Source organism: Clostridium sp. UBA871 (genome assembly GCF_002295255.1).
In the GTDB taxonomy this organism is placed as follows: Bacteria; Bacillota; Clostridia; order Clostridiales; family Clostridiaceae; genus Clostridium_J; species Clostridium_J sulfidigenes.
Genome location: NZ_DBFV01000003.1, coordinates 57,102 through 878,224, shown reverse-complemented (window position 1 = coordinate 878,224; position 821,123 = coordinate 57,102). Strand labels below are relative to the sequence as shown.

Below are 821,123 nucleotides of genomic sequence, written 5' to 3'. Positions count from 1 at the left end.
CTCTATCGGAATTAACTGGTTTTACCTTTTTCTCTGTTTAATTTTCAAAGACCATTTGGTTTTCATTACCATCGATTACTTCCGACGACTCTTACTATTTTACTAGATAATCTCTTATCTGTCAACATTTTTTTAAGAAGTTTTCCTCTTAATTTCTTGTTGTTTTCTGCCGCATCTCTCAGCGACAAGACTTATCTTATCATGATATGATAGCTTGTTTTTTTATAATAACCGCATTATGTTAAAAGAAATACATATTTCTTTTATTTCCTTATAATAGCTATATAATTCTATTACTGATACACCAGGCAATATTGTTACCAACGATTTCAGTGTTCCTTGATTTCTAATGATTATAAGTTTAAAAATCAAACTTAACTTTGCCTTTTTCTTTAAAATTACATTGCGAAATTTTAATAATTTAATATCAAGTTGAAGAGCGTGGACAAAATCCACGCTCTTCAACTTAGAGATATTATATTAATTCCAATCCTTATCAATAATATCAAACATCATTTTCCCAACTCTTGCTAAAGAACTAACTCCATAAACATTAGATGGTAAATTTCTTGACATAACAACAAATACAAAATCACCTTTTTCTAAATTTAATAACACAATATCATTTTCTATTTTTTCTAAACTTCCTGCTTTATGTGCCGTTTTAACCTTAAAATCTTTAGGCCAATAAAATGATATCCCTGTGGTTAATTGATTCCTCCTAATAACTTCTAAGATAAATTTACTATGTTCTCCATTTAACACTTTCCCCTTGCTTAATAGTGCTAAACCTTTACATAGATCATAGCTTGTAGTTATATTTTCATTATCGAAGTCTTCTTTTTCACCTGATGGATATTTTTTTATAAATGTAGATGTTAACCCCATATCATGAATGATACTGTTTATCCTATCTTTGCCTATAGTGTTTATAAGTTTACACGCTGCTGTATTATCACTTTGGATAAGCATTGCAACTATTAACTCTTTAATACTATATTGTCTACCTTCTAATTCATGTATAATACCAAAAGATCCCGAAACCTTATCATCATTTGTTATTGTTACTAATTGATCTAAAAATATATTAGTAGATTCCACTTCTTTCATTACTGCCATAGCAATAGGAAGTTTAATACAACCAGCAGCTACCATTTTAAGATCTTCATTAAACCCATAAGTATAATCGCTTTTTAAATCTGCAAAATAAAAACTATATTCCCCTTCTCTTGTCTCTAAATAACGTTTGATTTCTTTCATACATACCCTCCACATGCCAAATGGTAATATCAATTTATAACTAGCTATATTATAATTTTCTTTATATATTATGTCAAATTTCTGACTATTGTAAAAAATCAATAAAGTGATATACTTTTTAGATTATATCACTTTATTATTCATACCAAATAAGTTAATATACAGCACTTTTATGGTGTAGTATTTTAATTGTAATACATAAATGCTTATTACACATTTATATAATCCCTATATTATTCATTTAAACGTCTTATATTTACAAATACTTAACTTATTTATTTTATTTTTATATTATATATAAGCTAAGTAACTATTACCTCAAAATTGTAAAAATCAACAATTATATTCCTGCACACAAAGCTTGTGGAAAGGTAATGTAATCTACGTCCCTAGTTTTCTCTTTTCCCCTTTCTTCTATTTCTTTATAACCACCTGTCGTAAGGGATTAGTACCGTCTAATGAAATTTCTATAGTTGTAACACCTTTTTCTATAGATAAATTATAATAGGTGTCAACCTTAATAAAATCTCCATTATTTACTCTAACATAAAACTCCTCAACCATTAAACTATTCATAAATGCTCCTAAGGTAAATTTTATATAGTTATCATCATCTTCCTTTACATTAGTTTTCGCAAATATAATAGTAGGAATTTTATCTAACTCATTATTCACTTTTTCTTCATAAGGATTAATATTAAATAAAGATTCATTATCTACAAATATAGTTGGTGGAATATAACCTTTAGAAGTTTCTAATTGAGCATCCATAACATCTTTTACATATGTTATATATGAGTTTATTATAGATCCCTCATATTTACTGTTATCAATTCTTATACTATAAGTACCTAGATGGTTATTTAATAGCTTTATAGACTTTTTATCTAAAACTCCATCTTCACTACCGCTAACCTTAAGCTGGGATAAATCTTTCTTTAAAACCTCAATGGCACTTAAAGGTTCATCACCCTCTTTAAAATATCCACCTGTAACCACATCAAACATTATCCACTTATTAAAATTAGAATCCCATACTTCTAATACAGAGTAGTTTCCATTTAATCTATATTCTCCAACTCTAACCTTTATACCTATTGAAGATAACAATTCTTGAAGCACTGTATTATAATCCTTTTGTGAAACTTTTTTACCCGACATTAGAATTTTTAAAAGCTCTTCTCCATCTTTGTTAGTATCCATATCTGAAAGGGTTATTTCCCCTTTTTCATCTAACCATTTGTTTATATCTACACATTTCATAATTTCACTAGTATTTTCACTAACTAAAGTCTCTACTTTATATTTACTTTTTAGGGTAGCTATTTCCGCTACAGTACTATCAATGTAATAAAACTTTATATTATTTCCTGAATATAAATTATCCCATTTTTCTACTTTAGCAGTATAATCATGTTCTTTGTCTCTTTGACTAAACATCCAAAATCCTACAACACTTAATATTATAACTAAAACACCTAATCCTATATTTTTTCTTTTTCTAGCTTTCAACCCATTACTCCCCTTTACATCTGCATATTGTTATATTTATATTCTATTATAAACTTTTTTCCAATAAAATAAAAGTTTTCTATACTTCATGACAAATTTTCATTCTTTAAATTATTCTATCTCTATATAAAGAAAAGAAACTCATTTTAATCTGAGTTTCTCTTCTTTATAATCACTATTTATTACATCCAGGTGCTGCCTTCAATATATCTTCACTTACGCTATCAAATTTTTTAAAGTTTTCACGGAATTGTTTAACAAGCTCGTACACTTTCTTATCATACTCTTTTTTGTCTTCCCAAGTATTTTTAGGTTTTAATATTTCAGATGGTACATTTGGAACCTCTTTAGGTATAAGAACATTAAAGTTTTCATCCTTTTCGAATTCAGCATTTCTTAAATTGCCTTCTATAGCAGCCTTAACCATAGCTCTAGTATAAGATAAATTCATTCTTTTACCTACACCATATTCTCCACCAGACCATCCAGTGTTAACAAGATATACTTCTGTATTATTTTTTATAATTCTTTCTCCTAATAGTTTAGCATATACTTCTGGTTTCATAAGCATAAAAGGTTCACCAAAACAAGCAGAGAATGTAGCTTTTGGTTTAGTTATTCCTCTTTCTGTACCAGCTAGCTTACTAGTATATCCAGACATAAAGTGATACATAGCAGCTTCTTTAGATAATTTAGATATTGGTGGTATTACACCAAAAGCATCTGCAGTTAAGAATACTACTGTATTAGGATTTCCACCAACTCCACTTATTTCAACATTTTCGATAAAATCTATAGGATATGCTCCTCTTGTATTTTCAGTTAATGAATCATCATCAAACATTGGTCTATTACTCTCATCTAAAACTACATTTTCTAGTAATGCACCAAATTTTAAAGCGTTATAAATTTCTCTTTCCTTTTCTTTATCTAACTTGATAGTTTTTGCATAGCACCCACCCTCAAAGTTAAATACACCTTCATTACACCAACCATGTTCATCATCACCAATTAATTTTCTATCCGGATCTGCAGATAAAGTCGTCTTTCCAGTTCCAGAAAGTCCAAAGAATACAGCAGTATCGCCATCTTCTCCGATATTAGCTGAACAGTGCATAGGGAATACACCCTTTTTAGGTAATAAGAAGTTCATTATAGAGAATATTGATTTCTTAATCTCTCCAGAATATTGACTTCCACCTATTAAAACAATCTTCTTTTCAAAATTAATTATTATAAAGGCTTCAGAGTTTACTCCATCCTCTTTTCCTTTAGCTTTAAAACCTGGTGCTACAATTACATTAAACTCAGGTTTAAAACTTTCTAATTGTTCTTTTTCATATCTTCTAAATAATTGATTAGACATTAGAGCTTGTGATGCCAATTCATTGACAACTCTTATATTCATGCTATACTCTTTCATTGCTCCAACATAACCATCAAATACATATAAATTCTTAGTAGATAAATAATCTATAACTTGTGAATATAAATTATTGAAAATTTCTTCTTCTATGGGTAAGTTAACCTCTCCCCAGTTAATTAAATCATTTACACTTTCTTGTCTTACGATAAATCTATCTTTAGGAGATCTTCCTGTATACTTTCCTGTTTTTACAACAAAAGCTCCACTATTAGCAAGAATTCCTTCTTCATTTTTAATAGCATGAGAAACTAACTCAGCATAGCTTAAATTTCTATAAATTTCCTTATCAGTATTAATTTTTAAATTATTTAAGTTAAAATCCATTTTACTACCCCCAAATATCTTCTAGGAATTAATGTAACACATTTTTTTAATTTCCTAATATTATAATACTACTTTTTTATAAAAATGCAACAAATATTTTATTTTTCTTTATTAAATCATATTTTATTCAGAATTATTGCAAGTCGAACTTCATTATACTGCATTTTAAATATTGTAACGGTATATAGTACATCACTTTTATCGAATTTTGCTAACTTTTAATATTTTTTTAAATCTAAATTAATATTTAAAATCATCCTTTCATTTTCAATTTAGAATGATGTCATTAATGTAGATATATGTTATAATATAAAATTGATATACTTATAAATACTTAAATTAATTTATTAAAATAACTCTGAGAAATATTTAAAGGATGTGTGAAAAATTAAGATAAATTCATTTATAGCTATAGTCACTTCAAAAATTATATTAAAATTAAGTACCAAATTATTCAAAGGGGGTTCAAACTTTCCTGGCAAAGTCGCTTTAGCCTTAGACAGAAGTATATTATCAACAGTTGCTAAAGGTTATAAAGTAATTTTAATCACAGGTACTAACGGTAAAACTACAACCACTAGCATGATTTATAATATTCTTAATAAAGCCGGTAAAAATGCTATAACAAATAATACTGGAGCTAATATGAATACTGGAATAGTTGCGTCTTTCATTTCTAATTTCAAATTTTCTAATAAGAATAAAGATATGTACGCAGTTATCGAAGTAGATGAGGCTTACCTTAAATTCATAACAGAATATATAAAACCTGAAATAATTACTGTAACTAATCTATTTAGAGATCAGTTAGATAGATATGGAGAGGTACATACTACTTATAATAAAATTTTAGAAGGAATACATAAATCTCCTCAATCTCTACTTGTTCTAAATGGCGATGAATCTCTACTAGGTAAAATTGATGCCAATAATCCTGTAGTTTACTATGGCTTTAATGTTCCTATTAAAGAAAATACAGTTTTAAATGTAAATGCAGACAGCAAGTTCTGTAAATTCTGTAAGACTCCTTATAGTTACGAATTTATTACTTACAATCATCTAGGAAAATACTTTTGTGCAAATTGTGGGTATGAAAGACCTGAACTTAAATATCATATTGATGAAGTAGCAGCTTTAACTACCGAAGGCTCAGAAGTTGTTGTTAATGAAGAAGGTTACTTTATAAATCAATCTGGAGAATATAACATATATAATGCTATTTGCGCATTATCTGTAACACTAGAATTGGGTATAGAATCAACTTCAATTAAAGCATCTTTACAAAACCAAAAGAGCACTTTTGGAAGGCAAGAGAGTCTAAATATAAATGGAAAAGAAGTAAAAATAATTCTTGTAAAAAATCCTGCTGGTTATAACCAAGCTATAAACACTTTGCTTCTTAATAATAAACCTATAAATTTAGTATTGATGTTAAATGATAATTATGCCGATGGTACAGATGTTTCATGGATATGGGATGTAGATTTTGAAAAATTAAATTCACTAGAAATAAATGATATTATAATCTCTGGTATACGTCTTTATGATATGGCTGTAAGACTAAAGATTGCTAATCTTAAAGAAGAAAACTTTAAAATCTGCGAATCCGATGATGAGCTTATAAATAATATAATAAGTGCTGAAGCAGAAACCACATATGTACTTGTTACATATACTGCTATGTTACATCTTAGAAAGTTATTGCACAGTAAAGGCTATATAAATAAAATTTGGTAAGGTTAAGGTGAGTTTATGGAAATTAATATATGTCATTTATATCCTGATTTATTGAATGTTTATGGTGATATTGGAAATATTCTAATTCTTAAACATAGGGCTGAGAAAAGAGGAATAAATGTTATAATAAGAAACGTATCAATAGGTGATGCATTTAACCCTGAAGATTTTGATATAGTGTTCTTCGGAGGTGGTCAAGATTATGAACAGTCCATAGTTTCTAAAGACTTAGTAGAAACTAAGAAACAAGGGATTACCGATTATATAGAATCTGGAAAAGTATTTATATGCATATGTGGAGGATATCAACTTTTAGGAAAAACCTACGAAACTTCTACAGGTGAGATTTTAGAAGGATTGGGTATATTAGATATTTATACCAAAGCTTCTAATGAAAGATTAATAGGCAATTCAATTATATATAATGAATTCTTTAATGAAACCTACGTAGGATTTGAAAATCATTCAGGTAAAACTTACATTGGTGATTTAAAACCTCTTGGTATAGTGAAATACGGATTCGGTAACAATGGTGAAGATAAAAAAGAAGGTTGTGTTTATAAAAATACTTTCTGCACTTATTTTCATGGAAGCCTACTATCTAAAAACCCCGAGCTTACAGATAGACTTTTATCTTTAGCCATAAAAAATAAGTATGATGAAGTTGAACTTTCCCCTTTAAATGATTCCTTCGAAATTAAAGCTAAAGATCATATTATAAAAAGATTTATAAAATAAAAATAGGTTGTTTCAAAGTGATTAAAAATCATTTTGCAACAACCTATTTTCATATTAAATCCTGATAAATAAAATTACTAACTAATAAAAACTTTTATCCATCTTAAAGGCCAAACTAAAATATTTTATTGAATCATTAACATTTCCCATATCATGATACATGGTACCTATCTTCATATACCTTTTACATATTTCACTCTTAGTTCCATATTTCATCAGAGCATCTAAAGAAAGCATCATATACGTTTCAGCCATTATATAATTCTTCTTCCTTTCGAATATCATGGCTTTATAGTAGTATGCTTTTTCCATTATGGGAACAAGCTCTAGTTCAATAGATAAATCTAGGACTTCTTCTATATAGTTTAACACTAAATCGTAGTAACCATACTCTATCAAACTTTTAACCCCATCAATTAAAAATTCACATAACTGCTCTTTATCACTTCTTGGATATTCACTCAATGCCCTTTCTACATAGTCTAAAGCCTCGTCTTTAATTCCATTTTCAAACATAGCTTTTGCAAGATCATAATACGCTCTTGCTTTTTTATCTAGCAAGTTATCATATCTTTTTAAAGCTTGCTCTTCATAGTATTTAACTTCATCGCCACCTAAATAAATTTCTATAATAGCTAGCACTTTATATATTTCTGCATTTACATACTCATTTTTATTAAATGAAAGTATTTCCTTTAAATCTTCACTAACTTTTTTTGCTTTAATTATATTATTACACATTATATAAATTACTACTTGATTATAAGTTGCCTTTATATATTCTACTGAGTCTTTTTTATCTAATTCAATAAGTTTCTTCCTTACTGTTGATATATAACTACCCGCTTGAGAGCATTCACCATTAGTATATAAATATTTTGCTATATACATATAATAATTAATATGTAAAATTTCATCTTTAGACTTTTGACAAGAATTATAATATCTAGGTATAGTAGTACTTAATTCTGCTGACATACCGTGATTCAAATAGTATTCAAATAGTATTTGAAATAGTTTACAACTCAAATCGTAATAGTGATACTTTTCTGCATAATCTACATTGTATAGTACATCTTCTAAAGAAATTAATGGCGTCATAGAATTAAATTTTTCAATATTTGCTTCTATCTGTTCTCTTACACCATGTTTTAAATACTCCATATCTAATCCAAGCTTATCTACAATAATTTCTAGAATCCAATCTTCTGGATCAACCTTATTGTTTTCTATACAACTCATTTTAGAAACGGAAATTTTATCTTCACATATATCTTTTAAAGTTAGACCTTTATATATTCTGGTCCTCTTTATTTTTTCTCCAGCCGATAATATTTCCATAGTTATCCCCCATTTTTAAAAATCCGTTAAGCATTTTGTTTCTTCAAGAATCTTAACCCCTTCATCTAAATATTTTCCAGCTTCTTCTTCTCTTCCTAAGTCCATGTAGAATTTTCCTAAGGCAATAGCAATTTCAGCACTTTCCTTATGATAATTCATTTTTTCTGTATAGTTTAAAGCATCTATTAAAGTTCTTTCTGCTTCTTCATACTTCTTCTCTAGTAACTCAATTTTATATTTAAGAATATGGTACTTGTACATTAAAGTACAATCTGTTACACTTAAATTTTGCATATTAGATACTATCTGTTCTAGTACCTTTTTTGCATTTATTTCATCTTTTAATTTTATATAGTTATTACAAATCAACATTAAAGTATTAACAGTAGATTCCTCAGAAAGCCTTTCTTTAATAGCTTTAGCATCTAAAAGATATTCAAAGGACCTGTCTACATATCCATATTCTGAAAACATTTCTCCTAACCCTGACATTAAATCTGTAATTAAAATACTTTGTTGTCTAGTTCTAAAGAGATTCAAACTTTTTTCAGTGTATGCAATAGCCTGGTTTAAGTTACCCTCTTTAAACCTTACTTGTCCAATCTTCATAAATGATTCTCCATAGTTCCTCGAATCCTTTAGTTTTAAAAGTTTTTCTTCAGCATATTTCATATACTCTATTGCTTCTTTATCAATTCCCATTTTATTAAGAGTTTTGCTTATGTAATAATAAACCTTACCCATAGCAACTTCATTATATACATCACTTTCTTCAAACACCTTCTCTGCTTGTTGAAAATAGCTATATGCAGAATGATATGCATCAAGTTCAAGAGTAATTTTGCCTAGAAGCATAAATACTTTAATAATTTCGTCACTACAATTATATTTAATATATATATTATTAGCTGAAAGTAGTAACTCCTGAGCTTCATCATATTCTTTTTTCTTTTCATGTATTAAGGCTTTTAAATACAAATTAGTTGCCATATTTAATTCAAGATCATATTTTTCAATATATAAAAATGAATCTTCTAATGCCTTCCAAGCTATCTCCAAATTATTATTTAATATATTAGATTCCGCGATATTTTGATAGTATATACAAATCTTGCCTGCTTGCGTTTCTTCAGTCTCCATAAGGTGTTCTACCGAAACTTTTAATGCACCTGCTAAATATTCTAACAAGTCCATGCTAGGATTAGATTTACCTGATTCAATTAAACTTATTTGACCAGCAGTTATTCTATCTCCAGCCAGATTTTTTAGAGTTAAATCAAGCTCCTTTCTCCTTTTTTTTATTTTTTCTCCTAAAGATAAAATTTCCATAAATTCATCCTCTTCTCTTAGCAAATGCTTCCTAATTACTTCAGATAATTATACCCCTATATTGTATCATAAACAAACAAAATACACAAAAATAAATGTCTTAAATTTTTATTAAATGTGCGTTAATTTAATCAGTTTTATTGTATTATATTAAACTTTATTTAAAATAAAGATAACTAGAGCAGAAAATCTGCTCTAGCTATCTTAAAGGAACCATTGCTTTATTAAACATATCTTCAGCTCTATGTTGAAATCTCTTAGCCTTTTTCCTTAATTTTCTTTTAGTTCTTCCATCCATTGAAGGCATTACGTAATTAACAGCTAAGGCTAAACTTGCTATCAACACCATAATCTTTAATAACATTTTCATAAAATACACATCCCTTCTCATTGTATACTTATCCACCTGGAATTCCATAGAATTTTCCATATAAATAAATATTTTAGGTTACAATAATATTTACTTATTCATAATTAGTAGATCTTAAGTATGTTTATAGGATGCACATATTTCTAATTTATATGCCTATAATTAATTTATTTTAAGTTTTGAATTAATTCTAATATAATTTTATCCTTAACCTCTATAGGTACACATTTTAAATATTTTTCTCTCTCATTTATATCTATACTATTTAAGTGTTCTATTATTCTGGTAATGTGATATTTATCTTCAATTCCTATATTACTATGAACATCTAGAGACATAACGTTACTAATATTTTTCTTAATAATTTTAGAAAGTTTATTTTTAACGTCACTAGTAGCAACCCTTAAAGTATTATTTTCAACAGCTTTATCTACTACAGAATCAAATTCTACCCCAGCACCACTTTTTGCCAACTCATCTGCAATATCATTATATAAATCATTAGTATGACTATCTACCTTAACAAATATAATGTTTATATTACCTTCTTTTTTTAACTTGTTAATAACTTCATAGTATTCCTTTGATAAAACTGTATTTCTCTCCCATGCGCCTGTTGCATGTTGACAGACTCCAGCATAATCATAAAATAATACTATTTCTCTATAGTTATTATCTAATGCATATTTTACACCATTTATAGCAGCCTTCAGCTCTCCATTTACTTGCCTTTGATTGCACTGATTATTCTTGCCTCCACCATAGTTGACATATGTAATTATATCCTTTTCAACTACAAGTACCCCATATCCAAACTCTTCTGTAGATATGTTATAGCTTCCATCAACATATATATGAGGCACATCTAAAGGATAGTTGTCCACACCTTTCTTTAATTCTGAACTATTATCTAAATAATCTTTTGCCTCTTTTTCTGTTAAAAAACTCTTATATATAGCACCTTTCGCTCCTTTTACATAGGAAAGACACTCACTCCAACTTTTAACAATAATATTATTAACGTCTACATTATTATTAAAATCTCTTCCTTTTTTTATCGCATAATATTTAGTTGCCATAATAACCCCTACCTTAAACGTAGATTTATTTAGTAAAAAATACTATAGACTTTTTTATAGATATTCTTACTACATCTACCATTTTTCTTATTTCTTTTGCTCCAAACTTGTCATTTAGTAAAGTCATAGCTTCTCTAGAAACCTCTATAATATTGCTCTGGCCTTCCCAATTATCAAGAATTATTTCTTCTGGAATATCACAAAGCACCTTTTGAAGTATAAAGAATGTAACTGCTAAATCATCAATCTTACCTATAATAGGTAATGTATCTGGTAATATATCTAAAGGAAACAAAAGATATCCTAAAGCAATAGATATATTAAACTTTACCTCTTTTACTACTCTTTTGTCCTTATATAACCTCATAAATAAAGCAATTATATCTGGTATCATCACTACATAGGGATACATCTTTTCATATTTTGCAGAAAATCTTTCTTTAAATTCTTTCCTAAACCTTCTATAAGTATACTCTTTATGATTATCTAAATTTTTTTTATTAGATTCTACACTGGAAATTGGCACTTCTTCTTTTTTTTCTTCATTTTTATCATTAGATTTATCATTTTCATTTTTAAAATTAAAATTACTAACCTCTGCTTCAAGACCATATGGGATTATAGATAAATCTTCTAATTTAAAATCAACCATCGGTATAACTTTACATAACTTGTATAAATCTATAATTATCGTATCATCAGTAAACTCTATGCCAAAATTAGCTACTTTTGAGCTAATTACTTTTAATGCCACATTTACAATGCCTTTAAATATTTTAAGACTTTTTACATTGATTTTATCTATACTTAAATATAGTTTATTATTCTCAACTTTGTTTATAGATATATCAACAGAAAAAGGAATAGATACTTTATGCTTATAACTTCCAACTACATTAATATTTTTATCTACTAATATTTTGTCAATTTTAAGTCCTTCAACGGGTACATAGTCTCTTAATACATCTACAACAATACTGTATAAATCTTTTTCTGTTATTGAAATCTTTATATTAGATATCTTCATTTTACTTTACCTCCAACTGTACTTTAATCATAATAGAAACAGAGTTTCTTGTTTCAGATGGGGTTTTTACTCCCTCTGAATAGACATCCTTATCCAAGGACGTAGCAACTCCTTACCCCCACCTTGAAGAAGATGAAAGTATTAGAGCTGGTAGTCATCGGGTAAAATATATATACGCCAAATTTCTATATCAAAACCAAAAGGACATACCTCAATTATACAGCATAATTAAAAACAGTACATCCCTCAATCTATATATTTATTAAATTACACATTGGATAATTAAATTAATTTTTTCCAACAAATTAATTTCATAAAATTTTACTGGTTTTCTAGTTTCATGATCATATAGTACTCTTATTATAGGCCTATCGGGGAACCCTTTGTTCTGACTTATAACATACCCTTCTACTCCATTAGAAAGTTTAACACAACATCCTAATGGATATACTGAAAATGTTTCTTTAAATGTGCGTACTAATTTTTCATCAAACTGACTTCCTGATCCAGAAAGTATAAGCTCATAAGCTTGATTAGGCTCAAATTTTTTTCTATAGCTTCTATTACTAGTTACCGCATCATATACATCGCATATTCCTACGATCTTACCAAATCTTGAAATTTGATCCCCTTGCAATCCATAGGGATATCCTTTTCCATTAATTTTTTCATGATGCTGCTCCACTCCTTCAATTGCACTAGCTGGAATTTTATAATTTTTACTCAATATTTCTCCACCATAAATTGGGTGTTTCTTCATGATTTCAAACTCCTCATCAGAAAGCTTCCCATTTTTATTAATTATACCTGCAGGCACTTTTATTTTTCCTACATCATGCAACATTCCACATATACCCAAATCTCGCACTGCCCACTTTTTCATTCCAAGGCTCATTCCTAAAAACACTGACATGATTCCAGTATTTATACTATGCAAAAATGTGTAGTTATCATGAGTTTTTACATCATTTAAACACTTATTCACATCTTCAATTTCCATTATATAATTCAATAACTGATCCATATTTTCTAAATATTCATCTCCACATGAACCGACTATACTTCCTATACCCCTTGATATGTTCTTTAAACTTTTAATAGTGGCTTGTTTTAGTATTATTAGCTTCTCATCTACTACGTCGATATCTTCTAATCGTTCATCCTCAAGATAAACATAATATACTCCTAGCTCTTCAAGTCTTTTTATGTATACACTGTTAAGACTCATACCAGCTTTTAACAATATTCTTCCATCATCACCATATACATGTTTACCAAGTATATCTGATTCATTAACTCTACATATATGTTCTAATCTCATGATTCTCCCCCAATTATGTACTATTGATATTCCTCACATTTTCCTTCTATATCAATAAAAACTTTTTCTAAAGCTTCCTTAATTCTTGTACATACATTGTTTAATCTATTATTTAGCACATTATGATCTTCATCATAATCAAAGGTAACAATCCATGTGGGATTAAATTCCTCATCATAAATTTCTATAGAGTCAACCAAATCAGTTAAACTTTCATCATCGAACAAATCATATATGGCTGAAAATTCCCACTCCTCTACATCTTTATTGGTATCAAAATATAAATTTACCTTTTCGCCATCATAAAATAGTTTAGTAATATATTCTGCACCTTCATTAACCTCATAGCTTCCAAGCTCTCTTGTAAAAAATTTTGTCTCTTTATCCTTTTCCATTAATACAATAGCAGAAAATTCCATTATCATACCCTCCTAATATTCTGTAATTTATTTACATAAATTACTTTAAATGCTATAATTGATTATATCCTTAAAGGAGTGTGAATTATGAATCTTGTAAAAAATCTTAAAAAATTCAAAACTCTTTCCCTCATATCTTTAATTATTATAATTACTATTTATATAATTATTTTTAGTTACACTAACTTTAAATGTAAAAATTTAGATTATGCTATAAAAAAATATTCCACTTCTGGTATTTTTAATAAATATAAATTATATTCCTTAGAAGACTTTAACATTAAGTTTTCAGATGGTAATATATGTATTGCAGAAGTAAATGGTATAGAAGGAAAAAGCCCATATAAAACCACGACTTATAATCTTCACTTGGTAAAACATAAGTCTGGCAAATGGAAACTATCTGAAATTTCTCCTAATAACAATTGATTTTTCCCATAAACACAACTATTTTAGTATACCTTAGTAACCATAAATATACAACAATAAACAACTCCCCTTAAGATAATATTTATCGTTACCTTAAGGGGAGCATTTGTTCTTCCTATCTTATTTCTGCTAATACACTTAATAAGTAATCATACATTCTATCTAGTGAAGAAATACTTACATGCTCATCCGGTGTGTGAACATCAAAAATATTTGGCCCAAAGGAAATCTGATCTATATTCCCATTAAATTTATCTCCAATTAATCCACATTCAAGTCCTGCATGAATTGCAGATATCTCTGCTTTATTACCAAATTTATTTTCGTAAACTTGTTCAAATACAGTTCTAACTTTAGAATCTGGATTATACTGCCACTCAGGATAATCTGATTCAAGTTCTATAACACAATTCATTATTTCTGCAAGTACTGTCATTCGATCTACAATTGATTTTTTTAAAGAAGCTACTGAACTTCTAACTGCATTGTCAAATTCTACAGCTTCACTAGTAGTAGTTACCACACCTACATTGGTAGAACTCTGTACTAACCCTGGTATTGCCATACTCATAGTTTGAACTCCATTTGGTAATAAGAATAATGTTCTTATTACTTTCTGTCTAGTATCATCGCAGAATACTTTATCTACAGACTTAGTAATTTCATAGGTTAATTTCAAATCATCATCTATACCTTGTAATTCATTTATAAATATAGATGACCATTCTTTTACTTTTCCTTCAACTTTAACTATATCTTCTGGTCTTACAGCTATAATAGCATCTGCTTCTCTTGGAATAGCATTCATTTTAGCTCCTCCATTTAAAGATGCTAGTTTAAAGTCTACAACTGAATTAAGATCCATTAAGAATCTACCCATCATTTTATTGGCATTTCCTCTTTCTTTCTTAATTTCCATACCAGAGTGTCCGCCTTTAAGTCCTCTTATTTTAATAGCTAATGAACTATAGTTTCCTTCTATATTTTCATAATTTGTTGGCACAGAGAACTTAAGTCTAACTCCTCCTGCACAACTTACTAATAGTACTCCTTCTTCTTCAGAGTCTATATTTATTAGTATTCTTCCATTTAAATGTTCTGGATTTAAATTTGTAGCTCCACCCATTCCTGTTTCTTCTTCAGTAGTAATCAATACTTCTATAGGAGGGTGAGCTGTTGTTTTATTATCAAGAATTGCAAGAGCATAAGCTACTGCAATACCATTATCCGCTCCTAATGTAGTTCCATTAGCCTTTATAAAATCACCGTCTATAATAAATTCTATTGGATCTTTTTCAAAGTCATGTTCAGTTCCTTGATTTTTTTCACAAACCATATCCATATGCCCTTGTAAAATCACTGTTGGAGCATTTTCATAACCACTAGTAGCTGGCTTCTTAATAATAACATTTAGTGCTTCATCTTGTATAACTTCTAAATTTCTGTCCTTGGCAAACTTAACTAACCAATCGCTAACAGCCTTTTCATTTCCTGAACCTCTTGGTATTTCATTCATCTCTTTAAAAAATTTGATTGCCTCAAAGCTTTTTAAGTTTTTTAATGTTTCTATCATTTTAATCATCCTTTCCTTAAAAGAAAATCATCTTTAATCCAAATAATATCAAAATTATGCCTCCTATATAATCAGCATATTTTCTTAATATATGGATTTTTCTTAGATACTTTGCTATTATAAATGCTAATATGCTCATAAAAAATGTTATCATACCAACAATAGCAGTAAAGAGTGTTAAGGTTACCATACTTTCTATCCTTGAGAAAGCAATAAATCCAATTACTATTGCATCAATGCTCACAGATATCCCTAAAATGAAGTACATTTTAAAGGTTATGACAATACTTTCTTCTTTTTCTATCATACCTTCCTTTATCATAAGTATACCAACTATTGCAATAACTATTCCCCCCATAACTGCAGGGACGGAAGCAATATTCTCTGTAAATATTTTACCACCAAATCCTCCTAAAATAGAAAACAAAAATTGGAAAAATCCAAAAGAAATTGCAAAAGAAAACTTTTGTCTTGCCTTAGCCCCTCTATTTAAGCCAATAGCTATTGCAATACCAAAAGCATCTAATGAAACTGCTAAGGCTATGAATAGCAATTCTTCTATTGCCATAAAAGACCTCCTACAAATACAATAATTTAATATTATCATAAATTTATATTTTCAATAACAACATTAATATTAATATTATAATTCTAACTTTTCAAAATTATGATTATAAATTAAATTATTTGTACTATAATAATTATTACTTTTAAATATACAGTTGTCAATTAGAAATATAGTGTTAAAATATATTCATGAGTTTTATTATATGAGGTGATAACATTGATTACAATATTTAAAAGTGATACCTCGGGCCGTCTCACAGAAATCGATTCTATAGAACATGGCTCTTGGATTAGTATGATTAATCCATCCGATGAAGAAGTTCTTTTAATTACACAAAAACTTAATATTCCTCAAGATTTTATAAGAGCTGCATTAGATGAAGAAGAAGGTTCAAGAATAGAATTTGAGAATAATGCTACTCTTGTAATTATAGATATTCCATTCACTGAAATGGATGATAATTCATTAACTTACGATACATATCCACTAGCAATAATATATACCGAAAGCGTAATTATAACTGTATGTCTTAAAAATAGTCCTGTATTATCAGATTTTACCATTGAAAAAATCTCTTCATTTTATACTTTTAAGAAGGTCAGATTTATGCTTCAAATATTATATAGAGCATCAAATTACTATTTATTATACCTAAGACAAATAAATAGAAAGAGTCTTTTGGTTGAAAAAACCCTTTATAAATCTTTAAAAAACAGAGAATTAATTCAATTATTTGCTCTTCAAAAGTCCTTAGTATATTTCTCTACATCTTTGAAATCTAATGATTTAACCTTAGAAAAACTTTTAAAGCAGGAAATCCTTACAAAATATGATGAGGATAGAGATATTTTAGATGATGTTATGATAGAAAATCGTCAAGCTATAGAAATGTGTAGTATATATAGTGATGTCCTCACTGGTACTATGGATGTATTTGCTTCTATAATTTCTAATAATCAAAACCAAGTTATGAAATACTTAACATCTGTAACTATAGTTATTTCTATTCCAACTTTAATATCAGGTCTTTTAGGTATGAATGTAGGTGGAATACCTTTTTTCAACGCCTCTGATGGATTTCTGTATATGTGTATAATTGTAGGATTAATAACTTTAGCCGTTACCTACTATCTTAGAAAAAAAGATATGTTTTAAATAATAAAAACCAATAGAAATCTAGTATGTAATTATGAAGGTATTTATGGATAATTATATACTAGATTTTATATTGAATCCCCTTTTGTAACATTCCCTAATTATATTTCATATACTATATTTGATAATATTTTTATATGAGGTATATAATGCAATATATTAATGTTCCCTTTAATATTCCTACAAGAGTAGATGACATGATGAATTCTGAAGATAATATGTCAGCCTATGTTAGGGTTGCTCACATTGCAGCTAGAGCCCCTGATATAGATATTTATGTAAATGATAAACTAACAATACCTGATCTTGAGTATAGAGATTTTACAACCTATATTAAACTCCCTTCTGGAACTTATAACATAAAGGTGTATAGAGCTAATAATACTGATTTTCCCTTGGCAGATGTTGATATTTTTATAGCACCCAAAAGTGTAACTACTATTGTAGCTTACATGCAAAGAAGAATGTTAAGCTTATACCCTGTGGATGAAACTCCGTTAACCTCTACAACTGATGGTAAAGCTAAAATTAGAATTGCTCAGTTTATTGAAAACATTCCACCTGTAGATGTAGTTCTTTCTAATGGTACTGTACTTTATAAAAATGTAAACTTTAAGGACATAAGAAATTATATTGAACTACCTATTGGTAGATATACTATGCTATTAAAATTAGCTAATACAGATATTGATATGTTATATGTTCCCAATATAAATCTAAAATCAGATAAATACTATACTCTTTATTTGATTGGTTTAGTTACTAATTTCCCAACACCACAGATGTTAATTCCTTTAGATGGAATAAGTTATTTAAATATATAAATTTTGTTTCTTTAGTCCCTAAATCTTTATTAATTAATCTTTACACATTAACGTAAAAGCTAGCCCACACAAGCTAGCCTTTACGTTTAATTTTTATTTACCTACTTTAATTATTGTCCTGCATATTGTAATTTATACAAATTGCTATAAAGCCCTTTTTTCTCTAATAGTTCTGAATGACTTCCAATTTCACGTATCCTACCCCTGTGCATTACAATAATTTTATCTGCATTTTTAATAGTTGACAATCTATGTGCTACTACTATAGTAGTTCGTCCTTTAGTTAATTTATTTAGAGCATCTTGAATTAAACTTTCTGTTTCAGTATCTATGTTAGCTGTAGCTTCATCTAAAACTAAAATTGGCGGATTAAAAGCTAATGCTCTAGCAAATGCAATCAGTTGTCTCTCACCTTGAGAAAAGGTTGTTCCTCTCTCATTAACCTCAGCATTATACTTATCTGGTAACTTTTCAATAAATATATTTGCATTTACATATTTACATGCTTTTACAATCTCTTCATCTGTTATATTCTCATTATTTAATCTTACATTTCCTTTTATATCACCAGCAAATAAAAATACATCTTGAAGCACTGTAGCTACATTTTTTCTAAGTTCGTCCTTAGACATTTCTTTAATACTAACTCCATCTATCAGGATTTCGCCCTTTTGAATATCATAAAGTCTAGTTATGAGACTTATTATTGAGGTTTTTCCTGCTCCCGTTGCTCCAACAAAGGCTACCGTTTCACCTTTTCTAATTCTAAAGCTTACATCTTTTAATACCCAATCTTCATCATTGTAGGCAAACCAAACATTTTTAAATTCAATATCTCCTTGAGCACGTCCTATATGTTTAGGCTCCTTTGGGTTTTTAATTATAGAATCATTATCTAATAACATAAATATACGCTCTGAGGAAGCCATAGAAGACTGAAGTATATCAAATTTCTCAGATAAATCAAATATTGGTTGAAATAGTTTTTGTATATATATTACAAATGCATATAACACTCCAAATTCTATTGTTAAATTTAGAACTGCTGTACCACCAACCCAAATTAATATGCATAGAGCTAATTGATAAGTCATATCCATAAGTGGTCTAAATATAGCAAATACTTTAATTTGTTCCATTGCAGCTATGGAATATGATGTATTAATTTCATCAAATTCACTATACTTCTTACTTTCAACTCCAAATATCTGCACAGTCTTCATACCACTTATATTTTCAGATAAATTAGAGTTAATTCTAGATAATCTAGTTCTTACTTTCCTATAAGCTTCTCTATCATATTTTCTAAATATAAAGGTTAAAGCAACTACTAATGGAAGGGTTATAATTGATACTATTCCTAATTTTATATCTAATAGAAACATAGCAATTACAATGCCACTAACAAGAAATAAATCTTTGATTAAATATACTAAAACAGATGTGTACATTTCATTTAAGGTTTCTACATCATTTGTAATTCTAGTTACTAATCTTCCAACTGGACTTTTATCAAAGAAAGATAATGATAAACTCTCTACATGCTTAAATATTGCAGCTCTTATATTATATATAATCTTTTGACCAGTATACTGTAACAAATAAATTTGAATATAGTTTAGTATAAATATTACTATATAAATTAGCAATATTATAATAGCACTCCACTTTATCAAATCTAAATCATTAGTTCTTAATACTTTTATATCTTTTATAGTTATTTCATGAGCTTTAAATTCATTGTTATCTTGAAAAAATTTTTCACCTGATATTTCATAGGCTGTGTTTTTCCTTGGTTCACCCTCTATAACATAGGGTTCATTATTCTCATCATATACTATTGAAGCGCTTATTGCTCCGTCTCTTTCTCCCCTTACTACATATTTATCTCCTATGGCTATGGAACTATTTTCAGCTTCTTCTATAATAGAATATTTTCCACTTAAAGGATTAATATTATTATCTATAACATTTTTTATTATGAAGGGAACAGACAAATCTAAGCACACCACTAAAAACATTATAATTACTACTATTCCCATTAAGCCTTTGTATGGCAATGCAAATTTTAAGAGCCTTTTCATCAAAAGGGAGTCATATTGCTTATCTAATACTTCATCTTCCTGATTAAAGTTTTCCATAATTATATCTCCTCCTCTTCCATAATTTCTTGCTCAATCTGTTGTTTTTCATATATATCTTTATAAATTCCTGGCATATTTTTAAGCTCTTCATGTGTTCCTTCTTGAACAATTTCTCCTTGTTCTAGAACTATGATATTATGAGCATCTTTAATTGCTGAAATTCTATGAGATACTATAATAGAAGTTTTCTTCTTCATTACATCTTTTAAATTTTCAAGAATTATAGCCTCAGTTTTTGCATCTACTGCTGATAAACAATCATCTAAAATTAGGATATCAGGATCTTTAATAAGAGCTCTAGCTATAGAACATCTTTGTTTTTGACCTCCTGAAAGAGTTGTTCCTCTTTCTCCTACCATAGTTTCAAACTGCTTTGGAAAGTCTATTATATTATCATAAATATCTGCCTTTTTAGTTGCATCATGTATTTTTTCAATGCCTACTTCATGAAATGCAAGTCCTATATTTTCAGCTAAGCTAGTGGAAAACAAAAAAGGATCCTGTGATACAAACCCAATATTAGTTCTAAGACTATTTAAAGATATTCTATTTATATCTTTATCCCCTATAAAAATCTTTCCGTCTTCCACATTATAGAGTTTAAGCAATAAACTTATAAGAGTACTTTTACTGCTTCCAGTCTTACCCACAATCCCAAGAGTTTCTCCTTGCTTTACTCTTAAATTTATATTCTTAAGAGCTGGTGTTGTTGTATTATTATAGCTAAAAGTTAAATCCTTTATAACTATATCACCTTGTAATTTATCCACATATGATGTACAACAATCTACTATATCAGGTTTTGTATTTAAGACTTCTTCTATTCTTTCAAGGGATGCAAATCCTCTTTGTAAATTATTAATTACTTGTCCTATAGCCATCATTGGCCAAACTAAGTTTCCAAGATACATGTTAAAGGCCACAAAGTCCCCAAGAGATATTTTTCCCAAAACTACAAAAGTTCCCCCCACTACTATTAGTAATGCAAAGCTTAAGGATGAAATAAATTCTATCAAAGGAAAGAATACTCCCCAAATTCTTATAAATTCCATATTTACTTGAAAATTTTTATCATTCTCTTCTATGAACTTTTCATATTCCCTTTCCTCTTGAACAAAAGATTTAACTATTCTAATCCCTGAAAAATTTTCTTGAACTATATCTGTAAGTTTTGAAAAGCATCTTTGTACTTTTGTGAATTTTCTGTGTATTCTTTTTCCAAATTTCTGAGATACAAATGCTACAAAAGGAAGTGGGATTAATGATAACAAGGTAAGTGGTACATTAATAGTTAGCATAATAACAATAGTGGCAATAGTCAACACTACTGCATCAAAAAACATAATAACGCCGGGACCTAGTGCCATTCTTACAGCATTCAAGTCATTTGTTGCTAAAGCCATTAAATCTCCAGTTTTTCTTTCATTGTAAAAATTAGAAGATAACCCTTGTAGATGCTTAAAAAATTTACTTCTTATATCGTACTCTATTTTTCGTGAAGTACCATTTACATATATTCTCCACATAAATCTTCCAATAGCTATAACAGATGCTATAACTAATATATATACTATAGATTTAACTAAAGTAATTTTATTAGCACTTCCTAAGGCAAAACTATCTGTTAAAAAACCTAGAATTTTTGGTGGAACAAGTTGTAAAAAGTCTACTAGTATAAGAAAAAATATCCCTATAAAATATCGTTTCTTATATTTCTTTGCATACTTTAATAGTTCTTTAATTTTATCCATATTTCCCCCCCTAAATTATAAATCTCCCCTATAATTTTAGAAATAATTAATTTTCTACTACACATATATAATACAAGAAATTACCTTTTATTTCAATATATTTAATTCGAAATACGAAACTTTTGTATGTTGAAATAGCTTCACTGTGATACTAATGAAAAAGTCCCATAAGCTAATAAGCTTATGGGACTTTTTAATCATATAAATCTTTTTTTATTATCTTAAATACTTCTAATGCCTCTTCTATCTTTGATTTTAATAACTCTTTTTTATGTTCAAACTCTTCAATTCCTTTATTGGTAATCCTATATATCTTCTGGGACTTCTTTTCTTCATCCCAACTACCTTCAATAAATCCTTGTTTCTCCAGTTTTTTAAGCAATGGATATATTCCACCTGTACTAGGTATCCAAAATCCATTAGTACGCTTTCCTATTTGATGAGATATATCATTTCCATTAGTAGGCCCCTGAACCAATATATATAATGTGTATATTGGCAATAATCCTTTAGTAAACACTTGACCTACTGCTTCATTTTCTGTTTTTACCTTTCTAAGCTCTTGTAGTTTTCTTTTATATTCTTCATAAAGTTTCTTTTCTTCAGCTTTTATATCATTTATATCTCTCCCTAATTCATCCTCCACCATATCAACCTACTCCTTTTCATAGATAAGTACTCCTATGAATCCTGGTCCTGAATGAACACCTGATACTGGACTTAGATAACCTCCGAAATTTACGAAGTTAGCATTTTTATGAACTTTAAATTTATCTAGCAATGTCATAGCCTCTGCCTCTGCTTCACCATGCATTATATGAATATCATATTTTTTATCATTTAATTTTGATACTACAATATCATAAATTTTATTTAAAGATTGTTTTCTTCCTCTAACCTTTGCATAAGTATAATACTCACCTTCCTTATCTACACTTACAATTGGTTTAAGATTTAAAAATTGAGCTATAGTTCCAGCTACCTTTCCAATTCTTCCCCCTCTTATAAGATATTCTAAGGTTCCTATAACAAAGTATATATTTATTCTATCAGTAATTTTAGGAAGTTCTGATACTATTTCATCAAAACCTTTTCCTTGTTTAATCATTTCGGCTGACTCTTCAATAAGTATAGTTTCACCCTTAGATATAGACTTAGAATCATGAACATAGGTCTTAATCTCAGGATGATCTTCTGATATTAGTTTAATTGCATTATTAAACCCTGATAGTTTTGAAGAAATTGTTACTACTATTGCATGAGTATATCCTTCTTTTTTTAATTCATCATACATTTCCTCCATATCTCTCATGGATGGTAATGAAGTGGTTGGTGCATTAGTTTCTAAAGTATCATATACATATTTAGATGTAATATCTACTCCATCACTATACTCCTTATCCCTATATATTATTTTAAAAGGTAATACCTTTATATTATACTTATCAACTATATCCTTAGTAATGTCACTAGCACTGTCAGTAATTAAAGCTATTTTTTCCATATTTATCACTCCTATATCTGTTCTATTATTATTATATATCAGTAATGAGTACATTATCAATAGTGATATATCAGAAGTGATAATATTATATGCAATTTTATTAAATTTAATTATTTTTTATTGATAATTTATTTTTAAATTTAAATTCTATGGACTTCTTCCTTAATAGAATTTAAAACCTCATCTAAACTCTCATTCTCCACAAGTACTCCATCTACCCTGGCAATGTATTTGTGACTGCATAAATTGCATGCACCTATACACATATTTTCTGTTATTTTATTCTCATCACCAATAACTTTTTTTAATTCCTCTACTAATTTTTCTTGTCCCTCATTACATTTACATGTACTAATCTTCTTTCCCATGTTTTTTTAATCCTTTCAACCTTTATTCGTAAATTATATAATTATTATATACTATAGTCCTTTATTTACAACCATCATCACAGTTTTTTTCACAGAAAATTATAGGCGTATACCATAAAGTACACGCCTTATTTTACATTATATAATTATTTATTATTCATAGCACTGTATATAGTTTCTACATTGTATTTTATAACATCAGAAAAAGATTTTCCGTCCTCGCTACTATGTAGAGTGTATATTTGTTTAGTTTGTGCTCCCACTTCTTTAGCTAAAGTATCTGAAAGCTGAGGACTAATTAATTCTTCAACAAAAATAGTTTTTATATTATTCCCTTTACAATATTCCATAAGATTTTGTAATTCCTTTGGTGATGGTTCTCCTTCTGCAAAAACCCCCTCTATGCTCTTTTGTGTAAGACCAAAATCTCTACATAAATAACCAAAGGTTGCATGACCTGTAACAAAATTCTTATTAGCCAGTTCTTTGAACTTTGGATTATACTCCTTAATTATATTATCTATTTTTTCATTAAATTTCTTAAGGTTTTCTTCATAATACTCTTTATTTTTAGCATCCTTTTCTACCAAAGCATTTTTAATATTTTCACCTTGAATCTTTGCTTCACTTAACCCAAGCCAAGTATGAGGATCCTTTCCTGAATGATTATGCTCTTCATCTTCTTCATCTTCTTCATCAGCATTTATAAGTTCAACGTCCTTGCTAGCTTCTACAACTATTAGTTCTTTACCACCGATAGCTGCTTCTACATCCTCAATCCACGATTCCATGCCAGCTCCATTATAAATGAATATATCAGCCTCTTCTATAGCCTTCATATCCTTAGCCTTAATGTCAAAGTCATGGGGTTCACTACCTTCTGGTATAACACTTTCTATGCTAACCTTATCTCCCCCTATCTCCTCAGTTAAAGCCTTCATACCATAAAAGGACGTAACAATATTAATTGTATTAACCTTTTCTTCACTATTCTTTGACTCTATATTAGAACATGCTGTTAACATAACTACTATCAAAGTTAATGCTCCTAAAACCTTTAATTTCTTCATAATTTTCTCTCCTTCAATTGAAAATGATTTTCATAAGTAGTATAATTATATCATATTAGATTTTATTATCAACACTGACCTACACTATTATGTACTAGGTCAGTGTTAATAATTTACATATGTTACACTTTTAAATATTGTCATATTAATGAAAAATCATTCACTTATAGATAATCTTTATTTTAATTTGTTTAAATTATAGCTATAATATGTAAAATTATGGCTAGACTTATAATTGTAGAAAGGAGCAACACTAATGATCAAAATTAAAGACCTATGTTTTTCATATAATAATTCTAAGCCCTACATTATTGATAATCTTTCACTAAACATAGCTAAAGAAAGTTATGTATCCATAATTGGTGCTAATGGTAGTTGTAAAAGTACCTTAATAAAGTTGATTTTAAATCTACTTACTCCTCAAAAGGGAAGTATTAATTTAACTTCTAAAAAAATTGGATATGTTCCTCAAATAGTCGAAAATTTTAATAGTTCTTTTCCTATAACTGTTTGGGAAATGCTTAATGCCCATAGAAATGTTCTTAAAATTAAAGATAAAGAGTCAATCACTGAAGCTCTAAAGAAAGTGGATATGCTTGAGTATAAAAATTCTCTTATTGGAAACTTATCTGGAGGTCAAAAACAAAAGATTTTTATTGCAAGGGCTATATTAGCTAATGAAGATATATTAATTCTAGATGAACCTTCCACTGGAGTTGATAGCAAAAGCATGAAAGAGATTTATGGGCTTATAGCCTCTTTAAATAAAAAGAATGGAGTTACCGTTATATCTGTAGAGCATAACTTAGAAACAGCTCTTCAAAATTCAACCCATATCCTTACCATGGAGAATGGCTTTGGAACTCTATATACATCTGAAGAGTACATAAGGAGGATTTCTAATGTTTCAATATGAGTTTATGCAAAATGCCTTTTTAGCAGCCATATTCATATCCATACTATGTCCTATGGTAGGAGTATTTTTAGTGCTTAAACGACATTCTATGATGGGTGACACCTTGGCTCACTCAGCCTTTGCTGGTGTTGCTATAGGACTAGTAATGGGATTTAATCCAATAATATGTGCATTTATATTTACAACTATATGTGGTTTATCCATAGAATTTCTTAGAGACTACTACAAAAAATACGCAGAACTTATTCTTTCTATAGTTCTGACCTTTAGTGTTGGTATAGGAATTACCCTTATAAGCACTGGAAAAGCTTCTGGGAACGTTAATAGCTATTTATTTGGAAGCATATTAACCGTTACTAAAGCAGACTTAATTATTATGGTTATTCTTAGCTGTATATCTATTGTAGTTATATACTTTTTATATGATAAGCTTCTTTATACTACCTTTGATGAAGAAGGTGCTAAGATTTCTGGTATAAATGTAAAAGCAGTAAACTATATATTTTCTTTACTTGTTGGAGCTACCATTTCTGTCTCTATACGTATAATGGGTATCCTTGTAATGTCGTCAATGATTGCATTACCTGTAGCTACAGCTCTTCAACTAGATAAAGGCTTTAAACCCACTCTATTACTGTCTATCCTTTTTGGGTTTATAGATATAATATTAGGTCTTATTTTTTCATATATACTAAATTGTGCTCCTGGAGGTACTATAGCCCTAACCTCTGTTGTTATATTAATAGTAATTATTATATTTAAATCTACTTTTAAATCTAGAAATTAAAATATAAATAGCTATAATCTTAAAAAAATTAAGATTATAGCTATTTAATGTAATAATTATATATCTAACCATTTTATCCGATGACTACCTGCTCTAATACTCCCATCTTCTTCAAAGTGGGGTGTAAAGAGCTACTATGTCCCTGGATAACGATTTCTAACCTTCAGAGGGAGTAAAAACTCCCTCTGAAGCAAAGAACTCTGTTTATATTAATGTTTTTAAATATCCTTTAATTTCTTCTGTAGTAAATGCAGCATCTACAGAATCCATGTATATCTTTTTATAGTCTTCATAGCTCATATTTACAACCTTACCTATACTTTCACACTCACCAGTTACATTAGTAGCAGAAACAGTTCTATTGTCAGTATTAAAAGAAACTCTTATGCCCTCTTTATAAAATTTAAACAATGGGTGCTCTTCATAACTTTTTACAGCTTTTGTCTGCATATTACTAGTTGGACACATTTCTAAGGTTACATTATTTTCTTTAACTAAGTCATAGGCTTCCTTAAGATCTCTTATTGCTACTCCATGACCTATTCTCTCTGCATGAAGTAATTTGATTGCATCTACCACATTTACTCCTATACCGGTTTCTCCTGCATGTATAGTAACTCTGTAGCCATATTCTCTAGCTACCTTTATTACATCTACAAATTCCTTAGCAAAACCTTCATTTTCAGCTCCGGCAAGATCTACAGCAACTACCCCTTCACCTAAGAATTTCTTTCCAGCTTCCACCACTGTAGATGCACTATTTGCACCATTATGTCTTAAGCAAGATAAGATTAAATTAGCCTTTATATTAAAGTCTTTTTCACCTTGTCTAATTCCCTCTAATACACTTTCAATAACTTCTTCTAATGTTAATCCCTTTTCTGTATGTAAAGTCGGTGCATACCTAATTTCTAAATACTTTACATTTTCTTCAGCTGCATCTTCTAAAAGTTCATAGGTAATCCTTCTTAAACTTTCCTTACTTTGCATTATCTTTATTGGAATATTAAATCTATCTAAATATTCCACTAGTGATTTACATTCTAATGGAGCTTCTAATAATTCTCTCAATTGTTCTAAATCATAAGTTGGTATTTCTATATTTTCTTTTGTAGCTATATCTAATATAGTTTTGGGTCTAACACTTCCATCTAAGTGACAATGTAATTCTATTTTTGGCAATGCTTTAAAGTCCATAACTCATACCCCTTTCTATTTTGTTGTATATTATCATATTCTTCTTTAAATATCAACCAGTTAGTTAAATTATACTAAAATTAAAGTTAAATTACTACATTTAGTAATCATTACATTTTACTTATAGAAATTCTCTATACTAATTTCAATATATTGACTTACACTGTTAATTTATATACTATATGTTATGGAGATATAGTCACTATAAGGAGGCAACACTGTGAAAAAAAATAAAAAACTTACAATTTCAATGATAACCCTTTTAATACTTGTTATCACCTATCTTGCATTTTTCAGAGGATTAACTCCAGAGATTTTAAGAAATTACATAGGTGGTTTTGGCTACTTAGCACCATTTATTTATATATTATGTTTTACTATACTTCCAATCGCTTTTTTCCCTGTACCTATCTTAGCCCTTGCTGCAGGACTTCTATTTGGATTTCTTCCTGGCACCATATATACCTTAATTGGAGCAGTTTTAAATAGTGCCATAATGTTTTTAATGGCTAAAGTCCTAGCAAAGGATGCTGTTACTAATTTACTCCAAAGAAAGCTTCCTGAAAACTGGAGCAGCTTCTTATTTAATTTAGATGAAAAAAAAGGCTTTGGAATTATATTTATTCTAAGATTAATACCAGCCATGCCGTACAATTTAATTAATTATGGTGCTGGATTAACATCAATAAAGTTCAGTTCCTATATGTTAGCTACTATCCTTGGAATTCTTCCAGGTACCTTAGTATTTTTGAACATTGGAAATCAAGCTTTGAATATCCATAACCCAGCATTTATGGTATCAATTATACTTCTAATATTGCTGACGATTTTCTCTTTAATCCTTGGAAAAAGGATAGGAAAAACCAATTCTTAAAATAAACCTCATATGAAATTCCCCATAACATTTAACTATATAATATAAAAAATAAGGATATCAATTAAATAATTGACTCCTTATTTTTTATCTTTATAATTCTATCAGAAAAAATAATCCTTCCATCCCCTAAAGTAGTAATTTCACCTAAGTATTCATCAATACAAGGTATATTAGTTAATCTATTTAGGTTTTCTGTTTTATCTACTAAAGCTATACTTCCTTTAAATAAAAAAGCTATACTACTACTCATAGAAAAAGCATCTTCCTTTTCATGAGTGATCATAATGGTAGTAATTCTAAACTGTCTTTGTATCTTCATTATATAGTCTTTTATATAATGCTTTAAATTATTATCTAACCCTGTAAAGGGCTCATCAAGCAAAAGCACCTTAGGCTCTATAGCTAAAGCTCTCATTAATGATATTAACTGTTGTTGTCCCCCAGAAAGTTGATGGGGGTACTTTTTCATATGTTCACTCATGTTAAAAAACTCAACAAGAAATTTGACCTTATCATCAATATATTTCCTTGGAAACTTTCTCATTTTTAATCCAAACTCTACATTTTCTCTTACCGTCATATGTGGAAAAAGTTGATTTCCTTGGTGTACCATTACTACATTTCTTTTTTCCATAGGTAAATAGTTAATAATCTCACCATCTAATCTAAGCTCTCCCTCATTAGGTAATATAGCCCCTGTAATAGTCTTAAAAATTGTAGACTTTCCTGCCCCACTAGGACCTAATATAGAGAAAAACTCTCCATCTTCAATAGTTAAATTAATATTTTTTAGAATTTCCTTATTACCAATAGAAAAATATATGTTTTTAAGCTCTATCTTACTCATATTTAACCCATCTCCCTATATTTATCATTAGGCATCTTCAAAAAATAAATAAGTCAGAATGCTCGTTTATTTTGTGTTATACTGCGTCAACAGAACCCTTAGATAGTGCCACTATCTGCGGAACCTGTTTCCTTGTCTAACTCAAAATATACTTCCCATCTTTGACTTGTTATTTATTTTCAGATGCCTTACTGCACTTCTTTGTTATATATGAACTCATTATCATTACTATTACTCCATGTAGTATATACATTAATGTATATACCGAAGCTATATTTCTGTTAGAATTTCCTATATACGGTGTCATAATCATAGAAAAGTTAACATGGCTATTATCTCCAATAAACATGTTTATGAAATACTGAGAGTAAGATATAATAAATGCCATAAAAAAACTTGATGCATACCCTTGAGCATATAGTGGTATATTCACATATTTAAACGCTTGCCAAAAAGATGCACCCAATCCTCGAGCTGTAAGCTCATCTCCTATACCCCAAACAGTATAATAGGAATATATTAATTTAAATGCATAGGGTAAGGAAAAATAAATATGTAACACTAAAACAGCAATACTACAAGAAGTAAAATAGTTTAGAAATAATTTATGACTTCCTAAACATATACTTATTACTGGTAATAACATAGGTAAATAAAAAATGCTTTCGAATGTGACTTTATACTTTATATGGGTAGTTATAAAAAATCTTGCAGCCATGATACTTAAAACTAAAGATATTAATGCTACTTCTATAGAAAAGAAAATAGACTTTATTCCAATAAACCAATCTCCTGATGTAAAAAAGTATTTAAAACCATCTAGTGTAAAAGTATTAGGTAAAATATCCGTTGCTTTCCAATTTTTAAAAAAGGCCCAAACCATCATAGATATTATAGGAAGTACTAAAAATATAAGTATAGAAAATATCAATACACTTTTAATCCACCTTCTCACTCTCTTACCTCCTCTTGTCCATTATCCTTTATCATTTTATAATAAAGCACACATAATATTAAAGATATTATGATCATTATCATATTTATAGCCATTCCATATATTCTATTGGATAAATCTGCATTTAGGTAGGTTTTATAAGCATAAACCCCTATAGAAATTGGGTTTGATGGTCCTAGATAGTAAAAACCTTCATAAGTAAACATATTAAAATTAAATATTACTAAAAATGAAGTAAATATAGCTCTCTTAGCTAAAGGTAAAAGAATTTTTATTATATACTGAAATCTTGTACATCCTAAGTTCTGTGCTATAAACCTATAATTTTTATTTGCTTTCATAAAAATAGGAGCAACACTAAATGCTATGAAAGGCATACCTTTAAAAATATTTAAAAGTATTACTGCTATTCCCTTGGAGTTAAAAATTAAATTTATATTTATATTAGAAAATCCTAATAATGATATTATGTGAAATAGTAAGCCCTTATCACTATAAGTTGTATATATAAGAACTGCCGCTGCCACATAGGAGAGTAGAATTGGCAATCTATATAAAACATTTATAAATTTATTCCTTGATTTTGATATGTAATATCCTAGATAACTACCTAAAACTGTAGCAATTACTGAAGATACTAAGGATATTTTAAAACTATAGTATAAACTATTTAAAAAAACAGGATCTGAAAATAACTCTTTATAATATTTAAATGTAAAATTATTAAAGGAAAGCTCAGGAATATATCCTAAGCTTTCCATAAAGGTATTGATAATAACAAACATAGTAATTACAACTATCACAGATAAAGATGGAATAATCATTAATCCACCAATAACCTTTTGTCTCTGCTTATTATTTATCAAAAAGAATCACATCCTCCCATACCTTTTCTATAATTACTACTAAGTCTGATCTTAATTCTGCTTGTTGATGCTTTGAAAGTTCTTCATAGCTTAGAATTGTATGCTCATACTCTTTATCTGGAGTAAGCTTCTCATCAAGTTCCTTCTGTTGTTCCTCACTTAACTTATTGTATTCAATAGATGGTAAATCCGCCCATCCTCTTAAGTCTGCTTTAGACATCTGCATTTCAGCTGATAGGGCAGCATTAATTACCTTTAATGCTCCATCTACATTAGATGCATTAGCTGCAATGGCTAAATAATGTGTATTAAATGGAGTTCCCTTATCCCATACAAAGGATTTAGTAGACACAGGCCAACTTTTATCCATTACTTTACTTAAAGCTTTATTAGCATTGTAATCCATGGCAATATCAACTTCACCATCTTGATATAAACCATCTAGTTGAGCAGAATCTGTAGGGTAAACCTCCCCTTTTTTCCATAGATAAGGCTCAATCCCTTTAAGGTATTCTAATGCAGGTGCCATAGCTTCTTTAACTTCATCATAATCTGCTGGTAAGTCCTTTAATTTATCATATCCAATAATATCATAAAGTACTGTTCTAACAAAGGCTGAGCCAGTAAAATCACTAGCCTGAGGATATGTAAATCTACCAGGATTCTTTGTTACATACTCTTTTAACTTTTCTATATTAGTTGGTGGTATATTTATCTTATCGCTATCATAATTTAATACAAATTGAGCTGTTCCCCAAGGCACTTCATATCCTTCTGTAGGATACCCAAAATCCTTATTTGCAGCATCACCTTCTAAGTCTATATACCTTTGTGTATTTTCTAATTTATCTAAAAAAGGTCCATACAAAAGCTCATTTTCCTTAGCATAATGAAAATTTTCACCATTTATCCATATAATATCAATAACCCCTTTTTCTGTAGAACTTTTTTCATTAGTAAGTTTCAGTAAAATTTCATCAATATTCATAGGAATACGATTTAAAATAATATTGTAGTTCTCTTTTACATAAACTGCCAATTCCTTATCAATCCAAGTGTTAACTCTTTCATCTCCACCCCATCCATATAAGTTTACCACTTCAGCTTTATCATTTTTCTTACCACAGGCTACAAGTCCAAAAACAAGTATTATGGAAAGAATTATCAAAAGTTTTGATTTTAATTTCTTATTTTTCATTGTTACCTCCTAATACTTTAATTGCCATATATAGTCTTTGTACTGCTGTATATAAAATTAACACGGCATAAATAAATGCTAATATTTTCATATAAGAATAAAAGATTATCATAAAGGTAAACATTATAAACCCTTCAGTTCTTTCCATTAATCCAGCTTGATAATGAAAACTTTTAATACCTGTATTTTCTAAGAGCATTCCACTAGTCAAAAATACCGTCATAGATAAAATTATAGTGCAAGCTAATATCATTAAGGTAAAGGTTGCCTCATTACATACTATAGCAAAGGATATTATATATGAAATTTCAACTAATCTATCAAGCCATATATCTAATAATGTACCTATCTCTGAAACCTTACCGCTTTGTCTTGCCATAGAACCATCTACAGCATCTAAAAATCCAGAAATCCATAATAAAATTATTGATAAAATAAACTTACCAAAGGAAAATGAAACAGCTCCTACAATTCCAACAATAGCAGCAATAATAGTTATATGTGTTGGCATGAAACCGATTTTAAGAAAACTTCTTCCGATTTTATCAAATATTCTATCAAAATATTTTCTTCCCCTTGTATCTAACATTATCAATCTTACCTCTTACTCTTCCTTACAGAATTATACCTATTCTTCCAAGACCCATTAGCCTTTGTTTCCCATAATAATTCTAAAATATGATATGCTTCAAAACTATTTTTTCTAAAAGTATCTACACAAGAACTGCAGTATGTCACTATTTCTTTGGATGGTGCTTGTTTTGCACGAATTTCAAATAGCTTTTGACCCTTTTCTGGATATAAAGTCATAATCATATCTTTTTTCCCACAACAAATTGTTCTATCCCTATTATTAGGGAACTCTAATATATCTACTCCTAGTTTATTTAATATATTTCTTGCAGCAACAGCATTCTCTAAATAACCTCTTATTGGACAAGGATCATGTAAGGATAATTTTCTTCCTTTATATATATTATATTTATTTTTTGGGATTATCTCATCTAAAACTGTCCATGCTGATATTATTTCACAATTGCTATTTTCAACCAAAGTATTTTGGCAATTAGGACATAAAGTATAAATTTTCTTTACTCCATTTTTCTCAAAAGCCTTATTTAAAAACTGTTTTCTTTTCTCATAAGGTTGTCCCCCATCTATATGAAGTGATGGTTTTCCACAGCACATAGTACTTAATTTTAAATCAGGTAGCTGTGTTTTTAAAAGTTCATAGGTTTTCATCACTATTTCTTCTCCCATAGATAAAATAGCACACCCTGGCCAAAATACATTTTCTCCTGGTGAAAGCTCAATAAATAGTGAACTAAAACTAAGAAGTTGATGAGTTTTTATGCTTATTTTCCCCTTAACCATCCTCTTATAACACTACCTTTCTATGCATAAAAATAAGAGGTACTATTGACCCCTATTTCATATCCTTTTATTTCAACAAAAAAAGTATAGCTTTAATAATAATTATTGTCAATAAGTATAGCTATCTCTAATACACCTATTACTTTCAATTTAATTTCTCTATTTGATTTTAATGTATCCTTTATATATAATAACTTTGGTAATAGAAACCAATATAATAAATATATTAATTTACTTACGGAGGGATATAAAATGAAAAAGAAACTTACTCTTCTACTTGCTCTTTGCTTAATTATCTCAACTATGCTTATGGGATGTAGTAAATCAAAGGATACTTCAAAAGAAGGCGAAGAAAAACAATATCAATATTATACAGCTGAACAATTAAAAACTGCTATTGAAAATAAAGATGATACTTATTTAATAGATATACAGCCAAAAGAAGATTACGATGCACATCATATTGTTGGTACTGTTCCAACTTATGCTTATCCAGCAGATACTGATGATTTAAGATCTAAAATAGATGTTACCTTAGATGAAATTAATAAAACAGATAAACCAATAATAGTTGTTTGCCCAGGTGGTGGCGGTGGTGCTAAAAACACTATTGATTACTTAACAACTAAAGGTGTGGATGCAAAGAGAATGTTTATATTAGAAAAAGGCCAAAAAGGTTGGCCATATGATGAATTATTAGAAAAATAATTTTTATTATAAAATGCAGAGTGAATTTTAACTCTGCATTTTATTTTTTACTTTTCTTTTGTCTCTCATTATATATCTGTTTAAACATAAATACTAATACAGTTATTGCAAAAAGTATTAATAACGCCGTAACAATCATTTGAGCTCCACCAGTTAACATACCACCTATATAGGAATAAACAACAGTTGCTGGTAATTGTCCAATCCCTGTAGCCACTATAAATTCTAAAAATCCCATAGATGTTAATCCTGCTGCATAGGATATAAAGTCAAAGGATACAAAAGGCAATAATCTACATACTAAAATTGTATGTTTACCATACTTTTCAAAGAACCCATCCACACTTGCCATTGCATATTTACTAGTAAGTTTTTCAACAGCATCTCGTCCAAGAATTCTTCCAATATAAAAACACAAAGCTGCTCCTGTCATAGAACTAATCCATGATAATAGAGCACCCTTCCACCATCCAAAAATAGCAGCATTGGCAAAGGTTATTAGAAATGCTGGCAAGGGTGCTGCCACTGATTGAAACACCATTAGTAAAAATGAAACTAATACTGCATATATTCCAAAGGATCTTATATATCCAGCCACAGACTCAATACTCATAGAGCTGAATAACATAAAGATGCCATTTACTTTTGAATTGAAAGTTGGTATGAAAAAATATGCTAAACTTAGTGATACTATAATAATTAATATTAAGATTTTTCCTAAATTTCTTTTTTTGTGTGTCAATTTCTTTTCCATAACATACTCCTTACTTTAACTATGTATATTTATCCATAGAAAATCATATTTACTTATTATCTTTTTTGTATCATATATAATATCCAAGCTATTCAGTAATTTGTATTATTTCTTGTATTAGATATAATGTTTTTCTATTGTAATAAAGTATTCTTTGATATCAAAGAATACTTTATTTTATAATATTAACTTTATGATATTATTTTTCAACTTCCTCTACCGCACACCATCTATAGTATGATTCATCATAATTTAGAGAATTTTCAAATCCACACATTTCAAGAATTAACTGCATATATGCAGAACGAATACCTGCTGTGCAATAGGTTACTATCTTATCACTTTTTGATAATCCTGATGTTTCAAATATTTTTGTTAAATCATCATTTGACTTTAAATTTCCTTCTTCATTAAATAAATCTGTGTATTTAATGTGTATTGCCCCTGGTAAATGACCACCTTTTGCCTCACCATACAAGGTCTTTCCTTCATACTCTTCATCAGCACGAACATCTACTACCTTTACATTTTCATATTCTTTTTTTAAAGCATCAGTGTTAATTAAATGAGTATCATCAATAGCCTCAATTTTTACATCTGCTAGCTCTGGTGTAGCAATCTCCTTTACTACTGGTAACCCTGCTGATACCATAGCATCGTATCCACCATCAACCATTTTAACATTATCATAGCCTGCTGCTACAAGCTCCCATAAAATTCTTCCGTCATCGCCCCATCCATTTTTAGCCGCTGCAAAAATAATAATCTCTTTATCTTTATCAATACCAAGGTTACTTAGCTTTTTACTTAACTCTTCTGGTTCTAGAATAGTACCCCACATCTCATCTCCAGCTTTGCTATCTTCAACTTTAGCAATAGACTGCCATGCCATAGCCATTGCTCCTTGAATAGTTCCTTTTTTTGCAGTTTCTTCACCCCTTGCATCAATGAGAAGTAGATTTTCTTTTTCTAAACTTTCTTTTACATATGAAACATCTACTATGTACTTACCTTTAAAACTAACCTTTTCTTCAACTTGAGCTCCTTTTGAAGAATTTGCTTCTGGTTTTACTTCTTCTTTTTTACCACAACCGACCAAGGAAATAGTAGTAGTTAACATTAAGCTCATAGCTAATAATAATGCCTTTTTTCTCATATTAATTCCCCCCATATGGTTTTACTATTTTATATACCTACATAAATATAGCAAAGGCACTATTTATAGTCAAAACTTATTAAATATACTTATAGTTTTCTTATTTTCTATTTGAAATATCTATAGATTAAATACATTATAAAAATAAAAAAACAAGATTCAACATCAATATAAAGCTAAATCTTGTCTCTTACTTTTATTTTATTCTTGCCACCAAGAACATAGTTTTCATTCCCATAGCTGTAAACTTGCTTTCATACTCTGTAACTACATTATCTTCAAATCCACTATTATGTAAATCATAGGTTATAAATTCTAAAGAAAATCCTGCTTCTTTAAAGTATTCTTGAGAATCATTGAATAAATCTACATCATCGGTTTTAAACCATATCTCTCCATTTGATTTTAAAAACTTTTTATATGATTGTAAAAATTTCGTATATGTAAGTCTTCTCTTGTTATGACTTTTTTTCGGCCAAGGATTACAGAAGTTTATATATATTCTATCTATCTCATCTTTCCCAAATACATTGTCTATAAGCATTATATTAAGGACTATAAGTCTTGCATTTATATCCTTTGCTCTTTCTATTACTTCAAATGATGCCATAACTTTCCTTAATGCATATACTACAACTTCATCTTTTAAATCTATTCCTATAAAGTTTACATTTCTATCTTTAATTGCACGTTGACTAATATGTCCTCCCATACCACAACCTAACTCTAAATGAATAGGATTATTATTTTCAAATTCTTCTCTCCATTTTCCGCAATGACCATATTTATCATATATTACAATATCACTAGCTTCTAATTCTGGTCTTGCCCAATGCTTTTTTCTAAGTCTCATATATTACTCTCCTCGATATTAGTTTGTTAAATTATATCATATATTTATTTTGTCTATATAAATTTTATAAAAATAAATATGTAGCCATAGCTGCAAAAATATTATATATATACTGTCCTGGTACTCCAACTACAAAATCTAAAATTGAAAATCCACCTATAATAGGTAGAACTAATATAATAAATATTAACATATTATTTTTATACATTATAGTTTGAAATCTTTCAGATTTATCTCCTAATATATCTACTATTATGCTAAATCCATCAAAACCTGGTATAGGTAATAAATTTAATATAAACCAAGAACAATTTACGATAGCTGTTTGTTGGATAATTAAATATATTATATATTTAATATCACTATTTCCTGGTATAAACTTGACATATAAAGCTAGAGCTATTGTAGCTATAAATCCTATAGTCAAAGTAGTTAGAAGTCCTCCAAGTCTTATTTTAAAATCATCTTTATAAAGATTTTTAAAATTTGATTTATTAATTTCTACAGGTTTTATCCATCCAAAACCTATTATAAGCATAAATATAAACCCAAATACACTGATGTGCTTCAAAGGATTTAAAGTATTTCTTCCATACTCTTTTGGGGTATCATCACCAAGTTTTATAGCAATTTTAGATTGAATATATCCCTTAAATGTAAATGCAACTAAAATTGCTGGTATCACTAAGATTCTTCCCAATAAATAATTATTGTTCATCCTTTTCACTCCTTCTGCAATACTCCTAGTATATCATATTTTTATCACTCTTTTTAATTCTTTTATTAATATAAAATTTTTATTATTTTTTCAACTACTTAATTTAATAAATAGTACTTATATTATGTCTTTACTATAGAGTTAATTACACTATTAAAATACAAAAGCAACTGAAACCCGCACGGATAAAACAACTAGTTAACTATTTATATATTTAACTGGTTCCATATGTAACATTTTAAATAGGTGCAATTTTAGCTATACTCACTCCATGTATTAATAACTTTTCTTAAATATAATATTGGAGTATTTGTAACATTTATCACTTTAATTAACTACAGAGCGAAAAAAGAACCAATAAATATTATAAAATATTTATCGATTCTTTACTATTATATAAATACTATAAAAATTATTATATCCTAATAAATTTATGATTTATACTACAAACGTTGAGCAGCTTCAAAGGATAGTGGTGATCTTTCACATTCATCATATTTCAAAGTTACTTGGTAACACAATTTACTACCTTTCATTCTTTCAGATGCATAACATAACCCATTAGACCTAGAATCCATAAATGGGTGATCTATTTGGTCTGGATCTCCAATAAGTATAAGTTTTGTTCCAATACCTACCCTAGTGGTAATTGCCTTTACTTGCTTTGGAGAGAGATTTTGAGCCTCATCAATAATTACCCACTGTCTTATTATTGATCTACCTCTTAAATATGCTATGGCTTCAGTGGTTATAATCCTTCTATCAAATAATTCATTTACCTTATCTTGTAACTCTTTTTCATTTTTATATCTTTCTTTTTCATCTGAATCTACTAGAACTTCTAAATTATCAAAAATAGGTCTCATAAATGGAGATATTTTTTGTTCTTCAGTACCTGGTAAAAAACCTATTTCTTCATCCATAGTTACATTAGGTCTACATACTAATATCTTTCTATATTCACCAGTTTCTTCTTCTATAATTTTCTGTAATCCTACTGCTAAAGAAAATAATGTTTTGGCTGTTCCTGCTGGACCTTTTACTATACTTAAAGGAGCCATATTAGATGACGTAAATAGACACTCTAACATGAATCTTTGTCCTACATTTCTAGCACTTAATCCAAGGGGTTTGCTATCCTTATAATGCAAATGTACTATATTTTCTCCATCAAATCTGCCTAATGCACTTTGTTTTTTATTTTCTAAGGAATGCATAACTAAAAATTGATTTGTATAAAGGGTAGGAGTATAATACTCATCATTTTCTTCTTGATAACATACTACGTCATTTTTAGATATAACCTTTTTAGAATAGAATTCTGAAAGCTTATCTTGTGAAACATAGACTTCCATTCTACCAGTATACTGCTCATCTCCAGCTGGAACTACCTTCTCATAAAAATCTTCACTTTTTACATTGACAATATCTGCTTTTATTCTTTCAAAGGTATCCTTTGTAATTAATATAACATCTTCCCCAGCATCTTTTAACGCTTTACATACTTGGAGTATCCTGTTATCAGCTTTATTTCTATCCCAAAACTTTGGAACTTCTGCATTTAAGCAATTAGTCTCTATTCTTAATTTACCACCACCAGGAAGAGGTACTCCTTCATTCAAATTTCCTAACTTTCTTAATCCATCTATAATTCTCGATGCCTGTCTAGCATTTAATCCAAGGTCAGTTTTATTTTTTTTAAAATCATCCAGCTCCTCTAATACCACCTCTGGTATTACTACATCATTATTACCAAAAGATAATAATGCTCCTGATGAATATAATATAACGTTAGTATCTAACACATATGTTTTTTTCAAGTCATTCTCCTCCTCTCTTATACTATAATATATGAGTGACTTCTTATTAATTGAATTAATTTTTTAAATTTATATAAATATTTTATTGTAATTGCTATAATATATTATATAATATAGCTATATTATATAATAATCATTATCCATTCTTTCCCTTTGACAATGGATAATATTTATTATATAATATCTATAATAAATAACTATAGAGGTGATTCAATGGATATTAATTTTACCCAAGTTTTCAAAGAAAAAAAACTGAAACTTACACCTCAGCGTATAGCCGTATACAATTACTTGAAATCAACAAAAGAACATCCATCAGCTGAAACAATTCATAAAGCTTTAAAAGAAGCGTACCCAACTATGAGTTTAGCAACAGTTTATAAAACGCTAAAGGTTTTAGTAGACGTTAATTTAATTCAAGAGATTAATGTTGGAGAAGGCAACTTTAGATATGATGGTTTTGCTGATCCACATCCTCATATACATTGTATAAAATGCTCTAGGGTAGATGATTTAGAAGGTGTTAACTTTGATTTTCTAAATTCTAGTGTAAAAGATAATACAGATTATGAGATTATTTCTAATAAAGTATATTTTTATGGACTATGCCCTATGTGCAAGAAATCAAAATAAGAGATTAGATCATCTAATCTCTTTTTTATTTGTCTAATTTTTAATAATTATTATCTCTCTTTACACATATAATTTATGGAGGGGTGATTATAGTGTATAAGAAAAATAATTTGCATACTAAATTATTTAATATATTCTTATTTGTATTAGCTACTTTATGTTTTTTTAAACTATTTTTTGAAGAAGATAACTTAAAAGGAAAAAATGTTTTCAACTTATCTGAAGAAAACATTGTAATTAATGAAGATTTAAATAATGATAATAAAAAAGACTCCATATTTATTAAAAAATCTGACTCTGACTTATTAGCTCAGGTAAATTTAAATAGTAGTGAAACCTATAGTTTAAACTATGATAAAAACTTGCAGACCCTTGGAGAATATTGCACATATTGGCCTGTAAGGGTTTCTACCTTAGATATTTCTAGAGATAATTCTAAAGAAATATTTATTCAAAGCTCTTTTCATAATAAAGCTGTTCAACATATTTTTTCTTGGAATGGAAATGGCTATGATGACATATTTTGTTCTACTAATAATTTATTAGGATTTATAGATAGTGCTAATAGTAGAACTCCTAAAATTATATCAGGTAATTTTCAAGATAATAATATTAATTTAAAGGGATATTTATATAATAAAGGCTCCCTTAAAGAATTTAATGATAATCTGACTACATCTTTACCAGGCAAGGATACTATAACTAACTTTATATGCCTAATAGAAAGTTTGCCTGACCCTTACTTGTCTGTTCCCAACTATTTTTACTCTCAAATAAGCGGTTCAGATTTAGAGAGTATTTTTAGACTTGCTAATGGATCAAATTATTATAAATTTCAAGATGGTTATTTTACAGATTTAGCTTGGGATAATACAGGAAATATAACCTGTGAAAATTGGATATTAAACTTTAGAGTAATAAGCACATCTGATAGTAAAAAAGTAAGTAATTTAACTATAAATTTAATGATAAATAAATATAATGATAATGATTTTCCATTTAAAATTACCTCTGTTAATATATATTAAGTTATTTTACCTTTTTAATCTTCGCCTCCCATTATTAGAATTATTATATTCAAAAAATAAAAATGGGACCTAATGGTCCCAGGGGGATGGGGGGGCCTCTAAAATTACTTCTAGAGGTTTATGGAGATTTTAACTTCCATTACATTTTTATTATTGACTAAATTATATTTTATATACATCTTTTTTAAATATTTTAATCTTTTTCTAAATTATTATATTCAAAAATTTTTTGTAATAATTTAATCTTATTTGGATCAATGAGTCTAATCAATATATTTATAATCTTATTATACTCTTCCTCCGTTAACCCTTTTTCATCTCTAAATATGTTCTCTTCAATTATATCTGCTTCATCTACTGTAGTAATATTTTCTTCTGAAAACTCATCACTTTTTATAATGTCATTTATGTCTAAATTATTTAAATCTACATTGGAAAAATCTATTCGTGAAAACTCCAAGTTATTCATGTTATTCAATATGGCATTAAAGTCAAGATTAGCTAATATTTCATCTACTGATTCTTTATCTTTTTTTTTTATCTCTGTATACTCTTCAACATTTTCATTATTGACATTATTACCATCACTATAATTATTAGAATTCATATTCTGTAGCAATGTTTTTAATTGTTCTATATCCTCTGGTTTAATCTGAGATAAAATTTGTTCTATAGAACTATGATTATTTACTGAATTATTACCATTGTTTACATTATTAGAAGGTGCTTGTGTATTTCCTCCCCCTAATAAAGAAGATATCATGCTAATTAAATCACCACTATCTCCTGTGTTACCTCCCCCGCCTATGCCTAAATTGCTAAGCAAGTCCAGAATACCGTTAAAGTTTCCGCCCATACCTCCTAACATGCTAGCCAACGGATTATTTCCTCCCATATTATTCATAGGATTATTCATTCCCATTGGATTCATCATGCCCATAGGATTCATTTCCATAGGATTATTCATTCCCATTGGATTGTTCATTCCAGCTGGATTATTCATTCCCATTGCACCTAAGTTAGCAGCCATATTCATTGCATTCATGCCCATATTATTATTCATTGGATTATTACCATTATATCCTCCAAAGTATCCATTATTATTTTGCTCTTGCACATAGTTTTCTTCTCTATCTCTTTTTCTATGCTTATGCTTTCCCATCTACTCACCTCTTTACTTATTATAAAATTTTAAAAAAGCAATCCATGAATAACATGGACTGCTAATTTTCTTACTTTTCTAGAAACCCCCCTATACTGGGCCATGGTTTACATCATTCTTTATCCATTGTTATTTCTACTTTTATAAGCAGTCCTTACTTTTGTTTAAACATCTTATAGTTTAGCAACATTTACAGCAGCATTGTTTTCTGCAGCAACATCCATTATTAAAATTATTATGACCAAATCCAGCATTTCCTCTATTAAATCCAAATCCACCAAATCCACCAGAGCAACATAACCAATATAAGAATATTAAAGTTAATGCATTTCTAGCACTTGAATTACATTCTGTGTCTAGCAAGCACTGATTTTTTAGAATTACGATTAATAGTAGAATTGTACATGGTTGAAAGCCACAACCTGAATTTCCTATATTTCCGCATCCACACATCATAAATTCCTCCTTCTTGTGAAGTGTACTTTCTAATTATCATAGATTAATCACTTAAAACCATTTGTTGATACTTATTAACTTTTTCTCTTGATAATTAATAATCCATTAGTTAGTTTGATATTTATTGTATTATGCACAACAAACTTTTATTCTTTTACATTTACATTTTCTTTCTTTGCATTTACATTTACAGCATTTACACTTGCATTGACATCCACATCTACATGAACATTGGTTTCCACACATTGATCCAAAGTTGCAGTTTCCTAACATATTATTACTTCCACATCCACCATTGAATCCACATAACCAATATAAGAAAAGTAATGTTAATGCATTTTTAGACTTTGATGAGCCATCTAGTAATCCTTGATTTGCAAGAATAACTATTATTAAAAGAATTGTACATGCTTGTGAGTTACATCTATTATTTGAATTTCCACACATTTATTCATTCCTCCAATCTTTATTTATCGTTTTCTTATCTATAGGCTTATCTACTCTTTATTCTTTAGCATGGTTTACATACTTGTTGAGGTGTTCTTCTTATAAGAAAAATTGCTATTATAAGAATTATTTGGCATATATTACATCCGCCAAAGCCACCAAAACCACTATTTCCAAAACAACCAGTATTGCCACTACATTGATTTTGATTGCAACATGGGTCACAACATGGGTTACAACATTGGCATGGGTTGCATGAAGCAGTTTCTATAATATAATGCTTTTGTTTTTTACGATCTTTTCTTACTCCACCACAGCAGCAGCAATATTCTTTGCATTTGCAACAGCACGGCTCACAGCAACAGCATGAGCAATCACATGGATCGCAACAGCAATTATTTCCACCGCATCCACAGTTTCCGCCGAATCCACCGAATCCACAGTTTCCGCCGAATCCACCGAATCCACAGTTTCCTCCGAATCCACCACATCCACAGTTTTCTCCGAATCCTCCGCATCCACGGTTTCCGCCGAATCCACCTCTACAGAAAATTAGTATTATTATTATCCAAATTAGTATTTTTCCACTTCCAAATCCAAAGTTTTGAGAAGGGTTTCCATCTGTACATGCTCCGCCAAACATCTGATATAGATTTGAATAGTCACTCATAGTTTTTATCCTCCTATTATATTTACATTTTTATATCATCATTTGTATAATACACTATATGATTTTGCTTAAGTTTTGACACTGATAATTATATTTTTGAAGTTTTTTTATATATTTAATCTATAGTATTTTTAGTGTGTTTTTCCTAAGCCTCTTTACTACAATATATGTTTTTCCATAAAATCGGTGATAAAAAAGTCATCTCATAATTTTNNAAAATTATGAGATGACTTTTTATTATGTTATTACTATAAAATTATCTTGCTTAGAAGTAATATAACAGTAGAAACTCCATTAACAAATAAGTGGGTAAATACTGAATACCAAAATCCTTCCTTTTCAATTAGATAGCAGTTGAAAAAACTTACTACAAATAACGAAGCAAAAGCACTAATACTAAAATGAATAGATGCAAATAATATACTAACAATAGATGCAGATATTATAAATCCAAACTCACCCTTAAGTCTACTTCTTAAAAACTTACCATAAAATAAGTACCTAAAAACGAATTCTTCAACCACTGGTGCAAAAATAACTGTAAAAGGAATAGTTATTATAAAAGAAACTAAATCATAATTACTTAACATAGTTATAACTTGTTGTTGTTCAATAGGTATTTTGAACAAAAAAAGTAATAAAAGCCAAAATAAACCACACATTATTATAAATCCATAAACTAATAACACATATATCAATGCTTTACCTATTTTAAAATCCCCTAAAGAAAACCTGTATTTTATATAATCATCATTCTTACATTTTGAACTAACCCAATTAACTAAAATAAAAATTATTAAAACAAAAGGTAATATATTATTATAAAGTTCTGGTAATAAGAAATACAATGATATATATCCTATACTCACCATAGTTTTAATTAACTTAGAATTTCTTTTTATTTTCACTGTTCTTAGATAAAATACTAGTGGTAAAATATAAAGCATAAATATAATAAATAAATTTCCTAATATCTTCAAATAAACACCCCTCTTTAATCACATATATACTTATATGTTTAAAAGTAAATCAATATTATTATATCATAAATAAAGGGTCATTGATTTCTCTAATCAATAACCCTTTATTTTATTCAAGTCCTAAGTCTTTAAATATTTCCTCAAGTAATTCTTCTTTTCCTTCCTTTTTTAAAGAAGAGAAGAACAATAATTTATCTTCTTTTCCAAGCTTTAAGGTTTCTTTTATTACCTTAGCACTCCTCTGTAATTCACTTTTAGTTAACTTATCTTTTTTAGTTGCTACAACTATAACTTCATAACCATAATGCTTAATCCACTCATACATCATTATATCATCACCAGTTGGTTTATGCCTACAGTCCACTAAAATAACTACTTTTTTCAATTCTGGCCTATTTATTAAATATTGTTCCATCATTTTTCCCCAAGTAGCCTTCTCGCTTTTTGACACTTTAGCATATCCATATCCAGGTAAATCCACAAAGTATAGCTTATTATTTATAGTAAAGAAATTTATAAGTCTTGTTTTGCCAGGTGTACCACTTACCTTTACTAACTTTCTTCTGTTTGTTAAAGTATTAATAAGTGAAGACTTTCCTACATTAGATCTACCAACAAAGGCAATTTCACACATTCCATCTTCTGGATATTGGGTGGGCTTTACAGCCGAAGTTTTAAATTCCGCTTGTTTAATTTCCATTTTTATCTTCTCCAACTAGTGCATTCTTCAATACATCTTCAATTTTTTCTACTGGTATAAACTTTATTTTATTTTTTATAACTTTTGGTATATCCTTTAAGTCTTTTTCATTAGCTTTAGGAATAATTATAGTTTTTATTCCCATTCTGTAAGCAGCTAGACTTTTTTCTTTTAGTCCCCCTATAGGTAATACTCTACCAGTTAAAGTAACTTCTCCTGTCATAGCTACTGAATATTTTATTTTTCTGTTACTTAAAGCAGAAACCATAGCTGTAACCATAGTAACTCCAGCGGATGGACCATCCTTTGGAATAGCTCCTTCTGGTATATGAATGTGTATATCTTTATTTTTATAAAATTCTTTATCTATAACATGCATGTCACAATGAGCCCTTACATAACTGTACCCTGCCTTAGCTGATTCCTTCATTACATCTCCTAGTTGACCTGTAAGTTGAAGCTTACCATCACCATCCATTACTGCTACTTCAACGGGAAGCGTATCACCACCATATCCAGTCCATGCAAGACCTGTGACTACTCCAATTTTATCTTCTTTATCTAAATCATCATAGCTATATAATTCAGAACCTAGATACTTCTTAACAGTTAAAGAATTTATAGTTATTTTTTTCTTATTACTTTCCATTATTTCTGTTATAGATTTTCTTATTACTGAAGCTATCTTTCTTTCTAGATTTCTAACTCCTGATTCTCTTGTATATCTATCTATTATAGTTCTTAAAGCACTTTCATTAACTATAATCTGACCATCTTCCACAGAATATTCCTTCATAACTTTAGGTACTAAATATTTCTTTGCTATTTCATATTTTTCCTCTGTAGTATAGCCTGAAACCTCTATTACTTCCATTCTATCTAATAGTGGTCTAGATATAGTATCTAAAGTATTTGCTGTAGTTATAAATAATACCTTTGACAAATCAAACTCTACATCTATATAATGATCCCTAAAGGTCTTATTCTGTTCTGAATCTAGCACCTCAAGAAGAGCATCTTCTACATTTCCTTTATAATCCTTTGATACTTTATCTATTTCATCTAAAAGGCATACTGGATTTTTGTAACCAACTTCCTTTAATGCAGATACAATTCGTCCTGGAATTGCTCCTACATACGTTTTTCTGTGGCCTCGAATTTCAGCCTCATCTTTTACTCCACCTAAACTCATTCTTACAAATTTTCGTCCTAGTGAATTAGCCACTGATTTTGCAATAGATGTTTTACCAACCCCTGGAGGTCCAACTAAGCATACTATAGGTGACTTTAATGATTTACTCATTTTTCTAACTGCTAAATATTCTATAATTCTTTCTTTTACGTCTTCTAGTCCGTAATGTTCCTCATCTAAAACTTTTCTAGCATTAGTTAAGTCTAAATTATCTTTTGTTAGCTTATTCCATGGCATACCTAAAATAGTGTCTAAATAAGTTTTTATAACTGATCCCTCTTGGGATGAAGGCCCAATATTTTTAAGTCTATTAATTTCAAATTCTATCTTAGTTTTAACATCTTTAGGTAATTTAATTTGCCCTAATTTTTTTTCATAATTAGCTATTTCTCTTCCAAACTCATCTTCTTCTCCTAGCTCTTCTTGAATTACCTTAAGTTGTTCTCTAAGATAATACTCCTTTTGAGATGCACTTACTCTAGCTTTAACCTTATTACTTATAAGCTTCTCTACTTTTACAACTTCAATCTCTTTTTTAAGAATAACTAATAATTTTTCCATTCTTTCTTTTATTGAAATAATTTCTAATAACTCCTGCTTTACATCAGCCTTTACCGGTAGAAATGCACTTATTACATCGCAGTATACACTATTATCTTCTTCTGCTTCTAATTCCACTATTAAATCTTTAAATTCTTCACCTGCTAATTCTAAGTAATTAATAAACATATCATTTAGTGAGTTTTTATATCCTTCAGATTCTGTTTTATCTTCTATATCCAACTCTTCAACAGCTTCAACCTCTGCACTTATACAATCATCTTCATCTAAATATTTTACAAGCTTAGCCCTATATTCTCCCTCTACTAATACTCGCAAGTGATTCCCCGGCAACTTCATAAATTGCTTTATTGTACATACACATCCAACATTATATATATCTTTTTCAGTTGGATTTTCAGTAGTTGCTTCTCTTTGACTTATTATAAATATCTTCTGATCTTCATCCATGGCTCTATTAATTGCTTCTATAGATTTCTTTCTACCTATATCAAAGTTTAAAGCCATATGTGGAAAGATACTTAATCCCCTAAGGGGAATTAATGGAAGTTTCATTATTTGATTCTCCATAACATCTCCTCATTTCTATCTAATCTATTATTTAATCTTACTTAATTTCATATTATAAAATCTTATCTAGTTTACTCAAACTAATAATTCAACCTAAAGTATTTATACAGGAATCTTTCAGGGCAGAGCAGTATTTTCTTTTTTATTGTAAAGTATAACGTTTAAAAGAAAATCCTACTTTAATAAAACATCTAAATGATATGTGTTTATTGTATTAATTATAATTAGACTAGTATATTATACCTATAAAAATATAATTTTTCAATTAAATAATCCCTATAAAAGTTTTATCCATTGAACTTCTATAGGGATTAGCTTTAAGCATCTAATTGTGGTAACATATTCAATTCAAACCCTTGATCTTTTTTTTCTACGCTTATATGAAGAATTTGTTCTTTTATTATTGCTTCATCTATTACTTCCTTTATAGTATTTACCGGTATTACTTTTATATCTTTATAATCTTTATATACCTCTTGCCAATTTTCTTTTGGAATTAAAACCTTTTTTGCACCAGCTTTTATAGCACCAGTAATCTTAGCTGTAACACCACCAACTGGCTTTACTTCACCATGAATAGATATTTCTCCTGTCATAGCTATATTATTATCTACACTCCTACCTGTTATTGCACTATAAATTGCAGTAGTCATACTTATTCCAGCAGAAGGACCATCTACAGGTATTCCCCCAGGAAAATTAACATGTATATCGTATTTTTTTGTATCTATGTTGTACATTCTCTCCAACACTGTAATTACATTATCAATAGAATTTCTTGCTGTGCTTTTTCGTTTTAATTTTCTACCCTTATCTCCTAATTCCTCTTCCTCAACAATACCTGTTATTTTTACTATTCCTTCTCTATCTCTTGCCTTTGTTGCTGTCGCCTCTATTTCCATTACAGATCCAACATTTGAACCATATACCGCAAGGCCATTTACATAACCAACCTTTGGTTTCGCACATATCTTTTTATTAGGCTTTGGTGAGTATTGTCCGTTCTCAATAACCCATTGTATTTCATTTATACTAACAGTATTTCTATTTTCATTAATTACAATTCCACAAGCTAATTGAACCAAATTTACAGCATCACGGCCATTATTAGCAAATATCCCAACCAGTTTTGCTGCTTCTTCGTCTATTGATATTCCAATTTTTTCTGCTGCATTCTTTGCAATTATTTCTATTTCATCTCCATCTAGAGCTCTAAAAAATATTTCTACACATCTAGACCTAATAGCTGGAACAATTTCTTCTGGACTTCTAGTTGTTGCACCTATTAATCTAAAGTCAGCAGGCAATCCTTCTTCAAATATCTCTTTAATATAAGATGGCATATTAGGATCTTCACTATTATAATATGCACTATCTAAAAATACTTTTCTATCTTCTAAAACTTTCAATAACTTATTCATTTCTATAGGATGTAATTCACCTATCTCATCAATAAATAGGACTCCTCCATGTGCTTTTGTAACTGCTCCAGGTTTTGGTTGTGGTACTCCTATAACACCTAATGGACCCGCCCCCTGATATATTGGATCATGAACTGATCCTATTAATGGATCCGCTATTCCTCTTTCATCAAATCTTATAGTTGTAGCATCAATTTCTACAAAAGAAGAAGCTGCCTTAAATGGTGAAGCTGGAATTAGTTTTGCCTCTTCTAATACAAGTCTTGCTGCTGCTGTTTTTCCTATTCCTGGAGGTCCATATATTATAACATGTTGAGGATTTGGACCACATATGGCTGCTTTTAAAGCCTTAATACCCTTTTCTTGACCAATTATATTTTCAAAATTTCTAGGTCTACTCTTTTCTGTTAAAGGCTCAGTCAAACATATACTTTTTAACTTTCTCAGCTTTTCAATTTCTTTAGTGTTCTCTTTATTAATTGTAATCTTAGATGATTTTTGTCCCTTTAATGCATTAAAGAAGTAAATTCCCATTACTATTGTAACTAATAGTTGTATTAGCATAATCAAAATCGCTACTGGTTCCATATCAATATTAGCCTACTTTATAAGCAAACTAATCTTCCCTCCCTTTACTAATTATTTAAGTCACAATAGTATTATTCACAATATATTGGATTAATATTCTATAACAAGAAAAAACTGCTGAATTTCAGCAGTTTTTATATTATGCAAGTTCAGGTGTTCTCTTTACACCCTTTTTACTATCTATTTTTAAAGGTTCTCTCTTTCCATTGTCTGCAATGATATATTCAGGAATCTTTGTATTTAAAGTTTCTTCATGAATTATAACTTTTTCTATTTCTTCACGTGAAGGAATCTCATACATTATTTCCTGCATTATATCTTCTATTATTGCTCTTAATCCCCTTGCTCCTGTGCTTCTCTTTATTGCTTCTTTAGCTATAGCTATAAGAGCATTTTCATCGAATTCAAGTCTAACATCATCAATTTCTAATAACTTTTGATACTGCTTCACTAATGCATTTTTAGGTTCACTTAATATTTTTACAAGAGCATCTTCATCTAAATTATCTAAAGTTACTATTACAGGAATTCTTCCTACAAACTCTGGAATTAATCCAAACTTCAGTAAATCACCAGGCATTATTTGCTTAAATAATTCTCCTAAGTCTTGTTTTTCCTTAGAAACCACTTCTGCACCAAATCCCATGGCTGATTTTTGAGTTCTCTTTGTTATAATTTTTTCTAACCCATCAAAAGCTCCACCACAAATAAATAATATATTAGATGTATTTATTTGGATAAACTCTTGATGTGGATGTTTTCTTCCTCCTTGTGGTGGTACTGAAGATACAGTTCCCTCAAGAATTTTAAGTAAAGCTTGCTGAACCCCTTCACCAGAAACATCTCTAGTTATAGATGGATTTTCGGACTTACGTGCAATCTTATCAATTTCGTCGATATATATAATGCCTCTTTCAGCTCTTTCTATATCATAATCAGAGTTTTGAATTAATTTTAATAATATATTTTCTACGTCCTCACCTACATATCCAGCTTCTGTAAGTGTTGTAGCATCTGCTATTGCAAAAGGTACATTTAACATTTTTGCTAGTGTTTGAGCTAATAAAGTTTTACCTGAACCAGTTGGTCCTAAAATAAGTATATTACTTTTTTGTAGTTCTATATCATTATCCATAACATTAGAATTTATTCTTTTATAATGATTATACACTGCTACAGACAAAGCCTTTTTAGCATCATCTTGCCCTACCACATATTGATCTAAATACTTTCTAATTTCTTTAGGTTTAGGTAATGTGCCCATGTCAATTTGGACATCCTCTTCTCTTTCGTCTACTATGATTTCAGAACAAAGCTCGATGCATTCATCACAAATATATACACCTGGACCTGCAATAAGTCTTCTTACTTGCTCTTCACTTTTTCCACAAAAAGAACATTTAAATTTTTTCTTTTCTTCATTTCTTGGCATGTTGACACCCCTTTAAAGCTATTTCTTTTTAACAATTACTTCATCTACTAATCCATATTCCTTAGCTTCATCCGCGGACATAAAATAATCTCTTTCAACATCTTGTTTTATTTTATCTAAAGGCTTGCCTGTTCTTTCACTTAATATTTCATTAAGAGTTTCTTTTATCTTTAATATTCTTTTAGCATGAATATCAATGTCAGTTGCTTGACCTTTAAATCCACCTAACGGCTGATGTATCATTATCTCACTGTTAGGAAGCGCATATCTTTTTCCCTTTTGTCCTGCTGCAAGTAGAAAAGCTCCCATAGATGCAGCCATTCCTACACAAATTGTAGAAACCTCTGGCTTTATATAGTTCATCGTATCATAAATTGCCATTCCAGAAGTTATTGAACCACCAGGGCTATTTATATATAGATATATATCCTTATCTGGATCCTCTGACTCTAAAAATAAAAGTTGTGCTACAATTAAACTAGCAGTAACATCATTTACTTCATCAGATAAAAAAATAATTCTTTCTTTTAATAATCTAGAATATATATCATAAGATCGCTCGCCCTTACCAGTTTGCTCTACAACCATTGGTATATAACTCATAATTACAACCTCCTTACTATTGTAAATATATTAGAATATTTACTATTATATCCTCATTAAAATTATTTTAACCTATTTTATTTAAAATAATTGCCAGTATATACTGGCAATTATTAATTAACTTAAATAGTTTTGCTATTTTCCATTATCATGTTCTTAATTTTTTCATTTACTATTTGAGTTCCAAGGTATTCTCTTTGAACTTGAACTAATCTATCAACAGTTTCTTCCATTTTCTCAGCTTCACCATACTTACTAGCAATCTCTGTAGCTTTTTCTCTTATCTCATCTTCTGATGCTTCAATTTTCTCAGCTTTAGCAATTTCACCTAATACTAATTCATTTTTAACATTTTTAGTTGCTATATCTTTCATTTGTTCTCTAAAGTCAGCTTCTGAAGTATTTGTAAACTTGAAGTAACTTTCTATATCTAAACCTTGATACTTTAATCTATTTTCTAAATCTTGTAGCATTCCATCTAATTCTCTATTTACCATAGCATCTGGAATTTCCACATTAGCATTAGCTACTACAGTTTCTATAACAGCCATTTCATATTCATTTATTGCTTTCAACTCGTTAGCTTTTACTAATTCTTCTCTTATATTGTTTCTAAGTTCCTCTAAAGTTTCAAATTCTGAAACCTCACTAGCAAATTCATCAGTTATTTCTGGTAATTCTTTTTTCTTAACTGATTTAACTGTTACCTCAAATTTAGCTGGTTTTCCATTTAAATCTTCTTTTCCATATTGTTCTGGGAAATTAACCTTTACGTCTTTAGACTCTCCAGCTGTTAATCCAATTAATTGATCTTCAAAGTTATCAATAAAGCTACCTGAACCAATTTCTAATTCGTAATCTTTAGCTTCTCCGCCTTCAAAAGCAACTTCATCTACATAACCTTTGAAGTCTATAACAGCTATATCACCTTTTTCAACAGCTCCCTCTTTAACTTCTACTCTTGTATTTTGAGCTTGTAATTCTTTTAATTTATTTTCTACATCCTCATCTGTAACTTCTACTACTTCTTTCTTTGCTTCTATTCCTTTATAAGCACCTAATTCAACTTCTGGTACTACTGGTACTGACGCAGTATATATAAATTCCTTACCTTCACCAATTTGAACAATATCAATTGATGGATAATCTACTGGATTTATATTATTTTCTGCTAATACTTCTGGATAAGTAGTTTCATATATGTAGTTTATAGCATCCTCATATAATGCACCTTCACCATAGTATTGTTTAATTATATTCATTGGAGCCTTACCTTTTCTAAATCCAGGCACATTGAATTTTTTCGCATTTTTTGCATAAGATTTTTTAACAGCTTCTGCAAATTTATCTGCTCCTATTGTTACTTCAAATTTAACAACGTTTTTTTCTAGCTTCTCCATTTTAACGTTCATTATTTCTTCCTCCTAATATTCCCAACTCTGTATTTCTTAAAATTATAACATAAATTTAGTAAAGTAAATAGTACATTTAATTATTTAACTGTTAGTCAGATACATCATCATTCTCTAAATTTATGATAATAAATTAAATATTACCTAATAAATTATACAATAATACTATTATTATGTACAATACTTTTTCCCATGATATATTTATTCAACTATTTTACCATCTTTATCCACAACTATTTCCTTATTGTCTAAAGATATAGTAAGACCCTTATCTGTTATTTGTCCCACTTCAAAAGTTTTTCCTTTTACATTATAAAATCCTCTATGGGTATTACTCTCCATATTATATATCCACAAATACTTATCATCACTGTTATTTATCCAAGGCAAGCTACTAGAATATGCAATATGTGTATTGTCAATAAATTGTGCACTTTCAACCCATTTATAAGAAGGATTATATTTTAATACGTTTTCCTTGTTAAATACTTCATTAGTAGTTGATACGTACTGTTCATTGGTAATATTTATTAGTTTCTCGTTACTATTTAAAATATACATATCTTGAGCTTCTTTGTCTAAAATTAAAATCATTTCTTGTGATGGGGCTATACTACATTTAACTTGTGAATCTGAATCAATTGTGTTGATTTTCTTAACTTGATCTTTTTCTTCATAATTAATAGTAACTTTTTTTCCTGATTTAAGAACTACATCTGAATAGGTTTTAGTAGACTTTTCCTCTACAACACTTTCCTCTTCAGAATTTTCTTCAGTTTTATTCTTATTTTCTTCTGATTTATAGTTATTTTCCTCTGTACTTTCTTTAATAAAAAAATTTTTTATAGCCACTATTCCTTCTCTATTAGTAAAAACTAATCCAGTTATCCCAATAACCATTATTATAATTAAAAATATAATCATATATTTTATACGCCTCAGCTTTAACTGTCTGCGATAATCCTTACTAAACATACTTGGCTTTTTCCTCACAGCTTTTACCTCCATAGTTAACTTTATTATTTCACTATACATTTTGATTAATAATTATATTCTCATAACTTATTATAACTCAACTTATTATAAATTAACATTTTTTTATACCAAATCAATTTAAATTTACAATTAATTTATTTAATTATATTAACCAACTTTATTTTTTGTTTTATGTTTCCATTTATTATTGCTTTATTACTTTAATATATGAAATTGCATTTTACAACAAATTAACTTCTCTCTGTTTCAAAATTTCATTTAAACTGTTATATTCATCTTCAAATTAACCTTTAATGAAAATTGTTAAATGTCTTCTTGCAATTATTTTTTTCACTAAATTTCGCAAATTTAATCCTTTACTTGTTTGAATTTTCTGAATTTTTAATCTTTTATCCCTATTAAAAAAACTGTTGTTTTTCATCTGTTATAGTTGTACAATTATAACAGATGGAGATAAAATTAAATTTAAATTTAAATTATTATTTAATAATTTTAGTACATAAAACAAATGTTTTATACTTTAATTTTATTAAAAATTATTTTTTAGGAGGATTATATATGTTTACTCAATGGAATGGCTTTAAGGGCAAAACTTGGAAAAAGGAAGTTAATGTAAGAGACTTCATTCAAACTAACTATACTCCATATGAAGGTGATGCATCATTTTTAACAGATGCTACAGAAGCTACAAACAAATTGTGGAATGAAGTAAGCGAATTATTTAAAAAAGAAATAGAAAACGGTGGCGTTTTAGATGTTGATACTAAAACCATATCTAAGATAGATGCATATAACCCAGGGTATATAGATAAGAATCTTGAAAAAATTGTTGGTGTTCAAACTGACGCTCCACTTAAAAGAGCTGTTATGCCTCAAGGTGGAATAAGAATGGCTGAAACCGCAGCTAAATCTTATGGATACGAAATTGACCCTTTGATTTCTGAAATATTCTCAAAACATCGTAAAACTCATAATCAAGGAGTTTTTGATGCTTATACAGATGAAATGAAATTAGCTAGAAAGTATGGTATAGTAACAGGTTTACCAGATGCTTATGGAAGAGGTAGAATCATAGGTGACTATAGAAGAGTTGCTTTATATGGTATAGATAGATTAATAGAAGATAAAATTCAACAAAAGAAAAGTTTAGAAGTTAGCACTATAGATGCTGATGTTATTCAATTAAGAGAAGAATTATCTGATCAGATAGTGGCTCTTAACGAGTTAAAAGCAATGGCAGCTAGTTATGGATTTGATATATCAGTTCCTGCTAAAAATGCTCAAGAAGCTATTCAATGGTTATATTTTGGGTATCTTGGTGCAATAAAACAACAAAATGGTGCTGCTATGTCTCTTGGTAGAACTTCTACTTTCATTGATATATATATTCAAAGAGATATCGATAATGGCATTCTTACTGAAGAAGATGCTCAAGAAATGGTAGATCACTTTGTAATGAAGTTAAGATTAGTAAAGTTTTTAAGAACTTCTGATTATAACAACCTATTCTCCGGAGATCCAACTTGGGTTACTGAAGTAATAGGTGGTATGGGATTAGATGGAAGAACATTAGTAACTAAAAACTCTTTCAGAATGCTTAATACATTATATACATTAGGAGCATCACCTGAGCCAAACTTAACTGTACTATGGTCAACAAGATTACCTCAAGGATTTAAAGATTTCTGTTCAAAAGTATCTATTGATACAAGCTCTGTTCAGTATGAAAATGACGATTTAATGACAACTTATTGGGGTGATGACTACGCTATAGCTTGTTGTGTATCAGCTATGAAAGTTGGTAAACAAATGCAATTCTTTGGAGCTAGAGTAAACTTAGCTAAGACTTTATTATACACTATAAATGGTGGTGTAGATGAAAAATCTGGAGTACAAGTTGCTCCTAAGATGGAAAAAATCACTTCTGAATACTTAAGCTATGATGAAGTTATAGAAAAATTCGATGTTATGGTAGAATGGTTAGCTAAACTTTATGTTAACACATTGAATGTTATTCACTATATGCATGATAAATACTCTTATGAATCTTTACAAATGGCTTTACATGATAGAGATGTATTTAGAACAATGGCATGTGGTATAGCTGGACTTTCAGTATGTGCAGACTCTTTATCTGCAATTAAATATGCTAAAGTTAAGCCTATTAGAAATGAACAAGGAATAGCAGTAGACTTCGAAATCCAAGGTGACTTCCCTAAATACGGAAATGATGATGATAGAGTTGATGATATCGCAGTATACTTAGTTGAAACTATGATGAATAAGGTTAAAAAGAACAAAACATACAGAAATGCATATCACACTCAATCAGTGCTTACTATAACTTCAAACGTAGTTTATGGTAAAAAAACTGGTTCAACACCTTGCGGACGAAAAGCTGGTGAGCCATTTGCTCCTGGTGCTAATCCTATGCACGGAAGAGATAGTAGCGGTTCTTTAGCATCTCTAAACTCTGTAGCTAAATTACCATATGAATATTCTCAAGATGGTATTTCTAATACTTTCTCAATTATTCCAGATGCTTTAGGAAAATGCTCTGAAAACAGAATATCAAACTTAAGTAACTTATTAGATGGATACTTCGGACAAAATGCTCATCACTTAAATGTAAATGTATTTAATAGAGAAACTTTATTAGATGCTATGGATCATCCAGAAAAATATCCTCAGTTGACTGTAAGAGTTTCTGGATATGCTGTTAACTTTATTAAACTAACAAGAGAACAACAATTAGATGTTGTTAACAGAACTTTCCACGCATCAATGTAATCTGAATAAAAAGAATTGATTATAACAACATAGTAGAGATGTCTTAGTTAGATATCTCTACTATATTTAGTATTTTTAAAGAAACTTAAATTAATTTTATAGAGAAATTATAGAATTTATTTTTTGTATAAAGTTAATTATGTTATTTAGTTTAAATTGCAAGGAGGCTTTATAATGAAAACTGGTAGAATTCACTCAATAGAAAGCATGGGCCTAGTTGATGGTCCTGGTATAAGAACTGTAGTATTTTTTCAAGGATGCAAATTAAGGTGTGCTTATTGCCACAATCCAGATACTTGGAACTTAAAAGATGGTAAGGAAGTCACTTCTGAAGAAATTATAAATAAAATCATAAGATTTAAACCATATTTTCAACCTTCTGGAGGTGGTATAACATTCTCTGGTGGAGACCCTCTTGTTCAACCTGAATTTTTATTAGAATTATTAAAAAAATGCAAAGAATTAGGTATTCATACAGCTATTGATACCGCTGGCTATGGACATGGTGACTATGATGAAATATTAAAGTATACTGATCTAGTTTTATTAGATGTAAAACATATTAATAGTGATGGATATGTAACTCTTACTGGTAGGGATACACGAGATGTTAACTTATTCTTGTCAGCTCTTAGAAAATCTAAAGCTCGTGTATGGGTTAGGCATGTGGTAGTTCCTGCTTATACAGATACTTTAGAGCATATGGATAAAATAGCTAGTATAATAAATGAAGAAATTCCTAATGTAGATAAAATAGAATTATTACCTTATCATCTTTTAGGTGTAAATAAGTATGAGAGTTTAAGTATAGACTATAGGCTAGATGGTGTAAATCAAATGGATAAAGAAACTTGTAGTCAACTTCAAGATTATTTAATATCTAAAGTTCAACAGATTAAAAGGAGTAAAATTTCTTAACCTGTTAATGCTTTTACATTTTTTTCCACATAATCCCCAAGTTTATCCACAGGTTAGTAATAAATTATAATTTAAATCATATACTTATAAGTTATACAATTCTATTTACTAACCATCTCTTTTATGAGATAATTACTAATACATTATAATATGTATAATATTCAAAAAATATATTTATATAAATTTTATTCAAGGGGGAAATAGTATGAGAAATAATGCTATAGAATTTGAAAAATATATAGAAGAACATAGACTTCCATTAAACAAAGGACTCAATGTAGATGAATTTACCATCTTTTCATTTCCTGAAAAGATCACTATAAACGGAGTTACTAAACCAGTTCTGGGAGGTGGCCAAGATAGAAGAGCTGTTATATCATTAAGAGATGATGATACATTAGCTGACATCTTCTGCTTTAATATAGCCTCTATATCTAAAGCTCAAGATAAATATAAGTTATATGCTTTATTCAATGAATTAAACTCTACATATAAATATGTATCCTTTTATGAGGATAATGAAATTATAAGTGCAAAAGTATCCCTACCATTTAATGATAACTTTGATGCAGATTTAGTTTTCCAAATGCTTTCTATAATATTTAGAGCTGTAGATGAAGAATACCCTAAAATTCTTTCTACCTTGCACAACTAAATAATCTAGAAAACTAACATGCTAGTTTTAATTTTCTAGCATGTATTTTTTTAATCATTTATGTTATGGTATATAATGACATTAGCTTAATTATAGTTAAATAAATCTCAAAGTCTTCATTATTCTAAATTTTAAATTAGAGGAGGAAAAAATGAATAAAAATAAAAATTTTACTAAAATAATACAAATTCTTTTAATAATAAATTTAATTCTATTGGCTATAGGACTCTTCAGTAAAATGAATTTTGTACTATCTCCTATAACTACAATTCTTAATGCTATGTTTATACCTATAGTTTTAGCAATTTTTCTTTACTATCTAGTGAGACCCGTGAAAAGGTTTCTTCAAAACAGGAAATTATCAAGTGGAATAGCTACAGCCCTTTCAATACTATTGATAATTGTATTAATTGTATATATGCTTATATATTCTTCATCGATAATAGCTACTCAAGGTGAAAGTTTAACCATAGCTATTATTGAATCCGTACAGAACTTAGCAGATAAATATAGCTACTTATTTCCACAAATTAATGAATTTTTAAATATTGGTGAATTACTTCAAAAAGCCGCTAACTATTTAGTAAATTCTTTTACAGACATAAGTAAAAACATATATGTATTTGCTAGTTCTATAGGTAATTTTGTAGCTCAGATGATTTTAATACCAATAATAATGTTTTATATACTTAAAGATGACAAAAAAATATATAATACTTTCACTTCCTTTCTTCCAAGAAAATTTAAAAGTATTATATTGAAAATACTCCATGAAATTGATACAGTATTAAAACAATACATTACTTCACAGATTATGGTTGCTTGTGTCATCGGAGTTCTTATGTTTATAGGTTATGTAATCATCGGAATGCCTAATGCTCTTGTTCTATCTCTATTTTCTCTTATAACTGCCTTTATTCCTTTCTTAGGTGTAATACTGGGAATTATTCCAGCTATCCTTATATCCTTAAGTATGGGCTTTGGTATGGTACTTAAAATAATAATTCTTACAGTTATTGTTCAGCAGTTAGAAGGCAATGTTATAACCCCTAATATCACTGGTAACCAACTGAATATGCATCCACTGACAACTATTTTAGTAGTTACCATAAGTGTATACTTTGGAGGTTTCTTCGCAGCCTTCCTTGCAGTTCCTATATATAACATTGTTAAAATTCTTGTTAAGAATTTATATTGTTATTTGATAAATAAACATAATACGGAAATTACAGTTGAAAAATAACTTTCAATATTAAAATAAGCACTATTGATTTAACTCATTAGTGCTTATTTTTTACTTTTTTACTCTATCATTTCCTATAATATTGTTGTTCCTGAGTAAATTTCATCATTAATCATAAATTAATAATAAAATAAAAAAATACCAACGATTTCATCTACTGAAATCGTCGATATCACTACATTCATGGTACACCCAACAGGATTTGAACCTGCCACCGATGGATTCGAAGTCCAGCGCTCTATCCAGCTGAGCTATGGGTGCAAAAATAAAATATGAATTCCTTATAAAACACCTTCTCAAAAAATAAAAAATGGAGCGGGTGAAGGGAATCGAACCCTCGTAACTAGCTTGGAAGGCTAGCACTCTACCATTGAGTTACACCCGCACATATTTAATTTAAAGTGGTCGGGGTGACAGGGATTGAACCTGCGACCTCATGGTCCCAAACCACGCGCGCTCCCATCTGCGCCACACCCCGATATATGGTGCGTCTTAAGGGATTCGAACCCCTGGCCCACGCCTTAGAAGGGCGTTGCTCTATCCAGCTGAGCTAAAGACGCATATTTTGGAGCGGGTGAAGGGAATCGAACCCTCGTAACTAGCTTGGAAGGCTAGCACTCTACCATTGAGTTACACCCGCATTTGGAGCGGAAGACGAGATTCGAACTCGCGACGTTCACCTTGGCAAGGTGACGCTCTACCACTGAGCCACTCCCGCATTTTTTTATTTTTATGATTGGTGCAGGTGAAGGGAGTCGAACCCCCACGCCTAAGGCGCTAGATCCTAAGTCTAGTGCGTCTGCCAATTCCGCCACACCTGCATGTTTCATTTTTGGTGGCTCACCGGGGGATCGAACCCCGGACACCATGATTAAAAGTCATGTGCTCTACCGACTGAGCTAGTGAACCATCTGGCTGGGATAGCAGGATTTGAACCTACGAATGCCAGAGTCAAAGTCTGGTGCCTTACCGCTTGGCGATATCCCAAAATTTAATGGGGTGAACGATGGGACTCGAACCCACGACAACCAGAACCACAATCTGGCGCTCTACCAACTGAACTACGTTCACCATATATGGTGCGTCTTAAGGGATTCGAACCCCTGGCCCACGCCTTAGAAGGGCGTTGCTCTATCCAGCTGAGCTAAAAACGCATATTTTGGAGCGGGTGAAGGGAATCGAACCCTCGTAACTAGCTTGGAAGGCTAGCACTCTACCATTGAGTTACACCCGCATATATTTAATTTAAAATGGTCGGGGTGACAGGGATTGAACCTGCGACCTCATGGTCCCAAACCACGCGCGCTCCCATCTGCGCCACACCCCGATATATCTTAATCAGTGCCGTTTGATTAATAACCTTAACGACAAAATTTATTATACAGACTTCCCTTTAATTAGTCAACACCTTTTTTGAAGTTTTTAATTAAATTTTGACAGTTTTTATTGTAAATTCTCTTCAAGTCCTTATTTTACCTTCTTTTCTCTTATATACCTTATAAATACTAATGACTTATATTGTTACTACTAAATTCTCTGTCTATATCAAAATAAACTTAAATGCAATTAACAAATTATGTAATTTAATACTCAACACACGGAATAAATTTAAATAGTTCACTATGTAAAAATAAATATATTTATACATGGAACTATTTAAATATATAACAAGTAAAATTATTATATGTAGACTATAAATATTTTTTCATCTCTTCTGTTAACTTAGATAATGCATTTCCTCTATGACTTATAGCATTTTTCACTTTAGAAGGTACATCATTAAATGTAGCCTTTAGTTCTGGCACGTAGAATAAAGGATCATATCCAAATCCTTCACACTCTTTGTATTTCTCTAATATTAAACCTTCTACTTCACCTTGAACTTTGATAATATCTTTATCATTAACTATTAAAACCATAGCACATATAAATTTTGCTTTTCGTTCATTAAAAGGCACACCTTCTAACTCTCTTATTAACTTTTTATTATTTTCCACTGAATTTCCATGTTCACCACTATATCTAGCAGAATATATTCCCGGAGCTCCATTTAATACTTCTACTGATAATCCTGAATCATCAGATAAAACAAGTACATCTTTACAAATTTCATGAATTGCCTTAGCCTTTATGTATGCATTTTCCATAAATGTAGTGCCTGTTTCTTCTACATCTATATCTATATCAGCTTCTTTTAAAGATACTACCTCTAAATCAAACTCTTTAAGAATCTCCTTTATTTCTACAATTTTATGATGATTATTACTAGCAACTATTACTCTTTTCATTACAAATTCTCCTTCTTAAATGTCTACTATATGTTAAATAACTCATCTGCTTCTGGCGGAGTCACTTCATTGATTTCTTTATCATCTATTACTATACCTTTACTCTTAGTTATTTCTCCTATTTCAGTAGCCTTAATTCCATTATCATCAAAAGATTTTAACAACTTTTCTGGATTATCAGTAGTTATAAGCATACTACCTGATGATATTAGTCTTAATGGATCTATATTAAATTCTTTACATACTTTCCTTGTAATTTCTGTAATTGGCATTTTAGATTTATTAACCTTAAATCCTACATTACTTGCATTAGCAACTTCCCATAATGCTCCTAAAACTCCACCCTCTGTTATATCATGCATAGATGTTGCTTTAGCTATTCCACCTATTTTTCCTTCTTTCACTACACTTATGCTCTCCACATAGCCTCTTGCTTCTTCAATCTCTTCATCTGTTAATATACTCCTGCATCTCTCTTCATAATCATTAACCAATATTGAAGTTCCTTCAAGGCATAGTTGTTTAGTAACTATTATGCTATCCCCTACTTTTGCTCCTGATGTGCTAATAGCACTATTAACATTACTTTTTCCAATAGCCGTACACGAAACCACTATCTTATTAACAGCTTCTGTTATTTCAGTATGGCCACCTATAATTTGAACATTTACTTTACATGCTTCTTCATGAATTTCTTTCATAAGATCATGTAATTCTTGTATAGTAGTCTTTGGTGGTGCTAATATGGTAACCAAGATTCCTAATGGCTCGACTCCACAGGAAGCTATATCATTACAGTTAATGTTAACTGCAATTTTACCTATATTTTCCTCTGCACCAGTTACAGGGTCTGTAGAAATTACGCATTGATTACTGCCAAAATTTATAATGGCACAATCTTCTCCTATGCCGTTAGATACTTCTACTTCCTTCCGCTCTTTCCCTTTATGGTTATCTATTATGTACTTTAGTTCATTCCAATTTAATTTTCCTACCCTCATATAAATTCTCCTAACCTAAAAAAACTATTGTGTTTTTAGCACATTTTCACTTCTCATATCATATTATTAAATATAACTAATATTCTGGTGGTGTTATTTTGAGATATATAGGACCTTTTTTAAGAATTAACATACTAAACAATGACAATATAAAAAGTCAATTGTTTCATTTTTCTAAAGAGTCCCTTAGACATATAGTTCTACACTCTGGATGTGGAATTATATCTAGAAATGCAAACTTAAAAATTAAACCTTTACCTAATGATGATGATATCACAAATAGCGTTATTTCTCCACTATTATGTGTATATAGAAAAGCTGACGGAAAACTTTTGAAAGAAAAAGATAAATTACTTTGGAATCATCGCAAGTTTAAAAGAGAAATAAACATATGTGCTAATGGGTATATGACCCTTGGTTTGCTGTACTTATCTGACTATTATAGAAAATTTAAAGATATTGATGAGGATAAATATAAACTTAGCAAATACTATGTTGACCTATCCATTGAGCAATTAGAATTTTTTGCTCTTTATTGCCGTAATAGTGAGGGGGTATTTGTTGATAAATATGATTCTACTGATCCTCTTCAAAAAGAATATTTTCTTACAGACAAGAATATGAAGTTTAAATTTTCAACACAAGCTCTTCTTATGGCAGCATATTATAAATGTGCTACACTTTCAGAAGACAATAATGAAAACTTTCAATCCTTTGCTCTAGATATAATGAATCTATTCTCAAGTCTAAAACAAGAAATATATAATACTTCTCACGATGAGTTAGTTAAAATATGTTTAGCCTTCAATATTCTTTATGAATGTTCAAAACTGGAGAAAGCTAAGGAATTACTAGTAGATTTTTCTGAATTAATGATTGAAAACATCAATCATATGCCACCTTCTATAATTAGAGATAATATAGATATTTCTTGTTTATGCTATATAAACTCTATATTAACTTATAAAAATACCAATTTATCTCATTTTAAAGATGCAGCCTTTAAAATCTTTAATAACCTAGAAAAATTATATAATAATGATGATGGTATTTTTATAAAAGACATTTCTGAAAAAGAAAACAAATTTTCTTCAGATGAAATAATTCTATATCTTTATGTATTTATGATTCAAGAGTCTTTATTAAGTGACAATGAAAAAACCGAGCTAGCTTCTAAAATTCATGGTCTTTATAAAAAACAGGTAGTAAGCTCTGGAATTATACTTAGGTGGCCGGAAGCTCCTAGTCTTGATAACCCTGAAAGATATAGGAATTTTTCATGTAAGGCAGAAGACCTATTAGATGATAATTATTTTAGATTTTCTTCTTATGTAAATAATGATACTAATGATTTAGCACCTATTTTTGTTAAAAATATTTCTTTAAATAGAAAGAAAGAAAGTTATAAACATTATAAACATAGTTTTGATTCTTGTAAAAACATGTTTAACTTTTTTACAATTATTTATTTAAATACAATTTTAGATTTCTAATAAAGAAGTACCTTAAATTTAAGGTACTTCTTTAACTTTTTCTAATCTTATATTTCCAGTGGTAGTTACATACACTTGGTTTATACCTTCTTTAACGCAAATAACATTGTTAATATTATATATAGGTATAGATATTAACTGATTTCTTAGTATTTTTTCACATTCCTCATAAATAATTTTTCTTTTTTCGTCATTCATTTCATATTTTGCAGAATTAATAAGATTGTAATATTCTTCATTTTCATATGAAATAAGATTATTATTAGAAATCTTATGGAAACTCTCAAAATACTCTCCAGGATTTCTATAGCTGAAATCAAACCTCTGCAATACTATATCATAATCTCCTTTATCAACAGCATTTTTCAACTCTTCTTTAGAATATTCTTTTAAAACTATTTCTGAATCAGTACACTCTTTAATATCAATACTTAAATCTTCAACAATTCTCCTATTCAAGTTATTTTTTTCAAAAATTACTCTTATTTCAGGATTTTCATTGATATTGACCTTGTTAAAGAATTCTTTAGCTTTTTCAGTATCTCCAAAAATCGAGAATACTTGTTCTGTTTCATCTGTTTCCATCACATAGGATGTAGCTGGAGTAAGTAATTCTTTGCATATAAGTTGAGAGTAGTATTCCTTTGATAAAAGTGAGTTTATAGCTATTCTAAAATTTACATCTCCACCAACAGTTTCTTTATCCGGGTTAAAACTTAAATAATATACAGCTGAACCATTAAAACTTTTCACCATTGAATTTTGAGATAATCTTAAAAGTTCATTTATTGGAGCATCCATCATTATATCAATACCACCTGAAAAATAATCTGTATTGGTATCCGTCGACTTTTCAAAAATAGCTAAAGTATTTTCTTCGCTGTTTAAAAATGTAATTCTAATAGTTTCATCAGTAATTTTAATTCTTTCATAATGCTTTTGATTTTTTTCTATGTAGATCCCATCATTCTTTACATCTTTAATTACAAAGGGACCTGTATACCTTATTGAAGTAAAATTTTCCTTATACTTATCCAGGGTTCCGTAATCTCTAATGTTAAATACTGGGTTAGCTATGATATTAATAAAATAAGGATTTTTATAATTTAGTCTAATAGCTATGGTACTATCATCTTTTACGTTTATTGCCACATTTGAAAAATCACCAATTCCTTCTCTAAACTCCTTAGCTCCATATATACAATCTAAACTACTAGCATATACATTATTTCTATCACTTAAAAATCCTTTAAAAAAACTCTTAATTGCCTCTGCAGTAATTTTTTCTCCTGTACTATAATATATATCCTCTCTTAATATAAAAGTGTATTCTAAGCCATCTTCTGAAGTTATTATCTCCTTTGCAAGTGCTGGTACTATTTCTCCATTGTTATCTTCTTTTACTAAACCTTCAAAAAGTGTTATTAGCAAATCTTTATCTCTTACAGTATTTTCTCTTGTTAACTGTAAATCTTCAGGATTTACATTCATATTGTAAGTTATATAATTCACTTTACTATATTTTACAGAATTTAATTTATCTTTCTCAATAGATATTCCTGCTAAAATTATTATAATGCAAAGTACTGTAAATATTATTTTCTTCACCACAACACCTCCTATATTTAAAATTATTTACTCATTTATTTCAAAATAAACAATTCTGAGCAAGTTAACACAAAATTCTTCTTTTCCAATTGTAAACATGTGATATAATATTTATAATAATGTGTAAATAAATTGGAGGTATCTTATGGTTTACTTAGATATTATATTGAAAATATTAGGAATCTTATCTTTAATAACTTTTATGATAATAATCATTTGGGGATTTGTTGTTTTCAATTCTATATATAGCCAGCTGAGATATAGTAATTATATACTTGAAAAAATCTCACATATATTAAATATTTCATGTATAGATATGCAAGCTAAGGAAAAGGAACAACAAAAAAAATCTGAAATAATTGATGAAAATTCTAATTCAGAGCTTTTAGATAGCACTTCTGACTCTACTATCTAGAATAATAATTATTTAGTTATGGATGATACTCCTAATCAACAGAAAAATTTATATTGATTAGATGTATAGTACAATACAGATTATTTACTATAGCAATTAGCCCCATGGATAAAAACTCCATGGGGCTAATGCTTTCTACTTTAAATCATTCCCTTAAACTCTTCTTCAGAAATTACTCTAATTCCTAATTCTATAGCTTTATTATACTTAGAACCTGGGTCTTCTCCAACTATAACAAAGTCTGTTTTTTTACTTACAGAACCTGCTACCTTTGCACCGAAACTTTCTAATTTATCTTTAATTTCATTTCTTGAAAATTCTTTTAAACTTCCTGTAACTACAATAGTTTTATCTTTAAAAGGATTTTCATCTATTTGCTGAACTTGTTCCTCCCTTGGAGTTACACCCAAATTTAATAGCTCATTTATGGTTTCTCTAGATTTATCTAATGAGAAGAATTCAACTATAGTTTTTGCAACTATATCTCCTATATCAGGAACTGATATTAATTCTTCAAAGGATGCTTTCTCAATATTTTTTAAAGTTTTAAATTTCTTTGATAGATCCTTAGCTGTCTTTTTACCCACATTAGGAATACCTAGTCCATATATAAATGAAGATAATTCACATTCTTTACTATTCTCTAATGCTGTTAAAAGATTTGTAGCTTTCTTATCTCCAAACTTTTCTAATCCAACTAATTCATCTTTTTTTATTCTATATAAATCTGCTATGGACTTTATTCCAAGTTTTTCAAATAACTGTTCAGCAGTTTTTTCACTAAATCCAGCTATATTCATAGCTTCTCTGCCAGCGTAGTGAACTATAGTTTTTACCATTTGAGGCTTACATGCCAAGGTGTTTTCACAAAACAAATGCACTCCATCTCTAAATAATTCTTCCCCACAACTAGGACATACCTTAGGCTCTTCAATAGAAATACTTCTTTCTAATGACTCCTCTACTACTCCCATTATTTCTGGAATTACATCATTAGATCTTCTAACAAATACTGTAGCTCCAATTTTCACTCCCTTACGCTGAATATCATCTAAGTTATTCAAAGTAGCTCTTTTAACTGTTACACCACCTAACTCTACTGGCTCAAGAATTGCAGTAGGACTAACTCTTCCACTTCTACCTACATTCCATTCTACATCCAAAAGCTTAGTAGTTGTTTCTTCTGCTTCAAACTTATAAGCTATTGCCCACTTAGGAAACTTAATTGTATATCCTAATACCTCTCTAGTTTTTATATCATCAATTGCTATAACTACCCCATCTATGTCATAATTCAAGTTGTTTCTAATACTATTAATATATTCAACTTGTTTTTCTATCTCATCAATATTAGTGCATGTTTCCATATAATTATCCATAGGGAGTCCCATTTTTTTTATAAAATTCATCATTTCAGTATATGTATTAAATGGATTTCCTTCATTATATCCAACATCATAGAAAAAAGCAGATAAATTTCTTCTGGCAGTCTCCTTTACATTTAAATTTCTAAGAGCTCCAGCTGCTCCATTCCTTAAGTTCTTTAATGGGATAGAAGCATTTTTATTATAGTTTTCAAAAGCTTCCTTTGTCATAATAGCTTCACCATGAACTTCGATTATACTGTGATTATCTATTATGAGTGGAATAGATTTTATAGTCTTTACTTGACTAGTAATGTCTTCTCCAATTTCTCCAGTCCCTCTAGAGGATCCAACTATTAAAATCCCCTCCTGGTTATAGGTCAAATTTATAGAAAGTCCATCAAACTTTTTAGTAACAATATATTTAACACTTGGCAGTTTTTCTTCATTATTATTATTATACTCGTTTATAGCTTTAATATTTCTATTATGCCAATTCTTAATTTGTTCTATGGATTGAGCCTTATCTAAACTCCAAAGAGGAGCTCTATGTTTATATTTTCTAAATTCATCTAAAACTATATCTCCTACTCTTAACGTTGGTGAATAAGGTAAAACCTCTTCAAGTTCACTTTCTAATACTTTAAGTTCATCATATTTTTTATCATATTCCTTATCAGATATGATAGGATTATCTAGTACATAGTATTCATAGGAGTATTTATTTAACTCCTCTACTAACTTCAGCATTTTACTACGCTTATCATCACTCATTATAACGCTTCCTCCTATTAACTTAAAAATAGCTCTTATATATTTAAAATTTAATTATAGGCTATGTTTTATTAACATCTAAAACATAGCCTATAATAAACTTATTCTGCTGTCTTCGTGACTTTCTTACACTATATTAAGCTAGTTCCAGACCTGCCTTATTAAGCATAAGCTTTTTGATTCCCATATTGTTAAAAGCTATAGTAACTATAGTTTCTCCATTGTCTGAGGATATAGATACTACAGTTCCCACTCCAAATTTACCATGTCTTACTTTTACCCCTATAGTAAGTTCTTCTTTAACTGCACATTTGTCAACTCCACATTCAATGCCACTAATTTCACTTGAAGCCATAGGTTTCTTTGAATTATAAAAACCACTTCTAAAGGAGTGAGGATTATTATTAACCTTATTATTTACCTTATTGTTAATATTATCAAAACTTCCTTTGGATTGAGTTCCTCCATCATCATTCAAATCATATTTTAATTCCTTAGGTATTTCACTTATGAAGTCTGATATAGGATATCCCACAGTTCTACCAAATACCATTCTCTGTTCTGCCGATGATATATATAGCATCTCTTCAGCTCTTGTAATAGCAACATAGCAAAGTCTTCTTGATTCTTCCATCTCATTAAAATTATTCAAAGAAGCCATTCCTGGAAATATTCCATTTTCCATTCCAACTAAGAAAACTACTGGAAATTCAAGTCCTTTTGAACTATGAACAGTCATCATTACTACTGCATTATTCTCTTCATCTAAATTATCTATATCAGAAACTAAAGTTACCTTTTCTAAAAAGGCACTTAAGGATTTATCTTCTGAAGAATTTTCAAAGACTACAGCATCAGATACAAGTTCCTTTAAGTTTTCTATTCTACTTTCATCCTCGGCACTACTAGACCCCTTAAGCATTTTCATGTATCCACTTCTATCTAAAATATCCTCAATTAGTTCAGGTACACTTATATTCTCTGCATCCACTATAAGAGTATTCATTAAGCTCACAAATTTATTTATAGATGTTATAGCTCTTGCAGAAAGATTTGGTATAAATTCTGCATCTAAAAGTGCATCATACATGCATATATTATTTTCTGCTGCAAATTCCTGTACCTTAGCTATGGTTGTGTCTCCAATACTTCTTTTAGGCTCATTTATAATTCTTTTTAAACTTATATCATCAAGAGGATTATTTATCACTTTCAAGTAAGCCATGACATCCTTAATTTCTTTTCTTTCATAGAATCTGAGTCCCCCTACTATTTTATAGGTTATCTCATTCCTTCTAAAGGCTTCCTCAAATATACGCGATTGGGAGTTCATTCTATAAAGTATAGCAAAATCCTTTAAGCTTCTATTTTCTTCTCTTATCATCCTTTTAATTTGAGTTGCTACAAAGTTTCCTTCATCTATGTCGCTATAGGCTCTGTATACTTTTAGCTTTTCTCCAGATTCACTTTCAGTTCTTAACACTTTATCTTTTCTTTGTGCATTATTTCTTATAACCTTATTAGCAGCCTCTAATATGTTTGATTTCGACCTATAGTTTTGCTCCAACTTAATAACCTTTGCTCTTGGAAAATCCTTTTCAAAGTCCAATATATTATTTATATCTGCACCTCTCCATGCATAAATACATTGATCGTCATCTCCAACTACACATATATTTTCATTTTCATTAACTAAAAGCTTTATCAATTCATATTGACATTTATTAGTATCTTGATACTCATCTACAAGAATATATTTAAATTTTCTTCTATAAAACTCTCTAACCTCATCATTTTCTTTAAGCAGTTTAACAACTAAATAAATTAGATCATCAAAATCCAAAGAATTTGTAGTCTTTAATTTCTTTTCATAGGTTAGATAAACATCTGCTATCTTATTCATTCGAAAGTTTCCTTCATTTTCTTTTTTAAACTTCTTAGCAGATATTAATTTATTTTTAGCATCGGAAATTTTTGAGATAATTTCTCCATCAGTTATGTCTTTATCATTGATATTAAGTTCTTTCATGCACTGCTTTACTAGTGATTTAGCATCGTAACTATCATATATAGTAAAATTTTTATTGTATCCTAACTTATCAATTTCTCTTCTTAAAATTCTTACACAGCTAGAGTGAAAAGTTGAAACCCACATTGTATCAACTATATCTCCTACTAATGATTTAACTCTTTCCTTCATCTCTCCTGCTGCTTTATTTGTAAAAGTCAAAGCTAAAATCTGTGAGGGATATATATTTAAATCATTTATCATATGTGCCATTCTATAAGTAAGAACCCTAGTCTTTCCTGATCCTGCACCTGCTAAAATTAACAAGGGGCCTTCTACGGTAACAGCTGCTTCGTATTGCTCCTTGTTTAATAGCTTTTTTAAATCCATCTAATCACTCCTAAATTTATAGTTATCTAATGTAATTTATTAATCTTCTTTATCCTATAATATAATACTATACTATGAATATTTAACCTATTCTTTATTATACCATATACTATGAATTTATAAACGACATATAAATAATTACTCAATATGGTTAATACACCATAACCTTATATTGTAATTATTTTAATTTCTAATAAATTGATTAAATAGAAAAAGCCTTACTCTCTTCAAAGTAAAGCTTTTTCTTATAATTAATCTATGATTACTTACAACTTTCTATTTATCTTCATATTCATTCCAATCAACTCTTTCAAATACTACCTTATATCCATTATTTCCATAATTTAAAGAACGATTAACTCTACTTATGGTAGCAGTGCTAGCTCCAGTACTACTAGCGATATCTAAATAAGTTCTTCTTTCTTTAAGCATTCTTGCAACTTGAAGTCTTTGCTCCATAGCTTTTATTTCATTTATTGTACAAACATCTTCAAGGAACCTATATACTTCCTCTCTGGTTTTAAGAGATCTAATTGCATCAACAAGATAATCCATTTCTGAAGTTTCAAGTTTTGAAACATATCCACTCATTATTTTCTCCCCTATCACTAAAAAATTCATCTATATACATTATAAAGTTATCATATTAAAGTGTAAACATTTAATCTTTAATATAATTTTATCAGACATTAAATACAAAAGCTATCCCCCTGGATAGCTTTTAGTTAAAGTATAAATATGTTTATTCCTATAATTGACCCTGCAAAAACAACTGCTGATACTATAGTAAGTTTAGTTAAGAATGATTCCTTTGTTTTAGTTTTATTTTTGCTATAAAAAGTTTCTGAACTTCCAGCTACTAATCCACCTAAGCCTGATGATTTACTTTCTTGAAGAGATATTGCCAATATAACTGTTAATGCGGAAATAATTATTACAACCTTTAATGCTGTTATCATTATTATGCCCCCTTAATTCTTTATCCTTATACATGTAATATATTTTATCACAGTAAAAATATTTTTACAATGGAAAGAGTAATAAATGTAAATATATATATTAAATTAATATATACTTCTAATTTCTATAATAAAAACANNTGTTTTTATTATAGAAATTAGTTATCTTTTTATGTTAAAGAAAGATTTTAATCCTCTAAATTCAGCCATGTCACCAAGTTCTTCTTCGATTCTTAATAACTGGTTGTATTTAGCAACTCTCTCACTTCTTGCAGGAGCTCCAGTTTTAATTTGACCTGCATTTGTAGCTACTACTAAGTCAGCTATTGTAGTATCTTCTGTTTCTCCAGATCTGTGAGAAACCACTGCAGTATAACCAGCTCTTGCAGCCATTTCTATAGCATTTAAAGTTTCAGTTAAAGTTCCTATTTGGTTTAATTTTATAAGAATTGAGTTTGCAGTTTCTCTTTCAATTCCCATTCCAAGTCTAGAAGTATTAGTTACAAATAAGTCATCTCCAACTAATTGAATTTTTTTACCTATTTTATCAGTTAAGTACTTCCATCCTTCCCAATCTTCTTCAGCCATACCATCTTCAATAGATATTATTGGATATTTTTCACATAATTCTACATAGTAATCTGCCATCTCATGAGGAGTTAACATTCTTCCTTCTCCAGCAAGATTATATTTTCCATCTTCAAAGAATTCAGAAGATGCTGGGTCAAGTGCTATGAAAGCATCTTTTCCTGGAACATATCCAGCTTTTTCTATTGCTTCGATTATAACTTTTATTGCTTCTTCATTTGATGATAAATCTGGAGCAAATCCACCTTCATCACCTACACCTGTTCCAAGTCCTTTAGCTTTTAAGATTCCTTTTAATGCATGATAAACTTCTGCTCCCATTCGTAAAGCTTCGCTAAAAGATGTAGCTCCTGCTGGCATAACCATAAACTCTTGTAAGTCCACATTATTATCAGCATGTTTTCCACCATTTAAGATATTCATCATAGGTACTGGTAAAACTTTAGCATTAACTCCACCAATATATTGGTATAAACCAAGTCCTAAGTAATTAGCTGCAGCTTTTGCACAAGCAAGGGACACTCCTAAAGTAGCATTAGCACCTAATTTTTCTTTATTATGAGTTCCATCTAATTCTATCATAGTCTTATCTATAGCAACTTGATCGAATATATTCATTCCAATTAATTCTTCTGCTATTATGTTGTTTACATTATCAACAGCTTTTAATACACCTTTTCCATTGTATAGAGATTTATCTCCATCTCTTAATTCAACAGCTTCAAATTGACCTGTTGATGCTCCTGAAGGTACTGCCGCTACCCCTACTGTACCATCTTCTAGAACAACTTCAACCTCTACTGTTGGGAACGCTCTTGAATCTAATATTTGTCTTGCATAGACATCAATAATTTCAACATATTGTTTCATTTTTTTTCCTCCTTCATATTATGTTTATAATAAATTTAGCATGGCTAAATATTTTAACTTAACAACTTAAATTAATGATTTTCCACTCATTTCACTTGGAATATCTAATTCCATCTTTGTTAAGATAGTTGGAGCAATATCTGCAAGTATTCCTCCACTTCTAAGTGTTCCTATTTCTTTACTTACGTATGTAAATGGAACCAGATTAGTAGTATGTGCAGTCATTGGTTTGCCTGTAGAGTAATCAATCATAGACTCAGCATTACCATGGTCTGCTGTAATAAACACTGTACCATTATGGTCTAGTACTTTATTTACAACCTTGCCTAAGCAATAATCTACAACTTCAATAGCCTTTACTGCTGCTTCAATAACTCCAGTGTGTCCAACCATGTCTGGGTTAGCATAATTTAATATAATTAAATCATATTCATCCTTTTCAATACTTTTTAATACTGCATCAGTAACTTCATAGGCACTCATTTCTGGTTTTAAGTCATAGGTTGCTACTTTAGGTGATGGAATCAATACCCTATCTTCACCCTTATTAGGTTCCTCTACTCCACCATTAAAGAAGAAAGTTACATGAGCATATTTTTCTGTTTCCGCAATTCTAAGCTGCTTTAATCCTTTGCTACTAACATATTCACCTAATGTATTCTCATAACTCTCAGGTTTATAAGCTATTTGTACATCCTCAATAGTTTTATCATATTGAGTCATACATACATAGGTTACATCTAAACTTTCTCTTTCAAAACCTTTAAAATCCTTATCTTTTAAAGCTCTAGTTATCTCTCTTGCCCTATCTGGTCTAAAGTTAAAAAATATTATGGAATCTTTATTTTTTATAGTAGCTACCGGTTTACCATCCTTCACAATTACACTAGGAATTACAAACTCATCTGTTTTATTATCATGATAAGCATCGTCTATAACTGCAAATGGAGAAGTACTAGTATTTCCTTCACCTTTTACCATTGCATTATAGGCCAATTGTACTCTTTCCCATCTATTATCTCTATCCATAGCATAATATCTACCAGAAATAGTTGCAATTTCTCCTATTCCCTCACTATCCATATGGTTTTGTAACTCTTCTATAAATATTTTTGAAGATGTTGGTGATACATCTCTTCCATCTAAAAAGCAATGAACAAAAACTTTTTTTACAGCCCTTCTCTTACAAAGAGTTATAAGAGCTTTTACATGATTTATATGAGAATGAACTCCTCCATCTGATAATAATCCTATTAAGTGAACAGCTGAGTTATTTTTTAACGCATCATCAATAGCAGTATTAAAAGCTTTATTTTCAAAGAAATCGCCATCTTTAATTGATTTTGTTATTCTAGTCAATTCTTGATATATTATTCTTCCCGCACCTATATTTAAGTGTCCAACTTCTGAGTTACCCATCTGCCCCTCAGGAAGCCCTACATCTAGACCAGAAGCTGATAATGCGGTGTGAGGATATTTAGCCTTTAATCCATCGTAGTTAGGCTTATTAGACTCTCTAACTGCATTTCCATCCACATTATCGCTTATTCCAAAACCATCCAATATCATTAGCATTACTGGTTTTTTATTCATAATATTTGACCATCCTTTTATTAGTAATTTACAATAGCTGCGAAATCTGAAGCTTTAAGACTAGCTCCACCTATTAATCCTCCATCTATGTGTTCCTTTGACATTTGCTCTTTTATAGTTGATGGCTTAACTGATCCGCCATATTGAATTCTAATTTTATATGCAACTTCTTCTCCGTATAACTTGCATATAACTCCTCTAATAAATCCTATTGTATTATTAGCATCATCTGCAGTTGCAGTTTTCCCTGTCCCTATTGCCCAAATAGGTTCATAGGCTATAACCATATTTTCAACTTGCTCTTTTTTTATTCCTATTAAATCTTGCTTTATTTGAGCACCTAATACTTCTTCAGTTATTCCTAATTCTCTTTGCTGTAAACTTTCACCTATACATAATATAGGTGTAATCTTGTGATGAAAAGCAGTCTTTAATTTTTTATTAACAGCTTCATCAGTTTCATTAAAATACTGTCTTCTTTCACTATGTCCAATTATAACAAATTTTACTCCTAGTTCTTTAAGCATTAATGGAGAAACTTCTCCTGTAAAAGCACCTGACTCTTCAAAATGCATGTTTTGAGCCCCAACCATAATATTGCTTCCCTTACATTCCTCAACTATTGCTGGTAAACTTAAAAAAGTGGGACAAACTACTACATCACAGCTAGCATCATTTACTAAAGGCTTTAATTCCTTAACTAAATTTACTGCTTCTTCTATTGTATTATTCATCTTCCAGTTTCCTGCTATTATTGCTTTTCTCATGATTAATCCTCCTATTAATAACTTTGCAACACATCTTTAATGATGCTAATATATCCAAGTTTTTTCCTTAAGAGACATATTACATTTTTTTCTCTAAATCAAATATAATATATTACTCTCGAAAAGGAAAGTAAATAAACAAGATTTTATCTTGTTTATTACTTTCTTTATAGATTTTACATTTATTTATCATTTAAAGCAACAATTCCTGGAAGTTCTTTTCCTTCTAAAAATTCTAAGGAAGCTCCGCCACCTGTTGAAATATGTGTCATTTTATCTCCTAGACCAAATATATTAACAGCCGCAGCACTATCCCCTCCACCAATTATTGTGATTCCATCACAATTAGCCATAGCTTCTCCTACTGCTATTGTTCCCTTATTAAAGTTTTCAAATTCAAAAACTCCCATTGGACCATTCCAAATAATAGTTTTAGATTTTGCTATCACTTCTGCATATAATTCTCTTGTTTTGGGTCCTATATCTAAAGCCATATATCCATCTTGAATATTTTCATCTTCTGTTATTACTGGATTTGCATTTTTATCGAATTCCGTAGCTACTACGTGGTCTATCGGTAAATATAATTTTACTCCTTTTTCTTTAGCCTTATCCATCATCTCTAGTGCATAATCAATTTTATCTTCTTCTACCCTTGATATACCCATTTTATAATCTTTAGCTTTCAGGAAAGTATATGCCATGGCTCCTCCTATAAGAAGATTGTCTACTTTCTCTAAAAGATTATTTATTACATTAATTTTATCTGATACTTTAGAGCCTCCTAAAATAGCAGTAAATGGTTTCTCAGCATTTTCTATAGCTTCTCCTAAAAACTTAAGCTCTTTCTGAATTAAATATCCGCAAACTGACTCTTTTACAAATCCAGTTACTCCTACTGTAGAACAATGTGCTCTATGTGCTGTTCCAAAAGCATCATTTACGAATAAATCACAAAGAGAAGCTAATTCCTTAGAATAATTTTCTTCATTTTTAGTTTCTTCTTTTCTAAATCTAGTATTTTGTAATAGTACTATATCTCCATCATTCATATCTAAAATAGCTGACTTTGCTTTATCTCCCACTACATTATCATCCGCTGCAAAAATTATCTTCTTATTTAATAGTTCACTTAATCTTGCTGCTACTGGTGATAGCGAAAGCTCTGGTTTAGGCTCCCCCTTTGGTTTTCCTAAATGTGAACATAATATAACCTTTGCATTATTGTTAACTAAGTACTCTATAGTAGGTATTGCTCCTAGAAGTCTATTTTCATCAGTAATTTTACCCTCTACTATAGGTACATTAAAATCACACCTTACTAAAACCTTTTTACCTTTCACATTGATGTCTTCTAATGATTTCTTGTTAAATGACATATTAAAATCTCCTTTTTTAAACTTATTGTAATAAAAATCTAGTTCAATCATAAATCATAGAACTAGATTTTTATTACATACCTATTTTAACACATTTTGAAGATTATAATCTATCTGCAACATATTTTGTTAAATCTGCTAGCCTATTTGAGTAACCCCACTCATTATCATACCAAGCTACTACTTTAACTAGATTATCTCCCATAACCATAGTTGATAATGCATCTACAATTGAAGATCTCTCATCACCTCTAAAGTCCATTGAAATTAATGGTTCCTCAGAGAAGCCTAAAATCCCATTAAGTTTTCCTTCTGCCGCTTCTCTTAAAGCCCCGTTAACCTCCTCTACGCTCACAGACTTACCAAGTTCACATACTAAATCAGTCATTGAAACTGTTGGTGTTGGAACCCTTACTGCCATACCATTTAATTTTCCTTTAAGCTGTGGTAAAACTAATGCGACCGCTTTTGCCGCTCCTGTAGTTGTTGGAATCATTGATTCTCCTGCAGCTCTAGCTCTTCTTAAATCTTTATGTGGAGCATCCAATATTTTTTGATCATTAGTATATGAGTGTATTGTAGTCATAAGCCCTTGTACTATACCAAACTTTTCATCTAAAACTTTTGCAAAAGGAGCTAAACAGTTAGTTGTACATGAAGCATTTGAAATAATATTATGATTTTTAGCATCATATTTATCTTCATTTACTCCCAGTACAATTGTTATATCTTCATTTTTTGCTGGTGCGGAAATTAACACCTTTTTAGCTCCAGCTTCTATATGAGTCTTTGCTTTTGTAGCATCTGTAAATAATCCTGTAGATTCTATTACAATATCTGCACCTTGAAGTCCCCATGGTATATTTTTAGGATCTCTTTCTGCAAATATTCTTATTTCCTTTTCATTAACTATAATTGAATTCTCAGTAGCTTCAACTGTTCCATTGAATTTTCCATAAAGGGTATCATACTTCAAAAGATGTGCTAGTGTCTCAGGATCTGTTAAATCATTAATTGCTACAACTTCTATGTCATTTCCATATTTATCTACCAAAACCTTAAATACATTTCTTCCAATTCTACCGAATCCATTAATTCCAACTTTAACCATTATAAAATACCTCCAACATTTAATTTAATAATTTTTATATTAAACTTAATTGATATAAACAGATTTTTAGGAGATTTAATCCTAAAAATCCTTATCTAGAGATACATTTCCTTATATACATATTGATTTTAAAACATAGAATCCTAAAAATCATAATATATTAATTTAAAAAACATATAAGTACTTTAATAAGTAACTCTAGGATAAAATCATTAAGTATTAACAACCAACTTTATTTAAAAATAGTTTTAAAATTTCTTTTGCCGTAGCTTCATCAGTAACTAATGTTGAATTTAATTTATCCATTTGTATAACCATGATAGCTTCTGCCTTTTCAACACCAGCTGCTACAGCTATTACATTAGGGATATTTTTAATTCTATCTTTAGTTATTCCAATTGAAGGCATAGAATATACAACCTCACCTTTGCTATTAAAATAATGTCCATAAGCTTCTCCTATAGCTCCTAATTCTAATATTCTTTCCTTTATGTCCTTACCTAGACTTCTCTTATCACACATATCTTTAGCCAGTCCTATACCATGGATAAGAATATTTGATTTCTCTATATGTTCAAAAGTTTCCTTAATATCTGATTCCTTAATCAACGCTTTAAAAGAATCACTACTTATGTTATCTGGAATATGTAACAATTCATAAGTAGCATCTAACTTATTTGCTAAAATCTCTACTAAGGTATTAGATTGTATTTCTGTTTCCTTTCCTATACCACCTCTTCCAGGTAAAACTTTTATATTTTTATATTTAGTCATTGGAAGGAAATTGTAAACTACCTCCTTAATTGTTCGTCCTCCTGTAAGGGATATTGTAATATCATCTTTAATAATACTTTTTAAATAATTACCCGCTACCCTACCAAGTTCAGTATATAATGAATTATCTTCTGTTACATTTCCGTTAATAACTATTACTTCTCTAACTTTAAGAATTTTCTTCAATTCCTCTTCTAAGTGATTTAACCCACTTAATTCCTTCATAAAAGCCTTAAGTCCAATAAAAACTTCATCACCTTCTTCAGTAATATACATACCAGAGGACTTAATATCAATTAATCCTTGAGTTTTCAATAGATTTGTTTCGCTTCTTACAACCCTTTCACTTAAATTCACTATGGTTGACAGCAGCCTTCTGCCTATGGGTTCTCTATACTTTATATTTTTTAATATGGTATATCGCATATCTAAAACTTCTAGCAATTCCGGCACTACTTTCTGTTGTAATTTCAATAACTTCTCCATCTTTCACCTCATTGACAAAATATGTCCCTATGGACACTATTTGTCCCATCAACATTCTAAACCTCTATTTATATTATATGCCAATATTCATTGTTTGTGAAGTACTTATGTTAATTTTAGTTTTATATAAGTTATATTTCTACATTCATCTACAATTTATACAAAAAAATAATTCCATATAAATCATAATAATAAATTAATGTTTCATATGGAATATCAAAATCTATATTAATCTTTTTCGTTGAGATGAGGATTTTATTCCTAACTCCTCTCGATATTTGGCTATAGTACGTCTAGATATATCTATGCCTTTTTCATTAACTAGTTTACATATAACTGAATCAGATAGTGGTTTTGACTTGTCTTCAGATTCTATTATATTCTTTATCATATCTTTTACACTAACAGATGATATATCTTGACTTAAAATGTTTACACTATTAGTAAATAAATCCTTTATTCTCTTAATTTCCCCTGTATGAAGAGCTACATATTTATCTCTAATAGCTCTACCAACCGTAGATTCATGCATATTTAGACTATTAGCTATATATTTAATAGTCATAGGTTTTATATAATTATTCCCCTTATCTAGATACTCCTCTTGATTTTTAACTATTTCCTCCATGACTTTACACAAAGTATTTTTTCTATTTTGTATACTTTTAATCAAAAACATAGCACTACTTATTTTGTCTTTTACATAATCTATAGCTTCCGAATCATTACTGCTATTAATTACATCTTTATATGTATTATTAATTATTAATTTAGGTAATAAATTATCATTCATTAAAACTACATATTCATCACTTATTTTTTTTACATAAACATCTGGAATCAAATATCCAATCTCTTCACCAGTAAAAAACCCCCTGGTAGGTTTAGGTTCCAATTTTTTTATTATATCTTCACATTCTTGAACTATTTTAGCCGAAACTCCAAGTTTTTTACCTATTAATTGATATTTTCCTTTTGATAACTCATATAAATAATTATTTATTACTTCCTCAACATAATTATTCATTATATTTTTCCTATGCAGTTGAAGTATTAAACATTCACTCAGTGACCTAGCACATATTCCAGGCGGTTCAAGTCCCTGAACTATATCTACACATCTCATCGCAGAATCCTTTGAAATACTCAGTTCTTCCATTAAATTATCTATAATCTTTTCATCTAAATATCCTCTATGATCAATATTATCTACAATATATCTACAAATACACTCATCTTGTCTATCTAAATTACTATGCATAACTTGTTCTCTTAAATAATCCTTAATAGTAGGCTTGCTACTTATAAAATTAAAAGGTGATACCAAATCATCTTCTTCATGTTTGTAGTATGATCTATCATTATAATTATCCATGGCCATGTCTCTAATTAATTCTCTATACTCTCTCAACTCATTATCAACTATTTCTTCTTTAGTTGTTTCTAAATTGTTTTCTACTTCCAAAACTACATTTTCTTGTAATTCCTTATCAATATGTTGTAAAAGTTCATAGGATGACATTTGTAATAACTTTATTGATTGTTGCATCTCCATTGTCATAATCAATTTTTGTTCCTGTGATAGCCTTAAATCAAAGCCTAAATTCATAAATATCCCTCCTACTCATATTAACTAATCATATCATAAATTATATGATATTTCTAACTAAATAGAGACAATCCATATTTCCCCGACAATAATTTATAAAAAGAGAGTTAGCCTATAACAAACTAACTCTCTAAACTATATTACAATTTAAATTAATTTAAATATTATCTACCATTCTTTTCATATGCTTCTCCTGAAGCAGCTGGAGCATTTGTTTTTCCTACAAAGCCAGCAAGTGCTAACATAGTTAATAGATATGGTATAATTGTAAACACTTCAGATGGTAATGACCATCCAAGCCCTTGGGCAAATATCTGGAATGATTCACCAAAGGCAAACAACAAACATGCTCCAAAGGAACCGATAGGTGTCCAGTTACCAAAGATTACAGCTGCTAAAGCAATGAATCCTCTACCTGCTATCATTCCTTCTCTATATATCGGTGTAACACCAATTGATAAAGCAGCTCCACCAAGACCAGCTAACATTCCTGATAATATTACACAAATGTATCTTACTAGGTATACATTTATTCCTAGTGTATCTGCAGCTTTTGGATGTTCTCCTACAGATCTAATTCTAAGTCCAATAGAAGTTTTGTAAAGTACAAAATGGGCTACAAATACCAATACTATTGCCATTATTACAAACCAGTTTAACCCAGATAAAATATCACCAATAATAGGAATATTCACAATGAATTCTGGTAAGTTGTAAGGAAGAAGGGTTACCAAGTCTGTTTGACCTCCCTTTCCATTGAATAATATATATATCAAGAAACTAGCTAGAGCTGTAGCAAACAAGTTAATAGCTGTACCAGAAATAACCTGGTCTGATTTTAAGTGGATACTAAGAACTGCATGAATTAATGCAAGTAATCCACCCGATACTAAAGCAAACACTATTCCTACTACAGGACTACCTGTTATATATGTTCCATATACAGCAAAAAATGCTCCTATGGTCATCATACCTTCAAGACCTATATTTACTACTCCTGAACGCTCAGAAAACACTCCTCCTAAGGATGTGAAAATAAGAGGTGTAGCTATTCTTAAAGTAGCTGTTATTAATGAAATGATACTAACAACAATTATATTATCCATTCATTATCTCCCCTTTCTTTTTCTTATTTCCAAAGTAAGTCACAATGTAATCTGTTGCTACAAATATAATAATTACTGATTGAATTAAAAATACTATTTCTTTTGGTATTCCACTAATTTGAAGAGCTCTTGAACTACTATTTAAAGCTCCGAACAATATGGCTGATAAAATACATGCTACTGGATTTTTCTTAGCTAACAGTGCTACTGCTATACCATCAAACCCATAGCTAGGAACCACCATAAAATCTTGAATTAAATGTTTCACACCAGCTACATGTGTAGCTCCACCAAGTCCAGCTATAGCTCCTGATAAAACCATAGCTAAAACTGCATTCTTAGCAACATTTACTCCACCATATTCTGCACCATGAGGATTTATACCAACGGCTCTTATCTCATATCCAATGGTAGTTTTCCATAATATAAACGCCATAATAATAGCTGTTATAATACCTATAAATAAACTTATATTAGCTGAACTTCCTTGAACAAATCTTGCAAGTTTTGCACTGTCTTCTATCATTGGAGTTGCTGATTTTCCATAAACTCCGAAAGAGGTTCTAAGTATAATATAGTTAGCTAAAGCTATAGAAATATAGTTCATCATAATTGTATTTATAACTTCATTAGTTCCAAACTTAGCCTTAAGAAATCCCGGTATTCCTCCCCAAATTCCTCCTGCAACTATACCACTTACAATTATTAATGGAATGTGTACTATAGGACTTAATCCTGGTATGGTTCCTACTATAGCAGCTGCAACCATACCTAATACAAATTGCCCACCTACACCAATATTAAATAGTCCACATCTAAAAGCTACAGCATTAGCTACACCTGTAAAAATCAAAGGTGTCACTTCTGCTAATGTAGTCATTGCATTTCTTGATGTTCCAAAGCTCCCCTTCCATATAACCGAAACTAAATCAGTTAATGCTGTAAAGTACTGAATTATTGAATATCCTTTTGCCCACATAACAAAAAATACTGATATAAACAAAGAAAGTATAACTGCTACTACAGGAAAGAGTATAGCTTTAATTGTATCCTTAACTTTACTACTCATTTTATTTCTCTTCCCCTTTCTTATCTAAGCTTCCACCAGCCATTAATATTCCTAGCTTTTGCTCATCTGCATCTTTTCTATCTAAAATATCTACTATTTCACCGTCATACATAACAGCAATTCTATCTGAAAGAGCTAAAATTTCGTCTAATTCTAAAGATACCAAAAGTACCGCTTTCCCTTTATCTCTCTCATCTACAAGTCTACTATGAATATATTCAATAGCACCTACATCTATACCTCTTGTAGGCTGAGCAGCAATTAATAATGTTGGGTCTTTAGAAATTTCTCTAGCTGCAATTAACTTTTGTTGGTTACCTCCAGATAAAGCAGATGCATTTACTTCATTACTAGGTGTTCTTACATCAAACTCTTCTATAAGTGTGTCACAATGTTTTTTGATAGCCTTATAGTCCATCATAATACCTTTATTAAATTCTTTGTTTTTATGAATTCCAAGAATAGAGTTTTCAAATAATGAATATTTTAGTATAAGTCCTCTTTTATGTCTATCTTCAGGAATATGTCCAATACCTGAGTCAATAATTTCTCTAGGAGATTTTCCATATAAATCTTTTCCATTTAATAATACTTTTCCATTGTGACCTTTTCTAAGACCTGTAAGTACTTCTAATAGTTCTGTTTGTCCATTCCCATCTACTCCTGCAATTCCTAAAATTTCGCCCCCATTAACAGTAAAGGAAACATTTTTCACAGCAGGAATACCTCTTTGATCATTGGCATATAGATTTTCAACCTTAAGAATTTCTCCTGTTAATTCAGATTCTCTTTTTTCTACCACTAAGTTTACCTTTCTTCCAACCATTAACTCTGCTAATTCATCAATACTAGTATCAGTAGTATTAACAATACCGGTAACCTTACCTCTTCTAATTATAGTAACTCTATCACTCATACTCATAACTTCTTTTAATTTATGAGTTATAAGAATGACAGATTTTCCTTCATTTTTTAAATTATCTAATATTTTGCCTAGTTCCTTAATTTCTTGTGGTGTTAGAACCGCTGTTGGTTCATCAAGAATTAGAATCTTTGCTCCTCTATAAAGAGCCTTAAGAATTTCCACCTTTTGCTGTTGTCCTACAGATATATCTTCAATAATAGCATTAGGATCTATAGAAAATCCATATTTATCTGATAATTCCTTTACATCTTTATATGATTTTTTTCTATCCATACATAATCCTTTATTGGGTTCACATCCAAGTACAATATTTTCAGCTACTGTAAAGTTGTGAACTAACATAAAGTGTTGGTGAACCATCCCTATTCCAAGCTTTATCGCTTCACTAGGATTGTTAATTTTAACCAAATTTCCATTAACATAAATATCACCTTTTTCTTGCTGATACAAGCCATAAAGTATATTCATTAAGGTAGTTTTTCCTGCACCATTTTCACCTAGCAATACGTGAGTTTCTCCTTGTAATAAATCAAAGTCTACACTGTCGTTTGCAATGGTACCAGGGAAAACTTTAGTTATACCTTTCATTTCAATTACTTTTTCCATTTCCCTTCCTCCTTATAATATTACCTACGTTTACATATTACATTAAAATACTTAACATTAGTTAAAATACGATATGCACTTTATAGAATCCATCTCCCATTATACCATAAAAATATTTCATTGAATATTATTTTTATTTTTCATACTATTTTACTTTCATAAAAATATACTATCAAAAGGTATAAAAAAAAGCTAGATGTAAAATCTAGCTTTTTATCTCTTTTTCATTGATTATTTAAAATCAATAACATCTTGTCTTGTAGCAGGCACTTTAATTTTACCTTCTTTAATTTGAGTTTCAAACTCTTCTGCTTTCTTAATTACATCAGCAGCAGTATTGTCTTTAGTTGTTGCAGACATTCCTACTCCACCTTCAGCAATTCCTAATTCAATATGCTTGGCTTTGAATGTTCCTTCAACAATTGATTTTGTTACATCATAAGTAGCATTATCAACTCTTTTCATCATCGAAGAAAGAATAACATCTTTAAATTCTGGAAGAGAAACTGCTTGATCTTTATCAACACCAATAGCCCAAACTTCTTTACCCGAATCTCTTAATTCTTTAGCAGCTTGGAACATCCCTGTACCAGCTCCTCCAGCTGCATGATATATTACATCACATCCAGCTCCGTATAGTGATATAGCTAACTCTTTACCTTTGTTTCCATCAGCAAAAGAATCTGCGTATTTAACTGTTATTCCTGGGTTCTTGCCATCTGCACTTATAAGTCCAGCAGCCGCTTCTGGATTAACAGCTTTAACTCCAGCTGCAAATCCTGTTTCAAACTTTTGTATTGTTTCAGTATCTTTTCCACCTATAAATCCAACTTTGTTAGTTTTAGTAGTTAAACCAGCTATAACTCCCATTAAAAAAGAACCCTCTTCTTCTTTAAATGTTACTGACATTACGTTATCAGCTTCAACTACAGAGTCTATGATACAAAGTTTTGAATCTTGGTTGTTTTTAGCTACATTAGCAACTGCATCATATAATTGATATCCAATTGCAAAAGTTAGATCAGAACCACCATCTATTAATGCTTGTAGGTTTGGTTCATAATCTTCTTTCTTTTGAGCTTCAACTGAAGTGTATTTAACTCCAAACTCTTCTACTGCTTTTTTAACTCCTTCATCAGCTGATTGGTTAAATGATTTGTCATTTAATCCACCTTCATCTGTTGAAAGACCTACTGATACTTCTGATTTAGGAGTATCTTTGCCTTCACTTGCTGTGCCTTTGTCATCGTTTCCGTTACCAGCGCAACCTACAAGTAGGGATGCAGTCATAGCAACCGTTGCCATAAGAGCAACTATTTTTTTCATTTTCATCTTAAACCCTCCTGAAATAAATAAGTAATATAAATATATAAAAATTTTTATTATAGTATGTATTATAACCTAATAAAAAATTTTTATCATGTAAATAAATATATTCAGTATTATTTAATTTCATATATTTATATGCTGAATATACCATAATTATCCGTAAAAATCAAATAAAATTGACTGTAAGACTACAGTCAATTTTATTTTTATTATCTATATTTTAAGATACAAACTCTGCATTCTTTAATACCTGTTGAGCTTTTTCACCGTCTTCATCAGCTACAAGTACTATTGGCCCAGTACAACCCATTCCACTCTCTGAGTATATACCCTCTTTCCAAAGCGCTTTACATGCATTTTCAAGCTCTAGTATATCTATACCTGCTATAGAGAAAGTTACTACCTTTTTAGGTGGCATTTTTACCTCTTCCTCTTCTTGAGATTTGTTAGCTTTTTTTGTAGTCTTATCTATAAATTCTTTTAATCCAGCTACATTAGCTGACTTAAACTCATCCCTAGCTATATCCAAAACCTTGTTTTCTGCACAAGTTGCACAGAATCTTAATGCTTCTGCAATAAGCGGTGCTCCTGAAGCTCTAGAAACTATATTAACTAACTTATCATAGTTTTCTCCAATTCCAGGACCATATCCAGCTCCTACAGTTTCATAATTCCCACCTGTAGTAAATGAAGAGAATATCTTAATTAAAAGATTTCCTGTTAATGAATCACAAACCATAACGTCCGGTGTTCCTGCTAAAAGGTCATTTCCTCTCATTACAGCTCCACCATCAGCTCTTAATGATTCAGTAAAGGATATGTCATATCCACCTTCTTGAGTTTCTCTTAGAATTCTTTCTACTTGTCTAGCACCATCAAGATTTAGTATTCCAACTTTTGGATTTTTAATACCACTAGCTTTAGCTACAGATATCCCAGATATAGCATTTTTAACCATACCCTCAACTCTATTTGTAGAAGTAGTTCCTGTAGTTGTAGCAATTATCATTTCTTTTCCTTTTCCAGGAGTCATTACTTTACCTACTGTAGAAACTCCTATTGGAAAATCAAAGTGTTGTGTAACACAACCATCTAATTCTCCACACTCTAACATAGATGTCATTTTTTTATGACCTTCCTCAGCTGATTCTACTTCTATTACTTCAAAATCAGCATCTACTTTAGGTCCAATTAAAACTATATCAAAATCGCCATATTTTACTTTTGCAAGTTCAGCAGCTTTAACCATCTCTTCGACTCCATGTTCAGAACCTAGTATAGTTAAACCTATTCTAACTTTTTTCTTGAATTGTCCGCTTTTTATTCCTGTTGCTATATCATTAAATACTTCAGCAATCATTGCTTTAGTAGCATTTTGACTCATTTCTACACCCCGTTTCTTTAATAACCTCTTATATTTAAAGAGATAAATTAGTAATTGTTAAGCTTCAGTAGGAGCAATTATCCTTCTGAGTTTTAAGGCTCTATTTATCAGAGTTCATTAAAAAGCTTGCAAAATCCTTCATGGCATCTGCTACCATTGATTTAACTTCTTCTTTACTAACACCTGACTCATTGTCTAGTTTTCCAGTATTCTTTTCAACTAGTATAGAAACTCCATCAAATAAGTTAGTCATTCTTCCTAAGAATAAACTTCCTTTTCCTACGATCATAAAGTTATTTAAAATGCCATCTTTTATGTGATCTATTCCATGTCCCACTATTGGCACTCCAGATGGTATATGTCCTTGAGTTGGAGCGTAACCTTGATATCCATGTTCTTTTATAAATCCTGGTAATTCTTTTCTATCTAATTGACCCTTCTTAACAGCTAAAGCACCAATCATTTTATAGTTTTGAGTTGGAACATCTCCAGCTCCTGCAGGTTCAGTTATATCTGGAGTTTGCATTTCTGGTGCATACTTATCTACATCTGTTACTTTTAATCCAGCTGCTGTTAATGGATCAAGTACTAATGCTTCAAGTACAGCTTGTGGAGAAGCACCATGGCCAATTGTATGTTTTCCAATTATGTCAGTTCTTAAAATTGGACTTACTCCATCATTTTCTGAAACAAGAATAGCAAATCCTCCTAAACAATCTTCAAGTACTGGTAATTCTTTTTTTATGTGATCCTTACCATTCATTCCAAGCTTCGCAGTAGCTCCACCTGCAATTACTAATACATTTTTAAATATTCCACTCTTAACAAGTGACGCTGCATTTATTAATGCATGAGTAGGTCCTGCACAGAATCCTCTCATATCTGAACCAGTAGCTCCAGAAAGACCTACAACTTCACCTATAGATTTAGCTACGTTTCCGCCGCCTCTTTGGTTCATATCTCCTATTGCTTCTTCTGAACATTCTATTATATACCCTATTTCTTCTACAGGAATATCTAAATTGTCAACTAGATGCATTCCAGCAAGTACTCCTGATGATTTAACTGCTAAATTTTCAAGCATATAGTGAGCTGAAAGGTTTGGATCAAACTCATGTGCTCTTCTTACACAACCAACAAGGTTTCCATCTACATATAATCCTTCTGCTCCAGCATTATTAACTAACTCTTCAATTTTAGCCATTTCATCCCCAGTAATTTTTCCTGCTTTTTCTTTTAGTAATGGATGATTAGCTAATTTTTCTTTTATAGTCTCAGCAAAAGACTCTTCTAATAAAACTAAGTCAAATACATCAGATATCTTCATTAATCCATAGAATTCATCTTGTGGCATTATTTCGCCGTATTTACCAAATCTATTAGCATTTTCTACATTCTTTCCAACCCATGGTCTTGGCATTTCGCCTAACTCTTCTGGTGTAATGTTTCCTATATAAGTTTGATTTGGTGCATAAGCTACAACATCCTCAAAACTTCTTAAATTATTTTTTATAGCCTTTAAATATTCTGAATCTGGATTTGTTTGTTTTTCTAATGTTTGTGTAGTTCCATTATGTATTACCATATCTGGAGTATTCACTAAAATATAAGATGCTTTCTTTATAACTGGAAAATTCATTTTTAATTCAACCTCCCTTAATAATGTGCGTTTATAATAATTTATTTTGTAATTTGCACAATCTATAATAAATAGGTACAAACTATTCATTGTACATTGTGCAAACTAGACATCTTCTTATTAATATATTTAGTAATTAGGGGTAATCCCCTAATTACTAAATCATTAATTTTAATTATTCAAATATTTTTTGTCCATCAACTTCTGTTTCAAGAGCTTTTAAAGCCTTTTCAACAAGTTTTCTTCTTAATGTATATTCATCCTCTTTTGTTAAGTTTGGATTTCCAAGTGGATGAGGAATAGCTACTGTAGGAATTATTCTATTAGCTCCAACAGTTAAAGATACTGGAGTAATAGTACACATGTGAACTACTGGAAGTCCAGCTCTTTCTATTTCTTTAACAAGCGTTGCACCGCAACGTGTACAAGTTCCTCACGTAGAAGTTAATACAACTGCATCTACGCCGTCAGCTATTAATTCTTTAGCTGCAAACTCACCATATTTTTTAGAAGATGCAACAGCTGTACCATTTCCAACTGTAGAATAGAAGTATCTGTGTAATGCTCCTATTTTCCCTTCTTTTTCAAGATCTCTTAGAACATCTACTGGGATAACTCTATCTGGATCTTCATTAGCATACACTGGATCATGACCACCGTGTGCTGTTTCAAAAGTTTCTCCAGTTAAATCATTAATTCCTTCTATATCATATTTACCAATTTTAGAAGCTGAAGATGACTCTATGTGATCTGGGTTTCCTTTTGGAACTATACCACCAGATGTAACTATAGCAATTTTAGCTTTAGTTATATCTTTTATTGCTGGCATTGGATCAACTCTATCAAAGTCAGGCATTTTAAATTCTGTAACGAATTCTTCACCTTTTAATTTTTTAACAAGCATGTCAACTGCTCTCTTAGATCCTCTTTCAGTTGCAAAATAGTTCTTTCTTATTCCTCTTTCAATGTAGTTCTCTTCTACTGGAGAACCTACTTCTTCTCCCTTAGCTAATTTAATAGCTAATTTAGCCATTTTAGGTAATGCATCTCTCATACCTACAGCACTATTTCTTGTAGAGATAAGATATAAATCTTTTTTATACATGTCTGCACCTGGATTTTCAATGTACATTCCAGATAATACAGGTATATTCAACTCTTCTTTAACTGCCTTACATACATCTCCACATGCAACACCATATCTTCCAGCGTTAAATGCAGGTCCAGCTATAAATAAATCTGGATTATATTTTTTTACCATTTCGATAATTTCAGCTTGTGCTTCTTTTGTATTCTCAGCATAATAAGAATCTCCACAAATAACTGTAGCAACTATCTCAACGTCTTCTTTCTTTAATAACCCATTTAATCCAAGTCCAGGTCCTACAAACCCTTCACGAACCTCAGGTTTAATATCAGCTTTTTCTTCTCCGCCTATTCCTGCGTAGAATTGGTTTATATAATGAACAACTTTTAACATAGGTGTTCCCCCTTTCATGGGACTTGCCCTCTAGAAATTCTATTTCTTAGGTCAATTAATTTAACATTTTCTATTAAAATTATTTATTAAAGATATTTACAGAATTGGTCTCTTACATTTTTAACTTCTTCTATAATAGCATCAACATCAAGAACCATTTCCATCATTCCGCATTGTTCGTCATAAATAGCTTCATCACATTCTGCTTTCATTTCTGGCTCTACAACGTGGAAAACAGATAATCCAAGATCAACTCCTGCTAAAGGACCTGCAAATGTTGGGTCTCCAGCAGCAACTGTTTCAGCAGATAATCCAGATGCTTCCGCTTCTGCTCCTCCGATTACTACCACCATGTTCTCTGCACCATATTTTTCAGTTAAATCTTTAACTCTTTGTTGGATCTCCAGATCCATTGCACCTGCAGCTGTTCAGACAAAGCACTCTGTTGATGCAAAAACAACTTCTGCTCCTGCTGATTTAACACAAGCCTCTATAGCTGGTCCTGGTATTCCGTCTCTATCTCCTATACAGATAGCTTTTTTTCCTTGTAACATAGTATCTATCTCCTTTTCAATGTACTCATAATCATTAAACTAAACTTTTTAGTTATATTTTAAAATTAATATCCTTTTGCTGTTAAGTAGTTAAATCCTACTTCGCTAGTTGCTCCAGTAATAACTTGGATTTCAGCTTCAATTGATCCATCTTCTCTTAAGCTTCCCATGTGTCCACCAGCAATAGTATTTGCAGCATCTACATGACCAATTACTCTTTTCATAGGTGGTAAAATAACAACTTCGTTAGCATTACCTCCAGTTACTACAGCATCACCCTTTGGAGTTGAGTCTGCTAATGATTGAGACATACCATCTTGACCAGCATACTCATCTGTAACTAGAACAGTTTTAACTCCTTTAGCTGTAACCTTATTACAGTTCATAACTAAGTCCGCATCTGGATTTCCAAATCCTTCTTCAGAAATTATAGCAGCATCTGCTCCTAAGAATTCTACTAACTTAGCAACCATATTTGATGATCTCTCTTTATCAGCTAGATATACGTTTTCATTTGTTATAACGCAACCTAAGAAGTTAAAGTCCTTGCCATGTCTCTCATATAAATCTTCTATTATTGGATGATTCATATGAACATAAGAAGGGTTCTTATCACAAGCAGATACACAGTTTCCACTTACGATAGCTCCGTCAAATACTTCTGTTGGATAAATAAATGTAGGAATTATTTTCTTAGCATCTACACCATATACATAAGTATCATGTAATAATCCTTGTGTTTGAAGCATATATACATATACTACCTTAGGTAACTCTGGATATTGTTGAACTTGTTGTAGAAGTGGTAGTGTCTCATAAGTTTTCACTTCATCAGGTTCCACATTCTTACCTGCTTTTCCAAGGTATGTAGCTGCTTTAAATCCTATAGTTCTTACTGCTTCTTCATGATCATGTTGTAAAATTCCTTCTTTTGGTTCACATATAATCACAAGGTTATTTGTTTTTGAGAACGGTGTATATTTAGCACCTTCTCCACTCATATCAACTATACCTTCTTGGAACCCAACTATTTTACCAGTAGTTACAACTGCAGCTCCTTTTAAAACATGTGTTCTTCCAGAACCTACTGTATCTACCTTACTAATAAAACCTGGAAATATTCCACCATTTCCTTCTACTTTAACTCTTGGTTCAACTACGTCTTTTACAGGTATTATTCTAACTTCCTCACCTGGTCTTGCAATATCAAAATCGATACTTGCAATTCTTTCGTCACCAGATACCTCGTTTAATAACTCCTCTTTGTTTACATAAAGAACTCCGTTCTCAACTTTTGTTTCTGGTCCAAATTGAAGATCCTTAATAAATATCTTTCCAATCTCTAGACGCAAAACCTTCACCTCCTAAAAATATATAGGTCACTTTTTATTTATTAGAAGATGGGAGGTAATCCTCCTCATCTAATAACCTTTTAAACCTTGAAAATTGAAATTATAATGTTTCGTAGTATTCTTTAATGAATCCTTCGATATCATCTAGTGTAGCAATTTTATCTGGAGTTATTGTAGCTACACAAGCTCCACCATTGTAAATTTTCATAGTTGGAAGTCCTAGAACTTTTTGTCCTATAGCAACTCTTCTTGCTCCACCTATGTTTAAGCTAGCAAATTTTATTTTATCTTCATACTTAGGTTCTAAATCGTGAACACCTGGCATTAAAGCTATACATATTTCACATTTATCTCCCCAAAAATCTACGAAAACTGGTTTATCACTGTTTAAAACTTCTGACTCAAAATTATCTTTGTTTAATTCTATCATTTTATTTTACCTACCTTTCATATTATAAATATTTATTAATATATAATTTACCTAAAGTAAATAAATTATATTCTAATGTAAATTTTCTATATAATGCTCTGCATTAGTAGCCGCAATAGCTCCATCTGCTGCCGCTGTAATAACTTGTCTTAATGATTTTTCTCTAACATCTCCAGCTGCAAATACTCCTGGTATGTTAGTTCTCATTTCTTCATCAGTTATTATATCTCCTCTTTCAGTCATGTTTACTTTACCTTTAAACAGTTCTGAAATTGGTAAATATCCAACAAATACAAAGCAACCATTAACTTCTAAAGTACTAACTTCACCAGTTTTTCTATTTTTTATAGTTAAGCTTTCTAGAATTTCATCTCCGTTAGCTTCTTCTACAACAGAGTCCCAAATAAATTTGATTTTAGGATTTGCAAAAGCTTTTTCTTGTAGTGATTTAGCTGCTCTTAATGAATCTCTTCTATGAATTACAGTAACAGTTTCACCAAATTTAGCAAGATATATAGCTTCAGTAATAGCTGAGTCACCACCGCCAATTACAGCAATATCAAGATCAGTAAAGAAATCTGCATCACATGTAGCACAATAAGAAACTCCTCTACCTCTTAACTCTATCTCATTTTTAAATCCACCAAGTCTTGGAGTCGCTCCAGTTGCAATTATTATTGTTTTAGCTTGATATTCACCTTTTCTACATTTAATAACTTTAATATCACCTTCTAAAACAGTTTCAACTACTTCGTCTTTAACAAACTCAGTACCAAAATCTTCTGCTTGTTGTCTCATTCTTTGACTTAATGTTGTTCCAGTACACTCTTCAATTGAACCTGGATAATTCTCTAGTTCGTCAGTTGTTGTTGCCTGACCACCATATTTCGCCCTCTCAATGATTAACGTTTTCATTCGTGATCTTGAAGCATATAGTCCTGCTGATAATCCTGCAGGTCCTCCTCCAATTATTATAGTGTCATAAATTTGTGACATATCAATATACCTCCCTTAGTTAATAGCATGATCTATTAAGTCTGAATCTATTACTTGAAAATCTGTTAATATTTTTTCACTCCATTTTGGAGTGTTAAAATCTCTTAAAAATTTTTCTGTTGTACCTATAGCATTTTCTATAATTTCTAAAGACTGCAAATCAACTCCATTGACAACCTCCGTTGAAACACAAACAGTTCTGTAAGGAGTTTCATTGGGCTTTACACTTCCCATCAATGGATGAGTAAGTATTCTATTGCCTTTATGAATATAATTTCTTACTTTTTTTAGTATATCCAACTGGGGCACATCTATAAACTCAACTTTAAACTTTTCTTCAAATTTTTCTTTTGACATAGGATTGTTAGTTACAATAAATAATGGTTCTATCATTTAAATTCCTCCTATTAGGTGAATATAAAAAAGCATAGCGCAAAATATTAATATATTTTGCCCTATGCCTCTGTATTTTAACCTGAGAGTTTTGCTCCTTCGGTGCATATACGCTTTCCAGAGTTTTGTCCATTTTCGGTCCTTTTGCCTGAGAGTTTCATATTTATTTGGCAAAATAAATACTTGCTTCTTCGGCTACCTAATTTAATAGATCCTCTCCCGAAAATATCATCCAAATTATTATTTTCTTTACTTGCTATCTTTAATACCAGTATATAATATATTTGTCTAATATTCTACATATTTTTATTGTTTTGTTATTTGATTTTTCTATAGTTTCTATAAAGTTTTTTTAATGAAAATATTCTGTCAATTATATATATCATTATATCCTACATATATATCCCCTACTAATATGGAGAAATTCGTTGCATACCAACCCCTAGAGCATACTCATATACCTTTTTTTTTCATTTTCAAAAAAATTTTAAAATAAATTTACTTATGATATATTCAAATGCCTATGCGTATAAACGTAAAAATACATTGATATTTTTTTAACTTTTTAAATATGGTTATTATTTTTTCTATAAATCAATTTCTGTACTTTATTGTTATTAAAATATATTTGAACCGCCCAATGTACAATAAATTTATTTGTATATTATAATTTAAATTATAAATTTTTATTCTGTTTATAATAATATGGAAGGATATAACCTTAAATCATATCCTTTTTAATACACTACTTCATATTTTTAAATCCGATTTGTCTCAATCCCTCATAAGCAATTATAGCAACTGTGTTGGAAAGGTTAAGAGATCTAGTTATAGTATCTACCATAGGCACCTTTATAAGATTATCTTTATTTTCTTCTCTTATATAATCAGGTAATCCTTTAGATTCTCTACCAAATACTAAAAAATCACCTTCTTTAAAATTGGGTTCATTATAATATTTAGTTCCTTTAGTAGTACAAAAATAAAATGTTCCATTCTTATATTTTTCCCTTAAAGCTTCATAACTTTCATGAATTTCTAACTCTAACTGTGGCCAATAGTCAAGTCCAGCCCTTCTTACTGCTTTTTCATCCAAGCTAAATCCTAAAGGTTTTATTAAATGCAGCTTACAGTTAGTAAGTACACAAGTTCTACCTATATTCCCAGTATTTTGAGGAATTTCTGGTTGAAATAATACTATGTTTAAGTTCACTATTACGTCCTCCTAAAAATAAGCCTATTCAGGCTTGATAAAGATATAATACTTCATTTCTATTTCTATGTAAAGTTTATAACTTTAAAAACTTTGTTTAACATTCTATTTTAATATAAACTCTTCAATGACATGAGCAACTCCATCATCTTCATTACTAAGAGCCACATAATCTGCTTGTTTTTTTACAAATTCTTCAGCATTTCCCATAGCTACACCTACCCCAGCAAATTTAATCATAGAAATGTCGTTTTCGTTGTCTCCCATACAAATTACTTCCTCTCTATGAATTCCATAATACTCGCATATTTTCTTTACTGCTTCTCCCTTGGATGTCCCCTTTTTCATAATCTCAAAGCTACTCTCCATAGAACTTACTACTTCAAAGCTTTTTAAATTTAAAAATTCTTCCTTTGCAGCTATAACTCTCTCTTTATCCTCATGTACTACCATAACCTTAATCAGATTTCCATTTTCTTCAAATAACTTTTCCCATTCATTTATAATTCTTATGGCTACCTGTCTATTTTTAGGTAAGGTTGCATTTGCTTTACTATATATTAATGCTGAATGCTTTATCTCTTCTGTATATATTGTGTCAGTACTATAAAATTGAGGCATAATATCATACTTTTTTAATAATTTTAAAATGACTCTACATTCTTCTTTATTTAGATACTCTTCATATATAGCTTTATCTAAATCTTTTTCTCTAATATAAGCTCCATTTGAAGCTATAATAGGAGTTTTCACCCCTATTATATCCCCATAATAATTGGCTGACACAAATATTCTTCCTGTGGCAACTACAAATTTAACTCCTTTATTATGAGCTTCATTGATTGCATTTAAATTTCTTTCAGATATTTTCTTTTTACTATTTAATAATGTGCCATCCATATCAACACAAATTAATTTATATTTCATTAGTCCCTCCATAGATTAAATACAAAATACTTATTAATAATGTATTTATACCATTTTTCTCTTTCCTTAATATAATTCTCAATATACATGAAATATTCTTTTTTTTCAAATGTACTTGATAATATTTCTCCATAAAATTCATCATAGACCAAATTTACAATATCTCTTAATCTATTTTGTAGTTCTCTATCCCTTATAGACTCTACAAATTCTAAATCTCCACTACTTTTACTTTTTACTATACCTTGAGTTCTTAGTCTTTTTAAATAATAATTATATAAAGGTATCATGCTTTTATTATTAACTATTCTCATCTTATTAATCTGATACAGTCCAGCAAATATAGCTATCATTACAGCTAATGCTCCTGTAGTTACATATATTCCTATATATCTATTTAATTTATCATCTTCTCCTATTTCACTTTCCTCTTCATTAAATCCTGGCTTATTTTTATTAATTTTATTATTATTAGATTCATTATTGGAATTACTTTCTGTTGCTGTATTTTCTAATTCAATTTCTTCTTGAGATTCTTCGTATTCTGTGGGAGTTGGTGCCGAATCTACTATGGCCCATTGATTTCTATAAGGGTTTATAAGTATTTCTGCCCATGCATGAGCGTCAGCATTAGTTACCTTATAGCTACCATCCTCTCCTTTATCATCTGACATCTTAAATCCTTCTACATATCTAGCTGGAACACCTGCAATTCTACACATCATTACTGTTGCAGACGCAAAATAAGTACAATATCCTTTCTTATCTAACAGTATAAAATTACTTACAAAATCGTTATATTCATCATTATCTCCAACATTAGTAACATACTTATAATTTTTCATCAAATAACTTCTTATAGCTAAGGCTTTTTCGTGAGTGGTTAGTTCCTCCACAGTCTTTTCTTTTGCTTGTGCTTCACCAATTAATATATCATCAACTATTTTATATACTTCATCATTAATCGGAGCATCAAGCTGAAGATAATTCATGTAATGTAGCATAAAGTTATTTAAAAAGGAACTTTCTTTGTTTACATACTCCATACCTTTAGATGTATCTATTGATGACATTAAATTTTCTCTATAAGAATAATCATCAACTCCAAACTCCCTTTGAGGCATTATATAAATTTCATTCAATGGAGTTTTTTTATACATAGAATTTTGAATTCCTTCAAGATAATTATCAAAATCACCATAAGATATATAACTAACCTTGTAAGGTTCTTTTATCTCTACATCACTCATAAATATAGGAATTAAATCTACAAACAAATCCTTACTATCATTAATAATATTATTACTATTATTAGGAGTAAAATAAGAAGTAGTTTTAAAGTTTTTTCCTGGAATTATAGTTAATGTTTTTTCTTCAGTCTGAAAACTTTCATCTTTTGTTGGTTGCATAAGTTTATGCATGGGCATATTGGAAGCTTCATTAATCTCAACCTTTCTCATTACTTTATCTTCAGATTTTATCCATGATCTTCCTGTATAATAATCCATAGCCTTTCCTCTTAAATAAAAAGGCTTATCTGATATTACTTTAAACACCTCTCTACGATTTAATGCTATTGATCCTCCTAAAATTGTAGATGAATCACTATACCCACTTTGCTTCATTGAAAAGCTTCCCTTCAAAGCTTCTAAAGAAGGATTTTTTTCCTTTTCTTTTTTTCTTGCAAATTCATTTCTAAAAAAAGTAGTAACACTGTCTACAGTTTTCCCTTTGTATTCCTGTGGTAACATAAATACTAATCCAGGAATTAGTAAAGCAAGTATTAGTATTAACGTAATCATATATGTTATATTAATATCTATTTTAACTTCTCTTCCTCTATATTCTCTGCATTTTTTAATATATTCTCCTGTTCCTAATGTTATAATAACAGCTGCTAAAAAATAAGGAATGTTAGGAATAACATTTTTATAGAATATTTGGTACCAGAAAATCACAAAAACACCTATTGAAAAAAACAAAGGAGTATATATGAATTTCTGAGTTATAGATATAAGCACAGCTATAAGTAAAGGAATTCCTATTGAAAATATATGAATAAACTCCTCAAAGTTAATATTTTTAGCCTTGAGGGCTGCATTATTTATATTTTTTAAATTAAGTGATATTACTTCAATTTCCTTCAATACAAATATTCCAGAAGTTTTATAGCTAATTATCCCTATTAAAATAAAAACAATAATAAAAAAGATTATTTTTTTCCTTATACTATTAAGTACTTTAGAAAAAAACAGGTAAATTAGTATACCCATGGCAAATAGTAGAAGTAAAAATACAAAATTTAGTTCCTCTATTTTAAAACAATCTACTATAAGCTTTATTACTAATGTAAAATTTATAATAACTAAAAAAGATTTTAATATTTTTTCTTCAATCACTCTCATGGCATCACCTTATTTCTTCTATGCTATAACAATTTATACCTTTATTTAACATATGTGAAATAGCATCATCACTAACCTTCGGTATTTTATCTAAATAAAATAATGTAACCTCATATCCCTCTGTAGATAAATTTATAAAGTAATCTATATTTTCTTTACTCATATCATAGGTTACTATGACAACAGCACTTTTCTTATTCACATTATACATAAACTTCTTCATAAAAAGAGGCAACTTACCTCTTCCCTCACTGTACTTACTTACCATATGAGTTTTTAATCCTTCTAAATGCTCTTTATTGCTAATATTAAAAACTTCAGTATTTTCTCCTATAATTATAGCTTGTGAATTAGCGCTTTTCTCCTGCATATATTTTATTAGAGATAAGAAAAACTCTACAAGTTCTTCCTCTCTTACTCCATCTTTATCCATACTAAGAGGATCTTTTCTTAAGTCTAAAAACACATGTATACGAGGACTTTCACTACTTTCATATTCCTTTACAAATAATTTTCCATGTTTTGCAGTAACCTTCCAGTTTACCCTTCTATAACTATCTCCAATTCTATATTCTCTAATATTTTTGATAGTTTCTAAGCTTTCTGGTCCTTTGTTTAGCTCCTGCATTATTGTTTTAGTATTAAACTCTCTTAAATTAGCTCCTTTAATTTTAATGCTCTTCAAAGTGTATATGCTAGGATATACCTTTATAGTTTCTTTATGGCTATAGGAACATTTCCAAGTAAAAACTCCAAATATATCACTAACTATACTCGTTGTGCTACCTAACCTATAGTCACCTCTAATTGGTATTTTTATATCTTTCTTTATAAATTTATTACCATTTATTTTTATAGAAATAATATCTCCTCTATATTTATTCATAATTCTTTTTAAAAGAGAATTTTCAATTTCCATATATGATATTGGAAATATTGAATCATTGTATACCTTTATAATTATATTATTATTTTCACCTGCAATTATTTCCTTTTTATCACTAACTACATCAATATTTAAATTTTTACTTACAAAATAAATATATATACTTGTAATGATCAACACTAAGAGAAGGCAATAAAAAATAGAATAGGGTAAATTCCCTCCTGAAAACAGAGCAAATATATAAGACAGAATAGTTAATATAAAATAGGACTTTTTAATCTTCAACATATACTCTCACCTTTGGAGCTATTACCACATTTAAAATTTCTTCTAAAACATTTTCAGCCTTTATTCCCCTTGCAATGGAGCCATTGGTTAATATTATCCTATGAGAAAGAACTAACTTAACATTTTCTTTAACATCTTCTGGTATTACATAATTTCTATTCTTTATTAAGGCTGTAGCCTGTGCAACCCTAAGTAATGCTAATGAAGCTCTTGTACTTCCACCTAATACTATCTCTTTATGGTTTCTTGTGGCATCAATAATATTTACTATATACTTGTTAATCTCATCATTAACCTTTATCTCCTTAACCTGTTTTTGAATATTTATTATATCTTCTTTTGAAGCCACTGGCATTAATTTATCTAATGGATTTTCTTGTCTATACAAATTTAAAATATAAGCTTCATCCATTTTGCTTGGATAACCAAGATGTACTTTTATCATAAATCTATCCAGTTGAGCCTCAGGTAAAGAAAAAGTTCCCTCATATTCGATAGGATTTTCTGTAGCCATTATAAAAAATGGCTTCTCTACCTCATAGGTTATGCCTCCTTCTGAAACTTGCATTTCTTCCATGACTTCTAATAGTGCAGACTGTGTTTTTGGTGATGTTCTATTAATCTCATCTGCTAACACTATATTTGAAAATATAGGTCCCTTATTAAAAGTAAACTTCCCTGTACCAGCATTGTAAATTGAGATACCAGTAATATCTGATGGAAGTAAGTCAGGTGTAAATTGAATTCTACTATATGTTAAGCTCAAACTTTCTTTTATGGCTTTTATCAAAGTTGTCTTTCCAACTCCTGGTACATCTTCTATTAAAATATGACCTCCTGAAATCATACCTTTCATGATATCATAAATCTCCTTTTGTTTTCCAACTATAACTTTTTCTATATTAGTAACAATATTTTCAATAAGTTCTACATTGTTTTTCATTTTAATCCTCCCAATTTTGTCCCTTATTTTATTCTTACTATTTCGGTAACATCACCAAAAAAACCTTTTAATTTTTTGAATTTTTTAAAAATTTTACCCAGATATAGACATTCTATGCCTATATCTGGGTAATAATTTTAATCTTTTCCTATTCTAACAACAGTATTTTTACTAGCATATATACTTTCACCAACTAAAATCTTTTCTACTATTTCACCATTTTCATATCTAATTCTATAGGTATTTACTATATATCCATTTACACCATTTTTTTCTATCACTATTTTGCCCTCTTCTAAGCTATAATCATAAATAATTTCTTTTTTAGGCTTTATTTCCTTTGCAATTTCACTTCTTATTTCATAATGGGGGTCACGTTCTTCTTCATTAGAAAATATATTAAAAGTTATTTCTTTGTCTTTGACAATAACTTCAAGTAAAATAGGATAGCTATAATTATTTTTAAACTTAAAATCTGAAGCTCCATAAGCTATCATGGCATCCTGTCCCATGGGCACATATGATATTATCTTACTATGATTTTTCCTTTCCGTTATATATAAATTACTTTTTAGTACGGCATTATATAAAGTTGAAGAAACTTGACATACCCCTCCTCCAATTTCATCTATAAAGGCTCCGTTTTTAATTACCTTTGCATATTCAAAACCTTTTCCTGGGGTGGTTGCACCTACAACCTTATTGAAACTAAATTCATCTCCTGGCATAATTATAGTATTATCTATATACTTAGCTGCCATTTCAATATTCCTACACCTTCCAAAACTAGAATTTATAAAACTAGTTGTATAGGATGCTATCTTAGTATTTATACTTTTTAAGTCATCTTCCATAATCTTAGGAAACACCTTATTAAAATCCGCATTTATGATAATATCACCATCATCTACACTATTATTTATAGCTTCTATAATACTTTTATTTAATGCTTCTTCATTTATCTTTCTACCTATTTCGTGAGGCGTTATAAGAAATCCACTCCATTCATGATCTACTGTTGCATTTACCGGTGACTTATTTTGTTCTTTTTCTATAACCTTTAAAAACTTGTTAAAACTATCAGCCTTTAGACTTGTTTCCGTATAAAACTCCCTGTCTATACCTTTCTTAATATTTTTATATTTACCTATAAAACTGCCTTCCTTTCCCCAAAGTAATGCCATATCAACAATCTCTTCTATATTCTCACTAACACCTAGTTCACTAAAAGATATTTCATAACTCTTTTCATCAATTTGAACTTTTACATTTCTATTTAAATTTATATCTGTTATATCTTTATCTACTTTAAAAATAGCTTCTTCTTTACTTAATAATGAAACATCTATTTTGTTAATACTAATTCCTTTACATATAAAATTTTCATGATTTCTAATAATAATTTGTACCTTTATTAATATGAAAGAACAAACAATAAACAATATTGTTAGTAATAGAAAAGTTATTCCCATAAACTTTTTTTTCAAACCATTCACCTCCATATATAAAATATATGAGTCTAAGTAAGTCATTATAATATGTAGTTATAAATTTTCAAAAATAGGCACTTAGATTAAATCCTTAATCCAAGTGCCTATTAAAATTATTTAAGATATATTATATTGTACTATGACATTCTTTTTATTCTTCGCTTCCAGCTTGGAGATAAAATTTCATCTATAATATCTCCCATAACCGCAATCCCGCATAGCCTATCTTCTTCATCCACAACGGGTACAGAGTATAAATCATACTTTACAGCTATAGCTATAGCAACATCGATTTCATCTGTGTCCACCACTTTAAATGGTTGTGTATTCATCATTGACTTTAGTTTAGCATCTGAATCAGATATCACTAAATCAATTAGAGGAACAGCTCCTTGTAGCCTTTCTTCTTTGTCAACAATATATATATAATGAGCTATTTCTTCATCTGGTCTAAGCTCTTTTAGTATATTAATGGTTTCTTTTACAGTTATATCTATATTAAAGGATATAAAATCAGTATTCATTATATTACCAACTACTTCATCCTCATATTTCATAAGATCTCTAATTTCAGTTTCATCATCATCATCTAAATTCACTAATACACGATTGGTAGTTTCTTCGTCCATATCATCTAGCATATTAGCAATTTCATCATTGGGCATAATATCCAATATTTCCCTTGCCTTATCTTCACTCAAATTTTTTAAAATATCCTTTACCATATCATGGTCAACTTCTTCTAAGGTATCTGAAGCTAAATCTATATCTAGTCCATCTATTACTTTAACTCTGTCTTCTAATGATAAATCTTCAAGAATTTTAGCAATATCTGCTGGATGTAACTTACTTAACTTATTGTATGGAGTTGTTAGCTTTAAAGAAGAATCTACCATCTCTAAAGATTGAACGCTCTCCCAACTTATTAAATTTTCTTTTGGCTCTTTATTAAATAGAGCATATACATGCTTTATTGGATTCTCAATTTTCATTTTTCTAGCAATTGCTAAAGTACCCGACTCTACTCCAATCACAGTTAAATAGCCATTTCTTTTAACCATTTTCAAATCAACAACTCTAACTATTTTTTTACCATTTACATCTACTATATCTTTATCTAATAAATGTTGAGATAAAAGATATGAATATTTCCTTGGAATTATATCTTTAACTTGTACAACCTTTATAATGAATTTACCATTTTCTTTATACACATCAATATTTCTAAATTCAAAGTTTTCAATTTCTCTTCCATTTTTAATCTTGTATCCAATAGCCCTTGGATATCCATAATCTGTAGTTACATAAATATCTTCTAACTTTCCTATACAATAATTTAATTCATCATAAACCCATCTGTTTAAAATACTACTTAGATAAAATTCTGATAGTCTATCCATGTTATTCCTCCTTCAATAGAGGAATATGTATATAAGTGTCTATAACTTAATAAACAGTACTCCTCTATTTCTATTCGATTTATAAATGTCATCACAGTCCTTACACAACAAAGGCCCACCGTCCATTAATTTCTCACCACCTAATTAAATATATTTATATTACTTATTATAGTCTACATCTTTAATTTTGTAACTATATTATTCAAATTTGGTTGAATTTCTTCATATTTATTTAATATCATGACTTTTCTCTATTTTTATTCAATTTACTATCTTATTCTAAGTCAATCTAACTTTTATATAAAATTTTCCTATGATAGTCCTATTCATATTTGTCTCTTATTATGATAATATAGTTTAATGTACAAATTAGTGCGAGAAAGGAGGTATCTTATTATAAACTTGCTGATATTATTGAAATTATTATTGTCATTAGTATTCTCTTTAAGAATTTAATTACTCGAAGTAAGTTTATATAAGAAAACCTATGAAAAGTAATACACAATTTTTACCTATTTCTAGAGAAGATATGAAAAAAAATCATATTTCTCAACTTGATTTTATAATAATAACTGGAGATGCATATATAGATCATCCATCCTTTGGAACTGCGATAATTGGAAGGCTTTTAGAAAGCGAAGGTTTTTCTGTGGGAATTATAGCTCAACCTAGTTGGGACTCTTGTGAAGACTTTAAAAAACTTGGTGAACCTAAATATGGATTTCTTATAAACTCCGGAAATATAGATTCTATGGTAAACCACTATACTGTTGCTAAAAAGAAAAGACATGATGATCTTTATTCTCCTGGTGGTAAGGGTCGTTATAGACCAAATAGAGCTGTTATAGTGTATTCAAACAGAGCTAGAGAAGCATATAAAAATACACCTATAATTATTGGTGGTATAGAAGCTAGTCTTAGAAGATTTGCCCACTATGACTATTGGGATGATAAAATTAGAAAAAGTATAATTCTTGATTCCAAGGCCGATCTTTTAATATATGGTATGGGTGAAAAACCTATAGTTGAAATTGCCAATTTATTAAGATATGGAAAACCAATTAATCATATTACTTCAGTTAGAGGAACTTCTTACGTGACCAATAAATTAGATGACATTAAAGACTATATATTGTTGCCTTCATTTGACGAAATTACTTCTGATAAAAAAGCTTATGCTAACAGCTATTTTCTTTCTTCTAGAGAACAAGACTCCGTATGGGGTAAGCCCTTAGTAGAGCCTTATGGTGATAGATTTGTAGTTCAGAATCCACCTCAAAAACCTTTAAGTACTAGGGAAATGGATAGGGTTTATAATTTACCTTATACTAGAACTTATCATCCTATTTATGAAGAAGCTGGTGGTATACCTGCTCTTAAAGAAGTTAAGTTTTCTATAACTAGTCATAGAGGTTGTTATGGAAGTTGTTCCTTTTGTGCTCTAACTTACCATCAAGGTAGAGTTATTCAAAATAGGAGTCAAGATTCTATAGTATCGGAAGCTAAACTTTTAACTGAAGATAAAGATTTTAAAGGATATATACATGATATTGGTGGTCCAACAGCTAATTTTAGACAGAGGGCTTGTAAAAAACAAATTGAACATGGAGTTTGTAAGGATAGGCAGTGTATGTTTCCTACACCTTGTAAAAACTTAATAGTAGATCATACTGAATATTTAAGTCTTCTAAAAAAAGTTAGAACCTTACCTAATGTAAAAAAAGTTTTTATTCGTTCTGGTATCAGATATGATTATCTAATATACGATAAAAATCCAAAATTTTTTAATGAACTATGTGAACACCATATAAGTGGTCAGCTAAAAGTAGCTCCTGAACATATAAGTGATAAGGTACTTTGTGAAATGGGTAAACCTTCTAAAGATGTTTACGAAAGGTTTATAACAAAATATCATGCCATTAATAAAAAATTAGGAAAGAAACAGTTTGTGGTACCCTATCTTATGTCTAGTCATCCTGGTAGTGATTTAAATGCTGCCATAGAGCTAGGACAATATATAAAATCCATGGGACATATGCCAGAACAAGTTCAAGACTTTTATCCTACACCAGGTAGTTTATCAACTACCATATATTATACTGGTATAAATCCATTTACTAATAAAAAAGTTTATGTAACCAAAAGTCAAAAGGAAAAAAATATGCAAAGAGCTCTTTTACAATTTGGGAACCCTGAAAATCACAATCTAGTTAAATCAGCTTTAACTAGTTGTCATAGAGAAGATTTAATAGGTAACGGTAAGAATTGTCTAATTCCAACTAATCCTATTATAAAAAGAAAGTCTTCTCAAACTCCTAATAATAAGGAAAAAAGTAATGTAAAGAACACTAATTTAAAAAAATCATCTAAAAATACTACCCCAAATAAAAGAGCTAAGAAAACTTCTTATAGAAAATAACTTATTATCATTCATCTAACTGATAAAGGCTATTTAAGATTTTAATTAAACATAAATCTCAAATAGCCTTTTATTTTATATCTATCTTATGCCTTTTACTATTCTCTGTTTAAAAGTTCTAATGCTTCCATAAAGTACTATCATCCATGATAAATCACCTAACAACAAATAACCTATATTCTCACTGCTTTGTAATGTTACTGCAGTGGTTCCTACAAATACTAGAGAAGCTATACCAATTAATGCTGCCCCCCACTTTACACTATGCTTATACCTAAAGCTTTTTATCCCCATAAAAAACGATAATCCATTAATACACAATAATATTTTATATGGTAACAGATTACTTAGAATAACATTATATCCATAGGATAATGATATATAATACTCCATAGGAACTTTAAACATACATATCAAATAAATAACTATGCCCATAATAAAAATTCCATAAAACCATTTTATATCCATCCTTGTATTTCTATAAAAAACATATAAACAAATATATATAATTATAGGAATATATATAATGTTTAAAAACACTAAATTCTTCATTAAGTATACACTTTTCATGTTATCTGCTAGAAGAAGCACTAGTAAGCTAACTATTCTTAATATAATTAGGATAAAAGATATGGTAAGTACTTCTTTTATTTTAACAGGGCAATACCTTATGCTTGAGGTTATAGACTCATAACTCAAAAATATCATGGCTAAAATTAAAAACAAATATATATAAATATTCAATATCCACACTCCAAAATAATAATTATATTTATATATATTACTTTTTTATATGTTTTATGAAAACATTACTCCTCTTTGCATCCTATTATTTTAATAGACCTACGTTCGCAGGTGATTTTAAGTGGAAAATCAGGGCCTTTTTCTCCATCAATATCTGTAGCTATATTCTCATCACAATCTATGGTTAGCTCTTTACATTTGAAATAAAGTATTCCATCCATATCAGCAACTTGACCCTTTTTCATCATAATAATTAAATTATTAAAAGCATTTTTCAAAATTTCCTTTTTTATAACAACCACATCTAATAATCCATCATCTGCTTCTGAGTAATCTGCAAATTTAATATTTCCTGCTGTTTGACCATTAAATACTAGTATAGTATATATTTTACCTTCAAAATTTACTACTGGAGAAGTAATCTTAACATCTATTTTTTTTAGATTTTTAACCTCTTCTGCAGCTTTTACATAATAAGCCAGCTTTCCCATTGTGTTTTTAAGACTATTATCAGTTTTTTGAGATATATCTGTAAACAGTCCTGCACTAGCTACATTTACAAAGTATTTATCATTTATTCTACCAAGATCAAAACGCTTGACCTTCCCATCTAAAATTTGCTTACAAGAAGCAGATATATCATTAGGCACTCCTAAGTATTTAGCAAAATCATTAGCTGTACCTACTGGTAAAAAGCCTACAGGAATATCTACGTTATTTTGCTTCATCTTATTTATTACTGAATCAATAGTCCCATCTCCACCTGCTATTAGTATATACTTATAGCTTTCATCTATTTCAATGAGCGCATCTCTAATATCAGAATCATGACTAATTCTAAAAGGTTCTATAGTATATCCATACTGTTGATGAATTTTGATTACCTTATCTATGTTGTTTATTATTGAATTTTCTCCCGAGTAAGGATTATAAATAAATTTAACTCTTTTCATAATTTCCTCCTATATTATTTATAAACAATATAACTTAATTATGCCCATGAATATTATTTATAATTATATATAATACTTTATTTACCTTAATCTATATCATATTACCATTTTAAAAACCTTTTTTCAAATTTTAAAATTTATTCATGCTTTTTTATATTTAACAATTAATTTTTACTTTCACTGCATATATATTTTACAATGGTAACCAAAATGTATATAATAAAATAGAGGTGATAGTGTGAATAAATCTATTATCCCAAATTCTATGACTTTGGGTAACTTAATTTGTGGAGTTTTATCAATACAATTTACTATAAATAATGATTTTACTACAGCTGGAATTTTAATCTTATTAGGAGGAATCCTTGATAGATACGATGGTACTGTAGCACGTTTTTTAAACACTCATAGTGAACTGGGAAAAGAACTTGATTCTCTAGCGGACTTAGTTTCCTTTGGCGTAGCTCCATCAATTTTAGCCTTTTCCCTATATGGATTTAGTAATTTTGGACTTTTAGGTAAAATTTTATTAGTATTATTCCCTGTGGCAGGAGCTTTTCGTTTAGCTAGATATAATTGTACAGATTTTAATAATGTTTTTACTGGCATACCTATAACTATAGCTGGTAGTTTACTAGCTGTACTTGAGATTTTTTCTACGGTAAGACCCATCCCATCAATCATTCCAATGGTATTTATGACATTGCTTTCATACCTTATGGTTAGTCATTTTCAAATTAAGAAAAAATAAAATAGTAATATTAAAAGCGACTATNNATAGTCGCTTTTAATATTACTCATGAATATATTCTAAACCACATAATAGTATGAAAGAGTAACCACTAAATATACTGCTATAAGTAACGCCCCTTCAAACCAATAGGTCTTACCATCTTGAAACACAAAATAAGACATTCCCATAGCTATAGACATGGTTACTATTTGAAAAGTTGAAAACAGTAGGTTTACTTGGAACCCCATAAAGGAAGAGCAAATAACTAATATAGGAATCACAAACATAGTAATTTGTATACTAGAACCTATGGCAGTTTCTAGACTAGCATCTATTTTATTTTCTAAAGCACATACTATGCTTGATGCATTTTCACCAAAGGAGCCTAAAAGTGGAATCAATATTATTCCTAAAAATTCTTGTGAAACTTTATATTCTTCAACAATGGCATTTACACCACCAACTAATCTTTCACTTATAAAATATAAAAGTATAGTTACAATAATAATTAACCCAAATACTTTTCTAGTGTCGTTCTTATCACCATTCTTAGGTAACATTTTTTTTTCATCTAATATAAATAAATTACTATGGGTATATAAGGAAAATATTAGCCCTAATATATATACGCATATCAATACAACACCTATGATTAAACTTATTTTTTGAAAACTACCATTATCAACAATAGAGTATCTATTTAAAGCGGATACAATTATTATAGTAAACATAACTAAAAATAACATATTTAAATTTGTACGTGCAATTATTTTATTAAATTTTTGTTCCCTATATTTTATACCACCACAAAACACTGCAATTCCTAACCCCAGTAGCATATTTGTAATAACAGCACCTAAGAGCCCTGCCTTTGCCATGGAAATCATACCATACTTTATAGACCAAAGTCCCATCATAAGTTCTGGCACATTACCTGCTGTAGCTGAAATAAGGCCGCCTCTTTTTTCACCTATATAATCTGATATTTTTGAAGTTCCTCTTCCTAATAAAATGGCTAAAGGGATCATTACTAATGAATACATTATAACATTAATTATGTTAGAATTTATATTTATAAAAAGCAGTACAATAGAGATTAATACTATGGTTAATGTTACTACTTCTTCTTTTCCAATAAAATCTTTTTTCTTAAAGTCTTTCATATTTTCCTCCACAATATAACATAGATATATATTTACTCTATTCATTTCATAAAGAAACAGTTACACCTATATTTTTTACTAAAGGTGTAACTGTAATGAAATACTTTATTTTAGTTTTTTATTTATTAGAAAATACTTTTTCTTTTAACTTTTGACCACATGGAGTTACTGCAAGACCACCTAAGGCAGTTTCTCTTAATTCACTAGGCAAGGCTCTTCCTATTTTGTACATAGATATGACTGTATCATCAAAAGGAATCTTACTCTCAACACCTGCCATTGCCACGTCTGCCATGGTAAGGGCACTTACCGCTCCTGCTACATTTCTTTTAGCGCATGGTATCTCAACTAATCCCGCTATTGGATCACAAACTAAGCCTTCCACATTTTTTATTACCATAGCCCCTGCATCAAATGCCATTTTAGGAGTTCCTCCCATCATTTCTACAATGGCAGCTGCAGCCATAGCAGCTGCACTACCACATTCTGCTTGACATCCACCTTCAGCACCTGCTAGAGTTGCATTTTTAGCAATTAAAATCCCAACCCCCGAAGCTGTAAATAAAGCAGTTATCATTTCATCATCAGTTTTATTTAATTTCTCCCCTGCTGTAATAATAGCTGCAGGTATAATACCACAGCTCCCTGCAGTAGGTGCTGCTACTATTCTTCCCATGGCTGCATTAACCTCAGAACAAGATAATGCTCTTGCCATAGCTTTGACTATAAAATCACCACATAAGGTTTCTTTTTCTTGGAAGTACTTTCTAATCTTAGTTGCATCACCACCTATAAGACCGCTTATAGATATAATCTCTTTATCCATAGCTTCTTGAGTTGCAGACTTCATAACTTTTAGATTTTCTCTCATCATTTCAATTAATTTTTCCCTAGAAGTTTCTGAAGATTCCAGTTCCTCTCTTATAGTATATTCTGCAATGGTTATGTTCTCTTTATTACATAATTCAATTATTTCTGTTGCCTTTGATAAAAACATTAAAGCTACTCTCCTTTCATTGGTGGTAATATTTCCTCTACATTTTTCACATTTTCTATCTTTCTTATTTTATCTACCACTTGATGATTCACTATCCCATCAGTTTCAACCACCGTTGAAGCTTCTAATCCCTTAGCTTTTCTATATACATTCATTGAAGCTATATTTATATTTTCATTAAATAAAAGATTGCTAACATTATATATCATTCCTGGTACATCGAGATGAGTAATTATAATAGTTGGATATTCTCCTGTAAAATGGATGCTTTGTCCATCTAATTCGAATATAACAATATTTCCTCCGCCTATGGATGAACCTGTAACAGTGGTTTCTATTCCTTTGGAATCCTTCATTACAAATTTAACTGTATTAGGATGTACATCACCTAGATCCGTTTCTTCAAAGGTAAATTTTACTCCTCTTTCTTCTGCTATAGTAAAAGACTCTTTTAATCTATAATCCCAGGGATCCATTCCTAAAATTCCAGCTACTAGTGCCCTATCTGTACCATGTCCTTTATAAGTTTTTCCAAAGGAGCCATGAAGTAAAAATTTAACTTCCCTAACATCATCTTCTGCAATCTTTGCAGCTAATTTTGCAAGTCTTGCAGCTCCTGCTGTATGTGAGCTTGAAGGTCCAATCATTATAGGACCAAGAATGTCAAACACGCTATAACTTTTCATAATTTCCTCCTATAAAATACCACTATAGAATATACTAAAATTTATTATTTCATTGACTCCTGAATTAATAGTTATTACTTAGTATATCCATTTTATATAATACCATTAGTTAAAGATTAAAAATATGTAACTTTTAAATAAGAATTATGTAAAAATATATCTATAATATTTATACCATAAAACTTATTGACAATATATATATTTTTTCGATATAAATAGAGCTCGGTAATAGTGTTTTTTTGTATACCATTATTACCTAGCTCTATTTAATTAATATTCATTTTAAATTTAATATTGATAAAAACAACTTCCCCCTATAAATTCTGTAATTAAAGAATTTGTTGGAACAACATCCTTATCTACTTCTTTAAAAAAATGTAAAAATTCTATAAGTCTTCTTGCTTCATTGTAGACTGAACTTTCTGGTTTCACTTTATATAGCTCTTCTAATGCATATTTCTTTAAAACTGCTAACTCATATATAAGTGCTGAATTAAACATTACATCTGCATCTTCTTGATACGGAAATATATTCTTATCTTCTCCTCGTCTTATAGAAGACCACATTTTCAGTGTATATTCTACATCATATCCTCTTGACAAATAATCTCTAACTATTCTTCTAATCATCCTTACATCCGTTGTTGCTATTCTATTGTGAGCATCCATATTTATTTGAGTTAATGGACTAATATATACTTTAAATTTATGATTATGAGGAATTGAAGCTGTTAGGACTTCATTTAAGCCATGTATTCCCTCAATTACTATTACTCCCCTATCTGGAAGCTTCACTTTATTTCCTAACCACTCTCTTTTACCTGTTATAAAATTAAAGGTTGGAAGCTCAACTTCTTCTCCATTTAAAAGCATTTTTAGTTGTTCATTAAATAACTCTAAATCCAATGCAGTTATACTTTCAAAATCATATTCTCCAAATTCATCCTTTGGAGTAAGCTCTCTATCTATAAAATAGTCATCTAATGATATTGGTACTGGAATTAATCCATTAACTCTCATTTGAATTCCCAACCTCTTACAAAATGTGGTTTTTCCTGAAGATGATGGCCCAGCTATTAATATTAACTTTATATCACGATTTTTCTTTATTTTATCAGCAATATTAGCTATTTTCTTTTCGTGCAAAGCTTCTGCAACTCGTACTAAAGTCACAATATCACCATGTTCTATCTCATCATTTAAAGCACCTACATGGGCTATATTTAGTATATCTCCCCATTTCTCAGCTTCATAGAATATCTTTGCTAACTTCCTATGTTTTTCAAATCGTGGAATTTGGGTTGGCTCTTCTTGAGTTGGAAATCTTAGAATAAACCCTGGATCATAGTAAATTAAATCAAAACATTTTAGTATATCTGTATTAGGTATCATTGGTCCATAAAAATAACCAATTTCTTCACCCAACTTATAAATTATTATACTGCTCTCATTTACATTTTTAAAAACACTAACCTTATCATCCATGCCAGCTTCTCTAAATAAATCTATAGCATCTTCCTTACTATAATTTTTCTTTTCAATTTCCATGTTAGTATCTACTATCTCAAGCATTCTCTTTTTTATGGCATATACATCATCTATGCTTAGATGTATGTCTTTATATATTTCACCAAATAATCCTTTACTTAAAGAATGTTCTATGGTTATTTTACTATCTGGAAATAAATCCTTGGTAGCTTTTATTAAAACAAATTGTAAACTTCTTATATAGCACATAATTCCTTGTTTATCTGTAATATCAACAAACTCTATATCACAATCCTTCTCAAGAACAGTTGATAACTCCCTAAGTTTACCGTCCACTTTAACCAAAACTATAGGTACTTTATTGTCATGGCCATATCTTTTTATCAAATTATAACACGTTATTCCTCTATGAACTTCTATGATTCTTCCTTCTATTCTTATCTTGATTTTATCCATACCCTCACCTCTATTATAATTATTTAGTTATCATATATTATTTCCTAATCCCTTAATTAACTAATAAAATCATAATCCTAATAAAATTTAAACTTAAATTATATTATATATTTGTATTACTTATTATATTACATAATTGTAAATATGAAACCAACAAACCACAAATAATTTATTATATTCTGTGCATACTATATTTAGCATTATATTAGAAATATAGGTGATATTTATGTTTATACTTATAATTAGAACAGTTATACTATATGTTTATTTAATTTTCATTATGCGAGTTATGGGTAAAAGACAGCTTGGACAGTTAGAACCTGTAGATTTTGTAGTTGCACTAATGATTTCTGAACTTGCAACTCTCCCTATGGGTGATAACCGAATTCCGCTAATATATGCTATAGTTCCTATAACTACTTTAGTTTTTCTTCAAGTAATGACTTCCTTTTTAGAACTTAAAAGTGAACACATTCGCTCTATTCTAAACGGTCAACCTAGTATACTTATAAAAGACGGACTAGTAAATGTGAAGGAATTAAAGCAAGTTAGATATAATCTTGATGACCTTTTAGGTGAGCTTAGACAAAATGGTTATTTTAATTTACAAGAAATACATTATGCAATTTTAGAAACTGATGGTTCTCTATCTATTGTTCCTTACAAAGACTATGAACCACCTACAAGGGAAGATTTTAATATAAAAATAGAAGATGAGCCTCTTCCCATTCCCGTAATATTAGATGGTGTTATAAACAAGGCCAATCTTAAGTCTATTAAAAAAGATAATTATTGGTTAGAAGAAAAACTAGCTAAAAATAATATTAAAAGCTATAAAGATGTGCTCATTGCAATAGTTTATTCAAATAACCAAAAGTTCTACTTTCAACTTAAAAATCAAACTACTAATGCTAGTGCTAATGAAAAAGAGAGTTAAGGAGGAGTTCCTATACAATGAAAAACATGATAGCAACATGCATCATCTTCTTTCTAATGATATTCATTCTTTTTTTTGCCAGCAAATATATAGTATTAACTTGTGATAAGCTTCTAGATGTTTCATCAGAAATAGAAGAAAACATAGTAAATGATAATTGGGATGAAAGCTATATGTTGTCTTTTGAATTGTTAAACATCTATGAAGGACACGTGGCAAACTTAACTTTATTTTTAAATCATACAGACTTTGATAACATTTATAGTGAAGTTATAAAGCTTAGTCAATATTCTAAATGCAAAAATAAAGATGAAGCTCTTTCATCTATTCACGTGGTAAAAACTTTAATTAACCAAGTAAAAGAATTAGAATCTATATCAATAGGAAACATTTTTTGATAAGTTTTTGGTTACGATTTCAAAATATGGTTTTCTATATAGCATTTAACTAAAGATTGAACTATAATAAAATTATAGACTTAATCTTATAAATAGAAGGGTGGAATAATGTTATGGCATTAGTAACTACTAAAGAAATGTTTAAAAAGGCTTTTGAAGGCAAATATGCTATAGGAGCTTTTAATATTAACAATATGGAGATAATTCAGGGAATTGTAGATGGAGCTAAAGCTCAAAACTCTGCTGTAATACTTCAATGCTCTAGTGGAGCTATAAAATATATGAGACCAGCTTATTTAAGACATATGGTACTTGCTGCTGTTGAGGAAAGTGGAGTTGATGTAGCTCTTCACCTAGACCACGGCGATTCTTTTGAACTTTGTAAAGAGTGTATAGACAATGGATTTACCTCTGTTATGTTTGATGGTTCTCACTATGATTATGAAGAAAACGTAAGACTTACAAAAGAAGTTGTAGAATATGCTCATGCTCATGGAGTTGTGGTAGAGGCTGAACTAGGTAAACTTGCTGGAGTTGAAGATGATGTAAATGTATCTGCTAAAGATGCTACTTACACTGATCCAGACCAAGCAGTTGACTTTGTTAAGAGAACTGGTGTTGATTCATTAGCAATAGCTATTGGAACAAGCCACGGTGCATACAAATTTAAAGGCGAAGCTAAACTTGACTTTGAAAGACTTGAAACAATAACAAGAAAATTAGAAGAAGTTGGTTTTGAAAAATATCCAATAGTTCTTCACGGTGCTTCTGCTGTAGATCCAAAATATGTTGAAATGTGTAATGAAAATGGTGGAGACATAAAAGGTGCTAAGGGAGTACCTGTAGAAATGCTAAGAAAAGCTTCATCTATGGCTGTTTGCAAAATTAACATGGATACAGACCTAAGACTTTGTGTTACAGGTTCTTGTAGAAAAGTATTTGCAGATAAACCAAGTGAGTTTGACCCAAGAAAATATCTTGGAGTAGCAAGAACTAATCTTCAACAATTGGTAGAAGATAAAATTACAACGGTTTTAGGTTCAATAGACTCAATGAAATAAGATAAAAAAAACATGGAACTTTTATTCCATGTTTTTTTATTTTATCTACTTTTCAGTATAATTGATAATATGTTTTATTATCATATTAATACTACCATCCCCGACTCTTTCAATTTCGAATCTATTAATATCATTATAAGCTTCTTCTGATATATATAAATCTATATCTTTATCTATTTTTAGCCTAACTCTCTTCAATTTCTTTTCTACCCACTGCTTATCTAAATCTACAGTTTCACTTACTCCACTTTCAATTGCAAAGGTTCTAAAGTTCTCTTTTAGAGACTGATTTTCTTTAAAAACTTCTTCTGCAAAATTATTCAAGTCTATAGAATCTTCTTCTCTGAGCCTCTTCTTAACTTCTCTACGTACTGTTTCTTGTCCTTCTGCATTTTCACTAAGGGCATTTTGAGTCCATTTTTCTGCTACTTTCAAAAACTGCTTTGTCTTATCTCTTTCATTTTCTACTATAGTACAGCCTAAATAATTATCTATAAAATAATTAGCTCCATATTCTTTATTTTCTTTATTGCTTTTACTTTGCTTATCAATTACTAATAAATCATAAGGATTATCACTAGCCATAGCCTTGATAAATGCACACTTTTGTATCCTTGAACTACTTGAAGGCAGTCCTGTAAATTGAGGTATTATATCTATTCCAATCTTTCCATCTACAAACTCTACATTGTGCATATAATTTTTAATATAATCCATCTTAAATATACCTATAAATGCTCCATACTCTGTAGTAAAGGATACAGTAAGCAAATCACAGGAAGGTATGCTCCCCTTTGATCTCATCAAGATAAACATCTGACTAGCTAACTCCTTAGATACATTTGTTAGATTATTTTCTCCATTCAAATATTCTTGACATACTTCCTTTACAATATTTCTCTCCTTATTAAAAATAGCATATTTAAGTTCCTCATCCTTTAAACATCTTTGAATGTGTTTAAAAATAAAAGTATACACCTCTTCTGCTAATTCTAAGGGATACTCATTTAAAACTGGCTCATCGGAATTGTTATCTAAAATATGAATAATAGCTTCATTTATATTAATTTCATTTATATACTCCATCACTTACCTCCATAAATTTTAGTATACATATCTTTATGTATATTTACTATTCTAGTATATCTACTATAGATTTTTAACAGTATAAGAATAATTATATATTTTTTTTTAACAATATCAATAAAATTTGTTATAATCTTAAACATAAGGTATAATGTCATCATTAAAGAAAAAGGGGTGCTATCCTTGGAAGAAATGGAAACTAGAATCTTAAAGATAGATGTAGATGAAATAAAATCTAAACTTAACAGTCTAGGCTGTGAAAAAGTTAAGGATGAAAATCAAGTTAATAACCTCTATGATTTTCCAGATAGAAGACTGCTAAGTAAAAAAGGTTATGCTAGAATTAGAATAGTGGAAGATAATTTAAATAATGTAATAATAAATTATATGACTACAAAAAAACTTCTAAGCCAAGAAAAGTATAAGGTTATGGAAGAAAATGAAATTGTTATAGACAATAGCACCATTGGAAGTCAAATCTTCACCTCCCTTGGTCTTGAGCTAGTAGCATCAATAAAAAAACATAGAGAAAGTTATAAATATAAGAATTCTCTTATTGAAATTGATATAAATGATAAGAGCTTTTGTCCCTTTCCTTATTTAGAAATAGAATCAACGGATGAGGAAGAAATAAAAGAAATTGTAGCTTTACTTGGATATACTATGGAGGATACCACCTCTAAAACAATCTTTGAAATATTAAATGGTGAAGGATCAGTAAAAGGAGTATAATGTTTGGTTATGTAACACCCTATAAAATGGAATTAAAAATTAAAGACTATGAAATGTTCAAAGCTTACTATTGTGGGTTATGTATATCTATAAAAAATAATTTTTCTAATTTATGCAGAATGACTTTAAATTATGATATAACTTTTTTAGGTATACTTTTGGATAGTTTAGAATACAGTAAACATAAGTATGTAGTTACTAAATGTATAGCTCATCCTATGAAAAAAAAGCCTAAGGTTATAGGTAATAGAGCTTTAGATTATGCTGCCTTTTGTAACGTGTCCCTAGTATACTACAAATTATTAGATGATTATAATGATGATAATTCTCTAAGTAAAAAGTTTATTTCTATGTACATAAAAAAATTTATAAATAAATCTAAAGAGGACTTATCTCCAATTTTAGTTAATATAGAAGAAAATATAAATAAATTAAGTTCTCTTGAAAAATCTCAGAATGTGATATCTATTGATGAACTCAGTGACCCTTTTGCTTCTTTAACAGCTTTTATAATCTCTTACTATTATAAAAATGAAAACTTTTTTAATGATTTATATAACTTAGGATATAATCTAGGGAGATGGATTTATATAATAGATGCCTTTGATGATTTAAAGGAAGATATGGAGAAACATAAATTTAACGCCATTAACAAAGCCTTCAATGTTGAAAACCTACCCTATGAAGACTTAATTATTAAAGAGGGCAATAGAATAGAATTTAACCTAATAATGAGTGCGAATTCTACTTCTGAAGCTTTAGATAAACTTCCTATAAATAAAAATAAAGACTTACTATTTAATATTTTACAATTAGGACTTATGAATAAAATAGAAACTATAAAATCAAGGAGTGACAAAAAACATGAATAATCCTTATGAAGTACTTGGAGTTAAAGAAAATGCCTCTCAAGATGAAATCAAAAAAGCTTATAGAGAGCTAGTAAAACAATATCATCCAGACAAGTATGTTAATAACCCGCTAAAAGATTTAGCAGAAGAAAAACTTAGAGAGATAAACGAAGCTTATGACGTATTAAGTAAAAAAGGTAATACTAGTAATGGATCTTCTAGCTATGGAAATCCTTCCTCAACCTATGGTGGTGGTTCTAACAGCTACAATGATCCTAATCTTCAATCTGTTAGAATGGATATTAATAGAGGAAATATAGGCGGCGCAGAATCGAAACTTAATGCTATGACTAATAAAACTGCTGAATGGAACTTTTTAATGGGGGTTGTACATCTTAGAAAAGGTTGGTACGATAGCGCAAATAATTTAATAAATACAGCTTGTAGAATGGATCCTAATAACTTTGAATATAGACAAATGCTTAATCAATTAAATCATACACAAAATAACTATAGAAGTACCTATTATGGTCAAAGAAATAGTTCTAATGACATGTGCAATACTTGCTTAAATATTTGGATGTTAGATACTTGTTGTGAATGTATGGGTGGAGATTGTATTAGTTGTTGTTAAAAGGAGGTTACTATGAAAGAAAATAAGGCTTCGAATATGGCAAAGGGCGGTATGCTTATTGCTTTCACTCTTATTATCTTGTATGCCGCTAATTTTATTACCTTTAACACTTTATTTTTATTAGGCTTAGCTTCAGCACTTATTCCCCTTGGAATACTTATTGCTGATATGAAAACTACTTTATTAGTATATATAGGCTCCTCTGTATTAGCTTATTTCATAATCCCAGACAAAACTCTTTGTCTTTTTTATGTGCTAATCTTTGGTCCCTATGGCATAGTAAAATTTTTTATAGAGCAAAAAAGAAATACAACTATAGAAATCATATTAAAACTAGTTTATTTTAATGTGATAACCTTTATATCATTTCTTTTATATAAACAATTATTTATGCCTACTATTGAACTACGATATCCTTTAATAATTATGTTTGTAGGTGGAAATGTGGCCTTCTTTATATTTGACTATGTTCTTACGGTATTCATAAATAGTGTGAGAACTAAAAAATTCAGATTTTAGGGATATAATATTCAAATCCCTTGACATTTACTTCACTCTTAATGTATAATTTTTAAAAACTAAATTATTTATTGCAGTGATGAGGAGTAGTAATATAATTACTTATTTAAAGAGAGCTACAGCTTGGTGTAATGTAGTAATAAGCTTATATGAACTTGCCTGGGAGCTTACTTGTTAAAAGCAAGTACGGATTTAACCGTTATATTATCAAGGGAGACCTTTATGGTCTAAATAGAGTGGTACCGCGGAATTATAGTTTTCGTCTCTTTCATAAGAGATGAAAGCTTTTTTTTATTTAAAATAATATTTGATATTTATCAAACAAGGAGGATTACTATGGCTAGATATGGAACTGCTACAGATAAAAAATGGCAGGAAAAGTGGGAAGAAACAAACCTATATAAATTCGATGAAAACAATATGGATAAAAAATTATACGTTCTTGAAATGTTCTCATACCCTTCAGGAAGCCAATTACATGCAGGACACTGGTTTAACTACGGACCAGTAGATTCGTGGGCTAGAATGAAGAGAATGCAAGGATATAATGTATTCCAACCAATGGGCTTTGATGCTTTTGGTCTTCCAGCAGAAAACTTTGCAATTAAAACTGGGATACATCCTAAAGACTCTACAGATAAAAATATTGAAACTATGGAAAAACAACTTAAAGCAATGGGTGCAATGTTCAACTGGGAAAATGAAGTTGTTACTTGTAGACCAGATTATTATAAGTGGACCCAATGGTTATTTCTAAAATTATATGAAAAAGGTCTTGCTTACAGAAAAAATGCTCCAGTAAACTGGTGCCCTAGCTGTAACACAGTACTTGCAAATGAGCAAGTTGTAGAAGGTCATTGTGAAAGATGTGAAAGTGAAGTAACAAAGAAAAACTTAACTCAATGGTTCCTTAAAATCACAGACTATGCAGATGAACTTTTAGAAAAACTTGATGGTCTTGATTGGCCAGAAAAAACTAAAGCTATGCAAAAACACTGGATTGGAAGATCAACTGGTTCAGAAGTAACTTTTAAAGTTAAGGATTCCAACATTGAATTCAACACATTTACCACAAGAGTTGATACTTTATTTGGAGTTAGCTACGTTGTTCTTGCTCCTGAAAATGAATTAGTTGAAAAGCTTACTACAGAAGAAAATAAGGCTGCTATTGAAGCTTATAAAGAAACATCTGCAAAACAAAGTGATATAGAAAGACAGTCTATCTCTAGAGAAAAAACAGGAGTATTCACCGGATCCTATGCTATAAACCCTATAAATGGCCGTGAGATTCCAATATGGGTTGGAGACTATGTACTTAATACTTATGGTACAGGTGCAGTAATGGCAGTTCCAGCTCATGATGACCGTGACTATACATTTGCACAAAAATATAATCTTCCAATAGAGAGAGTTATAGAAGGTGGAGATGCTCTTCCATTCACTGAATATGGTCCAATGATGAATAGTGGAAAATTTGATGGTCTTAAAGGAGAAGAAGCTAAGGATGCAGTGGTTGCAGAGCTTGAAAAGTTAGGTCTTGGTAAAAAACAAGTTAACTACAGACTACGTGACTGGCTAGTATCTAGACAAAGATATTGGGGTGCTCCAATTCCAATGATTCATTGTGATAAGTGTGGAACTGTTCCAGTGCCAGAAGCTCAATTACCTGTAGAACTTCCATACAATGTAGAGTTTGCACCAGATGGAAAATCTCCACTAGCAAAATCTGAAGACTTTATAAATGTAACTTGTCCTAAGTGTGGAGGTGCTGCACACCGTGATGAAGATACTTTAGATACCTTTGTATGTTCATCTTTCTATTATTTGAGATATGCAGATAATAAAAATAGTGAAAAAGCATTTGATAGTAAAATAATAAATAAGATGCTTCCAGTAGATAAATACGTAGGTGGTCCTGAACATGCTTGTATGCACCTTCTATATGCAAGATTTATCACTAAGGCTCTTAGAGATATGGGACTTTTAAACTTTGACGAACCATTCCTATCATTAACTCACCAAGGCTTAATCCTAGGACCAGATGGACAAAAAATGAGTAAATCTAAAGGTAATACAATATCTCCTGATGACTACATTAAAGAATATGGCTCTGACGTATTTAGAATGTACCTAATGTTTGGATTTGGATACACTGATGGCGGAGCTTGGAGTGATGATGGATTAAAATCCATTGGTAGATTTGTAGATAGAATAGAAAGAATTCTTGAAACATCAATTTCAGAAATTAACTGTAACAAGTCTTCTAAAAATGTAATAGAAGCACCTGAAAAAGAGCTTAACTATTGGAGACACTTTGCAATTAGAGGTGTTAGTGAGGATGCTGAAAAACTTCAATTCAACACTGCCATTGCAAGACTTATGGAGTTTACCAATGCTCTTAATAAGTATCTAAATGAAGCTGTTAAAAATACTGATTTCTTAAAAGAAGTATTAGTTGATTATATCAAGCTTTTAGCTCCTTTTGCTCCTCACTTCAGTGAAGAACAATGGGAAAACCTTGGAATGGGCTACTCAGTATTTAATGAAAAATGGCCAGAATTTAATCCATCTGCTTTAGTTAAAGATGAAGTAGAAATTGCTATTCAAATTAATGGTAAAATTAAAGCAAAAATAAATGTTGCAACTTCTTCTTCTGAGGATGAAATAAAAGAAGCATCTTTAAATGATGAAACGATAAAATCTAACCTTGAAGGAAAAACTGTAAGAAAAGTTATAGTTATTAAAGGTAGACTTGTAAATATAGTAGCTAATTAATCACAGAAATAAGGAATAGATTGCTCCTGCTAATCTATTCCTTATTCTTAATAAAATAAAGTATAAAGTTTTTAACCTTAACCTACGTTATTAATATTTTGTTCATAGCTATTACTATTAACATTATTTGAAAAAAGTTTGTATATTACTAAACCACAAAGAAGGAATACTACTCCTGTTATTATAAATACATTTACTATTGAAATGGAATCTATAGCCCATCCACAAATTGAAGACATTATAGGTGAAGATGCTAATATAACTGTTGATGAAAGTGCTCCTACCCTACCATAGTAGCTAACATCACAAGTCTTTTGGATGTCTGTAGATGCCCACATCATTATTATAGAACCAATAATAAAAACATGGCTAATGCTATATACCTATGATTAAATAGACATACTAATAATACCCAAATTCCCATTATAGTAAAACTATATAAGTATGCACTTCTCAACTTTAAATTTTTCTTCACTAACATAGGATATATTACTGCCCCCAATATAGTTCCAATGGAGAATGTTGTCATAAAATATCCAGACCAAGCTTCTCCAAGACTTAAATGAACATCACTAAAAATAGGTAAAAATGATGTTAAAGGAATTATTCCACAATTTATTATAAATATAACTATAAGCATTATAGTTATGTGTTTATTTGAAGCTATATACTTTCCAGCATACCTTAAATCAAATAATATTTCTTTTGGATTTGTAATATTTTTATTCTCAACCTTAGGAAGGGATATAATTAGTGCAGCAATAGCTGATATAAAAAATGTTACTGCATCTATAATAAATAATATTTCTTTGTTTAAAGCTACCATAATAACCCCTGCTAGAGCATAACCTATAGACCTCATTATAGAATTAGTGGTGGTAGTTAAACTATTTACAAGAGGTAAATCCTCTTTAGGTGTTATTTGAATACTTGCTACTCCATAGCATGGCTCATAAAAACTCTCAGCTATTGATGCTACACTTGCTAGAATATAAATATGCCATAAACTTATTATATTAAAATACATAAATACTGGAATCAATATTAAGGCTACTGCCCTCACTAATTCACATATAAACATTATTGCTTTTTTATTGTATCTATCTACAATTACTCCTGCAATTGGTTCTATAACTATATTAGGAATTCCACTAAATAACATAACTGTTCCCATAGCAAGTCCAGACCCTGTTAATTCATACACTAAATACATAAGTGCTAAGCTTTCAATAGCATCACCAAATCTAGATAAAGCTCTTGAATCCATAAAATCATAATACTTCTGTTTCGTAATATTCTATTCATATGCTTCCTCCCTTATTTCATCTCTCACAATATATTTTACATATTTTTAACTAATTGTAAAATATTATATATATATATATATGTATGTAACTAATTTATATATAATTATATAACATAAATGCATTAATTCTCACTTATGCTATAAAATCTATTTTGTTTTTTAATATTCTTACAAAGAACATTAAAAAGTTTTAGCAAAAAGAGTATTCTATGAATAAGTTAGGACATAAAGTTAAAAAACAGAGGAAAATCTCCTCTGTTTTATTTTTCACTATGATTTATTGGTAATTTTCTTTCACTATTATCAGAATTTTTACCTTCTCTTATGGTTATGCAACTATGTCTTGCTTCTTTATCTTTTATGGTAACTGGCCTAACATAAATATCATCATGCCATATTTTTATTAGATAGGTCTTATTTGGTGGTAATGGACCAAATAAAAATTGACCATATTCATCTGTAAAAGTATGGGTTATAGGTAGTATACTTAATGGGTCATTTGGATCTTCAAGTATGATTAACTTTACTACTGCATCACTAATTGGTTTATTATTTTTATCAATTACTCTACCATAGATAACACCTCTGTTATCATCACCAGTTTCAACCTTAGCATCTACATACTTATCTCCATAAGTAGTTGATTGAAATTTAATTAATTGTTCACTCATTTTATACCTCATGAAATATTGCTTATATCATCATATGAGGAATATAAAACTTTTGTACCAATGAATTATTTGTACCTTTCAAGAACCTTTTTAGTTTCTTCTAATAGGCTTGTAAGTTCAAATACATCTCCTACTTCTAATAACTTATTAAGCTCTTCTGTAAACCTTGATGCTTCTCCAGTTTTCCCTAGGGAAGATATAGTTAATATATTTTCCACTATATTACTTACTAAAGAAGATTTTACCTCAAATAGCTTTTGAGCATCCTTTATTTCATCTTTTATTGCTAACATTTCTGTATCTAAGTTAAAGGCTGCATCTGCTGCACTTTTAAGCTTTCCTTTAATGTCTATTGGTATAGCATGCTTATATTTATAGTTTAAAGAATGTTCCACTGTAGCCCAGAAGTTCATTGCCAAAGTTCTTATTTGAAATTCAGCAAGCACTTCACACATTCCAGATGCCATATTTACTGGATACTTTATAATCATATGATAACTTCTATAACCACTAGATTTTACATTAGTAACATAATCTTTTTCATAAATTATATGCATGTCTTTTCTTTCACGTATTATATTTACTACTTTATCAATATCATCTACAAATTGGCACATGATTCTCAGTCCAGCAATATCTTCCATTTCATACTGGATTCTATCTAAAGGTATATCAAATTTATTAGCTTTCTCTAGTATACTGGAAACCTCTTTAACCCTACCCGTTACAAATTCAATAGGTGAGTATTCATTTTTCTTTCTTAATTCTCTTCTTATACTTCTAAACTTTACTTTTAATTCCTCTACTGCTTGGTCGTATGGAATTAAAAAACTCTTCCACTCAATAACTGCCATATATGTCATTCCTTTACTAACCAATTCTATTAATCCGTATTTAATTATATCATATAATGGTATTTTTTATGGTATTTTATATGACTTTTATTGAATTTTTTATTAATCTAAAATCTTAATAGGAGTAAAATCTATATAATCACAGGATGTTAAAATATACTCAACCCCATCTTTTTCTCCTTCAAAAACATTTAAAAGTCCTCCACCATGAAGATGTCCATAGATTACCTTATCCACGTTATATTCCTTAAACATTTCTAAAAATTCATTTTCCTGCATATTAGGAAATATAGGTGGATAATGAATCATACATATTATTTTTTTAAAACCACTTTTTATTGCTGCATCTATGGAAAATCTTAATCTTATAAGTTCTCTATCATAGATTTTTTTATCGTGAGAATTAAATTTGGGATTATTCTTTAAAATCCATCCCCGACTTCCACATATAGCATAATCCTCATATACGAAAAAATTATTTTGGATAAACTCCATCCTCTGAAACATAGAATTAAGCTTAGTAATTCCAGTCCACCAATAGTCATGGTTTCCCCTAACAAATATTTTTCTCCCCGGAAGATTATTTATAAATTCTAAATCAGCCTTGCCATTTTCCATATTCATAGACCATGAAATATCCCCTGCTACTAATACTGTATCTTCATCTTTCACAATTCTAATCCAATTTTCTTTTATTTTTTCATCATGATTGCTCCATTTTTCCCCAAATATATCCATAGGCTTTTCTCCTGTGGAGGCTAGATGAAGATCTGAAATTGCATATAATGCCACTTAACCACCTACTATCTATTTCATAATCTTTTTATTTAAATTTATTTGTACTTATTATCTATCTCCATAACATAGGCTATAACCTTTGCCACTACATCATAAAGCTCATAAGGAATTTCACTATCTATATCCACTTTAGTAAGCATATCTGCAAGTTCATCATTATATACAATAGGTACATCACTTTTTTCTGCTTCTTCAAGGATTTTATCAGCTACATTACCCATACCTGCTGCTGTAACCTTTGGAGCATTCTGCCCATATTCATATTTTAAAGCTGCTGCTTTTTTTCTCTTTCTATCTTCCATATAAGCACACTCCTAGCTAAACTCTAGTATTAATTGTAGTGAAATCATCATCTTCAAAGAAACTTCTGCAATTTGAAAAAGAAAAATCATGTTTTTTCTCTTTTATAAAAATATTAAACATATACTTACTATCCATTAAGTCGTTAATTAACTTTCCCTTAAATCTTTCTAATATCTTTACATATGTGGCTTCACTCTCTATTTCAATAGTGGCTGAATTTTTATTAACGGTTAAATAAGCATCTACCTTTTCCATATTTACAGTGGCTACACTAGCCGCTATTTTAATATTTTCAGTATCTAACTTTTTTCCTTTACTTCTTTCATCCTTAATAATCAGCTTACAATCATATTCCTTATCTTTCATATCCAGTGGAACATTAAGAAAATAATAATTATTATTTATTGTATTAAACATTTTAAACTCTTGAAACTTGGTTTCTAAGTTTTGAATCACATTATTAAAAGTACTAGTTTCTTTCTGGGATAACTTAATTAATTCCATTAAATCATTTTTTATAAAGGATATTTTTTCTCTTAATTCATCCTTTACCATATTGCTTGTTATACTTCTATCTACCATGATATCTGATTTAAGCTGCTTAAAGAGTTTATTAGTGCTATCTACTTCGTCATTGCCGTGAGATGCCATTTTCCCCAGTAGATCATCTTCATCATTGACTATTCCTATTGTTCTTTCATTTATAATATCATTAGAATGCTTTCCTTCTTTGTTTACCATCTTTTCTGAAGATAATATAGCTTCTTTATTTTCTAAGCTTTCCTTTATTGATACCATAGGTTGAGAACTATCTTTTTCAGAATATATTAATTTATCACCTTCAATGAAAGTTGAATTTCTATTAACAATAGCTTCTCCCTGTGTATCTTTATTAATATTGCCAATAATCTGCTCTTTAATAACATTGGTAGTTTCCTTTATCTCTGGTAAAATACTGTATTCATTAGATATAACCTTTGAAAAAGCTTTGATATTATGTTCATTTAGCTTTATATCTAGAGCTTTCATAACAAATACATCATCTATCTTTAAATTCTTGATTTCATTTAAAACTCTACCTAAAGTTTCTTTTATTTGTTTAGCTTCAGAACTATTATTTTGTATTCCTTTAGCTTCTATAAATTTATCAATGAATTTATTTAACTCCTTAGGAGAATTATTGCTTTGATCTATAAATTCCTTAAGTCCCTTAATTTCTAAAAGATTTTCTTCTGTAATTGGAATATTGTTCTTAAGCATAGATTTTAATATAGGCACATCCTCTTTGCCTACTGGAAAATCTAAATTCTTAAGTAGTTCTTCCATTAATGGATCTTTAATAGCTGAGTCACCATTGTTCCCAAGGCTATCTATAACATTTGATTCTAATATTCTAAGAAGGAATTTTCCTCCTTCAAATCCATCTAGTTGAAATTTAAACATATAATCATCTAAATTTTCTTGAAGTATTTCTCCATCTACCCTTGCCGGAAATACTCTTCCATCAAGTAACTTTATTATAACATCAGTTGTACTTCCCTCTAACCTTAAAATTCTAGCAGAAAATGAATCTCCTTTTTTAAAGGTGAGCTTGTTAAAATCATCTCTTGTTGTATAGTTTTGTACCATATTAATTTTCCATACATTTGACATAGACTTCACCCCCTATTAAACTAATCGTATCATTTTCATTTTAGTGAAGTATATTACAAAAACAATGAGTATACCATTAGGCATACTCATAATTTTTTTTACTAAGCTATCACTAATTTATAGAATTTTTTCTTTCCTCTTTTTATTAAGGCATATCCATCCTTTTCTAGGTAGCTTTCATTAAATATTTCATTAGCATCTTCTATTTTTATATCATTTATAGTAAGTCCACCTTGCTCTATAAGTCTTCTTCCTTCTTTCTTAGATGGAACAATACCTGTTTGTGCTATTATATCAAGAATTAAAGCAGATTTCATATCTTCAGCAATTTCTACTGTAGGTACATTGCTCATGTCTACTCCACCACTAAATAGAGCTTCTGCAGCCTTTTTAGCTCCTTCTGCTTCTTCTTCTCCATGGATAAGTTTTGTAACCTCATAAGCAAGAACCTTTTTAGCTTCGTTAATTTCTGCTCCTTCTAAAGCTGAAAGTCTTCTTACTTCATCCATTGGAACAAATGTTAGTAGGCATAGACACTTCTCTACATCTGCATCATCAATGTTTCTCCAGTATTGGTAGAATTCAAATGGTGATGTTTTATTAGGATCAAGCCATACTGCCCCATTGGCTGTTTTACCCATCTTATTTCCTTCACTATTTGTAAGTAGTGAACATGTCATACCATAAGCTGATTTACCTTCTTTTCTTCTGATAAGTTCCATTCCAGCTAAGATATTTGACCACTGATCATCTCCACCTAATTCCATTGTGCAATCATACTTTTTATTCAATACGTAGAAATCATATCCTTGCATTAACATGTAGTTAAACTCTAAGAAGGATAATCCTTTTTCTAATCTTTGTTTAAAGCACTCAGCAGTAAGCATTCTATTAACTGAGAAGTGTGAACCTATATCTCTTATAAAATCCACATAATTTAAATCTAAAAGCCAGTCTGCATTATTTTCTAGGATTGCTTTATCATCACTAAAGTCTATTAGCCTTGAAAGTTGACCTTTTATACAAGATATATTGTGATCAATTTCCTCTTTAGTTAGCATTTTTCTCATATCTGTTCTACCTGATGGATCACCTATCATTGCAGTACCACCACCAACTAAAGCTATGGGTCTATGCCCTGCCTTTTGCATATGAGACATAAACATCATAGCAATAAAATGTCCTATATGAAGACTATCTGCTGTGGGATCAAATCCTATATAAAAAGTTACCTTTTCCTTTGCAAATATTTCTTTCATTTCTTCTTCATGTGTTAATTGCTTTAAAAATCCACGTTCCTTTAAAACGTCATATACATTGTAATTTTCCATAACTTCCTCCAACATCTTATAGTTTTTTTACTTTAATCTTCGGCTATGATTTCAATTTTAACAAATATAATTAAGAAACTAAAAAAGTCCCTAGTATAAAAATACTAGGGACGAAAATTTCCGTGGTACCACCCAAATTTATAATTTAAAATCTTTAAAAACATTTAAATTATTCTCTTCCTTAATAACGTTAGGAAACCGTAACAGCCTACTACTACTTCGACCTAAGACTCTAAAATGTATTTCATTAAAATCCTTTACTGATTTACACCACTCATCAGCTCTCTTTAAAATTCATTTAATTACTTCTTTTCTTCATCGTCTCTTACTATATTCTATTTTAAATACATATTACTATTATTATTATCATTTTTCAAGAGTAAATACTAATTTTCTCTAAACAACATATTTTTTAATAGTATCTGGTATATTATTTTCTTCACAACTAACGTTGGCATAAAAGTCAACTTTAAATTTTTCTGATAAATATTCTAATTTATTTAGTATTGAACCAAAATCATCCGCATCATTACATATGTCACTCAAAATACCGTCTATAAATATACTTTCCACATCATAGTCTTTAGATATTATGCCACATATAAAACCGTAAAAATCTTTGTAATTATGAATATTAAAGTCTTTAGAACATATAAACCTTATGTTCTTATGAATACGTAGGAGTCCTCTTGTGTCATCATCGATATACACTAGATTTCCTTTTGAGCTACTTACCTTTGAATTAGCTAAATTCATTAATGCTTTTGTTTTCCCAGAGCCTTTTTCTTTACAAAATACTTGAATCATTTTAAACGCCCCCAAACTTTTTAATAAAATACATTAACTTTAATAGTTATATTATATAATATTCAGAATATTTAATCAATAGTTCCTATTAACTTATATATTTCTGTTATTTTAATTATATGTGAATAATTATCACATTATTATTATTTTATATACATAATAGATTATTCTTAAATATACCTTCTTAAAACCATAGGTAATAAAAATGCCTTAAAGTTTACTTTCATAAAAATCTAGTAACCTTTAAGACATTTAATTATTTTTCTGTTATATAATTTATGGTAATTTTATTCTATGCCTACTACATCATATCCTTCTTCTTCTATAGTAGCTTTTAAAACATCATTACTTTCAGTAGCTTCTACTAAAGCATATTTCCCCTCTAAATTAACTTCTACTTCTGAAACTCCAGCTAACTCTTCTAGAGCATTTTTTACGTGAGCTACACAGTTTTTACAGCTCATTCCTTCAATTAATATTTTCTTTTTCATCGCTTTCTCCTCCTAAAATATATATTAGTATGATAATTTAATATTATCATTAAAATTATCAAATGCCTTTAAACCCTGATAAACAGAACAAATAGTTAACTATTTATATAGTTTCCTATTTATATAGCTTAATATTTATATAGTTTCCTATATAAATAGGAATATTAAGCTTTAAATCTTCTAAGTCTCAATGCATTTAATAATACTGATACTGAACTTAGACTCATAGCTCCTGCAGCTATCATAGGATTTAATAATGGGCCACCAAAAATGTGTAATACTCCCATAGCCACCGGTATTCCTAATACGTTATAACCAAAGGCCCAGAATAAATTTTCCTTTATATTTTTAATAGTTGCTTTGCTTAGTTTTATGGCTGATATTACATCCATTAAATCACTTCTCATAAGAACTATATCTGCTGATTCAATGGCTACATCTGTTCCAGATCCTATTGCTATTCCTATATCAGCCTGGGCAAGGGCTGGAGCATCATTAATACCATCACCAACCATGCCTACTCTATTTCCATCAACTTGAAGCTTTTTCACTTCATTTGCTTTATCCTCTGGTAAAACCTCTGATAATACTATATCTATACCAACTTGTTTTGCAATGGCATCCGCCGTTCTCTTATTATCTCCAGTTATCATAGCTACTTTTATGCCCATTTTGTGCAGACTTTCTATAGCATTTTTACTACTTGCTTTAACAGTATCTGCTACAGCTATAATTCCAGCAGCATTTCCATCTATAGCTATATACATTGGTGTTTTTCCCTCTGAAGCTAATCTATCAGAAGTTTCATCTAAACTTGAAATATTAATGTTTTTTTCCATCATAAGTTTTTTGTTTCCTAGAAGAATAGATTTTTTATCTATTTCTACTTCTATACCATGTCCTGGAATAGCATTAAATTTATCGATTACTTTAAGGCTCAACCCTTTTTCCTCTGCATCTTTAACAATGGCTTCACCAAGTGGATGCTCTGATCCCTTCTCTGCACTAGCTGCTAAAATTAGAATTTCTTCCTCTGATTCACCATTAGTTATAATATCTGTAACCTTAGGTTTTCCCTCTGTTATAGTTCCTGTTTTATCAAATACTATGGTTTTTAATTTATAAGTAGTCTCTAATGGTTCTCCACCTTTAATTAAAACACCATTTTCAGCACCCTTTCCTGTTCCCACCATAATGGCAGTTGGAGTAGCAAGACCTAAAGCACATGGGCAGGCAATAACCAGTACTGCAATAAATATAGTAAGAGAAAATATAGGTGTTTCACCAGCAATCAACCAACCCACTGAAGCAATTACAGCAAGCCCTATAACTACAGGTACAAAGTAGGCTGATATAACATCTGCTAGTTTAGCAATAGGTGCTTTTGAACCTTGAGCATCTTCTACTAGCTTAACTATTTGTGCAAGAGCAGTATCTCTACCAACTCTAGTGGCCTTATACTTAATAAATCCTGTTTTATTAATACTAGCCCCTATTACACTACTTCCCATAGATTTTTCAACGGGTATGCTCTCTCCTGTAAGCATTGATTCATCTATAGATGTATTTCCTTCTATAACTTCTCCATCTACTGGTAACTTTTCACCTGGTTTTACTAGTACTATATCCCCAACTATAACCTCTTCTACAGGTACTACAATTTCTTTGTTATCTCTAATTATAGTTGCTGTTTTAGGAGCTAAACCCATTAAAGCCTTTATAGCTTGAGAGGTTTTACCTTTAGATACCGCTTCTAAATATTTACCTAAGGTTATTAAGGTTAGTATTACTGCAGCAGATTCAAAATATAGATGCATTGCATACTCATGATCCCCTTGCATTATTTTATATATAGCAAATATACCGTATATAAAAGCAGCCAAAGTTCCTATGGATATTAGTGAGTCCATATTAGGACTTAGTTTAACTAAATTTTTAAGTCCTACCTTATAAAACTTATATCCAGCTATCATTACTGGTAAGGTTAGTATCAACTGAATTAATGCAAAGTTTAACGGATTTGTCATAGGATCTATTATAGATGGAAGATGCATCCCTACCATGTGACCCATTGTTATAATTAGTAGTGGAACTGTAAAAATTAGGGAAGATATAAACCTTGTAATTAATTTACTAGCTTCACTTTTTTCCTCTCCTTGTTTTTCCTTATCTTTTACTTCCTCTTTAATTAACTTATACCCAGCTTTATCTACTGCTGCTTTTATATCACCATAGGATATCTCATCTTCATTTACTTTTATAGTAAGCTTTTCTGTGGCAAAATTTACCGTAGCATTTTCTACTCCATCTAGTTTTTTAGTTACTCTTTCTACTCTATTAGCACAGGCAGAACAAGTCATGCCTTCTACTTTAAAATTGTAGGTTTTTACATTTTTCTTTACGCCATACCCAGCTTTAACTACAGCTTCCTCAATCTTATGAGAATTTAAATTTTCCTTATTAAAATCTACAGTTAAAGTTTCTGTAGCAAAATTTACATTTGCTTTTTCAACCCCCTCTAACTTACTAATTGCTCTCTCTACTCTATTTGCACAAGCAGAACAAGTCATACCTTCTATTTTAAATGATTTATTATCCATGTTTTCACCTTCTTTATTTTGTAATTATCTTTTCTAATATATTATTTATTTCCACAATCTTTTCATCCATATTATTATTTATTGCTGCATCCTTAACACAATGATTTAAGTGTCCTTTTAAAATTTCTAAGTTTGATTTCTTTAATAAAGCTTGTGATGCTAAGATTTGATTAGAAATATCGATACAATACCTCCCCTCTTCTATCATTTTGATAATCCCATCTATCTGACCCCTTGCTGTTTTTAACAATTGCAAAGCTTTTTTTCTTTCTTCACTCATCATTTACCTCCCCTCCCCCCTCAGGGGGTATATCTACATAATAGTACTCCATTTATATATTGTCAATAGGTTAATTTTTTATTTTAATTTAGTTTGCCCCAAAATATAAAAAAATAAAGCACCAACTTTAGTGATGCTCTATCAATTATAAATATTTAGCTAAATATTTTTTTAACGGTATGGAAAGTGGTAATGCTATAGCAATTCCCCCTGCTACTTGAAGTATATTAGCTGGTATATCCTTTAAAGCCACTATAAATCCTTGTCCAATAGTTGGTATTCCATATACAAAGTGATTTAAGCAACCTCCAGCAAAAAAATACCCAAAAATCATAACTATTCCGGCTACAATGAATGCAAATAAGTTATTCCAAACTTTATCTCCTTGATAATCACCTCTATAGGCTATAGCTCCTGCTATATATGCCATAACTCCTTTTATAATAAAGGTAAATGGCGCCCATATATAGTATGGAGAAAACAAATCAAAAAATGTCATACCTATAGCAGCGGCCACAGCTCCTCGTTTTTTTCCTAGTAAGATGGCACATAAAAATAGTACTGCATCACCTATATGTAAAACTGCATTATCTCCCACTGGTATAGCTATAACTGCAGTTGCTATATATGTTAACGCTGCCATAAGTCCTATTTGAACTATTTCAATAATTCTAAAACTATTTCTCGATGCTTTTATTGATGCCTTTTCTTTCATTTTAAGTCCCCCTTTATGATTATGCAATATTGTACCCATACAACAAATTTAGTATCCATACAATTAAATTATACATTAAATCTAAAGAATTTCAACCTTATTTTTTAATATAAAAGAATAATATTAAATATTTTACACAAAATAATTTTAACTTTGACTTTCAGATCTTATAATCCTATATATTTTTGAGAAAATAGTCAAAAGATCTAACTTATTACTTTACTTGGATGTAGAAAGGATTGACATATATGATGTATCTTCGTTGGTTTGGTAGCTTTTTACTATTAGTAGTTTTAATTGGTTTATTTTTTGTTATGGGAGGAAATTTAATTAATTTAATAATTGCAGTAGCTCTTCTAACTATTGCCATGGACTACATAGAAGAATACCTAACTGTAAAAAATAAATTCAATAGTTAAATAAAAAAATTCCTCAAAGAAACTTGAGGAATTTTTCTATTATTCACCTTTACTAATATTAGATAAAACTAAGCCCTTATTGTGATCTAGTGCCCAACTAATACCCCAATCATTTTGGAATATAAGTAAGTCTCTATCTTTAATATCCTTAACAACTTTAGAATCACTTGTTAAACTTAAATCATCAACTTTACCTTCTAAAGCTTCAATCCATCTAATATTTCTATATGGAAGCATATCCATTTTTATATCTACATTATATTCATTTTTTAATCTAAATTCTAAAACTTCAAATTGAAGAACTCCTACAACTCCTACTATAATTTGTTCTGTTCCTATGTGAAGCTCTTTAAATACTTGAATTGCTCCCTCTTGAGCTATCTGTGTTACACCCTTTATAAACTGTTTTCTCTTCATAGTATCTACAGTTCTAACCCTTGCAAAGTGTTCTGGTGCGAAGGTTGGAATTCCTTCAAACTTAAACTTCTTGCTTGGTGAACAAAGGGTATCACCTATACTAAATATACCTGGGTCAAATACTCCTATAATATCTCCAGCATAAGCATTATCAACAATTTCTCTATCTTGAGCTAAAAATTGTTGAGGTTGTGCTAGCTTTATTTTATTTCCACCTTGAACATGATAAACTTCCATACCTTTTTCAAATTGACCTGAACATATTCTCATAAAAGCAATTCTATCTCTATGAGCCTTATTCATATTAGCTTGAATTTTAAATACAAAAGCAGAAAAGTTATCATCTGTTGCCTCTATCTTTCCTATATCAGAATTTCTTCCTAATGGCGCTGTAGTTAACTTTAAGAAGTTCTCTAAAAATGGTTCTACACCAAAATTAGTTAAAGCACTACCGAAAAATACAGGGGTAAGTTCTCCAACTCTCACCTTTTCTTCATCAAAGGCATCTCCAGCTATATCTAATAATTCTATGTCCTCAAGTAATTTTTCATATAGACTATCGGTTATAGCCTCTCTAGCTGCTGATTCATCCTCTAAATCTATAACAGTCTCACTTACTTCTAACTGTCCATGATCTCCAGCTTTAAAAATATGAATTTGTTTATTATTTCTATCATAAACACCTTTAAAGTGCATACCTGTACCTATAGGCCAGTTTATTGGATATGATTTTATACCCAATTCATTTTCTATCTCTTCCATAAGTTCAAAAGGGTCTCTTGTTTCTCTATCCATCTTATTTACAAAAGTAAATATTGGAATATCTCTCATACTACAAACATGAAATAGCTTTCTAGTTTGATCCTCTACCCCTTTTGCTCCATCAATAACCATTACTGCACTATCTGCAGCCATAAGTGTTCTATATGTATCTTCACTAAAGTCCTGGTGTCCTGGAGTATCTAATATGTTTATACAATATCCCTCATATCCAAACTGCATTACTGAAGATGTAACAGAAATTCCTCTCTTCTTCTCAATTTCCATCCAGTCAGAAACAGCATGCTTAGATGTCTTTCTTGCTTTAACAGATCCTGCTAGTCTTATTGCTCCCCCATATAAAAGTAATTTTTCAGTAAGTGTAGTTTTACCTGCATCTGGGTGGGAAATTATAGCAAAGGTTCTTCTTTTCTCTATCTCCTTTATATAATCACTCATTACCTTAACTCCTTTATTTAAATTTAAAATTATCTTCAATTTATATAGTATCTCTTTTTAGCACATTTTATATAATACCATATTAATTAATATAAACACAAATATTATTAATGTTTTTATGTATATCACATTTAAAATTAACACTAAAATTTTAGTTTAAATATCATACTAAATTTATCATTTTCAATTCAATTATACCAAAATAAAGCAGTAAGATATTTGTATCTTACTGCCATTGTAATAAATATTAAAATAATAAAATATAATTCCACAAATATATAATTATAATTTTAGTATGCATAATGGCTTAATAAGCCACTATAAACTACTTGTCCCTTTTCTATTCCATCGAAATCCTCTGGTTTCACTAAAGAAACATCTTTATCAAAGTTTATGATTTTACCTTCTTTTAGTACGTAAGCCACAAATTGTGAGCATAAAAAATGATATCTTCTTTGATAAGGTATGTGTAACATTATAGCTAAAATGCCTAAAAAATTATATTTATATCTATCATGTTCACTTTCAAATCGATCTATAATCTCTTTAACTTCATTATATTCATCTTCTGTAACACTTAATTCATAAACTCTACAGGATGTACTTTTATATAGCTTAAATATTCCTCCATCAATTTGTTCTCTAACAAAACCAGCATGAAGTGGAAAATATATTTTTCTTCTTCCAAAGCTATATAATTGCTTTAATTCTTTATCTAAGGCTATAGATGTATGATTATAATTATATCTAGTATATAGCTTTATAGCTCTTGAAAAAAAAGTTCCTGTCTGTGTCAATACAACATAGATTTTTCTATCCACTTAATCACCCCAATTATTATTATAATAATGTATTAATTCATTATAAATTAAATTATTTAATAAGTATACTATATTTAAAAAATATACTATAGATATATTATAATTTAAAAACCTTACAATTTCATTAAGAAATTATTACAATTTATACATTTTTCCTTTATTTCATTTTAACCATATATGATAATCCAATCTTTTGTTCCTTTGAAAAAGAGGATGCTTCTTAAGATTTTACAAAGGATATACATAGACAAGCTTCTACTATCTTAACCATAAATACTGATGTAGTAACAGATATTAACTTCAAAAAAATTAAAAGATACTTTATATAAACTAATAAATAATAGTTTATATAAAGTACCTTTAGTATTAATACTGATAATATTAATACTGAACTAATCCTATTTTCTTTTGCATCTTTCTTAAAGTCTTTGTAGCTACATAATTTGCCTTTTCTGCCCCAGCTTTGAAGATTTCTTCTAGCTTACCTTTATTATCTAAAAGCTCTTTAACTCTCTTTTGAACTGGTTCAAGCTCCTTAACTACAGCCTCTGCTACATCTAATTTAAATTGGGCATAACCTTGCCCCTTATATCTTTCTTCTATTTCTTCCATAGATATGCCCTCAATAGTGCTTAAAATTGTCATTAAATTTTTAACTCCTGGTTGTTCATCACAGAATTTAACTTCTCCTACACTATCAGTTACAGCTCTGGATATTTTTTTTCTTATGACTTCTGGTGGATCTAATATTAAGATATATCCATTAGGATTTTCTTCCGACTTAGACATCTTCTTTTCTGGATTTTGAAGGTCCATTATTTTTGCTCCAGCCTTACCTACGTATGGTTCAGGTATTTTAAAGGTTGGACTGTATAATTTATTAAATCTGTCAGCTATATCTCTAGCTAATTCTAAATGCTGTACTTGATCTATTCCAACTGGCACTACATCTGTTTGATATAATAATACATCAGCAGCCATTATAACTGGATAACTAAATAATCCTGCCCCTATACTTTCTCCACTATTTTTAGATTTATCCTTATACTGAGTCATTCTACTTAGTTCTCCCATATAGCTATGGCAAGTTAAAAGCCATGCAGCTTCAGAATGAGCTGGTACATGAGATTGTACGAATAGAGTATTTTTTTCTGTATCTATTCCTGCAGCAATATAAATTGCTAGTACTTCTAAAGTTCTCTTTCTAAGTTCAGTTGGTATCTGTCTTACTGTAATTGCATGCAAATCTGCAATAAAGAAATAACATTCATATTCATTTTGTAGTTTCACCCAATTTTTTATAGCTCCTAAATAATTTCCTAGTGTTAAATCCCCAGAAGGCTTAATTCCACTTAACATAACTTTTTTCTTATCTTCCATGTTTTTTCTCCTTTCAATCCGTAAAATTATTCCATTTAGTTATAAATAAAAGCCCTATGGAATAAATCCATAGGGCATAAATCACGCGGTACCACCTATTTTGAGATAATAAAATCTCACCTCTTTCAGATACAAACATATCCTAGCTCTATAACGTGAGCATCCGTGCTAGACTACTTTAAATTCACCCAACATCTCAGCGACCCATTCATATCAAGCATAATTGCGATAATCTCACCATCTATCACTCTCTGAAAATCTGTTTTTAATACTACTTACTTCGCCTCACCGATCAATTAATAATAAAGTTGTTTAATATTACATTAAAGTTATTATAATTCTAATATTATATTATGTCAATATTAGAAATTGTTATTCTATTTTTTAGTTTATCTATCTCTAACCTTACTATATGATTATTTTTATTTAAATTAGAACTATATAAAAGCCCATAAATTTCTAGTATTTATTTACTGTATTGAAGCAAACTAAACATATTAAATACATTTCAGTATTTTAATATAATTTTAAAATATATCACCACTTACTTTAAGGAGGTATTTTATATGGATTCAAAAAACAATTCTAGTAAGTCTAATGGTGCAAAACCTTATGGTCCTAATGAAAGAGACTTTTTAGATGCTAGTACCAAACCTGTAAAAGCACATTCTCTTGAAGACTATGTACTGCTTCCAAATCATGTTGTAGATCCAATTGTGGCAAACAACATCTCTAATGCAGAATTTGATTATACCTATAACGAGGAATCGGATCTTCTAGGTTTTGAAGATCAACCCTTAGCATCAATAAATAAAAACACTCCAACTAAATAGTAAAAAATATAGGAATTGCTTTAATGGCAATTCCTATATTTTTTATTAAATATTTATTTTTACTTCATGTTCTCCATCAGAGGTAACAGGTATTATATCTCCTTCTATAACATTTCCATCTAAAGTTATGGTAGAATTACCACTTCTAATTACTTTGATATGATATACAGCATTTCCATATACATAGTCTATAGAGTATTCTTTAAAGTCTTTAGGTACACATGGTTTAATTTTAAACCCTTTTCCCTCTATTAATCTAAAACCCAATATGTGTTCTAATGCGATAGTATACATCCAACCTGAGCTTCCAGTATACCAACTCCATCCGCCTCTTCCTTCATGAGGTTCCACCGAATATATATCTGCAGCCATAACATAAGGCTCTGTCTTAAATACATTTGCTTCCTCTATGTTTAAACTATGATTTATAGGATTTAGCATGGAATATATGTTATATGCTTCTTCTCCTCTTCCTAGTTTTGCAAGAGCTAAAGCTACCCACGCAACTCCATGGGTATATTGTCCTCCATTTTCCCTTACTCCAGGTACATATCCTTTTATATATCCTGGTTTTAAATCTGATTTATCAAAAGGTGGGCTCAATAGTAATATAATTTTTTCTTTAGGCTTTACTAAATATTTTTCTAAAGAACTCATAGCTATATTAGCTCTTTCCTTATCTCCTGCTTCTGATATTACAGACCAACATTGTGATAGGGCATCTATTTTACATTCCTGATTTTCATGAGATCCTAGTGGAGTGCCATCATCAAAGTAAGCACGTTTATACCAACTTCCATCCCATCCATGAATCTCTAGATTTTCTTTAATAAAATCCATAGTCTTAATATATTTTTCATAATTATCCTCATCCCTTTTATATATGCATAGATCCTTAAAATCTTTTAATATAGCATATAGGAACCAGCCAAGCCAGATACTCTCTCCCTTACCTTTATTTCCTACAGTGCTCATTCCATCATTCCAATCTCCACTTCCCATGAGAGGAATATTATGGGAACCAAACTTTAAGCTTCTATTTATAGCTCTTATACAGTGATTGTATAAGGACTCTTTTAAATCTGATTTTGATGATACATTATACCTTTCATCTTCTCCTTCTCTTAAAGGCTCATCCTTTAAATATCCAATCTCTTCATCTAAAATCTTATAATCTCCAGTGGTTTTAACATATATACAAGTAACATAAGGTAACCATAATAAATCATCACTAAATCTAGTTCTTATTCCACTATTTACAACTGGATGCCACCAATGTTGCACATCTCCTTCTTCAAATTGTCTAGTAGCACTATAAAGAATTTGATTTCTAGCAATTTCAGGCTGTATATAAATCATTGGAATGGAGTCTTGTAATTGATCTCTAAATCCATAAGCTCCTCCACATTGATAAAATGCTGTTCTTGAAAATAATCTACAACTGATAGTTTCATAAGGAAGCCAACCATTAATCATGAAATCTAAAGCTTTATCCTCTGTTTTTATCTTTATCTTAGTTAAAAGCCTTTCCCAATAGCCTTTTACCATTTCTAACTCTTTCTCAACTCTAGTTATATCTGAAAACTCTTCAAGGGAATTTTGAATTCCTTCAATACTGTCTTCTGCTCCTAAGACAATTACCAGTGATTTTTCTTCATTAGCTCCTAATCTTAAGTAAACTTTCTCACTAAGTACTGGTTCTAATCCTGAACCACACCTTCCTGATAAGCTTATAGTGTTCTGTTCAGGTAAAGAATCCATATATTCTTTACTTACAATAAAATCTCTTTCATCTCCACTAAAACTTTCATTTTTTCCTCCACTTATTTTTAAATAAACATGACTAGATGAAAAATCACTACTATATGGATTGATTCCATATATGTATTTGTTTTCTTTATCTATTACAGTGTAAATCTTCTTATAATTGTTTTCTCTTAAATCTCCTAGACACAATCTTGCAATATAAGTAATTGCTATATTTCTCTCCTTATCTACTAAGTTATTTAAGCTAACCTTAATAAGCTTTGCACTTCTCTCCTTTGAAGGAAATACAGTAATTTCCCCCAGTATTCCACTTTTACAATGAGTAAATTTGGAATATCCAAATCCATGAGTTATTACATACTCTCCTTTATCTCTTATTGGTTCAGGAGTTATTGACCAAAGTTTATCCCCTTCTTCTAGGTATAAAACTTCACTAGGGGTATCTTCAATGAAATCATTATTCCAAGGAGTAATTTTAAATTCTCTACTATTTTTATACCAAGTATAGCTACTACCAGACTCACTTATATTAAATCCAAATCTATTATTATTGGCTATAACATTTATCCAAGGAGCTGGTGTAGACATTCCGTCCTTTAGTATAATTGTATATTCTCCCTCATTATTAAAACCTCCATATCCATTAAAAAAACTTAACTCTGAAGTTTCTACTTTAGGGATATTACTATCACTATAACTTAAATTAGCTTCTTTTAGTTCACTCATTTCCCAGATATACTTTCTTGAGTCATATGGATAATCTTCATTTTTCATGGCTTTTTCAATTTGTTTTAATAAAGGCCCTTCTGATCCGTCTACGATTATTGCTGCAATAGAATAAAGCAAATTCAAATCTTCTTTAGACATTTTTTCATTATTAATTATAAATATGCCACCTGAAGTATTTTCTCGTCCATTTAAAGAGCTATTCAATATTATTCTTTTTAGTGCATTATCTAGAGGCTTTTCATAGCTTATTTCCTCTTCATTAATGACTACAATATCAAACTTTAATCCCTTTTCTTCTAAATATCCATGGCAATTTATAAGCTGTCTTAAGATATCACTTTCCTTTTCCTTGTTAATAGTTAACAATACAATAGGTAAATCTCCTGAAATTCCATAGGCCCAGAGATTTCTTTGACTTCTACTTAGATTAATTAGGTTGTTTATTCTCTTTGTATAACTAAAGTTATTAAATAATATACTACTTGCAAACCGCTCATAAATAATCCCTTGTGTTGGTTTTATTCCTTTATTAATAAGACTTTTTTCTACACTTAAAGCAGATCTTAGGGCACTTTCCTCTAGAATATTACTATCTTGATAATTTCTTGAATTATTTAATACATCCTCCCTAGAGTTTCCTGTAATTGTTATATATTTTATAGATTTGCTTTCACCTTTAGGAATTTTTATTATTCTTTTAATTGCAATTATAGGATCTAATACATTGCCTACATTATTTTTTAAAGGTTCATTTTCTTCTAAAGCTATAGGATTTTCTTTTGAATGATTTCTTCCTATAAAACTTAGCCTTGCCGTATCATACTCTGTTTTAAATCCCTCTTCACCTAGTGTACTTTCAAGAGTATATATGTCCCTGTCTTTTTCGCTACGAGGTCTGCGTTTTGCAAGTATTCCACTTAATTCATCTATATACTCTGTAGTAATAAATAAATTCCCAAAAGTAGGATGTGATATATCTCCACTGTATCCTTGTAAAACTACTTCACTATAGCTAATAACTTCTATGATTTTTTCTTCACTACCATTATTTTTTATATCAATAGTCCTAATTTCACAATTATCTTCAGGAATTACTTGAACTATAGTATTTATTTCTAGATCTCTCCAGTATTTTATGAATTCTGCCTTATACAAATAGAAATTAACTTCATATTTATCTCCTTGCTCTTTACAAGGTTCATAGGTAGAAGATGTATATTCATTAGAATTAGTGTCTTTAATATAAAAAAACTTTCCCCAACTACTACGAATCAAATCTTCTTTCCATCTATATACCATTACATTTTTAAACTTAGAGTAGCCACCACCTGCCGTATTTAATAGGATGTTATAATTTTTATTCCCCAGAAGTATGGTTTGGGGATACTTACTTTCTCCAAATTTAAATGTTCTATGGATGGAATATTGCCTTTGCACTTCTTTCACTTCTTGTAAATTATCTTCTTTTCTATCATAGACCACATTCTTACTTATCTTCTCTTGAAGCAATATATCTACAGCTCTGATCATGGGAATTCTATGAAATCTTCTTTGAATAATATTATTATTCATAACATTATCTAAAGCCAACAAACTCATTCCTAAATGATGTATCATATAGCATTTTACTATTTCAAACTTTTTATTTTTTATCCTTTTATCTGTATAATCTATAGCTTCATAAAATCCATATTTTCCATAACATTCAAGTTTTAATAGACTTCTTATATTTGCCATAGACTTAGGTATATTTTCCATAAGCCCCATGATAGTAGAATATGGTGATACTACTAACTCTTCTTCTAATCCTCTTTTTATACCAATTTTAGGTACACCGAAGGCTTTATATTGATAATTTAAATCTACATCAAATTTATAGTAGGCACTTTCTGAAATACCAAAAGGAACCTTCCTCTTATCTCCATATCTTATTTGACCTTCCATTACAGACCTATAAGTTTCATCTAACATAGAATTCCTATAATTTTTCATTAAAATCCTTGGCATAAAGTATTCAAACATGGTTCCACTCCAGCTAGCCAATCCTTTTCTACCATACATTAAAGTTAATGATCTATTTAAAGCAAACCAATGAGATGTTGGAACTATTCCCTTAGCCACTGCAATAAAACTTGTTGTTCTAGCTTCTGATGCCAATAAGTCATAGTAATTACTACTTAATGATTCATTGTCTACATCATAGCCTATATGAAATAACTTTCTTTCATCATTATACAAAAATTTAAAATCTGTATTATCTATAATTCTATTTATTTCGGCTTCAATTTTTGTAAATTGTTTTAATAGTGTTCCTACTCTTTCTTTACATAAATCTATATTCTTATTTATTCTTTCTAATTGAAATTCATTTAAATTATTAGATATAAAATTAAACCCTTTTATAATATCATATATATGCCCTAAACTATCACTACTAATAATTCTAATTATATTTTCATACTTGCTTCTAGGTAATAGCTTTATATCATCTATGAATGGAAATAAAAATTTAATTTCACTTAAATAGTCTTTTATATTATCTAATAGTTTTTTATTCCAATAAGTACTATCTATATTTTCTATATCTTCCTGTACAATATCTTCAAAGTTATTTAACATATTATAAAAAGTTAATATATCTTTTCCTTCTCTTTTTATTCTTTCAATAACATTAAGGTACATATATTTTTTTCTTTCATCTTCCAGCTCTTCCATGGCAAGATAAACAGTATCCTCTATGCCTTCAACTCTATTATTAAAGTAAGGTGTGTTTCTTAATTCTTTTAGTGCTTCTTCTATGGTATATAAATAAGATACTAGATTTCCACTATCTACTGTAGAAACATATTTAGGTAATAGAGGACTAAGTGTCTCCACATCATACCAATTATAAAAATGCCCTTTACAGGTTTCTAGCCTTTTCAAAGTATCTATGGTTTTACCCAAGTTTTCTATACCTTTAACCGTCCCAATGTACCCCATATCTATAGCAACAATATTGGAAATTAAAGTCATACCAATATTAGTAGGAGAAGTTCTCATAGCTAATCCTCTATATGGTTCTTCCTGATAATTATCCCCGCCAAGATAGTTAGTATCCTCAGTGACAAAGTCTTCAAAATATGCCCAAATCCTTCTAGTTAACCTTTTTAAAACCTTATTATCGTCTTCACTTAATTTTACTGTTTCATCATTAATATTCTGACCTATAATATAAGCTATTATTGGACTAATAACCCATATAATACAACTTGGTATCATTACATAAAAGGTATCCAAGCCACTTCTCCATGCTACCACCATAATACATAAAGCTATTACTATCTCTTGCCACATGTATTTAAAATAACTTATAAAGTCTTTTCCTGAAGACCTTTCTGCTTCCTCAGCCGTTTGCCATTGTAATAAGTTTTTTTTACTTATTATTAATCTGTATAGTGTTCTTATAATAGCATCTACCATTAAATATGCTTTAAAAGGAAGAAAAGCATATATAAAAAATACTTGCTTTAAAGCCATTTGGAAATTCTGAACTTTTCCACTTAGACTTATTCCATTTATAGGCGAAACTATATTTTCTGACATATTAAATAGAATAGGTGTTATTAAAGCAATGAAAGCTGACATATACCACTTATCTATACCATCAGGAAGGATTCCTGCTAAAGAGCAAAGTAATAAAATTAACATAGAAGGAGCCATTAAGCTTCTTCTTAAATTATCTATCATCTTCCACTTAGATAATCTATTTAATTTATTTTTCTTTAATATGTATGGTAATAGTTGCCAATCACCTCTCACCCATCTATGAAGTCTTTTACAACTTGCAATAAAGTTAGAAGGATATCCATCTACTAACTCCACATCTGTAAGCAAAGCCGTTCTTGCCAAAGATCCTTCTAATAAATCATGACTTAGAACTTGATTTTCTTCAATTACTCCATGAGTTACCTTTGTAAATACATCCACATCATATATGGCCTTACCAGTAAAAATACCCTCTCCAAATAAGTCTTGATATACATCAGATATTGCAAATGTATATATATCAATACCAGCTTCTCCTGAAAATACTTTAGAAAAATAAGTTTTATTAGCACTTTCTAAATCTATACCAACTTTAGGTTGTATTACTCCATACCCTCTCCAAACAGTTCCATCTTCCTTTGTATAAGCTCTATTTAACGGGTGAAGCATTGCTCCAATTAAAATCTTTGCTGATTCTCTTGGAAGTATGGTATCTCCGTCTAAAGTTATAACATACTTTACTTTAAAAAGTTTTTCCACACCTTCACTTAAAACACTATAAGTGGTATTTTTATCTCCTCTTATAAACTTATTAAACTCTTCTAGTTTTCCTCTTTTTCGCTCCCAACCTAGCCACTTATTCTCCTTTTCATTAAACCTTCTATGTCTGCATAAAAAGAAAAAACGACCACTATCTTCATTATACTTTGTATTTAACTTATTAATTTCTTCTAAACAAAATTTAGATATCACTTCGTCTTCTGCTTCTTTTTCTCTATGACTATCTATAAAATCTCCCAAGATAGCAAAATATAGATTTTCATCATTATTTCCTAAATAATAAGTTTCTAAATTACTCATTAAACTTTCAGCTTTCTCTATACTTTCTATTAGAGTAGGAACTACTACACAGGTGATTCCTTCTTTAGGAATTCTATCGGATATATTAATTTTAGGTAATACATTAGGTGTGCTTAAATTAGTAATACTCCAATTTAAGATGGATACCACAACCTCACTGAGCGGTATAATAGTAACTATTCCAGATAAAATATATTTAGATATTGATATATTTGTATCATTTATATAGCTCCAAGTTATAAATCCTCCCGATAGTATGCCTGTAAGAATAACAATAGTTCCTATATAAATACCAACAGCTCTTCCCTTTATCATATTTTTTAACTTTTCAAATCCTTTAAAATCAATATTCAAAATATGATTTAGCTTTTCTCTACCACTATCAGTTAGATAATATCCCACATGATTTTCAAATTCTTTATCATTATTTACTTCTGCACACTGTAGTACTTTTCTAGCAACAAATGTCTCAGAAATTTTATTTTGTCTAGCTATTTTTTCTAAAACATGTCTATAATAGTCCTTGGAATAAAAATCCATAGTACTATAAACCATAGCAGGATCTTTACTTAATATTTCTTCTACTTTATTGCTAATATTAAATACTTCTTCCCAATTTATATCATCTAAATTTCTTAAGCCATTAATGCTACTACTAATGGCTATAGAATAGATACCATCACTTTTATTAGAATCTATAATAATTTTATCTAAAGTAATTTCATTTTCGCTTAATTTATCTTCTATCCATAAATTTAATTCATCGTAATTTACTCCATTATCTCTTAAAACTCTTATTAATGCATCCGCAAAGTATTCTGTAAATTTAATATTGTTCTCAGATATGAAATCCATAGCTCTCTTCATATTTTCTTCATTATAATACTTAATAATCCTATCAGCTAATCTTTCTCCTCTATGTCTATCATTAGCTTTATCCACTATCAATACTGAGCTTTTTCCTATTATCTCTAAATAGGCTATTTTAAGCATTATAGGTAAAGCCCATAATTCTCCCATGGTTAATATGGTTGTTTCTTGATATCTTTTTAAAAACTTATTAATATTATCCCTAGTTAGCTTATCCCTATAAATTCCCAATATTTCTCTTGATACAGCATAAATTCTAGGATATCCTTTTAATGCTCCACTTTTTAGTATAGGTAGTGATTTTAAATATTTCTTTGATAAATGTTTTTTTATAAATTTATATTCTTTTTCAATAACATAGATATTATCTAATATCCATTGTGTTCCTTTTATCTTGAAATACTCTCTATTTTCATCCACTTTAAACAAATTATGGCACCCCAATATATTATTAAAATGCTTATCTAAATTGGAAATTAAATCATTCCTACTTATTTTTTCAATTTCTCTATGGTCTCTGGCTATATCATCAATAGCATCTTCCAATTTTTCTTTATTTTCTGCTAAAAAACTATTGTCACTAATCTTAATATAGGCTCTTCTCTTATTTCTATTTTTGATTACGTACATAAGAAGAACTATACTTAGTATAAGTATTAAATTTACTAAAATAAATATGTGCTCCATGGTGCTATCCCCTTTCAATGATGCTCAACTATTATTATTACCAAATTAACTTAAATCTATAATAGTAAATATTTTCCTATCCTATAGATTAGCTTTCTCCTATAGCTAAATAAAAGCCATCTAAGAAAAGTAACTTTATATCTTACTTATCTTAAATGGCTTCTTTATATATGCTATTGTGAACTACCTTTAGTTAATCCTCTATAACTACCTGGTTGCACATTAAATTTTACTTCTTTCCCATCACTAGTTTTAATAATTATTCCTTTGTTACAAGGAGTTTCTATAATTATATTATATTTTGTAAAACTCTACAAAGGATTTTGCTACATAACTATGATCCTTAACTCCTGCAAACTCTCTTATAGAATGCATAGCAAGGGTTGGATTTCCAATATCTACAGAACGTATATTCAAATGGGTTGAAGAAATTGGTCCTATGGTTGAACCACCTCTTAAGTCTGAACGATTCACAAACTTTTGTACTGGTACCCCTGCTTTATTACAAATAGATTCATATACAGCAGAAGAATCTGAATCACTAGTATATGCACAATTCGCATTTATCTTTATAACAGGACCTTTATTTACAATTGGTCTATTAGTCGGATCTGCCTTTTCTGGACTATTAGGATGAACTGCGTGAGCATTATCTGCCGAAATAATAAAGGATCTGCTAAGTGCTCTAAAGAACTCTTCTCTCCCTTTTCCAAGACAAAGAGCAATTCTTTCTAAAATATTTGCTAACATATCAGAATCGGCTCCTTGTTTTGTAGAGCTTCCAACTTCTTCATTATCAAAACATACCATTACATTTATGCCCTCAGTTATTGGAGCTTCTTTTAGTGCCTCAATTCCAGCATGAACCATTTGAAGATCATCTAATCTACCTGAAGATATAAATTCATCTTTTAATCCAACAATACATCCCTTTTCAAATTCATAAAGGAATAAATCAAAATCTATAATATCCTCTTTATTTACCTTCATTTCCTCAGCTAATATGTTTATTAATGCATTATCCTTTTCTAATTCTTCAGTTACCATTGCAAGTAGTGGAAGAGTATCTTTTTGTGGATTTAATTCTCCTCCAGAATTGGCTTCCCTATTCATATGAATTGCTAAGCTAGGTATTATTAATATTGGTTTCTTTATGTTAACTAACCTTAACTCTGGATTAAGTAAATTTTCACCTTTTAAAGCAACTCTTCCTGCTACAGCTAGTGGTCTATCCATCCATGTACTTCTTATTAAACCACCATAAACCTCAGTATTTAATTTAATATAATTATTTTCTGATATAATTTCACTATTTGGTTTTATTCTAAATGTAGGTGAATCTGTATGAGCACCTATAATTTTAAATCCATGGTTCTCAACCTCACCATTACCTACAGTAAATGCAATTAATGCAGAACCATTTTTAGTAGTATAATATTTACCACCCTTTTCTAATATCCATTTATCCTCTTCATTTAATTCCTTAAAATCACAACCTTCAAGAGAATCTTTAACATTTTTCACTGCATGAAAAGCAGTAGGGCTTTCATACAAAAAATCTATAAGTTCTTTAGCAAACTTCAATTCTTTTGACATAATTAATCCCCTCCTTAAAACGAAATACTAGTAATAGTATACCAAACTTTTACTACATTTCCTATGAATTTTGTGATTTTCCCTAATTTATAACATGTTCTCGTGTTATACTATAGTTATGAGAAAAAATATATTGATAAAGAGGTGTAATAATTGATTTCTCAAAAACTTATAACAAAATTTATTAAAAATAGTGAAGATATAAAAAATAAAAAAGTCAGAGAACGCTATGGATATCTTGGTGGAGTTGTTGGTATTTTAGTAAATCTAGTTTTATTTTTAATTAAAATCACTGCTGGACTTTTAGTTAATAGTATTGCTGTAATTGCTGATGCTTTTAATAATCTCTCCGATGTTGGTGCTTCATTAGTAACCATCTTTGGCTTTAAACTTTCAAGCAAACCAGCGGATAAAGAACATCCCTTTGGACATGGACGAATTGAGTACATTTCTGGTCTTATAGTTGCATTTTTAGTAATATTAGTTGGCTTTGAATTCATAAAAAGCTCTTTTGAGAGAATTAAAAATCCTGTTCCTGTAGAATTTTCACTACTTCCATTTATTCTTTTAATCATATCTATATCATTTAAAGTATGGTTAAGTAGGTTCTATAGAGGTATAGGTAACAAAATAAATTCTTCCGCTCTTAAAGCTTCTTCTGTAGACTCAATAAGTGATGTAATATCTTCTTCTACTGTAGTTATATCACTACTAATCTCAAAATTTACATCACTTCCTATAGACGGATATATTGGTTTAGTTGTTTCCTTAGTAATTCTTTATGCAGGATATAACCTAATTAAAGATACTTTAAACCCATTACTTGGAGTTGCTCCTGATAATGATTTAGTAGAAGATATTCAAAAAATGTTATTATCCTATGAACATATAGATGGTGTTCATGACTTGCTAGTTCATAATTATGGTCCTGGAAGAATAATTGCTTCTATTCACGCTGAAGTTCCTCTTGATATTTCTGTTGTTGCTGCTCATGAGGTTATAGATAGAGCTGAAAAGGAAATTTCTTCTGAACTGGGTATATATCTGCTAATTCATATGGATCCAGTAACTACAAAGGATGAAGAGATTCTTAGTGCAAAAAGAGAATTGGAAGAAGTTTTAAATAAAATTCCTCATATATCTTCTTTTCATGATTTTAGAGTAGTAGGTGAAGGTGACTATAAAAACCTAATATTTGATGTAGTAGTTAAGGATGATTTTATAATAACTAAAGAATCAGAACTTAAATTACAAAAACAAATAAATGAGGAAATTAAGAAAGTTTCTCCAAATCACAACGCAATAATTACCGTAGATGCATCTTTTATCTAATTAATTTGAATTTTTATTAACCATTTTTAACTTATATAATATTATGATAGTGTAGAAATCATTGGAGGATTAATTATGACTGGAATATCCACTCACTATTTTTTAGGTGGCAATACCGGAAAAGGCTTTTACTCTCACTTTAATTATATTATTTCCCAAAAGGATGCAACTAGAATTATTTGCTTAAAGGGAGGTCCTGGTACAGGAAAATCTTCCCTTATGAAAAAAATTGGAAAACACTACATTGATAGAGGATATGATGTAGAATTTCATCATTGTTCTTCTGATAGTGATTCTTTAGATGGAGTTCTAATTAAAGAATTAAAAGTAGCTATGCTTGATGGCACATCTCCCCATATGATAGACCCTATTATTCCTGGTGCTGTAGATGATATAGTAAATATGGGCATATGTTTAAAAGAAGAGAATTTTAAGAACATAAAATTTAACATTCTAGCTGTGAATAAAGAAATTGGAAATTCCTTTAGAAGAGCTTACAGATTTTTTGCTGCGGCTAAATCTATTTATGATGATTGGTATACCTTTAATAATGAAGCTTTAAATCTTTATGAACTTAATATTTTAAAAGAAAATTTGAAGAATAGAATTCTTCCTAATACATTCTCATCACTGGGTAAAAAACGCCACTTATTTGCAACAGGATTTACTCCAAAGGGAGTTATAACTTATATTCATAATATAGTAGAAGACATGTCCAGTGTTTATGTACTTAAAGGCTCTCCTGGAACTGGCAAAACTCGTGTTCTTGAATATATTGCAGATGAAGCTACTCGAAGGGGTCTAGATGTAGAGATTCTACACACTCCACTAAATCCTGAAAAAATTGAACATTTATTAATTCCTGAATTAAAGGTTGCTCTAGTAACATCAAATGAAATTACCAAAATAGAATTTCATGGCGAGGAATATGATATGGATAGTCTATTAGATGCAAATTATATTGAAAAAAAACAAGATGATATAGACGATATTTCTTCCATTTTTTACATCCTACTTCAAAAAGGTCTTGATTGTATAAAAATAGCTAAAGATTTACATGATGAATTAGAGGAATTCTATGTTCCTAATATGGATTTTAATAAGGCTGACCAAATATATGAAGAAGTATTAAATAAAATTCAAGGATATGAAGATAGCTTATAATATATTAAAAATAAAAAGTAATAGCACCCTGTGATGCTATTACTTTTTATTTCTTAATAACTATTAAATTATGAAGTGCTCTTGTACACATTATATACATTAGATTGTCCTTGTATCTTTCTTGGATGTCCTCTTCAATTATAATAGCTCCATCAAATTCTAAGCCTTTTGCATAATAACTAGGCATAATCATAGTTCCCTCAGCAATATGAAGATTCTCTTTATCTATAAGCTTTAATGAAATATCTTCTTTTAACAAATCATATATATACTTAGATTGAGATAAATTTTTAGTTATAATAGCTATATTTTCAAGATTTTTTTTCTTTAAGCTAGTTGCTAGCTCTATAATATATTCTTTTATCTCTTTCTCATCCTTTACTAATATCTCATTAACAGAATCTCCAGTTCTAACCATAGGTACTATGGAAATATCATCTATATATCTATTACTATATTCCATGATTTCTTTAGTTGAACGATAACTTTTATTTAACTTAAACATTTCAACTGAATCCTCACTAAATATATCTTTAATACTACTTAAAGAAGAATTATTTTCAATAGGTATTAATTGCTGATTACTATCTCCAACTATAGTCATCGATTTAGTATTTACAAGTTCTTTTAACACTATAAATTGTAGTGGTGAATAATCTTGAGCCTCGTCGATTACTAAATGTTTAATTTCTCTATTAAGCCTTAAGCCCATGAGTTTAGCTTTTAAGTATAATATAGCAACCAAGTCTTCTTCTGTATATTCTTTATCACCATTAAATTCTTCATATATATTTTCTATATTTTTTCCATCTAAATAACTTAATGTAGCTTTTACTTCTATTACATCTCTTACTAATTCTCTTATTTCTAATTTTCTTTTGAATTCTAAATCATTTATATGAAGTATTAATTCTTCAGGGGTAAACTCTTTCTTTTTCTCTTTATACTTCATTTCAATAAATCTAAATTCTTCATCTCTCGCATCACTAATTCTAGAGAATAAAATTCTTTTAATTTTTTTACTTCTTCTAAATAACGGTAGTGAAGTAAAGTCTTTTGTAAACATGGTTTTTATTTCTTCTTTAGTTGCTATAACTTTATCTCTAAAGAAAACTCCATGGCTAAAATAACTATCTTCTTCTAGTTTAATAACAAGTCTATCTAGATCCTCCATAAACTTTAAGGACCTCTTATAAATAATTTTTTTCTCAAAACCTTTATCTTTATTAAGAATTCTTTCCATAACATCTTTAATATCTATAACATCATCTACATCTACTAAATCTAAAGCTAAATCTAAAAATGTAGTTTGAAACACTCCTGTTTCTCCTAAAGTTGGAAGAACATTTGAAATATAATCTATAAATATTCTATTAGGCCCTAAAATTAAAACCTTATTTTCTAAAAGATTTCTGTAATTATAAATTAAATAAGCAACTCTATGAAGTGCAATAGTAGTTTTACCACTTCCAGCTACACCATCTACAACTAGTATCTTATTCTTATCTTGTCTTATAATCTCATTTTGTTCTTGTTGTATAGTCATAACTATGTCTTTAAGCTTATCTGAAGAGTTTTTGCTTAATACCATTTGAAGAATATCATCTTTTATATCGATATTAGAATTAAATAATCCCTCTAATTTACCTCTCTTTATGATATATTGAACCCTTTCTAAAATAGAAGCTGTAATTTCTCCTTCAGGTGAATTATACTGACCAATATTTCCTGAATTATTATAAAAAAGCGCTGAAATTGGAGCTCTCCAATCTATAATTAGTGGTTCAAAGGTTTCCTCTAAAGTTACTCCAAACCTTCCAATGTATATATCTTCTATCCCATAATCTTCTTCTCTAAAAGTAACCTTACCAAAATAAGGAGAAGATTTTAACACTGTTAGTTCTTTTAATTTTCTATCAGTACTTTTAAAATTTTCTTCTTTTACGTAGTTTTCATGGTCAAAATACTCTATTATCTTATCTTCATCATCTTTAAATTCTTCTAAAACATTTTTTCTGTATTCTAATATGGCATTGGTTATATGCTTTCTTTTCTCTATACACTTAAGAATTTCATCATTTATTATTTTTATAACATGTTCTAATCTTTCTTCTTCTATGGCAACCTCTAACTGTTTCTTTAATTGGTCTTTAAGATCATTTGACATAAAACCACTTCCTTTATTAGATTCTTATAATGAATTTTCATAGTAACTTATTATAAGTTCTATATATTAATCTTAAACCCTTTCATCTATGCAAAATTAATATAATATATAGATGGATAAAGTTTACTTATACTATTTCTTCCCAACCTCTTATATCAGTAATTCCAAGACCAGGTTCATCGGACAAAGTGATTTTATTTCCTTCAAAGATTGCTCCTCCAACTATAGGGTCCTCTGCAAAGTATATCATTGTATCTAAATCTGCTGTTATCATATTTCCTCTTGAAGCTGCAAAGCTTGCTGCTGCTGTGATTCCAATTTTACTCTCTAACATACAACCAACCATACACCTTATACCCATGGTATCTGCCATATTGTAAATTCTTATGGCATTTTGTATTCCTCCACATTTCATCAGTTTTATATTGATTAAGTCACAAGCTCTATTCTGAATTACCTTAAAGGCCTCTGGGGATCCAAACACTGATTCGTCAGCTAAAATCATAGTATCCACATTATCTTTAATAAATTTTAATCCTTCGATATCCCAACCTTTAACTGGTTGTTCTACAAACTCTATGTCTAAATCTAATTGCTCTATCTTCTTAATTATCTTTATTGCATCTTTAGGTGACCAGCCTTGATTACCATCAACTCTTACTTTTATTCCTTTTCTAATAGCACGTCTAATAAATTTCACTTTTTCAAAGTCTGATTCTACATTATTTCCAAGTTTTATCTTTATATTAGTATAGCCATCTCTAGTAGCTTCATAGGCTGCATTTATCATATTTTCCATCTTATCATCATCTTGTATAGTTATATCTGTAAGTACCGTTGAATTGAATCCTCCTAATAACTTATACAAAGGAGTATTTACTCCTTTACTCCAAAGATCATATATAGCAATTTCTACAGCTGCTTTTGCACTATTATTTCCTTTAATGCATTCATCCATAACTTTAAAAATGCATTGAAGACACGTAAGATCCATTCCCTTAATAAATGTAGTAATATGTTTAATAGCACCTACAATTGAACTTTCTGTCTCCCCTGTCACTCTTGGTGCTGGAGCTGCACTTCCTATTCCCACATCTCCATTTTCCGTAAAAATCTTTACAACTACTTCGTTAGAATAATTATAAACTCCGTTTTTAGTTACGAATGGTTTTTTTAATGGCATTGTAATTCTACCAACTTTAACATCTGCAATAATCATCTTTATACCCCTACTACTTATAAATTTATATTTTTAATATTATTAATCTATCCGAATTTTATTCATATAAAATATGCTTAAAATAAAATATGATAGATTTTTTACATTTCCGTAAAAATTTCTATCTAGTCAAGTCATAATTATACACCAAAGCCTAAAGTAGTCAAGCTATATAGTAGGTTGTTTTTGTTCAATTTATTTATTTAAATAGTAGATATTACTCTCAATGTCTACATATTTCCTAATATCAACCCTGGTTATGTTTTATTCCTATGAATTTTATCCACCTTTTTTTAGCAATATATCTTATGTACATTACAAGCCTCTCTATAGCTACTTCTTCCGTATCACCTAATCTCCTTGCCATCTCAAGTGCAATGTCATATATACTTCTTTTACCATCTATTAAAGCCCACGCCAGCGATGATTTATCATCAAAAACTATATCACTAAGATTATTTTTTTTCACTAACCATCTTGCGAACTTTTCTATAGGTTTGTTATGTTCAAAGTATAAAGTAACTATATTATTATCATTAATTTTATAGTTATCATGTTCAATTTGGGGAATATATAAAAGAAAATTCTTTTCTTCTTTATTTTGTGTTTTTTTACCTTTCATACAAATCACCTACAAATTAGTTAAGAGCCTCAATGGCTCTTAACTTTAATATTATTCATAATTATATCCATATTTTTTAATATTATAAGAAATATTATCAATAATCATAATTTACCTTTAAGTTCTTTCATTATCTCCACTACAAGAAATAAGATAAATAATTACTCCAAGAATTATAAATATACCTGTTGAGAATATAGAATTTTGGGTTAACCCTTCAAAATTAAGTCCAAAGGCCACATTAAGTCCTAAAGTAGCAAACCCTGCAACTACTATACCCATTAATGCATCTCCAGCAACTAATCCAGAAGATATAAGAATACCTCTCTCTACTTTTTCTTTCATAAGGGATTCATTTTTCTTAAATTTCTTCTCAACAAATATTCTAATTATACCACCTGATAATATACCTGCATTTAAATGTATAGGTAAGTATAAACCAAGCGCAACTGGTAGTACTGGTAGACCAGATATTTCTGCAAATATAGCTATAGATACTCCCACAAACACAAGTACCCAAGGTAATTCACCAGTCATAACACCTTCTATAACCATTGACATAAGAGTAGCTTGTGGTGCTGGCACTGCTTCTGAACCAATTCCATATGTATTATGAAGCATTAATAATACATACCCAGAAACTACAGCACCAAATATTAACCCTAAATACATTCCAATTTGTACTTTCTTTGGAGAACCACCAATTACAAATGTAGTCTTTAAACTTTGAGCTGTACCACCAGCAACAGCTATAGCTACACATACTATACCACCTACCATAACAGCTGTAATCATTCCCTCTTGCCCTATATTGCCAGTTATCTTTAATATGGCTGTAACAAATAGTAAAGTAGCAATAGTCATACCCGATACAGGATTATTTGATGCACCAATTATACCAACCATTCTTGCAGAAACTACTGCAAAGAAGAATGAAAATACTACTGCCATTAGTGAGCCAATTATTCCTACTCTAATTTGTGGCAATAACCATGCAAGAACAAATACCAATATTGCTGAAGCTATCACCCAAACAATTGGCGGATCTTCATTTATTCTAGTAGTTGCACCACTTTCCTTTTTACCTATACCTGACATGGCTTCTTTAAAAGATCTAATAATGGTTGGTGCAGATTTTCCTAAAGAAATAAATCCTCCTGCGGCAACAGCTCCCGCTCCTATATATCTTATATACTTACTCCATATATCTGAAGCTCCCATCTCAGAGATTAACATAGTTGAAGGAAATAAAGGTTCTGGAACTGTACTACCTATATATTTAATAAGTGGTATTAATCCAAGCCAAGCTACAAGAGATCCTCCAAACATAAATGCCGATGCTTTTGTACCTACAATAAAGCCGACCCCTAGAAGTGAAGCTAATGTATCTATTCCAAATACGGAATTTTGATATGCAGGTATAACCCATTCTGGTCTTTCACTCCAAAGAGCAAATCCTCCAGAAGCTAACTTATAACCTCCACCAATTCCGAGACCCATTAAAACCATTTTAAATCCACTACCACCTTCACTTCCATTAACTAAAACTTCAGCTGCAGCCATAGATTCTGGATATACTAAATTTCCATGCTCCTCAACTATTAAAAATTTTCTTAAAGGAGTAACAAAAAATATACCTACTATCCCTCCTAGAAGAGTAACAATAACTATTGTAGAAACCCTTAATGTAATTCCCCATAAAATAATTGCTGGTAGTATAAATATAATTCCACCTGCTATAGATTCTCCAACTGCTGCAATTGAAGCAACCATATTAGCCTCTAATATATTGTTTCTTTTAAACAATCCTTTTAAAATCCCTGTGGCAAGTATTGCCCCAGGAATACCTGCTGAAATTGTAAGACCAACCTTTAATCCTAAATAAGTGTTTGCAGCAGCAAATATCATTGTAAATACTGCACCCATTAGAATAGAATAAACACTTGATTCAGGCATTGCCGTTGTAGTTGATATAAAAGGCATATAATCATCACCTTTTATACCACCATAGGCAGTATGGGATAATCTCTTATTATCTTTCATTTATAATTCCTCCTTTGTAAAATATATTAGTCACATTGATTATGCATCTTTTGACTTATTTTTAATATTTACTTTTCCCCTCATTCCATTACTTACCACTTTATTTTATTGCTGATTTTAGTTATTGTTAAATTCCCTTATACCTTTAAATATATTTTATGGATATGAATTTATCTTTCCCTAAATATAGTTTAATTATTATTGTATTTAGCATAAATTAAAATAAAAAAATGGTGAAATAAATTTCACCACTTCAATACTTCTTTAACATTTTACTTACTTATACACTATTTTAGTTTACCAAACCTATCAAAAGGAAATATAATAAATTTTCCTTCTCCCTGTATGTCTTCAAAAGATATATAAGGATTTTCCCATAATCGTGCATCAATAGAATTTCCTCTATTATCTCCCAAAAATAAATAACAACCTTCTGGTACATTAAAAGAACCTGTAGTATCACTAAAACTACTTACATAACTCTCCTCTAGAAACTCACCATTTATATATACACTTCCATCTGATTGAATTTCTACATTCTCTCCTGGAAGACCTACTACTCTTTTAATCAAGTCTTTATTTAGCTCATCAGAATGAAATACTAAAATATCTCCTCTTTTAATAGATGATGGTTTATAAGTTCTCAATGAAAATATTCTATCTCCTGGTGTAATAGTGGGATACATAGATTTAGTTGGAACATTTACATTGAAAAAAATAAACTTATTTATTAAAAATCCTAAAATTATAGCAATTAATGCTGGTATTATCCATTCTTTAAGAAATTTTATCACTAATTATTCCCCCCAAAGTCATTTTAAGTTTTTTATATTACTATATTACCACATTTTAAACAATAAATATCATCTTATCATATATTCTTTTATTATCTAATTTATTCCCACTTATTAATTTATTTAATAGTAGGTGAAAAACATACCTACTATTAAATTATAAAAACTGCAAATACTAATATCGTAGAATAATTTTATATTTATTAAAATTATTTGATCATATAAACATTTAATTATATAGTGGGAGGTAATATTTTGATTAATAGAAGAATTGTTACTTATAATCAAGAAGAAGATTTTTCTTATTTAAAAACTACTTCTAATCTTTCTACTTCTATTGAAAATATGGATTCAGAACTTTGCATCAAAGAACTAAAAAATATTACCTTAGTTCCTAGAAGTGGAACTCATAATAATTTTAAAATAGGAGAAGAATTTATTATGTATGTAATCTCCGGTGAATTACTATATAGCGATAACATAGGAAATTTAGAAACCCTTTCATCTGGAAATTTTCTTTATATTAATTCTATGGATGGGATAACTTATGATATTTTTAATAGTGGTATTGATTTTCTAGATATTATTGAAATAACCTTATACACCAATAATAACTCTTATATTCAAAAAAAGAATAGTAAATCTCCTATATTAAATAAATATGACTTTAAAAATTCTATTGAAAATCAGTGGATATATGCTATTAGTCCTTTAAATGGTCTGGCTCCTATTAAATCTAATTGTGATATCAATATTTATTTTGCATTACTACATCCTAACAAGGATTTAACTTTTACAATTAACAAAGATAGACAAGGCTATTTATTTCAATGTTATGGAGAAACTGAAATTTGTGCAAGTAATTCTGATAATATTACCTTAACAGGCTCTGACAGCGCTTATATTTCCAATGAAACTTTTGAAGTAAAAGCAAATATTCCTAGCAATATACTTCTCATTGAAACTGCAACTTAGTAAATATTATGGCTATGTGAAATTTATTAGAAATTTTAGCTCTGTAGATTTTTTCTTATACATAGCCTTAATATTTTTTTCTTATCATATCTTCTTTAAAAACTCTTTCTTTAAATTTCAATAGTCTAATATATTTATTATGTGATATTTTATTATTTTTATCGTATAAATAATAAAAGAGTTTTTTGGGGAGGTATCAAGTATTATGAATATTATTGCCATTATAGATATTGGTTCAAATACGGTTCACCTACTAATTGTTAATATAGATGATAAGTCCAATCCAAAGATTATAGATGAAGATAAAGAACATTTAAGACTTGGAGCTACCTTAGCTACCAATAAAATTGTAAGTTCTGAAAAAACCATTCATGTAATAACAGTTTTAAAAAAATTTTTACGTTCTTGTATTATAAATAAAGTTTCTAAAATCATATGTGTAGCTACGGAAGCTTTAAGAGTAGCTGAAAATAGTAACTATGTTCTTGATTTAATAAAAGCTCATACTGGAATTTTAGTTCAGGTTTTATCACCTAAAGAAGAAGCCTATTTATCTTACCTTGGAGTTTTTTCTACTTGTAATCTAGATAAAGGTATAATAATGGACACTGGTGGAAATAGTACAGAATTAATTTTTGTAGAAGAGGGTAAATTTACAAATTACACTAGTATTCCTCTAGGTTCTATAAACATAACTGAGAAAATAAAAGTTAATAAGCGTGGCAGATACTTGAGCTGTGACTACAACGAGGACTTTTTCTATAAGCTATTTTCTAATATACCTTGGATTGAAAGCTTTTATGGAAGCTCTTTAGTTGGCATTGGCGGAACTTTTAAGAATCTCGGAAAGATATATTCTAATTATTTAACAAATTCATGTTCATCTACTAACACAATAGAATTTTCCAACCCTCATGAACTAAAAACTCTTTGTGAAAGCCTTAAAGTTATAAGTTTAAAAGAGAGAGAAAACTTACAAGGTCTTTCAAAAAAACGTGCTGATATTATATTAGGTGGATGTGAAATAATAACTCATATTGTAAACTATTGTAACTTCTATAACATTATTATATGTAGTGAAGGCTTAAGGACTGGTATATTAAATAATTATTTAAATTCCACTAATCAACCCATTGAAGCGCATATAAATGCATATGTATGTCCATTATAATAAAAATAAAAACCACTCTAAAAAGGTGGTTTTTATTTTTATATGAATTTTGATATAAGTAAATATATAAAGTGAGCTGACATACCTGCTATTAATCCACCAAAGGTATGACTAACAATAGCTTTACCTGTTAATTCTCTACACTTTAAACCATCCATCATCGCAACGTGAGTACTTAAATATCCACTCCAACACATCCCCATAGCTGTAAATACTGCAATTTCATTACCACCTATTAATCCATTTTGTAACATTTCCGGTACTAAACCAATTGCAGCTCCTGCTGCCCCTAAAGATGTTATCGGGAAAGCTATAGCTTCAGGACTTTGGAAACCAAATAACGGAACTAATATAAATTGTAGTTTTTCCCCAATCCAAGGTAAGAGTGCGATACCTTCTGATGCAGCTCCAGTGTAAGCTCCAGATGCAGATGGTCCATTAGTAAGCATTAAAACTAAAGTACAAATTATTAAAACTCCTGGAATTATAGCAAGTCCCATTTGTACTCCTGAAGCTCCTCCTTCAAGCATAGCACCAATAAATCTTTCTCCAACACTTCCATCTCTAATTTCTCTATAGTTCATCATGTCAAAACCAGTATCATTGTCTTGTACACACATTTCTTCTTTTCCATAAATTTTCGCGGTTTGTCTAAGCATTAATCTAGTACTTATAATACTTCCTATTACAGCTCCTACATTACCTATTATAGCTGGCAGTATAAAACTTTCTCCTATAGGTGACTTTTGTCCCATCATATAGGTAGTAATAATCAACCCCATTCCAAAGGCTGTTCCTAAATTAGTTAAAGCTGGCAACTGATATTTTTTAAAATATCTTCTAAATCCTTTATCATCTGCTAAAGTAAGTATAGCAGGATTATCAGACAGATAGGTGGTTAAAACTCCTATAGCACTAGCACCAGGCAAATCATAAAGTGGCTTCATTAATGGTGATAACAATTTGTTAATTAAAGATACCACTCCAAATTCTGATAGAAGTGCAGATATAGCTCCTGCCAATACCGCAATAGCCATTATATAAAAAACTGTTTTCATTAATAAGCTATACGCAGTTTCCATTAGGGTATTAAACATATTTATGGTTCCCATAACGCTTCCCATACCTATGAAAAAACCTAAAAATAAAATTAGAAATATAATACCTTCTTTGCTAACGGCCTTTTTCAAACCCTTCTTATGCGTCAATTATTGCTCCCCCTTATTTTAAATTTTAAATCTTTTATGAATATTCCATATTTATTATGAATTATTTACCCATTAATGTCAATGGTTATTATTCGTAAATTTTTTCACTTTTTATTTCATATTTATAAATATTTTTAAATTAAATTTTATATGTGATTGTTTTCTAAATTTAATTTTCACTTTAATAAATTATATTCTTACATTATGTATTCCTTTACAGTTTTTTATTTATACTATATTAGTTATTTCTTAAAATAAAAGGTATCTAAAAATTTTATTATTTAGATACCTTTATCTTAATGACTTTTCAATACACATTTGTTTAAAACTTTAACCTACATTGAAAAAATTCTTGTTCTGAAATTTCTGAAATTCCATTAATGCAAAAACTATTACTTTCTTTATCCTCAATAAATTTATTCATTATTAACGAATCATCAAATTTAATTTCCTTAATAAAGTTAAGTTGCATATAAGATATTTTCTTTACTCTATGCCAATCTAAAGAAAAGAAATCTTCTATAAAAGAAATATATTTAGCATTATTAACATGATTATTTATATCTATATCATTGTAATATAACTTCCTATTGACAGTTTCTATAGCCTCACCTGGCATCTTTATCTTGTTAAGCTTATTATCAATGACATCCCCTACATTAATATTTATATCTACTGGGCACATGGACGGCTTTTGTGGAAGTCTAGTTTCAATATCTACAATTAAATAATATATCAAAACTCTACCAATAACTTGTCCATCCTTATCCTTAATCTTAAATCTTCTTTTCATAAAAACTTTTTCACGGCCACCTAAACAAGTTTCTACTGTTATATCTTCTCCAACCTTAGGATATCTTTCCATTGTAATTTCAACTCTAGATACTACCCAAAATAATCCTTTATTCATCATAGACTGAAAATCCACCCCCAAAATTTGAGAATGACTTTCTGAAACTTGTTGAACATAATCCATTATTGTAAATAATTTAACATTTCCCTTAAAGTCTCCTTCATGAAACTTTATAGTGAATTGTTCTTTATAATTTAGCTCCAAAATTACACCTTCTTACGCCACTTTTCTTCTTTATTCCTTATTTATATTATCTTACTATGTAGATTTAATAACAAAATTAGTATATCATAATTTATATATAACATAAAGTTAAGGAGAATAAGTTATGAATAATTTAACAAATAAGCACTTGGTTGTTATTTCAATTGATGGATTAAAAGCAGCTGATTTTGATATAATAAGTAACTTACCAACTTTTTCACAATGCATTCAAAAGGGGTCAGTAGTTAGAAATGTTAAATCTATATATCCATCATTAACATATCCAGCTCACACTACCATAGTTACAGGTAAGTATCCTAAAAACCATGGGGTTGTAAACAATAAATTATTAGAACCTGAAAAAGCTGCTCCAGATTGGTTTTGGTTCAGAAAATATGTAAATGGTCCAACACTATATGATATGGCAAAAAGTAGAGGGCTTACTGTAGGATCTATATTTTGGCCTGTTACTGGTAAATCTTCTATAAAATATAATATGCCTGAAATTTTCTCTAACAATAAATATATATCTCAAGAAATGGCATCACTTCTAGGTGGAAGCCCTATATACCAATTCAATTTAAACAGAAAATTCAAACATCTCCTTGATGGTATAAAGGAGCCTAACTTAGATAATTTTGCTACTGCTTGTGCTATAGAAACCATTAAAAAGTATAAACCTAACTTACTTTTACTACATCTCTTAGACCTAGACAGTCAACGTCATGGTTATGGTACTGATTCTAAAGAAGCTGTAGATTCACTTCATCGCCATGATGGAAGATTAGCTGATGTAATAAAAGCTCTGAAAGAAGCTGGTATATATAATAATTCTTCTATAGTTATTTTAGGTGATCATGGATTTCAAGACTTTAATAAAGTTATTACCTTAAACACCCTATTTAAAAATCAAGGGTTAATAAGCATGGGTGATGATAACAGACTTAATTCTTGGAGAGTATATGTAAAATCTTGTGATGGAAGTGCCTATGTATATGTTAAGGATGACTTTAATAAAAATCTCTCCTCAAAAGTTTATAATATTTTAAAAGCCTTATCTCTTGATGAATCTAAGGGAATTTCAAAGATATATAGAAATGATGAGATAATAGATTTAGGTGGTGATCCTAAGGCTACATTTATGATTGAAGCTAAAAGAGGTTTTATTTTTATAGATAAATTTAATGGTACTATAGTGACTTCAACCACTCCTAAAGAGGGAAAATCTAACGGAAATCATGGTTATCATCCTAATAGTCCTGATATCCATACTCTCTTTATTGGATGTGGTGAAGAGTTTAAAGAAAACTTTTTTATGAATAATATGAATTTAGTGGACATAGCCCCTACCCTCTCAAAAGTTTTAGGTATTAAATTTCCAAAATGTGATGGAAGGGTAATTGATGAAATATTGACTATCCATTAATTCTTTAAGAATAATCTATGATGTAATAAAGAGATAAGAATCTAAATTAAATTCTTATCTCTTTCCTAATTATTATACTATCATATGCATACAAAGGGCACTCAAAGTTCCAACTACAACTCCTGCACCTACATCTGTTGGATAATGTACACCAAGATAAACCCTTGAAAATCCCACAAGACTAGCAATTACTATAGATACTACTGCTAATCCAGTAAAGCTTAGTGCAATACTAACTCCAATTGAAAAAGCTGCAGTGGTGTGACCCGATGGAAAGGAATAATCATCTACACCTATCTTCTTTATGTTTAGCGTTGGAAACTTTATATATGGTCGTATCCTATTTTTTACTCTCTTTAAAAAGTGAGTAATACCGCCAGAAGTAATAATTGATAAAGATGCTAGAAATCCTAGGTTCTTAATTTCTTTACTTTTAGACATAACAGTCATCACAACAAAAACCATACAAAATGTGGCAGATCCTAAAAATGTTATATATGGCATAATTTTATCTAAAAACTTGCATCGTAATTTTTTATTTATAAACTGCAATAGTGTTATATCCACTTTTTTTATTAATTCTATCATAGATCCTCCTAAAAACATCATAAATAGATTATATATAAAAATAAGATAAAATAAAAGTTTTTCATTTAATTCTTTCTTATTTCTCTTTTATAATAAATAATTAGATTTTATGAATATATTATTTAGATTATTATTATAGTATATTTATTAGGATAAATGCAGTTTAAATGATAAAATATTTATAAGAAATATGTTTTATACATGTTATATATTGATGTTTAGGAGGTCTCTATGGAAATTTTACAATTAAAAGAAATAAAGAAAAAAATTTTAAGAAAGCTTTATAACTCTCATTTCTTAAAATCTGAAAATATATCACAAAAATTTCTTGATAAGCATATAAACTCACCAGTTTTTTTATACACACTCCAAGACATTTTAGTGGAAAAAGATTTTTCTCCATCTAAAGTTCTTTATCTATGTACTCCTTTATTAAATGATTTATATGAAGATGGTCCTAATGAATGGTTAGTATATTTATATAATTATGCCTTAAGCAAGAATTTTAAAGATGCAGTAACTATAGAATTAGATTCAAAATTAACTTCAGGATGTGAAATATTCCTTAGAATTTATAAGGTTCTATGTAATATAGAAAAATCCATATCTGATTCAGATTGTTGGCAAGCAAACTATCCTTTAATAACTTTAACAGATAGTGAAATTGAAGAACTAGAAAGAAAAGATGAATATTTAAAATTCATTAAAGCCTTTGACCGTGACTATGTATATGAAATGATGAAGCTTAATGGAGAAATATTTAAGTATAATACTTTAGATCACATCTGTGGTGTACATTACCTAGCTATGTTTTTAGCACGCCAACTTAAAACTAAAGGGTTACCTATAGATTTAGGAAGAGTCTCTGGAGCTGCTGCCGGACATGACATTGGAAAATATGGATGTAAAGGTGAAGAGCTAAAACGCGTTCCACATCTCCACTACTATTACACAGACCAATGGTTTAGAAACCACAATATAAATTATATTAGAAATATCGCTATAAATCATTCTACTTGGGATTTAGAACTTGAAAATCTATCTTTAGAATCATTAATACTCATCTATTGTGATTTTAGAGTTAAAAATGTATTTACTAATTCATATCCTACTATGCATATTTTTTCTTTAGAAAACTCTTTTAAAGTAATTCTTCAAAAACTAGAAAATGTTGATGCTAAAAAGGAATCTCGTTATAAAAAAGTATATGGCAAGTTAAAAGACTTCGAAGATTACATAAAGAGTATTGGTGTAAATGTTGATTTAGATTTTAAAGAAGACAATTTAACTTCTGCAAACCCTCCAATATATTCTTTGCTTAGAGGAAAAGAAATAACTGATAGTATGAAACATTTAGCAATAAATCACAATATAAATCTTATGTACTTATTACGTGATGAATATTCGTTAAATACTATATTAGAACAGGCTCGAAGTGAGAATAACTGGAAAAATCTTCGCCAATATATAAGAGTATTAGAAGAATATTGTACTTACTTTACTCAAAAACAAAAGCTACAAACTCTAGAATTTCTTTATGACAATTTAGCTCATAGAGAAGATGACATTCGCCGTCACTGTGCATATCTAATAGGAAAATTAATAGCTATTTTTGATGAAGATTATAGTAAAGAATTACCTAAAAACGTATCTATAGATAAACCTAACATAAATAGTTATCAATTATTTGAAGAGTATATTTCATTAATGCTTTATCCTAGCGGTAAACTAGTAAATGCTCATAAAAACTGGATTGGCTATAATACTAAAATCATGGTTAACTCTGTTTTTATAAATTCCAGAAAAATTTTTATGAAAATATATAGAAGTATTCTCTTGAAACATTATATGTCTCAAAACATAACTTCTTTTGAAACTCAGCTGTATTTACTCTATACCGCAAAGTATATATCTTTTGAGTCCTATGATGAACCTTTAGATTCACTCATAGAATTCATTATTGATAAAGTAAAAAAAAGAAATGTAGTTATAAGATTAGCTGCTCTTGAAAGTTTAAACGATATAATTCCTAAAATACCACCTACTCATTCTATACTTGATTATATGATTAAAAATCTTGGAGAAATTAAAACTAGAAGGAAAAATTCATCTGAAAATTATTTATACTTAAAAATTTTCACAACTCTTAATATGGATGACCATATATTTCTTTTTAAAACTTACTGTAAAGAAGATTATAATAAAATCCCAGATATCCTCCTTAGCAACTTAAAAACAGCTACTAATTGGGTAGTAAAAAAACATCAGATAGATATACTTCTTAATTATACACTCTATATTGCGCCAACTACAGGACTTCATACTTGCATTCACTTTTGTAATATGTTAAAAGTTAGTGCTATGGAAAGTGTTAGAAATAGTGCAGGCTCTTCAATACTTAAAATTATGCCTAACCTAAATGATTCAGAAAGAAATGAAGTAGCTATAGAGCTTTTACGTGGACTAGAAATTGAAGGCCAGAAATTCACAGAATATATATCACCTTTCTTAGGTCAGATAATCTTATGGCTAGCACCTAATGAATTAGATGAAATTATTGATGATTTAAAAAGCAAAATCAAAACTTCAAATGAAGATGTTAAGATACTAATTCTTAAAGCTATAGGAATCTCCTTGTCTAACTATGATGTATATAAATCTCGTTATAATGAAAATGAAAAAATTTATAATGAAAGATTAAAATCAATGTTATCTATTATTTTAAATGGTATAGGTGATTATAAGGATAAGGTTAAACAAGCAGCCATAATCACTCTTGGCAAGGATATATTTGGAAGTTCAACAATTTCTATAAATGATAAGTTATATGTTTTCAAATTAGTAGCTAAAAAAATTCTTACTCTTGTAGGTAATGATGACAATAATAGATTACTTTTACTAACCAATGCAGCTGCTCTAAATCACATCTATAGATTCATAGCAGACTATACTTTTTTAAATGGCGATATTCTTATAGATATACCTAAGAAAATAGCATTTTTCCCTGGTACCTTTGACCCTTTCTCTTTAGGACATAAGAATATTTCTAAAGCAATTCGTGATTTAGGTTATGAAGTATACTTAGCCGTGGATGAATTTTCTTGGTCTAAAAAAACCTTACCTAATCTTTTAAGAAAAATATTAATTAATTTATCAATTTGTGATGAATTTAATATTTATATATACCCTGAAACTATACAAGTGAATATATCTAATACTGATGATTTAAGAATGCTTAAGGAATCATTTTCAGATTCTCAAATATTCTTTGTTTCAGGTAGCGATGTACTTTTAAATGCCTCTTGCTATCGTAATCCTGTGGAAGAGGATTCCATTCATACTTTTAATCACATAATTTTTGAAAGAGGTAATTCAAAAAAACTTTTAGCTGCTAAATCTCTCATAAATGGCACTGTAGAAGTATTAAAACTTCCAGCTAAATACTCTACCATAAGCTCTAGTCAAATCAGAAACTATATAGATAGAAATAGAGATATTTCAACCTTAGTAGATCCTTTAGTTTCTCAATATATTAATGAAAATGGTTTTTACCAACGAGAACCCCTAGATAAGCTATCTCTAAATGAAAGTCACTTAGATTTTGAATTTGTTGATGAAGTTACTGATAATATAATATTAAAATTATTTTCTCATTTAAACCTTAGTAATGAAATGAAATCTATCTTATCAGAACTTAAAGATAAGGAAGCTCCTAAACTAGTAATGATTAAAGATTCTAAAAAAAGTAAAATTCTAGCTATTGCCGCAATGCATTGGGTTCGTTCAAATAATCTTTACGATGAAGTTAAAGATGAGAATATTTCTAGAGCACTTCGTTCCCTATCTACAGGAAGAATGATATTTATAGATGGAATTTATGTTACTGATAGAGAAAAATATAAATTTCTTGAGCAAATTATTTTAACTGAGGCTTTAGCTTATGCTATTTCTAAAGATTATGAATACGCTGTTTTTAATCCATGCCATAGTTCATTATCTAGCTCAACCTTAGTAGAAATAATGCTATCCCAAGGTTTTGTAAATATTGGCTCTGAAAATAAGGAGTCTCCTGTATTAGCAGTTAATATGACTAGTCCATGTATTTTGAACTTAGATGTAGAAAATATTTTAAAAGAACCTTTTAGAAGTAACTCTAAAATTAAGAATGTAATTAATTATAGAAGAAAATTATTGCAAGGTGCTCTTTCAAAATTATATCCTAATGAACTTTTACTTTGCTTTAATAGTGAAGTACTTCATCAAAAAATGATAAGAAATATTTGTGATGAAAATAGTATTTCTACTTATGTAAAAGCATCTAAGGAATATGGTGAAGCTATGTGTGTACCTTATGGTGATATTTTAGATAGAGATTTAGTACCAAATACTGTTACCAAATCCCTTCATACAGAAAAATATTATTGTGGTGATATGAAGAACTTCTTTATAGGCGAATCTCCCTATTACCTATCTTTAAATAACCAGATGAAAATGATAAAGTCCTTTAATCGACCAATTTTTTTAGTAGATAACATTCTCCATAAGGGGTATAGAATGAGAGCCTTAGACCCTATACTAATTAATCAAGAAATTAATGTAAAAAAAATCCACTGTGGTATTCTCTCTGGTAGAGGAAAAGATTTAATGGATATGCAAAATAGGCAAGTTTCTAGCGTATACTTCATACCTAGACTCAAAATTTGGTTTAATGAGAATTCTTTATATCCATTTTTAGGTGGAGATGCTATATGGAGAGGAGAATTTCCTAAACGAAACTTAATTCCATCAATTAATAGTATATTACCATACACTTACCCAGTATTTATAAAAAATACTTCCCACGAAAATGTTTATAATTTTTCTAAGGTTTGTCTTGAAAATTCTATAGAAATACTAAAAATACTTGAAAGAGAATATCATAACATATATGGGAGAAATCTAACCCTTTCATCACTAGGCGAAGTTATAACTACTCCTCGAAGTCCAGATATTGGAAAAGGAATTGAATATGATTTATCATCTACTCCATCAGCCCTAGTTGAAAAGGATTTAGAACTACTTACCAGACTTGAAAATATGCTATAAAAGGAGAACTATACATGTTTTACTATATATTTAATAATAATTTAATTATAACTAATGAATTTATAACACGAGATGACTTTATCTCTACAGATGAAAATTTCTGTAAAAACTATACTGGTAAGATCTTTGCTTTAACTTCTATAAATTGTGAAAATTCTAGAAGATCCTTTATAGTCTCTACTGAAAATCTTTTGTTTTTAGAAAAAGAGGATTTAAGTATACTTAACTCCTCTTATAAAATAAATAAAACAATACCTATCTGGCTTAAAAATGCCATTAATGAAAAAAGAGTTATTTCCTTAAATACTAATTATCCAAACTTTCTAGATGTGATAGTCTATTCTACCCCTCTAAAGTGGAAAGTAAATGTAGTTGGTTTAGGAGATGTAGGTGCAACTCTTTTAACCGGCCTTAAACTTCTAGGTAATGATGTAATATCTAGTTTAGGTATTTATGATAAGGATTTTAAAAAAGTGAATCGACTTAACCTTGAATTATCTCAAATTTTATCTTGCGATGGTAAAGAAAACAATCTACAAATTCTTCCCTTAAGGGAAGAAGATTTGTTCAACTGTGATATGTTTGTATTTTGTGTATCTGTAGGTATTCCTCCTATAGGAAAAGAAGAAAAAGATGTAAGACTTGTTCAGTTTGATGGTAACAGAAAAATCCTTAAAGTATATGGACAAATGGCAAGAGATGCAAAATTCAAAGGAATCTTTGCAGTAGTATCTGATCCTGTAGATTTATTATGCAAATCTCTTTTTATTGATAGCAATAAAAATAAGGATAATACCCTTGATTTTCAAGGTCTTGCTCCAGAGCAGATTCGCGGATATGGATTGGGGGTTATGAATGGTAGAGCAGCTTATTATAGTAGTTTAAGGGAAGATACTGCGAATTATTTACAAGAAGGTAGAGCTTTTGGTCCCCATGGTGAAGGATTAATAATTGCTAATAGTATTGAAAACTTCAATGAGTCTGCCTCGGATTTTCTTACTGAAAAGGCTAAAACTGCAAATTTGGAAGTTCGTGCTACCGGATTTAAACCATATATAGCTCCAGCCCTATCTTCTGGTGCTCTCAGCATCCTTGATACAATTAAAGGTAACTTCCACTATTCTTCAAACTTTATTGGTGGTACCTATATGGGGTGCAAAAATAAATTTCTAAATGGATGTACAGAAAACGAAACATTAGATTTACCTTTAGAATTAATGAATAGATTAAAAAATACCTATAATCTTTTAAATGAATTGTATAATAAAAAATAATAAGAATAAACTGTTTATATATCTAATATTTTTTATAACAAAAATGTTATTAATAATACTTTGTTAGGAGGGATAATAATAGAAACTTTATATGTGATATTACCAAATAAAAATACATCTCCTATATTGAATACTATGGTGTCTCATTCACTTAAAAATATACATCATGTAATAATAGATGATGTATGTAATCTTCCTGATTTATCCTATAAAAAATTACTTTTTGTAGCTCAGGTTGAGGATGTTGGTTTTGATATCCCTATGATTAACCTTCTATCAAAACTTCTAGAGAAAGGTAAAGACACCTTACTTGGATCTACCGGTGCTATTCTTATATATAGTATTGATGACCATGGTACAAAACGTTTTGCTCAAGATATTGTATATATTGCTAATAATATGGGATGTGCTTTTATAGGCCATCCTCTAGTAGAAGCCACTAGTTCTTTAAAAAATTTTTTAACGTGGCAAAAGACTATGGATATGTCATTGAATGATATTTGTTATGATCTCTGTAGGAAACTAGTCAATCGCCTTGTAAAGGATAATCCTAAGACTCTTCAAAGTGGAAAGATTTCTGTTATATACTCTAGTCCACATAAATCATCTAATACCTTAGACCTATGGCACCTAGTATCTGATCATATTAATTATTTTCAAATTAATGAAATACAAATTGAAAGAGGAGAAGTGCTAGATTGTATAGGATGTCCTTATAAACTTTGTCTTCATTATGGAAAGAAAAAAGGTTGTTTCTATGGAGGTATTATGACAGAAAATGTTCTTCCCGCCATTGAAGAAAGTGATGCAGTAATTTGGCTATGCCCTAACTATAACGATGCTATAGCAGCTAATTTAACAGCTGTAATAAACCGTCTTACAGCACTATATAGAAGATGTAACTTTTATAATAAATCCATCTTTGCTGTAATAGTATCTGGAAATTCTGGTAGTGATTCTATTGCTAAACAATTAATAGGTGCTCTTAATATAAATAAAGGATTTAGGCTTCCACCTTATTTCTCTATTCGTGCCATAGCTAATGATCCTAAAACGATTTTTTATGTAGAAAATATAAAGATGAAAAGTGAAGATTTCGGTAAAATAATTATAAATAATATAAAGGTGTAGAGATTGCTCTCATACACCTTTATATTATTATTATTTTTATTTACTTACTAGCTACTTTAAATAAATTGAAGCTATTTTTTAAGATCATAACTCCAATTTGTAATACCACCTAAATCACACACATTAGAATAATCTAAGTATTCTAGCATCATTGCAGCTCTAGCACTTTTATTGCCGCTATAGCAATATACACATACAGTTTCATCTTTATTCTGAACTATATCTTCAATGTCATGAGAAATATCACTTAAAGAAATCAATATGGCCCCTTCTATATGTCCTTCTCTGTAAGCCTGTTCATCTCTTAAATCTAGTATAACTAATTTCTCATTGCCATCCATTTTTCTCCTTAATTCTTCTGCTGAAATTTTTCCCATACTTATTATCCTCTCTTTTGCTTCTATTTACAGTACCTACCCTTATATTCATAACTAAATCAGTTTTATTATACTATATAATTGACTTTTTTTTATAAATTCTGTGAACATATACACTTAGTATAGCTGCAATAGGTACTGCCACTATCATTCCAATAGCTCCTGCGTACCCTCCTCCAATGGTTAAAGCAATTAAAGTCCAAACAGCTGGAAGTCCTACACTACCACCTACCACCTTAGGTTGTATAATATTACCATCAATTTGTTGATATATAATTAAAAGTATGAATCCCCAAATTCCAAGTGTAATACTAGAAAACATCCCCAATATAAATGCTACTACTGCTCCTATAGCGGGTCCTATATAAGGAATTACATTGCTTATACCTGCAATTACTCCAACAAGTACAGCAAATGGATGATGAATCATTAACATAAGTATAGATGAAACTATACCTACAATAAGGGCATCAAGTAAAACTCCTCTTACAAATCCTCCTACAACTTCATCTAAATCTATAATAAATTGCTTAAGTACTGTTCCTAACTTTCCTGGTATAAAAGCTCTCCCAAATCTCCTAATAGTTTTAAATAACATCTCTTTATCTTTTAAGAAATAAAATGTAAATATTATACTTAAAACAAAATCTATCATAAATGAACCAAATCCATAAATGCTATTTGTAATTATATTAACTATCTCTTGACCAATAACTGCAAATGCTGCTGTTACCTTATCAATATAAGTACTAATTTGCTGATAATTTATATCTAAAGTAGCAAAATACGAATTCAAGTTATTTATTCCATTCCTTACTACACTCTCATATTGTGGAATATTATTTATTAATGATTTTGCATTCTCTAAAAGAGGTGGAATTATAAAATTAAATATTAATACTACTGATAGTATTATTATAAAAAAAACTAATACGATACTTATAATTCTATATATCCAATTAAATTTATTATTTTCCTTTACACTAACACATTTCTTAATAAAGATTTCAATACGTCTTACTAAAGGAAATAATAAATATGAAATTATAGCTCCTATTATTATGGGTCTTATTACACTTAAAAATCCTAATATTGCATTTTTAATTATATTAATAAAAGTACCACTTCTACTTACTATTTCATAGCCTATAAATAAGGCAATTCCAGCAATAACAGCTACAACTCCAATATTTATATACTTTCTATCTATATCTAACTTTTTATCTATTCTAAACCTATCCCACATATGATTTGCTCCTTTATAAAGCTTGTTTTTATGTTGATTTAATAATATTAAAATTTAAATAATCCATCATATCTGCATTATAACACGAATAACCTAAAATTAACAAAAAATAAATATATTATTAACTTTTAAATAATTAATTTGCAAATTAAAAGAGTTCTCAATATAATTAGAGTAGTTATTTATAACCTTAGTTTAAATTAACTACAAATTTAATTATATGAGGAGATAAAGTATGGAAAATATATTTGTTATTTTAAAAGGAATGGTTATTGGTGTCTCCAATGTTATTCCTGGTGTTAGCGGAGGAACTATGGCGGTAGTTCTAGGTATTTATGATAAACTTATATCTGCTGTAAATAGCTTTTTTAAAGATTGGAAAAAAAATATTTTCTTTCTTGGTGAAATAGCTATAGGTGCAGGCTTAGGTATAATACTATTTAGTAAATTAATTACAAATCTATTAACAAATCACCCTGAGCCAACCAATTTCTTTTTTATAGGATTGATTTTAGGTTCATTTCCTATGCTATATAAAAGAGCAACAAAGGGAAAAGTAAAAAAAATAAATTATCTTTGGTTTCTCTTAACTTTCACATTAATGGTAATTATGTCTATATTTAGTGATGTAGAAGTTAGCACTATAGCTATGACTAGTTTAAGTGTAAAATCTTTTATATCCCTATTCCTAGCAGGATTCATTGCAGCTGCCACTATGATTCTTCCAGGGGTAAGTGGTTCTTTAGTACTTTTGATTATTGGACTATATACTACTTTTACTAATGCAGTTTCTACCTTTAATATTCCTTTACTTATTCCTGGTGGTTTGGGTGTTCTTGTCGGTATATTGACTATGACAAAGCTCATAGAATCCTTTATGAGTAAATATCCTCAACCTGCATATTTTGCTATTTGTGGATTAATTTTAGGTTCTGTCTTTCCAGTATATCCTGGTTTTACTTTTAATTTATCAGGAATGCTATCAATTATAACTTTTTTAATTGGTTTTATACTTACATATATACTTGGGAAAAAAGAAAATAATTAGAACATAAAAAGTAAAGACTGTTTCTAAATTGAAACGGTCTTTATTTTCTATGATAGATTATTTTCGTCCTTTAACCAAATTTTCCATTGAACTTCAAAGTCATCAATAGAACACTTTAATATATTAAAAATATCATCTACATCATAGTTTCTTATAATTTTATTTATTGTTTCCTTACCATAGTTTTCTTCTATATACTTGACTATAGTCCATGCCCATATCTTATATAGACTTTCATTTTCTTGAATTTCATTTAATTGTGGTATCATGTCTTTCTTTATAGCTTCATTTATTACTTTTTTTACTTCACCCTCTTTCCATAATCCAGATAAATACATAGCTATTCCTTGTCCTATCCATGTAGATGAAACTTCTGAATTTAAAGATAGAAATTCATGAAATATATGAACTACCTGACTGTAAATTACTTTTTTAAGCTTATACTCATCATAAGTATAAGTAGATTCTTCTTCATATGCAAAAGGTGATAATATCAACAGATCATTTTTAGATGTAATAGCTACTTGACTTTTCTTAGATTCATTATTCCCCCTAAGTTTTAAAATCATTTTACTTATATAATTATATTCTCTTCTGTTCATAGCTATAATAGCCCTTATAGAAAATCCTTTATCTATTAAATGAAAATAATTTTCTAATTCTTTATATGCATAAAGTATTTCCTCTTTAACTTCTACTACAAATCTCATATCATTTCCAATATAATAAACCGTTATATTTTCATTTTGTACATACCTATAACTTTCTAACATTAATCTACTCCCCCAAACTCCAGTAATATACCCCATTTTTTCTTATATATTCTATAAATACGTTACTATTCCTTTTTATTTTTATAAAATATCTTTAATTAGTATATTATTAAATTTATTAACATTAAATTATACTTTAATTTTGTAAACTATCTTCTGATATACTTATAATTCTTTTAAAATATTTTATAATATAAAATAAAAAACATCACATTAAATAAACTAAGATTCATTTAATGTGATGTTTACTTTAAGTTAATAATATTGTATTCTTATAAGCTTATTCAAAAGCAATTTCTAATATATTATAGATATCATCTCTTTTTAAAGGTTTAAGTGTTCCAATAGGTGCAAGGATTGCAGCATTATCAGCTATAAAATCTAATTCTTCTCTCTTAACTCCCACTTCTTTTAAAGTTATAGGTGCTCCTATCTCCTTATAGAAATCTCTCAGCGCTTCAATACCTTTTAGGGCCTTTTCTTCGTCACTACCTTCATTTATAGTAAATACATGACATGCAAATTTCGCAAATTTCTTAGCATCTTCTTTATAAACATATTTCATCCATGCTGGCATTATAATAGCAAGACCTGAACCATGGGCAATATCATTAAGTACTGAAAGAGAATGTTCTATAGAATGAGATGCCCAATCACCTTTCCTTCCAACTCCATTCAATCCATTTAAGGCTAAAGTTGCTGCAAAAGCAAGTTCACTTCGTGATTTATAATTGTTGCTATCTTTTAATAACTCTCTAGTATGTGTAATTACAGTTCTTATAATACCTTCTGAAAGTTCATCAAGCATATCAGTACTTTCTGTTCCACCATAATAAGCTTCAAATACGTGACTTATAGCATCTATTGCTCCATTAGCCGTTTGATTGGATGGAAGAGATCTTTGAACTGAAGGATCTAAAATAGATACTTTAGGATATAATAAAGGTGAACCAAAGCTCCACTTTTTACCTTCATCTTCATTAGTTACTACACCACCTGAATTCATCTCAGATCCTGTTGCTGATAGAGTCAATATAGTAAATAGAGGTAGTGCTTTTTTAACACTTCCTTTACCTTCAAATAACTCCCATACATTGCCCTCATAGCATACTCCCGCAGCTATAGCTTTAGACGAATCTATTACACTTCCTCCACCTACAGCTAAAACTCCATCTACCTCATTTTCTTTAGCTAACTTTATGCCTTCTTGAACCTTTGATAATACTGGATTAGGCTTAACTCCTGATAATTTAATATAATCTATGTTATTATTCTCTAAAGATTCTACAACAGTATCATAAACTCCATTTTTCATTATGGAGCCTTTTCCATATACTATTAATACCTTTCTAATTCCACTCTTAACTAAATGTTCTCCTATAGTTTCTATTGTACTTTCTCCAAATACTAATTTAGTTGGATTATAAAGTGTAAAGTTTAACATATGCTTTCCTCCTCTTATACTTATATTGTTTGTAACAAACATCTCTTTATTTAATTCTATCGTAAATTAAACTTTATATTTAATTCTATTCTTCGTCAAAGTTAAATTCTCTATTTACATAATTCACTAAAAGATCTATGGATGCATTTGTATCATCCATACTTAGTAACGCATTAGGTCCATGTACATATCTAGTTGCTACTGATATACCTGTGGCCCTAACTCCAAAGTTGGATTTATTGATAGCTCCTGCATCTGTACCACCACCATCAATAACATCCAATTGATATTTAATGTTATTTTCCTTAGCACAATTGACCATCTCTTCTACTAAATATTCATTGCATATAACTGAACCATCTGAAACCTTAATCGCAGTTCCTTCCCCAACTTTATTGCTACCTTCTGGGCAATTAGGAAAATCATGCGCAGTTGTAACATCTAGAGCTATTCCTAAGTCTGGATTAATTCTATTAGCTGCAACAGTAGCTCCTCTAAGACCAACTTCTTCTTGTGTTGAAAATACAAAGTATAAATCATTATACGGCTTATTGATTTTCTTTAAAGCTTCCACTAATATATAGCATCCAATTCTATCATCTAGCGCTTTACCTGTTATATTGTTTTCCTTAAGCTCTGCATAATCTCCAACATATGCTGCTACATCTCCAACTTTAAGATATTTTTCTGCTTCTTCCTTACTACTAGCTCCAATATCGATATACAATTTTTTAGTATCTGTGGTTAATTCTTTTTCCTTAATTGTGCTAGCTACTAGTCCAATTATTCCATTTCTAAACTTAACTCTATTCATAGATGTACCAATAACCGGGATTCCACCTAATGCTCTAACTCTAATATTCCCCTTATCTTCTATTTTTACAACTTGAAATCCTATCTCATCCATGTGAGCAGAGGCCATAATTTTCTTCTTATTTTCTCCAACTCCTGATTTATAAACTATTAAATTTCCAAGGGCGTCTACAGTAATTTCATCTGCTAACTCCTTAATCTCTTCTCTTATTACGCTTCTTATGTCTTTTTCATATCCACTAACACCAAAGGCATTGATTAATTTTTCTAATAACATAATATTTCCTCCTTATATATGTAAATTTATTCTATATTTATTATGTTATCATAATATTCTATGAAATTCTATAATAATTTCGTATATCGAAATTTTAATTCCCATAAAATTTTATACTTTTAAATATTGATTTTATTTTTAAACATTGATATACTCAAAATATAATTTATGGTGATGGAGTTCACCTTAATCGCAATTGCTAATGACTCCTACAGACAACGCTATGAGTATGTCTGTAGGAGATTTTTATGTGTAAAATAACTAAATTATTAACACCAAATAAATTCTTTCAATATTTTGTGTTAATAATTTATGGTCTTAATCTTGGCATTGTAAAGCTTTAATTTAAAAGGAGGGCTATTTTATGGCTACAAGTATAGCAATTATTATATTACTTGCTATTGTTTCTAACTTTATATTTGAAAAAATTAAACTTCCTGGACTTTTAGGTATGTTAATTTTAGGAATCACTATAGGTCCCTATGGATTTAATTTGGTTCATGGAGATTTACTAAATATCTCTTCTGATTTGCGTAAAATAGCACTTATTGTTATCTTATTAAGAGCTGGGATGGGTATAAAAACGTCCGATTTAAAGAAAATTGGAAAACCTGCAATAAAAATGAGTTGTATACCTGGAATATTAGAAGGTTTTTTTATAGCCTTTATTTCTACTAAATTACTAGGATTCACCTTTATCCAGGGAGGAATCCTTGGATTTATAATTGCTGCCGTATCTCCTGCTGTAGTTGTACCTCAAATGATTAGCCTTATAGATAAAAAAATTGGCACTAATAAGAGCATCCCTACTTTAATATTAGCTGGTGCTTCTATTGATGATGTATTTGCAATTACAATATTAACTAGCTTTCTTGCCTTATATTCTGGTAAGAACGTTAATATCGCTTCCCAACTTTTACAAATACCACTTTCCATAATATTAGGAATAGTACTAGGATTAATATTAGGCTTTGTAATTATATATTTATTTAAAAAGTGTAGTATTAATGATGTAAAAAAGATACTAATTGTGCTAGCTATTTCTATACTTTTAACTACCTTAGAAACTATCTTTAAAGATAAATTATTAATTGCAAGCCTTTTAGGTGTTATGACTATTGGCTTTGTTCTTACTGAGAAACTTCCTAATGTTGCTGCTCCCCTTTCTCAAGGACTTAATACATTATGGATATTTGCAGAAATTCTACTCTTTGTTTTAGTGGGCGCTCAAGTAAACATATCTGTAGCATTCACCTCAGGCGCAATAGGTATAATAATTATTTTTATAGGACTAGTAGGTAGAAGTATTGGAGTTATAATTTCACTTATAGGTACTAATTTAAACGTAAAGGAAAGGATTTTCTGTGTCATCTCCTATATACCTAAAGCTACAGTTCAAGCAGCCATGGGGGCCTTGCCTCTGTCTCTAGGTGTTGTTTCTGGAGATTTTATTCTAGCAATATCTGTATTATCCATTTTAATAACTGCACCTTTAGGTGCTATTGGAATAAAGGTTTCAAGTAAATTCTTATTACACGTTGAGAACTAAAAATGCAATAATACATAATATAGGACTATTTCTTTTAAAATAAATAGTCCTATATTTTATCAAATGAAATGATTTAAAAAAATTCACCTTTTACTGTTGACTTATTTTAAATAAAGTAATATAATTATTTAGTGGAAAATTTTATATACCTCGGTAGGTGAGGTTACTACAAGGATACGGGTTGCTACCGTAAAAGAGTGGAAACACTCTTAACTGGTTAGCAGATTTTGCCGAACAAAGAAGGCTTAATCTAACGCAATTTCATTGCCTTGCAGAGCTAAAACTTGAACGAGACATACTATTATTAGTATTTGCCTGCGTTTTAGTTTACGGAGGTTTTTTTATTTGATAAACTTTAGGAGGTGTAAGAAGCATGGACGATGGTAGTAGTAATATTGACAATGAAGATTTAATAAGTTTATTGTTTAATCCAAAAATAAAACTCTATGTAACTTCTTACCCTCTTTATGGCATAATTTAATTTTACTTTAACTTTTTCAAAGTTAAATCTATCATTAAGAATTTTATGTCTATAAACAGATAGAAATATTACATAGTTATTTATCAAGGCATTAAACATGAGGTTTAATGCTTTTTTATGTCTTCATTGTTTTTTACCCACTACAACCTAGAAATTATAATTTTTCAATTTTAGTCAATACTTATTTTGAACGTTCATAATGTATTGAATTAATAGGAGGGGTAACAATGGAAAACACAATAAAACTAATCAATGAAAAAAAATTCATTGATGCAAGAAAAACTCTTGAAAAAAAGAATGTAGTAGATATAGCTACTTTATTAGGTGAAATGGATAAAGAATCTGTAGTTAAAATTTTTAGAGTACTTCCTAAAGACAAAGCTGCACATGTATTTTCTTATCTAGACCACGAGGAAAGACTATTTATAATTGACTCTATTACCGATAGTGAAATTTCAAATATTATAGATGATTTATTCATTGATGATACTATAGACTTTCTAGAAGAACTACCTGCTAATGTGGTTAAAAAAGTTTTAAAAAATACAGATGAAAATACTCGTAAGATTATAAATCAATTCTTAAAATATCCTGAAAGTTCAGCTGGAAGTATAATGACTATAGAATTTGCTGATTTAAAAAAGCATATGTCTGTAAATGAAGCTATTGCTCATATAAAGAAAACAGGCATAGATAAGGAAACTATTCACACTTGCTATGTTTTAGGCGATAACAGAGAGCTAGAAGGTATTGTTTCTTTAAGAAAACTTATTTTAAGTGATGAAAATATGCTAATAGAAAATTTAATGAAAACTGAATTTATACATGTTAATACTTTAGATGATCAAGAGAATGTAGCTCAACTATTTAAAAAGTATGACTTGTTATCTATCCCAGTTACTGATAATGAAAAAAAATTAGTTGGAATAATCACCATAGATGATATAGTAGATATTATAGACCAAGAAAACACAGAAGACTTCCAAAAAATGGCCGCTATGGAGCCAAATGAAGAAGAATACTTAAAGACCAGTGTTTGGACTCTTTCTAAGCATAGAATAGTTTGGCTTCTTGTATTAATGATTTCAGCAACTTTTACAGGAAACATTATAAGAAAATTCGAAGATGTCCTATCCTCAGTAGTTATTCTTGCTTCCTTCATTCCAATGTTAATGGATACAGGCGGCAATGCCGGATCTCAATCTTCAACTCTTATCATAAGAGGTCTTGCCTTAGGAGATATAAAATTATCTGATGGATTTAAAGTTATATTTAAAGAACTAAGAGTTAGTATCATTACAGGTTCCGTTCTTGCCATAGTAAATTTTATAAGAATATATTATTTTGAAAAAATTAACCTTTTAATTTCTTTCACTGTATGTATAAGCTTATTCTGTACTGTTGTTGTAGCTAAAATAGTAGGTGGTATACTACCCATCTTAGCAAAAAAATTAAAATTAGATCCTGCTATTATGGCAAGCCCATTAATCACAACTATAGTAGATGCGGTTGCACTAACTCTATACTTTACATTATCCGTAAATCTACTACACCTAGCAGTTTAATTTATATTTTAATATAATAAAGGACTATTCTAAGGCAANNTTGCCTTAGAATAGTCCTTTAACTAAAAAAAGAACTACAAGACCTTAGTCTGTAGTTCTATAGAAAATAGATTATTATCTTCTATTTCTTTCTGCTTTTCTTGCTCTTCTGCAATCTGGGCATCTTACTGGCTCATTTTCGAATCCTTTTTCAGCGTAGAAAGCTTGCTCTCCCTCTGTAAATATAAATTCTTTACCACAGTCTTTGCATAATATTGTTTTATCTGCCATTTTAATTCCTCCATTTTTAAAGATTTACATTCAATTAACCAATTCCCTAAAAACGGAGAAAGTTATAATAGATGTGAATCTTTTTATTTTATGGTTTCAGTTTATCACTTTGCTAGTTAAATTTCAAGTATTTTTTGAATACTTATATCCATTTTTATACCAATTATAGGATTATTTTATTTTTAAATAACTCATATACTATATATAAAATCAATCCTTATATTTTAATAAATTATTATAATTTTATATAAAAATAAAGCTATAAGATTAATTCTTATAGCTTCTATTGAAATATTAAATATTACTATCTTCTATTTCTTTCTGATTTTCTTGCTCTTCTGCAATCAGCACATCTTACTGGGTCATTTTCGAATCCTTTTTCAGCGTAGAAAGCTTGCTCTCCTTCTGTGAATATGAATTCATTTCCGCAATCTTTACATGTTAATGTTCTATCTGCCATTTTTCATTCCTCCATTTTTAAAGATTTACTTTTAACTAACTGATTCTCTAAAACTGGAGAAAAGTGTTATTAATCTTAAATCTTTATAATATATTTTTGTATTTACTACTCTTTTAGTATATCATGGCGATAATAATAATTCAATATATATTTTAATTTTATTTCCTAGATTTTTGCACTTTAACTTTTTTACCTTTAATAATTATCTCTCCATATTTTTTTAAGAAGTTCTCACCTTTATTATTCAGTATATCTACATAAGAAATATTATCTTGTATATCTATTATACCAATATCGTCTCCATTCAAATCTGGAAGATTACTAAGAGCTCCCACTATATCTATATTCCTTATTTTCTTTTTTTTACCAGCTCCAATGTATACTTTTAAGATATCTTTATGAATTACTTTCTTTTTATTTCTCTGTCCTACTTTAAGTTCTTTCTGACTCTCCTTAAATACACTCTTACCTTCTTTAATCTCTAAATCACTTGGGAAATTCCCCTTTTTAATACTATACCCTAAGTATTCTTCTATAGAAGTCAAATACTTCTTTTCATATTCAGAAACTAAAGTTATAGCTGTTCCTTCCCGTCCTGCTCTTCCCGTTCTACCTATTCTATGAACATAACTTTCCCTTTCCATTGGAACTTCATAATTAAATACATGAGTTATATTATCTACATGAATCCCTCTTGCTGCAATATCCGTAGCAACCAGTACTTTAAATTCCTCATTCTTGAACCTTTCCATAGTTTCAATCCTTATTTTTTGTTCCATATCTCCATGTAGTTGTTCTACTGAAATTCCCTCTGACTTTAATTCTTCATACACTTTTTTAACTTTATCTTTGGTATTACAAAATATTATAGCTGCATCCGGTGTGCATGCATATAAGTTCTTCCATAAGGCTTTAAACTTATCTTTATGTTCAACATTTAAATATGATTCTTTTATTTTATCGCGATTAAATATCTTGGATTCTATTTCTAAAAATCTAGGGTTTATCATATAATTAGTGCATAGCTCCTCGATACTTTCTGGTATTGTTGCAGAAAATAGAGCTGTTGTCCTTTTTTTCGGTAGTCTATCTAGTATATCACTTATCTGATCTATAAAACCCATATTTAGCATTTTATCTGCTTCATCAATGATTACATATGTTAAATCCTTAAAGTTTAAGTTTCCTCTATTCATATGGTCACTTATCCTCCCAGGTGTTCCTATTACTATATGTACCCTCTGCTTAAGTTCTCTAACCTGCTCATTAAAAGGCTGCTTTCCAAAAACAGCAGCACATCTAACTTTTTTTATTCTCCCTATATTGGATATATCATCTTTAACCTGTAATGCAAGTTCTCTTGTGGGAACTAGAACTAATGCTGTTATTTTTCCCTCTTCTACCCTAACTTCATTACAAATAGGAACTCCAAAGCTCGCTGTTTTCCCACTTCCAGTTTGTGATTTTACTATAATATCTTCTCCATCCAAAAGACTTGGAATTGTTTTATCTTGAACTTCAGAAGGATTTTCAAACCCTAGATTGTTTAGAGCCTGTAATATGTTTTCACTTAAATTATATTTTTTAAATCCACTTTCCATAACTATCTCCTTGTATCTAATTAATATCTAATCATTATTCCTATTTTACATCATATTAGATTTATATATATATTTCTACTTATTTTTAAAATTTTATACATTAATACTTTTTATATAAATAGTTAATTCTATATAGCTCAAAAATAAAAGCTATAAGAATCACTTCTTATAGCTTTCATTGAAATATTAAATATTAATTATCTTCTATTTCTTTCTGCTTTTCTTGCTCTTCTGCAATCAGCACATCTAGTTGGCTCATTTTCGAATCCTTTTTCAGCGTAGAAAGCTTGCTCTCCCTCTGTGAATACGAATTCGTTTCCGCAATCTCTGCATGTTAATGTTCTATCTGCCATTTACAATTCCTCCATTTTAAAGATCCACCTATTATTAACAAATCCTCGAATTGAAGAAAATTATTATATATGTTAAATCTTTATTTCAATTTTATTTGTGTTTAACCACTTACTCAGTATAACATACACTTTACGTATAATGCAAGTAATTATATAAATATTTTATTTTATCTTTATTTATACAGTAGTAATCCCTTTATTACTTATTTCAAATACTATTTGTTCACCCTTACCATCTACTAAAATATTACATCCATCGTAAACTTCCCCAGCTATAATTTTTTTTGCAATCATGGTTTCTAAAACATTTCCAATATATCTTTTTAGTGGTCTTGCCCCATAAACTGGATCATAGCCTTCTGTTGCTAAAATCTCCTTAGCTACGTCAGTAATTTCTAAACCTATATTTTTATCATATAATCTTCTTCTAACATGGTCAATAAATATATCTATAATTTTCTTTATACCTTCAATATTTAGTGGTTTAAACATTATAATGTCATCTACACGGTTTAAAAATTCTGGCTTGAACCTACTCTTCATTTCACTCATTACTAAAGCTTTAGTTTTTTCAGTAATCACACCACTATCCTCTAGTAGATGACTACTACCTATATTAGAAGTCATAATTATTATAGTATTTTTAAAGTCTATAGTTTTGCCCTTATTATCAGTGAGTCTTCCATCATCTAATATTTGTAGAAATACGTTAAATACATCTTCATGAGCCTTTTCTATCTCATCAAATAAAACTACTGAATATGGATTTCTTCTTACCGCTTCAGTTAATTGTCCCCCTTCTTCATAACCTACATATCCTGGAGGCGCTCCTATAAGTCTTGATACTGAATATTTTTCCATGTACTCTGACATATCAATTCTTATAATATTTTCTTCACTATCAAATAAATTTCTCGCTAAAGTTTTAGCCAGTTCTGTTTTACCTACCCCTGTAGGCCCTAGGAAAATGAATGAACCAATAGGCTTATTTTCATCTTTCATCCCTGCTCTAGCCCTAATTACGGCATTAGCAACAGCTGTTACTGCTTCATCTTGACCTATTACCCTATTGCTAAGTTCCTCCTCTAATCTTAATAGTTTTTCTCTTTCCCCTTCTACTAATCGTGTTACTGGAATTCCAGTCCACTTAGATACAATTTGAGAAATTTCTTCTTCTGTAACCTCTTCTTTGAGAAGGGCTGTTTCATAATTATTGTGCATGCTTTCTTCTTTTTCCTTTATTTCTTCTTCAAGACGTGGTATAACCCCATATTTTAGTTCTGCAGCACTATTTAAATCATATTCTCTCTCATACCTTTCAACCTTACCTCTAGCTTCATCCAATTGCTCTTTCAAAGTTCTAACTTCAAGAATCTTGCTTTTTTCTTGTTCATATTTAGCAGTCATTTCATCATTTTTTTCTTTTAATTCTGCTAACTCCTTTTGAAGTTGTTCAAGTCTCTTTTGAGATGCTTCATCACTTTCTTTAATCAGAGCTTCTCTTTCAGTTTCTAATGTAAATAGCTTTCTTCTAACCATATCAAGTTCTGTAGGAAGAGAATCTATTTCACTTCTTATCATAGCCCCAGCTTCATCAATTAAATCTATGGCTTTGTCTGGTAAAAACCTATCTTGAATATACCTATTAGATAATTTGGCTGCTGTTACTATAGCTGAATCATGAATTCTAACTCCATGGTGTATTTCAAATCTTTCCTTAAGTCCTCTTAATATTGAAATTGTATCTTGTACTGTAGGCTCTTCTGCAATAACTGGTTGAAATCTTCTCTCTAATGCTTTATCTTTTTCTATATATTGTCTATATTCATCAAAAGTAGTAGCTCCAATACAATGTAATTCTCCTCTTGCTAGCATAGGCTTTATAAGATTTCCTGCATCCATAGCTCCATCAGCTTTTCCAGCACCTACAATAGTATGAATTTCATCTATAAATAATATTATCTTCCCATCAGAACTCTTAACTTCCTTTAGTACAGCTTTAAGTCTTTCTTCAAATTCACCTCTATACTTAGCTCCTGCAATTAAAGCTCCCATATCTAAAGAAAAAATCATCCTGTCTTTTAATCCTTCTGGTACATCTCCACGTACAATTCTTTCTGCCAAACCTTCAACTATGGCAGTCTTACCTACTCCAGGCTCACCAATAAGCACTGGATTGTTTTTAGTTCTTCTTGATAAAATTCTAATTACACGTCTTATCTCTTCATCTCTTCCTATTACAGGATCTAATTTATGTTCCTTAGCAAGGTCAATTAAATTCGTTCCATACTTAGCAAGAGCATCATAAGTTCCCTCTGGATCATTAGTATCTACCCTTTGATTTCCCCTAACCTGAGATAACACTTCCATAAATTTTTCTTTATCTATGCCATATTCCTTAAGTATTTTCCCTGATATACCTTTTGCATCAACCTCCATGATAGCCATCATTATGTGTTCTACACTTATATAGGAATCATGAAATTTCTCTGATATATCTTGAGCCTTAACTAAAACTTCATTGATTCTTCTAGTGGCAGTAACTCCAGATGAACGAGCTCCTTCTCCTAATACTTTAGGCATTTTCTCTAGCTCTAAATTTACTTTTCTTTTAATTCCTTCAACATCCACACCCATTTTTTCAAGGACATTAGGTATTAATCCATCTCTTTGATTTAGAAGTGCAGAGAATAAATGAATAATATCTACTTGTTGATGATTATTTCTTACTGCTTCCTCATAGGCATCATTTAAACTTTGTTGAACTCTTATTGTTAATTTTTCTGTCTCCATAACATCACCTGCTACTCCAATTTTATATCTAATTAAGTAGCATTTCTCCCTTCATAAAACTTAAATATTATTAACTATCTTTCTAAATAGCTTTAAAAATTCTTCTCTTTCACCATTTGTGTCTAAGGCATTTAAAACATATCCATACAATTTTCTTTCAAAAGCTATATGTTCATTCTTCACTTCCTTGCCTTCATCTGTAAGTTGTAATCCATAGGATCTTCTGTCTCTCTTACTAATAGTTCTATTCACATAATTAAGTCTTTCTAGCCTATCTATAGCACTGGTTAAAGTACTTTTAGGTATGTCTAACATATTACAAATTTCCTTTAAAATTATATCATCCCTATCATAGACAATTCTTATAATACTAATTTCCATAGTATTAAGTCTTTCTATCCTAGGAAATTCCTCCATAGTCCTATGTTGATTTGAAAAAGACAAAAACATTTTCCATAAATTCGAAAATTCTTCAATTAACTTGTCATTATCCTCCATTACACCTACTCCTTTAAAATCTTCTTATATCCTACAATCATCATAATTCAATTATTAAATCAATAGATTACAACCTATATTATTGTTTGCTAAACGTAAAATTTAACTAGTACGAATTTCGTACTATATCTTTAAATAAATAGTACTACCATCGTACTATTTTGTCAATAATGAAATTTTTTTAATCAAAAATAAAAGTAATAATGAAAATCTACTATCATTATTACTTTTATTTTATATTTACAATAAATTTTGATTTAATTATTTCTTATTTCTTATTTCTTATTTCTTTTCCCTAACTACTGACGAGTTTTCTTCATAGATTTTCTCTTATTAGTAGAAGTGTTTTTACCCTTTTTTCTTTCTAAAGAAGTTCTTCCATGACTACCTCTAGGTAAAACTGTTTTACTATTACTATGTTCTTTACCAACCTTTTTATGCCTACTGTAATTTCCACCATGGTTAAGATTTTTTCCTTGTGTTTTAGGCCTTATTAAACACTTCGGTCCATTTCCTATTAAATCTTCTCTTCCAGCTTCCACTAAAGCTTCATATACTATATCATACTTTTTAGGGTTTCTATATTGAAGAAGAGCTCTTTGCATTGCTTTTTCCCTCTTGCTCTTAGGTACATATATCTCTTTCATAGTTAATGGATCTACCCCTGTATAAAACATAGCTGTAGATAAAGTTCCAGGTGTTGGATAAAAATCCTGAACTTGCTCTGGCTGATAATTAATATCTCTTAGATATTCTGCTAACTCTATAGCTGATGCTAATGTACTCCCTGGATGACTAGACATTAAGTAAGGTATAATATATTGTTTCTTTCCAACTTGCTCAGTAAGATTATAAAACTTATCTACAAATCTATCATAGGTCTTCCCAGATGGTTTTCCCATATACTTTAAAACATCAGCACAAACATGCTCTGGAGCTACCTTTAATTGTCCACTTACATGATGTTCTACAAGTTCTTTAAAGAAGGTATCATTTTTATCTGCCATTATATAATCATAACGTAACCCTGAGCGTACAAATGCCTTCTTCACCTTAGGAGTAGCTCTTACCTTTCTTAGTAGTTCTAAATACTCAGTATGATCTGCATCTATATTTTTACATGGTTTTGGATATAAACATTGCTTATGCTTACATGCACCATGCTTAAGCTGAGTTTTGCATGCAGGGCGTCTAAAGTTTGCAGTAGGACCTCCCACATCATGAATATATCCTTTAAAATCAGGTAAATTTGTTATTTCTACAACTTCTTGTAAAATAGAATCTTCGCTTCTACTCTGAACTATTCTTCCTTGATGGAAAGTTATAGCACAAAAAGAACAATTTCCAAAGCAACCTCTAGAACTAACTATACTAAATTTAACCTCTTCTATAGCAGCTATTCCACCTGCTTCTTCATAACAAGGATGATAATTTTTTGTGTAAGATAATCCATAAACATGGTCTAACTCTTCCCTAGTTAGTGGCATCTCTGGTCTATTTTGTACCACATATCTATTGGCATGCTTTTGTACTAGAGCCTTTCCTCTTACTGGATCTTGTTCTTCATATTGAACCTTAAATGCTTTGGCATACTCCATCTTATCTATAGATACAGCTTTATAGGACGGTATCTCAATATACCCGCTTACATATTCTAAGTCATCTATCATATAGCATGTTCCAGGCACATGTCTTATATACTGAACTTCTAATCCATCATTTAAACAATTTGCCACTTCTACTATTTGCTTTTCACTCATTCCATATATAAGTAAATCAGCTCCACTATCTACTAACATTGATTTTCTTACCTTATCACTCCAGTAATCATAATGGGCAAATCTCCTAAGACTAGCCTCTACTCCACCAATTATAACCGGAATATTCTTATATGCTTCTCTAATTTTATTACAGTATACAATAGTAGCTCGATCTGGTCTTAAACCTATTTTCCCACCTGGAGAATAAAGATCCTTTTCTCTAACTCTTTTAGCTACAGTGTAATGATTTACCATGGAATCCATGTTACCACCATTAACTAAAAATCCTAATCTAGGTCTTCCTAATTTCATAAAATCTTCAGTGTTATGCCAATCAGGTTGAGGAATTATTCCTACTTTAAATCCTGCATCTTCAAGAACTCTAGAAATTATAGCAGTACCAAAGCTATGATGGTCTATGTATGCATCTCCTGTTACTATTATAAAATCTAACTGTTCCCATTGTCTTTCTAACATATCATCTTTACAAATTGGTAAAAATCTATTTTCTAACATTTAATCACCTACTCAAATATAGTTCAAATTTATAATTCAACTCAAGGTCTAATTATACTATAAAAAGAATCAAGAGACTATTTCTTTTACAAAATAATCTCTTGACTCTAAATTAAATATATTGGTATTTTATAATAGTTGGCTAAATTAATTTATATTGTTACTTAAAACCCTTAACACCTTAAGCTATTTTAGTAACTTTTTCTTCCTTTAACATCTGTGCAACGTAGTTAGCTAAATCAACAACTCTTGCTGAATATCCCCACTCATTATCATACCAAGATGCTACTTTAATCATGTTTCCATTTACCATAGTTGATAATCCATCTACTATAGAAGATCTACTATCTCCTTTAAAGTCTACAGATACTAATGGTAATTCACATAAACCTAATATTCCCTTAAGTTCATTTTCAGATGCTTCTTTAATTACTCTATTTATTTCTTCTACGGTAGTTTCTTTTTCAACTTCGCATACTAAATCTGTTATAGATACAGCAGCTGTTGGAACTCTTAATGCAAATCCATCTAATCTACCCTTTAATTGAGGTAATACCTTTGCAACCGCTTTTGCAGCTCCAGTTGTAGTTGGCACTATAGATTCCCCTGCCGCTCTTGCTCTTCTTAAATCTTTATGACTCTTATCAAGGATTTGTTGGTCATTTGTATAAGAGTGAACTGTAGTTATAAATCCTTTTTTAATCCCAAATTTATCATCTATTACTTTAGCTACAGGTGCTAGACAATTAGTAGTACATGATGCATTTGATATGATTGTATGTTGTGATAAATCTAAATCAGAATCATTTACACCCATTACTACTGTTATATCTTCATCTTTACCTGGTGCTGTTAATATAACTTTTTTAGCTCCTGCTTTTACATGATCCATAAGTTCTTCTTTTGTTTTAAATTTTCCAGTAGACTCTATAACTAAATCAACCTCTAAGTCCTTCCAAGGAATTTCTTTTGGTGATCCACATCTTGTTATCTTTATTTCTTTATTATTAATTATTATTGAATCCTCTGTTGTCTTAACGTCTCCTTTGAAGGTACCAAAGCATGAATCATAAACAAATAAATGTGCAAGTGTTTTTATATCTGCTCTAGCATTTATAGCTACAATATTAAAATCCGTCTCAGGACTTTCACATGCTATCCTTAAAAAAGTTCTTCCGATTCTTCCGAATCCATTTATTCCAACGTTTATCATAATTGAACCCCCGCAATTCATTGTTATACTCTTTATATCAATATAGTATATCACATTAGAATATGTGTCAAATATAGTATATCATATTTTTTCTTAATTTCCCGTTGAAATATAGTATTTACTTTCATTTTCTTTTATTTACTACCATTTTCATATTTATATTTATGTAAAAAATATTTAATTTACTAGGTTGATTATTAAATTTCATTAAAAACTAATCATTTAAATCTGATATATATGCTACACTTTTACTTTTATAATATAAATAAAAATCCCACCAAGTTGGTGAGATTTTTATTTGTTATTTTTAAAGATGAGTTTGAAGTTTAGCTTTAATGTCTTCTGGAGACATATAGCCTACCATTCTATCTACAGGAATTCCATCTTTAAGTACTACCATAGTGGGTACACTCATAACAGAGAATTTTTTAGCAAGAGATCTACTTTCATCAATATCTGACTTTAAAAATTTAACTTTACCATCAAAATCTCCTTGAATATCTTCTAACACTGGAGTTAATCTTTGGCATGGTCCACACCAAGTAGCAAAGAAATCCACTAAAACTAAACCTTTGCCTGCTTCATTTTCAAAATTATTTTCATCTATAACTTTCATAATAATCATCCTCCTATTCTTTTAAAGGTTAATACCTTTATTTTACTATAAATACATAAATTAAAAAAGCCTTCTTTTCATCATTATCCCATTTTATTTCGTACATCTAAGTATAATCCTTAAAAATCCTTTTAATATCATCATCAATCTACGAATTTCAAAGATTATACCATATCAATATTTTTTATATGCTATTTTTCTAGCCATTAACCCTATAATAGGAATTTCATATTCTTTATATTCATAACACTTCACCATTGAAATAATTTCAAATATAGTTATAACTATAGCAACTATACCTGTTATTATTGCTGATAGTAATATAGTACCTAGGGCCCCATATGCTAGAGGTCTAAAAAACATTAATCCTATACTACCACCTATAATCATAAATATAATAGAACTAAATATAATACCTACAATATTTATTAAAAAAGCTTGCATAGCATGAAACTTCACAAAACTGCTATCCTTTTCTAAAATATAAATTACAATAGGAGCAAGCCATGCTATAATCTTTATTCCTGGAATAAAAATTACTACTATTGCTGCACCGTAAGCAATCAGAGCCATAACATTAGCATCTATATTTCCTATAGAAGACTTATGTGGTTCATAAATATTCATATAATACCATCTCCTTTTATATCCATATAATTATATTATTCCTTAATATAGTTATAATTACAATATATTTAATTCCTTATTTTTAATTTTTAAAATTTATAAAAAAAGGAATGGAAAAAGCTCATAAATAGTTAATTTCGATTTATGAACTTTCTACATTCCTAATAAATATGAAATTATATATGTTTATACTTACTTAAGCTCACCATGTTTTTCATAATGTGCAATTTCTTTTATTTTATTGCTATGATCTACAAAAACCACTGTTGGTTTATGTTCTTTGGCTTCTTCTCCATTCATTTCACAATAACTCATAATTATAACCTTATCTCCTACTTGAACACATCTAGCTGCTGCTCCATTAAGGCATATAAGACCACTACCTCTTTTTCCTGCTATAGTATAAGTTTCAAATCTACTTCCATTGTTAATATCTACAATTTGAACCTTTTCATATTCTAGAATTCCTGCTGCATCAAGTAAATCTTCATCTACTGTAATACTCCCTACATAATCAAGCTCAGCTTGGACTACAGTAGCTCTGTGTATTTTTCCCTTTAACATCGTTATTGTCATTGTTTTTCCTCCTAATTATATGTGATAAGTAAAGTTATCAATTAATCTTGCTTTTTTAAAGTACACTGCCAATGCTACTAGGACATCCTCCTTAATCTCTTTTACCATCTCTAAACTTTCACTGCTTACCACTTCTATATAATCTATTTTGGCTAAATCTTCTTTCTCTATATTTTCCCTAATTAGCTTTTTAATATTATCTGGATTTCTTTCTCCATCCTCTAATAGTTTTTTAGCCATAGAAAGAGATTTATTAAGCACTAATGCAGCCTTTCTTTCTTCTGGAGATAAATATATATTTCTTGAACTCTTCGCAAGTCCATCAGTTTCTCTAATAATTGGACATCCTACTACTTCAATATCAAAATTCAGATCTCTTACCATTCTTTTTATAACCGCTAATTGCTGAGCATCCTTTTCTCCAAAATATGCTCTATGGGCAGGTATAATATTAAATAACTTAGAAACTACAGTGCAAACTCCTCTAAAGTGCGTTGGTCTGCTACTTCCACAAAGTCCAGTGGTCAAACCACCTACCTCTACAAAAGTTGAAGCATCTTTATAATACATATCTTCACTTTCTGGATGAAATATTAAACTTGCTCCAGCATTTTCACAAAGTTTTGAATCCCTTTCTAAATCTCTAGGATATTTATCTAAATCTTCATTAGGCCCAAATTGAGTTGGGTTTACAAAAACACTAACTACTACTCTATCATTTTCTGATACAGCCTTTTTAATCAAACTTTCATGACCTTCATGTAAATAACCCATAGTTGGAACTAATCCTACTTTTAAACCTTGAGCCTTCCACCCTTTAACTACTTCTCTTACTTTTATTACATCATTTAATATTTCCATAATTTTACCTTCTTTTTAGTTTAATTTTATTAATTCACTCAGCACTGAGTTTACTTTTAATATAGTTTAGATATAACTTCTTCACTTATTTTAAATCCATGCTCTAGTGCTGGAAAAATTCCCTTACTTACATCTTCAATATAGGCTTTAAAAGCTTCTGTCATTGTAGCTCCTAAATCCGCATATTTCTTAACAAACTTAGGTGTAAAATCATTAAACATTCCTAACATATCTTGATATACAAGAATTTGCCCATCGCAACTAGCTCCTGCTCCAATACCTATTGTTGGAATTGATATTTCTTTGCTAATTATCTCTGATAACTTAGCTGGAACACACTCTAAGACCACTGAAAATGCGCCAGCTTTTTCTACCGCTTTTGCTGCTTCAATAAGTTCTTTAGCCGCTTCTTCACTTTTTCCCTGCACCTTAAATCCCCCTAAGGAATTTACTGATTGAGGGGTTAATCCTATATGTGCCATTACAGGAATAGACGCTTTAGTTATAGCTTCAATTCTATCGCACATATCTACTCCACCTTCTATTTTTACGCATTGAGCACGTCCCTCTTTCATAAGGCGTCCCGCATTAAAAACAGCGTCATAAACAGAAGTTTGATAAGACATAAATGGCATATCTGCAACTACTAAAGCATTTTCTGTTCCTCTTGCTACGGCCCTTGTATGATGAATCATATCCTCCATAGTTACTGAAATTGTATCCTCATAACCAAGACACACCATCCCTACTGAATCTCCAACTAAAATACCATTAATCCCTGAACTATCAATAATCTTAGCCATGGAATAGTCATAGGCAGTAAGCATAGTTATTTTTTCACCCTTTGCCTTTGCTTCTCTAAATGTTATAGTCGTATTTTTCATTTTATTTTTCCTCTCCTAGAAATTGTTCAATCTCACTATAATCTCTATTTTTATTTTTTTTCTTTGCCACCTTTAACAAATTATTATTTAACATCCTATATAAAACTTTATCTTCCTCACTTAAACAAGCTATATGAGCCTTCATAGTAGATAAATCACCTCTTTCCAATGGTCCTGTAAGGCTTTTTACCATTCCTGAAGATTTTATATTCTCTATATTATTGTTTATAAGAGGATATAAGGCTTCAATGGCTAAATCTTCACTAAAACCACACTGTTTAAGATAATTTACACCATTATTAATAAGCCCTAGAACCAAGTTACTGCTAATAACCGATGCTAAGTGATATAAACTCTTACTTTCTTTTTCAATAATTTTTACCGAATTACCCAGAGAACGAAAAATTTCAGCTAATTTATCAATATATTTTTCATGTCCTTCAATAGTTATAAAGGCTTTTTTAAAATTTTTATAGGAATTATATTTGTCTGATATGGCAAACATAGGATGTATAGAATATGGGTAAGCACCAAACCTGCTTATATCTGAAAAGATTTCCGAAGATAACAAACCACTACAGTGGCATATTAATTTATTTTTTATAGACAACTCTTTAAGCTCATTCCAAACCCCATGAATTTCTCCATCTGGGGTAGTAATAAAAATCACATCACTTTCTTTCATTAACTCCTTTAAGTTTATGAAAGATTTTGTGCCAGTAAATTCTGCGGCTTCCTTAGCTGAGCTATGATTCCTACTATAATATCCAATAAGTAAGATACCATTCTCTTTAAAGTATTTCCCTAGCGAAAAACCAACCTTCCCGGCTCCAATGAATCCAAATTTTATAACAATCACTCCTCACTTTATCTGTTTTCTAAGTTAATATTAAAACAATACATAAATATTAACTGAAATTTAAAACTAAAAATCATGTGAAGTAATTTGTTATCTAAGTCTCATTCTAAAAGATATGAGCTGTCCGTAAAACTTTTCCTTTATAGCTGCTTTCCCTAGAGAATAATAGCTATATACAAATTAGAATATTATTTTTCAATCTATATATTCTAATTTAAAGATATAATCAAATTATAGGTGCAGTTATTCCTATACTGCCCATAATTACTTATATCACAATTATATAAGTAATTCAATGTCTAGAAATTGTATTTTTTAGTTTTAAAATTCTATAAACACTCTCATTAATTCTTTTTTCAGTAATGATACCATTTCTAACAGCTTCTACTACTCCATCTATGGCACTATTTTGATCATGTATACCTGATGATACTATTATTATGTCATTCCCTGCTTCTATAGCTTTAACCGCTGATTCATTAGTTGGATACTTGCCTTTAACTCCCTCCATAATCATATCATCTGTGACAACTACTCCATTAAATCCTAACTCTTCCCTTAAAAGCTTTGTGACAATATTTTCAGATATACTTGCTACGTAATCCTTATCTAATTGAGGTAAGTATAAATGACCTACCATTATCATTTCAACACCATTATCTATTGCATATTTAAATGGAATTAACTCTAATTTTTTTAATTCATCAAGGGATTTATTTATAACTGGCACCCCCACATGAGAGTCAACATCTGTATCCCCATGTCCTGGGAAATGCTTTCCTACTCCTAAAACACCTGCACTCTTCAAACCTTTATATACTTCCGTTCCCATTTTCTTAACAATTTCAGGATCATCTGAAAATGCTCTATTACCTATAACTGGATTATTAGGATTAGAATTCACATCTAGCACAGGTGCGAAGTCAAGATTAAAACCTAAAGACTTTATAGTTTCACCTATAGCTTTTCCATGTTCAAAAGCATAATTTAAATCTCCAGTAGCTCCTACATCCCATGCAGATTCAAAACGTCCCATTTCCTTAGGAATTCTACTTACAACTCCACCTTCTTCATCCACTGACATAAAAAGTTTAACCTTGTTTTCATTATTTAACCCATTCAAACTTTCTATTAACTTTTTTGTTCCACTTACAGTGTTAATATTTTTACTAAATAATATTATACCTCCTACTTTTTTATTTTTTATTAAACTAATAATATTATCATCCACTTCATAACCATCAAATCCAACAATAAACAGCTGACCTACTTTTTCCTCTAATGACATAGCATCTATTTCATCTTGTATTGGGTCAACTTGAGGCTCCTCTTCACCGAATTCTTCCACCATATTATTATTTTTCAAATCCTTATTAGACTTATCTTCTATATCTATTTTATTATTATACTTTGATTCTTTACTTATAAAGCTACATCCATAGAATAAAATATTTGATGTGCAAATAACTACGACGATCATTATAACCTTTGTTAATTTACTAATTGTCTTGAAAATATTTCTATTACTTTTCATTTATTTTACACTCCTTTAATTTCCTATAATAAAATACACAAAATAAACCACACTAAAATTATATTCAAATTTATTTTTTTAGGAGGAATTCTTATGACAAAGGATAGTCAACCAGATAACAAACAAGCTAGAATGGAAAAATGTAATTATCAAACACCAATTACTAGTGAGACAGGAAAAAATCATAATAGAACTGCTAAAAAGCATTCTATTAAGAGAGAAGGATTTCAAAGCCCTCATATAAATTAAAATTATAACCGATCCTTAAGTAATGGGGAAATTCCCCATTACTTTTTTAATATATTTTAATATATTATTCTTTTATCACATATTAACACCTTTGTTCAACTGTAGTAATATATTTATATACGGAGGTGTATAAATTATGATTTATTTTGCTCATAGAGGTGCTAGCAAAAATTATCCTGAGAATACTTTGCTTGCCTTTCATAAGGCTATTATTGCAGGTGCAAAAGCAATTGAACTAGATGTTCATAAAACAAAGGATAATAAGCTAGTAGTTATTCATGATGAAGATGTTGCAAGAACCTTTCAGGGTAAAGGACTTATAAAAGACTTAACCCTCGAAGAAATTAGTTCCTTAAAATCTAAAAATATTGATTATGAAAATAGCAAGTTATGTAAGATTCCAACTTTATACCAGGTCTTAGAGTTACTTAAACCTAGTAAAGTCCTTATAAATATAGAACTTAAAACTGATGTTATTCACTATAATAATATAGAAAAAGATGTGATTGATTTAATAAAAAACTATGGTATTGAAAACCATGTATTACTTTCTAGTTTTAATCACACTTCCCTTGAAATATGTAAGTCTATAGATAAAAATATAAAATTAGGTGTGCTAATTGATAGAAAAATTGATAATATAATTGCCTATGCTAAAAATCTAGGTGCTTATTCTTTAAATCCTAATGTTTATTTAGTAAATGAGCCTTTAATCAAATTGGCTCATAATAATAACTTAAAAGTATTCACCTACACCGTAAATAAACCATTTATAGCCAATCACCTTGATAAAATTGGATGTGATGGTATCTTTACCGATAACATAGAGAAATTTATTTAAGTATGATTTTAAGTTCAGTAGATAAAAGGAGTTAAGTTACTTGCTTTAACACCTTTTATTATACTTTATATCAAATTACTAATTTAATATTCATAATTTTAAAAATAATTATAGAAGTACATTTACTTATAATGGTATAATTACTTAGAGTCCAAAAATAATTATTGAAAAGGTGTGATAAAATTGAAAACAAAACAAATAGTTTACAGTGGACTTTTAATTGCTTGCAGCATTTTACTTCCCCAATTGTTTCATTTAGTGGGAGGTCCCGGTATTGGAACAACACTTCTTCCTATGCATATTCCAGTTTTAATTGCTGGATTTATCCTTGGTCCTATTACCGGATTAATAATTGGAATTTTAAGTCCTATTTGTAGCTTTTTATATACTGGAGGAATAATGCCTGCAATACCTATGTTATATCTTATGATAGTTGAACTAGGTACTTATGGATTATTTACAGGTCTTATATTTAAGAAATTTAAATTCAACATATATGTATCACTTATTGTATCTATGATTGCAGGTAGAATAACTAGAGGTTTAGTTTTTGTCGTTGCTACAAAATTTTTGGGAATTTTTCTTCCTCCTGCTATGGGTATATCTATAGCAATAACTCAAGGTATTCCCGGAATAATACTTCAAATGCTAATTATCCCACCAATTCTCTATTGGTTATGTAAGCTACCATATACTAAAAACTTAATGACTCAATAAATTTGGAGGCGTATTAAAATGAAAACCCGTATAAAAGCTTTACTTGAAGAATATAAATATAGCTGTATCCTTATGAGCAAAGAAAAAACTGTGATGACTTCCTTTGATAAAGGTGTAAGCCCTATATATAAATATATCAAAGAAAATGGAGTGTCTCCTATACCATTAATAATGGGTGATAAAATTGTTGGAAAGGCAGTTGCTCTGATGGCTATTTATGGTGGTGTGGAATATATCTACACACAAATAATTAGTCAAGGCGCTATAGATATTTTAAATTCCCATAATATTAAATTTGACTACGAAGAAATAGTTCCTTATATAAATAATCGTAAAAAAGATGGGCAATGTCCTATGGAAGCATCTTTGTCTGGCACAATAAATCCTGAAGAAGGATTTAATATAATTGATACATTTATTAAAAATAGAGAATTAAAGGAGTGTCCAAAATGATTTATAAACCCTATGGTAAAACTGGTAAAATGGTTTCTGCCCTCGGCTTTGGTGGAATGAGATTTAAAGATGATTGTTCCATTGAAGAAGGAGCTGAAATAGTTAGGTATGCAAATAGCCTTGGTATAAATTACTTTGATACTGCACCTAACTATTGCAATGATAGAAGTGAAGATATCTTTGGAGAAGCTTTTAAAAATATGTCTGGTGAATTCTATGTATCTACTAAAAGCAGTCTTGGTAGTGAACCAGATGCAGATTCAGTAAGACGTAGAATAGAAAACTCACTCAAAAGACTTGGTATAGACAAAATTAACTTTCATCACATGTGGTGTATTATGGACCTTAATCACTATAAAAAAGTTATGGCCAAAGGTGGTCCTTATTGGGGAGCTCTTAAAGCTAAGGAGGAAGGCTTAATAGACCACCTAGTATTTTCTACCCATGCTTCTGGTGAAGAAATTAGAATTATGGTAGAAGAAGGTTATTTTGAAGGAGTAACCTTAGGGTACAACATTTTAAACTTTCCGTATCGACAAGAAGGTATTTTAGCTGCTCATCAGCATGGTCTAGGAGTAGCAACCATGAACCCTTTAGGTGGTGGATTAATTCCTGAAAATCAAGAATATTTTTCATTTGTAAAACAAAATCAAAATGAAAGTGTTGTACAAGCAGCGCTGCGTTTTAATGCTTCTCATGAATGTATTTCAGTAACTCTATCTGGTATGGGTAGTAAGGAAGAAGTTAAGCATAATGTAGATGCTGTTAAAAACCTTACTATTCTCAAAAACTCTCAAATAGAAACTTTAAAATCTTCTCTTAGGCAAGATATGAATCAACTATGTACAACTTGTCAATATTGCAAACATTGTCCTAAAGGTATTAATATTCCTAAATATATGGATTTATATAATTATTACGTATTAAAAGGTATTAATGGTATAAAAGAAATGTATGAATTACTCTCTAAATATGGCGATATTGACTTTGATAAAGATATGGCTCCCAGCGATTGCATTGGGTGTAAAAAATGTGAAACTCTGTGTACACAAAAGTTAAATATAGTAGACAGACTAGATTGGATTAATCGCAATGTGATTAGAAACTAGTTATTTATAATATGTTAGTTGAGTAGTTTAGCTTTAAATTAAAAATATATGGATTTATTAAAATTTCATTTAATAAATCCATATATTTTCTTTGTTATGTACTTTAAAATAATAATCATAAACTTTTTATAATTTTATTAATCTCTTAACCTATTTTTATTAACAACGGTAGTATTCCTCCCCTTTTCCTTAGCCTCATAAAGGTTTATATCTGCTCTATATATTATATCTTCGGTATTCATATCTAAATCTCTAAAGCCATATACTCCGAAACTACAGGTTATACTAAACTTATTTCCTTTATGTTCAAGGGTCGTTTCCTCTAAATTCTTCCTAATTCTTTCTGCAATAATTTCTGCTTTATCTTCATCTGTATCATTTAAAACAATTAAAAATTCTTCTCCACCATAACGTCCAATCCAATCACTTCCATTGCTTCTAATATATTTTGAAGCAATTCTCGTAAAATCTTTTAATACATTATCTCCAACTATATGACCATAGGTATCATTAATTTCCTTAAAATAATCTATATCTGCCATTATAACAGACATAGATTTTTGTTCCCTTATAGATTTCTCAACATCAACTTCTAATCGCTCTCTTATGTACCTTCTATTATATACACCTGTAAGATCATCTATTAGGGTAGTTTCTTGTATATTTTTCAAAAACTTCTCAATAGATTCTGCATATTCCCTCTCTCTATCTATAATAGCTCCTCCTTTTGATATATCCTTCACTAACTCAACTATATAGGTTTCCTTGCCAATATTTATAGGAGAAGCCATAACTAGAAAAATCCTGTTTTTGTTATACTCTATTTTTACTACTGTTTCATTGCTTTCATATGCTTGTTTAGAAATACAATTTTCACATATACCATTCCTATTCCATAACTCATAGCAATGTGTATCAGTATTTATAGTATTGTTATCTGTTGATAAAATTTTATTATTATTGGGATTAATTATTCTTATCATATCATATATATTTTTAAAGATTGAAAGTCGCTCTTTCACATCATCCATTATATCCATACTTCAAAAACCTCCTTGTTTAAAATATGGCTTCATTTGTTATGTATTTTTTATTTTTCAGCTGTAATAAAGTACATCTCTACATGTAATTCTAAAATATCTTTTATATATATTTTGAAAAAATGATCTAGAATATACTTCTATTTAACTATTCATCTATAGAAAGTACATCTATATATTTCTCTGATACATCATTTGTCAAACTTTCTACACTCATAAGTTTTTTATTAATCTGCTTAGTCCTTGTACCTACAAGCTTATCTAAATCTGTACTTGCTTGATTTAACTTTTTCTGTGTAGCTTTAAGCACCTCTTCAAATTTTCCAAACTCTGTTTTAACTGCTCCAAGTACATTCCAAACTTCACTAGATCTTTTTTCAATTGCAAGAGTTCTAAATCCCATCTGTAAACTATTTAAAAGTGCTGCTAAAGTTGTTGGGCCTGTTATATTTATCTTATATTCTCTTTGAAGAATTTCAACTAAATTAGTTCTTTTAACTACCTCTGCATAAAGACCTTCTATTGGTAAAAACATAATTGCGAAATCAGTGGTGTAAGGTGGGTCTATATATTTATCTCTAATATCCTTAGCTGATTTCTTTATAGCTGTTTCTAACTTTTTATAACCTTCTTCTATTAAACTTTGGTCTCCAGTATCATAGGAATCCACCAAATTGTGGTATACATCCAAAGGAAACTTTGAATCTACAGGAAGGTATACTACATCAGAGGTTTTATCCTTACCTGGAAGTCTTATTGCAAATTCCACATTATCTCTAGATCCCTTCTTAGTTACTACATTTATATCGTACTGTTCTTTAGTAAGAATTTGATCTAAAATTCTTCCCAATTGAATTTCTCCTAAGATTCCTCTAGTCTTAACATTGGAAAGAACTTTTTTTAAATCTCCTACTCCCATAGCTAAGGTTTGCATCTCACCTAGTCCTTTATGCACAACTTCCAATCTTTCACTTACCAACTTAAAGGATTCTCCTAATCTCTTCTCCAATGTACTTTGTAACTTTTCATCCACAGTTTCCCTCATTTTTTCTAACTTATCCTCAGTAGACTTAAGCAACTCACCTTGTTTTTGGGATAAATCATTAAATTTTTCTTTTTGAAGATTATTAAACTCATTAACACTTTTAGAAAATTGATTTTCAAAAGATTTAAGTGATTTTTCTATAGTATTAGAATATGTATCTAGTTGATTCTTTTGAAAATTTGCTATTTCACTCATTCTACCTAAAATAGCATCACTTAACCTTTGTATTTGAAGGTTCAACTCAATTCTAGCTTCTTTTTCACCTTTACGAGATTCTTCCCTATTTCTAGAGATTTCATCTCTAAAGGCTTTTTCTAATTTATCAACACTTTTATCTATATCTCCTACCCTTTGTTCTATATGTAAGATTGAATTCTCAATATCGGCTGCACTGCCCTTTTGCATTCTGCTTCTAGAATCCTTTAATTTTAGAGTAAAATATATATTTATAATTAACAATATAATTACAATAACCAATAAAACTTCCATTATCTCATCCCCAATCTTAAAATTTATATAAGAATATTACTCTCAAATACCGTTTAAAGGCTAAATAGAAAATTTTATCTATTTAGCCTTATATTTAAGGTAAAATAAGAAACATGAAAATATGTTCCCTTGGTCATTATATCATTTTTCAGTATAAAATTACAAATAGATTAAATTATTAAACTCTTCAATGTTTTTACTATCTATTTAATTTATATTAGATACTTTTCATAAGTACAATTTTAAACTCAGTACCTATGTCCACTTTACTTTTAACTTCTATATATCCTCCTTGGGCTTCAATAATTGATTTACTAAGAGATAATCCAATTCCAACAGACTCAGATTTTCCCCCTTTATAAAATCTCTTAAAAATATTAGGAAGATCCTTTTCACTAATTCCCACTCCATTATCCCTTATTACAATTTTTGTATTTATGGGATTTTCTTCAAGTTCTATATGGATTTCACCATTATAACTATGTTCTACACCATTCTTAACTATATTAATCAACGCTTCTCCTAACCATTTCTCATCATAATTAAACATAAACTTATTTTTATTTTTTTTATTAATCTCTTCTATATTACTTATTACCGTTTCTTCATACATATTACTTTCAAATACTATATTAACTTTATTTTCTGCTGCCATCATTGCAACATTGTCTATAACTTCATAAATAGTATTAACTAAGCTATTTCCCTTCATGTTAAATTCAATTGCTCTTGCATCTACCTTGGCTAGCTTCAATATACTTTTTATAAGCCAATCCATACGATTTAATTGTGTCTTGCTATTATGTAAGAATTTTTCCCTATTATCTTCACTAATTTTCTTATTACTTAAAATATCATTATAAATAATAAGGGCAGATAGTGGTGTTTTTAATTGATGAGATATGTCTGATAATATATTTACTAGAAACTCCTTTTCTTTTTTTAAATCTACCATCTGACTTTGTAAAACTTGTCTCATATTTTTAAATCCATAGGAAAGTTTTGCAAAATCTCCTTCCTTCTCTTCATAAAGATTTACATCATAGTTTTCCTCTAATATTTCCTTTGAGGCTCTTGTCAAATTTCTTACTCGACTATATATACCTCTATACTGAATATAATTTAATAATATTAATAAACCTCCAAATGTACTACCTATAATTATAAATATAAATTTACTATTTTTAAAAGCTTCATTTATTCCATCTATATACATTATATTTATATTGTCTTTATAACCATAATTATCTATAATTTTTTCTCCTAATTTTATCCCTTCCTTTGTTGGCACTTTAAAGGTTGCCTCTACTAAATCCGCTTCAAGATTAGGAAATTTTTCTACCATTGTAGATAACATTGCGGCCTTGCCATCTATATATTGACTCTTTATGTTATTAAAATAAAAAGTAATCCACATATTAACGATAAATATAAATATTATAACTATAAATAATAACACTACGGAACTCTTTTTTAATTCTGGATTTATAAGCTCTTTCATTAATTTCTCCTACTTTCCATTAACAACTTCTTTTATCCACATATAGCCTAGTCCTCTTTTCGTTATAACATATTCTGGCTTACTAGGATTATCTTCTATTTTTTCTCTAAGTCTTTTTATATAAACTGAAAGAGTATTTTCCTCTACATATGCGCCTTCTTCACCAAATAATTCCTTTAATATATGATCCTTGCTAAGTAATATTTCTGGACTCTGTAGAAATGCTAAAAGAAGCCTATATTCCTTTGCCGTTAATGATATCTTTTCATTACCCTTGGATACTTCTGCACTAGATGTGTTAATAATTATATCTCCGGATCTTAAAGTTGTTATATTATTATCACCTTTGCCAACTCTTCTTAAAACTACACGAATTCTTGATAATAACTCCTTTACTCTAAAAGGTTTTGTTATATAGTCATCACCACCTATATCTAATCCCAAAATTATATTTACCTCTTCATCTAAAGCAGTTAAAAATATTATAGGTGTGTCCTTCTTTTCCTTCACGTATTTACAAAAGTCATATCCACTTCCATCAGGTAAATTTATATCTAGAAGTATTAAATCAAACTCCTCATTATTAAATTTTTCTTTTCCATTCTCTATAGAACCCACTCTAAAAACCTGATACCCTTCTTCTTGAAGGGTATATTCTACTCCTAAAGCCAATGCCTCATCATCTTCAACTAATAAAATTCTATTCATTACATAACCTCCTCCATAAAAAAATTTTCAAATTATTTATTAACACTACTTTAAAACTTGCATTTATAACTTAATTTTATCATTAAAATCATATAACATTATAGGGATTTTAAAAAGCTTAGGTTATAATTATATTAAAACAAAAATCCAAAGAATATTTCCTTGGATTTTTGTTTTATCTATTTCTTATTCTTATTTTGGAATAACTGTTTTATTTAATAATATGTCTATATTATTTACTCACCTCTTATACTATCAATAATATTTTGTTTACTTAATCTTCTAAGAGGTATTAATGCCGAAACATATCCCATAATAATTACAGCTACAATAGAAATAACAATACTATTCCATGGTAATGTAAATTTGAAATCCCTAATATTTGACATAGGATTATATAGTATATATGCTAGTATAGTACCTGCTACTGAACCAATAATTCCTCCATATAGTCCAAATAATACACCTTCAAAAGTTATCATTTTTCTCACTTGTTTCCTTGTCATCCCTATAGCTTTTAAAGCTGCTATTTCCTTATTTCTAAGAAGAATATTTGTAGTTACCGTATTTACAATGTTTACTGCACTTATTAAGGTTATTACTATTATAAATCCCATAAGCAATATACTCATTTGCAATTTATACGCCTTTTCACTTTTAGCAGATTCTATTTTATTATAATAGCCAATTCCTGCATTAGTATTTTCTATCTTTTTTAGCGACTTATCTATTTTATCTAAATAGCTCTCATCATTAATTTTTATTCCCATATCTGTAACTCTAAAATTTTTCATCTGCTGCTGATTGCCTTCTATTATATTCTTAACAGTATTCTTACTTCCTATAACATTTAATACTCCTTGATAATCTAAATCACTAAAAGGCTGAACATCCATAATTGCTGCTACCTTAACCTTCTTAAGCTCCTTACTATTAAAGTTCTCTTGTCCATCTGAATATTCCACATCACTAATTAGTATCTCATCTCCTACTTTAAGTTTAGCCATGGGTGCAATAAGACTTCTCTTATCTCCAAAGAATGTTGTTTCTCTAACTATAATTACTTCTCCATCTTTAAGATTATCAATGCTACCTTCCTTAATATATTTCTTAGCCACATTTAACTTATTTTCTTCATAGGCTTGAAATACAACACTAATTTTCGATTTGTCTTTTCCATCAACTTTACTCTTGAATAAATCTTCATCCCTATTTTCTGCTGCCCACTGTCTTACTTCCTTAGGTATAGCAGAATTCTCAACAAATCCTTGAGTTAATATGAAATTATAATGTTTATAGATTTCACTTACCCCTGAAATATTTCTTACTTCTTCAATTAATTTATTATTTATAGCATCTAGTTTTTCAGTATTACCATTATCATGAATGGTAAATGCAATGTCATTATCTTCAGTAACCTTCTCAGAAAAATTATCTGAGAACTTAGCAAAGCTCATAAACGTTACAAATAGAGTTACACTTATAGCCATAGATAATACAGTGATATAAAATCTTCTTTTATTTCTCTTAACATTTTTTAGAGCCATGGCTGTATCTATTTTAAAGAATTTCCCTAAAAATTTACCACTCCTATTTCTCTTTTCTTTCTTAATTAAAGATTGACTACTTATAGCTATTAATGGTGAAATCTTACCTGCACTTCTAGCTGGTAGATAAGCTGAAACATATATAGTTGCTGCTCCTATACCACTACTTAATAATAGTACAAATGGTGATGTTACTACTTTAAGGTTTGAAAATTCACCCAATCCTGACATCTTATTAAAGGTAAATGCAATACAATATACAGCCACTATTCCAAAGAATACTCCAAGAGGAATACCTATAAATATCATAATAGATGCTTCTCTAATTACTAAATTCATAATTTGTTTTTTAGTAGTTCCAATAGCTCTTAACAATCCAAACTGCTTCATTCTTTCTGCTATGCTAATATGGAAAGCATTATAAATAACCACCACTGTAGCCAAAACAACAATTCCTATAACAATGAAAACTATCATAAATAGAGATTTATTCATATCCGCATTACTAGACTCCCCTATAAGTCTTAGTAAATCTTTATTTTGTACTACTTTACTTTTACTACTAACAAGATTAGATACTTCCTTAATCACTTCTTGTTTATCAGCTTCATCCTTAATTTCAACTAATACTGTGGAATCTTCTTTCACATTACTATCATTCTTTATTAAATAAGCCTTTGATATTCCTTCACTTTGATTTTGCCAATCATCTTTAGCTATTCCAGATAAGGTATAATCTTTTTCATCTCCATCTTCATCTTGTATTTTAATTATATCGCCTACTTTAACTTCTTCATCAAAATATCTAAGAATCCACCTTTCAATAACAACTTCATTATTACTCCTAGGTAATTGGCCTTCTTCTAAATTTATATTCATAAGTTTAAATGCAGCTTCATTTAAATAGTTAAGTTCAATGTTTTTATCCTTTATAAATGGAACAGCATTTTTACTAATCATAACCCCTAAACTATTAACATTTATATTAGTTTGAATCTTATTTATTTCATCTTCAGATACATTAGTTATAGCAAGATGAAATGCCCCCATACTTTTCTTTGAATTTTCAATCATAGAATTCTGCACTGTTAATATAAAAGTACATATTGATGTTATAAGTGCTACTGACAATATTATTCCTATTATAGTTAATATTGTCCTTTTTTTATTATCCTTCAAGTATTTTCCACTTAAAGCTTTATAACTATTAATCAATGTTTCTTCCCCCTATGCCATAGTTTTATCACTTTCAATTTTTCCATCACTTAAAGTTATAACTCTATCTGCTTGTTCAGCCACATTCCTATCGTGAGTTATAAGTATTAGAGTTTGATTATACTTTCTAGCGGTAACCTTTAAAAGCTCTATAACTTCCTTAGAATTCTTACTATCTAAATTACCCGTTGGCTCATCTGCAAGAATTATAGATGGCTTATTTATAAGTGCTCTTGCTATTGATACTCTTTGTTGCTGCCCTCCTGAAAGCTCTGATGGAATATGTTTTCTTCTATCTTCAAGACCGATCATAGATATAATTTCATCTAAATATTTTTTATCTACCTTCTCACTATCAAGAAGGGCAGGTAAAGATATATTTTCTTCTACATCGAGAATAGGCATTAAATTAAAGAATTGAAATATAAATCCTATATTTCTTCTTCTAAAGATACTAAGACCAGTTTCATTTTGCTTGTATATGTCTATATCATTTATAAATACTTTTCCACTAGTAGGTATATCTAATCCTCCAATTAAATGAAGTAATGTAGACTTTCCAGAACCTGAAGCTCCTACTATAGCTACAAATTGTCCTTTATCAATGCTAAAGCTAATATCATCTAAAGCACGAACCTGACTATTTCCTTCTCCATAATACTTCTTTAAGTTTTCAACTCTTAAAATCTCCATACATAATTCTCCTTCAATCTATATTAAAATTTTGTAGTTACAATAATTTAACTCTTAGCCTCAATAGTATTTAGATTAAGGTTGTATTAATCACTACACTTCTCTTTACAAATATCATTATATATATTTAACTATTTTTTCACCATAAACCTTACCTTACATAATTAATAGTTTTCTTACATTTTAGTCATATAAGAAAGAGTGTAGCAAATTGTCATTAAACAAATTTAACTACACTCTTCCAATTCTAAAAGTTAATTATATAACTCCATTTCTAAATCAGTAGTAGATGAATGTTCAAATTCACATATATCATATCCAGATACACTTAATTTAAAATCCTTCTTTTTTCCTCTCCCTATATACCCTTCATAACTACTATTAGAAGTTACTGAATTAAAGTTTTCTTCATTACCTAAATCAGCTCCATCAAAGTATACTCTTCCTCCAAGATTATCTTTTAAATTAACCTTCATAGCATAATTGTCAAAATCAGTGGTATACTCTACATCCCTTCCAACTAATATAACATTTTTTCCTATTGGCATGTAGGATTCTATATTTATATAATTAGCATTGATGGTAACATTATTAGGTAGCACTTTTCCTTCTCCATAATCCTTATAAGTACCTCCTGAATATACCCTAGCATTATTACAATCTATTTTAACATTTTCAGCATTTATAAATTCCCTTAAGTCTATTTCTAAATAATTGCTAGTTTTAATATTAATATTTTTAAGAGTATTATTATGTGGTAAGTTTACATATCCCCCTCTAGGACTTGTAAAAATCAATGTATCTTTCAAAACTTTACTATCCTTTATTGTTAGGTTTGTATAATAATTACTATTAAAATTAATGTCTACTCCCACTGGAACTTCTATAACAATTTGAGCATTATTATTTTTTTCTTCCATAAGTGTGTAAATAATTGCATCATAAGATTTTTCAAAAAATCCCCTTATATTTTTTGCTTCAAAAAAATTATACATAGTTCTGTCTCCTACAACTTTAAGACCCTTTGTATTAGCATCATAGGAAGTTTGTACCTTCATATCATTTTCTATATATTCTAGTACCTTAACCCTTGTATTTTTATCTGATGAAGATTTAATTTCTACATTATACCCTTTATTTTCTAAGGATGAAATATCAACAACATCAACTTGTTTATCTGTTACGAATACTTCTCTTTCCGAAGGAGTTGCATTTATTATTTCTCTTTGAACTCTATAAACTTCATTTGCAATTTTAGGCATCATATATGCTCCACTTATAATGGACCCTGTAATTCCTACTGCAAGAAACACTCCAGCCACAATAAGAGATTTTTTCCATCTATTCATTAAATTTTTCCTCCTTATCATCTATATTTTCTGCTTTATAATCTACATCTATATCTTCTGTAAAAATAGGCTTTTCTTCGTAAGCCTTATCTTCTACAGAAATTTCTTCTATCTCTTCATTTTTCTCAGTAGCACTTTCAGTATTCTTCTCATTACCTTCAGTGTTTTCTTGTTGATTTTTAACTCTTACATACATATTTCTAGTTTTAACCCAAGATATATAGCTCACTACTAAGTATTTTAATCCTTTATATACTAAACAGTATAAGATCCAACACAAAATAATAAATCCAGTCCATGCTATACAAGCAAAGAATCCAAACACTCCCATAGATATATCAATTCCACACAGGAAGGCAGCTCCTAGATAACCTATAAAGTTTGCAATTGACATTCCAACAAGTCCTAAACCACTGGCTATCATAGACATAACTATTGTTAAAGCTGGGAAAAATAATAAAATACTTATAACAACTATTATTAATTTTACTCCAGCAGAAGATATCTTTCCGTTAATTACTGAATTGGAATCTAAAAATTCCTTAGTCTTATTACCTGCCTTTTTTCCTTGTCTCTTTACATTTTTCCAAAGATTTTTAGCGTCCTTAGAAACTTTATCTTTAAGTTCACTATTGCTACTACTTGTAGATTTGCCTTGTCCCTTCATCTCCTCAGTTAATTCTTTTGCAATGCTCTTAGGAGAACCTAATGTTTTTATAATCTCCTCATCACTCTTTCCCTGTAATTCTCCATTTAAGAAAAATTCTTCATAGTCTCTTAATATATCATTTATCTCAAGTTCACTAAAAGCTCCCTTTAAGTAATCCCTAAGTATATCTAAAAAATCATTTTTAGTCATTATTCTTATTCTCCTTCCTATAACATCCTAATATTAAATTTACATCCCTTACAAACTCATCCCATTCTTTAACTAAAGTACTTAAATTACCTTTTCCATAGTCTGTAATCCTATAGTATTTTCTATCTGGGCCACCTTCTGACTTCACCATATAGGTTTCAAAATTTCCTTCTGTAGTAAGTCTTCGCAATAATGGATATATAGTGCTTTCCTTTACTGACATAACTCTTGAAATATTTTCTACAATTTCATACCCATACATATCTCTGTCATTTATAAGTGTGAGAACACAGATTTCAATTACACCCTTTCTGAGTTGTGTACTCATATCTAAACCTCCTTTATTAAGTTTTAACAACATACTTTTCTTTATATATATTTTAACTATCCTTATACTATGTAAAACACAATAGTGTCTTAAAAAATATAGAAGTTACTGTGTATTACACAATCCTTCTAAACCTTTAGCAACTTCACTATGTAAAACATAGTAGTCCCTTTTAAATTTGGTACTACGTTTTACATAGTACCCTTACATACTTATGTTATCATAGTATCGTGTTATACACAATAGATACATATTAAAAATTTTATAAATATATTTAACTCCTATATTCTAATTAGTGTACAAGTTCTTTATATTAAAATAACCAAGGCTTTAAGCCTTGGTTATCCAATGTTAAACTAAATTATTTATAGCTTTCATATACTTCTTGAATCTTATCCCAGTTAAATAAGTTCCAAATACTATTAACATAATCTGGTCTTACATTCTTATATTTTAAATAATAAGCATGTTCCCAAACGTCGATTGTTACAAGTGGTTTTTTACCTTTACTTAAAGGAGATTCTTGATTTAAAGTAGCCATAACTTCTAGCTCACCATCACTATTTAAAACTAGCCATCCATAGCCTGAACCAAATTGTCCAATAGCAGCTTTAGAAACAGCTTCTTTCATATTTGCAACACTTCCAAAAGCTTTATTGATTTTTTCAAGTAATTCTCCCTTTGGTTCACCTTTTCCTCCTGGTGTTAAAATACTAAAGTAAAAATTGTGGTTTGCCACGCCTCCACCTTGATTAATAACTCCTTGACGAATTTCATTTGGAATACTATCTAAATTCTCTAACAATTGTTCTAAAGTTTTACCTTCAGTAAGAGCTTCATGTCCTTCAAGTAATTTGTTAAGATTATTTACGTATGTTTGTAAATGTTTGCCGTAGTGAGTTTCTACTGTTAAAGCATCAATGTGTGGCTCTAATCCATTGTATTCATAAGGTAATTTAATTTTATCATATGTCATTTTAATCCACCTACCCTTTCCATTTATAACATATGCTTATATTTTACCACTTTTCATCCATATAAGCACTAATAAAAATTTTTACTTACAATTTATTATTATAAATTATTTAATATATTATTCATTAATATTTCATATACATTAATATGTTCAAATTTATTTTAAAAATCAATAATTAAGGAGCGATATTTTATGAAATCCACACTATTAATGTGGGAATGCATTGGTGCAATCATGATTTTCCTAATAGGTGCATTAATACATTTTGGCTATGAAGCAACAAACAAATTATCTTTTACTTCTGGTATCTTTGCCGTTAATGAAAGTATATGGGAACACTGTAAGCTTACCTTTTGGTCTCCTCTAATCTTTGCTATTATAGAATATTTTTTCGTGGGTAAATATGTAAATAATTTTCTCTTTGCAAAGACTCTAAGCGCTTATATTACAACAATTTCAATGTTAGTTCTTTATTATGAAATGCTTAAAAAGAATGGCCATCACTCACTGCTTAAAGATTTAATTATCTTTGAAGTTAGTATTCTAATAGGACTATTAGTAAGTTATAACTTAATGTTACTACCTGAATTTCCACCAATAATGAATAAGATAGCCATTATTATGTTAGTTGGAGCTACATTCATATTTTACCTATTTACTTATTGTCCACCGAAGTTACCTATATTTTATTGTCCCGTATCCAATTCCTATGGTATCAAGAATTAAATTCTCACAACAAATATTATTAAAAATGACTGTATCAAAATTAACTAAATGTTAATATTTAATATAGTCATTTTTAAAATTTATTATACCTTAGGTATTTCTATTATAAATTCCGTTCCTTCATTAACTTCACTTTTAACTTTTATATTTCCTCCATGAGCTTCTATTATTGCCTTTGATATGGTAAGACCTATACCAGCTCCTCCTGTAGCTCTAGTTCTTGATTCATCAGCCCTGTAAAATCGCTGAAAAATATAAGGTAAGTGCTCTTTAGAAATTCCTATGCCACTATCCCTTATGTGTATTATTGCTATATTTTTTCCTTCATTACAGGTAATTTCAATTATTCCCCCTTGCTCAGTATATTTTATTCCATTTGAAATGATGTTTATTAACCCTTGAGTAATTTTATCTCTATCTACATTTATAATAAAAGTTTCTAATTTATTGTTCACACTGATATTTTTATCATGAAGTTCCTTTTCAAAATTAATTAGAATCATTTCTACTAATTCCTTTATATCAACTTCATTTTTATTTAAAATCAAATCTTCACTTTCATATCTAGAAAGATGCTCTAAGGAACCAACTAACCTACTTAATCTCCGTACTTCCTCATGAATACTTTGCAGCCTTTCTTCTGTAGGCTCCCAAATTCCATCTATTAATGCCTCCAGTTGTCCTTGCATGGTAGTTAATGGAGTCCTAAGTTCATGAGAGATATCCTTAGTCATGATTTTTCTTATCTTTTCTTCTTCATCTAAACTAAAAGCCAAAGTATTTACCGAACTAATCATTTCATTAATTTCTTTTATATTGCTTTCCTCTTTTATTTTATTTTTATATTTGCCTGTAGCTATGGAATTTGTGGCTTTAACTACGCTTCCTATAGGTTTACTTATTGAAGTAGAAATTAAAATTCCTATAAATATGGAGATACCTAAAGAAAAAATCCCCACAAAAATTAATATATTATCTAAGGTTTTAAAAAAAATCACATCAGAATCATTATAATAAAGGGGACCATAATAGCCTATTTCAAGAATCCCCGCATATTTTTCATCTATTTTCAAATTATATACTTCCTCAGTATAATCACCTTTATATCCTGGATTTACAATGCTCATATTGTAACCCATTCTACTCATCATTGCCTCACACATACTACTATTATGAGTTTTAGCACTCCATATTACATTATCTGAAATATCTTTTATGCTTATAATAAATCCATTATTTATAGCTTCAATCCCTATGTCTTCTATATTTTTATTATCCCATTGTCCATTTTTATAAGTATTACTTATATCTTTAATCAGTGATTTTTTTCTTCCTTCTATAATATCCTCTAGATATCTATTAAAGTTTTTTTTCATAAATATATGAGATGAAAAACTAATTAAAAGAATAATTGTCATAGAAAATAATAAAAAAGTCAAAGTAAGCCTATGTTTCAATTTCATCAAATTATTCACCACCAAACTTATATCCAATGCCGTGAACTGTTAATATATATTTAGGATTTTTACTATTTTCCTCTATCTTACTTCTTAAATTCTTAATATGAGAATCTATTATTCTATCATAAACATCACTATCATCCCCTAGAGCTCGATCAAGAAGTTCTCCTCTAGAGAATACTTTCTTTGGACTTTCACATAAAGCTAAAAGTATCTTGAACTCCGAAGGAGTTAATTCTACTAAATTATTACCTTGTCTTACCTCATAAGTATCTAAATTTATAACTAGGTCTCCCTTATTAAAGGATAAAACATTATCCTGTTTATAATTCAATGCTCTTTTTAACACTGCATTTACTCTAGCCACTACCTGCTTAGGGCTAAATGGCTTTGTTATATAATCATCAGTCCCTAGAGAAAAACACTTCAAGATACTTTCTTCCTCTACCTTGGCTGTTAACATTATTATAGGAACCTCTGATTCCTTTCTTATGATTTCACAAATTTTTTCTCCTGATATATCTGGTAACATTAGATCTAGTATTATTAATCTAGGATTGTATTGTTTATATTTATATATAGCTTCACTTCCATTTATTGCTGTTATAACACCATAACCAGCTTTCTTTAGATATGCTTCCAAAACTTCTAAAATTTTAACTTCATCTTCTACAATAAGTATATCCACTTGCATCTATACTCCTCCATTAATTTAAAACTTATTATAATATACTTTCTAATTATAATAAATCATTATGAAGATTCTATGTAGAATTCCTCCATAAAATCTACACAACTTAAATATATACTTTAGCTACTATCTTAAAATTAAGTATGAGGTGATAATTTTGTCTAATAAATCTATAACCCTAAATATTGATAATATGGTATGTACGTCTTGCGAGAATACTATAATAAGACATTTAAAAAAGATTTCAGGAGTTACAATTGTAAAAGCAAACTATACTAAGGGAACCGTCCATGTTGAATATGATGCTGAGAAAGTATCCTATTCTACCATAGTTGCTACTATTGAAAAATCCGGTTACAAAGTTACTAGTGATAAAAAAAAGAGTAACTCAGAACTTTTACCCATTATGGGAATAGTCCTTATAGCCTTACTTATGATACGCCTTGGCAAAGGTACTGGCGTATTTGATATGTCTTCTGCTTTAAGTAGTAAAGTTAGTTACATTGCTCTATTTACTATTGGTGTTTTCACATCTCTACACTGTGTGGGTATGTGTGGTGGAATAATGATGTCCCAAAGTATTACATCTTCTATTGTACCTGAAAAAAACAAATTTAAACCTGGACTTATGTATAATTTAGGCCGTTTAATTTCTTATACGGTTTTAGGTGGTATCGTAGGTGGTATTGGTAAAGCTTTTTCTCTTTCCTTTGGAGTTCAAGGCTTCATAGCAATAGTTGCAGGTGTATTTATGGTAATTATGGGTTTAAACTTATATGGTTTTAAAGCCCTTAGAAAATTTTCTATAAAGCTTCCTTGGAGTAACTGTAACTCCCAGAAAAAATTTAGAAACCCTCTTATAGTAGGATTTTTAAATGGGTTTATGCCTTGTGGTCCCCTACAGACAATGCAGCTTTATGCTCTAGCTTCTGGAAGTGTCATAGCTGGTGCAACTTCAATGTTTTTCTTTGCCCTAGGTACAATTCCTTTAATGTTAGGCTTTGGAGCTATTGCTAATGTACTTAGTCAGAAAAATTCCAAAAGATTAATTAAATACAGTGGTGGTATTATCATAATTTTAGGTATTATTATGGCTAATCGTGGCTTGTCTTTAATAGGAGTTAATTTAATGCCTAATTCCTTATCTTTAGGTGGAAATAATAATACAACTATATCCGATAAATCTTCAGCTAGTAAAGCAACAATTTCTAACGGAAAGCAAGTTATAAAGATTGCAGCTAATAATCAAGGATATACTCCAAATGTAGTTTATATTCAAAAGGGAATTCCTACAGAGTTTATAATTGATGGTGAAAGTATTAACTTCTGTAATAATAAAATTGTTATTCCATCTATGAATATTGAAAAGACTCTATCCTCTGGAGAAAATGTAATAGAATTTACTCCAGACGCTGGAGACATAAACTACAGCTGTTGGATGGGCATGCTTAGAGGAACAATAAAGGTAGTAGATGATTTAAATTCTATAAATGATTCTACTATACAAAATGATATAGATAGTGAATTTTATTATCCTTCTAATGATTCTAATAACCAATTTTTTAATGGTGGTTTTTCTTGCCATTAATAAAAAAAGAAGTATTAAGGAAATTTCCCTTTAATACTTCTCTTTTATATGCATTTTATATAATATCTACTTTTAAATAACTCTTTAATATTAATTCACTTACTAAATTCATCTATTAATATTATACTTTTATTTTTTAATCTAGAACTTCAGAAATAGTTACTAGTACCTTACTATCTACTTCAGCAATTATACTATGGTCTATTCTTGCATCGAAAGGAAGGAAATCACCTTTTTTTAATCTAAACTTTTCTCCTGTTTTAAATTCCATAGTTATATCACCTTCATATATTTGAATTGATGCATAACCATTATGAGTATGATAAGGCTTACCACTCCCTGCTACAAAGTTGAAGAATATAGTCTTAAACTTTTCATTTGATGCTATAACTTTAGTCCTAATATCTATATCATTCATACTTATAGGTACTAATATATTTTTATCTAAACTCATTTTTATTTCCTCTTTTCAAACTTATTTTGCTTCTTATAATACTTGTATACTAAGGTTCTATTATATATACATAAGTAAAATCTATGTGAAAGATATTAATTTAATGCAGCTAATAATTTCTCTATGTCTAATCCATGAACTATAGCAGCTTCTGCAAGAGTTTCTGCTTGAGCTGATGGGCAACCTACGCAACCCATACCAAAACTCATTAAAATTTCAGGAGCTCCTTCTTTCATTCTTATAACTTCACCTATTGTCATATCTTTATTTATCATATTCTTTTCCTCCTATAATTTGAATTTTTATATATAACTAATAATTTAAAATTATTAGTATCTCTTACAAGTTAAAGTATACTAAAACACTCTGCTATATTCGGTAACATAGGTTACAGAATAGAAAATTTTTATAAAAAAAGTATTCAAAGGTAAACTCCATTTACCTTTGAATACTTCATTACTTGTAATTCTAGCTTTCCATGAACATTTTCATATCATCTTCTACATTAGTTATTCCACCAATACCAAAGTTATCTACAAGAACTTTAGCAACATTTGGTGATAAGAATGCTGGTAATGTTGGTCCTAGATGAATATTTTTAACTCCTAAGTATAATAGTGATAATAATACTATTACTGCTTTTTGCTCATACCATGCAATATTATATGATATTGGTAGGGCGTTTACATCATCAAGCCCAAAGACTTCTTTAAGTTTTAGAGCTATAACAACTAATGAATAAGAATCATTACATTGTCCTGCATCTAGAACTCTTGGGATTCCTCCAATATCTCCTAGGTTTAATTTATTATACTTATACTTTGCACAACCTGCTGTTAAGATAACTGTATCCTTTGGTAGTTTTTCAGCAAATTCAGTATAGTAATTTCTTGATTTGGCTCTTCCATCACAACCAGCCATAACAAAGAATCTTTTTATAGCTCCAGTTTTAACAGCCTCCACAACCTTATCAGCCAAAGCTAATACTTGATTGTGAGCAAATCCTCCAACTATTTGTCCTTTTTCTATCTCTGTAGGTGCTTTACACTTTTTAGCCATTTCTATAATCTTAGAAAAATCTTTTATGCCATCTCTATTAGCTTCTATATGTGCACATCCTGGCATTCCAGTTGCACCAGTTGTAAATAATCTATTCTTATAAGACTTATCTGGAATTACTATACAGTTTGTAGTCATAAGAATTGGACCATTGAACTTTTCAAACTCTTCCTTTTGCTTCCACCATGCATTTCCATAGTTTCCTGCAAAATGTTTATATTTTTTAAACTTAGGATAGTATTGTCCAGCAAGCATTTCACCATGAGTATAAACATCTACCCCTGTTCCTTCTGTCTGCTCTAACAACATCTCTAAATCCTTTAAGTCATGTCCTGAAATTAATATTCCTGGATTTTTTCTAACTCCAATATCTACAGTTGTTATTTCTGGATGCCCATAGGTTTCAGTATTGGCTTTATCTAATAATGCCATACCATCTACTCCATATTTTCCTGCTTCTAATGCAAGTGCTACTAAATCATCAACAGTTAAACTATCATCTAAAGTTGCAGCTAATGCCTTAGCCATAAATCCATGAATTTCTTTCTCATTATATTTTAGGTTCATAGCATGCTTCATATATGCTGATAATCCTTTTAATCCATAAGTTATAAGTTCTCTTAGACTTCTAATATCTTCATTTTCTGTAGCAAGCACTCCAACTTTTTCAGCTTTAGCATCAAATTCTATAGTATTATCTGCTGTCCAAGCTACTGCATCTGCCATTACTATTTCTTTCTTTTGTAGACCAAATATCTTTTTAAAGAAGCCTCCAGTTATTTTTACTTCTCCAACTTGTCCACCAGCACTAACAACTTTTCTTTTTAAAGTTTCTCTTAATTTTAAAGTTTCTTTTACTCTATTTAAAATAGCATCTCTATGGAAGTTAGCATTAGTAATAGTAATAAATAAATTTTCTGTAATATATTTATCTACTACACTATCAGTAACATTTACTTTTCTTCCTTCATTACTTACAATAGCTAATCCTTTAGTTACATATACTAATAAATCTTGAGCCTTTGCAACTTGCTCATCTTTACCACAAACACCCTTTATAGTACAGCCTTTACATCCTGCTGTCTCTTGACATTGATAACAAAACATTGACATAAATTTCTCATCTCCTATTAAATTGTTATTATTGCTTTTCACAAGTTAAAGTATACTAAAGTACAAAACAATATTCGGTAACATTCGTTACCAAAATTCAAAAGAATATATATTTTAATATGCAAATAAAATTTAGATATTAATAAAAATAAATAAAATGAACTTTAAGCACAAACTCTCATGTACTCAAAGTTCATTATTCCGATTATTAAAGATATTTTTTCTCTAACTCCTCTAATATTGAAGTATATTTTTTCATAACTTCAGTATTTGCATCTTCAAATTCAACACACTCTGCATTTACCTTTTCAATGATTTCTTGCTTTAATTCTCTAGTAGCAAATTTATATATTACATTATCTTCTTTGTCTATATGCCTTTCTAAAAGATGAGTATAAGAAATGGCATTAGCAATAATATCTAATATAGCTTCTTTATTACCTGATTTTAAATTTTCAAGTGCTTCACTTAGTCCTGTAATATAAAGTCTTCCTAAATCATGTTCTACAAGCATACCATATTTCACAGTCTTCTCTGCAATAAGTCCAAGCTCCTCCACCATCTTATTAAAAAGAATTACTTCTTCTTTTTTATGGTGATGTGCATCTGCATAATTTCTAATGAAATCTATCATCTTATAGAAATCTTCATAATTTACATTCTTTTCTTCTAGAGATTTGTAAGTAGCTTTTCTAACTACAGTAAGCATACGTTTAATATACTTATGCTCTTCCATCATTAAATCTATAGCATTCATCTTTTCTCCTCCTACTTTCTTTTAATGATTTGAGTTCCATCTCCTAATTCCTCATATTCATAGTTACCATTAACTTCATTAACAAAGGCCTTAATCCATAGTCCTCTTAAGCTATAGAAATAAGAAACATCTCCAGATTCTCTATTCCATATGTCCTTATGAACACAAATTCTTCTACTCCACTGTACCATATATTCTGTAGACACTAGAACCTCATTCACTCTATCACATGGCATTCCATCTAATATATAGTCATTTATTCTATCATATATATCCATAGCATTACTTGCTGGGTCTAATTTTTCTTTAACTTCCTTAGCAGCTTTCATTCCTTGATGAATATAAATATTTTCTAATTTAGCCTTAACTTTTTCATTACTATTTAGTAATTTAGTTGTCCAAGCTGCCATTCTTCCCTCTGCTGAATGTATTTTCCCTTGTAGCCACCCATGGATATTACTTGTATCTATCATATCTTCTAAAGGAAGATTTGGCAGTTTTTCTCCATGATTTTCATTAATCTCCTTAGCTAATGAAGATACATCTAGTCCCTCTTCCTTAGCTAGATTAATTATTTCTTCCTCTAATCCTTCAAACCATAATATTTTGTTAAATAACCAATAATGTACTTTTCCAAGATATAAACTCATATTTTCTCCTCCTACATTTAAATAATTTTAAAACTCAAATCATGTTTATCTTCTATATTGAAATTACTTTATAACGCTAGTTTCAATATAATTGTAAATCATAATCCTTTAGTTAAATATATTTTAACCTGCTTAATTTATATTAACCTTTATAAGCAGATTATATTTTATTAATCTCTACATCTATGAGTTTATATTAATATCTTTATAATTTCGGTAACATTGGTTACCAAAGCAAATTAAAAGCCAATATATCAAAACTCTTTATGATATATCAACTTATAAATTATATATTCATCCTATATATAATTTACATTTAATAGTTCTTCAAAATCTTCCCTAGGCATAGGTTTTGCAAATAAATATCCTTGGGCCATTTCACATCCTATCTCTTTTAAGAAATCAGCCTGTTCTCGCGTTTCTACCCCTTCACAAATTACTTCCATATTAATATTTTTCGCCATATCAACTATACTTTTAACAATATCTTTACTCCTCTGTGAATTAGTTGTTTCATCTAAAAATGCTTTATCTATCTTTAAGGTATTAGCTGGAAACTCTTTTAAAAGATTTAATGATGAGAATCCAGATCCAAAATCATCAACAGAGATTTTAAATCCTACCTTTTTTAAACCTATCATTTTTTCTATAAGCCTATCAGCATTTTTCATAAAAGCACTTTCCGTTAATTCAAACTCTACCAATTTAGGATCTATGTTATAGCTTTTAACTAACTCATTAATATCCTTGACTATATTGGGATTATTAACATGAAATCTAGAAACATTTAATGATATTGGAACTACACTTTCTCCATTATCTAATCTTTCTCTTAAACACTGCAATACACTTTTATAAACATACATATCTAAATTTACTATAAACCCATTTTTCTCAAACAAAGGTATAAATTTCACTGGAGGAATTAACCCTTTCTCAGGATCCTGCCACCTAACTAAGGCCTCAGCACCTACAATTTTCTCTGTATTTAAATCATATTTAGGTTGATAATAAACCTTATATTCTCTATTTATAAGAGCCTTATACATTTTATTTTCTATTTCTAATTCCTCAATAATTTTATTTTCAAAACACTTATCATAAAAGGCAATTTTATTTGTATGAGAACCTTTAACTGATTTACGTGCTATATTAGCTTTATTGATAATATCTTCAACCTCTATATCATTAGAATTAAATATATAGATCCCACTTACAACTATTAACCTATAATTTTTTGCAAAAACTTTTTCTAATTGTCTAAAAATATTTTCAAATTTTGTTAACCTATCAATTAATTCTTTTTTATTTGTGTATTCTACAAGTATTAAAAAATTATCTGCAGATACTCTTGCAAAAATTTCATTTTCCCCCATTGAGTTGTATAATTTATTGGATATTGCACAAATAATTTTATCTCCTTCTTCATATCCTAAATTATCATTTATAAACTTAAATTTATCTATGTCACTGTATATAAGCGCATAGGATTTTCCTTTATTAGTCTCAAGTATCTTTTTAGCTCTAACTTTAAACTTATTAGCATTCCATAGACCTGTAAGTGGATCTGTAAATGCCATTTTTTCATAATACTTTGTTCTTCGTTGTTTTACATAAAAAAATATCAAAAGAGATATTATTACTAATAAAGATATAAAAATAATAATTTCTAATCTATATTTAACTAGTACTACCTTTAAATTTATTGGAATAGATTCTTGTACTACATTTTTCATAATAATATCTACTCTAGTTTTTTCATCTATAACATTAATAGCCTTATTAAGTATAGGTATTACTAATGAATCTATATTAGGATTTACTCCAATTGATATATTATAACTTAAATTCCCAATATTCATTGATTTTAAATTATTATCTTTTATACTGCTAATAGCAATATTGGCTGTGTAGCTGTCTAATACTGTTATATCTACTTTTCCCGATTTAACTGCATTAATACAACTAATATAATCATTGTAATACTCAATGTTGTATTGTCCAAATTTATTTTTAAAAGCTTCTTTGTTGATTTTCATATCATTAGGTATAGCTATATCCACATTCTCTGTTTTTATATATTCTTCTCCTTTTCCAACTATAACTAAAGGTAAGGATATATATGGGTTAGTTAATATAATGTCTCTAGAATGTGTATTTTTTTCAATACTAGATTCACTAGCTATTAAATCTACTTTTCCATTTGCCATTAATTTTATAGCTTCTTCCGTATTTTTTACCTGTACATATTCAAATTCTATACCTATTTTTCTAGAGATTTCTTCTAACATATCTCTTACTATTCCAGAGAAGTCACCCTTACTATTCCTATATTCTATAGGACTTAAATAATCTTTATAAGCCACTTTTAACACCGGTTTTCTTTTTATAAAGTCAACCTCTCTTGGAGTAAGTAATGGTTGTTGATTTAAAATACTATTACCATAATATTTTTCTCGTAATTTCATATCAAAATTTAAATCATCTAGTTTTATCTTCCTTAATGCTTCATTAAGTTCATTAGTGATATCATTACTACCCTTTTGCGTTATATAATAAAAAGGGTGAATATCGCATTTGGCAACTAATCTACCACTATTCTGATTTGAAATGCTTCCTAAAACTATAGCATCCACATTACCTAATTCCATATCCGCTATCATTTCTTCTTCAAAATCATAATATACTTTTTCATAAGAAAAATTATTTTGTTTTGCATAACCTTCAAAGACTGTATTTTGAAAACTTTCCTTTAAAAATCCTATTTTCAAGCCATTGAATGCTTCAAAATCTTCATAAAATACACTGTTATTTTTACTTGAAACATACATAGTTGTAAGTTCTATTCCATTTGAATATTCTACATAGTCATATATCTTGCTTCTATCCTCGGTGTACTGAGCCCCACATAACAAATCTATCTCTCCTTTAGATAGCTTGTCTAATAGTTCTGGCCATGTATAATATACATATTCATAATTCCAATTAGTATATTTTGATATTTCCTCAAGATACTCTACTCCGTACCCTGAAAAAAGTCCATCTTTATCTTTTTCAATGAAAGAAGGATAATCATAATAACCTACTTTAATTATCTTGCTATCAGTATCTGAAAACGCTATCATCGTCATAGCTATGTTTGTAATTATCAAAAATATTAGTGTTACGCACAGTAATTTAAATTTTCTCATCATATCCTCTTTTCCTATTGCAAATAATAATATATTTAAATACCACTATAATTATCGTACTTTAAAATTATATCTTAAAGCAACATTTATTATAATGATGAAATAAAATTTTATTTCACTTTCTCCTATAAAAAACAGGTTTTAGATTCGTAAATACAAATCTAAAACCTGTTTTAATTTCTTTTAAAAATATAATTATATTCAAAAATTAAAAATTTGATGACTATCCTAATGCATTTCTATCTAATTTTTTGAACTCTACCAACTACTCCCCCCTCAAGCATTACCTTAATACCTCTTGGATGTACTGAAGAATTAGTTAATAACCTTGTAACTATTCCCTCTGTCAATTTTCCAGTGCGTTGATCTTCCTTCTTTACTACTAAGACCTTTGAGCCTATTTTTATATCTGATCTTTTAGTTCCATTCATAGTTATTTCTCCTTACTTCTTGAATAGATCTCCAAGAGCTGCAAATGGATTATCATTAGCTGCTTCTTGTTCTGCTTCTTTTTTCATTTTCTTCATATAGTTATTAACATCCCTCTTATCAACTTTTCCACCTTTTTCGAATCTCTTATTAAATTGGGATGCCTTTTCTCTAAAGTTACAGTTTGCCCCTGGGCATACATAGATTTGACCTTCTCCGTGTCCTTTAATGGTAAGTTTTTTCTTACATTCTGGACAACGAGCATTGGTAGTTCTACTAACACCTTCTCTGTGACCACATTCTCTATCTTGGCACACATTCATAACTCCAGTTTTAGTCTTAACCTCTAACATGTATTTTCCGCACTTAGGGCATTTTGCACCTGTGACATTTTCATGAACAAACTTATTACCATTGACTTTAACATCTTCAACTAGAGCTCTTGAATATCTTCTCATCTCTACAATGAAGTCCATGGCATCTTCCTTGCCTTTACTAATATCCTCTAGCTGACTTTCCCACTTAGCTGTTAAAAGTGGTGACTTAAGATCACTTGGAACTAATTCTATAAGTTGTTTCCCCTTAGATGTTGGAACTATTTCCTTACCTCTTTTTTCTATAGAAAATGAGTTAAATAATTTTTCTATAATATCTGCTCTTGTAGCTACAGTGCCTAATCCACCAGTTGCATTTAAGGTCTTTGCTGCATCCTTTGAAACATTAATATATTTATGTGGATTTTCCATAGCAGAAAGTAATGTTCCCTCGTTAAATCTTGCCGGTGGCTTAGTTTTACCTTTATTTATATCTACAGAGTTTATCTTTAATTTATCTCCAATATTCAGCTTTGGAAGTACTTGATCCTTTAACCCATCTTCTTCGCTAGAATCCTCCATATCTTCTCTATCATATAGTGCTTTCCATCCTTTAGATTTTATAACTTTTCCTTTAGCTACAAACTTCTCTCCAGCTATTTCTGTCGCTATATTAGTTTGTAAATATTCAAAAGGTGGCATCATAACACTTAAAAATCTCTTAACTACTAAATCATAAATATTTCTTTCCTCTGAACTTAAGTTAGACATATTAGGACTTTGCTCTGTAGGAATTATGGCATGGTGATCTGATACCTTACTATTATCTACAAAGCTCTTGCTTGGAGTAATCTTACCCTTTAGTATATTTGTAGCTGCTGCTCTATATACTCCTATAGATATAGCTCTTAATCTCTCTAGAAGTGTAGCTACTATATCTGTAGTTATATATCTTGAATCCGTTCTTGGATAAGTTAATATCTTATGATTTTCATAAAGTCTTTGCATTATAGAAAGGGTCTGCTTTGCAGAATATCCCCAAATTTTGTTGGCATCTCTTTGGAGTTCTGTTAAGTCATAAAGAGCAGGTGATGGCTTTTTCTTTAGGCTTTCAGTTATATCTATAATACTTGCTTCTTGACCTCTAACCTTAACTAGGGTTTTATTAGCTACTTCCTCATTAAAAGTGCTTTGATAATTATTCTTATCAACCCATTGTAGTGAAAATTCTTTAGCCTTGGCAGTAATTGTATAGTAATCCTTAGGAATAAAGTTTTTAATATCTTCTTCCCTTTGAACTATCATGGCTAAGGTTGGAGATTGAACTCTTCCTGCTGAAAGCTGAGCATTGTATTTACAAGTAAGGGCACGAGTTACATTAAGTCCTACAAGCCAATCTGCCTCTGCTCTACACACCGCTGCCTTATATAAATTATTATAATCTTTACCTGGTTTTAAATTTTTAAATCCATCTAAAATTGCCTTATCTGTCTGAGAAGAAATCCATAATCTCTTTAGTGGTTTTTTTACTCCAGCCTTTTCTATTGTCCAACGTGCCACTAACTCTCCTTCTCTTCCTGCATCTGTTGCAATAACTATCTCATCTATATCATTTCTTAGCATTTGCTTTTTTACTTCATAAAACTGCTTTTGGGTCTTTTTTAAAACTGTAAGTTTCATATGCTTTGGAATCATGGGCAAAGTTTCCATGCTCCATTTTTTATATTTGGCATCATAGTCCTCAGGATCTTGTAGTCCCACTAAGTGACCTAGTGCCCAAGTTACCACATACTTACTTCCCTCTATGTATGCACCCTTACTCTGATTGCATTTTAAAACCTTAGCTAAGTCTCTACCTACTGAAGGTTTCTCTGCTAGTACTAATATTTTTCCCATCTTTTACTTCCTCTCTTATCTACAGTATCTATATAAAGTATTATTAACTTATTAAGCTAAATCTTATCTTTTGTATTATATCATACTTTACCTTAGTTTAAAGAGAGTTCTTTGCTTCAGGGTGAGTTATTACTCCCACTGAAGCTTAGAAATCCTTATCCAGGGACGTAGCAGCTCTTTACTCCCATTTTTAAGAAGATAGGAGTATTAGAGCTGGTAGTCATCGGATAAAGAGAAATGGTAAAAGAAGGCTATGAATCAAAGTCCATAGCCTTCTTAATATATTTATTAAACCTATTTTACATACATTCCACTTGGTTTTTCAGATAAATTAACCATAATATTCTTCATTTGAGTATAAGCATCTAGGACAGATTTATGAGTTTCTCTACCTATTCCTGAGTTCTTATATCCTCCAAATGGTGCTCCAGCTGGGAAACTATTATAAGTATTTACCCAAACACGTCCTGTTCTAATACCTCTAGCAACTTGTATAGCTTTATTAATGTCTCGAGTAAATACTCCTCCACCTAAACCGTATTCGCTATCATTTGCCATGGCAATTACTTCATCTATTGTCTTGAATTTAATAACAACTCCTACAGGTCCAAAGATTTCTTCTCTAGCAACTCTCATGTCATTAGTAACATCAACAAGTAGAGTTGGTTTCATGAAGTAACCTTTAGCAGCATCGCCTCCAGTGTATCTTTCTCCACCTGTAGCTACTTTAGCTCCCTCTTTCTTACCGATTTCTACATAGCTAAGAATTTTATTAAGTTGAGCCTCACTTACTTGTGCTCCCATTTGAGTATTATTATCTAATGGGTTACCCACCTTAACCTTTTCAAAAGCTTTAACTGCTTTTTCTATAAATTCATCATAAAAATCTTCTTGTACAAAAATTCTAGATCCCGCTGAGCAAACTTGTCCTTGATTAAACAGAATTCCTAGTTGAAGTCCTTCTAAAGCTATATCTAAATCTGCATCTTTAAAGAATATATTAGCAGATTTACCTCCAAGTTCTAGAGTTGCAGGAATGATATTTTCAGCTGCTGAAAGTCCAATTTTCCTACCTACTTCTGTTGATCCAGTGAAGGCTAATTTATTAAGGCCTTTATGATGTTGTAGGTATTCTCCACTTTTAGATCCTCTGCCTGTAACTATATTAATTACACCCTTTGGAACTATATTCTCTATTAATCTCATAAGCTCAAGTACACTTAATGAAGTTGTGCTTGATGGTTTAAATACTGAAACATCCCCTGCTGCTAATACTGGAGCAAGCTTCCATGCAGCCATTAAGAATGGGAAGTTCCAAGGTACTATTTGTCCTACAATCCCAATTGGTTCTCTTAATATTATGTTTAAAGTATTTTCATCAAGCATTGTTGAACTACCCTCATCTGAACGAATAACTCCAGCAAAATATCTAAAGTGATCTGCTGCAAGAGGTATATCAGCTCCTGTAGTTTCTCTAATTGGTTTTCCGTTATCCATAGTTTCAATAGTAGCTAAATACTCTGCATTGTCATCAATGGTATCTGCAATTTTGTTTAACACATCTGCTCTTTCAGCAACTGTTGTTTTTCCCCAAGTTATGAAAGCTCTTTCAGCTGCTTTAACTGCATCATCTACATCTTTTTCTGTAGCATCTGCTATTTCAGCTAAGAATTCTCCAGTAGCAGGATTGTAAGTTTTCAATACGCCTCCATCAGAAGCCTCTCTCCATTGACCATCAATATATAGTTGATATTTTTCTTGCAATTTTATATTCATATTAAATCCTCCTTGTTCATTCTTATAATGATTTAGATTTTTTCTATCTCTTAATTTAATTTTATTATAATCACAAAATATCTTTCTAGGAAGTAGGCACTTTATTCTCATTAACTATACTTTTTGTGACATAGTATCATAAATGATACTATTATATTAATAAATAATATTAGAAAATCTTATAATAATGTAAATAGTGGATTTAAAATTTAACATATATAAAATTCATGGTATAATGCAGAGTATGTTATAGACTTTTTTATATGTAGTTACTTTTTTATACTATAATATTATAAATATACTATTAGGACGGTGAATATAATGGATAAGAATTTGCTATGCATATTTCCTAGACATGAAGAATGTCATATGAGGAATCAATGAACTAAGTACTCTACGTGCCCCATGGTGGTGGTACAAAATCTTCTATCTGGTAAATGGAAATTATTAATTTTATGGTATTTAAGTTATGGTACCTTGAGATTTAGTGATATTAAAAAGAGGTTACCTAAGGTAACTCAAAAAATGCTAACTTCACAATTGAGAAGTTTAGAAGAAGATAAGCTTATATCTAGAAAAGTATACCCTGTAGTCCCACCTAAAGTTGAATATAGTTTAACTGAAGTTGGTAAAGAAATCATACCTATTCTAGAAATGATGCATTCCTTTGGAAGTGAATATTTAGATGCTGGTTTATTAAATACTGAAGAAAAGGATGAAGATAACACTGATTTAAATTAGTTAGATCTTTCTATTTAAATCTATGTAATAATTGAAGAAATACATATAAACAGATTTCTTAATATCAGTATTTTTGATACTTAGAAATCGTTATCCAGGGACGTAGCAGCTCTTTACTCCAACTTTAAAGAGATGGGAGTATTAGAGCTGGTAGTCATCGGATAAAAAGTGCCCAATGCTAATTAGCATTGGGCACTTTTTATAACATTTGTGTAATCTCAATATATTGGTAGCAGAGTGGTACAACATTTAATTATTTTCTTTTGTCCATTTAGATTTTAAAATTGACATTTCATATAGGCTCCAATAACCGTCCTTAGCCTTTCTTACATCCTTTAATAATTTTTCTATTACAAAACCAACCTTTTCATAGCATCTAACTGCACCCTTATTAAAATCAAAAACTCCAAGAGTTATTTTCTCAAATTCCCTATCTTCAAATCCACTTCTTAAGATTTCCTTTAATGCCAAAGCACCTATACCTCTACCTCTTTCCTTTTCTTTTCCAATTAAAAATCTACATACCCTAGCAATCTTATTTTCTCTATCTATTTCACGCAGCTCCACTGTTCCTATAATTTCTTCTGTACTAATGGAAATTATCTTATATATATAGGTATCTACCACTTCCTTATTTTTCTCATCTAAGAAATACTTTTCTACTTGAGAAAGGGTTAATGGATACTCATATAAAGGTCCAGCCCATTGCAATAGATCATTAGCAGATTTATTCCTATTCCATTCCACAATTTTATATAAATCTTCTTTTTTAATTAGTTCTAATCTTATCATTTCATATCCTCTATTTCTTATAATTAGTAACTCTAAGACTTATTAGAGTATAGTGTCTTATTTAAGATTTTCTGAATAAATTTTGTCTTTCTCTCGCAGTAAGTATCAGCATCGTATCTATATTCTTTAGCTAGCTTTGTTTTCAGTGCTGCATAATCCTCTCGTGCATCTCTATTTGTTCTAAGATGATTTCTTAATGCAATATGCTCTAAATATCCTTTACCATCTTTAGGACATACATATAAGTGATATGGCATAAATCTATTTTTCACATAACTAAAAGCCTCTCTATCTTCAATGCCTAAATTACCTTCATGATGATATCCAGCTTCTTCTAACCTCTTCTTTATTTCAGGGAAATTATCATAACTATCCATAACCACATCTATATCGATGATAGGTTTTGCAGAGAGCCCTTCCACTGAAGTACTTCCAACATGTTCAATTGATAAAACCAAATCTCCAATATAAGAATTTAGCATGTCCCTAATTCTTTCAAATTCTAACTTCCATTTTTCATTATAAGGCTCAATGACAATAACTTTTGTTCTAATTGACATAGATTTATACCTCCTTTACACATCTAATGTAGTACACCCTACCCCTACTTATTTTATATTTGTTTCATAATGCTCTTCATTAAGTCTCACTATTTCAATTTCTTTTATATTCTCATTCAATTTCAATGCTAAACTTTGAATTCCAAAGAACTCGGTGAAAGTATGACTACCGATAATAAGATTTATCCCTTTAAACTGAGCATATTGAATGGTATACAAATTACATTCACCTGTAATGTATACATCACACTTATTTTCGACTGCTTCCTTAAGGCAATCTGTTGGCCCTCCATTACCACAGACTAAACCTACCCGCTTCACTTTTTCGTCATTAAACTTCCAAGATTTAACTGGTTCTTCAAGTAGATTTTCAATTTTTTTTACTAATTCATTAAACTCAATTTCTTCATCATATTCTGCCACTCTACCAAAATATAATCCTTCCCATTGGTGGGTTCTTTTAACATTTTCTAAATTCAATTTTTTTAACAGACTATCATTTGTTCCAAAGTTACAGTCATCAAGTGGCAAGTGATTATAGTAATGACTTATACCATACTCTTCTAGTTTTTCTCTGCATGCCTCTTTTAATCCATATATTTCATCCCATGCATCGTGGTGTGTCACCATCATATCAACCCCATGAATTCTTGCTTCCTCTATAGTTTCAAGGGTTAGGTTAACACAGTATCCTAATTTTTTAACTTTTTTACCTGCATGATATGTAATCCCAGATTCATTAGAAAAGATTTCCTTACTTGTTACATTAAAAAGTTCATTAATTCTTTCAACAATATGTGAAACGTCCATATACTTCCCTCCAATTTCTTCCTTGCATTCAGTTATATTTTCAACTGTAGTACAGAAACTTGTACAAGTTAAACAATGACTAATAATTGCAAAAACAATTATCCTAGTCTTAAAAATTTCATTTCCTATAAAATTAAATGTTAAACCACTGTCTATAAAAGGTACTAAAAATGTCCATATTAAAAAGTCTTAACTTTTTTTCTATCTATATCAACAATTCGAGTTCTAGTATCAGCTTTAGATATAAATATTTCTTCTCCATTACTATCTATGCAATAGGAAATAGGAATAGATATATCACAATTTCTATATGAACCATCTGCATGACTTGTTCCAATTACAATGGTTTTATAGATTCTAGCAATATTTTTCGCCTCTGTTATCCACTGTTGAAATTGTTCATCACTAAACATTCCTACACCAATTGGATGAGCAATAAAGTTTATAGTTTCATTAACTCTTTGTAAATCTCTAACACCTTTCAAAATTTCCATACATAGTAAATAACCAATATTCATTTTATTATAATTAACCACTAAAGGATTATATAATTTCTCATTATCATATGGTGGTGTTTTAGCTCTCTCTAATATTTTCTCTCCAAGATTATTGATTATTACTGCTCTATCTTTGTTATTCATTCTATAAGACGTAATAATCATCACTCTATATTCTTTTGCAATGTTACAAACATCCTTTAATAATTCTTCATTAGCCAAATACCCTTCAGGATATAGTACAATATCAACTTCCCTATTATTTATTATTTCATTACTAATCTGCTTAAGCCCATTTTCATGTAGTGGTTGTCCTATTAATATCTTCATCTTCGCTCCCCATTCCATAGTTAAATATTATCTTGCCATTAGTTTAATCATAGAACCCTCTACTAATTTAAATCATTTAAAGATTTAATTATAGGGTACTTACTTTCAATATCATTCCTATCATATCTATCAATTAGAATTGGAATCATACCAAAATCTTCTGCCGCAACAAGATTTGATTCACTATCATCTATAAAAATTACTTCCTCTGGTTTTACTCCGATTTCTTCAATAGCTATTTTAAAAAGTACCTTTTCAGCTTTATAGGAGCCATAAATTGATGACATAACAAATGTAGAAAAATATTTTCTTAGACTCTTATTAATAAATACTCTTTCTAAGGATGGCCATGTATCTGAGACAACCCCTAAAATATATTTATCTTTTAATCTTTGTAGCCCAGGTTCCACATCATCAAAAAAATAAAATTTATCATCATTATATACATTATCACTTGCCAAAGAATTAATTATTTCCTCATTTATACTCGCATACTTTATTTCTTTTAGTACTATTTCATAAAACTCCTTGAACATCGCAAATTCATCTTCTTCTGTTTTTACTAATAACATTTTATTAATATGATCACAGGCTTTATTCATTGCTTCACTTAATTGATCTTCTGTATATTGAAAGCTTGTGTCATTAATAATATTAAAAAAGTTAGGTGTAATAAACCAATGTCCTGTTCTAGGTACATTTAAGGTTCTTCCTGAATCAAATAAAATAGCTTTAATGTTGTTCATATTCATTATAAATTTCCTCCAAGCCCACAGTAAACATTTTCATTGTTTCTGTGTATACTTATTTATTTTCCCTCATATTGAATTCTTCTACATTTAGCATAATTATGGAATTTTCTATTTTTCCATCAACTGTTGAATATTGAAGGTTAAAATAAAGATTATTCTTAATAAGACCCAACTGTTCTTTATTGAATAATTGTTGTGAACTAATTTCTCCTATACTTTTATTCAACAAAAGTTCACCAGATAAAGACGTTCCTTTATTATCCCATCCATTTGAAACTGCTTTTGATAAAACTATATCTTTATCTCCTTCTTTATCTAAATAGATACTTTCAGAATATGATTCAATTTGTTCTTCTTTTCTTCCTATATACTGTATATTGCCGCCACTAACTATATGCTTGTTAGGAAATAGAATAATTAACCCTTCTGTTAATCTTATATCTGTGTTTTCTCCCTGAAATGAATACACTTTAATCTAACTTCTTGTGGTACATCAAGATAAATTATAAAATCTAAATACCTTCTTATCTCTTTTCTTTGTAGAAATATCCCTTCTAAAAGCAAAACAGTACCACGTTCTATTAAAACTTGTTGTTTAATATATCCATCATTTTCTTTATCATATAACTCTATTAATTTATATATTCCATCTCCTCTTTTTACAGGTGATAAAATTTCTTTCACTAAATAATCATATCTCCACTGTATATTGTAATAACAATCCCATTCTTCTTTAGACTCATCATATCTAATATGTTTTCGATGTATAAAATCATCAATATGCAACATATAAGTATGATATTTTTCCTTCTGTAATTGCACTTTTAATGAATTAACTATTGTGCTTTTACCCGCTCCTCCTAATCCATCAATTCCAATAACATAAATTCTATTAGAAATTTTTTGGTTTCTTAATTCCCTTAATAAGCACTCCATTTAAGACTCCTCGCTAAATAATATTATTATTTTGCTTTTTTATCATTTCTTCAAGCTTATTCATCCGTAAATTAATCTTCTGAAAATGTTGTAACATTCTTTCTTCATGCTTTTTTATCTTTTCGGGAATGTAAACTGTAATATTATAAATTACCCATAATATTAATATAATTAAAATGTATTCCAATGCTTTGCCTCCTACATAATATCTAACTTGTAAATAGCAATTCTTTTATTGCATCTATAATTGCATCTGGTTGAGTTTCATTTATACAGTGATTACTATTTTTAACTACTCTTACATCACTCTTACTGGATAACTCTTTTAACCCACTAGAGAGTTCTTGTGATAATCTTTCAATTCTTTCTGCTTCTATTTTAGGTATTCCTTCTTCAATCATTTCATTTATAGAATAAACTGGGTCTTCAATTAGTACTATTAATGGACAATCTGGAAAATTACCATATTTACTCATATACTTTACATTACTTCTCAAGTCTTTTATTTCAGAGAGTTGATTTATATATATTTCTGGTCTTACATGAAACTCCATAAGTTCCTTTTTCATATTAATTGGTAATTTAAAATCTACTTCTGATAATTTAGGTTTCACCTCTTCTATTAATTGTTCTTTACTATACTTAGAATATGTTGTCCATAACTTTATGTAAACTTCATCTGAGGTACTTTCATCCGATATTGGAGTTTCTAACTTATCATATCCATCCTCTCTATTCATTGAAGCAGATTCAACAAGTACTACACTATCAACTTTCTCAGGATACATTCTTGCAAAGTGTTGAACACACAGTCCGCCATAAGAGTGTCCTACCAATATAACTTTTTCTTTAATATTTAAGTTATCTAATAATATATTTAAATCCTTTGCAGTTGTCATTGTATTACTACCTTCACTATTAAGCCCACTATTTCCAACACCAGCTCTATGAATTGCAATGACTTTTGTATATAAGGATATATTATCTATAATATTTATCCATTCATAAAAACTTCCACCCATTCCTGGCATAATTACTACTGTTTTCTTACTATTTCCTTTAATTAAATATTCTAACTTTCTTCCCTCGATATCCATTAACTTAATCATAATCTAAACTCCTTAGACTAATTATTTTTGTATATTTTTACAATATATAATTATTATACCTTATTATTAACTATATCCCTATAACTTTTACACATTTTTACTCTTTTAAATCTTAAAAAGATTAATTATAATAAATCTAATTTACTTTTTATAAATCATACACATTAAAATGAATAATGCTATAATTTATTTATTAATGATAATATTGTATTGGAGGGAATTTTAAAATGAAAGTCTTATTAATAAACGGTAGTCCTAATGAAAAAGGATGTACTTATACTGCTTTATGTGAAATAGCAATGGAACTAGAAAAAGAAAATATACAATCAGAAATATTCCATGTAGGAAAGGCTCCTATTAGAGGCTGTATGGGATGCGGTTACTGCTATAAAAGTGGTAGTGAAAAATGCGTTTTTAATGATGATACTGTTAATATTGCTTTAGAAAAAGCTAAGGATGTTGATGGATTTATCTTTGGTTCTCCAGTTCACTATGCTGGTGCTTCTGGTATGATTACATCATTTTTGGATAGATTTTTCTATGCAGGTAGTGGATTTGAATATAAACCTGGGGCTGCTATTGTAAGTTGTCGTAGAGGTGGTTCCTCTGCTACCTTTGACCAATTAAATAAATACTTTACTATATCAAACATGCCAATAGTTTCTTCACAATATTGGAATATGGTTCATGGCAATACTCCAGAAGAAGTAAAACAAGACCTTGAAGGTATGCAAACAATGAGAACTCTTGGTAAAAATATGGCTTGGCTATTAAAATCTATAGAGACTGGTAAAAAAGCCGGAATATCCTTACCTAAAAAGGAAGAAAAATTAAGAACCAACTTTATAAGATAAAATGAAAACAAAAGTGCTTTTCAAAATATCTTACTAATTTCATGTAAGATGTCTTGCCAAGCACTTTCAATTTATTTATATAAAGTTCACTTTACTCTTCATATCCTTTTGGATTTTGGCTTTGCCATCTCCAAGAGTCTTCACACATTTCTTTTATGCCCTTTTCAGCTGTCCAGCCTAACTCTTCATTAGCCTTTCTTGGTTCTGAATAACAGGTCGCAATATCACCAGGTCTTCTTGCAGTAATTTTATAAGGAATTTCTCTTCCACTAGCCTCTGAAAATGCCTTAACTATATCAAGAACACTATATCCATTTCCTGTTCCTAAATTATAAGTTACAAGACCTGAATTAGTTTTTAATTTTTCTAATGCTTTTAAGTGACCTTTAGCTAAATCTACTACGTGAATGTAATCTCTAACTCCTGTACCATCTGGTGTGTCATAATCATCCCCAAATACACTAAGCTCCTTAAGCTCACCTATAGCAACCTTTGTAATAAAAGGCATTAAATTATTTGGAATACCACATGGATCTTCTCCAATAGTTCCACTTTCATGGGCCCCTACTGGATTAAAGTAACGAAGTAATGCTATATTCCATGAATTATCAGAGCTATATAAATCTCTTAAAATTTCTTCTAACATTAGCTTTGTTCTTCCATATGGATTTGTAGCAGATAGTGGTGCTTCCTCTGTAATTGGAATAATTTTTGCATCTCCATAAACAGTAGCTGATGAGCTAAATACAAAATTTTTAACTCCATATTTTCTCATTAATTCTAAAAGTACAAAAGTGCTAGTTAAGTTATTGTGGTAGTACTCTAGGGGCTTAGCCACAGATTCTCCCACAGCCTTAAAGCCTGCAAAATGAATTACTGAATCTATAGTATTTTCACTAAAAACCTTGTCCATATCTTCCTTGTTTAAAACATCATATTTATAGAATTTAGGCTCTTTTCCTGTAATCGCCTTAATTCTACCCTTTACTAACTCTTTACTATTACTTAAGTTATCTACAATAACAACTTCATACCCCTCTTTTAATAGCTCAACAGTAGTATGACTACCGATATAGCCCATTCCTCCAGTTACTAAAACTGCCATGTAATACACTCCATTCTACTTTATTTATGTCAAATTTTAATTTATACCATAGCATTTAACCATATTGACAATGCTCAGATAAATATCTTCGTATACAATTATATCTCAAATTGTAAAATTATTAAAGAAAAAAGAGCTATTAGTTAAGCTCTTTATTTAAAACCTTCAAGAATTCCTTCATAGTATCTTTATCTACACTATAAAAAATTTTATTATCTACCTTTTCCATATATACTAATTTAGCTATAATTAAAGCATTCATGTGATAAGAAACAGTAGCTGTAGTAAGAGAAAGAGCCGCTGCAATTTCTTGCCCAAACATAGATTTTTTCTTAAGCATCTTTATAATATTAAATTTACTTTTATCGCTTAGACACTTTAATCTATCAATTAGGATTTTTTCCTCATTATCATTTCCTACAGAAGCACTCAAAAGTTCATAAAACTTCCATCCAAAGTACATATATTCTCTTCTTTTATTATTAAAAACAGGGCTTATGGTTGATAAAAATGATACTGAATTAAATCTAATTATACTTGGAAAGATATAAATATCATCTTCCCACTGATCAAAGATTTTAATACCTGTGGAATCAGAGATAAATTTAGGGTTTTCTTTAATTAACTCTCTAAGATCATATATAAATTTTTCTACTTCTTTTTCCATAACCTTAAAAGCTTCCTTAAATACATCTATAGAATTTATAATCATATCAATAAGTTCGCTTAAATACTCCTTTGGATTTTGAGAAATAACCGTAAGCCACCACTTAGATTCACTGTCTAAAGTACATCTTTCTATAAGATAAGGCATAAATTCTTTTTCTGCATCTAAGCTAGATAAATCATCCTTATCAGGAAAATCATCTCTAAGATAATCATCTTGACATAGAATTTCCTTCATAGCAAGTTCCTTTAGTTCCATGGAATCTAAATTGCGAATTCTACTACGTCCCTCAATTAGTTCCTTCTCGGTTATGTTGTTAACAAAAATACTAGCTATACAATGTGTTTTTTCATGAACTTCACTAATATCATTAAAGAATATCTTAAGTCTATCCATAGGTATCTTATTTCTAGTCTTAAATTTTTCGATAAATTTAAAAAAGCTTTTTAAATCCTTATTCATATATTTATCTATATCTTCGCCATACTTTTTAAAACTGTCCTTCAGCTTGTTAACTATTTTTTCTTCATTAACTATAAAATAAAGAGTATTTTTCACTTCCTCAATTAAATTAATGTTATTCTCTACTATATATTTCATATGAAACTCCTTCTCTCGTCCTTCAGATGAGTAAGTTCCAATAACTAAATCAAATATTTAGATTGTCACTTAAATTTCCTGCATGCTTTTATTATAACGTTGACATAGGAATAATACCACCATACCTATTCCGAATATTAAGAATAGTTGAGCTGTGCTTAAGAATACACAAAGACTCCCTACTACTAACGATCCTACTGGTGTAGCTGCCATGCATAATGAATTAAGTATTCCTGCTGCTCTTCCCAAATATTGTTGTTCTGTTTTTTGCATAAAAGTTATATTTACTATCATCATAAATATACTAGCAGATGCACCAAATAAAAAGCCTACTAAAATGATAGTTCCATAAAGGACTAAATCAACACCTATCATAGGTACAAATGCTAGAGATAAATATGCAGTTCCTAGGATTACCCCCGATATTATAAATAAATTAATTCCTTTAAATTTTTCTGCTATTTTAGGATATATAGCACCACCAATAAGCATCCCTGAAGTTAAGCTAAAGCTAATCATAGCAACTACTTCAGGCCCCTTTAACAACTCTTCATTTACATATGCAACTCCTAAAGTGTTAAAAGGTATCATAAATAAATTAATTAATGCGGCAAATATGGTTATTGACATCAAAATTTTACTAGTCTTTAAATAGATAAATCCATCCTTTAAATCTCCCAAGTACCCCTTCATATTTAGCTGTTGTTTCTTTAAAATCTCTTCTTTATATCTGACCATAGCCATAAATATCCCGCAGAGAAAAAAACTAACTGCATTAACAATCATTCCGCCACCAATACCAATAACTGCAATGATTCCAGCTGCCACAGCAAGTCCTACTAGCTCTACAATTCTAGATAAAGTAGATTGTACAGCTCTTGCATATGCAAACTTTTCTTTTTCAATAATTAATGGATAAGCTGCTATTGCGGCTGGTCCTTCAAAGGACTCAAAGGTAGAATTTATAAAAGTAAATATAAATAAATGATATGGCTTAAGTATGCCAAATATAAACATTAATGCTGTGATAGTTACTACAGTGGCTCTTCCTAAATTACAAAGGACAACCACATTTTTTTTCTTTTTATAGTCTACAAACACACCAGCAATAGGTTGAAATAATATTGTTGGAATAGCATTAACTCCAAAAATTAAAGCCATTAACGCAGTACTGCCTGTAATTTCATATACCATCCATCCATAGGCAATGGTGTCAATAGAATCCCCAAATCTTGAAATAAGATTACCAATGATAAATAAGCAAAAATTTTTATCCATAAGTATGTCTTTATATCCTATTTTTTTCTTTTCTACAGCTAAATCCATAACTATACCACCCTTACATAATTTATATATTATTAAATTTTCTTCCTATTATTAGTTTATGATTATATTAGATAATTGTCAATGCCAATTAGATATATATCTAACATAAATTAAAAATAAAAAGGTCAAGAAGTATTTATTCAACATCACCCTTTATTAAGGTGTTTTGCTACTTCTCAACCCTTTATTTCTTAATTGTTTTTTTCTTCATTGTTATCTAAACATTTTAAAAATAGCTCTACTAGTTCTGGATCAAATTGGGTACCTGCACATCTCTTTAATTCTTTAATAGCCTCTTCTTTATTCATAGCCTTTCTATATACCCTATCATGAGTCATAACATCATAGGCATCAGCAATAGCAATAATTCTTGCCATAAGCGGTATTTCTTCTCCTGCAATGCCTAAAGGATATCCACTACCATCCCATTTTTCATGATGAGTTAAAACACATTTTGCCACATTCATTATTTCACTAGAAGCATTGATTATTCTAAATCCCTTTTCTGCATGAGTTTTCATCACTTCAAATTCATTTGTTGTAAGTGGACCTGGTTTTAAAAGTATATCTTCCTCAATGGCAATTTTTCCAATATCATGAAGTCTAGCTATTATCATTAATTCATCCATTTGTGAGCTCTTAAATCCATATCTCTTTCCTATTTCCAACGCATAGGATTCTACCCTTTCAGTATGCTCTTCTGTTTCCATATTCTTAGCTTCCAAACTCTTTTTTAATGAGTTCATCATGGAGCTTCTAACACTATTATGTTCTAAGAGTTTTTGCCTATATACCCTCTCTTCTACTTCTTTAATACACTTATCAATGTCTTCTTCTACAGAATGCTTAACCACTTCACCAAGAGCAATACTAAGTTCAATGTAATTATGTTTATACTTCCTACATTCACTTTTTATTTTTTCAACACTTCTCTCACAGCCGCTTTCATCACAGTTTGGCAGAAGTATCATAAATTCATCTCCACCCCATCTAAAAACAAAGCCTTTATCACTACAAGCTTTATTAAGAACACTAGATATACTTTTTAGTAGCCTATCGCCTTCTAGATGTCCTAATGAATCATTAACTAGCTTTAATCCATTTACATCACCCATAATTATTCCTAAAGGAAGGTGTTTCTCATTATTTAATTCACATATCTTTTCTTCAAAATAAGTTCTGTTATATATTCCTGTTAGAGCATCATTATAACTCAAATATCTAAGCCTATCCTCTAATTTTTTTTGGCTAGTAATATTTCTAGCCAGCCCAACAATTCCCAAAACCTCACCTTTTTTATTTATGACAGGAGCCTTAAAACTTTCTTCTATAATTCTATTTCCATTTTCATCTAATGTAACCCCTTGAATATATTTTGCTTCTTTACTCTCCATTATTTCTTTATCTACTTTAATAAAATTTTCTGCAATTTCCTTATCTGGATAAACTTCTAAGTCATTTTTCCCAATTACATTATCTACTCCAAATTGCTTATAATAGTCATTAAAATTTTTATTGCAACCAATATATCTTGAATCTTTATCTTTATAAAAAATAGCCTCTGGTATTGAGTCTATTATAGTCCTAAGAATACTTTTTTGATTTTGAAGCTCTATTTCTCTTCTTTTTTCTTCTTCAATATTTACAATAATCCCACCCATAGCATTAGTATTACCGCTATCATCAGTGATTGGAAATACATAACACTCTTCTGCTATTTCTACAGTAGTTTCATCATAAGAATACAATTGTAATTTATCTAAACATTCTCTTACTCTTTTATTATATATACTTGCTACTTTCTTCGGAAAGATTTCTTCATAGGTCTTACCTTTTACTTCTTCTAGCTTTAAATTATAACTTTTTTCACAGGCTTTATTAATAAAAATAATCTTTTTATCTATATCTGCAATCCATGCAGCCCATGGCATATTCTGTAAATACAATTCAGCTAACCCCATACTTATCCCCCATATTTATTCCCAATAATTCATCATCACCTTATTCTACCACTTTTCTTCCTATAATATCTACATTTTCTTGTCATACTATGTATTTTTATTCATCCCATATTTATCTAATCTCAGATCTATACACTATTTAATATAAATCTATATAAACTTATAATATATACTCATATTAAATTATCTTATATTATTTAATATGAGTATATCAGCCAAGAGGACAAAGGAAATTATTTCCAAGTTATTTGGTCCTATTAGAAGCTTATTAATTTCTATATCGCCCTCTAATTATCTTTTTCCTTTTCTTCGTAATTCCTTTTGTAATTTAATCTGAAATCTAGGATCATTAGCAATGTAGTAACTTAAAATATCACTTATAGTTTCTCCATCTAACCCTTCAATTCCACCTCTTTTATCTACTTCATCTTCTATAATATCTAAAATATATTCTTCTAGAATTTCTCTTGTTAACTCCTCTCTCTCTCTTATTTCTTCTTCCAGTTCCTCTCTTTTCTCTTTTTCCTCATCAGCTTTTAATCTTTCTTCTATTGATATATATTTATTATTTCTTTTCTTTTGTTTTTTCCTCTTTTTCTTAATTTTACACAAAAAACACCTCATATTAATCCTCTCTCTTTAAAACTCTTTCATTATAAACTTCACCTACTAATCCTTTCTAGTTAATATCTTCCCTAAGAACTCTATTTATATAGTAAACTCCATATCTTTGTTATACTCTGTTCTAGCAATCAAATATCTTTTTAATATTTTAGAAGTGTATACTCTAAAATTTAAGGAGGGTTCTATTTTTATAGAATAACCTTCACTAGTTATAGCTAATCTAAGCTCTTCTATGGTATAACATGGATTATCTAGTTTAGTATATATCCCACCCAATTGTAATGGAGTGTGACTATCACTACCTGTAATTACATTAACTCCTATTTTACTAGATAATTCATATAACTCTCTTCTTACCTCTTTTTCACCTTTTTTGAATATATCTTTAGCATTTAAATCTATAGCATCTAATCTCTTTAGTAGTTCTTCAGGATGATTACATAACTTATGTCCTCTTCTAAAAGGATGTGCTCCTATTTTTAAACATCCATACTCATCAGCTAAATCTAATAACTCTTTAAATTCCACTAAGTTTTCTCTATTCATATAAGGTTCTAGCCTTTCATGAATCTCTAATATAGCCTCTCTCCTTCCTACTAAAACAACATGTCCCTTATCCTTTATGCTCACTTCCATAGCAGGAAAAACAGAAACTCCTTTAACTAAATACCTATGATCTTTGTATTCATAGTTTTCTTTAAGATATTTATATATTTCTTTAAAATTTATAGCATTAAAATGTTCACACATAATTATTCCATTTAATTTATTTTGCTTTGCATATTCAATTTCCTCATTAAAAAATCTCTCATTAAAATCTTTTCTTTTACTCAACAATCCATGGACATGAAAATCTATGTTCATATTAACTTCTCCTCTTAAAATTACTGATAAAATCTAGAATCTAAACTGTAAACTCTCTCTTCTTATCATTATATAGAAATAACACCAGTAAGTTCCCCATATCTGAGTTGCTTCTCATCCATTACACATAAATAAAAGACTGACCCAAAATAATTTTGAGACAGTCTTTGTGCAAAACTAAAATCCGATTTTTTCTTTTCTAAGTCTTTGTATGGCTCTTTTTTCTGTAATTACTGCTACAACTTGACTTTTTAAATTCTTATTTTCTGAGTATTTTCCATGGAAGGATAAGAAATTGAAATTTCCAATAAGAGCAAGATTTTCATCACAAATCAACACCCTTTCACAGGTATCACCCTTCTTTATTTCAAAAAGTTTACCATAGTTATTAAAATCATCTTTAATGATATCTGCTATTCTTTCTGATCCTCTTTCCATTTCTTCCATATTCAAATCCTTATTGGAACCTAAGCCATAAACTATTCTAACCTTAACCTCTCTGTTTAATGCCTCTTTCAAAAGACTATATACTTTTTCCTTATACATTACATGGTTATTTATCCAAGGAGTAACTATGTCTATTTCGCTTTTAGCTGCAATTAAAGCTTCTTTGAAAATATCAATGATTTCATCATCCTTTATAGTTTTATAATCAGCTACCCCTAGTCGAGATAAGCTATTCACTATTTCTATAGTACAATCTACATTTTTCTGAACTGAAGTCATATAACTCTCTTCTAATTCTTCTATATTCTTTTTAATATTTTCACTTATTTTTTCATAATTTCCTTTTTTCTTTAGTTCTTCAAATTCATCAGTAATGTTATCCACCATTTGATTAATTTGTCTCTCACTTTGTCTTATACAAACATCCATAACATTATTAGTATGACTCTTTAAGCTTTTTTCAAAGCCATCTAGATTTATGTTACTACTATTTTTAATTTCTCCCTTCATAGACTTGAACTGCTTGTCTATATTCATTCCTATTTGCATCTTTAATGAAGTGCTCTGTCTAGTTAAAATTTGTTCTACTTCTTTAGTATAAATATTCATACTTTCATTTAAAAGCTCATTTATTTCTTTATTAATTCCCCTATAATCTTTTTCACTATTATCACTAACATAATTTTTTATTTTAGTTTCTATAATTTCTATGAGCTCCTCATTATTCTGTGAAAATTTGTTTCTTGCCTCTTTTATTACATCTTCATAAGTATTATTAACAGTTTCTCCTATTTCATTGACTATCTGTTTCTCCACAAATCTTTTTTTCCCTTTCATAGTGGTTGCTAAAACATCAGACATACTATTATTAACTCTATCATTTGCATATTCTATAACATCTCTTTTTACTTTACTTATCTGATTATTAACTTTTTCCCTTATATCATCTTTAATGTCAAAAGTTTTTTCATCAACTGTAACCACTGCTTCTACTTGTTCTTCATGACTCTTCTTTTTTTTCTTTAAATTATACCCCTCAAGCAACTTTGAAAATAGAAATACACATAATGTAGCTAAAGCTATTACTAGTAAAATAGTAATTACTAAAGTTATTGTGCTTTCTCCTAAACTTTTAAACATCATTTTTCCCCCACAATCCTATTTGCATTTAAATTTACTGTAAACACCCCTAAAACAAATAATATATACATTCATAATTAATATACTATATATTATAATATTCTACCAATATATATAAATCTTTATAGTTAAAAGAAAATATGATGAAAACTTTCAAATAAGTATGCTATAATCTATGTTATCCTATTTAAATCTTATGAAAAGGAGTAATAAAATGGCAACTATAACCTTTAATAATATTGTTAAAAAATATGATGAAACCAATATTGCTGTTGAAAACTTTAACTTAGAAATAAGAGATAAGGAATTTATTGTTTTAGTAGGACCATCAGGATGTGGAAAATCTACAACTTTAAGAATGATTGCAGGTCTTGAAAGTATTACAGAGGGTGAAATATTCATTGGTGATAAATTAGTAAACAATGTAGCTCCTAGGGATAGAGATATTGCCATGGTATTTCAAAGTTACGCTCTATATCCCCATATGACTGTATATAAAAATATGGCTTTTGGACTTGAAATGAAAAAGGTACCAAAGGATGAAATTCATAAAAAGATCACTGAAGTTGCTAAAACTCTAGACATTGAAGAACTATTATATCGTAAACCTAAGCAGCTGTCAGGGGGGCAATGTCAACGTGTTGCACTAGGACGTGCTATTGTTCGTAATCCATCAGTGTTTCTACTTGATGAACCTCTATCAAATTTAGATGCAAAGCTTAGAACTCAGATGAGAACTGAGATAATCAAGCTACATAAAACTTTAGGTACAACCTTTCTATATGTAACCCATGATCAGACAGAAGCAATGACCATGGCAGATAGGATTGTACTAATGAAAGATGGCCTTATTCAACAGGTAGATACCCCTATGAATCTATATAATAATCCTTGTAACTTATTTGTAGCAGAATTCATGGGATCTCCTAAAATGAATACCCTAGAAGTTACTCTTATAAACAACTCTAACAATTTTTATGCTAAACTTAATTGCATTACAATTAAATTACCTAATACAGATAAAATTAAGTCTTTATTTAACAACTACGCAAATAAATCTATTATCTTAGGCTTTAGACCTGAAGATATATATGTTGAGAATAACACCATTAAAGATAGTCTAAGCAATATTATTTCAACTAAAGTTGATATTACTGAACTAATGGGATCAGAATCATACTTATATCTAGATTGTAACGGTAACAAGTTAATAGCAAAAGTTCCATCTTCTACAGATATAAAATCAGAACAAATAAATATAGCAATTGATACTAGCAAACTTCATTTTTTTGATAAAGATACAGAAGAAAGAATAAATGTTTAGTATTATTAATTTTAGAAAACACCTTCTTAAAAATTTTTAGGAAGGTGCTTAATTATTACCTTTACTTGATTATCTAACTTATTATCTCTATATTATCTATGCTTTCAATACGAATAATATTAGTTTTAGTAACATTCTTTTTATCTTTATAGGTTATCTTAACCCACTCATCATCTACATCAAGAACTTCACATTCCATTTCGCTTTTGCCTGTAAATACTACAGCTCCATCACAATCAATAATACATTTCACACCAATTAGATCCTTTAACAACTTTGACAAGGCCTCTTCCCCCTTAATCTTTCTTTTTAAATTCTTTAATTCACCTTCTAATTTTTTTATTTTTGATGAATATCCCATCTGAGATAGGACTAGTACAAATGCAATTAACCCAAAATACTCCAAGGAATTAATCCCCTTTCTATAACTTAAAACTTTACTAAGTTGTCCATATCCTCTCATAGATATGAAACTATATAAATATTAACATATGAACCTAGTTATATAGTCATATATAAACCTATATAACTATATAACTATATAACTATTTAAATAGTTGTTATGTTCATGCGGGTTTCAGCGTCTTTGCTACTTAAATTAGCTCTTTATAAATGCTTCAATTACTGACTTAACTTCCTCTTTATTTTCCATATATAACATGTGCTTTCCTGAAATAATTTTAATCTTCATGTTAGGAAATATAAAATTTTTATGATGATCTGGTCCTACAGCATAATCTTCATTGCCAGCTACTACAAGGACTGGAATGTTTATTTTTTTAGTAATATCAAAATAATTTTTTAAATACTCTTTATTGCTAAGTCCTTGATTTGCCATAGATGGATTAAAACTATCTATTGTATTACTTACTTCCCTTAATTTTAAAAAATTATCATATTCCTTATATTGAAGTTTATAAAAGATATCTTTTTCAATAAGTCTAGTAACTATCTGTTGCCATTTTTCCATATATGATTTAGCCTCTATGGACTTTAATTCATTTTCAGATAATAATTTTGATCCATGATATATTTGACTCTTAAAGGAATCTTCCATGCTAAGAGTAACATTTAATAAAATAAGCTTGTCTATAGCCTCTCCATACTTATGAGCATAGTTTGTTGCAATAATTCCTCCAAAGGAATGAGCCATGACTATCCACTTTGATATGCCTAATTTTTTTCTAATTTCCTCCATATCCTCTACAAGTCTATCAATAGAGTAATCAGTTTCCTCGTCTCCTTCTGATCTTGCACTTCCTCTTTGGTCAAAATATATCATATTCATAAAATCTTCTAATGCAATTCCACCTAAAACTTCAAAATCAAGACTTCCTTCCCCTGGTCCACCATGGACAAATATACACGGAATACCTTGTCCTGATTGCTTTACATACAAGTTAACCTTATCCCTCATTTCTAGATACATTTATTTCACCTCTTTAAAATATCTTCCTGTTATTTCAATAGTGTTCCCCTCTGGATCTTCTAGTATATCATCCACTTTTTAGTTCTAGGATTATAATCAAGGCATATTCCACATCCAGGTATATTTCTCTTTCTATCAAGACTTTTGTGTATATCATCAATATAACCATCTTTTTTAATGGGATATATGTTGACACCATTACTATATGCATTCTCAAAATCAAATGCTGCCCCACCCTTAAACATATCATAAAGTTTATCTAATATCTCTGATGGTACTGGCTCAATACTTCTTTTTCTTCCCTTTAACTCACTAAGAATTTTGTGATGAATAACCTCTTTATAAACTTTTATATCATTCATATAAACCTTTACTATATAATCATCATCATGACAAAGATAAGCATATCTATTTTGTAAACTATCGAAAGTAAACTTCCTTAAAGGTTCAACTCGATGTGCTAAATACAATAACTCTGCCAGTTCCTCATTACTAACTTTCTCAAGATCATCTTCACATTGAAAATCTACCCAACAAAAATCCCCATAACTATATACATCTTCTTCTATAAAACTTTCCATGTTATTCTGCAAAATATATTCAAACCCTAACTTATGACTCCAATTGCCCTCATCTGGAAATCCCTTTAAAACTAGAATGTTATTAGGTGTTTCTTTAATTCCACTCATAAAGTCCTTAAAGGTCATTCCTGATGTAAACACAGAATTACTTTCTTCATCTATTTTTATATAACAAAACCATGTATTCTTCATTTTATTACGCCTATCCTCTCTAATATGTTCTCTCTATTCATCCATTATATATTAATATTTTATCTTTTTAAAAATATACGTAACAATAAAGCCCCTATCATCTTGACTTTCACTATATTTAATTAACTTAAATGACTTATTTAAATCTTCAAAATCAGTTTGCTGAATCAAGTCATCTTTTCTAATTTTAGTATCTACTTTATGCTTCCATCCAAAACCACATACAAATAAAATGCCATCATCAGCTATACATTCTCTCACATATTCAAGCTGGTTCTTGCTTAATCTATAATGGTTAACTAGAACATTATCAAATGTTCCAATATTTTTTAAAACATTTATTACACTTAAATCAATTTGCTTTGTATGAACCAAATAATTATTTCTTTTTGCAAATCTATTCAACCTTTCAAGTGCTTTATTGCTAAAATCAATTCCTGTTACTTGAAATCCTTCTCCAAGAAAAAATAAAGTATTTCTACCATCTCCACATGCTATATCAAGAACAGATCCTTTTTTAAAGTATGCTATATTTTCAATTATTGATTTTTCAGCACTCAACGGCTTGTCACTTCTATTTTTAAACTTATCATCCCAATATTCCTTATTTCCCATGTACTCCATACTATGCCCCCTAATTTAACCAAGGTATATTGATATATCCTCTAATTAATCTTGAATCTCCCTTATAAATGTTTTAATAATATTTTTTCTTTTATATCCACTTATATTATGATAAATATCTTCTCGCTTATAATCAGGTACTATAAAACTGCTATCAATATTCATCAATTTTGCTAAATGTATGTTAAAATCATAATGACTTACTGGTTTTTCGCATGCTATATTTATTGTTCCTTTAAAATGGCTATATATAAGTTCAATTATAGCCTCTGCTAGATCTTCTACATTAATAAAACTTGCATAGAAATTTGCGGTTCTTGAATAACTTCTACCCGTTTTTGAAACTTCCAATAAAGACTTCATTCTAGTATCCATTCTTCCATCATAGTCATAACCATATATACTCCCTGGTCTTACAATTACATGATTAGAATGCCTTTTAACTATACTTTCGCCTTCAATTTTACCGTTAATATACTTTGAAAAATATTCATTAGGCATACGTTTATGAGTAATTACATCTTCAGTTTGATTCTTTCCTTTTCCAATTGTAGTAGAAATATAAATTAAACGTACATCTTTAGAGATATTAGTAACTATCTCATTTATACCTATTTTAGATAAGGACATCTCTTTTTCCACATCAATAATACTCCAAATAATTATATCAGGTTTAAATGAAAGCAACTTCTCTATATCTAATTTATTCAATACATTGATTTGTAAAAGTTCATGATTCCCTAATCTATAACAAGTTCCATAAATATCATCATTATTACATTTCTTAAGTTTCTTATATATTGTATTTCCTAAATATCCACTTGCCCCTATAATTAATATTTTCATAGTTGTATTCCCTTCTAAAAAATATAGTAAATACTTTCTTATTCTAATATTGTAAAAAGATTTATACTATTCCATTTTTTCTTTTTTTATAATCTTTTTAAGTATAATCCAAATGGAATCTCGTAGTAGGTCGGGTTATTATTGTTATCAATATAATGATAATCGTAGTTTTGAAACTTTACCAATTCAATAAATCCCCAAGATTTATACATAGCTGTTAATCTTTCTAAATCATTGTTATCAGCTGCAATTGTTACTTCTTTAAATCCTTTTTCTTCAACTCTTTGAAGAACCCTTTCCATGAGCTTCTTCCCAAGTCCTAACCCCCTAAAGCCTTTTTCTATTCTGAAAGCACAAAGATAAGCTCTGTCTTTACCATTAGCTTCATTCTTATCTTCCGAATTCCAAAATATATAAAGCTCTCCTATTAACGAGCTATCTTTCTCATTTTCAATTGTCCAAAACTCTATATTATCTTTTTCAATTTCTTTAATGAAATATTCTTTAGTGGGAGATTCATTTTTCCATAAAGCCTTTAATTCATTCAAATTACCCGTCCTAATTATCATATTTATCTCTACCTTTCATGTAACTATTGAGTTAAATACATATTAAAAACCACATTCCTCATTAACTATAAATAATTTCATCCTATTTTTATCCGCTTGTCCCTCAATTATGGAAAGAACATTACAAACCCTTTCCTTTGATTTACAATCTACACATCTATTTATTTCTACACAGGGTGGATTATAACCTGCTCTTTTTGCATTTAAAGGACATGCTATGTTCTTAACTCTTTTCATTCCCTCTTCAACATTGTCTACAATTTTATTTTTACCTACAACTACAATTACTTTATCTGGTCCAAAAGTAATTGCTGCTACCCTATTTCCACTATGATCCACATTGATAATTCTCCCATCAGTGGTCACAGCATTAGAACCAGTAATATACCAATCAGTTATAAGAGCTTTCTTTTTCAGCATTTTAGTTTCATCCTTAGTTTTTCCAAGTTCTTTATCATAAACTATATTTCCTCTGTCCATCAGTGATTCTACTATATTCATTTTCTGAAGGGTAGCTGAATGACCAATTCCAATGATACATTCTTCATGTATAATTTTTAATATATGATTCTTAACTTCAGTTAAATCTTCAAAACATTCAACCTCTATATTTCTCATCCTAAAGTTTTCTTTTAACTTATTTATAGTATTTGTATCCATGATTATACCTCCATAATAATTTCATATAGAAAATACCGTATATACATAAATGAATAGTACGGTATTCTATAGATAAACATTTTAATTTCTTATTAAATACTCCTATGTTATAAGCTTCTATTCTTCAACAAATCTCATTAATTCTTCATTAAATTTTTCTTTCTGATCGTAAAATACTCCATGACCACTATATTTGAATGGTACAAGTTTTGAATTTCTAATACACTGATTTTGAATTTCAGCTAACTCAAATAGAACCACTTTATCATGAATGCCATGAAGAATTAATGTTGGAACTCTTATAGTCTCTAAATCAGAAAATAATTTTTCCTCACCTAGCCACGTGTTTGCAATAGCCGCTGTAGACCATCCTGCTGCTTGTAATCCAAGATTAAAAAACCACTGAGAAAATGGTTCAGATATATATTTAAAGAAAAATATATCTCCGAAATCTCTCAGCATTTTAGGCCTATCATTATATGTCCCATCAATAATTTTAACAACTTCTTCTCTATCCAATCCATATGGAAAGTTTTTACGCTTAATAAGACTAGGTGCTGCTGCAGATATAAGAACTAGCTTAGATACTCCATATCCTTTATGACGAGCCATATATCTAATAGCTATAGCTCCACCTGTTGAATGCCCTGCTAGTGTGAAATCTCTAAGACTTAGTGCATCTACTACACATCTAACATCATCAGATAAACGATCATAATCATATCCATCATAAGGTTTATCAGAATCTCCAAAACCTCTGGTGTCTATTCCGATACATCTATACCCATACTTTGGAAATTGGTCAAACTGATATTCAAACAGATTATGGTTACCAGGCCAACCATGTAAAAATAGAATTGTTTTTTTTCCTTCTGGATTAAGATCCTCTACATAAATTTTCACATTTGGTTCAACTTTAATATAATATCCCACTCATTACCTCCATCAATGAAATAACTATATTGATAGATTATTCACTCAGAAGTTTTATGTGAGTATTTTCATGATGATTGTCCAATATATTGTTTGGTGATATTATAGGAATATTAGATTTACTTAGCTTTTTACTGTATTATAGAATTCTTTTAGATCTCGCTTTACTTCCTCTGAAAGAGAATGCCATCTGATTTCTTGTATTGCTCCCTCTAATGCACATAACCTATTGATACAAGCAGAATCGTCTATGGCTTTAATATCTAACCATGCCTGTTTACTCCCGACTGTTTTTAATTGTTCAACAGTTTTTATGCCGACTTCATTAAGTTGTTCTTCTAGTTTCTTACCTATATTAGGTAATTCAGATAATTTACTCATAGTTTCCTCCTATTTAAAGTTATTTAAATTTTAAACTTATACTTTTGTCCTTATAAAATAATCATCATATAGCATCATTTTTCTATTTAATGGTACATAATATTTTTTCTTTAATGACTCAATACGCTCAGTTGCATTTGGAATTGCTTTTGTAAGAATTCCCTCAACATTAAAGAGTTCAAAAAAATTCTTATTTACAATTTCTAAAATATCATCTATATATTTTTGTTTTTCATATTTACTATGCAAATCTATTCTCAATAATCCATAATGGTTAAACTCATCTTCTGCTTCTCTTTTAAACATTTCAATAGTTCCAATTCTTTCATTTGTATCATTCAAAATTATCGTCCATCTCACAAAGTATTTATTCTCATAGGAAAAAGTCCAAAATTTAATTGCCTCCTCCATTCTTTCAACTGTTGTATAATAGAAATCATCACCATTACAGTTATCAGAATTAAACAATTTCACAGCCTCTTTATCTGAATAACACTTTAGCAATTCCTCTGCATCTTTAATTGTTGTCTGTTTTAATGCAGTCAAATGATTTTTTAATATAGGGCACTGCTCATAAACATTCCTTATCATTTTAATCTTCTCCTTAAGTTAGTGCTTTTGCCTTAACTTTATCCTCATCTATCTTGATTCTAACTCTCTGAAGATTATTTCATAGAATTTATCTTTACTATAAACTTCATTCCAAGGGTTATGTCCACATTTCTTTAATAATATGAATTTAAAATCCTTTATGGTTCTTGTCAGTGGCTTTTCAACACCTTCAAAAGAATGAGAATCATATTCACCATGTATAGCAATTACAGGACATTTTATATTCTTTCCAAAATCCAAAAGTTCTCCATTGCTTCTTAATTTATTAATTTCTTCCATACAACTTTGAAAAACTTCTGGTTGGAAATCTAGAGATTCATTTTCAATAGAAATTGGACTATAGGAATCCGCCTTTGCCATTAATTCTCCAAATTCACGCAATACTTCTTTTTTGTTTGGATTATTATGTTCATTTAATAATTGAAATAATGTACCAACTCTTAAGTTTTCTTCTTCTGTAAGTCTGTTAGCTCTTTTACTATTCATTGATGAAAGATAAATATCTTCATAGGATCCACTTCCTATAAGTATAACCTTACTTACTAACTCTGGATATTTCCATGCAAAAATATAGCTTAACCATGCTCCCCATGAATGACCAATTAGTGTTACTGGAAATTGTCCATTATTTTCAAGCAATTCTTTAAGTTCACTAACTTGTCCATCAATAGAGTCTTCTGATTGCATAGGTTCCAAAACTCCATACTTTTTTGATATTTCTTTTGCTACTTGTGCCATTCCACCTGGAGCACCTGGTCCCCCGTGAATAACTGCTATATCATATGATGGTTCACTTCCATATGTCCGTATATTAATCACATTAATTACTCCTTCTTATACTTAATAATCTAATACATTAAAAATTAGACCTTTTCGCAAGTAAATTTCAGCTATAATCTTTTAACCATTTATTTCTTTATTATACAAAACTTTTAAATCCATTACAAATATTCTCTATATACATTATTATAAAATTTAAAATTTAGTTTTTAATGAGTTTCATTGATTATAAAAATGTATTTAAAATTAAATATAGATATTATATCGTGGTAAATAATGGTATGATAAATATATAGATTATTAAATCCGATTAATGTAAATATTAAATGACAATTAATAAAATTATAAAAGCACAGTTATATGGCAAATGAATTATTCTAACAAAGAAAGGAGCTAATATAATTATGAAAAATAGGAAAGCAATTATTTTGAAACCTCCTAGATAACATGTATTCATTAATATTAAACTTCCAAGAGGTCCTCCTTATATAATTTTATAAATCTATTTAGTAACTCTATTAAATTTTAGGAGGATAATACAATGAAAAAAATAGGAAAACTCATACTAAATAAAGAAAGTGAAAATCATAAAATTTTATGTATGGCTGATGGAATTTCGATTCGTAAGATGGAGGATAATCCTTTTGATTATATCTTAATGTCAAAATGGATAAGTAATCCTGAAGTTCTTTTTTACTATGAAGGTAGAGATAATGCCTTTAGCATAGATAGAATAAAAGAAAAATACTCTCCAAGGATTTTAGGTAAAGAATCTGTTACTACATGTATCATTGAGCTTAATGAAAAACCCATTGGATATGTTCAATATTATTATGAAAGTGAAAAGAAAGACCTTGAGGTTGAAAACTATGATAATCCTTATGGAATTGATTTGTTCATAGGTGAGACAGAGTATCAAAACCAAGGAATTGGCACTAAAGCCATAAAGCTTTTAACTAAATACTTATTTGAAGTAAAAAGTGTTGATGTTATTCTCATAGATCCTCAAACCTGGAATAGCCGTGCCATTAAATGTTATGAAAAATGTGGATTCAAAGCTATTAAAATCCTTGAAAAAAGAGAACTTCATGAAGGTCAATATAGAGATAATTTGGTAATGCTTCTAGTTAGAAGTTAGTAAAATTTCCAACAACCTATAATTTATAATAACTCTAAGAATTATTTAATCTTTTAGTAAAAGAAATAAAGGGAAGTCTGAAAACAGACTTCCCTTTAAGAAAATATACCTAACTGTCTTTTAAAAATCTAGCTAGTAACAATGTGTTTTTGTATTCACCTTTGATTTTTATGTTTTTATTTTTTCTTCCCTCTTCAATAAATCCGAACTTTTTATAAAGTGCTATAGCAGGTGTATTTTCTTCAAAAACCTCTAATTCAATTTTCTCAACTTGATTTTCTTTGCACCACTTTATAACCTCTTCCATTAACAAAGTTCCTATTTTTAACCCACTGTATTCCCTTAAAATTGTTATACCAAAATCTGCAACATGACTTGTCCTTTTAGTTCTACCCCTTTGTAATGTGGTAGAACCTACTATTTTCTCATTTATCTCTGCTACTAAAAATAAAGATGTATTTTTAATATATTCTGCCTCGTCTTCAGCTGTTAAGTCAAATTCGTCTGGGTCTTTAGGAAAGAAACTTACCTCGCCCATTACTTGTTTCACTAACATTACAATTTCATTAGAATCTTCAACTGTTGCTTTTCTAATTATAAGTTCATTGTGATTTTTTATCTTCATCATAATTATAATACCTTTCTACACTTTAAATATTTTCCAATTTGCCATTTGTATTATATTTTCCAATTTCAATCAAAAATTGATAATTGAGTATGGCATTCTTGATTTAACTTTTCTTTCATTGGTTTGGAATAACTACTTGATAAACCATATTTTTCTCTCAAAGCATTTACTGTTTTATATAAATTATTTTTATATTCCTTATTTGCTCCACCAGTTTTATATAATAATACTAGGTCATCATATATCTTTGGAAATTCTTTCTTTATGAAATCTAAAAATACTTTTCTTGTACTACCTCTTAAATAAAGAGTTCCTGGTAGAACGTAATCCACATCACATTCTTTAGCATGAAAATATAGAGAATTTATATTTTCAAAAGTATCTGTTATATATGGAATAATAGGCATAAAATGAAGTCCAGTAGATGCATTGGTTTTACTAAATTCCTTTAACATTGCAAATCGTTTTAAAGATTCTACTCCATTTGGTTCAATTAATTTTCGTATATTTTCATCCATAGATGTAATTGTAGCTGCTATATTTACATAGGTAACCCTAGAAAGATCATCTATTAAATCATAATCTCTTAAAATTAAATCTGATTTAGTTGAAATAATGCATGGTGTTTTATACTTTATCATAAGTCTTAATATATCCGGCATTAGTTTATACTGTTCTTCTACTGGTTGATAGCTATCTGTTACCCCTCCAATATTAACAACTTCCCTTTTCCACGAAGGACTACTCAGTTGTTTTTCCAATTGTTCAACCACATTAGTTTTTACATATATGTCTTCAAAATATTTATCTGAATCTAAATATTGATGTGAATACATAGCATAACAATATTTACAACCATGTTCACAACCTCGATATATGTTTAAATCCCAGGCAAAAGGTATTTTTCTTTTTAATTTATTACACGCTACATCACAAGTAATTTCTCTAATCTTTGCCATTTATTCACCTCCAATATAACAATAATAAGGAATATAAAAACTAATTATTTCATTTTTTACTTATGGGTAATATTTTACCATACATATGTATATTAAACATATCTTTAAGAAAAAAAATTATTTTTATCCATGAATAAGTTTCTATATTTTCACTTATGTAATCATTTACTATAGGCTGAAATTAGGTTAATATTATTATATAAACATCTTTTATAAAAAATTTAATGTGCCTTGAACTTAACTATTATCTATTACTTAATGAAGGGGTTGTTTGAAATGAATAAAGATTTTTTCAAGAAGAATAGGCTAAAGTTATCAATGGAATTAGCTAATGGATCCATATTAATAATGTTTGCTGGAAAAGCACCGAAGAAATCAAATGACTATAATTATAAGTTCACACCAAATAGAAATTTCTATTACCTGTGTGGAGTTGATGAAGAGCATATAAATCTTGTAGTTATTAAAGATAGAAATGGGAATATAGAAGAAAGACTTTATATCAGAAAATTTGATGAAAAAAGAGCTAAGTGGGTAGGTAAGAGTATTAATGTTGAGGATGCTAAAAAAATATCTGGAATAAATGATATTAGATTTATAGATGACTTTAAAACAGATTTAAATAGTTTAATATCAACTAAAAATTTAGTCCATATATATTTAGATTTAGAAAAAGATGCCTATGAAGATGATTTAACTACTAATGGTTGCTTTGCCAAAGATTTAAAGGAAAGATACTCTCAGGTATTTATACACAACGTATATCCTAAGTTATCCATTCTAAGAATGTGCAAAGAAAAAGAGGAAATTAAAGAAATTAAATCTGCTATAGAGAAAACTAAATTAGGAATAGAAGCGATGATGAAAAATGCTAAACCTAATATTATGGAATATCAACTTGAGTCCTATTTCGATTTTTCATTAAAAAACAATGGTGTGAAAGATTTTGCCTTTCCAAGTATAATTGCCAGTGGAAAAAATGGAACAATTCTCCATTATGAAGATAATAATTGCGAAATTAATGATAACTCTTTGGTTTTATGTGATGTAGGTGCAGCATGGAATTATTATCATGGAGATATAACTAGAACCTTTCCTGTTAACGGTAAGTTTACCGAAAGACAAAAACAAATATACAATATAGTATTAAATGCTGAACTTGAAACTATAAAAGCTCTTAAACCAGGTCATACTTTTCAGTCAATAAATGAGGTTACAAAAAAAGCTTTAACAGAGGGATTAATTGACCTTGGTATAATAAAGGATGAAAATGAATTGTCTAATTATTACTATCATCAAGTAAGTCATCATTTAGGACTAGATACCCATGATGTAGAAGATTATGATGCGCCTTTTGAAGAAGGCATGGTAATTACAGTAGAACCTGGCCTATATTTATCCCAAGAAGGCATAGGAATAAGAATTGAGGATGATGTAGTTATAACTAAAAATGGATGTAAAGTCTTGTCTGATGAGATTATAAAAACTGTCGAAGAAATTGAAGAATTTATGAAAAAATGTTAAAAACAAAGAATTTTTTAATCCTTTAAAATATGAAGGAGAGTAAGTAAGTTTGTGTAAACACAAATTTACTTCTCTCCTTTTTTAATATATAAACTTTTATTTAATAAGTGCATCTCCAAAGAGAGAATTGAAGGTTTCATTTGCTATTTTTGTAAAGTTCTCAGGTGTAGAATATTTATTTTCTAGATTAAGATTTTCCCATGTAGCAGTCCAGATTAGATATTTATCTAGGGGTAACATGCCCTTTACCTTTAGATAACAGCCATCACGAACTAATAATCCATCTTTAGCTATTTTTTCAATATCAAAATATAACCTTGCACCTGTTTTATATTTCATTTTCTCATCCATAATAATTTTATTATTTTCCTTGGATAATACAACGACTTCACTTGAAACATTCCCATTAGAAAACATAATATAATCACTATAGTCCTTTGGATCACCAAGAAGCTCACCTATAGGCTTGTCCATGTAGTTGCTGCCTTCTTTTTTTAGTATATTCCACGACTTTAAACATCCATCGCTTTTAATTTTTTCCCAATTCTCCATTGTGGTACTATGAATAAGAACCCTAGGTTCATTTCCCCTTAAAAAAGCTTCATTATAATGATGATTCTCATATGCTTCCTTTGCTTTAATTAAGTCTTCCTCATCTACCGACAAAATCATATTCTTACAATAGCTATTTTCATATTCTATAAAATCCATAAGATTAAATTCCCACTGCTTACACTTTTTACTTACCTTTAAAGTATATACAGATGAATTGCCTCTTCCATTGGTTATTTCATAATTCTTAGAATTAGTTAAGCAAAATACAATCCAATCATCAGTATATCTTTCATCTGTAAATGGATTTATATGCTTCGGTTCAAATCCAGGTTCTGTAATGTATATCAAAAGCCTTCCTCCGTTCTTTAGATAATTGTTACCACTATTAAAACTAAATTATAATTATTCTGTTTTTAATATTTCTATTATAGCATATTTTCTAAATATTCATTATTATTTTTTATTTAATTTAATTATTAATATCTATGGCTTTAATATACTTAACATTATTCCTTTATTAAATTATATTCTCAACTTCAATAAATCCAAATTTTTTATATAGATCATAAGCAGGTTTATTGTCTATATGTACATCTATAATAATATCTTCTATATTCTTTTTATGCATATCATTTACACAGGTAGCTAATAGTGTAGAAGCAACTCCTTTATTTCTATGATCTGGTGCAACATGCAGTGAATAAATATGCATCTCATTCACACTTCCAGGTAAAGCTATTAAAATACCTATTACATCATCCTTACATTGTGCAGTTATAATATATCGTTTCGAAAAATCTCCCAAAATATTATTCCTAAGATTTTCAATAAACTTATCTGGTTTTTTACCAGAAAGGTCAGTGTCTAAGGTTCCCTCTATAAACATTGATAGATAAGTATTTAATTTACTTTCTAACTCTGCTCCTTCTAAAACTAGGTCACTGATTTTAAATTGAAATGGTCTTTCTATTTGGTTAATTAACCTCTTTCTAAGTTGTATGCTCATTTACTTATCCTCCTTTATAAATAATTAGTACAAGATATCAAACTCAAAAATTTTATAACCTACATACAAATATATTTCACTTAAAAATACATAAATTTTATAGTAATAATAAGCGCTGGTAGGGTTAAAACTACAATACCAACATTTATAATTAGGGCAGCGATTGTTAAAAATAAATCCACTTTAGGAACACATATATTACTAATCTCTCTTTCTCTTAGTGATTTTGAACTTAAAATGCTATATATCATTCCAATAATACTAATTACTAAAATTAATGATATGGTGATTAGTAAAAGTAACTCATTATCTTTAGGTAGATAAAATATATCCATGATCATAAATATAAAATATATAACTGCACTAATCCCAATAGATATAAAGGAATATAAATTAAGTTTCGTATGTGATTTTATTTTCATTTTAACTCCCCCAATGCTACACAATATTTAATAAGCACAACCTTGTTTTACCATATTATAACATATGTTCAAATTAAAAGCTAATTATCTCCATGAATATCATTTTTTATTAGCATAATGGAGTTATAATACCACATGAAATTATATTAAATTTTCCTCTTAAAATATACACCATTTAAGTTAATTATAGTAAAATATTCTTATACTATTGTACAACTATATATTTTTTGATTACCAGATATGTATACATTGACGTATTATGACCTCAAATCATGCTATATAAATTGGTCTAAAATTTAAACTCAGAATTATATTTATTTTAATAAGGAAGTGGAAGAATTGGATAGAGAAATTGAGAAATTATTTAATAATCAAATTTTAGGAGAAGCGGCAAGAAAGTTTAATATAGATATGTCTACACTAAATTTAATTGGAGGTTTTCAAAACTATGTTTATGAATATAAAAAGCAGGAGAAATCTTATATTTTAAGATTTACTCATAGCTCACATAGAAGCGATAACCTTATAAAAGGTGAACTTGACTGGGTTTTATATTTAATTAATAATGGAGTGTCAGCTTCAAAGCCCATCTACTCTATCTCTGGTAATTTATCAGAAAAAATCCATATAGGAGGATCGTACTTTACAGCTACTTCTTTTGAAAAAGCTACTGGAAGAAATATTGGATATCCTGAATGCATTAGTAATAAAGATTTATTTGAGAAATGTGGTAGATTAACAGGGAAAATGCATTTTTTATCTAAGAAGTACATACCTTCATCAAAAGAAATTAAGAGACCTGATTGGTCACATAATTACTATCTGCAAAACATAAAGAAATATATTTCTGCTGATCAGTTCAAGATTTTTGAAAGTTATGATGATATAGTGAATAGAATAAATAATCTCTGTAAGGATTCTGATTCCTTTGGAATTATTCACGGAGATATTAATGTTGGAAATTTTTTCCTAGATAATAAAGATATTAATATATTTGATTTTGATGAGTGTCAATATAGTTGGTTTATTGAAGATATAGCTATTCAATTGTTTTATATTACTTATGTATTCTTAGATGATAGCATGGATGAAAGACAAGCTCAAAGTTGTATTTTTATGAAAAGCTTTATGGATGGTTACCTTAAAGAAAATCATATAGATGAATATTGGCTAAAACAAATACCTCTATTTCTTCAACTAAGAGAACTTATCGTCTATATAGGTATATGTCGTAGCACTGGTTTTTCTAACATGAGTCAATGGATGAAAAACTATATTTCTCAGAGCAAATCTAGAATCGAACAAGGAATTTCTATAGTAAGTGAGAACTATGTATAAACTACATAATTCTTTTATATACTTAAATATTTATTTTAGGAGGATAACATTTTGGATCTTTTGGGGGCATTTTCATATGCATGTTTAGCATTTCTTATTTTCAACTTATTATATATGATACTTATGAAATATAGAGGTAAAGCCATTAATTCCTTTATTATTATAGTAAATTCTCTATTCTTAGTACTTATATCAAATTTAAGTATATGGCAAGGAGGAATATATGTTGATGAATATAACCTAAGTGGTAGCAGTATAGATTTCTACATTAACCTTGTAAATATATCTATTTTTATTATCATAGCTTCTATAGCATCTTCCAATAAAAATGGACGTAAAAATCATTAGAAGGAGTTATAATAGTATTGAACACTTAAATGATTATATTTTTATGAAAGTATGAGGGGCCTTCGCAAAATAAGCTAATCTAAGTAAATGTTGAGCTTGTACTTATATTATTGCTGTTCAGCCGTTTCGAAGCATTGATTTACTAAAAGGATTTATTCAAGTTAAAATCTACAACACAACAACTCGTATTCACTCAAACAAGTTGCGTTGCTTTACGATTTTACCATTCATAAATCCTAAGTAATAAATATTCTAGGAGGTTCTTCTAATAAATTAGAAGAACTGAGTTCGAATAACTAAATCAAAGATTTAGATTCTTACTTATGCAAATGGCGTTCGTTAACAATAATATTAAAGTACATGCTCAACAGTTTATATAAGATTAGTGATATATTTTGCGAAAGCATCTTCCTAACCTTCTACTCTCCTATTTCCTCCAAGTGCCCTGTATCATTAATGCATTTCACAGCTATCGTATTGCTTATCTCATCACATTTAACAATACTTATACTACAATTATCAAATTCCATGTTATATCTTTTAAAAATCATTATTACAAACTACACCATTAAAAATAATATGGATTATAAAGAAACTTTCTAGGAAACCAATGGTCTAATATTATTTTAAACTTTGAATCTGATAGTATAATCCATTCCTTAAATTCAAGCTCTTCTACGGAGTATGCACCATACAATAGTGCGGTAAGCCCTTTTATGTCCATCTTTACATCTGGTTTTTTACTCTCATATTTGCTCATTTTTAGTTTCTTATTCACAGCTTCTAACTTATAAATACCATTATTCCACTGACAATGTTCATCATATAATTCTAAAATAATATTACCTTCTAAAGCTACATTAATATCATTCATTGCTTCTACTGCATCAATAATTCTTACCATCCATGGATTATTGTTAATCTTTACTTCAAAAGGCCTCATTGGATCATTCAACCATGTCCAAAAATTAGTACCATATGGAACTCTTAATTCTATATGTGAAAATTGGTCTTTGTGCTTTGCAAAATATCTGAATAACATCACTCTGCTTTCTATGTCTTTCCAATACATTTCTGCCACAAAAATTTTTCCATTTTCTCCTGATCCTATTTTAATATACTTTGCTGCTGCCATAGTTTTATTATTTTTCTTTATAAATACTACAATTACACCACCATGATCTTCTATCCAATACTCCTTGGACATATTATTGAGAAAAACAAGTCCATGATGCTCCAACAAATCAAGTTCAAATTTAAATGCTTCAAATTCCTCTTGCACCTCAATAGCTCTTACTCTTTTCTCTTCCCATTCACCATTTATTTTTGATACATCTTTTAAATAATGAAAAAATCCATCTAAAGAAATTTTAACTAGCAAATTGTCATTTGTACCCACATACCCAAAAGAATTATAAAAACTTTCTTTAAAAGGATGTAATAAACTAATAGATTGATTTTTTTCTTTCATATCTATAAATGCTGATTTTATCAAGTCCTTTACATATCCCTGCAAACGATATTCAGGAAAAGTAGCCACATGGGAAACCCCTCCCATCTTCTTAATTACACCTCTCACTGACTGATTAAATGTATAGTTCCTTATCATAGCTACTAGTTTCTCTTCATCAAACATTCCTAATATTTCATCAGGAGTATAAAATGATAATTCATCCTTTGCTGGTTTAGTATCAGTCCACTGACGGCCTGTACAATATACGTGTAGCTCCCTTACTTGCTCAATATTCTCAGCTTTAATTTTTTTAATTTTCATAGGCATATTCTCCTATATATTTCTTTAGAGATTGCTCCATTCTGCTTTTCATTGATAATATGTCTATTAAGAATACATCCACCAAAAGTTTACCCTCCATCTGATATTCTTGTTTGGCAACTTGTCCACAAAATTTGTGATAAAACTGATTTGATGCTGCATAATGATGGTTATAGATAACAATCTTTTCCATACCCATAGACATGTAGAAACTCAATGTATAAATAATCATCATGAGAGAAATCCCCCTATTTCGCTGGTCAGGATATACCCAAATCCCATTTAACTCTATACCTTTTTCAGGTATATCAAAGGTTTCCGCAAAACTGCTAAAGGCTACTCCAAGCATCTTGTCATTTTCAAATGCTCCAATTAACAAGCGAACATCATTATTTTCTTTCCCTGTATGCATCCACTCTACCCAGAAGTCTAATTCTTGAGAAACTGAAAGGGTGTTTTCAGCCTTACCTGCCAACTCTTCCGTCCAGCACAAAATCTTTAATTCTAAGGCCTGCTGCATGTCAGATTCCTTTAATTGTCTAATTTCAATCATTGATTCATCCCCCCAATTATACAACTAATCTTATTCAATTACTTTTTCACTAGTATATATTCAAGATAAACTGATGTATTTTCTCTATCATCGATATTTCTTTTTACTGATTTCTTTTCCTTATATATAACTTCAAATTTTGTAAGGGCTTGCTCAATTTCGTTATCCTTATAATGACAATAGATCACTTCATCATTATCTTCAATTTGTAAAAACTCCCCTTCACCAATTTCTTTTCCTATGCCATAAGTATCACACTCTTCACCTAAAAAATTCACATAGCATAGTCCTCCAGGTTTTAACACTCTATAAAATTCTGATAAAGCAAGTGAGAAATCTTCTTTTTTCATATGAACAGATGTATTATAAGAATACAAAAAACTAAAAAACTCATTTTCAAAAGGTATTTTTCTCATATCACCAAATATGATATTTAAATCTTTATCTTGTTCTATACAAAATGCCCTTGCTTTTTCTAGTTGATCTTCAGATATTTCAATTCCATAGGTTTCATATCCAAATTCATAAAACAAAGAAAGAGGTGGATTAGAACCACCAGCACCACAGTCTAATATAATTTTCTCAGAGGAATTGTTATTACAATATTTTAAGAAATTATATAACGGAATAGCATTTATAAGGTTATGCATATTTTATTACCACTCCTTATATTTAAAATTTATACTATTTGTTTACTAATAAAAATAATCTATTATACTGTTCATGTTGATTATAGTAAATATCCTTTTTAAGATATATATGAAAATATTTTTCCAATATACTACACCATTTTTCTGTTTCTAAATTCCACAAGTAATAAATCATTGTCTAAGTGTGTAATGCCCCACTTCCACATCCATATAATCTACAATGCTATTTGTTCCACTACTTAACCACTTTAAAGCTTCATTTAAATCTTCTTGTCCCAAATCTGCATTTTCATATTTATTTGGTATTACTGCTTAAAATATATTGTCCCAAAATATTTTTGTGCTATTATAATTCTCCATTGATATTTCTCCCTTCCTTCAATAGAGTTCTTCACTAGTGGACTTAGCTTACTACACGTTATGATTATAATCTTAGATTAGTCATTTCATATGATGGATGATACAGTCCTGTTGGTTCATAGAAATTATCTCCTATATAATGAAAATCTAAGCATACTAAAAGTTTTTTAGATCCAACATTATGTGGGTGATGTCCTGCAAAAAGCTTGTCTGCATTTAATTTAGAAAAACAATAATTGATTACTGCTTTTGCTGCTTCATGGGCATAACCTTGACCCCAGTATCTTTTACGAAGATGAAAACCAATTTCATATGAGTGTTGTTTAGATTTAAATGGGCGTGCACCACAGCAGCCAATCAGTTCTCCTGTTGTTATTTCAAATATAGGCCAATATTGAACATGAAAACCCTTGCCATTACAAATTTCAATATTTAAACGATTGTGAATATCATTTTCTGTAAATTCCCCTGTAGCACAAATAAATTTAGTAACATCCTTTTCTCCCCAAAGCTGATGTGCTAGTGTAAAGTCGCAATCTGACCAATTTGAGAAACCTATACGCTCTGTTTTCATAAAGTAATCTCTCAAACCTTTCACCTCCTATTATGTGGATAATATTTCTATGGCAGTATGATACTTCCTATTAATAGGTTAGCTTATTTATTCTATTTTCATCTCAAATAATGCAAATGCTCCACCATTATCTAATAAGAATTTATCAACTATCTCAAATCCTAGACTCTTATAAAGATTACATAATTTCTTATTAGTCCATCCTGTATCTAATCTTAAGTATTTAATATTTCTTTTTTTACATTCTTCTATTGCAAATTTAACCATTTTGCCTGGTAGACCCAGTCCTGCATACTCTCTTCTCACGCACAGTTTATGTATATATCCAGCTTCATTTTCCTTTGAATTTGGCCAAAAGAAAGTATCACTCCATTGCAATATCATACAACATGCATTAGCTCCTGAAACTTTTCCCACACAAAAATCTTCTTCCATAACATTTACCATTAATTTTTCTTTTGTAAGGTGTTCATCCTTCCATACATTTAATCCAACAGAGCGTCCCCAAGAAGCGACTTCTTTCATAATATTAATTACATTATCAACTTCTCCGGTAGATACGATAAAATTCATATTTCTCCCCCTCAAATTTGTAATCTGACACACCATAAATTGTCATCAACTTAATTTAAAATTTTCACTATATAAATATAAAGATATTTACATTTTATTTTTTCTTCAATAATGTTGTCCACATAAAAGATTTTCCAAATATATTGTCATTTTCGATCTCTTTCATCTCTCTAAATTCAAGTATATTGAAGTGTAGTTTTAAAATTGTTTTTAGCTTATACTCAGAAAATCCAAGTCCACCATGCATTGAATAATCTCTATACACATCATAATCAGATATATTTGCACCTCCGTTTAAATTAAAACAGTTCATGGAAAAATATCCATCTGGCTTTAAAAGTTTTAAAACAGCACTTAGGTATTGATTTCTCCTATGAGGTTTTATATGATGAAAACATCCTGAATCATAGATAAAATCAAAACTCTCTGGTTCACATTTAAAGTCAAATATTGATTGGCATAAAAAATTCACTTCTATAGATTGTTCTTTCGCCAATTGTTTTCCCCATTCAATAGATGTTTTTGAAAAATCAATTCCATAAACTTCAAACCCTTTGTGTGCAAGATATAATGAATTTCTACCATTTCCACATCCTATATCAAGTGCTTTTCCTTGTTTTAATAAATCTAACTCAAAATATGAAGCAAGGTTTTCATCAGGAATATTTTTAAAGAATGGAATTGCTTTTTCCTTATCAGAATAAAAATTGCTCCACCACTCATTATCCCGTTTCTCTACTAAATTATCTAACATATCAAGTATGTCATTTTCACTTTTAATAATCTCTGAATTGATTTTTTCTATCACACATATTCCCCCCTATACATTTATAACGGATATCAATCATTAATTTTCAAAGAAAAATATATCTCCCATTATCATCTCTCAATTGTAATTTTATCCCAATGCTCCAAGTATTTAGACATAGTTAAATGTATATATCATCTATTTGGATTTTCATTAGGAAAACAACAAATTACTGTATCGAGATACTCAATACCACAAAAATATTCACATATTGAAGTATTTTTCACTGCACATTTATGTGTATTAGAACCTTCTTTTTCATTCCAAGGACAACGACTTTGCTTCCAATCAACCTTGTCATTACTTGTTAAATCTATGTCCATATTTGCACCTAAAAGTTTTTTTATTTTTTCTTTCATAATCTTTACTCCTATTTGCCTAAATCAAAACTTAGTTAATATCTTCAAAGCTTCATTGACCATTATTAAAATATTATTAGTAATGTTTTAGAAGTTCATATTAAATCATCTTTGATATACAACTTTATAGTTTAACAAATTAACTTTTCATAAAAGAACAGAAATCCATCTTCTGATTGTCCAGTTTTTTTATAACCAGCTTTTTCATATAAATATTGATTTCTTACACTATAATAAGGAGTTCCCAATATCCATCTTTTTATCTGCGGATGCATTTCTTCCATTAGACTCATAGTCTTAAATCCAAAACCTTTATTATGATATTTCGGATGAATACATAGATCTTCCAATTCATAAAACTCTTGTTCTACTCCGTGTAGCCAAAAGAATCCAATTATATCATTATCAAGGATAATCTTATAGCATAAATAGTTTTTAATAAGTCTTCGTGTTTCTTCTTCTGAATCATATCCTGGAGGACCACCATCCCTTCCTGGTCCAAATCTACTTGTTTCATCATTATATGCAAATTTCTTAATTTCAGTTATAACTTTAGAATCTGTTAATTCTGCCTTTACAATGTTAATCATATTCATATTTCCTCCCCAACTATCTACTTTAATTCATGTTATAATCTATAACTATCTTATAAATAATATAGATGTCTTAATACCGCATATTGAGAATCCACATTTTTTATACATATCCTTTGCTGTATCGAAATTGTCTGTTATTAAGTATGCTATATCAGCTCCTGCATTAAGAGATTCTTCTAGCAATTTATGCAACATAGAAGTGCCATATCCTTGTTTTTGAAATTCCTCAATAATATCAAAATCCTCAATCTTTGCAATGCCATCTTTTATGAAAAGCTCACACTTACCTATAGGTTCCTTTCCCTTGTAGCAAACATAAAGGTTCAAATCAGGATTTTCCTTATATACCTCCATCTTTCTTTTGCTTCTTTTTATAGCAAACTCTTCTCCCATAGCTGCCTTATTGGCCTGTACATCAGCTTTGTATCCAGCATCAAGTATTTCAAGAGTATCTGCTTTTAAAGCTATGCAATCATCTTTTACTTTTAATTTCTTAAAATCTTTTGGCTCTATAGCCATAAAACAGTATTCTGTAATCTCAGGCTCTTGAATCAAGTTTTTTAACTCATCCCATTTCACACTATAATCCATCATGATATGTAAATGTTCATTATTTGACTTTTGCATTTCACCAAGCTTATTTTCAATAAAGCTTCTTAGTTCCCCCATCTCCATTGACTCTTTAAGAAAAGTGAAATTATGCATGTACATATCAAGTAGTTTTTTGTCTGTGAAAATGATTGATTTCTTCAGTTCAGCATAATCTGAAAAACATTTTATATATTTCAATTCAGTTTCCAAAATTTTTTCATATAATTCTGCCTTCATAATATAAATCTCCTTAACATATCTATTTTTGAATAATTACTATATATTTAAATTAATTACAAATAATTCTTTAAGAAAATTATAACATATAATTTTAATGAAAGTCCCAAAATATATCACATTCTTCTAATTTCTACTATTCTGTTTCCAACATCAACTATTTACATTTCAATGTTTGAATTGTAATATAGCTTGGTTATTAAATGAAAAAATATCACACATTCCTTTTAGAACATGTGATATTTAAACTAATTATAATTAGTATTATTAAAAATATTTCAGGATTTACTTAATAAATTTACCTATTGCATCATTTAAATCTGTGAGAACTTTTTTATCTCCTGTTTCTACAGCATCAACAACACAATTTTCAATATGATCTTGTAAAATTATTTTACCAATATTATTAATTGCAGATTTTACTGCTGAGACCTGTACTAATACTTCACTGCAATCTCGCCCATCCTCAACCATCTTTTTCACTGCCTCTAAATGTCCTATAGCTCTTGATAATCTATTTATTACAGCTTTAGTATTTTTATGTGTATGGTTATGTCCATTTTCATCACTCATAAATTTATCTCCTTTTGTTTTATTTTAATTATATGTTAATTTTCTGCCATTTTCCATTTAAGAAACGTTTTAGCAAAATAATACCTCTAATTGTAATATCTAAAGCATACCCAAGCCATACTCCCAATAATCCCAGCCCAAATGTTACTCCTAGTAAATATCCAACTATTACTCTCCCACACCAAATTCCTATTAGTGTTGCATACATTGGAAATTTTGTATCTCCAGCACCTTGCAACGCGCTGGTAAATACTTGGGTAATTGCTGCAAATGGCTGAAATAACGCAATCAACCTTAATACTCTTATAACCATTTCTTGTATTTCTTTTGCATCTGTAAAAATCATTGCAAATTGTCGGGCAAATATAAAAAATATAATTCCAATACAAATCATAAAAATAGTTGCAATGAAATCCGATAAAAAAACAATATTTTTAGCTTTATTAGTATTATCTTCACCAAGACTTATACCAACAAGAGTAGCTGTAGCAACCCCCAAACCCATTGCAGGTATATAGGAATAGCTTTCAATATTGCCTGCTATATTATGGGCTACATATGCTGATATACCAATAGAAATAATCATGCTATTGTATACTAATTGACCTAATCTCATAACTAATTTTTCGATTCCAGCTGGTATTCCAATTCTCATTATGGATTTTATTATATCTTTTTTAATCTTTATATTTGTCAAATCAAGCTTGATAACACTACCATTTACTAGTTTTAATAAAAGAATTAAAACATTTACTATACGTGAGATAGTTGTAGCTAAACCTAACCCTAGAATTCCTAATCCTAATCTCATAAAAATATAATTTAAAATTATGTTTAATATATTAGCAACACCCGTTGCTATCATTGGTGTACTAGTATCTTTAGTTGCTCTTAAACAACTTGATAGAATAAGTGATAAGCAAAGAAATACTGATGGTACTGCAACAACCATATAATATGGTACTGTATAACTTAATATTTCATTTGAAGCACCTGAAATCATTAATATCGGTTTATAAAATATTAAATTGACTGCTCCAACCAATATTCCTATTATGATACCTAATATATTGGATTGTTTTATGGTCGCATTGGCTTCCTCAAAATCACATCTCCCAACATTTCTTGAAATAATTGCGTTAGTTCCTATACTTATAGCAGTATAAAAAGCAATGAACACATTAACAATTAAATTAGTTACACTAATTGCTGCAATTGCACTATCATTAATCTGTCCTGCAAAGTAGGTATCTACCGTTCCCAGTAGTGTTTGAAGAATATTTTCTACTATTACAGGAATTGATAATAAAAATATAGTAATAATATTATCTTTATTTTTCTTTACCCAATTCATTCTATCCCTCCTTATATCATCCCCCCATAGAGGATAATATAAGGGTATCATTTATTAAAATACACTTCAAGGATCTTTGTAAAATTATCCATTTAACTTCTATAATACCAAACTTAAAATATTTTCTTTGACTTTATTAACGCATATGATAAATTAATCGCCTATATTCAATACCATTTTGCATGGTTATTATATGTAAATTATACCATATAAATTATAGGTAGCTTATTTATAAATTAATTATTGAAAAATAAAAATACCGTAAAATTCATCACTAAATTTCACAGTATTTTAGAAACCCATTTATTCTTATATCAATTTTATCTATATGAAGAATATGTTTTTGTTTTGTAATTATTTAGCAATCTTAGATAATGATTTGCTTCTCTTAGAACATGATCTCCTAAGAGTGGTAAAATTATGGACTTAATCTTACAATTTAATAATCCTTCTGTTCCTTTCATCTTGAAATCTCTAATATCTTTAGTGGCCTCTCTACTCTCCTCAGTTACAGTGGATATATGTGCTAATGAAATTGTATTATCGTGCATAGTAAGTGCTTCTTCTGTCAATCTATCAAATTGCTTACCAAACTTGTTAGCAACATTAAATAATTCCTCTTCTGTTGGATCTAAAAAGCCTCTAATAAATTTAGAATGCTCAGCCATAATTCTGTTCCAGAAAGCTTCCTGATCAACCATTTCCTTATTAATGTCCATCTCAACTCTTTCCTGTAACCTTCCTAACATTCTAAGATAGAACATTGCTTCTCTTAAAATATGATCCACTAAAAGTGGATAAGAACCTGTAAACATCTTGCACTTTAATACATTTACTTTTATTTTATTTTTTAACTTAGCTGTTTCATTTACTACAGGAATAATCTCTTTATTTAAATAAAATACTTCTTCTGATAAACCATCTAGAGTTTTACTATTTTGATAATCTCCTAAAGATAATTCCATTTCTGTTGTATTTGTATTGATATTAATTCCAGTGTAAAATTCTGTAGCTCTTTCTGCTTCTAGTGTATAGTTTGTAATTATTTCTCCTGTATTACCAATGTTTGGATCGATAATTCCACTAGATAATTTTATAGTCTTTCTAAGCAATCCATCTAGTTGTTCCTTTAACATATCTGCATAATGAAGGTAATTTTGAGATCTAGGCATTAACGATGCACCAACAAAAACTAGATGCTCCTTCATTATTCTTAAAAAGAATAGATTTAATTCTAGCGATTGTTTAATAAACTTCTCCTTAGATAACATATTTTCTCCCTTTAAATAATACTTCATTAACAATATATGCTTATACCTATATACTGACATTGCAATTTAATTAATTTTTATTACAAAATATACTAATACACCTTGTTAATATTAAATTTACCACAAATTACGTTCTTACTGGTTGTTTTTCTTTTTTGCCATTTTATACTTTTGGTAAAGAATATCTTTTAAAACTAAAACAGTATTTACGTCATCAAACCCAAACTCAATTTTAAAAGCATCATATAACTCAGATATTTTCTCACTATAAGTATATATTCCTTTTATCCCTTGATATGAAGCCAAAATTGGATACTTTTTACTCCACGCACCTGTCCAGTCAATTTCATCAACTATCATTTCAATGCCAGTAACATCACCACTAATATGGCTTCCACTAATAAGATAATCATAACTTACATTATAAAGTTGACTTAGTAATTTTGCTTTAATAAGTTCAGGAACCGTTTGGTCGGTCTCCCATTTACTTACCGTTTGTCGAGATACACCTAATTTCTCTGCAACATCCTCCTGAGATAAACCTTTCTTTTTACGTAAATATAATAATTTTTCGCCTAATGACATAACTATCACCAGCCTTTCCTAAAATCCAAGTTAACTTGTAGCTATAGTATACTAAACACTAAACACCTTTTCTATCAAGTTAAAATGGAAATTTGTCAACTAAACTTAACATTCTAACTCTCTCGTATTTCCTTATCAACCCTAAAATATTTAATTTAATCGTAATTATTTATCATGCTCTCTTCATTAATGGCAGTATCTCCACTTACCTTTTCATCAGATTCCCCTTTAGACTTCATTAATTCATTAATGTATAAAGAATCTGCTATTGTTAAGCATTTCACTCTTGCCAATAATTCCTTTGATGCAGATTTTGCTGGAATACTCTTTATACACTTAGGTGGATTTTTACCATCACTAACATAAACTTTTATAATACCACCTTCAAGTATGTACTCTATTTTCCTTTTACCTGATGTTTTTATTTCAGTATTACTAGCTTTTGATTCTTCCAATAATTTCAAAAATTCTCCTTTTGAATTTTGCTTTTTATTTCTATCTTCATAATTTTTTATATAATAATTATTTAAAGTAACTTTCATTATGAATACTCTCCTTAAATTTATAACTTAATAACTCTTTCTAAATCCCATATTCGTTCTAAAACTATTTCTTTGATAAAAGTCGTCTGCTCCATCTGTTGAAAGTAAATCTAATCTTGTATTCGGATATAAATTATGACATATATCAATTAAAGCTTTTCCTATTCCCATTCCTCTATAGCTATTATCAACTATAATTTCAGCTATATAAGTAGTAATTTCTCCATCTGTTAATGCACGAACTAATCCAACTATTATGTCTCCATCTAATACAACAAGTGTAATATTAGAATTTTCCCATGCCTTTAATGCATTTTCTGATCTTTTTAAGAATGTCATCCATCCTTCTTTCTCATATAATACTTGAATAGAAGAAAAATCTGTTTCTTTAAATTGCCTAATATAAATACCTTTTGGTAATTTTACTTGTCTAATTAACTCTTCCGTTAAAATAAATTTATTCATAAAAGAATTCCCCTTTATATCTTTCTACTAACTTGTAAGTCAAATTCTGGCTTTGTAACATATGCTAGATATTGAACATTACCATCAAAATCTAAATATGCTTGAAAACGTTGACGAATCGATGGTGATGTAATCATATCAAGAACTTTATCCTTCTTTACCCAACGTGATTCTGAATTCTCATCTGAAATACATAAGTCACCATCTACAAATGTACAAATAAAATCCATCATCACCTTTGTAGGTACTGTCTTAACTCCATTATATCCTTCATGTGTGGCTGTATTTGAGGAAATAGCAAAAAGTTTTTTTACTGTAACATTAATCCCACTTTCCTCTTTTATTTCTCTTACAACTGCATCAATAACGTTTTCTCCGACTTCAACTTGACCACCAGGAAAAACCCAGCCCCCATGATGAGTTTTGACTAATAAAATCTCTTCTTTATCATTTTCAACGACTCCTGCTCCTGTAACAATATGTGTTGGCATAATCATAAATATCACTCCTTAGTCAATTACTAGCAATTACTTTACATAATAAACATTAACTATAATCTAGCCTTTTATTTTCCTCCATGAACTTTCTTCTAATCCATCTGCTTTTAGATACTTACAGAATCTTTCAAAGCATCCCATCATAGCAGCTATAGCCTCTTCTGTTACTTGATAGTTCTCTTCCCACCACCAATTTTTTATTATCAATGGTTCATTTCCTCGATGTATTTCAGGTTCAAATCTTGCTACAAGCTTATCTCCATATAAAACTGGTAATACATAATATCCATACTGCCTCTTTGAAACAGGTTTATATACTTCCCAACTATATTCAAAATCAAAAATATCTTTAACTAACTTTCTGTCCCAAAGAAGATTATCAAGTGGAGCCAGAAAACTTGCTTTTTTATCAATACTAGAATTAAGATTATCTAACATTGATGTATCGTCAGCCCTTATATAAAAAGTTTCATTTAGTCCTTCTACTTTTACAAGTATAAGCTCACCATCCTCTAGTAGTTCCTTTAATATTTTCTTTCTAAGATTTTTATCGGATACAAAATGACCAAGCCATCCTCCACCATTTCTATCCCAGTAGATCCCTATGCTTCCTATCCTTCTTTTAACATACCACTTATAAAAATCATTATCATTATTAAAAGGTTCCTTCACATCCAGTAGCTCTTTTGGCAATAGGTTTTCTATCAAGTCATAAACCTTTTGTGTGTTCTTCTTTTCTTTAACGCCCAAAATTCCGCTGTTCCACATATAGTCCATGGTAGCGCTGGAAAGTTTCCCATGACCCCAAACTCTACTTTTTACACGTCCAATATCCAGCTTTGAAGGCAAGGTAGCACCATTTTTCTCTATATATTCTTTTGCTGCATCCACATGATTAATTGCTTCAATTGAACTTCTATGATGCAATACTCTCTCAATTTCTTCTTTTCTTCTTAATCTCACTTTTTCAAAATAAGGCCAGTCTTTAACGGAATAGATAGCCATCATCTTATCCCAGCCATCTATGAGTTCTCTTTTATTATAAAGAAGAGTTTCTAGCATCATAGGGTTATAATTTTCAACTCTGGACTGAAGCACCAAATCAGCATTTCTCCCTACCATATTTAAAGGATCATATTGTATGCACCCCACTCTATTTATAAAATTCTTAATACCCTCTTCACCCTTAAAAGATTTTGGTGAAGATAGCCCCTGATACATCACCAGGAATTTTCTCAATTCACCCTTTGACATAGTAATTTTTTTCATATTACTTCCTCACTAAAATTTTTATTTATCATATTTTCAATTTTAAGACTAGATTTTGAAATAAATTCTCCTAACAAAACTTCTTATAATAATTATAGTTACATAGAAATACTGAGCTTATGAGGTTTTATTTCTTTTACAGGCATTACAACTTCAACAAAACCAATTTCTTCATATCTACTATTTGGAAAAACCTCATAGTTTTCGATTACGTATTTTGTAGCTTCCACTAATGCTGATTCTTTATCTTCACTTCCCAGCATAACGGCACAATGAGGTACCCATTGTCCAGTTGTGTAATATTCCCAGCCACTATGATCACAAAATGCAAAGGTTTCGTGTATATTTTTGTGTAAATCAATTAATTCGTCACATACAACTGGTGCAAGATATACAGTTCTAGTATTATTAAACACCCCAATACTAGAAAGCAAAGCGGGAAATGATTTTGTATCCTTAGCTATTTCTTTTAATAACTTGTCACACTTTTCAATATCAATATCATTAAATATAGCTATGGTAATATGAGGACGAGTCTTCCATTCTAAATATTTTTTACTAATTCCCTCTCTTGCAATTCCTTTAGCTAATTTAATAATTTTTTCCTCTGTTTCCTTATCAAAGTATAATTCTATTGCATATTTCATACTAATTCTCCTTCCATATGTAAATATAATTTATTATGAATCTACTTATAAATTTCATGTTGTTCAAATATGAAATTCGCTGAAACCCTTGGTATGACAACAACTATTTAAATAGTTAAATAGTTAAATAGTTGTATAGTTTCCTATGTAACTATTTTCATATATAAATAGTTACATATTTATTTTATTCTACTTAAAATTTAAAATAATTTCATTAACATAGTCATTCATAACTGTTCTATATTCTTCTGGTCTGTAGTCCATGGATTTTATCAAATTAATCATCTCTTGGGCTGAAATAAATTTAACATCGTCTACCTCTGACTTTTGTAAGGTTAAATCTGAAGTATCAATATCTTTACATAATACAAAAATATCAATGAAATGATTGTATTTTTCCCATAAAACTCTTCTAAGAAAAATTATATCATCTATCTTTATACCTAATTCTTCATGTATCTCTCTAATAATAGCCTCTTTACTTGTTTCTCCAGCTATAACGTGTCCCATGTGAATATCCCATCCACCAGGTAAGAACTGTTTTGATTTTGACCTTTTCTGAATTAAGAATTCTCCCTTTGAGTTATGTATATATGCATGTGCTCCTAAATCATATTGTCCTTCTAAAAGCTCTTCATCTTTTGGTGCTATTTTACCACTTCTACTACCATCTCTATTTAAAATATCAAAATACTCCACTAATACTTCCCCCTTATGCAGCTTAACATTTCTTCCACAGCTTTTAATACGATATTTAGATAAATCTCTTTTCAATTTTAATTCATATTATATGGTATATTGTAAATGCAAATTATTAACTTTAAAATTCTATTGCAAATCTTCTATTCATTGATTAACGCATAGTGTAGATGATCTTCCCACTTCCCGTTTACTTCTAAAAACTTATTTGCCATACCTTCATATATAAATCCAAGTTTCTCTAAAACCCTTATTGATGCTTTATTATTTGGCAGCGCATATGCTTCAATCCTGTGCATTCCATATTCTTCAAACATAATCTTAATCCCTGCTTTAACTGCCTCTGTCATTATACCTTTACTAGCTACATCTTTGTCTGATTTATATCCAATATGACATGATAAGAAAGCATAAGGTACAATATTATAAAAGGTTACCTGTCCAACAATCTTATCATAGTTTCCCTTATTAAATACCCAAAGTCTAAGAAAGATTCTATCTTGAATATACTTAAAATCTCCTCTTAATTCCTCTGTCTGAAAGTCAACAGTGTAAAATTCATCTTCTCTTTGTGGTTCAACCTGACTAAAAAACTCTCTATTTCGTACTACATAATCTACCACTTTATCGGAATCATTTTCATCTAATATTGTTAAAACTAACCTTTCAGTCTCGTAAGTTGATTTCATTAATCTTCTCCCTTCTTGATAAAATCTTATAGTTAAATAAATCAATTATAGTTATAAATTTTCCTATGATTTTTACAGCATAGCCTAAAATCATAGGAAAAATATAGTAATCTAAATCAACACTATGCATATTTGTCATCTAACTAGCTCATATACTATTGGCTTAGACTATAAATTAATTTTTCAGGATTTAGTATTTTTCCCTTATATTTTTCTGTTCCCTTTTCTATTTGTCTGCTATCTCCTGTTGCAAGAGCTTGTTTCCAAAATTCTTCTGGCGTAATGTCTGGTTTTACTTGACAAGCTAAAGCATAAAGTCCAGCAAGATAAGGCATACACCAGCTCCATCCCCCTTCTCTATAAAATACATAATCCTTCTCTCCTGTAGGGCTAGCCACTGTTTTAGAATCAATAGGAATTAGTAGTAATTCTTCTGGTTTGTCCATATTAAATTTCTCTTCATAATACTTATTAAGTTCATCAATATGCTCTATTTTCGATACCCACTTATTCCATTCTGTAACTTTATAATTAGAAATATCATCTTTATCTGCAAGGGAATCTATATCTAATCCATGGAAATAAAACTTATCCTCATATGTGTCAAACATATTTACTGTTATAACAAATATATTTTCTTTAATTGCTTTTTTAACCGCTTCTATAAATTCGTTATACCCCTTACTTTCAGGCTTGCATCCTGCTGATATAGATAAAACTCGTATCTTATCATCCTTTGGCAAAGATTTATTTACTTCAATAATTCTTTCAATTGCTTTTGCTGTCCAAGAAAAATCTATTTCCATTTCACTATTAACAAAGTTATAGTTTTCACATGCTATAAAATACAAATCTGCTTCTGATGCAACTCCAATATTCTTACCTGCTGCAATGGATGCCACTGCTGGAGCATGCATCTGTGCTTCTTCTGGTTCATAATGAATTTCTTCATACATCTTTACTCTATCATGATATTCCTCATGATTTACTAAAAGAGAATAATCGATAAATGCTATGTTTATCCCCTTACCAGTTATACCTCTTTCATGAAGTTTTTTTATTTGAAGACCTGGATTTTTATGAAACTCTAAAAAACTTTCAGGGTTAAACTCCTCTGGAAGTTTCCCTGGCCATTTTGTTTTACTATCAAACACTGAATTTAAAAGCTTATCTTTCTCCCCAGATAAATCAAGTTTCTCAAGGTCATATCCTCTTAAATCACTACTATTTTTTCCCCACTCATCTTTGAGTTCTTCAATGTTATTTATACTCCCTCTTCCAAAATCAGCCATGTACGGAAATCTTTCAATTTTTACATCTTCTTTAATATTATCATTAGTAGAAGTTGTTTCTTTGCTGTTAACTTTATTATTGCAGGCAGTTATATTTATTACAAATACTGCTACCAACAACACTATTGCTAACTTCTTTTTCATTTAATATCCACCCTTTCATTTTTCTCCACAATATTATCATCTTCTTTAGTTAGTACCGTTGCCTCTGGATTTCTTAATATATAATTTAGCTTATCTTCCCATCTATCATGCATATCATAAAAATGCTCTTCTCTATTTATAAACTCAAATCCAAATTTATCAAATATACTTTTCATTCTCTTATTTGAGCCCATTGTATCAGCATATATGCATTTAAGTTTTAATGTATTAAATACATAGTCTATTGCCAATTTAACTGCTTCAGTTCCATACCCTAATCCCTTATAATTATTATTGGCAAGGGTAATCCCAAGTTCACATCTGCTTTTTTCATAATCAATTCGCTTAAAAGATAATTCTCCAATGATTCTTCCATCCCTTAAAAAAATTCCAACCCTAGGATACCATGATTCCTTTTCTATAATAGAATCATACTTTTTATCAACCTTTTCTTTATCATAAATATAGGTATTTGGATCCATAATTGGATCTGTAACATAGGATTTATAGTGTTCATGATATTCATCTCTAGTATATGTTTTTAAATAAATCTTGTCTCCTTCAATTCTAATCATAGACTCCTCCTTAAAATAAGGTATACCTCCAGCTTTCCTAGCTTTACAGTTCATGAAGATTATTAGTTAACCTTTTTGACCACATAAAATATTTTATATGACTTATCATCAATTGGAGATAATCTAAAATCTTTATACCTATTCATTATTTCAAAGCCAGAATTTATAAGAAACTCATCCATTTCTTCAACAGTATATGCCCTTTGAATATGTGTTTCACATTGATTATCACCAAAGTCAAAGACAGTTTTACCTATTTTACTTACCTTATCATATTCTAATATTTGTTTGAATTCTATATTATCAAACTTTCTATCAATTATTCCAAAATGCCTTTCTTCATATAAAACTGGAGTATTAATATCAAATATAAAAATTCCGTTATCCTCTAAATGTAAAAAAACATTTTTTAAAGTTTTTTTCATGTCTGAATCTGTTACTAAATAATTTAGTGCATCAAATGCACAAGTTATAAGCTGAAATTTTTTATTCAAAGTGAAATTTACCATATCTGCAACTGCAAATTCTATTCCCGTTGTAGTCTCCTTTGCTACATTAATCATATCTTCTGAAATATCAATTCCAATAACTTCAAAATTTTCATTATATAATTTTGATGCTAATATACCTGTCCCACAAGCAACATCTAACACAGATTTAATATTTAGATTGTAAATATTAATTACATTGCAAATTAAATCTCTGTATTTAATACTATCTTTTCCCCAACATTTTTTATAAAACTTTGCTAATTTCTCATAAGGTTTCATTGATTATACTCCCCCTTTTTACTTCACAATATAATCTACAGATTGTTAATAAATCTATGTATTGTAATTTATAAACATATGTTCTTATAGTGTTACACAAACTTTAAAAGTTCGTGAAAGCTATTAATTACATAATCATATTCTTTAACTTCCCCAAAACCATATTGTGCATAAATAAAAGGTATATTAGCAATTCGTGATGCTTTTAAATCTCCCTCAGTATCACCAACATATACTGAACTAATTAAGTTATTTCTTTTTATTATTAGTTTTATATTCTCACCTTTACTTAAACCTGTTCTTCCTACATTCTCATAATCTATAAAATATTTATCTAACTTATGTGATTTAAAAAAGGCTTCTATATATCCACATTGACAGTTACTAACAATAAATAATTTATATTTTTTAGATAATTCCTTTAAAGTTTCCTCTACCCTATCATATAGAATTGCACCATGTTTGCCTAAATGATTACATTCATCCTTACAGCAATGCTTAACTATTTTAAGTCTATTTTCTTCTTCTAAATATGGGAAAAACTTTAATGCAACATCCTCTATTACTAACCCCATAACACCCTTCATATCATCTAGCGTAAGTTTATTTATCACCTCATCATAGTTACCTATAGTTTTATTCCATGAATCTATAACACTAGATGTTGAGTCCCATATAGTTCCATCTAAATCAAAAATAATACTATCTATGTCCATATTTTTACACCTCATTTAACAGAATAAATGTATTTAACTCTATAAATCTAAAGCCATAATTATTTCATCTTCATCTACTTCTCCTGTATGAAGAAAGCCTAACTTTGTATAAAGATTTTTAGCAGCAATATCACCATCACAGTAACATAAAACTATTCTGCTGTATTTTGCATTATTTCTCATCAGTTCTATTGCTTTGAATACCGCTTCTTCTCCATATCCATTTCTCTGATATCTTCTATCAATCATCATTTGATCAAATACAAAGGCTTGTAATTCATCACACTCTCTATACATTAATAATCCTACTATTTCACTATCATTATATATTGCTTTAGCTTGACTTCTTTGAGGTCTAAAAACATAAGCTCTAGCCAAAATACCAACATTAGAGCATACATAATGTTGCTGTTCTTTTTCCACTTCTAGTAAGTTAACATCTCTCCAATTTTTCTCCGTAACTTCTTTTAAAAGTATCATTAAACTCCCTCCCTAGCATTCTCCAGAAACAGTAATCTTAATAAAATTATACCATATTACACCGGATTATCATCCATATATTTGTATATGTAGTAAAATTAGAAAATAAAAAAAATATCGTATACTCATTTCTGAATAATCCGATATTTTATAACCTTACTATTTAATATAATACATGTTCAACTCTAAAGTACTTCCACAATTACTTTCTGCTTTATTGAATCCACCTTCTATTCCACCTAGAGCTTTAACTAACTGAATACTATTAGGATTACGACGATCTGCCTCATAAATAAAATAATCTAAATCCATATGTTCACGAAAAAAGTTAGTTAGACCAGTAATAGCTTCATATCCATACCCCTTACGTTGCTCATTCTTTCGTATCCATAAACCCACCTCAGGAGTCTTAGTATCTATCAGATGAATCTCTATACTTCCAATGAATTTATATTCCTTATCTAAAATACAACACACCAAATTTGTTCCCATTTCTTTAAGTTCTGTAAACTCATCAATAAATTTTCTTGTACTATCTAGGCTTTTAAAAGGCTCTGGATACTGGTATTTTGTTATTTCATCATTAAATTCAGTAAAATAATCATATGCAAATTCTTCTGAAATAGGCACAAGAAGTAACCTACTTGTTTCTATATTAAATCCTTTTTCATTAATAATATCCTTTATCATTCTTACCTCCGTTATATCTGAAAAACCAAATATCTTATCTAACTCATTTATCTACACTAGAGTTTTATCAACCATTATTTTTTGTTTCTTAACTATTTAGTTGAATTATGTATTATAACTGTTTCAAATCATTAACAGTCATTCCCTTTAATCTAGTACCATGGTTTTCACTATCAAAGTGAACATTACTATGTTTAGGATACATAAATTCGATCATTGCGAAGTTTGCAACATCAACTAAAAATTCTGTATTACCAGTTTCTTTATACTTTTTTAATCTTATTTCTAGATTTTCAACTGAATTAATTAAACCCTCACCATAGTTATTTTTTATAGGACCGTATTTATGATAACTGACGAACATTCTATTTTTTCTTAGTTTATCAAATTCTTCACTATATTCTGTCTGTAATACTTGTTCTATATCATTCATAATTTTCTCCTTAACTTTGCTTCACTATCTTAGAAATGCATCATTCATAAAAATATCATGAACTATTTAATATTGTTTATTCTCTTTTTTTATATTTACTTACTAACATCCATACAAATAGTTCAGGCATTAAATTTAATAAGCTAATCATATTTATTCATATGTATGTTCTGAAAAATAAGCAATTTCAATAAAACCATTTCTTTCATATAACTTTTTAGCACCAGTATTTGACTTAGCTACTCGAAGTCTTATGTTTCTAATAGATTCATTCATACTCATATTTCTAATACAATGTGCTAATATATAACTTCCATATCCTTTATTTTGAACTGTAGGTTTAACTACAATATCAGTTATATAGTTTTGGCAGAAAATATATGCACCTACCAACTCATTATTTATCCAGAATGAACGTACTTGGCTATGCTTATCTAAATCAATAAGCTTTTTGTAAAATTGTTCTTCATTTATGGCATTAGTATTTACCTGCCAACCATTATCTTTATATAACTGATAATATGAACTATCAAATAAGTTAATAAATTCTTTTAACATATCACTTTTGAATCCTTTATCAATTAAATTACAACAATTTAAATTAGGTAACTCTTTACCAATGAATTCAAGATGATATCCTTCAACATCTACTTTAAAACCTAATTTTCTTACTTCATTAATTATTTTTAGATTATTACCGTACACGTTAAAGCATATTTCTTTTGAGTCAAATTTTAAAATATATTCTTTAGTCTTATTTTTTATAATATCTAAAATTTGTTCTATATTGTTTCCATTAAGAAAATAAGCATAAAAAATGCAACAATCTTTATTGTCAACAGCTATAAATACTCCTATATTTTCCACTGTTGATACAGAATATATTATATCCACTTGATTGTTTTCAAATGCTTTTTCTACATACTCTTTTGCATGGGGAGATATATTATCTATGAGCATTAATATTTCTTTAGACTCCATTTATACTACTCCTTCCATAACATGCTTATTCTTCTGTATATATGGTTTCCCATGGATATTTAGAGTAAGCCGTTTTATGCCTTTTAAAACCAATTTTTTTATAGAAATCCTCATTTCCAAAAGTAGCGGTAAGATGAATAGGTATATAGTCTTCTCCTTCCAAAAGTGTGTTCATTAAATTCTTTCCTACACCCTTTTTCTGATATTCAGGCAATACCCCCACATCAAATACTGAGCCATAACATATGCCATCTGATATCATTCTACAGGCTCCTATTAATTTTTCATCATCCCATGCTATAACAACTTTATAACTATTTTTAAATGCTGATTGAATTTTGTGGTATTCATTATTTTCCATAAACCGTTTCAATAATCCAACTTTTTTATATAGGTCAAAAAGTTTATCCCACTGAATATTTTCTAATCCTACTTTATATGATATCATCTATACTTGCCCCTTCCTACTTTTCACTATTAAAATAATTATTTTATTTTAAATAAACATCACATTAAACACTAAAACTCATAATACTTTTTCCTATATGTGACCTGTAAAACAAGTAAACTTAATGAAATTATACCATATTGAACCAAATTATTTTCTATATATTTTTATAGTAATTTATATTTTAAATACCATGTTATTCAACTCTCAAATAATATTACTTTAATTATACAATTTACTATATAGTTAAATCATAAAATAAAAACACCGTGTAATCATTACTGAATACTACGGTATTTTAACCAATGAATATTTATTTTTTATAGATATTTTTAATTTTAGAATATATATATCTACTTCTTAGTAATAGGAACCCATATTTCGCAGGCATAATCATCATCATTTGTATCTCCTGGTAGATAAACTTCAAGTTCATAGTCTGCTGCTCTTTCATATCCACAGTTAGGAAGCCATTCTGCTGTTATTTTTGTCCACATGACATCAATTGGGTGCGCCTTGCCATTGAGGCTTCCTCTTGCAGTAAATACTGCCCATTTTCCTGCTGGTATAGTATAACTTTGCAAATCCGTTACAACATTTTCATCAACTTCAGCACCAATAGCCAGTATAGTTTCTCCATTTTCTAAAGTTTTGGTGAAACCCATCTGCCACATGGGGCTGCGATAAAGTTTGTATTCACATGCTATCTTCCTATCAATATCACCATCCAAAAATTCATCCCAAATATCCCATACTTCACCTAAAGCTTCTTTCCAATCATTAGCTTCAGCATTAGCAGACTGCCTCTTTATTTGTTTAACAAGTCCAACCAATTTTATTTCTTTCTTTTCCTCAATACGATACTCCATCTCAACATCTCCTTTTATTGAAATATGAAAAGTGATGGGTGGGTAGGCTTTAAGTTTTACTCCCAAAGTGCGCGCTACCTTAGGAGTTACACCATGCATTCCAACGAAAGCACGAGTAAATGCATCGGGCGAATTATATCCATACTTTATAGCAATATCAATAACTTTTTTATTGCTACTTTGTAAATCTAATCCTGCAAGGGTTAATCTTCTACGACGAATATATTCAGATAGAGATACTCCTACAACATAAGAAAAAACACGTCCAAATTGATGCATTGAGCAACAAGAAACTTTTGCTACTTCATCATACATAATATCATCAGTCAAATGATTCTCAATATAATCTATTGTTGCTGTCATTCTATCAACCCATTCCATTTTACCTTCCCCTTTCATATTTAATTGTAACAAAGGAAATATAAGACTACCCTACATTCCTAGTACAAATATGTAGGGTAGTCATCGGATAACGATTTACCCTAATGGACAACGAGTTCTAAGTATCGAAAGTACTGATACTAAGAACTCTATTTATAATTCTTTTGACATGGTTATAAACTCCATTTCTCCCTTAACTGTTTTTCCTATGAATTCATTTATAACTTTAAAATCTAAACTTTTATATAATCTTATAGCTCTTTCATTAAATTTAAGAACTGAAAGCTCTATATTTTTTAAATTGTACCTTTCCTTAGCAAATTCTAAAATAGCTTGTAAAAATTCCTTTCCCATGCCCTTGCTTGTTAAACTTGGTCTCATTTGAATTGAAAAGCTTACTTTATCATTAAGGTAAAAAGCACAATTTCCTACTAATTCATTTTTATCATCATAAATTGCGTACACATTATCATCCATAGGAAAACTTTTTACATAATTTATTTTTCCTTCTGAGAAGTCATTGTCAAAAAATGAGTAAATTCCTTCATACTTCCATGTAATCATATCTTCAACATCATTATTTGTTACTTTCCTAAATTCATATTTTGTAATTTTATTCATCCCCGAATCCCCCTATTTATAATTTAACATTTTGTAAGTTTCACTGCTTATATGTAATTTAAATTTATATATTACATATTTATACATATTATAACATACTTTTCAATATATTTATATCTATTACTTTTTTAAAGAATATTATTTATCCACTTTTCTAATTTAGGAATTATCTCAGAATAGTATGTAAGAGCATTTATTGTTTCAGTTACTTCATTAATTCCCAAATTCTGTTCTTCCTTATCTACACATTCAATACCTAAAGATCTTTTTAAGTTATACTCTAACCAACTAAGTTTACCTAGAAATCCATTGAATAATACTATTCTCCAATTTCCTTTTAATGGACCATGTATATTTTTATATCCTCCTATAAAAGCTAAAAATTTTTCTTTATTAATGTTTCCGGTTTCATTTTCAGCCCAATATATAGCTGTTTCAATTAATTCTTGCATAGGATTTACATAGCCAGCAGCCTCCCAATCAATAATAATTGGTTTATCATTGCTCCACATAACATTTTTAGAATCTAAATCCCTATGACTAATAACCATTTCTGTTGCAAGTAATTTTGAAGACCTTTTTGCCTGAATACTCCATTCATACAGCCTATCAACTACTTCACTCATCAAGTTTACCCAGATCATATTATTTTCTTTTCCCATTTGTAAATAATGATTCCAATTCGTTATTTTTTCATTATCTGACCAATTATTAACTATCATTAATTCTGAAAAGTCTGTCATATGTATATCAGCAAGCATAGAACCTATCTTTTCACAGTTAACTATGCTTATTCTACCAGATTTTAGACTTTTACCATCTATCCAATCAAATACAAGATAAAATTGATTATCTATCTCGTGGATAAAAGTTTCATTAAATCTTTTAGCTGGAAGAGCTGATACACTCTTTGATGCAACATTAGCAATCTCCTCTGAATTGATGAAATTTTTCATTGCCTCGTCTCTTAGCATTATTTGAGGATTTAATGCTTTAACAGCATATTTATCTTTTGTTGTTTTGATAGCATACATTCTATGCAAAAGACCTCCGGATATTCTTCTAGGTTCATCTACTATCTTACCAATTTGTAAAAATTCACATAGTCTTTCAAATTGAAGATTATAATGTATATCACCCATTCTTTAAACTCCTTCACCATCTTATTCTATTTTTTCATTAATTACCTCGAAAGATTTTAATATCATTTTTATTTACCTTCCTAATATGCATATTGCTATATTCTTATAATTTCTCCTTTATTCCTATAAGTGAAATTAATCCATGTGCCAAGGTTTCTCCCCAAGATAAGTAATCATGTCCTCCATTAAACCATCGCAAATCAACTTTATATCCTTTAGATATCAATGTATCTCTTAAATTTATATTAGGATCTATAATTTTATACTTAGTTTCTAAAACCCCCATATCTAGGTAAAATTTAAGAGGAAGCCTGTTTACTTCTTTAAACATTTTGCTCATCCAGCAATCCTCATCAGGTACATAGTCTTCTGAATTATACCAAAAATAACCTGATTGAGAAAGGACATTTCCAAAAACTTCTGAATAGTTTAACCCTAAATAAGCTGCTGTTAATCCTCCTAGACTAAGTCCACAAATTATAGCTTTTTCTGGCATGCTAGAAATATTATAATTTTTTTTAGCCCATGGGATTACCTCCCTTGCAATGCACTTACAAAATGAATCATTACACTTTAGTTCTTTTCCTCTATTTTTTGTTGAATCAATAAATATGGCAACTATAGGTGGTATTTCTTTAGTGGCAATAAGATTATTCAAAGTTTCTATTGCAGAAAGATTAGAGATATAATCATCACCATCAGTTAAAACCATAAATCCATAAGGTTTTTCTTTCTTATCATATCCATAAGGTGTATAAACTCTGATTCTACGCTTATCCTCTAAGTTTTTACTTTCAAACCTATGTTCCTCTATTTTTCCTTCTGGTACATCTTCTATTTTTGTTGACCAAATATCTTCAGGTGACTTAGGCATTAATACATAAGAACCCTTATCTTCTGGATTCTCTTTATCAAAACTCAATGCTTTTTTACAAAACTTATCATACTTAACTCTACTACCAAATCTTTCATTCCAATCATCATCCAATGGATCATTTGGTGAAAAGTAATATATAAATCTTAAATTATTTCTTACTTCATAAGTAATAAACCATAGATCCGTTTCCATTATTTTTTCCATTTGAAAATCTCTATAGTTATCTTTAAATCTATCTAATCCTATATCAGGTATAAACAAAACATTTTTACACTCTTTAATCCCTTCATATATAAAAGTAACTAAGCTATTCTTATCATCATTTTCTATATGTTCTATTATTGGAGAACCCTTATGTTGTAAATCATGTGTAAATTCTTCTACAGCCTTATGTCCATTCTGTTTAATCCTTTTTTCTAATTCAGTAATAGTTTTACTTTTTATTAAAGATTTTTTCATATAAATCTTTACTCCCTTCATTCACATAGCACTAAAAAAGTGAATCCTCATTTTATAACTCCCATAAAGTCATTAAAAGTAAGTATTAAAACCAAAAGCAGCTCCAAGGAAATTATACCATATTATACAAAATATCTATACTTGGTAATTTATATATAACACTTTAGCATTCAATTATTAAAAAATACCGTATATTCATTTTAAAGAATAATACGGTATTATAATATTCATTTTCTATTTATCTTTATATACATTTGAGTAGTCTATTTTTATTAAAAATTAATCATATTAATTTATAGGAAATTGTAGCTCTGTTACATATTCATTGGGATCATCTGTTACCCATTCACCTTCATGGTATATTTCACGCACTGGTCCACAGATTGAATACTTATTTTCTGAAATCCATTTGTACATTATTTCATAGGTTTCTCCAATTGTAGCAAATGAGCCATTATGAACTATACAAGCCATTTTTTCTATCATGGGCAGTTCAGATACTTTGACAGTATCACCTTCTGGGATTAATTTTGTTATAGGTTCTACAACCTCCATATCCTGTATTGAAGTATTATCTTTATGATAAAGTGTCATACACGGAATTGTACGTTTTCCTTTTACTTTATCTATATATTCATTAACTTGTGCCCATAGGCTTTCACAAAATTCATCATAAGTTTGATTACCATCCTTCACAAAACATTTTCGCAATGATGCAACTAAGATTTTTTCTACTTTTTTAATTGAAATTTCATTCATAGTAGGTATGCCTCCATTCTTTATTAAAAATATATTTGTACGAAGACGTTGAAGCCTACTTGTTTCTAGTTCTAGTGCCTTTTCAAGTAAATCTGCTTTCACTTCCAAAACCTCTATAAGCGACTCATTACTAGAATTATTATTAAAGAAATTGCTAATTTCAACAAGTGAAAATCCAGCATCCTTTAAAGCAATTATTTTATTTATGGTTATAAGTTGACTTGCATCATAGTATCTATAACCAGTAAATTTGTCTATATATATAGGTTTTAAAATTCCTACATTGTCATAATGATACAGTGTATTAATTGAAAGTCCACTCATACGCGAAAATTCACCAATCTTAAACATAACTTCACCTCAACAAATAAGCTCTACAAGTGTGCACCTTGCCATCTATTATTATTATAAACCCTTCGGTAACCCAAGAGTCAACTACTATAAAAAAGTTAGAGGTTAATCCAACTTCCTCTCTTTTCATAAATTTATATCGGCTTCTAATAAAGTAAGAATATAAATTATAAAACATATAAAGTAAATCGAATTGTGACGATAATAATAGAGTGATATCAAAAATATAATACTATATTATATTTTAAATTTATTTTATTTGAAATTTTTGTAGAATAATAAACTCAGTAGAATATATTTTTTACTATATTTATAATTTTTACATATATATTGTACCATTTTGTTTATATGTAATATATATATTTAAACATCAAATTCAAATGTGAATGGGGAGGACTTTATGGGAATAAAAATTCAAGAAGTATCAATATATCATCCTAAAAAAAGAATAGAGAATCAACACTTCATTAACAAATATGGACAAGATTTAGAAAAACTTTTAAATCACTTAGGAAGAAAGTCTAGGTATTTAGTTGATAACAATACAGAAAATTCTCTTACTATGAGTGTGGAAGCTACTAAATCCTGTTTGAAAAAAGCTAATGTTAAGGCTTCTGAATTAGACATTATTGTATTTGTTAGTGATTCTGTAGAACATTTAATACCTACTAACGCTCTTTTGATACGAGATGCTATAGATGCATGTAACTGCGATTTAACTTATGACATGAACGATAATTGTATAGGAATGATAACAGCTATAGATAGCATTGCAACCTATATGAAATCTAAAAGTAAATATAAAAAATCTTTAATCGTTGGTGCTTCATATGGCTCACTCCTTGCCAAAAGTGATTGTGAGTTAGTAAATTCTACTGTTGGAGATGGTGCAGCTGCAATATTACTTACTAGTGATGAAGAAACTGGTGGGGTTCTTAATTCTGCCTTCCATACTGATTCTAAAAATCATAAATATATGGTTTTCCCTGAATGTGGATTATCCCATATATATGATGAAGAACTGCCTATAGATAGTAAAAAATATGCTTGGGTAAATCATGATGTGTCTTACTTTAGTGATGAATGGGTAAAACTTATCAATAAACTCTTAAAAGAAGGAAATGAATCTATAACAGATGTAAAACACTTCTTATTTTCACAGTTTTCCCATGCTGATATAAAAGAAACATTAAATAAATTAAATTTAGAGATTAGTAGTGACACTTATACCTTTGTTGCAGATGAATATGGTTATACTGGATGTACAAGCCCGTTTTTTGCGCTTAATAGAGCTATAGAAACTAAAAAGATAAATAAGGGAGATCTCGTTATTTTTTGTTCAGTTGGTTCTGGATACACAATGGGAGCTTTTTTATATAAATTTTAAAGGAGGAATTTCAAATGTATAAAGTAGAAGTTAATAATGCTAAGAAGGTCTTATTTATCACTGTAGGAGGATTTTTTCAAGAGGAGGATGGCAAAAATTTCTTAAATGATTATAATAATGCTGTAAAGTCTATAACTCCATCAAGCTTTACTCTTGCACTTGAAAGTTCAGAATTATCAACATCAAAAGCAGAAATGATTCCAATTCTTGAGAACTGCATTAAAATGTATAAAGCTACTGGGTTCAAAAATATAGTTTCAACACCACCAAGCTCAGCTATTGCTGCAATGCAATTAAAAAGATTATTAAGTTCATTAAATGTAGATATTGAATTTGTATCAGATTTATCTCAATTATAAACAGAGTTCTTTGCTTCAGAGGGAGTTTTTACTCGCCCTGAAGGTTACTAACAGAATTCTTAGTATCAGTATTTTCGATACTTAGAATTCGTTGTCCTTTAGGGGAAATCGTTATCCAGGGTCGTAGCCGCTCTAATACTCCCACTTTGAAGAAGATGGGAGTATTAGAGCGGGTAGTCATCGGATAAAATACATATCTTAATTTCAAAGTAAGTGGTAAATAGCTTATCAAAATGATTAGTTATTTACCACTTACTTCTTCATGATATATTTTGAACAAAATAATTATTAAATATATTTCACCTTATTTTTTGATATAATAAAATTAAGTTATATAATAAAGTATATTAAGGAGTGATATTATGAAATTCCCAATGGGTTTTATAGGGCATGGTTCACCAATGAATATCATAACTGACAATAGCTACACAAAAAGTATTTATAATATCTGTGAGACTCTACCTACACCAAAGGCAATAATGGTGGTTACTGCTCACTGGATGTCAGACGGTGCCACTGCAGTTACTACATCCCAAAATCCAGAACTTATATATGATTTTTATGGTTTTCCAAATGAATTATATGAAATAAAATATCCATGTCCAGGTTTTCCTGAAATCAGTAGAATGCTTGAAAATCTTGACATAAAGCCTATTAATACATATGGTCTTGACCATGGAGTTTGGTCAGTCTTAAAACATATGTATCCAAAGGCTGATGTTCCTGTAGTAGCCCTTAGTATTGATATGGCACAACCTGCTATATATCATTACGAAATGGGTAAAAAATTAAAATTTTTAAGAGAGCATGATATTTTAGTATTAGGCAGTGGAAACATTGTCCATAATTTATACTTAGCAGATATGAATTATGATACTACTCCATATCAATGGGCTATTGATTTTGAAAATGAAGTAGTAACAAATCTAAAATCAAGAAACTTTGAATCTCTAATTGAATATGGAGATAAAAAAAATAACGCCATTCCTACTAAGGATCACTATTTACCATTACTATATATACTTGGCATGGTGGATAAAAGTGATACAATAGAAATACTCTATAAAGGTATTCAAAATAAATCTATATCAATGTTAAGCTTTTTATTCAAATAATAGTTTAACATTACCGCCTCCAAAGTATACTAATATATAAGGATTTTATGGTTATATAAATTATTGAATATATTTAAATATTAAGAAATATATTACTGAATATTCCCTTTAATTATATCATTTATATTTTTACTCATATATTCCCAAGTATCCACAAAATCCTTTAGTTCTTCACGGCCTTTATCTGTTAAACTATAATATTTCCTAGCAGGGCCAAGGGGAGACTCCTTCATTTTTGACGATATAAAACCATTCTTTTGCAGGCGTGTATACAGTGGATATAAAGTTCCTTCAGAAATATCAGTAAAACCATTATCCTTTAATATTCTAGCAATGTCATATCCATAAATCTCATCTTTTAAATCTATAATTTTAAGAACACAGCCCTCTAAACTTCCCTTTAATAACTGTGATTTATTATTCATGGTTCCCTCCTTCTATTGATTTTTATTTTCAAAGAAATACTGTATCAAATAAATAGTTATAAGTATGCCCATGAATATTAAATAGTTAACTTCAAAAAGTACCTTTGTTAAAAACAGTTTAGTTAATACAAATATAGCTGTTATAATGCAAAAGCCTATCCATAATAAAAATGTTATCTTTCTATCTTTCTTTTTATCCTCTCCATTAAAAACATTATACATATATTGTATTTTAGATAATAAATAATTAGTTAATATAATTACAATTATAGTATTAACTAACATTGAAACTGTAACTGAAACTGTAAAAAGTGTTGTTTTATTTACCCAACTATCAATTAATTGTCCTACAAACATCTCAAACACGCCAGTAAAAATAATCAATATTATTGGTAGCTTAGAAACCTTCCAGTACACTTTTTCTAGCACTGAGTACCCTTCTATTGTTTCTGATATAAACTCATCACAAAAGGAATTTATATCACTATTTCCTAGTACTTCTTCTACGTCAATTCCTCTTTCCTCAGCTTGTAAAAATAAATCTAAACAATGGTGTATAAACTCCTCAGCATCATGATCATTAATATTTGAAAACCGTATTTTAAATAATATATTTTCAAACTTTTCCTCATTTTCTTTACTTAGTTTATTAATAAACTTATTAACCTCTTTTATATACTGTTTTGTTTTCATAAACTGCCCCTCCAAAACTTATTTCCAGTACTATTTATCACAAGGTATATTGTAATGCATAATAGTCCTTTTCTATATTGTATTGCATGGTAGTATTTTTGTCAATAAAAAAGCTTCAACTACATTTTAAATCTTACATTGTAGTTGAAACTTTATTATTTATCAAGTATAAAAAACTATAAATTTAGTTATAACTATTAAACTTACGCTATCTTTGTCTTATACCATCAACTTTAATAGTATAGTCAACACTGCTAGAGTTATTTAAAGAGTATAGTTTAATAAAATATTTACCAGGTACAGCCTTAAAGCTTCCACTAGTTCCATCTACTTCACTATTCTGACTCCAGCATACATAATTATTTAAGTTATCTGATTTACACACTATCCAAGTGTATCCTTGCTGAGTACTTCCAACCTTTATATTTACATTAGATGCAGTATCTACATCAAAGTAAAAAACGTCAGTGTCTCCACCTGTAGGTAGTTTTCCTTTTGCATCAATGTTGTTGTATATAGCTACATTTCCAGATTCAAAGCTATTATTTGGTTCTACTTCTGTAATATTACTTGGCACTTCTGGGTCATTATTATAGGACTTTATACCATTGATATTTATACTATAGTTTCCATTTTCTATAGCTTCATCTGTTGAGTATAGTTTAATATAATACTTTCCTGGAGTAGCACTAAAGCTTCCTTTACTTATATCTCCTTCAGTGTATTGCTTCCAACAGACGTAATTGTCTAAGTCATTCTCCTTAGAAACTATCCAAGTTATTTTAGATGAATTTCCTGTAATCTTTATATCAACTTCACCAGCATTATCTACTTCAAAAGCAAATGTATCCTCATCATTAGCATTTTGTATAGTACCAGTTACATCTTTATTATTAGCTATAAAGTAATTAGCCTGATTATAATCATTATTGGGTTCTACTTCTGAAGTTATTCCATTTTCTCCAGATGTTTTGCTAGTTTTAATATTAAATGTTGTTTCTCCAATGGCACCTTTGTTATCCGTAACTTTAAGGGTAACAACATAATTTCCTTCTTTATTATAAGAGTGAGTTGGATTTTTAGTTGAACTCGTAGATCCATCTCCAAAATCCCAATCATATGCTACTATAAATCCATCTGAATCTGCAGATTTATCTGCACTAAATAAAACCGTCTTATTTACTTCTACATTATCTGGAGCATCTATACTTGCAGTAGGAATTTTATTTTCAGGATTTACTGAGCTATCATTTAAAAGTCCTTTAAACACTAAGTTATATTCATATTTACCATTGACAACTTTATAATCAGTAAAATAGCAAGTTACTGTTTCATAGCCTGTCCAACCCTTTAATAATAGGTTTTTAAGCATTTCATTAGCTTTTTGATTCATTTCATTATTATCCTGTAATCTTCCTTTTGAAGTTCCACCTACATACTTACCAGATATCTTAAATGTGTTGAAATCTGCTGAATAAGTTTTATCTTGATTTACACCACTAATTCTACTTATACTTACTATGTCGGAAGAAATTTCTTCTATAGTTCTTTTAGGATGAACCTTTGTATAACTATCTGATACCAATGGAGTTCCTATAGTAGTATCCCCTATTAATTGCTGCATATATTGTTGATATTCTACATTTTTGTTTGAGTCAACCTTTAATTGTGAAATAAAATTTCTGTATGCTTTTATGTCAGTATTAATCACATAATCATTTATTTTATTTAATGATTCCATATCATTATTATACATGTAGCTTACAAGGGCAAAGCCATAATTATAGAATTGCCATCCACTATTGTATCCTGAAGATATAGTTTGACTTAATGTAAATCTGTTGGCTTCTTCCTTTGCAAGTTGATTCACTATAGCTTCTCTTGGTTTTACTCCTTCTGTACGAGTAGATCCAGCAAAGAACTCTGCTGAACCTTCTTCAAACCAAGTCAAATCTTCATTTTCATAAAATGGGCCTTGTCCCCATAAACCAGGAACTAAATATCTACCCTGTAGATAGTGAGTAAATTCATGTCTAAATAGTTCTTCTAAGCTATAAATACTTTCGTGAATTGTTCTTTCGTAAGTGTAAAAAGTTCCTATAGGTTCTATATATATTCCACCATTATCTGTACTAACATTACCTAAATATTGATTCATTTTATACTCTGATGGGGAGTTGAAAATTTTTATAGTTAGAACATTATCTTTATTTCCAGCTTCTAAAACTTTATCACTTCCAATATTTCTAAAGAATTGAGCTTCTACTTCCTTTGCTGCCCAATAAAGTCTTTTTACCTTTTCTTCTGAAACATTAGATCCAACTTGCATTACTATTGAGCCATTATCAAATGTATACTTATTAGGTAGGTACTTGTTGTAGCCCTCTTCTTGAAGTTGGGTATAGTTTATATTTTCTCCACGTGAGTTGATGCCTTTGTATAGATAATCAATTCTTTCTGCTGCTATAAAAAATTTCTCTGAATACTTATTTGAAGTATCCATAACATCAGTTAATAATCCAATTGCCATCTTCTGATTGCTGTGGAACACACCTAGTTCTCCTATTTGATAAATGGCATTATTAACTAACCATTGGTTACCACTACTAGTATTTTTCATCAATGCTATTTCTTTTAATTCATTTATAAAGGTATCAATTTTACCGTAGTAAGGCATTGTTGCAGGATCTTTTCCGTAGGCTGCAGAAGTTAAATCATAGGATATACCTTTAATTACTCCGTAGATAGCATTAGCCTTTGATAAATCAGTGCCATATATCTCTATATTGATTTTATAATCTCTTAATAGTGCTGCTGACTTATTAACTATTTCTACACTGGAAGATGCATTTCCAATTAAAGATCCAAAACTTTCAACTACACCATTTTGAAGTTTATTTCCAAACTTAAAGTTAGGATTGTCAATCATTGAGTTTAATGCTGGTAAGCATAAGTCTTTAAAGTTTCTATCATTTAGATAACTTAATTCAGTATTATAATATCCTAAATAGAACCCTGATCTTAAAACTTCTACTATAGTGGGAATACCATTGTTATTAGTGCCTGTAAAAGTTTTAGCTCTTGTATCTAGAGCCTCTATTATATACTTTACACGAGCTCTATCACCGTAAAATTCTTGTGAATCTGCAGAATACTTAAATAGTCCATCGATATTTCTCCACTCTAAGGATGCAATAGTATTAACCATTTCTTGATAGCTCATCGCTGAAAGTTCTTTTAATGTATAGTTGCGCTGAGCTTCAACTGCTTTTGTATCTACCCTCTTCTCTTCTGAAGGTTTAAGTAAACTGACATCATCTACTTTAGCCTCTGCTAATGTTTTAGCTTGAATAATTTCTTCATTATTTAAAATCCCATTTTTTAATACTCCATATGGTTTTAGCTTTTGTTCTAAATTTTGCTTTAAACTATCCTTATTATTTTCTGCTGCTATATTTATTGGTATCTTGTCCATATCTTCCATAGTCATAGCCATAACTCCAGTCGATGTATTTACCACCATAAATACACTTAAACATGCTAATGAAGCATTTCGCTTAAAATTTTTCCTCCCCATAAATCGGATTAAATTTTCAATTAATGTAATTTTAATCTTTTTATTCATTTTAATACCTCCATTGTAATTTTTTATATTTTATGTAATTATACTACTTTCATGAATAATTGCAATGTTTTTTAATCATTTTTTATATAATTATGAATATTTTTTATATTTTTTCAATATTTCAAAATACTACAATAAATTTATATATAAATATTTTCTATAAACAAAAAAATCCTTACATCAATCTATTACTTGATATAAGGATTTATTAAAGTCTATTATAGTATTGCAGACTAAAAAATTCATGTTCTATACGAACTATACATTATTTAAAATTATCAATAACCTAGTTGTTCTCCCACAATAATTACTTTTATTCTATTTTTAATAAACTGACCTCTTATAATTGTGAAATCATTACATATTCTGTTGGGACTTTTACAATCTACACAATAGCCTAAGGTAGTACATGGAGTATCTTTATTTAACCTCTTGGCATCAATAGGAGCAGCATAATTTCTAACTCTTTTTTCTGCCTCCTCTATGTCCTTTACAATCTTATTTATTCCAGCTACTAGAATAACTTGCTTTGGACCATAAAGTATGGGTGCAACCCTACTTCCATTACCATCAATATTATATAGTTCACCATTCTCTGTTAATGCATTAGTACTACACATGAATGTAGTTGCAGAAAAATTTTTTAGATAAATTTCCCTCTTCTCTTCACTAGTAATATCATCTCTATACTTGTCCCAAAATACATAATCACCTTTGCGTAGAAAATCTATAACTCCTGTTTCAAAAAGTGTCATAGAGTCTCCTACTCCTACTGTGGAATTATCATCTATTAGATTCTTTAAAAGCATTATTAGCTCATTTTTATCTTTAACAAAGAATCCACCCATGTTTCTTCTGTTCAGATTTTTTATAGTTCTATCAATTCTCTTCTCCATATACCATAAAGTATTGTTATCCATCTTAAGTGCTCCTTTCTAAAATAGAATTTTACATTTTAGTTGCTTTTGTAGATTGTGTTTTTTCATAATACTCTCTTTTCTTCTTTCATAATTTATAAATAACTAGCTGCTATTCTAATAATCTTTTTGAATTTACTTTTATATTTCACAATATGATTGAAAAGTTCTTCATGAGTTGGTTCTTTGTATCTATGAGCAATTCTATTTCTAATTAACTTAGATTTTTCTAAGAATTCATAAGTATCCTGATCTAAAATTCCCTCTTCTCTAAATATTTTTAAGCTATCACTTAAGCTTATACCTATCTTAAATCTTTTTATTTCCTTTAGTATAATGGAGCATAAATCCTCAAGTATGGTATGAAAACTAACAAATAACTGCCTTAAACTTGATTTTGCTAACTTTAAGAGTAATCTATCATTGCTAGTTTTAATAATTTCTATACATTCTTCTATATCACTACTACATTCCTTTAAATCCTCAATTATCCTCATAAGTCTTTCTTCATTCATACAAAACATCAACCTTTCTAAAATGAATAAAATTTTCATTTTCTCTATATATCCACTCCACGTCATCGCAAAACTCTTCAAAGACCTCATTATCAGTTGAATATATAATTTCGCAAGAGTTTAGAATACTTATCTTAACAAATATATCTAAAGTTTTACTCTTTAAATCTACAACATCAACTTCTCTTTCTAAAAACTTTTCTAAAAATAATTCTATTTCTAAAATATCATCTAAGGAGAAACTACCTCTTCCTAATACTGCAATATCTACATCTGATTCTTCATTAAACTCTTCAGTTAAAACACTTCCAAATACAACTATATTTATAATGTCAAATTTCTTTATAAAACCAGTAAATTCTTCTGATTTTAACTTATTTAAGATTTCTTCTTTAATTAATTGGTTTGACAATGTGATCACCAACTTTTCTAATATTCATATCTTTATTATATACAACATTTGTAAAATAATAAACCGTATTGTAAAATAAAATACGTTATACTACTTATCACTTTTTTTACTTTATATACACACTCTATTAATATATTTCACAATTACTTAACAGCTTTTAAAATTTATTGTAAATAGTTAATTTAATTAATTTATTTATAGTGTTTTATGTTAAAATAAAACTATAATATTACTTACATTAAAATTTTACGTTTTACATTTTTATTTAATTTTAAACTCTTATGAGATGAATGCTGGTTATGTTTTCGTTTCCATTTCCAGCATTTATCTTATAACCAAAATGTATAGATAATCAACATACCCTAAAAATATATAAGAGTAGTACTAATTTAATTGTGGTACTACTTTTTTTATTTAAGCTTATCTTAACTTTTAGTCATAACTCTGCCTTTCTAAAAATATATTTTTAAAGAAAGGAGCGATGAGAAAATGGGTAAGCAAAGAAGAGGTAAGGTTATTAAGAAAATAGTAGGTTGGAGAGGTACATGCCCTCTATGCGGTAGAAAAAGAGTAAAATTAGTTTGGACTAAGAAATGTGAAGACGGAAAAACTATAAACATCTGTAAAATCTGTTCATCAACAGTAGCTCAATAATTTCAGAACTTAAAAGGATGTTTTGAAATAACCTTATTTCTAAACATCCTTTATATTTATTTTAAAACTCACTCTTTTAACTTTCTTTAATGTATTTAACTATTGCCCACACTAATCCTTTATTTGATATAACATAATAAATCTTTCCATCTTTATATAACTTATTTATCATTTCAAGCTTTTCAAGATAGACTAAGTGGGACATACACTCCCCTAACGCAAAGAATCTTTGAGTTATTGGGAAGTCTTCCCAGTTTTTAATTGTTATACTCCAGTGCATTCTTCCTGCAATTTCATAAGGGGAAAGTTTTTCTCCATTAGCCAAAATATCCATGATTTCCTCTAACCTAAGATCATAATGATCCTTGAGTTCTCTTATTCTCCTTTTAGTATTCCTTATAATAGCTCTATGAGAAGAAAGTGTTACGTCTATAGGTAGAGATGCAACTCTATCTAAGCTATCAAAGTATTCGTGTAAAGGGTTTTCCATCCATTGCTCAAGGTTATAGGCTATATTTGGAGTTATCTTTGCTAATATTAAATCTCCACCAATTAAAATCCTATGGTTTTCTTCGTATAAGCAGCAATGAGCTGGGGTGTGCCCTGGAGTCAAAATGCATTTAAACTCATACTTTCCTACCTTTAATGTTTCCCCATCCTTAATATCTGTATAAGTTGGCTCAGTGAAACTTTCTTCAAAACCTTCTTGATCTCTTAGAGCTTTTAGTGCTGATACCGCCTCGCCCTTAGGAAATCCCATCGCTTCATTAAATATATTAATTTCTTCCATATAAGTTACTTTTCTTAAATTATATATCTCTTCACTTTCTCTTGGATGAATATAAGCCTTATTATTAGAATTTAAAAGAAATGGTACAAGACCTGTATGGTCATCATGAAGATGAGTTAAAAATATATCCGTATTGTCCATATTTACATTCAATTCTTTTAAACTTTGTCTTAAGCTTTCTAAAGATTTAACCTTGCGAAAGCCTGTATCCACAAGTAGATTTCTTTCATTACCCTTAATTAAATAGGCATTTAGTGCCCTTAAAGGATTATCCGGAAGTTCTACCTCTATTTGATATATATCTTCAAATAATTCTCTTATCATCAGTATCTCCTTATCTTTTGCCTCATTACTAAAAACTATTTATAACATTACGCTCTATAATTTTAATCATACTGACTAAAATATAGCTAATATTTTTACTTAACAGACTTAAGAACAATTCCTTCCTTAAATCCCCCACGCTGCTTTAGCTTCCAATTTCTTTTCTCCACTAATTCCTCTTCAGAATATCCTAAATTATGAGCTAGCCCAAACAGCACTTCCATAATATCCGCTAGCTCCTCTAAATTTTTATCCTTTAGATATTCATTTACCTCTTCTTTTAGCTTATCTTCTAATAAAGAAATCATGTCCTCTTTAGATGCAATTTCTACATCACACTGATTTCCATCTTCAGCTATCACCTGTGGAATCTTATCTCTTACTAATTTATTATATACTTTCATTATCTATTACCACTGCTCATAATGAACTATTTCTTCTAAATTCTTTCTTGGACGAGGACTTGGTGCTTCATCTGGATAACCTAAAGTTAATACTGCAACCACATACTTATCATCAGGAATATTTAAAACTGGTCTAAAGTCCTTCTGTTCAAACCAAGCAATCCAACAAGTTCCCAACCCTAAATCTGTTGCTTCAAGTGCCATATGTTCAATGGCAATAGATGTATCTCTAATAATTTGCTTAACTTCGAATTCCTTACTATATTCATCAATATAAAGGTCATCACACTTAGGTAACCTTGATTTTATATCTGCAACACACACAAGGTGGACAGGTGCACTAACCATCCACTTTTGATTATACGCAGCAGCTGCTATCTTTTCTCTATTTCTCTGCTCCTTAACCACAATAATTTGCCATGGTTGTGTATTACTACCTGATGGTGCTAGTCTTGCACTATGAAGAATTTGTAATAACTTCTCATCTTCCACTTGTTTATCCATATATCTTCTTATGCTTCTACGCTCTTCAATTGCTTTAATCATAACTCTACCTCCAAACTAATTTTTATATTAAATTATGTAGGTATTCTATCTTTAAAATACGCATTTACATGTATCTATTATAACATGTTTGCTACAATTATATAAATCATCCATAACACTTATTGATTGCCTTGTATATCTTTGTAGTATGAAATATAATTTAAATATTATATTTCTGTGTTTGTTTTAATAAAATTCCCCATTATACCTGCCACTATAACTGGAACTATCCAGTTAAAACCTAAATTCGCAAATGGAAGTTTAGTTACTATTGGTACTCCTATTGAACTGCCTATTCCCATATGGTTTAAAACCGTTAATACACTTATAAATAAAGCTGTATATGTTGAAAAAATAAACACATAATTGTTCTTAATTTTTTCTTTAAATAATGTTAATATTACTAATGTAACTGTTGGAGGATAGATTACGCTTAATATTGGTGCTGAAAATTTTATTATAGTACTTACTCCAAAATTAGCTACTATACTACTAAACACGCATACGAATATAACTATATCTCTATATTTCCATTTTCCCTTTGATACTTTACTAAAATACTGGGCTGTTGCAGACGTAAGTCCTATTGCTGTTGTAAGACATGCAAGACCTATTATTATTGCTAATAATATCTTTCCTGGTTTTCCAAGTAATATATCTGTTATATGTACTATTAATGCAGTTTGAGATATTTCTCCTAATGGTATGTTTGCATATTGATTTGAAATGGTAGCTCCTAAATAAGTCAACCCACCATAGACTAAAACTAGTCCTATTGAGGCAACAATAGATGCTTTTAAGGTTAATTTTATTTTTTCCTTTATTCCTTTATATCCTTTATTACTTAATGTTGTTATTACAACAGTAGATAATGCTATAGCTCCTAATGCATCCATGGTTTGATAGCCTTGGATTACTCCTTCTGCAAATATATTTTCTACTCTTGGCGCTATACTGATAGAATCAATTGGATTTATTATTCCAACTAATATGAGTAATAGTAGAGTTATGAGAAGCATTGGGGTTAAAAACTGACCTATTATATCAATTACTCTAGATGGTTTTATAGATAAAACCAATGTTATAGAAAAAAATATTATTGAAAATACTACTGGGCTAAATCCTTTGAATATTGGCACAATACCCATTTCATAGGTTGTTGCTGCTGTCCTCGGTATGGCTAAAAGTGGTCCTAAGCATACCATTATAACAGCACCCAAAATTATTGATAATTTTTTACCTACCTTTCCAAAAATTTCACTTACATCTCCATTGCATTTAGCTGCAGCTATAATTGATAGTATAGCTAAGCCTACATCAGCTAAAACAAATCCAAACAATCCACTACTCCAACTTATCCCTGATTCTAGTCCTAAAAATGTTGGAAATATAAGATTTCCTGCTCCAAAAAACATAGCAAATAAAGCAAACCCAATTACTATAGCATCTCTCGTCATATCTTTAGTTTTCATTTAATCTACTCCTTAACAAATTCTGTCTTTAAATATAATTATTTAACCTCTTAGGTATACGTTCAACCAATCTTAAAATGGGACTTTAATTCATTCTAAAATTCAGTTGATATTGCTCATAAATAAAAAAAGATTATCTCAATATAAAAATATGAGACAATCCTTTTAGCTCTAATTTAATAGGTCTATTTTAATTTTATCTCTATCTTGTCTACACTTGGAGTTAATTGAGTTAATTTCACATTAGCCTTTTCAAACATATATTTAGAGGCTTTTATAGAATCTGTTTCAGCATACTTATCACTAAGATAATAAACTTCCTTTATGCCTGATTGAATGATATTTCTAGCACATTCATGGCAAGGGAACAAATTTACATATAGTCTACAGCCTTCTAAAGACTTACCTCTAGCATTTAAAATAGCATTTTGCTCAGCATGCACTACATAAGGATACTTAGTTTCTAAAAATTCTCCATCTCTACTCCAAGGAAAATCTTCATCACTACATCCATTAATAAATCCATTATATCCAATAGAAACTATCCTATTGTTGCAATCAACTATACAAGCTCCAACCTGTGTTGATGGATCCTTACTTCTCATTCCTGATAACAAAGAAATACTCATAAAATAATCATTCCAAGAAATATAATCTTCTCTCTTCATACGTAACCTCCTTGAAGTATTTATTACTATTTTATATTAAAAACCTTCATAATTAAAGATACTTTTCTAAATCTGTTATGGATTTCATATAAAAATATCTGTTTATTGTGCTCATTAATATCACATGGTAAAGCAAAAATCCCAAATATATTGATTAATTTTTTTCTATAATGACAATAATTATTATACGAGGTGATTCTTATGAACAAATATGAAATTTTAGTACTACTTATAGTACTCATAATACTTATAAAGAGCTTTACTCAATTTATTGAGAAAATAAGAGGCTTTAAAGATGAACAACTAAAATTTACTATGAGGATTAAAAAAGAAAATATTAATAGATTAACAGGACTTCAATTTGAAGGCTTCTGTCAATGGCTTTTTCATAATAACCCTGAATATAAGGATATAAAGCTTACACCTCCTAGTAATGATGGTGGAGTTGATTTGATTCTTACAAATTATGACGATGAAAAAATCTATGTTGAATGTAAAAGATATAATTCTAATCCAACTCTAGCCTCTAATGATGAAGATAATGCTTCTGATGAGTTTTTTATAGGAAGAGTTATATGCCAAAAACTTGTTGGTGCTATGATGGCAAACAATATAAAAAAAGGTATTATTCTTACTACAGGCAGTGTGTCCCCTAATGCCCTAGAATACATTGGTAAACTAGAAGACAACAGTGATCTATCTCTTAAAATATATACTATGGATAATATTTTAAAGCTTATTGAAGAACGAGAAAATCAAGATGACTATGAACTCGCCGTAGAGATTTAAAGACTCAACTACTCCTGATATAAATACATAATTATATATATTTACTCTAACATCCATGTACCTATTATTAATTAATTTTCTAATTTTTGCGTATATGAAATCAATTACTGCAAACACTAATCTTGTTAATATATTAAAAACAAGGAGGAGTAAATATGGAAGCAATCGTAAATAAAGATACATGTATAAGTTGTGGAGCTTGTGTTGGTGTCTGCCCTGAGATTTATTCATTCGATGATGATGGTAAAGCTGAAGCTATAGATGGAGATGTTCCTTCTGATCTTGAAGCTGGAGCTGTTGATGGAAGAGATCAATGTCCTGTAGATGCCATAGATATTAAAGAATAATGAGCTAGGCTTACTGCCTAGCTTTTCTTATCTTAATACTTAGTTATGATTATATTATTAGTTTTGATAATAAAATTTAAAAGTATAATTTAAAATTTATAACATACAATAACTTTACTAGTTCATAGTGAATTTCTTTACCTCTTAGTAATAATAATTATCTATTGTACAGAAACTTACTATGACTAAAAATTAAATTAGGTATTAAATTTTATCTTAATATCTGAAAATAAAACTTAGGAGGAAATTGTTATGCAACAAAATCAAGGAAAAAATGCTAAACAACATGTTCAGGATGTACAAAGTAAACTTCAAGATTCAACAAACTGCTTAAATCAAGCATTAAACTCTGTTGAAAAACCACAAAACAGACAAAAAATCCAAAATACTCTTAATTCAGTAGAAAGTGCATTAAATTCAGTAAATAGTACTCTTTCTAACTATCAAGAATAACAAAACACAAGGTTAATCCCAAAACCTTGAGTTCTATATGAATACCAATTAATTTAATAGAGAGACTGAGATATTAAATAAAATAATTAATATCTCAGTCTTTTTCTATATTATATTTCATCATTTTAACAAACAAAATTTATCTTTTTATATTGGTTATATCAATAGATATATATTATATATAGGATAATTCAATTATACATATTGATTTTTGTCTTATATAATTACTTTAGAGTTATGTAACTAATATGTAAAATATATTTTTGTTAGGAGGGAACCTTTAAGTGATTAAAGAAGAAATGACTCCAAAAGAGAGAATGGATGCATTTTCTAGAGGATTAGAAATTGATAGACTAATTTGTATCCCCGACATGGGAGCAACTATGGCGCCATTCATTGGTATAACAACTAAGGATTACTATCATTCTGCACGACTAATGGCAGATTTAGAAATAGCTTTGTTTAAAAAACTTCGTCATGATAGCGTAGGCATATCTACTAGTCTTAGAGGAGTGGCTGAAGCTATGGGAGCCAAGGTATGCTATCCTGATTATGCTATCTCCTATTTACTAGAACCTGCTATTAAATCAATAGATGAAATTGAATCTCTCAAAATAGTAAACCCTCTAAAGGATGGAAAATTACCTATACTACTGGAAGCATTAAAACTTACTAAATATGCACTTATAAATGATGTAGATGTCAGTGCCTCTATGTCTGGTCCTTTTAGTGTTGCAGCCTCTGTAGTAGGAACTGAAAATTTATTAAAATGGATGATTAAATATCCTAAAAAGGTTCATACTCTTATGGAAATAGTGTCAGAATCTAATAATAGATACATAGAAGAAGTTGCTAAACTGGGTATCTCAATTAGTTTTGCTGATCCAGTCTCATCAACAAGTCTTATAAGTCCAAAGCAATTCAGAGAATTTTCCTTACCTGCTCTTCAAAAAAACATAAATAAAATAAAAGAAAAAACTGGTAGTTACCCTGGTATACACATCTGCGGAAAAAGTAGAGACATTTGGGAAGATGTTGTGAATACTGGAATTTCTAATTTTAGTATTGATAATATAGAAGATATAGAAGAAGCTAAAAATGTGATTGGTGATAAAGTTGTAATAACCGGAAATGTTCCTCCTGTTGATGTTATATATGCTGGAACTAAAGAAGACATTTTTAAGTCAGTAAAACACTGTATTAGAAAAGGTTTCAATTCTCAAAAAGGTTATATTTTAAGCACTGGATGTCAAATTCCAATGCACACTCCAATGAAGAATATTGAAGCCTTTATGGATGCTGGTAAACTATACGGAAAGTATCCAATAGATCTAGAAGAACTAATGAATGATTAATAGAACTTTTTACTGAAACCTTAAGAAATAGATTCTTTAATAATCTATTTCTTAAGGTTTTTTCTTTCATAAGCTAAACTTTCCAAGTATGATTTTAAATTTATGACATATAATAATTTTGATATTCCATAGTGAAATTCTTCTGATAATAATGGTGTTAATAGGACTGTTGTAGATGAAGAAATTTACTATGAACAAAATTTCACTCTTGGATTGAGCTTAAGCTTATTTTCATAATATGCTAGCTCCATACCTTAAAAATAAAGTTTTAGGAGGTAATTGTTATGCACAATAATGAAGGAAAAAGCGCTAAACGCCATCTACGAGATGTACAAATTGAACTTCAAGATTCAAAAACTTGCTTGGATCAAGCATTAAAATCTGTTGAAAAATCACAAAACAGACAAATAATCGAAAATACCCTTAACTCAGTAGAAAGTGCACTACATTCATTAAATAACACACTTTCTAACTATGAAGAATAGTAAAAACTAGTGCTATTGTATTCCACTATTTCCTCTTCGCCAATATCCCTTTTAGGGTATTGGCGAATTTTATTTTACTCTAACTTCACTAGTTATAACAACCTGATGCTAAAATCTTATACAATCTCTGTCATTATATGCTCATAGGTTGGTGGTAAGTCATAACTTTTTATATGTTCAAACTTTTTCACCTTAACCCTTCCGTTACCTTCTACAGTGAAATCAATATTATCAGTTCCTACAAGAATATGAGGTCCTATATAGGGATTTACTTGAAGGCTTATATCAAATACAAAGGAACGATAACCATTTGGTCTAGAAATACTATTTATATATATGGAGTAAGGATCAACTAGTGGCGTTTGAGATAAGTATGTAGAATAATATTTTTCCACCTCAATCTGGATATAAGGCATTAGTAAAGCTAAAAACACATCTTGATACAGTTCTTCTGTGGACTCCTTAGGTGGTTGATGAGGTAAGTCTACGGTTGTAGATACATTCATAAAAATCTTATCACCTTCCATCCTTCCATGTACTTCATCATTTTCTACTCCAAATATTATTTTCTCATTTATATTATACATTAATACCATAACAGCCAATAAAATTTGTCCCTTCTTAATGTACTTTTTAAAATTAATCATTACTTATGCCCTCTTTTCTTTAATTCTCATTCCCTTTATGTATATAGTATGTGTATACTTACAGCCAAGGATACACTACAATAAAAACTCATATTGTAAAAACTTCTTACAGAAACCTATTTAAAAGGTTAAATATTTTGTTATTTGTCTATATAAATAAAGCAGTAGAAAGCTAAAATTCTACTGCTTTATTACTTAATCTAACCTCACCTTTCTATTTCTAAAAGCTTTACCTATGATGTAACTTAATAGCAATATTGCTACTAAAATCATGAATGTGTATAATGAATTAATTTCTACAACAAAATTTGTAATTAAGATAAAGTTTAGAATTGCTCCTGGTATCACAAATAAAATATATAATAATAACACCTTTATTATTTTTTTTGTATTTCCTTTATTTTTTATTATTACTTTCCTTAATCCTATACTAAAAATAAACCTACAAAACAAAAAGTCAACTATAAACATAAAAATTATATTTAAGGTGAATTTCATATGAAATATATAATATAATAATGACATCATTGCTGACATAATTATAGCCCACTTAGTACTTTGATATATATTAAGTATTGTACTACTATTAATATCCTTTGATTTTATTATTTCTTTACAAAATTCTTCAATATTATTACCAATTATACTCTTCACATCAATACCATCATCCTGTGCACTTATTAATAAGTCCTTTACATCCTCACTTACTTCATCCATAAAGTTACCTTCCATACCACTACTTGATAAGTACATTACTATACTGGTGTATGCTTCCTTATATTCATCCCTCAATATGCTATTACTCATCGTCCATCCCCCCTATAATCTTATTTACATTAACATGTAGTTTATTCCAGTATTCTATAAAACCTTCAAGTTCTATACTTCCCATTTCTGATAGTTTATAATATTTTCTATTAACTCCCGCGGATGATTTCCTTCTTTCAGAAATTATTAACTGATTTTTTTCAAGCCTAAGTAATAATGGATAAAGCGTTCCCTCAACAATATCTTCAAATCCACATCCTTTTAATTTTGTTAGTAGTTCATAACCATAGGTCTCTTCCTTTGAAATTATACTTAGTATACATCCTTCAAGAATACCTTTAAGAATTTGAGAATTATTATTCACAGCAACTCCTCCTTTACCTTGTAATACAAAGTATATTATTATTATATTAAAATGTACTTTGCATTGCAAGGTATATTTTAATAAATCCTGCTATTACTTAATACTTACTAAAAATAATCACTAAAAAAAGAAGGTGTAGCCTCTACGACTACGCCCTCTTTCCTACTTATATAATCCATAAAACTATGATTTATTTAAATCATAGTTAGCCAATTCTTTTACCTAAATTCTTTTGAGAAAAGCTTGCTTCATAAACAATCATAGTAGCTGCTACTCCTACATTTAAGGAATCTGCACCTCCAAACATAGGGATTATTATTCTTTCACATTCATATTTATTCCAAATTTCTGAAATTCCATGTATTTCATTTCCTACAATAATAGCAATTCTCCCCTTATAATTAGCATCATAGTAATTGTTACTGGCTTTTAAATCAGTAACAATAATCTTAAATCCGTTACTCTTAAGCCACCTTACAAGTAATTCTATGTCACTACTTACAACTGGCAACATAAAACTAGATCCCATGCTTGACTTTATCAGCTTTTGATTTGTTTTTCTAACTTTACTATTACAAATAATTACTCCATCTCCACCAGCACCATCAACTGACCTTATAATTGTTCCAATATTTCCTGGTTTCTCTAATCCATCAAGTACTACTAACAAATTGTTTTCCTTCAACCTTATATTCCCAAGATTATACTTTGGAAAACTACATAATAGAAAAAATCCTTCTCCACTATCTCTGCTACTCAATCTTTTACACAAATTACTTGATATTAAACATGAATTCTCTGCTATCATAGAAATACTCTTAACCATATCAAGGATAGATTTGTTTTTAATAAACTCTAGACAAAATACAAAGTTTATTATTCTAATATTACTTTTAATTATCTTTTCATAGGCCCATAATCCCTCTATAACAAATAAATCTTCATCTTCAACCTTTTTATTCTTTATTATTCCATTGATTAGTCTTATTGAATTGTCCTTACTACCAACAAGTTTTAAATGAGAAAACTCTTCACCTAATTCCTCTATATCTAACCCCATTTTAAATATTATTCCTTTCTGTATACCTAATTCAAAAAATTTATTATTTATATTTCACCCCACAAACATAAATATCTTTAATTAAGAATTTCACATGTCAAAATTTATCATCATACTTATTTTAATATACAGAGATCATCAATTAATATATAAAGAACAATTCTATATTATTCTTTGCACATAAAAAGCTACCACTCATTATTAGAGTGATAGCTTTTCATTTCTATTTTTACTATATACAATTTTTTTAATACTATCTATAGAAAGAAAAAATTCTTCTGACAGCTCATCAATGGTATATCCACTTTCATGCTTATTACGTATAACTTCATTTCTATTTTGTATACGCTGCCTGGTTCCTGACTTTTCTCCCCACTTTTTCCGTGTTGTATGTTCAGATGGAATATATACATATTCTCCTTGAATATACTTTTGAATTTCTCTTAATAAATTATCTGGTAAAATTGTTTCAGCCTTTACATATCCCATAAAGCTCAGCTCCTTAAATTTATACTTTAAATTAAGGAAACAAAGCCTGTATAAGTATGAATTTATTTAGTAATGGCGACTAGATATTTACCTCTGTGCAATTGTCGCCTTAAGCCATACTTACAGACTTTGCACAGAGTATTTTGAGTTGTTCTTTCTTAGCTAATTGAAATCTCATATTTACTACCCCCAATAAACCTTATTTTCTATATAATACCAAACACTGTAGAAATCATCAATTAATTTTCTAAATTATAAATCTAGATATCTAGATTTATAGATACTCCAAGGTATCTACTAATTCAAAATCATTATACTCTGATACAAAATCCTGAAGTATTTTGCAATGCCCAGCTCCATAAATAACCAAAACTCTATCTCCAGATTCAACTATATCTTGTAGATTTCCAAAAATATAAAGATTTCTCCTATACCATTCTGTAAGCATGTCCACTCCATAATATTTACCTCCAGCTCCTATTTGAGCCATATCTAAATATAAATCACTATGCTCCTTTGCAATACGCGTAGGATCATTAAGATGCTTTAGGATTTCAATAACTGTACTATTCTTCATAATTTCATTTTCACTTATATTACATTCCTTTATTTCATTCATAAACTTCTCATAGAACTTTGGACAATTCTTTTCAGCATATTCAAAAACCTGTTCCGGTAAATCTACTGGATAGTCTATAGAATAAATTTTATTATGTTTTAATATTTGTCCTAACCTAAACCCTAATTGAACAATTTCATTTCTATGACCTATTGTTTTATCAGATGAATTATATTTATTTACACAATACTCTGAATAAGCCTTATTTAATTCCTCATTTTTTCCTCGATTTGCTTCAACAGCAATTTTATTTGGTTTGAATTGCATTAGCTTTTCTATCACTACCTTAATTTCTTTTTGTTTTTTCGCAGTAGTAATATCCTCATATTCAGTTTTTATTAAATGTTCTCCACCCTTTCCAAAATGATAAGTTCCTAATATAAGTATCTTGGCTTTTTTCTCCATAAATACGCCCCCTTTTTCTATATAATACAAAATATTGTAAAAATCGTCAATTAATTCTCTAAATTACATTGAAACTCAAGAATACTATGACTTATTTTTATTGGTTAAGTTCAAAATATAATGCTTATATAATTTTTAATTACCATTAATATCAAAATAAGAAGCGTACCCACCATCATAAATAATTACATAATAGTAATCATCCTTTTTGCTATCTTCGTCCAATATAAAACTTTTATGCTCTAATAATTTACTATCAATTTTACCATCACTTATAACTCCAACCTCCATAGTTGGAGGATTATCGTTCTCTTCTATAGTATGAAAATCTCTTGATTTATAGTAGTTTTCTATATTTTCGTTATCCAATTCAGATTTTAATACTATAACAGTAGCAAAATCTAATCCATTACCATTACCATTTAATTTACCATATACAGAATCTTTATCAATTAACTCGGTATTATTTGGCAATTTACAATTATATAATTGCTTTGAAAACTTATATAACTTTATATTATTACTAATTGGAAATACTATCCAAGGTAATATTGTAATTGCTACTATTATAATTACTAATACTATAAATAATTTTTTAACTATCCTCATATCAGCTAATCTCCCATTATATATTTAAGGCTATAAATGTTATTAACAATTATTTGATTATCCACAACATATACTTATTTATTCTTCTTTTGTGATATATTTACGCCCTGCATAATACAAATAACAATTCCACTAAATTATTAATTTATCTCCTAATCAAACTACAAAAATTACTCACCAAGCACCATCAAAACTCAGTATACCGGGACTTTCAACTAAGCAAAAATTCCCTAAGGAAAATCCTATAATATCCAACGTAAACCAAATCAGTAAACTGCCCAATAATATACTTATATTTCTTTTCATACCTCCTCCTTCTACCAAGACAAACTTTTTAAATCTTGAAAAAATTTAAACTATCATCTACTAAATGTCTGTATGTCTCCTAGTAATGTGATTGCACTATTATCAACAATTATTCCACCAGTGTCTTTAATAGCATATACAGTGTCCGCTCTTTCATTTAATACCTTATTTATATAGTTTTTTTCTATATCTGTTTCTTCATAATGAACTTCAATATCAAAATCTCTAATCAAATTTAGTCCTCTATTATATGAGAATGTATCATAATCTTTATCAGGAGTAATATGATAATCTGCTATCTGAATCATCGCTCCAGCACTAATCCCTATAATTACTCCTAGAAAACTTTCAATCTCATTTATTAAATCAAACTCCTTTAAGCGATGCATCATTTTATCAGGTAATCCTCCAGTGAAAAATAATATATCACTGTTTCTTACTTTCTTTTTTGCACTTTCTTCTGTATCTTTAAAATAATTTATCCAGTCTATATTTTCTTCCCTAATTTCATAACTTAAAAATGGTAGAACAATGGTATTATAATACTTCCCGTTATCTTTACTATAGGCACTCTGCCAATCCATATCATTACTTATATTTTCACCGAAAGAAAATGGAATTACCAAAACCTTATCATTACACTTTATATATTTTTCCATAGTATTTTTTACCCATTTTTCATGGAAATTATATAAACTAAATAGTATATTAACCATTAATATTCTTCCTCTCTTCATAATTCACAAAGTAATAATAGTTCCAATTATTATTTATGTGAACTACTTCATTTTGCAGTAGTATACTACTGTTTCATAATCAAAAATCAATGTCCCATTTTTATTATACTTTTTAAATAGAAGTTCAAGTTCCGTAATCATATAATTGAATTTTGGGTCTTCTTCATTTGGAATATACGAATAAGATACTAAATCCCCTTTTAATCTTTCCAAATTATACACTTGAGGATTAGAAAATATTTCTTTATCGATTGTTTTTAAACCAAAGAATTTGGGTAAATCCGTATTAAGTGAATTCCCCCCCTCACGTTCTGAGTATTTTTCAATTAGTTCCATATATTCATTCATAAATTTGCTATTGCTAAATTTTCTTCTATTATTGATAATTACTACGAACCCGCCAGGTTTTAATATTCTGAGAAATTCTTTTTTTGTAGCTTCTGGTTCAAACCAATGGAATGCTTGTCCTGATGTAATTATATCTACTGATTCTGATTCCAACTTTGTATATTCAGAAGATGCATCTATTGAATGAAAATTTGTGTAATTAATTAGATACTTCTTTCCAGCGTACCTCATTTCTGCATTAGGTTCAATGCCGTATACTTCGTTTCCATTATCCAAAAATAATTTAGCAGAGATTCCTGTTCCAGAGCCAATATCAGCAATAATTGCTTCTTTAGTTAAGCCAATTGATGTATTTAGAAACCCTATTATTTCATTAGGATAGTTAGGTCTATATTTTGCATAGTTTTCTACTCGACTACTAAATCTACCTTTAGGATTAAGTTCTGTTAAATTCATAATACCCTCCAAATTAAAAAATTTAATGTTTCCTTTTAAATTTTACTTGTATTATAACTCCCCATCATCAAATGCCTTTCGGGTTGCATTTCCTTTTTTCGCATCAAAATTTATAGGAAGATGATCTTCATCAATTATTTTTTTTATAGTTAATGTCAGAAAAATAATTAATACCTTTCTCATTTATTCACTCCTAATTGAACTCTATAAGTATTCCTTATTTCATATTTCCAAATTTTTATATTAACTTCTATTCTTAATATAATCATCTATAAGCTTAATATCCTTAATATCCTTATCTCTTACTAATTGTGCCTTCTGCTTTTTTATACTTTCTAAACTTCCTACAGGTAATCCATCGATGATCACTATTTCATCAACGAACCAATTTTCTAGTATTTCTATTGTATCGTTTATCTGAACAATTCTTGAATTATCTTTTTCTACTGTGTACTTACAACCTTTTTCTAAAAATAGTTCAACTAAATTTGTAGTACATCCTAAATCAATATCATTTGTGGTTTCTTTAACACCATGAATTACTAAACCTGCACCAGAGGTTATCCAATATTCACTTAAAGGTAACTCCATGTTTTTAAGTATTTTAACTATATCTTCTTTTCCTAACATTTTAATAACCCCCTTAATTATATTAATTTTCATCTGATTTCTAATACTCTATAGTCCATTATAAAATTCAATTAGTAACTTTATATTATCCCTATGATATGGACTATTGCCCCTGATAATAAAGCAACAACAGTGCCAATTATTATTCCTATAACAGCACCCCTTATATGATGCCAGGGATTCTTATATTCTTTATCCATATCCTCAGTTCCAGGTATTCTTGTTCTTTTACTATGACAAAAAAGTCCAATATCTAATACTATCATATCGTAAATATTCACCACAAAAAATAGTATAAACACGTGTATATATGCAGACTTAAAGTTTTTTGCACCAGAATAATATGCCACTACAGCAAGAACAATTGCAAAAATCAATACTGAAATTAATTTAATTGATAAATGTCTTTTTTTCTCTACTTTAATAACATCTTTATACTGAGGCAGATTTTCTACCCTTTCTATAATTTCTTTAGGGTAAGACATAATATGCTTAATAGGATCTTTATAAAGAGAAGGTAATATAATTAGCGTGAAAACTGCACAGGAAATAACACATTCTATAAATAAAATCATATTTTATCCCTCCTTCAAAATGAAAATAACTATAACATAACATATTTTTAGCTTTTATTATTTTTATGTTCTTTAATCTACAAAGCGTTGATATAACTATCATTAAGCCTCCTAGATATAAATAAAATTTTATAAACATATAATTATTTTTTTCAAAAATAATTTTCAAGAATTAAACTTTTCTTATGTCAACCAGAAATATATTTTATTTTCTTGCAGGATCATCCGTATAAACTTTTTTTACAATCCCAATACCACTATTATCAGGAGTATAAAATTTTATTTTAAATCAATAGTCATTTCCCTCAACTATCTCGTCATATTGCTCTGATGTTAATATTAGTGTGCTATCAATAGGTTTTAAAGGATATATATAATCATGATATTTTAATGTGAATTGATTATTTTCTTTTTCTTTATATGCATAAGGATTTTTATATTTTTAATATTTAGCTATATCTTCCTTGTTATTGACATCAACAATTTTTATAGCAGATGTATAGGTTATTGTTTTTGGTTTTCCCCAAATCATATATCCAAAGAATGCCAATACTCCTACAAAAACCATTGCTATTAGTAATAACTTAATTCTAATTTTTGAATCTGATTTCATTCCTTTAACCTCCCAATTATTTACTTATATATTGTGAATTCATTAACTTTTGTTTAGCAGCCTTATAATGCCTCCAGTAATTAGTATAATACTTATGGTTATTATCACCACATTATTAAATATAGTTTCAATGCTAAAATTCTTAACTAAACTAAATATTATTGGCATTGCAAATATAACTCCTATTATTAACATAATTATAGGAGACTTTAATATATTCTTCATAGGTAATGGTGCTTTGCCTGAGCCAATAAAATAACCATGATTATTAGCGTTCTTTTGCCACTCATTTATCTCCTCTACTTGGTTTTCTAATGGATTTAACTTTGATTCATTATTTTTATTATTAATAATTTTCACCCCCTATTAAATCTAGATAAAAGAATGAAATTTATGCTCCTTCGACATTAGTATTTTATTCAATAAGTCCTTTTTCCTTTATAAACAATTTAAATTTATCAATATCTCCATTTATAAAACCGTTTTTACTAAGAATTATATTTTGTTTTTCTATCATCAATGAAAATAGATTTTCTGTTTCTAATACTTTAGTAATTTGACTATACTCTAATGTTAAATTAGACCTAAATGTAATAATATCTATTTTTTCATCGTAAAAATTTAACGTTATTTCCACTGATTCACCATATACCCCTTTAAAGTTTTTATAACTCTCTTTTAATTTTAAAGTATACCCTTTAAAAAACATAAAAAGGAAAAATACTGTAGATAAAAACATGCACACAAAAACCAAGTATACTCCATTTGTTATGAAGTTTATAACAGTAAAAAATGCAGATATAAGAAACATTAATAAAACAAAACTGCGATATTTCTTATTACATTCCTTATAATTTTCTTCTGAAAGCTCATTTATTACTTCTTTTGTAATTATTGTTTTATTTTCAAATATTGGCATCAATTCAACTCCTAACATTCCACTCTTTATTTTATCCTAAGTTTCTCAATCATTTTATTTATATTTTAATTATAACATTAATTTCAACATAATATATATTCTTGTATATAAGTTAATTAATTCTTAAAGCAAAATAGAAAGCATTAATTTACTTAATGCCTTCTATCTCCATCTGTAACCTATTAAAATATTTTTCCATAAACTTAAGTCTTTCTCTACCAATTTCTTTTACTTTCCTTGTATATAACTTATCTTAATTTTTTACTTAACACTTCCGTTAAAGAACCATCATCTATTTCATATACCTTACATGATACAAAACCATTCTTTAATAATATTTTTCTAGATGCTATGTTATTAGGATCTATCATTCCTATAACTTGTTGTATACTCTTCATTTCTTCAGCTTTATTTAATAATTCCCTTAGAATCTCACTTCCATATCCCATTCCCCAATACTCAAGGAGCAGTAAATACTCAACCTCAGCCTCGGTAAAATCATCCTGAGAAAGAATTTTTTCAAAATATATTCTCTTAGCCATATTTACCACTCCTTGTCTATATTATTAAGCTAATATATTTATTTTTCTCCAAATGCATATATCACTGACATATTAAAATGAAGCCCGTCACCTTTGCCGAAACTTTCTAGTCCTTGAAATATGTCTTTTTTAAACTCTTCAAATACATAACAACCCAAATCTTCTATTTTTTCAAATATTCCTCTAACTGCATTGGTGCACATTTCTTGCCACCATTCCTCTTTATCCTTATACACAACATCTGTACTTTCTTCATGAACTTTAACATTTTTAAAACCTGACTCATCTAATATTTTTTTCACATCCACTACTGTATCAAACTTTGGAATATCTGGCTTTCTATCTTTATTTTCTTTCTGTATGTTCGTAGGTAAATATTTATTAACTATTTCAGTTAACCACTTTTGATCTTCCTGTTTACCCCATATACTAAATCCTACTCGTCCTCCATTTTTTAGTACCCCTAGTATTCCATTTAATCTATTTTCACTAAGTAAAAGATATCCTATTCCAAATCCACAAATAACATTATCAAATGAATCTTTTTTAAAGTTTAAATTCTGAGCATTCATATTTTTAACTTCCGCATTACATATTTTCTTATTTAAAATATCTTTATGAGTTTCACTTACCATAACTTCTGAATTATCTATACCTACAGCATATCCATCTGTACCTATTTTATCTATTGCAGCAAATAATGAAGCACCTCTACCCATTCCAATATCTAACACTTTAGCTCCTTTGTTAATACTTGAAAGTTCAACTAATCTATCTCCAAAACTATTCCAATACTTAGGTCCAACTTTTCCAAAATCAACGGCAACCTTGTCCCATATTGTTACTAACTTCATTTTACTCCTCCAGTTATATTCCTCTATTGCTCCTTTATAAACATATCACCATATTATTTTGTAATACTCTATAATCCATTACAAAATTCAATTAATAGCTTGATTGATGATTTATCTGTAAAATCTACTACTTTACCATAGGTTTCAAGCATCATTTTTGCTTCATCATCCATTTTATCCTCAGGCATTTTACTTACTTTCTTTTTTAATAAAGCCATCATAGATTTGTGGATAAAACCAAGATTTTTATAATCAATAGCACCTCTAAAATGATATAATTTAATCCTATCCTGCATTTCCTTTGTAAGATTCTTGTTAATAACAGGGATATATTGATTAGTGTTACTTGGATCAGCAAGTCCTACAGTAAATACAACTAAATTTTTATCTTTTAGCTTATCAAAGGCTTTAGTAATTAATGAAACACCCAGTATTCCACTTGCATAAAGACCGCCTCCATAAATAATAGTAGAATAATTTTGCATATCCGCTACATCAATTTTAGATGCCTCAAAAATATCCGCATCAAGTTCAGTAGCAATCCATTCTGCATATTTTTTTGTTGAACCATATTTTGATTTGTATATAACAACTGTTTTATTCATGTATTTCCTCCTATGATTTTATATGATAATTTACTTTATTTAATTATATTAGGCATATCCACATTAGTATTATCTATAATTAAATTTACAAAGGAATAAGGGTTATAAATCTTTTCATATAATTTATATGCTGGAACATACCTATCATTATATTTGTTTAATAACATTTTCAAGTTAACATTCTTAAATATATCTCTTTCAGAAGCACGCCTTAATTGTTCATCTATTTCAACTATAATCATAATACTATAATCATAATATTTCTTAAATTCATTTTTAAATATAAATATACCCTCAATTATGAGTATCCCTTCACTATCTAAGGAAACATCTAATTTTTTTGTATATTCATCCTCTAGTGTATCTAAAACAAAATCACTAAATTCTATTTTCCCTGTTATTCTGGTTTTTTTTAAAATATCTCTTTCAAATTTTATATAGTCAAAGTTGTTATAATAGTGTTGTTCCCAACATGGTAATTCACCAGAATAGCGTATAGCTCTTTTATTACAGAAATCATCAATTGAAACCACTTCAGCTTTTACTCCTGACTTTATTAAAGAATCTTTAATATTTTGAGATAAAGTGGATTTTCCTGAACATCCTTGTCGATCAATTCCAACTATTAAGCATCTATCTTTTATCATTAATTTCTGAGTGATTAATTTTTCTACTATATACTCAGTTAATTCACTACACTTCAACCTTATTCCTCCATTTACTATAATTAGTAATATATATTCCAATTATAACATCAACTACAATATAATGTATATTCAACTCAATTTCTTTAATAATAAATATTAGCTAAATAGAAATGCTATGTTGTTCTCAACATAGCATTTTAATAATTAAGACTACACTCTTAATCTTAATTTCATTATTCTTATTATCCTCTTGATTTCCCAGTAATATGTTCTATTTTAATTTCTACTATTTTTGCACTATCTTGTGCTCTTTCAATATATCTTTTACCTTCTTCTATGAAGCTTTGAGAATATTTTTCAATAAATTTAAATAAAATATCTCTCTTTAACTCTCCAGTTAGTTCCTTCGCTTCTCCGAAAGCTATAATGCTTTTATATTTTGTACTAAACTTACCTGGTAACATTTCAGTATCCGTAACAATACAAAAGGATACTTTGTGATTTTTTTCAATATTATCAAGCTTATGCCCTTCTTTAGCACAATGAAAATAAATAGTGTTATCTTGATAAACATAACTTAATGGCACAGTATAAGGATAGCCATTTTCACTAACAGTTGCTAGAATTCCATATTCTCCATTAATTAAAATTTTTTCTATGTCTTCACCAAAAACTTCTCTATCCTTTTTTCTCATTTCTCTAAACATATACACAACTCCTTTAAATTTTCTTCATAATATTAACAGACTAAAAATACCTACACAAAACTACTAAAATAACTTTCCCCGGAAATAATTAAACCTTAATTATTTCCGACATTTTCAAATTACTTATTATCAATTATCCTCAAAAATCTATCTACATACCTTTGATCAAAGTCACATAGTTCATAATTTTCTTTAGATGATGTCTTTTCAGCCTTACCTGTGTCCATAAGAAGCTTATCAAATATTTCAAGTTCTAAATAAGTGTCTTCAAATTCACTATTAGCTTGATAAAAATTTACTTTATTACCATCATTAAAGAATACAGTATAATAAAATTCACCTGCTCCTTTTGGAAAAATGCCAAACTTCTTTTCATTAAATCCAGCTTCAACCTTAGAAATATCTTCATAGGAATAGGTTGTCCCCATTGGATTATAAAAACTATAGTCAGTAATCTTATTTTCTGTTACCACAGTAATGCCAGTAATGCACACATATAGTAGAATAATATTTATAATAATAGTTACAAATATATTCTTCTTTACAAAATTGCAAAAGTCTACAGTCCATTTTAACTCTATATTCTTTATTTTTTTATACACTCTTGATATTAAAAATGCAATTAATTCTATTTCATAGAAGAAGATAAAATAACTATATGGTGGTTTAAATATAAACATTAAATAACTCTTTGGTACAAATATAGCTTCTTGTAACGTCCCTATACCCACAAAAATTGAAATAGTTAAAACTATTGCAAGAATTGAAATTAAAAATACAGAGGCTGTACCTTTAGTCTTTTTATTAGGTTGCTTTAAATATTTTCTCCAAGTTAAAGTTAATATTACTGTACTAAATATTGCCATGATGCTATTAAGCCCTATAGAATCATAATTTTTATTAGTAATATTAAGCCAAAGCCACAATAATGGCCCACTAAGCATTAAAGTACCAAACAGTTGAGCTGTTAATGAAATTTCACTTAGCTCCTTAACTTCACCTAAAAATTCAGTGAATTCTTCACTTTTAATATATTCAAAGTCATCATGATAATAATCTAAATCTGCATTAGGATTTTTCTTTACTTCCTTTAATAAAACTTCAATAGTAAATTTCTTGCTTTGAATATCTAATTCACCTTTATTTAATTCTTCTAATTTTTCTTTTAAAATATTTTCTAATTGTAAGTCACCGTTTTTAAACTCTCTTATTTTAGAAATTGGGATTTCTAATTGTCTAAGAATTTTTATCCTTTTCAATTCCTTAATATTATCTTCATCATAATCCCTATATGTGTTTGAATTTCTTCTTACAGAAATTAAACCTTCACTCTCATAAAACCGAATTGTCTTAGCTGATAATCCTGTTAACAGTTCCGAATCTTTTATTTTCATCTATGGTCTCCTTTATGTGATTAATTATAAATATATTAAACACCTTACATCTACTGGAATGTCAATAACTTTAGCAAAAATACAAAATTTATCTATATATTATCAACTAATTTAACCATCAAAAGCCTCTAAAGCCCTATAGTGACAACAACTATTTAAATAGTTAACATTTTAAAATTTTATCTATATAACTTTTAAAAATTTAAAATAGGAAACTATGTAGATAGTTTCCTATGCATATATTCAATATAACTTTATCTTATCCTTCAATAAAATATAAGTCCAAAACTTACTTACAATCTTTTTAACTCTTAATTAAACTAATATAATTATTTTTCCTATTTATATATTTGACATTCTTCCAACGAATCCTTTTTTATATTTAAAAATCAGAAAACTTCTTTGTCTAATCTCAATTATAATGTAATTAAATTATACAACTAGCTTCACAATGCCCCAAATAATACTGTCTACTCCTCTTCTTGCCATGTCTAACGGAATATCTAAAAAATTAAACATTAATAATGCAATTATAATTAATTGACCATACCTTTCATACTTCATAAACTTAAAGTATTTCTCCTCTGGTAATAATGCCCCAATAATTTTAGCACCATCTAGTGGTGGAAATGGTATCAAATTAAACACGCCTAGCCCTATGTTGATTATATAAGTATAGTTAAGAAGATTGAATATGAACAAAAGCGCATATAAGAGCTATTAAAAAGTTCATCATAGGACCTGCTAATCCTACCAGTGCCATGCCCTTTCTTTTATCCTTATAGTAATACGGGTTTACTTGTACAGGTTTTGCCCATCCGAATCGAAAGAATAAAAGGCATAGTGTTCCTACTGGATCCAAATGTGCTAATGGATTTAGTGAAAGACGTCCCGTTACCTTTGGTGTTGGGTCTCCTAGTTTATAAGACACATAACCATGGGCAAATTCATGAAGAGATACTGCAATAAGAATAGCCGGTATAAGATAAATTAGTTCTTTTATATTCATAATTACTTTGCTCCTTTTGAATTCATATTTTACTACATATTGCTTCTTTATATAGTATATTATTATTTATTTGTTACATTTTCAATAAGTAATTTATTATGTTCACATATTGGTTTTATTTTAAGTAGGGCGCATACTTTATATAATTAAAAAAGTCCGAAATAAAAATAGAAGAATATCGAGTATTCTTCCATTTTATAACCTATTCTTTTTCTTTTAAAAATGATTTCAAGACTTCAATTGATTTCTCTGAATTTGTTATCTTATTCTTAATTAAATTTACTTCCTGTGATTTATCTTCTAAAAGCTTTAACTTTTCTTCGTATTGCTTATCAAATTCAGATGCATTATATGTTACTCTACCAGTTGTACCAATAGCAACTCCTATAATAATTCCTGTAATAATTACAAATGTTATGGCCAACTTTCTAAATAATGATCCTTTGTTTTCCATTAACCTACACCTCCTAATAACACTTAGAGCATGGAGTTAACCCTTGTGATTCTGCCGATTCTCTGGTTATATATGTGGCATTGTTAGGATTTGTGTTACCACAGTTATTAATTCTATGATACTTCTTACCTGTAGCAGTTCTCCACACCATTACTCCTATGGGTTCTTGATTTGCTACTGAATTCCCATTGTTTCCACTATTTTGACTTGCAGTGTTAGCAGATGCTACTTTTTCATCTTCTACTTTATCTATTTTTTCTTGTTCAGCCTTTGCTTTTGCCTCTGCTTCAGCTTTTGCAATTCTTTCAGCTTCTGCTTTCTCTAATCTTTCTTTCTCTGCTTTAGCTTCTTTTTCAACCTTTAAAATCTCTTCTTTTTTATTTTTAAGTTCAGTTTCTTTGCTAGCTAAGGTATTTAGATATACTTTACTTTCTTCTAATACCTTCTCTTGAGCATTAATTTTAGCAAGTATAACTTCATTTTTCTCATTTATTTTAGAAAACTCATATTTTGATATACTTCCCACAATTCCAAGACCAGAACCAATAAAAATACTAATTATAGCTAAAATTAAAACTTTTTTTATACTTACTGAGCTATCTTTAAACTTCAAAATTATCCCCCCATAATACCCATTCTGTTAAGTAATAAGTAGTATATTAAATATTAACCAATATTACAGATTTATTCTAACATCCAATTTAATTCATTTCAACCATATTATTATATCAAAGTTGACATATTCCAACATTAACCATTTATATATTTAATGAAAATATCAAGACTTTCAACAGTTCCTTGATTATATCGAAAAACATAAAAATAAAATGTTTTTACCTGAACAAGATGTTATAAGTAGCTTGTACTCCTCTAAATCTGAAACTGTAGAATCTATAGTTATCACTTAGGGATATCTATTTAGCTCTTTATAACATAAATCCTGAAAACTAATAAAAATTTCTTAGTTGCATGGCCTTGCTATCCTATACTATAATAGGTAATGAAATTAAGTTTTTCTTAGATTTGGTAATTTAAAAAAGATTGATTATTTTATCTAAATCTAATAAAACTAAATATAAACAGAAAGATTAAAGGGTGTTTGATTATGGAATTTCAAAAGTGTATAGAAACAAGAAGAAGTATTCGTAACTTTAATTCAAAAGAAGTAAGTAATGATATTATAGAGGAGATAGTAAACGCCGCTGCTTATGCTCCGTCTTGGAAAAATTCTCAAGTAACTCGTTACTATGCAATTAAAGACACTAAAGTAAAGGAAGCAATAATAGAAGCAATGCCTGACTTTAATAAACCTTCATGTAAAAGTGCTCCTGTTATTATAGTATCTAGTGTAGTTAAATTTAGATCTGGTTATACTCGTGATGGTGGCTTTGACTCTGCTAAGGGTGATGGTTGGCAAATGTATGATTGCGGATTATCTAACATGATTTTCTTATTAAAAGCTAAAGAACTAGGTCTAGGTACAGTTATTCTAGGTATCTTTGATGAAGCAAAGGTAACTGAAATTGTTGGAATCCCTGATACAGAAGAAATTGTTTCAGTTATTCCTATTGGATATTATGATGAAGAAGTAGCAATGCCAAAACGTAAGTTTTCAGATACTATTTTAAAAGTAATAGAATAATTATAAAGGCTAACTCAAAATTCTGAGTTAGCCTTTTATTAAAATTATAAAATAATTAGTTTTAACTTGGATCAGGTATTCTACATAATCTTATTGGTCTGCTAGAACCATTATCTCCGCAACACACTTCCGTTACTCTTATTCTTACATCTTCTGTAACTCCTCTAATTTCTACTTCATAGGTATCTGGAATGTTACGGAAAATAACTTCCCTACATGAGCATGGCCCTACTGTTATACTAATAATGCATACTCTACATCTATCATTACATATATTTTTTCTGCGTATTTCTAATTCTACTGAGGTTCTAGAATTATTTCTTATATTAATAAATAAATTAGCTATTCTACATTCTCTTCTTACTCTACCAGTAGTTAAAGCAAATTTCCTTTTACAATTCATACACGCTATTATACAGTCTAGTTTACATTGAATTTCTCTATTTCTAGCTTCTAATCTACATATGGTCTCCTTAACATTTCTTTCTATAGCTCTAACTTCTCTTTTTATCTCTGCTAATCCATAACGTGGATTTGTAATAATATTATAAACATCTTCAATGTCTGGTTTTTTATGATGACCCCTATCCAAAACATTCAATTCACGGTCATCGCTTTCTCCTTTAATCATGGATTCTTTTTGCTCCTCCACTGGTAAATCACCTTGGCTATCAGACATTATATCAGAAGAATTTGTTATATCCTTTACTTCAATGTTTTCTATGCTATCATTTTCTATTATATATTCCATACTATCACTTTCTCCTCTCATATATGTGAAGTATGACAGTGCTGATTTAATAACTAGAGGAAGAGTTTTATCATAGTGTCCAACATCTATATATATACTATTTCCCTCAATCTTAAATTCACTAGCTACTTCTATATTTATTTCACTATAACTTTGATAAGCATTAGATTTTACAACTGATAATTTACATTCTTTTATATTAACTTCTGCATTTTTATCTCTATCTAATTTAATGTTATCTATGCCTTCAAAAGTCATATTAATAATTTCTGGATTTGTTCCTTGCTGAAGTATAAATTTATAGTCTAGCTCCTCATTATTAAAATCGAAACATAAATCTATACCGTGATAAATTCCTTTATACCTTATTTTTGAATAAGTAGGTATATCTATAACTTCTTCATCGGGTACATCAAAATCAAAATAATTTTTCTTTTCTTCAACTTCACCTTCTCCTATGATTTCAACATCAGGCAATGAATTCTTAAGTAATATCTTAAAAAAATTAATAGTTTCGGTATTCTTAGTTTCCTTTGATTGTTCTTCATCGTAATTAAGTGTTGTTACACTATTAGTCTCTTTGAGCCCCATAATTATCTCATTTTTAAGAAACATTATAATATATCCATCATTAGTAACTGTATATTTTACATCTTTGTGATTCTGTCCATTATTAAATTCAAAGGGATAAATATTATTTGAATTTACTTTCTCATCCATATCATTTAACATTCTAAGACTCCTTCTTAATTCATTTAAAAGTTTATCATTATTAATGTATTCAAAAGGAATTTTATATGTGAAGCTAAATTCATGATTATGAGAAATTTTTATATTTATAATACTTCTAAAGTCTTAATTATAATTATTCAATTCTTTAATTATAAAAATAAATTGTTTGATATTAAATAATTCTATAATGTCAATGAACTTTTAATGCTTCAAAACTAATAATACCCTTTTTAGCTCCCTTATATTTCATTATTTTTCATTTTTGCATAAATATTGACAATATATTAATAGGATGTACAATATAAATAGAATGTTTACTTTATTTTTAAAATTTTATTATGATTGGGGGGAAACGTGTAGGTATGTCTCATTCTGATATAAGAACTGCTATAATATGTAAAAATTTATCTAAATTTAATGATGTATGTGAATATCTAAGATACAATTCTGATAATTATTTAGAATCCTCTATTCGTAAAACAAAAGCTATAGAAGAGATTCATAATACTTATCTATATCCTAAAGATAAAAAAGTTAGAAGACCTGCAATGAATATTTTATTAATAATTGCATTTATATGTTTTATATCTCCTTTTGCTTACACTTATTTTTTTGAAGGAGAAATTTTCTGGCCTACATTAGGACTAGGTGCAGGGTTATGTCTTGTTCCTCTGTTTATTTGTCTGTCATTTGCAAATCCAGATAAATATGCTTACTTTCATCTTGATGAAAATACAGAGGTTTTCATAAGGGGTAATATTTTAATAAAATTAAGTCCAAATGATTTAACTAGAACAGATTTTACTATTAATGTGAAATATATTGATTTAAAGAGTATTACTAAAATCAAATATAATACGTTTTCAAAACTTTACTCAATTACGGGTATTAATTATTGTTGTGATTTATCACCTAACTCTGCAAACGAAATAATAGATACCATAAATCCTAACTATTTCCAAAGATATTATAAGGAATTTCATATCTATGATACTTTTTATAATGGTGACTTTATTAATGAAATAACTGAAAAGTTCTCACTACCAGATATAGAGGAATATTGTGAATTCCCTGATAAAGAAAAAGAATCTCCAGAAGACTTCAGCTATCTTTCTATTGGCTTTTGGGGGTGTATTGGACTCTCTATCATCTTATTTTTTGAACTTTACTCTTCTGTAGGATTAATTCTTAAAACTCACTATTACTTTAATAACCTTATTTTAAATATATTATTTATATTAGTTATAATTGGACTTTTAACTTCCTTAAAAGCCTTAATCATTAGATTTAAAAAATGCAAATTAGAAATTTGCTGTTTTAGTTCAGAATTGCAATATTTAATAGGATTAACAATATCTTCATTAATATTATTTATAATAACAAAAATATTCTCTTCATCATATATAGAAAAATTTTCCTATGTAAGTTGTATTATAGTTATTGTTTTCGGGTTAATTTGCTTTTCTTATTACTATTTTGGTATAGGACATAAATTATCTCATTATAGGTTTTTAAGTTCTAATCTTGCACTTTATCTTATAGTTTTGTGTCTTATTTTAGGAGTTATAAAAGCAAATATTGAATTTGGGTTTATTCCCGGTTTATCTATTATAAATTTACTGGCTTTTTTTTATTCTTGTAGTAGATTAGGCAATATAATACGAAAATATTTGAATAGAGATAAGGTTGTTATACCACCTTATAAGAATTCCACTAATAAGACTAGAAGATTTTTGGAGTAATTTAACTATATAGGAGGGAATCTTATTGGTAAAAAAGTTTTATATACATAGTAACATAGATAATATAGGTGAATGGGTTATGGCACTAATATTAATGATACCTATAGAAGTGCTAGCGATGCTTATATGTGTAAGTTTTATTAAGAATGAATATATAAAAGAAGGTATCCTTAATGACTTTTTAGAACCCATATTTATAGGTACTGCTGTTTTAAGTGCTACTGTTTTAATTTTGATTGCTATTATTATACTTATAGTTGGATTTAAGGTTTCCAAGCATGTACCTATAGATATATTTTATGGTCATTTATATGAACCTGCTGAAAGCTTAGTCTATGCTATTGATTACGATAAAAATATCTTATTCGCATATGAATATGAAGATTACAGCAAGAGCACAAAGTCACCTTCATTATTAAAAAAAATATTTGGTAACACTCTATTGAAAAAATTAACAAATGAAAAATCTAAGAGAAATCCTAAAACTTTAGATACATGTACAAAAATTAGCAATAATGGACCTACCTTAGTTATGAACTTTGAAATGCAAAATTTTTCAGTTGTAGAGAATAGAAGAGGTTATATTGTTCTAAAGACTGATGGAATAGAACATGGTGAAACAGAAAAAAAATCTAAACGTAAAACTTTTATTATAACATCTAAATATAAAAAATATAGAAGACTTAAAAAATTTATTTTAAAAAATGAGGTACAATAATGAGAAAAAAATTATTACTCTTCATTATAATTCTAATATCTGGAACAATAATTTATTATAATAAATATAGCAACATAATGGAATCATATACATTAGAAACTGAAAAAAAAATACATGATGCAATGGGTAAAAATTTACCCTATTATAATATAGATAAAGACTGTAACTATATTACATGCGAGTGGAAGCCTACTTCTAAGTCTGAAGATGATAAAAAATGGCTTAGCCATATAGATAACGCTTATCATGAATTTTACTTTATTTCTTCTACTACTAATAATAACCATATTCTAAAAAATACCACAAGTAGTAGATGGGACCTTTCTGAGCTTACTGAAAATGCTTTTAATGATTGTTATGAAAGTGGTAAAGCATTAAATAACTTTTTTGGAGAGGAAGTTATTAGATATGAAGATTTTTTACAATTTAAAAGTATATATGAAGAAAGTGAAAATCATGATGCTTATTTACGAAAATTAAGCCCTAACTACGAATCTATTTACACTATTATGATACATGGTTTATACCTAGATGAGGGCGAACTATCCTATACTATAGACCTTAGCATAAAACCTAGAAAATAGTACTTCTAATAACATTCAAAAAGAACTATAGGAAGGACACATATCCTTCCTATAGTTCTTTTTCATTGTTTGTGTGTTGTAATTTAAGGTTAACTGTCTACTGTAACATATTAAAGAGTGATAATGATTTAACATGTCGGGGATATCAATAGACAGGGGATAACTTTAATAACTCTACATTTTTCCTGCCTTTTCTACACATGCCTTCATAGCTTCAATGACACTGCTACGTAAACCTCTTTCTTCTAAAACTCTCACCGCTTCTATAGTCGTACCTCCTGGAGAACATACCATATCCTTTAATTCTCCTGGATGTTTACCTGTTTCCATTACCATCTTAGCACTACCATAAACTGCTTGAGCTGCAAACTTGTAAGCTTTATCCCTTGGCATGCCTTCCATTACCGCTGCATCTGCCATGGCTTCAATAAACATAAATACATAAGCCGGTGAACTTCCACTTACAGCCATAACTGCATCCATCATTCTTTCCTCTACAACTTCTGCTTTTCCAAAGCCACTTAAAATATTACATATATAATTTAATTCTTCTTCACTGACTAAAGCATTTTTACACACTCCAGTGATTCCTTCTCCTACAAGAGCTGGCGTATTTGGCATAGTTCTAACTATCTTCACAGCTCTTCCAAATTGACCTTGTAATTTTTCAAGACTTTGACCTGGTGCTATAGTTACTATGATAGTTTCATCCTTAATCACAGATGAAATTTCTTTAATTACATTATCATAATATTGAGGCTTTATAGATAAAACTATCACATGACTATTCATTGCTACTTCTTTATTATCAGCAGTAATATTTATACCTAGCTCCTTATTTGTGTTAGCTAATCCTTCAGCATATGAATCAGAAGCTATAATTTCCTCTGCACTAAGAATCTTAGATGAAATAATTCCTCCGATCATAGCTTTTGCCATATTTCCACAACCAATAAATCCTAACTTCATTCCCATTTTAAAGACCCCTTTATATTTATATTTTTATAATATGCTCCGCCTCGCATTCACTCGGTGGAGTAACTTCCACTAACCAAATCATAGATTTGGAGTGTCAGTTAAATCGCTGTTCTGTTCTGTTTATTATTTCGTCCTGAAGTTCTTTGCTTAGATTTCTGAAGTGGTCACTGTAACCTGCAACTCTTACTATTAAATCCTTATAATCTTCAGGATATTTTTGAGCTTCTATTAAAGTTTCTCTATCAATTACATTGAATTGAATATGATGGCCATCCATATTGAAATAAGCTCTTACTAAGTTAGCCATGTGGTCTAGTCCTTCTTCTCCTGCTACTACACTTGGGGTGAATTTTTGATTTAGAAGAGTTCCTCCAGTTCTTAGATGATCCATCTTAGAGGCTGATTTTATAACCGCCGTTGGTCCATTAGTATCTGCTCCCTTTTCAGGTGATATCCCTTCTGATACTGGTTTATGAGCAAGACGACCATTTGGACTAGCTATCATCACTTCTCCAAAGTAAACATGGCAAGTAGTCGGTAGCATATTGATTCTATAACATCCGCCTTTAACATTTGGTCTACCAGTTATTATTTTATTATACGCATCAAATACTGATGTCATGATTTCATCAGCATAATCATCGTCATTACCGTATTTGGGAGTTTTATTTCTAACTAGATTTGCAATTATCTCATTGCCTTTAAAGTTATTTTCTATGGCTTCTATCAATTTTTCCATGGTAAATTTCTTTTTATCATAGACATTATATTTTATAGCAGCTAGAGAATCAGTAATAGTTCCTATACCAACCCCTTGTATATAGTTAGTATTGTAACGAGCTCCTCCTGCATTGTAGTCTTTTCCTTTTCTTATGCAATCATTAGTTATAATTGAAAGAAAAGGTGCAGGCATATAATCTGCATATATTTTTTCAATGATATTACTTCCTTCTATTTTTATATCTGCAAAATACTCTATTTGTTTTTTATAAGCACTAAATAACTCTTCATAGTTTTTAAATTCCTTAGCATATCCTAATTCTAATCCTAGTTGCTTACCACTTACTTTATCATATCCATTAAATAATGTTAATTCTAATATCTTCGGTAGGTTAAAGTATCCTGTTAAAATATAGGCTTCATTTCCAAATGCTCCAGTTTCAACACATCCACTAGTACCACCTCTTCTTGCATCCTCTATGGATTTACCTGCATTAAGAAGTTCTTGTACAATGGCCTCTGTATTATAAAAGGCAGGTTGACCCCATCCCTCTCTAGAGATTTCACAAGCTCTTTTCAGGAATCTCTTAGGGGTTTTTTTACTGATTTGTACATTTGAGCTTGGCTGAAGCAGCTGCATTTCATCCATGCAATCTAGGATTAAATAGCTTATATCATTTACTCCATCTTGCCCTTCAGGTGTAATTCCACCAGTGTTAATGTTAGCAAAGTCAGTGTAGGTACCACTTTCCTTTAAGGTTACTCCTACCTTTGGAGGTGATGGTTGATTATTAAACTTAATCCATAGACATTCCAAAAGTTCCTTAGCCTTATCTTCATCTAAAATACCTTCCTCTGCATCTCTTTCATAGAAAGGATTTAAGTGTTGATCAAGTCTTCCTGGACTATATGCATCCCAAGGATTTAATTCTGTAGTTACTCCTAAATGAACAAACCAATACATCTGTATTGCCTGCCAGTAAGTCCTTGGAGCATGGGCTGGTACTACTTCACAGTTCGCTGCAATTTGAAGTAGCTCCTTTTTTCTTTTCTCATCTATTTCTTTGCTAGCTAGATCTCTAGCATATTTAGCATATCTCTCCCCTAGAATCATAATAGCATCACAGCTAATACTCATAGCATTTAGTTGCTCTCTTTTTGAAAATGCTTCTTTGTCATTTAAAAAATCCAATTTACATATAGCTTCCTTAATTTCATTTTTATAATCTAAGAATCCTTTTTTGTATATATTTTCAGAGCCTACTGTATGCCCTGGACCTCTTTGCTCCATGAACTCAGTAAAAATTCCACTTTCATAACACGACTTCCACTTATCACTCATGGCATTTATAATTTTATTTCTAATAGATCTTTTTTCCCAGTAAGGAATAATTTCTTCTTCCTGAGTTTTTAAATCCTCTTCATTTACTTTAAAGCAAATTAATTCTCTATCATTCATTATGTGCATATCTTCAAGGGTATGACAACATAGTTCTGGAAATGTTGGAGCTGCCTGTGGTCCATCTCCTTTTTCTCCAACTATAAGTTCCCCATCATTAATGCATAAAGTTTTGTTCTCCATAAAATACTTAAATGCTAAAGCTCTCATTTCTGGAATTGATACAGAACCTTCATACTTCTTATAGGCCTCAGTCATTAGCTTAGCTCTCTCCATATATATATGAGGAACAGTGTTTACACTTTGAGTCCTTAATTTTTTTATTCTTTCATTCATGCCTCTTTCCATGAATTAACCTCCTATTTTTATATTTATAAATCCAGCCTTTTCAAATTTCCCCTTTACAGTCTCCATTCTTTCCTTACTAGGTGCTTCAAAGTTAACTCCTTCATAGACCTTTTGAAGTCTTTCATATTTGCTCTTCCCTGTATTATGATAAGGAAGTAAATTTATCTTATGTACATTTATATTATTCTTTAAAAATTTTATTAATTCTTCTATAGATTCATCATCTGCATTAACCCCTTCTACCAAGGGTATCCTTATATTGATATTTGCTCCAGCTTCACTTAACTTTTTTAAGTTTTCAAGAATAAGATTATTAGACTTTCCTATATATTTTATATGCTTTTCATTATCCATAAGTTTTATATCATATAAAAAAGTATCTACATACTTAAGTATTCTATTATAATTTTCGTAGGGAGCTTGACCACAAGTATCAATGGCAATGTTATATCCCTTTTTCTTCAATTTTTTTAATAATTCTTCTATATAGTCCATGTTTTGAGTCATAACCTCTCCGCCAGATAATGTAATCCCTCCACTTGATTCCTCATAAAACATTCTATCTTTTTCTGCTTCCTTAACAAGCTGTGCTACTGTATATTCTTTCCCCACAATTTCACGAGCATTATTTACACAATAGTCAATACATTCCTTACAAAGATCACACTTGATTTTATCTGTAACAACGCATTTTTCTTCCTTTGAAATTGCCCTTTGAGGACAACTATCTATACATGCCATACACCCTGTACATTTTTCTTCATTGTACATAAGTTCTTCACTATAATTTTGACTTTCTGGATTATGACACCATAGACAAGATAGTGGACATCCCTTGAAAAAAATGGTGGTACGAATTCCATTCCCATCATGGATAGAATACTTTTGAATATTAATAATCTTTGGCAAGTTCAACATATCACCTCAACTCACATTGATAAATAAAATTTATACTCTTAAAAATAAATTCATATATATGAATTTATTTAATTATATTTTCACTTTAATTATAAAATTTATTATATCCAATGTCAAATAATATATTTTCATAAATATGTTGTAAATCTATAAAACTTCATACATTTTTTTATTCTTACTATATCTTTAATTTGATAGACTAACTTTAATCAATTACTGCGTCAACCGTTGTAGCACATAATTCTTCACATGACTGTGTAAAAGTTTGCATTTGTATAGAATTCTATATATAATGATATTTATACCTTATTATTTGTTTGAATAGTAATTATTATATACATATAGTGATTTTGGAGGAATTTTAATGTCAAAGGAAAAAAAGATTGAAAAAGCAAATGCAAAAGCAAGAAAAAGATTAGAAAATGCCATGAATAATATTTATGTAAAGTTCACTTTATTTAAGGAAGTTCATGAAACTGCATATAAATTAAACCCTGAATATAAGTACTTCTGGGATAAACATCCTGCCGAAACTAAGCAAGATATACTAAAAAATCAAAAACCTATGGATATGAATCTAAGCAAGGGCAGAATTCCAGAAATGCAGTTCGGCTTTGGAACCTTAGGCTTTGGCTATGGAATAAAGAGATTATTCTCTAGTGAAAGGTTATCTTCAGAAGAAAAAATAGAAATTTCTGTTACTTGTGAAAAGTTTACTAAAACTGTAAGAGCAGTAAATGAAACTCTTTGGAGAAAACCACCAAAAACTTTATAATTAGTTATAGAAAAAGTGTGCAAAATCATATGATTGTGCACACTTTTGTTATATTTAATTTATTTTTATTATCTTAATTTATACACCCTTTTATTACTATCAACATCTTCCATGATTAGATTTTTATTCATCATAAATTCTATTAAAGTTCTTGTAAATTCTTTTTTGTCAGTGACTACAGCTTTTTTTCTGCTATAGAATTGGGAAGCTGTAACGCCTAAAACTTCTTGCTCTATTTCCGATTTTGTAATGAACTTTTGTGTTTTTAACTTCTTAATTACTTTTTGGGCACCCTTGCTATATAAGATTTGTAAAAGATCCTTCTGTTGTGCACCTGATTTTTTTAGTCCCCATGCATATATAATAGCAGTAGCTACTGCAAATAATAAAATACCTATAATTGTTTGAATTCTAATTGGCATTATTTATTCTCCTTCCCTATGTAAAGAATAAATTTATTCTCGTGAAGAATTTGAAAAAATTTTACTAAACGGTTTAGTAAAGGCTCTGCTTCTTTACCAAAGTGTTTCTTTACCTCTTCCGAAATACCAAAAATTGTATTCATTCCATCGATATAATTCCATATGAAAGTTCCATAGGCATCTAGCTCTATATGGCTAACTTTAGGTTTGTGGAAGAATTTTTGAGCAATTCTATTATGAAGTCCTTTATTAGGTATATCTACTACTACTAGTTTTTTTTCATTTAAAGACCAAGTGTATTCTTCATTTTTCTTTGGAATGTAATCTAAATAATTTTCCTTCTGTGCACTTTTTTCTTTATTTAACATGACTATTCACTTCCTATTAAATAATATCCGGCCTAGGTTTTCCCTAGGTCGGATAACTTATTTTTTATTTTAATAGACTATTGCAAGAAATAATTTCTATTTTCTAATCTTATTTTTAGATGCACTGAATTTGAATATTGTGAATATTAAGAACAAGAAGAAGATTAAACCACCAATATTGCCTAAACTTATAGTTTCTGAAATATTAATTACATCACCAAGAGTAGATGCTCCAATTGGGATAATTGCAAATACTGCAAGTAAAATACCTACTAATCCTTCACCAGCAATTAAACCTGAGGTGTATAAAATACCATTCTCAACAACTTGACCTCTTTCTTCTTCTGAAACATTTTTCTTCTTATCAAAGTATAATCTTACTAATCCACCAGCCATAATTGGTGTACTTAAGTGAATTGGTAAATAAAGTCCTACAGCAAATGGTAATACTGGAATTCCTAGTATCTCAATTACAATTGCAATACCTGCACCTGCAAATACTAGTGCCCAAGGAAGATTTCCTTCCATTACACCTTCTACTACCATCTTCATTAATGTTGCCTGTGGCGCTGGTAATTCTGTAGAACCATAACCCCATGCCTTATTTAATAGGTATAACACTCCACCTATAGCTATGGCAGATACTAGCACTCCAATTAACTCGCCGATTTGTTGTTTTTTAGGTGTTGCACCAATGATATAACCAGTTTTTAAATCCTGTGATGTATCACCAGCAATAGCTGCTATAATACATATAATTGAACCAATTGCGATTGCAGCAGTCATACCCTCTTGTCCAATAGTTCCTGTAGCTTTTAAAATAATTGTTGCAAACAATAATGTTCCAATTGCCATTCCTGATACTGGGTTATTACTACTTCCTACTAATCCTACCATTCTAGAAGATACTGTAGCAAAGAAGAATCCAAATACTACAATTATAATTGCACCAACTAGATTTACAGGAATTACAGGTACTAGCCACATTAATATAATAATTATTAAGCAAGCTGCTAAAATACCTTTCATAGGTAAATCTTGTTCTGTTCTAAGGTCACTAATAGTGTTACTTCTACCGTAGCTCTTCATCGCTTGCCTAAATGTTTTCACAATTAATGGTAGTGACTTCACTAAGCTTAAAATACCCCCCATTGCAACAGCACCTGCACCGATGTAACGGATATATTTACTCCAAATTGTAAAAGAATCCATAGCGCTTATAGGATCTGCACCTGGGTATATAACTGCATCTCCGCCAAATAAACTAATTAATGGCATTAATACAAACCAAGCAACTATTCCACCAGATAACATGTATGCAGATATCTTAGGTCCACATATATAACCTACTCCTGCTAGTGCTGGAAGTACGTCTATACCTACTCCAGATCCCTTATAGCCTGTAAGTTCATAATGTACTTCACTTGGAAATAACTTTAATCCATCAGCAATAAATTTGTATAATGCAGCTATTCCAAGACCTGCAAACACTGTAGAAGATTTTGCTCCTCCCTGTTCACCAGCAAGTAAAACTTCTGCACAAGCAGTTCCTTCTGGATATGGAAGCACTCCATGTTCTTCAACAATAAGAGCTTTACGAAGTGGTACCATAAATAAAACACCGAGAATACCACCACAAAGTGCGATAATTCCAATTTCCAGTAAAGATGGTGCTTCTGTTCCCCATTCTGATGCCCACATAAATAATGCTGGTAATGTGAAAATAGCTCCAGCTGCAAGTGATTCACCAGCAGAACCAATTGTCTGAACTATGTTGTTTTCAAGAATGGAGTCTTTTCTTAGAATAACACGTATAACTCCCATTGAGATAACCGCTGCTGGAATTGAAGCTGATACTGTCATACCAACTCTAAGACCTAAGTAAGCATTGGCTCCACCAAAAAGTACTGCCAGTAAAATTCCTAAAATAATAGATGTTAATGTAAATTCGGGTACGACTTTTTCAGCAGAAATGAACGGTTTAAAACTGTCTTCTTTTTTCATCAAATTCCCTCCCTATATATTCATCTTATTGCATATTGTAGCATCCCTTGTTTTCTTTTACAATATGCTATATTACATTATATTATTTTTTATGAAACTTATAACTAATATACTATTTATAGTTAATATTTTTTATAAATTATTATTTATGTTAAATATTTAACTATAACAACTTTTATTTCTTATATTGCTAAATCAAAAGAAATAACTATCATATATATAAATACCCCCTAGGATAGACTATAATTAGCCTATCCTAGGGGGATTTTTTTAAATTCTATAAAGTTTTACTATTTCATATTAAAAATTAACTTGTATTAATAGCATTATTGCACTAAATGCTGCTATATATCCCATTAGAGGCATTATAAATTTTAACCACTTGTCATAAGTTACATCAACCATCTCTAATGTTGCAAGAATTAATCCTGTTGGAGTAATAAATGAAATTAATCCTAATCCGTATACATAAGCTGAAATTATAACATCTCTTGAAAGTCCAACTGAATCTGCAAGAGGAGCCATAATGGGAATGGATAGAACAGCCAGTCCTGATGAAGAAGGAATAAAGAATCCAAGTACTATAAATATTAAAAGCATTAGTACTATAAATATATTTCCGTTCATACCTGCTATAGCATTAGAGAAGAAGTTAAGTATTGTATCAGAAATCATACCATTTTCTAATACAAGGTTAATACTTCTAGCAACCCCTATAACTAATGCAACACTCATTAAATCAGCAGCTCCAGTTACGAATTGGTTTACAAACTCTTTCTCCCCTAATTTTGATAGGAATCCAATAATTATACCAGTTACTAAGAATAGAGCTGTCATTTCTGCGAACCACCAATCCAAAGAAGAAACTCCATAAATCATAACTACAAAGGTTAAAAGGAATATTAACAATATAATTTTGAATCTTAAAGTTAATTCTGGTGCTTCTCCTTGACTAGCAAATTTAGCTTCAATTTTTTCTTTGTCTGCAAATGTTAATGATTTACTTGGATCTGCTTTAACTTTCTTAGCATATCTTAAAATATATATTATAGTTATTAAAGTACCAAGAACAAAAGCAATAATTCTGAAGTTAAGTCCATTTGTAAAGCTTATTCCAGCAGCATTAGAACCTATAACTACTGAGAATGGGTTTACTGTTGAGAACATACTTCCTATAGAAGAACCCATGTATATTGCTGCAATACATACCATAACATCATAGTTTGCAGCTAAGAATACGGGAACCATTATTGGATACAGAGCTATTGTTTCCTCTGCCAGTCCAAAAGTAGTACCTCCAAGAGAAATCAAGAAAGTAATAAATACTATCAATATGTATTCTTTTCCTTTAGTTAATCTTGAAAGACTTGCAATCCCTGCATTAAATGCACCAATGTTATTTAATACTCCAATAACTCCACCTATAATAAATACAAATAAAATTATATCTATAGTATCATATACTCCGTTAATAGGTGATAGAATTATATCAATTATACCTTGTGGACTTTGTTCAACTTTTTCATAAGTACCTGGTATAGCTACTGGTTTATTAATACTACCATCTTCAAATTTAGAAATGTCACCAGTAACCTTAAGTTCATCTAAAGTTTCTTGAGTACCAGGCATTTCTTTTATATCTCCATTGGGAGCAGTAATCTCAAACACAGTGCTATCTGCATTATAAGATAACTTTGAATATGAACCAGCTGGTATCACATAAGTTAGCGCTGCTGCTAAAAGCAATACTATAATTAATACTGTAAAAGCAGTTGGAAATGATAATTTCCTTTTATTCTTTGCCATGTAAATCCCTCCAATAATTTAGTATTAGTGCTTGCCACATATAGTAGCTTAAATTATTTATATCTACTTTAAGCACATAGTTAATATTTTATTCATAAGCCAATAAAGATTTTATATTAGTAACATGCTCTTAAATATACACACTTTTATGAAATAATGAGAAACATTCATGTATTTTTGTATAATTATCCTATGAATTAAGAATTTTTATGCTTTAATTTAAGATTCTAGTCCTCATCGTTCTTTAAACGTTTTCAGACCTACGAAAAAATTTTTAGCCATTTCACGGCATAAATTCTATAATTTCCAGCATTTCCCCATCTTATCAATTTCTTTATTTATTTCATAATAATTTTATATTGTATATTATACTCATAACTTTCTTTACACGTATAAATAATAACTTGTCCTATGTACTTTAAGATTTTAGATATAAATCCAACAAATTTTGACTTTGAGAGTCAATATTTATCGATATTCTATAATTATATTACTATAAAATCACAAAAAAATAAAGTATCATATTCGCTCTTTTTCCCCTTTTTCCCCCTTATTTCTTATTAATTCTCAGTATTACACCTGTATATTCACATTTTTGTTCATTCTATGTTCATTTTTATAAGTTTTGAATTTATATTATAAAAATATTATCGTTTTATATTTTAATTATTTTTTTTAAAAGAATTGACATTAATTCCTAATGATAATATACTAAAAGTACAATACTACATTACTCATGTAATGTAGTTCCTGAAACAAAGGAGGTTTACCCTTGAAAATAGATGTAAATAGCCTAGTTCCTATATATGTTCAAATTGCAAATGCTATTGAAGATGATATTCTTAGTGGAACTTTAGAAGAAAGTGGTACTTGCTATTCTCAATTAGTAATTGCCAAAGAGCTTACAGTTAACCCTGCTACTGCAGCTAAGGGAATTAATTTATTAGTAGGAAGAGGTATTCTTGAAAAACAAAGAGGATTAGCTATGATTATAACTCCCAATGCAAAGAAAAAAATTATGAATAGAAGGAAAAATGAAACCTTTGAAAAACTGGTAAGAGATCTAGTCAATACAGCAAAAAAATTAGACTTATCTGAAGATTATGTACTTGAAACTATAGAAAAACACTATAAGGAGGATAAATAATATGACTTCTTGCATTATAGCTAGAAATCTTTTTAAAAGATATAAATCTAAGGTGGCTATAGATAATCTATCTGTAGAAATTAATGAAAATCAACTCATAGGTTTAATCGGTAGTAATGGCTCAGGTAAAACTACTTTTATGAAACTATGTGCAGGTCTAATTGAGAAAACCGAAGGAGAATTAATGGTTTTAGGTGAAGAACCCATGGATAATTTATCGGTATTAGAGGAAATTGTATATAGCTATCATAATATGTCCTATGAATCTAACTTATGTCTAGGTAGAATTGTTGAGTGTTATAATATGATGTACCCTAACTTTGACCTTAAGTTTGCAGAAAACCTTTTGAAACATTTTAATCTTAAAATGAAAATTAAGTATAAAAATTTATCTCAAGGTATGAGAAGTTTATTTAACTTTATATGTGGTATTTCCTGTCGTGCCAAGGTTACCATGTTTGATGAACCAATTTTAGGCATGGATATTAAAACTCGTAAATCTGTTTATGATATCATACTACGAGATTATATAGAACATCCACGAACTATAATTATTTCTAGCCATATTTTATCAGAGTTGGAAAATATTCTTTCAGAACTAATAATAATTAATAATGGGTCTTTAGTTTTATATGAAGCTATGGATACTATAAAGGAGTCTGCCTATAGAGTAGATGGAAATCCTGATAATTTAGTAAATTTCATTAAAGATAAAAAAGTACTATATAAAGATTTTAGTAACATAACCTCCTTTTCAATAATAGAAGGCTTAATTACAGAATCTTTAGAGATAGAGATATCAACTAACAATTTGAATATTTCAAGAATTAGTCCAGAAGAGCTATATATTTATCTGACTGAAAATAATTATAATGGAGGCATGGAGGAGTTATGGATAAAAGACAATTAAAAAATATTAATAATCTATATAAAATACGCTCAAAAGAGCATAAAAAGGCACTTTGGATAATTTATATACTACTTGCATCCTTTTTTGCAATTGATTTAATTGCAACTCTTATGGATATTTTCACTTATTCTAAAGATGTAACTACCTACAGTCTACAGACCTATACCACTAATGGTCTTTTCCTAGCAATTAGTATAAGCATCGGAACTTTATTGTGGTATAACTCCTTCAATAATCAACATCAAGCTTTTCCCCAGGATAATAAAACAAGATTTATGTCTTATGCTCTGTTTAACTACATTACTCTATTAAAAGTGTCAGTAACTTCTTTACTTTTATACCTAATTCAATATAACATTTGGGCATTAATTGGAAGTTTAAATTCTAATATATCTTTTGCTTATCCTATAAATTTACCTTTCTTAATCTCTGGTTTTATAGTTAATTTACTCTATGGCTCCATGTTAATTGCCCTGACTTTGTTAATCAATGTTTTGAGTAAAAAATTTCATATGTATTTCTATATTACTTTCATAATGTTTGTAGTGGCTGCATTCTTTAACAATGGAGCTCTGTTCATTACTATTGGAAATCTTTTTAGCTTTTGGACTAAAGAACCTTTTCTTGGCATATTTGTTGTAAAGTGTACTATAACCCTAGGAATTTTACTTATTTTGTCTGTAGTTATAAATAGTACTATAGTATATTATAAAGCTGAGACTAAAAATACAACTAAATCTAGATTTATTTTATGTGGAATTGCCCTTTTCTGTTTTATCATTGTGATATCTTTAAGTGTATTTACCCATAATTATCCATACAATAGCAATAGTGAAATGGGATCTGATTCCATAAACTTTGTTAACGACAACCCCTTTAAAAATTTTGAAGAAAAAGAAATAGAAGTGGCTCTAACTAATCTTAACACTGATATCCCTATTGAAATAGTAACTCAATTTAATGAAGATGAAGAAAATATTTTTACTACTCGCTATAGCGACTCCTCAATAGAAGAAATTTATGAAAATATTATTGTAAAATACCATCTTCCCTACAATGAAGTGGACTATATAAATCTTAATTATTTCAAAAACCCTATAGTTACAGCAAAACTTGAGGATAACAAACTATATATTAACTATACTTATGACGAAAACCAAAAGGTTATTCTTCTTAGCTCCTATGGTACAATGTCTCAATTTGATTGCTTTAAAGGGAAAACCCTCTTTAAAGGTAATCCAGGTCACATGACTGGTAGCAGTGATGGTAGTATAGAAATAATCTATCCTAAGGGTACAAAATTTAAAAACTAAAAAATTAAAGCCATCTAAAAGGAGTAATTTCTCTTTTCAGATGGCTTTATTATGTTATTTTAAAATCTGTTTTTTTATATAATCTAGAGTTATCTGTTCACCTTCACTTGCTAACTTATTAAGTAAAAGCTCTAATAATTCCCTACTGTCCTCATGAATAATTTGATAATCCTTACCCCTTTCATAATATATTAAAGCCGAATTATCTTTATACTTCTCTTTTTCATAATTCATACAAGCGCAAATTCTGTCAATAAACATTTCAACTACATAATTATTGGGCATTTTCATACCAACTATTCCATCTTGTATTTTCATACCATAATCAATCCAATATTCTAAGTGATGCTTATTTCTTCCCTTATGATGAAGCCAAGACTTAGAATATCCTTCCACCTTCTTTTGTATTCCATTAGGACTAACATCTCCTCTGTAATACTTTATTCCTGCTGAAAATTCTACCCAAGAGTACTTAGAAAGATCATGTAATATTCCTTGTTTATATAACCCCACCTTAAAGCAGTATTTCATAACTAATAACTTATGTTTTGTTATAGTCTTAAAGTGATTAATTGCGTTCATTGTATTTTCATCCCCTAAAAATTATGTTTTCTCTAGTCCTATATTAACATAATTTCCTTCTCAAATAAAAACATTGAATAATAAACTAATTTAATTTATAGATTTCTTTTACCTTATCGGGTAGTTCTTTTATTTCAACTTCTTCATAACTCTTTGTTTTTTCACCCTTAACATATACCTTTAAATATCTATCAACCTTTAGTATCTTTGACGTTGTAAATGTAATTAATTTCTCATTTCCATCTTTATCATACCCATTTATTTTATACTCATACGTATTGTATCCTCCACTATTCTCACTTGTTATATCCTTATATTCACTGACAGTTTTAACGTAATACTTTGTTGAACCTAGATTAATTATACCGTTAGAACTTACTAACAATAAAACTCCACCTACTATTATTATACTTACAATAATTCCTATTAATTTTTTCATTTTATATCCTCCTATAGTTTCTTTTAAGTAAATTATATGTTTTTTATAACTAACTTCATATTTACATCTATTACATTAGTCTTTCATTATTGTCACCTAACTTAACACTTTTAAATGAATAGATCAATTCAAGTTGAAGGTACTTTTGGAGTGTTGAAAAGTGACTATAATTTCACTCGTTTTTTTACACGTGAAAAAAATAACGTTAAAACTGAATTTATTATGCTATGTTTTGGGTGCTAAACCCCAACAAAACCTTCGGTTATTTTTATTTGAAATAGCAAAAGGAGCATCACTCCATAACTTAATTACTTATTTTGTGATGCCCCCATTAAAATTATTTATGCTGTTTTCTTAATACCCTTAGAGCTTCTGCCACTTTTCTAGCAAAGTCTAATGGCCTATCAATTGACTCAAAATGAATATACATAAGTCTTGGATCCTCAAATAACCAATGGTTATGCAGTGCAGTTACTAGTATTCCTCTTGCTCTTAGCGCAGATATAAAATCATTTATTTCATTCTGAAGTATAACTGTTTCACCTAAATTAAGAGTTCTACCATTATTATCAGGAGATTCAAAAGAAAATAATGCTGCTAAAGCTAGTGGTGATTTTGTTCTTCTTCCTAATATTTCTGCATTTATATTTCTCATAAATGTTACTGTACAAACATTATTTTCTGTACTTAGAATTTCTGCTCCAAGTATCTCAGCAAATTCATCACAAATCCTACAAAAACTTTCCATAATATTCCTCCAATTATTAGATAGGTTCTATTATATAGTTAAAAATATTTTATCTATATATACATAATATGTTCTTCTTTACAATTTTGTTAAGCATTGATTTAAATAAAGTAATTATTTGCAAAAAATATAATATAACATTAATGGACATTAATATCTTTTCCTATTTCTTTTATAAAACTATCCTCTAATAATAAACAAAAAGAAGGATAATCCCATCATAAAGAGATTATCCTCACTTTAAATATACATATGTTCATTTTTTAATACTCCGTTATCCATGGATAAAATTCTATCTGCTACTATAGTTGCAAAAGTCATATCATGAGTAATAATTAAAACTGTCATGGCCTTTTCAATACTTAATTTTTTTATAAGATTCGCTACTTCTTCAGTGATGCTTGGATCTAGGGCAGAGGTTGGTTCATCAAAACATATAAGTTTTGGATTCATTGCAAGTGCCCTTCCTATGGCAACTCGCTGTTTTTGTCCTCCTGAAAGTTGAAATGGATAGCTATTTTCTTTATTTGCAAGTCCTAAAAAACCTAATATTTCTTTGGCTTTATTTTTAGCTTCTTCAATATCAACTCCCAATACTACCCTTGGAGCTTCTGTAATATTTTCCACAACATTCATATGTGGGAATAAATTAAAATTTTGAAATACTAGCCCCACATCCATAGGTATTTCCAACTTTTCCTTTCTATGAGCCCCTTCTCCATCTTTGTATAAATACTTGTTGTTTATTATTATAGAACCCTTATCAGGTTTAGTTAATCCACTTATACACCTAAGAAAGGTTGTTTTTCCACCTCCAGAGGGTCCTACTATAACAGTAATTTCACCTTCTTTTATTTCAAGGTTTACACCTTTTAAAACTTTACTATCACCAAAACTTTTTTCTAATCCAATTACTCTAAGCACAATATTCCTCCTCTATTGATAGTAACTATACCTTTTTTCTAATTTTTTAAATATTTCACCAAACAATGCAATTAAAAGTAAATATATCATTCCTACTATTAAAAGGGGCATAAGAGAAGCTTCTGTATTAGATGCTATTTTACCAACTTTTAGTAGTTCGTCTAATCCAACTACATACACTAAGGCAGTATCCTTTACAAGTGTAATAGTCTCATTTGCCAGAGCAGGAAGTATTCTCTTAATAGCTTGTGGAAGAATTATTTTAAAAAATATGTATTTTTGAGAAAAGCCAAGAACTTTAGCTCCTTCGTATTGTCCTTCCTCTATAGAAATTATTCCAGCCCTAAATATTTCTGCAAAATATGCTGCATAATTAAGAGTAAATGCTAATATAGCAGCGGGAAATCTGTTAAAGGTTATCCCTATAATAGGTAAACCAAAAAATATAAATACAACTTGTAGGAGTAGAGGGGTTCCTCTCATAATTAAAATGTACCCGCTTGTTATTTTGTTCAATATTTTATTTTTAGATAATCGTCCCTGCGCAACTAGTATTCCAAGAGGTATTGAAATTACAAGGGTTAATATAAATACCTCAATGGTTACTTTTAATCCTTGGAATACTTGTGGTAATAGGGTAATTAAATTATTCATATAAATACACTCCTATTTAATTATATCTTTTCCAAACCACTTATCGGAAACTTTCTTAGCTGTACCATCTTTTTTAATATCCTCAAAGGCTTCATTAAGCTTCTCAAGCAATTCTTCATCACCTTTTCGTATACCAACACCATAAGATTCATCTCCAAAATCATCATTTAATATTTTAAATTTACCTTCACCTTTTTTGTTTATATAATATCTTGCTAAAATCTCGTCAGCTACAACAGCATCTATTCTTTTTGCTTCTAAATCCATTAATGCTTCATTATTTGTTTCAAAGGTATAAACCTTACCATCCTTAAAGGTTTTTAAAAGTTTCTCTTCCTTGTTTATTGCATCTACTGCACTAGATTGATTTTGTGCTCCAACATTCATACCTTTTAAATCAACTTTACTATTTATTTTTGAATTCACTAAAGTTATTATAACTTGTCTATTTTCCAGATAGGGATTTGTAAAATTCACCTTTTCTTTTCTTTCTTTGGTTATACTATAACCATTCCATATAAGATCTATTTTTCCTGAGTTAAGTTCTGATTCTTTCATAGACCAATCAATAGGCTGAAATGTTACTTGTTTACCTATTCTTTTTGATACTTCCTTTGCAAGATCAATATCAAAACCTACTATTTCTCCATTATTATCTTTAAATCCCATAGGAACAAAAGTATCATCAAAACCAATTATAAGTGTTTCCTTATCCATTGCATCCTGTGACTTATTGTTACATCCTGCTATTGATAATGCCATTACTGCAATAATTCCATAGATTATTACATTTCTTAATATTTTACTCATTTGCTTATCCCCCCCACTTAATTATAATCTACTACTTTATTACTTTACCATGGTAGAGTAATAAAGTAAATACATTTCTTTTTTTATTAATATTTAATCCATATAAAAAAGCCATAAAACTAATTATGGCTTTTTAACACATATAATTTTAAAACAACTTGGCAGTATCCTTAGCTACTTTTATTCCTTGTTCAACTTTCCCTTCAACATCTGCCCCAACAACATCTAAACTTTCTACAGCAATAGTCTTCATATCTTGAATTCCAAAGAATCCTAGGATTGTTCTTAAATATCTATCCCCCATTTCATATGGTGCATCCCCATATTCTCCTCCTCTAGATACAATGTGTACAGCTTTTTTATCCTTTAAAAGTCCAACTGGCCCTTCTGCTGTGTACTTAAATGTTATTCCTGTAACACTTACATAATCTATATAAGCTTTTAAAATTGCAGGAATACTTAAATTCCACATTGGTGCTGCAATTACATATTTATCTGCTTCTGCAAATTGATATGCATATTTTAGAATTGGGTGCTTCCTACTTTCTTCATTTTTAGCTCCAAATATTTCTCCTAAATCCTCTGGTTTTAGAAAATCTATATTTTCTTTATATAGATCTAAAGTAATTATTTCATCATTAGGATTACTACTTTTATACTCCTCTATAAAACTATCCGATACCTTAAAAGTTCTTGATTCTCCATCCTTCTTAATATTTGCTTTAATGTATAATACTTTACTCATATCTTTCTCTCCTTTTTTATCTTGTATATATCATCACACAAGACATAATTTTATTTTTGTTCTTAAATTTTATATTGTAGTTATCATATATATAGTGCTTCTGTTTTATTCATTTCTATTACAATTAAATGTGAGTTTTCATTAGCTTTAATTTTAATGTTTTCTTCAACTATTTCTAAGGCATCTTGTTCATTTAAATGCACATTATTAATTTCTGAGTTACCTTCAATTTGTACTAAGTATGCCTGTCTTCCTTTATTTACATTAAAGTATATCTCTTTATCCCTTTCTAAATAAGTTGCATACACATTTATATCTTGATGAACATTTATAGGTACATCCTTTAAAGTGCCAGATACCATGTGGAGCCAATTGTTGGTTCTATCTCTCCAATTAAATCTATAATCTCCGTAATTAGGTTTATATCCTTTCTTATCAGGCATAATCCATATTTGAAGAATCCTTAAATCCTCATTGCTATGATTAAATTCACTGTGGTATACTCCTGTGCCAGCACTCATATATTGCATTTGACCTCTCTCTAAGCTTCCAATATTGCCCATACTGTCTCCATGAGTTAATTCTCCTCTTACAATGTAAGTTATAATCTCCATGTCATTATGAGGATGAATATCAAATCCTGAATTAGCCTTCATAACCTCATCATTTAGTACCCTAAGCACACCAAAATTAATATTTGTTGGTTTAAAATACTCTGCAAAAGAAAAATGAAAATTTCCTTTTAACCATCCGTAGTTACTTTTCCCCATGTTATTACTATCTATTCTCTTTAACATAACAACCTCCATTTTATCACTAATTAGTGATATATTTTTATAAAAACTCATTACAAGTTTTTAAATTTCTTTAATATACTTTTTAATATAATTTTTTCTTCATCCGTTAAAACACTAAAGATCCTACTAATATTTTTAATATGCTTTGGAAAAATGTCTTCAATAATTTTTTTCCCCCTATCTGTTATAGAGATTATAGCAACTCTCTTATCTTCTGGATTTATAATCTTTTTTACTAATCCTTCCTTCTCTAAATTTTTTATAACCACAGTTATATTACCAGAAGTAGTTAATATTTTTTCTATTAACTCATATATTTTTAAGTCTCCCTTATTGTATAAGGCCTCTAAAACTCCAAACTGAGCAACTGTAAGTCCAGTTTCCTTTATAGTTTGAAACTCCCTTTTATGAATTTCATGCTCTGCTCTAGTAAATACGACTAAAGTTGATAGGTCTAAGTTATTTTCTTTAATTAATTTCTTTATATCTTTCATAATCTAAATTTATCACTAATTAGTGATAATGTCAACAAATAAAAATATGATTTAAAAATTTATATTTTAAGTATAATAACCTTATCAATAATAGTAATATATATTAACTCATCATCAATCTTCTTCTAGTTTCTTCATCAACCTTCTCTAAAGCATACCTAAAAGCTACTCGTGGCATAATATTTTTATTCTTTAATAAATACTCATATACCTTATCCTTTTCAACCTGTGACAGCACTTTTAGCATCCAGCCATACCCTTTCAATACGAGATGATGTTCATCTTTCATAAGCATATCTGAAATTATGTAAGGATTGATTCCATGATACTTATCTTTTTTAATAGGATAAATTAAGATAACAGCAGCTGCACGTCTCACAAAAAAGCTTGGATGATTTGTCCAAATTATCACATATTTAAATAGTTCATTATTTTGACTTAATAATTCTCCAAAGGCATGTGTGCAAAAATCATCACAATCTCCCCAGCCTGTAACATACTTCTTTAACCAACTTTCAAATACAAAAAATGTGTCATTATTATACTGATTCCTAACTCTATAAGCCCAATCGTATGCAATAACCCCTAATTCCCATTTATGTTCATCAAGTAATTGTTCACATATATTGAAAATATTATCAATACTTTTATCTTCTATAGTTTTATATAGCTTTGATGAAAACGCTCTAACTTTACTGGTAGTTAGACCATTTTCTTTTGATAACCCTTTAAAATAATGCTTTGCTATTAAGATAATATCATTCACTCGTATCACTACTTTCATATAAAATAAATTCTCTCGTCCCAGTCTCATTCCTTTATTTTATTGTATAGGATATTAATACCATATTCAAATATAAATATATTAACATAAAAAACTAGTAGCTTCAGCACAAATGAAGCTACTAGTTTTTTTGACTTAGTGGAAGTTTTTATCCATAATAACCATTAATGAACTATGGATAATCTGTTTATCTATAAGAAGTTTTTAAAGCTTCTTTTAGTATCCTAGGATTCTTTTTATATGGAGTTACCGGACAGATTTTCTTATTCTTCACTTTGAATAAAGTATATACTGCAATTCTTGCTGCACGTACTGAATATTCTTCAGTAAATACCATGTCCTCTGGTATTTCAACGAATTGACTAATCATAGCAAAGTTAGTTGATCCTTCTGGTACAACCTTTGGTCGATCAGACATCTTACGAGGTTGGAATTGAGAATCTATATAAGGCATCATGCATGGAATAACATTCACCACATCTTCCATAATTTCATCTATCTGATCTTCTAAATGTAAATGATGTAAAAGTTCTATTAACATTTCTTCACCAGTACAGTCTCGCATTGGTTTCTTTACATAATCTCCAACTTTATCTGTATATAACCCATAACCCCAGAAAATAGTTGTATCCATTGTTTGAGCTTTAAAGTGTGGTTGAGCTGCAACTACAATACTCATTAACCAATTAGAATCTTTAAAAGTCATCAAAGCACCACTACCTGGAATATTAGTAGAAATCTGCTCTATTAATTTTAATAGTTTATTTCCTTTACAAGTTACAGTGAAGCTTTCCCAGTTAGTTTCATCCGGATGATTAAAGAAAGGATCCGGATTACCAAGTCCTGGTTTTTTATTAGCAACTTTTCTCCAAAGCTCACCTGAGATTGGAGCACTAGGGTCAAAAGCTGCCGGTGTATGAAGATCACCTAAAGTTGCACTATCAGTCATACAACCATTAGTCATGATACAAACATCACCTTCATTTAGTTCAATAACTCTTTCTCCATTTCCATCTTCTACATGAATAGCTGTTACTGTAATTTCATTACCTGGTCTAAAATCTAAATCTGTTACCGTTGCATTTATACTAAAATCAACTCCATGTTCATCTAGATATGCCTTTATTGGTAAAATCACAGATTCATATTGGTTATATGGTGTACGAGTAACTCCTTCTAGTGTTTCTATACGAGAGAATTCAAAAATCATACGATTCATATAACGCTTTAATTCAAACAGACTAGACCATTTTTGGAAAGCAAAGGTTGTTTGCCACATATACCAGAAGTTAGTCTCAAAGAAATGAGGGGTATGACTAAACCATTGCTCTATAGTCATATCATCTAAACTTTCTTCTGGAGTAATCATTAATTTACCAAGAGCCATACGATCTTCATTGTTGAATCCCATGCTTTTTACATCTTGAATTACACCATACTTATCTACTAAACGAGCTTGAGCATGAGTTGGATGTAAATGGTCAAAGTTAAGTATTTCTTCTGTAACACTTTTACCTACCATATCTAAAGATGGAATGCTTGAAAATAGTTCCCAAAAATTTTCATAAGTTTCTTCATTTAGCATTCTACCACCACGACATAGGAAACCATTTTGTACATCTCCAGCACCATCATTGCTACCACCAAGAATTTGCATTCCCTCTATAATATGAATGTTTTCGCCTTTAAAATTACAGTCTCGTACAAGATAAGCTGCTCCTGCTAAAGAAGCTAAACCTCCTCCAACAAAGTAAACTTGTTTTCCTGAATGATCTATATATTCAATTTCCGTCTCTTGACTTTGTGATTTGTTCTTAAGTTTTTTAGCTCCTAAAGTAGCTATTGTTGCTGCCCCTGCTATAGCTCCTATAGCCACTAAAGGATTTATGCTACTTTTATTTGATTTTTTACTCATAATAATTACCTCAACTTTCTAGTTAAATTAATTAATGAAGATTGCTTATTTATTATTATAGTTTAATACAATTAAAATGTAATTATACAGATTTACTTATTTGTCTAAAAAAGTATTAAGAAATTTGAAATAATAAATGTACATTTCATAAACTCATAATTTTTTAAGAACAATAATAGACTTTCATTAACTTTAGATTAACTTCTATCAAATTTAATGGTATAATTTATTTAATATGTAATATATTATTCATGTTTTTAGGAGGATTTAATTTTGAGTAAATCTGTTTATAAATTTAAACCAGGCTCTCCTTGGAAAATTGGTGTTACCGAAAGCTGGCTTAATTCCATGGCTAAAAGAGGACTTTTCATAGAAAAAATGGGGAAATATTTCGCCAAATTTAATAAAGATGAACCTAGGGATATGTACTATAGAATAGAAATGTCTAAGGAAAAGGATGAATTGGGAGAAGAACAAATTAGAATGTATAAAGCTCGTGGATGGGAATATGTTACAAACTATAACAATTTTCATATTTTCTCATCACCCTATGAATTCAATACCACAGAGGTTCATATTATCCCCGAAGAATATGCACAGCTATTAAAACCCTTTTATAAAAAAGCTTTAACACAACTTCTTATTTCTTTTGCAATTCTATTTGCATTTTATGCAGTTATCCCTATGTTTATTGATAAAAGATACGTTAGTGTTTTAGTAAATATGAGTTTTCTAGAACTTCTTTCCCAATTAATAATTATTTCAACCTTTATTAATGGATTGTTTGAAATTATATATATAGGCAAACTTAGAAAGTGCCTTTTACAAGGAACTTCTGTGGATCATAATGCACCTTGGAAGTCTAATTATATAGTATCTATTTTTATTAGTTCTTGTCTAATTCTACTTTCAATAACTTTAGTAGTTTTAACCTTCACATCATTGTTTACAGGTTATGATGATGAAAAAACTATTCCTGATGATACGACTTCCATGGCAATTATAAGACTAAAGGAAATAGAAAACTCAGAAACCTTAGAAGAAACTCCAATTTCCACTTCTGAGGAAGTTAATTATGAACGTCACTACAATTTGAAAAAAACCTTTTTTGCTCCATTAAAGTATACTAGTTTTGAAATGGGGGCTATAATGACTAATCCTACTACAACCTATTTAAAATCTCATGATGCTATACTAAATAATGAAGTATATCAAGTAAGATTTAAATCCATGTCCCAAAAACTACTCTTAGAATTATGGGAGGATGGTGATGACTCAAGAACGGATGATACTACGCCTCCTATTTTACATGATGATGAGCTAGATCTTTTAATTGTTCATAAAACAAGTGATGGATACGAAATCTATGCTTGTAAAGGAAAAGGTGTTATCCGTGTGATATATACTGGTAAAGAAAATGTAAATAAGATAATACCATTGATAAAACAAAAGATTTCTTTAATATCAGAATAGAATTATATAATGAATTTTCTATGTTAGTATAACTGTAATAATATAAATAAGGACTATATGGAAATTAACTAAGATTTCTAACTTAATTATTTTCATATGTCCCTTATAAACGATTTAATATTAGTCATTATCTACTTTTCTTATCTTAACCTGTTCATCCTCTTCAGTTTTAATTGAAATTTCAATCTTTCCCTTTGCTTTATTTCCTACAAATTTAAATCTATATTTTCCCTCTATTAATTTTATTGTTCTTTCTCCAGTTTTAGTGCCTACTAGTATATCCTCCACCTGTTTTTCTGGACTAATTAAAACCCCTTTAAAATCACCACTTTCAACCTTTGAATCATATTTAATGGTAATTTCACTTTGTCCCTCTGATTCTATATTCCAAATTGTATCTGCTCCTGAAAACTTCCCATATTTAACGGTAATTTCATTTTTAGAACCCGATTCATTCCTACCTACATAGCTATAGCTATCTCCATCTTTTGCAATTTTTTCATTATTATCATAAACATCTGCTTTCCCTGTATCCAATGTACAACCACTAAAACTGCATAATAATAGTATTAAGCAGATTCCTAAAAAAGTTTTATTTTTTAATTTCAATTCTACTCCTCCTTTATATAGTTTTCACTTACACCATAAGTGTTTTTATAACTTTTCATATATTCTTCACCATAACCCCAATATGCTTCCGAATTTATAGCAATATTACTTAAAATACTTTCTTCCTCTACTTTAGCTCTACAAATATTAATCATTCATATTCCTCAAGACTAATGTCTTACACTTGAGAGTATATTAAAATTATAGAATATGTTGTATGATAAATCTACAACTGCATGACAATTAATCTCTCAGATTAGCATAATACTAATTATAAATTAGTATTAAAGCACCTTGTTAAATAATTAATTAATTTACAATATGTTGAAGTTATGCTACTATATTATTATAGCAAGTAAATATCTATTAATAATATTTGTTTATTGATAATATTTACAAGATGTTTATATTTTAGAAAGGATTTGATGTTATGAACAATTTATTCAATCTTACTGGTAAAGTTGCTATAGTTACAGGTGCTTCTAGTGGACTAGGAGCTGATGCCGCTAGAGCTTATGCTGAATATGGAGCTAGTGTTGCACTACTTGCAAGAAGAAAAGATAAACTTGATAATGTAGTTAAAGAAATTGAAAATAATGGTGGAAAAGCTCTAGCTGTTCAATGTGATGTTGCTAATGAAGAAAGTGTTATAGCAGCAATAGACGAAGTTATTAAGCACTTTGGACAAATTGATATCCTTCTTAATAACGCAGGAGTTGCAACTGCAGGTTCTGTTGAAAACATGTCTGTTGAAGCTTGGGATAAAGTTATGGACATTAACGTTAAGGGAATTTTCTTAATGAGTAAATATGTAGTTCCTCATATGAGAGACAGGAAATATGGTAAAATTGTTAACATAGCTTCTATAAATGCTGTTATTGCAGACAAAGATCCTTCTCTTTTCCGTCACTCCTACAATACTTCTAAAGCAGCTGTTAGAGGCTTAACTATGGGTATGGCTGCAAGCTATATGCAAGATAATATTACAGTTAATTCTATAGGTCCTGGCCTTTTTGAATCTGAGATGACAGAAAATACCCTTTTTAAGCATGAACCTTTTCTTAGAGCTTACAATGCTATTTCTCCTGCTGGAAGACCAGGTAAAAAAGGTGAACTTAATGGAACAATTATTTATCTATCATCAGATGCTTCTAGCTACGTAACTTCTCAACATATTCTTGTTGAAGGTGGTATTTCTATAGTTTAAAAGCTACACGACGTATAATTAAAATATAAAGACTTTTTAATATAAAAAAACTGTTAACATACTATTATGCTAACAGTTTTTTCATTTATCTAAGTTGAGAAACTTAAATGGCCTCTCCCATAACTTCTCCATCTTCTGAGTTAGGATTATCTAACTTCTTTATTTCATGTTTAAAGATAAAGTTAGTGATTATAACAGATATAAAATCACTAGTTGGCCCCGCCAACCATACTCCTGTTAATCCAAGAGTTTCTCCATTAGGAAGTGGTATCAAAGGAAGAATTATAATACATGGTATTAAAAGTATTACTTGTCTTAATAAACTTAAGAACATGGATTTCTTAGCTTTTCCAATACAAGAGAAGTAATTAGTTCTTATAATCTGCGGCCCTACAAAAATAATCATAGAAAGGAAAATTCTCATTCCATACTTTGTTATTGAAAGTAGATGTGGATCTGAGTTAAATGACTTTACTAAAACTCCTGGAATAAGTTCTACCATTAAAAATCCTATGGTAGCAATAATTAAAGCTGCTATTTGAGGATACTTTATAGCCTCCTTAACTCTATCATATTTTTTAGCTCCATAATTATATCCAATAATAGGCTGTACTCCTTGATTTAATCCAAAAATCGGCATAAGAATTATCATAGTTATGCTACTTATTATAGTCATTGCTCCTATGGCTAAATCTCCACCATAACTCCTTAAAGCATTGTTTGATATTACTTGAACTATACTTGCAGCAATTTGCATACTAAATGGCGACATACCTATAGCAAATATAGCTAGTATCAACTTTTTTTCTAGCTTAAAGTTTTTAACTTTAACTCTAAGATTAGCATTTCCCCTTAAAAAGAAACTTACTCCCCATATAGCTGAAGCAATTTGAGCTATTACTGTGGCTATAGCTCCTCCTTTAACTCCCATTCCTAATGTAAATATAAATATTGGGTCAAGAATTATATTTGTAATTGCACCTATAAGCATAGATGCCATGGCTATATTAGGACTTCCACTAGCTCTTATGGTATGGTTAAGTCCAAAACTTAACATGTTAAATATAGTACCTATAAATATAATCTGCATGTATTCTTCAGCATATACTAGGGTGTTTGAACTAGCTCCAAACATTCTTAGTATATCCTTTCCCCAGATTAATCCTATAGCTGTTATAGCTAAGCTAATGATTATAATTAAAGTAAAAGCATTTCCTAGAATCTTCTCTGCTTCTTCTTTCTTATTTTGTCCTAATCTAATGGAAATAGTAGTAGCAGTACCTATTCCAACTAACATACCAAAGCCTAATATAATAGTTGATATTGGCATAGTTACTCCAATACCTGTAATTGCTAAATTTCCTACCTCTGGAATGTGTCCTATAAACATTCTATCTATAATATTATATAGTGCGTTAACCAACATCCCAATGATGGCTGGTATAGAAAACTTAAGTAATAATTTTGTGATTTTTTCTTCACCTAGTGCATTTTGTCTACCCATGTAGTATCTCCCTTCTAAATTAAATTGTCTATTTAAGTACTAATGCAAGGTTAGAAAAATCTTAACCTTGCAAAATACATCTTAATATATTTATTACATAACATATAATTATGGCTAAGATAATTCTTAACCTTTAAATTCTCATGTTGTAAACTTTAAGTACCTTATATCTAAACACTATTCTTCACAATATAATTATACTTCATATCCCTTATATTTTCAATGACTTATTTCGACAAGCTAAAAATTTCATTATCTAAATATAATTAATTGGTAATTATCTTCTTAAAATACGCTGTAGTAAACACTTTTCATATAGAATTTCATTATGAAAATAACTCTTCTAGTTCCTTTTCATTCATAGAAGATAAGGTCAATTCCGTATGTTCTTCTCCATCTATTACTTTATCTATGATTTCTTTTTTCTTTTCTTGTATATTGTAAATTTTCTCCTCTATAGTTCCCTTGGCTATAAGTTTTATTACCTCCACAGTATTCTTTTGTCCAATTCTATGAGCTCTATCTTCAGCCTGTTCTTCCACTGCTGGATTCCACCATGGATCAAAATGTATTACCATATCAGCTGATGTAAGATTAATTCCTGTTCCCCCAGCCTTTAAAGAAATTAAAAATACTGATGATTCCCCCTCATTAAACTCTTTAACTAAATTCATCCTATCTTTAGATGGAACAGAACCATCTAAATACATAGTGTTTATGCCCTTTTTATTTAACTTTTCTCTTATACTCCCTAGAATTGTAGTAAACTGAGAAAATAATAGTACCTTATGATTATTCTCTAAAGCTTCTTCTAAAATATCATAAAGAGCATGATACTTTCCACTATCACCTTTATAATTTTCTATAAAGGAAGCGGGATCACAACAAATTTGTCTAAGTCTAGTAATAAGTGACAGTATCTTCATCCTACTTTTGTTAAAGCCTTTTTCCTTTATTTCCTGCTCCATCTCTTCTTTATAGGCATCTACATAAGAATAGTATAGTTTTTTCTGTTCTGAAGTCATGTCCACCACTATTTTATGTTCTATCTTTGGTGGTAGTTCAAGAGCTACATCCCTTTTAAATCTTCTTAAAATAAATGGTTTTATAAGCTTCAATAATTCCTTTAAAGCTTTATCATCCTTTTCTTTTACTATAGGCAATTCAAAGTTTTTATTAAACTTTCCATGGGTTTTTAAATATCCAGGCATTATAAAATCAAAAATAGACCAAAGTTCTGTAAGTGAATTCTCTATTGGTGTTCCTGTCATAGCAAATTTACTCTTAGCTTGAATTGACTTCACAGATTCTGCATTTAAAGAAGTTGGATTCTTAATATATTGTGCTTCATCGATAATACAAATATCAAATTTCATCTTCTCATAATATTCAAAATCCCTTCTTATTAATGCATAAGACGTAATTATTACATCGTACTCCTCTATGTTTTCTATTAATATTTCTCGCTCTGCTTTATTTCCACTTACAGCTACAATCCTTAGACCCTTAGAAAATTTTTCAAATTCCATAACCCAGTTATAAACTAATGAAGTGGGACATACAATTAGTGCCTTATTTCTCAAATTTCCTTCTTGTTTTTCTGAATTTATAAATGTTATAGCTTGAAGGGTTTTACCAAGTCCCATCTCATCTCCTAGAATTCCACCAAATCCACATTGAGATAAGGTCTTAAACCACTTAAATCCAATTTCTTGATAAGTTCTTAATACTTCACCTTGTTCTTCTGGAACCTTATATTCATTACTTTTTACATCTTTTATATTATCTATAAGATTTTTAAAGCCTTTATTTCTTGTAACAAAATTCAATGCCCCCTTATTGATCTTTTCATCTATATATAAGGATGCATACTTAGGTATTTCTACACTTCCACTAGCTAACTTTGAAATTGATATATCAAAGTTATCAATAACAGAATAAATATCTTTAAATTCACTTCCCTGAAGTGGAATTATAGAACCATTCTTTAGTTTATAGTATTTTTTCTTCTGTTTAACTGAAGTTAAAGTTGCCTTCAATTCTTCTTTAGAAATTCCTTCAATATTAAAATTAAACTCTAAAAGATCTGAATCATTTAATCTAATGCTAGAATTAAAGGATTTAGGCGTTAATATTTTTATCTCCTTAAAGCTATCAGAGTAGTAAACCTCTCCTACCTCAGCTAATTCCTCCACACCATAGGTTAAAAACTCTACTAATTCATCTTCATTTTCAATATAAAAACTTTTATCTATATTTTTAAATCCAAGTCCATTAAGCTTCTCTATAGTCTTTCTTTCCTTCACTAAATCTCTAATAATTATATCTTCAGATACGCCCACTTCTTTTTCATTTAATAATTGTTGATTTTCTTCTTTGATATTTTTACTTTCATTTTCTAAATTATAATAAAAGCTTTCTTCTCCATAATTAAACTTCACATCACAAGTTACTCTATCTTTATCCTTATCTAAGTAAAATTCTGTTACTAAAGGCTCCTCCTTTATAAGTTCCTTTACACTTTCATCTTTAATAACAATGGGGCTTATACTCTTTAATTTAGGTAGAAGAAAATTTGCCACATCATTAATACTACTTTTTTTAAAGGATATAGTATTATTTTTTGATTTCATAAATGCTCTATGAAGTGGAGTAAAATCACTTTTTTCCTTTTCAGACAATAGATATAAAGTATTATTTAAATAATAAAGTCCTGTATTCTCACAAATGTCCTGTGAGATTTCACCATTCATATCTATATTTAGATTTTCTCCCTTCATAAACATATAAAAACTAGTAGGCATGTTTCCTAATGAAACAGTTATATCTTTATAATGCTCTCCCTTATAATCTAAATTGATAGTCTTCCCATTTTTAATGGTTAGAATATTTTTAAGTTGTCCTTCTGAAAGAAATACCCTTTTCCCACTAAAGAATACAGAACGATTAGTATATACCCTATTCATTACTTCTAAATTTAAATCATAAATTTCCTTTATAATATTCATGATTTCTTGATCCTTATCTTTAAACATATATTTAGTGTTATTATACTGAAGCTCTTTTCCAAAATTAATAGTTCCACCACTTGTATACATGCACTCCATAAGTTCACGAATATTTTTTACCACATATAATCTACTAGTTCCTATCTTTAACTCTAAATAAAAACTTTTTTTCTTACTTCCGTAGTGCTCATCCTCTACCACTAAGGTAATATCCATATTTAGAGGTTCTTTCTTAACTCCTCTAATAGCCTTGTCAAAGGTACTTTTATAGGTTTCAAGAAGCTCTTCTTCTCCAGACTTAGGAATATTTATACCCCTGCCTCTTACACCTTCCTTATTTAACTTTATAAGTACAGCTCCTACATGCTTACACATATGATATTGACTAAAAGCTTCACAACTACAGTTGGGATATAATTTAAAATTTTTATTATTTATAAGTACACTAGTTTTATAATTATTTACATCATAGGCTGACTGTACTATGGCTGTAACTGATAATATATTTATAGAGTTTTCATTGATCCTTATACTTCTAACTTTATTTCTAAGGTACATATCCATGGCTCTATTAAAAATAACATTTCCACATATATCCTTTATCTCTCTCAACTCTAAATCAAACTTCATTCTCACAATTCTCCTAATTAAAATTTCTTCCTTTTTCAATAAATTTACTCTACCTTTTATTATATACCTTTTTACATCTTTATAGCGCATTTATTTTAAAGTAATTCACCTTTTCTATAATTTCCAACTATAAAAGAAATATGAACTATAAATAATTACATAAAAAATGGTGAGCATGAATCTTAATATAATTACATGCTCACCATAAATTTAAAAACTAGTTTAGACCTTTAATCAAACCAAGATTCACTATATCATTTTCATCTACGTCTTCAGTATTTAACTCAATATATATATTCCATTCTGCCATATCTGCAGTTCCAATTCCAGGAACCATTCTCTCAATCGCTATAGAAATTTCATTGCCCTCTTTAATTACCTTTTTTACTTTATGCCTCACAGATCCACTTGATTCATCTAGTGTTACAATAATTAAAGCTTTTTTAGAAAAAAACTCATCATCATATTTGCTTGCATCTACGTCACGGTTTTCATTTACACATGACAGCATACTTACAGTAAGTCCTTTTACTTTCCCTTCATGCTCCCTTAAACATTCTTTTGATTTGCAAATAGTGATAATAGGATATTTTTTACTTGAATTATAATATGGAGATCTTTCATAACTATCCTTAAACTCAAGCTCCCTCGCAGAATCACTAGGTTTTTTAATAATCCCCCCTTTATCTTCTGTGCTTGCTGAAACTTCATCATTATCTTGATTTTCTGTATTTCCTACTTCAACAGTTTCCTCCTCTTTTTCACTTTCACCTGCATTTATATTATTACACCCTGAAAAAAGTACCACCGTAGTTAAAACTAAAGTACTACATAACAATTTAAATTTATTCTTTTTCATATATATACCTCCATATTTCATATAAATAGAGTTCTTTGCTTAAGATGGAGTTTTCTCCCACTGAAGCTTACTAACAGACTTCTTAGTATCAGTATTTTTGATACTTAGAAGTCGTTGTACTTTAGTGAAGATCGTTATATAAGAACGTATTAACTCTCTACTCATACTTTAAATCTTAATACCTATATCTTAAGAAATATCCTTTATTTATATACGCTTATTTATACAAAAAGATTTAAACTTTTTATTTCTAGCCTCTATTTAAAATTACATTATTATAATATACAAGCTATAGGAATATTAGTAGTCCTTCTTTAAAGGTCGTATTAAAACATTATTTTTGCAATAAATAATAAAGACTGAGTCAAAATTTTTTATTTGACTCAGTCTATCTCAGATAATTTTATTTAAATTTTACTGCAGTTCCATAACAAATAACTTCAGATGTACCATTCATTATTGAGCTTGTTGCATACCTTATATTTACTATAGCATCAGCACCCATAGTTTCTGCTTCGTCAGCCATACGCTTTGTAGATATGGCTCTAGCTTCATTCATCATTTCTGTATAGCCTTTTATCTCCCCACCTACAACGGTTTTAAGACCACTAAGAATGTCCTTACCTATATTTTTAGACCACACCACTGACCCTTTAACCATTCCTAACATTTCTAACTCTTTTCCTGCAATGTAATTAGTATTTACTAATATCATTTTCGTCTCCCCCTTTTATTTCTTTTATTCTTTCTATCATATTATAAATAATTGCTCCTGCTATACCTATGGCAATTAAAAGCAAAATTATTGGCAATAACTTTATTCCTTCTGCAAAAGTAACAAATATGATACCTCCAAAATAGAAAATTGCAAATAGGAGCATCAATACTGTTATTACTATGGTAAGTATAATTTTTCCCATACTCTTATCATCTCCCTAAAAATATGCTATAAATATTAATTATTCCATTTTACTAGACTAATATTATCATACTACAACTACTAATACAATATGGATAAAAATAGTTATTGATGCATAATGATTAAATTTTATTTTTATCCAATCAACTTCATCTATACCTAATATTTATCCGTTCTTTGTATACCTGTATACATATTTACTTTTCATAATAGTGTATAATTTTAAAAAATTATATAAATTCATGGGAGGAAGGATAATAATGATCAAATTAATCGGTATTATAATTGTTATCATTGGTTTTACGTTAAAACTCGATACTATTGCTGTGGTTCTTTCTGCGGGGGTTTTAACAGGGCTCGTTGCTGGTTTGAGTATTAACGAAATATTGACTACTCTAGGACAAACTTTTGTATCTCAAAGAGCCATAACATTATTCATATTAACATTACCTGTAATTGGTATGTGTGAAAGATATGGACTTAAAGAAAGAGCTGCAACTCTTATAAGTAATGCTAAATCTCTTTCTGCTGGAAAGCTATTAAGTGTCTATGCCCTAGTTAGACAAGTGGCAGCTGCCCTTTCTATTAGAATGAGTGGACATCCTCAATTTGTTAGACCTCTTGTTAACCCTATGGCACAAGGTGCTGCCGTTAGTAACTTTGGAGAAATTGATAAGGAAGATGAGGATAGAATTAAGGCTTCTTCTGCAGCTATGGACAACTATGGTAACTTCTTTGGACAAAACTTATTTATGGCTAGCTCAGGAGTACTTCTAATAACCAGTACACTTCAGGAACAAGGCTATGTAGTAGATGCTCTTGATGTAGCTAAAGCTTCTATCCCAATAGCTGTAATACTATTTATAATGGTATTAGTACAAAATCATTTATTAGATAAATCATTAATTAAGAAATATTCTAAAAAAGATAATTAAAGGAGGAATCGATTATGGATATGGCAGCACTATCAAATTTTTTATTGGAAATCTTTTATGCCTTAGTGGGCTTCCTAATGATTTCCCTATCAGTTTATACATTTACAAATAAAGATCATAAAGCTAGAATTGGTACTTCAATATTTTGGTCAATTCTAGGTATTATATTCATAGCTGGACCTTATATCCCAGCTAATATAGTTGGGATTTTAATAATAGCCTTAGGTTGCTTGACCGTTTCTAAGCAAGTTAAAATGCTACCTACCAAACCCCTCGATGGAGAGTTTGCTAAAACTCAATCTGGAAAACTTAAAAATAAAGTTTTCTTACCACCTCTAGTAATCGCAATTGTAGCTCTAGGAATAGCACAATTTACCTCTATTAGCGGAACAGCTGCTATTGGTATAGCTGCTGTGATAGCAACTATTGCAACCTTAATTATCACAAAAGCTAATCCAAAGTTCATTTTAGAGGATGGAGCTAGAATGATTGACTCTGTTGGACCTGTAAGTATCTTGCCTCAACTTCTTACTGCATTAGGCTCACTATTTACAGCTGCTGGAGTTGGTACTGTTATTGCTAATGGTATATCAAGCTTCATACCTGAAGGAAATCTTTTAATTGGAGTAGCTGCTTACTGCATTGGTATGGCTATCTTTACAATGATTATGGGAAATGCCTTTGCTGCATTTGCAGTTATCACTGCTGGTATTGGAATTCCATTTGTATTTGCACAGGGGGCTAATCCAGTAGTTGCTGGTGCCTTAGCTCTTACTGCTGGATATTGTGGAACACTAATGTCACCAATGGGAGCTAATTTTAATATTATGCCTGCAGCTCTTCTAGAAATTGACGACAAAAATGCAATTATTAAACGCCAATTTCCTGTGGCTATGACATTACTAATAGCACACATAGTTTTAATGTATTTCTTAGCATTTTAAAAGTTTATATAAGATATAACTAAAGGAGGTGAATTTTAATGAAGCTAATGCTTCATTAAATATATATATGAAAGTTTTAATAAGTGGTTTTGATCCCTTTGGAGGAGAATCTATAAATCCAGCTCTTGAAGCAGTAAAATTACTTCCTAATAATATTGCTGGCGTAGAAGTTATAAAGGTAGAAATTCCTACTGTCTTTAATAAATCAATAGAGGCCCTTGAAAGCTCTATCAAAAATCATAACCCAGATGCAGTTATTTGCATCGGACAAGCAGGTGGTAGATTTGCAGTTATGCCGGAGAGAGTTGCTATTAATATAGATGATGCTAGAATTAAAGATAACGAAGGAAATCAACCAATAGATATAAAAATTAAAGAAGATGGAGAAAATGCTTATTTCTCTAACTTACCTATAAAAGCAATGGTTAAAAACATGGTAGATAATGGCTATCCTTCTGCAATTTCTAATACTGCTGGAACATTTGTTTGTAACCATATAATGTATGGATTACTTTATCTTATCGATAAAAAGTACTCTCATATGAAAGGTGGATTTATTCACGTTCCATATATACCAAATCAAGTGGTTACAAAGCCAAATACACCTTATATGAATCTTCAAGATATTTCAAAATGTCTTGAGCTTTGTATAGAAGCCCTAGTTAATAATGGAAATGAAGACATTAAAACTATAGGAGGTACAATCTGCTAATGACATACCCAACAGAAGAAAAAAAAGTATTTGTATATGGAAGCTTAAGAGAAGGTTTCTTTAACTATGATAAATACTTAAAAAGTAAAGTATCTCCAGCTTCTCTAGGCGAAGTAAGGGGAAAGCTTTTCCATCTTCCTCACAAGGGATACCCTGCTTTACTAGATGGAGAAGATACTGTTATTGGAGAAATTATGGCACTAAAAGATTTTTATGAAGATATAGTTTCCTTAGATCAAATGGAAGGATTCAGATCCTTTGAAGATATATCAATCAATGAATATATAAGAACTACTATAAATGTCAAAAATCTTGAAACAAAGGCTATTGAAAATTGTTATGTATATAAATACGTAGATGGCAATGATAAAAACTTTAATTCCCATGCAATCTATATTCATCATGGAGACTGGAAAAAGTATATGAATAGCCTATAATAATACAAGTAGAAAAATCTATCATTTATTTGATAGATTTTTTATTGCAATAAACTAAAATTATATTTAAATTTATTGACATCTCTATTTCTATTGCATAATATATAAAATAATAATTATTTTCTTAAGGTGAATTTATGTCTTATAATCTAAACCCCGAAGAATTAGTTGTAGCAGCTGCTATTCTCTCTATATATATAGCTAAAAATAGAACTTCTGATGAAATTAATCTATTAGGAAATCTTTTTCAAGCTATAGGTACAAACCTATCAACTATTGCTACTGTTACTCCACAAAATGAATCTACTATTAATAACAAAAATAATACTAATGAATAAAATTTAGTTTAAAAATAATTCCTATAATATGATGAATTATATTATACTATAGACGTTTTTTAAGATTTAACATAAACATTACTTATTACTCTATTAAATTGAAAAGGATGATTTAATATATGTATGAAGAATACTTTAAACATATTCCACAAGAAAAAATGAGAACCTTTTTTCTTGAAGAACTTGCTCCTTTAGGAATTATAAAACATTATAAAAAAAATGAGCATATAGATTACTTTCCTGGGGGTAAACTCTCAATAGTTACTGAAGGAAAAGTGAAGGTTTGTATCTATACTAAAAATGGTCTTGAAAAAATTTTATTTTTTTTAATACCAGGAGAAATATATGGGGAGGAAAGTTTATTTCATCACTCTCATATAGGCATTACTCCAGTTACATTAGAAGATACTTCAATCTCATTTATTGATTATGAAACTTTATATAATTATTTAAATGATAAACCTAAAAATTATGAGTATTTTCTTCAAAGTATATTAAGAAAATATCAAATTTCTTTATTTCAGATGGGAGACCTTTTAAAGAGATCACCACGAGCTCAAATTTGCTCTGCTCTTTGTAGAATTGTTGCTCAAACTATAAATAATTATTCTAAATGTAATGATCCAATTGAACTAAGTCTCCCGCTTACCCATGAAGGATTAGGAAATTTAATCGGCTGCTCTAGAGTTACCGTTACTAGAGTTCTTAATGAGTTAAAATCCCAAGGAATATTAGCAAGCACATCTAAAAAAATAGTTATTCTAGATTTTGAAAGATTAAAAAAATATTGTGACTAATAACAAGTAAATTAAATGTAACATATAATTACTTATTTAGACTTATATTACTTAAATTCTCTAAGTAATTTTTATGTAACATATAATTTTTTATTATTTTTCATCTAATTTTATGTTATTATATTATTGTAACCGCAAGGTTAAAAATTCATTGGTTAATCAGTTATAAGTTTAAATTCAAATTATAATTAAACTATTCTAAGAAAAGTAGGTTGTTTAGTATGGATAATAACTCAAAAGAACTTTTTAAACTTATTGATGATGGAAACACTATTGTACATAGCGATCCTAGAAAAGCTTATGAAATAACAAAAGAAGCATTAAAATTAGCTGAAGCGTTTAATAATAAATCTGCAATGGGCTATTGCTTTATTAATTTTGCTTTAATTTACAGATCACTATCAAATCTTGCCAACTGGGTAGAATATGGTCATCATGCTCTAGATATATTTATGGAATTAAATGAAGAGGAAGGCATTGTTGTAGCTTTAAATCTTTTAAGTTGCGCATATTTTCACGTTGGACTTTATGAGGATTCTTTAATAAATTGTCTTAGAGTTCTAGATTTGTGTATTGATGATAAACATAGCTTTATTCACACCTGTTCCCTTAATAATATGGCAGAGATTCACAGGATAACTACCCAATATAATAAAGCCTTGAAATATTATGAGAAAGCTTTAGCTAAAGCTAAAAAATTTAATTATACTTCACTATCTGCATCTATTTTATTTAATATAGGACAAGTTCTTCTAGAGAAGAATAATTACCATAAAGCTTTAAAAATATTTTTTGAAAGCTATGATATAGCTATTGAATTTAATAACTTTATACTCCTAGGTGAAATAGAAAATAATATTGGTTTCATTCACTTTAAAAATAAAGAGTTTGATAAAGCCATGGAGTACTATAATAAATCCTTAGAACACTTAGAAACCATTAGTAACAAATTTTATATCATAGATTTATACTTTAACATTGGTTTTTTAAAGCTTTCCACTTCTTCTGGTGATGCTATAGAATATTTAAATAAAGCTATACATTGTGCTGAGGAACTTAATTCCAAACATAAGCTTAGTAAAATACATTTGCAGCTTTCTAAATACTACGAATCATTAGGAGATTTTAAAACAGCCTTAGAATATTACAGGCAGTACCACCTTTCAGAAGAAGAAGTTTCTTCATCTACTATGAAATCTAAACTAGAAATTATAAGAATTCAATGTAATCATGCTATAGAAGCTGAAGAATTAGAACAAATTAAAATAATAAATCAAAAACTAGAAATGGAAATAGAATCCCAAAATAAAAGGCTACAATATATGAAAAATGAGAATAAGAATTTACGATTTAAAGCATTGAAAGATTCTCTTACTAAAATTTCAAATAGACATGCCATTGACCAAATGTTTAGTAGACTATGGAAATATTCTAAACTCAATAAAAATAATATGGTTTTATTTATGATAGATGTGGATAACTTTAAATTATATAATGATTATTGGGGTCATATGCATGGTGATAAATGTCTTGCTAGTATTGCTCAATGTTTAAAAGACATTTCTACCTCCCGTCACGATTTTTGTGGTAGATACGGTGGAGAAGAATTTATATATCTTGCTGAGGATTTAACCTATGATGAAGCTATTTACCTAGGTAATCTAATAAGTTGTAAAGTTAAGGACTTAAAAATAAAATCTACTCATGATAATGAGAGTTCTGTAATTACTGTTAGTATTGGTGGGGTCTATGGAAACCTTTCCTCTCTTAGATCAACTGACTATATGATTGAAATTGCAGACAAACAATTATATATCTCTAAAGAATCTGGAAGAGATAAAGTTACGTTAATAAACACCTTAGAAGATGAATTAATGCTAAATTCAATAAATTCAGTGAACTTAGCAACTGCAGATATATATTAATAATTTAAACTTTAAAACAGTTATTCCTTTATTATTAATTATATTATTCAAGTTATTAAACATAAAAGTATAATAAAGAAGGACACTCTTAAAATTACTAAGCTTAAACTACCAATAAAAGCTTAATTTTTAATAGTGTCCTTTTATTAATTATTAATCATCTTCTCTTAAAAGGTTAATATCTTTTCCACTAAGAATCTTGTTCATATTTCTCATAGAACACATTTTACCACACATAGTGCAACTATCTTCATGATGAGGTGTAGATTCTTTTCTATATTTTCTTGGCTTTTCTTCATCTAAAGCTAAGGTAAACATCTTCTCCCAATCAAGTTCCTGTCTTGCCTTACTCATTTCATTATCCCACTGCGATGCACCTTTAATTCCTTTAGCAATATCCGCTGCATGAGCTGCAATTTTTACTGCTACTATACCTTCCTTCATATCATCTAGGTTTGGAAGTCTTAAATGTTCTGCTGGAGTTACATAACATAAAAAGTCTGCTCCATAACTTGCTGCAATAGCTCCACCAATGGCAGAAGTTATATGATCATAACCTGGAGCTACATCCGTAACTAAAGGTCCTAAAACATAAAATGGTGCTCCGTGACAAAGTCTTTTTTGAAGTAACATATTAGCTTCTATTTCATTTATAGCCATGTGCCCTGGACCTTCAATTATAACTTGTACATTTCTCTCCCAAGCTCTTTTTGTAAGCTCACCTAATACCATAAGCTCCTTAATTTGTGAAGCATCTGTGGCATCAGCTATCGAACCTGGTCTACATGCGTCTCCTAAACTTAAAGTTAAATCATATTTTTCACATATATCTAATAATCTATCAAAATACTCATAGAATGGATTTTCTCTCTGATTTAATTCCATCCAAGCAAACAAAAGAGATCCTCCCCTTGAAACTATATTAGTAATCCTCTTATTTCTTTTAAAAGTATTTATAGTTTCCCTGTTTAGTCCTGCATGGATAGTTACAAAATCTACTCCATCCTGTGCATGCTTTTCTACTACTTTAAAGAATTCATCTACAGAGATATCCTTTAGTTCCTTATCATAAAAGCCAACTACATCATACATTGGTACTGTTCCAATCATCGCTGTAGACATTTCTACTAACTTTTCTCTGAACTTTGCAGTTTTTCCATAATTAGAAAGGTCCATAATAGCCTCTGCTTTCATATCTAAAGCAACTTTTACCTTTTCCATTTCTTTATCTATATCATCACAATCTTTGGATATACCTAAATTTACATTTATTTTAGTTTTGAGACCTTGTCCTACTCCCTGTGGTACAAGGGATTTATGATTTTTATTAGCAGGTATAGCTACCTTCCCTTCCGCTACTAAAGCCCTTAACTCTTGAATATCCATATTCTCTGACTTAGCTACAATCTCCATCTCTCTTGTTACAATGCCCTTCCTAGCGGCATCCATTTGTGTTGTAAAATTCATACTTTCTTCCTCCCTAAGTACAATAATTATTTAATTTAATAATTTAGCGCCTTTCTTTAGGAGAAAATAATTGCTTACATATTTTTTTACAAACCTTTATTAATTCTTATCTAAAAAAATAAAGGCTTACACAAGGTAAGCCTTTAGATGAATTCATAAAATAAATATTTATAAACATTTTTATAAATAAGCTATTATTAAAATCTTTTAAAGCTTTCCTTCGATGGCATTATCCACATCAGGTTCAAGGGTTAAAGCAATTATTGCTTCTCTCAGCATTAGGCACCCCTAGCTAAATAATTATTAAATTAACTTCATTATAACATAAAAACTATAATTTTCAAATTTACTTTTAATTTATTATTATCCACATTTTTAATGGAAAATTTTTAATAACATATTTTTTCTTTCTAAGGATAAACTAAAGTCGAGTTTTCTTAAACCTTTTATTTTTCAATAGCTTATCCTTATTCTTGTTGTTCTCATCAAATATACTCATACTTAAGAATTTAAGTAAATACTTTAAAAGGACGGTGTATTACAATGAAAAAATCTTTAATTATGCTAACATTAGTTGGTGCCATCATGACTTCTTCTACTGTAGCCTTTGGATATGATAATATATCAATGGATTCTAATAGTGAAAAAATGACTACTATAGAGACTCCATCAGAAAAATCTAAGGATGAAAAACCCACTGAGGAAAAGAAACCAACTATGATTGAGGAAGAAGAAAAGACAAAAAAACCTGATGAAAAGAAGCAAACTATAAGTGAGTCTAAGCCTGAGAATGAAAAAGCTCCTAAAGAAGATGAAAAGAAACCAACTCTAAACGAAACTGATGAGAAAAAACAAAATACAAAGACTCCTGGAAAACATATGAGAAAACCAGAGTGTGATAATAAGTGTAACCCTGAAAATAACAAGGAAAACGAAAAGAAGGCTCAATAATTAAGTATAAATTTAAACTTAATTTAAATATAGGCTATGTTTTAACAACAGTTTAAAACATAGCCTAATATTTTATTTTATTTTATGCTGTTTTCTTTGTTTCTATATCTCTTTGAATTTTGCTAAAAAATTTATAAGTAGTTGAAGATAACATCATTCCAAAGGCAATAGCTCCACCTACTATAATAGTTTTCATTGCACTGCTATAAGCAAGGTCATAATTTTGAGCTACTATATATAATACTGTGTTATAGGCCATAACTCCTGGTACTAACGGGAATATTCCTGGTATTGAAAACTGCATACTTGGAGCCTTTAACCTTCTTGCCATTACTTCACTATAAACTCCTACTACAAATGCCCCCATGAAAGTAGCAATAATTACACTTCCTCCATAGTTGAACACTATTAAATAGCTTATCCATGCAAGAGTTCCTGAAATCCCAGCCCAAACTAATTTTTTTCTATCTATATTAAATAATATGGCCGGAAATACACTTCCAAAAAACGCTAAAACAATTTGTCTAATCATAACATAGCCTCTACTTTCACTTAAATATATTATATCTAAAAGATTCCTAGAAAATTTCTAAAGGCTAATGCAGTACCAATTCCTGAACCAATTGCTGTAATTATTAAAACTGCCTCACCTACCTTTGAAATTCCTGATGTAAAATCACCATAAATTATATCTTTTATTCCATTAGTAAGGGCTACACCAGGTAATAGTACCATAATAGACCCTAGTATAATCTTGTCCTTGTTCACTATAGTTATAATATTTTCAAATAAAATACTTATACTAGCTATAAGAAATCCTGAGAAAAAGAAGATAAAAAATTGGAAAAATCCTACGTTGGATACCTTATCTACCATATAATATATTATCATACCAATAATCGCAGATATAAAGGCTGCAAAAATTGTTCCGTTGAAAAATAATGAATAAATAAAACAAGTCATTCCACCAGCTAACACTCTAATAGGTAATTTAAAAGTAGGCGTTTTTCTTATATCTTCTAGTCTTTCCATTGCTTCCTCATAGGAAATCTTCTCTGACTCGATGCTTCGAGAAAAACTATTTACTAGCTCTATGCTATATAAATCAACACTCTTGCTTCTAACCTTTTTTAGTGATGTAACCTTTTCTTGATCCTCATCTAAAATAGATATAAAAATTCCTTTTCCTGTAGTTATGCATTCACTTTTATAATTATATGCTTTACATATCCTTTCAATAGTTTCCTCTACTCTATAGGATTCTGATCCATTACTAATAAGTAGTTCACCTGCTGAAAGAGCTATATCTAAAACCTGTTTTGCCTTCATGATAAATCTCCTTCTAATATTCCATATATTTAATAAACATGAATTTTATTCAGTTTACTATAATTATTTTTTAGCATATTTAATATTACACATTTATTAATGGTAATTATATCATCTTTTTCATATTTGTCTATTAATTATTTATATATTAAATGAACTTATATTTATTATATATTTAATTAATTACTTTATTATTATTTCCTAAATACTAGGTTATACTTATCTCTAAAATAAAAAGAACTAACTCAAATTAATTTACTTAATTTAAGCTAGTTCTTAAAAACTATGTCAATAAACTTCAGATGGAATAAACTCTATCCTAGTTAAAAAACTCTATTTACTTTTTATTTAGTTATTAAACTACATCTTCTTTAATGTCTTCAAATTGACTATTATATAAGTTTGCATAGAAGCCATTGGCTGCAAGTAACTCATTATGATTTCCTTGTTCTACTATATCTCCATCTTTCATTACAAGGATTAAATCTGCATCCCTTATAGTAGATAATCTATGAGCAATTACAAAACTAGTTCTACCCTTCATCAAATTATCCATTGCCTTTTGTATTAAAACCTCAGTACGAGTATCTACAGAACTAGTGGCTTCATCTAAAATTAGAATCTTAGGATCTGCAAGAATTGCACGAGCTATAGTAAGTAATTGCTTTTGACCTGCAGACACGTTATTAGCTTCTTCATTTAAAATCATATCATATCCATCAGGTAAAGTTTTTACAAAGTGATCCACATTGGCAGCCTTAGCTGCAGCAATAACTTCATCATCATTGGCATTTAATCTACCATATCTGATATTTTCCTTAATAGAGCCATTAAATAACCAAGTATCTTGAAGTACCATACCAAATATACTACGTAAATCTTGACGGTTGAAATCTTGAATATTATGACCATCTATTAAGATAGCTCCACTATTCACATCGTAAAATCTCATAAGCAATTTAACCATGGTAGTTTTTCCTGCTCCAGTAGGTCCAACTATAGCAACCTTCTGTCCTGGTTTTACATGTGCTGAAAAATCATTGATAATAATCTTATCTTCTTTATACCCAAAGTGAACATTTTCAAAGTTTACTTCACCTTGAATTTCTTCTCCCTCATCTTCTGACAATAACAGATTTTTTATTTTAATAGGGTTTTCTGCAAATTGCACTTCCTCTTCTTCTGCTAAGAATTCAAAAACTCTTTCTGCAGCCGCTGCTGTAGATTGCATTAGATTTGCTATCTGAGCTGACTGAGCTATTGGTTGATTAAAAGATCTTACATATTGAATGAAGGATTGAATATCTCCAACTTCAATAGTTTTCTTAATAGCCAGCCATCCACCTAAAATAGACACTACTACATAGCCTAAGTTTCCCACAAAGGTCATAATAGGCATCATCATTCCAGATAAAAATTGAGACTTCCAAGCCGAGTCGTATAATTTATCATTTAACTTATTAAATTCTCTAATTGCCTCTTCTTCTCCATTAAAGGCCTTAACTATATTATGACCTCCATAAACCTCTTCTACTTGACCATTAACATTTCCTAAATATTTCTGTTGATTTCTAAAGTGTTTTTGAGATTTCTTAACTACTACCGATATTAAAAACATAGATATTGGCAATATAAGGAGAGTTGCCCCTGTCATGATACCGCTTATTGAAATCATCATTATTAGTACTCCAATTAATGTAGTAATTGAAGTTATAACTTGAGTCATACTTTGGTTTAAGTTTTGACTTACGGTATCTACATCATTTGTTACCCGTGATAAAACTTCACCATGAGTCTTATTATCAAAATATTTAAGAGGCATTCTATTAATTTTTTCAGAAATCTCTTTTCTAAGATTATATGAAACCTTTTGAGTAACTCCTGACATTATAAAACCTTGTACAAAAGAGAATAATGTACTAATTATATATAAAATCAAAAGTATTAATAAAATTCTTCCTATATATTCAAAGTCTATGCCTACTCCTGAACCTGTTATCTTACCTACAAGTCCCTTAAAAATGTTAGTGGTAGCTTTACCTAAAACCTTAGGTCCAATAATAGAAAAAGCAGCACTTCCAACGGCAAATATTATAACAATTATTATGGATGCAGTAAAAGGTTTAAGATAACTAATAAGCTTTTTCATGGTGCCCTTAAAGTTTTTAGCTTTTTCTCCAGCACCTCCCATTGGTCCACGTCCCATAGGTCCTCCACCACCCATAGGTCCTTTTTTCATATTTTGCTCCTTACTCATTAGCTAACTCCTCCTTTGAAAGTTGAGATAGTGCTATTTGTTTATACACATCACAAGTTTTCATTAACTCATTGTGAGTTCCAATACCTGCAATTCTACCTTCCTCTAAAACTATTATCTGTTCTGCATGTAGAATAGTACTTATTCTTTGAGCTACAATTAGAACTGTACTATTTAATGTTTCTTTTTTAAGGGCTTTTCGTAATGCCGCATCAGTCTTAAAATCTAAAGCTGAGAAACTATCATCAAAAATATATACCTCTGGTTTTTTAGCAATAGCTCTTGCAATAGAAAGTCTTTGTTTTTGGCCTCCTGAAACATTAGTACCCCCTTGAGATATTTCAGTATTATAACTCTCCTTAGTACCTTTAATAAAGTCAGTGGCTTGTGCAATCTCTGCAGCCTTTATCATATTTTCGTCTGTAATACTTTTACCTGAATATTTTAAGTTACTTTCAATGGTACCAGAGAATAGCACTCCTTTTTGAGGTACATAACCTATCTTTTCTCTTAAATCATGTTGACTTACTTTTCTAATGTCAATTCCATCTAAAAGTATTTCTCCCTCAGTCACATCATAAAATCTCGGTACAAGATTAATAAGGGTGGATTTACCGCTTCCTGTACTACCAATAAATGCGGTAGTCTCTCCAGGCATAGCAGTAAAAGTTATATTACTTAGAACATTTTCTTCAGCATTTGGATACTTAAAGGAAACATTATTAAATTTAAGAAATCCCTTTTTATCTTCTTCAAGTTTTATTGGAGCTACAGGATCCTTAACTACATATTCAGTGGATAATACTTCATCTATACGCCCAGCTGAAACTGTAGCACGAGGTAACATCACTGAAACCATAGATATCATTAAGAATGCCATTATAATTTGCATTGTATATTGAATAAATGCCATCATATCTCCAACTTGCATGGTTCCTGCATCAATGCTATGTGATCCATTCCATACTATTAAAATAGTAATTCCATTCATAATCAACATCATAGTTGGCATCATTAAAGCCATAGTTCTATTGACAAATAAATTATTCTTGGTTAAATCATTATTTGCTTTATCGAATCTTTTTTCTTCATGTCTTTCTGTACTAAAGGCACGAATTACCATCATACCAGTCAAAATTTCTCTAGTTACAAGGTTAATCCTATCAACTAGTTTCTGAACCCTCTTGAATCTTGGCATAACTACTGTAAATAAAACAATTACTACTGCTGAAATAGCAACTACTGCAACAACAATAATCCAAGCCATTGAAGTTTCTGTATTTAAAACCTTTATTACTCCACCAATTCCTAAGATTGGTGCATAGAATACTACTCTTAGAAGCATTACCATAAGCATTTGAATTTGCTGAATATCGTTGGTACTACGAGTTATAAGTGACGCAGTAGAAAATTTATCTAATTCTGCATTAGAAAAACCTATAACTTTAGAAAATACTTTACTTCTAAGGTTTTTACCAAGGTTTGCTGCCACTCTAGCCCCAATAAATCCAACAGTTACTGTAGCAGCCATACTTAGTAGGGCTATAAGTATCATTAATCCTCCTGTATAAAGAAGATAGTTAGTTTGCATTTTGTCTATATTCAAACCAATATTATTATACTCATTTTTTACATAACTAATAGCTGCTTGGTCTATCATAGTATTAGGTAAGTTCTCAAAATTTTTATCTATATCTTTCATCATAGTATCTCGCTGTTCCTGCGGTAACTGTGACATCACTTCCAATATATCTGCATTTTCATCTATACCCATATTAGGAGGAAACTCCGCTATAATTGCTGCTTTCATGGCCTTACTTTCTTCACTGTCACTTTCAAAGCCTTGCACTACTAACATTGGCCTTGCAAATATTCCATTTAACTTTTCAATGGTTTCTTTATCCTTTTTCTTAGTTGTAAGCTTATATACACCTTCATTTTCTAAAGAAGGATACTTCTTCACATATTTATTGTATTCTTCATCACTAAGAGAATCTTTATCTAACAAAGTATAATTACTCTTAATTTCTATTCTATCCTCTTCACTAATAAATAGTTCTAACTTTTCTAATTGACTCTTTCTAATTACTTCTGGTGTAACTTTTTCTACTCCCCCCTGCTGAATTCCAACATTTACTATATTAGAAGTATAGTCAGGTAAAGAAAGGTCACAGACTGCTTGAACAATTAGTAATCCAATTATGATGATAATTGGCACCACTGAGTTCTTTAAATATTTAATTAACTTGAACATATTCCTCCACTCCCTCTTACAATAATGAATCACTAAGAAATAAACTAAAAACAAAATACTTTATTACCTATGCTATATGAACATAGATAACAATAGTATTTACAATTTATCAGTTTATTTGCAATTTAAAAAAAATTTATTTATAATAATCTTATAAAATACTTATTAATTTATATAAATTATGATATTATATTATTTATAAGTATATAACAGTTATAAACATATATTAATTATAGTTTTATAACTATTATAAGTCAATAACTATTTTATTGTGAATTTTTTAATTTTTAATTAACGATTTTAATATAGAAATTCAATACTACAGCCAAAGGAGCATTATTATGGATGAAAAAAATTTAACTAAACTATCTGAGGACTTTTTCCTTCTTATGATGGTACTTCATAAAAAGATTATAAAATTAGAAGACTTTATGAAAAATACAGTTGTGCCACCATCTCATGTAAAAGTGGTTTTTTACCTAGCTCAAAATGGACCTTCATCGGTGTCTAGTATAGCTAGAGACCTTTGTATATCTAAACCCAATATGACCCCAATAATAGATAAACTCCTTGAGTGTGGTTATGTTAATAGATATGAAGATCCAAAGGATAGAAGAGTTATTAGAATTGAAATAACAGAAAAAGCCCATGAAGTCTTTAAAATCAAAAAGGATTTAATGAAAAGCTTTCTTAAGGAAAAGTTATCTGTGCTACCAGATGAAGATTTAATTTCTCTTAGTGGTGCAATATCCGAATTTAAAAGAGTTATGTCTAAAATAAATTAAAATAAAAGGTATAAAGCTATCATAAAACTAGCTTTATACCTTATTAATACTATAAAATTTTATACTTTAATATTATTATAAATTGTCTATTCTCTTCTCAAATACTCCTCTCTCAAAGATTATGTCATTAAGAGACAATAAAACTCCAATTAATATACCATACCAAATGTAATGTAGTTCAAAACTATCCTTAATTGTCAAAGCAATAAAAACAGCAATACCATACCCTATAGCACTCCATATTTTCTTCTTCTTAGATTTTGATACAAATTTCTGCATCGGTTTAAAAAGTCCAATAATGCTATCATTAACTCCTTTAAACAATATTGAACATATAAACTCAGCAACTATAACCCCTATAACAATATATAAAAAATCCATATAAAACTCCCCCTACCCTTTATCTAAAGTTCATCCATTATATATACATTTAATTAATTACCTATTTTATTAATAAATTCTTCTAGCCATTGTTTTCCTTCTATAAACCATTTATGTGGATATAATATTAACTTATTATCTACAATATAATTCATATATGCTAAAGATGCATGATATAATGACTTGTCTAATTCTTCTTTTACCAAATCATAAAAAGGAGGTCTTCCATCTTGATCCCATGAAAGTTTGTCAGCTATAAATAAAGTCATCTCATATGGTGTAGGATTTAATTTTAAAGTAGTATGACAACCTATTGCACCTAGTATATTATTATCTTCTATGTTAAAACCTTCCTTTGCTAATTTAACTGAACAACGTTGATGTAATAAAAATGGGTACTTTTTTTCTGCCTCATCTATATACCAATTATTATCCTTAGCATACTGTAGCATGTCTTCAGGGCTAATAATTGCACTAATGTCATGAAGATATCCAGCAATTTCACAAACATCTTTATCTAAGTTATATTTTTCTGCAATTATAATACTAGTTTTAGCAACATTAATACTGTGCTCTAAGGTCTTTTCTCCATTATTCCCCATGAATATTCTTTCAATATTTTCTTTTATTTCTCTAGACATATCTAAATTATTTAAATTTGTGTACTGTTTTATCATAGCTATCCTCCAATGTATTTTTAATTATCACAGTATAATAAATAGTTTTTCTAAATCTAATGATTATCTTATCCTGTATGAACTCAATAGCTTATTGCTAACCATTTTCAATATTAATTTTCTATACTATTATTTCTTTCACTCCTAATAAATCCTTTGAGTAATATCTAACATTTTCTTCTGTATTAGATCTTACTAATACTGCTTTAATTCCAACATGTTCTGGACCTGTTACATCAGCTAAAATACTATCTCCAACCATCCATATATCCCTATAATTGCAATGCTTCTTCAAAGCATAATGATATATTTTAGGATTTGGCTTCTCATATCCAACATTAGCAGATGATATACAATCGATTATATACGGTGATAATGCTAATTTCTCTACTATCTTAGGTAATTCAGGAATATGATTTGAGAGTATTACGTTTGAATAACCCTTTTTCATAAAGTACTGTAATACTTCTATTGTATCTTCATATAGTTGAAAACTTTCTCCTGATGCAAGTACTTGTCTAATTTCTTTTGAGTAGATAGCTGCTTTTTCTTCTGAGATATTTAACTTTATATATCCCTTTATTAATATATCTTCAGCATGGTTCCACCAAGCATCACTAGAAGTGAGATTCACATATTCCTTTTCAGGTTGTTGCCAAGGAAATCCCACTAATGAGATTTTCTTAAAATCTTCAATACCTATTTCCGTATATGGTTCATACTTACATAAAACCTTGAATAAAGCTTTACTAAGCATCCACTCATTATGAGCTAATGTACCTTGAAAATCCCAAAATATTAACTTATCCATTTTAATCTCCATATATTACTAAATTCATAGTTATACATCCATATTATAAAACTATGAACTATTTTCCTAATAACTTATAAATTTCTTCTTCCTTTTCTGCTACATGCTTTTTCATCATAACCGTAGATTCATTATGAAGATACCATTGATAGCACTTCTTTAAGCCTTCCTCCATAGAAGTTTCTTCTTTAAATATACTATGGACTTTTTTTACATCCAACACATTGTCATAATTAAAAAATGAAAAGAAGTCTCTCTCATTATACCCCTTCTCCTCATAATAAAAATGATACTTTATTGCCTTTTTACCAGCAGCCTTCTCACATAATTCTATCCATGTATTAAAGGTCACTGCCTCACTATTCCCAACATTATAAATAGATAGATTATCTTGATTTGTCTCTAAAAATCCTTCTACTAAATTGCCTAGGTCCTTAGAGTAGATAAATTGAACTTTAGTCTCTCCATCATTAGGAATTAGAATAGGCCTATCATTGATAATATGATGGAAAATAAAGCCTTCCCTTGCTGCATAATTATTTTCTCCATAAACATAAGGAGGGCGTAGTATTATAAGCTGAACATTACTATAGTTATACTTATCCTCTAAAAACTCTTCACACTCTATTTTGTTTGTTCCATAATCTCCCCAATATTTATTTTTACCTAACATAAATGATTCCTTAAAAGGTATTTTATAATTTTCTACATCATAGACAGCACTTGAACTAATAAAAATATATTTCTCTAACTTTTCATAATTTAAGGCTTCATGAAGAATTTCTAACTGATTTACATTAAGTCCAGACACATCAATTATATAATTAAATTCATGCTCACTAAGACATTTTTTCATTTCATCTAAATCTTCTCTGTCACAAATTATATTAGTAATTCTTTTATCTTCGGTTTTTCTGCTTCCTCTATTTAAGGTGTAAATTTCATAATCTTTCTGAGAACCTAATAAAGCTTCTACAATGGCTTTTCCTATAAAATAGCTTCCTCCAAGAATTAAGACTTTTTTCATTTTCTCCACCTCTACATCTATAAATTTAAAGCTTTTATAAAAACTTTCCAAAAACCGCCTTAACATTTTTTTAAATAAATTTTTTTATTTTCCATTTGTCTATCATAATATTATTTTACAGGATTAATCTGTATAAGTATATAATTAATGTAATATCATTTAAATATAAATAAATTTTATATTAGTTAAAATTTTTACTAGCTAATAATTTTTCAAGAATAGAGTGGAGCTAAAATTGGAATAAATTTTTTAATATTTTCGTTATAATAATGTTTCTATATTCTAATATATAATTAAACTATTAGAGTGTAGAAACTTTATTTATATATTACATTTTTAAGATTATTTTAAGGTAAGTATTTCATAATTAATCTCACAGGTAACCACTTAGAAAATTTAATCTCTGTTAGAAAGGAAGATTATTATGTACATCTTTAAAAATGCCTTAAAAAGTATTACAAGAGCAAAAGTTAGAAATATTTTAATTACAATTATAACAATAATTATTTCTGTTTCCGCTTGTATTGCCCTTAGTATTAGACAAAGTGCAGAAACTTCAAGGGAGGCCTCTCTTGATTCATTGGAAATTACTGCACAAATATCCGTAGACCGACAATCACTAATGAAAAATGCTGAATCCTCTAATGATAAATTAAAAACATTACAAGGTTCACAAAATTTATCATTAGAGGAAATGCAAATTTATGCACAATCTAAATTTGTAAATGATTTTTACTATACTATTACCTCTTCTCTTAACGGCGATATCACTTTATCACCCGTAGATACCTCTACTACAAATGAAGAAGATTCTATTAATTCAAATGGAATGCCAGTGAATAACCCAAATGGTAATAAGGGATTTGGTAAAATGGGGAGTCAGGGAGATTTCACTATTATTGGATACAGTTCCCACGATGCAATGACATCATTTAAGAATGGTACAAAAAAAATTACAGATGGAACTGTGTTTGATTCAGAGACAACGGAACCACAATGCATTGTTAGTGATGAATTAGCCATTCTTAATGAATTGAAGATTGGAGATAGTATCACATTAGTAAATCCAAATAATGAGGAAGAAAATGTAGCAATGACAGTTTGCGGTATATATAACAATAGTGAATCTTCTACCTCTCAACAAGGAAACATGATGGGTTTTAATGCTTCATCTGATCCTGCAAATCAAATTTATGTAAGTTTCAATGCCTTAAACTCAATTGTTGATAAATCTAAATCAAATGCAACAGTTGAGACTGATGAAACATCAGGAATAGAAATCTCTACAGCTTTACGTGGTCAGGAAAGTGGTACATACGTGTTCTCTAATATTGAAAACTATAAGGCTTTTGAAACAGACGTTGTTGCTCTTGGTTTAGATGATACAATCTATACAATTTCATCACAAGATGTTGATTCCTACGAACAAAGCCTAATACCACTAAATAACTTAAGCAATTATTCACTGTATTTTCTTTTAGTTGTTTTAATAATAGGTGCAGCTATACTAATTATTTTCAACCTATTTGCTGCAAGAGAAAGAAAATATGAAATTGGGGTATTAGCTGCTATTGGTATGAATAAAGTAAAAATTGCAACTCAATTTATATCTGAAGCATTTATCATTACATTTATCTCCATAGTAATAAGCATTTGTATTGGTGCTACTATTTCTGTTCCAATCGCAGATAAGTTGTTAGAAAATCAAATTGCTTCTGTAGAAACATCTAACCAAACAACTAAAGAAAACTTCGGTGGTGAATTTCAAGGTAGAATGGACAGTAGTAAAGGTAGCATGTCAAGGCCGTCTAATAGTAAAACAAAAATTAATTATGTTAAAGATATTACAGCAAGTATAGATGTTGTTGTTTTATTCCAACTATTAGGACTAGGTATTTTACTTGCCTTGATATCAAGTGCAACAGCAGTAATATCTATTCTTAGATATGAACCATTAAAAATCTTAAGTAATCGTACTTAAAGGGGGCCGTTATTATGAGTTCTTTTATACTAAAAGATTTATGTTATTCTTATGACAATAAGCAACATGAAATTATAAGTCACATGAATTATGAATTTAAAGATAATAAAGTTTATTCTATTGTAGGAAAATCTGGCGCCGGTAAAACAACCCTTCTCTCCTTATTATCTGGACTTGCCAAGCCAACACAAGGTTCCATTTTATTTGATGGAAAAGATATAAGCAAACTCAATTCTTGTAAATATAGAAGTAATTTTATTGGAGTTGTTTTTCAAAGTTTCAATCTCTTAACTCACTTAACAGCCATTGAAAATGTTATTCTTTCAATAGACATATCAGGTAAAAAAATATCAAATAAAAAAGAAAAAGCCTTAGAACTATTAAATAGTGTAGGATTGGATGAAACTACAGCTAATCGTAGAATATTAAAGTTATCCGGTGGTGAACAACAACGTGTTGCTATTGCACGAGCATTATCCTATGATCCTGCAGTAATCTTAGCAGATGAACCAACTGGAAATCTTGATGTTGAAACAGAAAATAGTATTATAAAAATATTTCAAAAATTGGCACATGATCATGGTAAATGCATAATTTTAGTTACCCATTCTCCAGAAGTTGCTAATATGTGTGATGTGGTTTATAAACTCTCATCTAAAAATTGATAGTAGTTATGTAATATAACCTTATATGTAAATATAAAGGTAGCCATTAAGGCTACCTTTACTACTAAAAAATATATTCATTTCATTCCCTGGAGTAACTAACACTTAGCCAAATCATAGATTTGGAGTGTTAGTTACATTCTTATAGCCTATATAGGTGGCGTAGAAATAGCCTCCATATATAGCTATTATCAGTAGTGCTGTTATAGTGGCTGAAGCCCCTATCTCTGCATTGCCGTAAAGAGATATAAATTCATTAGCTACACTAATTCCAACTATGGAGTGAATTATAGCTAATACTAATGGCATTGCAAAGTATATTAAAGTTTGAATAAATATAGTTTTATTTATCATCTTTCTTGAAGCTCCAATCCTTCTTAGAGCTTTATATCTATCAATGCTCTCACTAGCTTCTGATAATTGTTGAAGAGCAAGGACTGCTGCACTAGATATTAAAAATACAATCCCTATATATATACCTATATATAAAATTGTTGTAGTAGCTCCTTTTGTCATACTGTATATGCCAGTCTTAGTATCACCTAATATTATAAAGTCTTTACCCGAAGCATTTTCATCTCTGCTATTTTTGAATATTTCTCCTATTTCTGATTCTCGTTTTTCTCTATCTTCACCTACAAAGTTACAATTTAATATAGAGTCATAGGGCTTAAGGTTTTCTAAAGCTTTATCTGGAAGTATTACTGTAAAGAAATTATTAGCAAAGCCTGTGCTTTCATAAGCTTCTGTAATAAGCTCTTGATTTTTTATATTATAGTTTATATTATTTATTTTAATTACTGTGTTTTCCTTCATATAGCTTTTAACTAAAGGCACTAATTTACTAAAGTTAGAGGTTATTAATACTTCATCTTCTTTTAAGTCTATAGGACTTTGTCCATTTAACTCTCTTAGTTTATTATAATCACTTATCTTTAGAGCTGACATGTCATTATAACCTTTATCTAGAAATTTATCTTCTTTGCCATCTCCATATCCCTTTAATAAATCACCATAACTTTCTTCTAGTCTATACTCTTGTAATACTACATACTTTTCTTTATCTGTGAAATTGAACCCCAATTCTTTAATGGCCTGTTCTATAGTTTTGTTTTCCGAGCCTTCAAAATTTATAATTCTAGCTGAGACATCAAAAGGTACTGTATCCTTAAGACTACTTTCTAAAGAATTTTTAAAACTCAATCCCGTAGATAATATAGAAATAGTTATAAAGAGCATTAAACATATAACTGTTATAGATACAAAATTTGTGTTAATTTTACTACTTATCTGTCTAGTAACAAATATATTTAGTTTTTTAAGGTATATATTTTTACTATTCTTGATTACATACAATATAAATCCAGCTAATCCATAATAAAATAATATAGTTCCTAGAATCCCCAGTATTATCGAAATAGTAAATCTAGAATCAGTTATGTCTAATCCCACTTCTATTATAAACTTATAAGCAGTTATAAGTATTCCTACTCCTAAAATAAAAATAATAATTGATACTATAGGATTTTTAATCTTTATATTTTCACTTTTCTTATTAGCATTTATCATATCTATAAGTTTGTATTTTGAAATTACAAAGGTATTAAATATCATTATAAGTAAAAACATTATTCCAAAATAAGCTATAGTCTTTACAGCAGCATTTTGTGAAAATACAAATTTGTATTCACTCATGCCTACCTGAAATAACTTCGCTGTAAAAAGAGATAATCCTTGTGATAAAACTATACCAAAGATTAACCCTGCTACTAAAGACATAAGGCCTATGAAAAAAGATTCAGACACTAAAATACTTGAGATTTTTCTTTTACTCATACCCAATGTCATATATACACCAAGTTCTTTTTTTCTTCGTTTTATCATAAAGTTATTTGCATAAACAATGAGTCCACCCAAAATTACTGACACAAATACAGATACCCAAGAAATAACTGTAGTTAACATATCTATAAAACTAGCTTCCTTCTTACTTATTTCAAACATTGCCTTTTGTGATTCTATAGAGTTAAAGCTATAAAATATACAAACGGCAAAGGTTAAAGTTAAAAAATATATGGTATAGTCTTTAAAACTTTTCTTTACATTATTTAATGCAATTTTAGAATACATCTCCACTGTCACCTCCAAGTAATGTCACTACCTCAATAATTCTATTAAAGAATTCTTTTCTACTATCATTTCCTCTAATTAGTTCATTAAATACTTTTCCATCTTTTATAAATAAAATCCTATGAGCATAACTAGCTGTAAACGCATCATGTGTGACCATGAGTATAGTAGCTTCTAGTTCTTCATTTAATTTCTCAAAGGAGTCTAGTAATAATCTAGAAGACTTAGAATCTAATGCTCCTGTTGGTTCATCAGCTAAAATTAGTGATGGATTAGTAACGATAGCTCTAGCTGAAGCAACTCTTTGTTTTTGACCACCAGACATTTCATAAGGATATTTATTTATAATTTCACTTATACCTAATTTGTTTGCTACTGCTTTAATTCTTCCATCTATACTTTTAGGTTTTACATCTTGTATAGTAAGTGCCAATGCAATATTTTCATAAGCAGTTAATGTATCTAAAAGATTAAAATCTTGAAATATAAATCCAAGCTCATCTCTTCTAAACTTTTCAATATCATTATTCTTAAGACTAGTTATATCTTTATTATTTATAATTATATTTCCTGTAGTCACTGTGTCAATGGTAGATATACAATTTAAAAGTGTAGTTTTACCACTTCCAGAAGGTCCCATTATTCCAAGGAACTCCCCCTTCTCTACCTCAAAACTTATATTATCAATAGCCTTAGTCACATTTCCCTTTCCACCATAATATTTTTCTATATTTACAACCTTTAAGACATTTTCCATAATTCATCCTCCTAAAATACATTTTAAGTTTTTCCTTAACTTTATGAGCTTATTATATATTTTTCTAAAAATATGTTGTATTTAATTTCATGTCATTAATCTTTCATTTTCGTAAGATAATAATGAAAGTCTAGAAGTTCATCTATAAAATTAGGAGTAGCCCTGTTTTTTAGACTATTGAAGTCCTAGGTATAAGTATAATATAATCAAATATTTACCACAAAAAAACTGATTGAGATTAATTTTTATCCAATCAGTTTTTATTTTAGCTATTATTAGAAACTAGTAAATCTTCCTAGGGGAAAATTTATATACACCTTAGTTCCATATTCTAACTTTGACTCAATACTTATCCCCAATCCAAGTCTATTACAAAGTTTTTTACACAGATATAATCCCATTCCTGTGGATTTACCAAACTTTCTTCCATTATCCCCAGTAAAACCTTTTTCAAAAACCCTAAAAATGTCTCTTTCTGAAATTCCAACACCATTATCTTCTATAGTTAAAGTTATTTTATTTTCTGTAGAAGTTGAATATATTTTTATTATCCCATTTGATTCCTTAGAGTACTTTATGGCGTTTCCTAAAACTTGATTTAAAATAAATTCCACCCATTTTATATCACTGAAAATTTTACCTCCCATATCTCCTATCTCTAAGGATATTTTTTTATTTATGAAATCTCTAGAATTCTTTCTTAAAATCTCCATAACAGCTTCTTCTAAATTAAATTCTCTTATAATATAGTCCTTACTTACATCGTTGCTCTTTGAGTAATAAAGGACTTGTTCTATAAAATCTTCTACCTTCTTCAATTCATGTCCAATTTTATTTGTTACCGTACTTTCGTTATTATCTATAATAAGTCTAGCAGAAGCAATAGGCGTCTTTACTTCATGAACCCACATTTCTATGTATTCTCTATATTCTTTTTGGGTACATTCATACTTTTTTACATTTTCATGCATATTTTTATTACATTCCTTAAGAACTTGATAAACTATTTCACCTTCTAAAAAATCTGGCTTTTCCATAACCTCTGGAAGCAAATACTTTTTATCCAAGCTATCTATAGTTCCTGTAATATTGTCTAGAAATTTCTTATGTTTAATAACTTCAAGGGTTAAATATGTACTTAATGGAGTAAACCATAATATGAAAGATAAAAATATTAGTCCACTCCCTACATTTAAAAATATTAAAATAGATACAAAAATCATAAATAGGACTCCATTAATTATTAAAAAGCCAATTCTTGATTTAAGATAATCCCTAACTTTCATTTTATCTATTCCTCTCTACTATTTATAGTAGAAAACTCCTTCAAACCCGCATAAACAGAACAACTATTTAAATAGTTTTATTTTTCCATATTTAAATAGTTTTATGTATAAATAGTTCTCTACATAAATATTTATATATTTATGGCATTATATATCCAAGTCCCCTTCTTGTTTCTATAACATCTTTAATTCCAATTTCCTCTAATTTTTTTCTAAGTCTTGTCACATTAACTGACAAAGTGTTATCATCTACAAACAAATTAGACTTCCATAGATAATCCATTAGATCCTCCCTAGATACAATGTTTCCTTTATTCTTTATAAGGTAATAAAGAACTTTTAATTCATTTTTAGTGATTTCTAAAGCATTATCTCCACAGTTTATGGTCCCATTAGATAGATTTAACTTTAAATCATTATATACTAATATTTCTTGATTCCCTTCATTCCCTTGATTTACCCTCTTTAGCACTGAATTTATCCTTGCTAAAAGTATTTGTGTATTATAAGGCTTAGTTATAAAGTCATCTGCTCCTAGATTCATACTCATTAGCTCATCCATATCACTATCTCTACTTGTAACCACAATTATAGGTACTTGAGAAGTTTTCCTCACTTCTCTACAAATGTAGAATCCATCAAATACAGGTAAGTTTATATCTAAGAGTATGAGATTGGGCTCTTCTTTTTCAATAATAGATATTATATTTTCAAAATTAGTAGGGGCTATTACCTCATATCCATATCTATTTAAAAATGTTGCAAGCTCCTGCCTAATAGTTTCTGTATCCTCTATTATAATAATCTTTGCCACTTTATCACTCCCAATTTTTTTATACTATATATTAACATTAATGTAAAGTTAACATTTATCTATACTAAAACTAGTTGAAATACTTTTCCAATTCTTATTAATAACATTATAACCAAAACATAGTGTAACTAAAAGGCAGTCAATTATTAATTTGTTTTATTTTTATTCATAAAGTCTTTATTTTTTTACATTTTATGGTATAATAACCTTATTTAATAGAATTATAGGGAGGTGGATTTTAATTTGAAAAAAACTTTTAAAATTCTTTTTATTATAATTTTAGGTTTAATTTTAATTTATTTACCTTATTATAAAAAAGATATTTCCTTTGAAAAAGCTTTAGAAAAGATAAATCATAAAAATTTAAATATTCCCATATCTAAATTAAATATTAGAGAGTTTATATCCGAAATTCCAAATGAAGATATACTAACTGCTAAAGAGCACGCTCTACTATTTTCAACACCTCACGTAATATCTCCTACTGCTATAACCAGAAAAGAAGCTATTTATGATGTAGAACTATATTTTAAGGCTTTAAAATCTAGCTACGCACCATATAATTATTATGGTAGTGATAAATTATTTTTACAGGCTAAGGAATCAGTTTTAAGTTTTATTGGTGATAATGATGTAATTAATGTAGCTGAACTAACAAAAACCTTAAAAGATAATCTTGCTTTTATTCCTGATAGACATTTTTATATAGGTACCAATGGCTTTGACTTAGAAAATACCTCTAGATATTATACAAATTCAACTCTAGGAATTTTCAAAAACAGAATAGGCTATTATGTAGAATATGGAGGTGTTCTTTACTACATTAAATCTATAAATAAAGATGAAAACATCGAAAATTATTTATATCTTTCAATAAATACTGAAGGTAAGCTATTATACAATTTAGGTGTTTTAGCAAAATATTCTGGACAAGCTTCAAGGAACTTAAATGTTGTTTTTTATAGAGGTGAATCAGAATATACTAAAGATATTGAACTGAAATTATCAAATACTTTTTCAGATGAGTCTATTTCACCTTTAGACTACACAACTATAGATGATGTTCCTATAATATCTTCCAGAGAAGTTCCCTACAATATAGGTTTAGAACGAATAGATTTCATTAATACTGCTTCTAAAGTAAAGGATTCTCCTGTAAGTATATTAGATTTACGTGGTAATAATGGTGGTGATATATTGACCGCTTTAAACTGGATAAATGAATATTTTGGAGTTTCATCTCAAGGGAAGGGTCTTTTTCTACTTCTTTATGGAAGATCTAAGGATGCCCCCTCCTACTACGATTTTAACACCTTTCATAAGGACCTAAAAACTTTACAACTTGAAAAAATTCATGCTTATTATTATGAACATATACCTAAATCTAAAAAAGAGCTTAATAAAAATTTAAATACTATCTTTGTTCTTACAGATAAAAAAACCTCCTCAGCTGCTGAATTCTTTGTAGAGCATCTAAAGGATTTTGAAAATATTGTAGTAGTTGGTACTAATACTCATGGTACTCTTGAAAGTTCTAATGTAGAACTGGGTTACCTTCCAAATTCCCATATTGAATTTTCCTATGGAAACTGGTTAAGGCTATATGATGAAAAGTTCTTTAAGGAAGGTGAAGGTATCAAACCTGATATATGGGTAAATGGAGAAGATGCTTTAGAACTAACTCTAAAACTTATTGAAAATTACAATTTAAAGTAACTATTTAAGAGGTTGCCTGATTTTTTAGGCAACCTCTTATTATAAACCTATAATTTATTTACTTCTCTTTCTATTCTTTCTAAAGCTTCTTGAAGAACAACTCTACTAGTTCCTATATTCATTCTTTGGAACATAGCTCCATCATGTCCAAACATGCTACCATCATTTAACCATACTTTACACTTTTTAAGGAAGAATTTACTTAATTCTTCTGGCTTCATATTTAATCCTGAGCAATCAAGCCACAATAAATAGGTTCCTTCTGGTTTTCTAATCTTAATTTTAGGAATTCTTTTATCAAAGAATTCTAAAGTAAAGCCTATATTTCCTGCTAAATATTCCATAAGACCTTGATACCATTCTTCTCCACTAGTATACGCTGCTTCTTGTGCTACTGCACCTAAAGTAGTTGCTCCTTCTATACAGTCTTTTTCCATTTGCAATATATATTGATTTCTTAATTTTTCATTTTTCATAATTATATTTGCAGTTTTAAACCCTGCAATATTAAAGGTTTTATTTGGTGCTGTGCATATTATAGAATTATCAGCAAATTCTTCATTGATAGATGCAAATACTGTATGTATATTAGGTTTATAAACTATATCTGCATGAATTTCATCTACTACCACTAGTACATTATTCTTTATACATATTTCTCCAACCATTTTTAATTCTTCTACAGTCCATACTCTTCCTACTGGATTATGAGGACTACAAAGAATTATCATCTTAGTTTTTTTAGTAATTATCTTTTCTAAGTTATCAAAGTCCATTTCATATCTACCATCTTTACAAGTTAAGGGATTTTCTACAACCTGACACCCATTATTTTTTATAATACTATAAAAAGGATGATATACCGGCGTTTGAATTATAATTTCATCTCCTGGTTTTGTGTAAGCAGCAACTATAGTTTTTAGACCTGGTACAACTCCCGGAGCAAACTTCATCCATCCCTTTTCAACTTTCCATTGAAATCTTTTATCAAACCAATTTATAGCAGCTTTATAGTATGATGGTGGTGTAAGGGAATATCCAAAAATAGGATGTTCTAACCTTTTTCTTATAGCATCTCCTATTTCTTCTGGCACTTTAAAATCCATATCTGCTACCCATAGAGGTATAATTTCACTATCATTATATGTTCTATTTATTAAGTCCCACTTTAAACAGTTACTACCTATCCTGTCCACTTTTTCATCAAAACTGTATTTCATTTTCCCTACCTCCTATAAAATCCTAATAAATTAATAATAATTTTTACTACTTAAACTACTATATACAATATAATTTTATCACTATTTTTATCAATGTAGTATTATAACATTCTATAGATAGATATAAATGTATAAAATAACACTATAATTCATAATATTACATAATTTCTATGTATAATCTTATTAGATAGATTATTTTTAAATAACCACGTAAAATGATAGGAGAATTAAAATGAAAATAAGAAAAGAACTACCTGAAATATTTGAAGACTTTGCAGAGGCTAGGAGAAACTCCTTTATTGCAGCAAAAAAACTTAAAGATGAAAATATACCTTTAGTAGGAGTATTTTGTACTTATATGCCACAGGAATTACCTCTTGCCATGGGTGCAAGTGTTGTATCTCTTTGTTCTATGTCTGATGAGACAATTGCAGAAGCTGAAAAAGAATTACCGCGTAATCTATGTCCACTTATCAAATCAAGTTATGGATTTGCAAAAACAGATAAATGTCCATTCTTTTACTTTTCTGATTTAGTTGTAGGTGAAACTACTTGTGATGGAAAGAAAAAAATGTATGAATATTTAAGTGAGTTTAAGCCTGTTCATGTTATGGAACTACCAAACTCTCAAAGTGAAGAAGGTTTAAAGCTTTGGAAGAAAGAAGTAATAAAATTTAAAGAAGTTTTAGAAAAACAATTTGAAACTAATATAAGTGATGAAAATATTAAAAAAGCTATTAAATTAAAAAATGAAGAAAGAAAAGCTCTTAAAGCCTTCTACGGTCTTGGAAAACTTGATCCCCCAGCGATATTAGGACAAGATATGTTTAAAGTTCTTTATGGTACTACATTTAAATTTGATAAAGCAGAGGTACCAAAAGAAATATATGCCCTAATTGAGAAAATTAAGGGTGAATATGAAGTAGAAAAAAAATATGAAAAGAAACCTCGTATTCTTATAACTGGATGTCCTATTGGTGGAGCTACAGAAAAAGTTATAAAAGCAATAGAAGATAATGGAGCTCATGTCGTGGCTTTTGAAAACTGTACTGGTGCTAAAGCTATCGATGAATTAGTAGATGAAAATAATCCTGATATCTATGATGCTATTGCTCGTAAATATTTAAATATTGGATGTTCTTGTATGACACCTAATCCTAACCGTACAGAGCTACTTAATAGAATGATAGATGAATATAAAGTTGATGCAGTGGTGGATGTAGTACTTCAAGCTTGTCATACTTATAGCGTAGAAACATTGCAAATTAAAAGATTTGTTAATAACACTAAAAAAATACCTTACATCAGTATAGAAACAGATTATTCTACTGCTGACATTGGACAACTTAACACTAGAATGGCAGCTTTTATAGAAATGTTATAGAGCCTTAAAATATTGCTTAGGTAAAAATTAGCTATGCAAGTTCATAATAAATCCAAAAACCTCAAGAAAAATAGTTTCTTGAGGTTTTCCCCTTTCTCACTTTTATTCCCCTAGCATGTTTTTTCTAATTAATGCTATAATACTATTAATACTAAAGAAACTGGCAAGGAGAGTTTATAATGCATAGACAATATATTAATTATTCTGCAAATATGCCTGTATCTATTTCTTTTAATACCATTAAAAATTATCCAATCCATTGGCATTATTGCATCGAAATTCTTTATGTTATAAAAGGCACAATCAATCTATATATAAATACTGAAAAATATGTAATAAGTGAAAATCAAATTGAAATTATAAATATAGATGAAGTTCATAGCATTGAAAGTGATGATCCTGACAATAAAGTACTCATATTTCAAATAGATCCATACTTTTTTCAAAAGTACTATAACGATATTGAGAATATGTTTTTTTATACAAACTCTTCTAGTAAGGCTTCACAATTAGGTGAAGAGTATGAAGATTTAAGAGTATTTCTTTGTCAAGTGCTTTGTGAAACAGTACAAAAACAAGATAATTATGATGAAGAAATCGAAGATATCCTTGTAAAACTCCTTTATCATCTAATAAATAACTTTAACTATTTAATTCATGAAAAACAAGAACTTAAAGAAAATAAAGATCAACTTCAAAGATATCATAGTATATCTAAATATATTTATAATAATTATCAAAATAATATAACCCTTAAAGATATATCTAGTAACGAATATCTAAGCACCCATTATTTATCAAGAGAAATAAAATATGCTACAGGATATTCCTTTACTGATTTTCTAAATCTTATTAGAGTTGAAGAATCTATAAAATTAATTTTGGATACAGATATGACACTATCTGAAATTTCTGAGGAAATTGGCTTTTCTCATACTAGATACTTTAATAAGCACTTTAAACTTCACTATAAGCTTACGCCTTTACAATTCAGAAAAAAATATAAATCTACTCCTGAAGTCCTAGAAAAGTTGACTAAATATATAACTCATCCTTTAGAAGAAAGTCTAGATGAAGTAATATATTATCTGGAGGACTACGACAGGTTTAATTATGAGGATAAAATTCATCAGTTAAATATTAATATGGAAAATTGTATAGGTGAATTTGATAAGAATTTTAATAGAATTATAACCATCGGTGATGCCTTTGACCTTTTAATTGAAGATAATAAAGATACACTAGAAGAACTTCAAAGGGAAATGGATTTTGAATATGGACGGATCCTAAATTTATTTAGTACTGATATGGCTATTTTCCCTGGCTCTAAATTTCATAACTGGAATAGAGCAAAGGATGTACTAGAGTTTATAGAATTTTTAGATATAGTGCCTATAATTGTTTTAGATATGAATAGCACCTATGAAGAACATATAAATGACATTAACGATGAAAGCTATGAAGTTGCCTCTAAAAATATATTATCCCTTAAAAATTCTATAGATATACATGAAGATTTTAAAAATATTCTTCTATCCTTCATGGAATATTTCAGTGCAATAGAAACTCTTAATTACAAAAATTTTAGATTTGAATTTTCCTCTACCTTTCCTGAAAATTTGAGGATTTCAATTGAAGAAATATTAATTTACAATAAATTAGATTTTGAAGAAGAACCTTTTATGATAAATAATGAAGTAAATAATATATATGATACAGCCTATATGATTCCATTTATTATTGATAATGTAGTAAATCATAAGGGAGATTTAAGCTTTATAAGGGCCTTTGACGTCCTTGATAAGCAAGTAAATATAACCAATGAACTATTCTTTGGTTATCCTGGTCTTATAAATGATAAGGGAATAAAAAAACCTGCCTTTTATGCCTATTCACTTTTAAATAAATTAGGTAATACATTAGTAGCTAAAGGTGATGGATATGTAGTTACTAAAACTAACAATCAATATGAGATTTTACTTTATACTTATCATGATAAAATCAATGATTTAATTTCTATGGCAAGTTTTTCAAAGCTTAGAGGTATAAAAAATGCGACTTCGAAAAAACTTTCTCTTAATATAACTAATATTCACTCAGATATTAATGTAACTACCTATGAAATAAATGAAAAGATTGGTTCATCCTATAACTATTGGATTGATATGGGGAGACCAACTAGACTTAACAAAGATGAAAATGGTATTCTTCATAAAGCTTCTTATCCTAATATTAGATTTAAATACTTTAAGAAGAGTACAGTTATAAATATTTTAGTTACCCTAAAAACCTATGGAGCTACATTAGTTATAATCAATGAAGTTCAGAAGCCTATTAAGATTAATTAATTTTACCTCAATTTATATGAATATATATATACTTTCAGTTAAAATATATTATGTTATGTATAAAATATATTGATTTTAAGTACAAAAGCATCCTAATTAAGGTGCTTTTGTGCTTTTTCCTATTTTAAACCAATAACTATTTGGGCAGAATAGTACTTTTTGATGGACACTTAAGTGAATGTTTATTTAATTGTTTTCAACTATAATATTAATATAAGATAAAATATTTTAATAATAAATTAAACATGAAGACAAAACATATTTTTCTATAAAAATAAAGAGAACTTTTTATAAAATAAACTCAAGAAGAATATGCAGAATTTTCAAATAAATGAGGTGAGACTAATGGGAATTAACCCTAAAATATTTTCGGATGGAAGAACATACAGAGTATTATTAAAATTTGCCATACCTGCAATTTTTTCTTTACTAGTAGCAGAACTCTATAACATGGTAGACACAGTTTTTGTTGGTAGATATATTGGTCCTAATGCTATCGGTGCCTTAACAGTTGCATTTCCAATTCAACGTTTTCTTATAGCAATCGCTTTCTTAATTGGTGTAGGAGCTTCAACCTACGTTTCAAGATATTCCGGTGAAAAACAACCTGAAAAGATTAAATCCACAATAATTAATTCAATATCTATTACAATAGGATCTTTAACAATAATCCCTCTACTTTTATTCTTATTTAGAGGTGGATTATTATATAAACTTGGTGCAAGTGACGTTACTTTTGGGCTAACTAATGATTATATATCTATAATTTTTATAGGAGCAATATTTCAAGGATTAACTATAGTATGCTCTCAAGTAATGACAGCCTTAGGAAACTCTAAAATAGGACTTTATGCTAACAGTATCGGTGCACTTCTAAATATTGTAGTTGACTACATATTAGTAGCTCATTTAAATATAGGTATAGCTGGTGCAGCTATTGCTACTGTAGTTTCTCAATTTGTAGGCTTAATTTTTGTTCTATACAAGTTTAAAGATGTAACTAAACACTTTAAAATTAAACTTTCAATAAATAATATTCTACCAAATATAGATATTACATTAATTAAAGGATTAATTGCTGTGGGATTTTCAACCTTTGTTATTGAAATATCAGATGCAATAGTTTCTGTAGTTTTAAATAACTTATTAATTTCTAGAGGTGGTAACGAAGCTATAATAATAGTAGGTGTTATTACTAAAATATCTATGTTTATGTTTATTGCAATAATTGGTATAAGTTCTGCTATGCAGCCAATTGTAGCCTTTAACTTTGGTGCAAGAAACTTTGATAGAGTTAAAAATACAGTTAAAGCATCTATAAAAACTGTAACAATAATCTCTTTAATATTTGGAGTATTTATTATGTATTTTGCTCCAAAAATGATAGGTTTGTTTTTAACTGATGCAAAGTTATTACCTGAGGCTGTTAAGGCCCTTAGAATATGTATATTCCTGCTTCCTTTAGTTGGTTTATATTATATAGGTATATACTACTATCAAGCAATTGATGAAGCTAAAAAAGGATTTAGATTATCTTTATTTAGACAGTTAATAGTATTCATTCCTTTAGCTATAGTTTTTGTAAATATTTTTGGTACCATAGGTGCATGGATAGCATATCCTGCTTCAGATTTAATTTCTGCAGTAACATCTTTCTATTTATTAAATAGTACTTGGAAAAAGGATCAAAAAGAAAAGACTACTAAAACCGTAATAGCTTAATAAAAAAAATTACTCCTTAGAAAGTTATATTCTAAGGAGTTTTTACATAATAATTATAAGTTAGGTACTAGGATGACAATCTTAGCTCCTATTATTTTATTAAAGTTACCTAATAATATTTCAAAACTATAATTCGCAAGAATTCACATAGTTTCCAGTAACATCAAAGCCTATATATTGTCCAGAGCATAAAGGTTCTTTAATAGCTAATTTAAAATAAACTATATCTTCTCCACAATTGTCGCATCCAGTAAATTTTGCAATTTTGCAATCTTCTGCGATAGGTACTCTAACCCATTTATGAGGCCAAACCCAAACCCACTTATATAATACTACAGCAACTAAATATTCTTTTCCTCTACAAAGATTCTTAACTTTAATAGAAAATTTAACTATTCTGCATTTAGTTTCAGCATCTATTATTTTTACTTGTCCAAAATCTTGTGGGCATTCGCAAGGATTTAACATTTTATCTGTCCCATATTTAGGAGGTGTGCCTTGTGGCCCTGGATCTTTACTCTGTTCTTGAATTAGATTTGTCTCTAGTTCTATGGAATCAGAATTTTCATTTGTCACATATTTTAATTCATTTTCAATTGTATCCATATATTACACCTCATACACTAATATATTTTGTTTTAATTACAGTACTTCCTTCGATTATATATTTAATGTCATCTGTAATTTTCGAATAATTTTTTATCCTTGATTTTATTCTATTAGTATATTATATGTATATAGAATTTCAATGCTACTCTATTCTTATATAAATAGCATTTTAATATCATTAAACTAAAAAACTATCTCAAAATAAGCTAAACCTTAATGTAAAGTTTAGTAATTCATTTTGAGACAGTCCCTTTTTATTACCAATCTAATATATATTATTTATTAGTACCATTAGTAGTAGAATATACACCTCTATTTAAAGCATCATGTATAGCTGATGTTACCTTACCTACTTCAACTTTTTGATCCATATCCTTAACTATAGAAGAAGGGTTATATAAATCATTAAGACTTTGTCTTATATCTTTATCCTTTAAATAGTTTATCAAAGCTTCGTAATGATTTTTCACATTCTTGAAATTACTATCTTTTAAATAATTATCATCATTATTAGATAATGCTATAAATTTAATATCCTTAATTTGATTATTAGCTAAAGTAAATTCAACTGTTAATTCATCCTCATCTATATATGAACCACGATATATACCGTTAGAATAATTATTGTTAGTTAAGTCCATACCAAAGAGTGTATTATTATTACTATTCGTATCATTTATACCTAAAACTCCACTCTCTTTAATTCCGTTATTATTAGTTGCATTATTAGCTATTCCATTTTTAGTTTGATTCTGAGCAATTTCACCACCAGTATTTTTATTATTTCTTGCAGTGCCATTATTAGTACATCCTACAAGTCCTGTGGTTAATGCTATTGTTGCAATTAAAAGCGCTATTTTTTTCATAATAAACCTCCTATGCATATTTTTATAATTATAGTATAAGCATATACACAGTTATTATTCTTTTATTGCTTTTCCTATTATATCCTTTCTTTCTACAATATATAAGGATAATTAAATTTTTTAATTTCTAATAAATTAAAGTTATATTTATTTTTAAATATAGAATTTTTCACTTTATATTGTTAAAATAAAATATTGCAAGTTGTGTTCTATCTCTAAGATTTAATTTTTCTAAAATACTACTTATATAGTTTCTTATTGTACCTTCACTCAAAAATAATTTTGCTGATATTTCTTTATTTGAAAGTCCTTTAGAAACTAAAGTGATTATTTCAATGTCTCTATCAATTAAATCATACTTTGATATATCTTTTTTATTTTCAGTACTATTTAACATGGTAGGAATTTTAGATATAATTTCTTGTCCAAAAACACTTTGTCCAAGTTCTACTGCCTTTAAGGCAGGTACTATGCTTTCAAAATGTTGTTTTAAAATATATCCCTTAGCACCAACTTTTAATGCAGTTATAATATATTCATCATCCTCAAAAGTGGTTAAAAATAATATTCTCCCCTCATTATGAGATTTTAAAATCTTCTGTGCAGCCTCTAGCCCTGACATTCCCCCCATACGAATATCCATAAGTAATATATCTGGAGTATACTTATTATACAGCTCTATAGCTTCTTCACCACTATATCCAAGAGATATAACTTTTATATCACTTGATGTCTCTATGATTGTCTTTAATGATGCTGCTATAAGCTTATCATCATCTATAATAATTATTCTCATAGTTTCCCCTCCTTCATAATAGAAATAAATATTTTAAACCCTTTTGAATTATCAAAATTCACAATACCATTTAGGCTATTTACTCTCTTTTCAATGCTTTGTAATCCCATTCCACCATCCATACTTACCTTCTTTTTACTTCCATCATCTAAAATAATTACTTGATATAATTTTGGATGTTCATATAAACTTACAGTTACTGTGGTTGCATTTGAATGTTTTATTATATTAGATAGTGCCTCTTTTACAATAGCAATAATAGCATATTTAATCTTAACATCTGGATTAGAAGAAAACTCATAATTTAAAGTAGCCTTACAAAACTTAAATTCATTTATAAGCTTTGAAAGTTGTACATATAAGTCAATAGAATCTTCATGTAAATTATGAACACTACTTCTAATAGAATCCATACCTTGGTCCAAGGTAGATTTAATGTCCTCTAGAAGCCTTTTTGTTTGTTCCTCTTTAGTAACTACCATAATAGCACCAATTTGCAATATAGAGCTAGTTAAAAGGTGTCCTACATTATCGTGAATTTCTCTTGAAATACGATTTCTCTCCTTTAATGTTGCAAAATTGACTTCAAAATCTTGTTTATATTGTAATTCCTTTACTTTCTCTTCTAATACTATAGATATCTCAGTTAAATCATCTCTTTGTTTTATAAATTTATCATGCAATTTTTCATATTTCACAGTATTAAACTTTAAGGTTGCTGACGTAATAAGAAGTCCAAGAATCATTATACTAATAATATGTGAGTATTTATGTATATTCATAAGGTACGGAATTAAAGTTAAGATGCATATATATTTATACTTTGAAAAAATAGTATCATAAAATATTATAGGAATGCCCATAAGAAATTCAGGATATAAAATGCAAAGGATACTATATATTATTAATACTATTACATTTAATTTATCCTGGCTAAAATATTCTAGAAAACAAGTTATTGCCACTGTAACTAAAATGGGTAAGATTAATTTTTCTATACTATAATTTTCTATAAGTAATAATGCCGAACCTATAATCAAAATAATTTTATTTAATATATTATTCATCTATACTCCCTCACTTTATATATCTATAATACCATATACAAATTTCTTAATGTGACAAATGTAATGTAATATTAATGACAAATAGCACTTACCTACAAAGAGATTCTCTAATAAACTATAAGTATAAACTAAATAAAGTAAGGAGTATTAACTATGATTGTAAAAATAGAAAACCTGGTAAAAAGATATGGTGAACTAATTGCTTTAGATCACTTAAATTTGGACATTAAAAAAGGTGAAATATTTGGTCTTTTAGGTCCAAATGGTTCTGGTAAAACTACTACTATAAACTGTATGCTATCTCTACTTAAATATGATAAAGGGACTATTGAAATCCTAGGAGAGGAAATGACTCCAACAACTTATAAAGTAAAAAAAGATATTGGAATCGTCATGCAGAATGTAGCCGTCTTTGATGAATTAACAGTGTATGAAAACATTGATTATTTCTGTGGATTATATGTAACCAATAAGAAGGAACGAAAAGTACTTGTGGAGAGGGCTATTGATTTTGTTGGTCTTTCAGATTACAAAAAATTTATTCCTAAAAAGTTAAGTGGAGGACTTCTTAGACGATTAAACATTGCTTGTGGTATAGCTCATAATCCAAAACTAATCATTTTAGACGAGCCAACGGTAGCTGTTGACCCTCAAAGTAGAAATCACATTTTAGAGGGAATAAAAAAATTAAATGCTGAAGGAGCCACAATTATATATACCTCGCACTACATGGAAGAAATTGAACAGCTTTGTACTTCAATCGCTATTATGGACAAGGGAAAAGTCATTGCTAAGGGCACAAAGGAAGAACTAAAGTCAATTATTGATTTAGGTGAGAAAATAACTATTGAGGCCTTTAATTTAAATGAAAATCATATAAAAAATATAAATATTCTCCCTAATGTTATATCAGTAGACTATAAAAATAATTTACTAAATATTAGAACAAAAAGTGGACATAGTTCTCTTGGTGACATTGTTAGTTATATTGGAGATAATAAAATAAGTTATGGGAAAATTTACTCAGAGCAACCTACCTTAAATGATGTATTCTTGGAAATTACAGGTAAAGAGCTTAGAGATTAAAGGAGGAATATAGAATGTTTTGGCATATTTTTAAGTATCAACTTAAATGTCGTTTTAGAGATAAATTAAGTGTCTTTTGGACCTTATTATTTCCAATTGCATTAGCTACAATTTTCAATTTAGCCTTTTCAAATATACTCACCGGTGAAGAGTTTGAGAATGTTAATATTGCTCTTGTAAGTAATAGCAATATACCTGAAAGCTTTTCTACAGCTATGAAGGAAAGTGATTTATTTAATATAGAAAGTACTGATGAGAATAGTGCGAAAGAATTGCTTTCTAAAGGTAAAATTTCAGGGTATATAACTTTTGTAAATAATATTGAAATAACTGTTGCAAAGTCTGGTATTAACGAGTCCATAATAAAAACTTTTGTAGATAGTTATAGTCAAAAGTATTCCACCATATCAAATTTAGTATCCATAAACCCAAGTATTATGAATGAAGATTTTATGAATAATATTGCTCTTTATAATAACTACACTAAAGATAAAGAATTGAATAGTTCTACAAACGTTGTTGTAATTTATTTTTATACCCTTTTAGCTATGACTTGCATTCTAGGTTCAACCCCTGGTTGTACTGATGTTATAAACATCCAAGGAAATCAATCTCAAAGAGCAGCAAGAATTAATATAGCTCCTGTGAATAAAATAAAAACCTTTTTAGCTGCAATTAGTGCTACTTTATTATTTTATTTTTCAACAGTGCTAATAGTTATACTATATATTTCTCAAGTTTTAAAAATAGACTTTGGTAACTCCATAGGTTATGTAATTTTACTTTGCTTTGTAGGCTGTTTTAATGGAATAACTTTGGGTGCCATGGTAAGTTCTTTAATTAATAAAAAAGCTAGCGTAAAGGAAGGCATTTTACTGGCATTTACAATGGTATGCTCTTTTTTGTCTGGAATGATGGCAGTTCAGATTAAATACTTCATTCAAGATAAATTTCCTATCTTATCCTATATAAATCCTGTTAACTTAATTACTGACGGATTTTATTCATTATACTATTATAGTACCTATGATAGATATTTTCTTAATCTTGGTCTTCTATCCTTGTATGGAGTTATATTCTCAATAGTTACTTATCTAGTTTTAAGGAGGCAAAAGTATGCAAGTATTTAAACAGTATTTTAGAATAGTAAAAAAAAGTGCCCTTTCCTCTTTATTGCTTTATATGGCTATATTTATATTTATGACAATTATTTTTAGTAATGTTGGGAATTCTACAGATTCAACCTCTTTTGAAACTGAAAAATGTAAAGTAGCAGTTTTAAATAATGATAATTCTCCTCTTTCAAATAATTTAGAAGCATACATTGAAGAAAATTCTAAATTGGTAAAAATTAAAACTACCGATGAAGGAATAAGAGATGCATTATTTTTTAGAGAAGCAGAAATTGTAATCACCATCCCTAAAGGATTTGAAGATAGTTTTCTTAAAGATAATTCCTATACTTTAGAAACTCAAAGTATACCTAACTCTTCCAGTAGTATTTTTATAAAATCAATGATAAATAATTATCTTAACACAACCAAAGTTTACATTGATAATACTAAGAACTTAGACTTTGAAAAAATAAGTGATCTAGTAAATAAAGATTTATCTATAGATACAGAAGTTACTTTAGCAAAGGATAATAAAGAAGATACTAAAAGTAGCGTTACCTATTACTTTAACTATTTAGCTTATCCTATGCTATGTATGTTAATACTTGGAATATCTATAGTATCAAATATTTTCAATTCTCCAGATTTAAAAAGGAGAAATTTATGCTCACCTATTAATTCCTATAACTTCAACATGCAGATATTTTTAGGAGATATGGTTTTAGCATTATCTACTTGGACTATATTCATGGCACTAGCAATAGTAATGTATCCTAAAGACATGTTTTCTTTTAGTGGAGTGTTACATGGTATAAACTCTCTAATATTTACAATAACTTGCTTATGCCTTAGCTTCTTAATTAGCAATATATCCACTAAAAATTCCATAGGGCCAATTTCTAACCTTGTGTCTTTAGGTTGTTGCTTCTTAGGAGGTGCCTTTGTTCCTCAGCAACTTCTCAGCGAAACAGTAAAAAGTACTGCTATATTTAATCCAGTATATTGGTTTATAAATGTAAATGATAAACTTAATGCCCTATCAACATTTAATATGGATACTCTCACTCCACTCCTATTTGAAATGTTAATAATGTTAGCTTTTTCAGTAGCTTTCTTAGGAGTAGGATTAGTTATCATGAAACAAAGAAGAACTAAATATTAAATGAAAATAAATACCTAGCTCTTTAATTAAAGTGCTAGGTATTTATTTATATAAGTTTATCCGATGACTACCAGCTCTAATACTCCCATCTTTCTTCAAAGTGGGTGCGAAGATCTGCTACGTCCCTGGATAACGATTTCTAAAGCTTCGAAGAAGCTAAGAACTCTGTTTAGGCTAAATCCTTTTTATTATAAATAGCATAAGTAGTTACAATAGATATGGCAATTATTCCTAATCCTAAAAGTACATATTTCACTTCAAACCCATTCTTTAGCAGCTTAGCTGGAACTACATAATCAAAGGGTGATAAATATAAAAATCCTTCTAGTTCATCTTTCATCTTCCCTATAATTCCAAATATATAAGTTGTAAAGAATACTCCTAGTGCAATAGATGTCCCTTGTTTGCTAGATTTTATTATAACCGATAATAAAAATCCTATGGCCATAAATATATATCCGAGAAAAGCCATTCCTATAAATAAAGTTTTTATATCCATTAATAGTGTCATAGTCTCAACCTCTTCTGGCTTTACAGCCATAGAAATTCCCATAGTTACAACTCCAACTATAACAATAAATAAGTAAAATATAATTGCTGAGGAAATTAATTTTGAAGTTACTATTTTATTTCTCGTAATTGGCTTTGAATATAAAAACTCAATGGTACCTTCACTTTCTTCTTTTACTAAAGCAGTTATTCCAAGAATTATTCCATATATTCCAGCTGCCATAGATATATATTGAATTGCATAGGCTAAATAATCTGAAATGTTTCCAAAATCTACAGCATCTTCAAGATTAAAAGCCTCTAATAGTGCAGGTGGCAAAGCATCTAGTTTTGTAGCAACAATTTCTTGCATTCCACTATCCTTCATGCTAGGAAATAATGCCATAAACATTATTACTAGTCCTACACATACTACAGACCAAATAATAGCAGATTTTAATAGTCTTCTAAATTCAAACTTGAATATATTCATCCTACTTCTCCCCTTCCCTCTTATAATAATCCATAAATGTATCCTCTAAAGTATGCTCACCTATAAGTAACTTCTCAACATTAAACTTAGCAATTTCTTTAATTAATTCATCAATATCTCCTATAAAACTAAAAGTTATTTCACCTTTATTATTTTCTATAACCTCTCCCTTACACTCTTCAACCTTCTTATTATCTATCCCCTCAGCTTTTAAGGTAATTTTTACTCCCGTTTTTCTGGCAAGCTTATCTATTTCAATTACATCAATAATCTTTCCATCTTTTATTACTGCAACTCTATCACATAGATTTTCAACTTCAACTAAATTATGAGAAGATAAGAATATTGTAGTTCCCTTAGCTCTTTGTTTTTCTAGTATATTGAAAAGTTTTTTTTGTATAAGTGGATCTAGTCCATTAGTAGGTTCATCAAGAATTAAGAGCTTAGGATTATGAATAAGTGCTTGTACTATAGCTACCTTTTTCTTGTTTCCAAGACTCAATTCACTCATTTTTTTCTCTAACTCTACCTCTAGTTCTTTACATAGTTCATCAGTATCTTCTTTATTAGTATTTTCGTAAAAACTCTCAGCATATCTTATAATATCTTTAACCTTTGATTCATCATAAAACTTTACTTCACTAGGTACATATCCAATATACTTTTTTATTTCACTACTTTCTTTAACTATATCCTTTCCAAGAATTGTTCCATACCCAGAAGTCGGAAAATTAAAATTTAAAAGAGTTCTAATAGTAGTAGATTTTCCTGCTCCATTTGGACCTACAAATCCAAAAATTTCTCCTTCTTTAACCTGCAAGTTCACATCTACTATTCCTCGATTTTTTCCATAACTCTTTGTTAATTTGTTAGTTTCAATTATATTCATTACTATCCCCCTATTTATCATCAAATTTTGAACTTTTATACAGTTTCAATTTTTCATTAAATCTTTCTCCTGAAACCTTATTGTATAATGCAATAGACCCAGTAAAGGAAATAAAACATACAGTAAATATACTTAATGCAATAGTAAAATTATTACCACTACTTAAGTCAAACCAATTAAAGATCATAGCTAATATATAACCTATAAAAACAAGCAGCAAATAATGAACAATTATCTTAATCCAAGTCTTTACCTTCATAAATATATTAGATGCATATATAACATATTGGAGAAGAGTTAAAATTATAGATATAAATATCATCTGCCATATTAAACTTAGCTGAATACTTTTTTCTCCTAAAAAAGGAGCAATAAGAGTATAAATAACAACCTGAGATGTAAAGAACATACATGTTATTATCTTTATTTCTAATGTGTTCTTAAAAAATTCTTTCATACAATACTCCTCCTATAAATCTAACTTATTTTTTAAGATAGGTACATACTGTCTTGAAACTACTAATTTTTCATCATTATCTAGAAGTATCTCTATTCGTCCTCCAAACATAGGGACTATATTTCTTACCTTTCGCAGATTTATAATAGTAGATTTAGAACCTCTAAAAAAATCTGTATTTTTAAGTCTTTCTTCTAATTCATAGAGTCTTAAATGTGTCTGTAAAACCTCCTTATCCATATAAATAAAGGTTTTCTTATCAACTGACTCAAAGTAAAATATCTCATTTGTATCTAGAATAAATATCTTTCCATCCTTATTCCCTGTTATTTTTTCTTCTAAGGCTTTAAGTTTAGATATAATTCTTGTCACATTTTCATCTATTGTTTTACAGTTAATTACTATTTCTACATCTTCAATATCTTCAACTTCATTTATTATAATCTTCATTTAACGCCTTCCTTTCTATTCAAATTCTTTAACCAGTTAAAAAATTCAAATTATCTATAATCTATAATTTAAGTATATTCTTTAAAATTTATTAAGACAATCATATCCTTCTAAGCTGCATAAATCCTATGCTAAGTTGCATATAAAAAACTTCATCCTAAAGCTAATTATCTTTAGGATGAAGTTATTTTGAATTTATTATTATTTGTTTTCAGAATTTAGTTTAACTCACTGTTAAAATGTGTTTAAATATTATAATGATATATTCGTTTACTATTTGTTCTTTTTGGCAACTTTTCTCTTTTCTGTTTCATCTACTACTAAAGCTGCCACTGCAGAGCCTGTAACATTAGTTGCTGTTCTCATCATATCAATTATAGAATCAACGGCAATTATCATTGCCATACCTTCTATAGGTAATCCTAATGTTGCTAATACTACTGTTGTAGACATAGTTGCTGAACCTGGAACTCCTGCAATACCTATTGAAGATACTATAGTAGTTAATACTATTAAAGCATATGAGTAAATTGTCATATCCACATTAAATACATTAGCAACAAATATAGCTACTATAGCTGGATACAATCCTCCACAAGCATTCATTCCTATAGTCGATCCAAGAGGTGCTACAAAGCTAGCTATATTTTCAGAAACTCCAGCTCCTTCAACTAAAGATTTTATAGTTACTGGTAGTGTTCCATAGCTACTTTGACTTGTAAAAGCCATTGTTTGAGCTGGAAAGATTCCCTTGAAGAATTTTAAAGGATTTTTCTTCGCTACAAAAGCAATAAGTGGAGTATAAACCACTATAAACTGAAGTATAGCTGCTATATAAACTGCCGCAATAACCCATATTAAGGATTTAATAGTTTCTAATCCATTGCTTGCTACAGCCTTTGCAATTAAAGCAAAAACTCCATAAGGTATAAATTTTAATACTATTTGAGTTATTCTTGATACTATAGTATGAGCTGATAACACAAAATCTTTAAAAGGTTTAGCTTTAGTTGGATTTATATTATCTTCTGTAACTAAAGCTATAGCTACAAATAGTGAGAATATAACTATGGGAATTATTCTATTATCTACTATAGCTGCTATTGGATTTGATGGTAGCATGTCCACTAGCACTTGAGTAAATGTAGGTATTTCCCTAGCTACAAAGTCTTCTGCTCCCGGAAAAGTTAATCCTTGTCCTAAGTTAAATACCTTAGCTACGACAATTCCTATAGCTGCTGCTATTCCTGTAGTTCCTAATAAAATTCCTAGTGTTTTAATTCCTATAGACTTTAATGTATCTAAATTCTTTAGTCTAACTATACTTGTAATTAGTGAAACCATAACTAAAGGTACAACTATCATTTTAATTAAGGACATATATCCTTTTCCAACTATATCTAAAAATAAAATGTTTTCTTTAAATATCGCTCCTAAAATAACTCCTAAAGCAAGTGCTGTTAATGTAGTATAAGTAAATTTATTAGTCTTTTCTTCAACTGCATATATGGTAAACACTGCTAGTAATGATAGTATTACTGCTAATATTAAATTTATATTCATTTTAAAATCTCCTTTTATTTTTAATTTTGTTTAGTAATTTTGAATTTACTTATAAGCATTTTAGTAGAGCTTCCTTATTTCATTTGTTCTTTGCTGGCCAGCAAAATTCTATAAGCTACTAATTTTCCACGTAAACTTATAGAACAAAAAACCTTCTGCCCCTGTAATATACAGAGGCAGAAGGTATACTTCCGCGGTTCCACTCTTATTAGATATAAAAATATCCATCTCATTTTAGGTACTACATACCCTAACTCTGTAATGGGAGTTCCCATAAAAACCTACTTGCTTCGGCTTTTCTGCTCCAAGGGGCACTTCACTAATACTTATTATAGGTTATCTCAGCAAATTAACCCTCTCTGTAATAACTTATACTAATTACTTTCCCTTTTCGTTGCATTTGTAAATTCATATTTAACTGTTATCATAGTATCCTATTTTAATTTAATAGTCAACACCTTTTATTCATGAAATTTTTTCCTATAGATTTAAATATATCTGATAATACTCATTTTATTCTTCTTGTTAAAGTCTTATTTTGACTCTATCTATAATATAATTTTGTTACCATCTACTAAGATTTTTATTTTACATTCCGGGTTTTTTAAACTAAATAATTTAAGTATATTGTGCGATATATCATCAATATTACTGACATTTTTAATATGAATTTCTAAAGGATAAACTTTCTCAATATATAAAAGTAAACTTTCGAAAGAAAAATAAATTCTATTCTCTTCGTTATAATGGTTTAAGTTATCTTCAATTCTTAGATTTTTATTTATTAACAAAACTTTTGGCTGTATTCTTAACAGGTCCTTTAGAATAAACTCATCTAAATCCATTAACTGCTCAATTGAATACCTCTGCATAATTTTTTCCACTATACATGCTATACCAAAATATTTAATCTCATTTATAGGATAACACTGTACAATTATACTAGTCTTTTTAACATTATTCACATTAACTTTATCTACCCTATAAAAATTTATTTTTGTATTTTCACTATTACAAATAATACTTTTGTAATAGCTTATAACTTCTTCACTAGGACGTATATTTAACTCTTCTCTTAAAATATACTCACATTTCTTATATTCCTTTAAAGCAGCTTGTATATCATTAATTTGCATATATAAATTCATTAACTCCAAATAAATATCTTCTCTATAGGGATTAATTTTTAGTACTTCATTTAATACTATAATAGATTCACTATACATACTATTTTCTGAATATAGCTTAGCTAATTTAAATAACAATGTGCTATAACACTCCTGATATTTTTCTCTCTCAAAGAAAATCCAATCATTAAAATCAGGACAATTCTTCAAATAAAATCCTTGAAGAAATTCACCATTATAAATATCTTTACATTTTTCTAAAGATAATATAGGATTTTCTTCATTTTCTAAATTTTCCATTACAAAATTTATTTGTAGAACATCTATATAATAATCAAATTCTGGATTTATCATGCAACTATCTTTTGAACTAATAAATAAATCACAATCCTCGCGATTAAATATTTTACGTAATACCCAAAGGCTATATCTTAGATTATATCTAGCATTTTCAATAGTTGCATTATTCCAAAAAAACGTACAAAGCCTATCTCTAGTAAATTTTTTACCTTTATTAGTACATAAAAAACAAAGCAATCCTATAGCCTTATTACTAAGCTTATCGGTTACACTTACACCATCTACTTTGATATCTACTTCACCTAAAACACATATATGAACTCTACTCAATATTTATCACCTACTAACTAATAAGTATCCTGTCTAAGTCGACATTCATATAGTATATTACCTTCTTTAATAGTTGCCACAACACCTATATCGTTAATTTCCTTAGAATCTATGCTAAGGGGATTTTTGTCTAATATAACTAAATCAGCATATTTTCCGACTTCTATAGATCCCTTTTTATCCTCTTCAAATACAGCATAGGCACTATTAATAGTAAAAATTTTTATAGCTTCTAACACAGTTATTCTCTCATTTTCATTAGGATGATTTACTGCAGAATAAATACCTAGTAATGGATTAATAGGAGTTACATCACTATCAGAGCCTCCACAAACTATAAGATTATTATGAATCATAGTTCTATATGGATTTGTCTTTCTAGTTCGTTCTTTTCCCAATCGCTTCTCATACATCTTCCCTTTTCCCCCCCAAAAATATTCATAGGTGGGTTGAACAGATGCAATCAATCCTAACTTTTTTGCACGATTAATATGCTCATTAGATGGAAGTTCAAAATGCTCTATTCGATGACGAAGATTTTTATTTGGATATATACTATTTGCAAATTCATGGGCAGAAATTATTTGCTCAATAGCTAATTCACCTATAGCATGGGTACCTAACTGAATATTATTTTCATAGCATTTCAATACAAATTCATTTAATTCTTCTTGAGTATAATATAATATACCTGATTTGGTAACATCATCCTCATATGGTTCACATAACGCTGCTGTTCTTGAACCAAAAGATCCATCTAAAAAAATACTTCCACCAATCCTATTTAATTTTTTCTCCATCACCTTATCCACATTAATAGTTTGATAAAATAATATGATATCTATTGGATAATCATCCTTTGTATCAAAAATAAACTCTGCATCCTTATCATGGAAAGTATATCCCCCCTCCATAGCATTAATTGTAGTTACACCTTTCGCAATAGCACTTTTTAAAGTATTATTTACTGCAGAAAATCGCGCTTTATTACTAATACTTTCCAATATCTGCTTTCTAACTAATGCATTCGCAGTATGGGTAAGGACACCAGTTGGAATATTAGCTTCATTCTTTACTACACCTTTAAGATTTAAAGGTATAGTAAATTTGTGTAATGCTAAGGAATTTAAAATACTAGTATGATACTCTTTTCTATTTATCCAAACTGGATGATCTGGAGAAACTTTATCAATTTCATATCTTGTTGGAAGTCTCTTCTCTTTAAGTTTAGTTTCATCTAGACCTGTTGCTCTAACTAAGGTATCCTTTGGTGCAGTATCACAATATTTCTTAATAAGCTTAAAAATTTCATCAAAACTTGTAGCATTGCTTAAATCAACACTGATAGAATTCAATCCCGTTTGAACAAGATGAACATGGCTATCATAAAATCCTGGAAGCACAGTCATTCCTTTTAAATCTATTAGCTCTGTGTTATTATCTGCTATATGTAAGTAATCTTCTTCAAATCCCATTTGTGTTATCATTTTATTTTTAATTGCAATCCACTGAAAGCATTGCATCTCTGAAAAAGTTATTATATTCCCATTATATAAAATTAAGTCAGCCATATTAACAACCTCGAATTTTCATTATATACCCCATTATAACACTTATAATTTTATTAATACATATTTAAAAGAGGCCGCTAAAATGTTTTAATAAAACTTTTAACGTTACCTCTCCTTAAAATCTTTTAACAATCTACAGAATTCTAATTACATAGAAGGTTACATAAATAATTGTAAATAGACAAAGCTGTTTCTGTTACAGTATCTATTATCACATATTCATTACTTGTATGATAGTTACCTCCATCAGGACCAAATATTATAGTTGGAACCTTTAATCTTGAACCTACATAATTAAAATCTCCTATACTTTTAAAATAGTCAATAGTGCACTTCTTCTTAGAAGCTTCCTCTACGCTTTCTATGAATTTTTCAACATATGAGTTATTTTCATCAATAGTATATGGAAGAAACCCCTTAGTCTCTTCATTGGGATGTTCTCTTAATGAATATTCAACCTTAGAACTAATACCAGCTCTTGCTACCGCATTAAATAATTCTTTCTTAACATAATCTTCATCCTCGCCATTAACTACATGTCTAAATACTGTAAAAGATGCTTCATCTGGTACACTACAAGCTTCATTTTTGCTATTGCATCCTAAAATACATATTGAACCCTTACCTAACTTTTCATCTTCAATAAGAGATGACTTTTCAAGCTCTATCATTAATTTTGCAGAATCGACTAATGCATTTATTCCTCTTTCAGGATTTGCTGCATGTGATGATTTTCCCTTTAAAGTTACAATATAATTGAACCCACCTCTTGCCCCTAAACAAACACATGGAAAAGGTTTCTTACAAAATCCACTACTAGGTTCTGTTACTATTGCCACATCAACATTATCTGTAATACCATCCCTTATAACTGCATCTGTACCTAATCCATATGGTCCTTCTTCATCAGAAACAATTGAATAAACAATTTCTCCACTAAAGTCATTATGAAGTGACTTGAAAGCTTCAAGGGCAAGCATTATAGCTACTACTCCGGATTTCATGTCTAAAGCTCCTAATCCATAAAGCTTTCCCTCTTTAATTACAGCTTTAAATGGATCTGTATCCCATCCATTACACTGATTTACAGTATCTATATGTCCATTGAAATAAACTTTAGGTCCATGTTTTTTCCCCTTAATAGTACCTATAACATTTAGTCCTTGAAATTGAGTAATTTTCTTTTCATTGTAGTGATGAAATTGTGGGCTTACGTTATGCTCTTCTAGCCAAGTATAAACAGTATCCATAATTTCCTTTTCATGAAAGTAAGGACTCGGAATATTAACAAGTGTTTTTAAAAGACACGTAACACTTTCTTTATTTATATAATCAATTGCTGTTCTTTTCATAAGTATATACCCCTAACTATACAGATTTATTTTCATAAGTACTTGAAGATTTTATATCGCCTTCTTTAAATACAAATTTATCAGTATATGCATATATAATTGTAATTAAAGGACAAAGTAATGCTAAAAATACATAAGGTATATATTCAATGGTAGAGACCCCTAAAACTCCTGAAAAATATACCCCGCATAATCCCCATGGAACCAATGGTGAAGTAACCGTTGCAGAATCTTCACAAGTTCTTGAACAAACTTGAGGAAGAATTTTAAGTTTTTTATAAGCAGGTACAAGCATTCTTCCTGGAATTATTAATGCTATATATTGACTTGCAGAGAATAAATTAACTGCAATAGATGAAATAACATGTGTAGTGATTAATCCTCCCTGTTTACTAACTAGCCCTGACATCTTTTCTAATAAAACACCTAAAACTTTAGTTTTTTCTAGTAGTCCACCAAAACTTATTCCAATAAATCCTAGTGATATTGTCCACATCATGCTTTGAAGTCCTCCTCGGCTTAGAAGTGCATCGATCTCTGCAATTCCCGTGCTAGATATGAATCCATCATTCATAAATCCAAGCATTTCTCCAATTCCAAACCCCTGAAATATCACAGCAAATATTAATCCCACAATAGATGCTATAACCATTACTGCAAGTCCAGAAACTTTTTTTACTGCTAAAATAACAACTATAATTGGTGGAATTAACATTAATGGATTTAATGTAAAGTTATCTTTCAATCCGTTAAGTATAATATTAATTTGTGAAGCATCTATAGCATCCGCTTTAAATTGAAATCCTATAAATGCATAAAGCACTAATGATATTATAAAAGCCGGTCCTGTAGTATAACACATAGATTTAATATGATCAAAAAGGTTAGCTTCTGCCACACCAGCTGCCAGATTTGTAGAATCTGACAATGGAGACATTTTATCACCAAAAATAGCTCCTGAAATTACTGCACCTGCTGTTAATGGTGCTGGAATTCCTAGTCCCATTCCTATTCCCATGAATGCAACTCCAAATGTAGCTCCTGTAGTGTAACTGCTTCCTGTTGAAACTGAAGCTATAGAACAAACTAATGCTGATGTAACTAGAAAGAATGATGGAGATATTATTTTTAACCCATAATATATAAGAGTTGGTATAGTTCCGGCTGCAATCCATGTAGCAATAAGAACTCCTACAAGCATAAGTATAAGCATTGGTACTAATGCAATATTACATCCATATACAATCCCATCTTCAATATCTTTCCATGTAAACCCAGATATTAATGCTACTACTGCAGCAACAGCTGTTACTATGATAAGTGTAATATGAGTAGCATAGTTTTGTTTAAAAACAAAAATTTGTAAAGCCATTGCAACACATAAGAAAAGAATTATAAATATTGCTGCTCCAAAGCTAGGCCGTTTTTCCTGAGAAATGTTATTCGTTTTCATTGTCTTTATATCCCCCTTAATTTATATAATAATTATCTTAATATCATCTTAACTTTTCTATGTTTATTCTACTGTTTTATATAATGTTTTATAATTTAATAAATTTTCTTAATTTATTAAATTCATTTTCTTTTTATAATAAATTATTGTATTTATGTGTCTATTGTTGGTTTTTCTGTTGTTATTATATTTTACATAAAATAAACAATTCCACCTAAAAGATACCATTGAGTAATCTTTTAATGAAATTGTTTATCTAATATACTACTTTTTAAATAGCTTTTATATCATTTTAATATTCAACACATTTTTTATAAAAATTTTTCCTAACTTATTCACATGTTACTTTAAAATATTCACCCTTAGCTTTTACTATATGACCTGAACTATAAGGCTTATTATCTATAGTGATATAAACTTTATTAACTCCGTAGTATTTTCCTATAGTATTTACAATGCTCTCTAAGATAGCACTTTCAAATCCTGAGCCTGCATTCATTTCTTTTACAAAATTACTGCTAAAATCTATATATACCATACCATCATCATTTAAATATAAACTATTTATAGTTACATTTTTCCCTAACAATCGGCCCTTGTTATTTCCTGGAAAGTTCTTAAATAATTTTTGAATGGTAATTTTAGTTATATCATTAGTGGAAAAAGTAAGATTCTTATCTTCATAATGAATTTTATAATTTTCATCTGGATAATAACATCTTATACTTTGATTTAATCTCATATTCTCTTCTATACTTTTTAAAGTTGAAGTAACTTTCATGGTTTTAATATCATAAATAGATTTGATTAACCCCTTGTTAACAGCGTAATACTGTAAATCAATTTGGCCATTTGTATTTTCTGTGGTAACTTCAAGAGCACTACAATCTCCATTGCCTATTGAAATCTTTACATCTACCTTTGAAATATATCTTTTACTTCCATCTGATAATTTCCATGTAGTACCTACCTCTAGTGGCTCCTTTAGTAATACTTCACTTACGTTATATGGTTTATTGGTGAAATTTTCTCTATAATAACACTCATTTCTTTCAAATATTTTTGCAATTTCTCCATTATTATTTTGTAAAACTGTGACCGTTTCTGTTCCTCCATTATTACTTCTTAGTTGAACCTTATTACCATTTATATAATCAACGTAGGTAACATATTCTGCATACTCTGAATTTGTACCAGTATAACTGTATTTTACATTTCCCTTAAATTTAAAATAGTCATCTATACTATAACTTGACTTATGGTTATTATTACTTTCTTCTGGTTTAGTAGTGCTATTCTCTTTAGTAGTTTCTTTAGAACCTGTATTTTTTTCTTCTTTTAAGGTATTATCAGTGTTGTTTGTTACAACATTATTATTATTATTTATATTAGTATCTACATGAATATTCTTATCTTCTTCACTATTTTTATTACCACAACCAGCAAGAAAAACTGCTACTGCAAAAATTATTACAGGAATCACTTTTCTTCTCACAACAATCACTCCCTAAAATATTCTCTATATAATATACGTAAATATAACCAAATAATCCCACAAAATAAAAATAAATTCATTCCATATAACACCTTTTTCTGAATTTACTATATTTTTAAAATCAGTAGACTATAAATTTATCGCTTTCTATATTGTAAATTTATAATATTAAAGATAATATATAAGTGAAATTTATTTATATGGGGGATTTTTATGGACGTAATTTTAGGGCTAATCATTTCTACAATTATATTTATAACAGGAGTAATTATAAATATAGATACTGTTCTATCTTTATTCATGGTACTATGTATATTCTTTATTATAGCAATAAAAAGAGGCGTCTCCATTAGGGATGGATTTAGATATTTAATTGAAGGAGGCAAAGAATCCTTAGGGGTATTAAAGATATTTATTCTAATAGGAGCAATCGTTTCTCTTTGGATGATTTCTGGTACAGTTCCTTCAATTGTTTATTATGGAATTAATCTTATTCATCCAAGCTTCTTTGCTGTAAGCGCCTTTATTTTGTCAGCTTTTATATCCATGCTCCTTGGAACTTCTTTTGGTACCATTGGTACTGTAGGTATTTCTTTGATAGTAATGGCTAGAGCTGGTGGTGGTAATACCCTTATAATAGCTGGAGCAATTCTTTCTGGTGCCTATCTTGGAGATAGAGCATCACCTATGTCTTCCAGTGCAAATCTAGTTGCATCTATTACAAATACCAATCTCTACGATAATATTAAGAGAATGACTAAAACTTCTTTAATGCCCTTAATATTATCTCTAGGTTTATATTTAATTCTATCCTTATTCATGCCTGTAAATTATAGTAACTCAGATATATTATCTCAGCTAACCGAAACTTTTAATATAAATATAATAGCATTGCTTCCTGCATTAATTATAATTGTACTATCATTCTTTAAAATTGAAGTGAAAATTTCTATGTTTATCAGTATGACTGTTGCTGCTATTATATCCTTCATTTTTCAACATGCTACCTGTAGTGAAATTATTAAAACTGCCATCTTTGGTTTTCAATTACCTATTGATAACCCTCTTTACAGCATCATAAAGGGTGGAGGTATAATATCAATGATAAAGTTAGCCTTTATAGTATTTCTCTCTTCAGCACTTACCGGAATATTTCAAGGGGCTAATATGCTAGATTTTATAGAAGAATATTTAAATAAAATAAAAAGACCTGATACTTTATTTCTCACTACAATAATAACTAGTATCATTAGTTCCATGGTTGGCTGTACTCAAGTATTGGCAGTAATGCTTACAAAAATGACTATGAATGATACCTATATTAGATTAGGTTATGATAAAGAACACTTGGCACTTGATCTAGAAAATTCAGCTATTGTAATAGCTCCTTTAATACCTTGGAATGTAGCTGTATTAGTACCTTTAACCACTTTAGGTGTAGATGCAAGAGCTATTTTATTCTCTTTTTATTTAATTTTATTACCACTAATAAGCCTAATGTCTACATATTTAAAAAGTCATAAAGAATATAATTTTATGACATATAATATTGAAAAATAACTTAATGAAAAACTTATATAACATAATTTTTTTAACAAAACAATACCTATGGACTAGGCACACAACAGTGTTTTAGTCCATAGGTATTTATTATAATTATAATTAGTATTTATTATTCATAAATTCATCTTACATATTACTTGAATTTATTCAAATATTATCTTAGATTCTTCCATAATCTCAATTTCTATGCCTTTAGCTTTGGCTGCTTTTATAAGCTCTTCATTAACATTAAGTGGTGAATATAATGATATTTTCTTCAATGTAGGCATACTAAGCAATTTATCATAATTCTTAATAACCTTATCATGTAGTGTAATTTCTTTTAAATTAGTAAGGTTTTCTATACCCTCCAAATTGGGAATCCCTGTAACAGATAGTGAAAACTTCTCAACTTCTGGGAAATTTTTCAAACCTAAAAGGCTAGTAGGCTTCTTAGTCTGAATATCAAGTTTTTTTACATTTGGAAAATATGGCATCTCTTCTAAAGAACCTTTCTTAGGAAAAACAATTTCTAAGTCTTCTAATTTTCCAAAAGTATCAAGCTCTCCTAATTTATTTAGATATCCATACCAGATAGACATTCGTTTTAGATTTTTGCATTGCAAAAGAGGCCTATAATCCATAATAAAACCTTCATCATCTATAAAAAGTGTATTAAGGTAATTCATATGCTCAATACCATTTAAGCTCTTTACCTTGCTAACAGTACTAATCCAAATACTTTCTATTTCATCTAATTCACCTTGTTTTAAAGAAAGAAAGGCAGGCTTTTTTATTTCCTGTGAACGTTTTATTTCTGCCTCTAAATTTCCATCCTTTATTATTCGATTAGAATAAACATAGTAGTTTGTGGAAAATAACAATATACCTAGAACTATAACTAAAGCAATCTTTATTTTCTTTTTATCGGAATTCTCTTTAACTGCATAAAAAATAGTTAAAACTGATAATACTATAAAAATTATAATATAGTTAGGAATATAAATATAAAAAAATCTAAATATAAAATAATTTAATATTGGAAAAATCAATATCATATATTCCTTCCAATTCTTCCTATGAAACCCAATACCACATATCATAAGTATAATCCAAAACACTGGTGAATCATCATAAATATCATGAAATCCTGAAACAAATAATTGGAGAAATATAAATCCTATTAAAATACATATCCCTATTAAGTACTCCTTTTTATAATTTTTAGGTTTATCTTTAATTTTATCATTATTAATAATATTATCCATTTTAGACCTCCAGCAATAATTAAAACTACATTTACATCAATTTCAACTTACTCATATTTACAGTTTATCTTTAGTCAATATAACAGTATACCCTACATTTTACAATATATAGAGTTATAATGCTATAAATTTAATGAATAATTCATTTTAGTTCATATAAGTTAATGCCCTAACCATCCTATCTTCTCCTATGATACTATTTTCAAATATCTTTTTAGCATTATCTATAAACTGTGCTGGTTCTCCCATAATAGGACTAAAATGAGTTAATATAAGCTCTTTAACTCTCCCTTCCTTAGCTAGAGTGGCAGATTCTCTAAAAATCATATGCTTATTTTTGATAGCCTTGTCTATATCCTCATCCTTACCATAGGTGCCTTCACAGATAAACAAATCACTTTCTTCAATGAATTCCACCATTGAATCCATTGGTCTGCTATCAGTTATTAAACTAATCTTAACTCCTCTTCTCTCATCTCCTAATACCATATCTCCAGTATATGTTTTCCCTTCAAAAGTTACTTCTTCCTGCCTTTGTAGCTTACTCCATAGATTTTTAGGAATGTTATTTGCCATAGCCTTTTCTACATTAAACTTTCTTTCCCTTTTAAAATAAAAACTATATCCCTTGCAAGGTGATGAATGGTCTACATCTATAGCATTTAATATTATTTCACTACTATGAATTTTTCTATGCTCATTATTCTCTGCCACATATATCCCATCCTTTGATACATTAAGCTCTACCTTTGAAGGGGCTTCTATAATATTTACCTCATAGGGTAAATATTCTGCAACAACCCTTAGACCATTTACAACCCTAGTAATTCCCTCAGGACCAATTATAGTTAAAGGCTCAGTTCTACCACTATTACCTATAGTTGAAAGAAGCCCTGGAAGTCCTATGATATGGTCTCCATGGGTATGGGTAATACATATAATATCAATGGACTTAAACCCCCATGCCACCATCTTCATAGAAACCTGAGTCCCTTCACCACAATCTATAAGTATCTTTCTTCCTTTATAATTAATTAAAGTAGCTGAAAGGCTTCTTTCCGGCATTGGCATAGATCCTCCACAGCCTAATAAACATACATCTATCATTGTTTTCCTCCGTTATACCCATAATTTAAAATCTAGTTAACAACATTTTCAAAAACCTTTAACTTATTTCGCCCTAGGATTACTAGTATAAATTTTTTTAACAACACCACTATTATCTTTCTCTGGATCATAATTCTTTACTTTAAACCAATAGTATTATCCTTCTACTAATTCATTGTACTGTTCCTCTGTTAGCATTAATGTTTCTAAATTACTTTTATTATATCCACTTTCATACTTTAATAAAAACTTATCTTGTTCTTTTATTTTGTATCCATAAGCATTATTATACTTCTTATATATGGTTATAGATTCTTCATCATTTTCTCTTACAATCTTCACCATACCTATATAAGATATTGCCTCAATATTGCTCCCAATTATATATCTAACCCCTAATAACATTAATAAAAAACAGATACCTATAAGCAATAATTGTAATCGATCCTTTGTAGCAGATTTCATTTAAACTCAACCCCTTTTTAATATAACTCTGTATTAAAAATTTATAATTCATACTAATATTATATATGTTATATGAAAATAATTATATAATTTGAAATTTTTTCTATAATTCTCTCTTATCTGAAATATCATGAGATATTCTAGACTTTTAACCCCTCTCATAGTACAATTTAATTATGACGTAGGGGGGATATGTATGAAATTTATCGATTTAAGAAGTGACACCGTAACAGAACCGACGGAAGCTATGAGAAAGGCTATGTATGAAGCTACTGTAGGTGATGATGTATATGGAGATGATGAGACTACTGTAGAACTTGAAAAATATGCTGCAGAACTTGTAGGCAAAGAAGCTGCACTATTTGTTCCTAGTGGAACTTTTGGTAACCAACTTTCATTACTTACTCACTGTAGACAAGGGAATGAGGTTATTCTAGGAAATGACTGTCATATAGTTTGTCATGAAGTTGGAGCAGCATCAATTATTGCTGGAGTTCAACTTAGAACCTTAAATAGCAATATGGGTGAACTTTCACCTAGTGAAATAGAAGCAACCATAAGAAAAGAAGAAGATATCCATTATCCTGATACTGCCTTAATATGTCTTGAAAATTCTCATTCAAATGGAAGAGTTATTTCTCTAGAAAATATGGCTGAAATACGAAAAGTTGCTAATAAATATAATTTACCTATTCATTTAGATGGTGCAAGATTATTTAATGCTGCTGCTTATCTTGATGTAGATGTAAAGGAAATCACTAAAAATGTAGATACAGTAATGTTCTGCTTATCAAAAGGACTTTGTTCTCCTGTAGGATCTATTTTAGCAGGTAGCAAAGAATTTATTGATAGAGCTAGAAAATATAGAAAACTAATGGGTGGTGGCTTAAGACAATGTGGTGTAATAACTGCTGCTGGGCTTGTGGCATTAAAAGATATGAGAGAAAACCTAAAAGTAGATCATGAGAAAGCTGTATACTTATCTAAAGAACTAGCAAAACTTCCTGGATTTAAAGTAATGGAAGATAACCTACACATAAATATGGTATTCTTTGAGCTACCTACTTCTGTAAATTCTCAAGACTTAGTTCAACACCTTTTAGAAAGAGGCATAAAGGTTTGTGATATAGAAGATGGCTTAATGAGATTTGTTACTCACTACTGGATTAGTTATGAAAACATAGATTTTATTATAAAAACACTAAAAGATTACTTAACTACTTAATGATTATATTTTAACCTAAGGTTGTAGGTTAAGTGATTATTCTATTCACTTTTTACTACAACCTAGGTTATTTTTATGTTATATAAATACAATTATAGAAATTATGTATACGTTGTAGTAAAATTATGTTGTTGTAATAAATATATTGGGGAATACTATTTTATTATAATTACACTCACTAACTACAATGGCAAAATATTCAACTTATATGGGAGGATTAATCATGGAATTTCTACTGAAAGGCATAATGTCCGTCACCTGGCAACAACTAATAATGTGGGGTATAGGTGCAGGGCTAATATGGCTTGCAATTAAAAAAGGTTTTGAACCGGCACTTTTACTACCAATGGGGTTTGGTGCAATTCTTGTAAACTTACCGCTCTCTGGAGCTGTAACTCAACTTATTAATGGTCATGAAGAAATCGGAATAATAGACAATTTATTTAATATGGGTATAGCTAATGAGCTGTTTCCACTTATTTTATTCATAGGTATTGGAGCTATGATCGACTTTGGTCCATTGCTTACAAATCCGAAAATGCTTTTATTTGGCGCTGCAGCTCAGTTTGGTATATTCTTTACCATTTCTTTAGCGGCACTATTAGGATTTTCATTAAAAGATGCAGCTTCCATCGGAATTATAGGAGCTGCTGATGGACCTACTTCTATCTTTGTTGCAAACTATTTTAAAAGCAATTACATAGGACCCATAACCGTGGCCGCCTATTCTTATATGTCTTTAGTACCAATTATTCAACCAGCTGCTATCAAGCTAGTAACTACTAAAAAAGAGAGACAGATAAAAATGAAGTACAATCCTAAATCTGTTTCTAAAACTACAAAGATATTATTTCCAATAATAGTTACTGTTATTGCTGGTCTTATTGCACCAACCTCTGTAGCTTTAATAGGTTTCTTAATGTTTGGTAACCTAATTAGAGAATGTGGTGTTTTAGAAAGGTTATCCAGCACTGCACAAAATGAATTAGCTAACTTAGTAACCTTACTTTTAGGAATTACTATAGCTTCTAAGATGAAAGCTGAATTCTTTGTAACCTCTCAAACCTTTATGATTATAGGTCTTGGTCTAATTGCCTTCATATTTGACACTATTGGTGGAGTTTTATTTGCTAAATTTATAAATCTATTTGCAAAGGATAAAATTAATCCAATGGTTGGAGCAGCTGGAATATCTGCATTTCCTATGTCCGCTAGAGTAATCCAAAAAATGGGTCAAAAAGAAGATCCTCAAAACTTCTTATTAATGCATGCGGTTGCAGCTAACGTATCTGGACAAATAGGATCTGTTATAGCTGGTGGATTAGTTCTCTTCTTAATCGGAGGTGGCATGTAATGAATATAAATATAGAGGCATTCATGGAAAGTTTAATTGTAATGGGTAAAGGTATGGGCGGAATCTTTGTAGTAATGCTTATAATATTTTTAGCTATTAAAGGATTAGGCTCCATATTTAAAGGTGAAGAATAAACAATATATAGCAAAGCTCTATGACTAAAAGTCTTCAGTCATAGAGCTTTTATGATTTTAATTTCCTGAAATAGTTACACCTTTAATTTTCATCCAAGGAGTTACGGATTCTCCAGTATTTAAAGTTTCTATAGAGATTTCTTCTATATTATTAAACATATCCTTTAAATTTGAAGTTATCATAGTTTCAGTTATGGCATACTTAATTTCTCCATTTTCAACATAAAAACTATTTTTAGCTACTCCTGAAAAATCTCCATTTGATGCTGGCATATCTCCTGAAAATCTTCCTAGAATTATTCCTTTTTTAGTCGATTTTATTATATCTTCTATGGATTTATCTCCATTATCCACAACTATATTAAAGTCAGTTTTAGTAACTGGCTTTCCAATTTTCTTTGCAGCATATAATCCTATAATAAATGACTTTAATATCCCATTTTCTATGATACTTATATTTTCTGTTTTATAGCCATCTTTAGTTACAAAACTCTTATTAGCTATTTCATCATTTAGAGGCATGCATTTAACCGTAAAATTATGATTAGCAACCTTCTCATTTAATTTATCCTTTAAAATACTTGTACCACCAATTAGTGATCTATCTCCAAGAAAATTTATATTATAGTAATATAGCATTTCTACTACTAACTCTGGAGTTAAAATTATATCTCCAATAAATTTATCCTTTATTCTCTCGCAATTAAGTTGACTAACTATATCCTTAAATCTTTGTCTAACATCAGCATACTCCATAAAATCTAAAGGTAATTCATTAAATAAATAACTAAAACCTGTAAAAGATGTAGATTTTTCACCCTCCTTTGCCAAGAACCCTATGTCAACTCTATATATTCCTTCTACTATTTTAAAGTCTACACCATTAGAATTTAAAAAATTAGTTTCACTACTATTAAATTCTAAGGTAGTTCCATCCGAAAACTTAACCTGTGGAAACTCTTCCTTTAGTTTCTTTAAAAATACACTTGTAAATTCATACATCTTATCTAAGTCTGGCTCACTAGCTCCACTACTAAATTCCTCTTTAGGTTGCTCTTCTGCAATATCATTACACTGATCACTCTCTGCTGATTCACACATCTCCATTAACTCTTTAATTTTTGTATTTATTGCTTCTTCTTCTAGTTTATTTAAGGTTATAGTAGATTTTTTATCATCCTTTATAGCTACTAAATCTATGTTAGTATCAATAGTTGTTCTTAAAAGAGTTATATCTTCATTTCCAAAATTCAACTCATATTTTTTATTACTTTTAAGAATGCATTGAGACTTATCCGCCCCTTGCTTCACTATATTATCAATACAATATAAGGCTATTTCTCTATTTCCCATACTATTTTCCCCCTATATTTACACTACATTTTATTGCAGGTCCACCCATACCTACAGTTATAGGTTGTTTCTTTCCACACATTCCACTATTTGACCATGAAAGGTCATCAGATACCATAGTAACAGTCTTTAACATATCAAAGGCCACTCCTGATATAGTGGTATCCTTTATGGCTTTACCTAGCTTTCCATTCTTTATTTCATAGCCCATAGTTACTCCAAACATAAACTCACTAGTAGCATCAGCTTGACCATTACCAGGATTCATTAGATAGTATCCATCCTCTACAGAAGCAATCATTTCTTCAAGTTTATTCGTTCCTGGAAGGATACAAGTGTTTCGCATTCTTATTATAGGCTCATCTGAAAACTCATAGGCTCTTGCATTTCCCGTTGGTGCTACATTAAACATATTTGCACTTTCTTTATTATGCATATATCCCTTTAAAATGCCCTTATCTATTATAGTTACATCCTCTGCCTTAGTTCCTTCATCATCTATATATATAGGTACTAGACATGTATCACCAAATGCTGTATTAGCATAATCCACTAAAGTAATTAACGGACTAGCTACCTCTTTGCCCATATATTCATTTGCTATAGAGCCAGCTAGTACAACGTCTGCCTCTGTAGTGTGTCCAACTGCTTCATGGGCAAGGATACCAGCTAAATCTGTAGCCAATATACACTCTTTTAATCCACCACTTGCATATACTCCCTCAGCCTTTTCTCTTAGTCTTTCATAAGTCTTATCTATTTTTTCATATAGATCATCTGGTTTTAAAAACTTATCCTCAAATTGACCCAATCCACTTATAATTTCATATAATTCTACAGGTACACCATTATTATCATTAACCACTAATTCTATCATTATATTTGCTCTTGGTAAAAATGAATATAACTCAGCTCCTGAAGATGTAATAAGACTTTTTTCCATATTTAATTCATTAATTCTTATACTTCTGCTAACTAAATTACTATATTTTTTTATAATATAATTATCTATCTCTTTAGTAAATTCTATTAATTGTTTTTGAGTTAATCTTGCCTTCTTTGTAGCAAATGATTTTTCTATAGAATAGTTTGAAATTATTAACTCTCTATGCCTACTCACTGACTTAGAATTTAAAAATTCCCCATTTTGCCTTGCAATATTTAGTACTTGTCTAATACTTTCATCCTTAATATTAGAATTAGAAGCAAATCCCCATGCTCCATTTACATTTACTCTTGCAGAAATACCACTAGAATTTGTTCTAATATTCTGAATCAAACTGCCATTTGTCATCATTATACCTATGGATGAATTTTCTTGGCATCGCAGTTCTGTATACCCCTTTAGCAAATTAGAATATTTACTGAAATTTGATATAATCATAAACTTCCCCCCTAAAATGAGCATTTACACTCCCTTGTTATTATTATACATTACTTACATTTATTTTAAAATAATTTTATATATTACTTGCAATCTCAAAAGCTATCATCATATATCCTTCTCTTTCACTTAAATCAAGATTACCAAGAATTCTTTTTTCCCACTTTTCACTATCTAAGTTATCTGCTGAGTATAGAAATTGAAAAAACTCTACTCCTCTAAACTTGCACATAGCTGCTAGTGATGCACATTCCATATCCACAGCAATACATCCTTCAGCCTTTCTTTTTTGCATATTTCCTATGGTTTCTCTATAAATTGCATCAGTTGTCCAAATCTTTCCTTTAACATAGGGAATTTTTAAATCATTTAATATACTTGCCAATTTATCAGCCTTTTCAATAGTTACATAATCACTTGGTTTCATATAGTGATAACTTACCCCTTCATCTCTATATGCATCAGTTGGAACAATTAAATGTCCAGCTGTAATATTTTTATCTAATGAACCACAAGAGCCATATACTATAACCTTCTCTGCTCCCATAGCTATAATTTCTTCAAGGGTACCTGTTGCAAAGGAGCCTCCTACTGGAGTCATATAAAATCCTATATCCTTGCCCTTGTAATTCATCTTATAAATAATTACGTCACCATTTACTGACCTTGTAACCCCTACTTGAACTACACCTTCTAACTTTGAAAAAACATCCATTACTTTATGAGAAAAAGTAGCTATTATTACTTTAGGAAAACCCTCAATTCTCTCTACTACTTCCTTTGGATTTATTATAGCCTCCATGCACTCATCAAAACTATGAATTATACTCATTCTTTCATCTCCTTTACACTCTTATCAACTTTACTTACCATTCTAATTTTCTTTTAAATTCTTAAGAAGTTCATCTACTTCTCTTAGATTATTAAGTACTATTATCTTTTTGTCTTCATAGTTTTTAAGCTTTTCTAAAATCTTAGGTCTTTCATTTTTATTGAACTTCAATACCCATTTAACAAACTCTAAATCTAGCTTTTCTTCACATCCCTCTGTCATATCTGGCCTTTTCTTTCCTTTGAATATGAATCTTCTCTTTACAATTCTATAGGTGCAAAGTAGAGTTGACATATTAAGAAATATTATTGTATCTGCTGAGTTTAACCTGATATCCATAGTTGATCTATAGTTTCCATCTATAATCCATTGATCATTATCAGCTAATTCTCTTACTACACTCTCCCATTTATCCTTTGGTGTCTCTATCCAACCCGGATTCCAATACAAAGTATCTAGATGATATACAGGAAGATTTAATATGCTTCCTAACTTACGTGAAAATGTAGATTTACCTGAACCGCCACTTCCTATTACAGCAATCTTATTCATATTTATCAATATTCTCCTTATCCTTAATAATTTTTTACGTGATAAACACTATACTATCAAATGCTCTTATCTAAGGATAAATAAACCAATTCTTCATCTTCTCTAACCTTAGTCATTCCAACCTTATTTAATAAATTAATAGATGGCATATTATCTCTTAAGCATTCTGCCATAATTACCTTCACAGATTCTTGAGAAAATGCCCATTCTATCAAAGCATTAACGGCTTCATAGCCATACCCAAGCATTCTTTTGCTTTCAACTATGTTATAACCAATTTCAATTTCTCCAATATCATTTGGAGAACCTTTAAATCCACCATCTCCAATTATGGTATTGTCCGCCTTATCAATAAAAATCCAAGGTCCATATCCATCTGGAAGTTTCTTTTCTAGCTGAGCCTTAAATATTGGTAACGCAGGCATTATATCGGAACTTGGCCATTCTTCATTAAAATTTACACCTATATGATCATACGCATTTATATCATTTTTTAAGACTTCTGTTATAAATCTAAGTGACATTGTTCTAATAATTAATCTCTCAGTTTCAATTCCTATAACTTGGTTTAAAATCATAATTATCTCCTTCTGATGTATCTGTTACAATACTTCTTCTCTAATATCAATCCATTCTCTTTTCAATAAATCCATGTACATTACATCTGAAAACTTTCCTGTTCTACTATCAAAGAACCCTTCCCTTACAATTCCAATTTCTTTGAAGCCTAATGCTCTATATAAACTGTGAGCGCGTTTATTATCTATCATGCTAGTAAGTTCAATCTTATTTAAATTTAAAAATCTAAACATGAAATCTATGAAATGACTTAAAGCATCCTTTCCATAGCCCTTTCCTTGCTCTTCCTTCCAAATCTTTATTCCAAATTCACATTTTTGCTCCCTTTTATCCCAGCCACAATAACTCATCTCACCTATAGGAGTCATATCCTCCTTCTTGCAGATTATAAATCTTTTACTTGCAGCATATAACTGTGAATTTAAAACTTCCTTCTCTATACTATTTCTTATTGCAGTCTTACTCTCTAAAGTACCATAGGCTAAGGCAGCATGAGACATAAAACTTCCATCATTCCACCATTTATATAAATACTCCTCATCTCCTAGTTCAATTTGCCTTATAACTACACTTTTCCCCTCTATCATAAATACCTCCTTTAATATTTTATAAAATCAAAACCTAAAACTTCTATATGCTCATCCTTATCTAAGGTTTTATCATAATTTTTTCTAAGCTGTATCATGTTTAAGTGATCAAAACCACATTCCTTATACAATTTAATGGCACTAGCATTCCTTGGAATTACTTCTCGAATAAAGTTCCGCCCATGCTGGGAAAAAGCCTGAATTTATGGCAATATTCTGTGAGTGAAAATGAGATTCCACCGTTCCATAAAAAGGAACCTTTCCTCTCTTTAAAATTTCATTCTTTAAAAGTTTAACTAAGGTTGTTCCTATTCTCTTACCTCTATATTCTGGCAAAATATCAATACCTATTTGCCACATAGTTTTACTATCTGCACTTGCACCCGCCATACCAATTATTTCATCACCATCCCAAGCAGAGACTGCAAGCATATCTGGAATATTTTTATCAAATAAAAAAGCTTCTCCAAATCTCTTATCACCCTTAAACTTCAAAATTTCTTCTTGCTCGTACCATTTTATATCATAAATAGGTTTATCCATCTCTTGAACATCAGGATTTGGTAGATAATAATGGTGAGCATCTGCTATCTCATGTCCAACCTCCTGTAGCTTTTTATCAATAGCCCTAAGTTTAGGATATTCAAATAGCCATGCCGCACTTGCATTAATAAATTTTTCTTCAAGCCATGGCATCAATGTAGGAGTTGTACTAATAATTGCTTTGTTTCCAAAACATAGTATTTTAAGAGCACATCCATCAGTATCATAAATTCTTCTACCTTCAACAAGTTTATTCTCAACTATTGTATTTACTTCTTTTTCAAAATCAGATACCTCACAGTTATAATCCAGAGCTAACTGAGCCTTAGCAATTTCTATAATTTCATTTTTTGTATACATATCAATATTCTCCTTTATATTCATAGAACTTTCTCTATTTTAACTTCTACTTTCACTATTCCATTCATCTTTTAATATGGCATATATCGCTAAATCATAAAAGCCTCTTTTCTCACTGAAACTAGCTTGTCTTAATGTTCCTTCATACTTCATTCCACTTTTATTCATTACCTTTCCTGATGCACCATTTTTAGTATCATGAAGTGCTACTATTCTATTAAATCTAATTTCAGAAAATAAATAATCAATCACAGCCTTCAATGCTTCAGTCATTATGCCCATATTCCAATATTTTCTTGACATACAATATCCTACTTCACAGGAATAATGTTTTTCATTTATTCTCACCAAAGAAATTTCACCTATAACTTCTCCAATATCTTTTAACACAATAGCCCAATTATAGTTATCATCATTTGCATATTCCAAAGTCCACTGTTTTATAATTTCTTTAGTTTCTTCTACATTATCATGGGGCTTCCAAGATAAAAATTTTGTTACTTCACTATCTGTTGCCCAGTTTTTAAACATGTCATTGGAATCTTCAACTTCAAGCTTTCTCAGTAAAAGCCTATCTGTATTTATTGTTTGTGTCCCCTTATGTGTCAACATATAAATTTCCCCTTTTTAATTTAAGTTCCTTTACTTTCCTTTAGTATTGTTTTACTACCATAATATATAAAATATAATTATTATGAATGATTATTAAACAATTTATAATAATTAAACTTACACATTTCACCATCATATAGTACTACTCTGTCGTCAACATAATTAAATCCAAGTTTATTAATCACAGTTTTAGATGAAGTGTTCTCTGGCTTTACGATTGCAGTTAAAGACTTTAATTCAGTATTTTCAAAAACCCACTGAATTAGCGCTTTAGCTGCTTCTGTTGCATATCCATTCCCTTGGTAGCTATCAGAAATACCATATAAAATCTCAACTTCATTATCTATTTCAGCTTTTGCATGAACTCCCACAACACCAATACATTTATGCTCCACTTTATATTCAATTGCCAATATTATAAAAGGCTCATTTATATTAAACTTTTCATTTAGCCAATTTATCCAAGAAAGTGCTTCTGACTCATTATGCAAAACCATATCAGACAGCCAGTAAGACACATTGGGTTGTTGACTATAATATACTGCATCCTTTGCATCGTATGGTAAAAATGGTCTTATAATTAGATTTTCTGTTTCTATACTAATATTTATCATTTTAAAATCTTCTTTCTTTATTGTAATTCTCATCATTATCTTTAGTTAAACTTGTACAATAAGTGAATAAGCTTAACTAAAATTTATCTATTTTATTTTTGTACTACTACATCTTTATAATTCGTCAAATAAGAATTTTGTTTATTTATATGATTAACACTTAAAGTCATTCCAATTTACTGGGGTAGTTTTTCCATTTTGCCAATCTTCTCTTGTAATACCATAACCAATTGCATCATATAGTTTTCCATTTTTACTTCCCCATGCCTTTCGATGATGTGCCTCTTTAACAAAACCACACTTATGGAATACACATCTCATTGCATAATTATCCTGCCTTGTATTTCCCTCTATCCTTTCCTTATCTGAGTAATTATTAAATATATAATCAACAAGCCAGTTCACAGTAATTGTCCCGATTCCCATACCTTTGTACTTGCTCAAAAGTTTTATGTCAAACAACGGGCTATCATCTTGTAAATCATAAATTCTTATCATTCCCACTTTTATACCCTCATCTAGAATAACCCAAAACGTTTTGCAGTCATCCCCAGTATAATAATGTTTTTCATAGCTCTCTCTAATTCTTTCAGGATTTTGGTTCGGTGTTCCATAAAATTCCCAAGTATCTGATGTTAAAAATCCTACAAGAGTATCAATTTCATCTTTAAATTCTTCAAAGCATATTTTCATGATTTTATTTTCTCCTTTAAATTTATTACAATTGAATCTTTTCTTTTAATCTCTCCTTTGGTTATTCTTCATTTATTTTTGCATAGAGCAAATTATCATAATAGTTATTCTCAAACTTCATAACCTTTTTTAATAAGCCTTCTTTTTTAAAATTATTCTTTATAGCAACTCTTTCACTTGCTTTATTTCGTGGATCCATACGAATTTCCAGTCTTATTAATTTCAAATTATTAAAAGCAATATTTTCTAACATCTTTACAACTTCAGTTGCAATGCCCCTATTAAAAAAAAATTCTATCTATAAAATAACCTATTTCTCCTACGTGAGGACTATCTTGAAATATTTTTATATTACATCCACCAATCACAGCATCTTCATAAATAATTGAATAATTATACTCAAGATTATTTTCTCTTTTATACTCTCGTCTCTTAATCCATTCTCTCTCCAATTCAATACTTCCAGGAATTGTTGAATAATAAAATTCAAACTTTCCTTCGGTAAGTATTCTAAAGAAATCCTCAGCATCTTCTATTATTGGATAACGCAGCTCAACCATAAAATTCCTCCTATAACCTTTGTCCATCTAATTCAAATGAATTATTTTTTATTCAAATAATTCATTTATAATTGGAATAATATTAATTAGTGGTTCTTCATATGGATGAATTTTTTTAATAACTTTAATAGCATTCCTAACATATTCTTTTTTACATCTTATCTCAATCTTACATTCCTGACCCTCGCATACTTTACCTACTTCACCAATAAAAGGATTTGAACCTTCTAAAGGTCTCCAATATCCTCTAACATTTGTTATCGAGATAACATTATCATAGTTTCCAATTTTGCAAACATTCACTTTATTAAGTTCATCTCTTAATTCTATTACATATTCTTCTGGAACATATATTTCGATTTTTACTTCTTTAAATTCCATAAACATAATACCTCTTCTATTCTTGCTATTTTATTAATTTAATTCTTAGATAATCAAATTATATAGATTCCAATGCTTCATTGTTCCACTCATTCTTTAATATTGAATATACAGCTAGGTAATATTATTAGTATCATGAACTGCTACTATTCTAATAAAAATCATTGATTACCCTAAATACATTTTTTCAAATTCATCCAAATTTTTGTAATATTCAATCTCCATACCAAGTGTTTCATAGTTCTTTTTATATTCTTCCATTGAATTATCAAATTCTTTTGCTGATAAAGCTAAGTTGTCTGGAGTGATATTCTTCATTAGGTCTGTTCTAGCAATATCGTATTTACTATACATTTCGTCATAGAATTGTTGGCAACTGGCAGCTGTCATCAATGATAAATAGGTATCACCCTTTTCAGCAGCATGATACATTTTATTCTTCCAATTAGAATAAATTTCTTCATATGTGCCAATAATGTCAGCTTGGGAGATTACCTTTTTTGAAATAACTTTATCCTTCATTTCCTTTGCAAAATCTTTTAGTGATTTCATTAACATTGTTGATGATTCTTTAACCTCTTGAATACTTGTCGCTTTGATTAAATTCCAATATAATTCATTAAAACCTATGGGAAGATATTTCATTGTAGAAATTTCTTCTGGGACTCTTTTAACACCTCTTTTTACATATGACTTATTATACATATAAATAGCAAACTCAATATAATATAAAATACTTGCTGCCTCATATCTACATTCACCGTATTTATTACTCAGCATTACATTTCCATATCCTTTCATTGCTTCATTGACAAAATTTTCAGCCTTCTCAATATTTTCTATTGAATACTCTTCATTTAGTTTATTTATAACAACTGATCTTAATTTCATATATTTCTGCATGTACTTCTCATCATTACAGTAAACAATATCTAACTCTATTAGTTTTGTAATATAGGGATCATTATATTTTGACATTTCCTCGAGTCTATTCCATGGAGTACAATATATATCAAAAGCTACATCCTCAATGATAAAGCACGATGCAACTTTCCAACCACTATCATCATTAATAACGATACATAAATCTAAGTCGGATTTTTCATAGATATCACCAGAATGGAACGAACCGGCAATTCCTATTAATGCAATGGAGCCTGGACATACATTTTCTGCCTTTTTGATTATAGCTTCAATTATTCTATGGTTTCTTTCCTGCAATTTCTTTTTTATATATGTTTCCATAAATTCTCCCTCCAGTAATTAGTAAACATTGTTAAATTCGCAATACCCTATAATCCCCATTCCTCAATAATACTTACTTTCTTGTTTGTAGCATCAAGTTCAATCTCACATCCTATTGGTAGAGTCATCATTGGATGTGTATGACAGCAATCGAAATCTGCAATGAATGGTAATTTTTTATTGCCTAACACTTCTAACAATATTTCATATGGTTTTTTACCTGTCTTTAAGTCGTCAAACAACTCATGTTTTCCAAGTATTATTCCTGAAACTCTATTAAAGACACCATTTACTTTTAAAAAAGAAAAACTTCTTTCTATTGTTGCAGCATCTTTTAAAGAATCTTCTATAAAAAGTATATCTCCATCCTTTATTTCAGGCATGTATTTGCTCCCCCATATACCTTGCATTGTATTCAGATTTCCACCTATTATTCTACCTCTAGCAACCCCTTCATAGATCGTAATCCATTTATTTTCTCTCTCTTCTTTGCCTCTATCTTGTGTTTCCCAATTAACATATTCATCTGTCCAATATTGTGGAATTTCAAAAACATAAGGAATTTTTATTTCATCCATCGTAATTTCTTTTAAATATTTAAAAGTGGCATCAACAAAGGGTGGTAATTCCCCAAATGAAGCTACCAATGCAGGTCCATAATAAGTACTTATTCCTGTTTGTTCATAAATAGCCAGTAGAATTGCTGTAACATCAGAATAACCTATTATTATTTTAGGATTCTTTTTAAATGCTTCATAATCTATATAAGGAAGGAGTGAATTTGAGTTCATTCCTCCAGTCGAATAATAACTTCATTCCTTTAATTCTTGTAGACTTTATCTTTCATATTATTTATATCACTATAGTTCATATATCATATACCAATTAAATAGATATCTTAAATAATATACTTTTCCATAGCTATCTGTGGTAAAAAGAAATCCTTTCCAATTAAAGTTCTATCCAATATCTTAATACCTCTTTACCTGGTTCCTTTGAAATTACAGTGTTTTCTAACCTTCCACCATTGTACTCAATTATCTTTTTAGAACCAATATTATCAAAGTCACATGTTACTAAAACTGTTCTATGTCCTAGCACCCTTGCTTTTTCCAATATTAAATTTAATATTAACTTTCCATATCCCTTTCTTCTATACCTTGGTGATATATCATAACCAATATGTCCACCTTCTTCATAGTTTGTCTCATTAAGCTCATATCTTAATCTAACAGTTCCTAAAATATCCTTGTTTTCATTTAAAAGCCACCATTCTGATGATGCAACGTGTCCCACTTCTAGATTAACTCCCTTTTCCCTATTCTTAAGATAATCTAAATAACTTTTAAAATCATAATTTGCTCTAGAATACCTTCTCTCAATCACATCTTCGTCATTTTTATTATAGTCATTAAACATTTCAATAAATTTTTCCTCAAGACAGAGTTCTGGCTGTACCAAATCAATCATCATTTACACCTCAATTCACAATGAATTTAATATTTACTTCTCCGCTACAAATAAAAGGTGGTTACTTGTACCTAAAAACTCAGGCTTTTCACAGCAATAATAATGATAGTTAAGCCACTTACTATAACTTTCCTCATCCATATTATTTATTTTATCTGCCAAGAGTTCACTTAATCCATCTGTAGCAACCTCTGACGTAATTTTTAAGTCAGATTCTCTTAATAGCTTTCTACACTGGTCTACTGTATGGAAAACAAAAGGAAAGTCTACAACTTTAAAGGTGTCATGATTATAGTTATTTCCCTTTAAAAAATCTTCTTCATAGAGCATAGTTTCCGTAGTAATAACCATGTCATTAGATATAAATGCAAAGAACATCTTTCCATCCTTCTTACAAACTCTTTTTACTTCTGCTATGCACTTCATCCTATCTTGAATTTTTGACAAATGATATAAGGGACCAAAGCATAATACAATATCATAAGTTTTATCTTTAATCATAGATATATCCATTGCATTACCTTGAAATACTTCCATGGACATTTGAGAATCAACTTTTCCCTTTATTTGCATAACATGTTTTTCAACTAGCTCAATGGCAGTTACATCAAATCCCCGTTTTGCAAAGTACAAGCTATATTCTCCTGTTCCAGCTCCTAAATCTAGTATTTTCATACCTGGTCTAAGATTTTTTTCAATCTGCCTTACCGTTGTTAAAAACTCCACTTGCCTTGCCTTTGTAGATAATCTTGAACCTTCATCAAAAATATCATAAAGAGCTGAAACTCTATCCGCTTCCTGTTCTATCTTTGAAATATCCTCTATCTTCATCTAAATACCACCTTACTTAAAATTATGGGTCTGCCCCTCTTTGTCCTAATTTTCTATAGTTCTAGTTCCATTACCTCATTCTTAATTGAAAAGTCTTCCTCTTCCTATTCACGTTGCCATCTCATTCTGCGAGAACTTCCAAATCCTCTTCTCCATCTAATCTACATATCATCTTTCCTTAAACCCTTACACACTTTAAAAAAGTTTCATTTATCTATTCTTAACTATTATTGATTATATTTCCAATTTTTATTAATAATATAGTATATTTCATTGTCTCTCCACTCATTATCTTCCAGAATAAACTTTTCTCTAATTCCTTCAAAATGAAAACCGGCTGATAAAATTACTTTTTTAGAAACTATATTATCAAGATTTATATGAGCCTCTAATCTGTGAAAATTCAAGTCTTCAAATCCTATATTAACTAGTGCTTTTATACTCTCCTTTCCATAACCTTTATTCCAAAACTGATTATGTATTGTATAACCAACCCTTGCATATTGGAAGTCTTCACGCACATGAGTTGTAATATCACAATAACCAATTGAAGCTCCATCCTCTTTACGAAAAATATTCAACATATAGGTGGAATCATTTTTGCCTAGTTCCTCTCGTTCATTTAATTTCTTAGCATACCATTCCTCAGTGATAAAAGATGTATCAAACCATCCCTCATCATAAGGAGATTGAGATTCATTCTGTTCTTTGAACCCCCTTAGCCATACTTTATAATCTTCTAATTTTAGTGCCCTTATTTCAAGCCTTTCAGTTCTTTCTAAAATATCATTATAGATTACCATTATTTTATCCCACCCCAATTACTATATATTTTTATTTAATCAATATATTTCTGTAGCATCCCTCGGTAATTCTTTGATATGCTTTATAAACTCAAAGCTTCTCTTAGCCTCTTCATAATTATATTCATATCCAAATATTTTACCTACTTCAGGTGCAATCTCTTCAAATAACTGGCATGTTGTGATTAGTGCATTCCAAGAGGAATCATAATCACTCATATTAAAGGTACTCATTAACCTTGTCCATACATCTAAATCCAAATATTCTTTTAAATATTTATTTACTTTCCCTATACTTACTTTAAATTCTGTTTGAATCCCCACCTGCCAAGATAACATAGTTAATAATTCTTTTCTTACATAACTATTCATTACCTCTATTGTAAAAAGAATTTCTTCCCTCCAAAGTCCTTTTGCACAGTATGGCGCTACCCACCAAAACTCATTACATCGACTATAATATTGTCCATAGGTAGGTCTTTTTACCCAATAATCTTCATCAGTTGTTGCTGGTATTTGTGGTAAACAGCTGTCTTTATCAAGTAAAGGAACAGTTAATTTATCTTTTCCATATTCCTTTATTAATATCTCTATAGGCTGAATATGCAAGTCAATTCTATTTCCATCTGTAAACTGCATTAAATAAGTATAGCCATTTTTAAAATCAACATCTCTTCCTTGCATTTTATCAAGCTTATCAGGTTCTTGGAAAATAATTGGCTCACCAAAAACACTTATCCAATCATCATCTCTCAGAAAAGATTCTGTATCAGTAACTACATAAACAATGTCATAGTCCTGAAAAATGTCTTTTTTCACATTAGGATTTGCCCGAGAACCATTCATATAAACAGCTCTAATTCGGCTATCTCTATTTGCAACACTCAATATTAAATCAAACATTTCCTTTTCAGTTCTCATGTTACATCCACCTCATCTCTAATATTTTTTTAACCATATTAATTGAATTATTTGATGCTGATACACAGTTCTTTTCAAATACTTCTACCCCACACTGATCTTCTGTATCTGTTATAGACCTTATTGCTATGAATGGAACATTATTCACGTAACACACATGAGCAATACTTGCCGTTTCCATATCTACACAAAGTGGATGATATTTAGAAATTATTTCAGTACGACCATTATCACTTATAAAGGCTTCTCCAGTAACAATTCTTCCAAAGAATATTTTTTGAGTGAATGTATTTTTATCTATCACTGCTCTACATAATTCAACCAGCTTACTGTCTGTTTTAAAGTATATACTTTCCATCCATGGATGATATTCAGTCAAGATACCTTCATCCACATCATGATATGTTATTTCTGTTGAAATAACAGTATCTCCAATATTTAATATATTATCTATTCCTCCTGCTACCCCTGTCACAATAATATGAGTAACATTGAATTTATCTATTAATATTTGAGTTGCAATGGCTGCATTAACTTTACAAACCCCACAATACAATGCAACAACATTACTGTTTTTGTATATACCACTATAAAATGTCAGCATAGCAACATTTTCTACTTTTTTATTAGAAATCTCCTCAATAAAAGGCATAATTTCATTTTCCGTTGGTCCAATAACCCCAATTTTCAAAAACTCATCCCCTAATTATTTACTTAAAAGCATAAATCCATAAGAACTTTATCATCATACTTTATAATCTTTCTTTAATATGGCTAATATAACATCATCCACAAACTCACCTTTCATAATGGTTCTTTCTCTAAAAATCCCCTCTTGAACAAAGTTTGCTTTTTTTAGAGCTTTTACAGAAGCTTCATTACCAAGGGTTACAGTAGCTTCTATTCTATTAAAGTTCATTACTTCAAATCCGAATTTCACCAAAACCCTTATAACTTCAGTTGCATATCCTTTATTCCATTCATCACGATTAAATCCATATCCAATCTCGCTTCTTATTGAAGCATCATCAAAGCTCCCTAAATTACAATATCCAATGATTTTATTATCATTCTTTCTTGCTACACCCCATGTAATCTCTTCTTTATTTTTAAATTCATTTTTGTAATGATTTATTATGGATAGTGCATCATCTTTAGTATTAATGGGTGTAAACCAATCATATTTAACAACTTCAGGATCACTATAAATCTTAAATATCTCTTCTACATCTTCTGGATTTACCTCTCTAAATATTAATCTATCAGATTCTAATTCTGGAAATACCTCAAAGCACGACTTGTCAATTTTCACTTCATGCATAATATTATGACTTGTCACTTAGTATCACTCCTCTTTTTCAAATTAGGCAAGTTTGAACTATCTTATAATTTTAAAATTACTTCTAGTAAATAATCAATCTTATATTTTACATATCTTTTCATAACTAACAAGTGTCATTCTTTCATTTATCGGTATTAGATCACCAACTTTTTTATATCCTAATTTTTCGTATAGATGACAGTTGCCCTTTTCCTGAAATATTGTATCCAAACCCCACTTCTGTACTTTAGGATAATAACTTTCTATTTGTTTCAATGCTTCTTGTGCAATTCCCCTATTTTGGTATTCTGGAAGAACACATAAAGCTGATATCTTATAAGTCATTTCCTCTAATTCTGTTACTCTAACCCAGCCAACATTAACGTCGTTCAGCTTAAAAATATAAGCTGTAGTATTGGCTCTATCCATCTTTTCTTTAACCATATCAATACTTTCCATTGCAGGGTTTACATCATAATCATGATATTTGTCAAGCAATTGTTTAAATGACCTTTTCTGTATATCATGGACAACATCTGCAATATCGCTTGAAATCTGCATCACCTTTAGCATTTCTACTCCCCTTATTTAAATCTACTTATTTCATTCAATACTTCTCTAGCTGTATTTGCAATTTTCTCATATTTAGGTATGTCAATTAGTCTAAAGTACAGGCTTTTCAAGAACATATTTACATTAAATGCAATGACTAAATCTTCTGGATACTTTCCTACCTTTTCTATTTTATTAAAACTTTTTATCCATTCTTCTATTTCTTCTATTGGTATTATTTCTCTTTCCAATATAGATTTAACAGCTGTAATCATACGTTCATCTTCAAAATGAATATATCCATAATAATTTATATTTAACTTTTTATAAAATGCATCTAGTATGTTTTTTAATCTCTCATATCCAATTTCTTCACACTTAGCAAATTCATCAAGAGCATCAGCACCATGGGCAGCTCCATGAGCCCAACCTTTAACTTCTATATATCCTCTAACATCCTTATCTTCATTATAAAATTTCAAAAGAGTATCAAAGGCCTTTTCCATATCACTTTTAGATAAGAACTTATCACTTCTATGTCTATAGATGCATGCTGCAACTATTTCACTTGAAAAGGTTCTACCGAAAACCGAATCATCAATGTTACCTAAACCCTTAAGAATATGATTTTCATCTAAAGCTATCCACAATAGCTCATTAACCTGCTTTTCTGATAGCTGATTTCCATCTATCCACGTAAATAAATTGGAAAGTATAAGATCATCACGCAATTCACTATCAATATCCCCTATATTATCCATCATTTTCAAAGATAACTCATATGGATTTACCCCTTCTGGTACTTTATAATCATTTTCCTTTATACTCTTTAACAATTCTTTTAATTCTTGCTTTTCCAACTTATATTTCTCCCCTTTAACCTTTTATTAAATCCCCGTAATACGCCTTTATTCTATATATAAATCCATAAGAATTTCATCATCATAAATTCCATCTATGTTAAAGAAGTTTCTATGAACTCCCACTTTTTCAAATCCAAGCTTCTCATAAAGATGTTGAGCTTTTTTATTGCTAGCTTTAACACCTAAACTTATAGTTTTTATAGTTTCATGATTCTTAGCAAAGTCTATTAATACTTTCATAACTGTAGTGCCAATTCCCATGCTCCAGCATTCCTTTTTTACTGAAATAGCTAATTCACTATTATGGGCTATTCTTTTTCTATTCGGAGCACTAACTTGAGAAACACTAACTATTTGATTATCTATAATACCTAGGAGCATAAGAGCATTATTATTTTCATTTATATTTTTAATATGCTCTCTTTCCTGCTCCAGAGTAAGTCTAAACTCATTTTTACCGAAAAGAAGGTTGTCACTTTCTCCACCAACTATATTTAGATACTCAATCATAGCCTCTGAATCCTCTTCAGTTGGTTTTCTTAATATAAGCACCTTGCGATTTTCTAATTTTACTAGCTTTAATATGTCATCCTTCATATTCATCACTTCTTTCTATAAACCTATTTTTATTAATCATATACCATCATGCTCTTTAAGTATCTTCCTTCTTTCTTACTCTCATATGGTTTAGCTACAATTCCTTCTTTTATTAAATCCTCATTGGCACGTCCAAATATTTGATGCCAAAGTTCATTTCCTACTTCCTTTATACTCACTTTATGCTTAATTGCCGTTAAACCCTTGGAATATTTCTCTATGCTACTTAACGTATTTTTTACTGTTTCAAGGATCTCTATAAGAATAATTTCACCTATTTCGGTGACTATTTTCATATCTCTTTCTTGAAATATAGGTACATTACAATATAATTTATTATCCGTTTCATCTATGTTTATGTAGTCCATCTCTTTAAGAAAAATTGCTAACTCTTTATCTTCATTTGACAACTCATTATAATTAATTGCTTCACTAAAAATTCCCCACATTAGTTGGCCACATTTTTCCGCAGTGTTTTTATTAACCTTATCTATAATTTTTATATATGGTAGATTTAAATCTTGGAAAGGAGTTGAATTTCTAATACTCTGTTGTGTCATTCTAAAAAATCTATACATATCTTTACGTACTCCATTAGAATCTCCAAAACTATTAAAGATAAACTTATTACTTCCATAATTATTACTACTGCATAAAGGTTTATTGCTATAACTATCAACAATATAGCTGTCTTCATATCCAATTATCATATAATTCCTATTACCTGGCTGAAGCTTAGAGCTAGTAAATACATTTCTTTCTTCAAAAAAATCAAAGGCAATTCCATCAAAAATCATGTCGCAAATTATATGATATAGTAATCTTTCTTCATCAAAAATCTTATAACTTGATAAATTTTGAAGCTTCTCAACTACTAAAGGTTTTATCTTAATAATTCTATCTACTATTTGCTCTTCCACATTCTTTAGATATACATCCATGATTTCAATATCACTCTGTAAAAATATAGGGAAGTTTATTTTAAATTTTTCTTTATTTTCTTCTATTGCATTTATTCTTTTCAAATTACTTATAATACTATTTAACCTATGATTATCAATATCTATAAATTTACTTATATCCTCCTGTGTTAATGAAAATGCCTCATTTTCTGCAATGATATATAATATTTCTGATGCAAAATTTTCATCACACACATATGCAGGGTTATATTTATCATAAACTTGTATATCACCAAAATAATATAAGTTTAATCTTTTCATATTATTCCTCTTTTCTTTTACGCCTTTAATAAATCCTTATTTTTTACTTTTTAGCATATTGTAAAAGCTATTTCCTTCTCTTGTGATTATTACTATTTAAAAACTTAACTTTTTAAATATCTTAAAACTTCTTTTTCTATAAGATTAAAATCCATAGCTGCTATATCTTCCACGGTATATCTCTTACTTAACTCACCTATCAGCTTAGATCCTAAGAAATACCCCACATCACTGATACCTAAAACTTTGAACCAATCACCATAAAAGTCTCTAGTTCCTTTTTCTTTGTCCTTTAAAGCTTCTACATATTTTAATTTAAGTTCTTTTTCTAACTCTTCACAGTCAATGCTCCACTGCTCTCCCCTAGAATCAAAACTACTCTCTCCTAATACTTGTTGAAAATATTGGGCAAAGCCTTCCTCATATATATTCCAGATTCCTTCATTATACTTACTCTGCTCTACCTGCTTTGGTAATTTTGATTCACCTCTTATTTGAAAGTGAACTACATGACAAAGTTCGTGACAAACTAAAGCATCTATTTTCTCCCCATCTCTGGAAAATTACTATTGTAAAACTTCTCCCATAACTCCATCTTTTCCTTAGGCTCTTTATTTAAGTTTTCTTCCATAAATCCCTTATAATCCTTAAAAGTATCTATAATGTTTATCATCATAAGTCACCTAGCTTTCTAAAAATTCTAAAAATTACTCTCTCTCTTTAATCCCTACTGAACAATTCTATAATCAAAATTATCTTCAATAATTTTATATCCTATCTTAGTGTAAACTCCGTTAGATACAGGATTGCGTTTATCTACAAAGAGGCTGCAGAACTCATTTCCTCTTTCTAAATATAATTTACTTAGGTTATAAACTACAGCAACTCCATAGCCCATGCCCCTCTTTCTAGCATCTGAGTAAACTAAACTAACAGAAATTCCTTTCTTTAATTGTTTTGTAAATGCTGCCATAGAAACTGGCACATGATTTTCATCTTCGAAAATATATATAGCTCCATTTCTAATTCTAGTAACTAGCTTTTCTATAAAGGTTTCTACAACCATGTCCTCATTTAAAGCTTCTTTTCCAAATTTAATATGCCAATCTATTACTAAATCTAAATCCTGCTCTGTAGCTTCTCGAAAATACCCTTTAGGCAATGTAACAGAATTTAATTTTCTCAACTCCATAATATCCATGGCTAAGCGTTCCTTGAATTGACACTTTGTTTTACCTTCATAATATTCAATAAATTTATCACAAACTTTTTTATTTGCATTAATACCTACTATATTAATTTTACTTTCTATCAAATAATCAACTAATGCTTTAATAGCATTATCATCTTTTTCTTTTAAATTGTTTATTTGCAAATTATATGGACTCACATTACAGAAAACAAGGGATACTCCTGACTCATCTTCTACACGCCCAAATAAAACATCACTATCAGTATCTTTTTCTCTATTTACATATGCATTAAATAATATTAATTGGTTTACTGATTCCTTCTCAAGAAGTATCTCTTCATTAATATTTAAAAAATCCTTAACCTTATCATATATAACCACCTTCATAATTTTCATAGTATGAGACTTAACTCATACTAAATACACCCCCTTTTTCTATATAAATGATTTGTACTCTTATTGAATAAGTTTTATAATTTTATTACCATTCCATCGTAAGCAAAGCTAATATCTTCATAATGATTTTGTAACTCTAAATAATCATCATAGGATTTTCCCCAATCTTCCTCAAGATGTGTCATTATAACCTTTTTAATATTATATTTATTCTTTAAGTCCACTATCTCATCCATTACAAATAATTCTTCTCTTAAAGGATTGTCCTCTTCTAACTTAAAGTCACCCTTTAAGACATCACCAATAACTGTATTACCTATAATCATTACATCAGCATCCTTAAAGATTCCATTCACTGGGAAAGGTTTTACATCACAAGGAGCATATATAAGCTTCTTTTCTCCTTCTTCAAAAACAAATACTGTAGCAGATTCAGCCTTAATTAGAGTTATTTTTATTTCTCCTATTTGTATTGAATCATTAACCACATGTCTTTTTATTAAATTTCTTATTTTTTCATAGTAGTCAAAATATGAGCCATGCTTTGAGCGTATGGAATTTAAATCCTCCATTACATGATCCATAGCTATAACTTCTATGGGATTTTCACATTCTATTCCTTGGGAAATATTTAGCCAATTTAGTCGAAGCTGTTCAAATACCCTCATACCAAGGGTATGATCTGGATCCATATGACTATATAAAACTCTATCTATTTCCTTAATTTCTCCATAATTTAAGCTTTGAGAAATATCCTCTGGGGTATCTATAAGTAGCTTAGCTTCTTCTAGATATATGCTACATCCAAATCTTGCATAAGGATTTCCCTTCTTTCTAGCCTCCATACATACTCTACAACAGCAAAGTGGCTTTGGTAGTGTAACACATCCTCCACTACCTATTATTTTAAAATTCATAGTAATCCCTCCTGTTTTCTCTCTAGTTATAATTAGATTTTTTATTATATATGTTTTAATAAAGTCTCTACATTAAATTTACTTGCAATCTTAGATCACATTAGGGAATATTAATGAGTTTTATTTATTGAAACTTATATATCACGTATTTTTAAACTCCTTTACTATCTTCAACTTTATCATATACAACTACCTTCATACCTTTATAGCAAGAGCTATTAACTCTAAGTAAAATTCACTTCTTTTATTTTTAGACTATTTTCTGTGTATAACTTTGTTAATAATTCGTGATATATGAAAGTTGCGTATTAACTTATATTCAATTAATAAATTGTAATATGTCAAACTCGAATTACTTGTCCCTTATCTATCAAGAATACTTCACCTATGTATAAGGTGTTATCCTCTGCACATATGATAGCACCGTCATCACATATACCATACAATGGATATTTTTCTGAAAGTAAAAGCAACTCCTCGGTTATATTATTTTTATCTAAATGAGGTTCAACTGAAAATTCAACTAATCCGAGTGCTTCATATATTTTCAGTTCATCATGTTCGCAAGTTAATGTACACACTGCCGTTTTCGTCATATTTATCGAACCAGCACTCATTCCGATAATTACACCTTTTTGTTCTCTAATACATGGTATCAGTCCATAAGATTCCAAATAAGCAAACTGTGTTGGTGTATCGCCACCTGCGAGCCATAAAACATCGGCATTTCTAACTATATCTTGTGCAGTTTCTTTTGACATTCTGCCATCTATAACCTTTACGCTACTAAAAGTTATTCCACAATCAGAAAACATCTTTAAAAAGTGATTACAATACCAATCCGTTTTGTCATATATGTTTTCAAATTCAGAAGCCACAAAAACAAAGTTCATACCCGTATTTATATATGACTTCAATAGTCTGTTAAAATCATCAGGGAATCCATTAGAAAATCCGCTTGTTAGTATTTTAACCATCATACATCCTCCTTTTCATATTCCTTAATTTCGTTGTTTCTTATTACAATCCTTATAGCACAATAGATTACGATTGCGACTTTCTCATCCATAATACTTTGACTTTCTCTCCTGCAATCTCGCCATCATATTCACTAAATACTTTAAAGCCTGATTTCTCATAAGTTTTTATGGCTCTTTCATTAAATTCAGCTACTCCCAACCTTACATAATCACCTTTATATTGATGATGTTCTACTGCAAAATTGACACAAGCAGAAACAAACTCTTTTCCTAAACTTATTCCTGTTAAATTAGGTTCTAACCCAAAACCAACCCACATTTCATAATTTATATCAGGATTATCTTTCACGGTGTCTATATCAACATAACCATCATCATCTGAATCTTCTTCAACTTCTCTAAAAAAATTTATAGTTAATTCCCCTACTAAAATTTCTTTTTCATTTAAAACTGCAAATTTACTGAAACCCCAATTTTTCTTTTCCAATAAATCTTCTGCCTCATTACAATAATCATATATGGAATATTCATTTTCATATTTCCATTCATTAATCATTGTTTTTGCATAATTATCATTCATAGGTACAAACTTAAACTTCATAGTCAAACTTCTTCTTAAATTTATCTTATATAATTAACATAATAAGTATCATATGGTTCTTTTAATACATATCCAAGCTTCTGAGCTAACTTAACGGACTCAAGATTAGCAGCATCCCAACTAGGATACTTCCCCTTGCTAATACAGTCTAAAATTAATGCAGCAGCTGCTATAGTTGCTAACCCTTTCCTTCTATATTCTGGAAGTGTATCAAATTCAATTTCGATTCCTTCATCGTAAACACTATAAGATGACGCTGCCGATACAATCTTTTCATTATGCAAAATACAGAATCCAATGCCTATATTGATATAATCATCTATGGATTTAAACTGACTTGTAAAATCTTCTGATAACTCTTGTAGTGATGGATTTTTTGCTAAAGATTTATCTATTTTTTTTAACTCATATCCTTCAGGTAATGTTGATAGAAATGTATTTAAATGATCAACATCTAAATTCTTAATATCCCTTTTAAATCTATATCGTTGAAACTTTTCCATACGTCCCTTATGAATAATTTCTATACGTTTTTTCCACTCTTCAGTATCCACGATAACTAAAATATTCTCAGGCAAATTATATAATAGTTCTTCTGCTTCCTTACTGTTATGGTTTCCTGCATAAAATGCAAAAACCCCTACTATAACCTGTACAACTGTTGGTTTTTCAATGTCATCAGCCCAAGCTTTTCCCATATGTCCTTGAAGGCATGAAAGAATAAGTGTACAATCTATATTTTTAAGAACAGAACATAAATTTTTTCTTAAATTACTATCTACTTCATAGATCATTAAAATTTTCTCCTCATTTCAATTCAAATATTTCCCTTAACTTCATTTATAATTTCTTAGTTAAAAAATACTCCTTATGTCCTTTAGGGCTATCCTCTAAAATTCCAAAAACCTTATATCCATTCTTCATATAAAAGTCTGGTCCTTGAAAATCGAAGGTATCTAGATGTGCTATATGACATCCCTGACTCCTTGCTGCATCCTCTGCCTCTTTCAAAAGTATTGAACCATACCCTCTATTGCGATAATCATCTTTAACCCACAATGTGTCAATATAGAAGATGTGCCAAAACACAGAGTAAGCTAATATGCCTCCCATAACTTCACCCTTTTCATTCTTAATACAACGATTTATCTTAATGTATGGCTCCTCTTGTTCAAATGGTTTAGACAGTTTGTTATGTTCCATAAGCATTTCATCAATATAATCTATTTCTTCCTCATTAGGTATTTCTATTTTGATATTGTCTTTATTCATAATTTATCTTTAGTGAGAGATTATATTGTAAGTACCAATCCCTCACTAAATCTATCCTCCTTTCATTTTATACACTTTTATGTGTCTAATAAGTTGTTAATTCGATTTATAAGAACGTTATATCTCAACAATAACATTACATATTAGGTTTATTTTTATATAATATCTATACTTGATATACTACTTCAAAATCTTCAAAAACCACTAGCATATCATCACTGAATTCATACCCTAGCTGTTTTCCATCTTCCTTGAAGAAATGAGCATGTCCCTCAACCCAAGATTCCAATGTATCATCCTCACCCTCACGCTTACAAATGTCATAAGTAATATCTGAAAATGGAATAATTGTTATCTCAGTAGTTTCAATAACACATCGTGGTACACCTTCCCAATCAGTGACAATACTTAAATCACCAACCTGAGGTATACGCTCGCCTTCAATTTCATACCTCAATAAACTACTTGCTGTAGCCCTCTTTTGCCCAATTAATACTAAACGCAACAGTTCATTGGCCCATTTTTCAGTTAATTCAAAATGGAATACCTCTAAACACTTTGTTGTTTCATTTCTGTTCGTTTCCCTCAAAAATGTTTTCCAGAACATATCAATTTTTTCTTGTGAATATTTTTCATTTTCCATTACCGCTACCTCCCTCTAGTTTTATACTAGATTTTTTGTATATAGTTGTTTTATCCTATCATCTTTAGCCTTTATTTTATCTTTATGTATATCAACTATATTCCTATTCCATAAGGTCTAATTCCTTTTTTAAAATAGGATAAAACTTAATATCAGTAACGTAGTTAGGGCAATTATAAAAAAATAACCATAACTATCTGAACATTAATAATTACTCAATCTCACTTCCTAATTTAAGAATTTAATTGTTCTATTTTAGGTATCTGAAAATAAATAATAAGTCAAAGATGGAAAGTATATTTTGAGTTAGACAAGGAAACAGGTTCCGCAGATAGTAGCACTATCTAAGGGTTCTGTTGACGCAGTATAACACAAAATAGACGAGCATTCTGACTTATTTATTTTTTGAAGATGCCTTAATACTATTTCCCATATAGAAAAAATGCTGAAACCCGCATGAACAGAACAACTAGTTATCTAGTTATATATTTAAATAGTTATATATGAAACTATTTAAATATACAAATAGTTTCATATGAAGCTATATAACTATTTACATAGCTCATAGGTAAAATTTAATTTAAAATCATGCATTGAATCAGCTATAAATTTTATTTTCTTATATTATTTACAAGGACACTCCTTTTCACTTTGTTCAAATGAGTAAGTTCCCAGATCTAAATCGTAGATTTAGATGGTCACTTATGCTCCTTCATTTAAGAAGCTGTACTGAGCCATGTATAAGTTATAGTAGAATCCTTTAAGTTTTAATAATTCTTCATGGGTTCCACTCTCTACAATTTCACCATCATCTACTACCATAATTTTGTCACAGTCTCTTATGGTTGAAAGTCTGTGGGCAATTACAAAGGAAGTTCTTCCATGAAGTAATTTATTTATACCTTTTTGAACTAATATTTCTGTTGCAGTATCTATATTAGATGTTGCTTCATCAAGGATAAGAATTCTTGGATTTGCAAGTAATGCTCTTGCAAAGGATATAAGTTGTCTTTGTCCTACTGAAAGTCTTGAACCTCTTTCGTTAACTTCTGTGTCATATCCTTTTTCTAATTTCATAATAAAATCATGGGCATTAACTGCCTTTGCTGCTGCTATGATTTCTTCATCAGTAGCATCTAATTTTCCATATCTTATATTCTCCTTAATAGAAGTCGAGAATAAGAATGTATCTTGAAGCATTATTCCCATTTGGCTTCTTAATGAATAAAGATTGACCTTAGAAACATCCTTACCATCAATTAAAACATCCCCTTCAGTAGTATCGTAAAATCTACTGATTAAACTAGTTATAGTAGTCTTTCCTGCCCCTGTTGGTCCAACTAAGGCGATATTTTCACCTGGTCTTATTTTAAAGTTTACATTGTGAAGTACCTGAACGTCTTTCTCATATTCAAAGGAAACATTTTTAAACTCTACTGCTCCCTTAATAGTTGGCATATCTTCACTTCCCTCCATCTCATCAATGGTTGGTACTACATCCATAATTTCAAATATTCTCTCTGCTGCTGCAAAGTTAGTAACTAATGTATTGTAGTAAGAAGCTATATTTATGATTGGTCTCCAGAACATACTTGTATATGATATAAAAGCTATTATGGTTCCAATGGAAACTTCTCCACGTCTAGTTAAGGTTGCTCCATACCAAAACACTATGATGGAACTTATTCCAAAGGACATATCTATAAAAGACCAAAGCCAGTCATTATATTTAACTGCTGATAAAAATCCATCTCTAACCTCACCTACAGCTTTTTCAAATTTCTTAGTAGTTTCTCCTTCAAAGGTGAAGTTTTGAATAATCTTTATCCCTGAAAAAGATTCATGGGTAAAGCCATTTAAATTAGAACGTTTTTGTCTAAATACCTGCCATTTAGCTCTAGCTTTTACCATCATTGTAGATACTACAACTGCAAGTACCGGTAAAATTATTATAGAAACTATAGCCAATTTTGCATTCATTACAAAAAGTATTACTCCTATAGCTATAAGATTTAGTGCCTGTGGTATAACTGTAGTAACAGATTTTGAAAACAGCTCTGAAAGAGAGTTTACGTCTCCAACAACTCTCGCTAAAATCTTTCCTACTGGTCTATCGTCAAAAAAGGAAAATGAGAGTTTTTGTATATGAATATAAAGCTCTTGCCTTATAGTATGCAGTATACTGTGAGTGGTTTTATTCATTTGATAGGTAGATAATTTACTAGCATACATACCTATAACATTTATTCCTACTAACCCTAGACTTATAACTATAAGTCCTACTACATCTTTTACTTCAATATAATTATCTATAGCAATTTTTAAAAGCATAGGGCTTAAAAGCCCTGTACCCATTACTATAAGCATAAGAAAAAGTACTAAAGATACTTTTAACTTATAGGGTTTTACATATTTCACTAATCTTAATAGTATATCCCGACCCTTTAAACTATTAATTTTTTCGTCTTGATTAACTGAATTTTTAGCCATTCTAGCACCTTCTTTCTCTCTTAAAAGTTAGCCACATCTTCATCTGACAACTCTAAGAAATCTTTAAATTGAGTTTGATATATCTCAAAATACTTACCTTTTTTATTTAAGAGTTCTTGATGATTTCCTCTCTCTACTATCTTTCCATCCTCCATATATAAAATCATATCTGCATTTTTTACAGCTGATATTCTATGGGCAATGATAAAGGTAGTCTTCTTCGCGTCTCCATGATATAAATTTTTAAGCAATTGATACTCGGTTTCCATATCTAAAGCAGAAGTTGAATCATCTAAAATTAAAATTTTGCTATCTCTTATCAAAGCTCTAGCTATACATAATCTTTGCTTTTGACCTCCTGAGAGTCCAAGACCTCTCTCACCGATTAATGTGTCATATCCATCCTTAAGTCCATCTACAAATTCCTTTGCACATGCAAGCTCTACAGCCTTTTCTAGTTCTTCTTTAGTAGCATTGTTCTTACCATATTTAAGGTTATTCTCAATGGTATCAGAGAATAGAAAAGAATCTTGTGGAACTATAGAAATACTATCTCTTAAAGATTTTAGGTTTAAATCCTTAAGATTTATACCATCTAAAGTTATTTCTCCTTCTGTAGCATCATAGTTTCTTCCTAAGAGTGCCATTAATGTTGATTTTCCTGAACCTGTAGTACCCATAATAGCTACTGTAGATCCAGCTTTAATATTAAGATTTATATTATCTAATACATTCTTTTCTCCATAGGTAAAAGATACATTTTTAAGTGATAATTCACCTTCTATATTCTGTGGAACAATTCCCTCTTTAGAATTTTCAATAGTAGTGCTTACCTCTAAAATGTTGTTTATCTTTCCTGCTGAAGCCTTAGTTCTAGAGAATAGATTCATAAGCCATCCAAATTCTCTCATTGGCCATATAAGCATCCATAGATAACTAGTGAATGCCACCAATTGACCTACAGTAATCTTATTGTAGATTACTAAAATACCACCTACACAGGTTACAAGAACTACAGAAAGATTCCCTAAGAACTCCTCTAATGGGAAGAATTTAATCCATATCTTTGTATGTTCCATTTGTAAATCAAAGTTTTTAGAATTGTATTTTAAGAATTTAAGAATTTCATGTTTTTCTCTTCCAAAAGCTTTAACTAGCTTAACTCCAGCAATATTTTCTTGTGCTGTAGTATTTAGCTCTGCAATGTGGTCACTTATTCTGTCATATACATCATCAATCTTCTTTTCAGATTTTATGGTGATATATGCTATTATTGGCATAGTAGAAAGAGCTACTAAGGTAAGTGTTGGACTTATCCTTAATAATAGAACTGAAGCTATACCAAAATAGGCTATATTTTCTATTAAAAGCCTAAACCCAAAGCCCATAATGTCCATTATATTATCTGCATCTTCCCCTACCCTTGACATTAATTCACCGGTGTTTACTTTGTCAAAGTAAGAGAAGGACAGTCCTTCAATATGCTTGAATAAAGTTTCCTTTACTTCCTTAGAAATAGTTATTCCTAAATAATCAAATAAGTACTCCTTTAGATATCCAAAGAAAAACTTTATTAATGATATACATCCTATAATAAACAATATTTTATTTATAATTTCATAGTTTTTACCACGAAGTACATCATCTATAAATATTTCAGTTACATAGGGAATTGTTAAATCTGCTGAAATTACCAGAATCATTGAAACTATACCAAATATAGCTACCCCTAAATGATTTTTTACATAGCTCAAGATTTTTTTCACTTGAATCCCTCCTTCAATGTGGTTATTATTATTAACCTCTTATGTTTTAATGTGTAAAATTAGTATCTGCAAACCACCTCTTAGTCATAATACTTCCTCCCTTTTGTCATATAATCCCCAATCATGTTAAACTCTGCTGTCTATAAATTTGCTATAGATATAAATAAAAATAAAAAAGTCATAGTCCTATACCTCTTGGTATATAGGACTATGACTTAAATCATCTATAGCGTGAATAATACTAAGGAATTAATCCTTAAATATTAAAATTCATTTTAGGCTTATGTATATCTTACTTATCTTAGTATAAATAATTGTATTAAAAGCCTTATAAATATATAAAAAGTCCCGGGTTACCCTAGGACTTTTCTCACAAAATAGTTTGTTAAAAATCAATCTTTTAAACCTATATTCTGAGGCAGGGTAATATTCCAAATATTAAATTGTAAAATGTGATTATATGCACTATTAATATTGCCAGCGCCAACATTGACTCTAGCATTAACTCTATTTCTATTCATTTCACTGATTACTAATAAATTGTTTAACATTTTCCTACCTCCTTTTTTAAAATTTATTTTCTAGTTTTATTTAGTTTTACTAATTTTTACTACCCTTTTATTATATACAATTAGTATAAATAATGTCAATGACTTTTTCTAAATTTTTTGAATTTATTAAATATATTTTCTATTATATAAATTTCATAAAAAATAGCGACTATAAAATAGTCGCTAAAAAATAAAAATATTTACTATATAAATCATATAATATATTAAAATTTTACCTATTATTTTAAATACAGCTATGAATTAAAATTCTGCTGCCAAATTAGTTAATGCTTTATCACATACTCTATATACAGTCCATTCATCCATTGGTATTGCACCAAGCTGCTTATAGAATTTTATTGACGGTTCATTCCAATCAATACACCACCATTCAAATCTACCACAATCTCTCTCTACAGCTAATTTAGCTAAGAATGAAAGAAGTGCTTTTCCCATTCCTTTTCCTCTCATTTCAGGTCTCACATATAAATCTTCTAAATATAAACCTGGTTTACCTGTGAAGGTTGAGAAGTTGTGGAAAAATAATGCAAAACTTACTGGTATACCTTCATACTCACCAATTACTACTTGAGCTGCCTTTCTAACAAATAATGATTCCATTAAAATTTCTTCAGTAGCAACTACTTCATTTAAAAGCTTTTCATAATCAGCTAATTCCTTTATAAATTTTAGAATTAAAGGTATGTCCTTCTCTTCAGCAAATCTTAAAGTATAATTTTCTACTTTAGTTTTTATTGTACCTTCCATGTTAAAAATCCCCCTATAATACATCTTTGTATTTTGAAAGTTAATAAACCTTCTATAATTATATTAACCCTTTACATATGAGTTTGTAAATATGCTTTTATTTATACTTAGATAAGTCCCATTTGCTTGTAGTAGGTCTTTCCCTTATTTCTTTTGAAATATTCTTTGTTAATAACACAAAGAATACAAAGGATATTCCTGAAATTAAAAAATATTTCTTAACATATTTTTTATCTTCTTCAATAGTTGATTTAACAAAATTTACATCTAATTCTTCATATTCCTCTTTTTCATTATTAACCATGTACTCTAAAGTATCCTCTGCCTCTATTATTTTTATACCAATAAGTGCTCCATTTCCAGCAAACCATACCATTATACAAATAAGTATTGCAATACATCCATTTTTTAGTCCACTTTCAGATAATCTGTAGTTAATAAGTATATTTTTTACCATATAAATTACCGCTATGAAAACTAACAATATATTTAGTCCTACTATTATATACATGATATCCTCCTTAACATTTTAATACAATTATACCATATATATAATAATATGAATGTTAAATCATATTAAAAGACTGAAATAGTTAATTTATCTATTTCAGTCTTTTGGTTTTATATTATAATTATATCTTCTTTTGTTTATTAGTTAATTTTAATTATTTTTTTCTTTTTAAAACTAGTGATCCAATTGCAACGGTAATTATACCTCCTAATGCCATTACACCACTTCCAATCATACCACCTGTTTGTGGTATCTTACCTGTTGGTTTGCTTGGAGTCCCTGGATTACTCGGTTTTCCTGTACTTGGATTACTTGGTTTTTCTGGTTTTTCTGGATTCTCTGGTTTTTCTGGATTTCCCGGATTTTCTGGTTTTTCTGGTTTCTCTGTCATTTTATATTTTACTATCTCACTTATATTGCCAACTTCATCTATTGCTCTTGCATATATTGTTGCTTTTACATCAACTTTTACTGGTTCTTTATAGATAGTCCATGTTTTATTGTCTAAGCTATATTCCATTTTTGCTGTATCTTTATCTGCTGCAGTTAATGTTACTAAACCATCCTTCTCAGTTATAACTGGAGACTTAGGTGCTGTTCTATCTGGAACTGTATACTGTGCTAGTTCACTTATATTACCATATCCATCTACAGCTCTTACATATATTGTTACTTTTTCATCAACTTTTACTGGTTCAGTGTAAATAGTCCAGTTTTTGTTATCTAAGCTATATTCCATTTTTGCTGTATCTTTGTCTGCTGCTTTTATTGTTACTACACCAGATTTTTCAGTTATAATCGGAGACTTAGGTGATGTTACATCTGGAGATATATAGGATACTATCGCACTTATATTACCACTTTCATCAACAGCTCTAACATATATAGTCTCTTGTTCTTTTAATGCTACTGGTTCTGTATAGGTATCCCAGTTTTTATTGTCTAAGCTATATTCCATCTTCACTGTATCCTCATCTACTGCTGTTAATGTTACTAAGCCATCCTTATCAGTAATAACAGGAGCTTTCGGCGCTGTTATATCAGGTATTGTGTAAGTTATTACACCACTAATATTACCAGCTTCATCTATAGCTCTTACATATATTGTTGATTTTTCCGGTACCTGTACTGGTTCACTATATTCTTCCCATTCCTTACCATCTAAGCTATATTGTATAACTTTAGTGTCTTCATCTGCTGGTGTTAATGTTACCAAGCCTTTTTCTTCTTTTATTTTTGGAACTCCTGGTGCTGTCCTATCTGGTACTGTATACTGTGCTACTTCACTTATATTTCCAGCTTTATCTATAGCTCTTACATATATTGTTGCTTTTTCATCAACTTTTACTGGTTCTGTATAGACAGTCCAGGTTTTATTATCTAAACTATATTCCATTTTTGTTGTATCTTCATCTGCTGCTGTTAATGTTACTAACCCATTCTCTTCAACTATAGTTGGAGTTTTTGGAGGAGTAATGTCTATTTCTTCAACACTAGTCTTACCATCCTTTACTGTTACAAGGAACATCTTATTTACACCATCTGCTAAAACTTCTACTTTGTATGGCTCAGTTTTATCTACTAGATATAAATAAATATTTTCGTCTTCTTCATGTCCTTTTGTTATATTCCAATCTACACCATCAACCTTAACATTTGTTACATTAGGTGCTGAAATTGTTGCTATATAAGGAGTTAAGTCATTTATTCCTTTTAATGTGCACTCTTCTCCACCTTCACCTTTACCTATTGCTTGTCCTTTATCTGTTGCTGTAGCTTTTATTGTACCCTTTAATATGGTTATATCTTGTTTCTTACCACTATAACCACTACCTATAGCTGCACCATAACTACTTGAAGTTGCAGTAATGGTACCACCTTCAATATTTATAGTTCCAGCTTCACTTTTAGAGCCTCCACCTATGGCAGCACCTCTACTTGTAGTTGTAGCATTTACTATACCACCTGAAATATTTATTGATATTTTACCTTTAGCTGAAACACCTGAACCTATGGCTGCTCCAGCAGTTAAGGTACTCTTGCTATTTGATTCAGCGCTTAAACTACCACCTGAAACTAATATATTGTAATCTGTCTTACCCATACTACAATCACCTATAGTCGCGCCATTACTACAGTTAATTGCTTTAATTTCACCACCAGTAACTTTAATTGTTCCAGGTAATTTATCAATATTTTCAGCTCCTGATCCACTACCTATAGTTGCTGATCCATTATAGCTCTTAACATCTGCAATAGCTGTTACCTTACCACCACTTATATTTATATTAGTAGCAATACCGCCATATCCACCGCCTATGGCTGCACCTGCTCCATAGGTAGTAGCATTAATAACACCATCACTTATATTTATTGTACCAGAATCCATAATTTCCTCTGAACTTCCGCCACCAATACATGCTCCATAATTATTTTTTGATGCTATTACGTTTAATGTACCCTTACCTAATATTTCAAGCTCTGTACCATAAGCTGCACTTATAATAGCTCTATCTGAGTACTCAGATACACTTGTAAGGGTATTATCACCTTTTAATGTTAAAGTATTCTTAGCTCCTTTAAATTCAATTGCATTTTTAAAGAATGAAGTTACTTTTATATTGAAATTATTTATTACAAGGTCTACATTTCCCTCACAGCTTATGTCTACTCCAGAATATGGATTCATATTTGTATTTGTATTATTTCCAACAATAGATACTGATTTTGCTGTATCTTTTATTACAACTGTTTTATCTAATAAATCTACTGGAAGTTTATAATTACCATCATTATAAATTATATATGGCGCTTTTAATTCAGTAGTGAGTTCATCTTTATCTACAACTTTTAATGTAGTAGAATCTGTTTTTCCATTTACTGTAGAAACTGTAATTGTGGTTTCACCTTTAGTCAGAGCCTTAACATAACCGGTTTCACTTATTGTTGCAACATCTTCATTAGAAGAGGACCATGTTAAAGTCTTATCCTTTGAATTATAAGGATTTACTTTAGCACTCATTTGAAATTCTGAGCCTTCTGCCAATTCAAGATTTCTATCCTTCAAGGTTACACTTTCAGGGGCAATATCTCCCTCAGATAATGCAATAGAATCAGTTTCTAGGAAATTCATAGCATAATCCACGGCTACGACTTTTACTGATTCCATATTTAAGTCACCTATCTTAAATATTTGGTCATATTCACTTCCTGTTTTATCTTTATCTAACACAATAATTTCTGTTAAAGGATCTCCTTTTTCATCTACTAATTGCATACCTTGTAAGTAATGATTATCTTTTAAAGTTATAGTTAGATATTTTACTCCATCAATTGTTTGAATTTTTGTATTTATCAATTCTGGTTCTTGTGTGTCAATTGTAACTGGGAATTTAATCTCTTGTAAATCCTTTTCATCCCCCCCTATTGGTATTCCACTTATTTTATAAGTATAAACTCCATCCTCAAGAGGCTTATTTCCCTTACTATTCATACTATCCCAACCAGCACCATCTACTGCATAGGTAATGCTACCACTATTTCCATCATAGAAGGATTTAGTTTCTTTTCCAGCCTTATTTTTATAAACTTCATTGCCTTTGCTATCAGTTACTGTGTAACTTACTTCTTCTGCATTTCTCAATAATCCAACTACTGCATTTACAGAATAAGAGCCGTTAATATTTGGTCCTATAGCAATCTTATTTTCATCAGCTATTACAGGTTTATCCTTCCCATTGAAAAGATTTACCCCTAGGTAACTTCCTTTCCAAGTAGTTCTATTGAAATATCCAAGAGTAGTTTCATACATAGCTGCTGTTTCATCATCGTATAAATCGTTATCAAATATTGGTATAGCTTGCCAATCTCCATAGAAACCTACAAATGGAAAATTCAAATTAATCTTATCCGTATTTTCAGATATAAGTGTAACAAAACCATCAATGAAAGTTCCATTATTACAGACTTTTAAATCTTTCTTTGCACTATCAGTAAGTTTTAAAGAAATACTTATAGATTCTGTTTTTCCTCCATCTACTGTTATAATATTTCCCTCTATTCCTTCTAATGTAACACTTACCTTAGATGCATCTAATTCTTCAGAAGCTTGTGCAAAGAATTTGCCTTCATCTGTAGCCAATATTTTTTCTGTTAAAACTGTAGTATCTACAGTATACTTAACTGGCAAATCTGATGTGTTCTTTACACTAAATTTGAAAGAATATTCACCTGATGTACTATCACCCAATTCAGCCTTTGGTTTTCCATCACTTCCAATTAAGTATGCTGATGTTTTTACAGCACTATAAATATTAGCAACTCCAGAACCTTGTTTACGTGGTGAATATGCAACGCCATCTGGATCAGTTGCAGGAATTGCTGTACTCATCAACAATTGTGTTGCTAATAATTCTTTCTCCTTCATTGTTAAAGAAGGAAACTTTTCATTTATATATTGTCTCACTAAGCTAGAAGCACCAGCCATATGAGGGGTAGCCATTGATGTACCACTCATTGAACCATAAACTCCTCCTGGTAATGTAGAGTATATGTCTCCTCCCGGAGCTGTTATTTCTGGTTTTAATTTCAAATCTGGACTTACACCCCAAGATGAAAAGTCAGACATTTGACCTTTGGAAGTTGAATCAAAGGCTTCCTTGTATGATTTTGATATAGAAATGTTTTTTTCTGACTTATTAACGAGGATTTCACCATGTTCCTTTGAAATAAAAATAGCTGGTATTTTACCATCAGTCTTCATATTTAATAGGTTTCCTGGAGCATTGTCATAAACAATAATTCCTGATGCTCCTGCAGTAACAGCATTAGTCTCTTTCTCTGTAAAAGTTATGGTTCCACGTTTTACTAGAACTATTTTACCCTTTACATCAATATTTTTAAAATCATCTACTGTGCCAATACCTTGAATAACTACATATTCTACTGATTCACCTTCAAGAGAATTAAATTCTTTACTAGTTCCCTCATTTGCATCTGTATATCTTATTTTTGTTTCATCTGCTAATATATATGCTCCAATTATTTTTCTATTATTAATACTTGCAACTGATGTGGCAGCATTATAGGTTGATGGAGATCCCACCATAGAATTATCTGGATTAGATACTAATGGAAGATCTATTCCTAAATTAGAATTATAACTTGAGCTATAGTCATTTCCTGCTGCACACATTAAATTTATTCCTGCTTCTGCTACTCTATCATAGGTTTTATTAATTACCTCTTCAGCTTCTGCTGTAAATCCAGCCCCTGAACCAAGACTCATATTAATTGCATCTGCACCTAATGCTACTGCATCGTTTAATGCTGCTAAAATATCACTATCTCTTGCCCCACTAGACTTATCACTAAATACTTTCATAATCATAAGTTGTGCATCTGGAGCAACTCCAGTTAAATTTTCACCATTAGCCCCTACTGTTCCAGCTACATGAGTACCATGACTTTGGAAATCCTTTACATCATTATCTTTATCTGCATAATCATAGGCAAAAGGAATCTTCTCACTCTTATATATCTTACCCTTTGCATTTGTATATTTAGAATTCATAAGATCAGTAATTTCAGTTTCTGTGTACTTTATGTCTTCTGGACTATTTTTAAACGCTTCGTGATTAACATCTAGTCCAGTGTCTAACACTGCAACAACCATATTTTTACCTGTATATCCTGCTTTATTAGCCTCATTAGAACTAATAATTTCACTACTATTTTTCATAGTTGGTTCATGCCCAACTTCTGGTTCTGGTAAATAGTGAATTGTTGAAACAAATGCATTTTTTACTCCTTTAACTGCCTTAATGGTATCTAAATCACCGTATTTAGCAGTTAAGGAAAATCCATTCATTACCACAGTGTATTCTTGTTCCACAACTATAGGAACTTCTTTCAAAATTCTTTTCGTTACAACTTCTTGTTCTTTCAATAATTTGTTATTAATTCCTTGAGATTTTGCTGACGTGATAAAAGATGATACATTATCAGATGTCTTCTCTGCTGAATAATATTCAATTAAGGGCTTGTCCTCTAATTCAACAATAATAGTTACCTCATCATCAGATTTATATAGTGGATAAAATTCACTGCTTGACTGAGAATCTGTTATAGCACTTAATATTGTTTTTTCCCCTCTAGTAATTGAATGCGCTCTACTGACATCAATATGCAATTCATTATTATCCGCATATGCTACAAATCCATTTGTAGTAAATACAGAAGTGGTCATTACGATAATAGTAAAAATTCCTGCCATGATACGCCTTAACCTATCACTTTTCATACATATCCCCCCTATACATTTTTCAATGTAAAATTTTGCACTTACAAGAATATTTTAACATTATATTCGTTTATTTCAAGAGGATTATTTCTTTGTATTTCTCACTTTTACTACATAAAAAAATATTTATATCGTATGCGATTTATATTTTGGGATTTTTAAACATATACGTGTACTAAAATATAAATAATTGCAATATATTCATATTTTACATAAAAAACATCCTAGGCATTACTACCTAGGATATTTTACTATTATCTTTATTTTACTTATTATTTATTCTATTTGCTAAATCTTGCACAGCAGTTTTACTAACTTCTCCACCCACTTCTACTACTTTCTTAACTAACATCTTATCTGCTAAAGACTTTTGTTTATCAGATAAATTAGAATTAGTTATTATAACTGGTGAACCTGTTTTAGCTGCTAGAGGTGCAACTACTAGAGAATCTACTAACTTCATACTTTCAGTTACATACATATTTTTTTGCTCTTTTGCAAATAATTTTTCTATAACTAATGCATTAGTTTCGTATCTATCTGCTCCTCCTATTCTATTTTTAGCTATATCCTCAGATGTGATTTTATTTAAATCTTTCATAACTGAGTTCTTAACTACACCTTCTCCACCTATAACATAAGCTGATTTAAGTTTTTGATTTTTAAGCCATGATAATACTTTCTCAGGAATCTTTTTAGTCTCAACTAATATTATTGGAGTCTTATCTGTAGCTGCTTTAGATGAAATAGTTACTGCATCTGCTGGAGCATATCCACCTACTACATAGATATTTTCAACATTCTTTTGTCTATCTATCTGTGTAGCCACTGCTAGTGAAGTTTCATATCTATTTGCTCCACCTAATCTTACTACATCAATTCCCATCTTAGCCATCTCTTTAACTGTAGCTTCAGATACAACACCTGTTCCACCTACTACATAAACCGTTTTAACACCTAATCTCTTTAATTCAGTCTTTGTAGCTTCAGTTAATTTACCAACTTCAGTTAATAGTATTGGTGCGTCGTAGTTTGCTGCAAGAGGTGCTGCTACTAAAGCATCAGCATATGCTGTTCCATTAGCTATTACAGCCATATCAGACTTTTTCCAACCAGTCTTACTAACTTCTACTGCTGTTGCATATCTATCTTTTCCATATAATCTACCAGTAGACTCAACAATCTTTTTAACCTTTTTAACAGTTATTTCCTTAACAGTTGTATTTCCTGCATCATCTATAGCTTCAACAGAAATTTTATTTTCACCTTCAGCTAATTTTACTTCATAAGCTAAATCATATTTAGCACTTTCTAAATCATTAAAGTATGACCAATCTGGTGCTATTGTTTTAACAACATTACCATTTACCTTAACTTTTAAGCTTGGTAGGTTATCGTTTATTTTACCAGAAATAATTACTGAATCTTTAGTAGTTTCAGATGGTACACCTTCAAGGTTAACTACTGGTGCTGTAGTATCTACAAATATTTTATGAGCAAATTCTATTTTATTATTTGCAGCATCTCTAGCAGCAACCATAATGCTATGATATCCATCTTTTAATTCTACTTCAGTTGAGAAATTCCAAAGACCACTATGAGTATCAAAGGTTAATGGTACATTCTTTCCATTTACAGTAAACTCTGCTATAGCTGAAGCATCCTTTACGGTACCTTCAACAACTACTTTACCACTCTTTGATACTCCAAAGAATTCTGGTCCTTCAACCATCACTGTAGGAATTGTAGTATCTCCTTGTGCTGCTCCTGTAGGCTCCTTATATTCTCCTGTAGTTGCTTCTGTTACTTTAGTAGACGTTTTATTTTGTGCATAATCATAAACTTCTACAGAACACTTTTTATAATCTAACTTGCTTAAATCAAATTTTCCTGTTGCATTTTCTTCTACTGCTTTACCATCACTAATAAGTACATATTTATAAACATGTCCCTTATTATTATCTTCTGCAATTACTTCTAGTTGTTTAGTATCTTTATCATAATTAACTTTATTAACTGCAGGTGCCTTTGTATCAACATTTACCTTAAAGTCAAAGTTTTGCCATTTAGCATTATCATAATCTACTTTTGCTTTAACTCTATAAGTATATGCACCATCTGCAACTACCTTATTGTTAACAGTTCCATCCCAAGTAGCATCTTTGCGGATACTATACTTATCGTATTTTCCATCATGGTAATGCTTTTTTACATTGAAATCTTGAGTTAAATTTCTTATAACTTTTCCATCTTTATCTAATACTTCTATATCCAATTCCTTCATATTTCTTAAGTAAGAAAGAATAGGTAATATTGCATCATTTGCACCATCACCATTTGGTGAGAATGCAACTTTATTACCATCTGTATTTTTACCTGATAAATCTACACCTAGGAAATCTAAATCACTATTTACTATAGATGTAACTCCATAGAAAGAAGCTCTTTCTGTTTCATAGATTGATGCATCTATAGCTGGAGCTTTATCCCATGCTCCCTTAAATCCTAGATATGGAATACTTAAAGTTGGGTTTGTATCTGTAGGATCAGATAAAGTTACAAATCCCTCAACATATCCACCATTTACAAAAACATCTTCAATGGATGCTTTATTAAATGCTGTTATAGTATTGCTTAAATCCACAGTAGCAGTAAGTTGAGCTTTTCCATTTTTAGCTACTTTAATTGTATTATTATTAAAAGATATTGGGAATTTTTTAGTATCTTTATTAATTATATTTTGTGCTTCTAAAAGTGTATATCCTTTATACATTAAATCTGTTTGAACAGTACCTGCCACATTATAAGTTAATTCTTTGTCACTAAAGTTCTGAACTTCTATAGTAAATGTAGCTTTATTATCTTTAATTTCTTTTAAATTGACCTTACATTCACCAGTAGTTGTATCTGTAACTATAGCTGGTGTAGTAGTAGACGCTTGAAGATCCATAATTCCAGCACCCTGTCTTCTAGGTGATGTATAGTTGGGTCCTGCAACAACTCCTTCTGCCTGATTTGCTCCATTGTCTACATGAGCTACGGCTGTACTCATCATTAACTTTTTAGCCATTTTAGCTCTTGCTTCACCAGTTAATTTAAAGTCTTTATCTACTCTTTGAAGTACTAATGCTGATCCACCTGCTACATGTGGTGAAGCCATAGATGTACCACTCATGTTTCCATATTTATTATTATTAAGTGTTGACCATATATTACCACCAGGTGCAGTAATTTCAGGTTTAAACTCTAAATCTGGAGTAGTTCCCCAAGATGTAAAATCTGACATGCTTCCTTTAACTGTATTAGGAACTGATATAGTATTACCATTTGCTACAACCTTAACTTCTGAAGTTTTTAGTTGTGTAGCAATTTTAGCACCAAATGAATTTCCTATAAACAACGCTGGAATTGTACCACCCTCTGGATACATCATGCTTATAAGTCCTTCTCCACCACTAGCATTATTATAAACTATAACTGCAGTAGCACCTGCTGCTTCAGCATTAGCTATTTTATCTGTAAAATTATAACCACCACGCTCGATCAAAGCTAAATTACCTTTTACTTCTGCTGGGAAGTGTTCTGGTAATCCGCCTAATCCACAATCTACAGCTTTAAGTTCTTTCCCTTTAAATACAGATAAAATATCTGTTCCTGATGAAGTATATGGAGCTATATTCTTTTCTCCACCAATTGAAAACTCTAGTCCATATCCAGTAACAACATTGTTTTCTATAGATGCAACTTGAAGAGAATCTGTCGCTAACCCTGGAGAACCAACAACACCGTAATCAGGATTCTCAGCATATGGATTATCATGCCCATTTCCAAACACATTAGAGTTTCCTGCTGATATTGCCATAACTACACCATTATCTACAGCTCTATTAACTGCAACTTGCTCTAAATCTGTATCATCTACAAAAGATGCCGTTGAACCTAAGCTCATATTAATAACATCTGCGCCAAGAAGTACTGAATCATCTATAGCCTTAACTATAACATCACCAAAAGTAGAAGCCATAGCTGGGTCATTACCAAATACCTTCATAGCAAGAATTTGTGCTTCCGGAGCAACTCCCTTAATTCCAGCCTTGCTAGTATCTCCATTAGCTCCTACTGTTCCCGCAACGTGCATTCCATGCATTGAAGCATCTGGACCTAAATCTAAGATTTCTTGATTATTATCCATGTAGTTGTATCCATAAGGAACCTTTGAGGTTCTATAGGTACCTGGTAATTTCTTTTCCTTAGATATAGCTTGTACTTCATCTGCTTGAAGTTCAGCTTTATTTTTATCTGTAAGAACCATATCTTTATGTGTTGAATCCACACCAGTATCAATAACTGCTACTACTGTACCTTCTCCATTGTATCCACTAGCCCAGGTTTGCTCCGTTTTTATGATTTCACCACTATTATTCATCATAGGCTCTGGTCTTTCATATTCATTAGCAATAGTAACTGACTTAATTCCAGCCATACTTTCAAGATTTTTAGCTTGTCCTAATGTAGTTTTCATACTAAATCCATTAGCTACATTAGTAAAGCTATTTATAACTTCAAATTTAATTCCTTTAGAACTGATTTTACTTTGTAATGATCGTTGTTCTTTTAAAACTTGGCTTTGAAGTTTACCAACTTCAAATTTACTCATTTCATCAAGTTTTATCCCCTTTTTAGTAGCCTTTTCAAGTACTGCCTCACTGTCTAACTCTACTATAACTCTAACTTCATCAGAGTCTTTAATTGTTTGAAGTGCTGGCTCTTGTTTTATCTGAGCCTGTAATACCATTAGTTTTTCTTTACTTTCTCCCAAAGACTTAACTAGTTCATTAGGAGAAGCAAACGCTGTCATTGTTGAACCTAACACTAAAGATAGAGCTAGTCCAACAGATATGCCCTTTTTAAAGTTCATTAAATTACCCCCTTGATATATAATTTTCTTAACCTTATATGATATGTATATAAATTTATTAACTTATGTTAATTATTTTATATACTTTTAAGAATATATTAACAGTATAAGAATTTATTTCAATAAAAAAATTATCTGATTTTTCTTCCATAAACACTAATCTATTACATAAAAATACTTTTTATTGTTTATTTATCCATATATTTGATATTTTTTCAACATGTAAATCCATAATAATCCAAATATCTACATTATTTCGAAAATAAAGTATACCAAAAATTTTAACTTCGTATACCTAAGTATTCTTAATTTTATTTAAAATTTATATTTTGTTAACTATATATTCATTGATTTTATAATCAAATTATGATTTAAAATCACATTGATTTATTATATATTAATCCATTTTATCTACTACTAAGTATAAATAAGCCATTTTATATAGTATAATAAAATGCATAATATACTAATTATTGCTTACCCTACTATTTAATAAATAATTAAGGAGAGTTTTATATGAATCCAAATAAAAACTTACTAATAAAAAATGCTGTTCGTGAAAGCTATAAAAACATAGCTCTCGGAAAGATAGATAAAAATAGTTGCTGTAGCACTAGTAAAATATCTCTTAAAAAGTCCGCAGTAGAAATTTCAAATAAAATAGGGTACTCTGAAGAAGAAATAAACTCTGTACCTTCAGGAGTAAATATGGGACTTGGCTGTGGTAATCCTCTTTCTATATCTAACTTAAGTCCTAATGAAACTGTTTTAGATTTGGGAAGTGGCGGTGGATTTGATTGTTTTCTAGCTTCAAAAAAAGTTGGTCCTACGGGTTTTGTAATTGGAGTTGATATGACTCATGAAATGTTAAGAAAAGCTCGAATGGCAGCCTCTCAAAACGGCTATAAAAATATAGATTTTAGACTTGGCGAAATTGAAAACTTACCTGTAGCAGACAACATTGTAGATGTAGTTATTTCTAACTGTGTTATAAATCTATCTCCAAATAAACAAAGGGTTTATGATGAAATATATAGAGTTCTAAAACCTGGTGGACGTATTGCAATTTCTGATATAGTTTTAATGAGGGAACTTACAGAGGACATGAAGGCGGATGAATCTTTATATTGTGGGTGAGTTACCGGTGCTTCTTCAGTTGAAGAATTAGAAGTATACTTAAAAAACTCAGGTTTTAAAGAAATTAATATAACTACTAAAGCCGTTCCTAATGAATATGAGGAAAAGTGGGGACATAATCTTAAAGTTGGAGAATACATAATGTCTTCATATATAAAAGCATTTAAATAATACTTAAATAAAAAATGATTAGAGTTAATTGACTCTAATCATTTTTATACTAAAAATGTTATATCATTTATTAGATTTTAATACTACCATTATAATTATCTACTATTTAAAATTGAAATACATTCTTCTGTAGATACTAATTGTTGCTCACCATTTTCCATATTTTTCAAAAGTATTTTATTAGATGTTTTCTCATCTTCTCCAATGATAATAACATATGGTATAGCTAATTTATTTGCATATTTCATTTTTTTAGCAAACTTTCCACCTTCAAGGTAAATATCAACCTTAACTTCAGATTTTCTTAATTGATTACAAACTTCAATACCATAATCAAAATCTTCATCCATTGGTATCACTAAAACATCTATAAGTGAATTACTATCTAAATCTATAATATTACTTTCCATAAAACTCCAGAATAATCTTGTTAATCCAATAGATATACCAACTCCAGGAAGCTTCTTATCCGTATAGAACTGGGCTAAATCATCATATCTACCACCTGAACACACTGAACCAAATTCTGGATAACCATCTAAGAATGTTTCATATACTGTTCCAGTATAATAATCTAATCCTCTAGTTATCTTAAAGTCAACTACATAATTTTTATCAGGAATTCCAAAAGCTTTTATATACTTATTTACAGTTTCTAATTCTTCAACACCTTCTAAAAATCTTTCGTTGGTCACTGAACTATTTTTTAAGAACTGAATCTTCTCCTCATTGCTACCTTCTATAGTTATAAATTTAATAACCTCATCTATTCCTTCACTGGTTTTTATATATTCCTCTAATTCTTCTCTGACCTTGGCTTCTCCAATCTTTTCAATTTTATCTACAACTCTTAATACCTCTATATAATTATCTATATTTAAACTTCTTAAAAATCCATCTAGGATTTTTCTATTATTAATTCTTATTTTAAAGTTATCAAAGCCTAACTCTTTAAATATTTTATATATAGTACTAGGAATCTGAGCATCATTTACTATGCTTAATGCTCCATTTCCAATTACATCTACATCACACTGATAAAATTCTCTAAATCTACCCCTCTGATTCCTCTCACCTCTATAAACTTTTCCAATTTGATATCTTTTAAATGGAAAGGCTATTTCTTCCATGTGTTGAGCTACATAACGTGCAAGTGGTACTGTTAAGTCAAATCTTAATGCCATCTCTGTACTACCCTTAGTTAAAGTATATATTTGCTTTTCTGTGTCTCCACCAGTTTTAGCAAGTAATACTTCACTTTTTTCAATTATAGGAGTGTCTATAGGTAGAAATCCAAAAGACTCATAATTTCTTCTAATGACATCATAAACATTATTAAAGGCTACTTGCTCTCTTGGAGTAAGCTCCATAAATCCTGGCAATATACTAGGCTTTGTTATTTTTGTACTCATATCAATCTCTCCTTAATTTATAAAACTTATATAATATTTATCTGAAAATCTAAAGCTTTCATACTATAAAAAAATCTCTAAAGACAACTAGTATCCTTAGAGATATAAAACTCAATAACTCCATAGATACATTTGCCCTCGCACAAATAGGCCCTATCTATGGCTTAATTTTAAAACCATAATTATAAGACCTTGCATCTATGATGATGTTCATATTTTCTATTTGACAAGTATTTCACTACAACCATCTCCTGTGTAAATAAATCCTATTATAAATAATTTATCATTTAATATATTTCATGTCAATAATTTTAAGTGACTTATACTCTAATTCTTATATACAATCCTGTTTATTAATCTAAGGATTTAGATAATCCATCTCTTCTATTTCCATTTCGACCAATAACTGTGTCGGCTGTAATTAGAGAATTTAGAACTGACTCCTCTACCGCTTCTGCAGCTGCTCTAAAAAAGAAGTCGATATAATTTTCATTAATTACATTAACTTTACTAGTTACACATTCCTCATAATGTTTAATTTTATTAGCTGTACTAAAAGCAATTGCTATATCACCACTTCCATTTCCAAGATAAGAACCTAATCTTGTTATACCCACAATACTTCTCTTTGCCACTCTTTTCAATTGTCTTGGTGATAGCGGAGCATCTGCAGCTAAAATTATCATAATAGATCCCTTTTCCAAATTATCTATATTACAGTTTGTATTAGTTATATTTACACCTATATTATTCCCATATAACATAGGTTTTATATCATTGTTATTAAGTATAAAATCTTCCTTGATTCCAAAATTGGATAATACCAATGCACCTAGTGTATATTCTTCATCTTTTATATTTATTTTTCTAGAAGAAGATCCTATGCCACCCTTATACCCAAAGCAACTCATTCCAGTTCCTGCTCCTACTGCTCCTTCTAAAAAATCTGTAGATGCATTATTTATACTTTCAAATACGTGCTCTTCTTTAACATGAAGTCCTCTAATATCATTTAGATACCCATCATTACATTCTCCAACTATAGGGTTAATAGTTCCTGTTTCAACACCTATATCAGTGTTTATTGAAAGCATATATCTGACTAATCCTTGGCTTACTGTCCCCACATTTAAAGTATTTGTAAGCATAATTGGTGTTTCAATTGTTCCAAGTTCCTCTAATTGTATGGTTCCTACAGTCTTTCCAAAACCATTTATTACGTGAACAGCTCCATATACTTTATCCTTGAATAGATTTCCATCATGGGGTAATATAGCTGTTACTCCTGTGTTTACATCTCCATCTTTTAATGTAACATGACCTACCCTTACTCCTTTTACATCAGTAATTTTATTTTTTTCTCCCCTTGGTAATTTTCCTACAGTAACTTCATAATCTCTAATTCTCTTCATTGTTTCCTCCTAAATTCAAATCACTTATTATAACACTCTATACACTTATCTATATATTTTTAAATAATGACTTATTAAATATTCATCTTCTTAATTTTACTATATTATCTTTCTAAATTTCAAAGTTTTATAATTATTTTCCACTTTTATCTTGAAAGGCATATATGTTCATTGAAAGGAGTTGATACTATGGCAATAACAAATACTAAAAATAATACAGCCTTAGTTATTAAATATACAAAGGGGCAAAACCAGGATGGTAGTCCGAAAATTCAAAGTCAAAGGTTTTCAAAGGTAAGTGGATCTGCTATTGATGAAGAGGTCTACAATTTAGGCATAGTAATTGGATCTGTACTAATAAGTGAACCTACAGAAATTAAAAAACTAGATGATTATACTTTGAATGAAAGCTAAAGATAAAAAATTTCTACTCTCTCATAATTATAATTCTAAAAAATAAGGAGGATTAATAATGGAAAAAAAATTAGTTATGACCTTTAAGGATGAAACGGAAAATAAATTTAATCTTACAGTTAACTCTGTTAAAGATAGTATATCACCTACAGAAATTAACAATATAATGGACTATATTATATCAACTGAAATATTTAAAAGCAAAAATGGAAAATTAGTTTCTAAAACTTCTGCTGTAACTGTAGATACTAGCGCTACTGAACACCCAGTAGGTAACTAAAAAGGAGTGATAAACACGAGGATACTTTTTTAGTATCCCCGTGTTTATATCACTCCCTTTTTATATTTTCATTTCCTTTCACCTGTATCTCTTGTTATAAGCTAAAATTAATTACTATATAATGTCTAAATCTAATTCATTTCTTAACATATCTTCGTAGGTTTCTCTTTTACATATGAGCCTTGGTCCTAATTTTCCAACTAAAACCACTGGTGCCTTAGGAATCTTATTATAATTACTACTCATGGAATAGCAATAGGCTCCTGTAGAAAGCACTGCTAATATATCACCTTTTTTTACCTTTGGAAGACTTATATCATTAATTAATACATCTCCTGATTCACAACATTTACCAGAAATAGTAACCATAGCTTCTTCATTATTTTCTACATTATTGGCTATTAATCCTTGATACTGTGCACTATATAATGATGGTCTTATATTATCTGTCATTCCCCCATCTACAGATACATATTTTTTAATATTAGGAATTTCTTTAACTCCTCCAATAGTATATAAAGTGATTCCACTATTTCCAACTATACTTCTACCTGGTTCTATTATTATATTAGGATTTTTCATCTGTAATTTTCTACTACAACTCTCTACTTCATTTAAAATTCCAGCACAATATTCCTCTATAGTTTTGGGATCGTCACCTTCACCATAATATATACCAAAACCTCCACCTAGGTTAAGTTCTGTCATAGTAATTTCAAAATGATTATTAATACTATTCATTAAATTAATCATAATCCTTACAGCTTCTCTATATGGTTCTATATCAAATATCTGCGATCCTATATGACAGTGAAGTCCTTTTAAATTTATATTCTCAAGCTCACTTATACTCTTTACTACTCTAAATATATTATCCTCCAAAAGAGTAAATCCAAACTTAGAATCAATCTGTCCAGTCTTGATATATTCATGAGTATGTGCCTCAATTCCCGGAATTATTCTAAGTAATATATCCTGAGTTTTTCCATAAACCTCACATATATTATTAATATTCTCCAATTCCATCATATTGTCCACAATAAAGGTTCCAACACCCGCTTTTATTCCTAGTTTTATCTCTTCAATAGTTTTATTATTTCCATGAAAATATACTTTATCCATAGGAAATTCACTGACTATAGCAGTGTAAATTTCTCCTCCTGATACAACATCCAGGCATAGGCCTTCATTCTTCATAACTTGAACAATAGCCTTAGTTAAAAATGCTTTTCCAGCATAGGCTACTTTGTTATCATTTATTTTTGCACCCATAGCTTTCATATATCTTCTACAGTTATCTCTAATTTGCTCTTCATCCATGACGTAAAGAGGAGTTCCAAATTTCTTAACCAGCTCTAAAGTATTAATTCCACCCACAAAAAGATTGTTTTCTTTAACATTCATTGTTCCAAATAAGTTCATAGTAAATTCTCCTTTCAGCTCCCCACTATAAGTTTATGAGAGTAATATTTATTTGGGTACTTATGTACCAAAAATAAAAAAAGGCGGACAAAGGAACACCCTTGTCACGCTCAATTTAATTCACTATGAACACAACAGGTGTTACTTTGTAGCTCTCCACTATTTTCATAGTGGCAGTATAGCACATATTTTGTACTATCCCAGAGAATATCCTTGCCAGGTTATTCTCTTCGGCTTTTCTCCCCTTTCTTCTTGTATCATCGTGTGCCCACTTCTCAAGAATACTTTTGGTAAAAGCTCCTCTACCCTAAATAACATCTCTTAATTATCTAAATTTAATTTTAATACTTATTGGGATAAATATTTTAATTTTCTTAATAATATAATACTCAACAAACATAGTCAATACTTATTTAACATATTTTTTAACTCAACATATACATTTTAAATTTCACTTCTTATATTTTATATTTATTACATTATTTTCTTGATATATTTCATAACTAATCATATAATTTGTATATAATATACTGTATTTAGGAGGAATCTATATGGGAATAAATATTGTACTTTTAATTATTGCATCCTTATTCTTTGGTATTGGAATATGCATAAGTAAATTAAAGTGGTATTGGCTAATCTCAGGATACAACACTATGAATAAAGAAGAAAAAGCAAATGTGGAAATTGAAGCCTTAGGAAATTATATGAGTAAAACATTCTTTTTTATCTCTAGTTTGAATATTATCGGATTTATATTAAATTATTTTTTTAATATTTCTTTATCTATTTTTATAGTTCTAACTGTAATTGTACTACTGTATTCTATTTATAATTGTCAACGCTTTGACCATAATCCAAACTCTAGTAAAGAAACAAAAATTGTATTAGTAATAGTTATATTTATTATGCTGATAACTTGTATACCTATAATGGCTATTGGTTATTCCTCAACTAAAGTAACAATCACTGATACTTCTATAAAAATATCTAGTGGAGTTAATGCTTCAATTCCAAAGGATAAAATAAAAAGTGTTTCCCTAGTAGATGAAATGCCTAAAATTCATATTAGGACAGGCGGCATAGGTATGGGTAGAATCCAAAAAGGAAATTATAGTCTAGAGAATGATATTAAAGCTAAGCTATTCTTAGCTAGCAAAGCGGGTCCCTTCATTGAAATCATATTGGACTCAAGCCCTTCCCATTATTACATTAACTATAAAGATTCAAAGAATACTAAGACAACCTATGATGATATTATAAATAAATTAGACTTAGATAAATAATACAATAACATGAATTTTTACTATAACACTACTACCATATATACAATATATTACTAGTATTATTTTATGTAATTCTACAAATGATAATATTACTTATATTAAGGAGGAAGTATTATGTCTAAAAATTCTTGTAAAACTAAAAATAAAAAAACTACTTCACTAAAATCTGATCCAATATCCCCTAAATACCAAGAAGGTGTTAAAAATAAAGCTAATGAGCATTCTCCATATGGAGAAAATGAACCTTCTACTCATACTATCTTTAGATAAGATAAGCTAACTAGGAATAATCTTTTACAATTTTATTCTTAGTTAGCTTTAAACTTATAATTTCCTTATACTATTTTTCGTTATTAAATATGGTGAATAGATCTTTTATTTTTAGTCTATTACCTGTATGAAGTATTACTACAGAGTATACCCTAGCTGTAAATAGAGTCAACACTACAATTGTTGCTATTAATATTAATAATGAAACTCCCATCTGAACTATACCTATTGTTTCTGACAAAATCATAGATGGTATATAAAATGGTGCTGAAAATGGTACATAGGTTGCAATGGTTCCTATCACTGATTCTGGTGACATTATTGCTGCATATGCTAGGTAAAAACCTATTATTGAAATAAATGATACTGGCATTATAGCTGTATTTAAATCTTCTAACTTACTTATAGTTGCACCAACTAAAGCATTTATAATAGCATACAATACATATCCTAATATGAAGAACAGTATTATTAATACCACTTGTATCACCGGAATTTTTCCAAGTACTGCTGATATATCAAATATATTTGCAGATGTATCTATAAACTTCTTAACTATAGCTCCACTTCCTACAAAGGATATATATGCAGTTAATAATATAGATGCAAACTGAGTTATTGCTAAGAATCCCATACCAACACACTTACCTACAACAAGTTCCATTGGTTTAGTTGATGTAAGTAATAATTCCATTACTCTTGAGGTTTTCTCTGCAACTATAGAACTGGCAACCCAATATCCATAAAAATAAATTATATAGAATAGTAGCATACATACTACCATAGGAAATACCATTTTTATTATCATATCTTCCAAGGTATCATCCTCATCACCTGCAGTAAATACTTGAGTGTTTATAGGTGTAGATAATTTTACTAGCTCTTCTTGTGATACTCCAGCCTTAATTAATCTACTATTATTTAAAATACTAGATATAGTTTCCGCTAGTATTTGTCCATCCTCTGAAGACACAGCATCACTAGTGGGTGTTATTACCTCCACGTAATATCCTATGTTTTCATTACTAATAGAAACTAAAACCATCTTATCTTCTAAGGTTTTAAGTTTTTCTAATATAGCCTCTCTACTTTCTGTAGCCTTTTTTAATTTTAAATTTGGAAAAGCTACTTTTAATCCTGACTCTAAATCTACCTTCAGGTCAGAGTCATTCATATAATAAGCAGTCTCTATTCCAATTTCTTTGCTACCATTAGTTGCCTCTTTACTGTCATCATCCTTACCAAAAATTGCAGGAATAAAGTTTACTAATGATGTTAATATAAGCACCGCTATCAATATTATGGTGGTAGAAATCTTAAATGCCTTACCCTTAACTTGTTGAGCTACAGTGAATTTTGTAACCTTCCAGAAATTATCCATACTCAATTCTACTCACCTACCTTTTCAATAAATATTTCATGAAGAGTTGGTTCCCTAAGCTCAAATCTAATAACTTGAATATTTCTACTTAATATTTCTTTAAGTAAACTTGTAGCTTCATCTTCACTATTAATACTTAACTCTATATAATCTTGATTTTCATTTAAAATTTTCATATTAGCTTTTTCCAATAGTTCTTTTATATCTCCATCACAACTTAAAATTAAGTGATTTCTTCCATAAGATTTTTTAATCTCTTTTAAGTTACCACTTAACACAGTTTTGCCTTTATTAAGTATAACAAGATTCTCACAAAACTCTTCTATAGTACTCATTTGGTGACTTGACATTATTATATATTTACCTCTTGCTATTTCTTCCTTAATTATATCTTTAAACAAATCTGTATTTACTGGATCAAGTCCACTTAAAGGTTCATCTAAAATTAGTACTTCTGGATTAGATATTAAGGCTGCAATAAATTGTATTTTCTGCTGATTACCCTTAGATAATTGCTCTGCTCTTTTATCTCTATATTCAGTAGCTTCTAATCTTTCAAGCCAATATTCAATACTTTTTAACGCCTCCTTGCGAGTCATTCCTTTTAACTCACCAAAGTATATTAATTGATCTAACACAGTAAATTTTGAATATATACCACGTTCTTCTGCTAAATATCCTGTTGAAACTTCTTTAGAATTATACGGTTTCTCATTCCAAGTAATCGTCCCATTATCTTTTTTCAACATTCCTAGCATCATTCTTATGGTAGTAGTTTTTCCTGCACCATTAGTTCCTAATAATCCAAAAACTCCCGGTTCTTCTATGGAAAAGCTTAAATTATCAACTACCAATTTATCACCATAGCTCTTAGCAAGATTATTTACCTTTAACGCCATATTTCCTCCCCCTTATCAATTTTTTCAATTGAGTTATGTTATAACTTTATGTAAATCCTTTTTTACCCATGGTATAAATATATATTATTGTTAATTTGTAGTCAATACACTTTTTTTAAATATAACTTGAATTTTACTTGAAACTACTTGAATTTATACCTATTTTCTTCTTCAACAATTATATTTTATTATTCTATGTAATATGCAAAAAACACCTAAAAGGTGTTCTATAAGCATTAAATATATAATTTTATATTTATTTTAATCTGCCCTAAGCTTCATTCCCTTTACTATAATACCAATGATACCTATAGATAATATAATATCTCCAATACTGGCTATACCCCCATACTTCCATAACTTATATGGTATTACATCTGCTAGAAATTTAAACTTTGTTTCTCCACTAATAATAGAATATAAACCTTTAGTTTCTACTGGTCCACTTACATTTAATATGTCCATAGCCTTTGTACTAATAGGCATAGTACATCCATTTCCGAATATAACCACTATATTCAATAAAAAGCCTATCCCAATCACTAAAATCATCTTATATTTTCTATTGATATATATAAATGCCATTATACAACTATACATTACTATATTTAAAACATAAGTTAAACTTCCAATTTGAAGGTTTCCTGATTTAAGAAAAATCTTCATTATAAATTCCACTAAAAACCCTAGGGCTATAAGCCACCATCCTTTAATTTCGAGATTATTTAAATTTTCTATATTTCCTTTTAGCAAATATCCTAATACTACTCCAAGAATCACTGAAAATAAGAACATGGCTATCCCCCATATATGTAAAATATTTTAAGTTAAATTATTTTTAATTATTATATTAAGGCAACTTTCCACCATTCTTTCCTACAATTCTTAAATAAGTTTCTGCCACCTTAGGATGAAATTGAGTACCTGAATATTTTTTAATTTCCTCTAAAATAATACTTTCCGAAAGTCCTTTCCTATAAGGCCTATCAGATGCCATAGCATCCACCGTATCTGCTAGTTGAACTATGTAAACATTTAAAGGTAATTCATCACCTTTTTTACCATCTGGATATCCTTTTCCGTCATACCTTTCATGATGGTTTCTAACTACAGGATAAACATAATCAATATTTTTAATATCCTTAATTATTTTAATTCCTATCTCCGGATGTTCCTTTATTGCATCGAATTCCTCATCCGTTAACTTACCTGGTTTATTTAAAATAGCATCACTAACTCCAATTTTACCAACATCATGCAGCATAGCAGCTATATTTAATTCTTCAATACTCCACTGATTATATTTTAACTCTTTTCCAATAGCTACAGATATCTCTGCAACTCTTCTAGAATGTCCTTCTGTATATTGATCCCTAGCATCAATTGCATTCATTAAGGCTTCAACAGTATCAATAAACTGAGATTTTGAATCTGAATATAGTAATAGAGTATATCTAATTAACAATAATGGAAATGTTATGAATGCTATGCCTAAATAACCATACTTAATAAATACTAGTGCTAATAAAATTCCTATTGGAATCATAACTACAGAATTTAATATTCCCATTCTTATATTACCCGTAAAACAGAATACTACATTCTTATTTGTAACTATAGACATTAATATAGACATTATTAAACTATTAACTATTATGAAAGCAAAACAAAATACTATCAATGGTCCTATATTGCTAACTATAAAGCTTAGACTAAATTGTCCACCTAAGGTTTTATAAAAAAAATTACCAACTACAACTGGTAATATTAACGCACAACAATTAAATATTGTTCCATATAGTGGAGTATTAAATACATGTTTATACTTATATCCATATATATTTTCATCAACCTTAATTACTCTACATAAAAATCCTAATATAAGAATTATAATGCATTCAAACGTTCCAAATAACACAAAGGAAGCTATAGTTACAGCAAAACTTGTACTAAAAGACATATTCTTAAATGATACTGTAAATGATTCTGTAATTGCTGTTAAAATTATGAATACTATAATATTTGTAAAATTACCAACTTCAATTTCCATTTTCCCATTCATTATAGGAATTACAAAAGAAATTACAGTAACTAAATAAATTAAAATAAAAAATCTTTTTTGTTTTAAAGATATATTATTCATCTTATTCCTCCGATATATTTAAGGCCGATTATTTATTAATCTTAACTATTAAAATATCCAAGTGATAGTTGAACCACCACCCATTGCTAAAGCTAGTAAAGCTATTAAAGCTGGCATAACTTTTTTCATGTTTTTCATTATAAAATCCCCCTTATATGCAAATTAACAAAGATCCGCTAAAAATCTGTCATAATTTCCACTCCGCTAAGGGAAGATAAATAAAACTTAAATATAATTTAAATATAATCGGCCATTAAACCAGTTTAACTATTTTTCTATTCTTCTGTTTATTGCATCAAGAGTGGCCTTTGCTATTGCCTCATTTACATCATTTCTTACAATGGCAGTTCCTATTAGAACTTCTTCTGCAATGTCATTTATCATATTTACAATAACGGTTACATAGGATATATTTCTAATTGAATTTACTACTATATCCTCTACATCAAAAACAGAGACTTGTCCAATTATTTCTTCTACAGCTGACACAGTAGCTTTAGCTACTACCTTAAGTCTATTAATACTTGTTCCAATTGCAGTTTGCGTAGACGTATACTCATCATCATCCATATTTAATCTAATTTCACATCTTACGTTATTATCTTTAACTTCTAAAGAAATACCTTCATATCTAATTCTCTTTATAGACTTCGTTTCCCCAGTATCTATTTGAGCTATACTAATTAATTTTCTATTTATTCTATAATTAAATATCGCAAGAAGTGCTGATTCGATGTCTCTTACAATCTGTTTAGGTGATCTTGTAGTATTTGCAATTATATGAACCTCTTCTACTTCATCCTCATTATATACTACTTTACTATGAGTTACACCTTGAATTTTCGCTATAACATCTTCAAAGGACATAAAATCCATAATTAACACCTCATTTTTATATTTTCAGTTAAATTATACATCATATTTCCTTTATTAACAATATTAATATCTGTAATTATTTTGAAATGTGTTCTTAACATTATATTATTATTGAAATATGGATTATTTTTTACTAGAATTTGTAACAAACTTAAGACTATAAAATAAAAATATGTTGAGATATAGATCTACCTCATATCTCAACATATTAATGTACATTTTCTAAAATTTAATTTTATTTTCTGGAGCTGCATACTCCTTAGCTTCTACTGGCAATCCCTTTTCCTTTAGTACATTATTAATTACACTTACTATAATTGAATAAATCACAGCAAATGTTGGAACTCCTAATATCATTCCTACCACTCCAAATAATCCATTTCCTAAAAGTATGGCAAACATTACCCAAAATGCAGTCAATCCTGTGGAGTTTCCTAAAATCTTAGGCCCTAATATATTTCCATCAAACTGTTGAAGCACTAAAATAAATAATATAAACCATAATGCCTTAATTGGACTAGCAATAAATATAATTATAACACTAGGAACTGCTCCTATAAATGGTCCAAATACCGGAACAATGTTAGTTATTCCTATTATAAAGCTTACAAGAAGTGGATATGGCATTTTAAATATCTTCATACCCACAAAGCATATGATTCCTATAATTAATGAATCTAACAACTTACCACCAAGAAAACCTATGAAAGTTTTATGACTAGACCTAGTGAGCTCTATTACATATTTTACAGGTTTCTCCGGTAACATAGCATATAAGAATTTTTTAATCTGTGCAAAAAATTTTTCTTTTCCTGCTAATAAGTAAATAGATATAATTGTTGCTATAAATATGTTTAGTATATATTGAGTAATATTAGCAGAGAATTGGAATAAATCTAACACTGCTGTGCCTGCAATACTTGTTATATACTTAGATATGCTATTAAAATCTTTTACTATATCTTCTACCATATCACCATTTAAATTTAAAGCTATAACTATATTATTTATGTATTCCTCTAGAGCCTTAATATAGTCAGGTATATTTTCTAAAAGTGTATATATGCTACGACTCAGCTCTGGAACTAATATAGAAAATACAATACTAATTAATATAGCTGCAGATATATATGTAATAGTTATTGAAATAAACCTTTTTGCTTTGTACTGATTTTTCTTGTCCATAAATTTAAGAACTTTATCTTCTAAAAACTTTAATGGTATAGCTAATAAATATGCCATAGAAAAACCATATATAAATGGCATTAATAGTTTAATTACTTCTCCTACTTTATTAAAAATACCTCCTAGATTTTTTATTATAAAAAACAGTATAATCCCTACTGAAACTACAATAATATTAGATATAGTTCTTTTAGCAATATTGGAGTTTAGTTTTATTTTCATAATTGTCTCCCTTATTTTACTTTTTAAATTTTTCTATGTTCTAAATTATATATCAACATTACTTATTTAATACTTAAGTTTATTGTTTATTTCCACATTATTAACTTATGCTACACAATTATACTATTTCTTAAGCTTATTTACTACAATAAACCTCGAAACAAAAGAAGTTCTTATATATCGCCATAAATAAGAACTTCTTTATAATATATTTATCTACAAAGTTAATCTACCTTATACTTGAAATAGCCCATTTATTATTATTGTACATTATAGTTAATGTGTTATAGACTGGTTTCTCATTGCCCTCTGCTGTAGTTAAATTGAATTTTATCTTATGCAATTTAACCTTGCTACTTACATCAACTTGGTCTATGATTTCATAGCTAGTAATCCATGGACTTGAAGTCCCTGTTACCCATGATGTATTATTTTCATTAGAAAGATGATTTTTAAAATCTTGCTGAAGTTCCTTATTCATAACAGCGTATTGAAGTACTCCATTTCTAGTCATCATTCCCTTTGCCCAAAGCTTTGCAGCTTCTTCACTACTCATAGCCCCGAACTCCTTTAAAGCTTCTTCTGCTAAGCCTATATGCTCAATGATTTTATTATTAACTAATAAATTATCACTTACCATAGCTTCTACAAATGGTTCATTTTCTTTTCTTTCAATAATGTTAAAAAAATATACCATAGAAATAGCTGAAATAATTAAAGTCCAACTTACTACTGTTATCATAGTTCTTTTCATTTGCCATATCCCTACCTTTATAAGCGTTAATAAAAGATTAAGAATATAGTGCCCTTGTTCTAAAGAATAAATACACCAATTAAAACTTATTATTTACCTGTACTACCAAAACCTCCAATTCTTTCCTCTTCAGTATTACAGTTATCACTTACTAAGAAAGGTATAAACATAGCTTGAGCTATTCTATCACCTTTTTTAATTATATAAGGCTCTTTTCCTAGATTTAAAAGATTTATTCCCAAATTTCCATCATTCTTAGGATTGTTATAATAGTCACACTCTACCCAGCCTTGAGCATTAGCCATTAAAACTGGATGACTTCCCATAGAACTTCTAACATTAATAATCAAAGCTTCCCCTGGTTGAAAATATGACTTTACATCTGTCCATATTAATTGCTTACCCATAGGCTCTATAACTACATCTATAGGTGAATATATATCATAGGCTATAGCATGCTTGCTTCCCCTTGTTGGTAACTGTATGTCTTCCTGTGGATGCTTTCTTTTCTCATCTGTAACTATTTCAAATCCTCTTGTTCTCATTGCGTCTCTCCTCTTTCTAATGCTCTTATATTAATTTTTATAACTTAAATTCTTTAACATTATTTTCCCTAAGGCTTTCTTTAACATCTATAATTCTTTGTGAGCTACTTCCTCGAAATTTTAGAGTTACATCCCTTTCGCTTATTTCAAATCTTCCATCTACAATTACATCTATATATTTTAAAACTTCAGCTTTATTCAATGAAAATAACTGCTCCCAAGTATATCCTGTATATAACCATATATTTTTATTACATTTTTCTTTTAACCTCTTAAGTAATTCTAGAGTATTTTCATACTGAACAGTTAGCCCATCTCCACCACTTATAGTTATATCTGTAATTGGATTTTTAGTAAGCTTATCTACAACCTCATCTATTTTATATAAATCGCCCTCTTCATGCCAATACTTTTCATTCTGGCATCCTGGACACTTATGAGTGCATTCCGCTATATAGCATACTTCCCTAAGACCTACTCCCTCATTTAAAGAACAAGGATTATATCCTATTAATCTTATAGTATCAATCAATTTTATTTTCCTTCCTATAGCTTAGTTATAGTACTATGTTTAAATCTTTCTTTAACTTCAGCTTGCTTAGCTTTATTGAAGTTGCGATAATCTGTAGTTAAATATCCTGTAACTCTTCTAAGTTGTTCTATTTCCTCGCTATGGCAAATTGGACATCTATCATTAAATTCTCCTTGATAGCCACACTTTAAGCAAGTATCTATAGGGAAATTGAAAGCTAAATACGGAATGTCTAAGCTAAAGGCATAATCTATGATTTGCTCTATTGCTTTTGGATTTTCTACTACTGAACTATCTAACTCTACATAAGTTATACATCCTGAAGTAGGGTACTTAGTAAATGGAGCCTCAAGTTGTAACTTAGTAAATACATCTATATTTTTCCAAACTGGTATGTGATGTGAATTAGTTATCCACTCCCTGTCCGTTACATTTTTTATAATTCCAAATTCATCCCTTAAACCTTTAATTTCTCTATTTCCTGTTATTATAGTTCCACAAGTAGACTCAATTGGCGCTGCATAACAACCAAAGTTTAAATTGTATCTTTCTGAAGCTTCCTCTGCAAACCTTGAAATTCTTTCTACCACCGATAATGCAAACTTATGAACATCCTTATCATCACCATGATCTTTTCCAAAGAGAGCTTGACACATTTCTGCAATACCTGCATATCCTATAGCTTGGCTTCCATGTTTCATTACATCATAAATACAAGTGTCTGAGTCATATTCTCCACCTAACATACTTTTATTTCTATACATGAAAGGGGCTGATTTAGCACTTTGTGAACATATATATTTAAATCTATCTACTAAGGCTGTAGCTGAAAGTTCTAAAAGCTCATTTAATTCATTCCAAAAACCTTCAAGATTAGCTTCTTCTCTTTCTCCTAAACATATCCCATGTTTTATACCTATTTTTACCAAGTTAATTGTTACTGGAGTAACATTTCCTCTTCCTACCTTTGAATATCCCATACCATGTCTATCAAATCCAACTAAGGTTCTACATCCCATAGTTGCCATAGCTGTATCCGGATTACTTAAATCTTCTACATTCTTACTCCAATCACAGTTTACCCAGTTAGGATATATTCTTTTAGACATAGATTCTATAGCTAACTTCTTTAAGTCATAATTTGGAGTTTCTTCTGTATCATTAACCCCTTTTTTATATTGGAAGATTGCTATTGGGAATATACTTGTTTTATGATGTTTTCCTATTCCATCTATACTAGCAAGCATAAGCCATCTAGTAAGCATCCTACCAGCAACTGTAGTTCTTCTTCCTAAATTTATAGATGTAAATGGTACTTGGGAACCTGGTCTTGATTCTAGTGTATTCAGATTATGGTATAAGCCTTGAGCTGATTGCATACCCTCTCTATCTAACTCTCTTAATGCAAAAGCTGTTAGCTTAGGATATTTCTTCTTTAGCTCTTCTTTATTTTCTACGCATATCTCAGAATCTAACTCTTTCCAGCTTAATTCTTTATCTTCAAAGTAAAAAAGTGCATCAGAAAAATGCTTTTTGAAAGATATATCCACCTGCTCTTCTAAATCATAATCTATATGGCAACTTCCTGTACCTCCAAATTGTTCTTGGCTTTGTATTTGGAATATTACTGCTACTAATTGAAATGCTGTAGATAGTCCATTAGCTCCTCTTACATCCCCATTTCTAGTAATAAATCCATTGTTAACCAGTTTCTTTATATCTGGGAAACTACAATTATGCATTCCCGTAGCATAACTATCTAAGTCATGTATGTATAATCTATTTTCAATATGTGCCCTTGCTATTTCAGGCTTTATTACCTTATCTAGGGTATACCTTTTTAATATTACATTTGCACTTTCAAATTTACGACCACCAAAACTATGCTCGTCCACATTAGCATTGGAGTTCATAATATCAGAGCATTGAAGTACCTTATCTAATTTTTTATATGTATCACCATTAGTATCTCTTGCAATTCTACGCTTTTCACGATAATCTTCATAGGCCTTTGATACAGTTTTATCTTTATTATTTAAAGCCTTAACTACTATGTCTTGAATTTCTTCAATAAACAGCTCTTCTTTTCCTAACTCTATAATAGTTTTTTCTATGTTAATTTCTAAGTCACTCCAATGTTCTTTAAACACAAAGTCATTTCCATGGACTTCTTCATAAGCCTTTTTAATGGCTATATGTATTCTCTCCATATCAAAGTCTTTAACTCTTGAATCCCTTTTAATAATACTTAATTTCATATTATTCCTACCTTCCCTGAAATTTTTAATTACTACTTTTGTCCCTTAGCAGTAAATTTTTCATATTTTCATGGGCTATGAAAATATAAAACCACAGATAGATTTATTATATCTTTCACTCTATTTTAAATCAATGTCTATAAATTGAAGTAATGTACATATACCTACTGTATTAACATTTAATTCTACTTCATACTCTCTTTATCTTTATCAGATTCTAAGTACATACTATTTCAACTTATATAAGCTAACTCTGATAATGTTCTCGTATCAATTTAACTCTTGCTTTAACTTACTTTTAAAAGTTATGAATAAAATTACTCTACTTTTGGAAACTTAGTAATAAGATTTAAAAATTTGGAGGTAATAAAAATGAATTTTAAAGATAGTGAAACTCGCATTAATTTAATGAGATCCTTTGCTGGTGAAAGTCAAGCAAGAAATAGATATACTATTGCTGCAAGCTTTGCAAAAAAAGAGGGACTTTACATAGTTGAGCAAGTATTTAATTATACTGCAAACCAAGAAATGGCTCACGCTAATCAATTCTATCAAAAATTAAAAGAAGAAGCTGGAAATAATATAGAAATAGGAAATGGTGCATATCCTGTAGACTTATATGATTCAACTCTAAAATTGTTAAAAGCTGCTCATCACAATGAGTATGAAGAATACGATGATGTTTATAGTAATTTTTCTAAAATTGCTAAAGAAGAAGGGTTTAATGCTATTTCTACATTATTTAGCAACATAGCTTCTGTAGAAAAAATTCATGGAGATAGATTTAATTATTTTGCTAAGCAATTAGAAGAAGAGACTTTATTTAGACGTGATGAATCAATTCAATGGTTTTGTACTAATTGTGGATATATATATGAAGGGAAGGAAGCTCCTAAAGCTTGTCCTGTTTGTCTACATCCTCAAGGCTATTTCATAGAATTCTGCCGTTCTCAATTTGGTTCTAATTACACTACAAAATAAATTTTTATATTTTTAATAAACATTACAAGGAATAATAACAAATATAAAAGCCATACTAACTTTGTAGTTAATACAAAAACTTTTTAAGGAGTGAATTTAAATGGAAAAAAATGAATCTATTAAATGTACAATCAACAACTGCAAGTACAATAATCGTAACGAAAACTACTGTACATTAAATCAAATTAAAGTAGGAACTCATGAACAAAATCCTACAGTAGTTGAATGTACAGACTGCCAATCTTTTGAACTTAAATAGAATATAATTAAACGTAACCCCTTACTAAAAAATACTATATGCAATATANNTATATTGCATATAGTATTTTTACTCTTATTTAAGTCAAAAAATTATTTAGGTCAAATATAATCCATCGTTTTAATTTAATGTTCATATTAATTATACTTATAAGGATTAATATGAACCATACAATGCTTAATATTATTATTTTTTTCGACACCATGGTGTATGTTTATTGCTATGTCATGTCCTTCTTCTACTGTAAGTTTTGAATCTACAGACACTTCTACATCTACATATACTCTATTAGCATGTTGTCTCGTTTTTATACTGTCAATATGTCTTACGCCCTCAATAGTCTGAAGTTTTTCATTGATATCACTTATAATTTCTTCATCTGCAGAAGTATCTATTAATTGATTTACACTTTGCTTTAATACATCACAGGCTACTTTTATAATTACAACACAAATAACTATGGCAACTACTGAATCTAAAATTGGCCATCCCATTCTAGCTCCAATTATTCCAATTAAAGCTCCCACTGAAGAAAAAGAATCTGATCTATGATGCCAAGCATCTGCTCTGAGAGCAGAACTATTTATTTTGTTAGCATATTTTATTGTATAAAAATACATCCACTCTTTAACGATAATAGACAATATAGCAGCCCAAATAGCAAGGATTCCTGGATTCTTTATTTCTCCTAAAACAATATTTTTAATACCAGAATATCCTATAGATATAGCAACCACAAAAAGCATTATAGATAAAAACAAAGAAGAAATACTTTCAATTCTTTCATGTCCATAAGGATGGCATTTATCATCAGGTTTATTGGAAAGCTTTAGTCCTATTATTACTCCTATAGTACTAATCACATCAGAAAAAGAATGGATACCATCTGCAATCATCGCATTACTACTAGACATAATACCTACCAATACTTTAATTGTTCCTAAAATGGCATTAACTAAGATTGTATTTTTACTAATTCCTACACCTATACTTGTTCTTTCATCCATAAATTTCCTCCATTATCAATTGACTTTAGTCTAATGTTGAACCACTATTATCTTTTTCCTTAATATCGGAAATCAACAATAATATGGCCATACACCAGATAAAGTATATTATTATAATACTCAGTTACCCTTAATTTGTGAGTTTTCTCAATAAGTTTCTTGTATAATGTATTATCAATTGATAATGAATCTACTTTAATTATCTGTAGTTTAAATATAATTTTTGTTTATCTTTTTAAATAAATTCCATCTTCCAACTTAAATAACCTGTTTCTTCATTTTTTTCATATCTAAAATAAGCAGCAAAGGTATTTCCTTTCTTGCTTCTCAAATTTCTAAATCCTACTTTACCATTTTTAAGAAGTATTTCTACCATTTCTTTTGTAACTTTCTTGCCATAGGATTCAATGTATTTATCATTCTTCCAAATAGTGAATTTACAACCATTTTTCCAGTTACTACACCCAAAGCTTTTTTCTCCTTCCACTACTGGATTTCCGCATATAGGACAATTACCTACACTAACCGTCCCAGGAGAAAGCTCTATCTTTATTTTAGATAACATTGATGTATCCTTTTTTATAATTTCCACAGATTTACTAGTAAAATCACAAATATGCTTAATAAAGGTGTCTTTTTCTACAGTTCCTTTTTCTATATCCGATAGGGTTTTTTCTAGCCTACCGGTGTATTCTAAGTCAAACAAATCCCTTACAGGAAACATCTCTACCATTGTCCTACCTAACTCTGTACAAGTTAGGTTTTTTCCTTTAGTAGTAATATATCCTATATCTTTAAGTTTTTTAATAGTTTCAGCTCTAGTAGCTGGTGTTCCTATACTAAAACCGCTCAATATGGACTTCATTAATTCTTCCGAAGTTTCCTCTAAATTATCTTCTGAAGAGTTTTCATCATCATCATCATTATTTTCTTCTTTTCCTAAACTCTTACCACAGGTTTCCATAACCCTTAGCAAAGTCTTTTCTGTATGATTTTTAGGTGGCTTCTTTGTTACGGTGTTAACTTTATTTCCTACAATATCCACTACTTCCTTTTCCATAACTAAAGGAAGTATAGTATCCTTAGTTTCTATCTTTTCTACCACACGCCAGCCTTCAACAATTTGAACTTTACCCTTGGAAACAAATATGCCTTTAATATTTTCCTCATAAACCTTAGCCGTAATTTTTGTTTCCTCAAATTCAGCAATAGGCATAAATTGCATTATAAATCTATTTTTCACTGCATTATAAACAATTGCTTCATCAGCACTAAGGCCGCTTGGTTTTATATAAGTTGGAACTATAGCACTATGACTCTCCACCTTAGAATTATCAAAAACCCTTTTAGTTTTTGCAAATTTTATTTGATTTTCGTATGGTAGACCCTTTTTAAGATTCTCCAAAACCTTCCTTGTTCTATCCTCTAAGCTTTCTTCTAGGACAATACTGGCAGTTCTAGGATAAGTAATAAACTTTTTTTCATAAAGAGACTGGGCAACCTTTAAAACCTTATCGGAAGTCCATCCTTTAAATTTACTAGTAATATGTCCTTGAAGATTTGATAAGTTAAATAGATACGGTGGATATTCCCTTTTCTTCTCTGTTTGCTTATCAACTATCTCCGCTCTTTGTCCTTGTAGTAATTTTCCTATATTACTTAAATAAGACTTCTCTTCGAATTTTTCTGAATCATTTTCATAATATAGACCTTCGTACTCCTCATTAGCCTTAGTCTTAAAGGTAGCCGATAACTTATAATAAGTAGTAGCTACAAAGTTTTCAATTTCCATGTCCCTATCATAGATTATCTTTAGAGTTGGTAATAACACTCTTCCTATGTTTAGCATTTTAACATCTTCAAATTTATATCTCAAAGTTGCCACAGATGTAAGATTTATCCCAATAACCCAATCTGCCCATTGCCTTCCTATTCCAGCATCTTGTAAGGACTTCATTTCTTTATTAGGCTTTAAAGCTTCCATACCCTTTTTTACTTCATCTGGAGTCCACTCATTTAGAAGAAGCCTATATACAGGCTTTTCTTCATTGAAATATATAAATAATTCATCTGCTATAACCTGACCCTCTCTATCAAAGTCTGTGGCGGATATTATTCCATCTACATTCTCTCTATCTATAAGTGATTTAATAATGCTAAGCTGTTTCTCAGCTCCCTTATCAGTAATATTTCTATTAAGTGAATCACTTTTTATCTTATATTTAAACTCCTTAGGTATAAATGGAAATTTAGAAAACTCCCATCCCTTCATGCTTTCATCATAATCTTTAGCATCATATAGTTGTAATAAGTGACCAAACGCCCATGTAACTAAATAATTCTCACCCTCAAAGTATCCATCTTTTCTAGTTTTTATATTTAAAGCTTCTGCAATATTCTTTGCCACGGATGGTTTTTCCGCAATAATAACCTTAGCCACTTCTCTCACACCTTACTTATTTTCTCTTACTTAAATAAATTTACTTATATTTATAGTTATTTTTAATTCTTAAAACTTTCCACTTAATTATACAATAAAATAAAACTTTATTAAAACTAGACATTTATTTTACAATATAAACTTTTTTGACTAGACCCTAAGGTAGTAGATTATGATTTATCAGAAGTGATAATATGAGGATTTTATCTATAAAAACATATAAATATTTTCATAGATAAATATGGAGCTATTTATAATGTTAAATAGCTCCTTTGTCAATACTTATCGGCTAACTTATCTTGAACTAGCCCTTCTAAATATATATTGCACAGCTAGGTTCCAAATCAAGTAAAGCTCCGAACCTTTGTGATGCTGTAAAAAAGCAAATTAGTGCAAAAAGCTCTGAGATTTCTTTTTCACTGAATAGTTCTCTTAAACTTTTAAAAGTCTCCTCTGTTAAAACTATATTCTTTGAAATCATATCTGCAATTTTCGTTGCCATTCTTATATTTTTATCCTCTATATCTTCAGAAGGCTTTCCCTTTGCCATACAATATTTACATCCATTGTTAAAAGCAAGAGTACGTCTTACTTCTTCTTTTAATTCATAACCAAAAGTTTTAGATTTTAAAAAACTTATTTCTAAATTACTCCAACCTTTCATTATCTCACTGTTATATCCAAGTAGTTGTTCAAAGGATGTTATCCCCTCATTTGAAAAATTTATTTTTGTCATAATATCTCTCCTTTATTAATCAAATCTAATTTTATTAATATTATATATAAATAAAATTGAATTTTGTATTTCATATGACATATAATAAAACCTATATATATATCATACAAAATATTAAAAAGGAGAAAATATTTCAAATGAAATTTGACGAAATTGATGTAATGATTCTATCCGAATTAGAAAAAAATAGTAGATTATCCATAAGAGAGTTGTCAAAGCGAATTAACCTATCCCCATCCTCTGTTACAGAGAGAGTAAAAAGACTTGAAGATAACAGAATAATAGAAGGCTATACTATTACTATAAATAAAAAGAATCTTGCTCTATCCATTGATTGTATAATAAAAATCACCATGAAAAATGGTGAATATGAGCGATTCAAAAATTTTATTAAAGACTACAATCGCAGTGAATGGTGCTATAGAATTGCTGGGGATGGTTGTTTTATTGTTAAACTTTCAGTTAAAGATTTAAGTGACATTGAAGAATTTATTAATGAAGTATCTCCATATGCAACAACTAGTACTAATATTGCATTCTCAGAAGTAGTCATAGAGAATTCTATAAATAAGTTTTTAATATAAGTTTTTTATTCTGTCCATAGTTCCCATGTTAAAATACTCTGATCATAATCCTGTTACCTTAGTGTTTAAATTAAAATAAAAAAAGAAAGCCTCCATGAACTACATATAATTCATGGAAGTTTCCTTTTGTAGAGTTAATTATAGCTTATATTTTTTTAACGAATTCTGATTTTAAACTCATAGCTCCAAAACCATCAATTTTACAATCAATGTTATGGCCATCAGATGCATCAGGAACTAAACGTATATTTTTTACTTTCGTTCCTATTTTTATTGATGATGAAGCACCTTTTACTTTAAGATCTTTAATTATTGTTACAGAATCACCATCTTGTAACACATTTCCATTTGCATCTTTTATAACATTAATATCTTCATTATTTTCATTTTCAGCTTGTACTCCCCACTCGTGAGCACATTCTGGGCAAACAAAAATACTTCCATCTTCGTAAGTGTATTCTGAATTACATTTTGGACAATTAGGTAAATTACCCATAACTTCATTTCCTCCATTCGTTACTATAGTTCTGATACATAAGATTCACTTTATAAAATAATATATACAGCTTCTTATGTTCTTATATACTATCATAGTCTTCCTATATTGACAAATTCTATTTATAATTTAACTCAAGCTTTCCAGTACTTAATTACAGAAATCTCATCACCAGGTTCTATCCATCCTTCTTCTAATACTTGAGCAAAAATCCCTTCTCTAGGCATAACACACTCCCCTGTGGTCTTCATTATTTCACAGTCCTTATGACATTCTTTTCCAATCTGTGTCACCTCCATAATAACTTCTCCAATGGAAAGCTTTGTTCCTATGGGTAGTTCATATAAAGTTATTCCTTGTGTTGTTATATTTTCTGCAAATATTCCTGGGACTAATTCTTTATTTATTTTTCCTCTAAGCTTATCTATGCTTTCATCTCCTAACAAGCTAACTTGTCTATGCCAATTACCACCATGAGCATCTCCTTCTAATCCGAAGTCGATCTTAAAGAAACCTCTTTTTATAGGTGTTTTTATAACCCCTTTCTCAGTACTTATATTTATACTAATAACCTTTGCCATATCCATCTTCTCCTATCTTTAAAAATAATTAATCTCTCCAGATTTTCCACCAATCTTTCGAAGTAGCCTAATATCACTTATAACCATTGATTTATCTACTGACTTACACATATCATATATAGTTAATGCTGCTATGGATACCGCTGTTAAAGCTTCCATTTCTATACCGGTTTCCCCTATTGTTTTAGTTGTAGCTATTATATCTACCTTACTTTTATCATGATCTAGGTGAAAGGTAATATCACACCCTGACATCATGATAGAATGACACATGGGAATTATATCTGAAGTTTTCTTTGCTCCCATTATCCCACCCACTTGAGCTACGGAAAGTACATCTCCCTTTATAATTTCCCCTTTGTCTATCTTTTCTAAAGTAGATTTCTTCATATAAATAGAACCGCAGGCTATTGCCTCTCTATCTGTCTTTTTCTTTTCACTAACATCTACCATTCTAGCTCTTCCTTGCTCATTTATATGAGTGAATCCTTCATCTATTTGAACATCTTTAATCATAAGTTATCCTCCTATTTGAAACATTTGCTTATTGCTTCTACTTTTTCCTTCCATAGATAGTCTATGTCCTAATGGCTTATTATACATAGCTCCTAAAATCTTTTTCTTAAGAATACTATATTCTCTACTCTCTCGTAAATCACAGTATGATAAATTATATTTTTTAAATAAATCTCGTACATCTGATAGAATATTAATTTCCTCTTCACCATGCAAACAAGACTTAATTCCACCTTCAGCAGTTAATCTAACTCTATTACACTCACTACAAAAATTACAACTTATAGGACTAATAAATCCAATTCTCCCTTTTCCCTTACTACTTTTATAAAGTTCTGCCGTTGAAGATACTCTATGATCTTCAGGTATAAGATTAGGATGTGACTCTACTATATCCTTATAGGGTATAAAATGATTTTTAAATAACTCTGTACCTGCTCCTATAGGCATTAATTCTATAAACCTCACATCTATAGGCATTTTCTCTGCAATTTTAATAAACTCATCAACCTCGTCTAAGTTTATACCTTTCATAAGCACCACATTAATTTTCACCGGAGTAATGCCCTTATCTAAACATACTTCTATACCTTCTTTAACTTTTTTAAGATATGATCGTCCTGTTATTCCTTCATACTTGTCTTCCTTTAATGTATCCATACTAACATTTACTCTATTTAACCCTGCCTTCTTTAATTCATCTATTTTATCCTTCAAAAATATGCCATTAGTAGTTAAAGATATATCTTTAATTCCTTTAACTTGGGATGCATTATATATAATCTTAGAAATATCCTTTACAATCAACGGTTCTCCACCAGTAAATCTAACTTTCTCAACACCACATTCAGCAAATATTCTAATAATTAAATCTATTTCTTCTATAGACATTTTCGAACTAACATAATTTTGATTACACTTTCCTTCTGGCATGCAATACATACATCTTAAATTGCACATATCCGTAAGAGAAACTCTTAAATAATTTATGTTACGTCCATGGGAATCTTCCATAAATACTCCTCCCTTTATACTCCCTATAAATCAACTTCACTCCTAGCACATTCTGAAGTTTCTCCAGATAAAATCTTTAGTCCATGATCTAAATATGGAAAAATGAATTCTATATTTTCTTTAGCACCTCTAGGACTTCCTGGTAGATTTATAATTAAAGAATTCTTTCTAATACCTACAATTCCTCTAGACAGCATCGCTCTTGGTGTAATTTCCATAGACTTCATTCTCATAAATTCTCCAATCCCAGGTACATACTTTTCTATAACTTGTAAAGTTGCTTCTGGAGTTACATCCCTCTTTGAAAATCCAGTTCCTCCATTAGTAATTACCAATGGTATATTTAATTCATCACATATATATATAAGTTCTTTTTTTATATCTACAACTTCATCAGGTATAATTTTATAATAATGGACTATATATTTATTTTTTTCTAAATACTCCCTTAACACTTGCCCTGTCTCATCTATACGCTGTCCTTCAGAACCTTTATCACTTATAGTTAAAATTGCAGTTTTTTTCATACTATAACCTCCATAAAGTTATTGTTAATTCAAATATTTAAATAAATATAATTTTTATATTAAACGCAAAATTATATCCTGACTATCTCCTCAGTTTTTATTAATATCAATTATATCATATTTATTATATTTTATGTAAATATATTCAATTTTTTTCAAATTGTACATTATAAAAATAATTAGTTTCCCGATTTTTATTTTCTATAACATACCTTTTAATACATAAACTAAATTGTAAATTTTATATGTTATTACATTTATTTCTTGATATAAACCTTCTACAAATGTAGAATATAATTATATACTACATTTGTAGAAGTGATAATAATGGTTAATACTTTTTCAACCAATTTTAATGGAGGTGTAGATAACACGAAAAAAAGATTTAAAAATATTTTTGATATGAAGAACAAACTTAATGGTATCTTCTTGTTATGTATTATACTTTTCTTTAGTATCGTTATATTTTCCCTAATTGCTTGCGAAAGAGTAAATCCTTCTCCTGATAAAACCGTTGCTGAATCTTTTATAGAAAATTACTATAATATTTCAGACTACACTTTAACAGATCAACTTTCTAAGCTTTTTGAAAGCTCTCTTGAAGGACGTGCTCCTTCTAATGGGGAGACAGGTATTGTTACACTTTCTCCTGAAGATGAAACTAAAATTAGAGAAGCTTGTTTAAAAAATATAGGTGATTCTATTACTTCTCAATTAGGTGATGAACTTATTTTAAATAGATTTCCCTTATCTTCTATAAAAATGGCTAAGGACTATGAATACACCACTACCATATCTAACATTATTCTTGATAAAATCTCTAGTGATAATGATACCGAAGCTTACTACAAATATAATGCTGATATTAATATAATATATAATGATGGATACAAGGAAAAGCAAACTCTAGAAGGAAAAATTAAGCTAATAAATAAAAATAAAAAATGGCTTGTTTCTATTTTTACTCCATTGACAGAAATATTACCAAATAAAAAATATTATAATCCACAAAATTTAGATTCTCATTCACTACAAACTAATGATTCTACTTCTATAAATCATGATATTAGCTCCGCTGAAGAATTTTGTAATTCATATATGAATGCTATGATAAACAAAGAATATTCCTTCATTTACAATTATACAGTTAATTCTTCTAATAGTGATACTTTAGAAGAAGGTCAAAAAATATGGGATGAAATAGATATTGACTATGTAAAAATACTTAATGCTGAAGTAAGAAATAATAAAGCTTATTACGAACTAGAAATAAACGTTAAAGAACCAGGAAATTCAGCCTTCGATAAAGGTGTAACCGTCAGGTGGCTATATATATTTTATAGTAACAAAAGTAATACTTGGGTTGCAGAGGGACTTATGTCTGGTGGTAAACCAGATGAAAGCTGGTGGAATACTATTTATGGTGGTTAATACTGATATTATAAAGCCAATAAGTAGAGACTACTCTCTACTTATTGGCTCATTTACTTTCTCGTATAAAGTTATAACATCCTCACTATTTTTTCCTTCAGTAATATTATAATCTTCATCAACCTCATCTTCTTTTTCTTTTTTCCTAAACCTTATTCTCCACTTTGTATCTTTTTGTATAACTCTATCAGCTTTTTTAAATAAGCTTAGTATTATAAATATGATTACGGCTGCTGTTAAGGATAGTGCATAGAGTCCTCTTCCTACCGCTAAACCTAAGCATGCCACAATCCAAAGAGTTGCGGCAGTAGTTAATCCCCTTACAGATCCTTTCTCTCTTAAAATAGTACCAGCTCCTAAAAATCCAACACCACTTATAACCTGAGCTCCTAATCTAGCTATATCGACTTTTATAACTTCAGCATACATAGGATTTTGAGCAATAACCATGATTTTTTGTATATCATACTCTGTTATTAAAGAAATAATTGTAGCTCCTAAGCATACTAATATATGAGTTCTAAACCCTGCTGGACTATTTTTAAATTCCCTTTCATATCCAACAAGTCCCCCTACTATAACGCCTACTATAAGCCTTTCTAACACTACTATATAATCCATAATTCCCTCCCCATCATAGTATAATTACTTATATTATATTCATAGGTTTAATATTGTTTAAAAAAATGTTATAATTATTTTACAACTTAAAGGCAAGGAGGATTTTAGATAATACTTTAAACTTATCTAAATAACAGTTATATGAAAAGAAAAGAAAATTTAATTCGTATAATTACCGGAATAATCTGTGGATTATCTGTATTATCTCTAATAGTTACCATCGTCTCATCTATTTCTATGCTTTTAGGATTTGACGTAAATATTCAATCAAAATTATTAACTTTAATAAGCACATCTGATATTATATCTACTGAAATATCATCTTTACTCATACTTATTTGTATGTCCATTGGAGTTATTGTTTGCTTAAATATAAATAAAAATTCAACTAATTAGAATAATAATATTAAAAACTAATCCCCATGAAAAAATTATATATTTTCATTGGGATTATATATTTTTTTATTGTCTAAAATACATGTCTACTAATTCTGGAAACCTATCTATTTTATAATCATAATCTTCCACATTCCCAAATCCATAAGATGCATACACAAAAGGTATTCCTGCTAACCTAGCTGCATTTCTATCCCCTTGTGTATCACCAACATACATAGGATTCTTTAAATTATTTCTATTAATTATGAGTTTTATATTCTCACCCTTTGTAAGTCCCGTTCTTCCTGGATGTTCAAAATCTATAAAATATTTTTTCATGTTATGAGCATGAAAAAAAGCTTCTATATAACCGTGGTGACAGTTACTAACTATAAATAGCTTATATTTTTGTGAAAGCTTCTTTAAGGTTTCTTCTAGTCCTTGAAAAAGGATTCCTCCATGAAGCGGTAAATATTCATTTTCTTTCTTACAGCAATAATTCATAAATTCAATTGCTCTTTCTTCCTTCAAATCTGGAAGAAGGATCTTAACTAAATCTATAACTGGTACCCCTACTACTGATTTTAATTTTTCCTTTGTAATTATTGCATCTATATCACTAAAATCCTTTATAGCTTCATTCCATATTTCTACAATCGCATCTAATGAATCCCACATAGTTCCGTCTAAATCAAATATAATGCTATCTACTGTCTCTAATATCATAAACTCACTCCTAAATATCTTATTTTCATTAGTAATTATTCATAATTAGGCTCCAAATAAACTATTTTTTTGCCATGTTCCTTCGCATATTTAATTTCACTTCTGGTGCTAGAGCCTATATACCCATTCTTATTTATAACAAAGATTTCATCTGCCATATCAATTTTTCTTTTATGAATATCATCAAGCATGATTTTAATTTCATCTGTAATTATAGTTCCAAATTCACCATCTGCGTGGCCGAATAATCCTACTGATATTACAATTATCCCCTGAAGAGTTAACTCCTTTTGAACTTTTATAAAATCCTCTTTAAACTTTGTACTTCCGCATAAAGTTACTACTTTATATTTACCCACCATTTTATACTCACTTCCCAACTTTTAAATGTAAAACTATAGCAAATTATAAGTTACCATTCTTACAAAAGAAGTTATCAAAAATTTTAATAATACACTAACATATAAATTATATCATAATATTCTAAAATATTTTGTTAATGGACACTAAGTGGATTTGATATCTTTGCCATGTAGTTCTAATTTACTTAATTCTTCATCAATAATACTCTTATCTAATCTTTCAAATAAAACATGAAAATTACTTATATTTACTCCTGAATTTAATTGAATCTCTTTCCACCTATTTTCTTCGCAATAAAACCAACTTTTAATCTTTTCTGAGGACTCTGGCAAAAATGGATTTAGAAGATTTGCTAGGTTTACAATAGCATATAAACAATTATAAATAGTATTTTCACACTGTTTATTATCTTGTTTTATGGTAATCCATGGCATTTCTTCATCAAAATATTTATTTATACTTCGTATAAATGTAAATATTCTTTCTATGCCAGATTTTAAATTTCCTTCTTCTATATTTTCCCCAATATTTTTATATAATTCTTCTATAGTGCTTTTAATTGACTCTTCAACTTTTCCTTTTGGTACCTTGCTATTAAAATTCTTCTTAACAAATACCAAAGTTCTATTAACTAGGTTTCCATAAGCTCCCAATAATTCACCATTATTTTTATTTATGAACTCCCTCCAAGTAAAATCAGCATCTCTTCTTTCAGGTCCATTTGCAATAAAGAAATATCTTATTAAGTCACTATTATATCTATCTACTATATCTGGTACCCAAATTGCCCAGTTATTACTTGTTGATATTTTCTTTCCTTCTAAAGTCACATATTCACTAGAAATAACCTTATCTGGATTTCTTTCTGGTCCTGTTCCTCTTAATAATGCTGGAAGTATGATTGTATGAAATGGTATATTATCTTTTCCATGAATATAATATGAAATACTGCTACTATTCCAATAATCACTACAATTTTTATTATTTTCTTTTCCCCACTTCTCACTTACAGTTAAATATCCCAATACCGCATCAATCCATACATATACTTTCTTATCTTCAAATCCTTTAATTGGTATATCTATTCCTATATCTAAATCCCTAGAAATAGCTCTATCTTTCAAACCTTCATTTAAGTATCTTTCTGTACTATTTACTGCATTTATTCTCCAGTTTTTTCTAGACCTTTCTAAATGCTTTCTAAGTCCTTTTTCAAAAGTAGATAATGCAAAGTATAATTGTTTAGTGGATTTTACTACTGGCTTACTACCACATAATTTACACAGTCTATCCTTTAACTCTAAAGGATCTAGAAGGGTTGAACAATTTTCACATTGATCACCTCTTGCAATACTATTGCAATGCGGACATACTCCCTCTACATATCTATCAGGTAAAAATTGTTTGCACTCCTCACAATAAACTTGACTTACTTTTTTTTCATATATTAAGCCTTTTTCATATAGACTTATAATTATCCTTCTTACTTCTTCTTTATGCTGATTATCATCAGTTCTTGAATAACAATCATAGCTGAAATTTAACTTATCAAAACAATACTTAAATTCCTCATGATATCTATTAGCTATAACTTCTGATAATACACCCTCTTTTTTTGCTCTAATAGAAATAGGTGTTCCGTGACAATCACTTCCTGAAATATATAATACATCATCCCCTTTTGCTCTATAATATCTAGCTATAACGTCTCCAGGCAATAATGCTGCAATATGTCCTATGTGCAACGAACCATTGGCATAAGGCCATGCTCCTCCAATTAAAATATTCATTCTACTCTCCTCCTCTTATACTATTTAATTTTTCACTTCTCCAAATTATAAATTTGGAGTAAAACTAAAAACTCTCGTTCCTAAGAAATTAATCTTAGGAACGAGAGTTAAAACTTCGTGTTACCATCCTACTTCATTTACATTTCACAATATAAATCTCTTCAAGTACGTTATAATTAAATTTGCTTACATGAAATTTATTCCACGACTAGTACATAGATAAAATTTCTCATAAAAATCCTGTTTATAGTTATACTCTATCACTATTACGGGTGAACCCGTTGCAGCCTTAATATTAAATCTCGGTGCACTGCTCCAAGGCCATTTTCTCTTTAATATCCATTGCTTCTTCTCACCAATGAAAGCTCTCTGTATAAGTATTCTTAAAGTTACTTTCCTTTTCTTTGCATTTAGCTATTATACTTATAATTATATATATATTTACCAACTTGTCAATTGAAGTTTAAAACTATTAATTATTAATAGTTTTTATTACAAATAGAAAATAGTAATATTTAATTATTATCATCAAAACAATAATGCATTTTATAACTAAACTATCTAAAATTATAAGTGGAAATGCCATCATAAAATCAGCAAATAACAATATAGTCATCTTTTGTTTTAAAGTCATTGCTTTTTCCTTTACAAAACTATCTAGGTGTTTTTTATATATCTTTGTGTTCTTGAACCAAATATCAAATCTCTCAGACCCTTTTACAAAGAAAAAAGAGGCTAACAGCAAAAATGGTGTTGTAGGGAGTATAGGTAATATAATCCCTATCGCTCCAAGTGTAAAACATATCAACCCTACAGATACGCATATAAACTTTTTACACTTATTCATAGTAACTCCCTTCCTAAATCCTTATAGAGATAATCATTTTAATATGTATACATTATAATAACCAACAATTAATTTCAATATATTTTATCAATTATTTTTTTCTATTTTAATAATTTAAATCTTTATCTTTAGTAAACAAGACAAAAACAGAAAAAGCCTACCATCTATATGGTAGACTTTTTCTGTCTGTGTCTTGTTTAATGTCTAGTTCTTTTAAAATTATAGGGAAATTTTAAATGAAACTAATTATATATATTAAATTGTTAATATATAGCATAAAAAATTTGTTCTATAATATTATTATAATACAAAATACTAAAATTTCAAAATATATTTTTCTACAAAATTTTAATTTTTTCTTAATTTTAGTCCTTTATTCCAATATATTAGGGTATACTCTATATAATATCATCTCTAAAAATATTTAAATTAATTTTAACATATTCTTTAAAATGTTATTACTTTTAAAAGTAGCTTATTTCCTACAAACTGTAAACGTTTATAAGTGGTATTAATTAAAGTATATCACTATTATATTCTATGTCAATTCATTACAATAAAGTGGAATGCTAATTTTATTTGTACTAATATATACTAATTTAAAATTAAATATGATATATTTAATTTTGTTATTAATATAGTTATAGGAGAATTATTATGGAAAATAAATTTAAAATAACAAGTCCTAGATATCAACAAATAGCAGCCGATGTTGCAGCCAAAATTGTTGATGGTCATTATAAAGTTGGTGATAAGATTTATGCAAGATCTTCTCTTGCAAGTCAATATGGTGTCTCATCTGAAACTGCAAGGCGTGCTATTTGTGTATTATCAGACTTAAATATTGTAGATACTTCAAAAGGTAGTGGAGTTACTATAAAGTCCTACGAAAATGCTATAAAATTCGTTAAACAACATGATGATATTAATACTATAAGTAATCTAAAGCAAGATATTATTGATAGTGTTGACAGACAAAAAAAAGAAATAAAATTTTTATACGGATGTCTTTCTGATTTAATAGATAAAACTGATAGATTACGCTCTGTAAATCCATTTACACCATTTCAAGTAGAAATAACATCTGCTACACCTTATATTAATAAATCTGCATCTGATATAAACTTTTGGCATAATACTTCAGCAACAATAATAGCAATCAGAAGAAACGACTCTTTACTTATGTCACCAGGACCATACGCAGTTTTTCAAGAAAATGATATATTTTATTTTGTTGGAGATGAAAATTGCATTGAGCGTGTAAAAAAATATTTATATCCCTAATTTAAATTGTATGTAATAAACTTAATATAAATTAATTAAACTATCAGAAAATAATATATTAATCTTTGCTAGTATATGAACTAAGATTAATATATTTTTGCGATAGTTTATTTTTTTTGAATTTGACAAAGTAACAACTTTCATTTATAATTAGGTTGTTACTTTACAAAGGAGGATTTACATTGATAAAATTCGAGAATATTTCAAAAAAATTTAAAAATACTACTGTTCTTTCTGATGTCTCTTTTGAGATTGAAAAAGGTAAATTAGTAGCTATTATAGGTGAAAGTGGTTGTGGAAAGACAACTACACTAAAAATGATAAATGGTCTCATAACACCAACTTCTGGTAAAATATATATTAACAATGAAGATATTAGCACTAAAAATGTAATAGATCTTAGAAGAAATATGGGTTATGTTATCCAGCAAACAGGTTTATTTCCTCATATGACCATAAGAGAAAATATTGAACTAATACCAAAAGTTCAAAATAAAAATCCTGAAGACATTACACAACAAACATATAATTTAATGGATATGGTTGGTCTTGATTGTGATAAATTTCTTAATCGATACCCTGTAGAACTAAGTGGAGGGCAACAACAAAGAGTAGGTGTCGCAAGAGCCTTTGCCACTAATCCAGATATAATATTAATGGACGAGCCATTTTCAGCTCTTGATCCAATTACACGTTCAAGTTTGCAAGATGAACTTGTGAATTTACAATCAAAACTAAAGAAAACTATTATATTTGTAACCCACGATATGGATGAAGCTATAAAAATATCAGATAAGATGTGTATCATGGATAAAGGCAAAATTATTCAATACGATACACCTGAAAATATATTAAAAAACCCCGTTAATGATTTTGTCTCACAATTTGTTGGTAAAAAAAGAATCTGGACCTCTCCTGACTTTATTAAAGCTGAAGATATTATGATAGAAAATCCTATAACTTGCTCTAAGGACCTATCAATATTTAAATGTATAGAAAAGATGCGTTCGTACAAAGTTGATAGCTTAATGGTTGTTGATAACAAATCAAAAAAACTGCAAGGAATAGTAAAGGCAAAACAAATGCGATCAATTGATGATAAATCAATTCAAATCAGTTCTATTCTTAACAATAATTATATTTATGTTTCTCCAAATGATACTATAATTGATATTTTAAAAATTGTAAATGAGAATAATATTTCAACAGTTCCTGTTTTAAATGATAGTAGCAGTCTTATTGGATTAATTACTGAAAGTAGTCTTGTTACAACGCTTAGTCAACAATATATAGAAGAGGAGGCGTAGTAATATGAATATTTTAGAATACATTTTACAAAATAAAACACAAATTATATCATTATTGATTGAGCATATCAGACTTACTTCAATTTCAGTTGGCCTAGCAATTTTAATAGGTGTTCCCCTAGGAATTCTAATTTCCTATGTCAAGAAGTTAAATAAACCAATTCTTGGAGCAGCAAATATTATTCAAGCTATACCTAGTATGGCTTTATTAGGATTTTCCATACCATTTTTAGGTATAGGAACTCTCCCTGCAGTTACAACAGTAATTCTATATTCCTTGTTGCCTATAATCAAAAATACTTATACTGGGATTTCTAATATTAACCCACAGACAATTGAAGCCGCAAAAGGAATAGGATTGACAAAATTTCAAATTCTAACAAAAATTCAAATTCCATTAGCTCTCCCTGTTATAATGGCTGGAGTTCGAATTTCTTCTGTTACTGCTGTTGGCTTAATGACCATTGCTGCCTTTATAGGTGCCGGTGGATTAGGTTACCTTGTATTCTCTGGAATAAGAACTGTGAATAATAATCAAATACTAGCTGGTGCAATCCCAGCATGTATACTAGCTTTAGCTGTAGATTTTCTAGCTAGTATTGTTGAAAAACTAACAACTCCAATCAGTTTACAAAAGGTTAAGTCTAATACAAAAAAAGATTTCATGAAAACTCGTAAAATGCAAAAAGGAATATTAGCAATCTCAAGTATTTTTATTATTCTAATATTTATATTTTCTGCAATTACTAATGTTAATACTAACTCAAAAGTAATTACTGTAGGGAGTAAAGATTTTAGTGAACAAATGATATTAGGCCACATGGTTTCAGATTTAATTGAAGAAAATACTGATATTTCAGTAAATCGTAAAATAAATCTTGGTGGTACTCAAGTATGTTTTTCTGCTTTAAAATCTGATGACATAGATTTATATATTGAATATAGTGGGACAGCTTATGGAGATACCTTAGGCAATCCTCCTATAAGTGATATGGAAAAAGTATATGCTACTGTAAAAAATGATTTCAAAGAAAAATACAATATTGAAGTTTTAAAACAAATGGAGTTTAATAATACTTATACCTTAGCTGTTGAACAAGAAACAGCTGAAAAATATAATTTAGAAAGTATTAGTGATCTTTCACTCATTGCTACTAACCTAAAGTCTGGAACTACCTTAGAATTCTTAAACAGGGATGATGGTCTTCCTGGACTAAGCAAAAAATACAATTTTTCATTTAAAGATTCTATAGGCCTTGATGGTTCTCCACGATACACTGCTTTAATCAGCAAAGAGATAGATGTGGTAGATGCCTTCGCAACAGATGGATTGCTAAAGAAATTTAAATTAAAGACATTAAAAGATGATAAGAACTTTTTCCCACCCTATTATGCTATGCCTATAGTTAGAGGTGAAACTCTTAAAGAGTATCCAGAAATAATTCCTCTATTGGAACAATTATCAACTATCCTTAATGATGACATCATGATGGAACTTAATTATAAAGTTGATGAACTACAGATGGAACCTAATGATGTATCCCGAGAATTTTTAGAAAAACAAGGTTTAATATAAATATAATAACTTTTTATTACAACTAATAAGTTATATATTAAATTTCAAATACAAGAGACTGTGCAGAATAGATTAAAAATCACTCTGCAACAGTCTCTTTTTCTCATTAAGGTTGTTTTACTTTATTTTTATCACTTGTCCTGGGTATATTAAATTTGGATTTGATATATTATTAAGCTTAACAAGAGTTGAAGTAGTAGTATCAAACCGCTGTGCTATCTCACTTAAAGTATCCCCCGATTTTACAGTATAATAGGATGAACTACTAGCATTACCTTTAGATGAAGAACTACCTGATGGTAATACTATTTTTTGTCCTGGATATATTAAATTAGGATTTGATATATTATTAATACTAGCTAGAACTTTAGTTGTAGTTCCATATTCTTGTGCTATACCGCTCAAAGTATCTCCTGATTTTACAATATAATAGGATGAATTACCGGTATTACCTCCTGTTGAAGAACTACCTGTTGGCAATATTATTTTTTGTCCTGGATATATTAAATTAGGATTCGATATACCATTAATAGATGCCAATACTTGATAGGTTGTATTATATTTTTCTGCTATTCCACTTAAAGTATCCCCTGATTGTACTGTATAGTATTTATCATTTTTACTATTATCATCTGTACTTGGACTTTCTGGTATACTTTGTCCATTTAATAATATTCCCTCATTGAACTCATTTAGGTCACAATTTCCACTTACACCGGGGACTTGTCCAGTACTTGAAAATTGAAAACCAACCCATTGATTCCATATTGGATTACTAGCAGGTTTGCTTACCCCATATTCAGCAATCCATAAAGGATATATTCCTAACCTACTATCTAAACTAGTTCTTGCAAAATTAGTATAGGTATAAACTACGATACCTTTACTAGTTAGTCTCTTAACCTCTTCTAAAAATATTATTGCTGCACTTGTTAAAGATGTCTTATTTAAACCATTAGTCTGTTCTATATCTATAGCTAGTCTACAATCAAATTCTCTATTTCCAATGGTATTTACAAAATGCCTAGCTTGAGCTTTAGGATCTATTCCTCCTAGAAAGAAGTGATAAAATCCAACCTTCAAACCCTGCTCTTTAGCATTTTTATAGGATGAAGAAAAATAATTATTAACATAGCTTATACCTTCCGTTGCTTTAATATAAACTATTTCTATCCCACCGTCTTTTACTTTTTTAAAATTTACATTTCCTTGCCAACTACTTATATCAATCCCCTTATAATTACTACTATTTCTACTTTCCATAGAAACACCTCCTCTCTATATAAATATGCTCTTTATTAATTTATTCTACTCTCTATTATAATTTTTACATTATATAACTAACTTTAATATGATGACAGTATTATAACAACTAAACACATTATAAAAATAGCTATTTGACTTTTAGAATGTCAAATAGCTATTTTCTATTTTACTAATTATTATTTTGTGATACCTTCCATATCCTCTATAATTAAATCAGCTGCTTGAAGTCCAGCTCCACCCACATACCAAGCTTGAGCATTTAGATAAACTATATTTCCATTTTTATATGTGTCTGTAGTTTTTACTAATTCATTCTCTATTACTTCCTTAGCTGCTGAATAATCTTCTGATCCACTTGTTCCTGCTGACTTATCAACTACAAAAAGATAGTTTGGATTTTTAGCTAATAAGTACTCATAAGTTATATTTTGACCATGCTTTGATACTTCTATATTCTCATCTGTTGGAACAAAGCCGAACTTTTCAAATATAATTGAAAATCTTGATCCTGCTCCGTATACACTCATAGAACCATCTGTAATTATAGTAGCTAAAGCATTAAACCCTTGCTCTTTTATTTTTTTGCCTACTTCTTCAACTCTTTTATTAAGTTCTTTTAATTTAGATGTTGCTGCATCTTCTTTCCCAAATATTTGTCCTATTATGTTTACATTTGACTCTAATGACTCTAAATACTTTGTAGTATCTGTTCCTAATTGTATTGTTGGAGCTATAGCAGAAAGTTCCTCATAATAATCAGCTTGTCTACCTTCAATTATTATTAAATTCGGTTTGATCTCATTGATTACTTCTAGACTAAATTCTTTTAATCCACCTAAATCTGTATATTTTTCTTCCTTATATTCTGAAAGATAAGTTGGCAGGTTTTTCTTTGGTAATCCTACTAATCCTTTTATATCTAATGAATCCATAATATCTAAAGATGCATAGTCTAATACTACTACTTTTTCTGGATTCTTAGGTACCTCAGTTTCTCCAGCAGTATGGATTATTTTTATAGTTTCACCTTTTTCCCCTTCATTATCTTTGTTACCAAGTTTTGTAGCTGCAAACACACCAATTAAAGCAACTATTGCAACTCCTACTATTATATTAATTTTTTTCTTATTCATTTGTTTCACCTATTCCTTTCATCTATATCCAATTAATATTTTCCTTATATCTTAATATTTATTTATAATAAATTTCTTTAATTTTGAATTTAAGAATAAATTATATTTTATTGTTATAGAAATCATAGATTTCTTTTTCTCGCTTTGCTCGTAAGGATACTCCTTGTCACCTTACTATTTGAAACTTACTCCTTTTCGTTACACTCAAATGAGTAAGTTTCCATAATTAAATCATAGATTAAAATGGTCACTTAAGTTCGACCAACCAAATCATAGATTTGGGGTCTCTCTTAGAAATATACGCAGATGTTGTTTCCGTTTATATTCTTTATGTGAAAATCTATTTCATATACGTCTTCTAAAACATCTTTTGATATTATGGCATCAGTTATATCATCTTTAACTATCTTTCCATCTTTAAGAATAACTATTTTATCTGAGTAAACTGATGCAAAATTTATGTCGTGCATAACTATCACTACAGTTTTTCCAAGATCATCCACTAGCCCTCTTAATACTTTCATCATCTGTACTGAATGTTTCATATCTAAGTTATTTAATGGTTCATCTAATAGTACATACTCTGTATTTTGAGCTATTACCATAGCAATATATGCTCTTTGTCTTTGTCCACCGCTAAGCTCATCTAAATATCTATCTTCAATATCCTTAAGTTGCATATATTCTATGGCTTCATCTACATACTTTGTGTCTTCCTTTGTCAGTCTACCTTCGCAGTGAGGGTAACGTCCAAAGCTAACTATTTCCTTTATAGTTAATCTTACATTTATATTGTTAGATTGTTTAAGTATAGCTATTTTTTTAGCTAGTCCCTTAGTGTCCCATTTTTCTAACTCCCTACCATCTATAATAACTTCGCCTTCATCTTTCTTCATAATACGAGATATCATTGATAGTAAAGTACTCTTTCCTGCTCCATTAGGTCCTATGAAAGAAGTAATCTTACCTTTTTCTATGTTTAAAGATACATTGTCTACTACTGGATTATCTCCATACTTTTTAACTATACCTCTAACTTCTATCATTTATTTTCCCTCCTTCATTAAAAGATATATAAAGTAAATTCCACCAATAAAATTAATTATTATACTTACTGTACTTCCAAAGTTTAATATTCTTTCCACTATGAACTGTCCAGCTATTAAAGCAATTATACTTATCAATATACTTCCCGTTATTTGATAACTATGTTTATATGTATTAAGAAACTGATAAGATAGATTAACCACCAATAATCCAAGGAAGGTTATTTGTCCAACTAAAGCTGTAGATATTGATACTAATACTGCTACAACTATTAATATTTTTTTAGAAAATCTATCAAAATCTATTCCTAAGTTTATAGCTTGATCTCTTCCCAAAAGCATAACATCTAATTTTTTTACATCATCATAAAATAATACAAAAATGATTAGTAAGGCTATTACTGATATTAACAATATATCCGTATTAACATTAGCAAAGCTAGCAAACATTTTACTTTGTAATGTTTCAAATTCATTTGGATCAATTATTACTTGCATAAAAGATGTCATACTTTTAAACAAGGTTCCCAATACTGTTCCCACCAATAGCAAAAAGAATATATTACTATTTCCATCTTTCTTAAATAATATTTTATAAAGAACTAAAGTTCCAACTAACATTATTGTAACTGAAACCATAAAATTCACATTTCTGTTTATCATAAATATACTTGATGCTCCGAATAAAAACACGGATATGGTTTGTACAAACATATATAAGGAATCAAGTCCAAGTATGCTTGGCGTTAGGATTCTATTATTTGTTACTGTCTGAAATATCATAGAAGAAAAGGCTATTGACCCTCCAGTAACTGCTATAGCTATAACCTTAGGTATTCTCTTTGATAGGTTATAATCCCAGTTTATACCATTTAATCCTTCAAACAAAAATAAGCCAATAACAAATAATGCAACTATTCCAAGTATATATAACTTTTTTTTATCTATATTATCCTTCATTTCTATTCCTCCTAAATATCAGGTAAAGGAATATAATACTTCCTGTAACTCCTACAGTAAGACTTATAGGTACTTCATAGGGATGAATTACAAGTCTACCTATAATGTCACATGCTAGTACAAATATTGCCCCAAACAAAGCTGTATCCCAAATATTCTTACTAAGATTGTCCCCTTTAAATATAGATACTATATTCGGAACTATTAATCCTATAAAAGGTATATTCCCAACAGTTATTACTACTAAAGCTGAAATCAATGCAACAATTATAACTCCAATATTGGCAACCTTATTATAGTTAATCCCTAAATTTGATGAGATATCCTCCCCCATTGCTATAATAGTAAATTTATTAGCATACAAAAGTGCTAATATTAATAATGGTATAGTCAAATAGAGGAGCTCATAATTTCCCTTTATAATCATGGAAAAATCTCCTTGGAGAAAAGTTCCCATACTTTGAACTAAATTGTTTTTATAAGCAAAGAAATCTGTCATAGACCCTATAACATTTCCTACCATTATTCCCACTAGAGGTATGAATACAACATTTTTCATTTTTATGCTTTTAAGTATTTTCATAAATACAAAGGTTCCCAAAAGGGCAAATATAAATGCTGTTATCATCTTTTGCATCAAAGTTGCTGATGAAAATAGTAGCATAGAAACTAGTACCCCAAGCTTTGCTGAGTCTACGGTAGCTGCTGTACTTGGAGAAACAAATTTGTTATTACTAATTTGCTGCATTATAACTCCACCAACGCTCATTCCTACTCCAGCTACCACTATACTAATAAGCCGCGGCAATCTAGTTAAAATTATTATATTCATCTTACCCTGGTTCCATTGCATTATATCTGTAATACTTATATTTTGAACCCCTATAAATATTGAAGACATACACAGTATTATGAATAAAGGAATTAAATATTTCTTTTTCATATTTCCTCCAAAACTTTATTACGTATCCTAAATATCTTTATGTATTAAATTATGTGATATTCTTAAACACTTATATATACTTGATGTAACAATAAAATTACATTATTAATTGAAATATAATTTTAATTAATAGTACTTATCACTACTTCATAATAGCTTAATTGATAATCATTTTCAACTTCTTAAGACTTAAATACACTTGATTAAATTACTCAAAATTCTCCATTCTCCATTTTTCTGTATTTTCCTTATATATTTGTATTGAACTTTTATATTGAAATTTCGTTTTTACATTTTAGATAAGATAAATTTTATTGTCAAAAACAACAAATAATAATGTTCATTTACATTGGTTGCATATAATAGTAAAATTCTAATTGAGATAATTAGAATTTTAAAACTATATTCACAATAAACATAAGTTAATTTGTAATTATTTAAGTTTTAAATGTACAGAGGGGATTATTTAAATTATGAGTAAAAAAGATGTTTTTCAAAAAAATGGTGTGATTTTATTGTTAGCTTTACTATGTACCTTACTTTGGGGAAGTGCCTATCCATCTATAAAGATTGGCTACTCTTTATTTTCTATAGGCGAAAATGATATTTTTAGTAAACTTCTCTTTGCAGGCAATCGATTTGCTTTATCAGGTCTTCTAGTAATTTTATTAACTTGGATAATTCAAAAAAAATTTCCTTTTCCTAAAAAAGAGGCCTTAAGTCATATTGCACTACTTGGGTTTATTCAAACTACTTTAGAATATTTATTTTTCTACATAGGACTTTCTCATACTACCGGTGTTAAGGGGTCCATATTAAACGGTACCGCAACCTTTATGGCTGTAATTCTTGCTCATTTTATATATTCAGATGATAGATTAAATTTCCAAAAGATTTTAGGATGTATTGTTGGATTTATGGGAGTAGTTATAATTAACTTAGGTGGTAAAGTTGGAAGTGGTTTTACCTTTACTGGTGAAGGATTTATTATTCTTGCTGCTGCTTCCTTTGCAATTGGATCTCTTATAAGTAAAGAAGCAGCTAAGAGAGAAGATAGCATGATAGTCACAGGATGGCAACTACTCTTTGGAGGGGTTTTACTTGTAATTGTAGGCGCACTTGGAGGTGCACGAACCTCTATACCTTCTACTGAAGCTATGCTATTACTTTTATATCTCTCACTTCTTTCTTCAGTGGCTTTTACAATATGGACTATCTTATTAAAGCATAATAATGTTGGTAAAATTTCTATATACAATTTTTTAACACCTGTGTTTGGTGTTTTTCTTTCTGCTATATTTTTAAAAGAATCTATTTGGCATTGGAAAAATCTGTTGGCACTTGTATTTGTATGTGTTGGAATATATATAGTAAATAAACCTAAGGTTAAAAATAGTTAACTAAAATTAATAGACTCTACGAACTAATTATTCATGGAGTCTATATTTTAAATATATTCAATCTATAATTATTATACTTTACCTATAAATATTTATTTTTATATTCATCACAATACTCCATTTTAGTTATGGAATAGCATAGATCATCATATATTCTTCCATCATAAGTTTCGCTAGCCATTCTTAATGTTCCATCATATTTAAATCCACACTTTTCTATAACCCTTTTAGATTTTTGATTTCCGTGATAATGATAACAAGATACTACTTCACATTTTATTTCTTCGAACAAATATTTTATTACCCTATTTACTGCTTCAGTCATAATTCCTTTTCCCCAATATTCTTCTGAAAGTACATATCCTATCATTCTTGCCTTTAATAAATTTCTTTTCACATCTCTATGATTACCAATTGAACCAATTACCCTATTATTTTTCTTATATACAATTGCCCATACCTCATTATTCTTTATAAATGACTGAAGTATACCTTTAGATATTTCTTTATTCTTATGGGGTTTCCATCCTGCCATAGGACCAACATTAGGATTTTTAGAATACTCATAAAAATCATCTAAATCCGCTATTTTCCAACTTCTCAAAATCAATCTTTCTGTTTCTAGCAACTTCATATTCCCACCTCTTAGATTCTACAATTTATTCCTTAGCCTTTTAGTTTATATTTTATATAAATTATATGTTATGGCAATGACACTATATGATAAATATAACATAAATACATTTTAATTACTTTATTTATTGGCTTAATTCCCCAATCCACTCCTTAAAAAATAAAAAAGAACTTTGAAATTTCAAAGTTCTTTTTATATTTTAAAACCTATCTATCTTCAAAATTTAGTGCCTAAATTATATTTTGCTACTAAATTCTTCAATAAATTATATACCCTTTTTCCAAGCATTAACATAATAAAATAATTACCTACCATATGAATTAAATCATAGGGTATTCCATTTATCCAATAAGTTAAAGCAAAGGTTTTAGAGACTGTAAAGATATATGGTATTGAATACAGTGCTCCAAATAACATTCCAAACACACCGGATATTATACTCCAACCTAAAAAATTTTCTTTAATTATTTTTCTAAATAACAGCACTACTAGTACTAGCATAGGCCAAACAATCCAGTATCCAAACCACCAAGTTCCCATTCCACTAACAAGACCTAGTAAAAAGTTAAATACCACTACAACTACTAATGCTCTTCTGCCTAATACTAAAGTATATATTACCAGTAAAAAAGATACTGGTTCTATATTAGGTATTCCACTCATCATAACTTGTAACACAAGCATTAGCGCTCCAAGTAATGCCAATATTATCAAATCTTTAGTTTTATACATATTACCAACCTATTGTAAGTATAAGTTCTATCTTATCACCATCTTTTATAGCAGTATCATCTATACCAGTTTGGGAATCTTTTCCATTTATTTTTAAATTCCACCACTCTTGCTTGTTAGCATCTGCATTTAGTCCATCTACTCCAGTTATAAATCTAGTAGCTTGAGATGTATCAGCTACAATTATCTTCATTTCATCTAGTGCTTTTCCTAGAGTTTCTGCATTAGTTGAATGTGTATAAGTTTTTTCATAATTATCCTTTTTACTTATAACTGTAACTTCTATAGTTTTATCTCCTTCAACTCTTTGCTTTGCATTAAAATTTTTGTAGATAAAAAATCCACCAATTGCAATAATTATAACTATTAAAGAAATTATTATTGATTTCATATTTTTTTTCATATCTTTACCTCCTAAGAAACAAAATAAACTCCCTTTCAGTAGAGAAAGAGAGATTTTACTGACTACTAATAATATATTTTATGTAGCAACTCCATTTACATGCTATCATATATATTTTATAAAATCAATGTATTCTAATTAAGTCATATAACATACTATCAACCAAATAATTATTTATTACTCTTCTTAATCCTTATACTAATATCTATATATTAATTCGATATACTGAATTTACACCTATAAATTTTTCTTTATTTAACTTTATGTTTAAAATTATTAACACAAAGTTAATATTCATGAAATATATTTTATGTTTTTATAATTTTCTTCATAATTTTTTCATAAAAAAGAAGTATTAGTTATATATGTATTTATTCTTGTCTTAATTTAAATAAAAATGATAAATTTCAATAAAAACCAACATATTTTTTATTAAAACAAATTTACTTGTATATACTAACTTTTTTTATATTTACTAACATATATGCTATATTAGTTATGGATATGTGTGGTATGAACATTAATTATAAATTATGAGTATACTTTATAATTAAAATATTTAAAAAATTTTTAATTGCAATGTACCCATTTATCCATTTTTTATCCGCGGATATGTTTATCATAAATTATAAATTGTAATTTATTAACACATTATAATGTTGAGGTATATAATTTTTATTTTATTCTATTGAATTTTATGCTAGTGAGGTAAGGAAAATGAAAATTAAACTAAATAACTATTCTGATTTAAAAACATATTTATTAAGTGAAAATTTATACTTTAGTTATAACTTATCTATACTTACACTTATTTCAAGTACATTGTTATTTATAATTAATATAATTGATGAAATTCCTATAGTGATTAACAATATCTATCTCTATGCCATTATAACTATATTTTTAGTTGTTTGGTTATTAGTTTATAATTTAATTCCTATAAAATATCAAACAACTTTTATATATAACTTATTATTTAATATTTTTCTTTTTGGTGGTACGTACTTATCTTTATATTCTTGTATTTCTCTTCTTGAAGTTAATGGAAGTATCACTTTTTTTTTGATTTTGATTTTTGTAATAAATCTATTTTTCTTAATAGATTTTAAAAAATCTTTATTAGTACTTATCCCTTCATCATCCATTTATATATTTAATATGATGAATATTTTAAATTATAGTAGCACTGCATGGAAAAATTTATTTGATATAGGTTTGTATTTAATATTAGGATTTTGCTTTTCTATAATTAAATTTAGACATATGAAAGAGAGTTATTTAAGTAATAAAAAATTACTTGATACTATGTCTGATTTGAAAAAAACTAACAATAAACTTATGTCTCATGAGAAAGAGCGTACAAACTTCTTTGCAGATGTATCTCATGAACTTAAAACCCCTATCAATGTTATATATAGTGCCGATCAACTTCTGTCTCAGCAATTAAAAAATCCAAATCTAGACTTAAGCAATGCAGAGAAATATACTAACTGTATAAAACAAAATTCTTTTAGACTTATACGACTTATTAATAATCTTCTTGATTTAACTAAAATTGAAGCTTCTACTTTTAAAGTTAATCTTGAAAATATTAATATAGTTTATTCTGTAGAAAATATCGTAGACTCAGTTGTAGATTTCATTAAATCTAAAGAAATAAACATTATTTTTGATACTGCTATGGAAGAAAAAATTACTGCTATAGATGAGGATAAATTAGAAAGAATTATTTTAAATCTCTTATCTAATGCAGTAAAGTTTACTAATCCAGGCGGAACAATTTTTATTGATATCTCTGAAGATGATAATAATACTATTATTTCCATTAAAGATACAGGTATTGGTATAGATGATTCTATGAAAAGAAAAATATTTGATAGATTTGTACAAATTGATAAATCTAGTACGAATAATTCTGAAGGTACCGGCATAGGCTTATCCCTTGTAAAATCTCTTATGGTTCTACATGATGGAGATATAACTTTAGAAAGCAAGGTTGGTGAAGGTAGTAAGTTCACTTTATATTTCCCTAATAAAATAGTAAAATCTGACCATTCAAAAGATTCAGCGCCTCCTTCAATTAGATCCTACAATAACAAAATAGAACGAATTCAAATTGAGTTTTCTGATATATATCAATAAAACTCTTTGCCTTTAAATTTTCTTAATAAAATACTATTAATTATAATTAAAATACTTTTTTTCTACTAAAGTATTTTTTATTTTAAAATAGTCTTAAATAACTAATATAATCAGCTATTTAAGACTATTTTATTTCTATTAAAATCATATTAAAATAAATAAGTAATACATCTATTACTATACTAAATTCTGTTCTATGTTATTTAATATATTCTTACATAGCCATATAATTATAAAAGATATGAACATATTCCATGCAAATGTAATTATTATTGAAATTGTTCCTATATCAAAGATAATTGCTACAATTACAGAACCTATAATTCCTGGTAGTGCAATTATTATCAATGCAAGTATTGTTAAAAACATTAATAAGCCTTTCCCTGTAACTTGTTTGAATATTTTTTGAGACAATACATCTCCTGCTATAAATAACATTCCAAATCCCAATCTTGATATTATACATACTAATATTTCTATAGGTGAAGAACCTAATATGATTCCCGCAATAACAAATAGTATAATCCCATCTACAAAACACTTTATTAAGTTTTCAGAAACTATATATAGAAGTTTTTTAAGTGGACTTTCAGGAATTAAATATACATAATGCATTTTTAGTTCTCTAACCCAGCGCCCTGCAAAAGTCATAAATAATTGAATATATGTGGCCATAGCAAAGGTAGCCATTATACTTCCTATGTCCTTCATTGTTAATGTAAATATGACCACAACTACTATTTGAATTAAAGTAGTATTGTCTAAAAAGAATTTTCCTGCTCTCCTATTTTCTAACATATGCTTAAAAAAGAATACAGAAGCTCCTCTTCCTTTATTTATTCCAACATTTTTTAATTTTATCTTCTTAGTATCTTTAACTTCTACTATTCGGCCTTCTTTTGCATCTTCCACACGTTTATGCATAGTTTCTGTAGCTTGAAGTACGTCTTCATAATATTCATTTTTACTTTTCATAAGAATAACTATAGTTAATACTACGCCTATAAGTGTTGCTAAAATATACATTAACGCATTAGAGGTTTCGCCTATCAAAATACCATAAATTACTCCTTTTATCCACCCTACAAAAGGAATAAATTCTAGATAACTTACATTTATCCCATTAACTATAGCTCCTATACCTCTTCCACCTTCTTTTATATTAAATAGAATAGAAATTATTAAAGGTAATACTAGGAGATAAATTAAAATCTTTACTGCTTTCTTTTTACCGTCATCTCCGCTAGTAATTGAATAAATAGCCATAGATATGATACTACTTATGAAAACTAACATAAAATATCCTAGGAATATTACTATTACACCTAGCGGATTTACTCCATACCTCTGTTTAAGTACACCAGCTTGAAATAGTATAAAGATGGATATAAATAAAGATGTACCTAACTGTCTTATAAGTCCATATATAAGTACTTTTTTAGATGATATGGGAGAAACAAAGAGTAAGTTTACATCAGACATTTTAAAAAATGTAGCTCCTGATGATAATCCTTGGATAATTTGAGTTGTAAATAAAAACATAAATAGTGCATATATTATTGCTCCTAGCTCCGCAATTGGACTTAAGTTATTTACATCAACATTATTAGAAGTTTTAGCTGAGGTTATAAAAACAAAAACCATTAAAGCTATCAAAATTATATATCCTATTAATTTACCAGGATGATTCTTTAAATCCTTTATTCGATTTTTTAAGGTTGTTCTCCATAGATAAATTATTCCTTTCACTACTGATCACCCTTTCCTTCAGTGATATGAAAGAATAATTCTTCTAATCCTTCATTAGATTTTTCAGCATCTTTTTTTACCCTTGTTGCCGCAATCTTTCCATTCATCATGATATGTGCTACATCCCAGAACTCTTTCACACTATCAATCATATGAGTACTTATTATCATTGCTGCACCTTGATTTTTTAATTCCATTATTAATTCTTTCAATGCTTTAATTCCATGGGGATCAAGACCTACTAAAGGTTCATCAAAAATTATAACCTTAGGTTTTGGAAGTAATGCACAACAAATACTTACCTTCTGCTGCATTCCTTTAGAAAGTTCTTTCCCAAACTTTTGTTTTTTGTCATCTAGTTCAAATATCCTTAACAGTTTTTCAGCATATTCTCTCCAGTCAGTAAGATTATAACCTCGTGCAATAAATTCTAAATGCTCTTCCACTGTTAACATATCATATAGTACAGGTACTTCTGGTATATATCCAATTATTCTTTTAGCTTCTATGGATTTATTATCAAAACCTTCTATGGATATATTTCCTTGAAATCTTAATAGTCCGCATATACATTTAATAATAGTAGATTTTCCAGCACCATTAGGCCCTAAAAGTACTGCTATCTCTCCATCGCCCACTTGAAAACTTATATTATCATTAGCAACAAATTTTCCATATTTCTTCGTGACATTATTTATAACTAACACCGAAATCACCATCCCTTAAAGTTTAACTTAATACTAGATTTTTTACTAAATATAGTTACCCACATTTGCACTTGAGTTTAATTACTAATATTAACATTTTATACAATAACCATTGTAATTACAAGTATAGATGATAAAATGTTAACAATTCATTCTAATACAACTAATAAAGTGGCTTTGTTGAAAATTTCAGTAATAAAATAATAGGTTTTAAAAGCAGAGCTTCTAAAACCTATTATTTTATATTGACATTGTTAAATATGTTACATAACTAGCCACTATTGCCATACTCGCTAATACATAAGGTAACGAACTTGATACCTTATGTATCTCCTTTGCTTGTTCTTTTTTTATCTTTAACATACCATAAGCAACTACAGTACATATAAATCCAAATATTATTAATAAGTATCCTTGGTTCGATGGTTGATAAATAGATCCTTTTATATATAGTATATCAGCTAAAAACAATATGCAAAAATTAAATAAATTACTTCCTACAATGTTTCCAATCATAGCATTAAAATTACCTTTTTTAGCTAAAGATATAGAAGATGTTAATTCTGGAAGAGAAGTTGCAACTCCAAGGAACAATGCCCCCGCCAAGGTAACCCCTAGGTTTAACTCCTTTGCAATCATATCTGTTACTATAGTAATACCTATACTAAACACAATTAATCCTATACTTAATAGTGTAAACCTCACATATATTTGCTTTACTGTAAGATTGCAATTACTTTCTCCACTATCTTCTGGAGATTCATCCCCTGACATAGCCTTAACACCAAAGATATATAATAGCATAATTGCTATAGAGAATATGCTTACACTAAAAAATGAAAATTCTCTTCCAATATAATTAGCAACAAACACTATTACATAAATCACCATTAAAAGTTTCAGTGTATTCCTATGGCTTGATGTTACTACAGAGCTTTTGAATCTCTTAACTCCTACTAAAACTAATACTGCTAAAATAGTTAAGTTAAACACATTACTACCAAGAATATTACCTGAAACCAATTGTACCTCATTCAAAAATATAGTAGATGAAATACTTGTAAATAACTCTGGAAGTGAAGTTACTGCTGCTAACATAACACCTCCAATAAAAGCTCCTGATAAATTTGTTTTTTTATCAAGCTCGTCTACATAATAAGACAATTTAATTGAAAAACCAATTACAAATGCAGCAAAAATTCCATATAAAGCGTATATCATTTTCATTCCTCCTATGTATTTTAACAAAATAAAAGAGACTTATATTCTAATATCAGAATATAAGTCTCGTCTTTTAAGATTAAACCAGAATATTAAATATCCAGTATGTTGACCTAATCCCATGAAGTCATTTAATACTTCCTGCTAACTACTCCCTTAATATATAAATTATTATATTATAACCTGTACAACGTTTTAATCATACCATTTTTTAAATGTTATATCAACTAAAAAACTTTATAAATTACGTAATTAAATTAAAATAAATTAAATTTAACCTTTTATAAATCCTTTATTGAATTAAGTAGTAAATTATATCTTCTAATGAAATGCCATGATAAGATTTTTTAATATTTTCAAACTTTCTTCGTAAATTCCCCTTAATATTTTCAATATATGATATAGTAAAAGGCAAGTATTTAGAAATTTCTTTTACATACTCCTTTGAAAAATAATTTTTGTTCATAACAATAGCAAAGATTATCATTAAAATACAATTATCTTTTATTAATTTTTTCAAATCTTCAATATTTTCCCCTTTAAAACACGTTGCATCATCTAATACATGGATAGTTAGATTAATAAGTTTATTAACAATATTATCTAGATGATATTTTCCTGCTAGTTGAGACATTATAGTCATATGTTTATTCTCATAATCTATCCTTACATCTTGCAAATCATCGCATAATTGAAGCAGAAATCCATACCCATAGGTAAAAATCTCCTCTTCTTTGTTTAAGCTTCCATTTATAAGATAACCATCCACAATAACAGATGCTCCGCCCTTTTCAATAGATATATCTAGCATATCCCTTTCATAGGGGTTACTTATACCTTCTTGCTGTATTAGGCTTTTTACTTGCCCTTCATGAATTAATAATAGACCTTGAAAAACTTTTGGATAATCATTTCTATTAAAAACAGATTCTATATATTCAACTAACTTAAACACTTGCTTTTCATGAGAATTTCTCCCCTCTATCTCTTCACCACATAGTCTTTTATAAAACCTGTTATTAAATTCTTTCTTTTCTTCTATTGATATATCTAAATTATCTAAATAATTGTCAGTATATGGATATAGCATGCTATATCCAAAAGTAGCCATGGTAAATGATATATCCATATCCTTCATCTTTTGAAGAAGACTAACAATCCACACATTTCTCATAGCTTGACCAATATCTTCATAATTCATTTCTTTATCAAAGATCTTACACTGATTTATAAATACCTTAGTGTTTGCAAAAAACTGATCCTTCATTTTTTTATCTATGGTTCCTAGCTTAAATAATTCTTCTCCCAATATCATATTTTCAAGATAAGAGTTACTATTTTTCTTCCATAATTCTCTATTCTCTTCTTCCAAAGGAAACCTTTCAATAATTTTAATAAATTCATCAATAAATTTCTCAAACTTTTTCTCATTTTTCTTCTTCTTAATATATCCATTAGCTTCTAAGGGAATATCTACACATGTAGGCATACTCCACCATATTTCTTTATATAAATTTTTTAAAACCTTAATATTTCCCATATAGCTTTCACCTACATCACTATTTATGATAATCATCTCCTTAGATACCATTTACTTTACAAATACTACACTATAGTGCTTATGATTGTTAAATTTATAATATTCTTTAAATCAATCTCATAAGGACTAATTTTATTATTGTATTCATCTTTCACAATTCTTACTACTGGTCTATCTGGGAACCCATTATTTTGACTTACCACATACCCAAATAAATTATTTGATAGATATACAGGACATCCTAATGGATAAACTGCAAATGTATCTTTAAACAACTTAATTATTTCAGGATCAAAACTTGTATATGTCTCTGCTAAAATTAATTCATAAGCTTCTCTAGGGTCAAATTTTTTTCTATAGCATCTATCTGATGTTATGGCCGTAAACACATCACATATAGAAATGATTTTTGCAAATTGTGATATTTCATTATCTTTTAATCCATAAGGATAACCTGTACCATTATACTTTTCATGATGTTCTATTACTCCACCTATTATCTCTTCATTTATTATAGGATTACCAAGTAGTATATCTCTACCGTATAATGGGTGCATCTTAATTTGCTTGAACTCATCTTCAGTTAATTTATCTGGTTTATTTATGATTCCACTAGATATTTTCGTTTTTCCTATATCATGAAATAGAGATGATATGGCTAAATCACGTAATCTTGATTTCGAAAAATTCATATTTACTCCTAGAAAAATTGCCATAATACTAGTATCCACAGAGTGTATGTATGTATAATCATCATATAATTTTACTTCATATAAATTTAGATTTATGTAGTTTTCACTCTGTATATATTCAACTAAATCATCAACCATAGTTAGAGATTTACTTAAAGATTTATTATCATAATTTATTAAGTCACTAAACATATTAGGTATGGTTTGAAGTATATTCTTTTTTAAATTTATAAGTTTACTATCATCTTTTATGTCTTTTAAGTCATCGTCTTGTACATACAGAAAAAAAATCCCTTGCTGTTCAATACTATTTTTTACTTGATCAGTAATTATAATACCTTTTTTTAACAAAGTCTTACCCGAGCCTGTAATAATGTCCTTAGCAAGTATTTCATTTCCCTGCAAATCCTTAAGCAATGTTAATTTCATATAATCCCTCTCCATAAACATAATTATCTGTATTTTATTACTTTATCATATCATATCTATAAATTATATGATACTTTAATTTGATTATTTATACATATACTGTATATTATGAAAATAACTTGATAAACCAATGTTGGTAGAAAAAATTAAGACTATATCATAAATTTTCGATATAGTCTTAATTTCTTTTATATTTAATCATATATTTATCCAATTATAGGGTTATAGGATGTAACCACTACAAATTATAGTGGTTACATCCCTGTGTGAAATTAGTTGGTTTTATCCAAACCACTAAGAGGGACATAAGTAGAAAATTTACATTTATATTGACTAAAGTTTTGGGTTGAAAACTTTAAGTTAATAACTAAAGTAACAATTAAAATATAGTTACTTTATTTGTATATTTTATATAGGAGAAAGCCACGCCTTTGTAGCTTCATAGTTTATTTAAACTGTAAAATAGCTTATATATTCTACAATCCACTTCCTTGTAGATTCTCCTAGCCATATAAATACAATAAAAAAAGATAGATATCATTGATACCTATCTTGGAATATACTAAATTTAAATAAGTGAAAGCTTTTGCAATTTAATTTATAGTTTAAACCTATAAACATAAATACTATATTTTACCTAAACCATCACTGGATAAATCTTTTAACTCTTCCTCAGAAAGTATCAAATTTCATAATCCCATGGCAGGTCTCCTGGCTTGTGAATCATACTTCTTAGCACCTTCCCAAAACAAATTAGTGGCTTTTGCTAAGTCGTCCTCACTTACAGTTACTGGGATAGCTTTGGATTTTCACCAAATTCCCTATTAAGTACTTAGTACACCTATCGGACTCTATATATTAAATTTATTTTTAATCTAATAAGTTTAAAATGTAAGTTGTAGTTATTTTATAAAATTAACTTTCCATTCCCCTTACAATTATTATTCTACTTAACTAGATTAATATTGTCAACCCCACTTTTTTAAATAAATATAGAAATATTTTCACTTATAATTTCATTATATAAATTAATTCATTACATCTCTCTTTTGGAACACTAAGAATGAAGCTATAATTAATATTGTAGCAAACACAATCAATTGAATTGCCCCCATAGTTGAACTTAAAACTATACTATATTCACTTTTAAACATTTCAACATATTGGGAATTTGTAATGAAAGTTGATAAATTCATATAGGGTAATATAGTTTTACCTACCCATCTCATACCTAAGCTTGCCATAATCATTGTAGCAACTGAGCTACCTAAATATGCTACAGTAGTAAGACCAACTGCTAAAGCTGTATTTTTTATAATAGTTGATATTGCAAATACTAAAGCTATTATAAATATTAAGCTAATGCTTGAGAATAAAAGCTTAGGTATAATTGAAATTACAAAGCTTTGCTGAACTATACTTTCTCCACTGAAAGAAATTACTTTTGTAGCAAGTCCTCCAAAACCATTTACAATTCCACTTGATATAATATTTAATATAACTGTAGTTAACAGTACCCCATACCCAATTATAAATACTGATACTAATTTAGAAAATAAAATTTTCCATCTAGATACTGGTCTAATCATAAGCAATCTAACAGTCCCTGTAGAATACTCTGAAGAAACTATACCTCCTCCAATTATTATGCATAGTATAATGGCAACACTAACATACATTAAATAAGTTCTATCTACAGAATTTCTAATATCATTATCAAATTTAACTTGTGGTATATTATTTTCAAGACTATACCAATCAAGAACTATAGCCTGTTCTATAGACTTTGTTTTCTTTTCATAGTCTTTTTTGTACTCCTCATAAGTATATCCTTTTGCTATTTTCTCGCTATTGTATTGTGTAAATTCAGTTTCACTAAGCAGTCTTTCACCATTTTCATCAATCTTATAGGAAATATCCCTAATAGTGTTGTTTTTCCAATTCTTATTGTCATAAGGAATTTTATTATTATATCTATATTCGGTTGCCTTAAGTCTTTTCTCCAAAGCATCAAGCTGAATTTTAGAATTCTCTAGAGATGTAACAAAATTTTTATTATTAGGATTTTTCTTCACTTCATCTTCTGATGTTTTAATAGTTGACTTTAAATTTTTAATTTCCTCCTTAGAAGATTTAATATTCTTATCTAAGTAAACTAAGTAATCATTTTTTATAACAGAATCATATAATTCCTTACTTTCTTTATTTTTAGAAGTTATTATCTTTTGAAGTTCATCCTTGCTCATTCCTAAATATTCATTAAACATATTTACATCAAATTCATGTATATTAAAAAATAATTCTTCACCTGCTAACCCTTCTGAAATTCCTGATAGAATAATAGCCTCTTTTGATTTATTAGAAGCCTCTCCAGCTACTTCATTTCTCCAATCATCCCAAGAAACATTACTATCTATTAGCGTTTGTGATTTTTTAATGTTTTCTTCAAAAATTTTCTTCTGAATGTCTTTATTTTTCTTACTTGAATCAATATTAGTTATTTCTGTTTGTTGCCATTGAATGTCTTGATTATAGCTATTTATATACCACTTTGACTCATCTCTATTCTGTAAAAATTTTAAAGCTACTGGTAACATTATGCTAGCTAAAAGTATTAAAATCACTATTACTTTAACACTAGTTTTTTTATATTGTTTTATCAATTCATTTTTTATTAGTCCACATACTTTACTCATTAAACTCTGCTCCTTTTCTACTATATTACACTATTTGCATTTTTGATCCTGTTGTTACCTTCATAAATTCATCTTCAAGAGTGTTATTAATAGGCTTAATAGTGTAAACTAATATATTCTCCATAATTAAAGCTTTATTAACATTGGCAATTTCATCACGAGAACAAGAAATTAATATTTTATTTTCTTTGAAGTCTACAGTAATCTCTTCAGATATTTTGCTATAATCATTCTCTATAATTTTCCTCGCTAAACTATAATTACTTACTTCTAATTCATAGGTTATCAAGCTTTCGATATTTTGCTTTTTAATATCTTTTAATGTTTTAATATCTATAATTTTTCCATTATCTATTATTCCAACTCGATCACACATAAGCTCCATTTCACTAAGTAAGTGACTTGACACTAAAACTGCTAGTCCCTCTTTTTCTGCCAAATGTCTTAGGGTATCACGTAACTCTTTAATTCCCATTGGGTCTAATCCATTAGTAGGTTCATCTAAAATTAAAAGCTTAGGATTGTGTAATAATGCTTGAGCAACACCAAGTCTTTGACGCATTCCAAGAGAATATTTTTTCACTTTATCATTAATACGATTTTCAAGTTTCACTAATTTTATAACTTCATTAATACGTTCTTTAGAAATATTACCATGCATTCTACCATATATCTCTAAATTTGTACGTCCTGTAAGATATCCATACATCTCTGGATTTTCAATAATCCCCCCTACTTGAGAAAGAGCTTTTTCAAAATTTTTCTTTACATCATTATTGCTAATTAAAATATCTCCTTCATCAATTTTTAAAAGTCCTGTAATCATCTTAATAGTAGTAGTTTTACCTGCACCATTTGGTCCTAAAAATCCAAATATTTCTCCTGAGTTTATTTCAAAACTGACATTGTCAACTATTTTACGATTACCCATAATTTTAGTAACATTTTTTAATTCTAGAACTTTAGACATTTCCTCACCTCATAATCTTTGATGATGTTAGCATACAATACCTTTAATACTTTGAAAATAAGTTTCCTCTAATTGTAAGAAAGATGTAATAATCACTTTAATTTTTCTATCAAAAGTAATAATTTCTTAAGAATTAAATTCTGATATAAGTAACATTTATAAATAACATCCAAATAATTATTTTAAAAGCTTTACTCTTTCAGCCATGATATTTTAACCAAGTTCCATACTTTAATTGACTAATCTTCAAATCTATATCATAGATATAATAAATATTTAACCTTTTAAAAATCCTATTTCATAAAATATTAAAATTCTTTCCTCATAAATCACTTTAAATAAGTTGTCCTCTTGTACTATAATATAGTACAAGAGATATGTAGAAATTATATATTTAAAACATATTTTGATATTTTAATGTTTCAATAACAATTAGTTATAATATATTAAGAGGTGATCAAATGAATTTTTTCAACGAATCCTATGGAATTGACTTATTTTCATTATTTCTTATTCTAGTATCATCTATATTAAATTTATTTTCTATTACTCGTCTTTTAGCGGGAGTTATTTTATTTTATGCATTATACAGAGTTTTCTCAAGAAATGTTGAAAAACGTGAGCAAGAACATAGAAAATTTTGTATGTATGCCAACAGATTTTTAAGTAAATTTAATAAAGCAATTCCTAGCAACCTACCTGTGTTCCATTTTGGTGATTGTGCTCCTATTTTTAGTAATTTCAAAAGATGGTTTAATGAAAAGAAAAATTATAAAATAGTTAAATGTCCAAAGTGTGGACAAAAGCTTAGATTACCTAGAGGTAAAGGGAAAATTACTGTTACTTGTAAGCGATGTTTCTATGAGTTTAAAATGAAAAGCTAAAACCTAATACAATTCCACAGACTATCAGTATGAATTATTTACTGGTAGTTTTTTCTTAACATTTAACTTTTTTACATTTATCTTTAATTAAATTTAATTTTCAACAAATATTATTGATTTTCTTTGTAGTTCCATATAATATATAAATAATACGATAAATTATTCGGGAATTTTATTTCCTATAATTCTTGTATTTTAAGAATTATTGTAATTTTTCATAAACTTTTATAATTAAATAAAAAAATTAGATAAGGAGATGAGTTATGGATTTTTTAATTTCTACAAAAGATGTATTAATTAATTTTATGAATTTTTTAACTGACAAGGTTAACACTGTTAACACCTTTATGTGGTCTTACGTACTTATTGTTTTACTTATTGGAGTAGGAATCTACTTCTCATTTAGAACAAAGTTTGTTCAATTTAGATTTTTCAAAGAAATGTTTAGACTTTTAATGCCTAATGATCAAGATAATAAAGATGGAGTTTCATCCTTCCAAGCCTTTTGTATAAGTACAGCTTCTAGGGTTGGTACTGGTAATATTGCAGGTGTTGCCATGGCTGTGGCAGCTGGTGGTCCTGGTGCAGTATTTTGGATGTGGCTTATTGCTTTAATTGGAGGTGCTTCAAGCTTTGTAGAAAGTACCCTTGCTCAAATTTATAAAACTAAAGACAAGGATGGAAACTTTTTAGGGGGACCTGCCTACTACATTGAAAGAGGGCTAGGTAAGCGCTGGCTTGGTACAATTTTTGCCATCTTAACTACTTTATGCTTTGGACTAGTATTTAATGCAGCTCAATCTAATACAACAACTTTAGCCTTTACAAATGCCTTTGGTATTAATCCTGTAATAATGGGTATACTTTTATCAGTTTTAACAGCCCTAGTAATCTTTGGTGGGGTTAAGAGAATTGCCAAGGTTTCAGAGGTTATAGTTCCAATCTTTGCAACTGCTTATATTTTAGTTGCAATTATAGTTATAGTCCTTAACTTCAAAACTATTCCTAGTATATTTGTATTAATATTTGAACACGCTTTTGGTATAAAACAATTTGCAGCTGGTGGCATTGGATTCACAATAATGCAAGGTATTAAAAGAGGACTGTTCTCTAATGAAGCCGGTATGGGTAGCGCACCTAATGCAGCAGCTACAGCAACAGTTTCTCACCCTGTAAAGCAAGGCCTTACTCAAACCCTAGGTGTTTTTACTGATACAATAGTAATCTGTTCATGTACAGCCTTCATTGTGTTAATTTCCGGTAATTATTCAGGCACTACTTTAACGGGTATTGAACTTACTCAAAGTGCACTTAGTTCACAAATTGGAGTCGTTATTGGAACTTATTTCTTGGCTATATGTACTTTCTTGTTTGCTTTTAGCTCTATAGTAGGTAACTATTACTACGGACAAACTAACATTGAGTTCATAAGTAATAATAAAGGGATACTTAATATATTTAGATCCTTTGTCGTTCTTACTGTATTTATTGGTTCCCAAGCTTCTATAGACTTGGTATGGAATCTAGCAGATTTATTCATGGCTTTCATGGCAGTTATAAATCTAATAGCTATATTATTCCTTGGAAAATATGCATTTGCTGCTCTTGATGACTACTCTCGTCAGAAAAAAGCTGGCAAAGACCCTATTTTTAAGTCATCAACAATTCCAGGGCTTAAAAATACTGAGGCTTGGAATGATAACAATGATATAGCTGACGAAGAAATAGGTTAATATAAATTTAAGACTCAATTAACTGTTTAATAGTTAATTGGGTCTTTTGGTTTAAATCTAACAATTAATATGTACTTTAATTATAAAAAATTAAAACCTTGATATTCTTTTAAGGGAATTTAAAAGAATATCAAGGTACATTTCTATATGTTATTTAAAACTTGGAACTCTTCTTGTCTTTTCAGCTGTTTTTAATACACTATATAAAACTATAGTTTCTATAGGTAACAGAATAAGACTTTTAACTATACGTACTGAGTAAGCTACAAATATTCCTTTTCCATACATAATGGATAACCATATTGGTGTAAGTACTAGGTTTATTACAATCATTATTACTAATCTAGTAATAAAAATTCGCTTTATACTTACAGGCTTTTTATATAATATTAAACCTGTTATAAAACCACCTAGGAATTCATTGAAAGTAAATCCAATGAAAAACGGACCATTAGGGCGTATCATATACTTAATTACATCTGTAACTACTCCTACAAATCCAGTGGCAACAGGTCCATAAAACAAAGCACTTATTCCTACTGCAATAAAGGAAAATCCAATCTTAAGAATAGGGCTTAATTGAATAGATAATGATCCAAGAATAATGTTAATGGCTGCAATTAACGCTAGTCCAGTTAATGATGAAGTCTTTTTTAAATGTGCTGAGGACTCCTTTAATAAACTCAGCATGTCATCTTTTTTTTCTGAAAAAATCATAAAAAAACCTCCTTTTTATAATAGCTACATAAAAAAGGAGAATTCCTATTAATATGTAGCAGTGGGAATCGAAGTAAGTACCGCAAGTTTCCTTTTCGTCTGGTGACAATTCCCTGTTCACCCAGCACTTAACGCACGAACTTCTAATCTGCCTCATAATCATAGTATATCATACTTAAATTCTTTTTCACATATTTTTTTAAATTATATATACAAATATACAAATATTATCCACACAAATATATAAATATAGATTTAATTACTGAACCTAAATAAAGCCGAGATTAACTCTCGGCACTTTTGTTCTCATAGGCTATTAAAACTATTTTACTATTTTCATCCTTTGACATACTTTGTTCAAGATCAGTTAACCTTCTTCTTTCTTCATCTGTTACATTTGCAAATTTATATTCATTGAATGATTGCATAATATCACCTCCTGTTCAGATAGTATTAGCATTTGTATAAGAAATATGTGTACTTTAATTAACATTTTCTATAATTAATCTAAGTTCCATCGATAATTCTAATGCAATTTATTTAACATACATTTTCCTCTCTAATATTCACATTAATATGAATTTATAATATATTAACTATATATCAATAATAGGATAGATATAAAATGCCAACTGAATTATATACACCAGTATATCTAAATCAAGATGAAATTCAAAATCTATCCTCAATACTAATTGATGGATATTTTGAAAGTATAACCATCAAGCAAATTAGCGATAACACTGTTACAGGAAGATATCAACATAATAATAAAAGCCAATGCTCCAATGACTATAAAAACACCAAAGGTGATAAGGATGATAATACAGTCATAGGCAATAGCTGTTACAATTATGGTGATATTTTTAGATATTTAGAGGGCAGAAATTTTGATAGAAATGATGTAACTCTAAAAAGAGTATATGCTTCTTTTAGCTATTACAATAATTTAAGAAATAAAATGAATACCTTGGGGGTTATAAAATATATTAATAATTCAAGCCCTTCAATTAATAATATTTATTCTGGAGATTACGTAGATTTAACAGGATGTTTAGAAGTTAATACTATTTCTAACTGCATAGATAACTGCATATTTATATTAAACAATTATGGAACTTCACATTTGGATAATCTATTTGATACTAAACATATCGGCCCATTAACCTATACAATGATATGTGAATTACTAAAAACCATACAGAAAGAATTAAATAAAGGAGCTACTTTTGATATAATAATTAACTGCTTAGGAATTAACTGTGTTTTACCTATAAATTCCACATATACATCGAAACATTCTTATATATATGATGATGCCTCTTGTGATTGTTGTATACTTGGTAAAGTATCCAAGGTGGCTTACACTCCTTCTGAAAGCATTGGAATGCTTAGAAAAACAGGCTTAGATTCCTACTATACAAAACTTCTCAATTCTTTCATTCCATATTTTCACTTCTTAAACAATAATGGGTTTTTAATTCCTGGGGAATTTATAACTAATATAAATGGGCCTGCTCTCGAAATCATTCCATTAAGTATTTGCATGTAAAAGCGTCATATTACTATAAGTAGAGTTCTTAATGTTTTGATGGCATTATTAAATTTCTTAGACTTTTAGTCCTTAAAAATTATCATGCCTTATGATAAATATAATAGTATTTCACGCTATAGGCACTAATTGTATAAACTTCACTAAAATAAAATCTCATGAGTTTATACCCATGAGATTTTTTTGTTATTTATTCTTTATATAAAATATAGCTATTGCACCTGCCCCTGAATGTGTACCAACTGCTGTACCAATTTCATTGATAAGTATTTTATTTATGCCTAGTTCAGCTTCTATTAACTTAACTGTTTGATTTGCAGCTTCTAAATCATTTGCATGAGAAACAACTATATCATATTGAGGATCTATCTCTCTAGTTTTCATTATATCTATTGCATGTTTTAAAGCCTTATTTATACCTCTTGCCTTTCCACAAGGTTCAAGAGCCCCATCTTTCACTGTTATAATTGGCTTAATTCCAAGAACATGACTTACAATAGCTTTTCCTGTAGATATTCTTCCTCCCCGTTTTAACATGTCTACAGTTTCCATTACAATTAAAGTTTCTAATCTTCCTACTAAGTCATTTATTTCATCTAAAATTTTATCTACCGTATATCCTTTATCTCTCATGTCTGCTGCTACAGTAACTAAATATCCAAAGCCCCCAGATGCTACAAGTGTATCTACAACAAAAATATTTTCACTCCCCTCTTCTAAATGCATCTTTGCTATATTGGCTGAGCTATTTGTACCAGATAATTTGCCAGAACAAGTAAGACAAATAACCTTATTCCCACATTCTAATTCTTTCTTAAAAAATTCTTGAAACTCATAAGGAGTAACTTGTGAAGTTTTAACTGTAGTTTCTTTATGCTTTATAGCTTCATAAAATTCTTTATTTGATAAATCTACCTTATCCTTATATACATGTCCATTTAAATCAACTAACAGTGATAGAAATTCTATACTTCTCTCTCTCATAAATTCTGCAGTTAAATCTACAGAACTATCACATACTATTGTTATATTATTTTTCATGATATACCCTCCTGAATACACTTTAATAATAAAAGTGTATTCGGATTATATCATCTATTACTTCTCAATACAACAAAAACTCAAAAAAATTATGAGCATAATTATCATGTAATTTATGGCTATTTTTTCTTGAAGAATTCTTTTTTTAATAGTCTTAAAGCGTCTTGAAAATTTTCTTCAGCAACTCCCGAGCAAGATAGCAATAATCTAGGATAATCATTCTCTTCTTCTGCTTCAAAGGTACGTAGTAAGACACCTACATCTGCACCTCGTTTTGCTAGTTCTTTTGAAGATAAGCTACTTTTTACTTCTAGTTGTACTAAAAATCCCCCTGAACCTGGTATAGCTGTTGCTTTCTCTTCAAATACATTATTTATTGCTATACAGAGTTGTTGACTTTTAGCCATATACAACTTTCTAGCTTTCCTAATTTGTCTTCCAAGATGACCATCACTAATAAATTTACTTAAAGCAATTTGTTCAGTTTTTGATGCTGTTTGATTGTATACTCGCCCTCTTCTTTCATATACTTCTGTTAATTCTTTAGATAGTACCATAAAACTAATTCTTAAGGACGGCATTAATAATCGTGAAAACGTTCCCATATATACTACCTTATCTCCTCCATCTAACCCTTGTAAAGACGGTACTGGACGAGTATAATATCTGAACTCACTATCATAATCATCTTCAATTATTAAACAATCTTCTCTTTGTGCAAAGGCTAATAATGCTAATCTAATTTGTATTGGCATTACATCACCCCAAGGCGTTATATGAGAAGGTGATGTATAAATCATTTTAATTTTATCCTCCTTAAATTTAGATAAATCTCTATTAATATTCTTATAGGTTAAAATTTTAAACCCTCTATCTTCAAATACAGCCTGTCCCTGTTCAAAACTAGCTCCTGTAAAAGATATAGGCGATCTAACTCCTGTTAATGAACACAATATTTGTAATAAACTTTGCACACCTGCTCCAACTACTATCTGCTCCGGAGTACAAATCACTCCCCTTCTATCAGCTACGTACTTGGATAACGCTACTCTTAAATCATATTCTCCTTGTGGATCACCATAGGATAAAAGCCTTTCTTCATTACGAAGTGCACTTTTTATGTATCTACTCCACAAATCGAAATCAAAACTCTTATAATCTACTGCATAGGTAGCAAAGTCATATAATGGTTGGCTTTGTATTATGTATTTATTATGTTGTAATTTTTCTACCCTTTGGATATCTTTATAATTTAATTCACTTACAAAAAAGCCACTTCCAGGCCGAGATGTAACATACCCTTCAGCTACTAACTGCAAATAAGCAGCTTCAACCGTTGTCCGACTTATAATTCGCTCTTTTGCACATCTACGTATAGACGGAAGCTTACTTTCAGCCTTTAGAGTTCCTGAGGAAATCAGGTTTCTATAATGATTATATAGCTGAATATATAATGGTGTATTTGGTGAATCCTTTGGATTAATTATATCTCTTTTAACTTCATTCATAAACTTCTCCTCCAACTGTCCCTATTAAAATTATGTATTTTGTGTATTTCAACAATGACAAACCCAATGTATATTATATATAAAGACACCAAAATATTCAATTAATTCTAAAAGAAGATAATAACTTCACATTACTTATTTTCTAAATTTGTTATTATGCAACTTATTTATAATAATTTAAATCAATAGTATGGAGGTATATTAATGGAAACTAAAACACACTCTAAAATTTCTACTCGTACCATGGTTCTAATTGGACTTTTTGCTGCTTTATGCTACGTGGCATTATTTTTTAAGATACCTATTCCCTCTCCTGTAGGAAATCCATTCTTGCATATGGGAAATATGTTTGTTATATTATCAGCATTATTGTTCACTGGTACCATTGGTGGTCTTTCTGGCTCTATAGGTATGGGCTTATTTGACTTAATGAATGGTTATGCATCAAGCGTTCCTAAAACTGTGATTTTGAAATTTGGTATTGGAGCAATTGTAGGATGTGTTGCTGCAAGAGGGAAAAATAAAAATGCAAAGTCACCTATAAAGTGGATAAGCATTGCTTCTGGAATTTTAATCCTAATTGGTATAGTGCTATTCTTTACTGCTACTTCTTTAGGCAATGAAATTGTAGTAACAGGTATCGAGAAAAAACTAGTAATTAATCCAGTATTATATATTTTTTCTCTTATTCTTGGGTTAGGCTTAGCTTTGGTATGTACTTTTGCAAAAAAATTATCTATTGAAATTCAATATGCAGTATTAGGTGCTGTAGCTGGTATAGCCTTTAATTTAGTTGGTGAGTTTTTATTTGGAGTATTTAAATTACTTCTTGTTGGAAGTGGATTCCTACCGGCAATATTAAGTTCTGCTGTGAGTTTACCTGCAACACTTATAAATGGATCCTTCTCAATCTTTGTAGCTGTTGCCCTATATGTTCCATTATCTAAATCACTATCAAATAAAAAAGTTAATTTGTAATTTGCTAACCAATAATTTCACATATGGACTCTGGTATTTGATTATCAGGGTTCTTTTTTGTTATATAAATAACAAAAAAAGTCAAGGCCTATACTAAGCCTTGACTATATTATAGAGTAGATGGGGATTATTCATACTACCTATAAAACATGATAAATATTATAAGTGCAATTACTGCAAATACAATCAATAAAACTGGGACAATCACCGATGCTGTTGCTAAAACTAGGGCTAGTAAATCATTTTTCTCTAGCTCTACTTTACCAATCATCTCGGGATTTACTTCTCTTTTCTTAAATACTACTTTATATGCCTCTTTCATCTTCATAGCATATCATCTCCTTTTATGTCCTTTACTATATCTCTCCTGCAAAATGACAAGCACAGAAGTGTCCCTTTTCTATTTCTCTAGTTTCTGGTACCTGTTCCTTACATATCTCCTTAGCAAAAGGGCATCTAGTATTAAATTTACAACCCTTAGGTAGGTTAACATTACTTGGAATTTCACCTTTTATTATACTCATATCACTTTTATACTCTGGATTTGCTACAGGTATAGCTGCTAGTAACGCTCTTGTGTATGGATGTATTGGATTATTATATAAATCTTCCTTATCTGCTAACTCTACTATAGAACCTAGATACATTACCCCAACTCTATCGCTAATATGCTTTACTACACTTAGGTCATGGGATATAAATAAATATGCCAATCCCATTTTTTCTTGTAAATCCATCATAAGATTAAGTATCTGTGATTGAATAGAAACGTCAAGAGCTGATACTGGTTCATCACATACTACAAATTTGGGTTGTAATGCTAAGGCTCTTGCTATTCCTATACGTTGTCTTTGTCCACCAGAAAACTGGTGAGGATATCTATATATATGGTATGGAGAAAGTCCACACTGTTCAACTATTTCTAATACTCTTTTATTAAGTTCTTCACCTTTCTTATATAGCTTATGCTCTACTAAAGCTTCACTAACAATTGAATGTACATTCAGTCTTGGATTTAAAGAACTATATGGATCTTGAAATATAATTTGCATATCCTGTCTTAAAGGTTTCATCTTTTTTTCATTATATTTTACAATATTTTGATCTCTATATAGAATTTCTCCTCCAGTTGGTTCATAGAGCTTTATTAATGTTCTACCTAATGTAGATTTTCCACATCCTGATTCTCCAACTAACCCTAAAGTTTCCCCTTCATATATTTCAAAGGAAACATTGTCCACAGCTTTTACACAGAGTTTCTCTCCAGTGGCAGATTTACCCTTAACCGGGAAATATTTTTTAAGATTTCTTATTTCAATAATCTTATTTCTTTCCTTTTCCATCATGGATTCCCTCCTCTTTATGATGTTTCTCATCTATTGCTTCATTATATAGGAAGCATCTTACCTGATGTTCATCTGAAATATTAGTTATAGCAGGCATCTTGCATTTACATTCAGCCTTTGCAAATTCACATCTTGGTTCAAAATAACATCCCTCAGGAAGGTGAAATGGATTTGGTACTACTCCATCTATAGAGTATAGTCTTTCCTTATCTTGATCTAGACTTGGTATTGATGCTAAAAGTCCCTTAGTATAAGGATGCTTTGGATTATCAAAAAGTTCTTTAATTGGAGCTGATTCAACTACTTTTCCAGAATACATAACAATTACATGATCTGCCATTTGAGCTATTACTCCTAAATCATGGGTAATTAGCATTATAGCTGTATTGGTTTTTTCCTTTAAATCATTCATTAGTGTTAGTATCTGAGCTTGTATTGTTACATCAAGAGCAGTAGTAGGCTCATCAGCAATTAGTAATTTGGGCCTACATGCAAGAGCCATAGCTATCATAACTCTTTGACGCATTCCACCACTTAATTGATGTGGATAATCTCTTGCCACTTGCTCTGGCCTTGGTATTCCAACAAAGGCGAGCATATCAATAGCAATTTTCCTTGCTTCCTTTTTATCTAACCCTTGGTGAAGCATTACTGCTTCCATTATCTGATCTTCTATTCTAAATACAGGATTTAAAGAAGTCATAGGCTCCTGGAATATCATAGATATATCATTTCCTCTAACTTTTCTTATATCCTTATCCTCCATGGGTACTATATCTTTACTATCAAATTTAATAGTCCCATCTACAATCTTACCTGGTTTATCTATAAGCTTTAAAATAGACATTGATGTTATACTTTTACCACAACCAGATTCTCCAACTATACCAAGAGTTTTTCCTGGTTCTACATCAAAGGAAACTCCATCTACAGCTTTTACAATACCATTATCTGTATAAAAATATGTTTTTAAATCTCTTACTTCTAATAAATTTTCCATATATCACACCTACCTTATCTCTTTTGGATCAAAGGCATCTCTTAAGCCCTCACCAAGAAGATTTATACTAACAACGGTTAATATGATTAAAATTCCAGGCGGTATCCAAAGCCATGGATTATTCGTAAATATAAATGAGTCTCTAGCTCTTTCAATCATATTTCCCCAAGTTGGTGTTGGTGGAATTACTCCTAATCCTAGGAAAGAAAGTCCTGCCTCTGTTAAAATTGCACCTGCCATTCCAAGAGTAGCATTAACTATGATATATGCAAGGGTATTAGGTAAAAGATGTCTTACTATCTTAGATCTATTAGATATACCTAATGCCTTTGTAGCTACTATAAAATCTTGTTCTCTAAGAGATAAAATTTGTCCCCTAACCATTCTAGCAAGACCTGGCCAAGATATTATGGCTAGAATAAACATAACCACATACATCTTCTGGGTACTACTTACCCTCCACATCAATGCAAAGGACAAGGATATCATTAATGGCATAAATGGAAGTGAGCTAACTACTTCTGTAAAACGCATAAGAATGTTATCTACCCATCCACCATAGTATCCTGCAATTCCACCTATAGTAGCACCAATGAGTACGGTTATACCTGCAGTGACAACTCCAATAAACATAGATATCCTTCCACCATAAAATACTCTCATAAGTACATCTCTACCCTGTTCATCAGTTCCAAGCCAATGCTTTGCTGATGGTGGTTTAACTTTATTAACAAGTTCAAACTCATTTAAATTATAAGGTGATATTATAGGAACTAATATTACTAGTAAAACTATAATCCCAAATACTATACCACCTGCAAGAGCTATTTTATTCTTTCTAAATCGCTCCCATGCAACCCTCCATGGTCCCATAGCTTGAAGGTCTTGTTTCTTTTTTTCAGCCTTAGCCTTTTTTACTTCTAACATAATAAACTAACCTCCTATTCTACTTTTACTCTAGGATCTACCAATGCATAGGACATATCTGATACCAGATTTCCTAAAACCATTAGGACTGCATAGAATGTATTAGCTGCCATTACAACCCAAATATCTCTACCCATAACTGATGTATATAGTATATTTCCAATTCCTGGCCAAAGAAGTACTGTTTCTAATAATATTGCTCCTCCAAAGAGAGATGGAATATACATTCCTACAAGAGTTACTATTGGTATTAATGCATTTCTAAAGGCATGACGATAAATAACTACCTTCTCTTTTAATCCTTTAGAACGTGCTGTTCTAATATAATCTTGATTAATTACTTCAATAACACTATTTCTAACGTATCTTATAAGTCCAGCCAGACTTAAAATAGTTAAAATTATTACTGGTAAAATCATATGTTTAGCTACGTCTATTACTTCAGCCATGAAGCTATCATAACCAACAGCTGCCATTACTGGAGTTCTCATACCATTAAGTGGTATTGCTCCATTACTCGGTACTGCTATAAAGAAAATCATAAGTAGTGCAAAGAAAAATGAAGGCATTCCTACTCCAACTAAAGAAAACACAGTCCAAAAATTATCAAATACTCCATATTTCTTTACTGCAGATTTTATTCCTACTGGAATTGCAATTGCAAAGGCCAATACCATAGATACTATATTTAATATAAATGTATTCCAAATGTAATCTCCTATAACATCACTTACAGGTTTTCTAAATTTTAATGAAGAACCAAAATCTCCTTTTAAAGTTCTTCCCAACCAATTAAAATATTGTGTAACAGGTCCTTTATCTAATCCTAATTGCTCTCTAATCATTTGTTGCTGCTCTGGAGTAGTCTTAGAACCTTGTCCTAAATATGCACTAACTGGATCTCCAGGCATTAGTTGTAATAATATAAATAATATTATTGTTATTATTAGCATAACTGGGATTAAATTGAGTAATCTTTTGCCTAAAAACTTTAACATTTCATCACCCCTAAACTTATTTTAATAACGCCCTGCAATTTTATACAGGGCGCCAATAGCCTATATGAAATTTAAAATTATTCTTCTATATAAGCATGTTTTAATGCTTTTACCCAATCACAGAATGGGCTTGTTTCTAGGCCTTTTATTTTCTTGTTATACATGTCAAAATAAGTATTTGCATATACAGGAACTATAGGTGCATCCTCATTAAGGATTTTAGCTATTTTATTATAATAAGGTTTTGCTTCTTCCTTATCTACAATACTCTTAGCTTCATCTAACAATTTATCCACTTCTGGATTACTATATCTAGCTGTATTATCTTTACCAGTACCAATATAATCTGAGTGGATTTCAGAATATAAACTATGTGGGTCTGGTGTAGTTATAGATGTTGCCATGAAGTATATACTCCATTTATCTACGTTTTCATCAGAGTTATAGATAACGTAATCTAATAATGTATTAAACTCAAGATATGCTATATTAAGTTTAATTTTTAAACCTTCGCCCCAGTCTCTTTGCCACATTGGAATAAGGGTATTTAAAATATCATGTTCTGGCATGGCAGCTACATTAAGCTCCATAACCTTTCCATCCTTTTCACGATATCCACTTGAACCAACCTTCCAGCCTGCTTCATCTAATAAAGACTTAGCTTTATCTAAATCAAAATCATACTCAGTCATTTCACTAACCAATTTATCATCAATACCCCAAGAAACTTGAGAGAATGGATGGTATTGAACTGATGCAAGTACATCTCCAGTTGCTTCGTCTTTATAATAGCTATTTACAAATTCTTTAATGTTAAAACCATAATATAATGCTTGACGTACTTTTTTATCTGCTGTTGGACCTGATTCACAGTTAAATTTAGTGTAACCATATCCACTTCTATCATAACTATTGAAAGTCATGAAATCCTTAGACTTAGCTTCATTTATTTTCTCTGGCTCAATAACTCCTGGAAGTAAATCTACCTCTTGAGATGTCAATTCAACTATATCAGTAGTTTGATCAACAAATTTACATACTATATTTTCAATAAAATATCCTTCACCATAATAGTTTGGATTTCTCTTTAGAGATACAAATTCTTTTTCCTGGAATTTTTCTAAAGTATAAGGACCTGAACCAATTGGTTTTGTTGTTATAGCTTCTATAGATGATGTATCTCCAACCTTCCAATTTGCACCATAATAATGTTCTGGCATGATTGCCATATTACAGTTAGCAAGATTTGTTCTTAGTGGCTCAGCAAAACTAAATTTAACTGTATATTCATCTAATGCAACTACCCCTTTGAACTCTTCAGTCTTACCCTTTGAATATTCGTTATATCCAGCTAAATCCTTAACAACAGATCCATATCTACCAGTATAAGATTTGTCTGATAAAAATTGATAAGTGAAAACAACGTCATCTGCTGTTACCTTTTCACCATCAGAGAAAGTCATATCCTTCTTCAATTTGAAGGTTATTTCCTTGGCATCGTCTGAAAATTCCCAACTTTCAGCTGCTGATGGTTGATAATCTCCATTAACATCCATTGTAATAAGTGAATCAAATATCATGTCAATTATAGTAGCATCATAGGCAGATGAATAATATCCTGGGTTAAAGTTACCAGATGCCTCTGTTATTCCAGCAACTAAAGTACCCCCAATTTTCTTCTCTGCTTCTTCAGTTTTTGGTGTATCCTTTGATGTGTCTTCTTTTTTCTCTTTATCACCACATCCAACTAATGAAAAAGCTAAAATACTTGACAACATCAAGGCCATTAATTTTCTTTTCTTCAAAATCTATTCCCCCTTAAAATAATTAAGTTATAAATAAATACAAAGATATATTTTAAAAATATATACTTGTATAAATTCCTATCCCCATAGTTAATACAATTTTAGATTTAATTTAGCTTTTAATTAGGCTTATCATTGCATTTTTATTTCATGTATTTAATTTCATATATTGTATATTTATTGCTTTTAAATATATATATTACAGTTTTGTAAATTCATTATCATAATAATACATATATTTTTTACTTTTGTAAATACTTTTTTGGAAATTTTCAGAATTTTCTTTATATTGTTTAGAATTTAAAAATATTCGGTATTCTAATATTTCGTTAAATACAATACCTTCATAATATTATATATATGGAATTTACATACATTATTTTATCTTCGTAAAAAATAAGAGACTGTTTTTTAAAACAGTCTCTACCTTTACATATTATTCATATATTAAAATTTTATATTTATTGTAAATTAACTGAAACAACTTAATAAGTATATAATTACTATTATTACAAATTCCAACAGTGATTTAGAGGTCCATTCCCTTTTCCAATATTTAAATTATCCCTTAAAGCACCGGTTATATATTTTTTTGCCCTTAAAATGCTTTCATCTATGCCGTAACCTGCTGCTAAATTACAAGCTATGGAAGATGATAAGGTGCAACCTGTTCCATGGGTATTGGAATTATCTATTTTTTCTTCATGATACCAAGTAATTTTCCCATCTTTATATAATAAATCATCAGCACTATTTTCTAAGTGACCTCCTTTAATAAGAATTTTCCCTTTATATTCCTTTGAAATTTTTTCAGCTGCTTCTATCATATTTTTTTTACTTAAAATCTTAAATCCACAAATACATTCTGCTTCAGGAATATTAGGAGTAATCACATCAGCTATAGGTAAAAGTTTTGTAATCAAAGCTTCCATGGCATCCTCTGAAAGAAGTCTACTTCCACTGGTAGATATCATAACTGGATCAACTACAATATTTTTAGCCTTATATTCTAATAATCTTTCAACAATCTCTTGAATAATATCCTTAGAGGATACCATTCCTATCTTAATGGCATCGGGGAAAATATCTTTCATAATGCAATGGATTTCTTTATTTAAAAACTCTCTTGTTACATTTAAAACATCATAAACTCCAGTGGTATTTTGTGCTGTTAAGGCTGTTATAGCACTCATTGCATACATTTTATGGGCTACGATAGTTTTTATATCTGCTTGTATTCCAGCTCCTCCACTGCAATCTGATCCTGCTATTGTAAGTATCTTTTTCATTATAAATCAATCCCCTCTATCAATGTATATATTCTATAAAGTATTTTCCATCTAAAATGCACACCTATTTCCCATGTCTATTCTATTGAGTTAACATACATTCAGTTAACTCTAACATTTGTTTTGTTGCTAATAGCACATCTTCTTTAGAAAATATTGAAGATACTAAAGCAACTCCATGTATTCCTAAGCCTTTTAGGTTCATAATATTATTCTCATCTATACCTCCAATAGCCACCACTGGTATAGTTACAGATTTACATATATTTTTAATTGTTTCAAAGGTTATTACTCTAGTATCTAATTTAGTTGAAGTTGAAAAAGCTGCTCCAACTCCAATATAACTTGCCCCATCTTTTTCTGCTTTAATAGCTTGTTCCACAGTTTTTGCTGTAACTCCTAAAATTTTATCTTTCCCTATCCGCTTTTTCACTTCTGCTGCATCCATATCACTTTGACCTATATGAACCCCAGATGCATCAATATTCATAGCTATTTCCACATTATCATTAATAATTAAAGGAATATTATATTTATCTGTAATCTTCTTTATCTCTTTTCCTTCCTTTAGAAATTCATCATAGAATAAATTTTTTTCTCTTAGCTGAATTAATGTAGCTCCTCCTTGTAAAGTTTTTTCGATTTCTTCAGTAAACAATTTTCCATCTAACCAACTTCTATCCGTTACTACATATAACTTCATTTGACTTTTACTTATACTCATTTCATACACTTCCTTAACAGAATTTTGTAGAATCCAAAAAAATATGGGACATACCAAATAGTATGTCCCATTAATATTTTTAATGTAATTCCCTACGTTGGCATTATCCAAATCAGGTTATAGGTCGAAGCTACCTTTTGCTTCCTCTCAGCCTGTTATACAAGCTCCCTAAATATTTAATTTCTTAAAGCATAGCATTGATTACATCTTTTGTCAATTTTCTCTGTTTTCTGTGTAATTTAATTACACCCTTTAAATGAGAAATCATCTAAACTCCGCATGAATAAAGCAACTATTTAAATAGTTAAATATTAAAATAGTTATATCTATAACTATTTCCCTATAAAAATATATAGCATTTATATATCTTTATAGGTAATTTTATCATATACTGACTATTAAATTAAATAATTTTATTATATTTTCATAATCAAACTTTTAATTAGAAACTTTTTAATAAATTTGCCATTTCTATAGCTGTTACTGCTGCATCGTAGCCCTTATTACCTGCTTTAGTTCCGGCTCTTTCTATAGCCTGCTCTATAGTGTCCGTTGTTAAAACTCCAAAAATAACTGGTTTCTCTGTACTAAGAGATACTGATGCTATTCCTTTTGAAGCCTCAGCACAAACGTAATCGAAATGTGGTGTAGAGCCCTTAATAACTGCTCCAAGGCATATAATTGCATCATAATTTTCATTTTGAGCCATTTTTTTTGCTACCAGTGGTAATTCAAAAGCTCCTGGCACCCATGCCACTTCAATATTATCTTCTTCTACTCCATGTCTTTTAAGTCCATCAATTGCTCCACCTAAAAGTTTAGATACAATAAACTCATTAAATCTTCCTACTACTATCCCAACTCTTAATCCTTGCGCAACTAAATTTCCTTCAAATATTTTCATCATTATTCCTCCTAGATTATATTATAATTTATACTAAACCATAGATTTAGAGTATTACTGGTAACTAAGTATGTGGTCCATTTTATTTTGTTTAGTTTTTAAATAAAATTCATTATCTTTATTGTAATTGATTTGGATTGGCACTCTCTCTACCACCTCAATATCATATCCATCTAATCCTTTAATTTTCTTGGGATTATTAGTCATAAGTCTAAGTTTTTTAGCTCCTAACTCTCTAAGAATTTGAGCTCCTATTCCATAATCTCTAAGGTCTGCTGGAAATCCAAGTTTAATATTTGCCTCTACTGTATCATATCCATGGTCTTGTAAATCGTAGGCCTTTAATTTATTTATAAGTCCTATGCCTCTTCCCTCTTGTCGCATATATAAAAGTATCCCGCAGCCTTCTTCTTCAATTCTCCTTAAAGCTTCTGCCAATTGCTCTCCACAATCACATCTATTAGATCCAAGAACGTCTCCTGTTAAGCATTCAGAATGAAGTCTTGTTAGAATTGGTTTATTCTCATCAATTTCTCCTTTAACTAATGCCACATGATGTTCACCATTCAATTTATTAATAAAACCATACATTTTAAAATTCCCGTATTTTGTAGGCATATCTATTGCTGCTGCCATTTCTACTAGTATTTCTGTCTTTCTTCTATATCTTACTAAATCTGCTATAGTTATTACTTTAATATTATGTAGTTTACCTAACTCTAAAAGTTCCTCAGTTCTAGCCATAGTTCCATCTTCACTCATAATTTCACAAATTACTCCTGCTGGCTTTAAACCTGCCATTTTGGCTAAATCCACTGCTGCCTCAGTATGTCCTACTCTTTTTAATACACCTCCATCTCTAGCTTGTAGAGGAAAAATATGCCCTGGTCTTCTAAAGTCTTTTCCTATGCTATCTTCATCTAAAATCTTCTGAATAGTTAAAGCTCTCTCGTAGGCAGATATTCCTGTAGTTGTACTAATATGATCTACGGATACTGTAAATGCAGTTTCATGATTATCTGTATTTTTTTCAACCATGGGCTCAATTTTTAAATCTCTAAGTCTTTCTCCCTCCAATGGCATACATATAAGACCTCTCCCAAATTTAGCCATAAAATTTATAGCTTCTGGAGTAACCTTTTCAGCAGCCATTAATAAATCTCCCTCATTTTCTCTATCGGGATCATCAATAACTATAACCATCTTCCCTTCTTTAATATCCTTAATTGCTTCTTCAATCGTGTAAAATTCTGACATGTTTAATCCTCCCTATTTTATTTAATCTTATAAGAATCCATTTTCTTTAAGAAAGTCTTCATTAATGGAATCTTTTTTTTCTACTTTTTTACCACTTTGAAATGTTAAAAGTTTTTCTACATATTTACCTATAACATCACATTCAAGATTTACAGTATCTTCACTGGTTTTAGACAATAATATAGTTTCTTTTCCAGTATGTGGAATTACAGATACTTTAAATACCTTATCATCTACATAGGCCACAGTAAGACTTATTCCATCAATGGCAATAGAACCTTTTTCAACTATATACTGTAAAATGTTTTCCTTAGCCTCTATGGTAACCCATATTGCATTATCTTCCTTTTCCAGGGAAACAATTTTCCCAACGCCATCTATATGTCCACTTACTATATGTCCTCCAAATCTTCCTTTAGCACTTAAGGCTCTTTCTAAATTTACTTTACTTCCAACCTTTAATTCCCCTAAATTACTTCTTCTTAAAGTTTCAGCCATAACATCAGCATCAAATATATTTCCATATATATTTGTTACTGTTAAGCATACTCCATTGGTACAAATACTATGTCCTAACTTTACATCCTCAATAACTTTATTAGCTTTAATTGAAAGTATGGAAGATTTTTCTCCCTTTTTTATTCCTCTAATTTCTCCTACCTCTTCAACTATTCCTGTAAACAAGGCTTCCATCTCTCCTTCATGTATCCTTCTATTAAAATATCTTCTCCTATAGTACCTACCCTTATACTCTCTACTCCATAGGCTTCTTCTAGAACTTTTATTCCCCTTCCCTCTACTGGAGTTTTAGACCTTTCTCCTCCAATAAATTTTGGTGCAATGTAAATTTGAATTTTATCTACTATTCCAGCTTTTAGGGCTTCGAAGTTTAAGGTTCCCCCTCCTTCAAGAAGAATACTATCAATGTTCATTTCTCCTAAAGTCTCCATTAATATTTCCAAATTGACTTTTTCCTCTTTAGAAGGAATGACCACCATCTCTACACCCTTCTCAGTGTAAATAGATATTTTTTCCTTTGAAGCTTTTTCCGTAGTTACTATAATAGTTCTTGCCTTCTTATCCTCTATAACTTTAGAATTTAAAGGAATTCTAAGAGAGCTATCTAATATTATTCTTATAGGGTTTTTCCCTCCTAGTACCCTACAAGTCAACTCTGGATTATCCTTAATAACCGTATTAGCTCCAACCATTATTCCCATAAGGTCATTTCTCAAATTATGCACATTTTTTCTTGAAGCTTCTCCAGTTATCCACTTTGATTCCCCACATTGAGTAGCTATCTTACCATCTAGTGACATGGCAGTTTTCATGATTACAAAGGGTTTCTTTGTAGAAATATACTTCATAAATATTTCATTTAAAGCAATACATTCCTTTTCTAAAACACCTATATCTACAATTATTCCAGAGTCTCTAAGCTTTTCAACTCCTCTCCCCGCCACTAATGGGTTTGGATCTAAAGCTCCAATTACTACTCTCTTTATTTTTTTCTCTATGATTTTATCTACACAAGGTGGTGTTTTCCCATGATGAGAACAGGGCTCTAAGGTCACATAAAGAGTTGCTCCCAAAGTATCTTCTTTAGCATCTTTAAACGCATTAACCTCCGCATGGTTATGTCCATAGACCTGATGATATCCTTCACCAATAATAGTTCCATTTTTAACAATTACAGCACCTACCATTGGATTAGGATTAACCCTTCCCCGCCCCTTCTCTGCTAATGTCAACGCCAGTCTCATATAATTTTCATCCATAAAATCACATCCTTATTTAAATAAAATAAAAGCCCCAAGTATAATACCCTGGGGCTAAATTTTTATTCATATTTCTAGTAAAATTTAGTTTGTTTTATAATTAATATTAAAAATTTAATATTAATCGTAAAATAAAAAATCTCTGAAATATATATATATTTCAGAGCACATAAACTAACAATTATAGTTATATAAACAGAGTTCTTAGCTTCTCTGAAGCTTTAGAAACCGTTATCCATGGACGTAATAGCTCTTAACTCCCTCTTTAGAGAAGATAGAAATATTAGAGCTGGTAGTCATCGGATAAAATAACTATAGTAATTACTATACTTACAAATAATTTTCTCACATCCAGACTTTACTGTCGGCCTTGGAATCTCACCAAGTCATGCCAAAATGGCTCGCGGGCTATACCGCCGGTAGGGAATTTCACCCTGCCCCGAAAATTGTTATTAACTTGTCAAACTCATAATATCATCTTACATAAATAATTTCAATATATTCTTACAAATCTTTTTAATTAAAATTTTATAAACGATATTTAGTGTTATTTATCCAATAATATTTTTCGGAAAATAAACCAGAGATATTGTAATATCCCTGGTTTATTTCATTAAATATTTTCTTATTTAATTTAAACTATTACATATTCAATAAACTTAATATTTCTTGAACAGCTTGCTTAGCTTCTCTAGGTAATTTTTCTATTGCTGCATCTTGAGCCTTTGGATCATTAATCTGGGCTATCCTAATTATCTCTTGTTGTAGTCCTGGTATATTATTTACTACATTGGCTGCATTATTAAATCTAGCTGCAAAATTAGGGTCCTTCATTTTTCCCTTAATCTTAGTTATTAGCTCATAAGGATTCATTAAACTTTCCTCCCACCATCGAAATAATTCATTATAATTACATAATATTCAATAGTTGCTTAAAAGTTCTTATCTTATATTTCTTTAATTATAGTTTTAGCACTTTTAATGATTACAACCTTATCTTTATAAGGCTCTATATCCTTAAAAATTTAATAATCATATTTTACTTATTATATATATTGTAAATATTTCTATATTTTTTCTTTACCTATCCACTTTCTCAATACTTCTGGTACTATAACACTTCCGTCCTCCTGTTGATATTGTTCTAGTATTGCAGGTAATAATCTGCTTGTAGCTAACCCTGATGCATTTAAGGTATTTAGATATTCTACCTTATTACCATCTTCTCTTCTAAATCTTATCATCCCCCTTCTTGCCTGATAATCTCTTGCATTAGAAGCTGAACTTATCTCTTTATATTCATTCATACTCGGTATCCATACTTCTATATCATAGGTCTTCGCCATAGATGCACTACAATCTTTAGCTGCCAGCTTTACTAGTCTATAATGTAGTCCTAAGCCTTTTACCAGAGCTTCAGCTTTTTTGATTAATTCCTCTAAAGCTTCATCTGAATCCTCAGGTTTTGTATATTGGAACATTTCTATTTTATTAAACTGATGTCCTCTTATCATACCTCTTTCAGATTTTCTATAGCTTCCAGCTTCAACACGATAACAAGGAGTATAAGCAAACAATTTCTTAGGTAATTCTTCTTCTTTTAAAATTTCTCCTCTATAAAGATTTATTAAAGCAGTCTCTGCTGTAGGAAGCATAAATTGCATACTTTCTTTATCTTTTTTGTCCCCTACTGTAAATACTTCATCAACAAATTTAGGAAACTGACCTGCTGAAAGACCACATTGATAGTTTAATATATGTGGAGGCAGGATAAATTCATATCCGTCTTTTATATGCTCTTCTATAAAATAATTAAGTAAAGCCCATTCTAACATAGCTCCTACACCTTTATATATCCAAAATCCATTACCTCCAAGCTTAACTCCTCTTTCATAATCAATAAGCTCATGAACTTTAGCAAGTTCTACATGATCTTTAATTTGGAAATTGAAATTAGGCTTTTCTCCAAATTCTCTAACTACCTTGTTATTTTCTTTTCCACCTGCTACTACATCCTCATCGGGTATATTCGGAAGGCTTTCCATAAATGTATTTATCTTTTCTTCCATCTCTTGAAGTTTCTCATCATATTCCTTTATCTCTTTGCTAACTACTTTCATTTCTTCATATAAATCTTCTACATTTTCTCCCCTTTTCTTAAGAATAGGAATCTCTTTAGAAACCTTATTTTTGTTGCTTTTAAGCTCTTCTACCTGTATTAATATTTTTCTTCTTTCTTCATCCCACTGTAAAAGCTCTGAAAAATCTACACTATCCATTCTCTTTAAAAGTGCAGCCTTAACTTTCTCAGGATTTTTTCTAATTAAATAAATATCTATCATTTTTATTCCTCCTAAATGAATTTTTTAATATTAAATCTTTTTATTTTGCTGTAAATTAAAAACTCCCGCCTCTATAAATATAGAGACGAGAGCTATTATATCCCGCGGTACCACTCCAGTTGTCACATTAGTGACCTCTTTACTGTGCTTTAAGGAGCACTCCCCTCTGATTCTTCATCAGTAGCTCCGAAGTGGAAAGACTATATAATATACTGATTTTCACCTATCATCAGCTCTCTAAAATATTTAAATAGTCGTAGCTTCATCATTGCTATATGATATTTAATATATATTAAACATTATTCTAGCACCTTATTCTTTCAATGTAAATATTTCTATATAATATAACTTAATAAAATTACCTTTAAATTTTACTTTTACTAGATATTTTATCTACGAAGATGATTTTATATGTGAATAATATATATGTTATAGTAATATTGATGAAAATTTATAAAATACAGTTTTTTAATATAATGAGGTGACAAAATGAAAAAATTAAAAATATACTTTACGTCTGATATTCACGGATACATATATCCTACAAATTATAGAGATGATACTGAAAAGAATATGGGTATATTAAATATAATTAATCAGTTTGAAAAAGATGGAAATACCCTAATCATAGATGGTGGAGATACAATTCAAGGTTCTCCTTTAACTAATTATCTAAGTAATAATGAATTTGATATACATCCACTTGCAACTGTAATGAATGAAGGTCAATACGATTATGTAACTCTTGGAAATCATGATTTCAATTATGGCTATGACTATTTGAAAAAATATCTTAGCAATTTAAATGGAAAATGCCTATGCACTAATGTAGATAATATAACAAAAGAAATATGTATTTTGCCTTATGATATTAAAACCATGGAAAATGGGTTAAAAGTAGGCATAATGGGATTTACCACTGATTTTATAAACAGATGGGAAAGGCCTTTAAATATAAAAAATTTCACTATCACAGATACCTTTAAGTCAGTAAAAAAATATTATGTAGAACTTAAAAAACAATGTGATTTAGTAATAGGAGTTTATCATGGTGGATTTGAAAATGATTTAGAATCCCATGAAAAACTAAGCAACACTAATGAAAACATAGCATATAAATTGTGTCAAGAATTTGATTTTCATATTCTTTTAACTGGACATCAACACATGGAAATTCCAGGACAATATCTACATAATACCTACATAGCTCAAACCCCTCCCAACGGGACAAAATTTTTAGAAATAAACTTAGAGTTTCATGATGATTTAAGTAAAAATATAAGTTCTTCATTAAAAAAAGTAGAGCTTAATCCTAATAATGCTATGTATTATAAATTCTTAAATTTAGAAAAACAAGTTCAAAAGTGGTTGGATACACCTGTAGGATTTTTAGATATAGAACTTCAACCTAGTACTCACATAAACATGGCTACTAATGGCTCTTATTTAGCTAATTTCATAAATCAAGTACAGTTGGATGCAAGTGGTGCTGATATTTCAGTTACATCATTTGCTAATTCAATAAAAGGTTTTAATAAAAATGTAACAGTAAGAGATATAACCTCTACATATATGTTTCCTAATACCCTAACTATCATTGAAATAGATGGGAAAACTTTAAAGCTTGCCCTTGAAAAATGCTCTAGTTACTTTGATAATATTGATGGTGAATTACAAGTATCTACCCGCTTCTTAAAACCTAAGGTAGAACATTATAACTATGACTATTTCTCAAATTTGAGTTATATCTTTGATATAAACAAAGAAGTAGGAAATCGTGTTGTTTCAATGAAATTTAAGGGTAAAGACATTTTTGATAATGATACCCTTACCCTTGCCATGAACAACTATAGAGCAACAGGTGCAGGTGGTTATGATTTCTATAGAAATTGTAGAGTAGTAGGTGAAGTCTTAAATGAAATGCCCGACATTATCATTGATTATTTTAGAGCTCATAAGAAAGTTGTAGTGGATAAAAATCAATATCTAACTGTTATTAAATAGCTTACATTTCTTAACAATAAATTTATTCATCTCTTTTTATTAAGATTAATTATTATTATGTTTAAAAATCATAATTTTTTCAAATACTACACTATAAGTTAATTTACTGTTTAAGGAGGAATAAATATTGTCTAGTATAACTGGTATTGTTAAATGGTATGATGAAGGAAAGGGTTATGGATTTATTTCTTGTAATGAGGGCAATGATGTATTTGTACATCATTCTCAAATAAAAGAAAAAGGAACTAATAAAGATTTACATGAAGGTGAAAGTGTAACTTTTGATATTACTGATGGAGCTAAAGGGCCCATGGCTGTGAATGTTCAAAAGCTATAACTTGAATTTAAAAGGTTATCTTAGGGTTAAATTATTTAACCTTAAGGTAGCCTATTTTTATGCTTTTTAGATAATAAAAGCTATATAATTGCTACAAATTCTGTTATTATAGATAGTTGTACGGTATTGGTTACACTATGTTTTTTAATAATTAATCAATACATAACCAATACTAAGATAATTGATTTTATATGTTAAAAGTGGTGATATAATGAACTATATAATATTTGACTTAGAATTTAATCAAAAATATGAAGATAAAAAAGAACATTGTTTAGAAAAAAATCAATGTGTAGAAAAGAGCAATAATTTAAGTCTCCCCTTTGAAATTATTCAGATAGGAGCTTTAAAATTGAATGAAAATTTCGAAAAGATATCCACATTTAATTTTTTAATTAAGCCAACTATTCACACAACTCTACATCCTTATGTGGAAAACCTTACTAAAATAAGTAATAATGATATAAATTCTTCAGAAACCTTTCCTAATATTTACGATAAATTTACTAAATTTATTGGTGAAGAAGAAGCAGTTCTCTGTGTATGGGGGATAGTAGATATAAAAGAACTTTTACGAAATATAAAATTTCATAATATATCTACTACCTCTCTTCCACTTAAATATATCGACGTGCAAAGCCATGCATCAAAATATTTTAATAGTAAAAAAGGTATAAAAATTGGGCTTAAAAATGCAATTGAGCTTTTGGATATACCCCTTCATGGTGATTTTCATGACGCGAGTAATGATGCTTATTATACAGCAGAAGTATTAAAGATGATTTTCAATAAAAATATAAAGCCTTTATTATATACTAACCCTTCTAGAAGTACCTCTTCTGTTAAAGAAAAAGTTGATATGAATGGAGTATTTGATCAATTTAAAAAAATGTACAAGAGAAGTCTAACTAAAGAAGAAAAGTCTATGATAAGCCTTGCTTATAACATGGGTAGAACAAAACAATTTGTAATTATAAGAAAAGAAGACTCTTAGCTGCTAGCTAAGAGCCTTTCTTCTTAATATTTCTATTTCCTTGCCATACCCCTCAAGGTCATTTGGGGTTTCAAGGAAAAATGGTAAGTTGCATAATTTAGGATGATTAATAATATTAGTAATGGCTTCAATTCCTAAAGAACCTTCACCAATTTTTTCATGTCTGTCCTTATGACTTTCAAAAGGATTTTTGCTATCATTTAAATGAATTGCCTTTAATTTTTCTAATCCAATTATTCTATCAAACTCTTCTAAAACTCCATCTAAATTATTAACTATATCATATCCTGCATCATATACGTGACAGGTATCAAGACACACTCCCATATGATCCTTTAGCTCTACTCTATTAATAATTTCAGCTATTTCTTCAAAATTTCTTCCTACTTCTGTCCCCTTACCTGCCATGGTTTCTAATAACACAGTAGTAGTCTGCTGCGGCTTAATAACTGCATTAAGCATATCTACAATATAATTAATTCCAACTTCTACGCCTTGTTTAACATGACTACCTGGGTGAAAATTATATAAATTATTAGGTAAGTACTCCATTCTTAATAAATCATCTGTCATCATTTCTAATGCAAATTTTCTAGTGTTTTCATCTGCTGAACAAGCATTCAATGTGTAAGGTGCATGAGCCAATATAGTACTAAATTTATTTTCTTCCATTATTCTTAAAAGGGCAGCAACATCTTTTTCATCTATAGCCTTTGCCTTTCCACCCCTAGGATTTCTAGTAAAAAATTGAAAGGTATTAGCTCCTATTGAAAGTGCTTCCTTTCCCATATTTTCAAAACCCTTGGTTGTAGATAAGTGACATCCTATATTTAACATTTTCATTACCTCCATCTTCTATTATTGCAAAACTTCTAATTTTATATTCTATTTCTATATCCCTTGTAATTTAAATTTCAATAATCTAACTTTAATACAATGATACTATAATAGAAGATATATTTGCAATGGATAATTTTTATTATTTAGAAATAACTATTAGTATTTTAAGGTTCTAACTAGATCATATACGTCTTCACAATAAAAAAATGTAGACATTAATGCTACTCCATCAGCTCCTGCTTCTATAACCTTGGAAGCATTTTCTGTTGAAATTCCACCTAAAGCTATGATAGGACAAGTAACTACTTTCTTTAATTCTTGAATAAATTCAACGCCCTTAGGTTTTAATCCGTCTTTACACTTGGTAGAAAATATATGAGATGCTAGTATATAGCTACACCCCTTTTTATCTGCCCTTATACCTTCTTCTAAAGAATGTACAGAAACTCCTACATTAAATTTCTTTTTATTATCTAAATTCATAAAATCTTTAAAAGATAGATGAACAGTTCTTTCCTTTACTTTTTCATAAATTTTCATATTAGAATTTATTATTATCTCAGTACTTCCAATTACTAGCTCCTTTATTTTATAATAAAGCCTTTCTAATTCTTCATCATCTAAATCTTTTTCTCTTAATATTATTCTATCCACACCAGCCAGTGAAGCTTCTTGCAGGGTTTTAAAATATTTTTCTTCACTAACTAAATGCCTATTTGTTATTAGGTAAATCAAATTCTTTCCCAATCCTTAAATATTGGTTGAAACCCTGCTTCTATTATCATTTCTTTTATTTCTTCTACTGAACCTTCATCATTTATGGAAAATTGTGATGTACCTTTAGTTTTTAATGCATGACCTCCAACCTCTGTAGACACACCTGCACTCATCTTGGTGATTCCTAAAGGTATAAGGTTTTTTCTCATTTCATGATCTTCTCGTGTAGAAACATTTATTCCACTTTGCTGTGCAAAGATTTTATAAGCTAACATAACTTGTACCATTTTTTTATCTTCCACTGGGTTTAACTCCTTTAATCCTCCCTCACAAGGTCTGATTCTTGGAGGTGAATAAGTCACTTCTACATGTGGATATTTCTTTCTAATATACTCTCCATGAAGAGCTGTGAAAAAGGCATCTCTTCTAAAATCACCTAGTCCAAGAAGAGCTCCTATACTTATACTTCTCATTCCAGCTCTTGCTCCTCTTTCTGGAGCATCTAATCTAAATTTATAATTCTTTTTAGGTCCTGATAAATGAACTCTATCATAAATTTCTTCATCATAGGTTTCTTGGTATACAGTAAGACCTTCTGCTCCTACTTCTACAGTTTTTTTATAATCCTCTTCACTTAAAGGCTGTACCTCTAAGGTTATAGATGGAAAGTATTCTTTCATTACTTTTATAGCATCTACTATATACCTAGTTGGGGAATGAATTTGACTTTCTCCTGTTAATAGAATAATGTGCTTAAATCCTTGTTTAGCAACTGCTTCTGATTCTGATTTTATTTCCTCCAAAGTTAGCTTTTTTCTACTTATAGAATTTTCAAGATTATATCCACAATAAGAGCATTTATTAACACAATAATTTGAAATATAAATTGGAGTATATAATAAAATAGTTCTTCCAAAGTGTCTTAACGATAATTCCCTTGCCTTTACTGCCATATCTTCTAATACTTTTTCTCCTACTGGTGATAATAAATTAAGCAAGTCCTCATAATTTGGATTTTTTTCATTAATACTTCTCTCTACATCTTCTGCTTTTACCCTACTCCAATATCTATTAAAGTCAAAATCCTTAAATTTTTCTATGGTACTATAAAAACTCATTTTTTCATCTCCTCAAATTTTCCGTTAGTGTAAAGTTTTTTACTCTCCTAAAAATCCTGTGAGTGGTGAGGATGCATTTCCACTTTTAGAAACAGTCCCAAATTTTGATAAATAAGCAAGTCGTCCACCTTCTACCGCCATACTAAAGGCTCTTGCCATATTAGCTGGATTTTTTGAAGAAGCTATAGCTGTATTAACAAGACATGCCGCTGCTCCCATTTCCATAGCTTCCATTGCTTGTGATGGCTTTCCTATTCCAGCATCAACTATAATTGGAATATCTAGTTCATCTATCATTATTTCAATAAGTTCCTTAGTTCTTATACCTCTATTACTTCCTATCGGTGCTCCTAAAGGCATAACCGCCGATGCTCCCGCTTCTATTAATCTTCTCCCTGCATATAAATCTGGACACATATATGGGAGTACTGTAAATCCTTCTTTAGCTAATATTTCTGTAGCTTTTATAGTTTCTTCATTATCCGGAAGCAGATACTTTGAATCCGATATAACCTCAATTTTTATCCAGTTACCACATCCCATAGCTTTGGCAATTCTTGCAATCCTAACTGCCTCTTCTGCATTAGTTGCCCCTGATGTATTAGGCAATAAAATAACATTCTTAGGTATATTAGATAAAATATCTTCTTCCTTATTATCTAAATCTATCCTTCTTAAGGCCAAGGTAATAACCTGTGAATTACTTTCACTCAAGACTTCCTTTATAAGTTTATTAGACGGATACTTACCTGTACCTACAAATAATCTATTTTTTAATTCTACTCCACCTATTTTTAACATATCTTCCATTTTAACTTTCCCCTTCTTTCAACATAATTCTAAGTGCCATATTTGCCATATGATTTGCACATATTGCTACCCTTGGTGCCATGAGTCCAGATCCTTCTTTAGCTTCATTTACTCCATCTCCACAAATATAAAACCTATTGTTTATCTTTTTAGTTTGTATATCATTAGAAGAATAAAAACCTGCCATACCTGATGATGCTATAAGGACTGATTCCTTAACTTTAGTTAATATCTCATTACACAACATTGCTTTATAATTTGCACTATCAAAAGCTTCTAACACAATATCTACATCTTCAAATAATTCTTTTATATTCCCCTTTTCTATTTTTTCGATTTTTTCATTTATCTCTATAAATGGATTTATGTCTAAGAGTTGTTTTTTTAAAGCAATAACCTTATATTCTCCTATATCTCTTATTAAGTATTGCTGTCTATTTAAATTTGATGGTTCTACCACATCAAAATCTATTATTCTTATAAATCCCACTCCTAACCGAGCTAAGGATATAGCAATATTGGACCCAAGGCCCCCTACACCCGCAATGGCTACTCTTGCCTTTGATACTTTTTCATGTACCCCTGGTGTATGCCTTGCCATCATAACACCTCTAAGTTCACTTTTACTTGGAACTTGTCCTCTCTTTATAAAAATAATGTTGTCACCTTCCTTTAATATCTTATCTTTAACTAAAGGAAATCCATTTAGTATCACCACATCACAACTAGGCTTAAGCCTATCTTTTAAACGAAGACAAGTTTCACCCTTATTAACTTCTTCTATGTTTTCATTAACTTTAATTTTAATTTTCTCTTTCAAACAAATCCACCACTCTATATCTTTCTGTAAAAGTCTTTTGAAATATATTTATAATTTCTCTTTAGCCTCCCCCTACAAAAGATATAACTTCTATAATATCCTCCTCTTTTAAATATATTTCCCAATAATTTTCTCTTGGTACTATTTCTTTATTTAATTCCACTACTACCTTTTCTTCATTAACATCTAACTTACTTAGCAAACTGCTTATAGTAGTTATTCCATTCATATCTACACTTTTTCCATTAACCTTCATATTTTCACCTTCTTTCAATACCTATGTACATTAACTAACTTATTTTTACAAATAAAAAACACCTAACAAATGCTAGGTGTTGAGAATCTCAATAACTCATATAACAATATCTTCTTATTTAAGTTTAGATATTAATAATTAAAATTATATCTTTACTTAAGCTTTTATAAAAATACTAATTTTGCATAAGCAAGACTTTTATTTTATATAAAAATAAGACTTATTATTTGCTTCCCTCCGATGGTACTAACCATATCAGGTTCTTAGAGTTAGGACTTTCCTTCTCAGCCAAATTGGCACCCCTAGCTATCTATTAAATTATATTTATTATAACATTGCGGATTTACAAATTCAACTATACCATTCAATAAATACCTAATTGCGCTCCTATATATATGAATAGTTTTTTATAATAATCACAAAATAAGGTTGAACGAAATGTTGAAGGAGGTTAAATTTATGAAATTAGAAGATAACCCTGAGCTACGTGAAAAAGCTAAACAAATGCTTATAGATGGAGAATCCTATGATAAAATTATGGACGTAACTCATTTAAGATTAAAAGATGTAAAAAGAATTGAAAGAGAAGAAGTAAGTAGTCATTTTTAGTTAATACAAAATACCCTGTAAAGTAATCCTCTATTTTGTGTGTTAAGCTTTCAGGGTATATTCTATTTTTGTATATGTTTTTGTCCTATATGTCTGTTTTATGCTCTAGTATTTCAATAAATTTTGTAGTTGCGGGAGAAAGGGACACACTCTTTAAAAAACATAGCCCTATACTTCTTTTAGGTATTTCTTCTTTTAATTTCACTTTATATACTGTTCCCTTTTCTAAATATTCTTTTGAAAATTCTTTAATAACACAGGCTATTCCTAAGTTTGCCCTTGCAAATTCTAATAATAAATCATAAGATCCTAATTCGATTTCAGCAGTAATTTTAATTCCTTTAGATAACATATATTTTTCTATGTATTGCCTTGATATAGATTTAGATTCTAATAATATTAATGGTAATTCTGTTATTTCTTCGAGGCTAATGGGTTTAGAGCAACGGTTCTTGTACTTATTTCCACAGACAAATATATCATGAATATCCATACATTCTCTAAGTTCCAGTGCAGAATCTTCAATAGGAAAATTACAAATTGCAATATCTATTTCCCCTGACTTTACACTAGCACAAAGCTCTAAGGTTGTGGCATTTATTATTTTAAACTTAATATTGGGATATTCCTTGTGAAATTGTTCTAAATAGGGTAATAAAAAATATCTTGATATGGTATCTCCTACACCTATTTTTAAATCTCCTATCATCATATTTTTAATTTTTAAAAGTTTATCTTCTCCAACATGTATCAAATTCATGGCAGAGCTAGCATATTCAAATAAAATTCGCCCCTCATTTGTAAGTATAACCCCTTTAGAAGTTCTTGTGAAAAGCCTTATATCTAGTTCTCTTTCTAATTGCATAATAGATTGACTTACTGCGGGTTGAGTCATGTATAACTCTTTAGCAGCTCTTGAAAAACTTTCATGCTTTCCCACCATACAAAACACCTTATATAAATCTAATTTACTTATCATATAAGCACTCCTTATATCTACTATTTAATCTATTTATTTTACTTATACCACTAAAATGGTGTATATTACAAGTGTAGGTTTTAAAAATTAATGTAATTTTACATAAAGGAGATGTTATAATTGGAAAGAGTCGTTGGAACTGTTGTTAGAGGACTTCGTTGCCCAATCATAAACAAAGGAGATAACATTGAAGAAATCGTTGTAGATAGCGTGCTAACTGCTGCTAAAGTTGAAGGTTTCTCAATTAATGATAAAGATGTAGTTACTGTAACTGAATCTGTAGTTGCTCGTGCACAAGGAAACTATGCTTCTATAGATAATATTGCTAAAGATGTAAGCTCAAAGTTTGGTGAAGATACTGTGGGAGTAATATTCCCAATATTAAGCCGTAACCGTTTTGCTATATGCCTTCGTGGTATTGCAAAGGGTGCTAAAAAAATTGTTTTAATGCTTAGCTATCCTTCTGATGAAGTTGGTAACCATTTAGTAGACTTAGATATCCTAGATGAAAAAGGAGTTAATCCTTGGACAGATGTTCTAACTGAAAAGCAATTCCGTGAACACTTTGGATTTAATAAACATCCATTTACCGGTGTTGATTATATTGAGTATTACAAATCTCTAGTTGAAAGCTATGGAATAGAGTGTGAAGTTATATTCTCAAATAATCCAAAAACTATATTAGATTATACAAAGAATGTACTTACTTGTGACATTCACACTAGATTCAGAACTAAGAAAATACTTAAAGCAAATGGTGGAGAAAAGATTTATAGTCTTGATGATATTTTATCTTCATCAATTGATGGTAGTGGATTCAATGAAGCTTATGGACTTTTAGGCTCAAACAAATCTACAGAGGAAACAGTTAAACTTTTCCCTCGTAACTGCCAACCAGTAGTTGATGACATACAAGCTATGATTAAAGATAAAACTGGAAAAACTGTTGAAGTTATGATTTATGGAGATGGAGCATTCAAAGATCCAGTAGGTAAGATTTGGGAACTTGCAGACCCAGTTGTATCACCTGCATATACTCCAGGACTTGAAGGAACACCAAATGAAGTTAAGTTAAAATATCTTGCTGATAATAACTTTGCTGATTTAAAAGGTGAAGAACTTAAGTCTGCTATCTCTGAATATATTAAAAATAAAGAATCTGATTTAGTAGGTGCTATGGAATCACAAGGTACTACTCCAAGAAGACTTACTGATCTTATAGGTTCATTATCTGACTTAACTTCTGGAAGTGGAGATAAGGGAACTCCTATAATCTTCATCCAAGGTTATTTCGATAATTACACAAAATAATACAGGAAAAACTAATGTAATTTCTTATCCTACTTATATAAAAATAGCCCAAAGGATTTTCTTTATCCCTTGGGCTATTTTCTATACTTTATTTTTAATGGATTTTTCTTATATACACTGACTTACTTTTTATAAGAGCTCTTCAAAGATACAGTTCTATTAAATACTAGTTTTTCTTTAGATAATCTAGTATCTCTTATAAAGTATCCATGTCTTATAAATTGAAATCTACCTTCTTCGTTTAGTCTAAGCGCTGCTGGTTCAATAATTGCATTTTTCTTTACTTCTAAGGAATTTTTATTTATATATTCAAATAAATTATCCCCTGATGGAGCATCATTAAATAAATTCTCAAACAATCTAACTTCACAAGGTACTCCATACTTTGCACTTACCCAGTGAATTGTACCCTTAACTTTTCTTCCAGTAAAACCGCTACCACTCTTAGTCTCTGGATCATAGCTACATCTAAGCTCTACTATTTCACCAGATTCATTTTTTATTACCTCATTACACTTTATAAAATATGCTCCCTTAAGTCTAACTTCTCCATCTAATACTAATCTATTATATTTCTTAGGTGGATTTTCACTAAAATCCTCTCTTTCAATATACAATTCTCTAGTAAAAGGCATCTCTCTCTTACCTAAGTCTTCATTTTCACCATTATTTTCAATGGTTAAATACTCTAAATGTTCTTCTAGTAAATTTGTTACTACAACTTTTATTGGATCAAGAACTGCCATAACAGAAGGTACCCTTAATTTCAAATCTTGTCTTAAAGAGTTCTCTAGCATAGCAACATCTACTAAAGTATCAGCCTTAGCAACTCCAATTTCTCTCAAAAAGTTTAAAATTGCCTCTCGTGTATACCCTCTTCTTCTCATTCCCTTTAAAGTTGAAAGTCTTGGATCATCCCATCCATCAACTTCTCCACTAGCTACTAACATCTTCAAATATCTCTTACTTGTAACTACTCCACTTAAATTCATTCTTCCAAATTCAATTTGTCTTGGTTTTGGATTATCTAAATCTAACTCATTTAAAACCCATTCATAAAGGGGTCTATGATCTTTGAATTCATTAGAACATAAGGAATGAGAAACCCCTTCAATATAGTCTTGAATTGGATGAGCATAGTCATACATAGGATATATGCACCATTGAGTACCAGTTTTATAGTGTTGCGTATAGGATATTCTATAAATAACTGGGTCTCTCATATTCATATTGGGACTTGCCATATCTATTTTTGCTCTTAACACAGCTTCTCCCTCTTTATATTTACCAGCCTTCATTTTATCAAATAACTCTAAGTTTTCTTCAATAGTTCTATCTCTATATGGACTATTTTTACCCTGTGTTGTTAAAGTTCCCCTATATTCTCTTACTTCATCGGGAGTTAAATTACATACATAAGCCTTTCCCTTTCTTATTAAATATAAAGCATAGTTATATATTTTTTCACTGTAATCTGAACCATAAAAAAGTCTATCCTCATAGTCAAACCCCATCCACTTCATATCTTCCATAATAGCATCTACATACTCATGGTCTTCTTTACCTGGGTTAGTGTCATCAAATCTTAAGTTGAATTTTCCGTTATACTTTTTAGCAATTCCATAGCTTATATTTATTGCATAAGCACTTCCTATATGGAGATATCCATTAGGTTCAGGAGGAAACCGAGTATGAATTTCATCACATTTTCCCTCATTAATATCTTCCTTCACTAGTCTATCTACAAAGTTTAAAGAATCATTTTCATTACACATATCCTCTTAGTAAAGCTTTTTTCAAGCTTTACTAAATTCACCTCCCATTTATATATAAATTTTAATTTTAAGATTTTATAGTTTTTCACTTAACCAAATATAAAATTTGGAGTGACGTTGCTAAAGCAACTTTTCGCTTTGCTCGTAAAAAAACTCCCACCCTAGGACTGTTATAGTCCTTAGGGCGAGAGTTATATCTTCGCGTTGCCACCTAAATTCATAGATATGTCACCATATCAATCTTATCAAGTACGGTATTTAAAATACTTATACTCTAGTCCTGTAACGTAGACCTACGTCATAGCATCATCTTTAAAGAATCCGTATGAAGCTCAGAGCCTTGTTTCGATAAATACTTCTTTACTCCTTTTCAGCACCTGGAGCTCTCTGTAAAAGAAATTAAATATCTACTTTTCTCATCATAGCTATTATTGATATTATTATCTATAATATACAAATATATTTATTTCGTCAATATAAAATTAAGAATATTTTTTTATTTTATTCGTGTAATCCAAATCCACTTATTATTAAGGTAGCCCAATCTTCATTTTCTTTTTCAATCCACTTATATTCTATATCCAGTTCTTTAAGCCAAGCATTAAGTCCATAACTTTTTTTGCTTACATTTGGAGACTTTCTTCCAAAAATTTCTTTTATAGTCTCAAGTAATTCAGCCTGTGATTCTTGACCAAGAGGTCTATCAATTACATTGCTTATCTCTATACAGCATTGTGCATAGGATGAATGATCTTCAAAATACAGCTCATTAGCAAGGCCTATTCTTTTTTCATTTAATTCTTTAATTACCTCATTAATTTCATCAATATTTGATAAATACTTCTTTGCTACTCCCATAGAATCAATATCATTGTCTAGCCTATTTATTTGCTTTTCTAATCTTTCATATCTCATATCTTTTTCTCACTTTACATATTTATTTTGCCATACATAGAGTTTGTATTTAACCAATAAAACTTCTTATCTTAAGTTACATCCTCATTTACATTTCTCTTAATGCCAATAATCTATTATAACATTAAAAATCATTGTTGCAATTAACTTCTTTCAATCTTAACTTTACTTCCACCTCTACCTGATTCTGCTGGAGTAATTACTAATTTTACTGGTACCCTATTTTTTATAGATTCTACGTGACTTATTATTCCGACCTTAAGTTTATCATTATGAATCCTCTCTAAGGAGCTCATAACTACTTCTAGTAAGTCATCATCTAGTGTTCCAAATCCTTCATCTAAGAAGAATAGCTCTAAGGGCGCTGTTCCCTTAAGTTGAATCTCTGAGGATAGTGCTAAGGCTAAAGCTAAGGATGTTAGGAATGTCTCTCCTCCTGAAAGTGTGGATGCATCTCTTGAGGCTCCTCCATTTTTATAGTCTCTTATTATGAATTTACCCTGTTCATCTACTTCTAAACCATAAGTTCCACTAGTAATTTCCTTAAGTCTCTTAGAGGCTTCCATGGATACATATTTAAGTCTAGTAGCAGCTACAAACTCAACAAACTTTTTACCCTTAAATAGCTTTTCTAAATCATCTAGAAGAGCTAATTTATGATCTAATTTTTCTTTTTTATCTAACAATTCCTTTAACTCCAATAGTTTTTTCTGTATATAATTAACTTCTTCTGAGCATCTTATATTTACTTCCGTAAAAGCTTTTATTTCCTCTTCTTTTATAGCCTTTTCTTCTTGAACCTGCTGCCAAGCTTCTTCACTTACTTCTCTTCCATTTATCTTTATAAGTAAACTTTCAATAGCCCCATTAACCTTGGATATGCTATTATTATACTCTTCAATAAATGTCTTTAATCTCTCTATTTCCACTTTAGAAATTACATTATATTTAACCTGCTCTATATCTTCAAAACTTTCCTTCCTTAAGCAATCCTTCAAGTAAGTTCTTTCTTCTGACTCTCGTTTATCTAACTGTCTAACCTTACTTATGATTTCTATTAAAGCTTCATTACAGCTTTTAAAGTCTTTTTCCATGGATTCCTTTTTCTTATCATAATCATTAAAGGAGTCTTCTATAGTCTTTATTTCTTCCTGAAGCTGCACTAATAAGTCCTTGAGATTATCGAGTTCTCCTACCTTAGCTTTTATTTGAAGTTCCTTCTCCTCTGCACTTTTTTCTTTTTCTATAAGAGCAGATTTTTCTTTAGCTAAGTTTTCTCTAAGAGAATTTATGCTTATTTGTAGGGATTCCTTGCTATCTATTAGATCATCTAATCCCTTTCTATACTTTCTTATGTTCTTTTCTAACTCTTCTCTTTCTTTTTCTATCCTTAATATTTCTTCATTTTTTTCTTGAAAATTTTCTACATTGATAGAATTTTTTATGCTACTAATATCATTTTCTAAATCACTACAAGATAGAGTATTTTTATTAAATTCTAGCTCTACATCATTATATTGCTTTTCCTTTTCTTCTACTACTGATTTAATAGTATTTCTTTTCCCTTCTAAGGATAGTTTTTCTTCTTTTAAGGTTTTTATAACAGTCTCTAAAACTTCTTTATCTTTATTATACTGTGAAAGTTCTTTATCTAGTGCTTTAAATTTTTCTTCTAATACTCCTAGATTCCCAACTTTAAAATCATCCCCTAAAGCTTTTATTTCTAGTTCTTTAGCCTTAATGTTTTCTTCTAAATTTAAGATTTTAGTGTTGTCCCTAGTAATATTCATTTCTATTTCCTTAAGTTGATTTTCAAAGTCATGCAGTTTTTCATTTTTTCCAGTTAAGTCTAGGTTTTCTATATGCCTTATATTCTCAACATGATGCTCTAAAGAACCACAAACAGGACAAGGTTCACCCTTATTTAAATTTTCTCTAAGCTCACTTGCTAAAGTCTCAACCTGTAGCTCTAATATTTCTGCTTTTAAACCTTTAATGGCCTCATCTATCCTAGACTTATTTTTCTCATATTTATTTACTGCTTCCCTTAAATTTTTAATAATTTCTTCTGAGCTTATAATAACTTCAGTTGCAAGGCTATATCTTTTAGTCTTTTCTGTTTCCTCAGATATCCTTCTTTGAAGATTCAAAAGATCAGTAGATTCTCCTGGACAAGTATTAATTAGTTTCTCTAACTCCTCTTCCTTTTCTATAAGCAATGCTTCCTTTTTACTAAGTTCATCTCTGCATAAATCCTCTTTTACGTGTTCTTCTTCCATAAACTTTTTAAGTTTTGTTAAGGTTAATCTATCTTTATCTACTAAAGCTTTTAAGTCTAAAAATCTTTCATTAAGTCTAATACCCCTTTGAACCTTTTCCTTTAAGTCACTATCTATCTTAAGGGCTTCAAACTTCATCTCAGTTTCTTTTATAACATTTCCACCTTTAAGAATTCTTTTATCTAAAATATCTATTTCTCCCTGAGCTTTCTGTTCCTGCTCATTTAAACTTTTAACACTTTCTCTTAACTCACTAATATTAACTTTTAAAGCATCTAAATTTTTCTTTTCTATTAAAGCATCCTTAACCTTTTCTTCTTTTACTTTTAAGTCAGGTAATTCCTTATCCTTTTTCTTTCTCCAAAAATTCCACTTACTTTCTAGTTCATCTTTTTCTACTTTTAATTTTTCATATTGGAGATTTAAGGCATTTTCCTTTTCCTTCGAGGCTTTTAAATCTCTTAGAGTATTTTCATAGCTTTCTATATAAGGTAAAACCCTAGCTGCACCTTCACCAATTTTTAGTTTTTCCTTATACTCTTCTATTTCTTCAGCTTTTCCCATTAGAGCTTTTTTCTTTTCCTCATAGTCTTTAATATCTAAGCTTAACTTCCAAACTTCTTCTTTTTCCTTAAAATCTTCTGCTAACTTCTTAAGTTCCTCATTACCTTTTTTTAGTATATCTGTTGAAGCTTTTAGTTCATCCTCTTTTTCTTTTAATGTATCCTCATTTATATTTTCATAGCCCTTAAGCTCACCAGATAGCTCCTTGTATTTACTTTCTTCCTTGATTACTTCAGCCTTAAGCTTACTTGAAAGATTATCACCATACTTTTGTAAGTTAAATAACCTCTCAAGCATATCTCTTCTCGTTCTACCCTCTAACCTTAAAAACTCACTAAATTTCCCTTGAGGTAACACTACAGTTCTAGTAAAATCCTCTAAACTTAATCCTATAATCTCTCTACAAGCTGCAGTAACTTCCTTCACCTTATCTGCTAAAATTATGTGCTCCTCAAAAGTCATATCTATTATCTTACATTTTCCTGATATAGGATTACCCGTTTTCTTATCCCTTTTAAATTCTCTATCTACAACATATCTCTTAGGCTTTGCTCCTGAAATTTGAAAGGTATAACTTAAAGCTAGGCTATCACAATTAGTATTTATAAAGTTTGAACTTTTTCTTGAAACCTCTCCATATAAAGCTAAAGTTATTCCATCTAATACTGTAGATTTCCCACTGCCAGTAGGTCCAAATATACCAAAAAAGCCTTGCTCCGTAAGTTTTTCAAAATCTATAAATTGCTCTTCATTAAAGCTATTTAATCCCTTAATTTTAAGACTAATTGGTTTCATTATCTTCGCCTCCTTCTTCTGAGATTATAGACATAAGTAAATCAACCACTTCATCCTCTGCATCTACTCCTCTTTCTCTTTTATAAAAATCCTTAAATATCTCTTCAAAGGATTTTTCAGAAAGACTCCTAGCATTTTCATCCTCTTCCTCTACCCCTATAATCTTAGGCATAATTTCTAGGATATCTCTTTTTAATATCTTCATTTTCTTTATTTCATCTTCATTTATATATCTATCTGTAGAAATTTCAAGATAAACCCAACAATTTCTATCCTTATTTTCCTCACACTTTAAGATAGCTTCCTCTACTCCATTACATTTCCACACCTCAATGGGCTTATAAACCTTTATTTCCACCTCTTCTATAAGGCTATCTTCTCCAGCCTTCACATCTACTATAAAACATTTATTTTTAAAGCTAATTTCCTTTTTATTATAATGAAGAGGTGAACCTGAGTATCGTGCTCTTTTATTAGTTCCAGGAACTATTTGAGGCTTATGCACATGACCAAGAGCTATATATTGAGCTGACTCTGGAAAACAACTGCCATTTACTATGTAGCTTCCTCCTAGTTGTATGCTTCTCTCTGAACCACTTTCTTCACTTCCCATGGCAAATAGATGTGATACTACTAAATTTATAGTGTCTTCTCTATAATGACCTTCTAAAGTGTGAAATAATTCATGTATTCTATCACTATAAGACATTAATTTTTCTTCTTCGCTTTCCATGCCACTATACAATATTTCATTTAATCTTTTTTCACTGGGATAGGGTACTGTTAATATAACTGCTCTTTCTTCATTAACTTCAATTTCAATAAACCCTTCTTCAGATTCAATAAGTCTGTGTTTTCCATAGCTCCCTGGTTGAACTACAGTTTTTGGAGTTCCCACCATAATTATTCCATGGTCCATAGCTAAAGGACCTGCTGCCACTAATCTCTCTGGATTATCATGATTTCCCGATATTACAAGGGTTAGCCTTTCACCATTTCTAGAAATTCTCTTTAAAGTATCATAAAACATTTTTTCAGCTCTAGCTGGTGGATTACTTGTATCATAGACATCTCCTGCAATAATAACCAAATCTATATTATTTTCTTCTACAATATTTACAAAGTCCTTTAAAAACTCTTCTTGCTCATCCATCCTACTCTGACCCTCTAGATTTTTTCCTAGATGCCAATCTCCAGTATGAAGTATTCTCAATTTTGTTCCTCCTCCATTAATCTATATCTATTTCTTTAAATCCTATAAATTCCTCACCCTTAAATTCCATAACAATAATCCAAGGCATAATACTTTTTATTCTATTAAACTCCTCATAACCAAAGGTTTTATTATAATAATTCAATATTGTACTTAAAGCTGTGCCATGAGTTCCTATTACTACATTTTTGCCTTTATTCTCATTTAATATTTCTTTTAATGCTGTTATATTTCTCTCTTGCACCTGTCTAAGACATTCACCCTTAGAAAGCTTGTACTCAAAATCCTCCCATTGACATTTTACAAATTCATTAAAATCATCTATCCATTGATCTTTAATAGTCCGCTCCCTTAAATCCTCTTTAGCTACTACCTTTAAATTTAACACATCAGCTAGCTCTTTAACCGTATCTATTGCACGTTTATATGGACTTGAATAAATTCCATGTATTTTTTTACTTTTTAATACTTCCGCTACCCTTTTACTATCTTTTAATCCTTTATCCGTTAATGGTCTAATTAAATCTTCATGAATTGAAAAGTCAGGCTCACAATGTCTAACAAAATATATATTGGTCATTTTTCCCTACCCCCTATAAATAAACTCTAATTCTATATTATTCTATTATACCTTAAGTTATTTTGTAGTATCATCTTTAATTAAAAACTTACTAGTATTTTTTGAATACTATTGAAGATAGGAAACTAAAAAAGAGTTATATCAAAACAATTTTCTAATCTTAATTAAATATTGTACATTCATTTAAAATAAATATAAGTTCAATATTAATTTAACATTAATTTTGTTTTGATATAACTCTAAACTCATTTAAACACTTTATTCTTCTATACCATAGAATAATTCTATTACATCTCTATCTGGTTTTTTCCCAATATAACTTCCCATTAAGAATGTAATTATAGCTACCACAAGAGCTGGAACAATAGGTTGAACTCCCATTGGTGCAAACTTTGTGACGTAAAATATTATAAAGGAACCAACACCGCAAATCATAGATATTATAGCACCCATAGCATTAGCCCTTTTCCAATATAAACCAAAGACCACTGGACAAAAGAAAGCAGCCTCTAATCCACCAAAAGCAAATAGATTAATAAAAGTAAGTAATGCTGGAGGTTGTATTGCAAGAATAAACACTATAAGCCCTATAATTGCTGTGGACCATAAACTCATTTTTGATATCTTCTTTTCAAAATCTTTACCTTCTTTTACATCATCATTTTTCATAATATAGTTCATATATATATCTTTTATAATTGCAGCAGACGATAAGATTAACATAGAAGATACCGTTGACATAACTGCTGCTAGTGGTGCTGCAAGAAATATTCCAGCAGCTACAGGATGCATAATATTAATAACTAAAGTTGGAATAACAGTATCTGAATTTGTAATTCCCTTTGGAAGAATTGCTGCAGAAAGTACTCCCGCTAAAAGCATTCCAAACATTAAAATAAAAAATACTACTGTTCCATAAATCATAGCATCATGCATGGATTTACTATTCTTAAACCCCATAGCTCTAACTGTGTTTTGAGGAAGTCCAAGGGTTCCTACTCCTACTAATACCCAAAAGGACATGATGTATCCTTTACTAAAATGTTCTCCAGATAAAGGGGTATTCCATACTGGATTAACTTCATTTAAAGTAGCTGAAATAGTATCCATTCCCCCGCCAACCTTTATAATAGAGTAAATAATCAGTCCTGTACCTATTATCATTATAATTCCTTGAATGGTGTCAGTAACAACTACTGCTTTAAAGCCTCCTATGGTAGTATATATAATTACTATTGTACCAAATAAAATTAGTCCTACCAAATAAGAAAATCCTGTAATAGACTGGAATAGTACAGCTCCTCCAATAAACTGTGCCACCATAGTTACAATAAAAAATATTACTAAAGCAATAGATGCCATTATAACTACTGTGGGTGATTTATATCTTTTGTATAAATAATCTGTAACTGTTACAGCATTAATTTTTCTTGATATTATAGCTAGCTTTTTTCCTAAGATTCCTAGTGTTAAAAATGCTGTTGGAACTTGAGTTACTGCTACAAATACCCAACTTAATCCTACAGAATAAGCAATTCCAGGTCCACCAATAAAACTGCTAGCACTAGTATAAGTTGCAATTAATGTCATGGCAAGAACAAACCCTCCCATAGATCTTCCACCTATGAAGTAATTATTTATAAATCCATTTTTAGCATTTTCTTTTGCTGAATTTTTACTAATCCAAACTCCTACAAATAAGTTTAATGCTAAATAAAGAATAATTGGTATTACAATTAACATTTTTTCCATACTACATTCCCCACTTTATTTTTCCTTATGATTATTCTTTTGTTCTTCATCATTTTCCAAATCCATATCCACAAATAAATACTTTACAGTAAATGTTACTGCTACAATAAGTATTATTGGTCCTGCAAAACTACTTAATACAAACCACAATGGTAGTCCCATTACATATTTATAAGTAGATGGATCTCCACTTCCTAGCCCAAAGCCAGTAACATACCACCACATAAAATAAAGTATATACAAAATAATAGAAATGATAGCTTCTTTATTCATTTGTCGATTCTTAGCTTTTTCTGATAATTTCATAATCTTACTCCTCTTGATTTTAACATAAATAAGTTTTCTAGAGCTGTACTATTTAGTAATAAGCTCTCATTTTAACAACATAGTAATATTATCACGTCACCATTGAGTTCACAATGGTTTTCATAATTTATTTTCCCCTAATATAGTATTTTAACTTAAATAAATATAAATTTTTTTAATTAATATAAATCTTTTTAAAAAAAATATTAAAAAACTATTGCATATTTATAAGTTATAGTTGTATAATTATGCAACGGTAATAAATTATTATACAAGGGGGATACAACAATGAAAAAAGGTATACTAAAAAAAATTTTTGCACTAGCTATGGTAGGTACCATGTCACTATCTTTAATGGCATGCGGTAATAAAGAAGAGGTGGACTTGCTATCTAAAATAAAAAAAGAAGGAAAATTAAAAGTAGGTATGAGTGTTGATTACGCACCTTATGAATTCTTTATAATGGAAAATGGTGAAAAGAAAACCGTTGGTCTAGACATATCTCTAGTAAGTGAAATTGCTAAAGATTTGGGTGTAGAATACGAAATTCAAGAGATGGAATTTAGCACTATTTGTGATGCTACAAGAAATGGAATCATTGATTTAGGAGTGTCTGGATTATCAGTTAATGAAGAAAGAAAAGAAGTTATAGATTTCTCAAATATATATTTTCAAGCAGAACAAGGAATATTGATAAATAAAAACAATTCTGAAACTATTAAAAGTATTGATGATTTAAAAGGTAAAAAAGTAGGAGCTCAAAATGGTTCTACACAAGCCACTTTAGCTCAGGGAATTGAAAATGCTGATGTTAAGCTATTAGCACAAGTTCCAACTTTAATTCAAGATTTAATAGCTGGAAACTTAGATGCAGTAATTGTTGAACTTCCAGTAGCTGATATACAAGCTATAGTTCATGAAGAATTAGCTGTTGCAAAAGAAAAAATTAATGATACTTCCGGTGGTGGTTCTGCTATAGCTCTTCCAAAGGGACAAGCTACTTTACTAGAAGCAGTTAATAAAACATTAGAAAGATTAGAATCTGAAGGTAAAATACAAGAGTTTTATAAAGAAGCTATAAAATTAAGTAAAGATGAGGTTACAGCTCAATAATTTTTACTAGCTACAAAGGAGGAAGCTATGTCTAATTTAAGTTTTAAGTTTTTAGAAAAATATTATCCAGTGTTTATAGAAGGTATTCAATGGACTTTATTAGTAGCAATGCTATCAGTTCTATTTGGAGCAATCCTAGGAACCCTTCTTTGCTTCATGAAAAGGTCAAAGTTATCTGTATTAAAAGTACCTATTCCTAAGGTTATAGCTTCTATTTATATAGAATTCATAAGAGGAACACCTTTATTACTACAAATTTTTATAGTATATTTTGGTACAACCTCCTTTGGAGTTAAGCTTACTCCTTTAGTAGCTTGTGTAATAGCACTTTCACTTAACTCAGGAGCTTATGTGGCAGAAATAATAAGAAGTGGAATTGATGCAGTAGATAAAGGACAATTAGAGGCTGCAAGAAGTCTAGGTATGAATCAAAGAATGGCCATGCAACATATTATATTACCACAAGCCATAAGAAATATTTTACCTGCTATTGGTAATGAGTTTGTGGCTATAATAAAGGAATCATCTATGGCATCAGCTATAGGTGTAGCAGAAATTACTTATGGTGCTAAGCTAGTTACAGGTGCCACCTATAGAAACTTTGAGCCTTTAATTGTAGCAGCAATCTGCTACTTTATCCTAACATTTACTCTAGGAAGATTAATGGCTTATGCAGAAAGGAGACTTAAAGGAAATGATTCACGTTAAAAATTTAAAGAAAAACTTTGGAGAACTAGAAGTTTTAAAGGGAATTGATGAACATATAACTAAAGGAGAAGTTGTTGTAATTATTGGCCCTTCTGGTTCTGGTAAGTCTACCTTCTTACGTTGTCTTAATCTACTAGAAGAGCCGACTTCAGGAGAAATTATATTTGAAGGAAATAATATCACTGATAAAAAGTCTAATATAAATAAACTAAGAGAAAAAATGGGAATGGTATTCCAGCAATTTAATCTCTTTCCTCATAAATCAGTATTAGAAAACATAACTATATCACCTATTAAGGTAAAAGGTGAAAAGGTTCAATCAGCTAATGAAAAAGCTCTATCTCTTTTAAAAATGGTAGGTCTAACAGATAAAGCTAGTGCTTATCCAAGCTCCTTATCTGGTGGACAAAAGCAAAGGATAGCAATAGCCAGAGCTTTAGCCATGAGTCCAGATGTAATGCTATTTGACGAACCTACTTCTGCTTTAGACCCTGAAATGGTTGGTGAAGTTTTAAATGTTATGAAAGAACTGGCCAAAGAAGGTATGACCATGGTGGTAGTAACCCATGAAATGGGCTTTGCAAGAGAAGTTGGAGATAGAATTTTATTTATGGATGAAGGAAAAATTCTAGAAGAAGGCACTCCAGATGAACTTTTTGGAAATCCTAAAAACTCTAGAACTATAGATTTCTTATCTAAGGTTTTATAAAAAATAAATTTATCAATAATTTTTTTGAAGAGTTTATTATATTTACATTTATAATTTATCTATATCTAAAAATAAAATAACCAGTTAATTTATTTNNAAATAAATTAACTGGTTATTTGCATTACTATTATTTATAATTTCATAGTATGAAATTTACATTTATCACCATGACAAATTAATCTTTTCATGCTAATGTATCTTTTAATGCCTTTGTCTAATTCCAATTTTCACGCCATTTGGATCATTTATAAATATATAATTTTCCATAGGTCCATTAATCACCTTTACATTTTGTTCTTCTAATTTTCTTACCGCTTCATTGAAATTATTTACATTAAATACAATAGAGATATTTGAACCATTAGCTTTTTTTAATTCTTTAAAGCTATTTGGATATTCTATTAATTCAATAGTTCCAGACTCTTCATCCTTTAAGAAAATAATGTGTATTCCTTCCGGAGTATCTATTCTTTGTACTTCTTTTAATTCTAAAATTTCTTTATAAAATCTTTCTGATTCTTCTAACTCTGCTACTGCTATTGTGACCATTTCTAAATTCATAAATACTACCTCACTTTATTAATTTTACATCTGCTACGATATATTTTTACTATCCCCTTTATTTATATACCTAATATAATAGCCTTTATATTATATTAAACTTTATTTACATGAAAATTATACTGTAATCTTTTACTTATTCAACATTAATCTCTAAATAGATAATCTCCTTCTTACATGGATAATATTCCATAACTCCATAGGCAGAATCATAATATATTTCATTATAATAAACCATAATTTGCCCCTTTTTATTTCCTTGGATAGTATTGATTACCTTAACAAGTATCATCCCTTTTTCTCAACATGTTTCCCATGCATTAAAAAAATGTAAATAAATGTTCCATTACCCTCTTTTTTCAAAATAGAGTTCAATGAATATCTCAAAGTCAAAACTCACATATTATTTATTTTACTTTTCTGATGAACATACAAAATCCACTTTTACATTTCAGAAACAGTATTTTTTAGTGCCTTAATTGCCTCTTCATACTCTAGGCTTCCACATAATACTTTCAAATCTTCTTCATCCATAAGTGATTGAAATAGTTTTTTTCTTATTATCTTCTGCCCTTCCACATTTACCTCTAGTTTAAGATTTTCAAAATAAGGGTTATTGCTATAATCATATTCTGTAGAAAGTAGCTCTTTTACATAATTGTTAAACCATTTTGCAGCAAGCTCCTTGTCCCCTATTTCAATATATAGCCTACAGTAATTATATGCTCCTGAACCCATCCCTATTTTAAATATACTCTCTACTTGATTTAGAGCATCTAAATAGAAAACTGCCTTTTCATAATTATGTTCACCTTTTGAGAGCCTTGCTAATATTGCTATCATTGCATTGCTTTGATTTAAATACTGTATAAGCATTCCTTTGCACATATTTTCCGCTTCTTTGTTCTTTCCTTGCTTCTGTAACAATGACGAATATAGTACCATGGGATCTATAAATGAATTTGATAATTCCTTAAGGGCCTTTTCACTTTCTTCATAGTTTTCTAAGGTCATTTGTATATTAGCAATAGAAAATAAAGCTACTGATATATACTTTGAAACCTTACTTTCAGTAACTTGATAAAGCAAAGTTAAGCAATACTCCATTCTTGATTTTATACATTCCTCTGAAACATTACCTGACATCATAGAATACATTTGAATCAATTGTGCAATTATCAATTTTAAATATACACTATTAGGGTATTCTTTCTCATATTCTTTACATCTTAATTCACCATCCATATAACTCTGATGTAAAAATACTTCAACTAATTCTTTTTTTATATTAATTACTTCTACTTCAGAAAGTTCTTGTTGAAAGGAAAGTAAAACATCTAAAGAGGTATCCAATGCTCTTGCCAATGGCGCTAATAAAGAAATATCTGGTGTTGAATTTCCAGTCTCCCATTTACTTACTGCTCCTGCTGAAATTCCAATCATACTTGCCAACTGCTCTTGAGTAACCTTTTTTTCTTTCCTTAAATGTAAAATAGTCTCTCCAATATTTAATCTATTCATATTCACTACCTCCGCCTTTGAGCCTTTTTAGTACTTTTATTATAAGCTTAATTACAACTGTCAACAATGGAGAGTAGTTCATACTTAAGTTGAAAAAACTTGAGTGATATTCAACTTTATGGTTATAAGTCATAGTTATTAGCCTACTCTATGTCTCATATCTCAAATATCATTATAATTTTTTTGTATAAACTCAATAAGCGGCTTAAGATTTTCTTTATTTGTCCAATCGAAGTTAGAGCCAATTGCTTGCATTAATGCAGCTTCCCAAGGTTCGTATTTGTTAGAGTCTTTTTTTGCAACAGCTTTTTTAAGAATATTACAAAGGGTTTTGTCTTTCCAAGACATACTTTTCTCATTCCAAGCACCACGACAATAAAAACATGGGATTTCATTAAGTTTCTCCTTAAAATTACGCTCTTTTATAGCAGTCATAGCTTTTTCATCATATGGAGATGCTCCCACTGCAAAAACTACTATTCTTTTACCCTTTAGTTTTTCATAATGCTTTCTTAGAAAAGATACTCCTGCTATACCTGTTGCATAAATACCTCCACCTAAAATAATTGTATCGTATTTTGCAACTTGTTCTATATCAGCTTGTTTTGTTTCAATTATGTCACTTGATAGCTCTTCTGCTAACCATTCCGCATATTTTTTTGTAGCTCCATACTTTGATTGATATAGTACTACTATATTTTCCAACTTTAGTACCTCCTTGTATAACGATTTAATTATTTTTTTATTATACCTGTAATAGTAAAATGGTGTTTCTTTATATTTTAACTTTGTTTTTCTTAATATGATATCTTTTGCCTCAATTTAAATATCCATTTATATCCTTACTATCATTTTAATACCACTATTAATAATAACACCAAATACAGTATTATCCAACATGTTCTATAAGTATATTTTATTTTCTATAACTTCGTGTCATAATAGGATTAATAAATAATTTATGGAGATGATTATATGAATACTGAAATAGAAAAACTAACACAAATTTTAAGAAATAGTAATAACATAGTATTCTTTGGTGGAGCAGGAGTATCTACCGAATCTAACATACCCGATTTCAGAAGTGCCAATGGTCTTTTTAACGCAAGACTTAACATGACTCTTTCTCCTGAACAACTAGTTTCTCATACTTATTTTATAAGATTTCCTGAGGAATTTTTTAATTTTTATAAGGCAAAGCTTATATATCCTGAAGCAAAACCTAATGGAGCACATATAGCCCTTGCTAACCTTGAAGAAATGGGCAAACTTAAAGCAATCATTACTCAAAACATTGATGGACTTCATCAAGCAGCTGGTTCTAAAAATGTATTTGAACTTCATGGCTCAATTCATAGAAACTATTGCATTAAGTGTAATGATAGCTATGATATGAATTTTATTTTAAATTCTAAGGGAATACCTACTTGTCCTAAATGCAGTGGAACTGTTAGACCTGATGTAGTTTTATATGAAGAAGGTTTAGATGAAAGTGTACTTAAAGGAGCTATCGATGCTATCTCAAAAGCAGACACATTAATTATAGGTGGAACTTCTCTAGTGGTTTATCCTGCAGCTAATCTTATAAACTATTTTAAAGGCAAAAATCTAGTGCTTATAAATAAAAGTAGTACTTCTGCTGATTCTAGAGCAGACTTAGTTATTCACGATTCTATTGGGAAAGTATTAAGTGAGTCAGTTAATTTTTTATAAAATAAAGGTAGTCATTGACTACCTTTTATTAACCAAAGTCTTATGTTATTTTCTCATTAATATTTCTATATTAATTTTATGCCCACTTTAATAAAAAAGCAATTTATATTATACTATTATAAGACCTAATACATATACAAAGGAGAATTTATTATGCCACAATTGCCTTTTAAGGATCTTAAAAACATAGATATTTCACAATTTAGTACCCAAATTGAAGATTTTAAATCTCTTTCTTTAAAATATCGTTGTGCCCTTCGTGAAATCGAAACAAAATTTGCAGTACTTAATGATGAATATAAAAGTATTCACTCTTATAATCCTATTGAACATATGAAATCTAGACTTAAAGCTCCTGAGAGTATACTTGAAAAACTTCAAAGAAGAGGATTAGAACTCTCTATTGAGTCTGCAGAAACTTTAACTGATATTGCTGGAATTAGAGTTATTTGCTCTTTTCTCAGTGATGTTTATGAAATTGCAGCTTCAATTAAGGCACAAACTGATTTAACTATTATTAAGGAACGTGATTACATAAAAAATCCAAAAGATAATGGTTATCGTAGCCTTCATTTAGTTGTTAGTGTTCCTGTATTCTTTTCAAAGAAAGTTGAAAATGTTCCTGTAGAGATTCAATTTAGAACAATTTCAATGGATACGTGGGCAAGCCTAGAACATAAGCTTAGATATAAATATGAGGGCGAAATGCCTGATGATATTAGCACAATGCTGTTAAACTGTGCTGGTACTACAACACACCTTGATGAGGAAATGCTTATGGCACGTAACAGACTTATGAACAATCATATTTAATGCTTAATTAAGTAACATTTTTACAAATATATATTTATTTTTCATAAAATTTGAGCATGTACTCCAATATAGAGACATGCTCAAATTTTATTTAAATTATTTTATCTTAGGAAAGTTTTGTATTTTAATCTCGATTAGGAACTACTTTTGTATCATATAAAAGGTCATCTACTTGATAATCATTAATATTCAAATTTATTTTTTCTTGCATAAGCTTTAGTATAAGTTCTTCCTTTTCATCTTCAAATATACCAGAGTTTTGAATATTTTCTATGAAACTATCTAAATCATAAATAATACAATCTCCTTCATAGGCTCCTAATTCAGTACATATATCTACTGAAGCTTGAAGGGGATCTGTTCCATAATCAACATAGACTTTACTTATATCATCTGATAATTCTTCTATTTTTCCTACATAATATCCTGCCACATATTTTCTTGCATCATCCTCTTCTCCAAAGCCTAATACGTCTCCATTTGGTATTACAACTATATAATTATGATAAGGTACACGTGTATTCATAACTAAATGCATTCTCCTTTTCAGTGGATTTTAACTATACTATATATTAAGTTTTCCAAAGGATAGAATTATTATACTGAGCAAAAATGAAATAATTATTACATCTTCTAAATCCTTGATAAATCTAATATATAAAATAGAATTCCATAGATGATAAAAGAAAAGCACATAAATATATGATATATAGCATCAAATTTTATTATCTTAATTCTAAATTTATTATCCATTAATTTTTTCTTTGATAATAATATTTTCATTCTAAAAAAAATTTCAAATATCCCTAATAAAACTGCTGGTACTGATAATAAGTTTAGCTTAGGAGCAAAAATATCACTAGATATAATATTTCTCATATCTCTAGTAAATCCACAAAGAGGACAAGGCTCTCCTAAAATTCTATAAGAAAGGCATCCATAGGTAATAGGAAATAATTTATTCACAGCTCTAGATATAAAGGGTAAAAATATCATAGCTATTACTAAAGTAATTAATATCACATTAAAAATATTATATTCTTTTATTATTCCTTCACTTTTCAACTTTTAACCTCCTTGTAACTAAAATAAGATGCCTATACAGACATCTTTTAATGATATAATTTTATACTGCTGCTCCTAATGAAGCTAATCCCACAATAAATATTAAAAATATAATAGCCATACATATTCCTATTATGGAACATATAAATCCACCTTTAGCCATTGCAAAAGCTTCACCTGATTCTTTCTTTTTCTTCATGTCTATAATTCCTAATACTACACCTACAACGCCTAAAATTAGAGATAACCACCATAGGCACCCCCATGAAATTACAGCAAATACAATACTACAAATTCCCATTACTAATGAAGCAACACCCATACAAAATCCTCCTTGTAAATTTTATCACTCCATTCATTTTATTAGTCCACATTGAATATTATTACAATTTTATTAACAAAATCATTTATCTAGAATTATTAGATAAAATTTAAACTATGTAAATAGATATATATGAAAATATAACCCTATATAAATATTTATATAGGATACTATTCATATATAAAACTAGTTATATAGTTAACTATTTGTTGTCATAGTGCGGGTTTGCGAGATTCATGAATATGCAATATGGATATTAGCGTATTACAAAATAAAAAAAGGTGCCCATGCACCTTTTTTTATTTTTCTTCTACAAATTCTATAATATCTTTACCAAGCTTACTAACTCTTGCTAGTGAATATACTTCATAACCTTTATCTTCAAGATTTTTACGACCTGGTTGGAAGGATTTTTCTATGACTATTCCAATTCCTGCAACCTTTGCTCCAGCTTCTTCTACCAATCTTATAGCACCTTGTGCTGCTTCTCCATAGGCTAAGAAATCATCTATTATAAGTATATTATCCTCTGGTGATATAAATTTCTTTGATAAAGTTAACTCATAATCTACAGCTTTAGTAAAAGAATGTACTGTAGTTTGATATACATCTCCACTTAAAATCTTAGATGTTTGTTTCTTTAGTGTTACCATTGGTAATTCCATTTGAAGTGCGGTCATAACTGTAGGAGCTATCCCTGAACTTTCAATGGTAAAGATTTTAGTTATTCCATGGTTTTCAAAATGTTCTTTAAAGGTCGTTCCTATTTCCTGCATTAATTTAGCATCTACTCCATGGTTTAAGAAAGAATCTACCTTTAATACAGATTCATTTAACGCATGTCCATCTTTTAATATGCGATTTTTTAAAGTTTCCATTATGCCACCTCACTTTTTTCTACTTTTATTTTCTCTACTTTATCTTCTTTTAATACTAAATTTAATATTAAAGCAGTTATAGTTCCTGTAGATATTCCTGATGAGAAAATCATCTTTAATCCTTCTGGTAATTGTGCTATAACATCTGGCCTAAAGGTAACTCCAAGACCTAAAGCTATAGATGTAGCTATTATAAGTAGATTTCTTTCAGTAAGTCTTACTCTACTTAAAGTCTTTATTCCTGCTGCTGCAACAGTTCCAAACATTACTATTCCAACTCCACCAAGAACTGGTTGTGGTATTCCACTTATTAGACCTGCTAGTTTAGGTAAGAAACCTAAAATCACCATAATTATTCCTGCCATAACTGCAACGTGTTTGCTTGCTACCTTTGTTAATGCTATTAATCCTACATTTTGGCTAAAGGTAGTATTTGGGAAAGAACCTACTACTCCACCTAACATACTTCCTATACCATCTGCCAATACACCAGCACCCACACGTTTTTCATCCATGTGTATCTGAGAAGTTTCTCCAATAGCCTTAAGACATCCAACAGTTTCTATAGTAGTTACAAAATATGCTGGAATAAATGCAATTACAGCTTTTATATCAAAGGTTACTCCATATTCAAATATTTTAGGGAAGGAAATCCAACTAGCTTCTTTAATAGCTGTAAAACTCACTAAGTCTAAAGGAATACAAATTATATATCCCGCAACCATCCCAATTAAAATAGATGCACTACTAACCATACCTTTTCCATATCTATTTAAAATCAAGGTAAAAATTAAAACAAACATGGCTATTGATAAATTCTTAATACTACCATAATCTGCAGCTCCAACTCCACCTGCAGCCCAATCAATAGATACTGGTAATAATGTAAGTCCAATCAAACATACCACTGTTCCCGTAACTATTGGCGGAAATAATTTCATAAGTGGTTTAATAAAGTAACTTAAAATAATTTCAAAGAATGCTCCTAAAATAGTAGCTCCAATTATTCCTGGAAGTCCAAGTACTGTTCCCACTGAAATAGCTGGTGAAACGAAGGTAAAGTCTGTACCCATGATACAAGCAACCCTTGAACCTATAACTCCGAAACCTCTAGCTTGAATTATGGTTGCAATACCAGAAGCTAAAATTGTTGCACTTATTAATGTTGTAGTTATTTTTGCATCAAATCCTAATGCACTTGCTATTACTAGAGGCACTACTACTATCCCTCCAAAAGCTGCAAATATATGCTGTAAACCAAATAATATCTTTTTAACTAAAGTTGGGTTATCATCAACACCATAAGTTAATTCAATATCATTAGTTAATAGTTCTTCATTATTCATAAGTTCATCTCCTTTTAGATATTCTTTTAATTTTATCTAAGGGTTAGCTACTTCCTTAGATTTATTAAAATCAAAAAATAAAAGCACCTCAATAAAAATTGAGGTGCTGTGATTCATCACTATAATGATTATAGTTATAATAAAATACAACTCCCCGTAGTCTGCAAATTTATGGTTTGCAGGTAGAAACTTTCGGACCATATTACCGATTATATACGAGTCTTACCAATTGTATTGTCATTATAACACGAACATTTATATTTTACAACCAGCTATTGTTAGGATTTTTTGTAATAATAAGTTTACTGTTACATTGATTGTTCTTTTATATTTTCCACTGATTTTCCTTTTCTTCCTTCAATTATATTTTGGAGATTTTCCCCTGCATTTTTAAATACTATTGATATTGTTAAAAATACAAGAAGAACAATTCCAAGGATTAAGAAATCTTTTCCGACTATTCCATAATTAATTGTATTGGCTGAAATAACTTCTCTTAATAATTCTACACTATAAGTAAATGGCATATATGGATTAATCACTTTAAAGAATTTAGGTACTATCTCTAACGGGAATGTACCTGCACAAGCTGTTAGTTGAAGTATTAATAATACTATTCCTAAAAGTCTTCCTGCATCTCCAAATAGGGATATTAAACATTGAATTATTGCTATAAATACCAATGATAAGAATACTATGGATGCAAAATACATACCTGTACTTGTTGGGGTTAATCCTAGTCCCATTACAACTGCACTTACAAGTAATGCTTGTAATAAACCTATAAATCCAAAGGATAAGTATTTACCTATAACTTTATCAAACTTGGATAAATTAGCATCATCATCAGTTTTAGCTGAGATAACGAAGAACATCATTATTGCACCTATCCATAAAGATAGTGATATAAAGTATGGTGCAAAACCTGTTCCATAGTTAGGCACTTTATTTATTGGTTCATTTTTCATATTTATTGGAGCTGATACAAAGTCACCCATTTCCTCAGAGGAATTTTTAAGTCCGGATTTCATCTCTCCTGCACCATCTTTTAAAGCAGTTGCAAGCTCATTTGACCCTTTATATAACTTATCTACCCCATCTTCTAATTGTGGTACTTTTCCTGTTAACTCTGACACTCCATTATTTAGTTGGTTTTGTCCATCAACCAGTGCATTAGAACCATCTACTAGTTGATTTGAACCATTATATAAAGCTTGTATTCCTCCACTTAAAGCTGGAATATTGCTTCTTAACTGTCCAAGACCGCCATAGATTTCACTAGATCCATTATATAAAGCTTGTATTCCTCCACTTAAAGTTGGAACTTCGCTTCTTAGCTGTCCAAGACCACCATAGATTTCACTAGATCCATTATATAAAGCTTGTATTCCTCCACTTAAGGCTGGAATATTGCTTTTTAATTCTCCAAGACCTGAATTTAAAGCATCCATATTGTCTGATACTAATTTTAATCCATACCCAAAAGAATCTTTAGTATTTTCATTAAGTCCAGCTTCTAAGGAATTTAATCCTCCACTTATTTTGTTTACTGCTACACCCATGTCATTCACACTATCTGTTAAAGCTACTGTACCTGTTGCAAATCCATTAACCTTACCAGTGTACTCATTTACAGAACCATTAAACTCTCCTAAGTTATCCCCAAATTTCTTAGTTCCTGCTTGTAATTCTTGTATCTGCTTTGGTGTTTCACTAGTTTCTTTGTTTAAAGCTTGTATATTTACAAGTGCAGCTTGAATATTGGGATCTTTTGCTACTTCAGGATTTGAATTAACTGCTGTTATAATATCTTCAGATATATCCTTCATTTTTTCTGAAGATTTATTAACGCCACTTATAAGCTTATCAACTCCACCTTTAACTGATTCTTGATATCCCTTATTTATGGCTGTTGATGATGCTGCTACATCATCACTAGCAGTTTTTAATTTTTCTCCACCTTCTTTTAATTTTTTTACTCTACTTTCTCCATCTTTTAATTTACCATTTAACTTATTAGCTCCATCTTTAAGTAAATTTACATTTGGATAAATTCTTGTATTAAATGCACTATAAAGGCTTTTACTTCCTCCTGTTAATGCACCTGAACCATCATATAGCTTATTTACTCCAGGACTTAAATTTGAAACCTTACTATTTGCTTCTGATAGTCCATTTGTCACTTGCTGTGAACCATCATATAACTTATCTACTCCAGAACCTAAGGCTGGAACCTTACTATTCACTTCTGATAGTCCATTTGTCACTTGTTGTGAACCAGAATATAACTTATCTACACCTAAACCTAAAGTTGGCACCTTACTATTCACTTCTGATAAGCCATTATTTATTGACTTTATTCCAGAGTTAAGAGCACCTTGTCCATCTTTTAATTGTGCTGAACCATCTCCAAGTTTATTAGCACCTTCCGCTAGCATAGGTACCTTTTCATTTAGTTCACCAATTCCATTATAAAGTTTTTCACTTCCATCAGCTACCTTTATAAATCCATCTTTTGCTTCATATAACTTATCAAAAGCAACAGTGACATAGTTGTTTGAAATTGTTCCTACAATTTCTTCTTTTAGTAATTTTTCAACCTGTGAATTGATTTGAGCTGCTAAAAAGTTTTTCTTTTCGTTACAAACAAATTGTAAATCTGCTACCTGAGGCTTACCTTCTTTTGCAGCCACAACACTTTCTGAAAAATCTTCTGGAATTACAAATTTAGCATAATACCCTTGTTTTTCTAAACCTTCATTGGCTTTTTCATTGCTAGTGAAATCCCAGCCAACCTCTTCATTTCCCTTTAGGTTTTCTACAATGTCTTCACCGTAGTTCACCTGTTCTCCATCAAGTAAGGCACCACCATCCTCATTAACTACGGCTATGGTCATATCCTGAATTCGCGCATAAGGATCCCAAAATGCATCTAAGTACAACAATGAGTATAGTAATGGTACTATAATAATTGCAATAACCGATACTCTTATGAATCTGTTCTTAAAAATGCTTTTTATATCCTTACCGGCAATTTTTAAAAAGTTCACACTATCACCTTCTTTAATTTTTTATACTTTACAGTCAATATTATATATATACTATTTTTGCACTGACTAGTCAATATTATTAAAGAATATTTTTACTGTTATCCTTTTCAAAAACATTAAAAAAGAGCTTTCTAACTTGCTATTCTTCTAGTTAGAAAACTCTTCTATTAAAATTGTATATTATTTTTTATTTATATTTCATATCTCATATCTCAAGATAACCTTATGTCATAGTTAATGTAATCCATAAATTTTTCTACTACTTCATCATGATTATAATTATCATTATTTATAATTTCATAGAGTGCAGATGAAAATAATACCCCTATAAAGCAGTAACTTAATATATCTGAATCTTCGCCAGAAATATTTCTACTCTTTGTAATTCCTTCTAAAAATTTAGAATTCATATTAATTAAGTTCATTACCTGCTCTCTTATTTCTTCATGACGTTCCTTTTGTCCCCATACCTGACTCATTATTACTCTAAATAAATCCTTATTAATATACACATATTTTAACTGAACCCTAGCAGATTCCTTCAATCTTTCTATAGGGTCACTTATTTCTTTTATGGATTCTTCAACTTCACTGTTTATTAAATCAATTCCTGTCTGTACGACAAAATAAAATAATTCCTCTTTACTTTTAAAGTGATAATATAAAGTTCCCTTTGCAACTCCAGCTTCGCTTGCTACTTCATCCATAGTGGCACTCTCGTAACCATTGCTTGAAAATACTTTTATCGCGGCCTCAAAAATAATTTTTCTAGTCTTATTCATAATATACGCTTCTATTCATCATGATATGAAGCAACACAACTCCTTATAATTTATATTTTATCTTTTAGTGATATAAACATTATTATATCATAATATTTATATACTACTAAATAATAAACTAAAATAAAATTTCTAATAATGATTTTAGGAGTCACATTAATTGTATATGTCCGAAAATTCTATATTACATTTTTCTACCTTTGAACTTATCATTTCACTTTTATGAGGCACATGGTCTTTTTCACCCTCCTCCATTTCTACAATCCTTATTGGAAGATAAAATGTAAATTTAGTACCTTCCCCAACCTTACTTGTCACATTAATGTTACCACCATGCATTTCGATTAAGGATTTAACCAGTGATAATCCAATTCCACTACCTTCATATCTTCTTTCTGAGATATCATCCACTTGAATAAATCTATTAAATACTAAATCTACCTTTTCATTTTCTATTCCTTCTCCATTATCCATAACTGATATAAAGACTTTTCCGTCTTCGATACCTAAATATACTTCAATTCTTCCATTTACCTTTGTATACTTAATTGCATTGGATAATAAATTAAGCATTATTCTCTCAATTTTGTCTGGATCACAAGCAATTATTTCTTCTTCAATTTCTGTATCAAATATTAACTCAATTCCTTTATTTTCCACATACTGAGCTACAGAAATAGTAATATCCTCTACCACATTAACAATATTATGATTTTCAAGTTGTAATTTATAATATCCTGCATCTATCTTAGTTATATCTATTAGATTATTAACAAGCCTTAATAATCTATAAGAATTTTGTTTAATAGAATTCATGTATCTTTTTAAAGCCACGCCTTTGTCAGCACTAATACGCTCTTTTTCTATATTACTATTTATAAGTTGCATAGTTGTAAGAATAATATTTAAAGGAGTTTTAAATTCATGAGATATATTTGAGAAAAACTCACCTTTAATTTTCTCTAATTTTATTGCTTCCTCATAATTTTTTCTTTGCTCTTCTAACTGATGCTGCTCTGTTACATCCTTACCTGTACATATAGATATTCCTCTACTTTTTAAATATCTACTATTCCATTGAATCCACTTTGAATCTCCACTTTTGCACATAAGTCTAATCTTAAAACTCATTATCTTTTCTTCTGTTTTTAATTTTTTTATAAATTCATTCTTTAATTCTAAATCCTCTGGGTGAATTATATCTGTCCACTTCATCTTTAAAAGTTCCTCTTTGCTCCATCCTAAAGTCTTTTCCCACCCTGAATTTAACTTTCTATGTTTATCATTATCACCAATTATAACCATTAAATCAATGGCTGTATCTAAAAATAATTGTAATTCACTTTCTGTTTCCATACGTTTTTTAAGTTCTAATTTAATCTCTTTAGATAAACTATGATTTTTTATTATTACCGCAATTTGATTACATAAGATTCTTATGAACTTTTCATTACTTGATTTTGCATCATCCATTTTACTATATAAAAAATTTACAGCTCCTATAATCTTATTGTTGTATTCTAGCTTATAAACTCCAACAAATTTTACACCCTTTTTTTCTAATATATCTTTATTAGGATAGTTTTTTCTATCACATAAGAGTTTTATTCCCTCTGCTCCTTCTTCTTTAAAAAATCCCTCCAACTCTTCATAAGTTATTGGAAGTTCTATATTATCAATATCTCTTTCATTATACTTTCCTAGATAACATTTACAATTAAGTTTATCTTCCTTATCGTCATAAGTCCATATATTTATATCATCCACACCCAATTTTTGGATAATATCTTCTTTAAAATTATCAAATCTTCCACTACTTTCATTATAACCATTGCTTACTACTTCATTTAAAGCATAAAATTGCTTATGGCTATCCAACAATTCTGATTCTATCTTCTTGTTAAAAGTTATATCCCTTGAAACACCAATTATATACTTTACGTCTCCATATTGGTCTAATATTGGAGCCTTATAAGTTTCAAGCCAAATATCACCTTCTGAGTTATGAATCACTCTTTCATATAGTATTGGTCTTTTGTCAACAATTACTTCATGATCTGTTTCACTTGAATAATCACATTGGTCTTCATCACAAAAGTTCCAGTCATAAGCTCCTATAACCCTCTCCTTATCAACATCCAAGTTTTTTACATATTGAGTATTTGCATATATATATTTGCCCTCAACATCCTTCATCCACATGCTATAGGGTAGATTGTCTACAAGTATTTCTAAATCTTTTTTACTATATATTCCTTTTTCTTTTAGCGTAACAAAAAAAGCTGACTCTCCGTACCACATCCCTTTGTTAACATTTACATCACAGTGAATTTTGCCTAACCCTTGTAAAGAAAGCGTATACTCTATAACTCTATTAGTATACATTTCAAAATTACATATAAGTTCCCTTAGTATATCCCTATCTTGTTGTAAAGCTATGTCTCTATAAGATTTTTGTAAGTCTTTTTCATTTAATTCAAACCGTTCTATTAACTTAGAGTTTGCAAATAGAACTTTTTCTTTACTATCAACTATTAATATCATATCATCCAGACTATTAAAAACCTGTTCCATAAACTTCCATCTCCCTTATTATATCTTTCTTCACTGCACTGAAATTATTATAAAAGTTAATTTTTATAGCTTTTTCATATATGTATATTTATTTATATTATATCTCCATATTTCTCTACAAGTGTATATTCACACTACCAATTATACATTTTAAAGTAATATATTACAATATATAGTAACAAATTAATGACATGAATTATTATATATTGGATTATTTTGTAGTATTTTATCTTTTAAATTGCTTATTTCCTTATAAATTAGAGAAAACAAGAGTAATTTATATCTATTTTACTCTAATCAGATTATATGGCATTTTTAAACAATACCATTTAAGTCAGTACTAGTGTATCATGTAATTAAGACACTATAACTGATAAGATGAGGTGATGAAATGGAGTTAGAATTAAACTCAAAGGAACCTATATATATTCAGATAAAAAATTACATGAAAATGAAAATTGTTTCTGGAGAACTTAAAAAGGGGGAGAGATTATTGTCTGTTAGGGATTATGCCAGTGAACTCAAAGTTAACCCAAACACTATATTAAGAGTTTATTCTGAGCTTGAAAATGAAGGATTAATAAATACTCAAAGGGGTATCGGAAAATTTTTAACAGAGGATGAAACTATAATAGATAATCTAAGAAAAGAATATTCTAAAGAATTACTAAGGGATTTTATCCACAAAAGTAAAACCTTAGGGTTTTCTAAAGAAGAAATTTTAGAACTAATTATGAATATGTATGAGGAGGAATAATCTTGAAGAATGACGCAACTACCATAGTAACTAAAGATGAACTTTTAAATAATGTTGATTTAAACACATTCAGTGATAATGTACTAGAAATAACTACTCTATCCAAAAATTTTGGAGCCAAGCATATTTTAAATGAGATAAGTTTTAACTTGAAAAAAGGAAAAGTTCTTGGAATCCTTGGACCAAACGGTCAAGGAAAAACAACCTTGTTAAATGTTATATCTGGACTCTTTAAACCCACTCTAGGAACTGTAACTATTAACGGCATGTCAGTTGGAAGGGAAACTAAACAGTTTGTTTCATACCTACAGGAAAAAGATTATCTATTTAAGTGGATGAAGGTAAATGATGCTCTTAAGTTTTATAAAGATTTCTTTTATGATTTTAATGAATCTAAAGCTTTAAGCTTATTAAAATTTATGAATATCCAAACAGATGCAAAACTTAAATCATTATCTAAAGGAATGTTAGAAAAGGTTGCTCTTAGCCTAACCTTAAGTAGAAATTGTAACTTATATATCCTTGATGAACCTATTTCTGGAGTTGATATTATAAGTAGAGATAAGATAATTAATGCAATTATAGATAATTTAGATAGTAATGCTTCAATGATAATTACAACTCATTATGTAGGAGAACTTGAGCAGATTTTTGATGAAGTAATATTTTTAGGTGATGGCTCAATAATTGAAAAAGGTGATGCAGAGGAGTTACGTATAAAGTATGGTACGTCTATAGACAAAATATATAGAAAGGTATTTGCAGAATAGGTGAATATTATGGAAAATAAAATAATTAAAAATAAATCAATTAAAATGAAAAACATTTTTAGTATAGCTAAATATTCTTTTAGAACCCTGAGAATTATGTATTTAATAGAAGCTATTATCCTAGTTTTAGCTCTTGGGTCAAGTTCATTTTTGTCTAAGTTCACTCAAGGATTAGATCTAATACCAGCTGTTTCAATTCTTATCGCTACGAATTTCATAGCTCATATCATAATATTTTCTATGCAATTATCAAAGGAATATGGGCGACTTTTATTTTTAGCTCCTATATCTGGTATAGATTTTATTCTAGGTAATCTTTTAGAATTAATTTTTATAAATCTTTTTATTACTACAATTGTAGCTTTAGGTGCTATGGTTAACTCTGGCAATTTTCCATCCATAGTTCTTAATATTTCATTATCTATGTCCTTAGGTACTATTATAAGTTATTTAATTATAACTGCATTAATCGCAATACTAGGTTCCTATATTAGAAGTACTGCTTTATGTGTATTAGCCGTAATAGGTGCTAGTATTGTTGGAAATATTATTTACTCCTTTATAGCTAATTTAATATTATACTTTTTACCTTATATGTATATGACCATAGGTAAATATGGAGCTATTGAATTAGATATATTTGCAATAATTATAGATATATTAGCCCTAATTATACTTCAAATAGTTGCTGCCAATAGAATAGACAAAAAACTAGATATAATTTAATTAATTTATTAAAATAGAGGTGTTTTTTATGAAGAAGAAACTTTTTATTATAATTCCTACTCTAATCCTTACGACTACTCTTCTTGTGGGTTGTAATGTAGAGTTTGGTGTGAAATCTCGACCTAAGAATAGTAATTCAGTGAATTTTAATAATGATAAATTATTTGGAAATCTAGGTACAGACTTTCTAGATAATTTAGATGATATTAGTAATAACTTTGATAACTTTGATAACTTTGATGATAATGGAAATTTGACCACCTATGATGAAGACATATCCAAAACCATTCCTATGAAAAATATAGAAGATATAGATATTGAAATCCATGCTTCTAATGTAAATATTAACTCTGTTGACAGTTCAGATTTCACTATAACTTGCAGGGGATCTAGTTCCTTTGTAGATAAAACCACAATTGATGTTATAGGAAATACCCTCAACATTAAAGAACATGGTTTAAATTCTTCTATAAACTTAGGATTTTTTAATAAATCTACATCTAGAGAAATTACTATTAATATTCCTAAAGATTTTAATAAGGATTTAGAATTACATGGTGGTGCTGGTAACATTTCTATTAATGGAATAAATATTAATAAATTAAAGGTTGAAGGTGGTGCTGGAAATCTTACCTTGAAAGATATAGTTTTTCAAGATCTAAAGCTTGAACAAGGAGTTGGAAATACAACCATAGATCTTTCTAGCAAATGTGGTGATATAGATATTGATGGTGGTGTAGGTAATCTTTCAATTATCTTTGCTGAAGTTGGAGGAGACTTAACTTATGATGGTGGTGTAGGTAAAACTGTTATATCTATTCCAAATAACTCTCCTGTAAAGCTAGATACTTCTACTGGTATAGGTAGCATAGATATAAATGCCAAAACTTCTGGTGAAGATATATACACCTTTGATCTAAATGTAGGAGTAGGTAATCTGATTGTAAACTAACTAATTTATCATAAAATAACTTAGTGTGAAAAAATATTGAGCAAGTACTTATATTATTAAGGCTAAAGCGCTTCGTAATATTAAAGTACATGCTCAATATTGTATATAAGATTATTTATATATTTTTATAAAAGTCCTTTGTATTATATTGTAGACAGCATTTATTCTAAGTATATAGATTTATAAAATAATTCTACATCCCTATAACAGTGAGGCCTACTGCAATTATCACTCCTGAGTATAATAAATCTATTATACAGAATCCCATAATATCCTTTGCTCCTAGACCTGCTATTCCAAGTGCTGGCAAAGCCCAGAATGGTTGAATCATATTTGTCCATGCATCTCCCCAAGCAATTGACATTGCTGTTTTAGCCGTGCTTACTCCAAGTTTTGCTCCAGCTGGCATCATAATAGGCGCTTGTACAGCCCATTGTCCACCCCCAGATGGTACAAAGAAATTAACTAATCCTGCACTTAAAAATGAGAACATTGGGAATGTAACTTTATTTGAAATAGTTACAAACACATTTGACATTAATACAGCTAAAGATATTCCCTCTGCATTTGCTCCTGTCATCATTCCCATTATACCTGCGTAAAATGGAAACTGAAGTAATATAGGACCCGCTCCTTTAGCGCCCTCCATTAGAGCATTTATAAATCGCTTAGGAGTTCCATGTAACAAAATGCCTAAAAATAAAAATATAAAGTTTACTATGTTAAGGTTTAAATTAAATCCTGAAGTAATAAAATAATATATTATATAGGTAAATCCCATTATTGAAATTAACCAAGTAACTATCTTACTATTTTCTAACTTATCAGCTGGAGTCATATTTTCCTTTGGCATATCTACAAATACTTCTTCATCCTCTAATAACCCTTTATCTATAGCTACAACACTGCCCTTATCTGGGTGCATAGCTCTATTTATAAGTGGTAGAGTTACTACTAAAACGCCTACTATAACTAGATTAAATAGTGAAAATATAGTCTCACTAGTTGGTACTCCCGCAGCACTTACTGCTCCTGCTGTAGCTTTAACTAAAGATTCTCCACCAGTGGCAAGAGTTAATGGAATTGATGCCGATAGTCCAGCATGCCATAATAAGAAACCTGAATAAGCTGAAGCTATTAAAAGCCTATAGTCAACACCATCTACTTCCTTTGCAAGTTCTTTTGCAAATATTGCTCCTATAACTAATCCAAATCCCCAGTTTAATATACATGCTATAGAAGATACAAAAGTAACTAATAAGATTGCTTGGGTTGGTGTTTTGGGGATTCTAGCTAGTTTCTTTGTAATTTTTTTAAATGCTGGTGCACTAGCTAAGGTATGACCAAAAACAAGAACCAATGCCATTTGCATTGCAAATGCTAATAAACTCCAAAATCCATTTGTCCAATGAATAATCATAGATAATGGAGATTGTCCTGTGAATAAAACACCTGAAATAAAGATTATGAAAGTTAAAATGATACAAAATAAAAATGGATCTGGTAGGTAATTTTGAACTAATTTAACACAACCATTTGTAAATTTTTTAAACATTTTCTTTCCCCCTTAATAAATATATGGATTTCTTTATATCAGCAAATAGTTATATTTTTTATGTAGCTATTTGTTGCTATCAATTATATTGCTTTCATTTGAATAGTTAAATTTTTAACTATATTGGTTGTACCATATTTTTATACATGAAGATTATTCTACTTCAACACATGTATACTCAATTCATGTTTAGTATACCATATTTTCAATATTTTTTAAATATATATATTACTTTTTTTAGATTTTATTACTTAATAATACATATATAATACTTTTTTCATACATTTTAATCTATGGTTCTTTATTTTATTAGTACATGGAGTGAGTACATTCTATTACTATATTTTTCAATAGAATCACTTAAATTTATTAGTAAATCGAAAAATTAAATATCCATTAAATTCATTAAATATTATTTTGTAATTTGAGTAAACTATATAGAAAATAGAATTAAATTTTACTTTTATTTTTTATAATGAGTTCTAATATATTACACTAAAGTTCATTTGAAATAATTTTATGGGAGGAGATTTTTATGAATAAAATAGGTGATGAAGTTAAAGAAGGTATGAATAAAGTTACTAGTGAAGTTAAGGATATGTATACTGAAGTTAAAATTCAGTATGGTGAAAAAAAGGAAGATATTAAAGAATTTATTTCAAATAAGAAATTTGTTCACGACCTTAAAAACCAAATGAAAGATGAAGTTAGAGAAGAAGGTCAATTAGCTAAAAACCTGTACAATAAAGCTATGGTTGGAGGAAAAACAATAGCTAAAGAATTAAAAAATGATGTGAAAAATCAAATGAAAAACTAATAAATATGAAAATTAATTTAGGTCTATGTTGATATAACTACTTTATATATCAATATAGACCTAAAAATTTCTATTAATTATTTTTTTACTTCTTGAAGAATTTCTTCTATTTCACTAATACATCCTCCACAAACAGTTCCTGCTCCTGTAGCTTCCATTATATCATCTACAGTCTTAGCACCATCTTCAATGGCTTTCTTTATAGTATTATAGTCTACATCTTGACAAGTACATATAATTCTATTTTCTGACATTTATTCTTCCTCCTTAATATAGACATATATGATTAACATAATTAATCATATATAATGTAATTATTCTATAATAGTATTACTATAAATCACATTTCAATACACTATATTTTTAGATTTTAGATTTACAGCTAATGAAATTGTTTGTAACATTAAAACATATTATTTATTTGATTCAATTAAACTCTCAATAACACATTTACATTTTCCACATGCTGTTCCTGCCCCTGTAGTTACACCTACTTTTTCTACGGTAGTATCTCCATTTTGTATTGCTTTTACCACCTCTTCAGTAGAAACATTTCTACATGTGCATACATCGCCTAATATTTTTTCAATTCTTTCAATACATCCTCCACAAACATCTCCTGCTCCTGTAGCAGCTTGAATATCTTCTACTGATCTAGCCCCTTGAGCCATAGCCTCTCTTACTTGAGCATAAGTAACCCCATTACATAAACATACGATTTGTTCTAGTGACATTTCATATTCCTCCTTAAATCTCTTATTTATATATTTCCATTATAACCTAATAGTTTTTATTAATCAATATTTATTATTACATATTTACTATTCGTGTTCCATGGTTGATATACCCACACTTCTATTCTTTGTTATTTTAAATAATATATTCAGTATAGAATATATTTTCGTCTGCCGGAAATTTAAAGAGTTTTTCCTTTCTATTCATTGACAACCTTTCTCAACTATGATAAAGTATGGATTGTTGAAATATAATAGTATATGAATGATATTGGTTTCAAAGGAAGATGGATGAAATTTCCACACAGTACCGCTACTGTAATTAGGGAGTATTAATTATTTATACCACTGAACTTTTGTTTGGGAAGGTTAATTAATATAATGATCTATAAGTCAGGATACTTACCAATATTAAAAATATCGATACTCTTCGAGTAAAGAGTGATATTCGCCATGACAACTATGCTTTTGTCTATGGTTTTATCAAGAGTATCCTTATATTCATACAAATTATAATATTTAACTGATTATAATTATAATGTTAAAGGAGAATTACAATGAAACATTTTAAAAAAATTACTTCACTTCTATTGAGCGTATTACTTATCCTTAGTCTAGTAGGTTGTAGTAATAGCAAATCTGATAAAAACACTTCTACTGAGAAATCTAATCCACCTCAAAATGAAATTAAAGATTCTCATTATCCAGTAACAATTGAAACTTATAACTTCAAAAAAGAACCTATAAAACTAACTTTTGATAAAGCGCCAGAAAAAGTTTTTGCTGTATATCAAAACTCTATAGAAACCCTTCTTGCTTTAGGTCTTGAAGATAAAATAGTGGCTGCTGCTGGTCTCGACCATCCTGTAAAGGAAGAATATAAAGCTGCTTTTGAAAAAATTAATTATTTAAAGGAATTTACTCCTTCAAAAGAAACTGTGGTTATGTCTGAACCAGACTTCATTGTTGGTTGGTATTCACTTTTTAAGGATAAAAATCTTGGTGATGTATCTTATTGGAATGATAATGGCACTAATACATATATATCTTTAAATAGTGGTATCGCTATAGAAAAAACTATTGATAATGAAATTACTGACATTTTAAACTTAGGAAAAATTTTCAATGTTGAAGATAAAGCACAAGCTCTAGTGAATAAAATTACTGAGTCCGTTGAAAATACTGCTAATTCAGTTAAAAATAAAGATAAACAAAATACTTTAGTTGTAGAATTCTTTGATGATAAAATCAGTACTTATGGAGCTAATACTTTAGCTGGTGATATGATAACAAAACTTGGAGCTAATTTATTAAATCCCGAAGGAAACAGTATTGGCAAAGAAGATTTAATAACTCTTAACCCTGATTGTATATTTGTAGTTTATATGGATAGAGGCGATGAAAACATTCCTCAACAAGAAGTAGATAAAATTTTAAAAGATGAATCTCTTCAAACACTTTCAGCTATTAAAAATAAAAAAGTATATCCTATATCTTTAGGAGAAATGTATTCTAGTGGCATCAGAACTATAGATGGAATAAATACTTTCTCTGAAGGTTTATATGGAACTTTAGGTAAGTAGTAATTATGATGATTAAAAATAAAAATTTATACGGAACTAGATATTCTAATATTTTTAAGAGAATGCCTATTTATATAGGTACTTCTCTTGTTCTTTTAATAATACTTATTCTTTCAATAGGACTAGCTGTTGCTATTGGCTCAGTAAATATATCCATGAAAGAAGTATATGGGATTATTCTTTATAAACTTTTTAATATAGGTGAGCTCTCTACAAGTGCTGCTAAAATAGATGTTATATGGTTGATTAGAATGCCTAGAACAGTTTTAGCTATAGCCGTTGGAATGGGATTATCCGTAATTGGAATTGTAATGCAAGCCATTGTTAAAAACCCGTTAGCCGACCCCTATATTTTAGGAATATCTTCTGGAGCATCCCTTGGGGCTACTTTAGCAATTCTACTCGGCATTGGCGCAAGTTTAGGTAGCAGTTATATTGGAATAATGGGATTTATAGGCGCTTTTTCTATCTCAATGCTAGTTTTAATGCTTTCTAATATAGGTGGAAGAACGAATTCTGTAAAATTACTTCTTTCCGGAATGGCTCTCAGCTCTGTATGTAGTGCATTTTCAAGCTTTATAGTTTATATTACCAATGATTCTCAAGGAATGAAAAATATTAGCTTTTGGCTTATGGGTAGTTTGGCTGGTGCTAATTGGAATGAAATTTCTTTTATACTTCCTATTATTTTTATAGGAACATTATTCTTTATGACCCAATATAGAACTCTAAACCTAATGCTTTTAGGTGATGAAGTATCTGTTACTTTAGGTACTGATTTACATAAATTTAGAATCATTTATTTAATTATTACTTCTTTAATGATTGGTGTAATAGTATATTCCTCAGGTATGATTGGATTTATTGGACTTATAATCCCCCATATAGTTAGAATACTATTTGGTACAGATCATAAAAAAATAATTCCTATAGGCGCTATACTAGGTGCAATATTTCTAATTTGGGCAGATGTACTATCTAGAATTATAATAAAAGGCACCGAGGTTCCAATTGGTATATTAATTTCTATGATAGGTGCACCTTGCTTTGTATGGCTTATGATAAAAAAATCCTATGGATTTGGAGGTAGCAATTAATGCATATTTCAACAGAGAATATAAAAGTTAAAATTGGCGATACTGATATTCTAAAGGGTATTAATATTAATGCTAATAATAAAGAATTCATAGGAATTATTGGACCAAATGGTAGTGGTAAGTCTACCTTATTAAAGTGTATCTATAGAAACTTAAAACCCAATAGTGGCATAATAAAATTAGATGATATTGACTTAAGTAAAATTACAGTAAGAGAAAGCTCTAAAAAATTAGCTGTTCTTTCTCAACATAATAATTATAATTTTGATTTTTCTGTAAAAGATATATTACTCATGGGTAGGTCTCCACATAAAAAATTTTTAGATAGAGATACAAAAGAGGACTACGATATAATTTATGATGCCTTAGATAAAGTAGGAATGGTAAATTTTATAAATAGAAGCTTTTTAACTCTTTCCGGTGGTGAACAACAACGTATTATTCTTGCTAGAGCATTAGCACAACAAACTGAATGTTTGATCTTGGATGAGCCAACTAATCATTTAGATATAAAATATCAAATTCAGCTTATGAGTATTGTAAAAAATCTTAACATAGAAGTAGTGGCTGCAATTCATGATTTAAATATTGCAGCAATGTATTGTGACAAACTTTACGTTTTAAAAGAAGGTATAATCGTTGCTTATGGTACACCTAAAGAAATTCTTACTTCTAAGTTAATTAAAGATGTTTATGGAGTTGATTCAGTGATTATAGAAAATCCTACAACTACTTTATTAAATATTTGTTATAACCCTATGTAACAATAAAGGGTATCTCCAAAACTTGAGATACCCTTTATTTTATCCATAATTTATTTCATTATCATGGTTTAATAAATATTTCTATTTACTTACTTTGAAGTGATTAATTAATTGTGATAAATCATGACAAGATTGTGATAATTCTTCAGAGTGTTGTGCTATACTTCCAAATACAACGCTTTGTTCATCTATAGAAGCACTAACTTCTTCAACGGTAGATGCATTCTGTTGTGCATTATTTGAAATGTCTTCTACTCCACCTAAGATATTTCCACTATAGTTATTAATATCTTCTGTTCTATGACTTGTTTCTCTTATTAATTCAACTATTTCTTGTAACTCATCATTAATAGAATTAAAAGATTGTTCTGTACTTAATACAGCACTTGCAGTTTCTTTGTTTATATCATTAGCATAAAGTATTGCACTTTTCACATTATTAGTTTCTTTATTTATATTAGTTAAAGATTCCTTAATCTTATTTGTTGCATCACTAGATTGCTCTGCTAATTTTCTAACTTCTTCTGCTACCACAGCAAATCCTTTTCCAGCATCTCCAGCTCTGGCTGCTTCTATACTTGCATTAAGGGCTAGTAAGTTAGTTTGATCAGATATATTAGTTATCATATCGATAACCTTATCTATTTCTTGTAGCTTGTAAACTAATCCCTGGAATATGTCATTTACCTTATTAAGTTCAGTAGTGTTTTCATTAATTTTTATATTTAAATTACTTACATTTTCTAAGCCTAATTCCGATGCTGCTGTAGAAGAATTGGATAGTTCATTCATTTTATTGATAATATTATTAATATCTTCAATGGATTCATTAAGTTTTTCTACCTTGTCTACTATGCCTACAATAGTCTCTGCTTGATTTGAGGTATCTCTAGCTATTTCTGCAACTGCAGCATTTATCTCTTCTGTTGAAGCTGTAGTTTCTTCTGATATAGCACTTAGATTTTCACTAGCACTATTGATTTGATATATAGATTTTTGTACATTAGATACTATATTATTAATATCCTTAACCATGCTATTAAAGTTATTAGTTACTTGTCCAATTTCATCCTTCAATTTAGATTTTATATCTACTGTTAAATCACCTTCTGCTACTAACTTTGCTTCCTTGGATAACTTAACTAAAGGATTAGATATTCTTTTTATAAGTATAAACAATATTATAGCTAATACTAGCATCACTACAAAAGTTATAGCCATAGTAAAATTATTAATTTCAATTATACTAGCTTGCATATCTTTCTCACTATATACAGCTCCTACTTTCCAATTGAAGTTTGGTATAGTATAGTAATATACTTCTAAATCTTCCTTACCTTCATTAAATTTATAAGAACCTGATTCTGATTTGAAAATCTCACCAAACATAGGTTGCTCTTTTAGGTTTTCATTAATTAATTTTGGATGGTATAGTGCAACTCCTTCATTGCTAACTAAAAATGCATAACCTTTGTATCCTACATTATGCTCTTTAACATTGTTTAAAGAGTTTTCTAGAGATAAGTCAACAGCTAATACTCCCTTTACTTTTCCATTTTCAACTATAGCTTTTGCTGCTGTAATTACTGGAACATTATTGTCGGCATCAATATATGGTTCTGTCCATATTACATCTTCTGGGCTTCCTGATGCCTCTATATACCATTCTCTTTGGGTTACATCATAGTCTGCTGGCACTTCCCATGTAGGTTCTGCAAGCATACTTTTATCTTGAAATCCTACATATATGCTTAATATCTGTGAGTTAGATTCAGTATAATTCTTAAATAATGATGATACCTCTTCTAAAGCTACAGAATCCTTAAGCACTTCCTTATTAAAAGCACTTTCTTCTCCAATTAATTTTAAATCTTTTTCATACTGTAATAGCTCCTTTTCAAAGGACTTTCCTAATTCCGCTACTACTGTAGTTCCTCTTTCACTTGTATCTTCTTTAAGATTTTGTTTCATTATTATAGTAGTTGTTAATTGAGTTGTTAACATTCCAACTAACACTATGCCTACTATAAACACAGTCATTTTAGTTCCTAAACGCTTAAACTTAAACATAATTCTCCCCCTATAATTAATTCCAGTCTTACATATAAGTCATTGCTTACTCAACACATGCAATTTTACTTTTTATATATTATTTTTTCTACAAGCATATATTTCATATCCATCTCCTTTCTTGGTCTAATTTTAAACTTCTTCAATATTCTATAATATATAACTATATTAAAATTAAATAGTAATCTTATTAATAAAAATATATAATTTATTTGTTTATTAAAGGTTACACAATTATAATCGTATCAACAGAATTATAATAAACACTTTAGTAAAAAAAACATCCTATGTATACGCAAAAAAACTATTAATATGTAGAATATTAACAGTTTTTGTGATATATTAATTATTTTTCCCAAATTTCTTCTATAAGTTTATTTACTTCTTTGTTAGCCTCTTCTATAGCTTCTCTTCTTTCTTCTTCAGTAAAACCTGTTCCATCCACCAATAGTTCCTCAAATTTCTTAATTCCTATATACTTCATTATATCTCTTACATAATCAAGTCCTTTATTAAAAATAGACCTTAACATCCATGGAATAGGTGCCCCTGATGATTGGATATATACCATAGCCCTTGGTTTGTCATTTAATAGTCCTTCCATTTTGTTTTCTGATATTTTTATAGTTTTTCCATCCATAACTATACAATCAATATATTCCTTTAATGGAGCTGGAAAGGAAAGACTCCACATTGGTGCTGCTATTACATATAAGTCAGCTTCTTTGAATTGATCCACAAGTTTTACAATTTTATGAACTTCTTCTTGTTGTTTTTCATTCAACTTACTAAAATCTTCTTCCTTAATCATACAATTTCTTTTTTCAAAGTATTCATACTCAAGTCTAGGTATGTGACACTGATAAAGGTCTAATTCTTCTAGAATAAACTCCTTATGCTTTTCTAAAAATTTATTTACAAATGCTCTACCTACTGTTTTACTAGCAGATAACTCTTCCGGTTTAGAGTTTACAGTTATATACAATAACTTTTTCATAAATTTCACCTCTATAATTATTAATAATGCTATTCTTTGCTTTAAAGCTTAAAATATTCATAACTATTTAGGAGAATATAAAAAAATACAAGGATACTTCAAATATACTTTGAAATATCCCTGTAAACTACATTTTTGATAAGTCAGCAGATGGACCAAACATTTCATAATTTATATAATCCTCTGACACTCCCATTGCGTTTAAGGCATCATATATCATTTTCATAAATCCTAAAGGTCCACAGAAATAAAATTCTTCATCCTTTGATAGATTTTTTTCAATCCATTCCTTAGTTAAATATCCTTCAAATTGATAATCTTCTCCAAGTTTATCATTGTCTAATGGCTTACTATAGAAAAATTCTACGTCTACATTATCATATTTTTTAGCTAAATCCCTTAGCTCATTTTTAAAAGTATGAACATTTGAATTTATAACTGCTTGAATAAATTTTACCTTTCGTCCTTCTTCTATAGCCTTATAAAGCATAGACATCATAGGCGTTATTCCAATTCCACCACTTATAAGCACTAAGGGTTTACTGTTATCCTTTAATATAAATTCACCTAATGGTTCTGTTATTTCTACTTCATCATTTACATTTATATTGTCATGCAGATATCTGGAAATTAATCCTTTATCTTCTCTCTTAACACTTATTCTATAAAAATCTTCTCCTGGCTTCATAGATAAGGAATATTGTCTAACCTCACTAGATTTATCTCCTTCAGTTATTGGTTTTATAGAAATAAATTGTCCAGCTTTATGTGTTTTTAAAACTTTTTTATCTACAGAAGTTAAATAGAAAGATGTAACTACATCGTTTTCTTTCACCTTATTAAGTACTTTAAATTTACTAAATAAATTACTTTCCTTCAATTCTTCAAACATCTCTGATCCCACACCACAGACTGGACAAACAAAACCACTTGGTAATTTTTCACTTTCATATATGTATCCACATACTTTGCAAATAAATTTTTTCATGTTAAATTCCTCCATATATACCCTATATTATAACTGTAATCTTCCTTATAGCTATATACTTATAGTATTACTAACTCACAAATTAGTCAATAATAGCTATTATTAAACAATAATTTCAACATCGCATTCCTTTGCAATATCAGTATATAAATCCAATACTTTATCTGCCTTATAAAAACATGGAAATTTTTTATTATAGTTACCCCATATAGTAAATGGGTATTTTGTGAAATATACAGTACAGAATAGAACTTCTCTAGTACTTAATCTAGTTATAAATGGTATGATGTCTTTTGTTAACCTAAAATAAATTGTGTCTCCATGTAAAGTGTCCTTAATACTTTCCATTATTTCTTTATCTTTTTCTTCCAATACCCCTATTAGTCTTTCTTTATCTTCTTTTTCTAAAGTAGAAAAATATAAATCTACAAAAGAGTTATCCTCACCATTTAATATTATAACTTCCTCCATAAATTTAATTATATTTTCTTCAGCTTCCTCTAAAGTTTTGCTTTTTAACATTGCACTCTTATAATTATTAAATCCTTCATTAATGTTGTTAAATCTTATATTAACTATTTCTTTAAACTTATTCTCATTTACTGGATGTAATAAATTATTCATCTTAATCCCCTTCTATAATATGAGTTTCACTCACAAATAAGTATTATGTAATTATATCTAAAATATATTCATAATAATATGATTATTATATAAGTACTAATTTATAATAGTTTTAATATACTTTATATGAACTCTAAATTTAAATTCTATAGCATTAAGGAGGTGAAAATATGTCAAATATATATACCATTAAATTAAAACCATTAATAATTAGTTTAATACTCAGTTTAGGAACCGGATTTCTCTCTTCACTACTTACAAGAAATAGTAGAGAAGTTTATGCTAATCTTATAAAGCCTGATTTAGCTCCTCCAGCTATTGTCTTTCCAATTGTGTGGACTATTCTTTTTATACTTATGGGTATTTCTGCCTATATAGTTTATGAATCAAATTCTCCATATAAAGAATATAGTCTTAAACTTTATACAGTTCAACTGATAGTCAACTTCTTTTGGTCTATAATATTTTTCAACTTAAATCAATTTACCTTTGCTTTCATTTGGATTTTAGTATTAATAGTATTAGTTTCCTTTATGATATTTAATTTTTATAAGATAAATAAATGTGCTGCATATTTACAGATACCATATCTTTTATGGCTAATATTTGCTGCGTACTTAAATTATAATATAATTCTTTTAAACATTTAAATATATTCAAATTTTAATTGCTACTTGCTACTTGCTACTTGCTACTTGCTACTACTATATTATTTTACATTACATCACTTTGGAACTTATTATGCAAGAACAAATAAGATTAAATATAAATATTTTCTCACAAAACAAGGAATGCCATATAAGAGTATTCCTTATTTTGTATTTTCCATAAGTTTTAAATTAAAAATAAATCCTATGTATTTCTTATTGAAATTCTACTAAAAAATCTCTTTTTATTTTACAAACTTCCACCTAACTGAGAAAATACGATTTCTTTGGTATTGCCATCAAAATCTTTTCTTATAAGCACATCTCTTTCATCACATATATATCTTGCATTTTCCTTTTCTAAAATATCCTTAAGAATTTTATCACACTCCTTAGGAAAGTAAAATTTCATAAGTGGAGCTATTATATTTTTATTACTTGAGAAATCACAATAATTCACATAGTCTCCTCTTAGGGTTATATTACACCAAGTTGAATTTTCCGTAATTAATACATCATAGTGCTTAAGTCCCCTTAAGTCTGAGCTATATATTAGAGAGCCCTGGTAATATTCTTTAAAGGAAAATTTCTCCTTTAAAAATTTAAAGTCTTCTAAAAAATTATCTGTAGAGCCGCCCTCTTTACTATTATATTTATCTGTAACAATTTCAAATTTATCTGAGGCACTTTTTATATAAATATGAGGTCCCTTTACATTTATGGAAAACCCAAAGACCTTTCTCAGTACCTCGAAGGGTATCCCCGTTTTCCCCTCATTATCTATTATTAATTGGTTTAAGGATAAAACTACATATTCATCTCCATTTTTATCTGCCACTAGACCTCGCCCCTAACACTTAATTTAACTATTATCATTTATTTCTATATATAATGTTATATTAAATATTATTTCAATACAATATGAATTATTTAAATTTCAATTAACAAAAAGAAGGGTATAAATTTATCCCTTCTCCTTAACTAGTTATACTCTATATAAAGTTTGGAATTGATAAATATCTTTCTCCAGTATCTGGTAATAAAACAACTATAGTTTTCCCTTCATTTTCTGGCTTAAGAGCTAATTCTGTAGCTGCTTTTAATGCAGCTCCTGAAGATATTCCAACTAACAATCCTTCAGTCTTTGTTAGTTCCTTAATTGTATCAAAAGCATCATCATTAGATACTTTTACGATTTCATCATAAACTTCTTTATTTAAAGTTTCTGGAATAAATCCAGCACCTATTCCTTGAATTTTATGAGGTCCTGCTTTACCCTCTGATAACACAGGTGAATCTTCTGGTTCTACTGCTACAACTGACACATTTGAATTTTTTGACTTTAGGAATTCACCCGTTCCAGTTATAGTCCCCCCTGTTCCAACTCCAGCTACAAAAATATCTACTTCACCATCAGTATCTTCCCAAATTTCTGGTCCTGTAGTTGCTTTATGAATTGCTGGATTAGCTTGATTTACGAATTGTCCAGGAATAAATGAATTTGGAATTTCACCAGCTAACTCTTCAGCCTTAGCTATGGCTCCCTTCATTCCTTTAGCACCTTCAGTTAACACAATCTCAGCTCCATAAGCCTTCATCAAGTTTCTTCTTTCAATACTCATAGTTTCTGGCATCACTAATTTAATTTTATATCCTCTTGCTGATGCCACTGAAGCAAGCCCTATACCAGTATTTCCACTAGTTGGTTCTATAATAACGGAATCTTCATTTAAAATTCCCCTAGCCTCTGCATCATCAATCATTGCCTTTGCAATTCTATCCTTTACACTTCCCGCTGGGTTAAAGTATTCTAATTTTGCAACTATAGTTGCTTTTAAATTATGCTTTTTATTATAATTCGAAAGCTCTAGCAATGGTGTATTTCCTATTAATTCTGTTAAACTCCTATAAATCTTTTTCATGAGTAATTCCTCCCTATATTTTACTAAAATTTAATACTATTTTTTATTTAAAGGTTTTGCAGCTATTCCTACTACAGTTGAATTTTCTTCTGTAGATTGCAGTACTACTGAGTTAGCTCCTATTTTGGTTCCTTTACCAATATATATATTTCCTAGAACCTTAGCACCAGCTCCAATAATTACATCCTCTCCTATAGTTGGATGCCGTTTTCCCTTTTCATTACCCGTTCCACCAAGTGTAACTCCATGATACATAGTTACATTATCTTTAATTTCTGCTGTTTCACCAATTACCACCCCCATTCCATGATCAATAAATAAACCTCTTCCTATTTTAGCTCCTGGATGTATTTCTATGCCTGTAATAAATCTACTGACATTTGAAATAAATCGTGCTAAAAAGAATAATTTTTTTCTATATAAAAAATTAGATATTCTATAAAATATAAGAGACTTTATGTGAGGATATAATAAAAATATCTCAATCCTACTTCTAGCTGCAGGATCTCTTGGAAAAACTGAGTCTATATCATATTTAAGCGATTTTAAAAAGTTCATAATATATTTCCTCCATAAAATTTTCAATTGTAAAACCATAAATCAACAATATACTTATTTTTAATCTAAATAATTAACTTCATACTATCTTTAAGCGATTTTGGAGTTAAAAAAAACGCCTCTAAGATAAACTTAGAGACGGATAATATCCGCGGTTCCACTCTATTTGGTAAAAAAATAACCCCACTCTTCAAGTACTATCATACTCTATTAATATAACGGTTAAAACCGCGATAGCCTACTTAATTCGGTATCGTACTCCAAAGGGCACTTCATATATAATTCTAATAAATATCCTTTCAGCTAATGGATATTCTCTCTGAATCTTCATTAAATACTACTTTCCTTCTTCAATGTATTTGTATATTTAAATTATTATATTTTATTATATGCACATAAATAAAAAATGTCAACTTATTTTATTTATGTACATATATTTTATTATTATTAATTTTTAATAAGATGTAACTTGCTTTATCCCAATACTTTCCTAGCTATGGTTACAGATTCCTTTGCATCTTTAGCATAAAAATCTGCTTTAATCATATTTGCATATTCCTCATTAAGTACCGCTCCACCCACCATAACTACACAATCTGGCTTAGTCCTTTTTAGTTCGAATATGGTTTCTTCCATATTTTTAACAGTAGTAGTCATTAGTGCACTAAGTCCTATTAGCTTAACATTATTTTTAATAACAGCTTCTACTATTTTCTCCTTAGAAACATCTTTTCCTAAATCGATAATCTCATAGTTATAATTCTCCAGAAGTACCTTTACTATATTTTTTCCTATATCATGTATATCACCTTTTACAGTAGCTAATACTATCTTTCCTTTTGAAATCTCAGCATCAGTTCCTTTGCTTAACTTATCTTTTATGACCTTGAAGGATTCTTTTACTGTTTCTGCAGATTGGATTAGTTGTGGAAGAAATATATGTCCATTTTCATATTTTTCTCCTACAATATCTAAGGTAGGAATTATATATTCATTTACAATTTCTAGTGGCTGTTTATTTTCTAATAACTTCACTGTAGCTATTTGGGCTTCTTCTTTAATACCTTTTAATATTATTTTAAATAAATCATCTTGAATATTGTTTACATCTTTTTTTATAGGTGTTTGCTCTTTAGATGTATTTTTATTATATTTTAAATATTCCTTTGCTCCCTTATCTTCATTCCATAAAACTTTAGAGGCTACTATTGTGTCCATGATATCTTTATTTAAGGGATTTATTATAGGTAAATCTAAACCCGCAAATAAACTTGCTGCTAAAAATGTTTTATTTAGAATTTCCCTATTAGGTAATCCAAAAGATACATTGGATACTCCAAGTACAGTCTTTACATTTAACTTCTCTTTTACTAAGGAAAGTGCTTTTAAAGTTTCCTTAACATCTTTCTGTTGGGCAGCAGCTGTTAATGTTAAGCAATCTATATATATGTCTTTTTTATCTATACCATAACTTTCTGCTGTTTTTACTATTTTTTCAGCTATTCTAAATCTTTCTTCCCCACTTGAAGGTATTCCTCTTTCATCTAAAGTAAGCCCCACTACAGCAGCTCCATATTTTTTTACTATAGGTAATATATTTTCTAACACTTTATTTTCTCCATTTACTGAATTAACTATAGCCTTACCATTATAATATCTTAATCCCATTTCTATAGCTTTAGCATTTGTAGAATCTATCTGAAGAGGTACGTCTAATATGGATTGTATTTCTTTAATAACCTTAACCATTATTTCTTCTTCATTTATTTCCGGAAGACCTACATTAACATCTAGAATATGGGCTCCTGCATCAACTTGAGCTATAGCCTCCCTTAGAATATAATCTATATCTCCGTTTCTTAATGCTTCCTTAAATAATTTTTTACCTGTAGGATTTATCCTTTCTCCTATTACTTTGACCTGATCAATAATTACTGCTTTAGTAGGAGTGCATACACCACTTAAAGGACTATATTTCTTGTCTTTTATTTTTACTTTCTTTAAAGCTTTTACTAAACTTTCTATATGTCTATCTGTTGTACCACAGCATCCTCCTATTACTTTTACACCTTTTTCTTTAAACTTTGCTCCGTAAACTGCAAATTCTTCTGGTAAAATATTAAATATCGTATCACCCTTTATAATATTAGGTAATCCTGCATTAGGTTGGACCATTACAGGCACTTTAGATATTTTTAATATTTCATCTATTATAGGTTCTATTTCTTTAGGTCCTAAAGAACAGTTAACTCCAAGAGCATTTACGCCTAACCCTTCTAGTACCATTACCATAGATGTGGCATTGCACCCTGTGAAAGTCCTCTTGTCTGACTCAAAGCTCATTGTACAAAATACTGGCAAATCTGAATTTTCCTTAGCTGCTAATACTGCGGCCTTTGCTTCGTATAAGTCTGTCATGGTTTCTATTAATATTAAATCAACACCACTTTTTACCCCTTGAATAATCTGCCTTTTAAAAATACTATAGGCTTCATCGAAGGTTAAAGTCCCCATGGGCTCTAATAGTTCACCAATGGGACCTATATCTAAAGCTATATATGCTTGTTTATTCTTAGTAGCTATTTTTGCATTTTCTACTGCTGAATGAATTATTTTCTCTACACTAAAATTACTATTTTCAAACTTAATTTCGTTAGCTCCAAAGGTGTTGGTAGTAATAACATTTGCACCAGCTTCAATATAAGCTTTGTGTATTTCAATTATTATTTTTGAATCAGTAATATTTAATATTTCTGGTAATTCACCTAACTGTAATCCACTACTTTGCAACATAGTACCCATAGCACCATCAAAAATTAAAATTCCTTCTTTCAATCTTTCTTCAATTTCCACATCTATCATCCCCTTTTCTAAACATACAATTAGAATATTTATTACACTGTAAACAGCTTATTCTTTTTATGCTATTATTCTCTCTTTTAACAACCCCTACTATGGCTGTAACGGATTTTCTTGGTATTAAAATACTATTAGAGGATGCAGTAAGCCCTATAGATTTTTCTGCACTGAGCATAGCGAGAAATCTTTTTTGTATATCTATGGGTAAATCCCCATATCCAGGACTATACCTAGATGTTAGTGTATTGTTTTCATTTTGTACAACTTCCTCCAACTCTTCACATATTCTATCACATAGTTCTTCTATAGCTGTTGTAGCACAAGCATCTAGTATTAATGCCTTAGTCATGCTTATCTTTTCATAATATCTTATTTTTTCATCTACACTATTTCCTAGAGTTGCAGCCATTAAGATACAGACTTCTGATTTATCCAAGTGCTTTCTAATATCTTCTCCTGCTATACTAAAATTGCTATTTAAAATACATATTCTATCCTTCTCTTTCCTAATGTTAAAGAATTTATATACATATCTAGCTTTAATTAAACTTCTCATTTCATCCATTAATTCATCAATTAAATCATTAGTAACTTTATCTAAAACTTGATTTTTATAGCCTAAATATCTTAAAACCTCATCTTTATTTTGTAGAAATTTATTCATGGGCAAGCTCCACCTCCCTTATTCATTAATTATATATTAAATTACTTGTCTTTTATTTATAGAATTTAGTATTGAGCCAATGCTACTAGTAATTCTTTTAGCTATATATGGATTGTTCATTGTATAAAGATGTATTCCCCTTACACCAGTAGAAACTAAATCTACTATTTGTTCTAATGCATAGGCTATTCCTGCATCCCTCAGTGCATCCTTATCATGCTCATATCTATTTATTATTTTTATGAACTTGGAGGGTAGATTAGCTCCACAAAGAGAAACTATCCTTTCAACTTGTTTTTTATTGGTTACTGGCATAATACCTGCTTGAATAGGTATCTCTATATTACTCTTCTCTACAGAATTTAAAAATTTATAGAAATACTTATTATCAAAGAATAACTGGGAAATTAAATACTCTGCTCCTGCATTCTCCTTTAACTTTAATATTTCAATTTCCCTCTCTATATCTCTACTTTCAATATGTCCTTCAGGATAGCAAGCTGCTGCTATTCCAAATTCCTTGGTTTCCTTTATGTGGTTTATTAGTTCTTGAGAATTATTAAACTCCCCTATTGAGGGATTTCCTTCAGGAACATCTCCCCTCAAAGCTAATATATTTTCGATTCCATTTTCATTCAAATTTTCTAAAATTTCATTTATTTCACTTTTAGTAGAACCTATACACGTTAAATGTGCTAATGCCTCTATACCATATTTATTTTTAACTAAAGATGATAACTCACATGTTCTATTATTATTAACACTTCCACCTGCTCCATAGGTAATGCTAATATAGTCAGGATTCAAACCTTGTAATCCCTCTAAAGTATTGTATACAGTCTCTATTGGCGATGTAAGTTTAGGTGGAAATATTTCAAAAGAAAAAACTACTTCTTTTTCCTTAAATAACTCTTTTATATGCATTTACTATACCCCCTCTTAGAATAATATAATATTTGTTATCTAATAACAGCATAAAACTCATCATTAATGAAGTTTTTAATGTTACTAATAAATTTACTTATTTTCACATAATCTATATCTTTAGAGGTAAATATAATATTTTCACCAGTTTTTATCATTTTATCAACTATTTTTTCTTCTTTAATAAGGTTTAATACCTTCTCATTTAATCCATATTTAGGACTTATTCTTATATAATATATATCTTTAACTAAATCTGTATTATTGCATAATTTATCTTCTTCCTGATTTATTCCACAACTTCCATAATTATTATATATAATATCAAGAACATCACTTACCACAGCATTTGCTGTAGGTAGTTTACCCGCACCTGCACCATAAAATTTCAGCTCTCCTATATCATTCCCAATAATAGACACTAAATTATTAGCATCTTCTATCTTTGCATAAAATGAATCCTTAGACAAAATATTGGGCTCTACAGATAAATAATAATTATTTTCTTTAAATGAAGCCTTTGCTAATAGTTTTACCGTATATCCTAATTCCTTTATTGCCTTTATGTCTACTGACTTAATAGTTCTAATGCCTCTACAGTAAATATCTTCTTCTTTTATCTCTCTTTTAAAAGCTATGGTAGATAAAATTGCTAATTTTCTTCTAACATCATATCCGTCAATATCATCCGTTGGATCCGCTTCCGCATAACCTAACTTTTGAGCAATATCTAGTGCCTGTGAAAAGTCTAGGTTTTCTTTAATCATCTTACTTAATATAAAGTTAGAAGTACCGTTTAATATACTATTTATCTCTTTAATATCATTTAAGGTTACTTGTTGTTTTAAAGGTTTAACAATAGGAACCCCACCTGCCACACTAGCTTCATATAAAAATGCTCTTTTATTTTTATTTGCTAAATCTATAAGTTCCTTCATATGCCTTGCAACCACCGCCTTATTTGCAGTTATAACATGTTTCCCTTTTATTAAAGCATATTTTATATATTCATAAGCTTCTTTTATTCCACCTATTGCTTCTATGACTATATCTATATCTGGATCATCTAAAATAAAATAAGGATTATCTGTTAGTTTATTTTTACACTCCTTTATACTCCTATCCTTATTTATATCTTTAATAAGAATTTTACTTATAGATAGTTCATCACCCACTAATGTTCTAAAAATCCTTTTTCTTTTATATATAATTTCATAAACTCCTGTGCCTACAGTTCCAAATCCTAATAATCCTATATTCATAAAAATATCACTCCTCTTTTAATATAATTAGTTGCATATTTTAACTTTTTACTAAACATTCTCTTACCCAATTTGAGAATAAACGCTGTGAATTACTACTCCAATCTAAGTTAATTTCTTGGCTAGAATCATCACTTGGAAAATAATTTTTAGGTACGCTTATATTAAATCCACTTTTTATATCTCTTTCATATTCCTTTTTTAAAGTACAGCTCTCATACTCAGGATGTCCTGTAATATAAATTTGTTTTTTATCTCTAGTGCTTACTATATAGATACCTGATTCTTCTGATTCGCATAGGACTTCTAATTCTTTTATTTTTTCTATATCCTGTTTTCTAACTCTCCCATATCTTGAATGAGGAACTATAAATCCATCACTAAGCTCTTTTAATAGAGGCTCCTTTTTATTTACAATTACATGAGGAAAAACTCCGAAGATCTTTTCTGTTGTTACACATTTATTTATTCCAAAATTGTGATATAATCCTGCTATTGTTGCCCAACATATATATAATGTAGACTTAACCTTTTTATTAGAATAATCAATTACTCTCTGTAGTTCCTTCCAGTATTCGATATCATTAAAATCTAAAAATTCTAAGGGAGCTCCCGTAATAATAGCCCCGTCATAATTACTATTTGCTACCTGACTTATGGATTTATAATGTTTCTCTAAATAGGTTTTATCTGTATTTCGTGGTGTGTGGGTTTTCATATACAAGAAATCTACCTTTATACTTGTATTCATATTGCCAAATATACTTAAAAACTGAAATTCTGTTTCACACTTTTTAGGCATTAAATTTACAATTAAAATACGTATCACATCTGAATGGTAACTGTGAGAAGCATCTTCTATTTGGATTCCATGTTCAATTAACTTATTTACTGATAAAAGATTTTTATCTATTATTAAGGACATTCCATCACCATTCCTTTAAAACTGCTTTTTTAAGAGCTTGATCTATATCTTCTATAAGGTCATCCACATCTTCTATTCCAATAGAAAGTCTTATCATATCTGATGTAACTCCGGCATTTAATTGTTCTTTTTCATTTAATTGAGCATGAGTAGTACTTGCTGGGTGTATTACAAGAGATTTTGCATCTGCAACATTAGCAAGATGAGAAAATATGCTAAGTGATTCAATAAATCTTACTCCTTCCTTTACTCCACCTTTTATCCCAAATGTAAATATGGAACCAACACCCTTTGGAAAATACTTTTGTGAAAGAGCATAATATTTATTACCTTCTAAACTAGGATAATTTACCCATGATACAAGTGGATGTTGTTGTAAAAACTCCGTAATCTTTTTAGCATTTGACACATGTCTTTCTACTCTCAATGAAAGAGTCTCCAGTCCTTGTAAAAATAAAAATGAGTTGAAAGGACTTAAGGATGCTCCTGTATCTCTTAAAATTTGCACTCTAGCTTTTACAATATAAGCTGCTGCTCCTATATCTTTTGCATATACTATACCGTTATAACTAGAATCTGGTTTGTTAAACTCAGGGAATCTCGGGTTATTCAACCATTGGAATTTTCCAGAATCTACAATTATTCCACCTATTGAAGTTCCATGTCCCCCTATAAACTTTGTTGCAGAATGAACTACAATATCAGCTCCATGTTCTATTGGACGTATAAGGTATGGTGTCCCGAATGTATTATCTACAATTAGTGGTATATTGTGCTCATGAGCAATGTTGGCTACCTCTTCAATATCAATAAGATTCATCCCTGGATTTCCTATAGTTTCCAAATAAATAGCCTTAGTTTTGTTATTTATAGACTTTCTAAAATTTTCTATGATATCTGGATTTACAAATACGGTTTTAATACCTAATTTAGTAAGAGTTGTAGATAAAAGATTGTATGTGCCTCCATATAAAGTGCTAGCTGCAACTATTTCATCTCCTGCTCCTGCTATATTAATTATTGCGTATGTGATTGCAGCAGAACCAGATGCAACTGCAAGAGCACCCACACCCCCTTCTAAAGCTGCCACTCTTTTTTCAAAAACATCCGTTGTTGGATTCATTATTCTAGTGTAAATATTTCCTTCTTCCTTTAAAGCAAATAGATTAGCTCCATGGTCAACGCTATTAAAAACATAGGATGTAGTCTGGTATATGGGAACTGCTCTAGAGCCTGTTGCACTATCTACTTCCTGACCTCCATGAACTTGTAATGTATCAAATTTAAATTTTCTTTCTCCCATTTTAATCTCTCCTTAAAATATTTTATTAGATAACATAAAATCCCCTTTCATCTAAATCTAAATAATCTAGATGAAAGGGGATTTACATACAAGGGTACCCATGTTATAGCTCCCTCTCATCTTTCTCTAAATTTGTAAAATTAGAGTAGGAATTGGCACCTTTTCAGACAAATGGGTCTGAAGGTTGCCGAGGTTTCATAGGGCCTATCCCTCCACCTCTCTTGATAAGAGTTTCATTATTAAATTTTAAATAGTATAATTTCTAAAAACAATTTGAAAACAAAAAACCTCTTTCGCTGAAAGAGGTTTTAACAATCGTCTTCTTATCTTTCAGCTCATACTGTAGGATTTAGCACCATATATGTAGATGAACACATTGGTTGCTGGGTTTCATAGGGCCTATCCCTCCACCTCTCTTGATAAGTATTATATTACATATCATTATAATGACTATGAATATCTATGTCAATAGCTTTTTTATTTAATAGCTAATTAAACCATAGAGTATTAAAGTAAATACTATATATCCATAGATTTAATAAGGAGACTTGATTCTTTTGCCATATTTAACCTTAAATAATTAAGTCTGTTATTTGATTACCTATAAATTAGTATGCTATAATAAGCTCACTACATTTAAAATAAGGGGGAATATAAGAATGGACGGGAGCCCCAGTGGCAGTTTTATTCTAATCTTTTTACTAATCTTAATAAATGCTTTCTTTGCATCTGCAGAGATGGCAATTGTATCTTTAAACAAAACTAAACTAAATCTTTTAGCGGATGAAGGTAATAAGAAGGCCTTACTTCTTCAAAAAATTTTAAAGGATCCTAATAATTTCTTATCTACTATCCAAGTAGGAATTACCTTTGCAGGTTTCTTTGCATCTGCTTCAGCAGCTACATCTATTTCTGTAGGCTTTTCAGATACACTATCTGGATTTGGTATACCATACAGTGATAAAATAGCTCTAGTTGCAATAACCTTGCTTATATCTTATCTAACGTTAGTTCTAGGAGAACTAGTTCCAAAGAGAATAGCTCTTCAAAATTCAGAGAAGGTAGCTATGTTTTCTATAAAAGCTATAGTTCTTATAGCTAAATTTACTAAACCTTTCGTATGGTTTTTATCTTGCTCCACTAATCTTATAATGAAACTCTTTGGAATTAAGACAGATGGTATGGAAGATCAGGTTTCAAGAGAAGAAATCAGAAGTCTTATTGAAATTGGCCAAGAACAGGGCGCTATTAATAAGATAGAACGTGAGATGATTGATGGTATAATTGAGTTTGATGACACCATGGCTAAAGAAATTATGACACCAAGAACAGAGGCTTATCTACTAGAAGTAAATGATTCCATTAAAGACAACATAAGTTATATCCTGAGTGAAAGTTTTTCTAGAATACCTGTCTATGATAAGGACTTTGATAATATTGTAGGCGTGCTTTATATGAAAGATATATTTGCAAGCATAGTAGAAAAGGGCATAGATAATATTTCTATTAAAGATATAATGAAAAAACCTTATTTTGTTCCTGAGACAAATTCTATTGATAATTTATTCAGAGAACTTCAGACAAATAGGAATCACATGGCTATATTAATAGATGAATATGGTGGATTTTCAGGTATTGTTACCATAGAAGACATTATTGAAGAAGTAATGGGAGAAATTTGTGATGAATATGATGATGAACAACCTGAAATAGAAAAAGTAGATGAGGAAAACTATATAGTTAGTGGATTACTTACTCTATCTGATTTGAATGATTTTTTAAATCTCTCTTTAGATTCAGAGGTTGCAGATACCATAGGTGGTTTATTCCTTGAAACCTTTGGAACTTTCCCTAAGGACACAAATAACCATCAAGTTCAAATAGATAATGTAACCCTAAAACTTTTAGCCTTAGATGATAGAAGAATAGATAAGATTCATCTTATAATAAATAAAAGCAACAGCATTGAATTTTAATTTAAAGTAAATAATTAAATTGAATATAAATTTGGCTATCTAAAAGAACTAATACCATTAAATAAATTTACACTTATATTGCTAAGTGCAAATTTATTTTTATAGTATTAGATAATTATTTGAAGATAGCCTTTTTTATTAATTATTCAAACTGAGAATTATATAATTGACTATAAAAACCCTTTTGTTTTAATAACTCCACATGATTTCCTTGTTCAACTATATTCCCATTATTAACCACTAGAATATGATCTGCATTCCTTATGGTAGAAAGCCTATGTGCAATTACAAAGCAGGTTTTATCCTTCATTAAGTTTCTCATGGCTTGCTGAATTTGAACTTCTGTTCTAGTATCAACATTAGAAGTTGCTTCATCTAAAATAAGCATCTTTGCATCCAAAAGCATAGCCCTTGCTATGGTTAGCAATTGTTTTTGTCCTTTAGATACATTAGCTCCATCATCAGTAATTACTGTATCATAACCCTTAGGAAGTCTTTTTATATATGAATGAATTTTAGCTGCCTTAGCTGCTTCTACAACATCTTCCATAGTTGCATTTTCATTGCCATAAGCAATATTTTCAAATATACTTCCTTCAAATAGCCATGTATCTTGAAGTACCATAGCATAAGCTTTTCTTAAACTCTTACGTGTAACCTGTGATATTGAATTTTCATCTACCTTAATATCCCCTTCATTAACATCATAGAATCGCATGAGAAGATTAATTAAAGTAGTTTTTCCTGCCCCTGTAGGGCCTACTATAGCAATCATACTTCCAGCAGGTACATTCATACTAAGATTCTTAAGAATAATCTTATTCTTATTATATCCAAAGGAAATATTCTCTACCTTCACATTTCCTTCCATATCCACAAGCTCTTTAGCTCCTTCCTTATCTGCTAGCTCCGATAGCTCATCCATTAATTGAAAAATTCTTTCAGCAGCAGAAAGGGACGATTGAAATTCTCCCATGATATTAGCCGCTTCATTAATAGGTCCTGAAAATTTTCTAGAATACAGTACAAAGGAAGATATGTTTCCTAAAGTCATTTGTCCAAAAAGATACATAATAGCACCAAAAATACTGATAAGAGTTAGTGATAAATTATTCATAAAGTTAACTGAAGGACCAACCATAGAACCATAATAATCAGCACGATAATAAGCATTTACTGCTTCTTCATTTTTACTTGCAAATTTTTTCTTTGTGTTATCTTCTTGATGATAAGCCTTTAAAGTCTTTTGACCTGATACAAACTCCTCTACCATTCCATTAAGTTCCCCTAATTTTCTTGAACGATTACGAAACATTGGTCTTGTTACCCTAGTTATTCTTTTAGTAAGTATAATAGACATAGGAACTGTAAATACAAATACTAAAACTAACTTTTCAGATATCATAACCATAGACCCAAAGGATATAATCACAGTAATTATACTTGAGCAAATGCTCACTAAATCAGATGTTAAGGTAGAATTTAAAGTATCCACATCATAGGAAATTTTGCTTATGATATCTCCTGTTGCATGGGTATCAAAATATCCTACTGGAAGAGATAATAATCTATCAAATAAATCTTTTCTTAGTCTATAGGATATTCTCTTGCTAATTTCTAGCATAAGTACTGATAAAATATAAGCTAAAATAGAAGATAAAATGTAGAATCCAATCATAAGTCCACAGTAATAATATATCTTAGAAAAATTTACTGCCCCTCTTCCAACATTAATATTATCTATAGCATAACCTGATAACATTGGACCGATTAAGGCAAATACGTTAGAACCTATGGATAATATAATTGCTATGATAATTAATATCTTGTATTCAAATAAATAGGACATTACTCTTTTTAATGTATTCTTTTTTCTATCCTTCATAAATTAAAAATGTCCTCCTTTTTACTTTGATTTCCATAACTTATTCTCCCATCTGAGACTTATCAATTTCTTTATATACATCACAACTTTCAATAAGTTCTTCATGAGTTCCATACCCTACAACATAACCATCTTCTAATACACAGATGTGGTCTGCATTAAAAATTGAACTAATTCTTTGAGCAATCATTATAGTTGTAGTATCTTTAAAATGTTCTGTAAGATTTTTTCTTAGTACAGCGTCTGTCTTATAATCTAAAGCACTAGAAGAATCATCTAAAATTAATATTTCTGGGTGTGCTGCTATGGCTCTGGCTATAAGCATTCTTTGTTTTTGTCCACCACTTAAATCTGCACCTCTTACTGCAACTTTAGTATTAAAGCCTTCTGCCTTGCCTTCAATAAACTCAGTTGCCTTAGCATAATCTGCTGCTGATCTTATATCACTATTCTCTAGAGTTCTTCCAAACCTAATGTTTTCATAAATTGTATCCGTGCTTATAAAATCGTTTTGAAATACCACTCCAAACTTTTCTCTTAATTTTTTCATATTAATAGATCTAATATCTTGTCCATTTATATAAATAGAACCCTGATCTACATCATAAAATCTCATTAATAATTTAATTAAAGTAGATTTTCCTGAGCCTGTAGCCCCTATAATACCTAGAGTTTCACCTTTTTTAACTCCAAAGGTTATATTACTCACATTTTCTTCTTTATGATTATAAGAAAAAGAGACATTTCTAAATTCAATAGCATAATCTGTATTTATAATTGGTATGTTCCTAATTGGTAATTCTTCTTTCTCATTTAGTATTTCGGTAATACGCTTTGCGGAAGCACTTGCTTTGGAGTAATTAGTAAATACTCTAGAAATAAATAAAAGGGAATTTAATATTAAAGTTACATATGTTAAAAATGCAATTATTGCTCCTGGTTTAATGGCTCCACTATTTACTCTGTAAGCTCCAGCCAAAATAACAAATACTGTCCCCACATTTAAGCAAAGATTCATTACTGGATTTAGTATAGCCATAACCATACCACTCTTCTTTTCTTGAATTACTGTAGCATCATTGCGAGCATTAAATCTTTCCTTCTCATGTTCTTCCTTTGATAAAGCCTTAATTACACGAATTCCTGTAACATCTTCACGAACTACACGTACAAAATCATCTACTTTTTTCTGAACAATTGAATACATAGGGATACCTACTTTTGATATGTACATAATAGTGATAAAAATAATAGGCATTACTGAAATCATTACTAAAGTTAGTAATGGATCTAATGTCAATGTTATAATTATTCCACCAATAAGCATTATTGGAGCCCTAATACCTAGTCTTTGCATCATTCCCACCATCTGATGGATGTTATAAGTATCCGTGGTAGCTCTAGAAATTAAAGAAGGTAGTGTAAAAGCATCCACTTGTCTATCAGAAAGACATATCATTTTAGAGAATAAATCATTTCTAACTCGCTCTGTGGTATCTCTCGCCACCTTTGAAGCCATTCTGTTAGCTAATATATTGAAAGTTACTGCACAAATGGCACATAAAAGCATAATTCCACCCCAAATTAAAATTAGAGATACCTGCTTTAATGGAATAATTTCATCAATCATATAAGACAAAATCCATGGAATTGCTAGTTCTACAATAGTTCCAGTAAACTTTATTGAAAATCCTATAAGCATGTTTACTCTATAAGGTTTTAAATACTTAAATATTTGCTTCATAATATTCCACCTTTAAGATATAATATATTTCGTTTTCCTAAATATATTATATCTTAAAGTTTTTAAAAAATCTATTTTAAAATTGAGAAATTTGCTTTAGCAATTTATAGTTCTAAAGGTTTACCTAATAATTTTTAGATGATAGAATAATAAGAATAAGGAGGTGCCATGTTGAGAGAAATAGATTATATGGCTATAGATGCTGCTAATAATCAGGATCTATTAAATAGTTTCATTGAGCAAAATGAATTGTTTATTTTGAAATGTACATCAAGAATAACCCGAAAATACATAACTAAAAGTGATGATGAATGGTCTGTTTCACTTCAGGCATTTGTACAAGCAATTAAAGGCTACGAATTAATTAAAGGAAATTTTCTCAGTTTTGCCGAGCTTATAATTCGTAGGCGTCTTATTGATTATCTTAGGCTTCAGAAGAAATATAACTTAGAATTGTCCGTAAATCCTGCCATATTTAATTGTCAGTTAGACGAAAATGAAAATGATAAAGATATTGCACTTGGACTTGCAGTAGCAGAAAAGATAATTCACCAAGAAAATTATACACTAAAATTTGAGATTGAAGCTGCAAATGAAGTATTTTTCTATTATGGCTTTTCTTTTTTAGATTTATCTACATGTTCACCTAAAGCTAAAAAGACAAAATCGTCCTGTGCAAAAGTTGTAGTATATTTACTCAATAACCCGATATTAATTAATGAATTACAAAGTTCAAAACAACTACCATTAAAAATAATTGAAAAAAATTTAAATGTACCCCGAAAAATATTAGAACGTCACCGAAAATATATAATAGCAGCAGTAGAGATACTATCCGGAGAGTATCCAAATCTAGCTTACTATTTCAGGTACATCAGAGAGGAGATTAATAAATGAAATCTGTTGTTGTAGAAATCAAGGCTGGCTATGCTGCAGTCCTTTCTGAAGATGGCTGCATATCAAAGGTAAAAGATAAAAATTATATCATTGGGCAGGTGATTGAAATGAAAAGTAGCAATTTAAAAAATATAAATAAATTAGTAATGTGTTCTGCTTTAACAGCTATGATTGCAATTGTAGGAGGCATAACACTATGGGCCTATAAAACACCTTACTCCTATGTGAGTTTAGATGTAAATCCTTCTATTGAATATTCTTTAAATCGTTTTGACAAGGTAATTAGTGTAACTGCAGTTAATGATGATGGTCAGGAAATTCTTAATGAACTTGAATTGAACAAGCTTGAAAATCAAAAAATTGAAGATGCAGTTGCTGAAACCGTTAATCAAATTAGTGAAGATGGTTATTTTGATAATAGCATTGATAATGACATTGATGGTGGAATTATTATTGCAACTTCTGGTGAAAATCAAGAAAAATCAGATGAACTTGCTGAAAAACTACAAGAAAGTTTAGAAACTGAAATTGAAGAAATAGGTGAAGATATTACCCTTGAAACTATAAGTGTTGGATTTGAACGAGTACAAAAAGCCAAAGAACTGGGTGTAACACCTGGTAAACTAAATTTAGTTGAAAAACTACAAAATAGTTCTTCAAATCCAGAAAGCATTATTCTTGAAGAGTGGTTAAACAAACCTGTTAAAGAAATTATGAGTGCTATCAAGGAAAATAAGAAAGCTAAAATAGAACAAACTGAAACTTCTGATGAAGATGAATCTACTGAAGAATCAACTACAGATAGTACAGAAGTGGCAGATGAAATAAAAACTGATAAAGCCCTAACTAAAGAAGCTGAAAATACCAATGATACTAAAGCTACTCAGGAAAGATCTAGCCAAAAATCTCAGAATAAAATAGAAAAAGCTACTAACAAGCTTGAAAAGACTGAGAATAAAGCTAATAAAAAATCTGAAGTAACTGAGAAAAAAAATAGCAACAATGCTGAAAAACCCAAAGAAAAAATACCTAACAAACCTGAGAAATCTAAAGAAAAAACACCTAATAAACCTGAAAATCCAGGAAAAAAGGGTAATTAAAAATCAAATAAAAACTAATAATAGTTTTTATATATATTACTTATATAACTAAAGATAAAAATATAACTTAAACAAACTAAAGATAAAAACATAATTTAAATAAACTAAAGATAAAAACATCGTAAAGTACAGAAAAATACAAAGAGTATGCCCCTAATGCCCCCATACTCTTTGTATTTTTTATATGCATATAAATACCTCTTAAACCCGCATGAACAGAACAACTATTTAACTAGTTAAATAGTTAAATATCTATATAAAATACTAATTTTATATTTGTATATTTATTTTACTGTTATTCTATTTTAGCATTATACCTAAAATATTCTTCTATACTATCAAAGCAAGTATCTATCATAAACTCTATTTCATCTTTACTTATTACATAAGGAGGTATGAAATAAAGTACATCACCTATAGCTCTTAATAGTAACCCTTTCTTCAATGCTATTTTATAAATCTCATAACCTACTCTACTTTGCCAAGAATATCTCTCCTTGGTACCTCTATCCTTTACTATTTCAATAGCAGTTATCATGCCTATACTTCTTACTTCTCCTATATGACTACAATTCTTTGCTCTTTCTATTGTAAGTTTTTCTATTAATCTTCCCTTAACTTTATTATTTTCTATTATATTTTCTTCTTCAAATATTTTTAGATTTTCTAAAGCAATAGCACAAGCCATAGCATTTCCTGCATAGGTATGACTATGTAAAAAAGATTTTCTTTCTGAGTAATCACCATAAAAACAATTATATATTTCATTAGTAGTCATAACTACAGACATTGGCATATATCCTGCAGAAATACCCTTTGAAAGGCACATAAAATCTGGGCTTATATCTGCATGATTACATGCAAACACCTCTCCTGTTCTTCCAAATCCCATGGCAATTTCGTCTACTATCAAATGTACATCATATTTATCACAAAGATTACGAAGCTTTTTAAGATAAATATGTGAATAAATTTTCATTCCTGCTGCACCTTGAACCATTGGCTCAACTATTACAGCACTTATCTCTTCATGATTTTCAACTAAACATTTTTCCATAGCTTCAAAGCATCTAGCACTACATTTATCTCTAGTACAACCATATTTACACCTATAACAATCTGGTCCATCAATCCTAAGAGTATCTAAAAGTAAGGGTTTATATATCATATTAAATGCATCAATATCACACACAGATAGAGCACCTAAAGTTTCTCCATGATAGGCATCACTTAAAGCTACAAATTTCTTCTTTTTAGTTTTATTTCTTTGCACATTATAGTGAAAGCTCATCTTTAAAGCTATTTCCACTGCAGAAGATCCATTATCTGAATAAAATACTTTATTTAATCCTTCTGGTGTTATGCTTACTAACTTTTCTGCTAAGTCAATAGCCGGTTTATTTGAAAAATTAGCAAAGATAACATGTTCTATTTCATCAATTTGATTCTTTATGGCTTTATTTATTCTTTTATTGCTATGGCCTAAGGTATTTGTCCACCAAGATGATATACAATCTAAATACTTGTTTCCATGAATATCATAAAGCCAAACACCTTCTCCTCTTTCAATAACTATAGGATTAAGCTCTTCGTAATCCTTCATCTGTGCACAAGGATGCCATATATATTCTAAATCTCTTTTTACATAATCCTTCATATAAACACCTACCCTTTACTACAATTCTTCCATCCATTCTATAATACTTTTATCATTAAAAATCCTTGATGCAGCAGTTCTTATATTATCTATATTACCTTTATCCAAGTTATCTATAGTTTTAAATTTACCTACAATAGAAATTCCAGTAAGTTTTTCTATAACCTTAATATTGTCTTTAGTTATATAATTGTCTTCATAATTATTTATAATAATTCCTTTTACTTTGATTCCCATGGACTCTATAAATTTCACAGTAAGTACTGTGTGGTTTATTGTTCCCACTCCACCTCTAGCTACAACCACGGTACTCATATTTAAATCCTTAATAAGGTCACCTAGTGTATATATTTCTTCATCCCTATTAATTAGAGGACATATTATACCACCACTACCTTCCGCAATTATAAAATCATATTTTTCTTTTAGCTTCTCAAATTTAGCCTTTATAATATTTAGATCTATAGGTTTATCTTCTATTTGGGCAGCTAAATGTGGAGATATGGCTGTCTTAAATATATATGGAGTTATATTTTCATAGGTTTCCTTTAATCCACTAACCTGGCTTACTAAGTCAGTATCCCCAGGAATCAGTTTATTACCGTCTTCTATAGCCCCACTTAAAGCTCCCTTAAAATATATTGCTCTGTGCCCTTTACTTCTAAGGATATGAAGCAGTCCTGCAGTTACAACAGTTTTTCCTACATCTGTATCCGTTCCAACTATAAATATACCCTTAGCCATTACTTCTAACCTTCAACTTTAGTTCACTTATCATTTTCTTATCATCACATATTTTATTACCAGAAGTGGTTAAATAATTTCCAGTAATAGTAGCATTTGCACCTGAGTTAAAGCATTCTTTCCCCAAATCCCTAATGAGATTTCTACCACCAGCTAATCTGATTAAAGCTTTAGGGTTTATAAACCTAAAAATAGCAATGGTCTTTAAAATATCATCTTGACTTAAATTTTTAGAATCTTCTAGGGGAGTACCTTTTACAGGATTAAGTACATTCACCGGAATAGACATAACCTTTAGTTCTTTCAATTCAAAAGCAAGATTGATTCTATCAACCCAACTTTCACCAAGTCCAATAATTCCTCCTGAACATACAGGTATACCTGCCTTCTGTGCAGCCTTTATGGTATCTATTCTTTCTTCATAACTATGAGTTGTACATATTTCCTTATAAAATTCCCTACTTGTTTCTAAGTTGTGATGATACATAGTTATTCCTCTTTCCTTTAACTTAAGTAGCTTGTCGTACTCAAGTATTCCTAAAGAGGCACATAATTTCATCTTTAGTTCTCTATTAAGTTTTTCATATATATCTAAAATTTTCTCAAAATCATTACTTGTAATACCCCTACCACTAGTAACTAAGGAGAATCTATTTACTCCCTCTGATTCATTTTCCTTTGCTAACTTTAATGCTACTTCCTTTGATACTAAATCATAGATTTCTGCATTAGTATTATAATGAACAGATTGAGCACAGAATTTACAATCTTCAGAACATCTACCTGACTTTGCATTCATGATAGAGCAAAGATCTACCTTATTACCACAAAAAGTTTTTCTTATATTATTAGCACTAAGACATAATTGTTCAATCTCTTCATTATTTCTAAGCTCTGTTAATGCCATTGCTTCTTGAAAATTTATGTATTCACCTGATAAGATTCTTATCTCTAAATCCTTAATAAAACTTTTCATACTTCAAGCCTTCTTTCACTTTTATTAAATATATCCAAACCTTTTGAATATAGGTACTATTTTTATTGCTACATAAGCTGCAAATGCTGTTAAAATCAAATCTCCAGATATACATAGTACAAAGCCATTAAAAAATGCAAAATATAGTGACATCGGTTGTCCTAGATATAAGTTATAGCTAATATAAAGATATATAACTCCAAATAAATAAATAAAAAATAGTCCAGCTAAAAGCATCCCCATAGCTTTAATAAAACTTAATTCCTTAATCTTTTCTCTTATCTTTCCTATGACATAAGCTGCCACTATAAATCCTATAAGATATCCAAAGGTAGGTTTAAATACATAGCTAAGCCCTCCCCCTTCAGTAAATACTGGTACACCTGCAAGTCCAACCATAACATAAATTATTTGGGATAGTGCGCCGAGTTTAGATCCTAAGATAACTCCTGCTAAAGCACAAAATAAGTATTGAAGAGTAAAAGGCACATAAGGTATTGGTATTTTAATAAATGCACCAATAGCAGTTAAGGCTGCAAACATAGCTACTAAAATCAAATTTCTCGTATTCTTGGTAGTTTTCATAATTCTCTCCTTAAAATATTTACTTTATAGTGTGATTATAATTAAGAATCTCTTAATTGTCAACCAACGTATTAATTCATAGTTTACAATATTAATATAAATATTTCCCCTTAGTCTAGGCTAAAAATACATTAGGTATTATTAACAAGCACATAAAAATGAGAGAGCATGCTCTTTATATAGCAATGCTCTCTCATTTATCAAGTATTATATTTATTATTTTTCATATGCTCTAATTCAAAATTCTTTTCTGATTTTCACCAAAAGTTTAGCCTGTACTTTAATATTTAACTAATTTTCAAGTAGCCTTTTTACTGGAACATAAATTTCCATAATCGTATCTGTTCGATAATGACAACGCTCATCATAAAATTCAAAATCTAATTTATCTTCGTCATAGATATATCCACTATCTTTAAACCATTCTTCAAATATATATTTCCAAGTTTCTTTAATCACTTCTGAAAACTTATCTTGGTTAGGGTCTACAGTAACATCCACTGGAGGAGTTGTAAATACTGCATACTCCGCCTCTGGTACTTCCACTGTAATCATATCCTCTGTAACTTTAGAGAAATCCTCAACAATGACTCCTAAAAGATAGCATACATTTCCCCCTTTATCAGTTGGAACGCATAGACCAACTTCCCCATGATTAGGAGGATTTAAGATTTCATACATCTTTGTTTCTAAATTTTCTCCATCATAATTGCTCCAAAAGGATGCAATATCCTTTGTATAACTTGTTCCTCCAATATTAGTATTTATTCCATATCCAGCTACCTTAAAAGCTGGCTTTTTAACAATAATAGGCTTCATAATATAACCTCCAATTTTAAATGTTATTCCATTATTAAAGTATCCATCCATTCTAGCTATATATTGTGTTGGACTATATCCAAAAGCTTTCCGAAAGGACTTTGAAAATCCACTAGGTGTTTCAAATCCATATTCAAGGGCAATATCAATAATTTTTCTTCCTTTAAATAGTTCTAATGCTGCTAATGATAGCTTACGTTTTCTAAGGTACTCCATTATAGATATACCTTTACATAAAGTAAAAACTCTACAAAAGTGGTTTACAGAATATCCCACATATTCAGCAACTTCACTCACAGTAATAACTTCCTTAATATTATTTTCTATAAATTCAATACACCTATCAATATCCTTACTGTAATTCACTTTTATCACGACCTTTTCCCTAGGGTATCTTTATTATATCAAGACTTTAAAATTTAAGCTGTTCCTAATTTGCTAAAATCTTAATCTATATAAAAAAAGTATGCTCATTTAAAAGCATACTTTCTATACATACTAATATTAATATTTATATTTGTCTATATGATTTCATTCTTCAATATTTTCTACAGCCCACTTATGCATAAGCTCCAATAAGGGAAGTAATGTCCTTCCCTTATCAGTAATAGAATATTCTACTTTGGGTGGAATCTGATGGTATTCCTCTCTATGAATTAATTTATCTCCTTCCAACTCCTTAAGCTGTTGAGATAACATTTTATGTGATATATTTGTTAGAGCTCTTTTTAACTCCCCATACCTCATTATACCTTTTGTAGATAAATACCAAAGAATAATAGGCTTCCACTTTCCTCCAATTAACTTTTGAGTATATTCTAATGGACACTTATATTTATTTTTATTTGTACCAGACATTTCAACATTACTCTCCTTTTATATAGTATCTTACACAAAAGTGCATACTATTAAAACTAATTACGCAAATATATAATTAGTATATAAAATAAATAAGTTTATTACAATCCACTTAAAATATAAGGAGTGTTTCTATGGAACTATTAGAAGTAATACAAAACAGAAGAAGTATAAGAAAATTTAAGCCTGATGAAGTACCTGAAGAGTACATTCACCAATTAATTGAAGCTGGAAGATTGGCGCCTTCTGGTACAAATCTTCAACCTGCACGATATATAGTAATAAAAAGTGAGGAGGCAAGAACTAAGCTAAAAGATTGTACTCCTTTACCTTTTGTTTCTGCTGCTCCAGCTATAATTGCTTGTTGTGTTGATACTAATTCTATCACATCGACTGGAGAAAGAATGAAGGAACTTAAAGAAGCTCAAGCATTTGTTGATACCCCTCTAAATAATGCAGATGAAAATTATAATAAAGGGAAACAAAGCATTGATACTGCTTCCTTAAAAGCTTATCTAAACTTAAATGTAGCTATAGCTATTGATCATATCACTCTTAGAGCTACAGATTTAGGACTCGGAAGCTGTTGGGTTATGATGTTTGATAAAGAAAAAGTTAAAGCACTTCTAAATCTTGAAGACAGATATGATGTTTTGGCCTTATTACCTATAGGATATCCTGACCAAACTCCTAAGCAAAGACCAAGATTAGATTATAATGAAGTGCTTTTAAAAGAAATATAGTATTGAGTAATATAATTATTAAGATTTAATAGTTATATTAAATTTATCTATTCAACATATCTTCAAATATAATTAAAAGACTATATAAAAGTGAAATAGTAATATTACTATATCATTTTCATATAGCCTTTTATTTTTTATTTTATGTATTTAAAAGTAAATATTTACTTTTTAATATTTTAATAGTATATTATATTGTAAGTGGTATAGTTTTTATGTGAACTTGTTTATATGAAAATAGAAACTTGTAGAAAGGATAATGTTATGGATAATTCACTCCTTCTCAATAGAGAAAAACTTATGGAAAAAATTCAATGCTATATTATTGATAGTAATTTATTACCTAATACCAAACTTCCTTCCGAAAGAGAATTTTGTAGTATGTGGGATTGTAATAGAACTACCTTAAAAAAAGCTATAGACCAATTAATTAATCATGGTAAATTATATAAAAAGAAAGGCTCAGGAACTTTTTTATCAGAGCCTAAACTTGAAAAAAATTTACAAAGTCTAAACTCTTTCCATGAATTTATAGATGAAAATTCTTTAAATTTATCTACCAAATTACTTTCATTAAAGCTATTAAATGATAATACTTTAGCCTATGAAAACCTAAAGGAAAGTTCTAATAACAATTTATGTGAACTAATTAGATTAAGATCAGTAGACTCCGTGCCCTTTGCTATAGAAAATAGTTATCTATCTTCCAAATATTATGATGAGCTAATTAGAAAAGATTTTGAAAAAACTTCTTTATATGAGGTTTTAAAAAAAGATTTTAATCTAAATTTAAAGAGTGGTCGGGAAGAAATATCCATGACCTATGCTACAGCATTAGAATCAGAACTTTTAAAAGTTGAAGAAGGTTTTCCCCTTTTCTACCTCAAGGGTACTGTTCTAGAAGAAAAAGGGTTTCCCGTAGAATTTTTCTACTCTGTAATACGTGCAGATAGAGTGAAACTAAAAAGTGTATTAACAAGATAGGAGTTGATTATATTGAAAATAGCTACTGTAGGTGACAATTGTATGGATGTATATTTAAACTTAGGTAAAAGTTATCCTGGTGGAAATCCCGTAAATGTAGCAGTATATATGAAAGAATTAAATGAAATCTCTTCCTATGTTGGAGTGGTTGGTAATGATAAATATGGAGAATTAATGATTAATTCCATTAATTCTAAAGGGGTAGATACTTCTCATGTTCGGGTATTAGAAGGAGCTACAGCTATAACAGAGGTTTCATTAATAAATGGAGATAGAATCATGGAAAATTATTATGAAGGTGTATTAAGTAAATTTACACTTACTAATGACGATTTAGATTTCATTTGTAACCATGATCTTTTTCATACAGCCTATTGGGGTAAAACTGAAAACTACCTTTGCCACATCAAAGAAAAAAATATTCCTATTTCTTTTGATTATGCTACTAAATTAGAAGACTCTCTTGTTAATAAAACCATCCACTATGTTGACTATGCATTTTTTTCTTATTCTAAAAGAGATGACTATATAAAAAACTTTATGAAGGATATTCATAGTAAAGGACCTAAAATAGTAGTTGTAACTCTTGGCAATAAGGGCAGTGTTGCCTATGATGGTAAAGAATTTATTTTTCAAGACATCATAGAAACAAAGGTAGTTGACACTTTAGGTGCTGGAGACTCTTTCATAGCAGGTTTTTTAAAGGGTATTCTTAATAAAAGCTCCATAAAAGAATCCATGCTTTTTGGTGCTAAAACTGCATCTAAAACCTTAAAATATTTTGGTGCTTGGTAATGACTGAGAATAATTCAAAAAAACAACTAAGTGGTTCCTCTCCTTTATATGCTCAACTAAGGGATATCCTAAGGAATAAAATTATTAGTGGTGAATTCAAGGTTGGTACAGCAATTCCCTCTGAAAATGAATTATCTAATACCTATGGAATAAATCGTCTAACAGTACGTAATGCTATATCCATTCTTATCCGTGAAGGATTGTTAAAGAGTATTAAAGGTAAGGGTGTATTTGTTCTTAATTCTAAAATTGAAAGAGACTTATATACCTTAAGAGGTTTTACTAAAACTATGAAAGATAAGAATACACCTTCAAAAACCACTATACTAAATAAAACTACCAAACCTGCTGGAAAACTTTTGAGTAAAAAGTTTAATATAAATGAAGATGATGATATCTATGTTATAAAGAGACTGTGTTATGCCAACAAAGAACCTATATCCCTAGAATTCATTCATATTCCAAAATATATACTACCTAATTTAGATAAAATTAATCTATCCTTTTTTTCAATATATGAACTCTTTGAGGTTTATAATATAAATCTTGTTACTGCAGATGAAACCTTGGAAATCGTTCGACTAGATGATAAGCATAGTAAACTTTTATCTCTAGATACACCTTCCTGGGTAATGTTATTTCAATGTACTAGCTATGATGATACTGGAAGAGTTATAGAATTTACAAAGACCTATACAAGAGGAGATAAATGTAACTATAATGTACATTTTAATAAATGATATAGAAAGAAGGTATTTATATGTTGAATATTGATAAGTCCACTGTAGATTTTCTTGTTACAGAAAATATGGTTACAGAAGTTGAAAAAGTATTAGAAAAGGACGTTCCTAAAATTAGAAACATAGTTAATGAAATGGCTAAAAGGGGAATTAACAAAGTTTATTTTGTAGCTTGTGGTTCACCTCTTTGTGCTTGTGAAACTGCTACTATATTATTTGAAAAATACTCAAATATTAATTCTAAAGCTTATAGTGGCTATGACTTTTTAGATTCTACACCTTATAATTTAGATGAAAAAACAGCAGTGATCGCTCTATCTCAATCTGGAAACACTGAAGAAGTAGTAGAAGCTTTAAAAAAGGCTAAAGCTACTGGTGCACTTACTGTCAGCGTTACTCGTGATCCTTCTGGAAACTTATTAGCTCCTGTAGGTGACTATTTAGTAGCCTATGAAGCTGAATGCATCTGGGAAATTCACTTATTAATTACTTATACCTTTGCATTAGAACTTATCAATAAAGTTACACCAAGCCTTGAAATAACTAAAATTCTAGAAGATATATTAAAGCTTCCTAAAATTTTAGGAAAGTTAGTAACAAGTTGGGAATCTAAAGGACGAACCCTCGGTGAAAAAGCTTCTAATTGGGATATAATATATACTGTGGCTGCAGGTCCACTAACTCCTTTAGCCTATAAAGAAGGAGTTATTACAATGATGGAATTTGCTTGGACTCATGGAGCAAATATAAATAGTAGTGAATTCCGCCATGGACCTTTAGAAATTGTTGAAGAAGGAGTACCTTTTATTTTTCTATTAGGTACAGATGAATCTAGACATACTACTGAAAGAACTATAAATTTTGTTAAGAAATTAGATAAGGATTATATTGTCTTTGATTATAAAGAAATAGCTAAAGACCTTCATCCTATGCTATCACCTTTTGTACTTTTTGTCCCTCTTGAGTGGTTTTTCTATTATCTTTCAATTTACAAAGATCACAATCCAGATGATAGAAGATATTATGGAGGTATTGTTAAATACTAAAAATAAGGATGTGATTATTCATGAGCGAATATAAAAAATGTAACTGCGATAATTGTCTTCATAAATTATGTGTAGAAAGAGTTCCAATTTTCTCTGGTTTAAATTCTGAAGAATTAAGTAAAGTAGCTACCTTAATTGTAAAAAAGCAATATGAAAAAGGTGAGCTAATTATAATGGAAGAAAGTTATTTAGAAAATCTAATCATTATAGATAATGGTAAGGTAAAAGTATTTCGTTATACTATTGAAGGCAAAGAGCAGATTCTATATATATTTGATCACGGTGACTTCTTTGGTGAAAAAAATCTCTTAAATAATCAACAATCTACCTATAATGTTGAAGCATTAGAAACTACTTATATTTGCATGATAAATAAAAATGACTTTCAAAAACTTTTAATTAATTATCCTAAAATAGGGATTAAAATCATAGAAGAATTATGTAGTCGAATGGATAAAATAGAGAGCTCAGTGCAAAATATGGGTACTAAAAACATAGAGTGGCGTATAAATTCACTACTTCTTGACTTTGTAGAAAGGTATGGTAAAAAACATCCTAATGGTGTTATTGTAGAGCTCCCATTAAGCCGTGAAGGAATAGCTAATTATATAGGTACTGCTAGAGAAACGGTTAGTAGGAAATTAAGCGTACTACAAGATGAAGGTGTCATTGATATGATAGGAAATAAACAGATTTTGATACGAGATATAGATGCTTTAATGAATTAAAAAATAAAAATAATTAGATAGTTTGTTTTAAAACTATGACTCCAGTCACAGAATATTTTATATAACTAATATATTATAGAGTTATAAACAAGAAATCTTTAAATAACACTGTATTGGAGGAATATATATGAATAAATTTAATAGTTCTCAAACCGTAGGAGAAATTGTTTCAATTGTGCCTAAGGCTAGTGAAATTTTCAAACAATATAAAATTGATTTTTGCTGTGGAGGTAATAGACCCCTTGAAGAGGTACTCTATGAATTACATCTTGATGAAAATCTAATATTAAATAAAATAAATGAGATTTTTGAAGAAAGTAATAATACAAAAGAAGTATTCATAGATTTTAGGGCATTGACATCAAGTGAATTAATTGACCATATTGAAAATACTCATCATGCCTATACTAAGAGAGTACTTCCTGAATTAGGAGAGTTAACAACAAAAATAATGAGAGTTCATGGTATAAACCATAATGTACTATTCAGAGTCCATAAGCTCTTTTCAATGCTTAAAACTGAGTTAGAGCAACATTTGCTTAAAGAAGAACAAATTCTTTTCCCATTAATTAAAGAATATGATAAAAATCCAAGTGTTAATCAACTTCAAAAAATTAATGAAGTAATTAATGAAATCGAAGAGGAGCATGAAGGTGCTGGAGATATTTTAAAGGAACTTAGAAAAATTACCAATGATTTCAAAGTTCCTAATGACGGTTGTAATACCTATGTTATAACCTTTAAAATTATTGAAGAACTAGAGAGTGATTTATTCCAGCATATTCACCTTGAAAACAATATTCTATTTAAGAGAATGAACTTGGATATTAACAAACATCAATAAGTAACTTTCTTAAAATAAAAAAATTTACAAGCCTAAGGATAATTTATTTCCTTAGGCTTTTTATCATTTTATTCCATACTTGTTTTATATCTTTACATTTTCTCTGATTTCTTATTTATTTAAAAGAGCTTTATCTGGAGTTACAAGAATTTTCACATGTTTTTTCTTTTCAGGACCGGTCAAAGCTCCAAATCCTTCTTCAACTATATCTTCAAGTGCTATTTTCTTAGTTATATATCCTTCTGCCTTAATTCTTCCATCGCTCATTTGCGCAATTGTTGCTGGAAACTCATGTCTATAGGCTAAAGTTCCTACTATTTTCTTTTCAGAAAATACTAAGACATTAGGGTTAAAGTTTATTTCATCTTCCCAAATACTTGTTATTACCATAACTCCTTCATATTTTAGACTATCTATGCCTATATCAAAGCCTATCTTTGCTCCTGTAGTTTCAAAGGCAACATCTACACCTGTTCCACCAGTGAGTTTTTTAACCTCCATAGCTATATCAACTTCATTTGGATCAAGAACAACATCTGCTCCTGCCCTCTTTGCATATTCCTGTCTTATTGATTTTCTTTGTAACACTACTACTAATTTTGCTCCTGCTGCTTTTAAGCATTCAATAGTTGCAAGACCTATTGGTCCTGAACCAAGTACTATGGCAGTATCTCCTGTTTTAAAATTAGCAATTCTAATAGAATGAAGTGCTACCGCCATTGGTTCTACTAAAGCTCCTTGTTCATAAGTCATCCCCTCTGGCATTTTATGCACATATTCTTCTGGAAATACAGTATATTCTGCAAGTCCTCCACCACTACCACAAAGTCCGTGAAATCCTAATGAAGAGCACAGATTGTATTTACCTTCTCTACATGCTGGACATTCTCCACAAGCCACTATAGGTTCTACAATAACTCTATCACCTATTTCAAACTTTGTTACTCCTTCTCCTACTTCTACAACTTCCCCTGAAAATTCGTGCCCTAGAACTACTGGTGCTATATTCCCACTTAAAGGATGAGGTTGTCCAACAGGTATAAAAATAGGTCCTCCTAAATATTCATGCAAATCTGAACCACATATTCCACACCATTTAACTTTAATTTTTATATTTCCTTTAGTAACCTTTGGTTCATCTACCTCTTCAACCCTAATATCTTTCTTAGCATACCATAATGCTGCTTTCATAATAAAAGTACCTCCTAAAAAATATAATCTAATATATTGTTAATATTCTCACATATTTATTATGCAAGACTTATGCCAAAATCATTGTTTAAAATACTTTTTAAAACATTATTCATCCTATTTTGCCTGCAGCTATGAAAATGACTACATTGAGTCCCATTCTACATTTCTAATTAAATTTACTTTAAATCTTATTCAAAAATTTAATTTATATAGTAAACTAAAAAATCTCAAAATGATACACAACTCAGTGTCTCATCTTGAGATTTACTATTTTAAATTCTCATTTTGATACATATATAATTCTAATCATTGATAATAAAAAAACAAAGTAATTTATAGGTCATTTATGTTATATTTTTTTATCTTTCTATAAATAGTAGCTCTACTTATTCCTAGCATTTCCGCAGACTTTAATATGTTACCTCCGCAAAAGTTAATAGCTTTTATTATACTTTCTCTTTCTAAAATATCTATAGGTACTATTTCATCTACATCACTTGCTTTCTCATTATTAAAATTAGCTTCTATTATTTGTGACTTTTCCAAAGATTGTACACAAATTATATCCTTTTCACTAGAATAATAATCCCTTTCTATAGCATTTCTAAGTTCTCTTACATTTCCAGGCCAATCATGTTTTTTTAGTTCATTTATATAATCTGTTGTTATTAGTTTATATTTAGCTTTATTTTTAAAATTAAGACTATTAACAAAGTGTCTTGCTAGTGTCTCTATATCTTCCTTTCTTTCCTTCAAAGGGATGGTTTTTATATTCATTACATTTAACCTGTAATACAAATCTTCTCTAAAAGCTTTTTTACTTATCTCTTCTTTTAACTCTTTATTAGTTGCTCCTATTATTCTTACATCTAATTTCTTTTCGTAATTTCCGCCTACTCTAACTATGGTATTGTTATCTAAAACTCTTAATAATTTCGATTGCATATCTAAAGGAAGTTCTCCTAATTCATCTAAGAAAATTGTTCCACCATCTGCTAATTCAAATTTCCCTGGATGTCCCTCTTTAGCAGCTCCAGTAAAAGCGCCCTTATCATAACCAAAAAATTCACTTTCCATTAGATCTCTAGGAATTGAAGCACAGTTTACAGCTACAAAAGGTCCATCACTTCTTTGACTATAATTATGTATAGCTTGAGCTACCAGTTCTTTTCCCGTACCGCTAGGTCCTTCTATTAATATATTGCAATCACTTCTTGAAGCCTTTTTTGCAAAATTTATCATATTTATCATTTTATCGTTACTAGTTACAATGTCTTTAAACTTATAGTTAGCCTTATATCCTACCACTTTATTTACAAACCTATGTACAGATTTACTTTCTCTAAAAGTTATAACTACTCCCATGGACCTATTATTAACATTCATAGGTACAACATTTAATATACATTTTATTCTTTTATTATTAATATTAAAGTCACATTCTATGTTATTATACGTTTCCTCATAATTTTCTATAATGTAATCAAAATTTAAATTACCTAGAGCTTCTTTTATATTTATTTCAAATATTTCATCTTGATTCATATCTAAAATATTTTCTGCTCTATGATTCACTCTCTTAATATTAAATTTTTCATCTATTACTATCATTCCCTCTACAATGGAATCAAAAGTTATATTTAATAAATTATAGGATAATATAAGTTCTAACTGTTTCTTTATGGATTCAGCTGCTGCAATAACTATTCCTAAAGTATGCAGATGTGCATCCTTGCATATGCCAGACATATTTATACACCCTATTATTTTCCCATCACTATCATGTATAGGTGCTGATGAACACGTCCAAGAATGTTGTTGTATACCATAATGCTCAGCCCCAATAGTTTGTATTGGTTTATTTAGATATAAGCAGGTTCCTATAGCATTAGTTCCTACTGCTTTTTCTGACCATAAGGCTCCCTTTGTAAATCTTAAATCCCTGGCTTTTTCTAAAATACTATCGTCACCAATAACATCTATTATATATCCATCTTTATCTGCAAGGAATAAAGCAAAGCCTGAACCTGATATGGTGTTATACAAATTCTCCATTATAGAATGTGCTACTGAAACTAAATCTATATTCTCTTTAACTTTAATTCCTACAGGAGCTTTATATTTCTCAACACCTCTTCCATCCATATAGTCTACATTATACTCTTTACATCTTATCCATGAATCTCTTATATCTTTTTTAACTTTTTTATTATCTATACCGTATTTCACAAATTCATTCCATGCTTTTGTAATTAATTCCGTATAATTATCCATTCTTACACTCCCACCCCTTAAGAAATATATACTCAAAACAATAAATTTATTATTTTAGTATTTGTTTTATATCACCATGGATAAAATGTATACCTAGAACTAAATCTAATATATAAAATAATAAGAGTTATTAATATAATCTACTTCGTACTTTTCACATAATTTTCTTAATAAGGTTTTTACCTTAATATTATTTTCGTCTGGATTTTTTAAAAGTTCATTAAACCTATTCTTTTCTTTTAATGTTACTTTATCTTTTATATATCCATAAACATGTTGTGCTGTGTTAATAAAATTTCCTCTACTAAAAGGCTTTTCTAAACACTGATCTATATACATATACACTTCTCTCATTGGTATAGGAGAATTTACTAAGCTACTACATTTTTTATAATAAGAATAGTCCTTTTCCATTAAAGAATACTTATACTTCGCCCATTGCTCTGTCCTTATTGAAATTGGCAAGTCTTCATTAAGAGTGTAAATACACTTCATTGCTGATATTTCCTTATCCTTAACTTCAAGCATGACATCTGAATTAATTTCTGAAATACTTTTCATATAATCTAAAAAATTACTAGTAACAACAAACTTAGAATGAGCTCCTCCTTTTTTACTTATATCTCTATCAGAATAATGGAATTTTACTGGACCATCTTCAACCTTCCATGTATTTTTAACAGAGTATAAAATATCCTTCCACTCTAAAAAACAAGGATTGAGCTGATGATGAAGATTATCAAACACTGCTGGTATTTTAATATCATTACAAATATTTAATACATCTTCTATGGTATAACTTTTATCATCATTCTCAATTACCAATCTTTTTTTCAAAGAGTTTGATAGTCTATTAAAATTATGCTTAAATCGTTCCATGGCAGAAATTTTATCTCCATATACCCCTCCAACATGAAGTATAATTTTGTTAGAATAGTCCACACCTAAACTATCTAAAAATTTGCAATGATACTCTAGATCCATAATACTTTTCTCAACAACTTCCTCATTAGGAGAATTTAGAACTGTATATTGACCAGGATGCATAGAAACCCTAATATTATTATTTTTTATAAATTCTCCACACTCTGTAAGTTCTTTATTATAGGTCTCCCACCACTTTAGGTTATTAATTGGGTGACTACCAAAGGGAATTATATCTGAACTTATCCTAAATAAATATATTGCATTTTCTATATTCCACTTTAATATATTCATTAAATCATCAATGTTACTTCTAACACACTGATTAAAAACATTATCACTAAAATTTTTTAATAAAAAGCTTCTTGAAGTTTTATATGGAATAGATGCAGGTGTACATGCATATCCAATTCTATTTTTTTCAAGCAACTTACAACACCATCCTTTTACTTAAATGAAAAGTAATAAGCTAATTGCCATTACAGCCATTCCCGCTACTAGTCCGTAGATAGATAAATGATGTTCACCATATTCTCTTGCCGATGGAAGTAATTCATCAAGAGAAATAAATATCATAATACCAGCAACTATAGCAAAAATAATTCCAAGGGTAATATTATTAATAAATGGCATCAATACCAAATAACCAATAATAGCACCTAAGGGCTCTGACAGTCCAGATAGAAAAGAATATAGAAAAGCTTTTTTTCTACTACCCGTAGCATAAAATACTGGAACTGATACTGCGATACCCTCAGGAATATTATGAATAGCAATAGCAATTGTTATAGGTATGGCTATTGATGGTTCTTGTAATGCAGAAATAAAAGTAGCCAATCCTTCTGGAAAGTTATGAATAGCCACTGCTAATGCTGTAAGTAATCCCATTCTAAGCAATTTTGTATTATCTTTTGATGTATCTTTTAAATTTTCATTTTCCGTTCCCTCTAATTCTTCAATTTTATAAATATCATGAGGATTTTCACCACTTGGTATAAGTTTGTCAATAATCGCTATAATTAACATACCAAAAAAGAAAGCTCCTACTGTAACCCAAGAACCCAATTTAAATCCAAGTTCAACGGATAATAAGTTCCTAGCTTCAACAAAAATTTCTATCATAGAAACATATATCATAACTCCTGCAGAAAATCCTAAACTAATTGATAAAAATTTTGTATTGGTCTTTTTAGCAAAAAACGCAAGAGCACTTCCAATTCCTGTACATAGCCCTGCAAATAACGTTAATGCAAAGGCAATAAAAACCTGTTCCATATCTTTTCCCCCTAATTCCTATATTTTATTCATATACTTATCAATAACTTACACAAACTTGTTTAATCAATACAATATCAATTACTGCAACTTTTACTAACTTTCACCCTAATTAAACCTAATTATTTTCATAGGATGAATTACTCTATTTTCCTTTAATAGTATAATTATTATATCATAATCAATTTAAAAATCACTACTATGCTATTCTATATAAAATAATACTTATGCTAGTATTTCAATAGTTCTATTTATATTTTTGTTTATAATATGGATATTATGTAAAAGCATACTTATGTTACAATAATATTATATAAACTTTATTTTTATTATATAAATACTTAGCAAAAAACTTTATTACACTTAAGAATAGGAGACATTAATTATGTACGAAAATGTTAAAATGGAAAATATGACATGGCAAGAGTTTGCAAAGAAAAAAGATGATGCAATTATATTACCAATAGGTGCTACAGAACAACATGGCCCTCACTTACCTACCTGTGTAGATTCTGTATTAGCAAGAGAGTTTGCTTACCGCATAGCTGAAAAAATAAATGGAGTAGTTGCTCCAACAATTTCTTATGGATATAAATCAAAACCATTAAGTGGTGGTGGCCCATTATTTCCTGGAACTATTGACTTAAATGGTGCTACATTACAAGCCTTAGTAATGGATATAATAGATGAATTTGTTCGTGATGGCTTTACAAAAATATTTATTTTGAGTGCTCACTTTGAAAATGAAGCATTTATTGTAGAAGCTATGGATCTATGTTCTGCAAAATATGGAGACAAGGTAAAGCTTCTTCTTACTAACTGGTGGGATCCAATGTCACCTGATGTAATTGATAAAGTTTTTGATGAAGTACCATTCCCAGGATGGGCTTTAGAACATGCTGCCGTTACAGAGACCTCATTAATGATGTACTTTGCACCAGAGCTTGTTAGAGAAGATAAAATATTAGATACTGAAAATGCTAGTCCAACAACTTATTTTAGATATCCTATAGAAAAAGATATCGTTCCCGAAACTGGAATACTTGCATCAGCTAAATCCTCTTCAGCTGCAAGAGGAAAAATAATTGTAGATGACGTTATTCCAAACATTGTTAAAATAGTTGAAGAAGCTTTCAGATAAATTTAAGAATTATCGCTTAATTTATAAAATTATTATGCTTCTATTTAATATAATAAAATTGCCTAGTATTATAATTATTCATACTAGGCAAACTTATTTATAAAATATCTAATTATCACATAAAACTATAATTTGTGATGGTGTTGTAATTGCAGGTATACTCTTGGTACTCATTCCATATACAACCACAAGATTTCTATTTTCTATATTGCCCAAAAAGCTCTGGCCATTTTCAAGTAATATTTGTGTTCTATTACTAATATTAAGTCTAAGTGAATCATCTCTACTGACTAATCTTCTATTGAAATGAGACACTTTGACATTTTCTTTTTTTGATTTTCTGGCTATAACAATAGCTCTATACTGTGGTGGAAATATTAATGGAACAGGTGCCAATGCATCATAAAATCCAATTATATAATCACCAGGTCTTATATTAACATGGTCTACAAAGTAAGTATCTCGGCTAACTACTAAGTTAAAATCATCATCTCTTCTTCCTCTTACTGACATTATCATTGTACATGCCGATGTGTCATTTACTGATGTTTTCATCACTTCTATACTTTTAACTACTCCTTCAATACTTAAAAATTCTTTCACTATTATTCCTCCATATAATAACATACTGTGTTGTTATTATATTATGGATTGAAAAAACTTGTGTTACAATTTAAATATCTTCTTTAAAAATATAAAAGTAATAAAGAATGCTTATCTACCTATTTTTTTCAAAATTTTAGTACAATTATGGGTACACTAAAGCTAAATTTCACTTCATCCTTTTACTTTACCATTCTTTTCTTATCATCAGATAAATCAAGACCTAATGTTCCACCTGGATTCATAATATTATTTGGATCAAAATGATTTTTTAATACCTTGAATACCTCCATTTGATTTTTACCTATTTGACCTTCAAGCCAAGGGGCTGTCATCTTTCCTATTCCATGGTGATGACTCATCGCAGCTCCATACTTCTGAATATTATCAAGTATTCCATATTGATATTCTAAATACTCATCTATTTTATTCATTTTAGCTATAAAAATAAAGTACAGATTTGCACCTTGTGGATAAACATGAGACATATGTGTCATACAAATTGTATTTGGTCTACTTTTGCAGTAAGCTCTTACTCCCTTATGAACATAATCCATATTCTCCCAATTAACTGAACATTCAAGGGTATCAGTCATAATACCATAATCCTGTAAATCTTCTCTTAAATATGGATCTCTAAACCTTCCGTGCTCCCATGCCTTAGTTACATATCCTGTTGTCGACATAGCTCCATACGCTTTACATATCTTATGAACCTTTTTCCTTACTACCTTTGTAAAACATGTTTCTCCATCTGTAAATCCTAAAAACATACATCTCTCATTTGGCTTATATCCTCTTACAGTCATTATTTTATCAATAATTGTTTCTTCTACTCCATAGAGTTTCATCATAACATCAGTTTCTTCTGGGTCTGATAATCTAAATACTGATGGAAATCCAAATTGCCCTTGCATAATCTCTCTTGCTGCATTTCTAGCATCTTCCCAGTTCTTGAATATATAACTAAATCTCCTTTGATTTTCTGGCATGTATCTAAAAATCTTAAGAGTTACAGAAACTAATATTCCATAGGCACCTTCACTTCCCATCATGATTTCATCGATGGATGGTCCTGTAGCTAATGCAGGATATTCATCGGTTTTTATTTCTCCAGCCGGCGTGATATACTCTTGACATATAACCATATCCTCAATCTTTCCAAAGTAGGTTGAATTCTGACCTGCTCCTCTAGTTACAACCCAACCTCCAACTGCCGAATATTCAAAGGATTGAGGGAAATGTCCACAGGTATATGCCCTTTTTGCACCAAAGAGTTCCTTTGCTTTATTTAATGTTTCTTCTAGTTTCGGACCTGACATACCAGCTTCTACAGTTATTGTTTGATTTATTTCATTAAAGTTAACTACCTTATTCATATGAACTCTCATATCTAAGGATACTCCACCTTTTACACACTCAACACCTCTAGTTACAGATGAACCTCCTCCGTAAACATACACTGGTATTTTCTCTTCATTACAGTACTCAACTATTTCTTTTATATCTTCTTTGCTTCTTGGATGTATTACTATATCAGGAATATTTTCAACGATACCTTCTCTAAGTCTCATTGAATCTATCATAGTTTTTCCATAAGCTATTTGAAGCCTTGAATAAGGGTCCATTCTTACATTATTTTCTCCTACTATGTGCTTAAAGTGAGCAATTTGACCTTCTGTTAAAGTAATCTCTTTTTCAAAACTAACCTTTTCTAAACCCATTTTTTGAGGTGTTTTAAAATCATCATCAGTCATTTCAAAGGTTTTCTTCATCAAAGTGTATAATCTAGGATTGGGATGTTTAAATTCCTTAGGGTTTCCCCATTTTAAAATAGATCTATATGATCCTTCTGGTGGTAAATCTTCATACCAATTTGGTGTGAAAATATCTTCATTTTTATTCATAAATAATTCCCCCATTACAATTAAATATCTGGATAATTTGTTATCTTTCCAATATCTGAATATAGTGATTTAAGTCTTCTATATATTCTCTTGTAAACTTTCTTAAAAAGTTTTGAATATATTTCTGTATATTCTTTTTCTGGAGTAAATATTTTTTTATAATGAACCATTTTCTCAATAGCTTCATTGTAAGTTACATATATTCCTAAAGCTACAAAAGTTATAATAGCTGCTCCTAATCCTGACGTCTCATGGGTCGTAGTTTTATAAACCTTTCTATTTAACATACTGGCAGTTATTTGACAAATAGTATCACTTTGAGAGCCGCCTCCTGAAACCATTACATACTTCACTTTTTCCTTAGTCTTTCTTTCTATTTTTTCTATTCCATCTAATAATCCATAATTTATTCCTTCAATAATAGCTCGATAAATATGGCTTCTTGTATGAACATCTCCAAAACCTATAATTGCTCCCTTTGCCTCAGGATATTTTAAACCTGGTCCCCAATATGGCTGAAGCATTAACCCATGGCATCCCGGTGGAACATCCTTTAATCTTTCATTTAATATTTCTTCATAAGAAATGCCTCTTTCTTCTGCTTCCATAGCTTCCTTTCTAGCAAATTCTCTCTTAAACCAACTAATCATCCAATACCCCCTAAAAATTTCAAATTCCGGATTATAATATCCTGGGATGCAAGCTGGATAAGCTGGCATAAACATTAAAGGCTCTATATATTTTTTTGACATAGTCTGAACTGTAGCTGTTGTTCCAAAACTTAAATTTACCCATTTTTCATTCTTACAACCTGTACCTAAGGTTTCACAACCTTTATCTGATCCTGCTGCAATAACAGGTATTCCAATCTTTAACCCTGTAACCTTTGCAACTTCTGAACTTATTTCCCCAATTCTTTCTCCCACCTCTACAAGCTGAGGTAGTTTTTCTCTTTCAACTCCCGAAATTTCCCATCTATAATCTTTATTTCCTTTTGGCCAATCTTTCTTTTTAAAATTAAAAGGTATATGTCCAATCTGAGATGCTATAGAATCTACAAAATTTCCTGTTAATTTAAAATTTAAATATCCTGAAAGTAATAAATACTTATAAGTGTTTCTCCATATTTCCGGCTGATTTTCCATTATCCAATTTGCTTTACATTTTTTCCTTGAAACCTCTATGGCTTTTTTCATTCCAATTATCCTAAAGAGAAAATCATATTTTTTACTTATAGGTTTTTTACACTCTGCCATCCTCTGATCTAACCATATTATTGCAGGTCTTAATGCTTCCCCATTTTTATCTACATTTATACCTGTATCTCTTTGTGTTGTTACTGATACTGCAAGTATTTCATTGAAAAAAGCAGAATTATTCTCTTTTAGTGCTGTACATACATGACATACACCTTGCCACCAAATCTCTGGATCTTGTTCTGCCCATCCTGGTCTATTTGAAAAGTATGGTTGAAAATCTAGCTTCTCTTTAGCTACTAATGTACCTAATCCATTAAATATCAACGCTCTTACACTTTGTGTCCCACAATCTATGGAGAGAACATATTTATCCTCCATTCGGATACTCCTCCTTTAATATCTCAATCAAACTTGAGGTTGAAATTATATTAACTCCAGTGTTTAATACATTTTCAATTATTACTTCATTTATATCAACATGATTTGTTATTACTACTTTACTTATTTCTCTCATTACATTAAATATTTTACTCTTTGGAATCAGTCCGTCAGTTCTCACCGGTAGTCTTGGCATTTCCTTATATATAGTATTTACTGTTGAAGCAATACTTCTTAATGGATTTTTTATCTCATTAATTCCAAATTCTATGCCTCTTTTGCACTTATTACCTTCCACTAATAGTTCTTCATTTTTTTCAATTATAGTAAGTTTGCAACCATTAGGACACACTATACAGGTGATTTTTTTTAACTCCACCTTATACACCTTCTTTAATTTTACTCATAACCAAATTTAGATTATCCATATTTTTTACAGAAAATGATTTTAAGTTTAAAATTATTTTTTCCATCTCTGGAGGTTTTATTATATTATACTTTTTCATAAATACTACCTTGTTACCTAAGTAAAATTCCACTTTTACATCTTCTATTACATCTTTACTTCTAAAGTAAATTGTTATATCTTTATCTATAGAATTTAAATCTATGCTTTGTGGTACTACATATAGAAATTCTTTTTTATCAAAGGTTATATCCACTAATTTTCTATAACTATTTTCTTCATAAGTTGCTGCCTGTTCTCCAGCATATTTCCCACTTTCTGATACATAATCTACTAAATCATTAACATGAAGAGAATTTCCACAGGAAAATACCCCATTTACACTTGTCCTAAAGTTATGATCTACCTTTGGTCCTTTGGTTAATGGATCAATTTCTATATTCAAACTTTCTGCTACCTCATTTTCTGGTATTAATCCTACTGATAATATTAATCCATCACACTTAATTATCTCTTCTGTTCCATCAATGAGCTTCATATTTTCGTCAACTCTACATGTTTCAACTGCTGAAACTTTGCTCTCCCCTATTACCCTAGTTACTGTATGGGATAAATGTAATGGAATATTATAATCTTCTAAGCATTGCATAATATTTCGGCTTAATCCTGAAGGAGTACTTTTCATTTCATACACACCTATAACCTTTGCACCTTCCAAGGTTAACCTTCTAGCCATAATTAATCCAATATCTCCACTTCCTAAAATCACACAGTTTTTACAAGGTAGATAACCCATGATATTTGTTAAATATTGTGCTGTTCCTGCTGAATATATGCCAGCAGGTCTATCTCCATTTATAAAAACTTGTCTAGACGTTCTCTCTCTACACCCATTGGCTAAAACTAACGCCTTAGAGCTAACCTGAAAAACATCTTCTCTTGAATTTATTAAGGTTAATATAAAACTATCTCCTACCTTTTCTACTTTACTTACAAATGTTGATGTATATATTGATATATCTTTTCCCATAATCTTTCTCATATATCTATCAGCATATTCTGGTCCACTAAGTGTCTCATTGAAGGTAATTAATCCAAATCCATCATGAATACATTGTTTTAATATTCCACCTAATTTTTTTTCTCTTTCAACAATTAATGTTTTACTTCCCTTCTCATTAGATGCTAATGCTGCTGCAAGCCCCGCTGGACCTCCACCTATAACTATTACATCAAAGTGAAATTTATTGTCTTTCATTTAATTTCACCTCATTATCATTTATTGTAAGATTATTATATTTACTTTGTACTTTTTCTATAAGAATGTTAGAATATTTACCTTTCTTAGTTATTTCATCAAAACTTTTACCATATTCCTCATTAATAATCTTTAATACCTGTGGTAAACAAAATCCTCCTTGACACCTACCTGCTCCAGCCTTAACTCTTCTTTTAATAGCATCTACTGTATCCACTTTTATTGGACTTCTTAAAGCATCCTGAACTTCACCTTTGCTTATTTCCTCGCATCTACAAATTATTTCACCATATTCTGGTTTCTCTTTTATTAGCTTAGCCTTTTCCTCAAAGGACATATTTCTTACTTCTGGTATTGCTTTTCTTATTGGATTCCAATAATCTTTTTTCTTTAACTGTATTTTTTCAGCTAGTAATCTACAGGTTATCTTCTCAATTTCCTCTGCTATAGCTGGTGCAGATGCAAGACCTGGTGATTGGATACCTGCTGCATAAATTAAATTATCAACACGTTCAGATCGTTCAATGATAAAATCTTCTTCATAAGTAGCGGCTCTTATTCCCGCATAATATGTTATTACATCACCATTAGATAATTTAGGTACTACAGGTAAATGCTTTCTTAATATATTCTCTATATTTGTTGAATTTGTAGAATAATCTTCTCTAAAGGGTTGTTCATAAGCATCAGGCCCTACCAAAATATTTCCATCTATTGTTTTTATAATACCTCCACCTTTGGTATTTCCTTTAGTCAGGTTTAAGCTTGGCTTAGCTACCACTCCATTAATTAAAGAACCTTTCTTTCTATCTAGTATTAGCGTCTCTCCTTTTCTTGGATGTATTGTGAAAAACTGATCATGTGCCATATTAGCAATTTTATCAGCAAAGATTCCAGCTGCATTTATAATTACCTTAGGATATATTAATCCTCTATTTGTATTTACTCCAATAATCTCATTTCCATCCATAAGGAATGATTCTACTAAGGTATCTAAGGAAAAATCGACTCCATTCATAGCTGCATTTTCTGCAAAAGCATAGGTCATCCTATAAGGAGATAATATACCTGTTGTTCCAAAATGAACTGCCCCAACTATATTATCCGTCACATTTGGTTCTATTTTTTTTACCTGTGCCTTATTTAAAATAACTACATCCTTTACTCCAGCCTTCCGTGCTCTACTCATAAGGTAAGGTTTAGCTAACCTTATAAATCCTCTATCAAAAATCACTGTAGAGCCACATCTTTCAAAAGGTACCCCTAGCTCTTTTGTAATCTTTGAATAAAGCTCATTACCTCTAACATTAAATATGGACTTTTTACTTCCTATAGGAGCTTCTATACCTGGATGTATCATCCCATCATTTCTTGATGATGTGTGCATTGCCAAATCTGATTCTTTTTCAAGCAATAAAATAGACATTTCCCACTTTGCAAGCTCTCTAGCAATAGCACATCCTATAACTCCTCCTCCAATAATGAGTACATCTACCCTTTTCCCATTTAAATTTGAATCTCTTATAATCGGTGCTTTAATTATAGGTATTTTTAAACCTTTCACAGTTATTTGGTTTACTACACCCTTGTATCCTCTTTTAGATGCAAGTTTACCAGCTTTAATAACCATATCCCAACTCTCTACCTGCCCTTCTAAAATAATGGAAGAGTTCCATTCCCTGCAGTAAATCTCTTTATAAACCTCTTTTTGTATAAGTTTTTGAACCTTTTCATATTTTTTTATCATTACATATCCCTTCCTTAGGATGTTCGGACATCTTAACTTCTCTGTATATACTATGATTTAACTATAAAATAAATACTTATTTTTAATAATTTATCATAGGTACATAGTATAAATTTTCTGGAACTATAAAATTTAAATAATAGAATGGTTCTTCATTATTTTCTTCATATATCCATCTTTCCATAACTAATACTCTTGTAGTTTCATCTATTTCTAACAGACTTTTTTCTTCGCTATTAGGAATTCTAATAGTTATCGTCTGATCTACCTTTGATATGTCTACCTTTAAATCATTTATAATCATACTTGCCAAGGATTTCTTAAAATCAAATTTACTATTATCATTAGAAAACTGCTGTGAAAAATATGAATTCTCAATGGCTACCGGGATTTCTTCAACAGTTCTTAACCTTTTTACATAAAGGCACTTTTGATTCATTTTCCATCTCATCTTATTTGTTAATTCCTCGCCTGGGATAAAAAAATTCTCATCTAGTATTTTGTTGCTAATCTTTATTCCCTTAGTTCTTAATGTAAAAGTTAAACTAATAAGTGGCTCAAATCCCAAAGAAGGCTTATCTCTTAAAACAAAGGTACCAATTCCTTGTTTCTTATACAGATACCCTTGACTAACTAATAAGTCTATAGCTTGTCTTATTGTAGCTCTACCTACTTCATAGTTCTCCATCAGTTCCCTTTCAGTTGGAATTCGAGAATTAACCTCCCATCTACCACTTATAATTGCCTTGGTTATTTCTTCTTTTACTTGTATATATAACGGTGTTTTATTATATCTATCTATCATTATTAATTCCTCCAATGTTTTTTATATTTATATGCTGGATGATTTATATGATTACCAATTTATTAACATGTTGAGGATTATTTATATCTTATGATTTATATTGTTAAACTATAAAAAGGCAACCTGAAACTATTTTTCAGGCTGCCTTATATAATATTTTATAATATACTAACACCAATTTATTTAACTTTCCTATGATATTTTAAAATGAACATATTTCTCAAGAATAACTTACTTTTGAAATTATTTTTAAACTTATATGTGATTATCAATTGATTTCATTGTCTTTGAATACTTCTTATAGTAAAAATATCCTAACACTGCCCATAAAATCACCAATACCATAGAAGGTCTACTTAATCTTGCAGGAGAACCTGGTATTATCAATAATCCTATGAATACTAGCCCTATAAAAGCCCCCAATGCTGAAAAATATTTGTCAACTCCTATTGAGTTTTTAAACCCAATATAACATACATAAAAATATGCTACTGCAGCTAGTAAGGATGACATATCTACAATATAAATAATAACTTCTCTACCAAACCATGGCGCTATTAAACTGACTACGGCTATAAATTTAACTCCATTTTCGAAAACACCATTTTTATTTTTCTCTTTGTACTTTGCTGGGATAAGTTTATATCTCGACAAAGCTCCAATTAACTTGCTACTCCCTAACATAAACCCATTTATCCCCCCTGCTACTGCACCAGCTAGGGATATTATTAGTAGAATAAAGCCTATATATCCCATATTATCAAGTACTGCAGACCCTAAAGCCCACTGCTCCAATAAAGCTTTCTCTGGAGTATAAACTAGACCTGTTGTAATATTTAATAAGTTATAAAAAAGTACTCCAGCAAATATTGCTAGTAATGCCATTCTTGTAGCTTTTGGTGCTTCAAAATTCAAATCTGTGGATACTTGCGGTATTACATCAAAGCCAACAAACAAGAAGGGTACTATAGCAAAAACTTTTACTACTTCAGTAATATTAAACTTATAGTTATTAATATAGGTATCCCTAATCAAGCTGTGGTCTACCTTCATAAACATGAAAGCAAACACTATAATTACATTTACCACCATTAATAAAATTAAGATGTTCTGTACCATGGAACTCAATTTCAATCCTTTGATATTAATATAAGCAAATACAAGAATTATCAAGCTGGCAATGATAACCTCTGACAAGTATACTGGATAACCTGCTACTTGATATAGATATATAAAATCCACTGCTGAACCAAATAATCTTTTAAGCACCAATACAAAGGCTGTGGCATTAAGTGGAACCATACTTATATAACACAATGTCAAGGACCAGCCTACTATAAATCCATTTCCCTTTCCTAAGTTATTGTAAGTATAAGAGAATTCTCCCCCATCTTCATTATGCTTCTCCATCATTATGTGATAACCCTTTTGTATAAAAACAATAGCAAGACCACCAAGTATGAAACCGATGGCCGTGCTAATAATACCACTTTCATGGAGAAACTTTGAACCTGGCAAGGTAAATGAACCCCATCCAATAATAGATCCTAATGCTAAGGCTAATATGTCTATTCTGTTCAACTTTTTCTTCATAAAATTCAATCCTTAATTAAAATTATATTCTGTAACTATCTTTGCTCTTCCTGTTACTTGATCTTGATAATATTCGTAGCAACAAATACCTAGATAAGAACCAGATATATTGATTACATTATCATATCCACTATTTTGTAGTGCCATTACTGCATTATAACTTCTTTGACTTGAACGACAATGTAAATATACCGGTTTATCCTTTGGAATTTCAGACATTCTTTCTCTAATTTCACTTAATGGAATATTTACTGAATTCTTAAGATGTCCTTGTTCATATTCATGCTTCTCTCTTACATCTACAATAAATTCATCCTTTTCTACTAACTCCCTAACTATTGTTACTGGTACTTGTCTAAACTTACCATATAATAAATTTAGTCCTACTAAAGCTGCAAAATTAACTACATCTTTTGCTGTTCCAAATAAAGGAGCATAACATAACTCTAATTCCTTTAAATTCTCTAAGGTTCCACCCATTGTTATCATTGTTGCAATTACATCTATTCTCTTATCTACATTTCCTTTTCCTATAGCCTGTGCTCCAAGAATTCTTCCCGTTGGATATTCATATATTAATTTGAAATGCATTGGATTACTATCTGGCATTAAGCCAACTTTATCTCCTGGAATAATGTATACAAAATCATAAGAAATACCTGCTGCTTTAGCAGCTTTTTCATTTAATCCTGTAGAAGCTGCTCCTAGATCAAATACTTGAACTACAGATGATCCTATAACTCCATTATTATTGTGATGAATATTATACATATTATCAGCTGCTGCCCTAGCCTGTCTTTGAGCTGGTCCTGCTAAAGCCAGCCTTGAAGTTTTATGTGTTAAGCGATTATAAACTTCTATAGCATCACCTACAGCATATATATCTTTGTCATTAGTCAAATAGTTATGATCAACTTTAATGCCTCCAGTTACTCCAATTTCAAGTCCTGCATCCTTAGCTAATCCTGTTTCCGGACTAACACCAATTGCCATTACTACAACTTTTGCAGCCACCTTTTTACCTGATTGTAATTCTACAAAGTCTTCATCTATCTTCTTAACTCCATCACTTAATATAAGGTTTACTCCCTTATCCATCATTTCCTTGTGAAGTATTTGGGCCATATCATAGTCAAAAGGACTCATTATTTGATCAAGTGCTTCTATAAGACTTACATTCTTATCTGCTAAACATAGGTTTTCCGCTACTTCAACCCCTATAAAACCACCACCAACAACAGCAATATCCTTAATATTGTTACTATCAATATAATTCTTTAATTTCTTTATATCAACTACATTTCTTACTGTAAATACATTGGAACCTGTTACTCCTTCAATACTTCTTGGCAATATTGGATTAGCCCCTGGAGATAAAACTAATTTGTCATAGGACTCTTCATATTCTTCTCCTGTAAGAAGGTTCTTAACTACTACTTTTTTATCATCTCTTATAATTTTTATAACTTCACTATTAACTCTAGCTTCAATATTATATTGATTTTTGAACTGTGTTGGACACATTAAAACTAAATCGTCACCATTTTCCACCATGCCACTTAAATGAAATGGTAAAGCGCAGTTAGAAAAAGATACATGAGGTCCCTTCTCAAACATAATTATTTCTGCTTTTTCATCAATTCTACGTGCTCTTGCTGCAACTGAAGCTCCTCCAGCAACTCCTCCAATAATTAAAATTCTTTTACCCATAACAATGATACCTCCTTTTAATGTTGCTTAAATAGTCTTTTAGCTAGTGTATTTCCTACAATACCACCAACTACCATGAAAATTAAGAAAATCCAACCGGAAAGTGAGAAATTTGCAATTGGAGTATATAATGCTCCTACATTACATCCATTAGCAAGTCTAGTACCTAATCCCATAGTAATTCCGCCTAGTGCATATAGTAATACTTCTCTTACTGTAATGTGCATCTCTGACATAAATGTTTTCTTAAACTTACCAGCAGTTAACAAGTATATACTAGTTCCAATGAGTATTCCAAAGTTTTGCACTGAAACAGCATGTTCAAAGAATGGAACAAGATACGCCTTTGCTGGCATTTGAGTAAAGGCTGCCAAAGATTCTGGTGAAATTCCAAATATCATCAAGAATTTACCAAACCATATTCCATAAGGAGTAGATGCGCCCCATCCAGCCTTAGTAATTCCCATTAACAAAGCAAATAATATACCTATAACTACAGCCCCTTGCACTAATGTCCAAGGTTTTACAAATAATCTGTTGTATGTTGTTTCACTTAAAAGCTTGTAATTCTTAGTGTCTAACACTTCATTTTCATCCTGTACCTTTTCCATTGAGTGACCAGTATAAGTATTATTTTGCTTACGACTTCTCTCGTAACGGTATGATATAAATACAACTACTCCACAAAATAATGCCATTAATACTAAGGCACCTAGATATCCTTCAAGACCATCCCATTTAAATAGATCTGGTAGGAATACACCTCCTGCCAACTTTTCACCTACTGGAGTTGAAAACCAAGAGTTCTTAACCCATCCTACAGTATTTTGTATAGGGAATCCTAAGAATACTCCTAACCCAAAGAAGATTAATGTAATAAACGCTCTAGGAAGACCTGTTATTAAGTCCGTAAGTACTCCTGATGCACAACATGATGAAAATGACATACCAAACCCAAATAGTATTGCCCCTAATATAAGACCAAAGTTAATTGGGTTTATCCACAGATCGTAACTAGCTGGATCTGCCTTGAATAAAAATGCAGTAGTCAATAAAGATGAGATAAAGAACAAGAACATTAGTGTCCTCATTAATTTTGTTGATCCTGTGTTAAATGCACGATTAACACTACCTGCAAATCCTGTATAAGCCCTAGATAAAGCATAACCTAATCCCACACCCACTAAAAGTCTAAAAAATAGCATGTCAGTTTTTAATAATGTCTTTCCTAAAAGTAATACTAGTAAAATTCCTATAAATCCTAAAATTTGTTCAGTCTTTTTCATTTTTTCCTCCTTATACTTTTAATTTAAAATTCAGTGTGATTTTTTTAACAATATCTGGTGCAAAGTGGTTGTGTTTTCGTTTACATCATGACTTGTTATCTTTATAATAAAATTCTATTACATATTATTCTTTTTCCATAGAAACTAAATGTTATATACCATAACACTTCCCTTTAACCAATTTTAAAATATGCCTAATAAAAATAAATATATTTATTTCTGTGTAATATACTAGTAAAATAGAATATATGTATAATTATTTTTAGGATGTGACTATATGAATCTTGAATATCTTGAATCATTTTATATAACAGTGAAATATAATAGTATCTCAAAAGCAGCACAAATTCTTCACCTTACCCAACCTGGTCTCAGTGGTCAGCTTAAGAGCTTAGAAAATGAATTAGGTGTAAATCTTTTAAATCGAAGTAATAAAGGTGTAGAATTAACAGAAGAAGGAAAAGTAGTATTTAACTATGCAGATACTTTACTTTCTATTCAAGGAAATATTAAAAGAGATTTGATTAACTTGCATCAAGAGCAACCAAAGTTAATGATTGGTGCTTGCAAAAGTGTGGGTGAATATGCTCTTCCTTGTAGTATTTTTACCTTTAAACATCTCCATGAAGAAGTTGACATTCGTATGGAGGTAATAAATTCAAGGGAAGTTATTCAAAAACTACAAGAACACGATATTAATATTGGAATCATTCAGCATGATCCAATGTTAAATGATATTTCTACTCAACCTATTATTTCGGATGAGCTTTTGCTAGTAGGAAATAGTGATAATTCACCTAAAAGAATTTCTATGGAAGAATTAAAACATATTCCACTAATTTTACGAGAACAAAATTCTGGAACTAGATATGTAATTGAAAAATCATTAAAAGAAAAAAATGTAACTGTAGAAGAGTTAAATGTGATTTATGATTTAAATTCTCCCGAATCTATTAAGTCTTCTATTCTTTCGGGAAAAGGTTTTTCTTTTTTACCAAAATTAACAGTTGCTCAAGAACTAAAAAAACAGTCTATTCAAATCGTTGAAGTAGAGGATTTTAAAATTTCTTTCAGTTATTATATAGCTTCAAGAAAAAAATATACACTTACAAAGCACGAGCAAATGTTTGTAGATTTTATAATTTCTAATAAAAGAGGTTTTTGTTAAAGAAAGAGGACACATGTCCTCTTTTCCATTTTTATATAAAGAATTTAACTAAAATCTTAACTCCTACCCATGTACCCAACATTACAAAAATACCAAAAACCCAAGCGTGTAAGGAAAAAGACGGTATACCGCTGAAAAAAGCACCAATGTTACAACCAACGGCAAGCCTAGTTCCATATCCCATCATAATTCCTCCTAAAAGAGCAATTATAAACTGCTTTTTACTCTTTATTTTCTTCCATTTAAATTGGGAAGCTAATAACGTTGCAACTAAAGATCCTAAAATAACACCTATATTTAAAATTGTATATTGATTAATAAATATGTTTCCATTGGAAATTATAGGACCGTAGTAAGATTGAAAATGACTAAAATACTCCCATTTAAAGGGGTCTAACCCAAACCATTGTAGTATGCCAATACCCCATAATAAAAAACCACTAGTTATTTGCCAGCTTATACCAATTAGACCTAGTAAAATTACATTCATTACTCCTAATAAAATTCCACCTACCCAATAAGGCCAAGGTTTCTTAAGATATTTTATTATAGACTTCATTTTATCTCTCCCCTATTTTCCTTTTGGCTTTTGAATATATACTTCCCACTCTCCTCTACCTAATTCCACAAGCTGTATGGGATATTCCTTTTCTAGTGCCCACTTCTCTATATCAATTGCTACACAACTATGATCGCAATTAAGAATTAAAATATCTCCTGGCTCCATTGTTTTAAGCTCCTGCATTGCCCTTAGCAAAGGAATAGGACATAATTCGCTTAAACAATCTACCTTTCTTACTGTCATATAAGCTCCTCCATTACAATTATTTCAAATGTCTATTTTCATACCTTAATGCTAATTTATATAAAATTATTAATACAACTATCTGCACTAAAACAACAATTTTCAAATCAAAATGCTCTAAAAAGTAAATGGTCTTAGCATCCTTAATAAAATGCTCATACCAAAAAGAATAATCCTTAGCTCCTAGTAAGGTTCCAATTATGAATCCTATAAGGACAACCCAGTGTAAAGCATGTCCTTCTCCTATTCTCATCAATACACCTGAAGCACAGCCTCCAGCTAAAACCATTCCAATACCAAATATGAAAGCACCAATCATTACATGAATACCTACTGAACTAACTGCTCCTGGAATCAAATTGTAATCAATACCTTTATTATGAATATATCCAGATTGAATTACAGCAAAACCTACAGTACTTACAATCATAGCTAGTATCATCCCTCTTAACCCTCTTGTATTTCCACTAATAAAAGGATCTCTAAATGCTGCTGTAAAACAAAATCTCGAATATCTTAAAATAATACCAATTATAATACCTACACCTAAACATACAGCATAATTAAACTTGCTTTTCCAAAGTATAGCACACATTATTAATGTAATTAAAAGCAATGCAACACCGTAAGGAATCTGAGAATTTTCCTTTTTTACTTGACCTTGTCGTTGCTTAATCAATTCATCCATTTCTTTTGACAACATATTATCATCCCTTTAAATAAAATTAATATTTCGTGCCTCAAAATTATATATTATGCCCATATCATAAACCAATAATATATATTGGTCAATATTTTAATAAAAAAACAATTTGCTACCAATACTAAAATTATGGTAGCAAATCATATTTATATTTACATGAATTTTCTTTTATATAAAATGTTATTTTTTCAGATGATTTATTTAAAAACACCCTAAACTAATCTTCATGAAGCCAGCATCTAGACCAATGTCCTTTAAAAACCTCTTTTAAATCTGGCAATTCACTTCTGCATTTATCACAGGCTTCATGACAACGATCTGAAAATCTACATCCCTTTGATAATTGTGATAGATGTGGAACATATCCTTCAATTGTATCTAATCTCCTTTTTTTATCATCTATTCTTGGAATACATTCCATAAGCTTTTTAGTATATGGATTTATAGGCTCTTCAAATAGTTCTTTATTTGGTGCTATTTCCATAACTTTTCCACAATACATTACCACTACTTCATCTGCCATCTCTGCTACTACTCCCAAATCATGGGTATTTAATATTATGGACATATTGTATTCACTATTAAGTTTACGTAATAGATCTAAAATTTCTGCTTGAATTGTAACATCCAAAGCCGTTGTAGGTTCATCTGCTATTAATATTTTAGGATTACAAGCTATTGCCATCGCTATCATAAGTCTTTGTCTCATTCCCCCACTAAACTGATTAGGGAGCTGATGATATCTTTCTTCTCCATCCGTAATACCAACGGCTTTCATTAACTCTATAACAACCTTTTGAGCTTCCTTCTTACTAATTTTTTTATGAATTATGAGAGCTTCTGCAATCTGTTCTCCTACCTTATTCATAGGATTTAATGTTGTCATTGGATCCTGATATATCATAGATATTTCATTTCCCCTTATTTGTCTCATTGCCTTTTCACTCTTTTTAAGCAAATTTTCTCCTTTATAATGTATTTCTCCATGAATTATTTTTCCTGGAGCATCAATTAACCCCATGATAGATAAAGCAGTCACACTTTTACCACTTCCAGACTCTCCGATAATCGCCATTGTTTTACCTTCATCTAGGGTAAAGTTTATATCATCTACTGCAGGATATTCCTTTCCATTCAAATAAAAATATGTTTTTAAATTCTTAACCTGAAGTAATGTCATCTTATCCCTCCTTAATGAAATTTTGTCTTAGGTACTATAATATCTTTTAACACATTAAAAATCAGAAAAATAAAATAGTAAAAAATCGCCAGAAATAAAATAAATGTAGTAAAGGCTATTCCACCTTCATATGGTGGAATCAAATCTGTTGTATAAAAAAGTATCATATAAAATCCCATTCCTCTAAAGTAAAATAATCTTTCTACTATAATAAGACTTGAAAACATTATACCCATAACTGTTGGAAATCCAGATAACACTCCATAGATTATGCTTTTCATCATGTGGTTTTTTATAATTTGAACCCTAGAACATCCCTTTCCCCTAGCTGCCAGTATATATGGCTTTTCAAAATTTTCTTCTATTGTAGTAGCTGTTATCCTTGCAATATATGCTGCTGGAAGTATTGATATTGATATTATAGGGTAAATTGCATTTACAAATCCTTCATCTCCCAATGCTGGCAGTGGCCCTAAACCCAATAATGAAATTCCGTTGTTATATAAGTATATAGCACCCATCTGTACAAGTACTATTGTTAATATATCTGGGATTGAAAGAGGTATTAGAGATTGCAGTAATTTTATTGTTCCACTCCTCTCCCTCTTTCTACTATCTATAATTCCTTTAGGAATTCCAATAACAACTGCTAAAAGCGTTCCAAAAAATAATATAAATAAGCTTTTAGTTGCTGTTTTAAGTAATAGTTGTCCTATAGTTTCTCCCTGAACCTTAATATTAAATTCTTCACCTCGCAAAAATATTTTAAAGTTATTTCTTATGTTTTCGATAACTCCATCCATATTCATATTAGGTGTGTGTTTTCCATTGTATGAAACTATATCAAAATCTAATGGTATTCCTGTTACAGCTATAACAAGAAATACAATTACAAGGAGTATTAATATATTCATAAGAACTTTTTTAGTTACCACCTTTAATATTTCAGCTTTCATTTTTACTCCTCCCATCTTCATATAAATGGCAAGAAACTAACCTTCCATTATCAAGTTCTATAAGTTCTGGCTCAACAGTTTCACATTTAGCCACTCTTTTAGGACATCTATTGTGGAATGCACATCCTGATGGTATATTCATTGCACTAGGTATTTCACCTTGAAGCTTTATTCTATCAATGCTTCTGCTAGGCTCTGGTACTGGTGAAGCAGACATTAATGCTTCAGTATATGGGTGCTTTGGAGAGTCAAATATATCATCTACACTACCTTTTTCTACTATTTTTCCAAGATACATCACTGCTACTTTGTTACTAACGTGCCTTATTACACTTAGATCATGGGATATAAATAAATATGATAAACCAAACTCTTCTTGAAGATCCATAATAAGATTGAGTATCTGTGATTGAACAGATACATCTAAAGCTGATACAGATTCATCACATACTACAAACTTAGGTCTTGTTGCCAAAGCTTTGGCTATTGCAATTCTTTGTCTCTGACCTCCACTAAATTCATGAGGTAACTTATTAGCATCCTGTGCTGATAATCCTACCATTTCAAGTAATCTTAACACCTCTTTTTTGTATTCTAATGGCTTAACTATATTGTGTATTTGAAGTGGTTGAATCAAAATATCTTCAATAGTCATTTTATAATCTAATGCAGAATAGGGATTTTGAAAAACTATTTGTAAATTCTTTCTTAGCTTTCGGAATTCTTTGTTGCTAATGGTACTAATATCTCTTCCTTCTAAGAATATCTTTCCGTCACTTGGTTCTAAGAGTCTTAACATCAATCTCCCTATGGTTGATTTACCACTTCCTGACTCTCCAACAAGACCCAAAGTCTCTCCCTTTTCTATTTTAAAGTTAACACCATTTACTGCATGTACAACCCCTTTATTCACACCAAAAATTTTGTCTTTTATTAAAAATTGTTTAGTTAGATTTATTACTTCTATCATGGTTTTTCTCCTTTTCAAAGGTTTCTTACTAATCCATCATATAAGAATTCATTGTCATGGTATCTAATATAATTTGTCCAATATCTTTCATTTTTTTATAATTTACATTTTCTAAGATGTCAATACTACTATTAACTCCCTCTGTGGAAGAATTCCCTATTGCCACACTTGAAAGTGCATTTAAGCTCAAGTTATTCATAGCTTTTGTAGTTGTATAATCATTATGAAATCTTTGGTATTTCACATCCATTTGTTTAAGTCGCTTTTCCATTCCCAGCCCCATAAGATAATTACTTTTCTCTCTTATCTGAGCTTTAGCAGTAATAATATTTAAATTTTCATCCTTACTATAACCTGGATAGCTTATATCAAAATAATAGTACTTATGTGATATTGCCATATTTACAGGTATATTTCTTGTTATATTGTAATCATAGGAACCATCAACATTTGAGTACTTCATAAAATCATATTCATTGTCCCAGAATATAAATTGAATTGATTTTTCCAATGGTTCCTTTGCAATAGACAACATCCTTGCTACCTCCAGCGATATTGCAGTAGGAGTTGCTGTCATTGCATGTGTACTTTGAGTTTCATTTATATGAACACCATCATAGCTTGCTCCTATTAATATTAATTCGCCTGGATCTTCATATGTTTTGTCTTTTCCAGGTAAAAACGCAGTAATATTTCGTCCATTATATTTAGGCATCTCTGGATAATCAAGGTCTATTTCAACTTCTCTGTAACCAGCTTCTAACTCCAACCTTAAATTATCAAAGGGAACAATAATAGTAGATTCAGAAAGGTATACGTTGGTGTTTGTATTGTAGCCTTCTGATAATATAAACTGTATATCACTAACTGCTTTATTATTAGGATTATTAGTAGTATTCTGAGATTCATTTCCTAGACCATTGAAATTTCTCTCAATTGAAAAAAACTCTGTACCCTCTGGTATATTAATTATATTTTCAGGTTCTGCAGCAACTCCTTTATAATGCAATTCTTCTTCTGGAGTATCATTAAATATATTTTTACTTACAGATATAATTGTAAAGTCTTGATTAAGATAGTAAGTCTTATCCTCACCTTTGTCATCTTTAAGCTTTATACACCCTGATTCAATTACCACAGGAGTCAAAGTTTTAGGCTTTTGTGCAAAACTTTCATTTTTTATTTTATCTGTAGTTTCTATTAATGATATATCTAGGGTATTCACCTGATATCCATAGGATTTTAAAGTATCAATTATATATTCTCCAGCTAAATATCCACCTTCAGTTCCAGCTACCCTACCTCCATATTTGTCCTTTGTAAGTTCTTCAAGATGTAATTTTGCTTGATCTATGTCAAATTCATAAAGGCTTGGATGCCAAGGGATTATCGCCCATGTAATAATTCCTATTATAATTAAACTCTTGATAATTACAGGTTTGTAGTATTTCTTAATGTCCTTAATTTGAGATATAAACATTTTTGGTGATATTAGATAACCAATTTTTCTAATAGAACTAATCACTCTAGAATCTCTCTTTTGAAATTCTATTTTTAATCCTTCTCCTGTAAGGTTTATCCCAATGATTGCAATACTAAAAACCAATATAGGATAAAGGGTCATCCAATATGTTGCTTGGTATTTTTCAACATTTTCTGCAATTCTAGAAAGGCTACCTCCCCATTCAGGTTCTAAATTCATTGCATAATTTGCCTTAAAAGCTAGTTCATTGATAGATCTTGTTACTCCAACAAAAATTTCAAGAACTGCTAACTGAGCAATTAAAAACAACGCCATACCCATTTCTTTAAAAAATAAGCTTATACTAGTTGGTAATATGTGAGGTAAAACATTTTGACGTGCTATTTGCAGTTTTGTCTTCCCTATAGCTATCTCACCTTCAATAAAATCTTCTTCCATAACCATCCTAGTTGAATCTTCAATTATTCCAGCCAACTTTGCCCATCCCACAATGGTAAGTACTATTGCAAAAGCAAAAATTGATTTATCCATTTGTAGATTTCTGAAATATCCAATGTTCAAAATTACAAAGCTAAATAAAAGCATAGGTATAGCAGTAAAAAATGTATTAAATATTTTTATTATATTTGAAATAAACTTTATACCCATTCCTGCAGCTAATCCAAGGGGAAGAGCTAAAATCATTCTAAATATACCTATAAGTAGTGCTAACTTTAATGTATTTCTTGTTCCATATACAAGCCTTGAATATACATCCCTTCCAGCATCATCTGTTCCAAAAATATTATCCTTATTAGGCGGCATTGGGTTGTAAGCAAACTTTTTCACCCACTCACCTTCCTCTTTGTACTCTATATACTTAGGTGCTTCTTCAAAAAGAGGATCCTTTGATGTGAAAAATTCTGGGTAAAAGGCCACAATTGCTAGAAATATTACAATTATACTTCCAAGAAGTAGTGGAAAATTTATCTTTTTCATTTTATAGGTACTTCCCTTCAAATAATATTTTACTCATAAGTATATTTTTATTCTATATGTAAATTAATAGTTATATACTTGTCTATTATTTTATCTAATCGTAAAGGTTTCATCAATGAATTTCAAATGCCATATTTCAACATTAATCGTAAAACCCCAATATTTTTTCAACATAAAAAACCAGCAAAGATTATTATTTTTAATCTTAACTGGTTTATACATGGATTATTGTATAACTTTCTTTAGCATTATTGTGATATTCTAATATATAACTTCTAATTTCTAATCACATTCAAATTCAATATTAAAATTTATTTTTATTCTCTATCATTTTAAAATTATTATATACACAACTATACACCTGTAATGCTATTTAAATAACATTCCTGTTATAAAGCTAAATGAACTTTTTAAAAAAGAAACTCCACTGATAAAATACTGGATATAAAGACTTGTAATTCTTATACCTAATTAATAATTATCAGTGTAGGTACTCAATATAAATTATACACAAATATAAATAATCATAACATACTTTTTAAACACCGTACTATTCAATTTTCAAAGATAATTTTATCTAACGTACTTCCTAAATCGTAAATCTGTATATTATCTTTTCAACTACATAAACTATTGTTGAAAGGTGGTCATTATATGAAAAAATTTACTGTTATGCTATTAATCTTGATAACTCTAATGTTTGGTGCATCTGCTTCTACTCCTGCATTTGCCCAAAATCTATTCAAAGAAGGCTCATATAAATTATCAGACTTCGTTCCTGCAAAAAACAATTCTTACTTCGTTCAGAATATTTCATCAAAAGGTAATTGTTACTTCGCAGTTATGGGTGAAAATGATACCTTATTACAAGTTATATACCTAACTCCAAAATCGTCAAGATATAATCTAATTCCTCTTAAATCAGAATATAAAATTTTTATAGTTGGAGATGGTGAAATATTCATTAAAGGTGTTGATTAATATATATTTTTCTATTTAATCTTAAATTAGTAATAAATAAAATATATATTATTGATATGTATTCCCTTTACAAATACTATAAAATTTTTATTTTACATTATTTTTTGACTACATAAACTATTATCGAAAGGTGGCTATTATATGAAAAAATTTACTACCACATTAGTAATTTTGATTGCATTAATACTTAGTACTTCTATTGTAGCTCTTGCATCTGACAACACTACTTATAAAGAAGGTATTTACACATTATCAGACTTTGCTCCTACAAAAGATAATCTTTATACTATCCAAAACATTTCATCAAAGGATAATTCTTACTTAATAGTTATGGATGAAAATCTTACTTCACTGCAATTTCTACGTTTAGAGCCTAAATCTCCAATACATGATTTAATTCCTCTTACTCCCAAATATAGAATTGTTATATTTGGTGCTGGAGAAGTACTTATAAAACCAGCAAAATAAAATATACATTTACTATTTCATTGTCATATGAGAATAGCGCCTTACAGCAGTGCTCTCATATGACCTTATTCTTGATCTTAATTTATATTTTCATATAATAAATAGTTATATATTAAACTATTTATATATGTTAATAGGAAACTATATAACTAGTTAAATAGTTGTTGTGGTCTCAAGGGTTTCAGATATTTTGTTATTTTGAAAGAAGTAAAAGTAGTCAATGATATTCTATAACTAAAAGGATTAAAGATGATACTGTTGATATCTTAGAATCTGTTCTAAAAACAAAAACTTCCGACATATAAAAAACATATCGGAAGAATGTCTGAAGTTTAAACTATTCCATCTTGTTTAACTCTTATAAATTGCCCTATTGCTTAATTAGATTGACTACACATTCTACATGATGTCCTTGAGGGAACATGTCTACTGGTTGCAGCTCTACAGCCTTATAGCCTAATCCTTCAAAAACTTTCAAATCTCTTGCTAATGTTGCAGGATCACATGATACATAAACAATCCTTTTAGGTCTTACTTCTGCTATGGCATGTAGAAGTGATTCCTCACAGCCCTTTCTTGGAGGGTCTAGCATAATTACATCTGGGTGTATTCCACCTTCAATTAGTTTTGGAATTTCTTCTTCTGATTTTCCTACTATAAATTCCACATTTTTTACATTATTAATTATTTTGTTTTCATTAGCATTTTCTATAGCTTCTGGTATTATTTCAATTCCATATACCATTTTAGCTTTTTTAGATAAGAACAGTGATATAGTCCCTGTACCACAATATGCATCAAATACAATCTCGTTTCCTGTAAGACTTGCATATTCTAATGCTTTTTTATATAGAATTTCTGTTTGTACAGGATTTACTTGAAAGAAAGATAATGGTGATATATTAAATCTAAATTCACCTATATAATCTGATATTGTATCTGTTCCCCATAGAGTAATAGATTTGTTACCTAAAATCACATTTGTTTTATCCTTATTTACATTTTGAATTATAGATTTAAGATTTAAAATTTCTTCTCTAAGAGATTTTATAAGTGGTTTTATATTAGGTAACTTTTCTCCATTAGTAACTATTACAACCATTACCTCCTTAGTCTTAAACCCCTCTCTAATCATTATATGTCTAACTACACCACTATGATTTTTTTCATCATAAGGAGTTACTTTATTCTCTTTCATCCATTCCTTAAGGATCTTAACAACTTTATCACCTATTTTACTTTGTATATAACAGTGATCCATATTGATTATTTCATGAGACCTTGGTGCATAAAATCCTACTACTATATTTCCATCATTATTTCCAACTGGTAACTGAACCTTATTTCTATAGTTATATGGGAAATCCATACCCATAGTATTATGTACCTTTAATCCTTCTATCTTTCCTACTCTTTCCATAACATCCTTTACTCTTTGAGTTTTAAAGTTAAGTTGTTCTTCATAGGATATATGTTGAAGATTACAGCCTCCACATCTCTTATAAATTGGGCATATGGGTTCTGTCCTATATTTAGATGAGAGAATTACATCTAATAGTTTACCTATTCCATAGGTTTTACTTACTTTTATAAGCTTTATCTTTACTGTTTCACCCTTTATGGCTCCTTTAACAAACACAGTAAAGTTATTTATTTTACCTACCCCTTCTCCTTCATGTCCATATCCTTCTATCTTAATTATATAATCCTTATTCTTCGCAATTTCTATATCTGCATGATTATTATTTAATTCTAAAATAAGATTTTCTATCTCTGCTTCTCTTTCTTCACTTTCCCTATCCTCTTTTAGAAATCTTTCTTTTTCTAATGAAGCTTTCACTCTTTCTCTCTCTTCTTTTTCAGCTTCTTCTATAACTTTAACCTTACTTATCTCTTTACGTATTTTCATAAAACCACCCTTTATTAGCTTCTAATTAATTTTAATTTTATCAGAAAACTAGTCAATTAACCATAATAAGTAGTCATAATATAAAATTAAAGTAAGGGCAACTTTAGATTATTAATAAAATTAACTAAAGTTACCCTTACTATAGTGAATTAAATCTTAAAAGTTTCACAGTCTGTTCTATTACTACTTATTGCACCTACCCCATTAATGTGTACAAAGTTTGCAACGCAATCCTTATTGATATTATACCTACAGTTTATTGCATCACATATTATTCTTGGTCCTATACCTCCAACGAAGTTATTAAAGCTTTGTTTTACTTTTCCTCCAATATTCATATTATATACATTTGAAAGAGAATTTTTTATTCCCATTTCTGTGAAGCTTCCACACTGAGTATACTCACTAGAGTGAGCATTTGCTCCTTGTACATGGATAGTATTAGCGGTGCACATTCCAGAGTTGTTGTGTGTACAATTAGTTGCATTACATGCTAAATTTCCACTCATTCATAGCACTCCTATTCTTAATTATTTTCTTAAGTCATTAGATAATACTATTATGTGGAAAAATATTTTTTTTATGCACGGGGTAGGTCTAAAATTATAGCTACTTCTTAATGCTAATATATCTAAATTAAAACTCTCGAAAAAATTAAAGACACCCTTAACGGGTGTCAATAATGAATCAGTTGCCAAAAATGTTATATTTTAAGTCTTATCCATTGGATTATTAATTATACATTAAATTTCAGATAATTTCAATATTTTTTATAAAATTTACATAAATACCATAATTATCTTAATTTTAAAATAATTCCTTGGATGAAACTACTTAATATTAGCTTTGCCGCTATATACCATTCCTACTTTTGAGTCCATAGTTATAAAACATCCAGATTTTATAATTGAAGATGCGTTTTGTGCGTTATATATAATAGGAATGTTTCTTGATGCACATTCTAGTAATACACTAGAACTCATCTCATCGCTTTCTACTATTATTCCACCAACTTCATTAAGCACATCTGAAAAATCTCTACTTAATTTATCTACTATAATAATTTGCTTTTCATCTAAAGAATTAAAAAACTTCTTAGAATTATTTACATGCATTACTGTTCCAAAGGCTGTACCAGAATTACTTCCTTTACCTTGTAAAAGTACATCTCCTATAATATGAACCTTCATCATATTTGTACTACCTATGTAGTTCATCGGTATTCCTGCAACAATTACTACAAGATCACCCTTCTTTACATAATTAGCTGCTAATGCAATTTCTGAAGTCTTATCTATTAATTCATCTGTATCTTTTAATTTTGGAGTTATTACAGGGAACACACCCCAATTTAGTGCTAAACTTCTTGCAACCCTTTCATAAGGAGTACAAGCTATTACTTCACATTCCGGTCTATATTTAGATATTTGTCTTGCTGTTTGACCACTTTGAGTCGCTGTAATTATTGCTGATGCATTTAACTCCATTGCTGTTGTACATGTAGCTACACTTATAGCATTAGGCACATTAGCAACATGTAACTTTCTTCTTTTCTTGAGACTTTCCTCGTAGTTTATATATTCCTCTGCCTTCATAGCTATTTGAGACATAGTTTTTACAACTTCTACTGGATATTTACCACTAGCAGTCTCTCCACTTAGCATTATAGCATCAGTTCCATCAAAGATCGCATTAGCTACATCTGAAGCTTCTGCTCTAGTAGGTCTTGGATTTCTAATCATAGAATCTAACATTTGAGTTGCAGTAATTACGGGCTTTCCAGCTTCATTACATTTTTGTATAATCATCTTCTGAACTACTGGTACCTCTTCAGTAGGAATTTCCACTCCTAAATCCCCTCTTGCTACCATAATTCCATCAGAATATCTTATAATTTCATCAATATTATCTACGCCTTCTCTATTTTCAATCTTTGAAAATACTTGAATATAATCTCCACCATTCTTATCAAGAAGATGTCTTATATCTAGAACATCTGTACCTTTTCTTATAAAAGATGCAGCTACTATATCTACTTCACTTTCTATACCAAACATTAAATCTGCTATATCTTTCTCTGTTAATGCTGGAAGATTTAATTTAACTCCTGGCACATTCATTCCCTTGTGATTTCCTATAACTCCTGTATTTTCAACATGAGTTTTTATTTCTTTACCTTCTATAGATAATACTTTTAATGCCACTAATCCATCATTTATTAAAAGTATGTTTCCTGGTTTTACATCTTTATATAGGTTTTTATAAGTAATAGAACATTTAGTTTCATCTCCTATAATATCCTCTCCACAATGAACTATAAAAGTTGTTCCTTCTTTAAGTTCTACAGTTCCATTTTCAAAGTTTCCAGTTCTAATCTCTGGCCCCTTTGTGTCAAGTAATATAGCAATATGCTTTTCTAATTCAGCTCTTGCTTCCTTAACCATATCTATTCTTCTCTTATGTTCTTCATGACTTCCATGAGAAAAATTTAATCTGGCAGCATTCATACCATTTTCAATTAACTTTTTTATAATTTCCTTTTCATCAGTAGTAGGTCCCATTGTACAAACAATTTTAGTTTTCTTCATAGTTATCCTCCTTTATATTACATAGACTTAAATTTTTTTGCCTAGATAACTTTATCAATGTATAAAATTATATTAAAAAATTTGTAACTCTACAATATCTATAACCCATTAATTCGACAAATCTACACTTAATTTATATAACTCTTCATTAAAACATGATTTTAAATCTAAAGCTTCTTTTATATCTATATCTATAATTTTATTTGCCTTTATACCAATAAGTCTTGCTGTCTTTCCTTCTAACAACACTTTTACCGCTTTACTACCCATTCTTGAAGCTAAAATTCTATCAAAAGCACTTGGACTTCCGCCTCTTTGTATATATCCAAGCACAGTTGCCCTAGTCTCTATACCCGTTATTTTCTCTATGCTTTTAGCTAATTTCTGTGCTCCACCTACACCTTCAGCTAAGATTATAATATTATGAAGCTTACCATTACGTTTTCCTTTGAAAATATTCTCACATATATCTTCAATAGTGAATTTTTTTTCTGGAACTATTACCTGTTCAGCCCCACCAGCAATACCTGAAAATAAAGCTAAATCCCCACAGTTTCTTCCCATAACTTCAATTACACTCACTCTTTCATGGGAGCTAGATGTATCTCTAATTTTATTTATGGCATCAATAGCTGTATTTAAAGCTGTATCAAAACCAACGGTATAATCTGTATAAGGTAAATCATTATCTATAGTACCTGGTATTCCAACTGTTGGTATACCTAAATCACTTAATTCCTTAGCTCCTCTAAAGGATCCATCTCCACCAATGACTATAATTCCATCTATTTTAAGGACTTTAATAACATTAAGTGCCTTCTGTCTCCCTTCAGGTGTTCTAAACTCTTCACTTCTAGCAGTCCTTAGGATAGTACCACCTCTTTGAATTATATCAGAAACAGAGTGTCTATCCATCTCAAATATTTCCCCATTAATAAGCCCATTAAATCCTCTATGTACTCCAAATACCTGGACTTCATTTTCAATTCCAATCCTAACTACAGCTCTTATTGCTGCATTCATTGCTGGTGAATCTCCACCGCTAGTCAATACTGCAATTTTTTTCACTATATTACCCCCTAGCTTTATTGTGGTTATTATTTATTTAAATCTCTACTTACTTAACTTAAGTTTAATGTTTAGAGTTACTCCTTGCAACCTATTATTGGATGCATTTGAGTAAATATCTATAAATTTGCTATTGTAAATGTTGTCAACTTTTAATAAAGTCTCTTATAATTTATTCTTCCCATTTTATCCTTTATAATTAATAAATTTTAATAAAATTTATATACAAAATTAAGAAGAGCTACTTCTGCAATTAAACTTATCTTTACCAACAATTCAATTTACAATCTAATATCAATAAATTTTTTATATCTTCATGCAAATTAAAGTTAAATCTAAGTAAAATTTGAGCTAACTCTTCTCATATTATCTTTTAATTATCTTTTTACTAATGGAAAAGCAATTACATCTCTTATAGATGATGAGTTTGTTAAAAACATCATCATTCTATCTATTCCTATTCCAAGACCTCCAGCTGGTGGCATAGCTACATCTATAGCTACTGCAAATTCTTCATCCATTGGGCTAGCAGTTTCAAGTCCTGCTCTTAATTTTGCTGCTTGCTCATGAAGTAAAATTCTTTGTCTTAATGGATTATTAAGTTCTGAATATGCATTTCCAAGTTCTACTCCAAAGGCATAAGGTTCAAATCTTTCTATTAACTCTGGATTTTCTCTATGAACTTTACATAGTGGAGACGAATCTAATGGAAAATCTATTACAAAGGTTGGCTCTATTAATTTATCCTCGCAATAAGCCTCAAATAATGTAAGTATTAAGTCTCCTTTATTTGCTTCTTCAATATTAAATCCGTCCCTTTGCTCCTCTTCTAATAATTCTTTTTCTATAATTAGATGTACTATTTCTTCCTTAGTTAACCTTTCCACATCTATTCCTGTATCTTTAAGAACTAGATTGCACATAGTTTCTCTCTTCCAAGGGGCTTTAAAGTCAATTTCAACACCGTCATACACAGCCTTAGTTGTTCCTTTAATTTTAGTAAATACGTTCTCATATAAATCTTCCATAATTCTCATCATATCATTATAGTCAGCATAAGCCATGTAACATTCAAACAATGTAAATTCTGGATAGTGAGTTCTATCTATTCCTTCATTTCTAAAGGAACGTCCCATACTAAAAACTCTATCAATGCCTCCAACCATCAATCTTTTTAAGTATAACTCTGGAGATACATTCATAAATACTTCACAGTCTAATGCATTTACATTAGTTATAAATGGTTTAGCTTCTCCTCCGCCATATTTTGTATCTAAAATAGGGGTTTCCATTTCCATAAACCCTTTAGAATTCATAAACTCTCTTATGGCATACATAGCCTTAGCTCTATTTACAAATCTATCTCTTACATCTTCATTCATTATCATATCTAGAGATCTATGTCTTTGTCTTAAATCCATATCTTGAATTCCGTGATATTTTTCTGGAAGCGGTCTTATAGATTTTGAAAGTACGGTAACATTCAGGGCTTTAATAGTTATTTCCTCCGTTTTTGTTTTAAATGCGAATCCTTCTACACCAATTATGTCTCCTACATCAAGAAGTTTAATAACTCCATAGGCATCTTCACCAAGATCATTTTTACTTATATACACTTGAATATTTCCATTCTGATCCCTTAAATTTAAAAATGTTACTTTACCCATTCTTCTTAAAAGCATTATTCTTCCTGATAAAATAAATCTCTCTTCACTATCTATTTTATCAAAGTTTTTTGTTATATAGTTCGAAGTAGTGTTTGGCTCAAAAGTATAGGGATAAGGATTGATTCCTCTGCTTAAAAGTTCATTTAATTTTTTTATTCTCTCTACGTTAAATTCATTGGCATCTTGCATTATTTCTTGTAAGTTATTTAATTCTACATAATCATTGTACATATATAATAGTACCACCTTTCAATTTTGCTTTTTAATTTCTCATAACTTATATGAATCTAAATAACACCTCATTATAGTTTTCTAGTAGACTCAGTTACGTTACTTTCGTCCATTATTATATTTTTGCAAAATAAAAACTCTCACCTCCAAGACAATAGTCTTGGGGACGAGAGTTTGGTAAGTTCAACTTCGTGGTACCACCCCAGTTTATTAATATGTCACCATATTAACCTTTTCAAGTACGGCTTTACAATAAAATATATTAAGCTTATACCCTAGCTCTATAACGGGAGCACCCGTTACACCATCTCTCTTCCTAAAGGAAACTTCTTTCTTTTTTAAGAAGCAACCTCACTTAAAGATAAACTCTAGTGAAGTAAAGATCCTGTGTAAAACTCCGAGGCTTTTTTCACCAAACTGTTTTTTGCTTTCTCTCACCATCTAAAGCTCTCTGTAAAAAAATTGAGTTTGATTACTCTTCTCTTCATAGTTTTATTGAGTATATTTTAATATACTCAAAATACAATGTCAAGAATTTTTAAAAAATTTATATTATCAATCGAGTATGAGATAGATATTTATTATTTAGCATTCTTGCTAAAATAGGATTGTTGGAAATTATTCATTTCCTAAGATCTTAAGATTATCATATTTAGTCTTAATTTTCTTCCATTGTTACCAATAGCATAGGGGTAGCCTTCGTCTTATCCATTCATCTAAATAAATAATTCTAAATTATCTGCAGAAGAAAACCCTCGATATTTCTATCGAGGGTTTCATGGTGAAGGTGATAATTACAATTAAAGTAACATCATAATTTGTTTTAGGTAAATATCCCTTAAACAACATGTTTATTATAACTATTTCATTGATTTTATAACACCTTCAACAATTGTATCCATATCTGTCAAATTTCCTTCATTCATAGAAGATACAAGTGTAACTTTATCTTCTAGAACTGTCATTTCTCTCATTTTATCTAGGAACTCACTCATCAAAGTTCCAGACTTACATGCCCATGAGCCATTTTCAATTATTGCAAAAGTTCTCTTTTGAAGGTTAAGAGCCTTCATATCCATAAGATAACTATGCATAGGTGGGTAAATACCAAGGTTATAGGTTACAGAAGCTAAAACTACGTGGCTAACTCTAAAGGTTTCTGAAATCAGTTCAGATACATGAGTGCTTGAAACGTCATACATAACTACATTTTTCATTCCCTTTTCTACAAATTTAGTAGCTAAGGCAGTAGCTGCAGCTTCGGTATTACCATACATTGAAGCATAAACTATCATTACTGCTTTTTCTTCTGGTTCATATCTACTCCATTTATCATACTTATCAATAAGATATCCAAGATCTGTACGCCAAACTGGACCATGTAGTGGGCAAATCATTTTAATATCTAGTCCACTTGCCTTTTTTAACAATGCTTGAACATGTGGTCCATACTTTCCAACAATATTTGTATAATATCTTCTAGCGTCATCAATCCAATCACGGTCAAAGTCAACCTCATCATTAAATAGCTTACCATCTAATGCTCCAAAAGATCCAAAAGCATCAGCTGAAAAAAGAACACCATTTGTAGTATCAAATGTAACCATAGCTTCTGGCCAATGTACCATTGGTGCAGCTACAAAAGTTATCTCATGCTTTCCAAAAGATTTTACGTCTCCCTCTACAACTTCCTCCATTCTACCATCAATTTCGAATCCAAATTGTCTCATTAGGAGAAAAGATTTCTCTGTACTTATAATCTTAACATCAGGATAACGCAATATTATTTCTTCAATAGCAGCTCCATGATCCGGTTCCATATGATTTATTACTAAATAATCTAATGGCCTACCATTTAAAACAGCTTGTATATTTTCTAAAAACTGTCTACAAATTGACCAATCTACAGTATCAAATAGCACAGTTTTTTCATCTAATAGTAGATATGAATTATATGAAACTCCTCTTGGAATTGGATGAACGTTTTCAAAAAGAGCTAGACGCCTATCATTTCCACCTACCCAATAAAGGTCTTCAGTTACCTTTCTAACACAAAACATAAATTACTCCTCCTTTTTATTGTAAAAAACTTAAAATTTCTGCTATAGAATTAGACCTCTATAAAACTATCTTTTTCTTCACCGCAATCTGGGCAAATCCATTCTTCTGGAAGAGCTTCAAATAGAGTTTCTGGTGATATCTCATTTTCTATATCGCCTATGGCTGGATCATATTCATAGCCACATCCATTACAAACATATCTCTTCCAATTAGGAACAACCTTTTTAGGAACATACTTTTTCATTTTCTTCATAGGAGGTGCTTCCTTTTTTGGTTCTCCGTTATCCAAAGCATCTGTTAATAATGGCATTATTTCTAGTAAGTCTCCAACAATACCATAGTCTGCATTCTTAAATATTGGAGCATTAGGATTATTATTAATAGCAACTATGGTAGTAGCATCCTTTATACCCTTTAAATGTTGACCAGCACCTGATATACCACATGCTATGTAGAGATTTCCATTAAATTTTTGACCTGACATTCCAACATAACGATTTAGCGGTAAGTATTTTAAGGTTTCAGCTACAGGACGAGATGATCCAATTGCTGCACCAACTTGAATAGCTAAAGCTTTAGCAAGCTCCATATTTTTTTCTTCTCCAATTCCCTTACCTACACTGACAACACGCTCTGCCTTAGATATTGGAGTATTTATATCAATACCAACAGTAAAATCATAGCCATCTGCTTTCAATGCTTCTACAAGCTTAGCAACTCTTTCCTCTGCTGTTCCATCTTTCATAATCATTTTCTTACGAGCACCAGTGACTCCACCAGCTGAACCTTTTTTAGCTCTATTCTCATTTTTAGGCATCTTTCCAATTATATGAGATGCAATTACCATTCTTTGAATTTCATTTGTTCCTTCATAAATAGTACAAATTTTCGCATCACGATATGCTCTTTCTACATCCATTCCTTTAAGGTAACCAGTTCCTCCAAAGATTTGTAATGCATCATTTACAACTTCTAAGCATATATCAGACGCATATTGTTTAGCCATAGCAGCTTCCATAGAATAAGGCTCATGATTTTCCTTAAGTTCAGCAGCACTATATACTAGAAACCTAGCCGCCCTTAGCTTAGTTGCCATATCAGCTAATTTAAATGAAATTACCTGTTGTTGACATATAGGCTTTCCAAATTGTATTCTTTCTTTTGAATATTCTAAAGCATTTTCATAAGCTCCTTGAGCTATACCTAAAGCTTGAGCTGCAATCCCTATACGACCGCCATCTAATGTTCCCATAGCTATTTTAAAGCCTTGTCCTTCTTCACCTAATAAGTTTTCTTTAGGTACTTTAACATTATTAAATACTAATTCAGCAGTTGCAGAAGAGCGAATTCCCATCTTGTCGTAATGATCACCAAATGTAAATCCTTCCCATCCTTTTTCAACTATAAAGGCACTTATACCTTTAACTCCTATACCTGGAGTAGTTACAGCAAATACAACATAAGTATCTGCCTTATCTGCATTAGTTATAAAAATCTTTCCACCATTTAAAATATAATAATCTCCTTCTAGTTCAGCAGTAGTTTCAGTTCCACCAGCATCACTACCAGCGTTTGTCTCAGTTAAACCAAAAGCACCAATCTTTTCCCCTTTTGCTAGCGGAATCATGTATTTTTGCTTTTGTTCTTCAGTTCCATATGCAAAAATTGGATATGTTCCTAAAGAAACATGAGCTGATAAAATTACACCTGTACCACCATCTACTCTAGAAAGTTCTTCAACAGCAATGGCATAACTAAGTATATCTAGACCTAATCCACCATATTTTTTAAGATACGGAGTACCCAATACCCCCATTTTACCTAACTTTTCTATAGCCTCAGTTGGAAACTTACTTTCTTGATCCAACATAAATGCTTGTGGCTTTACCTCTGTCTCTGCAAATTCTCTGATTTTTACACGAAAAGTTTCGTGTTTTTCTGTAGTCTTAAAAAACATAAATTTACCTCCTTTAATTTAGTGTTTTATTTTAATTTTTACAAATTTTATTAATAGAACTTATAAAAATTTATAATCTTTAATTTAGAAAGTACAATATACTTACAATACAAGTTGAAACTAAAATTGTTTATATGACTTTCTAATAATTAAATTAATTATGTAATTCAATTTATTTGTTAATAATTATTATTATAAAACTTATAATTTCTATTGTCAAATTTTTATGCAAATTTATTATAATTACCTTAATTAATACTATTTTCTACTACATAAAAATATATCTAAAATATCCTATTCTTCGGTCTTTTTCAAAATATTTATGACTATTTTGATACTATGACCTCTGCTGGCTTCTGACAGTTCAGCCATACATCACTGTATAGATTGTTACTTCTAAATACATATCCATAACGTATCTGTCAGCTCTCCCCAGGTAAGACCGTAATCTTTCACTCCATATATCTGCTACATTTACACTGTCTGTTTCGAATAGTTTCTGGCTTTAGTTTGTATAGCAACCTTACCCAGAGACATATGCCTTATATGTAGTTTCTGTTCGTCAGACCAGAGTTTCTCCGCCGACTTTCTTCAGGTTCCACGTCACCATGGACACCTTTGTCTTAAACTATGCACTTGTCACTATCAATCCATGCTTAGGATTTTCGCCTATTAAATTACACCAATGCGAGCACAATATAAAAAGCACCAAGATAATTTCTTGGTGCTTGAATTAATTTATTTTATTATGATAGTGGACTTTACTCTTCTAAAACTTTAACATTATCATCTCCAAAAATTTCTCTCAGTTTAGATGTAGTTTCATAATCATTATTAAGCCAACTATTTTTATTTATAAGATATCTTTTCTTCGTATTAGCAGCAAATAAGTAAGTTGGTGCTGAACCAAATTCACCCATAAAATTGTCTCTTATAAGCTTCATTGCACTATTTAGCTTGCTATCATCTTCAACCCTTATATATATCTTATCCGTACTCACTTTAACTAATGGCGATATTTTCTCACATAATATTTTAGGTTGTTCTTCCTCTTCCAGTGCTATACGTCCTTCCACAGTGACTATTTCATCTTCCTCAATAAATTCTCTGCAAGCTGAAAATGTCTTTGGAAATATGACTAGTTCTATGGTTCCAAATAAATCCTCTAAGGTCGCAAAGGCCATAGCCTGATTATTTCTTGTAATTTTTTTAGAAATGGATGTTAAAAGTCCACCTAAAATTACTTTTTGTTTATCCTTTACCTTTGAAACTCTCTCGCTAATAAGTCCTTCTACACCTATACTTCCATCTTCTAGGGTATCTGCTAAAACTAAGTCTGATATCTTGTGAGTGGTTACATGTTTTAAAGTCTTCTCATAATCATCTAGTGGATGGCCTGATAAATATATTCCTGTCATTTCTTTTTCCATAGCTAATAAATACTTTTTATTAAATTCCTGAATTTCTGGATAAACTATCTTAAAGGCACTATCTTCATCATCAGCTCCTTGAAATAGACTGATTTGTCCTGGGACATTTCTCTTTCTTTCATTGTTTATTCCATCTAAAATTTTCTCAAATACAGCTATTAATTTAGATCTGTATACTCCTAAACTATCAAAGGCTCCAACTTTTATAAGGCTCTCTACAGCTCTCTTATTTACTGCTCCAGAATCAATCTTGTTACAAAAATCGCTAAAGCTCTTAAATTTTCCTTTTTCCTCACGTCTTTCCACTATTGATTCTATAACATTTACTCCAACATTTTTTATAGCTGAAAGACCAAATCTTATAGTATTACCTTGTACTGTAAATTTACTAAAGCTTTCATTTATATCTGGTGGAAGTACTTTTATTCCTATTTCTCCTGCAAACCTAATGTAGTATGCTACCTTTTCATTGTTTCCCATTATACTATTAAGCATGGCAGCTATAAATTCTGCTGGGTAATAATACATTAAATATGCTGTTTGATATCCAACTACTGCATAAGCTGCAGCGTGACTTTTATTAAAAGCATAGGATGCAAAATCCATCATCTGATCAAATATCTTATTAGCTGCTTCTTCTGTAATTCCATTTCGAATACATCCAGGTACTACAATCTTCCCTTCTTCATCTACTATTCCATGAACAAAGTTTTTTCTCTCTTCTTCCATGACCTTATGTTTCTTCTTCGACATGGCACGTCTCACAAGGTCACTTCTCCCCAGGGAATATCCTCCAAGATCTCTAACTATTTGCATTACTTGTTCCTGATACACCATTACCCCATATGTCACATCCAGTATTACTTCTAATTGTGGAGTTACATACTCTACTTTGTCTGGATTTCTTTTTCCTTCAATGTATTTTGGAATTTCTGCCATTGGACCTGGTCTATAAAGACTTATTCCTGCTATGATATCCTCAAAGCAGTCTGGTTTTAGATCTCTCATGAAGGAAGTCATTCCTGCAGATTCTAACTGGAATACACCTACTGTTTTTCCTTCTCCAATCATCTGATAAACCTTTGAATCTCCAAAGTCTATATGATCTATATCTATTTTTACACCTTGATTTTCCCATATATTCTTAATAGCTTCATCCATTACTGTAAGGGTTCTTAATCCTAGGAAATCCATCTTTAAAAGTCCTAATTCCTCTAATGTACCCATGGTAAACTGAGTTACTATCATACCTTCATTCTTTTGTAATGGAACATATTCTACTAAAGGATGGGATGCTATAACTACTCCAGCAGCATGGGTAGATGAGTGTCTTGGTAACCCTTCTAAATCTCTAGCTACATCTATAAGTTCACGTACTCTCTCATCTACATCATAAAGTTCTTGTAGCTCACTATTCATCTCCAATGATTTATCTATAGTTATATTTAATACTGAAGGGATCATCTTTGCAATTTTATCTACCTCAGCATAGGAATAATTCATTGCTCTTCCTACATCCCTGATACATGCCCTTGGTGCCATTGTTCCAAAGGTAATTATCTGTGATACATTATTTTCTCCATACTTATCAACTACGTAATCAATTACCCTTTGACGCCCTTCATAGCAAAAGTCTGAGTCAATATCAGGCATACTTACTCTTTCTGGATTAAGAAATCTCTCAAAAAGCAAAGCATACTTTATTGGATCTATTTTGGTTATTCCCAAGGTATAAGCAACTATAGCTCCTGCTGCTGAACCTCTTCCCGGTCCTGTCGGAATTCCATTTTCATTAGCATATTTTATAAAATCCCAAACAATTAGAAAATAATCAACATATCCCATTTTCTTGATTATTCCTAACTCATAATCTAATCTATCGCACAGAAGTTTTCCTTCTTCATTTTCTTCTCTTATTTTATTTACTTTTTCTTCATCCAATACTCCATTTAAAGCTGAGAATACTTCATATCTTTCAATAAGTCCCTTATAGCAATTTCCTCTAAGATATTCAAAGGGATCTACCCCCTCAGGCAAAGGGAATTTAGGTAACTTAGATTCATGAAATTTATAATCGAAATCACACCTTTCTGCTATCTTTAGCGTGTTTTCCATAGCCTCTGGTATATAAGAAAAAGTCTCATACATTTCTTCAGGTGACTTAAGATAAAATTGATTTGAAGGATATCTCATCCTAGTTTTATCTTCTACGGTCTTACCTGTTTGAATACAAAGTAATACATCGTGTGATTTACTATCTTCTTCATTTATATAGTGAGTATCATTAGTACATACTAATGGAATATCACATTCCTTAGACAACTCTAATAACATTTCATTCACTTGCAACTGCTGGGAAATTCCATGGTATTGTAATTCTAAATAAAAATCATCTTTAAATATTTCCTTATATTTTAAAGCAACTTCCTTGGCCTTTTCTTTATTATCTCTAAGTAAATTTTTTTGAACCTCACCACCTAAGCAAGCACTAGTAGCAATTAATCCTTCACAATTTTCCTTTAAAAATTCATAGTCTACTCTTGGTTTATAATAAAACCCCTCTATAGAAGCAGTAGATACTATTTTCATTAGGTTTTCATAACCTACCTTATTTTTAACTAACAAAACTAAGTGATAGGTATCATTGTCCTTTTGAGGTTCTTTAATGTACATTGATTTTCCTGCCACATATATTTCACATCCAATTATAGGTTTTATCCCATTTTCTATAGCTTCTTTATAAAAATCTACTGCACCGTACATAGTTCCATGATCAGTAATAGCAATAGCTTTCATACCTAATTCCTTAGTTCTTTTAATAAGTTTAGATATTTTCCCTGAACCATCTAAGAGACTATACTCTGTATGCACATGCAGATGTACAAAATCCTTCATATTTTCACCCCCTGCATCCTTTGTAACAATACTAATTTCTTTTAAAATACTTATTTTTATATTATTTTTCTAACTTACCTCTTACTATTAATCTGTCCTTACCATCATAAGTACATGTTACAAGGGTTATTGTTGCATCCTCACTTTTATCTAAAACATAGGTGTCTTCTGGAGCAACTGTAAAGCTCTCTGTAACTTTATAAGTAAATGTTTTATCATGATTAGATACTAGTATATTATCATTAACTTCTAATTTGTTTAGTCTTAGAAAAAATTCTCCTGTATCATAGTTTCTATGTCCTGCTAGTGCAAAGTTACCCTCTTCCCCTGGCATAGCAGTATCCTTAAAATGTCCTACTGCATATTTTATTATTTCATCCTCAGTACCTTCTGCTACTACTACTTTCAAATTTATTTTTGGTATTTCTAAAACTGCAATTGGATTTACCATATCTATATAAGGAAGTTTTTCTTCCTTACTTTTCTCGTTTTTTTCATGATTAACTTCTTGCTTTTCTTCTGATACAAATTTGTCATAAAGCTGATCTTGAACTTTTTTTGTTTCCCACTTTCCTTTAAAAGCAAACAGTAATAATCCAATCCCCACTAAAATTAAAAGTATACTTATAATGTTTCTAATCTTCCCCTTCATTAAAACACCTCTTTACTTAAAATTATAAACTATTAAGTAATTATACACACATATGTTTTGTAACATTCTCAAAAATGGAATGCCTTACATAATTAATCTTTTTAGCCCTAGTAATTAAACTATAAAACTGATCTAAAAAGTAATGATTTTGAGACATTCCATTATAAACAGAGTTCTTTTTATCTTTAAAATAATACTTTATTTAATAATAGTCAGCCACTTTAGAAACCTCAATATAGGGCTTAATTTTACCTAAAACTTCATTAATATGATATGGATGTATCTGATATTCATTCATGTCATCTACAGAATCAAATCTAGTTATAAGACATACATCAAAAGATCTATTCGTATGAAGCTCATCTATTCCTACTTCTATCTCCTTAAGCTCAGGTATTTTTCCTTCCATAGCTTTAAGAGTATTTGCTACAAACTTTACGTTTTCCCTTGTATTTTCTTTTAACTTAAATAAAACCACATGTGTAAACAACTTTTTACCCCCTATACATTAACCTATTTTATTTAATTATTTTTTAGTACCTTGGCTGATAGCATAGCCTTCGCCATAATCTCTTTATTTTGATTATACATTGTTACTTCTACCTTTGAATAATATCTTCCTCTATCTATTACTTCAGAATATACATCAATTATCCTACCCATTTGAACTGGTTTAGTAAAATAAGATGTGAAACTATCTATAGCTACATTTGTAATACCATTTTGTCTTAATACCATAGTTCCCATAGTTGATAAAAGCATATTTAATGCATTCCATGATGCAGTACCTATAGAGTCAAGCATTTCAGGCACAATTTCTCCCCAGAAATGCATCTTATTCTTACTAGACTCAAATTCAAAATTCTTTAAAATTAAATCATCCATAGTATGACCTACATGAGGCTGTCTTGTAACTATTTGTAATGCCTTTATTACATCTCCTCTGGAAATTATACCTATTAATTTCTTTTTATATACCACTGGGCATATTTGAATTCCATCCCAAGCCATGATATGTGCTGCATAGGCAACCGTACTTGTAGGGTTTAACACAATAGGATTCTTTGTCATAATGGTATTTACGATTTCATTGTCATCATGATTATTTATTTGAGTTATACTTACAAGACCTATAACTCTAGATTCCTCATCTAAAACTGGAAATCTTTCATGCCTAGTTTTCTCTGATAATTCTTTTAATGCTTTAATCTTGTCCCATACATTTAAGTATTCTGGATTTTTATCCATAACATCTTCTACTAATACAATTTCCTTCTTAACATTATTTTCATATATGGCCTTATTTATCATGCTTGCAACAGTAAATGTATCATAGGTACAGGATATTACAGGCAAATTTGTTTTATCTGCTAGAGTCTTTATTTCATCACTACATTGAAAGCCCCCAGTGATAAGCACAGCACATTGATTTTCAAGAGCTAGTCTTTGAGCTTTTTCTCTATTTCCTACTATAAGTAACGAACCTGGGCTTATGTATCTCTTAATGGTTTCAACTTCCATGGCTCCTATTATAAATCTTTCAAGAAAATTATTCTCTCCACCCTTACCACCAATTAAGGTTCCATCTACCATGTTTACAATTTCCCTAAAAGATATCTTGTCAATATTCTTTTTTTCTAACTTTTCTACTCTTACTGTGCCAACCCTAGGAATTGTATTGACAATTCCTATAGATTCACACTCTTTTATTGCTCTATATGCCGTTCCTTCACTGACACCTAATTTACTACTAATTCCTCTAACAGATATCTTAGTATTTATATCTAAGGATAGAATATATTTAATTATTTCTTCATGTTTTGACATGCCTATCTACCCTCTTTCCTAAGCTCATCAGCTATTTTTTCAATTCGTCTAAGACGATGATTTACTCCTGATTTTCCTACAGGCGGATTTAACATAGCTCCTAACTCCTTTAAGGATTCATCTGGGAAGGCAAGCCTCAATTTAGCTACTTCCTTTAAATTTTTAGGTAGCCTATCAAGTCCAATTTCACTTTCAATAAGCTTTATACTTTCCACCTGTCTTACAGCTGCATTAACAGTTTTACTAAGATTTGCAGTTTCACAGTTAACAATTCTATTTACATTATTTCTCATTTCCTTCATGATTCTTATATTTTCAAGCTCTAATAATGCATTATGTGCACCTATTATATTCAAAAGATCTACTATTTGCTCTCCCTCTTTTAAATATATTACAAAACTATTTTTCCTTTGTATTACTTTAGAATTAAGCTTATAACTGTTAATAAGATCACTAAGTTCATTGGCATAATCTTGATCATGAGTTACAAACTCTAGATGGTAAGTTTTCTCTGGGTTACTAATACTTCCTCCCCCTAAAAAAGCTCCCTTTATATATGCTCTTTTACAATTTTCATTTTTTATAACTTCACTAGGTACTCCGTAGTGTATATTAAATAAGCCATCCTTTTCTATTATTCCCAATTCTTGAAGGAGTCCCTTTACATCTACTTCTTCTGGTATTAAAACCATATATATATTATTTTTCTTTAACGAATTGCTTTTCTTTACTAATAATTTAGTGTGAATATCATAGAAATCTTTTAAATTCTTAAAAATCCATCTTGCTATAGCTGGATTTTCAGTTACTATCTTAAAAGTAATAGATCTATTAAATCCAAAACCCAATGTTCCACTTGACTTCATTATAGCTGATAATTGGGCAGCTATTTCATCTTTAGATAATTCACTATTTCTACATACTTCATTTTTTACCTTTAGTGAAAATGACATTTCTCTACTCCCTATCCTTTTTTTCTCTTCTTAATCTCTGTGATAAATATATATATTCAAAAATTCTTTTCTCATCATTAATCATTTTTTTCTTTAATATAGTTTCTATAAGTATTTTAGCCAGTTTATCCTCATCATGTCTTATGAGTTCTTTTTTAATCTTTATCATATCAAATTCTATATATTTTACATTTAGCTTATCTTTGTCACCATGGTCAAGTTGAACAAAGGTTGAGCCTTTTTGTAAGTATCTTTCTTTTATATTTTCTTCTTCCTTTGAGAGTCCTTTATTTACAATAGCATAATCAATAGGCATACCTTGGCAATGTTTCATTATAGCTCTTATATGATCTTGAACACTAAAGTTATCACTCTCACCTGGTTGAGTCATTATATTTGATACATAAATCTTTAATGCTTTAGTGGCCTTTACAGCCTCTCTTATATCACCTACCATTAGATTAGGGATTATACTAGTATACACACTTCCTGGACCTAATATAACCGCATCAGCATCTCTTATAGCATCAACGGCCTCTTGAACTCCCTTAGCATCTTTAGGCTCTATAAATACTCTATCTATAGGTGATTTTCTATTTAAGCTCTCAGTAGGTATTGAGGATTCCCCTTTTATTATGTCTCCATTTTTTAGTTTTGCATATAATTGCACATTTTCTAGAGTAACAGGCAGTACTTTTCCTGTTACTGCTAAAACCTCACTAGTTTTTTTAATAGCCTCTAAAAAATTATCGGAAATCCCATTCATAGCAGCTAAGAATAAATTACCAAAACTTTGATTTTCTAAAGAACCATCCTTAAATCTATACCTAAAGAGCTGTTCCATCAAAGGTTCAGTATCTGCTAAAGCTATTATGCAGTTTCGAATATCTCCTGGTGGTAGCATTCCTAAATCTTGCCTCAATACTCCAGAACCACCTCCATCATCAGCCACTGTAACTACTGCGGTTATATTAGTGGTATATCTTTTTAGTCCGCTAAGCATGTTGGAGAGCCCTGTTCCGCCTCCAATAACTACCACCTTAGGACCCTTTACTAATATACTATTTTTAAAAAAATCATCGTCAAAATTTTTCTTTCCCATAGAAAAATTCAACGCTTCAAACTTTATTATATCTATTACTTTTTTAGTATACTTCTCTAAACTTATATAGGTCAATACGCACCCTAAAACTAGTATCGCTACTAAAAATATTTTAATAGAAATACCTTCACCCCATCTTCTTATAAGCTCAATTATAGAGTAGGAAATTAAAAATACACCTAAAATAATTTGACATATCCACCTCTTAATTCCCACACCAGGCATTAACCCGTCCTTAAGCTTCATCGCTTTCCAGCTCCTCTACTTACATCCTCATTTATATCTCTATGATCTATAGTTACACTATTACCATTATGATTTAAAGTCTCATATACTTTATTTGCAATAGCTACAGAACGATGTCTACCTCCTGTACAACCAATAGCAACAATCAATTGTCTTTTTCCTTCTATTTTATAATTAGGGATTAAAAATTTAAGCATATCTATAAATTTTTCTACAAATTGCTGTGTTTCAACTTTAGATAATACATAATCTTTTACCGGCTTATCTAGGCCGCTAAAAGGCTTTAGATCAGCAATATAATATGGATTAGGAATAAATCTTACATCCATAACTAAATCCGCATCTAAAGGTATTCCATATTTAAATCCAAAGGATATTACATTAATAAGTAAAGGACTTTCAATTTGACCTTCATCTCCATAGGCCATAGTTATTTCTTCATTTAGCTCTTTATTAGTTAATTTTGATGTGTTTATTATTTTACTAGCCCTTTCCCTTATTCCTTTTAGTTTTTTCTTTTCTATACTTATACCATTAATAATCCTTCCATCTGGTGCAAGAGGATGTTTTCTTCTTGATTCTTTATATCTTTTAACTAAGGTTTCATCTGTAGCTTCAAGGTATAATACTTCATATAGATAACCTTCTTTATCAAGAGTGGACAAACTACCTAATAAGTCATCAAAAAATGTTCTCCCTCTAATATCTACTACTATGGCAATTTTATCTATTTTACCTTCAGTTTTAAAGCATACTTCAGCAAATTTTATTATAAGGGTTGGTGGTAAATTATCTACACAGTAAAACCCTAAATCCTCAAGTGATCTTATTGCTTGTGTCTTACCTGCTCCTGACATACCTGTAACTATCAAAAATTTCATTCTATCACACCTCTTTTGCATATTTAATTCCAGTAAAACTTTTAAATTTAATCTTATATTAATTTAAAATTATACTTCTTTTAAATTAATATTTTTAATAAAAATTAACACTAATATCTATATATTATACACATTAATTATATCATATAGTAATTTATATTACTAAAAAAGATATAGGATAAATATTTATTTATCCTATATCTTTCACATAAAATTTTAAAAATTAACAATATTATTTTTATATTTACTTATTCTATAGACTCAATTAATGATTTAAATCCAGGTAAGGCATTTTCTATAGTACTATAAGCTACACAATAAGCAATTCTAATATATCCTGGACAAGCAAAAGAAGTTCCAGGAACTATTAAAATATTATATTTTTTTGCCATATTACAGAATTCAATATCGTTCTCTATAGGTGATTTAACAAATAAATAGAAAGCACCTTCTGGTTTTATACAATTATATCCATAAGAAGTAAGTTCACTATAAAGTAGTTCTCGATTTTTATTATAAAAATCAATATTTACTTTATCATCTAAACATCTAGCTATTACTCTTTGGAAAAGTGATGGTGCATTTACATATCCTAAAATACGAGTAGCTACATTAGAAGCAGATACAACATTTTCAAAATCGGATACTTCATTTGGAATAACTAAATATCCAATTCTTTCTCCTGGTAATGAAAGAGATTTACTATAGGAATATCCAACAATTGTATTATCATAGTACTTTGTTAAATATGGCACTTGAATGTTATCGTATACAAGCTCTCTATAAGGTTCATCTGATATTAAATATATGTCAGTTCCCAATTCCTTTTGTTTTTCTTTTAAGATATTAGTAAGTTTTATAATAGTCCCTTCTGAATAAACAACACCTGTAGGATTGTTTGGAGAGTTAATTATAACAGCTTTAGTCTTATCCGTAATTTTACTTTTAAACTCATCTAAATTAGGTTGAAAATCTGTAGTGTTTGGTGATACTACTACAAGCTTTCCATCATAGTTAGCTGCATAACTTCTATATTCACCAAAATAAGGTGCAAATACTACTACTTCATCTTCTGGGTTTAAAAGAGTTTTAAAAATCACGTTTAAACCACCTGCTGCACCTACAGTCATAACTATATTCTTTTCTGTAAAACTTGTATCAAATTTTTTGTTAATTGAGTTAGCAATAGTTTCTCTAACATCCTCATATCCTGAGTTACTCATGTAACCATGAACCATAGTATTAGGTTCATTATTTAAAATATCTATAATTGCCTCCCTTACAGTGCTTGGCGGTTCAAGATTTGGATTTCCTAAGCTGAAATCATAAACATTTTCTGCACCATAAATTGATGCGAGTCTTTTACCTTCTTCAAACATAGCTCTGATTAATGAACTACCATTAACATAATCCACCATTTTTTTTGAAATCATATCCCCATCTCCCTATTTTTTATATTAGGTTAAACTATCTTCACCTATAACTCTAACTTCAGTGTGTAATTCAACCTTAAATTTTTCATAAACTTTAGCTTTTACAACTTCAATAAGATCTAAAATATCCCTTGACGTTGCATTGCCTCTATTTATGATAAATCCTGAATGTTTTTCAGATACCTGCGCGTCCCCAACGCTAGTACCCTTTAATCCTGAATCTTGAATAAGCTTACCTGCAAAATATCCCTCGGGTCTTTTAAATGTACTTCCTGCTGATGCATATTCTAAGGGTTGCTTACTTTTTCTTCTTTCTGATAGATCATCCATTCTTTCCTTGATCAAAGCTTTATCTCCATGAGACAATCTCATTCTTGTTTCCAGAACTATATATCCATACTTTAAAATTGCACTATTCCTATATCCAAATTCTAGTTCTTCTTTACTTAATTCTCTAATGTTCCCCTCATTATCAATTACTAATGAACTTTCAATTACCTTTGCCATTTCTCCGTCATAGGCACCTGCATTCATTGCAGTAGCACCTCCAATAGATCCTGGTATCCCAGACGCAAATTCTAGCCCTGATAAACTATTCTTTAAAGCCTGATCTGCAACTGAATATAACTTAGCTCCACATTGTGCAGATATTAAATTTTCATCTACTACTATTTTATTTATGTGTCCTAGTTTTATGACTACTCCTCTTATTCCTCCATCTCTTATTATGAGATTAGATCCATTTCCTAATATGAAATAATCCACCTTATTTTCCTTGCATATTTTAATTAATTCTTTAACCATTTCATAATTAGAAGGGTAAACTAATAGGTCAGCTGGTCCACCTACCTTAAAAGAAGTATGATTCTTCATTAGTTCATCTATTTTTACATTTTCATTCCCTGCTACATCTAAAACACTTCTTACAAAACTATCCTTTAATTTCATTGTATACCTCTTACTATATTATTATATATTAAGTATAAAATACTTAGGTTATATATATCAACAGTTATTACATATTTCTTTCATTTTAAGTATACTATCCTACTAATAGTATAAACACTCTAATTCAATATTTTATGCTGACATATGGTTATTAACTATTTTTCTTAAAATAATTAATTATACTTTCAGTAGCTTTCCCATCCATAGAAGGTGTAGCCATTAACTCTTCATAGGTAGCCTTTTTTATATTTTCAATACTACCAAATTTTTTTAGAAGTTCACGCCTTCTCTTTTCTCCTATTTTAGGTATTTCATCTAATATAGAAAATAAAGTACGTTTATCTCTTAAGGTTCTATGATATGTAATGGCAAATCTATGAACTTCATCCTGAATCCTAGTTATTAAAAGCATGGCCTTGGAAGATGGCTTTAACAGAATTTCTTTATTTTTATAAATAAGTCCTCTTGTTCTATGCTTATCGTCCTTCACCATACCACATACAGGTATATTAATATTTAACTCCTCCAATACTTGAAGTGCTATATTAATTTGTCCCTTTCCACCATCCATCATAATCAAGTCAGGAAAAATAGAAAACTTACCCGACTTAAAGTCCATACCATTATTATTTATCTTCCTTATTTCTTCTAATCCATGTGTAAATCTTCTTATTAATATTTCTCTCATAGAGCCATAATCGTCTGCACCTTCTACCGTTTTAATTTTAAATCTTCTATAATCACTATTTTTAGCTACTCCATCTTGAAATACTACCATGGTTCCTACGGAATCCATTCCCATGATATTAGATATATCATAGGCTTCAATTCTAATAGGCATATCTTCAATCCCAAGAACCTCTTGAATTTCAGAAAGTGCCACATTATTAAGTTCCTTGTCTACTTTATGTTTAATCTTAAACATTTCGAGAGCATGGCTAGCGTTTTTTTCTACCATATCAAGTGTCTTTCTCTTTTCTCCTTTATGTGGAACCTTTATAGTCACTCTATATTCCTTCTTTATAGATAACCATTGCTCTAAGATATCAATTTCATCACAATGACTTACATATACAGTCTTAGGTATAAAAGCAGTTCCTCCATAAAAGTTTTTAATAAATTCCTCTATGACATAGGCAGGCTCTTCTCCACCTGTATTGTCTAAAATAAAATCTTCTCTTCCAACAATTTTACCATCTCTTAAAAAGAATATCTGAATACAACTATCTTTTTCATCTTGAGAAATACCTATAAAATCTTCATTTTCAAAATTATTACTAATAATCTTTTGCTTTTCATTTATTTTATCTATGGCTATCAACTTATCTCTTAAAGAAGCTGCTCTTTCAAAATCTAAATTTTCTGCTGCTTCTTCCATTTCAGTCTTAATCTTACTAGTAATCTTTGTATCCTTCCCTGTAAGTAAATCCACCACATCATTGATAATTTTTTTATATTCCTCTTTAGAAATTAATCCTTCACATGGTCCACTACATAATTTTATATGATAGTTAAGACAAACCCTTGTTTTAGGCCCATTTTCCTTTATAACTCTTCTACATGTTCTAAGAGAAAATACCTTCTTTATAAGTTCATTTATAGTATATACTGCACTTCCATCCGTATATGGTCCAAAATATTTAGATGAATCATTTCCATAATTTCTTGTAACTAATACCCTTGGAAATTCTTCATTAGTAATTTTAATAAAAGGAAAATATTTATCATCTTTTAGCAAAATATTATATTTAGGACTATACTTTTTTATTAAATTACATTCTAGTATTAAAGCTTCTACTTCAGAATCTGTAACTATATACTCAAATTCACTTATATTCTTAACCATAGCTCTAACTTTTTCACTATGATTTTTAGAATTCTGAAAGTATTGTCTTACTCTATTTTTAAGATTTTTTGCTTTTCCTACATATATTACTTCTCTCAAAGAATTTCTCATTAAATAAACTCCAGGATTGTCTGGAAGATTTTTTAGATGATACTCAAAATCAAACATTAAATCACCTCACTTCTCATCCAAAAGTTGTTTCATCTTTAGTATAATACTTATTGAGCTTCACTTTTAATGCAATGATTAATACTCATAAGGTATATTATATAATTATATTTCAAAAGTTTTAATATTAATTTGTACTAAAATAAGATTTCATAAGCTCCTTTGCCATAGCGCTGGCATTAAAGCTATCATTTCCACCTTCTTCTGCAATTATAGCAAAGGCTATTTCTGGGTCATCATAACCTGCAAAACCTATAAACCAAGTGTGTGGCTCCTTATCTCCAGAGTCATGGTCTGCAGTTCCAGTCTTTCCTGATACTTGAACGTTCCATAACTTTGCTGCCTGACCAGTTCCCTCATTGACTACAGCTTTCATATATTCCTTTAGCAATGCTGCATTTTCAGGAGTTGTAACTGTAGCTGCTTCCTTTTGTTCATAGCTTTTAACTACTTTCCCTTCCGGACTTATGATTTCCTTTACTACATTAGGTTCCATCATTACACCATTATTAGCTATAGTACTAGCTACTAGTGCCATTTCTATTGGACTTGCTAGTACTCCACTTTGTCCTATACCACTTTGAGCTATATTACCAACCTCATCACTTTTATATTTTGGGAAAATACTATTATCAATGGTAAGAGTTTCTGATGGAATATCTTTATTAAAGAAGAACTTTTCTGATGTTCCCTTTAAATTATCATTTCCAAGTTCCATAGCTAAGGTACCAAATACCACATTACTAGACTTTAAAAAAGCTGTTCTAAGTCCAATGCTTCCATAAGCATACCCTTTGTAGTTTTCTAGGTATTCACTTTCATTAAAACTAATTTTCCCCTCATCATTAAAGGTCCTATTGGTTATATCCGACATATTCTCCAAAGCACTTATGGCTGTAATAACTTTAAAGGTTGAGCCTGGTGGGTAAAGACCTGAAACTGCTCTATTCAAGAAAGGTGTATCCTCTTGTTGTGACAGTTTTTCAAAGTCTTCTTGTATTGTATTTGCATCAAAACTTGGTTTTGACACCATAGCAAGAACCTCTCCTGTCTTAGGATTTAATGCTACTATTGATCCCTTTCTATTACCTAAAACCTCAAAGGCTCTTTGTTGTAACTTAGAATTTAAGGTAGTCACTACATGATTTCCAACTTTATTCTCATCCTTTTTGTTGGAAAATATATCCTTTATAGAATTTACTGATTGTCCTGAAAGTTCTTTATCAAACTTCTTTTCAATTCCACTAGCCCCATACTTAGCATCATTATAACCAACCACATGAGAAAAAGCTACTCCTCCAACATACTTTCTTGTTTGAGAAAACTCCCCTGTTTTTTCACCTGTAGTTAAAGGATTCATATCTCTGTCATAAATAGTTCCTCTAAGAACTCTATTTTTCTCCGCTTGATTTCTTTTATTATAAACACTATCCAAAGCTATTTGATTTTTAAATAATGTACTATAACTTATATAAGAGATTAGAGCAATAAATAATAACAGAAATACAATCATTACATTTTTTATGTTCTTTTGTAGATTATTCATAATTACTACTCTCCTCTGATATTTTTTGTATTATACCTAGTGAAAGATAACTTATCAGCATAGAACTTCCTCCATAACTAACAAAAGGCAAAGTTATTCCTGTAAGAGGTATAGCTCCAGTTACACCACCAATAATTACTAGTGTTTGAGATACCATCATAGTACTATATCCAACGGCTAATAATCTTGAAAATTTATCCTTTATGTAAAGTGCAGCTCTTATACATCTATAGAATAATAGAAAATTTAAAATTATAACTGCAAATCCAATAAGTAATCCTAATTCTTCGCATATAGCCGCAAATATAAAGTCAGATTCTACTACTGGAATATATCCTGGATATCCATTTCCAAGTCCTACCCCAAAAAATCCACCATTTGCTATAGCTATAAGGGATTGAACAAGCTGATGTCCTTCATCATATCCATACTTCCATGGGTTTCGCCATATCATAACCCTTATCTGAACATGATAAAATAAGTAATATCCTATGACACCACCAACTACAAATAACAGCAATGCTATTATTACATACTTTTTATTTGATGTAGCAATATAAAGCATAGTAAGTGCTATGGCAAAGAAAATTAGCGCTGAACCCAAGTCTGTTTGAGCTAACATAAATAGCAATGATATCATCATTACCATAGCAGGCTCTATTAAACTTATATATTTATATGAGCTTTCTTTCCTAAATCCAATTGCCTTTCCTATCTTAATCCAAAACTTCGAAGGCTTTTCATAATCCTTTAATGCTGAAGCAAGGTAAGCTACTAAGGCAATTTTCCCAAACTCAGAAGGTTGAAAACCGAACCCAAATAAATTTACCCAGTTTTTAGCTCCAAACTGTTCCTTTCCAAAAAAGGTACCCATGGACATAAATAATAATGTTATTATTAGATATAAATATTTGTACTTACTAAATCTTTTTAAATCTGGAAGTATTACAACTACTAATATAAACATAGTCATACCTAAAGCAAAAAATATAATTTGCTTAGCTGTTAAAAAACTTCTAGTACCTTCCGCTATATAACTACCTCCCGATATGGGTAAATCCAACCTATATATCATAGCAATCCCTATAACAGCAAGGATATTTGAAAATAATAATATAAATTTATCCCCATCTGGATAAAATCTTCTTATTACAAAGTGGGAATAACATAATAAACCACATATTATTGCTCCTATAAATATTGCACCCTTATCAATAGTTGGAGTTAGAATTGCTACATTAAAAAATAGTGCCATTACAAGCAAATAAGTAAATCTAAGCACTCTTTTTTCTTGTTTTATACCCTTCATACTTGCCTCCTAATAACTACATAAATTTAAAGGTAGCAGTTCCCACCTTTATTATATCCCCTGACTTTAATATAAGGGAATTCTTTATTCTAATATCATTAACCTTAGTTCCGTTAGTGCTCTCCAAATCTTCCAACACATACTCATTATTTCTTCTGAAAATTTTAACATGATGAGAAGAAACATATTTATCATCTAAGATTACTGTATTATCACTTTTTCTTCCCATAGTTAAGTTATCTACTATTGGTAGTATTCCTCCATTTTTTAGATTTGTATTTTCTCCAGCTACTATTATTTCTAGCCCAGAAGTAGCCTTTCTAGTTCTATTCCTTCTTTTACCCACTGATTTAGTATCTGTATACATTATTTTTAAAGCGTAGATTATAATAAAATAAACTATTGCTATTATTCCTAAATTCAATGCGAATTTTAAAATATTCATAAGCAAAACTCCTTTATACATATATAACATAACTAGCATCATTATAAATTATGATGCTAGTTATAAGTAATTATATCATCTTTTTTAGGTACTGTCCTGTATATGATTTAGAACATTTAATTACATCTTTAGGATTTCCTTTAACTATAATAGTTCCTCCTTGATCTCCACCTTCTGGTCCTAAGTCTATAATATAATCTGAACACTTTATTACATCTAAATTATGTTCAATTACTATTACAGTATTTCCTCCTTCTACAAGCCTTTGGAGAATTTTTATAAGTTTACTAACATCATCAATGTGTAATCCAGTAGTGGGTTCATCTAATATATACAAAGTCTTTCCTGTACTTCTTTTAGATAATTCATAGGCAAGCTTTATTCTTTGTGCCTCTCCGCCTGATAATGTGGTTGATGGTTGACCTAATCTTATATAGGATAATCCAACATCCATAAGAGTTTGAAGTTTACTACTTATACGAGGTATATTTTCAAAGAAAGCTAAGCCTTCCTCTACAGTCATATTTAAAACATCTGCAATAGTTTTTCCTTTGTATTTTACCTCTAATGTTTCTCTATTATATCTCTTTCCTTTACACACTTCACATTCAACATAGACATCAGATAAAAATTGCATTTCTATCTTTATTATTCCATCACCTTTACAAGCTTCGCATCTTCCACCTTTAACATTGAAACTGAATCTACCTTGTTTATATCCTCTGCTTTTAGCCTCTGGAACCATAGTGAAAATTTCTCTTATTAAATCAAATACTCCTGTATATGTAGCAGGATTACTTCTAGGTGTTCTTCCTATTGGACTTTGATCTATATTTATAATCTTATCAATCTGGTCATCACCTACAATTTCCTCATGTTTTCCTGGTAGTTTCTTAGAACCATTTAATTTTCTATTTAACCCCTTATATAAAACCTGATTAACTAAAGTACTTTTCCCTGACCCTGAAACTCCTGTTACAGATGTAAATAATCCTAATGGAAATTCAACACTTATATTTTTTAGATTGTTTTCCTTTGCACCTTTAACTTTTATAACTCTATTTTTATCCATAATTCTATATTTTTCAGGCACATCTATAGTTCTATGCCCACTTAAATATTGACCTGTAATGGACTCTTTACACTTCATCACATGTTTTACTGTACCTGCAGCTACTATTTTTCCTCCATGCTCTCCTGCTCCTGGGCCTATATCTACTAAGTAATCTGCTTCTCGCATAGTATCTTCGTCATGCTCAACTACAATTAAAGTATTTCCTATGTCTCTAAGATGCTTTAAAGTCTTTATTAATTTATCATTATCTCTTTGATGCAATCCAATACTTGGCTCATCTAAAATATATAAAACCCCCATCAAACTAGAACCAATTTGAGTTGCTAATCTAATTCTTTGCGCTTCTCCTCCTGATAAAGTACCTGATGCTCTACTTAAGTTAAGATAACTAAGTCCTACATCCTTTAAAAAACTAAGTCTACTCTTAACTTCCTTTAATACTTGTTCTGCTACAATTTCATCCTTTTTAGATAATTTTAATGCATCTACAAAATCAAGTTCTTCTATAATAGACATAGTACAAAATTCACTTATATTTTTACCACCTACAGTAACAGATAGAGCTTCTTTAGATAATCTTCTTCCTTTACACTTAGGACAAGGATTATCACTCATATACTCTTCTACTTCTCTCTTTATGTAATCTGAGTTAGTTTCCATATATCTTCTTTTTAAATTATTTATTATACCTTCATAAGCATAATTATATATACCAGTTTTAAATTCCTTGGTATACTCTATTCGTAATTTTTCTCCATTTGTTCCATATAAAACAGAATTTAAATTTTCTTCTGATAGTTCTTCTATAGGAGTATCTAAAGTAAACCCTCTTTTTTTAGCAAGAGCTTCTAATATGGCACGAGTCCATGAATCCTCCTTTAAACTACCTTCACCTAAAGTTAAAATTCCTCCACCTAATATGGATTTGCTTTTATCCGGAATCACCAAATCCTCATCTATCTCCATTAAAGTCCCAAGTCCATCACACTCATCGCACTTTCCAAAGGGAGAATTGAAGGAAAACATTCTAGGCTCAATTTCACCAATACTTATTCCACAACTTACACATGAAAATTTTTCACTTAAAAGTATATCTTCTCCATCAATTACATTTAAGATAGCTATACCTTCACCTATTTTTAATGCTGACTCTAAAGAGTCTGTAATTCTTGATTCAATTCCATCTTTAATAACTACTCTATCTATTACTATTTCAATGGTATGCTTTTTATTCTTCTCTAGTTTGATATCTTCATCTTCTAAATCTACCAGAACACCATCAATTCTTGCTCTAACATATCCATTTTTTTTAATGTTCTCAAGGATCTTTACATGTTCTCCTTTTTTCCCTGTAACTACAGGTGCTAAGATTTGAACCTTAGTTCTAGGTGGCAGAGCCATTGCCTGATCTACCATTTGGTCTACAGTCTGCTGGGTAATCTCCTTGCCACATTTAGGACAATGGGGTACACCTATCTTTGCATAAAGTAGTCTTAAATAATCATAAATTTCAGTTACTGTTCCTACTGTAGATCTTGGATTTTTACTTGTAGTTTTTTGGTCAATAGATATAGCTGGTGATAGACCTTCTATATACTCTACATCCGGTTTATTCATTTGGCCTAAAAACTGTCTCGCATAAGCTGAAAGAGATTCTACATATCTTCTTTGTCCTTCTGCATAAAGAGTATCAAAGGCTAAAGAAGATTTTCCTGAACCTGAAAGTCCAGTAAAAACAACAAATTTATCTCTTGGTATTTCTAAATCTACATTTTTAAGGTTATGTACTTTTGCACCTTTTATATAAATACTATTTCTCATAAATTTCTCCTTTACAAATTAAATTCTCTCTTCATACGTTCTATCTCATCTCTTAAAATCGCTGCTCTTTCAAATTGTAAGTCCTTAGCTGCTTCTTTCATTTCTTTTTCTAGTTTAGTAATATGCTTAGTCAATTCCTTCTTATCTAAAAGCAAATCACTACTTGCTTCACTGATATATAAATCTTCATCTTCTGCCACTGTAGAAATTTCTATAACATCTCTTATTTCCTTGATTATAGTCTTAGGTACTATATTATGATCATCATTATACTTTTCTTGAATACTTCTTCTTCTATTGGTCTCATTTATAGTTTTTTCCATAGAATTTGTCATATTATCAGCATACATTATTACTTTACTTTCTGAGTTTCTTGCAGCTCTACCTACAGTCTGAATTAAAGATGTTTCACTCCTTAAGAATCCTTCCTTATCTGCATCTAATATAGCAACTAATGCTACTTCTGGAATATCTAATCCTTCTCTTAAAAGATTTATTCCAATTAGCACATCATAATCTCCTCTTCGAAGATCTCTTATTATTTCCATTCTTTCCATAGTAATTATATCAGAATGTAAGTAAGTAGTTTTTACTCCTAACTCTTTTAAATATTTAGTTAAGTCCTCTGCCATCTTCTTTGTAAGAGTTGTAACTAAAGTTCTAAACCCTCTTTCAGTAGTTTTGATAATCTCACCATATAAGTCATCAATTTGACCTTTTACTGGTCTTATTATAATTTCAGGATCTAATAATCCTGTTGGTCTTATTATTTGCTCTGCTATATTAGCTGAATGTTCATTCTCATAAACTCCAGGTGTAGCACTTACAAATAATACCTGATTTAATTTATCTTCAAACTCTTCAAATTTAAGTGGTCTATTATCATAGGCTGATGGAAGTCTAAATCCATACTCTACTAAAGAAGTTTTTCTAGATCTGTCTCCTCCATACATAGCCTTAATTTGTGGTAGTGTAACATGACTTTCATCTACAAAGAAAAGAAAATCATCTGGGAAATAGTCAATAAGAGTTTGTGGTGGTGTTCCTTTTTCTCTTCCATCTAATATTCTAGAATAATTTTCTATTCCAGTACAATAACCTACTTCTCTCATCATTTCTATATCAAAATTGGTTCGTTGTTTTAATCTTTGAGCTTCTAATAACTTATCCTCATCCTTTAGCTCCCTTAATCTCTCTTCTAATTCAAATTCAATTTGAGAGATAGCTCTTTCTAAATTTTCCTTTGATGTAGCAAAGTGTGATGCTGGGAATATAGATACATGTTTTCTTCCACTAATTATATTGCCTGTTAATACATCAAACTCACGGATTCTATCTATTTCATCTCCGAAAAACTCAACTTTTATCCCTTTATTAGTTGATGATGCTGGAAATATATCTAGCACGTCTCCTCTAACTCTAAAGGTCCCTCTTACAAAATTTATATCATTTCTTTCGTATTGAATATCCACTAGCTGACTAATAACACTATTTCTATCTTTAATCATACCTTCTCGTAAAGATACAGTAAGCTTTCTATAATCCTCTGGATTTCCTAGCCCATATATACATGATACAGAAGCCACAACTATAACATCTCGTCTTTCTATCAAGGCTGAAGTAGCTGAGTGCCGTAGCTTTTCTATCTCCTCATTTATTGATGCATCCTTTTCTATATAGGTGTCAGTTTGAGCCATATAAGCTTCTGGTTGATAGTAATCGTAGTAAGAAACAAAGTACTCAACAGCATTTTCTGGAAAAAACTCTTTAAATTCAGAGCATAATTGAGCTGCTAAAGTCTTATTATGAGCAAGAATTAAAGTTGGTCTTTGAACTCTCTCAATAATATTTGCCATAGTAAATGTCTTCCCTGATCCTGTTACTCCAAGTAAAGTTTGATATTTTTTATCTTCAAGGATTCCTTTAACTATACTATCTATTGCTTCAGGTTGATCTCCAGTTGGCTTAAATTTTGAATGAATCTTAAACTGACCCATGATACATCACCTCATCTTTTTATAAAAAATTATTCTTTATCGTTACTATCTTTCTTTTCTTTAATTTTATTTAGAATATCAGAAAAACTAGAACCTCCTGGCTTTGCTACAGTAGCCTGCTTTGGAACTTCTCTAGGAACTATAACAATTCCTAATTTTTCTTTATTGTTTTTTACTTTACATTCTAATTCTTCCATAGATCCATTTTCTCTTCTAACCTTCATATTTATAATATCTGGAAGACGTTCTAACATATTAAATATAATTTCATCCTTATATAATTTAATATTATTTATTTCTAATATTAAATCTCCCATTTTAACTCCCATATTTTTAGCTATTGAATCATGGGCTACATCTAGAACACATACTCCCTCTTCATTACTCACATACTTTATTTTACCTTTCTTTTCTGCTAAGCGATCAATATATAACATATACTCATGTAATACAGGCATCAATGTAAGAATTATTACATCTAAAATCTTATTTATATCCCCAAGAAAAGATAATAGAATTAATACAGTACCATAGCCTAAAATTAATAGTCCTGAGAATATTGGCTTATTTTTTTTACTTTTTGTAAATGTTATGGTAGCATAATTAACTCCTGCAAAAATCGGTAATGCACCAATTACCATAGTAGCAAAAATCAACATGTTTTTATTATGATTAATTATTGGCCACCACTCTGGAGTGTTTACACTTCCCCCCATAACTGTATTGGCGCTAGTAGCCTGTACCATTAATAATATTATCATTGGTAATATCCATTGTCTTCTATATGCAAATCCACCTATGATTTTTTTATCTCTTGATCCAAATACAGGTATAGCACCTCTTTTCCCATCAAAGATTACTAATAACCCTTCAACAATATGCATTACTGCAACCAATACCAATAAATTAGTTATATCCATTTTTAGTACATCTAAACTTGGATTCTCCATGATTAATGATATAAAATACAACAGTATTGATAATAGTCCCAAAATAGCTCCTGAATATGAAAGACAAACTAATTTGGGACTAAAGAACATTAACGCTACTGATAATATAAATATTAGAAATATATTAGAAGTTTCATAAAAAGTAATTCCCAAAAATGTAAGAATTAAACTAGCTACTACACCTCCCAATATTCCCATAACTATTTGTGACACAGTAAGTTCAAAAGCAGTTGACGAGTTTTTACCCATAATTAATCTTTCCATCACTGTAGTTTTTTTATTTTTCATATAGAATACAACAGCCATCATTATTAATATAAGCGCATAAGACGGCTCCACAATAGCATAGGACACCTGCTGCAAAGTATACTTTAAAAGTTCCATTATTTTTCTCCTTCTCATTATGTAACAAAGAGTAGATGTGCATAAGTAAAATTAAGTATCTACTATAATAGATACTTAATTTTACATCATCATTTATCTACTTGAAACTATAAAATTAATTTTATTATTTTTCTATATGTTAACTTATTTTAATTAGTATTTATTATAATAAAAATACTAATATCTATTATAATACCCTATATTTTATTACTTAATCTTTTCTTTTGCCACTTCCAAAGCCTTTTCAAATTGAGGATCTACTGATTTATCATAGGCTTTCCCTTTTAGTTCTTCTGGATACTCAACTAAAATATCTGGCTCTATTCCTATACCATGGATATTCTGTCCATTAGGAGTATAGTATTTTGATATAGTAACCTTCAATGCAGTTCCATCTCTAAATCCATCTCTATCCCTATAAAAAGTTGTTTGAACAACACCCTTACCAAAGGTCTTAGTACCTACTAAAGTTCCTAACTTATAATCTTTTATAGCTCCTGTAAATATTTCTGAAGCACTTGCACTCCCCTCATCTATTAATATAGTAAGTGGTAACCCTTCAGCAATTCCACCTACTGAATTATAATCCTTCCTATTTCCATTCTTATCTTCCGTATAAACTATATTCTTATTCTTAGGAATAAATTGTGAACACATATTCACAGTTTGATCTAATAATCCTCCTGGATTTTCTCTTAGGTCTACTATTAAACTCTTCATTCCTTTTGAGTTTAAATCTTTAATTGCATTTTCAAAATTGCTAGATGTATTTTCATCAAACATAGTTACCTGAATATATCCTACTTGACTATCAATCATTTCTTTCTTTACAGTTATCATTTCTATTTCATCTCTTACAGTTTTAACATTAAAAGAACCTTTGTTTTCCCTAGATAAAGTAAGTTCTACAGCTTCTCCTTTTTCACCTTTCATAGTTTTCACTGCTTTTTCTAAGTCCTTGCCTTCAACCTTTGTACCATTTACGCTTTCAATTATATCCCCTGAAAGTATTCCCACTTTTTCTGCAGGTGAATTTTCAAAGGTAGCTACTACAACTATCTTATCTTCCTTAACTCCTACCTGTATTCCTAATCCAACATAATTTCCTTCTGTTTGAGAATAGAAGTCTTTAAACTCTTCGGCATTCATATATGTTGTATATGGGTCTCCTACAGCTTCTGTCATTCCCGCTGCTGCTCCATCTATAAGTTTATTAATATCAATTTCACCCAAATAATATCTATCTAATTTATCTTTTATAGTATATAACTTTTCAAAGTCTACTATATTTTCATATGTTTTTCTACTAACTATAACTTTACCATCTGGTAACTTAAAAGATATATAGTTAGATAATCCTAAAGTAATTAAATTTGTCACTATCAAAAGAGCCACTATACCCGTTACTCTTTTCCATTTATTTTTCTTACCATCCATAAAAATCACCCTCTCATTCTCATATATTTATTATTACTTTTTATCCCCGATAATAATACTATGAAATTTAAATTATTTTATTAATCCTTTCTATTACCAATATATTATATTATACACAAATAAGACTAAGAAATAAATTCTTAGTCTTATTTGTTCTTTATAATTTAAACTTTTAAGAATTTTCTCATGGATATTATACTTCCAATAGCACCTATGAAAACTCCACATCCCAGGAATTCCCAAATAATCACCTTCAATATATAAGAAATACCTACTAAATCAAATCCAAATAGTGTATCGGCGCTTAAATTATTAATTATAATAGAATATATAAAACCTAGTACTACTACCGATATGACTGCTCCAAATATTCCAAGTATCATACCTTCTATTATAAATGGCCATCTAATAAACCAATCTGTAGCTCCTACATACTTCATTATTCCTATTTCTTTTTTTCTCGTAAACACTGTAATTTTTATGGTATTTCCTATTAAGAATAGAGATATCATAATAAAAACTACAAATGCTACTGCAGCACCTATTTTAAATGAATCTGTAAGCTTAGAAATTTTTGCAATTATAGATCTTGCATCTTTTATCTCATCAATACCATTCATATCTTTAATACTACTTACAACTTTATCTACTACTAGCGGCTCTTTAACATTTACTGTAAAGGAAGCTGGGAATGGATTATTATCCTCAAATCCAGATGTTAACTGACCTAATTCATCATTCATTTGTTCCTTTACATCCTTCAAAGCATCTTCCTTGCTTTGAAAAGTTATCTTATCAATACCATCTACTTCTTTAATTTTATTCTCTATAGCATTTTTATTATTATCACTTATATCCTCTTTTAAGTAGATTTTCACCTCAACCATGGATCCCAATTGCGTAATTAATTTATCTGCATTAGCAACTCCTAGTGTTATAGCTCCTAATAAAAAAAGTGTAGCTGTTACTGTAGCTATAGATGCTATACTTAAAGTTTTATTTCTTTTTATACTTTTAAGTGCTTCCTTAAATGAATATTTAAAAGAATCAAATTTCATAACCATATTTCCCCCTTTCCTCATCTCTGGCAATAACACCCTTCTCAATAGCTATAACTCTCTTTTTCATAGAGTCAACTATGTCTCTTGCATGGGTTGCCATAACAATGGTAGTTCCAGCTCTACTAATATCACTTAAAATATCCATAATTTCTAATGAAGTTTCAGGATCTAAGTTACCTGTTGGTTCATCAGCAATTAATAATGATGGACTATTTACTATAGCTCTAGCTATAGATACTCTTTGTTGTTCTCCACCTGATAACTCTGTAGGTAAAGCATCTCTCTTTTTTGATAATCCTACCATTGAAAGCACTGCTGGAACCTTTTTTTGTATATCCTTTTCGCTTGATCCTATAACTCTTAGTGCAAAAGCTACATTATCAAATACATTCAAACTTTGTATCAATCTAAAATCTTGAAACACTACTCCAATTTTTCTTCTATAATAAGGTACTTCTTTCCTTGTTAGCTTTGTTAAATCTGATCCTGCAACTATAACCGAACCCGCTGTTGGATCAACTTCTTTTAATAACATCTTTATAAAGGTAGATTTTCCTGCTCCACTTGGGCCTACTAAGAAAACAAATTCACCCTGGTCAATATGTACATTTAAATTAGATAAAGCTAGTACATTGTTATTATAAACCTTAGTAACATTTTTAAAATCTATCATAATTATTAACTCTCCTCGACTTTTTACTTTTTATCTGTGTATATTATAACATAAAAATTTAAAATGCAAGTCCTACATAAGTTAAAAAATAATAAATTCTTATTTTTCTTCATAAAAAAAGAGTGGAAATATATATTTTTTTTTCCACTCATGCTTCTTTATGTATGTAAACTACACATATAAGTTATGAATTAGCATATCGTATACTAAGAAATATGTTGCTAATAATGCAAAGGTGCAGAATATAGTTCCTACTAAACCAAATTTATAAAGATATTGTCTCCAAGTTTTCTCATAGCTTAAAGGTCTCAATAACTTTGTCGGTTGTAGAAATGCTAATGCTGATACAAATAATCCTCCACAAGAAAATATAATTCCTGTATTTCTTATTCCTCTAAGTATTCCATAAAGTTCCATAGATTGACCTTTAACTAATAGATATATACAACTAATAACTATACCTAAAACTACGGGTATAATAACTAATTTTAAAGACAATTTAAAACAAAAGACTACATCACTCATATATCCTTTAACATCTTGTTTCATCTATAACGCTCTCCTTAGTAAATCGAATTTTCAAATTATTTATAAATTATATCATAGGCTATAAAAAAAAGAAACCTAAGTCTCCTTAGATTTCTTCCATATTCAATTTTATTTTTTATTTCATACTAATTCCAGTCTTAACTGCTTTAACTATATCTAATGCTGTTAATCCATAAGCTTTTAATAATTCTGCAGGCTTACCACTTTCACCAAAAGTATCCTTTATTCCAACTCTTAAAACTGTAGCTGGACAATGTGTAGTTACTACTTCCGCCACTGCTGAACCAAGGCCACCTATGATACTATGTTCTTCTGCAGTAACTATAAGATTTGTTTCTCTTGCAGCTTTTGTTATTAATTCTTCGTCTATAGGCTTTATTGTATGTATATTAATAACTCTAACTCTTATGCCTTCTTCAGCCAAAATATTGTACGCTTCTAATGCTGCCTCTACCATAATTCCAGTTGCAACTATAGTAGCATCTTTCCCATCTCTTAAAGTTATTCCTTTACCAATTTCAAACTTATAATCTTCATTATCATTTATTATAGGTACCGAACTTCTACCAAGTCTAACATAGCAAGGGCCTTCATATTTTGTTATAGCTTCTATTGCTGCTTCAGCCTCAATTCCATCACTTGGACTAATCACCACCATATTAGGTATACTTCTCATTAATGAAATATCCTCTACAGATTGGTGAGAAGCACCATCTTCTCCTACTGTTAGACCAGCATGAGTAGCACATACCTTTACATTTAATTTAGGGTAACATATAGAATTTCTTATTTGTTCAAAAGCTCTTCCTGTTGCAAATATAGCAAAAGTAGATGCAAAAGGAATTTTTCCACAAGCTGCCATTCCCGCTGCCACAGTCATCATATTACCTTCAGCAATCCCCATATTGATAAATCGCTCTGGGCATACAGACTTAAAATCAGCAGTTTTAGTAGACTTAGATAAGTCTGCATCAAGAACTACTATATTTTCATTTTCTTTACCTATTCTTGCTAATGCTTTTCCATAGGCTTCTCTAGTTGCAACACTTTTCATTATTCTTCTCCCCCAATCTCTTTTAATGCTATTTCACACTGCTCTTTACTTGGAGCTGAACCATGCCAACCTGCCTGATTCTCCATAAAAGATACACCTTTTCCTTTAATTGTTTTACAAACTATCATTGTAGGCTTATCTTTTACTCCTTTTCCAGCTTCTATAGCATCTTTTATCTTAACTAAATCATGACCATCTTCTAAATAAATCACGTTCCATCCAAATGCTACAAACTTATCTGCTATAGGATTAGGATTCATAACCTTATCAATATCTCCATCTATTTGAAGTCCATTATAATCTACAAAAGCTGTTAAATTGTCTAGTTTGTAATGAGCTGCACACATAGCTGCTTCCCAAACTTGACCTTCCTCTAATTCTCCATCTCCTAGTAGGGTATATACTCTATATGAGCTATTATCAAGCTTTCCTGCTAGTGCCATACCTACCGCAGCGGAAACTCCTTGACCTAATGAACCTGTAGACATATCTACTCCTGGTATGTAATTCATATTTGGATGACCTTGTAGCATTGCTCCAGTTTTTCTTAATTTCATAAGTTCTTCTTTATTAAAGAAACCCTTCTCCGCAAGAGCTGCATATAAAACTGGTGCAGCATGACCTTTTGATAATACAAATCTATCTCTATTAGGATTCTTAGAGTCTTCTACATCAATATTCATTTCATTAAAATATAATGTAGTAATGATTTCTACAGCTGATAGAGAACCGCCTGGGTGACCAGATGCTGACTCTGTTACCATCTTTATAATATCTTTTCTTAAAACTTTCGCTATATTCTCTAATGCTATTAATGACTTTTCCATTGCTTATCCCTCCCTGATTTTCTTCTAAACCCATTATATCAATAATTTATTTATTCTCAACTATTTAGTTGAAATTTTACTTTTATCCATACATTTCATTATAAGAAATCTCCAATAATTATTAATATATTATTTACCTTACACTTCAATTAAATACAACTATACTTCTATCATTATAAAAGTAATAAATACTTTATATTTTTTTGTCCATCTACCGATTTAATTTAAAAGGAGCTATTTCAAAATAATTCACTAATCTCTATAAAATGTTAAGTTTCACTAAAATATTGTTGTTAGTGCATACTCCACATCCAATTAAGATTTAGTGTATTTTGAAACAGCCCCTTAATATTAAGCTTATTTTTACATTTTTAAATCTAAACTAATTTTAAGAGCAACATCAACTTTAATCATATCTTCATCGGTCATATGACCTATCTTTTCTTTTAATCTTCTTTTGTCTAAAGTTCTAACTTGCTCTAGCAAAACTACCGAGTCTTTATTTAATCCGTATTCTTCAGAAGAAATCTCTACATGAGTTGGAAGTTTTGCCTTATTTATCTGAGAGGTTATAGCTGAAACTATCACAGTTGGACTATATCTATTTCCCACATCATTTTGTATAATTATTACAGGTCTTATTCCACCCTGTTCTGATCCAACCACTGGGCTTAAATCAGCATAAAATATATCGCCTCTCTTTATAACAATTGTCATTAGGCATTCACACTCCTAAAGGCTAGCTTCATATTCACTTAAGTCATTAATATAACTCTCAAAGCCATATTCTGATAATTCTAAATTTAATTCTCTCATAGCTAAATATCCTTGTTTCATTTTCTCTATATAGCTATTACTATTATAGCCTTCACTATATACTATTCCATAATCCATAATTAATTTACTATTTGTTATAAATTGTTTTTTATCTACATCATTAAATTTTTCGCAAAAACTACTACCAAAATTCAGAATAAATTTCTTTGAGCTACCCATGGATTTCATTACCTCCAATTTAAATAACAACTTTATGTACAACTTAATTATAAATCATCAATTGTTATTATGTCAAAGAAATTATCCTCAATTTCTACTTTTTACAACATTTTTTTATACTTTTTACTATACGTAGTTTCTTACACTGAAAATTTTACCGTTTTTTGTATATATTCTTGGAATTCTCTTACTTATATCACAAATTACTTCATAATTGACTGTACCTATAGATTCTGCTATATCATCTGCTGTTATAACATTCCCTATATTATCTTTTCCAATTAATATAACTTCATCCCCAATCTTCACCCCAGGTACATCTGTTACATCTATCATACATTGATCCATACAAATACGACCTACAACAGGTACTATTTTACTATTCACAATTACTTTAGCCACCCCTGTTAATGCTCTCGAAATGCCATCTGCATATCCTATAGGAAGAGTTCCAATTATCCGTTCTGCAGGTGCTTTATACAATCTACCATAGCTTACATAATCGCCTTCCTGTATTTTTTTCAAATGAACAATTTTACATTTTAGCGACATAACAGGTATTAAGTTAACATTATTTTTATTAACATACTTGGAAGGATAATATCCATAAAGCATAATACCAGCTCTAACTCCATCATATGGTAAGTCAGGAAAATCTATTATAGCAGCACTATTGCTTACATGCTTAAAGGGTATAATTATACCTAATTCTTCAAGATATATATTAAATATATTAAATTTTTCTATTTGAAAACTAGCATAAGTTTTGTCTTTCTCATCAGCAGTAGCAAAATGAGTAAATATTCCTACAATTCTTACTCCTTTTAACTTAGTTATCCTATGTACTTCCCTAGCCTGCTCCCTCGTTGTTAAAAATCCAATCCTCCCCATACCTGTATCTACAGCTATATGAATTTTAGCTATGCTATTCTTCTTTATAGCTATGTCTGAAAGTATTTTAGCATCTTCATAATCATATATAGTTTGCTCTAGGTTTAAATCAATAACTTCATCATAAAATTCCTTTGGTGTATATCCCAATATAATAATAGGAATTTCCACACCAGCTTTTCTTAGTTCTACCGCTTCTGTAACAATAGCTACTGCAAATCTATTTATACCTTCATCCATCATAGACTTACATATATCTATAGCTCCATGTCCATATCCATCAGCTTTTATTGTAGCAATTATTTCCTTCCCCTCTGAAACCCTTTTTACTTCACTTACATTATTCCTTAAAGCATCTAAATCCACTTCTGCCCAAGAGGGTCTTATCTTTTTTTCCATATTACTCACCTTGCTCACCTTTCCAGTTGTCAAGAACTACCTCATAGTAAATACTAGATTCGCTCTTACTGTTTTGTATCATTGTTATAAATCTAACTCCACATCTTCAACCTTATCAGTCCAGTTAAAGTTTTCATAAGTATATATAATTCTTTCTCTACCTTTATTATCATAGATTATTATTTTCTTCGGTCTATTATTTTTAATATCATAATATAAGCTACCTTGGCAAATGTTGTTATTGCTTCCAGGAATCACTGTTGTTATCACAAAGCACTCACTATTATTTATTGTTTCAGTTTCAAATTCTAATTGTTCATTTGTATATATTAATCCTATATATTCACCAATAAATCCATATTTAAATACTTCATCAAACCCTTTATCTAAGGTATACTCTTTGATATTCTCCTTATCTTTAACAAGTATCTCATCACCTTTAAAAGTAAAAGATCTCTTATCCTTTAAATCCAGTTTATATCCTATATCTTTTTTATAGGTTTGAAACCCTTCATACTTATTTGTTTCTCTGTCATTTACGACCTCTATAGTTATATCACTCTTATAGGCTTTAATCTCATTTAAGGAATCAATTACATTATACTCATCTAAAGTCCTTGTTCTTCCTTTAATGAATAAAGCCACTGCAATGGTTAGGCATATAGCTATAATAAATAGTGTATAAGTTAGTCTTTTTTTCATAAATTCCTCCAATTACTTATTACACTATATGTTTATTATAGTTTTCTACTCTCTATAACCATATTTATTTTATTATAATCCACAGTTATTTCTATGTATCAATTACTATCCAAAATTTCTTTTATCCCAAAAGGTAATTCTTCTATAATATGGGTAGCATTGACACAGAACATATTCTCTGCTAGCCTATCACCACAATATCCATGTATAAATGTAGCAATGCATGTAGCTTCTAGAGCATCATATCCCTGAGCAATAAATGAAGTTATAATTCCTGTCAAAGTATCTCCCATTCCACCTGATGCCATTGCACTATTTCCTGTAGTATTCTCAAAAACCTGTGTTCCATCAGTTATTACAGTTCTATGGTCCTTTAATAAAACTATTACATCATACTCATAAGCAAAATTCCTTGCTACTTCTACCCTATTTTCTTTTATTTCATCAACAGATAATCCAGTTAATCTTGCCATCTCCCCATAATGAGGTGTTAATATAATGCTATTATTTTTACTATGAAGCAATTCAAGTTTTCCCTGTAGTACATTTAGTCCATCCGCATCTATTACAATAGGGCATTCTGCATTTTCAATCATACTTTTCACTATATTAAAAGTTAACTTAGCATTCCCCATTCCTGGTCCAATAGCAATACAATTAGACTTAACCATAATATTACCTATTTTTTCACTTTGCTCAAAATTGATTGTCATAGCCTCATTTAACTTTATGCTCATTATCTCCTGTATTTCTTTAGGAACGCAAAGGGTCACTAATCCAGCGCCACTTCTTACTGCACTTTGAGTAGTAAGATATGCAGCACCAGAAAAGCCCATAGAGCCAGCTATTATAAATGCTTGTCCATAATCTCCTTTGTAGGTATCATCATCTCTAGCTTTTAATATACTTTGTATCATTTCCTTATCCATTTGTATGGCCCTATGTTTAAATCCTATAAACCCTAATCTATTAATTTTTAATTTATCAAAAGGATTTACCATATTAAACGACCTCCAAAACAGCATAGGCAATAGCACTATCGCATCCGTGAGAAATACTCAGATGAATAGTTGTATTCCCATTCTTGTTAGCAATATTTTTTGCCTGCCCTTCTAATGTGACTGTAGGTTTACCAAGAGTAGTACTATCTACTATTATATCTCTGAAGTTGAATCCTCTAAACCCTGTTCCTAGTGCTTTTGAAACCGCTTCCTTTGCAGCAAACCTACCTGCTACATATTCCGGCCTTAAATTCCTAGTTTTCAAGTATTGTATTTCTTTACTTGTAAATATTTTTTCTAAAAACTTTTCATTTTTTTCCATTACATCTTTTATACGTCTTATTTCAACTATATCTACTCCAACTCCTACTATCACCATCTCACCTCCAAACCTAAATATTTCATATACTTATAATTAAATTATAAACATATTTTTACATCTTTAATTTTAATAAATAAATAGGTTAATATCAACTATAACTTATATATATATGAAAGTATATGATGATAATATTTTCAATTATCATATTAATTAAGTTTAACTTTATAAACTACTCATATAAATAAAAATAGTTATAATTAATTTGCTATTGCTTGTACAAGTTCGTCAAAATCAGCATAATATGCCTCTATATATTCTTCTATAATATCTATAAGATGTATTGGTGAGACCACATTATTTTTTAATAATCCCAGAAGTTCACTTCCCTTATATCTATTAGGAGTTATACATTCTACATGTTCTTTGTATTGCTTTACATGTTTGCCTTTATTTTTCACTTCACTTTCTATTTCTACACCATATACATCTATAACCCTTCTTTCACCATTCATATGGACCTCTAATTCTGATTGAATTAAATTATAAGTGTATTCTATAGTATTCTCTTCACATACCATGTTAGATTTCAACGTCTCAATTATCATAAAAGCACCCCCAAATAATGTAAAACCATTTATAGCAATAAAATTACAACATTTTATTGCCTAAAGAAATTGTATCACTATATAAAAAAATAATGTGTAAATTCTTGTAGGCAACAATAATATATTCCCCCTCAAAATTTACACCTTATTTCACAAAATTACTTATTCTTTACAGTTATACAAAACTATTTGTTATTGTTAATATATCAGTGGATAAAATGTTAATATTATGTGAGTTTTCTTGTCTTTTATTGTAGATTAATTTTTCTTGTCACTTTTTTATGTTTTTATTGATGTTATCCACATATTTTTCCACTTTTTGTTCATAAGACTTGTTTATAATATGTGTAGAAAACTTTGCTTCATTATACATATTAGTAACTTCATCAACTTCCATACAGTTATCCACTTTTATCTTAACAATATTACCAAGTTGTCTTGGAGTCATATATGTCTTAAAAATCTCTTTTTTATTTGCAACTTCTACAAACTCACTATACTTATATAAAACTTCTTCCCTAGGGGTACCCTTCTTTCTAAATATTTTTTTGATTTTATCTATAACTTTTTTATAACCAGGATCCTTTTGCTCAATCTCTTCAATTATTTCAGTATAACCATCATCTCTATTTAAATTAGTACCTTTTATTATTTTTCTTATGATACTACTTACAATTAATATTAATATTATTGTAACTATAACCTTCATTATAAATATAAATGTGGGACTTGCTGTTACCATTTCTGGCGTTAATCCTTTTATATTTGGGGGATTTTTACTACCTGAATCTATTCTTCCAAATATATCTTCTAAAGCTCCTCGTCTTTCAGTAAATAATTTTTGTAAAGCATTAAAAACCCAAGTCATTGGAATCCCAATAATTTTTACTATTACATCTATTATAAATTCAGTTATAAATTCAATTCCTCTATACAAAATTGAAACTACCTTCACAAATATATTATAAAAAAACTCCTGTGTAGTTAATAATGCCAATGAAATTAGAGATATATTTATAATTTTATTCACTTTTGAACTTTTTATATTATAACAATATCCCATAGTCTCTCTCATAGTTATAACCATCAAAATCAGATATATAACTATACCTCTAAATATGATTTCTGCATAAATAGGCCTGAACATACTACAGATAATTGATGCTATGAAAATATAAGAAATTCCATTTATAAAAATATTTTTATATCTATCATAATTTATATTTTCATTAGTTTCTCTAAGTAAAACAGCACTGATTAATGCTACAAATATTATATCTACAATGGCAATTACTATTTCTTGACTAAATATTTCGTAAACAATAATTGGGATTAAAGAAACCCCAATACAAATCTCTACCTTCTTACCTTTTCTTAGTAAATATTTGCTAGTTAATATAGATATCATCATTAAAATGAAAATAGAAAATTTCATATCCTTAGAAAATATAAGAGCTGTTACTATCATCCAAACAACAGATGTTAGCATACTAAATGTTATATCATAATAAAGCCTAACTTGTTCAGACCAACTCATTACTTCATCTCCCCCTTATATGAAATTTTATCAATTCCTTTGATATTTTTAATTTTGTTTTCTCTAGAAACATCTATAATCTTTATTTTATAGCCATTTGCCACTAGAATATTTAAAATCCTAATATCTTTTTCATTTAAATAAGTAGTAATTAATACATAGGTACAACTTTTATCAAAATAAGGCATTCTACTCTTTAAGTATTCATTAAGTTCATATTTTACAGCAAGATATATTCTAGTACAAAACTCCAATATACTATTAAAACTTCCTACCTTCGGCTCAATCTCATTTACAGAATTTTCATTACAGTAAATCAAATGTGCATTACTCCAAATACCTGTTGGGATACTTTCTTTAGATGCTTTTGCAGCTAATGCAACTGCAATATCTATAGATGTTTCTATAATATCTTCATCTATATAATTACAACAAGGATCTCCACATTGTGTATTAAGGATTATAACCATCTGTTGTTCTGAAGTATAATCATAGTCCTTAACCATAAGCTTATCTGCCTTTAATGAAGTTTTCCAATGAATATCCTTCATTCTATCTTCAACGTTATACTCTCTTACTCCTTTTATATATAAAGGATCCTTATGTATCCATCTCCTTACTGTATTATCTCCTAAAAAATTTGTCACATCAAATCTAAAGCTTCCTATTGATTTTACCTTAGGATAAATTAAAACTTCAATATAATCATTCTGCTCTCTACTTTTAATATTTAGTCCCAACATATCCCCTATAAAAATATTCATGCACTTTATTATGTAAGCTCCTCTTTTTTTTCCTACTAAAGTATAAGTTCTACTTTTTCTTTGAAATTTACCCATTACATACTTGCATATGTGCCAATTATCATTTCCATATTTGTAAGTAGAGACTTCGCCAACAAATCTTAATTCAACAGGTATTCTTTCTTCCACCACTAAGAATAGAACGGGCATTCTTTTATTGTTTTCTACTTTCATAGTTATTGTAAATTCTTCGCCCACAGTTACCCTATCTGGTTTTATTTCCCTATACACCTTTAAGTTTTCATACCCTTTTTCAGTAATAAAACTCATTATATTTACCAGTATAATTACAATTGCTGCAAAAACAAATATTTGAAGTATCATAATACACCTCTATTGCCTATCTATTGGAGTTTCTATAGTTGCGAGAATCTTTTGTATAACTCTTTCACTCTTCTCACTGCCACTATTTATTTCGCTTTTCAAGATAATTCTATGACTCATTATAGGTATTGCAAGCTCTTTAACATCTTCAAGAATCACATAATCTCTTTCTCTAATAGCAGCTAATGCTTGACAACCTTTCATAAGATTTAATGTAGCTCTAGGACTACATCCCAACTCTATTTCACTGTTAGTTCTAGTAGCATTGACTAAATCTACTATGTATCTTCTTATTTCATCACTAACATAAACTTTATTATAATTCTCTTGAACATAGTTTATTTCTTCTATAGTTATAGCAGACTCTAGGGAGTCTAATGGATCTTTTCCTATAAACCTATCCATCATTTTTATTTCTTCATCATAGCTTGGATACCCCATAGATAATCTCATAAAAAATCTATCTAATTGAGCTTCCGGTAACGGGAATGTACCAAATTGTTCTACTGGATTTTGAGTGGCTATAACAAAGAATGGCCTCTTTAACTTTATCGTATTTCCTTCTACTGTTATCTGTCTCTCTTCCATACACTCAAGTAAAGCAGATTGTGTTCTTGGCGTAGCTCTATTTATTTCGTCAGCTAAAACAATTTGACTTAGAAGCGGTCCTTCTCTGAATTCAAATTCTTTTGATTGTTGATTATAAAAATATATTCCTGTTAAGTCCGAAGGTAATAAGTCTGGTGTAAATTGAATTCTTTTAAAGCTACAATTCATAGTTTTTGACAATGTTTTGCACAGTTTAGTTTTCCCAAGTCCTGGAACATCTTCTAATAATACATGACCAGAAGTTATAAATGACACTATTATTTTATCAATTATATGCTCTTTACCAATTATAACTTTAGATATGTTTTCCATTGTTTTCTCTCTAAATACTTTAAATTTTTCAAGATCCATAATAAACCCCTCTACCCTTATATTTTGTTTAACTATAATCTATATTTTATACCTAAAATTTACCATTTTTAAATAAGATTAAAGTTTTGCCTTATGAATTTATTATACTCTTAATATGCCTATTATCCAAATATTTTTAATATACTAACCTGTGACTTTTTAATAAATAAATATTTTTTTACTTATTATTAATTAATTTAAAAAAGCCTACTCTATTGTGATATTACAATAGAATAGACTTTACTGATTAAAAATATTGTTTAGATTGTTATACACATATATGCGATTTACTAAAATAACAATTTAAGTCATGTAGATTTAACCAATTTCTTCTTTAGGTTTCTTAGTATTCATGAACTGAAATTCATCTGCTATAACTTCTGATATGTACTTTTTCTGTCCATCTTCACCTTCATAATGCCTACTTTGAAGTCTACCAGTTACACTAATAACACTTCCTTTAATTAGATATTCATTAACAATTTCTGCTTTCTTTCCTCTTAGTACTACTGGAATGAAATCTACATGTTTTTCTCCCGATGCAGTTTTATAAGGTCTATCTACAGCCAAAACCAATCTAGTAAAAACCTTACTACTATCTTCAAAAACTTTAATTTCAGGGTCTCGTGTCAATCTACCAACTAAAACTATTCTATTCATCATATACCTCCAAAAAAACATATCATTTTTTGTAATTTTACCCATGAATATATTTTTTAAACATATTATTAAAAATATCTTAACCATTCTTTTAATGTATGAAAAATAAAATGCTATTGGAACAACTATTCCAATAGCATTTTAAATATTCTTATCTATATATATCTGAAAACTCAATTTTTATTCTTTCTAAATTATATTTATCAGCATGATATAGATTTGTTGAACAAAATTGATTTTTAGAAAGAATGTTTGGAAGTTCTACAATAAATTCACTTCCTCCATTAACAATACTTTTTACATATGTCTTTCCACCATGATTTTCAACTATAGATTTTACTAGGGATAATCCTATTCCACTCCCCTCGTGAGATCTGGTAAATAGATCCTCACCTTGCACAAATCTATCAAATATCTTTTCCTGAAGTTCTTCTGGAATACCAATTCCATTATCCTTCACTGAAATTTGAACCTTGTCCCCTAAATCATGAATAGACACCATAATAGTTCCGTCATCCTTAGAAAATTTAACTGCATTTGATAATAGGTTTAATATTATTCTTTCTATATTTTCTCTATCAATTCCTATAATTTTTTCTTCAATATCAGTATCGAATATTAAAGTCATACCTTTACTTTCCACATATTCTACTGCCGCCATAGTTATATCCTCTACTATAGCTACTATATCATAATTGCCAAAATTCATTTTTAAGTTACCTACATCAATTCTAGTAACATCTATTAAGTTATTTATTAGTCTTAATAACCTATAGCTATTTACTTTCATTAAATCTAGATATCTATCCAATTGTTCATCATTTTTATCTTTATAATTGTATTGCAATACTTGTACAGTACTTAATATTATATTCAATGGTGTTTTTAGTTCATGGGACATATTAGATATAAATTCAGTTTTTAACTTATCATATTTTATAGCTTGTTCCAATTTAACTTTATTTAATTGAGCTTTTTTGCGTTCTGTAACTTCTTGAATTAAAAATACTACAGATCTTCCATAACTAAAATTTATTCCGAAACTTGCAATCTCAGCATCTATTAGTGCTCCATATTCCCTTCTCACTTTAACTTCCTTAAATTCTGTAGATTTTCCTCTAAATTGAGCATCAAAATACATTTCTTTAACTACATCTTTATATTCTTCATCTACTATATCTATATAGGATAAATTTTTTAATTCATCTATTCCGTTAAGTCCTAAAATATTAACTAAAGCCTCATTACCTATTTCAAGCTTACCATCAGAATATATAACCATACCAAAGGGTAAAAGTTTAAGAAGCTCAACATAATTATCCCTATTGCTTATTACTGCTTCCTCTACTTTTATTCTTCTTGTTATATCCCTAATTAAAAATATAGAATATATATCATTATCATTCACAAAACACATGGGTGTAACTTCACAATAAACAATGCTCCCATCTTCTCTAATAAACTTTCTTTCTACTATGTTCAAACTAGAATTATATTTAGAATACTGTTTTTTCAAAAATTCATCATTATATTGTATAGAATCTAACTTAATTATTTCAAAAATACTTTTACCTAAAAAGGTATCACTTTTTGGGTCTCCAATTATATCCATAGCAACTTTATTTATATAACTAATTCTATTTTCCTTTTCTATTACAATTCCAGTGGTACTATTAGCAAAAATAGCTTTATAAAAATTTATATTTAAGTCTATTTCTTTTGTTGAGATGAAGGCTTCATCCTCGTCTTTATCTACTACAATATATTTAAATTCTTCATGCTCCTCTAATTTGCTATTGTCTTTATTGATAACTTCTGATTTAAAATGGAGATTATTACTTACTATATTTTTCAACAACATTAAGGTGCCTTCACTATTACCAACTTTTATACTTCTAAAAACTAATTCTATTTCTATTTCTTTATATATTCTTGTATCTATACTTGCACGAATTCTCTCACTTCTATCATTTTTTATAAAATCCTTTACATCAAAGACACCACTCTTCAACGTAGAGAACTTTATCATTGTGTTTATATCCAACTCTTCAATTGAATCAATACTTTGAACTCCTAAAAATTCTAACGCTCCTTCATTGCAGTATTTAATTTCATTATTACTATCTATAACTATAATAGGTTCCGAAATGTTGTTGTAAAACTCCAAATCTTCCTTATTCTTAAACTCCATTATTTATCCTCCAATTTTAACGTTACTCAATGTACCACTTAATCATTTTACACTAAAATTAATACTTTTTTTACTACATTTTTCTACTATTATTCTACATTTTTTTCTTGACAGGTTAATGAGAATAAGTCTCCGTACCTCTTCTGAGTAAAAATAATAAAATTTGATATATAAAATAAAAACTGATATATATCATTGGGATTATATACCAGTTTTTATGCTCTATTATTAAATTATATATGCTTTAAATTAAATTTTTCTTCCAAAATTTTTTTAAAGTTATCTTGTAAATCTTGTCTTTTTAAAGCAAATTCCACTGTAGCTTCTAAAAATCCTAATTTATCACCTACATCGTATCTTCTACCTTCAAAAATATAAGCATGCATACTTTCCTTTTCCATTAGAGTTTTTAAACCATCAGTTAATTGTATTTCATTTCCTTTTCCTGGTTTAGTATCTTCTAGTATGTCAAATATTTCAGGAGTTATAATATATCTACCTAAAATAGCAACATTAGATGGCGCTTCTTCAACCTTTGGCTTTTCCACTAAATCCTTAACTACATACTCTCTATCATTAATTTTATCGCCTTTTACAATTCCATATTTACTTACATTTTCTTTGGCTACTTCTTGAACTCCTAAAATTGAAGTACCATGTTTATCATAAGCATCCATTAATTGCTTTAAACAAGGAACTTCACTATCTACTATGTCATCTCCTAGCATAACTGCAAAGGGTTCGTCTCCAACAAAAGCTTTAGCACAACTTATGGCATGGCCTAACCCCTTTGGATTCTTTTGCCTAATATAATGGATATTAGCCATATTAGTTGACTTATGGACTAACTCTAAAAGTTCCTTCTTCCCATCTCTCTCAAGATTCATTTCTAGTTCTACAGCTCTATCAAAATGATCTTCTATAGCTTTTTTATTTCTACCTGTTATTATAAGTATTTCTTCTATACCTGAAGCCACAGCCTCTTCTACTATATACTCTATAGTAGGTCTATCTACAATAGGAATCATCTCTTTAGGCACCGCTTTTGTAGCTGGCAAGAATCTAGTTCCTAAACCTGCTGCTGGAATTATAGCCTTTCTAACCTTCATCTCATACCCTCCATTACTATTGACCTTATATAATATTCTACATCATTGTCATTCTTCTTCATTATCTTAACACAATATTACAAATAATTAAACTAAACATTCTCATAAGTGTTAATATTAAACATGAATTTATTATATTTTGAAGCTATTTTCTTTATCATACATTAATAGTGCATTCAGTTCTCCCCCTAATAAAATTGTAGTAGATGTTATTTGTAACCAAACCATCAAAACAATAACCACTCCTATGCTTCCGTAAATATCAGTATATTTCCCATAGTTGTTTACATAAAACGCAAACCCCATTGATAAAATTATCCAAGCAATACTTGTGAATATAGCCCCTGGCAAGGCCTCTCTACATTTTATTCGTCTTGAAGGTATAAGCTTATATATGGCTGTAAATATAACTATCATACCTGCAAAACCAATTGGGTACCTTAAATATCGTATAAAATAAAATAACTTAATATCAAGGTCTAACCATTGAACTAATTCTAAACTTATCATCTCTCCAAATACTAAAAAACCTAGTACAAATATTATCATAAAAGATATCACTATCATAAATAAAACGGAGAGTATTATTAACTTTATCTTATTTTTATCTTCCTCTTCATTATATGCTCTGTTTAACCCGTATCTTATGGCTCTAAAAGCTCTAGATGCTGTATAAAGGGAGAACATTAATGAAAAAGATAATAAATTTCCATTTCTAGTTTGTAACAATTGAAGGGCTAAAGTAGATACTAAATTATATAATTCCTCGGGCATTATATTTTGTAAACTTCCAATCACTTCTATGGGATCTACGTTTATAAATCCAACTAGAGTTAGTAATAAAATCAAAAATGGGAAAAATGAAAACAGCATATCAAAAGCTAACTGTGAAGCTAATGAAGATATATGATGGTTCTTATATCTCAATGCCATTTTCACTGTGTTTTCAGTTATTTTCATAGGCAATACCCCTACCTTTTACATTATTCTATTGTCTATATATTATAATATTGACCTATTATCTAGGAAGTATATAGACAGTATTAAGAATTTATAAACTCAATTAAAAATTGACCTATTATTGGAGCTAAGTTTCCTTTAATTATACCACTTTCTTTAACATAATTAAACAAATCACCCTTCATATAATTTAGTATTAACTTTCTTATAAAATAATAAATTTCTTAGGATTATTATGAATAATAACTTTAAAATATATTATAATTAGTAATATAAGGGGTGATATTGTGAAAATTGGACTGGTACAGAATAATATTTTATGGGAAAATAAGCAATTTAACTTATCAGCAAGCAAAGAATTTTTTAAAAAAGCTAAAGAGCTAAAAATAGACTTACTTTTATTTCCTGAACTATCCTTTACTGGGTTTACAATGAACATAGAAAAATTAAAAGAATTTGATTTTTCTACGTTTTCCTACATTTCTAGTTTATGCAAAGGTTATTGTATTAATGCAGGAATTGGTTATATTCAGGGTATTACTAATGATATAAAAGGTAAAAATAATTATACAATAATATCTTCTAATGGAAATATTCTATGTAACTACTCTAAAATACATCCTTTCTCCTATGGTGAAGAAAGTAAATACTACATTGGTGGTGAGGAAATATGCTTTGCACAAATTGATGAAATAACCCTTTCACCTTTTATATGCTATGACTTAAGATTCCCTGAAATCTTTCAAATAGCTTCAAAAAAATGTGACTTAATTACTGTAGCTGCTAATTGGCCTGAAAGTAGAAAAGAACACTGGATAACCTTGCTTAGAAGTAGAGCTATTGAAAATCAATGCTATATTGCTGGAGTTAATAGGATTGGTATTGGTAATAATATAAACTATAGTGGAAATTCTTTAATTATAGACCCTTTAGGTAAAATTATAGGTAGCACAGAGGAAGGTGTGGAGGATATTCTCATAGCAGACATAGATAGATCTTTAGTCAGTAGAGTCAGAAATTCTTTTAAAGTAAAGGAGGACAGACGAGAATTACTTTATAATAAATTACAAACTGATAACAGATAAAATATAATATTGTTGATATTTTTATTAAAATATTATATAATAAATATTATTAAATAACTATAATTATTAAAAGAGGTGTTAACATGGTAGATAAAGTTTTAGAAGTACTGAAAAATTCATCTGAGCCATTAAAAGCTGGAGAAATTGCTGAAAAGGCTGGTATTGACAAAAAAGAGGTAGATAAAGCTATAAAATCACTTAAAGCAGAGGATAAAATAGAATCTCCAAAAAGATGCTATTACGCTGCAAAATAGTTACTACCTTATAATTTAAAACAAATTAATCCTAAACTAAATTGAGCCTTCACTCATATTCTTAAAGTGAAGGCTCTAATATTTATTATTTTTTTGTATATTCTCTAAAAGTTATGTCTATAGGTCTATTTAAATAACCTTATATTATAATGTAGTATAATTATAAATAACTTCTATTCCTTCTTCTATATCTTTATAATTAACCATTTCCATATTTGTATCCTTATATCTTACAGGATAAACTAAGGTTCCAGTCTTAACTCCTACTCCCTCTTTATGGATTGTTTTACCATCACCTTGAGTTTCACCAAAGATATAATGTGGTTTTTTATCCATTTTTTCATAAACTTTTTCCAATTGTTCTTTCACTTCATGATGCATTAACAAAGTTTTATCCATGAACTTTATTCCTGTACCCTTTCCTAAAGAAAACTTTCCACTTCCCCCTAATGTATCTCCAGCATTTTCTCCATCTACAACTAAAGCATACATAGGATTTATTTCATAAGCAGCTGCTCTTGCTCCTCTTCCTCCTAAAGTGTTTTGAGTCGAAAATACAAAATATATTTCCTTATCTAACTTCTCTAATGATTCTTTATTCTCTATAAGTTTCTCTATAGATTTTAGTGACATATAACAGCCTACTCTATTATCTAAAGCTGGTGCAATTATATTCTTTTCTTCCTCTATAACATTAGATGTAATAATACATACATCTCCTTCTCTTACTAGTTCTAAAGCCTCTTCTATACTTTCTACTCCTAAATCTATATACATGTCATCTATTTTAGGACTATCTTTAGTTCCGCAAATTCTTCCTGAATTTCCGTTTTCAAATTCTACCATATTATTCACAAAGGCAGCTTCATCAAATTCTCCTACTTTTCCAATTCTCAAGAAACCATTATCTTCAATATACATAACTATAAATCCCATGGTATCTATATGAGAAGAAATCATAATTCTCTTTTCTTCCTCTCCATTACTTCTACCTATTTTAGCTATAACATTTCCCATGTTATCTACCTTATTTTCAACTTCTAGTGAATTTAATTGCTCAACAATTACACTTCTAACTTCTTCCTCATGTCCACTAACTCCAAATGCTCCTACTAAATCTTCAAATAATTTATTCATCACAAATACCTCCAAAATCTATAGTGTTTTTAAGTATTCTACTAATAATTTAACTGTGTTCTTTATGTCTTCCTTTGATGCTACTGAAACTGAAGAATGGATATATCTACATGGAACTGAAATAGTAGCAATCTTTGCCCCAGATCCTGTGCCATGGAAAGTAGCTGCATCATTTCCTCCAGCTATAGCTTTTCTTCTTTGATATGGAATATTTAAATTATTCCCTACTTCCATAATATCATCAGCCACATCAACATCGAATATACTAGTTAAATCCATTATTGATATAGCTGGTCCTCTTCCAACTTCAGTAGCTCTTAAGTGCTTAGGAACACTTGGCATATCTGCACATATTGTACCCTCTAAAGCAATTCCTAAATCTCCCTTTAAATTTAAAGACGAAATGAAAGCGCCTCTTTCTCCAACTTCTTCTTGAACTGCAAACACTCCATATAGGTCTACATCATAATTTTCCTTTAATGCCTCCATAAGTACAAAACATCCTACTCTATCATCAAAGGCCTTTCCCTTTACAAGCCCTTCTCCAAATTCATCATACTCTGTATCAAAAACTACATACTCCCCTAGATCTATAAGCTCCTCACTTTGTTTTCTAGACCTAGCTCCTATATCAATACAGCAATCACTATAATTTAGACCCTTTTCTCTCTCCTCTGCTCCTTGAAGGTGAATTGGTTTTGCTCCAATAACTCCTGGTATTTTATTAGGCCCTATAAGTACAGTCTTAGAAGGTATTATCTTAGCATTTATCCCTCCTAAAGCACTAAATCTTAAGCTTCCATCCTCATTGTAGCCAGTTATTATAAAACCTACCTCATCCATATGAGCATCAACTATTACTTTTTTTCCTTTACCCTTTTTATGAACAATAATATTTCCTATTCTATCTGTAAAAATCTCATCTACATAAGGGGTAACCTGTTCTTTAATAAAGCCCCTTACTTCTCCCTCAAATCCTGAAGGACCACTTAAAGAAGTCAATTTATCTAAAATACCGTTCTTTTGAAGAATCTCATCTAAAAACATACTAATTCCTCCAATTCTTCACCCTTTATACTCTCTATTAACTTTGCCATCATATATCCTGTGTTTTTTATATCATCCATATTTACAGTTTCCACTGAAGTATGCATGTATTTTATAGGAATTGATATAAGAAGTGTAGCAACCCCTTCACCAGCTACTTGAATATCCCAAGCATCTGTTCCTGTATTTCCGGCTTCCACTTCTAATTGAAATGGAATATTATATTCTTTGCAAACCTTCATAAGATGCTTTCTAACCTTAGGATGAATATTAGGACCTATACAGATTACTCCACCCTTACCTAGTTCAGTATCACCATGTTCAAGACCATACATTCCACAATCGAAGGTAACATCTACAGCAATACCTATATCTGGATTAATTCTATTAGTAGCAGTTTTAGCACCTCTATGACCTACTTCCTCTTGAGCAGAACATACAAAATAAACATCCATATCATGTTCTATATTTTTAAGTTCCTTAGCACATCTATATAAGGCTACAACTCCACCTCTATCATCAACAGTTTTAACACTTACATTATTATTTAAAAGTTCTTTATAGTTTCCTTTAACAGTAACATAATCTCCTGGTTTAACTATGTTCTCTAAAGACTCCTTAGAATATCCTGTATCAATCAATAAAGAATCTATAGTTACTGCTTTTTTTCGATCTTCATCCTTCATTAAGTGAGGTGGCTTAATTCCTATAATACCGTGAATAGCTTCTTTTCCATGGATTATAACCTCTTTAGAAACTAAAGTCTTAGGATCAATACCATTACCTTTAAATGCTAAAAATCCATTTTCTTTTACCTCTGTTATAATCATAAATACTTCATCCAGGTGAGCCATAAGCATGATTTTACCTTTGCCCTTACCCTTCTTATGAATAATTATATTATTTAAATTATCCCTAGTAACTTGTCCAAATTCCGAAAATACCTCTGTCACATAATCTCCAAGCCAGTGTTCTCTTCCACTAGGGCCATGAGACATACAAAGTGTTTTTAGTAACTCTTTATCCTCCATAATCATAAGACTCCCCTTCTAATTACAAAATACATTTAATGATAATAAAAGTATACCTTAGCTGTTAAGTATTTACAACAATACTACTAAGGCATCTGAAAATAAATAACAAGTCAAAGATGGGAAGTATATTTTGAGTTAGACAAGGAAACAGGTTCCATAGATAGTAGCACTATCTACGGGTTCTGTTGACGCAGTATAACACAAAATAAACGAGCATTCTGACTTATTTATTTTTTGAATATGCCTTAAGTAAAAATACTTCTTAACTTATATTTATAGTAAATCTTGAACCTAATAATATACTTTGCTATTCTATTATTAAATCATATTACAATTATTATAGGGATTATATTTTATAAAAGGAGAATATATTTATGACTAATTATACTAAAGATATTACTAAGGCCTTTGATGAAAAATTAGATGAAACTTCAATAGAATTAAGAAGAAAGGTTCAAGGCTTCTTATATGATAACTGTGAGTCTATTTTTAAGAGAAGCACACTACCTACACCGGCAGAAAATTATAATGAAAATGATTTAACTAAACTAGTAGATATAGTAGACAAGTATAGTGAAATATATAAAGATTCAATAGGAATAATTAATGGTACAAAAGTAGATTTAAATCAACGTGAATGTATAGCATGTACAAGATGTACTAAATATTGTCCTAGTGGCGCCCTTGAAAAAATAAATAAAGAATTAGTCCTACATGAGGACAAGTGTTTAAGATGTGGAAATTGCATTGGCAACTGTTCATTCTTAGCCCTATCTTCAGCAGGAACAGGATTAACTATTTATATTAATAGTACAGAATTAGCCTGTCCTCCACACATATTACCTAAATTTTATGGCATAGAGGAAATTCCTAAGGTAATGGATAAACTTTTATCCTTCTATAATGCTCATAAAATCCAAGGGGAGGCCTTTGCAACTACTGTTTATAGAATAGGTTTTAATAACCTTTTAAATTATATTGAAGACTAAAAAGAAAGCCCAGAAAGGAACTACCCTTTCTAGGCTTTTGGTATTATTATCTAATAAGTAAGTAAATAAACCCTAAAATTACAGCAACAATAATTCCAGTAGCTATCATATTTGCTTTAAAAGAGTGATTATAATAATATTTTTCTGTATCAGCACTTCTTCCCTTAAACTCTGAATCCTTAGCATTAGCTCTTTTAAACAAATCCACTGACATAATACCAACTCCATTCAATTTAAAATATTACTTATATTCTGTTAATTGTACCACCTAGTGTAGTTAAAAAATTTATTAATACCTAAAAGTATCTAAAAAGTACTTATAAGTTTATATAGTATTAATTGCCGTATAATAATTCTTCTCTTCTGATTTTGCATATTCTAAATTTTTTCCTATACTTTGAAATAAATGATCAAAATAAGTTGTAAAATCTCCTTGAAGAGTTTTTAATAGTTTTTCTTTTATTAAAGCTACATTGTTATAAAGTTCTTCCTTTTTTCTTTCCAATGCCTTAAAGTCACAGTAATATTCACCTTTGAATATACTATCTTCTTTAAAATCCAACTGAAAATACTCCTTTAAAATATCTTTTTCATCTAAAATTAATATATTAGATATATCTATACAGTACTTCTTTAGCTCATTATAATTACCATACATCTTATTCCATTTATTATATAAATCCATAATTAAGCCTTGATTATATACTTTTATATTTCCTCTATAGCTATCTATAGATTTAAAAACATTAATACCACTGATAGATTTCATATTATCCATGAGTATATCTATAATAGAGTTATAATAATTATCCTTTATGGACTTCAATGAAGATTTAATAATTTCACAAGTTATATAATTAAACTTATCTTGAAAACTTCTACACATGGCATAAAACTCTTCTTCACTATTTATATAATAAATTAGTCTAGTAAATTCATTATAAAATATACTGTTTATACTGAGTTCTATTTCATCTGTTATTTCATCAAAGCTAAATTTACTTATATTTATCATCATATTTAAAAAGTCATGCTCTAAGGAAAACACCTTATATCCTATGGTACATTCTCTATTTTTCATAGAATTATCGTAAGTAGTTGTATATCCTATTGATTCTATTTTAGTTAAATTTGATTCACAAATTTCTTTGGCTAAGTATTTATTTAATTCTTTTTTATAAATTTTTATTCTTTTAGTAAATTCATCTCCAAAGGCTTCATTAATTAAGTTAAGTAGTACTTCTATAAATTCTTTCCTTACCACTTCTGATATCTTTTCTTTTAAAGCATCTAAGGAATTTAAAATCTCATCTTCTTTAATAATTATTTTATCTGAAATATCACCCTTATTTAAGGTATCTATTCCCCTTAAATCAACCATTAATTCTTTGAATGTATTCCAAATAAACCTATGATAAGATTTTATTTCTTCTTCTAAAGCACCCATTACAATGTTTTTAAGATGAACAACTCCTATTTCTATGTATGATAATGTCCCTTCCATATCCTCATAAACATATCTATTTAGTTCATTATATATTTCTTTTTCACCATGCTTCATGTGAAATGTATACACCTCTAGCTCAAATTTCTTTTTAAATAGATTTAACCTAGAATTTATATTTTTTTCTATACTATCTAAAATATCATGGATGAATTTCTTATCTATTTTTACTTCCTTACTTAAAGCATTGCAGCTTACCTTATGATCTTCACTAGTATGTACTTTATGAAAAACCTCTTCAATTCTTTCCTTTTCTTCTACTATAACAAAGGTATTAAAATCTCCAATGAACTTCTTTGTTGTAGACTCTGTAATAGAACTATCATATTTAAAATAGCTTGAAAATTCTTTCTGTAAATATTCAAATATCTCTACAATATCTAGATACAAGTTTATTTTATTATACAATGAAGTTACTAGTGTTTTATTTACCTCTTCCATAAGTGCTCAACTCCAATACTTTAATTGAATAACTTATTCTACAAAATACATAAAATTCCTTGTTTCAAAAATAATTCACTACAGAAATCTATTAATATTCTCCTCTAATAATAAAAGGTATGCCTCATTTTATGGCATACCTTTTCTATTATTCTACTTCAACTTCTTTATCTAGTGAAAATAAGTATAAGTATTTCCTTACTTTTTCTTTCTTAAAGGCATCTTTTATAGCTTTACTATAATAATCTAATTGCACTTTATATCTTTCTTTAATTTCTTCTATATTATCTGCTTTTACATAATCAGTTTTATAGTCTAAAATAATCCCTTCTTCTCCCTCTTCAAAGTAACAGTCTATAACTCCTCTTAAAAGCATCTTTTCCTCTAAGTAAGTTTCTTTACTAACATTAGGATAAATAGTAGAAGCACTGATTTCCACTCTAAAAGGCAGCTCTCTTTTTAAAGAGTTTTCTTTAAAAGCTTCTATTACTTTTTTTCCTATGTTACTCTGTAAAAACTTAAGAATTTTATCTACCTTAACTGATTTTGCTGCTTCAAAGGTTATTAACTCCTTCTCTACCATGGTATTAATTTGCCTTGTAAGGTCATCTTTAGAAAGGTCACCACTTAGGTCTAATCTTTGCATTATATTGTGATAAGCAGTTCCCACCTCTGATGGAGTTAATCCTTTTTTTTCTTGAAGAAATAGTGGTGTTTGCATTAGAGGCCTAAACTTTCTCGGTCCTTCTACTTCATCTCCATAGGTTATAGTTTTATAATTATCTTCATCTAAACCATCACCTTCTATATATAGATTATTTTCTCTATTGGTTTCTTGTAGATTATTGTGAAGCTCTTTTAACTCTGTAACAGTTATTACTGTAGGCAGCTTTGTTGCTTCCTCATATTTATAAGTAAATTCTAATCTTTTTTTAATTACTTTATAATAATCTTTACTTATATTTTCATCAGCATTATCTAAAAGTTTATTTATTTTTTCCTTTACTGGCACTTCTTCTAAGGCTGCATCTTCTATTTCTTCAAAAATTTCTCTAGAATATATACCTACCTTAAATCTACTATGATCTTCTTTAAAATCTTCCTTTAAAATATTTTCATTATAATGCCTTAGGGGTTCTCCAGCTTTATGATTTATAAGAGAAGCTCCTATCCAATCCATATAATTTTTTTGATTTTTTACATAGGTTGATTTTATACTTCCATTTTCATATATACCTGCCCCAGACCATTTTTCAATTTTCTTATCTAGAGCCTTACCACTTCCAACTAAGATTAATTTTTCCTTTGCTCTAGTTAGGGCAACATATAAAAGTCTCATCTCTTCTGACTTGTTTTCCCCTTGAATTTTTTTGCTTATAAACTCCCTTTGAGATGTGTTATAACTAACTCTATTATCTAAATCAATATAAGTAGGTCCAAAACCTAATTCATGGTGGAATAGTATCTTGCCTTTTAAATCACCTTCATTAAATCTTTTACCAAGACCACAGAGAAATACTATAGGAAACTCTAAGCCCTTACTTTTATGAATACTCATGATTCTTACTACATCTTCATTTTCTCCTATGATTTTAGCACTTCCCATATCTTCACTACTAGTTTTTATATTATTGATAAAATTTATAAAATTATATAAACCTCTATAGCTAGTTCTTTCAAAATCCTTAGCTCTCTTAAATAAAATTTTTAAGTTAGCCTGTCTTTGCTCTCCTCCAGGCAATGCTCCCACATAACCGTAGTAGCCTGTATCCGTTATGATTTCCCATATGAGCTGATTTATAGGGGTATATTTACTTTCTAATCTCCAGTTATTTATTTTATCTAGGAAGGTTTTTATTTTTATTTTTAGACCAGTATTATTATAGATTTCTTCCCAAGTATCACTAAGGTTTTCATCTTCATAATCCTTTTTCTCATAATCTAAAAGGCCTACCATGGCATGATAAAAACTCACATTTTTATTAGAAATTCTTATATCCGCTAACTCTTCTGTAGTGAATCCACCAATAGGTGACCTTAATACAGCAATTAGAGGAATATCTTGTATTGGATTATCTATAATTTCTAAAGCACTTATAACTGTCTTTACTTCAAGAGTATCAAAATACCCCCCTCCCCCTTCTGAGAAAAGAGGAATTCCTACTCTTTTGAATTCTTCTATAAATATAGGAGAAAGCTTATTACTTGACCTTAAAAGAATAACCATATCTTTATAGGTAGCTCTTCTATAATCATCTAAGTTCTTATCATATACCTTTAATGAATTTTCCCCATGATGCTCCATTAGCTCTCTTATTCGTTTTGCCACAAATCTAGCCTCTAGCTGCATAGAATCTAGTTCTTCTTTATCCAGTTCTTCCTCACTACTTGTGATATCACTTTGTTCTTGAAGCTCTTCTTCTATTTCATTATTTTCATTGGCTTCAACATCTTCATAATCAAGGTTTATAAGGTTAAATTCCACCTCTCCACCAATATTACCTTCACCTAAAAACTCTTTATAACTGGTCCCAACCTTGAGCTCTTCACTTTCATCATAGGCTAGTTCCCCTACATCCTCACTCATAACAGCATTAAAGATATAGTTTATCCCGTCTATAACCTCTCTTCTACTTCTAAAATTTTTATGGAGAGTAATAAGAGCATTATAGTCATCTCCATTTTTAGTGTAGGTTTCTTTCTTATTTTTAAATAGCTCGGGCTTTGCCATTCTAAACCTATATATACTTTGCTTTAAGTCTCCAACCATGAATACGTTTCTTGTATCCTTTTCTGTTCTACAAATAAGATTGATTATTTCTTCCTGAACACTATTTGAATCTTGATATTCATCTACTAGTATTTCTTCAAATTTATCTTTAAGCTCTAACGCAATGCTTGATAGTTTATTTTTATCCTCCTTATCTCTTAAAATTTCAAGGGCAAAATGTTCCTGGTCATTGAAATCTATGATACCTCGTTCTCTCTTTTTCTTATCAAAGATATCTTTAAATTCTATTACTAGGTTTGTTAGTTCCTTCATTAGTGGATAAAGTTTTTTAGTAATTTTAATATTTTCCTCAGAAGTAGCATTTAATATCTTACTCTTTACCTCCACATATATTTCCTTAGCAGCATCTCTTAAATTCTTGGCTTTTTTTTGTATTACTTTCTCTTCCTCTGTTAACTTTGTTAAAGTTGGAATTCTTCCAAAACCAGTTTCTTCAATGTATTGTCTATCTTCCTTTAGTTCACCTTCAATTATTGTTAAAGTTCTCTCTAATATTTCTCCATCATTTTCAAAGGCAGCCTTATATTTATCAATAATAGGATTATTTAGTACAAAATCTAACCCTTCATTATTTATCTCTAAAGCATTTATTATATCTTCTCTTAATTCTTTTAGTAAGGCATCCTTAAAAGGTAATTTTTCAAAGGAAAAATCTTCACCCACATTGAAAATTTCGGATTTGGATTTTAGCCAAGCTACAGGAGCACCCATACTCATAGAAAAGTTATATAATCTTAGCACCATTTCTGCCAATGCTCTATCACTTTTATTATCACAATAACTCTCTACTAGCTCTATAAATTCCTCTTTTCCTTCAATATATTTCCCTTCCATAAGTTCTTCTAAGGCTTCTACCTTTAAAAGATTTATCTCCGTAGTATCCCCAACTCTAAAGTTTGGTTCTATATCTAATTGATGAAAGTTATTTTTAATTAGGTTTAAACAAAAGGAGTGAAGAGTTGATATACTTGCCTTATTAAGAAGTATTAATTGAGTTTGGAGGTTTCTATTATTAGGCTCCTCTTTAATTCTTTTATTAATAGCTTCTCCTATACGTTCTCTCATCTCTGCCGCTGCTGCATTAGTGAAGGTTACTATAAGTAATTTATCAATATCCACAGGATTATCTCTATCTGTGATAATTTTTATAATTCTTTCAACTAAAACTGCAGTTTTTCCAGAACCTGCTGCTGCAGATACTAATGTGTTTCTATATCTAATATCAATGGCCTTTTGTTGGTCCTCTGTCCACTTTACGCTACTCATTACCTTCACCTCCTTTTCCCTCTACTTCAAGCTGCTGAAGAAGTTCTTTTTTATTTTTTCTAGGCATTACTTTAAAATTATTAATCCCCATTGTTTCATCAAACTGACATATAGAAGAAAACTCACAAAATTCACAGTAATAGCTTTTTCCATTTTTACATGGAGTTACTTCTATAATTCCCTCTAACATATCTTCACAGACTTTTCTAACCTTTTCCTTCATGTGACTTCTAAGCACATTAAAACCTTCATAGGTTATCACTGAGCTATTATTCTTTGAAAATTCGGCTTCATCACTACCCTTTTGGGGTTTATTTAAAGCTACAGGAATTATGGAAGAGGTTCCTCCTTTTTCTATGGTTTTATCCATTTCCTTAATTACCTTTAAATCTCTTATGACGATTCCCTTCATTTTTAACGCCTTTAATACTTCTTCTTCTAAATTCTCCATGGTAAGTTTTTTAGACCCATCCATTATTGGATCATCTACAGAAAGATATACCATAGCTCCTGGCATGGTTCTTCCTTTTCCTTCCGATACCACTGGTTTTTTAGACACTTTCTCTTGTTCAAGAGTTAAAATTGCATCTAAATAAGTTAGTAACTGAATTTTTAATCCATTATATACATCATTTATATCTAAGTCTATTTTTCCTGTTTTATAATCCACAACTCTATAATAATTAACTCCATCTATTGAGGTTTTATCCACTCTATCAATCTTTCCTTGTAATTTTACTACTTCTCCTGTGGATAAAATTATTGGTATTGGTGGATAATAATCATCTTTTTCAAATCCAAAGGAAATTTCATAGCCTATAGGCTGAAAAGTTCCCCTTTCCATCTGCTCATTAATAATTAACACCATTCTGTATAAAATTCTTTTTACCCTTGTAGCTACATATTCATATCTCTTAGAACTTTTTAATATTCTATGTTCCTCAGAATTTATAAGCTCTGATATAACATCACTTATAACTCTTTCACAAAATTCTTTATCTAAAGTTCCCCACACCGCTTTTTCTTTCTCTACTCTTTTAGAAAACTTTTCAAGGCCTTCATGAATTAGATTTCCAAAATCCAGGGGTGCAAAGGTATAAATCTTTCTTTCCTTAGCTTTAAGACCATACTTTACAAAATAGCCAAAGGAGCAATTTGCATAGGCTTCTATTTTAGATACACTGAGACTTTTCCCATATAATTGCCTTATTTTATCTTTACTTATGGCTTCTATATGATTTTTATATGTAAAGCCACTTATTACCTTGAGAAGTTTTTCTCTATATTCTGGCTCCTTATAATAATATCTATATATCTCCTTCCAAAGGTCTGTTATCTCATCTTTCTCTATATATTCATGGAGCTTTTTTATTAAATTATTAAAGGTAGGAGTTTTTCCTACTATGCCTTTTTCATCTTCTCCAACTTCATCCTTTAATATATCTGTATTCTCCAAAACATTAGTAAATAAGGATTTTAACCTTGAAATCACCATGGAATATCTCTTAGTCTTTCCTTCTAAATCAGCAATTGGATAGGTAATATATAGTAGATTACTTGCAATACTTAGCAAATTGTATATTAAATATTGTTCTCCAAAGGCTAGTTCAAAGCTATTATCTGCCACACTTATATTATTATTTTTAAACACTATTCTATCATTATCATTAAATAGACCTTCATCTCCTGTAATCCTTGGAAGTACCCCATCATTTACACCAACAACTATAGCTACCTTTACCTCTTGAGCCTTTATTCTCTCAGCACTTCCTACCACTACTTGATCCATAGATGTAGGAATTAACCCCATTTTATTATGGGATATGCCCATAGATAGGATATTATTAAACTCTTCAATGGTCACCACTTCTTCTCCAAGAATATCTACAAACTGATCTAAAAGCTCAATAAGCATATTCCAGATACTACTATACTCATCCACTAATAAAAGATTATTATCTCTTTTAAATTTCTCTATATATTCATTTACATTTTCATAAACTCTATTATCAACTAAGAATTTATAAATACTTGAGCAAATATCTTTAACCTTATGTTTACCTTTTAATTTCTCCTCTAATTTAATGAGAGGCTCTATTCCTTTATTTTTTATTTCTATTATATTTTCATACTTAGAACTCTCTCTCCAATACTCATCATTATCATCTATCCACTTTTTCCTAGTTTTAATACCAAACTCTAAAACATAATTCTCTAGTAAATCTACTTCTGATGGTGATAAATTTGCAAAACCACTTTTAAAATAATTAACTATGGAATTATCTCTAAAGCCTTTAGAAAATATGTTTAAAAGTGAAGTTATATATATAACCAATGGATTTGAAGCTATATCTTCCTTATCATCAATAAAAAATGGAATCTCATATTCTTCAAATATTACTCTAACTATGTCCTTATAGTTTTCCAAATCTCTACTTATAACTATAATGTCCTTATATCTAAAGTCCTTCTCTCTAACTAGTTTCAATATTTCCTTGGCTACATATTCTACTTCTCCATAGGGATTCTGAGCTTTAAATATACTTATATTTTTTGTAGGAGTTTTTAATGCTTTTCCCCTATTATTAAAGTAGTTTTCCTCTAAGAAGGACAATTCCTCACTTTCTTTAAATCTATGTCCAATGTGTAAATGAAGATTATTTTTAGGATAGTATCCATAATCTTGTGCAAGTTTTGTAAGCTTTTCTTCTGTAGTATAAATTGGATAAAAAGGATTAGTATCCTCATTTTTATCTTTGACCTCATCCCCACCATAGGGTATTGTTATATTGACATTGGCACACACTCTTAAAAGTTTTCCTATGATGTCATATTGCTGAGGAGTGAAGCCACTAAATTCATCTATCCACACTTCTGCTCCCTTTAAAAACCTACTTTCTTCAATCTTTCCTTTTAAAATGGTTAAATTATCTTCAGGATCAAAATATCCTTCACTAAGTTTATCTTGAAACTTTGAATAAATTGCTTCAATATCACTTAACTTATCCACTAGTAGTGAACTTTCATCCACATTTTCCTTTAAATCTTTAAGAGTCTGTGGAGTAATTTTATGTCTTTTAAATTCCGTAAGTACTCCTATGATTTTATCTATAAACCCCTTTTGTTTTGTAGCTTGTTTAAATATGCTAAGTTTATCTTTTGACTCATCTATAGCTCTTCCTACAATTATTGCTTTTCCTGTATCATTCATGTACTTATGAGTTACTCCACCTACTTCATTAAAAATAGTAAAAGCTAATCTTTTAAAACTTAAAAGATGTACATTATTTATTCCAGTGGCACCAATCCTCTCAATGAGAGCCTTCTCTGCTCTAAAGGATAACTGCTCTGGAACTATTAATATTAATGGAGTTTTATTATCAAAGGATTTTTCATAGATTTCTTCAATACAGGTATAACTCTTACCTGTACCTGCTCTGCCGTAAATAAATCTAATTCCCAAAATCTCACTTCCTAACTTTTAAATATCCTTATATATTTCACAATTTCTTATAGTGTCTTTCTTACTTTATTATTACCTAATTATAGCATAAACCAATGATTCTTTTTTAATATCCTTAGCTTATTTATAAGTATCTAAACATCTCTATACTTACCCATTATTATAATTAAATCAAAAATAATAAATCTATAAATTCTTTCTCTTTTAATACAGCTTTTCTTCCACTTTTAAAATATCAAAATCCCTGAAACCCTTGTGGCGAGAACAACTAGTTAACTAGTTATATATTTATATAGTTTCCTAGGTAACTAGTTTTATATTTATCTATATAAATAGTTCCATATATACCTATTTATATAGATAGATATATTAAATGAAGAAAATATAGTTTTAAGTATTTCGTGTAATATTTAACAAAATTAGACCTTAATAATTTAAAATAAATAATTTCATTAGTTTTTTAATTAAAAATTTAATCAGCCTTTATACATTGCAAAATATTTAAATTAGGGGTAAACTAGTATGGAAGAAAATTTTTTATTTATGGAGGGTTTAACATATGAATAAACTTATTTCAATTGATGAAGCAGTTGCTAAAATTCAAGATGGAATGACTGTTATGATTGGTGGATTTTTAGCTGTAGGTACTCCAGAAGCTATTATAGATGCTTTAGTTAAAAAAGGCGTTAAAGATTTAACTATCATAGCAAACGATACTGGATTTCCAGATAGAGGTATTGGTAAGTTAATAGTTAACAAACAAGTTAAGAAAACTATTGCATCACATATTGGTACAAACAAAGAAACTGGAAACCAAATGAATTCTGGAGAAATGGAAGTAGAATTATCACCTCAAGGAACTCTTGCTGAAAGAATCAGATGTGGCGGAGCTGGTCTTGGTGGATTCTTAACTCCAACTGGCCTTGGAACAATTGTACAAGATGGTAAAGAAGTTATTACTGTTGATGGACAAGAATACATTCTTGAAAAACCTCTTAAAGCAGATGTTGCTCTTTTATTCGGTTCAAAGGTTGATAAAAAAGGAAACGTATACTACAATCAAGCAACAAGAAACTTCAATCCTTTAATAGCTACTGCTGCAGATACTGTAATCGTTCAAGCTGAAGAGCTTGTAGAAGTTGGAGATATAGATCCAAACGTAGTTATGACACCATATATCTTTGTTGATTATATAGTAAAGGGGGAGAACTAACATGGATAAGAACATGATAAGAGAAGTCATTGCTAAAAGAGTTGCAAAAGAACTTAACGATGGAGACGTAGTTAATCTAGGTATAGGTCTTCCAACAATGGTAGCTAACTATATACCAGAAGGCATAGATGTAACATTACAATCTGAAAATGGATTCATAGGAATTGGTGCTGCTCCTGCTCCTGGAGAAGAGCAAAAAGACCTAGTAAATGCTGGCGGACAACATGTTACTGTTATCCCTGGAGCTGCATTCTTTGATTCTTCTGTATCTTTCGGAATAATCAGAGGCGGTCATGTTGCTGCTACTGTACTTGGAGCTTTAGAAGTTGACCAAGAAGGAAACCTTGCAAACTGGATGATTCCTGGTAAAATGGTTCCTGGAATGGGCGGAGCTATGGACCTAGTTGTTGGCGCTAAAAAAGTTATAGTAGCTATGGAACATACAGCTAAAGGTAATCCAAAAATATTAAAGAAATGTACACTTCCTTTAACTGCTGCTCATCAAGTAAACTTAATTATTACTGAAATGGCAGTTCTTGAAGTAACTTCAGAAGGTCTTGTTCTTAAGGAACTTGGACCAGAAGCTACTATTGAAGATGTAAAAAATGCAACACTTGCAGATCTTATAATCCCAGAAAACGTTAAGAAAATGGAATTATAATTTTACTTAAAATAATTAATTAAAGTCTATTGGTAATTAAAAATAATTACCAATAGACTTATATTGGAAAGGAATTTTTTTATGCCACCTTACAAAAATTATGCAGAAGATCAAGTTGAACATGTTTTAAAAAGTGTGCTTAAAGATTATCCTAATATTTGCACTTGTCAAAAGTGCCTTGATGATATGTCTGCTCTTGCCCTAAATTCTATAAAACCCAAGTATGTGGTTAGTGAAGAAGGTAAAATTTATACTACTGCTTTAAATGAAATTGACAAGCAAGAAGAAATCTGTATAACTGCTCAAGTTATTAGAGCTGTAGAAAAAGTTTCAGTAAATCCTAAACACCATGAATATAGATAAGGTAAGAGACCCTATGATTAACTAATTGATTAAATCATAGTGGTCTTATTTTTTATTTATTTTCATTGCTTTTATACTTTTCATATATTTCTTTTACATATATAGTTAGCTTTTCTTTATTATTATATTTAGGATCTTTAATAACCATTTCTAATAATTCATCTAATATTTTTCCTATTACTATGCCTTCTTTTACCCCTAAATTTATTAAATCTTTTCCTGTAATTTTCAAGTCAGTCTTCCTATAGACTTCTTCATTTTTCATAATTTCATCTAAAATTAATTCTATTCTCGTCTTATTTAAATTGAATTGAGTTATCATTTCTAAGTTTTCTTCTTTTAAAAATGTTTTCGTTATATCTTTTACAACTATTAATTCTCCTAATACATCTAATCCTGTTCCTTGTAATAGCCTTTTAAGATATGCTTTATCTTCATAAATTGGAGTATCATAATATGCTATAAGTGTACTTACGTTCTTTATTGTCCTATTATCATAATGAAGTTCTTTAAGAATTTCTTTACATTTAATGCTTATCTTTATGTCTTGCTTAGGTATTAACTTAGATGTATTCTCTTTATAATCAATTCTTATATTATTTTCATCTTTATTACTTTTTAATATATAGTACAAAAATACAGTTAATCTCACATAAAGTTTTTTAGGACATCCCTCTATAACCTTAATACATTCTTTTACCTTAAAGAAATCATAAATATATTTTTCTTTATCTTTATATAGATAAGGTACTAATATAGGCATAATTCCCATACTAAGCATATATTTAATTCCATCACCAGGGTAATCAGATAGTATTAGCTTATTTAACTCTACAATTATTCTCTCCCTAGAAATTTTCTTAAAAAGCTCCTTGTTATTCTCTATGGCAATTAGAGTTTCTTTTTCTATTTTGTAGTTTAACTGTGCCATAAATCTTAATCCTCGCATTATCCTTAATGAGTCTTCTTTAAATCTTTTATTTGGTTCTCCTACACACCTTATAACCTTATTTTCTATATCCTTAATTCCATTAAAATAATCTATTATTCCTATTTTATGATTATAAGCTATAGCATTTATAGTAAAATCTCTTCTTCCTAAATCATCTATAAGTTTTGAAGTAAATTCTACTCTATCTGGTCTTCTCCCATCGGAATAATTCCCATCTACTCTAAATGTAGTTATTTCTACTGCTTCATTTTCCATTAATACTACCACTGTTCCATGTTCAATTCCTACATCTATAGTTTTTTTATCTATAAATATTTCCTTTATTTCCTTTGGAGTTGCTGAGGTACATATGTCCCAGTCATTAGGCTTTTTACCTATAATACTATCTCTTACACACCCACCTACTATGTACGCTTCAAAGCCATTTCTTTCTATGTCATTAATACAATTCTCTATATACCTTGGCATGTTAATATACATACTTATACCTTCTCCTTAAATACACCTATTTAATTTTACAATGTAATTTATACCACAAAACTGTTTACAATTAAATTTAAAATATAAAAAACAACAAAAAAGTTTTCAAATTGTTACTATTTCGTAATGATTATACATAATATTTCCTTTATAATTATTAGTATAAAACATAATAACTAATTAAAGGAGATTCTTATGAAAAATACTTTATTTCATTCTAAAAAACATAATAACTCACATGGTAAACTCTGTGTAATGGCTTCTATATTTTGCTTCATATTTATAGGAATTTCAGTCTTTGCTAATTCAAAGGAGAAAGAATACCAGTTTAAAAATAATGAATTATCTACTGAAATAGAATCCCTTAAAGCTACAAAGGCTAATTTACATAAAGCAAATAAGACCTTGCTAGAGTCAAGTTCAGATTTAGATGCCTTACTTGACGAACTTGCTGAAATTAATAATTAACATAAGGAGCTAAAATCATGAATTACAATATTAATCTTGAATCATCAAAAGGGAATATTAGAAGAAGAAGAAGAAAGAAACCCTCTATATTAAGTATTATATCCTTATCAGCTTTATGTTTATGTTTTTTTATATCAGTATTAGCAACAACAAAAATGTTTGTATCTTCTAGTAAGCAAAGTAATCTAATAAAAGAAATCGATTCTTTATCATCGTCTAACAACTCTATACTTGCAGAAAATATTAAGTTAGAAAAAGAACTAAGTGAAAAACAATCCGCATATGATAAGGCAATGTCACAAAAAAAGATTGCTCATTTAACCTTTGACGATGGTCCTTCATCTAATACCTTAAAACTGTTAGATGTACTTGACAAATACAATGCTAAAGCGACTTTTTTTGTAATATACAAAGAAGGCTTTGATGACATTTATAGAGAAATCGTTAATCGTGGACATGTTCTTGCTAACCATACATATAGTCATAATTATCAAAAGATTTATTCATCTACTAAGGCCTTTATTAGTGATGTGGAAGCTCTTGATAATAAGCTAAAAGAAATAACCGGTAAAGAACCCTCTAAAATTTTACGATTCCCAGGTGGTTCAAATACAGGATATATGAGTGAACATAAAAATATGCCTCATTGTATTTTTAAAGCCCTAAAAGACCGTGGGTACACCTATTTTGACTGGAATGTTGATTCTTCAGATGCTACTAAGGTAACATTGGATGAAAAAAGTATAATAAAAAGTGTTCTTGATGGTAGCTCTAACGTTAATACAGCTAATATATTAATGCATGATACAAACTTCAAATATACCACATTAGATGCAATGCCAAAAATTCTTGAAGGTTTAAAAGCTCAAGGATATGTATTTAGACCTTTAAATCACAATTCAGCTGATATTCGTTTTATAAATTAACAATTAAATTTTATAACTTTACCCAATTACAAAATCTATTTATAAGGGTTGTTTCAAAATAATTCACTAAATCTTACTAAGTATTGAGCTTGTACTTTAATAAAATTTAGCTTATTTTGAGACACCCCTTTAGTTATTTTATATGCTTATATTCCAATTTTTTTCTTTTTGTTTATTAATTTTCCCCATTATATACACAGCTAGAATTCCACTTACAAGTCCAACTACTGCTCCACCTAATACATCCGAAAAATAATGAACATACAAATATATTCTAGAAAAACCTATTAAGATTGCCAAAGATATAAAATAAAACTTATATCTCTTAATATATGTGGAAAGTACATATGCTACAGCTATAGAAGATGCAGTATGCCCTGATGGAAAAGAAAAACTAATAGGCAGTTTTATTAGAGGATTATCTATAGGATATGCAATAATGGGTCTTACTCTCTCCACTAAATGCTTTATTACTCCCTCTGTTAAAATTGTACCTATAGATATTGCTAGTAAACTTGTTATTCCTACTTTTCTATATTTTTTAGTGCATATAAGAATAATGCTAATTGCTATCCATATAAACCCTGCATCTCCCAGCCTTGTTATGAATGGCATCATAGTATCAAAAATTTTATTCTGTAACCCAAAATGTATAGCATCAGTTATACCCTTATCTATTCCGTATAGCCATTGATTCATTAGTTTATCCCTTTCTTAAATAATCTTTTCTATATTTTGTTTTTTGTTACTATTACTTTGCTTCTAACTTTAATTGAATATGTCCTTAATTCCAATAATCTCTTCAACATATGGTTTTCCACTAGAGGTGTATATCTCTTTTAATTCAGATACTGTTACACCCTTTATTCCTAAGTATATCTTTTCTTCATTAACCTGTTCCTTCTGCCCTTTATTTTTCTTTTCATAATCCTTTTTATTTACAAATACTCCTATAACATCGTGAATTATATAATGACTATTTTTATAATTCCCTATGAACATAGCTACATGCCCATTTAAAAATATAAGGGTTCCAGGTTTCAAGCTATCTAACATTTTCAATCTTTCATGATAAGTCATTTCTTTATGAACAAGCAATGTTTTCCCAACTGATTTTTTTAATTGATCACCACTATTTCTTGGAAATTGTATTCCAAAACTTCTAAAGGTATCTATGATAAGGGAAGAACAATCTCTTCCATTGAATTCTCCACCCCACCCATACCTTTCTCCTTGGAATTTAAATATTTGTTTTAATATATTACTTCTGTTACATTTTAAATATCCTCTATGAACATCTTCATTGTATGGAATTAAAATATTAGTAAACTTTAATTTACTATTACTTTCTCTTAGTGGATACTTAACTACATAATTACCTTCACTATACATATCATAAATTAATTCTTCCTTGCTCAAATTAGTTTCTATTGGTAGTTTTACTCCCATATCAATATCTAAATTTCTTAATGCCTCTATAAAAGGATTATAACCGAGATTTATCTTTTTACCTGTAACTACAATGAAATCTTTGCATTTACAATATTCTTCTATTTCTTTTTTACTTCCAAAAGCTATATTCTCTTTTTTAATCCATCCTAAATAATTATAGGTTTTGCAAAAACACCATTTTCCATCTTTACTAAAAGCATATATAATACAAGGTTCCGCTGCATATATAGCACTTTCCATAAATCTGTCTAAATCATATTCTTTATCCCCCTTAAACACTCTATCACTAGTAGGAAATGTTCTTATACTTCCCCTCTTTACCACCAATCCATATTCTATAGAAATCTTGTCCTTTATTTCTTTTAAATTCATATCATCAATAAGTTTATCATAATATTCCTTGTTTACTTTACTACCATTCTTGTATCTATCACCTTCCGGAATCTTACTTACACAATTTATCATAGTAACTACATATTCTTTAGCTACTTCATTGGGTTCATTAAATATATCATAAATATATCCCTTTTTAATTCCTTCAGCATTGTACTTTTTTATTTCATCCTTAGTGAGAATAATATCTTTACTTCTCTTGCATAATTTTATCCATAAATCACTATAGTACATTTCATCCATAACATTTAGATTAGTATTACGATTCATAGTATATCCTCACCTCTAATTATATATTTTCACTTAAATATTTCTTAATTTCAAGCAATCCTTAATATAATTATACTATTTATTTCGCTAACATATTATAAATTTACATAAATATAAATTAAATGTAATCCTTTCTTATTATTCTTTATTTACTTAACAATTTATGTTGACATTAAACATATATATGTTAAAATAAAGTTAATAATTTCTGCATCATAACCTAAGATTTATGATATAATAGAATAATAACTAATAATATTATCGCAATGAAGAGGACAGTAGATATGTCACTTTATTTACAGAGAGAAAGCACAGTAGCTGAAATTGCTTTTAAATAAATCATGTTGAAGACCACCTCTGAGTGACTCTAATAAAGTCCGTTAACTACGTTATAGTTTTTAAAGTGGTCCTTTATATCAATTTGTTAAATTAGTTATCTTTATAATCTAATTTTAATAAGTTTAAGGACAATTTGGGTGGAACCACGGGTATACCTCGTCCCTTTTCTTTATGAAAAGTGACGAGTTTTTTTATTTTATATAAGATGAAACTACATCTCACATAGGTTGGATGAAGTAAATTCGAGGACCAAATCAAAGATTTACTTTTCTCGCTTTGCTCGATATGAAACTCCATCTCACATACATTCGGTGGAGTAAGTTCGAGGAACCAAATCAAAGATTTGGACTCTCACTTAAAGCTTTTGGCTAGAATATTAGATATAGAAGGGAGATTTTTAAATGATTAAAATTACTTTAAAAGATGGATCAGTTAAAGAATTAGAAAATGAAATGAGTATTATTGAAATTGCAAAAAGTATTTCTGAAGGACTCGCTAGAGTCGCTACAGCTGGAACAGTAAATGGAAAAACTGTAGACCTTCGTTATATAGTTAAAGAGGATTGTGAATTGAATATTTTAACTTTTAATGAGGATGAAGGTAGAAGAGCTTTTAGACATACAGCTGCTCACATATTATCACAAGCTGTTAAAAGACTATTTCCTGAAGCAAAACTTGCTATAGGACCCGCTATAGATAATGGCTTCTACTATGACTTCGACCTTGAAGGTGGATTTTCTAACGAAGATTTAGATAAAATAGAAGCTGAAATGAAAAAAATAGTTAAGGAAGATTTATCAATTGAATGTTTTCAACTTCCAAGAGAAGAAGCGATTAAACTTATGAAGGAACAAGATGAACCTTATAAGGTAGAACTTATAGAAGATCTACCAGAAGGTGAAATCATAACTTTCTATAAACAAGGTGAGTTTACTGACCTTTGTGCTGGGCCTCACTTAATGACTACAAAACCAGTGAAAGCTTTCAAGTTAACTAAACTTGCAGGAGCTTATTGGAGAGGAAACGAAAAAAATAAAATGCTTGCTCGTATTTATGGAACTGCCTTTACAAAGAAAGCAGAACTAGATGAATACCTAGAAGCTGTAGAAGAAGCTAAAAAACGTGACCACAATAAGCTTGGAAGAGAACTAAAGTTATTTACTACCTCTGAACCAATAGGTCAAGGTCTACCTCTTCTAATGCCTAAGGGTGCTAGAATTGTTCAACTTCTTCAAAGATGGGTTGAAGATGAAGAGCAAAAAAGAGGCTACCTATTAACTAAAACACCATTAATGGCTAAAAGTGATTTATATAAAATATCTGGACACTGGGACCATTATAAAGAAGGAATGTTTGTACTAGGTAATGAAGAAAAGGATAATGAAGTATTTGCATTAAGACCTATGACTTGTCCATTCCAATTCACAGTTTATAAAGCTGAATCTAAAAGTTATAGAGACTTACCTCTAAGATATGCTGAAACTTCTACATTATTTAGAAATGAATCTTCTGGAGAAATGCATGGATTAATTCGTGTAAGACAATTTACAATTTCTGAAGGTCACCTTGCATGTAGACCAGATCAACTTGAAGATGAGTTTAAAGGGGTAGTTGACTTGATTAACTATATGCTTGATACTCTAGGTCTTAGAGAAGATATTAGTTATAGATTATCTCTATGGGATGAAAATAATAAAGAAAAATATATTGGAGAACCTGAAGCTTGGAATGCAGTTCAAAATAAGATGAGAGAAATCTTAAATCATCTTGGAATTGAATATACTGAAGCTGTTGGTGAAGCTGCCTTCTATGGTCCTAAACTTGATCTTCAGATTAAAAATGTTCATGGTAAAGAGGACACTATAATTACAGCTCAAATAGACTTCTCTCTTGCTGAAAGATTTGGAATGACTTATGTAGATAAGGATGGTCAAGAAAAATATCCATATGTTATTCATAGAACTTCTATTGGTTGCTATGAAAGAACTCTTGCCCTTCTTATTGAAAAGTATGCAGGAGCATTCCCAGTATGGCTTGCACCAGTTCAAGTTAAACTACTTCCAATCTCTGAGAAGTATCATGACTATGCTGATGAAGTTTATGCTGAACTTAAGAAAAATAATATTAGGGTTGAAGTTGACTACAGAGCAGAAAAAATTGGTTATAAGATTAGAGAAGCACGTAATGAAAGAGCTCCTTATATCTTAGTTGTAGGAGAAAAAGAAGCTGAAAATAAAGAAGTTGCAGTAAGAAGCCGTAAAAACGGAGATGAGGGTTCAATTTCTATAGATAAATTCATTGAAAGAATTGTCAAAGAAATTGATAGTAAAGAAAGATAATTGAGTAAACAGAATTTAATGTAACTAAGGACTGAGATAATCTCAGTCCTTTTATTATACTAATTTTTAATTCTATATGTAAAAAGAGCTATTTTAAAATAGATAGCTCCATATTAAAATAGCCACTTTCATTAACTATAAACTATAGTAATTCACTTGAGCTAATACTTCCTAATAGTGGTGGATGTTCTCCATTTTTAGGAATACCAATAACTGTTGCACATAGTAAAACAAAAACTCCTAGTACACACATTTTTTTACAAAACTTACTCATTTATCAAAGCACCTCCTTTATACATATTTTATCATTGAAAGAAACAGATTGCAATAAATGTTGTATCATATATAAACACTTTTCAGCCTTTTCATATTCTTTATTTTTAAAATAAAGTTCTTGAAGTTTAGTATAATATTTTATCTTCAAATCTGAATTATTAGTATTTTTCAAAACCCCAATAGCAGCTTCTATAATCTTTTCTAATTCTTCTTTCATATTTAATTCACAGTAAATTTTCTCAAGGAGTTCATAGCCCTTAAATATATACTCATAATCATTATATTCGTTAGCTTTTTCAATACCAAGTTCTATTATCATTATAGCTTCGTCATAAAGCTTTTTATTAACATAGATATTGGCCTTTTCAATTAAGGTGTGAGATACATTTTTATTATCAACCTTATTTCTAATTTGTTGAGATTTATTATAGTAATCCAATGCCTTAGATAATTTTTCTTCTCGTCTATATAAGGAACCTAGATTGTTATATATGAGTCCTAGTATCTTAGTACTTTCCTCATCATTTTCTTCCTTTACTATTTCAATTAACTCCTGAAGTATTGTTATAGCATTATCTATTTCATTTAATCCTTCATAACAGTTGGCCTTTAATATATTCACATAAACATAATTTAAAAATCTTTTTTCCATGTCAATCCTATGAATAAATTTATTTATAATATCTATAGCTTCTTGAAATTTATTTATACAGCTATATGCTACTGACAAATTATATGTAGCATACCTTAAAACCTTTTCATCCTTAAACATTTCTGCATTATATATTGCTTTATTAAAATATACAATAGCCTCTTCATAGTCAAGAAGTAAAAATTTACAATAACCTAATCTATTATAAACGTAACATATTTCACTATTTAGCTCTTCACCTCTTAAAATATCCATAGAATAAAAATAATTTTTATAGGCTTCTAGATATTGATTTTCTCCAAAATAAAGATCTCCCTTTCTTCTATATACCTTGGCTTCAATTGAATTTAAGTTATACTCTTCTCCAATATTCATAATTTCGTTTAACTCATCCATGGATAAATCATTTTTAAGGATTTTTTCACAATATAATTTAGCATCTTCTTCCACACTTCTTGAAAAATAATCTTCTTCTAGCTCTAATTCAATATTCAATTCTTTTGCTTTTTTCATAAACTTTTCGGTAATAATCTTTGATGCCTGTAATGTAATATTCCTTCTTCCATTTTCCAATAAACCTAAATATCCTCTGGTAAAATGAGAATCTTGAAATTCTTGCTGAGTCATTCTTAGTTGTTTTCTTAATAACTTTATTTTTTTATTTCCACTTATAAACTCCACACTTCTATCCATAGCCTTCTTATTAAACCCCTTCTATACCTAAGTTTTAATTTTTTATTTTCTACTTCATCTTAAATCATATCATTTTTAAATTCATACTACAATAAATTGGATACTACATTTATATATAATATGTATCTCAAATACATATTATTCCATAAAAATATATTCTTTTTTTTATATCTTCATAGAATTTTAAGATGAAAATAAAAATTTATTTACAAGATACTACATTTTTCGTGATACAATATGTAATATTCAGTGTTTCACTGTAAACTGTTAAAGTAATTTGACTTAAACTTTTTATAGCATTTTTGATACAAAAATATATAATAAAAGTATAATATTAATAAGGGGATGATCTTATGGACAAAAAACTAATTTCAATTCTTGCAACTGTAGCTTTAGCTGCAACCTTCACTTTTCAACCTGTAAGTGCACAAGGCTTAGAAAAACCTACAAAAAATAAAGCAGATATCTTAAAGGAATTCAAAAATTTAAACAAAGGTAAGGAGAAAGTTCACATTGACAACAAAGATGGAATGAAACTATTTATAAGCGGTATCCTATCGGAAACTGTTAATCCATCTTCTAGTAGTGTTATTGATTTCTTAAATGAAAACATGTCACTATTCAATATGAAAAATATTAAAAATAACTTTTCTCTTATCACTGCTGAACAAGATGATTTAGGATTTACCCATATAAAACTTCAGCAAACCTTTGACGGAAAAAAAGTTTATGGAAAAACTATAACTGCACACTTTGATAAAAATGGTGTTATTACTGGACTAACAGGAACTTTAGAAAATAGAATATCCTCAGTAACTAAAAAGAATAATAAACCCCTTACTGCAGATAAAGCTATAGAAATAGCTAAAGCTTCTAAGACATTTACTGAATTAACAGAAGAAGTCAGAGCTGAAAATTATATATACTTCGACGATAAAAATGCTTATGAAGTTTATAAAATAAACCTTGCTTATGATCTTCCTGAAATGGAAAGTTGGGAAATATTTGTAGATGCTTATAGTGGTGATATTATAAAAACAGAAAGTTTAATAAGAGAAGCCGGTCCAGTTACTGGTACAGGCATCGCTGTAAATGGTACTACTAGAGAGTTAAATTTATACCAAAATAAAACTAACTCATATCAATTAAAAGATACTACTAAACCTATGACTGGAACTATAAACACTTATACAGCTAACTATAGAACTACAACAACGGGTACTTTAATGACAAGTTCTAGTACTACAGTTTCTGATAAAGCTGCAGTAAGCGCCCATAGCTATGCAGAAGTTGTATATGATTTTTATAAAGATTTATTTAATAGAAATAGTTTAGATAATAGAGGCATGTCTTTAACTTCTGTTGTACACTATGGCTCTCGTTATAATAATGCTTTTTGGAATGGATATAAAATGGTTTATGGTGATGGTGATGGATCCTATTTTGCTCCATTATCAGGAGATCTTGACGTAGTTGCTCACGAAATGACTCATGGAGTGACTTCAAACTCTGCAGATCTTGCTTATGAAAACCAATCTGGAGCATTAAACGAATCTATGTCAGACGTTCTAGGTGTTTTAGTACAAACCTACGACAAGTACAATGTTGCAAATGGCGGTCAATGGACATTCAATTCTTCTGATTGGGTAGTTGGAGATGAAATTTATACTCCAAAAGTATCAGGAGATGCATTAAGAAGCTTAGCAAATCCAACACTATATGATCAACCTGCTCACATGAATAATTATCAAAATCTACCAAACACAGAATCTGGAGACTGGGGTGGAGTTCACATCAACTCTGGGATTCCTAATAAAGCTGCTTATTTAGTTGCTCAAAATATAGGCTGTGAAAAAACTGCTGATATATATTATAGAGCATTAACTGTTTATTTTAACTCCACTACAAATTTCTCTCAAGCAAGACTTGGTTTAATACAAGCTGCAACAGACTTATATGGAGCAAATTCAACTGAAGTACAAGCAGTATCTAATGCTTTAACATCAGTTGGAATTCTAGGTAACTAGCAGTACTCCTATTTATAAAAATTTAAACTCTATATCTAGTATTATGATTAGATATAGAGTTTTTTATTTTTATTTATAATAGGATAATGCCTTTTTACCCATCTTAGTCCATACTGACTTAAATGTGCTTTTATCAACCTTTGCATTTTTAACTCCAGTTAAAGGATCATTATAATATATTGAATTCTCATCCATACCTGTGATTAATACTGCATGTTGAGTAAAATAAGATTTTATAACTGTTCCATTACTGGTCCAAGTATGAGAGACTTTTGGTTCTTTAAAAGTAGATGTTATCCATACTACAATTGGTCTTCCACTTGATAGTACATTTTCCAACTCACCATAATCACACCCTGTCAAATCTAGTGCTTTATCTGGTAAGTATTCATTTATTACTGGTGCAAGAGCCACAGGATCTATAGAATATCCAGGAGTTTTACCTGTTATATCTCCAACAAATCCCTTCTTTGGATTTCCCCATTCTATTATACTTCCTTTTGAGTCATATTTAATTGGAGTTAAATCCCTCTTGACCTTTCCAATTACAGAATCCTTACTAACGTTAACTCCTGCATAATTTAGCATCATAGTTAAGGATGTTGCCTCACATCCATTTTTATATTCTGGCAACTGATTAATTATAGCTACATCTAGATTTATTTGCTTTGATGCATTTAATGCTTTTTCTAATTCATCTTTCTTTCTCTGAAGCTCTTCTTCTTTTAATCGCTTTTCTTCAGCCTTTTTAGCTTCTGCTTCTTCCTTAGCTTTTCTTTTAGCTTCTTCTTTTGCTGCCTTTTCTTCTTCTTTTTTCCTTCTCTTTTCTTCCTTTTCAAGCCTAGCTTCTTCCTCTGAACTTATATAACTAACATTGCCCTTACTAGCTAAAAAACTCATATGATCTTGAAGAGCACTAACCTTTTTACTTTCATAAATATATATGTTAAATGTAATTGTTAATGCTACAAAGGAAAGTGCTAATATAAACAATGCAAAAAGCTTTTTCATAGTACTCCCTCCCTAGTATATAACTCCTATAGAATATTAATTTAAATCCGCCTTTTTAATATTATCGTCAAGTTCTGATTGTACTTTAGGCGGTTTAGTTGCAATATATACAGCTGATATAATAATTATTGAACCTATTATTTGACTAAATCTCAAAGTTTCTCCAAGTATAAAGAAACTAAATATAAAAGTAACTACAGGACATAGGTTTAAGAATAAAGTAGATATACCTACATCTAATTCCTTAAAAGCAAAATTATATCCAAAGTTTCCAAAAGAAGAACATATTAATGCTAAAAATAAAAGATTTAAAATTATATTACCATTAATCATCTGGAAATTTATAGTTTCAAAAGGTAATAAGGGTATAAATGCTAGTGTACCAAAAATAGACTGATAGGTTGTAATGGTTATGTTAGAATATTTTTTAAACAGAGGCTTTGTAATTATTAAATACCCACACCATGCTATTACGCTACCAAACATATAAAGATATCCTGATAAAGACCCACCTACTACATCTTTTCCTATAACTAAATAAATTCCAAATATAGATACTATAATACTAATTACACTTAATCTAGATATCTTTGTTTTATAAAATATTTTATCTGCTATTATTGCTGCTACAGGTAAAGTAGCTACTATTATGGATGCTGAATTGGCAGACACCCTTAATATACCATTATTTTCAAAGAAGAAATATAAGGTGATAGCAAAAATTCCACTAACAGCCAATCTTCCATAATCTTCTTTATTAACTTTCTCCTTATTTGTAAATTGTTTTATTATAATAAGTGTTACAGTGGCAATAAAAAACCTAACAAAGGCCATTCCTACAGGTGAAAATGCATCTAATACTACTTTTATACTAACAAAAGAAATTCCCCAAGCTACCACTACACCTATTAACGTTATGTACGCTAATGCTTTTTTTGTCTTCATAATTTTTCCCCCTATCTGCATGCTTAATTATATCATAATCTTGTACTATTTCTATTATTAATATAAACATTTATTATACTCTAGCATCTTATATTCATATAATAAATCCACTACACTTATTAAAATCTGATAAATGTAATGGATTGTTTTTTATTTTATAACTTTGTGGCATATTTTTTTTCAAAATAGTGAACTACTTCATACATTAAATAAGCAATTATTGAAAGAATAACTACACTCATCATTACCATATCTAATTGTGCTACTTGTCCTCCATATACTATTAAGAAACCAAGTCCTTTTTTTGCTACTAAAAATTCTCCCATTATAACTCCTACCCAAGAAAGTCCTACACTAATCTTTAGTGCAGATATAAAAGTTGGTGTCGTAGCAGGAATGATTAAGTTAGTTAAAATTTTAAACTTTGACGCACCAAAGGTCTTTAAGAGTTTTATTTTATCTTCTTCTACTTCTCTAAAGCCTGAAAGTATACTTATTATTGTAGAAATTATGGAGATTAACAATGCCATGATTATAATTGCCTTCATTCCATTCCCTGCCCAGAATATTATTATAGGTCCTAAAGCTACTTTAGGAAGTGCATTTAGGACTACAATATATGGATCTAAAACATTGGAAAGAAAGTCTGACCACCACAACATTATTGCAATTATAGTCCCTAAAAAGGTTCCTAAAGTAAATCCAATTATAGTTTCAAAACAAGTTATTGTTATATGATTAATTAAAGCTCCCTCATTATACAACTTTATAAAACTCTTAAACATTCTTAATGGTGTACTGGTTAAAAATGGGTCAATAATCTTTAAATTGCCTAATACTTCCCAAAGAAGAAAAAATGCAACTAATATAAGTATTCTAGTAAAAATAATCTTTCTTCTGTTTCTTTTTACCTTCTTTAAATATTCATCATGTTCCTTACTTATCATCATAATCCATCTCCTTCCATATATCATTAAAATATACTCTAAACTTACTGTGTTCACGACACTTTAAAGGAGTTAGATTTTCTCCATCAAATTCTATCTTTATAATTTTCTTTATTACTGCCGGTCTTTTTGATAGCACTATTACCCTAGATGACATAGACACAGCCTCTGAAATGTCATGGGTGACCATAATGGCTGTTTTACCTTCATTTTTAATTATTTCGTATATTTCATCACTGACATTGAGTCTAGTTTGATAATCTAGGGCTGAAAATGGTTCGTCTAAAAGTAAAACTTCTGGGTCTAAAGCTAAGGTTCTAATTAAAGCAACTCTTTGCCTCATGCCGCCTGATAACTGTCTTGGATAATGGTCCTTAAACTCCCATAGATTATAGTTTTTTAATAATTTCTCTAATTTTATTTTTGCATCATCATTCATCATTTTTTTAATTTTTAATCCTATACTTACATTCTGCAATACCGTTAACCACTCAAAAAGTTGATCCTTTTGAAACATGTATCCAATTTTATCTGAGTACCCTTCTTGAACACGTCCATCAACTAATATATCTCCTGATGAAGCTTCAATAAGCCCAGATACTATATTTAAAAGTGTGGATTTTCCGCATCCTGAAGGTCCAACTATACTTACGAACTCTCCCCCGTCTACTGTGAAGTTAATATCTTTTAAAGCAACAGTCTCTGCAGATAGTGTATGATAATTCATGTAAACATTCTTTATCTCTATTCTATTCATATCTCCATCTCCATATCTTTATTTTTTATCTTCTTAGTTTTCTAATTTCTTTTCTATTATTACTTATAATCCTTAGCTTTAAAGTTCTTTAATATTTTATAGTACTAATATATGAGGTTATAATAAATGTTGATAATAAAACTTATACCATATATAAATAAAAGGAATATGCCTTTAAAATCCTAAAGACATGTTCCTTTAAAATTATTTATTTGTATATATAATTTATAGATTTTAATGATTTTAAAAAATCATTTTTTCTTTATTTCTTCATAGCCTTTTCACTAATTGAATTATTAACTATATCTTTAAATGGTGGTCTTTTAGTTAAAAGTTCAGAGTCGTAGGATTCTATAATATCCATTAATCTATTCATATCCTCTTCACTTACCGTTGGAGTTTTAGCGTAAGCCTCTATTTTTTTATAATTCCTCACAACTGTTGCTATTACTTCTTCATCTGTTCCTGGAAAGAAATCTTTTATAGAATTGGCAACTGTAGCATCCTCATTAGACATTACCCACTCCTGCCCCTTTTGAATAGCCTTAACAAATCTTACTAACAAGTCTTCATTCTCATTAATATAAGATTGAACAGTATAAAAACATGTATATGGAAGGTTTCCAGCGCTTTCTCCAATAGATGCTACTACAGATCCATTTATTTCATTTGCTATTACACTAGCAGTTGGTTCAAATATTGCAGCATAGTCTCCAGTACCGCCTTTAAATGCTCCTGGAACTGCGTCAAATGCTATATTAGTAACTAAATTTAAGTCCTTTTCTTTGTCGATATTTTCATTTTTTAATACATACTCAAGAGCCATTTCAGGTACTCCACCCGGTCTTCCTCCTATAACTGTCTTCCCTTTAATGTCTTGCCATGAAAACTCACTATGTTTTTCTCTAGATACTAAAAATGATCCGTCCTTTTGAGTTAACTGGGCAAATACTACTGGATAATCTTCTCTACCTTGATTATAAATATACATTACTTGCTCTGGTCCTGAGAATCCAATATTAACACTTCCACTAATAAGTTGTTGCATGGTTTTATCTGCACCTTGGCCTGTGGAAAGTTCAATCTCAATTCCTTCTTCTTCAAAGAATCCCTCACTAATTGCTGCATACATTGGTGCATAAAAAATGGATCTAGTTACTTCATTAAGTCGTATAGTTGTTATTTTATCTTTATTTCCTTGATTTTCTTTGTCTGATGTCTTATTTTTATTACATCCTGTAAATAAGCCAACACATATAAATGCACAAATTAAAGCACTTAATAACTTAATAGTTTTCTTTCTCATAATTTCCTCCTAGAATAATATTAGTAATACAGTTTAACACTTCACTTCTCATACTCTATAATATGTAGAATAATGATTTTTGCTAACTAAAGTTTATAACTAACAATTATTAATATTGAAAAAGTATAATTGTATAACCTAAAAATACTGTGCCATTTGACATGTATCATAGCCCATGTTAGTATCCTTGTGTAGCATTACTGAATTTATATATTCTATTCATTTTAAAATATAAGGAGGATTTCTATGTCTATAGCAATAATGGCATGTAGAAAGTTAGTCGGTCAATGTGCTGGAACTGGATGTTTTGATGCCTATAACAATTTAACTGATACCTTTCGAAAGTATGAAAATTCAAAACCTATATTATCAAGCTTCTTCTATTGTAGTGGTTGTGATACAACTATATCAGATCAAGAAGATTGGAATCATAAAATAGAGCAACTTAAAAGAAAAAAAGTCGATACCATTCATATAGCTCTTTGTATAGATGTTGAGTGTGATAATTATAATAAGCATGAAAAGCTTTTAAAGAATCATGGATTTAATGTAATTCATGGAACTCATAAATAATTAGATTTATTATATAATTTAAAGAAATCAATTAAAATCTAATATTAATAATTATATTAAAAAGTGACTAATAGATAAAAGTTCAATTGGTCACTTCTATATTTTTATCATATATTTTATCACCTAATTGTTAGTAATAGCTCCAATTCATCTTATTATCTATATAGTTACATTTATTTATAAAATTATATATATTGTATTTTTATGTTATAATATAATTAAAATATACAAGGAGATGATAAATTTGGAACTTAATTGGAGTCTTAAAGAGCTTTATTCTTCCTTTGAATGCAATGAATTTAAAGAGGATTTGAATAATCTAGATGAACTTATAGAAAATTTCATAACTACTACTAATAACATTATTGATAGTACAGATTCACCTGATAAGTTGTTAGAAAATTTCATATCTACGAATATAGAATTAAAAACTCTAGCAAGAAAATTAGGTAGTATGGTTCACTTAACTCTTAGTGTAGATACCAAAAATTCAACTGCTTTAAAATATGATGATATTCTTTCTTCTAAAATTAGTAATCTAGCTGAAAGCGAAGCTAAAATTACAAAATGGATTGGTAATCTTAAAGATTTAGATAAAATAATTCAAGGTTCTAGATTACTTAGTGACCATAATTTTTTCCTTAAAGAAAAAGCAGAAAATGCAAAATATATGCTAAGTGATAAAGAAGAAGCTATAATAGCAAAAATGAAAAATACTGGATCAGACGCTTGGTGCAAACTTAAAAATGTACTAACCTCTGGCCTTATGGTTGATATAAAACTACATGGAGAAAATAGACAACTACCCTTATCTATGATTAGAAACATGGCTTATGAGGCTGACTCAACTATTAGAAGAAAAGCTTATGAGGCTGAAATTAAGGCTTATGAAAAAATTCATGATGGTATGGCTGCTGCTATTAATGGAATAAAGGGCGAAGTTATAACACTTTGTGATATAAGAGGGTTTTCTTCTCCACTAGATAAAACTCTTTTTAATTCAAGGATGGATAGAAAAATTTTAGACTCAATGCTCGATGCTATTAAAGAATATCTTCCTATATTTAGAAAGTATCTCAAAAGAAAAGGCGAACTTTTAGGCCATAAAAATGGTCTACCATTTTATGATTTATTTGCGCCTATGGGTAATGCTGATATGACTTACACCTATGAAGATGGATGTAAGTGTGTAATTGATAATTTTAGAACCTTTAGTGATGACTTAGCAGATTTCGCTAAAAATGCCATGGAAAAATCATGGATAGATGTTTTACCTAAAGCAGGAAAGGTAGGAGGTGCATTTTGCTCTAGACTTCCTCATGTAGGTGAGAGTAGGGTGTTATTAAACTATGGTAATGCCTTTAGTGATGTAGTTACCCTTTCCCATGAGCTTGGTCATGGGTATCATGGATATTGCCTTAACAATGAAAGTATATTAAATGCACATTATCCTATGCCAATAGCAGAAACAGCTTCTAACTTCTGTGAGACTATAGTAAAAAAAGCAGCTATTAAAACTGCTACTAAAGATGAGGCTTTCTCTATCTTAGAAACTGAAATTAGTGACTGTACTCAAGTTATAGTTGATATTTATAGTAGGTTTCTGTTTGAGAGTGAATTATTTAAAATAAGAAAAGAAAGATCTCTTAGTGTAAAAGATTTAAATGAAATAATGATTAATGCCCAAAAAGAAGCTTATGGTGATGGCCTTGATTCTAACTTCCTTCATCCATACATGTGGGCTTGTAAAACTCATTACTATTATGCTGAAAATAATTTCTATAACTTCCCTTATGCCTTTGGTCAATTATTTGCAAAAGGTCTTTATGCAGAATACTTAAAGAGGGGCGATTCCTTCCCAGAACAATATAAAACCCTTCTTTCAGCAACAGGGAAAAATTCTTTAAGCGATATAGCTAAAATAATGAATATTGATATCTCTTCTAAAGACTTTTGGATAACTTCTCTAAAAATGATAGAAGAAGACATTAATCTATTCTTAAAATATAATAGTTAAAGTACTTAAGATTATATTAGAAATTTAAGAAAACAGTCTGATTTAAATTATTTTAATCAGACTGTTATTATTTTGCATACTTAGTAAATTAGTAAACTCTATACTATTTCTCTAAGCCTGCAGCTTCTCTTATTTTATCTATATTCTTATCTTCTTTATTTTTCTGAAGCATCATGTAAACATATATTGGTATTCCTACAAGCATTAATATAAATCCATACATTACTACATCAGCTCCTGTTCCATATATAGCATATATAGAATAAGCAAATGCAAGTAATGAGAAGAATGAACTCTTTAAGAAGTTTATAAAGCTAAAATCTTTTGATTTCTTACATAGTAATACTATTTCAGCAGCTGCTGAGAATGTGTATGCTGGTAAGAAAGATAATGTAGCTAGTAATATCATAAAGTCAAAGGCACTTCTAAGAGACCCTACATAGTTCATTATTAAAAGTAAATTCATGCATATACTTCCTATAACAAGAGATGCCACAGGAGTATTAAATTTAGGATTTATACGTTTAAATATTGCTGGGAATAATCCATCTTCAGCTGCTCCAACAGCACTTCTAGCTGTTGTTAATAACCATCCAGAAGTTGCTCCTAAAGTAGAAATTAGTGCACCAGCTGCTATGAAAGTCCCCCCCCATGAAGCTCCTGTAGCTTTATTTATAATATCTGCTAGCGGTGCATCTGAATTTGCAAGAGCTGCTTGATCCATAGCACCCATAGAAACAACACTCATTACTATATATATGGCAGACACTATTACTATTCCATATATAGTACTTTTTTTAATATTTTTCTCTGGATTTTTTATCTCTCCACCTGCTACTGTAGCACTTTCTAATCCTACAAAAGCCCATAGTGCTATAGCTATAGCTGATGGTAATGTTCCCATTCCGCTTACTTCTGGACTAGATACAGTCTTCATATAGCTTGGATCAAAATTTAGTGCAGCAATTACAATAAATACTACAAGTACTGCAATTTTTAATACTGTTGATATAACTCCTATTTTTCCAACATATTTTACACCATATATATTTATTAATGTAAATATCCATACCACTGCAGAAGATATCAAGAATGCTGCTAGTGGATTGTTTGCAGCTGGAACAAAGTATGTAAAATAACTCATAAATGCTGTAATTATAGCTGCATTTCCTACCCATGCACCTATCCAAAAGGACCATGCAATTAGAAAACCTGCAAAATCACCAAAGGCAGCTCTTGTATAAACAATAGGACCTCCAGTTTTAGGCATTTTTGATCCTAAATTAGCAAAGCTTAAAGCAATAAGTAATGATCCTATTGAAGTTAAAACCCATGCTAGTATAGCTACTTTTGGGTTTGTTACTCTTGCGAAACTTGCCGGTGACATAAAAATTCCTGAACCTATTACATTCCCAACTACGATAGCTGTAGCTGCAGCTAGTCCAAGATCTCTCTTTAGTGAAGCATCAGTTTGTATTCCGTCTTTTTTAGCCATTTTTTTCCCCCTATAATTGATTTCTTTTAAAAGTAGTTAATTTACTTCTAGAAACCTTAGACATTAAATTTCCACTCAATTATCTAGTTTAATTTAATCGATTACAAAAATCAACCTATTTTTAAATAAATTTTAATATTTTAAAAGGATTTTTATCGATATTTATATATAAGTTGTATGTTTAATGTTTATTATGAACAATATTATATTAAATCAATTTTTATCCATAATATATTTTCTACTTTCTATATAAAATTCTTCATAAAGTCCATCATTAATTTTCATCAATAAGGAACAAAACTCTATGAAAAAATCTTCTTCATAGAGTTTATTTAAAATTAATATTTAAATTATCTTGATATTGTAGTATTTACTTTAACTGTATCCCTTTTTAGGATAAACATTAAAAATCTTATAAACACATATAATACTATAACAGTTGCAATTACCTCTTGAAATTTAACTACATATTTTAGCCAAGAAATTTCTTTTCCAGCTTTCATCAAAAATCCATTAGTACCCTTCATTGCAATTGCACTTATTACCATAGGGAATGTAAATGCAGCATAACTGGGATAAAATTCAAGTCTTAACCCCTGTACAAGATACACTATTCCACATATATATAATACCATTACCAATACTGCTAAAAACATGACCATATTAATATTCTTTTCTGAAAAAGAATTTAAATATGCAGCAAGTGTAAGTGCAGCTGGCGCTGCAAATATTACTGTGGTTGGAAAGGCTGGTTCTGGTATTCCCTTTACTATAAGGGTTCTATAACCTAAAACAGGAATTAATATAATAAGTGAAATAAAGGCAATCCAGAAAAAAGCTTGTCCTAGTTGAACTAATTTAAATGCTGGTGCAGTTATTCCACCTACACCTATTCCCACATAAACAATGAATGTACTTGGAAACATCTTCTTAATATCAAATTTTAATATAAAGTTTTTAGAATAAAATATTATTAGGCCTATATGTATTAGTACCCCCACCCACCATAGAATAAATCCAGATGAGAAAGATATTTCCTTTAAATATGCAGATAAAAGCATAACCCCCATGGAGTAGGTAGGTATAACTGCTGCAATAACGGGATGTTTTATTTCTTCTTTTACATCTTTCCAGCAAGTTATAATCTTTATTGTAAGAAGTATTAATATTATTGCAGATATCACTCCAAGGATATTTTTAAATACTATATTGTATGATGATAATAAATTTCCTAATGAAGCTAATGCTAGCATTACAGCTGCCATTGGCAATGGTATTTTTTTTATATAATTCATATTCATTTTCCTCAACTATTCATCAATATTTTCAATATTTAATTCTCTTACAATAATTTCTGCAGCCTTTTCTGCCATTTCTCCAGTAAATCTTATGCATTGTGCTTTATGCTCACCAGATGCCATATCCATACCTTTAGTTTGAACACTGCAACATAAACATTTATGCTTTTGTCTAAAACTATCTTGTAATTCATAGGCTAACTGTAAAGCTTTAACACTCTTGGGATCTTGAGGATTACTTCCTTTAGTTCTTCCAAAAAAGTATCCAAGACATAAAACAGCTCCTGTAACAGCTCCACATGTACATTTTGATTTTCCAATACCTACTGGAAATCCAGAAGCCATGGCAATCATTTCATCTGGCATGTCTACTTCAAAGTTACTTTTAATAGATGCAACTATTGCTTCTGAACAATAAAACTCACCTTTTCTGAAATGTTCTTCTGCAACTTCTCTAACCTTTTTCACACTAATTTTTTCAATCATTACATATACCCTCTTTCATATTTAATTCATCTTCATTATAACTATTTGCTAATAAATAAACTTTAATAATTATAATATTAAATAGTTATATTTTATCTATTTGAATTTCAAATATACTATGAATTAATATTAGGTATTTGCCAATCAATTTCTTTTTGTTCCAAAGATTTTAATATATCATTAGTCTTTGAGAAATGCTTACATCCCATAAACCCTCTAGTTGCAGATAAAGGACTAGGATGTACTGAAGTTAAAATATAGTGATTAGGATTTGTAATAAACTTCATCTTTTCCTTTGCATTATTTCCCCATAATAAAAATACTATAGGCTTCTCTCTTTCATTTAATAATGTTATTATTCTATCAGTAAAACATTCCCAGCCCTTATTTTTGTGTGAATTGGCCTCACCTTCTCTTACTGTAAGTACAGCATTCAAAAGTAATACTCCTTGTTTTGCCCAAGGAACTAAGTAACCATTATTAGGAATATAGCACTCTAAATCACTTTTTAATTCCTTATACATATTTAAAAGAGATGGTGGAATTCTAACTCCAGGTTGAACTGAAAAAGATAATCCATGTGCCTGACCAGCTCCATGATATGGATCTTGCCCCAATATTACCACCTTAACATCCTCGTAAGATGTAAATTTAAGGGCATTAAAAATATTATTCATATCTGGGAATACATTTCCAGTTTTATATTCACTAATCAAAAATTGTCTTAATTTTATGTAATAAGGCTTATCAAATTCTCCTTTTAGCTTTTCATCCCAATAATTTCCTATATTTACCATTACTAATCATCCTTTCCATCCATTACTTATACAATTATATTTATATAATTACTTATAAAAACTTTTATGTCAATAACTCTTATAAAAGAAAGCCCTTCTGCTACTGTGCAGAAAGGCTTTCACCATTTATTATAACAATAAAATCATTACACTATCATGATATTATTTCCGGTACTTCCCCCGTTCTTTATCCCATGATAACTCTTCAGAAAATTCCTCTTTAAATTTCCTTAGTTGCTGCTTTGTTTTGGGGCTAGTAGCTATATGTGTAGATTGATAAACATTCTTCATAAGCTATTCCTCCTTCAAATTCTCGTTTCTATGAAATTCACTTAAACATTCACAGGCATGAAAACTTACTACAAAACAAATAATGATTTTATTGGTATGATAATAGTATGTCATGAAAAAATTTTTTTATGTATTTATAAAAAAACTTTTTTTAAACTCACATTCCAATTTAAATTGTATATTATGATATTGTAATACTATTAAGGAGCATGTTATGTTCATTAGGAAACCCTATGATATAAACTCACAAAATTATTATACTAATAGATACTTAGATGACGAAGAAAGTTGTAATGAGTGTTTTGATGAAAGGATAGTACCTCCATTTTTCCCAGGAGGTCCTGGCCCATCAGCACCACCATGGAATCAACCACCAAGACCCCCAGTATCACAACCTGGTTCACCTTCAGGTCCACAATCAGGAGGACCTCCAGGACCTCCCCCAAATATGACGCCTAAGAAATCATTTTCTTCAGGACCACAGACTAAAGCTGTATCCCCTGGATCTATAAGACCTTGTAGATTCCAATTTGTATATATATGGCTTCGTAATGGAAATTCTTTTTGGGCATGGCTTATTAATGTCGATAGACGAACTGCCTATGGATTTAGATGGACTGGCTGGAGATGGGTTTACTTTGGTATAAGCTTAAACAGAATAGATTACTTTGAATGCTTTGGTAGACGTTATACCCCACCAGAAGATAATCTTACACCTACCTTAGAAACTCAAGTATTATCACCTTCACAATTCAAACTTGAATATCCATTTATTGAAAATGCTGAAAATGGAGATACTGCTAGTATAGTGAATCAAGAAATTATTGATTCATTGAATTCTTTATGGCTTAATGAAGTTTTAGTTCCTGATAAAGTGAACTTTACAACAGTAGAAAGTGCTTATGAAGTTCCGCTAAATTCTGATGGTCTATTAAGTATAGTAATGTCTTTGTACACAGAAACTGAAGATAATCCAGCTGGCAGTACTTTATTTACTTCTTTAACTATGGATGTTAATACTGGAGAGGTCTATGACTTTGGTAATTTATTTAATAATAGCATGAACTATACTCAAATTGTTAGTGATATAGCTACACAAAAGGCTAATGAAATGAATATAAATTTCACTACACCATATACCGGAGTTACAGATACCCAAAAATTCTATTTAACTCCTGAAGGCTTAGTATTATATTATCAAGTTGATGAATTTACACCAGCCTCTAGTGGATTATTTAGAATTACTATTCTTTATAATGAACTTTCCAATATTTTATATCCAGAAAGTCCACTAGTTCGACTTATTCAAACTCAGTTCCGTTAACGAATAACTATAATATTTAACACTTAATAAATTAATTATAAAGTAGGACTTATTTTAAAGTAATTTTAAATAAGTCCTTTTCTTAATTTATTCTTAGATTTTATATGTTCTATCACTGTAATTTTCAACAGAGCCTTTAACTAAGTCATATTATTTAAAAGAGTATATTGTATTAATATCTTTAGCTGTATAATAGTATTATATAAATATAATTTAGTTTAGAAGGTAGGTTTTAAATTATGTATAACTATCTCACTGAAAAATCAGTTCAAATTCTAAAAGATGAACTCGAACATAGAAAAAATGTAGTTAGATTTCAGATAAATGAAGAATTAAAAGAAGCTAGAGCTCATGGAGACTTAAGCGAAAATTTTGAGTACAAAGCAGCTAAAAAGAATAGAGCTGATAATAATAGACGTATGGGATATCTAGAAAAAATGATTAAAACGGCAAAAATAATAAATGATGACATATCAGAAAATCAGGTTGGTGTTGGAAAAATTGTAACCCTAAGATTTCTAGATGATGATGAGGAAGAAGATTTCACCATGGTAACCACTGTTGAAGCAGATCCTCTTAATAATAAAATTAGCATAGAGTGTCCTTTAGGAAAAGCGTTATACAAAAGAAATTTAGGTGAAAAAGCAGAAGTTACATCTCCAGATGGCTCTTATAGTGTAGTCATAGAAAAGCTCGAAATGATAAAATAATAAAAGTGGCTATGTCAAAATAATCTAAATCTCATTTTGACACAGCCTTCTACTTTATATTAAATCACTTCTACAGATATATTTTTTTCTGATGTATTATCGAGTAATAAATTCTTCTTCTTAGTCATGTAATATAGAATCATCACAATAGTTATTCCTTTAAGAACACTACTCATACTAATGCTCCACCAAACTCCATCTATGCCTAAAAGGTTTGGTGATGATAATATCATAGATGCTGGAACTCTAAGTCCTGTCAGTATAATGCTTACAGCTGCAGGTATATATGTTCGTCCTAAACCATTGAACATTCCTACTGTTGTAATTTCAATACACATAAACAATTGAGAATATCCAAGGATTCTTAAATAATCTGTACCTAACCTTATAGCTTCTTTTTCTTTTATGAATACTGAAAAAATTCCTTTTCCTCCTATTATTAATACTAGAGTGGCTAAAATTCCAACTACTCCTGCTATTAAAATAGTAGCTTTATAGCCTTCCTTAATTCTATCATGTTTTTTAGCTCCATAATTTTGTCCTACAAAAGAACTAAGGGCTGTTGAAAATCCACCTGCAGTCATCCAAGTTATTGCTTCAATTTGAACTCCTACTTTTTGTACTGCTATAGCGACTTCACCAGATCCAGCTATTACCCTTGCTATTAAAATAGAAAAAGTAGTAAATAATCCGCTTTGAACTCCAGAAGGAATTCCAAGTTTACATATAGTTTTTATAGCTCTAAAATCAGGTTTCTTTAATAGAGTAAATTTTAAATATTTTTCTTTACTCTTTAAAATAGATATTAAGAAACAAGTTACAACTATACTTTGTGACCCTATTGTTGCTAAGGCCGCTCCTAAGACTCCCATCTTTGGAATAGGTCCCACACCATAAATTAAAATTGGGTCAAATACTATATTAACTACTAAACCAACAGTGTTAATAATAAAGGGTGTCTTACTGTTACCTGCTCCATTAAATATTGCTGTTAGTACTGGTATTAAATTTGTTATAACCATCCCCATAGCTATTGTAGCTAGATAAGTTTCTGCCATAGATATAACTTTCACATTTTCTAACTGGAAAAATGCTAAAAACTTACTTCTAAATAATAGTATTATTACTCCCATGATTAAAGATAATACTATATTAATTTGTAGGGCACTAACAATATAATTCCTTGTAGCTTTTTCATCTTTACGTCCCAAGCTTTGGGATACTTTTACCTCTGCACCTACCTTAGCTATCATGGTAAGAGCTGCAGCTAAGTTACTAAAAAAACCTGCTGTTCCTACTGCTGCTACTGCTGTACTTCCTATTCTTCCAACCCAAAGCATGTCTGTTAGATTGTATGCCATTTGAATAAATGAAGTTGCCATAATAGGAAGAGCTAATTGAACTAGCTTTCCACTTATAGACCCTTCTGTTAAGTCTATTCTTTTCTCCATAATATCAATCCCCACCACTATAAAATTTTATGCTATTAATATTTCTACAACACCTCAATAAATATTTTACTTCGTACTACGAAGAATGTCTACATAATCTTAACATGAATTTTTCTTGAAATTATTTTATTATTTCAATTTTCCCTAATTATATTTGATATAACAAAAATACCATGGTTTATGTATAACTAATTAATTTATTATACATAAACCATGGTAAATAACATATTTAACTTACATATATTCAATTTACTTTTTTAAAATCATAATATCCTCTATGGTAGCCCTATCTACTACAATATTATCTCCTAAAATTTCTCTTACTTTATCGACTTGTGATGTTAACCCTTCGAAACCAAATCTATTTTTACTTATGCCTTCAAAGTGTTTCTCAACTTCCTTTGTAAGTATATTGCAGTCCCCTTTAATAATTTTGTAGGCTTCCATTATTTCATCCTTTGGTTTTGAGAATACAATACTTCCATCCTTTATAAAAGTAATATAATCTGCTATTCTTTCAAGGTCTGAAGTTATATGAGTAGATATTAATACCCCCATATTTTCATTTTCCATTAAACTTTGAAGTTCTTCTAACACTTCCGATCTAACCACTGGGTCTAATCCCACAGTAGGTTCATCCATTATTATAAACTCTGCTCCATGGCTAAGGGCTATACATAATGAAAATTTCATTCTCATACCCTTAGATAATTCTTTTAGTTTTTTATCCTTATTAAGCTCAAACTTATTTAAATAATAATTAAATTTATCCTTATCCCACTTACTATATAACATAGAAACCATGTTGCCATTTTCTTTTAAAGACATATGGTCGTAGTAGCAAACTTCATCATAAACAAAACCTATTCTATCTTTTATTTCCCTTTCAAATTTAACGTTATCTTTATCAAATATCTTTATATCTCCACTGTCCTTCTTTACTAAATTCATTATAAGTTTTATTAACGTAGTTTTACCTGCCCCATTTTCACCAATTAACCCCATAATAAATCCCTTAGGCAACTGTAAAGAAACATTATTTATCTTAAAGTTTTTATATTTTTTACATAAATTATCCACATGCAATATATTATCCATCATATTCCTCCTACTATAGGTTATATTCTTCAGCAAGTACTCTTAAACTTTCTATGATTTCTTCTACTGATATTCCAGCTTTAGAACCTTCCTCTATTGCCTTAATTAGATAGTCTTCCATATTTCTCATAATAGATTCTTTTAAAAGTTCCTTATCTTGAACATTTACAAAGGATCCCTTCCCTGGAACTGTGTATATAAACCCTTCTCGTTCTAGCTCATCATAAGCTCTCTTAGTTGTAATTACACTAATTCTCAGATCTTTAGCAAGTCCTCGTATAGATGGCAATGGCTCATTAGGCTCTAACTTATTTGTTAAAATATCGTCCTTTATTTGTTTTTCTATCTGAGAATATATGGGTTCTCCCGAAGAGTTGTTTATTATTATATTCATTGAAATTCCTCCAAGTTTAAATGTATTCTGAAAATTTTTATCTACCTATAAATCTCTCTTTCTATATCCAATTATAGACAATACTATAAAGAAAAAATATATTATAATTCCTATTAGAATAATACCTATAGCTAAATACACTCTAGGAATTGTACTTACTAATAAATACTTGCTAATTCCTTTGAAAATATTAGGGCGTATCTTATCAATAAGCTTCAAAATAATTATAGGCACATTTATAACTGCAATAATAATGATTGCAGAGTATTTTGCAGCAACACTATAATCATATCTATAGTATATAAAATTCGTAACCCCAATTATTAAACAGTAATATATAAAGGATAAAGATTGGATAATATAAATTATATATAAATTTTCTTGATTAAAGTTTCCAACTAACAATACTATTGACATAAGTATAGATGAACATAAAACATAAATTATGAAATAATAAATAAATTTACTTATCACTACATCAACTCTTCTTACCGGAAAGCTATTAATTATCACATCATAGTTTCTTCTCATTTCATCTGTGGCTGTAAATTTATTTGCTATTAACGGTACTATGAAGGTTCCCAATAAATAAATCAAAAGTGTAGCTTCAAAGCTGTACATAGAAGCAAAACATAATGCTATCCCTACAACTAAAAGAGAAATAGTATAGATATATCGACTAGTCATAAAGTCCTTTTTTAAAAGAGCTCCCATAAATTCTCCTCCTAAAAATCTTTCTTTTCATAAATAACCACTGATATAGTAGCAATTAAAGCTAAAATACCTAATACCAGTGCACTTAATATAATGTTACTTACTAAAGTATTACTTTGAAATATCACTAAAAGTCTTTCTATGCTAGATAACCACCCAGGTAATGCTTCTCCTTTAAGATACTCACCTATGGTTAAAGTTCCTGCCATTATAACAAAGAAGATAACAAAGTAAAATATCTTTGCAAACTTTATTCCTAATGAAAAATATACACAATAATAAAGAGCTACAAATATAAGAATATAACTAACAGTCCCTTTAATTACAGATGGAGGCAATTTTAAATACTCTGCTGGATATATCATATAAATTAGATTATTTAATAGCACTCCTATTACTGTTACTATGATTATCCACATAATAGAAAACAGAAACTTACCTAATACATAATCACTTCTTTTACAAGGACTACTAAGTATACTAATATGAATCTTATCTCTAGCTTCCATTTCAGTAAAGGCTATACTAATTACCCCACCCATTAGTAAAAAATAATTAAATAAGCCAGCTCCTTTATTCCCAACTCCAAACAATATAACTACTACTATCATAATTAATCCACTTTTGTTGCTGTATAGATTAAATACTCCCCTTAAATCTCTCATGGCCATTTTCCACATTTATTTTCTTACCCCCTTATTCATAGCTACCATAATTTCCTCTAAAGATGGCTTTTCACTAACAATTTTCTGCCTTATACTTTTTTCAATGTATTTATCTTTAATTATTCCTTCAAAACCATATGGTGTTTCTCTCAATCCATATATAACTTTTTCATCAAGTTTACTTAATAAAGTCTTATCCCCTTTAATTATTTTATATTCCTCCATTAATTCACTAGTAGCTTTAGAGAAAACTATCTTTCCCTTTTGGATGTAAGTTATATAATCTGATATCTTCTCTAAATCAGAAATTATATGACTTGAAATTAAAATACCTATATTTTCGTCTTGTATGACCTCTTGAAATACATCTAAAATATCACGCCTCATAACTGGATCTAGTCCTGAAGCCGGTTCATCTAGTATTAAAAATTCTGCATTATGACTTAATGCTAAAGCAATGGCAAATTTCATTTTCATTCCTTTAGATAATTCTTTTACCTTTTGCTTTTTATTTAAGTTAAATTTCCTTAAATAATTCTCAAAGACCTTAGTATTCCAACTTTTATAAAAACCAGAGATTATTTTTTCATTATCTTTAATAGAGATATTTTCATAATAAAAACATTCATCATAAACAAATCCTATACGCTCCTTTATCTCTCTTTCATTGTCAATATTATCTTTACCAAAGATTTGAATTTCACCTTCATCTCTTTTTAGTAAATTCATAATTAGTTTTATAGTAGTTGTTTTACCTGCTCCATTTTCACCTATAAAGCCCATAATATATCCTCTATCTAAACTAAATGAAATATTATCCAACTTAAAATCTTCATATTCTTTAGTCAAATTTTTTATTTCTATTATTTTATTGGACAAAGTAACACCTCCATTAATTCTTATAAATTTTAATTTAAAATTAAGTTTACTATAACTACTGTTTAACGCTGTTAATATTCAGTATGTACAGTACTTATAAAAAAATTAAGCTAAATTGCTTCTTTATACTAACAGTATATATTGTTTATATACACTATGTCAACACTAAATTTAATCCAAAATAAAAACACCTGAGCATTAGTGGCTTGCCAATGCTTAGATGTTTTTATCTACATATATGTTAAACTTCTTATATTCTAAAAATTTGTATTAAAAATAATATGGTGCAGGATCTATATTAGTTCCATTTTTAATAACTTCAAAATGTATATGAGGACCTGTTGACCATCCAGTAGAACCAACATTTGATAGCTGTTGTCCTCCTGCTACTGTTTGTCCAACACTTACTGATAAAGATGAGTTATGAGCGTATAATGTACTAATGTCTCCATGACTTACCACAACAACATTACCGTATCCTTCCATCCATCCTGCATAAGTTACAGTTCCAGCCTTAAGAGAATACACCGGAGCACCATATGGAGCACCTATATCTATTCCTTTATGGAATTCTTGCCCTCTACCTACTGGACTAGTTCTATTTCCAAATGGAGATGTAATAGCATATCTAGTTCCTGTTATTGAGTACATTCCATTAGTGGATACTTGACTTGAAGATGACCCACTATTTGAAGGCTTAGTGTTTGATTGAGAAATTGAACCTCCACGAGAAGGCCTGCTAGCAGCTTTTTCCATAGCTGTTATACTGGCTAAAATTTCTTCAGATTCTGCTTCATTTTGAGCTAAAAGCTTTTCAGCTGTTCCTAATTCATTTTCTGCCTTTGCCATAAGTTTTGTCTTCTCATCTTTTTTAGCATTTAATTCTTCTAAATTTGCATCCACTATAGCTTTTGCATTTTCTAAGGTTTTCTTTTCTTCAGAGGAATCCTTTATATTTTTATCTAATTCTTCTTGATTTGCCTTAAATTTATTTATTTCTTCATTGTCAAAAGAAATTAAGGTATTAATTATATCTATCTTTTCAAAAAAATCTGAAAAACCTTCGGCACTAAGTAGAATTTCTATGTAGCTTGTACCATTGTTTTTATATAAAACTCTTAGTCTTTTATCCATGACCTTTTTATTGGCTTCTAACTCTTTTTTAAGTTCACTAGATCTTTCTTCTAGCTCTTCTATTTTATTAGTTGACTGTGAAATTTGAGCTTGTAAATTATTTACCTCACTATACAACTTGTCCATATTGTTGTCTAACTCTGAAATTTCACTTAATATATTATCTCTGTTTTCTTCTAACTCAGATACTTTAGCCTTATTACTTTCAATTTGCGTTTCAATTTCTTTAGATTTACTTTTTGCATCTGATAAGTCATCTGCTAATACTGTTGATGACATTAAACTACAGCTTACAACTACCGCTGCTATGAATCTTAATTTTTTATTCATGGTTTTCCCCCCTAATGGCACCTTTTCTCCATACTTTTACCAATATCTATTTTTAATTCTAGCAATGTACACCCCCCTTGTCAACATAACTAGGGGTTTTGGTAGAAATTTCATATTTATATGAAACCTTCTAAACTCTTTATTAGACTCTGTATTTGCTTAAAATGATAAATTGAAAAATAAAAACTCTAAGCCACTAATTTAATAGCCTAGAGTCTTTTTACTGTATAAATATTTATTCTATTACAGAACTCTCTTCTACTTCTGATTCTATAGTTTCAGGTTCTATAATAGTTTTTTCTTCATCATCTTCTAAATCTTCATTTTTCTTATTTAAGGTTATTCCCTTTACTAGCTCTACAAGGTCTATACCAGTTAAGGAATTGATAACTTCTGGAACTTCAGCCATGATATTAGCTATGTTCTTTGACACCTTAGCTGCTCCACCTTGACCCCCATTGTCAATAATAACCATCTTCTCAGTTCTAGATAATGGCTCTGCTATATTCTTTGCTACCTCTGGAAGCTTATCTGTTAACATTTGAATAATAGCTGCTTCTCCATATTCCTTATAAGCTTCAGCCTTCTTCTTCATAGCCTCTGCCTCAGCCTTCATTGCATCTGCATTAGCCTCTCCTACTAATCTTATGGCATCTGCTTCTGCCATACCTTTAATTTTTATTGTTTCAGCCTCTGCTTCAGCTCTCTTAATCATCATAAATCTCTCAGCTTCTGCTGCTTGCTCAGCTCTATATTTATCAGCTTCTGCTACTTTTTTAACTGTAGATTCAAGTTCTTTCTCTTTTTTACGTACTTGTTGATCTGCTATATCAGTTTGTCTTTGTTCTTCAAATAATTCTGCATCCTTTAAGGTTTCTACAACTTTCTTATGAACTATATTCTTTTCAACTTCATAAGCAAAGTCTGCCTTAGCTTGTGCCTTTTTCTCTTCTTCTTTAAAGGATTGAACTTTTAATTCCTTCTCTTTATTAGCTCTAGCAATTTCAGCTTCTGCAAATATTTGTGCTTCCATTCCAAGTCTCTTTGCTTCTGCGGTTTTTTGCATCTCTTCTCTCTTTGCTTCTGCCTCAGCTATTGCTGCATTTTTCTTAACTTCTGCTATTTGTTTAGCACCAAGTGCTTGAAGATATCCCTTAGTGTCGTCTATGTCTCTAATTGTAAAGGTCTTAATTTCAAGACCCATCCTTTCAAGGTCTGACTTTGCAACATTTTCAACTTCATTTGCAAACATTTCTCTGTCTTTGTATATCTCTTCAATACTCATTTTTGAAACTATTTCTCTTAGTTTACCTTCCAGTACATCCTGTACAGTTCCCTTCATTACTTCAATAGTTTCTCTTTCTTTTCCAGTATTAAATTGCTCCATAGCTAATAATACACTTGCAGGATCTGACTTAACCTTTATTATAGCTACTCCATCAGTATCTATTGGTACTCCATTACTATCTAAGGATTCATGAGTCTTTACTTCAACCTTCATGTTTTCAAGTGATAATCTATTGGTTTGTTCGAAGAATGGAACAACAAATCCTCCCTTACCACTTATAACCCTTCTCTTAAGTCCTGTAACTACAATAGCTTTATCTTGGGCTGCCTTCTTCCAAGTAATACAAATAAGCCAAATAATCGCTAATGCAAGAATTATCCATCCTAAGTTGTCAGTAAAAATTTCTAACAGTTCTCCCATTTACACTTTCCCCCTAATTATTTTAGGCATCTGAAAATAAATAATAAGTCAAAGATGGAAAGTATATTCTGACTTATTTATTTTTTGAAGATGCCTTATATATCTTATGAAAATAATAACACATATATTACTTTCCATGAGAATATTAACTTAAAAGTACTTAATACATACTTAAAATTACACCATTTTCTTTAAAAATAAAGAACCCATGTAAATTAAATTTCAATTCCTACAATTCTCATTAAATATTTAGCATTTGTGGTATTGGATTTACCTACTTTTAGTTTGTAATCAAAATATATTTTATTTTCTTTATAATACTCAGAAAAATGATAATTTTTTATTCCACTATGCTCTGAAAGACTACATAATTCTAAATCATGAGTAGTTAAAGCCCCTATAACTCCAGCTTTACTTAAGTTTTTAATTACAGCTTCAGCTCCAGTAATCCTATCCTTAGAATTAGTTCCTCTAAAAATTTCATCAATAAGAAAAATCATATTTTTATTATTCTTTGCACCTTCAATAATTTCCTTTATTCTAATTAATTCTCCATAAAAAGTTGAAATTCCATTTTTTAAATCATCTGTTATCCTCATAGATGTATATATCTCTAATAAGCTACACTCCATTTTCTTACTAAATACTGGTGCACCTACATAGGCTAAAACTAAATTTATACCTATAGTTCTTAAAAATGTAGTTTTACCTGACATATTTGATCCTGTAATTATAAATATATTTTCCTTCATACTTAAATCATTATTAACTCGTACATCTCTATTTATTAAAGGATGACCAAGGTCTTGTGCCTCTATTTTAACACCCCTAGGATTTATTGTTGGTAATGTTACATTTTCATCTATATGAATTAACACAGCAAGACTCATAAGTTCTTCTATAACCCCAATATTGGAAAGCCAACTTTCTATTTTATCACCATTTTCAGCCTTCCAATCCTCAAGAGAAAATACACATTGATAATCCCAAAGAAATAGTATGTTTAAAGCTAAATATAACAATCCATTATTTCTCATATTTACTCTTTCTGATATATTAGAAAGTCTTTTTATAGCTTTAATTGATGAATCTTTATCTTTAAATAAATTTTCTTTTATATTCTTTAACTTTTTAGATTTAAAATCTTTTTTCTCTATTAACTTTAAAATGTTTAAATACTCTTCTAGGTTTCCTCTAAAATAATTAACTACTTCTAGAACTAAATTTAACTTTAAAGTAGATATTGTCCATATAATTGTTTGCACAATTAAAAGAAAATACATTAACCAATTAAAATTATTCATTTTAAATATAAGTATTATTAAAGTAATTGGTATTGTAACTAAGGGCATTAAATATATAGTCTTTTTAATTAATTTCGATTTTATAAGGACACCTTTATCTTCTACATATTTTATTAATTTTTCAGGACTTTTTAATCTATTCCTACTATTTCTACCTATATACTCCATTTCCTCACAAAAATCCAAGTCATCAAATAACTCTTTTATAGCCTCTTGTCTTAATAGTATTTCATTATAATCAAACCTAGGTTCTAATAAAGAATTAGCTAAAGATTTTCTTCCATGCCAAGTATTAGTTATATTTATTAATTGAAATAAAGATTCACTACCTACAATATCTAAATCAGATGCATATCTGTGCTCCTTATTTACAAACTCTTCTCCCAAATCCTGAAACTTTATCCACTGACCAGAAATTCTTTGAAGGTATCTATTATTTATTTCAATCATATCCTCAGCCAGTTTTAATTTACTTTTTACTTTTCTATGATATATTACTAAAAATATAAAACTTCCATAAAAAACTATAGAAAGAAATAGAACCCTATTTGTCACTTCTACCTTTATTCCTATATAGGTGAAATACAAGGCTAGTATCATTACTAATAATCTTAAATATCCGATTCTATCAAATTCTTTTTTATATTTAGCAATATCATCATTATACTTACTTATTTTGCTTAAAAATTTATCTTCAACCACATTATTACTCCTTTCCTTTTTACACTTTAAAATCATCACTGTACCTATATCAATTTCTTATATATTTAACATAAGTTTAAATATAATATTTAAACAGCAAACCCCCGAAACCCGCATGAACAGAACAAATAGTTAACTATTTATATAGTTATATAGTTTTATAGTTAAATTCTCCATATATAGATAAGCTATTTTATAATATCTTTTTCAGTTTAATTTTATGTTTAAATTATATTGTTGCTCTTCACTGTTACTACATGTTATATTACATGTATATTATATCCAATATTTCTACTTATATCAAACTTATATAAAAGTGTAAATCATATTTACTTATTCATGGTTTTATAATATAATAATAAAATAATGTATCATGGGGGAGTAGTTTGCGTATAATGCTTTTATACGTGACAAGTCAACATAATGATTAATTTTTTAATCTGGCTTGCCTTAAAGAACAAGACTCATGTATAGCTTAATTAAGATGTCTCTAATAAAAGAGATACTTTAAACTTTGCTATACATGGGTCTTTTATTATGTATGAGGAGGATAACTTAAAGTTTAATAAAATAAGATTAAGGAGTTTTTTAATGAGTACTATTGAAATTATAATGATAGGATTATGTCTTAGTATGGATGCTGCCGCAGTATCTATGACTAATGGTATGGTGTACAAGGATGCTACTAAAACAAAAATTATAGCTATGCCTTTATTCTTCGGCTTCTTTCAAGGGGCAATGCCTTTTCTAGGTTATTATGCAGGAGGAATGTTCTCAGAAATTTTAAGTAAATATTCTGGTATTTTAGTTTTAATCATATTAGGATTTATAGGGGCAAATATGTTAAAAGAAGGCATATTCCCAGATAAAGAAGAAGATGAAAATAAAGTTGTACCCCTTAACTACAAGCTTTTATTTTTTCAAGGAATAGCTACTAGTATAGATGCTTTTGCAGTAGGTATTGGCTTTAGCGCTATGAATATTGCTATTCTTCCAGCTATTTGTATCATCGGTATAACCACATTTATTTGTAGTTTTATTGCCATCTTCATAGGAAAGAAATGTGGAGATTTACTTGGTAAAAAAGCTGAAATATTAGGCGGAATTATTTTAATTATTATAGCTGTAAAGGCAGTTTTATAATATTGTTTACTATTTAAATATTGTTATAAAACCTTATAATAAATAGTATATTTGAGCATATTATATCTATGGAATATAAATTTAAAAGGAGATGATATGCTTGGAAATTACATTTCAAGGCAATCCAATTACTTTAAAAGGAATTCAACTAAGAGTAGGAGATAAGGCTCCTGACTTTACTTTAATTAATAATGAACTACAACCTGTTACTTTACAAGATACTAAAGGAAAAAGAATCTTTGTAGTTGTTCCATCTATAGATACAGGTGTATGTGATATGGAAGTTAGAAAATTCAATGAAGAAGCTTCTAAACTTAATAATGTTACTATATACACCATATCAATGGATTTACCTTTTGCTCAAGGTAGATGGTGTGGAGCTGCTGGAATTAAAAATGTAATTACTCTTTCCGATTATAAAACTAGAGAATTTGGTGATAGATATGGAGTATACATCAATGAACTAGGATTACTTACTAGAGCTGTCTTCGTATTAGATGAAGATAACACAATTACCTATGTAGAATATTGCAGTGAAGTCACTGATGAACCTAACTATGAAGCTGCACTTCAAGCTGTGAAGTAATACAATAATTTGTATATGTTTTAATGAAAGTCCAGGATGTATAATAATATCCTGGACTTAGAACTTATACTTAAATTTTAATTTTTTTCTCTTTGCTCCTAAGGTCACTTAAGGTGTAAGTCTAGTTCTGTCCCTAGGAATTAGTGATGCTTCTCTTACATTTTCTAATCCTAATAACTGAGCCGTTAACCTTTCTAATCCTATGGCAAGACCTCCATGGGTTGGCATACCTTGTTTAAATACACAGGTATAGCTGCTGTAATTCTCTGGGTTAAGACCTTTATATTCTATATTTTTTATTAACTCATTATAATTATGAATTCTTTGTCCTCCAGTAGTTATTTCAACTCCTCTAAATAATAAGTCAAAGCTGTAAGTCTCTAGTTTTCCACAAGGCATGGTGTACATTGGTCTCTTTTTCCTTGGGTAATGGGTTAAAAATATGAAATCTGAGTTTAACCTTTCCTTGGCATATCTATAAATAAGTTTTTCACCCTCTGGGTCAAGGTCTCCATCTAAGTTCTCTTTGCCGTACTCTTTTTCTAGTATGTCCAAGGCATCCTTCAACTTCATTCTAGGTATTTCTCCTCGGATTTCTGGAATTTTAACTTCTAGTATGTCTAAGTATTTATTCCCCTCTTCTTTAACCTTACTTAAAATATACTTTAATAGTCTTTCTTCCATGTCCATAATTTCTCTTTCATCTTCAATAAATCCCATTTCAAAGTCCATACTTATATATTCATTTAAGTGCCTATTGGTATTATGCTGTTCTGCTCTATATACATGAGCTATCTCAAAAACTCTTTCAAAACCTGCACCTACCATCATCTGCTTATAAAACTGAGGGCTTTGAGCTAGATAAGCTTCTCTTTCAAAATATTTAACCTTAAATACCTCTGTTCCTCCTTCTGCTCCCTCAGATACTAATTTGGGTGTGAAAATTTCTGTAAATCCTTCCTTAGTTAAAAATTCTCTAAATCCCTGAACTAGTATATTTTGAATACCAAATACTGAACTTATCTTTTCATGTCTCAAACTTAATACTCTATTATTTAACATAGTGTCTAAATTAATGTTTAGATCTTTATTATTAAGTTCTATAGGAAGTTCCCCTATTGTAGAATTAATAACTTCAATACTTTCAATTTCAATCTCAAAGTTATTTAATTTATTTTTTCCCTCTTTAACTATACCTTCAATAGAAACTACAGATTCTGTTTTTAAATCCATTTTTTCAGCAATAGAATTTTCAGCTACACATTGCACTAGACCTGTTCTATCTCTTAATACTATAAAAGTAATAGACTTCAACTTTCTTATGCGATAAATCCATCCTGATATTTTTACTTTTTCATTCATATGATCAATTAAATTATTTACTAATACTCTTTTCATTGTTATACCTCCTAAATTTAAACATTTTAAAAGCCCCTTAAGCCAACGGCTCAAGGGGCAAAATATGCGGTACCACCCTTGCTGATATAGTAATTAAATACTAATAAATTCTTAGAGTTATACACACTAGAAATTATTATATATTAGGATAGATTAATTTTCTTAAAGCATCTCAAGATGCCTTATACCGGTATTCTAAGAAAACTTACATTAATGAAATGAGCTCTATTTCATTAAAATAAAAAAAACCTTCACTCCAATAGGAGCGAAAGCAATATTCACGGTACCATCCTAATTTGATTAAGTATTATTTACTTTATCATCTCAATCCCTTTAACGGAGGAATCCGATCTACCCTACTTTTCATTTCAGGTAAATATCTCCAGGATGTCTTTCAATACTACTTTTCTCATAGAGCTTCCACCATCCTCTACTCGCTTTACATACTTAGTAATATTTACTCTTCCTTTCAAAGAATTATAAATATATATTTTCTATATAATATGCCTTTTTAGAATTTTTGTCAATATATTTTGATAATTCTTCATTATTTTTAGTTAGAACTTTAAATAAATAAATTTAACTAATAGTTATTTCAAATAATGCTAAATTATTCTAAAAAAAATATTATTATATACTTGGATATAAATTTATTTTTTTATGAATTTATAGAAACCTACAATAAAACAAAAAGGTGTGTGTGAAAATGGACGAAAAGAAAAATTTACTTTTAGATGCTCTATGTAACAGCGTCCTTGATATGGATGAAGATTTAGTAAGAGCTAAAGCTGATGAATACCTAAATCTAGGATATGATGCCTATGATGGAATAGCTTCTGGTTTAGCTGTAGGAATGGATAAGGCAGGAATTTTATATGAGGAAGAGGAGTATTATATTCCTGAGCTACTTATGTGTTCTGATGCTATGTATGCAGGTATGGATAAGTTTAGACCTCATCTAAAATTTGCTTCTAATGGGATAAAACATAAGGCTGTTGTGGGTGTAGTAGAGGGCGATACCCATGACATAGGTAAAAATTTATTCAAGATTATGCTTGAAACCTGTGGTTTTGAAGTACATGACCTAGGAAGAGATGTTCCTCCTATGGAATTCATAAATAAAGTAAAAGAAACAAAAGCTACATTAGTTGGAATGTCTACTTTAATGACTACAACTATGGATAATATGAAGGTAGTTATTGATATGTTAAATGATTCTGGACTTAGAGATGATGTTGTAGTCATGATAGGTGGTGGACCCATCTCTCAAAGCTTTGCAGATAAAATAGGGGCAGATGGTTATGAAGTAGAGGCTTCAAAGGCTGCTCGTTTAGCCAAAGAACTTGTTTCAAGGAGGAGTGTAGCTAATGTTTAAAGATAAAATGACTCCTATGGAAAGGGCTATAGCAATTTCTCAAGGAAACACTATCGATAGAATACAATGCAATCCAAATCTTTCCAACGGCATTGCAAGGGTAGCAGGATTAAAAATTTCTGAGTTTAATCATAGTAGTAAAGCTCTATCCCATGCAGTTATAGAAACCCACAAAAGATTTGGTGGAGATGGTGCTAAAATATTTACAGATTTATTTATCATCTCAGAAGCCATGGGTGCAAAAATGAAATATCCAGAGGATAATACTGTAGACCTACTTGAACCAGCAATTAAATCTATAGATGAACTAAGTAAACTTACCCCTGTAAATCCATTAAAGGATGGAAGGCTTCCTATTCATATAGAATCTATGAAAATCGTAAAAGATGCTATAGGTTCTGAAGTTCCTTGTAGTGCAGCAATAGTAGGACCATTCACTAATGCATGTTTCTTAATTGGTGTTCAAGAAATGACCAAACTCATGATAAGAAATCCTGAAGCCGTTCATAAACTATGCAAAATTTCTCTTGATAGTTGTATTTCTTTTGTGAAAGAATCTCTAAAACAAGGCGTTGGAATTAGCATCTGTGAACCTATGGCATCTTCCACTGTTATTAGTCCTACTCATTTCAGAAAATACTGTACGCCATATATGGAACAATTAGTTAACTTCATAAAGGATAAAGGTTCAACTCCTTCTGTTCATATTTGTGGAAAAACAGATCCTATTTGGCAAAATATAGTAGATTTAGGCTTCAGTGCATTTAGTATAGATAATGTAGTAAGCCTATCAAAGTGTAAAGAAACTATAGGAAACCAAATAAAAATCATGGGAAATGTAGATCCTTCTACTGTAATGTATAGCGGTACTCCTAATGAAGTTAAGGTAGCTACATTAATATGTATAAGGGATGGTTATGATAGTCCTAAAGGCTATTCGGTAATGTCTGGATGTGGACTTCCTGTTGAAACTCCTATGGATAATATCCATGCTATGCTGGATGTTACTAGAGAACTTGGATGGCCTATAGATCCAGAAAAAATAGACTTTCTTATTAAAAAGTATGGTGGTATTTAAATGTATCCTATTGGTTTATAAATGAGTTTTAAAATATTCAAAATTGAATCAGCGCTGAAATTTTCTTACATTGTTGAAAGTAATCTTTCTTATAACTATTAGGTAAGTTTCAGCGCTTAAATTACATGTAGTCTATTTATTATTTAAATGTAACTTTGACCAATCTTCAAAAAGTATATTAGCTGTAGGTTTAGCTTCTGGTACTCCATCTAGGTTTTTTTGTGCTACCATAAGGTTTTGTTCATAATCTATAGCATAAATTGCTGCATCTGATGCAATCTGACGTTGTATATCTCGATAAATTGCTTTTCTTCTATCTGCATCTACCTCTTCTGCCCCTACCTTCCATAAATTATCTACTTTAAAGTTAGTATATCCTGTTTGATTATAGTAAGAGCCTGTTTCAAACATCTTTCTATAATCTTCTGGAGCTAATCCTAAAGAATATCCACTAATGTATAAAGCACATTCATCATCTTTACTATATAACTTGTTATAAAAATCTACATTTTCATAAGGTACTATGTCAACCTCTATATCTATGTCTTTCAATTGTTTCTGTACAATTTCTGCATACTCCTTATGAGCAAAAGCTTCTGTATTATATGCTAACTTAAGGTTATTTATAGCAACTCCGCTTTCTTCTATTAATGCTTTAGACTTTTCTATATCATGATTATATACTTCTACCTCATCTTCTATGTATAGTTCTGCCTCTTTAATTAAAATTGAATTTCCTTCTTCTACCTTCTCTGCACCTGATTCTCCATAGGCTGCAACTATCATTTCTTTTCTATCTAAAGCATAGGATAGTGCTTTTCTAAATACTATATTTTGCATTGAACTAACATTTTGATTAAAAACTATATAGTTTAATCTTCCTTGGCTAAAGGTATAAGATTGCAATTCTTCTCCCTTATAGGCTTTATCATATAATTCTGGGTTTGCTTTAACTAAGGTTAGCTCTCCCTTATTAAAAGCCTCCTCTGCAGCTTCTTCTGATGAAAATACTTTTATTGTTATGAAATCAGCCTTAGGACTTCCTGAATAATAATCATCATATTTTTCTAAAACCATACTATCTTCTTTAGTCCATTCTTTAAATTTAAAGGGACCAGATCCTATAGGTGTCTTATTTCTCTCTGAGGTGGCAACTATACCTTCATTTTCATAAATATGCTTAGGAATAGGAACCACCTTGGAAAGATTATATAAAAACATTGAGTTCTCAACTGGAAGGGTTATTTTAATAGTTAATTCATCTAATTTTTCTGCTTTTATAGGCTTTTCATCTATAATTAAATACTCTCTTAAGGGTGAATCCTGATTCTCATCTAAAATCAGGTTTATTGTATACTCCAAATCATCTGCATTTATAGGTTTACCATCATGCCATTTTAGATTTTCCTTTAATTTAATAGTTATCTCCATATTATCCTTAAAGTCAACGGACTCTGCTAGATAAGTTCTAACATCTCCCTCTCCATAAGAAAAAAGTGGAGAATAAATTATATTAGACACTAGCTGAACCTCTCCTACATTGGTAAATGCAGGGTTTACTATTTCTGGTTTCTCTGTTACTGGAACAATTATATTTCCTCCAACCGTAGTAGATATTTGCCCTTCATCATTTTTAGGACCTTTTAAATTACCGCACCCAGTAAAATTCATTATACTTATAATTATTAATAACATAGAAATCATTCTTTTAAGTTTCATAATGTCCTCCTTGATATAAAACATAAATTATTTTACTTTAGCTTTTGCACTTTAGACTAATTTTAAGCATGAAAATAAATTATTCTTAAAATAAAGGACCACTATGAAATATACCCACACAAAAAAAGACTATCTCAAAACAAATTACATCTTATATTAGTAAATTGTTTTGAGACAGTTCTATAACCTTAATGAAATATTGAGTTTAAAATAAGTTAAATAAAATTATACTATAAACTTGGTTTACAAATAAATTCATCTATTTTACAATCTAAAATATTAGAACCATGAGACGTACGCATAATAATGGCAGTATCTACTCCTAGGCCTGTTCCCCCTAAAGCTATAATGGGCTCCATATATCCTATAGCACCACTATCTAAAGCCATTACTGCTATTTCCACTGCTACTTTAGTACCTTGACCTAACATACGTAGAGAGTATGCAATTATTTCTACAGGATTTACTCCTCCAAACTTACGTGAAAGTCCACGCTCTGCTCCACTAAGCACATGGGTTGTAGTTACAACCTTAATTCCTCTACTTTTAAATAACGCTAGTTTCTCTTCAGAAATTTCTTGAACTCCGGGTTCTTTAAACCCATTAACATGTGTAACGCATACTATGTTTATTCCATCTATATCTAACTTAAGAAGCTCCTCTATAGTATTCCCTGTACTAGTAGGTACTACTATAGTCTTAATACTCCTTTTACGAGCTGTTTTTAATGCACTCTCTAATGTATCTTTAGTATTCTGTTTTCCTGGTTTTTCAAAATACATACTAACTTCCTCCCAAAATTATATATAATATATTTAAATTATAACATATATCCTCTTTGCTAATAATTCTACCCTAATTAAAATCCTTTAACTTAACGACTTTAAAATCAAAGTGTAAGCATTTTCTTTTATCTTTTCTATATCCATAGTTTCAAGGTTTGATGTAGAACAAAAATAATTTGAATAGCCTAACATAGCACTTATAAATACATAATATTCATACTCTCTATTTTCTTGTGCTCTAACTATACCCTCATCTATTCCAACTTCCATTAACCTTCTTACAGCGTCAGACATTTCTTCCTTTCGCTTTATAAAAATTTGGTTACCTTCTTCTAAATATTGTCTTAGTTTATCTGTTTCAATACTTGATAAAGCCAGGATAAAGTTTGAGTTTTTGCTTCTAGAATTTTCTTCTATTAATTTAAATAAACCATAACATTTATTTTTAAATCCCTGAGCCTTATTAACTATGCTGAACACTTCATTAAATTGAATTTCTATATTATATATAATAGCCTTAGCTAATATTTCTTCCTTAGACTTGAAATAATTATACAGGGTTCCTTTTCCTATACCAGCTACTTCTGCAATATCAGCAGCTTTTACTGAATGAAGGTCTATGCCTTCATTAATAAGCTTTATTACAGCATTAAATATATCTATTTCTCTTCTTCCATAGTTGCTATCAAACATTTTTAATCTCCTCAACCTCTACTACTGCTACAAAATCCTTCCTATGCAACATGTCATATATAATAGGAACAATAAACAATGTTAATATTGTAGCATAGGTTAATCCTCCTATGGTTACAATAGCCATTGGCTGAATCATATCTGCTCCCATTCCTATTCCCATAGCAAGGGTTGAAAGTCCTAAAATAGTAGTTAATGCTGTCATAAGTATAGGTCTAATACGAGCCTTTCCAGTTTCAATTAAAGCACTTCTTTTATCCACACCCTGTAACCTTAATTGATTTACATAATCAACAAAAACTATACCATTGTTAACTACAATTCCTGCTAATACAAGAAAACCTAACATGGAAATCATACTTATCTCGAAACCAGTTATTACTAATGCTAAGAGTCCTCCTGTAAACGCTAGAGGTATAGTAATCATTACTATTAATGGTGATAATAATGACTGAAATTGAGCTACCATTATTAAATATATTAAAACAATAGCTAGTGAAATCATTTTTATTAAATCTACTAAGGTTTCATTAATAGTTTCACTTTCTCCAGTAATATCTATGGTGTATCCCTCAGGTAATTTATAAGAACTTATTTTGCTTTCTACATCTCTACTCACAAGTCCAATATTATGTTCATTGTCTATACCTGCAGTAACCGACATACTTCGTACTTGATTCTTATGATTAATAGAAGCTAATGCCTGGTCTTCTGAAATTGTAGATATATCCTTAAGGGCTACTTCCTTTTCTTCACCATTAACTGTAGCTTTTATAGTATAATCCTTCAATGTTTCCCTTGTTAATTCTTCCTTAGATTCAGTTACAACTATTACAGGATATTCATTAGAGTTAATTGTAATATTAGTTGATTTAGTTTCATTCTTAATAGCTGTATCCACTTGTTGATATACTTGTGCTACAGTAAGGCCATATTTAAGTGCCTTATTTTTATCAACTGTAATTCTAGTCTCTTCTGATGCATCTTTTAGGCCATTTGATATATCAATTGTTCCTTCAGTGTTTTCTAAAATTCCTGTTAAATCAGTAGCTATCTCCTTAAGTTTATCTAAGTCATTACCTTTAACAAGAACTTCTATACCTGAGCCACCCATAGCTGACATATCCATATTAGATGAATTTACAGTTATATCGCAATTTAAGTCCTTTGTCTTTTCATCTATGCTAGTAGCCACTTGTTGACTAGTGTTACTTCTTTCGTCTTTTAAAATTATATACATAGATACTGCTTTATTGCTACCATTACCACCCAAAAGGCCCATAGAACCATTGCCACCTTGCATTGCACCTACTGTTTTAACATCTGGTATTGTAAGGATTATATCCATTACCTTATTACTCATTTCTCTAGCATCTATGGTAGTACTTTCCTTAGGCATTTCTATTGATACCATTATCTCATTACTATCAACCTCTGGCATAAATGCTGTCCCCATAGAAAAAGCACTATAAGCACTAGAAATTAATAATACTACCACTAAACCTATAATTATAATCTTATGATTAAGGGCTTTATCTAGTAACTTTACATAAATATCTATAATTTTATCAAAAAGTTTATGGGGCTTTTCTTTAGTATTGGTTAGCATAGTAGATGACATAGTAGGTACCAAGGTTAGGGCTATAATTAAACTAGCAATTAATGAATACGCAATTGTTAGTCCCATGTCAGTAAACAGTTGTCGAGATATTCCTTGAGTAAATACAATAGGTAAGAATACACAAATTGTTGTTAAAGTAGAAGCAAATATTGCTCCTGAAACTTGAGCTGCACCATAAACGGCAGCCTTAGCAGAAGACATACCTTCACTTCTTAATCTATATATATTTTCAATTACTACAATACTATTATCTACTAACATACCAACTCCCAACGCTAGTCCTGCTAAAGATATTACATTCATAGTAACTCCACTAAAATACATTAGACCTATTGCAAATAATAAACTTACGGGTATACTCATTGCTATTATAAATGTTGGTTTTATATCTCTTAAAAAAACAAGTAATATTACTATTGCAAGAATTCCTCCTAAAATTAAGTTATTTAATACAGAATTTATTACAATATCAATATACATTCCTTGATCACTAAGCTGATTTATATGCATATCTGGATTTTCTTTTAATAATTTTTCAATAGTTTTATTTATATCATGGGATACTTCAGCAGTAGAAGCTGTACTTTGTTTTTGGAAAGAAAGTAAAATACCATCATTACCATTAATTTTTGCATACATGTCATGGGAATTATTTATAAATCCTATATCTGCCACATCTTTAAGCTTTACTGTACCAATACCATCTATATCCAAGGTTATCAATTCTAAATTTTCTATTTCATCTATATTTGAAAATTGGTCTCCTACCTTAACTAAATACTCATGTTTATTTTCTGTAATATATCCAGCTGGCATGGAAAAGTTTTCTGCTGCTAATATACTACTTAATGAACTTTGGGAAATCACTCCATCTAATCCTGCTTTTTTATAAGCATTTTCTTCTGCAATTTTAAATTCTTCTTTTCCTTTCTTAATAGCCTCTTCACTTTCTTCTAGTTGAAGTTGTGCCTTGGCTAACTCAGAGTTAAGGGTGGCCTTTCCAGCTTCTAATTGTTTTTCTCCCCCTATAATTTCTGATAACTTCTTCTCTAATTCCTTCTTTTGCTTTAAAATCTCTTCAATACTTTTATTAGTAGCTTCCAAAGTTATAGATAATTGTGTTAATTTTAATTTTTCTTCTGCTGAAGTTTCTTCTCCTGCCTTTATTTGCTCTTCTATAACTTTCTCTAGATTTTCCTTTTCCTTTTTAATCTCATCACGCTTTTTTTCTAATCCTTCTTGACCTTGGATTAATAGTTTTAGCCCTTGTTCAACTTGATATTTTCCGGAAGAAAGGCTCATACTACCTTCCAATAACTTTTCCTTCTGCTTATCACTTTCTTCATTAAACTTAACTTTACCATCTTGTAAAGCTTTTTCAGCTTTATCTAATTCTGCTTTAGTTTGAGATAGCTTTCCATCAATAGATTTAAGAATTCTATTATTAAGTTTATCTATTTTTTCTTGCTTCAGAGAGATTTGTAAACTTTCCTCAATTATCCCTGTACCAGAAACAGATGCTACTCCATCCAATCGTTCAAATTCAGGTATAATCTCCTCTGTTACTTTCTTTGATGTTTCAGTAATATCTTTTCCATCAAAGTCTACACTAGCAACTACAATTGGTAGCATATCTGGATTTATCTTTATTAGCATAGGTGTTCCCACTTCATCATCAAGTTGGGATTTAACCATATCAATATTTCCATTCATCTCAATCATAGCGCTTTCCATATTAGTCCCTTGAGTGAACTGAATAATAACCATGCTTGAGTTTTCACTAGAAATACTATTAATTTCTTCTACTCCACTAGTAGTAGATAAAACTTGTTCTAGTGGCTTTGTCACAGTAAGCTCAACTTTCTCTGGACTTGCACCAGGATAGGCAGTTATTACTGCTACATAAGGTAAATCTATACTAGGTAATAAATCAGTAGTCATTGATGTAAAAGATATAATTCCAAGAATAATAACCAGTACAACCCCTACTATAACTGTCATAGGTTTCTTCACGCTGAATTTTGATAACACTTTAGTACCCCCATTATTATTAAATTCAAATGACTGACCGTCCAGTCACCAGATATTATACCATATATTACATATAGCTACAATAAGTTCATGGCATTAAAAAACTGCTTAAAAATAGACTAAATACTTACTAAAGTACTTAATCTATTTTCAAACAGTATACTCTCCTTATATATTTTTTTAGAATGTATTATTCATAAATATTAAACTCAACAGTCACCTTAAACAAATCCCCATCTATACCTATTTCTAAAGCTCCGTCATGAAGTTCTATTATGCTTTTTGCAATGGCTAAACCTAAGCCTGAACCTTCTGTATTCCTTGATTCTTCTCCTCTTTTAAATCTTTCTGTAATCTCACTAGCGTCAAAGTTTAATTCATAGGCTGATATATTTTTCATTGTTATATATACCTTACCATTTTCAGATTTTACATCCACATAAACTCTAGTGCTTTTTAGGGAATATTTTATAGCATTAGAAATTAGGTTTTCAAATACTCTCCAAATTTTTCTCCCATCAGCATTAATATATATTTTTTCTGATGGTATATTGGTTTTAAAATCTAAATTTGCTTCTTTAATTCTATTCTCTGCTTCTCCTAACGTCTGCTTTATTAAAGCATTTAACTCTATTTTTTCAAAATTTAACTGCATAGCTCCACTGGCAGCCTTTGAAGCTTCAAATAAGTCTTCTATTAATATCTTTAATCTTTGAGATTTTCTATCTAAAACTTCTACATAGGCTCTTGCTTCTTCTGGTTCAATGCCCATTCTTTTAAGTAAATCTACATAATTAATAATTGATGTTAATGGAGTTTTAAGATCATGAGATACATTTGAAATAAGCTCTGTTTTCATTTTCTCACTTTTATTTTCATTTTCTATAGATTTTCTAAGTCCTTGCTTCATATTGTTTATACTATGGGCAAGATCTCTTAATGCTCCCTTACCCTCTTCTGATATATCATCATTAATTTTTCCTTCTGAAATAAGCTTAGCACCATTAGTTATTTTATTTAAATAAGCAAACTCTTTCACTAATTTATATATAACAATTGCTGTAGCAACTATATCAAAGCCAAGGGCAATAACTGCTCCTACTGCTCCTACTATAACCATTAATATTAAAGATACACTAGTACAAATAGCTACATATACACCTATAACCAATACTAATTTTCTTCCTAAAGTACCTTTTTCCATAGCTATACATAAATGATTATAAAGTTTTACTCCATAACTATCCTTAAGAAGTGTATTCTCCTTATAATTTTGAAGTAAAGCTTTGATAATTAAGTAATAAGCTATCAAAATTAGTGTTACCACCATTATATTATTAATATTGATGGTGTATCTATATTCATTACTCCAATTATGTGTAAAAAACATATGATAAGATATCCATCCCATTAATATACCTAATAACTTAAATTCTAAAGGCATATTTTTCAATTTTTCTACTATTCTATTTGAATAGCATGGCTTATATCTAAACTTCTTAAGGACAAAAATCATAATTACTACCCCAAATAAGGAGGCTACCAAAATGCCTATTTCTGTATCTACAATAGAATTAGCTTGCAGAAATTTTTCATAGGTATTATATATGCTATCTCCAGCTACTAGTTTACTTGGGACTGCTACATATATATCCAAATCTCCCTTTACTCTAAAGCTCTCTTCATTAGTATAACTATTACCATTCTCATTATAACTATGTTTAACTACTACAGTAGCTCCATAACCTTCCCTGTAGTTACCATATTCATTTACTTCCTTGTCTTTAATAAGTTCTCCATTAATAAATATATTTTTATTTTCTACTCCGCTAGAAATATGATATTCCGAAAAATAGCCACTATTTTTCTTTAACTCTGCAATGGCATCCTTACCTGGTTTATAGTTGGTAAGCCATATGTCATTAGCTTTATCATAGGCAATGTACCTTAAATTTGCATAACTGTCCAAAGTCTTAATATACCTATTATAATTCACCAACTTCTCTTCAACTATTAACTTTTTTAGTTCTTCATCACTATAATTGTACTTTTCCTCTATGCTTTTATAGATAGCTTCTTCCTCTTTGTTAACCTTCTCTTCATCCCAATTGTTAGTGTATTTTTCATGTAACTTACTTCGCTCATTATCATACTCTTCTTGAATCTTCTTTCTTATAATTTCTTTTTTCCATTGAATTTCTTCCTGGGTTAAATTTTTTATTTCCTTAATATAATCTTCTGTTTTATAAAGTTCCATTACTTCAAGAATCTTTTCTGTAAAAGAGTTGATTTCACTTCCTAAAAATTTACTTCCATACAGACTTCTTTCATCAAAAATACCACTATTAACTCTAATATCTTTAAAAGAAATTAGGGATATGGAGACCATTACTACAGTTATTATAATAGCTATAGTCTTTGCTATTTTTATTCTTCTACAGTCTTTTACCATTTCTTCATACTCTCTATCCTTTTCATCAACACTTGTCGATTTTGTATCCAATTCCCCACACCACCTTTAAATATTTTGGTTCCTTTGGATTAATTTCAATTTTTTCTCTAATCCTTCTTATATGCACAGCTACAGTATTATCTACATTGTAGCTAGTTTCATTCCAAACTCTTTCGTATATTTCTTCCATGGAAAATACTCTTCCTTTATTCTTAAGCAATAATTCCAAAATTTTAAATTCTATAGGTGTTAGTTTTATACTTTCACCATCAACAAATACTTCCTTATTTTTAGTGTTTAGTTCTAATCCACCACTTTTTAAAACTTCCTTTTCTTCTTCTTTGTTAAAATTACCCAAGGTCACATATCTTCTAAGTTGTGATTTAACCCTTGCAATTAACTCCAAAGGATTAAAAGGTTTTGTTATATAATCATCTGCTCCCATATTTAAGCCTAAGATTTTATCCGTGTCCTCTGACTTTGCAGAGATAAGAATTATTGGAATATTTTTTTCTTCTCTAATTTTAAGAGTTGCTCTAATTCCATCCATCCTTGGCATCATTATATCCATCAAGATAAGATGTATTTCCTTATCTACTAAAGTTTCTAAAGCTTCAATTCCATCACAAGCTCTATATATTTTTAATCCTTCGTTTGAGAGATATATTTCAATGGCATCTACTATTTCTTTATCATCATCAACTACTAATATATTGTAATTCATTATACTCCCCTCCACTTCATATTAATTATACCATGACTTCTCTCAAGCTATACTTCTATATTACCCTTGAAATATTAAATAATTGTTTATATAAACCTTAAGAAATTCTTACAATATGTTCACATAATAAGAATAGTAGCTATGAAACATAATTCATTAACTTTTATAAAATATAGAGCCTATACTTTAATATTCTTAAAGTATAAGCTCCATGTTTATGTTAATATATTTCATTCATTAATTTATTATTTAAAATAACTATCGATTGGTCTCCCAATTCCTTAAATCTTTTTTCAACTAACTTCTTATCATAGCCAACTACACCATTACCTTCATAGGGATCATTAAAATAATATTTATCTTTATCATAACCTACAAATACCATACAATGCTCATTACTTATCCACTGAAACTTCTCCCCTGATTCTCGCAAATACCATTCTGCACCTGATTCAGTAGGAAGTAAATTAAGGCTTGTCCAAACTAACACAGGTATTTCTTTATCTATATAATTTTCTATAAGTTCATTAAACCCACTTCCTGTGGTATTTTTTACGCAGTGCTCTTTTCCTAAGATTTTATTTAATGAATTAACAATTACAGGGGCATAACATCCATAACTATATACACTTCTTGGGTCTCCAACAAAAGCTTCATTAGGATTAGGACCATATAAATCTCCATTAACTTCTTCTAAAAATGAGCTCTCTAAATAATCATCTATAAACTCATCAACAGATATATTATATCCATAATATTTTAGTATCATAGATGTACTTACAACCTCACACCCTGTTGGATATTCTCCAGCTTGACTTATATAGGGTACAGAGATAAGCTTGTAACTTTTATTAGATTGTTCATTAATTTTGTGAGTTTTTAATTCATTATTTAGTTTCTTATAACTCCATAGTGATATCTGCTCTGGTGTATAGGAATTTAAAATAGCTGACATATATACTGTCAAAATGCATAATGTAAAAAATAATACTGTTCTTAGACTTATTGATTTCCCTTTTATTGAATAGTTTTTATCCTTATCTCTTACTCTTTTTGTAATCTTCAATGGATTTTACCTTCTTTCCAAAGGATTTATTTGTTAAATATAGTATACTATGTAAAACAGAGCAAATAATTAAACAAATTGTAAATTATATACAATTAAAGCTTATCCTATAGAATTTAAATCCATAGAATAAGCTTTATCTTATTATCATATTGTTCCTAATTTAAATATCTTGATATACTTGTACAATCTTCTCCCAAGTTAATGGCCCAACTATACCATCAGAATTCAATTCAAAGCACTTTTGAAAATCTATAACTGCTTGATTTGTTGCCTTTCCAAAAATCCCATCCACATTTATATTTTTTATAGAGGGATACTTATCTGCTATAGCGCTTAAGTAGGTTTGTAATTTACTTATGACATTTCCTCTAGAACCTTGTTTTAATATATATCCTGGATACTCATATCCATCTCCTTCTGGCTTATTACTTCCATTAATTATATCTTTATATACAGAGTATATTTTATTCCAAGTTTGCTTTCCAACTATTCCATCTACATCTAATCCAAATTTCTTTTGAAATTGTATTACTGAATCTAAGGTACTTACACCAAAAATACTATCTCCATTAATTGGAGGCACTTCTTTATAATATTGAGATACAAAATTTAAGAAATATTGCATTTGAGATACAGCATCACCTGTGGAGCCTTGCTTTAATAAATATCCAGGATACTCACCTGCACTTTCTAATTTTTCTCCTTCTGACTCTAATTCTGCTAATCTTTTAACTCCTACATAAATTCCTGATATTTTATACCAAGTTGATTTTCCAACGATTCCATCTGCATATAAATTAAATATTCTTTGGAATGCCTTTACAGATGATTCTGTCTCTGATCCAAACACTCCATCTACAGGTTCTATTTTAGGTATTGCTGGATAATTATTAGAAATTCTATTTATTTGTCTTTGAATTGTTTCTATATCACTTCCTGTAGTATTAAGCTTTAGCGGAGTTCCACCAAAGGATTCCTCTATACCTCTTATATCATTAGTTTTTGTTAGTTCAATATTATCACCATAGTAATTTTTTAGTATCTCCATAGTTTCATATCCATCTGTAGCAAGTTTTACAGTATCCCATTGTGATAACCCTTTACAAGTTACAGTTGTGCCATTACAATATTGTGCCAATAGTGGTTCCATATAACCTTCTCTAGTAATATATTCATTAAATATATCATCTACAATTCTACTAATATTCTCAAAAATATTTCTTCCCTTAATAAAGTATTGATCATAGGCTGTAGAGTTAGTTATGTGAAAGTTATACCCCTTATTTCTATACCACTCTGTATATACTCTATTTAATGCAAAGGAAATTTGACAATATATATTGGCTCTTATAGCATGCTCTGGCCAAGTAGGATATATTTCACTAGATGCCACATTCTTTATATACTCTGGAAATCTTACAGTAACATTTTCTGCATAGGATGATGGTGCACCCAAATGTACTGTTATGAATTCCGGAATATATGGTCTTATCAACACCTTGCTTTGAAAAATTGGCTCTTTCTCATCTACCTGAACCCTAGGCATCTCCTCTATCAACTGATGTGGTGGAATATAATTATGCTCTAGTTCCTCTAAGAATTCTCTTTCCTTAGTAGTAGGTATCATTTCTACTTGTTGTATTGATACTTCATTAGAAAAAACTTGAACCCCTTCTACTACTGCATCCTTATATCCAGGAGCCCTAACATATAAATCATATACTGAATATGGTATTTGATCAGAATCTTTATTTTTTGATAGTTCAATATCTGGTGTATCTACTTCTAATATTTTCGTTATTCCGCTAGAATCTGTAGTTAATATATGCCCTTTATCAAAATCTACTGAAGTACTTTTTAAAATAAATATATTTCCGCCTGAAACAGGTACCACCTCTCTTGCAGTAAAGAGTTCTACTTTTATAAAACCTCTTCCCATAATTTTCTCCTAAAAAATATTATCCATAGTTATTATATGGAGAAAAGCTATTTATGTTAGTAAAATTCCAAAATATAATTATCTTAATTTATCTATCTGTAATCACTTTATGAATTTTCACATCATGTTCATCATAAGGAATATAGTCACAAGTAATCTTTTCTCTACATATAACAGCTGTAGTAAAGGTAGCATGTTCTAAGTAACGATCATAAAATCCTCCTCCATAACCTAAACGATACCCTTCTTTATTACAAGAAACACAAGGTATTATAGCAAAATCTATTTCTTCTGACCTAATTAATGGACATTCATCCTTAGGTTCTAATATCCCATACTTTCCATCCTTTAAAGATTTATAGCCCTTAATTTCATGTACCTCCATAATCCCCTTACCTATACATTTTGGAACTCCAACTCTTTTACCACTTTCTAATGCATTCTCAATGATATTTCTTGTATTAATTTCATCTTCTGTACTTACAAAACAAAATATAACCTTTGCTTCTTTATACTCCTTAAGATTTATTACTTTTTCATAAATTTTCTTATCCGCTTCTAAAGTATAATCCTTTGATAATTCAGCAATACGTTTCATAATTTCATTACGAAGTTGCCTTTTTTCTTCTTTTATATTCATTAGTAATCTACTCCTTTCTTCCGATTAATATCTTTATATATTTTATAATACATTAAATAAAGGAATACTCAAAACAATAATATTGTTTAGTAGTATTCCTTTAAATTTATTATAATGTTATTCCAAATATTTTTAATATATATGGTAATACTCCTATGGCATTTAACCATATAATGAATATTAAAACTGGTGCAATATATTTTATCATTATTACAAAGAATTGTTTACTTCTAAATCTATATTTACCATTGCAACTAATCTCATCTGAGATATTATCAACACCCCATACATAGCCTATGAATATACACATTAGAAGTCCTCCTAGTGGCATAAGTAGATTTTCAGCTAAGAAACTCATAAAGTCAAAGAAATTGTATCCAAATATTAATACATCTTTCATAACTGGTCCATTGGCCAAGGAACAAGGTATTCCTATAAAAAATAAAATTGTTGATATTATTATAGTAGCCTTCTTTCTTTCTATTTTAAAAGTATCAATTACAAATGCTACTACAACTTCAAGCAACGATATGGCTGATGTTAATGCTGCAAACAAAATTAATATGAAAAATAAAATACCAAAAAATTGTCCAAAAGGCATTGAATCAAATACTGAAGGTAACGTTATAAACATGAGGCTTGGTCCAGCTCCCGGCTCAAATCCAAAGGCAAACACTGCTGGTAACACCGCAAATCCAGCAAGAAGAGCTACTGCTGTATCTATAGCTGGTATAATTACTGCATTCTTTTCTAAGTTTTCTGTGTTTCCCAAATAACTACCATAAGTAATTATTGCCCCCATTCCTAAGCTTAATGAAAAGAATGCCTGTCCTAAAGCTGCCATAACTGTTCCAATTGTAACCTTCGAAAAATCTGGTTTTATAAAAAACTTTATTCCTTCCATTGCTCCATCTAAAGTTACTGATCTAATAGCAATTATAACTAATAATATAAATAGTGCTGGCATCATAAATTTACTTGCTTTTTCGATACCTCCAGCTATTCCTTTCAATACTATTACACAACAAAGAACCATAAATACTAAATGCCATACTATAGGTTGAGTAGTACTTGCTATGAATCCACTAAAATAATTTCCTGCTTCTGCTCCTGATATTCCTCCAATTAAATACTTACCTATATAATTTAGTACCCAGCCACCTATAACACTATAAAATGCTAGTATGCAAAATCCCACAACTACTCCAATAAAACCTACAAAGGCCCACTTTTCACTTAACTTTTTGTATGCTCCTACTGAACTTAAATGAGTATTACGTCCTATTGCCATCTCACCTAGCATAATTACAAATCCAATGATTACAATCATAACTAAGTAAATAACAACAAAAGCTCCTCCTCCATTGGCACCTGCTAAATACGGAAACTTCCATATATTCCCCAAACCTACCGCTGAACCTGCTGCTGCTAATATAAAACCTATATTAGATGCCCATTGTCCTCTGTTACTCGTATTTTTATCCATAACTTTCCCCCTATCAAATTTGATAATTGTTTAAAATATATTTAATTATAGAATATATTTTATAATTATTATAATACAAATTTTCAGATAATTGAATAGAAATTTTATCTATATTCATTGTTTTGCTTATAGCTATCATATTCTCTATAGCCGCATAAATGTAAATCCTTATATTTAAGGGCTTTCCAGACATTAATTATATTTTGAAATCACCATAAAATATATTGTTAAATCGTTTTTGACACTTTATTAACAATATATTGCAATACCATTAAAACTCTATAATGTCCCTTTAAAAATTTTCAGTATATAGCAATATCCTATATTTTAAATAACAATGAATATAAGAACTTCTATTTATACTTTATTAACATATAGAAGTATTTAATTTAAAATTATATATAAAATAATTATAAATTTCAACAAAATTTTGTCGTTTTCTTTCAATTTTTCAATTTAAAGCTTTTCATCTTTTTTAGCAAATAAAAAACAGATGAGACTATCACCTGTTTTTCTATTTAACTAAATATTACTTTATTTTTTAAACACTTTAGGATATAAATATTCAGCTATTATATTATAAGCTTCCACATATCTATCATTAGGTTTATATGTGTATAAATCCTTTGGTAATACGATGTATTTTCCTTCTTTAACAGCTCTTAAAGAAGACCACACTTCATTTTTTTCTAAGTCTTCAATTCTCTTTTCCTTTATCTTTTCCGTATCAGATCCCATTTCTGTAACAAATATAAAATCAGGGTCTTCCTTTAACAATACTTCCATGCTAAAATCTACAGAACTTTTACCTTGTACAATACCATCACCAATAATATCAGCACCTAAATCTTTCAAAATTTCACCTGTGGCACTATCAGAACCTTTAATTTTTATTCCTTTTACCGTACTCATCATTAACATTACTCTAGATTTTTCACCTTGAGGAACCTTGGAAATCATCTCTTCAATTTCACCTTTTATATCTGTGGCATATTTTTTATAGCTATCTTCTCTTTCTAAAAGTGCTGTATAAATTCTAACCACCTTAATATAATCATCTATATTATCAATTCCCATACATAAAACTGGTATATTACTTTGTTCTAAAACCGTTGCTAATTCTACATGAGCAGAAAACCCATTAGAAAGGATTACCAAATCAGGCTGTAAAGAAATAATAGCCTCAGCACTAGGTGCACCTGCCGTTCCTACAACTGTTGCATCTTTACTTTCTGGAACAGATTTCTCATCTGATTCTTCTACACGACCAACAACCTTTCCGCCCAATTTATACCAAAGATCTAAATAAGAATTATAAGCACAAACAACTTTTGTAGGATTTTTTTTGATTGTTACTTCTTTATCTCTACTGTCAATAAAAGTTATACTATCCCCATTATCCTTTATACCATAACTTTCAAATGAATCAGCTGCAACTTGTTCCCCTTTCTTATTAGTATCTGTTGCTCTATTATTTTCTTTATTAGTAGCTTTACCTCCACATCCTACTAATAAAGCCATAGTCATAGTTATAGCAATAACTAGTGACATAATTTTAAACTTTTTCATCATTTATTCCTCCATTTTATTTATTTTTCTTATATACTTAAATCACACAATTTTTGTGGAATTATATATGAACAATCATTTACTCCATCATGATAAATATTAGCATCAATGGCAAATACCTCTTTTACTAATTCTGAAGTTATTACATCATTAGGCTTTCCAAAGTTACAAACCTTTCCTTTTTTTAAAACATAAATTTTATCTGAATATCTAATTGCTTGGTTCAAATCATGCAGTACCATAACAACAGTAAGATTTAAAGATTCATTTAATTCTTTAACCGTTTCAAGAACTTCTAATTGATATGATATATCTAAAAAAGTTGTAGGTTCATCCAACACTAAAATACTAGGTTTTTGCGCCAAAGCCATTGAAATCCACGTTCTTTGTCTCTCTCCACCCGAAAGTGTAGATACATATCTATCTTTTAAATTGTATATCTTTGTCTTTTCCATTGCCCACTTTATTATTTTCTCATCATCCTTATTTATTCTTGTCCCAAATTTCAAATGGGGCTGCCTTCCATAAGACACCAAATTCTCAACGGTTACATCCATATTAATATTTCTAACTTGAGGTAATATTGCCATCTCCTGTGCAATTTTCTTGGTATTAAACTTATAAATATTCTTACTATATAACTCTACTTCACCACTAGTTACCTTTATAAATCTAGACAGAGCTTTTATAAGGGTAGACTTCCCTGAGCCATTAGGACCAATAATTGTTACTATTTCACCTTTTTTAACTTCAAAATCTAAATTATCAATAATTTTCTTTTTACTATAACTCACATTAATTTTTTTTGCTTCTAAGGCAATCATTATTTAGCCCCCCTTGATCTAAGTAAATATAAGAAGAAAGGTGCACCCAATACAGACATTATTATTCCTACTGGTATTTCAATAGGAGAAAATAATGTTCTTGCAAGCAAATCACATATAAGCACAACAATAGCTCCTAATAAAACTGCTGCTGGAAACAAAAATCGGTAATCAGCTCCAATAATCAATCTAGTAATATGTGGTACAATTAAGCCCACAAAACCTAATAAGCCTACTACACTTACTGCACTACCTGCAAGTAATGAAGATAAAATTATAAATATAAATCTTAGTCTTTCTACATTAACACCTAACCCAGTAGCAACTTCATCTCCTAAAACAAGAATGTTAAGCTTGTCAGGTAACATTAAAGCAATTATTACTCCCACTATTACATAAGGTAATACACTATGTACATCTGCCCAAGTAACTCCATTAAGTCCTCCAACCATAAAATTTATAACTCCCGAAACTCTATCAGGGAAAAAGGTTAGTAAAGCATTATTTCCTGCACCTAATAAAGAATTCACTGCAACCCCTGCTAAAATTAGCCTATTGGGCAACAATCCATCTTTCCAAGCTAATCCATAAATAAGCATGGTTACTATAAAAGCCCCTACAAATGCTCCTAAGGGAACCAGATGATAATATTGAGGAAATAAAATTAGAATTAAAAGCGCTGTAAATCCAGCACCTGAAGATACCCCAATTATGCTTGGACTAGCTAATGAATTTCTCATAACTCCTTGAATAATTGCACCTGATAAAGACAAGGAAGCCCCTACTAATACAGAAACAATAGTTCTTGGTAACCGTATATTCCAAATAATATGATAATTTGCCGTTCCCTTTTTAATTGTAAGAGCTTGAATTATTTCTTTAGGGCTAACATTTATAGCTCCCATGCCAACACTTAAAAATAGACTAATTATAAAAATCACTAATAAGATGACCAAGATAATATATTTATTTCTATTCTTAATTCTCATAAACCCTCCTTACCTTAAATATTCAATTAGGTATACACATTTTTCAAAATACAGTTAATATTATATTTCTACAAATAAAAAATCCATACCAAATATGGTATGGAAATAAAAAGCACATCAAATTAGTTATGACAACGCAAATTTAGTCGGTGATAAGATAAGAATACCCTCACCGATAATCTCTATTTTTGCACACCCTTAGATACGAAGAGTATTGTACAACTAACATAGGCAGGTTTCCTGACTTATGTCCACACAAAACGCCTTCCCAAGTAACTCAGTGGCATATGCTTTGTGTATAGGACAATTACAGTAGCGGCTCTGCGTAGGATTTTCACCTAGCTTCCCTTTTAACATAAATGCACCCATATTTCCATTATTAACATATTATTATTATACGTTTATATAAATATAAAGTCAATGTAATAACCCGTATTACATATTTTAAAAATAAAGAGAGAAATCCCATTTTATACTGGAATTCTCCCTTTATTAATAAGTATAACTTATACCTTATATTTTAAATTGCTGAACCACTTCATTTAATTGTTGTGCCAGTTCTGCTTGGCTTTGTGCCGTTTGAGCTACTTGCTCTATAGCTTTTGTGGTTTCATCCATATTTTCTTTTATAGTCTCTGCTTTTTCACTAGATTCTTGAGCAGACTCAGCCATATTTTGAATGGCTTCGCTTACTTGTCCCACTGTAGCTGTAATTTCCTGTGACATAGCTGCTATTTCTTCTGACATATTGCTTACAAAATCAGAATCAAAATGATATTGATTACCTGTCTCTTCATATTCGTCATAAGTTTTCATTATATCTACATCAATGAATTTTAATATGTCATTTCCCGTTTCTATACTTTTATTAAATATTTGTTTTACTGACTCTATAGTTTTTTGTATTTCTACTACAGCACCAGAAGATTGTTCTGCAAGTTTTCTTACTTCTTCTGCAACTACTGCAAACCCACGTCCTTGTTCTCCTGCTCTTGCAGCTTCGATAGCAGCATTTAAAGCTAGTAGGTTAGTTTGATCAGCTATAGATGATATTGTATCTGTCATAACCCTAATGCTATCTATTACAGAACTTTCTTCTATAACCTTCTTCATATTAGCTTCCTTTTGAATGTATAGTTCTTTTGCTATCTTTTTAATCTCTTTGCTATTCTCCTTTACCTTGCTGGCTCTCACTTTAGAATCACTTGCATTATTGCTTCCTTCCATGGCCTTTGAAGATAATATATTCACACTTGAATCCACTTCTTCAACAGATGCAGTTATCTCCTCTGTAGCAGCACTTGACTCCTGCATACCACCTGCAATAGTATTAACAGCCTCGTTAACATTTACAGTTTTAGCTGCCAATTCCTCAACAGTTGCTGAAAGTTCTTCCGCAGATGCACTTATATTTTCCGAATTCTCCATTATAATTTTTACGATAGAATGAATGTTTTCTGTCATCTTATTCAGATACTTACTCATTTCACCAAGCTCATCATTGCTTTTTAATTCTAGTTTTTCTGTTAAATCTCCATTTGCAATCTTCATAGCAAAAGCATTAACCTTTTTAATGTTCTTTCCTATATAATTAGCAAAAAATAATATAAATAATACTACTATTACAATTGCAACTACTATTATTATACTTATTTTATTTCTTAGTGAATTAATTTGAAGATATACTTCTTCCTCAGGAATACATACAGCAATAATCCACTCTGTACCTTCTACGGTGCTATAATAAACCTTTTGAATTCCTTTATCATCTGTAAATGTTCCTTGACCATTCTTATCAGTTAACATTTTTTCACCTAAGACTGACAATGTAGAATTTTCATCATCTTTTATATTAGTTTTCATAATTTTAGATTCATCTACATCTGCAACATATAAACCACTTTTATCTATTAAAAATGCCCTTCCTTCTTTACCGATTTGCATATTTTTTATATTATTTTGTAAAGTAGATAAATCTATATCTGCTGTGGTAACTCCTATAAAATTATTATTTGAATCGTACATTGGACATGTAGCAGTTATCATAGAAACTTTCGCTACATCATCATAATAAGGTGATGACCATTCAACACTCTTATCAGTGTCTTGTCCTATTTTATACCAATCACCTGTTTTATAATCTGTCTTACTATATTCATCTGTATAAGTACCTTTACCGTTTAACTTGTATGCATAAGGTCCAAATAGCTGAATATCTTTCTTATATTTAAATGGTTCAAACCAAACACCAGCTCCAAAAGTTTCATCATTTGTGTCAATTAAGCTTTCCAACACACCTTTATAATTTTCTTCAGTCAGCGATGATACAGAATTCTCAGCCACTTTAGCTAAACTTTCAGATATTTTCTGATGCCTCTCCAAACTCTTTTCAATTTCTTGCGACTTTTCATTTAGTTTACTATTCATGTTTATTTCGAGCTCACTATTTATTATCTTTTTTGCACTTGAATAACTCATATATGCCAGTACAACCATAGAAGCTATTATTACAGGCATAAGTAACAAAATCATCTTTACCTTAATACTTTTAATTTTTATACCTTTAACCTTCACACCCTTAAACTTCATAATTTCAGCCTCCCTCATTTTTAGCTTATATTTTACAATATATTATTTTATTTATCGTATCAATTAATATATTAAAATAGTATAAGCTTAATATTTCTTGTTATTTCATTAAATTGATTTTATTTTCACATACAAAAAATAGTATAAAATATATATAAGCTATTTTATACTATTTTTTGTAATAATATTTTGTTATTAAATGTTAATTTAAATATATTTTTTAGTTTTCATCTTCCTATGATACTTCATATAATTCATTATGTTAACCTTACTATACCATTTACTCCTATTAAAATCTTAAAAATACACATTAATAATACTATTTATATATGTAACTAATTAGGTCATGACATTTAATATCTACGAGAAAGGGAAAAAGAAAGACTATGAGTTATTAATTTAGATATCTCATAGTCTTTCTTCTTATATTGAAAAATTTTAAATTTATATCTTAAATTTTTGAATCATTTCATTTAATTGTTGCGCAAGTTCAGCCTGAACCTGTGCTGTTTGAGCTACTTGCTCTATAGCTTTTGTAGTTTCATCCATGCTTTCTTTTATAGTTTCTGCTTTTTCACTAGATTCTTGTGAAGATTCAGCCATATTTTGAATTGCTTCGCTTACTTGTCCCACTGTAGCTGTAATTTCCTGTGACATAGCTGCTATTTCTTCTGACATATTGCTTACAAAATCAGAATCAAAATGATATTGATTACCTGTTTCTTCGTATTCATCATAAGTCTTCATTATATCTACATCAATGAATTTTAATATGTCATTTCCTGTTTCTATACTTTTATTAAATATTTGTTTTACTGTCTCTATAGTTTTTTGTATTTCTACTACAGCACCAGAAGATTGTTCTGCAAGTTTTCTTACTTCTTCTGCAACTACTGCAAAACCTCGCCCTTGCTCTCCTGCTCTTGCAGCTTCAATAGCTGCATTTAAAGCAAGCAGATTAGTTTGATCTGATATAGAAGATATAGTATCTGCCATAACTCTAATATTATCTATTACAGAACTTTCATCTATTACCTTTTTCATATTCGCTTCCTTTTGAATATATAGTTCTCCTGCTACCTGCTTTACCTTTTTGCTATTATCCCTTACCTTGCTTGCTCTTCCTTTAGACTCACTGGCATTATTACTTCCTTCCATAGCTCTTGAAGATAATATATTTATACTTGAGTCTACTTCTTCAATAGAAGCGCTTATTTCCTCTGTGGTAGCGCCGGATTCTTGTACACCTTCTGCAATTATATTTACAGCTTCATTAACAGTTACAGTTTTAGCTGCCAATTCTTCAACTGTTGCTGAAAGTTCTTCTGCAGATGCACTGATATTTTCTGAGTTTTCCATTATTATTTTTACTAATCCATTTACATTTTCTTGTGCAATATTTAAAGCAATAGCTGTTTGTCCAAATTCATCTTTACTCTCTATACTAATAGGTGCTGAAAAATCATAAGAAGCTAATCGAGTTGCAAAATCTTTAATTATAATTAAAGGTTTTATTATTTTTTTACTTACAAAAGATGATAAAACTATTGCTACTATTAATGAGGCAATAAGTAAAATTATATTAATAGCTATACTCTTTACTAAGTCTTTTTTTATAATAGCTTCTTTTTCAGCTATTATCTTATCAATCTCATCTATATAATTCCCTGTTCCTATTACCCAATTAAAAGGTTCATATAATTTACTATATCCTCTTTTAAGTGATGCTTCTATTTCTCCCGATTTTGGAAACCAATATTCAGTATATCCTCCATTCTCCTTTTTACCATTCTCTATTATTTCTTTCACAAGATATTTTCCTTTAACATCTTGTGAATTTAATCTATTTGTTCCTTCAGTTTTAGACCCTAAAAGCACAATATTTTCACCCTCAACAGTATCGATCCAAAAATAACCCTCTTCACCAAACTTCAACTCTCTTACTAAATCTGCACTTTGTTTCTTAGCTTCATCAACAGTTAGTTTGCCTATTTCAGTCTTTTTATTTATTGTATCTATCATACCAATTACAATTTCTACTTGTTCCTTAATTTTCATATCATAATCTTCATTTAAGATTTGTCTTTCACTATCTAATAGTGCATTGCTAGTTTGAATATTCATATAAGACATTACTACACTTATAGTAATCGCTGTTATTAGAGTTATTATTACTGTTGCAATACTCATTTTAGAACTAACTTTTTTTATACCCTCAATTCTCATAATATCAACTCCTTCACACTTTATTCATATTATATATATATTGTTTGATTTATCGTAACAATTCGGTTATAAGAATAGTGTAAAATTCAATTTTTATTGTATTTACTTTGCTATTGAATTTTTGCTTAAATAGTCTTCTATACATTATAAAAAAGATTGATTCAAATAATTATCCGAATCAATCTTTTATTAATATAGAGTCATAGCTCAATCATTGAGGCTGAACACTATTTTCTTTTTAAATAATAGAATATTGGAAGACCAGCAAGAGCTATACCAATCCCTATTATAGAATTCAATGGTGCAGATACAATTGTACTATATAATATATAAATTCCTCCCAATATTCCCACCATTGGAATGAATGGATAAAGAGGAACTTTATATGGTCTTTTATCTGCAGGTATTTTTTTTCTAAGTCTAAATATACCGAAGACACCCATAACAAAGAATATCCATAAAACAAATATTAATAAGTCCGTAAGAGTATTAAATGTTCCCGAGAAAATATAAATAGTAGCTAATACCCCTTCAAGAATTAATGCATTAGTAGGAGTTCCAAATTTTTTGTGTATTTTACCCAGTTGCTTTGAATAAGGCAATTGCTTTCTCTGTCCCATAGCTAATGGGACTCTAGCACCTGTTAATAAATATCCATTCATAGCTCCAAATACAGATACTATAATTCCTGCAGTTATAAATGCAGCACCACCTTTTCCAAATAGTGAAACTGCTACATCCGATGCTGGTGTTGTTGATGCAACTATATTTTCAATGGGCATTACATTAACCATTGCTATACTTATTAATGCATATATAAATATAACTGAAGTAACTCCAAAAATAATTGCCTTAGGCATTTCCTTAGAAGGATTTTTTAATTCACCTGCTATGTTTGTAACCCCTATCCATCCATCATAAGCCCATAAGGTACCCAATACTGCAGCTCCAAAACCAGCTCCTTCAGTCATAACGGTAACGGAGCGAAAATCATGAGTTTTACCACTAATTAAACCAAATATAATAATAGCAACTATTGGAAGAAGCTTTCCCACCGTTGAAATAGTTTGAATTACTCCCCCATATTTAGTACTAATTATATTCATGATTATTACAAACACTAAGATTCCTACTGCTAGAAGTTTTTGCTCGAAGTTATTCATTGGAATAAAAAATGTAGCATAAGTGGAAAAAGCTATGGCTAAAGCTGCTCCCGATGCAGGATAAGATATTACTGTTTGAACCCACCCTAATAGGAAACCCCATACTTCTCCATACAGCTCCTCAAGATAAACATATAACCCACCAGTTTTAGGTATAGATGAAGCTATCTCCGCAATTGTAAGAGCAGAAGCTAAAGTTATAATACCTCCAACTACCCAAGCCATTATGCCCATTATAGGTGAACCTGCATCATTAAAAACAATACCTGGTTTTAGGAATATTCCAGATCCTATTATCATTCCAACTACTATTGCAATGGCTTCAATAAATGTTATTGTCTTCTTTTGTATTTTTTCTATCATTGTTTCCTCCTAAATAGCTTTTTATAGCTTTATTATATCTTACAATTTGTTTTTTATGCTTAAGGCTTAATGTTATAAATTTCTATACTTCCATTAGAAATCAAATTTTTAACACCTTATTTTTTTTGTGTAATTTAACAAAATGTATTTCTTTTATATCAATTTTACAACTTAAAATCATGTACCTTATATTTTAAAAAATTTTTGCTAATTAGTCTAGTGTAAAATCACTTATATAAGAAAAACTATGCATAAAAATTTTTATTGATAATTTTTTATTAGAATGAATAATATATTTTTTTTTGCAAATTATAAGTTAGGTAGGAGGTGATATGTCATGGAAAACAACAATTGTAAAAATAATAACAACAAAAACAACAATAATAATAACAACAATAATAACAAAAATAACAACAACAACAAAAATAACAACAACAACAAAAATAACAACAACAAATAATATTTCACATACACAACTTATGGGAACAAAGGAATTTGTTTCTACATGTAAGAAAGTGGCAACAAAATCAGTATTAGCTGGCTTTGTTGCCACTTTTATTATAATAAAGTAATAAAAAAGTTATTTAGTTTTAAATCAAAAACCTGTTCCTAAAAATTATTGTAGCTAGTCTTCTGGTTTATAAACCACTTCACCATCAATTATAGTATACAAAGTTTTCGTAAATATCTCCATGGGATTGCCATCAAAGATTGCAATATCAGCATCCTTTCCAACTTCAATACTTCCAACTCTATGTGATACATTACATATTTCAGCTGCATTTATTGTAATTGCTTTAAGTCCTTCATCTATACCCAATCCTTCTTTTGCTGCGAATCCAGCACAAATTGCCAAATCTTGTATTCTTGTAACAGGATGGTCTGTAGTAATAGCTACCTTTACACCTGCCTTATGCAACAAGCCTGCTGTTTTAAAATCCATATTTTGTGTCTCTATTTTATTACGTACTGATAGCGTTGGCCCAATTATAGCTGGGAATCCAGACTCCTTTATCTCTTCTGCAATTAAATGCCCTTCTGTACAGTGATCAAGAGTCATTTTTAATCCAAATTGTTTAGCTATGCGTATTGCAGTTAGAATATCATCAGCTCTATGTACATGTGCTTTTAAAGGTATCTTTTTATCAAATACAGGTAACCAACATTCTTTTCTAAACTCTTCATTAAAATCCTTGTCTTCATTACCTGATTGTTGAGAGTTTTTCTTATTTTTATAATATTGCTGAGCTTCAAACAACTCTTCTCGTAAAAGAGCAGCTATGGACATACGTGATGTTGGCATCTTATCTTTATCATTATAATTTGATTTTGGATTTTCTCCAAATGCAACCTTCATTGCAGCAGGTTCCAGAACAACCATATTATCTATTGCTCTACCGTGAGTTTTGATAAATACAAACTGCCCACCCACCACATTTGAACTTCCTGGTCCAACCATTACTCCAGTAATCCCAGCACTCAAGGCTTTGTGGAAAGTGGAATCCATAGGGTTAATAGCATCTAAGGCTTTAAGGTAAGGTGTAACTGGCTCAGTCATTTCATTGCAATCATTACCTTCGAAACCTTTTCTTTCTTCTTGAATACCAATATGACTATGAGCTTCTATTATTCCAGGCATAACTATACAATTGCTTGCATCAATGACTTCAGAAATGTCACTGTTATCTTCATCAATGTATTCTCCTACCTTTATAATTTTTTTCCCATCTATTAAGATACATCCCTTATCATAATCCACACCAGCCATGGTCAATATTTTACCATTTTTAATTAATAACATAATCTTCTCCTTTCTAACATATAATAATCATTTGAAATTATAGCTAAACAACTCTAATTTCATCTTAATCTAAATGCATTTCTTAGCTAGACTTATCTCTTATCTAAGTATTTATATTTTGTAGGATTTTAAATAATTATTCATAATATTTTAAAGTTAAATATTACAAAAAACTTTCTTTAGATATTGAACTTTAAATCCACTTAATGTAAGTAATAGTTGAGAAGGAAGATAAAATAACCATATTAAAAAACCCAGAAAAAATTTTATGTTGCCTCCTGCTACTATATTATAAAGTCCCACATTTAAATCACACATAAAAAATAAAAACATACCTAAAGCAATTATCCATGAAGTTTTTTGAGAATATTTACCTCTAGTTATGGTACTCACTGAGCAGTAAAGACTAGTGATTAATAAAGATGCATATATAAGTGCTAAAACAACAAGATTTTTTCCTATTGATGCTATTTCTATTTTTAATGAAACTGTTAAGGCTATGGACAATGATACTATAAAAAACAATAAGTTTTTATATTTACTATTTTCCATAATACTATGCCTTATTATGTAAGTTATTTGAACTAGAGAAAAGAAAAAAACTCCCATAATATAATTGCCGGAAATTGCAAGAAAATAATCTGCAATTAAGGTAAATAGTCGAGCAAGCTGAACTAAACCTTTATCTCTTTTGCTATATCCATGGGATTTAATTAATAAGGATATGATAAAGCAAAGCACTATAGCTGAATATTTTAATGTCACTGAATATGTGTTTTTTAAATCTTTGGTTATAAAATCAATCCATAAAAAAATAAAGTAAATAATAATTATTATCCTAGAGCTAATTTTTATAAGATTTTTATTGCTTATAAGTTTATCCATTTACATCACCCAAGTATATTTATTTGCATTAACTGAGATTTATATTATTCCCCTTAATTGCTTATTATACTATTTGAATAAACCTTATTTATACAAAAAACTAGTAAGGATTCTCCCTACTAGTCTCTTTGTTATTAATATTTCTTTATTAAAGATGCCGCTTCTGTCTTTCCCTCAAGAATATAATTAAAAGGAAAAGCAAATTGGAGATATTTAAATACCCACTTGTTATTTTCTTTAATAAGCACACCCTCTAATCTAAATGGCCATATACAATCTTCACCTTTAGCATTTTCTTTGAAGGTTTCAGCAATTCTTCTTCTAATGTTAAAAAGCTTTTCTTTATCATTTAAATCCTTATTAAATATATCCTTTATTTTATTAACTGTGTTTTCAAAGGACTCTTCTTCTGAAATAACTTTTTCCATAATACCTCTTATTACTACCCAAGCTATATCCTCATTAAAATCAACCATAGAATTTTCACTGTCTAACCTGATCTCATCATAGCATCCTCTATGATCCTTAATTAACTTCTTAATTTCTTCTTTACTAGTGAATATTTCTTTATCTGTATTAGCAACAAATATATTATTAGAAGAAAAATATTTATCAATTATCAAATTTAATTCCATATCCTTATCTAGATACTCACTATTAAAGTCTTTTATTAATTCTATTATTTCATTTTTCTTTATCTTATTTTTATGATAAGCTTCTTCTAATTCCTTTATTTTTTTATTAACCTCAGTTCTATCACAACTATCTTTATATTCCCTTACATCTGGTAGATGTCCAACTACAGGTAAAGAAAACTGCATATGCTTTATAATCCATCTATTTTCTTTTTTTATTAATATAAAGGAAATACGTATATCCCATAGATAATCTCTTTCTATATCATCCCTTTGATTTAATAAATGACATAAGGACCAATTAATTTCTGTTAATTTAACCTTATTAGATTTTTTACTTTCATCAGAACTTTCATCAAAATATTCTTTAATATATCCTAAATAACGTGTATATGTGTCACTTCTACTGTTAAAAGAATATTTCACTGTAGCTGGAGTATAAATTATAGCTGTATTTTCAAGTTCCATTACAGTAGCCTCATCAGCTATAACTCTTAAATCTCCCCAATATTCCCAGTCACTTAAAAATATATCCTTAACTTCCTCATATCCAATACACCACTCGTCATCACATGTGCCTACTATAGTTACACTTTCATCCTTATCAAATAATTTATCCATAAAGATATCTATTTCATTAATATCCCTTTTAACATAGGCTTCATTAAATATATTCAATATTTCCTTAAATTCATTTTTTACTTGATTTTTCATATACTCATACCCCTTATCCTATTTATTTTTTCATTTTTACCTATCTAATTTAAAAGGTTAGATGTTTTACCTCTTCAACTAAATTAAAAAAGGCTGTAATAAAGCAACGCCTCATTACAACCAAAATATCTACAATATTTTACACAATAAAAAATATACTATATAAAGTGTAAAAAAGATTTTAATTTTAGTTCTATAAACTTCACATCGCTTACTTGTAAATTTTCTAAAGAAGCACAACAAATAAACCTAAATAATTAGGTAGTTAAGACTTCTTTCAGTATTAATTTTTACATTAAAAATTAATTAACAAGTAGCAATAATCACTTTATAGCACCTCCCATATGTTATGTGTAAATTTTACCATAGAAAACTTATAAAGTAAATAAAAATTATTAGACTATTTTATCAATTTATTGCATCACCAATATTTTTTCAGCAAAGTTACATAATTTAAGCTTAGTAGCATATTTTTTAATACATTTATCATAAATTATAAATTCCAACCAACCCATAGTGTATTAGTATAATACCTATACATTATTATCTATTAATCCTAGATCATATATCTTTTTAGCTATATCACTAGGACTGTCTTTACTTGTATCTACATGTAACTTTGCAGTTATGTCTTTCCATTCAAGTAACTGCTTGTCTATCATACTTTCTACTGGCTTTGGTAAAACTCCATTCATCCTTTTTGCAAATCTAGATTTTATTATTTCTGCATCAGCTGTAAAATTTATAGTAATAGCATCGTTAATAAATTTAAATTTTACTATATCCTTTTTTTCTGAGATTACATAGATTATTGATTTTGAGTGTAAATCTTTGTTATTACAACCTTCTTTCAATATTTCCTCAAATAGTTGCCATGCATTATTTTCATTTTTGTCCATACGTAAATAATCTTTTCCACTGTAAATCTGTACATCTGTAAGTTTTTTTAATTCTTCTGCTGCTGAAGATTTCCCCGAACAGCTTGGCCCCATAAATATAAATAACATAAATTCCCCTCCTAAAAATTTAATATAAACAGAGCTCTTTACTCCCACTTTGAAGAATATTGGAGTATTAGAGCTTGTAGGCATCGGATAAACAGTATCTGTTAACCTATTATACTAAGTGTAAAATATATCCATGCAAATAACAATCCTTTATATGTTATTATTTGTTAATTTATTAAAATAACTTTTCAAGTTTTATCTTTCTTCTTAACTACATTGATATTATTTACACGAATATTGCATACTTATTTTAAAATCCTTCAAAATTTACTTGTATATATCAAAAGTTTTATACATTCAACATCTATATCTATAACCATGATAATGTGCGCTATTACTAGATTAACACTCAATCAAATAATGCTATATTGATTTTAAAATATTTCATATTCATTTTTCACTTTTCCAATAATTGCAGTTTGACTTTTGTTTTTATTCATTATATAATTTTACTCACCATATAATTCTATAATTTTAGGTAAAAATTTAATTTATATAATAAAAATCATTAGAAGGGATTGGTAAAATGAAAAAAGGCAAAATAAGTTTATCAACAAAAATATTTATCGGATTAATCCTAGGTTTAATGACAGGTATTATATTCAACTTCATTCCAGAGGGTTTCATTCGCGATGAATTATTAATTAATGGAGTTTTCTATTTAGTTGGACAGGCATTTTTAAAAGCTATTATGATGCTTGTAGTACCTTTAGTTTTTATTTCTCTAGTTAACGGAGCTGCCAGCATGGGAGATATTAAAAAGTTAGGTAGAATTGGAGTAAAAACAGTATTATTTTACTTAGCTACTACGGCTATTGCCATTTCAATTGCATTATCACTGTCTACAGTATTTAAACCAGGTGTAGGATTAAATTTATCAAATTCTAGTTTAAGTGAAGTTACTATCAAAGAGGCTACACCATTAGTTGAAGTTATCCTTGATATGATACCGAACAACCCTATTGCATCCATGGCAAACGGGAACATGCTACAAATTATTGTATTTGCCATGTTAATAGGTGTAGGATTATCTACTCTAGGTGAGAAAACTAAAATGATAACAAATCTTTTTCAACAATTAAATGACCTTATTATGAAAATCGTAGACTTCGTAATGATAATTGCACCCATTGGAGTATTTGGTTTAATCGCTCGTACCTTTGCCACTCAAGGTTTTGATGCAATGATACCTTTAATAAAATATATGTCATTAGTTTTAATAAGCTTACTTATTCATGCTACTATTGTCTATGGTGGGCTATTAAAATTATTTACTAGATTAAGTCCTATAAGATTTTTCAAAAAATTCTTCCCAGCCATTTCAGTAGCTTTTTCTACCTCAAGCAGTAGTGCAACCTTACCAGTATCCATGGAAATTGCAGAAGAAAATTTAGGAATCTCAAAGGATGTTGCTTCCTTTACATTACCACTAGGGGCAACTATTAACATGGATGGGACCGCTATTATGCAAGGTGTAGCTACCGTATTTATTGCTCAAATTTATGGTGTTGATTTAACCTTAAGTTCTTTCTTAACTGTTATTTTAACAGCCACCTTAGCTTCAATTGGAACAGCTGGAGTACCTGGTGTAGGAATGATTATGTTATCCATGGTATTACAATCAGTAGGTTTACCAGTGGAAGGTATCGCTTTAATCATGGGAATTGATAGGATTCTAGATATGGCAAGAACCTCTGTTAATATTACTGGTGATGCAGTATGTACAATGATTGTAGCAAAGGCTGAAGGAGAATTTAATGAAGAAATCTTTAATTCTGAAACTGTAAAAAACAAATCCCTATAGTGATATAATTCTCATTGTTATGTCATCTATATATATACCAAACAGGTTAACACCTAAATTGAGTGTTAACCTGTTTTTTCTAGTATACTGTTTAAAATTCAATACTATTTCATTTACTAGTATAAAATAATTGGTTTTACACAAAATATAATCGGAGGTGCAGTATTATGGAAATAACATTATCACAAAAAGAAAGAACTTTACTAGAGGATCAAAAAAAACATGAGGAAATTTGCATTGAAAAGTATACAAATTATGCAAATCAAGCTAAAGACAGTCAGTTAAAAGATATTTTTAATGCTAATGGACAATCAGAAAGAACCCATCTAGGTAGCATCAATCAATTATTAAGTGGTCAACTTCCTCAAATGGGTCAGCAACAACAAGGTCAACAGAATCCGCAAAGTCAAAATCAAAACTCAGGGCAAAATATGACAGCTCAAGGTTCCACAACAAATACAAATAATATGCAATCAGGAGGAGTTAATTTATCTGATGCTGATATGTGTACAGATTTATTGATGACTGAAAAATATGTTTCAGGAACCTATGATACTACAATATTCGAATTTAGAGATACTAGAGTTCGTGATGTATTAAATCACATACAAAAAGAAGAACAAAAACACGGAGAAGCTATATTCCAATACATGGAGAAGAATGGCATGTATAACGTTCAATAGTATTAGGATTGTATCCAAATTATCTCTAGTAATATAATATAAAAAAATCATGGATAGTTCAGTATAAATAACTGATATCTATCCATGATTTTTAAATTCTTAAATTGTATAATTAATTGTAACAATAATCTATACCCCATATGTAAGATTATACCTATAGACTGGACACCACCTTTATTATAAGTTTTATGGAATATATTTGAGTTATATTCCATAAAAAAACCTTTTTAGAATATTTGTTGTAGTCCAAGTTAAACATATTTTCATCCAGAGTATTATTATATTTTATATATAGTTTCAAATTCGGAAGTATGTTTTCTACTACCTTCGTCTTCGTAAATATTTAGGTACCATGTTATTCCTTATCTAAACAAGCTATATTTTTTGACTTTAGTAAGTTTATCAATAGTGATTACATCACCGCATATTTAGTACATAGCCTGTCTAAGAAGGTCTTATATTCTTCAATATCCGATTTTCTATAGTACTTCATGCTATATGTTATTATTCTCTAAGATAATATACTGATTTCAGAATCATAGAATGGTTTGAAATTTCTGTATAAAAGATTCCCACAAAAGTTATATCGCCGACATAGCTTTAGCTTATTTAAATCCTTATTCTTTACATTAATTTCTTTTCATCCGTTGGGTCAAAAAAATTTCATCAATTTTAACCTCTGATACACGGAGACATTAGACAGCTCATCTTTCGCAGGTGTTACATTCAATGCATATATAATCTTTGAAAAGCGAAGTATATATTTTATACAAAAACAGTACCACAGCTAAAAGACATATTACTGTGCTACAAATTAGATTTTTGCTTAATATTTTTTCATTTTTTTATATCCTCGCAATTTATTTCAATAGATTTTTCATACATTAAAAGATGATTTTCAATATAGTCCTTTATTTGATGCTCATATAACTGTTTACCGGGATAAAATTTTATATTATCATCTATAGCTTCATATGGGAAGATATAACTAAGAGTAATATTTTTTTCATCGTTATATTTCACAATGTTATCTTCATTGCCTTCAATCGTGTATGGAACTTCAATAATGGTATCTTTATATAGAGTTTTACTCTGATAAATCAAGTCATTGATATTAACATCCTTATTACTAGTATTTTTAATATAAAGATTAATACTGATAATATTAGTGCTTTTATTATTTGTCAGCTTACAGTCAGTAATTTTAATATCAGTACTATCCAGTTTTACTTGATCATCCATCATGAACACTTCATTTTTAAATTTCTGAGGAACTCCAAAATTCATTTTATAATATCTATAACAGATAAATAATAATAAAACACAGCTTAAGCATAGTGAAATAATAATTTTAATCTTGTTTTTATGCCTCATTTTCATTTAAAATTCCTCTCACAAGTTTTTTATTGCATATTTTACCATTATCTATAGTGTAAATTTCATCACATATGTTTTCTAATTCTTCAGTATTGTGATTTGATATTAATACTAATTTATTCTGACTCTTTAATTCTCTTATTATATTGTTTACTTTTTTTACAGAGTCCTCGTCTAAGGCATTTATAGGTTCATCCAGGATTATAACCTCAGGGTTTTCCATTACAGCTTGTACAATACCTAATTTTTGCTTCATACCTAAAGAATATTTTTTAAATGGTTTTTTTTCCTCAGGATTAAGTCCCAAAGCAATCATAGTATCTTTAATCTGTTTATCGTCAATTTTATTATTTATCTCTGCCAAATATTTCAGATTTTTAAAACCTGAGTAACTATGCAAAAAACCTGGATTTTCTAATAACACTCCTACATTTTTAGCATATGAACCGTCCATGCCCACAGGCCTACCACCAACAGTTATTGTACCTTCAGTTTTAATAAAACCGCAAATAGCCTTGAATAGCATGGTTTTACCTGAACCATTTTTCCCCTTGATACCATAAATTTTTCCTTTATCTAAAGACAAATTTATATTATCAAGAATTATATTTCCGTTTATTTCCTTTATCACATTCTCCATGTGTATATATGAGCTCATAAAATCCCTCCTGTTAAAATATTTCTTTTTTTCTAGATATAAAAATTCCTGCTAATAGGAAAATAAAGCTCAAAACTATGTTGTATAAAATAGAATATCCTATAGATAAATTATGAATAGTGTCAAAAGGGTCATGTCTTAGCACTAAATTATGTTGTCCTGGGAAAAAACTGCTTTCAAAGAATACAGACGAGACACATATTATTATAGCTATAAGAAAGCAATATATAGGCTTTAATTTAAATGACAGTGTGTATAAAATAATGCATAATGTTAATGAAGTTAATGAATATAATAGCAATACAGTGATAATTAAATTATTAGTATCCATTTCATAATAATATGGAGCCATATCATTATAAGGAAAATAGTAAGCTACACCTAATACTACACTCATTAAAAGCAATACGCTGTAGTAGAATAGAATAACAAGAAAAGCCCATATTATTTTAGAAATAAAAATCTGCCATAGCTTTTTGTTCCTTACAAGTATATATTTGCTATTAACTTTTATATCCTTATAAAAATAGTCACCAATTACATAAAGAATATAGGCATTAATTAACAACCATTTTATAGGGAAAACAAAATTATTAGCTAAACTCCCCCCAAACTCGCAGCCCTTAAAATTTTCAAGAATAACACTTTTAACATCAATAAGCTGATAAGATTTTAGCACTTGTATTTCTGCCCAATTTAATAAAAAATAAAAAGCAAAAAATATACCTAACTTAAATAGTACAGATTTAATATTTATTTTTATATCACGGAACAGTAGTCTTTTAATATCATTCAAAGCTTAGTCACCTTCTATAAGTTATTATTTTTAATAAACTGATCTTTTTTCACCATAAAAAATTTACCCAATATATATAAAGACCATATAATAAATATATAACACAAGTTTTTGATAGCTAGGGTATTTATGTTAATAATATTATTCGAAGAAATAATATCACATTTTAATGGAGAGAATGTACATACCTTGGTATAATCAATAAAGACCAAGGATACCATAACTATAAAAACATAACGTTTTTTTATGAAAATGCTCAGTACATTTATAATGCTTCCAATCATGGAAAGACATATAAAAGTTGAAAAGAGCATAATAAGAAGTATTTTCTTTGTTGTGAGAATTCTACTTAAAGATGTCCATATGTTGGTATCACCGTATACTTTATAGAAAAACCCTCTGTCAGTAGGCCATGTGTTGGTAAAATCACCAAGAACTATACCACCGATAATATACGTTCCCAATACCAATAAAACACTGATGATAAATGAAAATAATATAATTAGAAAGAAATTATTATTCCATAAATCACCTTTCGAATTGTATCTGATTACTCTCACCATGCGTGAATTAATAGAGATTATGTATAAAGAACAGGCACAGAATAGTGGGTTAATCATATATGTAAAGTTGGTATCCTTAAGTATGGAATTAATGTCAAACGAAAGAATAAAATCCATATTACATAGAGAATATTCATGTAAACTACTTACTATATCATCAATATTGATAATATAATAAGCTGAAGATATTGCCCATATTAGTAAGCCTACTGTAATAATAAATTTAAGTTGCCCTTTTTTAAATAAATATAAATTATTACAGTATCTCATTATGTTTGCCTCCCCAGTAAAAAATCATAAAAGTCGATAAAACCATTACAATAAAAGAAATTACCATACTTAAGATATTTGCATCGCTATATAAATATAAAAAGTTGATAGGACTATATGACCTTATATTAATGACTGCAAAAAAAATGGATGTAAGCTGCATAACTATAAAAGGAATGACTAAAACAATAAATTTATTTCTGGTTATAATACTAACAGCCAGTGATATACTGGCAATAGCACCAGAGAAGATAAAGTATATAAATAACCATAGAAACGTATAAATCATAGGATGATTCAAATATAAATCTAAATTAAGACTTCCTATTCTGAGATTATTTGTATTTAAAATTTCTGGCTGAAGAGTTGCTTCAAAACATATATGAATTAAGAAATTTATTAGCAGTGGCAGAGTAAAAGCTATTCCAGCAAGAACAAAGTTGGCAAAAAATTTATTTATGAAGTATTTATTTTTACTACATCTTGAAAAAATGCTCTTTAAAAACCCACTGTTTAAATCTTCCAAATACGAATCTCCATATGCTATAGATACAATGATAGGCATAATGCAAAATAATATATTAGATACATCTGTAAATCTAAACATAATAAAGTTTTCACATGAGGAAACTATTCCACATTTCATGAAATCTTCTAAAAAATACGGATAGTTTGCATAAGGCATTGAAAGATAATAATAATCATTTTTAATAATATTAATTGCGCAAAAAATAAAAGCTATCAGCAAAGCTATAATAAATGATTTTCTTTTCAATCCCCTTTTAAGTTCAAGCTTTAACATAATAATCTCCTTTTAAAATAGAATATGATAAAATAAGCAAACAGTATGAGAAAAATTCTCACACTGCTTAAACATATGGATTAAACAGAATCCGGGCTCCATTTACCCTCTGAAGAACCACAGCCACTATTATAACCTCTATATTTAGAAATGTGCATCTTAACAGAACGATATCCATTTTCATAGGCATTACTTGGAACATACACTTCTACATTCCCTGGAAAACTAACTGCTGGAAGGACTCTATAAGTACCTGTCAAGTCTTTTCCATTATCTCCTCGTTTAAGCTGCATACCCATTCCATAGTTCCGATCGATGTTACCAGATATAACTCGACCATAGCCAGAGGTAGTATCAGTTTTAGGTCTTGCTTTAGTTAGCATTGAAGTTGAATTAGTATAGCTTGCATCAAGGTACCAGTCTGAATCCTTACAATTATTAGCCAAGGCTGTAGATAAGCTAAGACCTGATAATAATATTGCTGCAGATAAAGCTACATAAATTTTTTTACTTTTTTTCATCAAAACACCTCATCTATAAAATATTTACTATATAAGTTCTAATTAAGTCTATACATTAAAATTGCTTAAAATTTTAGATAGTATTAAATAGTTAAATGTATTTTCTTTACTAAAACCTACATAATACATAGTATACAAAAAAAGGATTATAGTAAATATATAGATATATAGTAAATAGAATTAAATATTTATAAATATATACTTATTTATAAATATTAATATAATTATATGAATAATTAAAAATATTGTATTAAATATTATAAATGTAAAATAATATAAATTAATCCAATATACTTCCCTTAGTATAGAAAAGTAAAAAAATAAAACTATTTATTATAAAAATAATATAGATGACTCTCAGTTAATAACTACCAATGAGAAAATTTAAACACAAGTTTTCTCAGTAATTATTTATACTGCTCCCCAGGCTACTTTCATGGTTTTAAAAGCAGCTTCTATTTCAGGTCAATAGTATAATTACCGCATTATAAATCCCATTAAGATTTCCTTCATAACAATAAACCTAATATTTTAAATTATTTACTGTAACAGGATAAACATCATTCTCATATTATTAAGATAGTTTGTCCTTCTTACATTACAAAAGGTGCTTATGAAATGATACAATAAGAAGATAATTAAGGAATTATCAAATTTTTGTGGTCATGCTTGAAACTTTCTACATTTTGAACTTGACATTTACATTAGTATAGCTATTTAAAATTTAAAAATGTTCCATAGGTCCCTGGGGTTATTTTTAAATTTTACCTAAATAATTTTATTAAGGATCATCTTCATAAAATTCTTTTTTATCTTCCTTTTCCTTTTAAAGCAGAAAATGAGAAATCCTGTATAAAGATAGAGATTAATAGTGAAAAAGATAAAAGAACTAATTTTTGAAAAAAAGATTGTTCAAAAATTAATTCTTTATTAGTTTATCTTAAATTATTTTTGTAAAAAGTTTGCCCATGATATATTTTGCATTAATCCCTTAAATCAAACTGCCTTTTCATCTTAATTAGTTAAATACCACTTACTTTGAGCTTCATACATCTCAATATATCTTCTATCTATACTCATAAGTTCATCATGGGTACCTACTTGTACAATTTCACCTTTGTCCATAACTACTATTCTATCTTCACTCTTAGCAGAACCAAGTCTATGAATAACTATTATGGCAGTTTTATCCTTGGATATCTCTTTAAACTTCTTATATATCTTACTCTTATATAGGGTCTATGGCCACTGTAGGTTCATCTAGGCTTATCATGTTACTATCATTGTAAAAACCCCTAGCTATAGTTAGCCTTTACCATTGCCCACCTGATAAATCTATACCATCAAATTCTCTAGATAGCATGGTATCATAACCATCTTGAAATTTTTCCTTTGAAACCTGAAAATCTGCTTTATCTATAGCTTCTTTTAACAGTTCCTGGATAAGTAAAACTTACATTATCAATTGCAATACTAGGCACTCCTATATTATCTAGGTTATTCTTTATTTTTCAATATCACTTTTACAATTTCAGGTCTGTTAAATAATCTTATAGGTATAATACTGTTTCCTAGTCCTCTACTTACATACATACAAGTGTTATCTTTCTGATACTCACCCGCTGTATATTTCGGGAAAAATCCTTGGTCGGGAGCAACTATTCCAATGTCAACAAATGGTATTCTAAACTGGCCTCCGTGTGCATGTCCACTTAATACTAAATCCACATTGCTCTTTGCATAATTATCTAATTGCTGTGGTTCATGGGCTAATAAAATACATAAGGCATCACTTTGTACATTCTCCATCATATCATTTAATGTATTATCTAATATATTTACATTATCATATGTATTAAAATTCTGGTCTTCAATACCCATTAAATAAAAATTATCATTTACTGATACATAGTCATTATCAAGCAGATGTACTCCTTTATTTTTCATATTTTCTTCTAACTTTTTAAAATCACCTTTACTTAAATAACACTCATGATTTCCTGTAACATAATACACAGGAGCTATATCAACAATATTCTCAACAAATGATATAGCAACATTAATATCTGTATGTTTACTATCAACTATATCCCCAGTTATTACAATCATATCTGGATTTTCTTCTGCTATCTTATCTATAAGTTTCTTGTTATCCGTTCCAAATTTCTTATTATGTAAATCAGATATGTGAATGATCGTATATCCATCAGTATCTGCTGTTACTTTTTCATTAATATAATCATATTCCGTTATCATTAAACCATTATTTTGCCAATAAAAAAAATAGTACAATAAAACAGCAATTACTACTACTGTAGCACAAACTATACTCTTTCGTTTTAACTTACTTTTCATATATGTCTCTCTCCTTTAAAGTAGTTTGTAGTATATATTATAACACCCTCTTTACTTAAATAACATATTTATACATAAATGTTTATTTATAATTGAAATAATCGTATTAGTGAAAGCTAATTTTTATTAAAATATTGCTTTACTCTAGGAGACTTAGCCTTAGTCATATCAATGGCATAAAGGTGCAAGAACATAAAAACATTGATTCTCATAAAACTTAACTTAGAGTTATATTATTGTATTTTTTAATTTTCTTTCTAACTTTCTTCAAAATAAAAAGAGAAAATCAGGTAACATTAATTTAGTTAGCCTTCTTATCTCTTACTTAAAATATCACTAAAATATTTCTAATCACACCTATGGGAATTTCTTTTAATATATTGCTGTGTATATGGACATATCTCAATACATTTTCCACATAAAGACATTTCTATTCCTATTCTTTGTTTTAGTAGTTCTCTTGCTTTTTTACGACATTTAAAAGGATTTATTAGTTCTTCTCTTGTTGAATTTATATTCCATAAATTACCTTTTATTGCTGCTGCTGGGCAAGCATCAACACACTTACTACATTTTCCGCACCTAGAATCATTGATATGCATATCTGGTATGACTGGCATATCAGTTAGTATTGAAGAGATACGAACTGCACTACCATATTGTTGAGTAACTAAAAGAGTATTTTTGCCAATCCAACCCATTCCTGCCCGTGTAGCAACTGTCTTATGTGGTAAATAAGTAGTCAAATTTTCATCACTAGTAACATATGTTGAAGTTTGAGCTAGTGCACTATATCCCTGCTTCTCTATGTATCTTACACAGCATATAGCGATATCATCAAGTTCTTTGTTTATTTTTTTGTTGGTCCTTCATAAATACCTTGTATAATTTCAGTCTTAAATTTTATTGCAAATGCAATACCATACTTTAGATTATTATGCAATGAGGTATTAACGCTATTTAAATCTGCAAATCCAACCAATGATGCCCCTAGACTTTTTAGATATGACTTTAATTCATTCTCCCTCACAATACTTTCTCCTAACTCAAAGAATTGATAACATAAATTTTAAATAGCTTCAAATTGCTAATTTTACAATTAATCCCTTCCTTAATTTTTCTTATAATACATTCTTCAGGAGTTTCTCTTTTCTTTTTAACAATTTTATACTTACATGTTTTGCACTTTCTTTAAAAGTTTAATCAAAAGTATTTTTTTCTATTCCTGGCAGGATACTATAAATAGATTTTCCTATTTTACCCTCAAAATATTCTTTTATTTCAAAGGTTTTCTTCCATTTCTCTAGTGTAAAATCAGTAAACCCATATCTTATAACCACATCAACCATCCTTTTTTCTATTAAACAAAATCCTGATGGAAGAGCTAATAAATCACATAATTGAATTAATTTATCGTATGAATTATATTCAATATTACCTAAATAATTTTTAATAAAGTTGTATTCTGTTTTAGTCAAATCCATTTCTCCACATATATCATCTACATTACTGCATAGGAAACCATGAGTTATTGAAATTCTAGCCACAAAATCATATCCATTTTCTAATGCATAGTTATATCCATCAATAGCATGTCTTACATAATGTCTACCATTCCTTCTTCCAATATCGTGAAGTAATCCCAGTACATAGGCTGTATCTTCATCCAAATCCCTATCATATTGAGCAATTAGAGCTGCTGCCTCTGCTACATATCTTGAGTGTTCCACCCATGGACCAGGATTTAAAATAGATGCTTCCTCTAATATTTTTTCAGCTATATTTCGATTGGGAACTTTGTATTTCAACTCTTCCATGATTCTTCTCCTTATTACTTAAATAGATTAATAATTTAAATTTTTTCATAACTTTCTCTAAACTATTCTATAGTCATCATTCAAATTCCTTTAAATACAAAAACCATGAAACTTATTTTTAAGAATCATGGTTTTTATCTCATTTTTTATTAACTTTAACTACTCAACATTACAAATTACTTAATTATAAAAGATAAAACTCCTAAACCTATACACGTAATTCCACCTAACAATTGGCCTATTCCAGAAGCTTCTCCTAATATTAAAAGGTTAAAAATATTTTTTCTTGTTTGCGTTTTCCCTACAAACGCCTTATCTGTTTTCATTCTATATACTCCCCATAATGTTAATACTACTCCGAAAAGTATAAATAATAGTTTTTCAATTATCATAATATTTTCCTCCGCTCATTATTTTATTATTTTATTGCATACATTTTTATAATTAGTCATCTTCTTCAAATATAAAAGTTTCTTCAATTGGTAGGTTAAAGACCGAAGAAATTTTATATGCCAATAAAACAGATGGATTATATTGTTGTTTTTCTAAAGAAATAATTGTTCTTGAAGACACACATACTTTATCTGCTAATTCTTGTTGTGTTATCTTATGTTCTAAACGCAATTCTTTTATCCTATTTTTCATAGCCTTCTCCTAATTAAAGAAAATAATTATAATATTTTTTAGCTAATATATTCGTAATCATGCAAAATATTATAATTATAAATAAAGCAGCATTTGTTGGAACTGTAATCCATTTTGAAAGAAACATCATAAGTATAATCACAATCATTAGAATTCTCATGGTAAAGTGTGAAGCTTTTCCTTCTATTAAATCATCTCTTTCATCATATTCTTTTGACATCTCTCTTTCCAACTGTTTTCTATTAGCATTATATTTAATGTGGGAAGTTATAGCGAAAACTAAAAACCCTACCCCTACGAAAAACATTATAATACCTGAATAAAATACTTCTGTAATACTAGCTCTAGTATAATTAAAAATTATTTCAAATAAACCCATTATGAGAATTGCCAATGAGCATAAATAAAGCTCAGTAAATCTATTTTTCAAACGAATCGCTCCTAACATAGTATAATATGAAGTTTACTTCATGTGAAGTTAATTTCATATTAATCTATGTTGAATGAGATGTCAAGAATTAATTTATTTTGTTAGTACCATTGTATTTTGACAGTGTTATGGAAAATTACTCTTGATAATCTACATATTGTTCAATAACAAGAGCAGCAGGCAACTTGATTAGTTATAAAGCAAAACTAGCCTATATATTAATTTACTAGTTAAATTAATATATAGGCTTCTGTAATTATTGAATATACTTATATCTCGCTAATATCTAAAACTTCATCTACAGCTCTATTAAAACTCCTTTTTAGATTGAAGATGCATAGAATAATTAGTATAACTGCAATACTTGTAAAGGAGTTACCTATACCAATTAAATTGTATAGTGGAGTAGCAATTAAAAGTCCTAGGATAGCAAAGAGAGTTAGTAGTATTTTGTAGAAGGAGAATACTCTTCCAAGATACTCTTTAGGTATACTATTTTGAATTATAGTGCTAGAATATATCCCCTGAAGGTTTTGAGCTAAACCTAAAATAATTAAAATTCCAAAGGTTATAATAAAGCTTTGTGAATATCCAAATATAATATAACTAATACCAATAATTACTGTAGAAAGAGTAAATAATGTTACATGATTTTTCTTAGATAATACCTTAACTACGAAAGGTACTGAAAGTCCTCCAAGAGCCAGAGCATAAGAAAAGTAAATAATGCCTTCTGGATTTAGATTTAATAAAATATCAGAAACTGCTACTTTATAGGTTTCATAAAACCTTCCTAATACTGCAAACATGCTCATTATAATAAATACAGTTTTAACACTGGAATATCTTGTAAATATCTTATATCCTTCAATGCCACTTTTTATTATTCCAGACCTTGTTGCAGCTTTATCAGACTTTATAAAGTCATATTTAATTAGACTAAATAAGACTCCAGCAATTAAGAAGCTTATAGCATTTATAGTAAACAAAATATTGCTACTATAAAGCTTATAAAGAACTCCTCCAATGGCAGGAGAAAGAAATACACTGGTAGATTGTAAAAATGAAAAAATAGAATTAGAGTAGGACAGCTCTTCCTTAGATACTAATTCAGGAAGAATGGCAGTTTCAGAGCTTACATCAATGTCATTAAGAGATTGCAGAATAAATGATAGAATATACACGAGCCATAATCTCTGTTCATTAATAAAAATAAAGAGAAATGCAAAAATCACACTAACTAGATTAGTAACCATAATAACCCTTTTCTTATTATAAGAGTCAGCTATGAGTCCTGATAAATAAAGCATAGGAATTCTTAAAACACCCCTAGAAAGCCACATAAGTGCCACCACACCAACGGATTTTGTTAAGCTATATATGTATACAGTTACACCTATATTGTAAAGATAATCTCCTATAGAAGAAATAAATCCTCCAATAGATAACAAAGTAAAGTTTTTATTTTTTAATAAATCTTTGTACAAATCACCATCCCCTAAACAATTATTATCTTTAGTTTAATAGCAAAATTTAGAAATTTAAAGTCTATATTTTGCATTTTTTAAGTGATATAATTAAGTTAGGGAAATAAATTATTGAAATAGAGCGTGTTTATATGTTATCAATATGAGCCAAGGACTTTATATTAACTCTTCAATTTTTTCATATAATTCATCTGCCGAATCCGCTAGAATCATTTCGTCATTAACAAGTGCATATGGATTAGTGGCACAGTCTCCACAATATCCTAAGCATGATTCTACGGTTACATCTACGTCAGGATAATTCTCTTGTAATTTCTTCATGGTATCTTCAGTTCCATATGTAAAATTATTTTCACAAAATTTTATTTCTGTCATATTTATTCTCTCCTTTATTTTTTACTTTGTATGTTATCCAATAATTCTGTTACTGAAATTTTAGATAAATCAATAGCTTCTAAGGATATTTCTTTTTCTATGGCTGATTTTAATATTGGTGATCGTTTCGTATCTCCAATTACAATAGCCCCTACTATTTTTCTATCTCTTATATATACCTTCATATATTGACCTTCATCATTATCCTCTACAAGAACATTAGTTGCATTATTTTCATCTACACACCCCATAGAAAATAAGGATAATTTAAAAGCGTTTAAAGTAGTAACAGGAACAATATGCTTATAAGTACTATCTTTTCCTATCATATTATATCCTGCAACTTTACCCTGGCCTATTGATATATTCCACAGTCCTGGAACAAAGTTATCAAGTTCAGCAACGTCACCTGCTGCATATATATCTGCTATATTAGTTTCCATCTTCTCATTTATAACAATTCCTTTTTCACACTTAATAGGCGTATCTTCAAACATTTCTATGTTAGGCTTTATTCCAGCAGAATATATAACTTTGTTACAAGGCATAAATTCATCTGAACTTATTACAACACCTTCAACCTCATTATTTCCTGCTATTTTATTAACTCTCGTATTTAAGTGTATATTAATATCAAACTTTTCTACTGAATCCTGAAGTATTTTAGATGCCTTTTCATCTAATTGATTTGGCATTAGTCTAGATTGAATCTCAACAATAGAAACGTTGATTCCATGCTGATTCAAATTCCAAGCAGTTTCTAACCCTTGTATTCCTCCACCAATGTTTATAACACTTTCACCTTTTTTTATTTTACTTTTAATATCCCATGCATCCTGTAACGTTCTTAAGTTAAAGACACCTGGTTTTTCTATGCCTTCAACTGGAGGTTTATTATTTCTTGCTCCATTTGCTAATAAAAGTTTGTCATACTTAAGTATACTTTTATCACATAAAACTACTTCTTTATTTTCAATATTAATCTTTGCCACTTTTTTGCTTACGTAAATATTAACCTTATTTTCTTCATACCAAGATTTCTTTAGAAGAAGAGTATTATCTTCAGAGAGTTCATCAAATAGATTCTTAGACAATTTTATTCTGTTATAAGGGTAAAATTTCTCTTCTCCAAATATAAATACTTCTGACTCTTTATCTACTTCTCTTATGGCTTTCACCGCAGTAATTCCTGCTATTCCATTTCCGATTATAATAATCCTATTTGTCATATTAATTCACCCCCCTTTTATATTCCTTTTGAATATACTGCTGATGGGTTTGGAGCTAATACTACAAATAATGACATATCATCATTGCCAGTATTTTTTATACTAAACACCTCTACTCCTTTACAATGAATTACATCTCCTTGTGTTATTTTATTTAAACTTTCATCTACAGTCATTTCGCCATCTCCGCAAAGTACATGAATAAGTAAATCACTTTGCTCATGATTATGTGGTGGCACACCTTGCCCTGGTCTAAAATTTAAAACAAAATTCAATATCTTATCTTCTTTGTAAATTATTTTCTTAGTTAAGGATTCATCATTGTACATTATTTTGTCAGATATTTTTTCTATTTTCATAAATTAATTCTCCTTCATCTTTGTGTTAGTATTATATAATATAAATCTTATACTCTTAGTATTGTGTAATTTTCATATTATTATTAACTATATTTTTAAAATATAATAATAACTCTTTTTGCATTTAAGTGGTGATATGCTTATTAGAAAAATTGCAAGGGTATTAAAATCCGTATTTACTAATGAACATATTACTTCAAAAATGCAATCTATATTGGATACCGCTGATAGCAATATGTATAATAATAAAAAATGTAAGAAGTTATAAAAAAAGACTAGACATTTTTATTTTAAAATGTCTAGTCTTATTTGTTTTTCCACTTTATAAATTTTTAATTCGATTTTATTACAAATAATCAATATTTATCTTAAAATTAAATATTTTTACATTACGTTTCAGCTATCTATTCTACAGTAACTGATTTTGCAAGGTTTCTTGGTTTGTCTACATCGCAACCTTTTTCCATGGACATGTAGTAAGAGAATAGTTGCATTGGAATTATAGCTATAACTGGAGCTAATAAGTCCATTACTTTTGGAATGTAGATTGCTGATTCTACAGATTTTTCTATATCTGTGTGACCTTCTTGAGCCACTGCAAACACTCTAGCTCCTCTTGCAATAACTTCTTTCATATTACTTACAGTCTTATCAAATAAGTCTTCTTGAGTTGCCATAGTTACTACTACTGTTCCTTCTTCAATTAAAGCTATTGGACCATGTTTTAATTCTCCTGAAGCATAAGCTTCTGAATGAATATAAGATATCTCTTTTAATTTTAAAGATCCTTCCATTGCTACAGCATGGTCAAGGCCTCTTCCTAGGAAGAACATGTTATTTTCACAGCAAGTTTTAGCTGCTAGAGCCTTAACTGCATCATCACACTTAAGTGCTGCTTCTGCTTTTTCTGGAAGAGCTAACATTTCTGTTTTAATAGCTTCTATCTTATCTTGAGGTACTGTACCCTTTTGCTCTGCAAAGAATAGAGCAATTGTGTACATAGCTATTAATTGAGTTACATAAGCCTTTGTTGATGCAACTGCTATTTCTGGGCCTGCCCAAGTGTATAGTATATCATCGGCTTCTCTTGAAGCTGAACTTCCAACTACATTAGTAACAGCTATTACTCTAGCACCCCTTTTCTTAGCAAGTCTTAAAGCTGACATAGTGTCTGCTGTTTCTCCAGATTGGCTAACAACTATCATAAGAGTGTTTTTGTCTATTATTGGATCTCTATATTTAAACTCAGATGCTATATCTACTTCAACTTGTATTCTAGCAAGTTTTTCAATAATATTTTTTCCAACTAATCCAGCATGGTATGCAGTTCCACATGCTACTATATATACCTTGTTTAATTTTTCTATTTGTTCTTTTGTAATAGTTATATCATCGATTCTTATAGGTTGACCAGGAATAATCCTTGAAGCCATAGTATCTCTTATAGCCTTTGGTTGCTCATGGATTTCCTTCATCATGAAGTGATCATATCCACCTTTTTCAGCAGCATCAGCATCCCAAGTTACATTAAATACTTCTTTCTTAACTTCTTTTTCATTTTGGTCATATATTTTTATTCCATCTTTAGTCATAACAACAAATTCTTTATCTTCTAAAAGATAAACTTTTCTTGTTTGATTTAATACAGCTGGTATGTCTGAAGCAATGAAGTTTTCATCTTCTCCAAGACCAACTATTAATGGGCTTTCATTTCTTACAGCTACTAGTTTATCAGGCTCATTAGCGGCTATAACTCCTATAGCATAGCTTCCTTCTAGCTTTTTAGTAACTTCCATTACTGCCTTTAGCAAATCCCCTTTATAGTAGAAATCTACAAGGTTTGGAATAACCTCAGTATCTGTTTCTGACTTAAACTCATAGCCTTTTTCCATAAGCCATTCTCTAAGTTCCATATAGTTTTCTATAATACCATTGTGAACTACAGATATAGTTCCATCCCCATTAGTATGAGGGTGTGAATTTAAATCTGATGGCTTACCATGAGTAGCCCATCTAGTGTGTCCTATACCTATATGTCCTTTTATTGGATCTTCTTCTAACTTTTCTTCTAAATTTGCAAGTCTACCTTTGCATTTTGTAAGATCAATACCCTTCTCATTTAGTATAGATACTCCAGCTGAGTCATATCCTCTATACTCAAGTTTACTTAATCCTTCAATAAGCAGTGGTGCTGCTTCTCTCTTTCCAAAATAACCTACTATTCCGCACATAAAAAAATCTTCCTCCTAAATGTCTTCTATTTCAAATTAGATTAACTCTATATGAACAAGAAAAACCTTTGATTTAGTATTTTTTTAAAAATACTTATCAACTTATCCACATTTAGTTAAGGTTTTACACCAGATTGCTTTGTAACAGGAATCACTTCCTGTCTTTATCAATCGTTAACGGTAGTGCGATACCGTGGGGCACCCGCCGAAGATTCGATACTCCCCATCCTCGTCAACTCCTCAGAGTCCTGGCGCTTAGTTATGTGGTTAGACTATTTCCTCCTTTCCAACACTTGGTTTTCAAAGTGTATTTTAAAAGAGTTAGGATGTCCACATTTTATATACTCTCCTATACTCATACTCCACATATACGATATAAAGAATAATAAAGTTTGTGAACTTAATATTAAAATTAATTTTTAAAACCAAATCTTAATATTTATTTATCCAAAATCTAAAACCAATTAACCTCATTATATTATATTCATTTAATACATTTTGGTCAATGGTATTTATTAATAGTGTCTATTAAATGAAATTCATCTATATATATACATATCCTAATTATAATATTATTCAATTAAATATTATTTTATTTCAAATTAATTCCACAATTATTAATATTTATTTAATTTCAATGTGAATTATACAAATATTTATATATAAACATAGCTAAAATTTTTTATATATAAATATTTAACTATGAAACTATAAATCTATTTACCTATAAAACTATATAACTAGTTAACTAGTTGTTCTCCCCATGCGGTCTTCCAGGTTTTTCACATTTAAAATATAAAATAAATAATATAAAAATGTATAGTAAACTTGACATTCAATGTAAAGTGTACTATACTTAAATTGTAAAGCATACTATACATTTAAATTCTAATATTTATTACAAATAATATTAATAGAACAGGATGTGATAAGTTGAAAAATAAAATCCAAGAACTTCGAAAAGAAAAACGTGTTACGCAAAGTGAACTTGCTGATGCTGTAGATGTTACTAGACAAACAATTATCTCTTTAGAAAACGGGAAGTATAAAGCTTCATTGGTGTTGGCCCATAAAATTGCTCAATATTTTGAAATGAATATTGAAGATATCTTTATTTTTGATTTGGAGGAGGAAAATTTATGTTATTAAAAGCCATTATATCTAATGCAACAACGGATAAGGACTACAAAAAAGTACTAAAGAAAAGAATTTCTTTACTTTACATTGTGATTATTCTAGGAGTAGCCACTCTAGCTATTAGCTTTATATTCTCTGTTGGAAAATATGATTATCTACCTGATTTTTTAAGTGGATTTTATACAGGAATCGGTGCTTCACTAATTACAATAGGTTTAATATTTATCATTAAGATAAAAAAACTTTTAAAAGATGAAAATAAATTAAAAGAAAAAAGATTAGAAGAACAAGATGAAAGAAATCAATTGATCACACAAAAATCTTTATACTCTGCTGCTATTA

General features: G+C 29.5%; 762 protein-coding genes, 13 tRNA genes, 1 pseudogene, 16 riboswitches and 10 other annotated features (1 of these 802 only partly in view). Of the genes and pseudogenes, 171 read left to right on the top strand and 605 right to left on the bottom strand.

Features of this window, described 5'->3' with window-relative positions:
- Positions 1-480: 480 nt before the first annotated feature.
- From B3086_RS05870 to pckA, 3 genes are all read right to left on the bottom strand, one after another.
- Complete coding sequence (locus tag B3086_RS05870; protein WP_346849209.1) at positions 481-1,260, bottom strand: serine hydrolase; 780 nt, start codon at positions 1,258-1,260, stop codon at positions 481-483.
- A gap of 414 nt (positions 1,261-1,674) precedes the next feature.
- Complete coding sequence (locus B3086_RS05865; protein WP_346849210.1) at positions 1,675-2,772, bottom strand: hypothetical protein; 1,098 nt, start codon at positions 2,770-2,772, stop codon at positions 1,675-1,677.
- Positions 2,773-2,947: 175 nt separating this feature from the next.
- Positions 2,948-4,522: a phosphoenolpyruvate carboxykinase (ATP) gene (pckA, locus tag B3086_RS05860; RefSeq protein WP_346849211.1), complete on the bottom strand. Its 1,575-nt coding sequence runs from the start codon at positions 4,520-4,522 to the stop codon at positions 2,948-2,950.
- Positions 4,523-4,909: 387 nt separating this feature from the next.
- Between pckA and B3086_RS05855 the strand changes: the two genes are divergently transcribed.
- Positions 4,910-6,259: a Mur ligase family protein gene (locus B3086_RS05855; protein WP_346892938.1), complete on the top strand. Its 1,350-nt coding sequence runs from the start codon at positions 4,910-4,912 to the stop codon at positions 6,257-6,259.
- Between the two features lie 15 nt (positions 6,260-6,274).
- A complete protein-coding gene (locus tag B3086_RS05850) occupies positions 6,275-6,997 on the top strand; it encodes a type 1 glutamine amidotransferase (RefSeq protein WP_346849212.1) in 723 nt (240 codons plus the stop codon).
- Between the two features lie 81 nt (positions 6,998-7,078).
- Here B3086_RS05850 and B3086_RS05845 read toward each other — a convergent pair whose 3' ends face one another.
- The 7 genes from B3086_RS05845 to B3086_RS05815 form a co-directional block, all read right to left on the bottom strand.
- Positions 7,079-8,338 (bottom strand): XRE family transcriptional regulator, encoded by a 1,260-nt coding sequence (locus tag B3086_RS05845; RefSeq protein WP_346849213.1) that lies wholly within the window; start codon positions 8,336-8,338, stop codon positions 7,079-7,081.
- A 15-nt stretch (positions 8,339-8,353) separates the two neighbouring features.
- The gene (locus B3086_RS05840; protein WP_346849214.1) at positions 8,354-9,667 is read right to left on the bottom strand and encodes a helix-turn-helix transcriptional regulator; all 1,314 of its coding nucleotides are present in this window, start codon (positions 9,665-9,667) and stop codon (positions 8,354-8,356) included.
- 199 nt (positions 9,668-9,866) lie between these two features.
- Positions 9,867-10,037: a hypothetical protein gene (locus B3086_RS05835; protein ID WP_156964390.1), complete on the bottom strand. Its 171-nt coding sequence runs from the start codon at positions 10,035-10,037 to the stop codon at positions 9,867-9,869.
- A 167-nt stretch (positions 10,038-10,204) separates the two neighbouring features.
- On the bottom strand, positions 10,205-11,116 hold the full coding sequence (locus B3086_RS05830; RefSeq protein WP_346849215.1) for a viroplasmin family protein: 912 nt from the start codon (positions 11,114-11,116) through the stop codon (positions 10,205-10,207).
- A gap of 25 nt (positions 11,117-11,141) precedes the next feature.
- The gene (locus B3086_RS05825) at positions 11,142-12,143 is read right to left on the bottom strand and encodes a YkvA family protein (protein ID WP_346849216.1); all 1,002 of its coding nucleotides are present in this window, start codon (positions 12,141-12,143) and stop codon (positions 11,142-11,144) included.
- Between the two features lie 262 nt (positions 12,144-12,405).
- Entirely contained in the window at positions 12,406-13,464 is a 1,059-nt protein-coding gene (locus B3086_RS05820; RefSeq protein ID WP_346849217.1) for an HD-GYP domain-containing protein, read from the bottom strand.
- Positions 13,465-13,484: 20 nt separating this feature from the next.
- The gene (locus tag B3086_RS05815; RefSeq protein WP_346849218.1) at positions 13,485-13,883 is read right to left on the bottom strand and encodes a DUF6762 family protein; all 399 of its coding nucleotides are present in this window, start codon (positions 13,881-13,883) and stop codon (positions 13,485-13,487) included.
- 87 nt (positions 13,884-13,970) lie between these two features.
- Here B3086_RS05815 and B3086_RS05810 point away from each other — a divergent pair, with 87 nt between their 5' ends.
- Positions 13,971-14,312 carry a hypothetical protein gene (locus B3086_RS05810; protein WP_346849219.1) on the top strand — a complete coding sequence of 114 codons (342 nt, stop codon included), beginning with the start codon at positions 13,971-13,973 and terminating at the stop codon, positions 14,310-14,312.
- A 115-nt stretch (positions 14,313-14,427) separates the two neighbouring features.
- Here the strand turns inward: B3086_RS05810 and B3086_RS05805 are convergent, their stop codons facing one another.
- On the bottom strand, positions 14,428-15,882 hold the full coding sequence (locus tag B3086_RS05805; RefSeq protein WP_414632270.1) for an aminoacyl-histidine dipeptidase: 1,455 nt from the start codon (positions 15,880-15,882) through the stop codon (positions 14,428-14,430).
- A gap of 19 nt (positions 15,883-15,901) precedes the next feature.
- The gene (locus B3086_RS05800; RefSeq protein ID WP_035135592.1) at positions 15,902-16,453 is read right to left on the bottom strand and encodes a manganese efflux pump MntP family protein; all 552 of its coding nucleotides are present in this window, start codon (positions 16,451-16,453) and stop codon (positions 15,902-15,904) included.
- A gap of 216 nt (positions 16,454-16,669) precedes the next feature.
- Between B3086_RS05800 and B3086_RS05795 the strand changes: the two genes are divergently transcribed.
- Together B3086_RS05795 and B3086_RS05790 are read left to right on the top strand one after the other, a co-directional pair.
- Positions 16,670-17,608 (top strand): magnesium transporter CorA family protein, encoded by a 939-nt coding sequence (locus B3086_RS05795; RefSeq protein WP_035135590.1) that lies wholly within the window; start codon positions 16,670-16,672, stop codon positions 17,606-17,608.
- A gap of 149 nt (positions 17,609-17,757) precedes the next feature.
- Positions 17,758-18,432, top strand: coding sequence for a DUF4397 domain-containing protein (locus B3086_RS05790; protein WP_346849221.1), 675 nt, complete (start codon positions 17,758-17,760; stop codon positions 18,430-18,432).
- Positions 18,433-18,542: 110 nt separating this feature from the next.
- Here B3086_RS05790 and B3086_RS05785 read toward each other — a convergent pair whose 3' ends face one another.
- From B3086_RS05785 to B3086_RS05760, 6 genes are all read right to left on the bottom strand, one after another.
- On the bottom strand, positions 18,543-20,573 hold the full coding sequence (locus B3086_RS05785; protein ID WP_346849222.1) for an ABC transporter ATP-binding protein: 2,031 nt from the start codon (positions 20,571-20,573) through the stop codon (positions 18,543-18,545).
- Between the two features lie 2 nt (positions 20,574-20,575).
- The gene (locus B3086_RS05780; RefSeq protein ID WP_346849223.1) at positions 20,576-22,327 is read right to left on the bottom strand and encodes an ABC transporter ATP-binding protein; all 1,752 of its coding nucleotides are present in this window, start codon (positions 22,325-22,327) and stop codon (positions 20,576-20,578) included.
- 193 nt (positions 22,328-22,520) lie between these two features.
- Positions 22,521-22,976 (bottom strand): PadR family transcriptional regulator, encoded by a 456-nt coding sequence (locus B3086_RS05775; RefSeq protein ID WP_346849224.1) that lies wholly within the window; start codon positions 22,974-22,976, stop codon positions 22,521-22,523.
- Between the two features lie 6 nt (positions 22,977-22,982).
- A complete protein-coding gene (locus B3086_RS05770) occupies positions 22,983-23,831 on the bottom strand; it encodes a DegV family protein (protein ID WP_346892934.1) in 849 nt (282 codons plus the stop codon).
- 140 nt (positions 23,832-23,971) lie between these two features.
- Positions 23,972-24,199, bottom strand: a complete 228-nt coding sequence (locus tag B3086_RS05765; RefSeq protein WP_346849226.1) for a DUF1450 domain-containing protein — start codon at positions 24,197-24,199, stop codon at positions 23,972-23,974.
- 146 nt (positions 24,200-24,345) lie between these two features.
- The gene (locus B3086_RS05760) at positions 24,346-25,269 is read right to left on the bottom strand and encodes a metal ABC transporter solute-binding protein, Zn/Mn family (RefSeq protein ID WP_346892932.1); all 924 of its coding nucleotides are present in this window, start codon (positions 25,267-25,269) and stop codon (positions 24,346-24,348) included.
- 256 nt (positions 25,270-25,525) lie between these two features.
- Between B3086_RS05760 and B3086_RS05755 the strand changes: the two genes are divergently transcribed.
- Together B3086_RS05755 and B3086_RS05750 are read left to right on the top strand one after the other, a co-directional pair.
- The gene (locus B3086_RS05755; RefSeq protein ID WP_346849228.1) at positions 25,526-26,185 is read left to right on the top strand and encodes a metal ABC transporter ATP-binding protein; all 660 of its coding nucleotides are present in this window, start codon (positions 25,526-25,528) and stop codon (positions 26,183-26,185) included.
- Positions 26,172-26,972, top strand: a complete 801-nt coding sequence (locus tag B3086_RS05750) for a metal ABC transporter permease (protein WP_035135574.1) — start codon at positions 26,172-26,174, stop codon at positions 26,970-26,972. Before B3086_RS05755 ends, B3086_RS05750 begins: the two co-directional genes overlap by 14 nt.
- A 204-nt stretch (positions 26,973-27,176) precedes the next feature.
- Here the strand turns inward: B3086_RS05750 and add are convergent, their stop codons facing one another.
- Entirely contained in the window at positions 27,177-28,169 is a 993-nt protein-coding gene (gene add / locus B3086_RS05745; protein WP_346849229.1) for an adenosine deaminase, read from the bottom strand.
- 220 nt (positions 28,170-28,389) lie between these two features.
- On the opposite strand from add, the gene B3086_RS05740 reads away from it, so the two are divergent.
- On the top strand, positions 28,390-29,043 hold the full coding sequence (locus tag B3086_RS05740; protein ID WP_346849230.1) for a TVP38/TMEM64 family protein: 654 nt from the start codon (positions 28,390-28,392) through the stop codon (positions 29,041-29,043).
- Between the two features lie 64 nt (positions 29,044-29,107).
- Here the strand turns inward: B3086_RS05740 and B3086_RS05735 are convergent, their stop codons facing one another.
- The 6 genes from B3086_RS05735 to B3086_RS05710 all read right to left on the bottom strand — a co-directional run bounded on the left by B3086_RS05735 (position 29,108) and on the right by B3086_RS05710 (position 34,286).
- Complete coding sequence (locus B3086_RS05735) at positions 29,108-29,893, bottom strand: ABC transporter ATP-binding protein (protein ID WP_346849231.1); 786 nt, start codon at positions 29,891-29,893, stop codon at positions 29,108-29,110.
- A 169-nt stretch (positions 29,894-30,062) separates the two neighbouring features.
- The gene (locus tag B3086_RS05730; protein ID WP_346849232.1) at positions 30,063-30,848 is read right to left on the bottom strand and encodes an ABC transporter permease; all 786 of its coding nucleotides are present in this window, start codon (positions 30,846-30,848) and stop codon (positions 30,063-30,065) included.
- On the bottom strand, positions 30,845-31,714 hold the full coding sequence (locus B3086_RS05725; protein ID WP_346849233.1) for an ABC transporter permease subunit: 870 nt from the start codon (positions 31,712-31,714) through the stop codon (positions 30,845-30,847). Before B3086_RS05725 ends, B3086_RS05730 begins: the two co-directional genes overlap by 4 nt.
- A complete protein-coding gene (locus tag B3086_RS05720; protein WP_346849234.1) occupies positions 31,704-32,912 on the bottom strand; it encodes an ABC transporter substrate-binding protein in 1,209 nt (402 codons plus the stop codon). The genes B3086_RS05725 and B3086_RS05720 overlap by 11 nt, the downstream gene beginning before the upstream one ends.
- Positions 32,902-33,501, bottom strand: a complete 600-nt coding sequence (locus B3086_RS05715; protein ID WP_346849235.1) for a CDP-alcohol phosphatidyltransferase family protein — start codon at positions 33,499-33,501, stop codon at positions 32,902-32,904. The genes B3086_RS05720 and B3086_RS05715 overlap by 11 nt, the downstream gene beginning before the upstream one ends.
- A gap of 8 nt (positions 33,502-33,509) precedes the next feature.
- Positions 33,510-34,286 carry a (Fe-S)-binding protein gene (locus B3086_RS05710; protein ID WP_346849236.1) on the bottom strand — a complete coding sequence of 259 codons (777 nt, stop codon included), beginning with the start codon at positions 34,284-34,286 and terminating at the stop codon, positions 33,510-33,512.
- Positions 34,287-34,538: 252 nt separating this feature from the next.
- Between B3086_RS05710 and B3086_RS05705 the strand changes: the two genes are divergently transcribed.
- Entirely contained in the window at positions 34,539-34,994 is a 456-nt protein-coding gene (locus B3086_RS05705) for a rhodanese-like domain-containing protein (protein WP_346849237.1), read from the top strand.
- 40 nt (positions 34,995-35,034) lie between these two features.
- Here the strand turns inward: B3086_RS05705 and B3086_RS05700 are convergent, their stop codons facing one another.
- From B3086_RS05700 to B3086_RS05680, 5 genes are all read right to left on the bottom strand, one after another.
- Positions 35,035-35,748 carry a TVP38/TMEM64 family protein gene (locus B3086_RS05700; protein WP_346849238.1) on the bottom strand — a complete coding sequence of 238 codons (714 nt, stop codon included), beginning with the start codon at positions 35,746-35,748 and terminating at the stop codon, positions 35,035-35,037.
- 199 nt (positions 35,749-35,947) lie between these two features.
- On the bottom strand, positions 35,948-36,904 hold the full coding sequence (locus tag B3086_RS05695; RefSeq protein ID WP_346849239.1) for a sulfurtransferase: 957 nt from the start codon (positions 36,902-36,904) through the stop codon (positions 35,948-35,950).
- 196 nt (positions 36,905-37,100) lie between these two features.
- Complete coding sequence (trmB, locus tag B3086_RS05690; protein WP_346849240.1) at positions 37,101-37,757, bottom strand: tRNA (guanosine(46)-N7)-methyltransferase TrmB; 657 nt, start codon at positions 37,755-37,757, stop codon at positions 37,101-37,103.
- A gap of 64 nt (positions 37,758-37,821) precedes the next feature.
- Positions 37,822-38,475: a site-2 protease family protein gene (locus B3086_RS05685; protein ID WP_346849241.1), complete on the bottom strand. Its 654-nt coding sequence runs from the start codon at positions 38,473-38,475 to the stop codon at positions 37,822-37,824.
- A gap of 443 nt (positions 38,476-38,918) precedes the next feature.
- Positions 38,919-40,295, bottom strand: coding sequence for a PhoH family protein (locus B3086_RS05680; protein ID WP_035135555.1), 1,377 nt, complete (start codon positions 40,293-40,295; stop codon positions 38,919-38,921).
- Between the two features lie 213 nt (positions 40,296-40,508).
- Here B3086_RS05680 and B3086_RS05675 point away from each other — a divergent pair, with 213 nt between their 5' ends.
- Positions 40,509-40,928, top strand: coding sequence for a Fur family transcriptional regulator (locus B3086_RS05675; protein WP_035135687.1), 420 nt, complete (start codon positions 40,509-40,511; stop codon positions 40,926-40,928).
- Between the two features lie 92 nt (positions 40,929-41,020).
- Positions 41,021-41,956: a hypothetical protein gene (locus tag B3086_RS05670; RefSeq protein ID WP_346892930.1), complete on the top strand. Its 936-nt coding sequence runs from the start codon at positions 41,021-41,023 to the stop codon at positions 41,954-41,956.
- A gap of 193 nt (positions 41,957-42,149) precedes the next feature.
- On the opposite strand, the gene B3086_RS05665 is transcribed toward B3086_RS05670, so the two are convergent.
- From B3086_RS05665 to B3086_RS05610, 12 genes are all read right to left on the bottom strand, one after another.
- The gene (locus B3086_RS05665; protein WP_346849243.1) at positions 42,150-43,118 is read right to left on the bottom strand and encodes a hypothetical protein; all 969 of its coding nucleotides are present in this window, start codon (positions 43,116-43,118) and stop codon (positions 42,150-42,152) included.
- A 180-nt stretch (positions 43,119-43,298) separates the two neighbouring features.
- A complete protein-coding gene (locus B3086_RS05660; protein ID WP_242844149.1) occupies positions 43,299-43,574 on the bottom strand; it encodes a hypothetical protein in 276 nt (91 codons plus the stop codon).
- A 129-nt stretch (positions 43,575-43,703) separates the two neighbouring features.
- A complete protein-coding gene (locus tag B3086_RS05655; RefSeq protein ID WP_346849244.1) occupies positions 43,704-44,021 on the bottom strand; it encodes a hypothetical protein in 318 nt (105 codons plus the stop codon).
- Between the two features lie 64 nt (positions 44,022-44,085).
- Positions 44,086-44,691: a hypothetical protein gene (locus tag B3086_RS05650; protein WP_346892928.1), complete on the bottom strand. Its 606-nt coding sequence runs from the start codon at positions 44,689-44,691 to the stop codon at positions 44,086-44,088.
- 248 nt (positions 44,692-44,939) lie between these two features.
- A complete protein-coding gene (locus B3086_RS05645) occupies positions 44,940-45,671 on the bottom strand; it encodes a CPBP family intramembrane glutamic endopeptidase (protein ID WP_346849246.1) in 732 nt (243 codons plus the stop codon).
- A 109-nt stretch (positions 45,672-45,780) separates the two neighbouring features.
- Positions 45,781-46,371: a ribosome biogenesis GTP-binding protein YihA/YsxC gene (yihA, locus tag B3086_RS05640; protein ID WP_150844424.1), complete on the bottom strand. Its 591-nt coding sequence runs from the start codon at positions 46,369-46,371 to the stop codon at positions 45,781-45,783.
- A complete protein-coding gene (gene lon / locus B3086_RS05635; RefSeq protein WP_346849247.1) occupies positions 46,361-48,694 on the bottom strand; it encodes an endopeptidase La in 2,334 nt (777 codons plus the stop codon). The genes yihA and lon overlap by 11 nt, the downstream gene beginning before the upstream one ends.
- A 317-nt stretch (positions 48,695-49,011) precedes the next feature.
- Positions 49,012-50,703, bottom strand: a complete 1,692-nt coding sequence (lonB, locus tag B3086_RS05630; protein WP_346877824.1) for an ATP-dependent protease LonB — start codon at positions 50,701-50,703, stop codon at positions 49,012-49,014.
- 139 nt (positions 50,704-50,842) lie between these two features.
- Positions 50,843-52,135 carry an ATP-dependent Clp protease ATP-binding subunit ClpX gene (clpX, locus tag B3086_RS05625; protein WP_346849249.1) on the bottom strand — a complete coding sequence of 431 codons (1,293 nt, stop codon included), beginning with the start codon at positions 52,133-52,135 and terminating at the stop codon, positions 50,843-50,845.
- Between the two features lie 18 nt (positions 52,136-52,153).
- Positions 52,154-52,738, bottom strand: a complete 585-nt coding sequence (clpP, locus tag B3086_RS05620) for an ATP-dependent Clp endopeptidase proteolytic subunit ClpP (RefSeq protein ID WP_035135664.1) — start codon at positions 52,736-52,738, stop codon at positions 52,154-52,156.
- Positions 52,739-52,860: 122 nt separating this feature from the next.
- A complete protein-coding gene (gene tig, locus B3086_RS05615; protein ID WP_346849250.1) occupies positions 52,861-54,150 on the bottom strand; it encodes a trigger factor in 1,290 nt (429 codons plus the stop codon).
- A gap of 201 nt (positions 54,151-54,351) precedes the next feature.
- Positions 54,352-55,143: a hypothetical protein gene (locus tag B3086_RS05610; protein WP_346849251.1), complete on the bottom strand. Its 792-nt coding sequence runs from the start codon at positions 55,141-55,143 to the stop codon at positions 54,352-54,354.
- A gap of 561 nt (positions 55,144-55,704) precedes the next feature.
- On the opposite strand from B3086_RS05610, the gene pflB reads away from it, so the two are divergent.
- The 4 genes from pflB (at position 55,705) to B3086_RS05590 (ending at position 60,752) form a co-directional block, all read left to right on the top strand.
- Entirely contained in the window at positions 55,705-57,936 is a 2,232-nt protein-coding gene (pflB, locus tag B3086_RS05605) for a formate C-acetyltransferase (protein ID WP_346849252.1), read from the top strand.
- Positions 57,937-58,110: 174 nt separating this feature from the next.
- Positions 58,111-58,854 carry a pyruvate formate-lyase-activating protein gene (gene pflA, locus B3086_RS05600; protein ID WP_346892926.1) on the top strand — a complete coding sequence of 248 codons (744 nt, stop codon included), beginning with the start codon at positions 58,111-58,113 and terminating at the stop codon, positions 58,852-58,854.
- Between the two features lie 205 nt (positions 58,855-59,059).
- A complete protein-coding gene (locus tag B3086_RS05595) occupies positions 59,060-59,509 on the top strand; it encodes a YbjN domain-containing protein (protein ID WP_035135659.1) in 450 nt (149 codons plus the stop codon).
- 151 nt (positions 59,510-59,660) lie between these two features.
- Positions 59,661-60,752, top strand: a complete 1,092-nt coding sequence (locus B3086_RS05590; RefSeq protein ID WP_346849254.1) for an AI-2E family transporter — start codon at positions 59,661-59,663, stop codon at positions 60,750-60,752.
- A 184-nt stretch (positions 60,753-60,936) separates the two neighbouring features.
- On the opposite strand, the gene B3086_RS05585 is transcribed toward B3086_RS05590, so the two are convergent.
- The 15 genes from B3086_RS05585 to B3086_RS05515 form a co-directional block, all read right to left on the bottom strand.
- Positions 60,937-61,013, bottom strand: a tRNA-Arg gene (locus B3086_RS05585).
- 50 nt (positions 61,014-61,063) lie between these two features.
- Positions 61,064-61,137 (bottom strand) — tRNA-Gly (locus B3086_RS05580).
- Between the two features lie 17 nt (positions 61,138-61,154).
- Positions 61,155-61,230, bottom strand: a tRNA-Pro gene (locus B3086_RS05575).
- A gap of 5 nt (positions 61,231-61,235) precedes the next feature.
- Positions 61,236-61,312, bottom strand: a tRNA-Arg gene (locus B3086_RS05570).
- 6 nt (positions 61,313-61,318) lie between these two features.
- Positions 61,319-61,392 (bottom strand) — tRNA-Gly (locus B3086_RS05565).
- Positions 61,393-61,395: 3 nt separating this feature from the next.
- Positions 61,396-61,470, bottom strand: a tRNA-Gly gene (locus tag B3086_RS05560).
- A gap of 19 nt (positions 61,471-61,489) precedes the next feature.
- A tRNA-Leu gene (locus tag B3086_RS05555) sits at positions 61,490-61,573 on the bottom strand.
- A gap of 12 nt (positions 61,574-61,585) precedes the next feature.
- A tRNA-Lys gene (locus B3086_RS05550) sits at positions 61,586-61,661 on the bottom strand.
- Between the two features lie 3 nt (positions 61,662-61,664).
- Positions 61,665-61,739, bottom strand: a tRNA-Gln gene (locus B3086_RS05545).
- 8 nt (positions 61,740-61,747) lie between these two features.
- Positions 61,748-61,823 (bottom strand) — tRNA-His (locus B3086_RS05540).
- A gap of 6 nt (positions 61,824-61,829) precedes the next feature.
- Positions 61,830-61,906, bottom strand: a tRNA-Arg gene (locus B3086_RS05535).
- Between the two features lie 6 nt (positions 61,907-61,912).
- A tRNA-Gly gene (locus tag B3086_RS05530) sits at positions 61,913-61,986 on the bottom strand.
- Between the two features lie 17 nt (positions 61,987-62,003).
- Positions 62,004-62,079 (bottom strand) — tRNA-Pro (locus tag B3086_RS05525).
- Positions 62,080-62,443: 364 nt separating this feature from the next.
- Complete coding sequence (locus B3086_RS05520) at positions 62,444-63,040, bottom strand: XTP/dITP diphosphatase (protein ID WP_346848994.1); 597 nt, start codon at positions 63,038-63,040, stop codon at positions 62,444-62,446.
- A gap of 26 nt (positions 63,041-63,066) precedes the next feature.
- Entirely contained in the window at positions 63,067-64,041 is a 975-nt protein-coding gene (locus B3086_RS05515; protein ID WP_346848993.1) for an AIR synthase family protein, read from the bottom strand.
- Positions 64,042-64,139: 98 nt separating this feature from the next.
- Between B3086_RS05515 and B3086_RS05510 the strand changes: the two genes are divergently transcribed.
- On the top strand, positions 64,140-65,534 hold the full coding sequence (locus B3086_RS05510; RefSeq protein ID WP_346892924.1) for a hypothetical protein: 1,395 nt from the start codon (positions 64,140-64,142) through the stop codon (positions 65,532-65,534).
- Positions 65,535-65,552: 18 nt separating this feature from the next.
- On the opposite strand, the gene B3086_RS05505 is transcribed toward B3086_RS05510, so the two are convergent.
- Entirely contained in the window at positions 65,553-67,142 is a 1,590-nt protein-coding gene (locus B3086_RS05505; protein WP_346848991.1) for an ABC transporter substrate-binding protein, read from the bottom strand.
- A 145-nt stretch (positions 67,143-67,287) separates the two neighbouring features.
- On the opposite strand from B3086_RS05505, the gene B3086_RS05500 reads away from it, so the two are divergent.
- Entirely contained in the window at positions 67,288-67,557 is a 270-nt protein-coding gene (locus B3086_RS05500) for a hypothetical protein (protein WP_346848990.1), read from the top strand.
- A gap of 140 nt (positions 67,558-67,697) precedes the next feature.
- Here B3086_RS05500 and ligA read toward each other — a convergent pair whose 3' ends face one another.
- From ligA to B3086_RS05350, 30 genes are all read right to left on the bottom strand, one after another.
- On the bottom strand, positions 67,698-69,695 hold the full coding sequence (gene ligA / locus B3086_RS05495) for an NAD-dependent DNA ligase LigA (protein ID WP_346848989.1): 1,998 nt from the start codon (positions 69,693-69,695) through the stop codon (positions 67,698-67,700).
- Between the two features lie 136 nt (positions 69,696-69,831).
- Positions 69,832-72,093, bottom strand: a complete 2,262-nt coding sequence (gene pcrA / locus B3086_RS05490) for a DNA helicase PcrA (RefSeq protein WP_346880638.1) — start codon at positions 72,091-72,093, stop codon at positions 69,832-69,834.
- A gap of 276 nt (positions 72,094-72,369) precedes the next feature.
- Positions 72,370-72,684, bottom strand: a complete 315-nt coding sequence (locus tag B3086_RS05485) for a YerC/YecD family TrpR-related protein (protein ID WP_346848987.1) — start codon at positions 72,682-72,684, stop codon at positions 72,370-72,372.
- Between the two features lie 134 nt (positions 72,685-72,818).
- Positions 72,819-73,052, bottom strand: a complete 234-nt coding sequence (gene secG, locus B3086_RS05480) for a preprotein translocase subunit SecG (protein ID WP_035135246.1) — start codon at positions 73,050-73,052, stop codon at positions 72,819-72,821.
- 162 nt (positions 73,053-73,214) lie between these two features.
- Positions 73,215-74,510, bottom strand: a complete 1,296-nt coding sequence (gene eno / locus B3086_RS05475; protein ID WP_035132373.1) for a phosphopyruvate hydratase — start codon at positions 74,508-74,510, stop codon at positions 73,215-73,217.
- A 66-nt stretch (positions 74,511-74,576) separates the two neighbouring features.
- Positions 74,577-76,103, bottom strand: coding sequence for a 2,3-bisphosphoglycerate-independent phosphoglycerate mutase (gene gpmI, locus B3086_RS05470; RefSeq protein ID WP_346880639.1), 1,527 nt, complete (start codon positions 76,101-76,103; stop codon positions 74,577-74,579).
- 20 nt (positions 76,104-76,123) lie between these two features.
- Complete coding sequence (gene tpiA, locus B3086_RS05465; protein ID WP_346892922.1) at positions 76,124-76,870, bottom strand: triose-phosphate isomerase; 747 nt, start codon at positions 76,868-76,870, stop codon at positions 76,124-76,126.
- A 182-nt stretch (positions 76,871-77,052) separates the two neighbouring features.
- Positions 77,053-78,249, bottom strand: a complete 1,197-nt coding sequence (locus B3086_RS05460; RefSeq protein ID WP_346892920.1) for a phosphoglycerate kinase — start codon at positions 78,247-78,249, stop codon at positions 77,053-77,055.
- A gap of 103 nt (positions 78,250-78,352) precedes the next feature.
- On the bottom strand, positions 78,353-79,360 hold the full coding sequence (gap, locus tag B3086_RS05455; RefSeq protein ID WP_035132381.1) for a type I glyceraldehyde-3-phosphate dehydrogenase: 1,008 nt from the start codon (positions 79,358-79,360) through the stop codon (positions 78,353-78,355).
- Between the two features lie 219 nt (positions 79,361-79,579).
- Entirely contained in the window at positions 79,580-80,620 is a 1,041-nt protein-coding gene (locus B3086_RS05450) for a sugar-binding transcriptional regulator (protein ID WP_346848983.1), read from the bottom strand.
- Positions 80,621-80,843: 223 nt separating this feature from the next.
- Complete coding sequence (rpoN, locus tag B3086_RS05445) at positions 80,844-82,229, bottom strand: RNA polymerase factor sigma-54 (protein WP_346848982.1); 1,386 nt, start codon at positions 82,227-82,229, stop codon at positions 80,844-80,846.
- Between the two features lie 164 nt (positions 82,230-82,393).
- A complete protein-coding gene (locus B3086_RS05440; RefSeq protein ID WP_346848981.1) occupies positions 82,394-83,335 on the bottom strand; it encodes an ABC transporter permease in 942 nt (313 codons plus the stop codon).
- Positions 83,328-84,404: an ABC transporter permease gene (locus B3086_RS05435; RefSeq protein WP_346892918.1), complete on the bottom strand. Its 1,077-nt coding sequence runs from the start codon at positions 84,402-84,404 to the stop codon at positions 83,328-83,330. Before B3086_RS05435 ends, B3086_RS05440 begins: the two co-directional genes overlap by 8 nt.
- 1 nt (position 84,405) lies before the next feature.
- Positions 84,406-85,935, bottom strand: coding sequence for an ABC transporter ATP-binding protein (locus B3086_RS05430; RefSeq protein ID WP_346848979.1), 1,530 nt, complete (start codon positions 85,933-85,935; stop codon positions 84,406-84,408).
- Between the two features lie 231 nt (positions 85,936-86,166).
- Positions 86,167-87,267, bottom strand: a complete 1,101-nt coding sequence (locus B3086_RS05425; protein ID WP_346848978.1) for a BMP family ABC transporter substrate-binding protein — start codon at positions 87,265-87,267, stop codon at positions 86,167-86,169.
- A 217-nt stretch (positions 87,268-87,484) separates the two neighbouring features.
- Positions 87,485-88,648: a glycine/sarcosine/betaine reductase complex component C subunit alpha gene (gene grdD / locus B3086_RS05420; protein WP_346848977.1), complete on the bottom strand. Its 1,164-nt coding sequence runs from the start codon at positions 88,646-88,648 to the stop codon at positions 87,485-87,487.
- A gap of 100 nt (positions 88,649-88,748) precedes the next feature.
- Complete coding sequence (gene grdC, locus B3086_RS05415) at positions 88,749-90,287, bottom strand: glycine/sarcosine/betaine reductase complex component C subunit beta (protein WP_346848976.1); 1,539 nt, start codon at positions 90,285-90,287, stop codon at positions 88,749-88,751.
- A gap of 175 nt (positions 90,288-90,462) precedes the next feature.
- Positions 90,463-91,767 carry a glycine reductase complex selenoprotein B gene (gene grdB / locus B3086_RS05410; RefSeq protein ID WP_346848975.1) on the bottom strand — a complete coding sequence of 435 codons (1,305 nt, stop codon included), beginning with the start codon at positions 91,765-91,767 and terminating at the stop codon, positions 90,463-90,465.
- Positions 91,768-91,853: 86 nt separating this feature from the next.
- Positions 91,854-92,321, bottom strand: coding sequence for a glycine/sarcosine/betaine reductase complex selenoprotein A (gene grdA / locus B3086_RS05405; protein ID WP_343826952.1), 468 nt, complete (start codon positions 92,319-92,321; stop codon positions 91,854-91,856).
- A 65-nt stretch (positions 92,322-92,386) separates the two neighbouring features.
- The gene (locus B3086_RS05400) at positions 92,387-93,673 is read right to left on the bottom strand and encodes a glycine/sarcosine/betaine reductase component B subunit (protein WP_346848974.1); all 1,287 of its coding nucleotides are present in this window, start codon (positions 93,671-93,673) and stop codon (positions 92,387-92,389) included.
- 100 nt (positions 93,674-93,773) lie between these two features.
- Complete coding sequence (locus tag B3086_RS05395; protein WP_035132410.1) at positions 93,774-94,103, bottom strand: thioredoxin family protein; 330 nt, start codon at positions 94,101-94,103, stop codon at positions 93,774-93,776.
- A gap of 72 nt (positions 94,104-94,175) precedes the next feature.
- A complete protein-coding gene (gene trxB / locus B3086_RS05390) occupies positions 94,176-95,099 on the bottom strand; it encodes a thioredoxin-disulfide reductase (protein WP_346848973.1) in 924 nt (307 codons plus the stop codon).
- 15 nt (positions 95,100-95,114) lie between these two features.
- Entirely contained in the window at positions 95,115-95,492 is a 378-nt protein-coding gene (locus B3086_RS05385; RefSeq protein ID WP_035132414.1) for a GrdX family protein, read from the bottom strand.
- 68 nt (positions 95,493-95,560) lie between these two features.
- Positions 95,561-95,615, bottom strand: a riboswitch (glycine riboswitch).
- 3 nt (positions 95,616-95,618) lie between these two features.
- Positions 95,619-95,724, bottom strand: a riboswitch (glycine riboswitch).
- 513 nt (positions 95,725-96,237) lie between these two features.
- Entirely contained in the window at positions 96,238-96,705 is a 468-nt protein-coding gene (locus tag B3086_RS05380) for a tRNA (cytidine(34)-2'-O)-methyltransferase (RefSeq protein WP_346892916.1), read from the bottom strand.
- A gap of 105 nt (positions 96,706-96,810) precedes the next feature.
- Positions 96,811-97,632, bottom strand: a complete 822-nt coding sequence (locus tag B3086_RS05375) for a Cof-type HAD-IIB family hydrolase (RefSeq protein ID WP_346848972.1) — start codon at positions 97,630-97,632, stop codon at positions 96,811-96,813.
- Positions 97,632-100,037, bottom strand: coding sequence for a transglutaminase-like domain-containing protein (locus tag B3086_RS05370; protein ID WP_346848971.1), 2,406 nt, complete (start codon positions 100,035-100,037; stop codon positions 97,632-97,634). The genes B3086_RS05375 and B3086_RS05370 overlap by 1 nt, the downstream gene beginning before the upstream one ends.
- Positions 100,038-100,041: 4 nt before the next feature.
- The gene (locus tag B3086_RS05365) at positions 100,042-101,103 is read right to left on the bottom strand and encodes a DUF58 domain-containing protein (RefSeq protein WP_346848970.1); all 1,062 of its coding nucleotides are present in this window, start codon (positions 101,101-101,103) and stop codon (positions 100,042-100,044) included.
- A 94-nt stretch (positions 101,104-101,197) separates the two neighbouring features.
- The gene (locus B3086_RS05360; RefSeq protein ID WP_035132421.1) at positions 101,198-102,154 is read right to left on the bottom strand and encodes an AAA family ATPase; all 957 of its coding nucleotides are present in this window, start codon (positions 102,152-102,154) and stop codon (positions 101,198-101,200) included.
- Between the two features lie 137 nt (positions 102,155-102,291).
- The gene (locus B3086_RS05355; protein ID WP_346848969.1) at positions 102,292-103,641 is read right to left on the bottom strand and encodes a VanW family protein; all 1,350 of its coding nucleotides are present in this window, start codon (positions 103,639-103,641) and stop codon (positions 102,292-102,294) included.
- A gap of 140 nt (positions 103,642-103,781) precedes the next feature.
- Positions 103,782-105,044 (bottom strand): magnesium transporter MgtE N-terminal domain-containing protein, encoded by a 1,263-nt coding sequence (locus B3086_RS05350; protein ID WP_346848968.1) that lies wholly within the window; start codon positions 105,042-105,044, stop codon positions 103,782-103,784.
- A 487-nt stretch (positions 105,045-105,531) separates the two neighbouring features.
- Between B3086_RS05350 and B3086_RS05345 the strand changes: the two genes are divergently transcribed.
- Positions 105,532-107,463: a YgiQ family radical SAM protein gene (locus B3086_RS05345; protein WP_346880645.1), complete on the top strand. Its 1,932-nt coding sequence runs from the start codon at positions 105,532-105,534 to the stop codon at positions 107,461-107,463.
- An 81-nt stretch (positions 107,464-107,544) separates the two neighbouring features.
- Here the strand turns inward: B3086_RS05345 and B3086_RS05340 are convergent, their stop codons facing one another.
- Positions 107,545-107,931, bottom strand: a complete 387-nt coding sequence (locus B3086_RS05340) for a hypothetical protein (RefSeq protein WP_346892914.1) — start codon at positions 107,929-107,931, stop codon at positions 107,545-107,547.
- A gap of 341 nt (positions 107,932-108,272) precedes the next feature.
- Positions 108,273-109,160: a YegS/Rv2252/BmrU family lipid kinase gene (locus tag B3086_RS05335; protein WP_346848965.1), complete on the bottom strand. Its 888-nt coding sequence runs from the start codon at positions 109,158-109,160 to the stop codon at positions 108,273-108,275.
- Positions 109,161-109,398: 238 nt separating this feature from the next.
- Here B3086_RS05335 and pssA point away from each other — a divergent pair, with 238 nt between their 5' ends.
- Positions 109,399-109,911, top strand: coding sequence for a CDP-diacylglycerol--serine O-phosphatidyltransferase (gene pssA / locus B3086_RS05330; RefSeq protein ID WP_035132430.1), 513 nt, complete (start codon positions 109,399-109,401; stop codon positions 109,909-109,911).
- Between the two features lie 59 nt (positions 109,912-109,970).
- Here the strand turns inward: pssA and cax are convergent, their stop codons facing one another.
- The 4 genes from cax to B3086_RS05310 all read right to left on the bottom strand — a co-directional run bounded on the left by cax (position 109,971) and on the right by B3086_RS05310 (position 114,683).
- Positions 109,971-111,056 (bottom strand): calcium/proton exchanger, encoded by a 1,086-nt coding sequence (gene cax / locus B3086_RS05325; protein WP_346848964.1) that lies wholly within the window; start codon positions 111,054-111,056, stop codon positions 109,971-109,973.
- A gap of 118 nt (positions 111,057-111,174) precedes the next feature.
- On the bottom strand, positions 111,175-112,053 hold the full coding sequence (gene sdaAA / locus B3086_RS05320; RefSeq protein ID WP_346848963.1) for an L-serine ammonia-lyase, iron-sulfur-dependent, subunit alpha: 879 nt from the start codon (positions 112,051-112,053) through the stop codon (positions 111,175-111,177).
- A gap of 5 nt (positions 112,054-112,058) precedes the next feature.
- Entirely contained in the window at positions 112,059-112,739 is a 681-nt protein-coding gene (gene sdaAB, locus B3086_RS05315; RefSeq protein WP_346848962.1) for an L-serine ammonia-lyase, iron-sulfur-dependent subunit beta, read from the bottom strand.
- 288 nt (positions 112,740-113,027) lie between these two features.
- Positions 113,028-114,683 carry a nucleoside kinase gene (locus tag B3086_RS05310; RefSeq protein WP_346892912.1) on the bottom strand — a complete coding sequence of 552 codons (1,656 nt, stop codon included), beginning with the start codon at positions 114,681-114,683 and terminating at the stop codon, positions 113,028-113,030.
- 226 nt (positions 114,684-114,909) lie between these two features.
- Here B3086_RS05310 and B3086_RS05305 point away from each other — a divergent pair, with 226 nt between their 5' ends.
- The 3 genes from B3086_RS05305 to fba all read left to right on the top strand — a co-directional run bounded on the left by B3086_RS05305 (position 114,910) and on the right by fba (position 117,079).
- Complete coding sequence (locus B3086_RS05305) at positions 114,910-115,620, top strand: DUF421 domain-containing protein (protein WP_346848960.1); 711 nt, start codon at positions 114,910-114,912, stop codon at positions 115,618-115,620.
- A 17-nt stretch (positions 115,621-115,637) separates the two neighbouring features.
- Positions 115,638-116,018 carry a DUF4363 family protein gene (locus tag B3086_RS05300; protein ID WP_150844052.1) on the top strand — a complete coding sequence of 127 codons (381 nt, stop codon included), beginning with the start codon at positions 115,638-115,640 and terminating at the stop codon, positions 116,016-116,018.
- Between the two features lie 113 nt (positions 116,019-116,131).
- Positions 116,132-117,079: a class II fructose-1,6-bisphosphate aldolase gene (gene fba / locus B3086_RS05295; protein ID WP_035132444.1), complete on the top strand. Its 948-nt coding sequence runs from the start codon at positions 116,132-116,134 to the stop codon at positions 117,077-117,079.
- Between the two features lie 45 nt (positions 117,080-117,124).
- Here fba and B3086_RS05290 read toward each other — a convergent pair whose 3' ends face one another.
- Positions 117,125-118,165 carry a nucleoid-associated protein gene (locus B3086_RS05290; protein WP_346848959.1) on the bottom strand — a complete coding sequence of 347 codons (1,041 nt, stop codon included), beginning with the start codon at positions 118,163-118,165 and terminating at the stop codon, positions 117,125-117,127.
- A gap of 183 nt (positions 118,166-118,348) precedes the next feature.
- Here B3086_RS05290 and B3086_RS05285 point away from each other — a divergent pair, with 183 nt between their 5' ends.
- The 5 genes from B3086_RS05285 (at position 118,349) to leuS (ending at position 123,676) form a co-directional block, all read left to right on the top strand.
- Positions 118,349-118,897: a class IV adenylate cyclase gene (locus B3086_RS05285; RefSeq protein ID WP_346848958.1), complete on the top strand. Its 549-nt coding sequence runs from the start codon at positions 118,349-118,351 to the stop codon at positions 118,895-118,897.
- Entirely contained in the window at positions 118,897-119,769 is an 873-nt protein-coding gene (locus B3086_RS05280) for a DUF5685 family protein (RefSeq protein WP_346848957.1), read from the top strand. The genes B3086_RS05285 and B3086_RS05280 overlap by 1 nt, the downstream gene beginning before the upstream one ends.
- Positions 119,762-120,382, top strand: coding sequence for a J domain-containing protein (locus B3086_RS05275; protein WP_346848956.1), 621 nt, complete (start codon positions 119,762-119,764; stop codon positions 120,380-120,382). The genes B3086_RS05280 and B3086_RS05275 overlap by 8 nt, the downstream gene beginning before the upstream one ends.
- A gap of 12 nt (positions 120,383-120,394) precedes the next feature.
- The gene (locus B3086_RS05270; protein WP_346848955.1) at positions 120,395-120,901 is read left to right on the top strand and encodes a hypothetical protein; all 507 of its coding nucleotides are present in this window, start codon (positions 120,395-120,397) and stop codon (positions 120,899-120,901) included.
- 67 nt (positions 120,902-120,968) lie between these two features.
- Positions 120,969-121,171 (top strand) — a binding site (T-box leader).
- A 66-nt stretch (positions 121,172-121,237) separates the two neighbouring features.
- Positions 121,238-123,676 (top strand): leucine--tRNA ligase, encoded by a 2,439-nt coding sequence (gene leuS, locus B3086_RS05265; RefSeq protein WP_346848954.1) that lies wholly within the window; start codon positions 121,238-121,240, stop codon positions 123,674-123,676.
- 77 nt (positions 123,677-123,753) lie between these two features.
- Here leuS and B3086_RS05260 read toward each other — a convergent pair whose 3' ends face one another.
- From B3086_RS05260 to B3086_RS05200, 13 genes are all read right to left on the bottom strand, one after another.
- Entirely contained in the window at positions 123,754-124,017 is a 264-nt protein-coding gene (locus B3086_RS05260; RefSeq protein WP_346848953.1) for a hypothetical protein, read from the bottom strand.
- Positions 124,018-124,019: 2 nt separating this feature from the next.
- Complete coding sequence (locus tag B3086_RS05255; protein ID WP_346848952.1) at positions 124,020-124,943, bottom strand: MFS transporter; 924 nt, start codon at positions 124,941-124,943, stop codon at positions 124,020-124,022.
- Positions 124,944-125,242: 299 nt separating this feature from the next.
- Positions 125,243-125,653 carry a carboxypeptidase-like regulatory domain-containing protein gene (locus B3086_RS05250; protein WP_346848951.1) on the bottom strand — a complete coding sequence of 137 codons (411 nt, stop codon included), beginning with the start codon at positions 125,651-125,653 and terminating at the stop codon, positions 125,243-125,245.
- 65 nt (positions 125,654-125,718) lie between these two features.
- Entirely contained in the window at positions 125,719-126,507 is a 789-nt protein-coding gene (locus B3086_RS05245) for a GTP pyrophosphokinase (RefSeq protein ID WP_035132458.1), read from the bottom strand.
- 102 nt (positions 126,508-126,609) lie between these two features.
- Entirely contained in the window at positions 126,610-127,299 is a 690-nt protein-coding gene (locus B3086_RS05240) for a metallophosphoesterase (protein ID WP_346892908.1), read from the bottom strand.
- A gap of 41 nt (positions 127,300-127,340) precedes the next feature.
- Entirely contained in the window at positions 127,341-127,607 is a 267-nt protein-coding gene (locus tag B3086_RS05235; RefSeq protein WP_346848949.1) for an EscU/YscU/HrcU family type III secretion system export apparatus switch protein, read from the bottom strand.
- A gap of 16 nt (positions 127,608-127,623) precedes the next feature.
- Positions 127,624-129,261, bottom strand: coding sequence for a hypothetical protein (locus tag B3086_RS05230; RefSeq protein WP_346848948.1), 1,638 nt, complete (start codon positions 129,259-129,261; stop codon positions 127,624-127,626).
- A gap of 101 nt (positions 129,262-129,362) precedes the next feature.
- Entirely contained in the window at positions 129,363-130,592 is a 1,230-nt protein-coding gene (tyrS, locus tag B3086_RS05225; RefSeq protein ID WP_346892906.1) for a tyrosine--tRNA ligase, read from the bottom strand.
- A gap of 103 nt (positions 130,593-130,695) precedes the next feature.
- Positions 130,696-130,920 (bottom strand) — a binding site (T-box leader).
- 68 nt (positions 130,921-130,988) lie between these two features.
- A complete protein-coding gene (locus B3086_RS05220) occupies positions 130,989-131,399 on the bottom strand; it encodes a hypothetical protein (RefSeq protein ID WP_346848946.1) in 411 nt (136 codons plus the stop codon).
- A 287-nt stretch (positions 131,400-131,686) separates the two neighbouring features.
- On the bottom strand, positions 131,687-131,890 hold the full coding sequence (locus tag B3086_RS05215) for a heavy-metal-associated domain-containing protein (protein ID WP_035132469.1): 204 nt from the start codon (positions 131,888-131,890) through the stop codon (positions 131,687-131,689).
- 164 nt (positions 131,891-132,054) lie between these two features.
- Positions 132,055-134,490 (bottom strand): heavy metal translocating P-type ATPase, encoded by a 2,436-nt coding sequence (locus B3086_RS05210; protein ID WP_346892904.1) that lies wholly within the window; start codon positions 134,488-134,490, stop codon positions 132,055-132,057.
- 13 nt (positions 134,491-134,503) lie between these two features.
- Positions 134,504-134,770, bottom strand: coding sequence for a metal-sensing transcriptional repressor (locus tag B3086_RS05205; protein ID WP_035132480.1), 267 nt, complete (start codon positions 134,768-134,770; stop codon positions 134,504-134,506).
- Between the two features lie 145 nt (positions 134,771-134,915).
- Complete coding sequence (locus B3086_RS05200; protein WP_346848944.1) at positions 134,916-135,485, bottom strand: ECF transporter S component; 570 nt, start codon at positions 135,483-135,485, stop codon at positions 134,916-134,918.
- A 248-nt stretch (positions 135,486-135,733) separates the two neighbouring features.
- On the opposite strand from B3086_RS05200, the gene B3086_RS05195 reads away from it, so the two are divergent.
- Positions 135,734-135,904, top strand: a complete 171-nt coding sequence (locus B3086_RS05195; RefSeq protein ID WP_156964319.1) for a hypothetical protein — start codon at positions 135,734-135,736, stop codon at positions 135,902-135,904.
- Positions 135,905-135,943: 39 nt separating this feature from the next.
- Here the strand turns inward: B3086_RS05195 and B3086_RS05190 are convergent, their stop codons facing one another.
- From B3086_RS05190 to trpS, 3 genes are all read right to left on the bottom strand, one after another.
- Positions 135,944-137,539 carry a peptide chain release factor 3 gene (locus tag B3086_RS05190; protein ID WP_346848943.1) on the bottom strand — a complete coding sequence of 532 codons (1,596 nt, stop codon included), beginning with the start codon at positions 137,537-137,539 and terminating at the stop codon, positions 135,944-135,946.
- Positions 137,540-137,829: 290 nt separating this feature from the next.
- Positions 137,830-138,360 carry a hypothetical protein gene (locus tag B3086_RS05185; protein ID WP_346848942.1) on the bottom strand — a complete coding sequence of 177 codons (531 nt, stop codon included), beginning with the start codon at positions 138,358-138,360 and terminating at the stop codon, positions 137,830-137,832.
- Between the two features lie 381 nt (positions 138,361-138,741).
- The gene (gene trpS, locus B3086_RS05180; protein ID WP_346848941.1) at positions 138,742-139,740 is read right to left on the bottom strand and encodes a tryptophan--tRNA ligase; all 999 of its coding nucleotides are present in this window, start codon (positions 139,738-139,740) and stop codon (positions 138,742-138,744) included.
- Between the two features lie 67 nt (positions 139,741-139,807).
- Positions 139,808-140,038 (bottom strand) — a binding site (T-box leader).
- A 268-nt stretch (positions 140,039-140,306) separates the two neighbouring features.
- Here trpS and B3086_RS05175 point away from each other — a divergent pair.
- On the top strand, positions 140,307-140,573 hold the full coding sequence (locus B3086_RS05175; RefSeq protein ID WP_051824017.1) for a hypothetical protein: 267 nt from the start codon (positions 140,307-140,309) through the stop codon (positions 140,571-140,573).
- A gap of 45 nt (positions 140,574-140,618) precedes the next feature.
- Here B3086_RS05175 and B3086_RS05170 read toward each other — a convergent pair whose 3' ends face one another.
- Positions 140,619-149,234 (bottom strand): GH36-type glycosyl hydrolase domain-containing protein, encoded by an 8,616-nt coding sequence (locus tag B3086_RS05170; protein WP_346878379.1) that lies wholly within the window; start codon positions 149,232-149,234, stop codon positions 140,619-140,621.
- Positions 149,235-149,528: 294 nt separating this feature from the next.
- Entirely contained in the window at positions 149,529-150,830 is a 1,302-nt protein-coding gene (locus B3086_RS05165; RefSeq protein WP_346848939.1) for a M18 family aminopeptidase, read from the bottom strand.
- 153 nt (positions 150,831-150,983) lie between these two features.
- Between B3086_RS05165 and B3086_RS05160 the strand changes: the two genes are divergently transcribed.
- Together B3086_RS05160 and B3086_RS05155 are read left to right on the top strand one after the other, a co-directional pair.
- Positions 150,984-152,162: a cation diffusion facilitator family transporter gene (locus B3086_RS05160; RefSeq protein ID WP_035132558.1), complete on the top strand. Its 1,179-nt coding sequence runs from the start codon at positions 150,984-150,986 to the stop codon at positions 152,160-152,162.
- A gap of 75 nt (positions 152,163-152,237) precedes the next feature.
- Positions 152,238-153,326 carry a PRK06851 family protein gene (locus tag B3086_RS05155; RefSeq protein WP_346892902.1) on the top strand — a complete coding sequence of 363 codons (1,089 nt, stop codon included), beginning with the start codon at positions 152,238-152,240 and terminating at the stop codon, positions 153,324-153,326.
- A 46-nt stretch (positions 153,327-153,372) separates the two neighbouring features.
- On the opposite strand, the gene B3086_RS05150 is transcribed toward B3086_RS05155, so the two are convergent.
- The 5 genes from B3086_RS05150 to lepB form a co-directional block, all read right to left on the bottom strand.
- Positions 153,373-155,493, bottom strand: coding sequence for a HelD family protein (locus B3086_RS05150; protein ID WP_346848937.1), 2,121 nt, complete (start codon positions 155,491-155,493; stop codon positions 153,373-153,375).
- A 127-nt stretch (positions 155,494-155,620) separates the two neighbouring features.
- Entirely contained in the window at positions 155,621-156,712 is a 1,092-nt protein-coding gene (locus B3086_RS05145) for a dipeptide epimerase (protein WP_035132568.1), read from the bottom strand.
- Between the two features lie 247 nt (positions 156,713-156,959).
- Positions 156,960-157,334 carry a PqqD family protein gene (locus tag B3086_RS05140; protein ID WP_346848936.1) on the bottom strand — a complete coding sequence of 125 codons (375 nt, stop codon included), beginning with the start codon at positions 157,332-157,334 and terminating at the stop codon, positions 156,960-156,962.
- 117 nt (positions 157,335-157,451) lie between these two features.
- On the bottom strand, positions 157,452-159,377 hold the full coding sequence (locus B3086_RS05135) for an OPT family oligopeptide transporter (protein ID WP_346848935.1): 1,926 nt from the start codon (positions 159,375-159,377) through the stop codon (positions 157,452-157,454).
- A gap of 287 nt (positions 159,378-159,664) precedes the next feature.
- The gene (gene lepB, locus B3086_RS05130; RefSeq protein WP_346848934.1) at positions 159,665-160,171 is read right to left on the bottom strand and encodes a signal peptidase I; all 507 of its coding nucleotides are present in this window, start codon (positions 160,169-160,171) and stop codon (positions 159,665-159,667) included.
- Between the two features lie 255 nt (positions 160,172-160,426).
- Between lepB and B3086_RS05125 the strand changes: the two genes are divergently transcribed.
- A complete protein-coding gene (locus B3086_RS05125; protein WP_346878375.1) occupies positions 160,427-161,146 on the top strand; it encodes a hypothetical protein in 720 nt (239 codons plus the stop codon).
- A 205-nt stretch (positions 161,147-161,351) separates the two neighbouring features.
- Positions 161,352-162,317, top strand: coding sequence for a hypothetical protein (locus B3086_RS05120; RefSeq protein WP_346848932.1), 966 nt, complete (start codon positions 161,352-161,354; stop codon positions 162,315-162,317).
- Positions 162,318-162,355: 38 nt separating this feature from the next.
- On the opposite strand, the gene B3086_RS05115 is transcribed toward B3086_RS05120, so the two are convergent.
- Together B3086_RS05115 and B3086_RS05110 are read right to left on the bottom strand one after the other, a co-directional pair.
- On the bottom strand, positions 162,356-163,525 hold the full coding sequence (locus B3086_RS05115; protein WP_346848931.1) for a CD0519/CD1768 family membrane protein: 1,170 nt from the start codon (positions 163,523-163,525) through the stop codon (positions 162,356-162,358).
- Positions 163,526-163,847: 322 nt separating this feature from the next.
- Entirely contained in the window at positions 163,848-164,582 is a 735-nt protein-coding gene (locus B3086_RS05110; RefSeq protein WP_346848930.1) for an acyl-[acyl-carrier-protein] thioesterase, read from the bottom strand.
- A 124-nt stretch (positions 164,583-164,706) separates the two neighbouring features.
- Here B3086_RS05110 and B3086_RS05105 point away from each other — a divergent pair, with 124 nt between their 5' ends.
- A complete protein-coding gene (locus B3086_RS05105; protein WP_346892900.1) occupies positions 164,707-166,008 on the top strand; it encodes an ectonucleotide pyrophosphatase/phosphodiesterase in 1,302 nt (433 codons plus the stop codon).
- 72 nt (positions 166,009-166,080) lie between these two features.
- Here the strand turns inward: B3086_RS05105 and B3086_RS05100 are convergent, their stop codons facing one another.
- Positions 166,081-166,596 (bottom strand): phosphatase PAP2 family protein, encoded by a 516-nt coding sequence (locus tag B3086_RS05100; protein WP_346848928.1) that lies wholly within the window; start codon positions 166,594-166,596, stop codon positions 166,081-166,083.
- A gap of 231 nt (positions 166,597-166,827) precedes the next feature.
- On the opposite strand from B3086_RS05100, the gene B3086_RS05095 reads away from it, so the two are divergent.
- The 3 genes from B3086_RS05095 (at position 166,828) to B3086_RS05085 (ending at position 174,086) form a co-directional block, all read left to right on the top strand.
- Entirely contained in the window at positions 166,828-171,681 is a 4,854-nt protein-coding gene (locus B3086_RS05095) for a cytidyltransferase (RefSeq protein ID WP_346892898.1), read from the top strand.
- 14 nt (positions 171,682-171,695) lie between these two features.
- A complete protein-coding gene (locus tag B3086_RS05090; protein ID WP_346848926.1) occupies positions 171,696-172,955 on the top strand; it encodes a lactate/malate family dehydrogenase in 1,260 nt (419 codons plus the stop codon).
- A 78-nt stretch (positions 172,956-173,033) separates the two neighbouring features.
- The gene (locus tag B3086_RS05085) at positions 173,034-174,086 is read left to right on the top strand and encodes a flavodoxin family protein (protein WP_346848997.1); all 1,053 of its coding nucleotides are present in this window, start codon (positions 173,034-173,036) and stop codon (positions 174,084-174,086) included.
- 71 nt (positions 174,087-174,157) lie between these two features.
- Here B3086_RS05085 and B3086_RS05080 read toward each other — a convergent pair whose 3' ends face one another.
- Both B3086_RS05080 and B3086_RS05075 read right to left on the bottom strand, forming a co-directional pair.
- Complete coding sequence (locus tag B3086_RS05080) at positions 174,158-174,463, bottom strand: rhodanese-like domain-containing protein (RefSeq protein ID WP_051824021.1); 306 nt, start codon at positions 174,461-174,463, stop codon at positions 174,158-174,160.
- A 73-nt stretch (positions 174,464-174,536) separates the two neighbouring features.
- Positions 174,537-175,709, bottom strand: a complete 1,173-nt coding sequence (locus tag B3086_RS05075; protein ID WP_346848925.1) for an AI-2E family transporter — start codon at positions 175,707-175,709, stop codon at positions 174,537-174,539.
- Positions 175,710-175,944: 235 nt separating this feature from the next.
- On the opposite strand from B3086_RS05075, the gene B3086_RS05070 reads away from it, so the two are divergent.
- Complete coding sequence (locus tag B3086_RS05070) at positions 175,945-176,757, top strand: DUF368 domain-containing protein (RefSeq protein WP_346848924.1); 813 nt, start codon at positions 175,945-175,947, stop codon at positions 176,755-176,757.
- Between the two features lie 47 nt (positions 176,758-176,804).
- Here the strand turns inward: B3086_RS05070 and B3086_RS05065 are convergent, their stop codons facing one another.
- From B3086_RS05065 to B3086_RS05055, 3 genes are all read right to left on the bottom strand, one after another.
- Positions 176,805-177,566, bottom strand: coding sequence for a hypothetical protein (locus B3086_RS05065; RefSeq protein ID WP_346892896.1), 762 nt, complete (start codon positions 177,564-177,566; stop codon positions 176,805-176,807).
- 244 nt (positions 177,567-177,810) lie between these two features.
- Complete coding sequence (locus B3086_RS05060; protein ID WP_346848922.1) at positions 177,811-178,974, bottom strand: iron-containing alcohol dehydrogenase; 1,164 nt, start codon at positions 178,972-178,974, stop codon at positions 177,811-177,813.
- An 85-nt stretch (positions 178,975-179,059) separates the two neighbouring features.
- The gene (locus B3086_RS05055) at positions 179,060-180,064 is read right to left on the bottom strand and encodes a M42 family metallopeptidase (RefSeq protein ID WP_346878372.1); all 1,005 of its coding nucleotides are present in this window, start codon (positions 180,062-180,064) and stop codon (positions 179,060-179,062) included.
- Between the two features lie 161 nt (positions 180,065-180,225).
- Positions 180,226-180,283: riboswitch (Fluoride riboswitch) on the top strand.
- A gap of 145 nt (positions 180,284-180,428) precedes the next feature.
- Between B3086_RS05055 and B3086_RS05050 the strand changes: the two genes are divergently transcribed.
- Complete coding sequence (locus B3086_RS05050; RefSeq protein WP_346848920.1) at positions 180,429-181,613, top strand: cation:proton antiporter; 1,185 nt, start codon at positions 180,429-180,431, stop codon at positions 181,611-181,613.
- 142 nt (positions 181,614-181,755) lie between these two features.
- Positions 181,756-181,915: riboswitch (M-box (ykoK) riboswitch) on the top strand.
- A gap of 406 nt (positions 181,916-182,321) precedes the next feature.
- Positions 182,322-183,659: a magnesium transporter gene (gene mgtE, locus B3086_RS05045; protein ID WP_346848919.1), complete on the top strand. Its 1,338-nt coding sequence runs from the start codon at positions 182,322-182,324 to the stop codon at positions 183,657-183,659.
- A 114-nt stretch (positions 183,660-183,773) separates the two neighbouring features.
- Here mgtE and B3086_RS05040 read toward each other — a convergent pair whose 3' ends face one another.
- The 15 genes from B3086_RS05040 to B3086_RS04970 form a co-directional block, all read right to left on the bottom strand.
- Entirely contained in the window at positions 183,774-183,929 is a 156-nt protein-coding gene (locus tag B3086_RS05040) for a zinc-ribbon domain-containing protein (protein WP_035132598.1), read from the bottom strand.
- A 304-nt stretch (positions 183,930-184,233) separates the two neighbouring features.
- A complete protein-coding gene (locus B3086_RS05035) occupies positions 184,234-184,389 on the bottom strand; it encodes a zinc-ribbon domain-containing protein (RefSeq protein WP_035132599.1) in 156 nt (51 codons plus the stop codon).
- A gap of 158 nt (positions 184,390-184,547) precedes the next feature.
- Positions 184,548-185,990 (bottom strand): DEAD/DEAH box helicase, encoded by a 1,443-nt coding sequence (locus B3086_RS05030; RefSeq protein ID WP_346879683.1) that lies wholly within the window; start codon positions 185,988-185,990, stop codon positions 184,548-184,550.
- A 197-nt stretch (positions 185,991-186,187) separates the two neighbouring features.
- The gene (locus tag B3086_RS05025) at positions 186,188-186,343 is read right to left on the bottom strand and encodes a zinc-ribbon domain-containing protein (protein ID WP_035132601.1); all 156 of its coding nucleotides are present in this window, start codon (positions 186,341-186,343) and stop codon (positions 186,188-186,190) included.
- Positions 186,344-186,520: 177 nt separating this feature from the next.
- Positions 186,521-189,136 carry an ATP-dependent chaperone ClpB gene (gene clpB, locus B3086_RS05020; RefSeq protein ID WP_346878370.1) on the bottom strand — a complete coding sequence of 872 codons (2,616 nt, stop codon included), beginning with the start codon at positions 189,134-189,136 and terminating at the stop codon, positions 186,521-186,523.
- A 60-nt stretch (positions 189,137-189,196) separates the two neighbouring features.
- The gene (locus tag B3086_RS05015; protein ID WP_346848916.1) at positions 189,197-189,634 is read right to left on the bottom strand and encodes a MarR family winged helix-turn-helix transcriptional regulator; all 438 of its coding nucleotides are present in this window, start codon (positions 189,632-189,634) and stop codon (positions 189,197-189,199) included.
- Between the two features lie 299 nt (positions 189,635-189,933).
- Positions 189,934-191,910 carry a YgiQ family radical SAM protein gene (locus B3086_RS05010; protein ID WP_346848915.1) on the bottom strand — a complete coding sequence of 659 codons (1,977 nt, stop codon included), beginning with the start codon at positions 191,908-191,910 and terminating at the stop codon, positions 189,934-189,936.
- A 181-nt stretch (positions 191,911-192,091) separates the two neighbouring features.
- Complete coding sequence (gap, locus tag B3086_RS05005; protein WP_150843439.1) at positions 192,092-193,126, bottom strand: type I glyceraldehyde-3-phosphate dehydrogenase; 1,035 nt, start codon at positions 193,124-193,126, stop codon at positions 192,092-192,094.
- Between the two features lie 304 nt (positions 193,127-193,430).
- The gene (trxA, locus tag B3086_RS05000) at positions 193,431-193,739 is read right to left on the bottom strand and encodes a thioredoxin (RefSeq protein WP_346848914.1); all 309 of its coding nucleotides are present in this window, start codon (positions 193,737-193,739) and stop codon (positions 193,431-193,433) included.
- A 174-nt stretch (positions 193,740-193,913) separates the two neighbouring features.
- The gene (locus B3086_RS04995) at positions 193,914-194,366 is read right to left on the bottom strand and encodes a DUF4870 domain-containing protein (RefSeq protein WP_346848913.1); all 453 of its coding nucleotides are present in this window, start codon (positions 194,364-194,366) and stop codon (positions 193,914-193,916) included.
- A 192-nt stretch (positions 194,367-194,558) separates the two neighbouring features.
- A complete protein-coding gene (panD, locus tag B3086_RS04990; protein WP_346848912.1) occupies positions 194,559-194,942 on the bottom strand; it encodes an aspartate 1-decarboxylase in 384 nt (127 codons plus the stop codon).
- A 15-nt stretch (positions 194,943-194,957) separates the two neighbouring features.
- Complete coding sequence (panC, locus tag B3086_RS04985) at positions 194,958-195,803, bottom strand: pantoate--beta-alanine ligase (protein WP_346877863.1); 846 nt, start codon at positions 195,801-195,803, stop codon at positions 194,958-194,960.
- Between the two features lie 56 nt (positions 195,804-195,859).
- A complete protein-coding gene (gene panB, locus B3086_RS04980) occupies positions 195,860-196,687 on the bottom strand; it encodes a 3-methyl-2-oxobutanoate hydroxymethyltransferase (RefSeq protein ID WP_346879685.1) in 828 nt (275 codons plus the stop codon).
- 1 nt (position 196,688) lies between these two features.
- Positions 196,689-197,537, bottom strand: coding sequence for a Rossmann-like and DUF2520 domain-containing protein (locus B3086_RS04975; RefSeq protein ID WP_346848996.1), 849 nt, complete (start codon positions 197,535-197,537; stop codon positions 196,689-196,691).
- 301 nt (positions 197,538-197,838) lie between these two features.
- On the bottom strand, positions 197,839-199,080 hold the full coding sequence (locus B3086_RS04970; RefSeq protein WP_346878368.1) for a glycoside hydrolase family 3 protein: 1,242 nt from the start codon (positions 199,078-199,080) through the stop codon (positions 197,839-197,841).
- 93 nt (positions 199,081-199,173) lie between these two features.
- Between B3086_RS04970 and B3086_RS04965 the strand changes: the two genes are divergently transcribed.
- The 5 genes from B3086_RS04965 to B3086_RS04945 all read left to right on the top strand — a co-directional run bounded on the left by B3086_RS04965 (position 199,174) and on the right by B3086_RS04945 (position 202,449).
- Positions 199,174-199,329: a hypothetical protein gene (locus B3086_RS04965; RefSeq protein WP_167402876.1), complete on the top strand. Its 156-nt coding sequence runs from the start codon at positions 199,174-199,176 to the stop codon at positions 199,327-199,329.
- Between the two features lie 136 nt (positions 199,330-199,465).
- Positions 199,466-200,170, top strand: a complete 705-nt coding sequence (locus tag B3086_RS04960) for a glycerophosphodiester phosphodiesterase (RefSeq protein WP_346848908.1) — start codon at positions 199,466-199,468, stop codon at positions 200,168-200,170.
- Between the two features lie 183 nt (positions 200,171-200,353).
- Positions 200,354-200,887 carry an ECF transporter S component gene (locus B3086_RS04955; RefSeq protein ID WP_346877867.1) on the top strand — a complete coding sequence of 178 codons (534 nt, stop codon included), beginning with the start codon at positions 200,354-200,356 and terminating at the stop codon, positions 200,885-200,887.
- A gap of 18 nt (positions 200,888-200,905) precedes the next feature.
- Positions 200,906-201,340, top strand: a complete 435-nt coding sequence (locus B3086_RS04950; RefSeq protein WP_051824025.1) for a DUF1893 domain-containing protein — start codon at positions 200,906-200,908, stop codon at positions 201,338-201,340.
- Entirely contained in the window at positions 201,337-202,449 is a 1,113-nt protein-coding gene (locus B3086_RS04945; protein WP_346848906.1) for an aldo/keto reductase, read from the top strand. The genes B3086_RS04950 and B3086_RS04945 overlap by 4 nt, the downstream gene beginning before the upstream one ends.
- Positions 202,450-202,586: 137 nt before the next feature.
- Here the strand turns inward: B3086_RS04945 and B3086_RS04940 are convergent, their stop codons facing one another.
- The 10 genes from B3086_RS04940 to B3086_RS04895 form a co-directional block, all read right to left on the bottom strand.
- Positions 202,587-203,489: a GGDEF domain-containing protein gene (locus B3086_RS04940; RefSeq protein ID WP_346848905.1), complete on the bottom strand. Its 903-nt coding sequence runs from the start codon at positions 203,487-203,489 to the stop codon at positions 202,587-202,589.
- 148 nt (positions 203,490-203,637) lie between these two features.
- Complete coding sequence (locus tag B3086_RS04935; RefSeq protein WP_346878367.1) at positions 203,638-205,023, bottom strand: DNA recombination protein RmuC; 1,386 nt, start codon at positions 205,021-205,023, stop codon at positions 203,638-203,640.
- Positions 205,024-205,240: 217 nt separating this feature from the next.
- The gene (locus B3086_RS04930) at positions 205,241-206,524 is read right to left on the bottom strand and encodes a HAMP domain-containing sensor histidine kinase (RefSeq protein ID WP_346892894.1); all 1,284 of its coding nucleotides are present in this window, start codon (positions 206,522-206,524) and stop codon (positions 205,241-205,243) included.
- Positions 206,525-206,533: 9 nt separating this feature from the next.
- Positions 206,534-207,232: a response regulator gene (locus B3086_RS04925; RefSeq protein ID WP_150842884.1), complete on the bottom strand. Its 699-nt coding sequence runs from the start codon at positions 207,230-207,232 to the stop codon at positions 206,534-206,536.
- A gap of 236 nt (positions 207,233-207,468) precedes the next feature.
- Positions 207,469-209,994: an ABC transporter permease gene (locus B3086_RS04920; protein WP_346878366.1), complete on the bottom strand. Its 2,526-nt coding sequence runs from the start codon at positions 209,992-209,994 to the stop codon at positions 207,469-207,471.
- A gap of 12 nt (positions 209,995-210,006) precedes the next feature.
- Positions 210,007-210,687, bottom strand: a complete 681-nt coding sequence (locus B3086_RS04915; protein WP_346877870.1) for an ABC transporter ATP-binding protein — start codon at positions 210,685-210,687, stop codon at positions 210,007-210,009.
- A gap of 254 nt (positions 210,688-210,941) precedes the next feature.
- Positions 210,942-212,036, bottom strand: a complete 1,095-nt coding sequence (locus tag B3086_RS04910; protein ID WP_346879686.1) for a hypothetical protein — start codon at positions 212,034-212,036, stop codon at positions 210,942-210,944.
- The gene (locus B3086_RS04905; protein ID WP_346848900.1) at positions 212,029-212,895 is read right to left on the bottom strand and encodes a DUF1700 domain-containing protein; all 867 of its coding nucleotides are present in this window, start codon (positions 212,893-212,895) and stop codon (positions 212,029-212,031) included. The genes B3086_RS04910 and B3086_RS04905 overlap by 8 nt, the downstream gene beginning before the upstream one ends.
- A complete protein-coding gene (locus B3086_RS04900) occupies positions 212,888-213,223 on the bottom strand; it encodes a PadR family transcriptional regulator (protein ID WP_035132636.1) in 336 nt (111 codons plus the stop codon). Before B3086_RS04900 ends, B3086_RS04905 begins: the two co-directional genes overlap by 8 nt.
- Before the next feature lie 361 nt (positions 213,224-213,584).
- A complete protein-coding gene (locus B3086_RS04895) occupies positions 213,585-214,199 on the bottom strand; it encodes a superoxide dismutase (RefSeq protein WP_035132638.1) in 615 nt (204 codons plus the stop codon).
- A gap of 192 nt (positions 214,200-214,391) precedes the next feature.
- Here B3086_RS04895 and B3086_RS04890 point away from each other — a divergent pair, with 192 nt between their 5' ends.
- On the top strand, positions 214,392-214,925 hold the full coding sequence (locus tag B3086_RS04890) for a DUF6512 family protein (RefSeq protein WP_346877871.1): 534 nt from the start codon (positions 214,392-214,394) through the stop codon (positions 214,923-214,925).
- Positions 214,926-215,008: 83 nt separating this feature from the next.
- On the opposite strand, the gene B3086_RS04885 is transcribed toward B3086_RS04890, so the two are convergent.
- Together B3086_RS04885 and B3086_RS04880 are read right to left on the bottom strand one after the other, a co-directional pair.
- The gene (locus B3086_RS04885) at positions 215,009-216,388 is read right to left on the bottom strand and encodes a sensor histidine kinase (protein ID WP_346848995.1); all 1,380 of its coding nucleotides are present in this window, start codon (positions 216,386-216,388) and stop codon (positions 215,009-215,011) included.
- Between the two features lie 4 nt (positions 216,389-216,392).
- Positions 216,393-217,079: a response regulator gene (locus B3086_RS04880; RefSeq protein ID WP_035131911.1), complete on the bottom strand. Its 687-nt coding sequence runs from the start codon at positions 217,077-217,079 to the stop codon at positions 216,393-216,395.
- 154 nt (positions 217,080-217,233) lie between these two features.
- Here B3086_RS04880 and B3086_RS04875 point away from each other — a divergent pair, with 154 nt between their 5' ends.
- On the top strand, positions 217,234-218,664 hold the full coding sequence (locus B3086_RS04875; RefSeq protein ID WP_346848898.1) for a sulfite exporter TauE/SafE family protein: 1,431 nt from the start codon (positions 217,234-217,236) through the stop codon (positions 218,662-218,664).
- Positions 218,665-218,800: 136 nt separating this feature from the next.
- On the opposite strand, the gene B3086_RS04870 is transcribed toward B3086_RS04875, so the two are convergent.
- The 9 genes from B3086_RS04870 to B3086_RS04830 form a co-directional block, all read right to left on the bottom strand.
- The gene (locus tag B3086_RS04870; RefSeq protein ID WP_051823985.1) at positions 218,801-219,118 is read right to left on the bottom strand and encodes a cupin domain-containing protein; all 318 of its coding nucleotides are present in this window, start codon (positions 219,116-219,118) and stop codon (positions 218,801-218,803) included.
- Positions 219,119-219,213: 95 nt separating this feature from the next.
- Positions 219,214-219,393, bottom strand: coding sequence for a DUF1858 domain-containing protein (locus B3086_RS04865; protein ID WP_035131910.1), 180 nt, complete (start codon positions 219,391-219,393; stop codon positions 219,214-219,216).
- Positions 219,394-219,586: 193 nt separating this feature from the next.
- A complete protein-coding gene (gene hcp, locus B3086_RS04860) occupies positions 219,587-221,290 on the bottom strand; it encodes a hydroxylamine reductase (protein WP_346848897.1) in 1,704 nt (567 codons plus the stop codon).
- A gap of 208 nt (positions 221,291-221,498) precedes the next feature.
- The gene (locus B3086_RS04855) at positions 221,499-222,047 is read right to left on the bottom strand and encodes a hemerythrin domain-containing protein (RefSeq protein WP_346848896.1); all 549 of its coding nucleotides are present in this window, start codon (positions 222,045-222,047) and stop codon (positions 221,499-221,501) included.
- Between the two features lie 11 nt (positions 222,048-222,058).
- The gene (locus tag B3086_RS04850; RefSeq protein ID WP_346848895.1) at positions 222,059-222,697 is read right to left on the bottom strand and encodes a hypothetical protein; all 639 of its coding nucleotides are present in this window, start codon (positions 222,695-222,697) and stop codon (positions 222,059-222,061) included.
- Between the two features lie 299 nt (positions 222,698-222,996).
- Positions 222,997-225,891 (bottom strand): EAL domain-containing protein, encoded by a 2,895-nt coding sequence (locus B3086_RS04845; RefSeq protein ID WP_346892892.1) that lies wholly within the window; start codon positions 225,889-225,891, stop codon positions 222,997-222,999.
- A 236-nt stretch (positions 225,892-226,127) separates the two neighbouring features.
- Positions 226,128-226,319 carry a YwbE family protein gene (locus B3086_RS04840; protein ID WP_346848893.1) on the bottom strand — a complete coding sequence of 64 codons (192 nt, stop codon included), beginning with the start codon at positions 226,317-226,319 and terminating at the stop codon, positions 226,128-226,130.
- A 12-nt stretch (positions 226,320-226,331) separates the two neighbouring features.
- Positions 226,332-228,527, bottom strand: coding sequence for a DNA topoisomerase III (locus B3086_RS04835; protein WP_346879689.1), 2,196 nt, complete (start codon positions 228,525-228,527; stop codon positions 226,332-226,334).
- A gap of 294 nt (positions 228,528-228,821) precedes the next feature.
- Positions 228,822-230,303, bottom strand: a complete 1,482-nt coding sequence (locus B3086_RS04830; protein ID WP_346879690.1) for an aldehyde dehydrogenase family protein — start codon at positions 230,301-230,303, stop codon at positions 228,822-228,824.
- A gap of 405 nt (positions 230,304-230,708) precedes the next feature.
- On the opposite strand from B3086_RS04830, the gene B3086_RS04825 reads away from it, so the two are divergent.
- Positions 230,709-231,044 carry a winged helix-turn-helix transcriptional regulator gene (locus B3086_RS04825; protein WP_150842901.1) on the top strand — a complete coding sequence of 112 codons (336 nt, stop codon included), beginning with the start codon at positions 230,709-230,711 and terminating at the stop codon, positions 231,042-231,044.
- 249 nt (positions 231,045-231,293) lie between these two features.
- Here the strand turns inward: B3086_RS04825 and B3086_RS04820 are convergent, their stop codons facing one another.
- The 9 genes from B3086_RS04820 to B3086_RS04780 all read right to left on the bottom strand — a co-directional run bounded on the left by B3086_RS04820 (position 231,294) and on the right by B3086_RS04780 (position 236,830).
- Entirely contained in the window at positions 231,294-231,836 is a 543-nt protein-coding gene (locus tag B3086_RS04820) for a GNAT family protein (protein ID WP_346848890.1), read from the bottom strand.
- A 32-nt stretch (positions 231,837-231,868) separates the two neighbouring features.
- The gene (locus tag B3086_RS04815) at positions 231,869-232,396 is read right to left on the bottom strand and encodes a GrpB family protein (protein WP_150842902.1); all 528 of its coding nucleotides are present in this window, start codon (positions 232,394-232,396) and stop codon (positions 231,869-231,871) included.
- 48 nt (positions 232,397-232,444) lie between these two features.
- A complete protein-coding gene (locus B3086_RS04810; protein ID WP_346877878.1) occupies positions 232,445-233,206 on the bottom strand; it encodes a Nif3-like dinuclear metal center hexameric protein in 762 nt (253 codons plus the stop codon).
- Positions 233,207-233,385: 179 nt separating this feature from the next.
- Complete coding sequence (locus B3086_RS04805; RefSeq protein WP_346848888.1) at positions 233,386-234,033, bottom strand: hypothetical protein; 648 nt, start codon at positions 234,031-234,033, stop codon at positions 233,386-233,388.
- A gap of 62 nt (positions 234,034-234,095) precedes the next feature.
- Complete coding sequence (locus B3086_RS04800) at positions 234,096-234,785, bottom strand: HAD-IA family hydrolase (protein ID WP_346848887.1); 690 nt, start codon at positions 234,783-234,785, stop codon at positions 234,096-234,098.
- A 52-nt stretch (positions 234,786-234,837) separates the two neighbouring features.
- Positions 234,838-235,254, bottom strand: coding sequence for a hypothetical protein (locus B3086_RS04795; protein WP_346892890.1), 417 nt, complete (start codon positions 235,252-235,254; stop codon positions 234,838-234,840).
- Entirely contained in the window at positions 235,221-235,721 is a 501-nt protein-coding gene (locus tag B3086_RS04790) for an adenylyl-sulfate kinase (protein ID WP_346892888.1), read from the bottom strand. The genes B3086_RS04795 and B3086_RS04790 overlap by 34 nt, the downstream gene beginning before the upstream one ends.
- A 13-nt stretch (positions 235,722-235,734) precedes the next feature.
- Positions 235,735-235,908 (bottom strand): hypothetical protein, encoded by a 174-nt coding sequence (locus tag B3086_RS04785; protein ID WP_346848884.1) that lies wholly within the window; start codon positions 235,906-235,908, stop codon positions 235,735-235,737.
- Between the two features lie 22 nt (positions 235,909-235,930).
- Positions 235,931-236,830 (bottom strand): alpha/beta hydrolase, encoded by a 900-nt coding sequence (locus B3086_RS04780; RefSeq protein ID WP_346848883.1) that lies wholly within the window; start codon positions 236,828-236,830, stop codon positions 235,931-235,933.
- Between the two features lie 227 nt (positions 236,831-237,057).
- On the opposite strand from B3086_RS04780, the gene B3086_RS04775 reads away from it, so the two are divergent.
- Complete coding sequence (locus tag B3086_RS04775) at positions 237,058-237,684, top strand: flavodoxin family protein (protein WP_346848882.1); 627 nt, start codon at positions 237,058-237,060, stop codon at positions 237,682-237,684.
- A 91-nt stretch (positions 237,685-237,775) separates the two neighbouring features.
- Here B3086_RS04775 and galE read toward each other — a convergent pair whose 3' ends face one another.
- From galE to B3086_RS04740, 7 genes are all read right to left on the bottom strand, one after another.
- Positions 237,776-238,789 carry a UDP-glucose 4-epimerase GalE gene (gene galE, locus B3086_RS04770; protein ID WP_346848881.1) on the bottom strand — a complete coding sequence of 338 codons (1,014 nt, stop codon included), beginning with the start codon at positions 238,787-238,789 and terminating at the stop codon, positions 237,776-237,778.
- A 139-nt stretch (positions 238,790-238,928) separates the two neighbouring features.
- Positions 238,929-240,056 carry an ArsR/SmtB family transcription factor gene (locus B3086_RS04765; protein ID WP_346892886.1) on the bottom strand — a complete coding sequence of 376 codons (1,128 nt, stop codon included), beginning with the start codon at positions 240,054-240,056 and terminating at the stop codon, positions 238,929-238,931.
- Between the two features lie 69 nt (positions 240,057-240,125).
- The gene (locus B3086_RS04760; protein ID WP_346892884.1) at positions 240,126-241,382 is read right to left on the bottom strand and encodes an MFS transporter; all 1,257 of its coding nucleotides are present in this window, start codon (positions 241,380-241,382) and stop codon (positions 240,126-240,128) included.
- 191 nt (positions 241,383-241,573) lie between these two features.
- Positions 241,574-243,343, bottom strand: coding sequence for a sensor domain-containing diguanylate cyclase/phosphohydrolase (locus B3086_RS04755; RefSeq protein WP_346892882.1), 1,770 nt, complete (start codon positions 243,341-243,343; stop codon positions 241,574-241,576).
- A 291-nt stretch (positions 243,344-243,634) separates the two neighbouring features.
- Positions 243,635-243,967 carry a hypothetical protein gene (locus B3086_RS04750; RefSeq protein ID WP_346848877.1) on the bottom strand — a complete coding sequence of 111 codons (333 nt, stop codon included), beginning with the start codon at positions 243,965-243,967 and terminating at the stop codon, positions 243,635-243,637.
- Positions 243,968-244,051: 84 nt separating this feature from the next.
- Positions 244,052-244,831: a PHP-associated domain-containing protein gene (locus tag B3086_RS04745; RefSeq protein WP_346848876.1), complete on the bottom strand. Its 780-nt coding sequence runs from the start codon at positions 244,829-244,831 to the stop codon at positions 244,052-244,054.
- Between the two features lie 177 nt (positions 244,832-245,008).
- Entirely contained in the window at positions 245,009-246,418 is a 1,410-nt protein-coding gene (locus B3086_RS04740) for a hypothetical protein (RefSeq protein ID WP_346892880.1), read from the bottom strand.
- Between the two features lie 214 nt (positions 246,419-246,632).
- On the opposite strand from B3086_RS04740, the gene B3086_RS04735 reads away from it, so the two are divergent.
- Positions 246,633-247,742, top strand: a complete 1,110-nt coding sequence (locus B3086_RS04735; RefSeq protein WP_346892878.1) for an ABC transporter ATP-binding protein — start codon at positions 246,633-246,635, stop codon at positions 247,740-247,742.
- 73 nt (positions 247,743-247,815) lie between these two features.
- Here B3086_RS04735 and B3086_RS04730 read toward each other — a convergent pair whose 3' ends face one another.
- The 11 genes from B3086_RS04730 to B3086_RS04680 all read right to left on the bottom strand — a co-directional run bounded on the left by B3086_RS04730 (position 247,816) and on the right by B3086_RS04680 (position 255,388).
- Positions 247,816-248,148: a hypothetical protein gene (locus B3086_RS04730; RefSeq protein ID WP_346892876.1), complete on the bottom strand. Its 333-nt coding sequence runs from the start codon at positions 248,146-248,148 to the stop codon at positions 247,816-247,818.
- A gap of 192 nt (positions 248,149-248,340) precedes the next feature.
- Positions 248,341-249,171 carry an alpha/beta hydrolase gene (locus tag B3086_RS04725; RefSeq protein WP_346849302.1) on the bottom strand — a complete coding sequence of 277 codons (831 nt, stop codon included), beginning with the start codon at positions 249,169-249,171 and terminating at the stop codon, positions 248,341-248,343.
- Positions 249,172-249,230: 59 nt separating this feature from the next.
- Positions 249,231-249,944, bottom strand: a complete 714-nt coding sequence (locus B3086_RS04720; protein WP_346849303.1) for a hypothetical protein — start codon at positions 249,942-249,944, stop codon at positions 249,231-249,233.
- A gap of 51 nt (positions 249,945-249,995) precedes the next feature.
- A complete protein-coding gene (locus B3086_RS04715) occupies positions 249,996-250,568 on the bottom strand; it encodes a class I SAM-dependent methyltransferase (protein ID WP_346879696.1) in 573 nt (190 codons plus the stop codon).
- Positions 250,569-250,613: 45 nt separating this feature from the next.
- Positions 250,614-251,414 carry a sugar nucleotide-binding protein gene (locus B3086_RS04710; RefSeq protein WP_346879697.1) on the bottom strand — a complete coding sequence of 267 codons (801 nt, stop codon included), beginning with the start codon at positions 251,412-251,414 and terminating at the stop codon, positions 250,614-250,616.
- An 86-nt stretch (positions 251,415-251,500) separates the two neighbouring features.
- The gene (locus B3086_RS04705; protein ID WP_346849306.1) at positions 251,501-251,983 is read right to left on the bottom strand and encodes a GNAT family N-acetyltransferase; all 483 of its coding nucleotides are present in this window, start codon (positions 251,981-251,983) and stop codon (positions 251,501-251,503) included.
- Positions 251,984-252,025: 42 nt separating this feature from the next.
- Positions 252,026-252,643, bottom strand: coding sequence for a lactate utilization protein (locus tag B3086_RS04700; protein WP_346849307.1), 618 nt, complete (start codon positions 252,641-252,643; stop codon positions 252,026-252,028).
- A 117-nt stretch (positions 252,644-252,760) separates the two neighbouring features.
- The gene (locus tag B3086_RS04695) at positions 252,761-253,576 is read right to left on the bottom strand and encodes an alpha/beta hydrolase (RefSeq protein ID WP_346879700.1); all 816 of its coding nucleotides are present in this window, start codon (positions 253,574-253,576) and stop codon (positions 252,761-252,763) included.
- Between the two features lie 123 nt (positions 253,577-253,699).
- Positions 253,700-253,957: a TfoX/Sxy family protein gene (locus B3086_RS04690; protein ID WP_346849309.1), complete on the bottom strand. Its 258-nt coding sequence runs from the start codon at positions 253,955-253,957 to the stop codon at positions 253,700-253,702.
- Between the two features lie 36 nt (positions 253,958-253,993).
- A complete protein-coding gene (locus tag B3086_RS04685; protein WP_346849310.1) occupies positions 253,994-254,548 on the bottom strand; it encodes a GNAT family N-acetyltransferase in 555 nt (184 codons plus the stop codon).
- A gap of 48 nt (positions 254,549-254,596) precedes the next feature.
- Positions 254,597-255,388, bottom strand: a complete 792-nt coding sequence (locus B3086_RS04680; RefSeq protein WP_346879701.1) for an alpha/beta hydrolase — start codon at positions 255,386-255,388, stop codon at positions 254,597-254,599.
- 502 nt (positions 255,389-255,890) lie between these two features.
- Here B3086_RS04680 and B3086_RS04675 point away from each other — a divergent pair.
- Positions 255,891-256,487 carry a GNAT family N-acetyltransferase gene (locus tag B3086_RS04675; protein WP_346879702.1) on the top strand — a complete coding sequence of 199 codons (597 nt, stop codon included), beginning with the start codon at positions 255,891-255,893 and terminating at the stop codon, positions 256,485-256,487.
- Between the two features lie 109 nt (positions 256,488-256,596).
- Here the strand turns inward: B3086_RS04675 and B3086_RS04670 are convergent, their stop codons facing one another.
- Positions 256,597-257,115, bottom strand: a complete 519-nt coding sequence (locus tag B3086_RS04670) for a GNAT family N-acetyltransferase (protein ID WP_346879703.1) — start codon at positions 257,113-257,115, stop codon at positions 256,597-256,599.
- 65 nt (positions 257,116-257,180) lie between these two features.
- The gene (locus tag B3086_RS04665) at positions 257,181-258,074 is read right to left on the bottom strand and encodes an SPL family radical SAM protein (protein ID WP_346892874.1); all 894 of its coding nucleotides are present in this window, start codon (positions 258,072-258,074) and stop codon (positions 257,181-257,183) included.
- A 276-nt stretch (positions 258,075-258,350) separates the two neighbouring features.
- Between B3086_RS04665 and B3086_RS04660 the strand changes: the two genes are divergently transcribed.
- On the top strand, positions 258,351-259,598 hold the full coding sequence (locus B3086_RS04660; RefSeq protein ID WP_346848999.1) for an aminopeptidase P family protein: 1,248 nt from the start codon (positions 258,351-258,353) through the stop codon (positions 259,596-259,598).
- A 96-nt stretch (positions 259,599-259,694) separates the two neighbouring features.
- Here B3086_RS04660 and B3086_RS04655 read toward each other — a convergent pair whose 3' ends face one another.
- The 3 genes from B3086_RS04655 to B3086_RS04645 all read right to left on the bottom strand — a co-directional run bounded on the left by B3086_RS04655 (position 259,695) and on the right by B3086_RS04645 (position 261,581).
- Positions 259,695-260,501: a hypothetical protein gene (locus B3086_RS04655; RefSeq protein WP_346879705.1), complete on the bottom strand. Its 807-nt coding sequence runs from the start codon at positions 260,499-260,501 to the stop codon at positions 259,695-259,697.
- A gap of 169 nt (positions 260,502-260,670) precedes the next feature.
- The gene (locus B3086_RS04650) at positions 260,671-261,159 is read right to left on the bottom strand and encodes a GNAT family N-acetyltransferase (RefSeq protein ID WP_346877898.1); all 489 of its coding nucleotides are present in this window, start codon (positions 261,157-261,159) and stop codon (positions 260,671-260,673) included.
- 80 nt (positions 261,160-261,239) lie between these two features.
- Complete coding sequence (locus B3086_RS04645; protein WP_346877899.1) at positions 261,240-261,581, bottom strand: hypothetical protein; 342 nt, start codon at positions 261,579-261,581, stop codon at positions 261,240-261,242.
- 339 nt (positions 261,582-261,920) lie between these two features.
- On the opposite strand from B3086_RS04645, the gene B3086_RS04640 reads away from it, so the two are divergent.
- Both B3086_RS04640 and B3086_RS04635 read left to right on the top strand, forming a co-directional pair.
- On the top strand, positions 261,921-262,919 hold the full coding sequence (locus tag B3086_RS04640) for a phosphotransferase enzyme family protein (protein WP_346892872.1): 999 nt from the start codon (positions 261,921-261,923) through the stop codon (positions 262,917-262,919).
- Between the two features lie 51 nt (positions 262,920-262,970).
- The gene (locus B3086_RS04635) at positions 262,971-263,267 is read left to right on the top strand and encodes a hypothetical protein (protein WP_346849004.1); all 297 of its coding nucleotides are present in this window, start codon (positions 262,971-262,973) and stop codon (positions 263,265-263,267) included.
- Positions 263,268-263,835: 568 nt separating this feature from the next.
- Here the strand turns inward: B3086_RS04635 and B3086_RS04630 are convergent.
- The 35 genes from B3086_RS04630 to B3086_RS04460 form a co-directional block, all read right to left on the bottom strand.
- Positions 263,836-265,041 carry a GNAT family N-acetyltransferase gene (locus tag B3086_RS04630; protein ID WP_346879707.1) on the bottom strand — a complete coding sequence of 402 codons (1,206 nt, stop codon included), beginning with the start codon at positions 265,039-265,041 and terminating at the stop codon, positions 263,836-263,838.
- On the bottom strand, positions 265,031-265,594 hold the full coding sequence (locus B3086_RS04625) for a GNAT family N-acetyltransferase (RefSeq protein WP_346892870.1): 564 nt from the start codon (positions 265,592-265,594) through the stop codon (positions 265,031-265,033). Before B3086_RS04625 ends, B3086_RS04630 begins: the two co-directional genes overlap by 11 nt.
- 38 nt (positions 265,595-265,632) lie before the next feature.
- Positions 265,633-266,244, bottom strand: coding sequence for a class I SAM-dependent methyltransferase (locus B3086_RS04620; protein ID WP_346849008.1), 612 nt, complete (start codon positions 266,242-266,244; stop codon positions 265,633-265,635).
- Between the two features lie 424 nt (positions 266,245-266,668).
- A complete protein-coding gene (locus B3086_RS04615; protein ID WP_346849009.1) occupies positions 266,669-267,193 on the bottom strand; it encodes a GNAT family N-acetyltransferase in 525 nt (174 codons plus the stop codon).
- 72 nt (positions 267,194-267,265) lie between these two features.
- Positions 267,266-267,751, bottom strand: a complete 486-nt coding sequence (locus B3086_RS04610) for a GNAT family N-acetyltransferase (protein ID WP_346849010.1) — start codon at positions 267,749-267,751, stop codon at positions 267,266-267,268.
- A 94-nt stretch (positions 267,752-267,845) separates the two neighbouring features.
- On the bottom strand, positions 267,846-268,559 hold the full coding sequence (locus tag B3086_RS04605; protein ID WP_346849011.1) for a class I SAM-dependent methyltransferase: 714 nt from the start codon (positions 268,557-268,559) through the stop codon (positions 267,846-267,848).
- Between the two features lie 134 nt (positions 268,560-268,693).
- Entirely contained in the window at positions 268,694-268,918 is a 225-nt protein-coding gene (locus tag B3086_RS04600; protein WP_346849012.1) for a hypothetical protein, read from the bottom strand.
- A 131-nt stretch (positions 268,919-269,049) separates the two neighbouring features.
- The gene (locus B3086_RS04595) at positions 269,050-269,514 is read right to left on the bottom strand and encodes a GNAT family N-acetyltransferase (protein WP_346849013.1); all 465 of its coding nucleotides are present in this window, start codon (positions 269,512-269,514) and stop codon (positions 269,050-269,052) included.
- A 45-nt stretch (positions 269,515-269,559) separates the two neighbouring features.
- Positions 269,560-270,342 carry a GNAT family N-acetyltransferase gene (locus B3086_RS04590; RefSeq protein ID WP_346849014.1) on the bottom strand — a complete coding sequence of 261 codons (783 nt, stop codon included), beginning with the start codon at positions 270,340-270,342 and terminating at the stop codon, positions 269,560-269,562.
- A gap of 285 nt (positions 270,343-270,627) precedes the next feature.
- The gene (locus B3086_RS04585) at positions 270,628-270,915 is read right to left on the bottom strand and encodes a metal-sensing transcriptional repressor (RefSeq protein WP_346849015.1); all 288 of its coding nucleotides are present in this window, start codon (positions 270,913-270,915) and stop codon (positions 270,628-270,630) included.
- Positions 270,916-270,943: 28 nt separating this feature from the next.
- Complete coding sequence (locus tag B3086_RS04580) at positions 270,944-272,269, bottom strand: MATE family efflux transporter (RefSeq protein WP_346849016.1); 1,326 nt, start codon at positions 272,267-272,269, stop codon at positions 270,944-270,946.
- A gap of 320 nt (positions 272,270-272,589) precedes the next feature.
- The gene (locus B3086_RS04575) at positions 272,590-273,567 is read right to left on the bottom strand and encodes a DUF2935 domain-containing protein (protein WP_414632269.1); all 978 of its coding nucleotides are present in this window, start codon (positions 273,565-273,567) and stop codon (positions 272,590-272,592) included.
- Positions 273,568-273,675: 108 nt separating this feature from the next.
- Positions 273,676-274,125 (bottom strand): helix-turn-helix transcriptional regulator, encoded by a 450-nt coding sequence (locus B3086_RS04570; protein ID WP_346849017.1) that lies wholly within the window; start codon positions 274,123-274,125, stop codon positions 273,676-273,678.
- A 155-nt stretch (positions 274,126-274,280) separates the two neighbouring features.
- Entirely contained in the window at positions 274,281-274,667 is a 387-nt protein-coding gene (locus B3086_RS04565; protein ID WP_035131806.1) for a hypothetical protein, read from the bottom strand.
- Between the two features lie 27 nt (positions 274,668-274,694).
- Complete coding sequence (locus tag B3086_RS04560; RefSeq protein ID WP_346849018.1) at positions 274,695-275,132, bottom strand: GNAT family N-acetyltransferase; 438 nt, start codon at positions 275,130-275,132, stop codon at positions 274,695-274,697.
- Between the two features lie 14 nt (positions 275,133-275,146).
- A complete protein-coding gene (locus B3086_RS04555) occupies positions 275,147-275,629 on the bottom strand; it encodes an NUDIX hydrolase (RefSeq protein WP_346849019.1) in 483 nt (160 codons plus the stop codon).
- Between the two features lie 60 nt (positions 275,630-275,689).
- Complete coding sequence (locus tag B3086_RS04550; protein ID WP_346849020.1) at positions 275,690-276,898, bottom strand: DNA glycosylase AlkZ-like family protein; 1,209 nt, start codon at positions 276,896-276,898, stop codon at positions 275,690-275,692.
- Between the two features lie 98 nt (positions 276,899-276,996).
- Complete coding sequence (locus B3086_RS04545; protein ID WP_346849021.1) at positions 276,997-277,545, bottom strand: 2'-5' RNA ligase family protein; 549 nt, start codon at positions 277,543-277,545, stop codon at positions 276,997-276,999.
- Positions 277,546-277,734: 189 nt separating this feature from the next.
- Positions 277,735-278,244 (bottom strand): NUDIX domain-containing protein, encoded by a 510-nt coding sequence (locus B3086_RS04540; protein ID WP_346849022.1) that lies wholly within the window; start codon positions 278,242-278,244, stop codon positions 277,735-277,737.
- A 143-nt stretch (positions 278,245-278,387) separates the two neighbouring features.
- Positions 278,388-278,933 (bottom strand): GNAT family protein, encoded by a 546-nt coding sequence (locus B3086_RS04535; RefSeq protein WP_346849023.1) that lies wholly within the window; start codon positions 278,931-278,933, stop codon positions 278,388-278,390.
- Positions 278,911-279,072 (bottom strand): hypothetical protein, encoded by a 162-nt coding sequence (locus B3086_RS04530; protein WP_346849024.1) that lies wholly within the window; start codon positions 279,070-279,072, stop codon positions 278,911-278,913. The genes B3086_RS04535 and B3086_RS04530 overlap by 23 nt, the downstream gene beginning before the upstream one ends.
- 16 nt (positions 279,073-279,088) lie before the next feature.
- Positions 279,089-280,369, bottom strand: coding sequence for a S8 family serine peptidase (locus B3086_RS04525; protein WP_346892868.1), 1,281 nt, complete (start codon positions 280,367-280,369; stop codon positions 279,089-279,091).
- Positions 280,366-280,944: a GNAT family N-acetyltransferase gene (locus B3086_RS04520; protein ID WP_346892866.1), complete on the bottom strand. Its 579-nt coding sequence runs from the start codon at positions 280,942-280,944 to the stop codon at positions 280,366-280,368. Before B3086_RS04520 ends, B3086_RS04525 begins: the two co-directional genes overlap by 4 nt.
- 62 nt (positions 280,945-281,006) lie before the next feature.
- Complete coding sequence (locus B3086_RS04515) at positions 281,007-281,714, bottom strand: class I SAM-dependent methyltransferase (protein ID WP_346892864.1); 708 nt, start codon at positions 281,712-281,714, stop codon at positions 281,007-281,009.
- A 92-nt stretch (positions 281,715-281,806) separates the two neighbouring features.
- Positions 281,807-282,430, bottom strand: coding sequence for an HAD family hydrolase (locus B3086_RS04510; protein ID WP_346878324.1), 624 nt, complete (start codon positions 282,428-282,430; stop codon positions 281,807-281,809).
- A gap of 39 nt (positions 282,431-282,469) precedes the next feature.
- Entirely contained in the window at positions 282,470-282,910 is a 441-nt protein-coding gene (locus tag B3086_RS04505) for a GNAT family N-acetyltransferase (RefSeq protein ID WP_346877920.1), read from the bottom strand.
- Between the two features lie 159 nt (positions 282,911-283,069).
- Entirely contained in the window at positions 283,070-283,600 is a 531-nt protein-coding gene (locus B3086_RS04500; RefSeq protein WP_346849030.1) for a GNAT family N-acetyltransferase, read from the bottom strand.
- Positions 283,601-283,712: 112 nt separating this feature from the next.
- Positions 283,713-284,033 (bottom strand): hypothetical protein, encoded by a 321-nt coding sequence (locus tag B3086_RS04495; protein ID WP_346849031.1) that lies wholly within the window; start codon positions 284,031-284,033, stop codon positions 283,713-283,715.
- Between the two features lie 153 nt (positions 284,034-284,186).
- A complete protein-coding gene (locus B3086_RS04490; RefSeq protein ID WP_346878322.1) occupies positions 284,187-285,014 on the bottom strand; it encodes a GNAT family N-acetyltransferase in 828 nt (275 codons plus the stop codon).
- A gap of 25 nt (positions 285,015-285,039) precedes the next feature.
- Positions 285,040-285,462, bottom strand: a complete 423-nt coding sequence (locus B3086_RS04485; protein ID WP_346892862.1) for a GNAT family N-acetyltransferase — start codon at positions 285,460-285,462, stop codon at positions 285,040-285,042.
- A 353-nt stretch (positions 285,463-285,815) separates the two neighbouring features.
- Positions 285,816-286,712 carry an AraC family transcriptional regulator gene (locus tag B3086_RS04480; protein ID WP_346849034.1) on the bottom strand — a complete coding sequence of 299 codons (897 nt, stop codon included), beginning with the start codon at positions 286,710-286,712 and terminating at the stop codon, positions 285,816-285,818.
- A 153-nt stretch (positions 286,713-286,865) separates the two neighbouring features.
- Positions 286,866-287,333, bottom strand: coding sequence for a GNAT family protein (locus B3086_RS04475; RefSeq protein WP_346849035.1), 468 nt, complete (start codon positions 287,331-287,333; stop codon positions 286,866-286,868).
- 128 nt (positions 287,334-287,461) lie between these two features.
- Positions 287,462-288,475 carry a phosphotransferase gene (locus tag B3086_RS04470; protein ID WP_346877925.1) on the bottom strand — a complete coding sequence of 338 codons (1,014 nt, stop codon included), beginning with the start codon at positions 288,473-288,475 and terminating at the stop codon, positions 287,462-287,464.
- A gap of 103 nt (positions 288,476-288,578) precedes the next feature.
- The gene (locus B3086_RS04465; RefSeq protein WP_346849037.1) at positions 288,579-289,811 is read right to left on the bottom strand and encodes an alpha/beta hydrolase; all 1,233 of its coding nucleotides are present in this window, start codon (positions 289,809-289,811) and stop codon (positions 288,579-288,581) included.
- A gap of 288 nt (positions 289,812-290,099) precedes the next feature.
- A complete protein-coding gene (locus tag B3086_RS04460) occupies positions 290,100-290,921 on the bottom strand; it encodes a MerR family transcriptional regulator (protein ID WP_346849038.1) in 822 nt (273 codons plus the stop codon).
- A 400-nt stretch (positions 290,922-291,321) separates the two neighbouring features.
- Here B3086_RS04460 and B3086_RS04455 point away from each other — a divergent pair, with 400 nt between their 5' ends.
- The 3 genes from B3086_RS04455 to ygiD all read left to right on the top strand — a co-directional run bounded on the left by B3086_RS04455 (position 291,322) and on the right by ygiD (position 293,782).
- On the top strand, positions 291,322-292,308 hold the full coding sequence (locus B3086_RS04455; RefSeq protein ID WP_346892860.1) for a 3-oxoacyl-ACP synthase III family protein: 987 nt from the start codon (positions 291,322-291,324) through the stop codon (positions 292,306-292,308).
- A 14-nt stretch (positions 292,309-292,322) separates the two neighbouring features.
- The gene (locus tag B3086_RS04450; protein WP_346877928.1) at positions 292,323-292,667 is read left to right on the top strand and encodes a hypothetical protein; all 345 of its coding nucleotides are present in this window, start codon (positions 292,323-292,325) and stop codon (positions 292,665-292,667) included.
- A 362-nt stretch (positions 292,668-293,029) separates the two neighbouring features.
- Positions 293,030-293,782 (top strand): 4,5-DOPA dioxygenase extradiol, encoded by a 753-nt coding sequence (gene ygiD, locus B3086_RS04445; protein ID WP_346849041.1) that lies wholly within the window; start codon positions 293,030-293,032, stop codon positions 293,780-293,782.
- A gap of 92 nt (positions 293,783-293,874) precedes the next feature.
- On the opposite strand, the gene B3086_RS04440 is transcribed toward ygiD, so the two are convergent.
- The 6 genes from B3086_RS04440 to mntA form a co-directional block, all read right to left on the bottom strand.
- Complete coding sequence (locus B3086_RS04440) at positions 293,875-294,207, bottom strand: PadR family transcriptional regulator (protein ID WP_035131768.1); 333 nt, start codon at positions 294,205-294,207, stop codon at positions 293,875-293,877.
- 12 nt (positions 294,208-294,219) lie between these two features.
- Complete coding sequence (locus B3086_RS04435; protein WP_346892858.1) at positions 294,220-294,900, bottom strand: DUF1048 domain-containing protein; 681 nt, start codon at positions 294,898-294,900, stop codon at positions 294,220-294,222.
- 208 nt (positions 294,901-295,108) lie between these two features.
- Positions 295,109-298,525 carry a collagenase gene (locus tag B3086_RS04430; protein ID WP_346892856.1) on the bottom strand — a complete coding sequence of 1,139 codons (3,417 nt, stop codon included), beginning with the start codon at positions 298,523-298,525 and terminating at the stop codon, positions 295,109-295,111.
- Between the two features lie 278 nt (positions 298,526-298,803).
- On the bottom strand, positions 298,804-299,445 hold the full coding sequence (locus B3086_RS04425; RefSeq protein WP_346849044.1) for a lactate utilization protein: 642 nt from the start codon (positions 299,443-299,445) through the stop codon (positions 298,804-298,806).
- Positions 299,446-299,537: 92 nt separating this feature from the next.
- Positions 299,538-299,957, bottom strand: coding sequence for a HepT-like ribonuclease domain-containing protein (locus B3086_RS04420; protein ID WP_035131763.1), 420 nt, complete (start codon positions 299,955-299,957; stop codon positions 299,538-299,540).
- Positions 299,950-300,369 carry a type VII toxin-antitoxin system MntA family adenylyltransferase antitoxin gene (gene mntA / locus B3086_RS04415; protein WP_346849045.1) on the bottom strand — a complete coding sequence of 140 codons (420 nt, stop codon included), beginning with the start codon at positions 300,367-300,369 and terminating at the stop codon, positions 299,950-299,952. Before mntA ends, B3086_RS04420 begins: the two co-directional genes overlap by 8 nt.
- Before the next feature lie 489 nt (positions 300,370-300,858).
- Here mntA and B3086_RS04410 point away from each other — a divergent pair, with 489 nt between their 5' ends.
- Positions 300,859-301,023 (top strand): hypothetical protein, encoded by a 165-nt coding sequence (locus B3086_RS04410; RefSeq protein ID WP_167402990.1) that lies wholly within the window; start codon positions 300,859-300,861, stop codon positions 301,021-301,023.
- 76 nt (positions 301,024-301,099) lie between these two features.
- Here the strand turns inward: B3086_RS04410 and B3086_RS04405 are convergent, their stop codons facing one another.
- The 5 genes from B3086_RS04405 to B3086_RS04385 all read right to left on the bottom strand — a co-directional run bounded on the left by B3086_RS04405 (position 301,100) and on the right by B3086_RS04385 (position 305,227).
- Complete coding sequence (locus tag B3086_RS04405) at positions 301,100-302,137, bottom strand: MBL fold metallo-hydrolase (protein WP_346877930.1); 1,038 nt, start codon at positions 302,135-302,137, stop codon at positions 301,100-301,102.
- 95 nt (positions 302,138-302,232) lie between these two features.
- A complete protein-coding gene (locus B3086_RS04400; protein WP_346849047.1) occupies positions 302,233-302,541 on the bottom strand; it encodes a nucleoside triphosphate pyrophosphohydrolase in 309 nt (102 codons plus the stop codon).
- A 6-nt stretch (positions 302,542-302,547) separates the two neighbouring features.
- On the bottom strand, positions 302,548-303,087 hold the full coding sequence (locus B3086_RS04395; protein ID WP_346849048.1) for a nitroreductase family protein: 540 nt from the start codon (positions 303,085-303,087) through the stop codon (positions 302,548-302,550).
- 167 nt (positions 303,088-303,254) lie between these two features.
- The gene (brnQ, locus tag B3086_RS04390; protein WP_346892854.1) at positions 303,255-304,559 is read right to left on the bottom strand and encodes a branched-chain amino acid transport system II carrier protein; all 1,305 of its coding nucleotides are present in this window, start codon (positions 304,557-304,559) and stop codon (positions 303,255-303,257) included.
- A 185-nt stretch (positions 304,560-304,744) separates the two neighbouring features.
- Positions 304,745-305,227 carry a deoxycytidylate deaminase gene (locus tag B3086_RS04385; RefSeq protein WP_035131756.1) on the bottom strand — a complete coding sequence of 161 codons (483 nt, stop codon included), beginning with the start codon at positions 305,225-305,227 and terminating at the stop codon, positions 304,745-304,747.
- Between the two features lie 201 nt (positions 305,228-305,428).
- On the opposite strand from B3086_RS04385, the gene B3086_RS04380 reads away from it, so the two are divergent.
- From B3086_RS04380 to B3086_RS04360, 5 genes are all read left to right on the top strand, one after another.
- Positions 305,429-306,016, top strand: coding sequence for a restriction endonuclease (locus B3086_RS04380; RefSeq protein ID WP_346849050.1), 588 nt, complete (start codon positions 305,429-305,431; stop codon positions 306,014-306,016).
- A 155-nt stretch (positions 306,017-306,171) separates the two neighbouring features.
- Complete coding sequence (locus tag B3086_RS04375) at positions 306,172-306,363, top strand: ferredoxin (RefSeq protein WP_346849051.1); 192 nt, start codon at positions 306,172-306,174, stop codon at positions 306,361-306,363.
- Between the two features lie 252 nt (positions 306,364-306,615).
- A complete protein-coding gene (locus B3086_RS04370; protein WP_035131749.1) occupies positions 306,616-306,816 on the top strand; it encodes an EscE/YscE/SsaE family type III secretion system needle protein co-chaperone in 201 nt (66 codons plus the stop codon).
- A 284-nt stretch (positions 306,817-307,100) separates the two neighbouring features.
- Complete coding sequence (locus tag B3086_RS04365) at positions 307,101-308,171, top strand: uroporphyrinogen decarboxylase family protein (protein WP_346892852.1); 1,071 nt, start codon at positions 307,101-307,103, stop codon at positions 308,169-308,171.
- Between the two features lie 284 nt (positions 308,172-308,455).
- Complete coding sequence (locus tag B3086_RS04360) at positions 308,456-308,656, top strand: hypothetical protein (protein ID WP_035131744.1); 201 nt, start codon at positions 308,456-308,458, stop codon at positions 308,654-308,656.
- Between the two features lie 116 nt (positions 308,657-308,772).
- On the opposite strand, the gene B3086_RS04355 is transcribed toward B3086_RS04360, so the two are convergent.
- The 25 genes from B3086_RS04355 to B3086_RS04235 form a co-directional block, all read right to left on the bottom strand.
- On the bottom strand, positions 308,773-309,303 hold the full coding sequence (locus B3086_RS04355; RefSeq protein WP_346849053.1) for a DUF3888 domain-containing protein: 531 nt from the start codon (positions 309,301-309,303) through the stop codon (positions 308,773-308,775).
- A gap of 195 nt (positions 309,304-309,498) precedes the next feature.
- A complete protein-coding gene (locus B3086_RS04350; protein WP_346892850.1) occupies positions 309,499-310,110 on the bottom strand; it encodes a DUF1048 domain-containing protein in 612 nt (203 codons plus the stop codon).
- Entirely contained in the window at positions 310,103-310,435 is a 333-nt protein-coding gene (locus B3086_RS04345; protein ID WP_346892848.1) for a PadR family transcriptional regulator, read from the bottom strand. Before B3086_RS04345 ends, B3086_RS04350 begins: the two co-directional genes overlap by 8 nt.
- A 205-nt stretch (positions 310,436-310,640) precedes the next feature.
- Complete coding sequence (locus B3086_RS04340) at positions 310,641-311,495, bottom strand: RNA methyltransferase (RefSeq protein ID WP_346892846.1); 855 nt, start codon at positions 311,493-311,495, stop codon at positions 310,641-310,643.
- A gap of 201 nt (positions 311,496-311,696) precedes the next feature.
- A complete protein-coding gene (locus B3086_RS04335; protein ID WP_150843961.1) occupies positions 311,697-311,984 on the bottom strand; it encodes a CD3324 family protein in 288 nt (95 codons plus the stop codon).
- A 274-nt stretch (positions 311,985-312,258) separates the two neighbouring features.
- Positions 312,259-313,008 carry a DUF5694 domain-containing protein gene (locus tag B3086_RS04330; RefSeq protein WP_346892844.1) on the bottom strand — a complete coding sequence of 250 codons (750 nt, stop codon included), beginning with the start codon at positions 313,006-313,008 and terminating at the stop codon, positions 312,259-312,261.
- Positions 313,009-313,143: 135 nt separating this feature from the next.
- Positions 313,144-313,617, bottom strand: a complete 474-nt coding sequence (locus B3086_RS04325; RefSeq protein WP_346892842.1) for a hypothetical protein — start codon at positions 313,615-313,617, stop codon at positions 313,144-313,146.
- A 359-nt stretch (positions 313,618-313,976) separates the two neighbouring features.
- Positions 313,977-314,660 (bottom strand): Type 1 glutamine amidotransferase-like domain-containing protein, encoded by a 684-nt coding sequence (locus tag B3086_RS04320; RefSeq protein WP_346892840.1) that lies wholly within the window; start codon positions 314,658-314,660, stop codon positions 313,977-313,979.
- Between the two features lie 42 nt (positions 314,661-314,702).
- Complete coding sequence (locus B3086_RS04315; RefSeq protein ID WP_346892838.1) at positions 314,703-315,464, bottom strand: class I SAM-dependent methyltransferase; 762 nt, start codon at positions 315,462-315,464, stop codon at positions 314,703-314,705.
- Between the two features lie 51 nt (positions 315,465-315,515).
- Positions 315,516-315,647, bottom strand: coding sequence for a hypothetical protein (locus B3086_RS04310; RefSeq protein ID WP_346892836.1), 132 nt, complete (start codon positions 315,645-315,647; stop codon positions 315,516-315,518).
- A gap of 60 nt (positions 315,648-315,707) precedes the next feature.
- Positions 315,708-316,094 carry a hypothetical protein gene (locus tag B3086_RS04305; protein ID WP_346892834.1) on the bottom strand — a complete coding sequence of 129 codons (387 nt, stop codon included), beginning with the start codon at positions 316,092-316,094 and terminating at the stop codon, positions 315,708-315,710.
- Between the two features lie 80 nt (positions 316,095-316,174).
- Positions 316,175-316,669, bottom strand: a complete 495-nt coding sequence (locus tag B3086_RS04300; protein ID WP_346892832.1) for a hypothetical protein — start codon at positions 316,667-316,669, stop codon at positions 316,175-316,177.
- A 442-nt stretch (positions 316,670-317,111) separates the two neighbouring features.
- Positions 317,112-317,282: a hypothetical protein gene (locus tag B3086_RS04295; protein ID WP_346892830.1), complete on the bottom strand. Its 171-nt coding sequence runs from the start codon at positions 317,280-317,282 to the stop codon at positions 317,112-317,114.
- Positions 317,283-317,324: 42 nt separating this feature from the next.
- Positions 317,325-317,642, bottom strand: coding sequence for a hypothetical protein (locus B3086_RS04290; protein WP_346892828.1), 318 nt, complete (start codon positions 317,640-317,642; stop codon positions 317,325-317,327).
- A 55-nt stretch (positions 317,643-317,697) separates the two neighbouring features.
- Positions 317,698-318,201, bottom strand: coding sequence for a YcxB family protein (locus B3086_RS04285; protein WP_346892826.1), 504 nt, complete (start codon positions 318,199-318,201; stop codon positions 317,698-317,700).
- Between the two features lie 248 nt (positions 318,202-318,449).
- On the bottom strand, positions 318,450-318,743 hold the full coding sequence (locus tag B3086_RS04280) for a GNAT family N-acetyltransferase (RefSeq protein ID WP_346892824.1): 294 nt from the start codon (positions 318,741-318,743) through the stop codon (positions 318,450-318,452).
- Between the two features lie 38 nt (positions 318,744-318,781).
- Positions 318,782-319,597 carry a class I SAM-dependent methyltransferase gene (locus tag B3086_RS04275; RefSeq protein WP_346849067.1) on the bottom strand — a complete coding sequence of 272 codons (816 nt, stop codon included), beginning with the start codon at positions 319,595-319,597 and terminating at the stop codon, positions 318,782-318,784.
- Positions 319,598-319,665: 68 nt separating this feature from the next.
- On the bottom strand, positions 319,666-320,202 hold the full coding sequence (locus tag B3086_RS04270; protein WP_346849068.1) for a flavodoxin domain-containing protein: 537 nt from the start codon (positions 320,200-320,202) through the stop codon (positions 319,666-319,668).
- A gap of 35 nt (positions 320,203-320,237) precedes the next feature.
- Entirely contained in the window at positions 320,238-320,906 is a 669-nt protein-coding gene (locus tag B3086_RS04265) for a hypothetical protein (protein ID WP_346892822.1), read from the bottom strand.
- 185 nt (positions 320,907-321,091) lie between these two features.
- Complete coding sequence (locus B3086_RS04260; protein WP_346849070.1) at positions 321,092-321,556, bottom strand: pyridoxamine 5'-phosphate oxidase family protein; 465 nt, start codon at positions 321,554-321,556, stop codon at positions 321,092-321,094.
- 119 nt (positions 321,557-321,675) lie between these two features.
- Complete coding sequence (locus B3086_RS04255) at positions 321,676-322,950, bottom strand: MerR family transcriptional regulator (RefSeq protein WP_346892820.1); 1,275 nt, start codon at positions 322,948-322,950, stop codon at positions 321,676-321,678.
- Positions 322,951-323,382: 432 nt separating this feature from the next.
- Positions 323,383-323,598 carry a hypothetical protein gene (locus B3086_RS04250; RefSeq protein ID WP_346892818.1) on the bottom strand — a complete coding sequence of 72 codons (216 nt, stop codon included), beginning with the start codon at positions 323,596-323,598 and terminating at the stop codon, positions 323,383-323,385.
- A 31-nt stretch (positions 323,599-323,629) separates the two neighbouring features.
- Positions 323,630-323,959 (bottom strand): site-2 protease family protein, encoded by a 330-nt coding sequence (locus B3086_RS04245; protein WP_346892816.1) that lies wholly within the window; start codon positions 323,957-323,959, stop codon positions 323,630-323,632.
- A gap of 202 nt (positions 323,960-324,161) precedes the next feature.
- Complete coding sequence (locus B3086_RS04240; RefSeq protein ID WP_346877950.1) at positions 324,162-324,413, bottom strand: hypothetical protein; 252 nt, start codon at positions 324,411-324,413, stop codon at positions 324,162-324,164.
- A 13-nt stretch (positions 324,414-324,426) separates the two neighbouring features.
- On the bottom strand, positions 324,427-325,026 hold the full coding sequence (locus B3086_RS04235; protein WP_346892814.1) for a hypothetical protein: 600 nt from the start codon (positions 325,024-325,026) through the stop codon (positions 324,427-324,429).
- Positions 325,027-325,518: 492 nt separating this feature from the next.
- Between B3086_RS04235 and B3086_RS04230 the strand changes: the two genes are divergently transcribed.
- On the top strand, positions 325,519-326,055 hold the full coding sequence (locus B3086_RS04230; RefSeq protein WP_346849075.1) for a nitroreductase family protein: 537 nt from the start codon (positions 325,519-325,521) through the stop codon (positions 326,053-326,055).
- Between the two features lie 61 nt (positions 326,056-326,116).
- On the opposite strand, the gene B3086_RS04225 is transcribed toward B3086_RS04230, so the two are convergent.
- A complete protein-coding gene (locus B3086_RS04225) occupies positions 326,117-327,538 on the bottom strand; it encodes a hypothetical protein (protein ID WP_346892812.1) in 1,422 nt (473 codons plus the stop codon).
- A 338-nt stretch (positions 327,539-327,876) separates the two neighbouring features.
- Between B3086_RS04225 and B3086_RS04220 the strand changes: the two genes are divergently transcribed.
- The 3 genes from B3086_RS04220 (at position 327,877) to B3086_RS04210 (ending at position 330,582) form a co-directional block, all read left to right on the top strand.
- Positions 327,877-329,280 (top strand): hypothetical protein, encoded by a 1,404-nt coding sequence (locus B3086_RS04220; protein WP_346892810.1) that lies wholly within the window; start codon positions 327,877-327,879, stop codon positions 329,278-329,280.
- A gap of 25 nt (positions 329,281-329,305) precedes the next feature.
- On the top strand, positions 329,306-329,998 hold the full coding sequence (locus B3086_RS04215; RefSeq protein ID WP_346892808.1) for a hypothetical protein: 693 nt from the start codon (positions 329,306-329,308) through the stop codon (positions 329,996-329,998).
- A gap of 77 nt (positions 329,999-330,075) precedes the next feature.
- Complete coding sequence (locus tag B3086_RS04210; RefSeq protein ID WP_346877955.1) at positions 330,076-330,582, top strand: hypothetical protein; 507 nt, start codon at positions 330,076-330,078, stop codon at positions 330,580-330,582.
- Between the two features lie 174 nt (positions 330,583-330,756).
- On the opposite strand, the gene proC is transcribed toward B3086_RS04210, so the two are convergent.
- The 3 genes from proC to B3086_RS04195 all read right to left on the bottom strand — a co-directional run bounded on the left by proC (position 330,757) and on the right by B3086_RS04195 (position 334,942).
- Positions 330,757-331,557, bottom strand: a complete 801-nt coding sequence (gene proC, locus B3086_RS04205) for a pyrroline-5-carboxylate reductase (RefSeq protein WP_346849080.1) — start codon at positions 331,555-331,557, stop codon at positions 330,757-330,759.
- A 97-nt stretch (positions 331,558-331,654) separates the two neighbouring features.
- Positions 331,655-334,027 carry a trans-4-hydroxy-L-proline dehydratase gene (hypD, locus tag B3086_RS04200; RefSeq protein ID WP_346877956.1) on the bottom strand — a complete coding sequence of 791 codons (2,373 nt, stop codon included), beginning with the start codon at positions 334,025-334,027 and terminating at the stop codon, positions 331,655-331,657.
- A 3-nt stretch (positions 334,028-334,030) separates the two neighbouring features.
- Positions 334,031-334,942, bottom strand: a complete 912-nt coding sequence (locus B3086_RS04195) for a trans-4-hydroxy-L-proline dehydratase activase (protein WP_156964313.1) — start codon at positions 334,940-334,942, stop codon at positions 334,031-334,033.
- Between the two features lie 367 nt (positions 334,943-335,309).
- On the opposite strand from B3086_RS04195, the gene B3086_RS04190 reads away from it, so the two are divergent.
- Positions 335,310-335,720 (top strand): hypothetical protein, encoded by a 411-nt coding sequence (locus B3086_RS04190; RefSeq protein WP_346877957.1) that lies wholly within the window; start codon positions 335,310-335,312, stop codon positions 335,718-335,720.
- A gap of 68 nt (positions 335,721-335,788) precedes the next feature.
- Here B3086_RS04190 and B3086_RS04185 read toward each other — a convergent pair whose 3' ends face one another.
- The 4 genes from B3086_RS04185 to B3086_RS04170 form a co-directional block, all read right to left on the bottom strand.
- On the bottom strand, positions 335,789-336,142 hold the full coding sequence (locus tag B3086_RS04185; RefSeq protein WP_346877958.1) for a hypothetical protein: 354 nt from the start codon (positions 336,140-336,142) through the stop codon (positions 335,789-335,791).
- Positions 336,142-336,510 carry a PqqD family protein gene (locus B3086_RS04180; protein WP_346849084.1) on the bottom strand — a complete coding sequence of 123 codons (369 nt, stop codon included), beginning with the start codon at positions 336,508-336,510 and terminating at the stop codon, positions 336,142-336,144. Before B3086_RS04180 ends, B3086_RS04185 begins: the two co-directional genes overlap by 1 nt.
- A gap of 96 nt (positions 336,511-336,606) precedes the next feature.
- On the bottom strand, positions 336,607-338,514 hold the full coding sequence (locus B3086_RS04175; protein ID WP_346877960.1) for an OPT family oligopeptide transporter: 1,908 nt from the start codon (positions 338,512-338,514) through the stop codon (positions 336,607-336,609).
- A 300-nt stretch (positions 338,515-338,814) separates the two neighbouring features.
- Entirely contained in the window at positions 338,815-340,320 is a 1,506-nt protein-coding gene (locus tag B3086_RS04170) for a YfcC family protein (protein WP_035131673.1), read from the bottom strand.
- Positions 340,321-341,092: 772 nt separating this feature from the next.
- Between B3086_RS04170 and B3086_RS04165 the strand changes: the two genes are divergently transcribed.
- The 3 genes from B3086_RS04165 to B3086_RS04155 are packed head-to-tail and all read left to right on the top strand — an operon-like array spanning position 341,093 to position 343,690.
- Positions 341,093-341,467 (top strand): GntR family transcriptional regulator, encoded by a 375-nt coding sequence (locus tag B3086_RS04165; protein WP_346849086.1) that lies wholly within the window; start codon positions 341,093-341,095, stop codon positions 341,465-341,467.
- 1 nt (position 341,468) lies between these two features.
- Positions 341,469-342,377, top strand: a complete 909-nt coding sequence (locus B3086_RS04160) for an ABC transporter ATP-binding protein (RefSeq protein ID WP_346892806.1) — start codon at positions 341,469-341,471, stop codon at positions 342,375-342,377.
- Positions 342,359-343,690: a hypothetical protein gene (locus B3086_RS04155; RefSeq protein ID WP_346892804.1), complete on the top strand. Its 1,332-nt coding sequence runs from the start codon at positions 342,359-342,361 to the stop codon at positions 343,688-343,690. The genes B3086_RS04160 and B3086_RS04155 overlap by 19 nt, the downstream gene beginning before the upstream one ends.
- A 54-nt stretch (positions 343,691-343,744) precedes the next feature.
- On the opposite strand, the gene B3086_RS04150 is transcribed toward B3086_RS04155, so the two are convergent.
- Positions 343,745-344,272 (bottom strand): DUF5662 family protein, encoded by a 528-nt coding sequence (locus B3086_RS04150; protein WP_346849089.1) that lies wholly within the window; start codon positions 344,270-344,272, stop codon positions 343,745-343,747.
- 85 nt (positions 344,273-344,357) lie between these two features.
- On the bottom strand, positions 344,358-344,711 hold the full coding sequence (locus tag B3086_RS04145; RefSeq protein WP_346879584.1) for a YxeA family protein: 354 nt from the start codon (positions 344,709-344,711) through the stop codon (positions 344,358-344,360).
- Positions 344,712-344,825: 114 nt separating this feature from the next.
- On the opposite strand from B3086_RS04145, the pseudogene B3086_RS04140 reads away from it, so the two are divergent.
- Positions 344,826-344,948: pseudogene (locus B3086_RS04140) on the top strand (transposase); the annotation flags it as partial.
- 100 nt (positions 344,949-345,048) lie between these two features.
- On the opposite strand, the gene B3086_RS04135 reads toward B3086_RS04140, so the two are convergent.
- The 9 genes from B3086_RS04135 to B3086_RS04095 form a co-directional block, all read right to left on the bottom strand.
- Positions 345,049-345,459, bottom strand: coding sequence for a DUF1259 domain-containing protein (locus tag B3086_RS04135; RefSeq protein WP_346849091.1), 411 nt, complete (start codon positions 345,457-345,459; stop codon positions 345,049-345,051).
- A gap of 240 nt (positions 345,460-345,699) precedes the next feature.
- Complete coding sequence (locus B3086_RS04130) at positions 345,700-346,383, bottom strand: amino acid ABC transporter ATP-binding protein (protein ID WP_346892802.1); 684 nt, start codon at positions 346,381-346,383, stop codon at positions 345,700-345,702.
- 12 nt (positions 346,384-346,395) lie between these two features.
- Entirely contained in the window at positions 346,396-347,037 is a 642-nt protein-coding gene (locus B3086_RS04125) for an amino acid ABC transporter permease (protein ID WP_346849093.1), read from the bottom strand.
- Between the two features lie 12 nt (positions 347,038-347,049).
- A complete protein-coding gene (locus B3086_RS04120; protein ID WP_346879586.1) occupies positions 347,050-347,847 on the bottom strand; it encodes an amino acid ABC transporter substrate-binding protein in 798 nt (265 codons plus the stop codon).
- A gap of 148 nt (positions 347,848-347,995) precedes the next feature.
- Positions 347,996-348,592, bottom strand: coding sequence for an NAD(P)H-dependent oxidoreductase (locus B3086_RS04115; RefSeq protein ID WP_035131655.1), 597 nt, complete (start codon positions 348,590-348,592; stop codon positions 347,996-347,998).
- 83 nt (positions 348,593-348,675) lie between these two features.
- On the bottom strand, positions 348,676-349,389 hold the full coding sequence (locus tag B3086_RS04110) for a pirin family protein (protein ID WP_346849095.1): 714 nt from the start codon (positions 349,387-349,389) through the stop codon (positions 348,676-348,678).
- A 50-nt stretch (positions 349,390-349,439) separates the two neighbouring features.
- The gene (locus B3086_RS04105) at positions 349,440-349,883 is read right to left on the bottom strand and encodes a MarR family transcriptional regulator (protein ID WP_346879587.1); all 444 of its coding nucleotides are present in this window, start codon (positions 349,881-349,883) and stop codon (positions 349,440-349,442) included.
- A 103-nt stretch (positions 349,884-349,986) separates the two neighbouring features.
- A complete protein-coding gene (locus B3086_RS04100; protein WP_346849097.1) occupies positions 349,987-350,667 on the bottom strand; it encodes a DNA alkylation repair protein in 681 nt (226 codons plus the stop codon).
- Positions 350,668-350,854: 187 nt separating this feature from the next.
- Positions 350,855-352,582, bottom strand: a complete 1,728-nt coding sequence (locus B3086_RS04095; RefSeq protein WP_346849098.1) for an oleate hydratase — start codon at positions 352,580-352,582, stop codon at positions 350,855-350,857.
- Between the two features lie 273 nt (positions 352,583-352,855).
- Between B3086_RS04095 and B3086_RS04090 the strand changes: the two genes are divergently transcribed.
- A complete protein-coding gene (locus tag B3086_RS04090) occupies positions 352,856-354,055 on the top strand; it encodes a DUF2812 domain-containing protein (protein WP_346879588.1) in 1,200 nt (399 codons plus the stop codon).
- Positions 354,056-354,175: 120 nt separating this feature from the next.
- On the opposite strand, the gene B3086_RS04085 is transcribed toward B3086_RS04090, so the two are convergent.
- Both B3086_RS04085 and B3086_RS04080 read right to left on the bottom strand, forming a co-directional pair.
- Positions 354,176-354,664, bottom strand: coding sequence for a hypothetical protein (locus B3086_RS04085; protein ID WP_346877974.1), 489 nt, complete (start codon positions 354,662-354,664; stop codon positions 354,176-354,178).
- A gap of 2 nt (positions 354,665-354,666) precedes the next feature.
- Positions 354,667-354,819, bottom strand: a complete 153-nt coding sequence (locus tag B3086_RS04080) for a hypothetical protein (RefSeq protein WP_346877975.1) — start codon at positions 354,817-354,819, stop codon at positions 354,667-354,669.
- A 275-nt stretch (positions 354,820-355,094) separates the two neighbouring features.
- Between B3086_RS04080 and B3086_RS04075 the strand changes: the two genes are divergently transcribed.
- Positions 355,095-355,871, top strand: coding sequence for an SDR family NAD(P)-dependent oxidoreductase (locus tag B3086_RS04075; RefSeq protein WP_346849102.1), 777 nt, complete (start codon positions 355,095-355,097; stop codon positions 355,869-355,871).
- Between the two features lie 103 nt (positions 355,872-355,974).
- Here B3086_RS04075 and B3086_RS04070 read toward each other — a convergent pair whose 3' ends face one another.
- The 6 genes from B3086_RS04070 to B3086_RS04045 form a co-directional block, all read right to left on the bottom strand.
- Complete coding sequence (locus B3086_RS04070; protein ID WP_346849103.1) at positions 355,975-357,375, bottom strand: MATE family efflux transporter; 1,401 nt, start codon at positions 357,373-357,375, stop codon at positions 355,975-355,977.
- Positions 357,376-357,701: 326 nt separating this feature from the next.
- Complete coding sequence (locus B3086_RS04065; protein WP_346879589.1) at positions 357,702-361,013, bottom strand: DEAD/DEAH box helicase; 3,312 nt, start codon at positions 361,011-361,013, stop codon at positions 357,702-357,704.
- A 217-nt stretch (positions 361,014-361,230) separates the two neighbouring features.
- Positions 361,231-361,872 (bottom strand): hypothetical protein, encoded by a 642-nt coding sequence (locus B3086_RS04060; RefSeq protein WP_346849105.1) that lies wholly within the window; start codon positions 361,870-361,872, stop codon positions 361,231-361,233.
- A 39-nt stretch (positions 361,873-361,911) separates the two neighbouring features.
- Entirely contained in the window at positions 361,912-362,037 is a 126-nt protein-coding gene (locus tag B3086_RS04055) for a hypothetical protein (RefSeq protein ID WP_346849106.1), read from the bottom strand.
- A gap of 238 nt (positions 362,038-362,275) precedes the next feature.
- Positions 362,276-362,587 carry a YbjQ family protein gene (locus tag B3086_RS04050; RefSeq protein WP_035131635.1) on the bottom strand — a complete coding sequence of 104 codons (312 nt, stop codon included), beginning with the start codon at positions 362,585-362,587 and terminating at the stop codon, positions 362,276-362,278.
- Positions 362,568-362,792: a hypothetical protein gene (locus tag B3086_RS04045; protein ID WP_035131633.1), complete on the bottom strand. Its 225-nt coding sequence runs from the start codon at positions 362,790-362,792 to the stop codon at positions 362,568-362,570. Before B3086_RS04045 ends, B3086_RS04050 begins: the two co-directional genes overlap by 20 nt.
- A gap of 262 nt (positions 362,793-363,054) precedes the next feature.
- Between B3086_RS04045 and B3086_RS04040 the strand changes: the two genes are divergently transcribed.
- From B3086_RS04040 to B3086_RS04010, 7 genes are all read left to right on the top strand, one after another.
- Positions 363,055-363,726, top strand: a complete 672-nt coding sequence (locus B3086_RS04040; RefSeq protein WP_150844005.1) for a 5-oxoproline transporter, DUF969 family subunit — start codon at positions 363,055-363,057, stop codon at positions 363,724-363,726.
- Positions 363,727-363,740: 14 nt separating this feature from the next.
- Entirely contained in the window at positions 363,741-364,670 is a 930-nt protein-coding gene (locus B3086_RS04035; protein WP_035131631.1) for a DUF979 domain-containing protein, read from the top strand.
- Between the two features lie 67 nt (positions 364,671-364,737).
- Positions 364,738-365,382 carry a pyroglutamyl-peptidase I gene (pcp, locus tag B3086_RS04030; protein WP_346892800.1) on the top strand — a complete coding sequence of 215 codons (645 nt, stop codon included), beginning with the start codon at positions 364,738-364,740 and terminating at the stop codon, positions 365,380-365,382.
- Positions 365,382-365,819, top strand: a complete 438-nt coding sequence (locus B3086_RS04025; RefSeq protein WP_346849108.1) for a gamma-glutamylcyclotransferase family protein — start codon at positions 365,382-365,384, stop codon at positions 365,817-365,819. The genes pcp and B3086_RS04025 overlap by 1 nt, the downstream gene beginning before the upstream one ends.
- A gap of 137 nt (positions 365,820-365,956) precedes the next feature.
- The gene (locus B3086_RS04020; RefSeq protein ID WP_346849109.1) at positions 365,957-366,157 is read left to right on the top strand and encodes a hypothetical protein; all 201 of its coding nucleotides are present in this window, start codon (positions 365,957-365,959) and stop codon (positions 366,155-366,157) included.
- Between the two features lie 119 nt (positions 366,158-366,276).
- A complete protein-coding gene (locus B3086_RS04015) occupies positions 366,277-366,954 on the top strand; it encodes a Crp/Fnr family transcriptional regulator (RefSeq protein WP_346849110.1) in 678 nt (225 codons plus the stop codon).
- A 221-nt stretch (positions 366,955-367,175) separates the two neighbouring features.
- Positions 367,176-368,879, top strand: a complete 1,704-nt coding sequence (locus B3086_RS04010) for a tetratricopeptide repeat-containing diguanylate cyclase (protein ID WP_346849111.1) — start codon at positions 367,176-367,178, stop codon at positions 368,877-368,879.
- A gap of 153 nt (positions 368,880-369,032) precedes the next feature.
- Here the strand turns inward: B3086_RS04010 and thiC are convergent, their stop codons facing one another.
- Entirely contained in the window at positions 369,033-370,346 is a 1,314-nt protein-coding gene (thiC, locus tag B3086_RS04005) for a phosphomethylpyrimidine synthase ThiC (RefSeq protein WP_346849112.1), read from the bottom strand.
- 198 nt (positions 370,347-370,544) lie between these two features.
- Positions 370,545-370,646, bottom strand: a riboswitch (TPP riboswitch).
- 243 nt (positions 370,647-370,889) lie between these two features.
- On the opposite strand from thiC, the gene B3086_RS04000 reads away from it, so the two are divergent.
- On the top strand, positions 370,890-371,297 hold the full coding sequence (locus tag B3086_RS04000; RefSeq protein ID WP_346849113.1) for a hypothetical protein: 408 nt from the start codon (positions 370,890-370,892) through the stop codon (positions 371,295-371,297).
- 82 nt (positions 371,298-371,379) lie between these two features.
- Here the strand turns inward: B3086_RS04000 and B3086_RS03995 are convergent, their stop codons facing one another.
- From B3086_RS03995 to B3086_RS03980, 4 genes are all read right to left on the bottom strand, one after another.
- A complete protein-coding gene (locus B3086_RS03995) occupies positions 371,380-371,859 on the bottom strand; it encodes a threonine/serine exporter family protein (protein ID WP_346849155.1) in 480 nt (159 codons plus the stop codon).
- Positions 371,860-371,864: 5 nt separating this feature from the next.
- Complete coding sequence (locus tag B3086_RS03990) at positions 371,865-372,626, bottom strand: threonine/serine ThrE exporter family protein (protein WP_035135828.1); 762 nt, start codon at positions 372,624-372,626, stop codon at positions 371,865-371,867.
- Positions 372,627-372,981: 355 nt separating this feature from the next.
- Positions 372,982-374,883, bottom strand: a complete 1,902-nt coding sequence (locus B3086_RS03985) for an ABC transporter ATP-binding protein (RefSeq protein ID WP_346879590.1) — start codon at positions 374,881-374,883, stop codon at positions 372,982-372,984.
- Entirely contained in the window at positions 374,876-377,137 is a 2,262-nt protein-coding gene (locus B3086_RS03980) for an ABC transporter ATP-binding protein (RefSeq protein ID WP_346849115.1), read from the bottom strand. Before B3086_RS03980 ends, B3086_RS03985 begins: the two co-directional genes overlap by 8 nt.
- Before the next feature lie 341 nt (positions 377,138-377,478).
- Between B3086_RS03980 and B3086_RS03975 the strand changes: the two genes are divergently transcribed.
- Positions 377,479-377,922 carry a MarR family transcriptional regulator gene (locus tag B3086_RS03975; protein ID WP_346849116.1) on the top strand — a complete coding sequence of 148 codons (444 nt, stop codon included), beginning with the start codon at positions 377,479-377,481 and terminating at the stop codon, positions 377,920-377,922.
- Between the two features lie 75 nt (positions 377,923-377,997).
- Here B3086_RS03975 and B3086_RS03970 read toward each other — a convergent pair whose 3' ends face one another.
- The 4 genes from B3086_RS03970 to B3086_RS03955 form a co-directional block, all read right to left on the bottom strand.
- A complete protein-coding gene (locus B3086_RS03970; protein WP_346849117.1) occupies positions 377,998-378,303 on the bottom strand; it encodes a hypothetical protein in 306 nt (101 codons plus the stop codon).
- Positions 378,304-378,356: 53 nt separating this feature from the next.
- Positions 378,357-378,980: an HD domain-containing protein gene (locus tag B3086_RS03965; RefSeq protein WP_346849118.1), complete on the bottom strand. Its 624-nt coding sequence runs from the start codon at positions 378,978-378,980 to the stop codon at positions 378,357-378,359.
- Between the two features lie 121 nt (positions 378,981-379,101).
- A complete protein-coding gene (locus B3086_RS03960) occupies positions 379,102-379,791 on the bottom strand; it encodes an HAD family hydrolase (RefSeq protein ID WP_346849119.1) in 690 nt (229 codons plus the stop codon).
- A 58-nt stretch (positions 379,792-379,849) separates the two neighbouring features.
- A complete protein-coding gene (locus tag B3086_RS03955) occupies positions 379,850-380,818 on the bottom strand; it encodes an NAD-dependent epimerase/dehydratase family protein (RefSeq protein WP_346879591.1) in 969 nt (322 codons plus the stop codon).
- Between the two features lie 424 nt (positions 380,819-381,242).
- Here B3086_RS03955 and B3086_RS03950 point away from each other — a divergent pair, with 424 nt between their 5' ends.
- Together B3086_RS03950 and B3086_RS03945 are read left to right on the top strand one after the other, a co-directional pair.
- On the top strand, positions 381,243-382,799 hold the full coding sequence (locus B3086_RS03950) for an ABC transporter permease (protein ID WP_346849121.1): 1,557 nt from the start codon (positions 381,243-381,245) through the stop codon (positions 382,797-382,799).
- A gap of 14 nt (positions 382,800-382,813) precedes the next feature.
- Positions 382,814-383,464 carry an ABC transporter ATP-binding protein gene (locus tag B3086_RS03945; RefSeq protein WP_346879592.1) on the top strand — a complete coding sequence of 217 codons (651 nt, stop codon included), beginning with the start codon at positions 382,814-382,816 and terminating at the stop codon, positions 383,462-383,464.
- A 114-nt stretch (positions 383,465-383,578) separates the two neighbouring features.
- Here B3086_RS03945 and B3086_RS03940 read toward each other — a convergent pair whose 3' ends face one another.
- The 4 genes from B3086_RS03940 to B3086_RS03925 all read right to left on the bottom strand — a co-directional run bounded on the left by B3086_RS03940 (position 383,579) and on the right by B3086_RS03925 (position 388,451).
- Complete coding sequence (locus B3086_RS03940; protein ID WP_346849156.1) at positions 383,579-385,594, bottom strand: ABC transporter permease; 2,016 nt, start codon at positions 385,592-385,594, stop codon at positions 383,579-383,581.
- Positions 385,584-386,351 carry an ABC transporter ATP-binding protein gene (locus B3086_RS03935; RefSeq protein ID WP_346849123.1) on the bottom strand — a complete coding sequence of 256 codons (768 nt, stop codon included), beginning with the start codon at positions 386,349-386,351 and terminating at the stop codon, positions 385,584-385,586. Before B3086_RS03935 ends, B3086_RS03940 begins: the two co-directional genes overlap by 11 nt.
- Positions 386,352-386,626: 275 nt before the next feature.
- On the bottom strand, positions 386,627-387,637 hold the full coding sequence (locus B3086_RS03930; RefSeq protein WP_346849124.1) for a sensor histidine kinase: 1,011 nt from the start codon (positions 387,635-387,637) through the stop codon (positions 386,627-386,629).
- Positions 387,638-387,776: 139 nt separating this feature from the next.
- On the bottom strand, positions 387,777-388,451 hold the full coding sequence (locus tag B3086_RS03925) for a response regulator transcription factor (RefSeq protein ID WP_035135324.1): 675 nt from the start codon (positions 388,449-388,451) through the stop codon (positions 387,777-387,779).
- Between the two features lie 243 nt (positions 388,452-388,694).
- Between B3086_RS03925 and B3086_RS03920 the strand changes: the two genes are divergently transcribed.
- Positions 388,695-390,167: a S41 family peptidase gene (locus B3086_RS03920; RefSeq protein ID WP_346879593.1), complete on the top strand. Its 1,473-nt coding sequence runs from the start codon at positions 388,695-388,697 to the stop codon at positions 390,165-390,167.
- A 47-nt stretch (positions 390,168-390,214) separates the two neighbouring features.
- Here the strand turns inward: B3086_RS03920 and B3086_RS03915 are convergent, their stop codons facing one another.
- Positions 390,215-391,387 (bottom strand): MalY/PatB family protein, encoded by a 1,173-nt coding sequence (locus tag B3086_RS03915; RefSeq protein ID WP_346849126.1) that lies wholly within the window; start codon positions 391,385-391,387, stop codon positions 390,215-390,217.
- Positions 391,388-391,619: 232 nt separating this feature from the next.
- On the opposite strand from B3086_RS03915, the gene B3086_RS03910 reads away from it, so the two are divergent.
- The 3 genes from B3086_RS03910 (at position 391,620) to B3086_RS03900 (ending at position 396,841) form a co-directional block, all read left to right on the top strand.
- Positions 391,620-392,771, top strand: a complete 1,152-nt coding sequence (locus tag B3086_RS03910; protein WP_346849127.1) for a double-cubane-cluster-containing anaerobic reductase — start codon at positions 391,620-391,622, stop codon at positions 392,769-392,771.
- Positions 392,772-392,950: 179 nt separating this feature from the next.
- Positions 392,951-395,119 (top strand): helix-turn-helix domain-containing protein, encoded by a 2,169-nt coding sequence (locus B3086_RS03905; RefSeq protein ID WP_346849128.1) that lies wholly within the window; start codon positions 392,951-392,953, stop codon positions 395,117-395,119.
- A gap of 345 nt (positions 395,120-395,464) precedes the next feature.
- On the top strand, positions 395,465-396,841 hold the full coding sequence (locus B3086_RS03900; protein WP_346879594.1) for an MATE family efflux transporter: 1,377 nt from the start codon (positions 395,465-395,467) through the stop codon (positions 396,839-396,841).
- 126 nt (positions 396,842-396,967) lie between these two features.
- Here B3086_RS03900 and B3086_RS03895 read toward each other — a convergent pair whose 3' ends face one another.
- The 4 genes from B3086_RS03895 to B3086_RS03880 form a co-directional block, all read right to left on the bottom strand.
- Positions 396,968-397,447 (bottom strand): hypothetical protein, encoded by a 480-nt coding sequence (locus B3086_RS03895; protein ID WP_346892798.1) that lies wholly within the window; start codon positions 397,445-397,447, stop codon positions 396,968-396,970.
- Between the two features lie 278 nt (positions 397,448-397,725).
- A complete protein-coding gene (locus B3086_RS03890; RefSeq protein ID WP_346849131.1) occupies positions 397,726-398,316 on the bottom strand; it encodes a hypothetical protein in 591 nt (196 codons plus the stop codon).
- Positions 398,317-398,485: 169 nt separating this feature from the next.
- Entirely contained in the window at positions 398,486-399,112 is a 627-nt protein-coding gene (locus B3086_RS03885; protein WP_035135308.1) for a response regulator, read from the bottom strand.
- Positions 399,109-400,179, bottom strand: coding sequence for a sensor histidine kinase (locus tag B3086_RS03880; protein ID WP_346849132.1), 1,071 nt, complete (start codon positions 400,177-400,179; stop codon positions 399,109-399,111). The genes B3086_RS03885 and B3086_RS03880 overlap by 4 nt, the downstream gene beginning before the upstream one ends.
- A 153-nt stretch (positions 400,180-400,332) precedes the next feature.
- On the opposite strand from B3086_RS03880, the gene B3086_RS03875 reads away from it, so the two are divergent.
- The 3 genes from B3086_RS03875 to B3086_RS03865 are packed head-to-tail and all read left to right on the top strand — an operon-like array spanning position 400,333 to position 403,542.
- Positions 400,333-401,265 (top strand): ABC transporter ATP-binding protein, encoded by a 933-nt coding sequence (locus tag B3086_RS03875; protein ID WP_346849133.1) that lies wholly within the window; start codon positions 400,333-400,335, stop codon positions 401,263-401,265.
- 14 nt (positions 401,266-401,279) lie between these two features.
- Positions 401,280-402,395, top strand: coding sequence for an ABC transporter permease (locus B3086_RS03870; RefSeq protein WP_346849134.1), 1,116 nt, complete (start codon positions 401,280-401,282; stop codon positions 402,393-402,395).
- A complete protein-coding gene (locus tag B3086_RS03865) occupies positions 402,382-403,542 on the top strand; it encodes an ABC transporter permease (RefSeq protein ID WP_346878280.1) in 1,161 nt (386 codons plus the stop codon). The genes B3086_RS03870 and B3086_RS03865 overlap by 14 nt, the downstream gene beginning before the upstream one ends.
- A 169-nt stretch (positions 403,543-403,711) precedes the next feature.
- On the opposite strand, the gene B3086_RS03860 is transcribed toward B3086_RS03865, so the two are convergent.
- The 10 genes from B3086_RS03860 to B3086_RS03815 form a co-directional block, all read right to left on the bottom strand.
- A complete protein-coding gene (locus tag B3086_RS03860) occupies positions 403,712-404,524 on the bottom strand; it encodes an ABC transporter permease subunit (protein WP_346849136.1) in 813 nt (270 codons plus the stop codon).
- Between the two features lies 1 nt (position 404,525).
- Positions 404,526-405,413, bottom strand: a complete 888-nt coding sequence (locus tag B3086_RS03855; RefSeq protein WP_346849137.1) for an ABC transporter ATP-binding protein — start codon at positions 405,411-405,413, stop codon at positions 404,526-404,528.
- Positions 405,414-405,423: 10 nt separating this feature from the next.
- Positions 405,424-405,870: a hypothetical protein gene (locus tag B3086_RS03850; RefSeq protein ID WP_346849138.1), complete on the bottom strand. Its 447-nt coding sequence runs from the start codon at positions 405,868-405,870 to the stop codon at positions 405,424-405,426.
- 12 nt (positions 405,871-405,882) lie between these two features.
- On the bottom strand, positions 405,883-406,320 hold the full coding sequence (locus B3086_RS03845; RefSeq protein ID WP_346849139.1) for a LytTR family DNA-binding domain-containing protein: 438 nt from the start codon (positions 406,318-406,320) through the stop codon (positions 405,883-405,885).
- Between the two features lie 273 nt (positions 406,321-406,593).
- The gene (locus B3086_RS03840; protein WP_150845761.1) at positions 406,594-407,883 is read right to left on the bottom strand and encodes a cation:dicarboxylate symporter family transporter; all 1,290 of its coding nucleotides are present in this window, start codon (positions 407,881-407,883) and stop codon (positions 406,594-406,596) included.
- Between the two features lie 169 nt (positions 407,884-408,052).
- Positions 408,053-408,287 (bottom strand) — a binding site (T-box leader).
- A gap of 144 nt (positions 408,288-408,431) precedes the next feature.
- Positions 408,432-409,640, bottom strand: coding sequence for an AfsR/SARP family transcriptional regulator (locus B3086_RS03835; protein WP_346849140.1), 1,209 nt, complete (start codon positions 409,638-409,640; stop codon positions 408,432-408,434).
- A 17-nt stretch (positions 409,641-409,657) separates the two neighbouring features.
- Entirely contained in the window at positions 409,658-411,211 is a 1,554-nt protein-coding gene (locus B3086_RS03830; RefSeq protein WP_346879596.1) for an amidohydrolase, read from the bottom strand.
- Between the two features lie 143 nt (positions 411,212-411,354).
- Positions 411,355-412,563 carry an ArgE/DapE family deacylase gene (locus B3086_RS03825; RefSeq protein WP_346879597.1) on the bottom strand — a complete coding sequence of 403 codons (1,209 nt, stop codon included), beginning with the start codon at positions 412,561-412,563 and terminating at the stop codon, positions 411,355-411,357.
- Positions 412,564-412,579: 16 nt separating this feature from the next.
- Positions 412,580-414,016: a Na+/H+ antiporter NhaC gene (gene nhaC / locus B3086_RS03820; RefSeq protein ID WP_035135290.1), complete on the bottom strand. Its 1,437-nt coding sequence runs from the start codon at positions 414,014-414,016 to the stop codon at positions 412,580-412,582.
- 331 nt (positions 414,017-414,347) lie between these two features.
- Complete coding sequence (locus B3086_RS03815; RefSeq protein WP_346892796.1) at positions 414,348-415,511, bottom strand: GerMN domain-containing protein; 1,164 nt, start codon at positions 415,509-415,511, stop codon at positions 414,348-414,350.
- 213 nt (positions 415,512-415,724) lie between these two features.
- Here B3086_RS03815 and B3086_RS03810 point away from each other — a divergent pair, with 213 nt between their 5' ends.
- Positions 415,725-417,071, top strand: a complete 1,347-nt coding sequence (locus tag B3086_RS03810) for a Na+/H+ antiporter NhaC family protein (protein ID WP_346879599.1) — start codon at positions 415,725-415,727, stop codon at positions 417,069-417,071.
- Positions 417,072-417,217: 146 nt separating this feature from the next.
- Here B3086_RS03810 and B3086_RS03805 read toward each other — a convergent pair whose 3' ends face one another.
- The 3 genes from B3086_RS03805 to B3086_RS03795 all read right to left on the bottom strand — a co-directional run bounded on the left by B3086_RS03805 (position 417,218) and on the right by B3086_RS03795 (position 419,893).
- Positions 417,218-418,321: a hypothetical protein gene (locus tag B3086_RS03805; protein ID WP_346879600.1), complete on the bottom strand. Its 1,104-nt coding sequence runs from the start codon at positions 418,319-418,321 to the stop codon at positions 417,218-417,220.
- Positions 418,322-418,468: 147 nt separating this feature from the next.
- The gene (locus tag B3086_RS03800) at positions 418,469-419,428 is read right to left on the bottom strand and encodes a ribonuclease Z (RefSeq protein ID WP_346879601.1); all 960 of its coding nucleotides are present in this window, start codon (positions 419,426-419,428) and stop codon (positions 418,469-418,471) included.
- Between the two features lie 156 nt (positions 419,429-419,584).
- Complete coding sequence (locus B3086_RS03795) at positions 419,585-419,893, bottom strand: hypothetical protein (protein WP_346849148.1); 309 nt, start codon at positions 419,891-419,893, stop codon at positions 419,585-419,587.
- 196 nt (positions 419,894-420,089) lie between these two features.
- Here B3086_RS03795 and B3086_RS03790 point away from each other — a divergent pair, with 196 nt between their 5' ends.
- From B3086_RS03790 to B3086_RS03780, 3 genes are all read left to right on the top strand, one after another.
- Positions 420,090-421,118, top strand: a complete 1,029-nt coding sequence (locus B3086_RS03790) for a GntG family PLP-dependent aldolase (RefSeq protein WP_346878003.1) — start codon at positions 420,090-420,092, stop codon at positions 421,116-421,118.
- Between the two features lie 223 nt (positions 421,119-421,341).
- A complete protein-coding gene (locus tag B3086_RS03785; protein WP_346849150.1) occupies positions 421,342-422,472 on the top strand; it encodes a sodium ion-translocating decarboxylase subunit beta in 1,131 nt (376 codons plus the stop codon).
- On the top strand, positions 422,472-422,606 hold the full coding sequence (locus B3086_RS03780) for an OadG-related small transporter subunit (RefSeq protein WP_341349072.1): 135 nt from the start codon (positions 422,472-422,474) through the stop codon (positions 422,604-422,606). The genes B3086_RS03785 and B3086_RS03780 overlap by 1 nt, the downstream gene beginning before the upstream one ends.
- 57 nt (positions 422,607-422,663) lie before the next feature.
- On the opposite strand, the gene B3086_RS03775 is transcribed toward B3086_RS03780, so the two are convergent.
- From B3086_RS03775 to B3086_RS03575, 41 genes are all read right to left on the bottom strand, one after another.
- Positions 422,664-423,959 (bottom strand): metallopeptidase TldD-related protein, encoded by a 1,296-nt coding sequence (locus B3086_RS03775; RefSeq protein WP_346878269.1) that lies wholly within the window; start codon positions 423,957-423,959, stop codon positions 422,664-422,666.
- Between the two features lies 1 nt (position 423,960).
- Positions 423,961-425,343, bottom strand: a complete 1,383-nt coding sequence (locus B3086_RS03770; protein WP_346847437.1) for a TldD/PmbA family protein — start codon at positions 425,341-425,343, stop codon at positions 423,961-423,963.
- Between the two features lie 76 nt (positions 425,344-425,419).
- Positions 425,420-426,175: a nucleoside phosphorylase gene (locus tag B3086_RS03765; RefSeq protein WP_346892794.1), complete on the bottom strand. Its 756-nt coding sequence runs from the start codon at positions 426,173-426,175 to the stop codon at positions 425,420-425,422.
- 42 nt (positions 426,176-426,217) lie between these two features.
- Positions 426,218-426,727, bottom strand: a complete 510-nt coding sequence (locus B3086_RS03760) for a DNA topology modulation protein (RefSeq protein ID WP_346847439.1) — start codon at positions 426,725-426,727, stop codon at positions 426,218-426,220.
- Positions 426,728-426,783: 56 nt separating this feature from the next.
- Positions 426,784-427,305: a GNAT family protein gene (locus B3086_RS03755; protein WP_346847440.1), complete on the bottom strand. Its 522-nt coding sequence runs from the start codon at positions 427,303-427,305 to the stop codon at positions 426,784-426,786.
- A gap of 24 nt (positions 427,306-427,329) precedes the next feature.
- The gene (locus tag B3086_RS03750) at positions 427,330-427,893 is read right to left on the bottom strand and encodes a GNAT family protein (RefSeq protein WP_346847441.1); all 564 of its coding nucleotides are present in this window, start codon (positions 427,891-427,893) and stop codon (positions 427,330-427,332) included.
- Positions 427,894-428,034: 141 nt separating this feature from the next.
- Positions 428,035-428,796 carry a GNAT family N-acetyltransferase gene (locus B3086_RS03745; RefSeq protein ID WP_346847442.1) on the bottom strand — a complete coding sequence of 254 codons (762 nt, stop codon included), beginning with the start codon at positions 428,794-428,796 and terminating at the stop codon, positions 428,035-428,037.
- A gap of 39 nt (positions 428,797-428,835) precedes the next feature.
- A complete protein-coding gene (locus B3086_RS03740) occupies positions 428,836-429,408 on the bottom strand; it encodes a GNAT family N-acetyltransferase (RefSeq protein WP_346879603.1) in 573 nt (190 codons plus the stop codon).
- 80 nt (positions 429,409-429,488) lie between these two features.
- On the bottom strand, positions 429,489-430,022 hold the full coding sequence (locus B3086_RS03735) for a GNAT family N-acetyltransferase (RefSeq protein ID WP_346879604.1): 534 nt from the start codon (positions 430,020-430,022) through the stop codon (positions 429,489-429,491).
- A 153-nt stretch (positions 430,023-430,175) separates the two neighbouring features.
- Positions 430,176-430,715, bottom strand: a complete 540-nt coding sequence (locus B3086_RS03730) for a GNAT family protein (RefSeq protein WP_346847447.1) — start codon at positions 430,713-430,715, stop codon at positions 430,176-430,178.
- Positions 430,716-430,776: 61 nt separating this feature from the next.
- Positions 430,777-430,989, bottom strand: a complete 213-nt coding sequence (locus tag B3086_RS03725; RefSeq protein ID WP_346892936.1) for a GNAT family protein — start codon at positions 430,987-430,989, stop codon at positions 430,777-430,779.
- 7 nt (positions 430,990-430,996) lie between these two features.
- Positions 430,997-431,275 (bottom strand): GNAT family N-acetyltransferase, encoded by a 279-nt coding sequence (locus B3086_RS03720; protein ID WP_346892792.1) that lies wholly within the window; start codon positions 431,273-431,275, stop codon positions 430,997-430,999.
- A gap of 48 nt (positions 431,276-431,323) precedes the next feature.
- Positions 431,324-431,656, bottom strand: coding sequence for a divalent cation tolerance protein CutA (gene cutA, locus B3086_RS03715; RefSeq protein ID WP_346879606.1), 333 nt, complete (start codon positions 431,654-431,656; stop codon positions 431,324-431,326).
- Positions 431,657-431,824: 168 nt separating this feature from the next.
- The gene (locus B3086_RS03710) at positions 431,825-432,877 is read right to left on the bottom strand and encodes a hypothetical protein (RefSeq protein ID WP_346892790.1); all 1,053 of its coding nucleotides are present in this window, start codon (positions 432,875-432,877) and stop codon (positions 431,825-431,827) included.
- Positions 432,878-432,948: 71 nt separating this feature from the next.
- Positions 432,949-433,692, bottom strand: a complete 744-nt coding sequence (locus tag B3086_RS03705; protein ID WP_346847450.1) for a S66 peptidase family protein — start codon at positions 433,690-433,692, stop codon at positions 432,949-432,951.
- 160 nt (positions 433,693-433,852) lie between these two features.
- Positions 433,853-434,374, bottom strand: coding sequence for a GNAT family N-acetyltransferase (locus tag B3086_RS03700; protein WP_346879608.1), 522 nt, complete (start codon positions 434,372-434,374; stop codon positions 433,853-433,855).
- 30 nt (positions 434,375-434,404) lie between these two features.
- Positions 434,405-435,202, bottom strand: coding sequence for a methyltransferase domain-containing protein (locus B3086_RS03695; RefSeq protein ID WP_150845740.1), 798 nt, complete (start codon positions 435,200-435,202; stop codon positions 434,405-434,407).
- Between the two features lie 227 nt (positions 435,203-435,429).
- A complete protein-coding gene (locus B3086_RS03690) occupies positions 435,430-436,005 on the bottom strand; it encodes a GNAT family protein (RefSeq protein ID WP_346847453.1) in 576 nt (191 codons plus the stop codon).
- A gap of 39 nt (positions 436,006-436,044) precedes the next feature.
- Positions 436,045-436,926: an aminoglycoside 6-adenylyltransferase gene (locus tag B3086_RS03685; RefSeq protein WP_346879610.1), complete on the bottom strand. Its 882-nt coding sequence runs from the start codon at positions 436,924-436,926 to the stop codon at positions 436,045-436,047.
- 1 nt (position 436,927) lies between these two features.
- Positions 436,928-437,617, bottom strand: coding sequence for a 5'-methylthioadenosine/adenosylhomocysteine nucleosidase (locus B3086_RS03680; RefSeq protein WP_346847455.1), 690 nt, complete (start codon positions 437,615-437,617; stop codon positions 436,928-436,930).
- Positions 437,618-437,671: 54 nt separating this feature from the next.
- Complete coding sequence (locus B3086_RS03675; RefSeq protein ID WP_346879611.1) at positions 437,672-438,265, bottom strand: GNAT family protein; 594 nt, start codon at positions 438,263-438,265, stop codon at positions 437,672-437,674.
- Positions 438,266-438,346: 81 nt separating this feature from the next.
- Positions 438,347-438,820 (bottom strand): GNAT family N-acetyltransferase, encoded by a 474-nt coding sequence (locus tag B3086_RS03670; RefSeq protein ID WP_346847457.1) that lies wholly within the window; start codon positions 438,818-438,820, stop codon positions 438,347-438,349.
- Positions 438,821-438,831: 11 nt separating this feature from the next.
- A complete protein-coding gene (locus tag B3086_RS03665; protein WP_346847458.1) occupies positions 438,832-439,659 on the bottom strand; it encodes a DUF2785 domain-containing protein in 828 nt (275 codons plus the stop codon).
- Between the two features lie 48 nt (positions 439,660-439,707).
- Positions 439,708-440,259, bottom strand: coding sequence for a GNAT family N-acetyltransferase (locus tag B3086_RS03660; RefSeq protein WP_414632268.1), 552 nt, complete (start codon positions 440,257-440,259; stop codon positions 439,708-439,710).
- Between the two features lie 32 nt (positions 440,260-440,291).
- The gene (locus B3086_RS03655) at positions 440,292-441,482 is read right to left on the bottom strand and encodes a hypothetical protein (protein ID WP_346879613.1); all 1,191 of its coding nucleotides are present in this window, start codon (positions 441,480-441,482) and stop codon (positions 440,292-440,294) included.
- Positions 441,483-441,586: 104 nt separating this feature from the next.
- Positions 441,587-441,709, bottom strand: coding sequence for a hypothetical protein (locus B3086_RS03650; RefSeq protein ID WP_346879614.1), 123 nt, complete (start codon positions 441,707-441,709; stop codon positions 441,587-441,589).
- 311 nt (positions 441,710-442,020) lie between these two features.
- Positions 442,021-442,155, bottom strand: coding sequence for a hypothetical protein (locus B3086_RS03645; RefSeq protein WP_346878256.1), 135 nt, complete (start codon positions 442,153-442,155; stop codon positions 442,021-442,023).
- Positions 442,156-442,209: 54 nt separating this feature from the next.
- The gene (locus B3086_RS03640; protein ID WP_346847462.1) at positions 442,210-443,070 is read right to left on the bottom strand and encodes a GNAT family N-acetyltransferase; all 861 of its coding nucleotides are present in this window, start codon (positions 443,068-443,070) and stop codon (positions 442,210-442,212) included.
- Positions 443,071-443,144: 74 nt separating this feature from the next.
- Positions 443,145-443,987 carry an MBL fold metallo-hydrolase gene (locus B3086_RS03635; protein ID WP_346847463.1) on the bottom strand — a complete coding sequence of 281 codons (843 nt, stop codon included), beginning with the start codon at positions 443,985-443,987 and terminating at the stop codon, positions 443,145-443,147.
- Positions 443,988-444,328: 341 nt separating this feature from the next.
- Positions 444,329-444,880 carry a Type 1 glutamine amidotransferase-like domain-containing protein gene (locus tag B3086_RS03630; protein ID WP_346879615.1) on the bottom strand — a complete coding sequence of 184 codons (552 nt, stop codon included), beginning with the start codon at positions 444,878-444,880 and terminating at the stop codon, positions 444,329-444,331.
- A gap of 151 nt (positions 444,881-445,031) precedes the next feature.
- A complete protein-coding gene (locus B3086_RS03625) occupies positions 445,032-445,568 on the bottom strand; it encodes a GNAT family protein (RefSeq protein ID WP_346879616.1) in 537 nt (178 codons plus the stop codon).
- 20 nt (positions 445,569-445,588) lie between these two features.
- Entirely contained in the window at positions 445,589-446,362 is a 774-nt protein-coding gene (locus B3086_RS03620; protein ID WP_346892788.1) for a GNAT family N-acetyltransferase, read from the bottom strand.
- Between the two features lie 46 nt (positions 446,363-446,408).
- Entirely contained in the window at positions 446,409-446,840 is a 432-nt protein-coding gene (locus B3086_RS03615; RefSeq protein WP_346847467.1) for a GNAT family N-acetyltransferase, read from the bottom strand.
- 166 nt (positions 446,841-447,006) lie between these two features.
- On the bottom strand, positions 447,007-447,483 hold the full coding sequence (locus tag B3086_RS03610) for an ASCH domain-containing protein (protein ID WP_346847468.1): 477 nt from the start codon (positions 447,481-447,483) through the stop codon (positions 447,007-447,009).
- 702 nt (positions 447,484-448,185) lie between these two features.
- Positions 448,186-449,973: an ABC transporter ATP-binding protein gene (locus B3086_RS03605; protein WP_346847469.1), complete on the bottom strand. Its 1,788-nt coding sequence runs from the start codon at positions 449,971-449,973 to the stop codon at positions 448,186-448,188.
- Positions 449,974-449,993: 20 nt separating this feature from the next.
- A complete protein-coding gene (locus B3086_RS03600) occupies positions 449,994-451,739 on the bottom strand; it encodes an ABC transporter ATP-binding protein (RefSeq protein ID WP_346847470.1) in 1,746 nt (581 codons plus the stop codon).
- Between the two features lie 392 nt (positions 451,740-452,131).
- Positions 452,132-452,290, bottom strand: a complete 159-nt coding sequence (locus B3086_RS03595; protein ID WP_346847471.1) for a hypothetical protein — start codon at positions 452,288-452,290, stop codon at positions 452,132-452,134.
- A 261-nt stretch (positions 452,291-452,551) separates the two neighbouring features.
- Positions 452,552-453,058: a GNAT family N-acetyltransferase gene (locus tag B3086_RS03590; RefSeq protein ID WP_346847472.1), complete on the bottom strand. Its 507-nt coding sequence runs from the start codon at positions 453,056-453,058 to the stop codon at positions 452,552-452,554.
- A gap of 97 nt (positions 453,059-453,155) precedes the next feature.
- Positions 453,156-453,569 (bottom strand): hypothetical protein, encoded by a 414-nt coding sequence (locus B3086_RS03585; RefSeq protein ID WP_150845722.1) that lies wholly within the window; start codon positions 453,567-453,569, stop codon positions 453,156-453,158.
- A 154-nt stretch (positions 453,570-453,723) separates the two neighbouring features.
- Complete coding sequence (locus B3086_RS03580) at positions 453,724-459,870, bottom strand: S8 family serine peptidase (RefSeq protein WP_346892786.1); 6,147 nt, start codon at positions 459,868-459,870, stop codon at positions 453,724-453,726.
- 265 nt (positions 459,871-460,135) lie between these two features.
- On the bottom strand, positions 460,136-464,788 hold the full coding sequence (locus tag B3086_RS03575) for a cell wall-binding repeat-containing protein (protein ID WP_346892784.1): 4,653 nt from the start codon (positions 464,786-464,788) through the stop codon (positions 460,136-460,138).
- 516 nt (positions 464,789-465,304) lie between these two features.
- Here B3086_RS03575 and arsM point away from each other — a divergent pair.
- Complete coding sequence (gene arsM, locus B3086_RS03570) at positions 465,305-466,096, top strand: arsenite methyltransferase (RefSeq protein ID WP_346876549.1); 792 nt, start codon at positions 465,305-465,307, stop codon at positions 466,094-466,096.
- A 95-nt stretch (positions 466,097-466,191) separates the two neighbouring features.
- On the opposite strand, the gene hisS is transcribed toward arsM, so the two are convergent.
- Both hisS and B3086_RS03560 read right to left on the bottom strand, forming a co-directional pair.
- Positions 466,192-467,508 carry a histidine--tRNA ligase gene (gene hisS / locus B3086_RS03565; protein WP_346879621.1) on the bottom strand — a complete coding sequence of 439 codons (1,317 nt, stop codon included), beginning with the start codon at positions 467,506-467,508 and terminating at the stop codon, positions 466,192-466,194.
- A 353-nt stretch (positions 467,509-467,861) separates the two neighbouring features.
- On the bottom strand, positions 467,862-468,920 hold the full coding sequence (locus B3086_RS03560; RefSeq protein ID WP_346892782.1) for a P1 family peptidase: 1,059 nt from the start codon (positions 468,918-468,920) through the stop codon (positions 467,862-467,864).
- 189 nt (positions 468,921-469,109) lie between these two features.
- Between B3086_RS03560 and B3086_RS03555 the strand changes: the two genes are divergently transcribed.
- Entirely contained in the window at positions 469,110-469,334 is a 225-nt protein-coding gene (locus B3086_RS03555) for a DUF1659 domain-containing protein (RefSeq protein ID WP_346892780.1), read from the top strand.
- Positions 469,335-469,392: 58 nt separating this feature from the next.
- Positions 469,393-469,614, top strand: a complete 222-nt coding sequence (locus tag B3086_RS03550) for a DUF2922 domain-containing protein (RefSeq protein ID WP_346878246.1) — start codon at positions 469,393-469,395, stop codon at positions 469,612-469,614.
- Between the two features lie 114 nt (positions 469,615-469,728).
- Here B3086_RS03550 and lysA read toward each other — a convergent pair whose 3' ends face one another.
- Positions 469,729-471,036 (bottom strand): diaminopimelate decarboxylase, encoded by a 1,308-nt coding sequence (lysA, locus tag B3086_RS03545; RefSeq protein ID WP_346847480.1) that lies wholly within the window; start codon positions 471,034-471,036, stop codon positions 469,729-469,731.
- A gap of 141 nt (positions 471,037-471,177) precedes the next feature.
- Positions 471,178-471,349: riboswitch (Lysine riboswitch) on the bottom strand.
- Between the two features lie 238 nt (positions 471,350-471,587).
- On the opposite strand from lysA, the gene B3086_RS03540 reads away from it, so the two are divergent.
- Together B3086_RS03540 and B3086_RS03535 are read left to right on the top strand one after the other, a co-directional pair.
- A complete protein-coding gene (locus B3086_RS03540; RefSeq protein ID WP_346879622.1) occupies positions 471,588-472,322 on the top strand; it encodes a DUF3784 domain-containing protein in 735 nt (244 codons plus the stop codon).
- 114 nt (positions 472,323-472,436) lie between these two features.
- Positions 472,437-472,592 carry a hypothetical protein gene (locus tag B3086_RS03535; protein ID WP_346847482.1) on the top strand — a complete coding sequence of 52 codons (156 nt, stop codon included), beginning with the start codon at positions 472,437-472,439 and terminating at the stop codon, positions 472,590-472,592.
- 70 nt (positions 472,593-472,662) lie between these two features.
- Here the strand turns inward: B3086_RS03535 and B3086_RS03530 are convergent, their stop codons facing one another.
- The 10 genes from B3086_RS03530 to nrdD form a co-directional block, all read right to left on the bottom strand.
- Positions 472,663-473,973: an ABC transporter permease gene (locus tag B3086_RS03530; protein ID WP_346879679.1), complete on the bottom strand. Its 1,311-nt coding sequence runs from the start codon at positions 473,971-473,973 to the stop codon at positions 472,663-472,665.
- Positions 473,974-473,981: 8 nt separating this feature from the next.
- The gene (locus B3086_RS03525; protein WP_346878244.1) at positions 473,982-474,872 is read right to left on the bottom strand and encodes an ABC transporter ATP-binding protein; all 891 of its coding nucleotides are present in this window, start codon (positions 474,870-474,872) and stop codon (positions 473,982-473,984) included.
- A 261-nt stretch (positions 474,873-475,133) separates the two neighbouring features.
- A complete protein-coding gene (locus B3086_RS03520; RefSeq protein ID WP_346847485.1) occupies positions 475,134-475,667 on the bottom strand; it encodes a DUF5317 family protein in 534 nt (177 codons plus the stop codon).
- A 55-nt stretch (positions 475,668-475,722) separates the two neighbouring features.
- A complete protein-coding gene (locus B3086_RS03515; RefSeq protein ID WP_346847486.1) occupies positions 475,723-477,015 on the bottom strand; it encodes an HD-GYP domain-containing protein in 1,293 nt (430 codons plus the stop codon).
- Positions 477,016-477,282: 267 nt separating this feature from the next.
- A complete protein-coding gene (locus tag B3086_RS03510; RefSeq protein WP_346876557.1) occupies positions 477,283-477,891 on the bottom strand; it encodes a hypothetical protein in 609 nt (202 codons plus the stop codon).
- 222 nt (positions 477,892-478,113) lie between these two features.
- Positions 478,114-479,298: an AI-2E family transporter gene (locus tag B3086_RS03505; RefSeq protein ID WP_346847488.1), complete on the bottom strand. Its 1,185-nt coding sequence runs from the start codon at positions 479,296-479,298 to the stop codon at positions 478,114-478,116.
- A 229-nt stretch (positions 479,299-479,527) separates the two neighbouring features.
- A complete protein-coding gene (locus B3086_RS03500; protein ID WP_346847489.1) occupies positions 479,528-480,052 on the bottom strand; it encodes a hypothetical protein in 525 nt (174 codons plus the stop codon).
- Between the two features lie 89 nt (positions 480,053-480,141).
- Positions 480,142-480,597, bottom strand: a complete 456-nt coding sequence (locus B3086_RS03495; RefSeq protein ID WP_346847490.1) for a dUTP diphosphatase — start codon at positions 480,595-480,597, stop codon at positions 480,142-480,144.
- 37 nt (positions 480,598-480,634) lie between these two features.
- Positions 480,635-481,129, bottom strand: coding sequence for an anaerobic ribonucleoside-triphosphate reductase activating protein (nrdG, locus tag B3086_RS03490; protein ID WP_346879623.1), 495 nt, complete (start codon positions 481,127-481,129; stop codon positions 480,635-480,637).
- Positions 481,130-481,143: 14 nt separating this feature from the next.
- Complete coding sequence (gene nrdD / locus B3086_RS03485) at positions 481,144-483,387, bottom strand: anaerobic ribonucleoside-triphosphate reductase (RefSeq protein WP_346847492.1); 2,244 nt, start codon at positions 483,385-483,387, stop codon at positions 481,144-481,146.
- A gap of 372 nt (positions 483,388-483,759) precedes the next feature.
- Here nrdD and rbr point away from each other — a divergent pair, with 372 nt between their 5' ends.
- Together rbr and B3086_RS03475 are read left to right on the top strand one after the other, a co-directional pair.
- Positions 483,760-484,368, top strand: a complete 609-nt coding sequence (rbr, locus tag B3086_RS03480; protein WP_346847493.1) for a rubrerythrin — start codon at positions 483,760-483,762, stop codon at positions 484,366-484,368.
- Between the two features lie 100 nt (positions 484,369-484,468).
- Positions 484,469-484,627 (top strand): DUF1540 domain-containing protein, encoded by a 159-nt coding sequence (locus tag B3086_RS03475; protein ID WP_346847494.1) that lies wholly within the window; start codon positions 484,469-484,471, stop codon positions 484,625-484,627.
- Between the two features lie 137 nt (positions 484,628-484,764).
- Here B3086_RS03475 and B3086_RS03470 read toward each other — a convergent pair whose 3' ends face one another.
- The 3 genes from B3086_RS03470 to B3086_RS03460 all read right to left on the bottom strand — a co-directional run bounded on the left by B3086_RS03470 (position 484,765) and on the right by B3086_RS03460 (position 488,810).
- Complete coding sequence (locus tag B3086_RS03470) at positions 484,765-485,634, bottom strand: cation diffusion facilitator family transporter (RefSeq protein WP_346892778.1); 870 nt, start codon at positions 485,632-485,634, stop codon at positions 484,765-484,767.
- 235 nt (positions 485,635-485,869) lie between these two features.
- Positions 485,870-488,074, bottom strand: a complete 2,205-nt coding sequence (locus tag B3086_RS03465) for a type IA DNA topoisomerase (protein ID WP_346892776.1) — start codon at positions 488,072-488,074, stop codon at positions 485,870-485,872.
- 313 nt (positions 488,075-488,387) lie between these two features.
- Entirely contained in the window at positions 488,388-488,810 is a 423-nt protein-coding gene (locus B3086_RS03460; protein ID WP_346847497.1) for a carboxymuconolactone decarboxylase family protein, read from the bottom strand.
- A gap of 137 nt (positions 488,811-488,947) precedes the next feature.
- Between B3086_RS03460 and B3086_RS03455 the strand changes: the two genes are divergently transcribed.
- Positions 488,948-489,394, top strand: a complete 447-nt coding sequence (locus tag B3086_RS03455) for an Lrp/AsnC family transcriptional regulator (RefSeq protein WP_346879625.1) — start codon at positions 488,948-488,950, stop codon at positions 489,392-489,394.
- 145 nt (positions 489,395-489,539) lie between these two features.
- Here the strand turns inward: B3086_RS03455 and B3086_RS03450 are convergent, their stop codons facing one another.
- The 5 genes from B3086_RS03450 to B3086_RS03430 form a co-directional block, all read right to left on the bottom strand.
- Complete coding sequence (locus B3086_RS03450) at positions 489,540-489,890, bottom strand: zinc ribbon domain-containing protein YjdM (protein WP_035129948.1); 351 nt, start codon at positions 489,888-489,890, stop codon at positions 489,540-489,542.
- A 134-nt stretch (positions 489,891-490,024) separates the two neighbouring features.
- Complete coding sequence (locus B3086_RS03445; RefSeq protein WP_346847499.1) at positions 490,025-490,471, bottom strand: MOSC domain-containing protein; 447 nt, start codon at positions 490,469-490,471, stop codon at positions 490,025-490,027.
- Between the two features lie 18 nt (positions 490,472-490,489).
- Positions 490,490-490,969, bottom strand: a complete 480-nt coding sequence (moaC, locus tag B3086_RS03440) for a cyclic pyranopterin monophosphate synthase MoaC (RefSeq protein ID WP_346847807.1) — start codon at positions 490,967-490,969, stop codon at positions 490,490-490,492.
- 21 nt (positions 490,970-490,990) lie between these two features.
- Positions 490,991-492,001, bottom strand: a complete 1,011-nt coding sequence (gene moaA / locus B3086_RS03435) for a GTP 3',8-cyclase MoaA (RefSeq protein ID WP_346847500.1) — start codon at positions 491,999-492,001, stop codon at positions 490,991-490,993.
- A 23-nt stretch (positions 492,002-492,024) separates the two neighbouring features.
- Positions 492,025-492,528, bottom strand: a complete 504-nt coding sequence (locus tag B3086_RS03430) for a MogA/MoaB family molybdenum cofactor biosynthesis protein (RefSeq protein ID WP_346847501.1) — start codon at positions 492,526-492,528, stop codon at positions 492,025-492,027.
- 327 nt (positions 492,529-492,855) lie between these two features.
- Between B3086_RS03430 and B3086_RS03425 the strand changes: the two genes are divergently transcribed.
- Entirely contained in the window at positions 492,856-493,959 is a 1,104-nt protein-coding gene (locus B3086_RS03425) for a hypothetical protein (RefSeq protein WP_346879626.1), read from the top strand.
- A 30-nt stretch (positions 493,960-493,989) separates the two neighbouring features.
- Here the strand turns inward: B3086_RS03425 and B3086_RS03420 are convergent, their stop codons facing one another.
- Positions 493,990-494,580: an MgtC/SapB family protein gene (locus B3086_RS03420; RefSeq protein ID WP_346847503.1), complete on the bottom strand. Its 591-nt coding sequence runs from the start codon at positions 494,578-494,580 to the stop codon at positions 493,990-493,992.
- A gap of 141 nt (positions 494,581-494,721) precedes the next feature.
- Between B3086_RS03420 and B3086_RS03415 the strand changes: the two genes are divergently transcribed.
- A complete protein-coding gene (locus B3086_RS03415) occupies positions 494,722-494,976 on the top strand; it encodes a hypothetical protein (protein WP_346847504.1) in 255 nt (84 codons plus the stop codon).
- A gap of 66 nt (positions 494,977-495,042) precedes the next feature.
- On the opposite strand, the gene B3086_RS03410 is transcribed toward B3086_RS03415, so the two are convergent.
- From B3086_RS03410 to B3086_RS03395, 4 genes are all read right to left on the bottom strand, one after another.
- A complete protein-coding gene (locus B3086_RS03410; protein WP_346876564.1) occupies positions 495,043-495,684 on the bottom strand; it encodes an HAD family hydrolase in 642 nt (213 codons plus the stop codon).
- A gap of 35 nt (positions 495,685-495,719) precedes the next feature.
- Complete coding sequence (locus B3086_RS03405) at positions 495,720-496,046, bottom strand: hypothetical protein (RefSeq protein WP_346847506.1); 327 nt, start codon at positions 496,044-496,046, stop codon at positions 495,720-495,722.
- A 144-nt stretch (positions 496,047-496,190) separates the two neighbouring features.
- Complete coding sequence (gene metG, locus B3086_RS03400) at positions 496,191-497,837, bottom strand: methionine--tRNA ligase (RefSeq protein WP_346847507.1); 1,647 nt, start codon at positions 497,835-497,837, stop codon at positions 496,191-496,193.
- A gap of 472 nt (positions 497,838-498,309) precedes the next feature.
- Positions 498,310-498,684, bottom strand: coding sequence for a YbaN family protein (locus B3086_RS03395; protein WP_035129974.1), 375 nt, complete (start codon positions 498,682-498,684; stop codon positions 498,310-498,312).
- Positions 498,685-499,341: 657 nt separating this feature from the next.
- On the opposite strand from B3086_RS03395, the gene B3086_RS03390 reads away from it, so the two are divergent.
- The 3 genes from B3086_RS03390 to B3086_RS03380 all read left to right on the top strand — a co-directional run bounded on the left by B3086_RS03390 (position 499,342) and on the right by B3086_RS03380 (position 502,851).
- On the top strand, positions 499,342-499,968 hold the full coding sequence (locus B3086_RS03390; protein ID WP_035129977.1) for a TrkA C-terminal domain-containing protein: 627 nt from the start codon (positions 499,342-499,344) through the stop codon (positions 499,966-499,968).
- 182 nt (positions 499,969-500,150) lie between these two features.
- The gene (locus B3086_RS03385; RefSeq protein WP_346847508.1) at positions 500,151-501,275 is read left to right on the top strand and encodes an ABC transporter ATP-binding protein; all 1,125 of its coding nucleotides are present in this window, start codon (positions 500,151-500,153) and stop codon (positions 501,273-501,275) included.
- A 4-nt stretch (positions 501,276-501,279) separates the two neighbouring features.
- Entirely contained in the window at positions 501,280-502,851 is a 1,572-nt protein-coding gene (locus B3086_RS03380) for a glycine betaine ABC transporter substrate-binding protein (RefSeq protein ID WP_346847509.1), read from the top strand.
- Positions 502,852-502,968: 117 nt separating this feature from the next.
- Here B3086_RS03380 and B3086_RS03375 read toward each other — a convergent pair whose 3' ends face one another.
- The 5 genes from B3086_RS03375 to B3086_RS03355 form a co-directional block, all read right to left on the bottom strand.
- A complete protein-coding gene (locus tag B3086_RS03375; protein ID WP_346878242.1) occupies positions 502,969-504,114 on the bottom strand; it encodes a LysM peptidoglycan-binding domain-containing protein in 1,146 nt (381 codons plus the stop codon).
- 179 nt (positions 504,115-504,293) lie between these two features.
- Positions 504,294-505,250 carry a siderophore ABC transporter substrate-binding protein gene (locus tag B3086_RS03370; RefSeq protein WP_346847511.1) on the bottom strand — a complete coding sequence of 319 codons (957 nt, stop codon included), beginning with the start codon at positions 505,248-505,250 and terminating at the stop codon, positions 504,294-504,296.
- 290 nt (positions 505,251-505,540) lie between these two features.
- The gene (locus tag B3086_RS03365) at positions 505,541-506,296 is read right to left on the bottom strand and encodes an ABC transporter ATP-binding protein (RefSeq protein WP_346847512.1); all 756 of its coding nucleotides are present in this window, start codon (positions 506,294-506,296) and stop codon (positions 505,541-505,543) included.
- A complete protein-coding gene (locus B3086_RS03360) occupies positions 506,297-507,256 on the bottom strand; it encodes an iron chelate uptake ABC transporter family permease subunit (protein WP_346879627.1) in 960 nt (319 codons plus the stop codon). It lies immediately after the preceding gene.
- On the bottom strand, positions 507,246-508,199 hold the full coding sequence (locus tag B3086_RS03355; RefSeq protein WP_346878239.1) for an ABC transporter permease: 954 nt from the start codon (positions 508,197-508,199) through the stop codon (positions 507,246-507,248). The genes B3086_RS03360 and B3086_RS03355 overlap by 11 nt, the downstream gene beginning before the upstream one ends.
- 473 nt (positions 508,200-508,672) lie before the next feature.
- On the opposite strand from B3086_RS03355, the gene B3086_RS03350 reads away from it, so the two are divergent.
- Positions 508,673-509,599 carry a DMT family transporter gene (locus B3086_RS03350; protein WP_346847515.1) on the top strand — a complete coding sequence of 309 codons (927 nt, stop codon included), beginning with the start codon at positions 508,673-508,675 and terminating at the stop codon, positions 509,597-509,599.
- An 82-nt stretch (positions 509,600-509,681) separates the two neighbouring features.
- On the opposite strand, the gene B3086_RS03345 is transcribed toward B3086_RS03350, so the two are convergent.
- The 3 genes from B3086_RS03345 to B3086_RS03335 all read right to left on the bottom strand — a co-directional run bounded on the left by B3086_RS03345 (position 509,682) and on the right by B3086_RS03335 (position 511,368).
- Positions 509,682-510,233 (bottom strand): GNAT family protein, encoded by a 552-nt coding sequence (locus B3086_RS03345; protein ID WP_346847516.1) that lies wholly within the window; start codon positions 510,231-510,233, stop codon positions 509,682-509,684.
- Positions 510,234-510,449: 216 nt separating this feature from the next.
- On the bottom strand, positions 510,450-510,965 hold the full coding sequence (locus B3086_RS03340) for a hypothetical protein (protein WP_346847517.1): 516 nt from the start codon (positions 510,963-510,965) through the stop codon (positions 510,450-510,452).
- A gap of 1 nt (position 510,966) precedes the next feature.
- A complete protein-coding gene (locus B3086_RS03335) occupies positions 510,967-511,368 on the bottom strand; it encodes a DUF4430 domain-containing protein (RefSeq protein ID WP_346876568.1) in 402 nt (133 codons plus the stop codon).
- A gap of 1,068 nt (positions 511,369-512,436) precedes the next feature.
- Here B3086_RS03335 and B3086_RS03330 point away from each other — a divergent pair.
- Positions 512,437-513,510: a HAMP domain-containing sensor histidine kinase gene (locus B3086_RS03330; protein ID WP_346892774.1), complete on the top strand. Its 1,074-nt coding sequence runs from the start codon at positions 512,437-512,439 to the stop codon at positions 513,508-513,510.
- 177 nt (positions 513,511-513,687) lie between these two features.
- Here the strand turns inward: B3086_RS03330 and B3086_RS03325 are convergent, their stop codons facing one another.
- The 7 genes from B3086_RS03325 to B3086_RS03295 all read right to left on the bottom strand — a co-directional run bounded on the left by B3086_RS03325 (position 513,688) and on the right by B3086_RS03295 (position 523,514).
- A complete protein-coding gene (locus tag B3086_RS03325) occupies positions 513,688-515,259 on the bottom strand; it encodes a putative ABC exporter domain-containing protein (protein WP_346847521.1) in 1,572 nt (523 codons plus the stop codon).
- Positions 515,259-515,966 (bottom strand): ABC transporter ATP-binding protein, encoded by a 708-nt coding sequence (locus B3086_RS03320; protein WP_346847522.1) that lies wholly within the window; start codon positions 515,964-515,966, stop codon positions 515,259-515,261. The genes B3086_RS03325 and B3086_RS03320 overlap by 1 nt, the downstream gene beginning before the upstream one ends.
- 240 nt (positions 515,967-516,206) lie before the next feature.
- Complete coding sequence (locus B3086_RS03315) at positions 516,207-517,187, bottom strand: cation transporter (RefSeq protein WP_346847523.1); 981 nt, start codon at positions 517,185-517,187, stop codon at positions 516,207-516,209.
- 292 nt (positions 517,188-517,479) lie between these two features.
- Positions 517,480-518,727, bottom strand: coding sequence for a hypothetical protein (locus B3086_RS03310; RefSeq protein WP_346879630.1), 1,248 nt, complete (start codon positions 518,725-518,727; stop codon positions 517,480-517,482).
- A 65-nt stretch (positions 518,728-518,792) separates the two neighbouring features.
- Positions 518,793-519,848: an HD-GYP domain-containing protein gene (locus tag B3086_RS03305; RefSeq protein WP_346847525.1), complete on the bottom strand. Its 1,056-nt coding sequence runs from the start codon at positions 519,846-519,848 to the stop codon at positions 518,793-518,795.
- 684 nt (positions 519,849-520,532) lie between these two features.
- A riboswitch (cobalamin riboswitch) is annotated at positions 520,533-520,709 on the bottom strand.
- Positions 520,710-520,876: 167 nt separating this feature from the next.
- Positions 520,877-522,544, bottom strand: a complete 1,668-nt coding sequence (locus B3086_RS03300; protein WP_346847526.1) for an ABC transporter permease subunit — start codon at positions 522,542-522,544, stop codon at positions 520,877-520,879.
- 25 nt (positions 522,545-522,569) lie between these two features.
- Positions 522,570-523,514, bottom strand: coding sequence for an ABC transporter ATP-binding protein (locus B3086_RS03295; RefSeq protein ID WP_346847527.1), 945 nt, complete (start codon positions 523,512-523,514; stop codon positions 522,570-522,572).
- A gap of 461 nt (positions 523,515-523,975) precedes the next feature.
- On the opposite strand from B3086_RS03295, the gene B3086_RS03290 reads away from it, so the two are divergent.
- Together B3086_RS03290 and B3086_RS03285 are read left to right on the top strand one after the other, a co-directional pair.
- Positions 523,976-524,398 (top strand): hypothetical protein, encoded by a 423-nt coding sequence (locus B3086_RS03290; RefSeq protein ID WP_346878236.1) that lies wholly within the window; start codon positions 523,976-523,978, stop codon positions 524,396-524,398.
- 305 nt (positions 524,399-524,703) lie between these two features.
- Entirely contained in the window at positions 524,704-526,131 is a 1,428-nt protein-coding gene (locus B3086_RS03285) for an alanine/glycine:cation symporter family protein (protein WP_346879680.1), read from the top strand.
- A 150-nt stretch (positions 526,132-526,281) separates the two neighbouring features.
- On the opposite strand, the gene B3086_RS03280 is transcribed toward B3086_RS03285, so the two are convergent.
- Positions 526,282-526,848, bottom strand: coding sequence for a folate family ECF transporter S component (locus B3086_RS03280; RefSeq protein WP_035133778.1), 567 nt, complete (start codon positions 526,846-526,848; stop codon positions 526,282-526,284).
- Positions 526,849-526,905: 57 nt separating this feature from the next.
- A riboswitch (THF riboswitch) is annotated at positions 526,906-527,001 on the bottom strand.
- Between the two features lie 131 nt (positions 527,002-527,132).
- Positions 527,133-527,276 carry a hypothetical protein gene (locus B3086_RS03275; RefSeq protein WP_156964350.1) on the bottom strand — a complete coding sequence of 48 codons (144 nt, stop codon included), beginning with the start codon at positions 527,274-527,276 and terminating at the stop codon, positions 527,133-527,135.
- A 197-nt stretch (positions 527,277-527,473) separates the two neighbouring features.
- On the opposite strand from B3086_RS03275, the gene B3086_RS03270 reads away from it, so the two are divergent.
- A complete protein-coding gene (locus tag B3086_RS03270; RefSeq protein ID WP_346878235.1) occupies positions 527,474-528,400 on the top strand; it encodes a hypothetical protein in 927 nt (308 codons plus the stop codon).
- A 186-nt stretch (positions 528,401-528,586) separates the two neighbouring features.
- Here the strand turns inward: B3086_RS03270 and B3086_RS03265 are convergent, their stop codons facing one another.
- Complete coding sequence (locus tag B3086_RS03265) at positions 528,587-529,441, bottom strand: DegV family protein (RefSeq protein ID WP_346876574.1); 855 nt, start codon at positions 529,439-529,441, stop codon at positions 528,587-528,589.
- A 119-nt stretch (positions 529,442-529,560) separates the two neighbouring features.
- Entirely contained in the window at positions 529,561-530,949 is a 1,389-nt protein-coding gene (locus B3086_RS03260; protein ID WP_346892772.1) for a PLP-dependent aminotransferase family protein, read from the bottom strand.
- 204 nt (positions 530,950-531,153) lie between these two features.
- Between B3086_RS03260 and B3086_RS03255 the strand changes: the two genes are divergently transcribed.
- The gene (locus B3086_RS03255; RefSeq protein ID WP_346847532.1) at positions 531,154-531,927 is read left to right on the top strand and encodes an ECF transporter S component; all 774 of its coding nucleotides are present in this window, start codon (positions 531,154-531,156) and stop codon (positions 531,925-531,927) included.
- Between the two features lie 136 nt (positions 531,928-532,063).
- On the opposite strand, the gene B3086_RS03250 is transcribed toward B3086_RS03255, so the two are convergent.
- The 14 genes from B3086_RS03250 to serS all read right to left on the bottom strand — a co-directional run bounded on the left by B3086_RS03250 (position 532,064) and on the right by serS (position 546,297).
- Positions 532,064-532,255 carry a hypothetical protein gene (locus B3086_RS03250; protein WP_035133786.1) on the bottom strand — a complete coding sequence of 64 codons (192 nt, stop codon included), beginning with the start codon at positions 532,253-532,255 and terminating at the stop codon, positions 532,064-532,066.
- A 28-nt stretch (positions 532,256-532,283) separates the two neighbouring features.
- A complete protein-coding gene (locus B3086_RS03245) occupies positions 532,284-533,273 on the bottom strand; it encodes a dipeptide ABC transporter ATP-binding protein (protein WP_346847533.1) in 990 nt (329 codons plus the stop codon).
- Complete coding sequence (locus B3086_RS03240) at positions 533,251-534,273, bottom strand: oligopeptide/dipeptide ABC transporter ATP-binding protein (RefSeq protein ID WP_150844737.1); 1,023 nt, start codon at positions 534,271-534,273, stop codon at positions 533,251-533,253. Before B3086_RS03240 ends, B3086_RS03245 begins: the two co-directional genes overlap by 23 nt.
- 9 nt (positions 534,274-534,282) lie before the next feature.
- Entirely contained in the window at positions 534,283-535,200 is a 918-nt protein-coding gene (opp4C, locus tag B3086_RS03235; protein WP_150844738.1) for an oligopeptide ABC transporter permease, read from the bottom strand.
- Between the two features lie 14 nt (positions 535,201-535,214).
- On the bottom strand, positions 535,215-536,198 hold the full coding sequence (locus B3086_RS03230) for an ABC transporter permease (protein WP_346847534.1): 984 nt from the start codon (positions 536,196-536,198) through the stop codon (positions 535,215-535,217).
- Between the two features lie 77 nt (positions 536,199-536,275).
- Entirely contained in the window at positions 536,276-538,003 is a 1,728-nt protein-coding gene (locus tag B3086_RS03225) for an ABC transporter substrate-binding protein (RefSeq protein ID WP_346847535.1), read from the bottom strand.
- A gap of 509 nt (positions 538,004-538,512) precedes the next feature.
- A complete protein-coding gene (gene thiD, locus B3086_RS03220) occupies positions 538,513-539,292 on the bottom strand; it encodes a bifunctional hydroxymethylpyrimidine kinase/phosphomethylpyrimidine kinase (RefSeq protein WP_346847536.1) in 780 nt (259 codons plus the stop codon).
- An 82-nt stretch (positions 539,293-539,374) separates the two neighbouring features.
- Positions 539,375-540,016: a thiamine phosphate synthase gene (gene thiE / locus B3086_RS03215; RefSeq protein WP_346847537.1), complete on the bottom strand. Its 642-nt coding sequence runs from the start codon at positions 540,014-540,016 to the stop codon at positions 539,375-539,377.
- A 72-nt stretch (positions 540,017-540,088) separates the two neighbouring features.
- Positions 540,089-540,197, bottom strand: a riboswitch (TPP riboswitch).
- Positions 540,198-540,458: 261 nt separating this feature from the next.
- Positions 540,459-540,920: a 6,7-dimethyl-8-ribityllumazine synthase gene (ribE, locus tag B3086_RS03210; protein ID WP_035133799.1), complete on the bottom strand. Its 462-nt coding sequence runs from the start codon at positions 540,918-540,920 to the stop codon at positions 540,459-540,461.
- A gap of 54 nt (positions 540,921-540,974) precedes the next feature.
- The gene (locus tag B3086_RS03205) at positions 540,975-542,177 is read right to left on the bottom strand and encodes a bifunctional 3,4-dihydroxy-2-butanone-4-phosphate synthase/GTP cyclohydrolase II (protein WP_346847538.1); all 1,203 of its coding nucleotides are present in this window, start codon (positions 542,175-542,177) and stop codon (positions 540,975-540,977) included.
- Between the two features lie 27 nt (positions 542,178-542,204).
- Entirely contained in the window at positions 542,205-542,861 is a 657-nt protein-coding gene (locus tag B3086_RS03200; RefSeq protein WP_346879681.1) for a riboflavin synthase, read from the bottom strand.
- Complete coding sequence (gene ribD / locus B3086_RS03195) at positions 542,846-543,955, bottom strand: bifunctional diaminohydroxyphosphoribosylaminopyrimidine deaminase/5-amino-6-(5-phosphoribosylamino)uracil reductase RibD (protein WP_346879633.1); 1,110 nt, start codon at positions 543,953-543,955, stop codon at positions 542,846-542,848. Before ribD ends, B3086_RS03200 begins: the two co-directional genes overlap by 16 nt.
- Positions 543,956-544,290: 335 nt before the next feature.
- A riboswitch (FMN riboswitch) is annotated at positions 544,291-544,406 on the bottom strand.
- A gap of 191 nt (positions 544,407-544,597) precedes the next feature.
- Entirely contained in the window at positions 544,598-544,828 is a 231-nt protein-coding gene (locus tag B3086_RS03190) for a hypothetical protein (RefSeq protein WP_035133802.1), read from the bottom strand.
- Positions 544,829-545,022: 194 nt separating this feature from the next.
- The gene (gene serS, locus B3086_RS03185) at positions 545,023-546,297 is read right to left on the bottom strand and encodes a serine--tRNA ligase (protein WP_346847540.1); all 1,275 of its coding nucleotides are present in this window, start codon (positions 546,295-546,297) and stop codon (positions 545,023-545,025) included.
- A 78-nt stretch (positions 546,298-546,375) separates the two neighbouring features.
- Positions 546,376-546,575: a binding site (T-box leader), on the bottom strand.
- Positions 546,576-546,786: 211 nt separating this feature from the next.
- Between serS and B3086_RS03180 the strand changes: the two genes are divergently transcribed.
- From B3086_RS03180 to B3086_RS03170, 3 genes are all read left to right on the top strand, one after another.
- Positions 546,787-548,301 carry a bifunctional UDP-sugar hydrolase/5'-nucleotidase gene (locus B3086_RS03180; protein WP_346879634.1) on the top strand — a complete coding sequence of 505 codons (1,515 nt, stop codon included), beginning with the start codon at positions 546,787-546,789 and terminating at the stop codon, positions 548,299-548,301.
- Positions 548,302-548,428: 127 nt separating this feature from the next.
- The gene (locus B3086_RS03175; protein WP_035133808.1) at positions 548,429-548,638 is read left to right on the top strand and encodes a cold-shock protein; all 210 of its coding nucleotides are present in this window, start codon (positions 548,429-548,431) and stop codon (positions 548,636-548,638) included.
- A gap of 211 nt (positions 548,639-548,849) precedes the next feature.
- Positions 548,850-549,632, top strand: a complete 783-nt coding sequence (locus B3086_RS03170) for a 3'-5' exonuclease (protein ID WP_346879635.1) — start codon at positions 548,850-548,852, stop codon at positions 549,630-549,632.
- A gap of 3 nt (positions 549,633-549,635) precedes the next feature.
- Here B3086_RS03170 and B3086_RS03165 read toward each other — a convergent pair whose 3' ends face one another.
- The 6 genes from B3086_RS03165 to thiS form a co-directional block, all read right to left on the bottom strand.
- Positions 549,636-550,469, bottom strand: coding sequence for a deoxyribonuclease IV (locus B3086_RS03165; RefSeq protein ID WP_346876579.1), 834 nt, complete (start codon positions 550,467-550,469; stop codon positions 549,636-549,638).
- A gap of 159 nt (positions 550,470-550,628) precedes the next feature.
- Entirely contained in the window at positions 550,629-551,219 is a 591-nt protein-coding gene (locus tag B3086_RS03160) for a thiamine phosphate synthase (protein WP_346876580.1), read from the bottom strand.
- Positions 551,204-552,307 carry a 2-iminoacetate synthase ThiH gene (gene thiH / locus B3086_RS03155; protein ID WP_346879637.1) on the bottom strand — a complete coding sequence of 368 codons (1,104 nt, stop codon included), beginning with the start codon at positions 552,305-552,307 and terminating at the stop codon, positions 551,204-551,206. The genes B3086_RS03160 and thiH overlap by 16 nt, the downstream gene beginning before the upstream one ends.
- Positions 552,308-552,346: 39 nt before the next feature.
- Complete coding sequence (locus B3086_RS03150; protein WP_346876582.1) at positions 552,347-553,117, bottom strand: thiazole synthase; 771 nt, start codon at positions 553,115-553,117, stop codon at positions 552,347-552,349.
- Position 553,118: 1 nt separating this feature from the next.
- Positions 553,119-553,925, bottom strand: a complete 807-nt coding sequence (thiF, locus tag B3086_RS03145) for a sulfur carrier protein ThiS adenylyltransferase ThiF (protein ID WP_346879682.1) — start codon at positions 553,923-553,925, stop codon at positions 553,119-553,121.
- 73 nt (positions 553,926-553,998) lie between these two features.
- Positions 553,999-554,193: a sulfur carrier protein ThiS gene (gene thiS / locus B3086_RS03140; RefSeq protein ID WP_035133818.1), complete on the bottom strand. Its 195-nt coding sequence runs from the start codon at positions 554,191-554,193 to the stop codon at positions 553,999-554,001.
- A gap of 215 nt (positions 554,194-554,408) precedes the next feature.
- Positions 554,409-554,507, bottom strand: a riboswitch (TPP riboswitch).
- Positions 554,508-554,652: 145 nt separating this feature from the next.
- Here thiS and B3086_RS03135 point away from each other — a divergent pair.
- Entirely contained in the window at positions 554,653-554,802 is a 150-nt protein-coding gene (locus tag B3086_RS03135; RefSeq protein ID WP_167402733.1) for a hypothetical protein, read from the top strand.
- 85 nt (positions 554,803-554,887) lie between these two features.
- On the opposite strand, the gene B3086_RS03130 is transcribed toward B3086_RS03135, so the two are convergent.
- Complete coding sequence (locus tag B3086_RS03130) at positions 554,888-555,781, bottom strand: LysR substrate-binding domain-containing protein (RefSeq protein ID WP_150841824.1); 894 nt, start codon at positions 555,779-555,781, stop codon at positions 554,888-554,890.
- A 120-nt stretch (positions 555,782-555,901) separates the two neighbouring features.
- Here B3086_RS03130 and B3086_RS03125 point away from each other — a divergent pair, with 120 nt between their 5' ends.
- Positions 555,902-557,092 (top strand): coenzyme F420-0:L-glutamate ligase, encoded by a 1,191-nt coding sequence (locus B3086_RS03125; protein WP_346879638.1) that lies wholly within the window; start codon positions 555,902-555,904, stop codon positions 557,090-557,092.
- Between the two features lie 122 nt (positions 557,093-557,214).
- On the opposite strand, the gene B3086_RS03120 is transcribed toward B3086_RS03125, so the two are convergent.
- From B3086_RS03120 to B3086_RS03090, 7 genes are all read right to left on the bottom strand, one after another.
- A complete protein-coding gene (locus B3086_RS03120) occupies positions 557,215-558,867 on the bottom strand; it encodes a glutamine--tRNA ligase/YqeY domain fusion protein (protein WP_346879639.1) in 1,653 nt (550 codons plus the stop codon).
- A gap of 177 nt (positions 558,868-559,044) precedes the next feature.
- Positions 559,045-559,299: a binding site (T-box leader), on the bottom strand.
- Positions 559,300-559,368: 69 nt separating this feature from the next.
- On the bottom strand, positions 559,369-559,782 hold the full coding sequence (locus B3086_RS03115; protein WP_346847549.1) for a hypothetical protein: 414 nt from the start codon (positions 559,780-559,782) through the stop codon (positions 559,369-559,371).
- A 143-nt stretch (positions 559,783-559,925) separates the two neighbouring features.
- The gene (locus tag B3086_RS03110; RefSeq protein WP_346892770.1) at positions 559,926-563,420 is read right to left on the bottom strand and encodes an SbcC/MukB-like Walker B domain-containing protein; all 3,495 of its coding nucleotides are present in this window, start codon (positions 563,418-563,420) and stop codon (positions 559,926-559,928) included.
- Complete coding sequence (locus tag B3086_RS03105; RefSeq protein WP_346879641.1) at positions 563,407-564,633, bottom strand: exonuclease SbcCD subunit D; 1,227 nt, start codon at positions 564,631-564,633, stop codon at positions 563,407-563,409. Before B3086_RS03105 ends, B3086_RS03110 begins: the two co-directional genes overlap by 14 nt.
- A 16-nt stretch (positions 564,634-564,649) precedes the next feature.
- Positions 564,650-565,213, bottom strand: coding sequence for a histidine phosphatase family protein (locus tag B3086_RS03100; protein ID WP_346879642.1), 564 nt, complete (start codon positions 565,211-565,213; stop codon positions 564,650-564,652).
- Positions 565,214-565,471: 258 nt separating this feature from the next.
- The gene (gene panF, locus B3086_RS03095) at positions 565,472-566,965 is read right to left on the bottom strand and encodes a sodium/pantothenate symporter (protein ID WP_346879643.1); all 1,494 of its coding nucleotides are present in this window, start codon (positions 566,963-566,965) and stop codon (positions 565,472-565,474) included.
- Between the two features lie 15 nt (positions 566,966-566,980).
- Complete coding sequence (locus B3086_RS03090) at positions 566,981-567,271, bottom strand: YhdT family protein (protein WP_346847554.1); 291 nt, start codon at positions 567,269-567,271, stop codon at positions 566,981-566,983.
- A 288-nt stretch (positions 567,272-567,559) separates the two neighbouring features.
- Here B3086_RS03090 and B3086_RS03085 point away from each other — a divergent pair, with 288 nt between their 5' ends.
- From B3086_RS03085 to B3086_RS03075, 3 genes are read left to right on the top strand one after another with little or no spacing between them, the layout of a single operon-like run.
- Positions 567,560-568,384, top strand: coding sequence for a transporter substrate-binding domain-containing protein (locus tag B3086_RS03085; RefSeq protein WP_346847555.1), 825 nt, complete (start codon positions 567,560-567,562; stop codon positions 568,382-568,384).
- 27 nt (positions 568,385-568,411) lie between these two features.
- A complete protein-coding gene (locus B3086_RS03080; protein ID WP_035133830.1) occupies positions 568,412-569,092 on the top strand; it encodes an amino acid ABC transporter permease in 681 nt (226 codons plus the stop codon).
- Entirely contained in the window at positions 569,079-569,801 is a 723-nt protein-coding gene (locus tag B3086_RS03075) for an amino acid ABC transporter ATP-binding protein (protein WP_346876711.1), read from the top strand. The genes B3086_RS03080 and B3086_RS03075 overlap by 14 nt, the downstream gene beginning before the upstream one ends.
- A gap of 201 nt (positions 569,802-570,002) precedes the next feature.
- Here the strand turns inward: B3086_RS03075 and B3086_RS03070 are convergent, their stop codons facing one another.
- The 3 genes from B3086_RS03070 to B3086_RS03060 form a co-directional block, all read right to left on the bottom strand.
- Positions 570,003-570,362: a VOC family protein gene (locus B3086_RS03070; protein WP_346847557.1), complete on the bottom strand. Its 360-nt coding sequence runs from the start codon at positions 570,360-570,362 to the stop codon at positions 570,003-570,005.
- Positions 570,363-570,806: 444 nt separating this feature from the next.
- Positions 570,807-571,883: a helix-turn-helix transcriptional regulator gene (locus B3086_RS03065; RefSeq protein WP_346876590.1), complete on the bottom strand. Its 1,077-nt coding sequence runs from the start codon at positions 571,881-571,883 to the stop codon at positions 570,807-570,809.
- Positions 571,884-572,045: 162 nt separating this feature from the next.
- Positions 572,046-572,588, bottom strand: a complete 543-nt coding sequence (locus B3086_RS03060) for a flavodoxin domain-containing protein (RefSeq protein WP_346876591.1) — start codon at positions 572,586-572,588, stop codon at positions 572,046-572,048.
- 270 nt (positions 572,589-572,858) lie between these two features.
- On the opposite strand from B3086_RS03060, the gene B3086_RS03055 reads away from it, so the two are divergent.
- The gene (locus B3086_RS03055; RefSeq protein ID WP_346879645.1) at positions 572,859-573,596 is read left to right on the top strand and encodes an NAD-dependent protein deacylase; all 738 of its coding nucleotides are present in this window, start codon (positions 572,859-572,861) and stop codon (positions 573,594-573,596) included.
- A 153-nt stretch (positions 573,597-573,749) separates the two neighbouring features.
- Positions 573,750-574,409: a GTP pyrophosphokinase family protein gene (locus B3086_RS03050; protein ID WP_346879646.1), complete on the top strand. Its 660-nt coding sequence runs from the start codon at positions 573,750-573,752 to the stop codon at positions 574,407-574,409.
- A 124-nt stretch (positions 574,410-574,533) separates the two neighbouring features.
- On the opposite strand, the gene B3086_RS03045 is transcribed toward B3086_RS03050, so the two are convergent.
- The 8 genes from B3086_RS03045 to B3086_RS03010 all read right to left on the bottom strand — a co-directional run bounded on the left by B3086_RS03045 (position 574,534) and on the right by B3086_RS03010 (position 584,426).
- Positions 574,534-574,935: a hypothetical protein gene (locus tag B3086_RS03045; protein ID WP_346879647.1), complete on the bottom strand. Its 402-nt coding sequence runs from the start codon at positions 574,933-574,935 to the stop codon at positions 574,534-574,536.
- Between the two features lie 107 nt (positions 574,936-575,042).
- The gene (locus B3086_RS03040; RefSeq protein WP_346879648.1) at positions 575,043-575,474 is read right to left on the bottom strand and encodes a hypothetical protein; all 432 of its coding nucleotides are present in this window, start codon (positions 575,472-575,474) and stop codon (positions 575,043-575,045) included.
- A gap of 61 nt (positions 575,475-575,535) precedes the next feature.
- Positions 575,536-575,796 (bottom strand): hypothetical protein, encoded by a 261-nt coding sequence (locus B3086_RS03035; RefSeq protein WP_346876595.1) that lies wholly within the window; start codon positions 575,794-575,796, stop codon positions 575,536-575,538.
- Between the two features lie 299 nt (positions 575,797-576,095).
- Complete coding sequence (locus B3086_RS03030; protein ID WP_346847563.1) at positions 576,096-576,674, bottom strand: xanthine phosphoribosyltransferase; 579 nt, start codon at positions 576,672-576,674, stop codon at positions 576,096-576,098.
- The gene (locus tag B3086_RS03025) at positions 576,674-578,020 is read right to left on the bottom strand and encodes a nucleobase:cation symporter-2 family protein (protein ID WP_346847564.1); all 1,347 of its coding nucleotides are present in this window, start codon (positions 578,018-578,020) and stop codon (positions 576,674-576,676) included. Before B3086_RS03025 ends, B3086_RS03030 begins: the two co-directional genes overlap by 1 nt.
- Before the next feature lie 137 nt (positions 578,021-578,157).
- A riboswitch (purine riboswitch) is annotated at positions 578,158-578,259 on the bottom strand.
- A gap of 69 nt (positions 578,260-578,328) precedes the next feature.
- Complete coding sequence (locus B3086_RS03020) at positions 578,329-581,070, bottom strand: YhgE/Pip domain-containing protein (protein ID WP_346892768.1); 2,742 nt, start codon at positions 581,068-581,070, stop codon at positions 578,329-578,331.
- Between the two features lie 212 nt (positions 581,071-581,282).
- Positions 581,283-581,852, bottom strand: coding sequence for a TetR/AcrR family transcriptional regulator (locus B3086_RS03015; RefSeq protein ID WP_346847566.1), 570 nt, complete (start codon positions 581,850-581,852; stop codon positions 581,283-581,285).
- Between the two features lie 156 nt (positions 581,853-582,008).
- Positions 582,009-584,426, bottom strand: coding sequence for a PAS domain S-box protein (locus tag B3086_RS03010; protein ID WP_346876599.1), 2,418 nt, complete (start codon positions 584,424-584,426; stop codon positions 582,009-582,011).
- Positions 584,427-584,817: 391 nt separating this feature from the next.
- Between B3086_RS03010 and B3086_RS03005 the strand changes: the two genes are divergently transcribed.
- Genes B3086_RS03005 through B3086_RS02990 form a run of 4 tightly spaced genes read left to right on the top strand, consistent with a single transcriptional unit; the run spans position 584,818 to position 587,631 of the window.
- Positions 584,818-585,183 (top strand): GntR family transcriptional regulator, encoded by a 366-nt coding sequence (locus B3086_RS03005; protein WP_150841796.1) that lies wholly within the window; start codon positions 584,818-584,820, stop codon positions 585,181-585,183.
- Positions 585,184-585,185: 2 nt separating this feature from the next.
- On the top strand, positions 585,186-585,953 hold the full coding sequence (locus B3086_RS03000; protein WP_242844107.1) for an ABC transporter ATP-binding protein: 768 nt from the start codon (positions 585,186-585,188) through the stop codon (positions 585,951-585,953).
- Between the two features lie 9 nt (positions 585,954-585,962).
- Entirely contained in the window at positions 585,963-586,679 is a 717-nt protein-coding gene (locus B3086_RS02995) for a hypothetical protein (protein ID WP_346876600.1), read from the top strand.
- 28 nt (positions 586,680-586,707) lie between these two features.
- Positions 586,708-587,631, top strand: coding sequence for a DUF4097 family beta strand repeat-containing protein (locus tag B3086_RS02990; protein ID WP_346876601.1), 924 nt, complete (start codon positions 586,708-586,710; stop codon positions 587,629-587,631).
- A 193-nt stretch (positions 587,632-587,824) separates the two neighbouring features.
- Here the strand turns inward: B3086_RS02990 and B3086_RS02985 are convergent, their stop codons facing one another.
- Complete coding sequence (locus B3086_RS02985; RefSeq protein WP_346892766.1) at positions 587,825-589,186, bottom strand: short-chain fatty acid transporter; 1,362 nt, start codon at positions 589,184-589,186, stop codon at positions 587,825-587,827.
- Positions 589,187-589,721: 535 nt separating this feature from the next.
- Between B3086_RS02985 and B3086_RS02980 the strand changes: the two genes are divergently transcribed.
- Positions 589,722-590,003: a hypothetical protein gene (locus tag B3086_RS02980; protein ID WP_346847571.1), complete on the top strand. Its 282-nt coding sequence runs from the start codon at positions 589,722-589,724 to the stop codon at positions 590,001-590,003.
- Between the two features lie 77 nt (positions 590,004-590,080).
- Here B3086_RS02980 and B3086_RS02975 read toward each other — a convergent pair whose 3' ends face one another.
- Together B3086_RS02975 and B3086_RS02970 are read right to left on the bottom strand one after the other, a co-directional pair.
- Positions 590,081-590,257, bottom strand: a complete 177-nt coding sequence (locus tag B3086_RS02975; RefSeq protein WP_035132038.1) for a (2Fe-2S)-binding protein — start codon at positions 590,255-590,257, stop codon at positions 590,081-590,083.
- Positions 590,258-590,416: 159 nt separating this feature from the next.
- Entirely contained in the window at positions 590,417-590,737 is a 321-nt protein-coding gene (locus tag B3086_RS02970; RefSeq protein WP_346847572.1) for a (2Fe-2S)-binding protein, read from the bottom strand.
- A 255-nt stretch (positions 590,738-590,992) separates the two neighbouring features.
- Positions 590,993-591,161: riboswitch (cobalamin riboswitch) on the top strand.
- A 133-nt stretch (positions 591,162-591,294) separates the two neighbouring features.
- Here B3086_RS02970 and B3086_RS02965 point away from each other — a divergent pair.
- Genes B3086_RS02965 through B3086_RS02955 form a run of 3 tightly spaced genes read left to right on the top strand, consistent with a single transcriptional unit; the run spans position 591,295 to position 594,181 of the window.
- Positions 591,295-592,320 (top strand): ABC transporter substrate-binding protein, encoded by a 1,026-nt coding sequence (locus B3086_RS02965; protein ID WP_346847573.1) that lies wholly within the window; start codon positions 591,295-591,297, stop codon positions 592,318-592,320.
- A gap of 8 nt (positions 592,321-592,328) precedes the next feature.
- Positions 592,329-593,417 (top strand): FecCD family ABC transporter permease, encoded by a 1,089-nt coding sequence (locus tag B3086_RS02960; protein ID WP_346879654.1) that lies wholly within the window; start codon positions 592,329-592,331, stop codon positions 593,415-593,417.
- Positions 593,417-594,181, top strand: a complete 765-nt coding sequence (locus tag B3086_RS02955; RefSeq protein WP_035132043.1) for an ABC transporter ATP-binding protein — start codon at positions 593,417-593,419, stop codon at positions 594,179-594,181. The genes B3086_RS02960 and B3086_RS02955 overlap by 1 nt, the downstream gene beginning before the upstream one ends.
- An 81-nt stretch (positions 594,182-594,262) precedes the next feature.
- Here B3086_RS02955 and B3086_RS02950 read toward each other — a convergent pair whose 3' ends face one another.
- From B3086_RS02950 to B3086_RS02930, 4 genes are all read right to left on the bottom strand, one after another.
- The gene (locus B3086_RS02950) at positions 594,263-596,251 is read right to left on the bottom strand and encodes a methyl-accepting chemotaxis protein (protein ID WP_346847575.1); all 1,989 of its coding nucleotides are present in this window, start codon (positions 596,249-596,251) and stop codon (positions 594,263-594,265) included.
- A 346-nt stretch (positions 596,252-596,597) separates the two neighbouring features.
- Entirely contained in the window at positions 596,598-597,248 is a 651-nt protein-coding gene (locus B3086_RS02945) for an FMN-dependent NADH-azoreductase (RefSeq protein ID WP_346878208.1), read from the bottom strand.
- A gap of 127 nt (positions 597,249-597,375) precedes the next feature.
- Positions 597,376-598,236 carry a rubredoxin-like domain-containing protein gene (locus tag B3086_RS02940; protein WP_414632267.1) on the bottom strand — a complete coding sequence of 287 codons (861 nt, stop codon included), beginning with the start codon at positions 598,234-598,236 and terminating at the stop codon, positions 597,376-597,378.
- 102 nt (positions 598,237-598,338) lie between these two features.
- Positions 598,339-598,860, bottom strand: coding sequence for a hypothetical protein (locus B3086_RS02930; RefSeq protein ID WP_346878207.1), 522 nt, complete (start codon positions 598,858-598,860; stop codon positions 598,339-598,341).
- A 170-nt stretch (positions 598,861-599,030) separates the two neighbouring features.
- Between B3086_RS02930 and B3086_RS02925 the strand changes: the two genes are divergently transcribed.
- Complete coding sequence (locus B3086_RS02925) at positions 599,031-599,510, top strand: TspO/MBR family protein (protein WP_346847579.1); 480 nt, start codon at positions 599,031-599,033, stop codon at positions 599,508-599,510.
- A gap of 247 nt (positions 599,511-599,757) precedes the next feature.
- Here the strand turns inward: B3086_RS02925 and B3086_RS02920 are convergent, their stop codons facing one another.
- From B3086_RS02920 to B3086_RS02880, 9 genes are all read right to left on the bottom strand, one after another.
- Positions 599,758-600,345 carry a hypothetical protein gene (locus tag B3086_RS02920; RefSeq protein ID WP_346878206.1) on the bottom strand — a complete coding sequence of 196 codons (588 nt, stop codon included), beginning with the start codon at positions 600,343-600,345 and terminating at the stop codon, positions 599,758-599,760.
- 154 nt (positions 600,346-600,499) lie between these two features.
- Positions 600,500-601,429 (bottom strand): cysteine synthase A, encoded by a 930-nt coding sequence (gene cysK / locus B3086_RS02915; RefSeq protein WP_346870825.1) that lies wholly within the window; start codon positions 601,427-601,429, stop codon positions 600,500-600,502.
- A gap of 36 nt (positions 601,430-601,465) precedes the next feature.
- The gene (epsC, locus tag B3086_RS02910; protein WP_346847582.1) at positions 601,466-601,987 is read right to left on the bottom strand and encodes a serine O-acetyltransferase EpsC; all 522 of its coding nucleotides are present in this window, start codon (positions 601,985-601,987) and stop codon (positions 601,466-601,468) included.
- Between the two features lie 131 nt (positions 601,988-602,118).
- Positions 602,119-602,350: a binding site (T-box leader), on the bottom strand.
- A 111-nt stretch (positions 602,351-602,461) separates the two neighbouring features.
- A complete protein-coding gene (locus tag B3086_RS02905) occupies positions 602,462-604,840 on the bottom strand; it encodes a homocysteine S-methyltransferase family protein (RefSeq protein ID WP_346847583.1) in 2,379 nt (792 codons plus the stop codon).
- A complete protein-coding gene (locus tag B3086_RS02900; RefSeq protein ID WP_346847584.1) occupies positions 604,830-605,510 on the bottom strand; it encodes a methionine synthase in 681 nt (226 codons plus the stop codon). The genes B3086_RS02905 and B3086_RS02900 overlap by 11 nt, the downstream gene beginning before the upstream one ends.
- A 36-nt stretch (positions 605,511-605,546) precedes the next feature.
- Positions 605,547-606,434 (bottom strand): methylenetetrahydrofolate reductase [NAD(P)H], encoded by an 888-nt coding sequence (gene metF, locus B3086_RS02895; RefSeq protein WP_346847585.1) that lies wholly within the window; start codon positions 606,432-606,434, stop codon positions 605,547-605,549.
- A 35-nt stretch (positions 606,435-606,469) separates the two neighbouring features.
- A complete protein-coding gene (locus B3086_RS02890; RefSeq protein ID WP_346892764.1) occupies positions 606,470-607,696 on the bottom strand; it encodes a homoserine dehydrogenase in 1,227 nt (408 codons plus the stop codon).
- A 40-nt stretch (positions 607,697-607,736) separates the two neighbouring features.
- On the bottom strand, positions 607,737-608,621 hold the full coding sequence (locus B3086_RS02885) for a homoserine O-succinyltransferase (protein WP_346878203.1): 885 nt from the start codon (positions 608,619-608,621) through the stop codon (positions 607,737-607,739).
- A 4-nt stretch (positions 608,622-608,625) separates the two neighbouring features.
- Positions 608,626-609,924, bottom strand: coding sequence for an O-acetylhomoserine aminocarboxypropyltransferase/cysteine synthase family protein (locus B3086_RS02880; RefSeq protein ID WP_346892762.1), 1,299 nt, complete (start codon positions 609,922-609,924; stop codon positions 608,626-608,628).
- A gap of 113 nt (positions 609,925-610,037) precedes the next feature.
- Positions 610,038-610,155: riboswitch (SAM riboswitch) on the bottom strand.
- Positions 610,156-610,244: 89 nt separating this feature from the next.
- Positions 610,245-610,350, bottom strand: a riboswitch (SAM riboswitch).
- Positions 610,351-610,583: 233 nt separating this feature from the next.
- Here B3086_RS02880 and B3086_RS02875 point away from each other — a divergent pair.
- Positions 610,584-611,900, top strand: a complete 1,317-nt coding sequence (locus tag B3086_RS02875) for a hemolysin family protein (RefSeq protein ID WP_346847589.1) — start codon at positions 610,584-610,586, stop codon at positions 611,898-611,900.
- Positions 611,901-612,042: 142 nt separating this feature from the next.
- Here B3086_RS02875 and B3086_RS02870 read toward each other — a convergent pair whose 3' ends face one another.
- Together B3086_RS02870 and B3086_RS02865 are read right to left on the bottom strand one after the other, a co-directional pair.
- A complete protein-coding gene (locus B3086_RS02870; RefSeq protein WP_346876610.1) occupies positions 612,043-613,785 on the bottom strand; it encodes an ABC transporter ATP-binding protein in 1,743 nt (580 codons plus the stop codon).
- A 40-nt stretch (positions 613,786-613,825) separates the two neighbouring features.
- Positions 613,826-615,529: an ABC transporter ATP-binding protein gene (locus B3086_RS02865; protein ID WP_346892760.1), complete on the bottom strand. Its 1,704-nt coding sequence runs from the start codon at positions 615,527-615,529 to the stop codon at positions 613,826-613,828.
- A gap of 171 nt (positions 615,530-615,700) precedes the next feature.
- Here B3086_RS02865 and B3086_RS02860 point away from each other — a divergent pair, with 171 nt between their 5' ends.
- Entirely contained in the window at positions 615,701-616,426 is a 726-nt protein-coding gene (locus B3086_RS02860) for a hypothetical protein (RefSeq protein WP_346876612.1), read from the top strand.
- Positions 616,423-617,526 (top strand): anti-sigma-I factor RsgI family protein, encoded by a 1,104-nt coding sequence (locus B3086_RS02855; RefSeq protein ID WP_346847593.1) that lies wholly within the window; start codon positions 616,423-616,425, stop codon positions 617,524-617,526. Before B3086_RS02860 ends, B3086_RS02855 begins: the two co-directional genes overlap by 4 nt.
- A gap of 295 nt (positions 617,527-617,821) precedes the next feature.
- Here the strand turns inward: B3086_RS02855 and bioA are convergent, their stop codons facing one another.
- The 6 genes from bioA to B3086_RS02825 all read right to left on the bottom strand — a co-directional run bounded on the left by bioA (position 617,822) and on the right by B3086_RS02825 (position 623,165).
- Complete coding sequence (bioA, locus tag B3086_RS02850; protein WP_346847594.1) at positions 617,822-619,183, bottom strand: adenosylmethionine--8-amino-7-oxononanoate transaminase; 1,362 nt, start codon at positions 619,181-619,183, stop codon at positions 617,822-617,824.
- Between the two features lie 18 nt (positions 619,184-619,201).
- Entirely contained in the window at positions 619,202-619,927 is a 726-nt protein-coding gene (bioD, locus tag B3086_RS02845) for a dethiobiotin synthase (protein ID WP_346847595.1), read from the bottom strand.
- Positions 619,920-620,903 (bottom strand): biotin synthase BioB, encoded by a 984-nt coding sequence (gene bioB / locus B3086_RS02840; RefSeq protein WP_346847596.1) that lies wholly within the window; start codon positions 620,901-620,903, stop codon positions 619,920-619,922. The genes bioD and bioB overlap by 8 nt, the downstream gene beginning before the upstream one ends.
- 24 nt (positions 620,904-620,927) lie before the next feature.
- On the bottom strand, positions 620,928-621,488 hold the full coding sequence (locus B3086_RS02835) for a biotin transporter BioY (RefSeq protein WP_150841584.1): 561 nt from the start codon (positions 621,486-621,488) through the stop codon (positions 620,928-620,930).
- A gap of 291 nt (positions 621,489-621,779) precedes the next feature.
- Entirely contained in the window at positions 621,780-622,673 is an 894-nt protein-coding gene (locus B3086_RS02830) for an AraC family transcriptional regulator (protein WP_346847598.1), read from the bottom strand.
- A 165-nt stretch (positions 622,674-622,838) separates the two neighbouring features.
- Positions 622,839-623,165, bottom strand: a complete 327-nt coding sequence (locus B3086_RS02825; RefSeq protein ID WP_346847599.1) for a helix-turn-helix domain-containing protein — start codon at positions 623,163-623,165, stop codon at positions 622,839-622,841.
- Positions 623,166-623,299: 134 nt separating this feature from the next.
- Between B3086_RS02825 and B3086_RS02820 the strand changes: the two genes are divergently transcribed.
- From B3086_RS02820 to ric, 7 genes are all read left to right on the top strand, one after another.
- Positions 623,300-623,908 (top strand): nitroreductase family protein, encoded by a 609-nt coding sequence (locus B3086_RS02820; RefSeq protein ID WP_346847600.1) that lies wholly within the window; start codon positions 623,300-623,302, stop codon positions 623,906-623,908.
- Positions 623,909-624,139: 231 nt separating this feature from the next.
- Positions 624,140-624,892: a GntR family transcriptional regulator gene (locus tag B3086_RS02815; RefSeq protein ID WP_346892758.1), complete on the top strand. Its 753-nt coding sequence runs from the start codon at positions 624,140-624,142 to the stop codon at positions 624,890-624,892.
- A gap of 12 nt (positions 624,893-624,904) precedes the next feature.
- Complete coding sequence (frlD, locus tag B3086_RS02810) at positions 624,905-625,687, top strand: fructoselysine 6-kinase (protein WP_346892756.1); 783 nt, start codon at positions 624,905-624,907, stop codon at positions 625,685-625,687.
- Complete coding sequence (locus B3086_RS02805) at positions 625,687-626,427, top strand: GntR family transcriptional regulator (protein ID WP_346892754.1); 741 nt, start codon at positions 625,687-625,689, stop codon at positions 626,425-626,427. The genes frlD and B3086_RS02805 overlap by 1 nt, the downstream gene beginning before the upstream one ends.
- Positions 626,428-626,447: 20 nt before the next feature.
- On the top strand, positions 626,448-627,473 hold the full coding sequence (gene frlB, locus B3086_RS02800; protein ID WP_346892752.1) for a fructoselysine 6-phosphate deglycase: 1,026 nt from the start codon (positions 626,448-626,450) through the stop codon (positions 627,471-627,473).
- A gap of 20 nt (positions 627,474-627,493) precedes the next feature.
- A complete protein-coding gene (locus tag B3086_RS02795) occupies positions 627,494-628,201 on the top strand; it encodes a Crp/Fnr family transcriptional regulator (protein WP_346892750.1) in 708 nt (235 codons plus the stop codon).
- 127 nt (positions 628,202-628,328) lie between these two features.
- Positions 628,329-629,045: an iron-sulfur cluster repair di-iron protein gene (gene ric, locus B3086_RS02790; RefSeq protein ID WP_346878191.1), complete on the top strand. Its 717-nt coding sequence runs from the start codon at positions 628,329-628,331 to the stop codon at positions 629,043-629,045.
- A gap of 111 nt (positions 629,046-629,156) precedes the next feature.
- On the opposite strand, the gene B3086_RS02785 is transcribed toward ric, so the two are convergent.
- The 4 genes from B3086_RS02785 to zupT form a co-directional block, all read right to left on the bottom strand.
- Positions 629,157-630,236, bottom strand: coding sequence for a 2,3-butanediol dehydrogenase (locus B3086_RS02785; RefSeq protein WP_346847607.1), 1,080 nt, complete (start codon positions 630,234-630,236; stop codon positions 629,157-629,159).
- A gap of 336 nt (positions 630,237-630,572) precedes the next feature.
- On the bottom strand, positions 630,573-632,513 hold the full coding sequence (locus tag B3086_RS02780; protein WP_346892748.1) for a sigma-54-dependent Fis family transcriptional regulator: 1,941 nt from the start codon (positions 632,511-632,513) through the stop codon (positions 630,573-630,575).
- 105 nt (positions 632,514-632,618) lie between these two features.
- Positions 632,619-633,866, bottom strand: a complete 1,248-nt coding sequence (gene uvsE, locus B3086_RS02775) for a UV DNA damage repair endonuclease UvsE (protein WP_346847609.1) — start codon at positions 633,864-633,866, stop codon at positions 632,619-632,621.
- A 21-nt stretch (positions 633,867-633,887) separates the two neighbouring features.
- A complete protein-coding gene (gene zupT / locus B3086_RS02770) occupies positions 633,888-634,712 on the bottom strand; it encodes a zinc transporter ZupT (protein ID WP_346847610.1) in 825 nt (274 codons plus the stop codon).
- Positions 634,713-635,097: 385 nt separating this feature from the next.
- On the opposite strand from zupT, the gene B3086_RS02765 reads away from it, so the two are divergent.
- Entirely contained in the window at positions 635,098-635,853 is a 756-nt protein-coding gene (locus tag B3086_RS02765; RefSeq protein WP_346876620.1) for a creatininase, read from the top strand.
- A 108-nt stretch (positions 635,854-635,961) separates the two neighbouring features.
- On the opposite strand, the gene B3086_RS02760 is transcribed toward B3086_RS02765, so the two are convergent.
- The 10 genes from B3086_RS02760 to B3086_RS02715 form a co-directional block, all read right to left on the bottom strand.
- Positions 635,962-636,456 carry a hypothetical protein gene (locus tag B3086_RS02760; protein WP_346847612.1) on the bottom strand — a complete coding sequence of 165 codons (495 nt, stop codon included), beginning with the start codon at positions 636,454-636,456 and terminating at the stop codon, positions 635,962-635,964.
- Between the two features lie 182 nt (positions 636,457-636,638).
- Positions 636,639-638,363, bottom strand: a complete 1,725-nt coding sequence (locus tag B3086_RS02755) for an FAD-binding oxidoreductase (RefSeq protein ID WP_346890937.1) — start codon at positions 638,361-638,363, stop codon at positions 636,639-636,641.
- Between the two features lie 20 nt (positions 638,364-638,383).
- Complete coding sequence (locus tag B3086_RS02750) at positions 638,384-639,940, bottom strand: FGGY-family carbohydrate kinase (RefSeq protein ID WP_346847648.1); 1,557 nt, start codon at positions 639,938-639,940, stop codon at positions 638,384-638,386.
- On the bottom strand, positions 639,930-640,319 hold the full coding sequence (locus B3086_RS02745) for a DUF1667 domain-containing protein (RefSeq protein ID WP_343826045.1): 390 nt from the start codon (positions 640,317-640,319) through the stop codon (positions 639,930-639,932). The genes B3086_RS02750 and B3086_RS02745 overlap by 11 nt, the downstream gene beginning before the upstream one ends.
- Position 640,320: 1 nt before the next feature.
- The gene (locus B3086_RS02740) at positions 640,321-641,604 is read right to left on the bottom strand and encodes an NAD(P)/FAD-dependent oxidoreductase (RefSeq protein ID WP_346878172.1); all 1,284 of its coding nucleotides are present in this window, start codon (positions 641,602-641,604) and stop codon (positions 640,321-640,323) included.
- The gene (locus B3086_RS02735) at positions 641,591-643,351 is read right to left on the bottom strand and encodes an NAD(P)/FAD-dependent oxidoreductase (RefSeq protein WP_346890936.1); all 1,761 of its coding nucleotides are present in this window, start codon (positions 643,349-643,351) and stop codon (positions 641,591-641,593) included. Before B3086_RS02735 ends, B3086_RS02740 begins: the two co-directional genes overlap by 14 nt.
- An 82-nt stretch (positions 643,352-643,433) precedes the next feature.
- Positions 643,434-644,156, bottom strand: a complete 723-nt coding sequence (locus B3086_RS02730; protein ID WP_346847651.1) for a GntR family transcriptional regulator — start codon at positions 644,154-644,156, stop codon at positions 643,434-643,436.
- A gap of 255 nt (positions 644,157-644,411) precedes the next feature.
- Complete coding sequence (locus B3086_RS02725; protein ID WP_346847652.1) at positions 644,412-645,749, bottom strand: APC family permease; 1,338 nt, start codon at positions 645,747-645,749, stop codon at positions 644,412-644,414.
- A gap of 12 nt (positions 645,750-645,761) precedes the next feature.
- Positions 645,762-647,459, bottom strand: a complete 1,698-nt coding sequence (locus B3086_RS02720; protein WP_346847653.1) for an FAD-dependent oxidoreductase — start codon at positions 647,457-647,459, stop codon at positions 645,762-645,764.
- A 17-nt stretch (positions 647,460-647,476) separates the two neighbouring features.
- Positions 647,477-648,745 carry a YeeE/YedE family protein gene (locus B3086_RS02715; protein ID WP_346847654.1) on the bottom strand — a complete coding sequence of 423 codons (1,269 nt, stop codon included), beginning with the start codon at positions 648,743-648,745 and terminating at the stop codon, positions 647,477-647,479.
- A 277-nt stretch (positions 648,746-649,022) separates the two neighbouring features.
- Here B3086_RS02715 and B3086_RS02710 point away from each other — a divergent pair, with 277 nt between their 5' ends.
- Entirely contained in the window at positions 649,023-649,913 is an 891-nt protein-coding gene (locus B3086_RS02710) for a LysR family transcriptional regulator (protein ID WP_035132118.1), read from the top strand.
- 31 nt (positions 649,914-649,944) lie between these two features.
- Here B3086_RS02710 and B3086_RS02705 read toward each other — a convergent pair whose 3' ends face one another.
- From B3086_RS02705 to B3086_RS02675, 7 genes are all read right to left on the bottom strand, one after another.
- A complete protein-coding gene (locus B3086_RS02705; RefSeq protein ID WP_150841602.1) occupies positions 649,945-650,472 on the bottom strand; it encodes a YeeE/YedE thiosulfate transporter family protein in 528 nt (175 codons plus the stop codon).
- A 12-nt stretch (positions 650,473-650,484) separates the two neighbouring features.
- The gene (locus B3086_RS02700) at positions 650,485-650,718 is read right to left on the bottom strand and encodes a sulfurtransferase TusA family protein (RefSeq protein WP_035132122.1); all 234 of its coding nucleotides are present in this window, start codon (positions 650,716-650,718) and stop codon (positions 650,485-650,487) included.
- A 19-nt stretch (positions 650,719-650,737) separates the two neighbouring features.
- Positions 650,738-651,418 carry a YeeE/YedE thiosulfate transporter family protein gene (locus B3086_RS02695; protein ID WP_346847813.1) on the bottom strand — a complete coding sequence of 227 codons (681 nt, stop codon included), beginning with the start codon at positions 651,416-651,418 and terminating at the stop codon, positions 650,738-650,740.
- 220 nt (positions 651,419-651,638) lie between these two features.
- Entirely contained in the window at positions 651,639-652,601 is a 963-nt protein-coding gene (locus tag B3086_RS02690; RefSeq protein ID WP_346847655.1) for an ABC transporter ATP-binding protein, read from the bottom strand.
- 11 nt (positions 652,602-652,612) lie between these two features.
- Positions 652,613-653,557, bottom strand: a complete 945-nt coding sequence (locus B3086_RS02685) for an ABC transporter permease subunit (RefSeq protein WP_346847656.1) — start codon at positions 653,555-653,557, stop codon at positions 652,613-652,615.
- A complete protein-coding gene (locus B3086_RS02680) occupies positions 653,547-654,527 on the bottom strand; it encodes an oligopeptide/dipeptide ABC transporter ATP-binding protein (RefSeq protein WP_346847657.1) in 981 nt (326 codons plus the stop codon). Before B3086_RS02680 ends, B3086_RS02685 begins: the two co-directional genes overlap by 11 nt.
- 28 nt (positions 654,528-654,555) lie before the next feature.
- Positions 654,556-656,988, bottom strand: coding sequence for an ABC transporter permease subunit (locus tag B3086_RS02675; RefSeq protein WP_346876630.1), 2,433 nt, complete (start codon positions 656,986-656,988; stop codon positions 654,556-654,558).
- A gap of 654 nt (positions 656,989-657,642) precedes the next feature.
- On the opposite strand from B3086_RS02675, the gene B3086_RS02670 reads away from it, so the two are divergent.
- On the top strand, positions 657,643-657,969 hold the full coding sequence (locus tag B3086_RS02670; RefSeq protein WP_346876632.1) for a hypothetical protein: 327 nt from the start codon (positions 657,643-657,645) through the stop codon (positions 657,967-657,969).
- A 141-nt stretch (positions 657,970-658,110) separates the two neighbouring features.
- Positions 658,111-658,437, top strand: a complete 327-nt coding sequence (locus B3086_RS02665) for a hypothetical protein (protein ID WP_346876633.1) — start codon at positions 658,111-658,113, stop codon at positions 658,435-658,437.
- Positions 658,438-658,807: 370 nt separating this feature from the next.
- Here B3086_RS02665 and rlmD read toward each other — a convergent pair whose 3' ends face one another.
- The 43 genes from rlmD to B3086_RS02450 all read right to left on the bottom strand — a co-directional run bounded on the left by rlmD (position 658,808) and on the right by B3086_RS02450 (position 712,887).
- On the bottom strand, positions 658,808-660,346 hold the full coding sequence (rlmD, locus tag B3086_RS02660) for a 23S rRNA (uracil(1939)-C(5))-methyltransferase RlmD (protein WP_346876634.1): 1,539 nt from the start codon (positions 660,344-660,346) through the stop codon (positions 658,808-658,810).
- A gap of 149 nt (positions 660,347-660,495) precedes the next feature.
- A complete protein-coding gene (locus B3086_RS02655; RefSeq protein WP_346892746.1) occupies positions 660,496-660,855 on the bottom strand; it encodes a DUF1540 domain-containing protein in 360 nt (119 codons plus the stop codon).
- Between the two features lie 321 nt (positions 660,856-661,176).
- A complete protein-coding gene (pyk, locus tag B3086_RS02650) occupies positions 661,177-662,934 on the bottom strand; it encodes a pyruvate kinase (RefSeq protein ID WP_346876635.1) in 1,758 nt (585 codons plus the stop codon).
- A gap of 108 nt (positions 662,935-663,042) precedes the next feature.
- The gene (gene pfkA, locus B3086_RS02645) at positions 663,043-664,002 is read right to left on the bottom strand and encodes a 6-phosphofructokinase (protein ID WP_346876636.1); all 960 of its coding nucleotides are present in this window, start codon (positions 664,000-664,002) and stop codon (positions 663,043-663,045) included.
- Between the two features lie 377 nt (positions 664,003-664,379).
- Positions 664,380-665,900 (bottom strand): lysine--tRNA ligase, encoded by a 1,521-nt coding sequence (gene lysS / locus B3086_RS02640; protein ID WP_346876637.1) that lies wholly within the window; start codon positions 665,898-665,900, stop codon positions 664,380-664,382.
- Between the two features lie 159 nt (positions 665,901-666,059).
- Positions 666,060-666,397: a binding site (T-box leader), on the bottom strand.
- A 363-nt stretch (positions 666,398-666,760) separates the two neighbouring features.
- The gene (locus B3086_RS02635; RefSeq protein ID WP_346876638.1) at positions 666,761-667,960 is read right to left on the bottom strand and encodes an FprA family A-type flavoprotein; all 1,200 of its coding nucleotides are present in this window, start codon (positions 667,958-667,960) and stop codon (positions 666,761-666,763) included.
- Positions 667,961-668,010: 50 nt separating this feature from the next.
- Positions 668,011-669,918: an acyl-CoA dehydrogenase family protein gene (locus B3086_RS02630; RefSeq protein WP_346876639.1), complete on the bottom strand. Its 1,908-nt coding sequence runs from the start codon at positions 669,916-669,918 to the stop codon at positions 668,011-668,013.
- Between the two features lie 761 nt (positions 669,919-670,679).
- Positions 670,680-674,243, bottom strand: a complete 3,564-nt coding sequence (locus tag B3086_RS02625; protein WP_346876640.1) for a DNA polymerase III subunit alpha — start codon at positions 674,241-674,243, stop codon at positions 670,680-670,682.
- Positions 674,244-674,304: 61 nt separating this feature from the next.
- Complete coding sequence (locus B3086_RS02620) at positions 674,305-674,895, bottom strand: class D sortase (RefSeq protein ID WP_346847667.1); 591 nt, start codon at positions 674,893-674,895, stop codon at positions 674,305-674,307.
- Between the two features lie 202 nt (positions 674,896-675,097).
- On the bottom strand, positions 675,098-675,385 hold the full coding sequence (locus B3086_RS02615; RefSeq protein WP_346847668.1) for a Dabb family protein: 288 nt from the start codon (positions 675,383-675,385) through the stop codon (positions 675,098-675,100).
- Between the two features lie 32 nt (positions 675,386-675,417).
- The gene (locus B3086_RS02610; RefSeq protein ID WP_346847669.1) at positions 675,418-676,722 is read right to left on the bottom strand and encodes a DRTGG domain-containing protein; all 1,305 of its coding nucleotides are present in this window, start codon (positions 676,720-676,722) and stop codon (positions 675,418-675,420) included.
- 2 nt (positions 676,723-676,724) lie between these two features.
- The gene (whiA, locus tag B3086_RS02605) at positions 676,725-677,675 is read right to left on the bottom strand and encodes a DNA-binding protein WhiA (protein ID WP_346847670.1); all 951 of its coding nucleotides are present in this window, start codon (positions 677,673-677,675) and stop codon (positions 676,725-676,727) included.
- A 4-nt stretch (positions 677,676-677,679) separates the two neighbouring features.
- Positions 677,680-679,023, bottom strand: a complete 1,344-nt coding sequence (locus B3086_RS02600; RefSeq protein WP_346847671.1) for a gluconeogenesis factor YvcK family protein — start codon at positions 679,021-679,023, stop codon at positions 677,680-677,682.
- Positions 679,020-679,904: an RNase adapter RapZ gene (gene rapZ / locus B3086_RS02595; RefSeq protein WP_346847672.1), complete on the bottom strand. Its 885-nt coding sequence runs from the start codon at positions 679,902-679,904 to the stop codon at positions 679,020-679,022. Before rapZ ends, B3086_RS02600 begins: the two co-directional genes overlap by 4 nt.
- Before the next feature lie 248 nt (positions 679,905-680,152).
- The gene (locus B3086_RS02590) at positions 680,153-681,337 is read right to left on the bottom strand and encodes a pyridoxal phosphate-dependent aminotransferase (RefSeq protein ID WP_346847673.1); all 1,185 of its coding nucleotides are present in this window, start codon (positions 681,335-681,337) and stop codon (positions 680,153-680,155) included.
- A 24-nt stretch (positions 681,338-681,361) separates the two neighbouring features.
- Positions 681,362-682,285, bottom strand: coding sequence for a UDP-N-acetylmuramate dehydrogenase (gene murB / locus B3086_RS02585; protein ID WP_346878162.1), 924 nt, complete (start codon positions 682,283-682,285; stop codon positions 681,362-681,364).
- Positions 682,286-682,436: 151 nt separating this feature from the next.
- Complete coding sequence (gene uvrC / locus B3086_RS02580) at positions 682,437-684,299, bottom strand: excinuclease ABC subunit UvrC (protein ID WP_346847675.1); 1,863 nt, start codon at positions 684,297-684,299, stop codon at positions 682,437-682,439.
- Between the two features lie 127 nt (positions 684,300-684,426).
- On the bottom strand, positions 684,427-685,845 hold the full coding sequence (locus B3086_RS02575; protein WP_346847676.1) for a peptidoglycan D,D-transpeptidase FtsI family protein: 1,419 nt from the start codon (positions 685,843-685,845) through the stop codon (positions 684,427-684,429).
- On the bottom strand, positions 685,838-687,154 hold the full coding sequence (locus B3086_RS02570; protein ID WP_346847677.1) for an FtsW/RodA/SpoVE family cell cycle protein: 1,317 nt from the start codon (positions 687,152-687,154) through the stop codon (positions 685,838-685,840). The genes B3086_RS02575 and B3086_RS02570 overlap by 8 nt, the downstream gene beginning before the upstream one ends.
- A gap of 16 nt (positions 687,155-687,170) precedes the next feature.
- Positions 687,171-687,599: an FHA domain-containing protein gene (locus tag B3086_RS02565; RefSeq protein WP_035132164.1), complete on the bottom strand. Its 429-nt coding sequence runs from the start codon at positions 687,597-687,599 to the stop codon at positions 687,171-687,173.
- A gap of 70 nt (positions 687,600-687,669) precedes the next feature.
- Positions 687,670-690,495, bottom strand: coding sequence for an excinuclease ABC subunit UvrA (gene uvrA, locus B3086_RS02560; protein ID WP_346847678.1), 2,826 nt, complete (start codon positions 690,493-690,495; stop codon positions 687,670-687,672).
- Between the two features lie 11 nt (positions 690,496-690,506).
- Positions 690,507-692,492 (bottom strand): excinuclease ABC subunit UvrB, encoded by a 1,986-nt coding sequence (uvrB, locus tag B3086_RS02555; protein ID WP_346847679.1) that lies wholly within the window; start codon positions 692,490-692,492, stop codon positions 690,507-690,509.
- 29 nt (positions 692,493-692,521) lie between these two features.
- Positions 692,522-693,826 carry a PDZ domain-containing protein gene (locus B3086_RS02550; RefSeq protein ID WP_346847680.1) on the bottom strand — a complete coding sequence of 435 codons (1,305 nt, stop codon included), beginning with the start codon at positions 693,824-693,826 and terminating at the stop codon, positions 692,522-692,524.
- Between the two features lie 207 nt (positions 693,827-694,033).
- Positions 694,034-695,263 (bottom strand): S41 family peptidase, encoded by a 1,230-nt coding sequence (locus B3086_RS02545; RefSeq protein WP_346847681.1) that lies wholly within the window; start codon positions 695,261-695,263, stop codon positions 694,034-694,036.
- A gap of 164 nt (positions 695,264-695,427) precedes the next feature.
- Positions 695,428-696,321 (bottom strand): permease-like cell division protein FtsX, encoded by an 894-nt coding sequence (gene ftsX / locus B3086_RS02540; RefSeq protein ID WP_346847682.1) that lies wholly within the window; start codon positions 696,319-696,321, stop codon positions 695,428-695,430.
- On the bottom strand, positions 696,311-696,997 hold the full coding sequence (gene ftsE, locus B3086_RS02535) for a cell division ATP-binding protein FtsE (protein WP_035132175.1): 687 nt from the start codon (positions 696,995-696,997) through the stop codon (positions 696,311-696,313). The genes ftsX and ftsE overlap by 11 nt, the downstream gene beginning before the upstream one ends.
- Before the next feature lie 171 nt (positions 696,998-697,168).
- Complete coding sequence (locus B3086_RS02530) at positions 697,169-697,546, bottom strand: hypothetical protein (RefSeq protein ID WP_346847683.1); 378 nt, start codon at positions 697,544-697,546, stop codon at positions 697,169-697,171.
- Between the two features lie 115 nt (positions 697,547-697,661).
- Positions 697,662-698,600, bottom strand: coding sequence for a transketolase family protein (locus B3086_RS02525; protein ID WP_414632266.1), 939 nt, complete (start codon positions 698,598-698,600; stop codon positions 697,662-697,664).
- Complete coding sequence (locus tag B3086_RS02520) at positions 698,600-699,427, bottom strand: transketolase (protein ID WP_035132181.1); 828 nt, start codon at positions 699,425-699,427, stop codon at positions 698,600-698,602. The genes B3086_RS02525 and B3086_RS02520 overlap by 1 nt, the downstream gene beginning before the upstream one ends.
- Before the next feature lie 363 nt (positions 699,428-699,790).
- Positions 699,791-700,144, bottom strand: a complete 354-nt coding sequence (locus B3086_RS02515; protein ID WP_035132183.1) for a type II toxin-antitoxin system PemK/MazF family toxin — start codon at positions 700,142-700,144, stop codon at positions 699,791-699,793.
- A gap of 15 nt (positions 700,145-700,159) precedes the next feature.
- Positions 700,160-700,423 (bottom strand): hypothetical protein, encoded by a 264-nt coding sequence (locus B3086_RS02510; protein ID WP_051823997.1) that lies wholly within the window; start codon positions 700,421-700,423, stop codon positions 700,160-700,162.
- 126 nt (positions 700,424-700,549) lie between these two features.
- Complete coding sequence (gene alr / locus B3086_RS02505) at positions 700,550-701,713, bottom strand: alanine racemase (RefSeq protein ID WP_346876645.1); 1,164 nt, start codon at positions 701,711-701,713, stop codon at positions 700,550-700,552.
- Positions 701,714-701,797: 84 nt separating this feature from the next.
- Positions 701,798-702,415, bottom strand: coding sequence for a germination lipoprotein GerS-related protein (locus B3086_RS02500; RefSeq protein WP_346892744.1), 618 nt, complete (start codon positions 702,413-702,415; stop codon positions 701,798-701,800).
- Positions 702,416-702,513: 98 nt separating this feature from the next.
- Entirely contained in the window at positions 702,514-703,416 is a 903-nt protein-coding gene (locus B3086_RS02495) for an NAD(P)H-hydrate dehydratase (RefSeq protein ID WP_346847686.1), read from the bottom strand.
- 1 nt (position 703,417) lies between these two features.
- Positions 703,418-703,792 (bottom strand): holo-ACP synthase, encoded by a 375-nt coding sequence (locus B3086_RS02490; protein ID WP_346847815.1) that lies wholly within the window; start codon positions 703,790-703,792, stop codon positions 703,418-703,420.
- 203 nt (positions 703,793-703,995) lie between these two features.
- A complete protein-coding gene (locus B3086_RS02485; protein WP_346847687.1) occupies positions 703,996-704,343 on the bottom strand; it encodes a DUF6514 family protein in 348 nt (115 codons plus the stop codon).
- A gap of 271 nt (positions 704,344-704,614) precedes the next feature.
- A complete protein-coding gene (locus B3086_RS02480) occupies positions 704,615-705,880 on the bottom strand; it encodes a hypothetical protein (RefSeq protein ID WP_346847688.1) in 1,266 nt (421 codons plus the stop codon).
- Positions 705,880-707,007, bottom strand: coding sequence for a DUF58 domain-containing protein (locus B3086_RS02475; RefSeq protein WP_346878160.1), 1,128 nt, complete (start codon positions 707,005-707,007; stop codon positions 705,880-705,882). The genes B3086_RS02480 and B3086_RS02475 overlap by 1 nt, the downstream gene beginning before the upstream one ends.
- A gap of 9 nt (positions 707,008-707,016) precedes the next feature.
- A complete protein-coding gene (locus B3086_RS02470; RefSeq protein ID WP_346880426.1) occupies positions 707,017-707,967 on the bottom strand; it encodes a MoxR family ATPase in 951 nt (316 codons plus the stop codon).
- A 318-nt stretch (positions 707,968-708,285) separates the two neighbouring features.
- Positions 708,286-708,627 (bottom strand): single-stranded DNA-binding protein, encoded by a 342-nt coding sequence (locus B3086_RS02465; protein ID WP_035132193.1) that lies wholly within the window; start codon positions 708,625-708,627, stop codon positions 708,286-708,288.
- Positions 708,628-708,778: 151 nt separating this feature from the next.
- Positions 708,779-710,818, bottom strand: a complete 2,040-nt coding sequence (locus B3086_RS02460; RefSeq protein WP_346847691.1) for a PAS domain-containing sensor histidine kinase — start codon at positions 710,816-710,818, stop codon at positions 708,779-708,781.
- Between the two features lie 233 nt (positions 710,819-711,051).
- Complete coding sequence (gene galU / locus B3086_RS02455) at positions 711,052-711,927, bottom strand: UTP--glucose-1-phosphate uridylyltransferase GalU (RefSeq protein ID WP_346847692.1); 876 nt, start codon at positions 711,925-711,927, stop codon at positions 711,052-711,054.
- Between the two features lie 132 nt (positions 711,928-712,059).
- On the bottom strand, positions 712,060-712,887 hold the full coding sequence (locus B3086_RS02450; protein WP_346847693.1) for a YihY/virulence factor BrkB family protein: 828 nt from the start codon (positions 712,885-712,887) through the stop codon (positions 712,060-712,062).
- Positions 712,888-713,174: 287 nt separating this feature from the next.
- Here B3086_RS02450 and B3086_RS02445 point away from each other — a divergent pair, with 287 nt between their 5' ends.
- Together B3086_RS02445 and B3086_RS02440 are read left to right on the top strand one after the other, a co-directional pair.
- Complete coding sequence (locus B3086_RS02445; protein ID WP_346847694.1) at positions 713,175-713,972, top strand: nitrilase-related carbon-nitrogen hydrolase; 798 nt, start codon at positions 713,175-713,177, stop codon at positions 713,970-713,972.
- Positions 713,973-714,055: 83 nt separating this feature from the next.
- The gene (locus tag B3086_RS02440; RefSeq protein ID WP_084178217.1) at positions 714,056-714,226 is read left to right on the top strand and encodes an HTH domain-containing protein; all 171 of its coding nucleotides are present in this window, start codon (positions 714,056-714,058) and stop codon (positions 714,224-714,226) included.
- A 144-nt stretch (positions 714,227-714,370) separates the two neighbouring features.
- On the opposite strand, the gene B3086_RS02435 is transcribed toward B3086_RS02440, so the two are convergent.
- From B3086_RS02435 to B3086_RS02425, 3 genes are read right to left on the bottom strand one after another with little or no spacing between them, the layout of a single operon-like run.
- Positions 714,371-715,363: a hypothetical protein gene (locus B3086_RS02435; protein ID WP_346847695.1), complete on the bottom strand. Its 993-nt coding sequence runs from the start codon at positions 715,361-715,363 to the stop codon at positions 714,371-714,373.
- Between the two features lie 18 nt (positions 715,364-715,381).
- A complete protein-coding gene (locus B3086_RS02430; RefSeq protein ID WP_346847696.1) occupies positions 715,382-716,410 on the bottom strand; it encodes a M42 family peptidase in 1,029 nt (342 codons plus the stop codon).
- Positions 716,401-717,441 carry a M20/M25/M40 family metallo-hydrolase gene (locus tag B3086_RS02425; protein WP_346876649.1) on the bottom strand — a complete coding sequence of 347 codons (1,041 nt, stop codon included), beginning with the start codon at positions 717,439-717,441 and terminating at the stop codon, positions 716,401-716,403. Before B3086_RS02425 ends, B3086_RS02430 begins: the two co-directional genes overlap by 10 nt.
- Before the next feature lie 377 nt (positions 717,442-717,818).
- On the opposite strand from B3086_RS02425, the gene B3086_RS02420 reads away from it, so the two are divergent.
- Positions 717,819-718,433 carry a 4Fe-4S dicluster domain-containing protein gene (locus B3086_RS02420; RefSeq protein ID WP_346876650.1) on the top strand — a complete coding sequence of 205 codons (615 nt, stop codon included), beginning with the start codon at positions 717,819-717,821 and terminating at the stop codon, positions 718,431-718,433.
- A 46-nt stretch (positions 718,434-718,479) separates the two neighbouring features.
- Here B3086_RS02420 and B3086_RS02415 read toward each other — a convergent pair whose 3' ends face one another.
- The 4 genes from B3086_RS02415 to addB all read right to left on the bottom strand — a co-directional run bounded on the left by B3086_RS02415 (position 718,480) and on the right by addB (position 727,898).
- Positions 718,480-718,647, bottom strand: coding sequence for a hypothetical protein (locus B3086_RS02415; protein ID WP_156964387.1), 168 nt, complete (start codon positions 718,645-718,647; stop codon positions 718,480-718,482).
- Positions 718,648-718,758: 111 nt separating this feature from the next.
- Entirely contained in the window at positions 718,759-720,378 is a 1,620-nt protein-coding gene (locus B3086_RS02410; protein WP_346876651.1) for a hypothetical protein, read from the bottom strand.
- Between the two features lie 148 nt (positions 720,379-720,526).
- Complete coding sequence (gene addA / locus B3086_RS02405; RefSeq protein WP_346892742.1) at positions 720,527-724,435, bottom strand: helicase-exonuclease AddAB subunit AddA; 3,909 nt, start codon at positions 724,433-724,435, stop codon at positions 720,527-720,529.
- Positions 724,428-727,898 carry a helicase-exonuclease AddAB subunit AddB gene (gene addB / locus B3086_RS02400; RefSeq protein WP_346892740.1) on the bottom strand — a complete coding sequence of 1,157 codons (3,471 nt, stop codon included), beginning with the start codon at positions 727,896-727,898 and terminating at the stop codon, positions 724,428-724,430. The genes addA and addB overlap by 8 nt, the downstream gene beginning before the upstream one ends.
- A 559-nt stretch (positions 727,899-728,457) precedes the next feature.
- On the opposite strand from addB, the gene atoD reads away from it, so the two are divergent.
- The 3 genes from atoD (at position 728,458) to B3086_RS02385 (ending at position 730,135) form a co-directional block, all read left to right on the top strand.
- A complete protein-coding gene (atoD, locus tag B3086_RS02395) occupies positions 728,458-729,111 on the top strand; it encodes an acetate CoA-transferase subunit alpha (protein ID WP_035135146.1) in 654 nt (217 codons plus the stop codon).
- 1 nt (position 729,112) lies between these two features.
- Entirely contained in the window at positions 729,113-729,772 is a 660-nt protein-coding gene (locus B3086_RS02390) for a 3-oxoacid CoA-transferase subunit B (protein WP_035135145.1), read from the top strand.
- 81 nt (positions 729,773-729,853) lie between these two features.
- Positions 729,854-730,135, top strand: a complete 282-nt coding sequence (locus B3086_RS02385) for a late competence development ComFB family protein (RefSeq protein WP_346847702.1) — start codon at positions 729,854-729,856, stop codon at positions 730,133-730,135.
- Between the two features lie 52 nt (positions 730,136-730,187).
- Here B3086_RS02385 and B3086_RS02380 read toward each other — a convergent pair whose 3' ends face one another.
- On the bottom strand, positions 730,188-731,567 hold the full coding sequence (locus B3086_RS02380; RefSeq protein WP_346847703.1) for a CCA tRNA nucleotidyltransferase: 1,380 nt from the start codon (positions 731,565-731,567) through the stop codon (positions 730,188-730,190).
- Positions 731,568-731,762: 195 nt separating this feature from the next.
- Between B3086_RS02380 and B3086_RS02375 the strand changes: the two genes are divergently transcribed.
- Together B3086_RS02375 and B3086_RS02370 are read left to right on the top strand one after the other, a co-directional pair.
- Positions 731,763-732,035 (top strand): hypothetical protein, encoded by a 273-nt coding sequence (locus B3086_RS02375; protein ID WP_346847704.1) that lies wholly within the window; start codon positions 731,763-731,765, stop codon positions 732,033-732,035.
- Between the two features lie 17 nt (positions 732,036-732,052).
- Complete coding sequence (locus B3086_RS02370; RefSeq protein ID WP_346876654.1) at positions 732,053-732,961, top strand: polysaccharide deacetylase family protein; 909 nt, start codon at positions 732,053-732,055, stop codon at positions 732,959-732,961.
- Between the two features lie 138 nt (positions 732,962-733,099).
- On the opposite strand, the gene B3086_RS02365 is transcribed toward B3086_RS02370, so the two are convergent.
- Positions 733,100-733,660, bottom strand: coding sequence for a phosphatase PAP2 family protein (locus B3086_RS02365; protein WP_346876655.1), 561 nt, complete (start codon positions 733,658-733,660; stop codon positions 733,100-733,102).
- Positions 733,661-733,729: 69 nt separating this feature from the next.
- Positions 733,730-735,076 (bottom strand): SH3 domain-containing protein, encoded by a 1,347-nt coding sequence (locus B3086_RS02360; protein ID WP_346890929.1) that lies wholly within the window; start codon positions 735,074-735,076, stop codon positions 733,730-733,732.
- A 257-nt stretch (positions 735,077-735,333) separates the two neighbouring features.
- Positions 735,334-735,582: a binding site (T-box leader), on the top strand.
- 234 nt (positions 735,583-735,816) lie between these two features.
- Here B3086_RS02360 and thrS point away from each other — a divergent pair.
- Positions 735,817-737,754, top strand: coding sequence for a threonine--tRNA ligase (thrS, locus tag B3086_RS02355; protein ID WP_346847708.1), 1,938 nt, complete (start codon positions 735,817-735,819; stop codon positions 737,752-737,754).
- Between the two features lie 142 nt (positions 737,755-737,896).
- Here thrS and B3086_RS02350 read toward each other — a convergent pair whose 3' ends face one another.
- Together B3086_RS02350 and B3086_RS02345 are read right to left on the bottom strand one after the other, a co-directional pair.
- Positions 737,897-738,028, bottom strand: coding sequence for a hypothetical protein (locus B3086_RS02350; RefSeq protein ID WP_346847709.1), 132 nt, complete (start codon positions 738,026-738,028; stop codon positions 737,897-737,899).
- Positions 738,029-738,031: 3 nt separating this feature from the next.
- A complete protein-coding gene (locus B3086_RS02345; RefSeq protein WP_346847710.1) occupies positions 738,032-739,375 on the bottom strand; it encodes a helix-turn-helix transcriptional regulator in 1,344 nt (447 codons plus the stop codon).
- Between the two features lie 353 nt (positions 739,376-739,728).
- Here B3086_RS02345 and B3086_RS02340 point away from each other — a divergent pair, with 353 nt between their 5' ends.
- Positions 739,729-741,402, top strand: a complete 1,674-nt coding sequence (locus tag B3086_RS02340; protein WP_346847711.1) for a M4 family metallopeptidase — start codon at positions 739,729-739,731, stop codon at positions 741,400-741,402.
- Between the two features lie 69 nt (positions 741,403-741,471).
- On the opposite strand, the gene B3086_RS02335 is transcribed toward B3086_RS02340, so the two are convergent.
- The 5 genes from B3086_RS02335 to B3086_RS02315 form a co-directional block, all read right to left on the bottom strand.
- Entirely contained in the window at positions 741,472-742,413 is a 942-nt protein-coding gene (locus tag B3086_RS02335) for a C39 family peptidase (RefSeq protein WP_346847712.1), read from the bottom strand.
- Between the two features lie 36 nt (positions 742,414-742,449).
- On the bottom strand, positions 742,450-743,358 hold the full coding sequence (locus B3086_RS02330) for a DMT family transporter (protein WP_346876657.1): 909 nt from the start codon (positions 743,356-743,358) through the stop codon (positions 742,450-742,452).
- Between the two features lie 155 nt (positions 743,359-743,513).
- Entirely contained in the window at positions 743,514-744,308 is a 795-nt protein-coding gene (locus tag B3086_RS02325; RefSeq protein WP_414632265.1) for an ABC transporter permease, read from the bottom strand.
- Complete coding sequence (locus B3086_RS02320) at positions 744,295-745,062, bottom strand: ABC transporter ATP-binding protein (protein WP_035135130.1); 768 nt, start codon at positions 745,060-745,062, stop codon at positions 744,295-744,297. Before B3086_RS02320 ends, B3086_RS02325 begins: the two co-directional genes overlap by 14 nt.
- A 262-nt stretch (positions 745,063-745,324) precedes the next feature.
- Entirely contained in the window at positions 745,325-746,368 is a 1,044-nt protein-coding gene (locus B3086_RS02315; RefSeq protein WP_346847714.1) for an ABC transporter substrate-binding protein, read from the bottom strand.
- 246 nt (positions 746,369-746,614) lie between these two features.
- Between B3086_RS02315 and B3086_RS02310 the strand changes: the two genes are divergently transcribed.
- Both B3086_RS02310 and B3086_RS02305 read left to right on the top strand, forming a co-directional pair.
- Positions 746,615-746,941: a CGGC domain-containing protein gene (locus B3086_RS02310; protein WP_346847715.1), complete on the top strand. Its 327-nt coding sequence runs from the start codon at positions 746,615-746,617 to the stop codon at positions 746,939-746,941.
- Between the two features lie 244 nt (positions 746,942-747,185).
- Positions 747,186-748,958: a M3 family oligoendopeptidase gene (locus B3086_RS02305; RefSeq protein ID WP_346892738.1), complete on the top strand. Its 1,773-nt coding sequence runs from the start codon at positions 747,186-747,188 to the stop codon at positions 748,956-748,958.
- Between the two features lie 103 nt (positions 748,959-749,061).
- Here B3086_RS02305 and B3086_RS02300 read toward each other — a convergent pair whose 3' ends face one another.
- The 5 genes from B3086_RS02300 to B3086_RS02280 all read right to left on the bottom strand — a co-directional run bounded on the left by B3086_RS02300 (position 749,062) and on the right by B3086_RS02280 (position 753,325).
- The gene (locus B3086_RS02300; RefSeq protein WP_346847717.1) at positions 749,062-750,453 is read right to left on the bottom strand and encodes an amino acid permease; all 1,392 of its coding nucleotides are present in this window, start codon (positions 750,451-750,453) and stop codon (positions 749,062-749,064) included.
- Positions 750,454-750,803: 350 nt separating this feature from the next.
- A complete protein-coding gene (locus tag B3086_RS02295; RefSeq protein WP_346892736.1) occupies positions 750,804-751,748 on the bottom strand; it encodes a TDT family transporter in 945 nt (314 codons plus the stop codon).
- Positions 751,749-751,763: 15 nt separating this feature from the next.
- Positions 751,764-752,237, bottom strand: a complete 474-nt coding sequence (locus B3086_RS02290) for a C-GCAxxG-C-C family (seleno)protein (RefSeq protein WP_035132349.1) — start codon at positions 752,235-752,237, stop codon at positions 751,764-751,766.
- Positions 752,238-752,353: 116 nt separating this feature from the next.
- On the bottom strand, positions 752,354-753,034 hold the full coding sequence (locus tag B3086_RS02285) for a uracil-DNA glycosylase (RefSeq protein WP_346847719.1): 681 nt from the start codon (positions 753,032-753,034) through the stop codon (positions 752,354-752,356).
- A gap of 162 nt (positions 753,035-753,196) precedes the next feature.
- The gene (locus B3086_RS02280) at positions 753,197-753,325 is read right to left on the bottom strand and encodes a hypothetical protein (protein WP_278245237.1); all 129 of its coding nucleotides are present in this window, start codon (positions 753,323-753,325) and stop codon (positions 753,197-753,199) included.
- 214 nt (positions 753,326-753,539) lie between these two features.
- Here B3086_RS02280 and B3086_RS02275 point away from each other — a divergent pair, with 214 nt between their 5' ends.
- Complete coding sequence (locus B3086_RS02275) at positions 753,540-754,649, top strand: DUF3298 and DUF4163 domain-containing protein (protein WP_346847720.1); 1,110 nt, start codon at positions 753,540-753,542, stop codon at positions 754,647-754,649.
- A 239-nt stretch (positions 754,650-754,888) separates the two neighbouring features.
- On the top strand, positions 754,889-755,359 hold the full coding sequence (gene greA, locus B3086_RS02270) for a transcription elongation factor GreA (protein ID WP_346847721.1): 471 nt from the start codon (positions 754,889-754,891) through the stop codon (positions 755,357-755,359).
- Positions 755,360-755,418: 59 nt separating this feature from the next.
- On the opposite strand, the gene B3086_RS02265 is transcribed toward greA, so the two are convergent.
- The 9 genes from B3086_RS02265 to B3086_RS02225 form a co-directional block, all read right to left on the bottom strand.
- Positions 755,419-756,810, bottom strand: coding sequence for an MATE family efflux transporter (locus B3086_RS02265; RefSeq protein WP_346892734.1), 1,392 nt, complete (start codon positions 756,808-756,810; stop codon positions 755,419-755,421).
- A 249-nt stretch (positions 756,811-757,059) separates the two neighbouring features.
- Positions 757,060-757,908 (bottom strand): ABC transporter ATP-binding protein, encoded by an 849-nt coding sequence (locus B3086_RS02260; protein WP_346876660.1) that lies wholly within the window; start codon positions 757,906-757,908, stop codon positions 757,060-757,062.
- Positions 757,909-757,921: 13 nt separating this feature from the next.
- On the bottom strand, positions 757,922-758,302 hold the full coding sequence (locus B3086_RS02255; RefSeq protein ID WP_035132342.1) for a GntR family transcriptional regulator: 381 nt from the start codon (positions 758,300-758,302) through the stop codon (positions 757,922-757,924).
- 45 nt (positions 758,303-758,347) lie between these two features.
- Positions 758,348-759,016 carry an ABC-2 transporter permease gene (locus B3086_RS02250; protein WP_346876661.1) on the bottom strand — a complete coding sequence of 223 codons (669 nt, stop codon included), beginning with the start codon at positions 759,014-759,016 and terminating at the stop codon, positions 758,348-758,350.
- 11 nt (positions 759,017-759,027) lie between these two features.
- Positions 759,028-759,696 (bottom strand): ABC-2 transporter permease, encoded by a 669-nt coding sequence (locus tag B3086_RS02245; RefSeq protein WP_346876662.1) that lies wholly within the window; start codon positions 759,694-759,696, stop codon positions 759,028-759,030.
- The gene (locus B3086_RS02240; protein WP_346847726.1) at positions 759,697-760,560 is read right to left on the bottom strand and encodes an ABC transporter ATP-binding protein; all 864 of its coding nucleotides are present in this window, start codon (positions 760,558-760,560) and stop codon (positions 759,697-759,699) included.
- 270 nt (positions 760,561-760,830) lie between these two features.
- On the bottom strand, positions 760,831-762,024 hold the full coding sequence (locus B3086_RS02235) for a murein hydrolase activator EnvC family protein (protein WP_346847727.1): 1,194 nt from the start codon (positions 762,022-762,024) through the stop codon (positions 760,831-760,833).
- A 235-nt stretch (positions 762,025-762,259) separates the two neighbouring features.
- A complete protein-coding gene (locus B3086_RS02230; protein WP_346876663.1) occupies positions 762,260-763,732 on the bottom strand; it encodes a flotillin family protein in 1,473 nt (490 codons plus the stop codon).
- Positions 763,733-763,947: 215 nt separating this feature from the next.
- Complete coding sequence (locus B3086_RS02225; RefSeq protein ID WP_346890923.1) at positions 763,948-765,738, bottom strand: MutS-related protein; 1,791 nt, start codon at positions 765,736-765,738, stop codon at positions 763,948-763,950.
- A gap of 591 nt (positions 765,739-766,329) precedes the next feature.
- Between B3086_RS02225 and B3086_RS02220 the strand changes: the two genes are divergently transcribed.
- Positions 766,330-766,881 (top strand): manganese efflux pump MntP family protein, encoded by a 552-nt coding sequence (locus tag B3086_RS02220; RefSeq protein ID WP_346876665.1) that lies wholly within the window; start codon positions 766,330-766,332, stop codon positions 766,879-766,881.
- A 100-nt stretch (positions 766,882-766,981) separates the two neighbouring features.
- Positions 766,982-767,467, top strand: coding sequence for a thiol peroxidase (gene tpx / locus B3086_RS02215; protein WP_346847731.1), 486 nt, complete (start codon positions 766,982-766,984; stop codon positions 767,465-767,467).
- Positions 767,468-767,575: 108 nt separating this feature from the next.
- On the opposite strand, the gene aspS is transcribed toward tpx, so the two are convergent.
- On the bottom strand, positions 767,576-768,865 hold the full coding sequence (gene aspS, locus B3086_RS02210) for an aspartate--tRNA(Asn) ligase (RefSeq protein ID WP_346892732.1): 1,290 nt from the start codon (positions 768,863-768,865) through the stop codon (positions 767,576-767,578).
- Positions 768,866-769,123: 258 nt separating this feature from the next.
- Positions 769,124-769,347 (bottom strand) — a binding site (T-box leader).
- Positions 769,348-769,571: 224 nt separating this feature from the next.
- Between aspS and B3086_RS02205 the strand changes: the two genes are divergently transcribed.
- Both B3086_RS02205 and B3086_RS02200 read left to right on the top strand, forming a co-directional pair.
- Positions 769,572-770,240, top strand: coding sequence for a corrinoid protein (locus tag B3086_RS02205; protein WP_346847733.1), 669 nt, complete (start codon positions 769,572-769,574; stop codon positions 770,238-770,240).
- The gene (locus B3086_RS02200) at positions 770,233-771,318 is read left to right on the top strand and encodes a uroporphyrinogen decarboxylase family protein (protein ID WP_346847734.1); all 1,086 of its coding nucleotides are present in this window, start codon (positions 770,233-770,235) and stop codon (positions 771,316-771,318) included. The genes B3086_RS02205 and B3086_RS02200 overlap by 8 nt, the downstream gene beginning before the upstream one ends.
- Before the next feature lie 132 nt (positions 771,319-771,450).
- Here B3086_RS02200 and B3086_RS02195 read toward each other — a convergent pair whose 3' ends face one another.
- The 16 genes from B3086_RS02195 to B3086_RS02120 form a co-directional block, all read right to left on the bottom strand.
- The gene (locus tag B3086_RS02195; protein WP_346847735.1) at positions 771,451-773,037 is read right to left on the bottom strand and encodes an ABC transporter substrate-binding protein; all 1,587 of its coding nucleotides are present in this window, start codon (positions 773,035-773,037) and stop codon (positions 771,451-771,453) included.
- Between the two features lie 230 nt (positions 773,038-773,267).
- Entirely contained in the window at positions 773,268-773,819 is a 552-nt protein-coding gene (locus B3086_RS02190; protein ID WP_346847736.1) for a pyruvate kinase alpha/beta domain-containing protein, read from the bottom strand.
- 87 nt (positions 773,820-773,906) lie between these two features.
- Complete coding sequence (locus B3086_RS02185) at positions 773,907-774,515, bottom strand: TetR/AcrR family transcriptional regulator (protein WP_346847737.1); 609 nt, start codon at positions 774,513-774,515, stop codon at positions 773,907-773,909.
- Complete coding sequence (locus B3086_RS02180) at positions 774,508-778,167, bottom strand: efflux RND transporter permease subunit (RefSeq protein WP_346892730.1); 3,660 nt, start codon at positions 778,165-778,167, stop codon at positions 774,508-774,510. The genes B3086_RS02185 and B3086_RS02180 overlap by 8 nt, the downstream gene beginning before the upstream one ends.
- Before the next feature lie 190 nt (positions 778,168-778,357).
- On the bottom strand, positions 778,358-780,670 hold the full coding sequence (locus B3086_RS02175) for a HAMP domain-containing sensor histidine kinase (protein WP_346847739.1): 2,313 nt from the start codon (positions 780,668-780,670) through the stop codon (positions 778,358-778,360).
- Positions 780,645-781,343, bottom strand: coding sequence for a response regulator (locus B3086_RS02170; protein ID WP_150845957.1), 699 nt, complete (start codon positions 781,341-781,343; stop codon positions 780,645-780,647). The genes B3086_RS02175 and B3086_RS02170 overlap by 26 nt, the downstream gene beginning before the upstream one ends.
- A gap of 220 nt (positions 781,344-781,563) precedes the next feature.
- Positions 781,564-782,409 (bottom strand): C39 family peptidase, encoded by an 846-nt coding sequence (locus B3086_RS02165; protein ID WP_346847740.1) that lies wholly within the window; start codon positions 782,407-782,409, stop codon positions 781,564-781,566.
- Positions 782,410-782,572: 163 nt separating this feature from the next.
- Positions 782,573-784,351: a peptidoglycan-binding protein gene (locus tag B3086_RS02160; protein WP_346847741.1), complete on the bottom strand. Its 1,779-nt coding sequence runs from the start codon at positions 784,349-784,351 to the stop codon at positions 782,573-782,575.
- An 88-nt stretch (positions 784,352-784,439) separates the two neighbouring features.
- Positions 784,440-784,991 carry a 5-formyltetrahydrofolate cyclo-ligase gene (locus tag B3086_RS02155; protein WP_346847742.1) on the bottom strand — a complete coding sequence of 184 codons (552 nt, stop codon included), beginning with the start codon at positions 784,989-784,991 and terminating at the stop codon, positions 784,440-784,442.
- 109 nt (positions 784,992-785,100) lie between these two features.
- Positions 785,101-786,477 carry a sodium-dependent transporter gene (locus B3086_RS02150; protein WP_346847743.1) on the bottom strand — a complete coding sequence of 459 codons (1,377 nt, stop codon included), beginning with the start codon at positions 786,475-786,477 and terminating at the stop codon, positions 785,101-785,103.
- A 534-nt stretch (positions 786,478-787,011) separates the two neighbouring features.
- The gene (locus tag B3086_RS02145; protein WP_346880404.1) at positions 787,012-788,046 is read right to left on the bottom strand and encodes an ABC transporter substrate-binding protein; all 1,035 of its coding nucleotides are present in this window, start codon (positions 788,044-788,046) and stop codon (positions 787,012-787,014) included.
- A gap of 29 nt (positions 788,047-788,075) precedes the next feature.
- Positions 788,076-788,870 carry an ABC transporter ATP-binding protein gene (locus B3086_RS02140; protein WP_346892727.1) on the bottom strand — a complete coding sequence of 265 codons (795 nt, stop codon included), beginning with the start codon at positions 788,868-788,870 and terminating at the stop codon, positions 788,076-788,078.
- Positions 788,870-789,859 (bottom strand): iron ABC transporter permease, encoded by a 990-nt coding sequence (locus tag B3086_RS02135; protein WP_346847746.1) that lies wholly within the window; start codon positions 789,857-789,859, stop codon positions 788,870-788,872. Before B3086_RS02135 ends, B3086_RS02140 begins: the two co-directional genes overlap by 1 nt.
- A 213-nt stretch (positions 789,860-790,072) precedes the next feature.
- Positions 790,073-790,243: riboswitch (cobalamin riboswitch) on the bottom strand.
- 129 nt (positions 790,244-790,372) lie between these two features.
- Positions 790,373-792,448 carry a methyl-accepting chemotaxis protein gene (locus tag B3086_RS02130; protein WP_346847747.1) on the bottom strand — a complete coding sequence of 692 codons (2,076 nt, stop codon included), beginning with the start codon at positions 792,446-792,448 and terminating at the stop codon, positions 790,373-790,375.
- Between the two features lie 444 nt (positions 792,449-792,892).
- Positions 792,893-794,674 (bottom strand): methyl-accepting chemotaxis protein, encoded by a 1,782-nt coding sequence (locus tag B3086_RS02125; RefSeq protein ID WP_346880402.1) that lies wholly within the window; start codon positions 794,672-794,674, stop codon positions 792,893-792,895.
- A 227-nt stretch (positions 794,675-794,901) separates the two neighbouring features.
- Positions 794,902-796,200, bottom strand: a complete 1,299-nt coding sequence (locus B3086_RS02120; RefSeq protein WP_346880401.1) for an APC family permease — start codon at positions 796,198-796,200, stop codon at positions 794,902-794,904.
- Positions 796,201-796,532: 332 nt separating this feature from the next.
- On the opposite strand from B3086_RS02120, the gene B3086_RS02115 reads away from it, so the two are divergent.
- Positions 796,533-796,772 carry a hypothetical protein gene (locus B3086_RS02115; RefSeq protein ID WP_346892725.1) on the top strand — a complete coding sequence of 80 codons (240 nt, stop codon included), beginning with the start codon at positions 796,533-796,535 and terminating at the stop codon, positions 796,770-796,772.
- Positions 796,773-796,825: 53 nt separating this feature from the next.
- Here the strand turns inward: B3086_RS02115 and B3086_RS02110 are convergent, their stop codons facing one another.
- The 4 genes from B3086_RS02110 to B3086_RS02095 form a co-directional block, all read right to left on the bottom strand.
- Positions 796,826-798,001 (bottom strand): amidohydrolase, encoded by a 1,176-nt coding sequence (locus B3086_RS02110; protein WP_346847751.1) that lies wholly within the window; start codon positions 797,999-798,001, stop codon positions 796,826-796,828.
- Positions 798,002-798,157: 156 nt separating this feature from the next.
- Positions 798,158-798,886, bottom strand: coding sequence for a hypothetical protein (locus B3086_RS02105; protein ID WP_346847752.1), 729 nt, complete (start codon positions 798,884-798,886; stop codon positions 798,158-798,160).
- A 134-nt stretch (positions 798,887-799,020) separates the two neighbouring features.
- Complete coding sequence (locus B3086_RS02100) at positions 799,021-800,235, bottom strand: hypothetical protein (protein WP_346892723.1); 1,215 nt, start codon at positions 800,233-800,235, stop codon at positions 799,021-799,023.
- A gap of 533 nt (positions 800,236-800,768) precedes the next feature.
- Positions 800,769-801,242: a hypothetical protein gene (locus B3086_RS02095; protein ID WP_346847754.1), complete on the bottom strand. Its 474-nt coding sequence runs from the start codon at positions 801,240-801,242 to the stop codon at positions 800,769-800,771.
- A gap of 526 nt (positions 801,243-801,768) precedes the next feature.
- On the opposite strand from B3086_RS02095, the gene B3086_RS02090 reads away from it, so the two are divergent.
- Both B3086_RS02090 and B3086_RS02085 read left to right on the top strand, forming a co-directional pair.
- Positions 801,769-803,046 (top strand): dicarboxylate/amino acid:cation symporter, encoded by a 1,278-nt coding sequence (locus B3086_RS02090; RefSeq protein WP_346847755.1) that lies wholly within the window; start codon positions 801,769-801,771, stop codon positions 803,044-803,046.
- Positions 803,047-803,213: 167 nt separating this feature from the next.
- The gene (locus B3086_RS02085) at positions 803,214-803,729 is read left to right on the top strand and encodes a spore coat protein (RefSeq protein WP_346847756.1); all 516 of its coding nucleotides are present in this window, start codon (positions 803,214-803,216) and stop codon (positions 803,727-803,729) included.
- 837 nt (positions 803,730-804,566) lie between these two features.
- On the opposite strand, the gene B3086_RS02080 is transcribed toward B3086_RS02085, so the two are convergent.
- The 17 genes from B3086_RS02080 to glmS form a co-directional block, all read right to left on the bottom strand.
- The gene (locus B3086_RS02080) at positions 804,567-805,016 is read right to left on the bottom strand and encodes a hypothetical protein (protein ID WP_346892721.1); all 450 of its coding nucleotides are present in this window, start codon (positions 805,014-805,016) and stop codon (positions 804,567-804,569) included.
- A gap of 76 nt (positions 805,017-805,092) precedes the next feature.
- Entirely contained in the window at positions 805,093-805,764 is a 672-nt protein-coding gene (locus B3086_RS02075) for an ATP-binding cassette domain-containing protein (RefSeq protein ID WP_346880396.1), read from the bottom strand.
- Positions 805,765-805,777: 13 nt separating this feature from the next.
- Positions 805,778-806,560 (bottom strand): hypothetical protein, encoded by a 783-nt coding sequence (locus tag B3086_RS02070; protein WP_346892719.1) that lies wholly within the window; start codon positions 806,558-806,560, stop codon positions 805,778-805,780.
- Positions 806,561-807,379: 819 nt separating this feature from the next.
- Complete coding sequence (locus B3086_RS02065) at positions 807,380-808,195, bottom strand: hypothetical protein (protein ID WP_346880394.1); 816 nt, start codon at positions 808,193-808,195, stop codon at positions 807,380-807,382.
- A gap of 80 nt (positions 808,196-808,275) precedes the next feature.
- The gene (locus tag B3086_RS02060) at positions 808,276-808,716 is read right to left on the bottom strand and encodes a hypothetical protein (protein ID WP_346880393.1); all 441 of its coding nucleotides are present in this window, start codon (positions 808,714-808,716) and stop codon (positions 808,276-808,278) included.
- 1,497 nt (positions 808,717-810,213) lie between these two features.
- Positions 810,214-811,071 carry a metallophosphoesterase gene (locus B3086_RS02055; protein WP_346880392.1) on the bottom strand — a complete coding sequence of 286 codons (858 nt, stop codon included), beginning with the start codon at positions 811,069-811,071 and terminating at the stop codon, positions 810,214-810,216.
- Between the two features lie 347 nt (positions 811,072-811,418).
- On the bottom strand, positions 811,419-811,817 hold the full coding sequence (locus tag B3086_RS02050) for a 4Fe-4S double cluster binding domain-containing protein (RefSeq protein WP_346892717.1): 399 nt from the start codon (positions 811,815-811,817) through the stop codon (positions 811,419-811,421).
- Between the two features lie 104 nt (positions 811,818-811,921).
- Positions 811,922-812,101 carry a hypothetical protein gene (locus B3086_RS02045; RefSeq protein ID WP_346892715.1) on the bottom strand — a complete coding sequence of 60 codons (180 nt, stop codon included), beginning with the start codon at positions 812,099-812,101 and terminating at the stop codon, positions 811,922-811,924.
- Positions 812,102-812,270: 169 nt separating this feature from the next.
- A complete protein-coding gene (locus B3086_RS02040) occupies positions 812,271-812,888 on the bottom strand; it encodes an HD domain-containing protein (RefSeq protein ID WP_346892713.1) in 618 nt (205 codons plus the stop codon).
- Between the two features lie 176 nt (positions 812,889-813,064).
- The gene (locus B3086_RS02035; RefSeq protein ID WP_346847761.1) at positions 813,065-813,280 is read right to left on the bottom strand and encodes a hypothetical protein; all 216 of its coding nucleotides are present in this window, start codon (positions 813,278-813,280) and stop codon (positions 813,065-813,067) included.
- 52 nt (positions 813,281-813,332) lie between these two features.
- Positions 813,333-813,533, bottom strand: coding sequence for a helix-turn-helix transcriptional regulator (locus B3086_RS02030; RefSeq protein ID WP_346847762.1), 201 nt, complete (start codon positions 813,531-813,533; stop codon positions 813,333-813,335).
- A 13-nt stretch (positions 813,534-813,546) separates the two neighbouring features.
- Positions 813,547-813,963, bottom strand: coding sequence for a hypothetical protein (locus B3086_RS02025; RefSeq protein WP_346892711.1), 417 nt, complete (start codon positions 813,961-813,963; stop codon positions 813,547-813,549).
- Between the two features lie 269 nt (positions 813,964-814,232).
- The gene (locus B3086_RS02020; RefSeq protein ID WP_346892709.1) at positions 814,233-815,450 is read right to left on the bottom strand and encodes an MFS transporter; all 1,218 of its coding nucleotides are present in this window, start codon (positions 815,448-815,450) and stop codon (positions 814,233-814,235) included.
- A gap of 156 nt (positions 815,451-815,606) precedes the next feature.
- Complete coding sequence (locus B3086_RS02015) at positions 815,607-815,825, bottom strand: DUF1450 domain-containing protein (RefSeq protein WP_150845930.1); 219 nt, start codon at positions 815,823-815,825, stop codon at positions 815,607-815,609.
- A gap of 14 nt (positions 815,826-815,839) precedes the next feature.
- Positions 815,840-817,054, bottom strand: coding sequence for an NAD(P)/FAD-dependent oxidoreductase (locus B3086_RS02010; protein WP_346847766.1), 1,215 nt, complete (start codon positions 817,052-817,054; stop codon positions 815,840-815,842).
- 17 nt (positions 817,055-817,071) lie between these two features.
- Positions 817,072-817,413: a cupin domain-containing protein gene (locus B3086_RS02005; protein WP_346847767.1), complete on the bottom strand. Its 342-nt coding sequence runs from the start codon at positions 817,411-817,413 to the stop codon at positions 817,072-817,074.
- A gap of 404 nt (positions 817,414-817,817) precedes the next feature.
- The gene (glmS, locus tag B3086_RS02000; RefSeq protein WP_346892707.1) at positions 817,818-819,644 is read right to left on the bottom strand and encodes a glutamine--fructose-6-phosphate transaminase (isomerizing); all 1,827 of its coding nucleotides are present in this window, start codon (positions 819,642-819,644) and stop codon (positions 817,818-817,820) included.
- A gap of 933 nt (positions 819,645-820,577) precedes the next feature.
- Between glmS and B3086_RS01995 the strand changes: the two genes are divergently transcribed.
- The gene (locus B3086_RS01995; protein WP_035133418.1) at positions 820,578-820,793 is read left to right on the top strand and encodes a helix-turn-helix transcriptional regulator; all 216 of its coding nucleotides are present in this window, start codon (positions 820,578-820,580) and stop codon (positions 820,791-820,793) included.
- Positions 820,784-821,123: the 5' portion of a hypothetical protein gene (locus B3086_RS01990; RefSeq protein ID WP_346880384.1), read on the top strand. 140 nt of this gene lie beyond the right edge of the window; only the first 340 of its 480 coding nucleotides appear in the window; it begins with the start codon at positions 820,784-820,786; the stop codon falls past the right edge of the window. Before B3086_RS01995 ends, B3086_RS01990 begins: the two co-directional genes overlap by 10 nt.

Bases quoted from the DNA above. Each gene is read 5' to 3' on its own strand.
- B3086_RS05840 (WP_346849214.1), bottom strand. From the start codon at position 9,667: ATGGAAATTTTATCTTTAGGAGAAAAAATAAAAAAAAGGAGAAAGGAG.
- B3086_RS05095 (WP_346892898.1), top strand. From the start codon at position 166,828: ATGGAAATTTTACAATTAAAAGAAATAAAGAAAAAAATTTTAAGAAAG.
- B3086_RS04880 (WP_035131911.1), bottom strand. From the start codon at position 217,079: ATGCAAGTGGATATACTTATTGTAGAAGATGAAGTTAAAATTTTAGAA.
- B3086_RS03755 (WP_346847440.1), bottom strand. From the start codon at position 427,305: ATGATTTTAAACCAAGTTATAGGAATTGAAACTGAGAGATTAATTATT.
- B3086_RS04550 (WP_346849020.1), bottom strand. From the start codon at position 276,898: ATGAAAAAAATTACTATGTCAAAGGGTGAATTGAGAAAATTCCTGGTG.
- B3086_RS02570 (WP_346847677.1), bottom strand. From the start codon at position 687,154: ATGAAGGGTATAAAACAAGAAAAAAGAGTGCTTAGATTTACTTATTTG.
- B3086_RS02735 (WP_346890936.1), bottom strand. From the start codon at position 643,351: ATGATAAAAAAATATGAAAAGGTTCAAAAACTTATACAAAAAGAGGTT.
- grdC (WP_346848976.1), bottom strand. From the start codon at position 90,287: ATGAATTTTCCAGTTATAAAGAAAGCATCTTATATTTTAGTGAATACT.
- B3086_RS04935 (WP_346878367.1), bottom strand. From the start codon at position 205,023: ATGGAAGTTTTATTGGTTATTGTAATTATATTGTTAATTATAAATATA.
- B3086_RS05170 (WP_346878379.1), bottom strand. From the start codon at position 149,234: ATGGAGCACATATTTATTTTAGTAAATTTAATACTTATACTAAGTATA.
- B3086_RS04065 (WP_346879589.1), bottom strand. From the start codon at position 361,013: ATGAAGTTTGATTTAGAGTTGAGAGAGATAAAGGATATATGTGGAAAT.
- aspS (WP_346892732.1), bottom strand. From the start codon at position 768,865: ATGAAAAGAGTATTAGTAAATAATTTAATTGATCATATGAATGAAAAA.
- B3086_RS02345 (WP_346847710.1), bottom strand. From the start codon at position 739,375: ATGGATAGAAGTGTGGAGTTTATAAGTGGAAATAAAAAAATAAAGTTA.
- B3086_RS03805 (WP_346879600.1), bottom strand. From the start codon at position 418,321: ATGGATAATATTATTAATAATGATAAAATTAAAGATAAACCTAAAAAT.
- B3086_RS02320 (WP_035135130.1), bottom strand. From the start codon at position 745,062: ATGAATAGAATAGAGATAAAGAATGTTTACATGAATTATCATACACTA.
- B3086_RS04530 (WP_346849024.1), bottom strand. From the start codon at position 279,072: ATGACAAATATGCATAGTGTTGATTTAGATTACTATATTTTTCCTATG.
- B3086_RS05450 (WP_346848983.1), bottom strand. From the start codon at position 80,620: ATGGAGAAGTTATTGAAATTACAACAGAAAGTAGTGCCGGAATTGCTA.
- clpP (WP_035135664.1), bottom strand. From the start codon at position 52,738: ATGAGTTATATACCAATGGTTGTAGAGCAAACTGGTAAGGGCGAGCGA.
- B3086_RS05750 (WP_035135574.1), top strand. From the start codon at position 26,172: ATGTTTCAATATGAGTTTATGCAAAATGCCTTTTTAGCAGCCATATTC.
- B3086_RS04350 (WP_346892850.1), bottom strand. From the start codon at position 310,110: ATGAGTAATAGCATATTGAGGGATGAATATAAGGAAGCATACACCAGT.
- B3086_RS05755 (WP_346849228.1), top strand. From the start codon at position 25,526: ATGATCAAAATTAAAGACCTATGTTTTTCATATAATAATTCTAAGCCC.
- B3086_RS02090 (WP_346847755.1), top strand. From the start codon at position 801,769: ATGAAAAAAGGCAAAATAAGTTTATCAACAAAAATATTTATCGGATTA.
- B3086_RS03610 (WP_346847468.1), bottom strand. From the start codon at position 447,483: ATGGAAAATGAAAAATATTCACAAGAAAAAATTGATATGTTCTGGAAA.
- B3086_RS03860 (WP_346849136.1), bottom strand. From the start codon at position 404,524: ATGAATATATTCAAGTTTGAATTTAGAAGACTATTAAAATCTGCTATT.
- B3086_RS04960 (WP_346848908.1), top strand. From the start codon at position 199,466: ATGATTTATTTTGCTCATAGAGGTGCTAGCAAAAATTATCCTGAGAAT.
- B3086_RS05440 (WP_346848981.1), bottom strand. From the start codon at position 83,335: ATGGATAATATAATTGTTGTTAGTATCATTTCATTAATAACAGCTACT.
- B3086_RS04940 (WP_346848905.1), bottom strand. From the start codon at position 203,489: ATGGATATAATGGATGATGTGAAAGAGCGACTTTCAATCTTTAAAAAT.
- brnQ (WP_346892854.1), bottom strand. From the start codon at position 304,559: ATGAAAACTAAAGATATGACGAGAGATGCTATAGTAATTGGGTTTGCT.
- B3086_RS03085 (WP_346847555.1), top strand. From the start codon at position 567,560: ATGAAAAAAGGTATACTAAAAAAAATTTTTGCACTAGCTATGGTAGGT.
- sdaAB (WP_346848962.1), bottom strand. From the start codon at position 112,739: ATGAAAAGTTATAGCGTGTTTGACATTCTTGGTCCTATAATGATTGGA.
- B3086_RS05360 (WP_035132421.1), bottom strand. From the start codon at position 102,154: ATGAAAAACAATGTAGAACTTATTGAAAATATTGTTACTAATATAGAA.
- B3086_RS02990 (WP_346876601.1), top strand. From the start codon at position 586,708: ATGAAGAAGAAACTTTTTATTATAATTCCTACTCTAATCCTTACGACT.
- B3086_RS03620 (WP_346892788.1), bottom strand. From the start codon at position 446,362: ATGATCTATGAAGTAGATAGTAATTTAAGAAAAAATTTATGTTCTGTT.
- B3086_RS02290 (WP_035132349.1), bottom strand. From the start codon at position 752,237: ATGATTGAAAAAATTAGTGTGAAAAAGGTTAGAGAAGTTGCAGAAGAA.
- B3086_RS03760 (WP_346847439.1), bottom strand. From the start codon at position 426,727: ATGAATAAGATTGCTGTAATAGGAAGTGGCGGTTCAGGTAAATCTACA.
- B3086_RS05870 (WP_346849209.1), bottom strand. From the start codon at position 1,260: ATGAAAGAAATCAAACGTTATTTAGAGACAAGAGAAGGGGAATATAGT.
- B3086_RS02680 (WP_346847657.1), bottom strand. From the start codon at position 654,527: ATGATAGAAGTAATAAATCTAACTAAACAATTTTTAATAAAAGACAAA.
- B3086_RS04115 (WP_035131655.1), bottom strand. From the start codon at position 348,592: ATGAGTAAAGTATTATACATTAAAGCAAATATTAAGAAGGATGGAGAA.
- B3086_RS03275 (WP_156964350.1), bottom strand. From the start codon at position 527,276: ATGCAATCATTCAATGAATATAAATTTGCAAATGTAACAGATGAAGAA.
- B3086_RS03340 (WP_346847517.1), bottom strand. From the start codon at position 510,965: ATGTATAAAACTAAAGATTTGATAATATTGGCATTACTTGGAGCGCTA.
- B3086_RS02260 (WP_346876660.1), bottom strand. From the start codon at position 757,908: ATGGATAATATATTGCATGTGGATAATTTATGTAAAAAATATAAAAAC.
- B3086_RS04830 (WP_346879690.1), bottom strand. From the start codon at position 230,303: ATGAATATAAAATTGCAAGAAAAATATCAACTATATATTGATGGTCAA.
- B3086_RS02130 (WP_346847747.1), bottom strand. From the start codon at position 792,448: ATGAAGTTTAAGGGTGTGAAGGTTAAAGGTATAAAAATTAAAAGTATT.
- B3086_RS04230 (WP_346849075.1), top strand. From the start codon at position 325,519: ATGGAATTTCAAAAGTGTATAGAAACAAGAAGAAGTATTCGTAACTTT.
- B3086_RS04475 (WP_346849035.1), bottom strand. From the start codon at position 287,333: ATGAATAAAATTACAAAATATGAATTTAGGAAAGTAACAAATAATGAT.
- B3086_RS04485 (WP_346892862.1), bottom strand. From the start codon at position 285,462: ATGATATCATATAAAGTAGGATTAGAAAATATTCAGTGGGATAAACTT.
- B3086_RS02475 (WP_346878160.1), bottom strand. From the start codon at position 707,007: ATGATACTTCAAATATTTGTTTTTGCAGCAATTGTAATTATACTGGTA.
- B3086_RS04420 (WP_035131763.1), bottom strand. From the start codon at position 299,957: ATGAATGAAGAAAGACTTATGAGGATAATTGAGGATTTAAAGGAATGT.
- B3086_RS04840 (WP_346848893.1), bottom strand. From the start codon at position 226,319: ATGAATGGAACTAAAAGATCAGATATAAAAATAGGCTCAAAGGTCTTA.
- B3086_RS04280 (WP_346892824.1), bottom strand. From the start codon at position 318,743: ATGGCTAAGAGAATATATTTTGAAAAAATTCTTTCTCAGGATGATTTT.
- sdaAA (WP_346848963.1), bottom strand. From the start codon at position 112,053: ATGTTTTTATCAAAGGCAACAGAAATAATTGAATTATGTAATAAAGAG.
- B3086_RS04755 (WP_346892882.1), bottom strand. From the start codon at position 243,343: ATGGGGTTAGCTGAATTGTATTTACAGAATATGCCATGGGCTGCATGG.
- B3086_RS03885 (WP_035135308.1), bottom strand. From the start codon at position 399,112: ATGAGAATAATTATTATAGATGATGATAAGCTTATAGCAGCATCATTA.
- B3086_RS03900 (WP_346879594.1), top strand. From the start codon at position 395,465: ATGGGAATTAACCCTAAAATATTTTCGGATGGAAGAACATACAGAGTA.
- metG (WP_346847507.1), bottom strand. From the start codon at position 497,837: ATGAATATTTTAATTGGAGGAGCATGGCCTTATGCCAATGGTTCGTTG.
- B3086_RS05780 (WP_346849223.1), bottom strand. From the start codon at position 22,327: ATGGATAAAATTAAAGAACTATTAAAGTATGCAAAGAAATATAAGAAA.
- galU (WP_346847692.1), bottom strand. From the start codon at position 711,927: ATGAAGGTTAGAAAGGCTATAATTCCAGCAGCAGGTTTAGGAACTAGA.
- lysA (WP_346847480.1), bottom strand. From the start codon at position 471,036: ATGAACTTATTTGGAACAATGAATGTTAAAGAAAACAATCTTTTTGTG.
- B3086_RS05660 (WP_242844149.1), bottom strand. From the start codon at position 43,574: ATGATGTGTGGATGCGGAAATATAGGAAATTCAGGTTGTGGCTTTCAA.
- B3086_RS03110 (WP_346892770.1), bottom strand. From the start codon at position 563,420: ATGAAACCAATTAGTCTTAAAATTAAGGGATTAAATAGCTTTAATGAA.
- B3086_RS02890 (WP_346892764.1), bottom strand. From the start codon at position 607,696: ATGAATATAGGATTATTAGGATTTGGAACTGTAGGCACAGGAGTTTAT.
- B3086_RS03670 (WP_346847457.1), bottom strand. From the start codon at position 438,820: ATGCTAAAGGTGATGCAGATTTCAAGCGATATTGCAGATGTTGTCCAT.
- B3086_RS04870 (WP_051823985.1), bottom strand. From the start codon at position 219,118: ATGAGTTTAGATAAAAATATATTAGTACCTATAAGTATGAATGATATA.
- B3086_RS03945 (WP_346879592.1), top strand. From the start codon at position 382,814: ATGAGTTCTTTTATACTAAAAGATTTATGTTATTCTTATGACAATAAG.
- B3086_RS03510 (WP_346876557.1), bottom strand. From the start codon at position 477,891: ATGGATTTTATGTCCTTTGAAGATGTTATAGCGAAAATTCAAGGTGTA.
- B3086_RS05270 (WP_346848955.1), top strand. From the start codon at position 120,395: ATGAAAGAAAATAAGGCTTCGAATATGGCAAAGGGCGGTATGCTTATT.
- B3086_RS03050 (WP_346879646.1), top strand. From the start codon at position 573,750: ATGCCACAATTGCCTTTTAAGGATCTTAAAAACATAGATATTTCACAA.
- B3086_RS03075 (WP_346876711.1), top strand. From the start codon at position 569,079: ATGATTCACGTTAAAAATTTAAAGAAAAACTTTGGAGAACTAGAAGTT.
- B3086_RS04270 (WP_346849068.1), bottom strand. From the start codon at position 320,202: ATGAATAAAACAGTTGTTATATACAAATCAAAATATGGTTCAACAAAA.
- B3086_RS04780 (WP_346848883.1), bottom strand. From the start codon at position 236,830: ATGATTAAGTTAATGGATATCGAGGGAAGAAAGTTAGAATATTTAATT.
- B3086_RS05500 (WP_346848990.1), top strand. From the start codon at position 67,288: ATGGTTTACTTAGATATTATATTGAAAATATTAGGAATCTTATCTTTA.
- gap (WP_035132381.1), bottom strand. From the start codon at position 79,360: ATGGTTAAAGTTGGAATTAATGGATTCGGTAGAATTGGAAGAAATGTA.
- B3086_RS05370 (WP_346848971.1), bottom strand. From the start codon at position 100,037: ATGAGAGTGATTGAAGAAAAAATATTAAAATCTTTTTTAGTTATTATA.
- B3086_RS03130 (WP_150841824.1), bottom strand. From the start codon at position 555,781: ATGATAAGTAAATTAGATTTATATAAGGTGTTTTGTATGGTGGGAAAG.
- B3086_RS03230 (WP_346847534.1), bottom strand. From the start codon at position 536,198: ATGTTAAAGTTTTTAGGCAAAAGATTACTCAATTTAATCCCAGTTATG.
- B3086_RS05850 (WP_346849212.1), top strand. From the start codon at position 6,275: ATGGAAATTAATATATGTCATTTATATCCTGATTTATTGAATGTTTAT.
- B3086_RS03540 (WP_346879622.1), top strand. From the start codon at position 471,588: ATGGGAATAAATATTGTACTTTTAATTATTGCATCCTTATTCTTTGGT.
- B3086_RS02515 (WP_035132183.1), bottom strand. From the start codon at position 700,144: ATGACAATTGTTATAAAGAGAGGCGATATATTTTATGCTGATTTAAGC.
- B3086_RS05700 (WP_346849238.1), bottom strand. From the start codon at position 35,748: ATGGAAAAGAAATTGACACACAAAAAAAGAAATTTAGGAAAAATCTTA.
- B3086_RS03855 (WP_346849137.1), bottom strand. From the start codon at position 405,413: ATGAATATAATTGAAACTAACAAATTAACAAAGAGTTATGGAAAAAAT.
- B3086_RS05070 (WP_346848924.1), top strand. From the start codon at position 175,945: ATGGAAAATATATTTGTTATTTTAAAAGGAATGGTTATTGGTGTCTCC.
- B3086_RS02820 (WP_346847600.1), top strand. From the start codon at position 623,300: ATGGAACTATTAGAAGTAATACAAAACAGAAGAAGTATAAGAAAATTT.
- B3086_RS05785 (WP_346849222.1), bottom strand. From the start codon at position 20,573: ATGGAAAACTTTAATCAGGAAGATGAAGTATTAGATAAGCAATATGAC.
- B3086_RS02075 (WP_346880396.1), bottom strand. From the start codon at position 805,764: ATGAGCTCATATATACACATGGAGAATGTGATAAAGGAAATAAACGGA.
- B3086_RS04610 (WP_346849010.1), bottom strand. From the start codon at position 267,751: ATGAATTTTATCGTATCTACCGGAGAAGTTGATAATGTAATTAATATT.
- rapZ (WP_346847672.1), bottom strand. From the start codon at position 679,904: ATGAAATTTTTGATAGTTACAGGTATGTCAGGAGCAGGTAAGACACAA.
- B3086_RS03135 (WP_167402733.1), top strand. From the start codon at position 554,653: ATGAAATTAGAAGATAACCCTGAGCTACGTGAAAAAGCTAAACAAATG.
- B3086_RS05430 (WP_346848979.1), bottom strand. From the start codon at position 85,935: ATGGAAAAAGTAATTGAAATGAAAGGTATAACTAAAGTTTTCCCTGGT.
- alr (WP_346876645.1), bottom strand. From the start codon at position 701,713: ATGGAAAAAAAGATAAGACCCTCTTGGGCAGAAGTGGATTTAGATGCT.
- trmB (WP_346849240.1), bottom strand. From the start codon at position 37,757: ATGAGACTTAGAAAAAAGCATTGGGCAAGACCAGAATTAGAAGCTAGT.
- panF (WP_346879643.1), bottom strand. From the start codon at position 566,965: ATGGAAAAAATGTTAATTGTAATACCAATTATTCTTTATTTAGCATTA.
- B3086_RS04950 (WP_051824025.1), top strand. From the start codon at position 200,906: ATGAAAACCCGTATAAAAGCTTTACTTGAAGAATATAAATATAGCTGT.
- B3086_RS03300 (WP_346847526.1), bottom strand. From the start codon at position 522,544: ATGAGTAAAGTATGTGGACTAATAAAAAATGAATTGATAAAACAATAT.
- B3086_RS03660 (WP_414632268.1), bottom strand. From the start codon at position 440,259: ATGAAGGATGACATATTAAAGCTAGTAAAATTAGAAAATCGCAAGGTG.
- B3086_RS04055 (WP_346849106.1), bottom strand. From the start codon at position 362,037: ATGAGTAGAGAGTTAATACGTTCTTATATAACGATCTTCACTAAAGTA.
- B3086_RS03525 (WP_346878244.1), bottom strand. From the start codon at position 474,872: ATGGCGTTAAAGGTAAATAATCTTGCTAAGAGCTATGGTGATAAATTG.
- B3086_RS02360 (WP_346890929.1), bottom strand. From the start codon at position 735,076: ATGAATCGTAATACTAATCTAAATGTTATGGATGAAATGTACTATAGT.
- B3086_RS03310 (WP_346879630.1), bottom strand. From the start codon at position 518,727: ATGGGAAATATTAAGGTTTTAAAAAATTTATATAAAGAAATATGGTGG.
- panC (WP_346877863.1), bottom strand. From the start codon at position 195,803: ATGGAAATATTAAATGATGTAATAAAAGTAAGAGAAGTAGTTAAAGGG.
- B3086_RS04335 (WP_150843961.1), bottom strand. From the start codon at position 311,984: ATGGGATATGTAAAGGCTGAAACAATTTTACCAGATAATTTATTAAGA.
- B3086_RS04715 (WP_346879696.1), bottom strand. From the start codon at position 250,568: ATGGAGTACATGGGAAATAAGGAATATTGGGATGATAAGTTTAAAAAT.
- murB (WP_346878162.1), bottom strand. From the start codon at position 682,285: ATGAAATTAAAGGATAGTTTTGTAAGAAGTGTTTTAGATGTAGCAGGG.
- cax (WP_346848964.1), bottom strand. From the start codon at position 111,056: ATGAAAGACTTTAAGAAAAAAGATTTTATTGGAAAAGAAGAAGTAGTA.
- B3086_RS04515 (WP_346892864.1), bottom strand. From the start codon at position 281,714: ATGAAACCTTATGAGAAATTAGCAAAGTTTTATAAAAAATGTTGGGGA.
- B3086_RS04670 (WP_346879703.1), bottom strand. From the start codon at position 257,115: ATGATGAAGATAAAAAATCACAATGAACTTATAATTAGAAAAGCAACA.
- B3086_RS03790 (WP_346878003.1), top strand. From the start codon at position 420,090: ATGAAATTTATCGATTTAAGAAGTGACACCGTAACAGAACCGACGGAA.
- B3086_RS05765 (WP_346849226.1), bottom strand. From the start codon at position 24,199: ATGGGAAAGAAGATTAGTACATGTAAATGTAATGAGGGACAAGAAAAA.
- B3086_RS04765 (WP_346892886.1), bottom strand. From the start codon at position 240,056: ATGAAATATATAGTAGAGAATAACATTAATTTAATTGAGGAAGTGAAA.
- B3086_RS03080 (WP_035133830.1), top strand. From the start codon at position 568,412: ATGTCTAATTTAAGTTTTAAGTTTTTAGAAAAATATTATCCAGTGTTT.
- B3086_RS05720 (WP_346849234.1), bottom strand. From the start codon at position 32,912: ATGAAAAATAAGAAATTAAAATCAAAACTTTTGATAATTCTTTCCATA.
- B3086_RS02140 (WP_346892727.1), bottom strand. From the start codon at position 788,870: ATGATTGCCTTAGAAGCAAAAAAAATTAATGTGAGTTATAGTAAAAAG.
- B3086_RS04650 (WP_346877898.1), bottom strand. From the start codon at position 261,159: ATGAGCATACAACTTAGAAAGAGGTTAATTAACCAAATAGAAAGACCA.
- yihA (WP_150844424.1), bottom strand. From the start codon at position 46,371: ATGGAAATTAAACAAGCGGAATTTAAAACTTCGGCTGTAAAGCCCACC.
- B3086_RS02100 (WP_346892723.1), bottom strand. From the start codon at position 800,235: ATGAAAAATCAAGTAAAAAATGAATTTAAGGAAATATTGAATATATTT.
- B3086_RS04690 (WP_346849309.1), bottom strand. From the start codon at position 253,957: ATGAGTAAATTATCTGAATTACCTAATATAGGTAAGAAACTAGAAGAA.
- B3086_RS04430 (WP_346892856.1), bottom strand. From the start codon at position 298,525: ATGAATAAAAAGATTAAAATTACATTAATTGAAAATTTAATCCGATTT.
- B3086_RS02005 (WP_346847767.1), bottom strand. From the start codon at position 817,413: ATGAAAATAGAAAAAATATCTGACAAAATAATGTACAATGATGAATCC.
- B3086_RS03360 (WP_346879627.1), bottom strand. From the start codon at position 507,256: ATGAAGGATAATATAGATAAAAAAAAGTTATATATACTTGGAATAGTT.
- B3086_RS04945 (WP_346848906.1), top strand. From the start codon at position 201,337: ATGATTTATAAACCCTATGGTAAAACTGGTAAAATGGTTTCTGCCCTC.
- B3086_RS02675 (WP_346876630.1), bottom strand. From the start codon at position 656,988: ATGAAAAAGATAAATTTTCCACTACTTCTTGGAAGTATAATTGTAATA.
- B3086_RS04260 (WP_346849070.1), bottom strand. From the start codon at position 321,556: ATGTTTAGAGAAATGAGAAAAAAGGATAGAGAAGTTTTTGGTGAAGAC.
- B3086_RS04145 (WP_346879584.1), bottom strand. From the start codon at position 344,711: ATGAAAAAATTAATAGGAATTATTGTAAGTATAATAATAGTAGGTGGA.
- B3086_RS03530 (WP_346879679.1), bottom strand. From the start codon at position 473,973: ATGGATAATTTCTGGAAGGTTACAAAATTCACTGTAGCTCAACAAGTT.
- B3086_RS05485 (WP_346848987.1), bottom strand. From the start codon at position 72,684: ATGAGTGGATATGTTTCAAAACTTGAAACTTCAGAAATGGATTATCTT.
- B3086_RS02170 (WP_150845957.1), bottom strand. From the start codon at position 781,343: ATGAATTACAATATATTAGTAGTTGATGATGATAAAGAAATAGTAGAT.
- B3086_RS02255 (WP_035132342.1), bottom strand. From the start codon at position 758,302: ATGAATATAATAATAAACAACTCTTCGGGAGAACCCATATATTCTCAG.
- B3086_RS04105 (WP_346879587.1), bottom strand. From the start codon at position 349,883: ATGAAAGATATAAAGAAATTAATTAAAGAAAATAACTTAGACCTATCA.
- B3086_RS03930 (WP_346849124.1), bottom strand. From the start codon at position 387,637: ATGAAAGTTAGGGATTATCTTAAATCAAGAATTGGCTTTTTAATAATT.
- B3086_RS03745 (WP_346847442.1), bottom strand. From the start codon at position 428,796: ATGTATACAAAAAATGAAATTATAGAAATTGCTAAGGCTCAGTTAGCT.
- B3086_RS05215 (WP_035132469.1), bottom strand. From the start codon at position 131,890: ATGAAAAAGAAAATATTAATTGAAGGAATGAGCTGTAAAAACTGTGTA.
- B3086_RS02940 (WP_414632267.1), bottom strand. From the start codon at position 598,236: ATGAAAAAATTTATTTGCAAAGTATGTGGATACATATATGAAAGTGAA.
- B3086_RS04025 (WP_346849108.1), top strand. From the start codon at position 365,382: ATGACATACCCAACAGAAGAAAAAAAAGTATTTGTATATGGAAGCTTA.
- B3086_RS02785 (WP_346847607.1), bottom strand. From the start codon at position 630,236: ATGAAAGCAGCATTATGGTATGCTAAGAAAGATATTAGGGTTGAAGAG.
- B3086_RS03985 (WP_346879590.1), bottom strand. From the start codon at position 374,883: ATGAGTAAGGAGCAAAATATGAAAAAAGGACCTATGGGTGGTGGAGGA.
- B3086_RS02550 (WP_346847680.1), bottom strand. From the start codon at position 693,826: ATGGAACTTTTAAAGTATACTTTGCAGCAGGTGTCCTATGCTATTGTG.
- B3086_RS03800 (WP_346879601.1), bottom strand. From the start codon at position 419,428: ATGATAGATGTATGTTTATTAGGCTGTGGAGGATCTATGCCAATGCCG.
- B3086_RS03350 (WP_346847515.1), top strand. From the start codon at position 508,673: ATGAGTAAAAAAGATGTTTTTCAAAAAAATGGTGTGATTTTATTGTTA.
- B3086_RS04805 (WP_346848888.1), bottom strand. From the start codon at position 234,033: ATGAAGATATTAATAGGACAACCACTACATGAAAATGGGCTTAAGCAG.
- B3086_RS05290 (WP_346848959.1), bottom strand. From the start codon at position 118,165: ATGGAGTATATAAATGAAATTAATATAAATGAAGCTATTATTCATATT.
- ftsE (WP_035132175.1), bottom strand. From the start codon at position 696,997: ATGATAGATTTTAAAAATGTTACTAAGGTTTATAATAACAATGTACTA.
- B3086_RS05250 (WP_346848951.1), bottom strand. From the start codon at position 125,653: ATGAGTGAACAATTAATTAAATTTCAATCAACTACTTATGGAGATAAG.
- B3086_RS05810 (WP_346849219.1), top strand. From the start codon at position 13,971: ATGAATCTTGTAAAAAATCTTAAAAAATTCAAAACTCTTTCCCTCATA.
- B3086_RS05165 (WP_346848939.1), bottom strand. From the start codon at position 150,830: ATGTCAAAAGAATTGAAGTTTGCTAAAGAACTTATAGATTTTTTGTAT.
- B3086_RS02080 (WP_346892721.1), bottom strand. From the start codon at position 805,016: ATGAATTTTGGAGTTCCTCAGAAATTTAAAAATGAAGTGTTCATGATG.
- tyrS (WP_346892906.1), bottom strand. From the start codon at position 130,592: ATGGAAAATTACAATGTATATGACGTTTTAAAGGAACGTGGATTTTTA.
- gpmI (WP_346880639.1), bottom strand. From the start codon at position 76,103: ATGAATAAAAAACCAGTAATGCTAATGATATTGGATGGTTTTGGAATA.
- B3086_RS03345 (WP_346847516.1), bottom strand. From the start codon at position 510,233: ATGAAGTTGCTAGAAACAGAAAGATTGATTTTGAGAAGTTGGAAAATA.
- B3086_RS05120 (WP_346848932.1), top strand. From the start codon at position 161,352: ATGAATATTATTGCCATTATAGATATTGGTTCAAATACGGTTCACCTA.
- B3086_RS03910 (WP_346849127.1), top strand. From the start codon at position 391,620: ATGAAAATAAGAAAAGAACTACCTGAAATATTTGAAGACTTTGCAGAG.
- B3086_RS04560 (WP_346849018.1), bottom strand. From the start codon at position 275,132: ATGAATAAATTTATTTTAACGGAAGAGTTAATTAGACAAGTAAAATTA.
- B3086_RS04500 (WP_346849030.1), bottom strand. From the start codon at position 283,600: ATGATAAAGGATATTATTAATGAAAAAGGATTTAATATAGAAACAAGT.
- B3086_RS05735 (WP_346849231.1), bottom strand. From the start codon at position 29,893: ATGAGTAAGATAGAGCTTAAAAACATATATTTTTCTATTGGTAATAAG.
- B3086_RS04745 (WP_346848876.1), bottom strand. From the start codon at position 244,831: ATGAACATAGATTTTCATGTCCATGGATTGTTGAGTAAAAGAAAAGAT.
- bioD (WP_346847595.1), bottom strand. From the start codon at position 619,927: ATGGCTAAGGGTATATTTATAGTTGGAACGGATACAGATGTAGGAAAA.
- B3086_RS02115 (WP_346892725.1), top strand. From the start codon at position 796,533: ATGTCATGGAAAACAACAATTGTAAAAATAATAACAACAAAAACAACA.
- B3086_RS02110 (WP_346847751.1), bottom strand. From the start codon at position 798,001: ATGTTATTAATTAAAAATGGTAAAATATTGACCATGGCTGGTGTGGAT.
- B3086_RS05350 (WP_346848968.1), bottom strand. From the start codon at position 105,044: ATGGATAGACTATCAGAATTTTATCTAAGTAGTATTTTAAACAGATGG.
- B3086_RS04925 (WP_150842884.1), bottom strand. From the start codon at position 207,232: ATGAATAGAATTTTATTAGTTGAAGATGATGAGGCATTGGCTTTAGGA.
- B3086_RS03065 (WP_346876590.1), bottom strand. From the start codon at position 571,883: ATGAATAGATTAAATATTGGAGAGACTATTTTACATTTAAGGAAAGAA.
- B3086_RS03010 (WP_346876599.1), bottom strand. From the start codon at position 584,426: ATGGAACAGGTTTTTAATAGTCTGGATGATATGATATTAATAGTTGAT.
- ric (WP_346878191.1), top strand. From the start codon at position 628,329: ATGAATAAATTTAATAGTTCTCAAACCGTAGGAGAAATTGTTTCAATT.
- B3086_RS04155 (WP_346892804.1), top strand. From the start codon at position 342,359: ATGGATAAAAGACAATTAAAAAATATTAATAATCTATATAAAATACGC.
- B3086_RS03205 (WP_346847538.1), bottom strand. From the start codon at position 542,177: ATGTCAGAATTTTACACGATTGAAGAAGCAATTAAGGATATTAAAGAA.
- epsC (WP_346847582.1), bottom strand. From the start codon at position 601,987: ATGAACTTTTTAAAATCGCTTAAATATGATATAGACTCAGTTTTTCCA.
- B3086_RS05800 (WP_035135592.1), bottom strand. From the start codon at position 16,453: ATGGCAATAGAAGAATTGCTATTCATAGCCTTAGCAGTTTCATTAGAT.
- B3086_RS04760 (WP_346892884.1), bottom strand. From the start codon at position 241,382: ATGGATTTAGCTGTAGAAAAGAAAAAAATAGGATATAAAGACATACTT.
- B3086_RS02740 (WP_346878172.1), bottom strand. From the start codon at position 641,604: ATGAAAGACAATAAATTTCACTTTGATGTAATAGTTATAGGTGGAGGT.
- B3086_RS03170 (WP_346879635.1), top strand. From the start codon at position 548,850: ATGAACTATATAATATTTGACTTAGAATTTAATCAAAAATATGAAGAT.
- B3086_RS02150 (WP_346847743.1), bottom strand. From the start codon at position 786,477: ATGGATAAAAATACGAGTAACAGAGGACAATGGGCATCTAATATAGGT.
- B3086_RS03730 (WP_346847447.1), bottom strand. From the start codon at position 430,715: ATGAAAATATGCTTTGAAGAATTTAAAGATGAAATTGATACTCTTGTA.
- B3086_RS04095 (WP_346849098.1), bottom strand. From the start codon at position 352,582: ATGAGTAAAAAATCAAATAAAAGTAGCATAAATCCTTTAGTGGCTATA.
- B3086_RS03845 (WP_346849139.1), bottom strand. From the start codon at position 406,320: ATGAAGATTATAATAAATGAAGTTGAAGATATTGAAGATGTAGAAATA.
- B3086_RS02425 (WP_346876649.1), bottom strand. From the start codon at position 717,441: ATGGAGGATAAAGAGTTACTAAAAACACTTTGTATGTCTCATGGCCCT.
- B3086_RS03055 (WP_346879645.1), top strand. From the start codon at position 572,859: ATGAATACTGAAATAGAAAAACTAACACAAATTTTAAGAAATAGTAAT.
- B3086_RS02725 (WP_346847652.1), bottom strand. From the start codon at position 645,749: ATGAAGAAAAAGTTGAACAGAATAGACATATTAGCCTTAGCATTAGGA.
- B3086_RS04995 (WP_346848913.1), bottom strand. From the start codon at position 194,366: ATGAATATTTATGAACCACATAAGTCTTCTATAGGAAATATAGATGCT.
- B3086_RS04465 (WP_346849037.1), bottom strand. From the start codon at position 289,811: ATGAAAAAATCTTTAATAAAAAGTAAAACTATTACTGAATTAGAAAAA.
- B3086_RS03100 (WP_346879642.1), bottom strand. From the start codon at position 565,213: ATGACCAATATATATTTTGTTAGACATTGTGAGCCTGACTTTTCAATT.
- B3086_RS05650 (WP_346892928.1), bottom strand. From the start codon at position 44,691: ATGAGTGACTATTCAAATCTATATCAGATGTTTGGCGGAGCATGTACA.
- B3086_RS02430 (WP_346847696.1), bottom strand. From the start codon at position 716,410: ATGTTTTTAGATGAGATTCTTCAAAAGAACGGTATTTTAGATAAATTG.
- B3086_RS02120 (WP_346880401.1), bottom strand. From the start codon at position 796,200: ATGATAGAAAAAATACAAAAGAAGACAATAACATTTATTGAAGCCATT.
- B3086_RS02620 (WP_346847667.1), bottom strand. From the start codon at position 674,895: ATGAAGGGGAAGATTAGAAACATTATAAGTATACTTTTAATTTTAGTG.
- lysS (WP_346876637.1), bottom strand. From the start codon at position 665,900: ATGTACAATGATTATGTAGAATTAAATAACTTACAAGAAATAATGCAA.
- B3086_RS05815 (WP_346849218.1), bottom strand. From the start codon at position 13,883: ATGGAATTTTCTGCTATTGTATTAATGGAAAAGGATAAAGAGACAAAA.
- B3086_RS05665 (WP_346849243.1), bottom strand. From the start codon at position 43,118: ATGGGAAAGCATAAGCATAGAAAAAGAGATAGAGAAGAAAACTATGTG.
- B3086_RS05035 (WP_035132599.1), bottom strand. From the start codon at position 184,389: ATGGCAGATAGAACATTAACATGTAAAGATTGCGGAAATGAATTCATA.
- B3086_RS03420 (WP_346847503.1), bottom strand. From the start codon at position 494,580: ATGGATTATATAGTAGTGTTAGAAAGGCTTATAGTAGGCGTTATAGTA.
- B3086_RS02040 (WP_346892713.1), bottom strand. From the start codon at position 812,888: ATGGAAGAGTTGAAATACAAAGTTCCCAATCGAAATATAGCTGAAAAA.
- B3086_RS03505 (WP_346847488.1), bottom strand. From the start codon at position 479,298: ATGAAAATAAAACTAAACTCCAATATTGCTAAAAGAACTATATCTAAT.
- B3086_RS03470 (WP_346892778.1), bottom strand. From the start codon at position 485,634: ATGGATGAAAGAACAAGTATAGGTGTAGGAATTAGTAAAAATACAATC.
- B3086_RS03735 (WP_346879604.1), bottom strand. From the start codon at position 430,022: ATGATAAATATTAGTATAGAAACAGAAAATCTAATTATAAGACCATTT.
- B3086_RS03840 (WP_150845761.1), bottom strand. From the start codon at position 407,883: ATGAATATAAATTTAATATTAGCAGTAATACTATCATTACTAGCAGTG.
- moaA (WP_346847500.1), bottom strand. From the start codon at position 492,001: ATGGAAGATTCCCATGGACGTAACATAAATTATTTAAGAGTTTCTCTT.
- B3086_RS05100 (WP_346848928.1), bottom strand. From the start codon at position 166,596: ATGATAGAATTAATAAAAAAAGTGGATATAACACTATTGCAGTTTATA.
- B3086_RS03450 (WP_035129948.1), bottom strand. From the start codon at position 489,890: ATGGGTAATTTACCTAATTGTCCAAAATGTAATTCAGAATACACTTAC.
- opp4C (WP_150844738.1), bottom strand. From the start codon at position 535,200: ATGTTAGAAGTAAAAAAGGCTAAGGCTGAAAAAAAGAAACAAGACCTT.
- zupT (WP_346847610.1), bottom strand. From the start codon at position 634,712: ATGGAACAGGTTTTTATTGCCTTTGCATTAACGTTATTTGCAGGGCTA.
- B3086_RS02465 (WP_035132193.1), bottom strand. From the start codon at position 708,627: ATGAATAGAATAGTTTTAGTTGGTAGATTGACACGAGACCCTGAAATT.
- B3086_RS05200 (WP_346848944.1), bottom strand. From the start codon at position 135,485: ATGAAAGAAAAGGCATCAATAAAAGCATCGAGAAATAGTTTTAGAATT.
- B3086_RS04125 (WP_346849093.1), bottom strand. From the start codon at position 347,037: ATGAATAATTTAATTACCCTATTACCACAAGTATTCCAAGGATTAAAA.
- B3086_RS03190 (WP_035133802.1), bottom strand. From the start codon at position 544,828: ATGAATCCTTATGAGCTAATAACTAAGATTAAGGGAAAAATGAAGGAC.
- B3086_RS03580 (WP_346892786.1), bottom strand. From the start codon at position 459,870: ATGAAAAGTGATAGGTTAAGGCGTATCATGGCAGGAATTTTTACTATT.
- B3086_RS03640 (WP_346847462.1), bottom strand. From the start codon at position 443,070: ATGAAAATTATGAAGGTGGTTATATATGATAAGGTTAAGGATTTTTTA.
- B3086_RS02155 (WP_346847742.1), bottom strand. From the start codon at position 784,991: ATGAATATAAAAGAAGAAAAAAGGCAACTTCGTAATGAAATTATGAAA.
- B3086_RS02245 (WP_346876662.1), bottom strand. From the start codon at position 759,696: ATGTGGAAAATGGCCATGAGAGATTTAAGGGGAGTATTTAATCTATAC.
- B3086_RS02510 (WP_051823997.1), bottom strand. From the start codon at position 700,423: ATGGGTAGCTCAAAGAAATTTATTCTGAATTTTGGTAGTAGTTTTTGC.
- B3086_RS02655 (WP_346892746.1), bottom strand. From the start codon at position 660,855: ATGAGTGGAAATTTAGCATGTAATGCAACTAATTGTACACACAACAAC.
- B3086_RS03090 (WP_346847554.1), bottom strand. From the start codon at position 567,271: ATGAAATTATCAGAAAAAGCTAAGAATCGACAAATGAATAAAGAAGCT.
- B3086_RS05025 (WP_035132601.1), bottom strand. From the start codon at position 186,343: ATGGCAGATAGAACATTAACATGCAGAGATTGCGGAAACGAATTCGTA.
- B3086_RS04720 (WP_346849303.1), bottom strand. From the start codon at position 249,944: ATGAAGAATACATGGTTTTGTTATATAAAAATAGATGAAGAAAGTAAT.
- B3086_RS04210 (WP_346877955.1), top strand. From the start codon at position 330,076: ATGGAATCATATACATTAGAAACTGAAAAAAAAATACATGATGCAATG.
- B3086_RS04620 (WP_346849008.1), bottom strand. From the start codon at position 266,244: ATGCATAACCTTATAAATGCTATTCCGTTATATAATTTCTTAAAATAT.
- B3086_RS03630 (WP_346879615.1), bottom strand. From the start codon at position 444,880: ATGAACTTTGTTTTTGTGGCTTCTGAATTTGAAAACATATATGACAAA.
- B3086_RS04850 (WP_346848895.1), bottom strand. From the start codon at position 222,697: ATGAGTTTATATCTTGGAAAAGTACATTATTGGTTATTTAACAAAATA.
- B3086_RS03950 (WP_346849121.1), top strand. From the start codon at position 381,243: ATGTACATCTTTAAAAATGCCTTAAAAAGTATTACAAGAGCAAAAGTT.
- B3086_RS05760 (WP_346892932.1), bottom strand. From the start codon at position 25,269: ATGAAGAAATTAAAGGTTTTAGGAGCATTAACTTTGATAGTAGTTATG.
- B3086_RS02335 (WP_346847712.1), bottom strand. From the start codon at position 742,413: ATGAAAAAGCTTTTTGCATTGTTTATATTAGCACTTTCCTTTGTAGCA.
- B3086_RS04490 (WP_346878322.1), bottom strand. From the start codon at position 285,014: ATGGAGTCTAAAGAAATATTAATGCTCATAGATAATATATCTCCCCAT.
- mgtE (WP_346848919.1), top strand. From the start codon at position 182,322: ATGGAAAACACAATAAAACTAATCAATGAAAAAAAATTCATTGATGCA.
- B3086_RS02815 (WP_346892758.1), top strand. From the start codon at position 624,140: ATGAAAATAGAAACTTGTAGAAAGGATAATGTTATGGATAATTCACTC.
- B3086_RS05675 (WP_035135687.1), top strand. From the start codon at position 40,509: ATGGATATTAATTTTACCCAAGTTTTCAAAGAAAAAAAACTGAAACTT.
- B3086_RS02705 (WP_150841602.1), bottom strand. From the start codon at position 650,472: ATGAAGTCTATAATAAAATATCTTAAGAAACCTTGGCCTTATTGGGTA.
- B3086_RS04035 (WP_035131631.1), top strand. From the start codon at position 363,741: ATGGATATGGCAGCACTATCAAATTTTTTATTGGAAATCTTTTATGCC.
- B3086_RS03025 (WP_346847564.1), bottom strand. From the start codon at position 578,020: ATGAATAATGAAGAACTATTAACTAATGATATTGAATTAACTTATGGT.
- B3086_RS04790 (WP_346892888.1), bottom strand. From the start codon at position 235,721: ATGGAGTGCTTATTAAGGGAATTAAGAAACCAAAAAATTTCTAATAGA.
- B3086_RS05830 (WP_346849215.1), bottom strand. From the start codon at position 11,116: ATGGCAACTAAATATTATGCGATAAAAAAAGGAAGAGATTTTAATAAT.
- B3086_RS05375 (WP_346848972.1), bottom strand. From the start codon at position 97,632: ATGAAATATAAATTAATTTGTGTTGATATGGATGGCACATTATTAAAT.
- bioA (WP_346847594.1), bottom strand. From the start codon at position 619,183: ATGAAGGATTATGTAAAAAGAGATTTAGAATATATATGGCATCCTTGT.
- B3086_RS04135 (WP_346849091.1), bottom strand. From the start codon at position 345,459: ATGGAAAGTTTTTGTAGGATTTGTGATGAATTTGCTGAGATACTTGGA.
- B3086_RS02710 (WP_035132118.1), top strand. From the start codon at position 649,023: ATGAATCTTGAATATCTTGAATCATTTTATATAACAGTGAAATATAAT.
- B3086_RS03520 (WP_346847485.1), bottom strand. From the start codon at position 475,667: ATGTTCTTATTTTCAGTGATTCTTGGAGTAGTATTAGGATATTTGCTA.
- B3086_RS02435 (WP_346847695.1), bottom strand. From the start codon at position 715,363: ATGAATAAATTATTTGAAGATTTAGTAGGAGCATTTGGAGTTAGTGGA.
- B3086_RS05145 (WP_035132568.1), bottom strand. From the start codon at position 156,712: ATGATTATTGCAGATGTTAAAGTTGGTAGAATTACAATGCCATTAAAA.
- B3086_RS02780 (WP_346892748.1), bottom strand. From the start codon at position 632,513: ATGGATAATTATACGGAATTAATTACAAAAGCATGGAATGAATTTGTG.
- B3086_RS03380 (WP_346847509.1), top strand. From the start codon at position 501,280: ATGAATATTTTAGAATACATTTTACAAAATAAAACACAAATTATATCA.
- B3086_RS05195 (WP_156964319.1), top strand. From the start codon at position 135,734: ATGATGTATCTTCGTTGGTTTGGTAGCTTTTTACTATTAGTAGTTTTA.
- B3086_RS05655 (WP_346849244.1), bottom strand. From the start codon at position 44,021: ATGTGTGGAAATTCAAATAATAGATGTAACTCACAAGCATGTACAATT.
- B3086_RS03030 (WP_346847563.1), bottom strand. From the start codon at position 576,674: ATGGAAACTTTAAAAAATCGCATATTAAAAGATGGACATGCGTTAAAT.
- B3086_RS05235 (WP_346848949.1), bottom strand. From the start codon at position 127,607: ATGGAAGATAGAAAGAGAAAAAAAGCAGCAGCTTTAAAATATGAATAT.
- B3086_RS04900 (WP_035132636.1), bottom strand. From the start codon at position 213,223: ATGAGTACACAACTCAGAAAGGGTGTAATTGAAATCTGTGTTCTCACA.
- B3086_RS02235 (WP_346847727.1), bottom strand. From the start codon at position 762,024: ATGAATAAAAAATTAAGATTCATAGCAGCGGTAGTTGTAAGCTGTAGT.
- B3086_RS03705 (WP_346847450.1), bottom strand. From the start codon at position 433,692: ATGAACTCAAATTCACTCCTTCCTTATATAGATTATGAAGCATTTAAA.
- B3086_RS02870 (WP_346876610.1), bottom strand. From the start codon at position 613,785: ATGAAGGATAGAAAAAAGAATACATTAAAAAGAGTAATGTCCTATTTA.
- ribD (WP_346879633.1), bottom strand. From the start codon at position 543,955: ATGGATGAAAATTATATGAGACTGGCGTTGACATTAGCAGAGAAGGGG.
- B3086_RS02750 (WP_346847648.1), bottom strand. From the start codon at position 639,940: ATGGAGGATAAATATGTTCTCTCCATAGATTGTGGGACACAAAGTGTA.
- B3086_RS04885 (WP_346848995.1), bottom strand. From the start codon at position 216,388: ATGAAATTGAAACATAGGCTTACTTTGACTTTTTTATTATTTTCTATG.
- B3086_RS03500 (WP_346847489.1), bottom strand. From the start codon at position 480,052: ATGAAAAGAACTATGATAACAGTAGTAAGTTGGACTTTAATTATTTCA.
- B3086_RS03700 (WP_346879608.1), bottom strand. From the start codon at position 434,374: ATGATGATTGATTTGGTACAGCCAGAACTCTGTCTTGAGGAAAAATTT.
- B3086_RS05175 (WP_051824017.1), top strand. From the start codon at position 140,307: ATGGATTCAAAAAACAATTCTAGTAAGTCTAATGGTGCAAAACCTTAT.
- trpS (WP_346848941.1), bottom strand. From the start codon at position 139,740: ATGGAAGATAAGAAAAAAGTTATGTTAAGTGGAATTAAGCCTTCTGGG.
- B3086_RS05825 (WP_346849216.1), bottom strand. From the start codon at position 12,143: ATGAAGATATCTAATATAAAGATTTCAATAACAGAAAAAGATTTATAC.
- B3086_RS05775 (WP_346849224.1), bottom strand. From the start codon at position 22,976: ATGGTGGAGGATGAATTAGGGAGAGATATAAATGATATAAAAGCTGAA.
- B3086_RS04910 (WP_346879686.1), bottom strand. From the start codon at position 212,036: ATGAATAGATGGAAAAAATCTCTTATTGTGGCTGGAGTGTTTCTTGCA.
- B3086_RS04725 (WP_346849302.1), bottom strand. From the start codon at position 249,171: ATGTATCTAGAAATGAGGGATAAGGTTAACTTGTATGTAAAGCAATCA.
- B3086_RS03850 (WP_346849138.1), bottom strand. From the start codon at position 405,870: ATGAAAGAATTTTTTAAGAACACATTAGAAATAAAGATAATAACATGT.
- B3086_RS04240 (WP_346877950.1), bottom strand. From the start codon at position 324,413: ATGGAAAACAAAGGATCATTATTTAGAAAGTTGGCCATAACATTTGTA.
- B3086_RS03430 (WP_346847501.1), bottom strand. From the start codon at position 492,528: ATGAAAAAAACTGCAATTTTAACTATAAGTGATAAAGGTTCTGAAGGA.
- B3086_RS05300 (WP_150844052.1), top strand. From the start codon at position 115,638: ATGAAAAACATGATAGCAACATGCATCATCTTCTTTCTAATGATATTC.
- B3086_RS02125 (WP_346880402.1), bottom strand. From the start codon at position 794,674: ATGAGAATTGAGGGTATAAAAAAAGTTAGTTCTAAAATGAGTATTGCA.
- hypD (WP_346877956.1), bottom strand. From the start codon at position 334,027: ATGGAAAGAGGCATGAATGAAAGAATAAAAAAATTAAGGACTCAAAGT.
- B3086_RS04310 (WP_346892836.1), bottom strand. From the start codon at position 315,647: ATGAGAAAGGTATTAATTATTTTTCTGACATTAACTATAAAAAAAATA.
- B3086_RS05790 (WP_346849221.1), top strand. From the start codon at position 17,758: ATGCAATATATTAATGTTCCCTTTAATATTCCTACAAGAGTAGATGAC.
- B3086_RS04705 (WP_346849306.1), bottom strand. From the start codon at position 251,983: ATGATAATTAGGACGGGTAATTTGAATGAATTAAAGGCTTTATGGAAA.
- B3086_RS04480 (WP_346849034.1), bottom strand. From the start codon at position 286,712: ATGGAATGGGTTGATAGAATGACAGCAACAATAGATTATATTGAGAAT.
- B3086_RS05305 (WP_346848960.1), top strand. From the start codon at position 114,910: ATGTTTATACTTATAATTAGAACAGTTATACTATATGTTTATTTAATT.
- B3086_RS03460 (WP_346847497.1), bottom strand. From the start codon at position 488,810: ATGACAAAAATAAATTTTTCAAATGAGGGGATAACATCCTTTGAACAA.
- uvrA (WP_346847678.1), bottom strand. From the start codon at position 690,495: ATGAGAAATAGTATTTATATAAAAGGTGCAAAAGTACATAACCTTAAA.
- B3086_RS03635 (WP_346847463.1), bottom strand. From the start codon at position 443,987: ATGAATTTTAAAATAATAGGTAGTGGAGGATGTGTTACACTACCAAAG.
- B3086_RS04535 (WP_346849023.1), bottom strand. From the start codon at position 278,933: ATGAAATCAACTTACGAGACTGAAAGGTTAGTTTTAACAATATTAGAT.
- B3086_RS05310 (WP_346892912.1), bottom strand. From the start codon at position 114,683: ATGGATAAAATCAAGATAAGAATAGAAGGAAGAATCATAGAAGTTCAT.
- B3086_RS02700 (WP_035132122.1), bottom strand. From the start codon at position 650,718: ATGACAGTAAGAAAGGTAGATTGTTTAAGCGAATTATGTCCTATTCCT.
- B3086_RS03625 (WP_346879616.1), bottom strand. From the start codon at position 445,568: ATGAAGTTTAAGTTTGTACCTATGAATGATAATTATGCAAAAACAATG.
- B3086_RS04325 (WP_346892842.1), bottom strand. From the start codon at position 313,617: ATGAGGATAGTTAAAAAATTATTTATAGTATTAGTAATTATAATAGTA.
- B3086_RS05280 (WP_346848957.1), top strand. From the start codon at position 118,897: ATGTTTGGTTATGTAACACCCTATAAAATGGAATTAAAAATTAAAGAC.
- thrS (WP_346847708.1), top strand. From the start codon at position 735,817: ATGATTAAAATTACTTTAAAAGATGGATCAGTTAAAGAATTAGAAAAT.
- B3086_RS02730 (WP_346847651.1), bottom strand. From the start codon at position 644,156: ATGATAGATAGATATAATAAAACACCGTTATATATACAAGTAAAAGAA.
- B3086_RS05335 (WP_346848965.1), bottom strand. From the start codon at position 109,160: ATGAAAAGAGTTAAATTTATTTATAATCCTTACTCGGGAGAAAATTCA.
- B3086_RS02575 (WP_346847676.1), bottom strand. From the start codon at position 685,845: ATGAATAATCTACAAAAGAACATAAAAAATGTAATGATTGTATTTCTG.
- lonB (WP_346877824.1), bottom strand. From the start codon at position 50,703: ATGGAACCAGTAGCGATTTTGATTATGCTAATACAACTATTAGTTACA.
- B3086_RS05040 (WP_035132598.1), bottom strand. From the start codon at position 183,929: ATGGCAGATAAAACAATATTATGCAAAGACTGTGGTAAAGAATTTATA.
- B3086_RS02985 (WP_346892766.1), bottom strand. From the start codon at position 589,186: ATGTTTAAAAAATTTACAAATGGTTGTGTTAAATTAGTTCAAAATTAC.
- B3086_RS03685 (WP_346879610.1), bottom strand. From the start codon at position 436,926: ATGAGAACTGAAAAGGAAATGTTTGATTTAATATTGAGTGTTGCAAAT.
- pflA (WP_346892926.1), top strand. From the start codon at position 58,111: ATGAAAACTGGTAGAATTCACTCAATAGAAAGCATGGGCCTAGTTGAT.
- B3086_RS03180 (WP_346879634.1), top strand. From the start codon at position 546,787: ATGAAAAAATTAAAAATATACTTTACGTCTGATATTCACGGATACATA.
- B3086_RS05685 (WP_346849241.1), bottom strand. From the start codon at position 38,475: ATGAACAATAATTATTTATTGGGAAGAATCTTAGTGATACCAGCAATT.
- B3086_RS03410 (WP_346876564.1), bottom strand. From the start codon at position 495,684: ATGATATTAGAGACAGTAGATAGCATTATATTTGATTTAGACGGAACT.
- B3086_RS03165 (WP_346876579.1), bottom strand. From the start codon at position 550,469: ATGTTAAATATAGGATGTCACTTATCTACAACCAAGGGTTTTGAAAAT.
- B3086_RS04180 (WP_346849084.1), bottom strand. From the start codon at position 336,510: ATGTTAAATAAAGAAAAAAGTGCACAGAAGGAAAATTATTTAGATTAC.
- B3086_RS05190 (WP_346848943.1), bottom strand. From the start codon at position 137,539: ATGAGTGATTATATAAAGGAGATAGAGAAAAGAAGAACCTTTGCTATA.
- B3086_RS03365 (WP_346847512.1), bottom strand. From the start codon at position 506,296: ATGATAGAAGTTAGAGGTATAGTTAAAAAGTATGGAGATAATCCAGTA.
- B3086_RS05135 (WP_346848935.1), bottom strand. From the start codon at position 159,377: ATGAAAGATAATAAGAGATTATCCCATACTGCCTATGGTGGTATAAAA.
- grdD (WP_346848977.1), bottom strand. From the start codon at position 88,648: ATGAGTCAAAATGCTACTAAAGCAATGATTGCTGAAGTATTTAATGAT.
- B3086_RS02980 (WP_346847571.1), top strand. From the start codon at position 589,722: ATGAATAAAATAGGTGATGAAGTTAAAGAAGGTATGAATAAAGTTACT.
- B3086_RS02370 (WP_346876654.1), top strand. From the start codon at position 732,053: ATGAATTACAATATTAATCTTGAATCATCAAAAGGGAATATTAGAAGA.
- B3086_RS02600 (WP_346847671.1), bottom strand. From the start codon at position 679,023: ATGAAGCTTAAGGACGGGTTAATGCCTGGTGTGGGAATTAAGAGGTGG.
- B3086_RS03370 (WP_346847511.1), bottom strand. From the start codon at position 505,250: ATGAATAAGAAAAAAATTAATATAATAGTAGGAGTTGCAATAGTTGCT.
- B3086_RS03905 (WP_346849128.1), top strand. From the start codon at position 392,951: ATGCATAGACAATATATTAATTATTCTGCAAATATGCCTGTATCTATT.
- B3086_RS03615 (WP_346847467.1), bottom strand. From the start codon at position 446,840: ATGAATAAAGACAATATCAAAATAGAAATACCTAATGAGGAAGAAATA.
- B3086_RS02195 (WP_346847735.1), bottom strand. From the start codon at position 773,037: ATGAAACTTAAAAGAATGATTTCTATGTTATTAATAATTATAAGTATA.
- B3086_RS05150 (WP_346848937.1), bottom strand. From the start codon at position 155,493: ATGTCAAATGATCTTAAAGACCAATTAAAGAAACAGTTAGAGGTTGCC.
- B3086_RS04160 (WP_346892806.1), top strand. From the start codon at position 341,469: ATGACTTCTTGCATTATAGCTAGAAATCTTTTTAAAAGATATAAATCT.
- B3086_RS02500 (WP_346892744.1), bottom strand. From the start codon at position 702,415: ATGAAAAAAAGACTAACTTATACACTATTTATTATAGCTATATGCCTA.
- proC (WP_346849080.1), bottom strand. From the start codon at position 331,557: ATGGGAATGAAGTTAGGATTTATTGGTTGTGGAAATATGGCAAAAGCT.
- B3086_RS02330 (WP_346876657.1), bottom strand. From the start codon at position 743,358: ATGAAGACAAAAAAAGCATTAGCGTACATAACGTTAATAGGTGTAGTG.
- B3086_RS04255 (WP_346892820.1), bottom strand. From the start codon at position 322,950: ATGAAAATAAAAGATTCGGAACTGTTAACAGGATTATCAGCTAAGACA.
- B3086_RS04045 (WP_035131633.1), bottom strand. From the start codon at position 362,792: ATGGGAAAAATTATACTTACCATAGTAATAACAGTATTGATGCTCCTA.
- rlmD (WP_346876634.1), bottom strand. From the start codon at position 660,346: ATGAAAATACGTAAAGAGATAAGTAAGGTTAAAGTTATAGAAGAAGCT.
- B3086_RS03935 (WP_346849123.1), bottom strand. From the start codon at position 386,351: ATGGAAAATGTCTTAAAGGTTGTAAATATAGAAAAATATTATGGTGGA.
- B3086_RS04645 (WP_346877899.1), bottom strand. From the start codon at position 261,581: ATGAAAATAAAATCACATACGAAACTTAATTTATATTCCTTTATATCT.
- B3086_RS02060 (WP_346880393.1), bottom strand. From the start codon at position 808,716: ATGAAAAAAAGTAAAAAAATTTATGTAGCTTTATCTGCAGCAATATTA.
- B3086_RS04685 (WP_346849310.1), bottom strand. From the start codon at position 254,548: ATGATAAGGAATGTTTATGAGCAGTGCCCTATATTAAAAAATCATTTG.
- B3086_RS02295 (WP_346892736.1), bottom strand. From the start codon at position 751,748: ATGAATTATATAAAAAAAATACCATTGCCAATGGCAGCTGTAATGCTA.
- hisS (WP_346879621.1), bottom strand. From the start codon at position 467,508: ATGAGTACAAAAATAACAAAGCCTAGTATATTGCCAGGATTTATGGAG.
- B3086_RS04450 (WP_346877928.1), top strand. From the start codon at position 292,323: ATGTATAAAGTAGAAGTTAATAATGCTAAGAAGGTCTTATTTATCACT.
- B3086_RS03285 (WP_346879680.1), top strand. From the start codon at position 524,704: ATGAATTTTTTAACTGACAAGGTTAACACTGTTAACACCTTTATGTGG.
- B3086_RS05065 (WP_346892896.1), bottom strand. From the start codon at position 177,566: ATGGGGTATATTACTGGAGTTTGGGGGAGTAGATTAATGTTAGAAAGT.
- tpiA (WP_346892922.1), bottom strand. From the start codon at position 76,870: ATGAGAAAAGCAATAATAGCAGGAAACTGGAAGATGAATAATACAATA.
- B3086_RS04190 (WP_346877957.1), top strand. From the start codon at position 335,310: ATGTCAAAGGAAAAAAAGATTGAAAAAGCAAATGCAAAAGCAAGAAAA.
- B3086_RS03585 (WP_150845722.1), bottom strand. From the start codon at position 453,569: ATGTATATAATAGTAGGACTAAATATATTGTTAGTTTTCATAGCGGTA.
- thiE (WP_346847537.1), bottom strand. From the start codon at position 540,016: ATGAGTATAAGTAAAAGTCAAATGAAGTTATATGTAGTAACGGATAGA.
- B3086_RS04575 (WP_414632269.1), bottom strand. From the start codon at position 273,567: ATGAAGTATTATTTAAAGGGAGAAAATATGTTATCTAAGGAGAAGTTT.
- B3086_RS03765 (WP_346892794.1), bottom strand. From the start codon at position 426,175: ATGAGTATAATTCATAGTTTTGATGAGTGCATGGAGGCTATAATAAAT.
- B3086_RS05460 (WP_346892920.1), bottom strand. From the start codon at position 78,249: ATGTCATTTAACAAGAAATCATTAGAAGACATCAATGTGAAAGGTAAA.
- B3086_RS03335 (WP_346876568.1), bottom strand. From the start codon at position 511,368: ATGAAAAAAAATATGAAATCAATAATAATTTCTTTAATAGTTATAATT.
- B3086_RS03695 (WP_150845740.1), bottom strand. From the start codon at position 435,202: ATGAAGATAGAGGATATTTCAAAGATAGAACAGGAAGCGGATAGAGTT.
- B3086_RS02485 (WP_346847687.1), bottom strand. From the start codon at position 704,343: ATGATAATTGAGACGTTGAAATCTAACATGGTATGTGAAGAGAATACT.
- B3086_RS04510 (WP_346878324.1), bottom strand. From the start codon at position 282,430: ATGGACATAGATAGTATTATTTTTGATTTAGATGGAACTATATGGGAC.
- B3086_RS02715 (WP_346847654.1), bottom strand. From the start codon at position 648,745: ATGAAAAAGACTGAACAAATTTTAGGATTTATAGGAATTTTACTAGTA.
- rpoN (WP_346848982.1), bottom strand. From the start codon at position 82,229: ATGAATTTAGGCTTTGATTTAAGGCTATCACAGGAACAAAAATTGATT.
- B3086_RS02685 (WP_346847656.1), bottom strand. From the start codon at position 653,557: ATGAAAGCTGAAATATTAAAGGTGGTAACTAAAAAAGTTCTTATGAAT.
- frlB (WP_346892752.1), top strand. From the start codon at position 626,448: ATGTTGAATATTGATAAGTCCACTGTAGATTTTCTTGTTACAGAAAAT.
- B3086_RS03780 (WP_341349072.1), top strand. From the start codon at position 422,472: ATGAATATAAATATAGAGGCATTCATGGAAAGTTTAATTGTAATGGGT.
- B3086_RS04495 (WP_346849031.1), bottom strand. From the start codon at position 284,033: ATGAATGATATAGAACAAGTATTACAGACAGAATATAGTGAAGAATTT.
- B3086_RS04285 (WP_346892826.1), bottom strand. From the start codon at position 318,201: ATGCCAATATTTGAAAATAAAACAATAATTACAAAAGAAGTAATAAAT.
- B3086_RS02945 (WP_346878208.1), bottom strand. From the start codon at position 597,248: ATGAAAAAGTTATTGTATATAACTGTAAACTCTAAACCGGAAGAGTTA.
- B3086_RS02755 (WP_346890937.1), bottom strand. From the start codon at position 638,363: ATGAATAAAAATGAAGATATTTTCACACCAAATTGGTATGAAGATTTA.
- B3086_RS04100 (WP_346849097.1), bottom strand. From the start codon at position 350,667: ATGAAAGTAGTGATACGAGTGAATGATATTATCTTAATAGCAAAGCAT.
- B3086_RS04845 (WP_346892892.1), bottom strand. From the start codon at position 225,891: ATGATGAGAAAATTTAAATTACTGTGCGTAACACTAATATTTTTGATA.
- B3086_RS02765 (WP_346876620.1), top strand. From the start codon at position 635,098: ATGTACGAAAATGTTAAAATGGAAAATATGACATGGCAAGAGTTTGCA.
- B3086_RS03980 (WP_346849115.1), bottom strand. From the start codon at position 377,137: ATGTTCAAGTTAATTAAATATTTAAAGAACTCAGTGGTGCCAATTATC.
- B3086_RS04080 (WP_346877975.1), bottom strand. From the start codon at position 354,819: ATGATTAATATTTGTAGAGCTAAAGTAGAGGAAGAAAGTATTTTAAGT.
- B3086_RS04320 (WP_346892840.1), bottom strand. From the start codon at position 314,660: ATGAAGAGAGGAAGAATATTAATGGTTAATATACTATTTAGTTTATAT.
- B3086_RS04330 (WP_346892844.1), bottom strand. From the start codon at position 313,008: ATGGAGAAAAAAGCCAAGATACTTATATTAGGAACTTATCATTTTGGA.
- B3086_RS04740 (WP_346892880.1), bottom strand. From the start codon at position 246,418: ATGTTTAAAAGTTTAGGAGAAAGCACAATAACTTTAGTAATTACTATT.
- B3086_RS05835 (WP_156964390.1), bottom strand. From the start codon at position 10,037: ATGAAAATGTTATTAAAGATTATGGTGTTGATAGCAAGTTTAGCCTTA.
- B3086_RS02875 (WP_346847589.1), top strand. From the start codon at position 610,584: ATGGACGGGAGCCCCAGTGGCAGTTTTATTCTAATCTTTTTACTAATC.
- B3086_RS04460 (WP_346849038.1), bottom strand. From the start codon at position 290,921: ATGTTTAAGATTGGTGAATTTTCGCGTATGAGTGGACTTTCAATTAAT.
- B3086_RS03120 (WP_346879639.1), bottom strand. From the start codon at position 558,867: ATGTGTAATGAAAATGATTCTTTAAACTTTGTAGATAGACTAGTGAAG.
- B3086_RS03035 (WP_346876595.1), bottom strand. From the start codon at position 575,796: ATGGGTGTTGCTTCATTAGTAATGGGAATTTGTAGTATTGTATTTGCT.
- B3086_RS05090 (WP_346848926.1), top strand. From the start codon at position 171,696: ATGTTTTACTATATATTTAATAATAATTTAATTATAACTAATGAATTT.
- B3086_RS03115 (WP_346847549.1), bottom strand. From the start codon at position 559,782: ATGAGATATGAAAGATTAGAAAAGCAAATAAATAGGCTAGACAATGAT.
- addA (WP_346892742.1), bottom strand. From the start codon at position 724,435: ATGAGTAGCGTAAAGTGGACAGAGGACCAACAAAAGGCCATTGATATT.
- uvrC (WP_346847675.1), bottom strand. From the start codon at position 684,299: ATGTTTGATTTTGAGTATCATCTAAAAAATCTTCCAGACAATCCTGGA.
- B3086_RS02995 (WP_346876600.1), top strand. From the start codon at position 585,963: ATGGAAAATAAAATAATTAAAAATAAATCAATTAAAATGAAAAACATT.
- B3086_RS05275 (WP_346848956.1), top strand. From the start codon at position 119,762: ATGAATAATCCTTATGAAGTACTTGGAGTTAAAGAAAATGCCTCTCAA.
- B3086_RS04360 (WP_035131744.1), top strand. From the start codon at position 308,456: ATGCACAATAATGAAGGAAAAAGCGCTAAACGCCATCTACGAGATGTA.
- B3086_RS03955 (WP_346879591.1), bottom strand. From the start codon at position 380,818: ATGAAAAAAGTCTTAATTCTTGGAGGAAGCTATTTTATAGGAAAAGCC.
- B3086_RS04110 (WP_346849095.1), bottom strand. From the start codon at position 349,389: ATGTTAAAGAGAATAGATAGTAATAACATGGGGAAAAGTAACTACGGA.
- B3086_RS02545 (WP_346847681.1), bottom strand. From the start codon at position 695,263: ATGGATGGTAAGAAAAATAAATGGAAAAGAGTAACGGGTATAGTGGCT.
- atoD (WP_035135146.1), top strand. From the start codon at position 728,458: ATGAATAAACTTATTTCAATTGATGAAGCAGTTGCTAAAATTCAAGAT.
- B3086_RS02865 (WP_346892760.1), bottom strand. From the start codon at position 615,529: ATGAAGCAAATATTTAAGTATTTAAAACCTTATAGAGTAAACATGCTT.
- B3086_RS04425 (WP_346849044.1), bottom strand. From the start codon at position 299,445: ATGGATAACAATACTTTATGGTATATGGAGAAGAGAATTGATAGAACT.
- B3086_RS04275 (WP_346849067.1), bottom strand. From the start codon at position 319,597: ATGAAGTTAGTAACAATATGGGACAAGGTTGCCGTTGATTTTGGAAAA.
- B3086_RS05340 (WP_346892914.1), bottom strand. From the start codon at position 107,931: ATGGATATAAAATGGTTTTATGGAATTTTTATTATGGGCATAGTTATT.
- B3086_RS02310 (WP_346847715.1), top strand. From the start codon at position 746,615: ATGTCTATAGCAATAATGGCATGTAGAAAGTTAGTCGGTCAATGTGCT.
- B3086_RS03405 (WP_346847506.1), bottom strand. From the start codon at position 496,046: ATGGTGGGTAAATATAAAGTAGTAACTTTATGCGGAAGTACAAAGTTT.
- B3086_RS05715 (WP_346849235.1), bottom strand. From the start codon at position 33,501: ATGTTAGATACAAGGGGAAGAAAATATTTTGATAGAATATTTGATAAA.
- B3086_RS02340 (WP_346847711.1), top strand. From the start codon at position 739,729: ATGGACAAAAAACTAATTTCAATTCTTGCAACTGTAGCTTTAGCTGCA.
- B3086_RS04915 (WP_346877870.1), bottom strand. From the start codon at position 210,687: ATGGAGATTTTAAGAGTTGAAAACTTAAAGAAGTATTATGGAGAAGGA.
- B3086_RS03390 (WP_035129977.1), top strand. From the start codon at position 499,342: ATGGAAAATAAATTTAAAATAACAAGTCCTAGATATCAACAAATAGCA.
- B3086_RS04355 (WP_346849053.1), bottom strand. From the start codon at position 309,303: ATGATTAATTTTAAAAAGTACATTAAGAAGGGACAAATTTTATTGGCT.
- B3086_RS03785 (WP_346849150.1), top strand. From the start codon at position 421,342: ATGGAATTTCTACTGAAAGGCATAATGTCCGTCACCTGGCAACAACTA.
- B3086_RS03475 (WP_346847494.1), top strand. From the start codon at position 484,469: ATGGAAAAAAATGAATCTATTAAATGTACAATCAACAACTGCAAGTAC.
- B3086_RS03655 (WP_346879613.1), bottom strand. From the start codon at position 441,482: ATGAAAAGATTAAACTTATATTATTTTGGTGATATACAAGTTTATGAT.
- B3086_RS02835 (WP_150841584.1), bottom strand. From the start codon at position 621,488: ATGAAAACTACCAAGAATACGAGAAATTTGATTTTAGTAGCTATGTTT.
- B3086_RS05245 (WP_035132458.1), bottom strand. From the start codon at position 126,507: ATGGCAGTTATTGAGTGGAAGAGTTTTTTAATTCCATACGACCAAGCA.
- B3086_RS03975 (WP_346849116.1), top strand. From the start codon at position 377,479: ATGGATGAAAAAAATTTAACTAAACTATCTGAGGACTTTTTCCTTCTT.
- B3086_RS02690 (WP_346847655.1), bottom strand. From the start codon at position 652,601: ATGACATTACTTCAGGTTAAGAATTTAAAAACATATTTTTATTTGAAT.
- B3086_RS02015 (WP_150845930.1), bottom strand. From the start codon at position 815,825: ATGACAGAAATAAAATTTTGTGAAAATAATTTTACATATGGAACTGAA.
- B3086_RS05060 (WP_346848922.1), bottom strand. From the start codon at position 178,974: ATGTTAAACTTTACACTTTATAATCCAACTAAATTAGTATTTGGAGAA.
- B3086_RS04835 (WP_346879689.1), bottom strand. From the start codon at position 228,527: ATGGGAAAAATATTAGTACTAGCAGAGAAACCTTCAGTAGGTAGAGAC.
- B3086_RS05015 (WP_346848916.1), bottom strand. From the start codon at position 189,634: ATGGAGGATAATGACAAGTTAATTGAAGAATTTTCGAATTTATGGAAA.
- B3086_RS04970 (WP_346878368.1), bottom strand. From the start codon at position 199,080: ATGAAAAGTAATAGAAATATTTTCAAGACAATTAGTAAATTAACAAAG.
- thiC (WP_346849112.1), bottom strand. From the start codon at position 370,346: ATGAATTTTACAACACAAATGGATGCCGCTAGGAAGGGCATTGTAACA.
- B3086_RS04625 (WP_346892870.1), bottom strand. From the start codon at position 265,594: ATGATTGAAATTAGACAATTAAAGGAATCTGACATGCAGCAGGCCTTA.
- B3086_RS04245 (WP_346892816.1), bottom strand. From the start codon at position 323,959: ATGAATATAAAAGAACTAATTTATCTTATACCGGCTATTCTTATTGCA.
- B3086_RS04570 (WP_346849017.1), bottom strand. From the start codon at position 274,125: ATGTCATTAGGCGAAAAATTATTATATTTACGTAAAAAGAAAGGTTTA.
- nhaC (WP_035135290.1), bottom strand. From the start codon at position 414,016: ATGAAAACGAATAACATTTCTCAGGAAAAACGGCCTAGCTTTGGAGCA.
- B3086_RS04700 (WP_346849307.1), bottom strand. From the start codon at position 252,643: ATGGATACAAATACTATAAATAAGTTAAAAGAAAACTTTAGGATGAGA.
- B3086_RS02795 (WP_346892750.1), top strand. From the start codon at position 627,494: ATGAGCGAATATAAAAAATGTAACTGCGATAATTGTCTTCATAAATTA.
- B3086_RS04375 (WP_346849051.1), top strand. From the start codon at position 306,172: ATGGAAGCAATCGTAAATAAAGATACATGTATAAGTTGTGGAGCTTGT.
- B3086_RS03865 (WP_346878280.1), top strand. From the start codon at position 402,382: ATGCAAGTATTTAAACAGTATTTTAGAATAGTAAAAAAAAGTGCCCTT.
- B3086_RS03395 (WP_035129974.1), bottom strand. From the start codon at position 498,684: ATGAATAAGTGTAAAAAGTTTATATGCGTATCTGTAGGGTTGATATGT.
- B3086_RS02375 (WP_346847704.1), top strand. From the start codon at position 731,763: ATGAAAAATACTTTATTTCATTCTAAAAAACATAATAACTCACATGGT.
- thiD (WP_346847536.1), bottom strand. From the start codon at position 539,292: ATGAAAAAGATACTTACAATAGCAGGATCAGATTGCAGTGGAGGAGCT.
- B3086_RS04735 (WP_346892878.1), top strand. From the start codon at position 246,633: ATGGCAACTATAACCTTTAATAATATTGTTAAAAAATATGATGAAACC.
- B3086_RS03870 (WP_346849134.1), top strand. From the start codon at position 401,280: ATGTTTTGGCATATTTTTAAGTATCAACTTAAATGTCGTTTTAGAGAT.
- B3086_RS03550 (WP_346878246.1), top strand. From the start codon at position 469,393: ATGGAAAAAAAATTAGTTATGACCTTTAAGGATGAAACGGAAAATAAA.
- B3086_RS04185 (WP_346877958.1), bottom strand. From the start codon at position 336,142: ATGCCAATTAGAATTCAAACAATTATAGGTATTTTATTATTTGCAGTA.
- B3086_RS04555 (WP_346849019.1), bottom strand. From the start codon at position 275,629: ATGATTATGCCAACACATATTGTTACAGGAGCAGGAGTCGTTGAAAAT.
- B3086_RS04800 (WP_346848887.1), bottom strand. From the start codon at position 234,785: ATGAATATGAACAACATTAAAGCTATTTTATTTGATTCAGGAAGAACC.
- B3086_RS03415 (WP_346847504.1), top strand. From the start codon at position 494,722: ATGAAAAGAAAAGAAAATTTAATTCGTATAATTACCGGAATAATCTGT.
- B3086_RS03555 (WP_346892780.1), top strand. From the start codon at position 469,110: ATGGCAATAACAAATACTAAAAATAATACAGCCTTAGTTATTAAATAT.
- B3086_RS04015 (WP_346849110.1), top strand. From the start codon at position 366,277: ATGTATGAAGAATACTTTAAACATATTCCACAAGAAAAAATGAGAACC.
- B3086_RS05220 (WP_346848946.1), bottom strand. From the start codon at position 131,399: ATGATTCAAGTATTTTGTAAAGAAAAAGGCTCTGGGAAAACAAAAGCA.
- ligA (WP_346848989.1), bottom strand. From the start codon at position 69,695: ATGAGTGATGATAAGCGTAGTAAAATGCTGAAGTTAGTAGAGGAGTTA.
- B3086_RS05255 (WP_346848952.1), bottom strand. From the start codon at position 124,943: ATGGATTCAAGAGCTTTATCTAGATTTGGTGATGCTATTGAAAGCTTA.
- B3086_RS04070 (WP_346849103.1), bottom strand. From the start codon at position 357,375: ATGGGTAGACAAAATGCACTAGGTGAAGAAAAAATCACAAAATTATTA.
- B3086_RS03150 (WP_346876582.1), bottom strand. From the start codon at position 553,117: ATGGAAGATATGTTAAAAATAGGTGGAGTAGAATTAAAAAATAGATTA.
- B3086_RS04595 (WP_346849013.1), bottom strand. From the start codon at position 269,514: ATGAATATGATTAACATTGTAAAGGCAGAATTAACAGATTCTAAAGTT.
- B3086_RS03810 (WP_346879599.1), top strand. From the start codon at position 415,725: ATGGACGTAATTTTAGGGCTAATCATTTCTACAATTATATTTATAACA.
- B3086_RS03295 (WP_346847527.1), bottom strand. From the start codon at position 523,514: ATGTCTAAAGTTCTAGAATTAAAAAATGTTACTAAAATTATGGGTAAT.
- B3086_RS04435 (WP_346892858.1), bottom strand. From the start codon at position 294,900: ATGAAAACAAAACAGTATATAAAAGAGGTTAATAAGTTTATTAATAAA.
- B3086_RS02385 (WP_346847702.1), top strand. From the start codon at position 729,854: ATGCCACCTTACAAAAATTATGCAGAAGATCAAGTTGAACATGTTTTA.
- B3086_RS03535 (WP_346847482.1), top strand. From the start codon at position 472,437: ATGTCTAAAAATTCTTGTAAAACTAAAAATAAAAAAACTACTTCACTA.
- secG (WP_035135246.1), bottom strand. From the start codon at position 73,052: ATGATAACAGCATTAAAGGTTGTAATAATTATTTCCGCATTAACAGTT.
- B3086_RS03495 (WP_346847490.1), bottom strand. From the start codon at position 480,597: ATGAGAACAAGAGGATTTGAAATAGTTACAGATGAGAAAAGAAAGCAT.
- B3086_RS03445 (WP_346847499.1), bottom strand. From the start codon at position 490,471: ATGGCAAAGGTTATTAGTATAAATATAAGTACTGAGAAAGGGGTTATA.
- B3086_RS04225 (WP_346892812.1), bottom strand. From the start codon at position 327,538: ATGTTAAATGATATGGATGAGAAAGTAAATTCAAATAATATTTATCCC.
- B3086_RS02265 (WP_346892734.1), bottom strand. From the start codon at position 756,810: ATGGAGAAAAGAATAGACTTAACAGAAGGGTCTATAAGTGGAAAGCTA.
- B3086_RS02280 (WP_278245237.1), bottom strand. From the start codon at position 753,325: ATGAAGAATGTTTATCAATCTACACATATAGCTACTAGCCCCAAAACA.
- glmS (WP_346892707.1), bottom strand. From the start codon at position 819,644: ATGTGCGGAATAGTAGGTTATTTTGGAAAGAGAGAAGCAGCACCACTG.
- B3086_RS02085 (WP_346847756.1), top strand. From the start codon at position 803,214: ATGGAAATAACATTATCACAAAAAGAAAGAACTTTACTAGAGGATCAA.
- B3086_RS03795 (WP_346849148.1), bottom strand. From the start codon at position 419,893: ATGAAATCTGCTACAAAGGATCGATTACAATTATTGCTTATAGGTATC.
- B3086_RS05105 (WP_346892900.1), top strand. From the start codon at position 164,707: ATGAATAATTTAACAAATAAGCACTTGGTTGTTATTTCAATTGATGGA.
- B3086_RS02450 (WP_346847693.1), bottom strand. From the start codon at position 712,887: ATGAAAATAACTGAAAACACAGTGAAAATGGCATTGAGATATAAGAAC.
- B3086_RS05010 (WP_346848915.1), bottom strand. From the start codon at position 191,910: ATGTTAGAAAATAGATTTTTACCAATTTGTAAAGATGATATGTTAGAA.
- B3086_RS02160 (WP_346847741.1), bottom strand. From the start codon at position 784,351: ATGGGAAGAGGTTTTATAAAAGTAGAACTCTTTACTGCAAGAGAGGTG.
- B3086_RS03280 (WP_035133778.1), bottom strand. From the start codon at position 526,848: ATGATTTTTTCAGAAAAAAAAGATGACATGCTGAGTTTATTAAAGGAG.
- B3086_RS02720 (WP_346847653.1), bottom strand. From the start codon at position 647,459: ATGGGTAAAAGAATTTTAATTATTGGAGGAGTTGCTGGAGGAGCTTCA.
- metF (WP_346847585.1), bottom strand. From the start codon at position 606,434: ATGCATATAAAAGAGTTATTTAAGGAAAAAGAAGTAGTTTTTTCTTTT.
- B3086_RS03890 (WP_346849131.1), bottom strand. From the start codon at position 398,316: ATGAAAAAAATAGCGCTTTTAATTGCAACAATAGCATTAACCACAGGA.
- B3086_RS02930 (WP_346878207.1), bottom strand. From the start codon at position 598,860: ATGAATAATTTATTACATCCAGTAAATGAGAATAAGTTTAAAGAAATA.
- B3086_RS02530 (WP_346847683.1), bottom strand. From the start codon at position 697,546: ATGAAACAAGATGTTAAAGGATATATGAGTGATGTAGTCTTTTGTTTT.
- B3086_RS05075 (WP_346848925.1), bottom strand. From the start codon at position 175,709: ATGTGGGATAGGTTTAGAATAGATAAAAAGTTAGATATAGATAGAAAG.
- B3086_RS04300 (WP_346892832.1), bottom strand. From the start codon at position 316,669: ATGATTTTATTTATAGAATGTGTTATTTCCTGTGCAGTTTTCACGCTA.
- B3086_RS03970 (WP_346849117.1), bottom strand. From the start codon at position 378,303: ATGGATTTTTTATATATTGTTATAGGGGTTATAGTTGCTGAGTTTATA.
- B3086_RS02965 (WP_346847573.1), top strand. From the start codon at position 591,295: ATGAAACATTTTAAAAAAATTACTTCACTTCTATTGAGCGTATTACTT.
- B3086_RS04590 (WP_346849014.1), bottom strand. From the start codon at position 270,342: ATGAAGGCAGAATTATATGAAAAAATTTTGGAAACTGAATTGAAATAT.
- B3086_RS02635 (WP_346876638.1), bottom strand. From the start codon at position 667,960: ATGTTTTGTGTTAGAAAGGTAACTGAAGACCTTTATTGGGTAGGTGGA.
- B3086_RS03875 (WP_346849133.1), top strand. From the start codon at position 400,333: ATGATTGTAAAAATAGAAAACCTGGTAAAAAGATATGGTGAACTAATT.
- B3086_RS05705 (WP_346849237.1), top strand. From the start codon at position 34,539: ATGAAAAAGAAACTTACTCTTCTACTTGCTCTTTGCTTAATTATCTCA.
- B3086_RS02325 (WP_414632265.1), bottom strand. From the start codon at position 744,308: ATGATGATAAGTAAGGAACATGATGAATATTTAAAGAAGGTAAAAAGA.
- B3086_RS02185 (WP_346847737.1), bottom strand. From the start codon at position 774,515: ATGTTTGATAGCAACTATGGAAGAAGAGAAATAGATATATTTAATGCT.
- B3086_RS04775 (WP_346848882.1), top strand. From the start codon at position 237,058: ATGAAAGTCTTATTAATAAACGGTAGTCCTAATGAAAAAGGATGTACT.
- B3086_RS04385 (WP_035131756.1), bottom strand. From the start codon at position 305,227: ATGAAGAGAGAAGATTATATTTCTTGGAATGATTATTTTATGAGTATT.
- B3086_RS02590 (WP_346847673.1), bottom strand. From the start codon at position 681,337: ATGATTTCAAAAAAAATGGTGGATTATGTTAATGGTAGTTCATTAATC.
- ygiD (WP_346849041.1), top strand. From the start codon at position 293,030: ATGAAATTCCCAATGGGTTTTATAGGGCATGGTTCACCAATGAATATC.
- B3086_RS02480 (WP_346847688.1), bottom strand. From the start codon at position 705,880: ATGAGTTGGTCTGAACAAGTTAGGCTTTATTATGATATAACATTTAGT.
- B3086_RS03250 (WP_035133786.1), bottom strand. From the start codon at position 532,255: ATGAAGATGAAAGAGGCATATAAAGTAGTATTTAAGAAAAGAGAAGTA.
- B3086_RS02470 (WP_346880426.1), bottom strand. From the start codon at position 707,967: ATGGATCTTGAAAAATTTAAAGTATTTAGAGAGAAAACAATGGAAAAC.
- B3086_RS03015 (WP_346847566.1), bottom strand. From the start codon at position 581,852: ATGAATAAGACTAGAAAAATTATTTTTGAGGCCGCGATAAAAGTATTT.
- B3086_RS04630 (WP_346879707.1), bottom strand. From the start codon at position 265,041: ATGAAAATTAAAAAAATTAAAGCTGAGAATATTGAGCAAGTAAGGGAG.
- B3086_RS04505 (WP_346877920.1), bottom strand. From the start codon at position 282,910: ATGATACTTTTAAAAGAAGTTACGGAGAAAAATTGGAGAGATGTTAAC.
- trxA (WP_346848914.1), bottom strand. From the start codon at position 193,739: ATGAAAGTTATAGATGAAAATAATTTTGAAAATGAAGCAGGCAAAGGT.
- B3086_RS04675 (WP_346879702.1), top strand. From the start codon at position 255,891: ATGAAAAAAATAGGAAAACTCATACTAAATAAAGAAAGTGAAAATCAT.
- trxB (WP_346848973.1), bottom strand. From the start codon at position 95,099: ATGTCACAAATTTATGACACTATAATAATTGGAGGAGGACCTGCAGGA.
- B3086_RS03770 (WP_346847437.1), bottom strand. From the start codon at position 425,343: ATGATTATATCAAATTTCAGTAAATATTCTAATTTGCTAAAGGGGTAT.
- B3086_RS04405 (WP_346877930.1), bottom strand. From the start codon at position 302,137: ATGATAAGAGAATTATTTGAAGATATATATCAAATAGAGGTAGAACTT.
- B3086_RS02960 (WP_346879654.1), top strand. From the start codon at position 592,329: ATGATTAAAAATAAAAATTTATACGGAACTAGATATTCTAATATTTTT.
- B3086_RS02525 (WP_414632266.1), bottom strand. From the start codon at position 698,600: ATGAAAAGTGTTGCAACTAGAGAAGCCTATGGAAAAGCATTAGCAAGA.
- B3086_RS02670 (WP_346876632.1), top strand. From the start codon at position 657,643: ATGAAAAAATTTACTGTTATGCTATTAATCTTGATAACTCTAATGTTT.
- B3086_RS02970 (WP_346847572.1), bottom strand. From the start codon at position 590,737: ATGTCACTAGAACAAATCGTATGTTTATGTAATGGGGTTACTTATGCT.
- ribE (WP_035133799.1), bottom strand. From the start codon at position 540,920: ATGAAAATATTTGAAGGAAATTTAGTTGCGCAAGGATTAAGAGTTGGG.
- B3086_RS03070 (WP_346847557.1), bottom strand. From the start codon at position 570,362: ATGAATTTAGAAATGGTCACAATAGCAGTAGCAGAGTTAGAAGAATCA.
- B3086_RS05845 (WP_346849213.1), bottom strand. From the start codon at position 8,338: ATGGAAATATTATCGGCTGGAGAAAAAATAAAGAGGACCAGAATATAT.
- B3086_RS02805 (WP_346892754.1), top strand. From the start codon at position 625,687: ATGACTGAGAATAATTCAAAAAAACAACTAAGTGGTTCCTCTCCTTTA.
- B3086_RS02880 (WP_346892762.1), bottom strand. From the start codon at position 609,924: ATGGGAGAAAGAAAATTTAAATTTGATACATTACAAGTTCATGGAGGT.
- B3086_RS04710 (WP_346879697.1), bottom strand. From the start codon at position 251,414: ATGAAAATATTAATTATAGGGGCAAGTGGATATTTAGGAAATACAATA.
- B3086_RS05205 (WP_035132480.1), bottom strand. From the start codon at position 134,770: ATGAGTGAAGAAAGAAAAAAAGCTTTGCAATTGTTAAAAACAGCAAGG.
- B3086_RS05385 (WP_035132414.1), bottom strand. From the start codon at position 95,492: ATGATAGAACCATTATTTATTGTAACTAACAATCCTATGTCAAAAGAA.
- leuS (WP_346848954.1), top strand. From the start codon at position 121,238: ATGGCTAGATATGGAACTGCTACAGATAAAAAATGGCAGGAAAAGTGG.
- B3086_RS03265 (WP_346876574.1), bottom strand. From the start codon at position 529,441: ATGAAAAATAATATAACAATAGTATGTGATAGTTCTGTAGATTTAACT.
- B3086_RS05710 (WP_346849236.1), bottom strand. From the start codon at position 34,286: ATGGTTAAGGGGAAAATAAGCATAAAAACTCATCAACTTCTTAGTTTT.
- B3086_RS02055 (WP_346880392.1), bottom strand. From the start codon at position 811,071: ATGAAAAGTAAGTTAAAACGAAAGAGTATAGTTTGTGCTACAGTAGTA.
- B3086_RS02520 (WP_035132181.1), bottom strand. From the start codon at position 699,427: ATGGAAAAGTCATTAATAGCATTAGAGAATATAGCGAAAGTTTTAAGA.
- B3086_RS03375 (WP_346878242.1), bottom strand. From the start codon at position 504,114: ATGGAAAGTAGAAATAGTAGTAATTATAAGGGGATTGATATAAGTAGT.
- B3086_RS02925 (WP_346847579.1), top strand. From the start codon at position 599,031: ATGTCAAATATATATACCATTAAATTAAAACCATTAATAATTAGTTTA.
- B3086_RS04010 (WP_346849111.1), top strand. From the start codon at position 367,176: ATGGATAATAACTCAAAAGAACTTTTTAAACTTATTGATGATGGAAAC.
- B3086_RS02900 (WP_346847584.1), bottom strand. From the start codon at position 605,510: ATGAATAAATTTCTACAAAATAAAGATGAGGTTTTAAGATATTTAGGC.
- B3086_RS05435 (WP_346892918.1), bottom strand. From the start codon at position 84,404: ATGAGTAGTAAAGTTAAGGATACAATTAAAGCTATACTCTTTCCTGTA.
- B3086_RS02440 (WP_084178217.1), top strand. From the start codon at position 714,056: ATGGTAGATAAAGTTTTAGAAGTACTGAAAAATTCATCTGAGCCATTA.
- B3086_RS03895 (WP_346892798.1), bottom strand. From the start codon at position 397,447: ATGGATACAATTGAAAATGAATTAAAATATGTGACAAATGAAAATTCT.
- uvrB (WP_346847679.1), bottom strand. From the start codon at position 692,492: ATGGGTCAGTTTAAGATTCATTCAAAATTTAAGCCAACTGGAGATCAA.
- B3086_RS03455 (WP_346879625.1), top strand. From the start codon at position 488,948: ATGAAATTTGACGAAATTGATGTAATGATTCTATCCGAATTAGAAAAA.
- B3086_RS04470 (WP_346877925.1), bottom strand. From the start codon at position 288,475: ATGGGTGATATACATTATAATCTTCAATTTGAAAGACTATGTGAATTT.
- B3086_RS04810 (WP_346877878.1), bottom strand. From the start codon at position 233,206: ATGGACGTTTCACATATTGTTGAAAGAATTAATGAACTTTTTAATGTA.
- B3086_RS03315 (WP_346847523.1), bottom strand. From the start codon at position 517,187: ATGATATACGCTTTATATGGAATTTTTGCTGCATTTGTAATTGGTTTT.
- B3086_RS02205 (WP_346847733.1), top strand. From the start codon at position 769,572: ATGGACGAAAAGAAAAATTTACTTTTAGATGCTCTATGTAACAGCGTC.
- B3086_RS05260 (WP_346848953.1), bottom strand. From the start codon at position 124,017: ATGATGTGGGCATCTACAGACATCCAAAAGACTTGTGATGTTAGCTAC.
- B3086_RS04965 (WP_167402876.1), top strand. From the start codon at position 199,174: ATGACAAAGGATAGTCAACCAGATAACAAACAAGCTAGAATGGAAAAA.
- B3086_RS04895 (WP_035132638.1), bottom strand. From the start codon at position 214,199: ATGACATATGATAAAATTAAATTACCTTATGAATACAATGGATTAGAG.
- panD (WP_346848912.1), bottom strand. From the start codon at position 194,942: ATGACAATAACGATGTTAAAGGGAAAAATACACAGAGCTACTGTAGTC.
- B3086_RS03960 (WP_346849119.1), bottom strand. From the start codon at position 379,791: ATGGATAAGTTAATATTTTGGGATTTTCAAGGTACATTAGCTCATAAT.
- B3086_RS02030 (WP_346847762.1), bottom strand. From the start codon at position 813,533: ATGAAAAATAGGATAAAAGAATTGCGTTTAGAACATAAGATAACACAA.
- B3086_RS04150 (WP_346849089.1), bottom strand. From the start codon at position 344,272: ATGAACGCAATTAATCACTTTAAGACTATAACAAAACATAAGTTATTA.
- pyk (WP_346876635.1), bottom strand. From the start codon at position 662,934: ATGAAGAAAACTAAAATTGTTTGTACAATGGGACCTACTACTGATGAA.
- B3086_RS03880 (WP_346849132.1), bottom strand. From the start codon at position 400,179: ATGAATAATATATTAAATAAAATTATTTTGATTATAGGTTCGGCATTA.
- B3086_RS04410 (WP_167402990.1), top strand. From the start codon at position 300,859: ATGGGTAAGCAAAGAAGAGGTAAGGTTATTAAGAAAATAGTAGGTTGG.
- B3086_RS03245 (WP_346847533.1), bottom strand. From the start codon at position 533,273: ATGATGGAAAAGGAAAGAAATAAGATTATTGAAATAAGAAATCTTAAA.
- B3086_RS02625 (WP_346876640.1), bottom strand. From the start codon at position 674,243: ATGAAGGATTTTGTACATCTGCATGTGCATACAGAGTATAGTCTCTTA.
- B3086_RS05055 (WP_346878372.1), bottom strand. From the start codon at position 180,064: ATGTTATTAGAAAAATTAATCAATGCCTTTGGTGTTAGTGGATATGAA.
- B3086_RS03750 (WP_346847441.1), bottom strand. From the start codon at position 427,893: ATGATAGAGGGGAAAAGTGTAGTTATAAGGCAAATTGAACTAGGAGAT.
- B3086_RS04455 (WP_346892860.1), top strand. From the start codon at position 291,322: ATGGGAATAAAAATTCAAGAAGTATCAATATATCATCCTAAAAAAAGA.
- B3086_RS04905 (WP_346848900.1), bottom strand. From the start codon at position 212,895: ATGACTAAAAATGATTTTTTAGATATACTTAGGGATTACTTAAAGGGA.
- B3086_RS02220 (WP_346876665.1), top strand. From the start codon at position 766,330: ATGAGTACTATTGAAATTATAATGATAGGATTATGTCTTAGTATGGAT.
- B3086_RS02410 (WP_346876651.1), bottom strand. From the start codon at position 720,378: ATGGAAGAGGTAAATAAAACACTAGTAACTTCATTGTATAATAAAATA.
- B3086_RS03240 (WP_150844737.1), bottom strand. From the start codon at position 534,273: ATGGAAAATTTATTAGAAGTAAGAGATTTAAAAACATATTTTTATACA.
- B3086_RS03720 (WP_346892792.1), bottom strand. From the start codon at position 431,275: ATGGTTGAGCTGCGTTATCCAATAATAGAAGATGCTGAGGATTTCTTT.
- B3086_RS05030 (WP_346879683.1), bottom strand. From the start codon at position 185,990: ATGGAAAGTGGATTTAAAAAATATAATTTAAGTGAAAACATATTACAG.
- B3086_RS02825 (WP_346847599.1), bottom strand. From the start codon at position 623,165: ATGTCTGGTACAAATAAAAATAAATATAAGTGTCCATTAGAATATACT.
- B3086_RS03355 (WP_346878239.1), bottom strand. From the start codon at position 508,199: ATGAAAAAGAAATATTTAATTCCTTTATTCATAATACTGTGTATGTCT.
- eno (WP_035132373.1), bottom strand. From the start codon at position 74,510: ATGAAACAATATGTTGAAATTATTGATGTCTATGCAAGACAAATATTA.
- B3086_RS04020 (WP_346849109.1), top strand. From the start codon at position 365,957: ATGTCTTATAATCTAAACCCCGAAGAATTAGTTGTAGCAGCTGCTATT.
- B3086_RS02950 (WP_346847575.1), bottom strand. From the start codon at position 596,251: ATGTTTAAGTTTAAGCGTTTAGGAACTAAAATGACTGTGTTTATAGTA.
- pckA (WP_346849211.1), bottom strand. From the start codon at position 4,522: ATGGATTTTAACTTAAATAATTTAAAAATTAATACTGATAAGGAAATT.
- B3086_RS04075 (WP_346849102.1), top strand. From the start codon at position 355,095: ATGAACAATTTATTCAATCTTACTGGTAAAGTTGCTATAGTTACAGGT.
- B3086_RS03595 (WP_346847471.1), bottom strand. From the start codon at position 452,290: ATGTTAAACAATTTATTAGTAATCAGTGAAATGAATAGAAATAGAGTT.
- B3086_RS04600 (WP_346849012.1), bottom strand. From the start codon at position 268,918: ATGAAAGAAAAAATAAAAAAACTTTTAGGTGCAAATATGGACATAGAT.
- B3086_RS02390 (WP_035135145.1), top strand. From the start codon at position 729,113: ATGGATAAGAACATGATAAGAGAAGTCATTGCTAAAAGAGTTGCAAAA.
- B3086_RS02145 (WP_346880404.1), bottom strand. From the start codon at position 788,046: ATGAAAAAGTTTAAAATTATGTCACTAGTTATTGCTATAACTATGACT.
- B3086_RS03590 (WP_346847472.1), bottom strand. From the start codon at position 453,058: ATGGAAGGTACAATAAAAACTAAAGTAGAAAATTATACTTTAAGATTT.
- B3086_RS05770 (WP_346892934.1), bottom strand. From the start codon at position 23,831: ATGGAAAAAATAGCTTTAATTACTGACAGTGCTAGTGACATTACTAAG.
- thiS (WP_035133818.1), bottom strand. From the start codon at position 554,193: ATGAAGGTTAATGGAAAAAGTGTAGATATGAATGGAATAACTACTATA.
- B3086_RS04175 (WP_346877960.1), bottom strand. From the start codon at position 338,514: ATGAAAAAAGAAGACAGTTTTAAACCGTTCATTTCTGCTGAAAAAGTC.
- B3086_RS04395 (WP_346849048.1), bottom strand. From the start codon at position 303,087: ATGATTAAAGCAATTGAAGAGCGTAGAAGCATAAGAAGATATATGGAT.
- B3086_RS04580 (WP_346849016.1), bottom strand. From the start codon at position 272,269: ATGAATTGGGTAAAGAAAAATAAAGATAATATTATTACTATATTTTTA.
- B3086_RS03045 (WP_346879647.1), bottom strand. From the start codon at position 574,935: ATGAATACACGTGTACCTTATCATAATTATATAGTTGTAATACCAAAT.
- panB (WP_346879685.1), bottom strand. From the start codon at position 196,687: ATGAAAAATACGACTATAACATTTAGAGAAGCAAAGGCAAAGGGTGAA.
- B3086_RS03005 (WP_150841796.1), top strand. From the start codon at position 584,818: ATGGAGTTAGAATTAAACTCAAAGGAACCTATATATATTCAGATAAAA.
- B3086_RS03305 (WP_346847525.1), bottom strand. From the start codon at position 519,848: ATGAAATTAACATTGCTTAAGGATTTGCAGGGAAATGAAATACTTGCT.
- B3086_RS03515 (WP_346847486.1), bottom strand. From the start codon at position 477,015: ATGAATAATATATCTTTAAAACAAAAAAGATTTTTTATTTTAATTTAT.
- B3086_RS04585 (WP_346849015.1), bottom strand. From the start codon at position 270,915: ATGAGTGATGAAAATGGACATAACCATACACATAAAAATACTAAAGCT.
- B3086_RS03915 (WP_346849126.1), bottom strand. From the start codon at position 391,387: ATGAAATACAGTTTTGATGAAAAAGTGGACAGGATAGGTAGTAACTGT.
- B3086_RS04565 (WP_035131806.1), bottom strand. From the start codon at position 274,667: ATGAAAGTTACTTTAAATAATTATTATATAAAAAATTATGAAGATAGA.
- B3086_RS03270 (WP_346878235.1), top strand. From the start codon at position 527,474: ATGCCAACTGAATTATATACACCAGTATATCTAAATCAAGATGAAATT.
- B3086_RS05230 (WP_346848948.1), bottom strand. From the start codon at position 129,261: ATGTCAAATGTATGGAAAATTAATATGGTACAAAACTATACAACAAGA.
- B3086_RS04000 (WP_346849113.1), top strand. From the start codon at position 370,890: ATGAAAAAATCTTTAATTATGCTAACATTAGTTGGTGCCATCATGACT.
- B3086_RS02350 (WP_346847709.1), bottom strand. From the start codon at position 738,028: ATGAGTAAGTTTTGTAAAAAAATGTGTGTACTAGGAGTTTTTGTTTTA.
- B3086_RS02610 (WP_346847669.1), bottom strand. From the start codon at position 676,722: ATGTCAAAACATGAAGAAATAATTAAATATATTCTATCCTTAGATATA.
- ftsX (WP_346847682.1), bottom strand. From the start codon at position 696,321: ATGAAATTTGATTCTTTTAAATATTCATTTAAGGAAGCACTTAAAAGT.
- B3086_RS02250 (WP_346876661.1), bottom strand. From the start codon at position 759,016: ATGGGAGCTCTTTTAAAAAAGGACTTTATGACTAGTCGATATATCTAT.
- B3086_RS02420 (WP_346876650.1), top strand. From the start codon at position 717,819: ATGACTAATTATACTAAAGATATTACTAAGGCCTTTGATGAAAAATTA.
- B3086_RS02285 (WP_346847719.1), bottom strand. From the start codon at position 753,034: ATGGTAAATATAGGAAATTATTGGGATGAAAAGCTAAAAGGAGAATTT.
- B3086_RS03290 (WP_346878236.1), top strand. From the start codon at position 523,976: ATGAATTTTTTCAACGAATCCTATGGAATTGACTTATTTTCATTATTT.
- B3086_RS02380 (WP_346847703.1), bottom strand. From the start codon at position 731,567: ATGTATATTAACATGCCAAGGTATATAGAGAATTGTATTAATGACATA.
- B3086_RS04865 (WP_035131910.1), bottom strand. From the start codon at position 219,393: ATGATAAATAAAGATATGACAATAGGTGAAGTTATAAGAATGAAAGAA.
- B3086_RS05820 (WP_346849217.1), bottom strand. From the start codon at position 13,464: ATGAGATTAGAACATATATGTAGAGTTAATGAATCAGATATACTTGGT.
- B3086_RS03965 (WP_346849118.1), bottom strand. From the start codon at position 378,980: ATGATAAAACAGTACACAAATTTAAATAATTTAGATATGTCTAGAGAA.
- B3086_RS05695 (WP_346849239.1), bottom strand. From the start codon at position 36,904: ATGAGAAAAAAGGCATTATTATTAGCTATGAGCTTAATGTTAACTACT.
- B3086_RS04545 (WP_346849021.1), bottom strand. From the start codon at position 277,545: ATGAAATATGCAATAGAATTATACTTTGATAAGGAAACAGAGGAAAAA.
- bioB (WP_346847596.1), bottom strand. From the start codon at position 620,903: ATGAAAAGTTTTATTAAGGATTTAGAGATAAGAATCTTATCAGGTGAA.
- B3086_RS05395 (WP_035132410.1), bottom strand. From the start codon at position 94,103: ATGATAGAATTAAACAAAGATAATTTTGAGTCAGAAGTTTTAAACAGT.
- pcrA (WP_346880638.1), bottom strand. From the start codon at position 72,093: ATGGATTTAAAAAAGCTATTAAACAAGGAGCAATACGAAGCAGCTGTT.
- hcp (WP_346848897.1), bottom strand. From the start codon at position 221,290: ATGTCAATGTTTTGTTATCAATGTCAAGAGACAGCAGGATGTAAAGGC.
- B3086_RS05050 (WP_346848920.1), top strand. From the start codon at position 180,429: ATGGCTACAAGTATAGCAATTATTATATTACTTGCTATTGTTTCTAAC.
- nrdD (WP_346847492.1), bottom strand. From the start codon at position 483,387: ATGAAATTAAGTATTATTAAAAGGGATTCAAGAGTTAAAGACTTTGAT.
- B3086_RS02200 (WP_346847734.1), top strand. From the start codon at position 770,233: ATGTTTAAAGATAAAATGACTCCTATGGAAAGGGCTATAGCAATTTCT.
- add (WP_346849229.1), bottom strand. From the start codon at position 28,169: ATGGACTTTAAAGCATTGCCAAAAATAGAATTACATTGTCACTTAGAT.
- B3086_RS04295 (WP_346892830.1), bottom strand. From the start codon at position 317,282: ATGAAATCAGATTCAAAAATTAGAATTAAGTTATTACTAATAGCAATG.
- B3086_RS02010 (WP_346847766.1), bottom strand. From the start codon at position 817,054: ATGACAAATAGGATTATTATAATCGGAAATGGAATAGCAGGAATTACT.
- B3086_RS05210 (WP_346892904.1), bottom strand. From the start codon at position 134,490: ATGGATAATAAATCATTTAAAATAGAAGGTATGACTTGTTCTGCTTGT.
- B3086_RS04440 (WP_035131768.1), bottom strand. From the start codon at position 294,207: ATGAATAATAAATCACAGTTATTAAAGGGAAGTTTAGAGGGCTGTGTT.
- B3086_RS02495 (WP_346847686.1), bottom strand. From the start codon at position 703,416: ATGGTAAATCCTTTTGATAAATTAAAAATTAATAGATTAGGGTTTATA.
- B3086_RS04855 (WP_346848896.1), bottom strand. From the start codon at position 222,047: ATGAATGCTATAGATTTAATGATGGAAGAGCATAAGTATATTAAACGT.
- B3086_RS04400 (WP_346849047.1), bottom strand. From the start codon at position 302,541: ATGAAAGTATATAATAAATTAGTAAGAGATAAGATTCCACAGGTGATA.
- B3086_RS03645 (WP_346878256.1), bottom strand. From the start codon at position 442,155: ATGATAAACATTATAGATACTTTTAAGGATTATAAGGGATTTATGGAA.
- rbr (WP_346847493.1), top strand. From the start codon at position 483,760: ATGAATTTTAAAGATAGTGAAACTCGCATTAATTTAATGAGATCCTTT.
- B3086_RS02975 (WP_035132038.1), bottom strand. From the start codon at position 590,257: ATGTCAGAAAATAGAATTATATGTACTTGTCAAGATGTAGACTATAAT.
- B3086_RS04660 (WP_346848999.1), top strand. From the start codon at position 258,351: ATGAATAAAGATTTTTTCAAGAAGAATAGGCTAAAGTTATCAATGGAA.
- whiA (WP_346847670.1), bottom strand. From the start codon at position 677,675: ATGTCATTTTCACTAAAGGTAAAAAATGAAGTATGTAGAAATAGTGAA.
- lon (WP_346849247.1), bottom strand. From the start codon at position 48,694: ATGGAGAATCAAATAATGAAACTTCCATTAATTCCCCTTAGGGGATTA.
- B3086_RS04815 (WP_150842902.1), bottom strand. From the start codon at position 232,396: ATGTCAATTAGAACAAAAGTTATTGTCATTGAGCCTTATAATGAAAAA.
- thiH (WP_346879637.1), bottom strand. From the start codon at position 552,307: ATGAGTTTTTATAGTACCATAGAAAAATTTAAGGATTTTGACTTTAAT.
- B3086_RS05515 (WP_346848993.1), bottom strand. From the start codon at position 64,041: ATGAGGGTAGGAAAATTAAATTGGAATGAACTAAAGTACATAATAGAT.
- B3086_RS02230 (WP_346876663.1), bottom strand. From the start codon at position 763,732: ATGGGAGAACTGTTAGAAATTTTTACTGACAACTTAGGATGGATAATT.
- B3086_RS04120 (WP_346879586.1), bottom strand. From the start codon at position 347,847: ATGAGTAAAATATTAAGAAATGTAATAATCTATGGAATTATTGCAGTA.
- B3086_RS02105 (WP_346847752.1), bottom strand. From the start codon at position 798,886: ATGGATAAACTTATAAGCAATAAAAATCTTATAAAAATTAGCTCTAGG.
- B3086_RS04525 (WP_346892868.1), bottom strand. From the start codon at position 280,369: ATGAAAAAGAAGTTAGCAATAGTGTTGTTGGTAGCAGTATTTGTAATA.
- B3086_RS02885 (WP_346878203.1), bottom strand. From the start codon at position 608,621: ATGTCCTTAATAATAGATAAAAATCTTTTATCAGTAAATAAGTTAATT.
- B3086_RS03990 (WP_035135828.1), bottom strand. From the start codon at position 372,626: ATGAAGGCAAAACAGGTTTTAGATATAGCTCTTTCAGCAGGTGAACTA.
- B3086_RS04820 (WP_346848890.1), bottom strand. From the start codon at position 231,836: ATGATAAGATTAGAACTAATTAAAAAAGAAGATTTATATAAAATTGTG.
- B3086_RS04050 (WP_035131635.1), bottom strand. From the start codon at position 362,587: ATGATATTAGTAAATACTAATTACATTGCAGGAAAAGAGTTAGAAATG.
- B3086_RS04305 (WP_346892834.1), bottom strand. From the start codon at position 316,094: ATGTTAGGAAAAGAAGATATAGTTAAAATACTTAAAAACATGGAGTTA.
- B3086_RS04170 (WP_035131673.1), bottom strand. From the start codon at position 340,320: ATGGCAAAGAATAAAAGGAAATTATCATTTCCAACTGCTTTTACAGTA.
- B3086_RS05080 (WP_051824021.1), bottom strand. From the start codon at position 174,463: ATGGGAAAAATTTCAGCAGAAGAATTAAGGAGAAAAATGGATGGCAAT.
- B3086_RS02275 (WP_346847720.1), top strand. From the start codon at position 753,540: ATGTTCATTAGGAAACCCTATGATATAAACTCACAAAATTATTATACT.
- B3086_RS03825 (WP_346879597.1), bottom strand. From the start codon at position 412,563: ATGAAAAGAACAGCAATTGATTATATAAATAAAGAAAGTGTTACGTGT.
- B3086_RS03605 (WP_346847469.1), bottom strand. From the start codon at position 449,973: ATGGCTAAAAATTCAGTTAATCAAGACGAAAAAATTAATAGTTTAAAG.
- pcp (WP_346892800.1), top strand. From the start codon at position 364,738: ATGAAAGTTTTAATAAGTGGTTTTGATCCCTTTGGAGGAGAATCTATA.
- B3086_RS02095 (WP_346847754.1), bottom strand. From the start codon at position 801,242: ATGTTATTTATATTTATGGGGCCAAGCTGTTCGGGGAAATCTTCAGCA.
- B3086_RS04370 (WP_035131749.1), top strand. From the start codon at position 306,616: ATGCAACAAAATCAAGGAAAAAATGCTAAACAACATGTTCAGGATGTA.
- B3086_RS05345 (WP_346880645.1), top strand. From the start codon at position 105,532: ATGAAAAGTAATACACAATTTTTACCTATTTCTAGAGAAGATATGAAA.
- fba (WP_035132444.1), top strand. From the start codon at position 116,132: ATGGCATTAGTAACTACTAAAGAAATGTTTAAAAAGGCTTTTGAAGGC.
- B3086_RS03830 (WP_346879596.1), bottom strand. From the start codon at position 411,211: ATGGCTGACTTAATTTTATATAATGGGAATATAATAACTTTTTCAGAG.
- B3086_RS03260 (WP_346892772.1), bottom strand. From the start codon at position 530,949: ATGAATGAAGTTAAAAGAGATATAATTAATCCAAAGGATTCACCAAAT.
- B3086_RS03425 (WP_346879626.1), top strand. From the start codon at position 492,856: ATGGTTAATACTTTTTCAACCAATTTTAATGGAGGTGTAGATAACACG.
- B3086_RS04750 (WP_346848877.1), bottom strand. From the start codon at position 243,967: ATGAGGTGTTTTTTGTGTAAAATTAAGAAAAAGAGGAAAAAACAAAAG.
- B3086_RS03575 (WP_346892784.1), bottom strand. From the start codon at position 464,788: ATGAACTTTAAAAAGGGCATATCTGTTGGACTAGCTCTATCTTTAGTG.
- B3086_RS03690 (WP_346847453.1), bottom strand. From the start codon at position 436,005: ATGGTAATCTATAATGATATTTTAGAAAGAACTGAAAGGCTTGAAATA.
- B3086_RS02035 (WP_346847761.1), bottom strand. From the start codon at position 813,280: ATGATAATTGAAAAACTATTATTTATACTTTTCGGAGTAGTATTAACA.
- B3086_RS05595 (WP_035135659.1), top strand. From the start codon at position 59,060: ATGAGAAATAATGCTATAGAATTTGAAAAATATATAGAAGAACATAGA.
- B3086_RS04825 (WP_150842901.1), top strand. From the start codon at position 230,709: ATGGTGGTGGTACAAAATCTTCTATCTGGTAAATGGAAATTATTAATT.
- B3086_RS02955 (WP_035132043.1), top strand. From the start codon at position 593,417: ATGCATATTTCAACAGAGAATATAAAAGTTAAAATTGGCGATACTGAT.
- B3086_RS04380 (WP_346849050.1), top strand. From the start codon at position 305,429: ATGAACAAATATGAAATTTTAGTACTACTTATAGTACTCATAATACTT.
- galE (WP_346848881.1), bottom strand. From the start codon at position 238,789: ATGGCAGTTTTAGTAACTGGAGGAATGGGCTATATCGGTAGTCATACT.
- tig (WP_346849250.1), bottom strand. From the start codon at position 54,150: ATGAACGTTAAAATGGAGAAGCTAGAAAAAAACGTTGTTAAATTTGAA.
- B3086_RS04520 (WP_346892866.1), bottom strand. From the start codon at position 280,944: ATGATTAGAATTGAAGGAGACAAGATTTATTTAAAAACATATACTAGA.
- B3086_RS04930 (WP_346892894.1), bottom strand. From the start codon at position 206,524: ATGAAAGAGCTTATAAATCCAGAATTAAAAAAGAGTTCCGTAGTGTTA.
- B3086_RS02365 (WP_346876655.1), bottom strand. From the start codon at position 733,660: ATGAATCAATGGCTATACGGAATAGATAAGGGTATAACTGATGCTATA.
- serS (WP_346847540.1), bottom strand. From the start codon at position 546,297: ATGATAGATATTTATTTAATTAGAAAAAATCCTGAGAAAGTTAAGGCT.
- B3086_RS02630 (WP_346876639.1), bottom strand. From the start codon at position 669,918: ATGTTTTTTAAGACTACAGAAAAACACGAAACTTTTCGTGTAAAAATC.
- clpX (WP_346849249.1), bottom strand. From the start codon at position 52,135: ATGCCAAGAAATGAAGAAAAGAAAAAATTTAAATGTTCTTTTTGTGGA.
- B3086_RS02190 (WP_346847736.1), bottom strand. From the start codon at position 773,819: ATGTATTTTGAAAAACCAGGAAAACAGAATACTAAAGATACATTAGAG.
- B3086_RS03740 (WP_346879603.1), bottom strand. From the start codon at position 429,408: ATGTTGACACATAAGGGGACACAAACAATAAATACAGATAGGCTTTTA.
- B3086_RS02300 (WP_346847717.1), bottom strand. From the start codon at position 750,453: ATGGCTAAAAAAGACGGAATACAAACTGATGCTTCACTAAAGAGAGAT.
- B3086_RS02315 (WP_346847714.1), bottom strand. From the start codon at position 746,368: ATGAGAAAGAAAACTATTAAGTTATTAAGTGCTTTAATTTGTGCATTT.
- B3086_RS02065 (WP_346880394.1), bottom strand. From the start codon at position 808,195: ATGTTAAAGCTTGAACTTAAAAGGGGATTGAAAAGAAAATCATTTATT.
- B3086_RS03255 (WP_346847532.1), top strand. From the start codon at position 531,154: ATGGAAACTAAAACACACTCTAAAATTTCTACTCGTACCATGGTTCTA.
- B3086_RS02460 (WP_346847691.1), bottom strand. From the start codon at position 710,818: ATGGAGTTTAAGAATAAGGAAGATTTGGAGTTTTACAACAACATTTCG.
- cutA (WP_346879606.1), bottom strand. From the start codon at position 431,656: ATGGAATTTAAAGAAGTAAAAATCGAAATATATGTTCCAGAAGAATAT.
- B3086_RS05590 (WP_346849254.1), top strand. From the start codon at position 59,661: ATGAATAAAAATAAAAATTTTACTAAAATAATACAAATTCTTTTAATA.
- B3086_RS02855 (WP_346847593.1), top strand. From the start codon at position 616,423: ATGAAATCTGTTGTTGTAGAAATCAAGGCTGGCTATGCTGCAGTCCTT.
- B3086_RS04060 (WP_346849105.1), bottom strand. From the start codon at position 361,872: ATGAAAAAGAATAAATTTAAATTGTTATGTAGTACTTTAGTTTTAACT.
- clpB (WP_346878370.1), bottom strand. From the start codon at position 189,136: ATGGAGACAGAAAAATTAACAATAAGAGTTCAACAAAGTTTAAATGAT.
- B3086_RS04340 (WP_346892846.1), bottom strand. From the start codon at position 311,495: ATGGGGTTAGATATAGAGGAATTAGGTGAAGAGTTTTCTCATTTAAAA.
- pflB (WP_346849252.1), top strand. From the start codon at position 55,705: ATGTTTACTCAATGGAATGGCTTTAAGGGCAAAACTTGGAAAAAGGAA.
- B3086_RS03560 (WP_346892782.1), bottom strand. From the start codon at position 468,920: ATGAAGAGAATTAGAGATTATGAAGTTACTGTAGGAAAATTACCAAGG.
- B3086_RS02565 (WP_035132164.1), bottom strand. From the start codon at position 687,599: ATGAATATTTTAAAATTCGCATTGAATTTAGGAATAATAGCAATAGTT.
- B3086_RS02415 (WP_156964387.1), bottom strand. From the start codon at position 718,647: ATGTCAGTGGATTTGTTTAAAAGAGCTAATGCTAAGGATTCAGAGTTT.
- cysK (WP_346870825.1), bottom strand. From the start codon at position 601,429: ATGAAAAAGATTTATAGGAGTTTAACAGAATTAATAGGAAATACACCA.
- B3086_RS03775 (WP_346878269.1), bottom strand. From the start codon at position 423,959: ATGGGAAATAGAGAAATAGCCTTATATTGTATTGATAATATAGTGAAG.
- B3086_RS02665 (WP_346876633.1), top strand. From the start codon at position 658,111: ATGAAAAAATTTACTACCACATTAGTAATTTTGATTGCATTAATACTT.
- B3086_RS02135 (WP_346847746.1), bottom strand. From the start codon at position 789,859: ATGAGAATTAAGAATAGAAATAAATATATTATCTTGGTCATCTTATTA.
- B3086_RS05155 (WP_346892902.1), top strand. From the start codon at position 152,238: ATGACTGGAATATCCACTCACTATTTTTTAGGTGGCAATACCGGAAAA.
- B3086_RS03940 (WP_346849156.1), bottom strand. From the start codon at position 385,594: ATGTATTCTAAAATTGCATTAAATAATGTAAAGAAAAGTTTTAAAGAC.
- B3086_RS04890 (WP_346877871.1), top strand. From the start codon at position 214,392: ATGAAATCCACACTATTAATGTGGGAATGCATTGGTGCAATCATGATT.
- greA (WP_346847721.1), top strand. From the start codon at position 754,889: ATGTATAACTATCTCACTGAAAAATCAGTTCAAATTCTAAAAGATGAA.
- B3086_RS05520 (WP_346848994.1), bottom strand. From the start codon at position 63,040: ATGAAAAGAGTAATAGTTGCTAGTAATAATCATCATAAAATTGTAGAA.
- B3086_RS04220 (WP_346892810.1), top strand. From the start codon at position 327,877: ATGATTGGGGGGAAACGTGTAGGTATGTCTCATTCTGATATAAGAACT.
- B3086_RS05140 (WP_346848936.1), bottom strand. From the start codon at position 157,334: ATGAAAGGTAAAAAAACACAAAATAAAGAAGAAAAGAATTTTCTTTTA.
- B3086_RS04665 (WP_346892874.1), bottom strand. From the start codon at position 258,074: ATGGCAAAGATTAGAGAAATTACTTGTGATGTAGCGTGTAATAAATTA.
- B3086_RS04315 (WP_346892838.1), bottom strand. From the start codon at position 315,464: ATGAATTTAACAGAACTTAATCCTAAAGGTAGATTTAGTAGTCGAGTA.
- B3086_RS05425 (WP_346848978.1), bottom strand. From the start codon at position 87,267: ATGAAAATGAAAAAAATAGTTGCTCTTATGGCAACGGTTGCTATGACT.